Genomic DNA, 913,979 nt, shown 5'->3' with positions numbered 1-913,979 from the left:
CAGCAGCGGCAGCAGCGCCGCGCCGTTGGCGGTCAGCGCCTGCACGCTGACGGCGCGGCCCAGTGCGGTAATGCGCAGCGCGCTGTCAATCACCAGCAGGCTCTGCAGATTCTGTTTGCTGTTGATTTCCGCCGATTCCAGCAGCAGGGTGGCCGGACGGGCGCCGCACAGCTGGTGGAAAATGGTGGTGGGGTCGCCCCGGTAGCTGGCTTGCGCCTTCAGCAATGTCAGTTGTGGTTTGGTGTTCATCATCGGTGGTTCCAGTGAATTCTGTCCATAAAAAAGCCCGCATCAGGTGCGGGCTCAGGAAATCTGCATTGTCAGATGACAGCTATGCGCGATTACACCGCCCGCAAGAGGGAGGTACGCCACCAACCGTGAAGAGAAATGTATTTGTTCATTTGCAGACTCTCTTTGTTAACTCTCATCCGACACGGCCGTTGCCGTGAACTTGTGTACTAGTTAACTGGTTCGCGACGGCAAAGTCAACCCTCTTTTTGCACAATGTTTTAGCGGTCAGCGTGAATTCTGTTCATCATCCGCCTGGCGCCTGCGGCCAGGGCAGAATAGATTTCCGTCCGGCCGCCGATCGCGGGTATGATAGAAAACCAAGCCATTGCCGGATATCCGTTTTGACAGACAGTAACCCCCAATCCACCGCTTTTACTCTGTATGACCTCCACAGCCACACAACCGCCTCAGACGGCTACCTGACGCCGACGCAGCTGGTGCAGCGGGCAGTCGAGATGCGCGTGGGCGTGCTGGCGATCACCGATCACGATACCACCGCCGGGCTGGCCGAAGCCGCCGCCGCCATTGCGGAGCAGGCGTTGCCGCTGCGGTTGGTTAATGGGGTGGAAATCTCGACGCTGTGGGAAAATCATGAGATCCATATCGTTGGGTTGGGCATGGACGTCGCGCACCCGGCGCTGGTGGCGCTATTGGCGGAGCAAACCGAACGCCGCAATCGGCGGGCGCAGGAGATCGGTGTACGGTTGGCTAAAGCGCGCATTCCCGACGCCTATGCCGGCGCCCAGCGGCTGGCGGGCATCGGCGCGGTAACCCGCGGCCATTTCGCCCGTTACCTGGTGGAGATTGGCGTGGCGGACAACATGGCGCAGGTATTCAAGAAATACCTGGCCAAGGGCAAAACCGGCTACGTGCCGCCGCAGTGGTGTACAATAGAACAAGCCATTGATGCAATTCATCAATCGGGCGGTCAGGCGGTGATGGCGCATCCTGGCCGTTACGATCTGACCGCGAAGTGGTTGAAACGTTTGTTGGCGCATTTCGCCGAACACGGTGGCGACGCTATGGAGGTGGCGCAGTGCCAGCAGGCACCGCATGAGCGTTCGCAGCTGGCGAAATACGCCCAGGACTACCGCCTGTTGGCCTCGCAAGGCTCTGATTTTCATCAGCCTTGTTCGTGGATCGAACTGGGCCGCAAACTGTGGTTGCCGGGCGGCGTCGAGCCAGTGTGGCGCGATTGGCCGCAACCGGGCGAGGCGGTCTGATTTTACGCGCGTGGCAACGCGCGCGGGCATCATTTTAGGAGCAAGTCATGAGTCAGCTATTTTATATTCACCCGGACAACCCGCAGCCGCGTTTGATTAACCAGGCAGTCGAGGTACTGCGCAAGGGCGGGGTGATCGTTTATCCCACCGATTCCGGCTATGCACTGGGTTGTATGCTGGAAGAGAAGGCGGCGATGGAACGCATTTGCCGCATCCGTCAATTGGACGGCAACCACAACTTTACCCTGATGTGCCGCGATCTGTCCGAGTTGTCGACCTATGCGCACGTCGATAATACGGCGTTCCGCCTGATCAAAAACAATACGCCGGGCAACTACACCTTCATTCTGAAAGCGACCAAAGAAGTACCGCGCCGCCTGATGAATGAAAAGCGTAAAACCATTGGCCTGCGCGTGCCGTCGAACCCGATCGCGCTGGCGCTGCTGGAAGCGCTGAACGAGCCGATGATGTCCACCACCCTGATGCTGCCGGGCAATGACTTTGCTGAGTCCGATCCGGAAGAGATTAGCGATCACTTGGGCAAGGTGGTCGATCTGGTGATCCACGGTGGTTTCCTCGGCCAGCAGCCGACTACGGTTATCGATCTGACCGAATCCTCGCCGGAAGTGGTGCGTGAAGGGGCGGGCGACGCGGCGCCTTTCCGTTGATGTAAATTGTTGCCACCTTGCCCATTGTCTGAAAATCGGCTGAAACGCCGCTATTTCGCGTGAAAGCCGCTATCCTTGAATACTTCAGAATTGATAATGGGCAGGATGCGCAGCAATGATTAAACAGGTTTCTTTTTTAGCGGCCTTATTATTTTCCTCAATGGCAAATGCGGGTTTTTATTCAGGCAGCGCCTTGCTGTCGGAATCCGGCGGTTACGTAAAAAATAAAAGTGGTGAAGCCACCGTTGCCGAAGCGCTGAATGGCGGCATGTTCATGGGATATGTGGCCGGCGTATTCGATACCTATTCCATGCAGGGCAATCGCAATATCTGCCCGGAAGCCGGGATGAGCATCGGCATAGCCGCCGACGCGGTGATGCAGTATTTGAACGAACATCCTGAGCAACTGCATTATTCGGCACCGTCGGTGATCATGTTGGCGTTAAGCGCCGCCTATCCCTGCGTTCGTCATTAAGTTCCTATTCCAATAGGTGCGCATTTTTTCAGTAAGGTGCGCTCGGACTCTTTCCGCACGAACTTCAATAACCGGCCTACCGGCAATTCGGCTCGCCGCTGCAACGCATGGCGGGGATGAGCGCGCCGCCGCCGTGCCGGCATATTTACTCGTTGGATCGCTGCGACGATTATCTGCGGCGGCGGCAGGCATTTGCCGCCGAGCAGCCGTTTTTCTCCGTGGTGCGTTTAGGAGAGGCTCGCACTCACCTCGACATTCTGGAACGGCCCGACGCGGTGCTGTGGGCGGTGGAGGATATTTTGTCCATCGCCCTCAAATAACAGGATAGCGGTATTATACTGGCTGGCGAAATCGTTACGGCCCCCCTGAATTAAGAGGTCATATGTCATTGAAAAAGCACTTGGAGCAACTGTTCAATTATAAGCAATGGGCGGATGCGGAGACCTTCGCCGCCATTCGAAAAGTGGATGCCGATGCATGGCCTAAGCAGCGTCATTTGATGCTTCGCTTGATGAATCATATCTATGTCGTCGATCAGATTTTTATCGCCAATTTGCAAGGGCAACGCCATGGCTATACGGCGCTGAACACCCAAGAAACCCCAACGCTGGAAGCGCTGGAAGAGGCGATGTTGGCCAGCGATCGAGGCTACCTCGCGTATATCGCTTCGCTGAGCGAAGCGCAACTGGATGAGCGCATTCATTTTACCTTCGTCGACGGCGGCCCTGGGGATATGCTGCGACGGGAAATGTTGGCGCACGTTGAGCATCATGGCTGCTACCACCGTGGTGCGGTGGGATGGCTGATTACTGAAAGTGCTGTCAAAGCGCCACAGGATGTTTTGACCGTGTTTGTACGCGATGGGGGTGTAGCTTAATCGTCGAGCGCTGTACCAACATAACGCAGACAGGAGATGCGGTGGCCGAAACCCTCCGATAAAGTGGGTTTCAACACCTTAGAAAGCCTGTATAATGCGCGGTTCGATCCTGATAAACGTATTATTACCGTTGTGGTGCTTGGCCGCGGCGGTTATCCCCCCGACGCCTGTGAAGGCGACATTAGAGGTTGCTCAATGAGCGAAAAGTTACAGAAAGTTTTAGCGCGCGCCGGGCATGGCTCGCGTCGTGAAATCGAAACCATGATTGAAGCCGGGCGCGTCAGCGTCGACGGCAAGGTCGCCAAGTTGGGCGATCGCGTTGAAGTGACGCCGGCGATGAAAATTCGTCTGGACGGCCATGTTCTGTCGATCAAAGAATCCGAAGAGGTGGTTTGCCGGGTGTTGGCTTACTACAAACCGGAAGGCGAGCTGTGTACCCGCAGCGATCCTGAAGGCCGCCCGACGGTGTTCGATCGTCTGCCAAAGCTGCGCGGTTCACGCTGGGTGGCGGTAGGGCGCCTGGACGTCAACACCTCCGGTCTGCTGCTGTTTACCACCGATGGCGAGCTGGCCAACCGTCTGATGCACCCGAGCCGTGAAGTGGAGCGCGAGTACGCGGTGCGCGTGTTCGGTCAGGTCGACGATGCGAAAGTGAAGCTGCTGAGCAAAGGCGTGCAGTTGGAAGACGGCCCGGCCGCCTTCCGCACCATCAGCTTCCAGGGTGGTGAAGGCCTCAACCAGTGGTACAACGTGACCCTGACCGAAGGCCGCAACCGTGAAGTGCGTCGCCTGTGGGAAGCGGTGGGCGTGCAGGTGAGCCGCCTGATCCGTGTGCGCTACGGCGACATCGATCTGCCGAAAGGCTTGCCGCGCGGCGGTTGGGCTGAGCTGGATCTGCCGGCTATCAACTACCTGCGCGAGCTGGTGGAATTGAAACCGGAAACGGTCAGCAAAATGCCGGTGGAGCGTGAGCGCCGCCGCGTGAAGGCTAACCAGATCCGCCGCGCGGTCAAGCGCCACTCGCAGGTGGCCGGCAGTGGTCGCCGCAGTGCGCCCGGCAGCAAGCCGGGTAAACCGAGCAAGCCAAGCAAACGCAGCTAACCTCTCATTCTGGCCCCGTTCGGGGCCAGAACTTTTTGTTACCAATCGATCCCCTGCTGTGCTTTCAAGCCAGCATCGAACGCGTGTTTCACCGGCCGCATCTCGGTAACCGTATCCGCCAGTTCCAACAGATCGCGATGACAACCGCGGCCGGTCAGGATCACCGTTTGGTGCGCAGGGCGCTGCAGTAACGCTGCCTTGAGTTCTTCCAGTTCCAGATAGCCGTAGGTCAGCATGTAGGTCACTTCGTCCAACAGCACCAGATCCAGGCTGTTGTCGGCCAGCATGCGTTTACCGTGCTGCCACACCGCCTGGCAGGCGGCGGTATCGCCGGCTTTATTCTGCGTCTCCCAGGTGAAGCCGGTAGCCATCACCTGAAACTCAACGCCGTGTTGCTGCAGCAGATTCTTTTCGCCGTTGGGCCATTCGCCCTTGATGAATTGGATCACCCCGGCGCGCATGCCGTGGCCAACCGCCCGGGTGACGGTGCCGAAGGCGGCGGTGGTTTTACCTTTGCCGTTGCCGGTAAATACCAGCAGCAGGCCGCGCGTGTCCTGCGCCGCGGCGATGCGCGCATCGACCTGTTCTTTCAGGCGCTGCTGGCGCTGTTGATGACGATCTTCCGCCATGAAAACGCTCCTTATTCGGCCGCGCCGGGTTTACGGTTCGGCTGTGCGTCGAAGCTCATGCCGGTCTTGCGGCGGCTGTCTTCACCCATCAGATAAAGGTATAGCGGCATGATATCGGCTGGGGTTTTCAGCTTGTTCTTGTCCTCGTGGGGGAAGGCAGATGCGCGCATTTTGGTACGGGTGCCACCCGGATTGATGCAGTTCACCCGCAGATTGCGATTTTTGTACTCGTCGGCCAACACCTGCATCATGCCTTCGGTGGCGAACTTCGACACCGCATAGGCGCCCCAGTCTGCGCGGCCGGTGCGCCCGACGCTGGAGCTGGTGAACACCAGTGAACCGGCGTGGGATTTCAGCAGCAGCGGCAGCAGCGCCTGAGTCAGCATAAAGGTGGCGTTGACGTTAACCTGCATCACCTCTTGCCACATGGTCATCGACAGGTCGGCCATCGGCGCGATGTCGCCGAGCAGGCCGGCGTTGTGCAGCACGCCGTCAAGGCGGGGGATCTGGCCGGCCAGATCATCGGCTATCTGTCGGCATTGGTCCTGCGTGGCGTGCAGCAAATCCAGCGTCACCACCAGGGCCGGTGCGCCGCCCTGGGCCGCGATCTCTTGTTGTACCGCCAACAGTTTGCTCTCTGTGCGCCCCAGCAATACCAGCTGAGCGCCGAAGCGTGCGTAGGTCAGCGCCGCTTCGCGGCCGATGCCGTCGCCGGCGCCGGTGACCAAGATGATACGTTGTTCGAGCAGATCTTGTTTGGGTTGGTAATGCACGATAAATCCTCGCCTGGGTAGCTGTTCTCCCGCGAATATCGGGGAGCAAGGGTGAAACGCGCGGCCGGAGCGGGAGCGAAGGCTCGACCGTCTGCGGGCCGCGCAGCGAATCCGTCTCATCGTATTGATGAATAATGGGTGTTATATGCCTTAATCCGTGGGCATTTTCAATGCGTAGCAGGCTGAAATGGCATTCTTTTGTAACAAAAGCGCGGCAGCGGCAGCTTGGTTCGGCCGCAAATCGTCCCCATAGTGATGCTCCGGGCGCAATGAATTTTCATTTAGCCGCGACAGCAGCCGCTGCGGTTGGCTAAAATGGAGAGAAGCATACTAACAACCTGTAAATAAAGGCGGAATCTGTGGAGTTTATATCTGTTTATGGCCTGTTTCTGGCCAAGGTCGCCACGGTGGTGCTTGCCATCGCCGCGTTGGCCATACTGGCAGTCAGTTTGGGGCAACGCAAGAACCGCCAGAAAGGGGAGCTGCAGCTGACCGATCTCGGTGAGCAGTATCGTGAGATGCAGCGTGATATGCGTTTGGCGCGCATGGATACCGCCGAGCAGAAGGTGTGGCTGAAACAGTTCAAGAAGCAGACCAAGGCCGACGAAAAGCTGAAGAAGCAGCGCGCCAAGTCCGGGGCGGTAGAAGTGAGCAAGCCATGCCTGTACGTGCTGGACTTCAAAGGCAGCATGGACGCGCACGAGGTAACGTCGCTGCGCGAAGAGATCTCGGCGGTGCTGGCAGTAGCGTCGGCGCAGGATGAAGTTCTGCTGCGCCTGGAAAGCCCTGGCGGGGTGGTGCACGGCTACGGCCTGGCTGCCTCGCAGTTGGAGCGTCTGCGCAAAGGCGGTATTCGCCTGACGGTAGCGGTGGATAAAGTGGCGGCTAGCGGTGGTTACATGATGGCCTGCGTCGCGGATCGTATTGTGGCGGCGCCGTTCGCCATCATCGGCTCCATCGGCGTGGTGGCGCAGATCCCGAACTTCCACCGCCTGCTGAAAAAGAACGACATCGACGTGGAGCTGCACACCGCCGGGCAGTTCAAACGCACGCTGACGCTGTTCGGGGAAAACACCGAACAGGGGCGCGAGAAGTTCCGCGAAGATCTGAACGAAACGCATGAGCTGTTCAAGCGCTTCGTACATGAGCAGCGCCCGTCGCTGGACATCGACAGCGTCGCCACCGGCGAGCACTGGTTCGGTTCACAGGCGAAAGAGAAGGGCCTGGTCGACGCCATCGGCACCAGCGATGATTTGCTGATCGCCGAGCTGGATAACCATGACGTGATTGCCGTGCGCTATACACGCCGCAAGCGCCTGATGGATCGTTTCACCGGCAGCGCGGCGGAAAGCGTCGATCGGTTGTTGTTGCGCTGGTGGCAGCGTGGGGAAAAGCCGCTGCTGTAACGGCGGCGATAGCATGAATTAACGGGGGCCATTCGCCCCCGTTTTCTTTTCTCAATCGACCAGGTGGTATTTTTCCGAAAGCAGATGGGCCAAATGTTTAAACATATTAAATACGGCGGTGGTTTTGGCGGTGGGCAATCCGTCGGCATCTAAAAAGTATTCGCCGCGGAAAACTAAAACGCCGCTTTTTTGTTCAACATCGGTGGCGATCATGCCGTGCAGATAATCTTCATGTTGGCGGATGATGTTATTTGCTTCTACCAGCAGGGCCTCGCGGCCGATAGGTGTAGTATTCGTGCGCATTATTAGACTCCAAACAAAAAACTCTGCGCATATTCTAACGCCGGTTCGCTTTTATCCGCAAACCGACTAAGGTTTATTTGCCGTCTGGATGGCCATGGGCGGCCGCCGGTTGGCGAAATCGCTCTTTCCGTGCTAATTAGGTTGCGTGACGCTTTTTATCAGGTACAGTGTGGGATTTTGCGGCGTCAGGTGGAAGGTTTTGTTTACGCCATGAATAAAACTCACACAGCCATACTTCTGGGGCATGGGTGAATAGCAGGCAGGATCAACAACTTGCGTTCAGGTTGAGCAGTTGGGCAACCAAAAGAAAAAAATCTGTTGATCTCTTGCCAGACTGCCGCAATATAAAAAAAGAGACACGAATTGCCGCGGCACGGCGAGATAAAAGACTTCTTTTTAGAAGAAATAAATTAGGTAAAGGTAAATATGGGTAAAGCTCTCGTAATAGTTGAGTCCCCGGCAAAAGCCAAAACTATTAATAAATATTTAGGAAGTGACTACGTGGTGAAGTCCAGCGTCGGTCACATCCGTGATTTGCCGACCAGTGGCTCAGCCAGCAAAAAGAGCGCTGACTCAACCGAAGACAAAGCCAAGAAAAAAGTTAAAAAAGATGAGAAGGCGGCGCTGGTAAATCGCATGGGCGTCGATCCTTACCACGGCTGGAAAGCACATTATGAAATCCTGCCGGGTAAAGAAAAAGTAGTCGCCGAGTTAAAATCGTTGGCGGAAAACGCCGACCACATTTATCTCGCAACCGACCTTGACCGCGAAGGGGAGGCCATCGCCTGGCACCTGCGGGAAGTGATCGGTGGGGATGACAAACGCTTTAGCCGCGTGGTGTTTAACGAAATCACCAAAAACGCGATCCAACAGGCGTTCAAACAGCCGGGCGAGCTGAACATTGACCGCGTCAACGCGCAGCAGGCACGCCGGTTTATGGACCGTGTGGTGGGCTATATGGTCTCGCCGCTGCTGTGGAAGAAAATTGCCCGCGGCCTGTCCGCCGGGCGCGTGCAGTCTGTGGCGGTGCGCCTGGTGGTCGAGCGCGAGCGCGACATCAAGGCCTTCGTGCCGGAAGAGTACTGGGAGCTGCATGCCGATCTGCTGGCGAAGGGGGAAACCGCGCTGCAGATGGAAGTGACCCACGCGCACGACAAACCGTTCAAGCCGGTCAACCGCGAGCAAACTCACGCCGCGGTCAAGCTGCTGGAAAAAGCCCGCTATACGGTGCTGGATCGCGAAGACAAACCGACCAGCAGCAAGCCGGGCGCGCCTTTCATTACCTCTACGCTGCAACAGGCCGCCAGTACCCGCCTGAGCTTCGGCGTGAAGAAAACCATGATGATGGCGCAACGGCTGTATGAAGCCGGCCACATCACTTATATGCGTACCGATTCCACCAACCTGAGCCAGGATGCGCTCAACATGGTGCGTGGCTACATCGGCGACAATTTCGGCGATAAATACCTGCCGAAGGCGCCGAATCAGTACAGCAGCAAAGAGAATTCGCAGGAAGCGCACGAAGCGATCCGCCCTTCGGACGTGAACGTGCTCGCCGAGCAGTTGAAAGACATGGAAGCGGACGCGCAGAAGCTGTATCAGCTGATCTGGCGCCAGTTCGTCGCCTGCCAGATGACGCCGGCGCAATACGATTCGACCACGCTGACGGTGAAAGCCGGCGATTATCAGCTGCGCGCCAAGGGCCGCACGTTGCGCTTTGACGGCTGGACCAAGGTGATGCCGGCGCTGCGCAAGGGCGATGAAGATCGTACCCTGCCATACGTCGAAATTGGCAGCGAGCTGGATCTGCAGAAACTGATCCCAAGCCAGCACTTCACCAAGCCACCGGCGCGCTACAGCGAAGCCTCGCTGGTGAAAGAGCTGGAAAAACGCGGTATCGGCCGCCCGTCCACTTACGCCTCTATCATTTCGACTATCCAGGATCGCGGCTATGTGCGGGTGGAAAGTCGCCGTTTCTATGCCGAGAAAATGGGCGAGATCGTGACCGATCGCCTGGAAGAAAACTTCCGCGAGCTGATGAACTATGACTTCACCGCACGCATGGAAGATGGCCTCGATGAAGTCGCCAACAACCAGGCCGAGTGGAAAGCGGTGCTGGACGAGTTCTTCGTCGATTTCAGCGAACAGCTGGAAACGGCAGAAAAGGATCCGGAAGAAGGCGGCATGCGGCCTAACCAGATGGTGATGACCAGCATCGACTGCCCGACCTGTGGCCGCAAGATGGGCATCCGCACCGCCAGCACCGGCGTGTTCCTCGGTTGTTCCGGCTACGCGCTGCCGCCGAAGGAGCGTTGCAAAACCACCATCAATCTGGTGCCGGAAGCGGAAGTGCTCAACATCCTTGAAGGCGACGACGCGGAAACCAACGCGCTGCGCGCCCGCCGCCGCTGCAAGAAATGCGGTACGGCAATGGACAGCTACCTGATCGACAACCAGCGAAAGCTGCACGTTTGCGGTAACAACCCGGCGTGCGACGGCTATGAGATCGAAGAGGGCGAGTTCCGCCTGAAGGGCTACGACGGCCCGGTGGTGGAATGCGACAAGTGCGGCTCGGAAATGCACCTGAAAATGGGGCGCTTCGGCAAGTACATGGGCTGCACCAACGAGAACTGCAAAAACACCCGCAAGATCCTGCGCAACGGCGATGTTGCGCCGCCGAAGGAAGATCCGGTGCCGCTGCCGGAGTTGCCGTGCGAGAAGTCCGACGCCTATTTCGTGCTGCGTGACGGCGCGGCCGGCGTGTTCCTGGCGGCCAATACCTTCCCTAAATCGCGCGAGACCCGCGCGCCGCTGGTGGAAGAGCTGGCTCGCTTCAAGGATCGCCTGCCGGAGAAGCTGCGTTACCTGGCAGATGCGCCGGTAGCAGATGCCGAAGGCAATAAAACGCTGGTGCGTTTCAGCCGTAAAACCAAGCAGCAGTACGTCTCCTCTGAAAAAGACGGCAAGGCGACCGGTTGGTCTGCGTTCTACGTGGACGGCAAATGGGTTGAAGGCAAGAAGTAAGGCCGTTGCCTTACGTGTAAGATGAAAAACCAGCCCCGGCGGCTGGTTTTTTTATTGGTGAAAAGGGGCAAACGGATCTATCCTTTGCTGCTTTTACCCCTCCGTCACTGCCGTTTCACGTTGATACCAATGCAAAATAATCGTTATCATAGTGTGACACGGATCTATACTTGAAGCTGCAACGTGGTATAGTGGTTATATAAAAACTTTTTTTATTATTAAAGCTTATTAACAGCGGCGTTTTTTTCACCATCAGGGTAAAACACGGTGTTTATGGCTTGTGAGTTTCAGCATACCGGGGCAACACCGATATACCTGGCTGCGGGTAAGCCGCAGTGTTTAACCTAGGATGGTATAAGATATGAAATTGCAGCAGCTTCGTTACATTGTGGAAGTGGTTAACCACAACCTGAATGTCTCCTCAACGGCAGAAGGGCTCTATACCTCGCAACCCGGCATCAGTAAACAGGTGCGCATGCTCGAAGATGAGCTGGGCATTCAGATCTTCGCCCGCAGCGGCAAACACCTGACCCAGGTCACTCCGGCCGGCCAGGAAATCATTCGCATCGCGCGTGAAGTGCTGTCCAAGGTGGACGCCATCAAAGCCGTTGCCGGTGAGCATACTTATCCGGACAAAGGTTCGCTGTACGTTGCCACCACGCATACCCAGGCTCGCTACGCTTTGCCCAACGTGATCAAAGGCTTTATCGAGCGTTACCCGCGTGTTTCGCTGCACATGCATCAGGGCTCGCCGACGCAGATTGCCGAAGCGGTCTCCAAAGGTACCGCCGATTTCGCCATCGCCACCGAAGCGCTGCATTTGTACGACGATCTCATCATGCTGCCATGCTACCACTGGAACCGCGCGGTAGTCGTGAAGCCCGATCATCCTCTGGCGGGCAAAAGCAGTATCAGCATTGAAGAGCTGGCGGCTTACCCGATCGTCACTTACACCTTCGGCTTTACCGGGCGTTCGGAGTTGGATACCGCCTTCAACCGCGCCGGCCTGACGCCGCGCATCGTCTTTACCGCCACCGACGCAGACGTGATCAAAACTTACGTGCGTCTGGGATTAGGGGTAGGGGTGATCGCCAGCATGGCGGTGGATCCAGTTCAGGATCCGGATCTGGTGACGGTGGATGCGCGCGATATCTTCACCTACAGCACCACCAAGATCGGTTTCCGCCGCAGCACCTTCCTGCGTAGCTACATGTACGACTTCATTCAGCGCTTTGCGCCGCACCTGACGCGCGACGTGGTCGACAGCGCGGTGGCGCTGCGTTCCAACGAAGAGATCGAAGCCATGTTCAAGGACATCAAGCTGCCGATTAAGTAAGCGCTGCCGTCGACGTCATTAAACAACACCCGGATTAGGCTTCCGCCTCTCCGGGTTTTTTACGAGCACGCACCAACGCCTTATGTGCAAGCCGCGCTAATCCAATCCTGGTTGGGGGAACGCGCCGAGCCGCTCTTACGCCAAACCGCTCCCCCTCTGCCAGTTTCATTAACTTTCTGAATAACATCCGGTCTGCCTTGAGACGGTCTATGCCTCGCTTGTTAGGAATCCTCTGAAAATAAGGTGTTTTTGTTCTGACGATGAGTTTTTTTTCTCTCGGAAGTTAAAGTGATGCTAACCAATTGCACCGGAGCCGCTTATCTCATGACCAGCCGTATCTCTGTCCAATTGCCCGTTGAGGGTCTGCTTTTTTGGAAGCTGACGGGCCGTGAAGCCCTGTCCGAGCCGTTTGCGCTTACGCTGACCTTGCTGGGCCGGGATGCCCGTATTAATCGCAGCGAGCTGCTGGGGCAACCGGTCACGGTGAATCTGCCGACGGGGCTGCTGTCAGCGGATCGCCATATCAATGGCAAGGTGACGCGCGTTGCCGTCAGCGCCGTCGAATTAAGTGGCACGCGTTATGCCGTGTATACGCTGACGGTGGAATCAGATCTATGGCCGATGAAACGGGATCGCAATCTGCGCATCTTCCAGGGCCAGACGGTGCCGCAAACGGTGCGTGCTTTGCTCAGCGAATATCAGGTGAACGTAGAGGATAAACTCACTGGCCGCTATCGGGTGTGGGATTACTGTGTCCAGTATCAGGAGAGCAGCCTCGATTTCATCAGCCGCCTCATGGAGCTGGAGGGGATCGTTTACCACTTTCGCCATGAGGCGGGCCGTCACACGTTGGTGCTGACGGATGCGGCAGGGCAGTATCAGCCGTTTAGCGGTTACGAGACGATACCTTACCATCAGACTCCGTCTGGCGGCAGCACCCTCGAGCAGGGCATCGGGCAATGGGCTCCGGAAGACAGCGTGACGCCGGGCATTTACGGTCTGGACGACTATGACTTCCGCAAGCCGAACGCCTGGCTGTTCCAGGCACGCCAAAACCCGGCCTCGCCGATGCCGGGCAGCATCGATGTCTACGATTGGCCGGGGCGCTATGTCGAGCACAGCGATGGGGAGTTCTACGCACGTGTGCGTCAGGAACGCTGGCAGGTGGAACATCAACAGATACACGGCACCGCAACGGCGATCGGAGTGGCGCCGGGCTATACCTTTACCCTGATCAACGCCCCATTTTTCAGCGATAACGGCGAATACCTGACGACGGCCGCCGATTACACGTTCTCCGAGAACCGCTACGCCAGCGGCGAAGACGGGGAGACGATTCATCGCATCGATTTTACGGTTATCCCGGCCGCCACCGTTTTTCGTCCGATGACGGTGACGCCGTGGCCGCGCACCTATGGCCCGCAAACGGCCAAGGTGGTGGGGCCCGCCGGCGAGAATATCTGGACGGACAAATACGGCCGGATAAAAGTGAAGTTTCACTGGGATCGCCGCGCTAAAGGGGATGATACCAGTTCGTGCTGGGTAAGGGTTTCGAGCGCCTGGGCGGGACAAGGGTTCGGTTCGGTACAAATACCTCGCGTCGGCGATGAAGTGGTGGTGGATTTTATCAATGGCGATCCGGATCGGCCGATTGTCACCGGGCGCGTCTACAACGAGGCGAGCATGCCGCCGTGGGTGCTGCCGGCGGCGGCCACGCAAATGGGTTTCATGACTCGCAGTAAGGATGGCAGTCGGGACAACGCCAGCTATCTGTTTTTCGAAGATAAGGCGGGCAGCGAGGCCGTGGAGCTGCATTCCGAAAAGGACATGAAGGTGTCGGTGGAAAATGACCAGCAGGTCAATATCGACGGTAACCGGACGACAACCATCCTCAAGCAACAGCAAGACGAAGTGACGGGCAATGCCACCTTCCACTACAAGGGCCAGCGCACCACCACGGTGGATCAAAAAGAAACCGGCTACTTCAATGCCGGTGTCGCTACGGAGATCAAAGCGGGGCGGACATTCGACATTAAAGACGGCGGCGACAAGGTAACGATCACAGGCGACCGCACCAGCGATATCGATGGGAATGAAAGCCATCACGTCACCGGAAAACTGACCGAGACCCTGGATAAAGGGCGCGATGTTAAGATCGGTGCCGGCGGCCACAAAGAGGACATCACCGGGGGCGTCACCCGCGAGATCAAAGGCGGTGTCACTGAAACGATCAAAGACGGCGTTACCACTAACATCAATAGCGGTAACTGGACGCAAAACGTCAACGCGGGAACCATTACGATTTACAGTCCGCAGCAGATCAAGATTGTCAGTGACGAAAAGATCAGCCTCGAAGCGCCAGAGTCCGTGTTCAATCCCAAGGTGCATAGCCTGACCGTGACCGCCTTTAGCGAAAGCGTTACCGGCAACAGCGTCTCGGCATCGGCGATCACCAGCAGCATGGTTGGCGTGTCCAACAGCCTGACGGGACTGTCAAATTCTTATAAGCTTAAAGAGTTTTCAAAGACGGCGTTTAAAACGGAAACGAACGGCGTAGTGGTGAATGTCGAGGTGACCAATATCAGCAACAGAACGCTGAATGTAACGAATAACTCGTTGTTTATAATTACATAAAATGGAGCAGCACACTTATGTCTCTGGCTGATATGTCGAAGTACTTTCTGTATGCGGGGATCGCCACCCCTGTCGTGATGGGTATTTTCTTTTACTGTATTTTTAAAAATAACGGCGGTAACTCGACCGAGATGTCCGCGGTTAAAAATTATCTCAACAAGGACAGCTGGCAAGGCGAGATTATCGCCTCGCACCTCGAGTCTTGTCGGCAAACCAACACCCGGTACGGCAATGACTTTTTCTTTGACGTCGATTTTTATCTCCCCGGCGACACCCGGCTCCACACCGCCAAAGCCCTGGTTCAGCCTGGCCAGATGCATCTGCTGCGCAAAGGGATGGGCATCAAGGTGAAGAAGGGCCGTAAGAATCAGCTGGCGGTTGTGGAGATGGATCTCACCGCTGAGCCGTTGTAAGCCAGCCTTTCCCTACAAAAACGCCGCATCGTTGCGTAATGCCAGTCAGTTAAGCCTGACTGGCATTTTTTATCCCATCTTTGTGTGTTTCGTGCAGCCTCATTGCCGTAAAACTCTCCCATTTCTCTGATGCCGTAGCGAACGGCAATGGGAGGGGCCGAAGGCGCGGCCCCTCCACCCGCGCCTTCGCTTAACACCGTCTGTCCGCTGTGCGGATACCCTCGCCGCGTCTGCATTGTCGGGCGGGTCGGCTACGACAAACGTCCCTGTTAGTCTCGCCTCAACCGGCCTTCCCTGGCCGGTTGCCCCTGACAATGCCGTCTTGCTCGGCAGCCGGTGATGCGCGCCAAAGGTCAACACCCGAGCTGGTGGCTACCGGGCAACCCGTCCTTTATGAGGTAATGGCAGAGAAGAGAAGTCGGAGATGAGCACGGTGTTGGGTGCCCTTGAAGACGCCGAACGCAGGCATAGCGCATTAAGAGAAACCGCCATGGACGGCGGTTTCAGGTGAGACAGGCAGGGACGCCTGTCGCAACCGGCCTCAATGCGCTATGGCGGAGAGAGGACAAATCTGCCTGGAGCAGATTTGAACGCTGCTTGCAGCGGCCCCGAAGGGGCGAGGCCCAGGGATGGGCTGAGTAAAGTTGGCAAAGCCAACCGTCTGATAGGGCAAAGGCGCGGGTTGCCAGGGGCCGCGCCTTCGGCCCCTGGCTCGGTCGAGGTGCGTGAGCCACATGGGGCATCTCACTTTTATCGACCGAAAATTTCACGAACGCCTGCATAAAAACGCTAACTGACAAGCATTACGCATCGTTGCGGCGTTTTTGTTGGCGTATTGCCTAACCCCTTGGCTGCGCTCGGACTTCTTCCCGTTGATTGTTCCTGCCTATCGCTGTGTGCAAAACGTGTTGTTATCAAAACGTTAACTTATCTTTGTGGTATCTTTAAACAAGACCTCAGTGATTACCCTGTTTTAGTCACAATAAGAAATGGAGGAGCTATGTCGTCCGATCTTCGTGAAACAAGTATGGATAAGCTGGTTGCGCTGAATAGCGAATATTACTATTACAGTCTGCCACTGGCGGCGAAGCAACTGGGTGATATCGACCGGTTGCCGAAATCAATGAAAGTGCTGTTGGAAAACCTGCTGCGCCATGTGGATGGCGACACCGTGCAGGTTGACGACCTCAAGGCCATCGTTGCCTGGCTGCAAACCGGCCATGCTGACCGTGAGATCGCCTATCGCCCGGCGCGCGTGCTGATGCAGGATTTTACCGGCGTTCCGGCGGTGGTGGATCTGGCGGCGATGCGTGAAGCGGTGCGGCGGCTGGGCGGCAATGTCGATCAGGTGAACCCGCTGTCGCCGGTGGATCTGGTGATCGACCACTCGGTCACCGTCGATGAGTTTGGCGATGACAGTGCTTTTGAAGACAACGTGCGTATCGAAATGCAACGCAACCACGAACGCTACACCTTCCTGCGCTGGGGGCAGAAAGCCTTCAACCGCTTCCGCGTGGTGCCGCCGGGCACCGGCATCTGTCACCAGGTTAACCTCGAATATCTTGGCCAAACGGTCTGGCACAGCGACGAAAGCGGTCGCCGTGTGGCTTATCCCGATACGCTGGTGGGCACCGACTCCCACACCACCATGATTAACGGCCTGGGCATTCTCGGTTGGGGCGTCGGCGGTATCGAAGCGGAAGCGGCGATGCTGGGCCAGCCGGTGTCGATGTTGATCCCGGACGTGGTCGGCTTCAAGCTGACCGGCAAGCTCCGCGAGGGCATTACCGCCACCGACCTGGTGCTCACCGTGACCCAAATGCTGCGCAAGCACGGCGTTGTCGGCAAATTCGTCGAGTTTTACGGTGACGGGCTGGCCGATCTGCCGCTGGCGGATCGGGCAACCATCGCCAACATGTCGCCGGAGTTCGGCGCCACCTGTGGCTTCTTCCCGGTGGATGATGTCACGCTCGGCTATATGAAACTCAGCGGCCGCAGTGCCGAACAAATCGCCTTGGTGGAAGCCTACGCCAAGGCGCAGGGTATGTGGCGTAACCCGGGTGATGAACCGGTCTTCACCAGCTCGCTGGCGCTGGATATGTCGACGGTGGAAGCCAGCCTTGCCGGGCCGAAACGCCCGCAGGATCGCGTCGCGCTGCCGAATGTGCCGCAGGCGTTCAAGGCTGCCACCGAGTTGGATATCGGCGGCCACAAGGCCAAGAGCGACAGCAAAACCTTTACGCTGGACGGGCAGCAGCACGAACTGCGCGACGGCGCGGTGGTGATCGCGGCGATTACCTCCTGCACCAATACCTCCAACCCGAGCGTGATGATGGCGGCCGGCCTGTTGGCGAAAAACGCCGTCAAGAAAGGGTTGCGCAGCAAGCCCTGGGTAAAAACCTCGCTGGCGCCGGGTTCCAAAGTGGTGACCGACTACTTCGACAGCGCCAAACTCACCGCCTATCTGGAGGAGCTGGGGTTCAACCTGGTGGGGTATGGCTGTACCACCTGTATCGGTAACTCCGGCCCGCTGCCGGATCCGATCGAGCAGGCGATCAAAGAGGGCGATCTGACCGTAGGCGCAGTGCTGTCGGGCAACCGCAACTTCGAAGGGCGCATTCACCCGCTGGTGAAAACCAACTGGCTGGCCTCGCCGCCGCTGGTGGTGGCTTATGCGCTGGCGGGCAGCATGAAGATTGATCTGACCAAAGAGCCGCTGGGCGCGGGCAACGACGGTCAACCGGTCTACCTGAAGGACATCTGGCCGAGCAGCCAGGACATCGCTCAGGCGGTGGAAGAAGTGCGCACCGAGATGTTCCACAAGGAATACGGAGAAGTGTTCGACGGCGACGCCAACTGGCAGGCGATCCAGGTGACCGGTTCGGCGACCTATCAGTGGCAGGCTGATTCTACCTATATCCGCCATCCGCCGTTCTTCAGCACCATGAAGGTGAAGCCGGACCCGGTGCAGGACATCAAAGACGCGCGCATTCTGGCGATTCTGGCCGATTCGGTGACCACCGACCATATCTCGCCGGCAGGTAACATCAAGCGCGACAGCCCGGCGGGGCGTTACCTGAGCGAGCACGGCGTGGCGCCGCAGGATTTTAACTCCTACGGCTCGCGCCGCGGCAACCACGAAGTGATGATGCGTGGCACCTTCGCCAATATCCGCATCCGCAACGAAATGGTGCCGGGCGTGGAAGGGGGCTATACCCGCCATATTCCGTCGCAGCAGCAGCTGTCTATCTACGACGCCGCCATGCAGTATCAGCAAGAGAAGGTGCCGCTGGCGGTGATCGCCGGTAAAGAGTACGGCTCCGGCTCCAGCCGTGACTGGGCGGCGAAAGGGCCGCGCCTGCTGGGCGTGCGGGTGGTGATCGCCGAGTCCTTCGAACGTATTCACCGTTCCAACCTGATTGGCATGGGGATTTTGCCGCTGGAGTTCCCGCAAGGGGTGACGCGCAAAACGCTGGGGCTGACCGGGGATGAGCAGATCAGCGTCGGTGGTCTGCAGCAGCTGCAGCCGGGCCAGACGGTACCGGTGCATATTACCTATGCTGACGGGCGCAAGGAAGTGATCGACACCCGTTGCCGCATCGATACCGGCAATGAGCTAACCTACTACGAAAACGACGGCATCCTGCACTATGTGATCAGAAAAATGCTGTAATCAAGCAATAAAAAGGGCGCCGCAAGGCGCCCTGATTGTTTCCGCCGCGGCGGCGATCACTTCTGGTCGAGCAAATGGCCCATTTTGGCGGCCTTGGTCGCCAGGTAGCGTTCGTTCTTCGGGTTGCGGCCGACGATCAGCGGCACGCGCTCGCTGATGTTGATGCCGGCTTCGGTCAGGATCTCGACCTTTTTCGGGTTGTTGGTCAGCAAACGCACCGCGTCGACGCCCAGCAGCTTGAACATGTCGGCGCACAGGGTGAAGTCGCGCTCGTCGGCGGCGAAGCCGAGCTGATGGTTGGCTTCCACGGTGTCAGCGCCCTTATCCTGCAGGGCGTAGGCGCGGATTTTGTTCAACAGGCCGATATTGCGGCCCTCCTGGCGATGATAAAGCAGGATGCCGCGGCCTTCTTCGGCGATCTGCTCCAGCGCGGCTTCCAGTTGAAAACCGCAGTCGCAGCGCAGGCTGAACAAGGCATCGCCGGTCAGACACTCGGAATGCACGCGCGCGAGCACCGGCGCTTCGCCGGAAATATCACCGAATACCAGCGCCAGATGGTCATGCCCGGTCGCCAGTTCTTCGAATCCTACCATCAGGAAATCGCCCCAAGGTGTCGGCAGTTTAGCCTCTGCCACCCGTTTAAGCTGCATGTCATTCTCCACAAAAGCGTACGATTCAATCATTGTCGCGCATCCTAAATCCGGTTCGATAAATTGACCAAGACTAAAACGTGCTACGCCGATCTCTATTTCGTTAATTATCGGCTATTTTGCCACAACTTCTTGCCGGGCGGTGCTCAGCAAACCAGCAGATGGCGTTTTCTGGCCACCTATTATTGCGATAGGTTGCCTATCTGTTTATTTTTTCGCGTGTTATCAAGATTGCACTCTTGTTACACTGCAGCCTGATTCACGCAGAGGAAAACGGGAATGTATGAGATAGCAAAACGCACGGCGGGCGGCGCGTTGCTGCTGCTGTTGATGCCGCTGGTGGTCTGGGTATCCGGCTGGCATTGGCAACCGGGCGGCAATGACCAGCTGCTGAAAGTGCTGTACTGGGTGACTGAAACCGTGACCTCGCCGTGGGGCATTCTGACCAGCGCGATCCTCTGCGGCTGGTTTTTGTGGTGCCTGCGCTTTCGGCTGAAGCCGGCCATCGGGCTGGCGATGCTGCTTTTCGCCGCGCTGTTGATTGGGCAGGGCGTCAAGTCGTTGATCAAGGATCGGGTGCAAGAACCGCGTCCTTTCGTGGTGTGGCTGGAGCAAACCCACGGCGTGGACGGCAAGTATTTCTACTCGCTGGATCGCAAAGAGCGCAGCGCGCTGGTGCGCGAGCAGTTGCAAGACCAGACGCTGGTGCCGAGCTGGCTGCGCAAGCACTGGCAGTTTGAAACCGGCTTCGCTTTCCCGTCGGGGCACACGATGTTCGCCGCCACCTGGGCGCTATTGGGCGTAGGGTTGCTGTGGCCACGACGCCATTACAAAACCGTCGCGCTGCTGATGGTGTGGGCGGCCGGCGTGATGGGTAGCCGCCTGATGCTGGGCATGCACTGGCCGCGCGATCTGGCGATGGCTACGCTAATCAGCTGGTTGCTGGTGGTGGTTACCTGCTGGCTGGCGCAGCGCTGGTTCGGCCCGCTGACGCCGCCGCCGCAAGAGCAGCATGAAATCGCGGCGTGCAAGCCGGAATAAGCACGCTTCTTGCAGGCGCCAGTCAGGCGCCTGCCACCAACACCTTTACCCCTACTTTCTCAAAGGCCTGTATGGCGGTATGGCTGATACCGTCATCGGTAATCAAATAGTCGATATGCTGCCAGTCGCAGGGCAAAGCGAACATCGACACCTTATCGATTTTGCTTGAATCGGCAACCACATACACCGTATTGGCTGCGTTGATCATCGCCGTTTTCAGTTTGATGTCGGTTTCGCTTGGGAAACTGAGTCCATGGCGGGGTGAGATGCAGGCCGTCGCGAGGAACAGTTTCTGGGCCAACACGTTTTCGAAGAAGCTGGCGGCTTTGTCCCCTGAAGTGGAGAGCGTCGGAAATTTGAACGAGCCGCCGGTCAGCAAAATGTTCACGCCCGGTTCGCCGCCCAGCTGCAACGCGATATTGACGCCGGTGGTGATAACGGACAGTTTCTTGATGTGGCTCAGGTGATTGGCGATAGCTGTGGTAGTGGTGCCCGAGTCAAGAATGATGGTGTCGCCCGGCTCGATAAAACCGGCGGCGAGCTTGCCGATGCGATCCTTGGCGGTCAGGTTGACCTGGCGCTCCAGCAGCATGGCATGGGTATTTTGCTTGCCATCGACCAAGGTTGCGCCGCCGTGAAAACGCTGCACATAGCCTTGTTGCTGCAGAACCCGCAGGTCGGTACGAATGGTCGCCTCGGTCAGCTTGAAGGTATCGGTAAGCATTTTGACCGTCGCCGAGCCGTCTTCGCGGATCATGTCGAGGATCTTTTCGCGCCGTTGCTGCATTTCCGCCAGCTGTTCGCTTTTGCTTTTCAATCGAAAGACTCCTGCACCAGTCAGTTCCGCCGTGCCGCTTGCCACGGCAATTCCTTATTGATGCGCTGAATTCTAGCTCGCGGTTATTGATAAAGCTATTGAAAACCCCGGCCAACTCACATTGGCTTTTATTCGAAAATGTCATTCAAACCACATTAATCAGCATGACAAACCACGATGCAGTAACTAACTTTGTTTTATTTAATTGTTATTAAACAACTTTTATTGCCTGTGTTTTGTTTGTTGGATGCTTTTGCTTGAAATTTGATCTTGCCCGCATTAATTATCGTTTTTGCTGAATATGATTTCCATTCGAAAATAAAAGGCGAGTTAACGGATCGGTTTCGATGCGATAACGATAATCAAGGCGCTCAAGCAGAGGTGACGATGGACTTCCTGACGATTAAAAACACGGCGCGCCTGGCGCGCCGATATGTGCTGACCATGAACCATAAGGCAGGCAAGGGCCATACCGGCGCCGATCTGTCGGAAATCGACATCATCTGCACCTTGTATATGGCGGTGATGGATCGCAGCAATGCCAGGCCCGATCAGGATCGGTTCATTTTATCTAAAGGGCACGGCGCCGGCGGTTTTTACTGCAGCTGTGCGGCGATGGGCCTGCTCGATCCGGCGGTGCTCGATCAGTTTATGGGCGACGACACCTTGCTGGCCGGGCATCCGGTACGGCAGAAGCTGCCGGAGCTGGTCGAGATTAACTCCGGCGGTTTAGGGCATGGCCTGCCGATCGCCGTGGGGCTGGCGCTGGGCAACAAATTGGCCGGGCGCGCGCACCGCCGCGCTTTCGTGTTGCTGGGTGACGGTGAACTGGCGGAGGGATCCAACTGGGAGGCGGCGATGGCGGCCAGCAAATTCAAGCTGGATAACCTGATTGCCATCGTCGATCGCAACCGGCTGCAGCTGGCGGGCAAGACAGAGGCCATCATGCCGCTGGAACCGCTGGCGGAAAAGTGGCGCGCTTTCGGTTTCGAAACCCTGGAGTGCGACGGGCACGATCCTGCGGCGCTGGTGGCGGCGATCCAACGCCCGAGTCAGGACAAACCGCGGGTGATTTTGGCCAATACCGAAAAGGGTCACGGCGTGTCGTTTATGGCTAACGTTGCCGCCTGGCATCACGCGGTACCGGACGAACAACAGCTGGCGCAGGCGCTGGCGGAACTGGAGGGGTGAACATGCAGGATTTACGCGATGCCGTGGTGACGGCGTTGATTGAACAGCAACTGGCGGGTGCGGATCTGAGCGTGATGGTGGCGGACTCCACGTCCACGTCGAAAATTGCACCTTTTGAACAGGCTTATCCAGAGCGGGTGGTGAACGTCGGTATCGCCGAGCAGAACATGGTGGGCATGGCCGCCGGCATGGCGCTCAGCGGCAGAACGGTCTTTACTGCCAACGCGGCGCCTTTCCTGTTCGCGCGTTCCAACGAGCAGATGAAGAACGACGTTTGCTACACGGAAACCAACGTGAAAATGCTCGGCCTGAATGCCGGATTCGGCTATGGGCCGCTGGGGGCGACGCACCACTGCATGAACGATATCGCCATCGCCCGCACGCTGGGTAATCTCAGCATCTATGCGCCTGCGGACGCGCGGCAAGCGGCGGAGATTGTCCGCCATGTCATCGCGCAACCCGGCCCAGCCTATATCCGTATGGACAGCGACAAGCTGCCGGTGTTGAACGCGAACTATCACTTCCGTCCCGGAGAGCCGGAGGTGTTGCATCAGGGCTCTGACAGTCTGGTGTTTTGCCTGGGAACGGTGGCTCATGAGGCGATGAAGGTGCTGGAGTTGGGCGAAAACCCGACCATCGTTTCGCTGCCTTCGCTCTGGCCGCTCAATGAGGCGGCGGTAGTGGCGTTGATACGTTCGCACCGCCGGGTGCTGACCATGGAGGAGCACGCCCTCAGCGGCGGCCTGGGCACTATCATCGGTGAGCTGTTGCTGCGGCATCAGCTGTCGCGGCCGTTTACCGCACTGGGCATGCCGGCTTATGAATTTACCCACAGCAGCAGTCGGGCGGCGCTGCGGCGGCAATACGCCATCGACGCAGCAGGATTGCAGGCGCAATTAACTCAATAGGGGGAATGCGATGGAGCGGAACGAGTACGACGTTAATTTGCGCTACGGTGTCGATAGCCGGATGTCGCTGGCTGGGAAGGTTGTGGTGATCACCGGCGGTCTGGGCGGCATCGCGATGGCCGCCAATCGCCTGCTGCTGGAAAAGGGCGCGCGCCTGGTATTGATGTACCCGGCCTTTGAACAGGACAAGGCCGCGGCGGCGCTGCGAGAGTTGGGTGAAGAACAGGTATTCTGCCAGGTGTGCGACGTGACCGATTCCGACTCGGTGGCTGCCGCCTTCAACGCGGCTCAATATCGCTTTGGCCGGCTCGATATCCTGGTCAACTGCGCGGGCTACGTCAATTTGCAGCCGGCGACGGAGGTCACGCTCGAGGAGTGGCAGCGCCATCTGGCGGTCAATCTCACCGGGCCCTTCCTGTGTTCGCAGGAACTGGCGCGCCGTGCGATAACCGCCGGCCACGGCGGTAAAATCATCAACATCGCATCGCAGGCGGCCTCCATCGCCATTGACGATCACTGCGCATACACCTCCGCCAAGGCGGGGCTGCTGGGCATGACCAAGGTGATGGCCAAAGAATGGGCGCCGCACGGCATTACGGTCAACACGTTATCGCCCACCGTGGTGCTGACGCCTATGGGAGAGAAAGCCTGGCGCGGCGAGAAGGGCGAGGCGATGAAAAAGCTGATCCCGCTGGGGCGTTTTGCTTATACCGACGAAATTGCGGCGGCGATCCTGTTTTTTGCCAGCAACGGCAGCGACATGATCACCGGCGCGGACCTGATGATCGACGGCGGTTTTACCATTTGGTAAGCGGCAACCGCAGCGATCGCCAACACCAGACGATGTTCAACACAACGATAAGAGAACACCATCATGAGAAAAATAGCCACTTACCTTACCCTGCTCACCGGTTTTGCCTGTACCTCAGCCATGGCGGCGGAAAAGGGCACGATCGCCATTCTGGTCAACTCGCTGGATAACCCTTATTACTCCGCAGAGGCCAAAGGGGCTGAAACCAAAGCCAAGTCCCTCGGCTACCAGACGCTGGTGTTGTCGCACGGCGAAGACGTTAAGCGCCAAGGGGAGCTGATCAGCCTGGTAATCGGCCGCAAGGTTCAGGGCATCATTTTGGATAATGCCGATTCCCAAGCCAGCGTCGCCGCCGTGCAGCAGGCGAAAAACGCCGGCATTCCGGTGGTGTTGATCAACCGCGAGATCCCGGTTGACGGCGTGGCGCTGGCGCAGATCACCCATAACAACTTCCAGGCCGGCTCGGACGTCGCCAACCAGTTTGTGGAAAAAATGGGGGAAACCGGCAAATACGCTGAGCTGACCTGCAACCTGGCGGACAATAACTGCGTCACGCGCTCGCAGTCGTTCCATAACGTGATCGACCAATATCCAGAGATGGTCAGCGTGGCGCGGCAGGACGCCAAGGGCAACCTGCTGGAAGGGAAACGCATCATGGACAGCATCCTGCAGGCGCACCCGGACATCAAAGGCGTGATCTGCGGCAACGGCCCGGTCGCGTTGGGCGCCGTAGCGGCGCTCAAGGCCGCCGGCCGGCAGGATGTCACCGTAGTGGGGATCGACGGCAGCAATGATGAGCGCGACGCCATTCTTAACGGTAGCCTCTACGCCAGCGTGATGTTGCAGGCGCAGGCGATCGCCGCGCAGGGCGTTGAAATCCTCGATGGCTATTTCCAATCCGGCAGCTATACCGGCAAGGAGCGCGTGATGTTCCGCGGCATCCTGATCGGCAAAGACAATGCGCAACGGGTCAGTGACTTCAACTTCAAACCGTAATCCGCGCTGAGCGGCGTCTTTCATCACCCCGTCCCGGCGGCGGGGTGCGATCGGAGGTGTTGTTATGTCGATGCGCATTGCGCTGGCCGTCACCGTCGTCTTGACGTTGAGCGGTTGCCGTATCGTCTCGGAGAAAAAGCTGGCGGAGCTTCGCTCCCCGGTGAATCCGCATGTGGCACAGGCGGCGGAGATTTACCGCAGCCAAATCGCCCCGCAAGCGGTCAAAACGGCGCAACCGCTGGGCGAACTGATCGCCCGGATCGCCCAGGCCAAGGATTTTGACAGCGCCTGCGGTCTGCTGGGGTACCGCGCTCAACCGGAGTTTCCTTGTTATTTCAACGTTAAGGTCAGCGGTGAAGTCGCGGCGGTCAACACCCGTTCGCGCAGCGGAAAATTAACGCTCAAACTGGCCGATGCGCCGCTCGGTAGCGTGGAGGTGCAGATCGGGCCGGTTTATCGCGGTACGGCGTTGCGCGACAGCTATCGCGGCCTGAGCTACAGCGATTTCAATGACCAAGTATTGTTCGGCGATTTTGCCAGGGCGATCAATCAGGCTTCGATCGACGAACTGGCCGGATCCCAGCCCAAGGTGGGTGACCACATTACCGTGTATGGCGTATTCAGCAGCTGGCAGGCACCTGCCGAGCCGCTGTTGATCACGCCGGTACGCATTCAACCTTAAGGGGGCGTGATGAGCGAACCGGTCATTATTCAAACGCGCAACGTTTCGCGTCTCTATCCCGGCGTCACGGCATTGGATAGCGTGAGTTATCAAGTGTTTCGCAATCAGGTCAATGTCCTGATCGGCGAAAACGGCGCCGGCAAATCGACCATGATGAAGCTGTTGGCGGGGGTGGAAACCCCGTCCTCCGGCACCATCGAGCTGGAGGGGGAAGCGGTGACGTTAACCTCCACGCAGAAGGCGGAGCGGCTCGGGATCAGCATTATTTTCCAGGAGCTGAATCTGTTCCCCAATATGTCGGTGATGGACAACATTTTTATGGCCAACGAGTTCTTCCAGCGTGGCCGCATCAATGTGGACTATCAATATCAGCTGGCCAAGTCCTTGCTGCAGCGGCTGGAGTTGGACATCGATCCGCATACGCCGTTGGGCAGTCTCGGCATCGGTCATCAGCAGCTGGTGGAAATTGCTCGCGCGTTGGCGAAGGACACCCGGGTGCTGATCATGGATGAGCCGACATCGGCGCTGAGCCAGGCTGAAGTGCGCACGCTGTTTCGGGTGATCGCCGATCTGAAAAAACGCGGCGTCACCATCATCTACATTTCTCACCGTCTGGAAGAGCTGATGGAGATTGGCGATCGCATCACAGTGTTCCGCGACGGGCGTTTTGTTGCCGCGGAGCCGGTCTGCAACGTCAGCATCCCGTGGATCATCGAAAAGATGGTCGGGGAAAAGAGCAAGCACTTTGACTATTGCGCGGCAGAGAAAGGGGATGAAGTGCTGAAGGTCGAGCGGTTGACGCTGCCGCGTGAAAGCGGCGGCTATTGCCTTGACGACGTCAGTTTTTCACTGCGCAAAGGGGAAGTCATCGGCATTTATGGCCTGTTGGGCGCCGGCCGCACCGAACTGTTCAAAGTGATCAACGGCGTGATTCGCCAGACCGCCGGCCGCATTCTGCTCAACGGCAAAAGCGTGGAGCGGCTGGGGTTTCGTCAACGCATGGCGTTGGGCATGGCGCTGGTGCCGGAGGACAGGCAGGCGGAGGGGTTGGTGCAGATGATGTCTATCAAGGCCAACATGACCCTGGCCAGCCTGGGGCGCAATGCACTGCGGCCGTTGGCGGCGGCTGGGGAGTGCGCGCTGGTCGATGGCATGATTGAAAAACTGGCGATCAAGGTGAGTGACCGGGAGCTGCCAATCACCAGCCTGAGCGGCGGCAATCAGCAGAAAGTAGTGTTGGGCAAGGCGCTGCTGACCGGGCCGCAGGTGGTGTTTCTCGATGAGCCGACGCGCGGAATCGACGTCGGTGCTAAAACGGACGTTTATCACCTGATTGGCGCGATGGCACGCCAGGGGCTGGCGGTGATGTTCTCTTCGTCGGAGCTGGATGAGGTGGTCTCACTAGCCGACCGGGTGATGGTGATGGCGGACGGGAAGCTGACGGCCGATCTGCCGCGTGAACGGGCCGATCGCGAAACGCTGATCCGCGCCTCAACCCCTCATGCATAAGGATAAGGCAATGCAAACCAAGTATCGGTTGTATATGTATTTGCTGCAGGCGCGCACCTTCATCGCCCTGTTGCTGGTGGTGCTGTTCTTCAGCAGCATGGTGCCGAATTTTCTGACCGTCTCCAATCTGCTGATCATGACGCAGCACGTGGCGATTACCGGGCTGCTGGCGGTCGGCATGACGCTGGTGATCCTCACCGGCGGCATCGATTTGTCGGTCGGCGCGGTGGCGGGCTTGTGCGGGATGATCGCCGGTGCGCTGTTGACCGTCGGCATTCCGCTGTGGGATGGCAACCGGCTGTTTCTCAACGTCTTTGAAGTGATCGGCGCAGTGGCGCTGTTGGGTGTGTTGTTGGGTTTGATCAACGGCACGCTGATTACGCGGCTCGGCGTTGCGCCGTTCATCTGTACCCTGGGCGCAATGTACGTGGCGCGTGGGGCAGCGTTGCTGACGGCGGACGGCAAAACCTACCCCAATCTGGTGGGCATGGACGCGCTGGGCAACACCGGTTTCGCGGCCCTGGGATCCGGCACCTTTCTGGGGATTTACAACCCGATTTGGCTGATGTTGGCCATCGTGTTGTTGGGGATCTATCTCACCAAGAAAACGCCGCTGGGCCGTTATATCTATGCGATTGGCGGCAATGAGCCGGCCGCGCGGCTGTCGGGGGTGCCGATCGTAAAAGTGAAAATGTTCGTCTATGCCTTTTCCGGGCTGTGCGCGGCGCTGGTGGGGCTGGTCATCGCTTCACAATTGCAAACCGCGCACCCGATGACCGGCAATATGTTCGAGATGGACGCCATCGGCGCGACGGTGTTGGGCGGTACGGCGCTCAGCGGCGGCCGCGGCAGGGTGTTCGGTTCGATCATCGGCGCTTTTGTGATCGTATTTCTGGCGGACGGCTTGGTGATGATGGGGGTCAGCGAGTTCTGGCAAATGGTGATTAAAGGGCTGGTGATCGTCACCGCCGTGGTGATTGATCAGTTCCAGCAGCGTTTGCAGAGCAAGGTCATTCTGATGCAGCGCCAGGAAAAAAAAGCGGCGCAGCCGCTGGCTGAGGTGAGCCATGGTTAAAGCGGATTGTATTGTCGCGTTGGACGAGGGCACCAGCAACGCCAAGGCCGTGGTGGTGGATGTGCAGGGAGCAATCGTCGCCAGGGCCAGCAGGCCGCTGACGTTGCAGACGCCGCAGCCTGGTTGGGTGGAGCAGCGGGGCGAGGCCTTACTGACAGCCTCTCTGGCGGTGCTGCGGGAAGCTATTGCGTTGGCAGGCGCATCCCGCATTGCCGGTATCGCCATCAGCAACCAACGTGAAACCGCCATCGGCTGGCGGCGTTCCGACGGCCAGCCGATCGGGCCGGCCTTAACCTGGCAATGCGCGCGCTCCGCCGATTTCTGTGAACGATTGCGGCATGATCGGCAGGCCGAAGTGGTGCGCCGCGTCACCGGCCTGCCGCTTTCACCGCTGTTCTCGGCGTCGAAAATGCGTTGGTTGCTCGATCATTGCGAAGAGGGGCAACGGATGGCGGAGAACGGAGAGATCTGTCTTGGCACCATCGATGCCTGGCTGCTGTGGCAGTTGAGCGGAGGACTGGCATTCGGCTGCGATACCTCCAATGCCGCTCGTACTCAACTGCTGAATCTTGTTTCCGGCGATTGGGACGAGCGGATGCTGGCGCTGTTCAACATTCCTCGTCAGGCGCTGCCGACGATCTACCCTTCCAGCCATCTGTTCGGCACGACGTTGGGATTGGAAGGCATTGCCGACGGCATTCCGATTGGCGCCATGGTGGGCGATTCGCATGCGGCATTGTACGGCCATGCGCTTGGCCAGGCGGGGCAGGTTAAGGCCACCTATGGTACTGGATCATCGGTGATGGCACCGATCGCCGAAGTGAAATGTGGCACGAGCGCTCTGGCAACGACCGTCGCCTGGCGCGATGGTGGGCGTATGCAGTATGCGCTGGAGGGCAATATTCCCCACACCGGCGACGCCATTGCCTGGATGCTGGATATCACCGCCATGTCGCCGGGGGACGATACGCCGTTAAGTGAACTGCCTGTTCGCGTGCCGGACAGCGGCGGCGTTTATTTTGTACCGGCGCTGACCGGGGCCGGTGCGCCCTGGTGGGACGAACAGGCGCGCGGCGTGATCTGCGGGCTCAGCCGCGGCACGCGGCGGGAACATCTGGTGCGGGCCGCTTTTGAAGCGGTGGCTTATCAAATCGCCGATGTGATCGACGTATTGCGGCAACAGCCGGGCTTTGTACTGCAGGGGTTAATGGCCGATGGCGGCCCCAGCCGCAATGACTGGCTGATGCAGTTTCAGGCCGATCTGTTGGGTTGCCCGGTGTGGCGCAGCAACACGGCGGAACTCTCGGCGCTGGGGGTGGCGCTGATGGCGATGCGCAGCCTGTGGGGAACTCCCGAGCAGCAACTGGCGGCATTGTTGCCTCAACATGATGAATTTAAACCCGATATGCAGCGCCATCAGCAGCTGCAGGAAAACTACAGCGCCTGGCGGCAGGCGGTACAACGCACCTTGTGGCGGCCGCAAGCGGCTTCATTGATGACAGGAGAACAACCATGAATCGTGATTTCACGGGAAAAACGGTGGTGATCACCGGCGCATGCCGCGGCATTGGAGCGGGTATCGCTGAGCGTTTCGCCAGTTTGGGCGCCAACCTGGTGATTGCATCGAATGCGGAACGCATTCTGACCACGGCGGAAACGCTGCGCCAGCGTTATCGGGTGGCGGTTCTGCCGGTCATCCTCGACGTGACCGATGAGGCACAGGTGATTGATTTTTATCGTCAAGCATGGGAGCGGTTCGGCGCGATCGACGTTTCCATTCAAAATGCAGGGGTGATCACTATCGATCGTTTTGACCAGATGCCCAAAAGCGATTTTGATAAAGTGTTGGCGGTAAATACCACTGCTGTGTGGCTTTGCTGCCGGGAGGCGGCCAAATATATGGTCGGCCAACGCCGGGGGCGGCTGATCAACACTTCTTCTGGACAGGGACGTAACGGGTTCATTTACACACCGCATTACGCCGCCAGCAAAATGGGCGTGATCGGCATTACGCAAAGTTTAGCGCTTGAACTGGCGCCGCATGGCATCACTGTCAATGCATTCTGCCCCGGCATCATTGAAAGCGAGATGTGGGAATATAACGACCGCGTTTGGGGAGAAATTCTCAGTGGCCCGGAAAAAACTTACGGCAAAGGAGAGTTGATGGCCGAGTGGGTGGCGGGCATTCCGCTCAAGCGCGCCGGTCAACCCGAGGACGTAGCGGGTCTCGTGGCCTTCCTTGCCTCTGACGATGCCGGCTATATTACCGGCCAAACCATCAATGTGGACGGTGGATTAATCATGTCATAACGTGACTATGTCACAAAAAGGCGGCGTCAGATCGGCGCCGCATTAACCGCTTACATTTTCCCGCCATTGCAATCCGCCCGGTTGCCCCCATATCCTTATAAATTCGACGTTTTGAGAAGCTTTCTCATCAATTTGTTCGCTAAGGCCGTTTACTGCCGAATATGCCAGCAGATATGTGGTTTTATCGTGCCGCAGGGTTTCCCTGCCGCAACGGGAAATGCTAACTTAAGGGTTAGGGACGCCACGTTTTGGCATCGTTCATCCGATTCACTCGGCATCGCGGGAAAGAATGTGAAATATTTGCTGATTTTTTTGTTGGTTCTGGTGATCTTCGTGATTTCCGTCACCTTGGGTGCGCATAACGATCAGGTGGTCAATTTTAACTATCTGGTTGCGCAGGGCGATTATCGCGTATCGACCCTGTTGGCCACGCTGTTTGGCGCCGGTTTCGTTCTCGGCTGGATCATTTGCGGTTTGTTCTACCTGCGCACCCGTATTGCGCTGGGCCGCGCCGAGCGCAAGATCAAAAGGCTGGAGCTGCAGCTTGAGCAGCCCGCTGAACCGGCGGCACAGCCCGTTGTCAGCAAGGAATAATCCTCTATGTTAGAACTGCTGTTTCTGTTGCTGCCCGTGGCTGCCGCGTACGGTTGGTACATGGGGCGCAGAAGCGCTCAGCAGGATAAACAGCAAGAAGCCAACCGCCTGTCGCGTGAATATGTGGCAGGGGTGAACTTTCTGCTTTCCAACCAGCAGGACAAGGCGGTCGATCTGTTCCTCGACATGTTGAAAGAGGACAGTAACACCGTTGAAGCCCACCTGACGTTGGGTAACCTGTTCCGTTCGCGCGGCGAAGTCGACCGCGCCATCCGCATCCATCAGGCCTTGATGGAAAGCGCCTCCCTGACTTTTGAACAGCGTCTGCTGGCGGTACAGCAGCTGGGCCGCGACTATATGGCGGCCGGGCTGTACGATCGCGCGGAAGATATGTTCAGCCAGTTGACTGACGAAGCGGATTTTCGCGTATCGGCGCTGCAGCAGCTGCTGGTGATCCATCAGGCCACCAGCGATTGGCAAAAAGCGATCGACGTGGCGGAAAGGTTGGTCAAGCTGGGTAAAGAGAAACAACGCGTCGAGATCGCACACTTTTATTGCGAACTGGCGCTGCAGGCGATGGGCAGCGACGATCTCGATCGGGCGATGAGCCTGCTCAAGCGTGCGGACGCAGCCGATAAACAGTGCGCGCGCGTGTCCATCATGTTCGGGCGCATCTACATGGCGCAAAACGACTACGCCAAAGCGGCAGAGTCGCTGCAGCGCGTCCTGAGCCAGGATAAAGAGTTGGTCAGCGAAACGCTGCCGATGCTGCAGGAATGCTATGCGCATCTGCCGGAACAGCAGCACAATTGGGCTGAATTCCTTAAGCGCTGCGTGGAAGAGAATACCGGTGCCACCGCCGATCTGATGCTGGCCGAGATTATCGAGCAGCACGAAGGGCGCGATGTGGTACAGGTCTATATCAACCGCCAGCTGCAACGCCATCCGACCATGCGGGTGTTCTACCGGTTGATGGATTATCATTTGGCGGACGCCGAAGACGGCCGGGCGAAAGAGAGCCTGCTGCTGTTGCGCGACATGGTCGGCGAGCAAATTCGCACCAAGCCGCGTTACCGATGCCACAAATGCGGCTTCACCGCACACTCGCTCTATTGGCATTGTCCGTCGTGTCGCGCCTGGTCATCGGTCAAACCGATCCGCGGTCTGGACGGGCAATAACGCGGCGGCGTGACAAAATAAAACGGGGCGATCTGTCGCCCCGTTTTTTTATGTTCGTCTGTTCGTCGTTTACTTCTTCTTGCCGCCTTTAGCGCCGGTTTTCAACAGCTGGCGCAGTTTCTTCAGCTCTTTCTGGCTCAGCGGCTGTTCAATTTCTTCTTCAGTGCTTTGGTTGTCGATCTCGCCATGGTGCAGCTCATCCGCCTTTTTGGCCGGTTTCTCCGCCTTGGCGACGGGCGCGCTGAAGCTGCTTTCCAGGCGCTGGCACACTTCCACGCTCAACGAAAATTCGTTTTCAGCGGCGGCAGCGCGGATTTTTTCCTTGAGTTCCAGAGGAATTTTAATGGTAAGTGTCGATATCTCGCTCATTTTGAAAGCCTTTCTGCAGGAAGATGCGTTCAAGCTAAGCCACTGGCGATCGGGTGTCTAGTGTGTAATAAAAATTTAATATTTCTGCAACAAATGAGGGCGGGGCAAACGCGGGTTTTTTAGGCGAGAAACAGAGGCAGAGGCAGGGCCCGAGCGTGCGGGCCCTGTACCGGAAACATTATTTATAGATAATCGCGGTGCCGCTCAGCATGTTGTTACCGCCGGCGGAGATGATGCGGTAGCTGCTGGCACCCTGAGCGTCGGCTTTAGCGGCCAGCTTTTTCTCCAGGCTGCTGAGGGTGGTCGCGTGGCCTGCGGAAACGATGCCGGTGGCGGTCAGGTTATCGGCCTGCTGGCTGTTGACCGGTTCAGCGGCGAAAGTGGCGAAAGAGGTCAGTGCGATAGCGGCAGCGGCTGCAAAATATTTGATGGTTTTCATGGGTGACTCCAGTCTGTTTATTTAGGAAGGAAGCCATTCGCTTCCGATGGACTGAATAATAAAGCATCTGCATAGATTGAAAATCTTATAATGCTGAGTAAGTCATTCAAAATATCTGATTAACAATTTACGCATCTTTACGGCGTTTTACGCTGCGTGGTTTATCGCTGATGCGCCTTTGTTGACGCGCCATGACAAAGGTGAGCGGTAACATGACAAAGCGGCGGTGTGCGCTGCGGCTGGGATTTCTGGCCCCCGGCATGTAGAATGCGGCGGTCAGTTTCGCGGGTGAGTCCCTGATTATGTCTATTTTACAGAAGGTAGAAGAAATGAAGTCTGAAAATAACACTAATAACAATGACTTAAAATCATCTCCAATCGTTGTGGCGTTAGATTACGCCGATAAGAACGCTGCGTTGGCGTTCGCCGACCGTATCGATCCGCAAGACTGCCGGCTGAAAGTGGGCAAAGAAATGTTCACGCTGTTTGGGCCGCAGCTGGTGCGTGATTTGCACGGGCGCGGCTTCGACGTATTTCTCGACCTGAAATTCCACGATATTCCCAATACCACCGCGCATGCGGTTGCGGCGGCGGCCGAGCTGGGCGTTTGGATGGTCAACGTCCATGCCAGCGGCGGCGCGCGCATGATGACCGCTGCTAAAGAAGCGTTGGCGGCATTCGGGGCGGATGCGCCGCTGCTGATTGCCGTGACGGTGCTCACCAGCATGGAAGCGGAAGACCTGCGCGGCATTGGCATCGAGGCCAGCCCGGCGGAACACGCCGAGCGCCTGGCGCGCCTGACCCGCGACTGCGGGCTGGATGGCGTGGTGTGTTCGGCGCACGAAGCGCAGCGGCTGAAGGCGGCCTGCGGGCAGGCTTTCCAGCTGGTGACACCGGGGATCCGCCCTGAAGGCAGCGCGGCGGGCGACCAGCGCCGTATCATGACACCGGTGCAGGCACAGGCTGCCGGTGTGGACTATATGGTGATTGGGCGTCCGATCACCCAATCTGCCGATCCGGCAGCGACGCTGCGCGCGATCCGCGCCTCTTTGGCCTGAGGAACCGCGATGAATGACGATAACAGCCGCCTGGTGTATTCCACGGACACCGGCCGTATCAAGCAGGAAGAGGTTAAACCGCAACGCGCCAAGGGCGACGGCATCGTGCGCCTTCAACGCCAGACCAGCGGCCGCAAGGGGAAGGGCGTATGCCTGATTACCGGCGTCGATCTGGATGATGCCGCGCTCGACAAATTGGCGGCCGAGCTCAAAAAGAAATGCGGCTGCGGCGGTTCGGTGAAAGACGGGATCATCGAGATCCAAGGTGACAAACGCGATCTGCTCAAACAGCTGCTGGAAGCCAAAGGGATGAAGGTCAAACTGGCGGGCGGTTGAGGTGAATCGCCATGCCGCAGTGCAATGCTGCGGCATGGCTTGAGGTTGTTGCTGCGGGGGTTAGCCCGTTAATGGCAAAAGAACCATAGACTGAAAGTAAAACAGACCTGAAATCATCGTTATTCTGGTTAATACGTCAAAGCGCCGAGGCGCTTTTGCCGGCCTGTCGGCCGAGGGCTTTCGGTCAGGTTATTTACCAACCTGGTGACCGATAATGCCACCCACTGCAGCCCCACCCAGCGTGCCCAACGCACTGCCGTTGGTCAGCACTGCGCCGCCGACTGCACCGGCGCCGGCACCGATAGCGGTGTTGCGATCGCGTTTGGACATGTTGGAACAGGCGCTGAGTGAAAACGCCAGAGTCAGTGCCAGAGCGGCGGTGGCGAAACGTTTATTAATAATCATCATAATGACTTCTCCTTAGCATTGGCTATATGGAAGTGCCCTATAAGTATAGGCGTTAACCATAAATCAGGCCTGCCGTTGGTTCCCATACAGTATCGATATAAAGAATGGCATTTTTTGTTAACTGCCGAATAATTAGCAAGTTATGCTCCAAAAGTTGCCGAAACTGAGTATAGGTTTCTCGGGAAGGATAAACAGGTAAATAGTCTTAAAATCCCGCCGCGCCAGGGGAAAGGCGCGCGGTATGGCCCGCGCGTTCGCGTTAGTCGTTGACCAACTCCACCTGTACGCCCTGGCGTTTCAGCTGATGCTGATACTCGAGCGCCAAACGGGAGTCGGTGATGACTCGGCTGATCTGGCCCGGTTGCGCCAGCGGGTTGGGCTGGATTTGGCCAAATTTGCTGGAGTCCGTCAGCACGATATTCTCTACGCCCTTGGCCAGCACCGCGCTGACTACGTCGGCGCGCATCATGTCGCGGCCGGTAAAACCGGTTTCGGCCTGAAAGCCGTCAATGCCGATAAACGCCTTGTTGAAATGCACCTGCTGAATGCACAGCCGCGTAAGCGGGCCAACCACGGTCTCGCTTTTCTTCTGGTACATACCACCCAGCACAATCACGTCGCAGTCGGTTTCTTTCAGCAGATTGGCGATATAGTGGCTGACGGTGATCAGCGTAATGCGTTTGCGTTCGGCGATGTAGCGCGCCAACAGGGCGTTGGCGCTGCCGCTCTCGATAAAGATCGTTTCGCCGTCGTTGACCTGTGCGGCGGCGTACTGTGCCAGCCGCTGTTTGAGGGTGAAATTGGACATCATGCGGGCATCGACGTCGTCGCTCTCCAACGCCACGGCGGAACCGTGTACCCGCTTCAGATAACTGCGTTTTTCCAGCAGGTTAAGATCTTGCCGGATGGTGACTTCCGAGACGCCTGAGGCGCGTGCCAGCTCATTGACGCTGATCCGCCGGCGATCGTTAACCAACTGCAATATGGTCTGTTGTCGTAAATTCATATCGGCCTGATGATGCGGCCGCCAAGGCGCGGCCGCTAAGAGTCAAAGGTTTAAAGAGTATGTTCTGTACGCGCAATAATATCATCCTGCGCCTCAGGGGATAATGCGGTAAAGAAGGCGGAATAGCCAGCTACGCGAACCACTAAATCACGATATTGGTCAGGGTGTTGCTTCGCTGCCAGCAACGTTTCGCGCGACACAATGTTGTACTGCACATGCCAGCCGCGATAGCTCTCGAAGAAGGTGCGCAACATCAGCATCAGCTTTTCCCGATCGCGAGGGTTGTCCAGCGTCGCCGGGCTCAGTTTTTGGTTGAGCAGCACGCCGCCCAGGATTGCTTCGGTCGGCAACTTGGCGAGTGAATTGAACACCGCCGTCGGCCCCAGGTGGTCGGTGCCGGATGCCGGGCTGGCGCCTTCCGCCAGCGGCTGGTGCGCCTTACGGCCATCCGGAGTGGCCAGGGTAGCGGCGCCGAAGGGAACGTTGGCCGAGATAGACGAAGTGCCGGCATAGTAGCCGCCACCGATCGGCCCGCGGCCGAAGCGGGTATTGCGATACTGTTTCAGTTCCTCGATGTAGGTTTGGTAAGCGCGCACCAGCAGCCGATCGACGTCGTCCACGTCGTTGCCGTATTTGGGCGCGGTGTTGAGCAGCCGCTGGCGCAGCTGTTCCCCATCCAACCCGGCGAAGTCGTCGGCCAGCGCCGCCGCCAGCTGCTGCTGGCCGATTGTCCCTTGCTCGAACACCAGTTTGCGCACCGCCGCCAGGCTGTTGCCGAGGTTGGCGATGCCGACCTGCAGGCCGGAAACCCAGTCGTACTTGGCGCCGCCTTGCTTGATGCTTTTGCCGCGTTCGATGCAGTCATCTACCAGCGCGGAACAGAGGATATCGTGGGCATTCTCCTCCAGCACGCTGTCCACCACGCATTCGATCTCAATTGATTTACGCGTGTAGTAGCGGATTTGCCGATCCCAGGCCGCCATTACCTGCTCGAAATCGGCGAAGTTCCCTTTAGACAGCGCCTGCTCTTGCGGCAGGAAAATCTGCCCGGAGGTGGCGTCGCGGCCTTGTTCCAGCGCCGCCAATAGCACGCGGGCGAAGTTGATGAAGCTCATGCCGGTGCAGCGATAGCCCCATTTGCCGCCAACGGCGGTCTCGATGCAGCCGATGGCGGCGTAATCATAGGCATCCTGCGGTTCAACCCCCAGCTTGATAAACTCGGGAATGACGATTTCGTCGTTGTTGAACGCCGGCATACCGAAACCGCAGCGGATCACCTGCACGCAGGCGTCGAGGAAATCTGCGCTCATTCCGGCGTGGTAACGCACGTTGAGGTTGGGTTGGGTGGAGCGCAGGCGGCCGCAGGATTCGAGAATGGCGTAGGACAGCGGGTTGACCGCGTCGCACGGCCGGCCGTCGATCAGTTTTTGGCCGCCGATGGTGACGTTCTGGTACAGCGGGCTGCCGGCGGAGGCCTTGGAGTGCGAGCCGGAACGTATCTTGTTGACCTCCAACAGTTTTAGCCAGCAGCTGTGCAGCAGCTCGATGGCGTCTTCCCGCGCCAGGCTCTGCTCCAGCTCGACGTCGCGCCGATACCAGGGATAGAGATATTGATCGAGGCGGCCGAAGGAAACCGAATGGCCGTTGGATTCGATTTGCAGAGTTAGCTGGATGAAATAGCACAGCTGGAGTGCCTGCCAGAAGGTGCACGGCGGGCGATGGGCGATCAGGTCGCAGTTGTCTGCGATGGCCAGCAGCTCGGTGCGGCGCCAGTCGCGGGTTTCGCATTGCGCCATGTTGCGCGCCAGACGGGCGAAGCGCAGGATGTGTTCGCTCAGTGCCGCCAGCACGATGTCGATGGCGTTGAGAAACTGCGCTTTGTGCAGGTCTTCCCACTCGGTCAGGTGCAGGCGGCTGCGGCGCGCGTTCACCTTTTCACGCAGGCCGTCTAGGCCCAGCTCCAGCAGCAGCGGGAAGTTGACCGCCAGGTGGGCGTCGCCGGAGGTCATGTTGCCCTCGGCCTTGATGATGCCGGTGGCGAGCAGCGCCTTCTGTTCGTCGGTGAACATGCCGTAGCAGCGATCCTGCACCGTTTGGCCGCGCCACCAGGGGCAAAGATGATGCAAAATCGCCTTGTTCTCTTCGCTGACCGAGAAACCGGCGCCCGGGCGGTCGGCCAACTGGTCTATTTCGTTTTCTATCCAGCCGACGGTATATTCGGGGAAGATCGGTGCGGCGCGCAGCTCGCTGGCCTGGTTGCCGACGATCAGCTCGTCGTTGGCGATCCAGATGCTGCGCTTCGCCAGGTGGTTGGCTAGCGCCAGCGCACGGCGCACCGGCAGCGGCCGGTCCTGATGCTGCTGATAGGTTTCGGTATAGTGCTGTGCGCGTTCGGTGCACACCGGCGGTTTGACGATGTGGATCAGCGCGTTCTTATGCGCCTGAATGCGGGCGCTGAGGGTAGTCAAATCCAATGTGGTCATGGCGTTATCCTCGCAAAATGGCGGTCAGGCCTTTGGCGCCGGCGTACGCTTCGGCGAAGGCCAGCAGATCGGGCGCGTCCAGCGGCGTGCGGGCGGCGCGGTAGGGCTCGCCAAGCAGGTGATACTTGTTGATGCCCAGCGTGTGGTACGGCAGAAAATGGATCTCCGACACGCCGATCTCGTCGGCGGCGAAGTCGACAATCGCACGGACAGAATGGCGATCGGCGTTGAAATCGGGGATCAGCGGCACGCGCACGGTCATTGGCACGCCGTGTGCCGCCAGCCGGCGAAAATTGTTCATCACCCGACGGGCGGAGCCGCCGGTCCAGGTGTTGAAACGCGCTTCATCAGTGTGTTTGAGATCGGCCAACAGCAGATCCAGCCAGGGCAATGAAGGGGCGATGTAACGCCACGGAACGTGCAGACAGGATTCGACGGCGGTGTGGATGCCGGCTTCGCGGCCACGCCGCAGCAGCTCCGCCGCAACCTCCGGCTGCATAAAGGGTTCGCCGCCGGACAGCGTTAAACCGCCGCCGCTGCGCAGGTAGAAAGGCTTATCCCGCATCACCTCGGCCATGATATCGTCGGGCTTGACCGCGCTGCCGCACAGGCTGAGCGCGCCGGTCGGGCAGGCGGCGGCCAGCGCCGCATAGTCGTCTGCGCTGATGACGTCGCGCCGCAGCGTCAATGCTCCCTCGTTACGCCGCAGGCCTTGCGGGCAGTGCTCGGTGCACAGCGAACAGCCGCTCAGGCACAGGCGCTCGTCAAACAGCAGATCTGCGTGACGCGAGCGGCTTTCCGGGTTCTGACACCAGCGGCAGCTCAGCGGGCACCCTTTTAAAAAGACCACGCTGCGGATGCCGGGGCCATCATGGGTCGAGTAGCGCTGCAGATTGAAGAACATGAGTCACCCGTTTGGCGTTGCTGAATCTTTCGTCATTAAAGGTGTTTCGAATGAAAGTTGAATTGATTTTGGTCAAAGGTTGACAGGGTTTTTGCCCTATGATGATCAGAGTTTGAATCCGCCCACAGAACATGACACAGGAGTCCGTGATGGAGCTTTATCTCGATACCGCCGATGTGACTGCGGTAAAACGCCTGGCGCGCATTTTGCCGCTGCACGGCGTCACCACCAACCCGAGCATCGTGGCGAAGGAAGGTAAGCCGATCTGGGAAGTGTTGCCCGCACTGCGCGACGCCCTCGGCGGCACCGGCAAGCTGTTCGCGCAGGTGATGGCGGCCGATGCCGAGCGCATGGTGGCGGAGGCGGCGCTGCTCAGCCAGCGCGTACCGGGGCTGGTGGTCAAGATACCGGCGACCGCCGAAGGGTTGGCGGCGATCAAGAAGCTTAAAACCATGTCCATCCCGACGTTGGGCACGGCGGTATACGGCGCCGGTCAGGGGCTGCTGGCGGCCTTGGCCGGGGCGGAATATGTGGCGCCTTACGTCAATCGCCTGGACGCACAGGGCGGCGACGGTATCGAAATGGTGCACGAGCTGCAGCAGCTGTTGAGCCTGCACGCGCCATCGGCGCAGGTGCTGGCCGCCAGCTTCAAAACGCCGCGCCAGGCGCTGGAGTGCCTGCTGGCGGGCTGCCAGGCCATCACGTTGCCGGTGGATGTGGCGGAGCAATTCCTGAGCACCCCGGCGGTACAGGCCGCGGTCGAGAAGTTTGAGCAAGATTGGCAGGGCGCTTTCGGCAGCAATTTGCTGAGCTGATAACGGCCTGATGCGTTAATTTTTCTTCCGATTGACAATTAATTTTAAAGGATGGCGCATCGTAGCGTCATCCTCTCGCCTTTTCGCGATTCTTCTCGTCTTTGCCGCTTTCCATATGTCTTTTGCTTCGCTGTAGCATAAAGCAGTTGATTTTTGACCTCTATAGACCATAATCCGCCTGAGGGAATTTTATTTACATTCATTTACGTAATTTATGGTTTTGACTAAATAAATAACCATAAAGTAACGGTGAGGGGCCAGGGATGCGCTCAGATACTGCTCGTGCTTTACTTTATTTTATCCGCGGTGGACTGTCGGGATTATTGATCGGCGTTGTACCACTGTTTTCCGCCTCAGCGTCTACCAGCGATGGCGTGGCCTCCATTGATGCCCGCGAGCAGCAGCGCCAGCAGGAGCGCGAGCGCGCTCTGCAACAGCAAAATGCCCCACAGGCCGATGCGCGCCTCTCCCGTCCCGACGTTGTGCTGCCCGATTACCCCACACACGAACGTCCTTGTTTCATCATCAACCGGCTAACGTTGGTCGGTGATTCCGCCGATCGCTTTCAATGGGCGCTGGGCGCCGCTGCGGATGCCAAAGGGCGCTGTTTGGGCAGCCAGGGCATTGTGCTCATCATCAATAAGGTGCAAAACGTCATACTGGCCAAGGGCTATGTCACGACACGCGTGATGGCGCAAGAGCAGGATCTGACTACGGGCGTGTTGGCGCTGACGTTGCAACCGGGGCGCATTGGTGAGATCCGCTTTGAGGAGCCGGTCTCCTGGCGTGGGCGGCTGTGGAACGCTATTCCGGCTTCACGCGGTGATATTCTCAACCTGCGCGATGTCGAACAGGGGCTGGAAAACTTCAGGCGGGTACCCAGCGCCAATGCCGACATTAAAATTGTACCCGGCGCCGAGGACGCCACCAGCGATCTGCAGGTCAACTGGCACGAGGGGCGTCCGGTGCGGCTGAGTTTGGGGTTGGACGACAGCGGCTCCAAAAGCACCGGCCGTTATCTCGGTTCGGCCACTCTGGCAATCGATGCCCCGTTTGCGCAAAATGATCTGTTCTACGCCAACATCGGCAATGATGTGTTCCAGCACGGGCCGTTCGGCAACCGTTCACATACGCTGAACTACTTCTTCCCTGTGGGGTATTGGGCCTTCTCGGCCAATTACAACGACTACACCTACCATCAGAACATCCCCAACGTTAACGAGGTGCTGCGCTACAGCGGCAAGAGCGACAACATTCTGTTGACCGTCTCCCGATTGCTGTACCGCGACCAGTCGCACAAGACCACGTTCAATGTGCGCGGGTATCGCAAACACTCCACTAACCACGTGGGCGACGTTGAAGTGACCAAGCAAAAGCGGCGTACCGCCGGCTGGGAGGTTGGGATCAACCAGCGTAGCTACCTCGGTACCACCACCTTGGATGCGAATATCAGCTGGCGCCGCGGTACCGGCGCCTTGGGGGCGCTGCGCGCGCCGGAGGAAGCCAATCACGACGGCTCGGCGCGTACCGGCATACTACTCGGTGATGTGGGGATCAATCAGCCTTTCTCATTGTGGGAGCAGCCCTGGCGGGTTTATGCCAGCGTGCGGGGGCAGTGGAGCTCGAATGCGCTGACGCCGCAGGAGCGGATGGCCATTGGCGGGCGTTACACGGTGCGCGGTTTTGACGGCGAACAGATGCTGTCCGGCGAAAAGGGCCTGCTGTGGCGCAATGAAATCGCCTGGAATGCGTTTTCTCGCGGCCACGAGCTGTACCTGGCCGCCGACTATGGCCGGGTGGACGGGCCTAACGCGCGTGGCTTGCCGGGCCGGCAGTTGGCGGGCAGCGCGCTCGGCGTTCGCGGTGCGCTGTGGGGGCGGCTCAGCTATGACCTGTTTGCCGGCGTGCCGCTGTACAAACCTGCAGGGTTCCACACTTCAGGGGCCAGCGCCGGCTTCAGCGTAAACCTGGAAATCTGAACATCGCGATAACGACAACGTTGCCGATACCGATCTGAACGGACTGACTTTTCTCACGGATGTGACCCATGAACAAACATTGCTATCGCCTTATCTTCAGCCGCACCCACGGGGAGTTGCGGGTAGTGTCCGAACTGGCTCGCAGTTGCAGCAGCGAACCGGGGCAGCGCATCGGTTCAGGGATAACAGCTGGAAGTCGTTTGTGGGTCACCGTGCGTCGATCAGTGTGGCTGCTTGGGCTATTGATGTTCGCCGGCCCCGTCATGGCAGATGGCATTGTCGCGGACGGCGGCGCCAACCCTACCCAGCGGCCGGAGGTCATCAATACCCAGAACGGTTTGCCGCAGGTCAACATCACCGCCCCCAACCAGGCAGGGATCTCGCATAACCAGTATCAGCAGTTCGATGTCGACGCCAAAGGTGCCATCCTCAACAACTCGGCGGTGATGACCTCGACCCAGATGGCCGGGATGATCCAGGGCAACCCTAACCTCAATCCCAACGCCGCGCCGGCACGCGTCATCCTCAACGAAGTCAACAGCAATAATCCCAGCCAGCTGCGCGGTTTTATGGAGGTGGCCGGCGGCAAGGCTCAGGTGATTGTGGCCAACCCTGCCGGGATCGTCTGCAACGGCTGTGGCACCATCAACGCCGGTCGAATGACGCTGACTACCGGCAAACCGCAAATGAACGCCGACGGCAGCGTGGCGGGTTATCAGGTTGAGCGCGGGGTGGTGCGCATCGAGGGAGGCGGGCTCAACGGAGATGCGCGCCATGATACCGAATACGTTGATATTTTGGCGCGCGCGGTGGAGGTCAACGCCGGCGTCTGGGCTAAAGAAGGGCTGACGGTGGTGGCCGGCCGTAACCGGGTGAGTGCAGACGGCAAAACCGCAGTGCCGCTTTCGGATGACGGGAGTGCCAAACCTGAATTGGCCATCGATATGGGGCAGATGGGCGGCATGTACAGCGGCAGTATCCGCATGATTGGCACTGAAGCCGGCGTCGGTGTGCGTAATCAGAACGGGCAGGTGCAAGCAGGTAAAACGCTCACTGTTAGCAGCGAAGGCAAACTCAGTTGGCGGTCTGATGCACCGGATGCGGGCACGCAGGCCGGCGGCGACATGCAGCTGGCGGCAAAAAGCGACGTTGATATACACGGCAAAGTGTACGGTGGCGGCCAATTGGCCGTACAGAGTCGCGAGGGAATATTAACGCAATCCGGTACGCTGGCGGCGGCCGGGAATGTGCACTTGAACGCCGAGCGCGGCATTCAAACCAGTGGCCACCTGCTGGCGGGCAGTAATGCCGACAGCACGTTGGTCCATGATGCCAATCTGCAGCTTGATAGCCAGGGCGATATCCGCGCCAGTGGCAGTCTGCTCGCTAAAAAGAACGTCAATGCGACCGGGCACCGGGTGGATATCAGCGGCGCGCAGGTCGGAGCAGGCCGTACCGCGCTGACGGCACGGGAAGGTGGCGTGGCATTGCGCCAGTCCACCGTAGACAGCGGTGAGCTTGTCGTGCGTACGGAAGGGAATGTGGATGCGCAGCAGGCCAAGGTCAAGGCCGGGCGCTGGGCGGTCGATGCCGACAGTCTTTTCAACCAACAGGCCACTTGGTCACAGGCTGGTGACGGTGAGAATCGCTTCACGTTGGCGGGCGAGCTGGATAACAGTGATGGCACCATCGAGACGCAGAGCCTCCTGCTTTCGGCCGGCCAACTGGTCAATCAGCGTGGCCGCCTGGTGGCGTTGGGTGAAACGGCGCAGCACTGGCGAGTGGGTGGCCTGATCGACAATGCTGGCGGAACGGTGGGCAGCAACGGCGACCTGCGCCTGGATGCCGGCAGCCTCGATAATCAGAGCGGCACGGTAAAAACCCAGGCGGGCTTCACGCTCCATGCTGATGGCGCGGTGAATAATGCCGGGGGCAACCTGCTGGCCGGGAATGGCCTGACGCTTGAAGCGGGCAGCGAGCTGAATAACGCGTCCGGTACCCTGAGCGGTGCAGACGTGCGTCTGGCGGTACAACGGCTGGATAACGCGCAGGGGCAGGTCATTGGCCAGGGAAATCTCGACCTGACGGCCAGTCACCTGGATAACCAACGCGGCCTGATTGGCGCCGGCAAAGCGCTGGATATCCGTACCGGCGACTGGGATAACCGCGGCGGCATCGCGCAAGGCGAAACGGTCGTCACGGCAACGGCGGGTAACCTTAACAACGACGGTGGCAAGCTGCTGTCCGGCCAGACGTCAACCCTGAAGACCACGGGCAACGTTACCAACCGCAGCGGTGAAATCAGCGCCGAGGTGCTGACGGTGAATACTGACCGTCTAGACAACACGCAGGGCAAGGTGATTGGTCAGCAACGGCTTGACCTGCATGCCCGCCAGGGCCTGAACAACACTCAAGGGCTGCTGGGCGCCGGTGAGGCACTGGCGGTGAGCAGCCAGGGCGAATTGAACAATCGTGGTGGCACGGTACAGGGGAATGGGCAAACCCGCGTGGCGGCGCGGGACGTACGCAACGAAGCCGGCAAACTGCTGGGCGGGCAACGGCTCACTCTCACTGCGGCGGGGGCGCTTGGCAACCGCGAGGGGGAAATCAGCGGCGAGTCGTTCACGCTAACGGCGCAGCAGGTGGATAACGCTCAGGGCAAGATGGTCGCCAGGCAGGATGCGAACCTGACGGCGCAGCAAGGGCTGAACAACACCGCCGGCTGGCTTGAAGCCGGCAATACACTCTCCGTCAAGACCGATGGCGATTGGGACAATCAGGGCGGCACTGCACAAGGTGGCCGTCAGATCACCGCCACCGCGCAGACTCTCGACAATACCGGTGGCCGGCTGCAGTCTGGTGGAGATCTTGGTCTTGATGCCGCCGGCAGTATCCTCAATCGCACTGGTAAACTGACCGCGCAACAGGCTCTCGATATCCGGGTCGGCGCTGCCAGCCTGTTTGACAACGATGGCGGCTCACTGCAGAGCGGCGGCGATCTGTCTCTGCAGGGAGGCCAGTTGACCAACCGCGCTGCAGGGATGGTGCTGGGCGGCCAGGCGCTTTCTCTGACGCTGACGGGGAGCTGGGACAACCAAAACGGTACCTTGACCGGCAATGGCCGCACGCAGGTGCGCGCCGCCAGCCTGCTCAATGCCCAGGGCGCCATCAATGCCTTGGGCAGCCTGGACATGCAGTTCAGCGACCGGCTGGATAATGGGCAGGGGCGTATTTTCAGCGCGCTGTCTCAAACGCTCCGGGGGCAGGCCATCTCCAACGCGCAGGGGTGGATGGGCAGCCAGGGGAGCTGGCGGGCCATAAGCAGCGGTTTTGACAATACGCAGGGCAGCGTACAGAGCCAGCAGGATGCACAGCTGGCGGCTGACTGGCTCAATAATACCAAAGGTGTACTGCAATCGGCGCAAAACCTGGCGCTGCGCATCAAACAGGATATCGATAATCGCAGCGGCAAGGTCTCGGCGCAGGGGCAACTGACTGTACAAGGGGCCGCTGACGGCGAACACGCCGGCGCCATCAATAACGCCGGCGGTCAGTGGCTGGCCGGCGAGGGGCTGAGTATCGCCGCCCGCGCCCTCGATAATACACAGGGTGGGTTGCTGTACAGCCAGAAACAACAGCGCCTTACGCTGAGCGATGCGCTGAATAACCGCGATGGGAAAGTGCAGAGTGGCGAGGCGCTTCAACTTGACGCACAAGCGCTGAATAATGCCGACGGGACGATAGACGGCCAGCAACAGGTGGCGCTGCGCATTCTTGGCTTGCTGGAGAATACCGGTGGCGCCGTGCGCAGTAATGGTGACCAGCAGGTGGCGGCGTCCGGTATCAATAACGCGCGCGGCGTATTCAGCAGCCGTGGCGGTATCACGGTGACATCAAAGCAGCTGGACAACGACGGCGGTACGCTCATCAGCCAGGGCGCGGGCATCTACCGACTCGACCAGCTTAACAATCAGCACGGCAAGGTGCACAGCGGCGACGCGCTCACCCTTGAGGGGGCGCAGGTCAATAACCAGGGTGGGCAACTGGTGTCAACCCAGGGGCTGATACTCAAGGCCGGGATGCTCGATAACAGCGGACAGGGCACGCTGAGCAGCCAGGCAGCAATCAATCTGCTGGTAGGCCGCCTGAACAACCGCGATGGCGGGCTGATACTGGGCACCACGCGTACCGATATCGCCGCGCGCGACATCGACAACACGGCTGGACGGCTTCAGAGCGCCGGCCAGCTGACGCTCACGAAGGTGGCCTCGTTGGACAACCGCCAGGGGCGCATCCTTGCCAACGGCAATCTCGACATCAATGCCGACCAGTCACCGACCGATTCGCCGCTGGCGCTGCTCAACCAGGGCGGGCGCATGGAAAGTGCGGCTCACCTGACGGCGCATGCGCGCACCCTGGATAACCAGAACGGTACCCTGCTGGGCTTGCAGGCGGTGACGCTGTCCGCGCAGCAGGACTACACCCACCAGGCCGGCGACACCGTCAGCAGTAACGGTACGGTGGCGTTCTCCCTGAGCGGCGCCTTTACCAACCTGGCGGACTGGTTGCTGCCGGGCAATCTGGCGCTCACTGCGGCCAGCATCACCAATCCGGCCATCTTGGTGGGTAAAACGCTGCAACTGACGACAGGGGCACTGCAAAATACCGGGCGCCTTGAGGCTGACAGTATGACGCTGAACGTCGATACCCTGGACAATGCCGCTGCGCTGATGGGCGACGACATCGCCGTGTACGGGCGCATCATCGACAACCACGGCGCGCCTGCGGTGATGGCGGCGACCCGCAGTCTGACGGTGCAGGCCGGTGAGCGCCTGACCAACCGGGAGGGGGCATTGATCTACAGCGCCGACCGTCTGCAGTTGCACAGTGATGACCTGATTGAGAACCGGGCGAGCTTTATCGAAGCGGATGGTGATGCTACCGTGGAGGCCCGTCGCCTGAACAACCTGCGTGAAGGGCTGGTGATTGAGCGTGACGCCGAGAAAAGCGACTACAAATGGCACCGCTACAACTACTACTGGCGCTCCTACGGTTCAAAGGTCAATCCCGACAAAAGCACCATGGCGCCGACCACCCAACAGCTGACTTATCAGGATGACGCGGCGGCGCAAACCAACCGCTACGGCACCCTGCTGGCCATTGATGCGGCGGGCAAGCGCGCACAGGTGCGGGTCAAGGACAATAAGGGCCAACTGACCGACCTGTGGGTCAACTACCTGGCGCTCAAGCCGAATGCCGACGGCAGCTATGCGATGACGTTCTACGAAACGCGGGGGGGAAACCAGCTGGCGACTATCCCAACGCCTTACCAAAACGGCTTCCATTGGGAACACGACTGGACGCAGGTGATGACCTGGGATCCCGAAAAGCATGTCGACATCGACAGCGCGCCATTCATCACCGATTACAACAACTTCCGCGAGCGTACCGAAAGCGGCACGCTGACGCGCGACAGGCTGGTCTCCGAGGGCATCGGTGCGCGCATTCTGGCGGGCGGCAATATGGTGCTGCGCATCACGGGAGCGTTGCTCAATGACGCCAGCGTCATTACCGCCAACGGCAATCTGACGCAGGACGGCGGCGGCAGCGTGGACAACCGCGGTTACTCGGTTAACGAGCGGCGTCAGGCGGCTATCGTTGACCATTATGATAAGGACACGCATCACTGGTACCCCACGTTCAACCGGGACGAAACCACGGCGCTGGCGACCGTTGATGGCGTGATCACCGGCAATGGCACGGTCACCATCAACGGCGCCCGCATCACCAACACCACGGTCAATCAGGCGCAAATCAGTCAACTTGATGCGGCGTTGAAGGCAGTAGATGCCGAACGCGCCGAGCTTGAACGCAATCCGCTGGCCTTCACGGTAGAGGGTGCTGCCCGACCTGACGGCGATACAACGTTGGCACAGGGCGAACAGATGACGCAACCCGGCGCCACGCCGTCCTCGCCGCTGGGGCGCCCGCTGTTGCCGTCTGAGCTGGCGCTGACGCAGTTACAGCATCTGGGCAATGTGGCCACCACCATCCCCAATAACGGCTTGTTTAGTCAACATACGGCGACCGGTAGCCCGTTCCTAGTGGTGACCGATGAACGCTTTACCCGCCGCGACAACTTTATCAGCAGCGACTATATGCTGGGGCGCGTAGGGTATGACCCCGCGCAGGCTCATAAGCGCCTGGGCGATGGCTTTTACGAGCAGCGCCTGGTGCGCGAGCAGGTGCTGGCGCTGACCGGAAAACCGTCCGTCAAGGGCTGGGATGCGATGGAACAGTATCAGCAACTGATGAACAACGGCAGCAAAGTCGCCCAGGATTTCCATCTGGTGCCGGGCGTGGCCTTGACGCCGGAGCAAATTGCGGCGCTGCAACAGGATATCGTCTGGCTGGTGAGCGAGACGGTGCAAACGGAAGGCGGCCCGCAAACGGTATGGGTGCCAAAGGTGTACCTGGCACAGACTACATTGCGCCTGACCGGTGATGGCGCGGTGATTGGCGGTGGCGACCTGCAACTCTCGGCAAACAGCATCACCAATGCCGGCAACCTGTTTGCCGACAAAGCCCTGACGGTCGACGCCGGGCAGTTCCTGCACCAGGGGGGCGACATCAAAGCCGACAGCATTGACGTGCAGGCAGACAGTCTGGCCATGAGCACTAACCTGCAGGACGCACTGCGCCAGGCGACGATGAGCGCCGGCGATATTCGCCTGCGCGGCACAGATATCACGCTCACGGGAGCGAAGCTTGATGCGACAGATACGCTCAACCTAAGCGCGCGCAATGACCTTACCATCACCGCCGCGAAAAGCAGCCATACCGCCGATTTTGAGGTTATTTCCGGTTCAATGGGTAACCGCACCCGCGGTGGCACGGAAGAGGCAGGCTCCCGGATGGCGCACGTTAGCGGCGAATGGCAGCAGGCTCTGGGGAGTGAGCTTAACGCCGGCGGCAACCTCACGCTCAATGCCGGGCGAGACGTCACGTTCACGGGCAGCCAGGCCAGCGCCGCCGGCAGCACCCGCGTGCAGGCCGGCGGCGATATCAACATCGGGGCCGAAAGCACCACCAACACCACACACCTGAACGCCAACAGCCGTACGTCATCCGTCAGCAACGACCGCCAGGAAGAGCGGCTGACATTAAGCACGCTCGGCGGCGACCAGGGCGTCACCCTGGTGGCGGGCAACCGCCTGTTGGCCGAAGGTGTGCAGATTGACAGCAAAGAGGGGCGTATTGGCGTCAGCGCGCAGGACGTGACCATTAAAGACGCGCGTACCCGCACGCAAGACCAGGACAGCGAAAACAAACGCGAGGGCAAAACCAAAAGCCATCGCATCGAGCAAACCGAGCGCGAAATCAGCACCGGCAGCACCTTCAGCGCGCGCGACGGCGTGACAGTGGTCGGGCGTGAAGGTGACGTTACGGTCACCGGCAGTACCCTGCACAGCGAACAGGGCGCTGTTGCCCTGCAGGCGAAACAGGATGTGACCCTCAATACCGCCACCGAACGCGAGTCAACCTTCAGTGAAGAGCGGTCTCAGAAAAAGGGCTTCCTGAAAAAAAGCAGCAGCCACAGTATCGCCAATGACGCGGCCACGCGCGAGAAAGGCAGCCTGCTGAGCGGCAACAGCGTCAGCGTTAACGCCGGTAACGACCTGACGGTTACCGGCTCGGCCATTGCCGCCGACCAGGACGTGAACCTGCAGGCCGGCCGTAACGTTGACATCGGTGCGGCCACCGAGACCGACACGCATTACCGACTGGAAGAGAAGAAAAAGAGCGGCCTGCTGGGCAGCGGTGGCATTGGGTTTACGATTGGCAAACAGTCGAGTAAACACGAAATCGACGAGAAAGGCCGGACCCAGAACCAGAGCGTCAGCACCGTCGGCAGCAGCCAGGGCAGCGTCAACATCACGGCGGGCAACCAACTGCACATTGGCGGCGCCGACCTGGTGGCGGGCAAGGACCTGACGTTGACCGGCGACAGCGTAACTATCGACCCCGGCTACGATCAACGCACGCGCAAAGAAACCTACGAGCAGAAGCAGAGCGGTCTAAGCGTGGCGCTGTCGGGCACCGTAGGCGGCGCGCTCAATACCGCCGTCAGCTCGGCGCAGCAGGCGCGAAAAGAAGGCGATGGGCGCCTGAACGCGCTGCAAAATACCAAGGCGGCGCTGTCCGGCGTGCAGGCTGCACAGGCTGCTGAACTCGACAAACTCAACACAGATGCGGGGAAAGGCGCCACCAACACCGTCGGCATCAGCGCCTCCTGGGGCAGCCAGTCGTCGAAGAGCGAAACCCGCACCGACAGCCGCCAGTCGCAGGGCAGCACGCTCACCGCCGGGCAAAATCTGTCGATAACGGCGAACGGCAAGAACCACAATGCACAGAGTGGCGATATCGCCATCACCGGCAGCCAGCTGAAAGCGGGCAAAGACCTGTCGCTCGATGCGGCGCGGGACATTACCCTGCAGTCGGCGCAGAACAGCGAAAGCACCGTCGGCAAGAACAGCAGCAAAGGCGGCAACGTCGGTGTCGGCATCGGCGCCGGTTCGGGCGGGTACGGCATCAGCGTCTCGGCCGGCGTCAATGCCGGCAAGGGGCATGAGAATGGCAACGGTCTGACTCATGCCGAAACCACCCTGGATGCCGGCAGTCATCTCAACCTGACCAGCGGCCGCGACACCCGGCTTATCGGCGCGCAGGCGAGCGGGGAAAAGGTCACCGTCGACGTGGGCCGTGACCTTCGGCTTGAAAGCGAACAGGACAGCGACCGCTATGACGCCAAACAGCAAAACGCCAGCGCGGGCGGCAGCTTCACCTTCGGTTCGATGACCGGCTCAGCCAACGTAAGCGCCGGCAAGGACAAGCTGCACAGCAACTTCGACTCGGTGAAAGAGCAGACCGGGCTGTTTGCCGGCAAGGGCGGGTATGACGTCAAGGTCAAAGAACACACCCAGCTCGACGGCGCTGTGATTGCAAGCCAAGCTGACAAGGGGAAAAACCGCCTCGATACTGGCACGCTGGGCTGGACGGACATCCACAACCAGGCGGACTACAGCGCAACGCACAGCGGCGGGTCATTCAGCACCGGCGGGCCGGTGGGCAAGGATCTGCTGACCAACATGGCCGGCGGCATGCTGTCGGGTGCCAACAACAGCGGGCATGCCGAGGGCGCGACGAAGGCCGGCGTCAGTGAGGGTACGCTGATAGTTCGCGACAAAGACAAACAGCAACAGGATGTGGCGCAGCTAAACCGTGATACGGATAACGCCAACGCCGGCAGCATCAGCCCGATATTCAACAAGGAGAAGGAGCAGAACCGGCTCAAACAAGCTCAGCTTATCGGCGAGATCGGCGGCCAGGCGATGGATGTCATCCGCACGCAGGGGGATATCGCCGGGCTGAAAGAGGCCCTGAAGGCGCACCCTGAGCTCAAGGGCAACGAGACGGCGCTGAAGCAGACCGACGCCTACCGTAAGGCAATGAAGGAATACGGCACTGGCAGCGATTTGCAGAAGGCGGCGCAGGCGGTAACGGGTGCGTTGACGGCGCTGGCGGGCAATAACCTGGCGGGTGCGCTGGCGAGCGGTGCTTCGCCGTACCTGGCGACGGAAATCAAGAAACTGACCACCAATCCGCTGACCGGTAAGGTTGATGTTGCTGCCAACGCGATGGCGCACGCGGTGCTGGGGGCGGTGACTGCGGAGCTGAACAACCAGTCGGCCGCAGCAGGCGGACTGGGCGCGGGCGGCGGTGAACTGGCGGCGCGCTACATTGCCGGTCAGCTGTTCCCGGGCAAGACGGCGCAGCAGCTGAGCGAAAGCGAGAAACAACAGGTGAGCACGCTGAGCCAGTTGGCCGCAGGGCTTGCAGGCGGGCTGGCGACGGGGGATACTGCGGGAGCGGTGACCGGCGGGCAGGCCGGGAAGAATGCGGTTGAGAATAATCATCTCAACCAACCGCAACAGCAAAGCCGCAGTGAAGAGCTTGCCGCCTGTAATGGAAACAGCGGTTGCAGGGCGGATGTCAGGCAAAAATACGCCGCTGAATATGACCACGTGCAGGCTGAGATAGCGAACTGTGCTTCACCAGAGCATTGTATATCGCTTGCCAAAGAGCTTAAGGGCTGGCTGGGTGATTATAGTGCCCGGATGACTGAGCTTGAAACCAAAGCACGCAACGAAGGCATAGGTTCACTCACGACGGCAGAAACGCAGGAATGGGTCAATCTGCGTGGTGCGATGTCAAATATTGATGCTTCGCGTGATCTGTTGGTACATCGTGCCCAAATATTAGGAGGTTCTGAGGAGACTTCTAAAGAAATCGCTAGTATCTTGGGGCAGACGGGGATAGCGAGTGCGGCTGGCGTTGCTGCTGGGGTTGGGAAAGGGAATAGCGGAAATAAAGGAAGTGCTATACCCGCACCAGAACCAATTACAGCCACTAATGGATTGGTATACAAGTCGAATCCTAAACATACATTAGGGCAGCAAGGTAATAGACCTAACGCAGGTATTGAACCTAAAGACTCGGTAAAGCTTTTTGAGCAGTCAATCCCGAGCACGAAGCAATATCCGAATAAAGAGGTTAGATTCGCCGTGGATAGTAGGGGAGTTATACATCGTTTTGAAGGGACCAATGGACAGTATCATTGGAATGGTAGCACTGGTGATAAAAATGCACTGACAAGTGATCAGATACCGAGCGCTGTGCAGAAACAACTAGGAGTAAGAGTAAAATGATTTATGGTGATCCGTTTTATTTTTCACTCCAATTTGATGTGGTCGAGGCCTGGAATGCACCTGGGGATGTTTGGCGAAATGGACTTTTCTCATTATATGTTAATGGTGATAAGATATTCGATGTGGTAGATGTCTTTGAATTAATGACGACGTTCAGTTTTTATTCAAAATCCCCAGTTGATGACTTGGTTGTCAATGATGTAAACATAGATGCGACTGATCTTTATAAAAATGCCAGAGACTACTTCATTGGTGATGGCGAATCGCTGATTAACGGTCTGTTTGACATGACATGTACGGCGATGGGTGATAATGATTGTTATCTTTACTTTATCAAAACAAGTTCTGGCGATAGATTGGTATGGAGTGCTGATCGCGGTGTTAAAATAAATGAAGTAATGCTCCCGTCGGGAACAATACTTGATGTGATTAATAAAATGCGTTTAAGCCATTTATAAAACAGTTACCCCAGCCTTGGCTAGGGTAGTCGCTTTTATGTGTAACGGCCGGTGGCATGCTGTCGGGCGCCAACGCGATGGCACACGCTGTGCTGGGCGCAGTGACGGCGCAGCTGAACAACCAGTCGGCAGCAGCTGGCGGGCTGGGTGCAGGTGGTGGCGAACTGGCGGCGCGCTACATTGCCGGTCAGCTGTTCCCGGGCAAGACGGCGCAGCAGCTGAGCGAAAGCGAGAAACAACAAGTGAGCACGCTGAGCCAGTTGGCCGCAGGGCTTGCAGGCGGGCTGGCGACGGGGGATACTGCGGGAGCGGTGACCGGCGGGCAGACTGGGAAGAATGCGGTTGAGAATAATGCGCTGAGTGCCAATGACTTCGGTAAGGGTATGGCGGATTACGGTCAATCTGTTGGTTCTTATGCGCAATATGCTAAGGATAAGAACCTGCCACCGGAACAGGTACAAGCTGATCTGGCCCGGATGGTGAAAGGTGATTTGCCGGAAGGGGCTGATGTAGTCAAAGCCATTCTGAGCAATAACCCCGGTTCAGATACTGTGATGGCCGTGTTGTCTGCGGAAGATGCGAAAGATTATGCTCTGGCGTTGCTGACGTCGATCCCGGCAGAAAAAGCATTATCTCTTGTCGGTAAAGCAGCCAATGTAATTGATAACAAAATCCTGATCAGCGCGGCGGAGAAAATATCGACGCCGAAGCCGGGTAAACAATCAGCAATACCAAGGGATCTGAATGAACAAATAGTATGGAAACAGGTACAGGAAAATCCTGCAAAAGGTGAAATACTGCCTGGAATGAATAATGATCCACGTTTTCCAGCAAGCGCGGTATTCCAAAAAATGCAAGTCGTTCAGAAAAATGCTAAAGGTGAATCAATCACTATCCATTATCAGTACAACTCGACTACGGGTAAAGCCTACGATATGAAAATTGATACACCTAAAAGGGTTAGTTCTAATCCGGCAGATGTGATCGAAAATATTAAAGGGCAAGTGAAATGAAATTAAAAGAGAAAGATGGAACCATAGTAGATGTGTTTGCCATATATTGGCTTGAAGATGAAACCTTATTTTTAGGGTTGCCTAAAAATTACGGTGGTTTACTTGCTTATAAAGCAAAAAATGTCCAGGTTATTGATTCAACTTTGCATGGTACGTTCGAGTATTTTACCACGCATATAAATGGAATATACCATTGGGCTTTAATAAAAGAAGCATTGTTAGATGATATAATAGAGCGAGATGAAGCGGCTTATAACCGCTTCCTTGAAATCCTGAAAGCTGAAGGTCGGGTAGATCCTGACTTCTATTAACGGTGGATAAATCCCGGCCAACTGGCCGGGCTCTTTGCTTTTACGCCGTGAAAACCTCATCCTCTCGTCGCCGCAACCGGAGCACACCGGGCGCAGAGGTCAGTTCCAGTTGTTCAGCACTGGCAATGCCGGACTCGGTGAGCCAGTCGCCGCCGATAATCACTTTGCCGTTATCTTGTACCTAATCGGTCTTCGCTAGCTTCGTGCAGTGTTTCCCTGGTGGCGTCGTCAGTGATGACAGTGCTCCAGAATGTCTGATGCTGAAGCGTCAGTTGCAATGAGGGCCAAGTGTAAACCTGAGTGTGCTGACCGAGTTGGTGGAGGCGGAAACGCCGCCGTCGCCGGCTGCCAGGCGACGATGGTGCGCCACTAATACGGTGGGCGTCAGCGCCTCCCTGCGTGCATTTCTGCTCCTCGTCAGAGTCAGTGAAATAAATTCCGACCCGTTACCCATACGGAGCATCACAGGTAATCATGTTTTACTGCGATCCTGTGAATTTACGAATCACTTGCCGGGCCGGAAGATTCAGATCTATTTCTACCTGGGTTATGTTTTGGATGAATGTATGGAAATAAACGTAATTGAGATTAAGCATACTTTCTCTGAAATACCTGTCTAGGCAGTCATCGATGTTGGTGGTAAAGTAACTCACCCACGCGATAACATGTCACGGTTAAATCCTCGGCAAGGTGATTGGTATTATTCTCGCCTGGATACGATAAAGATGGCGAATGTGTTTTGGAGTAATTATTTTATGGGTGAATAATTATTGCTCGCAGTGGGTGGATAAGTAGTTGGCAATAATTCCTCATCCGAAATTTTTTTGTCGCTGCAACTGGAAAAGATTAATTACTACGTAAATCCAATGCGGTTTTTTTCTCGGTATTGGCTTTTGTTTGTTAAAATTAATGGAGTATGTTATGCATAAGGATTTGGACGTTTCCATCTCAACAGGGCGATTTAGGAAAATAAGAGAATGGAACAGGAGGCGCAATTATTACTTCAAGAAAGTAAAGCTGAACATTAAGATTTATATTGCAAAGCTTATCTGGGATAAGTGCAGCAAAAGTGTGTTTGATATCAAGTCTGTCAAAACCGTATTGCTCCTGCGCAATGAGGGGACAGTCGGCGATGTGGTGGTTTCGACGCCACTGGTGAAATGTCTTTATGAGTCGGGTTATACAGTGGATTTATTGCTCACAAAGTCAAGTGGCGTGGTGATGAAACATAACCCCTATGTCAGGAATATCTACGAAGCAGATGATTGTAATAATGAAGTTTTTTTGAAAAGATTCACTCATGCCGTTGCGAAATCAACGGTTGAAAAGTTGAGGGGGAATAATTATGACCTTGTGGTCGATCTTTGCTTGTTTGATACCCCGGTACATAGGATGATGCTTTTTAGCGATATAAACGCAACGTTTGTTCTTGGCTTTAATAAATGGAGTCGCATTAACCACTACAGCAAATCTATTTCATTCGAAAATGGTAAGGAACATGTGACGAAAGCCATTGCTTTGGTTGCCCATGCCGTAGGGCTCAATCTTAACAATCACCGTGCCTATGACCTGCATATCCCAGATTATATAGCTTTTGAAGTAAAGGAGTATTTAAGTGGCTGGGATGATAAAATTAAGATTGTAATTAATGCTTTTACCGGGAGTCCAGAGAGAAACCTATCTAAAGAGCAACTTGCTCGACTTGTTGAGATGCTTAATAAAGCCTCATCCAATATAAGAGTGATTATTCTTGATCACCGAAGAGAACTGGATATATCTCTGCCAGGTAATGTTATTATAAATCCATTTAATTCACTGCATCATGTCATGGCTTTGATCCGAGAGGTTGACGTGATTATATCCCCAGATACGTCGATCGTGCATATTTCTGCTGCATGGAATAAAACGTTGATTTGTGTTTACAAAAACGTAACTGATAATAATGATTTGTGGGGTCCTGGGTATGAAAATGCGAAGCAGATTATTGTTAACAGCAGAAAAATAGCGGATGTGGATAATGTTCCGGAGCTTATATTGCATGAGATCGGTCGAAGAGACCTGTTCGGTGGACGAAAGATAAAATACCTTGGCAGTTCGTTGAACGGTGAAGCGGATGCCGCCGATAACGCAATATTGCCCGTTGGATAACGGCCCAGCCCCTTGAGCGCACTGCTCAGAGGCCGGCCGTTGCTCCTAACGGCGAGACTCAGCTACGGCCGGTCTCCTCACGCAGCGCGGCGCTCACCTCGTGCGCCGTCGGGTGTTCGGCACGCAGCGCCCGGCGGATCGCGAAGAAGGCGGCGATCAGCATGGTTACCGCCACCAGCATAAAGAACCCGCACAGCGCGGCGTTGATTTGGTTGCTGAACACGATAGTCTCCATGTCTTTCAACGACTTGGCCGGCGCAATGATCGTGCCTTGCTCAATGCCGGTGGAGAATTTCTTCGCCTGCGCCAGGAAGCCGATGCTCGGTTTCTCATGGAAGATCTTCTGCCAGCCGGCGGTCATGGAGGTCACGAACAGCCAAGCGGTCGGCAGGATGGTAACCCAGGCGTAACGCTGTTTTTTCATCTTGAACAGCACCACGGTACCGAGGATCAGCGCCATCGACGCCAGCATCTGGTTACCGATGCCGAACAGCGGCCACAGGGTATTGATGCCGCCGAGCGGATCGACCACGCCTTGATACACGAAGAAGCCCCAGCCGGCTACCGCCACCGTGGTACCCGCCAGATTGCCGAACCAGGAACGGTTGTTGGCCAGTTGCGGCACCGCCACGCCCACCAGATCCTGCACCATAAAGCGGCAGGCGCGGGTCCCGGCATCGACGGCGGTCAGGATGAACAGCGCTTCGAACAGAATGGCGAAGTGGTACCAGAAGGCCATCATCGCCCGGCTGTTGAATACCTCGCTGATGATGTGCGCCATGCCCACGGCGAAGGTCGGGGCGCCGCCGGCGCGCGACAGAATGGAGTTCTCACCCACCTCTTTGGCGATCAGCGCCAGCGTCTCCGGCGTGACGATAAAGCCCCAGCTGTTAATGACCTGCGAAGCATTTTCCACCGTAGTGCCGATCAGCGCCGCCGGCGAGTTCATGGCGAAGTAAACGCCCGGATCCAGCACCGAGGCGCAAATCAGCGCCATGATGGCGACGAAAGACTCCATCAGCATGGCGCCGTAACCGATAAAGCGAATGTGGCTTTCGCGTTCCACCAGCTTCGGCGTGGTGCCGCTGGAGACCAGCGCGTGGAAGCCGGAAATGGCGCCGCAGGCGATGGTGATGAACAGGAACGGGAACAGGGCACCGGCGAACACCGGGCCGCTGCCGTCGATAAAGCGCGAGACCGCCGGCATTTTCATCTCTGGCATGGCGAAGACGATGCCGATGGCCAGGCCGATGATGACGCCGATTTTCATAAAGGTGGAAAGATAGTCGCGCGGCGCCAGCAGCAGCCACACCGGCAGCACCGAAGCGACAAAGCCGTAGATCACCAGCACCCAGGTCAGGGTGGTGCCGTGCAGCGTGAAGAACGGCCCCCAGTAAGGATCTTGCGCCACGTTGCCGCCGTAAATGATCGCCAGCAGCATCAGCACAAAGCCAATCACCGAGATTTCAGCGATCTTGCCCGGCCGGATAAAGCGCATGTAGATGCCCATGAACAGGGCGATCGGGATGGTGGCTGCGATGGTGAACAGCCCCCACGGGCTGTCGGCCAAGGCTTTTACCACCACCAGCGCCAGCGCCGACAGGATGATGATCATCACCCCCAGCGCGCCAAGCATGGTGATCACCCCGGCGAACGCGCCCAGCTCTTGCTTGGCCATTTCCCCCAGCGAACGCCCGTCGCGGCGCGTGGAAATGAACAGCACCAGGAAATCCTGCACCGCGCCGGCCAGCATGACGCCGACCAGGATCCAGATGGTCCCCGGTAGGAAGCCCATCTGCGCGGCCAGGATCGGCCCCACCAGCGGCCCGGCGCCGGCGATGGCGGCAAAGTGGTGGCCGAACAGCACCCATTTGTTGGTGGGCACGTAGTCCAGGCCGTCGTTGTGGCGCTCTGCCGGGGTCAGACGGCGGTCGTCCAGTTCAAAGACCTTGTCGGCAATGAACCGGCTGTAGAAGCGGTAGGCGATGCTGTAGCAGGCGACGGCGGCGACCACCAGCCAGACGGCGTTGACGTGTTCGCCGCGGCTGAGCGCCAGCATGGCGAAGGCGAAAGCGCCAACCAACGCCACCAGCAGCCAGATAAGTCCGGACCTGATGTTTTTCATGAAATAACTCCTTGGCGTACAGAGGTAAAAATCGACGTTGTTATTAGGAATGACGTTTTAACAGTAGAAGTTTTGCCGCCGAACCGCGGCAGGTCGGATGAGAAATGTGAAGCAGGTGGGGTTTTAGTGTAAAAACAAAGTGATGAAACAGCGTCGGCGCAGGCTGCCGCCCACGCAATCCCCGGCAGTTATTCATTCTGCATTTTCAGCGTGCGTACAGCGAATTATCGTCGTTTTTTATCCGGGTACGGCGTCTTGCGGATTATTATTTTATCTGTCGAGGCGTGCCGAAATAAAATCATCCGTGCCGTGTTATACCTTTATTTCAACCCGCAGGCTTAATCATTCATAAAATAAATAATAAAGCTACGAAAGGAATTTAATTATGATAAATACAATCATCGAAGGATATTTACCGCAGCTCACGTCCATCCGGCACGATATTCATCAGCACCCTGAATTGGGTTTCGAAGAGTTTCGCACCAGCGATCTGGTGGCGGATTATCTGAGTTCGTGGGGCTATGAGGTGCACCGCGGATTGGCGGGTACCGGCGTGGTGGGCACGCTGCGGGTGGGCGACGGCGTTAAGCGCCTCGGGTTGCGCGCCGATATGGACGCCTTGCCGATCGAGGAGAACAACGGCAAGCCCTGGAGCAGCAGCGTGGCCAATCGCATGCACGCCTGCGGCCATGACGGCCACACCACCATGCTGCTCGGCGCCGCCCGCTATCTGGCGCAAACGCGCAACTTCAACGGCACGCTGCATCTGATTTTCCAGCCGGCGGAAGAGATGTTGAACGGCGGCGCGCGCATGGTTGAACAGGGGCTATTCGAGCGTTTCCCCTGCGACGCCATCTTCGCCATGCACAACATGCCGGGGATGCCGCTCGGCGAGTTCTTCTTCCAGCACGGCCCGTTTATGGCCTCGATGGATCAGTTCAACGTGCGGGTGCAGGGGCGCGGCGGCCACGGCGCCATTCCGCAACTGACGGTCGATCCGGTGCTGGTGGCTTCGCATATCACCGTCGCGCTGCAGAGCATCGTTTCGCGCAATATCGATCCGCTGGAGGCGGCGGTGATCACCGTCGGCAGCATCAAGGCCGGTGAGGCGGCCAACGTGATCCCGGACAGCGCGGAGATGAAGCTCAGCGTGCGCTCGCTGGATCGCCAGGCGCGCGCCACCTTGCTGGCGCGCATTCCGGCGCTGATAGAGGCACAGGCGGCAAGCTTCGGCGCTCACGCGGTGGTGGAACACGTTAACGGCACGCCGGTGCTGGTCAACGACGAAGCGATGACCCGTTTCGCCCACCGCGTGGCGCAGCAGCAGTTCGGCGCCGCGCGTGCGCACTACGGCGCCCGGCCGCTGATGGGCAGTGAAGATTTCGCCTTCATGCTCGATGCGCATCCGCAGGGCTGCTACCTGATCATCGGCAACGGCGATGGCGAGGGCAGCTGCATGGTGCATAACCCGGGATATGACTTTAACGACGGCTGCCTGGCGGCCGGCAGCCAGTATTGGGGAGCGTTGGCGGAAGCCTATTTAAAATAAACTCGAAAATAATAACAGGGAAGGTAATGATGAGTGAAAATACGGCTGAAACCCAGGCGGCAATAATATCGGCCCCGAAGGCCGGCGGCAAAAAGGTCATATTCGCCGCCTCCTTCGGCAATGCGCTGGAGTTTTTCGATTTCGGTATTTATAACTTCTTCGTTATTTACATCAGCGTATTGTTCTTTCCGCCGTCCAGCGATCCGCATCTGGCGTTGCTGTTGGCGTTTGCCACGTTCGGCGTCAGTTTCTTCATGCGGCCGCTGGGCGGCATTCTGATTGGCGCCTATGCCGATCGTCATGGCCGCAAGCCGGCGATGATCCTGACGATTTCCTTGATGAGCCTGGGCACGGCGATGATCGGCTTTGCGCCGACCTACGCCAGCGCCGGCTACTGGGGGACCGTCACGCTGGTGGTGGCGCGCCTGATCCAGGGCGTGGCGGCGGGCGGCGAGGTGGGGGCATCGATGTCGTTGCTGGTGGAGTCGGCGCCGCCCAACCGGCGCGGCTTCTATTCCAGCTGGTCGCTGGCGACGCAGGGCATCGCCACCGTGATTGGCGGCGTCACCGCACTGGCGCTCAGCGCGGCCTTGCCGGTGCTTTCCGGCGAGCCGAACGCCATGGCCGAGTGGGGATGGCGCATTCCTTTCTTTATCGGCGTGGCGCTGGCGCCGCTCGGTTGCTGGCTGCGCCTCGGGTTGGAGAGCGATCGGCCGTCGGTGTCGCGAGCCCACGAGCCGCCTGCGCAGTTGCGCAAGCACTCGCGGGCGGTGGTGCTCGGCGTGATGTTGACCATCGGCGCCACCGTCGCCACTTACATCTCGATGTATTATCTCGGCACCTACGCGGTGAAATACCTGGGGATGGCGCAGGCTTACGGCTATGCCGCGATGCTGTTGGCGGGGCTCGTCACCTTCGGCGGCAGTCTGCTGGTCGGGCACTGGTGCGATCGTTACGGCCGTCTGCCGCTGATCCGGGGCTCGCGCATCGCGATCTTGATCGTGGCCCTTCCGGCGTTTTGGTGGCTGAGCACGGCACCGCATCCGGCGGTGCTGCTGCTGATTGTCGCGGTGCTGGTCGGGTTGACCACGCTCGGTTCGGTGCCGACCATGCTGATGATTTCGGAGCTGTTCCCGCAGCGCATTCGCGCGCTGGGGTTTGCCTTGGTCTACAGCCTCGGGGTGGCGATCTTCGGCGGCTTCGCCCAGTACATCGCTTCGCAGTCGATCGCGCTGAGCGGTTCGCTGCTGGCGCCCGCCGTCTATCTGATGCTGGCGACGCTGGCTTCGCTGGCAGTGCTACCGTTGCTGCGTGAAACCGGCGGCGAGCCGCTGCGCTAGCCGAAAAAAAACGCCGGCGGTTTTCACCGTCGGCGCTTTGCGTTGCTGCCGTTTCAGGCGGGCGTTCAGGCCGCCGGACGGGCGATCACGCTGCGGGTTTCCATGCGCACTTCGGCGATGGTGACCTGCAAGGTGTCGCTCTGGCGGTAAACCACTTCACCCTTGATCTGCACGGTGCCGGTTTCCTGGCTGCACTGCATCTCGTCGCGCACCGCGTGAATAAACGGTGCCGGGATGAAGGCAACCGCGCCATTGTCCAGCAGGCGCACACGCAGGCCGCCGCGGGTCACGTCGATGATCTCGGCGTTGAAGCGGGTATCGGTACCGGCCTTGTCCTGCAGGAAGCGTGCGTACAGCCAGTCGCCAACGTCGCGCTCCGCCATGCGGTTCAGGCGGCGGCGTTCCGCCAGCTGCACCGTGACGTCATCCTGCGGTTTTTCTGCCGGCTGCTGGTTGATGATTGCCTTCAGCAGACGATGGTTGACCATATCGCCGTATTTACGGATCGGCGATGTCCAGGTGGCGTAAGCCTCCAGCCCCAGACCGAAGTGTGGCCCCGGCGTGGTGCTGATCTCGGCGAAGGTCTGGAAGCGGCGGATGCGGCTGTCGAGGAACTGGGTCGGCTGCGCATCCAGGTGGCGGCGCAGTTCGCAGAAACCGTCGAGGGTCAGCAGCTTCTCGGCTTCGGCTTCCACGCCGTTGGCCTGCAATACGGTGACCGCTTGCTCGACCAGCGCAGGATCGAAACCGGTGTGCACGTTGTACACGCCGAAGCCCAGGCGATCGCGCAGCACGATGGCGGCGCAGACGTTGGCGGCGATCATGCACTCTTCAACGATGCGGTTGGCGCTGCGGCGCTGCTCGGTAACAATCTCCAGCACGTCGCCTTTTTCACCCAGCACGAAGCGGTAGTCCGGGCGATCTTTGAACACCAGCGCATGCTGGTGGCGCCAGGCGTTGCGTGCGTCGCAAACGCGCTTCAGCAGGGTGATCTGCTGTGCAATGGCGTCGCTCGGCGGCTGCCAGCCGGCAATGCCTTCCAGCCAGTCGGAGACTTCGTCGTACACCAGTTTGGCTTTGGATTCGATCTCGGCGGCGAAGAACTGAATATCTTCACCCAGCGCACCGTCGGCAGCGATGGTCACGCGGCAAGCCAGCACCTGGCGGCGCTCGTTAGGGCGCAGCGAGCACAGGTTATCAGACAGATCGCGCGGCAGCATCGGGATGTTGAAGCCCGGCAGATAGTTGGTGAAGGCGCGCACGCGGGCGATGTCGTCCAGCTTGCTGCCTTGCTCAACGTAGGCGGTCGGATCGGCGATGGCGATGGTCAACTGCAGCGAACCGTCACCGTTGTCGGTCACATACAGCGCATCGTCCATGTCTTCGGTGCTGGCGCTGTCGATGGTGACGAATTCGAGCGCGGTCAGGTCTTCACGCACCAGCGCAGCGGCCGGCTCGCTGAGGGCCTGCATCTCCGGCGCCTCTTTCTCCAGGTTGTGACGCGCCAGCGTCACCCACCACGGGGCGAAATGGTCTTCACCTTCGGTGATAAACTGGGTCAGATCGGCGTTAAAGCCGCGATCGCCTTTCAGCGGGTGACGGCGCATTTCCGCCACCGCCCAGTCGCCGGCCTGGAAGTTGTGGGTCAATTCACGTACCGGGCGGCACGGAATTGCATCTTTCAGCAACGGATGATCGGGCACGATGGACAAGCGATCGTCGCGCTTTTGCACGCGGCCGACAAAGCGCGACAGGAACGGCTCGACCAGGGTTTCCGGCTCGGCGATTTCGCGCTCTTTCTCGGTGTGAAGGGTGGCGATAATGCGATCCCCGTGCATGACTTTCTTCATGTACGGCGGCGGAATGAAGTAACTTTTTTGACCGTCTACTTCAAGAAAGCCAAAGCCTTTCTCAGTCCCTTTCACGACGCCTTCAACGCGCGGGGTCTGAGAGTGAAGTTGCTGTTTAAGCTGCGCCAGCAGCGGGTTATCTTGAAACATATCGTCCAGTGAATGGGTTGTGAGTGGCAAGATTTGCGGCTGACAGTTTTACGCGAATCACCCGCTGCGAGCAAGCCTAACGTCACGGAACCCCGCGTTGCCACGCGATTTTGCGCAAGAATGGTCAATCGAAACGCTATCGATGAAAAACCCCGGCGCGAAGGCCGGGGTGAAGGGCGGGTGACAATCAGTCCTGCAGCGGCGTCGGCTGCAGGATTTCAATCCAGTAATCGTCCGGATCGCGAATGAACGCCACGTAGTTCATGCGGCCTTCATGCAGGCGCTTCTGGAAGGTAACGCCGAGGCGCTCAAACCGCTCGCAGGCGGCGCGCACGTCCGGCACCGTGACGCACAGGTGGCCAAAGCCGCGCGGCTCGCCGTTGCCGTTGTGGTAGTGGAAATCCGCCTGATTTTCGGTGCCGTGGTTATGGGTCAGCTCGAGAATGCCCGGCTGGCTCAGCGCCCAGCGCTTGCGCTCGTCGTCGTCCTGCGGGATCTGTTCACGCGGGCTGCGCGTCAGGTAGCAGATGGTAAAAGCGGCTTCTTCGAACGTTTCCAGATAGACCGGGGTAAAGCCCAGCACGCGGGTGTAGAAATCCAGCGCTTTGGTCAGATCCTTCACGCGGATCATGGTGTGGTTGAACACGTAACCGTCGGTTACCGCGTCCGGTTGGGCCGCCACGCCGGGCAGCGTCAGTAGGTCATTCAGTGGCATCAGAGATCCTCCTCAGGGTGTCGGCAGACTGTAGGTGAAATCGATGCTAATCTAAAGTGATTGTTTTTAACTAAAACGATAACTAAAAGTGAATGTTCGATGAAGCTGAGCCAACTGAAGTTTTTCTGCACCGTGGTGGAGCATAAAACCATCGCCGCCGCTGCACGCGAGTTGCACTGCGTACCTTCCAACGTCACGCTGCGGCTGCGCGAACTGGAAGAGTCGCTGGGCGGCGAGCTGTTTTTCCGCGACAAGAACCGGCTGTACGTCAATCCCAAAGGGCGGCTGTTCTATCAGCAGGCGCGCGACATTGTGGCGCAGGCGGAGCGCAGCAAGCAGCTGTTCGCCGGCGAGCATCAGCATGGGCTGCTGAACCTTGGGGCGCTGGATTTCTCGCTGGTCAGCCATTTACCGGCGCGCATTGCCCGGCTGCGCCGTTTACAGCCTCATCTGCACATCAACGTGCTGAGCCGTGACTCGCTGGTGCTGGAACGCATGCTGATTGACAGCGATCTTGACCTGGCGATCACCGACGGCCCAATTGAACACCCGCTGCTGGCCAGCCAAAAGGCCTTCGATGAACGGCTGGTATTGCTGATGCCGGCCGATACCGGGGAACCCGACGCCGCCACGCTGGCGCCGCTGGAGTTTTACACGTTCAGCCGCGAATGTTCGTTTCGCCTGAAGGTGGATCACTGGCTGGCTTCACGCGGGCTGAAACCGCGCATGACGCTGGAAATGGAGTCTTATGCCGCGATGGCGGCCTGCGTGCAGGCCGGTTGTGGCGTCGCCTGCGTCCCCGGCTCGCTGCTGCCGCTGATCTTGCCGGCGCCGGGGCTAAAGGTGGTGGAAATGGGCGAGGAGGGGGTGAGCGATCTGTATTTCGTCTGGCGACGGCATCAGCTGTCGGACGAGCTGCAGACCATCCTGGAGATATTGGCGCGCCCGGTGTGAACCGGGCGCGCGTTTTCAGGCGATGCGCAGCGAAGGCTGCTGTTCGCTGCGGCGAATCACCACCGGGATCGACTTCGAGGTCGGGGTACCGGTACCGTCGCCGAAGCTGGCCAGTGGCACCAGCGGGTTGGTTTCCGGGTAGTAGGCTGCCAGGTTGCCACGCGGGATGTCGTAACTCACCAGCTTGAACCCATCCACTTTACGCACCACGCCGTCGTTCCACAGGGTTTCTATCTCTACCCGTTCGCCATCCTGCAGGCCCAGCGCCGCCAGATCTTCCGGATGGATGAACAGCACCTCACGTTGGCCGTAAACGCCGCGGTAGCGGTCATCCAGACCATAGATAGTGGTGTTGTACTGATCGTGTGAGCGCAGCGTTTGCAGGGTGAACGGCGCTTTCTCGCTGCCCAGCTGCGGGAACAGGGTAGTCGGCAGCGCGGCGGCGCTGAACTCTGCCTTGCCGCTCGGCGTGGCGAAGCGCAGTTCGGCGGCGGCATTGCCCAGGTAGAAGCCACCGGGCTGGTCGCAGCGCCGGTTGAAATCCTCGAAACCGGGAATGGTGGCGGCAATGTGATCGCGGATCAACGAATAGTCGTCGGCCAATTCCAGCCAATCCAGCTGCTGGGTGCCCAGCACCGCGTCGGCGATGCCGCAGACGATCGCCGTCTCCGAACGTTGGGTCTCCGCCAGCGGCTTGCCGATACCTTCCGAGGCGTGCACCATGCTGAACGAATCCTCGACCGTAATGTACTGCGAGCCGCTGGCTTGCATGTCCAGTTCGGTGCGGCCGAGCGTTGGCAGGATCAGCGCATCTTTGCCGGTCACCAGGTGGCTGCGGTTAAGTTTGGTGCTGATGTGCACCGTCAAATCGCAGTTGCGCAGGGCGCGGGCGGTGCGCTCGGTGTCCGGCGCCGCGGCGGCCAGATTGCCCCCCAGCGCGATCAGCACTTTCACTTCGCCGCGCAGCATCGCTTCGATCGCTTCCACCGTGTTGTGGCCCACCGCGCGATTGGCGGTGAAGTTAAAGTGGCGTTCCAGGCTGTCGAGCAGCGCCTTGGGCGACTTCTCGTCGATCCCCATGGTGCGGTTGCCCTGGACGTTGCTGTGGCCGCGTACCGGGCACAAACCGGCGCCCGGTTTGCCCAGTTGCCCGAACAACAGCTGCAGGTTGGTGATTTCACGCACCGTCGCAATAGAGTGCTTATGCTGAGTCACGCCCATCGCCCAGGTGCAGATCACCCGCTCGGCGCCCTGGTAAGTGGCCGCCGCCTGGCGCAGCTGCGCTTCGCTCAGGCCTGACTGCGCGGTAATGGTCTGCCACTCGGTGGCGTCCACTTGCGCCAGGTAAGCCTCTACGCCAACGCTGTGCTGTTCGATAAACGCCAGGTCGAACAAGGCGGGTTCACCGGCGGCCAGGCGCTGACGGTGGGTTTCCAGCAGGGCTTTCACCATGCCGCGCACCGCCGCCATATCGCCGCCCAGATTCGGTTGGTAATAGGAAGAGCTGATCGGCGAGGATTTTGGCGTCAGCATTTGTACCGGATCCTGCGGATCGGCGAACCTTTCCAGCCCGCGCTCGCGCAGGGTGTTGAAGCTTACGATGCGCGCGCCGCGTCGGGCGGCGTTTTTCAGGCTGTGCAGCATGCGCGGGTGGTTGGTGCCGGGGTTTTGGCCAAACACGAAGATGGCGTCGGCCTTTTCGAAATCATCGATGCGGATGGTGCCTTTGCCGACGCCGATGCTCTGCTTCAGGCCAACGCCGCTCGCTTCGTGGCACATATTGGAACAGTCGGGGAAATTACTGGTGCCAAGCATGCGGCCAAACAGCTGATAAAGGTACGACGCTTCGTTGCTGGCCCGGCCCGAGGTATACAGCTCGATCTGGTTCGGATTGTCCATGCCGTTGATGTGCTTGGCGATCAGCGCCAGCGCGTCCGGCCAATGGATAGGTTCATAGTGGTCAGTTTCGGCGTTGTAGCGCATCGGATGGGTGAGGCGCCCCTGATACTCGAGGAAATAGTCGCTCTGCTGCTGCAGGGTGCTGACGCTGTGGGTGGCGAAGAACTCGGGCTCCACGGCACTGCGCGTCGCTTCCCAACTGACCGCTTTGGCGCCGTTTTCGCAGAAGCTGAAAGTGCTGTGGTTGTCGTCGCCCCAGGCGCAACCAGGGCAGTCGAAGCCGCGAGCCTTGTTGACGCGCATCAGGTTGCGCATGTTTTTTAGCGTTTGTTTACTGTCGAGGACAAAGCGGGTGGTGGCTTCAAGCGAACCCCAGCCGCCCGCCGGGCCGGTATAAGGCTTGATTGACGGTTTGAATTTCATGGTGACACTTCGCAGGTGGTTGTAGCTAAAAAGTAAACGCTTTTTTATGCGTCTTGCGTATTTATGTCACAAGTTTAGGGGCGCTGCGGGGTGGCGTCTAATCGAATGGGGCAATGGCGGCATAGAGCGCATCTATCGCTGGCGGGCGGCGCCGTAAACAAATGGTTGCATAAAGACACCCGCTGCAAAAGAGTAATGGTTTCGTCTGAAAGTGAATTAATGCAGTCTATCTCGCGGATTATATTGGCATTTTATTCAGCCTGCGGGCCTGAGGAACACAGCGTGAAGCGTTCAGTATCAGTGGTGATCGGCGGTATATTACTGCCCTTAGCGGCGCAGGCGGCGGAAACGACGCCCAATTTTCCCACCATGACCCCGCCGGCGATAGACGCCGCCTCTTACGTTTTGATGGATTACACCACCGGCCAGGTGCTGGCTGCGGGCAATGCCGACGAACGGCGCAATCCGGCCAGCCTGACCAAACTCATGACCGGGTTAGTGATCGACCACGCGCTAGACCAGCGCAAGATTGGCCTCGACGATGTCGTCACCGTGGGGAAAGACGCCTGGGCGCAGGGCAATCCGGTGTTCAAAGGGTCTTCCTTGATGTTCCTGAAGCCAGGTGACAGGGTCACGGTGCGCGATCTCAGCCGTGGCATCATCATCGATTCCGGTAACGACGCCTGCGTGGCAATGGCGGACTATGTGGCGGGCAGCCAGGCCAACTTTGTTAAGCTGATGAACGAGAAGAGTGCGCAGCTGGGCCTACAGAACACCCATTTCGAAACGGTACACGGGCTGGATGCGCCTGGGCAGTTCACCACCGCGGGCGATCTGGCGGTGATTGCGCGCGCCATCATCATGAGTGAGCCGGCGGAATACCATATGTACAGCGAGAAGTCGCTGACCTGGAACGGCATTACGCAGCAGAACCGCAATGGCCTGCTGTGGGATAAGACGCTGCACGTCGACGGCTTGAAAACCGGGCATACCGCCTCTGCCGGCTTCAACATTATTGCCTCCGCCACCGAAGGGGATCGCCGCTTGATCGCCGTGGTGATGGGTGGCAAAAGCTCCAAAGGGCGTGAGGAGCAGGCGCGTAAACTATTAACTTGGGGGCTGCGCGACTTTACTACTGTGCACCTGTTCAACGCCGGCCAGAGTCTGGGGGAAGAGCCGGTCTGGTACGGCGAGAATCACCGGTTACCTGTCGGCAGCGCGCAAGAACAGTCGCTCAGCCTGCCGAAAAACGAGGCGGACAAGCTGAAGGCCCAGTACGTGATCAATGCCGCGCGGCTGGAAGCACCGATCGGCAAAGGGCAGACCGTCGGCGAGATCCGCATCAGCGACAATGGCCAGGTGGTGAAAACCCTGCCGCTGGTGGCGCTGCAGGCGGTGCCGCAGGGCGGCATGTTCTCGCGCCTGGTGGATTACGTGAAGCTGAAGCTCTGACTCATCGGGCGGGCGCCGCCGCCCGGTGGTATACTGAGCGCGAATGCCGATCATTGAGCCGCGCTATGGATATTAAACAACTGATTTATTTGTGTAATTTAGAACGAGAACGCCACTTCGGCCGGGCGGCGGAGGCCAGCTTCGTTAGCCAGCCGACGCTGTCCATGCGATTGAAAAATCTGGAAAAAGAGCTGGGTGTTTCGCTGATTAACCGCGGCAACCATTTCGGTGGTTTTACTGCCGAAGGTGAGCGGGTGCTGGCGTGGGCGCGTGAGATCGTCTCGGTTTACCAGGGGCTGAAACTGGAGGTGGAGTCGCTCAAGCACGGCTTGCACGGCACGCTGCGTCTTGGCGTGGTGCCGCAGTGCAGTATCTCGGTATCGGAAATGCTCAAGGCGGTCAGCGAGCGTTACCCGCATCTCGATTATCGGCTGGCGGTGCTGAGCGCCGATCAACTGCTGGAGGCGCTGACGGCGCATACCGTCGACATCGGCATCGGCTTTTTCGAGCTGTCGACCTTGAAGGAGCTGCATTTCCAATCGCAACCGCTGGTGGAAACCGGCGTCGAGTTGGTATTTCATCCGCAACACTTCCCGAAGCTGGTGGGCGATACGCCGTTGCCGCTGGAGGCGGTGGCCGCTTTGCCGCTGTGCCTGGCCGAGCCGACGCGTTATTTCCGTCGCTATCTCGATCAGCACTTCCGCGACGCCGGGTTAACGCTGCACACGCGGCTGGAGACCGCTTCGATCTTCCAACTGCTGGAGGGGATTTTCGTCGGCCTGGGCTGTGGGTTGTTCCCGCGCGGCCAGCTGCAATCGCCGCTGATGCCGGCGTTGCAACGGCGTCCGGTGGCCATCGGCGCCATGCCGCGTCATGCGGCGGTGGTGGTCGATATGGCGGAGCGCGCCACGCCGCTGGCGCAAAAATTCTTCGACGCCGCCAGCGAGTGGCTGCGTCAGCAGAATGTCTGAAACGCGGCGTATCGCGGCCGGTAGTCAGGCCGCGTAGCGATCTTCAGTCGGCGGCGATGAAAGATTCGGCATCGCCCAGCGTTTGGCGCAGGCGGTTTTCCCAGCCGTAGAGCGCGGCGGTGAGGATCACTTCCAGCGCCTGCGCCTGGTTCAGGCCGCTGTTGAACAACGGTTGCACGCTCTGCGGGGTGAATTTCTCCGGTGCGCGCGTCAGTTCAGCGGCGGTGTGGATCACAGCGCGTTTGACCGTATCCTCGGTAGACGCCACCCCCTGAGGCAGCCCGCTGAACAGCGCCTGGGCCAGTCCGTCATCCTGTAGCTCTTGCGCAACGGTAGCCGCACAGTAACGGCTGCCGTTGATGCGCGAGACCGCCAGCGTCGCCAGCGCTTTCAAGCGGCTCGATAACCCATACCCTTCGGCATTGATGCCGTTGAACACGCCGTTGCGCTCGCGCAGTGCGGCGGCATCGTGCGCCAACAGCAGATAGTAAGATTCGGCGCGCGCCTGCGGATGGCTCTGATCCAGCACGTCAAGCTGTTCAGCGGCGGCAGTTTCCACGTCAATCGGCGGCAGGCGTGCAGTCCAGCTCAACTCTTCGGTGCTGAAAGCGATACCATCGGCGTCTTCGACATTAGGGAAACCGGGCACCACCACCGCCGGTCGGCCGGCCAACGCCGCCACACCCGCCACTACGCGCGCCTGATAGCTGACAAAACCGATGACCTGCGAGAAGGTGACAATATCCGCCGGGCTCAGCCCGACATCGCCAAGCTGTTGCAGCGCCTTGCGGCAAATCAGCGTGGGCTGGCTGGCGAGTTGGCGAGCGTATTGGGTGATCTGGGCGAGGCGGATATTGCTTTCCCGGGAGGCGTCCGGGCTGTGCAACGGGGCGAGGCGGGCGGCGTAGTGGCTACAAAGTGACTGCACGCCGGTCACCTGAGCGACGGTAAGCGCGGTGCTGAGGCGATCGTATGGTGACAATGTCACGTATCGTGATAACGACACCTGGTCGGGAAACAGGGCGTGGTAGCTGGCCAGTGAGGCGTTGAATACCCCAGCTCGGGCGCTGAGCGCGCTATTTAACGCTTCATCGGCGAAGGCGCCCAGCCCCAGCAAAAAACGATCGCGCAGGGTAGCCGCCTGCGGCTCCAACGGCGCATCGCCACGCACGCTGCTTTGGGTTTCGTGATACCACTGGGCGTTATGTTGTCGACGGAGTCGTTCCATGGGGTCAATCCTTAATCACGGTCAACAGCCGCCGGTACATACGGCAGCGGCGGCTGGACAAAGAGGCAACATGCCCGCAGGCGGGGCGAAAGGCGGATTTAGCGCAGCTCATCGCAGTACAGCGCGTGGCCGTAAACAGAGAAACCGGCGGCCAGCGTGAGCAGAAACTGCGTGAGGTGGCGATGGCGAAGGCTGTTCATCAGTGCGATATCCTGTCGTATGAGAGGCTCAACGTAGGGGATATCTTCACCGATCGCCCAGGCGAGATAAAATAATGTTACGGACTAATCAATAACTGAAAGGAATAAAATATAAGGATATATAACAATAATGTAATTTGTATGTGCGCTTTCTCGCTAAGCGGCAGGCGCGCACGGCAATAAAAAACCCGCCGCAGCGGGTTTGCATGTACAGCCGTGGCTCAGAAACGGCCGCCGTCGCGTCGCCAGGCATCGGCGGTCAGCGCCTCGCCGAAATGGCTGGCGATAAGCCGCTTGGTCAATTCGTGCAACGGCGCCGCCAATACCTCGGCGGTGCTGCCGCGTTCGACGATTTCCCCTTCGTGCATCACCAGCACCTGGTCGCTGATATGCTTCATCATGCCAAGGTGCTGGGTGACATAGATATAGGCAATGCCGTGTTTTTCCTGCAGTTCCAGCATCAGGTTGATGATTTGCGAACGCATCGACATGTCCAGCGAAGCCAGCGCCTCATCGGCGACGATCACTTTCGGCTGCAGGATCAGCGCACGCGCCAGCGCGACGCGCTGTTTCTGCCCGGAAGCCAGCATGTGCGGATAATAGTAGGCGTGATCCGGCAGCATGCCGACCTGGCGCAGCGTCTGGTTGATGCGTTGCTCGCGCTCGGCGGGTTCCAGATCGGTGTTCAGCCGCAGCGGCGCGTCCAGCAGTTGGCCGATGCGTTGGCGCGGGTTGAGCGAGGTGCTCGGATCCTGAAAAATCATGCGAATGCGCTGGCTACGGTAGCGATAATCGCCAAATTCCAGCGGGTGATCGTCGATCAGCAGTTCGCCGGCGGTCGGTTCCACCATGCCGGAGAGCATCTTCGCCAGCGTGGATTTGCCGGAGCCATTCTCGCCGATCACCGCCAGCGTCTGGCCTTCGCGCAGGGTAAAGCTAACCGATTTCACCGCCTCGACGTGCTGGCGACGGAACAGCCCGGTACGGTAGCGGTAGGTTTTACTCAGGTTGCGCACTTCCAACAGCGTTTCCATGTTATTGCTCCTCCATGTTGAGCGGGAAGTGGCAGGCGAAGAAGTGGTTCTTGACCGGGCGCAGGCGCGGCGTTTCGATGCATTTCTTCTGCGCGTAAGGGCAGCGCGGCCCCAGGCGGCAGCCGATAGGCAGGTGTTCCAGCGAAGGAATAGCGCCCGGCAGCGTGTTCAACCGGCTCTTGTGCGGCAGCGAGCGGCCGAAGTCAGGCATGGCGCGGATCAGCGCCTGGGTGTAAGGGTGGTGCGGCGCGGCCAGCAGCTCTTCGCACTGGGCGCTTTCTACCGTTTGCCCACAGTACAGCACGTTCACCCGGTCGGCCCACTTGCTCATCATCTGCAAATCGTGGCTGATCAGCAGAATGGTGGTGTTGTTGTTCTGATTGAGGCGTGCCAACAGGCGGAAAATCTGTGCCTGGGTAGTCGGCTCCATGGCGTTGGTCGGCTCATCGGCGATCAGCAGCCGCGGCTGGTTGGCCAGCGCGATGGCGATCATCACTTTCTGACACTCGCCTTCGGTCAACTCGTACGGGAAGCTGCCCATGATGTCGTCGTGATCCTTGATGCCGACGCGGTGCAGCAGTTCGATGGCGCGGCGTTTGCGCCAGTTGAAGCGCTGCCACCAGTGTCCCTTGTAAGTCCAGCCCGGGATGGCCTGCGCCAGCTGGCGGCCGATGCTCTCGGAAGGATCGAGACAAGACTGCGGTTCCTGGAAAATCATCGAGACGTTGTGGCCCACCAGCCTGCGCCGTTCGCGCGGGCTCAGCTGCAGCAGATCGATGTCGTCGAAGCGGAAGCGATCGGCGGTGACGCGCCAGTTGTCTTTGGTCACGCCGCAGATGGCTTTGGCGATCAGGCTCTTGCCGGAGCCCGATTCGCCCACCAGGCCGCGCACCTCGCCCTCGGTCAGCGTCATGCTGACGCGATCGACCGCCTTGACCGGCCCTTCGGCGGTCATAAATTCAATCGTCAGATTGCGGATATCGAGTAACGGCATTATTCCACCCCGGCATTGATTGCGCGGCGCATACCGTCGCCTAACAGGTTAACCAGCAGCACGCTGACGAGAATGGCCGCGCCGGGCAGCATCACCGTCCAGGGGGCGACGTACACCAGCTCAAGCGAATCGCCGAGCATCGCTCCCCATTCAGGCGAAGGCAACTGCGCGCCGAGATCGAGGAAGCCGAGCGCGGCGATATCCAAAATGGCCATCGACAGCGCGCGGGTGAACTCGGTCACCAGCACCGCCGCGATGTTCGGCATCACTGCGTACCACAGGATCTGCAGCGTGGAAGCCCCATCGAGCCGCGCCGCCACCACGTACTCTTTCTCCAGCTCGTCGTGCACCGCGCTGTAGATGGTGCGCACCATGCGCGGCAGCAAGGCGAGCCACACCGCCAGCATGGCGTGTTCAAGTTTGGGGCCGATAAACGCCACCACCACGATCGCCAGCAGCAGCGACGGGATGGACAGCAGGGTATCGAGAATGTGGTTGAGCACCGCCGAGCGCAGCCCGTGGGTGACGCCGGCGAACACGCCGAGGATCACCCCGCAGAACGCCGCGGCCAACGTCACCGCCAGCGCAGAGCCGAAGGTGGCGGCGGTGCCGGTCAACAGACGGCTGAGGATGTCGCGCCCGAGATCGTCGGTGCCGAGAAAGAACGACACATTGCCGTAGCGCGACCAGGACGGCGGCAGCAGCTGATAGCCGAGGAACTGCTGATCCAGCGCGTAGGGCGCCAGCAGGCTGCCGAACAGTGACAGCAGCAGCAGGGCGATCACCCCGTAAAAACCGATCATCGCCAGCGCGTCGCCGTAGAAAATCCGCCAGGTGTAGCGCAGCGGGCTCGGCATCTTTTTCTCGCGGTATACGTTATCGAAGGGCATACCATTCCTTATGTTTCAGCGGGTTGGTTGCCGCACCCAGAATGTCGGCCAGGACGTTAATGGTGATCACCAGCGTGCCGACCACCATGACGCCGGCGGAGATCGCCGCATAGTCCTGCTGGCGAATGGCGTTGATCAGCCACCGGCCGAGGCCCGGCCAGCTGAACACCACTTCAGTGATCATCGCCAGCGTGAGCATGGTGGAGAACTGCAGCCCCAGTTTGGGGATGATCGGCGGCAGCGCATTGTGCAACACGTGCCGGCGAATGATGGTGAAGCGCGACAGGCCGCGGGTGGCGGCGGCCTTGATGTAGTTTTGGCTCAGCACGTCGTCGGTGCTGATGCGCATCAGGCGCACCACTTCGGTGGTGGGCGCCACCGCCAGCGCGGCGATCGGCAGGATCATGTGGCGCAGGGCGCTGCCGATCATCTCGGCGCGGTACGGCGAGTCCGACAGCCAGGCGTCGATCAGCGCGAAACCGGTGATCGGCTTCACCTGATACAGCAGGTCGAAACGGCCGGAAACCGGCAGCCAGCCCAGATGCAGCGAGAAGAACAGCATCAGCAGCAGCGCCAGCCAGAACACCGGCATCGAGAAGCCCAGCAGCGCGAAGGTGCTGATGGCGGTGTCCTGCCACTTGCCGCGCAGCACGCCGGCGATGATGCCCAGCGGAATGCCGATAAACAACGCCAGAGCGAAGGCCAGCAGGCACAATTCCATGGTAGCCGGGAACACTTCGCGCAGCTGTTCGCTGATCGCCTGACCGTTGATGCTGGAGACGCCGAAGTCCCAGTGCAGCAGGCTGACGAAGTAGAACTGATAGGCGTCCAGCAGGGCGGCGCCGTTCAGCGGCGCGCGCGGCGTGAAATAACTCAGGCTGAAGCTGACCAGCGTCAGGAAGAACAGCGTGATCAGCAGCAGCAAAATGCGGCGCAGGGTAAAGATAATCACTTTTTCACCTCCGGCGCGGATTCACGGTACACCCCGGCGAACGAGGCGTTGCCGAACGGGCTCAGCACCAATCCCTTGATGTCGTAGCGGTAGGCCTGCAGCCGCAGGGAAGAGGCCAGCGGCAGCACCGGCAGTTGCTGCTCGAGGATTTTCTGCGCTTTGCGGTAATTGTCGATGCGCTGAGACAGCTGCTGCGACAGCAGCGCATTCTGCAGCACCTCATCGAAGCCCGGGTCACACCAGTGAGCATAGTTGGTTTGCGAACGGATTGCCGCGCAGCTCAGCAGCGGCCGGAAGAAGCTGTCCGGGTCGTTGCTGTCGGTGGCCCAGCCGGTCAGGGTCAGATCGTGGTTCATCTCCATCAGGCGCGCCTCCTGGAAGCGGCCCTCTACCGGCACGATGGTGACGTTGATGCCCACCTGGCCGAGATCGGCCTGAATCAGCTCGGCGGTTTTCAGCGGGCTCGGGTTGTAAGACTGCGAAGCGGTCGGCACCCACAGCTTCAGGTTCAGCTGGCCGACGCCGGCCTGCCGCAGCATTTCGCGCGATTTGGCCGGATCGTATTCGGTGACATGCGCGTCGTTGTCATAGGCCCAGGAGGCTCGCGGCAGGATCGAGGCGGCGGTTTCCGCCGTACCGTAATAGATCGACTGCATCAACCGCTGGTTATTGATCGCCAGCGAGATCGCCTGGCGCACGTTGAGGTTGTCGAGCGGCGGTTTGCGGGTGTTGAACGCCAGGTAGGCGATGTTCATCCCCGGGCGCAGCGTCAGGCGCAGGCGCGGATCGTCGCGCAGGATAGACAGCTGGCTGGCCGCCGGATAGGCCAACACGTCGCATTCGCCGGTCAGCAGCTTGGAAAGGCGGCCGGTGCCGCCGGCGCCCAGATCGATCACCACCTGCGGCATGCGCGGCAGGCCTTTCCAGTAGGCGGCGTTGCGCGCCAGGCGAATATATTGCCCCGAGCGGTATTCGTTGAGCAGGAACGGGCCGCTGCCGACCGGCTCACGGTCGATCAGCTCCTGGTGGCCTTCGCGCGTCAGCGTGTCGGCGTATTCGGCGGATAGCACCGGCGCGTAGTGGGTCGCCAGGTGCCACAGGAACGAGGCGTCCGGCGACTGCAGGCGAATCTCCACCGTGTAGTCGTCGAGCTTTCTCACACTCTGCACCGAATCGCCGAACTGCAGGCTGTCGAAATAGGGGTATTCGCCGCCGTTGACGTCGTGATACGGGTGTTTCTGGTCAAATACGCGCGCGAAGCTGAACACCACGTCGTCGGCGTTCATCTTGCGGGTAGGCGTGAACCAGGCGGTGGTCTGGAACGGCACGTCTTTGCGCAGATGGAAGCGGTAGGTGGCGCCGTTGTCCAGCACTTCCCAGCTTTGGGCCAGCTCGGGGATCAGCCGGTAGGTGTAGGGATCGACATCCAACAGGCGATCGTACAGCTGGGCGGCCAGGGTATCTACCGTCAGGCCGCTGCTGGCCATTTGCGGGTTAAAGGTATTCAGTATGCCGCTGACGCAATAAACAAAGCCGCTCTGGCGAATGTCCGGCAGCGGCGCCGCGCTGGGCGCGGGCGGTGTTGTCGCGGCCAGGGCGGAGCCCGTCAGGCACAACGACAATATCCAAAAGGGTAAACCACGCATAGAGGCTCATGGGTTAATCAGCAATAGCGTTAGTGTATCGCACTCTGACCGGCAGCCCAATCCATTGAGCAAAATCGCTGAGTTTTCTGCGACTTGATTAATCAGGCCGTCCAACGGCGTGAAAAAAATCTTATTTGATATGTTATAACATAACAAAATCATGATACCGTTCCCCGGCAAAGTCACAATAACGCAAGGGGATGTATGAACGAAGTTGCACTTCCACCACGCCGTTCGCTGCCGGACGCTCAGGCATGGCGCGGCGAAATGAGTGATGTCGGGCTCGATTGGGTCGGGATGCAAGGGATCGCACTGCCGCTGGAGCTGGCCGGCAAACCATTGATGGCCAAGGTCGACGCCGGTATTAACCTGCGCGCTGAAGCGGCGGGCGAGCGCGGTATTCACATGTCGCGGCTGTATCTGGCGCTGGACGAATTGACGCAGGGCGAGCTGACGCCGCAGCGCATCGGCCGCACGCTACAGGCCTTTCTGGATTCGCAGCCGGAATACAGCGATCGCGCCAAACTGGCGATCAGCGGCGAACTGCTGCTGTCGCGCCCGGCGTTGCTGTCACCGCAGCGCGGCTGGAAGGCTTACCCGCTGCGCATCGAGGCGACCCTGACGAACACGCTGACGCTGGCGCTGACCGTCGGCGTGCCTTACTCCTCTACCTGTCCGAGTTCGGCGGCGCTCAGCCGTCAGTTGGCGCAGCAACAGTTTCAGTTTGATTTTGAACAGGCGGCGGAGCGGGTCAGCCAACGGCAGGTGAGCGAGTGGCTGTTGGAGCAGGGAATGCCGGCCACCCCTCACAGCCAGCGCAGCTGGGCCTGGGTCACCGTGACGCCCGAGAATGAACGGGCGTTCGAACCGGTGAAATTGATCGACCGCATCGAACACGCGCTGGGCACGCCGGTACAAACGCTGGTGAAACGTAGCGACGAGCAGGCCTTCGCGTTGGCCAACGGTCAGAACCTGATGTTTTGCGAGGATGCTGCGCGGCGCCTGTATCGCATGCTGCGCAGCCAGTGTGATTACCGCGCCTTCTCACTGCGCGTCGAGCATCAGGAGAGTCTGCATGCCCACAATGCGGTCGCGGAGCTGAGCTGGCGAGGGGCGAATCATGCTGCGTAAAAACCCCAGCGGCCATCTGCCGCAGGTCTCACCGCTGGCCTACATCGACCCCACCGCCATTATTTGCGGCCGGGTGATCGTCGAAGATTTCGTCTACGTCGGCCCTTATGCGGTGATCCGCGCCGACGAGTTGAACGCCACCGGCGACATGGAGCCGATCGTCATCGGCTCGCACTCCAATATTCAGGACGGCGTGGTGATCCACTCCAAGAGTGGGGCGGCGGTCACCATTGGCCGTTATAGCTCGATCGCCCACCGCGCCATCGTTCACGGCCCGTGCCGCATCGACGATCGGGTATTTATCGGTTTCAACAGCGTACTGTTCAACTGCCACATCCAGTCCGGCTGCGTGGTGCGCTACAACGCGGTGGTGGACGGCGTGACGCTGCCGGAAGACCGCTATATCCCGTCGACCGAGCGCGTGGGGCCGGACAGCGACCTGTCGCGCTATCGCCAGGTCGATCGCGGCGCGCTGCAATTTTCCGAAGAAGTGGCCGCCACCAACGTCGAACTGGTGCGCGGCTATCAGGCATTACGCAATGAATTTTAATGAGGCTCCCATGAAACAACTTCCCGTGACCGTGCTTTCCGGCTTTCTCGGCGCCGGCAAGACCACGGTGCTGAACCACATCCTGAACAACCGGCAGGGCATGCGCGTGGCGGTGATCGTCAACGACATGAGCGAAGTGAATATCGACGCCGCACTGGTGGAAAATGAAGTGCATCTCGATCGCCAGGAAGAGAAGCTGGTGGAGATGAGCAACGGCTGCATTTGCTGCACGCTGCGCGAAGACCTGTTGGTCTCGGTGCGTGAGCTGGCGCAGGACGGGCGTTTCGATTACCTGTTGATCGAATCGAGCGGCATCTCCGAGCCGCTGCCGGTGGCGGAAACCTTTACCTTTGAGGATGAAGAAGGCGAAAGCCTGTCGCAGTTCGCCCGGCTGGATACCCTGGTGACGGTGGTCGACGGAGTGAATTTCATCCAGCAGTATCAGCAGGCGCAAAGCCTGCAGGAGGCTGGCCAAAGCCTGGGCGAGGACGATCTGCGCAGCGTGGCGGATCTGCTGATTGAGCAAATTGAATTCTGCGACGTGCTTCTGGTCAGCAAGACCGATCTGTTGACGCCAACTCAGCAGGGCGAAGTGATGGCGCTGTTGGCCAGCCTGAACCCCGACGCCCGCATTGTGCCGATCGCGCCAGGCAAACTGCCGCTTGAGGCGGTGCTGAATACCGGCAGCTTCAGCTTTGAAAAGGCGCAGCAGGCGCCCGGCTGGCTGAAAGAGCTGCGCGGCGAGCACGTGCCGGAAACGGAAAACTACGGCATCAGCAGCTTCGTCTATCAGGCGCGGCGGCCGTTTGCGCCGGACAAGTTTTACCGTGTGATCAACGGCGATTGGGGCGGCGGCAAGCTGCTGCGCTCGAAAGGCTTTTTCTGGCTGGCGACGCGGCCGCGGCAGGCCGGGCAGTGGAGCCAGGCAGGGGGCATCGCCCACTATGGTCTCGCGGGCACCTTTTGGCGCGCCATTCCGCAAGATAATTGGCCGCAGGATCCCGAAACGCGGGCGCACATTCAGGAAAAATGGGTGGAGCCATTCGGCGACATGCGCCAGGAGCTGGTGTTTATCGGCCAGCACCTGCAGCAGGCGACGATCGTGCGTCTGTTGAACGACTGCCTGCTAAGCGATGATGAAATGGCCGCCGGCGTGGACTATTGGCTGGACATGGCAGACCCGTTCCCTGAGTGGTAATTGCGCAATCTTCGTGTGGTAATGAGAAAAATTCTCAACAAAGTGCTTTACAGACGATACTGATAACTATTATCATCGCCTGGCAGTTCACGGAAGGCCACAGTTTGCGGCTCTGATGTGGAAGGCACGACATTGCTCACATTGCTTCCAGTGTTTTTTAAGCCAGCTCGGGTGCTGGCTTTTTTTTTACCTGTTATTCCTCGTCCACTTCGCCGTTTTGCAGCAGCGCATGCTTTTTCAGCATGCCGCGCAGCTGGTGGTAGGTGAGCCCCAGCAGCTGCGCCGCCTTGCGCTGATTGAAGCGCCCCTGCTGCAGCGCCGCTTCGATCAATGCCTTCTCCTGCTCCTGCTGCCAGTGTTTCAAATCCAGCGGCAGCGGCGGTAACGCGCCGGCGTCTTCAGGAACGGGCGCGACCGGCGTGGCCTCGCGTGGTGCAAACGGGTTAATGACGATGTCGTCCAGCGGGCTGTCGCTGTCGCCGTGGCGATAAACCGAGCGCTCCACCACGTTTTTCAGTTCGCGCACGTTGCCCGGCCAGCCATACTCGAGCAGCGTTCGCCTGGCATGCTCGGTAAAGCCGGGAAACAGCGGCAGCGCCAGCTCGCGGCACATTTGAATGGCGAAATGCTCGGCCAACAGCATGATATCGGGCCGCCGTTGGCGCAGCGGCGGCAGCTGCACCACGTCGAACGCCAGCCGATCCAGCAGATCGGCGCGGAACTTGCCCGCCGCCGCCAGCGCCGGCAGATCGTCGTTGGTGGCGCACACCAGGCGCACATCCACCCGCAGCGGCTGGCTGCCACCCACGCGCTCCAGCTGGCCGTATTCGATCACCCGCAGCAATTTTTCCTGCACCAGCATCGGCGCGGTCGCCAGCTCATCGAGAAACAGCGTGCCGCCGTCGGCGCGCTCGAAGCGCCCCAGATGGCGCTTTTGGGCGCCGGTAAAGGCGCCGGCCTCGTGGCCGAACAGTTCGGAATCCAGCAGGTTTTCATTCAACGCCGCGCAGTTAAGCGAGATAAACGGCCCTTGCCAGCGGTTGGAGAGGTAGTGCAGACGGTGGGCGATCAGCTCCTTGCCGGTGCCGCGCTCGCCGATCACCAGCACCGGTTTGTTCAGCTTGGCGACCTGGGAGACTTGCTCCAGGACGTCGACAAAGGCGTTCGCTTCGCCCAACAAATTCTCTGGCTGCTCATTCATGATGAAATTCGCCAATGTTTAGTGAAAATAATCACTCTACAGCAAGCACACAGAGAGTCAAAAAAATAATAGTCTTTTTTTTCAATGAAATAAAAGTTGGCACGGGTTTTGATTATATCTTCAGGCAAGCAGTACGACTTAACGCGGCGCTTCAGACGCCATCAGAACCAAGAGGAAGTGAATTATGGGTATTTTTTCTCGTTTTGCCGACATCGTGAACGCCAATATCAACACCTTGCTGGACAAGGCGGAAGATCCGCAGAAGCTGGTGCGGTTGATGATCCAAGAGATGGAAGACACGTTGGTTGAAGTTCGCTCTACGTCGGCGCGCGCGCTGGCGGAGAAAAAGCAGCTGCTGCGCCGCATCGAGCAGGGTGAAAACCAGATTAGCGACTGGCAGGAAAAAGCCGAACTGGCGCTGCGCAAAGATAAAGAAGATCTGGCCCGTGCGGCGCTGATCGAAAAACAAAAGGTGGCCGATCTGATCGCCACGCTGACGCAGGAAGTGGCTACAGTAGAAGAAACGCTGGCGCGCATGAAGAGCGAAATCGGCGAGCTGGAAAACAAGCTGACCGAGACCCGCGCGCGGCAGCAGGCGCTGGCGCTGCGCCATCAGGCCGCGTCTTCCTCGCGCGAAGTGCGCCGCCAGCTCGACAGCGGCAAGCTGGATGAGGCGATGGCGCGTTTCGAGCAGTTCGAGCGTCGCATCGACCATATGGAAGCCGAGGCGGAAAGCATCAGCCTCGGTAAAAAGAAGTCCTTGGACCAAGAGTTTGCCGAGCTGAAGGCCGACGACGCGATCAGTGAGCAACTGGCGGCGCTGAAAGCCAAGATGAACCGCTCAGAGTAAGGCGAGCCGCGGCCACACGCCGGAGGTGGCCGCCTACCCAGGATCCGATAAGAAGGAATAACAATGAGTGCTTTATTACTTGCCATTCCGCTGACAATTTTCGTGCTGTTTGTCGCGCCGATTTGGCTTTGGCTGCATTACAGCAATCGGCAGCAGACCGGCATCCAACTGAGTCAGCAAGAAATGCAGCGCCTGGCGCAGCTGGCGGAAGACGCCAAACGCATGCGTGAACGTATTCAGGCGCTGGAAGAGATCCTCGATGCGGAACACCCGAACTGGAGACAGTCTTGATGAGCACGACGCTGGGCAGTAAAAAGCTTTATCGCGTACCCGAAGAAGGCATGGTGAAAGGCGTCTGCGCCGGTTTGGCCCACTATTTCGACGTGCCGGTGCGCCTGATCCGCGTGATGGTGGTGCTGTCGCTGTTCTTCGGGCTGTTCTTCTTCACGCTGGTGGCCTATATCGCGCTGGTATTCGTGTTGGACGAAGCGCCGGCCAGCCGTTTCGAAGGCGAGCATCAGAAGACGCCGCGCCAGCTTCTCGATCAGCTGGAGTATGAGCTGGGCAGCGGCGAACAGCAGCTGCGTCAGGTCGAGCGTTACGTGACGTCCGATACTTTCGGCGTACAGAGCCGTTTCCGCAAGCTGTAACCCTTCTTGCGATACCCGGCCTGAGTTGGCCGGGCATCTTCGCCGCCGTTATCCCGTTGAATGTAACCTTAATCGTCTTGTGCCGGAGGGCATTGTCATGAATAAAATCGATGTCGCGAACACCGCCAGAACGGGTGGATTTAAACGAGGAGCGGCGGCAATGTTGAAGACATTGGCTAAAGTCATCATCATAGCGTTATTGAACTATGGCCCGGCGGGCGCAGCCGGCTGGCTGTTGAAGACCGTCGGCCGCAAACCGGTGCGCTTCGTGTTGGCGCTGGTGCTGGAACCGCTGTTCCGTAAAGGCCTGAACAAGGCATTCGGGCGTTACGTCAAGGAGAGCAATGAAACGACTGCAAAATGAGTTAACCTCGCTGGTCAACCGCGGAATGGATCGCCATCTGCGCCTGGCGGTGACCGGCCTGAGCCGCAGCGGCAAAACCGCCTTTATCACCGCCTTCGTCAACCAACTGCTGCATGTGCACAGCGGCGCGCGCATGCCGCTGTTTTCACCGGTGCGCGAAGAGCGCCTGCTGGGCGTCAAACGCATTCCGCAGCGCGATCTCGGTATCCAGCGTTTCACCTATGACGAAGGGCTGGCGCAGCTGTACGGCGCGCCGCCGGCCTGGCCGACGCCGACGCGTGGCGTCAGTGAAATTCGTCTGGCGCTGCGTTACCGCTCTAACGACTCGCTGCTGCGCCACTTTAAAGACACCTCCACGCTGTACCTGGAGATCGTCGATTATCCCGGCGAATGGCTGCTGGATTTGCCGATGCTCGAGCAGGACTACCTGGCCTGGTCACGCCAGATGACCGGGCTGCTGCAGGGCGAACGCGCCGAATGGGCCAAGCCCTGGCTTGAACTGTGCAAGGCCTGCGATCCGCTGGCCCCGGCCGACGAAAACCGCCTGGCGGCGATCGCCCAGGCTTACACCGATTATCTGCTGCGCTGCAAAAGCGAAGGGCTGCACTTCATTCAGCCGGGGCGTTTCGTGCTGCCGGGCGACATGGCCGGCGCACCGGCGCTGCAGTTTTTCCCGTGGCCCGACGTGGCCGCGATCGGCGAATCGAAACTGGCGCAGGCCGATAAACACACCAACATCGGCATGTTGCGCGCCCGCTTCAACTACTACTGCCAGTCGATCGTCAAAAACTTCTACAAAGAACATTTCGTCCGTTTCGATCGGCAAATCGTGCTGGTCGATTGCCTACAGCCGCTCAACAGTGGCCCACAGGCGTTCAACGACATGCGTCTGGCGTTGACCCAGCTGATGCAGAGCTTCCATTACGGCAAGCGCACGCTGTTTCGCCGTTTGTTCTCGCCGACCATCGACAAACTGATGTTCGCCGCCACCAAGGCGGATCATATCACCGCCGATCAGCACGCCAATCTGGTGTCGTTGCTGCAACAGCTGGTGCAGGAGGCGTGGCAGAACGCGGCGTTCGAAGGCATCAGCATGGATTGCGTCGGCCTGGCCTCGGTGCAGGCAACCGAGAGCGGCATCGTCGATCATCAGGGGCAACGCATTCCGGCGCTGAAGGGCAACCGCCTGAGCGACGGCGCGCCGCTGACGGTGTTCCCCGGCGAAGTGCCCGCCCGCCTGCCGGGGCCGGCGTTCTGGCAGAGCCAGGGGTTCCACTTCGATGAGTTTCGTCCGCGCGCCATGAGCGTGGACACCCCGTTGCCGCACATCCGTCTGGATGCGGTGATGGAATTTTTACTGGGAGACAAATTGCGATGAGCGAGCCGATCAAACCGCGTATCGATTTTGACGAGCCGCTGCAACCGCCGCAGGAGCCGGCGTTGCGCGCCGGCGTCGCTTTCGATGCCGAACAGGCGGAAAGCTTTTTCCCGGCGGCGCCGGAGCTGCAGCAGGAAGAGGAAGAAGGGCGCGCCGAAGGCATTATTAACGCCGCGCTGAAACCTAAACGCAGCCTGTGGCGCAAAATGGTCACCGCCGGCCTGGCGCTGTTCGGCGTCAGCGTGGTGGCGCAGGGCGTGCAGTGGGTGCATACCGCTTGGGTGCAGCAAGACTGGATCGCCATGGGCGGCGGCGTGGCCGGCGGCCTGATCGTATTCGCCGGCGTCGGTTCGGTGGTTACCGAGTGGCGGCGTTTGTATCGGCTGCGCCAGCGTGCGGAAGAGCGCGACGTGGCGCGCGAACTGTTGCACAGCCACGGGCTGGGACAAGGGCGCGAATTCTGCGAGAAGCTGGCGCGTCAGGCCGGGCTGGATCAGGGGCATCCGGCGCTGCAGCGCTGGCAGGCGTCGCTGCATGAAACGCAAAACGATCGTGAAGTCGTGGAACTGTACGCCAAACTGGTGCAGCCGGTGCTCGACAACCAGGCGCGGCGCGAAATCAGCCGCTCTGCCGCCGAATCGACGCTGATGATCGCCGTCAGCCCGTTGGCGTTGGTGGACATGGCGTTTATCGCCTGGCGCAACATCCGTTTGATCAACCGCATCGCGGCGCTGTACGGCATCGAGCTGGGCTACTTTAGCCGCATTCGTCTGTTCCGGCTGGTGCTGTTGAACATCGCTTTCGCCGGTGCTTCCGAACTGGTGCGCGAAGTGGGTATGGACTGGATGTCGCAGGATCTGGCGGCGCGGCTGTCGGCGCGCGCGGCGCAGGGCATCGGCGCCGGGTTGTTGACCGCGCGGTTGGGCATCAAGGCGATGGAACTGTGCCGCCCGCTGCCGTGGCTGGAAGGTGAAAAACCGAAGCTTGGCGATTTCCGCAGCCAGCTGATCGGCCAGTTGAAAGACACGCTGAAAAAGAGCGACGGCAAGGCCAAATAACCCCCACGACGGCGCTCTCAGGAGCGCCGTTTTCTCAACGGCGCCGACGCCGGACGTAATCGAGACTTGACGATAGTCGATCCCCCTGTGAGTGCATGATAAATCTCTGCAAAATTAATTATGATTGTGATAACTCTCTGTTTGTAGGCTAAAATGACGCCGATGCTGTTATTCGCTTGCGTTTAAAATCAGCAACTACGGCAATAAATCAGAGTTCTGTCAACTTTTGCTGACAGATCGCTTCTACCGCCCGGTGCGAGGGAGTATCATCATCGTCAACGATCCCCGCACCTGCAGAGATAAGGCCAACACTGATGCGTTTGGAAGTATTTTGCGAAGACCGCCTCGGTCTCACTCGAGAATTACTCGATCTTTTGGTATCGCGCAGCATTGACTTACGTGGCATCGAGATCGATCCCATCGGTCGCATTTACCTTAATTTCTCCCAGCTGGATTTCGATACTTTCCGCGCGCTGATGGCGGAGATCCGCCGCATTGCCGGCGTGACTGACGTGCGTACCGTCAGCTTTATGCCTTCCGAACGCGAACATCGCGCGCTGCGTGCGCTGCTGGAGTCGATGCCGGAACCGGTGTTCTCGATCGACATGAAGGGCAAGGTCGAACTGGCCAACCCGGCGGCGCAGGCGCTGTTCAGCCTGAACGAAGACAAGATCCGCAACCAGACCGCCGGGGCGCTGATCGGCGGCTATAACTTCAGCCGCTGGCTGGAGAGCGAGCATACGGCGCCGCACTCCGAGCGGGTGGTGATCCGCAGCCAGGACTTCCTGATGGACATCACACCTATCTATCTGGAAGACGAACAGCAGCAGCCGGCTGCGGTCGGTGCGGTAGTGATGCTGAAGTCCACCGCGCGCATGGGCCGCCAGCTACAAAATCTGTCGGTGAACGACGATACCGAATTCGACCACATCGTCGCGGTGAGCGCCAAGATGCGTCACGTGCTGGAGCAGGCGCGCAAGCTGGCGATGCTCGATGCGCCGCTGCTGATCGTCGGCGATACCGGTACCGGCAAAGATATTCTGGCCCGCGCCTGCCATTTGCGCAGCCCGCGCGGCAAACAGCCGTTCCTGGCGCTGAACTGCGCCGCGCTGCCGGATGACGTGGTGGAGAGCGAGCTGTTCGGCCATGCGCCGGGCGCTTATCCCAATGCGCTGGAAGGCAAGAAGGGCTTCTTCGAGCAGGCCAACGGCGGTTCGGTGCTGCTGGATGAGATCGGCGAAATGTCGCCGCGTATGCAGACCAAACTGCTGCGTTTCCTCAACGACGGCACGTTCCGCCGCGTTGGTGAAGAGCATGAGGTGCATGTTGACGTGCGCGTGATCTGCGCCACCCAGAAAAACCTCACCGAGCTGGTGCAGCGCGGCGAATTCCGCGAAGATCTCTATTATCGCCTCAACGTGCTGACCATCACCATCCCGCCGCTGCGCGAGCGTCCGCAGGACATCATGCCGCTGACCGAGCTGTTCGTGGCGCGTTTCGCCGATGAGCAGGGCGTGGCGCGGCCCAAGCTGGCGAGCGATCTGGGCGGCTTCCTCTGCAAATACGGTTGGCCGGGCAACGTGCGCCAGCTGAAAAACGCCATCTACCGCGCGCTGACGCAAACCGAAGGCTACGAGCTGCGGCCGCAGGATATCGTGTTGCCGGAGTTCGAGGTGGAGATGTCGCTGGGCGATGAGGTGCTGGACGGCTCGCTGGACGACATCAGCAAGCGTTTCGAGCGCTCGGTGCTGACGCGCTTGTATCGCACCTATCCCAGCACCCGCAAGCTGGCGAAGCGACTGGGCGTTTCCCATACCGCCATCGCCAACAAGCTGCGCGAGTATGGCCTGAGCAGCCGTAAAGGCGGCGCTGAGGGCGAAGAATAAGAAAGGCGCCTTGCGGCGCCTTTCACGTGTTTCCAAAGCCGGCGTTCGCCGGCTTTGTTATTTCAGCGCAGCCAGCGCTGCGTCGTAGTCTGGCTCGGTGGTGATTTCGTTCACCAGCTCGCTGTACAGCACGTTGTCCTGGCCATCCAGTACCACGACCGCACGCGCGGTCAGGCCCGCCAACGGGCCTTCGGCGATTTCAACGCCGTACGCCTGCTTGAACTCGGCGCCGCGCAGGGTGGACAGAGTAACCACGTTGCTCAGGCCTTCCGCGCCGCAGAAGCGAGACTGCGCGAACGGCAGATCGGCGGAGATGCACAGCACCACGGTGTTATCCAGGCCGCTGGCCAGCTGGTTGAATTTACGCACCGAAGTCGCGCAGACGCCGGTATCGATGCTTGGGAAGATGTTCAGGACTTTGCGTTTACCCGCGAAGCTGCTCAGCGCTACGTCTGACAGGTCTTTGGCAACCAGTGAGAAGGCCTTGGCCTGTTCGCCCTGCTGTGGCAGTTTGCCCGCTACGCTGACCGGATTGCCTTGAAAATGTACTGTCTGAGTCATTGCTAGATTCCTTTTACAGGTGTTTATACAAAGGGTATGAACCGGATGAAACGGCGCGCCGGCGGCGGCATTTAACATCAGGTTCACACCCTGGCGCCAGTTTATGACAACCGCGGCGGATTGGATATCAAAGTTTGCTAAATAGTTGTATATATTAGGCTGTTCTATAAAACATCACCGGCGCATCAGTCTGGCTGAATGCGCAGTTTTCGCTCAGGAGCCGTTATGAGAGACATGCGTTTTTACCCGGAAGCCTGGCCGCTGCATACCGCCTTCGTGATTGCGCGCGGCAGCCGCACCGAAGCCCGGGTGGTGGTGGTCGAAATCGAACAGCAGGGCGTGCGCGGCACCGGTGAATGTACGCCGTATCCGCGCTATGGCGAGAGCGAGGAATCGGTGATGGCGCAGCTGGCAGAGATGGCGCCGGCGATTGCACAAGGCATGACTCGCGAACAGCTGCTGGCGCAGATGCCGGCGGGCGCCGCGCGCAACGCGCTGGATTCGGCGCTGTGGGATCTGGAGTGCCGCCTGCACGGGCAGAGCCTGTGGCAGCGCAGCGGCGTGACGGCCCCGGCGCATATCCGTATGGCGCAGACCGTCAGCATCGGCACGCCGGAAGCGATGGCCTTCGCCGCGCGTGAACTGGAGCAGCAGGGCGCTACGCTGCTGAAAATCAAACTCGACGATCACTATATCAGCGAACGATTGGTCGCGATCCGCGCCGCGGTGCCGCAGGCGACGCTGATCGTCGACGCCAATGAATCCTGGCAGGCGGAAGGGCTGGCGGCGCGCTGCCAGCTGCTGGCCGATCTCGGCGTGGCGATGCTGGAGCAGCCGCTGCCGGCCGGTGACGACGCCGCGTTGGAGCACTTTATTCATCCGCTGCCGATCTGCGCCGATGAAAGCTGCCACACCCGCGCCGACCTGCCGCGGCTGGCGCAGCGCTATCAGATGGTCAACATCAAACTGGACAAAACCGGCGGCTTGACCGAGGCGTTGGCGCTGGCGCAGGCCGCGCACGAACAGGGGTTCGCCATCATGCTCGGCTGCATGCTGTGCACGTCGCGGGCGATATCCGCCGCCTTGCCGCTGGCGCCGGCGGCGCGCTTCGTCGATCTGGACGGCCCGACCTGGCTCGCGCGGGACGTCGAACCAGGCCTGGCGTTCGAGTGCGGGGCGATCGTCGATATCGCCCCGTAGGGATTAATTCGGGTAGGTCAGCAGCTCGGTCATCGCGTCGATGTAACGTTCGCTGGCGGCATCGGCGGAGATCGGCGGGAATTCGGCGGTGATGCACGGCAGCGACAGATCCGCACACCAGCTGCCGAACGAACCGGGCGTTTCATATCCGACGCTGGTCACCAGCGGCAGCTCGAACTTGTGCGACAGCCAAACGCCGAGCCGCGAGCTGGCGGGATCTTCGATGCAGGCCAGCGGCTCATGGAACGACACCACCCAGTGCGGCTTCAGGCGATGGATCAGGTGGCACAGCGCCTGAGTTTCCGGTTCGGAACCGGGGCGCCCGCCGGTGGAGAGTTTGACGTCACGCACTGGCGCCGCGCTGTTCCAACGGTAGACGGTGTCGCCGGAGCGCCAGTTGGCGGCCGGGAAGTTGCGGTTAAGATCGACACCGTTGGCATTGGCGCGCAGCCCCAGCTGGCAGCCGTCGGGGTTAACCGCTAACACCACGTGGTGGCGCAGCTGATCGGGTGCGAGGCTGCGCAGCGCGCAGGACAGAGTCACGATGGCGGCGCTCTCATCGCCGTGGGTGCCGGCGATGATCAGCCCCGTCTCCGGGCCGCCGATCGCCGCCGGAAAATAGAGCAGCGGTGCGCCCAGCAGCGAGCTGCCATAGTTCTCTCCTGCGACGGCCAACTGGCCACGTTCACTGCGCGGTCGATGTTCGGTCATGGTGTTGTCCCTGGGTTAAAGGTCGAGAGTCATTATCATTTTATTCAGTGTATTACGCTTTGAGACATCTTTCCCACCGCAATTGTGCGGCGTTTGCGCGATCTGTGAGGCCACGGCGGCGAAAACGCCAATTAAACCGCACCTGGCCTGACGCTGTTGTTATACTAACGGCAGTGCTAAGCCAATCACCCGCAAGAGGATTTAACATGCCAGTAGCCAGAATCATCGCCAGCTATAGCGAAAATGAAAATGACACCATCACGCTGCTGTGCGGCGTGGACGCCGAGAATCAGATCCGCCAGGGGGAATGGTTCGGCGTGGTGAAAAACGACGACGGGCGCGGGGACGAATCGAACTATCCGTTTACCCTGCATATCGATTATCAGAAAGATACCTTCTATCTCGACTACGGTTACGATGACGCCGATGCGCGTCAGCTGCAAAAAACCGATATCTCGGCGCGTCCGCTGGCCGAGAAAGGCTTTTTTACCGTGTTCGATGAAGAAGAGGGTGAAGAGTTCAGCTACCGCATCAACAGCATCCACCTGTACGACTGACGGTCGCTGCTGCAAACACCACCCGTGCCGCGCCCAGCGCCGCACGGGTTTTTTATCGCCTGAATCGCACTTTTTGCAACTTCTTGGCCGTGAGCGCTAGGCCGGACGGATCTTGTGCTATATGATAAAAAATTCAGATGGTTAACGGGGGTAAATCATAATGACGGGAAGAAAAATGCAACGAGGTTTTCGTTTGGCGCTTTGCGCGGCGGCGATCGGCGCCTGTATGAGCGGCGCCATGGCGGCGCAGGTACCCCCGGGCACTGTGCTGGCGGCCAAACAGGAAATCGTGCGCCACATAAAAGATGAACCGGCCTCGCTCGATCCGATCAAAGCGGTTGGCTTACCGGAGGCCCAGCTGGCGCGCGATCTGTTCGAGGGGTTGGTCAATCAGGATGCCAACGGTAAAGTGATCCCCGGCGTCGCCACGCGCTGGCAGACCAGCGACAACCAGACTTATATTTTCCATCTGCGTAAAGACGCGCGGTGGTCAAACGGTGACCCTGTCACGGCTAAGGATTTCGTCTACAGCTGGCAGCGGCTGGTAGAGCCTAAAAACCTGTCGCCGTTCGCCTGGTTCGCGCAGCTGGCGGGGATCCAGAACGCCGAGCAGATCATCAGCGGCAAATTGCCAGCCGATCGTTTAGGCGTGTCGGCGCCGGACGACTACACGCTCAAAGTGCAGCTGGACAAGCCGGTACCTTATTTCGTCAGCCTGACGGCCAACTTCAGTCTGTTCCCGGTGAATAAGGCGGTGGTGGAAAAATACGGCAACGACTGGACCAAAGTCGGCAATCTGGTGGGTAACGGCGCGTTCAAACTGCAGGAGCGGGTGGTGAACGAGAAGCTGGTACTGACGCCTAACGAACATTATTGGGATCATGCGCATACCGTGCTGACCAAAGTGACCTTCGTGCCGATCAACCAGGAATCCAACGCCACCAAGCGTTACCTGGCGGGTGACATCGACATCACTGAATCCTTCCCGAAAAACATGTATCAGAAGCTGCTGAAAGACATTCCGGGCCAGGTGTACACGCCGGATCAGCTTGGCACCTATTACTACGCGTTTAACACTCAGCGCGCGCCGACTAACGATGTGCGGGTACGCCAGGCCTTGTCTTACGCCATCGATCGCAAGATTATCGCGGAAAAAGTGCTGGGCACCGGCGAAAAACCGGCCTATCACTTCACGCCGGACGTGACCGCCGGGTTCAAACCGGAGGCGAGTTTGCTGCAACAGCAGCCGCAGGCGGAGCTGGATGCGCAGGCCAAGGCGTTGCTGCAGGCGGCCGGTTATGGGCCGAACAACCCGCTGAAGCTGACGTTGCTGTATAACACCTCGGAAAGCCACCAGAAGATTGCGATCGCCGTGGCCTCGATGTGGAAGAAAAAACTGGGGATTGACGTCAAGTTGCAGAACCAGGAGTGGAAAACTTATATCGACAGCCGCAACACCGGTAATTTCGACGTGATCCGCGCCTCCTGGGTGGGTGACTATAACGAAGCGTCGACCTTCCTGTCACTGCTGACCTCGACCCACAGCGGCAACATCGCCAAGTTCAAGAACGCGGGCTACGATAAGTTGCTGGCGCAGGCGGGGCGGGAGACTAACCCGGCGGCGGTGACCGCCGACTACAACAAGATGGAGCAGATCATTGCCGACCAGGCGCCGATCGCGCCGATCTATCAATACACCAACGGCCGCCTGATCAAGCCGTGGGTAAAAGGCTACCCGATCACCAATCCGGAAGATGTGGCCTACAGCCAGACGATGTATATCATCAAGCACTGAGACGATTTATTTATCGCCCCCGGTTAATGCGGGGGCTTTATTTTATCGACGATGCAACGAAGAAGATAATTAATTTTCCCACGCGATAAACCCCGTTTAATAATAAACAGGGTGCCATCATTACATTATTATTTCGCTATTTCAAAGAGAGGTTACGCTTATAGACAGTCCCGCATGGCATCCACCACCACGCGGCCGTTCATATCGGTCTGGGTGATGCGGTAGCTGGTGGGGTACGAGCGTCGGGTGCTGAAACGATCGTGGACGGAGACCTTGCCAATCTGCAAGCCCGCGGCGTTCTTCACCACAAACTCACTGATCTCTTCCTGGCCCTGGTTTTGCAAATGGATATTACTGATTTCTTCCAGCGTATCGCTGGCGTTTATTTTTAAATGGTCGCGTAACATAACTACCTCCTCGTAGTGAGAAAAGTATATGCCCCTAAAATTTGCGCTGAAACAGCTTTGTGTTGATTTATTATTATCATTTTGAATTAAAAATGATAGCAATATGTTAAGTCATAATAATAACGGCATTACCAGCGCTTTATCGGTAATATCGCCTGATTTATCGGCAATGGTTTATTTCATTGCCGTTATTATTAGTCTGCATTAATGGGGAAAAGCGCCTGCCTGGCCGCCGGAGCGGAAAAGACGCAGGCGACGTGGTGTCCGCAGTTGGGAACGACCGTTAACCGATGAGGCTTATCCGGCGCCAAGTAACGCCGGTCATAGTCGGCATAGGCCAGGGCACGTTGCAATCGATAGGGGCCCTGCAGCTGGGCGGAGCAGGATTTGTCGAGTATCCGATAGTAGGCGCCCGGCGCGGCGCCGGTATCACCGGCGGCGGCCAGGTAGGAGATATCCGCAGCGGCATAGCGTCGGCGGGCCGCATCGGCAGTGCGCTGCAAGTGAGCGGGCAGCGATTCCAGGCCGTATTTCCACCGGTTGGCCTGTGGGCACTGGCCGGCGTTCAGCGTTTGCCAACGGAAGCGGCAGGTTGTTTCACTGCCGCAGCTCCCCCCGTTTGTTGATTGGGGGCGCAGATTATCAAAATAGAGCCAGCTGCCGGGATCGGCCACCACATAGCGCAGACTCACTCCGCCTGGCGGATGGGCAAAGCCGACATAATGTTGCACGAACTGCGCGCCGGCAGAGAAACCGGCCACGGTTATCGACTGTAGCGACGGCCAGCGCCGTTTCATATCGGCCAGCAGGTTATCCATGGCGTTGAATGAGCCGGTCTTCCCGGCATTATCCAAACCGCCCTCGATCCAGGAGCCGCAGCGCCACAGGGCGTCGCCGTCTTGCGGCTGGGACAGACCGGCAGAATGGCAGTGGACGGCGATTCTTTTTGGCACCTGGAACAGCGGGGCGGCCAGTAAGGTATCGCCTACCGCTCCCGCCGCCTGTGCGGCGTCGATCGCCGCTTGCAGCGTTTTAACGGCGTCGCGTGGATGACCGTGCATCACCACCAGTGCGTTACGCGGCTGGGCGCTGTGTTTATGGGCGACATAGTAAGAAAAATTGCCGCCGGGCGTCGCGACCCGCAAAGGGCTTGACATGCGTTCCAGCGCCGGCTCCGCGCGCAGTGGTTGGCTGGCGAACAGCAGCAGCGCCACCATGGTACAGAACAGGCGCCGAAGCACAGCCAGATTCAATGCAAAATGTCTTGCGCCTGATTCAGTACTTCCCGCCATCGTCGTTCATCACCCGTTCGCATATGTGGCTTCGCCTGAAGTATAGAGCACACTTTTAGCCTGGCGTGAAAACTGGCGTTACAGCTTGGCCTTTGATCTCCAAGGCGTTAACGCTAGACTCAGCAACATAAGCAAGACTGAGGGGATAGATGAATGGATGTGATTGAGGGGAGCGAGCTGCAGATCGCCGATGCGGTTTACGCTTATCAGCTGGACGGCAAGGGGGGTGTCACGCCGATCGAGCAGGATGACAGGATCACCTGCGACGCGCCGTGCTGGCTGCATCTCGATTATGCGCATCCGGCCAGCGCCGAATGGCTGAGCACCACGCCGCTGCTGCCGGATTCGGTGCGCGAAGCGCTCTCCGGCGAAAGCTCACGGCCGCGCGTCAGCCGCCAGGGCGAGGGCACCATGATCACCCTGCGCAGCATCAACTTCAACGCCAACTCCAGGCCGGATCAGTTGGTCACCATCCGCGTGTATATCACCGACAAACTGATTATCTCCACCCGGCATCGCAAGGTGTATTCCATCGATCAGGTGGTGAACGATCTGCAAAGCGGCGCAGGGCCGACCAACAGCGGCAACTGGCTGGTGGAAATTTCCGACGCGTTGACCGATCACACCAGCGAATTTATCGAGGATCTGCACGACAAGATTATCGATCTGGAGGACGCCTTGCTGGAGCAGCAGGTGCCGGAGCGCGGCCAACTGGCGTTGATCCGCAAACAGCTGATCGTGCTGCGCCGTTACATGGCGCCGCAGCGCGACGTCTTCGCGCGGTTGGCCAGCGATCGCCTGCCGTGGATGAGCGACGACGATCGCCGCCGCATGCAGGACATCGCCGACCGCCTGGGGCGTGGATTGGACGATCTGGACGGCAGCATTGCACGCACCGCCATTTTGTCCGACGAAATCACCACGGTGATGGCCGACGCGATGAACCGCCGCACTTACACCATGTCACTATTGGCAATGGTATTTCTGCCTACCACCTTCCTGACTGGGCTGTTTGGCGTCAACCTTGGCGGCATTCCAGGCAACAGCGCGCCGTTTGGCTTCAGCACTTTCTGCCTGATGCTGCTGGCCCTGGTGGGAGGCGTTGCCTGGTGGCTGAAGCGCAGCCGCTGGCTGTAGGCAAAAATGACGAAAACCCGGTTAACATTGAGCAATATCAACATTTAGCCGGGGGAAATGGGGCATGATCTCTCTCGCAGGTGAATGCAACGTCAAGCGATGGGCGTTGCGCTCCATAATTGTCTTACTTTCTTATTTTTGAATTACTGCATAGCACATTTGATTCGTACAATGCCGGTTTAACCACCGGCATTTTTTTTATTCCGCTTTCCCTCTTCTTCAGGCCGCGCTTTCATCCCAGAAGCTGGCTTCAATCTTGTGCCCATCCAAATCCCGAACAAAGCAACCGTAGTAAGCCTCACCGTAGTGCGGCCGCGAACCGGGCGCGCCTTCATCGACGGCACCGGCCAGCAGTGCCTGACGATGAAATTCATCCACCTGTTGCTTGCTGGTGGCGAAAAAACCGACGTGCGTGCCGTTGCCGGGCGTGGCGGGCCGGCCGTCGATCGGCACCTGCAGCCAGAACTCCGGATAGTCGCGGCCGTAACCGATGGCGCCGGGATGCTCCAGTACGCGTCGGCAACCCAAAGCAGCCAGCGCGCGATCGTAAAAGGCGGCGGCTGCCTCGAAATCGTTAGAGCCTAGCGAGACGTGGGATAAGCAAGGGGTGATATTCATTGCGCGATCTCCATATAACTGTATAAATAAACAGTATAGGGTAAAAACGGCATTGCCCAGTAAATTTTGCGCAAACTGTGAACAGGATCGAGATCGCTGAGAGAAGGAAATGTCGCCGCTCGCAGGGTGGCAAGCGGCGAGGGAGGGTTATTTGATTTCCAGCACGTTCAAACGCTCCGGTGCAGGCGCCGCGTCGTCAGAATCTTCCGGTTGCCAACCGACCGGCTGCATCGGAATGTCTTCGCGATCGAAGGCCAAATCACCGCCGTCCACCACGGCGCTACCATGGTGAATGCCTTTGAAATCGAAAAGATTGATATCGCTCAGGTGTGAAGGCACCACGTTTTGCATGGCGCTGAACATGGTTTCCAACCGGCCGGGATAACGCTTGTCCCAGTCGCGCAGCATGTCGCCGATGACCTGGCGCTGCAGATTAGGCTGCGAACCGCACAGGTTACATGGAATGATCGGGAAGGCTTTGGCGATCGAGAAACGCTCGATGTCTTTCTCGCGGCAATAGGCCAGCGGGCGAATGACCACGTGCTTGCCGTCGTCGCTCATCAGCTTGGGCGGCATGCCTTTCATCTTGCCACCGTAGAACATGTTGAGGAACAGCGTCTGCAGGATGTCGTCACGGTGGTGGCCCAGCGCGATCTTGGTGGCGCCCAGTTCGGTGGCGGTGCGATACAAAATGCCGCGGCGCAGGCGCGAGCACAGTGAACAGGTGGTTTTGCCTTCCGGGATCTTGTCTTTAACGATGCTGTAGGTGTTCTCTTCGACGATCTTGTACTCCACCCCCAGACTTTCCAGGTAGGCGGGCAGAATATGCTCCGGGAAGCCGGGTTGTTTCTGATCGAGGTTCACCGCGACTAACGAGAAGTTAATCGGCGCGCTCTGTTGCAGGTTGCGCAGGATCTCCAGCATGGTGTAGCTGTCTTTACCGCCGGACAGGCAGACCATGATGCGGTCGCCTTCTTCAATCATATTGAAATCGGCGATCGCCTCGCCCACGTTGCGGCGCAGGCGTTTTTGCAATTTGTTCAGGTTGTACTGCTCTTTTTGGCTAACGGATTGCTTTTCTGACATTTAAATCGTGCTCATTCTCAAAGGGGGCACTAGGGGCATGGCGTTTTAGACCGCGAGTTTACCATTCAACCGGCCGATTTTGATCATTATTCATCATCATGCTTCCACGCGCCCGACGCGAGGCCTGTATGGTACGGATTGCGCGCAGGAATGCCAGCAGGTTTTAGCGACAGATTCGCCCAGACGGAGATTGCAGGATCGGAATAACGTTTGGGGAAGGGGCGTGCAGAGCTAAAAACGGCTGGCGGCTTACACCGCCAGCGTGCGTCCCAGCGGCGCGCGCTCGCACCAGCGGTCTTTATACGGCGCCGTTGGTTTGCCGAAGGAATAGCGCATTTCTTTACCTTCCCGCTCGCAGAGCTCATAGGCGGCCCGAACGTTTAACCAGGTGACGATGGTTCCTGGACAAAAACCATCCTGTTCGCGATCATACCCCCCGTTGACATAGTCAAAGCAAATCCATTTGGGGCTGTCCGCCCTGGTTATGAACTGGAATGCACAGGGCTGGCCGTTATAAAACAACACATAGCCGAATATCATGTCACGCAGCGACGTAATCATATCAACCATTTGTTGCTTGTTATCGGGTTTGACTCCCCAACGCTTCTCAAACAGCTCCAAATAAATGTCCGCCAGCTGGACCGGCGTTAATAGCGCCTGATCCACGATATCGCCTCCGGAATTTAGGAATTTTTTTAATTCGCGGTTTCTGCTGTTCTTGGTCGAGGATGAATAGCCGCCCTTGCCGCAGGTTTTCGCGAGGCATATCTCTCTTTGGCTGTTCAGCGAAAACGTTGAGTTAATAACGGAATGGCCATTGATGGAAGAAAGAATTTTAGACCGATAGGGAATAAGCGTTTTAATCCGACGATTGATCGGTAAAATCATTTCGTCTTTATTAAACATGAAGCTATCGATGCCGATTTTTTTAGAACCTCGGCCAACGATGGCGATTTCTTTATTACCATTGGTGCAGAAACCACCGAGGAGTGCGCCATTGGGGGCGTGCATGACGTAGTACTTGTGCCGCAGATTTAACTGACGTTGCATGAAGTTTAAAACGTCAGGATGAGTGACAAAACTGCCGCCATAAAGGTTGTAACATGCTCTATATTCTTCTGCTGTGCCTTTACGCCAACCCCCGGCGAAAGAAAGTAATTTCCGTATCATGATTATTTTTTTATCGTCAGTATTCAGCGGCAGGGAGTATACACGCCATCAACACAAAAATTAAGGGTCACAGCTCGCATTTTTATGCTTATTGCCGTTTTGGTTAAATATTAGCATTCAGAATGTCAATTCTTGAAAACGATAACCATCACTGTTGATTATTTGTTGATAAGTAAGTTTTGCCGTTAACGTTTCACGCGCGGTAAAAAAACAGGGCGCGAATCGCTCGCGCCCTGATGGTTATTCTGCGGCGGATTTTTCCGCCTTGCCGGCCAGCAGGCTGAGGAAGTCGTATTTCTCCTGCAGTTCTTTCTCGGCGGCCTGATACAGCGCGTTGGCCACCTCCGGCTGCTGCGAGTTCAGGCGACGGAAACGCTGTTCTTTCAGCAGCGTCTCCGTCAGGCTGCTGTTCGGCGGCCGGGAGTCCAGCGCCAATGCGGCCTTGCCTTCGGCGCTGCGGCGCGGATCGAAGCGGTACAGCGGCCAGAAGCCGGTGGCGGTCAGCTGTTTCATCTGATCATGACTGAGCGCCAGATCGTAGCCGTGCTCTTCGCACGGGCTGTAGGCGATGATCAGCGACGGCCCCGGATAGGCCTCGGCCTCCTGAATCGCTTTCACCGTTTGGTTAAGCTGCGCCCCCAGCGAGATCTGCGCGACGTAGACATGGCCATACATCATCATGCTGACACCCAAGTCCTTGCGCGCCTTGCGCTTGCCGTGTTCGCCGAATTTGGTCACCGCGCCGAGTGGCGTGGCCTTCGACTGCTGGCCGCCGGTGTTGGAATAGCATTGGGTGTCGAGTACCAGTACGTTGACGTTTTCCGTCAGGCTGAGCACATGATCCAAACCGCCGAAACCGATGTCGTAGGCCCAGCCGTCACCGCCGATCAGCCAAATGGATTTATCCACCAAATAGTCGGCGTCCGCTGCCAGCTGGCGTGCGTCTTCGCCTTCGAGACTCGCCAACAGCGTGCGCAATTCGGCGATTTGCTTGCGCCGCGGCTCCGGCGCCACGTCTTCCATCCGCAGGGCATTGACCAACTGATCCGGCAACTGCGGCGCCAGCGAATCCAGCAGGCGCAGCACCCGCGCACGATGTTGATCGACGGTCAGACGGAAGCCCAGGCCGAATTCGGCGTTGTCTTCGAACAGGGAGTTGGCCCACGCCGGCCCGCGCCCTTCGGCGTTGGTGGTGTATGGCGTGGTCGGCAGATTGCCGCCGTAGATCGATGAACAGCCGGTGGCGTTGGCGATCAGCAGACGGTCGCCATAGAGCTGGGTCAACAGCTTGATGTACGGCGTTTCGCCGCAGCCGGAGCAGGCGCCGGAGTACTCGAACAGCGGTGTGATCAGCTGCGAGGTGCGAATGTCGATACGCTCCAGCTGCGTCGGATCGATTTCCGGCAGCTGCAGGAAGAAATCGTAGTTGTCTTTTTCCGCTGCCAGATTATCGAGGCGCGAAACCATGTTGATGGCCTTGATCTCCGGGTTCTGGCGATCTTTCGCCGGGCAGACTTCGACGCACAGGTTACAGCCGGTGCAGTCCTCTGGCGCTACCTGCAGCACGTATTTCTGGCCACGCATATCGCGCGCTTTGACATCCAGAGACTGCAGAGTGGCGGGGGCGTGTTCCATCTCCGCCGGCTGAACCACCTTGGCGCGAATGGCGGAGTGCGGGCAGGCGGCGACGCAGTGGTTGCATTGGGTACACAGGTCGGGCTGCCAGACCGGGATCTCTTCGGCGATGTTGCGCTTCTCCCACTGGGTGGTGCCCACCGGCCAGGTGCCGTCCGGCGGGAAGGCGGAAACCGGCAGGGCATCGCCTAACCCGGCCAGCATCGCGGCGGTAACGGTTTTAACGAAGTCAGGCGCGGCGTCCGACACCACCGGCGGACGCATCGGGCTGCTGGCGTCGACCGGCTGCAGCGGGATCTCGGTCAGCGCGGCGCGGGTGGCGCCCAGCGCCTGCCAGTTGCGCTCGACGATCTCCTGGCCCTTGCTGCTGTAGCTGCGGGTGATGGCGTCCTGCAGCTGTTGCAGCGCTACGTCGCTCGGCAGGATCTGCGTCAGGTGGAAGAACGCCATCTGCATCACGGTGTTGATGCGCGCGCCGAGCCGACATTCGCGCGCCAGCTTGGCGGCGTTGATGATATAGAAACGCGCCTGGCGTTGATGCAACAGCGCCTGAACCTCCTGCGGCAGACGCGACCAGACCTCATCGGCACCGTACGGGGTATTGAGCAGGAAGGTGCCGCCGGGTTTCAGGCGTTCAACCATCTGGTACTTATCGATAAACTGCAGCTGGTGGCAGCCGACGAAGTCCGCTCGGCTGACCAGGTAGGCCGAGTTGATCGGCTGCTCGCTGACACGCAGGTGCGACACCGTCAGGCCACCGGCCTTTTTGGAGTCGTAGACGAAGTAGCCTTGGGCATACAGCGGCGTGGCGTTGCCGATGATCTTGATGTTGTTCTTGGTGGCCGAGACCGAGCCGTCGCTGCCCAAACCGTAGAACAGCGCTTCCAGCGAGGCGCGCTGCGGCAGGATTTCGTCGCTCAGGGGCAGCGAAAGCCCGGTGACATCATCGAAGATGCCGACGGTAAAGCGCGGGCGCGGCTGCGGCTGCGCCAGCTCGCGGAACACCGCCAGCGCACAGTCCGGGCCGAACTCTTTCGACGACAGGCCGTAACGGCCGCCGATCACCCGCGGCAGCGTGGCGCGCTCACCCCGGCTGTAGGCTTCCGCCAGCGCGGTCATTACGTCCAGATACAGCGGCTCGGCCAGCGCGCCCGGTTCTTTGGTGCGATCGAGCACCGCGACGCCGCGCACGCTGTCCGGCAGCGCGCCGAGCAGATGTTGGGCGGAGAATGGCCGGAACAGCCGCACCTTCAGCACGCCGACTTTCTCGCCGCGGGTCAGCAGGGTGTCTATCACCTCTTCGCAGGTTCCGGCGGCAGATCCCATCACCACCACCACGCGCTCGGCTTGAGGATGGCCGTAATAGTCGAACGGCCGATAGTGACGGCCGGTGAGGGCGGCGAAGGCCTCCATGGCGTCGATCACGTGTTGGCCGGTGGCGTCATACCACGGGTTGGTGGCTTCGCGTGACTGGAAATAGGTGTCCGGGTTAGCGGAAGTGCCGCGCACCACCGGATGATCCGGCGACAGCGCCCGGCTTCGGTGAGCGTCGATCGCCGCCTGTGGCAACATTTGCCGCAGCGTATCGTCGCTGAGCGGCACGATCTTGTTGATTTCGTGCGAGGTGCGGAACCCGTCGAAGAAATGGATGAACGGCACGCGTGCGTTGAGGGTGGCGGTCTGCGAGATCAGCGCGAAGTCCTGCGCTTCTTGCACGCTGCCGGCACACAGCATGGCGCAGCCGGTCTGGCGCACCGCCATCACGTCCGAATGGTCGCCGAAGATAGACAGCGCGTGCGTGGCCACGGTGCGCGCGGCGACGTGCAGCACAAACGGCGTCAGCTCGCCGGCCAGTTTGTATAGCGTCGGGATCATCAACAGCAGACCCTGCGATGAGGTGAACGAGGTTGACAGCGCGCCGGTTTGCAAGGCGCCGTGCACGGTGGCGATCGCGCCGCCTTCCGACTGCATTTCCACCACCCGCGGGATGTCGCCCCAGATGTTTTGCCGGCCATCGCCGGACCAGGCATCCGCCTGTTCCGCCATGGTGGAACTCGGCGTGATAGGGTAGATGGCAATCACTTCGTTGGTGCGATAGGCCACGGAAGCGACTGCATTATTACCATCTGTAGTTATCATCGACGTTACCTTTTCATTGCTCACAAAGCCGCGAAAGCGCACTTTCGCAGTAATGGAAAAAAGTCTAACAGAGGGTTTGAACGTGGCTTTATCGTGTTTGTGTGGCGAGTGATAAATCGTCAAAGGCGTATTTACTCGTCGATTGTGGGGCAGCGACAATAAATTGTTTTCACCGTTTAAAGACAATTTATTGCCGGCGCGTCATAATTGCGCATCGGTAAACTGACAGAAGAAAAGCATGAGCGCATTTATGTATTTGACGATGGCGATAGTCGCGGAAGTGATCGCCACCACCATGTTGAAAGCCTCCGAGGGCTTTACCCGCCTGTGGCCATCGCTGCTGGTGGTGCTGGGCTACGGCGTGGCATTTTGGGGGCTGTCCATGGTGGTCAAAAGCATGCCGCTGGGCATCGTATATGCGATCTGGTCGGGCATGGGCATCGTGCTGGTGTCGGTCGCCGCGGTATTCGTTTATCAGCAAAAATTGGATTGGCCGGCGATCGTCGGCATGGGATTAATTATTGCCGGCGTGCTGGTGATTAATTTACTGTCCAAAGCCTCGGTGCACTGAGTGTTATTTTAATGTGAAAAAAGTCCGGCGTGACAGCAAGTCGCGCCGGTTGAAGAATTCAGCCATCATTCACTGAAAATAGTGGAATGCTAATTACTTAGCGCCGTCAGCATAGACGCAAATATCATCCTCTCCGGTAGCAAAAAATGCGCCCTCTCACTGAAAGCACGCGAAGATAATTAATACCGATATCGCGGGAGAAAACGCCTCATCGGCCGCGGTGACGTTATCACTTTCTGCGGGCGGGCGGGGCCTGGCAGCGAGTGGCGCCGTCACGTTTGGCGCCGCGCGCCGGTACGGAAATATTCTGCAAACAAAATAAATGTCCCGCCGGCGCAAAAAAACGACAAATAATGGCTGGAATATATTTTCATTATTTATATATCGAGCTAGATTAAACAAGTTTGCATCAAAGATAGCGAAACGTGTCCGCCAAGTGACGCGCGTTATCAGCAATGGCGATTTTACACAGCGCAGTTCCGGGTTCAGGAGTGGGATAATGACGACATCAAAATGGCTGCTTGCCAGCGCCGTGCTGCTTTTAGCCGCCTGCAGCAGCAATAACGAAGAGCCAGTACAGCAGGGCAACAGTGCCAGAATCAATACGTTGCAGACCAGCGCCGGTTGCGCGGCGGTCGGCGGCGTCACCACCATCGCGCATAACCTGAACGGTGAAGCGCTGCGCATGTGCCAGATGCCGAACGGCAAGCAGTGCGAAGAACGCACGCTGGGCTTGGGCAGCTGCGCCGGGTAATCCCGCGGCGCCAGGCCTGGCGTGCAGAATCAATACACCCAATCGCGCAGGGTATAGACAAGTGTATGGCCGCTGCCCTTAAGCATCAGCTGCTGGGCGTTTAGCGTCACTTGGGCACCGTTTTCCAGCACGGTGCCAATTATTCGATCCCAGCGGTTGCGTTGCTCATCGGGGCACAGTTTGCGCGTGGTCGCCAGCGGTTTCACCGTCAGCACGCCGTCGCGTAATTGCCCCTGGCCGAAGAAGCGGTTGCACATCGCGCCGGAGACATGCAGGCTCTCGCCGAACTCCAGATTCAGCAGGCCGCCGCCTGCCGGTGATTTTGCCGCTTCGCCATCCACGCTCTGCAACACGAAGTTGTGATGCAACAGATCGCCTGGCGTGACGGCCGTGTGTGGTTTCATGCTGCACCCCGCTAAGGCCAGTGCCGCAAGGGCGGCCATCGTGGTCTTTCTCATCGCTTTCTCTCAAATAAACAGGGCGCCACAAGGGCGCCCTGACGTTACGCTCAGGCGTTCAACAGGTTCGGGCAAGCTTCGCCGCGATCCAACTGGCTGATGTTCTGCAACGTGGTTTGCGAAATGCTGGTCAGCGCCTCTTCGGTCAGGAAAGCCTGATGGCCGGTGAACAGCACGTTGTGGCAGGCCGAAAGGCGGCGGAACACGTCGTCCTGAATCACGTCGTTCGACTTGTCTTCGAAGAACAGATCGCGTTCGTTCTCGTAAACGTCCATCCCCAGCGCGCCGATTTTCTGCTGCTTCAGTGCGTCGATGGCGGCGGTGGAGTCGATCAGCGCGCCGCGGCTGGTGTTGATCACCATTACGCCGTTTTTCATCATCGCGAAGGCGTCGGCATTCAGCAGATGGTGGTTTTCCGGCGTCAACGGGCAGTGCAGGGTGATCACGTCGGACTGCGCGTACAGCGTTTTCAGATCGACATACTCTGCGCCCAGCGCCAGCGCCTGTTCGCTCGGGAACGGATCGTAGGCCAGTAGCTTCATGCCGAAGCCTTTAAGAATACGTATCGTCGCCACGCCGATTTTACCGGTGCCGATCACGCCGGCGGTGCGGTTGTGCATGTTAAAGCCGATCAGCCCTTCCAGCGAGAAGTTGGCGTCGCGGGTGCGTTGATAGGCGCGGTGAATACGGCGATTCAGGCACATCATCATGCCTACCGCGTGCTCTGCCACGGCCTCCGGCGAATAGGCCGGCACGCGCACCACTTTGATGCCCAGCGCTTTGGCGGCGTCCAGATCGACGTTATTGAAACCGGCGCAGCGCAGAGCGAGGATCTCGACGCCCAGCGCCGCCAGTTCTTCGAGCACTTCACGGCTGCCGTCGTCGTTGACGAAGATACACACCGCCTTGCAACCGGCGGCTGTTTTGGCGGTTTTCTTGCTGAGTAAAAAGTCGAAGAACTCCAGTTCATAACCAAACTGCTGATTCACCAGTTCGAGATATTTACGGTCGTACTGTTTAGTACTGTATATCGCCAATTTCATCGTGGTTTCTCCACCGTGATTTTGTGATCAATTTAACAGATTTTAGTAAATTCGACAATTGGTTAGCCCTTCTCGACGCGGGCGACATGGCCGCTGCCGGGCAGCTGTGGGGGACGTGATACGGTGGAGGGAAGGCGACGGTGCCCGCAGGCGGCAAAAAAATCCCCACGGGGGTGTGGGGAATGGCTTCTCTAGTACACAGTTAGCTAGCAGCTAAACTTTTATTAGAATGGTTGCAAGACTATTAATCATCAAGGGTAACGACAATAACAAAAGTCTGAAAACTGTCCTATTTATGTGATGTATATGTAACGAAAATCTACAACCCCGCATACGTTTGCGTCAAAAAGGTGCAAATCGCCTCTGTGACCGCGCTCAGCTTCACCCTATGTCAAATTCGTGCCATCATTATTGTCAATTCAGGCATAGACTTAACGAATGCCTAACTCAGGAACGAAGCAATCATTTAATGACCAGGCGATTGAAAGTAATCATAGGGACGGTGGCAGGTTGCGCAATTCTGGTGCTGGCGTTGTGGCAAACCTTGCCGCGCTGGCTGCCGGGGGTGCTATCGCATTGGTTGCCGGCGGGGAGCCGGCTGGAATTGCAGGGCAAATTGCACTGGCGCCAAGGCGGTCTGGCGTTGGCGGGGGCGCGTTTCACCGCGCAAGATTGCCTGCTGGCCAACGTCGGGCCGACGCGGTTGGCTTATCGCCAAGGCCGCTGGCAGCTGTCGAGCGATAAGGTCAGCGTCGACAGCGCCTGTTTATCAAAACTGCCGGGCGGCGGCGCCAACAGCGCCCCGCTGGCGCTTGACCAACTGCAGCAACAGCTGCCGCCGCTGGATCTCACCATTAATGATCTGACGCTCATTCCCTGGCAGCGCTATGCCGGCAAGCTGCAGCTTTCCTCCGGCTCTGGCGGGCAACGCCTGCATTATCATGGGCCGAATCTCAGCGCCGAGGCGCAGCTGGATGAAAAACAGCAGCTGACGTTGCAAAGCCTGACCGTCGTCCCGCCCAACAGCGCGCAGCCGCTGCACCTCGCCGGCAAGATAACCATTCCGCTGGATTTGGCCAGCCTGCCGACGCAAGGCGCGCTGCAGGGGGAAATGCAGACTGCTTATCTGAAAAAACCGGTGTTGCTGGACATGCGTTGGCAACAGCAGCAGGGCGTGTTGACGCTGAGTGAAAAAGACGACGATCGCCCGCTGGCGGTGTTGCCGTGGGAGGTCACGCCGCAGCGGGTCAGCATCAAGCAGGGCGAGTGGCGTTGGCCGTACAGCGGGCAGCCGTTGAACGGAGGCCTGAGCATCGCGCTGCACGATTGGAGCAAAGGATTGGATGAAACGGAAATCAGCGCGCGGCTGAACGTGATCACCGCCGGCCACAACGGTAAGGGCAATGCGGTGCTCACCCTCGGGCCGGGCAAAGTGGGTTTGACCGACAGCGATCTGCGTTTCCAGCTGACCGGCCAGGCCAATCTGGCCGATTTTTCCACCACTGCGTCGATCCCGGGCGTGATCGGCGGCAGCATTCTTAACCCGACGCTGGTGCTGCAGCCGGGGTCGTTGCTGCGCCTGTGGGGCAAAGTGACGCCGGAAATGAAGCTGGAAGAGGCGCGTTTACCGCTGGCGGGCGTGAAGGTGACCGCCGCCGGAATCACCGGCCGCCTGCAGGCAATTTTGAGCGCCAGCGACAGTTATTGGGGGCGCTTCAAGCTACACCTGGACGGCCAGGCGCAGGATTTCTGGCCGGACAAGGGTGACTGGCAGTGGCGCTACTGGGGCAACGGCCGCTTGCCGCCGCTGCAGGCCGCCTGGGACGTTGCCGGCAGCGGCCGCTGGCGGGACAGCGAGCTGGTGCTCGACAAACTCTCCACCGGCTTCGACAAATTGAAGTACGGTCTGGTGACGGTCGCCGCGCCGCGCCTGAGCCTCAACCAACCGCTGCGCTGGCGGCGCGATGAACAAAATCTGCAGTTCAACGGCGAGCTGCAGCTGGCGGCGGATAAGGTCAGTTTCAGCGATGGCGGCCATCTGCCGGCGCCGGTGCTGGTACTGCAGCTGAACGGCCGTTCGCCGGACAGTTTCCAGCTGCAGGGCAAACTGCAGGCGCAGCAGATCGGGCCGATCGCGCTGCGCGGCCGTTGGGACGGCGAACGCCTGCGCGGCGAAGGCTGGTGGCCGAAACAGTCGCTGAAGGTTTTCCAGCCGTTGCTCGCGCCGGATCTCAATCTCACGCTGCGCGACGGCGAATTTTACGCGCAGTCGGCGTTTTCCGCCGCGCGTGAGCAGGGCTTCGAAGCCGGCGGCCACTGGGTGGTGAAAAACGGCGGCATGTGGCTGAAGGACGGCGAGATGAGCGGCCTGGATTTCATCCTGTCGTACCGGTTCAAGCAGCATCAGTGGTTGCTGGGGGCCAAACAGCCGGTGTCGCTGCGCATCAAATCGTTCACCAACCTGTTCGAAATGCAGAACATCACCGCCGATCTGCAGGGTACCTATCCCTATAGCGAAAGGCAGCCGCTGACGTTGAGCAACGTCGGCGTGGACATGCTCAACGGGCATATCAGCCTGTCGGCGCTGCGATTGCCGCAGCATGACGCTGCGGTGCTGAAGCTGGACAAAGTCGATCTCAGCGCGCTGTTCACCGCTCTGAAACCGAAGCAGTTCGCCATGTCCGGCCGCGTCGACGGCGAGCTGCCGCTGTTCCTGAATCACCCGAAATGGCTGGTGCAAAACGGCTGGATCGCCAATGCCGGCACCCTGACGCTGCGGCTGGACAAAGACATGGCCGACGCCATCGGCAGCAACAACCTGGCGACCGGTGCGGCGATCGACTGGCTGCGCTACATGGAAATCAACCGTTCGCACGCCCGAGTCGATCTCGACAACCTGGGCGAGTTGACGCTGAGCGCGCGCATCGACGGCATCAACCCGCAGAAGAGCGCCAAGCGCGAGGTGATCCTGAATTATCGCCATCAGGAAAACGTGTTTCAGCTGTGGCGCAGTTTGCGCTTCGGCGACAATTTACAGGAGTGGCTGGAGCAGGCCCTCTCACAACCTGGGGAACAACAATGAAAATCATGAGTGTGTCGGCGCTGGCAGCGCTGCTGTGCGTTTCGCTGCTGAGCGGCTGCGTGCCGCGAATCGAGGTGGCGACGCCGAAGGATCCGATCACCATCAATATGAACGTCAAGATCGAGCATGAAATTCATATCAAGGTGGATAAGGACGTCGAAAACCTGCTGAAAACCCAAAGCGGTCTGTTCTAGGAGCCGACATGAAGAAACGTTATTTGTGGCTGGCCGGCGCCGCCTGGTTGTTTAGCAGCCTGGCGATGGCGCTGACGCTGGATGAGGCGAAGCAGCAAGGGCGGGTGGGTGAAACCCTGAGCGGCTACATTGCGCCGGTGAAGCAGGACGCGGAAACGCTGGCGCTGGTGAAACGCATCAACGCCGGCCGCGCCGAGAAGTATCAGGAAGTGGCGGACGGCAACCATATCGCGGTCGACGAAGTGGCGCGCATGGCCGGGCAGAAGCTGGTGACGCGGGCGCAGAGCGGCGAGTATGTGCGCGGCATCAACGGCCAGTGGCTGAAGAAATAAAAAAAGCGCGCCGTCTGGCGCGCCAAGAGATACGGATAGATGATTATTATGAGGGTAGTGCGGGTTTGACAGGACTGGCGTCGTGTCCGGCAGGGGCTTAGGCAGCAACTACCTGAGACAGGGCCGCCTTGGCGTCTTCCTGCGCTTTGGTCGCCACTTCCGGGCCGTAGGCGATGCCTTCCGCGAAGATGAACTCCACGTCGGTGATGCCGATGAAGCCCAGGAACAGACGCAGGTAAGGTTCTACCAGGTCGGTTGGGGTGCCTTTATGGATGCCGCCGCGGCTGGTCAGGATCACGGCGCGTTTGTTTTTCACCAGGCCTTCCGGACCGTTTTCGGTGTAGCGGAAGGTCACGCCGGCGCGGGCAACCAGGTCGAAATAGTTTTTCAGCTGGGTCGGGATGTTGAAGTTGTACATCGGTGCGGCAATCACGATGACATCATTGGCCTGCAGCTCGGCGATCAGCTCGTCCGACAGGGCCAACGCTTCTTGTTGACGCGGGGTCAACGGGGCATCGGAAGGACGCAGCGCGCCGACCAGTTCACCGTCCAGTACCGGGATTGGCTGTGCGGCCAGATCGCGCACGGTGATGGTGTCGCCGCTGTGGGCGTTGCTCCATTGCTCTACGAAGAAATCGGCCAGTTGGTTAGACTGAGAGTAGGTCGCCAGGATGCTTGATTTCAGAACCAATACTTTGCTCATCGATAATTCCTTACGTTGTGACAGTGACATCAGGACTCAGCGTCCCTTGCATGAACTACATGCTATTCACATTCCCCCAACAGTGATAGCGCAATATTTCGAGATCTTCGTTCGATTTTATTGAATGACATGGCGACGCTTTACTCGCGGAAGTAGGGGGAGAAAGCCGTTTGTGATAGGCTGTGCGGCTAAAGCAAAAAAATCGCTAAAAAAACATTAAACCGTTGCTAAGCCTGGTCTTGGCGGCGAAGAAACAAGGAATACCGAACGTGAAATCTCCGCTCGAGGCACTGCCGGCCCAACTGGGTGAGCTGATGCTCCGCGATCAACAACGCCTGCGTCGTCGCCTGCAGGGTGCACGAAAAATCAAAAATCCCGATGCCCAGCTGGCGGTTGCCGCCGAAGTAGAAAGCGACATCGCGGCGGCGCGGCAAAGAGTGCAGGTGCGCGCTGCGTCTTGCCCGCGCATTACCTATCCGGAAAGCCTGCCGGTCAGCCAAAAAAAGCAGGACATTTTAAACGCCATCCGCGATCACCAGGTGGTGATCGTCGCCGGGGAGACCGGCTCGGGGAAAACTACCCAGCTGCCGAAGATCTGTCTGGAACTGGGGCGCGGAGTGAAAGGGCTGATCGGCCATACCCAGCCGCGCCGTCTGGCGGCGCGCACCGTCGCCAACCGCATCGCCGACGAGCTGGAAACCCCGCTCGGTGGCAGCGTCGGCTACAAGGTGCGCTTCAACGATCAGGTGGGAGAAAATACCCTGGTCAAACTGATGACCGACGGCATTTTGCTGGCGGAAATTCAGCAGGACCGCCTGCTGATGCAGTACGACACGCTGATCATCGATGAAGCGCACGAACGCAGCCTCAACATCGACTTTATTCTCGGTTACCTGCGCGAACTGTTGCCGAAGCGCCCGGATCTCAAGGTGATCATCACTTCGGCGACCATCGATCCGCAGCGCTTCTCGCGCCACTTCAACAATGCGCCGATCATCGAGGTCTCCGGCCGCACCTACCCGGTGGAGGTGCGTTATCGTCCGGTGGTCGACGACGGCGACGATACCGATCGCGATCAGCTGCAGGCGATTTTCGATGCAGTGGACGAGCTTGGGCGCGAAGGTCCGGGCGACATTTTGATCTTCATGAGCGGCGAGCGTGAGATCCGCGATACCGCCGATGCCCTGAACCGCCTCAATCTGCCACATACCGAGGTGCTGCCGCTGTATGCGCGCCTGTCGAACAGCGAGCAGAACCGGGTGTTCCAGTCACACCACGGCCGGCGCATCGTGCTGGCCACCAACGTGGCGGAAACCTCGCTGACGGTGCCGGGCATCAAGTACGTCATCGATCCGGGCACCGCACGCATCAGCCGCTACAGTTTCCGCACCAAGGTGCAGCGCCTGCCGATCGAACCGGTGTCGCAGGCCTCCGCCAACCAGCGTAAAGGGCGCTGTGGCCGCGTATCGGAAGGGGTGTGCATCCGTCTGTACTCCGAGCAGGACTTCCTGTCACGGCCGGCGTTTACCGATCCGGAAATTCTGCGCACCAACCTGGCGTCGGTCATTCTGCAGATGACCTCGCTGGGGCTGGGCGACATCGCCGCGTTTCCGTTCGTCGAGGCGCCGGACAAGCGCAACATTCAGGATGGCGTGCGTCTGCTGGAAGAGCTGGGGGCGATCACCACAGCCGACAACGGCCACTATCAACTGACGCCGCAGGGCCGCCAGCTGGCGCAGTTGCCTATCGACCCGCGTTTGGCGCGCATGGTGCTGGAAGCGCAGAAGAGCGGCAGCGTACGCGAGGTGATGATCATTACCGCCGCGCTGTCGATTCAGGATCCGCGTGAGCGCCCGATGGACAAGCAGCAAGCTTCGGATGAAAAACACCGCCGCTTTGCCGACAAGGACTCCGATTTCCTGGCGTTCGTCAACCTGTGGGATTATCTGCAGGAGCAGCAAAAAGCGAACTCTTCCAGCCAGTTCCGCCGGCTGTGCCGCAACGATTTCCTCAACTACCTGCGGGTGCGCGAGTGGCAGGATATCTATACCCAGCTGCGCCAGGTGGTGAAAGAGCTGGGGCTGCCGATCAACAGCACGCCTTCCGACTACCGCAGCGTGCACACCGCGCTGCTGACCGGATTGCTGTCGCATATCGGCCAGAAGGATGCGGACAAACAGGAATTTACCGGCGCGCGCAACGCCCGTTTCTCTATCTTCCCCGGTTCCGGCCTGTTCAAGAAGCCGCCGAAGTGGACTATGGTGGCCGAACTGGTGGAAACCAGCCGCCTGTGGGGGCGCATCGCCGCGCGCATCGAACCGGAATGGATCGAGCCGCTGGCTCAGCACCTGGTGAAACATAGCTACAGCGAGCCGCACTGGTCGAAGTCGCAGGGGGCGGTGATGGCCAGTGAAAAGGTCACGCTGTTCGGTTTGCCGATCGTCGCGGCGCGCCAGGTCAATTACGGCTCCATCGATCCGCTGCTGTGCCGCGAGCTGTTTATCCGCCATGCGTTGGTGGAGGGCGACTGGCAGACGCGCCATGCCTTCTTCCGCGACAACCAAAAGCTGCGCGCCGAGGTGGAAGAGCTGGAGCATAAATCGCGCCGTCGCGACATTTTGGTGGACGACGAAACGCTGTTCGGCTTCTACGATCGCCGTATTCCCAACGACGTGGTTTCCGGCCGTCATTTCGACAGCTGGTGGAAGAACGCGGCCAAACAGCAGCCAGACCTGCTGAACTTTGAAAAAGAGATGCTGATCAAGGACGGCGCCAACAAAATCAGCGCGCTCGACTACCCGAACTTCTGGCATCAGGGCAACCTTAAGCTGCGGCTGAGCTACCAGTTCGAACCAGGCACCGACGCCGACGGCGTGACGGTGCACATTCCGCTGCCGATCCTCAACCAGGTGGAGGAGCAGGGCTTTGAATGGCAGATCCCCGGCATCCGTCGCGAGCTGGTGATTGCGCTGATCAAGTCGTTGCCAAAGCCGGTGCGCCGCAATTTCGTGCCTGCGCCGAACTACGCCGAAGCGTTCCTTGGCCGCGTAACGGCGCTGGAATTGCCGCTGTTGGATGCGCTGGAGCGCGAGCTGCGGCGCATGACTGGCGTGACCGTGTCACGTGATGACTGGCAGTGGGATCAGGTGCCCGATCACCTGAAGATGACCTTCCGCGTGGTAGGCGAGAAAAACCAGATGCTGCGCGAAGGCAAAGATCTGGCCGCGTTGCGCCTGCAGTTGAAAGAAAAGGTGCAGGAGACGCTGTCTGCGGTGGCCGACGACGGGCTGGAGCAGAGCAATCTGCATGTCTGGAGCTTTGGCCAACTGCCGGCGTTTTACGAGCAGAAGCGCGGCGGCTATTCGATGAAGGCTTACCCGGCGCTGGTGGATGAAAAGGACAGCGTGGCGATCCGCCTGTTCGACAGTGAAAGCGAGCAGCAACAGGCGATGTGGCAAGGCACGCGCCGCCTGCTATTGCTGAATATTCCTTCGCCGATCAAATACCTGCATGAAAAGTTGCCGAACAAGGCCAAGCTGGGGCTTTATTTCAACCCGTACGGCAAGGTGCTGGAGCTGATCGACGACTGTATTTCATGCGGCATCGATAAGCTGATCGCCGAGCACGGCGGCCCGGTCTGGCAAGAGGAAGGTTTTGCCCGCCTGCAGGAGCAGATCCGCGCCGAGTTGAACGACACGGTCGTCGAGGTGGCCAAGCAGGTTGAGCAGATCCTGACGGCGGTCTTCAACATCAACAAACGGCTGAAAGGCCGGGTGGACATGTCGTTGGCGCTGGCGTTGTCGGACATCAAGACGCAGCTCGGCGGGCTGGTCTACCGCGGTTTCGTTACCGGCAACGGCTGGAAACGCCTGCCGGACACGCTGCGTTACCTGCAGGCGATCGAGCGTCGGTTGGAAAAACTGGCTATCGATCCGCACCGCGATCGCGCGCAGATGCTGCGGGTGGAGCAGGTGCAGCAGGCGTGGCAGCAGTGGTTGAACAAGCTGCCGCCGAAACGACAGCAGGAGGAAGAGGTGAAAGCGGTGCGCTGGATGATCGAAGAGCTGCGCGTCAGCCTGTTCGCTCAGCAACTGGGCACGCCTTACCCGATCTCCGACAAGCGCATTTTGCAAACTATCGAGCAGCTTTCGGGCTAAGCTCAGGTGCGCCGGCCGGCAACCGGCCGGCGCACCACAGGCTTAACAGACCGCACAGCAGCAGCGTAGCGGCCAAATTCTGCCCGCGCGCCGCGATCGTTAGCCCCAGGCCGATCAACAGATAGTACAGCAGCCCGAATAACGCACCGGCAGTGCCGAGTTGCTGCCGGTAGCGGGTCAGCGCCTGGCTCAGCACATTCGGGATAGCCAGCCCGAACGCCAGCATCACCAGCGCACAGGGAAGCAGCATCCACAGGCTGTGTTGCCACCAGAACAATGCCACGCCGCTGGCCAGCGCCAGCAAACCGCCTAACAGGATCTGACGTTTTGTGCTCACGCCGCGTGCCAGCAGATGGCGGTTCAACAGCGCTCCCGCCAGGCTGCCCAGCGCCAGCATCACGCCCGAGTAGCCAAACTGTTGGCTGTCCAATCCCAGCTTTTCGAACATGAACGGGGCCAGGCTGAAGTAGCTGAACACCATGATATTGAAGCTGGCGACCAGCAGTGCTGAACACCAGATGTGCCGATCGCGCAGGATCGTCGTCAGGGCAATGCCCGGTACGGTGGCCCTTGTGGTTTGCCGCTGTCGCGTTTCCGGCAATGTGCCGTAACTCCACAGCAGCAGCGCCAGCGCCCAGGCCGCTTGCGCGGTGAAAATCGCCGCGCTGCCGCCCCAGGTGACCAGCGCGCCGCCGGCAAACATCCCCAGCAGCGGGCTGATGGAGAGCGCGATACCGACCAGCGCGAACATGCGCCCCAGCGCCGGGCCTTGATAGACATCGCGCAGCATGGTTTGCGTGACGATCGAACCGACCGCGGCGCCGAAGGCGATCAGCGCACGAGCGGCCAGCAACAGCGTGAAACTGCCGCTCAGCAGCGCGATGCCGGCGCCGACCAGATAAAGCGCCAGGCCGGCCAGCATCGCCGGACGGCGGCCGAACCGATCGCAAAAGGCTCCCCAAAAGGCGACGCCGAGGGCGAAGGCGAAGAAATAGATGGATAACGTCTGTCCGGCCTGTGCGGCGCTGACGCTGAAATCGCTGCGGATGGCGGTGAGCGCCGGGCTGTACAGCGTTTCCAGGATCTGAGGCGTCATAATGGCGGTGACGAGCAGCGGTAAAGATAAGCGTTGCATCTGCACATTCTCCCTAAAAGTTAAGGTGGCCAGTATAGGGAGCGGCGTTTTGTTCGATTACAATCATCCGGACAAAAAACAACAGATATAGGACAATCTGATGGCGCTGATTCAACAGCATCACCCGTTCGATCCGGATCGGCTGCCGGCACCGGTGCTCGGCATCGCGGCCGAACTGGCGGAGCATGACTCCGGGCTGCATTGGCATCAGCGTTCGCAGCTACTGTATGCGCCACAGGGGTGCATGACGGTCACGTTGGCGCAGCAGTGGCTGATTCTGCCACCGACGCGCAGCGTCTGGATACCGGGCGGCATTGCGCACCGGGTGCAGCTGCGCGGCCGCGTCGCTTATCGTTCGTTGTATTTCGAGCCGACGCTGACGGCCGCGATGCCGCCACAGGCTGCGGTGTTGGCGGTGAACCCGCTGTTGGCGGCGATCGTCGAGCGCATCGCGCACTGGCCGCTGGACTATACGTTGGCGCAACCCCAGGCGCGTGATTTGTTGGCGGTGCTGATCAATGAGTTGGGCGAGGCGCAGCGGGAAAATACCCAGCTGCGGCTGCCGCAGGATAGGCGTCTTGCCGCCTGGCTGGCGACGCTGCCGGAGAGCGATGAATTGCCGGGGTTGGCGGCATTGGCGCAGTGCTTGAACCTGCACGCCAAAACGCTGACGCGACTGTTTCAGCGAGAAACCGGCCTGAGCTATCAGCAGTGGTGCCAGCAGTGGCGGCTGATGCGCGCGATCGAGCTGTTGGCGTCGTTGCCGTCGGTCAGCGCGGTGGCGCAGCGGTTGGGGTTTTCCAGCGACAGCGCGTTTATCGCCTTTTTTAGTCAGTTCACCGGCACCACACCGCGGCGCTATATGCAAGGGGCGGATAAAGCACAACGGCGCATAGTGCGCCGTTGAGAGAGGATTACTTGCCTGCCGCCAGGGCGTCCAGCGCTTCGCGGATGCCGGGCACCGCCAGGGCACGGTTATCGGCGCGATAGCGATCTTTCGCCGCCGGCGCCGAACTTTGGATGGCGATCAGCTGCCAGCCGTCGGCGGTTTTCAACAGTAGCGGTGAACCGCTGTCGCCGGGCAGGGTGTCACACTGGTGCGACAGTACGCCTTGCTGGGCCCAGCCGGTTACCTTGCAGTTTTGGTGGCTATAGAGGTCATCCAGATGGTCTTCCGGGTAACCCGCCTGAGTAATCAGCCGTTTGGCCTGTTTCAGAGCCTGGGTCAGCGCCTTGCTGTCGCCTTGCCACAGCGGCAACGGTGCGATCGGCAAGGGCTTTTTGTCTTTCAGACGGATCAGCGCAAAGTCATAAGCGGCAGCGGCGGGCGGCACGATCCAGCCATCACCGTCCGGCTTCAGCTTTTTGCCCAGCTTGCTGTCGACCAGAGTTTCGATATTGTCGGTTTGATACTGCCAGGACTTATCGCCCGCAACGAAGCGTAGAGCGACGGCTTTATCCAACTGCCCGGGTGGCGCCAGTACGCAGTGGCCGGCGGTCAACGCCAGGTGCGGGGAGATCAGCGTGGCGGTACACAGATTGCCGCTGGCGGTTTCGACCTGGCCAATGGCTTGCCACGGCTGGGCGGCGGTATCCGTGACCTTGATTCGTTCATCTTTGCCGAAAAACAGACGTGTTTGCTCGGCCTTGGATGGGCCGTCGGCACGTGCCGCCTGAGCAGCGATGAGCGGGAGTGAGCACAGCAACAGTAAAACGGATATGCGCATAGATCTCTTGCCTGACAAATACGGATCATCCATAAACACACTGAATGCTAACTATAGACTGATTTAGCAGCCATGTGGATGGGCAATAATTGATTTTTCAATAATTTCCCGCCGACGACGCGGCAGGCTACAGGTAAAAAAAGACGGCGATCAGTCCACAAAGGATCAGGGCGGTCAGAACGATCTCGAACAGGTAGCGGCGCAGCATCAATGAGAACCCCCTGATGAAAAAACACCCGGCGAACCGGGTGTCGTACACGTCAAGCCTGAAGCGGTGAGGGGACCCTCACGTCATTACGCTTTTTTGTGGCTGGCTTTCTTGTGGTGCTTTTTAGCCGCCTGGGCTTTTTGAGCTGGGGCTTTCTTACCGGCTTTTTTGTGATGCTTTTTGGCCGCCTGAGCTTTCTGAACCGGGGCCTTCTTGCCGTGGTGTTTCACCTGAGCTTTAGCCGGCGCAGCGGTGGCGGTGGTTGCGGTAGCCGCAGGTGCGGTGGTGGCAGCCTCGGCAGCGAAAGCCACGGAAGACAGACCCATTGCAGCGGCAACAACCAGAGCTAATACTTTTTTCATCGTAGAATCCTCAACATGACTTTTGGGTATCAACCCCACTGCGGGGCCGTTGAGATGATAGTAGGCAAACGGCACCCGGCTTTCCGTGAGTGATTGGTTTCGGCTTGTAACCTAATGTACAGGGCGGCGGCGGTAAGGGGGATGGCTGCTATAATGACCGCCAGGTGCGATAAAAGGGATTTAAAATGAACGAGATAACGATTCGTTGTGGCGTGACTGAACAGGGCGAAATACCGCTGGCCTATGAGGACTGGGGCGATGAGGCGCATCCGCCGCTGTTGCTCATTATGGGCATCGGCGCGCAGCTTCTGTTGTGGCCTGACGATTTCTGCCGCGCCCTGGTAGCGAAGGGATTTCGGGTGATCCGTTATGACAACCGCGACGTCGGCCTTTCCGGCAAAACGCAGGCGCAACGCACGCAGCCGTTGTGGCTGCTGATGCTGCGCGCCCAGCTCGGTTGGCAAACGCCGGTGCCTTATACCCTGGCGGACATGGCGGCGGACGCGACGCATCTGCTCGATCATCTGCGCATCCCACAGGCCCACGTACTGGGCGCCTCGATGGGCGGCATGATCGCGCAGGTATTGGCCGCCGACTATCCGCAGCGCGTCGCCTCGTTGTGCATCTTGTTCTCCAGCACCAATCAACCGCTGTTGCCGCCGCCGGCACCTTCGCTGTTGTGGCTGTTGGTGCGCAGGCCTGCGGCCGATTTGACGCTGCAGGAGCGCCGCGAGGGGATGAAAGCCTCCCTGCGCGCGCTCGGCACCCGGTGTTATCCGCCGGAAGAGGCGGAGCTGGATACGTTGGTGCATCGGCTGTTGAAGCGGGGCGTGGATCCGGAAGGTATGCAGCGGCAACTTTCCGCGTTGCTCGGCAGCGGAGATCTACGTCGTTACAGCCGGCGCATCGCCGCGCCGACGCTGGTCATTCACGGCGATCGCGATCGGCTGGTGCGCAAGGCGGGCGGGGTGGCGATCGCCAGTGCGGTCGCCAACGCCAGATTACATATTATGCCGGGCATGGGGCATGACCTGCCGGCCCCGTTGAGGCCGCAACTGGCGGCGATGATCGCCCGTCATGCACTGGGATGAGAGGCCGGAACGCCGGCGTTTTTTGCTATTTTAGTTACAACATACCCATGGTAGGAGGCTACCCGCCACTCTGTAGCCAAGGCGATGTCGGCACAGAACGTGCGTTATGAAGCATTGTCAGGTCATACAGGCGGGAAAAGGGCGCGGCAGGGCCGCGCCAGGGGTGATTACAGGTAGCGGTTTTCCAAATGCTGGCGGAAGTAGCGTGGGTTGAGCGCTTCACCAGTCGCGTTGGCGATCAGCGTCTCGGTCGGGAAACGGCTACCGTGGCGCCAGATGTTATGCTGCAACCAGTGGAACAGCGGCTGCAGATTGCCGGCGGCGATGTCCTCGCTCAGCGAAGGCAGGGCCTGACGCACGCTGTGGAACAGCTGCGCGGCGTACATCGCGCCGAGCGTGTATGTCGGGAAGTAGCCGAAAGCGCCGTCGGTCCAGTGAATATCCTGCATGCAGCCGTTGCGGTAGTTGCCGATGGTGTCAAGGCCGAGGTAAGCATGCATCTTCTCATTCCACAACGCCGGAATGTCTTCCACTTCGATATCGCCCTCGATCAGCGCTTTTTCAATTTCGTAACGCAAGATGACGTGGGCAGGATAGCTCACCTCGTCGGCGTCGACGCGGATCAGGCCCGGTTTAACGCGCTGGTTGAGGCGAATGAAGTTGGCTTCTTCCAGCGCCGGCTGTTCGCCAAACTGCGCGGTAACCAGCGGACGCAAGATTTTCAGGAATTCATTGCCGCGCGCCAGCTGCATTTCGAACAGCAGGCTCTGCGATTCATGGATAGCGGTGGAACGGGCCAGGGCGACCGGCTGGCCGAGCAGATCGCGCGGCAGATTCTGCTCGTAGCGGGCGTGGCCGGTCTCATGCACGATGCCGAGCAGCGCGGTCAGAAACTCTTTCTCGTTGTAACGGGTGGTGATGCGCACATCTTCCGGCACGCCGCCGCAGAACGGGTGGGCACTGACGTCGACGCGGCCGTTGTCGAAGTTGAAACCGAGCAGTTTCATCACGCTGAGGCTCAGCTGGCGCTGGGTGTCCACATTGAACGGGCCCTGCGGTGTCTGGCAAGGCTCATTGGCCTGTTTGGCCACCACGCGCTGCAACAGATCTGGCAACCAGCTCTTCAAATCGCCGAAGATGCGGTCGAGATCGCTGCTGCGCATGCCCGGTTCATACAGGTTGAGCAGGGCGTCGTAACGGCTGGTGCCGGCCGCCTGTGCGCGGATCTGCGCCTCTTCCCGGCTGAGTTTGACCACTTCGCGCAGGTTCTCGGCGAAGCCGTCCCAATCGTTGGCCGGGCGCTGGGCGCGCCAGGCGTGTTCGCAGCGCGCGCCGGCGAGCGATTTGGCTTCGACCAGCGAGGCCGGCAGCAGCACGGCGTCTTCGTATTGGCGGCGCATTTCGCGCAGGTTGGCACGGTCGAGTTCGTCCAGCGTCTCTTGCTGTGCGCGATCCAACAGCGCGCCGGTGCTCTCCGCCGTTAAAATCTGGTGCTGCAGCACGCTCAGCTCGGCCAGCGCTTCGGAGCGCGCCTTGCTACCGCCCGGCGGCATCATGGTTTGCATGTCCCAACCGGCGATAGCGGACAGGTGGCCGAAACGCGATAGCCGGCTGAACAGGGCGCGCAGGTGATCGTAAGCAGACGTGTTGGAATGTGCAGGTGTCATTATTATTCGGCTCCAATGAGAAGGTCCGGCGGCATTACGCCAGATCGGCTTTTAAACTGAATGTCGGCTTCACCGGCCAGCAGAAACGGAAGCTGGCGCCGCCGAGCGAACTGCCTTCGACGAACACCTGTCCCTGGTAGGCGACGGCGATGGAATGGACGATGGCCAGCCCCAACCCGCAGCCGCCGGTAGCGCGATCGCGGCTGGGGTCGAGACGGACGAAAGGTTCAAATACCCGTTCGCGCTCTTCCGGCGGGATACCCGGTCCGTCATCCTCGACCTGCAAACAGGCGAGGTCGCCGTCAAACCACAGGCCAACGCGCAGACGCTGTTCGGAATAGCGCAGCGCGTTGTTGACCAGGTTGTCGAGCACGCGCTCCATCAGGCGCAGATCGACGCCGCCGAAGTCGCCGACGTGCGGGATATCGAGCTGGATGTCGCGTTCCTGATGAATAAGACGGATATCATCGACCTTATCCTCGAGCCACTTTGGCAGATCGATGGGTTCAATGTTTAACGCAACCTGCGGACGGTCCAGACGGGCATAGGTCAGCAGCTCGTCAATCAGCGACTCCAACTGGCCGATATCGCGGTTCAGCGCCTGCTGCTCGCTTTCGGACAGGTTATCGCTCATTTCGAGCCGATAACGCAGGCGCACCAGGGGCGTGCGCAGCTCGTGGGCGATGCCGTCGATCAGCTGTTTCTTGCTCGCGATCAGCGTGTTGACGTTGTCGGCCATCTGGTTGAACGCCACGCCGAGCCTGCTCAGGCTGGAGGTGGGATCGAAGTGGGTGCGCTCATCCAGATGCCCGGCGCCGAGCCGTTGGGCGGCGTTTTCCAGCTTGAGCAGGTCTTGCCAGTGCGGCCGCATCCACAGGAACACCGGCAGCGCCAGCGACATGCCGATAAACACCAGCAGCACCAGATCCAACAGGCGCATCTGGTGCAGATAGAACAGATAAGGAATGGGGCCAACTACCAACACATAGTGGCTGCGCGGAATGCGCTGCATAAAGGTGTATTGATCGTCGAGGGCGATGATTTCCCCCAGCCGCAGCCGTTTTTTCAAATCCTCGCTCAGCTCCTGTTTGCCGAGCGGTTCGATATGCAGCTTGAACGACAGGTTGAGATCCAGTGTGGCGATGGTCTTGTTCCAGTCCTTCAGCGGGATTTCGCGCAGCTCGCTGCGCATCAGATACAGCGAACTTTTCATCAAGTCGTCCATCGACTGGCGCCCGGCGCGCTCGGCGGTCACCTTGTACACCAGGCCGACCAGCATCGCCATCACCAGAAAACAGACGAACAACAGCAGGAAGAACTGGACGAAAAGTTTTCTCATTGTTGCACCGATGCCCAGGCGTTAGGGGCGAACAGGTAGCCTTTATTGCGCACGGTCTTGATGCGGAACGGCTCCAGCGCGTTGTCGTACAGCTTGCGGCGCAGGCGGGAGATCGCCACGTCGATGCTGCGGTCCATGCCGTCGTAGCTGACGCCGCGCAGGTTTTGCAGCAGCGCCTCGCGATCCATGATCTGCCCGGCGTGGGTCGCCAGCTCCCACAGCAAATCGAAGTCCGAGGTGGACAGGGTGATCGTTTCTTCGCCCAACGTGACCTGACGGTTGACCGGATCGATGCATAATAGCCCGAAATGCAGCGCGTTGTGCTGGGTGAGCGGCTGAACCGACTCTTCTTTCGGCTGCTGGCTGTGCTGACGCAGGTGTAAACGCAGGCGCGCCAGTAATACCGCCGGCGGCGTGGTTTTCAGAATATAGTCGTTGGCGCCCATCTCCAGCGACAGAATATGGTTCATGTCGCTGTCGAGCGAGGTGAGCAGTACTATCGGGCCGGGGAAGGTCGGGCGCAGATCGCGGCATAGCGTCATGCCGTCTTTGCCGGGCAGCATGATGTCCAGCAGCACCAAATCGGGTTGCTCGCGCTCGATGCGCGCCTGCGCGCTGTCGCCGCGCGGCTCGATCAGCACCTCGATGTCGTGTTTGCCCAGATAGGCGGCGATCAGTTTGCCGACTTCAGGATCGTCTTCCACAAAAACAATTTTATGCATATGCCCGTGTTTTAATAAGAAAAGCGGATTTCAGCATAGCGCGGCCCGCGAGGATGCGCCATGCGGATCTTTGCGTCAGCGCAGCGGCCGCCCGCCGTCGACGCCGTGAGTACGCCCGGTCACGTAGCGGCTCTCCAGCAGGTAATTCACCAGGTTTACCACTTCGCTCTCACCCGGCGCCACCTTCATCAGCGATTTCGCCAACGCCTGCTGGCGATAGGCCTCATCGTCGCCCGCATTGAAGATGATCAGCGCCGGCGCGATGGCGTTGACCTTGACCTCCGGCGCCAGCTTGCGGGCGAACGATCGGGTCATATTGTCCAGCGCGGCCTTGCTGGCGGCATAGGCGATGTGTTTGTCGCTGCCTTTTTCCACCACGTAGTCGGTCAGATGAATAATGTCCGCGCCGGCCTGGCCCTGGCCGGTCAAGCAGGATTCGAGCAGTTGGTTGAGCAAATAGGGTGTGTAGACGTGAATTTGCAGCATCGCCGCCATCACCTGCTCCGGCGGCACTTCCGGCGACTCGGCCTGCCAGGCGCTGGCGTTGTGGATCACCGCACGCAGTTTGGGCGCCACCTGTCGAACCTGGTCGGCGAAACGGTAGATGCCTTCGTGCGTGGAAAAGTCGCCCTGAATACAGCAGGCGCCCAAGGCTTTCAACTCGGCCATCGCCGGATATTCGCTGCGATAGGCGATGATGACGGGAACGCCGCGCTGGAGAAACGCCTTGGCGAGCGCCAGCCCGATGCGCCGCGCGCCGCCGGTAATCAGCACCGGGGCAGAGTTGGGGTGTTCCATTGATTAAAGCTCCTGGACAGACTGGCAAACAATAGGGGAATTATGCCATTATACGGCGGAAAGTCGTTAAAGCTTCGCATGATTATCCATTTCTGGATGTAAGATCCCCAATGCATTTCAGGTTGCCGCCCGGCGGTGGCTTGAAAGACCACGGGTTAACACTGGCCATGAGAGGAATGAGGGGATGAACAGCAATCACCTTGCATCCATCGCGCGCAGTGAGAAAATCTGTTTCGACTACATGGATTTTCTGTCCGCATCGTGCAGGAAGCACTGGCGCTTTGTTGATGCTATTTATGGTGTGATGCCGATCTTCGGCATGGTGTTGAAATCGCGCGTGACCTCGTCACAAACGCGCAAAGAGCAGTTGAAAGAGCTGGCGCTGCAGGTGGTGTCGACGCAGGTCAGCGATGAAACCAATATCGTGCGCCTGATTGACCTGGCGCAGCAGCAGGGCCTGACGGTGTTTGATATTCAGCTGCCCTATGCGCTGGAAACTCAACAGCTGGCGGCCATTCAGAAAGAGTGCGCGGAAGGCATCGCGATCGCCCTGGTGGGTGAGCGTATGACCGTCACCATTCCCCCTAAAAGCTGACTGGTTGCATCGACCGGCCGCCCGTTCATGGTTAGGCAATTAACCTACCGCGATGGCCTAACCCTGAACGTGAAATTCCGCGCCGCATAGCGGCCTGCCTTTAAAGTCGGGTACCGGCATTGGGGCCGGAGCGCAGGGTATAAATACTGTCTATATGAATGAGCACCGCGTATTTCGGCGGCTTCATTCCATTTTTTTCTGCAAATGCCAACGCGTCGTCAAACGGCTTGCCCGCCAGGAACAGTTCCGGGGTGCCGACGAAACGGTAACCGTCCAGCGCCTCGCGGTCGATGACCACGACGGCCATTTTCGATCCCTCCCTGATATTTTGCAGCGTCTGGCCACCGGTATTTTCGTTGTAAATCAGCGTACGGTCATCATAGAGCCGCAGAGAGCGCTTGGGGCCGATATCGGGCACGCCGCTCGGGCTGCTGGTGGCCTGTACAGGCAGCTGTTTGGCCAGCATTTTCTTCATGTCATCATTCAATTCATTCATTGGCAGATTTCCCCTCAGGTCGTGGTGTCGTTGTTAATGCAGGGTGGCGGAATGGTTTGCCGCGGGTGCGCAGACGTTGGTTTCCGGCAGCCGGTGTTCGCGCAGCACCTGCAGCGTCTCTATTCGGAAACGCAGCAGGTGCCGTTCGGCGACCTGCTGCATCTGTTCGCACAGCGAGGTATCGTCCATCACCTGCTCGATGGCGAGCCGGGCCTGATGCACGTGCGGCTCAACGCCGCGCAGGGGCTTTTGCCGCAGGCGCAGATGGGTCATGTTGTTGAACGTGACGATCAGCGCGGCAAGGGCTGACTCGAAAAGATTCAGCGCTTCAAATCTGGCGGTATAGTCCGCATTCAGCCAGGGTTTCTCGGCGAGGATCGCCTGAGCGACTTCCAGCGCCTGTTGATAGTGCGTCATTGCCAGGCGATCGCGTTGCTGATTGAACGCCGTGTTGCCCTCGGCGATCAGCGCTTCCCAGGCGGCAAACAGGGGGAGTGCGTGCAGCAGTTTTTCAGCCATGAAATGCCTTCCATTTTCAGCCAGTCTTAACAAGACCTCCTGATGTTTCTCATCGGTGGCCTCACCTGTGTCCTGCCGGTGATGCTATAAATGATAATGATAATTAATTGCATTTAAGATCGCAAGAGGGGCAATAGGCCGATCAACAACGGAGAGAGGTAAAAAAAGAGGAAAGCGGGGAAACGAAATGCGGCTGCAGGGCAGCCGCATTGGCAGGCGATGTTAGTGCAGCATAAACCAGCCGGCAGGCAGCGTGGCCACCAGCAGCAAGAAGATGCTGCTCTTTTCCAGGCGATTCAACAGATTGATATCCCGGTGACCGCGGCGGGCATACATGAACACCAACAGCCCTGGTGCATACAGCAGCACCGACATCAGCAGGTGCATCAGCCCGGACGCGTACAGCAGCCACAGGCCATAGACGCAGGCGCCGGTCGCGGCGAAAATCAGGCGCTTGTCGCGGCGGCGGTAAGCCACCTTGAACAGAAACGCGCCGACCAGGAAGTAAGGCACCAAGATCATTTCTGAGGCGATGGTCAACAGCGAGTTGTAGTTGCTGCCGGTCAGCCAGATCAGCACCAGCGCCAGCTGCACTGCGATGTTGGTCAGCCACAGCGAAGAGGACGGGGCGTGATGGCGGTTCTGCTTGCCGAACACGCGCGGAAACGCGCCGTGCTGCGCGGCCAGCAGCGGCACTTCGGCCGCCATGATGGTCCAGCTCAGATAGGCGCCGCACACGGAAATGATCAAGCCGGCGGCGATGAGCACGTCTCCCCACGGGCCGATCAGTTCCACCATCAGCACCGCCATCGACGGGTTGCGCATTTCGGCCAGTTCGCTGCGCGGCACCACGCCCAGCGACAGCAGCGTGACCATCAGATACACCGCCAACGCCGACAGCACCGCCAGCATGGTGGCGCGGCCCACGTCTTTCTTGTTGCGGGCGCGGGCGGAAACCACCACGGCGCCTTCCACGCCGATAAACACCCACAGGGTGATCAGCATGGTGTCCTTGACCTGTTCCCACACCGGCTTGCCGAGGGCGATGCCTTTGAAATCCAGCGTGAACACGTCCATTTTAAAGGCGATCGCCGCCAGAACGGCGAACATCCCCAGCGGCAGCAGCTTGGCCAGGGTGGCCGCCAGATTGATGCTGGCCGCGGTTTGCACGCCGCGCAGCACCAGCGCGTGCACGATCCACAGCAGGGCAGATTCGGCGATCAGCGCCTGCCAGGTATTGCCGTCACCGAGAATGATGCTGCCGCCGCGATCGGTGAAGATACTCAGCGCCGCGAACACGATCACCAGATACGAGACGTTGGCGATCACAGCGCACAGCCAGTAACCCCAGGCGGAGCAGAAGCCCACCAGCTCGCCGAACCCTTCCTTGGCGTAGGTGAAGATGCCGCCGTCCAGATCCGGACGCAAACGCGTAAGCAGCAGCATGGCGAAGGCCAAAAACAGAATGCCGACGCCGGTGATCCCCCAGCCCAGCAGCAGCGCGGCGGGGCTGGCGACCTGCGCCATGTTTTGCGGCAGACTGAACACGCCGGCGCCCAGCATCGAGCTGAGCACCAAAGCGGTTAGCGCGGTAAGACCGAGTTTTTTTTCCAATGACGGATCCTGAACGCAGAATAAACAACTGGAAGGGAACTGCTTGGCGGCAACAATGTATTAACAACCACTGTGCGAATAGACAATAGCCCTAAAAATTGGCGCAAATTCTACGGAGGGATGATTAGAGATGCAATGATTGAATATGCGGAATTTACAAAAAACTATTCAACAGGCGATGAAAAAAGCGGCAATAAAAACGGGCAGCTCAAGGGCTGCCCGATGGTAAACCGAAAAGCGGGTTTTATTTGAACAGATCGGCGCTGACGGTCAGGTTGCCGCCGCTCTTGTTCTGCCACTGGCGGGTGACGTGGTAGTACTTGGCGCCTTTCTCGGCCGCGCGTTTCGCCACTTCGGTGGAGACATCGGTCATGCTGTTGAAGTGGCCGGTGAAGGTGACGGAATCGAACGGCACCATCTGCGCGGCGGTCACGTTGTTCACTTCCTGGATCTTGGTGCCGTTAGGCAGCGTGACGGTATAGCGCTGGCCGGTAGAGGACTGGGTTTCGAAGAAACGGCCCACGTCGCGGCTTGGCGAACCGGAAGACGCGACGCCAGGAATTTCGACTTTCGCGGCAGCGGCGCCACCGGCGGCCAGCGCGGCGCGGCCGGCGTCAGAATCGGCCGGAATGGCATCCGGGCTCTGCACGCGGCGTTTTGGCGCATCGGCCTTATAGATGTAGGCGGTGACGAACTGGTTGCCGCCGGAGTTGGCGTCAACCTGGCGCACGATGAAGAACGAAGCGGCGCCTTTTTTCTGCGCTTCTTTGGAGATGGCGTCGTTGATGTCCGGCTGGCTGCGGTAGAAACCGCTGACGCTCACGGTATCGTAAGGCTCCAGCAGATAGGCTTCATCTTTAGGCAGTTCGTTCACGCCGTTAAATACGCGGTATTTTGGTGTTTTGCTCACTTCTGGCGCATCTTTATGATAAAGGTCTGCGGTGACGCGCCAGTTGCCGCCGTTGTTGCTGTTGTTGCTGTCCTGGATATAGAAGGAATCGGCACCCAGTTTGTCTGCACGGCGGGATACGGCGTCGACGGCTTCATTGATGGCATTGAAGCGGCCGGTAATCGTGATGCGATCAAACGGCTTCAGCGCCGCTGCTTTCTCAGGAGTTAACTCTTGCGCCGCATGAGCAGACAGCGCGGTGAGTGATAACAAGGCTGACGCGATGATCGTGGTCTTCAGCTTCATAAAAAATCCTTTCGCCTAGCGCATTAACGTTTATAACGTACTGAACTGTTTAAGTGTAATTCAGCCGTCGATTATTACATGTAATTCTGAAAACTGTCTCAGCATTTTATGTTATCCCGTGCGACAAATCGCCGACGGTGACGCGGGCCGCACCGATGGCGTCGTCGCCATAAGTTTCCATAATAACGGCTTTGGTGTCATTAGTGTTAATTATTCACAAAATGATAACTTTTATGCTTTTTTACCACGCGTGGCGATAAATCGTTACGCCAAGCGTAAACCTCTTGTCACGGAGAATGCGCTGTTCTGTATGGTTTTTTTCACTGTAAATTGCGATTTGTCATATCACGCCGGGCGTTTTTATGTAAAAACAGAGCTGAATGCGTAAGCAATTATGGATCATCGACCTTATTTTCAGTAGGTTATAGTTGGCGTCTGAAATCAGTGCGGGCAAGTTAACGCTTTGCTCGCCGGTGGCGTCATGCTATGGGCAGGAAAATAATAAACATCATCCAAGACAGGTGAGAAGGGAACATTATGCGTATTGGTGTACCAAGAGAGCGGTTGGCCAATGAAGCCCGGGTCGCAGCCACACCGAAAACGGTGGAACAACTGCTGAAACTGGGTTTTACCGTCGCGATTGAGCGCGGGGCGGGCAAACTGGCCAGTTTTGAGGACGTCGCCTACGAAGCCGCCGGCGCGGCGCTGGTTGACGAAAGCGAAGTGTGGCAGTCGGATCTGATCCTGAAAGTCAACGCGCCGCAAGACGACGAGATCGCCTTGATGCGCGAAGGCAGCACGCTGGTCAGCTTTATCTGGCCGGCGCAAAACCCCGAATTGATGGCCAAGCTGGCGGCGCGCAACGTCACCGCGCTGGCGATGGACTCGGTGCCGCGCATCTCGCGCGCCCAGTCGATGGACGCGCTGAGCTCGATGGCCAACATCGCCGGCTACCGCGCGATCGTCGAAGCGGCGCATGAGTTCGGCCGCTTCTTCACCGGCCAGATCACCGCCGCCGGCAAAGTGCCGCCGGCCAAGGTGATGATCATCGGTGCCGGCGTGGCCGGCCTGGCGGCGATCGGCGCTGCGGGCAGCCTCGGCGCCATCGTGCGCGCCTTCGACACCCGCCCGGAAGTGAAAGAGCAGGTGCAGAGCATGGGCGCGGAATTCCTCGAGCTGGATTTTGAAGAGGAAGCGGGCAGCGGCGACGGTTACGCCAAAGTGATGTCCGAAGCCTTTATCAAGGCCGAGATGGCGCTGTTCGCCGCGCAGGCGGCGGAGGTCGATATCATCGTCACCACCGCGCTGATCCCGGGCAAACCGGCACCGAAGCTGATCACCAAAGAGATGGTGGCGTCGATGAAACCGGGCAGCGTGATCGTCGATCTGGCGGCGCAAACCGGCGGCAACTGCGAACTGACGGTAGCCGACACCATTACCGTGACCGACAACGGCGTGAAAATCATCGGCTATACCGACCTGCCGAGCCGCCTGCCGACCCAATCTTCGCAGCTGTACGGCACCAACCTGGTCAACCTGCTGAAGCTGCTGTCGAAAGAGAAAAACGGCGAGATCGACATCGATTTCGACGATACGGTGATCCGCGGCGTGACCGTGGTGCGCAGCGGTGAAATTACCTGGCCGGCGCCGCCGATCCAGGTCTCCGCCCAGCCGAAAGCGGCGCCCGCCGCTGCACCGGTGGCCAAACCCGAAGCCAAACCGACCTCGCCGTGGCTGAAGTACGGCCTGATGGCCCTGGCGATCCTGCTGTTCGGCTGGCTGGCGGATGCGGCGCCGAAAGAGTTCCTGTCGCACTTTACCGTGTTCGCGCTGGCCTGCGTGGTCGGTTACTACGTGGTCTGGAACGTCAGCCATGCGCTGCATACCCCATTGATGTCGGTCACCAACGCGATCTCAGGGATTATCGTGGTCGGTGCGCTGTTGCAGATCGGCCATGGTGGCTGGGTGAGTTTCCTCTCCTTTATCGCCGTGCTGATCGCCAGCATCAATATTTTCGGTGGGTTCACCGTCACTCAGCGCATGCTGAAGATGTTCCGCAAGAACTAAGGGGTAGCAAATGTCTGGAGGATTGGTTACAGCTGCATACATTGTTGCCGCTATTTTGTTTATTTTCAGCCTGGCGGGCCTGTCGCGTCATGAAACGTCGAAGCAGGGCAACCTGTTCGGCGTTGCCGGTATGGCGATCGCGCTGATCGCCACCATTCTGGGACCGGATTCCGGCAATGTCGGCTGGATCATCATCGCCATGATCATCGGCGGCTCGATTGGCGTCTATCTGGCCAAGAAGGTCGAGATGACCGAAATGCCGGAGCTGGTGGCGGTGCTGCACAGCTTCGTTGGCCTGGCGGCGGTGCTGGTCGGCTTCAACAGCTATCTGGATCACGGTGCGCCGATGGAGCCGGTGATGGCGAATATCCATCTGACCGAAGTGTTCCTCGGCATCTTTATCGGCGCGGTAACCTTCACCGGTTCAATCGTCGCCTTCGGCAAGCTGCGCGGCATCATCTCTTCCAAGCCGCTGATGCTGCCGAACCGCCACAAGCTGAATCTGGCGGCGCTGGTGATCTCGTTCCTGCTGCTGGTGGCGTTCGTGCGGACCGACAGCGTGGGCTGGCAGGTAGTGACGCTGCTGCTGATGACGGCGATTGCGTTGGCGTTCGGCTGGCATCTGGTGGCCTCGATCGGCGGCGCGGACATGCCGGTGGTGGTGTCTATGCTCAACTCCTACTCGGGGTGGGCGGCGGCCGCAGCGGGCTTCATGCTGAGCAACGATCTGCTGATCGTCACCGGCGCGCTGGTGGGCTCTTCGGGTGCGATCCTGTCTTACATCATGTGCAAGGCGATGAACCGCTCGTTTATCAGTGTGATAGCCGGTGGTTTCGGCAGCGACGGTTCGTCCACCGGCGATGCCGAGGAGATGGGCGAATACCGTGAAACCACGGCGGAAGAGGTGGCCGAGCAGCTGAAGAACTCCACCTCGGTGATCATCACCCCGGGTTACGGCATGGCGGTGGCGCAGGCGCAATATCCGGTGGCGGAAATCACCGAGAAACTGCGGGCGCGCGGCGTGAAGGTGCGCTTCGGCATTCACCCGGTCGCGGGGCGCTTGCCGGGCCACATGAACGTGCTGTTGGCGGAGGCGAAGGTGCCGTACGACGTGGTGCTGGAGATGGATGAAATCAACGAAGATTTCCCGGATACCGACACCGTGCTGGTGATTGGCGCCAACGACACGGTGAACCCGGCGGCGCTGGAAGATCCGCGCAGCCCGATCGCCGGCATGCCGGTATTGGAAGTGTGGAAAGCGCAGAACGTGATCGCGTTCAAACGCTCGATGAACACCGGCTATGCCGGCGTGCAGAACCCGCTGTTCTTCAAGGAGAACACCCAGATGCTGTTCGGCGACGCCAAAGACAGCGTGGAAGCGATTCTGCGGGCATTGCAGAAGTAATTGAGCAACCAAAAAAACGGGCCGCTTAGCGGCCCGTTTTTTATGCGCGAAGGTTAATCGTCGTCGTCGTGTTCATCGTCTTCATCCGCCTCGATCGGGCAGTTGAAGTTCTCCGGCTTAATCACCAGCAGATCGCATTTCAGATGATCGATCACATGTTCCGCCGTGTTGCCGATAAAGGCCGCTGAAATGCCGGTGCGGCCCAGCGTGCCCAGAACCACCACGCCGGCCTGCAGGTGTTCGGCCAGATCGGGGATCACCTCTTCCGGCAGGCCTTTTTCCACGTGGGTGAACTCTTCCTTAATGCAGAATTTCTGCCGCAGCGCCTTCATGGCGATCAGATGCTGGCCGCGGATGGCGTCGTTGTAGACGCTCGGATCGAAGTCGGGCAGCTCGATGGCGATGTTGATCGGGGTAACGGGATAGGCACCGACCAGGTGAACCTCGGTTTGGTTGACGTTCTGCGCCAGTTCGACAGTTTCTTGCACCAATTTGATATTGAGCGGGTCGTGATAGGGTTCTTCGCTGGCCAGGTTGACCGCCACCAGCGCTTTGCCGCCTTCCGGCCAGGGTTGGTCTTTTACCATCCACACCGGGCAAGGGCATTTGCGCAGCAGGTGCCAGTCGGTAGGGGTGAAGATCACCGACTCCAGCCGGTCGTGCTGGTGCGCCATTTTCAGCAGCAGGTCATGTTGGCCGGCAAGCACTTCCTGAATGATGGCTTCGAAGGGACGGTTATGCCAGACCACTTTGATTTCGATCGGCACGCCGTCGTTGAGATAGAAGCGGCACTGCTCGTTGATCCAGGCGGCGCGTTGGCTGATCACACCTTGCCGCATCGCCGTTCTTTCGTCCGGGGAGAGCAGGGTCGTCATTTCGTAAGAGAAGTCATAAATGGGCAGGAAGGCTTTGATGCGCCCGCCGTTCCGTTTTACCAGGTACACGGCGCGGCGCAATGCCGGCTGATCGTCCTGATTGGGGTCAATAGCCACCAGAAGATTCTGATACTTCGCCATAGGGCCTCCTTACAGCTGAAATCAACAGTCTGTTAATTTACAGAGTAACCCAACATTGAAAAACAGAACAACAACAGAAGCGGTGCCGGATCAACAATTTCGGTGAAACGTTGATCCGGCAGGGGGATCAGGCGTTGACGGTCACGTTGATGCGTGGCGTACCGGCCAGCACCGACAGGGCGTCGGCGTTTTCGATGGTGATGTATTTACCTTTCACGCTGAGGATTTCGCTCTTCTGGAAGCGGCCCAGCAGGCGGCTGATGGTTTCCACCGTCAGGCCGAGGTAGTTGCCGATGTCGCCGCGGGTCATGGTCAACCGGAACTCGCGCGGCGAGAAGCCACGCTCCGCGAAGCGGCGCGACAGGTTGTAAACGAACGCCGCCAGGCGTTCTTCGGCGTTTTTCTTCGACAGCAGCAGGATCATGTCCTGGTCGCCTTTGATCTCGCCGCTCATCAGCCGCATGATCTGCTGACGCAGGTTTGGCATTTTGCCGGACAGATCGTCGAGGGTTTCGAATGGGATCTCGCACACCATCGAGGTTTCCAGCGCCTGAGCAAAGCTTGGGTGCTTCAGACCGCCGATGGCGTCGAAGCCCACCAGGTCACCCGCCAGGTGGAAACCGGTGATCTGCTCGTCGCCTTGCTCGGTGATGGTGTAGCTTTTGATGGTCCCGGAACGGATCGCGTACAGCGATTTCAGCTCGTCGCCGGCCTTGAACAGGGTCTGGCCTTTCTGGATGGGCTTTTTCCTTTCGATAATGTTGTCGAGCTGGTCCAGCTCGTGGGCATTAAGGGTGAAAGGAATGCACAGCTGGCTGATGCTGCAGTCCTGGCAATGGATCGCACAACCACCAGACTGGATACGACGAATCACGCGTTTTTCCGGGATCATAGATTACGCTCATTCAATAATTGATATGAGTCAATTTTAACATCTTTTGCTGCAGCTGATAAGGGTGGCATTAGCATGAATAGGGTTATTGTGTGCGAATTTTGCGCACACATGCCGCCGATTATGCTGTATCACGCTGAAGTCACTCGCTTTATTTGGCACTTATACGCAACGTGCGGCCGCCATTCCGGCAGCCTGAGGCAGGACAACCGGCGCGGTGCACGTTGGCAGGTTTTAGCGGCATGAGTCAATTATCCTTTGGCACATTTACTACAGGCGAAAATAAGGCCATATGCTGCGGCGGCAGACAATCTGCCAGACCGCTACGATACCGTGGATGCCCGTTGCCACCGGACTATGTGCCGCGCTAGCGCGAGAGCAGATCCTGCGGCAGGTAGCCTTCGTGCTGCAGCAGCCACTGCTTGCGCTGCACGCCGCCGGCATAGCCGGTCAGCGCGCCTTGCGAACCGATCACCCGGTGGCAGGGCACCACGATGCTGATCGGATTTGAACCGTTGGCCATGCCGACCGCGCGTGAGGCGGTCGGGCGGCCGATACGTTGCGCCAGTTGGCCGTAGGTCAGGATCTCGCCGCACGGGATTTGGCGCAGCTGTTGCCACACGGTGCGTTGGAACTCGGTGCCGGCGGTCATCACCGGCAGCCGATCGATAATGCTCAGCTCACCGGCGAAATAGCGTTGCATCGCGTCGGTCAGCCCGCTGGGATCGCGCTGCTCGCGCAGGGTGAAGCGATCGGCGCGGTAGTGGGTATTCAGCAGCTTCATCAGGCGCGCTTCGTGATCGGTCCAGTCAATCGCCCGCAGGCGCCCCTGTTCATCGGCAATCAGCACCAGTTCCCCCACCGGCGTGGCGGTACGATCAATCAAAAAAGTCTGCATCTGGATCACTCCTCGGTTTGGTATGGCGATTATTACATGAAAGCGGGGGAAGTGATGGCGGATTTCGGACATGCTGATGGGCAACCGCAGGGTTGCCCAAATAGCCGGCTCAGGGTAAGTCGGTGAGTCATTGCGCGTTAAATTTATAAAATAAATTTATAAGTTATCAAGGCAGGTTGTGCCTTGCTTATTATTTAATCAGGCATTGGCGCTTTGGCGTTACTTATAGCTGATGGTCACGCGCTTTAAATGAGGATCGTTATTCACTATTTCGCTGGTGACGGCAGAAACTAATTCTTTTGGCATTTCTTTTAACGAAGAGGAAATATACCCGTTCTGATATTCCGTCACTTTACCGAAGCAGTTGGAGATAAGCTGTTCATCCTGATGTGTGATGGTGCAGGTCGGGGTGGTAATGGCGCCGGTGAAGCGCACGACGCCGGAGGCGACCTGGCTGCCGGAAAGCGGTTTTGCTTGCAGAGCGAAGGGCAGAATGACCAATGCGCTTAATACGGCTAAGTAATGGTTCATACGCTGTTCCTCTCAGAGTAAAAAATACTGCCAATTAAAAAACAAGCACGCCTGTTTTCATCAAATAAGCTATTTCGCCTGGTGAAATAAAAAACGAATGGGCAAGAATCCTACTGCCTGCATCCAATGAATTTGATAATAGGGAGGCAGGGTGAGTAAAACCATGATTTGGATCATAGTGAAGACCGGTTAATGGTTCCCGGCGCGAGCAGGGTAAAAGGCTGTGATCGTTCTCTCAGGAAAGCGGGAGTGGCGGGATGTTTTCGCCCCCGTGGAGCAGCCAGACAGACCGGGGGCGAGAGGGGGTTACAGCATGCCGCTGCTGCCGCAGATGCGGATCTTTTCCGCCACCACTTCTTTCATCGCCAGCTTGCCGGGGACGATGTATTTGCGCGGGTCGTTGGCATCCGGATGCTGTGAAAAGTAGCTTTTCACCGCGTCGGCGAAGGCGATTTTCAGTTCGGTGGCGACGTTGACCTTGCAGACGCCGAGCGAGATCGCGCGCTTGACCATCGCCTCCGGAATGCCGGAGGCGCCGTGCAGCACCAGGGGCACGTCCACCTGTTCGCGGATCAGCGCCAGGCGTTCGAAGTCCAGCTTTGGCTCGCCGTGATAAAGGCCGTGGGCGGAACCGATCGCCACCGCCAGCGAATCGATGCCGGTGGCGGTGACGAACTCGCGTGCCGCCGCCGGGTCGGTATAGAAGCTGTCCGCCGTATCGACGATCAGATCGTCTTCCTGCCCACCCAGGCGGCCCAGTTCCGCTTCCACGCTGGCGCCATAGCGGTGGCACAAGGCGACCGCAGCGGCCACTTTGGCGATGTTCTGCTCGAACGGCAGATGGGAACCGTCGATCATCACCGAACGGATGCCGCTTTTCACCTTGTGCTCGATGTCGTCCAGCTCTTCGTGATGATCCAGATGCAGCGCCAGCGGCAAATCGTAGCGGTGCGCGGCCGATTGGCAAATGCCGATCAGGTAGTCGGTGCCGGCGTAGCTGAAGGTGCCGGGCGTGCCGGCCATGATCACCGGCGAGCGCAGCTCGGCGGCGGTTTCCGCCACCACCTGCACGGTTTCCAGATTGTGGACGTTAAACGCCGGAACGGCGTAACCCTGGCGCTGCGCCTTGAGCAGCATTTCTCGGTTGGCTATCAGATACATGGGATCTCCTTACAGCACAGGGAAACGGTAAATCGTCACGCCTTTCACCACCCGGTTAACCTCGCCGGTCGGGCAAGGGTTGTCCGGGGTCAGCCCCAGCGCCAGCGAACTCTCGAAGGCCAGCATTTGGCTGAACAGCAGATACGGGAACAGCAGCCAGATATCGTCCGTGGCCTGGTGCATAGGCAGCAAGGCATCGGACGGCGTCTGGGGAGCGCCGGTCAAACCGACCAATTGCATCGCCAGCCCGTCGCGCTGCAGCTCGTTCCACAGATCGCGGTCATACTGGCGGGCGTAATCATCGTGGGAGAACATAAGCACCACCAATGTTTGGCCGTCGACCATAAATTTAGGGCCGTGGCGCAGGCCGAGCGGCGAGTCGTAGCGCGTCACGATGCGCCCGGCGGTCAGCTCCAGCATCTTGAGCGAGGCCTCTTCCGCCAGGCCGGTAAAGCAGCTGCCGCCGAGGGTGATATAACGGCGGAAACCGCTGGCGGCCAGCGCTTTCACCTGCGGCTGCAGCGTTTCGCGCAGTGCGCGGCAGCGCTGCACCATGGCGTTCAGCGGCGCCTGGGCGGCCTCGAGCGAAAGCGGGCCGAGCAGCAGCGCGGCGCTCAGCATCATGCAGCTGAAGCTGGAGGTCATGGCGAAGCTCTGATCGTTGGAGCCTTGCGGCATCACCAGCGAACAGACGTTGTCGCGCCGATGCGCATACTGCGCCAGCTTGCTGTCCGGGTTGCAGACCAGCATCAGGTGGTAGCTTTCCGGCAGCAGTTGGTCGGCCAGCTCCACCGTCGCCACGCTCTCCGGGCTGTTGCCCGAGCGGGCGAAGGAGACCAGCAGCGTTGGCCGCTCAGGATCGAGGTACTGCCGCGGGTTGGCGACGATATCGGTGGTGCCGTAGGCCGCCACGTCGCGGCCGGTTTTTTCGCGCAGCCAGGGCGCCAGGGCACGGCCGGCGAACGCTGAACTGCCGGCGCCGCACAGTATGATTTGCAGGCGCGGGTTGGCCAACAGCGGCGCCAGGAACGGCTGCCACTGCGCCTGTTGATCCTGCAGTTGCCGGTGCAGCGCCGCCCATAGATCGGGCTGCTGCCAAATCTCTGCGGCGGTGTGCCAGGCGCTGCGCTGCTTCAGCCAATCCGCCTCGTAAGAGAAATACGCGTTCATAATGACAACTCCTTAAAAGCCTCGGTTAACGGTCGGCGATAATCACGTCGATCCCTAAATGGTGCAGCGCCTGCAGATAGTGTTCCGGGATGCGGCTGTCGGTGACCAGCCGGTGGATCTGGCCGATTTCGCGGATCATGCAAAAGCTGGTGCGGCCGAATTTGCTGGCGTCGGCAATGGCGATCACTTCGCGCGCCACTTCGCACATCACCCGGTTTAGCTGCGCTTCGCCCGGATCCGGCGTGGTGATGCCGCCCGCCAGATCGAAACCGTCGACGCCGAGAAACAGCTTGTCGAACCGGTACTGGCGCAGCTGCTGTTCGGCGGCGGGGCCGTACAGCGACCAGGCCTTGCGGCGCACGCTGCCGCCGACCACCATCAGATCGATCTGCTCGTTGTTGGCCAGCTCGAAGGCGATGTTCAGCGCGTTGGTCATCACCACCAGATCCTTTTTCCCCGCCAGCTGCGGCGCCATCTGGCTGGTGGTGGAGCCGGAGTCGAGGATGACGGCGTCGCCGTCTTCAATCAGCGCCGCCGCCGCGCAGGCGATGGCGTGTTTTACGTCGCGGTTGATGCGGCCCTTGTCCTGCAGCGGGCGATCGAAGGCGAACTGTTTGTTCAACATGGCGCCGCCGTAAGCGCGCACCGCGCAGCCGTGCTTTTCCAGCTGGCGCAGATCGCTGCGGATGGTGACGCTGGACACCGAAAACTGCTGGCTGAGCTGTTCCACGCGCACCGAGCCTTCGCGGCACAGCTGGTCGATAATTAATTCCCGGCGTTTTGCGGTATTGATCATTAACGCAGACTCCTGATTTACCTGTAGCCGTGCCCGACCGCGGCTTAATAAGCCGCAGCGATACCGACCGGAGCGCTTTCAGTTGTTCGTGGCGAATTACAGCAAACGAAACACTGAAATGCAATCGATTAATTTTAAAATATCTATATCTATCAATTGGTTGTAATTGATTTTGCTTTCGGTTTAGCCGCAACCGAAAGCGGCGTTAACGTAAAGTGAAAACGGCAAATTCGTTATTTTTCAGTCGACAATTCCCGGCGTTTATTCATTCAGTCCGTCGATGCCGAAAGCCGCAGCGATAATTCGACAACCGCCGGGCTTTCACTGTTTTTTTATGCCGCCGCCTGTAATAGCGCCGCGCCACGCACGCCGCTGCTGTCACCGTGCACCGGCGGGAATACCGCTGCCGGTTCCACGCCCGGCAGCAGCCAGCGCCGCATTGCCGTTGGCAACAGCCGATACAGCTCGCTGACGTTGGACAACCCGCCGCCCAGCACGAAGGCATCGACGTCCAGCAGCAGCTGCAAACCGGCCAGTGCGCTGGCCAGAATGTCGACGTAGACGGTCATCAGCCACTGTGCGAGCGTATCCCCCGCGCGGTAGCTGGCGACCAGCGCCGGCACGTCGGCGGCCGGATGGGCAAAGTGGCGGCTCAGCGCCAGCAGCCCGCTGCCGGAGACGTAGCGTTCAAAGCAGCCGGTCAGCCCGCAGTTACAACCGAACAGCGGCAGATTGTAACGCTGCGCCAGTTGGGCGGAGATCGGCATATGGCCCCATTCACCCGCCAGCCCGTTGCGCCCCTTATGCAGTTGCCGGTTCACCACCAGGCCGCCGCCGGCGCCGGTGCCGATGATGGCGCCGAAAACCAGCGGCAGATGGGCGGTTTGCGGCGTGCTGGCTTCCGACAGCGCGAAACAGCGGCAGTCGTTCTCGATGGCGATCGGCCGCGCCAGCGCCTGCGTCAAATCATCCGCCAGGCAATGCCCCGTCAGGCAGGGCACGTTGACCGCCAGTTGGCGGCGGCTGACGGGATCGGTGATCCCCGGCAGGCCGATGCCGATGCTGCCGTGCGTATGCAGCTCACGGTCTGCCTGCTCGACCAGCCCGGCGATGCAGGCCACGAACTCGCCATAATCGTCGGTTGGGGTGCGCACGCGCTGGAGCAGCACCCGATTGAGCCGGCGATCGTAAGCGGCCATTTCGATTTTGGTGCCGCCGATATCGAAGCCGTAACGCATCTCTCTCGTGATCATGGTCAGGCTCCGTTCAGGGCGATCACCGCCGCTTCGCGGCGTGCGCGTTCGGCGGCGAACACCATCAGGTGGCTCTCCAGCGCTTCCGCCGGGCCGGCCAGCACCTGGCTGGGATCGTTGGCGCGAATGGCCGCGATAAAGTGCTGCATCAGGTAGTAGTCGCCGCCGCCGTGGCCGGCCATGGCGTGCAGATCCTGGCCGGCGTCGGTGTCGTAATGTGTTTCGCCGTCGTCGAGGAACGAGGTGATGCGGATATGGCGGCCGTCGCCCTCCAGGCAGCCGCGGCTGCCGAAGATGCGGGTGTGGCGATCTTCGTGGCGGGTAAAGGCCGTCATGGTGAACGACGCGGTGCGGCCGCCGGCGAACTGCATGTTGACCACCTGATGATCGACCACGTTATTGTCGCAGCGGTAAACGCAGCGGCCGTAGGGCCCGTCGCGCAGCGCCGCCCGCAGCGTCGTTGGGTTGGGGTCTGGCGTCAACACGCGCAGAAAGCCGGGCGTGGCCTTGTGGTCGTCGCCCAGATAGATGCGTTTGGCGGAATAGGGGCAGGACGTCTCCACCGCGCAATCCAGGCAGTTGTCCGCCGCGCCGGCCGGTTGGTTTTCCCGGCGGAAGTGGCGCAGGTTGCCGAAGGAGCTGACCTGTTCGCAGGGCTGCTCCATCACGTAGCGGATCCAATCGATATCGTGGCAGGATTTCTGCAGCAGCATAAAAGCGGCCTGCCGATCGTTGCGCCAGTTGCCGCGCACGAAGGAGTGCGCCTGATGCCAGTAGCCGACCGGCTCCAGGTGTTGCAGGCTGACGATGTCGCCGATCGCGCCGTCGCGCAGCAGTTGCTTGAGCTTTTGGGTATAGCGGGTGTAGCGCAGCACATGGCCGACCGAGAAGATCAGCTTTTGGCGCACCACCTCGGCGACGATGGCGCGGCACTCGTCGGCATCCGGCGACAGCGGCTTTTCCAGCAGCATGGCGTAGCCCTGGCGGGCGAAGGCCAGCGCAGGTTCCAGATGCATTTGATCCTGAGTGCAGATCAGCACCGCGTCGGCCAGCTTGCCGGCGTCGGCGGCCTGGCGCCAGTCGGTGAAGACATTTTCCGGCGCGATGGCGTGCTGCGCCACGAACTGCTCGCGGTAGGCGTCGCGCGGTTCCGCCACCGCCACCACCTGCATCAAGTCGGGGTGTGCCAGCGCGTAGCGCGAGTAGATTTCACCGCGCGCGCCGGCGCCGACTACCAGCACCCGCACCGGGGGCTGGGCAACGTTGTTGGGTTGTGTTGACGACATTGCTGGGTACTCCGCTGTTGTTATTTGAGGTTTTGGCCGCTGAGCTCGTCGAACAGATGTGCGCGCGTCAGATCGAATGCCAGATGAATGCTTTCGCCGAGGCGCGGTTCCCAGTCCGGCAGCGACGCCATGCGCAGCACGAAGCGCAGGTCGGCCAGTTCGCAGTGCAGCAGTTCCTCGTTGCCCATGCGCTCGATGGTGACGATCTGCGCCGGGAAGCAGTTGGCGCTGCCGGGCGCGCATAGCCGCAGGGACTCCGGCCGGATACCGAGGCACACCCGCGCATGCGGATAGTTCGCCAACTGCCGTTGCAGCGCCGGCGGCAGCTCGAGCTGGTGCTGTAGGCCGATACGCAGCCGCACCGTTTGGCCATCGCGAACAATCGCCAGATCGTGCAGGTTCATCGACGGGCTGCCGATAAACTCGGCGACGAAACGGTTGGCGGGGTGGTGGTACAGGTTAATCGGTTTATCCACCTGCATGATGGCGCCGCGGTTCATCACGCAAATGCGGTCGCCCATGGTCATCGCTTCGACCTGATCGTGGGTGACGTACACCATGGTGGCGGCGGCACCTTCCCGTTTCAGCTGATTGTGCAGTTCAATCAACTGCACGCGCATCGACACCCGCAGCTTGGCGTCGAGGTTGGACAGCGGCTCATCGAACAGGAACACCTTGGGTTTGCGCACGATGGCGCGGCCGACCGCCACCCGTTGGCATTGGCCGCCGGAGAGCTGGCCCGGCTTGCGCTGCAGCAGATTGGTGATCTCCAGTTTTTCCGCCGCGTCGCGTACCCGACGGTCGATCTCGGCCTTGCTCTCTTTGCCGATCAGGCCGAACGCCATGTTCTTGTACACCGTCATGTGCGGGTACAGCGCATAGTTCTGGAACACCATGGCGATGCCGCGATCCTTCGGCATGCTGTCGTTGACGCAGCGATCGTGGATCAGGATTTGCCCCTCGCTGACGCTCTCCAGCCCGGCAATCATCCGCAGCAGGGTGGACTTGGCGCAGCCGGACGGGCCGACGAACACCATAAACTCCCCGTCTTCAATCTCCAGATCGACGCCGTGCAGCGCGTGGAAACCGTTGGGGTAGACTTTTTTAACGCTGTTTAACTGAATTCCGGCCATGTCGTTTACCTTGTCTGCGCGTTAGCCTTTCACCCCGGCGCTGGCGATGCCCTGGATGAAATAGCGTTGGAAAATAATGAACAGCATCAGCATCGGGATCACCGCCATCAGCGCCCCGGCCATCAGCAACGGGTATTCCACCCCGGCGCGGCTGGAGAGCGAGGCGAGGCCAACCGGCAGCGTCAGCTTCTCGGTGGTGGTATTGACGATCAGCGGCCACATCAGGTTGTTCCAGCTCCACAGGCCGTTGATGATGACGCAGGCGATAATGCCCGGTCGGATCAGCGGCAGCATGATGCGCCAGAAGATGGCGAAGTAGCTGTAGCCGTCGATCAAGGCCGCTTCTTCCATCTCCTTCGGCACCGCCAGAAAGAACTGGCGCAGCAGGAAGGTGGCGTAGACGCTGAAAATGCCCGGCAACACCAGGCCGGTGATGCTGTTGACCAGCCCCAGTTGCTGTACCACCAGGAATTGCGGGATCAGAAACGCCTGGCCGGGCACCATCAGGATCGACACGCACACCAGAAACACCGCGTCGCGGCCGCGGAAATGCAGGCGCGAGAAGCCATAGGCAGCCAGGGTGGCGATCGCCATCTGCAGGGTGACGGTGAAGAAGGTCGCCAGCAGCGAGTTGAGATAAAAACCGGCGAACGGGATTTCGTGCATCACCCGGCCGTAGGCCTGCAGGCTGGGATGCGCCGGCAGCAGCGTCAGCGGGATCTGGATGCTCTCAGCTTGGGTTTTCAGCGAGGTCACCAGCATCCAGATAAAGGGCACGACCGAGGCCAGCGCCGCCAGCCCCATAAACAGGTACACCAGCGTTTTCTTGCTTGCGTTCATGTGCAGCTCCTCAGCTGACTTTCAGGCGCTTGCCGATCGCCATTTGAATCAGGGTGATCACCAGCGTGACGGCAAACAGCACCACGGTGATGGCGGAGGCGTAGCCTTTCTCCTGCAGGTAAAATGCGTACTTGTAGAACAAGTTGGTGACGGTCATCACGTCGTTTTCCACCAGCGCGCGGTCGAACATCAGGAACACCACGTCGAAGATTTGCAGGATCTCGATAAAGCTCATCACCGACACGAAGAACAGCGTCGGCACCATCATCGGCAGCGTGATGCAGAAGAAGCGCCGCAGGGTGCCGATGCCGTCGATATCCGCCGCCTCATACAGCTGACGTGGAATGCTTTGCAGCCCGGCCAACAAGATGATGATCTTCAGCGCCAGCGACGACCAGATGATGATGATGGACACGCTGATGCGCACCACGTCCGGATCGGACAGCCAGGCGACCGGCGCGATGTGCAGCAGGCCCAACGCCTGGTTAATCAGGCCGAAGTCTTTGTTGAACAGCCATTGCCACACCATGGCGACCGCCGCAGGCATGGTGACCGCCGGCAGAAACAGCAGGGTGCGCAGCAGGCCTTTACCGCGGATGTTCTGGTTGAGGCCGATCGCCAGCAGCAGCGACAGGCTCAGGCTGATCGGCACGCACACCACCACGTAGAACAGGGTGTTGGCGGCGGCGGTGTAGAAGTCGTCGTCTTCGAACAGGTTGAGATAGTTATCGACGCTGATGCTGCTCCAGCGCATGAACTGGTTCAGATCGGTAAAGCTGTAAAAAATGTTCTGCAAAAAGGGGATCAGGTAAAACACCGTTACCCCCAACAGCAGCGGCAGGATCATCACCCAGCCCCAGAAGCGTTCGGCGCGTTCGAGCCGATTGAGCGCGGGGCGGGCGGTGCGCCGGGATTGTTTTAGGGTGACCGTAGCCGTTTCTGCCAGCGACATGTTGCCATTCCTCACCTATCACTTTCAGCGTGGGTCCACTGCGGCGCACACTCGGGGTAGCGCGCCGCTGCGGGGCGATTACTGCTCCATGACGCGCGCGATCTTCTTGACCGATTTGTCCATTTCCTGCTTAGCGTCCGCGCCCATAAAGATTTTCTTCAGGCTGGCGATCCACATGTTTTGCCATTTCGGCGTATTGGTGCCGGCGGTCGGGTAAGCCTGGGTCACTTCAAGGGTTTGGATGTAAGGCGAGACGTCGACTTTCTGAATCTGCTGCGCCCAGACCTTGGCCGCCGTCTTGTTGGCCGGGATCACCACCTTGGCCAGCTCCGCCTGCGAGGCTTCGCTGCTCATGAAGGCGATATATTTCCAGGCGGCCTGCTTGTGGGCGCTTTTGGCCGACATGGCGAAGGCCAGGCTGTGCGCTACGCCGGACTGCCGTTCGATCTTCGGCATCATTACCACGCCGATGTGATCGTTGATCAGCGGGTTGTTGGCGAACGGCGCCGCGAGCCAGGAACCGGCATAGACCATCGCGGCGCGGTTGGACTGGAAAATGTTCTCGGTTTTGACTTCGCTCATTTGCTGGGCGCTCGGCATCAGGCCATCTTTCATCATGCCCTGCAGCTGCTGGTAAACCCAGATGGATTTGTCGTTGGCGATGTCGGTGGGTTGGCCGTCTTTCGGCACGATGTGATTGCCGTTTTGGAACAGCAGGTTCATGTAGCTGTCCTGACCGTCGATGCTGAGATCCATCACCAGCGGGAAGGCGGCGCCTTTCAGCCCGCTTTTCAGGGCGGTGGCTTTGTTTTTCAGATCGTCCCAGCTCCAGTCGCTGGTGGGATAGCTGACGCCGGCCTGATCGAACAGTTTTTTGTTGTACCACACGGCGATGGAATCGACGTCGCGCGGAATGGCCATTTGCTGGCCGTCGTACTGGTAGGCTTTCACCGAGCTGGCGACCACGTCGTCCAGCTTAAGGCCGCTCTCCTTAATATAGGGCGCCAGCGGCTCCATAATGCCGTTTTTGGCGTACTGCACAAAATAAGGCATGTTGATCCAGAATATATCCGGCGCCACGCCGCCGGCGGCGGCGGAATCCAATTTAACGAAATATTGCGCAGAGGGCGTTAATTCTATTTCTACTTTTATATCAGAGTTGGCCTGTTCAAAGCGCTTGGCGATCTCCTGCTCGGCAGGTAATTGGTTTCTGTCCCAAACGGCATAGCGTAATGTTATTTTATCTGCGGCGTGAAGCAGGGTGGGTAATAATAATGCGCTGACAAGAATAGAATGCGTCAGCAGGCGTCCGGTATTTTTTATCGGTGACATTGCTTTCCCCTCGGTGAGCGACGAATAACGTTTTTCGCAACGTAAATTCTTTCTATCCCTTAACTTTCAATGTGTCAATACACCCCGGGATGCCCAAAAATGGGGCGCCAATGTTTCGTTGTTGTTAAAATCGAAAGCCTTTTATGGCCAAGTGAAAGGTGGGTTTGTTTACACTTCGCTAACCTTTTGGTGGGTTTTCCTCCTGCTGTCGCGGCAGTTAGCGGCCCTTGCAGGCATAGGAATAACTGATAACCCCTGCACCATAATGGGGATTAAAAATATTTTTATTGTGCAAGCGCCAGCTTCTTTCATTTTTGTGATGCAAATAAACAAAAAAAACGGTTTGCGGTAGCCAGAGAAGGGCGTGGGAGCGATTTTTATTACCGGCTATTGTCAGTGGTGATAAAAGGCGCTAGCCTGAATTTCACCGTGTTTATTCATTTAAAATAAAGAGGCCAGAATATCATGCGCCTGTCTCTGGTATTTACCCATTGCCTGGAGAAAGTATTTCATCGCCACAGTGTGCCGCCTATTTCTATAGAGGAAAGGCTGAGCGGGTTAAATAACGAGGTGCTTTCCTGGCAGGCAGTGTACTGTTTGCAAACGCCGGGCAACGAAACCCGCCATGAGTTGTGTTATCAACTCGACGGGCCGCTGGCGGAGTATATCAGCGTGCGCCAGGTGCAATCGGTGCCGAGCGGGTTTACCTGCTATCGCGAGACCGACGAGAATTATCTGACGACCGAGCCGGGGTTATTTCCCGACCCGCTGATGCCGCTGCCGCAACGGCGTTTTTTCGCCGCCTGCCGCTATTATGGCAGCCTGTGGCTGACCCTGACGCCGCCGGCCGACGCGCAACTGGCTGGCGACTTTCCGTTGACCCTGCGGCTGCTGGATGCCCAGAGCGGCGAGGCGCTGGCCGAGGCTACGCTGACGCTGCATCTGGTGCCGGCGGCGTTGCCGCCGCAAACGCTGTTGCACACCGAGTGGCTGCACACCGACTGCCTGGTAGATTACTACCGTCTGGCGGTGTTCAGCGCGGATTACTGGCGCGCAGTGCGCCACTTTGTGCGCTGTGCGGTGCGCGCCGGGGTCAATATGCTGCTGACGCCGCTGTTTACGCCGCCGCTGGATACCGCCGTCGGCGGCGAACGCACCACGGTGCAGTTGGTGAGGGTGACGCGTTCGGCGCGAGGGTATCGCTTCGATTTCAGCCACCTGGCGCAATGGGTGGCGCTGGCGCAGGAAGAGGGCATCGAGCACTTCGAAATCGCGCCGCTGTTTACCCAATGGGGGGCGGCGCATGCGCCTAAGATCGTGGTGGAGGAGCAGGGCGAGGCGCGACCGCTTTTCGGCTGGCACACCGATGCGCAGGGCGAACCGTATCAGCGTTTCCTGCAGGCGCTGCTGCCCGAATTGACCGCCTGGTTCCGCGAACGGGGGCTGGAACGGCAGGTGTGGTTCCACATTTCCGATGAGCCGACGCTGGACAACCTGGCGGCCTACCGGCGCGCCAGCGCCGTGCTGCGGCCGCTGCTGGACGGCTTCCGCACCTTCGACGCGCTGTCGGATTTCGCTTTCTATCAGCAAGGCCTGGTGGAAACCCCGGTCGCCGCGACCGATCATATCGAGCCTTTTATCGAACACCGGGTGCCCGGCCTGTGGGCCTATTATTGCTGCGTGCAGAAGATCGAGGTCGCCAACCGGTTCTTTGCCCAACCGTCGGCGCGCAACCGCATATTGGGCGTACAGCTGTATCTGTACCGCATCGCCGGCTTCCTGCATTGGGGATTCAACTTCTATAACAGCGCCCATTCGCGCGAACGCATCAATCCGTACGCGGTGACCGACAGCGGCCATGCGTTTCCCTCCGGCGATCCGTTCGTGGTTTATCCGGGCGAGGATCTGCAGCCGGTGGAGTCGCTGCGCCTGCGGGTACTGCACCAGGGGCTGCAGGATATGCGCGCGCTGCAGCTGCTGGAGAGTTTGAGCGATCGAGCGACGGTGGAGGCGCTGATCGAGCGCGAGCTGGGCATGCGCATCACATTCAAACGCTATCCACACCAGGCCGGGCCACTGCTGCGCCTGCGAGAAGCGGTGAACCGCAGTATCGAAGCGTTGCTGGCACCGATGTGAGGGTAAATGGGAGCGAAAAGGCGTCTTTCGCTCCCAGATCGCCATTACTTTGCTATACCTGATAGTCGATGGATTCATTTTATTGTCATGTAACTGACACGTCAGAGTCACGGCTCTGGCTTAAGTTTGCAGCGACTACGTCAGGAGATAACGCGATGTTCAGCCTGGATTCTCTGTTGCAAGATGCATTTCCACACCGCAATACCCCTGCCTGGCAGCGCAGCCTGCTAAGAACCCTTCTCTTCGAAAAAGAATTCAAACAGTTCGCCGCCGACTATCCCCACCTGAAAGGGCTCGATCTGATCGAGCAGGTGGTGGACTACTTCAACCTCAGCTGCGAGCTGGTGGACGGCGACCTGGAAAACATTCCGAGCCAGGGGCCGGTGGTGCTCGTGGCCAATCACCCGATCGGTTCGCTCGACGGCCTGGTGCTGCTGCGCGCCGTCGCGGCAGTGCGCCCGGACGTGAAAGTGGTGGCCAGCCAGCTGCTGACCTACATCGAACCGCTGCGCAACCTGTTCGTGCCGGTGGATAACGTCGCTTATAAAACCAGCCGCAAGCAGATTGAAGGTATGCAGCAGCAATTGGACAATCAGGGCGCGCTGATCCTGTTCCCGGCCGGCGAAGTGTCGCGCATGAGCCCGAAAGGTATCCGCGACGGCCACTGGCATACCGGCTTTCTGCGCCTGGCCGCCAAGGCGCGCGCGCCGATCGTGCCGATCCACATCAGCGCGCGCAACAGCAACCTGTTCTACTTTACCTCGCTGGTCTACCGGCCGCTGTCGACGCTGCTGCTGGTGCGCGAAATGTTCCAGCAGCGGGGCGGGCGCATCAAGATCCGCATCGGCGGCCGCGTGCCGTTCGCCAACTGGCACGACGGCCACACCAGCGCCAAGGATCTGGCGGAGCGTTTTCGCCGCCATGTGTATCGACTGGGCCAGGGCAAACCGGGGCTGTTCGCCAGCGAATCGCCGATCGCGCTGCCGGAAGAGCGTTTGGAGCTGAAAAAGGCGCTGGCGAACTGCGAAAAGTTGGGGGTGACGCCGGACGGTAAAACCATCTACCTCTATCGCCGCCACGACGAAGCACGAACGCCCATCCTGCGCGAGCTGGGTCGCCTGCGCGAGATCGCCTTCCGTGCGGTAGGGGAAGGCTCCGGCCGCCGCCGCGATCTGGACAGCTACGACGACGATTATTACCACTTGGTGCTGTGGGATGAGGAGGAGCTGGAGATCGTCGGTGCCTATCGCTTTATTCCCACCGCCGAACAAATTGAACGCAAAGGGCTGGAAAGCATCTACAGCAACAGCCTGTTCCACTACGACCGCGATATGGAACCGATCCTGGCGCAGGGCATCGAGCTGGGGCGCAGTTTCATTCAACCCGCCTATTGGGGCAAACGCGGGCTGGACTATTTGTGGCTGGGCATCGGTGCCTATCTGTCGAAATACCCGCAGTACCGCTATCTGTTCGGCCCGGTGTCGATCTCCGGCGGCATGCCGCTGGCGGCGCGCGATCTGCTGATCGCCTTCTATCGGCTCTACTTCTCGCCGGATCATGCCTTCGCGCAGTCGCGCCGGCCTTATCCGGCCTCGCTGCCGCAGGTGCTGGCGCAGTTTGCCGGGGATAACTACCAGGAAGATCTGGTGCGGCTGAAGAGCCTGCTCAGCAACATCGGCTGCTCGATCCCGACGCTGTACAAGCAGTACACCGAACTGTGCGAACCGGGCGGTGTGCAGTTTATCGACTTCGGCACCGATCCGGCGTTCAACAACTGCATCGACGGCCTGGTGTTGGTGGACACCACGCGGCTCAAGCCGTCGCGGTATCAGCGTTATATCGCGGTGCATCAGCCGCAGCCAGCCGAGACGGCATGATTACAGTCTGACTCATGCCTTTTTGATCTAAGCACGACCTTGGGGCCGGCGAAGGGATAGCGCTACGATAAACGTTTCGCTTTCCACCGCCGGAGCCTTGCATGCCTCACTCGTTTATCCCGCCGTTATTGTCCGCCGATGAACCCTCTGCCGCCGCCGTTGAAATCCCGCATGGCAAAGCGCCATTTTTGCTGCTGTGCGATCACGCCGGCAAGGCGATACCGCAATCCCTCGGCGATCTCGGTTTACCGCCGGGGGAGATCGAACGCCACATCGGTTGGGATATCGGCGCGCTGAGCGTGTCGCGCCATCTGAGCCGCCAGCTGGACGCGACGCTGATTCACCAGCGCTATTCGCGGCTGGTGATCGACTGCAACCGAGCACCCGGTATCGCCAGCTCGATCCCGCATTTGTCCGAGCTGACACCGATCCCCGGCAATATCGGTATCGACGCCGAACACGCGCTGGCGCGTGAGCGCGAGGTGTTTTTGCCGTATCACCACGCCATCGACGATCATCTGGGGCAGCGCCAGCTGCGTGAACTGCCGACGGCGGTGATCGCCATGCACAGTTTCACACCGGTGTTCAAAGGGGAATCGCGCCCCTGGCAGGTGGGGCTGCTGTTTAACCGCTACCCGGAGTTTGCGCATCTGCTGGCCGAGCTGCTGCGCGAAGAGGGGGATTTGCAGGTGGGCATCAACGAACCTTATGCGATGACGGACGCTACCGACTATACGCTGCCGGTTCATGCGGAACGCCGCGGTTTGCCTTATGTCGGCATCGAAATTCGCCAGGATTTGATCGCCGACGAACGCGGGCAGCAGGCGTGGGCAAAACGTTTCGCGCGCCTGTTGCCGCAGGCCTGGCAACGCTGGCAAATTTGACTTTAGGAATATTCCCAGAGATGATAACCGTAAGGAATACGTAAGACGTCAATTAGAAAAAAAGTCAGGAGAGACGTGTGGAGCACAGCGATAACGGACTGTTTATCAAACGGGAGCGTTTTGAAGTTCTGGCGATTCTGCGTGAAATTTGCAAACAACGCACGCCGCTGCGCGTAGAAAATCAGCAGCACCGGTTTCAAAGTCTGTTATTGAGCGTCGGGCCGGACAATATCGTGTTTAGCGGTGAGGAAGCCGCGAGCGCCATCGACGGCGCCTGCACCATCGTGATTGAAAGCAACGACGCCAAGATCGAGTTTTCCGTCGGCCAGGCGGAGCTGACCGAACATCAGGGCGTTCAGGCCTGCTCGACCCGTCTGCCGCAGGAGCTGGTCTACATTCAGCGCCGTCGCCAGTTCCGCATCACCACGCCGCACTGGCGCCAATTCTTCTGCACCGGCGAATACCCGGACGGTACGCCTTATGAGCTGCGGATCCACGACCTCTCTGCCGGCGGCGTCGGTTTGCGCTTCGATGGTCCGCTGCCGGAATTCTTCCAGCCGGGCTTGCAGTTCAAGAAAGCGCTGCTGGATCTGGGCAGCTACGGCAGCTTCAAGGTCAACATGGAGCTGGTGGTGGTCAACGACGATCAGGAAACCGACGACAATGACCAGGTGGTGCATTTCTCGCGCCTGTCATGCCGTTTTCTCAAGTTGGGGCTGGCGATGGAACGCAAAATTCAAAGTGCGGTGTTTGCCTTCGAGCTGGATTTCAACAAAAAGAAAAAACGCTGATATTTATCAGGGGCAGTGCGCTGCCCCCTGACGCTCTACGGATCTTACGGTTTTAATGCCCGCAGGCTGCCGATCTCTTCCCATCCCAAATGCGCCGCTTCGGCCAGTACGTCGCACACCTCACCGCCGGCTGCGGCCACGGCTACGTCGAGCGCGGCGCCGTGCAGCAGATGGCTGACCAGCAACGCGGTGAACAGATCGCCGGTGCCTTTGACCGCCGACTTGACCTTCGGATGGGTAAAGCACTGAGTTTCCTGCCGGGTGGCCAGCATCAATCCCACCTCGTCTTCGTGCTGCGCCACGCCCGGCGCGCTGGTGACCAGCACCCATTCGGTGGTGTCGTTCAACAGCGCCTGCGCGGCGTGTTGCGTCTGTTCCCGACTGCTCAGAGCGCGGCCGCACAGCTGCTCCAGTTCGAAACCGTTCGGCGTCAGGCCGTTGGCCAGCCGCAGGAACGGCGAACGATAGCAGTTGACGATGCGTTCATCCACGTAGACTCCCTCACCGTAATCGCCCATCACCGGATCGATATAGATTTTTATCTGCGGGTTGAGGGCGCGCACGCGCTGCAGCCAGTTGGCCAGAATATGGCACTGCATCACGTCGCCCAGGTAACCGACGATCACCGCCCGGGCACGCTTCATTACGCCACGGGCGATCAGATCGTCGAGAAAGCCGCCGAACCACTCGCCGGAGATGACGCCGCCATGCGGCTTGCCGTAATAGGGCGGGCAGCCGAACAGCACGCTGGGCACCTGCAGCGCTTCCAGCCCCTTTTTCAGCAGGGCACGGTAGGCGATACCGTTGCCGACGCTGCCGTAGACCACCTGAGATTGAATGCTGATCACGTCGATGGACGGTGACCGCAAGGGTGAAGTCTGTTGCATCAGTTACATCCTTGGTTCGTTATTATCCAGCCAGCGGGCGAACACCTGCCGCGCGCGTTGTTCCAGCTGTGCGCCGTGGCGCGCTGCCTGGTCGCGCAGGGTCTGGGGCGCGATGCCGGCCAGTTCCAGTTCGCAGGCATGACCAATCAGCCAGCGTTCGATATCGCGATGATCTGCCTCCAGATGGAACTGCAGGCCGAGCGCAAAACCCTGATAGTCAAAGGCCTGATGCGGACAAACCGCCGTGCCGGCCAGGCAGCGGGCGCCCTCCGGAATCATGAACATATCGCCGTGCCAGTGCAGCACCGGCGTGTTGGCCAGCGGTGCCAGCACCGAGTCGTCTTCCGCTGCCAGCGTGGTCAACGGGGTGAAGCCGATCTCTTTGACGCCGAGCGAGACCACGTCGGCGCCGAGCGCCTGGGCGATCACCTGCGCGCCGAGACAAACCCCAAGGGTCGGCCGCCGTTGCGCCAGGCGCTGTGTGACCAGCGCCAATTCATGGTCGAGAAAATCATAGCGCTGTTCACCGGAAAAATGCTGGGCGGCGCTGATCGGCCCGCCGAGCACCACCAACAGATCGGTCTCTTCATTATTGATAGCACGAATATCATCGCGGCCGGCGTCGTAATAGTCGATCTGATAGCCACGCAGCGAGAGCAGGGAACCGAGGATGCCCAGGTTTTCAAAATTGACGTGTCGAATAGCGACGGCTTTTTTCATCGTTTAACCTCGTGTGCGTGGGTGAACGGCGTCAGCGCCAGCGATTCGCCCAGCACGGTGATGCCTTGCGCGCCGCTTTGATAAACGATGTGGCGTTCGCTGACCTGGTTGAGCTGTACCTGATAGCCTTGCGCAGTCGGGAACAGCGCACACGCCTGCTCCAACTGCTCGGCAGCCCAGGGGGTGAACATCTGCAGGCGGGCAAAGGCTTTCCCTGCATACTGAATGTCGAGCACATAATGTTTATCCATGGAACCCCTTACTTTTGGCTGCAGAAGCTGCTAATCTTGTTTGAACTAGTACAAAAGGATTTATGTATGACTTCATTGTATGCAAAAGGCGGCGGCGCTGTCCAGATTGCCGAGCAGATAGCCGCTCGGATCAAAGATGGCGGGCTGAGGCCGGGCGAGCTGTTACCCCCGGTGCGCCAGTTGGCGGTGGATCTGGAGGTCAATCCGAATACCGTCGCCAGCGCATATGCCCGATTGCGCGATGCCGGTCTGGTGGCGACGCGGGGGCGGGCGGGAACGGTGGTACTGGAACCGCCGCTGGCGGCGGTGAGTGCGGCCTATATGCCGCGTCAGGTGCCGGCGGGGATGTGCGATCTGGCCAGCGGCAACCTGGATGCCGCCCTGTTGCCGGCGTTGGCGCTCGGCGCGGCGGAGGTGTTCCCGCAACAAAACGGTTATGACATCAGCGGCGATCTGCCGGTATTGACCGGCCTGGGGCGTGAGTGGCTTGGTCAACAGGGCGTTACCCTGGGGGAACCTGCGGTGTTTTCCGGCGCGCTGGACGCGATGGAAAAGGCGTTGCGTTGCCATATGCAGCCGGGCGCGGCGGTGTGGGTGGAAGATCCCTGCTGGCCGCCGCTATTGACGCTGTTGCGCCACCTGCGTTTGCGGCCGCTGCCGCTGGCGATGGATGAACAGGGATGCCGGTTGCCGGAAAACGGAGCTGCGGGCGCGGTGATCCTGACGCCGCGCGCCCACAATCCGACCGGCGCTTCGCTCTCTGCGCAACGCGCGCAGCAGTGGCGGCGTTTTCTCAGCGAAAATCCGCAGTGTTTAGCGATCGTCGACGATTTCTGGGGGCCGCTGTCGCAGCAGCCACTGCATCTGCCCTTTGACGGCGATCGCGGCCTGTACGTGCTGTCGCTGAGCAAGTTTCTCAGCCCGGACCTGCGTATCGCGCTGGCCTGCGGCAACCCGACGTTGCTGCAGGCGATGCGCGCCGATCAGTACATCAGCGAACGTTGGGTCAGCCATATCTTGCAGCAGATAGCCGCCAGATTGTGGGGAAAGGCCTTGCAGGAAGGGCAGCTGCAGCGGGCGCAACAGGCGTATCAAGCCAGACGGGATGAACTGGTGCGGCGGCTCAACGCACTGAATCACACGGCGTTGGCGGTGGGGGAAGGGCTGCATCTGTGGTTGCCGGTGCGGTCGGAAACCGCCGCCGCGCAGCTGATGGCGCAGCGGGGGTGGCTGGTGCAGGGCGGCGAACCTTTCCGCCTGAAGGGCGATCCTGCGATCCGCATCAGCCTGGCCAACGTCGTGCCGGCGCAGCTGGCGCCGCTGGCGCAGGATCTGGCCGACGCCATGCGTGCCAGCGCGGCGATCAACTAGGCCGGCGTCAGGCTCTCCTCCGCCAGCAGCTGCAGTGAGGTGAGTCGGGCGCTTGGTTCGCCGATCGGCGTGTCGATGATGAACTCGTCCACGCCGTATCGCTGCTGCAGCTGCGCCAGTTGCTGATGCACCTGCGGCGCGGTGCCGAGCAGAATATGGCTTTCTCGCGGTTCGATGCGATAGTCGGCGGCGCCGGCCTGCTGCACGAAACTCTCGGCCTGCGCCAGGCTGCCGACGGTCACGCTCTGCTCACCGGCAACGTGGACGCGGTATTGCTGAATATCCGCTGCCAGCGCTGCTGCCTGTTCCGTGCTCGGCGCCGCGATCGCCGCCACCGCCAGCAGCGCCTTGCGGCCGCCACTCAGTGCGGTGTAGTGCGCCAGCGCCTCGCGGATATCTTGCGGATTGCCGTTCAGATGTGCGGCGAACACGAAGGCCCAGCCGGATTCAGCCGCCAGCGTCGCGCTCTCTTTACTCGCGCCGAGCAGAAAGCGCTGGGCGGCATGCGGCGGCAGCGGTGTGGCGCTCAGGCCCGGCTCGGCGTCGTCGTTCAGATAGGTGGTAAGTTGCGACAGCTGTTGCGGGAAGGCCGGTTTATTTTGTCGATCATGGGCAGCCTGCAGCGCCTGGGTGGCGAGCGGTAGCCCGCCGGGCGCTTTGCCTACCCCGAGATCGACACGCCCCGGCGCCAACGCCGCCAGCAGGTTAAAGTTTTCGGCCACCTTGTAGGCGCTGTAGTGTTGCAGCATCACGCCACCGGAGCCGATGCGAATGCGCGACGTCTGGCCGAGCAGGTAGCCGATCAGCACTTCCGGCGATGGGCAGGCGAGCTGCGGCGTGTTGTGGTGCTCCGCCAGCCAGAAGCGCCGATAGCCCCAGCGTTCCGCCTGTTGCGCCAGATGCAGCGTGCGCGCCAGCGCCTGCGCGGCGTTTTCCCCGTCGGCGATCGGACTCTTTTCCAATATGCTCAAGGCATAAGCCATTTTCCCGCTCCTTTCCTCATCAGATATGCCTGACAAATACCATGCGGGCGGCGCGCGCCTTAATACTGATTGGCGATAGGATATTCCATTGATCCAAAACGGATTTGGATATGCGCAGAACGGTAAAGTGCCGTGATGTTATCCCTCGAGCCAAGCTTTCAGACGCATGGCGTCCCGGTAGTGACCGTAGCGCGGCTGCGCGCCAAGCAGGATCATCACCACCGGCTGCCCTTTGATGGTGGTGCGCATCACCAGGCAGTGACCGGCCTCGTCGGTAAAGCCGGTTTTCTGCAGTTGGATCTTCCAGGCGGGGTTGTTGATTAGACCGTTGGAGCTGCGGTAGACCAATTGGCCGCGACCGGGGCGCACGATCTGCTGCTTGTCGGTGCTGAAGCGGCGAATCGATTGATAGCGATAGGCGTGATTGACCATTTTCAGCAGATCGTTGGCGGTCGCCACATTGCGCGGCGTCAGCCCGGTCGGATCGTAGAAGCGGGTGCGTTTCATGCCGATGGCGCGCGCCTTCTGATTCATTTTCGCCACGAAGGCCTTGCGCCCGCCGGGATAGCTGCGGCTCAGCGCCGCGGCGGCGCGATTCTCCGAAGACATCAGGGCGATGTGCAGCATGTCGCGGCGGCTGAGCACCGAGCCGATGGTCAGGCGTGAATGGGTTTTTTTCAACAGATCGCGATCGGCGGCGGTGACTTTAAGCTTGCTGCCCATCGGGCGTTTGCTGTCCAGGGCGACCATGGCGGTCATCAGCTTGGTGAGTGAGGCGATCGGCAGTACGCGGTTCGGCTGCTTCTGATAGAGCGTTTTTCCGGTGCGTTGATTGACGACCAGCGCCGATTTGGCATTCAGCACCAGCGGCGGCGCAGCGGCATGCACGGGCGCCAAAACGAACAACAGGCTGAACAGGAAGGCGTCGCCGAAGCGCCGGGCAGGCAGACGGAGAAAAGCGTGAGATAAAAGCATAACGGCGGCAATAGTGACCCTAAGCGATTAAAAAATATCAAAAGAGTCTGCCCGGCAAATGTGAAGGAAATAGGGCGATAATTGCTCAAACTGTTACAACAATCCCTTTTGTCGCAGCGTGAAGCGGGTGGCCTCGTTCAAATCATAGTCCCCCAGACGCTCGCGCGGCACCCAGGCGTAGTCGTCAAACTCGTCGTTGATCGTCACGTCGCGGTTGGCGGCACGGCAGTCGAAAATCAGGTAAATCATATAGATTTGCTCGCGGCTGCCGTCGGCGTAGGTTTTGATGCGTACGTCGTCGCGGAAGGTCCAGGGTGTGATGCTGTCGAGGATCAGCGCGGCACCCAGCTCTTCGCGCACTTCGCGTCGCAGCGCCTGTTCTATTTGCTCACCCGGCTCGACGCCGCCGCCGGACAGCGCCCACTGGCCGGGGAATACGCCTTTGTGCGCGGCCATCTTGCACAACAGGAAGGCGTTATCGTTTTCAATCAGCGGGCAGACAATGATGCGTTGGCGCATGGAAGACTCCTGTCAAAAAACAAACCTGCAGGGTAGCAGGTTTGGCGGCGCAGAACAGACAGCCGGATCGCGTTCTGCGCGACAGCAAAATTTTTTTGTTTCCCCAATGCTTAACACCTTGATATGGGGGTAATCTGGCAGGGCCGCAAATTCACTTAAGAGGGAACTTTATGAATTATCAGGTGGTGCCGTTTTGGTTTTACTCCGGCAAGGCTCTGCTGGCGGTGCTGGCCGCAATCGGATTGGGGCTGTGTGGCGTCAATGCGGCGATTTTTTACTGCCTGCTGTTCGGGGTCGTCTGGCCGGTCGCCGTTTCGATGCGGCTGCATCAGCTGGTGGAAAAGGGCTTGGCGATGAATCCCCGGCTGGCTTCACAGTGGATGGTCTATGTGCAGGGTATTCCGGTACGGGAGACCCGTCAGGTGTTAACCAATCCCTGTTTTGCCTTGGAAAATCAGATGCGGACCTTTTTTCTGCGCGCTTTTGCCGGGAAAGCGGTGCTGCAGATGGCGCTGTTGCTGCTGTTGATCGCGCAGCTGGCGGCGGTGGTTAATCCGTGGATCGCCTCGGCCGGTGCATTGTTTGGCGCCTGGCTGGTTTACAGATCCGTCGACGGTACGTGCGCTTTGCGCGAAGTGGCCCGGCAAAGCTGGGTCAGCGAGCGGCTGATCACTGCACATGACACGGTCTGGTATCGGGCGGCGTTTAACGGCCGTAAAGGGACGATGGCGGCGCTGGATCGTCTGTTGGCATGGTGAAAACAGAGGCGCGGTGCGCCTCTGCGTCGGCGTCAGTAGATTTCCGGCACCACCATATTGTCCGGCACCGGGCTACGGTGATATTCCGGACTGCGTTTGCGCTGCGGCAGCGTGATGACGTTGCCTTCGGCTTCCTCATAAGGCACCTGTTGCAGCAAATGGGTGATGCAGTTCAGCCGGGCCTTTTTCTTGTCGACGCCCTGAACCACCCACCAGGGGGCCTCGGAAATGTTAGTGCGCGCTAACATGATCTCTTTGGCCTCGGTGTAGTCTTCCCAGCGGCGGCGGCTTTCCAAATCCATCGGGCTGAGCTTCCACTGTTTAAGCGGATCGTGAATGCGGCTGAGGAAACGCAGCTCCTGCTCCTCATCGGTGATCGAGAACCAATATTTGACGATTTGAATGCCGCTGCGCGTCAGCATTTTTTCGAATTCCGGCACGCTGCGGAAAAACTCTTCGTACTCGTCGTCGTTGCAAAATCCCATCACGCGCTCCACACCGGCGCGGTTATACCAGCTGCGGTCGAATAGCACCATTTCGCCGGCGGCGGGCAAATGCGCGATATAGCGCTGAAAATACCACTGGGTGCGTTCGCGATCGTTCGGCGCCGGCAGCGCCGCCACGCGGCAGGTACGCGGGTTGAGGCGCTGGGTGATGCGCTTGATCACGCCGCCCTTGCCGGCGGCGTCGCGGCCTTCGAAGATGATCACCAGCCGGTGGCCGGTACGCATCACCCAATCCTGCAGCTTCACCAGTTCGCCCTGCAGGCGCAGCAGCTCGCGGAAGTATTGCTTGCGCCAGGCCTTTTTCTGGTCGCTGTCCACTTCCGCCGCGTCGAAGCGCAGGTCGTCCAGCTCCATTTCCAGCTCTTCGTCGTAGCTGTCGTAAAACTCTTGCAGCAGGCGCTGGTTGAAACCGTCGTCGCGGTTGACTTCATGCATGGTCATCAGATGTTCTCCGTGTCAGCCCGGTATTAGAAATGGTTGAATATCCAGTACAGCACCGCCGACAGCAGCACCGAGGCCGGCAGCGTCAGCACCCAGGCCATCAGCAGATTGCGCAGGGTGGCCATCTGCAGGCCAGAGCGGTTGGCCGCCATGGTGCCGGCGATGCCGGACGACAGTACGTGGGTGGTCGAAACCGGCAAGCCGAAGGCATCGGCCGCGCCGATGGTGGTCATCGCTACCAGTTCGGCACTGGCGCCCTGGGCGTAGGTCAGGTGCGATTTACCGATCTTTTCGCCCACCGTCACCACGATGCGGCGCCAGCCGACCATGGTGCCGAGCCCCAGCGCAATCGCCACCACCACTTTCACCCAGAAGGGAATGAAGCGGGTGGCGCTGTCGAGTTCTCCCTTCAGTGCGTCGAGGTTGCGCTGCGCGTCGGGATTGATCTGCAGCTGATGCTCCGCCTTCAGGTGCTTGATGGTCTCGGACGCCAGATACATGTCGTTGCGGGTGTTGGACACCGCCTGCGCCGGGATCTTATCGACCGAGCCGTATTGCCGGATTTGATCGCCGATCGCGCCGGTCAGTTGCGCCAACGCGGGTACGACTTCCGGCGTCAGTTCGCTGGTGCGCACATAGCCGGTCAGCACCTCGCGCGGCGGCGTTTGGCCGCCGAGCGGGAACTGGCGCAGCAGCGCGTTTTTGGTGACCTCCGCCAGCGCGGCCACCCGGGGAATTTGCTCCGGCGGCATCGAGCGGTTCAGGGCGTAAGCGATCGGCATGGTGCCCACCAGGATCAGCATGATAAGACCCATGCCTTTCTGACCGTCGTTGGAGCCGTGGGCGAAGGAAACGCCGGTACAGGTGAGGATCAGCAGTCCGCGGATCCACAGCGGTGGCGGAGTATTGCCTTTGGGAGCACTGTACAGCTGGCGGTTCTTGACGAACAGTTTCAGCGCCAGCAGCAGCAGGCCGGCGAAAACGAAGCCGATCACCGGCGACAGCAGCAGAGCATAACCCACCTTGATCGCCTGGCCCCAGTCCACGCCGCTGGTGCCGGTGCGGCCGTGGATCAGCGCGTTGGCCACGCCGACGCCGATAATCGAGCCGATCAGCGTATGCGATGACGAGGCGGGCAGCCCGAGCCACCAGGTGCCAAGGTTCCAGATGATGGCGGAGAACAGCAGGGCGTACACCATGGCGAAGCCGTTGCCGGTGCCGGCCTGCAGGATCAGCTCGACCGGCAGCAGTGAAATGATGCCGAAGGCCACCACGCCGCTGGAAAGCAACACGCCGAGAAAGTTGAAGAAACCTGACCATACCACGGCGACCATCGGCGACAGTGAGTGGGTGTAAATCACCGTCGCCACCGCATTGGCGGTGTCGTGGAAACCGTTGACGAATTCAAAGCCCAGCGCGATCAGCAGCGCCAGCCCCAATAATAAAAATGGAATGTAGCTGGTGTAAACGGCACCGGCGTCGTTGACGTCGTTAAATAAATTCACTCCGGCGAAGGCGATCCCCAGAATTAATAAAAACACAAAAAAAAGAACAGTGAGTCGACTGTTCTTTTGATGCAGCTTGGGCAGGCTGGATGCGGCCGGTACGCCCGTTTGAACGGCGCTGTTATCGCTCATAATGACCTTCCTGAGAGGGTTGAATGCGGTAGCTGTCGCCTGAAAAGTATTCTGAATTAATGTGGCTTTTTTATGACGAAAATATTAATCATCGCGAACGGTGAAAATCATTAACGCCGATAAATAAAGATTGCTATAACAGCGGGAACGGTCTTGAGTTAACGGCAATAGGCGGGATAAGGCGTTATGGTGCAACGGTTAGCGGAAAAGATGCACAAACTGGATTTTGACGATGAAGTGACCGGGCTGATCTACGGCCATGTGTTTCGTTCCGGTGAGCCGCCGGCGCGCCTGAACTCGCAGCAGATTTGCCAGGCCTACCAGGCATTGCCGCCCGGCGACGGTTTTATCTGGCTACACCTTAATCTGAACCACGCGGCGGCGGAGAAGTGGCTGAAAAACCATTTCGCCATTTCCGATTTTTTCTTTCACGAAATTCGCCACGGCTCCCACACCACGCGCATCGAGCGCCAGGGCGACGATCTGTTCGCGGTGCTCAACGACGTGATCTTCCACCCCGAGGAAAGCAACCCGGAGACGGCGACGCTGTGGCTCTATTGCTGCCGAGGGCTGGTAGTCACCGTGCGGCACAAACCGGTGCGGCTCATTGAACGGCTGCTCGGCCGCCTGACGGCGCTGCAGCTGGCCTCATCCACCGAACTGCTGGCACATCTGCTGGAAGAGCAGGAGGACGTGCTGGAACAGGTGGTGCGGCAGGCCAACCAGTATGTCGATACCATTGAGGATCGCCTGCTGACCAGCCGCGTCAAACGCAACCGTGCCGAGCTGGGACGCATGCGCCGCATGTTATTACGCTTTCAGCGCCTGTTGGCGCCCGAGCCGGCCGCGCTGTTTCGCCTCTTGAACCGGCCGCCGACCTGGCTGAGCCGCGAAGTGGTGCAGGATCTTCGACAGTTTACCGAAGAGTTCACCGTGGTGTTGAACGATCTCGCCAGCCTGACCGAACGCATCCGGCTGCTGCAAGAGGAGTTGGGCGCCAAGTTGATGGAGCAGAATAACCGCACGCTCTACACGCTGACGGTGATCACCGTGCTGGCATTGCCGATCAATATCGTCGCCGGTTTCTTCGGCATGAACGTTGGGGGGATCCCGCTGGCCAGCAATCACCACGGTTTTATCCTGCTGGTGTTGCTGGTCGGCAGTTTTACGCTGGTCGCCGGTTATCTGGCGTTCAGGCGCAGGGATGAGACGTAATTACAGGCGGGCGCGGTACTCTTCTTCCAACCGGGCATGGGTGCTCCAGAAAGGCTGCGGCGCCCGATCGTGCAGGCGATCCAGCAGAATATCCAGATGGGTGTGCCAGCCGCCGGCGACGCTGAGCATCTCGTCGCGGTTGGCCAAGCGACGGTGGGTCACCGTCAGCAGTACGGCATCTCCCTGTTCCGTCAGCTCGAAGGTCACCTCGGAAGGGCGGCCCTGATCCTGCTCGGCCCAGGTAAAGCTCAACAGGCGCGGCGGGAACAGGCAGGTGATGTGGCCGCGGTTGCTGACGCAGCCGCCATGCTGTTTGTACTTGGCCGGCGGCTGTTCGTGCTCGCCCGCCAGATCGGAGTTGCGAAACTCCAGCTCCAGCGGCGCACCGTTTTCCAACTTCATGGCGCCGGCCGCCAGCCAGGTGGCGCGCTTGTCGGATTCGGTCAGGTAAGCCCATACCCGCTCGATGGGGCCGGGCAGCAGCCGCTGGATGCGCAGCGTGCCGGGTTCGATAATCATGCCGTAATCATTCATGGTTCACTCCTTGGGAGGAAGCTGTTCAGGCTGCAGCAGCGCTTGTTCGAGCGCAGCCAGCCGTTCAGTCCAGAAATGTTCATAGGTTTGCAGCCATTGCATGGCCTGCGCCATAGGCTCGGGTTCGAGCCGGCAGATATGGTTTCTTCCTTGCACGGTGCGTTGCACCAGGCCCGCATGTTCCAGTGCTTTCACGTGCTTGGAGGCGCCGGCAAACGACATCTGCAACGGCGCGGCCAGTTCGCCGATGCTGCGTTCACCGCCGGCCAGCGCGCGCAACATCGAGCGGCGGGTCGGATCGGCCAGCGCATGAAAAATGGCGTCCAGCTGTGAGGAAGATAATTCAACCATATGGTTGAATATAGAACAGGCGGGCTAATATTCAACCGTTTTGTTGAATATTTTTGCTCCACGGCACACACGCCCGCCAGGGCGGGCTTTGCGGGTTAAAACTCGACGTCCTCCAGGCTGAAGAACGCCGTTTGATCGTTGTAGGAGAAGATTTCGCCGTAACGGCCCCAGTTGATGACCGTATCCAGCGTCTCTTTGGCGGCGCTGTCCGACAGCGAATCCTCCAGTTCTTGCTCGAAACGCACGCGTGGCGCGCGATGTCCCGGCCGTTCGTCCAACACGTTTTTAATCAGCGCAGCCAGCGGCACATAGCGCAGCAGATGCTCCGCGAACAGCACTTTGCGTGCCTGAACGTCGCCGTCGGCGAAGGCGCGCGCCGGTGGCGTCAGGAAGATGTCGCCCTCGCGTACGTCGGCGAAGCCCAGCGACTGCAGCACTTCGGCGATGGGGAACAGCTCATCGACCTCCAGATGCAGCGAGAGGGCGATCTCCGGCATGTCGGCGCGGCCGAAATAGGGCGCGGCGGCCAGGGTTTCGATCAGGCCGGCGATCAGGTTGGTGGAAACGTGCGGCAGCCGGGTGCCGAGCTTCAGCCCCTTTTTGACGTTGCCATCGGTCGGGCGGGCGGTCATCTTGGCGTACACGTCGTCCACCAGGCGGCGGAACTGCGGATCCAGCCGGTTGCGCGGGTGGCTGAACGGCACCTTGATTTCGGCGATTACCCGGCCGGGGTTGGAGGAGAGCAGCAGGATGCGATCGCACATGAAGACCGCTTCCTCGATGTTGTGCGTGACGATCAGCACCGATTTGATCGGCATTCGTCCCTCGGTCCACAGATCCAGCAAATCGGTACGCAGCGTTTCGGCGGTCAATACATCCAGCGCCGAGAACGGCTCATCCATCAGCAGCAGCGTCGGATCCACCACCAAAGCGCGTGCGAAGCCTACGCGCTGGCGCATGCCGCCGGATAGCTCGCGCGGGTAGGCGTTTTCAAAACCGTCCAGGCCGATAAGATCGATGGCCGCCAGCGCCCGCTCGCGCCGTTCGGCAGGGGCGACGCCCAGCGCCTCGAGCCCGGCCTCAACGTTTTGCAGCACCGTCAGCCAGGGGAACAGTGCGAAGGTTTGAAACACCATGGCGACGCCTTTGGCGGGGCCGCTCAAGGGCTGTCCCAGGTAGTTCACCGCCCCGGCGGTGGGGGTAACCAGGCCGGCGATGATGCGCAGCAGCGTCGATTTTCCCGAGCCGGAGCGGCCCAGTAACCCGACGATCTCGCCCGCGCGCAGCGACAGATTGACCCCGTCGAGGATCAACAGCTCGCCGTGTGCCTTGTCATAGCCATGGCTGACCGCGTTGACCGCTAAAATTTCCTCGCCGGGCGAGTGCGTCGCCTGCGTTAGGTGAAGGTCTGACATCTGAACGGCTCCTTAATCGATGCGGAAGCGGGATTCGGCGTAGGCGTAAAGCGGTCGCCACAACAGACGGTTGAACAGCGTAACGAACAGTGACATCACGGCAATGCCCAAAATGATCTTGGGGAAATCGCCGGCGGCGGTGGTTTCGGCGATATAGGCACCCAGCCCGTGCGCCTTCACCTGGGTGCTTCCCCATTGCACGAACTCCGCCACGATGCTGGCGTTCCAGGCGCCGCCCGATGCGGTGATGGCGCCGGTGATGTAATAGGGGAAGATGCCCGGCAGCATCACCTGGCGCCACCATTGCCAACCGCGAATGTGAAAATTGTCGGCGGCCTCGCGATAGTCGTTGGGCAACGCGGTGGCGCCCGCCACCACGTTGAACAAGATGTACCACTGGGTGCCCAACACGATCAGCGGCGACAGCCAGATATCGGGGTTCAGCCGGAAGTGGACGATGGTGATGACGAACACCGGGAACAGCAGGTTGGCCGGAAACGCGGCCAGAAATTGGGCGATCGGCTGGATCTTCCCGGCCAGCGCCGGGCGCAAGCCGATCAGCACGCCGAGCGGCACCCAGATCAGCGACGACAGGGCGATAAGCGCCGCCACGCGCAGCAGCGTGATCAGCCCCAGCAGCATCACATGGCCCACGTCATTGAGCGTCACGCCGGTCTGTACATAGAGAATGACGCGCCAGGCGATCGCCAGCGTCAGCAGGATGACGATGGCGCTCCAACCCCGATCGATCATGCGCGAACGCCGCTGCCGTTGGGCGCTATTGCCGCGGCGTAACGGCCGGGTGGGCAGGCTCAGTTTCAGGCGCGCGGTTTTGGCCAGCAGCGCGCCCAGCGGCGTCAGCAGCAGGTGGATCAGGCGTGTGCGGCGCATCAGGTTCAACAGCCAGGAAGTAGGGGCGCTCGCCGAGCGGGTGGTTTCCATGCGGAATTTGTCCGCCCATGCCACCAATGGCCGGAACAGCAGCTGATCGTAGGCCAGGATCACCGCCGTCATGGCGAGCAGCACCCAGCCGATCGCCTGCAGATCCTTGCTGAGGATCGCCTGCGCGAGATACGCGCCGATGCCCGGCAGCGTAAAGGTGTTGTTGCCGACGGTGATCGCTTCCGATGCCACGATAAAGAACCAGCCGCCGGACATCGACATCATCATGTTCCAGATCAGTCCCGGCATGGCGAACGGCGCATCCAGCTTCCAGAAACGCTGCCACGGGCTAAGGTGAAATCCGCGCGCCACTTCTTGCAGATCGCGCGGCACGGTGCGCAGCGACTGGTAGAAGCTGAAGGTCATATTCCACGCCTGGCTGGTGAAGATGGCGAACATCGCCGCCAGCTCGACCCCCAGCACCCGGCCGGGGAACAGCGCGATGAAAAAGGTGACGGTGAAGGAAATGTAGCCGAGTACCGGCACCGACTGCAGGATGTCGAGGATCGGCACCAGCACCTTTTCGGCGCGTCGGCTCTTGGCTGCCAGAGTACCGTAGACCAGCGAAAACGCCAGCGCGGCCACCATCGCCACCAGCATGCGCAGCGTGGTGCGCAGGGCGTATTCCGGCAGGTTGACGGGATCGAGCGATATCGCCTGCGTTTTCAGCGTGACGATCGGTTGCAGGGTTTGGTGCAGGCCAATGGCCATCATGGCGATCAGGCCGATGATCAGCGGAAAGGCGATGACGTCCCAGCCATTGGGCAGCAGGCGCCGGGCGGAAACATGGGTGTTGAGCCGGACGTTCATTTCACTTCTCCCACGGCGGGCGCAAACAAGAAAGTGACAATCGCATAAGGACTATAGACCATCCGGCGCGGGCGATTCTAAACCGTTGCTCACCGGCGGCGGTTTCTGTGCCGCAAACGGGCGATACTGTAACCTGTGAAGATGACGGTTAAGTTATGCTTATCCTGCCGAGCGAGTGGCGCGGCGGCAATAAAGTGACAATAATTCCAATTCGCAGTGCAACGCTAAGGAGCAAGCAGATGTCTGTCGGCAATGATACGGAAACCTCGAACAAGACCGGCCTGGCGCCGTTGGCGCTGGGTGCTTTGGGCGTGGTGTTCGGCGATATCGGCACCAGCCCGTTGTACACCCTGAAAACCGTGCTGTTTCTCTCCGGCGATGCGCCGTCGGCACCGGTGATCCTTGGCCTGCTGTCGCTGATTTTCTGGACGCTGGTAATTGTCACCTCGCTCAAATACGCCATGTTCGCCATGCGCATCGGCAACCGCGGCGAGGGCGGCATCATGGCGCTGATGTCGCTGCTGGTCAGCAGGCGGAAATCCCGGCCGCTGGTGCTGTTCGCCGGCCTGTTCGGTGCGGCGTTGATCTACGGCGACGGCGCCATCACGCCGGCTATCTCGGTGCTCTCCGCCCTCGAGGGGCTGAACATCGTGCTGCCGGCGTCGCAACCTTATATTCTGCCGGCGGCGGTGGTGATTTTGCTCAGTCTGTTCGCCATTCAGCCGTTGGGTACCGCACGCATCGGCCGCGTGTTCGGGCCGATCATGGCGCTGTGGTTTCTGTCGATCGCTGCGCTGGGCATGTGGGGCATTATCCAGCATCCGGCGGTGCTACTGGCGCTGAACCCGCTGTACGGCATTCATTTCCTGTTCTCCAACGGGTTGACCAGCTTCCTGGTGCTGGGCGGCGTGTTTCTGTGCGTCACCGGCGCCGAAGCGCTGTACGCCGACATGGGGCACTTCGGCAAACGGCCGATTTGGCTGGCCTGGTTCGGCATCGTTTTTCCCAGCCTGTTGCTTAACTACGCCGGCCAGGCCGCGCTGATCCTGAGCGGCGCCGACGTCACGCAAAACATCTTCTTCCGCCTGTGCCCGCCGGCGCTGCTGATCCCGTTGGTGATCCTGGCCACGCTGGCGACGATCATCGCCAGCCAGGCGATCATCAGCGGCGCGTTTTCCATGACCCGACAGGCAATCCAGCTGGGGTGGCTGCCGCGGCTGCGGGTTAAACAAACCACCGAGGAAAGCTACGGGCAGATCTATATCGGCGCCATCAACTGGCTGCTGATGGTGGTGACGCTGTTTCTGACGGTGTTCTTCAAATCCTCGGACAATTTGGCCGCCGCCTACGGCATCGCCGTCTCGCTGACCATGATCATGACCACCGGCTTGCTGTTCGTGGCGATGCGCGAGGTGTGGCGCTGGGGGCTGGCCGCCAGCCTGTTGGTGGCGGGGTGTTTCTTCGTGGTCGATCTGAGCTTCCTGACGGCCAACCTGACCAAGGTGTTGCAGGGCGGTTACATCCCGCTGCTGCTGGCCGCCGCGGTCTATACCGTGATGCTGATCTGGCATCGCGGGGTGCTGGCGGCCGCGCGTACCCTCGGTGAAACGACGGTGCCGATAGCGGATTTCCTGGCGAAAATCCAGCGTGAATCCGTGCCGCGCGTGCCGGGCACCGCGGTATTTCTCACCCGCAGCCTGCAAGGCACACCGCCGGTAATGAAATGGCACGTCAAACGCAACGGTTCGTTGCATGCAAACGTGCTGGCGCTGACCATTGCCATCGTCAATGAACCGCGGGTATCTAATGCCGAACGCCTGGTGATGCGCGAACTGGCGCCGGGGTTTTGGTGCGGCGTGGCCAGCTACGGCTTTATGGAGCGGCCGAACATCCCGCATCTGCTGCTGCACGTCGAGGCGCAAAAATGCGGCCTGAACTTCGACGAGGCCACTTATTATCTCGGCCATGAAACCGTGGTGCGCCGCGAGGCGAACGACCGGTTGCCGTCCTGGCAGCGCAACCTGTTCGCGCTGATGGTGCGCAACGGTATGCACGTCACGGATTATTATTACCTGCCCAGCGATCAGGTGGTGGAGATCAGCCGCCGGGTGCCGGTATAGGCCTGGCGGGCATAAGCTACAACCCGGGATTCTTTCCACGCCGGCCGCAGTCGGCGTAGAGTGCCGCTACGTTCGATAACTACAGGGAATACCGATGCTGTTCGATTTAAACCTGCAGGCGGCCGAACTGCCTGAGGCCTGGCGTTCTACCGTGCTGGGCCGCGTCGGTGCGGCCAATATCAAAGTGCTGCGCATGGATGAGCGCAGCATTGCGGATGAAGTGCATGATTACAGCGAAGGGCTGCTGGTGATCCGCGGGCAGCTGCGGCTGCAGGTGGCGGGGGAAACGATTGTGGTGCAGGCCGGCCAGCTGTATCAGGCCACGGCCGGCGTGCCGCACCGCGTGTTGCCGGGCAGCGAAGGCACGCTGGTGATTTTCGATCTGCCGGAAGATTAAGCGTCGCCCAGGGCGGTGAGCGCCACCTTTACCGCCGCCAATAGTCGCGTTTCAGTGACGCCGTCACGCGCCTGAATCGACAGGCCGTGCAGGAAGACGGCGAAAAAGTCCCCCAGGCTGTCGGCGTCGGTGCCGGCCGGCAGTTCGCCGGCTTGCACCGCCTGCCGCAGCCGTTCGACGATCTGCTGGGTGCGCTGCAACCGATGCTCAGCCAGCCAGGTTTTGAGCCCGTCGTTCTCCGCACTGACGCTGGCGGCTACGACACCGGCAGCATTGGTGCGGTGTTGCACGCGATGATGGCGCAGCTGGGCCATGAACGTTACCAACTGGTTGGCCACGACATTGGCATGTGGATCGGTTACGCCATGGCGAGCGATTTCCCGCAGGCGGTGGAACGTCTGGTGCTGACAGAGGAGGTGATCCCCGGGCTGGCGCCGCCGATTTTCGTCGCGCCGGAGGAGAACATCTTCCTGTGGCATTTCATGTTCAACCAGCTGGCGGATTTGCCGGAGCCCCTGATCCAGGGGCGTGAGCGGGAATATCTTGGCTATATCTTCAATCGCTGGTCCTATCGGCGCGATCGGGTGGCTGCGCGAGGCGGGCGTGCCGGTGCGCTGCGAACGGTTGCCGGGCATGGTGCATGCCTGCATTCACATGCTGGGGCTGACCCCGGCGGCGCGGCGGCAGTTCGAACTGGCTCGCGAGTAAAAAAAAAGCCCCGTACTGCGTAATGCTGGTCACTTAAGCCTGACTGGCATTTTTTTATTCAGTCTCTGTACGTGGCGTGCAGGATGAATTGCCGTAAATGCCCAGAATTTCTCTGTTACTACAATGAACGGCAATTGGAGGGGCCGAAGGCGCGGCCCCTCCACCCGCGCCCTTGCTTAACACCGTCTGTCCGCTTTGCGGATACCCTCGCCGCGTCTGCATTGTCGGGCGGGTCGGATGCGACAAACGTCCCTGTTAGTCTCGCCTCAACCGGCCTTCCCTGGCCGGTTGCCCCTGACAATGCCGTCTTGCTCGGCAGCCGGTGATGCGCGCCAAAGGTCAACACCCGAGCTGGTGGCTACCGGGCAACCCGTCCTTTATGAGGTTATGGCAGAGAAGAGAAGTTGGAGATGAGCACAGTGTAAGGCGCCCTTGAAGACGCCGAACGCAAGCATAGCGCATTAGGAGAAACCGCCATGGACGGCGGTTTCAGGTGAGACAGGCAGGGACGCCTGTCGCAACCGGCCTCAATGCGCTATGGCGGAGAGAGGACAAATCTGCCTGGAGCAGATTTGAACGCTGCTTGCAGCGGCCCCGAAGGGGCGAGGCCCAGGGATGGGCTGAGTAAAGTTGGCAAAGCCAACCGTCTGATAGGGCAAAGGCGCGGGTTGCCAGGGGCCGCGCCTTCGGCCCCTGGCTCGGTCGAGGTGCAGGAGCCACATGGGACATCTCGCTTTTATCGACCGAAAACTGCACAAATACGTTCAGAAAAACGCTAACTGACCAGCATTACCCGCACTGCGGGGCTTTTGGCTATTCATCCGACGCGCGATTAACGGCCGGCGACGGTGACGAAGCGGGTTTCCAGGTAGGACTCGATCGCTTCGCTGCCGCCTTCGGTGCCGTGACCGGAGTCTTTCACGCCGCCAAACGGCGTTTCCGGCAGGCCGAAACCGATGTGGTTGATGCTCAGCATGCCGCTCTCCACGTCGCGCCCCAGCGCATTGACGGTGGCGATGTTGCGGCTGTAAGCGTAGGCAGCCAGCCCGTACGGCAGGCGGTTGGCTTCGGCGATCGCCTCGTCATAGGTGGCGAACGGGCGTAGCAGGGCGACCGGACCAAACGGCTCTTCCGACATGGCACGCGCGCTCAGCGGCACGTCACGCAGCACCGTCGGCTCGAAGAAGTTGCCTTTGCCCGCCACGCGCTTGCCGCCGGTGCAGGCTTTCGCCCCGTGGGCGATGGCGTCCTGCACCAGCGCCTCGATATTGTCGACGCTGCGGCCCAGCACCATCGGCCCCATGGTCACGCCATCTTCCAGCCCGTTGCCGAGCTTGAGCTCACGCACGGCGGCGGTGAATTTCTCCACGAAGGCCTCATAAACGCCTTGCTGGATCAGGAAGCGGGTCGGGGCGATACAGACCTGGCCGGCGTTGCGGAACTTGGACTGCGCCAGCTCTTTGGCCGCCGCGTCGAGATCGGCGTCGTCGAAGATCAGCACCGGCGCGTGGCCGCCCAGCTCCATGGTGGCCTTTTTCATATGCTGGCCGGCCAACGCCGCCAGATGCTTGCCCACGCGGGTGGAGCCGGTGAAGGAGATCTTGCGAATGGTCGGATGCGGGATCAGGTATTCCGAGATTTCCGCCGGGGTGCCGTACACCAGCGCGATCACCCCGGCCGGGATCCCAGCGTCGGCGAAGGCTTTGATCAGCTCAGCCGGCGAGGCCGGCGTTTCTTCCGGGCCTTTGACGATGATGGAACACCCCGCCGCCAGCGCGGCGGACAGCTTGCGCACGATCTGGTTGATCGGGAAGTTCCACGGCGTGAAGGCGGCCACCGGGCCGACCGGCAGCTTGAGGGTTTGCTGCTGCACGTCGCGGGCGCGGGACGGGATGATCTGCCCGTAGGTACGGGTGGCTTCGCCGGCGAACCAGTCGATGACGTCGGCGGCGTTGAGAATTTCGATTTTGGCCTGCGCCACCGGTTTGCCCTGTTCCTGCGTCATGACGGCGGCGATGGCGTTGGCGCGTTCGCGCAGCAGCGCCGCCGCTTTGCGCATCAGGTTGGCGCGCTGATGCGCGGCAGTGTCGCGCCAGACGTTAAATCCGCGCTCGGTGGCGGCCAGCGCCAGATCGAGATCCTCTGTGGCGGCGTGCGCCACTTGACCGATTATCTCGTCGGTGGCGGGGTTGGTGACCGGCAGGGTTTTCCCGGCCAGCGCGTTGCGCCATTGTCCATCGATATACAGTTGAGTATCCGGATACATTGTTGCCTCTTGTTTGCGGAGTGTCAGGGGCCGATGAGCTTCGCGATGCGGCGCGCCTGAAAGGGACAGGGACCTTTACCCTACGCCGAATGGCGGCGATCGTCCAGGCGAGGGGCACGAAAGCGCCAGGGCGGCTACTCAACCGGCGATGTTTTGGCTATGCTGAGCAGATTGTCAGCACGGACGAGGAGGTCGGGTGCAAGGGGTACCACAACAGTTTCCGTTCGAGAAGGATTGCGCGCAGTTCCGGCATTTGTCGCATCTGCCGGGCGTCGAACTCTATCAGGCGCATATCGAGCGCTATGCCTTCGAGCCGCATACCCACGACGCCTTCGCTATCGGCACCGTAGACACCGGGGCGGAGCGTTTCCGTTATCGCGGCGCGCAGCATCTGGCGGCGCCGGGCGCGCTGGTGCTGATGAACCCCGACGAGCTGCATACCGGCGAAGCCGAAACGCCGGGCGGCTGGTGTTACCGCATGCTCTATCTGGCGCCTGAGGCGCTGGAGCAGCTGTCCGGCGATCGGAGCCAGTGGTTCACCGATGCGGTGCGCCACGATCCGCGAGCGGCGCAGCGCCTGTCCGCCATTCTCGCCACGCTGTGGCAAACCGACGATCCGCTTACGCTCGACGGGTTGCTGTTGGAGGCGGTCGAGCTGTTGCAGCCGCATATCCGCACCGGGCAGCGGGAAAAAGCCGAGGCGGCGCACCGTTTCGAGGTGGTAAAAAGCTACCTGCACGACAACTTCGCCGAGGCGGTGACCCTCAATCAGCTGGCCGAGTTGGTGTCGCTCAGCCCATACCATTTCCTGCGCAAGTTCAAGGCCGAATGCCATGTTTCGCCGCAGCAGATGCTGATGGCGATCCGGCTGTCGCAGGCCAAACGCATGTTGGAGCGCGGCATGCCCGCCGCACAGGTGGCGGCGGCGGCGGGGCTGACCGATCAGGCGCACCTGACGCGCGCCTTCGCCAACCGCTACGGTGTCACGCCAGTGCGTTTCCAGAAACAGGTGAAATTGGGCTAAAACAGCAACCTGCTACAATAATTCCTCCCCGCGTTTTCGCTACTCTGCCGCTGTCTTGTCGGGCGGGTTGGCCGCACCGGCCGTTTGTCGGAGTCGTTATGTTTATTGGCGTTGTGTTTGCCCTGGCCGCCGGGCTGATGTGGGGATTGATCTTCGTCGGCCCGCTGCTGGTGCCGGATTATCCCGCCGCGCTGCAGTCCACCGGGCGCTATCTGGCCTTCGGGCTGATCACCTTGCCGCTGGCCTGGCTCGATCGCCGCCGCCTGCGCAAGCTGCGGCGCCAGGATTGGCTGGAGGCGCTCAAGCTGACGGCCATCGGCAACCTGCTGTACTACCTGTGCCTGGCCAGTGCCATTCAACGCACCGGCGCACCGGTATCGACCATGATCATCGGCACCTTGCCGGTGGTGATCGCTATCTGCGCCAATCTGTTTTACGGCCGGCACGACGGGCGGCTGGCCTGGGGCAAGCTGGCGCCGGCGCTGCTGCTGATCGTCTGCGGGTTGGCGTGCGTGAACGTCGCCGAGCTGCGTGGCAACGCGCTGCAGGTCGACGGCTGGTGCTATCTCAGCGGCCTGGGGTTGGCATTGTTGGCGGTGGCGTGCTGGACCTGGTTCCCGCTGCGCAACTCGCGCTGGCTGCGTGAGAACCCGACGCAGCGGCCGGCTACCTGGGCCACGGCGCAAGGGCTGGTGACGCTGCCGCTGGCGCTGCTGGGCTATCTGGCGGTCTGTGGCCAATTGGCGTTGAGCGAACCGGCGTTCGCCTTGCCGTTCGGCCCGCGCCCCGAGGTATTTATCCCGCTGATGCTGATCATCGGCGTGTTCTGCTCCTGGCTGGGGGCGCTGTGCTGGAATGAAGCCAGCCAGCGGCTGCCGACGGTGTTGGTGGGGCCGCTCATCGTGTTCGAAATTCTGGCGGGGTTGGCCTATACCTTTCTGCTGCGTCAGGCCTGGCCGCCGCTGCTGACGCTGGCCGGCATCGTCTGCCTGATCGCCGGCGTGGTGTATGCCATGCGCATCAAGCCACAGCCGGTGGTGGTAGCGCTGGAGGACAAGCAGGGGTGACGCCCGCCGCGAAGGCGGGCGCGAGGGTTAACGCTTGCTGTGGTGAATGATCTCTTCGGCCACGTTGCGCGGCGCTTCGGCGTAGTGGCTGAATTCCATGGTGTAGGTGGCGCGGCCCTGCGACATCGACCGCAGGGTGGTCGAATAACCGAACATCTCGGACAGCGGCACCTTGGCGCGGATCTCCTTGCCGCCGCCGCCCGGGATCTCTTCCATGCCCTGCACCAGACCGCGGCGTGAGGAGAGGTCGCCCATCACGTTGCCGGCGTAATCTTCCGGCGTTTCCACCTCCACCGACATGATCGGCTCAAGGATCACCGGATCCGCCAGGCGGCAGGCCTCCTTGAAGCCGAAAATCGCCGCCATGCGGAACGCCTGTTCCGACGAGTCGACGTCATGGTAAGAACCGAAGGTCAGGTGCACCTTGACGTCCACCACCTGATAACCGGCCAGCACGCCGTTGTTCAGCGCCTCGAGCACGCCTTTTTTCACCGCCGGGATAAATTCGCCCGGAATGACGCCGCCCTTGATCTCATCGAAGAATTCGAAGCCTTTGCCGGGTTCGTTGGGTTCGACGGTCAGCACCACGTGGCCGTATTGCCCTTTACCGCCGGACTGGCGCACGAACTTGCCTTCCACGTCGGCCACCCGCTTGCGGATGGTTTCGCGGTACGACACCTGCGGTTTGCCGGTGGTGGTCTCCACCCCGAATTCGCGGCGCATGCGATCGACGATGATCTCCAGGTGCAGCTCGCCCATGCCGTAGATAATGGTCTGGCCGGATTCTTCATCGGTGCGCACGCGGAACGACGGATCTTCCGAAGAAAGGCGCTGAAGCGCGATGCCCATTTTCTCCTGGTCGCCCTTGGTTTTCGGTTCGATCGCCTGGGCGATCACCGGTTCTGGGAAGGTCATGCGCTCCAGCGTGATGATGGCGCCGGGGTCGCACAGCGTATCGCCGGTAGTGACGTCCTTCAGACCGACGCAGGCGGCGATGTCGCCGGCGTGCAGCTCGTCGATGTCCTTACGATCGTTGGCGTGCATCTGAACAATGCGGCCGATGCGCTCCTTTTTGCCCTTGATCGGGTTGTAAACGCTGCTGCCTTTGGCCAGCACCCCGGAGTAGACGCGCACGAAGGTCAGCTGGCCGACGAAGGGGTCGGTCATCAGCTTGAACGCCAGCGCCGAGAATTTTTCGTTGTCGTCGGCTTTGCGGGTGATGATTTCATCGTGTTCGCCGTGGCCCTCCATCGGTGGCACGTCGAGCGGCGAGGGCATCAGTTCGATCACCGCATCCAGCATGCGCTGCACCCCTTTGTTGCGGAACGCCGATCCGCACAGCATCGGCTGGATTTCGCCGGCGACGGTGCGCACCCGCAGCCCGTGGACGATCTCCTCTTCGCTCAGCGGCACCTGGTTGAGATATTTCTCCATCAGCTCTTCCGAGGCTTCGGCGGCGGCTTCTATCATGTTTTCGCGCCACTCCTGCGCCGAATCGCGCAGCTCGGCCGGGATCTCTTCGAAGCTGAAGTTCATGCCCTGCGAGGCTTCGTCCCACAGGATGGCCTTCATCCGCACCAGATCCACCACGCCGCTGAAGTGGTCTTCGGCACCGATCGGAATAACGATGGGCACCGGATTGGCTTTCAGACGCTCGATCATCATTTTACGCACGCGGAAAAAGTCCGCGCCGATGCGGTCCATCTTGTTGACGAACGCCAGCCGCGGCACCTTATATTTGTTGGCCTGGCGCCAGACGGTTTCCGACTGCGGCTGCACGCCGCCCACCGAGTCATAGACCATCACGGCGCCGTCCAGCACGCGCATCGAGCGTTCCACTTCAATGGTGAAATCGACGTGCCCGGGGGTGTCGATGATATTGATGCGGTGCTGCGGATAATTATGCTGCATGCCGTTCCAAAAGCAGGTGGTGGCCGCCGAGGTGATGGTGATGCCGCGCTCCTGTTCCTGCGCCATCCAGTCCATGGTCGCCGCGCCGTCATGTACTTCACCCAGCTTGTGGCTGACCCCGGTGTAAAACAGAATCCGCTCGGTGGTGGTGGTCTTGCCGGCATCGATATGCGCGGAGATGCCGATATTGCGGTAACGTTCGATAGGGGTGGTGCGAGCCATAATCAACCTTTCTTAGCCGCGTGAAGGAGAGCGGCTTAAACAGCATGGATAATGGTGATAATCCTCATAGGGTTATCTGCCGGATCGCAGAGCCTCGCTCTGGTCACAAACTAATCGTAGTTGAAGGCGTTGGTTTTTTTAAGCGATGGCTGTGATAGATGAAAGTTTGCGCACAGGTGGAGAAAGGACGAAAAAAAGGCCCGTAACGGGCCTGTTGTCGAGCGGCGCATTCGCCGCTTATTTACGTCCCAGCAAGAAGCCGAAAACGATGCCCACCGCCGCCGCAACGGCCACGCCGGCCAGCGGGTTGGCTTCCACCTGGGTTCTTACGCTGTCTGCGGCGTCTCGGGCGGCATAGCTGGCCTGGGAGGCGTATTTGCGCGCCGCACCGCGCACCTGATGCTCCGGCGAATCGACGGCTTTGCCGAACGCTTCTTCTACCGCGCCTGCGGCTTCATTGGCTTTGTCTTCCGCTTTTCCAAACATGCTGCTCTCCTGATCCTTGTGGGTTAACGAACCCTAAGCCTAGCAGGTGGGTGACGTTTTTTGCAGCATTCTGTGCGTTATAAGAGCAATCCGAGCAGAGAAAAGTCTTGCCGATGGGCGGTGACGGCTTCACCCGCGTGGCTTTTTGTGTTCTATTGGCTAGCTGTTTAACCGGGTATCGTTAACCTTTGACCGATTCGTTGAGTTGAAAGGACTCCCCATGTCAGTACTGCGTATTCTGGCGCTGTTCGCCGCGACCGCCGCCGCGTTGCCCGCCCTGGCCAAACCTGCGGCTCACGGCGCGGCGGTCGAGAACGGCATCCGATGGCAATCTTGTCTCAACAGCGGTTTTCAGCGCTGGTTCGATGAGGCGCCGCCGCCGGGGCTGCGTTGCGGTTACCTCGAGGTGCCGTTAGCCTACGCCACGCCGCCTGCCCATGCTGCGCAGGCGGGCGAGCAGACCGTGCGTTTGGCGCTGACCCTGTTGCCCGCTACCGGGCCGAAAAAGGGCAGCGTGGTGATGATCAGCGGCGGGCCGGGCTTGCCGGGCATCAACCCTTATTTGGGTAATGACGCTCACGTTGCCAGATTGCGAAAATCCTACGATATCATCGGTTACGATCCGCGCGGCGTCGGCCAATCGACGCCGAAAATCTCCTGCCAGGTGGCCGAAGGCGACGAAATCCCGACGCCGGACGACAACGACGTGGCCGGTGCGGAGAACCAGACGCGCACCCTGATTTCCGCCTGCATTAAACAGACCGGCGCGGACGTGCTGCAACATATCGGCACCGACGAAGCGGTCAACGATCTGAACGCGATCCGCCACGCGCTGGGCGAACCGGGGCTGACGGCGGTGGCGTACTCTTACGGCACTAAGGTGGCGGCACTGTATGCCGAGCGTTTTCCGAAGAAAACGCGTGCGCTGGTGCTTGACGGGGTGGTGGATCTGGCGGAGGACGATTTCACCCAGCGGCTGAACCAGGAGCGGGGCTTCCAGCAAAGCTTCCTGCGTTTCGCCGCCTACTGCGGTAAAACCGACAGCTGCCAGCTGGGCGGCGGCGCCAATCAGGCGCTACAGCGCTATCACGCCTTGCTGCGCAAGCTGCATGAGCAGCCGTTCGTCACCGCGGCGGGTTATGAAATCTCCGCCGACGACGTGCTGACGGTCACGCGTTCGCTGCTGCTGTGGCCGGAGCGTTGGCACGAGCTGGCGACCGTGCTGCGCCAGCTCGATGCCGGGATCGCCGGACAGCAGGTTTCCGATCTGATCGACGAAAGCTATTCGCCGGATGCCGATGACGCCCTGAACGTCATCACCTGCGCCGACGTCGCCAACCCGACGGCCGATCCGCAACTGTTGCGCCGGCAGCGGCAGGAGATCAATACCGCCGCTATGTATGCCCACTATCTGCCGCTGCACGAATACCCGCTGGAAATGTGCGATCTGTGGCCGTACCGCGGCAAAGATCGGCCGCATACGCCGGTGGCGTCTGCCGCGTTGCCGCCGCTGCTGTTCGTCGCGCAGCGCTACGATCCGACCACGCCGTACCGCAACGCGCAGGTGATGGCCGCCGCCTTTAAAAGCCCGTTGATCACTCGCGAACGCGACGGGCATACGCTGGCGCTGAACGGCATCGACAGCTGCGTTGACGAAAGCGTGGTGGATTATCTGCTGGCGCCGAAAAAGCCGCGCCACGACAAGACTTGCCGTTGAGAAGGCCGGGCGGAAGCCCGGCCTTAAGTGAGTCAGCCGGCGAAAATATGCGCCTGACCCATCACGTTGAGATTGACCTGAGAACCGGGCTGCAGGCCTTCGCGGCTGACGGTTTTGATCTCGATTTGCGCGCCGCCGGCGGCCATTTGCAGGTTGAGCGTAGATACGAAGCCGGCGAAATCGATGCCGGTGATCACTGCCTGGCCGCGCTGCGCCGGATCTGACAAACCGATTTGAATCTGCTCAGGGCGCAGCATGATGCGCGCCGGGCCGCTGCGTTGCCGATCGTCGACGGCGATGCGCCCCAATGCGCAGTCGGCCCAGCCGTGCGCCAGTTCGGCGGTCAACACCAGCGTTTCGCCAAGGAAGCTGGCGGTCGGCTCATCGACCGGCCGCAGATAGAGATCTTGCGGCGCACCCACCTGCGCCAGCCGGCCGTTGCGCATCACTGCCACCTGATCGGCGAACGACAGCGCTTCGCTCTGATCGTGGGTGACCAGGATCGACGCCACTTTGGCCTCCGTCAGTAGTTCGGCGACCGCTTTGCGGGTGGCAGCGCGCAGGCCGGTATCCAGCGCCGAGAACGGTTCGTCCAGCAGCATCAACCGGGGTTGCTGCGACAGGGCGCGCGCCAACGCCACCCGCTGTTGCTGCCCGCCGGACAGCTCATGCGGCCACAGCGCGGCCAGACGGCGATCCAGCGCCACCATCTCCATCAGCGCCTCGATGCGCCGCTGTTTCTCACGCTTGCTGCCTTTAAGGCCAAAACCGATGTTGCCGGCGACGGTGAAGTGCGGGAACAGCGCGCCATCCTGCGGGACGAAGCCGATGCCGCGCAGATGTGCCGGCACCCAGCCGCCACCGTTGCCCATGGCTTGCCCCTGCAGCAGGATCTGGCCGCCGTCCGGAATTTCAAAGCCGGCGATGATGCGCAGCAGGGTGGTTTTGCCGGAGCCGGAAGGGCCGACGATCGCCGTACGGCTGCCGGCGGCAACCTGCAGATCGATGTGTTCCAGCACCCTGATGGCGTTGTAAGATTTTTCGATACCGTGCAGTTCGAGCGTGCTCATAGTCCCGCCGTGCGTTTAGATTGAGAATAAAGAAGCCAGGTGAGCGGCAATGACAGCGCTACCATAATCAGCGCATAAGGCGCGGCGGCGACGTAGTCTATCTCGCTGGTCAGCGCCCAAAATCCGGTGGCCAGCGTGCGGGTGCCGTTCGGCGCCAGCAACAGCGTGGCGGTCAGTTCATTGGCGATCGCCAGGAACACCAGCGCCGCGCCTGCCGCGGCACCCGGTGCCGCCAGCCGCAGCGTGGTGCTCCACAGCGCCTGCGCCGGCGATTTGCCGAGGCTGCGCGCCACGTTTTCCAATTCCACCGGCGCCTGCGCGATGCCGGCGCGCAGATTGATCAGCGCTCGCGGCATAAACATCAGCAGATACGCCAGCAGCAGGGTGATTTCGGTTTGGTAAATCGGCCGGAAGCTGTGAATGGTGATGGTCACCAGGGCCAGCGCCACCACGATGCCGGGTAGCGAGCTGGTGACGTAGTTGCAGCCCTCCAGCACTCGGTACAGACGGGCCGGATAGCGCACCGACAGCCAGGCCATCGGAATGGCGCACAGCGTGATCAGCAAAGCGCCGACGGCGGACAGCGACAGCGTTTGCCACAGCGCGGGCCACAGTTCGGCGTTGCGCCACACCTCGAATCCGCCCAGCCACAGCCAGCGGGCCAGGGTAATGAAAGGCACGCCCAGCGCCAGCGCGGTCAGCGAAATCGGCAGCAGCAGCGCCAGCGCGGCGAGCGGCAGCGAAAGGCGACGCGGCGTTTGGCTGCGTGCGCTGCCGGAACCGACACGGGCATAGCGCGCGCGGCCGCGGCTGAGAGCCTCAAGCAACAGTAACCCGAGGCAGCACAGCACCAATACGCCGGCCAGCATGTTGGCCGCCGGGCCGTTAAAGGTCGACTGGAACTGATCGAAGATCGCGGTGGTGAAGGTATCGAAACGGATCATGGCATACAAGCCATACTCCGCCAGCAGGTGCAATGCGATCAGCAGGGATCCGCCCCAGACCGCCAGCTTCAGCTGCGGCAGCACTACGCGGAAAAAGACCGCCAGCGGGCGGGAACCGAGCGAGGTGGCGACGTCTTCGATACCGGGATCCAGCCGGCGCAGCACGGCGGCGGCCGGTAAGTAAATGAACGGGAAATAGGCGAGCACCGAGATGAAAACCCCGGCGCCCAGGCCGCGCATCGACGGCACCAGGCTGATCCAGGCATAGCTTTGCACAAAGGCCGGCACCGCCAGCGGGGCGGTGGCCAACACCGCCCAGAAACGGCGGCCCGGCAGCGTGGTGCGCTCGGTCAACCAGGCCAGGGCCACGCCCAGCACGGCGCAGATCGGCAGCGTCAGCACCACCAACAGCAGGGTGTTCAACAGCAGTTCCGCCACGCGCGGGCGGAAAACCAGAGCTTTGACCGTTTGCCAGCCGGTTTCAAACGCCACGCCGATAACGAATCCCAGCGGCAACAGCGCCAGCAGCGACAGCAATACGGCGCTAGCCACCACGATCGCCCCCGGCCGCTGGTGACGGGGGACAACAGAATAACGCCGCGCGGTCTGCGCGGCGTGGGTACTCAGGTTTGACATAACGATCAAAAACTCTCGGTTTGCCGGCGGGTTTTACAGCAGGCCGGCTTCGGTCATCAGTTCGACAACTTTTTTACTGTTCAGCTGCGCGGCGTCTACTTTCGGTGCGTCCAGATCTTTCAGCGGCACCAGTTTCGGGTTGGAGGCCGCGCCGACGCCGACGGCGTATTCGAAGGCGTTGTTGGTGCGCAGGATATCCTGGCCCTGTTTGCCGGTGATCCACTTGATGAACGCCTGCGCCTGCTGCTGATGCTTGCTGGAAGCCAGCACGCCGCCGCCGGAGATGCTGACGAACGCGCCCGGATCCTGATGTTTGAAGTAGTACAGCTTGATGTTATTGCTGTTTTCGCCGGTTTTAGCGCCATCCACGAACGGGTAGTAGTGATAGATCACGCCGCTGTCGACCTGGCCGGCATTGACCGCTTTCATCACCGTGCTGTTGCCCTTATAGGCGGTGAAGTTGGTTTTCATCGCTTTCAGCCACTCCAGCGTCGCTTTCTCGCCTTTCAGCTCCAGCAGCGCGCTGACGATCGCCTGGAAATCGGCGCCCGACGGCGAGGCGGCCCAGCGGCCTTTCCATTCCGGTTTGGCCAGATCCAGCAGCGACTTCGGCAACTGCGCTTCGGTCAATTTGGCCGGGTTGTAGACGAACACGGTGGAGCGGGCAGCGATGCCGGTCCAGCGGCCGTGGCTTGGGCGATACTGCGGTTCCACCTGGGCCAGCGTCGCGGCGTCCAGCGGGGCGAACAGCTTGGCGTTATCCACCAACACCATCGCCGGGGAGTTTTCCGTCAGGAAGACGTCGGCAGGCGAAGCGCTGCCTTCCTGCACCAGCTGATTGCCCAGCTCGCTGTCGCCGCCGTTGCGCAGCGTGACCTTGATGCCGGTGTCTTTGGTAAAACCGTCGACCCAGGACTTCACCAGATTTTCATGCTGGGCGTTGTAAATAACGATGCCCTGATCGGCGGAGGCCGCCTGAGCGCCGAAGGCCAGCATCATCGAGGAGGCGAGCAGGGCGACAGGGCCGAGAGATGAAATACGCAGCTTCATGCAGTTATCCTTTTTAGCGTTCGAATGAGGAAAACGAATATCGCCTGGCAAGCGCAAGCAGCCCGATTTTAGCCAAGAACATCAATAATGATAGTGAAAACGATTCGTATTAAATTATTTTTGACGATCGCTCACAAAATGAATCGCCCTAAGGATAAGTTAAGTTTCGGCTGGGATAATCTGTATTGATTGCCTGAATGGAATTGGGGCGTGTTATCTCACAGTGAGCGGCCAACCTGCCATCGCAGGCGGCCGCCCGTCAGGCTTGCTTCTTGTCAGGCCGGCACGAACTCACCGTTGCCGAAGCCGAAGAATTGCCCGTTGATGCTGGCAGCGTACTGCGGCGGATGAACCAAAGAGGTCAGCACCCGGCCATTCTCCAGCAGCGTCAGAACGATCGAACCGGGGTTAATGGCCAATTGCAGGGTTAACGGAACGCCGATCAGATTTTCGGCATCGGGCACGGTGCCTTGTAAATAGATCGTCGGGATATTGATGTTACCGCCTGAGCCGGTGCCGGTGGCCTGGCCGATAAAACGCACCGATGTACCGCTTAATGGGGCATTGGGACCAATATTGGCGAGCTGTGCGGAAATTTGCACGGTCTCCGCATGTGGCGCGCAGCCACATCCGCATCCACAGCCTTGGAAGCTGAAGTAGCCGCAGATATTTTGTTGGCACCCGCATCCACACAAGGATTGTGGATGCACTTGCTGGTTGAACGCCGGTTTCAATTGCGGATGTTGGTTGAGCAGCGCCTGACGGCTCTGTACTTCCGCGTTATAAGCGTCACGTGATTGTTTATTCAATGCGTTAGCCTGTTCAGGCGTAATATCTTGCAATGAAGGCATAGGTAAACTCCTGTGATTTTTGCTGAGTCAGTCTGAAATGCATATCACGCTGAATCCGGTTAGCAACCAGACAGGTAATTGCATCCGAATGGAAATAGTCATTTATCATCGACAGAGAAACGCTATGGCAAACAGGCCATTAACGTCATATTTTTACGCCAATGAATCTTATTTCCGTTTTGCTCTTTTGATAATCATTGTTTATTCAATCATTCGCCAGTTATTGTTTTTACCGGCGATGGCTTCATGCGGGATCAGAAGCCATTTAAAGGTAGTTAGGCGTCATGGAAATAGCAAGATGGTTTTTTAACGTTATTTTTAAATTGAAATGCTATTGATTTCTTTAGTCTATTATTTTGCTGTTAATCTTCTTTTTGTTTTTTGCAATTGTTTGATTTGCATAATTTAAATTATTTTCCTTTCTGTAAGTGGTTGAGGTGCTTGTATTTTTATGTGGCGGCTTTCATTACTTTGTTTGTTTTTATTGGATATTTTCAGTGTATTCATCAGTATGACAATTAAGATTGGTTTTGTATTTGACTAATATCGGTTCTTTGGCAAACCTGTAATGGAGGTTTGTCCGTTGCAATGTTGACGTTTTGTTATCGGCTGGAGATATTTTTCTCCCGTCATTTCATTCTTTCCGTCTGGATTTCGCTAAGGCGTTAATAACATGTGCTCGCGGCCATACCTGCCGACGCGAATTAAGACTCATGCTCAGTAAAAATATCGAGAGAGGTGCCTATGTCTAATGGACCATTTTATACCAATCCGATCGTAGTCATCGATGTGGTCAATGACTGCGTACATGTGGAGATGGCGATCGATGGAGGGCTATACGAAAACGTATTCCCACTGTCGGTAGCGGCCAATGAAGCTTATCCGAAACTGCTGGTGAGTCTGGCGATCCAGGCGCAGGCGAGCGGCAAACCGTTAATGGTGTGGGGGGAACCCGGCCCGAAACCGGCTAAAGGCCTGCCGCTGTTCGGTATCACGACCGTGAACATCAAGTAGAAGCCGGCAGCACGCGTTTGCGCTGGGCGTCGACTGAGCGGTGAGGAATATTCCTTTGATAATGAAAGAAATTCAACACCGCTTTTGGTTATGACTCATAGCGATTAATGATTTAATTTATTTCACTGCCTCATTGCATATTAAACGCGATAAAACACTAACCATGGATGTCGACGTGAAATATTCATTTAATGGCAAGAAACTGACTGGTTTAATCCTCCTGGCTTTTAACGCTGCGATCGCTCAGGCGGCCGACGTACCGGCGGGCGCTAAATTGGCGCCGGTACAGGAATTGGTGCGCGCCAACGGGTATGAGCCGGCGACGCTGGATCCGAACCTGGCCGAGAGCAACGTGGAATTCTACATCTTCAACGATCTGTTCGAAGGCCTGCTGCGCGTCGGGAAAGACGGTGAAGCGATCCCGGCGTTGGCGCAGAAATGGGAGCATCAGGGCAACGTCTGGACCTTCCATCTGCGGCCGCAGGCCAAATGGTCGAACGGCGATCCGGTGACCGCCGACGATTTCGTCTACAGCTGGCGGCGCCTCACCGATCCGAAAACCGCGTCGCCTTACGGCAGCTATCTGGCTTCGGCCTATGTGTTGAATGCCGCGGCGATCAATGCCGGCAGCAAACCGCCGAGCGAGCTGGGCGTCAAGGCGCTGGACGTGCATACCCTGCAGGTGACGCTGTCGGAGCCCAATTCCTACCTGCTCAAGCAGCTGGTGCATTTTCCGGTCTTGCCGGTTAACCGCAAGGTGGTGGAGCAGTACGGCAAGAACTGGACTCAACCGGCGCATTTTGTCGGTAACGGCGCATTCCGCCTCAGCCAGTGGGTGGTGAACGAAAAGGTGGTGGTGGAACGTAACCCGCAGTATTGGGACAACGCCAACACCGTGCTCAACAAGGTGACGTTCTTGCCAATACAGGGCTTCCCGGAAGTGGCGCGTTTTCGCGCCGGCGAGGTTGAGTTGGGGTATACCACGCCGCCGGAGCTGTATCAGCAGCTGAGAAAAACGCTCGGCGAGCAACAGCTGGTGACCTATCCGCTGCTCTCCACCAGTTATTTTGCCTTCAACAACCGCCAGGCACCGTTTAACGACCTGCGGGTGCGCCAGGCGCTGAATTTGGCGCTGGACAAAGAGATTATCGCCGGCAAGGTACTGGGATATGGCCAACAACCGGCCTGGACCTTTACCCCACCGGGGGCGGGCGGCTATAGCCTGCAGCCCGGCGCTGCGGCCGGCTGGACGCCGGAACAACGGCACGCTCAGGCGAAGCAACTGCTGGCGCAGGCCGGTTTCAACGCCGAGAATCCGCTGCGCTTTACCGTGTTGTACAGCAACGACGCCACCATCAAGAAGATCGTCATCGCCGCCGCCGCCATGTGGAAAAAGAACCTCGGGGTAGAGGCCACCTTGCAAAGCCAGGAGCGTAAAGTGACGCTGGATAATATCAATCGCGGGCAGTACAGCGTGGCCTTTACCCGCTGGCTGGCGGATTACAACGATCCCTCCACTTTCCTGAACGTGTTCCGCTCCGACAGCAGCGAGAACAGCCCCAAATACCATAACCCGGACTACGACCGCATTCTGCATCAGGCAACGGCGGCGCAGACGCCGCAGCAAGTGCAGCAATACTTCCAGCAGGCCGAGACGGTGCTGGCCGCCGATACGCCGGTGGCTCCGGTGTACTACGAGGCCAACGCCACGCTCATTAAACCCTACGTGAAGGGGATCGACTTTACCCCTCAGGGCGCCTTGTACGATAAGAACGTCTACCTTCTCGAACACTGAGAAATAAAAAAGGCGGCTGATTTATATCAGTCGCTTTTATAGATTCGCGTTTAATAACATTATCCTAAATACTCCATAAACGACGGACAATCTTTTCTTCCTGCTGAAGAAAACACCGCCTATACTGCGCCGGTAGTTTATATGCAGTATCTCGTTTGGCGAGGCTCCTATACAAACACAGGTTACTGATCTGACGACATCGAGAGATGCCCAAGGTTAAGACAGGCTTTATCGGATTAAGGTTCAGCCCAAAGTAACTTCCGAGTAACAGCTCGGATACGTTGTATAGTGCTAAAACCTGGACGCGGAGATAGGCAGTCTGCACTCCCTCTGTGGTTACGCCCCTATGCGATTCGCTGTTGAAGTTCAAAACAGAAATAGGGACTGACAAAATGATTAAGTCACATCAACACTATTCTTCTCCGGCGCTGAGCGCGACCGAAACTCTCGACGAAACATCGGTCGCCGGTTATATGAACGCCGATTTTATTACTGTTCCCGCAACGATGACGGTCAATCATGCCCGGGAATATTTACTTTCACAGCTTAAAACGGACGAAATTCCCACCCGGGTATTTATTACCGCGGACGATTATCATCTGCGCGGCACGCTGTCGGTAAAAAAACTGCTGCAGTGCGATGAGCAGGATAAAGCGGTCGGCGTGATGATGGATCACAGCTATTTTCAGGTTTCGCCCGACGACGATCGCAACGATGTAGCGCACCTGCTCGGCAAGGGCGGCCTGGACGTGGTGCCGGTCGTGGCGAACAACACGCTGGTCGGCGTGTTGGGGGAGCGAGAGATCGCCCGCCTGGTCGAGGATGAAAACACCGAAGACGCGCAGCGCCAGGGCGCGAGCCTGCCGCTGGACAAGCCTTATCTGGAGACCAGCCCGTGGGCGCTGTGGCGTAAACGTTCGGTGTGGCTGCTGATGCTGTTCGTCGCCGAAGCTTACACCGGCAACGTGCTGAAGGCGTTTGAAGATCAGCTCGAAGCGGCGATTGCGTTGGCGTTCTTCATCCCGCTGCTGATCGGCACCGGCGGCAACAGTGGCACCCAGATCACCTCGACGCTGGTGCGCGCCATGGCGCTGGGTGAGGTCAGCCTGCGCAATCTGGGCGCGGTGATCCGCAAAGAAGTGACGACCTCGCTGCTGATCGCCGTCACCATCGGCCTGGCGGCCTGGGTACGCGCCTGGATCATGGGCGTCGGCATGGAGGTGACGTTGGTGGTCAGCCTGTCGCTGGTAGCGATCACCGTGTGGAGCGCGATTGTCTCGTCGATCATTCCGATGCTGTTGAAACGGCTCGGCATCGATCCGGCGGTGGTGTCTGCGCCGTTTATCGCCACCTTTATCGACGGCACCGGCCTGATTATTTATTTCAAAATTGCCCAGCAGGTATTGGGTATTTAACCGCCTCCGCCCGATCTTGCGGGCGGAGATGTAAATCATTAATGAGGAGGGCGTTAAAAAACATGAATGCCGACCAACCCCGATATTTAACGCAAGGGGCTTTTATCGATAACATTTAACCTGAGGACAAAATAATGGGAAACATGACTATTTTTATGGGATTCCTGGCAATGATCAGCTCACTGGGCCTGTTGGCGGCCTATATGAGCACCAAATGGGATGATTGATGAACGCAAAAGATCCGCCTAGACGCATCCTCCCCGTAACCGCTCATTTTTATGGGGAGGATTTTTAGCGGCACGCCGAACGCGCGGCCTGATACGGGAGTTGATAATAATGACGATTCTTATTCTGGGATTGCTCTACGCCATTTTAATGATCTCGGTGGGCGTTAATGAGATTTATTTTTATTCCACCGGAAAATCCAATTTTCTTACTAGCCTCATGCTGACATTTTCTGGCAGTATGCTGCTGATCGCCTTTGTCTGGCAATTATCCTCTAAAGTAAAAAAATAAATCACCGTCCGAATGTGAGCAGCATAATGCAGAATGAAAAACAGGCCGTGGCCAGAAACTCGATGATCGCCAGCGGGTTACTGGCTACGGGCAAGTTCGTCGCCGGCATTTTTACCGGCAGTATTGGCCTGATATCCGAAGGCATTCACTCTTTTACCGATTTTATCGCCACCAGCATCACCTGGCTGGCGGTGCGCATCAGCGATAAGCCCGCCGATGACGATCACCACTTCGGCCACGGCAAGGTAGAAAACCTGGCGGCGCTGTTCGAGGTGCTGCTGTTGCTGGGCGCCGCGGGCTGGATCGTTTACGAAGCGGGCAGCAGCCTGCTCGGGCAGCCGCATGAGATCGTCGCCGCACCGGCGGTGATCGCGGTGCTGCTGATTTCCATCTGCGTCGATTTCTTCCGCGTGCGTGCGCTCAACCGCGTCGCTAAAGCGACCGACAGCGCAGCGTTGGAAGCGGATGCGTTGCATTTCTTCTCCGATATGCTTTCGTCCGGCGTGGTGCTGCTGGGCATGGTGTTTGTGCTGCTGGGCTTTGGCCGTGCGGACGCTATTGCCGCGCTGATCGTCGCCGGCTTTATCTTTGTCGCTGCGATCAAACTGGGTAAACGCTCCTTCGACTCGCTGATGGATGCTGCGCCCGCCGGGGCGACCGAGACGATCCGCGGCACGCTGGCAAGTTTTCCGGCGGTGCTGGCTTGTGACAGCGTACGCATTCGCAACGCCGGTGCGGTGCTGTTCGTCGAAATCACGGTGGCGGTGTGCCGCACCTTGCCGCTGGAACGCATCGACGCGCTGAAGCGAGAAATCGTCGAGCGGCTGCGGGAGCAGTATGCCAGCGCGGAATTCACCGTCATCGCGGTACCGCAGACCCGCAGCGATGAAGACATGGCGACGCGCATTCGGGCGATCGCCGCCAACCACGGCGCGCAGGTGCAGAATGTGACCTTGCAGCAGCTGCCGACGCGCATGGCGATCGGCATGGATTTGGCGGTGCCGGCCAACGCCAGCGTGGCGCAGGCGCATGACATCGCTACGGAGATAGAGGGGATCCTGCGCCAGGCGATCGGTGAAGACACCGAGATAGAAACGCACCTGGAGCCGCATACGCCGCATTGGCTGACCAGCGAGGATGTCGATGCGACGGAACTGGCCGACATTCGGCGGATCCTGCAATCGGCTCTGGAGCAGGAGGATAGCGTGCAAGACGTACACAACGTCCGTGCGCGCAAGACCGACGGTGGCATCATCGTCAACTTCCACTGTCGGGTGTCGCCGGCGGTAACCATCGCCACCGCACACGACGCGGTCGATCGGGTCGAGCGCCGGCTACGCGCGCTTTATCCGGCGATCACGCGCGCGATAGGGCACGTCGAGCCGATCAAGCCCGGCATTTGAATCAGCTCGGCCAACTGCGGATAGAGCGCCGCGTTGGCCAGCAGCAGCGGGTTGCCGCGCCGCAACCCGTCGTTGTGCATAAAGTCATTCGCTACGCCGCCGGCTTCGCGCGTCAACACCCACCCAGGCAGGCTGTCCCAGGCGTTCATGTGTGGTTCGTAATAGCCCAACAGTCGTCCGGCGGCCACCTGAGCGGTCATCAACGCGCCGGAGCCGCTGCGCACAAACATCCCTCCCGCCTGCAGCAGGCGACAGAGAAAGCCGCTGAATTCCGCCGCCGAAGCGCGCGGTGAAATTCCGACGCCCATCACGCCATCCGCGACGCTGCGCCCGGCATGCACGCCTATCGGTTCCCCGTTGAGGAAGGCGCCGCCGCCGCGGCAGGCGCGGAACATCTCGCGGTGGTTGGGATCGTAGACCACGCCGATCGTCGGCTCGCCGTCGATCACCACGCCTATCGCGATACACCAGGTATGCAATCCGTTCAGGAAGCAAGCGGTGCCGTCAATCGGATCGACGACCCAAACGCAGGTGGCGTTCTCGCCGCTGCTGCCGCTCTCTTCACCGAGAAACCCGTCCTGGGGAAAGCGGCGACTGATCATACGGCGGATCAGCGCTTCGACGCGGCGGTCGGCCTCGCTGACGACGTCCTGCAGCCCCTGTTTGAAGTCGACAGCCAGGCTTTGCCGCCGTTGATAAAAGCTGAAGGCGAGATCGGCGGCGACACGGGCGATCTCACGCGCAAAGCGGTAGCGCGCCTCGATGTCTCGTGGGGAAAGTGAAGTCATGGTAGACTCGATAGCAAAGAACGAATCGGTTTACCCTGCCATAAAAGGATGAAAGTAATGTGTCGCTCAGCGCGGCGAGTAATAAAAACGTAGCAGTATCGTGGCGTCGAAGGCCGAACGCGGTTCGGTCGTGGCCCTGACCGGTATTGCCGAGCGCCAAAACGCCAGCCCGCGCGGATTATCCTGGCTGACCGACAGCAACCAGCCGCCGGGATGCTGCGCGAACAAGGCGCGCGCGGCCCGTTGTCCCATCCCGGTGCGGCGCCATTCGGGCTTGATGTAGAACTCCGCCATTTCGACGGTAGCGTTGTCCAGTCTCCTGACCAATGCGAAACCGGCCGTTTGCCGATCGCTCAAAATCAAATAAGGGTAGCGGCCGGCCTCACGCCAGTAGAGCGGCAGATAGGGGTAAGCTTCATCGGCGCCCAGTTCGCGAAGGTAATCGGACAGCATGGCCGCCAGCTGTGGCCGCTGCGCGAGTGAGGCTTGTTCCAGGGAAAATGCCATGTCGCACTCCGTCAAAAAACAGGCCGCCGCATGGCGGCCTGTCAAGGTTAGCCCAGATTCAACCGGGCGGTGATGTCGGCAATCTCGCGGCGCCAGCGCGCCTGAAGCGCCGGCTTCTGGTGCTTCGGCTTGCGCGCCAGATCGTCCTCCAGTTTGCTTTCGAGGGCCAACAGGGCGGTCAACAGCGCTTCTTCGCCTTCCCGTCGTTCGTCCGGCGTCGGGCCGTCTGCGTCGGCCTTGTCCGCCGTCGGTAGCGCCGGCGCTTCGCCCCCCAGGCGCTGATACACCGGCGCCAGATCGTGCCACTCCTCCAGTTTTTGCTGGTCGATCAGCCAAAAGCGGTTGCAGCTCTGTTCGAGCAGCATCCGATCGTGGGTGACCAACATGACGGCGCCGGCGAACTGGCGCAGCGTTTCCGCCAGCTCTTCTTTGCCCGCCATGTCCAGGTGGTTGGTGGGCTCGTCCAACAGCAGCAGCGAATGGTTGGCCAGCGTCAGGCCGACGAACAGCAACCTCGAACGCTCGCCGCCGCTCAGCGAACGGATCTGCTGATGGTGGCGCAGGTAAGGGAAACCGGCGCCGATCAGCGCCATTTTTCGCTGTTCCTCGGTCAGCGGCGCAAACTGCGCCAGCGCTTCGTTCAACGTGTCTTCATCGCGCAGCTGTTGCAGGCTTTGATCGTAATAGCCGATGCGCACGCGCGGATGGAAGATTGCCGCGCGTTCCGTGGGCTGCTGATACGCTTGCCACAGCAAGCGCAGCAGCGACGATTTACCGCAGCCGTTGCGCCCGACGATGGCGATGCGATCGCCGCTCTTCACGCGCAGATGTTCCAGGCTGAACAGCACCGGCGCATCCGGCGCCGGGCGCACGGCCCATTGCGGTAGCGCCAGCAGGCGATCGGCGTCCAGCGCCTCTCCCTGTAATCGCAGCCGCCACGGGCTGCCGGCAGTCAGAGTGGTCTGTTCCTCCTTCAACCGATCGACGCGCTTTTCCATTTGCTTGGCTTTGCGCGCCAGATCTTCGTTGTCATAGACCTTGCCCCAGGTCGCCAGGCGTTTGGCGCTTTTCTCCACCCGGTCTATCTCTTTTTGCTCGGCCTGACGACGGTGCTCGTCTGCGGCGTCCTGTTCCGCCAGCGCGTGGCGTGCGGCGGAACAGGGCAAGCGGAAGAACTGCAGCGTTTTGTCGCGCAGGATCCAGGTGCAGTTGGTCACCTGATCGAGCAGATAGCGATCGTGCGACACCAGCACGAAGCTGCCGCTCCAGCTGCGCAGGAATTGCTCCAGCCACAGCAGCGTGGGCAGATCCAGGTGGTTGCTGGGCTCGTCAAGCAGCAGCAGATCGGGCTGACGGATCAGCGCGCGCGCCAGCAGCAGACGGGTGTGCTGGCCGCCGCTGAGAGCGCCGGCGGTCAACGCCCAGCTCGCCGGTTCAAACCCCAGCTCGGCAAGCAGCGCTTCACAGCGCCAGCGTTCGCTGAGATGTTGTCCAGTCGGCAGCCGTGCCAGCACCGCATCCAGCAGGGTGTTTGCGTGCAGCTCGGGCGGCAGGTGTTGTTCGATGCGCGCCATCAGGCATTGGTGTGACAATGTCACCGTTCCGGCGTGCGTGGGCAGATCGCCGCTGAGCAGTTGCAGCAGGGTACTTTTGCCGCAGCCGTTGTCGCCGATCAAACCGATGCGATCGCCTTTTTTCAGGCTGAAGGAAATCTCGCTCAGCAGGGTGCCGAACGCGTTGTCGTAACCGACAGATTGTGCAGACAGTAGTGTGCTCATTGCTTACTCAAGAGTTACAGGCATAACAATGCCTATCGTCAAACATCGCTGACGACAACCCGGTAAGCCGGAGGGAAGATCTCGGATTTTAGTAAGCTTCGCTCAAGCTGGGTTATCGCAGCACGATACCGGTAATGCTTGAGCGGCGGCGATTACCAAAGAAGTGTGAGTGAAAAAACAGTTCACACGTCAGCATAGTAATCCTCCTTTATTGGTTGCAGGTTAATCGGTGGCAGGAGTATAGAGCGCTTTTTATCGCGCCGCCAGTGTAAAAGTGCTTGAATAATCAGCAAGCTAAGTACGGCGGGTGCGTGTGGCACACAATGGGAATAATTACTGTATTTCGGCCGACATTAAGCAGCTATTATAATTAGCGTTTATGGTTAAGCGACGGTTCTGCCGCCGCCTGTTCGTCTGTCTATCAGATAATGATGCTGAGCACTGAATTTATGTTAAAGCCTCGCCCGTTCCTGCTGTTGTTGTTATTGCTGTTTGGTTTGCAGCTGACGCCGCTCGGCGCCGTCGCCGCCACCGAGGATGATCCCGCCGCCGAAAGCGCGCCCGATCCCGCTACGCAGCTGAAAGCCGCGCAAAAGCAGTTGGACAGCATGAAGCAGCTGGTTTCCAAAGCGACCACCGACACCCAGCTCAGCAAACTGCGGTTGGCGACCGACGATCTGGTTGCCGGCATGGATAAACTGTCTACCGATCTGCAGCCGCTGCAGGAGAAACTGCAGGCGCAGTTGGACGTCCTGGGGCCGGCCCCGGCTGCCGGCGCGCTGCCGGAAACTCCCGCAGTGGCCCAGCAGCGCAACGCGCTGAACAATAGCAAAAAACAGCTGGATGATGCGGTAAAACGCGCGCAGGCCATCAAGACCAGCGCCTTCGATCTGGGGCAACAGATCGGCGATCTGCGCCGGGTAGCGTTTAAAACCCAGCTGGCGTTGAATACCGGCAGCATTTTGGGCGTCAAATTCTGGGCGCCGGTGGTGCAGCCGTCCGCGGATGACGTGCAGCGGCTGGATCAGTTCAACGCCGAGATGAAAGCGGCCTGGGACGCCAGTTGGCAGGAGGAGTGGCGGTACGGCACGCTGGCGTTGCTGGCGCTGGCGGTGATTGTCTGGTCCTGGGGGCGCTATTTCTCCGAGCGTTTCCTCGCCTGGGTCAGCATCCGTTTCCTGCCGGACGGGCGCCTGCGCCGCAGCTTCATGGCGATCGTCACCGTGGCGGTGACGGTGGTCACCACCTCAATCGCGCTGAACCTGCTGTATTACGTCTTTGTGCGCGTGCAGCCGCTGCCGGTGACGCTGGAGGATTTCGCCGAAGGTTTCAACCGTCTGGGGATTTTCTGCGCGCTGATCGCCGGGCTGGGGCGTGCGGCGCTGTCGTTGAATCGCCCGTCGTGGCGTTTGGCTTCCATGGATAACGACGTGGCCGCCGGGCTGCGTTACTTCTCGCCGCTGCTGGCCGGCCTGGCGCTGGCGTTCGGCACCGTGGAGCTGATCAACAACGTCGTCAGCGCCTCATTGGCCACCACCATCTTTGGCAACGGCCTGGTCGCGGGGCTGATCGGCATGGTGCTGCTGGCAGCGCCGCTGCGCGGCCAGCGCATTCGTCGCCGTTTGGAACAGCAGGGCGCGCACCTGGAAAAACGCACGCTGGTCGGCGGACTGGTGCACCTCGTCACCCTGGTCTGCTCGGTGGTGATCCTGCTTTCCTTGCTCATCGGCTACATCGCCTTCGCTCGCTTCCTGACCTACCAGTTGATCTGGGTGGTGCTGGTGCTGATGGCGTTCTACTTTATGGTGCTGTTCGCCACCGACTTGTGCGCCGCGCTGTTTTCGCCGCAGACCGTCAGCGGCAAGATGCTGAAGAAAACGCTTAGCTTCAAGGATCGCCATCTGGAGCAGATGTCGATCATCACCACCGCGCTGGCCAAATGTTCACTGTTGCTGTTGATGATCGTCGCGCTGTTCAACGGCTCGTTCGGCAGCACCACGCCGGGCTCGCTGATGGAGAAAATCGTCTCCATCCTGACCGGCGAAGGGCTGCAGCGTTTCAATATCGTGCCCGGCAACCTGCTCAACGCCGTGATCTGCCTGGCGATCGGCATCTACATTCTGCGTGCGGTGCGGCGCTGGCTGGGATCGGAACTGCTGCCAAAAACCATCTCGGACGTCGGCATCCGCGCCTCTCTGGTGACATTGTTCAGCAATATCGGCTATGTGTTGGTGATTCTGATCACCCTGGCGGCGCTGGGCATCCAGTGGAGCAACCTGGCGTGGATCGTCAGCGCCCTGTCGGTCGGTATCGGTTTCGGTTTGCAGGAGATCGTGAAGAACTTTATTTCCGGCCTGATCCTGCTGACCGAGCGTCCGGTGAAGGTCGGAGACATGATCGGCATTGGCGGCGTGGAAGGCGACGTGCGGCGCATCAACGTGCGCGCCACCGAAATCCAGCTCAGCGACCGTTCCACCATGATCGTACCGAACTCGCAGCTGATCTCGCAGAACGTGCGCAACGCCACTATGGGTAATGCGCAAGGGGTGGTGACCATCGCGCTGACGTTCCCGACCTCAATCGATCCGGAGCAGGTGCGCAATATCTTGCTCAGCGCCTACAACGAGTACGAAACCATTCTGGAAACGCCGGCGCCTTACGTGCGCTTCAGCCAGCTGGGGCCGGACGGCATTATCCTGAGCGTGACCGGCTACGTGCCGAGTCCGCGCATGGTCGGCGCCACCAAGAGTGAACTGCTGTTCAATATCCTCAAGCTGCTGCGCGCGCAGGAAGTGAGCCTGTCCAGCCCGCAGGAAGTGGTGTTTATGAAGCAGCAGGCGACGCGATATCAGGCCAACGAAGAGGAACACTCCTCCTAGTCCAGCCCTGAGGCGGCGGGCCGTTAAGTGACGGCCCGCCGAATGCGGCTAGTACATCGACGGTTCCACCGATTGCGAGCAGTCGCTGTTGGCGCTGGATTTGGTGCAGGTATAAGGCTCATTCGGCGATGCCGAAGGCACATTCGACGGGCCGCCGCCTCCGCCGATACACCCGCTCAGCATCAGCATCAAAAACACGAGAATTATTTTCTTCATCTCACCGTCCTCCATTGCGATTCCTCCCTTAAGTATATGTCGGGAAAGCGAACGGCACCGCTCGCCGGTGCGATCTATACTCCTTTGATGCCTTGTTGGCGCACAACGTCGGCGAATGAGGAGGAAAAGATGCGAACCGACGACGAGTTGACCCACTTTGCTGCGCAGGGGGCGCCGCCGTTGCCGCCCGCGTCCAGTCAGGGATTTGTCGAACATGACGGCGCGCGCATCTGGTATGCCACCCATGGCGCAGCGCCGACGGTGATCCTGCTGCACGGCGGCCTGGGCCACAGCGGCAACTGGGGGTATCAGCTGCCGGCGCTGCTGGCTGCCGGGTATGGCGTGCTGGTCATCGACAGCCGCGGGCACGGGCGCAGCACCCGCGACGCCCGGCCTTACCGTTACGACCGAATGGCTGATGATCTGGTGGCGGTGATGGACGCACTGCGGATCCCGCACGCCGCGCTGGCGGGCTGGAGCGACGGCGCCTGCGTCGCGCTTATCGCCGCCCATCGGGCGCCACAGCGGGTGGACGGCGTCTTTTTCTTCGGCTGCAATATGGATCCCAGCGGTGTGAAACCGCCGGCCGCCAACCCGGTCGTCGAGCGCTGCTTCGCGCGCCACGTGCAGGACTATGCCGCGCTGTCGCCGACGCCGCAGGAGTTCGATGAATTCGTCGCCGCCGTGAGCCTGATGATGAGCAGCCAGCCGAACTACAGCGCGCAGGAATTGGCGGCCATTCGTGTGCCGGTGACTGTCGTTCACAGCGAACACGATGAGTTTATCCGCGCCGAGCATGCCGCTTACCTAAGTGCCAGCATTCCCGGTGCCTGTCTGGTGACGCTGCCGGGCGTCAGCCATTTCGCGCCCCTGCAGCGGCCGGCGCTGTTCAACCGCGCGCTGCTGGATTTTCTCGCCAATGTGATGCCGCCGCCTGCGCGCTGACGCTCGCTGCTCTATGCTGGAGGCGGGGCATTTTGACATCATCGAAGAGGACATCATGAGTGAAAGCATCATGGTCAGGCCGCTGGAAGCGCGGGACTACGCCGCCTGGCTGGCACTATGGCGAGGGTATAACGCATTTTACGGCCGTGAGGGGGCAACGGCGTTGCCCGACGAGGTGACGCAGACCACCTGGCGGCGTTTTTTTGACGCCTACGAACCGATGTTTGCCCTGGTCGCTGAGCGTCAGGGGCAGGTGGTCGGGTTGACGCACTATCTCCTGCACCGCAGTACCTCTCAGCTGCAGCCTAACTGTTATCTGCAGGATCTGTTCACCGCGGAGACGGTACGCGGTAAAGGGGTGGCAAGGGCGCTGATCGCGGCGGTCTATGAACGCGCACAGCAGCTGGGGTTGCCGCGTGTTTACTGGAACACCCACGAAAGCAACCAGACCGCCATGCGGCTGTACGACAAGGTGGCGGAGCGCCCCGGTTTCGTGATGTACCGCAAGGCGCTTTGACGCCGGGCGAAAAGAAAACGGGCGCCAAACGGCGCCCGGAGATGGGGGGTTAGAAATCGACCGTCGCCTGCAGGCTGAGGCTGCGCGGTTCGCCTTCAATCACGCGCAGATTACCGGCGCTGGAGGCATAGTATTCGCGGTTAAACAGGTTTTTCACATTCAGTTTCAGCTGAGTATGTTTGCCAAGCAGCTTGCTGTCCCAGGCGACAAAGGCATCCGCCACGGTGTAGGCCGGCATGGTGAAGCTGTTCTCCGGATCGCCGGCGCGGCGGCCGACATAGCGTGCGCCGCCGCCGACCCGCACCTCGCCGGGCACCACCGGCAGCGTCATGCGGTGGCTGAGATACAGGCCGCCCATATTGGTCGGGGCGTTGACCAGCCGGTTGCCGACGTTGGCCGGATTGAGGTTGTCTTCGACGATTTCGGTTTTATCGTAGCTGTAGTTGGCGGTGAGATCCCAGTTGGGTGCCACTTCGCCGTTCAACTCCAGTTCCGCGCCGGTGGAACGCGCTTTGGGAATGCTGCGGGTTACGCCGTTGATAAAGATCGACATATTGCTTTCATCGATACGATAGAGCGCCAGTGTCGCGTCGAAAGCCGGGGTGATCTGCCATTTGCCGCCCACCTCATAGGTGGTGCCGGTTTCCGGCGTGGCGACGTTGCCGTTATCGTCGATGGCGGTGGATGGCGTGAAGGAACGGCTGTAGTTACCGTACAGCGACAGGTTTGGCGTCAGCTTATACACCAGCCCCGCCTGGGGCAAAAACTGATCGTCTTTGTCATTGAGCGTATTTTTCGGCTTCTGGAACCCGTTGCTGTTGTTCTGGTAATACGACTGATAGCGTGCGCCCAGCACCGCAATCCACCGGTCGGTGAGATGAATGCTGTCCTTGGCGTACAGGGAGCGGCTGAACAGCGTGGTGCGCAGGTTGCTTAACGCGTCGTTGTAGGTGGTGCTGTTGGTGACAGGCGCTTCGCCATACGCCGGATCGTACATGTTGAACGTCTTCGATACCTTGCCGCGATAGGAATAGGCCTTATAAGTCTGGTTCTTCTCGTAGTCCACGCCCAGCAGCAGATCGTGCTGCATGCCGAACACCAGCGGCGAACCGGTCAGATCCCACGAGTAATAGTCGGTCTGGTGATTGAAGCCGCGGTTGGCGTCGGCGCGGCGCGAAACGATCCCGGTCGTGGTGTCGACCGCGGTGGCGCGCACTTCGTTGCTGTCGTAACGGCGTTGCAGCCAGGCGTAGTTGAGGCGGGTGGTCCAAATCGAATCCAGCGCATATTCGTAATGGGCGTTCAGGCGTTTGTTTTTGCCCCAGGCGCGGTTGGCGTAGTCATCCAGCCGGCGGTTGTAGGGCACATCGACCGGTTTGCCGTCGATAAATGCGGTGCCGCGATCGTAAGGAATATCGTACTTATATTCACTGTAGGCGATGTTAAAGGAGGCCTTGTCACCGAACCAGCTGAGTGACGGGGCAAGCAGCGTGTGTTCGTCGCTGCCGAAGTTGCGCCAGTAATCCTCATGCTGGCGTTCGGCGATCAGGCGAAAGGCGAAGCCGCCACCCAGTGGGCCGGTCACATCGACGCTGCCGCTGCCGCCGCCAAAGCTGTTGGTGGCGCCGCTGATGCGGGTGTTCCAGTCATACTGCGGTTTTTTGCTGATCAGATTGATGACGCCACCGGGGCTGAGGATACCGTAGAGCAGCGATGCGGAGCCTTTGAGCACCTCGACGCGCTCGGTCGTAGCATCCATGCTCAGCCCCTGGTTGCTGCGTACGCCGTCGATGAACACCGAACCGTCGGAGTTCACCCCAAAGCCGCGTTTGACGAAGCCGTCCTCGGTACCGCCGAGCGTGTTGCCTTGGGTGACGCCGCTGACGAATTTCATCGCGTCGTTGACGCTTTTGACCTGAAAGTCGTCAATCACCTGCGAGGTGACGACGCTGACCGATTGCGGCAGTTCACCGATCGGCGTGGCGGTTTTGCTGCCGGTTGAGGCGGTATCAGCGCTATAGCTGCCGGCAGACAGGGCGGTGGCGGTCACCGTAATGGCATCTTCTGTTTTTGCTTCGGGGGCTGCGGCGATCGCCAGGGCGGGAAACAGGCCGGCAAACAGGGGCAGAGTGCGAAGCACGTGATTTTTATTTCTTTTAGTGGGGTGGTGAAGAACTGACTGGTGCATATAATCCCATGGAAAAACAATAAATAGTAACGATTATCATTATAATTATCATTTATTGGTTTTGAATAGAGGAAAAAGAGGACATCCCCTCATTGCACGATTTAATTTTGTCTTTCAGGAAAAATACGGCGTTTTTACCGGTAAAAAGCCGCTGAGTTGACCATAATGATCAAGACGGCCGGAATGCCTTGGCAGTTTCTGCGCCAGAGAGGTGAATTCCGTCAATATATTGATACACAAATATTTTTTCCTTGATGAATAAACAGGTGTCCGGGCAGGCAAAACTGGCAATAATAGGCGGGTCGGCCGTTTATTTTCGCCTCACCGCCGACGGTTGTGATGCGAACAGACTGTCACTTTAGGCTAGCGGAAGTCTCTGGACCCAAGATGCAAACCACCTCGTTATCCGATACCCGGAAAATCTGGCCCGCGCTCATCATTTTTTTGCTGGTGTTCGTCCTGTGTCTGCTGGGCATCGTGAGTCGTCCCGGCAGCTTTCTTGCGCTATTCTGGCCGGTTAACGCCGTGCTGCTGGCCGTTTTGGTGCGTCGCCCAAAATGGGCGACGCGTGCCGGATGGGGCATGGCGGTGCTGGGGTATCTGGCGGCGGATCTGTTGACCGGCAGTTCGCTGCAAAAGACGCTGCTGCTGAACGCCGCCAATCTGAGTGGCGTGGTGGTAGGGTATCTGTGGTTCATGCGGCTGTCGCCTCAGGCGCGCATGTTGCAGCGCGGCACATCCAGCATGTACCTGTTCGGTATCTGTCTGACCGCCGCCGCCGTTACCGGTGCGGTGGGCGCTGCAACCTCGCAGTGGCTGTTCGGCAGGCCTTATTTGACCTCGCTGGCGCTGTGGTTCTCGTCAGAATTCACCAATTACGTCACGTTGATGCCGTTCATTCTGGCGTTTCCCGCCGACTGGCGACATCCCCTGCGCGCGGCCTGCTCCATGCTGATGCAGCGCAGCCAATGGCCGCAGGCAGGACAAAAACTCACGGTGTTGGCTCTGCTGGCGCTGGCGGCGCTATGCAGCGTGCTGATCGGCGGCCCCGGGGCGGTGATCTTTCCGATGCCGGTGCTGCTGTGGCTGGCGATGTCCTTTTCGCTGTTCTGCACCATGATTGCGGTGCTGGTTTATGTGCTGTGGTGCCACATGGCGATCGATTTCGGGCTGTTGAGCTCGACGCTCGACATGAAGGTGTTGCAGAACGCGGTATCGATGCGTTTGGGCATCGCGCTGCTGGCGCTGGGGCCCATCGCCGTAGCCAGCATGAACTATGCGCGCAACGCGCTGCTGCGCACGCTGGAGCACGTGGCGAATCACGATGCGTTGACGCACGTGTTGACGCGTAATGCGTTTATGCAGCGCGGCGAGCGGGTGATCGACCAGAAAGGCGAGCTGGTGTGCGTCATGATGCTCGACATCGACTATTTCAAATCGATTAATGACCGTTTCGGCCACGCCGGCGGCGACCAGGCGCTGATGGCCTTTACCCGCGCGATTGCCGCCGATCTGAACGCCAATGACCTGTTCGGCCGCATGGGTGGCGAAGAGTTCGCCATCGTCTCGACGCTCGGCCAGCCGCAGCATGGGGCGCAGCTGGCCGAACGGCTGCGGCAACGCATTGAGACGGAGTCGATCACCATGCCGGCCGGCCATCCGCTGCAGATCACCGTCAGCATCGGCATGGTGACCTGCCCGAGCGGTTCCGGCCACAGCCTGGCTGACCTGCTCAAACTGGCGGATCTGGCGGTATACAAAGCGAAAAACGCCGGCCGTAACCGGGTCGCCACGCCGTAATCTTACCCACCGAACGATCCTGAGCGCTGAACTTCCGATCCGGGCCGCGCGCCCGCCGTCTAAACTGGTAGAGGGCACGGGCAACGTCGTCCGCGCTGAACCGACTGTCCTTAATCAGACAAGAGGATGCCAGGATGAAATACGTAGACGGGTTTGTGGTGGCGGTGCCGGCCGCCAACAAGGAGGCTTATCACCGGCTGGCGGCTGCTGCTGCGCCGCTGTTCAAAGAGTTTGGCGCCACGCGCATCGTGGAGTGTTGGGGCGATGACGTGCCCGACGGCAATCTCACCGACTTTCGCGGTGCGGTGAAGGCGCAGGAGGGTGAAGTGGTGGTGTTCAGCTGGATAGAGTACCCCTCCAAGGCGGTGCGCGACGCCGCTAACGAAAAAATGATGAACGATCCGCGCATGAAGGCGCTGGGCGAGATGCCGTTTGACGGCAAACGCATGATCTTTGGCGGATTTGCGCCGATCCTGGATGCATGAAGGAGGCGCAGATGGCCAGAATTACGCAACATCTGTGGTTTGAAAAAGACATGGAAGCGGCGCTGAATTGCTACGTCGCGCTGATCCCCGGTTCGTCCGTGAACTGGTTTTCCGAACTGCCGGCGGATACGCCGAGCGGCCCAGCCGGCAGCGTGAAGCTGGCTTCCTTCACCCTGGGCGACCAGCGCTATGCGGCGATCGAAGCCGGGCCGTTGGATCCATTCAATCACAGCTTTTCCGTGATGGTGGAATGCGACGATCAGGCGGAGGTTGACCGGCTGTGGGATGCGTTGAGCGAGGGCGGCGAAGCGGAGCAGTGCGGCTGGCTGCGCGATCGCTGGGGGCTGTGCTGGCAGATCGTGCCGCGGCGCCTGACCGAGTTGATGAACGATCCCGACGCCGCGCGCGTGCGGCGGGTAACGGAAGCGATGCTGCTGATGGGCAAAATCGACATTGCCGGCCTGGAAGCGGCGGCGCGGGGCTAGCGGAAAAAGAACGAGGGAGAGAAAGGATGCATCGAGAGCGGCACAGTATTGAACGCATCGGTTGGTTGCGGGCGGCGGTGCTCGGCGCCAACGACGGCATCGTCTCAACGGCCAGCCTGCTGCTGGGCGTGGCGGCGGCCAGCGCCTCGCATTCCGCGCTGATGATCGCCGGCGTCGCCGGGTGGGTGGCGGGCGCGATGTCGATGGCTACCGGCGAGTACGTGTCGGTGTCGTCGCAGGCGGACACCGAAAAGGCCGCGTTGGCGGAAGAACAGGCGGAGCTGCTCGAAGACTATCCGGGGGAGTTCCGCGAACTGACATCTATCTATGTGCATCGCGGGCTGGACCCGGCGTTGGCCCGGCAGGTGGCGGAAAAGCTGATGGCGCATGATGCGCTGGAGGCCCACGCGCGTGATGAACTGGGCATTTCCGCCGCCACGCGCGCCCGTCCGCTGCAGGCCGCGTTGGCATCGGCCCTCAGCTTCTCCCTTGGCGCGCTGTTGCCGTTGCTGGTGGCGCTGTGGGTGCCGGTCGCCTGGACGCGGCCGGCGCTGGTGGCGTCGGCGCTGATTTCCCTCGGCATTCTCGGCGGCATCGCCGCGAAAACCGGCGGTGCGCCGATCTTGCCGGGCGTGGCGCGTATTCTGATCTGGAGCGCCCTGGCGATGGCGGTTTCGTCCGGCGTCGGCATGCTGTTTGGCGTCGCGGCCGGGTAGCGTCGCGCTTGCTTCAATCTATTGCACCCCAAGTTCAGTATTTATCATTTGTCAGCCGCCGGCGTTCGCGGCATGGTGACGGCAACGCCAAATCAGTCAGGGACATTTATGCAAAAATCAGAGATTCAACCGTGGGTTGCGCAGCATCCCTTGTTGCAACGAATGGTCGCCCTCGAGCCCATCACCTGGTTCAATCCGCGTGCGACGACGCTGGTCGCCGGATTGCCCCATGTCGGCCTGACCGCCGCCGATGTCGCCGAGGCGGAGCAGCGCCTGGCACGCTTTGCACCTTATCTTGCCGCAGCCTTTCCCGAAACTCGGCCCACTGGGGGGATCATCGAATCCGAGCTGGTGGCGATCCCCGCCATGCAGCAGGCGTTGGATCGGCGCTACGGGCTGCGGCTTGGCGGGAAGCTGCTGCTGAAAAAGGACAGCCATTTGCCGATCTCCGGCTCAATCAAGGCGCGCGGCGGCATCTACGAGGTGCTGACGCACGCGGAGAAGCTGGCGTTGGAGGCGGGGCTGCTGCAGACCGGCGACGACTACGCCCGGCTGTTTTCCGACGAGTTTCGTCAGTTCTTCAGCCAGTACCGCATCGCCGTTGGATCGACCGGTAATCTGGGGTTATCCATCGGCATCATCAGCGCCCGGCTGGGGTTTGACGTCAGCGTGCACATGTCGGCGGATGCGCGGGCATGGAAGAAGCAAAAGCTGCGCGACAACGGCGTAACGGTGGTGGAATACGCTGAAGATTACGGCGTGGCGGTCGAGCAGGGGCGTAAACAGGCGGCGAACGATCCGCGCTGTTTCTTTATCGATGATGAAAACTCGCAGACCCTGTTCCTCGGCTACGCGGTGGCCGGCGGCCGTCTGAAGCGGCAGTTCGCCGAACAGGGCATCGTGGTGGACGCGCAGCACCCGTTGTTCGTGTATCTGCCGTGCGGCGTCGGCGGCGGGCCGGGCGGCGTGGCGTTTGGCCTGAAGCTGGCGTTCGGCGATCACGTTCACTGTATTTTCGCCGAGCCGACCCATTCGCCCTGCATGCTGCTCGGCGTCTACAGCGGGCTGCATGACGGCATTGCGGTGCAAGATCTTGGTATCGACAACCGCACCGCGGCGGATGGATTGGCGGTGGGGCGCGCTTCCGGTTTTGTCGGCCGGGCGATGGAGCGCCTGCTGAGCGCGTTTTATACCCTGCGCGACGAAGAGATGTTTGCGCTGCTCGGGTTGTTGGACCAGTACGAGCATATCCAGCTGGAGCCGTCCGCGTTGGCGGGCATGGCCGGGCCGTGGCGAGTGGTTGCCGAGGCGCGGCAGTTGAGTCAACAAGGCGTGAGCGCCGAGAACCTGGCACAGGCGACGCATCTGGTATGGGCGACCGGTGGCGGCATGGTGCCGCCGGCGGAAATGGCGAAGTATCTCGCCGCCGGGCAGGCGGCGGAATAAGACGCAGTAAGCAGTAAAAAGGGGCGAAAATCGCCCCTGACTGTCTGCTGCGCAGTTACAGCTGTTCGCCGTTGCTGGCGATCACCCGGCGGTACCAGTCGAAGCTCTTCTTGCGCGAACGTTCGAGTGTGCCGGTGCCGTCGTCATGCTTGTCGACGTAGATGAAGCCGTAGCGTTTGCTGTACTCGCCGGTGGTAAACGACACGCAGTCGATGCAGCCCCACGGCGTATAGCCGATCAGATCAACGCCATCTTCAATCACCGCTTTCTTCATCTCTTCGATATGGGCGCGCAGATAGTCGATGCGGTAGTCATCGTTGATCTGACCGTCCGCTTCCACCTTGTCGAAGGCACCGAAGCCGTTTTCCACGATAAACAGCGGTTTCTGATAGCGTTCATACAGCACGTTCAGCGAATAGCGCAGCCCCACCGGATCGATCTGCCATCCCCAGTCGGAGGCTTTGACGTGCGGATTCGGTACGTTGCCCGGGAAGCCGAACATGCCGTCGCTGCCGTCCACCGCGTTGGCCTGCAGCGCGTTGCTCATGTAATAGCTGAAGCCGATGTAGTCGGTGCAGCCCTCGCGCAGGATCTGCGCGTCCTGCGGCTGCATCTCGATCTTCAGCCCCTTGCGTTCCCAATCGCGCAGCAGGTAGCTTGGGTAGTAGCCGCGCATTTGCACGTCGGTATACAGATAGCGTTGGTGCATCGCCTCGACGGCGTACATCACGTCGTCCGGCTTGCAGGAATACGGGTAGAACGGCACGCAGGCCAGCATGCAGCCAATCTTGAATTCCGGATTGATCTGATGACCGAGTTTGACCACCTGCGCGCTGGCGATGAATTGGTGGTGCAGCACCTGATACAGTGCCTGTTCCGGGTGGTCTTCTTTGGTGTAGTCCACGCCGGAACAGCAGTAGCCGAACAGCGGGTAGCGGTAGTTGCTCTGGTTGTTGATCTCGTTGAAGGTCATCCAGTACTTCACTTTTTCGCGGTAGCGACGCATCACCACCTCGCTGAAGCGCACGAAGAACTCCACTACACGGCGATTTTTCCAGCCGCCGTAGGTCTTCACCAGATGGTAAGGCATTTCGAAGTGGGAGAGGGTGATCACCGGCTGGATGCCGTATTTCAGCAATTCGTCGAACAGATCGTCGTAAAACTGCAGTCCTGCTTCGTTCGGTGTCGCCTCGTCGCCGTTGGGGAAGATGCGTGTCCAGGCGATCGAGGTGCGGAAGCATTTGAAGCCCATCTCGGCGAACAACGCCACGTCCTGCTTATAGCGTCCGTAGAAATCCACCGCTTCGTGGTTGGGGTAGCGATAGCCATCGAGCACGCCGTCGGTCATCACGCGATCCACGCCGTGCGAGCCGCCGGACAGCACATCGGCGATGCTTGGCCCTTTGCCGCCCCGATCCCAACCGCCTTCAACCTGGTGCGCGGCGACCGCGCCCCCCCACAGAAAATCCTTCGGCAACTGTTTCATCGTTAATGTCTCATCGGTTTATTTAATGAAGGGTAATAACGCTGCGTCGAGAATAGAGTAGCAAGACCGAAAGAAATGTCACGATATAACAAATCACCGTGAAAAGTGATTTGTCACAATAAAAAAACAGCCTGTTTTATTTCGCTGAATTAATATGCCCGAGCCGTTTGCCGATGGTTTCAATAATGTAAAGCACGGGGATCTGCGTGGTGATATTGTGATGCCCGCCGATCAAATGCTGCGGAACGTGGTAGGAGAGATTGAAGTCCGCCAGCCGCGCCAATGAAGAGGTTTCGTTGTTGGTGATGCTGATAATCTTGCAGTGGTGCAGGCTGAACTGGCTGGCCAGACGCAGGATCTCTTCGGTTTCGCCGGTGACCGACAGCATGATCGCCACCGCGTTTTTATACATGTCGCTGTTGACGGGATAATAAGGATCGTCGATGTGGGTGCTGAATTTCCCAACGTTGGAAAAGAAACGCGCACCATATTTCCCTAATGCGCCTGAGGTGCTGATGCCGACGAAAATAATCCGCTCGGCGGCGGCGATATGTTGCACCGCCTGATCGATCAGCTGATTAAACTCTTCGTTGCTGACGCTTTTAAAAAAGCTGAGTATTTCACCGATGCCGGAATCGACCGGCGGCGTATCGCTCTGTTCGAGATACAGCTTGAAACGGATGCGAAATTCCGAATAGCCGTCGCAGCCCATTTTCTTGCAAAACCGCAGCACGGTGGTGGTGGACACGCCGGCGGCCTCGGCCAACTCGCGGATGGTCATATACATCACTTGATTCTTGTGTTTGCTGACGTAGTTATAAACCATCAGCTCCAGGGCGTTGAGCTCGGCGATTGCTTTATGGGTAAACATGAGTCGATCCGGCGGCTGAAAACGGGAAGCTTATCTGCGGGTTAACATAGCAAAATTCACCGCCGCTGGCACTGCCGGGCAAAAAGAAAAGCCGCACCAGTCAGGCGCGGCCCAGGGTTCACGACGAACAAAGTAAAACAAAACGTTCCGGAAGACATGCCATGAAAACGCGTTTCATCACACCGGGTTAGCATAGGTCAGCGGATCCCGGCGGCAAAATGCCGGTTTTTGCTTTCTAAAGTTAAAGAACGGCAAAGTTATGGCGTTGCATCTCTGGACATGGCGGCAGACAACAGCACCAGGCTCACGGCGTCGGCGCGCACGCCATCATGTGGGAACTGAAAAGCCGCAGGAGAAGGGCGCAAACGCGCGGTTCGAAGCCGGCCTCCGTCTGCTGCTCAATGGCGGCGAGGCCGCATTGACGAACGACAATAATCACGGGACGCAATCATAAAACTGGGCTTATCTATAGGAAATATATAGAAAATACCCACTTTTCGTTAAAGCCATGACGGCCACATTCCCTTAACATTACCAAGTCTTTTGATGATAATTATTAGCACGCTGTGAAATTATTCATCACAGTGATGTTACGGATTAAATCCGTTTGTTTAAGGGATAGTTTCACCATGGAAATCAATGTTAATGGCCGGGTGGTTCCACTCGGCGATATCGCGCCCGAAACGCCGCTGCTGTACGTTTTACGCAACGATCTGCAATTGAACGGCCCCAAATACGGCTGCGGCCTGGGAGAGTGCGGCGCCTGCACGGTGCTGATCGACGGTGTCGCCGCACGCTCCTGCTCAATGCCGCTGTCCGCCGTAGGAAACAAATCCGTCACCACGCTGGAAGGTTTGGGCACCTCGGAAACGCCGCATCCGGTGCAGCAGGGGTTTATCGATGCGCAGGCGGCGCAGTGCGGTTACTGCACCAACGGCATGATAATGACACTGGTCGCGCTGTTCGAACGTGAGCCGGAGGCGGACGAACAAACCATCAAGAAAGAGCTGGCCTACAACCTGTGCCGCTGCGGTACTCACATTGAGATCCTGCAGGCCGCCGCGCGCGCGCGCGTTCTGCTGGCCGAACGGAGGCAAGCATGAGCCGCCTCGAACTGACCCGCCGGCAACTGTTGCAGGCCGGCGGCGTGGTGATGGTCAGCAGCCTGTTGCCTGTGCCGTTTAGCGTTTTCGCTGCCGATTCGGTGACATCGCTCGCCGATCTGCCGTTGGATCGGGTGGACAGCTTTATCAGCCTCACCGCCGATGGGCGGGTGACGGCGTTCAACGGCCACGTCGATCTGGGCACCGGCATTCGCACCGCACTGGCGCAGATTGTCGCCGAAGAAATCGCCGTGCCGTTTGATCATGTCACGATGATCCTCGGCGATACGCAATGCACGCCGGATCAAGGGCCGACCATCGCCAGTGCCACCATTCAGGTGACGTCGGTGCCGCTGCGGCAGGCGGCGGCGCAGGTGCGCCACATGCTCACGGCGCTGGCGGCCAAAGCCTTCGAACTGCCGGCCGAACAGCTGACGGCGATGGCGGGGCACGTGTACGTGACGCAGAACCCGGGGCGCTCGTTAAGCTATGCGCAGCTGGCAAGCGGGCAGAATCTGCACGTGGCGCTGGATAAAAACGTACCGCTGAATAGCGAACGGCAGAGCCGCTATGTGGGCCGCTCTGTGGCCCGCGTCGATATTCCGGCCAAGGTCAGCGGTGAGCTGACCTATGTGCACGATCTGCGCTTGCCAGGCATGTTGCATGGCCGTGTGGTGCGCCCGCCATACGTAGGCGCCGACAGCAGCGCGCCGTTGGGCGGGGGCCTGCTGTCGGTGGATGAAAGTTCGATTGCGCACCTGCCAGGCATCGTGAAACTGGTGGTGATCAACGATTTCATCGGCATCGTGGCCGAACGCGAGGAGCAGGCGATCGCCGCCATGCGTCGGCTGAAAACGACCTGGAAACCCTGGACCGGATTGCCGGATCTGTCGCTGGAAGCACTGCCTGCCGCACTGGAGGCCAACCCAAAAACCGACCGCGTGCTGCGCGACGACGCGGGAACGGACGCTGCGTTGGCGGCGCTGCATAGCGAAGTGCAGGCAGACTATGTCTGGCCTTACCATCAGCATGCCTCGATCGGGCCTTCCTGCGCGGTGGCGGATGTCAAAAACGGCCGGGCGCAGGTGTGGTCCGGCACGCAGAACCCGCACGATCTGCGTAAGGATATCGCCAGGTTGCTCGAGCTGCCGCCTGAACAGGTGCACATTACTCGCATGGAGGCCTCCGGCTGCTATGGCCGCAACTGCGCCGACGACGTCTCGGCGGACGCGGCGCTGCTGGCTCAGGCCACCGGCCGACCGGTACGCGTGCAGCTGATGCGGGAACAGGAATCCGGCTGGGAGCCGAAGGGCACCGGCCAACTGATTCGGGTGCGCGGCGGCCTCGACGCGCAAAACCGGGTGGCGGCCTACGAGTTGAAAACCAGCTATCCCTCCAACAATGCCGTGACCTTGCCGCTGGTGTTGGCCGGTAAAGTGGCCAACCGGGCCGACGTGCAGCAGATGGGCGATCGCACCGCCATTCCGCAATACGAGTATCCGCACATGCGGGTGATCTGCCAGGACGCCGCGCCGATCGTGCGGGCTTCGTGGATGCGCGGCGTTTCGGCTCTGCCCAACGTGTTCGCCCATGAGTCTTGGATCGATGAGCTGGCCTGGCGCGCCGGCGAGGACCCGATTGCGTTTCGCCTGCGCTATCTGAACGATCCGCGTGCGGTGGCCCTGATTGAAGCCCTGAAACGGCAGGCTAACTGGCAAGACGGCCCGGCGCACCGGTCACGCGCCGCCGGCGCCGAAGTGGTGAGCGGCCGCGGTTTCGCCTATGCGCGCTATTTTCACAGCAAGTTCCCCGGCTTCGGTGCCGCCTGGGCGGCCTGGGTGTGCGATCTCAGCGTCAACCGCCGCTCCGGGCAGATCACGCTCGATAAAATTTTCGTGGCGCATGACTGCGGCCGCATGATCAACCCGGCCGGGGTACGCCATCAGGTGCACGGCAACATTATCCAGTCCGCCAGCCGGGTGCTGAAAGAGTTTGTGACCTTCAACGAGACGGGGGTGACCTCATTGGACTGGGGCGGCTATCCGATCCTGCGCTTCGACGAACTGCCGCAGATCGATATCCAGCTGATCGATCGCCCGGAGGAAGCGCCGATGGGCGCCGGAGAATCCGCCTCGGTGCCGAGTGCCGCGGCGATCGGCAACGCGCTGTTTGACGCGCTCGGCGTACGCCTGCGCGAAGTGCCGTTCACGCCGGCGCGGGTGCTCGCCGCGCTGCGCACTCAGACCGGCCATTAACCCCCCGTAACGAACAAGGACAGCCATAATGAGTAAGATGAAAAAAATCGTCGGGTGGGGCGGCGTCACGGTGCTCGCCGTTGTGGTGGCCGGCGTTGTCGCCAGTTGGCAACCGGAAATCGCGCCGCTCGCCGCCGATGCGACGCACAGCTTCAGCCAGGCGCAGATCGCCCGCGGCAAAACGCTGGCCGATCTCGGCGATTGCGCGGTGTGCCACACCCGTTCGGGCGGCGAACGCAACGCCGGCGGGTTGGCGATGGAGATCCCCTTCGGCACCATTTACACCACCAACATTACGCCGGACGTGGAAACGGGCATCGGCAGCTGGAGCTATGCGGCGTTTGAACGCGCCATGCGCCACGGCGTCGATCGCCAGGGCCGCTATCTCTATCCGGCGTTTCCCTATACCGCCTTTACCCGCACCCGCGACGACGATCTGCAGGCGCTGTACGCCTACCTGATGTCACAGCCGCCGGTCAACTACCGGCCGCCGGCCACCGATCTGCACTTTCCGTTCAATATCCGCCAGGGCATCTTCGCTTGGAACCTGCTGTTCCTGACGCCGGGCGCGATGCAGGAAAACCCGGCCCAAAGCGCCGCCTGGAACCGGGGCGCCTATCTGGCCGAAGGGCTTGGGCATTGCAGCGCCTGCCACTCGCCGCGCAACGTGCTGTTCGGCGAGAAAACCGGTGGCGACCACCTGGCAGGTGGCGTAGCGGAGGGCTGGACGGCGCCCGCGTTGACCGGTCGTTCACCCGCTCCGCTCGATTGGACGCAGCAGGATCTGGTCGATTTCATGCGTACCGGTTACTCGGCCAACCACGGCGTGGCCGCCGGCCCGATGGCGCCGGTGATCGAAGAAGGGGTGTCCCGTTTGCCGCAGGCCGATCTGCAGGCGCTCGCCGTTTATCTGCGCAGCTATCATCCTGAAACGGCGGCGGGCGCAACGGCGGCCACGTTGAACGCTCAGGCGGAACGGCAGGTGGAGCCTTTGAGCTCGCAAGGCGCGCGGCTGTTTTCCGGTGCCTGCATGGCTTGCCATGCGCAGGAAAAAGGTGCGCAGATGGCGGGGGTGAGGCCTTCATTGGCGCTGAACACCAACCTGTTTGCCGAGGCGCCGGACAACGCCATTCGCGTGGTGTTGGATGGCATACAGCGGCCGGCGAATGCCGAACTGGGGTATATGCCGGGCTTCCGCCATAACCTGGATGACACGCAGATCGCCATACTGCTCAACTACCTGCGGCAGCACTATGCCGGTCAGGCGCCGTGGCCCGATCTGGCGGCTCAGGTCGGCCGCTTGCGCGCCGAAACCGCACAGAAATAGCCGCCGGGGGCTGGACAGCCGCGCCGCGTTGGTGACAATAGGGCCTTTCACATGGACAGAGGCAGTAAAATGAATACGTTAGACGCAATCCGCCAGCGCCGTGCCACCAAGCAGTTCGATACGCAGTACGTGATGACGCTCGAAGAGAAAAAAGCGTTGCTGACTATCGCGCTGCAGGGCGCTCCCAGCGCTTTTAACCTGCAGCACTGGCGCCCGCTGCTGATCGAAGACCGCGCGCAGCGCGAGAAAATTCGCGAGGCGGCGTGGGGACAGGCGCAGGTGACCGACGCATCGATGCTGGTCGTGCTGTGTGGCGATCTGTCGAGCTGGGAGTCACAGGTAAAAAACGTTTGGGCCGAGGCGGCGGAGCCGGTACAGCAGTTCATGATCCCGGCCGTCGATCAGTATTACCGCGGTAAGCCACAGGTGCAGCGCGACGAAGTGATGCGCAGCAGCGGCATCTTCGCCCAGACGTTGATGCTGGCGGCCAAGGCGCAGGGTTACGACTCTTGCCCGATGGACGGGTTTGATTTCGACGCCGTGGGCGAGATCATCAACAAACCTGCGCACTATCAGATCGCGCTGATGGTCGCCATTGGCAAGGCGGCAGGGCAACCCTATCCGCGCATCGGCAAACTGCCGTTCGACGACGTGGTGAAAACCGACCGTTTCTGATCTGAACGGTGAATGACAAAAGGGAAGGCTCGTGCCTTCCCTTGTTTTTTGCGACGCACAGTTCGTTCCAGTAGCTGAAACGGATGCGCCGTTGCAGGCGGTGATGCCACATAGTCAACTCCTTCTACCCTACACGGTTTAAATAAATATCACCGCGCCGAGCGCAAGACGAATGCCTTATTGTGCATAGCTTGCCCGCCTGTCGGGATTAGCCGATTTTATCGGCCCGTCGGATGACCGGCGGGATCCGCCAGCCGAAGTTCATGCCCGCCGCGGCGCCCAGGATCGCCAGCGTGCCCAGCAGCTGCAGCAGGCTGAGGCGGTGGCCGAACACCGCCCAGTCCACCACGATCGCCACCGCCGGGTAGATGAACGACAGGGCGCCGACCAGGGCCGTGGGGATCTTCTGAATGGCACCGTACAGCAGCGTGGACATCAAGCCGGTATGCACCAGGCCGAGGGTCGCCAGCAGCAGCCAGTCGACGGGGGCAGCAGGCAGCGTGGCCAGGCCGGCGAATGGCGCCAGCGCCAATGCGCCTACGGTCAGCTGAATCAACACGATCAACTGCGGCGGCAGCGTGGCCAGCTGTTTGACGATCGCCGCCGCAATGGCGTACATCAGGGCCGCGCCCAGCGCCAGCGCCACGCCGAACAGGTAGTCATCGCCGCCGGCGCTATTTTGCCGGCCGGTGACGATCAACACCATCCCGCCGAATGCCAACAGAAGCCAGCCCAGCCGATTAGCCGTCAGTTTTTCGCCGAACAGCAGCGCCCCCAGTGCCACCAACATGAACGGCTGAACGTGGTAGGTGACGGTGGCGACAGCGATCGAGGCATGTTTATAGGCGGCAAACAGCAGCGTCCAGTTGAGCACCAAAGCGATCCCCCCCAGAATGGCGAAGACCAGTTGGCGCCGGTTGATCGCGCCTTGTTTCAACTGACCGAGTGCGGCGCAGGTCGCCAGCATGGCCAGCGCGCCGAACGCGCAGCGCCAAAACACCACCGTCGCAGGCGGTTGCCCCAAAACGAGCACCGGCCACCCCACGGTGCCGGAGATGGTCATGGCGAGGATCATTTGCACTGCGCCGCGCGTTTTCGTTTTCATGTCGTTTTCCTCGTTGCCTGACCGTACTTGTAGTGAAGCGGCTTAATCATTAAAATGAACAATCGGACATTATGATGAACATGAACGCATTTGTTCGTCAAGTCGAACAAATGGATGGCATAGCGAACAATGAGTGACAATCGGATGCAGAACATCACGCCCATCGGCCTGCTGTCGGCGGCAATCCGCCGCGAACGGGAGCGGCTGAGCCTGTCGGTGACCGAGCTGGCGAAACGCGCGGGCATCGCCAAATCCACGCTGTCGCAGCTGGAAGCCGGCAGCGGCAATCCCAGCCTGGAAACGCTGTGGGCGCTGGCGATGGCGCTGGACGTGCCGGTCAGTCGGCTGATTTCACAGCCGAGCAGGCAGGTGCAAGTGATCCGGGCCCATGAGGGAACGCCGGCGCTGTCGGAGCAGGGCAACTACGCCGCCACGCTGCTGGCCACCTGCCCGCCGGGGGCGCAGCGCGACATTTACCGGCTGCGGGTGCAGCCCGGCGAAGCCAAAGTTTCCCGGCCGCATCCCCCCGGTACCGTCGAGCATGTGATCATCAGCAGCGGGCGGGCACGCCTCGGGCCGGCGGACCAACCGCAGGAGCTGAGCGCCGGCGATTACATCAGCTACTCCGCCGATCGAGAGCACGTTTTCGAGGCGCTGGAGCCGGAGACCACCGCCGTGATGCTGATCGAACAGGGCTAGCCCCGGCGTTGAAGGTCCGTTTATTGAAAATGATTCTCAATTATATTAGTGTGCCCGCCTGTTTTGACGCCGGGACGGGCGCATAGCCCGGCGTCGCCGTTTATTGCCCTTCAAGGACCGAAGATGAAAATCGCTATTCCTTCCATGCTGTTATTCGCCGGTTTGACGGCAACGCACCCGGCCACCGTGTTGGCCGTTACACCGCCCGCCACGGCGGATCAGGGCCAGAACGACACGGCCAACAACGATTTCAGCTTCGTGCGCTATCGCGCGGATTACCGCGTCAACGCCAATGCCACCAACGTGAAGACGGAAAGCTACGAAGTGCTGCTGAAGACCAAGGCGGCGGTCGAGAAATTCAGTCAGATTCGCCTGAGTTACAGCGAAAAAATGGAAACGCTGGAGGTGGTCGCCGCCTATACGCTGACCGCCGACGGCCAGCGCCACGACGTGGCGCCCGATCGCATCTACACCCAAGAGAGTTACTCCAGCGCCACGGCGCCGCTGTATGCCGATCGCAAAGTGCGCGTCATCGTGTTCTCCAACCTGGCGCCGGGATCGCGCGTGGTGTATGAACTGCGCCGCACGCAAAACACGCCGTACTTCCCCGACTATTTCGGCCTGTGGGAGACATTCAGCGTTTTCGATCAGTTCGACGATGCCGAAGTGACCCTGCAGGCGCCGGCCAAGCTGCCGATGCATATTTTCACGCGCGGCGTGGCGGGCGGGGACAAGCCGCAGATCCGCGAGGGGCAGGCGCACTGGCGTTGGCATTATTCGCGCAGCGCACCGATGAAGGCGCAAAACTGGGCGGCGGACAGCTGGACTTTCAGCCCGACCATCATGGCCAGCACCTACCGCGAGTGGCCGCAGTTGGCCAAGGCCTACCAGCTGAAGGCCGGCGCGGCGGCGAAGGTGACGCCGGGCATTCAGGCGCTGGCGGACAACATCACCGCCGGCATCAGCGATCGGCGCGAGCAGGCGGAGGCTCTCTATCGCTGGGTGGCGCAAAACATTCGCTACGTGGCGGTGTATCTGGGCAACGGCGGGCTGGAGCCGAATTCGGCGCAGAGCATTCTCGACAACCACTACGGCGACTGTAAGGACCACGTGGTGATCCTGGAGGCGCTGCTCGCCGCCAAAGGCATTGCAAGCTCGCCGGTGCTGATCGGCATGGACGAAGGCCCGATACTGCCTAAAGTGCCGTTGCTCAGCCGCTTTAATCACGCCATCACCTACGTGCCGGAGTTTAAACTGTACCTGGATTCCACCAATCCGTGGGCGCGATTCGGGCAACTGCCGGAGGGCGACCTGGGGGCGCCGGTGCTGCTGACGCGCGACGCCAAGCTGGCGCGCACGCCGGGCAGCGACGAGCAGCCGGTCAAAAGCGCGCTGAGCGTCGATTTCGTGTTCGACAAAGCGGGCAATCTGCACGGGCAAACCGAGCGGCGGCTGAGTGAAGTGGAAGAGATTGACCTCCGGGGCTACTTCTCGCAGATCAACCGCCAGAACCGGGCGCAGGCCGAAGCATCGATCATGTCCGCCTCCGGCATCGACGGCAGCGGCGAGGTGGCGATGAACAGCGATCCGCTGGATCTCAAAAAACAGTTCGGTTATCGCTTCCGTTTCAAGGCCGACGACTACGTCGACTTCGGCGTGGTAGGCGGCATGACGCTGCCTAATCCGCCTGGCGGCAAATCGTTCCGCACGCTGTATACCACCACGGCGGCACCGGGCAACGAAACGCCGTTCTACTGCAGCGCGCAGCGCTACGACGAAACCTACCGTCTGCAGCTGCCGGCCAACGTGCCGATCATCGCCATTCCGCAAGACAGGCAGTTCCGCAATGCGGCGGGCGATTATCACGTGGCGTGGCGGCGCGACGGGCAGCAGGTGATCGTCAATCATCAGCTGCAGGTGAACGCCATTCGCGGCAAGGAGGCGCTGTGCCAGGCGCAGGATTACCCGGCGTTCCGCGAGCTGTTCCAGCAGGTGCGACGCGGTTTCCGCGGCCAGGTGGTGTACGGCGAATTAGCCAACGGCAAGTAAGCCGATGCCCCGCCACGTTCGGTGGCGGGGCGCAGTCCTCAATTGAACTCGCCCGCGACCTCGGACCACAGGCTGACGCGGCAGCCGCGCGAGGCGAAATAGTCCATCTCGCGCTTGATGCCGCCGCTCTCTTGCCAACCCGGTAAATCGAGCACGATCAGCTCATCCATCGCCGCCATGAACAGGGCGTCGATAGGCGCCCATAGCTTGCCGATGGCGGTTTTATCGAGCTCTTGCAAACACTGGTTGATCGGATGCGACATGCTAACCTGGCTAAAAACGGCACTGCCGGCGCGCACGATAGCGGCGGCAACGTCGTTGCACGCGATAAAGCGTTGCTGCACGATGTTGGCGTCGGCGTGGCTGTAGGGGCAGGCCAAAAATATCTTTCTCATTACCGTTTTCTCTCTCAATAAATAGTCCGTGGTGAAAAAAGGGCGCAGCTTCCCCGTGAGGCGGCGCCCCATTTGTTTTTTATGCTTCAGGGATAAATTCAGCGAGCGGCGGCGGCGATGGCCGTCGACTGCCTTTGCGTCTGTTCTTTTTCCAGTAATTCGGCTTCCGGCACCGAGATCTTGATGGCGATCAGGACAGCAATCATGCCGCCGAGGAATTTACCCATCATGATCGGCAACACCAACGAAGGTTGGAAGTTGGCGGTAAACGCCAGGTGATCGCCCAACGTCGCCTGCGCACAAATACCGAAGGCGACGCACAGCACCTTATCGCGCGCCCGCATGCCTTTGAACAGGTGATAAACCGCGATGATATTGGCCAGCACCATAATAAAACCCAGTGCACCGGTATCCGACAGGCCGAGTTTTCTGCCGATGAAATGCATCGGCCTACGGCAATAGCGCTGGAACAAATAACAAATGGGGAATGTGCCCGCCAGCATAATGCCGATGTAACCGGCAATCTCGATAGCGCGGAATAATTCGTCTTTGTCGGCGAATAACGGATCGAATACCCAGCCGCCGAAGACCTTTTTAAACACGCCGGTAAAATGCTCGATGATGCACAGCGCCAACACCAGTTTGATAAAGGCGTCCGCCGCCTTGCCGAAGATCAGGAACCCTTTCACCATGGCCGCCGGCCGCAGCTTCAGGCCCAGCGCCAGCAGGAAACACAGGGCAAACAGCGGCGACAGCAGCCGCAGCGCCTGCAGGAAGTCCAGCTGCAGATAGTGCGCAGCGGCCGAAGTGGTGGAAATGATCTCCCTGACCGGCAGGTTGTTGAAGGTGATGGTCACCAGGGCGATCAGCACGGCGAACGGAATGCTGATCAGGCCCGCCATCGCGCCCAGCGCCAAATATTTATGGTCGTCGCGGTTCAGCATGATAAGCCCGACCGGGATCAGGTACACGATGCTGGCGCCGGAGGTGTACCCCACCAGCATGGCGACGATCCACATATCGCGGTTGGCGGCGATGGCGTCGGCCAACTGATAGCCGCCCATGTCCACAGCGATCACCGCCAGCGCCGCGATCGAGGCATCGGAACCCAGCGCCGAGAAGAAGGGGCCGATGCTGTACATGATCAGGTAAGAGATGATCGGGATCGCCGCCATGATGCCCGCCTGGGCGAGAAACACCGGGCCGATGGCATGAATGCCGTTGACGAACTCGCGCCCCAGTTCACCTTCCGGTTTGACGATCGACGCCAGCGCACCGATCAGGGTGCCGGCCATGATGATATAGATGATGAAATTACCGAACTCAGCCATGGTGTTCCTCCTGCGATGAACGTAAGCCGCGCGAGCGCGCGATGATTTCCTGATAGCGGGCGAACCAAACAGCCATATCGATCTTGGCGGGTTCCGTCACTTCATAGCGGTTGAGCACCTTGAGCGGCTGTTCCACGCCCAGCCCTTTACGCGCCAACAGCGCCACGCCCTGGGCGGTGATCTCCTTATTGGCAGGCGTAACGATGCGCTTTTGGATCAGATTGGCGAGGAACTGCGTGAAATAGCGGTTGGCGGACAGACCGCCGTCCACCGAAATGCTGTCGCCGATCGGTTTCAACTTATCCATGGCGTTGATCACCTCGGCGGAACGCATGGCGATGCCTTCGAGGATCGATTGCAGCAGATCCTTGCGTTCGGTTTCCAGCGACAGGCCGGCCCACACCCCTGCGGCGGAGCGATCCCAATACGGGCAGGCCAGCCCAGAGAGCGCAGGCACAAAGGCCAGGCCGCGCGCGATGGCCGGCTGAGCCGAGAAATCGCCGAACTCATCGAAGTCGTTGAACAGGCCTATCTTTCTCGCCCAGTTAATGGCGGAGGCCGCGTTATAAACGCCGCCGTCCAGGCCATACACCGGCGCGCTGCCGGCCAGCTTCCAGCACAGCGTGGGCAACAGGCCGGACTCGCCGGCGTCGATCGGGCGCGGCCCGGTGATCGCCTGTAAAAAGGCGCCAGTACCGAAGGTGATCTTCATCTGCCCCGGTTGATGGCAGCCGTGGCCGTATGTACCGGCAAACTGGTCGACGATGCAGGCCGTCAGCGGAACCGGTTTGCCGTTGAGTGCGACGTCACCGAAGTGGCCGATGTTATCTCTGACCTCGGGCAGGCTGTCGATCGGCACGCCGAACAAACGGCATAGCTCTTCGTCCCACTGCAGGGTGTGAATGTTGAACAACGAGGTGCGCGAAGCCGAGTTATAGTCGGTGAGATGCCGGCCGCACAGGTGGAACAGGAAGAAAGCGTCCATGGTGCCGAGGCGCAGGCGCCCGCGTTGCGCCAGCTGCCTGGCCCCCGGCGCGTTGTTCATCAGCCAGCCCATCTTGCTGGCGGAGAAGTAGGTATCGAGCGGCAGGCCGGTTTTCGCCATCACCAGCGGCTCGACCCCTTCGCGTTTTAGACGTTGGATCTCCGGCTCGGTACGCTGATCTTGCCAAATGATGGCATTGTACAGCGGCAGGCCGCTGTCGGCGTCCCAGGCCAGCAGGCTTTCGCCCTGGTGCCCTAAGCCGATGGCGTCCACCATGTCACATTGGCTGAGACAGCGTCGGATATTCGCCAAAATCTCCAGAGCGTCGTGTTCCACCCAGCCCGGATTAGGGGTGATTTGCTTGTGTGGCATGCTGGCCGGCGAATGGTGCCTGCCATCCTCGCCGAACACCACGACCCGGGTTCCGGTGGTTCCCTGATCAATCGCGGCATAACGTTGATTCATCATTGCTTCACTCTCTTATAGGTTTTGTTTTTTATTGTGCCTGGTGTTGGTTGTGTGACCGTTTTAATAATCTATCTTCAATTTCACACATTAAAGCAACATAAATCACAAGATAAAATAACCTCGCGTGATCGACCTCATACTTTTTGCTTATCACCACGTCTTGCGGCTTTTTTTTTGGGAGTTGTGTTGTTTTTGCCATTTCAAATGCGATTATTGTGTGGTTTTATTGTGGGTATCACATAGAAACGGGACATCAGCATGATGGAAGAACAAACGGGTTGGGACATTGTCGTGATTGGCGGCGGTGTGGTCGGGTGCGCGGTATTCCGCAAATTCTGCCTGATGGGCGCCCGTACGCTGTTGTTGGAAAAGGGGGGCGATATCCTGTCCGGCGCCAGCAAAGCCAACAGTGCGCTGCTGCATACCGGCTTCGATGCGCCGTGCGGCAGTCTGGAGTTGCGCTGCATGCAGGCCGGCTACCGGGAATTTATCGCTATCCGCGAACGACTGAATTTGCCGCTGCTGCCCACCGGCGCGCTGGTCGTAGCCTGGGACGAGCAGCAGTTGGCGGCGCTGCCCGCGATCGTGCAGCAGGCGCATGACAACGGCGTGCTGGACGTGGCGCAGATCGACGCCGCCGAATTGTACCGCCGCGAGCCGCAGCTGGCGCCAGGCGCATTGGCGGCGGTAGAGGTGCCGGGAGAGAGCGTGATCGATCCCTGGAGCACGCCGCTGGCTTACCTGACGCAGGGCGTCAAACACGGCGGCGAGTATCGCTTCAACACCGAGGTGACCGGTGCCGAGCGCTTGCCGACAGGCTGGCGGCTAACCAGCAACCGGGGCGAGTTTCACGGCAAAATCGTCATCAACTGCGCGGGCAATCAGGGGGACCGGGTGGAAAATTTCTGCCATCAGCCCGAGTTTGAAATCCGGCCACGTAAAGGGCAGTTCCTGGTATTTGACAAGGCCGCCGCCGGGCAGGTCAACGCCATCATCTTGCCGGTACCGACGGCGATCACCAAAGGGGTACTGCTGTCGAAAACCATCTTCGGCAACCTGTTGCTGGGGCCGACCGCCGAAGAACAGCAGGATCGCGAGACGGCGACGGTCGACGAAACCAAAATGCGCGAGCTGATCGAACAGGGCACCCGGCTGCTGCCCGCGTTGGCAAATTACAGCGTGACTGCCAGCTATGCCGGATTGCGCCCGGCGACCGAGCAGAAACACTACCGCATTCAGCACTATCCCGAGCGGCAATGGATCTGCGTGGCGGGCATTCGCTCCACCGGCCTGACGGCGGCGCTCGGCATCGCGCAATACGTGGAACAGCTTTACCGCGACCATTTTACGCCGTGCTTCACACCGACAACGCCGCAAACCGTGCATTGGCCGCAGATGCCGATGCTCGCCGACTACGCGCTGCGCGATTATGCGCGCCCGGACAACGGCGGCATCGTGTGCCATTGCGAGCTGGTGACCCAGCGGGAAATCGAGGCGGCGTTCGATTCCGCCGTGCCGCCGGAATGCATCGGCGGGTTACGGCGCCGCACGCGCGTGATGATGGGGCGCTGCAACGGGTTTTATTGCAGCAGTCGGGTGGCGGAAATGGTGGGCGATCGTTTTGGCCAGACGCTGGCCGTAGGGAGCATTGATGAAAACTGAGTATCAGGTGGCGATTGTCGGCGCCGGGCCGGCCGGGATCGCGGCGGCGACCGCACTGCGACAGGCGGGGATCGAGGATGTGGTGATCCTGGAGCGGGAGCAGCAAGCGGGTGGTGTACCCAGGCACTGTCGGCACCCCACCTTCGGGCTGCAAACGTTTTACCGGCCGATGCTCGGTTCCACCTATGTCGATAAGATACTGGCTCGCGCCGGGCAGGTGGAGATCCGCACCGGCGTAACGGTGCTCGCCATCAAGCCTGAGGGGGAGCTGACCATCACGGACCGCCGTGGCGTCAGTACCTTGAAAGCGCAGCGGGTGATCCTGGCGACCGGCGTGCGCGAGACGCCGCGCCATCCGCGCTTGGTGAGCGGCCTGCGGCCACAGGGGGTGCTGACCGCCGGCGCGCTGCAACAGTTCGTCTATCTGCGCGGGCTGCAGCCGGGCAAAGCGCCGGTGGTGGTCGGCACCGAGCTGGTCAGTTTCTCCGCGCTGTGGACGCTGCGCAACGCCGGCGTGCGTGCCGTCGCCATGATTGAAAGCGGCGGCAGGCCCATTGCCTGGCGTCTGAGCGCGCTCTATGCGCGCCTGATGGGAGTACCGATCCACTATTATTCGCGGGTGACCGACATTGCCGGCCGCGATCGGGTCGAATCCATTGAGGTGGAAAACCGCCGCGGGGAGAAGCAGCGCATCGCCTGCGACAGCCTGATCTTCACCGGCCGCTTCACCGGGGAGTATACGTTGGTCCGCCAGAGCCACCTGGCACAGAGGCCGGACAGCGGCTGCCCGCTGACCGATCAGTTCGGCCGCTGTTCCGACGCCGCCTATTTCGCCGTCGGCAACATGCTGCATCCGGCGGACATGGGCGACCAGTGCTATCAGGAAGGGCTGCGCGTTGGCGAAGCCGTTGCCCGCTCCCTGCAGCGCACGCTGCCGCCGCCGCGGCAAATTCTCCCGGTGTGGCATGACGAGCGGATTCGCTTGACCGCACCTGCCAATGTGGCGCTGATCGGCAAACCCACCACGGTCACGATCAATATGCGGGTGGAGCAAGCGGTGTCCGGTTCGGTGGTGGTGCGTCTGGGCGAGGAGGTGCTGTATCGCAAAACGCATCGCTGCCTGCCGGAACGGCGGATCCTGCTGCGCAACATCGCTTTGCCGGCCGACGGTGAACGTGACGCGCTGCACATCAGCATCGAATCCGCCGGGTGAACGACGGCAACGGCTTGCGTCTAACGCCCTGAAACCCGTAGTATTCCGTCAGTTGACGCCGCGAGTCTCGGCGGAAGCAGTCACTCTTACTTAAGGCAGCGAGTGTAATGTGAATGGATATCTCTAATTCCGTGGATAGGCGCAATGAAATACTGGCGCTGATCCAGGCCAACGGCCGGGTTTACGTGAATGAGCTGGCGGATAAATTCCAGGTTTCGCAGGAAACCATTCGGCGCGATCTGAACAAGCTGGAAGATTATCGGCTGATCAAGAAGATCCACGGCGGTGCGGTCAGCAGCCAGTTCAAATTCGAGCATGAATTCAACGAGCGGGCCAAAATCGCCGAGGCCGAGAAACGCGCCATCGCGGAGAAAGCGGTAACGCTGATCCAGCCGGGCGATACGGTGTTCGTGGATTTCGGCTCCACCACGCTGGAGTTCGCCCGGCAGTTGGCGACAGTCGATCAGCTGACGGTCATTACCAATTCGCCGCTGATCGCTAACGTTTGTCTGGAAAATGCCTCTATCGACGTGGTGTTGATCGGCGGGCAGTTCATCGGATCCAAAATGGAGTGCCTGGGGGCGATCGCGTTGAATAACATCGAGGCGTTTTTCGCCGATTACGCCATCATCGGCGCCGGTGCGGTCAATGTGCAAACCGGGGTGATGGATCAAAACGTCAATGAGGCGGCCATCGCGCGCAAAATGATTGCGCAGAGCCGCAAATGCATCGTGCTGGCGGACGAAAACAAGCTGCGCGGGCATGCGATGACGCTGGTGGCCAAATGGCCCGAGATCGATTATCTGGTGACCTCCGACAGCGGCAACGCGCTGGAAGGGCTGGTTTTCCCGGCCAACGTCAATGTGTTGGTCGCGCAGGTATAAAGGGTTTTGAGAAACCTTTCTCCGGGCAGAACGATCCGGAGAAAGGCTCCCAAACCGCTTCCGCTAGGCGATGTTGACCTCGCGCACCTCTTTGGATCTCAGCGTTACGCGGATCGGCACCGATTTGTACGAAGGCGTGCCGCTTTCCTCATCGATGTAATGCAGCGGCACCAGCACGTTGGCCTCCGGATAATAGGCGCCGACCGAACCGGCTGAAATGTTGTAGGCGATCACCGTGATGCCCTCCAGGCGTTGAGTGCAGCCGGGCAACGCCGTTTCCAGGTCGACCACGTCGCCATGCTCCAGCCCCAAACGTTGCAGATCGCTGTCATTCATGAACAAGACGTCGCGCCGGCCGAAAACCCCACGGTAGCGGTCATCCAGGGCATAGATGGTGGTGTTGTACTGATCGTGGCTGCGCAGCGTAATCAGCCGCAGCGTGTCTTTGTCTGCGACCGTCTCGTCTTCATGCAGCCCGCTGAACACGGAAAACATCGCTTTGCCCGTCGCCGTCGGCCACTGGCGCTCGGTCGGCGGCAACGGCATGCGGAAACCGCCCGGCTGGCGAATGCGCGCATTGTAATCGTCGAAGCCTGGAATGGTTTTTTCGATCAGATCGCGGATCACGTCATAATCTTCGATCAGCTCATCCCAGGGCACCTTGCTGGCGGGCATCACCGCCTTGGCCATGCCGGCCACGATGGCGGGTTCCGAACGCAGCAGTTCCGACGCCGGTTTTAGTTTGCCGGACGAGGCATGCACCATCGACATCGAATCCTCCACCGTCACCGATTGCCGCCCGCCGGCCTGCAAATCCAGCTCGGTGCGCCCCAGGCAGGGCAGAATGAGGGTTTCTTTCGCCACCAACAGGTGGCTGCGGTTGAGTTTGGTGCCGATATGCACGCTTAACTCCAGCGCCTTCATCGCCGGGAAGCTCTGCTCGGGGTCCGGCAGCGCCACGGCGAAGTTGCCGCCCAGGCAGATCAACGCTTTTGAGGCACCGTCGATCATCGCCTGCATGCACTTCACGGCATCATGGCCGTGGGCTTTGGGCGGCGTGAAGCCAAACACCGTTTCCAGCTTCGTCAAAAAATCGGCCGAGGGTTTTTCGGTGATACCGACGGTACGGTTGCCTTGCACGTTGGAGTGGCCGCGCAGCGGGCAGATGCCGGCGCCCGGTTTGCCGATGTTGCCGCGCATCAGCAGCAGATCGGCGATCAGGCGCACGTTGGCGGTGCCTTTATTGTGCTGCGTAATGCCCATGCCGTAGGTCACGATAGTGGCGTTGGATTTTGCGTAGGCGGCGGCGACCTGTTCCAGATCCCGGCGCGCCAGGCCGCTCTCTGCTTCGATAGCCTCCCAACGGGTAGCCACCAGATCGGCGGCGAAAGCCGAAAACCCTTCCGTGTGCTCGGCAATAAAGGCGTGATCCACGGCATTGCCTTGTGTTTCATCCAATTGCAGCAGCGCCTTGGCGATGCCTTTCAGCGCCGCGGCGTCGCCGCCGGCTTTGACCTGATAGTAGGTTGAAGCGATAGGGGTCGAACTGTAGGTCGCCATTTCAATGACGTTTTGCGGATCGGTGAAACGCTCGAGCGCCCGCTCGCGCAGCGGGTTGAACACGATGATCGGCACCTTTTTGCGCGCCAGCTCATGCAGCGTGCCCATCATGCGTGGGTGATTGGTGCCCGGATTGTGACCGATGGAGATAATCAGCTCCGCGCTGTCAAAATCGTCCAGCGAGACGGTGCCTTTGCCGATGCCAATGGACTGCGGCAGACCAACGCTGGTCGGCTCATGACACATATTGGAACAGTCTGGGAAGTTATTGCTGCCGAACTCCCGCGCGAACAGCTGGAACAGATAGGCCGCCTCATTGGACGCCCGGCCGGAGGTATAAAACTCTACCTGCTCCGGCGGCAGCGTCTGCAAGACGGCGGCAATGCGTTGAAACGCCTCGTCCCAGGCCAGCGGGCGCAGGGTATCCGTCCCGGCATCATAGAACAGCGGGGTTGTCAGACGGCCATAGTCTTCCAGCTGGTAATCGGTTTTCTGCAGCAACGACGTCACGGTGTTTTGCGCCAGAAATTCGGGCGTCACACGCTTGCTGGTCGCTTCCCAGGTCACGGCTTTAGCGCCGTTTTCGCAGAACTGGAAGGTGGAGCGATGCTCTTTATCCGGCCATGCGCATCCCGGGCAATCAAATCCGTCGGGTTGATTGGTGCGCATCAGCGTCACCGGTGCCTCTAAGGAATCCATCTGCGTGCGCACGGCGATGGCCGTCGCTTTCAGTGCGCCCCAACCGCCGGCGGGCCCATCGTAGGGATGAACCCCGGGTACTGATCGTCTTTTCGCCATTGTTGTTTGCCTCCGACACCGCTTACGATAAATGCAGGTGATTGATTTACTATGAATATTATCTTTATCGTCCAAGACGGAACGCAGGCGCCGCGGTCGCTAAACGCAGGCCTGTCGATTCAGTATAGATGAGTGAAAAAGGGGGCAGCGGCAGTCTGTGCAGGGAGAGTGGCAGCCCGTCTAATCAGAGGCGGGCCGCCGGGCTTGTTACTTTTTCACCACCAGGCCCACACCGCGGCCGCGCGGATCGGACGCGGTTTCCGGCGTGCGACCATCAATGCGGATAGCCTGAATATCCCCCATGTACCAGCCCTGATCTTCAAGGGTATAGCCCATGGCTTTCAGCTCGTCCGCCGGTTTGCCGGTCAGCGGTGCAAAGCTGTCATAGTAGAGGGTGTCCTTTGGTAACAGCTGGTGGTGCACGCGCTGGGCGGCCACCGCCTGCGCCAGCGGCAGATGGTAATCGTAGAGGTTGTTGATTACCTGGAAGATCGAAGTGAAGATGCGCGATCCACCCGGCGTGCCGATCACCAGACTGACCTCGCCGTCGCGGGTGACAATGGTCGGGCTCATCGAGGAGAGCATGCGCTTGCCGGGTTCAATGGCGTTGGCGTCACTGCCGACTACACCGAAGGCATTGGCGACGCCGGGTTTGGCGCTGAAGTCGTCCATTTCGTCGTTGAGCAGGAAGCCGGCGCCTTTGACCACCACGCCGCTGCCGAAGTCCCAGTTGAGCGTATAGGTGTTGCTGACCGCGTTGCCGGTGGCATCGACGATCGAGAAGTGGGTGGTTTGGTGGGTTTCCAGCCCCGGCCGCACCTGCTCGGTCGGCGAGATTGCCGTCGGGTTGATCTCGGCGGCGCGTTTTTGCAGGTAGTCGGGGGCGATCAGCTGCGCTTCCGGCACTTTAGTGAAATCCGGGTCGCCGAGGTAATCGGCGCGATCGGCGAATACGCGTTTTTCGATTTCCGCCAGCAGGTGAATATAGCGCGCCGAATTTAGCGGCACGCCCTTGAAGTCGGCGGTGCGATCCTCTTTTATCCCCAGCAGCTGCGCCAGCGCAATGCCGCCTGAGCTGGGCAGCGGGGCGGTATACAGGGTATTGCCGCGCCAGCTGATGCGCATTGGTTCACGCCATTTCACCCGATAGTCGGCCAAATCCGCCGCGCCGATCAGCCCGTTGTCGCGCTGCATTTGCGCCACCAGCAGGCGGGCGGTTTCGCCGTGGTAAAAATCGTCGGCGCCCGATTTGGCGATGCGCTCGAGGGTAGCGGCCAGTTCCGGCTGTTTGAACACCGTACCGGGCTTCATGCCGCCGAAATAGTCGCCGAAGTTGGTTTTACCGGCGAACAGCTTGTTGGCGTCTTCACGGTACTGATACTGCTGATCCGCCACGGTGAAGCCTTGTCGGGCGTAGCCGATCGCCGGCGTCAGCAGTTCGGACCACGGTAGCTTGCCGAAACGCTTGTGGGCTTCCCACAGCCCCAGGACGGTGCCCGGCACGCCGGCGGCGCGGCTGCCCACCAGGCTGAGATTTTCGATCACTTCTCCTTTCTCGTTCAGGTACATGGTTTTGCTTGCGGCCTTGGGAGCCACTTCACGGTAGTCGAGGAAATAGGGCTTGCCGTCGACATACAGCGTCATAAAGCCGCCGCCGCCGATATTGCCGGCTTCAGGGTAGGTGACCGCCAGGGTAAAGGCGGTGGCGACCGCGGCGTCAACCGCGTTGCCGCCGGCCTGCAGTATTTGCGCAGCGACCTTGGCGCCATACTGGTCCGGGGCGGCGACCGCACCGGCGGTCAGATCGGCGGCAAAGGCGGCGGGAACGGTGCAGGCCAGGGCTACGCTCAGAGCTATCGTTTTCAATAAACCGGCAGACATAGAAGATCCTTTTAGCGATTTTCGATTATCAGGTGAATTCAACTAATTATTTCGAAACAGCAGGTTAGCGCATTTTCTTCGGGCTGTTGCGGCGCTTTATTGAAGGTAGCAGCGGTCAGGCGGGGCCGCCTGACCAGAGTAGCGAATCGTGACGTGGCGCGTTATACGTCGGCGGGTAGCGCCGACTGCAGCCATTGGCAGAAGTGCCTGGCGAGCGGGTTATGTTCGCTGTCGCGGTGCAGCAGCCATGCCCAGTTGGCGCCGCGCACGCGCTGCTCGGTTAACGGTTGCAGCAGCCCGGCGTCGCGCGCGTGCTGCGCCAGCAGTTGGCTGACCAACGCAATGCCGAGGCCATTGCAGGCGGCGTCCAGCAGCAGACCGGGATCGGAGAAGTTCAGCCCGCTATCGCGCTGGCCGACGTGCGCGCCGCCCGCCACCGTCCAGTGGCTCCAGTCCATCTCCCGCTCGCCGTGCAGGGTCACGCGCTGCTCCGCCGCCAGCGCCAGCAGGCTGGGGTGGCAGGCGGGATAAAGCCGGTCGCTGCAGAGCACGTTAAAGGTGCAGTCCGCCTGCGCGCTGAGATCGTCGCGGATCGCCAGATCGATACTGTCCGTCGCCATATTCGGCGGTTCAAAGCTGGTGAACAGCCACAGGTCGACCTGCGGATGCTGCCGATTGAAGTCGCCCAGCCGCGGCATCAGCCAGTGGCGGGCGAAAGCCGGAGTGGTGTTGACGATCAACTGATTGGGTTTGCGGTACTGATCCAAACGGCGAATGCCGACTGCCAGCTGTTGCAGCATCACCTGTGCGGTGCTGAACAGATCGTAGCCGGCGTCGGTCAGCGCCACGCTGCGGCCGGTGCGGAAGAACAGCGGCTGCTCCAGAAACGCTTCGAGGCTGCGGATCTGCTGGCTGATGGCCGACTGGGTAAGGTGCAGCTCTTCGGCAGCCTGATGAAAACTGCCCAGGCGCGCTGCCGCTTCGAAGCCGCGTAGCGCGCTCAAAGGGGGCCAGTGTTTTAACATTATCGATAAGCCTGTCTAATCAGATATCCACTAAATATATCGTTTGTCGCGGTGGCAGGGGAAGACTAGCATAAGATTCAACCGCATAACCATGAATTATTCGGTTAAATTTTTGAATTATAAATGATTAAAGGGGTCTCCAATGTCAACTCGCCGCGTGTTTATTAAACAGCTTTCCGCCGTCGCCGGAGTCGGTCTGACGGCCTCGCTGGGTGTTTCGTTACAAGGTCACTCAGAAGCTGCGCTTAATCCGGCCTGGCGGATGCCCGACGAAGGGGAACCGCAGCAGCGGGCATTTCTCGCCTTCGGCGCGCAGCGGGCCATCTGGGGCGAATTCACGGCGGATGTGCAGGCGGCGCAGGGCCGTATCGCCCGCGCCATCGCCGAGTTTCAGCCGGTGACGGTATTTTGCCGCGAGCATGAACGGCAATTGGCCGAGGCCACCTGCGGCAGTCACAACGTCAGCTATGTTGTCACCGAGCTGGATGACATATGGGTGCGCGATTTCGGCGCCAATTTCGTCGTCGACGGCGCCGGCGAACTCGGGGCGGTGGATTTCAACTTCAACGGCTGGGGCAATAAGCAGCGGCATGCCAAGGATGCGCGCCTGGCGGCGTTTGCCGCCAACCGCTACGGTGCCGCCCAACTGCGCCGCAGCGCACTGATAGGCGAAGGCGGCGGTATCGAAGTGGACGGGCACGGCACCGGCATCATGACCGAAAGCAGCTGGGTGAATGCGAACCGTAATCCGGGCTGGAGCCGGGACCGGGTGGAGCAGGAGCTGAAAGCGATGCTCGGCCTGCGCAAAATTATCTGGCTGCCGGGCATTAAAGGCCGGGACATCACCGACGCCCACGTCGATTTTTACGCCCGCTTCGTGCGGCCGGGTGTGGTGGTGGCCAATCTGGACACCGCTCCGGCCTCTTATGACCATGCGGTTACCCAGCAACATCTGGCGATCCTCAAGGCGGCGACCGACGCCGACGGCCGCCGGCTGCAGGTGCATACGCTTTCACCGCCGCTGGCGCCGCGTGACAGCCGATTCAGCCGCAACAATCCGGATTTTGCGGCGGGCTACATCAACTATTTCGTCATCAACGGCGCGGTGATCGCCCCGGAGTTTGGCGACCCGCAGGCGGACCGGGCGGCGCTTGAACTGCTGACGGCGCTCTATCCGCAGCGCAAGGTGGTGCAGCTGGAGATCGACGCCATCGCGGCCGGCGGCGGCGGCATTCACTGCGCAACCAACCAGCTGCCGGTGCATGGCAGGTCACGCTGAATAGGGCGCTTCGCGCCCGGTGGCTAACGCGCCGGGCCGATGCCGTAACGCAGCAGGGCGACGGCGTGGCGGGCGATATCTTCGGCGTTCAGCTGGCCTTTATCCCGTTCGCGCCGCCATTTCGGCGCGGTGGCCAGCGGCAGCAGCGTGATGCCGAACAGCGTGAAGAACAGCAGGGAAGGCTCGAGATCGGGGTTGAGTTTACCCTGCGCCTGCCAGCGCGCGATGGATTGTAGCGCGATTTGGCGGCGCTCATCGCCGAACCGTTCATCCATGCGCTGTTTCAGCACGCCGCTTTCACTCATGACCTCCCGCAGCCACAGCGGAGCGAACCAGGGGTGTTCCAACGCGATGTCGATAAAACGTTGCGCCAGCAGGGTGAAGGCGGTGACGGGATCGTCCGCGTTGGCGTCGAACACCTCGCCGGCCATTTTGCGCACCGGCAGAAAGCGCTCCTCGATCAGTACGTCCAGCAGCTGATCGCGGTTATGAAAGTAGTAGTGCAGCATGGCCGGGGTGACGTTTGCCTCGCGCGCAATGGCGTTCAACGAGGTGTCTACGATCCCCTGGCGGGCAAACAGGTTCAGTGCGGTATCAAGCAAATGCTCACGTTTGTCCGCCCCTTTGGCGCCGCCGCTCGGCCGGCCGGGGCGGCGAGGCTTGGCGGGAGTTTGAACGTTTCGTGCTGTCATCGCGGTGAGATCCATTGACCGGAGAAAAGGATGATTCATATATTAATTATGCGATTAATTAATTACAAGTGAACTGACTCCGATGGAGATTGAAAACCCGACAACCCGGCCCGATCGCGGCGGGGCACCAGCCAAGGCGCCTTCGCTCACGTTGCTGTTTTCCGCGTTGCTGCTGGTAATGCTGCTGGCGGCGCTGGATCAAACCATTGTCTCCACCGCGCTGCCGACCATCGTCGGCGAGTTTGGTGGGCTTGAGAAACTGTCGTGGGTGGTGACGGCCTATCTGCTGTCTTCCACTATCGTGGTGCCGCTGTACGGCAAATTCGGCGATCTCTTCGGCCGCAAGATTGTGCTGCAAATCGCTATTGTGCTGTTTTTGCTTGGGTCGGTACTGTGTGGGCTGGCGCAAAACATGACGCAGCTGATTCTGATGCGCGCGCTGCAAGGGTTGGGCGGCGGCGGGCTGTTGGTGGTCACCCTGGCGGTGGTCGGCGACGTGATCCCGCCGGCCGAACGCGGCCGTTATCAGGGGCTGTTCGGCGGGGTATTCGGCTTGGCCACGGTGGTGGGTCCGCTGATCGGCGGCCTGCTGGTGCAGCATTTTTCCTGGCGCTGGATTTTCTACATCAATCTGCCGCTGGGCCTGTTCGCCCTGCTGGTGATTGGCGCGGTGTTTCAGTCGCAGGTCAATCGAGTGCGGCATGAAATCGACTTCCTCGGCGCCGGCTATCTGGCGATGGCGCTCACCTGCATCATCCTGTTCACCAGCCAGGGCGGCACGGTCATGGCCTGGTCGGACGGCCAGCTGTGGTGCATTCTGGCCTTTGGCCTGGTGTCGCTGGGCGGCTTTATCTATGAGGAACGGCTGGCCGGTGAACCGATCATTCCCCTTGGGCTGTTTCGCAACCGCACCTTTGTGCTGTGCGGCCTGATCGGCTTTATCGTCGGCATGTCGCTGTTCGGCTCCGTGACTTTCCTGCCGCTGTATCTGCAGGTGGTGAAAGGCTCGACGCCATCGCAGGCCGGGATGCAGCTGCTGCCGTTGATGGGCGGCATTATGGTCAGCTCGATCATCAGCGGCCGGATCATCAGCAAACGCGGTAAATACCGGCTGTTTCCGATTGTCGGCACCCTGTGCGCATTAGGGGCGATGACGTTGCTCGGCACCCTGACCAATAACACGCCGGTGCAGCAACTGTACCTGTACATTTGCCTGCTGGGGTTGGGCCTGGGCATGGTGATGCAAGTGATGATCCTGGCGGCGCAGAACAGCGTGGAGGCCCGGCATATGGGGGTCGCGACCTCGAGCGCCACGCTGTTCCGCTCTATCGGCGGTTCGATAGGCGTAGCGGTGTTCGGGGCGATTTTCACGCAGGTGCTGCACACCCGTTTGGAGGAGCTGTTGCCGGAAGGCGCGCAGCTGCCGCGCGCGCTCGGTGCAGAAGCGGTGCACCATTTGCCGGCGGCGCTGCAGCAGGATTACCTGCAGGCCTTCGGCGGGGCGATCCATTCGGTGTATCAAATTGCCGCTGGGGTGATGGCGTTGGCTTTTGCGCTGACCTGGCTCTTGAAAGACGTGCCGCTGCGGCACAAATAATCCGACGCCAGCCGCTCCGGCCGGCTCTTCCCGACGAACTTTTACCGAATCCTTACGCAACCCTTTCAGAAGCGCATTCCGGCATTCGATATATTGAGAATAGTCATTCTCAACAGGATCGTATTGCAATGCAGAGGAAAACGTTTTTGGTGCTTGGGCTGTCGCTGTTGCTGGCTGCCTGCGATGGGCAAAACGCCGGTGCGCCAGCCGGCGCCGGCGCAGAACAGGAGGTGGGGGTCGTCACGCTACGCGGCCGGCCGGTCACGCTGAGCAGCGAGTTGACCGGCCGGGTCAACGCCACCATGACTTCCGACGTGCGGCCGCAGGTCGACGGGATTATCAAGCAGCGGCTGTTTACCGAAGGGGCCGAGGTCAAGGCCGGGCAGGTATTGTATCAAATCGACCCTGCCAGCTATCAGGCCAGCTACGATCAGGCCGCCGCCCAGCTGAAAAACGCCCAGGCCACGGTGCAATCCACCCGGCTCAAATCGCAGCGCTATGCGGCGCTGGTGAAAGAGAACGGTGTTTCTCAGCAGGATGCGGACGATGCCAAAGCCGCCTATCTGGCGGCCGTGGCGTCGGTGGCCCAGTATCAGGCGGCGCTGGAGACGGCGCGCATCAACCTCGCTTATACCCAGGTGCGGGCGCCGATCGCTGGGCGTATCGGCATCTCATCGGTGACGCCGGGCGCGTTGGTCACCGCCAGCCAAACCGATGCGTTGGCCACCATCCGCGCGCTCGACCCGATCTATGTCGATCTGACCCAGTCCAGCGCCCAGTTGCTTAAACTGCGGCGCCAGCAGGCGGCGTTACAGCGCGGCGCGGTCACGCCGGTCGCCATCAAGCTGGATGACGGCACGCCTTATGCCCATGCCGGCAAGCTCGAGCTGACCGAAGTCGCGGTGGACGAAGCCACCGGTTCGGTCACGCTGCGCGCGGTGTTCCCCAACCCCGAACATGAGCTGCTGCCCGGCATGTATGTCCACGCCACGGTGGATAACGGCGTCGATCCCAAAGCGATTCTGGCGCCGCAGCAGGGCATAACCCGCAACGCCAAAGGGGAAGCCACCGCGTTGGTGGTGGACGAACAGAACAAAGTGGCGCAGCGCACCGTCAGCGCCGAACGGGTGGTGGGCAGCAATTGGCTGATCGGCAACGGGCTGAACGAAGGCGATCGCCTGATCGTCGAAGGCACCAGCAAGATCACGATCGGCGCTGCGGTGAAGCCGGTTGAGGTTTCGGTCGACAAAACCCAACGCGGGGAGCAGTGATATGGCGCAGTTCTTTATCCGGCGGCCGGTATTCGCCTGGGTGATCGCCATCATCATCATGCTGTGCGGCCTGATGTCGATCAATTCGTTGCCCGTTTCGCAGTACCCGGACGTCTCACCGCCGCAGATCTCCATCTCCGCCACCTACCCGGGCGCGGATGCGGAAACGCTGGAAAACAGCGTCACGCAGGTGATTGAGCAGCAGCTCACCGGCCTGGACGGCCTGCTGTATTTCTCTTCGACCAGCAGCTCCAGCGGCTCGGTCAGCATCAACGTTACCTTTGATCAGGGCACCGATCCGGATATCGCTCAGGTGCAGGTGCAAAACAAGGTGCAGCAGGCGGAAAGCCGTTTGCCGAGCGCGGTTACCGCGCAGGGCGTGACGGTCAAGAAATCTCAGAGCAGCTTCCTGCTGATCGTCGGGCTGTATGACGAAAGCGACAAGGCGACGATGGCCGATATCTCCGACTATCTGGTCAGCAACCTGCAAGATCCGCTGTCGCGCATCGAGGGTGTGGGGGACGTGCAGGTGTTCGGCTCGGAATACGCGATGCGTATCTGGCTGGATCCGACCAAGCTGGCGAGCTACGCGCTGATGCCTTCCGATGTGCAGACGGCGATCGAAGCGCAAAACACCCAGGTGTCCGCCGGCAAGATCGGCGATCTGCCGGCCGCCGCCGATCAGCAATTAACCGCCACGGTAAAGGCGCAGTCGCGACTGCAAACGCCGGAACAGTTCCGCAATATCATCCTGAAAAGCGACAGCAGCGGCGCGCTGGTGCGGCTGGGCGACGTGGCGCGGGTTGAGCTGGGCAACGAAGACTACTCCGCCAGCGCGCACCTCAACGGCCACCCGGCGGCGGGGATCGCGGTCAAGCTGGCGGCGGGCGCCAACGCCCTCAACACCGCCAAATTAGTGAAAGCCAAGGTGGCGGAATACCAAAGCGCCATGCCGCAGGGCTACAAGGTGGCTTACCCGAAAGACAGCACCGACTTTATCAACATCTCGATCGAGGAGGTGGTGAAAACGCTGTTCGAAGCGGTGGCGTTAGTGGTGGTGGTGATGTTCGTGTTCCTGCAAAACCTGCGCACCACGCTGATCCCGACCATCACCGTGCCGGTGGTATTGCTGGGCACCTTCGGCGTGCTGGCAGCGTTCGGCTATTCAATCAATACCCTGACACTGTTCGGCATGGTGTTGGCGATCGGGCTGTTAGTGGACGACGCCATCGTGGTGGTGGAAAACGTCGAACGCGTGATGCGGGAGGATAAGCTGCCGCCGCGCGAGGCGACGGAGAAATCGATGCGCGAAATCACCGGCGCATTGGTCGGCATCGCGCTGGTACTGTCGGCGGTGTTTCTGCCGATGGCGTTCTTCGGCGGCTCCACCGGGGTGATCTATCGCCAGTTTTCGATCACCGTCGTCTCCTCGATGGTGCTGTCAGTGGTGCTGGCGTTGACGCTGGCGCCGGCATTGTGTGCCACGCTGCTGAAACCCGCGCACGACGCCCAGACCGACACGGGCTTGCTGGGCAAATTCAACCGCGGCTATGACCGTCTGCAGGAGAAGTACGCCGACAAGGTTGGCGGCGTGATCCATCGGCCGACGCGCTATCTGCTGTTGTACGGCCTGCTGTTGATCGCCGCCGCCGTGATGTACCTGCGTTTGCCGACCGGTTTTCTGCCCAACGAGGATCAGGGCACGGTGATGGTGCAGTACACCTTGCCGGCAGGGGCCACCAACGCGCGCACTTCGGCGGTGAGCGAGGCGGTGACCGCCTATTTCCTCGACCAGGAAAAGGCCAATGTCAGCACCATTTTCACCATCAACGGTTTCGGCTTCAGCGGCAGCGGACAAAACGCTGGCATGGCGTTCGTCAGCCTCAAAGACTGGAGCCAACGCAACGGCAGTGAGAACACCGCCGACGCCATCGCCCGACGCGCCATGGCGCACTTCGCCTCGCTGCGCGACGCCCAGGTCTTCTCGATGAGCCCACCGGCGATCGACGGTTTCGGCCAATCCGACGGTTTCACTTTCGAGCTGCAGGCCAAAGGAGCGACTACGCGCGCCGAGCTGCAGGCGATGCGCGATCATATCGTCGCCGCCGCCGGCAACAACCCGGCGCTGTTGGCGGTGCGCGCCAACACCTTGCCGGACACCCCGCAGCTGCAGGTGGAAATCGACAACGGCAAGCTGCAGGCGCTCGGCCTGAGCGCCGCCGACGTCAACAGCACCCTCAGCAGCGCGTTCGGCAGCACCTATATCAACGACTTTATCGATCGCAACCGGGTGAAAAAAGTCTATATGCAGGGCGATGTGCAGTACCGCGCCAAGCCGGAAGATCTCGACCGCTGGTTTGTGCGCGGCACCAACGCGTCGGGTGCCAGCAGCATGACGCCGTTCTCCGCCTTTGCGTCTTCGCACTGGATCTACGGGCCGGAAAATCTGTCGCGCTATAACGGGCTGTCGTCGTTCGAGATCACCGGGCAGGGCGCCGCCGGCGTCAGTTCCGGTACGGCGATGAGCGAGATGGAGAAACTGGCGGCAGCATTCTCCGCCGGCAGCAGCTATTCCTGGAGCGGGCTGTCCTATCAGGAACGGCTGACCAGCGGCCAGGCGCCTTCGCTGTACGCCATTTCGCTCATCGTGGTGTTCCTGTGCCTGGCGGCGCTGTATGAGAGCTGGTCGATTCCGTTCGCGGTGATGTTGGTGGTGCCGATGGGCGTGGTGGGATCGCTGCTGGCGATCACCCTGCGCGGGCTGGAAAACGACATCTACTTCCAGGTGGCGCTGCTCACCATCATCGGCCTGTCGGCGAAGAACGCCATTTTGATCGTCGAGTTCGCCGAGGAGATGCATCAGCGGGGTGAAACGCTGATTGGCGCGGCGGTCCACGCGGCGCGCATGCGCCTGCGGCCGATCCTGATGACTTCGCTGGCGTTTACCGCCGGGGTGCTGCCGCTGGCGGTATCCAGCGGCGCCGGCGCCAACAGCCGCATCGCCATCGGTACCGGCATTATCGGCGGCACCATCACCGCCACCGCATTGGCCATCTTTTTCGTCCCGCTGTTTTATGTGTTGGTGCGCCGTATGTTTACCCGTCGGCCCGCCAACCCGCCGTCACAGGCAGGAGAATAACGTGTTGCAACGAGTCATGATGTTAACTTTACCGCTGCTGCTGACCGGCTGTCTGTCGCTGGATCCGCACTACCAGCGCCCGGCGGCGCCGGTGCCCGCCAACCTGCCGCAGGGCGAGGCCGGCGGCAACCAGGCGCTGAGCTACCCGGACGTCGCCTGGCGCGACTATGTGCAGGACGCCCGGCTGCGCCAGGTGGTGGCGCTGGGGCTGAACAGCAGCCGCGATCTGCGCGAGGCGATCGCCAATATCGCGTCGGCGCGCGCCCTGTACGGCGAGCAGCGATCGGCGCTGTTCCCGACAATCAATGCCACCGCCGACGGCAGCCGCGGGCGGGCGCTGACCGGCAGCGGCAACGCCACCGCGCTGAGCCAAAGTTACGAAGCCGCGGCCGGCGTCAGCGCATTCGAGTTGGATCTGTTCGGCAAGAACGCCAGCCTGTCGCGCGCGGCGTTCGAAACCTATCTGGCGAACTCGGAGGCGGCGAAAAGCACCCGTCTGACGCTGATCGCCGATATCGTCACCGACTGGGTGGCGGTGGCGGCCGAGCGCAGCAATCTGGCGGTGGCGCAGCAGACGATGGCGAGCGCCAAACGGTCGCTGGACGTCACGCGTAACAATCAACGGCACGGGATTGCGTCGCTGGTTGACGTGGCATCGGCGGAAACCGTTTACCAGCAGGCGCGTTCGGATACCGCCAGCTACGCCACCAGCGCTGCGCAGGCGAAAAACGCGCTGGATTTGGCGGTGGGGCAAAGCGTGCCGGAAAACCTGCTGCCGAGCGGTATCGAGGCGCTGGGTGGGATCATGCGCGATCTGCCGGCCGGCGTCTCTTCGCAAGTGTTGCTGAAGCGGCCGGACGTGCTGCAGGCCGAGCATAACCTGAAATCCGCCAACGCCAATATCGGCTCGGCGCGTGCGGCGTTCTTCCCGTCGATCAGCCTGACCGCCAGCGGCGGCGTGGGCAGCGGTGAACTCTCCTCGTTGTTCAGCCACGGAGCCGGCGTCTGGTCGTTCGCACCGAGCATCAGCCTGCCGATCTTCAGCGGTGGCTATAACACGGCTCAGCTCAACTACACCCAGGCGCAGAAAGACTTATATGTCGCCACCTATGAGAAAGCGGTGCAGACGGCATTTCAGGAAACCGCCGACGCGCTGGCGCGCAAAGCCACGCTGCAGGAACAGCTGGCGGCGCAAACCGGCTATGTGGCGGCGGCGCAGCAATATTATCGCCTGGCCGAGCTGCGTTACCACCAGGGCGTGGACAGCTACCTGACGCTGCTGGACGCGCAGCGCACGCTGTACGCGGCGCAACAGGCACTGATCGCCGCGCAGCAGACCGCGTACGACAACCAGGCCACCCTGTATAAAGTGTTGGGCGGCGGCGTTACCGCCGAGCGGCAGGGGGACGGCGTCATCGCTGACAAGACGACGCTCAGCCGCTAACCGCCGACCGCGCGCGCCGATCGTTTGGCTGCGCGCGGTTTTTTTTATGGAAAGTGTAAAGAAACAGAAAACCCGGCCGGCGGCCAGAACTCGCTGCGGTGAGCAGAGTCAGACAGAGAACCGCATTCATCTTTTATTCATACCGGCTCGAGGTCGTCATGGCAGAAGACATTCAGCAACAGGTCATCGCGCTTATCGCCGCCTTCAATGCATCAGGGCGGCTGAAGAAGGGCGTGGCCATCACCCCGGAAACCGAGATCAACACCGCGCTCAACCTGTCGTTCAGCGATTCCAATACGCTGATGCGTCGCTACTTCGATACCTTCGGCGTCGACAGCGGCAACTATAACCACGAGCTGTATTTCCAGCCGCCGAGCAACACCGGGCGCTGGTTTTCCCCCTCCGCGTGCAAAGAGCATCCCCGGCCGCTGTGCGTATCGATGTTGGTGCGCTCCGCGCGCGCCAAGCGCTGGCTGTACGATATCCACTTCCTGATCGAGCAGCTCCGCTAACGCCGCGTTACTGCTCCAACACCTCGGCGAACTTCGCCAGCCACTGCGGATGCGCCGGCCAGGCCGGGGCGGTGACCAGATTGCCGTCGACGTGCGCCTGATCGATGCCGATCTCTGCATAATGGCCGCCGCCCAGCCGCACTTCCGGCGCGCAGGCCGGGTAGGCGCTGCAGGTGCGGCCTTTCAACACTCCGGCCGCCGCCAGCAGCTGCGGGCCGTGGCAAACGGCAGCGATCGGTTTTTTCGCGGCGTCAAACGCCTGTACCAGCGCGATCACGTCGGGGTTCAGACGCAGGTATTCCGGCGCGCGGCCGCCAGGGATCAACAGCGCATCGTAGTGCTCTTCTTTGGCGGCGGCGAAGTCGGCGTTCAGGGTGAAGCGGTGGCCGGGTTTCTCGCTGTAGGTCTGCGCACCGTCAAAATCGTGGATCGCGGTCTGGATGTAGTCGCCGACGGCTTTGCCGGGGCACACGGCGTCCACCCAATGGCCGATCATCTGCAATGCCTGAAACGGCACCATGGTTTCGTAATCTTCGGCGTAGTCGCCGACCAGCATCAGGATCTTTTTCTTGCTCATGATCACAACTCCTGCGGGATGGGGATTGCCTAAGGTATAGCCCAGCGCCCCTGGGAATGCGAACCGCAACGTGCTGTGGAATACACGATAAACAAGCGTAAAAATTGAGTTGACTTTCCTGGTAAGAATAAAGCCCATAATTATCTTAGCGTTCTAATCAGTAATGAATTTGATTTTCGTTTGTTTCCTATGATAGAAAAACGGCTCATCACTAAAATGGAAAGGAAACCGGTTAACACGCTTCATACGAATGCATCAGAATTCTGTGATTATTACCATTGCGTAATAATAGAAAGCACTTGTTTAGTTTTTTTATTATTTTGAAGGAACAAAAGAATGCCTATTTTAAATCGCTGTGCCACAGCCTGCGCTTTGGCGCTGAGCCTGCTGGGGAGCTCGGTTGCAGCACACGCAGGGGAACAAGAGGAACTCACCAAAAAGCTGGATGAGTCGGTAATGAACTATGCTTACTCTAAGAGTAGCAGCGATATGGACACCATTAATGAACTGATAAAAAATGGCGCTCACCCCACTATTCAAACGGTATGGTATGCCGCCTATTACAAACAGCCGGCGCTGCTCGATCGTTTTCTTGATATGTCGGTGAATGTGAATCAACCCATCAGTGACAATGGAGAAACCGTATTGTTGTCAGCGTTGGGAAATACCGAAAAGTCTGAATTATCCGATGATGACCTTCACATTTTACAGAGTTTGCTAAAAGCGGGTGCCAATACCAATGTCATTGCACAAGGGGGGACTAATACGCCACTTATTGCCGCCGCCAAAAGCCAAGGAGCCGCGCCCGCGCTGGTGAAACTGTTGCTGCAATTTGGTGCGGATGCCAAGCAGGTTACCCCGCAAGGATTCTCACCGATAATGGGAGAAGGGGCGGCTAATCTGGAGGTCATCAAACTGCTGGTAGCCGCCGGTACAGATCCTTATGGCGTCAGCAAGGTAGGATCAACGCCTTTACACTTTGTTTGCACGCGGGATTATTCTCAGGAGGGTCAGCCGGACCCGCAAGCGGCACAGCGTATCGCCTTGCTGCATAAACCCGGAACCTCTATCGATGCTCAACCACCCCAGCAACAGCCCTGGCCTGTTGGCACACCGCTGCTGGAGAGCCTGACCAGCAATAATCCTGACTGCGTCAAGGCCTTGTTGGCTGCGGGTGCCGATAAAGATGCGCTGGCTTTCCCGGCAGAATATGTGGCAGCAGATCCAAGCGTAAAAGGTAAAACGGTTCGTCAGAATATACTCGGGTCGGCAGAAAAATATCCCGACCTGTATTCGCCAGAAATCGTGGCCTTGTTTCAAAAATAGGTGAAAACGAAAAAGGGGGCTTTCGCCCCCTGATAAAATGGCCCGCTCGCGGGCCAAATAAGCCGGCATCAGCCAGGGTAGATGCCGCGCTCTTTACGTGCGGTCAGGATGCGCTCACAGGCCACGATGTAAGCGGCGGTGCGCAGGCTGCACTCTTTCTCAGCGGCCTTGTTCCAGACGTGGACCATCGCGTCGGTCATGATCTTGTCCATACGCTCGTTGATCTCGGACTCGCTCCAGAAGTAGCTCGCCATGTCCTGCACCCACTCGAAGTAACTGACCGTTACACCGCCGGCGTTACAGATAACGTCCGGGACCACGGTGATGTTACGAGAACGCAGAATGTCGTCCGCATCCGGGAAGGTAGGGCCGTTAGCGCCTTCCAGCACCAGCTTGGCGCTGAGGATTTCGGCGCGCTGACGGGTGATTTGGCCTTCCAGCGCCGCTGGGATCAGGATGTCCATGTCAACCGACCAGAACGCTTCGCTTTCGATCTCGCTGGCGCCAGGGAAGCCGGCGATCTGCTTGTGCTTGGCCTGGTATTCAGTCAGCGCGGTCAGGTCAATGCCGTTGGCGTTGAACAGGGTGGCGGAGTGGTCCTGGATGGTGACGACGCGCGCGCCGACGCCAACGAACAGGCGAGCCGCTTCGCTGCCCACGTTACCGAAGCCTTGTACCGCCACTTTGGCGCCTTCGATCTGCACGCCCAGACGCTTGGCCACTTCGCTGCCGGTGACGAACACGCCACGGCCGGTCGCTTTCTCACGGCCCAGGGAGCCGCCGAGGTGGATTGGTTTGCCGGTGACCACGCCGGTGATGGTAGTGCCGTGGTTCATGGAGTAGGTGTCCATCATCCAGGCCATCACTTTGGCGTTAGTGCCGACGTCCGGCGCAGGGATGTCTTTCTGTGGCCCGATGATGAAGCCGATTTCGCTGGTGTAGCGGCGGGTCAGTCGCTCCAGTTCACCTTCAGACAGTTTGAACGGGTCGACGCGGATGCCGCCCTTGGCGCCGCCGTACGGCAGGTTGACTGCGGCACACTTGATGGTCATCCAGGCGGACAGGGCCATCACTTCGTTCAGATCGACGTCAGGGTGGAAGCGGATACCGCCTTTGCCCGGCCCACGCGACAGGTTGTGCTGTACGCGGAAACCTTCGAAGTGACGGATGGTGCCATCGTCCATCTGCAGCGGGATATCAACAATCAAAGCGCGCTTAGGGTGACGCAGCGTATCAACCCAGCGTGACAGCTCGCCGAGGTAAGGGGCGACGCGATCGATTTGTTGCAGATATGTAGCCCAAGCGGTGGTGCTGCTGTCTGAAGCGTAGGATAGCTTTTCCATAACCAACCTTTATATATTAGAGGTATTTATTTCGTTTAACCGTGGATTAGCAAGCGCATAACACTTTGCGACGCTAAATTTACCACTAATTATGCCGGTTGTTAGCCCCCCTCTCATCGGGCCAGCGGACGGTTTTTCGCCGCCCGCCGGCCGATAAATGAATAGTTAATTACTTTTCGTCGGCGGCGAGTGGGTACATGCATAATTTATGCATATAAATCGCATAAAAACCCTTTTTATCTATTTTTCAGAAGCTTGAATGTGATCAAAAAGTTTCATTTTATTTAACTGCCATGTTGACAATGGCATTTCCCCTCGCCAGAGTTAAATTAATGTTAAAACGGCTCCGGCGTCGTTTTTTTGTTGCACAAGGGAAAGCATAACCATTTGATATTGTAGCATTTACCCACCACGCTCAGGCTTAGTACGCCAACCGTGGGCGATACGACGGCTCACGAGAGCATTTTCTCGGTACCCATTATTATTACCTCCCTGTCACAACGGGGCGGGCGGCTTTTGGTCTCAATTTTTTTGCCGGTTAGAGCGCCCACGGGCGTTTCACTCCTGCTGCAGCCGCACAACGGTTGCTTAATCGCCTTAATGACGGACAGGTAACACCATGACAAAAAATCACTGCGATCGGCTGAACCCAGGTTCAGCCGGGGGGCCAAACTGTGCCCAAACCCTGCAACGCGGGCTGAACGCGCGCCATATTCAACTGATTTCGATCGGCGGCGCCATCGGCACCGGGCTGTTTATGGGCTCCGGCAAGACCATCGCGCTGTCGGGCACCTCCATCGTACTGACTTACGCCATCGTCGGCTTTTTCATGTTCATGGTCATGAGGGCGATGGGGGAACTGCTGCTCACGCGGCTCGATTACCGCTCGTTCGCCGATTTCGTCTCCGAATACCTGGGGCCGCGCGCCAGCTTTTTTCTTGGCTGGTCCTATTGGCTGAGCTGGGTCGTTACCTGCATTGCCGACGTGGTGGTGTGCGGCGGCTACGTGCAGTATTGGCTGCCCAACGTCTCGCCCTGGCTGCCGGCGCTGCTGACGTTGGGCTTTCTATGCCTGTTCAACATGCTGTCGGTCAAGATGTTCGGCGAAGCCGAGTTCTGGTTTGCGATGATCAAAGTGGTGGCGATTGTCGCGCTGATCGCCACCGGCGCCTGGATGGTGTTCAGCGGCTGGACTTCGCCGGACGGCGTGACCGCTTCACTGCATAACGTCATCGATCCCGCCATTTTCATGCCGCACGGCATCTTCGGCTTCTTCGCCGGTTTCCAGATCGCCATTTTCTCCTGTACCGGCATCGAACTGTTGGGCACGATGTCGGCAGAGACCAAAAACCCCGAGAAGGTGCTGCCGAAGGCGATCAACGTGATCCCGGCGCGCATCATCGTCTTCTACGTGTGTTCGATGCTGACCATTATCGCCGTCACCTCGTGGAGCCACATCTCGCCGGACAGCAGCCCGTTCGTAATGCTGTTCGATCGGGCGGGGCTGCCGGCCGCCGCCGCGGTGATCAACTTCGTGGTGCTGACCTCGGCGATGTCTTCGGCCAACAGCGGCGTCTATTCCAGCACCCGCATGCTGTACAGTCTGTCGATGGAAAAGCACGCCCACGGCCAGTTCCGCATTCTTTCTCGCACCACGGCCATTCCTATCCGCAGCCTGCTGTTTTCCTGCTTCTGCATGGTGGCCGGCACCTTGCTGCTGGTGCTGGTGCCGAACGTGATGACGCTGTTCACCATCGTCTCAACCGTGGCGGCGATCCTGGTGGTTTACAGCTGGGGCATGATTTTGGTCGCCTACCTGGTGTATCGCCAGAAGCGGCCGGATTTGCACGCCGATTCCAACTTCAAAATGCCGGGCGGGATCGCGATGGCCTGGCTGACGTTGGCATTCTTCGCCTTTACGTTGGTGCTGATGGTGTTCGATCGCGATACGCTGATCGCGCTGTGCAGCATGCCGCTGTGGTTTACCACGCTCGGCCTGATCTGGCGCTATCGGGTCCGCGACAGCGTGACGCGCGAGAGCTACGTGTTTTATCAGCGTGGCACCGAGGCGGAATAACCGGCGCATCCTGCGCCGCTTGCCGCCGCTCCACTCGGCAAGCGGCGGCAACTGCGGTATGCTAAGCGGCTGAACAGCAAACCAAACCGGGCTATACGGAGACACCCCAGCGTGCCGAACTCTTCTTCTCAACTCGAACTTTTGCGCTCGGTCGCCGACGGCATCGCGGCGCTGTTTTTCCCGAATGCAGAAGTGGTGATCCACGATCTGGCCACCAACAAGATTGCCTATCTGGCGAACAACCTGTCGAAGCGCAAACCGGGCGACGACGCCGGGCTGGAGGACTTCGAGCTCGATGGCGGCGCCGGTGTGACCGGCCCCTATGAGAAGCTGAACTGGGACGGCAAAAAGATGCGCTCGGTGAGCATCGCCGCCCGCGACGAGCAGGGCAAGCCCAGCTATTTACTGTGCATCAACCTGAGCACCGCGATGTTCGAGGACGCCCGCAACGCGCTGGACATGTTTCTGTCGGTCACCCGGCTACAGCCACAGCCGCAAGAGCTGTTCAAAGATGACTGGCAGGAGAAGATCAACACCTTCCTGCACGATTGGCTGCGGCGCGAAAACGCCGCGCTCGGAGCGCTAAGCCGTGAACAGAAACGGCGGCTGGTCAGCGACCTCTATCATCAGGGGGCATTCAAGGCCAAAAGCGCGGCGGATTACATCGCCAACGTACTGTCGATGGGGCGCGCCACGGTGTACAAACATCTGCGGGAGCTGAAGCAGGAGTAAACGCGGCGAGAAAAGCGGGGCGTTGGCCGCCCATAACCCCCTCACGGCACCGGCTGTTCCGGCCGGTGCTGCTCCCCCCAGTCACACATCATGTCGATTACCGGGATCAGCGAACGCCCGCGCTCGGACAGGCTGTACTCCACCTTGGGTGGGATCTGCGGATACTCCTTTCTCACCACCAGGCGATCTTTTTCCAGCTCTTTGAGCGTCGAACTCAGCGTTTTGTACGAAATGGTGCCGATACAGCGCTGCAGCTCGTTGAACCGTAATACCGGCTTATACAGCGCCAGCCAGTAGAGAATAATCATTTTATATTTGCCGTTGAGAACCGACAGCGTATAGCCATAGCCGGTGTCTTCGAGGCTGATGCCCGTTGGGCTGCAGTGGGATTCGGCGGTCATTTGGTACTTTCTCCAGGGTAAGTATGTGTCGCGAGTGTGCGTATTTTACATTGTTTCAGCATAACCTATGATGCGCCGGTAGACACCTGACTGGAGAAATCGATATGAAAACCTTGGTGGTGGTGACCCATCCCGACATGGCGAACTCAGTGGTCAATAAACGCTGGCTGGAGGAACTGCGGCGCTATCCTGAGCGGTATACCGTGCACGAATTGCATCAGGCCTATCCGGACTGGCAGATCGACGTCGCTCAAGAGCAGCGGCTGATTGAAGCCCATGACAACATCGTGCTGCAGTTCCCGATTTTTTGGTTCAGCAGCCCGCCGCTGCTGAAAAAATGGCTGGACGACGTGCTCACCTACGGCTGGGCCTACGGTTCCCGCAGCGGCTACAAGATGCAAAACAAGAAGCTGGCGCTGGCGGTCACGGCGGGGGTGCGCGCAGAGGATTATGCGCACGACGGGCGCTATCGTTACTCGCTGGAGGAAATCTTCCGGCCGTTTGAAATAACCGCCGGTTACGTGCGGGCCGACTATGCCTCGTTCTTCGCCTTTTACGGCAAGGAGGCCGCTTCGGACGGGGCGGTGGAGCCGCTGCAATCCCACGAATTGGATCGCAGCGCGCAAGGCTACCAGGCATTCCTCGCCGCCCTGAATTAACGATATGCCCCGGATGCGCAAGGGGGTGCGTATCCGGCTACTCGATGTGAACGCCGAAACCGTCTTGCCCCGGCGCGAGATGCGCTTTCAGCGTCAGCTGCGGGATCAGATAGTCACCGGCGTTCTGCCGCCGGAAGCGGATCGGCTCGGCGTCCCACAGATTATCCAGCCGCTGCCCGAGCTGCTCGCACAGGGCGGCAAAGCGTGCCTCATCGGTTTTACCGGCGCGGTAGGTGACAAACGGCGGCAGCACCTCGAAGCCTGGGTAGTGCAGCATGCCGTGCTGGATCGGGAAGAGGATATCGTCGATCGGCCCGTTGATGCCGCGCGGGACGTAATGAGATTCCCAGCCGCCGGCGGTGACGATCAGCATCGCCCGTTTGCCCGCCAGCGTACCCTCGCCGTAGCGGTCGCCCCAATGGGTATCGGAATGTTCACCCACGCCGTAACCAAAGCCGCAGGCATACACACGCTCCACCCAGCCTTTGAGGATCGCCGGCATCGAGAACCACCACAGCGGAAACTGCAGCAGCACCGCATCTGCCCAGCGCAGCTTTTGCTGCTCCCGTTCGATATCGGCGCTCTGCATGCCGTTGGCGAACGCGCGCTTCGAATCCTGCGAGGGATCGAAACGGGCTGTTGCCGGGCCTTCCACGCTGTCGTCGGCGTCGAGCGTTGCTTTCCACTGCATGGCGTACAGGTCGGACACCTGTACCTGATGACCGGCCTGCGTCAGGCGCTCAACGGCGAAATTTTTCAGTGAGCCGGTCAGCGACAGCGGCTCCGGGTGGGCGTAAACAATCAGCACATTCATAACAGATCTCCTTGGTGTGAGAGCTGCAGGTTAGGGCGTTAGTCGGTATATTAGAAATGAATTACCGCTATCCCAGGTATAACTATGAATAATTTAAGGCGGCTGGATCTCAACCTGCTGGTGACGCTCGACGTGCTGCTGGCAGAGCACAACGTCACGCGCGCGGCACAGCGGCTCAATTTCTCACAGCCGGCGGTCAGCGTGCATCTCGCCAAACTGCGGACGATCTTTGACGATCCGCTGCTGTTGCCCGGCCCGCGCGGCATGCACCCGACCGCCAGAGCGGAACAGCTGCGTGAACCGCTGCGCCAGGCGCTGGCGGCGCTCGAGTTGGCGGTGACGCCGGCCACGCCGTTCGATCCCGCCGTGGCGACCGATACCTGGCGCGTGGCCGCCTTCGACTACGGCGAATCCACCATCGTGCTGCCGGCGCTGAACGGTTTGCGCGCGGCGGCGCCCGGCACCCGACTGGCGGTGCTTGAAATCGCACCGGCGCGCCTCGCCAAACTGGCGGAGCAAGGAGAGATTGACCTGGCGTTTCATACCCGGGAAGGTGCGCCACCCGGCCTGCGGCAGCGCACGCTGTTTAGCGAACGCTATGTACTGGTGGGCAGAATCGGCCATCCCAAACTGCATGCCAGGCTGACGCCGGCGCAATTTTGCCAATTGGAGCAGGTGATGGTCTCGCCGGACGGTGGCGGGTTCTATGGCATGACCGACAGGGCGTTGGCAGACGTGGGGCTGACGCGGCGCGTGGTGCTTTCCGTGCCGCATTTTCTGTTCGTTATCTCGGTGCTGACGCAGTCCGATTTGGTGGCGATGCTGCCGGAGCGGCTGGTGCGCAACCAGCCTTTATTGCAACAGCTCGAGCCGCCGCTGGCGGTGCCGGGCTTTGAAATGACCATGCTGTGGCACGAACGATCGCACCGGGATCCCGCTCACCGGTGGCTGCGCGAACATATCGTGCGTTCAGTGTGAGCGAGCGTGTCGGATAAAACAGAATGGGAGAATTACATGAACAGGAAGCGATCGGCCAGCGGAACTCCACGTTCGAGGCGCGGTGGCAACGCATCGTCGCGATCGTCAGGCTGAGCAGCCTGCGGTGCGGTGTCTTCGGCTTTTTCAATCATCAGCTCGCCGAGCAGGGCCAGAAAACGAGTGAGCTTTTGCATATCCCCTCCGGGGCAATGATTAACCTGAAGATGATAGTAATCGCCGCCTAATCGAATGGGAAAAACTTAAAACTCATATCCTAAGAACCGGATCGTATATCGCCTGACCGGGCGACGGTTGCCCATCGCCCGGTGAACGGTTTAGAAGGTGACGTTAACCTTGGCCCACAGGGTGCGGCCCGGTTCATTCACCGCGCTGTTGGCCGAGTACCCGAAGGCGCTGTTGCCCGCCAGGTTGAGGTGCTCGCTGTAGGTCTTGTTCAGGATGTTATCCAGACCGGCGCTCAGCTTGACGTTTTTATTCACCTTGTAGGCGGCGTTGGCGGAGAGCACGCCGAAGCCGGCGCTTTCGGCAAAGTCTTTACCCACCACGTTGCCTTCGTTGATAGCCACGCGGCTTTGGCTGCTGACCAAACGCCACAGGCCGGTGCCGCTCCAGTCGCCGTACTCATAGGTCAGCCCCAGACGCGCTTCCAGCGGCGGGATCTGCGGCAACGGCCGGCCGTCGCTGGTGTTTTTTCCCCAGGAGTAGGCCAGGCTGGCATCGGTTTTCCAGTGTTCGCTCAGCTGGTAACCCATGCCCATTTCGCCGCCCATGATGTTGGCGTTGACGTTATCGGCCTGGCTGAGACGCGCGTTGTGCGGATCGTATTTGAACAGGATGAAATCATCGACGCGGCCCACGTAAGCGGAGATCCAGCCGTTTAAGCGTTTGCCGTTGTACTGTGCGCCGATGTCGAGCTGCGTGGTTTTTTCGCTCTTGACGCTGGAGAACGGATCCTTGCTGCCGTTCGGGCCAAGCTTCGGCGAGAACAGCTCCCAATAATCCGGGAAGCGCTCGGTATAACCGACGCCGGCATACAGCATCAGCGGCAGGTCGGCCAGCGTATGCTCAAGACGCATAAAGCCGCTTGGCAGAGTGTCTGAACGCTCCCCGTCGCTGCCGCTGCGGAAATTCTCCACCAGAGTGCGGTCAAGACGTGCGCCAGCGATCAGTTTATCCTGATCGCTGGTGGACCAGGTCAGTTCACTGAAGGCGCCATAGCTGTTGAACTGAGCGTCTTTTTCCCAGCTGCCGCGGCTCATGCTGCGGTGGGTGTTGGTTTGGGTGTCCAGGCCGCTTTCAAGCTTCACGTCCTGCCACTGCCAAGTGCCCATCACGCGGCCGCCGACGGTGCGGCGATCGAGTTGCATCGTCATGCCGGAAGACATCATGTGCCCGCCGTGACCGCCCATGCTCATACCGCCATGGCCACCGTGTCCACTCATGCCGCCGCTGCCCGGTGAGCGCAGGGTGACGTTGTCCATCACGTGGTTGGCGTAGTTGTAGTAGACCTGTGCTTCCAGCTTATCCAGCACATCGCCGATATTGGATTTTTCCACCCGCATGCCCAGGCTTTCGCGCTTGAACTGCGAACCGTCCATGCTGCGGCCGGCATAGCGCGCTTCGCCGTTGCCGCGGCCCATGGTCACTTCCAGCAGCGTGTCGTTGTCCGGCGTCCAGCCGAGCGCCAGATCGCCGTTCCACTTGTCCCAGCGCGATGGCACGCGCGTATTGGTTCCGTCCTGATAGTCGTTGGATCGGGATTTGTTGGCCATCACCCGCAGGTAGCCTTGTTCAGCGCCGAGGCTGGCGTCGATGTTCTCGTCCCAGCGGCCGTTGGAGCCGGTCAGCACGCTGGCGTTGCCCTTGATGCCAGGCTTGTCGAAGCGCGGGCGTTCACGCTCGAAACGCACCGTGCCCGCCGACGATCCCGGCCCCCACAGCACCGTCTGCGGTCCCTTGGTGATGGTCAACAGATCGAAGCTTTCCGGCGAGATGTAAGAGGTCGGCGCGTCCATCCGCGATGGGCAGGCGCCCAGCATTTCCGAACCGTCGGTGAGGATCTTCAACCGCGAACCGAACATGCCGCGGAATACCGGATCGCCGTTGGTGCCGCCGTTGCGGATCTGCGAAAAGCCGGGGATGGTTTTCAGGTAGTCCGAACCGTCGCTGGCCGGTACCGGCTGGCGCGGGGTTTTGGGTGAGGTGACGATAGTCAGCGGGGAATAGAGCGGTGCGGTGACGGTGATCACGTCGCCATCATTAACCTGTGCGTCGATAGGGTGCTGATGCGCCTGAGCCGCGTGGCCGGCCAGCAGGAACAGCGGCATGGCGGTGGTAATGGCGCGGGTGACGGCGTTCTTTTTATAAGTGGGTTTAAACATCATCTTTCCTTAAGCTAACTTTTTTCCGTTCTTGGCCGAGGGATTATTCAGGCGTGGGGCGGCCTGGCGAAAATCACCATCGGAAAATACGGGGGTTAATTCCATCAACGTGGAAATAACCGGATTAATAATGTCGTCTCGATGATTAACCGTTGGGCGAATTAATTCCGCCGGGTTGAAGCGATCAACGGCAATACAGAGAACGGCAATGGCTTATTGTTAAATCAGAGGAAAGAAATGGGGGGCGCGCGCGGCTGTAATTCGGTGTGAACGACGTGGGCAAACAGAGGAACGAGATAGTGAATCGGCGGCGGGCGGGAAGCCAGCGAGTGGGACCAGAACAGCGGGGCATGGCTCACGTCCAGCAGCGGTGCGTGCAGCAACAGCACGCAGTAGCCGCAGGCGCTGTCGTCCATCATCATCGCCATGTTGTGGTGGCCGCCACCGTGCTGCATCAGCGGCTGTGAGGCTTTTTCTGGCGCAGGCGGCGGCGAGTGCATCCCATGATGCATCGGCATTTCCATGCCGCAATCCGCCATGATGGTCGTTCCAGCACTTCCGGCGCGTACATGCTCCAGGGATCGCGAGACCACCGGCGCAATGAACAACATCAGAATGGCAAACATCCCTAACCAGGCAGCGGCCCGATTTCGCGATGTAGAACACTGAATTAACGACACAATCAACCTGAAAAAAGGGTTAACACAGGGTAGGGAATTGTACTGGGTTATGTCGAAATGTTAAAACCTTTTATTTCTGGTCAACGGTCTGTTGATGAATATATTATCGGATAAGCGCTTTAATTCTGACCAATGGCTATTTTTTTGCGCCAATAACGCGACGGGGACAATATTAATGACGGAAAAACTGGCGAGCACCATTATCCTGCTTTATGACGAACATGCCGCCGCCTGGGAACGCCTCAGACCCACCACGCTGTTTGAACGACCGTGGCTCGATCGTTTTTTGCAGCTCGCCCCGGCCAATGCGCAGCTGCTCGATCTCGGCTGCGGCAATGGCGCACCGATCGCCGCCTATTTTATCGAAAAGGGATATCGGGTAACCGGCATCGACGGTTCGCAGGCGATGATCGCGCGTTGCCGGCAGCGTTTCCCGCAGCAGGAATGGCGACAAATGGATATGCGCCAGCTGGATTTGCCGGTGAAGTTCGACGGACTGCTGGCCTGGGACAGTTTCTTTCATCTGGCGCGCGACGATCAGCGCCGCATGTTTCCGCTGTTCAGACGGCATGCCAGGCCGCATGCCGCATTGATGTTCACCAGCGGCCCTGCAGACAGCGTGGCGATCGGCAACTTCGAAGGCCGGCCGCTGTTTCACGCCAGCCTGGCACCGGAGGAGTACACACGCTTGTTGCAGGAGAACGGCTTCCGCGTGGTCGACCATGTAGTGGAAGATCCCGCCTGCGGGGGAAGAACGGTCTGGTTAGCGCAGGGTGTTGAGTGACAATGTCACGGGCAAGTCCATCAGAACCTGCCCGTTAACGTTATTTAGCGCTGACGCGCCAAACTGTGTTGCCCACGTCATCTGCAATCAGCAGGGCGCCAGTCTTGTCGACCGCCAATCCTACCGGTGCGCCATAGAGTTCCTTCTCGTCGTCGGAGACAAAGCCGGTGACCACCGCTTTGAGTTTGCCGACCGGCTTGCCTTGCTCGAACGCCACGTAGCTGACCCGGTAGCCGTTCAGCGGCGAGCGATCCCAGCTGCCGTGCTCACTGACAAAGGCGCCGCCGCGATACTCGGCCGGCAACGCGTTTGCCGTATAGAACAGCAACCCCAGGGGCGCAACGTGCGAACTGAGGGCGTAGTCCGGCTTGATGGCTTTCGCCACCCGATCCGGCCGCGGCGGCTGCACCCGCCGATCGACGTGCTGGCCGAAATAGCTGTAAGGCCAGCCATAAAAGCCGCCATCCTGCACCGAGGTCAGGTAATCCGGCACCAGATCGGCGCCGATCTCGTCGCGCTCGTTGACGATGGCCCACAGCTTGCCGCTGTGCGGCTCCCACTGCAGCCCGGTCGGATTGCGCAAGCCGCTGGCGAAGACACGGCTGGCACCAGAGGCGGTATCCACTTCCAGCACGGCGGCACGCCGGTACTCGACGGCCAGGCCGTTTTCGGTGATGTTGCTGTTGGAACCGACGCCGACATACAGCTTTTTACCGTCCGGGCTGGCCAGCAGGGCCTTGGTCCAGTGGTGGTTGATGGTGTCCGGCAGGTCGGCCAGCTCTTTACCCGGATCGCTGATGCGCGTTTCGCCCGGCTGATAGGCGTACTGCATGATGCTGCCGGTGTTGGCCACGTACAGGATGTTGCCAATCAGCTGGACGCCGAATGGGGAATCGAGCCCCTCGAGGAAAACATGCTTTTCCCAGCTGCCGTCGGCGGTTGGGCGCAGCAGGGTGATGCGGTTACCGCCTTTGCCCCCTTTACCTGACTGGCCTTTCACCAGCCCGGCGATCAGCTGCTTGGGCGTGCTCACCGCCTCAGTGCCCGGCCCGTTGGCTTCCACCACCAAGACATCGCCGTTGGGCAGAGTAAGCAGCTGGCGCGGATGCAACAAACCGTCCGCCACCTTGTCGATCTTCAAACCCTCCGCCACTTTCGGCATCTGGTTTTGCTGCCAGCCGACGCCCTTTGGCACCTGCATCGGCGGCATCAGGAAGTCTTGCGCCGCCGGCAACGTCGGATCCGGCCCCATTTGTTGTTCTGGCGAAATGACGGCGCTGTTATCGCAGCCGGCCAGCGCCAGCACGGCAGCAAGCGCAATCGTGATGGATGATAGCTTCATGAAAACCTCCTTATTTTGCGCGGGCGGCCACGGCCAGCAGAATGTTGGCGAGGCTCAGCAGCGCGACCACGATCGCAGACAGCACCAGGCCTTGCGGCACCACGGCATACGCATCCCGGCTATGCACGAAAGCGTTGATAATGGCGAGAACGATGGCGATCAGATTCAGCCAGAAATGGAGTTTGACCGGTGAACCCTGCAGCCGGCCGCTGCCGAACCACACCTGAACCAGGTTAATCAGCCGGGGAATAATGGCAAAAACCAGGCCAATGGCGATCAGCCAGCTGGCGCCATTGAGCCACTGAATGTTCGCCGTGCAAGCATAGATGATGTCGAAAATCAGCGCCGCAGTGAAAAATCCGTAGGGTATCGGATTAAGCCATTCATAGACGGCCACCGCGACCGCTGAGGGCCTTGCTGTCGTTTGCGTGGTCATGCAGGTATCTCCATGAAAAATGATAGGTAAAAAGGGCGTTGTCCCCTTAAAGCTTTGTTCAGATTCACCGATTTGAACAATTTTGATTCTCATTTTTAGCATGCGATGTTAAAACCGAAACCTTCACTGCGGCATTATCAATGGCTTAGCAACATCAGGAGGAAGGGCATGAGTATCGAGCGCGTTCAGCAATTTCTGGCCGAGCACGCACCAGAAACGACGGTGACGGTGCTGACAAAGAATAGCGCTACGGTGGCGCTGGCGGCGGAAGCCTTTGGCGTGGAGAGCGGGCAGATCGCCAAGACGCTGTCGTTTCGCGTGAACGACGGCGTGGTGCTGTTGGTAATGGCGGGAACCGCCAGAATCGACAACAAGAAGTACAAACAATTCTTCGGCGTAAAGGCGCGCATGCTGCCGGCAGAGGAGGTGGAGGCGCTGACCGGCTATCCGCCCGGCGGCGTTTGTCCCTTTGCCGCACCAGCAGCGGTGAGAATTTACTGCGATCGCAGCCTGTGCAGCTACGGTGAAGTGCTTCCGGCAGGTGGCAGCGATAACTCAGGCGTGAGAATTGCACCACAGCTGCTGGCCAGTATCACCGGAGCAGAGTGGATTGACGTGACAGGGTAACGTTACGTGACGATGTCATGATTATGTTATGTTAAATACAATGTATTTAAACATTGATTAATATGCTTTTTTAACTGAAAAAGTCACTAGTGCATCGGGGTATGGCAAACCGCTTCGATATTGTGGCCATCCGGGGCGATAACAAATGCCGCATAGTAGTGGGCATGGTAATTGGGCCGCAAACCGGGCGCGCCATTGTCTTTGCCGCCGGCGTTTAGCGCGGCGTGGTAGAACGCATCGACCTGTTCACGGCTGCTTGCGGCAAATGCCAGGTGCAGGTGTGCCGGCTTTTTATCGGTTTGAAATAGGCACAATGATACGTTACCTCGTTCGGGGCAAAGTTCGACGCCATAGCCGGGCGCGCCTTCGGCAACGATCTTTACGCCCAGCGGCGCCAGCGCATTGAGGAAAAACGCTTTGCTAAGGGCAAAGTCGCTGACGCCAAATTTCACATGGTCAAACATGGAGAGGCTCCTGGAGCGTGGAAGAATGCTCCCATTCAGTATAGCCAACGCCGTGGTGGGCACCGAAAGCGATGCAAATGCACGCCAATGCGCATTTAGCATACAAATAGTCCCGTTTAAGTGACGCGTTTGGGAGAAATCTGCAGTATCGTAGCAGCCACGTTTTATCAGATTTCACGTAGCGCGATCAAAAAGGCAGGGGATTTCCGGTCAAAAGCGGAGGTATGCGCCATTGAAAATCATGTCCGGTCATCATTACTGGAGAGCAAAATGGCAGTACGCATCATCACGGTCAAAGCTTATTGATAGCTTGCTGGAGTGAAAGTCTGACAGCGTTGGATGGTTTGAATGACAGAATGCATGACATGAGATATACGTCGCATGGCGAAACGACATTGCCGGCAGTCGTTACTACAGCAAGGGAAACGGCAAGCGCACGCATTCATTTACGGCAGGAAGCGAACAGGCGATCAGACATTGGGTGTTCAGAGATTATCTGCGTAAGCATCATGGTGTTGCTCAGCAATACGCGGCAACCCAATGCAATGCCAAGCAGCAGAAGACAACCGGCAAAACCCGGCGGCTTATGGCCGGCTAAAAAACGAATTTCTTCAGCGGCATCAGCAGCTGGCGCTGGCATGGCTGGCCGCAGGAGGAAACCCATGAATCAGGCCTGGACGGCAGAATCCACATATTGCCACCTTGGTGCGCATAATGTATATTATGTTAAATTTAATTATTGGATACGCACCGGGACTAGCCCTGCACATTATCTCTCACCTCACCTTCAATGTTATCCCTCTGACATCCCGTTTTCCCGCCAGGCTTACTGTCACTCGGTTGCTTTTAAATACAATCACTCATCAGTCGGCGTACCTTGATGAAACCGTATCTGCCAACCTTCTTTTTCTGTCAGGAGCCAAATCGACGAACGCTCCGTGCAACGAACGGCGTGGCCCTGCGCGTCACGCTGAAAACTTTTATACGTTAGCAACACGGTGCCTGCACTGATTTGCACCAGCTTAAAACCTTGCGCGAAAATCTGCGGATAACCCGTTTCAATCGCCAGTGCCGCAATGGTTTGGCGTTTGTCATAACGCAGACCTGAGCGACCGATCTCTTCAAAGTCTTCATGCAGCAATGCCGCGACACGCTTCGGATCGCAGCGCGTCGTTGGTTGGTGCAGTTCAACCTCAAGCGCCTGGATTTGGCGAAGCCACTCTGCAAAATGGGTCAAAATGCCCTCCTTTTTGATCGCGCTACGTGAAATCTGGAGACAAGAAACTCACACAGGTTCAGATTTAAGCTGATGTGATTCCTATCGTAACGGTTGATAATCCAACCTGATATTGCTTATTTTGACCTATTACTATAAATTAAACGCAATATCAACTTTTTTGGCGAATGGAATCATGCCCGATCGGTCATTACTCTTTTTTTATAGTTTAGCCTTTTTTGCGGTAATTTATTTCATCGTAAAATTCAGGAAGGACATCACAAAAAAAGATGGGTTGATAAATATAGTCTCCTCTCTAGTTATCGCTATTACGATAATATTCTTGCTCAATTCTAACCTTTCTGTTGCTGGCATCCTGATTGCCATATTCTCTTTTCTTGCAGCAGGCTTTATTTCGTTATGCGTTGCCATTGCCCTCAAGGAGGTGTACTCAACGAAAAAACATACATTAACAGCCATAAAGCGGATAAAAACGGAAAACTCAATTGATTTCAAAGAAATGCCAGCATTCAAAAGCGGCGTTTTTTGCTATAAAAAATCATGGTATGCCATCTATTCACCCTATCTGAATTCACTTGAGATAGGCGTTAATGCGTTTGATAGCCAACCTGAAGTTGGCAAAAAATTCACTGTAAGAACGTTGTCTAAACGTGCCATTACACTCGTTCCGGAGGCAATTCCCGGTGAAATCAATGATGACACCGAACTATTCGGGCAACTGGTAATGTTTTGTGAAATATCTGAAAAAAACCAGATTATGGCTTCAAATTATATGGAAGCCATAAAAAATGGCTCTGCTACTCCCTGGCTTATTTCTGTGCCAGATGAAACGCCATAATTTTAGCATGGCGGAAATATTATCCGTCATGAACTCAATCAGCGATCAGAATTCCGTCTTGCTTTATATGCGATCGCCGAACTCGCAATTCCCCATGCCGCCAGGCGCCGTCTGCCGTGGCGCGATTGTCGATCAGACGATTCAAGGCCTCCTCGACTAAACGGTCGATGCGTTGGCTGTAGCTGGTCAGCGCCCAATTGGCTGAGCCGGCTTCGTCGATATCGTCGAAACCGACCACGGCCATCGCAGACGACGGCGCCGTTTGCCTGAGCGCTTCGAGCGCCCCCAGCGCCAACACGTCGTTCTCACAGAACAGCGCCTCAACCCGCTCGCTTTCCGGCGTTGCCTGCAGGTATTCGCTCATCAGCTGGAAACCGCGTTGGCGATCGTAGTGGCCGGCGGTGAGCACCCGATCCAACTGAAATCCGGCGGCCATCAATTTGTCGCGGTAGCCTTCCATACGTAGCAAATGGCTGCTTTGCGTGTCTGGCCCCTTCATGTAGCCAAAGCGCCGATGCCCTTGTTCTATCAGCAACCCAGCGATCTCTTCGCCGGCGCGGTAGCCGTCGATATTGACCACATCAATGTGTTCGCTTTCCGTATTGCGACACACCTGCACCAGCGGGATCTGATGCAGATCTTGCGCGATCGCCGCCCATTCTTGGGTTAACACCGTCGCCAGGAACAAAATGCCATCGACCTGCAGCTGATCGGCCATCGCCATCACCGCCCGGTAGTTTTCCCCTGCGGTTATGTTCAGCAGCAGCGCCATATAGCCGCGGGTTTGCAGCTGTTTGGTGACCATATCAAGCATCATCATCGAATGCGGGTTCTTCATTTCGTCGATGGCCACGCCGATGATGTGCGTGCGTTTTTGCGACAGGCTGCGCGCCAGCAGGTTTGGCCGATAGCCCAGCTCGGCTGCCGCCGCCAGTACGCTTTCACGCGCGCTGTCCGAGATCGACGCGCCGGGCGTAAAGGCGCGCGATACCGTCCATTTAGAGACGCCGGCCTTTTCGGCGACATCGCTGGCAGTGGCTTTGTGGTGTTTTATCATGGTTGCGTCGATCCCTGCTTTGGTGAAATCAAACTATACCCTGCTCGCTCAGATCCCCTAAGCGCCCGCCGGCATGTCTGCTGCAATTATGTCCCGTTTTTGCACCCGATTGCAATTTGTTGTGCAACCGGGTGCAAAAGATGAAGAGTTTGTGATCGTCCACGCTGTTTTCACCTTTCCCCTGTTGACCAAATTTTATCCATGGCCGACATTCACGGTGGCATTCAGAGACTCATCGCCGTTTTGTCTCCTGCTTTGCACCCGGTTGCAATGACGCTGTTTTTACACAACATCTCTCTTCTCAACAGGATACCGTAATGAAAAAAACCAGACTGCTGTTGATGTTAGCCTGCTCGCTGTTTGTCATGACCGCCCAGGCCAAGAGCTACCAGGTCGGCGTGGCGCTGGCCAACTTCGATCTCAACTTCGTCTCCATTCTGCGCAGCCAAATGGCACGTGAACTGGCGGCTCAGCAGCTGCAGGGCCAGTTCGTTGATGCCAAAGGCGATGTCGCCCTGCAGGTGCAACAGGTAGACGATCTGATTAATCAGGGCGTGGACGCCATTATCCTCAATCCGGTTGATACGCAAGGCGTCCAGCCGATGATAGCGGCTGCCCAACGTGCCGCGATCCCCCTCATCTTCGTCAACCGCAAACCCGAAGTGCCGCTGACCGGCGCGACGGCCTACGTCGGCTCCGATTCGGCGCTCAGCGGCCGCCTGCAGATGGAGGCCCTGGCGAAAAAAATGAATTACCGCGGCAACGTGGCGATCCTGATGGGCGCCCTCTCCAACGAAGAAACCCGCGAACGCACCCGCGCGGTGGAAGCGGTGATCGCCAAACACAAAGATCTGAAAGTGGTAGAGAAACAGACCGCCAAATGGCAGCGCAATGAAGCGGTCGACGTGGTTTCCGGCTGGTTGCTGAACGGCACGCCGATCGATGCGATCGCCGCCAACAACGATGAGATGGCCATCGGCGCGATCATGGCGCTGAAGCAGGCCAAAAAGAGTGGCGTGCTGGTTGCCGGCATCGACGGCACGCCAGACGGCCTGCAATTTATCAAAAACGGCGACCTGGCGGTGACCATTTTCCAGGATGCCAAAGCCCAGGCGATCGGCGCGGTGCAAGTGACCCGAGCTATGTTGGATCACGCCAAAACGGAGCCTTACAACTGGGTGCCTTATGCCACCGTGACGCGAGAAAACTACCCGCAATTTGCACAGATGAACCAGAAATAAACCGTTGCCACTCTCTTTTTCAACCCATTTTGCACCCGAGTGCAAAAGCATAATATCAGGAGTCAGCATGTTAAATGGTGAAAGAAGCATCCCTCGCCCGCTGCGTTGGGCGATGATCGGCGGCGGCCGCCTCAGCCAGGTGGGCTACAAGCACCGTTCCGGCGCACTGCGCGACAACACCGCCTATCGGCTGGTTGCCGGCGCTTTTGATATCGACGCGGCGCGCGGACGTGAGTTTGGCGTCAATCTCGGCGTGCCCGCCGAACGCTGCTATGACAACTATCAACAGCTGCTGGCGCAAGAAGCCAACCGCGAAGATGGCGTTGAGGTGGTGACCATCGCCACCCCCAACGGCACCCATTATGAAATCACGCGCGCAGCGCTGAATGCCGGCCTGCATGTCATCTGTGAAAAGCCGCTGTTCTTCACCACGGCGGAGGCGAGAGAAATCAAGGCGCTGGCAGCGGAGAAAGGCCTGATCGTCGGCGTAACCTACGGCTTCTCCGGCCATCCTCTGCTGATGCAGATGCGGGCCATGATCGCGAACGGCGACATCGGCGAAATACGCATGGTCGAATTGCAATACACCCACGGTTTCAATGCCAACGAAAGCGCGGACACGTTCGAGGCGCAAAAGTGGCGCGTCGATCCGAAAATCGCCGGCCCCTCTTTTGTGCTGGGCGACATCTCCACTCACACTTTCTACATCTCGCAGCTGGTGATGCCCGATATGAAGATTGCCTCCCTGCTGTGCGATCGCCAGAGCTTTATTCCTTCCCGCGCACCGCTGGAAGACAACGCCATGGTGCTGATGCACTACGAAAACGGCGCCGTCGGCCGCATGTGGGCTTCTGCCATCAACGCCGGCGCGATGGACAGCCAAAGCATCCGCGTGGTGGGCTCTCGCGCCAGTCTGCAATGGAGCGATTCCACGCCCGGCGAATTGCGCTATGAGATCCAGGGGCGGCCCAACCAAACGCTGCACCACGGCATGCCCTATCTGGACGACAGCGCCCTGGCCGAAGAGCGGCTCGGCGCGCTGCATACCGAAGGGCTGGCCGAATCCTGGGCCAATATTTACCTCAAGTTCGCCATCGCCATCAGCGCCAGCCAGCGCGGCGATCGGCAAACGCTGGCCGCGCTGATCTATCCGGATATCGACGCCGGATTGGAAGGCGTGCGCTGGATTGAAAACTGCGTTCGTTCCGCCGACAACGGCGCCACCTGGGTTAATTACCAATAAGGAAAGCCCCATGAAACTTTCATTCTGTACCGACAGCCTGGGTCATTTACCCTTCGAGCAGATGCTGGATCGGCTGCTGGAGCTGGGGGTGAGCGGCGTGGAAATGACCACCGGCGGCTGGTCTCCGGCGCCCCATCTGGATACCGACGATCTGCTGGCTAACCCCGCCAAACGCCGGCAGCTGCAGCAGGCGCTGGCCAGCCGCGGCATGGAGATCGCCGCGCTCAACGTCTCCGGCAATCCGCTCGATCCCGGCGAACTGGGGCAACGCCATCAGCGCCAAACCGACAATACGCTGGAGCTGGCCGGGCTGCTGGGGGTGAAAAAGATCGTTATGATGAGCGGCCTGCCCCCGGCCAGCCCGCATGACGCCATTCCCAACTGGATCACCTATACCGTCAGCTGGCCGCCGACGGTGAAAAACTGTCTGGACTATCAATGGAATGAAGTGGCAATCCCCTATTGGCAGGCGCTGGTCGCTCGGGCCAAAGCGTGCGGCGTCGAGCGCTTTGCGCTGGAAAACTTCAGCGCCATGCTGGTGTGGAACCCGGAAACGCTGTTCCGGCTGCGCGAGGCCGTTGGCCCGATGGTGGGCCTGAACCTCGATCCCAGCCACCTGATCTGGATGGGTGCGGATCCCATCGCGGTGGCCCGCGCACTCGGCCCCGCCATTCACCATGTGCACGGCAAAGACGTGCGCCTTGAGCGCGGCGTCGTTGAGGTTAACGGACTGCTGGAGACCAAACCGATCGACGACGTGGCCCGCCGCGCCTGGAACTATGTCGCCGTCGGCTGCGGCCGGGATCTGCAGTGGTGGAAGGCGTTCTTCTCGGTGGTGCGCATGATGGGCTACAACGACTGGGTGTCGCTGGAAATGGAAGACCTGACCATGTCGGTCGATGCCGGCATCGTTTCCTCCGTTCAGGCGCTGCAGCAGAGCATCAGCCAGTAAAGCCAGGCGCGGCGGTCACGGCCGCTGCGCCCCCTTTCACTCCGGTTCACTCGCCCCGGCCGGCATTTGCCGCCGATACTGCGACGGCGACTGCGCCATCACCCGTTTGAAGGCGGTGCTGAACGCGCTTTCCGAGCCGTATCCCAACGAGTAGGCGATCGACGCGACGTTTTCTTTACCGGCCCGCAGGCGATCTGCCGCCTGCAGCATACGCCAACGCGAGAGGTATTCCATGGCGGTGCTGCCAACCAGCCCTTTGAAACGTTGAGCGAATACGGTGCGGGAAATGCCGGCGATGCGGGCCAGCTCTTCCAGCGTCCAGTTGCGCGCCGGCTCGGCGTGCATGGCGGCGATCGCCAGGCTGATCTGGCGGTCGGTCAGCGCCAGAAACCAACCTTTCGGCAGCCCATGGGCCGTTTCGAGGAACTGGCGAAACACCTGCACCAGCATCAAGTGCGCCAGGTGGGTCGACATCAGCGCACCGCCGAGCTGCGGGTGACGCAACTCGTTCGTCCACTGTTCGAGCGTCCAGCGCAAAACGCCCGCCTGGCTCGAGGCTTTGGGGATGTTGATGATCGGCGGCAGCGCATCAAACAGCAGCGCCGCATGCTGGCCGGAAAAACCGAAACGCCCGCTGATCAAAAAGACCTCGCCACCGCCGTTATGCACGGCGATGCCGTCGCGCGTCGCCTCGGCCATGATCTGCTCCCCTCCCTGCGGCGGCAACGCCGGATCGGACGCGACCCTGAAGCGCCGCCGACTGTTCAGCAAAAAGCAGTCCCCTTCGCGGAAATGGATCGGCTGCGCCAGATCGTCGGTCATGCCCCAGCAGGCGCCGCGCATCACCGCCGTGAATTTGATGCCTTCATGAGGGGGAAACTCGAACGACCAGTCCCCGGCGGCGTCGAAACCGGCGTAAAACTGGTTTTGGGGTTGCAGCAGCGACAACACGTCTGACAGCGGGTCCATGATGAAATCCGTACTCTTGATAAACAAACAAGTACTTTAGCGCATGGATCGTCCGTCTCTCAAGGCTTATTCTTGACAACAAGTTTTATCGCGTCATGCGGGCAAAGGCGACCTGAACCGCGCCGCTGCCCGAATCATCCATTGCTGTGCTGAAGGAATTCTGACTTTGAGCCGTTGTTCCAAATTGCGCCCGACAGCGGGCGGCTATGCTTCATCGCCACAATGGCGCGATCGGCGCTTTAACAATCAGCGGCCACCGGCGCCGGGTGACCTGCCCGAGTCCACCCTGCGCGTGTGGTGGGACGTATTTTTCAACAAGCCCAAAGGCACGGTGCCGGCGACGCCGGTGCCGATTCAGCGCCTGTCGCGCGCCGAGCTTGAGGCGGCACCCGATCGTAGCCTGTACCGCCTGGGGCATTCCACGGTGTTGCTCAAGCTGCGCGGCCAATGGTGGCTGACCGATCCGGTGTTCTCCGAGCGGGCATCGCCGCTGCCGTTCGCCGGGCCAAAACGCTTTCACGCGCCGCCGATCGCGATCGAGGAGCTGCCACCGATCCGCGCCGTGATCCTCTCACACGATCATTACGACCATCTGGACCAGGCCGCCATTCGGGCGCTGGACGGCAAGGTGGGCCAGTTCGTCGCACCGCTCGGCGTGGGCGATCGCCTGGCGGCCTGGGGCGTGGCGCCGGACAAAATCCGCCAGATCCGCCAGTTCGACTGGTGGCAAGGCACGGAAATCGACGGCCTGCGGCTGACGGCTACCCCGGCCCAGCACTTTTCGGGCCGGAGCCTGACCGACGGCAACCGCACGCTGTGGTGTTCCTGGGTGATTGAAGACGATGAGCTGCGGGTGTTCTTCAGCGGCGACAGCGGCTATTTCACCGGTTTTGCCGAGATTGGCCGCCGTTTTGGCCCCTTTGACCTGACGCTGATGGAAACCGGCGCCTACGACAAACGCTGGCCCTATGTGCATATGCACCCTCAGCAAACCGTGCAGGCGCACCGGGATTTGCTCGGCCGCTGGCTGCTGCCGATCCATAACGGCACCTTCGATCTGGCGATGCACGCCTGGCAAGACCCGTTCGACCAGGTACTGCGCCATGCCGCTACCTCTAGCGTGCAGGTCGCGACGCCGATGATCGGCGAACGTGTCGATATCGTTCGGCCGCACCCCGGCAGCCGTTGGTGGCGCTAAGCGCCGTTTTATTTATTCGCAGGAAACCTGAAATGAACAATGACCATAAAGTGTGGCTGATCACCGGCGCCTCGTCGGGCCTGGGCAAAGCCCTGGCGGAAGCGGCCATCGCCAACGGCGATCGGGTGGTGGTGACCGCCCGCCGTCTCGACCGCCTGCAGGCGCTGGCTAAGGGCCAGGAGGATCGCGTGCTGCCTTTGGCGGTGGACGTCACGGATGCCGCCGCGCGCGATAAGGCGGTCGCCGATACCCTGGCGCGGTTCGGCCGCATCGACGTGCTGGCCAACCTGGCCGGGCGCGGTGTAGCCGGCGCCTGCGAAGAGTTCAGCCTCGAACAGCTGCGCGAGCAGATGGAGCTGAATTTCTTTGCGGCGGCGGAGATGACCCGCGCCGTGCTGCCGCAGATGCGGCGCCAGGGCAGCGGCAACGTGATCACCGTAAGCAGCATCGCCGGTCTGGTGGCGATGAACGCCGCCGGCCCCTATTGCGCGGCGAAGTTTGCCCTCGAAGGCTGGACGGAGTCGCTGGCCATCGAGGCCAGGCCGCTGGGGATCCACGTGACCCTGATCGAGCCCGGCGCCTTCCGCACCGAATTCGCCGGCGACGTGAACATGCGGCCGACGCAGCGCATCGAGGCCTACCGCCCGTCGATTGCACCGTTTGAAACCTACCTGGCGCAGTCCGCCGGCCGACAGATGGGCGATCCCGCCAAAGCGGCGCAGCGCATGCTGGAGTTGGTCACTCTCACGGCTCCGCCGGTGCGCCTGATGCTGGGGCGCGACGCTTACGCCATGTGGGACACCACCCTCGCCAAACGCCAGCAGGAGCTTAACGCCTGGCGCGAACGGGGCGAAGACACCGCCTTTGATGGCGCAGAACTCACTGAAATTCAACTGTAACTCTCCACGATAACGAGGAATCTCGATATGAACAAAACCTGGTTTATTACAGGCGCATCTTCCGGCTTCGGCCAGGCTTTGGCTGAAGCCGTGCTGGCCAAGGGCGACAACGTGGTGCTCACCGCCCGCCGCCTGGCGCCGCTGCAGGCGATCGCCGCCGGCCACGGCGAACGCGCGCTGGCTCTGCAGCTGGACGTGACCGATCCTGCGGCGCGCGCCGCCGCCCTGAAGAAGACCGTAGAAACCTTCGGCCGCCTCGACGTACTGGCCAACATCGCCGGCGCCGGTTCTTACGGGGCGCTGGAAGAGTTCACTTCCGAACAGATCCGCGCCCAGATGGAGCTGAACTTCTTCGCGGCCGCCGAGCTGTCGCGTGAAGTGCTGCCGCAGATGCGTGCTCAACGGTCCGGCCATATTCTCAATCTGACCAGCATCGCCGGCCTGGTGGCCTTCCCCGGCAGCGGCCTGTACAACGCCACCAAATTCGCGTTGGAAGGGTTTACCGAAGCGCTGCACCACGAGGTCAAGCCGCTGGGGATCCACGTCACGCTGATCGAGCCGGGCGCCTTCCGTACCGGTTTCGCCAGCAGCGCCGCCATGAAGGCCGAACGCGAAATCGCGGCCTATGCGCCACTGGATGCCGGCATGGTGGAGTATTACCGCACGCAGAACGGCAAACAGATGGGCGATCCGGTTAAGGGCGCTCGCGTGATCGTCGATATGGTGGCCAGCGCCACCCCGCCGGTGCGTTTGATGCTCGGTAAGGACGCGTATCAGCTGTGGGACAGCGCGGTAGCCTCCCGCAGCCGCGATCTGGCGCCTTGGCGTGAACGCGGTGAAGATACGGCCTTCCCCGGCGCTGCGATGAATCCCGTTCAGGCGCTGTAATACCCACCTTTCAAACGGGCTGCCTATGTAGCCCGTTTGTTTTATGTGACGTCGTCACGTATGTCTTACCTTTTGTTTCTCAGTCGAGCGTTCAAAACTAATTGCCAAAGCAACTGTTGCTATTTAACCTATATACACTGTTTGCCGAGGTATCCCATGTCATCGAAAGAAAAATCCCTCTATGCCCTCACCAACGCCCTGCAACCGGTTCGCCGGGTGTGGAAACAGGCTGCGACGCTGGCGATCGCCAAATCCGGCATCTCCATGTCGTTGGCTACCGTCGTGGTTCTGGTGCATCGCAATCCGCAGGGCATCAATCAGCGCGACCTGGCGGAAGAAGTCGGCGTCAATCCCGGTGCGCTGGTGCGTCTGTTGGATCAGGCCGCCGCGTTAGGCTTCCTCGAGCGGCAGGAGTCGGCCGGCGATCGTCGGTTTAAAACCCTGCGCATTCTGCCCGCCGGCGCCGAATTGGCCAAAAAGGTCGAAACCGCGGCCGATAAGCTGCGAGTCGAGCTGATGCACGACGTGCCGTTGGAAGATATTGAAACCGCCACGCGCATTCTGCGCCTGTTTGAAGAGCGCGCAGGCCACTATCTGCAACAGGCCGGCAATGAGCCATGAAAATCGGTAAACCGCAGCTGCAGTATGCCGCGAAACTGTTTATTTCCGCCATGCTGGCCTTCGCGCTGGCGGAAAGCATCGGCCTGCAAAATCCCTATTGGGCGATGGTGACCTGCTGCGTGCTGAGCAATCCGGTCAGCGGCGCCGTACGCGCCCGCGCCACCTACCGTTTTTGCGGCACGCTGTTCGCCGGCGTGCTGACGCTGGGCCTTTCGGCCTGGCTTAGCAACACGCCGGTGCTGTTGATCGTCGCCGCTGGGCTGTCATCGTCACTGATGCTGGGCCTCTCCTATCTCGATCGCACGCCACGCGCTTACTTTTTCCAGCTGGGCGCCATCACCATGATGCTGGTCGCCATCGCCTACATCAATCACCCGGACACGATGTTCACTATGGTCGTCACGCGGGTGACGGAGATCTGCCTAGGTATTTTGGCGGTGACGCTGGTAGACAGCGTGCTGTTCCCATCGTCGCTGGCGCCGGTGTTGCGCACGCGGCTGAAAGGCTGGCTGGCTGACCTGGCGCGTTGGCAGGAGGACAGCCTCGACGGCAAGGGCAGCGACGCCCAGGCCGACGCGGACCGTATCCGTTTGCTGGGCGACATCGCCTCGTTCAATCAGATGATGACCACCCTTGGCTATGACAGTTCGGTCGATAAGCCCACCCGTCAGGCGGCGATTTCGATACAGCAACGCGTACTGCAAATCGTGCCGCTGCTCTCGGCCATCGGCAGCAGCATCGCCGCACTGCCGGTCGGCCTGCGCCCCCGCCTGCAGCCGTGGCTGAATGAGGTCCGGCGGCAGGCCGTTGAACCCGCACCGCACGCTGCGCCCTCGGTAAGCTTGTTGCCGCCTGCGGCGTCGCTGTCGCCGTGGGAAACGCTGATCGTCGACGAGCTGGCTGAACAGGTTGAGCAGTGGTTAACGCTGTGGGCCGAGGTACAGCAGTTGAACGCATTCCTGGACGGCGAGCCGCTGCCCGCGGCGCTGCAGGCGCAGATGATGCGCAGCCGCGTCTTCTCGCCGCCGCCGGATATCGGCATGGCGGTGCGCATGTTCGCCGGAATTTTGACGACCTACGCCCTGCTGTGCGGCCTCTGGTATTTCACCGGCTGGGAACAGGGCGCCAATATGGTGCTGATGGGGATCGTGGCCATCGCCTTCTTCGGCGCCGGCGACAATCCCGGCGCCACCATCGCCACTTTTGGCCGCTTCGCCGCTATCGCTATGGCCCTCGGCGCCCTGCTCAGCTATGTGCTGCTGCCGCTGGCCGGGGATTACGGCAGTTTCCTGATCGTGATGGGGCTGTTTTTGCTGCCGCTCGGCGTGTGGGCGGCGAGCAACCCGTTGGCGACGTTGGCGATCGCCCTGTCGCTCAGCAACGTCAACTTTCAGGGGCACTATGCGCCTAACAATATGGGGCTGTATCTGGAAAGCACTACCGGCACGCTGATCGGCGTCTATTTCGCATTCCTGTGTGCCGCGCTGTTCCGCCGCTGGGGCACCGATCAGGTGGTGGCGCGGCTGATGCGGCAGGATGCGCAAGAGATGCTGCGCCTCAATCGCCACGTCACGGAACGCGACTTACAGCGCTATCAGGCCCGCGCGTTGGATCGCATCACCGCGCTGGGTAGCCGCCTGGCCGCCGTTGGGCAAGCCGATCGCAGCCCACAGCTGTTGATGCGCTTAAAAACCGCTATCGACCTGATTCGTCTGCAGCAGGCCGGCGCTCTCAGCCCTGGCGCTTCGCCGAACGCCGGTCTGCCGGCGGCGTTCCGCCAACTTTCTCTGCACGCCGAGGCCCCCTCCGCGCTGCTGGGCCAGATCGACGTCGGTCTGCAACAGGCCTGGCGGCAGAACGATCGGCGCGCGCTGCGGCCGCTTACCCGGCTGCGGCTGCTGCACTTCCCCACGGCTTTGCACTGGAATCCCTGACATGATCGGTGAAATCAACATTGACGGCGTGTTCATCTCGCCCTTGCTGCTGTGCCTGGTGTGCGCGTTCTTCTCGCGCATGGCGCTTTCCTGGACGCTCAACGCGGTAGGCGTCTATCGCTGGGTCGCGCAGCGCCCGCTGTTCGACACCGCCCTGTTTCTTATTCTGGCCGGGCTGTTTTTCCACGGCCTGAAATGGCTTACCACCCCCTGAGGACCCCATGTTTCGTGAACGTACCCTTGTTCTGCTGCGCCCCGCGCTGACCCTGATTGCCGTTTTGATCGCGGCAGGCGTGCTGTGGCAGCTTTATCTCTATTACACCTATGCCCCGCAAACGCGCGACGGCAAGATCCGCGCCGACGTGGTGCCGCTGGCCACGGATGTTTCCGGCAAGGTGGACGCCGTGCACATTCACGACAACCAGGTGGTGCATAAAGGGCAGCTGCTGCTCAGCCTGGACAAAGTACGGCTGCGCAATGCGCTGGATCAGGCCGAGGCCGCCGTTGAACGCGCCAACGTCCAGTTGGCGTCATCCCAGCGCGAAAACCGGCGCTATCAGGCGCTGCAGTCGGCTATTTCACAGCAGGAACGCGACAATCGCCGCGATGCCCAATCGCTGGCAAAGGCCAATCTGGATCAGGCCCTGGCGGATCGGGCGCTGGCGCGCATCAACCTGCAGCGCGCCGATCTCTATGCGCCGGTGGATGGCGTGATCACCAACTTCTCCCTGCGCCCCGGCGCTTACGCAACCGCCGGTCAGCCGATCATGGCGTTGGTGGATTCCAACAGTTTCTACATCGCCGGATACTTCGAAGAGACCAAGCTGGGCCGCATCCAGAACGGTGACAAGGTGGTGATCCGCATCATGGGGGAACGGCAGCCGCTGTATGGCCACGTCGACGGGCTTTCCGCCGGCATCAACGACAGCGAGCGCACCACCGCCGCCGGCAATCTGCTCGCCAACGTCAACCCGACATTCAGCTGGATCCGTCTGGCGCAGCGCATCCCGGTGCGCATCGCGATCGACACCATTCCGCACGGCGTCGAGCTGATCGCCGGGCGCACGGTGACGGTCAGTCTCAAGGATAACGGGGAATAATCTGCCGTTAACCGTATCAATGCGCTTTATGGCGTGATGGCCAATTTAATCACGCCATCGCGTTTCTCCGCGAACAACGAGTAAGCCTCTGCGATATTCTCCAGCCGGAAGCGATGTGTCACGAACGGCGTGAGATCCAACCCGCCATGCTGGATCACGTTCATCATTCTGCGCATCCGTTCCTTACCACCCGGGCACAATGCCGTGCGAATGGTATGATCGCCCAGCCCATAGGCAAGCGCACTCACCGGCAGATGGAGATCTTCGCTATAAACACCCAGGCTGGATAAGGTACCGCCGGGTTTTAACACCCGCAGCGCCTGATTAAAGGTGGTTTGCGTTCCCAAACACTCAATGCTGGCGTCCACACCCCGCCCGCCGGTAAGCCTGAAGATCTCATCAACCACATCGTATTCCTTGTAATTCAGCAGGACGTTTGCCCCCATCTCGCCCGCCATTTTCAGCTTTTCGGGGGAACTGCTGACGGCAATGATCAGGCTGGCACCTTGCAAACGTGCCCCGGCGGTGGCACATAATCCGATCGGCCCCTGGGCGAAAATGGCTACCGTATCGCCAATTTTAATGTTGGCATTTTCCGCACCTTTAAATCCGGTAGACATCACATCCGGACACATCAGCACCTGCTCATCGGTCAGCGCATCAGGGATTAACGCCAGATTTGCTTCGGCATCGGGTACCAACACATACTCAGCCTGCGTGCCATCGATAACATTGCCAAAACGCCACCCCGCCGTAGCTTTATATCCGTGGCAACGGCATTCCGGCAAATAGGCACCGTCCTGAGCGGGAAAACCATCCTGGCAGGCATAGGACGTAAACGAGGGGCAAATGGCGCCGGCCAGCGCTCGCTGCCCTTCTTTAAAGCCTTTAACATTGCTCCCGAGCTTTTCGATAATCCCGACCGGTTCATGGCCCACGGTCAACCCGTGAGGCACGGCATATTCGCCCTTGAGAATATGAATATCGGTGCCACAAATTGTCGTCGTGGTTATTTTAAGCAAGGCATCATTTGGACCAGGAGAAGGAATCGGCTTATCAATCAACTCTATACGGCCTTTTTCGATAAAGGCCGCAGCTTTCATCAGGTTCATGGGGGGCTCTTTGAAGTGAATTCGACAAAAAAAGAATAAGTCACGTTAGTCTTTTCTGCCGAAATAAATAAAAATCAGATCTCTATCCCCCTCGAGTTCAATTATTTCATTTGAATTTATTTCTTATTAAAATAGGCGCCCCCGATGTTTAAAACAGAGTGGTAAAAAAGAGTGTGAGACACTGATTATTTTTAGGCGCATCTCTGTTTACCGAAAATACCGCCTGCCGACAAGAGTCTAACCCGGGGAATAGTCTATCGCGACGGTGTGTTTTCCCCTTCTGGCGTCAAACCGGCGATCAGCGCCTGCAGCAAAGCGCTGACCTTCGGCTGCGCCCGGCGGCTTTTCAGCCAGACGACGTTGATCGGCAGGCCGTCGGTCGCCAGATGCGGCAACACCTCGGTCAACGTCCCCGCCTCTAGCTGGCGTTTAACCAGCCAGGTCGGCAACTGAGCGATCCCGTGCCCCGCCAGCACTGCCGTCAGTTGCCCCTCCGCATCGCCAATGGCCACCCGCGGCGTCAGCGCTCTTCTCTCTACCGGCTGGGCCCCGCTTCCCGAGAAATGCCAAGGCGTCTGCACACCGTCGTTCTCCTGATACAGCACGCAGTGATGATGCGCTAATTCAGCGGCGGTGGTGGGTTCGCCCTGTCGCTTCAGGTATCCGGGCGCGGCGCAGAAGATATGCCGCTGCGTGCCAAGGTAGTGATGCCCCAGCGTATTTGGCCAGACATCCGAGCCGCCGATACGCACCAGTATATCGATGCCTTCGCCGGCCGGATCGGTGAAGCGGTCCGAAAACGTGATATGAGGCACCAGCAACGGGTGCTCCTCAATAAATCGCAGGATCACCGGCAGCGCATGCAAACGGCCAAAAGAAGCGGGAAGATCGATGCGCACCCTGCCGCGCGGCTCGCCGTTTTCCGCCTGCATCGCCAGTTCGGCTTCTTCCAGCTCGGCCAGTACGCCGGTACAGGTACGATAAAATTGGGTTCCGGCGTCGGTCAGCGCCAGCCGCCGCGTGGTGCGCTGGAACAGCTTCGTCTGTAATCGGCTCTCCAGCCGGGCGATCCCTTTGCTGACGGCGGAAGCTGTCAGGTTCAGGCGCTCCGCCGCCAGCGTAAAGCTGCCCATATCGGCCACGCATACAAACAGGCCGATCCCTTTGAGACGTTCGGAAGAAAACATGCCCTCACCTTATTAATGAATTTTTTTCCTGAAACTTGGTAATTTATAGCGTAAATCATGATTTTTATTCCGATAGACTTTCCCTCGAAACGTTAAAAACCGCAAGAGGTAAGTTATGAAGAACAAGAGGCCCCAGATCCTGATCACCGGCGCCACCGGCCAGATAGGCAGCGCGACCCTGCGTCTTTTGCAATCCCAGGCAGAGATCGAGCCGGTTGCCGCAGTGCGCTCTCCCGCCAAGGCGGCGCCCTTCGAAAAACTCGGTATCCGCACCGTCCAGCTCGATTTTGATCGGGAAGAGACGCTGGCTCCGGCGCTGGCCGGCATCGAGCGCGTATTTCTGGCTACCGGCTACACGGTGGACATGCTGCGGCAAAGCAAGGTGTTCCTCGATCACGCGCGCCAGGCCGGCGTGCGGCATGTCGTGCACCTCGGTGCCTGCGGCCGTGATGACACCAGCGTCGCGCACTGGGCCTGGCATCAACTCATCGAGCGTTATATCGAGTGGTCGGGGTTTTCATTCACCCACCTGCGGCCCGAGTGCTTTATGCAGAATCTGCTCAACTACGACGGCGTACCGGCGGTGAAAAATGGCGTGATCCGGCAATATACCGGCGATGCGCCGTTCAGTTGGGTGGATGGCGACGATGTGGCGCAGGCAGCGGCACTGGCGCTGCTGCACCCTGAACGGCACGGCGGCCAAACCTACCGTATGGGCTATGACGTTAAATCCTACGGCGAGATCGCCGCCATGATGACGGAAGAACTGGGGCAGCCGTTCCGCTATGAAGCGCAAGATCCGCAGGTTTTTCTGGATGAGATGCGCGCGACGGGCGCCGAAATGGCCTATATGAGCTGCGTCTACGACAATTTTCGCCGCATAGCGGCACGCGATATTCCAGGCGTCGATGAGGTTTTCGATAATTTTCCGCAGATTGCGGGGAGAGAACCGATGCGGCTAAGGGCATTTATCCGCAAGCACCGCGACAAGCTGGCCTACTAAGCCACGCAAGGTTCGCCAACCAAAAACGGCGAACCTTTCGTTTAGCTACCGCCGTGCCATTACAACATCCATTCGATCGGCAGCCAGCCGGCCACGGTGAGAATAATGCGTTTTACCCAGCCGGCACCAGGCTCTTGCTGATGCACCTCGGTGTGGCCGTCTTCGAAGGCTTCGTTCCACACCATTTTGCCCTCGGGCGTCAGCGCCGGGCGGTAGGCGGCGTACTCGAGCGGGCCATCAAACAGTTGGCGGGTGTCTGCCGCCAATGTCGGGCTGTCGATCAAAAAACCCATTTCGCAGTTCAGGTGCGCCGATCGCGGATCGAAATTGAACGAACCGATAAACACCCGTTTGTCGTCGATGGCGAAGGTTTTCGCGTGCAGCGCCGCGCCGGACAGCCCCAGCGGTTTGAGTTCCTGCCGCCCCGTCGGTTGGCCGGCCCGCAGTTTCAGTTCAAACAGCTCCACGCCGGCCTGCAGCAGCTCACGCCGGTATTTGGCGTAGCCTGCATGCACCACCAGCACGTCGGTGGTGTTCATCGCGTTGGTCAGCACGCGTATGGACTTCCCCTGTTTGGCAAGCGATTCAAAAAACTTCGCCCCTTCTCGGCCCGGCACGAAATAGGCGGAAACCAGATCCAGTTGTCGGCCGACGCCACCGATGATCTTGCCGAGCTGCGTCACCATCAAACGATCGCGCGAAGCCTTACCCAGCCCTTTCGCCGGATCGTCGGCCACCAGCGCTACCTGGGTGAATTCAGGCTGGACGGCGCCATCGCGAAAGCGCACCGCGCTGGTTTCCAACTGCACCGCCAGTTTGCGCGCCCGGTCGCTGCTTTCGGTCGCGGTGGCCTGCGTCAGGAACGCAGAAAGGTTGCCTTTGCCCCTGATAATCTGCTCAACGCCAAACACCGACGCGCTGTTCCAGTAGCGATCGAAGGTCTCGGCGGTCTCCGCCACTACGTTGCCAACGCTCAGTACGTCGAGATCGAGGAAATAGTTTTCGTCCCCGACCTGGAAATACTCGTCGCCGATGTTGCGGCCGCCGATGATCGCCACGGCGCCGTCGACGATGTAAGACTTGTTATGCATCCGGCGGTTCATACGCATAAAGTCAAAGGCATAACCGGCCAGCTTTGGCGTGCGCACCGTCGACGGATTGAACAGGCGGATCTCGACGTTTTCCTGGGCATTCAACGCCGCCAGGGTCTCGTCCATGGCGACGCCGTTATCGTCCAGCAACAGCCGCACGCGCACGCCGCGCTGGGCGGCGTCATACAGGGTTTTCAGCAAGATCTGCCCGGAGGTGTCGTTATGCCAGATGTAGTACTGGGCGTCGATCGACCTTTCGGCCATCCGCGCCAGCGCCAGGCGGCTGGCGAACGCATCGTGCCCGCTGACCAGCGGCACCACACCGCTCAGGCCCGGGTGCGCTGCCATCAGTTCGGCGGCACGCGCCGGCAGCTGGGCAGCAGGATCAGCCGGCAACGCCGCCTGCGGCGGACGCTGGGAAATATCCGGCAAACGAAAGATGACTCTTGCCGCAATAATGGCGATCGTCACAGCGAGAATCAGATACACGACAATTTTTATCACGGGAAGCGGCCTCGGAGGTTGACTGCTTTGCTTTATACGTCATTAGGTTGCTTCAATCTATAGGAGAAGCGCGCTATGCAATTAGGCTATAGCGTAAAACGCGAAGGCGAAACGCCAAACAGCTTTTTGAACGCCACCGAATAGGCGCTGTGGCTCTCATAACCGCTTTCGAAGGCGGCGTGGATGATCGAGTTGCCGGCCAGCAGCAGCGGAATGGACGACAGCAGCCGCAGGCGCTGTTTCCACTGGCCGAAGGTGATACCGGTTTGTTGGCTGAAATGGCGTTGAAAGGTCTTTGCGCTGATCGACAGTGAATCGGCCCAGGCTTCAATACCGCGTTCATCGGCCGGCGTGATGACCAACTGCCGGCAAATCTCGGCCATTCTCGCCTCTGCCGGCCAAGGCAGATGCAGCGCCAGCTGCGGCTGCAGGCTCAGCTCCTCTAAGAACAGCGCTCTGAGCAGCGCATTGCGTTTGGTCTCCGCCCCTTCCGGCGCCAGCGTCGTCAGCTGGGCGATCAGCTCGCGCAGCAGCGGTGACACCTGCAATACGCCGTCGCGCAGCGGCAAACGCGCGGCGGTGATTTCATCGACCAATATTCCGTAAACGCAGATGTTACTCTGCATGACGATCTGATGTTCTACCCCCGGCCGCAGCCAGACCGCGGTGGTGGGCGGTACGATCCAGCGCCCACTACTTGCCTCGACCGCCATCACGCCCTGTTGCGAATAGAGCAAATGACAGCGTTTATGTGAGTGGTAAGGAATGACAAAGCCCGCCGGATAGTGTTTCACCAGACCTGTCACCTCGAACGAGGAATTCTCGTGGCTGCTGAGATTGATGCGTTTCGTTTCAGCGTTGTCGACTTCGAATCCCATGGTCGTTTGTCCCTTTTGATAACGCGAATGTCTTTTATTTGATAGAGAGGCCGGATGATCCTCCATATAGTGACGTTCTCGCAAGCCACACCAGGGGCCTTATGCGAAGAAACTCACTATTTACACCAAAATTTCATCGTTCTGCGTAAAACGGAGACGATGACGTTGCGCATGCGCTGCGCAATGGCGGCTCGTTGCGGGGGCGACGTAGCCGAAAGTGATGGAAAGGGAAAGCGCGGTGGCAAAAATCAGGAGGTATACGCATCAATCAGCAGGTAGCTCAGCCTGGGGGGGCGGCTCAATGCTGAATGGATATGGAGAGCGCCTAGGCTCTCCTCTATCCATTAGTGTTATCACATCAACGGGCCAACTCAGCGCCGTCCAGTTCGGAAATCGCCAAACAAATCACTTCAGTAATGGCCTGTACCGTATAGGCGGTATTGGCAGGAATGATTAACATCTCATGGGGTTGTAACGTCTGATCGTCAACCTTCAGTTCACCGCTCAGCACCATCAATTTCACCCACCCCGGATGAAAACGCGCCGGTTGCCGGCTCCCCGCATCCAACTTCAGCAACGCCGTATGGCCAGGCGTCTCCCGTTTTAAAATATGAAAACGCACCCCATCGTAAGGCATGTTTTCGTAATGCAGTGACGCCAGTGTTCTCTTATGCATGGTAAGTGTCCTCGTGACCTGTGAGTAGCTGCTCCGCCTTCGGTCGCCATAAAAACGATTGGCGGCTGTCCCTACCGAAAGCACAGGCTCGCAGCCTCTTGGCGAACGGATTAACTGTCGTACTTACAGCGGCCCGACCGACCGCCGTTTCATGCCTAACCTGCCTCAGGCATGCTAATAAATATATAAGAGCCTCGCCAACGGCGCAAAAAACCGCTACAAGATTGAGCGTATTACGGTACTAGTTAGCCGCCTGAACGGCGAGACGAACAGCGCCAGCCGTCAGGCAGGCAACCCCAGCGCCGCAGGCCAACACGGCATAAGACATGATCGCGCGCCAACCGCCCCTCTCTATGATGCAGCGAGAAAAAGGCCTGCCGTAACCCCGAGACCGCCACCGTTGCACACTCACAGCTCGCAGATGGCGTAGGTGCCCTTTCCGGCCGATTTCGCCTGATACATCGCGCCGTCCGCGCGGGTCAACAGCAGCTCCTCCGTCACGTCACTGTGCGAGGAGATCGCCGCGCCCAGGCTGGCGGACAGCTTCACGGTCTGCTGACCGATCTGCGAAATATCGGCCAGACGCGCCAACACGTTTTCGCAAAATTCGCTGACCTCGCGCCGAGGATCCGCCAGTGGCCACAGGATCACCGTGAACTCGTCACCGGCCAGGCGCGAGACGCTATGACGTTCACCGGCGCAGGCGCTAAGCAGTTTGGCGAATGTCTTCAAGATCAGATCGCCAAAGTCATGGCCATAGCTGTCGTTTAGGGTCTTGAAACCGTCGAGATCGATGAACAACAGCGCCATCTGCCGCTGTTCGCAGCAGACCTGCAGCGTGCCGGACAACCGACGCAGAAAGGCGCGGCGGTTGGTCAATCCGGTCAGCATGTCGTGCGTGGCCTCGTACTCCAGCCGCTGTTGCAAGCGTTTCAGTTCGGTAATATCCATGGACAGAATATAAAACCCCTGCGCTTCGCACGGCACCAGCGTGGTGTGGATCATCAGCAGCCCCTGTTGGGTCTGGAGCTCATTTTCAAAACTCACCATTTCCCCCGCCAAGGCTCTGTCTATCATCGGTTTCGCTGTCTGATAAACGTTCTCTCCCATGAAGTCGCGTACCGTCATCCCTTTGAGGCGGCTCTCTTCCAGACCGAACCAGGTTTTATAGGCGCTGTTGGCGAACAGGTAACGTTCATTACCGTCGATTTGGCTGATCAACGCCGGCATATTGTCCGTAATGGCGCGCAGGCGTTCTTTTTCCGTGCTGAGCTGGTATTCGGCGAGCACCCGGGTCTCAATCTCTTCGTTGAGTTTCTTGACCACCACGTTCAGTTCACGGGTGCGGATTTCGACGCGTTCCTCCAGTTCATGCTGCAACGCGAACAGATCGGCCTCGGCCGCCTTACGCTCGCTGATATCGACGATGACCGAGATGAAATGGTCCGGCTTGCCGTTCGGCAAGCGATTGAGCGCCACCGTCAGCTGCACCCAAACGATCGAACCGTCGGCGCGAAAATAGCGTTTTTCCATCGAATAGGTGCTGATTTCATTTTTCAGCAGCTGCTGCAACTTTTCCAGATCGGTGTTGAGATCGAGCGGATAGGTAATGTCCTGGAAGGTGCGATCCATCAGCTCACGCTCGGAATACTGCAGCATTTCGCAGATGCGCGGATTCACCCGCAGCCAATATCCTTGCAGCGAGACCAGCGCCATCCCTACCGCCGCCTGCGCGAAGGTCTGTTCGAACAGCGCCTCCGTGCGCTGCAGGTCGGATTTCAGGTTTTCGGTATAGACGCGGCGTTCAATGCTCTGCAGGTACTCTTCCACCACGGCGGCGAAGTCATGCAGATCGGCCAGTTGTTCCGGAGAGAACGGCTGCGGATGGCTGTCGATAATGCACAGAGTGCCGAGCGGCAAGCCGTCGAGCGACAACAGCGGCTGCCCAACGTAAAAACCGACCCTCGGCCCGCCGATCACCAGCGGATTATCGAAAAAACGCGGGTCTTTAGCGGTATCGGGCACCACCAACGCTTCGCGTTGCAAGATGGCATGGCCGCAAAACGAGATATTGCGCGGCGTTTCTCGGGCATCCAGACCGTAGCGCGATAAAAACCATTGGCGATCCCGATCGATCAGCGACACCAGCGCAATGTTCACGTCGAAGTATTTCGCCGCCAGCCGCGTGATACGATCCAGTTTTTCCACCGAGTTCGAATCCAGCACGTTCAGCGAATTCAATACCGACAGGCGTTCGGCTTCGTTTTCGGGGAAGCAGGGTTCGAGCATGTTGTCTCCCATTGTGTCACCTACGGGCCCGGCATAGCCGGCGTGAGTCCGTTCAGCCTATCCGTCGATTAGCGGCAAATAATATCCTTGTCCATCATAGACTCACTCACAGTATCAATCCGATTATGTATTCTCGCCAACTTTGCCGGACGTTGCGTTTACCACCGCGCTGCGCTACAGTCGTTCACAAGGTGATGGTGTTCCACCTTTCCCAACCGCCGCGTTCACTCGAACCGGATGATGACGCCTGATATACAACTTCGCTTTATTTTTTAGGCAGGTATGTCAGGAGTCGCTATGAATGAAATCTCACGTCTTACCCCTTTTCCACGCCAGCCCGATGCCGTCGCGCGGGAAATGCCCCTGTACGTTTTCGGCCATAAAAATCCCGACAGCGACAGCATCTGCAGCGCGCTGGTGGTCGCGGACTGGCTCAATCACCTCGGCAAACCGGCCGTGGCTTTCCGCCTAGGCGACCTCACGCCGGAAACTCGCTACATACTGGCTGCCGCCGGCGTACAGGCGCCTGCGCTGCTGACAGACGATCTCCGTGACCGCAAAGTCTGGCTGGTCGACTTTACCGATATCGAACAAGGCCCGGCCTCATTGCCCGACAGCGACGTGGTCGGCGTTATCGACCATCACCGCCTGGGCACGTTAGTCACCCGCAACCCGCCCGATGTCTGGGTGCGCGCCGTCGGCTGTTGCGCCACCCTGATCCTGCAAATCCTGACGACAGAAAAGCCAATGCCACTTAACGCCGCGCAGGCCACGCTGCTGCTGGGCGCCATCCTGAGCGACACCGTCGCGCTCAGTGCGCCGACCACCACGGAACAGGATCGGCTGGCGGTCACCCGGTTACGCGCAATCTCTCACGTCGACTATGACGCCTTCACCGCCGGGCTGCTCGCCGCCAAAACCGATCTCTCGGGGCAATCCGCCCCGCAGTTGCTGCAGCGCGATGCCAAGAATTACCGCATCCATACCGTCTCGCTGCTGCTGTCGCAGATAGAGGTGCGGGCCATGAGCGACATCGATCCGCTGTTGCCCGCACTGCAACAGGCGCTCGAGCAGGCGAAGCAGGAGGCCGGGCTGGAGATGACCGCGCTGCTGGTTACCGATATCACCCACCATCGCTCCACCCTGTATTTCTCGTCGAACCGGGTGCTCGCCATTCAGCAGGTGTCGCTGCCCGGTATGACGAGCCGAAAAAAAGAGGTTTTACCGTGGTTAACCCTACAGATTGCTCACGCAGGGAGATAAGTCATGCCGATCTACCAACACGCTTTACTGCTGGTACAGGATGAACGCGACGGCCGGCTGCTGTTGCGCCATGCCGAACGCCTCAATCAGCAGATGAGTACGCGCATTACCGTGGCGCACATCAGCGCCGACTATGCCGAGCTGGACTACCTCAGCGATGCGCAAACCAAAGATCGCCAGTCCAGCGAGGTGATCGCCGCCAAAGCCATGCTCAGCCGCCTGGTGGAAGACTGCTCAATCCCCCTGGAGGTGCGCGCAATCGTCAGCATCCATCGCTTCAAAGACGTCGAAGCCCTGATTGCCCGTGAAGGCGTCGATCTTTTGTTGCTCGGCCATCAGAACCGTCCGTTTGGCGTCTATGCCTCCTTCGGCTTCGAATTCATCAACCATTTATCCATCGACGTGCTGATCAAACACGTTCCCACTCCCTAGAACGAGGTGACACCCCATGAACTATGAGATTGAAAGCGTAACCGCCAGAGAGATCCTGGATTCGCGCGGCAACCCGACCGTCGAAGTCGAAATGAGCGCGGCGGGCGTCGTGGCCCGGGCTTCGGTGCCTTCGGGAGCCAGCACCGGGTCGCACGAGGCGGTGGAGCACCGCGACGGCGATCCGCACCGTTTCGGCGGCAAAGGCGTACTGGAGGCGGTGCACAGCGTCAAAACGGCGATCAACGAGGCGCTGCGCGGGGTGGATGTGCGCCAACAAGAGGAGATAGACCGCCGGCTGATCGCGCTGGACGGCAGCGAGAACAAGAGCCGATTGGGGGCCAACGCCCTGCTCGGCGTTTCTCTGGCCGCCGCCCGCCTCGCGGCGCAATTGTCGCAGCTGCCGCTGTATCGTTATCTGGGCGGCATCGGCGCCAACCTGCTGCCGGTGCCCTGCATGAATATCATCAACGGCGGTGTGCACGCCCGGTGGCAAGGGGCGGACTTTCAGGAGTTTATGATAGCTCCCCTGGGCGCGCCATCGCTACGCGAGGCCGTGCGCTGGGGCAGTGAAGTTTATCAGGCGCTGCGCCAAATCCTGTTGGAGCAAGGCCTGTCGGTCGGCGTCGGTGACGAAGGCGGTTTCGCACCGGCGGTCGCCTCAAACCGCCAGCCGCTCGAGCTGATCGTGCAGGCGATAGAGAAAGCCGGCTACCGGCCGGGAGAAGATATCGCGATCTGCATGGATCCGGCCTCGAGCGAATTCTATGCCGACGGCAAGTACCGCCTGCGTAGCGAGAACCTCGAGTTGGACGCAGCCCAGATGACGGCCTATTACCAACGGCTGGTGCAGGATTTCCCCATCGTGCTGATTGAAGACGGCTTGGCCGAGGACGACTGGGCCGGCTGGCGTATTCTGAGCGACGCCCTGGGCGACCAGGTGGAGCTGGTCGGCGACGATCTGTTCGTCACCAACGTGAAATACATCCAGCGCGGAATTGATGAACGGTTGGCCAATGCGGCACTGATCAAGCTGAACCAGATCGGCACGCTGAGCGAAACCTTCGCCGCCGTACAGCTCTGCCAGGCGAACGGCTGGGGCACCTTTATCTCGCACCGCAGCGGTGAAACCGTCGACAGCTTTATCGCTGACATGACGGTCGCGATGCGAGCCGGCCATCTGAAAACCGGCGCGCCGAGCCGCGGCGAGCGCATCGAAAAATACAATCAGCTGATGCGCATCGAAGACCAGTTGGGCGCCGCGGCGGTGTATGCCGGGCGTTCCGCCTTTAAACGCCGCTAAGCTTTGCCGGCCGGGCCGGCGATGCGTCGGCCTGTTTTTCGCCCTTGGCTTGGCACAGCCCGGCGACACCGGACTCCAATAACGTCAGCCGGGTCTTCAGCAGGGTTTCTCGTTGTTCATTCAGCGTGGACATCATCAGCTCGATCTCCGCCAGCCGTTCATCGACGCCACGTATCAACCCATCCTGATAAGCACTGCCCTGCAGCGCCAGCACGCGTTGGATCGCCTGCAGCGAAAACCCCAGATTTTGACCGATTTGGATCAGGTGCAATCGCTCCAGCGCGCTATCGCTGTAGACCCGATAACCGTTGACGCCGCGCACCGGTTTCGGCAGCAGCCCCAGCTGCTCGTAGTAGCGTATCGCCGAGGCGGCCATCCCGGCGCGCTGCGCCAATTCTCCGATCTTCATGCCCTATTGACCTTAAAGTTAACTTTAAACCTAGTATAGCGCCATTCCCCTTACGACAGGAGCGCAAAACCGATGTTTACCCCACTGACTCTGCCCAACGGCAGCCACCTGACCAACCGTCTGGCTAAGGCGGCGATGGAAGAAAATCTGGCTGCCCCGGGCCAACTGCCCGGCCCGGCGCTGTGGCGCTTATACCGCCATTGGGCCGAAGGCGGCGCCGGCTTGATCATCACCGGCAACGTGATGATCGACGGCCGCGCCATGACCGGACCCGGCGGCGTGGTGCTGGAACAAGACACGCCGCTCGCCCCGTTCGAAACCTGGGCCAAGGCCGCGCGCCAGGGCGGCGCGCAGGTGTGGATGCAGCTCAATCACCCTGGCCGGCAGGTGATGGCGAATATGGGCGGCAACGCGTGGGCGCCCTCCGCCATCCCGCTGGCGATGGGCAAGCACAGCAAGCTGTTCGCCCAGCCGCAGGCGATGGATGAAGCGCAGATCGCCGAGGTTATCGCGCGCTTCGCCGCCAGCGCGCACGCCGCTGAGCAGGCCGGTTTTACCGGTGTGGAAATCCACGCGGCGCATGGCTACCTGATTTCCCAGTTTCTCTCGCCGCTGACCAACCAACGCAACGATCGTTGGGGTGGCGAATTGGCTAACCGCGCCCGCCTGCTGCTGGAGGTGGTGCGTGCGGTGCGCGAACGCGTCTCGCCGGAATTTTGTGTAGCGGTCAAATTGAACTCCGCCGATTTTCAGCGCGGCGGTTTTTCATCGGACGACGCCCGCCAGGTGGTGCTGATGTTGAACGATCTGCCGGTTGATATGATTGAACTGTCCGGCGGCAGCTACGAAAGCCCGGCGATGCAAGGCGAAACGGCGGATGGCCGCACCCTGGCGCGAGAAGCCTATTTTCTGTCCTTCGCCCGCGATCTTGCCGCCGTGGCCCGCATGCCGGTGATGACCACCGGCGGCATCGCCCGTCCTTCGGTGGCGCAGCAAGTGCTGGACAGCGGTGTCGCGGTCGCCGGCATCGCCACCGCCATGGCGGAAGTGCCCGATCTGCCGCGCCGCTGGCAAACTGGGGCAGCCCCCCATGCGCTGCCTGCTCCAGTCACCTGGCGCAACAAAACAATGGCGTCGCTCGCCCGCATGGCATTGGTCAAGCGCCGGATGCGCGCACTGAGTGACGATCGGCCGCGCAGCGTGCGCTACTCTCCGCTGTTCACGCTGCTCGTCGATCAGTGGCGCACTCGCCGCATCCTGCAGCGTTACCACGCCTGGTTACAACAACGTTAATGACAACAGCGCCGGCGTACTGGCCGGCGTTGCGTAAAAATCCCGCTTTTTTGATCGCGCTACGTGAAATCTGTGATAAATCACTGCCCTGGATGCTGCGCTTTTAACGGTTGGCCATTTATATTCATCACAAATTTTGTGTATATAAACGCTATAGGACTTAATGTGGTGAATAGATAAAAATAAGCCGCTATTTCCTATTTATGTTATTAACTGAAAATTCACCTTATTAATAAACGCATTAAAGGCGCCGTCGCGTTGGCGGCAGAAAGGATTTTTGTGCCATGTTAACGATATGTTGTTTTTTGCCGCCAAAATCAACGGTCAATAAATCAACAACATATTGATGAACCTAAGAAAAAACTAAACAATTCAAAACAAAATCGGCTATTGAGTCCCGGGCAAAAAAGCCATATATTGGTCGCGCTTTTCACAAGGCAGTTACTTTTCTTATTCATTAATTCAATCGGAGCGTGTTGAGACCTTCGATTGTAGGAGAGATATGATGACGGATAAAGTCCGTATTGATACTTTAGTTGCAAACTCATTAAACGGAAACAATGAAACCTATTTGGCGCGTCAAGCCGAATTTGAGTCGAATGTTAGGAGTTATCCGCGCAAATTGCCGTTGGCAATTGCGAAAGCCCAGGGCGTTTGGATCACTGATGTTGAGAATAATCAATATCTTGATTGCCTGGCCGGGGCAGGAACGTTGGCTCTTGGACATAATCACCCCGACGTCCTGCAAAGCATCCAAAATGTCATTACCAGCGGCTTGCCGTTACATACTCTCGATCTCACGACCCCGTTGAAAGATCGTTTCTCCGATTACTTGCTCTCTCTGTTGCCTGGCGAAGGCAAAGAGTATTGCCTGCAGTTCTGCGGCCCGTCCGGTGCCGATGCGGTGGAAGCCGCGCTGAAGCTGGCGAAAAAACACACCGGCCGTTCCGGCGTGATCAGCTTCTCCGGCGGTTATCACGGCATGACCCACGGCGCGCTGTCGGTTACCGGCAACCTGTCACCGAAGGCGGCGATCAACGGCATGATGCCGGAAGTGCAGTTCATGCCTTATCCGCATGAATACCGCTGCCCGCTGGGCATCGGCGGCGAAGCCGGCGTCAAGGCGCTGACCTACTACTTCGACAACCTGATCAACGACGTGGAAAGCGGCGTGCGTAAACCGGCGGCGGTGATCCTGGAAGCCGTTCAGGGCGAAGGCGGCGTTAACCCGGCCCCGGCCGAGTGGCTGCAGCGCATCCGCAAAGTGACGCAGGAGCACGGCATTCTGCTGATCATCGACGAAGTTCAGGCCGGTTTCGCCCGTACGGGCAAACTGTTCGCCTTCGAACACGCAGGCATCGAGCCGGACATCATCGTGATGTCGAAAGCGGTCGGCGGTGGCTTGCCACTCGCGGTACTGGGCATCAAGAAACAGTTTGACGCCTGGGAACCGGGTCACCACACCGGTACCTTCCGCGGCAACCAGCTGGCGATGGCCACCGGCCTGACCACCCTGCAATACCTGAAAGAGCACAAGGTCGCCGACAAAGTGGCCGCTCAGGGCGAATGGCTGAAAGGCAAACTGGCCGAGCTGCAGAAACGTTATCCGGTAATCGGTCACGTTCGCGGTCTGGGCCTGATGATCGGCATCGAGATCGTCAAGCCGAACGAAGCGCAGGATCACATGGGCTGCTACCCGGCCGATGGCGAACTCTCTGCACTGCTGCAGAAGAAATGCTTTGAATCCGGTCTGATCCTGGAGCGCGGCGGGCGCAACGGCTGCGTGCTGCGCCTGCTGCCTTCACTGCTGATCACCAACGATGAGCTGGGTATTTTCCTGGATAAATTTGAGCAGGCGCTGTTGGCCGCCGGCGTCAAGCCAGTCTGATTGGAGCGAATGACCGCGATGTCCAAGTTAAACCCGATTCTGGCTTCCTCGGCGCACAGCGCCGAGGCTTACCGCCAGGCGATCGCGCAGAGCAGTGAAGCCGTCGTGCAGTGGCTGCAACAGCCTGAGATGTATCAGGGCAAAAGCGTTGCCGAACTGCGCGAGCGCATCAAGCTCGACTTCACTCCGCAAGGCCTGGGCAACCAGGCGGCGATCGATCGTGCCATCGAGTACTTTTTGAAAGACAGCCTGTCGGTGCACCACCCGCAGTGCGTGGCGCACCTGCACTGCCCGAGCCTGGTGATTAGCCAGGCCGCCGAAGTGCTGATCAACGCCACCAACCAGAGCATGGACTCCTGGGATCAGAGCCCATCGGCCACGCTGATCGAAATGAAGCTGATCGAGTGGCTGCGCGCCCAGGTCGGTTACCAGCCCGGCGACGCCGGGGTGTTCACCAGCGGCGGCACCCAGAGCAACCTGATGGGGCTGATGCTGGCGCGCGATGCGTTCTTCGCGCGTCAGGGCCACTCCGTGCAGCAGGACGGCCTGGTGGGCGATCTGCGCAAGCTGAAGGTGTTCTGTTCTGAAAACGCCCACTTCTCGGTGCAGAAGAACATGGCGCTGATGGGCCTCGGCTATCAGTCCGTCACCTTGGTGAAAACCGATCGCTTCGCCCGTATGGACGTGAACGATTTGGCGGAAAAACTGGCGCAGGCCAAGGCTAACGGCGAGCAGGTGATGGCGATTGTCGCCACCGCCGGCACCACCGACGCCGGTGCCATTGACCCGCTGCGCGACATCGCGCGGTTGGCGGCGGAGCAGCAGATTTGGGTGCACGTGGATGCGGCCTGGGGCGGCGCGCTGCTGCTCTCCGAGCAGTACCGCGACTACCTGGACGGCCTGGAACTGGTGGACTCCGTTACCCTGGACTTCCACAAGCAGTTCTTCCAGACCATCAGCTGCGGTGCCTTCTTGCTGAAAGACGAGCGCCACTATGAACTGATGCGTTATCAGGCGGCCTACCTGAACTCCGAGTTTGACGAAGCGCAAGGCGTGCCGAACCTGGTGTCCAAATCGCTGCAGACCACCCGCCGCTTCGATGCCTTGAAGCTGTGGATGGGGCTGGAAGCGCTGGGGCAGAAGCAATACGCCGAGATCATCGATCATGGCGTGACGCTGGCGCAACAGGTGGCGCGTTACATCACCGATCAGGAATCGCTGGAACTGGTGATGCAGCCGCAGTTGGCCAGCGTGCTGTTCCGCTACCGTCCGGCACAGCTGGCGGCGAAAGGCGATGCGGCCGTCGCGCTGTTCAACCAGCGCATCGGTGACGCCCTGCTGGAGTCGGGCCGCGCTAACGTCGGCGTGACAGAATTCGATGGCGTAACCTGCCTGAAGATGACGCTGCTGAACCCGATCGTGACGCTGGAAGACATCAAGCTGTTGCTGGCGCTGGTCGAGAAAACCGCGCAGCAGCTGCCGGCGTAACGTCGCGCAGCCTGTCCGCTCAAGCCGATAACCTCCGTTATCGGCTTTTTTTATTCCCCTAAATACGCGACAGATACTCTTCCAACACCAGCGGATAGCCAGCGCCTGAGGGATGCTCGATCGCCACGCCGGCGAAGGTGCTGGCTTCCGTCACCCACTTGCGCTGCGGCGGCAGCCCCCAAGGCAGCAGTTGCTGGCGTTGATCTGCCTCAAGCAGGTTGGTCTCCAGCTCAATATCGATCATTTGATACGGCGTGTTGTGCAACTCAATACGATGTCCATCGGGATCGCGCAGATAGACGAACAGTACGTGCCCCATGCCGTGCCGCCCCGGCCCGCGTTCCACCGCGTCGCCGAACCCCAGGTTGCCGGCAGTATCACAGGCGCGCAGGATCTCCTGCGAATCGGGAATGGTATAGCCGAAATGGTGCAGGCGCGGCCCCGGCCCATGTAGATACACCAAATCCTGCGTATTTCCCTTACGTTGTAAGAAGGCGGCACCCAGCCCCTGTTCATTAAAATAGATGTCCGAAGCGCGAAACCCCAACTGGGTCATGTAGAATTCAGCCGCCCGCTGCACATAGGGCGTATGCAGCTGGAAATGGTCCAGCCGCTGAGCGCTGCCGCCGCGGTACAAATGCACCTGATGATGCAGGCGTGGCACCACCGGCATACTGGCGCACAGTTCGATCGGCGTGCCAACCGGATCGGTGAAATGCAGGGTGCGGCCCTGAAAAGGCACCTCCGCCCAGTTATTTTCAAGACCTTGCAGATCCAAAAAAAGCTTGGCCGCCACCAGGTCTCGCTCCTGAAACACCCGAAGGCCGATGCGCTCGCAGTGCGGCTCCGCTTTGCTGTAGGTGATCACCAGGCTGTGATGGCAGGCTTCTTCTAACCCTCGCAGGTACAGGCGACAGTCGTCTTTGTGCGTCAATACCATGCCCGCCACCTGGGTATAAAACCGCTCGCTGGCGGCCAGATCTTGCGAAGTCAGCACCAGATGGCTAGCGCGCGTGATGGCGAATGGCGGATCGTACTGGGTAACCGGTATTCGACTCATTACCGTTCCTTAGGGGGCGCCAGGCCCCGCTTCAGTGGAGCTCAATAGCACATAATGACGGATTTCATCTCGGTGTAGGACTCAATGAACGCGCTGCCGAATTCACGACCGATGCCGGAGGCTTTCCAGCCACCGAACGGCACGGCCGGATCCATGATGGTGTGCGAGTTGATCCACACCATGCCCGCCTCAAGGCGCCGCATCAGGCGCAGTGCTTTGCTGAAATCATTGGTCCAGAGACTGGCAGACAGGCCGTAGGTGCTGTCGTTCATCCACTGCAGCAGTTGTTCCTCATCATCGAACGGCATGAAGCTCAGCACGCCGGCAAAGGCTTCTTCTCGCATCAGCGGGTCATCATGCCCGTTAGCGCGGATCACCGTCGGCGTGACGTAAAACCCGTCTCCCGCCAGCGCCCGCCCGCCGCTGAGCACCTGGCCGCCCTGCCGCGCCCGTTCGAACAGCGCCTGCATGCGGGCAAAGTGTGGTTGGTTGCCCAGCGGCCCGTATTGCGTCGCTTCATCCAGCGGCGAACCGATGCGCAGCGTTTCTACACGCGCAATCACCCGCTCGACGATCTCGTCGAAGCGCGATGCATGGATATAAAAGCGCTCGGCAGATGAGCAAACCTGCCCCTGATGCACCAGCCCGGCAAGCATAATACCGTCTACCGCCCGATCGGCATCGACGTCGGCTAGAAACGCCGCCGGATTTTTGCCGCCCAGTTCCAGCGTCACGCGGGTCAGATCGGCTTTGAGCGCCGCTTGGCCGATAGCGATGCCGGCAGGCACGGAACCGGTGAAACTGACTTTGTTGACGCGCGGATGTTCTATCAGCCATTGCCCGACCTGGCGCCCGCCGTTAACCACGTTGAACACCCCGGCGGGCACGCCGGCCTGATGGGCCAGCTCGGCCAGACGCAGCAGCGTCAACGGCGCAAACTCGCTTGGTTTGACCACAATGCAGCAGCCGGTGCAAAGCGCGGCGGCGACTTTCCAGATGGCGATCATCACCGGAAAGTTCCAGGGAACGATCGCCGCCACCACCCCGACCGGCTCCCGATAGGTCATGGCGGTGTACTGCTCGCCGGCGAACGAAGGGATGGACGGCGTCAGCGTCTCGCCGTGCAGCTTGGTCGCCCAGCCCGCGTAATAGCGGATGAAAACGCAGGTATGGTCAACCTCAAAACGACGCGCGTCGCCGATCAGTTTGCCATTGGTCAAGGCCTCCAGTTGAGCAAACTCCTCGCGATGCGCCTCAAGCAGATCGGCAAGACGCAGCAAGATTTGCTGGCGTTGCGCAGGCAAACAGCGGCCCCAGTCCCCCTGCAATGCGCGTCCGGCACTCTCCAGCGCTCGATCCACGTCGTCGGCAGAGGCCGACGCCACATCGGCTATCGTCCTGCCGTTGGCCGGATTAACCACCGGTAAGCGTTCGGCATTAGCCGTCGGTTGATACTGTCCATCGATAAACTGCCCATGATCCTGCGCCAGAAAGGCGGAAACCTGCGGCAGAATGTGAATATCGGCCATCGTACTCCTCCTGCTTCGTCGGGTGGGTATTCGCGGACGCCGTCAGGCGCCGGTGTCGGGAATAACGGGGTTGCTGAGCGTACCGAGTCCGGCGATCGCTACCTCGACCCGATCGTCGGCCTGTAGCCAGACAGGCGGCTGACGGAAAGCGCCGACGCCGCCGGGCGTGCCGGTTACCAACACGTCGCCCGGCGCCAGCGTGGTAAAAGTCGAACAGTAAGCGATCAACGCCGGAATGGAGAATATCAATTCCGCTAGCGAGGCCTGCTGCATAACCTGGCCGTTGACCCGGGTTTCCAGCTGCAGCGATGTCGGATCAGGAATGCGATCCGCACTCAGCAACCACGGGCCAAAGGCGCCGGTGCCGCTGAAATTTTTACCGGCGGTAAACTGTGAGCTGTGGCGCTGCCAGTCGCGCACGCTGCCATCGTTATAACAGGCATAACCGGCGACATGCCGCAGAGCATCGCGTTCGGCAATGCGACGCCCGCCCCGGCCGATCACCACCGCCAGCTCGCCTTCATAATCAAGCTGCGCCGATTCTGTCGGGATCAGCAGCGGCTGGCCGTGGCCCACCTGCGAGGTGGGCAACCGCAGAAACAACGTCGGATGGTCGGGCGCTTCACGGCCCGTTTCCAGCAGATGCGGCCGATAGTTGAGGCCGACGCACAGGATCTTTTCCGGATTGACGATCGGCGGCAACCAACTGACCTCTGCGGCCTTCAGCGTGGCCGACGCGTCGCGCAACGGGGCAAACGCCGCCATGCCGCCGGCGGCCAACGCGCTGCGGACATCGGGGTAAGGCAGCAGCGCGCTGCCGTCGACAATCTCATCTTCTCCGCGCAGCAGGCCGTAACCGGCGCGGCCATAGGCCATAAAACTGACGATTCGCATGGGATCTCCTATCGTGTGGAGCCGCCATTGAAAGCGGGATTGTCCGCCTGTTCGATAATCCGCTGCGCGGTGTGCTGATAGTGCTGGGCCAGCAACGCAGCAGCACGATCCGCATCCCGCGCCAGCGCGGCGTCCATAATCGCCTGGTGCTCACCGTCCACATCCCGTTCAGGCACCGCGCCGGCCAGTTCATAACCGAAACGCAGCCGGCGATAACGTTCAGACTGATCGAACAACAGATCGGAAAATCGCAGCATCCACGGCGAACCGCAGGCCATCAACAGGCTGCGGTGAAACGCATAGTGAAGCTGGCTCCAGGCGTGCGTTTGCCCCTCATTTTCCAGACGCGGGCTGCGTTTGAGGCGATGAAACGCCGCAATGATCCCCGCTTCCCATTCGGCGTCGCCGTTGGCGATAGATAGCCGCAGCGCATGGGTCTCGATCATTTGCCGGTTGGCAGTGATGTCCTGCAGCTCCTGCAGCGACACTTCGCTGGCCCGAAAACCGCGTTGTTCATGCGCGGTGACCAATCCCTCGGTCACCAGCCGCGATAACGCTTCACGCACCAGGCCGGGGCTGATGTCCAGTTCGGCGGAGATATTGCCGATCACCAGTTTGCTGCCGGGTTGATATTGCCCATCGATAATGCGGCGACGGATCAGCGCCACCGCAGCGCCGCTCAGGCTTTTGAACTCCCCCTGCTGATGCAGCGGATTTTCCGTGGGTTTCATGTTCATTGCGTTCTCTTTTCGTTGCTTCGCTATAGCAGGGCGGGATAGGCACCGCCATCCAGATGCATATTTTGTCCGGTCATGTACCCGCTCATCTCGCTGCACAGGTAGACGCAGGCGGCACCGAACTCCTCCGGCAGCCCCATACGCCCGGCGGGAATGGAGTCGATCTGGCTCTGCCGCGCCTGTTGAAAGGTGATGCCGCGCTGCGCCATGGCGACATGCGCCATCTGCTGTTGACGCGGCGTATCGAAACGCTCGGGCAGCAGGTTATTGATCGTGACGTTATCGGCGACGAACTCGCGCGACAGCCCCTTGCAGGCTGCGGTGAGACCGGCGCGTGAGGCGGCGGACAATGTCATGTGGCCACGCGGCGTGCTGACCATCGCCGAGGTAATATTGATGATGCGGCCGAATCTACGTGCCCGCATTCCCGGTGCCAGCGCGCGGATCAACATTAGCGCGGCGAGCAGATTGCCCTGCAGCGCCGTCAACCACGCCTGCTCGTCGAAATCGAAGAAGTTGCCCGGCTCCGGGCCGGCATTGTTATTGACCAGAATATCGGCATCCGGGCAGGCGGCCAGCAGGGCCGCGCGCCCTTCTTGTGTGGTGATGTCGGCGACCACCGCCTGCACCTGGCCACCGATGTCCGCCAGCAGACGCTGCCGCGCCGCCTCTAGCCGTGTGGCGTCGCGGCCGTTGATCCAGACGCTGGCCCCTTCCTTCAACAACGCGGCGGCGCAAGCATACCCCAACCCGCTGCTGGAAGCGCAGACCAGGGCACGTTTATCCGCCAGCTTCATATCCATAACCGCTCTCTCCTATCGCCAGATAAGCCCATCGCTGAGCGTGGTGATGTTGCTTAAATGTCATGCTAACGATAAAAAATATAGACATCAATAAAAAATATTCTTTAATATAAAAAATATATTTTTTCGCGTTTCTGGCATTTCCACTATCACCCATTCAGGGAGAGCGCATGCAAGAGAACGAACGGTATGACTATATTGTGGTGGGCGGCGGTTCCGCTGGTTGCGTGGTGGCGGGCTTGCTGGCGGAGAATACCACCGCACGCATTTTGCTGCTGGAGGCCGGACGAGAAGACAAAAACCTGTTCATTCGAATGCCGGCCGGCTTTCCGGAGATCGTCGGCAAGCTGATTTGGCCCTACCAAAGCGACGACGAACCTCATATGGGCCATCGGGCGATGGGCATACCGCAAGGGCGCGTGTTGGGCGGCGGCAGCTCGGTGAACGGGCAGCTGTATGTACGCGGCCATGCGCAGGACTACGATGACTGGGAGCAACTCGACGGCTGTACCGGTTGGGGCTACCGCGACGTGCTGCCCTATTTTATCAAGGCGGAGTGCAACCAGAGTCTGCATGATGCCTACCACGGCGACCGTGGCCATCTCAAGGTCAGCGACTCCGGCTACCGCCACCCGCTGAGTTACGCCATCGTCAAGGCCGGGCAAGAGCTGGGTTATCCCTACACCCTGGATTTCAACGGCAAGCAGCAACAGGGCATCGGCTTCTATCAAACCACCACTTTTCAGGGACAGCGCTGCAGCACTGCTGCGGCCTACCTGACACCGATGCGCCACCGGCCCCATCTGCACGTAATGACCGGCGTTCTTGTGGAGCGCCTGCTGCTCGAACGCGATCGCGCCGTGGGCGTTGCATACGTCGATAGCCACGGCAAACGTCGGCAGGCGATGGCCGAGCGTGAGATCGTGCTGTGCGCCGGCGCTATCGGCACGCCGAAACTGCTGATGCTGTCCGGTATCGGCCCAGCGGATCATCTGCGCGAGGTTGGCGTCAAACCCACTCTCGACACCCCGCTGGTCGGCCAACGCCTGCAGGATCACCTGCATTTCTCCGTCGTCGCCGCCCTGAAACATCCCATCAGCCTGCTCGGCCAAGACAAGGGCGTCAAAGCGATGGCGAACGGTCTGGAATGGCTGCTGTTCAAACGCGGCATTTGCGCCTCCAACCTGCTGGAGTGCGGCGGATTTTTCTCTACCGGCGATGATGATCGGCCTGACGTGCAACTGATGGGGTTGGCGGCGGCAGACAACGTGGACGACAAAGGCAGACAGGCGCAGAAACTGCACGCGGTCTCACTGAAACTTGCCCACCTGCGGCCGCAGGCCCGCGGCGAAGTGCGCTTGCGGGACAGCAACCCGCGCTCTCTGCCGGATATTCGTCTGAATTATCTGGCCGAGGAAGCGGACGTCGCCGCGCAAATCAGGGCGGTGCGTCTGGGATTGCGGCTGTTTCAGGCGCCGGCTCTGGCTGACGTGATCGAACGCGTCCTGTTGCCGACGCCGGATCAGCACAGCGATGAACAGTTGGCGGAGTTCGTGCGCCAACACGGGAAAACCGAGTACCACCCCGTCGGCACGTGCCGCATGGGTGCCGAACCGGCGGATTCGGTGGTGGATTTACAACTGCGCTTGCACGGCATAAGCGGCGTCCGCATCGCGGATGCCTCGGTGTTTCCCCGCATTCCGGCAGGCAACACCAACGCGCCAACCATCATGGTGGCGGAACGCGCGGTCGATATGATGCTGGCAAGCCTCGAGGAGCAAGACAATGCATAAAAAACTGACGCTGACGTTTGACAACGGCCCCCACCCGGTAGGTACGCCGCTGGTGCTCCAAACGCTGGCGGAACGTCGAATTCTGGCCAACTTCTTTCCCATTGGCGAGAAAATCGCCGCAGAAGGCGGCGAAGCGCTGGTCGCCGCCGTCAAACAGGCTGGACACCGCGTCGGCATTCACACCCTGACTCACTCGCTGCCTTTGGGGTTGGGCGCCCCGGGCTTCGCTCGCCATGAGATCACTGAGGGGCAAGCCCGACTCGGCACCTACGCCGAATCGCCCCCGCTGTTTCGCCCCTATGCCGGCAAAGGCATTCTTGGCCCGCACGTGCTGAACCAGGAAGCGGTCGAGGTCTTGCAGCAGCAGGGTTTTACCCTGGTGCTGTGGAATTCAGTACCGCGCGACTGGGAATTGCCGACCCACGGGTGGGTGACGCGTGCGCTGGAGGATATCGCCGCCCAGCCCTGGACGGTGATGGTGTTGCACGACGCGCGCCCAGAGGCGATGGAACATCTCGGCGATTTCCTCGATCAACTGGTGCTGCGGGATGTGGAGATCACCCAGCAACTGCCCGACTGGGTGATGCCGATCCAGGCCGGCGTGGCTCGCCATCCCTTCGCCGCCCTGGTGGCGCCGGCAAACGCGTGACAGTGCGATAAGGAGACAGATGATGCAACCCAATAACGTGATTGGCGAATTTCATTATCAACAATACCCGGTTCGGCTGCCGCCGCTGGAGGGCGGCCGCGAAACGCGCCGCCATCAGGTGGTTATCGTCGGCGGCGGGCCGGTCGGTTTGGCCACCGCGCTGGCGCTGGCGCGACAGGGCGTCGCTTCGCTGGTTCTGGAGAACGACACTCAGGTGTGCACCGGCAGCCGTGCGGCCTGCATCTCGCGTCGCAGCCTGGAAATCCTCGATAAGTTGGGCGTCGTCGCCGCCTTTGTCGACAAAGGGCTGGCCTGGACCCGCGGCCGCAGCTTTTATCACGGCGAACAGGTGATGCAATTCGACATGCTGCAGGATGACAACCAGCAGTTTCCGGCGATGATCAATTTGCAGCAGTACTACATCGAGCAGTTCCTGCTAGATGAAGTGATGCGCTGTGGCGATCTGATCGAAATCCGCTGGGGATCAGAGGTGCAGCGCATCGTGCCGTCAGACGAGGGCGTCAAGGTGTCGCTGCAGGCGGCGGGCGTCAATTATCAGCTCGAAGCCGATTGGCTGCTCGCCTGCGACGGTGGTCGCAGCCGCATGCGAGAACAGCTGGATTTGCATCTGCAGGGCCGGGTACACAAAGGGCGTTTCGCCATTATCGATATCGAGCTGGAAAGCGAAACCCCGGCAGAACGCCGAGTCTGGTTCGAAACACCGCTCCGTCCAGGCCCGATGTGGATGCACCGTCAGCCCGATAACATTTGGCGCATCGATTACCTGCTGGAGGATCATGTCAGTGACGAAGAGGGTCTGAAACCGGAAAACGTCCTGCCGGTGGTGGAAGGCTTTCTGAAGATGGTCGGCGAAACGGGACAATGGCGACCGATCTGGATCAGCATGTACAACGCCAAGGCACTGTCGCTGGAGCGTTACCGACACGGCCGAGTGTTGTTTGTCGGTGATGCGGCGCACGTGGTGCCGATCTTCGGCGTGCGCGGTCTCAACGGCGGCCTGGACGACGCCTACAACCTGGGGTGGAAACTGGCCTATGTTCTGCAAGGGCGCGCGCCGGATCGCCTGCTGGACAGCTACTCCCACGAACGCCACGGTGCCTGGCGCGATAACGCCGATCAAGCGAGCCGCAGCGCGGAATTCATGTGCCCCGCTACGCCCGGCGGCACCACGCTACGCAACGCGGTGCTGTCGCTGGCGGCCCGTCATCCGCAATTTTCGTCGCTGATCAACCCACGTCAGACCCACAGCATCCGTTATACGGATTCCCCGCTGAATACCCTGACGACAGACGACGATCTGCCCGGCCCGGCGGTAGGCTCGGTGTTAGACGAGTATCCCCTGCTGCAGGATGGCCACCCCCAGGCCCTGACAGGGCTGCTTGACGCGCGCAGCTTCACCCTGCTGCACTTCCCGGCGCAGACAGAGCCCGATACAACGGCATCGCCGGCACGAGAGCTGCAAACGCGTTACCCGCTGCGCATCGTCACCGTCGGTTTGCCGGGGCGGCCGCGGCACGGCGATGCCGGCGTCATTGAAGATCCGCACGGGCGGCTACACGTTGCTTACGGCACCGCACAAGACGCGCTGTATCTGGTTAGGCCTGATGGCCACGTGTGTTGGCGCTGGGGACAGCCGCAACCGGCCACGGCCCAACAAATCGAGCAGGCCCTGCAGCGCGCCTGCGCTCACCTTAGTGGCGACAAGGAGACAACCGATGAAAACTAAGCTGAACGACCGTCAACGCGATGAGATCTATCGCTATTTCGAGCAGGCCGCCGGCCGCTTCAGCGGTGAAGACCTGGCGCTGTTTTTGGCGCGACTGAACCTGTTGCTGCTGGAGGCGCTGGCGGATGAACAAACGGCCCGGGCGTTGATTACCGAGGCTGCTGAGCTACAGCCAGAAAGCGCTCAACCCCCGGCCGAAAAAGCGGCGCGCTGATAATACTCCGCCAGGAAATCCACGAAGCTGCGTATGTTAACCGGCAGGTAGCGCCGGTTAACGTACAACACGTACAGCGAACGGCTGGTCCACACGTATTCCGCCATCACCCTGACCAGCGCACCGGCGGCCAGCGCTTCCCTGACCACGAACTCCGGCTCCAGGATTATGCCCCGGCCTTCAAGCGCGCTGGCGAGCAGCGCATCGCCGCTGTTGGCGCGCAGCGTGCCGAATACCGGCACTTCAATCGCCCGGCCCTGCGCATCCAGATATTCCCATTGTTCCGTACGCGGCAACAATGAATACATCAGACAGTTGTGGTCGCGCAACGCTTGCGGTGAGGTGGGAACGCCGTGCTTTGCCAAGTATTCGGGCGAGGCGCAGAGAACCCGCGGGATGTCGCATAGCCGGCGCGCCACCAGCGTGGAATCGGACAAATTGGCCACGCGGATCGCCACGTCGATGCCCTGCTCAATCAGGTTGACCAACTGATCGCTGAGGCAAAACTCGACCGCTACACGCGGATAGCGGCGTTGATAACCCGCCACGATAGTCGCCAGCTCGGCGCGACAGTATGGGTGCGGCGCGCTGATGCGCAACGTGCCACCAGGTTGCCCTTGATTGCCCATATACTCGTCCAGCGCCTGACATTCGGCGGTAATGCGCTGGCTGAAGGCGTAACATTCACGCCCAGCCTCGGTCAGCGTCATCGATCGCGTCGTACGCTGCAACAAACGCACGCCGAAATGCTGTTCCAGCTCGGCGATGTATTTGCTGACCCGCGGGCGTGAGAGATCGAGCGTTTCCGCTGCGGCAGTGAAACTACCTTCGGCCACGACGGCGTTAAACACGCGCAATGCGTTGATCATATCCATGTTTTCTTTCCGTTCCCCTAGTGCGTTATTAGCACACTATAGGCCATCTATTGGTGCCTATGCGTTACCAGTATGGTGTCGTTTATCTACTCGTCGCGGTAACGTCGTCCCGCTAGTTTAGTTACTCACCCGCTAAGCGGTGTCTACTAAGGGATCCGAGATGAGTAGCCAAAGCAAAACCTTCGCCCAATGGCGGCAGCAAGCCGCCGGGCTGCAAATTGAAGGCCGCGCCTATATCGCCGGCCGGTATCAGGATTCAGCCGATGGCGCGACTTTCATCGACGCCAGCCCGATCGATGGGCGTCCGCTGGCCAACATCGCCGACTGTGATGAAGCCACGGTCAACCGCGCCGTGACGGCCGCCGAACAGGCGTTCAAAAACGGCGACTGGGTGCGACGCTCACCGGCACAACGCAAGGCGGCACTGCTGCGGCTGGCCGACCTGGTGGCGGAACATCAGGAAGAGCTGGCGCTGCTGGAAAGCCTGGATACCGGCAAAACCATCCATGAATCGCTGGATATGGACATGCAGGATGTGCAGATCGCCATCCGCTACTACGCCGAGGCAATCGACAAGATCGCCGGCGAGATCGCCCCGACCGGCGATGCCTTTCATGGCATGATCACGCTGGCGCCACTCGGCGTGGTGGCGGTGATGACGCCGTGGAACAATCCGCTGATGATCGCCTGTTGGAAAATAGCCCCGGCGCTGGCGATGGGTAACTCGGTGGTGTTCAAACCGTCGGAGAAAGCGCCGCTGACCGGCATTCGCCTGGCCGAGCTGACCCGCCTCGCCGGTATCCCCGACGGCGTTTTCAACGTGGTGACCGGTGGCGCTCAGGTGGGCAAAACGCTGGCGTTGCACCCTCGAGTGCGCGCAATGGCGTTCACCGGCTCCACGCAGGTCGCCAAACAGCTGCTGATCTACGCCGGGCAGTCCAACATGAAGCGCACCTTCCTGGAAGGCGGTGGTAAAAATGCGCACATCATTTTTGCCGATACGCCGGATTTGGCGCGCGCGGCGCGCTTCGCCGCGCTGGGATTCTGCGCCAACCAAGGGGCGGTGTGCGCCTCCGGCACTCGACTGCTGGTGCAATCTTCCATCAAGGAGTCGTTTTTGACGCTGCTGGTGGAAGAGTTGCAGAAATGGCAGCCGGGGCACCCGCTGGATCCGGCCACTACGATGGGACCGTTGATCGATGCTCAGCATCAGGCCAACGTGCTGCGCTATATCGAATCGGCACGCGCTGAAGGTGCCAGCATCGTCAGCGGCGGCCAGGCCGACAATGCCCTGCTGCCGGGCGGATACGTGCTGCCGCCCACGCTGATCGACCACGCCACCCCGGAGATGACCGCCTCAAAAAACGAGATCTTCGGGCCGGTCGCCTCGCTGATGACCTTTGACAATGAGGAACAGGCCATTCGGTTGGCCAACGACAGCGAATACGGTCTGACCGTCGGCTTTTGGACGCCGGACATCGCCAAAATCCACCGCGTCGCGCGGCAGCTGGAGGCCGGCACCGTGTGGGTCAACCATTTCCTGACGCGGGACATTCTTTCGCCCTTCGGCGGTTTCAAACAATCCGGTATTGGCCGCGATCTGTCGCTGCACGCCCTGCCGCAATACGGCGAAATGAAGGCTACCTGGATCGCACTGCAAGATATCGACGCCCATTGAACGGTCGAGAGGAGACACTATGAAACAAGATAAAAGCACCGCTAATGCCGGACGCCGAAAGTTCATTGCCGCTAGCCTGGCGATGGGCGCGGCGGCAGCGCTGCCGTTTTCCGGCTATACGCGCGCCACCGCCCGTGCCAACGATCCCAAATACGATTTTATTGTGATCGGCGCCGGCTCTGCCGGTTCGGTAGTGACTCGCCGGCTGGTGGACGCCGGGCTGCGCGTGCTGCTGCTCGAGGCGGGGCCGCGCGACGATATGCCGGCGATCCATAACCCGCCGGAAGCGATGGCACTGTGGCACTCTGCCGTTGACTGGGGATTCTCAACCCAGCCGCAAACCTTCGCCGGCAAACAGGATATCTATTGGCCACGCGGAAAAACGCTGGGCGGTTCCAGCGCCATCAACGGCATGATGTACGTGCGCGGTCTGCCGGAAGATTATGACAACTGGGCCGCGCTGGGTGCCGCGGGCTGGGCCTGGCGGGATGTGCTGCCTTATTTCCGTAAGGCGGAAAACTGCAATATCGTCGGGCTTTCCGCGCAGCACGCCACCGGAGGCCTGTTGCAGGTTTCACGGCCGGCGATGACGCCGCTGGCCCACGCGTTTGTCGAGGCGGGCCAGCAGACGGGCTTGCGCTGGGTTGAGGATTACAACGACGGCAACGATCCCAGCGGCGTCAGCTTCCCGCAATACACCATGACGCCGAACGGCAAACGGGCCAGCGCCTGGGTGTGCTACGGCGACGCCATTCGCCAGGCGCCGAACCTGTCGGTCATGACGGAGGCGCGGGTGTTGAAGCTGTTGAACCAAGGCGAACGCATTACCGGGGTACACTTCCTGCATCGCGGCATCGACTATCGTATCGAAGCCAAACATGAGGTGCTGCTGTGTGCCGGGTCGCTTATGACCCCTTCCATTCTGTTACACTCCGGCATCGGCCCGGCGCAGCAGCTGGAAAAACTGGGTATGACTGCGCTGGTCAACCTGCCAGGCGTCGGTGAGAACCTGCACGATCACCTGGTTTGCCCGATGGTGTGGTCTTCCCCGCAGCCGGTCGAGATCGGTTTGGCCTCCGGTATTGAAGCGCAGATCTTCCATAAATCGGCGCCGCAGTTGAACGGGCCGGATACGCAGTCGCTGCTATTCACCCTACCGTTCCTGCCCGGCGTCAGCCAGGGGTATACTGTCACGCCGGGTCTGGTGCGGCCAAAAAGCCGCGGTCGGCTATGGCTCGGTTCGAACGATCCCCTCCAACCTCCGTTGATGGATCCGCAGGTGTATGCCGAGAACGAGGATCTGGAAATCATGACCGACAAGGCGCTGTTGATGCGCGACGTAATGCACCAGAGTGCTATGGCGCCGTGGCGCGGTCGAGAACAAGGCATGGATGGCGTGAACAGCCGGGCACAAATGCGCGACTATATTCGCCGCGCTACCGGCTCTTATCACCATCAGGTGGGCACTGCACGCATGGGCGTCGATGATATGGCGGTGGTCGACCCACAGTTGCAGGTACGGGGTTTATCGGGGCTGCGAGTGATCGACGCCTCGGTGATGCCGGTCATTCCTAGCGGCAACACCAATGCGCCCAGCATCATGATCGGTGAAAAAGCCGCCGATATGATCCTCTCCGGCCATTAAGGCCTTTGCCGCCCGCTAGCGGGCGGCGCTCTTCACATTATCAGCCAGATAAATCATAGCGTGCGCAAAAGATAACCATGCATAATGGTAAGTGACGGACACAGCATAGGTGACGTCGCCTGCATCAAACGCCTTGCCCCATTTCTCGGCAGCACAGGATACGCACGTATGACCGACCCTGATTTCAACCTGTTGATCGCGCTTGACGCGCTGCTGACGGCGGGCAGCGTCGCCGGCGCCGCACGGCGTCTCGGTTTAAGCGCCTCGGCGATGAGCCGTACCCTAAGCCGGTTGCGCGCGGCCACCGGCGACCCTCTGCTGGTACGCGCCGGCCGTCATATGGTGCTGACGCCCTATGCCGAAACGCTGCGCGAGCGGGCGCGGCACGCAGCGTTCGAGGCGCGCGCGGTGTTGCGCCCGGCGCAGGGCGCATTGGATCCCGCCGCGCTGGAACGTACCTTCACGCTGCGTGCCAACGAAGGCTTCGTCGAAGCCTTCGGCCCGGCGCTGATCGCCGCCGTTGCCGAACAGGCACCGCGGGTGCGTCTGCGCTTTGCGCCCAAGCCGGAGAAAAGCGACCGGCCCCTGCGTGAAGGGCTCGTCGATCTGGAGATTGGCGTACTGGGTGACATGGGCCCGGAAATTCGCCTGCAGGCGCTGTTCCGCGATCGCTTCGTCGGCGTGATGAGAACCGCGCATCCGTTGGCGCTGCAGCGGGAGATCGGCGCCGCCGACTACGCCGCCTGCGGCCACGTGGTCGCCTCACGCAGCGGACGCATCCTCGGGCCGGTAGACGCCGCGCTGGCGGAGCTGGGGCTGGCACGCCATATCGCCGCCGTGGTGCCGAGCTTTCCGGCCGCGCTGGCGGTGGCGCAAGCTTCGAATCTGCTGGCGTTGCTACCCGCTTCCTTCCTGCATGCGCAACCGGCGGGCGGCCCGCTGCGCGTCTTCGAGCTGCCGGTGAAAACGCCGCCCATCACCGTGTCGCAAATGTGGCATCCGCGCCTGGACGCCGAGGCGGATCACCGTTGGTTACGACAGCTGTTGTTGACGGTCTGCCGTCAGCGCGAGCCGGTATCGCCTCGCACTGAGTGACATTGTCACTACGTTTGACGTTGTGGATATCGGGTGGGTCTAACCGCCATCAAAGCCCCTATAGCCTGAGGGTTGTTCCCCCTCGCGCGATCGGAGAACATAGCGTTCACGATGCCTGACTCAGTGAAGCGCCCATGACACTTCCTCCTCTCTGGCCGGTGTTCGACGGCCATAACGACCTGCTGCTCAACCTGTGGCTGCAGCACGACGACGATCCGGTCACCGCCTTTTATTCCCGCGTCACGCCCGGTCACCTCGATTTTTCCCGCATGCGGCGCGGCGGATTTTTCGGCGGACTGTTCGCGGTATTTATTCCCCCGGTCAATTATATCGCCCAGATGCGCAACCAAACGCAGAACGAGGCGCAGGCGGCCTTCGATCCGCTGGCGATCGCCGAACGGCAAATCGCCATCCTGCAGCAGCTGGAGCAAGCCTCTCAGGGGCAGCTGCGCATCTGTCGCACCGCTACCGAGATAGAACAGTGCCGTCTCAACCGGCAGATCGCTGCGGTGTTGCATATTGAAGGCGCCGGCATGATCGACGCGGAACTGACGCAGCTGGAGGCCTTCTACCGGCTGGGCGTGCGTAGCATCGGGCCATTTTGGAATCTGCCGAACGCCTTCGGCGCCGGCGTCAGCGGGCCGTTCCCCGGCTCACCCGATACCGGCCCCGGCCTGACGCCGGCTGGCGAGGCGCTGATCCGCGCCTGCAACCACCGCCGCATCATGGTAGACGTCTCGCACATGAACGAGAAAACCTTCTGGCAAACCGCCGCGCTGAGCCAAGCGCCGCTGGTCGCCACCCATTCCAATGCCCACGTTCTCTGCCCGCAGCCACGCAACCTGACCGACGCCCAGCTGGACGCCATCGCCCAGAGCGGCGGGATGGTCGGCGTCAATTTTGGTACCGCCTTCCTGCGTGCGGACGGAAAACGTGACAGTGCAACAACAGGCTTAACAGAAATTGTTAAACACGTTGAGTATTTGATCGCTAAACTTGGTGAAGATCGCGTGGGATTTGGCTCTGATTTTGACGGGGTCAACGTACCACAACCGTTGGCGGATGTTGGCGGCCTGCCGCTGCTGACGCAAGCGCTGGCGCAGGCCGGGTTCGATAACCGGCTGCTGGAGAAGCTGACCTGGCGCAACTGGCTGAACGTGCTCTCCGCCACCTGGGGTGAATAACCCGGTTACGCTTTAAAGGTTGCGATCTCCGTCACATTTCGTCAACATTGGGCCGGCCGAATGCGAACGTTTCTCATTAGGCTCGAACTATTACGATGCATGCTAAGGAGCACCGCTATGACTACCTGGACTAAACCTGAGTTTGTTGACCTGCGTCTGGGTCTGGAAGTGACGCTGTACATTTCCAACCGTTAATCGCCCGTCCGCCCGCCTTTCGCGCGGGCATTTCTTTCCCTCTCTTTCTGGTTTAGACATGCAGATAAAAGTTCTCGGCTCAGCAGCAGGCGGCGGCTTTCCCCAGTGGAATTGCAACTGCGATAACTGCCGGGGCGTTCGCGACCACAGCATCAACGCCACTCGCCGCACGCAGTCTTCCATCGCCGTCAGCGACGACGGCAAAAACTGGGTGCTGTGCAACGTTTCCCCGGACATTTGCCATCAGCTGCTGGCCTCGCCCGAATTGAACAATCCCGACGTGCTGCGCGGCACCGGAATCGGCGCGATCGTGCTGACTGACAGCCAAATCGATCACAGCGCGGGTTTGCTCAACTTGCGCGAGGGCTGCCCGCATCACGTTTGGTGCACGCCTGAAGTGCATGACGATCTCAGCACCGGTTTCCCGGTGTTTCCCATGCTCTCCCACTGGAACGGCGGGTTGATTCACCATCCGGTGACGCCCGGTGAACCGTTCCGCACGGCGGTATGCCCGAACGTGCGCTTTACCGCCATTCCGCTACTCAGCAACGCGCCGCCCTATTCGCCCTACCGCGATCGCCCGCTGCCGGGCCACAACGTAGCGCTGTTTATCGAAGATACCGCACGCGGAGTCGGGCTGCTGTACGCACCGGGCCTGGGTGAACCGGACGAGGCGCTGATGCCGTGGCTGTGCCGCGCAGACTGCCTGCTGATCGACGGCACCCTGTGGCGCGACAACGAGCTGGCCAACGCCGGCGTGGGCCGCAATACCGGCAAAGACATGGGGCATCTGGCGCTGGCGGAAGAACACGGGCTGGCAGCCCTGCTCGCCACCTTGCCCGCCAAGCGCAAAATTCTGATCCACATTAACAATACCAACCCAATCCTCAATGAAGACTCGGTAGAGCGGCAAAGCCTGACCTCCGCCGGCATCGAGGTGAGCTGGGACGGCATGAACATCGAACTGTAGGGAATCGCCATGACGCAACCACTGCCCCTGACTCCGCCGGCATTTGAAGCGGCGCTGCGCGCCAAAGGCGCTTATTACCATATCCACCACCCGTACCACATCGCGATGCACAATGGCGAAGCGACCCGGGAGCAGATCCAGGGCTGGGTGGCCAACCGGTTCTATTACCAGACCAGCATTCCTATCAAAGACGCGGCGATCATGGCCAACTGCCCGCAATCGGAAACCCGCCGTAAATGGGTGCAACGCATCCTGGATCACGATGGCTACGGCGGCAGTGAAGGCGGCATCGAAGCCTGGCTGCGCCTGGGAGAAGCCGTTGGGCTACAGCGCGACGCTCTGCTCTCTGAAGAATTGGTGCTGCCGGGCGTGCGCTTCGCGGTGGACGCCTACGTCAATTTCGCGCGCCGTGCCTGCTGGCAGGAAGCGGCCTGCAGCTCGCTGACCGAACTGTTCGCGCCGCAAATCCACCAATCGCGCCTCGACAGCTGGCCGCAGCACTATCCGTGGATCGACGCCGCCGGCTACGACTATTTCCGCAGCCGCCTCGGCCAGGCCAACCGCGACGTGGAACACGGTCTGGCGCTGGCGCTGGACTATTGCGACACCGTTGAAAAGCAGCAGCGCATGCTGGAGATCCTGCAGTTCAAACTGGATATTCTGTGGAGCATGCTGGACGCCATGAGCATGGCCTATACCCTGAACCGCCCGCCTTATCACAGCGTGACCGCCGCGCGGGTATGGCACAACCAGAGGCTGGTGTAATGACGCTGAACCCTGAACACACCCCCGTCTTCCGCCGCGGCTACCGCCTGCAATGGGAACAAGTGCAGAACAGCCACGTGATCCTCTACCCGGAAGGCATGGCCAAGCTGAACGACAGCGCCGCCGCCATCTTGCAGTTGGTCGACGGCCACACCACGCTGAACGGCATCATCGCCCAGCTGAACGCCCGTTTCCCCGGCGCCGACGGGTTGGCGGATGACGTGCTGGAATTTTTCCAGCGCGCCTACGAACAAAAATGGGTGACCTTCCGTGACTGAAGCACGCGCGCCGGCGGTGAACCCGCCACTCTGGCTGCTGGCGGAGCTGACCTACCGCTGCCCGCTGCAGTGCCCCTATTGCTCTAATCCGCTCGATTTTGCCGCGCAGGAAAAAGAGTTGACCACCGCGCAGTGGATCGAGGTGTTTCGCCAGGCGCGGGCGATGGGCAGCGTACAGCTCGGTTTTTCCGGCGGCGAGCCGCTGGTGCGTAAAGACCTGCCCGAGCTGATCGCCGCCGCACGCGATCTCGGCTTTTACACCAACCTGATCACCTCCGGCATCGGCCTGACCGAGAAGAAGCTGCAGACCTTCGCCGACGCCGGGCTGGACCATATCCAGATCAGTTTTCAGGCCAGCGACGAAACGCTGAACGCCGCGCTGGCGGGCTCCGCCAAGGCGTTTCAGCAGAAGCTGGCCATGGCCAAGGCGGTCAAGGCGCTCGGCTATCCGATGGTGCTCAACTTCGTGCTGCATCGTCATAACATCGGCCAGATCGACCGCATTATCGAACTGGCGATCCAGCTGGATGCCGACGACGTCGAGCTGGCGACCTGCCAGTTCTACGGCTGGGCGCACCTGAACCGAGAAGGCCTGTTGCCGACTCGCGAGCAGATCGCCGAAGCGGAGGCGGTGGTGAAACGCTATCGCGAACGCATGGCCGCCGACGGCAAGCTGGCCAACCTGCTGTTCGTCACGCCGGACTACTATGAGGAACGGCCCAAAGGCTGCATGGGCGGCTGGGGGGCGATCTTCATGAGCGTGACGCCGGAAGGCATGGCGTTACCCTGTCACAGCGCTCGCCAGTTGCCGATCGCTTTCCCGTCGGTGCTGGAGCACGATCTGCAGCATATCTGGTACCACTCGTTCGGCTTTAACCGCTATCGCGGCTACGACTGGATGCCGGAGCCCTGCCGTTCCTGTTCGGAAAAAGAGCAAGACTACGGCGGCTGCCGTTGCCAGGCCTTCATGCTGACCGGCAACGCGGACAACGCCGACCCGGTGTGTGGCAAATCACCGCACCACGGCACCATTCTGGCGGCGCGGGAAACGGCGAATCGCTCGCAGGTCGGTATCGATCAGCTGCGTTTTCGCAATCAGACCAACTCCCGTTTGATCTTCAAGGGCTGACGATGACGCTCACCGCTGCCTCGTGGCAATTCGACAACGGTTTGGGCGTCAAGGCGATAAGCGACCCTACCGCTACCGGCGCCGCCGCGCTGGTGCGCATAGAAGCCGGCAGCTTTCAAGCGCCCGTCGCCTGGCCTGGTCTGGCGCATCTGCTGGAGCATATGCTGTTTCGCGGCAGCGCGAATTTCAGCGCACAAGATGGCCTGATGGGCTGGGTTCCATCGGCCGGTGGCCGGCTGAATGCCACCACCCAGGCCACGCAAACCGCATTTTTCTTCGAGGTGGGCGCCGAGCATTTGGCACCGGGGCTGGCGCGTCTGAGCGATATGCTCGCCGCGCCTCTGCTGGCAACTGAGGCGATCGTGCAAGAAATCGAGGTCATCGATGCCGAATACCGCCTGCTGCGCGCCGATGGTGAAACCTGCTGCGATGCCGCGCAGCGGCAGATGTTCGGCGGCCTGGAAGCATTGCACCGTTTTCATATCGGCAGCCGCGCCGCCTTCGGCAACGACATTTCCGCCTTGCAGCAAGCGCTGCGGCAGTTTCACCAGCGCTATTTTCGCGCGCCCAACATGACGCTGTGGCTGCAAGGCCCGCAGTCGCTGGCGCAGCTGCATGCGCTGGCGCAGCGCTACGGCAGCAGTTTGCCTCCGGGCAGCGCCACACAGCATGAAGCTTCACCGTCGCTGACCGCGGCGGAAGATCACACCCTGTCTCTTCCCGGCACACCGCAGCTGAGACTGGTATTTGCCCTACCGCGTTCCCATTCCCGCGGTTGGCTGCGGCGGCTGGAGCGCCTGCTGCTGGACGAAGCCTCCGGCGGGCTGCTGGCCCGCCTGCGCGCTCAGGCGTGGTGCGACGCCGTTCGGCTGGATTATTCACGCTGCAGCGAGAACAGCGCACTGCTGAGTTTTATCTTTACCCTCAATCACGGTTCAGCCGCTGAAGCCGCCCAGATCGAAAGCGCGCTGCTGGCGTGGCTGCGAGCGCTGCAGGCGCTGGCGCCGGCTCAGCTTGCGCATTATGGGCAGCTGGCAAATCGCGATTTCCACCGTTTGGCGCCGCTCGATCAGCTGCGTGCCAGAGCGCTTGGGCTGCCACCGGCGGAGGAAGACGACGATTGGTCACGGCATATTGCGGCGCTGATTAACGCGCCGCGTCGTCGCCTGGCCGTGCGGCCCGAAGGCGACAGTGAAACCCGTGAAATTCAGGGGCTGCCGCTGGCGCTTGGCGCCTTCGCCGGCGCCGAGCTGAATTCTACAGCGGAACCTTTCCGCTTTTTCTCCTCCTCGGCGGCGCTGCCGATCCCGTCATTGTCTTCCGGCCAGGCGCCGCTGCGGCACCTGCTACCCGGAGAGCCGCAGCCGGTGCTGCTGCTGCGGCCGGCGCCGTCCAGCGCCTTCAGCGACGAACAAGCCTACGGCTGGCAGGCGGCGCTGCGCACCGGGGCGGCAGAGCTGGCGCATCGGGAGGGGCATTTAAGCTTCGAACGCCATCAGGGCGTGTGGCTGCTGCAGCTGGCGGGCAGCAACGCGATGATCTGTCACGGACTGAGCGTAGTGAACCGGGCGCTGGCGGCACTCACGCCGGCCATCCTCAACGAGGCGGCGAGAAATCTGCGCCATACGCAGCTGAAAGAGCAAAACGATATCGCCATTCGCCGCCTGCTAGCCCAATTGCCGACGGCGCTCAGCGCACCGATAGCCACGGCGACTCGGTGGCACGCCACCTTAATCGGCGGCGATAGCGAATTAAAACAGCAGCTGTCGCACCTGCTGTGCGACTTCCCCTATTCCGTGGCCGCAGAGCCCCAGATGCCGACACATCAGCTCCATCGTCCCTTCACGCTGACGGAAAGCGGTGCCGAGCACGCCCTGCTGCAGTTTTATCCGCTGCCAAGCGAGGAAGCCGAAGGACGTTGGGCGCTGCGCGTGCTGGCCCAGCTTTACGCACCGCGTTACTTCCAGCGGCTGCGCGTGGAACGCAACGTTGGCTACGTGGTGCAATGCGCCTTGCACCGCTGCGCCGATGCCGAAGGCCTGATGTTCGCGCTACAATCCCCCACGTTCGCCGTTGAACAGCTGCAACAGTTAACTGCCGAATTCTTATTGCAGATGCGCCATGTACTGGCGCATGTGGGCGCTGGCGAGCTGGAGCAAACGCAACAAGCGTTGCGGCAAAACTTGCAGCGCCTCAGCGCCGCGCCGCTGCAGCGCGCGCGGGAAATCGCGTTGGAGAATCGCCCCGCAGTGGCGCGGGTGGCTACCATGCCGGCGGTGCAGCTGCGAAGCTGGCAGCAACGGATCTTCCGGATCGAGGGCGCTTAAACCTGTACCGCCCAGTTAGCCCGCCGTGTACAGCACAATGGGTAGGCGATGCCGGTCAGCACCATGCTGATCACCCAGGAAATGTCTGCGCCCGGGATCAGATTGGCGTAAGGGCCGGAGAAAAACGCGTTCTCAACGAAAGGCACCTGCACCGCAATACCGCCGAAATAAACGCCGAGCGCGCGGGTGTTGAGCAGGCCATAGCGCCCACCGTCGGCGCTGAAAATAGCCGAGATGTCATAGCGCTGACGGTTAAGCAGGTAAAAATCGATCAGGTTGATCATGCACCACGGGATCAGCACCGAGATCAGAGCAAAGATCAGATTCAGGAACAGATGAACGAAGTTGGCCGAGGCAACCAGCGCCACCCATACCGTTCCCAGCAAAATCATTGCCGAGAACAGCGTACGTATACGCGCATTCGGCATCCACTGCGGTAAGAAGGTTTGTACAGCGGTAATCAGCGACAGCACCGCACCGTACAGATTCATTGAGTTATGGCAGATGATGTTGATCAGAAACAGCACCATCAGTACCGGCCCCAACCCTCCCGTCGCCTGGCGCACCGCCTCCATGGCATCGTCGCTGCCGGCGACCAGATTGACCGCCACCATGCCGAACACGAAGGCTAAAATGGTGCCGCTGCAGGCACCGAAGTAGGTATACAGGAAGGGTTTGGCAATGCCGACTTCCGCTGGCAGGTAGCGCGAATAGTCTGACGTGTAGGGCGAGAAGCTGATTTGCCAGACGGCGCCGATGCAGAACGTGGCGAACCAACCGGCAATGCTGAACGACCCACGTTGCCAAAAATCCGCCGGCATCGGTTGAGAAAACATCAATATCAATCCGAGAATCAGCGCGCTGCCCATCACCCAGGCGCCAACTTTGTTGATCTTGTGGATGAAACGGTAGCCCACCACCCCGATCAGCGTCGCCAGCACTGCGCCAATCACCGTGGCCACACCTATGTTCAACGACGGAATGACGTTATGGATGACCTTGCCCGAAAGCGTGATGTTAGAAATAAAGAACCCCAGATAGATCACCGTGGCAAATACGATCACCAATAGCGAACCGTAACGGCCGAACTGCGCCCGGCTCTGCACCATTTGCGGTATCCCGACCTGCGGCCCCTGAGCCGAGGTCAGCGCCAGAAAAATACCGCCGAACAGATGGCCGGCGATAATCGCGCTCAGCGCCGAGAGAATATCGAGATGAAACGTCTGCGTGGAGATGGCCCCGGTCACTACCGCCAGCGGCGCAATGTTGGTGCAAAACCACAGGGTGAACAGGCTGCGGGCGTGGCCATGACGCTCCCCGGCGGGAACAAAATCGATCGACTTGTCTTCAATAAACGCGGTCTGCTCTGGCTGAGAATTCATATATCCCCCGGTTAACGTGGATTATTATTTTTTTACAGCGTGTAGGGTGCGAATACGTCGAAAAAAGCGTGCGCTTGCCCCGGCGACATTGCCGTCGCCGGTATCAACGCGATGAATACAGGGTTGCCGGCGCGATCTGGGATCGCGCCTGTTTGCGCTGACTCAGCGCATGACGAAGGGATCGTCTATCGGATCGTCACTGGTGCGCAGCCATACCGTCTTGCTGGTGGTGTATTCCAGCGCAGCGTCCATCCCGCCTTCGCGACCAAACCCCGACTTGCCGTAGCCGCCAAACGGCGCCAGCGGCGATACCGCCCGATAGGTGTTGAGCCACACCACGCCCACCCTCAGACGACGCGTTACCCGATGCGCGCGCGTCAGGTTCTGCGTGAAAATGCCGGCCGCCAGGCCATAGGCTGAGTCATTGGCAAGCTGAATCGCCTCCGCTTCGTTCCTGAAGGTCAACACCGACAGCACCGGGCCGAACAGCTCTTGCTTAACGCACTCGGCATCGGGGTGTCCGCTGCAATCGACGATCGTCGGCGGGTAGTAAAAGCCCGGTGAATCGATCGTCGTATGCCCAATCACCAGTTTCGCCCCCTGCTCCAGCGAACGGCTGACGATGGCGGCGATTCGTTCTTGCTGCTGCCTGGTGCACAGCGGCCCGAACTGGGTATCCGGACGATCCGGCGGCCCGATGCGGATGTTGCGCACCTTCTCCGTCAGCCGGGCCAGGAACGCGTCTTTGATGCTTTCCGCCACCAGCAGGCGCGAGCCGGCTACGCAGCTCTGGCCCGACGCGGCGAAAATGGCCGCCACCTGCGCATTCGCCGCGCTGGTCAGATCCGCGTCGTCGAAGACGATAAACGGCGATTTCCCCCCCAGCTCCAGCGAGGTGCTGGCGAGATTTTCCGCACTGCCGCGGACGATGTGCTTCGCGGTTTCCGCGCCGCCGGTAAAGGCGATATGGTCTACCTGCGGATGCGCCGTCAGCACCGCGCCGCATTCGGCGGCAAAGCCGGTGATCACATTGCACACGCCACGCGGAAAACCGGCCTCGTCTATCAGTTTGGCGAACGCCAGCAGCGGCGCCGGCGCGGTTTCTGCCGCCTTGACCACCAGCGTGCAGCCGGCGGCGATCGCCGGGCCGATTTTCACCGCCGCGAGAAACAGCTGGCTGTTCCAGGGAACGATCGCCGCCACTACCCCGATCGGTTCGCGTCGTACCCAGGTTTCCATGTCGGGTTTGTCGATCGCGAGCACGCTGCCTTCCATCTTGTCGGCCAAGCCGGCGTAGTACCGGTAGTACTCCGCCACGTAAGCGATCTGCGCTTGGGTTTCCCGGATGATCTTGCCGGTATCCAGCGTCTCCAGCCGCGCCAGCTCGGGAGCGTGCTGTTCCAGCAAGTCGGCCAGCCGCAACAACAGCTTGCCGCGCGCGCCGGCGGTCATGTCGCGCCACTCGGCCCCCTGGAACGCCCGGTGCGCCGCCGCAACGGCGCGATCCACATCCTGAGCGCGGGCTTCCGCTATCTGCGCCCAGGGTTCACCGGTCGCCGGGTTGAGCGAGGCGAAGGTCGCCGAACCGGCGTCAAATCGGCCGTCGATGTAGAGTTTGAACGATTCCATCAGCGCCTCCGTTAGTGAAATTCCGGCATCACGCAGCGAATGAACCGCTCCAGAGAGGCCTTTTTACGCGCAAAGCTCATGCCGCTGTCGATCCACAACGCAAATTCGTCATAACCCAGCGCCTCATATTTTTTCAGCCGCGTAATGACCTCATTGGCGGTGCCGATAGCCAGGTTGGCGCGCATCATGTCGGCGGAGTAATAGGTATTGGCTGCGATCTCTTCATCGCTCAGCGGCTGAATCAGCCCTTGCCGCACCGGCCGCTGGTTCTTGAACCAGGCGCCGAAGTAGTGGTAGAAACGGTTGAGCTCTTCCGCCGCCTGGCGAGCGTCCGCCTCGTCCTCCGCCACGTAGCCATGCTGCAACAGCATGATCTTCAGCGGCTGATCGGCGGCGAAGCGGGCGCGCGCCTCGTTGAAACAGGTCACCAGCCGCACGATCTCCTCTTCACCCTGATGCAACGGCGTAACCTGAACGTTGCAGCCGTTTTGCACCGCAAATTCGTGGCTGTTGGGATCGCGCGCTGCCACCCAAATCGGCGGATGCGGCTGCTGTTTCGGCAGCGGTGAGGAGGTGGTCGCCGGGAATGACCAGTACTCCCCCTGATGGGCATAGTCGCCCTGCCAGAGTTTTTTCACCGCCGGGATCAGCTCACGCATGCGCTGCCCGGCATCCCAGGCGGTCAAACCGGGCATCAGCCGTTCGTATTCATAGGAATAAGCGCCGCGCGCGATGCCCAGCTCCAGCCTGCCGCCGGTGATGATGTCGGTCATCGCCGCCTCACCCGCCAGACGGATCGGGTGATTGAACGGCGCAATGATGGTGCCGGTGCCGAGCCGCACCCGAGAGGTGCGCCGGGCAATATCCGCCAGATTGATGAACGGATTCGGCGCGATGGTAAAATTCATGCCGTGGTGCTCACCGGTCCAGATGGCGTGCATGCCGCCGCGATCGGCGATTTCGCAGAGTTCGATCATCTCCTGGTAGAGCTTTTCCTGCGACTCTTCGGGTAACGTTCGTTCCATATGCACGAATAAAGACAGTTTCATCACACTCTCCCGTTCAGCCTCAACCGGCGAATTGCTTGATGGCACCGCTGTGCTCATCGCCATAATAGATACCGTAATTGCCCACGGCGTTTTCTTTGACGAATCGGCCCAGCATCGACTGCAGCGCCGGATCCTTGATCGGCAGCCGCGCCAGCGTCGGCATGTCGAACCATTCCGCCGCACTCAGCTGCGGCGTCAGGCTACCGGCGTCGGTCGGCAGCGCACACAGAAAAACGATGTGTTGCTGGTGTTTCTGCCGATCGTCATAGACGGAATAGACGAAGCCCGGATGGGCGTTGATGCCCAACTGCTGCAGCAAATCCCCCAACGTTTCGCTGACGCTGCGTTTTTCCACCGTGCTGGACGGCAGCTGATAGCCGCCGTCGTTTTGCCGTACCATCACGGCATGCCCTTCAAATTCGATCAGCGCGCTCACCACCACCTGTGGCCCGCCAATCAGCGACTGGGCGTTTTGATAAGGCGTGAAATAAGCGCCGCGGTAATATCCCAAACCGGCGGTAGCATTGGACTCGAACCCTTCGACCTTGCCGATCAGAATGGCATGGTCACCGGCGTCCACCACCTGATGCAGCGAGCAGTCGAACCACGCCGAACTGTTATCGATCAGCGGCACCCGTGACGCGCTCCAGCGCCAATCGATCAGCGCAAAGCGGTCTTCGTTCTTTTGCGCAAAAATGGTTGAAGCCTCTTTTTGCTGTTCCGCCAGAATATTGATGGCGAAGTGGCTGCACTGGGTAAAATTCTCCAGGTTCGCCGAACGTTTATCGATGCTCACCAACAGCAGCGCCGGATCCAGGGACACCGACGAAAACGAATTGGCGGTGAAGCCAATCGGCTGCCCTTGCTTGTCTATCGAGGTCACAATGGTGACACCGGTCATAAAAGCGCCGAAAGCGTCGCGCAACTGCCTGCGTTTATCCGCGTCCATTTGCCGCTCCTAAAGTCAAAGGTTGCTCTGCGGTCAGAAAGTCGAGCATCAGCGCGTTGACGCGTTGCGCATCGGTCAGACTGACCATGTGTTTGGCGTTCTCAATGATCACGGCGCGCCCGTTCGGTGCGGCCTGCGCCATTTGCCGCGCCATCTCCGGGCTGGAGTTAGCGTCGTGCTCGCCGGTCAGCACCAACACCGGGCAACGGATAAGGTGCCAACGCTGGGCATACACCCGATCGCCGGTGGCAAACGCCTGATAAGCACGGGCATAACCCGCTATGTCCACCTGTTGCAACCAGCCACCCACCTGCCGGCGCAGACGCTGTTCGGCGGGATCGGCGCCAAACCACCGGCTCAGCGGCGAGTCAAGCTGCGTCTGGCCGCAGGCCAACGCGCTGGCGCGTTGCGCGACCGCGGCGCTGGCCTGCGCTGAACGCTGAAACACGCCACTCATCACCACAGCGCGATTGACCCGCTCCGGATAATCGATCGCCAAACCGGCGGTGATCAACGCCCCCATCGAATGCCCAGCCACCGCAACGCTCGGCACATCCAGGGTGTTTAAGAAGGCCGCCATCCAGCGCACGTAATCCTCCAGCGTCGCGGCGTGGGCGAAGCCTTCGCTTTTGCCGTGGCCCGGCATATCGACGGCGATGACCCGAAAGTGCGCGCTAAGCGCATCGAGCTGGGGATACCAGGCCTCCGCATTCATGCCTACGCCGTGGATCAACACCAACGGCTCGCCACGCCCGGCCTCCAGATACCCCACCCGCAGAGCGGGCTCAGACAGCTGCCGGATTGTTCTGATCATGGCCCAGCTCTTTCAGATCCAAATAACGGTTGCCGATACGATGATGCGGCCGCCCCCCCAGCGCCGCACCCAGTGCGATGACGATCTCGTCGTCGAAGGGCGCGTCGTTGATGTTGAACTGGAATGTCAGGTAGTGCTCGCGGCTGCCTTCATCGTTTTTCCCCATCATCGGGATCAGGATCGGCGCGTTGGCCGGCCCACGGGTATTGTTGAACGCCAGATAGCTTTTGCCGTTGACCGCCGAGCGATAGTGGTTGCCGAAATGCAGCGTGTGAATCAGCGCCGAGGCGTGTTCCAGCTCGCCGCCCAACCCCACCACCGCACTTTTGCCGAAGGCTTCCACCCGCTCGCCGGAGCCGGCCTCCTTGAGGATCAAACCGGTCAGCAGCTCACCCAGCACCGGCGCCATTTCTCGAATCTTGGGCGCCAGATCCTCAACAAAGCCTTGCCCGGCCCAGGGATTTTTAATCACCGCCGCCGCGGCGATCATCACCAGTGGTTTGCCCGCCGACTTGCCACCGTCGGCATAGAGGGTTTCTGTCGAAACCAGGGTCTTGCGAATGTCTTGATGCATAAGGGACCTCGAAAAGTAAATCAAATGTTAATCAGATGTCGCGAGTCGAGGGTATAACATCGGGAAGATTGGCATGTCAAAATTTGGTATACCATAATACGGTATTCTTGATTTTAGGTGTGGCGACAGAGAGAAATTAAAAATAATGATTATTAATCAATATATTAATAAAAAACTGGGTACTCTACTCGGTCGAGAAACGGCGGCCACGACGGTTCCCGTTCAGCGGCGTGCGCTGACGTCGAACCCGTTGAGCCTGCGGGTATCGGCAACGAAAAGCGGTTTTTTTAGGCTATCTTTCGATTTTGTGAGCTGCTGCAACATTCACCGTTTTGGCGATGCGGCGCAAAATCGGCCGCCGTTGCTTTGCGGGTTGGAAAGATGTTAATAGTACCGGGCAAACGGGAATACGCGTCGTTATCCGGATTAATGATGATCCACAAAAAATAGAGACAATTATGGTTCAGGCGTCATTGAAGATTGAGAATGCACCGGTCACCTTGCGCGAATTGGCATTGGCGAAAATTAGGCAGGCGATTATCTCAGGGTATTTTCAGGCCGGCGATCGTTTGGTGGAACGCAGCCTGTGCGAGGAGCTGGGCGTCAGCCGCAGCGTGGTGCGCGAGGTCATCCGTTATCTCGAAGCGGAGGGGCTCATTGAAACGCTCGGCAAGAAAGGACCGATTGTCGCTATTCTGACCTGGGAAATTGCCGAGCAGGTTTATAATATTCGCCTGCTGCTTGAACAGGATGCCGCTCACGACTGCGCCTTAAAAGCCGGGCCGGAAGATAAAAAGAAACTGCATGAAAAATTAATTGCGATTAATCAGGCTTCGGCCGGGCTGGACGATATTCAGCGTGTTGAAGCGTCGCAGGCCTTTTATGAAACCATTTTCCAGGTGGCCCATCACGCCATCGCCTGGGAAATCGTGCAGCGTTTGAACAGCCGCATCAGCCGCCTGCGCGCCCTGACCCTGAAAACCCCGGAGCGTCAGCTGGCCGGTTTCGAACGCATGACGCGGATCTACCACGCCATCGAACGAAACAATCCGACGCAGGCCAGGCAAGAAGTCATCGCTCACCTGACTGAGGCCGCCGCGCTGGCCAAACGCATTCTGCAACAGGAGTCTTGAGATGCCCGCTTACTGGATTGCCCATGTCACCGTGAAAGATCCAAAGCAATATCAGCATTATATGGATTTGGCGCCCCAGGCGTTTCGCCAGTACAACGCCCGTTTTCTCGCCCGCGGCGAACAGGCACAAACGCTGGAAGGCCCGGCGTTTGTGAAGCATGTGCTGATCGAATTCGACGACTACGCCACCGCGTTAGCCTGCTATCATTCGCCGGCCTATCAGTTGGCGAAACAACAGCGGCGCCACGTGGCGGAAGCCATGATTACGATCGTCGACGGCCTGCCGCTCACCCAGTAAAAAGCCCCCATCGTTACGATGGAGGCCGAGTAAGGTCAAACGGGGTAAACGCGATCAGAAGCGCCAGGTCAGGCCGGCGTTGACGCTGTTGTCCTGATGGTTGGACGACAGCTGCCCGCCGTAACCGAGGGACAAGACGGCGTTTCTGTTGACCGAAACGTCGACGCCCGCCTTCAGCACCGCGCCATCGCGGGAAACCGGCACGCTGTTCACGTCGAACGCCGCATCGGTGCGTTTGAACATCAGCTGCATTTTGCGCTCCAACTTGCCGTACTGGTGCTGCCAACCCAGCTCGCCGCGCAGCGCGATCGCCACGCTATCGGCCTGCCATTGTGTATCTGCGCGCAGCCCCAGCGTCGAAGCGGTGGCGGATTGACTTTGTTTGTCGCTACGCAGCGCCGCCGCCCCACCATCCTCATTGATCCCCTCGTTACGATAGTGGGTATACGCCAGGTTGGCGAATGGCTCAAGATTGACCATGTCGTTCGTCCAGTCGTAACCGCTTTCGATAAACAGCTGGCCGGTGCGCGCGTTATAACCTGCCTTCTCGCGATCCGACTGCGCGCCGTAGTTCACCGAGCGCGAGGTGTCGATGCGATGCCAGGTATAAGTGCCCCCCGCCCGCAGCGCTAATGCGCCGAAGCGTTTGTTGCCGTACAGCCCCAGATGGTAGTTGTCGCTGTGAGCGTCTGACTGATAACCGCCATCCAGCGAGGTGCGGGTATACCCGGTCATCACCCCAAGCCGGCCGTCGTTAAACAGTTCACTGTCGAGCCCTAACAAAACGCCGTAGGTGGATGTCTGATAACCGGCGGCGTTGTCGTTGCCGGAAGCATGCCCCCAAGTGCCCAGCAGTTTCGCCCAGGTGCCGTTGTCATCCGCTTTGATATCGGAAGCGATGCGGCGGCCTTCCGCCTGGCGCAAGCGCTCGATGGCGGTATCGCGCAGATGGCGACTTTCGTTGATCTGAGCAGAAGCCATATCCGCGTGGATCTGGCCAGACAGTTGACGAGTCGCCTGTTGCAGTTCTCCGGCCGACGTGAACCCGAGGAAGCTTTCATACACCGGATGGCCGGCCACGAAGCTCGCCTCTTCGGTCACGGCTTGTGCATTGCCTTCATCACTTTGCCGTGCGTTTAACGCTTCAGCAGCAGGCGCCGCCACGCTGCGTTTGGCCGTTTCCGTGACCGGTTCCGTCGCGTTGAGCGTTTCCACCGCGCGGGCCACCGCTTTCTCGTTCTCGGTACTCGCCAGGCTGTCAAAACGCGCGGCGGTACGCGTGATCCCCAGGCCGACATCATTGCCCTGATAATCCAGCGCCACGTTCACGAACGGATATGCCGGATTCGCGTTTTCAAACCGGCCGTTGACGCCGTCTGTCGTCGTCAGGATGATATATTTGTTGCCCAACAGACTTTGCGCTTCATTCTGCGACAGCAGGTTCTTGCTGTGCTCCAGGCTGACGTTCACGCTGCCACCGTTCAGGAAGGCTCGCCGCGCTTCGATTTTATCGCTGCGGCCATTATCCGCGATCTCAACGTTATACTGCGATCCACGATCAAAAATGGCGTCGTGCAACACGTGCAGCGTGCCGATGCCGTTACCCGGCGCAACGCTGCCGCCCCGAACGGCCCGGAAAGCGCTCACAGTGCCGTCACCGGCCAACGTGCCGCTATTTTCGATATAGACGTTGGACGCCACAGATCCATTGATTGCCAGCGTGCCCTGTTTCACCCAGGTATCGCCGCCGTAGGTATTGTTGCCCAACAGAGCCAGTGTGCCGGCGCCCGTTTTGGTCAAACCGCCGTGGCCACCGATGTCATTGCTCCACGCATCGTAGTCGCATTCGCTCGACGTGCAACGCCGCTCAACCGAGGTGCCCGCTTCAACGATATTCCCCAGCCCGGGGATATTCGCCACGAACTGTTTTTCACTGTAAGAGCCCGGCACATAATATTCCTGCGGGATATCCTCTTTGGTAATAAACATTTTCGGGCCGTTGATCGCATCACGTAAATTGACTCGTCCCCAACCGAATAAATTATCAATGCCGGCCACGCCCAAATCTGTGGCGGTAGTTTTAATGACCGTGGATATTTGATCGGCGCTCATATAAGGGAAGCGTTGCATCAATACGGCGGCAACACCGGTGACATGCGGCGCCGCCATTGAGGTGCCGGATTTATATCCGTAGCCGGGATTGAGCGACAACTCGCCCTTATTATAGGCTTCGCGATTGACGGCACCGCCGGTATTGGACTCCAACCGGCCGACGGTACTGTAAATATCGGAACCCGGCGCAGATACGCAGTAGCTGGCCGTCTGTCCGCAGCTGGTCGATGAGACGCTTAAATGATTTTCGTCACTCAGGTTGGTCACGATCAGGTAATTATTCAATACGTCCGGGAAGGCGTAAGGCAGCGACTTTTGCGCTTCGGGAATATTGTAGTTGTTGTAATTGCCCGCCGAGAAGACGATCAGCTTACCGTGCCGGGCCGCCCGCAGCAGCGTCGACATGGCGCTGTGCGCGCCGGTAGGCACCGGTTGTTCACTGCCCCATTCCACGCTGGCCTTGCTGCGCATCATCTCAGCGATCACGTCGCCTTTAACGAATGCCACGTAGTCCGGTCTGCCGTTCGGTAGCCAAATGATATCGCCTTTGGCGTCTCGCCGAATGTCCGGTGCAATCCCCCAACTGTTGTTGATAACGCGAGCCGCGCTCTGGATCAACGCTTCGCGGCCATTGCTGTTACCGTAGTCATTCAATTTCGTGCCGATAATATCTGCGTCAAAAGCCACACCGTGCATACCGGTGCCATCTCTTTTAGCCGCGGCAATACCGGCCACGTGCGTGCCGTGATCGCCGAAAGACATATTGTCCTGTTTATCATATGAGAAATTATAACTGCCGTTATCCAGTCGCGTCAGTTTCCCGGCGAATTCAGAATGGGAAAGAATGGCATTGTCGATAATGCCGATGGTCACACCTTTTCCGGTATACCCTCTGGCATAAGCGAATTCTGCGGAAATAGCCTCAAGCCCCCATTGGCGGTTAAACTCTGCGGTTTTCCAACTGCCGGGGGAACCCAATTGACCAGGATCCTGATAAGCGGCAAGAGAAGAATGAATGGATAGGCCATAACAGCCCAGAAAAACGCAATACGCTAACTTCAATTTCTTATTAAGTTTCATTTTACGCTCCATGTTTATTTATACCCAGAAGAAAACTTACGTTTTAACCGCCCTGCGACCTCCCTCGATCCTGAAACGACAGATAGCCCATGCAGACCCGATGCGGGCCGCATGAGAAGACATGCTGAGTGACGAAAATGTGTGCGAGCAGACGCCGCGCTTGGCACCTATGGTGCAGAGATGCAAACAGGAGGCGAATGTACGCTTATCGGCGCCGTTACGCCGGGGCAGCTTGGCCATCCGGCCGGAGCACAAGAATCAGAGAGTGGGTGCATCTCGCTCAATCATCCAATTTTGTTAATGATTTTCATTCGCGAGGCTATCTCATACGTAAGCAAAGTGTCAACATATGAAACAAAACATTTCTTGATTTGCATCATGTATTTTCAGGCGAGCCCCCGGAGAAAGCGACCTGACGACCACCTCAGAGTGCATAAAATGGCGTTTATCACCGTCATGAGTGAGGTTTTTGTCAGTGTTAGCGCATAGAGCAGGCCGAATACCGTTCGGCAGAACATCATGGCGACTGAACATTTCGCCAAATAGAAACATCAAGATTGATTACTTTTTGCGGCAGTATAACCTCGTGGTCGGATCACTTATTTCTCTCCGCAATATAAGGGAAGCTTATAAATAACAGGAATATTCCTAATGCGTTCACGCTGGATGTATTCCATGCTAGCGGGCCGATTTTTAGCCGCGCCCGCTGGCTATTCCCATTTTCATTGGCAAGACTATATTGAACGAGGCTCTGCTATAGAGAGAGAATATGGGTAATTTTCCGAGGAAATACCGCATGACCCTGTTGCCCAAGCAGACCAATAACAAAAATCCGATTGATCTCTATAGCGAAATCGTAGACGACTTGCCCGGTCTGATTTGCTTCGGCAACCGCCTTGGCGGTTACTTCAATAAGCAGTGGCGCGACTATACCGGTGCAACCGCCGATGAACACGGTGCCGCCGATTGGCTCGATGCCCTGCATCCCGACGATCGCGAACGGTTGGCCACACAATGGCGCCAGGCGATTGTCGCCCTCTCCTCGTTCGCCGGCGAGGCCCGCCTGCGCGATCGCAGCGGCGCCTACCGTTGGTTCATGCTGGCGTTTAACGCTCGTCAGGATGGCATGGCGCTGGAGCCCAGCTGGTATCTCACGGCGACCGATATCCATCCGCAAATGCTGCAGCGCCAGCAGAACGTTCAGGCGCTCTCTATCCAACAAGACATGCTGGACGCCAGCGTCGACTGCATCAAAGTGATCAACCATGACGGCACGCTGCACCACATGAACCGCTCCGGCAGCCTGGCACTCGGCCTTGATCCGGCGCAAAAAGAGTTTGGCATGCCCTGGCTGGGCCTGCTGTCGCCCGAAATCCGACGCCGCGGCCGCGAGGCGCTGCGCAACGTCAGAGCCGGAAAAAATGCGCGCTTCACGGGATTGAGCATAACGCCGCAGGGTAAAAAACAGCACTGGGACAACATTCTCACGCCGGTCAGCGATGAGCATGGCGCCGTGACCGAGATCTTGTGCGTCTCGCGCGACGTGACTTCGCAACGCGTGATGGAACAACGCCTGTTGCTTGCCAGCGAATATGACGAATTGACCGGCCTGCCCAATCGTCGCCTATTCAAGAAAAAGCTGAAGCAAGAGATGAAACGCGCCCTGCACGGCAACAGGTCGCTCGGGCTGATGCTGTTGGATCTCGACCACTTCAAGCTGGTGAACGACACGCTGGGCCATGCGGCGGGCGATCATTTGTTGCGAATTCTGGGTAAAAGACTCAGCGCCTGCATGAACACGCATTCGTTCGTCTCTCGCCTCGGCGGTGACGAATTCGCCGTGGTGATTAGCGACGTCGAAAACGAACAGGATATTTTCCGCATCGCCAACAAGTTTCTACTGCAGCTGGAGACGCCTATCACCCACGGCGGCAAGACTCTGCATTGCGGCATGAGCATCGGCGGCGCCATCTACCCCAAAGACGCCCGCGACGCTTCGGAACTGATGAAGTGCGCCGATACCGCGCTGTATGAGCTGAAAGACGGCGGCCGCGGCGGGGTCTACATGTTCGATAGCAAGATGATGGACAAGGCGCGCGCCCGCGCCAGCCAGCTCAACTACGCGCGCCAGATCGTGCGCGACAACTGCATCCGTCCCAGCTACCAACCCAAAGTCAGCCTGACCGACGGCAGCATCGTCGGCTTTGAGGCGCTGCTGCGCTGGCACTGCCCGATCAACGGCGTGCAGCTGCCGGCGACGGTGAGCGAGGCGTTTAACGACTATGAGCTGGCGACCAAGATCAGCGAAGCCATGCAGCTTAAGGTCTTCGCCGACATCGCCCGCTGGCGCGCGGCCGGCGTGGCGGTGCGGCCCATTTCGCTGAACGTGTCGCCGATCGAGTTTTTGCGCGACAACTACGCCGAGACTTTCCTGCAGCGCCTGTTGAAGTTTCACATTCCTCACCAGTTGATCGAACTGGAAGTGACCGAACACGCCTTCAACAAGCACGGCTCAAAGTACGTGCTGCGCGCGTTGCAAATGCTCAAGGAGATGGGCATCCGCATCGCGCTGGACGATTTCGGCACCGGCCACTCTTCGTTCAGCCATATCATGGATTACCCGCTGGATTGTATTAAGCTGGACTGCGACTTTATCCAACGTATGAATACCGAACCGGCGATCCTGGCGATCGTGGAAAGCATCGGCATTCTCGGTCAAAAGCTGTCGATCGATATCATCGCCGAGGGAGTGGAAACCGAACAGCAGCGGCAGACGCTGTGCGAGGCCGGTTTCCACATCGGCCAGGGTTTTCTGTTCAGCCGGGCGGTGGAGTCCCAACGGGTACCCGAACTGCTGCAGGCGATGGCTCAGCCTGTCGACGGCCGTTAAGCGTCCTGCCGTTTGTCGAAAGGCGCCAGCTGCATGCCCAGCAGCGTCACCACGCAAATGACGGCCCCGGCGTAAAACGTGGAGGCAGAACCGACCAGCTCCCACAGTATGCCGGCCCCCAGGCTCGCCAACAGCAGCGCCACGCCACTGATCAGGTTGAACATGCCGAACGCGGTGCCACGCAGGTGCGCCGGCGCGGTATGCGCCACCATCGCCGCCAATAGCCCCTGCGTCATACCCATATGTACCCCCCATAGCGCTACGCCAAACAGCACTCCGCCCCAATGGTCGCTCAGCGCCAAGACTACATCGGCGGCAATAAGCACCAGCAAACCGGCTTTTAACAATCCCTCATGGCTCATGCGGTCGGACAGTTTGCCGAACGGATAGGCCGAACAGGCGTAGACCAGATTCATGGCGACCATCACCAGCGGGATCAACGCCAGCGGCGTGCCGCCCTGCTGCGCCTTCAGCACCAGAAACGCCTCGCTGAAGCGTGCCAGAGTGAAAACGGCGCCGATGCCCACCACCCACCAATAGCCGCGCCCCAGCAGCCGCAGATTGGCGCGGGTAATCGGGTTGGTGCGCTTGTGGATTATCGCGGCGGTTGGCTCTTTCAGGCCGAAGAACAGCAGCGCAATCGCCAACGCCGCCGGGATCGCCGCCACCCAGAAGATGGCGCGAAAATCGTTGTGCCACAGCAGCATCAGGCCAACGGCCAGCAGCGGCCCGAGAAAAGCGCCGATGGTATCCAGCGACTGGCGCAGCCCAAAGGCCGCGCCGCGAATTTCCGGCGGCGTCACATCGGCCACCAGGGCGTCGCGTGGCGCGCCGCGGATGCCTTTGCCTACGCGATCCAGCATGCGCGCGCTCATCACCATGCCGGACGACGACGCGATGGCGAAAAACGGTTTGCTGATAGCGCCCAGACCATAGCCTAACAGCGCCAGCCCTTTGCGCTTGCCGAGGTAATCGCTGAGCACGCCGGAGAACACCTTGACGATCAACGCCGTCGCCTCCGCCAGCCCTTCGATCAGCCCGATGACGATCACGCTGGCGCCAAGCGTCGTCGCCATAAACAGCGGCAGCAGGCTGTGGATCATTTCCGAGGAGACGTCCATCAGCAGGCTCACCCCACCCAGTACCCACACGCCGCGCGGTATGCGGCCCAACGTAGCGAAACGCGACGGCATAATTCATCCTCAATCGATTCAGCGCCAGCGGCGGCGCTTCATGACATTTCCAAGATTGGTTAGTTGATTTTGTTCGTTCACAGACCTGCGGCCTTCAGAGATAGTGCAACGACTCTGTGACACTCTTCATAATGAAGGTAATTAACATAATGATAAATAGCAAAAAGATGAAAATCATCGCGGCGTTGCTGAGCTTTTCCGCTGCCGCGACCGCCGCGCCAGGGGTCGATCTCGTCGCCAACGAAACGCCGATCCACACGGTGAAAAATGCCGAAGCGATCGCCAAAATCCCTGCTGGTTTCCGGTTCGTTGAGCCTGGTACGCTGACAGTGGCCATTTCGCTGTTGGGCAGCGGCCCGCCGTTCGGCCTGTACGCCCGCGACAACAAAACGGTCATCGGCAGCGAGGCGGATATCGCACGCCTGGTGGCCGACGGTTTGGGGTTGAAACTCAAGCTGGTGCCTACCTCGTGGGAAGACTGGCCGCTGGGGGTGGCCTCCGGCAAATATGACGCCGCGGTTTACAACATCACCGTAACCAACGAACGCAAGACCAAATTCGATTTCGCCACCTATCGCCAGGACACGCTGGGGTTCTACGTCAAATCCGACAGCAAGATCGCCCAGATCAACACCGCGCCGGATATCGCCGGTAAAAAGATCATCGTCGATTCCGGCACCAATCAGGAGGCGGTGCTGCTGGCCTGGGACAAGGAGAACCGCGCCAAGGGATTGGCGCCGCTGCAGCCGGTGTACGTCACCGACAAGGCCGCCTCCACGCTGGCCATTCAGTCAGGCCGTGCCGACGCCACCTTCGGGCCCAACGTATCCGGCGCTTACCAGTCGCGGTTGACCGGCAAAACCCGGCTGGTCGGCATCGTGCCCGGCGGCTGGCCGAAGACCGCCAACATTGCCGTCACGCTGAAAAAAGGCAACGGGTTGGTGGACGCAGTGCAGGCTTCGATCAACGGCGCCATCGCCAATGGCAGCTATTTGCAGGTGTTGGATCGCTGGGCGGAAAGCGACGAGAAGATCGCCCATTCGGAGATTAACCCGCCAGGGCTGGGGGATTAAAGCGTGAAGCGGCCCCGTATCGAGGGACCGGCTATTGATGATCGATCCCGATGTTTCATTCCGCCGCCGCTTTCTGCCTTCCCAACTTGCGGTACAGCGTGCTGCGCGAAACGCCGAGCGCCTTCGCCGCCCGGCTCAGGTTGCCGCCCGCCCCGTCGATCGCCGCCTGCAGATCCTCCGCTCCGGTATCGGCATTCTCCTGGCGTGGCACCAGCACCGCGATGGACTGCGGCAGATCGTCCAGGGTGAGCACCGCATGATCGTCCGCCAGCGCCAACAGCACCTTGAGCGTACTCAGCAGTTGGCGCACGTTGCCGGGCCACGGGTAACGCGCCAGCATCGCCAGCGCCTCCGGCAGCAGCCGAATGCCGCGCCGCTCGCCGCCCAGCTCCCGCCACAGCTGCAAAATGAAGGCCTCCAGCTGCGCCCGCTCTCTGAGCGGCGGAATGCGCAGGCTGTATTCCTGTATGCGGTACAGCAAATCTTCGCGAAACGCCCCCGCCTCTACCTGCCGTTGCAGATCGTGGTGCGTAGCGCAGACCAGCGCGAAATCGACCGAATAAACGCTGCGGCTGCCGAGCGGCGTGACCGTTTTTTCCTGTAACACCCGCAGCAGCCGCGTCTGCAGGCCCGCCGGCATGTCGCCGATTTCATCGAGGAACAGCACACCGCCGTCCGCCTCACGGATCTTGCCGATATACCCTTTCGGGTTGGCACCGGTAAACGCTCCCGGCGCATAGCCGAACAGCTCGGACTCGATCAGCGGCTCTGGCAGCGCCGCGCAGTTGATCGCCACAAAGTTGCCGTTGCGCCAGCGGCTCTCCTGAAACAGGCGTCGGCTGAAGTGCTCCTTGCCGCAGCCGGTTTCGCCGGTCACGCACAGGGAGAGGCCGGCATTGAGAATGCGTAGCGCTTTCTGATGCTGCTCATCATGCCCATCCGCCGGCGGTGCCGAACGCAGGGCGCTGACGCGGCGCTGCGGCGCCTCGAGCAGCGAATAATAATGCCGCTGATTGCCGGCCAACGTCTGGCACGGCGCGCCTGAGGGGTGTCGCAGCAGATCGGGGAACAGCTGGGCGAACTCAACCGAGCCGAATGCGGCCGGTGAGAGCTGAAACTCCAGCATCGCCAGCCGATTGGCGGCGACCAGCACTTCGTCGTGAAACACCAGCAGCAGCTCCTGCGCGCTGCCCAGACTGCCGGGGTCGGCGTGCAGGCGCAGCGTCCAGTGACGATCGGCGATCGCGCTTCTGACCCAGCGATGTTCGATATGCCGCACCGCCTGCATGATCAGGCGCTGTGCATCGTGATACGGCCGCTGCGCGGGTGCGGAGAGATCCAATATCCCGGCAATACGGCCATCCGGCCGGTAGATCGGCGCGGCGGTGCAGTTCAATCCGGCATTTTGGTTGAGGAAATGCTGATCGCCGCGCACTTCGCAGAAAGCGCCCAGCGCCAGTGCGGTGCCGATGGCGTTGGTGCCCCGCTCCGCTTCTCCCCACTGGTTGCCCGGCGCCAGCGCAAAGCGTGATGCCTTATGCAGAAAGTCGGTATTGCCGCGGGTTTCCAGCACCAGCCCGTCGGCGTCGGCAATGACCACAATGGCGGGCTGACGCGTAATTTGCGCACCCAACTGCTCGATCAGCGGCTGTACCCGTTGCGGCACCCAGTCGTTGCGGCTGCGCAGCTCGTCGAGCAATCCGTCTTTGATAAACGGAATATGCTGATCGGCGCGCGTCAGGCCGTAGCCCCGGCTGCGCTGCCAGGATTCCGCCAGCGGGCGGGTCAGTAAACTGGCGCCCTCAGTGGGCAAGCGGTCGTCAGGCAACATGCGTTTCTCCCCCCCGTTCACGAGTGTTGCAAATATGTATCACAAATGTGTATCAGTCGTTGCGACACGGGACACAAAAAATCATCGGCAGCGGCGGCGCCGCCCGATTAGTCAAGTGACAAGAATTCCTAATCTCATAATAAATAATCACTTTTAATAAGCTTGTTCGCCATTCTTCACTCTGGCACGGGGCGTGCTTCTCTGTGCTGCGGCGGCATGCCGCACTCACAGGCGCAGCGCAATAGCGCCGGTTATCATCTGCAGAGAGGTGCTTCACATGAAATATGTCCACCCCGGTTTGCCTGGCTCGCTGGTTTCGTTCCGCAAACGCTATGGCAACTACATTGGCGGCAAATTCGTCGAACCGGTATCCGGCAACTACTTCACCAACACCTCGCCGGTGACCGGCCAGCCGATCGCCGAATTCCCGCGTTCCGACGCCAAGGACATCGAACTGGCGCTCGATGCGGCGCATGCGGCGGCGGACGCCTGGGGCAAAACCAGCGTGCAGGAACGTTCCAACGTGCTGCTGGCCATCGCCGATCGCATCGAAGCGCGGCTGGAGATGCTGGCGTTGACCGAAACCTGGGACAACGGCAAACCGATCCGTGAAACCCTGAACGCCGATCTACCGCTGGCGGTCGACCATTTCCGCTACTTCGCCGGTTGCCTGCGCGCGCAGGAAGGCACCGCGGCGGAGATCGACCAGAACACAGTGGCCTACCATATCTATGAGCCGCTGGGCGTGGTCGGCCAGATCATTCCGTGGAACTTCCCGTTGCTGATGGCTGCCTGGAAACTGGCGCCGGCGTTGGCAGCCGGTAACTGCGTGGTGCTGAAACCGGCGGAACAGACCCCGCTCGGCATCAGCGTGCTGATGGAAGAGATCGGCGACTTGCTGCCGCCGGGGGTGCTCAACGTGGTGCAAGGCTTTGGCGCAGAGGCCGGCGAAGCGCTGGCGCGCAGTAAACGCATCGAGAAGATCGCGTTCACCGGCTCCACACCGGTCGGCCGCCATATCCTCGCCTGCGCGGCGGAAAACATCATCCCCAGCACCGTCGAGCTGGGCGGCAAATCGCCCAATATCTACTTCGCCGACATCATGCAGGCGGAACCGGAGTTCATCGACAAGGCGGTTGAGGGACTGGTGCTCGGCTTCTTCAACCAGGGTGAGGTCTGCACCTGTCCTTCACGTGCGCTGATCGAAGAGTCTATCTATCCGCAGTTTATGGAGAAAGTGCTCGCGCGCATTGCCACCATCCGCCAAGGCGACCCCTTCGACACCGACACCATGCTCGGCGCGCAGGCGTCACAGGAGCAATACGATAAGATCCTGTCCTACATCGACATCGCCAAGAATGAAGGCGGCAACATTCTCGCCGGCGGCAAACGCACGCAGCACGGGGATGAATTGCAAAACGGTTTCTATCTGCAGCCGACGTTGATTACCGGCAACAACAGCATGCGCTTCTTCCGCGAGGAGATCTTCGGGCCGGTGATCGGCGTCGCCACCTTTAAAGACGAGGCCGAAGCGCTCGCGCTAGCCAACGACACCGAGTTCGGACTGGGCGCAGGATTGTGGACCCGCGACATCAACCGCGCTTACCGCATGGGCCGCGCGATCAAGGCGGGCCGCGTGTGGACCAACTGCTACCACCTGTATCCGGCGCACGCCGCGTTCGGCGGCTACAAGAACTCCGGTATCGGGCGCGAAACCCACAAGGCGGCGCTGTCGCACTATCAACAGGTGAAAAACCTGCTGGTCAGCTACGACGCCAAACCGTTGGGCCTGTTCTGAGTCGGGCGTAACAACAAGAAGGCCACCCGCAGGTGGCCTTCTTATTTGGCATGGTTGATGGCGTGATTTATTTCGCCATACCGAGATCGATCACCATGCGACCGCGAATGGTGCCCGCCTTCATTTCGTCGAAGATGGCGTTGATATCGCCCAGCGGCCGTTTTGTCACTTTAGGCGTCACTTTTCCTTCGGCGGCGAACTGGAACGCCTCTTTCAGATCTTCACGCGTGCCCACCAGCGAGCCCACCACCTGTATACCGTCGAGCACCAGGCGCGGAATGCTCAGATCCATACTCTCCGGCGGCAGCCCCACGGCCACCACTTTACCGCCGGCGCGCACCGCATTCACCGCCGAGTTGAAGGCCGCTTTCGCCACCGCCGTCACCACCGCCGCGTGAGCGCCGCCGGTTTGCTGCTGAATGATCTCTTCCGCATTTTGCGTTTTGGAGTTGATGGTCAGATCGGCACCGATCTGTTTGGCGAACTCCAGCTGGCCGTCGTTGACATCGATGGCGATCACTTTGGCGTTAAACACGTTCTTGGCATACTGCAACGCCAGGTTGCCCAGACCGCCCAGGCCATAGATGGCGATCCACTGCCCCGGTTTGATATCGGAAATCTTCACCGCCTTGTAGGTGGTGACGCCGGCGCAGGTGATACTGCTCGCGGCGAAAGAATCGAGCCCGTCCGGCACTTTTACCGCGTAGTCCGCCACCACGATGCACTCTTCCGCCATGCCACCGTCGACGCTGTAACCGGCGTTTTTCACTGAGCGGCACAGGGTTTCGTTGCCGCTGACGCAGTATTCGCAATGGCCGCAACCCTGGTAAAACCAGGCGACGCTGGCGCGGTCACCCACTTTTAACGAGGTGACGCCCTCACCGACGGCGGAGACCACGCCGATGCCCTCATGCCCCAACGTAATGCCCGGCACCTCGCCGAAATCACCGTTTTTCACGTGCAAATCGGTGTGGCATACCCCGCAACACTCCATTTTCAACGCCGCCTCGCCGTGCTTCAGCGGGCGCAGCACTTTATCCTGAATGTCTACAGTATGGTTTTTCGTCACTACGGCAGCTTTCATGGTGTTTTCCTTAGCAGAAATGGGAAGTACAGTTGTTAATGTAGTGACTGTATTCGGTGAGGGCAAGCGCCGCATGTTTTGTGTAAAAACAAATAATTAAATATGAATCAGCATGATTATTTCATAAAAAACAATTAACAGACGGCGCGATCTCATTCGGATTGACAGCCGCCCAGCGGCGGGCAACGATCGCGTATCTATGGCTTGATTCACCCCTTAAATCGATTCACGGGTATTTTGAGATAGTGTTGCCCATCGTCTTCACAGTCCGGCAGAACGCCGCCGCGAATATTGACCTGCAGCGCCATCAACATAAGTTCCGGATGCGGCAGCTTGGCATCCCGCTGCTTTCTTTGCGCAACGAATCGGGATTTATCCATGTTGACTACCCAGGGGTTGTTCTCGCGCTGCTCTCTCACGGTGCTTTCCCAACGGGCCTCTCGCCCCGCCGGACGGTAATCATGGCCGGTGAACAGGCGGGTATCCGCCGGCAGGCTCAGGATCCGCTGCAATGACTCCCACAAGGCTTCCGCATTGCCGCCAGGAAAATCGGCCCTTGCAGTGCCGCTGTCCGGCATGAAGAACGTATCGTGAATAAACGCCGCATCCGCAATATAGTAAGTGACGGAAGCCAGGGTGTGTCCTGGAGACAGCAAGACTTCAGCGCGCAGGTTGCCGATAAAAAAGACGTCCCCGTCCGCAAACAGCACATCCCAGACGGTATTGGCTGCAGGCAGATCTTTTAAATTATAGATCTCTTCCCACAGCCCCTGAACGGCGGTAATTTTCTCGCCGATGCCGGTGAAGGCACCGGTTTTCTCCGCCAGCCAGGCAGTGGCTGAAAAATGATCGGCGTGCGGATGCGTATCCAGCACCCAGGCCACTCCCCACCCTCGTTGGTGGACAAAATTCAGAATCTCGTTGGCCTGTTGATGCGAGACCGTGCCCGATCGGCGGTCAAAATCCAGCACCGGATCGATAATCGCACAGCGGCGCGCCTCGGGATCGGCGACAACATACTGCAGGCTGCCACTTTCCGGCTCATAAAACGCGTGAACTTCCGCCGTGGCCTGCACGGACCGATGCTTGCCATACCAGCTGAGCGCCTTATCGGCGTCCGCGCCGTATTCGTCGCATTGGCGGCGAAACTGCGCTTCATCTATCTGGCCTTCGCGCAGCGCATACAGCAGGGAAAGGCAGGCAGATCGAGCCCCGCTTCTGCAGTGCGCCAAGGTTTTCTTGCCTTGCCGCAGCAGAAACTGGAAGGTGTAAACGGTCTCCCAGGTGAGCGTATCGAACGTATAAGGGAGATAGACGTAGCGCATCCTCTCTTGTTCAGCCAACGCTTTCTCTTGCCGATGGTCAAGATACGCCCCCGGCTCCTCGTCCGGCCGATTGTTGACGATAAGGCGGTAGCCCTGTTGCGACAGCGCCTTGAAATCACTCGCTTCAGGCGCGCCCGAAAAGGAGAGCTGAGGGTGGTAAGTGCGAATGCGCATGTTTTTTTCCTTCCGTTTCATAGGCTTTTAAATAACATATACAGGGCCAGCGCCAAGAGCATGGCGGCATAGAGCACATTGATAATGTCTTCGCGTTTCTTCAGGCGCTCGGCGAGCGCCACCCCCACCACGCCCCCCAGAACGCCGCCGAGGATGAGCCAGCACGTAATGGCGATCGATACCTTTCCGGACATGGCATAGCTGGCGCTGGTCGATAGCCCCATGGCAGACACCACCACCAGTGAGGTTGCCACCGCTTCAACCATCGAGAAGCGGAAAAACCAAACCAGCGCCGGCACAACCAAAAATCCGCCGCCAATGCCCAGAAAGCCCGCCAACCCGCCCAGGGCCAGGACGCTGGGCCAAACGATGGCGGGATGAACAACAGAATGGGAGGACGATAAGGGGTTACCGGCAGGGTGATTTCTTTTCAGCGTCAACCCGGCGACAACCAGCATCAACAGGGAGAAAGGCAGGGTTAAATAGTGTCCGTCCGTGATTTTTCCCATCTGAGAACCCGCCAGAGCGCCCATGACGGCGACCAGCGAAACGACAAGCCCGGTCTGCCACCTGACGTTGCCTTTGGAGGCGTGTGCGGCCAGGTTGATCAGCGCGTTAATGGCCACCGACATGGCGCTGGTTCCTATAATCAAATGCGTATCCGGCACTTTTACCATATACAGCAATAATGGCACGCAGACGATTGAGCCTCCGCCGCCGGTCAGGGCCAAGAGGAATCCCACAATTCCCCCTGTGACCACTAACAGCATCACGATATAAAAACTGAAATGGAAAAAATCCAATGCGCTAATCCCTTAATGATGCTCATGCCATTTATTAACGATCAGTTAACCGACAATGTCAAATAACTTATTTCGATTTGTTATTACATATAGCAAAATGGAATATGAGATTTTTTATATAACCACAAGTTCTATGAATTTCCTTTTAATCTGGGCAGCGACCCCCTACTTTCTTATGAAAGGAGGCCTGCATGAAACCAGAAAAAATAAATCCCAAAAAAAGCGTCGTTGTAATTGGCGGCGGTTCATCCGGAATAGGTATCGCGGCAAGCATAAGGAAGCGAGTTAAAAACATCGAAATAACGATAGTTGAGCCTAGTGACTGTCATTATTATCAACCGGCATGGACCCTGGTGGGCGGAGGGCTCTTTGATATCAATAAAACACGGCGTTCCATGCGCGCAGTCTTGCCCACAGGAACCGTATGGGTACAGGATAGCGTTGTCAGGGTTGAACCCCGTCAAAAATACATCGAGACCCGCCAAGGGCAGATAATAAACTATGACTTTCTTATTGTTGCGTGCGGCCTCGTTTTACGCTGGGACAAAATAGAGGGCCTTGAAGAAACCCTTGGATTAAACGGCGTCACCTCTAATTATCGTTTTGACCTTGCCGAGTATACCTGGAAACTGGTCCGCGAAATGAAAGGCGGCCAGGCTATTTTCTCTCAACCGACATTACCCATCAAGTGCGCCGGGGCACCGCAAAAAGCCTTGTATCTGTCATGCGACCACTGGCGCCGCCAAGGCATCCTGAATAATATTAACGTCAATTTCTGCCTTGCGGGCGCGGCAGTTTTCGGCATTCCGCAATTTGTCCCTCCGCTAACCGAGTATTTGGAAAAATACCGTGCGCAGGTCAATTTCAATCATAATTTAATCCGTGTTAACGGCAAGAATCGGCAAGCAACATTTGCCATGGAGACAAATGAAGAAGGAAAACGCGAATTAACCCTGCCCTTCGATATGCTCCACGTAGTGCCTCCCCAGTCGGCCCCCGCGTTTATTTCGCAAAGCGGACTCGCTGATGGCTCCGGCTGGTGCGATGTGGATAAATTAACGCTGCAGCATAAACATTGGCCGGATATTTTTGCAGTAGGCGACTGTTGCTCAACGCCAAATGCCAAAACCTTGGCAGCAGCCCGAAAGCAAGTGGTGGTGGCGGCGGAAAACATCGCGGCGCTGATTCATGGTACCCCTCTCGCCGCCCACTATGATGGTTACGGTTCCTGTCCATTGACGGTTGAGAAAGGCAAGGTTGTGCTGGCGGAGTTTGGCTATGACGGTAAATTGCTGCCCACGTTTCCACTGCTCGACGCAACCCAGCCCAGCCACATGGCCTGGTGGCTGAAAGCCTGGTTTTTACCCCGGTTTTATTGGGCGGGCATGCTGCGTGGGGTTGAATGGTTTGCCGGAAGCAAGCGTCCGTGACGTACACTCCCTCTTGTCGTACTCGCCTCAGCAGGCGCTTGACTATTGGGCGAGACACAGCCACCATCGCTTGCAGGTCCATCAGGCTGATTGCGAGCCGTTACCACTACCGGTCGATCATCGATGAAAAATGCCCCCGCCGTTACGATCCACTACTGTTCACAATGCAACTGGCTGCTGCGCGCCGGCTGGATGGCGCAAGAGCTGCTCAATACCTTTGGCGACGATCTCGCCTCCGTCACGCTGATGCCGGGCACCGGCGGAGTCTATCAAATCAGCGTCGATGGCGTGATGATTTGGGATCGCAAAATTGACGGCGGCTTCCCCGATGCGGCGCAGCTGAAGCAGCGGCTGCGCGATCACAGCTTCCCCGAGCGTTCTCTCGGCCACAGCGACGGTAAAAAAGCCAGGCACTGAAAATCTGCCGGTAAGCGCGGCTTCAGCTTTACGCCTGGCTGGCCGCCATCAACACCCGCGAGATTGGCAACAGGGCAACCAACGTGCGCCAATTTCTCCAACCCACTGGCAAGCGGTTGATTTCGCCCGGGTCTCCTGCGTTATACTGAGCGCTCTTTTAGCCACGTATTTAATAAAATTTTATGATTGAACGCTTGCTCGAAAACGCGATGTACGCCTCCCGCTGGCTGCTCGCACCGGTTTATTTCGGCCTTTCACTGGCCCTGGTCGCCCTGTCGATCAAGTTTTTCCAGGAGATCCTGCACGTCCTGCCCAACATTTTTTCTGTTGCTGAAGCCGACCTGATCCTGACTCTGCTGTCGCTGGTCGATATGGCGCTGGTGGGCGGGCTGTTGGTGATGGTGATGTTCTCCGGCTATGAAAACTTCGTCTCGCAGCTGGATATCACCGAAGGGAAAGAAAAGCTGAGCTGGCTGGGCAAAATGGACGCCACCTCGCTGAAAAACAAAGTCGCCGCCTCTATCGTCGCTATTTCCTCCATTCACCTGCTGCGGGTGTTTATGGACGCCAAGAACGTGCCGGACAATAAGCTGATGTGGTATGTGATCATCCACCTCACCTTCGTGCTGTCCGCTTTTGTGATGGGCTATCTGGACAAGGTCACCCGTTCCAAGCACTAAAGCCCGCTGCACACCCGATCGCCGCGATCGGGTGCTTCCCTCGTTCTTCACCGGTTTCTCCGCCGTCATGTCTTTCATCTGGCACATCTGATGATAATTTTATTATAATGCTATTATACTCACTATGGACTGAACGCCGGCCACCGCACCGGTTTCGCCGCAGACAGGATCACGCGCCCCCATGCCATTGAATGGTAACCCACTGCAATTCAACGATATTCAGGCGATTTTGCCCCATCGCTATCCCTGCCTGTTGGTCGATCGCGTCCTCCCCACCGGCACCTGCATTGCCGAAGGGCGGCTGAGCGCCATCAAGAACATCACCGCCAATGAGCCGACGTTCTGGAGCGGCCACGCGCACTTCGCCGGTTTTCCCGGCGTGCTGTTGGTGGAGGCCCTGGCGCAAAGTACCGGTCTGCTGGCCCATTACTATCTCGGGGCGTTGAACGAAGGTGAGCATTACTATTTCGCCGCCATCCAGCGAGCGCGGTTTTATCGCGCCGCCCGCCCCGGCGACCAGGTGTTGATGGAGGTCGCTTTTGTGCGCCGTCGCGGTGCTATCGCCCGTTTTACCGGCCGTGCCAGCATCGATGGCCGGCGCATTTGCACTGCCGATTTCATGTGCGCCCGTAAATAGGCCGCTTGCCAAAGGAGCCCTGCGAATATCATGTCTCTGGTTGACAGCTTGCTCAGAACCCTCGATTTCTCTCCACGTGGCCAGGTGATCGCCCGCGAAACCGACGCCTGGGGTGAAATCATCGTTTCCGATCACAAGGACTACCGCACGCTACGGTTTGACGGCATCTGCGAACAAAGCAAAATGAGCCTCAGCAACCCCGCGCAGCCGATCCACAACTACATCAAAGCAATGCTGATGGCGGTGGCCTGGCAGCCACCGACGTCGGCGTTGATTTTGGGATTAGGCGGCGGCAGCCTGCTGCGTGCGCTGCACGCCCTCGATCCGGCGATGCGTCTGGACGTGGTCGAACTGCGCGCCGCGGTGATCGCCGTCGCGCGCCGCTATTTTACACTGCCGGCCACCGACACCATCAGCCTGCGCACCGCCGACGCCATGGACTTCGTGCGCCCGCCCGCCGAAACGCGCTACGACCTGATCTTTTCCGATCTCTATTCGGCGTTTGCCATGGATCCGCAGCAAGGCACCCAGACTTTCCTGGAAAACTGCGCCGCGCGCCTTAACGACGGGGGCTGGCTGGTGCTGAATTACCACGACCTGCCAGACGAAAACAGCTTGCTGTACCACAGCCTGCATCGGATATTCGGCACCGTGCTGTTTTGCATCGCCCCCAGCGGCAACGTGATCATTTACGCCACGCCGGCGCAGGTGGCGCTGCCGCTGAGCGCGCTGCGCAGCCTGGCCGCCGGCAGCGGCGAGCTGTTCAACTGTGAACTCGGCTATCTGTCACGCAAAATCGAACGCCTGCATTTTCGCTGAGGGTGGGCGGCGGCACGCTCTGGCTGGCCGCTTCGTCCACGTGGTATTATCATTCGGTTATCATTCTCTGGAGGATCCTGATGGAAAAGAAAACGGCGCGGCTAACGGTGCTGATTGACCCGGACAAGAAAAAAGCCCTGGAAGAACTGTGCCTGCAGCAGGACGTCACGCCTTCCCAGGTAGTGCGCCAGCTGATCCGCGATTACCTGCACAAGCATCAGGTGGACTATCCCAGCCAACCGACCCACGCCAATCCGCGCGTCGAAAGCAACTGAGCGGCGGCCTGCCCCATAACCCCGTGAAGCGCGCGTTGCCTTGCGCGCGTCCCTAATCCGAATCCTCCGTTGCGCCCTGTCTATTCTGCAGCATCGCTGCTACTGTTCTAAGCGTTCATACTCTCTCTTCGGAAAGGAAGCGCCATGTTCAGCCATATTACCGTCGGCGTCAGCGATCTGGATGCCGCCGCCGCATTCTACGACGCCATTCTTTTGCCGCTGGGATTACAGCGGCGGGAAGTAACGCCGGACGGCGGTCCCGCCGCCCGCTGCTGGGTGATGCCGGGCCAAACGCTGCCGCGTTTCTATGCCTACCAACCCTTCGACAGACAGCCTGCCAGCGCTGGCAACGGCAGCATGCTGGCCTTTCTCGCCGCCGATGAGCTGGAGGTCAAGCGCGCCTACGCCGCCGGTCTGCTGGCGGGCGGCAGCAGCGAAGGTGAACCCGGCGAACGCGCACATTACGGCAAAGGCTATTTCGGCGCTTATCTGCGCGATCCCGACGGTAACAAGGTGCATGTGGTTTACCGGGGAGATCTCGTCTGATGAAGTGTTCGGTTTACATCGCCACCAGCGTGGACGGCTTCATCGCCGGGGCGGACGGCGACATCGACTGGCTGCTGCGGCCCGAGTACGCGGTTTCGTTGCTCAACGGGCTAAGCTATGAGGCGTTTATCGCCGATATCGACGCACTGGTGATGGGGCGCCATACCTATGAGAAAGTCCGTGCCTTTCCCGAGTGGCCCTATGGCGAACTGCCGGTGGTGGTGCTGTCGACGCAGCCGCCCGCACAACAAGATACCGGGCTCGTTCGCTGGATGCATGGCGAACCGACGGCCATCTTGGCGCAGCTGGCCGACCAAGGCTGCCGTCACCTGTATATCGACGGCGGCCAGACCGTCCAGCGCTTCCTGCAGGCCGGGTTGATCGACGAGCTGACTATCACGCGCGTGCCGCTGCTGCTGGGCGGTGGCATTCCCTTGTTCGGCGCCGATGGCCCGGAACAACGGCTGCGCCTGCTCGCCGTCACCCAATCGGACAACGGTTTCGTGCAAGAACGCTACGCGGTTCAGCGCGCGTCGTAACGCAGCATCAGTCGGCGGCCGCCGAAGGCGATGAGCAATGCCGCCAGCGCCAACAGCGCCGCCACGCCGTAAGTCACCTGCATTCCGTAAGCCGCAGCGGCGGCCGCGCCCGTCACCCGCTGCGAAGCCAGATAAAACAACGCCCCCATCGCCGAAGCGCCGGTAATCGCCCCGAGATTACGCGCCAGGTTCACCATGCCGGAGATAAGCCCGCGTCGCTCGGGAAACAGATCCTTCATCAGCGCCGTATTGTTGGCCACCTGAAACAGTGCGTAGCCGGCGGTCAGCAGCGCGATGGGTGCCACGTAGCCGAGCACGCCCCAGCGGCTAAGCAGCGACAGCAACGTCGCCCCGGCGGCCACCGCCGCCAGCCCAAACTGGGCGATGCACTGCGATCCAAAACGATCCACCAGATAACCGGCCGGAATGCCGGTCAGGATCGCCACCGCCGGCCCCGCCGACATCACCAGCCCGACCTGCGCAGCGCTTAACCCCAGCGCGCGTGACAGATAGAACGGCCCGACGACCAGCGTGGCGGTCATGACCGTCATCACCAGCGCGCTGGCCGCCAGCCCCGCCGTCAGGGCCGGATGACGAAACATCGTCGGCGCCAGCAGCGGCGATGCGGCACGGCGCTCCACGCCGATGAACAGCGACCCCGCCAACAGGGCCCCCAGCATCAACGCCAGATTGAGCGCGCCGAAGTTGCCGCGCCCAAGGGTCATCGCCAGCGAATAGCAGAGCAATGCGCCGCCCAGCAGCAGCGTACCGGCGCGATCGAACGGTTCCTGGCGCGCTGCCGTATGCCCCCCCTCCGGCAAGTATCGCCAGGCGAGCCACAGCGCCAACAGGCCCAGCGGCAGATTGATGAGAAACATCGCCCGCCAGCCGAAACCGGCGATCAGCGCGCCGCCCAACGACGGCCCCAACGCGGTGCCCACTGCCGACATGGTGCCGAGCAGCCCCATCGCGCGGCCGATTTTTTCCGTGCCCAGCGCCTCGCCGGCCAGCGCCATGGCGATCGACATCATAACCGCGCCCCCCAGCCCCTGCGCCATGCGCGCCGCCAGCAGCAGCCAAAGCTGCGGGGCCAGCGCACAAGCCAACGAAGCGGCGGTAAACAGTGCGATACCCGCCAGCAGCAGGCGGCGGCGATTGAGGCTGTCGCCCAAGCGGCCGATGCCGATGATGCAGGTGGTGACGGCCAGCAAATAACAGAGCAATACCCACTGTACCGCCTGGAACGAGGCATGGAACGCGGCGGCGAGCGCCGGCAGCCCGACGTTGGCGATGCTGATGCCGAGCGATGACAGCAGCATGCTCAGAGACAGTGCGGCCAGTATGCCGCGGACGCCCTGCGGCGTAGGATGGGATAACATGATAAACACTCCTGACATAGACTGAGGGTTAGCCTATGTCAGGGGTTGAGATGGCGGAAGACGCACGACATGCACTGTATCAATGCGTCTGACGCCTTATCTAACGCAAACTATTACCAGGCGGCGATTTCCGCCTCGGTAAGTGGCAGAGTTTGGGTGACGCCGGTTTCCGCCGCCAGGGTGGCCGCCTCCAGCACCGCCATCACCGCCAGCGCCTGCGCGGCGGTAACCGGGTTGGCGCCGACGCCGCGCAGCGCATCGCGCACCTGGACGTAATATTGACGCTGGTCGCCATCCGGCGTCGGCAGCCTGCGCACCGGCTCCGTGCCGATAAACAGGCTCATCGCGTCGTCGTCTTTGCCCCATTCCGCCGAGCCCGGCGTCACGCCGGCAAGCAGTTGGCTCTCCTGCCCGTCGGCGCGCGCTTTGACCACGCTGCCTTTCTCACCGTGTACGGTAAAGCGCGCTACGCCCCCCGCCACCAACATGCTGCCATGCAGGATCACGCGATGCGTCGGGTAGTTCAGCACCACGTGGGCCCAGTCGTTAATCTGCGCGTTGGGGCGCAGCGTGGCGATGTTGGCCTGCACGCTATGCGGCAAACCGAACAGCTGCAGCGCCTGATCGACCATGTGCGGCCCCAGATCGAACCACAGCCCGCTGCCCGGCAGGTTCTGTTCGCGCCAACGCACTCGCACTTCAGGGCGGTAACGATCGATGTGTGACTCAAAGTGCGTCACCTTGCCGATCACTCCCTGTTCGATCACCTGCTTAACGCCCAGGTAGTCGCTGTCCCAGCGGCGGTTTTGGAACACCGACAGCAGGCGATCGTGTTTTTCCGCCGCCGCAATCAGCGTACGCGCCTGCGCCAAATCCAGCGTAAAGGGCTTATCCACCACCACGTGCTTGCCCGCCTCCAACGCGGCCAGCGCCAACGGCGCATGGGTATCGTTCGGCGACGCGATCACCACCAAATCCACCTCCGGCCGGCGGATGGCCTCCAGCGGGTCGGCGATCACCCGCGCGTGCGGCAGATCGGCATGCACCTTGGCGGCATCACGCGAAGCCACTACGCTCAGTTCCAATCCCGGTACCGCGTTAATCAGCGGCGCGTGAAACGTCTTGCCGACAAAGCCGTAGCCAATCAGCGCCACCTGCATCGGTCGTGCGGTATCGTTCATCAGTGTTCTCCTCTAGCGGTCGTCGGCGACGACACAAAGTTCAATCAATGATTGTTCGTCCAGGTTGTCCCACGGGCGATCGGTAAACAGCCGTTGGATCTGCGCCAGATCCGCAACGTGATGCGGTTCGCAGCGATCCAACTTCATATGGTCGGCCACCAGCCAGCGCTCGCCGCTGTTGGCCAGCATGGCGCGTTTGACCTCCGCATCGGCCTCCTCGCCGGCGCTCAGCCCCAGCTGCGCATGCACCGCGCAGGCACCCAGCAAGGCGATGTCCGCGCGGTAGCGCGCCAGCAACGCCAGGGTGGCGCTGCCGGCGAACAGCCGCTGACGCACATCCCATTGGCCGCCCAGCAAGATCAGGTTGATCTCTGGCCTGTCGCTCAGGCACTGCGCGATATCCAGCGAAGCGGTGATCACCGTGGCCGGCCCACGCAGCGCCTGCGCCACCGCCAGCAGCGTACTGCCCGCATCCAACATCAGGGTGCTGCCGGGCGGGATCTGCGCGGCTACCGCGCGGCCGAGCCGCTGTTTGACCTGCGGCAACAGCGCCGCACGCGCCTGGCGCGGCATGTCGGCGGGTTCGAGCGCGATCGCACCGCCGTGATGTTTCTGCGCCAACCCTTGCCGCTCGAGATCGGCCAGATCGCGGCGCACGGTATCGACCGAAACGCCGATGGCGGAGGCCAGTTCCGCCACCGCCGCCTGCCCGCGTTCGCTGAGCAAATCCAGTAAATGGCGCTGTCGTGCCGCTTTGTGCATGGGCTTATTCCGCAATAAAAGCATAAAACAGCAATATACAGCAAATAACAGCAATGAAGAAGCCGCAATTGTGCGCACCTGAGATCAAACATCTTTTCGCCTGCACGACGATGATGAGGACATAACGCATAACAATCAGGAGAAATGATGAGCATCGATCTGACGTTTGAAGACCTGAGCGCGCGCGCCGTGCAATACAACGCCCGCGCTTCGGTGGAAGATTTTGACGCCTGCATGGCGGAATACGCCGCGCTGGCCCAGCGCGCCAAGGTACAGACGCCCGGAATTTACGACCTGCGCTACGGCATGAGCGCCGCAGAGCGCCTCGATCTGTTCCCGGCCTGCACGCAGCCCGCTCCGCTGCTGATCTTTATTCATGGCGGCTACTGGCATTCGCAGCGCAAAGAGGAAGCCTGTTCGATGGCCGCAGCGTTTGCCCACCGCGGCGTAGCGGTCGCCACGCTGGAATACACGCTGGCACCGGAAGCGACATTGGCGGAGATCGTGCACGAGGTACGCAGCGCCGTCGCCTGGCTTTATCATCATGGGGCGCCTTTCGGCATCGATCCGGCACGCATTTTCGTCAGCGGCAGTTCGGCCGGCGGCCACCTGTGCGGCATGCTGATCGCGGACGGCTGGCAACAACGCTATCGTCTGCCGTCCGACGCGATCAAAGGCGCGCTGGCGCTGAGTGGCCTCTACGATCTGCGCCCGCTGTGCGATATCTACATCAACGACTGGCTGCACCTGACGCCCGAACAGGCGCAAACCCTCAGCCCGCTGTTCTTGCTGCCGGCGAAGGAACATGCGCCGCAGATATTACTCGACGTCGGCCAGCAGGAAACCCAAGGTTTCAAAAACCAGACGCAGGCCTATTATGACGCCTGCCTGGCGCGCGGCCTCGACGTCCGACTGCTGGCCGATCGCCACTGCAATCACTTTACGTTGGTCAACGAGCTGGCCGATGCGGAAAGCGCGATGTTTCGGCAGGTGATGGCGATGATTGACGCCACAGCGCAATCTTAGAGAGGAGAGGAGAGGAGATAAAAGAGCCGGGGGCTGAGCGCCCCCTGCGTGCCGATCAGCCGTTTTTGCGGCCGATAGCGGAAAAGACGTTGAACACTTCACCCAGGCCGTAAATCGCGCCGAGCAAGACGGCCACCATTACCGGCACCAGGACCACCACCGTGGCCAAGCTTTCAATCATTTCTAACATCGTTCTCTCCTGGTTTATAAGCACAGCGAATCTACGCCGGAAGAAAAGGTTTCCGGCCAATCGGTTGAGTATCGTGGGGAAGCAGTCTAAAACGTGAGCTACATCACACTTGATGCGAGCTAATGTAACTTACACAATTACATTAAAGCAATGCAAAAAATGCTCTGTACGATGAAGGGATTGGCGTGGTTTTTATTGCGTATCCGCTTGATATTGCGGCGAACAAGGGACAAAAGGATAGCCGGCGCGCCGTTCGACCTGCCCGGCCATTTCAGCGATGCTGGTTTGCGCCAGGCTGGCTTCCAACGCGTGACCGACGCGCGCAAACTCTTGCTCCAGCACCGGGGTAATGGCGTGGCCAATATAGCACGCATCGTTAGGCCGGGCACGGTGCAGCATGAAGTACGGTTGATCCTCTACCGCGCGATACACGTCCAGCAGCGAGATCGCTTCCGCCGGCCGCGCCAGCAGCGCCCCGCCGCCTTGCCCCATCTGTGAATAGGTCAGCCCCGCCTCCGCAAGCGCGCCGAGGATACGGCGCACCACCGTCGGGTTGGTGTTGACGCTGCGCGCGATATCTTCGGAACGCACCGTCTGCCCACGACACAGCGTGATATTGGTCAGAATGTGGATGGCAACGGCAAATCGCGTAGAGGTAGACACCTTGGCACCTGCTCAGAGTTTCGTTTATGTCGGATTAAAACATAAGGAAAGCGTATCAATTTCCGGTAATACACATAATGAGTAGGGGCAATAAAAATGTCAACCTGCCCCCGCCGGATGGCGGCGGCAATTCACGCTTCGGCACGGATCTCCGCCACTTTATCGGGATAAAACGCCAGATGATCCTTGATCGCCACTACGGCGTTGTAGGGCATTTCATAGCTCCAGGCCGTATTGGCCCCCTGTTCGCCGTTTAACGCAAGGGAGAAATAACTGCAGTCGCCCTTATAAGGGCAGTAGCTGACGTGCTCGTTTTTTTGCAACAGCGCCATATTCACGTCTTCGCGCGGGAAGTAAAACACCGGCGGATAGTTGGCTTCCTGCAAGATAAGCGCGTTGCGGCTGTCGGCCAGGGTTTGCCCGGCAGCGCGCACGACAACCCGCGCCGGATGACGGTTCAAGGTGATTGGATGATCCGGACCGGGGATTTTCACCGGTTTGCCGGACGCGGAAACGAGATCGGACATGGCGGCCTCCAGAGTGTGCGCCCCGTCCCCCGCGAGGCGTCTTCCCAGTATAGACCAGCGGTTTTGCCGGCGGCCGCGCATTCGGCGAGCAATCGCTTTTCGCCGCCGCAAAATTAAGAATTTTTACCTGTTCGATTTTCTTACGGAGGAATACATTCATCCCAACTTCTACCGACGGATTAATCGGATTATTTTTAATCCATTAATCAGTCAATTTACCAGGAACTCATTATGAATATTAAACGTGCCGCAGGTGTATTGGTGGTGGTGACGGCGACGCTTTCCGTTACCGCATGTGGGCATATGTCCAATCGCGATCGCAACACGGCGATCGGCGCGGGCGTCGGCGCAGTCGGCGGCGCTGTGCTGACCGACGGCAGCACGCTGGGTACCCTCGGCGGTGCAGCGTTGGGCGGCATTATCGGGCACCAGACCAGCCGTTAATCATCCCATCAAAATAATTTCTGCAGGCCGGCGTTTTTTTAATCCATAAGCGCCGGCCTGTTCTTTTATTTAACCCGCTGAATTTTCTCAGAGGACGAGAAATAATAAATAGCGTTACGCGCAGCTTTATTATTAATTACCCCGCCCGGAGTGGTTGATTACGCAGGCAGCCTGAAGCGCGCCACCGCTTTTTCCAGTCGTTCCGACTCGTCCTGCAACAGTTGCGAAGTTTCGGTCACCGCGCTCACCAGCGTACCGGTTTGCCGCGCCACCTGATTCAGCGCCGCAATGCGTGCCGTCACGTCCCGAATGCTCTCCCCCTGATTGAGCGACGCCAGGGAGATTTCCCCCATCAGCACACTGCATTTGTTCACCAGATCGATAATCTGGCGCAGGTTGCTCGTCAGCAGCTCCACCGCCTGCGAACCTTGATCGATTTGCTGCAGCGAACGGTTGATCAACTGCTGGATATCGCGCGTCGAATGGCTGCTCTTTTGCGCCAACAGGCCAACCTCTTTGGCCACGATGGCAAAGCCGCGGCCGTGAACACCGGCGTGCGCGGCCTCGATCGCCGCATTCAGAGCCAGAATATTGGTCTGGAACGCTACGCTGTCGATCAGCGCGACGATGCCCCGCATCTCGGCCGATTGGTTGACGATCCCTTGCATCGAAACATTGACGGTTTGCATCGTCTGCTCACCGACGCCGGCGCACTGCCGGGCCTGTTCGGTTCGTTGGCTGGCCTGCTGCGCGTATTGACCGTTCTCTTCCACCCGCGCCGCCAGCTGCTGCACGTGCTCGGTCGCCAACTGCAATTCGCCGTCCTGCTTTGCCGACTGCACCGTTAACTGTCGATTGCCGTCCGTCAGTCGCACGACGCCGTTCAAGATCCCGCTCGCTGCATCGCGCACTTCGCTCACCAGCTGCTGCAGGCCGCCCTGCATATGGCCAATGCTGGTTTGCAGCTGACGCATCTCGCGGTTGAACGCCCGCTCAGGCGGCAGCGGCCGAGAAAGATCGCCGGCGGCCAGCACGTTGAGGTGCGCGATCGCCCGCTGCAACGGTACGATCACCCAACGAGAGACACCGAACCATACCCCCACGGCGATCAGCGCCAGCGCGGCCAGCGCGCCGAGCGCAAAGATTTTGGCCTGCTCCAGCGCCGCCAATTGCCGCACGTTGACGTCATCACCGCGCCGTGCGTTCAGCGCCTGGTAAGAGAGATACTTCTCGTTGAAATCCGCCTGAAATGCCTGGATCGGCACGGCAAAAAACGCATCGATACTGCTGCCCTGCAACCCTTGCGCCTGCTCTTTCAGACCGTCATAAAACAGGCGGTAGCTGTCCTTCAGGGCGCCCGCCGCCTCGGGCGCACCCGCGCTCAAACGCTCGAACTGGGCGAACGCCTGCCGTGAAGCCTGCAACGCCGCCAACGACTCATCCAGCTGGCTGTGCCAACTGCCGTCAGAACCGGTGGCTTTATCCTGCAGATAATAGATGCCCGCACGGTTCAGCGTGTCGCTGGCCGTCAGCAGCGACAGCCTGGCGCGATCCATCGTCGCCTGCTGGCGATGCAACGCATCGCCCATCACCAGATTAACCTTGGCGTCGCGCAAAATATTGGAAATAAATACCGTGGAAAACAATTGAAGCAGAGAAAATAGCGCGATAACGCAAATTACGCCACTTAATAAGCCCATGCTCTTGCCGAAGCCAAACGCGCGCGGCAGCGCTGCCGCAGGTTTTACCCTGCGGCCGAGTGTCAGTTTTATGTTCATGATTTTTATTCAGTAATATCAGGATGCTGCGAGTCTAGCGGGCATTGATGACACTAATATTTCAGCCTGCTTTGCCTAGCCCCCACAGACCGAAAAGGCCAAAAATTTGGTATTGTTCGTCAACTCTTATTTTTATTTCTTGACTTGTTTAATACTGGATTTATAGTTTTTCCATTAAACGAAAAACAAAGTTTCATATATTAATCGATGCAGAATTTAATATATGAAACGCTCAACAAAATCGTCTCAAATATAAAACCGATGAGCGAAATCGTCCTATTCACAGGTGAAACTCGCTCGCCTTAATAAACAGTCCATTCTTTTCAGGGGCCAGGCATGCGCAAGATTATGCTTTGTTTTTTTCTTGCTTCACCAGTAAGTTACGCAACCACCTCCGCATTACCCAACGACGCTGTCGCCACCCCGGCGCCGGTAAAAAAAGTCGCCCGGCATTTCCGCATATTCATTGGCAAAGCGAAGATAATAAAAAGAATATTGATATCGGTGGCGCACTGCGCGCCAATTATCGCTATGAAGATTGGCACAGCAGCAATTATCGGAATCCTCCACATTTACGCTTTGACGCCTTTCGCATCGATGCCGCCGGCCAGGTAAACGACGTGTTTTTCGATAGCGGATTCTGGTTTCAGGATCGGCGCAAATACGCCATCGACCGCGCCTATATCGGCTACCACCTGTCTGAGCGCTCCGCCGTGCAGCTCGGCGCGCCGTTCAAACCGTTCGGCCTGATGCCCTACCCGCAGTTCGGCTGGTCGTACGGCATTCCGTTTTATCTCGGTTTCGGCGTCAACACCGGGCTGGGGGCCAAATACCAATACCAGCATGACGATTGGGCCTTCGATGCCGCCTACTACCCGCGCATGATGCCGACCGGCGTGCGTTACGCCCCCGACGTCGCCAGTTACGACGATCTGAAAAACACCAACTATGCGTCACAGCACCTGCAGCGCAACGAAAAGCGCGATCAGGTAAACCTGCGGCTGACGCGCGCTTTCCATCAGGGCGGCTGGGACAATGAGCTCGGCGGTTCGCTGGCGGCCTCGCGGCTCTACAACCAGGCGAGCGGCGATAACGGCAGCTTCTGGGCGGCAGGCCTGCATACGCTGGTGAATTACGATCCCTGGCATCTGTCCGGCCAGGTGATCCGCTACGGTTACGACGCCAAAGGCCCGGCCGGGGCCAACAATTCAGTGATCCTGATGGGGGGCAACGGGCTCACGCCGGCCTATCTTATCCCGTCGCAGGCCACCACCGCCGCCATCAACCTGGCGCGCGACGTCGACGTGCCCTGGGGGCCGGTGAAAAAGCTGCGGTTCTACAACGATTACAGCGTGCTCTGGAAGGATAGGCACGGCGGATCTGACTCTAAAATGAACACGCTGGGGGTACAGGTCTTCGCCATGCCGGTGATGCTGTGGGTGGATCTGACCTGGGCGCAGAACGCCAACCCGTGGGGCGGCGTGGAAAACGCCACCGGCTGGACCGGCACCCAGTCCTCCGGCAGCAATAAATGGTATTTTCGCACCAACGTGAACATCGGTTACTACTTCTGAGGCGGCGGGATCTACACTGAAGTATCGCCGCCAACCGGAGAACCCACGATGCTGAGCGCACAAACGCTGCATGTCGCCATCAACCGCCCCTGTGACGAGGTGTATGCCTTTCTCAGCCAGCCGGAAAACTTCCCCTTGTGGGCCAAAGGGTTAGCCAACAGCTTGCGGCGGGAAGGTGAAGACTGGGTGGCGGAGACCCCACAAGGGCCGATCCACATTCGCTTCAGCGCGCCGAATGCCTTCGGCGTGCTGGATCATTGGGTGACGCTGCCGGACGGCGGCGTAGTCTATGTGCCGCTGCGCGCGCTCGCCAACCGGCACGGCACCGAGGTGATCTTCACCCTGTTTCGCCAGCCGGGCATGGACGACGCGCTGTTCGCCCGCGACGCCGGGCTGGTGAACGCCGATCTGCAGGCGCTGAAGCGCCTGCTGGAATCCCCCTCGATTACCCCTTGACCGACGACACCACGTTAAGCGGCTGGGCATCCGGCAGAATATTCATGTGCTCCAGCACCTGGGCCATGATCTTGCCGAACACCGGCCCGGCTACCGAACCGCCGAAGTGCTTGCCGGCTTTCGGGTTGTTGACCATCACCACCAGCGCCACCTGCGGATCGCTGGCCGGCGCCACGCCGGCGGTGTAGTTAATGTAGCCGCCGTCGTATTTGCCGCTCGGGCCCATTTTCTCGGCGGTACCGGTTTTGATCGCCAGCCGGTAGCCCGGCACTGCGGCGCTCACTCCGCTGCCGCCCGGCAAGGCATCGCTCTCCATCATATGCACCACGGATCGTACCGTATCCGCGGGCAGAATACGTTGCCCCATCACCGGCGGCGTCACCTTGGTGATCGACAGCGGCCGATAAATGCCGAAGGAACCGATAGCGGCGTACTCGCGCGCCATCTGCAGCGGCGTCACGCGCAACCCATAGCCGAAGGAGAAGGTAGCGCGTTCGATATCGGCCCAGCGTTCACGATGCTGCGGCAGATAGCCGCTGCTCTCGTTGCCGATGCCAAGCTCGGTTGGCCGCCCCAGGCCAAAGCTGCGATAGACCGCCGGCAGCACCGTGGCCGGCAGCGCCAGCGCAATGTGCGATACCGCGATGTCGCTCGATTTTTGCAACACGCCGGTGATGGTCAACTTCGACCAGTGGCCGACGTCTTTGATCAGGTGACCGTTCACCCGATACGGCGTGGTGTCCAGCACCGTATCCGGCCGGATCAGCTTATGCTCCAACCCCACCATCACCACCACCGGTTTCACCGTCGAGCCCGGTTCGAAGCTGTCGCTGCTGCACACGTTGCGAATGTCTTTCGCCGGGGTACTGCCATAGTTGTTCGGGTTGAACGACGGGTAGCTGGCCATGCCGAGGATCTCGCCGGTGTCGATCTTGACCAGCACCGCACAGCCGGAGTCGGCCTGGTTAGCCACCACGCCATCGCGGATCTGCGCATAGAGCACGTACTGGATAAATTTGTCGATGCTGAGCGTCACGTTCGGCGGCGGCACCGGATCCACGCTTTTTAGCACACCGATCACCGCGCCACTGCCGTCCTTCTGATAGACACGCAGGCCGTTTTTGCCCTGCAACAGCGGGTTGAAGCCCAGCTCGATGCCCTCCAGCCCCTGATTATCCTGGCCGACGATGCCGATCAGCCCGGCGGCGTCCTGGCCCATCGGATAAAAACGGCTGAAATCCTGCTCGGTGCTGACGCCGGTCAGGTGCAGTTTGCTGATGTAGGCGGCGTTGTCGTCCTCCACCTTGCGCGCCAGATAGACGAAACGCTTGCGCGCGTTGCTCTGGATCAAATGCTGCACGTCCGCCAGCGGGATCTTCAGCACGTTGGCCATGCTCTGCCAACGCTCGTTGCCGGTGTCGGTCTGAGTATCGAGAATGTGTTTCGGATCCAGCACGATGTCTTTGGACGACACGCTGACCGCCAGCGCCTCATCGTTGCGATCGGTGATCATGGCGCGGTTGGTCGGCACCACCTGGGTGCGGATAGAGCGCTGGTCGGCCTGATCCGCCAGCTGTTGATGTTCCAGCAGCTGCAGGTAGCCGACCCTGAACGCCAACAGAAAAAAACAGACCAGCATGCCGGCGCAAATCCAGCCGAAACGAACTGTGGAATAGGTTTTACCGCTTTTTTTGGTCGATGGCGCCACTGTTGTGTTAACCCTGCGTTTTTATTCGGTTTATGGTGTTATTTCAGTCTACCTTGCCGGATATGGTCAGGAGATTGCAGTTTGTAAGAAAGTAAAAACAAACCGCATCACCGTTGCACATCCGCACTGTCGTTTAACTGCGGTTTACTTTGCGCCGTATCGCCGGGCTGCGGGGCGTTGGCTGGGTCAAAAATGTGGTCGAGGATCGCGCGAGCGGTCGGCCCCGCCACCACGCCGTCGCCGCCGCCATTTTCCAGGATCAGCGCCATCGCCACCCGTGGGGTTTTATAAGGCGCGAACAGCGTATAGAAGATGTGATCGCGCAGCCGCACCGGGATCATTTTGGCGTTATAAGTTTGGTTTTGCTTCAGGCTGAACACCTGCGAGGTGCCGGATTTGGCGGCGATCTGATACGGTGCGGTATGGAACAGCTTGTAACCGGTGCCGTTCGGCAAATTGGCCATGCCGTACATGCCGTTGCGCACTATGCCCCAGTAAGGCGAATGGGGATCGCCGATCTGCGCCGCTTGCGCCGGCGGCTGGTAGCGCGTCACCCGGTTGCCCTGCTGCAGTGAATACAGCAGATGCGGCGTTTTCACCTGGCCGTTGTTGATCAGCGTGGTCAGCGCTTTTACCATCTGGATCGGCGTCGCCACCCAATACCCCTGGCCGATGCCCACCGAAACCGTATCCCCCTGATACCAGCCCTTTTTATGCACCTTCAGCTTCCAGTCGCGGCTCGGCAGCACGCCGCGGTACTCTTCGTTCAGATCGATGCCGGTGGACTGGCCGTAGCCGAACTGACTCAGCCAGTGGTGGATACGATCGATGCCCATTTCATACGCCACCTGATAAAAGAAGGTGTCGGCGGATTCCTCGATCGCTTTGGTGACATTGAGCATGCCATGGCCGGTTTTCAGCCAGTCGCGGTAGCGGCGTTCGGTGCCGGGCAGCGTCCAGGTCGGCGCGCCAAAAAAGGTGGTAGTGGGCGTGATCACCCCGGCGAACAGCGCCGAAACGGCCATGTAGGGCTTCACCGTCGACGCCGGCGGATACAAGCCCTGAGTGACGCGATTGATCAGCGGCAAATCCGGGTTGGTCAGCAGCGCCTTATAGGCCTGATAGCCGATGCCTTTCACGAAAGGATTGGGATCGTAGCTGGGGCTGGAGACCATCGCGAGGATGCCCCCGTCGCGCGGATCTTCGACCACCACGGCGGCGCGCTGCCCCTTCAGCACCGATTCAATGTACTGCTGCAGCGGCAGATCCAGCGTCAGGTAGATGTTCTTGCCGGCCTTCGGCGGCTGCTCCTTCAGCAGGCGGATCACCCGCCCGTGGTTATCGACTTCCACCTCCTGATAGCCGGTGGTGCCGTGCAGTTCGGACTCGTAATAGGCCTCGATGCCCTGTTTGCCGATGTTGCGGTCGGCGGCATAGTTCTCGCTCAGCCCAGCCTTGTCCAAGCGTTTGAGATCGCTGTCGTTGATCTTCGACACATAGCCCAACACGTGCGCCAGCTGGGCGCCGTAAGGATATTCACGCTGTTGATAGGTATCGATTGTCACCCCGTCGAAACGATATTGATTGACGGCAAAACGCGCCACCTCGGTGTCGCTCAGTCCTGCTTTGAGCGTCACCGGTTTGTAGCGGCTGTTGTGGTGCATGTCGTCGCGAAACGCGCTGATGTCTTCCGGCGTCAGGTCGACGATCGGCGTCAGTGCCTGTAACAGTGCCGCCATGTCACTGATTTTGCTGGGCGTGACCTCGATACGATACAGTGTCACGTTTCGCACCAGCGGAATGCCGTTGCGATCGAAGATCAGCCCGCGGCTGGGGGCGATCGGCAGCATCTTGATGTCGTTCTGGTTGGAGCGCGTCTGGTAAAAGCCGTGTTGGCGGATTTGCAGCCGGTAGAGATTGACGATCAGCGCGCCGAAACAGACCACCACCAGCGCCAGCGCTACGCCTGCCCGGCGGATAAACAGCCTCTCTTCCGCAGAGTGGTCGCGAATTTTTTCTTTTAACAGGGCCATGCGGTGCCGATACCTTTTGCGTCACATTTCCCCGCAAAATCAGGGAACTGAAAAGCCGGCAAGCATAGCGTTATCGGGCGCACCGCCCCATGAAAAGGTTGCTAATGAAATGGCATAACTGTTTCAGCATATTGGAATGTTACCGTCGGCGTTTTTTTCACCGCGCTCCCCATTGAGCCGCCGTTCGCCCCAATGCTACAATGTGATCTAAATCACACTATTCCCGTTATTCCCCCGCATTTCCCTGTCGGCGCCCTGCCGAATGCGGCTTTTTGTTACATAGGATCGAGTTCGATGAGTACCATTGCCACCGGTTTAGTCATGATGCGCTGGGAGTTACTGAGCGCCGTGATGATGTTCTTCGCCAGCCAGTTAAACGTCGTTTGCCGTAAAACCAGCCGCAACGGCATGGCGTTCATGTTCAGCAGCCTGGGCCTGTTTACCGCCTGCTGGTTCGTGATGGGCCTGATGGGCATTCACCTCACCCTGGAAGCCTTCACCCAATTCTGGTCATCGGCCTGGGATCGCTACGTGGACGTAGTTAGCACCATGCCGACCGATTGGCCGATGCCGTAATCTCGCCGCAGGGGCGGCGCACCGGTCGCCCCGCCGATTATTCCGTTTCCGTTGACGGCGCCGCCGCCAGCCGCGCCATCAAGGCCCCCGCCTCAATCAACAGCGCCTGCTCCCGCTCCGTTAAACAGCTCTCCATCGCCGCCAGCAGCCACGCCTCGCGCCGGCTGCGGCTTTGCTGCAGCAGGCCAAGCCCGGAGGGGGTCAGGCGCACCCGCACCCGGCGTTTGTCTTCGGCGTCCGGCGTGCGCACCAGCAAACCATCGGCCTCCAGCTCACGCAACGCGGCCGCCAGGTTAGAGGAGCGCATGCGCTCCGACTCCGCCAGCAGCGACGGCGTCGCCTCGCCGCCGTGGCGATCGATAGCCCCCAACAGCATCAGCTGGGCCCAGGATTTTTCGTCGCTGCGCGATTCGCGCCGCAAACGGCGCACCAGCGACATTAACTGCGTGCGCAGCAGCGTCACGTCTTCAGGATGATCTTTTTTCATTGGCATTAATCGATAGCGTTCAGTTTATCCCTGCTTTCACACCGCCGGATCGCGCGGTCTCCGCGCCGCTCTGGCTTAACCCAGTTACCTATGATAATATAGCTATTAATATATAGCAAAAAGACACTGCGTCGGCAGGGTTACGTTTGCTCACGCATTTGCCCCTCGCCAATTAATTTGCAGTGTTATTATTATTTTGCTTAATAAATCCCTCCTTATTCAACGTGGTACGGTAAGCCGATGGAAGCGTGGAAAGTTAATCTGATCTCGGTCTGGCTCGGGTGTTTCTTCACCGGGCTGGCGATGAGCCAAATCCTCCCTTTTCTGCCGCTGTACGTCGAACAGCTCGGCATCAGCGATCACCAATCCCTCAGCCTGTGGTCCGGTCTGGTGTTCAGTGGCACCTTTTTGGTCTCGGCGGTGGTGTCGCCGCTGTGGGGCAGCCTGGCCGACCGCAAAGGCCGCAAGCTGATGCTGCTGCGCGCCTCACTGGGCATGGCGATCGTCATCGCGCTGCAGGGGCTGGCCACCAACGTCTGGCAGCTGTTCGCGCTGCGCGCCCTGATGGGGCTGACGTCCGGCTATATTCCCAACGCCATGGCGCTGGTCGCCTCGCAGGCGCCGCGCGATAAAAGCGGTTGGGCGCTGGGTACGCTCTCTACCGGGCAGATCTCCGGCGTGATCGCCGGGCCGCTCTTGGGCGGGCTGATGGCCGATCATCTGGGGCTGCGAGTGGTGTTTTTCGTCACCGCCGGGCTGATGTTCGTCAGCTTCCTGGTGACGCTGTTCCTGATTAAAGAGCGGCGCATCACGGTGAAAAAAGCGGATCAGCTGAGCGGCAAGGCGGTATTCCGTTCGCTGCCCTATCCGACGCTGATCGTCACCCTGTTCGTTTGTACCCTGATGATCCAGCTGGCCAACTCGTCCATCAGCCCGATCCTGACGCTGTTCATCCGCGAGCTGTCGGGCGACGTCAGCAATATCGCCTTTGTCAGCGGCATGATCGCCGCCGTGCCCGGCATTGCGGCGCTGATCTCGGCACCGCGCCTCGGGCGGCTCGGCGATCGCATCGGCACCGCACGCATCCTGATCGCCGCGCTGCTGTTCACCACCGGCCTGTTCGCCGTGATGGCCTGGGTCAATACGCCATTGCAGCTGGGCATTCTGCGCTTCCTGCTCGGCTTTGCCGACGGCGCGCTGATGCCGGCGGTGCAGGCGCTGCTGCTGAAGTATTCCTCTGATCAGGTGACCGGGCGCATCTTCGGCTACAACCAATCCTTTATGTACCTGGGCAACGTCGTCGGCCCACTGCTGGGCTCGGGCATTTCGGCGATGATGGGGTTCCGTTGGGTATTCGCCGTGACGGCGGTGTTGGTGCTTTGCAATGCGCTGCAGCTGCGCCATCAGTTCAAAAAAGTGGAGAGTCAACGCGCGGGATAACGGGAAATGCGGGGAAACGCCTCAAGCAGTGGTGGGACAATGACGCCCATCAACCGTGCCACCACTGCCAAAGGCGGCCGTAGCCTACTCGACGCGGCGGTCATTTAATATTTATGTAAGTAAATAAAGTGTTGCGGGCGTGTTGAGGGCCGCCGCAGCGGCCCTTGCGGATCAGAACATGGTATTGTCGTTGGCCGATTTTTCCGGCACATCCTGATTGACGTCCCAATGCTCGGTGATTTTCCCCTGATCGTTCACCCGATAAATATCCACGCTGGCGGTGCCGCGATCCTGCGGGTTATTTTGGTATTTGACGTGAACATAGACCAGATCGCCGTTGACCGCGCTGCGGTATATTTTGGCACTGTACTGCGGATTGTCCTTAAAGGTCTGGCTGAAGAAATCCAGGAACGGCTTGATGCCGTCGCCGACGAACGGGTTATGCTGCTTGTAGTTTTCCACAATCAGCCTCTGCGCCACGCCGATGTCGTGGCGGTTGAAAAAGCCCGCGTACAGATCTTCCACCACCTTCAGCTTCTGCTGGGCATGATGATAACCGCCTTTGCCGGCCGATTTGTAAGACGCCGCCTGATCCGTTGACAGCGCCGGGTAACTCGCCAGCAAGCCGCCGACGATCGCACAGGTGATCAATGCCTTTTTCATAACTGCTCCTTATTTTCCTGAGTGACCTACGATTTTCAGCTGCCCTTTCAGATGGGTGAAGCTGCCGTCCTTGGCGGCGATGTTGGTGTACACCTCGCCGCGCTCAAAGTCCTCGATATGCGTCACGTTGTCGCCGGACTGAGGTTCGTGCCAATAGACCATATAGACCTTCGGCCGAATCTCCACTGCGGTGTATTGCACGGTGTCGGTGATGCCCTGCGACGCCTCGCCGATGCCGGTGAAGGTCATGGTCTTGTCATCGGTAAAATCCAGCTTGAAGGCGAAATCGCCGAAGGTCACCTGCACCACTTTACCGACCGCAATGAACTGCCCGTGTTTTTCCGTCATCGTTGCCACCTTACTGTTAGTCAGGGAGGGTTGCGCCGCCGTAGCGGCGGGCAATGCCAGGGGGAAAGTCAGGGCTATCGCCAGCGCGATGCCCGTTCGCTTCACTGTTTTCATCGTTCCTTCTCCTTTCCGTGGTTGAAAACGATAATCATTATTATTTCTTAACGATTGGCAGAAATATAAGAATAATCTCTATTCCTATCAGGCACCTGGCGGCAAAAAAAGACGGGGAAAAATCGCCGTAAAATGGCATGGTAATAGCGCGTTCTGGCCATTGGTTTTTACGCAATGAACGGAATTTCTGCTTCCAGGAAAGGAAACCACTCGGGGATTTGATGGGTCTATAGCGCAGACCGCTTTAAGCTAATGCGTATTTGTTCTTAAGCCGCCCACCGCCGGCAGGCGGCGGCGAACGGCGTGGCGTTTACCGCAGCCAGGGCGTATAGGTGACGCCGACCAGCAACCCTTCCGGGCTGAGCAAACGGGTAACGCTCTGCCCCCACGGCTCTTCGCGGTTGGCGACCAACAGCCGATAACCGCGATCGACCAGCCCCTGGGTGGCGGCCGCCATGTCGGCCACGTCGAACTCGATCCACGCCTGCGGCACCGCGAGATCCGCCGGCCAGCGATCGTCGCCAAAGCAGGACTGCGCCGCCTGCGCCAGCGGCCACAGGGCGAAATGCTTCACGCCGTCGAGCGCGCCTTGCTCCGACAGCAGATAGGTTTCGTTGCCTGGCATCGGTTTGAGCGGCAGCCCCAGCGCCTCGACATAAAACGCCTTGCTCTCGTCGCTCTCACGCGTGACGGGCCCGAATCCGGCGACAAACAACACGCCCAGCCCGGCAAATTGTTGACCCATGCCGCTCTCCCTTCCGGTTAGCGCCCCTGCCGCACCTGCAGCGGAGCAAATCCATAGGCCGCCTTGAAGCGGTTGCTGAAATGGCTGGCGGAGCTGAAGCCGCACGCCAGCGCGATCTCGGTGATCGGCTGTTGGCTGTGTCGCAGCAGCCGTTCCGCGCGTTGCAGCCGGGCGCGCATCACAAACTGGTGCGGCGCCAGCCCGGTGGCGTGCTTGAACATGCGGGCGAAATGGTATTCGCTCAACCCGGCCTGCGCCGCCAGATCCGCCAACAGCAAAGGCCGATCGAGGTGGTTTTCGATATAGTCCCGCACCCGCCTGGCCACCGCAGGCGCCAGGCCGCCGCGCGCCTGCGGCAGTTTCCACTGCAGCTGACTGTAACGCTGGATCAGATGCGACATCAGCAGGTTAGACGCGCTGCTGAGCGCCAGCAGATTGGCGCTGTCCCGCCAGTCGCAGTTGAGCAAAAACTGGCGATACAGCAGCGTGATCTGCGGATCTTCGCCGAAGCTGCGCGGCTCTACGTTGATCGCCGCCGGGCTGCGACCCCAGGTCTGCTCCGCCAGCTGCCGCAGATGCCCGTCGGTGCAATACAGGTGCACGAACGACAGATCGCTGCGCACGTCCCAGGTGGAGGCATATTGGCGCGGCATGATGCAGAACCGATCCGGCCCGCCGCCGTTACGCCAGCCGCCCGGCACCTGCTGATAGCACTCATAGCCGTCGGCGACGTACAGGCTCAGGGTATGGTGGTCGGCGCTTTCCTGCGTGACGCGATCGTTGCAGTTGGACCAGGCGGCCAGCTCCACGCCGGTGCCCAGTAGCACGCTGCCGTGCAGCCGCGCCTTATGTTCACGCAGTGTTTCAAACGCCTGATAGTTGGACATCGCCGGCCCCGTTGTTCGACATGCCGACAGTGTAAAGAGTGGCGCCGCCGCATACCAGCCGCCGCCCTGCGCTTTTGGCAAAAAAAGCGCAAGAATATGCAACTGGGCGCAAAGCGCTGCAAGCGCCAAAGCGCGCCAAAGCGGATACTGCGCCATCGGTTTTTTCGGAGTAACAAATAGAATGAATGCGCTGTTGTACCTCGCCGTGGTGCTGATTTGGGGCACCACCTGGATTGCGATCACTCTGCAACAGGAAGGGCCGGTGGCCATTCCCGTATCGATCGCTTACCGCTTCGCCATTTCCGCCGCGGTGATGTTCGCCGTGCTGCTGCTAACGCGCCGCCTGCGCCGCCTCGCTCCGCGCGATCATATGTTCTGCGTGCTGCAGGGCTGCTGCGTGTTCGGCTTCAACTTCTTCTGCTTCTACCACGCGGCCGCCTACATCAGCAGCGGGCTGGAATCGGTGATCTTCTCGATGGCGGTACTGTTCAACGCCCTCAACAGCCTGCTGTTTTTCCGCCAGCGCCCCAGCCCCAACCTGCTGCCGGCGGCGCTGCTGGGGTTGACCGGCATCGTGGCACTGTTTTGGCAAGATCTGGCCGCCACCCGCATGGCGCCGGAGCTGCTCAAAGGCATCGGCCTGAGCGCGCTCGGCACCTACGGCTTCTCTCTGGGCAACATGATCAGCACGCGCCATCAGCGCCGCGGGCTGGATATCTTTTCCACCAACACCTACGCCATGACCTACGGCGCGCTGTTGATGGCGCTGATCGCCTTGGCGCAGGGCGCCTCGTTCCAGATGGAATACAGCAGCCGCTATATCGGCTCCCTGCTGTACCTGGCAATTTTCGGATCGGTGATCGCCTTCGCCGCTTATTTCAGCCTGCTCGGCCGCATCGGCGCCGGCGCGGCGGCTTACAGCACCCTGTTGTTCCCGCTGGTGGGGCTGACCATCTCAACGATCTACGAAGGCTATCAGTGGCACTTCAACGCCGTGCTGGGCCTGTGCCTGATCCTGCTGGGCAACCTGGTGATGTTCGCCAAGCCAACGCTGAAATGGCGACGGGCGGGTATCTCAAAACAAAACTCAACCCTTTGAAGCCATTGGCGAATATCGTTATCATCAGGTTTTGTTGATAATGGATGATGGCCAATGCTCAGAAGTGATGATGTGACACCCCGCGCCTACAAACAGGTGGACGTGTTTACCCGCACGCCGCTGCAGGGCAACCCCGTGGCGGTGGTGCTGGAGGCCGAGGGGCTGAGCACCGCGCAAATGCTGGCATTGGCCCGTTGGACCAATCTTTCGGAAACCACCTTTGTGCTTAAACCGACGCACCCGGCGGCGGATTATAAAGTGCGCATTTTCACCACCGAAAAAGAGCTGCCCTTCGCCGGCCACCCGACGCTGGGCACCGCCCACGCCCTGCTGGAAGCCGGATTGGCACCCAAACGGCCTGGGACGGTGATGCAGGAATGCGGCGTCGGCCTGGTGGCGGTCAATATCCAGCCGGAAGGCACATTGGCGTTCGCCGCGCCCGACGTTGAGTTCCGCCCAATGGCGGCTGAGGAAACAGAACGGCTGATGGCCGCTTTACGGCCCGCTGTGATTGCAACAGGCACCCCGCCGGTGATTGCCGAGATGGGCATCCGCTGGCTGATGGTGCGCCTGCCTGATGCACAATCCTGCCTGGCGGTAACGCCGGATCAGGCCACGATTAAACAGCTGCAAACGGCGTGTGATGTGGATGGCGTGGTGATCTATGGCGCCTGCTCCGCAACCGAACCGGCCGATTACGAAATGCGCGCGTTTATGGTGGAATGCGGCGCCTTGATTGAAGATCCGGTGACCGGCAGCGCCAACGCCTGCCTGGCGCGCTTATTGAAGGCTAACCGCTTTCCCGACGGCGGCCAGACCGCACAGGGCTACCAGGTGCGCCAGGGCACCCAACTGAATCGAGATGGCCGCGTGAGCGTGCGCTTTATTGACGGCGAACCCTGGATCGGCGGGCACTGTCGCACCCTGATTAATGGCACATTGGGTATTTAGTTTTGGGGGTAAGAAGATAGTGAGCATCTTTTGGGAACGTCAATTAGCAACGCTCAAAGCCTATGTTTAGCTGTTCTTCATTACATAGGTCAACAAACTGCTGAGAGACAATTATTCTTTCACAATAGATGCTATCCCTAGCAATAAAGAACTCCCTGTCACACTTGTAAGCAGGCACATCAATGAGCTTGCTTCCATCCTCAAGTTCTCTGAACGTCGAGGCTTCCTCATCAATAATTGAAAAATAATTATTCACTTTACACAGAAACATCGTTTCAGTTACGTTTTCTACCGCGCACTCATAGAATGACATTTCAGAAGAAACCTTACGTTCAAATACAGCCTTAGCTCTTTTGGAAAAAATTTGAATTCCGAGACTGGCAGGAAAATAGTCATGCAAATTAAAAGTGTCACTACTCAAAACGCTTGGCATTTTCCCTTTTGGCAGTGAGTAGGATAGGAAATTACCATCACCTTCATTCCAAATAAAAAAGCTGGACAATCTTGATTTCGGATCGGGAAAACAAATCAAGTTATCGCCAAATGTAAAGCTACTGAAAGTATAGAAGTTCATGTCACTCTCATTCAACCTAATTTAACGATGTTGCATTTTATTTTCTTTCTTGCTAAGCGCTCTTTGATTAGGGAAAAAATAGCATCCCAATCACCACCTCCCAATCCTGCACCAATCATAGGCAATTGTATACTAAGCCTTTCTTTTAATGCATAATCAGAAACCAAACTTAGGCATTCTTTAAGTGCTTCATATGAAACATACTGAGCATTATCATCTTTACTTTTCTTTAGCCCATCCTGAGCCAACATATTTGCAACATATATCCGCTCATTTTCGTTCACACAGATGAATTGTACATTCCCGAGAAAAAAATCCTTTTTTTCAGAGAACCACTTTAAATATTCTTCCTTTACTGCTGGATATCGTTTTGAAAGAGGAACAACAAAGCCTTTTCCCCACTTACCCTTATTATTCACAATATGAATGATCATTTTAGATTTTGACAAAGGAATAGATGCATCACCATAACTAAAACTGACATAGTCATTCAAAACATCAGTGGTGATTGCTTTATCCCATTCACTTTCAAATTCAAGACTAGTTATCAACTTTGACTCAGAAAGATCAAGCTCACTTTTCTTACCATCATAAAGTAAAAAACCTATATCTTCGTGCCAATCTTCCAAAGATGAGGATGAATAATACAAATCATTTATTATAGTTATTTGTCTTGTTGCAACATCGCCATTAAACTCAGTATAGATCCTCCCTTCGCCAGAAATGAGCTCACATGCACCTTTATAGTAGCTTTTATCAATTTCCACAACTTTTTCCACTTTTAACTATACGTTTAGATATATCAAGGTTCCCCGTGCTTGCAACCCTGAATGTATTTGGTCTAGGTTCAGACACATCCAAACCAGTGACATCAATTTCTACATAATGTGTAATACTATTAATTTTCCTTGAGTCACCATATAAATTGTGAGCTACCTGCCCAAGTGATAACTTGCCTGTCCCTGCTGCTTCTTTGAGTGTTCGGCCACCAATTTTTTCTGGTTTTATATCTGTTAGGTATTGCCCGTCACCAAAACGAGCGTGAATTGGCCCAGATGATGCCCTAAGTTCACCGCTATCTAAAATCCCTTTTAATCCTTCTTCAGTGGTGTAGTGTATCAATGTTTGCACTGTCAACCCAAACGGATCCACCCACATCAGCGGGTTCGGCGCATACTGATAAAGGTTCAACCCGCCACGCAACCCTATCGGATCCTGCGTGGTGAAACGCCCCACCTCGGGTTCGTAGTAGCGGAACAGGTTGTAGTGCAGGCCGCTTTCGTCGTCCTGATATTGCCCGGCGTAGCGCAGCGGCTGCTGATATTGCGCGCCCTGCCGCTTCGCCGCGCCGGCCACCGTCTGGCCCTGCAGCTTGCCGAAGGTGTCGTATTGCCCGGACCAGCACAGGTTGCCCGCCGCGTCGGTCACTTCCAGCGGCGCGCTGTTCAGATCGGTGTGATACCAGTAAATATCTGCCGAGCAGCTGTCGCCCGCCTGCTCCAGCGCCGCCAGCGGGCTCCACGGGCTGGCCGGATCGTAGCTCCAGCTGCGGCGGCTGCCGTCGTCGCGCTGCTCCTGCAGCAACCGGTAACCCTGCCACAGGAAACGGGTCGTCTGTTCGGTTTTGCCCTTGTAGCGCACCGCCTTGCGGTTGCGGCGGCCCAGCGCATCGTAATGGTACTGCGCCTCGAATTCGCCCTGTGGGCCGCGGCCATGCGCCTGCACCAGCCGATTGTCGGCGTCGTAGCGGTAGTGCTGTTCGTACAGGCCGTTGCGCCGGCTGATCAGGTTGCCCCAGGCGTCGTAACGGTAAAACAGTTTTTGCCAGTGCGTCAGCCGGTTGTCGGCGATCGGCGCCAGCGGCAGGTGCGCGTCGATGTCGCTCTGCGGGCTGCGTTCGCCCAGCAGGTTATCCGCCAGATCGTACACCAGCCGCGCGCCCGGTTTGCCCTGATTGGGCTCGCGGTGTTGCAGCAGGCGGCCTTCGGCGTCGTAACCGTAGTGCACTTCGCCGCGCAGCGCGTCGCTCACCCCGGCCAGCTCGCCGCGGCCGGTATAGCGATAAGCGCGCCACAGCACGCCGTCTTCCGGCCGGGTCAGTTTATCGTGGCCGAAGGCGCTGCTCTGCCAGCTGCGGCGGCCCATGGCGTCGTAACGCCGCTGCTGCTGCAGTGCGCCCTGGCTGCGGCCGGTTTCCCGGTGCAGGCGATCGCGGGTGAATTCGCTTACCACCTGCTGGTTGAATTTAATGGCGCTGGCGTGGCCGGAGCCGTAATACAGCCACTGCAGGCGATCGCCCTGCGGCAGCGTCAGCGCCTGCAGGTTGGCCAGCGCATCCCACTGGTATTGCAGCTCACCGTTCACGCCCTGTTCGCCGAGCAGCCGCCCGGCGGCGTCATAGCGCATCTGCACGCTGTCCGGCTCGATGCCCAGCACCGCGCCGCTCGCCGTCGGCAGGCGGTTCAGCTCGCGCAGCCGCCCCATGGCGTCGAAGCGGTAATGCCATTCCGCGCTGGCGTTGCCGCGCCAGACCAGCTGCCCGGCCTCGTCGAAGCGGAAGCGCTGTTCGCGCTGCGTCAGCTCACCCGCGCTGCCGGGCAGGCCGACCTCGCGGTGCTCCTCCAGCAGCCCGGCTGCGCCGTAGCGATAATAGTGGCGAGTGTCGTCCGGGCGCTCTTCGGCCAGCACGCGGCCCACCGCATCGTAGCTGAAGCGGTATTCGCCGCCGTTGCCGTTCTCCAGCCGCGTCAGCCAGCCCTGCGGGCTGTAGTGATAGCGCCGGGTGCGGTTGATGCGGTCGGTGATGCTGACCGGCAGCCCCAGGGCGTTGTACTGCCAGTGGGTCAGGCTGCCCAGTGCGTCCTGATGTTCGGCCAGCTGGCCGTGCGCATTCCAGTTAAAGCGCTCTTCGCCGCCGTCCGGGTGGATCAGGGTATGCAGGCGCCCGCCGTTATCCCATAGGTAGCGCGTCTGGTGGCCTTCGGCATCGGTCTGCGCCGTCAGTTGCCCCAGCGCATCGTAGGTATAAGCCGTGACGCTGCCGGAACAGTCGGTGTAACGCGTCAGCTGGCCGCGGGCGTCCCACTCCAGCTTCACTTCCCCGCCCAGCGCGTCGATCACGCCGGCCGGCAGGCTCTCTTCGTCATCCGGATAGCGGTACAGCGTGGCGTTGCCCAGCGCATCGACATAGCGCGTCGGGCGCCCCAGCGTGTCCCAGTGCTGCGCTTCACTGCTGCCGTCCGGGTACGCGACGGCGAACAGCCGGCCGCTGTTGCGAGAATATTGATAGCGCGTCACGCGGCCGAGCGGATCGGTCTCCGACAGCAGGCGGCCGTAGGGATCCCATTCGCTCTGGCGCTGCGCGCCGCCGGGCAGCAGCACGCTGCACAGCTCGCCGCGTTGGTAGATAAAACCGTAGCGACGCTGGTCGAAATCGGTGTACTGCGCCACGTTGTCGTCGTCATCCAGCCGCCACTCCGCCCGCCTGCCGTCGCCGCGCACCGCGCTGCGGCACCCGCCGGCGAAGTCATAGCCGAACTCAAGGGATTCCCCGGCGCTGTTGCGGTAGGCCGTCACGCGCGGCACGCCGTCGATCTCTTGCCATTGGTATTCGTTCAGCAGCCCGGCGGCGTCCTGGTGGCTGATCATCAGGCCGTCGCGCCAGCCGAAGCGGCGTGTTACCTCACCGGCGCGGTTGCTCACCGTCGTCAGTTGGCCCTGCTCATCGTAGCCGTAGCGCGCCAGCGTCCGTTCGCCTTCGGCGGTTTGCAGCGCCACTTCGCGCAGGCGGCCCTGCGCATAGCGGCACATCAGGCGCTGCCCGGCGCTGTCCACCAGTTCGCTCAGCAACCCTTCGTCGTCGTAAAACAGCGAGGTGGCGTTGCCGATGGCGTCGGTGATCATGCTGAGCCGGCTCGGCTGGTCGCCCGCCAGCGGCGGGTAGTGGAAAATCTGTTCGCCGACGTCAAACAGCTGCCAGCTGCCGTCGTCGTTGTGCATCAGCCAGCATTTTTCGGCTTCGCAGTAGGTTTTGTGGCCGCGCGGCACCCTGGGGAAAGCGACGAAGTCGCCGGAAGGCGCGCGCCACACCAGGCCGTCCTGATACGGCTGCAGGCTGCTCTCCCAGAACAGGTTCCAGCCGCGGCCCAGTACGCCGTCGCCGGGGTTGCCGCTGCGCCAATAGCGCTGCCAGGCAACCGGCAGGCGCGATGGCAGCACGAAATCGAGATCGTCTTCGCCGTCGAGGAATTTCTGGCCGCTGACGATATCCACCGGCCGGGCGATAATGCCGACGGCGGCGGTCGCGGTCATCAGGGTGCCGGCGCGGCAGGCGATGCGCGCCAGTTTATTGATGCCGGGCAGCTTGCCCAGCAGTTTGCCCAGCGCCCCCAGCTTGCCGGCGGCGCCGCCCGCGCCGCCCACCAGACCGGCGAACAGCAGCGTCAGGTCAGAGACCTTGTACAACCAATCCGGCACTTCGGGCTTGATCGGCAAGGTGGTGACGGTGCCGCCCCCGATAAACACGTTGGGCGAGCCTTCCATCACCTGGGCGTCACAGTTGGTTTTGTCCCCCACGCGCGAGGCGGGCTGGCCGTTGATGCTGACCTTGTCGGAGCCCTGCGCCATCTGCATGCTCGGGCCGTCGTCGCTGCAGGCCACCTGGCTGTTGGTGGCGAGCGCGGCGGGTTTGCCGTTGATGAAGACGTTGGGGGAGCCGGTGACGATATTGCCTTTGGGGGTCAGGCTACCGGCACCGGCGTCGGCAATGCCGTCGCGTGCCGCGGTGGCCGCCTCCCCGGTGAGATACCCCACCGCTACGCTGGCGCCGATGAGCAGTACGCCGACGCCGACACAAGAAGCCGCCAGGCCGGCGACGAACAGCGCACCCGCCGCCAATGCGCCTGCGGCGGCGATCAGGCCGCCGACAATGGTGCCGGCAATCATGCCGGCCAGGGCATGGGAATGCCCGATGGTATCGCCGACGCGAGCCGCTTCGGTCATCGTAAGGTCCTTTTACGTGAAGAGTTCATCGTTATGCCACCCGGTAGCTGCTCAACACCTGCAACAGCAGCGCGTCGTCTTGCGGCGTCAGCTTGCGCGCCATCGCCAGGGTGAACACCAGCACCCGGCCCTCCGCCAGCGCGAACACCGCCTGGTTTTGCCAGATGCGTTTGCCGTCGCGCAGGTAGCTGGCGCGCACCCACTCGCCGGCGGTCAATCCATCGCCCAGCGTCGCAGGCTCGCGGCTTTTGAACGCCCAGCCTTTCAGCCCCTGCGCCAGCGCGTCGAGCTGGCGAGTGACGTAGCTTTCCAGGTTTTCCGCCGGTTGCAGCGCATCGCGGGAAATATTGATTGAGGGGGAAACATCATCGCCGGCCAACAGCACGTTGACGGTGCGATCGGCATAGCCTTCCGGCAAAGCGACGCTGCCTTCGCTGAAAGCGCAGCGGGATAAAGCGGACATGCGAGGATCCTTTTGCATAAATAATGCTTAAGCATCGCATAACTTAGCCTTGAAATAAAACCATCAGGCACCGCCAATGTTGCGCGGCGTGACCGCGTTCACTGTGTACAAGGCCGTGGCCGGAACCTTGCCCGGGATCGGGCCCTAACATTACAGAATTATCTGAAACCGCCGGCGCGCCGACGCCCTGATTATGGCTATACTCGGCTATCGCCCGTTTTTCAGGAGATCAGGATGCTGAGATTCACCCGTAGCGCGCTGCTGTGCGCCACGCTGGCCGCGTTCCCCGCCGCCGCCGAAACGCCGAAGTTCGGCCCGGAGCTGCAGGGTTTTCACTACCCTTATCCGTTGCAGCAGTTCAGTTTCACCTCGCAGGGGCAGCCGTTAAAAATGGGCTATATGGACGTGCCGCCGGAAGGCGCCGCCAACGGCCGCACCGCGCTGCTGCTGCACGGTAAGAACTTCTGCGCCGCCACCTGGCAGGACACCATCAAGGCGCTAAGCAAGGCCGGCTACCGCGTGATCGCACCGGATCAAATCGGCTTTTGCTCTTCCACCAAACCGGCACATTACCAGTACAGCTTCCAGCAGTTGGCGCAAAACACCCACGGCCTGCTGCATAACCTGAAAATCAGCCGGGCCATCGTCATCGGCCATTCCACCGGCGGTATGCTGGCCACGCGCTACAGCCTGATGTATCCGCAGGCAGTGGAGCAATTGGTCATGGTCAACCCGATCGGCCTCGAAGACTGGAAGGCGAAAGGCGTGCCGTGGCGCAGCGTCGATCAATGGTTCGAGCGCGAGCTGAACACCACCGCCGACGGCATCCGCAACTATGAGCAGCGCACCTACTACGGCGGCCGCTGGAAGCCGGAGTACGATCGCTGGGTGGATATGCTGGCCGGGCTGAACAACGGGCCGGGCCATCGCCTGGTGGCGTGGAACTCGGCGCTGATCTACGACATGATCTTCACCCAGCCGGTTTACTACGAGTTCAAGGATCTGCAAACCCCCACCACGCTGATGATCGGCACCGCCGACACCACCGCCATCGGCAGCGATATCGCCCCGCCGGCGGTCAAGGCCAGGATCGGCCAATACGCGGAGCTGGGCAAACAGGCGGCGAAGCTGATCCCGCACGCCACGCTGATCGAGTTCGCCGGGCTGGGCCATGCGCCACAAATGGAGGAACCGGAGCGTTTCCATCAGGCGCTGCTCAAAGCGCTGCAGCCCTGAGCGGCCGGTTGGCGCAGCCGCCGCGCGGCGGCTAAACTTTCAGCTGGCACTCAATTGCAGGAGACAGCCATGCGACAGATTATTGCCAGCGCCTTCGTCAGCCTCGACGGCGTGATGCAGGCGCCTGGCCTGCCGGACGAAGATCGCGCCGGCGGCTTTCGCTTCGGGGGCTGGACAGCCCCCTACTGGGATGACGCCATTGCGGACACGATGGGCGATCTTTTCTCCGCACCGTTCGACCTACTGCTGGGGCGGCGCACCTACGACATTTTCGCCGGTTACTGGCCGCATATCACTACCGACACCGCTTCCGATCTGTTCGACGAATTTGCCGCCGGCATCGCCCGCTCGTTCAATCAGGCGGTCAAGTACGTCGCCACCCACCACGGCGAGACGCTGAGCTGGCAAAACAGCCAGTGGCTGGGGCAGGACATCATCGCCCGGCTGCGCGAGCTGAAGCGCACCCAGGGGCCGGTGCTGCTGGTGCAGGGCAGCAGCACGCTGATGCAACAGCTGCTGGCCAACGATCTGGTGGACGAACTGCGCCTGCTCACCTACCCGGTGCTGCTCGGCGGCGGCAAGCGGCTGTTCGATGAAAACGCGGCACCGGCGGCCTTCACGCTGGCCCAATCGGTGGTCTCGCCCGGCGGCGTGATCGTAGCCCACTACCGCCGCGCCGGCGCGGTGACGACCGGCTCCTTCGTGGCGGAAAGCGCGGCGGCGGCCCAGGCGTAAAAAAGGGCCGTTCGGCCCTTTTCTCTTTCCCCTTCATCGCCCTCAGGCAAACAGAATATCGCTCTGCTCCACCTGCCCGACCACATGGATCTTGAAGTCGGCGGCATAGCTGTTGCTCTGGGTGTTCATCAGCAGATCGGTGGTGCCGTTGAAGGCGTCGAAATTGAGCTGGATCTCGCCCTTCTGGCCGCTGAAGGCGCTGCCGCTGTCGATAAAGCGCAGCTCGCTCAGGCTGTTGTTGAAGCGCAGGCCGGAGAGATCGATTTTGTCGATGCCGTGCTCGAAGTCTTCAATCACGTCGAACGCCGCCACCGTGGACTCTTTGGCATTGAGATAGACGAAATAGTCGGTGAAGTTGTTGGCGTCTTTGCCGCCCCACAGATGATCCGCCCCCAGGCCGCCGTACAGGATGTCCGAACCGGCGTTGCCCGCCAGCAGGTTGTCCTGATCGTTGCCGATGATCACATCGCGCCCGCTGCCGCCGATGGCGTTCTCGATGATCGCCCCGCGCGCGATGGCGACGTTCTGCGTGCCGCCGCCGACGCTGGAGAACGCGCCGTCGTTCAGGTTGATCATCTGCTGCTGGCTGTAGCCGGAGAAGTCCAGCGTGTCGTTGCCGCCGGCGTCCCACACCGTGAAATTGACCGGTTTGCCGTTGTCCGCCGTGGCGGTCAGGAAATCGCGCCCGGTGTTGGAGTTGAAGCCGTACACCGTGTCGCCGGTGCGGGTGCTCATATTGGCGCCGTACAATTTTTGGATCGCAGCGATGTCATCCACCATCGGGCCATAGCCATACACCCCTTTGGTGTCGGCGCCGGTATAACCGGCGTTGAAATAGCTCATGATCGAGTATTGCAACGAATCCTGATAGTAAGCGGCATCGTTCTGGTAGCTCGGGTTGCCCAACGAGGCGTCATAAGATCCCGGGTGCGCCAGCCCCAGGGCATGCCCCAGCTCGTGGGTGAAGGTCTGGCTGCTGAAGTCGCCGCTAACCGGCGCCTGATGGGTGGCAAAGTTTTTGTTGAACCACACCGTGCCGGCAAAGGCGTTATCGCTGCCCGCTTTGGAGCTCGGCGGGTAATAGGCGTAAGCGTTAATGGCATTCGGGCCGCTGCCGGCGGCGGCGCTGCCGTCAGCGCGCTGGGTGAAGTATGCGAAGGTGATGTCCGCGCGATGATGGATATCGGTGGATGCCGTTTCGGTAAAGGTCACGTTCGCCACGTCGGCCCAGGCCTGCATCGATTTCAGCGCCTGTGCCTGCGCCGCCTGAGTCAGCGGTTGCAACCCCTTGTCACCGTCACCGGTCTGGCCGATGCGGTTCAACGCGCTCTGCGTCAGGAAGGAATAGGTCAGCGCCACCGGCTGGTGATACACCTGATCGCCGTTGTGCGTCAGGCCTGGCCGCGTCAGCTGATCGGCGGCGCGATCGAAGCTGAAATTATCGCGGATTTTACCCAAATTATTAATGGCTGCTCCGCCGCGCTGGTTGCTGTACAGGTTGGCGTTGTCCAGCGTAAACAGCGCGCCGTACCCTAACCCATCATAGAGGCTGCCGGGCTGGTGATAGTAAAACTGGTAGTTATGATCGTTGGGGGATGTGGCGGACAGGCTGGTGAACTCATCGTCATCTTGCAAAATATCGTTGTGGCGACTGCTCATTGCATTCTCCTTTTACACAGTTGGAATCCACTCGCTTTGTAAGACTATTCATCAGTCGTTCTAATCTAAGCCAAGGCTTAGGATTGACCAGTATAGTGACTCACCCCGGCGGCGCGAGCCCGCCCGCCCGCGCTCCATCGCGCCTCCGTTGAGACAGAGAGAATCATAACAATTTGTATTTGCAATGTATTAATGAGAAAGATAAGTATATTGGCGGGGTAATGGCTCGCCTTTTTGAGCGTTTTATCGCCGGTTAGATCAGAATAATCGAGGATTAAAAAACCTAATCTTTGCCTCATCATCCCGCTGGGAACATGCTAAGGTGTGAACGGACAGCCGAAAGGAGTGACCCGATGCCAGCCCTTTTCCTTATGCGCGCCTTGCGCCGCGCCAGCCTGACAGGAGTCGTTATGAGCGTATTGTGCAGCAGTGCCCTGGGCAGTTCACTGCCGTTGCTGGAACCCGCCGCGCTGAAGGGCGACTGGCAGCTCGCCGCCATCGGCGACGGTAAAACCGTCTGCGAGGTGCAGCTGAGCGACGAAGCGGTGGCCAACACCAACGCCTTCCGCTTCAGCGCCTCCGCCGAGTGCCTGCAGCCGCTGGCGCTGCAAACGTTGCCGGTCGCCTGGCGGCCGACGCCGGACGGCATGACGCTGACCGACGCCGAAGGCGGCATGGTGGCGTTTCTGGCCCTGACCGCGCCAAAGCGCTATGAGCTGATCGATCGCGGCGGCCCTTCGCGCTTTGTGCTGATCCCGCGCTAACCCTTCAGGCGAACAGCAACCCGAGCAGCGCGCCGCCCGCCAGCACCCACAGAGGATGGAGGCGCTTGCTCATGCTCAATCCCGTCGCCAGCGCCACGATCGCCGCCAGCCGCCAGCTGGGTGCGGAAGCCTCGGCGATCAAGATGCCGCTGGCCGCCACCAGCCCTACGGTCAGCGGCACCAGCCCGGCCTGCACGATGCGGCGCCACGGGCGATCCTTAAAGCGTCGCCAGGCGCCCATCACCAGCAGCGTGACGATGGAAGACGGCCCGAACTTGGCGATAGAAGAAACCAGCAGCCCCGCCCAGCCGGCCACGTGCCAACCGACCAGCGGCACGATCATCATGTTCGGTCCCGGCGCGGCCTGCGCCATGGCGAACAGCGCGCTGAACTCCTGGGCGCTCATCCATTGATGCACCTCTACCACCTGCCGCTGCATCTCCGGCAGAATGGTCATGCCGCCACCAAACGCCAGCAGAGAGAGCTCGGTGAAGATCAGCGCCAGCGCAATCAACACCCCGCTCATGACGGCCACCGCCACATCAGCAGAATGCTCAGCGGCGCCAGCACCAACATGGTCGGCAACAGCGGCAGGCGCAGCCAGGCGATAGCGATCAGCGCCAGCCCGACTATCGCCAGTGCCGGCCATTTACTGCGCAGCGGCAGCAGCATTTTGATCCCGGTCGAGAGCAGCAGCCCGGCAGCGGCGGCGGCCAGCCCGGCGAACACATGCTGTACATGCGGATCGTTTTGGAAGCGGGCGTAAACCACGCCTAATCCCACCACGATCGCCGTCGGCGCGCTGATGAGGCCCAGCAAGGCGCACAGCGCGCCGCGCAGCCCGCGAAATTCCATGCCCACCGCCACTGACAGGTTGATCACGTTGCCGCCGGGCAGAAACTGGCACAGCCCGAGCAGCTCGGTGAACTGTTCGCCGCTCAGCCAGCGCCGGCGCTCCACCAACATGCTGCGCGCCAGCGGCAGCACGCCGCCGAAGCCAATCAGCCCCAGCCACAAAAAGCCCATAAACAGCTCCGCGTTGCCCGGCGCTGCCGCCGGGTGTGGTTTTAACGTATTGATATCTGACATGACATTGCCGTTCCATATCGCTTGTTTTGATGTCTGGTATCATGCGCGCCGCCGTGCCATGATGTCTAATGCATTCCGGAACAACTAAAGATACCTTTGAGGTATGGCTATGATCGAACTGCGTCGCCTGCGGGCATTCGTCACCGTGGTGGAAGAAGGCAATATCACCCGCGCTGCCGAGCGGCTGTTTATCCAGCAGCCGCCGCTGACCCGCCTGCTGCAGGGGCTGGAAGATGAACTGGGCGTAACCTTGTTGCAGCGCCTGCCGCGCGGCGTGCGCGTCACCGAAGCGGGTGGCGTGCTGTTCGAAGAAGCACGCGCCCTGCTGGCGCGCGCCGAAAGCCTGCGCGAAGCGGTGCAGCGCGCCGCGCGCGGCGAGCAGGGGCACATCGCCATCGGCTTCACCAGTTCCGCCGCGCTGCATCCGTTCGTGCCCAACCTGCTGCGCCGCTACCGCGACATCCTGCCGGGCATCACCACCCAGCTGGAAGAAGCCGGCAGCGGCGAACTGATGGAGGCGTTGCTGGAACAGCGCCTCGACGCCGCCTTCGTGCGCTCACCAGCCAGCGGCATTCCCGGCCTGAGCGTAGAGCCGGTGCTCAGCGAGCCGATGATCGTTGCCCTGCCGCTGGGCCACCGGCTGGCGCAAGAAACGCAGCAGCCGCTGCCGTTGGCCGAACTGGCGCACGAGGCGTTTATTCTCTATCGCCGCCCGGCCGGCCAGGGGCTGTACGACGCCATCCTGGCCGCCTGCCACCGTGCCGGCTTCAGCCCGCGCATCGTGCAGGAAGCGCCGCGCCTGCCGGCAACCCTCAGCCTGGTCGGCGCCGGGCTGGGGCTGTCAATCGTGCCCGGCTCGATGCGGCGGCTGGGCGGCGATGGCATCGTCTACCGCCCCCTCCCCGAAGAAGCGCAGCTCAGCGCCCCGCTCTACCTGGCGCTGCGCCACAGTCCGGCTTCGCCAATCGTCGAACGCTTTCGCCAACTGGTGCAGGAGACCGTGGGCCAGACATAAATAGCCCGAACGGCCAATAAAAAATGACGTTCGTTTATTATCTATTTAATCCTATCGGCGATTAAAATTAATTCCAAACAATGACTATTCAACTTCCCAGGGATTAATTAAACCCGCTCTCACTTAGTAACAAACGCAAACAAATAAACGCCTACCCAATATTTTCCAGCCGCTAGGATTTAACTGTCATTGCCTAGTCCCGCCGATGACAAAAATACCTTTCAAGGGCAATTATGCCTTCCCTGCGCCGGCCTCTTTAGACGCAAGATTTTATATTGGAGAAAACGTTATGCTATCGCGTCGTGACATATTGAAAGTCTCCGCTGTCAGCGCGGCGGCCGCCGGCATGATCGGCGGCATCGCAAAAAATGCCGCTGCCGACGACCATCGCAATATCGTGCCCCCCAGCAGCTATCAGCCGCCTGCCAATGCGCAGCATCTCTATAAGTACAAATTCACCGACAGCAAGAAACGCAGCCTGCCCAGCGGCTGGGCACGCGAGGCCACCGTTGAGCAGTTTCCGATCTCCGAAGGCGTGGCAGGCGTCGACATGACGCTGGAGCCGGGCGGCGTGCGCGAGCTGCACTGGCACGCCATCGCCGCCGAATGGGCGTTTATGCTGGAAGGCCATGCGCGCATCACCATCCTCGATCCCGAAGGAAAATGCGAAGTGGCGGACTTCGGGCCCGGCGACGTGTGGTATTTCCCGAAAGGCTATGGCCATTCCATTCAGGCCCTGGCGGACGGCGCGCATTTTATTCTGGCGTTCGATAACGGGCATTTCTCCGAATTCGGCACTTTCAGCATCACCGATTGGGTGGCGCATATGCCGAAAGAGGTATTGGAAAAAAGCGTCGACATGCCGGCGGCGGTATTTTCCAAGGCCAAACAGGGTGAGGCCTATATTGTTGGCGGCGCCGTTCCGCCCGCCTTACCATTACCGAAAAACGACGGCGGATTAAATAACGCCCCGCTGACTCACCGTTATGAATTAATGAAGCAGAAGCCGTTCTTTGAAAATGACGCCGGCAGCGTTCATTTGGTGTCGTCGAAAGAATTCCCCATCTCCACCACCATGACCGGTATCATCGAGATCGTTAAACCCGGCGCAATCCGGGAATTGCACTGGCACCCGAACGCCAACGAATGGCAATACTATATTGCCGGCCAAGGCCGTATGACGGTGTTCAGCTCACACGGCCACGCGCAAACGGAAGAGTACGCCCCTTCGGACGTCGGGTACGTGCCGCAGGGCTTCGGCCATTACATCGAGAACATCGGCGATGAGGATTTGAAGGTGCTGATCGTAATGGACAACGGCATTTATCAGGATATTTCGTTGTCCGACTGGCTGGCGAAAACCCCGGCCTACCTGCTGGCGGACAACTTCAACAATCAGATGGAAGACTGGCAGGATCGGCCGAAAGACAAGCGGGTCATGTCACGGCGCAGCCGCTGACGCCACGGCGAGGGAGAAACACCCTCGCCTCCGGCCTGCGCTTACAGCGTGGCGTTAAAGAACGGCACCAGCTTCTCCAGCGCCTGGGCTACCGGCTCCGGTTTGTCGTAGAGATCGTAATGCGACCAGCCTTCTACCACCACCAGCTCTTTGTGCTGCGATTTGGCGCGGCGCACGATCTCATAGCCGTCGCGCAACGCGCCGAACAGGCCGGGTTTGCTGCCGACGATCACCAACAGCGGCTGGGTCAGCAGCACTTCCGCCAGGTGGAACGCGTCCCAACCCACGGCCACCGCGTTATGGGAATACAGCGTCTTGTTTGCGCCGTTCGGCTTCTCGCCGCGCGCCGTCCGGTAGTATTCCGTCGCCTCGCGCAGATCGATATCGGCACCGTCTTGTTGCGCCGCCTCAACGCTCGGGTACAGGCCTACGTCCACGCGCAACGCCGCGCCGCGCGCCTCTGCGGTACGCTGCCGGGCAATATCCTCCAGGAAAGCCACGGGATCGCCATTGGCCAACACGCCCTCGCGCATCACCCGGCCATAGTTGGCGCCGGTGATGGTCGCCACCGCTTTGATGCGCCGCTCCGTCATCGTAGCGTTGATGGCGTAACCGCCGCCGCCGCAGATGCCGAGCACGCCGATACGCTGGTCGTCAACGTAGTCCAGCGTCACCAGATAATCGGTCACGACGCGAAAATCTTCCACGCGCTGAGCGGGATCTTCGATAAAGCGCGGTTCGCCGCCGCTCTCGCCCTGGAAGCTGGCGTCGAACGCGATGACCACAAAACCGGCTTTCGCCAGCGCCGCGCCATAGACATTGCCCGAGGTCTGCTCTTTGCAGCTGCCGATCGGGTGGGCGCTGATGATCGCCGGGTACTTTTTCCGCTCGTCGAAATCCGGCGGGAAATGAAGATCCGCCGCGATGTCCCAATACTGACGCTTGATTTTGACCGTTTTCATCATGAGTTCCTCACAGGGTTGCTGGCTCGGGAAACGCGCTCGGCATCGCTTCCGCTGGGATAGGGTTCACTTTAGACGCCGTATTGTTATTTGAGAAGCACAGGGAATGAACTACAGTGTTAAGCTGTAATTTACAATGCGGAGCGCATCGATGGATCCTTCCCTGCTTCCCTCACTGGCATGGTTCGCGCATATCGCGCAGCACCGCAGCTTTACCAAAGCGGCGGCCCAAATGGGCGTTTCCCGCGCCGCCCTGTCGCAAAATCTAAAGGCGCTGGAAAAACAGCTGAACCTCAAGCTGCTCAACCGCACCACCCGCGATATGTCGCTCACGGAGGAAGGGCAACGTCTGCTCGAGGCTCTGGCGCCCGCCCTCAACGCGATCGAACACGCCGTCGGCACGTTGGAAGAGAGCCGCCACGAGCCGGCGGGGCTGCTGCGGATAAACGCCTCGCGCACGGCCGCCAAGCACTTTATTGAACCGCATATCGGCGAATTCCTGGCGCGCTACCCCAGGTTGAAGCTTGAGCTGGTGATGGACGACGGCATGGCCAGCATCATTTCCGAAGGCTACGACGCCGGCGTGCGGCTGGGTGAAAGCCTCGCCGAGCATATGGTGGCGATCCCCATCACCCCGCAGGTGGAACTGGTGGCGGTGGCCACGCCGCAATACCTCAGCCGTTACGGCACGCCCGCCACGCCGGCGGATCTGGTCAACCACAACTGCATCGCTTTTCGCCACGCAACCAGCGGCGCCATTTATCAATGGGAGTTTTCCACCCTTGAGCGGCACGCGCGCCATACCTTTTCCGTCGAGCCGCAAGGCAGCATGATCACCAACGACGACGACGGCATGATCCGCGCCGCGTTGCAGCATGTCGGCATTATTCAGCACTTTGATTTCGCCGTGAAGGCGCAGGTGGAACGCGGTGAACTGGTGCGGATCCTGCAGCCCTGGTCGCAGCCGTTTCCCGGCTTCTACCTGTATATCCCCTCCCGTGAGCACATGTCTTCCAAGATCAGGGCGCTGCTGGACTTTCTGGTCGAGAAGCGCGCAGGCTAAGCCGGCCCGCGCGCCTTTTCGTTTTACTGCTTGCGCTGCTCCGCCACCTGTTTGGCGGTGACTTTGCCCTGCTTATCGCCGAAGTGGCCGACCACGAAGTTGGCGACCGCCGCCACTTCCTCATCGGAATAGGCGCTGCCGAACGCCGGCATCATTTCATGCCGATCGCCGATGCTGATGCTCGTCCCCTTCAGGATGGCCTGCACCACGCTGCGCCCCTGCGGATCGTTCACCGCCGTGCTGCCCACCAGCGATGCATACTCGCTCTGGCGGCCCGGCCCGTTCCACTGGTGGCAGCCGCTGCAGTCGTTGGCGAACAGCCGCCGCCCGAGCGAACTGTCTTGCCCACCCGGCAGGATCGGCGTGGAGACCCCCGCGCCCTTCGGCTGCAGGTTCACCGCCGCCGCGCCGTCGCCGGCGATCGGTTCGATATCGCGCAGGTATTTCACCAGCGCCAGATTGTCTTCCGGCGTCAGGAACTGCAGGCTGTTTTCCACCGCTTCCGCCATCGGGCCGGCGGCGCTACTGCGCCCCGGCGCATGGCCGGTGGCCAGATATTGCGACAGCTGCTGGTCGCTCCAGCCGCCGATGCCGGTCTGCTTATCCGGCGTGATGTTGGCAGCGAACCAACCCTGCACCACTTCACCGCTCAGATGCTTGCTCTGGTTGAGGCCGAACCCCAGATTGCGCGGCGTGTGGCACTCGCCGCAGTGGCCCAGCGCCGTCGCCAGATAGGCGCCGCGGTTCCACTGCTCGTCCTTGTTGAGATCCGGCGCAAAGCGTTGCTCATGGAAGAACGCCAGGTTCCAGAATTTCATGCCCCAACGCTGGTTGAACGGGAACGACAGATCGTTTTGCGGGCTGGCCTGCTTCACCGGCGGCAGGCTGAACAGATAATCCTTGATCGCCAGCACGTCGTCGCGGCTCAGTTCGGTGTACGAGGTGTAGGGCATCGCCGGATACAGGTTGCCCTGCGGGCCGATACCCTCACGCACCGCGCGCACGAACTGATCGTCGCTCCAGTTACCGATGCCGGTCTCCTTGTCGGCGGTGATGTTGGTGCCGTAAATGGTGCCGAACGGCAGCTTGAAGGCGAAGCCGCCGGCATACGGCGTGCCGCCCGGCGCAGTGTGGCACGCCACGCAGTCGGCGGCGCGCGCCAGGTACTCGCCGCGCGCCAGTTTATCGGTGATGCCGGCCGGCGCCCCGGCGATCGGCGCCGCAGGCTCTGCGCCGGTGGGCCGCAGCAGCGTGTACAGCGCGTATCCGCCCGCCAACACCACCACGGCGATAATCAGCCATAACAGCCCTTTCAAGGCGTTGCTCATCGCATCTCTCCCTAACCCAACGCCTTGGCGGCCTGGTGGATGGCGGCGCGAATGCGCACATAGGTGGCGCAGCGGCAAACGTTGCCGCCCATCGCCGCGTCGATGTCCGCATCGCTCGGGTTCTTGCTTTGCGCCAGCAGCGCGCTGGCGCTCATGATTTGGCCGGACTGGCAGTAGCCGCACTGCACCACGTCCAGATCAAGCCAGGCTTCCTGTACCGCCTTGCCTTCCGGCGTGGCGCCCACGGCTTCGATGGTGGTGATTTTTTTGCCGACGGCGGCGGAGACCGGCGTCATGCACGAGCGCACCGGCACACCGTCCAGATGCACGGTACAGGCGCCGCACATGGCGATGCCGCAGCCGAACTTGGTGCCGGTCAGGCCGGCTTCGTCACGCAAAAACCACAGCAGCGGCATGTGCGGATCGCCCTCGAAGGTCAGCGGCTGCTCGTTTACGGTTAATTGAATCATCAGGTTCTCTCCTGGTCAGACGCCGGGTTCGCGGTAGGATTATGCAGCGGCAGGCTCAGCGAGGTGCGCGGCCGCCCGAGCAGCGCCAGCGCGTTGCCGACCGCCGGGGCGATGGTCGGCACCCCCAGCTCGCCCACGCCGGTCGGTTTCTCGCTCGAGGGCACGATGATCACCTCGATCTCCGGCATCTCATCGATGCGCAGCGGGCGGAAGTTATTGAAGTTGGACTGTTCGACCACGCCGTCTTTCAGCGTGATATTGCCGTACAGCGCCATGCTCAGGCCGTAGCCGATGCCGCCCTCGATCTGCGCGCGGATCACGTCGGGGTTCACCGCCACGCCGCAGTCCACCGCGCACCACACCTTGTGCACTTTCGGGATGCCGCCTTCGCCGATCGACACCTCGGCCACCTGCGCCACATAGGTATCGAACGCCTTGGCGACGCCCACGCCGCGCGCGCGTCCGTCCACCACTTTCGCGCCCTGCCAGTCAGCGGCTTTCGCTACCGCGCGCAGCACGCCCGCCGCGCGCGGCGCATCGCCCATCAGCGCCAGCCGCCCTTCGACCGGATCCTGCCCGGTTTCCTGCAACAGCTGATCGATAAAGCTCTCCACCGCGTGGCCGGTGTGGGTGCTGGCCACCGACCGCAACGAGGTGGTCGGCACCTTGCCCGGCACGATGTGCGCATCGCAGCGGAAGGCTTCGAAGGTATATGACACCTCGCTGGCGCCCTCGACCATCATCTGATCGAGGCCGTTGACCACCAGCGCATCCATCGCGCTGTGGCGCGTCCAGGAGTGGCCGACCACGGTATCGGTCCAGCCCACCACCTTGCCGCCGCGGATGGCCCCGCGCAGGCGGTGCAGGATCATCGGACGATACCAGCCGTTGCGGATGTCGTCCTCGCGCGTCCATACCACCTTCACGCCGTGGCCGGGGCCGATGCCCTTGGCCGCCGCCGCCATGTCGGCCGCCAGATCCGGCCCCAGCGTCGGGTTGCCTAAATCGATGCGCCGACCGAAGCTGCCGCCCGCCAGAATGGTTTCAATCTGCACCCTGTCCGGCGGCAACTCGAACAGATCGCACAGTTGCTTGTGATCGAGCGTTTGGATTTGGCAGCCGTAACGCGCCTTGACGCTCTCGCCGTCCCAGAACAGATAGCCGTCCAGCGGCTCCATCGGGGCATGGGCAACGTACGGGAAGGTGTATTCGGCCTCGATCACCTTGTCGGCCTTGTCGAACACCTCGTCCGGCTTACCGAGGGTTTTCGCCACCACGCCGGTTTTCTGCGCCACCTGGCGAAATTCAGCGTAGATTTCCTCGGTGTTACGCCGTTCGGCCTGCGCGTCGTCCCACGTCACCTTCAGCCGCTCCCGCCCCTGGATCGCCGCCCAGGTGTTTTTAGCGTAAACCGCCACGCCGGTGGCGATTTGCTTCACCGCCACCACCCCCGGTATCGCCAGCGCCCGTTCGGCATCGAAGGTCGCCACCTTGCCGCCGAAGCGCGGCGGTTTCTTGATGGTGACGGTCAACATGTCCGGCTCGTGGATATCCTGCGAGAACTGCGCGCTGCCGTTGGTTTTCGCCAGCGAATCGACGCGGTGCAGGCCGCGCGTTTTGCCGATCAGGGTGAAATTGGCCGGATCCTTCAGCGTCAGGCTGGCGGGATCGGGCGGCGGCAGCGTGGCGGCCAGCGCGGCGAATTCGCCGAAACCCGCCTCGCGCCCGCTGGCAGCATGGCGGATCTTGCCCGCCTGCACGGTAATTTCCTGCGCCGAGGTTTTCCAACTCTGCGCGGCGGCCTGCACCAGCAGCGCACGCGCCATGGCGCCCATGCGCCGCATCTGCTCATAGGCATTGGCCACCGAGCTGGAACCGCCGGTGCCCTGGAATCCGAAGGTCAGGTTTTTGTAGATATTGGTGTCCACCGGCGCGGCGACGACCCGTACCTGCGCCCAGTCGGCATCGAGCTCTTCAGCGACCAACGTCGCCATGCCGGTATAGACCCCCTGGCCCACTTCGGTGTGTTTGCTGATCACGGTGACGACGCCGTCAGCGCCGATCTGGACGAAGGCGTTGGCGTCAAACGCCGCCGCGCCGGAGGCGGCCGGGGCGTTCGAGCGCGCCAGCGCGCCGGTGGACGGCAGATAAGCGCCGATCACCAACGCTCCGGCGCCGACGATAAACCGCCGCCGCGAAAGCGGAACTTGGGATATGCTCATTGCTCATGACTCCAAAAAAACCGAAGGCGTCACTGCGTTCGGCGAAACCGTTTTTGTTATGGGAATGGGTTGTCGCGCCCGTCAGGTGACATAGCGCAACAGAGCAATAATTAGCGTAGCCTATTATCCAGCAGGCCTAATCTTGATAAGGGATTTTTCGTTGAGGGATCGTGCGGTGCGGGCCATCGGCGCCAGGCTGCCGCGTCTTTAAACGCATTTGTGCTATAGCTATAAATGACACACATCCAATCTCTATGAGTCTTACCGCTATGTCGGAGCACAAGAAATTTCGTCTGTATCGGCCGCTGCAAGGGTTAAGCCATACCTTTGGCGATCAATGGTTTGCCCTGAAAGCCGAAGCGTTCGCCCGCTTCTTCGGCACGCCGACTTTTTTGGTGGGACAAACGGTGGTGGTCGGCGTGTGGATCTATCTCAACCTGGCCGGCTTCACCAAATTTGACCCTTACCCCTTCATTCTGCTGAATCTGGCGTTCAGCCTGCAGGCCGCCTACGCTGCGCCGTTGATCCTGCTGGCGCAAACGCGCCAGGCCGAGCGCGACCAGGCGCATGCCTTGGCCGATGCCCGGCACCGGGAAGATCTGGATGAGGCGATGGCACAGCGGCAAACCCTGGCCGAACGGCAGTCCGAACAGCTGCTCGAGCTGCTGAAGCAAAACACGGAATTAACCGCCCTGACGAAGCAGATGGCCGAGCGCATTGAAAACCTCACCCTACAGCTCGCCAACCGCGAGCGCCTGTAGCTGCGTTATCCCTCAGTTCTGCGTCGTTGCCAGATAGGAGAAGACGCTGAGCAGGTTGATTTGCGCCGCCATGTTGTCGCTGTCGAAGGCCACGGTCAGCGCGTCCTGGCGCTCCACGCCGGGCACCAGGCTGAACAGATCCGCCAGCACCGGTTTGGCCGCCATCAGCGTCAGCCGATAAGGCGGCATGAAGCGGCGTTCCACCGGCAGCTTCCCGCCCTGACGCACCTGTTGCATCGCCCGTTCACGGATCTCGACGCGCGCCCGCTGCGGGCTGAGCGATTCGGCGGCGGTTTGCGAGATCGCGCGCTTCACGCAAACATAGCCAGACTGCGGATAACGTTCAGCAATCCAGCGTTGCAGCTCGTCGTCACCGCTCACCAGCCACAGCGGCACGTTCAATTCGGCCGCCGCCGCTGCATACAGATCGCTTTCGCCCACCGCTTCGCCGTTCAGGCTGACGCGGTAAAAGGCCCGACCGTTGATGGTGTGCGCCAGCACGCCATGTTCGCCGGCGGCGCTGTGGTAGCCGATAAACATCAGGCCGTCGTAGCGTTGGTGTTGCAGCCCTTCCACCATCGACAGCCCGCGCGGCTTGCCCTGCACCAGGCGCGCGCGCCCATCGATGCGATCGGCGCGCAGGTTCTGCATCATGGCGTGGCTATCGGCCACCGTCACCTCGGTGGCCCCGCCGGCGAAAGCGCCGTCGATGGCGGCATTGACCTCCTGTTCCATCAGTTCGCGCGCCGCCGCATAGTCGGCGTGGGCCGGGTTGCACTGCTCCGGCCGCATCACGCCGGCAATACCTTCGATATCCGCAGAGATAAAGACCTTCACATCACACTCCCGTTATTTAATTTGCCGCCGCCAGGCGATCGAGCAGCGGGCCCAGCGCTGCGCGCGTGTGCTGCTGGAAACCGCTGACGCCTTCGGCGCTCAGCAACGCATCCAACACCGCGTATTCGGTGGCGTCCGCCGCCGCCGCAAACAGCGGCTCCAGCCGTTCGTCCGGCAGCGCAGCCCCCAGCAACCGGGTGGAAAACGCCAGTGCGATGTCGCCGGAACCGTGCCCCCAATGGCTGCCTACCCGCCCCAGGCCCGCGCCCGCTCTGCGGGCGATGCGGTTCAGTTGGCGGCTGTCCAGCGCCCGATCGCAGGCGATGATAATAATCACCGAGCCGGCGTCCACCTGCGGCGGCGGATCCGCCAACAGCTTGCCCAGCGCCGGGCCAACGCGCACGCCGCTCAGCGTCAGCGAGTCGAGGGTGCCGAAGTTGGCCAGCACCAGCACGCCGAGCATGGTGCCTAACCCCGGACAATAGCGCGAGGCGGTGCCAATGCCGCCCTTCAGGCCGAAGCTGCTCATGCCGCGCCCGGCGCCGACGCTGCCGCGCGCAAAGCGGGTGGAATGGTTATCCAGCGCGCTGAAGACGTGCTCCTCACGCACCGCCATCGCCTGAATATCGTTGAGGTAGCCGTCGTTGCACTCCAGTACCAGCGGGTTGATGGTGGCGCTACCGCGGCCGATCTGCGGGTAGCGCAGACAGCTGCGCCGCACCATGGCGTTGAACAGCGTGCCGACGGCGAAGGTGTTGCTCAGCAGAATAGGCGTCTGCAACTCGCCCAGCTCATTCAATTGCACCAATCCCAGCGGCTTGGCGAAGCCGTTGAGCACCGCGCTGCCGCACGGCAGCGGCTGGTTGAACAGATCGCCCGGCGGCACGATGGCGGTAACGCCGGTCTGGCATTCGCCGTCGGCCAAAGTGTGATGCCCGACGCTGACGCCCGGCACGTCGCACAGGCTGTCGGTCGGCCCGGCCGGATAGCGTGCACCCGGCAGGCGGCGATGGCGCCGCCAATAGCTCAGCAGATTGTCGAGGCTTTGTTGTTCAAACGCCTGGCTGTCTGTCATGGTTCCCTCATCCGCCGTTAGCCCATCAGAAAACCAGAATATCGCGCAATACGCCGCGCCGTAAATTGAAAGCCGAAGACGCAGGTAAAATTTACCGCCTAATGTATCCCCCGCCACACAATCTCAGCCCCCAACACCAATAGCCCGCTAAAAAAGCAGCGGCGAAAAATCAGCGGGCTGCTGTGACGACGCACGATCCCGCCCAGCCACATGCCGCCCAGCGCCGGCAACAGCGCCAGCAATGAACCGCCGAGCAGCGCGCCGGGCAGCGCCTGATGCCAGGCTAATCCGGCGGCCAGCGCCAGCGTCGAGACGGTGAACGATAGCCCCAGCGCCTGCACCAGATCGTCACGCGCCAGGCCCAATGCGTTCAGATAGGGCACCGCCGGGATGACGAATACGCCGGTGGCGCCGGTCAGCGCACCGGTCACCAGACCGCACAGCGGCCCCAGCCAAGGCTCCGCCGTGGCGCGAACGCGCCAATCAAAACGGGTGAATCCCAACAGTGCATAGCCGATCAGGCAAACGCCCAGCGCCAGCGGCGCCAGGCGGCCGTCGGTAGCGGTGAGCGCGCCGGCGCTCAGCAACGTGCCCAACGTGACGCACAGCATCATCGGCCAGAGCCGGCGGCACAGCGCCCCCAGCTGCGGCCCGCACAGCAACTGCCACAGATTGGTGATCAACGAGGGCAACAGCAGCAGCGCAGCGGCCTGCCCCGGCGGCATCATCAGGCTGAGCAGCCCCATCGACACCGTCGGCAAACCCAGGCCGATCGCCCCTTTGACCGTGCCGGCCAGCGTAAAAATGCCCGTCAGGGCGATAATCTCGAGTAACGTCAGCGGCATATGTCTATCCTTATGGCAATCAACGGCCCGATTGTGGCCGGCGGCGCGGCGCGGCACAATGCGGCAATGGCAGAGCCTGCCTGCGGCAAAGACAGAGGGAGAACGCATGCATTTTGACTTTATCGATCTGCGGCTGTTGGTGGCGGTGATCGAGACCGGCAGCATCACCGCCGGCGGCGAGCGCGTCGGGCTGTCGCTGGCCGCTGCCAGCGCACGCATGCGCGGCCTGGAGCAACAGGCCGGCATAGCGCTACTGACGCGTAATCCGCGCGGTGTCCAGGCGACAGCTGCCGGTGAGCGCCTGTTGCAACATGCGCGTGTGCTGTTGCAACAGCGCGACCGGCTGCGGGGCGAGATGGCCGAGTTCGCGCCGGGCCAGCGCAGCCAGCTGCGCATCGTCGCCAATACCGTCGCCGCCGACGCTTTTCTGCCGGAGCTGCTGGCGGATTTTCTGGTGCTGCACCCGCACACCGACATCGCGCTGGAGGAGCTGCCCAGCCCGGTCATCGCGCAGGCGATCGCCGAACAGGCGGCGGATATCGGCATCGTGGCGGATCACGCCGATCTGCGCGGGCTGGCAAGCTATCCCTTCCGGCAGGATCGTCTGGTGCTGGCGCTGCCGCCGGGGCATGCGCTCAGCGGCCGCCGCACGGTCAGCTTCGCAGACACCCTGTCTTTTGAGTTTATCGGCCTGCCGGAAGAGAGCGCGCTGCAACAGCATTTGGAACAGCTGGCGATGCGCAGCGGCGGCCCGATGCGGCTACGGGCGCGCGCCGCTAATTTCGACGCCATCTGCCGCATGGTGCGGCGCGGCGCCGGGCTGGCGGTGGTGCCGGAAGAGAGCGCCCAACGCCATCCACAGATCCGACACGGCGCCCTGCCGCTGACGGACGACTGGGCGACCCGGCATCTGTCGCTGGTGGTGCGCGAATGGACGCAGCTGCCGCTGCCGGCACAGCGGTTGGTCACGTTTCTGCGCCATGCCTGAAGCGGCTCAGTGCGTGCCCGGCTCTGCGCGCAGCCGCGCCACCTGCGCCTCCACGTCACGCCAGGCCGGTTTGTCACCGGCATAGCGTTGGCGCAGATAATTCACCAGCGCCGTCACCTGCCGATCGGAAAAGCTGTCCTTAAAGCCCGGCATAAAGCCCAATTCGGCGGTGGCCGGTTTGGGGATCCCTTGCAGGATCACCTTGATCAGATTATCGGGGCGATCGCTGAAGATATTGGTGTTATTGGCCAGATCCGGGCTGACGCCGAACAGCTGCGGCCCTCCGGCGGCGGCGCTGTGGCAGGCCTGGCAAGCGCCCTGAAACAACCGCTCGCCCGCCAGCTGACCCGCCGCCGGCAAGGCGCGGGCCGCCAACTGCGCCTGCGGTTCCACATTCAGCGTCGCCTTGGTGCTCAGCGAGATCAGATAGTTGGCCATCGCCCGCAGATCGCTCTGCGGCAACGTCGCCAGTTCGCTGACCACCGGCCCCATCGGCCCGGCCGCCACGCCGTGCTCGGCGGAATGCCCGCTGCGGAAATACTGAAACAGCTGTTCCTCGGTCCAGGGCTTGTCCGCATTGGCCAATTGATTCAGCGCCGGCGCTTCCCACCCGTCCACCATCCCCCCCGCCAGGAAAGCCGCGCCGCCCTTTTCTGCCCCCAGCAGATTGCGCGGCGAATGGCAGGCGGCGCAGTGGCCAAGGCCATTGACCAGATAGGCGCCGCGATTCCACTGCGCGCTTTGTTGCGGATCGGGTTGAAATTCCCCCTGGCGCAGGAACAGCGCGTTCCAACCGGCCATCAACGGCCGCAGGTTAAACGGGAAGCGCATCTGATTAGCCGGATTGCTCTGGCGCACCGCCGGTTGTGACATCAGATAAGCGTACAGCGCTTGCATGTCGCCGTCGGTCATTTTACTGAATGCGGTGTAAGGAAATGCCGGATACAAATGGCGGCCGTCGCGGGCGATGCCCTGCCGCATCGCCCGATCGAACGCGGTAAATGACCAATTGCCGATGCCGGTTGCCACGTCCGGGGTAATGTTGGTGCTGTAGAGCGTGCCGAACGGCGTCGCCATCGCCAGCCCGCCGGCGTTGGTCGCCCCTTCAGACGCGGTATGGCAAACCGCGCAGTCTCCGGCGGCGGCCAACTGGCGGCCGCGCTCCAGCGTGGCGGCCGACCAGGTGCCGGCGCCGGGCGTCGCCACCGGCGCGATCTCCGCCCGCCATGGCAGGGCGCTGCCGGCGATACCCAGCACCGCGCCGAACAGCCCCGCCGCACCGCCGCACCACCATTTGCCGCGCTTCTTTTTCTTGGGCGGTGCGGCCTGTCGCTCGGCGTCCGGCCCGTTCAGCGCCTCTCGCAGCTTGTCTGAGGTAATCGGCAGTTCGCGAAAACGAATGCCGGTGGCGTCGAACACCGCGTTGGCGATGGCCGCCGCGCTGGGCACCGAAGCTGACTCCCCGGCGCCCAGCGGCGGATCGTAAGGGCGCGGCATCATCACCACGTCCACCTCCGGCACCTCCGGGAAGGTCAGGATCGGGTAAGCCCCCCATTCTTTGGCGGAGACCGTCGATTCCTCAAAGGTCACGCGCTCTTTCAACACCCGGCTGGTCGATTGCAACACGTTGCCGTGAATTTGGTGGCGCACGCCGTCCGGGTTGACCATCATGCCCGCGTCGTGGCCGACCACGATGCGCGTCACTGCCACTTCACCGCTGGCTTTGTCGATCGCCACGTCGGCCACCCAGGCGGCCCAGGCCGCGCCAAAGCCGGGAAACTTGCTGTGGATGTAACGGGCGTAGGCAAAGCCGCGCCCGCGCAGCACGCCGTCTTCCGCCGGGGTCTGCATCGGTTCGGTATGCGGCGTCCAGCCGGCGCGCTCTGCGGTGCTGCGCATCAGCTCACTGGCGCGTTCGTCATGGATATAGCGCAGCCGATATTCCAGCGGATCGACGCCGGCGGCGTGGGCCAGCTCATCGATATAAGATTCATGAGCGAAGGTGTTCGGCAACGCGGAAACGCCGCGCATCCAGGAGGCACGCACGATCGGCGCCATGTCCTCGATGCTGACGCGCAGCGCCGGATACTCATAAGGCGGCACCGAGGTACGGTCGCCCATTTCATAGGCCACCGGCAGCGGCTCGACCCGGCCGGTCAGCAGCAGCGCCAGCGTCGGCGCGCCGTTGGATGGATAATAGGTGCGAAAGTCGTAGGCGACCGGGTGCCCGGCGGCGTCCAGCCCGCCGTCCACCTCCATCAGCTGCGCCGTGCCCTTCGGTTCCCACACATGTTCTTGCTCGCGGGTCAGCTGCACCCGCACCGGCCTGCCCACCGCGCGCGACAGCAGCGCCGCGTCAGCGCAGACGTCATCGGCGCAATTGCGGCCATAGCAACCGGCCGCCTCCATGCGAACGATCTCGATCTGCGCTTCCGGGTATTCCAGCAGCCAGGCCAGATCGGCGCGCAGCAGATGCGGGTTCTGGCTGCCTGACCAGACCTGCAGGCGCTCCGGCCGGTAATCCGCCAGCGCGCAGGAAGGGCCGATCGAGGCATGCAGTTGATACGGCCACAGATAGCTGCGGGTGAAACGCCTGTCGGCCGCCGCCAGCGCCGCGTCCACATCGCCGGTATCGTGCACCACTCGGGTCGAATGCGGGTTGTCGCGCAGCGCCTGCGCCACGTCGGCCATCTGCGGCAGATTGCGGCGCCAGTCTTTCCAACTGACCTGCAGCGCCTGCGCCGCCTTGACCGCCTGCTCTTCGCGCTCGGCGACAATGCCGATGAAATCGCCGATCACCACCAGTTTGACGATGCCGGGAATATGCGCGATCGAGGTTTCGTCCACCGCCAGCAGGCTGGTGCCGACAAATTCGCCGCTGTCGTAACCGGCATAGGGGGGCCGCACCACCCGGCCGTGCAGCATATTCGGCAGGCGCATGTCGTGTACGTAGGTGGTTTCGCCGGTCGCTTTGGCCGGAATATCGACGCGCGCGGCGCTGGTGCCCACCAGGCGATATTCCGCGTGCGGTTTCAGCGGCGCGTCGCCGGAAATCGACAGCTCGACATGACCGCCGGCCACCAGCTCGGCGTAGCTCAGCGCCTGCCCCTGCGGGCTGCGGATCACGCCCTCCTCCAGCGTCAGCTGTTCCACCGGCGCATCAAAGCGCTGCGCTGCCTGGCACAACAGCCAACGGCGCGCTTCGGCGGCGGCGTTGCGCAGCGGCACGGCGGAGATCTGCAGCGTGGCGCTGGCGATGGTGGCGCCCTGATTCGGCGCGCGTTCGGTATCGCCCAACACCATTCGCACCTGATCCATGCGCAGGTACAGCTCTTCGGCGACGATCTGGCCGAGCGCGGTGCGCACGCCGGTGCCGAGATCGACATGACCGTTAAAGGCATAGATTTCGCCGCTGCCGCACAGGGCGATAAACAGCCCTTGCTCCCTGGGCTTCAGCACCGGCGTTTGCCCTTTGGGCACCGGCCCCGACGGCGGTTGCACGCTGTCGACGATCAGCAGCACGCCGTCGCGCTGCAGCAATTCGGCCTGGCTCGGCGATGAGGGACGGGAATCAGTCATGAGCGTGGGCGTCCTCATCGCGGCAGAGAATAATGGCGCGCTGAACCGCACGCAGGATTTCGAGATGGGTGCCGCAGCGGCACAGGTTGCCGGAGAGCGCCTGACGGATCTCCGCCTCGCTCGGGGCGGGATTGCGATCCAACAGGGCTTTGGTGGTCATGATCATGCCATTAAGACAGTAGCCGCATTGCGCCGCCTGCTCTTCGATAAAGGCACGCTGCACCGGATGCAGTCGCTGGCGATCGCCAAGGCCTTCCAGGGTCACGATCGCCCGGCCGGACACGCCGAGCGCCGGGATCACGCAGGAACGCGCCGCCACGCCGTCGATCAACACGGTACAGGCGCCGCATTCGCCCAGGCCGCAGCCGTATTTCGGGCCATTGAGCGCCAGATCGTTGCGCAGTACCAGCAAGAGCGGCGTATCCGCCATCACCCGCGCATGAAGATGTTCGCCGTTCACCGACAGCATCAGCGGATGCTCCGTCAGCGTGTTTTTCGCGCCCTCCCTGGGCGATTGCACTTCAGATATCGCCATTGTTCGCGTCTCCGCCCGCTCTTGATGGTCTTATGGGCTGGCCTCTCGCCACCGACCACCAGGCAACCGACGTTGCGCGGGCGAATCAGCCGGTTGGCGGATCTTCCAGCATTTTATTCAGCAGGAATATCAGCGCTATCCGTTCGGCCGGGTTGAGCGTTCCGAACGTCAGCTCTGTAATTTTCGCCGCCTGCGGCACCGTTTCCGTCAGCAGCACGGCGCCGGCGTCGGTCAGGCCGACCACCACCTTGCGCCGATCCACCGGATCCGGCGTCACCGTGATCAGATCGCGCGCCTTCAGCCGCTCGACGATGCCGCGTATGGTGGCCTGATCCACCGCCGTCACCTGCACCAGCTCGGTCAGCGAGCTCGGCCCCATATCGCGCACCGCGCACAGGGTGATGAACTGCACCGCCGTCAGCTGCGAATCGCCGACGTTTTGCTGGAAAATCGCCAGGTGGCGCTGATAAACCTTGCGCAGCAGGTGCCCGACTTGCTCGGTAAAATGATAATTTTCGGGTTGGCCGCTCACGGCTGACGGGTATTCGGGGGGCGTCATTGCGTTACTCTCACCATCTATGGAATCCACGAGAATAGTACAAACCCCCGCCGTTGGCAGCAACGATTAAGCCCGGCGCACGCGCGAGGCCTCCGGCGCCACCACTTCCCCGTCCGCCACCACCGTTTGCCCATCGAGGCGGATGTCGCAGCGGCGCAGGGCGATGTCCATATGGCAAGGCGTTTTGCGTGTGCCGCCCACTTCGGTGTTCGGCCCGGTGGAGAACAGGAAGTTGCCGTAGAACGCGCGCGCGTCCATGCACATACCGTCGTTCTTGTCATGCAGGCCCATCGCCGTCCACTGGGCGCGCGGCTGCAGGCCCCAGCCGATGTGCGAGATGCCGTACACCTCCGGATCGTCGAAATACTTCATGTATTCGCGCAGGTATTCCGCCTCGAAACCGCCGTGAATACGGGTGACGAACCCTTGTTCAATCTCCAGCGTGATGCGTTCGCGCGCGTAATTTTTAAACGGCAGCAAGATGTCGCCGACCTCCAGCACCAGCACCCCTTCCGCCTGTTCCTCATTCGGCCAGGTGAACAGGAAACCGCTCGGCCAGTGATCCCAGCGCCCCGGTTCATCGGCATAGCCGTACTCGGTCACCGTCGGGTATTGCCCGAGCGGCGCGCGGAAATCGCTACCGGCGGCGGAGGTCACCTGCATCAGCTTCGCCTGCTCCAGCACGGCGGCGGCGGCCAGCACCCGCGCCTTGTCCTCCGCATTAGGCAACATGCGCGCCAACACCTCCGGCGGCTCCACCGCCAACAGGATGCGGGTGCCGGTTTTCAGGATCTGCTCCTGTTCCGGCGAATGCAGCAGCATCATGGTATCGACGATCAGGTCAGCCGCCTCCAGCGCACGCTGCGCCGCCAGGTTGCCGGTCAGCGCGGTATCGCCGCAATAGGCGGTCATATCGTTGCCCATCGCCCGCGGATGGTTGAACGCCGGCAGTTCGACGGCATACACCCTGGCGCCCAACCGCAGCGCCGCGTCAGTCGCGGCGCGCACCGTACGCGCATCGGAATAATGGCTTTTCAAAATCGCCACGCTCTGCGAAGCATCGACTTTTGACAGCGTAAGCACCTGCTCGAACAGCTGTACCAACTGGGTTTCATTGACCGCCATGGCCTGTCTCCTGTCTCGTCAAAGATGTCCGACGCCCACAAGGCGGCGGTGATTTTTCAAACAATTTAAAGTGAACACACTCGTTTTTATCTAAGTCAAAAAAGAAAAGAAAAGCAAGTCGCGAATATTCATCATAAGAAAGTCCTATTTCATCCTTTGCAAATCCTGTGATTAACATGAGTTTAACAGTAATGCGCTGTCAATTAGCGTGAGCGAGATCTGATTTAACACTTTTGCAACTTTGCGTTATCTAGTGCATACACTATAAATCGATCGTCCAGTCATGTGCTGGACCTACGCTGAAAAAAGCCAACAGACAGGGGGAACATGATGAGCAAACAACCACGCATCGCCGTCGTCGGCGCCGGGCTGGGGGGCGCTGCCGCCGCCGGGCTGCTGCAAAAAGCCGGCTTTACCGTCGATCTGTATGAACAGAGTCCGGCGTTCTCACGCCTTGGCGCCGGCATTCACATGGGGCCGAACGTACTGAAGATTTTCCGCCGTCTCGGTATTGAGCAGCGGTTGGAGCAGATGGCGTCTCATCCCGATTTCTGGTTCAGCCGCGATGCAGAGAGCGGCGACTATCTCTCGCGCATCGAACTGGGCGCCTTCGCCCGCCGGGAGTACGGCGCTGCCTATGTGACGGTACACCGCGGCGATCTTCAGGCATTGCAGCTTTCCGCGCTGCAGCCCGGCACCCTGCACTTCGGCAAATGTCTGAGCAAGATTGAAGATCGCGGTGACGAGGTGGTGTTGAACTTCGTCGACGGCACTTCTGCCCACGCTGATATCGTGATCGGCGCCGACGGCATCAACTCGCGCATCCGCGAGCATCTGCTGGGCGCCGAAGCGCCGACCTACAGTGGCTGGGTGGCCCACCGCGCGCTGATCCGCGGCGATAAGCTGGCGAAATACAATCTGACGTTCGAGGACTGTGTGAAGTGGTGGTCGGCGGACCGCCATCTGATGGTCTACTACACCACCCAACGGCGCGACGAGTATTACTACGTGAGCGGCGTGCCGCACCCGGCCTGGGATTTCCAGGGCAGTTTCATCGACAGCAGCCGCGAAGAGATGTTCGAAACGTTTGCCGGCTACCACCCGATCGTGCAAGCGCTGATCGAATCCAGCGAGCAGGTCACCAAATGGCCATTGCTGAACCGCAAACCGCTGCCGCTGTGGAGCGAAGGCCGTCTGGTGCTGCTCGGCGACGCCTGCCACCCGATGAAACCGCACATGGCCCAGGGCGCGGCGATGGCGATCGAAGACGCCGCCATGCTAACCCGCTGCCTGCAGGAAACCGGCCTCGGCGACTACCGCACCGCCTTCCAGCTGTATGAGGCCAACCGTAAAGAGCGCGCATCCAGGGTTCAGGCGGTGTCCAATGCCAACACCTTCCTGCGTACCCAGGAAGATCCGGCCTGGGTCTACGGCTATGACCTGTACGCGCAAGCGCTGAAATCGGAGAACGCCGCATGAGCACCTTCCTCTACGGCGCTCACGTTCACGCCAACGACATTCGCCAACACTACCTGCGCTACGGCGGCCACGGCCCGGCGCTGATCCTGATCCCCGGCATCACCAGCCCGGCGATCACCTGGGGCTTCGTCGCCGAACGGCTGGGGGAAAAATACGACGTCTATGTGCTCGATGTCCGCGGCCGCGGTTTGTCGTCCAGCGGCCCGGAACTGGCTTATGACGCAGAGACCTGCGCACAGGACGTCAACGCCTTCGCCGCTGCGTTGGCCCTGGACAGTTACGCCCTGCTCGGCCATTCGATGGGCGCCCGCTTCGCCCTGCGCGCCGCCGTTTTGCAGCCCGCCGGCGTGCGGCGGCTGGTGCTGGTCGACCCGCCGGTTTCCGGCCCCGGCCGCCGTGCCTATCCCGGCCAATGGCCGTGGTACGCCGACTCCATCCGGCAGTCGCTGCCGGGCATGAACGCCGAGCAGATGCGCGCCTTCTGCCCGACCTGGAGCGAAGAGCAGCGCCGGCTGCGCGCCGAATGGCTGCATACCTGCTACGAACCGGCGATCCAACGCGCCTACGACGATTTTCATCAGGTGGACAGCCACCGCGACTATCCGCGGCTGACCATGCCGACGCTGCTGATGGCCGCGGGCAAAGGCGGCGTCATTCAGCCCGAAGACCGGGCGGAGATCCGCGCGCTGCAGCCGGAGATCGCCATCGTCGAGGTCGAGAACGCCGGACACATGATCCCGTGGGACGATTTCGACGGATTCTTCCGCGCCCTGGGCGATTTTCTGGATTAACTGAGGAACACCGACATGAGCAACCACTACCGCATCGGCCAGATCGTACCCAGCTCCAACACCACGATGGAAACCGAGATCCCGGCGATGCTGGGCGCGCGCCAGCTGATACGCCCGGAGCGCTTCACCTTTCACTCCAGCCGCATGCGCATGAAACACGTCAATAAAGAAGAACTGGCGGCGATGGACGCCGAGTCCGATCGCTGCGCGCTGGAGCTCTCCGACGCGCGGGTCGACGTGCTCGGCTACGCCTGCCTGGTGGCCATCATGGCGATGGGACTGGGTTACCACCGCGAATCGCAGGCCCGGCTGGCGCAGGTGACGAAAGACAATCAGGCCGCCGCGCCGGTTATCAGCAGCGCCGGCGCGCTGGTCAACGGCCTGAAGGTGATCGGCGCCAAACGCATCGCGCTGGTGGCGCCCTACATGAAACCGCTGACCCAGCTGGTGGTGGACTACATCCAGCACGAAGGCATTGAGGTCAAGGTATGGCGCGCGCTGGAAATCCCGGACAACCTCGAAGTCGGCCGGCACGATCCGGCCAGGCTGCCGGGGATCGTCGCCGAGATGGATTTACGCGAGGTCGATGCTATCGTGCTGTCCGCCTGCGTGCAGATGCCTTCGCTGCCGGCCGTTCCGACGGTGGAGGCCCAAACCGGCAAACCGGTGATCACCGCCGCCATCGCCACCACTTACGCGATGCTGACCGCGCTGGAGCTGGAGCCGATCGTCCCCGGCGCCGGCGCCCTGCTGTCCGGCGCCTATTGAGGAGGCAGAATGAACGACACCCTCAGCGACAACTATCGCGGTGTCTGGGGCCAACGCCTCGGCTTCGGCCGGCGTCCGGCGCTGCTGGCGATCGACTTTATGCAGGCCTACACCACCGAAGGCGCGCCGCTGTTCGCGCCGGGCGTGGTGAGCGCGGTCGAGGAAAGCCGCGAGCTGCTGGCCTGTGCGCGCCGCACGGGAATTCCGGTGATCCACACCCACATCCGCTATCATGCAGGCCATTTTGCCGACGGCGGCCTGTGGGTCAAAAAAGCACCGGTGATGAAGGACATGGTGGCGGGCAACCCGCTGGCGGCGTTCTGCCCGCCGGTGGCACCGCTGGCCGATGAGGTGGTGCTGAGCAAGCAATACGCCAGCGCCTTCTTCGGCACCGCGCTGGCGCCGCTGCTGGTGGCGCAAGGGATCGACACGCTGCTGATGATCGGCTGCTCCACCAGCGGCTGCATCCGCGCCAGCGCGGTGGACGCGGTGCAACACGGCTTTCGCGCCATGGTGGTGCGCGAGTGCGTCGGCGATCGTCACCCCGGCCCGCACGAAGCCAACCTGTTCGACATCGACAGCAAATACGGCGACGTGGTGCACAAACGGGAGGCACTCGACTACCTGAACCGGTTATGAATCAACGATTCACCTGCAACGACAATAACGAAGGCGCAAACAGCGCCTCACGCGACCGCCCGAAACAGGGCGGCGCCCATGCAACGCAAACACAACAGGCGCCTCCTGCGGAGGCCAACACGCACCACCTGGAGACAACATCATGGCCATTGTCGACACCCCGCTGGCGGGGAAAGCGGACGCAGAATCGCTGCTGCTGTACCGCAAAATCACCTGGAAACTGATCCCGTTTCTTTGCCTGTGTTACCTGGCGGCCTACCTCGATCGCATCAACGTCGGGCTGGCCAAGCTGCAGATGGCCGATGCGCTGCAGCTGAGCGAAGCGGCTTTCGGCCTGGGTGCCGGGCTGTTCTTCGTCGGCTATATTCTGTTCGAGGTGCCGAGCAACCTGATCCTGCAGCGCGTCGGCGCCAAGATGTGGATCGCACGCATCATGATCACCTGGGGGCTGCTGTCCACCATCACGATGTTCGTTACTACGCCGACCCAGTTCTACGTCATCCGCTTTCTGCTCGGCGTGGCAGAAGCCGGTTTCCTGCCCGGCGTGCTCTTTTACCTGACGCTGTGGTTCCCGACCTATCGCCGCGGCCGCATCATCGCGCTGTTCATGATCGGTCTGCCGTTGTCCAGCGTGATCGGCGGGCCGCTCTCCGGCTGGATCATGGGCCATTTCGACATGCGCCACGGGCTGCACGGCTGGCAGTGGCTGTTTTTGCTGGAGGGCATTCCCAGCGTGCTGTTAGGCGTGCTGACCTTCTGGCTGTTGCCTAACACCTACCAGCAGGCCAAGTGGCTGACGCCCGAGGAGAAACAGCGCATCGCCGACGATTTGGCGCGTGACGACGCCGAGGCCGATCACAGCAAGCACAGCTTCCGCGACGGCTTCTTCAACCTGAAAGTGTGGATGCTCGGCGGCATCGACTTCGCCATTCTGCTCAGCGCCTACGCCATGGGCTTTTGGATGCCGACCTTCATCAAAACCGCCGGCGTCACCGACATCACCACCATCGGCTACCTGACGGCGATCCCCAGCGTCGCCGCCCTGCTCGGCATGTTGCTGATTGGCAGCAGTTCCGACCGACTGCGCGAACGGCGCTGGCATATCATCGTGCCGTTTATCGTCGGCGCGCTGGCGATGGCCGGCAGCACCTTCTTCACCCACAATGCGCTGGCCACGGTGCTGCTGTTCTCCATCGCCCAGGCGGCAATCATCGGCGCGGTGCCGGTATTCTTCAGCCTGCCGGCTACCTTCCTGCGCGGCACGGCGGCGGCGACCGGCTTCGCGCTGGCCTGTTCGCTGGCCAACATCGCCGGGCTGGTGAGCAATTCGCTGATGGGGCTGGCGCTGGATCTGACCGGCAAGAGCGGTGGCGCGCTCTGGGCCTTCGCCGGCTGCCTGCTGCTCAGCTCGCTGCTGGTGGTGGCCCTGCCGGCCAAGGTGGTGAACCGCTGAATGTCGGCCAAGCCAAAAAAGACGAAGGGCGCATAACGCGCCCTTTTGTTTACTTACCGGGAATGGCCGAACTTACTCGTCTTTCAGCCCGCGGTTGATCAGCATCGGTTCGATGCTCGGCTCTTTGCCGCGCCAGTCGATGTACAGCTTCTCCAGATCCTGGCTGTTGCCGCGCGACAGGATCATGTCGCGGAAGCGCTGGCCGTTTTCGGCGGTCAGGCCACCGTGTTCGGTGAACCACTGGAAGGCGTCGTCCGCCAGCATTTCCGTCCACAGATAGGCGTAGTAGCCCGCGGCGTAGCCGTTACCCCAGATGTGCTGGAAGTAGCTGGAACGGTAGCGCGGCGGCACGTAGCTGAGATCGACCTTGTCTTTTTGCAGCGATTCGGCCTCGAACTTGTCCACGTCCTGCTGCGGCTGGTCGGCCGTCAGCATGTGCCAGTGCATGTCCAGCAGCGCGGCGGACAGCAGTTCGGTCATGCTGTAGCCCTTGTTGAACTTGTCGGCCTTCTTGATCTTGTCGACCAGTTCCTGCGGCATGGCCTCGCCGGTCTGGTAGTGTTTGGCGAAGTGGCTGAACACTTTCGGATCGCTGACCCAGTGCTCGTTGAACTGCGACGGGAACTCGACGAAGTCGCGCGCGGTGTTGGTGCCCGACAGGCTCGGGTATTCCTGATCGGCGAACATGCCGTGCAGCGCATGGCCGAACTCGTGGAACATGGTGATTACGTCATCATACGACAGCAGCGCCGGCTGCCCCGGCGCCGGTTTGGTGAAGTTGGCGACGTTGTAGATCACCGGCTTGGTGCCGTTGAGCTTCGACTGATCGACGAAGTTGCTCATCCAGGCGCCGCCGCCCTTGTTGTCGCGCTTGAAGTAGTCGGTGTAGAACAGCGCCAGCGATTTGCCGTCCTTGTCGAACACTTCATACACCTTGACGTCCGGCTGGTAGACCGGGATGTCCTTGCGCTCTTTGAAGCTGATGCCGTACAGCAGGTTAGCGGCGTAGAACACGCCGTTGTTCAGCACGTTGTTCAGCTCGAAGTAAGGCTTGATCTGCGACTCGTCCAGATCGTACTTGGCCTTGCGCACCTGTTCGGCGTAGAACTGCCAGTCCCAGGCTTGCACCTTGAAATCGCCTTTCTGCTGGTCGATCACCGCCTGAATGTCTTTGGCTTCTCGCTCGGCGCGCGCGGTGGCCGCCGGCACGATGTTGCGCATAAAGCTCAGTGCGGCATCCGGCGTCTTGGCCATCTGGTTTTGCAGTTTCCAGGCGGCGTAGTTCGGGTAGCCCAGCAGCTTGGCCTGCTCGGCGCGCACTTTGGCCAGGCGGGAAATGGTCTGGCGTGTATCGTTGCCATCGCCCTTCTCCGCACGCGTCCAGGAGGCGTCGAACAGCGCTTGGCGGGTATCGCGATCTTTCAGGCTCTGCAGCAGCGGCTGTTGCGTGGTGTTTTGCAGCACCAGCAGCCACTGTTTCTCCAGCTTGCGTTCGGCGGCCGCCTGGGCCGCCGCAGCCAGTTCGCCTTCCGACAGGCCGTCCAGCTTCGCCGGGTCGGTTATCGCCAGCGCGCCGTTTTTGCTCGCCGCCAGCAGTTTGTTGGTGAACTGGGTGCTTAGCGTCGCCGCTTCCTGGTTCAGCGCCTTCAACTTGGCCTTGTCGGCGTCCGACAGGTTGGCGCCGGCCAGCTCGAAGTTCTTGTAGGTCACTTCCACCAGACGGCGCGATTCCGGATCCAGTTTCAGCGCATCGCGATCCTGATAGATGGCCTTGATACGCGCGAACAGCTTGCCGTTGAGCATGATGTCGTCGTTCAATGCCGCCAGCTTCGGCGAGGTTTCTTCATCCAGTTTCTGCAGCGCGTCGCTGGTGTTGGCCGAGGTCATGGCGCCGAACACGTTCATCACTCGCGTCAGCAGCGAGCCGGCCTGCTCCAGCGCCACGAAGGTATTCTTGAAGTTGGGCTTGGCCGGGTTGTTGGCGATCTTCTCCACCTCCTCCCGCTTTTGCTTGATGCCCGCTTCGATCGCCGGCGCGTAGTCGCTCTCCTTGATCAGGTTGAACGGCGGTGCCTGGAACGGCAGACGGCTTTGATAGAAGAACGGATTCTGAGTCTTTTGCTTGTCGTGCTGATTGGCTTCACCGGTCACGGTAGCCTCCTTCGCCTGGCCGCTGGGCAGCGCGCTATGGTCGGCGTGAGGTTGGGTTTCTGCTGCCTGTGCCTGCGCGCCCAGCGCCATGCCGATCGCCAGCACCAATGTGGATAAACGCATCAAATCGAAACTCCTCCATGTTCACGGAATAAGGTCTCGGGGAATCGCTCCCTCTGAGTCACCTCCTAGCTTAGGTGCAGTTGGCAGTTTGAGCAAAAACAAGTGATTAGAAGTTAGCCGCCTCGCCAACCTGCTGTATCAGGAACGTCAGCAACGCGCGTGTTTTGGCCGGCAGATAGCGACGGCCGGGGTAAACGGCATACAGCTGCAACGGCGCCGGCAGCAATGCCAGCGGCACCTCAACCAAACGGCCGTCGGCCAGAAACGGCCGGCAGCCGAGCTCGGAAAGCATGGCGAACCCCACGCCGGCCAAGGCTGCCTTCAGCGCCATCTCCCCGCTGTTGACGCGATAGCGCGTATTGACCGGGACGGTAACGAAGGTTCCGTCCGGGCGGATGAACTGCCACGGCATCCCCTTCAGCGCATCCACCGTGCTGATGCAGGGCAATTGCGTGAATTGTTCAATCGCCGACGACGTCGGCCACTGCGCCAGCAACGCCGGAGCGGCCACCACGATGCAGGGGAAAGACGCCAGCGGCTGCGCGACATAGTCGCTGTCGTCCAGCATGCCCCGGCTGATCATCACCGCCAGATCGACATCATCGAGCAGCGACGTCATACCCGCCAGGTTGGTCACGCAGCTGATTTCGATCTGCGGATGCTGCACGGCGAACGCCGCCAGCGGCTCACCCAACAGGTATGGCCCCACTTCATTGGGCACGCACAGGCGCAGCGGCCCGCGCAGCTGTTGCTGTCGCTCGCTGAGGGTTTGCGCGGTGTGTTCCAGCGACGCCAGCAGCGGCTGGGTGCGTTCATGCAACAGCTGGCCGTTCGGCGTCAACCGCATCGAACGAGTACTACGTTCGAGCAATCGCTGCTCGAGCTGGCGCTCCAGCTGAGAGATGTAGCGGCTGACGTTGGAGGTCGGCATCGCCAGCGCCCGCGCCGCCCCGACGAAGCTCCCCTGTTCCACCACCGCCACGAAAATGCGTAGCAGGTTTAAATCCAATTTGGCGCGCATGATTATCCCACATTTGATAACAAACCATGCCATTTCTACCATCTAATCCCGACCAACGCCAAACGCTACACTGCCGGCCTGATTCTGCAACCCATGGATGCTTATGACACCCGCGAGAAAGCTGACGGCAATAGCGCTGGTCATCGCCTTTATTCAGTTCACCAATGCCCTGGAATACATGGTATTCAACCCGATATTCATCTACATGGCCGCCGATTTTTCCGTGCCCGTCAGCTTCGCCGGCTATGTCAGCGCGGCCTATACGCTGGCGGCGGTGATTTCCGGCATCGGCGCATTTTTCTGGATCGGCAGCGTTGAGAAGCGGCGCTTTCTGCTGCTCAATGTCACGCTGCTGGGCGTGACCACCTTATTGATCGCTGCAACCCAGCAGTTTTACTGGCTGCTGGCACTGCGGCTGTTGGCCGGGCTGTTGGGCGGCACCACGATGGGCGTCGGGATCGGCCTGCTGCTCAACGCCGCACCGGCCACGCTGCACGGCAGAATGTTGGCGACGGTGATCGCATCCTTTTCGTTAGTGAGCATTGTCGGCATGCCGGGCATGCTGTACCTGTGCGAAGTGGCGAGCTGGCGCGCCGCGCTGGTGACTATCGGCGGGCTGTGTCTGCTGGCGGCCGTCTTGGTCGCGCTGTTCGTTCCCAGGGATACGCCGCAGCCACGGGCTACCGCGCCCGTCGCGCTCGATCGCCGGTTGCTGCTGTTCGCCGCCGCCGCCGGCCTGACGCAGTTCAGCCCGATGCTGCTGATCCCGGTGCTGGCGCCGGTGCTCACCCAGCGGCTACAGGTGGCAGACGCGCATTTGCCCTGGCTGTTTCTCATCGGCGGCGTGGCCGGCTATCTGGCGACCGTACTGGCGGGCCGCTGGCTGCAACACTTTGGCGCCGTGACGCTGACGGTGGGTGCCACGCTGTTGCTCCTGGGCAGCCTGTGGCTGGCGGCGCGCGGCGGCGATCGCGGCGAGCTGTTCATGGTCGCGTTTCTCGCGGCGGCCTATGCGCGGCTGGTGGCGATCTCTTCCCTGAGCATGCGCTGGCCGGACGCTCGGCAGCGCGCCGCCTTTGGCGTACTGCAAACCGCCCTGATACACCTGAGCGCCACGGCGGCCTTTTTGCTCTCCTCCGCGTTGCTGAGCAGCGGCCTCACCCCGTTTAGTCTGCAACGCCTGTTATGGCTGTGCGCGCTGAGCGCGGTCGCCGTCGCGCCGCTCAGCGTTTGGCTGCAGGCGCGGCTGCGTCAGCGCGGCGCCTGATAAACCACCTTGCCGTCCACATAGGTGCGATAAATGTTGCGATCGTCCCCCAGCGTCATCAGCACGAACCCTTGTTCCGCCGACGTGGCGCTGTTGGCGTAGCGCAACTGCTGCAGCGGCGTGACCGCCGGATCGAGCACCACGAAATCTGCCTCTTTGCCGACGTTGAAGTTGCCGATTTTGTCGTCCAGCGACAGCGCGCGGGCGCCGCCCAGTGTGGCGTGATAGAACGCTTCTACGGCGGAGAGCCGGTAATGCTGCAGCTGGCCAACTTTGTACGCTTCGCCCAACGTGCGCAGCATATTGAAGGTGGTGCCGGCCCCCACGTCGGTGCCGATGCCGAGCTTCACCCGCTTGCGCCAGGCCTGCTGCAGGTCGAACAGCCCGCTGCCGAGGAACAGGTTGGAGGTGGGGCAAAACGCGATCGCAGAGCGGGTCTCACACAGGCAGTCCCACTCCTGCTCCTCCAGGTGCAGGCAGTGGGCGAACACGCTTTTGCCGCCGGTCATGCCGTAGCGATGGTAAACGTCCAGATAGCTTTGGCTCTGCGGGAACAGCGATTTTACCCAGGCCACTTCCTGCGGATTCTCGCTCAGGTGCGTCTGCAGCCAAACGTCGGGGAATTCTTCGCGCAGCCGCTGCACCTGCGCCAGCAACGCCGGCGTACTGGTGGGCGCAAAGCGCGGCGTAATGGCGTAACCGAGGCGGCCTTTGCCGTGCCAGCGTTCGATCAGCGCACGCGTCTGGCGATAACTTTGCTCCGGCGTTTCCAGCAGCGCCTGCGGCGCATGGCGATCCATCATCACCTTACCGGCGATCAGGCGCATGTTCAGCGCTTGCGCCTGGGTGAACAGCGCATCGACCGACTGCGGATGCACGCTGCCGAACACCAGCGCGGTGGTGGTGCCGTTGCTCAGCAACTCCCGCAGAAAGAAGGCCGACATCTCGTCGGCGTGCTGTTCGCAGCCGTAACGGCTTTCGGTCGGGAAGGTGTAATTGTTTAACCACCCCAGCAGCTGGTCGCCATAGGCGCCAATCATTTCGGTTTGCGGGTAGTGGATGTGGGTATCGATAAAGCCCGGCACGATCGGTTTGTCGCGATACTCCGTGACCGCGAAACCCGGCGGCAACAGCGCCTCACCCTGCTGCCAGCTGCCGAACCAGACGATGACGCCGTCGTTCAGCAGCAACAAACCGTCGGGAATGTGCCGCAGGTATTCGTCGAGCTGTTGCGGTTCCTCCACGCAGGCGGTGATGTCAAAAAAATTGCCACGAATGGCCGTGGTGAATTGCAGTGCCATTATTTTCTTCCTTGTGACGACCGGCCAAGCTCACCTGCGTAATAACCTGCGCTGATGGAACAATGCCTTCTGTAGCCAAAATTAAAGACCGAATTAAGCATAGCAAGCTGTATGCCAACAGGCGGCGATAAAATACATTTTTTAAATAAAGACAAGCAATTAGAGATTGACCTAAAAGCATGGGCCGTCGAAAAAGAATAAAAACAACGCTCAGTCTTTAACGGCGGATAAATAGCAACCGATTGCTTGCCGGAATAACATCTCGCCGCTGCACCTTGACTGGGCAAGCGGATATTTTCGCGACCGTGACGTTTATTTCAACGCGATGTAAAGCGGTCTGGCCCATTCTCTAGGCTACCCGACAAACTTGAAACGATAACCATTCTCAATTATCATCCGCACATCTTTTTGACCAGCAATGCGAAAACCATGTCCGCCACCGCCTCCGCCCCGCACGCCGCGCTGTCGCGCCTTTACGCCACCCACCATGCCTGGTTGCAGGGATGGCTGCGCAGGCGGCTGGGCTGCGCTTTCGACGCGGACGATGTGGCGCAGGACACCTTCATGCGCCTGCTGAAAAACGACGCCGCGGCGACCCTGCGCGAGCCGAAAGATTTTCTGGTCACCGTCGCCAAGCGGGTGATGGTCGATCTGTTTCGCCGCAGAACGCTGGAGCGCGCTTATCTGGAGATGCTGACGCTGATCCCGGAAGGCTGTGCGCCGTCACCGGAGCAGCGCCAGAGCCTGCTGGAAAGCCTGCAGCAGATCGACGCCATGCTCGACGGCCTGGGGCCGAAGGTGAAACAGGCCTTTCTGCTGTCGCAGCTCGAAGGCCTGGGCTATGCAGACATTGCCTTACGCCTCGGCGTGTCGGTCAGTTCGGTTAAAAAATACATGGCCAAGGCTACCGAGCATTGCCTGCTGTTCAGCCTGGAAAACGACGTTTTCTCATGAGCAACGCCATCACCCCCGAGCAGCGTCAGGCGCTGAAGATGGCCGCACACTGGTATGCCCTGCTGTGCGATGAACACGTCACCGACCGCCAGCGCCAACAGTGGCAAGTCTGGCACCAGCAGCATGACGATCACCGTTGGGCCTGGCAGCGCGTCGAGGCGCTGCAAAACCAGCTGCAGGGCGTGCCGGGCAAATTCAGCTACCGCGCGCTCGATCGCGCCGGCCGCCAGGCGGCGATCGAGCGCCGCACCCTGCTGAAAAGTCTGCTGCTGTTGCTGGGCGTGGGCGGCGGCGGTTTCCTTTACCAGTCGCCGTTCGGCCGGGAGCTGCGCGCCGACTACCGCACCGCCACCGGCGAGATCAAACCCATTGTGTTAAGCGACGGCACCCAACTGGTGCTGAACACCGCCAGCGCGGTAGACGTGCATTACGACGATCGCCAACGGCTGATCCGCTTGCACGCCGGGGAGATCAGCCTGGTTACCGGCCGCGACCCTCGGCCGCTGTGGGTGCAAAGCCCGCAGGGAGCGATGCGCGCGCTCGGCACCCGCTTTTTGGTACGTGAGAGCGGCGGCGAGACGCGCCTGACGGTGCTGGAGCATGCGGTCGAAGCGCAGCTGGCGCAGGACGCGCGGCAAACGCGCCGAGTGGAGGCCGGAGAACAGATCGGCTTCAGCGCCACGGCCTTCAGCGAAAAGCAACCGGCTGCGGCGGAGGACGGCTGGCTGCGCGGCGTGCTGAGCGTCAGCCAGTGGCGGCTGGACCGGGTGATCGCCGAACTGGCGCGCTACCGGCGCGGCCACCTGAGCTGCGATCCGGCCGTCGCCGGCCTGCGCGTCAGCGGCAGTTTCCCGCTCAACGATACCGATCGCGCCCTCGCCCTGCTCAGCCAGACCCTGCCGGTGCGCCTGCAGAGCTTTACCCGCTATTGGCTGAAAATCGTCCCCGCCTGAATCTTTTTAAATGAAAATGATAAAAAATCGCATTCTTGATTATCCCTTTTGCTTTGCTCATCCGACTCCCAGGAAAACACTGCAGCAATAAATAAAAAATGATTCAGGAGAAGGTATGAACAACGCTTGGGGAAAGGGAGCGCCGGCTTCGCTTTGGGGAAAACGGGCCACGCCGCTGGCCGTGGCCATTGGTCTGGCCTTCGCCGCACCGCTGACGGCGACCGCCGCCAGCGCCGCTGCAACCTATCACATTCCGGCCGGTGAACTGGACGGCGCGCTGAACGCGTTCGCCGCGCGCGCCGGCATCGCGCTCTCGGTGGACGGCACGCTGACCGCCGGTAAACGTTCGCCTGGCCTGAGCGGCAGCTACGGCGTCGATGACGGCCTGAACGCCCTGCTGGCCGGCAGCGGCCTGCAGGCTAAAGCGCTCGGCAACAACGGCTATACGCTGAACAAACTGCCGCAGCCGCAGAAGGAAGAAGACATCACCGTGGTCGGTGACTGGCTGGCGGAAGGCCGCCAGGTAGACGTGTTCGAACATCCCGGCGCGCGCGACGTGGTGCGCCGCGAAGCATTCGCCAAAACCGGCACCACTACCGTGCGCGAAGCGTTGAACCGCGTGCCGGGCGTGGTGGCGCCGGAAAACAACGGCACCGGCAGCCACGATATGGCGCTGAACTTCGGCATTCGCGGCCTCAACCCGCGCCTCGCCAGCCGCTCTACCGTACTGATGGACGGCATCCCGGTGCCCTTCGCCCCTTACGGCCAACCGCAGTTGTCGCTGGCGCCGGTCTCGCTCGGCAATATGGACGCGATCGACGTGGTGCGCGGCGGCGGCGCGGTGCGCTACGGGCCGCAGAGCGTCGGCGGCGTGGTTAACTTCGTCACCCGCGCCATCCCGAAAACCTTCGGCATGGAGGCCGGCATGCAGGGGCAGCTCAGCCCAACCTCGCGCCAGGATCACCCGAAAGGCACCGGTAACCTGATGATCGGCGGTACCGCCGACAACGGCCTCGGCGCGGCGCTGCTCTACTCCGGCACCCGCGGCAGCGACTGGCGCGAACACAGCGCGACCAAGATCGACGACGTGATGCTGAAAAGCCGTTACGCACCGAACGAGGTGCACAGCTTCAACAGCCTGCTGCAATACTACGAAGGCGAAGCGGAGATGCCGGGCGGCCTGAGCCGGGCGGACTACAACGCCAACCGGTTCCAGTCGACGCGTCCGTACGACAAGTTCTGGGGCCGCCGCCAGCTGGCGAACTTCGGCTATCAGTATCAGCCGGATCAGCAGCACAAGTTCGACGTGCAGAGCTTCTACACGTACACCCTGCGCAGCGGCTATCTGGATCAGGGCAAAAACCTGACGCTGTCGCCGCGCGAATACTGGGTGCGCGGCGTGGAACCGCGCTACAGCCAGAGCTTCCGCTGGGGCGATTCAGCCCATGAGGTGGGCGTCGGCTACCGCTACGTCAGCGAATCCACCCACGAGTTGCGCTACACCAGCAAGGCCAGCACCGGCCGGTTGCCCTCCACCGCCAGCCCGTACGATCGCGACACCCAGTCCGGCACCGAGGCGCACGCCTTTTATATCGACGATCGCATCGATATCGGCGATTGGACCATCACACCGGGCATGCGCTACGAATACATCAAGTCGTATCAGAACAATTACATCAAGAACAACCGCCTCGACGTCAGCTATAACGCGCCGCTGCCGGCGTTGAACGTGATGTATCACCTGAACGAATACTGGAACCTGTACGCCAACACCGAAGGCTCCTTCGGCACCGTGCAATACAGCCAGATGGGTAAAGCGGTCGACAGCGGCAAGATTGAACCCGAGAAGGCGCGCACCTGGGAGCTGGGCACCCGCTACGCCGGCGATGCGCTGACCGGCGAAATCGGGCTGTTCCTGATCAACTTCAACAACCAGTACGATTCCAATCAGGTGGCCGACAGCGTGACCGCGCGCGGCAAAACCCGCCACGCCGGGCTGGAAGGCAGCCTGCGTTACGATCTGTCGCAGCTGACGCCAAAACTGGACGACCTGACCGCCTACGCCAGCTACGCCTACGTCAACGCAACCATCCGCGAAGACGGTGGCTACAAGGGCAATCAGGTGCCGTTCTCACCGAAGCATAAAGGCACACTGGGGCTGGACTACACGCCGGGCAACTGGGCGTTTAACCTTAACGGCGAGTTCCAATCCAGCCAGTTCGCCGACAACGCCAACACCGTGGCGGAAAGCGCCGACGGCAGCACCGGCCGCATTCCCGGCTATATGCTGTGGGGCGTGCGCGCCGCCTATGATTTCGGCCCGGAAATGGCCAGCCTGAATCTGGGCGTCGGCGTGAAAAACCTGCTCAACCACGAGTATTTCACCCGCGCCTATGACGACAACAACAAAGGTCTGTACGTCGGCCAGCCGCGCACCATTTATCTGCAAGGCTCGGTGAAGTTCTGATCCCCGGCGGCGGGCGCGCTTCATCGCGCTCGCCGCCTCACTCACAACGTGACATCGTCACTAAACCTGAGCTTCTCACCTTGCCCAAGCGGCGAAAAATAAGTCGCTTCTGCCGCCAATGCGCGTAATATCGACGATCCGCCCCGATTTATGGGCGCGAATCTTTTGCCGTTCTGGCCTGAAAAGCGAGGGAAAATAAGATGAATCATAATGACCTTTCTCAGTGCCGCGTTGACACCGACCGTTTGTTGATTGCCCCCTTTACCGCAGCAGACGCCGATGATGTTTACCAGGCGATCACCCCCACTCTGACGCGCTTCATGACCTTTGAGCCGGAAGCGTCGCCGGAAGATTTCGCCAACGTCTGGCAAGGCTGGCTGCCGCTGATGCGCGAAGGCGAAGAAGTGATCTTCGTCGCCCGTCGGCGCGAAGACCGGCAGTTCGTCGGCGTCGGCGGCGCGCATAACCTGCGCAGCCGCACCCCGGAGTTGGGCATCTGGGTGAAAGAGGGCCTGCACGGCCAGGGCTACGGCCGCGAAATCGTGCAGAGTATCGCGCGCTGGGCCACCGAACGCTTTCAGCCGCCGCACCTCGTCTACCCGGTGGCCGAACAGAATACCGCCAGCCGCCGTCTGGCCGAATCGCTGGGTGGCGTGCTGGCCGGCCGCTGTGAACGCATCAAGTATGACGCCGTGGTCTACCACCTGCCGCCTCAGCATTGATCCGCACCGGGCCGCCGGCCCGGCTTGGCTTTTTTTCTCTGCGCCACGATAACCGCTGCCACTGCCTGCAGGTTTGTGCTAATGATAGAGGCATGTAGGGTAAAAACAGTTGAGGAACAGCAACATGATTATTTTTGTTACCGGCGCCACCTCCGGTTTCGGCGAGGCCATTGCGCGCCGTTTTATTCGTGAAGGCCATCAGGTGATCGCTGCCGGGCGCCGCCTTGAGCGTCTCGAAGAGCTGCGGGACGAATTAGGCCAAGCGCTGCACATCGTGCGGCTCGACGTGCGCAACCGCGCCGCCATTCAGCAGGCGATTGAGGCACTGCCGGCCGAGCTGCGCCAGATCGACGTGCTGGTGAACAACGCCGGGCTGGCGCTGGGGCTGGAGCCGGCGCACAAGGCCAACGCCGATGACTGGGAAACCATGATCGACACCAACGCCAAAGGGTTGGTGAACATGACCCGCGCGCTGCTGCCGGCCATGGTCGAGCGCAACGTCGGCCATGTGATCAACATCGGCTCCACCGCCGCCAACTGGCCTTACGCCGGCGGCAACGTGTACGGCGCCACCAAAGCGTTCGTCAAGCAATTCAGCCTGGGCCTGCGCGCCGATCTGCACGGCACGCGCATCCGCGTGACCGATATCGAGCCGGGCCTGGTGGGCGGCACCGAATTCTCCAACGTGCGCTTCAAGGGCGATGACGGCAAGGTCAACAAAACCTATGAAGGCGCCGATGCGCTGACGCCGGAAGACATCGCCGAGTCCGTGTTTTGGGTCGCGACGCTGCCGGCGCGCGTCAACATCAACACGCTGGAAATGATGCCGGTCAGCCAGTCCTTCGCCGGGCTGAACATCCACCGCGGCGCCTGATCCCTGATGGCGGGAGGCGACTCCCGCCCTGTTTCCTCAGGCCGCGCGCCAACCGGAAACGATGATCAGCATGCCTGCCAGCGCCACCCCGGCCCCTACCCAGTCCAGCGCCGACAGCTTCACGCCGTCCACCACCCGCAGCCACAGCAGCGCCGTCGCCACATACACGCCGCCGTAGGCCGCGTAGACCCGCCCGCTGGCCGCCGGATGCAGCGTCAACAGCCAGACAAACAACATCAGGCTCAATGCCGCCGGCAGCAATAGCCAGGCGCTGCCCTGTTTCTTGAGCCAAAGATAAGGCAGGAAACAGCCGATAATTTCAGCCAGAGCGGTGGCGAAAAACAACAGCGTGGTTTTTAACATCGGTAGCAGTTTTCTCTCGGTAAATTAAACGAATTGGCGCTTGGCTGGTGAATTCCAGGAGCGCAGTGGTATATTTGTCAACACGCCTGCGGGCGAGGTAACGCCAGTGTCGCCATCATCAGGCGCACTCACTCATAAGGATGAAACGATGAAAACATTTTCGACCCAACGACTGCTGCGCGGGATGCTGCCGGTCGCCATGCTGGCCGTAATGGGCGCCTGGCAGGCGCCGGCGCTGGCCGCCACCTGCACTCAGGGCAGCACCTGTGTCACCGTCGATGGCAAAGGCAGCGGCGCGATGAGCACCGAAGAAGCGCGCCAGAGCAAAGAGCAGTGGAATGATACCAAAACCCTGCGCCATAAGGTTAACACTCGCATAGAGAAAGAGTTCGACAAGGCCGATCGCGCGGCGGATGACGAAGATCGCTGCAACGACAGCAACAACGTCAACGCGTACTGGGAGCCGGACACCCGTAAATGCCTGGATCGCCAGACCGGGCGTCGGATTATTCCTTAATCCGCCTGCGGCGGGCGGGCAAGCGTGAAACCCGGCCGCCGTTACTGCTATCCTGTTACAGGAAGTCCATTGTCTAAAAGGATGACGTGATGAAGAAAACGCTGATATTAACCGCTGTGTTGCTGGCCGGCGCCCCCCTGGCGGCCCTGGCCTCCTGCGAAAGCGTGAAAGCGGACATTTCGCAAAAAATCGTCAATAACGGCGTTCCGGAGTCCGGCTTCAAACTGGAGATCGTGCCTAACGATCAGGCCGACCAAGCGGGCGGCCAAGTGGTCGGCCACTGCGAAAACGACACACAGAAGATCGTCTATACCCGCCTGAACAACGGCGACGATCGCGGTGACGCAGCGCAGACCGGCACCAGCCAGGACACCTCCAACACGCAGTAAGCCGCTTCGGCTACCCAGGGCGCTCAACAGCCGCGCCCTTTTCTTTTCCCTTACGCCTGCTCCGCCTCTTCCTCTTCGCCCTGTGGCCGACAGCGCGCCGGGATCAGCATCGCCGCCGCCAGCGCCAGCAGCGATACCAACGCTGACGCCAAAAACACCCAATGCAGCGAAGCCGCCACCTGCTGGGTCAGCTGCGCCAGCGCTTCGCTCCCCATGCTCTGCCGCGCCGCCGGCTCCATCAGCCGCTGCACCGGATCGTCAATCTCCGGCAAACGCCACTGCAGGTTGAGGTTCAGCGTGGCGCCCAGAATGGCGGTGCCGATAGCCGACCCCACCATGCGGGTAAACACCGTACAGGCAGTGGCGATGCCGCGAATGCTGTAATGCGCCGCGTTCTGCACCGACACTAAAAACGTGGTGTTGCACAGCCCCATGCCGGCGCCGACCATAAACGCCGCCACCCGGCCCCACAGCAGGCCGCCGTTCGGCTGCAGCATCAGCAGGATCAGGCCACCCGCTACCAACAGCAGCGCCCCCAGCAGCGCCGTAGCGCGATACGAGGTCATCAGCATCAAACGGCCACTCAGCGTGCTGGCCAGCGGCCAACCGATCGACATCAGCGCCAGCGTGGTGCCCGCCTCCAACGGCGAACCGCCCATCACGCCCTGAATGAAGGTCGGCAGGAAGGCGCTGATGCCCATCATCGCCGCGCCGATCACCAGCCCGCCGATGTTACCGGCGACGATCACCCGGCTTTGCCACAGCGCCAGCGGGAATAGCGGTTCGACCGCACGCCGCTCCTGGCGGACAAGCAACGCCAGCGACGCCGCCGCCAGCGCAAGCAACGGCGCCACCCACCATCCCAGGCTTTCCATCTGCAACAGCGCCAGCAGCAGCGCCGAAACGAACAGCGTCAGCCAGGCGGTGCCCGCCAGATCCAGCGCGTGCCGCCGCAGCTGCTGATGCGCCGGCAGATAGCGCCAGAGGAAGAACATCGCCAGCAGGCCGATCGGCAGGTTGACCCAGAACACCAGCGCCCACGGCAGATGCTGCACGATAAACGCGCCCAGCAGCGGGCCGATGATCGCCGACACGCCCCACACGCTCGACAGGTAGCCCATCACCTTCGGCCGCTCGGTGGCGCTGTAGATGTCGCCGATGATGGTGGAGGCGATCGGCATGATGGCGCCGGCGCCCAGCCCCTGCAATAAACGGAAGCCGATCAGCCAATACATGTCGGGGGCGAAGCCGCACAGCACCGATCCCAACAGGAACAGCGTGGCGCCGAAGAAGAACACCCGCTTGCGGCCGTAGAGATCCGCCAGCCGCCCGTAGATGGGAATGGTGATCGCCTGCGCCAGCAAATAGACCGCGAACACCCAGCCCAACAGCGAGAAACCGCCGAGATCGCCGATGATGGTCGGCATGGCAGTGGCGACGATGGTGGCTTCGATCGCCGACATGAACATCGCCAGCATGCAGGCGATCAGAATCAACGGGCGGTGGGCGATGGGTGCGGGTGAAACGTTATTTGTCATGGCGTTATGCAGGTTTCCTGGCGTTTTTATTTTCCCTGAGTATATCAGCAAGCGCCTGCGCCAAGTCTATCCGCCCTCACATCCTGCCTTTGCCGACGGCGAATCGCACCATTTGGACCAATTGTTACGGCGTAACGTTTTGCTGTGGATTTTTTTCACTTTCCACGCATCCCAGCGCTGACGCGGGCTGAGGCGCCGATCCGCGTAATCTCAATCAACTGATTTTGTTAATAAAACTTGGCATGGTCAACGACAGGGTGCTATACCTTCCCTAGCCGGGGTCATTGGGCTTCGTGCTTTCTCTAGTTTAAATATCAGTATCTTATGCTGATTAACTCACGTATTGAGCCACCGTTCAGCACGCTATGCCGAACACACCCTTCGCTCAATGTCGCTAACCTCATGCGAAACGCCCGTTTTGTACCGCCACGCCTGCCGGGCTGTGGGTAACAATCAGAGCGGAATGCGCCGTCTCGTCGGCCGCTCCGCGCAACGGAGGACGCAACATCATGCACAAGTCAGCGCCATACCGGCGCCTGCTCCTCGGGAGCCTGCTGTTCATCGCCGTCATTGCGCTGCTGGTTTACGGCATCGGTTGGGAGACCCTCAAGTCGCGCCGGGAAGATTTGATTTACCTCGGCCAGCAGCACATGTTCCTGGTGGTGTGTTCCATGCTGCTGTCGCTGCTGGTCGGCATTCCCAGCGGCATCCTGCTGAGCCGCCCCTTCGCCCGCCGCTGGGCGGAGCACGTGATGCAGATCTTTAACGTCGGCAACACCCTGCCGCCGCTGGCGGTGTTGGCGCTGGCGATGGTGATCATCGGCATCGGTGACCGGCCGGCGGTGGTGGCGCTGTTCCTCGCCTCACTGCTGCCTATCGTGCGCAATACCTATGCCGGCCTGCGTTCGGTGCCGCCGGCGCTGGTCGAGGCCGCCAACGGTATTGGCATGACAGCCGGGCAACGGCTGCGCCAGGTCGAACTGCCCAACGCACTGCCGGTGATCTTCGCCGGGGTGCGCATCGCGATGGCGATCAACGTCGGCACTGCGCCGCTGGCGTTTTTGATCGGCGCCAGCAGCTACGGCGAACTGATCTTCCCCGGCATCTACCTGAACGACTTCCCGACGCTGATCCTCGGCGCCGCCGCCACCGCGCTGATCGCCCTGCTGCTCGATCTGGCGCTGGCCGGACTCGGCCGCCGGCTCAGCCCACATACCGCATCCTGACGGGAGAAACGCGATGACTCGATGGTTACAACACCTCCGCCACGCGCTGCTGTTCTCCTTGCTGATGTTCGGCGCGGCCGCCTGGGCCGCCCCGCTGACGCTGGCGAGCAAGAACTTTACCGAACAGCGCATTCTGTCGGCGATCACCGTGCAATATCTGCGGGCCAAAGGTTTTCAGGTCGAACCCAAAACCAATCTGGCCACGGTGATCACCCGCAACGCGATGATCAACAAACAGATCGACATGACCTGGGAATACACCGGCACCTCGCTGATCATCTTTAACCACATCAATAAACGCATGTCGCCTCAGGAGACCTACGCCACAGTGAAAAAGCTCGACGCCAAGCTCGGCCTGGTGTGGCTGCAGCCGGCGGACATGAACAACACCTACGCTTTCGCCATGCAGCGCCGGCGCGCGGAAAAAGAGCAGATTCGCACGATGTCGCAGCTGGTAGCCAAAGTGGAACAAGTGCGTAAAACCGACCCGAAACATAATTGGCTGCTGGGGCTGGATCTGGAATTTGCCGGCCGCTCGGACGGCCTGAAACCGATGCAGGCGCTGTACGACATGCCGCTGGATCGCCCGCAAATCCGCCAGATGGATCCCGGCCTGGTTTACAACGCTATCCGCGACGGCTTCGTCGATGCCGGGTTGGTGTACACCACCGACGGCCGGGTGAAAGGCTTCGATTTGCAGGTGCTCGAAGACGACAAGGGCTATTTCCCGAGCTATGCGGTCACGCCGGTGGTGCGCGCCGACGTGTTGCAAAACACGCCGGGGCTGGAAGATGCGCTGAACACGCTGTCGAAACAGTTCAACAATCAGGTGATCACCGAGCTTAACGCCAAGGTGGATATCGACTACCAGACGCCGCAACAGGTCGCCGACGCGTTCCTCAAGCAACGCGGCCTGATTTAGGGAGGCATGTGATGAATACCCTACTTTACGCCTGGCAAAACTGGGCCTATATCGCCGGATTGACGCTGGAGCACCTGCTGCTGGTGGGCGTCGCCGTCGGCCTGGCGATCCTGATCGGCGTGCCGCTCGGCGTGCTGATCGTTCGCCACAAATGGCTGGCGACGCCGGTGCTGAGCCTGGCCACGCTGGTGCTGACCGTACCCTCCATCGCCCTGTTCGGGCTGATGATCCCGCTGTTTTCCTTAATCGGCCACGGCATCGGCTACGTCCCGGCGATCACCGCGGTGTTCCTCTACTCGCTGCTGCCGATCGTGCGCAACACCCACACCGCGCTCGACAACCTGCCCGGCGGGCTGCGTGAAGCCGGCCGCGGCATCGGCATGACGTTCTGGCAACGCCTGCGCTGGGTAGAGATCCCGGTGGCGCTGCCGGTGATTTTCGGTGGTATTCGCACCGCCGTGGTGATGAATATCGGCGTGATGGCGATAGCCGCGGTGATCGGCGCCGGCGGCCTCGGCCTGCTGCTGCTCAACGGCATCAGCAGCAGCGATATCCGCCAGTTGATTACCGGCGCCGTGATGATCAGCCTGCTGGCGATCGTCCTCGATTGGTTATTGCACCGCTTGCAAATTGCGCTAACGCCCAAGGGGATCCGCTCATGATTAAATTGGAAAATCTGACCAAACAGTTCATGCAGAAGAACGGCACGCCGTTCAACGCCGTCGACAACATCAATCTGGACGTGCCGGAAGGCGAAATCTGCGTGCTGCTCGGCCCTTCCGGCTGTGGCAAAACCACCACGCTGAAGATGATCAACCGCCTGATCGAACCCAGCGGCGGCACTATTCTGATCAACGGTGAAGACACCAGCGCACTGGATACCGTCAGCCTGCGCCGCAAAATCGGCTACGTCATCCAGCAGATCGGCCTGTTCCCCAACATGACCATCGAGGAGAACATCACCGTGGTGCCGCGCATGCTGGGCTGGGACAAAAAACGCTGCCACGATCGCGCCGAGGAGTTGATGAGCATGGTGGCGCTGGATCCCAAGCGCTTTTTGCACCGCTACCCGAAAGAGATGTCCGGCGGACAGCAGCAGCGCATCGGCGTAATCCGCGCGCTGGCGGCCGATCCGCCGGTGCTGCTGATGGATGAACCCTTCGGCGCAGTGGATCCGATCAACCGCGAAACCATCCAGAACGAGTTTCTCGACATGCAGCGCCAGCTGAAAAAGACCGTGATGCTGGTGAGCCACGACATCGATGAAGCGCTGAAACTCGGCGATCGCATCGCGGTGTTCCGCCAAGGCAAAATCGTACAGAACGCCAGCGCCGATGAGCTGCTGGCGCGGCCGGCGAACGAGTTCGTCGCCTCCTTTGTCGGCCAAGACCGCACGCTGAAGCGCCTGCTGCTGGTGCAGGCCGGCGACGTGGCCGATCAGCAGGAAACGGTGACGGTGCGGCGGGAGACGCCGCTAGTGGAAGCGTTCGGGCTGATGGACGATATCGACGCCCGCTCGGTGACGGTGGTGGACGCCGACGGCAAGCCGCTGGGATACGTCAAACGCCGGGAGGCGCGCGGCGCGCCGGGCGTTTGCGCCGACAGCCTGCACCGTTTCCGCGTCACCGCACGGGCGGAGGAGAACCTGCGCGTGGTGCTGTCGAAGCTGTACGAGCACAACACCTCCTGGATGCCGATCGTCGATGAAGACGGCCGCTACAGCGGCGAAATCTCGCAGGATTACATCGCCGACTACCTGAGCTCCGGCCGCACGCGCCGGGTGCTGACGCCGCAATAACTCACTCAGGGGCGCCTGGCGCCCCGCCCAGGCTGCAGTTTGCTAAAGATTCACTGGTCATCGGCCGGAGCGCCAAGCACAATGCGCTGATGACCCTTTGATTTTTCTCACGACGCCGCCCACGCATGAAAAGATTGGTCCACCTGCACCACTATCGCGCCCTGTTGCGCAGCCTGTTTATCGCCGTGTTCATCGGCGTCGCCGCCGCTCTGGCGGTGTGGCTGTTCCACCGTTCGATGATTGGCCTCGAGTGGCTGCTGCTCGGCAATGCCGACGGCAGCCTGGTGGCCGCCGCCGCCGCGCTGCCCGGCTGGCGGCGCGCCCTCACTCCCGCGCTGGGCGGCCTGGCGGCGGGCCTGCTGCTGTATATTCACCAGCGCTATCGCCACCAGCGCCCGGCGGCGCCCACCGACTATATGGAAGCGATTGAGACCGGCAACGGCAAGCTGGACACCGGCGCCAGTCTGGTGAAGTGCCTGGCGTCGCTGCTGGTGGTGTCGAGCGGCAGCGCCATCGGCCGCGAAGGCGCGATGATCCTGCTGGCGGCGCTGGTGGGCTCGCTGTTCGCTCAGCGCTTTACGCACGAGAAAGAGTGGAAACTGTGGGTGGCCTGCGCCGCCGCCGCCGGGATGGCCAGCGCCTATCATGCGCCGCTGGCGGGCAGCCTGTTTATCGCCGAGATCCTGTTCGGCACCCTGATGCTGGCCTCGCTCGGCCCGGTGGTAATCGCCGCGGTCAGCGCGCTGCTGATGACCAACCTGCTCAACGGCGGCCAGGCGCCGCTCTATCTGGTAACGCCGCTTTCCGCCCCCTTGCCGACGCAATACCTGCTGATGGCGCTGGTCGGCGTGGTGGCCGGCGCCGGCGGGCCGCTGTTTTTATGGCTGATGACCGCCACCGGCCACGCCTTCCGCTCGCTGCGGTTGAAGCCGCCGCTGCAGCTGGCGTTGGGCGGCCTGATCGTCGGGCTGCTTTCGCTGCTGTTTCCGCAGGTATGGGGCAATGGTTACAGCGTGGTGCAGGCGCTGCTGATCGCGCCGCCGGGGGTGCTGCTGCTGGGGGCTATCCTGGTGTGCAAGCTGTTGGCGATCCTCGCCAGCAGCGGGTCAGGCGCGCCGGGCGGGGTCTTCACCCCGACGCTGTTCGTCGGCGCCGCCCTCGGTTCGATCATCGGTCAGCTGTTTGGCCTGTGGCCGGGCATGGATGCGGCAGTGCCGCTGCTGCTGGCGCTGACCGGCATGGCTACCTTGCTTGCCGCCACCACCCATGCGCCGATCATGGCGGCGCTGATGGTGTTTGAAATGACCGGCGAATACGCCCTGCTGCCCGGCATTCTGCTCTCGTGCGTGATCGCCACCACCGTGTCGCGCGGCCTGCGGCCGGTGTCGGTGTATCATTCGGCGCCGCCGCCCAAACGCGAAGCTTAGAACTCGCCCTGCTGCAGGGTTTTTCTGAACTGCGGGCACTGCAGGTGCTCGGGTTCAGGGCAATCGACCATGTGGCGTAGCCCGTCGCGCACCTGCACCAGGCGCTGGATATGGCGATCCAGCTCATCCGCCCGCGCCGCCAGCAGCCCGCGATCGAGCGCTATCTTGCCCCGATCGTCAAACAAGGCGCTCATCTCGTCCAGCGTAAAACCGGCCAGGCGCGCCAGCGCGATCAGCCGCAGTTGGTCAAGCACGCCGGCAGCGTATTGGCGGCGCAACCCGTGGCGGCCCGTCGGCGCGATCAGCCCTTTCTTCTCGTAATGCCGCAGCGCGGAAGGCGCGACTCCGCTCAGGCGCGCCACCGCGCCGATATCCAGCTCTTTTACCATTGACTTGAAGCCGACTTTAAGTTGCACACTGTGCGCACCTTATCACGTCACTGAGTCAAGGACACCCCTATGACCCCCGATCTGTTAGTGCGCATACTGTTAACCGGCGTTGGCGCCACCCTCTGCATGGATCTGTGGGCGCTGCTGCTGAAGCGGCGCTTCAGTATCCCTTCCCTCGATTATGCGCTGGTGGGCCGCTGGTTTCTCGGCATGTTCGACGGCCGCTGGTTTCACGCCACCATCGTTACGGCGCCGCCGCGCCGAGGAGAGAGAAAAATCGGCTGGATATTGCACTACGCCATCGGCATCGCGTTTGCCTTTATCCCGATCGGTTTGGCGGGCACCGGGTGGTATGCTGCGCCGGAGCCGTTCATCGCGCTGTTGAGCGGCTGGCTGAGCCTGGCGGCGCCGTTTCTGGTGATGCAGCCCGCGCTGGGCTTTGGCGTGGCGGCGGCGAAAACCGCCTACCCACGAAGAGCGCGGCTCCTCAGCCTGCTCACCCACACGGTGTACGGGCTGGGCCTGCTGATCGCTGCCCGGTTGTTGGCGGTGCTGTGCGCCTAGCGGGCTTACAGCAGCGTGGAAATATCGAGGTAGTGCGCCAATTCGCGCTGCTCCGCACGCGGCAGGTAGGGAATTTCACCCAGCAGCGGCGCAGGTATGCGCTGCTGCAGCGCCGCGATGGTTTCGGCATAGTGCGCTAACCCTGGGTTGATGCGGTTAGCCACCCAGCCCAACAGCGGCAGGCCGTCGTTGATGATCGACTGTGCGGTCAACAGCGCGTGGCTGACGCAGCCCAGCTTGATGCCCACCACCAGCACCACCGGCAGCTGTTCCTGCACCACCCACTCGGCGTAAGGCCGCAGATCGTTCATCAGCACCCGCCAACCGCCGCTGCCTTCCACCACCACCGTATCGGCTTTGGCGGACAGATCCCGCAGACCGCTGCTCATCACACCATAGTTAATGTCCTCGGTCGCATGCGCATGAAACACCTCATCCAGGCAGGTGATGGGATTGATCTCCTCGTAGGACAGCGGCAGGGTTGAGGATGCCTGCAACACCAAAGCGTCTTTATTGCGGATGCCCTCGCTGGTTTCCTGGCAGCGTGCGGCGATCGGTTTGTAGCCTGCCACCGAACGGCCTTCGGCGGCCAGCGCCTGCATCAACCCGCGGGAAACCACGGTTTTACCGACGTCGGTATCCGTGCCTGTCACAAATAAACGCTTCAACATGAATAAAATGCCCCAGAATGCCCCGTTAACAATGTGTCGCCGCACCGGCGGCGAGGAAGTCTTTCGGAAAAATTCTAGGGGATGCTGCCACGTAGGGGCTTGAGGTAGCTCAATCTTTTGCGGGATTAATAAGAAGTTCTGATGTTAGCCCTGCAGCAGCTGCACCAGCAATGAACCGTTGTACAGCGCCTCTTTCACCAGCGCCGCACCGGGCATGGTGCCCTGATTGAAGAACTGCGTGGATTCGACCTTGACCTGCTCGCTGTAGGCCGGCAGCGCCTGCTGGCGAATGCAGGAGGCGATGGCCGGATGCAGGATCTCCGCCGCGCGGTTGAGCGGCGAGCCCACCAGGATCTTCTCCGGATTGAACAGGTTGACCATGATAGCCAGAATGCGCCCCACGCTGTGGCCGACGCCGAGGATGATGTCCCGCGCCAGCTGATCGCCTGCCAGCGCGGCGTCGCACAGCGACTCGACGGTCAGCGGCGCGCCGTGCAGGCTGGAACTCATCGAACCGCTCAGACGCTGCTGGGCGATCTCCAGCATGTTCTCGATGCTGGCCACGGTTTCGAGACAGCCGTGGTTGCCGCAGTAGCAGCGTTTGCCGTAGGGATCGACCTGGGTGTGGCCGATCTCCACCACGCTGTGGCTGCCGGCGTGCAACACATGGCCGCCGGTGATCACCCCGGCGCCGACGTTGTGGTCGATCACCACCTGAATGACGTTCTGGCTGCCGCGCGAGGCGCCGTACAGCGCTTCGGCCATAGTCCAGGCGCTGATATCGTGCTGCAGGTAAACCGGCAGGCCGGTGCGGGTTTCCAGCGCCGGGCCGAGCGGCATTTCCAGCACGTCGTAAAACGGCATGCGGTGCACCACGCCGGACTGCACGTCGATGATACCCGGCAGCGTGATGGCAATCGCCGTCAGCCGCTCCAGCTTGCTTTGGTGGCGGATAAAGAACTGATCGACTTCGGTCAGGATACGTTTCAGCAGCGGTTCGGGGTGTTCGGCCGCCAGCGGCAGCTGCTCCTCGACCACCAGTTTGCTGCTGAGATCGCGCAGCGCCAGCGTGATGCTGCCGCGGCTGATACGGGCGGACAGGTAGTGCCAGGCCTCGGTGTCCAGCACCAGCCCCACCGCCGGGCGGCCTCGGCTGCCGATTTCCTGGTACTCGGTTTCCTTGACCAGGTGAGCTTCCAGCAGTTCGCGCACGATCTTGGTGATGCTGGCGGGCGCCAGCTGCGCGCGTTTTGACAGTTCGATGCGCGAAATCGGACCCAGTTGATCGATTAGCCGATAAACCGCCCCCGCATTGGTCTGTTTGATTTGATCGATATGCCCAGGCTGCCCAACCGCAATCACAAACCTGCTCCTACTATTTTTCGCGCTTCTAAATAAAGACTAGGGGTTATGGTGGGGCTTTTGTCATACAGCGTCAACTATTTGATTCGTTATGTGATTTGCTGCACAAATTCCTCGCAATTTCAGCGTGAATTGATTTTTATTTGCCCAAGCTCAACGTCATTTCAGCATCAACGCCATCAGCGCCTGCGCGGCGGCGGTCAGCGGCCGCCGGCGGTGATGCACCAGCCACACTTCGGTCGTGGCGTCCGGCTCCGCCAGCGGCAAATAGCGCACGCCATCCACCCGCACCCGGGCGAAAGAAGCCGGCAAAATCGACACCCCCAACCCGGCGGAAACCAGCCCGATGATGGTCATCGCTTCCCCCACTTCCTGGGTGATATACGGGGTAATGCCGGCCTTGCCGAGCAGCAGCAAAATTTCGTCGTACAGCGCGGTGCCCACTTCGCGCGAGAAGAACACGAACGGCTCCTGCGCCAGATGTTGGAAACGCAGCGTGCCGCCGGGCGTTTCCGCCAGCGGATGCCCTTCCGGCACCACCGCCACCAGCGGTTCGCGCAGCAGCAGCTGATAGTGGAGCGCCTCCGGCAGCCGCGTGTTGCGCATCACCCCCAGATCCAGCTCACCGTTCAGCAACGGCTCGATCTGCTGTTTGGTGTTGATTTCGCGCATTTTGATATGCACCTGCGGAGAGTGCTGACGAAAGGCGCGCAGGCTGCGCGACACCACGCCGATAAAGGGCGCGGAAGAGGTAAAGCCGATGGTCATTTCCCCCAGCTCGCCGCGATCCAGACGCGCCGCCTTTTCCGCCGCACGCCCGACCTGATCGAGCACCTGATAGGCTTCTTTGAGGAACATCTCCCCGGCCTGGGTCAAACTGACGTTGCGGTTGTTGCGCGCCAGCAGCCGCGCGCCGACCATCTCTTCCAATGCCTGGATTTGTTGGCTGAGCGGCGGCTGGGAGATCCGCAGCCGTTCGGCGGCGCGGCCAAAATGCAGCTCCTCCGCCACGGCGATAAAGTAACGCAGGTGTCTCAATTCGATATTCATATTTAAAACATCTTAATTTTAATTATTAATATATTAGACAAAAAATTCGCCGCTCCCTATCATTTTGTTATCTGTAAAGTGTCTGTTTATCTCCCCGAAGTTCGGTAAGGAAACGCTGTGACAACCCCTGTGCGTTCTGCGGCCGTGATGCCGTCGACGCTGGCCGCCAACGATGACGCGGCCGCTGCGCCAAAAGTAAAACGCTCCACCCTCAACAATAAACTCCCCTATATCGAACGCGGCACGCCGCAGTTTATGCGTGTGACGCTGGCGCTGTTTTCCGCCGGGCTGGCGACCTTCGCGCTGCTCTACTGCGTGCAGCCGATCCTGCCGGTGTTGTCGCAAGATTTCGGCGTATCGCCGGCGGAAAGCAGCCTGTCGCTCTCAGTGTCCACCGGCCTGCTGGCGATCGGCCTGATGTTTACCGGGCCGCTGTCCGACGCCATCGGCCGCAAGTCGGTGATGGTGGTGGCGCTGCTGCTGGCGGCGGTTTGCACGCTGATCTGCGCCTTTATGACCAGCTGGCACGGCATCTTGCTGATGCGCGCGCTGATCGGCCTGTCGCTGAGCGGCGTGGCGGCGGTCGGCATGACCTACCTCAGCGAAGAGATCCACCCCAGCTTCGTCGCTTTTTCGATGGGGCTGTATATCAGCGGCAACTCGATCGGCGGCATGAGCGGCCGCCTGGTGACCGGGGTGTTGACCGACTTCTTCTCCTGGCGCGTGTCGCTCGGAGTCATCGGGCTGTTCGCCCTCGCCGCCGCCTGCATGTTCTGGCGCATCCTGCCCGCCTCGCGGCATTTTCGCGCCAGCTCGCTGCGCCCGCGCACCCTGCTGATCAACTTCAAGCTGCATTGGCACGATAAGGGCCTGCCGCTGCTGTTTGCGGAAGGTTTCCTGCTGATGGGCAGCTTCGTCACCCTGTTCAACTACATCGGCTATCGCCTGCTGGCGGATCCTTACCACCTGAGCCAGGCGATCGTCGGCCTGCTGTCGGTGGTGTACCTCACCGGCTCCTACAGCTCGCCCAAGGCCGGCGCGCTCACCTCGCGCTTCGGGCGCGGCCCGGTGCTGCTGGCCTCGATCGTGATTATGCTGATCGGGATTCTGATTACCGCGCTGCCGCAGGTGCCGGCTATCTTCATCGGCATGATGCTGTTCACCGCCGGTTTCTTCGCCGCCCACTCGGTGGCCAGCAGCTGGATTGGCCGCCGCGCGCGCCGCGCCAAAGGCCAGGCGTCGTCGCTGTATCTGTTCTGCTATTACGTTGGTTCCAGCGTGGCTGGCACCCTCGGCGGCGTGTTCTGGCACAGCTTCGGCTGGAATGGCGTGGCGGCGTTTATCAGCCTGATGCTGTTGCTGGCGCTGCTGGTGGTGCATTACCTGAAACGCCTGCCGGAAGCGGCTCGTCTCTGATCTGAAAAGGAAAAGCCGCGGTGGTTTGCCGCGGCTGGTCATGTCAGCGCCTATGATTATTGGCCCGTTTTCCAGCGAGTTCGCAGGTACTCCACCGCCTTGTCCGTTTGCGGCTCAGTCAGATAACGTTGCCGGAACAGTATGGTTCCTCCCATTCCCGGCAGGCTCTCGTTGAGATCCAGCTGCCTTTTCAGCTCGGGGACGCCGCCGTCGACGGTCCAGGCCGGCTCGCTGGCGGCAGGCGTACCCACTTTATACAGCGCCACCCCGGCATAGAGCCGGACCGGCGTGCCTTTCACCACCTCGGCCCACCAGTTGGCCAGCACATCGTAGCGAACAATGGCACGGTCAAAAGGCCAATACAGCTGCGGCGCGATGTAATCGAGCAGCCCCAGTTTTACCCACTGGCGCGTATCGGCATAGGCCGTATCGTACGATGGCGCGCCGGCCCGCGTCTCTGAGCCGTCAGGATCGTCCGCCTTGTTTCGCCAGACGCCCGCCGGGCTGACGCCAAACGCAACTGCGGGCTTCAATGCTCGAACGGTGGCTGAAACCTGTTTTATCAATTGCAGCGTGTTGTCCCTGCGCCAGGCGGCTTTGTCTGCAAATCCTTTTCCGTATGCGCGATACGTTCGTTCATCATCCAGCGGCGATTGGGACGTTTCGTAATAGAAATAATCGTCAAACTGAATGCCGTCGACCTCATAGTTTTTGACAATTTCAGTCACCACGCTGGTGATCCAGTTGCGCACGTCGGGCAGGCCGGGATCGAGCACGAAGCGCTCATTGGCCGTGCGTATCCAGTCGGGATGCAGCGCATAGACGCTGGCCGGCGGGGACTGCAGCGTATGATTGAGTGCGTCAATCGTTTGTGGGCGGGTATTCATGGAAACCCGGTAAGGATTCAGCCAGGCATGGACTTTGATGCCGCGCCGGTGCGCTTCTTTCAGCATAAAGGCCAGCGGATCATAACCGGGATCCTGGCCCACGGTGCCGGTCAATACCTCAGACCAAGGCAAGATGTTGGAGCGCCACAGGGCCGAGCCGTCCGGTTTAACTTGAAAATACACTGCGTTAATCCCGGTTTTCACCATCTCATCCAGCGCCTCCGTCAGCCCCTGTTTCTGCAGGCGAACCCGCTCTTGCGCGGTTTCCGCTTTCAGGGAGGCCGCCGGCGGCCAGTCCAGCCCAATAACCGTAGCCAGCCAGATGCCCCGCATCGGCGTTATCGGCGGGGTCGGCTGCGGGGGCTTCTCTGGTTCGGGCGGTTTGGCGCATCCGCTCACGCCCAGCATGGCGGCCATCAACAGCCATCCGCCTAATTTTGTTGCGCCTGTCGGCATTCTGGTTCTCCTTCCGTGAGTGACGGTTATCCCATGTCGTTTCGTGCCGGGCAAGAAACTGCCCGATTTTTCAGTGCTTTTTAGCTGCCGGCATCGCCCTATTCAGACGACGCCGGTGCCCTTATCCCATTACCAGCTCAGCCCCGTCCCGCGAGGGAACGCCACCTTGCCCGTATTGGTTTCCACATCGTAGTCATGCCAGGTGTTGACCGGTAATTTACCTTGCGGTTTGATTTTGCCCGTCAGCACCTGCGCCAAAGAGACCATCGAAGGGCCACGCCACACGCCGCTGTCATAACCGTAGTAGGAGTAGGTGGCGACGGCCGCCTCCACCTCTGCGGCATAGTTCACGATATCGTAAGGGGCGCGCAGTGAGAGGTGAACGCGTTTTTTCCCCTGCTCGGCGGCGTATTTCAACCAGCCCGGATAAGGGCTGCTGTCATTGCTCGCTCCGGTTGCAGAGGTTACGACCCCATCCTGTTCAGCCGGCGTAAAGCGGGTTGAGAGGGTTCCGAGCAAGAACACGTCGCAGCCGGCAATATGCTCCCTAACCAGGGCATCGCTCAGCTCCGTTTCCTTCGCGGCAACGACGTTTTGATACCCCTCCTGCGCCATCACGCGCGCAATGCCGCTGGCCTGCTCGCCCCACGGCGTCAGAATAAAGTAGCGCAGCGCCTTGTCCTTGAACGGCAACAGGCTGTGGCGATTGATAACCACGGTAATGGAACGATCGGCGATACGTTTTTCCAGCTTGTGCGCTGACGACGCAACGTCGTTGGAACACGGCTTCTCGCTATGCCCCAGCAGGCTATGGCGTAATTTGAGACGCAGAATTCGCTCGACCGAAGCATCGATATCGGCCTCGCTGAGATGCCCTGTTTTCACTCTGCCCGCAAGGTAACGGATCAGGTCCGGCAGCAGGCTCGCCTGGGCCGGCGAGGCGATGCTGACAGGCATCAAGGCAATATCCACCCCGGCGGCAAAGACGTTTTCAGCCGCTCCTTGCTGGCTGAAATGCTCGGCAATCGCGCCCATATCCAGGGCATCTGAAATCGTTACGCCGGAATACCCCAACTCATTGCGCAGGATCTGGGTCTGAATTTCATGCGACATGGTGGCGGGCACCGTGATTTTTTCACCGCTACGGGTGTCTATCTGGCGGTTATCCAATGCCGGGTACTGAATATGTGCGGTCATGACCATGTCCGGTGCGGCGCAGCGATCGATGGCCTGCTTGTACGGGGCGATATCGATGGCAAAGGCCTCTTCCCGCGTGCGATCGACGCGCGGCAGACCGGTATGCGAGTCAGTGGAGGTGCTGCCATGGCCGGGGAAGTGTTTATACGCGGTGATCAGCCCCTGCTGTTTCATGCCCGCCACCATTTTCTCTGCCAGACGAGAAACGTTGTTCTTATCATCGCTGAAGGCGCGAACGTTAATCACCGGGTTGAACGGGTTGGTGTTGACATCCACGACCGGGGCAAAGTTGGTATTGATATGCAACGCGCGCATATCCTGGGCCATCAGCTTGCCCTGTTCAACGGCGAGCTGTTTATCCGCCCCCCCTTCAATCGCCGCCGCCAGCGCCATATTACCGGGGAATGAGGCATAATCGCCGCGCGGCAGCCGGAACACGTTACCGCCTTCGTTATCCGTGCCTATAAACAAACGAATGCCCGCGCGGGTTTTCATCGCAGCATACCAGGCCGTCAAGGTTTTGATTTGCTGCTTGTCTTTAAGGTTATTGGCAAACAGGATCACCCCACCCACGTGGTTATCGGCGATCAGCTTGCCGATGGCTTCATCGGGAACGGTCATATCCTGATTGCTGCTACCGTTCTGATCCCAGTAGCGAAAATCCAGCATGATTTTTTGCCCGATCTTCTCTTCCAGCGTCATGTTTTTGACTTTCTGTTTAATATCCACAGTAAACCTCCGTTTAAAGCACCCGTTAATGACAGAAGAAAAGATAACCCTAAGGGCTCATAGCGTCCTGCCATTCTGTTTGTTCCAGTCATTGGACAACGGCAAATGACAAATGGATTAAACAAAAAACAAACGAACAGGAGAAAATCCATCAATGAATCAAAACACTACGCATGCCGGGTGTATTACGAGCCCTGCTGCCGGAGACCGTTATGGCGTGTTTTCCGCTGGTAAGCCGGGTGGCCAGCGAGGCTACCTCTGGCTCAGCTGCCGATGTTGCCCCCAATCCGCCACTCCTCTATAGTATGTTGTAACTAAAATAGGAGCCTGCGATGAGCAGATACGATGTGATTGGCCGGATGAACGCCTGCTTTACCGAGCTGGAACAGGCGCTCGGCGCGTTGCAGCAGCAGATCGCCCCGCTGCGGTTGCTGGCGGCGCGGGTGTTCAGCCTGCCTGAGGTTGAAAAAGGCCAGGAACATCAGGCCATCTCGCATATCGCGGTCGAACAGCATGTGGGACAAGCGGCTCGCGATATGGCGCTGGATCACTATCAGCGGCTGTTCATCCACCATAACCGCGAGAATGTCAGCAGCAAGGCCGCCGTGCGCCTGCCCGGCGTCATCTGTCTGGCCGTGGAGCAGCCGGAGTATCAGGCGCTGCAAGCGCAGCTGGCGCTCATCAATCGCTTGAAGGGCGAACTGGAACAGATTATCACCGTCGATTCCGGCCTGGCGCCGGAGCAGCGTTTCGAATTCGTGCACACCCATCTGCACGGGCTGATTACCCTCAGCGCCTATCGCACCCTCACCGCCCTGGCCAATCCCGATTCCGTGCGCTTCGGATGGGCCAACAAGCACATCATCAAAAACGTCAAGCGAGACGATATCCTGGCACAGCTGGAGAAAAGCCTGAAAGCCGGTCGTGCGGTGCCGCCGCACAGCCGTGAACAGTGGGCCGCCCTGGTGAGCCGCGAGATAGACGACGTCAGCCGCCTGCCGCAGCACGCGACGCTGAAAATCAAGCGGCCGGTCAAAGTGCAGCCAATCGCCCGGGTGTGGTATCAGCAGCAGCAAAAACAGGTGCAACACCCCTGCCCGCTGCCGCTGATCGCTCTGTGTCAGGTAGAGAGCGGCGCCGCAGTGCCGAAGATTGGCGAACTGCTCAACTACGACGTCGACGCGGTGAAACACCGTTACAAACCCGACGCCCGGCCGCTGCGGCTACTGGTGCCGCGCCTGCACTTGTATACCGACGACGCTACTCGCTAAGGGCATACACCCGCAGGCGATGGCCGTCCGGATCTCGCGCCACGAAGGTGTAACCGAACTCCATCTCGGTCGGCGTTTGTTCGATAGGCAACCCGAGTTCGCGCCACTGGTTATAGCGCGCCTCGACCTCTTGCGGATCCTGGCACAAAAAGCCCAATTCCCCGCCACCGCCGGTGAGTGTGGCCACAGGTTTTACCCCCTGTTTGGCCCACATCCCCAGCTTAAAGCCGTTGTTGAGCACGAACAGGGCGAAGCCGGGGGAAAGTTCTACCGGCGCCTGCCCCAGTAAGCGTTGATAAAAGGCGGCGCTGTTCAGCGGGTTATCGACATAAAGCAGGGTCATGCTGGGAAGGGTCATCGGTCTGTCCTCTGAATGATGGGAACCGGCCGGTTCCCGATAGGCACAGACTAAGGGGTGCGACTGACAGTTTATGGCAGCAGCGTGCCGCTATTGCTCCGCAATGCCCTCGCTGAGGCGCCACTCTTTCAGCAGCCGCCGCCGGCCGCGCGGATAGCGCTGTTCCAACGGCGTAGCGGCCTGAATGCGATCGAGGCGAAAATGGCGAAACGCCTGGCGCCGCTCGCACCAGGCGACCAGCATCTGGAACTGCTCGAAAAAACCCAGCGCAAAGGGCCACAGCAGGCGTTCGCTGCGCTGCCCCGCCAGATCGAGATAGTCGATATGCAGCTTGCGCTCGCGGCGGATGGTGTCACGGATCAGCACCCGCATTTCATCCGCCACCGGCGGCGCCTGGACCGGCGCGATCAACAGCGTGTTAGCCTCCAGCTCCTCCCGCAGCGCCGGCGGCAGAACGTCGGCGATCTTGGCGAGCGCCTGGCCCGCCGCGCTCGCCAGCTGGCTGTCGCCGCGGCGGCTGACCCAGCGCATGCCCAGCACCAGCGCCTCTGTCTCCGCCTGCGAAAACATCAGCGGCGGCAGCATAAAGCCGGGGCGCAGCACATAGCCGACGCCCGCCTCGCCGACGATCTCCGCCCCCTGCTGCTGCAGCGTGGCGATATCGCGATACAACGTGCGCATGCTGATGCCCAGCGTTTGCGCCAGCGCATGGCCCGCCACCGGATAACGATGGCTGCGCAGCAGCTGCATCAGATCGAGTAAACGTTGTGCGCGCGACATCTTAATTTCTCCATAAAAAAGGGCTTACCTCAGTAAGCCCCCGGTTGCTTCACAAATCAATCATTTCTGCATGCTGCCGACCATCGCTTCCGGCCGCACCCACTCGTCGAACTGCGCTTCGGTCAGGTAGCCGAGCTTCAGCGCCGCGGCTTTGAGCGTCAGCCCTTCCTTGTGCGCTTTCTTGGCGATTTCTGCCGCCTTGTCGTAGCCGATGTGGGTGTTGAGCGCCGTCACCAGCATCAGCGATTCGTTCAACAATTGGGTGATGCGATCGCGGTTCGGTTCGATACCCACCGCACAGTGCTCGTTGAAGCCCTGCATGCCGTCGGCCAGCAGGCGAATCGACTGCAGGTAGTTGTGGATCACCATCGGGCGGAACACGTTCAGCTCGAAGTTGCCGGAAGCGCCCCCGATGTTCACCGCCACATCATTGCCCAGCACCTGGGCGCACAGCATGGTCATTGCCTCGCATTGGGTCGGGTTGACCTTGCCCGGCATGATGGAGCTGCCCGGCTCGTTCTCCGGGATCGAAATCTCGCCGATGCCGCAGCGCGGGCCGGACGCCAACCAGCGCACGTCGTTGGCGATCTTCATCAGCGAGGCCGCCAGCCCTTTCAGCGCGCCATGTCCCTGCACCAACGCGTCGCAGGTCGCCAGCGCTTCGAACTTGTTCGGGGCGGTAACGAACGGCTGATGGGTCAATTCCGCCAGCGCTTTAGCGACGCGCACCGCGTACTCCGGATGGGTGTTCAGGCCGGTGCCGACCGCCGTGCCGCCCAGCGCCAGCTCGGCAATGTGCGGGATACTGTCCTCGATATGTTTCAGATTGTGCGCCAGCATCGCCGCCCAACCGGAGATCTCCTGCCCCAGGGTCAGCGGCGTGGCGTCCTGCAGGTGGGTGCGGCCGATTTTGACGATATCGCGGTAGGCTTCGGCCTTGTCGCTCAGCGTCTTGTGCAGCACTTTCAACTCGGGGATCAGGTGTTCGCGCAGTGCAATCACCGCCGCCACGTGCATCGCGGTGGGAAACACGTCATTGGAGCTCTGGCTCTTATTGACGTCGTCGTTCGGGTGCACCTTGCGCTCTTCACCGCGCACGCCGCCCAGCAGCTCGCTGGCGCGGTTGGCCAACACTTCGTTCATGTTCATGTTGGTCTGGGTGCCGGAACCGGTTTGCCAGATGGACAGCGGGAACTGGTCGGCATGGCTGTTCGCCAGCACTTCGTCGGCGGCGTTGATGATGGCGGCGCCCCGCTCGGCCGGCAGTAGCCCCAGATCCACGTTCACCTGCGCAGCGGCGCGCTTGGTCAACGCCAGCGCATGGATCAGCGCGGTCGGCATCTTTTCGGAGGAAATGCGGAAATGCGCCAGCGAACGCTGGGTTTGGGCGCCCCACAGCTTGTCGGCCGGTACTTCGATGGGGCCCATAGAGTCTTTTTCGATACGAACGCCTGCCATCATTGTCTCCTTAGCATAATTCCTAAAATTGTAGGGTTAGGCCGACGCGCTACCCCCCCGTCGGCCTGCACTCCCAGTATAGTGACATAATAACTATTCGCATTAAGAGAGTTATCTCACAGCACGTTTAATCTCTTTTACCCATTAATGTCGCGGTTATTTCCCGCCGCTGAGCCCGCACCGAAATAAACGGCCGGGAATGAATTTGGAAAATAAAAGCGTGGGTGAAATTAACGCGGATGACGCGAATTAAAATTATTGATGCGCTGAGCCTGTAAATGATTGAGCTCATCGATACGTTGTTGCTGCAGATGATTGATCTCGTCGTAGGCGTTTTGCCTTTCATTATGGCGATAGGCCCCGGTCACCACCGCGCCGGCACTGAGCGCCGGCGGCTGCGCCACTGGCGCGATCGCAACGGGAACCGCTACCGGTGCGGGTGCAACGACGATCGGCGCCGGTGCGATCACCACGGCGCGCGGCGCAGCATAAGGATAGCTGACAATCACCGTCGCCTGAGCTGCACCGGTGAAAAGCCCCAACAGCAACAACAGTTTTTTCATGGCAACAAACCTCTTGTTTCGTTAAATCGACTCGTTAGCCGTTACGGTAAAGGAGGCCAGTGCGCAGGTTTAAGCTCGGCGTGTGATCGCCCAGCGCAGCGCGAAAATAATAATAAGGGAATGGCTCAGGCGGTAAAAAATAAATTCAGCCGACATATTTTGACATGCTGAAAAATAAATAATGAGACAGGATGCCCGAACTATCGGCAATAGCTCCGCTTCCCCAAAGAATTATCGATTGGCGGTTTTTTAGAGGCCGTCTTGGGGCTGGCACGCCATTTGAGGCGCCGATCGTTATCACGTTATACTTTGGCCCGTTGCCGGGCGCGACGCTATCCGGCGCTATTTTGATCGCGCCCATGATTTTTCCCGCCGACGCGGGCGTATGATGGTTGTCGGCATAGATTAAGTTAATTTTATAAAATCAGTAAGTTATTGCTACGCAGTGCGGCAATGACGCAGAAGGACGTTTATCGACATGCAAAAAATGACCAACGCGGTACAGAATTACGCCTGGGGCAGCCACGATGCGCTGACCCGTCTTTACGGCATCGCCAACCCCGATAATCAGCCGATGGCCGAACTGTGGATGGGCGCCCATCCCAAGAGCCCTTCCCGCGTGCCGGGCGCCGACGGCGCGCTGCGTTCGCTGCGTGAGCTGATCGATGAGGACCAGCCAAAGCAGCTGGGCGCCGACGTTGCCAACCGCTTTGGCGAGTTGCCGTTCCTGTTTAAAGTGCTGTGCGCCGATCAACCGCTGTCGATCCAGGTTCACCCGAGCAAAGCGGCGGCCGAGGTCGGTTTCGCGAAAGAGAACGCCGCCGGCATCCCGCTGAGCGCCGCCGAACGCAATTACAAAGATCCCAATCACAAGCCCGAGCTGGTCTTCGCCCTGACGCCGTTCCTGGCGATGAACGGCTTTCGCGAATTGGCCGATATCGTTTCCCTGCTGCAGCCGATCGCCGGCGCGCACCACGATATCGCCACCTTCCTGCAGCAGCCGGACACCGCGCATCTGTCCACCCTGTTCGCCAGCCTGTTGACCATGAGCGGCGAGCAAAAGTCGCTGGCGCTTGGCGTATTGAAAGCCGCGCTCAACAACCAGCAGGGCGAACCCTGGGATACCGTGCGCTTTATCGCCGGCTTCTACCCGGACGACAGCGGCCTGTTCTCACCGCTGCTGCTGAACGTGGTGCAGCTCGCGCCGGGCGAGGCGATGTTCCTGTATGCCGAAACGCCGCACGCCTACCTGAAAGGCGTAGCGCTGGAGGTGATGGCCAACTCGGATAACGTGTTGCGCGCAGGGCTGACGCCAAAATTCATCGACGTGCCTGAGCTGCTGGCCAACCTGCAGTTCCGTCCTCAGCCGGCGTCCGGTCTACTGACTCAGCCGGAACAACGCGGCAACGAGCTGTTCTTCCCGATCCCGGTGGAGGACTTCGCCTTCTCGCTGCACGATTTGACCGCCGCACCGCAGGCGCTGGCGCAGCGAAGCGCCGCCATCGTGTTCTGCGTTGCCGGCGAAGCGACGCTGGAAAAATCAGGGCAGTGCCTGACGCTCAAGCCGGGCGAATCCTGCTTTATCGGGGCCTTCGAATCCCCGGTCAACGCCAGCGGCAGCGGCCGCATCGCCCGGGTTTATAACCAGTTGGCCTAACCGTTGATAAATTTCAGCAAATTGCTTGCTGAAAGCGAGAGCTACCCCCACAATTAAACGCCTGCGGGCGTTGTTTGTCGGCCCGAATTTGCCCCCTCCCTCGCAACGGAGGGTTATAAGAAAAAAGGATGAAACAGAGCTATGAAAAAATCGTTAGTCGCTGTCAGCGTCATTGTGGTTCTTGGCGCAGCATGGACCGGGGCATCCTGGTACACCGGGAAACTGATCGAGCAGCACATGGGCGAAGTCGTCGACAACGCCAACGGCCAGCTGAAAGCTTACCTGCCGAAAGCCGGCGTGAAGCTGAGCTATGAAAATTACCAACGCGGCCTGTTCAACAGCCAGGTGCGTCTGGTTCTGCGCTCCGACGGCAGCGACACCGCCAACGGCGCGGAACTGAAACCCGGCGATGAAGTGGCCTTTCTGGAAACCATCGACCACGGTCCATTCCCCTTCGCTCAGCTGAAGAAATTCAACCTGCTGCCAAGCATGGCGTCGGTGCATACCGAGCTGGAAAACACCCCGGCGGTGAAAGCGCTGTTTGAGGTAACCAAAGGCAAATCGCTGTTTACCGCTGATTCGCGCATCTCGTACAGCGGCGATACCGCGTCTGCCATCGACATTATCCCGCTGGAGTACCAGAAGGATAAATCCTCGCTGAAATTCAGCGGCGCCACCATCAACGCCGACGTGTCCAGCGATCTGAAGAACCTCGCGCTCGACGCCAACAGCGATAACATCGTGGTGAGCAGCCCGAACGCCTTCGAGCAAAACGAGCAGATCACCTTCCAGGGCTTCAACCTGAAAGGCAACAGCAACGAGAGCAAATTCGGCATTAAGCTCGGCGATCAGACGATGACGCTCAAGCAGTTCAAGCTGGCTATTGACGGCAAAGACGCCGTGGCGCTGGACGGTTTCAACCTGGTGAGCAAATTCGGCGAGCAAGGCAGCAGCAACATCGGTGGCCAGATCGACTACACCATGGACGCGCTCAAAGTGCAGGGCAACGACTTCGGCGCCGGCAAACTGACGCTGAAAATCGACAACGTCGACGGCAAGGCGCTGAAAGACTTCGCCGACAGCTATAACCGCCAGACCATGGCGCTGCTGCAGCAAGGTGAAAATCTGGATCCGGACGTCTACGAACAGCAAACCACCGAGATGCTGCAAAAGAACCTGCCGCTGCTGCTGAAAGGCAACCCGAGCATCAATATTGCTCCGCTGAGCTGGAAAAACAGCAAGGGTGAAAGTATCTTCACGCTGGATCTGGCGCTGACCGATCCAAGCCAGGCCGGTTCTCCGGCCGAATCGCCGGATCAGCTGGCCGCGCGCGTGGTGAAAAAACTGGATCTCAGCCTGACCATTCCGGAAGCGATGGCTACCGAAGTAACCGCGAAGACCGCACTGTTGCAGGGTTACAATGAGGAAGACGCGCAGAAACTGGCACAGCAGCAAGTGCAGGGTCTGGCGGCCATGGGCCAGATGTTCAAGCTGACGACCCAGAAAGACGGCGTGATTGCGAGCAAGTTCCACTACGCTGACAATCAGGTTGACCTGAACGGCAACAAAATGTCGCTGCAGGAATTCATCGGCCAGTTCGGCCTGCTGGGCGGCCCGGCGGAAGACGACGAGCCGGCGCAGGATGCACAACCCGCTCCGGCACCGGCGCAGTAAGCGTTTGAAAGCCTGATCAAGGGCCCCTGCGGGGCCCTTTTTATTTACGCCGCGTAAACCGCATCGCGGATCTGCTGCGGATAGCGGCCACACATGCCTTCAAACGCGGTGTTGGTCAGTATCACCACGCTCAGCTGCGCCTGTGGATCAAAGAACCAGCTGTGACCGTAAACCCCACCCCAGGCCAGCGTGCCGGCATGCTGCGGCGTCTGCGCCGCTTCTGCGTCCACCAGCAGCGCCCCGCCAAAGCCGAACCCCCAGCCAGGCCCTTGCGTTTGCGCCTGCGCGCCCACGTGCGGGCGGCGTAGCAATGCCACCGTGTCCGGCTGCAAAATGCCCTGCCCACCGCTGCGCAGCGCCTCTACCAGCCGCAGCACGTCGTCGGCATCGCCGACCATGCCCGCGCCACCGGCAGGATAGGCTTCGGCGTTGAGCGCGCGCGCCGGCGAGAACAGCACCTCGCCCCCCGCCATCTCTTCCGGCAGCGCCACCCGCAGGCCTTCATGCATACGCTGCGGCCCTTGCGGGGTGTTGTAATACGGCGTCGCCAGATTCTCGGCGTCCGTCGCATGGAACGCGGTATTGCCAAGTCCCAGCGGCTGCGCCACCCATTCGACAAACAGCTGCGGTAGCGGCATGCCCGTCACCCGTTCCAGCACGGCGCCAAGCACGTCGATCGCCAGCGAATAGTTGAAACGCTCCCCCGGCGGCGACAGCAACGGTGCCTGCGCCAATAGCCGCAGGTTTTGCTCCAGCGTCAGCGTCGACAGCTCCACGCCGTCCTGGATCCCCAGTTGGTGGTAAACGCCCGTCGGCGGCTGGTTCAGCCGATAGTCCAGCCCGGCGGTATGGCTCAGCAAATGCCGGATTTTAATTGCCGGCCGCTGACCGTCGGCCAGCGCCGGGGTAAACCACGGCAACCACTTGCTGACCGCGTCGTCCAGGCTCAGCTTGCCCTGTTCGATCAGGCGCAGCGCCGCCAGCGTGGTATAGGGTTTGGAAACCGACGACAGCCGAAACTGCGTTTCCCGCCGCATCGGCCGCCGCGCTTCGCGATCGGCATAGCCGGCCGCTCCGGCGTAGCAAATCTCACCCTGCCGCGCCACCAGTACCACGCTACCCACGATGCGCCCTTCGGCCATCGCCTGTTGATCGATTGCCGCGATCCGTTCTGTTAACGCCTGTTGTTCTGCCGACATGATTTTCATCTCGCTGATGGAAAGTAAAATCAGTCTAAAACGTTCGTCATAAATTAAAATAAGGCATAATTTAATGAATCATTAAGCATGGGTTATTGATAGATGAGTTCACTCTTGCAGCTGCTGCCCTATTTCGAAGCCGTCGCACGCCTGGGCAACTTTACCCGCGCGGCCAGCCAGCTCGGCGTCACACCACCGGCGGTGTCGCAAAATATTCAGGCGTTGGAGAATCAGCTGGGAGTGCGGTTATTTCACCGCACCAGCCGCTCGGTGCGCCTCAGCGACGAGGGCCGGCTGTTCTATCAGAAGGTGTCGCCGGCAATGAGCCAGATCGACGTGGCGGCGGATGACGTGCGCGCTCTGGGTGCCCAGCCGGCTGGCCTGTTGCGCATCACGCTGCCGCAGCTGGCCGCCTCGTTGCTGGTGATGCCGCACCTGGCGGAATTTCAGCAGCGCTATCCCGAAGTACAGCTGGAGCTGTTTACCGAAGACCGCTTTTCCGATCTGGTGCTGGGCAGTTTCGACGCCGGCATTCGCATGCACGCCATGCTGCAGAAGGACATGATCGCCGTGCCGATCGACAACGGTCAGCGCCGGGTGCTGGTCGCCTCGCCTGACTATCTGGCGCGCTGCGGCGTACCGGCCACGCCGGACGATCTGCCCGCTCATCACTGCCTGCGCTACCGTTTCCCCGGCAGCGGCAAACTGGAACCCTGGTATTTCAGCCTGGGCGACGATGAACGCGCGCTCGACGTCAGCGGCAGTTTGATTTTTAACGAAGATCGGCTGATCAAGGATGCGGCGTTGGCGGGACTGGGTATCGCACAGCGTTTTCAGGGCACGGTGTTGCAGGAGCTGGCGCAGGGGCAACTGGTGGAAGTGATGCCGGGTTACGCCAGCGAAGCGTCGGGGTTTTTCATCTACTTTCCCGCCGGCAGACATCTGCCGCTCAAGCTGCGCGCCTTTATCGATTTCATGCGCGAGCGGCGTGAACGGCAGCATCGCTGGTAGGAGCACCTCGCCGGCGCCCCTGGCCGTCAGCGCTTCTCCAGCGCCTGGATAATGTGGTAAGCCGCCTCGACGCGATCGTCATTCGGGAACCACTTATTGGCCAGCATCACCACGGCGATATTTTTCGCCGGGATAAACACCGCGTAGGTGGAGAAACCGCCGGTGGAGCCGGTTTTGTTATACCAGCCGGCGCGCAATTCCGGCTGCGGCGGCGTGATGGCGGTGGCCGGTGTGCCGTTCATGATCATCCCGGCGTTGTTGCCTTCAATCAAGCGCGACAGTTTCACCGGATACGGGTAGTTCTCCCACATCAGATCCTGCGTGAACGCGCCCGCCTTGTAATATCCGACATGCGTCGCGGCCAGCGCATCGCGCCACGGCTGCGCCACCTTCACCTGCTGCAGGTTGGCGTCCAGATAGCGAATCAGATCGCGAGCGTTGGACTTGATGCCATATGACTCGGCGTCCAGCGGGCCGGGATTGACCCGCACCGGCTTATCGTCCTTGCTGTAACCCTGCGCATAGTTGGCCATCTGCGCCGCCGGCACCTGCACATAGGTGTGGCTCATGCCCAACACCGGCAGCATCCCCTTTTCCATCGCCTGGATAAACGGCTGGTCGAGGCTCTTGGCGGCGATCATGCCCAGCATGCCGATGCCGAGGTTGGAATAGACGCGGTAACTGCCCACCGGGTGTTTCGGCTGCCAGGCCCGGTAGTAGGCCATCAGCTGGGCGTTGTTGGTCACGTCGTCCGGCACGAACAGCGGCAGGCCGGAGGTGTGGGTCGCCAGGTTCAGCAGGCTGACGCCGTCGAAGGCGCTGCCGCGCAGCTCGGGCAGGTAGTGGCTGGCCGGGTCTTTAAACGACAGTTTGCCCTGCTGCTGCGCATAGACCGCCAGCGTCGCGGTGAAGGTCTTGCTCAGCGAGCCCACTTCGAACAGCGTCTGCTCGGTGATCGGTTTACCGGTCTGCTTCGAGGCGACGCCATACGGATAAATCTGCTGTTTGCCGTCGACCGACACGGCGATCGCCATGCCCGGCACGCCGTATTTTTTCATCAGCGGCTGAATAACGGCGTCGATATCCTGCTGCTGCGCGGCGTGCGCGGTCGGCAGGATCAGTGCGGCGATCAGCGCGGCCGCCAGGCGATTCATTTTCGTCATGATAGAAGCTCTTAGGTTGCAGGGTATCGGCCGCGGCCAAAAGTTTTTATTGGCGTTGTACACGGCGCTTTCCCTGATTGATGATGTCATTCCTTTACGGTTGCCGCTACATTCTCAGCAACCGCGGCAAATATCGGATTTTGCCGCCGGGTTGACAAGCGATAATAATTTCAGCCAGCATAAAGAAAAACTTATGGCTATCGACAATGCGCAATCGACTTCCCCTCAACGCCCTTCGGGCGTTCGAATCCTCCGCTCGCCACCTGAATTTCACTCGCGCCGGCCTGGAGCTGAGAGTGACCCAGGCCGCCGTCAGTCAGCAGGTGCGCATGCTGGAAGAACAGCTGGGCATTCAGCTGTTCCGCCGCCTGCCGCGCGGGTTGGATCTGACCGAAGAGGGCCAGGCGCTGCTGCCGGTGTTGAGCGACGCCTTCGACCGCATCGAGGCGGTGCTGCAGCAGTTCGAAGGCGGGCATTTCCATGAGGTGCTGACGGTGGCGGTGGTCGGCACATTCGCCGTCGGCTGGCTGATGCCGCGGCTGGCGGCGTTCCGTACGGCGCACCCGTTTATCGATCTGCGAGTGCTCACCCACAACAACCTGGTCAATTTGTCGGCCGACGGCATGGATTTCGCCATCCGCTTCGGCGAAGGGCTCTGGCCCGCCACCTGCAACATCAAGCTGTTCGACGCGCCGCTGACGGTGCTATGCCCACCGGCAGTCGCCGCGCGCCTGCAAACACCGCAAGATCTGCAGCACGAGCAGCTGATGCGCACTTACCGCAAGGATGAATGGGAGCGCTGGTTCGCGGCGGCACAGGTGACGCCGTGGCGAATCAACGGCCCGGTGTTCGACTCGTCAAGGCTGATGGTGGAAGGTGCGATCCAATGCGACGGCGTGGCGCTGGCACCGGTCAGCATGTTCCGCCGTGAACTGGCCGCCGGCGTGCTGCAGCGGCCGTTTGCCGCCGAGGCCGCGCTCGGCGCCTATTGGTTGACCCATTTGAAATCGCGGGATCTGACGCCGGCGATGAAAACCTTCATAGGTTGGATCCGCCGGGAGGCGGAAGAGGAACAGCGGCAGGGCTAGGCGGAACCGCGCCGGATCAGCGTCGGCGGCAGAATGACGTTCTGCGCCGGCAGGTCGGCGTCACCGATGCGCTGCAGCAGGCGCGCGGCGGCGCTGCGCCCCACTTCCCGCGCCGAGCTGGAGACGAAGGTCAGCGGCGGCTCGGTCAGTTCGGCTTCCGGCACGTCACCGAAGCCGATCAGCGCCACCTGCCGCCCGTAGTAGGCGTCTACCCCGTCCGAACCGATGCTGCGGCCGCTGCGCGCCAGGCCAAAATAGGCGCCGAGCGCCACCGACGCCTTGTGGCAGACGATGGCGGTAATGTTCGGGTAGCGGCGCAGCAGTTGCTCCGCCGCTTCCGCCGCCTGGCGCTGCCGGCAATCGCACTCGACAATCCATTCGCTGCGAAACGGCAGGCCGTACTGTACCAGCGTGGCGCAAAAGCCGCCCAGCCGCTCGGCACGCGTCAATGAGTCGCTCTGGCCGCCAAGATAGGCGATTTGGCTGTGGCCGCGTTTGATCAAAAATTCGGTGGCCAGCTTGGCGGCCTGCATGTTGTCCGGCCGTACCACGTCCACGCCATCGAGACCGCTGGAGCGCGCCACGCAGACCAGCGGTACGCCCTGCTCGGCCGCCTTCTCCTTCAGGCCCGCCGCCGCGCGAATGCCGCCCGCCAGCACAATGCCGTCGACGCCCTGCGCCAGCAGCGTGTCAAACGCCCGCTGCAAGCCTTGGCCATCGTGCCCGCTCTGCGTTAAAAACAGCAGCTTATCGTTCGCCTCGAGCGCTTCGCTCAGCCCGGCGGTCATTTCGGCATAGAAGGGCTCGCAGATGTCGCGCAGAATAAGGCCGATCACCCCGGACTCGCCGCCGCGCAGCGTCGCCGCCTGGCGATTGCGCACATAGCCCAACTGCTCTATCGCCTGATTGACCTTCTCGACGGTGGTCGGCGAAATGCGCCCCTTGCCGCTCAACACCAGGGAAACCGTGGTGACCGACACGCCCGCCTGCTGCGCCACATCGGTGATGGTGATTTTTTTGATGCTCATAGTCTCTGCGAACCCGTTCCTGGGCAACCCGCGCCGTAATGATCAAGGGTATACCGAATCCGTTAGCTCAGTAAAACGTTTTACTGCCCGCCGCATTGTCGCCAAAAACCGGACGGTAGATTTGTGATTGGCGGCGCATTTTTGCTAGGTAAAACGTTTTATCTTCTTTTTACCTCATAAGAAGTCCCCTTTTTGCTCGTCTTTTCGCCGGGAGAAGTCGGTTATGTCAGCAGCCAACAAACCAAAAATCACCCTCTGGGAGTTCTTCCAGAGCCTGGGCAAAACGTTCATGTTGCCCGTCGCCTTACTCTCTTTCTGCGGCATCATGCTGGGGATCGGCAGCTCGCTGAGCAGCCGCGACGTGATCACCCTGATGCCGTTTATCGGCCACCCGATCTTCCAGCTGATCTTTACCTGGATGAGCAAGGTCGGATCCTTCGCCTTCAGCTTCCTGCCGGTAATGTTCGCCATCGCCATTCCACTGGGCATGGCGCGTGAGAACAAGGGTGTCGCTGCCTTCTCCGGCTTCGTCGGCTTCGCCGTGCTGAATCTGGGCACCAATTTCTACCTGACCGCCACCGGCGTGCTGCCCACCAGCGATCCGCTGGTGCTGAAAGCCAACAATATCCAGAACATTCTCGGCATTCAGTCGATCGATACCGGCATCCTCGGCGCGGTGATCGTCGGCATCATCGTCTATCGCCTGCATGAACGCTTCCACACCATCCGCCTGCCGGACGCGCTGGCGTTCTTCGGCGGCACGCGCTTCGTGCCGATCGTCACCACCGTGGTGCTGGGGTTATGCGGCCTGGTGATCCCGCTGATCTGGCCATGGTTCGCCGCCGGCATCACCGGGCTGGGCTGGGTGATCAACAGCGCCGGCGCCTTTGGCCCGATGCTGTTCGGCACCGGCGAACGCTTGCTGCTGCCGTTCGGCCTGCAGCACATTCTGGTGGCGCTGATCCGCTTTACCGAGGCGGGCGGCACGATGGAAGTGTGCGGCCACAGCGTCAGCGGCGCCCTGACCATCTTCCAGGCGCAGCTCTCCTGCCCAACCACCACCGGCTTCGCCGAGAGCGCTACCCGCTTCCTGTCGCAGGGTAAAATGCCGGCGTTCCTCGGCGGGCTGCCGGGCGCGGCGCTGGCGATGTACCATTGCGCCAAACCAGAGAACCGCCATAAAATCAAAGGGCTGTTGATTTCCGGCGTGGTGGCCTGCGTGGTCGGCGGCACCACAGAGCCGATCGAGTTCCTGTTCCTGTTCGTCGCGCCGTTCCTCTACCTGATCCACGCGCTGCTCACCGGGTTGGGCTTTACCGTGATGGCGCTGCTGGGCGTGACCATCGGCAATACCGACGGCAATATCATCGACTTCGTGGTGTTCGGCATTCTGCACGGCACCGCCACCAAGTGGTATCTGGTGCCGGTGGTGGCCGCCGTCTGGTTCGTCGGCTATTACGCCATTTTCCGCTTCGCCATCCAGCGCTTTAACATCAAAACGCCGGGCCGCGAGAGCGACGGCGCCGTCAGCCAGAGCGCGCCGGCCGGCACGGTGGGCAAATCCGGCTACAACGTGCCGGCGATTTTGGCGGCGCTCGGCGGCCCGGACAACATCATCTCGCTGGACAACTGCATCACCCGCCTGCGCCTGTCGGTCAACGACATGAGCCGGGTGGACGACGCGGCGCTGAAGGCCAACCGCGCCATCGGCGTGGTGCATCTCAACGATCATAATCTGCAGGTGGTGATCGGCCCGCAGGTGCAATCGGTGAAGGATGAATTAGACTCACTGATAGCCACGGCGCAACCTGCCGCGGCGCTGCAGGGAGCCACCCATGTTTGATTTCTCCACCCCGATCGACCGCCACGGCACCTGGTGCACCCAGTGGGACTATATCGCCGATCGTTTCGGCAGCGATGACCTGCTGCCGTTCACCATCTCCGATATGGATTTCGCCACCGCGCCGTGCATTCTCGAGGCGCTGCAACAGCGGCTGCAGCACGGCGTGCTGGGCTACAGCCGCTGGCAGCATGAGGATTTTCTCGGCGCGCTGCGCCACTGGTATCAGCAACGTTTCAACGCCGCCATCGACACCGCAACGGCGGTGTACGGCCCTTCCGTTATCTACATGGCGGCGCAGCTGATCCGCCAATGGTCCGTACCGGGCGACTACGTGGTGACCCATACTCCGGCCTACGACGCCTTCTACAAGGTGATCCTCGCTAACCAACGCCAGCTGTTGGCCTGCCCGCTGCACAAAGCCGGCGACGATTGGCGCTGCGACATGGCGCACCTTGAGGCCTTGCTGGCGCGGCCACAGACCAAGATCCTGCTGCTGTGCAGTCCACACAATCCCACCGGCAAAGTGTGGCACCGCGACGAGCTGCAGCAGATGGCCGAACTGTGCGAGCGCCATGACGTGCGCGTCATCAGCGATGAGATCCACATGGACATGGTCTGGGGGGAACACCGCCATACGCCATGGAGCCAGGTGGCAACCGGCGCCTGGGCCCTGCTGACCTCCGGCTCCAAGAGTTTCAATATTCCGGCGCTGACCGGCGCCTACGGCTTCATCAGCGACGACACCAGCCGCGAAGCCTATTTCCAACAGCTCAAGGCACGCGACGGCCTCTCCTCGCCGGCGGTGCTGGCGGTGGCCGCGCACGTGGCCGCCTATCGCCACGGCGAACCCTGGCTGGACGCCCTGCGCGACTACCTGCAGGATAATCTGACCTACGTCGCCGAGCGGCTGGAACAGGCATTTCCCGCGCTGGGTTGGCGCCCGCCGCAGGCCACCTACCTGGCCTGGATCGATCTGCGACCGTTGGCCGTAGACGATCGCGCGCTGCAGCAGGTGCTTATCGAGCGTGAAAAGGTGGCGATCATGCCGGGCTTTACCTACGGCGAGGAAGGCCGCGGGTTCCTGCGCCTCAACGTCGGCTGCCCGCGCAGCAAGCTGGAGGCCGGTATGGACAAGCTGATCGCAGGGTTGAGGTTGGTGCTGGACGAACAATAGCGCGAGGGTGGCGGGCCTCTGCCCGCCCCTGCGATAGTGGCCGGCGCTCCAGATTTATTGTGCTTACACCGTTCTTCCTCCAACGTCCGGTTCAAGGCGACAACTGCAGCAACATGATGGTCTTGGCATCAGCGTGTTGAAAGCCTGATTCACGACGATAATGCGATAGACTTCGCATTATTTGTGATTCAGATCACTTTTTTATGCAACAAGATGGCAAGTTTCATTCATTTGTTTTTATACTGTTCTGCACTTTACCTACGATAAATTAGCGAGTGCCCAGCATGATCGATCCCCGCCTACCGCTTACCGACATACACCGCCACCTCGACGGCAACATCCGCGCGCAGACCATTCTCGACCTCGGTCGCCAGTTCAATCTCACCCTGCCGGCCAACGATTTGGCGAGCCTGCGCCCGCACGTGCAGATCACCCACGCTGAACCGGATCTGGTCAGCTTCCTGCAGAAACTGGACTGGGGTGTGGCGGTGCTGGGCGATCTGGACGCCTGCCGCCGCGTGGCTTACGAAAACGTCGAAGACGCCGCCAACGCCGGCCTGCACTACGCCGAGCTGCGTTTTTCCCCTTACTACATGGCGATGAAGCACCAGCTGCCGGTCGCCGGCGTGGTGGAAGCGGTGATCGACGGGATCCGTTCGGGCTGCCGCGATCGCGACATCGACATTCGCCTGATCGGCATCATGAGCCGCACCTTTGGCGAGGCTGCCTGTCTGCAGGAATTGGAAGGGTTGCTGGCGCACCGCGACGGCATTACCGCGTTGGATTTGGCGGGCGATGAGCTGGGCTTCCCCGGTAGCCTGTTCCTCAACCACTTCAACCGCGCGCGCGACGCCGGCCTGCGTATCACCGTGCACGCGGGCGAAGCCGCCGGCCCGGAAAGCATTTGGCAGGCGATCCGCGAGCTGGGCGCCGAACGTATCGGCCACGGGGTGAAAGCAGTCGAAGATCCGGCGCTGATGGACTTCCTGGCAGAACACGGCATTGGCATCGAGTCCTGCCTGACCTCCAACATCCAGACCAGCACCGTGCCTTCGCTGGCCCAGCATCCGCTGGCCACCTTCCTGCGCCACGGCGTGCTGGCATCGATCAACACCGACGATCCGGCGGTTCAGGGCATCGAGATCGAGCACGAATACCGCGTCGCCGCACCGCAGGCCGGGCTGACGCCGGAGGAAATCCGCACCGCACAGGAAAACGGCCTGAAGCTGGCCTTCCTCAGCGAGCAGGAAAAACAGGCGCTGCGCGCCAAAGTTCAGGGCTAAATCCCCCCAAGGCGCCAAACGGCGCCTTCTTCTCACCTCCCGTCTTTTTCCCGCCTGCTCCGCTTTAATCGCTATTTTCACCCGATAACTCTAACGCAATAGAGGAATTCCATATGTCTGACAAACTACGCCGCATCGTGCTGACCGGCGGCCCGGGTTCGGGCAAAAGCACGCTCATCGACGTTCTTCATCGCCGCGGTTACTCGCATTCGCAGGAGGCGGGCCGGGCGATTATTCAGGATCAGGTGAGTATTGGCGGCAATGCGCTACCATGGGACGATCGCCAGGCCTTCGCCGAGCGGATGCTGGATTGGGAGCTGCGCTCATGGCGGGAAGCGACGGGCGCAACATGCTGGTTCTTCGATCGCGGCCTGCCGGATATCGCCGGTTACCTGACGCTGTGCGGGTTGCCGATCCCCGCCCCCTTAACGGCGGCGATCGGTGCCTTTCGCTATGCCGATACGGTGTTCATCGCCCCGCCGTGGCGAGCGATCTACGCGCAGGACAGCGAGAGAAAACAATCTTTCGCCGAAGCCGAGCAGACCTACCAAGCGATGATGGCCGTCTACCGCCGCTATGGCTATCAGCTGCAAGAACTGCCGCGCGCTTCACCGGACGAGCGCGCCGACTTTCTGCTCGACGCGCTGGGCTGCCGTTAGCGGCCTGCGGTCTATTTGGCCACCAGCGCTTCCGCCTCGGCTCGCTGTTTGGCGGTTTTACGCGCATAGCGCTGCGCCAATACCGCGCACACCATCAGCTGCACCTGGTGGAAAATCATCAGCGGCAGCACCATGGCGCCCACCGCCGCGGCCGGGAACAGCACGTTGGCCATCGGGATGCCATTCGCCAGGCTCTTTTTCGAGCCGCAGAAAACGATGGTAATCTCATCGGCGGTATTGAAGCCCAGCCAGCGCGCCGCATAGGTGTTGATCACCAACACCACCGTCAGCAGCACCAGCGACATCACCAGGATGGTCAGCAGCGACCAGCCGTCGATGCGGTGCCAAATCCCTTCCACCACCGCCGCGCTGAACGCGGTGTACACCACCAGCAGGATCGACGAACGGTCGGTCAGGTTGATCAGTTTGCGATGGCGGTCGACCCATTTGCCGATCAGCGGCCGCGCCAGATGGCCGACGACGAACGGCACCATCAGCTGCAGAATGATTGAACCGATGGCGTGCAGCACGTCGGTATTGCCGCCCTGGGTATGCATCAACGCCCCCACCAGCAGCGGCGACAGGAACACACCGAGAATGCTCGACGCCGAGGCGCTGCAGATCGCCGCCGCCACGTTGCCGCCCGCCGCCGAGGTAAAGGCGATAGCCGATTGCACCGTGGCCGGCAGCGCGCACAGGTAGAGGAAGCCGAGATAGACCGTCGGCGTCATGATGCCCGGCACCAGCAGGTTCATCGCCAGCCCAAGCAACGGGAACAGCGCAAAGGTACTGAGGAACACCAGCAGATGCAGCTTCCAGTGACTCATGCCGGCGATGATTGCCTCGCGCGACAGCTTGGCGCCGTGCATAAAGAACAATAGCGCGATGGCGGCAGTGGTCAGGTGTTCAAAGAAGGTTTTCCAGATGCCTTCGCAGGGGAACAACGAGGCGACGATCACCACCAAAATCAGGACCAGCAAAAATCTGTCAATGCGTAAACGCTGCAACCAGGACATGAAACGGATTTCCTTGCACGTAAAGTCGTAAAAAGGCCCGACGTTGCGCCGGGCATAGAGAAATGAACGGGATCAGACCACCGGCAGCGCCTGCTGCAGCCGGGCCGACTCCAGCCCCAGTTCGATCAATGCCATCACCGCGATGGCGTCGGCGGCCGGTACCGGGTTTTCGCCTGCGCCGGCGATCGCGTCGCGCACCGCGGCGTAATAAGCCGGGTAATTGCCGGGAATGTTGAGCAGCGGTTGCTCCGCCAGCAGATCGCCACGTGACAGCGTCACAACACCATCGCGCATGTCATAGCCCCAATCGGCCTGCGGCAGTCGCTCACCGGCCTTCAGCCGGTCCTCTTGCGGATCCAGACCGTATTTGACATAGCTGCCGCGGGTGCCGTGCACCACGTAACGCGGGCTCTCCGCCGCCGCCAGCATGCTGGCGTGCAACACCACGCGACGATTGCCATAGCTCAGCAGCGCGTGGAAATAATCCACCGCCTGCGCCCCCGGCCGCAGTTCTCCCAGATCGACGAACAGCCGGTCGGGCTTGCCGAATAACTGCAGCGCCTGATCGAGCAGATGCGGCCCCAAATCGTACCAGATTCCGCTACCGACCCCGCCTTGTTCACGCCAGCGCTGGCGCACCTGCGGCCGGTAGCGATCGAAATGCGACTCGAAATACACCACCTCGCCCAGCGCGCCCTCATTCAGCAGCGCTTTCAGGGTAAGAAAGTCGCTGTCCCAACGGCGGTTGTGGAATACCGACAGTAGCAAACCGCTCTGCTGCGCCTGCTGTTGCAGCGCCTGCGCTTGTGACAATGTCACGGTAAACGGTTTATCCACCACCACGTGCTTGCCGGCGGCCAGCGCCTGCTGAGCCAGCGGGAAGTGGGTGTCGTTGGGGGTAGGAATCACGATCAGATCGAGCGCCGGATCGGCGAACAGCGCCTGCGCATCACCCACCACCGCCATCGACGGCCAGTCGGCATGCACTTTGCCGGCATCGCTGCTGGAAATGGCAGCCAGCTCAAGCCCCGGCGTACCGGCGATCAGCGGCGCATGAAAGGTTTTGCCGGCGTAGCCGTAACCGACCAGCCCGACACGAATTTTTTCAGCCATGGAATTTCCTCTTGCAGGCTCACGACAGACCTTTCGATTTGACACCATGCGGCCGGATGGGACAAGAAGTAAATGAGATGTTAATTTGAAGCAGGCCTAATACGGCATCGAGTAGCCAAACGTGCTGCCACGCGCCGCGATGCCGAGCTATCCGGTTGATAGAGATGACGAAGCCGGCATTACCCGCTAAGCTATGCCGCCTGTGATCTCCGTTTCAATCAGGAAGCCTTTATGTCTCAAGCTGAATACTCTCGTATCGGCGGTTGGTTGCTGGCCCCGATGGCCTATCTGATCGTCACCCTGCTCAGCGCCAGCCTGATGCTGCTCCTGTACGCCATGGCGATCTTTATGCCCGAGTCGCGCGACTACCTGCTGACCAACGCCCAGGCATTTACCCTGCAATGGTACTTTTCGGTGCTGACCACGCTCTTGATGTGGTGCTTCACCCTGTGGCTACTGTGGCTGTTTTGCCAGCGCTCGCAACGCTTCCCCAAGCTATTCTTGCTGTGGCTGCTGATCACGGTGCTCCTGGCGGTGAAAGCCTTCGCCTTCGCGCCGGTGCCGGATGAAGTGGCGGTACGCAGCCTCGGCTGGCCGCTGTTGATGGCGGCGCTGCTGGTGCCTTACATCAAGCGCTCGCAGCGAGTCAAAGGCACCTTTACCGAACGTTAAAGGCGGATGCAGCACGTTTTATCGGGTGATTTGTGTAAATTTTCACCAAAAAAGGCAATACCCCTGCGATTCATATGTTGTCGTCCGGCCGCCGATTCCCGATAATAGGCGGCTTTTATTTTTTTAGGCATCGCAATGACCGAATACCTGCTCTTGTTTGTCGGCACCGTACTGGTGAACAACTTCGTTCTGGTGAAGTTTCTTGGCCTGTGCCCGTTCCTCGGCGTTTCCAAGAAGCTGGAAAGCGCCATCGGCATGGGAATGGCCACCACCTTCGTCATGACGCTGGCCTCCGTCAGCGCCTGGGTGATCAACACCTTTATCCTGGTTCCGCTGGATCTGGTGTATCTGCGCACGCTCTCCTTCATTCTGGTGATCGCCGTGGTCGTGCAGTTCACCGAGATGGTGGTGCGCAAAACCAGCCCGGCGCTCTACCGCCTGCTGGGCATCTTCCTGCCGCTAATCACCACCAACTGCGCGGTGCTTGGCGTTGCGTTGCTTAATGTTAACCTCGGCTACAACTTCCTGCAGTCCGCCGTTTACGGCTTCAGCGCCGCCGCCGGTTTCTCGCTGGTGATGGTGCTGTTCGCCGCCATTCGCGAGCGTCTGGCGGTCGCCGACGTGCCGGCGCCATTCCGCGGCTCCTCTATCGCATTGATCACCGCCGGGCTGATGTCGCTGGCCTTTATGGGCTTTACCGGGCTGGTGAAATTCTAATGACTGCGTTGTGGATAGCTATCGCGGCTTTGAGCGCGCTCGGGCTGCTGTTCGGATTGGTGCTGGGCTACGCCGCGCGCCGTTTTGAGGTGGAAGAGGATCCGGTCGCCGAGCAGGTCGACGCGATCCTGCCGCAGAGCCAATGTGGCCAGTGCGGCTACCCCGGTTGCCGCCCCTACGCCGAGGCGGTCGCCAACGGCGAGATGATCAACAAATGCGCGCCGGGCGGCGAACAGGTAATGCTGAAGCTGGCCGAGCTGCTCAACGTCGAACCGCAGCCGCTAGGCAGCGAAGCCGCCGCCGAGCCGGAGCGTAAGGTGGCCTATATCGACGAGGCCAACTGCATCGGCTGCACCAAGTGCATTCAGGCCTGCCCGGTAGACGCCATTGTCGGCGCCACCCGCGCCATGCATACCGTCATTACCGACCTCTGTACCGGCTGCGATCTGTGCGTCGCCCCTTGCCCTACCGACTGTATTGAAATGAGACCGGTCGCCACCACCACCGCCAACTGGAAGTGGGACATGAAGACGATCCCGGTGCAAGTGATCCACGTGGAGCAACATGCTTAATCTGTTCGCCGCCTTTAAAAAAGACCGGATCTGGGATTTCGACGGCGGGATCCATCCACCGGAAATGAAGACTCAGTCGAGCGGTGCGCCGCTGCGTGTCGCTCCCCTGCCCAAGACCTTTATCATCCCGCTGCAGCAGCATCTGGGGCCGGAAGGCGAACTGTGCGTCAACGCCGGCGATCGGGTGTTGAAAGGCCAGCCGCTGACCGTCGGCCGCGGCCGCACCGTGCCGGTGCACGCCCCGACCTCGGGTACCGTCAGCGCTATCACGCCGCATATCACCGCTCACCCGTCCGGGCTGTCGGAGCTGTGCGTGATTATCGAGGCGGACGGGGAAGACCGCTGGTGCGAACGCGATCCGGTGGCGGACTACCGCCAAGCGCCCGCCGCAGAGCTGATTCAACGTATTCATCAGGCCGGCATCGCCGGTCTGGGCGGCGCCGGTTTCCCGACCGCCAGCAAACTGCAGGGCGGCATGAGCGGTGTGGAAACGCTGATCCTCAACGCCGCCGAGTGCGAGCCTTACATCACCGCCGACGATCGCCTGATGCAGGAACATGCCGACCAGATCATCGAAGGCACACAGATCCTGCAACACATTCTGCAGCCCAAGATCACGCTGATCGGCATCGAAGACAACAAACCGGAAGCGATTGCGGCGCTGAAACAGGCGCTGCGCGGCCAGTCCAGCATTGCGCTGCGCGTCATCCCGACCAAATACCCGTCCGGCGGCGCCAAGCAGCTGACCAAGATCCTGACTGGCAAAGAAGTACCGCACGGCAAGCACTCCTCCGCCATCGGCGTGCTGATGCAGAACGTCGGCACCGCCTTCGCCATCAAGCGGGCGATCGTCGACGGCGAACCGCTGATTGAACGCGTGGTGACCCTGACCGGCGACGCTATCGAACGCCCGGGCAACCTGTGGGCGCGCATCGGTACGCCAGTGCAGCACCTGCTAGACTTCGCCGGTTTCCGCCCGCAGGCGCAGCAGATGGTGGTCATGGGCGGCCCGCTGATGGGCTTCACCCTGCCCGCGCTGAACGTGCCAATCGTTAAGATCAGCAACTGCATTCTGGCACCGACGGTCGATGAAATGACGCCGCAGGAGCCGGAGCAGTCCTGCATCCGCTGCGGCCTGTGCGTAGACGCTTGCCCTGCTGGGCTGCTGCCGCAGCAGCTGTACTGGTTCAGCCGCGGACAAGAGCACGACAAGGCGCGCAACCATAACCTGTTCGATTGCATCGAATGCGGCGCCTGCGCGTTTGTCTGCCCCAGCAACATCCCGCTGGTGCAGTACTACCGCCAGGAAAAGGCCGAGATCAAGGCGATCGATTTGGAGGCGGCGCGCACCGCCGAGGCCAAGGCGCGTTACGAAGCCAAACTGGCCCGTTTGGAGCGCGAGAAGCTGGCGCGCGAAGAGCGGCACAAAAAGGCCGCCGTCAAACTGACCGACGACGATCAGGGCGCGGTGCAGGCCGCATTGGCACGCGTGCGCAGCAAAAATGCCGAAGCGGCGGTCACGCCGGTCGACGGCCAGCAGCCGGATAACAGCGAGATGATCGCCGCCCGCGAAGCGCGTAAAGCGCAGGCGCGCGAACGCCGCGCCCAGTTGGCTGCCGAGGCGGAAACAGAGACACCATCGGCAAACTCCGGCGACGACGCGCGTAAAGCCGCCGTGGCCGCGGCGCTGGCCCGCGTGAAAGCACGCAAAGAAGCGCCGGCCGCAGACGACACCGCCCCTGCCGCAACAGAGGACGATCCGCGCAAGGCGGCGGTCGCTGCCGCCCTCGCGCGCGTCAAAGCCAAAAAAGCAGAGCAGCAGGCGGACACCCCTGCGCCGGCGGAAACGACGCCGGCAACCACTGAGGAAGACCCGCGCAAGGCAGCGGTCGCTGCCGCCCTGGCGCGTGTAAAGGCCAAGAAAGCGGCGCAGCAGGCAGACGCTCCTGCTCCAGAGGAAACGACGCCGGCAACCGCCGAGGAAGACCCGCGCAAGGCGGCGGTCGCGGCGGCTATCGCCCGCGCCAAAGCCAAGAAAGCGGCGCAGCAGGCAGACGCTCCTGCACCGGCGGAAACGGCGCCGGCAACCGCCGAGGAAGATCCACGCAAGGCGGCGGTCGCGGCGGCTATCGCCCGCGCCAAAGCCAAGAAAGAGGCGCAGCAGACGGACGCCCCTGAATCAGCAGAAACGGCGCCGGCAACCGCCGAGGAAGACCCGCGCAAGGCGGCGGTCGCGGCGGCTATCGCCCGCGCCAAAGCCAAAAAAGCCGCCAGGGAATCGCTGGCGGCCACAACGGAAGAAAAATGATCGGAGCGGCGCCGGGCCTACGCCTGGCGCCGTTTAATCGATAGAGATCAGGTAGGTGTAATCCACCTCAATCTGACGCAGTTTAGATTCCGGATTCCACTCTTTGGTTTGAATGATCTCCATTTCCATACTGCCGCGCACCTCATCCTTCAGCCCCGGCATCACATGCGACATCAGGTAACCGAAAAACTGCAGACACTCTTTCGCCGTACCTTTATGGTTGATGGAGATAAACTCGCGGCTTGGCAGATGGAAGGTGTCTATCTGATGGTTAGAAAGAATATCCTTCTTGTGTTCGGGATCGACCGCCATCACCAACGTGGACGACAGCTCGTCGCCTTCCCCGGCATGGGGGGAATAGATACTGTAAATCCGCCGGCAGTCGACGTGCAGCCCCTTGAAGAAGTCGTTGAAAATCTCGTCTTTCATCGCCATGCAGGAAGAGTACTCCAGCTCCTGTTCGGAGGCGAAATCCAGCCGGCGCGTGAAGCCGACCAGCTGCATCTCGGGCAACGTCAACCGCTTCACCTCCGGATAATATCCGGCGCCGTAGCTGGCTTCGAAGTTAAAGCGCGGCATCAGGTTTTTCACGTCCCAGTGCTCCATCGCGCGGTAGCGATTGGGGGTGATATTGAAGCGCTGCTTGAACATGCGGGTAAAGGTCTGCTGCGAGTCGAAGCCCAGCTCATCGGAAATGTCGATGATCGAGCGACGGGTGATGCGCAGCGCCACCGCGGCGCGCGTCAGGATGCGCGAACGGATATAGGTGGCGAGTTGAATGCCGGTAATACGCTTGAATTTACGCTGCAGATGCCACTTGGAATAGCCCGAAATACGCGCGACTTCATCCAGGTTTGGCCGTTTCTCCAGATGTATCTCCACCCACTCAATTAGCTCTTCAATAAAAAAAATGTCTTCATTTGTCATTATTATGGATTCACTAACTCAATAATGTCGCGATAGTAACCTACACAGATTATGTGAAAGTTGTTATTTTGTGCGAAAACTTGGAGAAAAATCATATCTCATTCATACGGTTACCCGGTTTTTTGCGGTCGATAGCGGCACAAGTTCCACTGACAATTCCTCACGTTAGCCCATTTTCCAGCCAAAAAAAATCAAATCGCATCACCCCGATCGCCGTGAATGCGAAAAGCTGAATATCCCTATTATTAAGGCGTATTACCCTCGCATCGAATCAGGTAGAATGCTCGGCTATCATTTTTGCCGCGCTTTACGGCGCATCGAAACTGCCGCAGGCGCGGCGCAGAAGGTATCGTTACTCTATGAAGTTCAGGCCGGTATCACCCACAGCCGCCAAAGGCTTACACATCGCCAGCTCGCCTTTCACCCACAACCAGCAAAGCACCAGCCGCATCATGCTGTGGGTCATGTTGGCGTGCATTCCCGGCATCGCGGCGCAGATTTGGTTTTTCGGCTACGGCGTATTGATTCAGATGGCGCTGGCGGCTATCGTCGCGCTGGCGGCGGAAGGCGCGATCCTCAAGCTGCGCAAGCTGCCGGTGCGCAGCCGGCTGGCGGATAACTCCGCCCTGCTGACCGCGCTGCTGCTCGGTATCAGCCTGCCGCCACTGGCACCCTGGTGGATGATCGTCATCGGTACTTTCTTCGCCATCGTCATCGCCAAGCAGCTGTACGGCGGCCTCGGGCAGAACCCGTTCAACCCGGCAATGGTCGGTTACGTGGTATTGCTGATCTCCTTCCCGGTACAGATGACCAGCTGGCTGCCGCCGGATGAGCTGCGCGCCACCGCGCTGTCGCTCCACGACACGCTGCTGGCCATTTTCAGCGGCCATACCTCACAAGGCGCGACGCTGCACGAACTGCAGATGGGCGTGGACGGCATCAGCCAGGCCACGCCGCTCGACGGTTTCAAAACCGGCCTGCGCAGCGGCCACAGTGTGGAACAGGTATTGCAGCAGCCGCTGTTCGGCGGCGTGCTGGCCGGCATCGGCTGGCAGTGGGTCAACCTCGGCTTCCTGGCCGGCGGCCTGTTTATGCTGGCGCGCCGTCTGATCCATTGGCAAATCCCTTTCAGCATGTTGGCCGCCATCGCCTTCTGTTCTGGCCTGGCCTGGTGGATCGATCCGGCGCATCAGGCTTCGCCGCTGATCCACCTGTTCTCCGGCGCCAGCATGCTGGGCGCATTCTTTATCGCCACCGACCCGGTCAGCGCCTCCACCACGCCGAAGGGCCGTTTGATCTACGGCGCGCTGATCGGCGTGCTGGTGTGGCTGATCCGCGTCTATGGCGGCTATCCTGACGGCGTGGCCTTCGCCGTGCTGTTGGCCAATATCACCGTCCCGTTAATCGACCACTACACGCAGCCGCGCGTGTACGGCCATCGCTAAGGAGCCGCCATGCTAAATTCCATGAGAAAGCACGGCACCACGCTGGCGGTGTTCGCGGCGGTCACTACCGGCCTGACCGCCGTCGTCTATACCCTGACGAAAAGCACCATCGCCCATCAGGCGGCGCTGCAGCAAAAAGCGCTGCTCGATCAGGTGGTGCCGCCGGAGAACTACGACAACGTCATGCAGAACGAATGTTTCCTGGTCAGCGATCCGGCGCTGGGCAACAGCGCCCCGCACCGCTTGTACCTGGCACGCAAAAACGGGCAACCGACCGCCGCCGCGCTGGAAACCACCGCACCGGACGGTTACTCCGGCGCCATCAAGCTGCTGGTCGGCGCCGATTTCAACGGCACGGTGCTCGGCACCCGCGTGATTGAGCACCACGAAACCCCGGGGCTGGGGGACAAAATCGAACTGCGCATTTCCGACTGGATTTCCTTCTTCAGCGGCAAGAAAATCGAAGGCCCGGACGATAAGCGCTGGGCGGTGAAGAAAGACGGCGGCATGTTCGATCAGTTCACCGGCGCCACCATCACCCCGCGAGCGGTGGTCAATGCGGTACGCCGCACGGCGTTGTATATGGAAACGCTGCCGCCTAAACTTGAAAGCTTACCTGCGTGTGGAGCCAGCGAATGAGTGAAGCCAAAGAATTGATCGTCCAGGGGTTGTGGAAGAACAACTCCGCCCTGGTGCAGCTGCTGGGCATGTGTCCGCTGCTGGCGGTGACCTCCACCGTCACCAATGCGCTCGGCCTGGGGCTGGCCACCACGCTGGTGCTGACGTTGACCAACGCCTCCATCTCGGCGGTGCGCCGCTGGGTGCCAAGCGAGGTGCGCATTCCGATCTACGTGATGATCATCGCCGCGGTGGTGAGCATCGTGCAAATGCTGATCAACGCCTATGCCTTCGGCCTGTATCAATCGCTCGGGATCTTTATTCCGCTGATCGTAACCAACTGCATCGTGGTGGGCCGCGCCGAAGCGGTGGCAGCACGGAAACCGGTCGGCCTCTCAGCGCTGGACGGCATGGCCATCGGCCTCGGCGCCACCGGCGTAATGGTAACGCTGGGCTCGATGCGCGAACTGTTGGGCAACGGCACGCTGTTCGACGGCGCCGATCAACTGCTGGGCGGCTGGGCCAAGTCGCTGCGCATCGAAGTGGTGCATTTCGACAGCCCGTTCCTGCTGGCGATGCTGCCGCCGGGCGCCTTTATCGGCCTGGGGCTGCTGCTGGCGGTCAAATACCTGATCGACGAAAAAATGAAGGCGCGCAAAGCCCGCGCCGTGGCGGTGGAGCCGCTGCTGGAACAAGGACGTGTTGAGAAGGCCTGATGAACAAGCAAAAGCGACTGGAAATTCTGACCCGGCTGCGCGACAACAACCCGCACCCGACCACCGAGCTGGTGTATACCACGCCGTTTGAGCTGCTGATTGCGGTGCTGCTGTCTGCGCAAGCCACCGACGTGAGCGTCAACAAGGCGACCGCCAAACTTTATCCGGTCGCCAACACCCCCGCCGCCATGCTGGCGCTGGGAGTTGATGGCATCAAGGAGTACATCAAGACCATTGGCTTGTTCAACAGCAAGGCCGAAAACGTGATCAAAACTTGCCGCATGCTGCTAGAGCTGCACGGTGGCGAAGTGCCGGAGGATCGCGCCGCGCTGGAGGCGCTGCCGGGCGTCGGTCGCAAGACCGCCAACGTGGTGCTCAACACCGCCTTCGGCTGGGCGACCATCGCTGTAGACACCCATATCTTCCGGGTATGCAACCGCACCCAGTTTGCGCCGGGCAAGAACGTCGATCAGGTGGAAGAGAAACTGTTAAAGGTAGTGCCCGCCGAATTCAAGGTCGATTGCCACCACTGGCTGATCCTGCACGGCCGCTATACCTGCATCGCGCGTAAACCGCGCTGTGGCTCGTGCATTATCGAAGATCTGTGTGAGTATAAAGAAAAGGTTTATCCGGAATCCTGAGTCTGTGGGGTGCGGCAAACCGTACCCCGTCGCTTCCTCTCTCCCCCGCCAGCGCCTCTTTTTTATCGGAAATGTGATATCGCGCAGCAGTAACCCCGGCGTTATCGCGGTTTTCAGTGAAAAACTCAGTGTCGTGTTATTTTCAAGCGAAAAATTAGTCGAAAATTGCGGTGAACTTCACGATTTTAGGATCACAAGGCGTTCACAAATGCCAGCACCGTTTTCCTAAATTTCTATAATTTTACAAAACGCGCCATATGCACAACATTCCAACGGATTAATAACCATACATATACTGATGCGCTAAGAAATAGCAATTCAGCAGAATATACCACTGTTTAAAATCCGTATAGCTTTTAATCAAAACAAAAAATCGGTAAACCATGAAAACCCGAAAGTTAATACTGCATAACATTTGCAACATCGCAGCATAATCCTGCGGGTGTTAAATGTAACCGAATATGACAAACAGCTTGCCACGTTGACAAAGATAGTGAACATTAACCGCCGTCCCCATCCTATAACAACGCAAAAGGATGCCGTTCCGCATCAACTTTTGTACTTTCCCGTCCTCCAAAGACGGGCTGCGAAAAAACAGAGGTACCAGTGTCAACAGCAAACAACCAACACCCGGAGAGCGTTAGCCTTAACGCGTTCAAACAACCGAAAGCGTTCTATCTGATCTTCTCGATCGAACTGTGGGAGCGTTTCGGCTATTACGGCCTGCAAGGCATCATGGCGGTTTATCTGGTCAAGATGCTCGGCATGAGCGAAGCCGACTCCATCACCCTGTTCTCTTCCTTCAGTGCCCTGGTATACGGCTTCGTCGCCATCGGCGGCTGGCTGGGCGACAAGGTGCTGGGCGCCAAACGCGTGATCGTGCTCGGCGCGCTGGTGCTGGCCGCCGGTTACGCCATGGTAGCCTACTCCGGCCACGACATCTTCTGGGTCTACATGGGTATGGCGACCATCGCCGTGGGCAGCGGCCTGTTCAAGGCCAACCCATCCTCCCTGCTGTCCACCTGCTATGAGAAAGACGATCCGCGTATCGACGGCGCCTTCACCATGTACTACATGTCGGTGAATATCGGTTCCTTCTTCTCCATGCTGGCGACTCCGTGGCTGGCGGCGAAATACGGCTGGAGCGTGGCGTTCTCCCTGAGCGTGGTCGGCATGCTGATCACCCTGGTCAACTTTATGATGTGCCACAAGTGGGTGAAGGAAAACGGTTCTAAACCTGACTTCAAGCCGCTGCATCTGCCGAAACTGCTGATGGTGCTGGTCGGCATCGTGGCGCTGGTTGCCGTGTCCAGCTGGCTGCTGCACAACCAGGTGATTGCGCGCTGGGCGCTGGCCCTCGTTTCCGCCGGCATCGTTCTGGTATTCGCCAAGGAAACCTTCGCCCTGCACGGCGCCGCACGCCGCAAGATGATCGTCGCCTTCCTGCTGATGCTGGAAGCGGTGGTGTTCTTCGTACTGTACAGCCAGATGCCAACCTCGCTGAACTTCTTTGCCATCCACAACGTGGAACACAGCATCTTCGGCGTCGCCTTCGAGCCGGAGCAGTACCAGGCGCTGAACCCGTTCTGGATCATGCTCGCCAGCCCGATTCTGGCCGCGCTGTATAACAAAATGGGCGATCGCCTGCCGATGCCGCACAAGTTCGCTTTCGGCATGATCCTGTGCTCCTGCGCCTTCCTGGTGCTGCCGTGGGGCGCCAGCTTCGCCAACGAACAGGGCATCGTCTCAGTCAACTGGCTGATCCTGAGCTACGCGCTGCAGAGCATCGGCGAGCTGATGATTTCCGGCCTGGGTCTGGCGATGGTGGCACAGCTGGTGCCGCAGCGTCTGATGGGCTTCATCATGGGCTCCTGGTTCCTGACCACCGCCGCCGCCGCGCTGATCGCCGGTAAGGTTGCCGGTCTGACCGCAGTCCCGAGCGACATCAACGACGCGCACGCTTCGCTGGCCATCTACAGCCATGTGTTTATGCAAATCGGCATCGTCACCGCCGTCATCGCTATTCTGATGATGCTGACCGCGCCGAAACTGTACCGCATGACGCTGGACACCACCGAAGATGCCAATCAGAAAGCGCTGGAAGCCACCGCGGCTCGCTGATCGCCGACAAGTTGAACGTAAATAAAAACGCCGGGGTTAACGCCCTAATGCCAGTCAGTTAAGCCTGACTGGCATTTTTTATCCCATCTTTGTGTGTTTCGTGCAGCCTCATTGCCGTAAAACTCTCTCATTTCTCTGATGCCGTAGCGAACGGCAATGGGAGGGGCCGAAGGCGCGGCCCCTCCACCCGCGCCTTTGCTTAACACCGTCTGTCCGCTATGCGGATACCCTCGCCGCGTCTGCGTTGTCGGGCGGGTCGGCTGCGACAAACGTCCCTGTTAGTCTCGCCTCAACCGGCCTTCCCTGGCCGGTTGCCCCTGACAACGCCGCCTTGCTCGGCAGCCGGTGATGCGCGCCCAGGGTCAACACCTGAGCTGGCAGCTACCGGGCAACCCGTCCTTTATGAGGTTATGGCAGAGAAGAGAAGTCGGAGATGAGCACGGTGTTGGGTGCCCTCGAAGACGCCGAACGCAGGCATAGCGCATTAGGCGAAACCGCCATGGACGGCGGTTTCAGGTGAGACAGGCAGGGACGCCTGTCGCAACCGGCCTCAATGCGTTATGGCGGAGGGAGGACAAATCTGCCTGGAGCAGATTTGAACGCTGCTTGCAGCGGCCCCGAAGGGGCGAGGCCCAGGGATGGGCTGAGTAAAGTTGGCAAAGCCAACCATCTGATAGGGCAAAGGCGCGGGTTGCCAGGGGCCGCGCCTTCGGTCCCTGGCTCGGTCGAGGTGCGTGAGCCACATGGGGCATCTCACTTTTATCGACCGAAAATGTCACGAACGCCTGCATAAAAACGCTAACTGACAAGCATTAGGGTTAACGCCCCGGCGTTTTTTATGCCTGCAAGAAAAAGGCTTACGCTGACCTGGGCGTGCCGCTCAGGTTCGCCCACATGAATTCGCTTACCAGCGCGCTGTGGAACGCCGCCTGTTTCTTGTCGGCGGCAGCGCTGTGCCCGCCTTCGGTATTTTCATAGAAATAAGCCTGCTGATACCCCATCGCCTGCATGCGCGCCGCCATTTTGCGCGCGTGGGCCGGGTTGACCCGATCGTCGCTGGTCGCGGTATAGAACAGTACCGGCGGATAGGCCGTCTGCGCCTGAATGTTGTGGTACGGCGAGAAGGCCTTGATGTAGGCCCACTCCTCCGGCTTGCTCGGGTCACCGTATTCGGCGATCCACGACGCGCCGGCCGAAAGCTGGGTATAGCGCTGCATGTCCAGCAGCGGCACTTCGCAGACGATGCAGCCGAACAACTGCGGATACAGCGTCAGCATATTGCCCACCAACAGACCGCCGTTGCTGCCGCCCCGCGCGCCCAGATGCGGCGCCGAGGTCACTTTGCGTGCAATGAGATCTTCGGCCACGGCGGCGAAATCCTCGTAGGCGCGATGGCGGTTCTGCTTGAGCGCCGCCTGGTGCCAGGCCGGGCCGTATTCGCCGCCGCCGCGAATGTTGGCCACCACGTACACCCCGCCGCGCTCCAGCCAGGCCGGCGCCTTGCCGCCGAGATAGCCCGGCAGCAGCGGCACCTCGAACCCGCCGTAGCCATACAGCAGCGTCGGCGTGCTGCCGTCCGGTTTGAGATCTTTGGCGGCAATCTGGAAATACGGCACGCGGGTGCCGTCCTTGGAACGCGCAAAATGCTGGCTCACCTGGTAGCCTGAGGCATCAAAATCCTGCGGCGCCTGTTTCAGCAGCGTCGCCTCACCGCCGTCGAGATTGCCCATGTACAGCGAGGTCGGCTGCAGGAACCCGCTGACGGTCAAGAAATAGGCGTTGCTCTCTTCGTCGATGCCGCCGGCGGAAATGGTGCTGATGGCGCCGGGGTTGCCCAGCGGGCGACGTTGCCAGCGGCCGCCCTGCGGCGTCAGTACTTCCAGCCGGTTGACCACGTTATCCATGATGCTGAGGATCAGATGATCGCGGGTGCCGCTGTAGCCGCTCAGCGCCTGCTCCACCGTCGGGGTAAACAACAGCTGCAGCTCGCGCTTGCCCGCCAAATAGTCATCGAAGTTGGCCGCCAGCAGCGCGCCGGACGGATAACGCTTGCCGCCCACGTCCCAGTCACTGCTCAGTTTGATCAGCAGCCATTCTCGATGCGTATCCAGCTCGGCGTCGGCCGGGATGTCGACTTTTTTCTGCCGGCCGTCCTGCATCAGCAGGAAATAGTCTCGGCGATAGAAGTCCAGGCTGCGGCCGACAAAATCGCGCTCAAAGCCTGGCGTACGATCGTGATAGGCGAAGACCGCCATGTCCTCGGGCTGCGCCTCGTACAGCGTTTCGGCGGCGCTCAACGGCGTGCCGCGCCGCCAGCGTTTGGCGATGCGCGCGTAGCCGGACTGGGTCATTGAGCCGGGGCCGAAATCGGTGGCGATGAACAGCGTGTCCCGATCGACCCAGGAGACCCGGCTTTTCGCCACCGGCACGTTAAAACCGTCTTTGACGAAGCGTTTGGCCACCAAATCGAATTCGCGGATCTCAGTGGCGTCACCGCCGTCCGGCGACAGCTGCATCAGGCAATAGCGGTATTCCGGCGCCAGCGGCTGCGAACCTTGATAGACCCAATCCTTGCCCTCTGCCTTGCCCAACGCATCGATATCCAGCACCGTCTCCCAGGCCGGTTTGGGCTTGCGGTACTCGTCCAGCGTGGTGCGCCGCAGCAGGCCGCGCGGGTTGGCCGGATCCTGCCAGAAGTTGTAATAGTACTCGCCGCGTTTGCTCACCCACGGGATCTGGGTGTCTTTATTGAGGATATCCAACACCTCGCGCTCAATGCGCTGGAAGTCTTCGCCTTGGGCAAAGCGCGCCACGGTGCGCTGATTTTCCTGCTGCACCCATTGCAGCGCCTTTTTACCCTGCAGCTCCTCCAGCCACAGGAATTCATCGCCGGCGGCCGCGCCGCCCTCTGCCGCCATCGCCAGGCGGATACTGTTGGGTAATGAAGTCATCGCGAATACGGCTCCTGCGGTTTGTGCACTGAGTTTAATAAACTGACGTCGATTGGTGACCGGCAAAATCAAGCTCCTTTTGAGTCGGCTGCAATGCCACCCCGTCGCGGGCGACAGCCTGTGAAATAAGAGTCATTTTCAACAAGGTAGGCGTTTGACGGCGCGGAGTCAAAGCCCGCGGCCGCCGCGTTGAGTCAGGATTGAGGATAGTGGATCAGATCGTGGATACGCACCGTTTGTGAACTGGCGTTACGGTAAGCGTGCGGCCGATCGGCCTGAAAGCGCATCGCCTCGCCGGCGGCCAGGCTGTGCCATTCGCCGTCTATCGCCAACTCCAACCGGCCGCTGATCACGATGACATGTTCGATCACGCCCGGCTCATGGGGCGACGACTCGCTGAGCGCGCCCGGCGCGAGATCGATGACGAACATATCGAAACCCAGTTGACGATCGTACGGAAACAGCGGCACCACGCGCATGTCGGCGTTGTTCTGATCGTACACCGGCAGATCGCCGTAGCGATGCAGCGTCGCCTGCTGCTGCGCGGGGGAGGCTTCAAGAAAGGCGGAAAACGCCACGTTGAAACCGGTGGCAATCTTCCACAGCGTCGCCACCGTCGGGCTGGATTCGCCGCGTTCGATCTGTCCGAGCATCGCCTTGCTGACGCCGGTGTATTCCGCCGCCTGCGTCAGGCTCCAGCCGCGCTGTGCGCGCAGCGTGCGAAGGGTGTGCGCCAAATGGCCGGCAAGTTCCTGCATTCTGTTCTCCTTTGCGTATCGTGCCGATTATACCCTCTTGTGCGCTATAACGCACGGTGCTATGCTGATTTCTCAATGTGCGTTATAACGCACAATCACCGATTGGAGCTTCTCATGCGCCCAGCCCTCTCCCTGCGCCATCTGACCCTGCCCGCCGTCATGGCCGGCTTTGTCGCCGTTCTGGTGGGTTACACCAGCTCTGCCGCGATCATTTTTCAGGCCGCCGCCGCCGCGGGCGCCACGCCGGCGCAGATCGGCGGCTGGCTGAGCGCGCTGGGGATCGCGATGGGCGTCACCTCGCTGGGACTGTCGCTTTACTATCGCACCCCGATCCTCACCGCCTGGTCGACGCCCGGCGCGGCGCTGCTGGTCACCAGCCTGCCCGGCACCCCGATCAACGAGGCGATCGGCGTGTTTATCTTCGCTTCCGGTCTGATCTTGCTGTGCGGTATCACCGGGTTGTTCGCCCGCCTGATGGACTACATTCCGCAGGCGATTTCCGCCGCGATGCTGGCGGGGATCCTGCTGCGTTTCGGCCTGGACGCCTTCGCTTCGCTGCAGCTCAATTTCCCTCTGAGCGCCGGCATGGGGCTGGCCTATCTGCTCAGCCGCCGTTATCAACCGCGCTACGCCATCGTGCTGACGCTGGCGACCGGGCTGGCGATCGCCGCGCTGCAGGGCAATATCCAGCTGACGCAGCATGCGCCGGCGTTCGCCATGCCGGAATTTATCGCGCCGCACTTCAGCTGGCCGAAGCTGCTGGGCATCGGCGTGCCCTTCTTCGTGGTGACCATGGCTTCGCAGAACGCCCCCGGCATCGCGACGCTGCAGGCGGCAGGCTACCGCGTGCCTACGTCACCGCTGATCGCCTGGACGGCGCTCACCGCGCTGCTGCTGGCGCCGTTCGGCGGCTTCTCGGTGTGCATCGCCGCGATCACCGCCGCCATCTGCATGGGGCCGGACGTGCATCCCGATCCGCAGCGGCGCTATATGGGCGCGGTGGCCGCCGGCGGCTTCTACCTGCTGGCCGGGCTGTTCGGCGGCGCCATCGGCCTGCTGTTCAGCGCGTTGCCGGTCGCCCTGATCCACACCATTGCCGGGCTGGCGCTGCTCGGCACCATCGGCGGCAGCCTGCAGCGCGCGCTGCATGATGAGAAACAGCGCGATGCGGCGCTGATCGCCTTCCTCATCACCGCCTCCGGCGTCACCTTGCTGGGCATCGGTTCAGCCTTCTGGGGCATTGTCGGCGGCGCCATCGCCCACCTGCTGCTGTCGCTACCGCGGCGAGAAGCAGCATAAAATGCCAAACGCACGCCGCGCATTGACAAGCTCGGCGGCGACGCCTTCACTTGGTGGGCACACTGCGTTTCCCGCACGAGGCCCGCATGAAAGAAAAGGAACAATGGTCCCAGGTCGATCGCTATATCGTTGACAACCTGGTAGAACAAGATGATGCCCTGTTGCAGGCGCTGGCGACCAACGCCGCCGCCGGGCTGCCGGCGCATGATGTGGCACCGAATCAGGGCAAACTGCTGCAGCTGTTCGCCCGCATGGTGAACGCCAAACGCATTTTGGAAATCGGCACGTTGGGCGGCTACAGCACCATCTGGCTGGCACGCGCGCTACCGGCAGACGGTAAATTAATCACGCTGGAAGCGGATGAAAGCCACGCCGCCGTCGCCCGCCAGAATATCACCCGCGCCGGTCTCGACGGCCTGGTTGAGCTGCGCGTCGGCCCCGCCATGACTCACCTGCCGACGCTGCACACCCTGGCCCCCTTTGATCTCATCTTCATCGACGCCGACAAACCGAGCAACCCGGATTACCTACGTTGGGCGCTTAAGCTCGCGCGCCCAGGCACGGTGATTATCGGTGACAACGTGGTGCGCGATGGCGCGGTCACCGACGCCGCCAGTACGGACGCCCGTGTACAAGGCGTACGCGAGTTCTTCACGATGATGGCCCAGGAACCCCGCTTGACCGCTACCGCACTGCAAACCGTAGGCAGCAAGGGCTGGGACGGATTTTCTCTGGCTATCGTCAACTTTTAAGTGACAATGTCACAAAGGAAGCCTATGACTGAGAAAGCTGCGCTGTTAGCTCAGCGCTTGATACGCAATGTCGAACGGGTGGATAAGCAACACGATCGGCGGCCGCCGTTGTATGACAGCGTTGGCGCGCGTCTCGGCACCGGCACCGCCGCCGACAAGCTGGGCGCCTCCTTCGATTGCGTGGCGCCGGGCATGCGTTCCTGCCCCTACCATTTTCACTACGCTCAGGAGGAAATGTTCATCATTCTGGAAGGCAGCGGTACGCTGCGGGTGGCCGGAGAAATGCTGCCTATCGTCAGCGGGGATGTCATCTTCATTCCGCCGGGCCCGGAATACCCGCACCAGATAATCAACACCTCCGATGCGCCGCTGAAGTACCTATCCGTCAGCACGCGCGAGCAGCCGGAACTGGTGATGTACCCGGATTCCGGCAAATACCAGGCGATGGCGCGCAGCGCTGGCGGCGAGCAGGTACGCTACCTGCAGCGCCCTTCAACCTCGCTCGATTACTGGCAGGATGAACCCTGAATCGCCGTCCGGCAGCGGGAGATCCAATGCGCGCGCCGCCAACTCGGCCACGCGGAAATCGATATCCGCCGCCTGCCCGTCTTCCATAAACCAGGCGGCGGAGAGCCCCGACCAGGCCAGGATCCATTGCAGCAAGCGCCGGCGCTCCAGCCCGGCCAAGCGACAGACCTGTTCCACACGACGCTGGAAAATGGCCGGATCGGTGGCGATGCCGTAGTTGGGATTGCAGAAGATGTTGGCGTAATCGAAGCCCCGTTCGCCGTACAAACGCTTGGGATCGATCGCCAACCAGCCGCGTTCGCCGAAGTCGAGCACGTTGTCATGATGGATATCGCCGTGCAGCACGCTCTCTTCTCGCGAGCTGCTCAGCAGCTCCGCCGCCGTCGTGGCGCTGAGACGCAGCATGCCGCCGTGCGCTTGTGCCGCCGGCCACAGCGAGCTGAACCACTCCTGCAGCGGGATCAGCTCTGGCAACGGCGCCGCGCGCGGCGCATGTAAGGCGGCGACCGCCCTGCACAGGATCTGCGTGGCCTGCTCATCGTCACCGTCACGCACCAGCTGCGCCAACGAACCTTCACCCTGCGCGCGCTCCAGCAGAATGCCGTCGTCGTGCCACGCCAGCACCCGCGCAGCGCCTTCCCCGCGCCACCAGCACATCAGCTGGCCGCCGAAGCGCTCCTCCTGCTCGCGGGCGATCTTCAGCATGGCGGCCTCGCCCCGGTACCGCACCGGCATCAGCAGACTGCTGTGAGTTTCGAAGGCTTTGCCGTCCTGTTCCAATTGCCAGCGTTGCAGGTAGGGAGTAAAAAGCGGGTTCATCGTCTCATGCGTCCTTGTGGCCGAGCTGCGCCGCACTGTCACATTCGGGTGAGAAACGGCGTGTAAAATAAAGAAGAATGATACTCTCAAATATCATCGGTGAGCGGCGCCTGGCGCCGTTTCCCCAGTATCCTAACCAAGTTTTTCGATTTTATTAACCGGTCTTGCGCGGGGTTTGATCATGACATCATTAAAACGCACGAATTATCCGCAGTTGCCTACGCCGGGCGGCCCCTATGTACATGCGGTGCGCCACGGCGATCGCCTGTACGTGTCGGGATTGACGGCCTTCGCCACCGACGCTCAGGGACTGAGCGCGCCGGAGCAAACGCAGGAGATCCTGGAACAGCTGGTGACCATCGCCGCCAGCGAAGGCGTGAATCTCAAGGCATTGATTAAAATCAGCGTGTTCCTGACCGACATCGCCGATCTGGCGGGCGTGCGCCCGGTGCTGTTTGACTATTTCGATGGCGCGCTGCCGGCCTGTTCATTGATGGCGGTCAGCGCGTTGTTCTCACCGCAGGTGTGCGTGGAGATAGAGGCGGTGATGGCGTTGCAATAATGCGCGACTAGAGCACAATGCTGATTCAGTTAAGCGTTTTTCTGCAGGCGTTCGTGACATTTTCGGTCGATAAAAGTGAGATGCCCCATGTGGCTCATGCACCTCGACCGAGCCAGGGGCCGAAGGCGCGGCCCCTGGCAACCCGCGCCTTTGCCCTGTCAGACGGTTGGCTTTGCCAACTCCCCTCTCTCCGCCATACCGCATTGAGGCCGGTTGCGACAGGCGTCTCTGCCTGTCTCACCTGAAACCGCCGTCCATGGCGGTTTCTCCTAATGCGCTATGCCTGCGTTCGGCGTCTTCAAGGGCGCCTTACACTTGTGCTCATCTCCAACTTCTCTTCTCTGCCATAACCTCATAAAGGACGGGTTGCCCGGTAGCCACCAGCTCGGGTGTTGACCTTTGGCGCGCATCACCGGCTGCCGAGCAAGACGGCATTGTCAGGGGCAACCGGCCAGGGAAGGCCGGTTGAGGCGAGACTAACAGGGACGTTTGTCGTAGCCGACCCGCCCGACAATGCAGACGCGGCGAGGGTATCCGCACAGCGGACAGACGGTGTTAAGCGAAGGCGCGGGTGGAGGGGCCGCGCCTTCGGCCCCTCCAATTGCCGTTCATGTTGGCCACAAAGAAATGCGGAACATTGACGGCAATTCCCCTGCACAGAACGCCCAGAGGCTGGATAAGAAAAATGCCACTCAGGCTTAAGTGAGCAGTATTGCGGCTAGAGCGCGCCCTCATCCGGCACGCAGGGGCCGATCTTGAACCAGGCTTTGGCGATCCGCCCCTGCTCCACTTCGTAGATAGCGATGACATCCATTTTGCCGCGCCCCTGCGGGAAGTTGCGCGTCACTACCTCCTGATCGACCACCATATTCCCCACCGCCATGCGTTTTATCCGTTCGCCGTACAGGCTAGGCTCCTGGAAGCGCGCCAGATGCCGTTCGCGAATCGCCGCCTTGCCGCTGGCCAGCAGCGTGTCGGGATGCTCGTAATACTGCGCGTCGTCCGCCCAACAGGCCATGAAGGCGTCGATGTCGCGGGCGTTATAGGCGTCAAGCTGTTGTTGAACCACATCCTGCGGGCGTGCCGTTTTATCGTTCATCACATCCTCCTGCCGAAATTAACCGCCGCATGTATCGAACCCATCATGTTAACCGCCCAGTGCTGCAGCTTGATGACACGGCGAATTTTGAATAAAAACCCAAAAATATCGAATAAATAACCTATCACGACCAATGGACAATTCAAGCACCCGCGCACAAATATTCTGCGCCGCGCCAGGGGCAGTGAAAACCGCATGGCGCCGCGCGTTAATCTTTGCGACGGTGAGGGAAATTCTGCTAATTTAGCGTGAACAGCCTGATGATAACGAACCGCTATGCAGCAAAAACCGGTGTTGGACGAAGCCAGACAGTTGAAGCGACTCAACGCCGCCACGCGGCGTCAATCCCACATGTATAAATGGATCGCGCTGATTGCGGCGCTGGATGCGCTGTTGGTGTTTTGGTACGACCGGGATATGCGCAACGTCACCTTCTCGGGAGCGGTTGCGCTGGTGTGCGGCTATCTGTGGATCCGCGATCGCAACAAGGCCCGGGGTTACCGGCGCGAGTTCGACCGCAAATTCGGCAAGCGCAGCGGCGATTAAGGCTGCATCGCTTCCAGCACTTTAGCGCTGTCGACAATCTGCACGAACTTCACGATTTTGCCGGCGCGCAGCGTATAAATATGCGCAAAAGAGGCGCTGAAGGATTTGCCGGTGGCCCGGTAGGTACCGTGATAAAAACCTTGCGCGATCACATTGTCGCCGGCGTCGTAAAAGTGGTCGACATCGGCGCGGTAACCTTGCCATTCGCTGCCCAGGCGCTGATGCACGTTCTTGATGATGTTCTCCGGGCCGATATAGGTACCGGCGTAGGGGAAACCGGCGGCTTCGGTCCACTCGGCATCGGGGGCCAGCGCCGCCAGCAGATTACGGCCGTTTTCTTCGGAACTGCCTTCATAGGTTGCGCGCACTATCTCAAGAGGGGTTGGCATGTCTCTTCTCCAATGGCTGATGAGGATATTCCGGCCATCTCCGCGGACACAGGCTCTCACCAAGCGGAGACGGCGGAATGCGGCTATTCTAGGTTGCTTGTTTCGCTGCAAAAACCGCAGTTATGACAATAGTGGGTTGCACTTTAGTAAACAATAGCCGTTTTGCTGTCATTCTCCCGGCATCCGATGCGGCTATGCTGATTGACCGATTCCCCTAACAGGAGCTGAACGTGTCTTTACCTTCGCTGACGCAAGAGCTGTTACAACCTTTTTCCCCCTACCAGGCGCTGGCGCAAACGTTACTGCCGCTTACCCTCGAGTCGGACGACGGTTCGCATGACGTCGCGCACCTGCACCGGGTCTGGAAGAACTGCCGCCGAATCAGCAAGCTGGAAGGCGGCGACCGGCGCATTCTCTGCGCAGCAGTGCTGCTGCACGACGCCGTCGCGGTGGAAAAAAACTCGCCGCAGCGCCATCTGGCCTCGCGCATGGCGGCGGAGCAAGCCACGTTGACGCTGGCCCGGCTGGAATGGGCGCCGGCGGATATCGCGGCGGTGGCTCACGCCATTGAAGCGCACAGTTTTTCCGCCGGCATCCCGCCGCAAACGCTGGAGGCGAAGATCCTGCAGGATGCCGATCGCCTCGACGCCATAGGTCTTATCGGCGTGGCGCGCTGCTTCTATATCGGCGGCCGCATGCGCAGCGCGCTGTATGACGCGGCCGATCCGCGGGCCGAACATCGTCAATATGACGACAAGCGTTTCAGCCTGGATCACTTCGAAACCAAGCTGTTCAAACTGCAGGACGGTTTCCAGACCGCCGCCGGGCGGCACATGGCCGAACTGCGTACCGCACGCATGCGGCGCTTTGTCGACGATCTGCTGGAAGAGGTGTAATGCCGGCTGACCGGGCATTTTCGTTATGCCCATAACATTTTCGGTCATATAACGTCGTTAAACTGAAAGCCAACTTCACCGAACGGGCGGCACAGATGAAAAAGTTGACGTTGAAAGAAATGACGGAAAGCGAACAGCGGGAAGTGAAAACCGAACTGGACAAGGCGCGCAAAAGCCATGGCAGGCCGCTGACCAACGCCGAACAGCACAAGGTCAAGGATGAAGTGGTGGCGCGCATCATGGCCGCCAGAGAGAAGCTCGCCAAGGCGGAGCGCGCAGAACGCAAGGCCAACCGCTATCGGCCGAGCGGCGACACCTTCAGCTGGTCCGCCACCATCGGCTCCCGCCCGCCGCGCTGAGCCGGCCAAATCCTCCCCGCCATCGCGGGGATTTTTATTTATTAGCCAAACTCATTCCCACCGACGAATCATGAATAACAATGTTATCAATCTGTTGTAAATTGACAGCCTGATGAAGAATATTCATTATCACCCCACTTCCCCTTTTCACGAGACTGCCATGGCCTATCCACGCAACGCTGACATTCTGATGACACCTGCGTTGCCTGTTGGCGGCTTGGCGGCGATTAAATCGAAGAAACAGACGCTCATTTGACCGGGGCGAGCTGTCCCGTCAGATGAGCTGACTGGATGGCACGCAACGCCCCGCCTTCAATTTTCTCATCTGGCTTCTCTGTCGGTCACACAGAAGGAATATTTTATGGCCTCATTTTCCGGTATTTGGGTAGCGATGGTTACCCCTTTCAATCACGATGCCGTCGATCTGCCGGCAGTGAAACGCCTGGCGCGGCACCTGCTCGATGCCGGTGTCTCAGGTCTGGTGGTCTGCGGCTCCACCGGTGAAGCCGCCGCGCTGAGCAAAGAAGAACAGCTGGCGGTGCTCGACGCCGTGCTGGAGGTGGCGCCCGCCCATCAGGTCGTGATGGGCCTGTCCGGCAATAACATGGTCGCCACGCTGCAAATGCAGCAGGCCATTCAGCTGCGCGACATTGCCGGCGTGCTGATCCCGGCACCTTACTACATCCGCCCTTCGCAATGCGGCCTGATCGACTATTTCACCCAGTTGGCCGACGCCTCAACCGTGCCGGTGATTCTGTACAACATTCCGCAGCGCACCGGCATTGCCATGGAGCTGGCCACGTTGCGCCAGCTCGCACGCCATCCGCGCATCACCGCCATCAAGGACTGCGGCGGTAACCCTGACGCCACCATGGCGCTGATCGCCGACGGCGAAATCGATGTGATGACCGGGGAAGACAATCTGATCCTCACCACGCTCTGCCTCGGCGGTACCGGCGCCATCTCCGCCGCCGCGCATGTTCACCCGGAGCGCTTCGTTCAGCTGACGCAGCAGGTCGCCGCCGGTGATTTGGCCGCGGCACGCAGCAACTTCTATGAGCTGCTGCCGATGATCCACCAGATGTTCAGCTTCCCGAATCCGGCGCCGGTCAAGACGGTGCTGGCCCAGCAGGGGCTGATCGCCAACGAGTTGCGTTCGCCGATGCAGGTGGCGCCGCAGGCGCTGCAACAGCAGATCGCCGCAACGCTGGCCCAGCTGCAGCCTGCCGAGGCGCTCATCGGTTAAATTTGTTAGCTAAGCCGCTGTAATTTTGGCGCTATGGGACTACGATGAGAGGTTAAGCATGCCCGTCATTCGTCATCAACAAGGAGCTTCCGATGAAACTGTTCTATAAAGCCGGCGCCTGTTCGCTGTCCCCGCATATAGTGCTGCGTGAGGCAGGGCTGGATTTTACGGCGGAGAAGGTCGACCTGGCGCAGAAGAAAACCGAGAGCGGCACCGATTACCTCGCCATCAACCCCAAGGGACAGGTACCGGCGCTGCTGCTGGATGACGGTAGCCTGCTGACCGAAGGCGTGGCGATCGTGCAATACCTGGCGGATCGCGTGCCGGATCGCAACCTGATCCCGGCGGCGGGCACCCTGTCGCGCTACCACGCGATCGAATGGCTGAACTACATCGCCACCGAGCTGCACAAAGGATTCAGCCCGTTGTTCAACCCGAAAACGCCCGAGGAATACAAAACCATCGCGCGCGCCAAGTTGGAACAGCAGTTCAGCTATCTGGATTCGGTGCTGGCGAAGCAGCACTTCCTGTTGGGAAGCCGCTTCAGCATAGCCGACGCCTACCTGTTTACCGTGTTGCGTTGGGCATTCGCCCTGCAGTTCGACGTGCGCAAGCACGCCCATTTGGCGGCCTGGTTCGATCGCGTTGCGGCGCGCCCGGCGGTGGATGCGGCGCTGAACGCCGAAGGATTGAAGTAAAGATTCGGGGCTCCGGCGGCTATCGCCGGAGCCCGATGACACTTACAGTTTGACCGCTTTAAACTCGCTACGCGGCTGCACAATCCGATCCTGCGCCGCCACCACCTGCAGTTCGTACTCGCCCATCTCCTGCGTAGTCAGCATCACCTCATACACGGCGGCGGTCACGTGCTCCAGTGCTTTATCCAGCGCCTCACCCTTCAGCAAGTCCACCAGCAACAGACCACTGGTCAAATCACCGACGCCGACCGGCTGCCGCGCGCCGAAGTCCACCAGCGGACGGCTGATGTGCCAGGCCTCGTCCGCCGTCACCAGCAGCATTTCGAAGCAGTCGGCGTGATAGCCCGCACGTGCCAGATGCTTGACCAGCACCAGCCGCGGCCCTTTGTCGATCAGCGCACGGGCGGCCTGCACCGCATCGTCCACGTTGGCGACGGCCATCTGACTCAGCATCTCCAGTTCCAGCAGGTTCGGCGCCATCATGTCGCTGCACGGCAGCGCCTGGCGGCAGTGAAACTCGGCCACGCCCGGCGCCACGATGCAGCCCTTTTCCGGATGTCCCATCACCGGGTCGCAGAAATACCAGGCATTCGGGTTCGCCTGCTTAACCTGGCGCACAATCTCCAGAATATGGTCGCCCTGCTCCGGCGAACCGATATAACCACTCAACACCGCATCACAGCGCTTCAGTTGATCGATATTGGCGATGCCCTGCGCGATCTCGGTCAGATGATTGGCCGGCATGACGCAACCGGTCCACTGGCCGTATTGCGTATGATTGGAGAACTGCACCGTGTTCAACGGCCAGACATTGACGCCCATGCGGCGCATCGGAAACTCCGCCGCACTGTTGCCGGCGTGACCAAACACCACGTGCGACTGGATAGAAAGAATGTTTTTCATCGACAGAACTCGTTCGAAATACGGCAGCCGGGCAGCTGCGCAAAAATAAAGGGGCCGCCAGGGCCCCTTACCGTCATTATTCGTTACTGCCAATCCACCAGGCAGTAATGTTTCTTGCCGCGGCGCAGCAGCGTGTAGCGGCCGAACAGACGGTCTGAATCGCTGAAGCGGTATTCGGCATCGGACTGCTTCTCACCGTTGATGGTCACCGCGTTGGAACCGATCATGGTGCGCGCCTGGCCGCGTGACGGTACCAGTTCGGCATTCACCAACGCCTGCTGCAGATCGGCGTCGCGGTCCAGTTTGATGGTCGGCATGCCGTCCTGCGCCAGTTGGGCGAAGTCAGCTTCGGTCATGTCATGCAGCGCGCCGGAGAACAGGCTCTGGGTGATGCGCTTGGCGGCCGCCAAGCCTTCCGCACCGTGTACCATGCCGGTCACTTCTTCCGCCAGCACGTACTGGGCGCGTGGCGCCTTGCCGCTGTTCTTGTCTTCTTCTTCCAGCGCGTTGATCTCTTCCAGGCTCATGAAGGTGAAGAACTTCAGGAAGCGGTAGACGTCGGCATCGGCGGTGTTGATCCAGAACTGGTAGAACTTGTACGGGCTGGTTTTTTCCGGCGCCAGCCAGACCGCGCCGCCTTCGGTTTTACCGAACTTGGTGCCGTCTGCTTTGGTGATCAACGGCACGGTCAGGCCGAACACCTGCTTCTGGTGCTGGCGACGCGTCAGATCGATACCCGAGGTGATGTTGCCCCACTGATCGGAACCGCCGATCTGCAGCTCCACCTGGTGGCGGTTGTACAGCTCGGAGAAATCGAAGCCCTGCAGCAGATTATAGGAAAACTCGGTGAAGGAGATGCCGGAGTCGTCGCGATTCAGGCGCTGCTTAACCGCTTCCTTATTGATCATCTGGTTGACGGAGAAGTGCTTGCCGATGTCACGCAGGAAGGTCAGCACGTTCATGCCGCCGAACCAGTCGTAGTTATTGGCCGCGATGGCGCTGTTGCTGCCGCAGTCGAAATCGAGGAACGGAGAAACCTGCTTGCGGATCTTCTCCACCCACTCGTTCACCGTATCGGTGGTGTTCAGCTTGCGCTCCGCCGCTTTGAAGCTTGGATCGCCGATGAGGCCGGTGGCGCCGCCCACCAGTGCGACCGGCTTGTGGCCGGCCAGCTGGAAGCGCTTCAGGCACAACAGAGGAACCAGATGGCCCAAATGCAAGCTGTCAGCGGTCGGATCGAAACCGCAATACAGTGCAATTGGCCCTTGCGCCAGTCGCTCCGCTAACGCTTCCTCATCCGTAACCTGGGCAACGAGGCCCCGCTCTTGCAGTTGTTTAATCAAGTTGCTGCTTGCCATCAATGACTCCATGTATAAACGAATGCACCTTTGCCGGTACACGGCCTTTCGCCCAGTGGCGAAATAAAAAATTCAGGGTAGCGCATAGAATAAAGCGCCGGCGGCGTCAGCACCAGCGCTTAGAGGGGATTTTCCGTCTTCAGGGTGCCAGTCGGTCAATTTTCCAGTCATTCCCGTCCCGCTGATACAGGAAACGGTCATGCAGGCGATGGGCGCCGCCCTGCCAGAACTCGACGGAGTCGAATTTCACGCGGAATCCGCCCCAGAAACTCGGCAACGGCACTTCGCCTTGCTGGAACTTCTGCTTCAACTCGAGGAATTTGCTTTCCAGCACGCCGCGCGCGGAAATACGCGACGATTGCTGCGACACCCAGGCGCCGATCTGGCTATCCTTCGGCCGGCTGTTGAAATACTTCAGCACTTCGAAAGTCGACAGGCGCTCCACCTGGCCGAGGAAAATCACCTGGCGATCGAGCATGTGCCACGGGAACAGCAGGCTGATATGCGGATTGTGCGCCAGTTGCTGCGCCTTGCGGCTGCCGAGGTTGGTGTAGAACACCAGCCCCTGCTCGTCGAAATGCTTGAGCAGCACAATGCGTTGATAGGGCTGGCCGTGTTCGTCGACGGTCGCGACGCACATGGCGGTAGGATCGGCCAGGCGCGCATCGCAGGCCTGTTTCAACCAACGCTCGAACAGTTCGAGCGGGTTGGCGGTCAGATCGTTGCGGCGCAGGCCGCCTCGGGTGTATTCACGGCGCAGGTCCGCAACATCAAACTCATTCTTTTCAATCATCTGGGTTATCGACCAACTGAAAAAATCCGTCGTTACATTCTGCGCCTGCGGCGTCAGGAACTCAATCGCTCCGACGCCGCCGCCGACCGTCATTCCGTCAACACGCAGTCGCTCATCACTACCTTGCCGTTGCGCTCAAGATAGGCGTTACGGTCTTTCGACCAAAAAGTGTATTTGCCGTCGCTGTATTTGGCGCCGGTCAGCGCCAGCACCTGCTTAAGATGCAGCTGCTCGCCATCCATCAGCAGGCTGACTTCGCTCGCCTTGCCGTCGAGCGCCACCGTCAGCGGCGTGGTGCCGCACTGGTAGTGCATCGTCTGGCTGCTTTGCGGCAGGATGTAGCTGCAGCCGGACAGCGCCAGCGCGCCGGCGACGAAAATGACTTTTTTCATGCTGTTGCTCCTTAGAAAAATCCTTCACAGGCTATCCTAACAGAGCTAACGGCCCCCCAATGGCAAAACCGGATAAATCCCACCCAGCACCGTTTCACGGCTGGCGCCGGTCACCGAAGGCAGGTTGCCTGCCTGGCCGGACAGCGTACGAAACGCCAGCCAGGCAAAGGCCAGCGCCTCCATGTCGTCACCGCTGACGCCGAAATCGTCGGTCAGCCCGACTTCCGTGCCCGGCAGCAGCGCCGACAGACGCGCCATCAGCAGCGTGTTGCGCGCTCCGCCACCGCATACCAGCAAACGCTCGCACCCGCCGGCCAGCAACACCTGTTCGCTGATGCTGACGGCGGTCAGCTCCGTGAGCGTGGCCTGCACGTCGACCGGCGCCATCGCCGGCAATCCGGCCAACTGCCGCTCCAGCCAGGCGATATTGAAATACTCGCGGCCGGTGCTTTTCGGCGCCGGCAGCGCGAAGTAAGGATCCGCCAGCATCTGCTGCAACAGCGGCAAACAGACTCTTCCCTGCATCGCCCAGCCGCCGTCCTGATCATAAGGTTGTGCACGGTGGCGCCACACCCAGGCGTCCATCAGCATGTTGCCTGGCCCGGTGTCGAAACCGCGCACCGGCGTGCCAGGCAGCAGCAGAGAAAGGTTGGCGATGCCGCCAACGTTCAGCACCATGCGCCGTTCGACAGGATGCCCCAGCAGCGCCTGATGAAACGCCGGCACCAGCGGCGCGCCCTGCCCGCCATAGACCATGTCCCGCCGGCGGAAGTCGCCGACGGTGGTGATATTGGTCAGCGCGGCGATGCGGTTGTTATCACCGAGCTGCATCGAGAAACGCGCGTCACCTTCCGGTTCGTGCCACACTGTCTGGCCGTGGCAACCGATGGCGGTGATATGCTCCGCGTCGATGCCGGTTTGTTTCAGCAGGCCGAGCACGGCCTCGCCGAACAGCGAGCCCAGCTGCGCATCCAGCCGGCCAACGGCGGCCAACGTGGTCTGTTGCCCCTGGCACATGCCCAAAATCTCTTTTTTCAGCGCCATCGGCATCGGATGGCTATAGCTGGCCTGCTGCGCCACCATGCGATCGTCGATCGCGGCCAATACCACATCAATTCCGTCCAGACTGGTGCCGGACATGACGCCTATATAGCGGCCTGACTTCATAGCAACATCCTCTAACCCGCGCGGTAAGCAAATTTCACCCTGACAAATAAACCAGAATTGCCAGATTAACGCCATGAATTATGATGCTTTTTTTACAAGCCGTGAGCCAGATATCCTACCCTGGCGCCGCTGTGGCACATGTGATGTGTTAAACCGTGCCATAACAGGCAACGGAATGTCGCTAAGGCTGTTATAAAGGTAAACTGCGGTTTATTATTGGTTGAACAGAGAAAAGTTAAGCTGCGTGCAGTGATGGAGCATGGTGATATGCCAACTTTCAGCCATACTTTGTCTATCATTTTCACTGAATCTTGCCTGGAGAACACTGCCAGGTTATGGACTACTACCATCAGGAGTTTTATATGATCAAGCGTCTTCTCGTCGTTGCCGTCGCCGCCGTTACGCTGGCTGGCTGTGCCAATGAATCCATGTCCGGCGACGTCTACTCGTCCTCGCAGGCCAAGCAGGTGCAGACCGTCACCTACGGGACGCTGGTTTCCGTACGTCCGGTTAAAATTCAGGGCGGCGAAGGTTCCAACACCATGGGGATGATCGGCGGCGCGGTGATTGGCGGACTGTTGGGTAACACCGTTGGCGGCGGCACCGGCCGTACGCTGGCAACCGCAGCGGGCGCTATCGCCGGCGGCGCGGCAGGCAACAGCATCGGTGAAGTGGCCGGTCGTACCTCAGGCTACGAGCTGGAAATCAAAACCGACCAGAAAGAGAACATCGTGGTGGTGCAGAAAGCAGGCGACACCAAGTTCAGCCCGGGTCAGCGCGTACGTATGGCGCGCATGGGCGATACCATCACCGTATCTCCGCTGTAAGTCAGTCGGCGTAAACGGCAAACCGGAGGCAATCGCCTCCGGTTTTATTTCTGATGCTGTGAAACTGTAATCGTAGAAAAATAAGAATATTATTATTTGTTCTGCAGTTCGGTGATATTTTGTTCTAACTTGCCAATCAGCCCTACCAACAGATGCACTTCGTCGGCGGTAATGCCGCTTAAAATCTCACTACGTGTAGACGTGATCACGCTATCCACTTCCCTGATGATCGGATCGGCCGCCTCGGTCAGCTTGATGCGCTTCGCGCGGCGATCGTTGGCACAGGTGTGACGCGTGATCAGCCCCTTCTCCTCCAGTTGGTCCAGCGTACGAACCAGTGACGGTTGCTCGATACCGATCGCTTTGGCCAGCTGGATTTGCGACTGCTCCGGCGGCAAGCGATTGATATTGTGCAAAGTAACCCAGTGCGTTTGGGTCAGCTCCAACGGCTTGAGCCGATGATCGATGAGCGCGCGCCAAACACGAACTAATCGTGCTAAATCTGAACCTAATGTTGACTCCACTTCCCCCTCCTTATAATTAGCATGCTAACATTACCTCCCAGAGTTTAGACTATTTTGGGTAACTCACATTAAAAACACAAATGTATATAATGTATATTGTGGAAATAGCCACTATTTTTAGACGCTATTGTTTAATCGTTATGCAAATATTCAACATATTCACCCTTAGGGATTGTTAATGTGAATACATCATGGTTACACACCTCATCCCCCTTACCCGATTTGGTCCTGGGGGCATCGCTTTATTTTCCACCTATATTTAAAGCTTTTTTGCTAGGACTGGTCTTATGGCTGTTGATTCATCAGCTGCTGAGAGACTGGATGTATTCCGGTGAAATCTGGCATCCCATGTTGATGGATCTGTCCATTTTCGTTATGACCGTCAGCGGTTCCTTATGGATTTTAGCGAGTTGGTAACCCATGCAGCATAAAACATTAAAATACTTTTCTTCGGTGATCGTTTGCGCCATTGCCGTCTGCGCCGGTTGGTGGCTCTGGAATTATTATATGCAATCCCCGTGGACCCGTGATGGAAAAGTGCGCGCCGAACTGGTCAATATCACCCCTGAAGTCTCTGGAAGATTAGAGAAAATAAGCGCGAATGACAATCAGTTCGTACCTGCGGGAAGTCTGATTTTTACCCTCGACCCGGTGCCCTACCAGATCGCGTTGGACAATGCCGAGGCCGCGGTGGCAAAAGCGCAATCCGATCTGGCCAAGGCGGAGCACGAGGCCGCACGCCGCCGTGGCTTGCCGCGTAACGTTATTTCTGCTGAAGATTTGGACGCCGCCAATTTAGCTGCTCAGGCAATGAAGGCCGCCTATAAAGCCGCCTTGGCCAACCTGGAACAGGCTAAATGGAATTTGAGCAAAACCAAAATTTACGCACCAACCGACGGCTATATCACCAACCTGCAGGCGCGGGTCGGGAACTACGCCAACGCCGGCACACCGCTGGTGGCGCTGGTGGATGTGCATTCTTTTTATGTGCTCGGTTATTTCGAAGAAACCAAGCTGAAGCATATAAAAGAGGGCAATAAAGCGGACATCGTTTTATATAACGGCAACACGCCGCTGCAGGGGGAAGTCGAGAGCATCGGCCGCGCCATTTACGATCAGAGCGTCGACAGCAGCAACGATCTATTAATGGACGTTAAGCCTAATGTTCCCTGGGTGCGTTTGGCTCAGCGCGTGCCGGTGCGGATAAAATTGCTCAACGTGCCCGCCGATATAACGCTGGTCGCCGGCACCACCTGCACCATTTCGATTCATCAGCGGAACTAAAGTGTGAACCTGCCTTTTCTGGAGTGGAGCCGAACCCCCTGGGGTAAGGCGACCGGTGGCCAATGGCGCTATGCGCTGCGTAACTCGCTGGCGATGTGTCTGGCGCTGTGGGTGGCGTTCGTGCTCGAGCTCGACGAACCCTATTGGGCGCTCACCTCCGCGGCGGTGGTGAGCTTCCCCACCATCGGCGGCGTGATCAGCAAAAGCATTGGCCGTATCTTCGGCAGCCTGATCGGCGCCGCTGCGTCGGTCGCGATCGCCGGCCACTGCCTGAACGACCCTTGGCTGTTTACGCTGTTCATCGCCGCCTGGATCGGGCTGTGCACCTACATCTCCAACCATTACCAAAACAACGTCTCTTACGCGTTCGCGCTGGCGGGTTATACCGCCGCCATCATCGCCTTCGGCACGGTCAACGTCACCGACACCCAACAGATCTTCGATATCGCGCAGGCGCGGGTTTGTGAAGTGATCACCGGCATTCTGTGCGGCGGGTTGATGATGATGATCCTGCCCAGCACCTCCGACGGCGAAGCCCTGCTGACCTCGCTGCGGCGCATGCAGCTACGCCTGCTGGAGCACGCCGCCATGCTGTGGCAGCCGGAGATCACCGCGCAGATGCGCACCTCGCACGAAGGGGTTATCGGCCAGATCCTGACCATGAACCTGCTGCGCATTCAGGCGTTCTGGAGCCACTATCGGCTACGGCGGCAAAACAATCTGCTCAACTATCTGCTGCACCAGCAGTTGCGCATCACCAGCGTCATCTCCAGCCTGCGCCGCATGCTGCTGAACTGGCCGGATCGCCCCGCCAATCTGATGCCGGTACTGACGCAGTTGCTGGACGAACTGCGCGATCCCACCACCGACAAATACCGCTTGGCGCGGCTGCTCCAGCAGATCGCCCCACACGATCCTGCGGATTACCGCCATCGCGCCTTCTGGCTGCGCCTGCGCCATTTCTGCTGGCTTTACCTGCGCTGCAACCGCTGGCTGCGGCGGCTGGAGAGCGCCACGGCGGTCAGCGATCTCCAGCCGCCGCGCGTCACCCCATTGGCGCGTCATACCGATAGCTACGAAGCCGCTTACAACGGGCTACGCACCTTCTTATGCATCGTGATCGGCTGCGCCTACTGGATTAACACCCAGTGGGACGCCGGCAGCGCAGCGCTGACGCTCACCGCCATCAGCTGCGTGCTCTACTCCTCTACGCCTTCGCCGATCAACAGCGTCAGCACCCTGCTCAAGGCGGTGCTGCTGCTCTCGGTCGCCTGCTTCGTGGTGAAATTCGGTTTGATGATCCAGATTGACGACTTCTGGGTGTTCTGCGCCTTCCTGTTTCCGATCCTGGTGACCATGCAGATGCTCAAGCTGCAAAACCCGCCGTATGCCGCGCTCTGGGGGCAGCTGATCGTCTTTATGGGTTCGTTTTTGACCGTCAGCAACCCGCCGAGCTATGACTACCAGTCCTTCATCAATGACAACATCGCTAAAGTCGTCGGCGTACTGTTGGCCGGGCTGGCGTTTCAGATCCTGCGCCCCAGCTCGGACAAGCGCAAAAGCCGCCGCATTATCCGCGCGCTGCGGCGCGATTTTATCGATCAGTTGAGCAAACGGCCGCAGCAGAGCGAAAGCCAGTTCGAATCGCTGATCTACCATCGCATCAGCCAACTCAATCAAAGTCAGGATCAGGAAGCGCGCACCTGGCTGCTGCGCTGGGGCGTGGTGCTGCTCAACTGCAGCCATATCGTCTGGCAGCTGCGCGACTGGCAGACCCGTTCCGATCCGCTGTCGGCAGTGCGCGATGTCTGCATCCACTGTCTGCGCGGCATCATGACGGAAAAAGGCGTACAGCACAGTTCACTGGACGCCACGCTGCAAGAGCTGCTGCGCATGAGCAACGCGCTGGCGCACCACCCGGAACAGCCCGCGCGCGATTTGGCCGGCCTGATTTGGCGTCTCTACTGCTCGCTGCAGCAGTTGCAACAGGCGATTGGCCAGCCCATCGCCACACCGGCCGGCGGATGATCACTTGATCACGCCGCAGGCGAAACGTTCACCGCCGCCGCCGAGCGGCAGTGGATGATCCGAGTGATTATCACCGCCGGCGTGCACCATCAGCGCCTTACCCTCAATTTCGCTGATTTTTTTCAGCCGCGGCGCCAGCACCGGGTCGTTCGCCATGCCGTCGGCGGTCACATAGATGGCCGGTAAGTCGCCCAAATGCCCGTCGGCATACGGCCCGAGGTGTTTCCCGGTCTTTTGCGGGTCGAAGTGCCCACCAGCCGCCAGCGCCGCCACCGCTTTGCCGTCCTTCATGCCCGGCTCGCAGCTGCCTTTCTCATGCACGTGAAAGCCGTGTATCCCGGCCGGCAACGCTTTGAGGCTCGGCGTAAACAGCAAACCGTACGGCGTTTCGCTGATAACCACTTTGCCGATGTCCTGGCCGATCCCCTGCCCGGTCACCAGGTGCATCTCGACGTCAGCGGTCGCCGCCTGAGCTGCACCACACGCCATCATACCAAGCGCTGCATACCAATATCGTTTCATCAATCAATCTCCTTAATGACTATGCTGAACTTTCAGTATAGAAGCCCCAGCAGCGGCGCTGTTGGTCAATGCACAATCTCGTCAATTTGATTCGCATTATTAATACTTGGCGCTAATAATTATTTTACCGATGTTGGTCCTCTGACCAGCTGTCGTTCGGCTAACGTTGTTTCCCTGTTTCCACCGCCGACGCATGAGAGTTCACTTCCCGGCCAGGCGGCATACTTCATAAGGAACTGATATGGGCATCTTTAGCTATAAGGATCTGGACGAAAACGCGTCGAAAGCGCTGTTTTCCGACGCCTTGGCCATCTCTACCTACGCTTACCACAATATCGATAACGGCTTCGACGAAGGCTACCACCAAAGCGGTTTCGGGCTGGGCCTGCCGCTGACGCTGATTACCGCACTTATCGGCAGCACCCAATCGCAAGGCGGTCTGCCCGGCATTCCCTGGAACCCCGACTCCGAACAGGCTGCGCAGGATGCGGTGAACAATGCCGGCTGGTCGGTCATCAGTGCCGCGCAGCTGGGTTACGCCGGCAAAACCGACGCGCACGGCACCTACTACGGCGAGGCCGTCGGTTACACCACCGCTCAGGCCGAGGTGCTGGGCAAATATGACAGCGAAGGCAATCTCACCGCCATTGGCATCTCATTTCGCGGTACCAGCGGCCCGCGCGAGTCGTTGATTGGCGATACCATCGGCGATGCGATTAACGATCTGTTGGCGGGCATCGGGCCGAAAGGCTACGCCGACGGTTACACGCTGAACGCCTTCGGCAATCTGCTGGGCAACGTGGCGAAGTTCGCGCAGGCGCACGGGCTGAGCGGCGAAGACGTGGTGGTCAGCGGCCACAGCCTCGGCGGGCTGGCGGTCAACAGCATGGCCGCGCAGAGCGACGCCAACTGGGGCGGCTTCTACGCGCAGTCCAACTATGTCGCCTTCGCCTCGCCGACCCAGTACGAAACCGGCGGCAAAGTAATCAACATCGGTTATGAGAACGATCCGGTGTTCCGCGTGCTCGACGGTACCACGCTGACCGGGGCGTCGCTGGGTGTGCATGATGCGCCCCATGCCTCCGCCACCAACAATATCGTCAACTTCAACGACCACTATGCATCAGACGCCTGGAACCTGCTGCCATTTTCCATTCTCAACGTGCCGACCTGGCTGTCGCACCTGCCGTTCTTCTATCAGGACGGTCTGATGCGGGTGCTCAACTCCGAGTTTTATTCGCTGACCGACAAGGACTCGACCGTCATCGTCTCCAACCTGTCGAACGTGACGCGCGGCAATACATGGGTGGAAGACCTTAACCGCCAAGCGGAGACGCACAGCGGACCGACGTTTATCATCGGCAGCGACGGCAATGATTTGATCAAGGGCGGCAAAGGCAACGATTATCTCGAGGGCCGCGACGGCGACGATATCTTCCGCGACGCCGGCGGCTATAATCTGATCGCCGGCGGCAAAGGCCACAATATCTTCGATACCCAGCAGGCGTTGAAAAACACCGAGGTCGCCTACGACGGCAATACGCTCTACCTGCGCGATGCCCAGGGCGGCATTACGCTGGCGGATGACATCAGCACCCTGCGCAGCAAAGAAACCTCCTGGTTGATTTTCAACAAAGAGGTGGATCATCAGGTGACCGCGACCGGATTGAAATCGGATTCGGGCCTCAAAGCCTATGCCACTGCCACCACTGGCGGCGACGGCGATGACGTCCTGCAGGCTCGCAGCCACGATGCCTGGCTGTTCGGCAACGCCGGCAACGACACGCTGATCGGCCATGCCGGCGGCAACCTGACCTTCGTCGGCGGCAGCGGCGATGACATCCTGAAGGGCGTCGGCAACGGCAATACCTTCCTGTTCAGCGGCGATTTTGGCCGCGACCAGCTGTATGGTTTCAACGCCACCGATAAGCTGGTGTTTATCGGTACCGAAGGCGCCAGCGGGAATATCCGCGACTACGCCACGCAGCAAAACGACGATCTGGTGCTGGCCTTCGGCCACAGCCAGGTCACGCTGATCGGCGTCTCGCTCGATCACTTCAACACCGATCAGGTGGTGTTGGCCTAAAAATCGGCGTAAAAAAAGCCGGGCGCTTTCGCCGCCCGGCTTTCCTCCGGCTTCCCTGTCTTAAGGCACGTCATACCCCAGCGCCGCCTTGCGAATGCGGAACCACTGCTGGCGGTTCAGCACCAGTTTCTGCGCCTTCAGCGCCGAGCGCACCCGCTCAATCTTGCCGGAGCCGATAATCGGCAGCGGCGACGACGGCAGGCGCATCACCCAGGCGTACACCACCTGTTCGATGGTCTCGGCGCCGATCTCCTGCGCCACCCGCTGCAGCTCGTCGCGCAGCGGCTGGAACTCGGCGTCGTTGAACAAACGCCCGCCCCCCAGGCAGGACCAGGCCATCGGCTTGATGCGCAGTTGCTGGCACTGGTCGAGCGTGCCGTCGAGAATGGCCGGTTGGTGAATCGGCGAGATCTCCACCTGATTGGTCGCCAGCGTGAACGGCAGGCGCGACTGCAGCAGTTGGAACTGTGCGGGCGTAAAGTTGGATACGCCGAAATGGCGCACCTTGCCGCTTTTGTGCAGCGCGACGAAGGCTTCGGCCACGTCGTCAGCATCCATCAGCGGATCCGGCCGGTGGATCAGCAACAGATCGAGATAGTCGGTATGCAGATGGCGCAGCGATTGTTCCGCGCTCTGTACGATGTGGTCGCGATCGGTGATGTAATGGCCGATCGGGTTGCCGGGCTTGGCGGTGGTGGCGATGCCACACTTGGTCACCAGCTCCAGCGACTGGCGCAGCGCCGGCTTAAGACGCAGCGCGTCGCCGAACGCCTGTTCGCAGGCATAGCCGCCATAGATATCCGCGTGATCGGCGGTGGTGACGCCCAGTTCGACATGCTGTTCGATAAACGTCAGCAGCTGTTGCGGCGACATGCCCCACTCCATCAACCGCCAGTAGCCGCAAATCATGCGGGAAAATTCAGGCCCCTGCGGCGCGAGACGAATACGTTCTACCATTGCGAAAACCTCATGACATTAGTTGTCAGCCAGCATACACAAGCCGGTAAGGCACAGGGAAGCGGTAAGCCACACGAACGTGCGGCAGATCAGGAATGGTTAAAACAGCGACGGCTGTTCCGGCAGCGGCTCGTCGGGCGCTTTATTGGCGCGTTGCAGGCGCAGGAAGCGTTGACGGCACAGGCGCAGCACCTCGCGCTTTTGCGCGTCGCTCATGCTCATCCAGCCGAAGCGCTCCTCGCGGCTGCGCAGGCAGCCACGGCAGAATCCGCGATCGTCGGCCTGGCAAATGCCACGACACGGGCTGGGGATGTCGAAAAATTCAAGCTGCTGCGCCACGGGGCCTCCTGCGTTCTCTTGCTAATTGAAGACGCCATCGCCGCCGCTGGCAAGTCCCTTTTCGCCGTTGCGGCGAAAATAGTCGCGCAGATAGCGCAGCGCCTGGCGACTTTTCTCCGGCACGTTGCGTTCGAGCGTCAGCGCGTGCAGCCGCAGCGGCGCCGGCCGCCACTCCGGCAACAGCAGTAACAGCTCGCCGCGCTGAAGCTCGTCGCCAATTTCATACAGCGGCTGAATCGAAATACCCAGCCCGGCGCGGGTAAAGGCGCGCATCACGTTCATGCTCTCGCTGACGATCTGCCCTTCCGCCAGCCGCAGCTTAACCTGCTGGCCGGACTGGTGCAGCAAGTCCAGATGGGCCCCGCTGTAGCCGCTGGAGATCCAACGGTGCTGCACCAAATCCTGCGGTTTTTCCGGCACCCCATGCTGGTTGAGATAACGCGGCGCGGCGCACAGCACCATCGGCCACGCCGTCAGCGGGTGCGCGATCATATTGGCGTCCGCCAACTGCCGATTGGCACGCAGCGCAATGTCGACCCGCTGCTCTATCATATCGACGATGCGATCGTCCGCCAGCACCCGCAGCGTCAGCTTGGGATGCGCCTGCAACAGCGGCGCCAGCGCCTCCGCCAGCGATCGGCCGCCGATGCCGACCGGGGTGGCGATGCGCAGCTCGCCCACCAGCGTATCTCGCAGCTCCGCCAACCGCTGTTCGGCCTGCTGCGCCTGTTGCAGCATCGCCTCGCAGCCGGGGTAAAACGCCGCCCCGGCCTCGGTCAGCGCCAAACGGCGGGTAGAACGGTGCAGCAGCGGCACCCCGAGCGCCTTCTCCAGCGAGCGCATATGCTGGCTGACCGCCGACGGCGTCATGCCCAGTCGCCGCGCCGCGCCCGCCAACGATCCCTCCGCCACCACGGTGGCGAACACCGCCATTCGATTGAGTTTATCCACGATTATGAAGTTTTACTTAATCAAGAAAGCATGAATATGGCACTAATCACGGCTATTGTTAAGGACTAAAGTAGCATCCACGCAGCAGGCACAACGGCCTGCTTCATGATACTGAAACCATCCCCGAAGGAGCATGCAGATGAAAGTAGCCATTATTGGAGCAACCGGTTTTGTTGGCCGCCGCGTGGTGGATGAAGCGCTGGCTCGCGGCATTCAGGTGACGGCGATCGCCCGCCAGAAAAAAGATTTGCCGGAGCACGCCAATCTGACCGTCGCACTGGGCGACGTTGCCGATACCGCCTGGCTGGCGGGGCAATTGCGCGGGCAGGATGCGGTGATCAGCGCCTACAACCCCGGCTGGGGCGAAGATAACCTGTATGAAAAAACCACCCGCGGCGCCCAACAGATCCTCACCGCAGTCGAACAGGCCGGCGTCAAGCGTCTGCTGGTGGTCGGCGGCGCCGGCAGCCTGGAAGTGGCACCGGGCGTTGAACTGGTGGATACGCCGCAGTTCCCGGAAAATATCCGCCCCGGCGCGCAGGCAGTGCGCGATCTGCGCAACAAGCTGCGCAATGAATCAGCGCTCGACTGGACCTATCTCTCGCCGGCCGCCCTGCTGGAACCAGGCAAACGGACCGGCCAGTTCCGCCTCGGCACCACCCAGCTGCTGATGAACGGCGAAGCGCCGGCCAACATTTCGGTAGAAGACCTGGCGGTCGCCATCGTCGATGAGATTGAAAAACCACAGTTTATTCGCGCGCAGTTCACCGCCGCCTACTAAACTTCCTCATTGCCAGGCCGCCCGGCCTGGCGTTTTTCCTGCTTTAGCCGCCGCCAGTATTCTGAATTTCTAAGGTTTTCTTAAGTTTCATCCGGTAGATTTCAAGGCATTATCTACTCTCAGGATCCAGATTTGGCAATGTGGTTACGTCAACGCTTACAGTGCAACAGCCTCGGTTTTATCCTCGCCACCGCCCTGTTCTTCACTCTGTTTCAAAACGCGTTATTCCTGCATCGCGCCTGGTCGTATATCACCTTCGATAGCGTCCACAGCGTGATTTTCGCCGCCAGCATGCCGGTGGTGATTTTCTGTGCGTTGAATATCATCTTCAGCGTGTTGACCGTGCCCTACCTGCGTAAGCCGCTGATCGTCTTTTTCTTGCTCGGCAGCGCCGCAGCCAACTATTTCATGTACAGCTATGGCGTGGTGATCGACGGCAACATGATGCAGAACGCCTTCGAAACCAATCCCCAGGAAGCGACGGCGCTGCTGACACCGCGCATGGGATTGTGGCTGGCGCTGCTCGGCATTCTGCCGGCGGTGGCGGTCTGCTTCACCCATATTCGCCAGACCCGCCCCTGGTGGTACATGGTCGGGCTGCGCGCCGCCAACGTCATGCTGTCGTTGGTGGTGATCCTGATCGTCGCCGCGCTGTTCTACAAAGACTACGCTTCGCTGATTCGCAACAATAAAAGCGTGGTGAAGATGTTGACGCCTTCCAACTTCGTCGCCGGCACGATCAAATTTACCGAACAACGTTATTTCACCCGCAATCTGCCGCTGGTAAAAATCGGTGAAGACGCGCGCAAAGGGCCGCTGATCGCCGGGCAGGCCAAGAAAACGCTGGTGATCCTGGTGGTGGGCGAAACCGCCCGCGCCGAAAACTTCTCCCTTGGAGGCTACGAGCGCGAAACCAACCCGCGCCTGAAGCAGGACGACGTGGTCTACTTCAAGAACGCCAGCTCTTGCGGCACCGAGACGGCGATCTCCGTGCCCTGCATGTTCTCCAACATGCCGCGCAGAGAGTACGACGCGACTCAGGCGGCGCACCAGGAAGGTGTGCTGGACGTGTTGGCGCATGCCGGCGTCAACGTGCTGTGGCGCGATAACGACGGTGGCTGCAAGGGCGCCTGCGACCGGGTGCCGCACATCGACATGACCAAGCTGAAACTGCCGCAGGACTGCGACGGCGAAGTCTGCATGGATAACGTGCTGCTGTACAAGTTGAACGACTACATCAATAGTCTGAAAGATGACGGCGTGATCGTGTTGCACCAGATGGGCAGCCACGGCCCGGCTTACTACCGCCGCAGCACGCCGGAGTTCCAGACGTTTTCGCCGACCTGCAACAGCAATCAGATTCAGGATTGCAGCCACGAACAGCTGGTGAACACCTACGACAACTCGATCTTGTATACCGATGCGATGCTCGATGCCACCATCAAGCTGCTGCACCAGTATGACGATCGGTTCAATACCGCGCTGGTCTATTTGTCCGATCACGGCGAATCGCTGGGGGAAAACGGCATGTACCTGCACGGCACGCCTTATGTCTTCGCGCCGAGCCAGCAAACGCATGTGCCATTCCTGATGTGGATGTCGGCCGACTATCAGCGCAACTTCGGCATCGATCGCCAGTGCCTGAACACGCTGGCGGAAAAGGACGACGTGTCGCAGGACAACCTGTTCCACACCCTGCTGGGTATGCTGAACGTACAGAGCCGCGAATATCAATCCCAGCTGGATATCCTGCAACGTTGCCGCAACGCGGCTTAAACGCTTAACTTCCTCGTGCCGCTGGGGCACAATAGTTTGCAGACAACCGGCGTTTTGTGCGCCGGTTTTTTTATTCCCATTGACCTAGACCAATCGGTCTATTATGCTCGACACCATGATGACCAAATCAACGCATTGCAACGTGGACACACGTGAACATCTGCTCGCCACCGGCGAAACTCTCAGCCTCCGTCTGGGCTTCACCGGCATGGGGCTGAGCGAACTGCTGGCCACTGCGGGCGTGCCGAAAGGCTCGTTCTACCACTATTTCCGCTCGAAGGAAGCCTTCGGCGAAGCGATGTTGCAGCGTTATTTCGCGCATTATGATGCAGAAATGCAGGCGCTGTTTGCCGATAAGCACGGCGATGCCCGCCATCAGCTGCTCGGCTATTACGCCCAGGCCATCAGCTACCACTGCCGCAGCGAATGCCACAACGCCTGCCTGGCGGTGAAGCTTTCCGCCGAGGTGAGCGATCTGTCGGAACCGATGCGCCATGCGCTGGAAACGGGTACCGCCCGCGTGATCGGTCACCTGCAAGAGGCCATCGAGCGCGGTATCGCAGAAGGCTCGTTGTCGGTAGCCATGAGCCCGGCGGCGACCGCAGAGACGCTGTATTCACTGTGGCTCGGCGCCTCGCTGCGCGCCAAGATCCGCCACTCGCTGGCACCGTTGACCAGCGCGCTGGAAAGCATTGAGTTGCTGCTTCGGCCACCGCAAGCGTAACGATAACACTTTATTTTTATTGAAAATGCTGTTCGTGGTTCTTTTATCGCCCATTACTAGACGACCGGTCTATTAAATACAGGATGCACTATGAAGACTGAAAAATTGCTCTCTCCGCTGAAGGTTGGCGCCATCACCCTGCCCAACCGCGTGTTTATGGCTCCGCTGACGCGTCTGCGCAGCATCGAACCGGGCGATATTCCTACGCCGTTGATGGCGGAATATTACGCACAGCGCGCCAGCGCCGGCCTGATCGTGACCGAAGCGACGCAGGTTTCCTTCCAGGCGAAAGGCTACGCCGGGGCGCCGGGGCTGCATACGCCGGAGCAGATCGCCGCATGGAAAAACATCACACAGGCAGTGCATGACAAAAACGGCCATATCGCCGTGCAACTGTGGCACGTAGGCCGCATCTCCCACAACAGCCTGCAACCGGGTGGGCAAGCACCGGTCGCCCCTTCGGCGATTAACGCCGAAACCCGCACCACCGTGCGTGATGAAACCGGCGCCTGGGTGCGCGTGCCAACCTCCACGCCGCGCGCGCTGGAAACCAGCGAGATCCCGGGCATCGTCAACGATTTCCGCCAGGCGACCGCCAACGCGCGGGAAGCCGGCTTCGACTTCATCGAACTGCATGCGGCCCACGGCTATCTGCTGCACCAGTTCATGTCACCGGCCTCTAACCAACGTACCGATCAATACGGCGGCAGCATCGAGAATCGCACCCGTCTGACGCTGGAAGTGGTTGATGCGGCGGTCGCCGAATGGGGCTCCGAGCACATCGGCATCCGCATCTCGCCGCTGGGGCCGTTCAACGGGTTGGACAACGGTGAAGATCAGGAAGAAGCGGCGCTGTATCTGGTGGAAGAGCTGAACAAGCGCAACATCGCCTACCTGCACATCTCCGAACCGGACTGGGCCGGCGGCAAACCGTATTCCGACGCCTTCCGCGACTCGGTGCGCGCCCACTTTAAAGGGGTGATCGTCGGCGCCGGTGCTTACACCGCCGAAAAAGCCGAAGCGTTGATCGAAAAAGGCTTCATCGACGCGGTGGCCTTCGGCCGCAGTTACATCGCCAACCCGGATCTGGTAGAGCGTTTCCGTCAGCATGCACCGCTGAATGAGCCTAAGCCGGAGAGCTTCTATGGCGGCGGCGCCGAAGGGTATACCGACTATCCGTTTCTGGCGAAATAACCCGTCCTGACCCATACGGCCACGCAACTTTGCCTGGCCGTTTTTTATGCGCCGCACACAAAAAAGCCCGCGCGGGGCGGGCCGGTGTTCCCTGGTGTTGTTCTCTACTGCCGTTCAATTTTTACACGCTTGCCGCCTAAATAGATAATTGATTGTGCAGATCAATTACTCTGTATTGATCGGCGAGCTCGATCAATACTTAGACACCTCCGACGGAAAGCCAGTAAGTGACATTGTCACCCGCTCGTCACGTTGAATTCCCTTGCGGGACAAGGCTATACTCGCTTGTGCTTCAATCCACCCGCCGTCTGCCACGGCACAGTCAATTCAGAGGAATTATGCGCTTACTCCATACCATGATCCGCGTCGGTGACCTGCAACGCTCCATCGACTTCTATACCAAGGTATTAGGCATGCGCCTGCTGCGCACCAGCGAAAACCCAGAGTACAAATACTCGTTGGCTTTCGTCGGTTATACGGAAGAGAGCGAAGGCGCAGTTATCGAACTGACCTATAACTGGGGCACCGACAGCTACGACATGGGCACCGCCTTCGGGCACCTGGCGCTGGGCGTGGACGACGTCGCCGCCACCTGCGACAGCATCCGCCGCGCAGGCGGCAAGGTCACCCGCGAAGCCGGCCCGGTGAAAGGCGGCACCACGGTAATCGCCTTCGTCGAAGATCCGGACGGCTACAAAATCGAGCTGATCGAAAACAAACACGCCGGTCAGGGCCTCGGCCACTAAGCCTCCCCTTCAGGGCGCGCACTGCGCCCTGCTGACTCTCCGCGCGATAGCGCCTGCAACCGGGCGCAAAATTTGCCATAATGCGCGCTGCATTCGATGAAGATAAGAAACTGATGGCCGAGAAAAGTGATCTTAACGCCCTGAGTGGTCGTTTTCGTGGGTTTTATCCCGTAGTAATAGATGTTGAAACCGCCGGCTTCAACGCCAATACCGATGCGTTGCTGGAGATCGCCGCCGTGACGCTGAAAATGGATGAAGACGGCTGGCTGCAGCAGGACGAGACCCTGCACTTCCACGTGGAGCCTTTCGAGGGCGCCAACCTGCAGCCGGAAGCGCTGGCGTTTAACGGCATCGATCCGCACAATCCGCTGCGCGGCGCGGTCAGCGAATATGACGCACTGCACGCCATTTTCAAAGCGGTGCGCAAAGGGCTTAAGGATCGCGGTTGCAACCGGGCCATTATCGTGGCGCACAACGCCAATTTCGATCACAGCTTCCTGATGGCCGCAGCCGAGCGTGCCGGCCTGAAGCGCAACCCGTTCCATCCGTTCGCCACCTTCGACACCGCCGCGCTGAGCGGCCTGGTGCTGGGCCAAACGGTGCTGGCGAAAGCCTGCATCGCCGCCGGCATGCCGTTCGACAGCAGCCAAGCGCACTCCGCACTGTACGACACCGAACAAACCGCCCTGCTGTTTTGCGAGCTGGTTAACCGCTGGAAACGTCTCGGCGGCTGGCCGCTGCCCGCCGGCGATCTCGCCGAATAAGCTCAACAAAAAAGGCGGCCCAGTTTGCACTGGCGCCGCCCGTAACGCGATAACCGCAAGTCTGTCGATTAAGACTGCTGGTCTTCCTGCGCTTTATACTTTTCTGCCGTTTCTTTGATCAGCTGCTGCAGTTCTCCGCGCTGATACATCTCGATGATGATATCGCAACCGCCGACCAGCTCACCGTCTACCCACAGCTGCGGGAACGTCGGCCAGTTGGCGTATTTTGGCAGCTCGGCGCGGATGTCCGGGTTTTGCAGAATATCCACGTAGGCGAAACGTTCGCCGCAGGCGGACAGCGCTTGCACAGCCTGTGCGGAGAAGCCGCAGCTCGGCAGCTTAGGCGAACCTTTCATGTACAGCAGAATCGGGTTTTCAGCGATTTGGTGCTGAATTTTTTCAAGTGTCGTCGTCATTTATTGCTTCCTCAAGCCACATTTCATGGCTACAACATGCATCACGCGGGCTATTGTAGCGGCTGGAACAGTCGCAAGAAAACGCCATCTTTTGCAAGGATATTCGCCCGCTGCCGATCGCGTTTCACCGGCCACGTCATTCCGGTCAAAACATACGCTGAGAATAACATTTTTAATCCGACCATTTCACTAATATATTGCGCCGAGATGACGGCGCGGATTAATTATATCCATCGCCGCCGATTGGCGCTTTTTCATACATCAACGGGCTGATTTTGAAGCAAAAAAAATGTCATTAACGTTTTCTCACAATATGGATTATTATTTATGAGTTCTTCGCTGTTTTATATGGCGAAATTCGGGAATACTGTGACTCTTTCGATATCCGTTTCGGGGCCAAGGTTGGTGACGTCGACATGCGTTTAATTCTTACGCTCTTTGCGCTGCTGTTTACGCAGCTCTTCTTCAATTTGGCGCACGCTGCGCCACAGGCGCGTGTTGCCGCCGAGCAGCGTAAAAGCCATGCTAATGAAGCGCGGCCTGATGACCGCAGAAAAAAGAAGGCGGACAAAGCCGCTAAAAAAGCCAAAGTGACGGCCCCCGAGAAAAAAACCAAGACCGCCAAGGCCAAAACCGAGAAAAGCGCGAAAAAGATCGCCAGCGCCAAACCCAAGGCCAAAGTGCAGAAAACCGCCAAGATTAAAGTCACCCCGCCGAAAAAGGGCTATAAAAAAGGCTACGGCCGCCACCGCGAAGCCGGCATGGCCACCGCCAAGCTGGCGCGTGAAGATAAGCCGTTGAAACTGAGCCCGGCGCACAAAAAACGTTACCAGCACGCCAAGCAGACCGCAATGGCCAAGCTGATGGGCCAGATGGGCAAACCTTACCGCTGGGGCGGCAGCTCGCCGCGTACCGGCTTCGATTGCAGCGGCCTTATCTATTACGCCTATAAAGACGTAGTGAAAATCAAGATGCCGCGCACCGCCAACGAGATGTATCACCTGCGCGACGCAGCGCCGATCAAGAAAAGCGAACTGGAAAGCGGCGATCTGGTGTTCTTCCGCATCAATAACCGCGGCGTGGCGGACCATGTCGGCGTCTACCTCGGCAACGGCAAATTCATCCAGTCGCCGCGCACTGGCGAAGAGATCCGCATCAGCCAGCTCGACAACGACTATTGGCAAAACCACTATATCGGCGCACGCCGCGTAGTGACGCCGAAAACCATTCGTTAATACCCTGTTCTGCGCGGTTGCGGCCCCGGTCGCAACCGCCTGCTCAAGCTATCGCCCATCGCACTTCCCCACGCGCATTTCTCGCTTTTCCTCCTGTTTTTTATGATGAAAATTGTTAAGATTGAATGACCACAATAAAAAACGGCCCATATGGCTCTCGCCCCGGCGGGAAGCGAGTGGCGCCGTAAAGGAGGAAGCAATGTCGTTTGAATTACCTGCATTACCGTATGAGAAAAACGCGCTCGAGCCGCACATCTCCGCCGAGACCCTGGAATACCACTACGGCAAGCACCACAACACCTACGTGGTTAACCTGAACAACCTGGTGAAAGGCAGCGAGTTCGAGGGCAAATCGCTCGAAGAGATCATCAAAACCTCTAACGGCGGCGTCTTCAACAACGCAGCACAGGTGTGGAACCACACTTTCTACTGGCACTGCCTGTCGCCACAGGGCGGCGGTGAACCGCAGGGCGAACTGGCGGCGGCGATCGTCAAATCCTTCGGCTCATTCGCTGCGTTCAAAGAGCAGTTCACCGATGCCGCAGTGAAAAACTTCGGCGCCGGCTGGACCTGGCTGGTGAAAAAACCGGACGGCACGCTGGCGATCGTCAACACCTCCAATGCGGCCACCCCGCTGACCGGTGAAGACAAACCTCTGCTGACCGTTGACGTATGGGAACACGCGTATTACATCGATTACCGCAATGCGCGTCCAAAATACCTGGAAAACTTCTGGGCGTTGGTCAACTGGGCTTTCGCGGCGGAAAACCTGGCGTAAGCGCAGGCCTTGCCTAAGTGACGAGGCGCAGCGTGGCTGCGCCTTTTTTAAAACTGGCGGGAAATCAGTTCAACGCAGCGACAAAGCTGAAAGCGATGATCATCGCCAACGCACAAACGGTGGTGAACAGCGACATCTTCAGATCGGTATCCATGACAACTCCTTTAAAATGGGCTTTCCTAAGGATAAAAGGCGCACAATTAGTACGTCAAATCATTTTCCCACAGTTCGCCGATAAAATCTTGTTATCATTTCCCGGTTTATAATCTCGATTACCTCTTCCACTTTTGTTCAATATGCGACAAAATTCGCAGTTCACAACTGCGTACCGGCATCCATGCCCCTCCTGATTAAGCGCTGAAGACTTCAACACACTAAAAACTCAGTTTTCGCTTCTCTGGAGAAGGATCTACGCAGGCAAACGATTAACATCACACTTACATGCTGTAAACATGTGAGTTCAGGAGTCATTCCTTACATGGCAACGATTAAAGATGTGGCCAAACGCGCGGGCGTTTCCACCACCACCGTTTCGCACGTCATCAATAAGACTCGTTTCGTCGCCGAAGAGACCAAAGCGGCCGTGTGGGCCGCCATCAAAGAGCTGCATTACTCGCCGAGCGCCGTGGCGCGCAGCCTGAAAGTCAATCACACCAAGTCGATCGGCCTGTTGGCCACCTCGAGCGAAGCGCCCTACTTCGCCGAAGTGATCGAAGCGGTGGAAAACAGCTGCTACAGCAAAGGCTACACCCTGATCCTGTGCAACTCGCACAACAATCTGGACAAGCAGCGCGCCTACCTGGCGATGCTGGCGCAAAAGCGCGTCGACGGCCTGCTGGTTATGTGCTCCGAATACCCGGATCAGCTGCTGGGCATGTTGGAAGACTACCGCAACATCCCGATGGTGGTGATGGACTGGGGCGCCGCGCGTGGCGACTTCACCGACACCATCATCGATAACGCCTTCGAAGGCGGCTATCTGGCCGGCCGTTACCTGATCGAGCGTGGCCACCGCGATATCGGCGCCATTCCGGGCCAGCTGTCGCGCAACACCGGCGGCGGCCGTCATCAGGGCTTTATGAAGGCGCTGCAGGAAGCACATATCGAGATTCGCGAAGAGTGGATCGTTCAGGGCGACTTCGAACCGGAGTCCGGCTATAAGGCGATGCACCAAATCCTGTCGCAAAAACAACGACCGACCGCGGTATTCTGCGGCGGCGACATCATGGCGATGGGCGCCATCTGCGCCGCCGACGAGCTGGGGCTGCGAGTGCCGCAGGATATTTCCGTGATCGGTTACGACAACGTGCGCAACGCCCGCTACTTTACCCCGGCACTGACCACCATTCATCAGCCTAAAGAGCGCCTGGGCGAAATGGCCTTCACCATGCTGCTGGATCGCATCATCAGCAAACGCGAAGAGTCACAGGTGATCGAAGTGCATCCTAAGCTGGTCGAACGCCGCTCTGTCGCCGACGGCCCGTTCATCGACTACCGCCGCTAATCCCCCGCGCCGGAAGCCTGCGCGGCTTCCGGTTCCGCCTCGCTCAACCACTCCTGATTCAGCGTCTCGCCATCGCCCAGATACGCCAGCAGCCAGCTCATCGCCGGTGACGGTTTATCCTGTTGCCAGGTCAGACAGCAAGGGCTGGCGGGAAACGGTTGCTGCAGCTGCAACGCCTTCAGCTCACCGCGCTGCACCCGCGGCAGTGCCCGATGCGCCGGCATCATGCCGACGCACAACCCGGCGCACAAACAGTCGAGTGCCGAAGTCCAATCTGGCACCACCAGTCGCCGCTGGTTATCCAGCGTCCAGGTGACGCGCTTGGGCAGGTTGCGCGAGGTGTCCTCCAGGCAAAGCGAAGGATACGGCCGCAGTTGATCGTCATTCAGCGGCCCCGCCAACTGCGCCAGCGGGTGCTGCGGGCTGACCACGCACAACCAGTTCATATAACCCATGTCGCGAAAGGCGAAGCCGCCACCGACCGGCACCGCGCGCGTGGCGCCGATCGCCATGTCCGCCCTGCCGTCCACCAGCGCATCCCACACGCCGTTGAACACCTCGGGTTGCAGCATCAGTTCAACGTCGGGGAAATGACGGTAGAAATCCAACACCAGCTGGCGGCTGCGTTGCGGTTTGACGATGATGTCCACCGCGATATTCAGCTGGCCGCGCCAACCGTTGGCCACCTGCTGACAATGACGGCGGGTGTCGAGCATTTTTTTGATAACAGCTCGCGCATCCTTGATAAACAGTGCACCGGCCGGTGTCAATTCCACATCGCGGTGACGCCGCTCAAACAGCGGCACCGCCAGCCATTGCTCCAGCTGCCGTACGGTATAGCTGACCGCCGACGGGACCCGGTGCAATTCCTGCGCCGCCGCGCTGAAACTGCCGGTGCGCGCCACCGCGTCGACGACTTCAAGAGAATATTCAGACCACATCGTTTTGCCTTCAATTTTTTTAACAGCACTTTGCAAATATTACCGTTTCACAAGCAGAGATCCAGCCGGATACACTGACCGGCGCTAAAAACCTGCGACACTAAAATATTAACGAGAAATACCATGCGAAATTCCTTTGGCTTTATGTTCTACCTCGCCGGCCTGAGCATGCTGGGTTATCTGGCGACCGATATGTACCTGCCCGCCTTCGGCGCCATGCGGGAGGAACTGCAAATTTCCGCCGGCGCGGTGAGCGCCAGCCTGAGTATCTTCCTGGCCGGCTTCGCCTTTGCGCAGCTGCTGTGGGGACCGCTCTCCGACCGTCTGGGCCGCAAACCGGTATTATTGATCGGCCTGGCGCTGTTCGCTCTCGGCTGCCTGGGTATGCTGTGGGTAGAAAACGCCGTGCAGCTCTGGATCCTGCGCTTTATTCAGGCCGTCGGTGTCTGTGCCGCCGCCGCCATCTGGCAAGCGCTGGTGGTCGACCGCTACCGTGAAGGCCAGGCCAACCGCGTATTCGCCACCATTATGCCGCTGGTCGCGCTATCGCCGGCACTGGCACCACTGCTTGGCGCCTGGTTGCTGAACCACGCCAGCTGGCGCGCAATCTTCGCCGCGCTGTTGGTCATCACCGCGCTGCTGCTGCTGCCGACGCTGATGCTCAAAGAACGCGACAAAACGCAACCCACCGCCGACGCGCCACAAAACGGCGTCAGCTTTTGGCAACTGTTGAAATCCCCGGTGTTCAGCGGCAATGTCGCCATGTACGCCGCCTGCTCGGCCGGCTTCTTCGCCTGGCTCACCGGCTCGCCGTTCATTCTCGGCGACATGGGCTACAGCCCGAGCGACATCGGCCTGAGCTATGTGCCGCAAACGCTGGCCTTCCTTCTGGGTGGCTACGGCTGCCGCGCCGCACTCAAACGCATCAATGGCAAAACCCTACTGCCGTGGCTGCTGGTAGCTTATGGTGTCAGCATGGTGGCGCTGTATCTGGTGGCGACCCTGACCGATCCGACGCTCTCCACGCTGCTGATCCCGTTCTGCGTGATGGCGCTGGTCAACGGCGCCGGTTACCCGATCATGGTAGCGAATGCGCTGATGCCGTTCCCGGAAAGCAGCGGCAAGGCCGCCGCGCTGCAAAATACGCTGCAGCTCGGACTGTGCTTTGTGGCGAGCATGCTGGTGTCGGCGTTTATTGCCCAGCCGCTGTTGGCGACGGTAACGGTGATGGTGTCTACGGTGATCCTGGCCGCGCTGGGGTATTTCCTGCAGCGGGGCAAAGCGGCCGATACGCAGCAAAAGGCGCAGCGGGAACATGCTAACTCAGCGTCATAATTGCCAAGTTTAATAATCACTTAAAGAATATGCGTGCCGATTGCGATTTACAGTTGAGTCAAGGCCTCGGCACGCCTATACTCAAAAACAACCTTGTAAAGTAACACCTTATAATCTCTATATCTCAATCAGCTATTGTGTACGCGCCTTGCGTCACACTTTTTTTAAGGACGCGTTTATCCCGCGCCGTTAGCGCCGGGTAGCTTCTTAAAATTTCCTCTGTTCATAGTCGGATATCAGACGCCGCGGGCCTATTTTCCGCCGGTAAACGTATGCACCCGCAGAAATTGTCTAAGCTGTTTCCTAACGGGTCATCAGTCAGAAGAAGGTGATGGAGAAGCTATGAGTTCATCGTGTATAGAAGATCTGAGCATCCAGGACAACCAATGGTACCGTATCGCGCATGAAATGCTCGGCTTGGCCGGCATTGAAATCAACGGTTCGCGCCCCTTCGATATTCAGGTTAAAAACCCCGATTTCTTTAAACGTGTCTTGCAGCAAGGGTCGCTGGGCCTTGGCGAAAGCTATATGGACGGCTGGTGGGAGTGCGAACGGCTGGATATGTTCTTCCAGCGCGTGGTCAGTGCCGGGCTGGAGAAGAAACTCCCCCACCACCTGAAAGATACTCTGCGTATCGCCGCCGCACGCCTGACCAACCTGCAATCGAAAAAGCGTGCCTGGATCGTCGGCAAAGAACATTACGATCTCGGCAACGATCTGTTTACCCTGATGCTCGATCCCTACATGCAATACTCCTGCGGCTACTGGAAAGACGCTACCACGCTGGAAGAAGCGCAGGAAGCCAAGCTGCGGATGATCTGTGAAAAACTGCAGCTGCAGCCAGGCATGCGTTTGCTGGACATCGGTTGTGGCTGGGGCGGTCTCTCCGCCTATGCGGCGAAAAATTACGGCGTGTCGGTGGTTGGCGTGACCATTTCCGCCGAGCAGCAGAAGCTGGCTCAGGCACGCTGCGCCGGGCTGGATGTGCAGATCCTGCTGCAGGATTATCGCGATCTGCATCAGCAGTTCGACCGCATCGTGTCCGTCGGCATGTTCGAGCACGTCGGGCCGAAAAACTACCGCACCTATTTTGACGTGGTGGAGCGCAATCTGGCGCCGCACGGCCTGTTCCTGTTGCACACCATCGGCTCCAACAAAACCGACATGAACGTCGATCCCTGGATCAACAAGTACATTTTCCCGAACGGCTGCCTGCCGTCGGTGACCCACATCGCTCAGGCCAGTGAAGGCCATTTCGTGATGGAGGACTGGCACAACATCGGTGCCGACTACGATCGCACGCTGATGGCCTGGTTCGAGCGCTTCAAACAGGCGTGGCCGCAGCTTGCCCCACGCTATTCCGAACGCTTCGAGCGAATGTTCAGCTATTACCTGAACGCATGCGCCGGCGCGTTCCGGGCACGCGATCTGCAGCTGTGGCAGGTGGTGTTCAGCCCGAAAGGCGTTGAAGGCGGCATTCGCGTCGCCCGCTGAATGTTCCCCCGATAAAAAAGCCCCGGCAACAACCTCGCCGGGGCTTTTTTTTGCTCTTTCGGCCCCTGCGGGTTAACCGCAGTAAACGCGAATGATTTTATCGTCGCGATCGCCGAGGAAGTTCAGACGGCGCAGGTTGAAATCCATGGTAACGGCAGAGTTGTACGGAATGGCGCGCACCTTAGATTCGATCCGCACGCCTTCCAGCGAAGTCATCGGCTTGCCGACGAAGTTTTGATACTGCGAAGCGCCGCAGGTATCGTCCGCATCGGCCATTTGCGCGCCGGCGCCCTGCTCAGGTGAACTGCTGCAGGCGCTCAGCGCCAGCAACGCGGTTAACAATAACGTTTTCCCATAAAACTTCACGCGTTTCTCCTCTCTGCTTATGATTCGATTCCGGCGGCAAGGCCAGAATCGCTGTCAGTCTTTGTGTGCCTGCGCCATCGCCGCAGCCAGCGTCGCTTCGCGGTTGGCCAGCACGCGCTCGACGGTGTCCACCACCGCCTGCGTTTGCGGATCGATTTCGATGTTCACCTTGTCACCCAGGCGTTTCTTACCCAGCGTGGTGCGCTCCAGTGTTTCCGGGATCAGGTGCACGCAGAAACGGTTATTCACCACTTCGCCGATGGTCAGGCTAATGCCGTCGATACCGATGAAACCTTTGTGCAGCACATATTTCATCAATTCTGCATTCGGCATGCGCAGCCATACCTGGCGGTTATTTTCCGACGTATAAATCTTGGCCACTTCCGCCGTACAGATAATATGGCCGGACATCAAATGACCGCCAATTTCGTCATTGAATTTCGCTGCGCGCTCGATATTGACGATGTCGCCCAGCGCCAAATCGCCGAGGTTGGTCAGGCGCAGCGTTTCCTTGATCAAATCGAAGCTGACGCGGTTGCCTTCCACCGCGGTCACGGTCAAGCAACAGCCGTTATGGGCCACCGACGCGCCCAGCTCCAACCCCGGCAACAGCTCGGCAGGCATCTCGATCACGTGGGTGCGGAAATTGGGTTTCTCATCAATGGCGACCAGCGGCGCGGTGCCTTGTACGATACCGGTGAACATATGTGCCTCTTCTTACTAAATAGGTTAAAACGCTTCCGGCAGTTTGCCCCAGTTGGCGCTGAAAACCAAATCCGCGACGGCAAAAAACGCGTGCCTGCGCATTTAATAACTATTTATCTGCGGCGTTTGCTTAACGACGCCGAGCAGGTACAATATTTTTGACAAAATTCCGCTATTTTAATTGTTGTCCTCTCGCGGCAGCCCTCCCTCCCACATATATAAATAGAAAGGTGTATGCGTGCAGAAGTACTTAATTGAAGCGCGTAGTTTATTGGCTCTCGCTATCCCGGTCATCATCGCGCAAATATCACAAACCGCCATGGGCGTGGTGGATACCATCATGGCCGGCGCCTACAGCGCCACCGACATGGCGGCGGTTGCGGTCGGCACGTCAATCTGGCTGCCGGCCATCCTGTTCGGCCACGGCCTGCTGTTGGCGCTGACTCCGGTTATCGCCCAGCTCAACGGCGCCGGGCGGCGCGATCGCATCGCTCACCAGGTTCGCCAGGGTTTTTGGCTGGCTTCAGGCGTGTCCGCGCTGCTGATCGTGGTGCTGTATAACTGCAAGTTCGTCATCGACATGATGCACAACATCGATCCGCAACTGGCGGATAAAGCCGTCGGTTATCTGCACGCCATCATGTGGGGGGCGCCGGGTTACCTGTTCTTCCAGGTGATGCGCAACCAGTGCGAAGGGTTGTCCAAAACCAAGCCCGGCATGGTGATCGGCTTCCTCGGCCTGCTGGTGAATATCCCCATCAACTACATCTTTATCTACGGCAAGTTCGGTATGCCGGAGCTGGGCGGCGTCGGCTGCGGCGTCGCCACCGGTAGCGTCTACTGGTTTATGTTCCTGATGATGCGCTGGTACGTGAAGCGCGCACCGTCGCAGCGCGACATCAAACGCCAGACGGGCGATCTCGGCGGCCCGGACTGGGCGGCGCTGAAGCGCCTGATCGGCATCGGCATGCCGGTGGCGCTGGCGTTGTTCTTCGAAGTCACGCTGTTTGCCGTGGTGGCGTTGCTGGTTTCGCCGCTGGGGATCGTCGCGGTCGCCGGCCACCAGATCGCGCTTAACTTCAGCGCGCTGATGTTCGTACTGCCGCTGTCGCTGGGCGTCGGCGCCACTATCCGCGTCGGTTACCGGCTGGGGGAAGGCTCGGTAGAAGGCGCGCGCGTCGCCGCCTACTCCGCCATCGGCGTCGGCATCACCATGGCCGTCTGCACCGCGCTGTTTACCGCCACCTTCCGCGAACCGATCGCCCTGCTGTACAACGACAGCCCGGCGGTGGTGGCGATGGCCTCGCAGCTGATGCTGCTGGCGGCGCTGTACCAAATCTCGGATTCTGTCCAGGTGATCGGCAGCGGCGTGCTGCGTGGTTATAAAGACACCCGCGCGATCTTCTTCATCACCTTCATCGCTTATTGGGTGTTGGGCCTGCCGAGCGGCTATCTGCTGGCGTTAACCGACGCAGTGGTGCCGGCGATGGGGCCAAGCGGTTTCTGGATCGGCTTTATCATCGGCCTGACCTTCGCCGCCATCATGATGGCGCTGCGCATGCGCTGGCTGCAGAAACAGCCGACCGCCGTCATCCTGCAGCGATCCACGCGCTGAGCACGCGCCCGGCCGGTTTCATCCCCGGCCGGGCTGCGGTTTGCGGAAAAAAACGCCGGACTGCGCACAACCTCAGCAATCGCGTGAAATACCGAATAAAATTGCGCTTTTCCCCTTGCCAGCACGCGGGTAGCTCGTTAATATTCGTCCCCGCTGTCAGCCATGACAGACAGGAAAAGATGCGTCCGTAGCTCAGTTGGTTAGAGCACCACCTTGACATGGTGGGGGTCGGTGGTTCGAGTCCACTCGGACGCACCAAATTCCTGAAGCAGTTCAGTGCGTCCGTAGCTCAGTTGGTTAGAGCACCACCTTGACATGGTGGGGGTCGGTGGTTCGAGTCCACTCGGACGCACCAAATTTCAGAAGCAGTGCAGTGCGTCCGTAGCTCAGTTGGTTAGAGCACCACCTTGACATGGTGGGGGTCGGTGGTTCGAGTCCACTCGGACGCACCATATTGCTGATTCATCTCTCCCCCTATCGCGTTATACTTCCCGTTGTTTCGTCTCTGCCCGACCGCCTGACTTTTATGTCGATCGCGCCGTGCTACCGCCATCAGCCACCAGGAACGCCACATGACCACCTTTACCGCCAAAACCGCCTTTTTACCGCTCGACAATGGCCTTGCCCGCCGTGAAGGCGTGATGAGCGACGGTTCACCGGCGGCGGAAGTGCGTTTCGAGGCCGGCGCCTTCGGCCAGCTGCAAAAGCCCGCGCACGCGCTGCAAACCCGGGTGATATCCGGTGAATTCGAGTTTACCCTCGGCGGCGACACGCGGGTGGTTCAGGCAGGCGAGAGCCTGATCTTACCGGCCAACGTCGCCAGCGGCTGCTTCTGCCTAAGCGCCGGCGTGCTGTTGGAAATTCCCCAAACGCGTTAAATCTGCATTTACAGCAAGGTTATTTGCGCAACAAGCGGCCCGCAACGCGTTGCATTTGCGCCACATTTGCCCCCGTTTTGACATATCCGCCGCGCAGCAGCGGTTTTTTATTTTGTTTCCCGCCGCTTAGCCTTTATAATGCGCAACGTCTATCAGTTGAATGGTTTCAGCCCTTGATCTGCGAAAACGCAATAACAACACGATGTAATCTTACCCCGTTGCGCAGCATCCCCGCGCCCCCACGCGGGCTGAATTTTTCCGCCCCACTTCAACTGTCGTCACCTATCCTTAACTATGTTTTTCACCACCAGACGCGGCTCAAATTCCCTATCGGCGTAAACAACGCCGGTCAAATTCGTTTTTTTATCCATCACAACTTGTAGAAAACTCCGCCATGAAAAAGACCAAAATTGTTTGTACCATCGGTCCAAAAACCGAATCGGAAGAAATGCTGACCAACCTGCTCAATGCGGGCATGAACGTGATGCGTCTCAACTTCTCTCACGGCGACTATGAAGAGCACGGCAACCGCATCAAGAACATGCGCGCCGTGATGGCGAAAACCGGTATCAACGCCGGCATCCTGCTGGATACCAAAGGCCCGGAAATTCGCACCATGAAACTGGAAGGCGGTAAAGACGCCTCGCTGGTCGCCGGCCAAACCTTCACCTTCACCACCGACCAGAGCGTGATCGGTAACAGCGATCGCGTGGCAGTCACCTACGCCGGCTTCGCCGCCGACCTGAAGATCGGCAACACCGTGCTGGTTGACGACGGCCTGATCGGCATGGAAGTCACCAACGTGACCGAGAACGAAGTCATTTGTAAGGTGCTGAACAACGGCGACCTGGGCGAAAACAAGGGCGTTAACCTGCCGGGCGTCTCCATCCAGCTGCCTGCGCTGGCCGAGAAAGACAAACGCGACCTGATCTTCGGCTGTGAGCAAGGCGTCGACTTCGTGGCGGCGTCCTTCATCCGCAAGCGCTCTGACGTGCTGGAGATCCGCGAACACCTGAAAGCTCACGGCGGCGAGCAGATCCAGATCATCTCCAAGATCGAAAACCAGGAAGGCCTGAACAACTTCGACGAAATCCTCGAGGCGTCCGACGGCATCATGGTTGCCCGTGGCGATCTGGGCGTGGAGATCCCGGTCGAAGAAGTGATTTTCGCCCAAAAGATGATGATCGAGAAATGCAACCGCGCGCGTAAAGTGGTGATCACCGCCACCCAGATGCTCGATTCCATGATCAAAAACCCGCGCCCTACCCGCGCGGAAGCCGGCGACGTTGCCAACGCCATCCTGGACGGCACCGATGCCGTCATGCTGTCCGGCGAGAGCGCCAAGGGCAAATACCCGCTGGAAGCAGTCAACATCATGGCGACCATCTGCGAACGTACCGATCGCGTGATGCCTAGCCGTATCGACACCCTGAACGATCGCCGCAAGCTGCGCATCACCGAAGCGGTGTGCCGCGGCGCGGTTGAAACCGCCGAAAAACTGGATGCGCCGCTGATCGTCGTCGCCACCAGCGGCGGCAAGTCGGCAAAATCCGTGCGTAAATACTTCCCGAACGCGGTTATCCTGGCGCTGACTACCAACCAGACCACCGCGCATCAGCTGGTGCTGAGCAAGGGCGTTATCCCGCAGATGGTCAAGGAAATCGCCTCCACCGACGACTTCTACCGCATCGGTAAAGAGGCCGCGCTGGCCAGCGGCCTGGCACAGAAAGGCGACGTCGTGGTGATGGTTTCCGGCGCGCTGGTGCCGAGCGGCACCACCAACACCGCCTCGGTACACGTGCTGTAATATAAAACGTGACATAATTGCCTTGATCAAAACGCCGCTTTGCGGCGTTTTTTTTATCGGCAGTAAACTATTTTTCTCAAAACGCAACCGTGATCCGCTCATTATTTAGCTAATAACAAATCGGAGTAGTCCCATGGAAGCCGGCTGTTTTCCCTCGTTTTTTTAACTAATTTGTAAAAGCAGATGCAAGTTTGAGCGAACGATCAAAATAAAGCACCTCAACACTAAAAAATTATTCTCTTTCGAAAAAAGTTTGTGTAATACTTGTAACGCTACATGGAGATTAACTCAATCTAGAGGGTGTTATAATGAATCGTACTAAACTGGTACTGGGCGCGGTAATCCTGGGTTCCACTCTGCTGGCTGGCTGCTCTAGCAACGCTAAAATCGATCAACTGTCTTCTGACGTTCAGACTCTGAACGCTAAAGTTGATCAGCTGAGCAACGACGTGAACGCAATGCGTTCTGACGTTCAAGCGGCTAAAGACGACGCAGCACGCGCTAACCAGCGTCTGGACAACCAAGCTCACGCTTACAAAAAGTAAGATAGCTTTGGTTATTGAAAACGGCGCACATTGTGCGCCGTTTTTTTTGCCTGCTTGTCGGGTCTGGGGTTCCCCTTCGGCAGACAAAAAAAAGAGGCTCAGCATGCTGAACCCCTCTTCGACTGCTCAATCCTGCAAACTTAGTTCACAGAACTGATTGGCGCTGCCTTGAATGGGCTCTTATTCGCCGCAGGAGCCGCTACAGGCGTTAAACTCACCTCAGACGGACTCTCCCCAACGTTGACCAGCACCGGCATGCCAGAACGGCGTACAACCGCGCTATCGAACACGGCACGATCGGTTTGCCCATCCGCAGCAAAGGCTTTTTCCGCTTTAGACAACGCAATCGGCATGGTCTGCGGATCGTCGCTTTCTACCCGCGACAGCGGCTGATGCACTTCCACATAGCGCTTGCCGTCCGGTTCGACCGAAATCTTCACCGGATCGTTGATCACCTGCACCCGCGTGCCGCGCGGCACCTGATTGAACAGCGCCTCGATGTCCGTCGGACGCAGACGAATACAGCCGGAGCTAACGCGCATGCCGATACCGAAGTTGGCGTTAGTGCCGTGGATCAGGTATTCACCGCGCCCCATCGCCAGACGCAGGGCGAACAGCCCCATCGGGTTCTCAGGGCCGGCCGGCACCACCGCCGGCAACGTCACGCCCTGGGACTGATAGCGTTTGCGGATATTGGCGGTTGGCGTCCAGGTCGGGTTAGGGATCTTCTGGCTGACGGAGGTTACCTCCAGCGGCGTATGCATCCCGGTCTGGCCGATACCGATCGGATAGACGATTACTTTGTTCTCGCCTTTCGGATAGTAGTAAAGGCGCAGCTCGGCCAGGTTGACGATGATCCCTTCACGCTTGGTGTCAGGCAGCAGCATTTGGGTCGGAATGGTCAGCACCGTACCCGGCTTGGGCAGGAACGGGTCGGTGCCGGGGTTAGCTTCCAGCATGCCCAGTAGGCCAATCTTGTAGTCGGCGGCGATCGCCTCCAGCGGACGGCCGTCGTTTGGCACGGTATAAGTGGTGTTTTCACCGATCAGACGGCTGTCCGGCGGCGGCAGCGGGTACTCGGTCGCACTGGCGGCCTGCGTGCCGGCCAATACGGTGGCGAAGACCATGCCCATTAAACTCAACGCACGTTTCATTATCATCCCTATATTTTTTATGACGGTTCGTCCCCAAGGCTAACGAGCGCCTGGCGGCGGGTAAATCAGACAATACCTGATTAATACTAGCAACGCTGGCATCAAAGGCAATAAGTTCTCTAAAAATCAACACGTTATAACGTAATCGCCGTCGCTGATTGTCAACGAAACGTCAACGGATAAGCTGCTGAAATATCACTGAATTGGGGATGTTGCCTGAAGCGAAAACGGGGATTGTAAAGACTCATTGACAAAGTGAATGTATCAATGAGCCTTCAAAGACGAGGGGCGTTAAGGCTCAGATCAGCTGTGCGGCTTTACTGCGAATGGCGCGGATCATCGCCTCCAATCCCTGTGAACGCGAAGGCGTCAGATGTTGGCTGAGCGCCAGCTCGGCGAAAAACGGCCGCACGTCGAGATCGACGATCTGCTGCGGCGTCAATTGACGATACAGAATAAACACCACCGCCAGCAGCCCTTTGACGATCGCCGCGTCGCTGTCGCCGTGAAACTCGAGCTGCCCCTGCTCATCAAGGCGCATTACGATCCACACCTGACTCTGACAGCCGGAGATCAGGTTGCCGGCCTGTCGTTCGGCCTCGTCCAGCGGCGGCAATTTGGCGCCGAGTTCAATCACGTACAGGTATTTCTCCTCCCAGTTCAAACAGCGGGAGAAATTACGCACCAATTTATCTTTGTCCGGCAAATTCGCCATGGGGATCCTTTTGTACCGCCGGGGCGCACCCCGGCTTAGCCTAATAGCTGATGAATGCGTTGCAGCCCGGCCACCAGCCGGTCCACCTCTTCACGGGTATTATATAACGCCAGCGAAGCGCGGCACATGCTCGGCACCTGATAAAACGCCATCAGCGGCATCGCGCAGTGATGGCCGGTGCGAATGGCGATGCCGTACTGATCGAGGAAGCTGCCGACGTCATAGGCATGGTGTTCCCCCAGGTTGAAGGCGATCACCCCGGCACGATGAGCCGGGCCATAGACTTTCAGCGTCGGCACTTGGCTGAGCGCCTCAAGCGCGTAGCGCATCAGCGATTGTTCATAATCGTGGATCGCATTCAGCCCCAAGGCTTCGACATAATCGAATGCCGCTCCCAGCCCCATGATGCCGGCGGTGTTCGGCGAGCCGGCCTCGAAGCGCCACGGCGGATCGGCGAAAGTGGTACCCGCCGTCAGGCTGACCTGACGGATCATCGAGCCGCCCCCTTCCCACGGCGGCATCTGCTGCAGTAGCGCCTGACGGCCGTACAGCATGCCTATGCCGGAAGGACCGTACAGCTTGTGGCCGGAAAACACGTAAAAATCGCAGTCCAGCGCCTGGACATCAATGCGTTGGTGCATCACCGCCTGCGCGCCGTCCACCAGCACCGTCAAATCCGGCGCCAGGGCTCTGGCGCGGGCGATGATGTCGCGCACCGGGTTGACGGTGCCCAGCACGTTAGACACTTCGGTCAGCGCCAGCAGTTTACAGGACGCATCAAGCAGCTCCGGTAGCCGCGTCAGATCCAGCGTACCGTCCGGCTGTAGCGGCCACACCCGCAGCTGCAGCCCGCGCTCCTGCGCCAGCATCTGCCACGGCACGATGTTGGCGTGGTGCTCCATCTCGGTGATGAGAATCGCATCGCCCGGCTGCAGCAGGTGGCGACCAAAGCTGTTGGCCACCAGATTGATGCCTTCGGTGGTGCCCTTGACGAACACCATCTCTTCCGCCGAGGCGGCGTTGATAAAGCGCGCCGCCTGCTCCCGCACCGCTTCCATCTGCTGAGTCGCCTCGGCGCTCAGAGTGTGAATGCCGCGATGCACCGCCGCATAACCGTGGCGGTAGAATTCCAGCTCGCGGTCGATCACCGCCTGCGGTTTCTGCGCGCTGGCGGCGCTGTCGAGATAGGCCAGCGGTTGGCCGTTCACCTCACGCGCCAGCAGTGGAAAATCGCTGCGCACGCGTTCAATCGGATAACTCATGCAGCCTCCCCCGGCAGGCGCTGGGCGATGCGCGCCAGCACCCGTTCCCGGATGGTGTCGTTGGCGATGCCTTCGGTCAGCTCGGCGGCGAAGGCAAAGATGATCATCTGCTGCGCCGCGTGTTTGTCGATGCCGCGCGACTGCAGATAGAACAGCTGCTCTTCATCGATACGCCCCACGGTGGCGCCGTGGCTGCATTTGACGTCGTCGGCGTAGATCTCCAGCTGTGGCTTGGTATCCACCTCCGCCACCTTACCCAACAGCAGGTTATGGTTGGTCATCTGGCCATCGGTTTTGATCGCGTGCTTGGCCACTTTGATCATGCCGTTGAACACCGCCTTGCCGCGATCGCTGACCACGGTTTTATGCAGCTGGCGGCTTTCGCAATAGCCCTTGTTATGCTCCAGATAGGTGCGGGTATCGCAGATCTCTTTGCCCACCGGCAGCACCAGGCTGTTGATCACCAGGTTTGCGCCTTCGCCGTTCAGCTGTGCGCTGGTGTTGTGCCGCGTCAGGCCGGCGCCCAGCAGGAAGCTGTCGCTTTTCACCCGCGCGTCGCGGCCGATAACCAGATCGTTATGGGCAAAGTGGTAGCTCGGCTGGCTCTCAAACGCCAGCTTGCAGTGCAACAACCCGGCGTTGTCCGCCACGTTGGCGGTCAGGCGCGCGCCGGTGAAGTGCGCGGCCTCGCCCAGGCTGACATAGTGTTCAATCACTTCCGCCTCGGCGCTGCGGCCGATCTCCAGATGATGACGATGATGCACGGTGTTCACTTCCCCGCTGGCGCCGCGTCCGCTGCTGACGTGCAGCAGGTACAGCGGGCGGGCCGGGGCTTTGCCGGCCGGCAAGCGAATCAGGCTGGTTTCCTGCGCCAGGCTTTCGGTCAGGTGCAGGAAAATCTCCGGCTGGATCGGCTCCGGCAGCGCCTGCGGCGTGCCGTAGGCGGTCAACTCGAACTGGTAGTCGCCCAGATCGCCATCGCTGAGCGCGGCGCTGTAGCGGCCGTCGATAAACACCAGCCGACAGGCGTCGATGTCAAGCGCCAGCGCCGCAAGCTGCTCTGCGCTCACCGGCGCGGGCTGCGGATCGAGGAACTGCTGCTCCAGCAGGCTCTCCAGCGGCGTGTATTTCCAGTTTTCATGCTTGCGCGTCGGCCAACCGAGGCGCAGCGCCTGCTGCCAGTGCGCCAAGGCGTGCGGCGAACGCTCGCCGCCGCGGCCTTCGAACAAGCGATACAGCTGCTGCAGCGCGTTTGAGTTATTGTTGGTCGGTAAGCCAGCCATAGCCCTGCTCCTCCAACTGTTTCACCAGCGAGAAATCGCCGGATTTGACGATACGCCCCTGGGACAGCACGTGTACGTAATCCGGTTTGATGTAGTCCAGAATGCGCTGGTAGTGGGTCACGATGATAAAGGCGCGCTTGCCGTCCCGCAGCGAATTGACGCCGTTGGCGACGATCTTCAGCGCGTCGATGTCCAGGCCCGAATCGGTTTCATCGAGAATGCACAGATCCGGCTCCAGCGCCGCCATCTGCAGAATGTCGTTGCGCTTTTTTTCGCCGCCGGAGAAACCGACGTTGACCGATCGGGTCAGCAGATCGGCCGGCATATCCAGCAGCGCGATTTTCTCTTCGATGAAGTCGGCGAAGTCAAAGCGATCCAGCGGCTCCTGTTCGCGGTATTTGCGCACCGCGTTGACCGACGTCTGCAGGAAGAAGTGGTTGCTGACGCCGGGGATCTCCACCGGGTACTGGAAGGCCAGGAACACGCCTTCGCCGGCGCGATCTTCCGGATCCAGTTCCAGCAGATCCTTGCCCTTGAAGGTGACTTCCCCTTCTGTCACTTCGTATTCTTCGCGCCCGGCCAGCGTGGCGGACAGCGTGCTCTTGCCCGATCCGTTCGGCCCCATGATGGCGTGCACTTCGCCCGGTTTGATCTCCAGATCCAATCCCTTGAGGATCTCGTTGCCTTCCACACTGACTTTCAAATTCTTGATGCTTAACATGCTGTGTCCTCAGATAGCGCCGGCGGCGCTAAAAATGCGGCGATTAACCCACGCTGTGTTCCAGGCTGATGGCCAGAAGTTTCTGCGCCTCGACGGCGAACTCCAGCGGCAGCTCGGAGAAAACGTCCTTGCAGAAACCGTTGACGATCATCGAAATGGCGTCATCCTCGCTGATGCCGCGCTGCAGGCAGTAGAACAGCTGGTCGTCGCCGATCTTCGAGGTGGTGGCTTCGTGCTCCAACTGAGCGCTGTTGTTGCGCGCTTCAACGTAAGGGAACGTGTGGGCGCCGCTGTCCGGCCCGATCAGCATCGAGTCGCACTGAGTAAAGTTACGGGCGTTTTCCGCCCCCGGCAGGATTTTCACCAGGCCGCGATAGGTGTTCTCGCTGTGGCCGGCGGAGATGCCTTTGGCGATGATGGTCGACTTGGTGTTTTTGCCGATGTGGATCATCTTGGTGCCGGTGTCCGCCTGCTGATGGCCGCTGGTCAGCGCCACCGAGAAGAATTCGCCGATCGAATTGTCGCCCTGCAGGATCACGCTCGGGTATTTCCAGGTGATGGCCGAGCCGGTTTCCGACTGGGTCCAGGACATTTTCGAGCCGGCGCCTTCGCACAGCGCGCGCTTGGTGACAAAGTTGAGGATGCCGCCCTTGCTCTCGCCGCCGGAGAACCAGTTCTGCACCGTCGAGTATTTCACTTCGGCGTCTTTGTGCAGGATCACTTCCACCACCGCCGCGTGCAGCTGGTAACTGTCGCGCACCGGGGCGGAGCAGCCTTCGATGTAGCTGACATAGCTACCTTCGTCGGCGATCAGGATGGTGCGCTCGAACTGGCCGGTTTTGGCGGCATTGATACGGAAATAGGTCGACAGCTCCATCGGGCAGCGCACGCCTTTCGGCACATAGACGAAAGTGCCGTCGGAGGCTACCGCGGCGTTCAGCGCGGCAAAGAAGTTATCGTTGGAGGGCACGACGCGCCCCAGGTACTGACGCACCAGTTCCGGGTATTCCTGGATCGCTTCGCCGAACGAGCAGAAGATCACCCCGCTCTCCGCCAGTTTTTCACGGTAAGTGGTGGCGACCGAAACCGAGTCGAAGATAGCGTCCACCGCCACCTCGCTGCCCTCGCGCACCGGCACCCCGAGCTGATTGAACGCCAGCTCCACTTCGCTGGTCAGGTAATCTTTGTCCGTCGCCGCGCCCGGTTGCTGCTCGGCGCCGGGTTGCGAACCGCAGGCATCATCGCAGCTGCCACAGGACGGCGCCGAATAGTAACTGTAATCCTGGTAGTTCAGGCGATCGTAATTGGCCTTCAGCCAGTGCGGCTCTTCCATCTGCAGCCAGGCGCGGTAAGCCTCGAGACGGAATTCCAGCATCCACTCGGGTTCGTTGCGCTTGGCCGAGATGGCGCGCACCACCTCTTCGTTGATGCCTTTGGCCAACTCATCGGTTGCCAACTGGGTGAAGAAACCTTCTTTGTAGCGACCTTCGCTGACCCAAGCCTGCACTTCATTAGGCATTTCTACATTGCTTCGTGTCATGTTGATTGCATCGCTCAAACGCCAAAGCTCTCGCCGCACCCGCAGGCATGCTGAGCTTTAGGGTTGTTGAATTTGAATATCTGATTCAGCCCTTCGCGGACATAATCTACCGTGGTGCCATCGATGAACGGCATGGCCTTCAGCGGCACATAGAGTTTGGCGCCGTCGCGCTCAAACAGCAGATCGTCATCGGCGGGTTCGCGGGTCAGATCCAGTACATAGGCAAAACCGGCGCAGCCGGATTGTTTCACCCCTAGCTGCAGCCCTTTCACCTGCGGATCCTGCTGCATCAGTTTCGTTATTTGTCGTACGGCGCTGTCGCTGAGCGAAATGCCTTGCCAGACATTTTCATCCAGAGAAAAAGTGCCGACATTTTCCGTTTGCATAGGGTCTACCTCACACTCGTGTTTGGCCACAGCCAATCTGGGTTACTTATATGTTAGTGATAACGATTATCACTTCAACCGTTTGTTTTGCGGGGGTATCCGCCGCGAGCGCGGTTTTTCGCTGCGGCGCGCGGCAAGCCAACGGGACACACGTGGCGGCTTGTGGCGTCAGGTGGCAGAGTGTGCATGCTATCCCTATGAATTTGTTCTGTATCCTGCCTCACCCTACCGCTCTCCCCGGTGGCCCGTCAGCGTTACAGCGCTGCGGTGCGTTGCCGATCTAAACATTCATAGAAAATACCTATTTCTGCATTCTGTCTGTCGTAAATGTGCGTTTATCGGCATTTCGCGGCGCTGCGCAAGCACGCGGCCCTCAGGTTAAAGTTTAGTCGCTGAGGACTAAGTTGGGTCGGCTACGGTCTTTTCCCTCTGGACAATGAAAAAACGCCACGCCGGGGATTGATCGGCAACGCGGCAATTTATATGATAATGATTATCATTCAATTGCAATTTGAGCGCGAAGCCAATGACTCTTTCGATCAACGCATGGTTGCTGGGCAAGATTGATGAATACAAATTCAGCGTGCGCGACGCCACGGTGGACTTTTATATGGCCGAAGCGGCGCTGCGGCGCCCGGAATGCAATATCGACCACCTGAAACGATACAACAGCGTCAGCCTCACCATGGCTAATCTGTGTCTGGAGAACGGCGACGACGACAGCTACCTGCACGCGCTCAGCAAGCTGCATAATCGCCTGATCGTCGAGATCAACAACCCGCAGCGCTGCCAGCTGTTTCGGGTGCAAAGCTACCACTTCGCCCGCCACACGCTGACGCTGATCTGCCAAAAATATGCTATGGAAGGCACCTGGGAAAAGGCGAACGCGTTTCAGAAGGACTTCGTCAAACGCGTACCGTTTCAACTGTAAGGCGAAAGGCTCCGCAGGCCGATCGCCTGCGGAAACCGGCGGGAATCAGTCGATGACCGCCGTGGTCAGACGCGAGGTGCAGCACAGCCGATCGCGCCCGTCGAAGATCTCGATTTGCCACACCTGATGGCGACGGCCGACGTGCAGTGCGCGACACACCCCGCGCACCTGGCCATCGAACACCGCGCGCAAGTGGTTGGCGTTGATCTCCAGCCCCACCACTTTCTGCTCGCCTTCGCTGCACAGGTAGCCGGCCATCGATCCCATCGACTCTGCCAACACCACCGATGCTCCGCCGTGCAACAGCCCGAACGGTTGCCGGGTGCGGCCATCGACCGGCATGGTGGCCTCGAGGAAATCTTCGCCCAGCTGGGTAAACTCGATGCCCACATGGCTGACCATGCAGCCGTCGCCGGCGCGGTTCAGCTGCTCCAGCGATGTTTCACGTTTCCACAATTTCACTCAATCATCTCCAGAAGTGCCTGTAATGGGTGGCGCACGCCATTGCCCTCAATGCGTTTCACCTGGCTGCGGCAGGAATAGCCGGTTGCCAGGCAACGCTGCCGCGGCAGGCGCTGCAGCGTCGGATGCCATGATAGCTCATAAATGCCGAGTGAGTTTTGCAGGTTCTTGGCTTCATGACCGTAAGTGCCCGCCATGCCGCAGCAGCCGACGCTGACGTTCTCCAGTTTGGCGCCGAAACGGGCGAAGATCGCCGCCCACTGTTGGCCGCTGGCCGGCAGCGCGGTAGTTTCGGTGCAGTGGCCAAACAGATACCACGGCTCGCCGGTCGCCGGCTGTTCGGCGCGATCCGCGATCCGCTGCTGTAGCCATTCATGCACCAGCTGCACCTGGAAATCGCCGCGCTCGGCGCCGAGGATCTCGCGGTATTCGTCGCGGTAGCACAGCACCAGCGCCGGATCGACCCCCACCAGCGGCATGCCGAGCTGCGCCACGCGGTTGAGGAAATCGGCGGTTTTGCGCGCGGTGCGGGCAAAACGCGTCAGGAAGCCTTTCACATGTTGCGCCTTGCCGTTCGGCGAGAACGGCAGCAGCGCCGGTTTATAGCCGAGTTTCTCCACCAGCCGGACAAAGTCCGCCACCACTTTGGCGTCGTAATAGCTGGTGAACGGATCCTGGACGATCAGCACATGTTCAGCGCGCTGCTCGGCGCTCAGCCCTTCCAACTGCTCCAGCGTCAGTGTGGTCGCGCGGTGGCCGGACAGCTGCTGACGCAGCGTCGGGCTGGACAACAGCGGTAGATCGACCATACCGATGGCGTTGCGGCTCATCTCCCGCAGCCACGGCTGGCGGAAGAAGAAGTTGAACACCTTCGGCGCGCGGGCCATCAACGGGGTATAGCTCTCCACGCCGGCGACCATGTAGTCGCTCATCGGGCGCAGATAGCGGGTGTGGTAGAGCTGCAGGAAGCGCGAACGGAATCCCGGCACGTCAATCTTGATCGGGCATTGGGTGGAGCAGGCCTTGCAGGCCAGGCAGCCGGACATCGCCTCTTTTACTTCGTGCGAGAAATCGTACTCGCCCTTGCCGGCGTGCCAGCTGTTGCGGGTTTTTTCGATCAAACCGCGCAGGCTGACCCGCTGCTGCGGCAGCTGTTTCTCCAACGCCAGCGGATCGACACCCTGCTCGGCCAACAGACGCAGCCATTCGCGCACCAGCGTCGCCCGCCCTTTTGGTGAATGAATGCGGTTGCCGCTGATCTTCATCGACGGGCACATCGGGCTGCGCACGTCGAAGTTGAAGCACAGGCCGTTGCCGTTACACTCCAGCGCGCCGCGGAACGAGGTGCGCACCTCGACCGGGATCTGGCGATCGAAGGTGCCGCGTTTGACCGCATCCACCTGCATCATCGGCGCATCCACCGCCAGCGGCGAACAGATCTTGCCCGGATTCAGGCGGTTATCCGGATCGAATGCCGCCTTGATGCGGCGCAGCTCTTCATACAGCGTTTCCCCGAAGAATTCAGGGCTGTATTCCGCGCGGAACCCCTTGCCGTGCTCGCCCCACAGCAGACCGCCGTATTTGGCGGTCAGCGCCACCACCTGATCGGAGATTTGCTTCATCAGCACTTCCTGCTGCGGGTCGCACATGTCGAGCGCCGGGCGCACGTGCAGCACCCCGGCATCGACGTGGCCGAACATACCGTAGCTCAGGTTGTGGTCGTCGAGCAGTTGGCGGAATTCGACGATATAATCCGCCAGATGTTGCGGCGGCACGCAGGTGTCCTCGGCGAACGGAATCGGCTTGGCGCGCCCTTTGGCGTTGCCCAGCAGCCCGACCGCCTTCTTGCGCATATTGTAAATGCGCTCGATGCCCGCCAGATCGCCGCAGATTTGGTAACCGATCACGCCGCCCTGCCGCTGCGCGATCAGTTCGTCCAGCCGTTGACACAGGGTTTCCATCTGGCCGTCGATCAACGCCCGATCGTCGCCGGCGAACTCGACGATGTTCAGCCCGAGCATCTCTTTATCCGGCACGTCGGCGATCAGTTCGTTCACCGAGTGCCACACGATGTCTTCACGCGCCAGATTCAGCACCTTGGAATCGATGGTTTCCACCGACAGCGCCTTGGCTTCGACCATAAAGGGCGCATTGCGCAGCGCCGAATCGAAGGAGTCGTATTTTACGTTAACCAAACGGCGCACTTTCGGCAGCGGCGTGATGTCCAGCCGCGCCTCGGTAATAAACGCCAGCGTGCCTTCGGCACCGGTCAGGATGCGCGTCAGATCGAAGGTTTGCAGATCGTCGCTCAGCACATGGCGCAGATCGTAACCGGTGAGGAAACGGTTGAGCTTGGGGAATTTCTCCAGGATCAGCGCACGCTGCTCGCGGCAGCGGTTCAGCACCGTGCGGTAGATGCACCCTTCGGCGGTCTCTTCCAGAGCAATCGTTTCCGCCAGCGCCGTCGGCATGGCACGGGTATCGATCATCTCGCCGCCCAGCAGCACCGCCCGCAGGCCTAATACGTGGTCCGAGGTTTTGCCGTACACCAGCGAGCCTTGGCCGGAGGCGTCGGTGTTGATCATGCCGCCCAACGTGGCGCGGTTACTGGTGGACAGTTCCGGCGAGAAGAAATAGCCGAACGGCCGCAGGTATTGATTGAGCTGATCCTTGATCACCCCGGCTTCGACTTTTACCCAGCCTTGTTCGACGTTGATCTCCAGAATGCGGTTCATATGGCGCGACATATCGACCACGATACCGGTATTGAGCGACTGGCCGTTGGTGCCGGTGCCGCCGCCGCGCGGGCTGAAGGTCAGCGTATTGAATCGCTCTTCCCCGGCCAGGCGTGCGATCAGCGCCACGTCGGCGGTGGAACGGGGAAACACCACCGCATCGGGCAACAGCTGATAGATGCTGTTGTCGGTGGCCATCGTCAGCCGGTCGGCGTAGCTGGTGGCGGTGTCGCCGTTGAATCCGTTTTGCTTCAGTGCTTCCAAAAAGTCGAGCACCCGTTGAACGAGGCCGGGCGCCTGAGAAATCTGTGGGATCATTCGCTTTTTTGACCCTGTCCGTCTATTTTTTATGCGCTGATGTACGCTGAATCGGGCCTTTAATTCAGACCCACCCTATTTTTTAGTGACACTAAAAACTAACATACTCGTTTAGTGAAGGCATTCACATTATTACCGCCCTGCGAGCGCCGCCACAGGCGGCCGCCCGGCGGTGAGAAACCGACCGACAGGCACCCCGATTCCCCGGTGCCAGGGATTTAATTGACCAGGATGAGAAGCCACTGATGCCACTCCCGCAATCGCGTTACGACTTACCGCGAATTATTTTCGGCGTGCTGTTTATCGCCATCATGATCGTCGCCTGTTTTTGGGTGATCCAACCGTTTATTCTCGGCTTCGCCTGGGCGGGCATGGTGGTGATCGCCACCTGGCCGCTGCTGCTCAAACTGCAAAAGCTGCTGTGGGGCCGCCGCTCGCTGGCGGTGTTGGTCATGACCCTGATGCTGATCCTGCTGTTCATTCTGCCTATCTCCCTACTGATCAGCAGCGTGGTGGATAACAGCGCGCCGCTGATCGCTTGGGCCAGCTCACCGGGCAAGCTGCACATTCCCGACCTCGCCTGGTTACAGTCAGTGCCGATGATCGGCGACAGACTCTACACCAGCTACCACACGCTGGTTAACGCCGGTGGCGCCGCGCTGCTGGCGAAGGTACAGCCGTACTTCGGCCAGACCGCCACCTGGTTCGTGGCGCAGGCGGCACATATCGGCCGTCTGCTGCTGCACTGCGCGCTGATGCTGCTGTTCAGCGCATTGCTGTATGCGCGCGGCGAGCAGGTAGCGCTGGGTATTCGTCACTTTGCGGTGCGTCTCGGTTCCGCGCGCGGCGATGCGGCGGTGCTGTTGGGCGGCCAGGCGATCCGCGCCGTCGCGCTGGGCGTGGTGGTGACGGCGCTGGTGCAGTCGGTGCTGGGCGGCATCGGTCTGGCGGTGAGCGGCATTCCGGCCGCCACCCTGCTGACAATGTTGATCTTCATCTGCTGCGTGGCGCAATTGGGGCCGCTGTTGGTGCTGGTGCCGGCCATCATCTGGCTATACTGGCATGGCGACACCACCTGGGGCACCGTGCTGCTGGTCTGGAGCTGCGTGGTGGCCACGTTGGATAACGTGCTGCGTCCGGTGCTGATCCGTATGGGTGCCGATCTGCCGCTGCTGTTGATCCTGTCCGGCGTTATCGGCGGTTTGCTGGCCTTCGGCATGATTGGCCTGTTCATCGGCCCGGTGGTGTTGGCGGTGTCTTATCGCCTGCTGACCGCCTGGATGGATGAAGCGCCGGAGCCGACCACCGCGCCGGAGCAAGTCATCGAAGATCTGGAGAAACGCTAATCCCCTTTCCGCCCGCATCGTCGGGCGGAATATTTCGCCCTGTCATTATCCCTACCTCATTCGAGTAATATCTTCGTCAAATATAATGCCGCTATATATTGATTGAGACTCGGCGAATGAAAGATGCAATGTAAACCCCTGTTTGTTGCAAGCGATAAAAAGAGATAACGCCCGCAAATAAAATGTGATGCCGCTATCGATTAGGATGATTCTTAATGACTAGTCGCGTTCAAAAATCTAGTATTATGGCCATCTATTGCTTCAAATCACTGATTTTAAAGCAACCTTTCTGAACAATGTAATGCCATACATGTGAATTGCTGTGTGTAGTCTTTGCCCATCTCCTACGGTGGGCTTTTTTTTATTCTTTTTTCGCCAAATTGATTATTTTACGCGCCGTTATTTACATTCAGAAATAAAAAGGCCGCAGCGTAAACTGCGGCCTGACGTTAATGCCTTAGCGATGCCGAGACATTATTTCTTTTTCGACAAATTGATCCAGGTCTGCACCACGGTGTCCGGATTGAGCGACAGGCTGTCAATGCCCTGCTCCATCAGCCACTCGGCGAAGTCTTCGTGGTCGGATGGGCCCTGGCCGCAGATGCCGACGTATTTGCCGTGGCGCTTGGCCGCCTGAATCGCCATCGACAGCAGCGCTTTCACCGCCTCGTTGCGTTCATCAAACAGCTCCGACACCACGCCGGAATCGCGATCCAACCCCAGAGCCAGCTGGGTCATATCGTTGGAACCGATAGAGAAGCCGTCGAAGTGCTCGAGGAACTGATCCGCCAACAGCGCATTGGACGGGATCTCGCACATCATGATCACTTTCAGCCCATTTTCGCCACGCTTCAGCCCCTGACGCGCCAACTCGGCCACCACCGCTTCCGCCTGCGCCACGGTGCGCACGAACGGCACCATGATTTCGACGTTGGTCAGCCCCATTTCGTTACGCACGCGTTTCACCGCCTCGCACTCCAGCGCGAAGCAATCGCGGAAGCTGTCAGCTACGTAACGGCCGGCGCCACGGAAGCCCAGCATCGGGTTCTCTTCGTGCGGTTCATACTTGTCGCCGCCCACCAGGTTGGCGTACTCGTTGGATTTGAAGTCGGACAGGCGCACGATCACGCGCTTCGGCCAGAAGGCGGCGCCCAGGGTCGCGATGCCTTCGGTCAGGCGGCCGACGTAGAACTCGACCGGGTGGTCATAACCCTGCATCAGCGCGCGAATTTCGTTTTGCAGCGCCAGCGTCTGCTGATCGAACTCCAGCAGCGCGCGCGGATGCACGCCGATCATGCGGTTAATGATAAATTCCAGCCGCGCCAGGCCCACGCCCTCATTCGGCAAACGCGCGAAGTCGAAGGCGCGATCCGGGTTGCCGACGTTCATCATGATCTTCAGCGGCAGATCCGGCAGCTCGGTCACTTCGGAGCTCTGCACGCTGAAGTCCAGCATATCGCTGTAAACGAAGCCGGTGTCGCCTTCCGCGCAGGAGACGGTGACTTTCTGGCCGTCTTTCAGCACGTCGGTAGCATGGCCGCAGCCCACCACCGCAGGAATACCCAGTTCTCGGGCGATGATCGCCGCATGACAGGTGCGCCCGCCGCGGTTGGTGACGATTGCGGCGGCTTTCTTCATGATCGGTTCCCAGTCCGGGTCGGTCATGTCGGTGACCAGCACGTCGCCCGGCTGGATGCGATCCATTTCGCTGATGTCGTGGATCACTTTCACCGGGCCGGCGCCGATGCGATGGCCGATGGCGCGGCCTTCCACCAGCACCGGGCTGGAGCCGTTCAGTTGGTAGCGCTCCATGGTCTGCTCGTTGGAGCGTACGGTTTCAGGGCGAGCCTGCACGATCAGCAGCTTGCCGGTATGGCCGTCTTTCGCCCACTCGATATCCATCGGGCGGCCGTAATGTTTTTCGATCAGGATCGCCTGCTGCGCCAGCGCCTGCACTTCGTCATCCGTCAGCGAGAAACGGCTGCGCTGCGCTTCCGGCACGTCTTCGATGCGCACTTGCTTGCCGTGATCCTGCGACGGCGCGTACACCATGCGGATCTTTTTTGAGCCCAGGTTGCGGCGCACGATCGCCGGCTTGCCGTTTTGCAGCGTCGGTTTGTGCACGTAGAACTCATCCGGGTTCACCGCGCCCTGCACCACCATTTCGCCCAGGCCGAAGGCGGAGGTAATGAAGACCACCTGATCAAAGCCGGACTCGGTGTCGATGGTGAACATCACGCCCGAGGAGGCCAGATCGGAGCGCACCATGCGCTGTACGCCCGCCGACAGCGCCACGCCACGGTGGTCATAGCCTTGGTGCACGCGATAAGAGATGGCGCGGTCGTTGAACAGCGACGCGAACACGTGCTTGATCGCCACCATCACGGCGTCGATGCCCTGCACGTTGAGGAAGGTTTCCTGCTGGCCGGCAAAGGACGCGTCCGGCATGTCTTCCGCCGTGGCGGAGGAGCGCACCGCAAAGGAGGCTTCCGGTTCGCCGTCGGCGAGCTGTTGGTAAGCCTGATGAATTTCACGTTCGAACTCGGCGTGGAACGGCGTGTCGATCACCCATTGGCGGATCTGGGCGCCGGCCTTGGCCAATTGAGCAACGTCGTCAACGTCGGTCTGATCCAGTAGCTGATAGATGCGCTGGTTAACACCGCTTTGTTCGAGGAAATCGTTAAACGCCTGTGCGGTGGTGGCAAAACCGTTTGGCACGGCCACGCCCAAATCGGAAAGATTGGTGATCATTTCACCGAGGGAGGCGTTTTTGCCGCCGACACGGTCAACGTCGTGCATGCCAAGCTGGTTGTACCAAAGCACATTACGCAAGTCTGGGCCATTGTTGGACATCGAGACAATCCTTATTGCTATCAGTAGGGTAAAGACGGATTTAATTCGCTTGCTTTACGGCGCCGCTAAACACGGAGCGGAATCAGACTAGCACACTGATCTGGGGAAAATGGAAAGGTGAATCGATCAACCCACTGAAGAAAGTGGTTTTTAAGAGAATGTCCTAACCGGCTGATTTGCCTGGGAACCGTTCCCAATCGCACGAAAAGCTTAGTTCTCAACAAATTACGTTCTTTTTAAACTTCTGTTTTAATGACCACGCAAACGCTACCGTTTTTGGTGAAAATAGCGGCAAATTTTCGTTTCGGATCGAAAAACGTCGCTGCGCCATGATTTTTGCCGCCGCCAAAGTGCGCTTTTCTTCGCGCGCCGCCGCAAGGCGGTTTACCGCCTCGCCGTCACAATTTTTTCCCTCGCCCCTTTACCGGTGAATCGTCTGCGGCTCATGATATTGGCAGTGATGACAGCAGGAACACCGTTTTCAGGTAAGGAGCCTCGGGTGGAAAGAAGCGTTTTTTATATTTCGGATGGTACGGCGATCACCGCCGAAGTGCTGGGGCACGCGGTGCTGTCACAGTTCCCGGTCACGGCGACCACCTATACCTTGCCGTTTGTCGAAACCGAGGCCCGCGCACGCGCAGTTCGCCAACAAATCGATGATATCTATAATGAAACCGGTGTACGCCCGCTGGTGTTTTACTCCATCATCTCACCGGAAGTGCGCGATGTGATCGTCCAGAGCCAGGGCTTCTGCCAGGATATCGTGCAGGCACTGGTCGGCCCGCTGCAGGGTGAGTTGGACGTGGAACCCACGCCAGTGCCGAACCGCACCCACGGCCTGACCGCCAGCAACCTCGGCAAGTACGATGCGCGCATCGCCGCCATCGACTATACCCTGGCGCATGATGACGGCATTTCGCTGCGCAACCTCGATCAAGCGCAGGTGATCCTGCTCGGCGTATCGCGCTGCGGCAAAACCCCCACCAGCCTCTATCTGGCGATGCAATTCGGCATCCGCGCCGCCAACTATCCGTTTATCGCCGATGATATGGACAATTTGCACCTGCCGGCTTCGCTGAAACCGTTTCAGCATAAATTATTCGGCCTGACCATCGATCCGGAGCGCCTGGCGGCAATCCGCGAAGAACGGCGCGAAAACAGCCGCTACGCCTCATTGCGCCAGTGCCGTATGGAGATCGCCGAGGTCGAGGCGCTGTTCCGCAAAAACCAGATCCGCTACCTCAATACCACCAACTATTCGGTCGAAGAGATCTCCACCAAAATCCTCGATATCCTCGGCATGAGCCGCCGCATGTTCTGATCTTTTCCTCGCGGGGCCGTCGCGCCCCGCCGCCTGCCGTTTATTTCAGCAGGAGCTGATTTTTTTGTGCTTTTTTTCGCGGTTTTGATCAACAGAACGCAATCTCTACGGTTGAATTCAGCGCTTTTTGCGTTATTGTGATCGCCATCACTTCCCGGCACTCCTGCCGCAGAGAAGAACAGTTTCCAGGGAACAATATGCACAAAACAGATGAACTGCGGACCGCGCGCATCGACAGCCTCGTCACGCCGCAAGCGTTGGCGGACAAGCTGCCGATCTCGGCGGCCGTCGCCGATAACGTGACGGCGTCACGAAAACGCATTGAAAAAATCCTCACCGGTGAAGACCGCCGCCTGTTGGTGGTGATCGGCCCGTGCTCCATCCACGATCTCGACGCCGCCGTCGATTACGCCGGCCGACTGAATGCCCTGCGCGAACGCTACCAGGACCGTCTGGAGATCGTGATGCGCACCTACTTCGAAAAACCGCGCACCGTCGTCGGCTGGAAAGGCCTGATCTCCGATCCGGCACTGGACGGCACCTTCCAGGTCAACCGCGGCATCGAAATGGCCCGCCGCCTGCTGCTGGAAGTGAACCAGCTCGGCCTGCCGACCGCCACCGAATTCCTGGACATGGTGGTCGGCCAATACATCGCCGATCTGATCAGCTGGGGTGCCATCGGCGCACGCACCACCGAAAGCCAGATCCACCGTGAAATGGCCTCGGCGCTCTCGTGCCCAGTCGGCTTCAAAAACGGCACCGACGGCAACACTCGCATCGCCATCGACGCCATTCGCGCGGCGCGCGCCGGGCATATGTTCCTGTCACCGGACAAACATGGCCAGATGACCATCTACCAGACCAGCGGCAACCCGTATGGCCACATCATCATGCGCGGCGGTAAAACGCCCAACTATCATGCCAGCGACATCGCCACGGCCTGCGACAGCCTGCGCGAATTCGATCTGCCGGAGCACCTGGTGATCGACTTCAGCCATGGCAACTGCCAAAAAATGCACCGCCGCCAATTGGAAGTGGCCGACAACGTCTGCCAACAGATCCGCGCCGGCTCTGCCGCCATCACCGGCGTGATGGCGGAAAGCTTCCTGGTGGAAGGCACGCAGAAAATCGTCGCCGGCCAGCCGCTGACCTATGGCCAGTCGATCACCGATCCTTGCCTGAGCTGGTCCGACAGCGAGCAGCTGCTGGCGATGCTGGCGGATGCGATCGATAGCCGTTTCTGACACACTAGAGGCCGGGGCCACGCTCCGGCTTTATCCCTTCTGCCCCGCTCATCTATACTGATTGCAACGCTTTAGCACCCGCCGAAACGCACCTGGAGCCCCGGCATGATTCACTCTCTGTTATCCATTCCCTGCGTCACGCTGCAGGGCGAGCAAAAAACGCTGGGCGATTTCCCGGCGCGCGCTTACCTGGTGGTCAACACCGCCAGCAAGTGCGGCTTCACCCCGCAATACCGCGGGCTGGAGAATCTGTGGCAATACTATCGCGAACGCGGCCTGGTGGTGCTCGGCTTTCCCTGCAACCAGTTTGGTTCTCAGGAACCGGGCAGCCCGCTGGAGATCGCCAATTTCTGCAGCCTCAACTACGGCGTCAGTTTCCCGCTGTTCAGCAAGATAGACGTTAACGGCCCCGGCGCGCACCCGCTGTTCAATGAGCTGAAACGCCTGGCGCCCGGCATTTTGGGCAGCCGCCGCATCAAGTGGAATTTCACCAAGTTCCTGCTCACCGCCGACGGCCAGCGCATCACGCGCTTTGCGCCGATCACCAAGCCCGAGCGTCTGTTTGACCGCATCGAAACCCTGCTGAAATAACGCCTCTTTTTTACGGGCCGAGTGCGCTCGGCCCGCCGCCAGATGCCCGTTCGACAAAAAGGTTCCATCGGTAAGAAAATTTTCCTTGATGTAACCCTTCCTTCACATGATAATGATTCTCAATTTGATATTAATTACCATTTAATGGTTTGTTTTAAAAGCACAATGATGATGGATATTGCCAACACGCCTCCCCCGGCCGCCGCGGCCCCGACCGAGCACAGCGCAAACGCGCCGCCCAGCTACGACAGCGCACAGCTGCTCGGCGCCGACGGCATCGCGTTCATTACCCATCAGGGTCAGTGCTATCAGCTGCGGCAGACCAAAGCCGGGAAATTGATCCTGACCAAATAACCACAGAATCCTCAAACGCCAGCCACCCCGATCTTTTGATCCAGGCAGCCAGCAAATCTATTGATATGTTTTATTACATACGGAGAGTTGCACCATGCCTCTGACATTTTCCACCCGGCTGCGTTTTTCCGCTTTGAGTCTGGCGATTGCCTGCGCTCTGCCTACGGTGGCCTTGGCACAAAACACCAGTACAACATCCTCTTCCGACGCGGCGCCGGCTAAAAAAGCCAAAGCCGCCGACGAGACCATGACCGTGGTCGCCACCGGCAACCAGCGCAGCAGCTTTGAGGCGCCGATGATGGTCACGGTCATCGAAGGCAACTCGCCGGAAAGCCAGACCGCCACCTCGGCCGCCGATATGCTGCGCCGCGTGCCGGGCATCACCGTCAACGGCACCGGGCGCAGCAACGGTCAGGACGTAACGATGCGCGGCTACGGCAAAAACGGCGTGCTGACGCTGGTCGACGGCATCCGTCAGGGTACCGATACCGGCCACATCGGCGGCACCTTCCTCGATCCGGCGCTGGTGAAGCGCATTGAAATCGTGCGCGGCCCCTCTGCGTTGCTGTACGGCAGCGGCGCACTGGGCGGCGTCATCGCCTACGAGACCGTCGATGCCGCCGATCTGCTGCTGCCGGGCCACGATACCGGGTTCCGCGTCTACGGCACCGCAGGCACCGGCGATCACAGCCTGGGCATGGGCGCCAGCGCTTACGGCAAGACCGATAACCTCGACGGCCTGCTGTCGTTCGGCACCCGCGACGTCGGCAATCTGCGTCAGGGCAATGGCTTCGATGCGCCTAACGATGAAACCATCAGCAACGTGCTGGCCAAAGGCACCTGGAAGATCGACGACAATCAGTCATTGAGCGGCGATCTGCGCTATTACAACAACAGCGCCCAGGAGCCGAAAAACCCGCAGACGCCGGGCAGCTCGAGCGGCAACCCGATGACCAACCGCTCCACCATCCAGCGCGATGCCGCTCTGAGCTACAAGCTCAAGCCGGTCGGCCAGGATTGGCTGAACGCCACCGCCAAGCTATATACCTCGGAAGTCAAAATCAATGCGCACAATGCCGGCGCGACCGACGAATTCCGCAAGCAGACCACCAACGGCGGCAAGCTGGAAAACCGCACGCGCCTGTTCGCCGACAGCTTTGCGTCACACCTGCTAACCTACGGCTCCGAGGTCTATGAACAGAAACAGCAGCCGGGCGGCGCCACCACCAGCTTCCCGCAGGCCAAGATCAACTTCGCTTCAGGCTGGCTGCAGGATGAAATCACGCTGCGCGACATTCCGGTCACCGTGCTGGCCGGTACGCGCTACGACGATTACAAAGGCAGCAGCCAGGGCCATGAAGATGTCAAAGCAGACAAATGGTCGTCCCGCGGCGCCCTGAGCTACTCGCCGACCGACTGGTTGATGCTGTTCGGTTCCTATTCCCAGGCCTTCCGTGCCCCGACCATGGGCGAGATGTACAACGATTCGCGCCACTTCCCCGGCAACTATTGGGTGCCTAATCCGAATCTGCGACCGGAAACTACCAGCACCACCGAAGCCGGTTTCGGCCTGCGCTTCGACGATCTGCTGCTGGCGGATGACAGCCTGCAATTCAAGGCCAGTTACTTCGATACCGACGCCAAAGACTACATCTTCATGTATGTCACTCGTACGCAGACCGCCTCAGCGAATATCTCTCGCGCCAAAATTTGGGGTTGGGACACCTCGCTGAACTACCAGACCAAGTGGTTTAACTGGGATCTGGCTTACAACCGCACACGCGGCAAGGACAAGTCTCGCAATGGCGAATTGAACGCGAAAAGCGGCGATTGGCTGGCCGACATCAGCCCGGATACCGTCACCAGCTCGCTGGACGTGCCGCTGGGCGAAACCGGTCTGTCCGCCGGCTGGGTCGCCACCTTCGCCGAACGCGCCACCCGCGTACAAACGGGGACGCCGGAGCAAGGCGGCTACGGCGTCAACGATTTCTATCTGAGCTACAAGGGCCGCGATCGGCTGCAGGGCATGACCACCACCGTGGTGCTGGGCAACGCCTTCGACAAAGAATATTACTCGCCGCAGGGCGTCCCGCAGGATGGCCGCAACGCCAAACTGCTGGTCAGCTACCAGTGGTAATCATTTGACTATCTGGCGGACATTCGGTGTGTCCGCCGTTCGCATTACAGCGCAGGAGAATCCCGCATGAGCAATACCCTATACGAACGCTACCAACAGGCCAAAATCGACCACCCCGGCAAATACGCCCGCGATCTGGCGGCGATCCTCGGCGTCAGCGAAGCGGAGCTGACGCACGCCCGCGTCGGCCACGATGCCCGTCGCCTGCAGGCCGACGCTCGCACCCTGCTGACCGAGCTCGAGCAGGTAGGCGTCACCAAATCCATCACCCGCAACAGCTATGCGGTGCATGAGCAGATGGGCCGCTACCGCAACCAACACCTCAACGGCCACGCCGGGCTGATCCTCAACCCGCGCGAGCTGGATTTGCGCCTGTTCCTCAACCACTGGACCAGCGTCTTCGCCATGAGCGAAACCAACAAGCGCGGCGTGCGCCACAGCATCCAGTTCTTCGACCCGCAGGGCGATGCACTGCACAAGGTCTACACCACTGAAGAAACCGATCTGCCGGCCTGGATGGCGCTGGTGGAACGCCACCTGAGCGAAGAAAACCCGGCGCTGGCGCTGCAGCCCGCCGAGGCGAGCACCGCCGATAAAACTACGCCGGATCATGCCAAAATCGACGCTGAATGGCGCGCGATGACCGACGTTCACCAGTTCTTCCAGCTGCTAAGCCGCAACAAATTGACGCGCCAGCAGGCGTTCCGCGCCGTCGGCGACGATCTGGCCTATCAGGTGGACAACAGCGCGCTGTCGCAACTGCTGGAAGCGGCGCAGCGGCAGCAAAACGAGATCATGATCTTCGTCGGCAACCGCGGCTGCGTGCAGATCTTCACCGGCCAGATCGAACGTTTGATGCCGCAGGAAGGCTGGATCAACGTGTTCAACCGCCGCTTCACGCTGCACCTGATCGAAGGTGCCATTGCCGAAAGCTGGATCACCCGCAAACCGACCAAGGACGGCATCGTCACCAGCCTGGAGCTGTTCGCCGCCGACGGCACGCAGATTGCACAGCTGTATGGCCAGCGTACCGAAGGTCAGCCGGAACAAACCCAGTGGCGCGAGCAGGTCGCCGCGCTCGCCGCCAAGGACATCGCCGCATGAAATCTTCCTTGATCCGCCGCCTGGCGTTGATGGTGACGCTGGCGCTGCCGCTCACCGCTGCGGCGGCGCAGCGCATTGTCTCGATCGGCGGCGACGTGACGGAAATCGCCTTCGCGCTCGGCGCCGGCGACGAGGTAATCGCCCGCGACAGCACCAGTTTGCATCCGGAAGCGGTGAAAAAACTGCCGGACGTCGGTTACATGCGCCAGCTGAATGCCGAAGGCATTCTGGCGCTAAAGCCGACGCTGGTGCTGACGACCGAGCTGGCGCAGCCGGCGCTGGTACTCAAACAGCTGGCGGACAGCGGCGTCAAAGTGGTCAGCGTGCCGGGTGACACCACCCTGCAGGCGGTGCCGCAGAAAATCGCCGCGATTGCCGCCGCGCTGCAACGCGTTGAGCAAGGCAAGCAGCTGAGCGAGCGCTATCAACAACAGCTGGCGGCGGTCGACACCTCCCCGCTGCCGGTCAAAGTGCTGTTTGTGATGAGCCACGGCGGCATTACGCCGATGGCCGCCGGGCAACACACTGCCGCCGACGCGGTGATCGCCGCCGCCGGTCTGAAAAACGCCATGCAGGGCTTTGAGCGCTACCGTCCGCTGTCGCAGGAAGGCGTCATCGCCAGCGCGCCGGATCTGTTGCTGGTCACTACCGACGGCGTGCGCACCCTCGGTGGCGAACGGCAGCTGTGGACGCTGCCGGGCCTGGCGTTGACGCCGGCGGGCAAACAGCGCCGCGTGCTGATCGTCGATGACATGGCGCTGCTCGGCTTCGGTCTGGAAACGCCGGCGGCGCTGGCCAAACTGCGCCACGCGGCGGAGCAAAAATAATGCGCTGTCGCACCTCGCCTCAGTTGGCCATCATCGGTCTGCTGGTGTTGCTGACGCTGTTGGCGCTGGTCGCCGCCAACCTGGGCGCGCTGACGCTCTCGTTTCGCACCCTGTGGCGCGAACCCTTCAGCGATGCCGCCTGGCACATCTGGTTAAACATCCGTCTGCCGCGCGTGCTGCTGGCAGTGGTGATCGGCTGCGCGCTGGCGGTGTCCGGCGCCGTGATGCAAGGGCTGTTCCGCAACCCGCTGGCGGATCCTAGCCTGCTGGGCATCAGCAGCGGCGGCGCGCTGTTTGTCGCCCTGTTCATCGTGATGCCGCTAGCGTTGCCGGTGACGATCGCGCTGTACGGCCATATGCTGGCAGCGTTCCTCGGCAGCCTGCTGGTATCGCTGTTGATCTACGGCATCAGCCGCAGCGGGCACGGCAATCTGTCGCGACTGCTGCTGGCGGGCATCGCCATCAACGCCCTGTGCATGGCGGCCATCGGCGTGCTCTCCTACGTCAGCAGCGATCAACAACTGCGCCAGTTCTCGCTGTGGATGATGGGTAGCCTCAGCCAGTCGCAGTGGCCGACGCTGGCGGTTTCCGCCTCGCTGATCCTGCCTGCGGCGCTGTTGACGCTGCTGCAGGCGCGTCGGTTGAATCTGTTGCAACTGGGGGACGAAGAAGCGCATTACCTCGGGGTGAACGTCCAGCGCGCCAAGCTGCAGCTGCTGTTGCTGAGCGCCTTGCTGATCGGCGCGGCGGTAGCGATGAGCGGCGTGATCGGCTTCGTCGGTTTGGTGGTGCCGCATCTGGTGCGCATGCGCCTCGGCGGCGATCACCGCTGGCTGCTGCCCTGCTCCGCGCTGGGCGGCGCCTGCCTGCTGCTGGTCAGCGATACGTTGGCACGCACGCTGGTGGCGCCGGCCGAAATGCCGGTGGGGTTGATGACCAGCCTGATCGGCGGTCCTTACTTTTTGTGGCTGGTGATGCGCCAGCGGGAGCGAACCGGTGGATAACGCCGCCTGCCTGACAGCCCGAGAGCTGCGTTACAGCCTCGGTGCGCGCCGCCTCATCAACGACGTTTCGCTCAGCCTCGCCGGTGGTGAAATGATAGCAATTATCGGCCCTAACGGCGCCGGCAAATCGACGCTGCTGCGCTTGCTGACCGGTTATTTGACGCCGGACTGCGGCGAATGTCGCCTGCTCGGCCGCCCGCTGGAACACTGGGCGCCGCAACAGTTGGCCAAAGTCAGAGCCGTAATGCGCCAGTACAGCGATCTGGCGTTTCCGTTCAGCGTGGAAGAAGTGGTCAGCATGGGGCGGGCGCCGCACGGCAAACGCGACGAACATCAGGCGATCCAACAGGTGATGGCGCAGACCGATTGCCTGGCGCTGGCCCAGCGTGACTACCGCCGGCTGTCCGGCGGCGAGCAACAGCGGGTGCAATTGGCGCGGGTGTTGGCGCAGCTGTGGCAACCGCAACCGTCCCCCGCCTGGCTGTTTCTCGATGAGCCGACCTCGGCGCTGGATCTGTACCACCAGCAGCACACCCTGCGCCTGCTGCGCTCGCTGACGCGCCAACAACCGCTGGGCGTTTGCTGTGTGCTGCACGATCTCAATCTGGCTGCGCTGTACGCCGATAGGATTTTGCTGTTGCATCAGGGGCGCCTGGTAGCGAGCGGCACGCCACAGGAGGTGTTGCAAACGGAAATCCTCACCCGCTGGTATCAGGCCGATCTCGGCGTGGTGCATCATCCCGAAGTGTCGCTGCCGCAGGTCTATCTGCGACAATGAAACGTTCAAGGGCGCCATGAGATGTAATGCTTGTCAGTTAGCGTTTTTATGCAGGCGTTCGTGACATTTTCGGTCGATAAAAGTGAGATGCCCCATGTGGCTCACGCACCTCGACCGAGCCAGGGGCCGAAGGCGCGGCCCCCCCCATTGCCGTTCGCTACGGCATCAGAGAAATGAGAGAGTTTTACGGCAATGAGGCCGCACGAAACACACAAAGATGGGATAAAAAATGCCAGTCAGGCTTAACTGACTGGCATTACGCCATGAGGCGCCCTTTTTTCATCTCAGCTGGAGCAGGAAATCTCCAGATGTTTGCCCCAGTCCGGCGGCAGCGCGGCGAGATCGTCATATTCCGGCGCATCGTCGAACGGCCGCAGCAGGGCCTGATGCAAGCGCTGCAAACGGCCCACATCGTCTTGCTCCGCGTCCTCAATCGCCTGCTGCGCCAAATAGTTGCGCAGAATCAGGCGCGGGTTCACCGCCTTCATCGCCCGTTGCCGCTCCTCATCGCTCACCTGTTCTTGCTGCAGACGCCCGCGATACTGCTGATACCAGGCGTCGAACGCCGCGCGGTCGATAAACTCGTCGCGCAGCGGCGACTGCGCCTGTTGCTGCTCAGTGTCGCTCAACAGGCGGAACGTGCGGGTATAGTCCCGCCCTTCCTGCGCCATCAGGCTCAATAGACCGGTGAGCACGTCGTTGTCCTGCGCCGTCGGCGTGAAGAAGCCGAGTTTGGCGCGCATCTGTTCGCCGTAGGCGCGCATCAGCGCCGGTTCATACGCCGCCAGCGCCTGCTGCAGCTGTTCAGTGGTCATCAGCCCCGACAACGTCTGCGCCAGGCGATGCAGGTTCCACAGCGCCACCGCCGGCTGATTGTCGAAGGCGTAACGCCCCTGGTGGTCGGAGTGATTGCAGATATAGCCGGGCTGGTAGTCATCGAGGAAGCCGTAAGGGCCATAATCGATAGTGATGCCAAGAATCGACATGTTGTCGGTGTTCATCACACCGTGAGCGAAACCGACGGTTTGCCAATGGGCGATCAGGCGCGCCGTCCGTTCCACCACGTCGGTAAACCACAGCTGGTAACGCTCAGCCAGATCCTGCAGCTGTGGCCAGTGACGGGCAATGACGAAATCCGCCAGCTGCCGCACCTGCTCCGGCTGTTTGCGGTAGTAAAAGTGTTCGAAGTGGCCGAAACGCACGTGGCTTTCCGCCACCCGCATCAGCATGGCGCCGCGTTCCGGCTGCTCGCGGAACACCGGCTGGCGGCTGGTCACGATGGTCAGCGCTCGGGTGGTGGGGATCCCCAAATGATGCAGCGCCTCAGAGGCCAGAAACTCGCGGATAACCGAACGCAGCACCGCGCGGCCGTCCCCCATACGCGAATATGGCGTCAGCCCGGCGCCCTTCAGGTGCCAGTCGCGGCGGCTGCCGTCCGCCAGGACCTGTTCGCCAAGTAAAATGCCGCGGCCATCACCCAGTTGCCCGGCCCACACGCCGAACTGGTGACCACTGTACACCTGCGCCAACGGCTGCATGCCCGGCAGCAGCGTTTCTCCCGCCCAAATGGGGGTTTTATCCTGGGTAAACCAGCTTTCATCCAGCCCCAACTCGCGCGCCAGCGGCTCGCTGTGGTACAGCAGGCGTGTATCCTTGAGCGGCGTCGGGTTCAGGGCGGTGTAGAAACCGGGTAACTGTTGGTAGTAAGCATTATCGAACTGCGGCATAGGCCCTCCGTTTCAGCGTAGTGTAGAGCCTGAACGGGCGGATTAACACCGAAGGAATGCAGGGAGAACGCATCCGCCTGTCGCCAGGACGGATGCGGGGAGTTTGGCGTTTGCGCCTAACGGAGGAAACGCGATTTAACGCAGGCTGACAAACGGTGTCATCAGCTCAAAAACGATGGCGAATAACGGCGACGGAATCACGACAAACATCATCCCGCACATTATTTACCTCATTGTGTGTAGTTTTTTATATCACTTCTTAATTATTGAACTCGCTGGGCTTCGCCAGCAAAGCTTGCAGATTATCCACACCAATGCTGGGCCATAAAAAACCTTGCAGGCCTAAAACACCGGCGTATCTGAGTTTATTAAAGTACTCTTTTTTCTCTATTCCTCCGACGATCACGCCTTTACACAACAGGTTGATATTCTTTAACAACGAGTCGATGACCACGTCATACCCCTGATGGGTAAACAGCTGCCAGTAAAAACGCTTGTCTATCTTTACGTAGTCAAACAAACCATCATACAGCGCGGCTAAGGTGGCTTTACCGGAACCGAAATCATCGAGCCATAGCGTAAACATTTCGCTTAATCGCTGCACGCTCGGGTTGTTCTTCCCGGCCGAAAGATTCGGAAAACTCTCACTCATTTCGAATGCAATAAAAGGATATTGCCTGATCCATTGGCACAACGCCGGATCGGAAAGAATAAGCTCAACGATGGTTTCTTCGATATTGATGGTCAACTGCACGCTGTTACCGGTAAACCAGGCCGCATGCCGCTCTGCAAGTTTCAATTGCTCATTAAATAACTCAATCCTTTGTTCAGGTGCCAATAAATTAATCCCAATTTCGGCCGGCATGGCTAAATCACCGTCGGGACTGTTGAAACGGCTCAACATTTCCACCGCCAACAGCCTGCCCTCCATTGAGTAAACAGGTTGAAAAACATAGCTACTAATAAAGTCAGCTTCGAGTTGGATGTTCATTTTAATGCCACAGGATGAATGGCTAGCGTATCATCGTATATCAATATATTTTATCGATCAATCCTTCTGGGATTAATCGGAAATATCAATGTAAATACCCATGAAATATCATTTAATTGATAGATTAAAGCTATACGACAATCGCGAAAGGCGCAAAAGAAAAGCAGCCGAACTTATGCCATTTTCCTCACCCAACGCGTGATGTGAAAAGATATTTGGCTTAAGTAGAATGGATGAAGGGCTAAATTTGACTTATCTCCTTTGTTTTATTTAAGAAAAATCTTAAATAAAGTAAAATAATCTTTCTGCCGTAACATCAATTTTTCCTGTCGTTAACGATGACTGATTAAATCTAATAACACATCAATTCCTCTCGTTATTCGTGGCATTGAAAACGTAAAAAAATGCCCACCTTGATTTTCATAAAATTTGCGCTACCGCACCTGCGAAACGTCAATTTCAGCGATAAAAAAAGGGATGAGCACGCTCATCCCTTCACCACCACGATCTCGGGTTAACGGATCGTTTCGCTCAGCCATTGCCGCAGCTCTGTCAATTCGGCCGCCTGTTGCGGATACTCCGCCATCAGTCGGTCACAGCAGGCGGCAACAGGCTCGCTGCGATACGCGCAGCCCACCAGCGCTTCCGCCAGCCGCTGCAGCGGGGCGGGATTCAAACTGTCGGTGAACACCTGTGCGCGGACGATCATCCCCTTCTCTACATCGAAGAACAAATCCACGCCGCCCCAGACGAAGCGTTCGTTAAGCAGATGGCTGAACGCCGGCGCCTTGCCGAAATTCCACTCCCAGCTGCTCTGTTTGGCGAACTGCGCGGCAAAATCGGGCAAATCGGGGAACACGTCCGGCGAAATGATCTCCGGCTCGGCTGTCTCGCCATAGTGGGCGAAGAAGGCCTGCACGATGGCTCCGCACACCTGCTCATGGCTGATGCCCGGCAAAAACTCCGCCAAATTGGCGACGCGCGAACGCACCGAGGTGATGCCTTTGGCCTGCAGTTTTTTGGGATCCGGATTTAGGTAGTCCGCCAACCGCTCCAGATCGGCGTTCAGCAGCAGCGTGCCGTGGTGGAAACCGCGATCCTGCGTTTCTCGATAGGCCGAGCCGGATATTTTGCGCGGACCGTCGGCAGTCTCCATCACCAGATCGTTGCGTCCCGACGCGCCGGCCGTGACACCCAATTGCCGCAGCGCTTGCAGAATGATGTCGGTCGAGACGCTTTTGTCGTAACCCGGTTTGCCGGCCATAAAGGTAAAACAGGTATTGCCCAGATCGTGAAATACCGCCCCGCCGCCGCTGCTGCGCCGCGCCAGCCGAATGCCGTCCTGCTCCATGCGCCGGGTGTTGCACTCTTTCCAGGGGTTTTGCGACTGACCGATCACGACTGTTTCGGCATTACGCCACAGGAAGAGGATTTTTTGCGTGGTCATCTCGCGGAAGATGCATTCTTCCACTGCCAGGTTGAACCAGGGATCGTAGGAGTCGGAGATCAGTAAACGCAGACTGTTCATGGCAGGCACCGTTCAAAACACATGATGCCGCCATGATACACCAAATCAATGGGTTAAGGCTAAATGCGTCGCGCCTGCCAGTACACCCGCTTCCAGTAGACGTTATCGAGCGAGGAGCGGATCACTCCGCGACTGGTCGAAGCATGGATAAATTGATCGTTGGTATCGTAGATACCGACGTGCAGGCCGTTCTCACCGCCGCCGGTTTTGAAAAACACCAGATCGCCCGGCATCAGCTCATCACGCGAGACCTTGGTGCCCAGCGAGGTTTGTTCTTCGGTCGAACGCGGCAGTTGCATATCGAAACGATCGCGGAACGTGCGATAAACAAAGCCGGAACAATCTACCCCGCCGCGATCCAGACCGCCGTAACGGTATGGCGTGCCATACCACTGGCGCAATTGCTCGTTGAGCTGGGCCACCACCACGATAGAGTCCGCCAGGCGGCCGCTGGGCGGCGGCGCATGGCTGCTGCAACCGGCGAGGATCAAACTGGCTAATAAAAACCACACACGCATCCGCATAATATCCCTTCATTGAACACGCTGCCGCATTATGCCAATCGGTACACCACCACACCGCCTGCGAGGCAAAGCCGGCACCACGTAAGGAGAGCGCTATTTGGCGTTAATTTATCTCCCGCACGGGGAAAAAGGCAAGCGCCATGAGGGAGATAATAGCAGGATCGCCGGTTTTGACCCTATTCCGGCGATTTTGTCTCGGATTTGCTGTTAATTAGCCAGACGCCGAACAGAATAAACAGCGTACCCAACGTTTTCAGCAGCGTAGCGGATTCGTTAAACCACGGCAGGATCACCGCCGCCAGATAGACCAATGCGTAGCTGACGCTCAGCAGAGGATAAGCGCGGTTTAACGGCAGGTGACGCAGCGCAAAGAACCAACACAGCATCGACAGCGCATAACCGAAGATCCCGCCGCCCACCGCCAACAGCGGCAGCCAGTAGTCGCCGATCAACGCCAAAGAGACGTCGGCGAACGACATCAGCGGGATTTGCGCCATGCCCCACTTCATCAGCAACTGCGCCAGCGTCACCAGCAACACGCTGGCAGCGCCCCAGGCATAGCCCTTCATGAATGCACGCTCATCAGCAGGATCCCCAACATAATCGACGCTACGCCGCACCAGTGGCGCGCGGTCGTCGGCTCATGAAACAGCCAGCGCGCCGCCAGCGTCACCATCACGAAGTTCAAGCTGAGCATCGGGTAAGCCAGGCTGAGTGGCAGGCGTTGCAGCACATTGAGCCACACCGCCATGCCCAGCCCCAGCAACAGCACCGCCAGCGCCAGCCAACGCAGCGTCTGCTTCAGCCGCGACTCCTCCGCCCGCTCCCAACAGTGCGCCGCCTGCTTCTGGCACAGCTGCCCACCACAGGTGAGCAGGCTGACCACAACCACCAACAAAAAACCCATCATGGTTGCTGTTTATACCACATCAGCACCAGGCGATTCATACGATCCACCTTGTCTGCGGCAGGCAGCTCCTGCGGCAACGCTTCGCCACGGGACAGTTGCAGCACCAGGGACACATTCCCCTGTTTGCGCGCCTGCGCCAGCCACTGCGGGAAGTCGGCGTCGCTGATCAGATGGCCCTTGGCGTCCGGATACTCCAGACCGTAGGCCACCTCGCCTTTCTGGCTGTACATCAGCACATCGCTACGCTTCAGTTCCCAGGCCAGACCGGCCGCTACCCCGACGCTGTCGGTCAGCACGTAGCGGCTGTCGCCCAGCTCGCCCATCGTGGCGCGCGCGAAGTTCTGCGGCAGCTTGGAATCGGTCACCTGTTGCGGGATGGCGTAGCCAATCACCAGGCACAGCAGCACCGGGCAAGCCGCCGCCCAGCGCCATTGACGGCCATTATCACGAACGGAAACCAGCGCGAACAGCAGCCAGCCGCCGAAGGCGATCAGGCCGAGAACCACCTTAGGCCACTCCTGCGCGGTAAACAGATGGGCTTTCGGCAGCAGGCCGGAGCTCAACACCACCAGCGCCACGATGCCGATCAGGCCGAACAGACCGTTCAGCCAAGCGTTGGCCTTGAACAGCCTGGCGCGCAGCGTGGCGGCGTAGTCTTCCGCATAGGCGGTCATCAGCAGCGCCAGCGGCGCCATGCACGGCAGAATATAGGTCGGCAGTTTGCCTTTGGCGATGCTGAAGAAGATCAGCGGCATCATCGCCCAGCTCAGCAGGAAGAACAGCTCCGGACGCTGTACGCGTTCGCGCCAACCCTTGAGCAGCGCGCCGGGCAGCAGCGCCAGCCAAGGCAGCACCGCACCCAGCAGGATCGGCAGGTAATACCAGAACGGCGCCTTGTGCTGGGCGTTATCTTCGGCGAAACGCTGAATATGTTCGACCCAGAAGAAGTAATTCCAGAAATCGGGTTCGCGTTGCGCGATCGCCAGCGCCCATGGCAGGCTGAGCAACGTAGCGGTCACGATCGCCACCGGGCCGTAGCACAGCAGATCCTTGATACGGCGTTGCTGGATGACGATCGGGATCACCGCGATCACCGGCACCGCCAACGCCAGGAAGCCCTTGGTCATAAAGCCCATGCCGCAGGCCAAGCCCAGCAGCGCATAAGCGCCCAGCTTGCCTTTAACAGAAGTGGCTTTCAGCGTCAGGTAATAGCTGACCATCGCTGCCGCCAGCCACAGCGAGATCATCGGATCGAGCACGCTATAGGTACCGATGCTGAACACCAGCACCATCGACAGGAACATCAGCATCGCCAGGCTGGCGCGGCGCGCATTGCGCCACATCAGCATCGCCAGCGCGAACACCAGCAATGCGGTCATGCCGGTGCTGAACACCGAGCCGAAACGCACCGCAAAGTTGTTTTCGCCGAACAGCCACTGGCTGATGTTATTGAACCAGTAACCCGCCACCGGCTTTTCAAAGTAGCGCAGTCCCAGCAGGTGCGGCACAACCCAATCGCCGCGCTGCAGCATTTCACGGCTGATCTCGGCATAACGCGTCTCATCTGGCTGCCACAGCAGGCGGCCGTTAAGCGGGATCAGGTAAACCAGAGCAAAAAAAACGGCCAGCAGAATGGCCCAGGATCCTTTTAGCGCCTTCATGTAACGTCCTTCACATCGGTTTGACAGCCCAGCCAACCTTCGCGGCCGGGGAAAGGAGCGCGCTTGATGCGGCCCAACGGCAGTGACGCCAAATCTTGTGGTAACAGCGCGCTCAGCGGACAGAATTCGATGCCCTGCTGCTGTGCGCGTTGCAATAACTGTTCGAACATCGCCGCCTGCGACATGCCTTCCACTTCGGTGTGAATGGTGTACACCGGCACGCCGCGATCGTTCTCGATGGCGCGCAAAATGTAGTCGTTGAAGTCGGCCATGCTGACTTCGCTGCCGATCACTTCGTCGAAAGTCGGCAACGTCACCGGAATTTGCACCGTACCGTGACGCCCGTCGCTCAGCACCGGACGGAACGGATGGGTACCGCGGCAATCGCTGTTGTAATGGAAGCCGAAACGCTGCTTGACCTCCAGCACGCGCGTATCGGCTCGCCAGCCCGCCACGGCGGAGCATTTCACCGGCTGGCCGGTGCAGGCGCTCAGGGCGTCGACGCCCAGCTGCACCTGCTCGGTCAACTGCGCCTCACTCCACTTGCCGACCTTGGCCTGCCACCCCTGGTGATCCCAGGCGTGCAGCCCCACCTCATGGCCGGCTTCGGCGGTACGCTTCATCAACGGCCCCAACGCGCGTGAAATGTTGCGCCCCGGCCAGGCGGTGCCAGCCAGCAGAATGTCCAGGCCGTACAGCGAGGCGGCGTTCGAACGCAGCATTTTCCACAGAAATTTCGGACGCAAAAGGCGCCAAAGATGGCGCCCCATGTTGTCCGGTCCCACGCTGAAGAAGAAGCTGGCCTGAATATCGTACTTGTCGAACAGGTCCAGCAACTGCGGCACCCCTTCACGGGTGCCGCTGAAGGTATCTACATCAACCCGCAGACCGACTTTCTTCATGCACCGTTCCCTTCCTGAACGGTAGTGCGCAGGAAGTAGTCCAGCGTATCGGCGACGGTTTGCTTCATCTCGATGGTCGGCTGCCAGCCCAGCAGGCGGTGAGCGTTCTTGATGCTCGGCGTGCGGTGTTCGACGTCCTGGTAACCTTTACCGTAGTAGCTGCTGCTCTCAACGTCCTTGAAGCCGGCAAACGGCGGGAAGCGGTCGCGCAGCGGGTGGTTGTTGAAGCTTTCCAGCAGCATTTCCGCCAGCTCGCGAATGCTCGCCTCGTTGGTCGGGTTGCCGATGTTGACGATCTGGCCGTCGCACAGGCCGTCGCGGTTCTCAATGATGCGGAACAGCGCTTCGATGCCGTCGTTGATGTCGGTGAAGCAACGTTTCTGCGCCCCGCCGTCCATCAGTTTGATCGGTGAACCTTCCACCAGGTTGAGGATCAACTGGGTGATGGCGCGGGAAGAGCCGATGCGCGCAGCGTCCAGGTTATCCAGGCGCGGCCCCATCCAGTTGAACGGACGGAACAGCGTGAACTTCAGGCCTTCTTTAGCGCCGTAAGCCCAGATTACCCGATCCAGCAGCTGTTTGGAGACCGAGTAGATCCAACGCTGTTTGTTGATCGGCCCGACGATCAGACGCGAATGGTCTTCGTCGAACTCTTTATCGTCGCACATGCCGTACACTTCTGAGGTGGACGGGAAGATGATGCGCTTGTTGTATTTCACGCAGTCGCGAACGATCTTCAGGTTCTCTTCGAAGTCCAGTTCGAACACGCGCAGCGGGTTACGGGTGTATTCGATCGGCGTCGCGATCGCCACCAGCGGCAGCACCACGTCGCATTTCTTGATGTGATACTCGATCCACTCGGAGTGGATGCTGATATCACCTTCCACGAAGTGGAAACGCGGGTTGTCGAGGAAGCGGCTGATGGCGTCAGAACCGATATCCAGACCGTAGATGTCGTAGCGATCGTCACGCAGCAGGCGCTCGGTCAGGTGGTTACCGATGAAGCCGTTGACCCCGAGGATCAGCACGCGGGTGCGACGCTTCATTACGGCGTTCGGCTTGGCGGCCAGACGCACGTCGGTGACGATGCCCATTTCCTGCGCCAGGCGGCTGCCCTGCACGTACAGACCGCTGTCGTTTTGGCCGGCGACGATCTCCAGCGCGCCTTCGCCACAGGCGATGACCAGCGGCGAGGTGCTCAGCACGGTGCCCGGTTGTTTGTCGTGTTGGGTATCCAGCACGCGAGAGCGCCAGACGATCAGTTTGCGCTGGCCGAGGTAGCTAAAGGCACCCGGGTACGGTTCCGTGACGGCGCGTACCAGGTTGTTGATCTCTCTGGCAGACTTGTGCCACAGGATCTCGCCGTCCGCTGCAGTGCGGCGCCCGAAGTAGCTGGCCTGAGACTCATCCTGCTTGGTGAAGGTGGCCGTGCCGTTTTTCAGCTTCGGCAGCTGCTCTTTCAATACGGCCTGCGCGGCTTCCAGCACTTTTTTGTGCAGCGTCAGCGCAGTGTCGTTGTCGGCGATGGTCACTTTCTGCTGACCAACGATGTCACCGGCGTCCGGGCGTTTCACCATCTTGTGCAGCGTGGCGCCGGTTTCAGTTTCGCCGTTCACCAGCGCCCAGTTCACCGGGGCGCGGCCACGGTAGTGCGGCAGCAGCGAACCGTGCAGGTTGAAACCGCCCTGCGGTGCCAGCGAGAGGATCTCGTCGCTCAGCATGTGGCGGTAGTAGAACGAGAAAATCACGTCCGGCTGCAGGTCGCGAATACGGTCAACCCACAGCGGGTGGTTCACGTCTTCCGGCGCGTAGACCGGCAGATCCAATTCGGCGCCCAAACGGGCCACGGAGGAGAAGAAGTTGTTCTCACCAGGGTCGTCGGTGTGCGTAAATACGGCCTGCACATCATAACCCGCCTCAGTCAGCGCTTTCAGACCTGCGCAGCCAATATCATGGTAAGCAAATACAATAGCTTTCATCATTCTTCTTCCTGAGTATTGTGGTCCTGCTGTACGCCGACCACTTTCTGAACAAAATAGCGAGGACGTGCGCGCACGTCGGTATAGATGCGGCCGATGTATTCACCCAGTAGCCCCATGCCAACAAACTGGGCGCCGATAAAGGTGAACAGCACGGCGAAGAGGGTGAACACGCCGCCGGCGGCCCATTCAGGGCCGAGCAGCAGACGCAGCGCAATCAGCACCAGCGCCAACACAAACCCGGACAGCGCCACGATGCTGCCGACCACGCTGAGCAAACGCAGCGGCGTGGTGGTCAGACAGGTGATCAGATCGTACATCAGGTTGATCAGCTTCATCAGGCTGTACTTGGAATCGCCAAACTCGCGCTCGGCGTGGCGCACGTCGATCTCGGTCGTGCGGCGGGCAAAGGTGTTTGCCAGAATCGGGATAAAGGTGCTGCGCTCGTGGCAGTGCAGCATCGCCTCAACGATATGACGACGGTAAGCGCGCAGCATGCAGCCGTAGTCCCCCATCGACTTGCCGGTAGCGCGCTGAATCATCATATTGATCACGCGCGAAGCGCTTTTGCGGAACCAGGAGTCTTGACGGTTGGCGCGCACGGTGCCCACCACGTCATAGCCCTCTTCCGCCACGCTGACCAGACGAGGGATCTCCTCCGGCGGGTTCTGCAGATCGGCGTCCAGCGTAATCACCAGATCGCCGGTCACCTGGTTGAAACCGGCCATAATGGCCGAGTGCTGGCCATAGTTGCGGTTCAGCAAAACGGCGATGACGTGGCTGTCCGGCTTTTCCGCCGCTGCGGTTAGCATGTCGGCGGAGTTGTCGCTGCTGCCATCGTCGACGAGGATAATTTCATAAGGTTGAGATAACTGCTTACAAGCGGCGGTAGTACGCTCCAGCAACGCCGGCAGGCTTTCCTGCTCGTTGTATACCGGGATGACTATCGACACTTTTTTAATCGGTTCAACGCGAGACACGTAAAGACTCCACAACAGAAGACAAGGCATTGACCACGCGATCCACGTCGGCGTCGGTCATATCAGGGAATAGCGGTAAGGTGCACAGCCGCGCCGAGTTCCATTCGGTATTCGGCAAGGAAAGCTGCGGATAACGCTCACGGTAGAATTTCTGGGTGTGCGCGGCGCGGAAATGCAGCCCGGTGCCGACGCCAACCTCTTTCAGGCGCTCCATCAACCGATCGCGATCGATGCCGCAACGCTCTGGATCGACACGCACCATAAACAGGTGCCAGGCGTGGTCATGCGGATAATCCGGCACGCCCAACGGTTGGAACGGCGAGCCTTCGAGCGCGCTCAGGTAGCGCTGTGCCAGCGCCTTACGGCGCGCGTTCAGCTCAGCGAAGCGCGACAGCTGCACCACGGCGATCGCCGCGTGAATGTCGGACAGGTTGTATTTGTAACCCGGTTCCACCACTTCGGCCTGCGGTTTGCGACCAAGCTGCTGGCGATCGAAGGCATCGACGGCCAGACCGTGGAACTTCAGGCAACGCAGGCGATCTGCCAGCGCATCGTCGTCGGTAGCGATCAGGCCGCCTTCGGCGCAGGTCACGTTTTTAATGGCGTGGAACGAGAAAATCGCCGTCCCGCGTGCGCCGACCCATTCGCCGTTATAGCGTGTGCCAACCGCATGGGCGGCGTCTTCGATCAACGGCAAACCGTGGCGTTCGGCCACGGCGCGCAGCGCGTCCATCTGCAGAGGAGCGCCGGCGTAGTGCACCGGTACAATCGCTTTGGTTTTCGGGGTGATAGCAGCTTCGACATCGGCGGCGCTGACCATCAACGTATCACGGTCAACGTCGATCATGACCGGCGTGGCGCCCAACAGCTCGATCATGTTGAGTGTGGAAACCCAGGTTTGCGAAGGGGTGATGACTTCGTCGCCGGGGCCGATGCCCAGCGCCATCAAAGTGATGTGCATGCCCGCCGTGGCGGAACTGACGGCGATCGCATGCTTACAGCCGAAGGTGGAACAGAAGTCGCTTTCCAACTGCTGGTTTTGCGGCCCGGTGGTGATCCAACCGGAACGCAACACTTTCTCTACCGCGGCGATTTCTTCATCGCCGATGGCCGGACGAGAGAAAGGCAAAAATTGATCCATAGTTAACCCCAAACGTATCGAACTGCTTTTGATGACACTGTAAATCCCTTTCGTTTAACGGATATTAAACGCCAGAGAAGAATCGTTTCCGTGGATTAACTGCCAATGTAAGGCCGCAAGCTTAACTAAACCTTAAGACGAGACTTGTCATCAGTGGGTCAACTGATTGGTGGGTGTCGCCATCATCGATTTAAAATCATTATTAAAATCAATTTCTTATATTTATTAATAATTATTTACGTATTTTATTTTTGCCGAATCAAGCGTAGCACGTCATCGACGTTTTTCAAGGAAATCGATAAGAAAATGAGAGGCAGCCCAATATTAGCCGATAATTACCCAGCTATTTATATCCACTGCGTTTAGTTTTCGTTTACGTTATGCCACGCCGTCGCCGCGATTTAAGCCGTGCGGGTCATGATCCAACGCTGGTCCCCCACCCATTGCAGGTGGAAATCCACCTCATAGATCTGCGACAGCAGCGCAGGCGCCATCACCTCACGCGTGGCACCCTGCGCCACCAACCGCCCGGCGTGCAGCAACCAAACTCGATCTGCCTGCTGCAGGGTATGATTCAGATCGTGCGCGCACACCAGCGCGCTGCGCCCACTTTGGCAAAACTCACGCAGCAAGCGATCCAGCGCCACTTTCTGCGCCACGTCCAGACTGTTGGTCGGCTCATCCAGCAACAGCAATCGGCTGTGCGGGTTGACGCTGGGCCACACCTGCAGCAACACCGCCGCCAGCCGCACACGCTGCCATTCGCCACCGGAAAGTTGCGTCAGCATCCGTGACAGTTTATCCACCAGCTTCAGGCGCTGGCACAGATAGAGGATGGCGTGTTCCACAGCGGTTTGCGCCGTTGCCGCAGGACGATGCAACGCCAAATACTGAAACACCGGCATCAGCGACACCGGCGGCTGTTGCTGGCTGAGATAACCGCGTCGGCGCGCCAGCTCGTCCCCGGGATAATCAGACAGCGCGCGCCCGTCCAGGTTGACTTCACCCAGCCCCGGCAGCATGCCCGCCACCCGCGCCAACAGAGTGCTCTTTCCCGCGCCGTTTGGGCCGATCAGATGGACCTGCAACCCGCCGTCAACCTGTGTCGAAAAAGGCGCCAGGCGCCCCGTCACCCCAACATCAACGAGTTGCAGCATCCGTCTTATCCTGCCAGCGCTTGTTTTACCGCCGCCACCAGCGCAGGATCTTCCGGCGTGGTGTCAGGTGAGAAGCGTTGGATCACCGTGCCGTCGCGCGCGATGAGAAATTTCTCGAAGTTCCACAGAATATCGCCGGTGTGCTTCGGCGCACGCCCTTTGCTGGTCATCCGCGCCAGGAACTCGCTGCCCTGCGGTGCGACAGCATCCGGCTGTGCGGCAATCAGCGCCTGGTACAGCGGATGACGATGCTCGCCGTTCACCTCAATCTTGGCGAACATCGGGAATTGCACGCCGAAGGTGCCGCGGCAAAACGCCAGGATCTCTTCGTTGCTGCCCGGCTCCTGGCCCAGGAATTCATTGGATGGGAACCCCAGCACTTCCAGCCCTCGATCGCGATAGGTTTCGTAAAGCGCTTCCAGCCCTTCATATTGCTTGGTCAGGCCGCACTCCGAGGCCACGTTGACCACCAGCAGCACCTTACCCTGGTAGGCGCCCAGCGTGGTCGCCTGATTTTCGATAGTTTGTAACGGCAGGTTATAGATTGGCTTGCTCATCGGTTGTCATCCTTTGGTTTTTTAATGGCAGGTGAATGAAGAAAACTACCTTACGCCTTTTGCTCGGGTCAGTAACCAGATAAATAGCGGAGCCCCCAGCGTGGCGGTCACCACGCCGATCGGCAACTCGGCCGCCAGCAGCGCAACGCGGGCTATCACATCAGCCACCAGCAACACCCCGGCCCCCGCCAGCGCGCAGGCCGGCAGCAGATAGCGCTGGTCGGTCAGACCGGTGAGCCGCAAAATATGCGGGATCACCAACCCGACAAAGCCGATCACTCCGGCGAGCGCCACGCTGACACCGACCAGCCAGCCGATCGCCAGCACCAACAGGTTACGCCACAGATGCAGCGACAGCCCAAGTTGCCGCGCCTGCACCTCGCCCAACGCCATCAGGTTGAGCGCTCTGCCCTGGCCACACAACCACAGCAGCACCGGCAGCAGCGCCAGCACCAGCCACTTTTGCCGCCAGTCGACGCCGCCGAAGCCGCCCATCATCCAGTACATCAGCTGCCGCAGATCGAGGCTGGTGCTGAAATAGACCGCCCAGGTCATCAGCGCGCTGCACACGATGCCCAGCGCCACGCCAACCAGCAACAGCCGCGCATTGGTCAGGCGCCGGCGACGAGCGAAGCCCAACAGCAAGAAAGTCATCGCCAAGGCACCGGCTATCGCGGCGGCGCTCATCAGCGCCACCGGCAACAAACCGTGCCCCAACAGCACCGTCAACACCAGCGCGACGCCGGCGCCGTTAGCCACCCCCAGCAGACCCGGCTCCGCCAGCGGGTTCTCAAACAGCGCCTGCATCACCGCGCCCGCCACCGCCAGGGCGGCGCCGACCAACATCACCGCCAGCGCGCGTGGTAAACGCAGTTGCCAAACAAACAGCTGCGCCCGATCGCTGAACCACTCTGACGGCCATATCCATTGGTCACCGGCGCAGAGGCTGAACAGCAACGCCAGCGCTACACCCAGCGCCAGCAGAGTGACCTGGCGTTTATCGCGGTAGCGCTGATGTTGCAACAGTAAGGTGAAAGTACGGCTGGTTGGCATGGCGCGGCGGTTCCCTGCCGGCCGCTGTCGTGGCCGGATAATTGACGTCTGAGTCGAATATTAGGGGGTTAACGCCGCAAGGGGAAGCCTTGTGTAGGCGATGGCGCAGGAAAGCAGCGGCTGGCCCTGCCCGTCATCACCATGATGATGGCAAAACCAGCCGCCGATAAACTCAGGGATTAACGATGTGGGCCGGCGTTGCCCGGTGGATAAGGCTGGCCGCGGCCGTCATCGCGGCGATCATGGTCACCCCGATCGTCATGACGACGGTCGCGATTATCGCGATCGCCGTGGAACGGATTGCCGCTGCGTTCCGACTCGCGATGTTCATAGCCACGCGGCGGCGAAGGTTGCCAGCGGCCGCCGTCCCAGTACATGCCGCGCGCATTGCGCTCACCCAGGCCGCGGCCCTGGTGCGCATGCCACCACTGCGGTGGACGCCAGTCGTAACCATCCCAGTAGTAGCCGCGACGGTCCTGATCCCCCAGATGCAGAGAAACGCCCGGCACGTTGATATCGACGGACACATCGGCCTGCGCCACCAGCGGCAGCAACAGCGGGAAACACACCAGCAACAGGATCTTTTTCATTTTGTCTTCTCACTCTATTTTTCTTGCTGCTGTGGTTATATCAGCGCGCTTATTTAACGACTATCTCATCGATGCCTATTTTCAGATCGTTTTCGACGGCCTTACGCAATCCCTACACTGTTTGCCACCACCTTTAATTATCATAACCACTGACAAGGCTTAACGAATAACTGACGCCTCTCAAGCAGCGCGGCAATTATAATTAAGCGGATTTCCACCGGAGGATAATAAGATGATTAAACGTATAGGTATGTTGCTGGCCGTTGTGGCCCTGGCTTCAAGCCTCAGCGCCTGCTGCTGGGGCCCGCACTGGGGCGGCGGCCACCGCGGCGACGGCCCTGGTCATTATTACGGCCGTTATTGAAATAAAAAATAAGGTTACTCATCAAGCAAAATAAGATATAAGAATGTTCCGCAATTTGGGTTAAATGATTTTTTGCCGAAGTGCTTTAATGAATAGTTTTAATCTTCACATTGCAGATTAAGAATAAACTGAATTTTTCCCAGAAAAGAAAAAGGCCGCGCAAGCGGCCTTTTTTGATGTCACGTCACTCACCCTTTCGGGCTGGCGTTTTCTACCCGGCTTTTCAACTTCTGCCCCGGACGGAAAGTCACCACGCGGCGCGCCGTAATCGGAATGTCTTCGCCGGTCTTCGGGTTACGCCCCGGACGTTGGTTCTTGTCACGCAGATCAAAGTTGCCAAAACCCGACAGTTTTACCTGTTCGCCATTCTCAAGGGCCCGACGGACCTCTTCAAAGAACAGTTCCACCAGGTCTTTGGCGTCCCGTTTGCTAAGCCCAAGCTTCTCAAACAGGTGTTCTGACATTTCAGCTTTAGTAAGCGCCATAGGTTCAATCCCTCAAGGATGCTTGGAATCGCTGTTTTAGAGCCTCTACGCATTTTGCAACGGTAGCGGCTATCTCCTCTTCTTCCAGTGTACGAGCGGTATCCTGCAATACCAGACTGATAGCCAGGCTCTTGTCACCTTCTGCCACGCCCTTGCCACGGTACACGTCAAACAAGTTTACGCCAACTACCTGATTTGCGCCAACTTTCTTACACTCGGCCAAAATATCTTCTGCGGGGACGTTTTCAGCCACCACAACGGCGATATCACGGCGGTTTGCCGGGAAGCGCGAAATCTCCCGCGCCTGAGGCACGGCGCGGCTCGCAAGCTTGTTCCACTCCAGTTCAAACACTACTGTGCGGCCGTTAAGATCCAGTTTACGTTCAAGTTCCGGGTGAACCACACCGATGAAACCTACGCGTTCGCCGTGTAAATAAATCGCCGCACTTTGCCCTGGATGCAGGGCCGGATTGGCTTCCGCCCGGAACTGAATTTCGGATAATTTACCGGTCAGCTCGAGGACAGACTCCAGATCCCCTTTTAAATCATAGAAGTCGACGGGCTTGCGCGCCAGATCCCAATGCTCATCGTGCGTATGGCCGGCGATCACGCCTGCCAGCATGACGTCCTGACGGATACCCAGATCTGCCGCACTATCAGGCACAAAGCGCAGGCCACTTTCGAACAGGCGCAGACGCGTCTGCTGGCGGTTCTGGTTATACACCACCGCAGACAGCAAGCCGGTCCACAACGACAGACGCATCGCCGACATTTCGACCGAAATCGGGCTCGGCAGGATCAGCGCTTCTTCATTCGGATGCAGCAACGCCTGCACTTTCGGATCGACGAAGCTGTAGGTGATCGCTTCCTGGTAGCCGTGATCGACCAGCATGGTCTTCACGCGCTTCAGTGTCAGATCGGCTTCACGATGCTGGGTCATCACCAGATCGGCACGAACCGGCACATCCGGGATGTTGTTGTAGCCGTAAACGCGCGCCACTTCTTCCACCAGATCCTCTTCGATCTCCATATCGAAACGCCAGCTCGGCGCGACCGCTTGCCAGCTGTCGCCCTGCTCGGTCACCTGGCAGCCCAGGCGGCGCAGAATATCGCTGACCTGCTCGCTCGGCACCACGTGGCCGATCAGGCGATCCAGCTTCTCGCGGCGCAGCGTGATGGTGGCGCGCTTCGGCAGTTCGTTTTCATGGGTCACGTCGATAACCGGGCCGGCCTGGCCGCCGCAGATGTCGAGCAGCAGGCGCGTGGCGCGCTCCATCGCTTTGTACTGCAGCGCCGGATCGACGCCGCGCTCATAGCGGTGAGAAGCATCGGTGTGCAAGCCGTGACGGCGCGCGCGGCCGGTGATCGACAGCGGGCTGAAGAAGGCGCACTCCAGCAGCACGTCCTGAGTTTCCCCGTTGACACCGGAATGCTCGCCGCCGAAGATGCCGCCCATCGCCAATGCTTTCTGATGATCGGCGATCACTAAGGTGTCGGCGTTCAGTTTGGCTTCGTTGCCGTCCAGCAGCGTCAAGGTTTCCCCTTCTTCCGCCATGCGCACCACGATGCCGCCGTCGATACGGCTCAGATCGAAGGCGTGCATCGGCTGGCCAAGCTCCAGCAGAACATAGTTGGTGACGTCTACCACGGCATCGATAGAACGGATACCGCAGCGACGCAGTTTTTCACGCATCCACAGCGGGGTTGGCGCCTTGACGTCGATGCCTTTCACTACGCGGCCCAAATAGCGTGGGCACGCCTGTGGCGCGTCAACGCGGATCGGCAGCGTGGCGTCGATGGTGGCGGCAACCGGGCTCATGTCCGGCTCGGTCAGCGCAACCTGGTTCAATACGCCCACGTCGCGTGCGACGCCGATGATGCCCAGGCAGTCGGCGCGGTTCGGCGTGACGCTGATCTCGATGGTGTTGTCGTTCAGTTTCAGATAGTCACGAATGTCGGTACCGATCGGCGCATCCAGCGGCAGTTCAATGATGCCATCATGATCGTCGGAAATGCCCAGTTCGGAGAACGAGCACAGCATGCCTTCCGAAGGCTCGCCGCGCAGCTTGGCGGCCTTGATTTTGAAATCGCCCGGCAGCACCGCACCCACGGTGGCGACCGCCACTTTCAGGCCGGTTCGGCAGTTCGGCGCGCCGCAGACGATGTCGAGCAAACGATCGCCGCCTACGTTAACCTTGGTGACGCGCAGTTTGTCGGCGTTCGGGTGCTGGCCGCACTCGACCACTTCGCCCACGACAACGCCGTTAAAAGCGCCGGCAACCGGATCCACGCCGTCCACTTCCAGGCCGGCCATGGTGATTTGATCGGATAATGCTTCGCTGCTGATGGCCGGGTTTACCCACTCGCGCAACCAGAGTTCACTGAATTTCATGTGATATTCCCGCCTTACTTAAACTGTTTGAGGAAACGCAGATCGTTTTCGAAGAATGCGCGCAGGTCGGTGACGCCGTAACGCAGCATCGTCAGGCGCTCCATGCCCATGCCGAAGGCGAAGCCGGAGTAAACTTCCGGATCGATGCCTACGTTGCGCAGTACGTTCGGATGCACCATGCCGCAGCCCAGCACTTCCAGCCATTTGCCGTTCTTGCCCATGACGTCCACTTCAGCGGACGGCTCGGTGAACGGGAAGTAGGACGGACGGAAACGAACCTGCAGGTCTTCTTCAAAGAAGTTGTTCAGGAAATCGTGCAGCGTGCCCTTCAGGTTGGTGAAGCTGATATCTTTATCGACGATCAGCCCTTCCATCTGGTGGAACATCGGGGTATGCGTCTGATCGTAATCGTTACGATAAACGCGGCCCGGCGCAATGATGCGGATCGGCGGTTGCTGGTTCTTCATGGTGCGGATCTGCACACCGGAAGTTTGGGTGCGCAGCAGGCGCGTGGCGTCGAACCAGAAGGTATCGTGGTCGGCGCGCGCCGGGTGGTGCCCTGGAATGTTCAGCGCGTCGAAGTTATGGTAATCGTCTTCAATCTCCGGGCCGGTGGCAACGGAGAAGCCCAGCTCGCCGAAGAAGGTTTCGATACGGTCGATGGTGCGGGTCACCGGATGCAGACCGCCGTTCTCCATGCGACGGCCCGGCAGGGATACGTCGATGGTTTCAGCCGCCAGGCGCGCGTTCAGCGCGGCGCTTTCCAGCGCGTTCTTACGCGCGTTCAGGGCGTCTTGCACCTCTTGTTTGGCCTGGTTGATCACCGCGCCGGCCGCCGGACGATCTTCCGCCGGTACGTCGCGCAGAGACTGCATCTGCAAGGTGAAATGACCTTTCTTGCCAAAATATTCGACGCGCACCAAATCTAACGCGGCAACATCCTGGGCATCTTCTACGGCTGCCTTGGCATTGGCAACCAGCTCTGCGAGATGTGGCATTGCTTTCCTCTTCCTCTGGCCGGGATGGCCCTAAGTAATTGTTATCTATTATTCGAACACGCCTTTGGCCGATCTTCAAAGACTTTTCAATACGTTGCCGGCAATATGGCTCTCCAGCGAGGCGCAGGGCTCGCTAAACGCCTGTTGCCTTCACCGCAACGCTTTACAAGGCGAGACGATGGCCAAAACCAAAAAAGCCTCCACGAGGGAGGCTTAGGCGCTACTTTTCGTTTCTTTTCTTACGCGCAAGCCTCCTGAAATCAGGCGCTAAAGTAAAAAAAGAAACGAAAAATAGCTGCGTGCATGATTGCGGTACCTTGTCGATGATTGCCCACCAGTGATATAGCGGCGGCCAATAAAAGTCAATATTTGTCGCTGAAAACAAAGATTAAAAGAGGGAGCAAGCTCCCTCTTTTACTGACTTACGCCAGAGCTGCTTTCGCTTTCTCAACCAGTGCGCCGAAGGCCACTTTGTCGAAGACTGCGATGTCAGCCAGGATCTTACGGTCAATTTCGATCGACGCTTTTTTCAAGCCGTTGATGAACTTGCTGTAAGACAGACCGTTCTGACGAGCAGCTGCGTTGATACGTGCAATCCACAGCTGACGGAACTGACGCTTACGTTGACGACGGTCACGGTAAGCATACTGACCTGCTTTGATTACTGCCTGGAAGGCAACACGATATACGCGCGAACGGGCACCGTAGTAACCTTTCGCCTGCTTCATGATTTTCTTGTGACGTGCGCGTGCAATTACACCACGTTTTACGCGAGCCATATGCTCTCTCCTAAAGTCTTATTCTAAATTCAAAAAAAATGGCTTATGCGTACGGCAGGCACGCGGTAACCAGGACCAGATCGTTTTTAGACACCATGCCTTTCGGACGCAGGTGACGTTTACGCTTGGTTGCTTTTTTGGTCAGAATATGACGCAGGTTGGCATGTTTACGCTTAAAACCACCGCTGCCGGTTTTTTTGAAGCGCTTGGCTGCACCACGTACAGTTTTAATCTTTGGCATTTTAATTAAATCCACTTCGCATTGTTAAACAACGAATCAGTTGGGCGAATAAAACCCACACAGCGCAAGCGCCGCGCGGGTTCCATTACTTGTAAGCCTTACTGTTTCTTCTTAGGAGCGAGCACCATAATCATCTGGCGGCCTTCGATCTTCGTAGGGAAGGATTCGACCACTGCCAGATCCATATCTTCACACAGGTCTTTACGGACGCGGTTAAGCACTTCCATACCGATCTGCTGGTGCGCCATCTCACGCCCACGGAAACGCAGGGTGATTTTGGCTTTATCGCCATCTTCCAGAAAGCGAATCAGGTTGCGTAGTTTGACCTGATAGTCGCCATCATCGGTGCCAGGACGGAATTTGATTTCCTTGACCTGAATAACTTTTTGCTTCTTCTTCTGTTCTTTCGTCGACTTGCTCTTCTCGTAGAGGAATTTGCCGTAATCCATGATTCGGCAAACTGGCGGTTCGGCATTTGGGCTGATTTCTACTAAATCAACGCCCGCTTCCTCAGCTTTTTCAAGAGCTTCATTCAGACTGACAATACCAATCTGCTCGCCATCGACGCCGGTTAGGCGAACTTCTTGCGCGCGAATTTCTCTGTTAATGCGATTAGGACGCGCCGGTTGAACTCGTTTTCCGCCTTTAATACTTTATTCCTCCAGTTGATGAAGACTACGGCTGCGAATCTCTTTCAGCAGCTTGTCTACGACTTCGTTTACGTCCAGGCTTCCCAAGTCTTTGCCACGGCGGGTACGAACGGCAACTTTGCCTGCTTCGACCTCTTTGTCGCCGCACACCAACATGTAAGGGACTCGACGTAAAGTATGTTCGCGAATTTTAAAGCCAATCTTCTCATTTCTCAAGTCCGCTTTCACGCGAATACCTGCATCCTGCAGTTTTTTGGTCAATTGCTGGACGTAATCAGACTGGCTGTCGGTGATATTCATCACCACCACCTGCACCGGAGCGATCCAGGTCGGGTAGAACCCGGCGTATTCTTCGGTAAGGATACCGATGAAGCGTTCCATGGAGCCCAAAATGGCGCGGTGAATCATTACCGGCACGACGCGATCGTTGTTTTCGCCAACATACGAGGCGCCTAAACGGCCCGGCAAGAAGAAATCGAGCTGCACGGTACCACATTGCCATGCACGATCCAAACAATCATGCAGGGTAAATTCAATTTTCGGTCCGTAGAAGGCACCCTCACCCGGCTGATATTCAAACGGAATGCCGTTCTCGGTCAGCGCAGCGGCCAGGTCTTCTTCCGCTCGGGTCCACATGTCGTCGGTGCCGATGCGTTTTTCCGGACGAGTGGACAGCTTAACGGCGATCTTGTCGAAGCCGAAAGTGCCGTACACGTCATAGACCATGCGGATACATTCGTTCACTTCGGCACGCACCTGCTCTTCAGTACAGAAGATGTGGGCGTCATCCTGAGTGAAGCCACGCACGCGCATCAGGCCGTGCAGGGAACCCGATGGCTCGTTGCGGTGACAGCTGCCGAACTCACCCATGCGCAGCGGCAAATCGCGGTACGACTTCAGGCCCTGATTGAAGATCTGCACGTGACCCGGGCAGTTCATCGGCTTGATGCAGTATTCGCGGTTTTCCGACGCGGTGGTGAACATGGCGTCTTTGTAGTTTTCCCAGTGGCCGGTTTTTTCCCACAGCACGCGATCCATCATGAACGGACCCTTCACTTCCTGGTACTGGTACTCTTTGAGCTTCATGCGCACGAAGGCTTCCAGCTCGCGGAAGATAGTCCAACCGTCGTTGTGCCAGAACACCATGCCCGGCGCTTCTTCCTGCATATGATACAGGTCGAGCTGTTTGCCGATTTTGCGGTGATCGCGCTTGGCCGCTTCTTCCAGGCGCTGCAGGTAGGCGTTCAGCTGCTTCTTGTCTGCCCAGGCGGTACCGTAGATACGCTGCAGCATTTTGTTCTTGCTGTCGCCGCGCCAGTAAGCGCCGGAAGTTTTCTGCAGTTTGAAATGATGGCAGAAACGCATGTTCGGCACGTGCGGACCGCGGCACATGTCGACGTATTCTTCGTGGTGATACAGGCCAGGACGATCGTCATGGCTGATGTTCTCATCCAGGATCGCCACTTTGTAGATTTCGCCGCGCTCAGCGAAGGTGTCGCGGGCTTCTTGCCAGCTGACTTTCTTCTTGATGACGTCGTAATCCTTATCGGCCAACTCGTGCATCCGCTTTTCCAGCAGATCCAGGTCTTCCTGCGTCAGAGTGCGGTCGATATCCACGTCATAATAGAAACCGTTGTCGATCACCGGACCGATCGCCATTTTGGTATCCGGCCACAGCTGCTTGATCGCATGACCCAGCAGGTGCGCGCAGGAGTGGCGCATGATTTCCAGACCGTCTTCATCTTTGATGGTGATGATGGCCAGCTGCGCATCTGATTCGATCAGATCGCCGGCATCAACCAGCTCGCCGTTGACGCGGCCGGCGATACAGGCTTTCGCCAAGCCAGGGCCGATATCGCGCGCGACATCCATCGGGGAAACGGGGTGGTCGAAATGACGCTGACTACCGTCAGGAAGAGTAATAACAGGCATTAATAATTCCTTATCTACAGTGGTGACCCACACGACAGATCACATGCAGTACGAAAATTGGGTTTTGGGTTTGGTCAGCCAGGTTTCAGATCTCGCCCACAATTGCCAGATTGAAACCTCACTGGGTATACAGAATGGAACGCATACCTTCTCAGCCGCATTCGGCTAAGCGAATAGTATCACTAAAATTGTTCCGGATAAATAAAGCGCCGCCCTCACGCTTTCACGTCATCCGGCGCAAAGACGGTTTTCATGTAGTTCAGGGTGGCCAGCAGGCACAGGCCGTAGCCCAGCAGTTCGCAGCCCTCTTCCACCATGTTTTTCACCACCCGGTTGTACCCCTCCAGCATCAGCGTTTGCCACAGCGCGCTCATGCCGAACAGGCGTGAAAACACCAGAATGCACAGCAGACCGGCGCACATCATGCCGTAGCCGGGATGCGTTACGAAATCGGCAAGGCCGCGCACCGTCGCCGCGATGTGCCTGGTGGCATGCCACAGGCAGGCCAAGGCGACCGCCAGCGCGAACCACACCCAGGCGCCGTGCCACAACGCATCGAAGGCGAAATCCATCTCGCGGATCAACATGCAGAGAAAGAAGCCGCCGACCAGCATCCAGGCGGAGCGGCGTTCAGCCTGTCGCCGGGCTGCGGCGAAAAAACCGCCGGCGATGGCGAGCAGCAACAGCTCCTGCGCCGCTTCGGTTAATGACGTTTCATGCACGAAGTTGTGCAGCCAGTGTACGTCGATAAACACCAGGCCGACCAAGGCCGCCAAGAAAGCGCCGGAAAGCGCGAATGCGCCGATTTTCCCCAGTAAAAGTTTCAGCTCGTCTTGCATAATCAGTCTCATTATCGTTTTAAAGCGCGCCTATGGTAGGCAGCTGAGCCTGCGGGGTGTAGCAATTGATGCGAAACGTCGGCCTTTATCGGTCAACTGCGGTGAAAAAGGCCATAAAACACAAAAATTACGCATCTCTTTCGAGCGCAGCGCATTTTGTCGTATCCGCTCGGCGATATATCCGCTCCGCGTGGCGATCTTCGCCGCCAGCCGCTATTCTGAAACCAGTCAGTTCCCCACCGAGACTTATGCAAAATATGAACCGGTTACTCGCAGTCCTCGTCGTGGTATGCGCGGTATTAGCGACGCTATATGGGCTGGTGCATTTTGGCGCGCGTTCGGTGCCGCGAGTGATTGCGGTCAACGAAGCGCAGCTGGGCTGTGAGGATGAACCTGAGCTCGCCGGCGAGTGCAATGGCGAAGATGAAGCGCCGGCCGACGGTTAATTAACCTTCCGAGCTATCCCCATTGTCGCCAGGCACGCAGCAGGCTAGGCTGTTCAACTCATGGGCCGCCGCCTGGCGGCTTGAACGTTGCACAGGGAGTCTATCTTATGACGGGTATTTTGCAGTTATTCCAGGCCATCGGACTGGGTTTGGTGCTGCTGTTGCCGCTGGCCAACCCGCTGACCACGGTGGCGTTGTTGCTCGGGTTGTCCGGCAATATGACGCGCGAAGAGCGCAATCAGCAGTCGCTGATGGCCTCGGTTTATGTGTTCTGCATCATGACGGTGGCGTTTTACGCCGGGCAGGTGGTGATGAACACCTTCGGCATTTCGATCCCCGGCCTGCGCATCGCCGGCGGCCTGATCGTCGCCTTCATCGGTTTTCGCATGTTGTTCCCCCAGCAGAGCCCTGAAGAGGCACCGGAGGTGGAGAGCAAGTCGCACGAGCTGCGCCATAAGACGTCGGCCAACATCGCCTTCGTACCTTTGGCCATGCCGAGCACCGCCGGGCCGGGTACCATCGCGATGATCATCAGCTCGGCGTCGAGCGTCAAAGCGAACACGTTGGGTTTTGAACCCTGGGTGCTGGCCGTGGCGCCGGTCGCCATCTTCCTGACGGTCGCCGTGATCCTATGGGGCTGTCTGCTCAGTTCCGGCGCCATCATGCGCTTGGTGGGGAAAAGCGGCATCGAGGCGATCTCGCGCCTGATGGGCTTCCTGCTGGTGTGCATGGGAGTACAGTTCATCATCAACGGCGTGCTGGAGATTATCTCCACCTATACGCCGGCCGCCTGACCATCCCAAACGGGCGCGCTCGCCGCGCCCGTTGCCGTTATTTCCCCGCCGGCGCCTGCGCGCCCAAAATGCCCTTGCCTTCCGGCACTTCGGTAAAGCGGCTGAGGATCTCGCTGTAGGTCTTGGCCGGATCCAGATCCGGGAACTGCGCCGGATAGATAAACTTCGCCAGATACTCCAGACCGACGATGTTGTACGGGTGGTTGTAGAAGTTATGGTAGATGCCGTAGAACCGCCCTTCCTTCACCGCAGACACCTGAGCGAACCCCGGGCGCTGTTTCATGCGGTTGAAAGCTTCATCCACCTGCCGTTGCGTCACGCCATAGCCGAACGGCACCGCGGCGTTGGTCTTGCTGGCCCACTGCGAGCCGGAAACGATGTAGGCATCCGGCTTCATGCTGATCACTTTTTCCAGCGACACATCGCCGGTCGCGCCCGGCAGCAGCGCAGAGCCGATATTGCGCGCGCCGACCGCTTCCACCAGCGCACCCCAGCCGACGTGGGAGTGGGTATAGCAACAGGATTCCAGCCCGTTCAAACCGGCCTTGGCTTCAAAGAACACCAGCGGTTTGGGTTCCACCGCCTGCGTCTTGGCCAGAATGGCCTGATAGTGCTGCTGATAATAGTCGGTATATTGCTTGGCCTCGCTTTCGCGGTTGAGGGTTTCCCCCAGCAGCGTCACGCTTTTCGGCGTGTTTTCCACCGGCTTAAGCATGGTGTCGATAAACAGCACCGGCACGTTCAACGCCTTGAGCTTATCCAGCACGCCGGTTTGGCTCAGCGAAGGTTTGGAGCGCAACTGGGCGATCATCAGATCGGGGCGCTTGGCGATCACGCTCTCCAGATTGACTTCACCCTTGTCGCTGAACCCCATGTCGATGATGTTTTTCGCCGCCGGCCATTTGCTTTGCAAGATGTCCCAGGTCGCCGCGTCGCTTTTCTTCAGCAGGTTGTTCCAGGCCACCAGCCGACCGAACGGGTTGGCGCGATCCAGCAGCGCCAGCGTGAGAATGTCGCGTCCATCCTGCACCACGATGCGTTTCGGCTCTTGCTGGAGGGTGAGCGTCTGGCCGGAGGTGTCGGTCAGGGTCAGCGGATAGGTGGTGGCCATCGCCGGGGCGGAAAGCGCAGCAGCGCAAACCAGCGCCGACAGAGTGATTCGACGGTGCACGAAAAGCTCCTTGGTAAACAATTCAACCAAGGAATAGTAATGAGAATGGCTAGCATTATCAAAGGTCGCGCCGCGTTATCCGGCGATTAATTGCAAAGGGATGTGTAACGCGAGCTTAAGAGGCGCGCCGGAGACGGCGCGCCCTGAGGATCACACCAGACCGTAGATCAACGCCGACAGCGCGATCAGGCCCATCACCAGCACGAATACGTTGCTCGCCGCGCGGTATTTACGCATTGCCGGCACCGCGCGCACCGCGTACATCGGCAGGATGAACAGGATGGCGGCAATCAGCGGGCCGCTGATGGTTTCGATGATGTGCAGCGCGCTGGGGTTCCACACCGTCGCTGCCCAGGTAAGCAGAAACAGCGACACCGCCGAGATGCGATGCGTCATACGCGAGCTGAGCGGCTTGCCGACCGCGCGCGTGACGCCGTCGATCAGGCTGGTCGCCCCTTCCGTCACCCCCAGCGAAGTGCCGAGATAGGATTTGGCCATTGCCAGCATCGCCATCACCGGGCCGAGGTAAGCGATGAGCGGGTTGGAAAACTTGTTGGCCAGCGTGGTCAGCACCGTGATGTTCTGATCTTTCGCCTGCTGCATGTCTTCATGGGACAGGCTCAGCACGCAGCTGAACACGAAGAACAGCACGGTGACGCAGATCAGCACATAGCTGTAGCGCATGATGCGCGCGCAGCGGCGTTCCGCCTTATCGCCATAAAGGCTCTTCTGGGTCGAGGCGAAGGAAGAGATGATCGGCGCATGGCTGAAGGAGAACACCATTACCGGCACCGCCAGCCACAGCGAATGCCACAGCCCCGGCGTGTCGAAGCGGGTAGCGGCCAGGCCATGCACGAAGTTGGCGGTATTCCAGCTCGGCATCAGGTACAGCGAAATGCCCATCAGGAACACCAGCAGCGGGAACACCAGCATGCCCATCGCCGCCACGATGCTGTCTTTGCCGCGCAGCAGCACCAGATTGAGCACCACCACCACTGCCAGACTCAGCCAGATACGCGGCAGCGGCGCCACGTGGAACTGATGGATCAGGAAGCTGTCCAGCGCGTTGGTGATCGAAATGCTGTACACCAGCACGATCGGGAAGAACGCCAGCAGATAGAGCATCATGATGATTTTGCCGGCCAGCACGCCGAAGTGTTCCACCACCACATCGTGAATATTGCCGTCGCGGCTGGAGCCGGACAGCACGAAGCGGCTGAGCGCGCGGTGCGGTAAATAGGTCAGCGGGAAAGCGAACAGCGCCATCAACAACAGCACCAAAGGGCCGTTCAAACCGGCGTTGATCGGCAAGAACAGCGTGCCGGCACCTACCGCGGTGGCATAGAGACCGAACATCCAGACGGTGTCGGTTTTGTTCCATTTGGCGGGCTGAGCGGCCGTCAGCGTGCCTGAATCGGGAGAAATCGTACTCATGAGACAGTCTACCTTAATCTACGACGCCAACGATTGCGCCTAACGGGATATCCTTCTCCGCGAACTTTTTAATAGTAATCAGTGAATTAAAGCGATATTTCATACTTACGCCTGATGAAAGGACGGCAAAGGATAATGAAAAATACCCTGCGGGTCTATGTTTTATCGGCCGAACGAACGATTTGCGAACAGGAAGTGCTGAAAAAACCGGCGTACGCATTAAAAACTAAGGGCCCCTTGCGGAGCCCTTAAACGGTTTACTTCTTCGCGTCCGGGTGGTCCGGCACCTCGGCGCTGCCCATCTCTTTCTCGTCGCGGATCATCGAGCGGTCTTTACGCACGCTGGCCACGTCGGAGGCACTCACCGGTTTGGCGCTGTTGCCCCAGCTGGTGCGGATGAAGTTCACCACGTCCGCCACCTGCTGATCGTTCAGACGCCAGCCAAACGGCGGCATGGTGATGTTGGACACCGCCCCCTGCACCGCCGGCGTGGTGTTGCCGGTCAGCACGATGTGGATCAGCGAGGTCGCGTCCTCGGTCTGCACCACCGGGTTGCCCTTCAGCGACGGGAAGGCGCGCTTGTAGCCCACGCCGTCGGTGCGGTGACAGGCCGCGCAGTTATCGACATACAGCGCCGCGCCAGGCTTGCTGTCGTCGCCACGCCACAGATCCTTGGCCACGCTGTCTTCGACCGGTGCCGCCTGCTGCTTGCCGTCTTTCGGCGGCAGCGATTTCAGGTAGCGAGCGATGGCGGTCAGATCGTCGTCGCTCAGGTATTGCAGACTGTGCTCAACCACGTCGCTCATGCCGCCAAACACGATCGCCTTGTCGTTACGGCCGGTTTTCAGGAACTCGGTCAGCTCGGCTTCGCTCCAGCTTCCCAGACCATCCTTGCGGTCGCTGCGCAGGCTCGAGGCAACCCAGCCGTCGATCGGCGCATTGCTGCCGGACAGGTAATCGTCGCCCTCGTTATTGCTCAGCGCTTTTTCCTGCATGGTGATGCTGCGCGGGGTATGGCAAGCGCCACAGTGGCCCAGGCCTTCCACCAGGTAACGGCCGCGTTCAATCACCGGATCGGCCTTGGCGTCAGCCACGAAGTCCGCCGGCGACGGCGCAAACATGCCGCGCCAGATGCTCAGCGGCCAGCGCATCGACAGCGGCCACGGGATGTCGGAATCCTTGTTGGCCTGCTCCACCGGCTGCACGCCGTGCATGAAATAGGCATACATGGCGCGCATGTCGTCTTCTTTCACCAGCGCGAACGACGGATACGGCATCGCCGGGTATAGGGTGCTGCCGTTTTTGGCTACGCCCTTACGCACCGCATTGTCGAAATCCTCGAAGCTGTAATCGCCGATGCCGGTTTTCTTGTCCGGCGTGATGTTGGTGGAATAGATGGTGCCGATCGGCGTCTCCATCGCCAGACCGCCGGCGAAGGTTTTGCCGCTCTTGCCGTCAGTGTGGCAGGCCACACAGTCGCCGGCGCGTGCCAGGTATTCACCGCGCTTGATCAGCTCGCTGCTGACGGTGGCGTCCTGAGCCCAAACGGAAAAACTCACTGCACTGAGAACCAGTGCCGGTACAAATGCTTTCATCGTTCGCCGTCCTTATGCCTGCACCAATGGGCCTGGGTTTTTCAGATACTGCTCGCGAATGGCGCGGGCAGACCAGTAAGCCAGCGCCGCCACGGTGCCGGTCGGGTTGTAGCCCAGCCCCTGCGGGAAGGCCGATGCGCCGATCGAGAACACGTTGTGCACGTCCCAGCTCTGCAGATAGCGGTTGACCGCGCTGGTCTTCGGATCTTCCCCCATTACCGCGCCGCCGTTCATGTGGGTGGTCTGGTAGCTGGTGGTATCGAAGTGGCTGTTGGCGTTCTTCGGGCTGCCGGCGATCAATTTCGGGTTCATCGCCTTGGCGATCGGCGCCATCTTGTCGTACATGAACTGCGCCATCTTGATGTCGTTTTCCTGCCAGTCGAACGTCATGCGCAGCAGCGGCTGACCAAATACGTTCTTGTAGTTGGGATCGAGATCCAGATAGTTGCTGCGATACGACTGGTGCGCACCGTGGGCGTCCATCGAGACGTGGTGGGTGTAGGCATCCGCCACCGCCGCTTTCCACTTGCTGCCCCAGGCCGGAGTGCCCGGAGGCGTCGGCAGGCCGGAAATCGGCTTGGTGCCCGCCTGGTTGACCCAGAACGGCGAACCGCCGACAAAGCCCTCTTTGGCGTGGTCGAAGTTATCGGCGTTAAAGTCGTCCACGCCCACGCCGTTGCCGCCGGCACCGATGAACGGGTTGGTGAACACGTCTTTATCGAAGAACGCCTTGATGGTGGTCATGTTCTGGTAGGCGAAGTTGCGCCCAACCACGCCTTCGCCGGTCACCGGATCGTAAGGCTTGCCGATGCCGGACAGCAGCATCAGGTGCACGTTGTGGAACTGGAACGCGCCCAGGATCACCAGATCGGCCGGTTGTTCAATCTCGCGACCCTGCGCATCGACGTAGTTCACGCCGGTTGCGCGGGACTTGTCGTCGGTCAGGTTAACCTTCAGCACGTTGGCGTTGGTGCGCAGCTCGAAGCGTTTCTCCATACGCAGCGCCGGCAGAATGTTGACGTTCGGCGAGGCTTTGGAGTACATGTAGCAAGCGTAGCCGCTGCAGAAACCGCAGAAGTTGCACGGGCCCATCTGCGCGCCGTACGGGTTGGTGTAAGAATCCGAAGTGTTGGCGGACGGCAGGTTGTAAGGGTGGTAACCCACCTCCAGCGCCGCTTTCTCGAACAGCTGGGCGGAGTAGGTATTTTTCTGTGCCGGCAGCGGGAAGTCGTCGGAACGGTCCGGCGCAAAGCGGTTGCCGCCCTTCTGCGCCACTTTCTGTCCTTTGATGGTCCAGGCGGTGCCGGAGGTGCCGAACACTTTCTCCGCTTTATCGAAGAAGGGTTCCAGCTCGTCGTAGGTCACGCCGAAGTCCTGGATGGTCATGTCCTTCGGAATGAAGTTTTTGCCGTAGCGCTCTTCATAGTGGCTGCGCATGCGCAGTTCGATCGGATCGACGCGAAAATGCACGCCTGACCAGTGCAGGCCGGCGCCGCCGACGCCAGTGCCCGGCAGGAACGCCGCCAGCTGGCGGTAAGGTACCGCGGTCTGGCTGCTGTTGTGGCGAATAGTGACGGTACTTTTCGACAGATCCTGGAACAGTTTGCGGCGGATGTTATAGGTCAGCTCGTCGATCACCTGCGGATAAGAACCGTCCGGATAAGTGTCGCGCATCGGGCCACGTTCCAGCGCCACCACGTTGAGGCCGGCCTCGGTCAGCTCTTTGGCCATGATCGCGCCCACCCAGCCGAAGCCGACGATCACCGCGTCTACTTTTTTCATTACCGTTGCCATGCTTAGCCCCTCTCCCCTCGAATCGATACCGGCGGGAAGGGATAACGCTCCCCTCGCTCAACCCAGTCCATAAAATCGGCGCGCGCGCCCGGAAAATTAATCAGCTTCCAGCCAACCATGTCTTTGTTACCGCCATGGATCGGATCGCTGAAGAAACCTTCACGGGTGTTTTGCAGCAGATAGGAGAAGAACAGTTTCGACGGCAGTTGCTGGAACTCCGCATCGCCGGACTCAAATTTTTGCAGCATGGCGTCTTGCTGCGCGCCATCCAGCTCGGCGAACGGCTTGCCGGCGGTTTTCTTGCTGTAGGCGTCGGCGTCACTGATGCCGAGGTTATAGATTTGCTTAGGCACCAGCGGCAGCTGATAGCCCATCTCCTTCGGCACATCGGGGTTGAACGGCCCTTGCATGTACCAGATGGAACCGGTGGCATACGGAGTATTCATCTGACGATCGATAAACTCCGGTACGCCGGCCTCCAGTGCGCCGGGGCCGCGTTCATCGGCCGGGATCAGGCGCGCGACGGCGGCCTTGATGAAGGCCCACTCTTCCGGGGTGAAAAAGGTCGGCTGGTAATCGTTCTGCGTTGAAGTGTTCGAGGCTGCGACCGCCGGTGCCGGTGCCGTCAGCGCGCCAACGCCGCTGCCACCAATTACCGCCGCAGGAATTAAGGTCATCGATTTCAACAAGAAATCGCGCCGCGAATTGTTGGTTTTATGATTCGACATGTCACATTCCATCCAAAGATAGTCACAACTATTTAACCGCAACCTTGCGGTCGATACGGGTTTTTAAAATAATTTGTTACTTAATTGTCTATTTAGTGAAGGTCAAAACCCGAGCAAATGCAAAAATGTTACCGGTAACTTATTGAATGAACGTAAAGATTTATCTGCTAACGTAAATTTAACTTTTTGTGCGGTTTTTCCAATAAGTGGTGAGGAAATAACGAAAAGTGAGAGGTAGGTCGCGCTCTGCAGCGGCATCTGAAACAAAATCGGCCGCGTTTTGCGGCCGATTCGACAGGATAGAGGGTTACTGCGACATCGCCTGATAGGCGGTGGTCACCTTCCACAAATAGCGCGGTGCCTGCGGCGCCGGGTGCTTTTTCTGGATGTGCTGATAAAACTCATCCGGGCTCATCTGATTGATGCGATTAACCGCCACGCGCTTGTCCGAGGAGAAGGTGCGCAACATGGCGCCCGCCCCGTTCACGTAAGAAACGATGGTGGCATAACGCAAAGTCTGTGGGTTGTTGATCCCGGCTAGCTGCTGGCTTTGAAGAATATTGATATAGGCCGTTCCCAGATCAATATTGACCGCCGGATCCTTCAGCTCACGCGAGCTGGGTTGCCCGCTTCGTCCTTTCATGCGATAGGCGTCGCGGCCGGCGGTAGAAGCCTTAAGCTGCATCAATCCCACTGCGTTCGAGGTGCTGACCACGTTCGGGTTAAACCCGGACTCCACCTGAATAATCGCTTTAATCAGCGTTTCGTCGACGCCATAGTTGCTGGCGGCCTGACGAATGTAATCGTTATAAACAACCGGCGTGCCTGTGCGGTTTACCGGTGCCTGCGGAGGGGGTTTTAACCAACCGCCGCGCGTTGTGCCACTGCCTGAAATATTGCTTGCCGTTTGCGGGTCTTTGGCGCACCCCGACAAAAGTAAAATTGCCGTAAGGCAACCTATTTTTGTTTTCACAGAATCCCTCACTCCTTTCAATGAGTTGCGTAGCATATACAACTTGTAAGGACACCTGCAGTAATTTTTTGGACTAATCTCAAGCTATCCATATACCAAGAGGTGATTTATGAGTCAATCTGCAACAAGCTGCTTTGTGGTGACTTTTCGCTATCAGGAAGAGGGATTGACCGACCTGGCGAAGCTGACCGGGCAATTGACGCGGGAGGGTTTTGTCACGTCGGTGACAGACGAGAATGGCGTTCACCACGAACTCGGCAGCAACAGTTTTGCGTTTATAACCGTGCTGGATCAAGAGGATGTGCAGCGCCTGGCACAGGGGTTCGGACAGTTGGCATTGGGAAAACAGCCGGAGGTGACGATATGCAGCTGTAAGGACTACCTTCAGCGGTTACATACTGATACATAAAATGCTATAACTCCCCGGACGGTATTATTTTTTCAGTTGGAGAAATACCCCGCCGGCGGTGGGCAAGTGACGCTTGACTTCGCTTCAATTGATATTGATAATCATTTTCATTTGAATCAGGAGACGTCATCATGCCATTGATAAGTTGCGCTTTTCGCCGTAGTTGCCTTCCCCGCGCTGCCGCACTGTTACGCCCTTTCACGCTAGCCTGCCTGCTGCTAGGCTCCGCAATGGCCAGCCCACACGCCCTGGCGGAAAAGAAGCTGCGCGTGGTGACCACCTTTACCATCATTCAAGACATTGCCCAGAACGTGGCGGGTGACGCCGCCGTGGTGGAATCCATCACCAAACCGGGCGCCGAGATCCACGACTATCAACCTACCCCGCGCGACATCGTCAAGGCGCAGCACGCCGACCTGATCCTGTGGAACGGCATGAACCTGGAGCGCTGGTTCCAGCGTTTCTTCGAGAATATCAAGCAGGTGCCGGCGGCGGTCGTAACCGAGGGCATCACCCCGCTACCGATCCGCGAAGGACCGTATAACGGCAACCCTAATCCACATGCGTGGATGTCGCCGAGCAACGCGCTGGTGTACATCGAGAACATCCGCAAAGCGCTGGTGGAGCACGATCCGGCCCATGCGGAAACCTACAACCGCAATGCCAAGGCTTACGCAGAGAAGATCGGCGCGCTGGATGCCCCGCTGCGCGAACGCCTGGCGCGTATTCCTGCCGCACAGCGTTGGCTGGTAACCAGCGAAGGCGCCTTTAGCTATCTGGCGCAGGACTATCAGCTGAAAGAAGTTTATCTGTGGCCGATCAACGCCGATGAGCAAGGTTCGCCGCAGCAGGTACGCCGGGTGATCGATGCGGTGCGGGCCCACCATATTCCGGTGGTATTCAGCGAGAGCACCATTTCCGACAAGCCTGCCAAACAGGTGGCGAAAGAAACCGGTGCCAAATACGGCGGCGTGCTGTACGTGGATTCGCTGTCCACCCGCGATGGCCCGGTGCCGACCTATATCGACCTGCTTAACACCACCGTGCAAACTATCGCCAAAGGATTCGATCAATGACCCATGAGCCGTTTGTCCGCCCTGAATTGAACGTGGACGACGTAACCGTGACCTACAACAACGGGCACACCGCCATTCATAACGCCAGCTTCACCCTGAGCGGCGGTTCTATCTGCGCGCTGGTCGGCGTCAATGGCAGCGGCAAGTCAACGTTGTTCAAAAGCATCATGGGCCTGGTCAGGCCCACCGCCGGCCAGGTGTCGCTCAGCGACAAACCGGTGGCGGACGCGCTGAAAAAGAACCTGATCGCCTACGTGCCGCAGACCGAAGACGTCGACTGGAACTTCCCGGTGCTGGTGGAGGACGTGGTGATGATGGGGCGCTACGGCAAGATGAACTTTCTGCGCATTCCGTCGCGCGAGGATCGGTTGCGGGTCGACAAGGCGCTGGAGCGCGTCGGCTTGAGCGAGCTGCGCGGCCGCCAGATCGGCGAGCTGTCCGGCGGCCAGAAGAAACGCGTGTTCCTGGCGCGCGCGCTGGCGCAACAGGGCACCGTGCTGTTGCTGGACGAACCGTTCACCGGCGTGGATGTGAAAACCGAGAACGCCATTATCGAGCTGCTGCGCGCGCTGCGCGATGAGGGGCACCTGATCCTGGTCTCCACCCATAACCTCGGCAGCGTGCCGGAGTTCTGCGATCGGGTGATCCTCATCAACCGCACGGTGCTGGCCGCCGGCCCGACCGAGACCACCTTCACCCAGAGCAACCTGGAGCAGGCGTTCGGCGGCGTGCTGCGCCATATCAACCTCTCCGGCCCAGATCTGCACGACGACAACGATCCGCGCACCGTTACGGTGTTGACCGACGATGAGCGCCCGGCGGTCTTCTACGGCCACACCAAGAGCGATCCGCCGGCCAACAGCCAGGCCAGGGAGAAACAATCCTGATGCTGGACCTTCTGCTGCAACCTTTCAGTTATAACTACATGGTGAAAGCCATCTGGGTCAGCGCCATCGTCGGCGCCGCCTGTGCGTTCCTCTCCGCCTACCTGATGCTGAAGGGATGGTCGCTGATGGGCGATGCGCTGTCGCACTCGGTGGTACCCGGCGTGGCCGGCGCCTACGCGCTTGGTCTGCCCTACGCCGCCGGCGCCTTCTTCACCGGCATGCTGGCGGCGCTGGCAATGACGCTGGTGCGCCACATCACCCGGCTGCGCGAAGACGCCATCATCGGCTTTATTTTCTCCACCTTCTTCGCCGTCGGCCTGCTGATCGTGTCGCTCAACCCCACCGCGGTCAACGTGCAATCGATCATCTTCGGCAATATCCTCGGCATCGCCGACGAAGACGTGCTGCAGGTGGAAATCATCATCGGCGTTTCGCTGCTGATCCTGTGCCTGGTGTGGAAAGACCTGCTGGCGGTGTTCTTCGACGAAAGCCACGCGGTGTCGATCGGCCTGTCGCCACTGCGGCTGAAGATCCTGTTTTTCACCCTGCTCAGCGCCTGCACCGTCGCCGCGCTGCAGACCGTCGGCGCCATTCTGGTGATCGCCATGGTGATCACGCCGGGCGCTACCGCCTACCTGCTGACCGATCGCTTCAGCCGGCTGGTGATCATCGCCATCATCATCGGCGCACTGACCAGCGGCGTTGGCGCGTACCTGAGTTTCTTCCTCGACGGCGCCACCGGGGGCGTTATCGTCACCCTGCAAACGCTGGTGTTCCTGGCGGCGTTCATCTTCGCACCGAAACACGGCCTGCTGGCGTCCCGGCGCCGCGTGGCGCATTCGCAAACCGGAGGCCGCTGATGGACACCCTGTATCAACTGCTCAGCGAACCCTTCGCCTACCCGTTCATGCAGCGGGCGATCGTCGCCGCTATCGTCACCGGCGTAGTGTGCGCCGTGCTCTCCTGCTATCTGGTGCTCAAAGGCTGGTCGCTGATGGGCGACGCCATCTCGCACGCGGTGCTGCCCGGCATCGTGGTGGCGTTCGTGGTCGGCATCCCGCTGGCGATCGGCGCGTTCCTCTCCGGCATCTTTTGCGCGGTAGCCACCGGCTACCTGAAAGAGAACAGCCGGGTGAAAGAAGACACGGTGATGGGCATCGTCTTTTCCGGCATGTTCGCCTTCGGGCTGGTGCTGTTCTCGCGCATCGATACCGACCAGCACCTGAGCCACATTCTGTTCGGCAACATGCTGGGCATTACCGACGGCGAGCTGAAGCAAACCCTGCTGATCGCCGGCATCACTCTGGCGGTAGTGTTGCTCAAGCGTAAAGATTTCATGCTGTACTGCTTCGATCCACATCATGCACGAGTAATTGGCCTGCCGGTCAAGCTGCTGCACTACGGGCTGCTGTGTCTGCTGGCGATGACCATCGTCGCCTCGCTGCAGGCCGTGGGGGTGATCCTGGTGATCGCCATGCTGATCGCCCCCGGCATCATCGCCTTTATGCTGTGTCGCCGCTTCGACCGCATGCTGATGGTGGCGACGGTGGTGTCGGTGTTCTCCTGCGTGCTCGGCACCCTGATCAGCTTCCACATCGACGGCGCCACCGGGCCCTGCATCGTCATCGTGCAGGCCGTGCTGTTCGTTATCGCCTTGTTGTACAGCAAGCTACGTCCGTTACGGCGTAACCAAGCCGCCCCCGCCGGCGGTTAACTCCCCGATGCGGCGATGCCCTCTGTTCGCCGCATCACCTCCCCCTGCTCATTGCCTCGTTGTCATCAAGTTGCAACCGGTATTGCGCTTAAATTAATCAATAGGGTATATACTTTGAGCTGGCGAGGTGCTGAAAAAATCGCCGCCTTTGACGCCGGCTGTGCGCCGCGTCGTGTTTTCACCACGGGAAAGACGCTAACCTAATGAATTATCAGGCAGCACAGAGGGGGAAATACCATGTGGCAAGCCGTTAGCCGTCTGTTAAGTGAACATCTTGGCAGCGCAGAGATACGCGAAAGGATTGAACTGCCCGGGGGCGACATTCACCCGGCGTGGCGCGTGAGTTACGGTGACAACGAGGTGTTCGTGAAATGCGACGCCCGTGAACAACTGCCGATATTCACCGCCGAGGCCGATCAGCTGGCGTTGCTGGCGCGCAGCAAAAGCGTGCGGGTGCCGGAAGTGTACGGCGTCGGCAGCGATCGCGACTACAGCTTCCTGCTGCTGGAGTATCAGCAGCTGAAACCCCTCGACGCCCACGGCGCCTACTGCCTGGGCCAGCAGTTGGCGCATTTGCACCAGTGGAGTGAGCAACCACAGTTCGGTCTCGACTTCGACAGCGATCTGACCACCACCCCGCAACCCAACGCCTGGCAGCGCCGTTGGTCGGAATTCTTCGCCGAGCAGCGCATCGGCTGGCAGCTGCAACTGGCGGCGGAGAAAGGCATGACCTTCGGCGATATCGACGACATCGTCGATCGGGTGTATCTGCGCTTGCAGCACCACCAGCCGCAGCCTTCGCTACTGCACGGCAACCTGTGGCCGGGCAACTGCGCGATGACCGCCCACGGGCCGATTCTGTTCGATCCGGCCAGCTACTGGGGCGACCGAGAGTGCGATTTAGCGATGCTGCCGCTGTATCCGGAGCTGCCGCCGCAGATCTACGACGGCTATCAGAGCGTATGGCCGCTGGGAGCCGGGTTTATCGAGCGCCAGCCGCTGTATCAGCTGTACTACCTGCTCAACCGCAGCAACCTGTTCGGCGGCCAGCATCTGGTGGCTGCGCAACGCGCGGTGGAAGCGCTGTTGCAGCCCGAGGCGTCGTAACCTTTCGGGGCGCCGCTCGGCGCCCCGCTCATGGCTCAGGCCGCACCGGCCAACTGCCCCAGCAGGCGGATCACGAACCAGGCGATCACCGCAATCACGATCGGCAGGATGTACAGCGGGAAGTACTGCAGGAAGATGGTGTGGTGTGGTAGCGTAATGCGCTCCTCCAGCTGCTGGCGCGTATGTCCTTCGCTGCCCTTGGCCTGCTCCAGGATCATTTGATCTTCCAACCCTTCGCGGATGAACTTGACCTGGCGCGACATACGCGCGCCGGAAGCCTGCAGCGCCAGCCCAACGAAGATCAGTATATAGATGATGATGAACATCAGATTGGCGCCGCTGAACAGGCTTTTATCCACGTCAGGCACCGGCGAGTTGTACCAGAAAAGGTTCAGGAACGGCGTATTGAAGCGCACCATATCCACCATCACGTGGACAAAATCCAGCATCACCGCGTTGATGCCCTTGGTTTTTTCACTGTGCTGATAGATAAAGCCCAGCACGGAAATCAGCGTCGACAGCAACGCCGGGATAAAAACCACCCATCCGAGAATGCGTTTCAAAATGGCGATACGCCCGGCCTGTTGATACGTCATGTGTTCCCCTTGTTAGCGACGTAACCGAATCGGCTAAGTCTACCTGCAGTTGGCGAAAATCGCCCACCGTTTTCTTCATTCCCGCTGTGCTACAAGCTTAGCCGAATTCGCCGAAATCAACAGTTTACCCGCGATTCACGCCCCCTTGTTGGTGGGGCCCCGTTTTGAAGCGCCCCGCCGGCAATGCTACAGTAGCGGGACATTCACCCGCGCCGGCAGGAGTTAACCGTTAATGGCTTATTCGCAACGCATTGAAACCGCAATTTTTGATATGGACGGCTTGTTGATCGATTCAGAACCGCTGTGGCTGCAGGCCGAGCTGGATATCTTCGGCGCGCTGGGTCTGGATCTGTCCGATCGCCACAAACTGCCGGACACCCTGGGATTGCGCATCGATCTGGTGGTGAAGATGTGGTACCAGGCGATGCCCTGGCAAGGGGTTTCGCTCGATGAGGTGTCGGCGCGGATTATCGAACGCGCCATCGAGCTGGTGCACGAGACGCGTCCGCTGTTGCCGGGCGTGCGGCAGGCGCTGGAGCTGTGCCGTAGCCAGGGGCTGAACATCGGTCTCGCCTCCGCCTCGCCGCTGCATATGCAACAGCAGGTGCTGAAAATGTTCGATCTTGAGGGTTACTTTGATCAGCTGGTTTCTGCCGAATACCTGCCGTACAGCAAACCGCACCCGGAGGTCTACCTGATCGCCGCCGAACGCCTGGGCAGCGATCCGCTGCGCTGTATCACGCTGGAAGACTCCTTTAACGGCATGATCGCCACCAAGGCCGCGCGGATGCGTTCCATCGTGATCCCAGCCGCCGAATACCGCCACGATCCGCGCTGGGCGCTGGCTGATCACAAGCTGGAGACCCTGGAACAGCTCACCCCCGCCCACGTTGCCTGACCTGCGGCGCCGGCCACCGGCGCCCTGGCTTTTCCGCTCTGCGTCATAAAAGGGATCTGTGCCGCAAAACAAACGAAACAGCGTTTCATTATTATTGAATCGGCATGCTGTTGTTACTATGCTGGGCGGCAGGGAAAGCGGCGGTTCGCAGAGCGTTGTCACTGCCACGCAGCGCTCTTCGCGGCCGCCGCTTCCTCCCGCCGCCGCACACTGAAAACCGCCTTCGTGTCTCTCCGTTACACACCGACCATCGCCCGCTTTTCGTTCCCTCACGTCAGAATCGATGATTTGTTAGGCGTTTCATTAACAAGCCGTTGTAAAACAGGGAAAAATAAACAATTGGTTACAGGGTAACTGCTTCCACTACTGGGAATTTTCCCATATACTGGATAAATTAACAGTTTACCAGCCGGAATCGCAACAGCATGACTGCGGAAGGACATCTCATTTTCTCTGTCGCTTGCGCGATCTTCGCCAAGAAGGCGGAAGTCACGCCAGAGCTGGCTACCGGCGACTGGTGGCACATCATACCCGCCGCGCTGCTGACCTCGCTGCTGCCGGACATCGATCACCCCAAGTCGGTACTGGGCCAGCGTCTGCGCTGGATTGCCCTGCCCATCGCCCGCGCCTTCGGCCACCGCGGCTTCACCCACAGCCTGCTGGCGATAGCCGGCGGCATGGCGCTGTTCCAGTTGGACGTGCCGCGCAGCTGGCCAATCCCGGCAGACGCGCTGCACGCCATGATCATCGGCTACTTCAGCCACCTGCTGGCCGATATGCTCACCCCCGCCGGCGTTCCGCTGCTGTGGCCGTGCCGCTGGCGTTTTCGCCTGCCGCTGCTCAACTCGCAAAAAGGCAACCAGCTCGAGCGCGTGCTGTGTCTGTGCCTGGTGGCGTTTGCCATCTGTTGGCAAGGTGATTTCACCCTGCCGGTGCAATCCTATGTTGAGCAAATCAGAAATATCAGACTCTGATCACAAAAACAGACTCAACCCATCACCCTTGCGTATATAAAACGAACAAAAACACACAAAAAGCTATATCAAATTCCATTTGGATATAAGTAGGCCACTCGGCAAACTGTTACGATATTTACATCGCGACATACGTGATGCGTAGTCGTTTTTATAAGAAAGATTATTGGAGACATTGGGGATGAATCTTCCGCTCGTGATTAACGTGCTGGTGTTTGTCGCGCTCCTGTTGCTGTTGGCGCAAACCCGCCACAAGCAATGGAGCCTGGCGAAAAAAGTGCTGGTCGGCCTGGTGGTCGGCGTGGTGTTCGGCCTGGGCCTGCAGCTGGTGTACGGCTCCGACAACCCGGTGCTGAAAGAATCCATCAGCTGGTTCAACATCGTCGGCAACGGCTATGTGCAGCTGTTGCAAATGATCGTCATGCCGCTGGTGTTCGCCTCGATCCTGAGCGCGGTGGCCAAGCTGCACAACGCCTCTTCCCTGGGCAAAATCAGCGTCCTGACTATCGGCACGCTGCTGTTCACCACGCTGATCTCGGCGCTCGTGGGCGTGCTGGTCACCAACCTGTTCGGCCTGACCGCCGAAGGTCTGGTGCAAGGCGCGCAGGAAAGCGCTCGCCTGACGGCGATCCAAACCAACTACGTGGGCAAACTGGCCGATCTGACCGTGCCGCAGATGGTGCTGTCGTTCATTCCGAAAAACCCGTTCGCCGATCTGACTGGCGCCAGCCCGACGTCGATCATCAGCGTGGTGATCTTCGCCACCTTCCTCGGCGTGGCGTCGCTGCAGCTGCTGAAAGACGACAAGCCGAAAGGCGAGCGCGTGCTGGTCGCTATCGACACCCTGCAGGCCTGGGTGATGAAACTGGTGCGTTTGGTCATGAAGCTGACGCCGTACGGCGTGCTGGCGCTGATGACCAAAGTGGTCGCCGGTTCCAACATTCACGACATCGTCAAGCTCGGTAGCTTCGTGGTGGCCTCGTACATCGGCCTGGCCATCATGTTCGTGGTACACGCTGTCCTGCTGGCCTTCACCGGCGTTAACCCGATGAAGTTCTTCCGCAAGGTGTGGCCGGTGATCACCTTCGCCTTCACCAGCCGCTCCAGCGCCGCCAGCATTCCATTGAACGTGGAAGCGCAGACCCGCCGCCTGGGCGTGCCGGAATCCATCGCCAGCTTCTCGGCGTCGTTCGGCGCCACCATCGGCCAGAACGGTTGCGCAGGCCTCTACCCGGCAATGCTGGCGGTAATGGTTGCGCCAACCGTTGGCATCAACCCGCTGGATCCGGTGTGGATCGCCACCCTGGTCGGCATCGTCACCATCAGCTCCGCCGGCGTGGCGGGCGTGGGTGGCGGCGCCACCTTCGCCGCGCTGATCGTACTGCCGGCGATGGGTCTGCCGGTGACGCTGGTCGCGCTGCTGATCTCGGTCGAACCGCTGATCGACATGGGCCGTACCGCGCTGAACGTCAACGGCTCCATGGCGGCGGGCACCATTACCAGCCAGCTGATGAAGCAAACCGACAAAGCCGTGATGGACAGCGAAGACGAAGTCGAATTGGCTCACCGTTAACGCCGTCTCAAAACGAAAAAAACCGGGGATCATCCCCGGTTTTTTTATGCCCCGCGCTCGGTCGTTACGGCCGCTCGCCGTTGGCCAGCCGCCGGTTGATGTCGGCGATCACGCCCGGCAATTGCGCCAGCGTGTCTATCACATAATGTGCGCCCGCCGCATACAGCTTATCGGCGGCCGCCGTACGGCGCTGCTCTATCTCACCTTCCGGCATTTGGCGGTACTCCTGCCAGGTCGCACCGAACTCGTTGCCGGACAGTGCCAATCCGACACTCCACATCCCGGCGTTCAACCCTTCAGTAATGCCCGGCACCGCGTCATCCACTTTCACGCAGTGCGCCACCGCATCGATGCCCAGCGCGATGACGTTCTGCAACGCCATCCACGGCCCTGGCCGGCCACCGGCCGCGAGATCGTCAGTGGCGACCCAGTAATCCGGCGCGTAGCCGCGCTGCGCAGCGGCGGGCACCAGCACTTCCATCACCGCACGCGGATAACCGGAGCAGGAGCCGATTTTAATGCCCTGTTCGCGCAGCTCGGCAATCACCTGCGGCACGCCCTCGATGGGATCGGCGAAGTCGATCACTTTGGCGATTTGCAGCGGCATAAACGCCTGATACAGCGCGTCGATGTCCTGATGGCTCATCGAGCGGCCCAGCTTCTGCCGCCAGCGGGCATCAACCGCCGGCAGTTTGCCCAGCGCTTCGATGTGCTGCCATTTGCCCAGCCCCATCGGAATGCGCGCCTCCGCCAGGCTGATGTCGATATCGAAGGTTTGTTTGAACGCCTCGACGAAAATTTGCGTCGGCGCAAAGGAGCCGAAATCCACCGTGGTGCCGGCCCAGTCGAGGATCACTGCGTTGATCTGTTTCATGGTCAATCCTTATTGATTCCAGTACATCGCCTGCCCGACTGCCGCCAGCAAACGTTCGATATCTTGCGGGTAAATTTCCCCGATGTTGCCGATGCGAAAGCAGTCGCTCTGCGACACTTTGCCGGGATAGATCACAAACCCTTGCTGCTTCAGGCGCTGATAAAATTCGGCAAAGCGGTATGTGTCGGCCTTTGGCGAATAGAACGCGGTGATGATCGGCGAATGCAACGCATCATCGAGCAGAGTCTCAAAGCCCAGTTCACGCATGCCCGCCACCAGCCGCCGCTGATTGGTCTGATAGCGCCGGTGGCGCGCAGCAATGCCGCCCTCGTGTTCCAGCTCTTTCAGCGCCTGCGCGAAGGCCAGCACGGTGTGGGTCGGCGACGTAAAGCGCCATTTGCCGGCCTGGTCTTCCATACAGCGCCACTGGGCATACAGATCCAGCGACAGCGAGCGTGAACGCCCGGCGCATTTCTCCAGCTCGCTGCGGCGGGCGATGACGAAAGCGAAGCCCGGCACGCCCTGAATGCATTTGTTAGCGGAGCTGATCAAAAAATCAACGCCCAGCGCGTCCACATCCAGCGGGATGCCACCGAAGCTGCTCATCGCGTCGACGATAAAGGTCTTGCCATTGCGCGCCGCCAGGCCGGCGACCTTCTGCAGCGGGTTGAGCATGCCGGTGGTGGTTTCGCAATGCACCATGGCGATATGGCTGATGCGCGCATCACTTTTCAGCACCGCCTCCATCGCCGCCACGTCCGGCTCATTCACCTCACCGCAGTCGAAAGCGTGGTGATCGATATCCATCAGCCGTGCCATTTCGATCATCCGCGCCCCATAGGCACCGTTGTTGACGATCAACAGCTTGTCCTGCGGGCCGATGACCGTGCCCAGCACGCCTTCCACCGCAAAGCTGCCGCTGCCCTGCAGTAACACCGAGGTGTAGCCGGCGGACGGCGTCGCCAGCGCCACCAACTGTTGGCGGATGCGCTGCACCACGCCGAGGTTGTAATCTTCATCCCAGGTGCAGCTGTCGAACAGCATCGCCTCTTTTACCGTCTTCGACGTGGTCAACGGGCCGGGGGTCAACAGCAGGTACTTACGATCGGACATGTTATTCACCTATTTGGTCTATACCAGATTGCAATCATTGTGGCGGCAAATTCCTTCCCTGGTCAAACGACAAAGCGCGGTGAAACAAAAAATTCATCTGGCTATGTATAATAAGCGCGTGCCGGAATGTCGGGCCGATGCCATAGCGAGATGAAATGAAAGAACATCAGGGCGATATGCCCCACTATCTGCAGATAAAGGATCAGCTTCAGGCGCGTATCACCCGCGGCGCGCTGCAGGCGGGCGACAAGCTGCCTTCGGAGCGCGAGCTGTGTGCCATTTTCTCCACCACTCGCGTCACCATTCGCGAGAGCCTGGCGCAGCTGGAGGCCACCGGCGCCATCTACCGCGCCGATCGCCGCGGCTGGTTCGTCACGCCGGAACGGCTGTGGTTGGATCCGACGCAGAACACCAACTTCCACCGCCTCTGCCAGGAGCAGGGGCGAACGCCGCGCACTGCGCTGTTGTCCGGCGAGAAAACCACGGTGCCGCTCGACGTCATGCAATCGCTGGCGCTCGAACCGTTCGATCAGGTGTATCTGCTGCGCCGCGTGCGCTACGCCGACGGCCGCGCGATCTGCTACTGCGAAAACCACTGCCTACCGCAGCGGGTGCCGGAACTGCTCAGCCACGATCTCAACGGCAGCCTGACCGAGGTCTATCAACAGCATTACGCATTGATTTACAGCAACATGCACCTGTCGTTCTACCCGACGGCTCTGCCTTACCGCGCCGCCAACGCGCTCGGCGCCATGGTCGGCCTGCCCGCTTTATTGCTGCGCCGCTTGAATTACGATCAGCACGGCCGCATTCTCGATTTTGATATCGAATACTGGCGCCACGACAGCCTGCGCATCGAAGTCGATACGCTTTAACCCCCGGCAAGACAGGGGCTGCGCCCGCCGCCCCACCTTTCTCTCCCACGCTCAATCCCCCGTTGCCGGCAAATATATTTTGCCGCTTTCATTTGTTTGTCATATTCACCCATTAGCTTGGCCGCATATCTGGTGTATACCAGTTTCGCATTAACCCGCAACAGTGAGGCTGAAGCTATGAAACTTTCTCGTCTGGTCGTGATGACCGCCATCGCACTCGGCTCCGCGCCGGCCTGGGCCGCCGATGCGGTGGTGACCGTCTACTCCGCCGATGGTTTGCACGACGGCGATCACAGCTGGTATCAAACCCAGTTCGACGCCTTCACTCAGGCAACCGGCATCAAGGTGCAATACGTCGAAGGCGGCTCCGGCGCCATCGTAGAGCGGCTGTCGAAAGAACGCAGCAACCCGCAGGCCGACGTGCTGGTCACGCTGCCGCCATTCATCCAGCGCGCCGCCGCGGAAAAACTGCTGCAGGACTTCACTCCGCAGGATGCCGCGCAGATAGCCGACGCCCAGCCGCAGTTCGTGCCGCTGGTGAACAACTACCTGAGCTTCATCTATAACGCCAAACTGTTGCCGCAAGCGCCCGCCAGCTATCAACAGCTGCTGGATGTGCAGTTCCGCAACAAGCTGCAGTACTCCACGCCAGGCCAGGCGGGTGACGGCACCGCGGTGATGCTGCAGGCATTTCACAGCTTCGGTAGCAAAGACGCCGGTTTCGACTACCTCGGCAAGCTGCAAAGCAATAACGTCGGCCCTTCCGCTTCTACCGGCAAGCTGACTGCGCTGGTCAATAAAGGCGAGCTGTTGGTGGCTAACGGCGATCTGCAGATGAACCTGGCGCAGATGCGCAGCAACCCGAACGTGAAGGTGTTCTGGCCGGCCGGGCCGGACGGCAAGCGCAGCACGCTGGTACTGCCTTACTATGTCGGCCTGGTGCAAGGTGCACCGCAAGGCGCCAACGGTAAAAAGCTGATCGACTTCCTGCTGAGCAAAGAAGCGCAGAGCAGCGTCAGCGCCATCTCCTACGGTATGCCGGTGCGTAAAGACGTGACCCCGACCGACGATAACTTCAAGCAGTCGCAGGCAGCGCTGAAAGGCGTGGACATCTGGGCGCCGGACTGGAATGAAGTGGTGAGCAGTCTGTCTGCCGACATCTCCCGTTGGCACAAGGTGACCGAATGACTCTGACGATGCCTGCTATTCTCTCTTCCCGCGCCGAGGCGCGGGATAACAGCCAAGACATCGCCGGGCCATCGGGTATTCAGCTCGACCGCGTCAGCGTGTCGTATCGCGGCACCGAAGTGCTGAAACCCCTGACGCTGACTATCGCCCCCGGCGAAGTGCTGGCGCTGATTGGCCCCTCCGGTTCGGGTAAAACCACCGTGCTGCGGGCGATCGCCGGATTCGTGCAGCCCTCCGCAGGTCGCATTACCATCGGTGACGCCGATGTCACCGACGTGCCGCCCTATGAGCGTGGTCTGGGCATGGTGGTGCAGAACTACGCGCTGTTTCCGCATATGCGCGTCGAGGACAATGTGGCGTTCGGCCTGCGCGCCCAGGGCAAGCCGCGCGGCCTGACCGCCGAGCGCGTCGAAGAGGCGTTGGCCATCGTCGGCATGTCCGCCTACGCCAAGCGCTATCCCAGCCAGCTCTCCGGCGGCCAACAACAGCGGGTGGCGATCGCTCGCGCCATCGCGGTGCGCCCCAAAGTACTGCTGTTGGATGAGCCGCTGTCGGCGCTGGACGCGCAAATTCGCCACAGCATGGTGGAAGAGATCGCCCGCCTGCACCGTGAGTTGCCTGACTTGACCATCCTGTACGTCACCCACGATCAGGGCGAAGCACTGACGCTGGCGGACAAGATCGGCATCATGCGCGACGGCCACCTGATCGCCCACGGCGAGACCCGCGCGCTGTATCATCATCCAACGAACCGCTTCGCCGCCGAGTTCCTCGGCCGCGCCAACCTGCTGCCGGCCACCGCGCTGGAGACGACCACCGGGCAAGGCATGACCACCGTCAGCTGCGCCGGCAAAGTGATCGGCTGCTTCACCTACGGCGCACAACGCGGCTTCGACAAATTGCTGTGCATTCGGCCGCAGCATATTGCGCTCGATGCCGATGCCCAACGCAGCAACTGCATCATCGGTACGCTGTGCGATATTCACTGGCAGGGGGAGTTGACGCACCTGCAGTTCGACGCGGAAGGCCATCCGCTGCGCGTGGTCACCACCCATCGCAGCCAGATGCCGCAGCTCGGCGAGCGCGTGCCGCTCTATTTCGCCCCCGACGACGCGGTACTGATCGAGGACTGACATGACCGACTCTACGCTTATTCGCCCGGCCCAGCGGCTGCGGCTGCCGCGCCGACTGTGGATCCTGTTGCCGCTGCTGGTGCTGGCGACGCTGTTTTTCTACCCGCTGGCGCTGATCGTCAAACAGGCATTTACCGACGAGCAGGGGCTGTTCAGCACCGCCGCACTGCAACAGGTGTTCGAATCCCGACGCTTTATCGGCGCCCTGCTCAACACGCTGCAGATTGCGCTGCTGGCAACGCTGGGCTGCCTGGTGCTCGGTACCCTGCTGTCGCTGCTGCTGGTGTTCACGCCGTTCCCCGGCAGCAGGCTGATCGCCCGGGTGATCGATACCTTTATCGCCATGCCGACCTTCCTGATCACCTTGGCCTTCACCTTTATCTACGGCTCTGCCGGCTTGCTGAACGGCACGCTGATGGCAACCTTCGGTTTTACCCTGCCGCCGGTGGACTTTCTTTACTCCATCTGGGGCGTGATCCTGGCGGAAATCACCGTGTTTACGCCACTGGTGATGCGCCCGCTGATGGCGGCGCTGTCGCAGATCGATCGCAGCCAGCTCGAGGCCGCCAGCATTCTCGGCGCCCGGCCGGGGCGTGTGGTGCGCCAGGTGATTTTGCCGGCCGCGCTGCCGGCCTTGCTGGCCGGCGGCAGTCTATGCCTGCTGTTGACCACCAATGAATTCGGCATCGTGTTGTTTATCGGCGCCAAGGGCGTCACCACACTGCCGATGATGGTCTACTCCAAAGCAATACTGGAGTCGGATTACGCCATCGCCTGCACGATCGCCGTCGTGAATATCTCGCTGTCGCTCGGGCTATTCTCCCTTTACCGCTACGCCGCGGCGCGCGCCGGGCTGAGGAACTGACGATGTTGATTTGGTCCCGCACCGGCCGCACCCTGACCTGTACGTTGGCGGTCACGTTGTTCGCCCTGTTCTTCTGCCTGCCGTTGGCAGTGATCCTGATGTCCAGCCTGAGCGAACAGTGGAACGGCGTGTTGCCGAGCGGCTTCACCCTCAGTCATTTTCGCCAGGCCTTCGGTGGCGCCTCCTGGGACGCGCTGTTCTCCAGCCTGGTTATCGGTTTCAGCGCCAGCCTGTTCGCGCTGCTGTGCGGCACCTGGGCAGCGTTGGCGCTGCGCCACCATCAGGGGCGCGGCCAGCGCCTGCTGAGCACGCTGTTCTTCATACCCAGCGCGGTGCCTTCGGTGTCGATCGGTTTAGGCATGCTGGTGGCGTTCAGCCAGGGGCCACTGCAGATGAACGGCACCTTCCTGATCGTGCCCGTCGCCCATTTCGTGCTGATTTCCGCGTTCACCTTCGGCAACGTGATGGCCGGGCTTACCCGGCTGTCGAGCGACTACGAGAACGTCGCGGCCAGCCTGGGCGCTTCGCCGCTGTTCCGCCTGCGCCACGTTACGCTGCCAATGATCGCCCCCTATATGATCTCCGCCTTCGCCCTCAGCCTGTCGCTGTCGATGGGTGAGCTGGGCGCGACCATGATGATCTACCCACCGAGCTGGGCGACGCTGCCGGTCACCATCTTCAGCCTGACCGATCGGGGCAGCATCGCCAACGGCGCGACGCTGACCATGATCCTGGTGGCGGCCACGCTGCTGCTGATGTTAGTGCTGGAGCGGATTGCGCAGCGGCTGACGCCGGGCGCAAAATAGCAACAAGGCGCTGCCATGGCCGCACCTTGTTCATCGAAGCGAAGGGTTAGAACGGGTAGTCGTGATAGCCCTGCTGTTCACTGATGCGCCGGGCGGCGACGTGCAGCAGCGCCACATACTCCTCCCGCGCCGCGTCGGAAAAACGCAGCGTCGGGAAAGAGAGGCTCAGCCCGGCGATCGCCACCCCGAACCGATCGAAGACCGGCACCGCGATGCAGCGGATCCCCGCCTCCTGCTCCTCGGCATCTTCGCCGTATCCCTGCTCGCGCACCCGCTCCAGCACCGGCAACAGTTCGGCGGCGCTGGTCAGGGTATGCTCGGTGCTGCGGGTAAATTCAATCTGCGACAGGATCTGCGCCACCTCATCCCGATCGCGCCAGGCCAGCAGCACTTTACCGATGGCGGTGCTGTGCAGCGGGTTGCGGCGGCCGATGCGCGAATACATGCGCAGGTTGTACATTGCGTCAATCTTGTGGATATAGACGATGCCGTCCTCGTCCAGGGCACCGAGGTGGATGGTTTCGCGGGTGCGGTTCGACAGCTCTCGCATCTGTACGTCGGCGCTGCGGATCAGATCGACATTCTGCAGCGATTTTGCGCCCAGCTCGAACAGCTTGAGCGTCAGCGCATACTTTTCCGTCTCGCCTTCCTGCGAGACGTAGCCCAGCGATTTCATGGTTTGCAGAAAACGGTAGACGGTGCTTTTGGACATCATCACCCGCTGGGACAGTTCGGTAATGCCAATTTCGCGCTCATCGCCGAGCGCCTGCAAAATGCCGAACACTTTCATCACGGATGAGACGGCATCCGGTTGCTTGTCTGAATCTGCGTTAGCCATGGTGAATACCCTACTTAACGGATTTGTTTCAGGAAATTTAAACAAGGGTTTCAGTATAATCGGAACAGATCGCGGCGCGCAACGCAGCTGAACGCTAAGCGATTGAAGCCAAATAGATAACCGCCGGCTGCTCATCGCCGTTTACAATTAAGCGGACAAGGGGAATGCAATCACGGGCGAATATGATTAGCATGATAATACTCCCCTGAATAAATACCGCTGAGACCAACATGCGTCCTTGTTCCGACGGCCTCCCCGTCCCGCAACGCTATGGGGCGATCCTCGCCATCGCCCTCGGCATTACTGTATCCGTGCTCGACGGCGCGATAGCCAACGTGGCGCTGCCCACCATCGCGCGCGATCTCAACGCCAGCCCGGCCAGCTCCATTTGGGTGGTTAACGCCTATCAGCTGGCCATCACCGTGTCTCTGCTGTCGCTGGCGTCACTCGGCGATCTGGTCGGCTATCGCCGTATCTATCAGGCGGGGTTGCTGGTGTTCAGCATCACCTCGCTGTTCTGCGCCCTGTCCGACTCACTGCTCACGTTGACTATCGCCCGCGTGCTGCAAGGCTTTGGCGCCGCCGCCATCATGAGCGTCAACACTGCGCTGATCCGCATCATCTATCCACAACGTTTTCTCGGCCGCGGCATGGGCATCAACTCGCTGATCGTCGCCTGCTCCTCGGCGGCCGGGCCAACGGTGGCGGCGGCGATCCTGTCGGTCGCGTCCTGGCAGTGGCTGTTCGCCATCAACCTGCCGATCGGCATCGTCGCACTGCTGCTGGGCATGAAGTTCCTGCCGGCCAACGGCCAAAAAAGCGATAATCGCCGTTTCGATCCCACCAGCGCCGTGCTGAACGCGCTGACCTTCGGCCTGCTGATCACCGCCATCAGCGGCTTCGCCCAGGGCCAAAGCCTGACGCTGATCTTCGGCGAGATCGCTGCACTGCTGGCGATTGGTGCGGTGTTCGTGCGCCGCCAGCTGCGCCAGGAATTTCCGCTGCTGCCGGTCGATCTGCTGCGCATCCCGATCTTTGCCCTGTCGATGGGCACCTCAATCTGCTCGTTTGCCGCGCAAATGCTGGCGATGGTGTCGCTGCCGTTCTTCCTGCAAAGCGCATTGGGCCGCAACGAAGTGGCGACCGGGCTGCTGCTGACGCCGTGGCCGCTGGCGATTGTGGTGATGGCGCCGATCGCCGGCCGGCTGGTGGAGCGCGTACATGCCGGCCTGCTGGGCTGCATCGGGCTGGCGGTGTTCGCGCTCGGGCTGTTCTCGCTGGCGCTGCTGCCCGCGACCCCATCGGATTTGGACATCATCTGGCGCATGATGCTGTGCGGCGCCGGCTTCGGCCTGTTCCAGTCGCCCAACAATCACACCATCATTTCCGCCGCCCCGCGCAACCGCAGCGGTGGCGCCAGCGGCATGCTGGGCACCGCTCGCCTGCTGGGACAAACCTCGGGGGCCGCACTGGTGGCGTTGATGTTCAACCTGTTCCCCACCTCCGGTACCCACGCTTCGCTGATCCTGGCCGGCGTGTTCGCCTCCCTGGCGGCGGCGGTCAGCAGCCTGCGCATCACCCAATCGACGGCGCCGGCGGCGCAGCCAAGCCGCGAGGTGAAATAGCGGCCATAAAACCAGCCGAAACCTCATCGATTCTAAAGCCGGCGGTTCCAGCAATGCGGCCGGCCTGAATCACGCCCCGTCGGGTGCGATGCACTTGACGTCAGTCGCCGCTCCTCAAAGGGCTGCGGCCTTGTTGCAAACACGCTAAATAGGCATCGTCATCCGGATACCAGCCAACAATGTGTTGGCCGTCGTTATCCTCCCCCTCAAAGGCCTTCAGCAGGTCTGAAGCGAACATGCGCGTGATCGGTTCAGCGGACTGCGCGCTGTCGATTCGACAGTCGCAGCGCGTCTCTCCGTCAACCTGAACGAAGTTCTGCAATGAGGCGAGACATCGCGCGTCGAGATCGCCATGTACATGGATAAATTCCCCCGTTTCTACCAGGGTGAGCACGGCCAGATTTCCCCCCACCACAAACGCGCCGTCGTTTCCTGAGCTGCAATAGGCATGGCGTATGCGGGCATCGTCACGCACGAGCAGCTCGCTAAAACAAATCAGCGTATCCGACTGCAGCCGCCCCAGCACAATGATGCCGCCATCCTCCTGCTGGGGTGACACCGCCATGCACCCCTCTACGATCAAATTTCCCTCTACGATCAGATAATCGTAATCGTGCCTGTCGTCCTCGTCTGGGAAAAATGATGGGAGGTGCAGGTCGCCTGAATGCCAGCGAATAGCTGGCGGTTCAGAATCGTAACGATTCCGGTTTAACAACTCCGCAGACGCATCGGCGATGCTGCCCGCCAATATGGTAAGGCGCGCCAGCGCCTCATCACAGCCGAGCAAGGGAATAGCGTTGATTTTCATAGAGCCTCAGGGACAGACGTTATGGTGCCAAAGCATATAGCATGAGCTTCCCAAACCAAGCAAGCGAAGGGGCAAACCCAATGCAGCATGGTAGCCTGCAGCGGCTAGCGTACCGCGAGAGGCGGACAGGCCGTATTCAAATCGCGAAATCTGACGATTGAATCAGCAACCTCCTCCTGAAAAAGCGATTTCGTTATGCCGTAAAAAAACCCCGGCGAGCCGGGGTTTTTCATTTCATTCAACCGATTATTTCAGGTACTGGCCGGAACGCAGCGCTTCGATGCGCTTGTCGAGCGGCGGGTGCGACATGAACAGCTCGCTGAACGACTTGGATTTGCCGTTGATGCAGAACGCCATCATGCTGCCCGCTTCCTGCGGTTCGTAGCTGGTTTTCAGGCGCTGCAAGGCGGCGATCATCTTCTCGCGGCCCACCAGCTTGGCGGAACCGGCGTCGGCGTAGAATTCGCGGTGACGCGAGAACCACATAGTGATGATGCTTGCCAGGATGCCGAACACCAATTCCAGCACCATCGACACCGCAAAGTAAATCATCGGGTTGCCATTGCCTTCCCCTTCACCATCGCGGTTGCCCAGGAAACCGGCGGCGACCTGTGCGATCAGGCGCGAAATGAAGATGACGAAGGTGTTCACGATGCCCTGAATCAGAGTCATGGTCACCATATCGCCGTTGGCGACGTGGCTGATTTCGTGCGCGATGACCGCTTCCGCTTCGTCGCGGCTCATGCTCTGCAACAGGCCGGTGCTGACGGCGACCAGCGAGGCGTCGCGGCGTGCGCCGGTGGCGAAGGCGTTGATGTCCGGCGCATGGTAGATAGCGACCTGCGGCATGGCGATACCCGCCTGCTGCGACTGACGGCGTACCGTTTCCAGCAGCCAGTTTTCGGTTTCGTTACGCGGTTGTTCAATCACTTCCCCGCCGACGGAGCGCAGCGCCATCCACTTGGACATCAGCAACGACACGAAAGCGCCGCCGAAGCCGAACAGACCGGCCATGATCATCAGGCCCTGAACGCTACTGGATTGGATTCCTGTCAGGCTGAGCACCAGCCCGAAAACCAACATCACCGCCAGGTTGGTGAGCAGGAACAGAGCTATACGCATCATAAAATGTTTACTTCCTCATAAATGTTAACAAAACGCTGTCTAAGATACCCTAGATCGTATGGGCATTCGTCACAGTTTCAAGAGTCGCACGTCATTAACCTACTAAAAATACGAAACTTTACAAAAACGACGCGCAACCGGGATTTGGCAAATTGTAAACGATTGTTGCGCAAGGCGGAGGGTTTTTTACGATAAATCTATCAGACGGGGCATAAGCGCCGCGCCCATTCGCCCCGCAGGGAACCGAGGCTTCACGCCGCCATAAAAAAACGCACCCGAGGGTGCGTTTTTCATCCTGCCTAACGCGGCCTTATTTGGCCGGCGTTGGCTGCTGAGCGGGCTGATCCTTTTCCAGATGAGCCAGGTCCAGCGCGATATGCACGGTTTCATCCAGGTACGGATCCGGTTCCTGGTAATCCTTCGGCAGATCGTCGAGCGATTTCAGCGGCTTCTTGCCCGCACGTTCCAGGCGCTCGTTGATGCGTTTCAGACGGGTCGCATCGTCATCGTGGTTCTCTTTCTCGCGCACCGCCAGATTGAGGGACACGATGTTGCGTTTATCCTTCAGCGCCTTGTAATGCGCGATATCCTGAGCGATGTACTGGAACTCCGGATTCTGCGCGATGCGCTGCTGATGATCTTTCAGCAGCTCCGGCTCGAACGGCGCCATATCGCCGGTCTTGCTGTAGGTCGCCGCATTGATGCTGTCCCACGGCATGGCGTTATCTTCAAACGCTTCGCCGGTTTCCGCCGGATCGACACCGGTTGGCATCAGAATGTCCGGGGTCACCCCTTTACGCTGGGTGCTGCCGCCGTTGACGCGGTAAAACTTCTGAATGGTGTACTGCACCGATCCCAGCGCCGGCCACTCAGGGCGCAGCATCTGATCGTAGATGCGATTCAGCGAACGGTACTGCTGCACGGTGCCTTTACCGAAGGTCGGCTCGCCGACGATCAGCGCGCGGCCGTAATCCTGCATCGCCGCCGCGAAGATCTCGGAGGCGGAGGCACTGAAGCGATCGACCAGCACCACCAGCGGGCCTTTGTAGTAGGTCACGCCGTCGGTGTCGGCGTCTTCACGCACTTTGCCGTTGTTGTCGCGCACCTGCACCACCGGGCCGCTCGGAATGAACAGGCCGGACAGCGACACCGCTTCGGTTAGCGCACCGCCACCGTTGGTGCGCAGATCGATGATCACGCTCTTGACGTTCTGCTTGGCCATCTTCTGCAGCTGCACTTTCACGTCATCGGTCAGACCGACGTAGAAGCCAGGGATGTCGAATACCGCCACCTTCTCTTTGCCAACGGTCTTGATGGTCATTTTCACCGCGCGGTCTTCCAGGCGAATGCGCTCGCGGGTCAAGGTGACCACGCGGGTTTTGGTGCCTTTGCCCGCCGGCAGGATCTCCAGGCGCACCTTGCTGCCTTTCGGCCCTTTGATCAGCGACACCACGTCATCCAGACGCCAGCCGATCACGTCCACCATCGGTTTGCCGGCCTGGCCGACGCCGACGATGCGATCGCCCACGGTGATCGCCTTGCTCTTCGCCGCCGGGCCGCCCGGCACCATCGAGTTGATCAGGGTGTAGTCGTCATCCATCTGCAACACCGCGCCGATGCCTTCCAGCGACAGGCTCATCTCGGTGTTGAACTGCTCGGTGTTGCGCGGAGACAGATAATTGGTGTGCGGGTCAATTTCATGCGCGAAGGCATTCATCGCCAGTTGGAAGACGTCTTCGCTGTTGCTTTGCGTCAGGCGCTTGATGGCGAACTGATAGCGCTTGGTCAGCGTGTCGCGGATTTCTTTGTCGGTCTTGCCGGTCAGCTTGAGGTTCAGCTCGTCATAGGTGACTTTCGCATCCCACAGGCTATCCAGCTCAGCCTTGTCTTTCGGCCACGGCGCTTTGCTGCGGTCGAGATCGATAGTGCCGTTGCCGGTGAAGTTCATCGGCTTTTCCAGCAGCGACAACGCATAGGTGTATCGCTCGAAACGGCGTTTCTGCGCCAGATTGAACAGCGCGTAGAAGGTGTCCAGCTTGCCGGTTTTCAGCTCTTCGCCAACCTGATTGCGTTTGCCTGCGAACTGCGCCACGTCGGAGGCCAGCAACACGTTATGGTTGTAGTCCAGCATGTTCAGGTAGCGATCGAAGATCTTGCCTGAAAACTCCGCATCGAGGGCAAACTGGCGGTAATGAGAGCGAGTGAAGCGCGAGGTTACGCGCTCACTCACCGTAGCGTGCTGGGGTTCCTGTTGCAGTTGGGGCAGTTGACTAATGCGGATGTTGGCTGTTTCCGCACCGTAACTGACACCCGCCCACAGCAGCCCTGCAATCGCTGTTAATCTGACGAATTTGTTCATGCCTTGGTTGGCCTCCGTATCAGAACTGCAAGTGTTCTGCGCGCACAATCATCGCCAGACCGGAAGAGAGCTGCACACGTACGCCATCTTTAGCGATTTCGAGTACGGTAGCATCCATCGCGCTCTTGCCTGCTCTGACTTTGATTTCCTGGCCAATTTGCAGTTTAGAGATATCCGTGACTGGCGCATAACGCGGCTGGTTTTCCTCTTTTGCTGCACGAGGTTGACGAGCTGGCTGTGGGCGAGTTTGTGGGCGCGGCTTGCGGTTTTCCGGCGCGGCTCCGCCTTCGCGACGTGCAGCAGGCTTTTTACCGGCTGGGCGCGGACGGCGTGGCGCGGCATCGGCGGACTCACCGGCGGCTTCACGTTTTTTGGCGTTTTGTTCGGCACGCTGTGCCTGAACGCGCGCTTTGGCTTCTTCAAGCTGCTGGCGAGCATGATCGACATGCTGCTGTTCCAGTTCACCGCACGGATTGCCGTCCAGATCGACGCGCTGCGCGCCAACTTTGACGCCGTACAGGTAACGCCAGCTTGAGGTGTACAGGCGCAGGGCAGAACGCAATTGCGTTTTGCTGAGATTCTCTTCCCCCTGCACGCGCTCTACCAAATCCTGAAAAATACCGATTTTCAGCGGACGAGCTTCGCCTTCGGCGCTAAAGCAGAGCGGAAAACGCTCGGCAAGAAAAGCAATGACTTCTTTACTAGAGTTCAACTTAGGTTGATTTTCCATGAAATTTCCTGATTACAACGGTATTGCCAACAAGCCACAGGCATGAACAGGCGTCATTATAATGACGCCATCGGTAATTGCCACGTTAACCGTCGATCAACTTGCCGCTACAGTCACATATTTCGCACTGTCGCACTGTTCCAGTTGTTCACAAAGCCCCGCCACCACTGCTTTCAGGCCCGCTTCATCCTGTTCGTCGAAGCGTTGATAAACCGTGCTGTCGATGTCCAAAACGCCGATCACCCGGCCGCCAACCGACAGCGGCAGCACAATTTCCGCATTGCTGGCCGCATCGCAGGCGATATGGCCCGGGAACGCATGCACGTCGCCGACGCGCTGCACGCGATTTTCCGCCACCGCCGTACCGCACACGCCCTTACCCACCGGGATGCGCACGCAGGCGATCTTACCCTGGAACGGCCCCAGCACCAGCTGGTCGCCATCCATCAGATAGAAACCGGCCCAGTTCACGTCATCCAGACGCTCGTTGATCAACGCGCTGGCGTTGGACAGCGCCGCGATAAAGTTGGTCTCCCCGCCGAGCAACGCGCTCAGGTCACGTTTTAATTCCGCGTAGAATTGTTCTTTTGTCATGTGATAACCATTGAAACAGTGAAGATGGCCAGAAGCCCAAAGCTTAGGCCCTATAAAATAAGCATTAAATGCGTATAGCCACAAGGTTAATCATCTGTTGCTTCACAAAACCCTGTCACTCGGGGTATGTTTGCCGCTCAGAATCCCGGTTTACCTCGTTTTACCGTCCGGCGCCGATCGCCGGTGACGCGGCCGGTTTATTTTTCAGCTACGCTGACAGTTCCGGCGGGCTCAAGGGCAGCGACTTGTCAAAAATGAAAATACACGCGATCACCGCCCCCCTATCCAAAGCGCGCCACCAACGCTGCTGCGAGTGCGACCTGCTGTTCGTGCTGCCGCCGCTCAGCGGCAATCAGGCCGCCTATTGCCCGCGCTGCAACGCCAAGGTGGTGCACGGCCGCGACTGGTCGATGACGCGGCTGACCGCCATGGCGATTACCATGCTGCTACTGATGCCGTTCGCCTTCACCGAACCCCTGATCAGCATTCGTTTGCTCGGCACGCGCATCGATGCCAGTTTGCTGGAAGGCATCTGGCAGATGAGCCGCCAGGGCGATCCGCTCACCGCCAGCATGGTGGCATTTTGCACCATCGGCGCCCCGCTGACGCTGGTGCTATCGCTGCTCTACCTGCGCTTCGGCCATGCGCTCGGCATGAACCTGCGCCCGGTGCTGCTGATGCTGGAGCGACTGAAAGAGTGGGTGATGCTGGACATCTATCTGATCGGCATGGCGGTGGCGGCGATCAAAGTGCAGGATTACGCCGACATTCAGGCGGGCAGCGCGCTGATCGCCTATCTGTCGCTCACTCTGCTCAGCATCCTGACGCTGATCCACACCAACCTGGAGCAGCTGTGGGAGCGTTACTATCCGCAGGAGCAGCCGGAAGGCCCACCGGCAGCGCTGCATATTTGCCTGTCCTGTCACTATACCGGCTACCCTGACGCGCGCGGCCGCTGCCCGCGCTGCCACGTGCCGATGTGCCACCGCCAGCCTTACAGCCTGCAAAAAACCTGGGCGGCGCTGATCGCGGCGATGATCCTGCTGATACCGGCCAACCTGCTGCCGATTTCCATCATTTACGCCAACGGCGCGCGGCTGGAAGACACTATTTTCTCCGGCGTGGTCTCATTGGCCACCTCCGGCAACGTGCCGATCGCCGCCATCGTGTTTATCGCCAGTGTGCTGGTGCCCTTTACCAAGGTGATCGTGCTGATCACGCTATTGTTGAGTATCCACTTCAAAACCTCGCACAGCCTGAAGACGCGTATTCGTCTGCTGCGCCTGGTCACCTGGATCGGCCGCTGGTCGATGCTGGATCTGTTCGTTATCGCCTTGATGATGTCGCTGGTAAACCGCGACCAGCTGTTATCTTTTACTATGGGACCGGCCGCGTTTTACTTTGGCTCGGCGGTCATTTTGACTATTCTTGCCGTTGAATGGCTCGATAGCCGATTGATTTGGGATGCACATGCAACAGGAAACGCCGACTACACCGACTGAAGCGCGGGTCAAGAACAAGCGCCGCATTTCACCGTTCTGGTTACTGCCGTTCATCGCCCTGCTGATCGCCGGGTGGCTGGTCTACAACAATTTCCAGGAACGCGGCACCACGGTCACCATCGATTTCCAATCGGCGGCGGGCATCGTCGCCGGCCGCACGCCGGTGCGCTACCAGGGAGTTGACGTCGGCACGGTGCAAAAGATCAGCCTGAGCAAGGATCTGCGCAGCATCGTGGTGGAAGCCAGCATCAAAAGCGATCTGGAGGACTCGCTGCGCGAAGGCACCCAATTCTGGCTGGTGACCCCCAAGGCCTCGCTGGCCGGGGTCTCCGGGCTCGATGCGCTGGTCGGCGGCAACTATATCGGCATGATGCCCGGCAGCGGCAAGGCGCAAACCCACTTCGCCGCGCTCGATACCCAGCCGAAATACCGCCTGAACACCGGCGAGCTGATGATCCACCTGCACGCCGACGATCTGGGCTCGCTCAACAGCGGCTCGCTGGTCTACTACCGTAAAATCCCGGTCGGCAAGGTATACGACTACACCATCAGCGAAGGCAACAAGGGCGTGACCATCGACGTGCTGATCGACCGCCGCTTCGCCCATCTGGTGAAAAACAGCAGCCGCTTCTGGAACGTCTCCGGCTTCAAGGGCGATTTCAGCCTGTCCGGCGCCACGGTACAGATGGAGAGCCTGGCGGCGCTGGTCAACGGCGCCATCGCCTTCGATTCGCCGGCCGACGGCCAGCAGGCCAAAGGGGATCAGAACTATACCCTGTATCCGGATCTGGCCCACAGCCAGCGCGGCGTCAATATCCTGCTGGATCTGCCTAGCGGCAACAACCTGAGTGAAAACCGCACGCCGCTGATGTACCAGGGGCTGCAGGTAGGCACCCTGACCAAGCTGACGTTGCAGCAGGACAGTAAAGTGGTCGGTGAACTGACCATCGATCCTTCGGTGGTCGATCTGATGCGCAGCGGCACCCGCATCGTGATGCGCAGCCCGCGCATCAGCCTCAACGACGCCAAGCTCAGCCAACTGCTGACCGGCACCACGCTGGAACTGGTGCCGGGTGAAGGCGAACCGCAGCAGCGCTTCAACGTGCTGGACAGCAGCGAAACGCTGTTGCAACAGCCTGGCGTGCTGACCGTCACGCTGAATGCGCCGCAAAGCTACGGTATCGACGTCGGGCAGCCACTGGTGGTGCACGGCGTGAAAGTCGGCCAGATCCTGAGCCGCACCCTGACCGCCGGCGGCGTGGTATTCACCGCCGCCATCGACGCCCAATACCGCGGCCTGCTGCACAAAGACAGCAAATTCGTGGTCAACAGCCGCCTCGACGTCAAGCTGGGCATCGACGGCATGGAAGTGCTCGGCGCCAGCGCTCAGGAGTGGGTAGACGGCGGCGTGCGCATTATTCCCGGCAGCAAGGGGGAACCGGGCGGCCAATACCCGCTGTACGCCAACAGCGAAAAAGCCGAGGAAGGCATCGTCGGCAACGCCCCTGCCACCACCCTGACCCTCAGCGCCACCAGCCTGCCGGATGTGCAGGCCGGCTCGGTGGTGCTGTATCGCAAATTCCAGGTGGGCGAAATCGTCAACGTTCGGCCGAAAGCCAACGAGTTTGAGGTAGACGTCTACATCAGCCCGGAATACCGCAAGCTGCTGACCCGCGAAAGCATCTTCTGGGCCGAAGGCGGCGCCAAGGTGCAGCTCAACGGCAGCGGGCTGACGGTGCAGGCTTCGCCGCTTAACCGCGCGCTGAAAGGCGCCATCAGCTTCGACAACCTGCAGGGCGTGACGCTCAACAAGGGCGCCAACCGCGTGCTGTACGCCAGCGAAACCGCCGCACGCGCGGTGGGCAGCCAAATCACGTTGAGAACCTACGATGCCAGCAAGCTGTCTGCGGGCATGCCGCTGCGCTACCTCGGTATCGACGTCGGCCAGGTGGAGTCACTGCAGCTGGCGCCGGAGCGCAACGAAGTGTTGGCCAAAGCGGTGCTGTATCCGGAATACGTGCAGACCTTCGCACGCTTGGGCAGCCGCTTCTCGATCGTTTCGCCGGAGATCTCCGCCGCCGGCGTCAGCAACCTCGATACCCTGCTCCAGCCTTATATCAACGTGGAGCCGGGGCGCGGCCGCGAGCTGCGCACCTTCGAGCTGCAACAAGCCAGCATCACCGACTCACGCTATCTCGACGGCCTGAGCGTGGTGCTCGATGCCGCCGAAACCGGCTCGCTGCAAATCGGTACGCCGGTGCTGTTCCGCGGCGTGGAGGTCGGCACCATCACCGGCTTCTACCTTGGCGCCATGTCCGACCGCGTGCACGTCGCGCTGCGCATCAGCAAGAAGTACCAGCATCTGGTGCGCAACAACAGCGTGTTCTGGCTGGCTTCAGGGTACAACCTGCAGTTCGGCCTGACCGGTGGCGTGATCAAGAGCGGCACCTTCCAGCAGTTCATCCGCGGCGGTATCGCCTTCGCCACGCCGCCGACCATACCGCTGGCGCCGAAAGCCACGCCGAACAAACACTTCCTGCTGAATCCGGAAGAGCCGAAGGACTGGAAAACCTGGGGCACCGCCATTCCTCGCGATTAAATTTCGCGTTTCCTCAGGGCCCGGCATTGCCGGGCCCTGTTTTTTTCCGCTTTGTGATAAACTCTCGTCCTTGTCTTTATTGCATTCTGAGAGTTCGCCCCGTGGCCAAATCCACCGCCGTTTTTCTGCCCCCCGCTTTCCTTGACGCCACCCGCGCCATCATGCCCGCCGAGCTGGCGATGGAAGATTTTATCGCCGCTTGCCAGCGTCCGCTGCGCCGCAGCTTGCGTGTCAACACGTTGAAAATCAGCGTCGCTGACTTCCTGGCGCTGGTGCAGGATTACGACTGGCGACTGGAGCCCATCCCCTGGTGCGCGGAAGGGTTCTGGATCGAGCGCGACGATGAAGAACTGCGCCTGGGCAGCGCCGCCGAACACCTGAGCGGCCTGTTCTACATTCAGGAGGCCAGTTCGATGCTACCGGTCAGCGCACTGTTCGCGGGCGGCACAACGCCGAATCGGGTGCTGGACGTGGCGGCGGCGCCAGGCTCCAAAACCACCCAGATCGCCGCGTTGATGAGCAATCAGGGCGGCATCGTCGCCAACGAATATTCCGCCAGCCGGGTAAAAGTGCTGCACGCCAATATCAGCCGCTGCGGCGTGAAGGACGTCGCGCTGACCCACTTCGACGGCCGGGTGTTCGGCGCCGCACTGCCGGAGAGCTTCGACGCCATTCTGCTCGATGCCCCCTGCTCCGGCGAAGGCGTGGTACGCAAGGATCCGGACGCCATGAGCAACTGGTCGCCACAGAGCGTGGCCGAGATCGCCGCCACCCAACGCGAACTGATCGACAGCGCGTTTCATGCGCTGGCACCGGGCGGCGTGATGGTTTACTCCACCTGCACACTCAATGCGCAGGAAAACCAGCAGGTGGTGCGTTGGCTGCTGAACACCTACGGTGACGCGGTCAGCGTCGAGCCGCTGGGTGAGCTGTTCCCCGGCGCCGACAAAGCGCTGACCGCCGAAGGCTTCCTGCACGTCTTCCCGCAGATTTACGACAGCGAAGGCTTTTTCGTCGCCCGCCTGCGCAAACAGCGCGCCGTGGCGCCGTTGGCGAAGCCGACCTACAAGGTGGGTAAATTCCCGTTCAGCCCGCTGTCCGGCAAAGAGGCGGCGCTGGTCGCCCAAGCCGCCGCCGCATCCGGCCTAACCTGGGGCGATGACAGCCGGCTGTGGGAGCGCGACAAGGAGATCTGGCTGTTCCCGGCCGAGCTGGAACCGCTGTTCGGCAAGGTGCGCTTCTCACGTATCGGCCTCAAACTGGCGGAACGTTTCCCGAAAGGTTTCCGCTGGCAGCACGAGGCGGCGATCGCGCTGGCCGGCACCGGCGGCAAACCACATTTCGAGCTGGACGCCGCGCTGGCGCAGGAGTGGTATCACGGCCGCGATCTCTATCCAGAACAGCCGCCGGCAGGCGATGAGTGCATCGTCACCTACCAAGGGCAACCGCTGGGCATCGCCAAGCGCATCGGCAGCCGCATCAAGAACAACCTGCCCCGCGAGCTGGTGCGCGACGGCGCGTTGGATTTTCACCAGTAATCGATTCGGTGCCGGGGAACCGCACTCCCCGGCGCCAAAATAACGCTAATAATATTCCTATCACCATTCGTTATTATTCTAATCATTTCTAAGTTGCACTATTACGCCTCCCCGCCGGTATTTCCCCGCCAATAGAGAAAAAAGTTTTTAGCCTTTAATCAAGACAATTTCGCGTTCTTATCCTATTAATTTAAATGTAAGTAAATTAATGCGTTCAACTCAGCTCTGGGTGGCGTTTTTGCGGGCTTTCTCTGACACGGCAAGGAATCATGATGAAAAAAACTCTGCTGGTTTTTATCTCGTTAGCACCTCTGCTGTGCATCAGTGGCACAGCCAGCGCAGCGGGCACTATTCAGGGCACGGTAGGTGTGACGATCACCATCGGCGCCGGCTGCGTGGTCACCGGCGGCAACAGTGCCGGCACTACCAATGACTTTGGTTCCATCAGCTTCGGCACCTACTCGTCGCTGGCTAACGTCATCACCGCCAGCGCCACCGGCAGCGGCGGCAGCGGCACCTTGGGGCTGAATTGCACCACTGGCACCAACTACACCGTGGCGCTGGACAATGGCCTCAACGCTACCGGTAGCCAGCGGCGGATGGCCAGCGGTGTGCCCGCTTACATCAACTATAATCTCTACCAAGACAGTGCCCACGCCGTGCCATGGAACAGCACCACCGGCGTGCTGACCGGCACCGGCACCGGCTCGGCGGTGCCATTGATCGTCTACGGTCTGGTGCCCGCCGCGGGCACTACCCCGGCGGCAGGCGTGTACAGCGATACCGTCACCATGACCGTGACCTGGTGATGCTCACCGACAACGGGGGCGCCACCACGGCGCTCCTTATTCATTAATGCAATAATATTTCCATCAACCCTATGATTATTCAATAACATGATCACCCCTGATGTTTTTCGCCGCCTCCAACCTGCGATCTCGCTTAAAAATAAATAAAGTTTTTAATCTTTCGCCAAGACATTCCCCCATTATTATTCTATTAATTAATCTGTGAATAGATTAATGCATTTGACTCATTTTTCGGGCTTTTTGGCAGGCTTCTCTACTACGGCAAGGAACCATGATGAAAAAGACTCTGGCGGCATTAACCTCGGCAGCGGCCCTGCTGTGCACCTCTGGCGCCGCCTTCGCGGCAGGCACCATTCAGGGCACGCTGGGCGTGACTCTGACCATCGGCGCCGGCTGCGTCGTTACCGGCGGCAACAGCTCGGGCACCACCAACAACTTCGGCTCCATCAGCTTCGGCACCTACTCCTCGCTGGCTAACGTCATCACCGCCAGCGCCACCGGCAGCGGCGGCACTGGCACGCTGGGTCTGAACTGCACCACCGGCACCAACTACACCGTGGCGCTGGACAACGGCCTCAATGCCTCCGGCAGCCAGCGGCGCATGGCCAGCAGCGTACCCGCCTACATCAGCTATAACCTCTACCAGGACAGCGCCCACGCAGTGCCGTGGAACAGCACCACCGGCGTGCTGACCGGCACCGGCACCGGCTCGGCGGTACCGCTGATCGTCTACGGTCTGGTACCCGCGGCGGGCACCACCCCGGCCGCCGGCGCGTACAGCGATACCGTCACCATGACCGTCACCTGGTAGCATGACGCGCCTGACCGTCACCTGCATGCTGCTGTCGTTGGCGGGCGTTTGCCGCGCTGACGTCAGCACTGCGACGGTGGGCGTCAGCGCCACCTTGGTCAAGTCCTGCGTCGCCGGCACCACCAGCGGCGGCAACACCACGTTCGGCACCTTCAACTTCGGCACGGTTTATTTCCTCAATACGGCGATAAAGGTAACCGGCCAGGCAAATGCCGGCGCACTGCAGATCAACTGCAACAACGGCACCAGTTACACGGTGCTGCTCAGCGGCGGACAGAGTGGCAATACCGCTGCGCGCTATCTGCAAAGCGCGGCGGGCGCACGCGTGAACTACAACCTGTATACCAGCGCCAGCTACGCCACCGTCTGGGATAACGTCACCGGCGTAACGCAAACCGCCACCGGTCAAAGCGTCTGGCTGCCGGTGTACGGCCTGATCCCGGCGCAGGCGACACCGGCGACGGGCGCCTATACGGATACGGTACAGGTGACGATAAATTGGTGATTAAAGGAACGCTGCGTACCCTGCTGCTGGCGGCGCTGATCGGCGCCCCGACGGCCCGTGCCGATACCGTCAGCCAGGGCTTCACGGTCAACGCTTCGATCATCAAAGGCTGTGTGCTCGGCAGCGGCGTCACCAACGTTACCTCGTTCGGCAGCATGAGCTTCGGCCAGGTGGCGTCCTTGAGCAGTCCGATAAAAATCGTCTCGAGCGCCGGCGCCGGCTCCATTTTGATCCGCTGCAATCCTGGGCTCAGCGTCACCCTGGGGTTGAACGTCGGCAATAACGTCACCGGCTCCATCGCCGGCGGGCGAAAACTGTTGAACTCGGTGACCTCGGAAACGCTGGTGTACCAGCTCTACCAGGATGCCAACTACGCCGTTGTGTGGGGCGACGGCGGCAACGGCGGTGCCGTCCAAACCGTCTCCTCTACCGGCGGCACGCAAGAAATAAAAATCTACGCCAGTTTAATGGCGAGCAACACCTTGCCCACCAGCGGCACCTACAACGATACGGTCTTAGTGACGGTGAGTTATTGAGCTTTTAAAAAGGATTACATTATGCGTAGTACTCTGCTTCGCCTGCCCCTGCTGGCAGGATTGCTGTTAGCCGGTCAATCGCAGGCCTTCGCCGCCGCCTCCATTCTGATTTGGCCTATCGATCCGGCGATTGAAGACAACCAGCAGGCGACGGCCCTGTGGCTGGAAAACCGCGACAGCAAACCGGTCTATATGCAGATCCGCGTGCTCGGCTGGCAACAAACCGGCGGTAAGGACGACTACCGCAACCAGAGCGAAGTGGTCGCCAGCCCGCCGGTCGCCACCATTCTTCCCGGCAAACGCCAGCTGATTCGCCTGATTAAGCAGACCCCGGTCGCCGCCGGGCAAGAACGGGCTTACCGAATACTGGTTGACGAAGTGCCAATCAAGGATAAAGACGGCGCGGCGCCAGACAAGGGCGCGCAGATGGGGTTGAAATTCCAGATGCGTTATTCGGTGCCGCTGTTCGTCAGCGGCAAAGGCGTCTGGACCAAGCAAGACTTCGAACACCCGCGCGACTATGCCACCGCCAACCAGCCGAAGCTCAGCTACCGGCTGCTGCAACAAAACAGCCAGCGCTGGCTCGACGTGCGCAACGACGGCATCGTGCATGCTCGCCTGTCGCAGGTCAGCATCCAGGGTAAGCCGCTCAACAACGGGCTGCTGGGTTATGTACTGCCGGGTTCGCAAATGCGCTTCGCTCTGCCGCCTTCGGGCAGTTTCGCTGCCGGCAAGCTGCAGGCGATGGTCAACGACAACAAGCAACCCGTAACCATCCCGTCTTACTAAACCTGAGACGCAGGTGAAGCGGAACTTCTCGCCGGCCACCCGCGGCATGCAGCTCAAGCCGCTGGCCCTGGCCATACTCTGCATGGCAGTTGAGCTGTGGCCCACGCACGCCGCCGCCGACGATCTGCCGCCGCCGCCCCGCGCCATCAGCATGCCGGACACCACGCTGTATCTGGAGCCAGTGGTGAACGGCCGCCAGACAGGTAAAGTGGTGCCGGTCATCTACCGCAGCGGCCACTACTATTTGACGCCGCAGCAACTGAGCGATGCCGGTCTGCCGGTGGCCGACAAGCAGGCGAAAGAGATCGCCGTCGATCAACTTGACCAGGTCGACGTCACCTACAGTGGCGAAACGCAGCAGCTGTTGATCTCGGTGCCCAACGACTGGCTGCCCAAGCAAACCTTTGGCGACGCCAATCCGGAACAACGTCTGCCGGCGCAAAGCAGCCTGGGCTTCTTGCTGAATTACGACGCCTACGTCAGCCAGAGCGGCGGCCGCGGCAATCCGGGTTATTTCTCCGCCTGGAGCGAACAACGGCTGTTCGACGGCTTCGGCGTTATCGCCAATACCGGCATTTTCCGCAGCAGCTTCAACGGCGAGACCGCCGCGCAGCAAAACAATCGCTATATCCGCTACGACAGCAGCTGGCGCTACAGCGACGACGACACCATGCTCAGCTATACCGCCGGCGATCTCACGACCGGCTCGCTGCCCTGGACCAGTTCGGTGCGCATCGGTGGCCTGCAGGTGGCGCGCAACTTCGCCACGCGGCCGGATCTGATTACCTATCCGCTGCCGCAGTTCTCCGGCCAGGCCGCCGTGCCGAGCAGCGTCGATCTTTACATCAACAGCTATAAGAATACTTCCGTCAGCGTGAACCCCGGCCCGTTCACCCTGAATACCGTGCCTTACATCAACGGCGCCGGCCAGGCGACGGTGGTCACCACCGACGCGCTCGGCCGCCAGATCAGCACCACGGTGCCGTTCTATGTCGCCAGCTCGCTGTTGCAGGCCGGGCTGAGCGATTTCAGCCTGTCGGCAGGAGCGCTGCGCCAAAACTACGGCTACCGTTCTGCAGACTACGGCCAATGGGTGGCCAGCGGCAGTGGGCGTTACGGCGTCACTGATTGGTTGACGCTCGAAGGGCGGGCGGAAGGCGCTGCCGAGCTGGCGGTCACCGGCGCCGGCGCGGGCGTGCGCCTGGGGCAGTTAGGGGTACTCAACGCCTCCTACAGTTACAGCCAGGCGGGCAGCGATGCCTTCAATGCCCCGCCGGTCACGCCCCTTTATTACGATCCGATCACCGGCCAACCGGTACAGCAACCGGATGCCGGGCCGGTTTATCAGTACACCGGCCGCCACGGCGATCAGACCAGCCTGAGCTATACCTACAGCAACCAATATTTCAGCCTCAATGCCCAACGGGTACTGCGCAGCGCGGACTTCGGCGACCTCTCCACCTACAAGAGCAGCTACCGCCTGAGCCGCCGCACCGATCAACTGACCGGCAGCATTGGCCTGAACCGCTTCGGCAGCCTGGGTGCCGGCTATTTCGACGTGCGCGACGCCATCGGCCAACGCACCCGCCTGGTCAACCTGTCGTACAGCCTGACGCTGTGGCGCAATATCAGCCTGTATGCCTCGGCGAACCGCGAGATCAGCGGCGACGGCTACAGCTCGCAGTTGCAGATCAGCATTCCGTTCGATGCCTGGGGCACCGCCAACGTCAGTACCGCCCGCGACGCCGGCAACCGCTGGAGCGAACGCGTCGCCTACAGCCGCGCCGCGCCGACCGACGGCGGTTTCGGCTGGAACCTGGCCTACGCCGGCGGTCAAGGCAGCGACAGCGATTACCGCCAGGCGGATCTGACCTGGCGCACCTCGCTGTTGGAAACCCGCGCCGGGCTGTACGGCAACCGTAACGATTACACCCGCTGGGGCGAAGTCAGCGGTTCGCTGGTGGCGATGAACGGCGGCGTATACGCCACCAACACCATCAACGACGCCTTTGCCCTGGTTTCGACCAACGGCTACGCCGGCATTCCGGTCAGCTACGAGAACCAGCGCATCGGCGTCACCAACGACAAAGGCTACCTGTTGGTGCCCACCGTCACTTCGTATTACCACGCCAAATTCCAGATTGATCCGCTCAATCTGCCGGCGGACGTCAATTTGCCGTCGGTAGAAAAAACCGTCGCCATTCGCGATCACAGCGGCTACCTGGTCGAATTCCCCGTCCAGCGCCTTTCCGCCGCCGACGTGGAGCTGGTCGATACGCAAGGCAAACCGCTGGCCAACGGCAGCCAGGTGGCGGTGATCGGCAGCAATCAACAAAGCTATGTCGGGTGGGATGGCATGACCTATATCGACCCGGTGCAGCAGCACAACCGGCTGAGCGTGATCCCGGCCGACGGCGGCGCGCCGTGCCAGGTCAGCTTCAGCCTGGCCAATCCGCAGGGGCTACAGCGCGTCGGTCCCCTCGTCTGCCAATAACACACGGAGAAGAAGAACGATGTATCGGCAAGTGAAAATTCTTTTGGCGGCGTTGCTGCTGATGTGCGGGCAACGCGCGCTGGCAGACTGCGCCACCACCAACGGCACGGTGACCCTGCCCAGTAGCAACTCCTTCGCCGTCTACAATGGCCAGATCAGCGCCCAGGGGACCGCCGGGCTCAACTGTACCGGGCTGGGGCTCAATCTGTTGACGCAAAACACCGTCACGGTCAAGATCGCCTCCACCACCAACAATATGGCCCTGCTGAACGGCAACGGCTCCGGCGATAAAATTTCCTATCTCATCTACCCGGATGCCAACTACCAGTACCCCTACAGCGTCGGCCAGACCATCGACTACAGCTCGCTGAACCTGCTGTCGCTGATCCTGATCTCTTCCAACGTCAACTTTCCGGTGTACATCAAAACCGTGGCGGGGGCGAACGTTAGCGCCGGCACCTACACCGACACCATCAACCTGGTGTGGAACTACCATATCTGCGGCCTGGGCCTGATAGGGCTGTGCATCTGGTGGGACGGCACCAACCAACCCAGCACCGTGACCGTCACCGCGGTCATCACCAAAAGCTGCCTGATCAATACCGCCAACAACGTCAACTTCGGCAGCATGGCGCTGGTGGGGCAATTCAACCCGATCAACCAGAGCATCACCCTGACCTGCACCAAATCCCAGTCATACAGCTCCTACTTTACCAACGGCAACAACCCCATCACCGGTTGGCGGCAAATGCTCAGCGGCACCAGCAACTTCCTGCAGTATCAGATCTACCTGCCCAACACCAGCACCGTGTGGGGCAGCACCAACGCGCAAAGCGGCACCGGCACCGGCCTGGCGCAAAGCATTCCCTTTACCGCCGCCATCAACCCGGCGCAGACCGAAGTGCCGGTCGGTACCTATCAGGATAACGTCAGCTATGTCGTGACCTATTAGCCTGGCCGCTAGCCGCTCAGGAAGAATGTTGCCAGAATGTATTTTTTATGTGGCATTTTTTGCTCATTTGACTATGCTCATACCGATGGCCTTACTGGTCTAACCTCCTACCACATCATTGAGCAAGGAGTTCCCATGAGCAAAACCGTCGTAAAAATTGGCAGCTTCGAGGTCGATGACGCGCATCTTCACGCTGGCGCCGACCGCGCCGGCACCCTGAGCATTCCCTGCAAGTCCGATCCGGATCTGTGTATGCAGCTCGACGGCTGGGATGAACACACCAGCATTCCGGCGATCCTTGATGGCAAACAGTCGTTGCTGTACAAGCAGCACTACGATCGACAGGCGGACGCCTGGGTGATGCGGCTGGCATGAAAATACGCCAGGCCTGCTGACGACGCGCTGCTTTCATCGGAAACAGCGCGTTTTTTTATGCGATGGCGATGCCGCGGCCGGCAAAGAAAGGGGCGAAGCGGCTGAGTGGCAGTTGTACCCGCTCGCGCGTCGCCGGGCTGTCGCCCGAAGGGTTGTGGAAGGTCACGCTTTGCGCATCGGCGGCGGTGATCAACACCAGATGCCCACCCCGCTGCGGCGGCACGCTCTCGGGCCGGCGAATGGAAGGGTGCACCGAGGCGATAAAGTAGCGGCATACGCTGAACAGCGCCGACACATCGGCAGCCTCCAGCCCCACCTTCACCTCCGCTTGCAGCGCAAACTGCTCGCGCACATACTCGACGAACGGCGCGTAAATCAGCCCTTTGATCCGCTCCCCCTCGCGCACATAGGCACCGTAAGGCAGGCTGCGCCGCGCCAACTCCAGCAGCGGCGGCGCTTCGCCGTCACGGTGGCCCAGCACCATTTTCAGACAGGCCATGCCGCACACATGGTTGGCCCACTCGACGTACTCCGCCCGATCGCGGGCGCCGCTGCGCGCCCAATTCTCGTCCTGCGCCAGCGTAGCGCGGCCGGCGATCAGATCGGCAGCCAGCTCTGGGCTCGCCCACTGGCATTCGTAGGGAACGGCGCGCATCCGTTTAGAACTTATCGACGACTTTGAAATTCATCAGCACCAGCGTCATATCCGGCGAGAACAAATCGTACTCTTCGAAGAAGCGCTGCAGCTCTTTGCGCCAATGCGCCAGCGAACGATCGCCCTCGCCTTCGGCAAAGGCGTGCGCTTCATCGACCTGATCGTAAGTTTTCATTTCCACTGCGGTCAGTTCAACCGCGCAGACCGGTTCACCTTTGCCGTCCACCACCAGGAACAGATCGCCGGCCTGCGGGATCCCTTCGCCGTCCAGGTTGGAACAGGTGGCCGTTTTGGTGCCATTGAGGATCAATTGCACCACTTCATCGGCCTGCTGCTCGGTGTCGCCGAACGCCCAGCGCTCAAGGTGTTCGTATTTCTGAGGAATTGCCGTCGCCATGTTTATACCTTTTGGAAAAATGCATCAATGCAGACAGGATAGTACAACGTATTACCGGCCGTCTGCATCCGTCGCAGGCGCGACTGCGCGTTCCGCCACCGCCGCCTTTACGAGTTTTTACCGTTCTTCGCTGTGCCTGCCGCGCAACCGGGCGCATACTGTGAACATTATTCACCCAATGGCAACCGCCAGGCGGCAATATGCGACAAGACGACATCGATGCTGACGATACCTTCAGCGATTTACTCAACGGCGTCGCCCTGGTGACGCTTTTCCTCATCACCCTCGCCGGCGGGTGGTACCTCAGTTAAGGGGGCAACGTGGCAACAAAGCGCATGGGCAACAAACTCAGTAAAATGGTCGTAGTGCTCCTGCTGATCTGCCTGGCGTTGCTGCTGTTGCGTTGGGCGGCGATAGCGTTCGGCTAACCCGCAAAGCGACGCCGGCCAAGCGCCGGCGTCCTGTTCACCGTCGCTGCGGCACCGCGGTCGGCTCAAGCAACTCCCGCAAATAGGCCAGACGCGCCTCCCCCTGCGGTAACCAGCGGCGGCACAGCCAATGCTGCGTTTCACCCGTGCGGCTCAGGCGGTAGTACTCCGCCAAGGTTTCGACCCAGTTCATGATGTGTTCTCCTGCTTTTCGACACCGCAAGTATTGAGCGTAAAAACCAGAAGAAATACTGATGGCTTGTTTTTTATGCTTCCTGTTTTAGACGGCCGGTAGCGAAGCCGCAGCTCAACTGCTACATTGGGCAAAAATCAACCAACCGAGGTAGGCCATGACGTTCTCGGAACAGGAGATTAAACCCGTATGGGATGAGGTCGCACGCCTGATCGGCGACGGCGTGATGCAGCTGCGCCATCGCGGCGAAGCGCTGTCGGTGGAAACGCTGGAAAAACATCTGGCGCGACAGCTGGCGGACAGCAACGATATCGAGCGGCGCATTCTGCTCGGCGCCGCCATCAACATGCTGAAAGGCGGAAAATGAATCGCCAACCGAAAAGGTTGGCGATTCGACAGAAGCCCGAGGTATGCAAGCCCGGCCCTCTGCGCGCTACTATGTCACGCTAATATGACGGAATTAATAGGAATTGTCGGGTTTTTATCCAAAACGCCCTATTTTTGTTGCTTGCATCAGGCCTATATGGGATTAGCAAAAAACGCATAAAAAAACCGGGGCAATCCAACCCCGGCTATCCATAAGAAACTCTGGACTCAGACTAACCAACCGAGCAGCAGCGTCGCGCCAATGACCGTGGAAGCACCGCCGATGCGCGTGGCGATTTGGGCGAACGGCATCAGCCCCATACGGTTCGACGCCGACAGGATCGCCACGTCACCGGTGCCGCCCAAACCACTGTGACAACAGGTGACGATCGCCGCTTCCACCGGGAACATCTTCAGGTAAGGCGCAATCAGGAAACTAACCAGCCCCATCGACAGCACCACCGAGCCACAGACCACCACATAACCGACCGAGAACACCGCCACCACGCTTTCCAGCGGCACATACAGCATGCCCAGACCGATCATCAGCGGCCACACCAACGCCGTGGAGACGAACTTATAGAAACTGTGCGCGCCGGTTTCCATCGAGGCCGGGATCACCCGACAGTACTTGCACAACACCGCGAACAGGATCATCAGCACCGGGCCGGGAATATGCACGATGTGTTCGAACAGACCACCGACGATGAAGAAGGCGCAGATCACCAGCAGCCCGCCCCCCATCAGTTGAAAATCGACGTTGCCGCTTTGCTCCTTGATGGCGAACATCGCGTTCTCCTGTGCCGAACGGATCAGCATGCCGTCGCCGCTCAGCGCCTTGCGCTGCATGCCGATGCGCGCAAGCACCCCGGCGGTCACGATGGCGAAGATGTTGCCCAGCACCGCCGCCGGCGCCAGCTGTGCGACGTAGACGTCAGGCGTCGATCCCAGGATCGCCGAATAGGCCAACGACAGCGGTAAAATCCCCTCGCCGATGCCGCCGCCGATGATTGGCACGATGATAAAGAAGAAGGTGTGATAGAAGGTAAAACCGAACAGCTTGCCCACCAGCAGCCCGGTGATCACCGCCGTGATCGTGCCCACTACCAACGGCACGAACATGCGAATCATCCCCTGGATCAGAATCACCCGGTTCATGCCGAGAATGCTGCCGACTACCAGACTGGCGATGACGAAATACAGCAGGTTGGCGTCTTTCATCAACAGATGAACGGTGCCCATGACGTTAGGCTGCAAGACATTGAAATAGACCAGCACCGACGGCACCATCAAACACAGAATGGCCGGCCCGCCGATATCGCGCAGCACGGGAATGCTTTTTCCCAACTGCGCCAGCGCAAAACCCAGCGTCATTATCACCGCCAGGCCGCCGATCATATTCTTCGGCAGGAAGTTGGCGTAGGCGGAAATCGCCACGATCGCGCAAATCGTGATAAACAACGCGATCGGTACCGCGCCGATATCTATTTGACGAATTTGATTAATTAACCCTGAGGATTCGGACGATGCCGCATTTTTATCACAGGTCAGTTCTGCATTTATCTGTTTCATTATTCACCCTGCTGACAAGCGTACAGTACGGTTAGATTCACCTGGCGCAACGCTCCTGCCATAGCCAAGCAAAAACAAATGATTACGAAAAATCCTATTGTGGATTTCGCTTTTTCTAATAAGAAATAAAACAGTAGACAGCCATGACGATATGATAAAAAATAAAAATGCAAAACTAAATTACGCTGGCAGAATTCAATATTGTGAGCCCCCACCAAGGTTGAATTTAATTAATTATCGTCAGCGTTTTGTAATTAAAGTAATCGAGTTTAAATTCGCTGCTATGCTATAGGAGGGCAATAAATCCCCCTGTTTTATTAATAAAGAACCGGAAACGCATTAGCTGAATCCGGTCAGCTTGATCCGAACCTTAATCCTGCGCGCGGCACCGCACGGGAAAGAGGCATAATATGACTCATAAGGAAGTAGAATATGTCTTCACGCGCTGTTACCCCACAAACCCTCGCTCGCTACGGCATCCATCAGGCCGCCGACGTCGTCTATAACCCCAGCTATGAATTGCTGTTCGCCGAAGAGACCCGCGCCGACCTGCCGCCGCTGGAACGCGGCACCCTCACCCAACTGGGTGCGGTCAACGTCGCGACCGGTGAATTCACCGGCCGCTCGCCGAAGGACAAATACATCGTGCGCGACGACACCACGCGCGATACCGTCTGGTGGTCGGACAACGGCACCGGCAAGAACGACAACCAGCCGCTCTCGCCCGAAGTCTGGCAGCATCTGAAAACCTTGGTGGGCAACCAGCTCTCCGGCAAGCGTCTGTTCGTGGTGGACGCATTCTGCGGCGCCAACGCCGACACGCGCCTGAAAGTGCGTTTCATCACCGAGGTGGCCTGGCAGGCGCACTTCGTGAAAAACATGTTTATTCGTCCGAGCGACGCAGAGCTGGCGGACTTCGAGCCGGACTTCGTGGTGATGAACGGCGCCAAATGCACCAACCCGGACTGGCAGCAGCAAGGGCTGCATTCGGAGAACTTCGTCGCCTTTAACCTGACGGAACGCATGCAGCTGATCGGCGGCACCTGGTACGGCGGCGAGATGAAGAAAGGCCTGTTCTCAATCATGAACTATCTGCTGCCGCTGAAGGGCATCGCCTCGATGCACTGCTCGGCCAACGTCGGCGAGCAAGGCGATGTGGCGGTGTTCTTCGGCCTTTCCGGCACCGGCAAGACCACCCTCTCCACCGATCCGAAGCGCCAGCTGATCGGCGATGACGAGCACGGCTGGGACGACGACGGCGTGTTCAACTTCGAAGGCGGCTGCTACGCCAAGACCATCAAGCTGTCGCCGCAGGCGGAGCCGGAAATCTATCAGGCGATCCGCCGCGATGCGCTGCTGGAAAACGTTACCGTGCTCGCCGACGGCAGCATCGACTTCGATGACGCCAGCAAAACCGAGAACACCCGCGTCTCCTACCCGATTTATCACATCGAGAACATCGTCAAGCCGGTGTCCAAAGCCGGACACGCGCGCAAGATCATCTTCCTGACCGCCGACGCCTTCGGCGTGCTGCCGCCGGTATCGCGCCTGACGCCGGAGCAGACCCAGTACCATTTCCTGTCCGGCTTCACCGCCAAGCTGGCCGGCACCGAACGCGGCATCACCGCGCCGACGCCGACCTTCTCCGCCTGCTTCGGCGCCGCGTTCCTGACGCTGCATCCGACGCAGTACGCCGAAGTGCTGGTGAAACGCATGGAGGCCGCCGGCGCCCAGGCTTACCTGGTCAACACCGGCTGGAACGGCAGCGGCAAACGCATCTCGATCAAAGATACGCGCGGCATCATCGACGCCATTCTGAATGGCGACATTGAACAGGCCGAGACCTTCACGCTGCCAATCTTCGGGCTGAACGTGCCGACCGCGCTGCCGGGCGTCGATCCGTCGATTCTCGATCCGCGCAAAACCTACGCCGACGAATCGCTGTGGCAGGAAAAGGCGCAGGATCTGGCGCAGCGCTTTATCGATAACTTCGCCAAATATACCGTCACCCCGGCGGGCGAAAAACTGGTGAATGCCGGGCCTAAACTGTAAACCGCGCCCCTCCGTTCAAGGGCCGATTCGTCGGCCCTTTTTTGTTTTCCTGTTTCCCCAGCAAACCCGGCATCAACAACGCAGCGTCGTTTCCAGCACGTCCGGCCGCGAGCCGGCGCCGCTGCTCTGGTGAATCGCGCCTCACAGTTCCCGCTGAAATCAATTGATTGTTTTGTCGTATAAATTTAGAACTGACGAACAATAATTCAAATGAATGGGAACGGGGATGAATCAACAGACTCTCGACGCGCGTCGCTCGCGTCAGGCGTTGCTGGCCGGCTCGGTCGGCAACTTTATCGAATGGTACGAGTTCGGGGTATACGGGTTCCTGGCCACCGTTATCGCCGCCAATTTTTTCACGCTGCAGGGTGAAAATGAAATCACCAGCCTGATCCTCACCTACGCCGCCTTCGCGCTGGCGTTTTTCTGCCGGCCGATCGGCGCGGTGATATTCGGCCGCATCGGCGACCGCATCGGCCGTCGCCCGACGCTGATTGCGGTCCTGCTGTTGATGACACTGGCCACCGCGCTGATCGGCGTCATGCCGACCTATGCTTCAATCGGCGTCGCCGCCCCGCTGCTGCTGACGCTGCTGCGCATGTTTCAAGGGCTGTTCGCCGGCGGTGAATTCGGCGGCGCCGTGTCGCTGATGACCGAGTTCGCCCCCAAGGGCAAGCGTGGGCTGTTCGGCGCCTGGCAATCGCTGACCGTCGCGCTCGGCCTGCTCGCCGGGGCTGGGCTGGTGGCGCTGCTGGCCGCGCTGCTCAGCGCGCAGCAGCTGCATGACTGGGGCTGGCGCATTCCCTTCCTGTTGGCGCTGCCGATGGGCGCCGTGGCGCTGTGGCTGCGGCTCAAGCTAGAGGAAACGCCCACGTTCACCCAGGCGCAGCAACATGCGGAACACGCCGCCGCGCCGCCTGAGGCGAAGCTGGGCGGCGTGGTGAAAACCATTCTGATCGGCATCGGCCGCATGATGGGCTGGTCGGCCGCCGGCTATACCTTCCTGGTGGTGATGCCTTCCTATTTGCAAACTTCATTGCACGCCACCTTCCAGCAGGCGCTGGTAGCGACGGTGCTGGCCAACGTCGGCTTCGCCCTGACCATTCTGCCGGCGGGCATGATCAGCGACAAACTCGGGCGTAAAACGGTGATGCTGACGGCGGTGGCGGCGGTGATCCTGTTCACCTTCCCGCTGCTGCACCTGTTGCAGGATGCGCAAAGTTCACTGTGGGCCAAAGGGCTGGCGGTGATGATCGCCGGTGCCGTGGTTGGCCTGCTGGCCGGTCCCGGCCCGGCGATGCTGGCGGAGATGTTCCCGACCCGGGTGCGTTATACCGGTTTGGGGTTGGCTTACTCGCTGTCCAATGCGGTGTTCTCCGGCTCGGCCGGATTGATTATCACCGGCCTCATCAAACAGACCGGCAATATCGACATTCCCGCCTATTACGTAGTTGCCACCTCGGTGGTCAGCCTGTTTGCGCTGATGACGCTGCGCCGCGACGATCATCTACGATCGCTGAACGAACGTTAATCCTCCGGGGGCGCATCGCCCCCTTGCCAACTCGTGACCTCGATCACAAGGCATAAATGTTAACGTTAACTTTTGTGATTAACATCGCACGCGTGATATCTGCTGGCTTCACCCCCTTTCAAGTTAACGTTAACAATAGAGTTAACTTCACTCACCGGGGCCCTACCCATGAACCGCGAAACTAAAAAATATTACGTGCTGCTCAGCGGCCTGCTGTTCTTCTTTTTCTTCACCTGGTCTTCCAGCTTTTCGCTGATCTCGCTGTGGCTAAATCAGAAGATCGGCCTGAAAGGCGCCGAAACCGGCCTGATCTTCTCCGCTATCTCGTTGGTGGCGCTGTGCGCACAGCCGCTGTACGGGTTTATTCAGGACAAACTTGGGCTGCGCAAGCACCTGCTGCAGTTTCTCGGCGTGATGCTGCTGCTGACAGGCCCATTCTTTATCTACGTTTACGCCCCGCTGCTGGCGAGCAGCCTGCCGCTCGGCGCGCTGGTCGGAGGGGTATTTATCGGCGCCACCTTCTTCGCCGGCATCGGCGCGCTGGAATCTTATACCGAGCGAGTCAGCCGCATCAGCGGTTTCGAATTCGGCCGCGCCCGCATGTGGGGATCGCTCGGCTGGGCCAGCGCCACCTTTTTGGCCGGTTTTATCTTCAATATCGATCCCAACATCAATTTCTGGCTGGCCTCCGCCGCCGCCGTGGTATTCCTGTTGTTGCTCAGCCAGGTGCGCGAGCTGAAGCCGAACGCCATGGCCGGCCTGGCGTTCGGCAAACCGGAAAATCTGCGGCTACAGGATGCACTGGCGCTGCTGCGTATGCCGGGCTTCTGGGCGCTGGTAGTGTTTGTACTCGGTATCAGCGTGTACAACGTTTTCGATCAGCAATTTTCGGTCTACTTCGCCTCGCAGTTCGCTTCTCGCGAACAGGGCAACGAGATGTACGGCTTCCTCAACTCGCTGCAGGTCTTCCTCGAAGCCGGCGGCATGTTCCTGGCGCCGCTGCTGGTGAACCGCATCGGCGCCAAACAGGGGTTGCTGCTGGCCGGTGGCGTGATGGCGCTGCGCATGTTCGGTTCAGGCTTGGTCAGCGGCGCATTGATGATCTCCGCCATGAAACTGCTGCACACCGTAGAGTTGCCGATCCTGCTGATCGCTATCTTCAAATACATCGCCAGCCGCTTCGACAGTCGCCTCTCCTCAACGCTTTACCTGGTGGGCTTTCAGTTCATCACCCAGGTGATGGCCAGCTTCCTGTCGCCGCTGGCAGGCTACGGGTATGACCGCATCGGCTTTGCCGACACCTATCTGCTGATGGGGTGCGCGGTCGCCGTCACGACGCTTGTTTCCTGTTTCCTGCTGCGCGGCGAACGTTCCGCCAACGCAGTCCCCTTTCAATCCGCCATTAAATCAAGTGAGTCTGTCCAATGAACACTGCCTTAGCTCAAGCCGACCATGCGGTCGAAGCCCTGCGCGCAGAGCGCCGAGACGATTACTACCCGCAGTTTCATCTCTCGCCGCCCGCCGGCTGGATCAACGATCCCAACGGCCTGATCTGTATTGACGGCGTCTATCATGCCTTCTTCCAGCATCACCCCTATAGCGAGCACTGGGGCCCCATGCACTGGGGGCACGCGACCAGCCGCGATCTGATCCGCTGGCAGCACCAGCCCATCGCCCTGGCACCCGATGCGCCCTATGACAAAGACGGTTGCTTTTCCGGCTGCGCTGTGGACGACAACGGCGTGCTGACGCTGATTTACACCGGCCACGTGTGGCTGGGCGAGCCCGGCGACGACAGCCAGGTGCGGGAAGTGCAATGTCTCGCCACCAGCGAAGACGGCATACGCTTCGTCAAGCACGGGCCGGTGCTGGCCCCGCCGAGCGGCATTCAGCATTTTCGCGATCCGAAAGTCTGGCGCGAGAACGGCGAATGGTGGCTGGTGGTCGGTGCCAAAGAAAACGGCCTGGGCCAGGTGCGCCTGTACCGTTCTGCAGATCTGCGCGCCTGGCGCTTCGACCGGGTGCTGGCCGGCGCGCAGGCGGCGCATCAAGGGTATATGTGGGAATGCCCGGATTTCTTCCCGCTGGGGGAACAACACCTGTTGCTGTTTTCACCGCAGGGGCTGGCGGCACAGGGCTATCGCTACCGCAATCGCTTCCAGAGCGGCTATCTGCTCGGCCACTGGCGGCCGGACAGCGACTTTAGGGTGACCCAACCCTTCTGCGAACTGGATGCCGGCCACGATTTCTATGCGCCGCAGACCTTCACCGCCGCCGACGGCCGTCGGCTGCTGTTTGCCTGGATGGATATGTGGGAATCCCCAATGCCCAGCAAGGCACACCGTTGGGCGGGCGCCCTCACCCTACCGCGTGAGCTGACGCTGGCCGCCGACGGCAGTGTCCGCATGAACCCGGCTCGTGAACTCACGGCGCTGCGCCGAGAATCGCACACGTTTTTGGCACAGACGCTGACCAATCAGCATCTGCCGCTAGCGGACGACGTGCAGGAACTCACCCTGACGTTGAGACCGGCCGACAACGACGCCGAGCGTTACGGGCTGGCCATCGGGAGTGCGGCACGGCTGTTCGTCGACAATCAGGCGCACCGGCTGGTGCTGGAACGTTTTCATGAAAACCGAGCCCTGTGCACCTGCCGCAGCGTGCCGCTGCCAGAAGATGACAGCCTGTCGCTACGGATCTTCATTGACCGCTCATCGCTGGAGATCTTCGTCAATCAGGGGCAGGCCTGCCTAACCAGCCGAATTTATCCGACGGCGGGCGATCGCCACCTCAGCCTGTTTGCCGAAGGCGGCCAGGCACAGTTCGAGCCCATCACAGGATGGCGGTTGGCAAGCATCTGGGGATAATGGGAATGAGCACCGGGCGCGCAGCGACGCACCCGGTGTGGCTACAGCGAACCACGCTCCAACAGCGGGCAAGGCACTTTCACCGTCTCACGCTGCTCACGCTGCTCAATCACATGCAGCGCCGCAAGGCGGCCCAGCTCGTAATGCGGCAGCTGTACCGTCGTCAGTGCCGGCAGGAACAGCTCGCCGGTGCCGACCATATTGTCGTAACCCAGCACCGCCACCTGTTGCGGTATCCGCCATCCTTGCGCCAGCAATACCTGATACACCAGAAAGGCTATCCGATCGTTCCCGCACACCACGACGTCGCAATCGCCCCGCCCCGCAGAGAAATGCCGCTCCAGCAACGCGACGCAATCGCGATAGCTTTGGTCGCCGCCGCTCAGATCGAGGTGATACTGCCGTAGCTGTTCAACATCGCGCCCCGCTTCGCGCCAGGCGCGTTCCAGACCGCGACGGCGCAGGCCCGCCGCCAGCGTATCCACCGGTAAATGAATGCACAGTGGCGCGCGATAGCCTTTGGCGATCAGCGCGCGCGTGGCGTCATACTGCCCTTGCTCGTCATCAGGAATGTAGCTGGCGATCGAATGCGCCGGGCTGACGCAGTTGGCCAGCACCAGCTTTTTGTCCAGCAGTTTGGCCGGCAATGTCACCTCGCGCAGCCCCATCGTGGTGAAGATCACCCCATCCGGACGATGCGCCAGCAGCAGATCGACGGTCTGTTCGGCGTTGTCGTCGGCAAACAGGTTGACGACGAAGCTGTTCCAGCCTCGCTCGCGCGCGGTTTTCTCAATTGACAGGATCATTTCCACCGAGAACGGCGTCGTCGCGGTGTCCAGCGCCAGCACGCCGAGCGTCTGCACGCGATTTCCGTCACCGCGGATGCGCCGCGCCGACAGATCCGGCACGTAGTCCAACTGGTCGATAGCCTGTTTGACGCGGCGGTAGGTTTCCGGCCGCAGCTTGCCGGGTTCATTGATGGCGCGGGACACCGTCATCAACGAGACTCCGGCAAGTTTTGCGACGTCTTTCAGCGAAGCCATGCGCCCTTCTTTATGATGATTAATGGGAAAAAGTGAATAATCCCATAACCGGGCGCAGGACTCTACTCTGCATTAGCAGGCTGTGATATTCGCCCACAAGATAGCACCGTCCTCTGTCAGCGGCGCCACTTCTCCGCCCGCTGCCGTCCACCACACCCCTTCGCGAGCCCGCAGTTCGCCACCCCCCGGCAGCGACCAGACCCCGCTCAGCACATACAGCACGCCCGCCCGCTTGGATGGCAAAGTGACGGGCGCCGTGCTGCGCCGCACCTCGGCCACCTGCCGGCCGCGGCGCGTCATGATGTTGAAATCCTGGCTGGCGCCACCCAGCAGCGTCGCCTCCAGCGCCACGTCGCCGGAAAACGCGAACGGTTCCCCGACGCGAGCCAACTGATGGTCGATATGCCCGGCGCTGAACAGCCGCACACCGTCGCCCTCCAGCAAGGTGATCGAGCGATCGATGCCCGTAAAGGCGGAAAACGGCCCGTCCTGCGCGATGGTAGCGATGCTGGCGCGCCAGTCAAAATCCTGCGCACCCGGCGGCCAGCTGACGATTTCACGGGTTTCACCACCGCCGTTGCGCCACGGACTGACCGGCAGCGCGGCGAAGTTAAAACGGGTCAGGCTCATTACGCCTCCTGCTGAAAGGTTTTCAGCACCTGCAGGAACTCGGCGCTGCTCTGCTGCTGCAGCGCGTGCCGACCCTGCTCGATCACCTGCCGGCCGCCGACGAACACGTCGCGAATTTGCTCTTTTCCGCCGGCAAACAGCCAACGGTTGAGGATCGAAGCATCCGGCGCCGCCGCCAGATACGGATCGTCGCCGTCCAGCACCAACCAGTCAGCGCGATAGCCGCTCTGCAAGCGGCCAATCGGCGCGCCGCACGCCTGTGCGCCGCCCTGCAGCGCCTGCTGATACAGCACATCGCCCACCGCCGACTGTTCCGGCGTTGTCAGTCGGTTGCGGCGCTGATCGCGCAGCCGCTGACCATATTCAAACCAGCGCAGCTCTTCCACCACGTTGAGCGAAACGTGGCTGTCGGAACCGATGCCCCAGCGCCCCTGCTGCTGCAGGTAAGCGTCGCCGGGGAAAATACCGTCACCGAGGTTGGCTTCGGTCGTCAGGCACAAGCCGGCCACCGCGCGGCTGCGCGCCAGCGCTTCCAGCTCATCGCGATCCAGGTGGGTGGCATGCACCAGACACCAACGCTGATCCACCGGCAGATGGTCATACAGCCAGGCCACCGGGCGCTGCCCGCTCCACGCCAGGCAGTCGTTCACCTCTTTTTGCTGCTCGGCGATATGAATATGCACCGGCAAGGTGCGATCCGACGCGGCCAAAATCTGCTGCATCTGGCCCAGCTCCACCGCACGCAGCGAGTGGAAACACAGCCCCTGATTCTGCAACGGACGATCCGCCAACTGACGGGCAATCACCTGCTGCTGGTGCAGGTAGCTTTCGGTATCCTGGATAAAACGTTTCTGTCCCGGCTGTGCCGGCTGTGCGCCGAAACCGGCGTAGCTGTACAGCACCGGCAGCATCGTCATGCCGATACCGGCCTGATGCGCGGCCTCGCTGAGGCGGCCGGTCATTTCACCGCGATCGGCGTAAGGCTTACCGTCGGCGTCGTGATGCAGGTAGTGGAATTCGGCCACCTGGGTGTATCCGCCCTTGAGCATTTCGATATACAGTTGACGGGCGACTACTTCCACCTGCTCCGGCGTCAGGCGCTGCACCAGGCGGTACATCAGATCGCGCCAGGTCCAGAAGCTGTCCTGCGGGTTACCCGCCACTTCCGCCAACCCGGCCATCGCGCGCTGGAAAGCATGGGAGTGCAGGTTCGGCATGCCCGGCACCGCGTCGCCGTGCAGCCGGGTGCAGCCTTGCGGTTCAGCGTTGGCAGTAACTTGTGTCAGATAACCTTGCGCATCGACGTCCAGCCGGACGTTATGCGCCCAGCCTTCAGGGAGCAAAGCGCGTGGGGCAAAATAAGCAGGCATGGCAGTATTCCACTGTTGATGTAACGACGAATGCGGCGCGGCGATGGCGCGCATTCAGGAATTTTTGACGGTCGCCGGCAAGTTTCTGGCGCGACGGCCACTAGTTGTATATACATATACATACGCCGACATCAACAGTAAACTGGTGTTATTATTTTTTTATTTGACGAGGTTAACGTCGTGGCTGAACAACAGACCGTGTTACAACTGGCGGCCGCAATGAGCGATGCCCCCGCCCCGATCTACCAACGGGTCAAACAGGCGATCGTGAATCAAATCCGTGCGGGGCATTGGCAACCGCACCAGCGCGTGCCCTCTGAAAGTGAACTGGTGGCGGAACTGGGCGTCAGCCGCATGACCATCAATCGCGCGCTGCGCGAGCTGACCAGCGAAGGTTTTTTGATTCGCATGCAGGGCGTCGGCACCTTCGTCGCCGAAGCCAAGGCGCATACCGCGCTGCTCGAAGTGCACAATATCGCCGATGAAATCGCCGCGCGCGGTCATCGCCACAGCAGCAAGATCCTCGAACTGAAGGCCCGTGCGGCCAGCGAGGAAGAAGCGACGGCACTGGGCATTCAGCCCGGCCAACGGCTGTTCTACTCGCAGATCGTGCATTACGAAAACGATGTGCCGGTTCAGGTGGAAGACCGCTGCGTCAACCCGCTGGTGGCGCCGGATTACCTGAAGCAGGATTTCGATCGCGTCACGCCTTACACTTATCTGACGCAGGCCGCACCGCTGACCGCCGGCGAACACATCGTCGAAGCGGTGATCCCCACCCGGCGCGAGCGCGAGCTGCTGCAGCTGGAGGATCACGAACCCGGTCTGCTGATCCATCGCCGCACCTGGTCCGGCAAAACCGTGGTGACTTCGGCCCGGCTGCTGTACCCCGGCAGCCGTTATCAACTGTTCGGCCGCTTCACCAGCGAAGTCTGATCCCCGTCGGGCGCCCCCTGCGCCCGCATCTCCGCTGTCGATCACATCCTTATAACAAAATCTCTCCCGCCTCTTGTGACATCCCGGTGAATGCGTTAGGTTGTTTTTAATTGTATATACAACCATGTGGGAGCTGCGGCTCCGGCGGAGGAAAGCAATGACGTCTGAGATTCACTGTGACAGCCTGTGGCACGGCGCCGATATCGTCACCATGCGCGACGGCAAATACCACACTCTGACCGACGGCGCGATCGCCGTGCGCGACGGCAAGATCGTCTGGATTGGCGAACATGCGGCGCTGCCGCCCGGCCTGATCGCGGATGAAACGGTGAAATTCGACGGCGGCATCATCACACCCGGCTTTGTTGATTGCCACACACACCTAGTGTTCGGCGGCAACCGCAGCGGCGAGTTCGAACAGCGGCTGAACGGCGTGAGCTACGCCGACATCGCCGCGCAGGGCGGCGGCATCATCTCCACCGTGAAAGCCACCCGCGAGGCCGACGAAGCGCTGCTGCTGGAGCAGGCACTGTTCCGCCTGCGGCCGCTGCTGGCGGAAGGCGTCACCTGCGTGGAGATCAAATCCGGCTATGGCCTCAGCCCGGAGAGCGAACTGAAAATGCTGCGGGTGGCGCGCAAGTTGGGCGAGCTGCTGCCGGTCGAGGTGAAAACCACCTGTCTGGCCGCCCATGCGCTGCCGCCGGAATACGCCAACCGCGCCGACGATTATATCAATCTGGTCTGCGATACCATCATTCCGCAGGCGGCGGCCGCCGGCCTGGCGGATGCGGTTGATGCCTTCTGCGAACATCTGGCGTTCTCACCGGCGCAGGTGGAACGGGTCTTCGCCGCCGCCGAAGCCGCCGGTCTGCCGGTCAAACTGCACGCCGAGCAGCTCTCTGCCCTCGGAGGCAGCACGTTGGCGGCGCGCCATCACGCGCTCTCCGCCGACCATCTCGAATACGCCACCGAACAAGATGCCCGCGCCATGGGCGATGCCGGCACCGTGGCGGTGCTGCTGCCCGGCGCCTATTACCTGCTGCGCGAAACCCAGTGCCCACCGGTAGAGCTGTTCCGCAAGCACCACGTGGCGATGGCGATCGCCAGCGATGCCAACCCCGGCACTTCGCCGGCGCTGTCGCTGCGCCTGATGATCAACATGGCCTGCACGCTATTCCGCCTGACGCCGGAAGAAGCGCTGGCGGGCGTCACCACCCACGCCGCCAAAGCGCTGGGGCTGCAACACAGCCACGGCACGCTGGAAACCGGCAAGGTGGCGGACTTCGTTCACTGGCCGCTGTCGCGGCCGGCGGAACTGGCTTATTGGTTGGGCGGCCAGCTGCCCTGTACGGTGATTTTCCGAGGAGAAGTACGTCAATGACCATTCGCGATCCTTTTAGCTTCCAGAGCGGCAACCTGCCGCTGCTGATCAGCATCCCGCACGCCGGCACGCAACTGACACCGGCGGTCGAGGCCGGGCTGACCGACGACGCCCGCCCGCTGCCCGATACCGACTGGCACATTCCGCAGCTGTACGACTTCGCCAAGGCGATGGGCGCCAGCGTACTGGTCGGCAACTATTCGCGCTTCGTCATCGATCTGAACCGCCCGGCGGACGACAAGCCGCTGTACACCACCGCCACCACCGGCCTGTATCCCGACGTGCTGTTCGACGGCCGCCCAAGCTTCCTGCCGGGCAAAACGCCAACGGACGCAGAACGTGCCGGCTATCTGCAGCAGATTTGGCAACCTTATCATCAGCAGCTGCAAGACGAACTGGCGCGCATCAAAGCGCAGCACGGCTATGCGCTGCTGTTCGACGCGCACTCCATCGCCTCGGTGATCCCGCGGCTGTTCGACGGCAAGCTGCCGGATCTCAATCTCGGCACCAACGGCGGCGAGAGCTGCGCCCAGGCGTTGAGCGATCGGCTGGTTGCCTGCTGCGAGCAGCAACAGCAGTACACCCACGTGCTGAACGGCCGCTTCAAGGGCGGTTACATCACTCGCGCCTACGGCCAGCCGCAGCAGCAACAGCATGCGATCCAACTCGAACTGGCGCAGGTGAACTACATGTCCGAACAGTATCCTTTCGCGTTCGAACCGCAGCGCGCCGCCTCGCTGCAGCGCCTGCTCAAGCAGATGATAGAAGGCCTGTTGGACAGCGCCGCCAGACTGAACTGATCTCCTCTGCAGGCGCCGCCGGGCGCCTGTTTCTCCCCCAGCCTTTAACCGCAACGTCAGCCGCAATCTGCGCGCTATATCAAAGTTTCGCGTGATTCCCCACTGACTGGTCTAAACAGCGCACAAAACAGCGGCCGACGAAAAACGCACTGCGCCACAATCAGCCGAAAAGCCCGCGCTCATCGTCAGCGCCGGGCGGCGTGTGGCCGAGCTGGCCCGTTTCGAACCATCACTCTGGAGGCCCTATGTCTGTAACACCGTTAAACTGGCGCGCTGCCGGCGCCCTCGCCGAACAATTGCTGGCCGGCTGGCAACGGCGTGGCGAACCCGGCGGCGCCATCGCCCTGTTTGACGCCGAACAACTCCGCGCCACCGCCTGTGCCGGCCTGGCCGATCTGGCGCAGAACACCCCCTTCACCGCCGACAGCGTAGTGCGCTACGCCTCAGTGACCAAACATATCTTCGCCGCGCTGGCGCTGAACGCTACCGAACGCGCCATTCGGCTCGATCAACGCCTGGGCGAACTGCTGCCCGCCCTGCAGCCCGCGCTGGCGGACGTCACCGTCGGCCAGGCGCTGGACATGACCGGCGGCTTGCCCGACGTGCGCGAAACGCTCGGTTTGCTCGGCATCTCGCTGCATGCCGTCAGCGAGGCGCAACCAGTCATGCAGTTTGTCGAAGGGCTGGAGAAGCTGAACTACGAAGCCGGCAGCGAGATCGCCTACAGCAATACCGGCTATCGGCTGCTGGAGGCGGCGCTACGCAGCAAAGGCTATGATTTCGACCAACTGGTGCAACAACACATCGCTCAGCCGCTGCAGGTGCAAATGCGGGCGCCGGAAAGCTGGTTCGACGTGGTGCCGGGATTGGTGCCGGGTTACTGGCGTGCGCCGCAGGGCTGGCAACACGCCAGCGCCGGCCTGCACCTTTCCGCCTCCGGCAGCCTGACCGGCAGCCTCAACGCCCTTACCCGCTGGCTGCAGACGCTGCTGGCCGACCGGGGCCCCGGCCAGGGCGTGCTGGTGCAACTCGGCGCACCACGTCGCCTTAATCAGGGCCAGCTCAGTGCCTATGGACTGGGACTGGCGCAGACTCCGCTGGGCCGCCGCCGCTTGCTCGGTCACGGCGGTTCCCACGCCGGTTATAAAACCTATTTCTTGCTGGCGCCCGACCGCCGGGCCGGCGTCGCGCTGGTCGCCAACCGCGAAGACTGCGACAGTTTCGGTATGGTCCTGCAGGTGATGGCGGCGCTGCTGGGCGAACCGCTGCCGCAGCGCAGCGCGGCGATCCCCGACGGCCTTTACGCCGCACTGGCCGAACCGCACTGGCTGGAGGTCAAAGACGGTAACCTGGCCTATCTGGGCAGCGGCGAACCGCTGTATCAGGGCGAGGATGGATACGCGGTGTCGCTGTCCGCCCATATGCCGATAAAATTGAAGTGGACCGGCGAAGCGGTCGAGGGTGAGGTTGGGCATGTAGCGCGCCGTTTTTTGCCGGTCACGGCCAACGGCGACTGCCTGAAGCATGTGCAGGGGCTGTGGTATCACCCGCACTATCGTACCGCTTTTGAAATTCGCGGCGATCGGGTACATATCGGCGTCGGCCCGGCGGCGCAGACCGGTACACTCAGCCCGCTGGGCCAGGGCCGCATGCTGGTGGAGTGCCAGGACGGCCCGTGGTTGAAACGTTTTTGTCTCTATTTCCGTGGCTACAACGTGGATCTCATCGCCAACCGCAGCCGGATGCTGACCTTCCGCCGCAGCACCATCGGCCGCGACTGACGCTCAGCGTGCGCTGCCGGCTTTGACCGCCAGCAGCGCATCCGCCAATCGCCGTTTGTCGGCAGCGCTGAGATTTACCTGCTCAACGGACGCCATAAACGCCGCCCGATCCGCTTCGCCAAGCGGGCCGGCGCGCAGCCGCTCCGCCAACTTTTGCAATATCTGGCTGCTCAACCGCGCAATCTGCGGGCGCACCTGCGCCAACGGGCGCGGCTGCCACCCGTGTTCCGGGCTCGCCAGCCAGTCGGCGCGATAGCGATACTGAATCGCCTTGGCGGCGTCCATCTGCGCGGCGATGAAAGGCCGCACCGACGCAGGCTCAAGCCCCAAACGCCCCGCTTCCGCCTGCGCGCTGGCCAATACCTTCGCCTCCTGCGCCAGGTCTTCGATCGGCAAATGTTGCTGCGCCTTGTAACCGGCAACATCTTTCATCAACGACAACCGTTGGTTCACCAGTTCGCCGATAGCGGCAGCGCCGTCCGCCAACGCCGGAAAACTGGTCAAACAACAGGCGATCAATAACGCCCTGAACATGGCACCTCCCTTATGATGCAGTGAAAAGTCAGGGCTAAAGTTCACCACGTCAGCCCCGCGCTGGCAAATAAAAAGGCCCCGCCGCAGCGAGGCCCGATAACGCTCGACAGATGTTAGTCGAACACGCCATTGATAACGGAAGCCACAATCGCGGTGCTGAGTGCGACCAGCACCAGATCGTCGCCGGCGATACGCCACTCATACCCCGGGTACTGCGGCAGCTCACGCAGCATAGAGCGCGGCACCACTTTCTTAGCGATGCCCGGCGGCAGCGGTTTACCGCGCGCCAGATTCTTGGCGATGCCCGGCGGCAACGAGCGGTAGCCGGTCAGGCCATAGTTGTGCGCCAGCGAACGGGCGCGATCGCGCGAGAGGTTGACGGTGATCAGATTGTCGTCGTTGCGATAAACGCCGTTATCATAATGGTCTTTATTGCCTTTGTTACCGTGATTGCCGTTATTGCCATGGTTACCGTTATTGCCGCTGTTGCCATGGCCATTACCGTTGCCGTTACCATTGCCGCCTTTATCGGCCAGAGCCGGAGCGGATGACAACCCCAGCGACGCGATCAGCGCCAACACCGTGAGGGTCGTACGACGTTTGTTCATGTTGTGTATTCCTGCGTGGGTGACTCTATTGACTATAGCGGGGCTTTCCCGGACGAAGTATAAGGAAAACTCCGAGATGATGGCGCGCGAGACGGCAGACGCGCCAAAATCTTGTTTTAACGCAAAACGCCTCGAAAATGCCGATACTTACCTCAGATTTTTCTTGAAGAAAAATAAGCCTTCCGCTAGCGTGGGACGGTAACAAAAAAGAGTTAGCATGCTCTTTTTCGTCGCACCTCAAATCTTATTCTTATCATCCATAATGATAATAGCGAACACTTCCCGCCTTCCGTGCGGGATTCTTTTTCCCAGCGGCGTCGCCCCTATTTGGTGCTTTATGTTGAGATTTAGTTGCCGATAATTTACATTCGCTGTCTGAGAAACCTCAACCTCCCGCGGTGGCCAGGCTGGCAACGGGTGGGCGTTCAGGAGCAAAAGACGTGCAAATGACCCTCATGGAATACATCACTCGGCACTTTAACGGCGATCTTCATCGTTACGCGAAGGCGGAAGGCGTCAGCCGTGAACAAATCATTAGTTGGATAAATAATGAATGTCACGTGATCAAAGGCAGGCTGTTTATGCCGGTGAAGCATCTCCCGGTTGAACAAGCCCAGTGATGACGAAAAAAAACCCCGCCAGGCGGGGTTTTCTGTTTCTGATAACACGGAAAATCAGAAGTTATAGCCGACCACGAGGTAGTAACCCCAACCGGTAGACTTGATCGGGCCCTGCGGGGTGCCGATGTCCGCGCCATCCTGCCACTGGCCGCCGTTATGGAAATAACGCGCTACGAAAGAATAGTGCCAGTGATCGTAGTTCAGCGCCAAAATATGGCTGGAGGCGATCGAGTTGCCGGTGCGCACCTGTTTGCCGGTGCCGTCAACCCAATGGCTGTCCTTGCCCAGATCCGAACCGAAGTCGAAGTTGGTGAAGCCGATGTAGCTCAGGTTGCCGCCCCACACCTGGGTCAGCGGCACGAAGTATTTCACCTTGAAGCGGTAGCCGTCCCAGCTGTTCTCGTTGGCAGCCTGGTAGTTTTCCCACTGGTATTTGGCGTAGATGTTCATCGACAGGCTCATCGGCAGGCCGGTGTCGATATCGGTGCCCAGACCCATGTACCAGGTGTTCTGGCGGCCATCAGCATTATGGCCCAGATCATAGATGTAGTTGTTGGCGAAGTACCACTCTTTGAACGGACCGAAGCTCAGATCGGTGCCGGTCAGCTTGTCGATGGAGAAGCGCGGTTCGATCTCCATAAACAGCGGGGAACCTTTGTTCCAGATGCCGCGATCCGGGGTGTTGCCCACGCCGAAGAACTTCGGCACGTCAACGTAACCATAGAAATCGAACCAGTCTTTCTTGGCGAAGGCTTCGTATTCGAGATATACGTCGTTATTCAGCTGCGGTCCGAAGCGAGTGTGGTAGCTGCCCACCACGTTGACACTCTGGTGCCACCAGTCGGAGACATATTGACTGTCTTTGCTATCAGCCATTGATGATGCACTGTAAGACGCTGCGAGCAGTACACCTGCTGCGAGAGCTATTTTTTTCATTTTATTACCACATGCTTAAAGGGCCATTTCCTGCCCGTTTAGAAAAGATGACAATGAGTCTGCCGACACCTGGCGTTGTCTTCACTCAGAAACTCGGATGACGCGCGCATTATAGAAACCACTGACTGTAAGAATCTGTGATCCAGTTACGCATTTCGCGAATAGGTAATCGATTGCGTTCACATTTGTCAAATTATGTTTCATTCAAATACACATTCGCTGTGATTTTTGTCATGCACATCGATTTTTAGCGCAGTTTTTGAGCCAAATGTCATCACGGCGTCACCAGCCCGTCATCGCGACGCGGAAAATAAAAAGCCGACGCATGAACGTCGGCCTTCATCAAAATCAGGAGAAAATACGCAAAGCGAAATCAGTTCACCGCCGGCACCGCCTTGGCGATGTTTTCCTGACGGAACGCCACCTCTTCGCCGTTTTTGACCTCCCAACTGGCGACCGGAATGTCGGTTTTGGGCGCCGCCGCGACGACCGAACCGTATATCAGCTTCTCGTCACGGCGCAAGATATACACATCGAGCTGATATTCATGCCGCAGATTCGCCGTGGTCAAGCGCACGGTATCACCGCGTTCATAGTGATGCGCGTCGATTTCGGGTTGTTGAATAAATTGAATGTCGCTTCTCATCGTCGTCGTTCCTTCAGGCAACATGGCTAGTTAAATTCTAGTTCAACATTGCGCCGACGGCGGATAATTTCCGTTAATTTCCACGGGTTGCCCGCCAACAGATCAACGAACCGAGTGTCACCATCGCCACACCCTGCCAGAAATTGGCGGTCAGCGAGGTGTGCAGCACCAGCGCGGCGAACACCGCCGACAGCACCGGAGTAAAATAAGAGACGGTGGCCAGCAGCGTCATGTTGCCGTGCAGAATGCCGACGTTCCAGGCGGCATACCCCGCCCCCATCGCCACCCCGGCGCACAACAGCGTCACGGTCACGCCGGCGCTGAACTGCATACCGCTTTCCGCACTGAAAGCGTACTTCAGCCACAGCGCCAACGCGGTTAACACGATGAACAGCACCACCCCATTGCTACCTTGGGCGATTTTCTTGGTCAGGTTGCAGTACAGCGCCCAGATCACCGCGCCGCTGAACGCCAGCGCGTAGCTGAGCGGATTGCTGCGCACGTTGGCCAGCATCTGCGCCGGCGACCAACCGCCCTCGCCGCTCATGATCCAGCCGATGCCGAACAACGACAGCAGCAGCCCCGGCAGCAACCACCATTTGGCCTTTTGCCCGTTGAGCGCCAGTGCCATCAGCACGGTGAAACAAGGCCACAGGTAGTTGATCATGCCCACTTCTATCGCCTGCAGGCGGGTATTGGCGTAGCCGAGCGACAGCGACAGGCAAATCTCATAGCTGACGAACAGCAGGCTGCCGACGATGAGATAAGGCCGAGGAAAACTGCGCCACTTCGGCACGCCGATCGCCACCAACAAAAACACCGCGCTGACGCTGTAAATCATCGCCGCGCCGCCAATCGGCCCCAGCCCTTCGCTAACGCTGCGGATCAGGCCGACGACGCTGCTCCACAGCAAAATGGCCAATAGACCGAACAACGTGGCGCGGGTACGCGAGGGCAAAGCGGGCATAAGGCGGGTCCAATGGATTATTTTTTATCGGTTTTTTCACTCTACTGCCGCACACGCCAAAAAGAAAGGCGGGAAACTCCCGCCTGTGAATTTATTGCTGCGGCTGCCGCTCCAGCTGCGGCGGTGGCTGGCGAAAACGCCGGGTCAGCCAGGCCAAGTAGCCGAAGCCCAGCGTCGCCCAGATAAGGCCCATGGTCAGCGAGCTCTTCTCCAGGTTCAACCACAGCACCCCCACCGTCAGCGCCCCCACCAGCGGCAGGAACAGGAAATTAAAGCGATCCTTCCAACTTTTGTTGCGCCCTTCGCGAATAAAGAAGTGGCTGATGACTGACAGGTTGACGAAGGTAAAGGCCACCAGCGCGCCAAAGTTGATCAGCGCCGTGGCGGTGACCAGGTCGAACGACAGCGCCGACAGCGCCACCAGCCCGACCATCAGCACGTTCAGCGCCGGCGTGCGCCATTTGGGATGGATGTAACCGAAGAATTTTTCCGGGAACACGTTATCGCGCCCCATCACGTACAACAGGCGCGACACGCTGGCGTGCGACGCCAGGCCGGAGGCCAACGTGTTGATGAAGGTCACGCACAGGAAAATCGACTGGAACAGCTTGCCGCCGACGTACAACGCGATCTCCGGCAGTGCCGCGTCAGGTTGGTGGAAGCGTTGAATGGACGGGAAAAACAGCTGGATGAAGAACGACACGCTGATAAAGATCACCCCGCCGTACAACGCGGTCAGGAAGATGGCGCGCGGGATCACCTTGGCGGCGTCGGGCGTCTCTTCGCACAGCGTGGTGACCGCGTCAAAGCCGAGGAACGAGAAGCACAGGATAGTCGCGCCGGTAATGATCGGCAACAGGTGCGCATTCTCGCTGAGGAACGGCCGCAGGCTCCACACCGTGCCCATCCCCTCGCCGTTGTGCAGGCCGCGCACCACCAGGTAGATGAACACCAGAATGATCGCCACCTGCGCCAGTACGAACAGGGTATTGAAGTTGGCCACCAGATTGACGCTTTTCAGGTTGATGGCGGTAATCAGGATAACGAAGCCCACCACCCACACCCAGGGCGGCACTTCCGGGAACAGCGCGGTCAGGTAAATCTTCGCCAGCAGCGTGTTGATCATCGGCAGGAACAGATAATCGAGCAGCGATGACCACCCCACAAGAAAACCGACGTGCGGGTTGATCGCCTTCTGCGCATAGGTATAGGCGGAGCCGGCGGTAGGAAACTGGCGCACCAGTTTGCCATAGCTGATGGCGGTGAACAGCACGCCGGCCAGCGCCAATAGATAAGAAGTCGGCACGTGACCGTCGGTGAGGCCCGAGACGATGCCAAAGGTATCAAACACCGTCATCGGCGTCAGATAGGCCAGGCCCATCATCACTACCTGCCACAGTTTGAGGGATTTGCGCAGCTGCGGTTTGCCCGCAGGACCGCCGTCGATGGTTTTAATCGTCATGGCATTTCCCCTCTTGGTCCTCTGCTGTCAACCGTGCAACGTCATTCAGAGAGGCCGCGGGGAAACTGCTGCTCAGGCGGCGGGAAAAACGGTTTGGGATCACTGTCGGGCGGCCGGCGACCGGCCCGTAGGCACTGCGGCACAGGCAAACGTCTGCGCATGGGAATGACTGAGTCATGATTATTTCCTCGTCGGCGTCCTGTACGCCGTGATAGAAGAAATTCTGTACCGCAGCGCGCAGCCTCACCGGCCACAGGAGAGCCGATGAAATGCGCCGGACGCGCGCGGTAGTCGCAGGGTGAGCGGGATCAGGCGTTTTTCAGCATCCACTCGATTTCGGTTTCGGTGATCAGGCGCTCAAACTGCACCAGCTCATCGGTTTTGCAAGCCAGGTAGACATGGCTGAAGCGTTCGCCCAGCAATGCATTGAGCACCGGCTGATGTTCGAACTCGTACAGCGCGTCGCTCTGGCGGATAGGGAACGGCAGCCCGTCCTGCTCCAGCCCGTTGCCCGTCACCGGCTCAGGCAGCGGCAGCGCGGTTTCCAGCCCGTAAACGATACCGGCCAGAATGGTCGCCATCACCAGATAAGGGTTGGCATCGGCGCCCGCCACGCGGTACTCCACGCGGTGGTTGTCGCGATCGCCGCAGGGGATGCGCAGCGCCACGGTGCGGTTGTTATGCCCCCAGGAAGCCTGGGTCGGCACATACATGCCGGGCTGGAAACGACGGTAAGCGTTGACGTTCGGCGCCAGCAGCGCCATCGAAGACGGCATCAGGGCTATCATGCCCGCCAGCGCCTGTTTCAACAGCGCCGAGTCTTCGCCGTCGTCGTCGGCGAACACGTTGTTGCCCTGCGCGTTCAGCATGCTGATGTGCACGTGCATGCCGCTGCCGGCGTGCTCCTCATACGGCTTGGCCATAAAGGTGGCCTGCATGTTGTGGTTCTCGGCCACCATGCGCACCAGCCGCTTCAGCGCCAGCGCGTGATCGCAGGCCTGCAACACGTCATCGGTATGGTGCAGGTTGACCTCGAACTGCCCCGGCGACGCCTCCGCCACCGCGCCGTCCGCCGGAATGCCCTGCAAACGCGCCAGTTCGTCGATCTCGCTCAGCACGTCGGCGAAATGGTTCAGGTTATCGACGGAATACACCTGGCTTTGAGTGTTGCGCTCTTGCGTGCCCGGCGCACACGGCGGCTGCAGATAGCCCTCCGCGTCGCGTTGACGATCGATGAGATAGAACTCCAACTCTACCGCTACCACGGGGGAAAGCCCGCGCTGACGCAAACGCTGCCACACTCGGTTCAGCACATTGCGCGGTTCAACGTCAAAGGGAGTGCCATCTTCATCCAGCATGGTGAGCAGCACCTGCGCGATATATTGCGGATCCGCCGCCGATGGCGTCAGCGTGCCCGGCACCGGCACGCACACGTGATCCGGCTCGCCCAACTCCTGCCCCAACCCGGCCTCTTCCACCACGTTGCCGAGAATATCCATCGCAAATACCGACGCCGGGAAGTAGCAGCCCTTCTCCAGCTTGCTCAGGCCGCCGACCGGGATACGCTTACCGCGGAAGCTGCCGTTCAGATCGGTCAACAGTACGTCGACATGTTGGGTTAATGGATAACGTTCCAGGTACTTCTTCACTTCACGCTGGAACGCGCTACTTCGTCTCTCTTCACTGTGTTGAACAAAGTTTTCCACTTCTACGATGTTGGTCTGCATGGTTCACCCGCCGTTTGTGTTTTGCTGTCGTCGATGTTTATTGACCGTATTGTTCAATATAATGCCCACAAATGAAACGTAGATGAAACAAATTTGTTTTGCAAGTGTTACTTTTGGTTTGAATATTGCCCAATCGACTGCTAGATTTATAGAATATTGAACGAAATCGGCGGTGGAGAAGCTTATCGTTCATAATTTCGAACGTACCAAGGGGATAGCATGGACAATATATTTAACATACCAGTCATCGGCGTCGTCATGTGCAGGTATAGGTTAAACGGGCACCTCACACAGACCTTGCAAGAAAAGTACCTGAATGCCGTTATCACCGCCGGCGGCTTGCCGATCGCCCTGCCGCACGCGCTGGCAGAGCCGGAAATGCTGGCGGAGCTGCTGCCGCGACTCGACGGCATTTTGCTACCGGGCAGCCCCAGTAATGTGCAGCCGCACCTTTATGGTGAAAACGGCGATGAGCCTGACGCCGATCCTGGCCGAGACGCGTTGAGCCTGGCGCTGATCCGCCAGGCGTTCGACAGGCGCATTCCCCTTTTCGCCATTTGCCGCGGCATGCAGGAGATGGTAGTCGCCACCCAAGGCACCCTGCATCGCCGCCTGTACGAACTGCCCGAGCTGCAGGAACACCGTGAAGATCACGACCTGCCGCTGGAACAGCAATACGCCCCCGCCCACGAAGTCATCGTTCAGGAGGGGGGGCTGCTTTCGCAACTGATACCGGATTGCAACAGATTCTGGGTGAACTCGCTGCACGGCCAGGGCGCAAAAACCCTGGGCGCAAGCGTTCGCATCGAGGCGCACGCCGCCGACGGGCTGGTGGAGGCGATCAGCGTGCGCGATCAGCCTTTCGCGCTCGGCGTGCAGTGGCACCCGGAGTGGAACAGCGAAGAGTATGCCCTGTCGCGCCTGTTGTTTGATGGTTTCATCACCGCTTGTCGGAACTATCAAAAGGAAAAACGCCCATGAGCGACGTCAGCTTGGCACCGGGAAAACGTCTGTCGCAAATCCGTCAACAATTAGGGTTGTCGCAGCGCCGGGTCGCCGAACTGTCTGGGTTAACCCACAGCGCCATCAGCACTATCGAGCAGGACAAGGTCAGCCCGGCCATCAGCACACTGCAAAAACTGCTGACGGTGTACGGTCTTTCGCTGTCGGCATTTTTCGCCGAGCCGGAAAAGCCGACGGAGCCGCAAATCGTGATAGGCAGTGACGATCTGATCGAAATCGGCAGCCAGGGCGTTTCGATGAAGCTGATCCACAACGGCGACCCGAACCGCACGTTGGCGATGATGATAGAGACCTACGAGCCGGGCACCACCACCGGCGAGCGCATCAAACATCAGGGGGAAGAGATCGGTACGCTGCTGGAGGGTGAAGTGGTGCTGCAGGTCAACGGCCAAAGCTATCACCTGCTGGCCGGGCAGAGCTATGCCATCAATACCGGCATCCCCCACAGTTTCAGCAACACGTCGGCGCGCATTTGCCGGATTATCAGCGCCCATACGCCGACGACATTCTGATCAACGGAGCCAGGCATGAACTTTCACCATTTGCAGTATTGGCAACAACGGGCGCAGGCCCTGAAGATCGAGCACCAACTGTTTATCGACGGCCGCTACCAGCCGGCCGCTGCGGGGAAAAGTTTCGCCGTGGAAGATCCCGCCGGCCGCCGTGAGCTGGCGCAGGTCGCACGCGGCGAAGCCGCCGACATCGATCGGGCGGTCAGCGCGGCGCGCGGCGCCTTTGAGCGCGGCGACTGGGCGCAAGCTGCCCCGGCGCAGCGCAAAGCCACGCTGCTGCGCTTCGCCGAGCTGATGGATCAACATCACGAAGAACTGGCGCTGCTGGAAACGCTGGACACCGGCAAACCGATTCGCCACAGCCTGCGCGACGACGTGCCGGGCGCCATCCGCTGCATCCGCTGGTACGCCGAAGCGATCGATAAGGTCTACGGCGAAATCGCCCCCACCGGCCGCGATGCGCTGGCGCTGATCGAGCGCGAGCCGATCGGCGTGGTCGGCGCCATCGTACCCTGGAACTTCCCGCTGCTGCTGGCCTGCTGGAAGCTCGGTCCGGCGCTGGCCGCCGGCAACAGCGTGGTACTCAAACCCTCCGAAAAATCGCCGCTGAGTGCCATCCTGCTCGGCAAACTGGCGCAGCAGGCCGGGCTGCCGGACGGCGTGCTGAACGTGGTGCCCGGCTATGGCCACGACGCCGGCAAGGCGCTGGCGCTGCACCGCGACGTCGACGCCCTCACCTTTACCGGCTCCACGTTGGTGGCGAAGCAGCTGATGATCTACGCCGGTGAGTCGAACATGAAACGCGTCTGGCTGGAGGCCGGCGGCAAGAGCGCCAACATCGTCTTCGCCGACTGCCCGGATCTGGATCAGGCCGCCCGCAGCGCCGCCGCCGGCATCTTCTATAATCAGGGGCAAGTGTGCATCGCCGGCACTCGCCTGCTGGTCGAGGCGAGCATTGAGCAAGCGTTCCTGCTGGCGCTGCGCAAACACGCGGCGGCCTTCGCTCCCGGCGACCCGCTCGATCCCGACACGGTGATGGGCACGCTGATCGACAGCGGCCACTGCGAGAAAGTGGCCGGCTATATCGATCGTGGGCTGAGCCAAGGCGCCGAGCTGTTCCTCGACGGGCGCGACCATCCGCAGGGTGACCACGCCGGCTACCTGGGGCCGACTATCCTCACCCAGGTGAACAACGCCATGAGCGTGGCGCGCGATGAAATCTTCGGCCCAGTGCTGGCGGTAACCACCTTCGACGACGAGCAACAGGCGCTCCAGCTGGCCAACGACAGCGACTACGGCCTCGGCGCCGCGGTCTGGACCCGCGATCTGGCCCGAGCGCACCGCATGGCGCGCCAACTGAAAGCCGGCACGGTGTTCGTCAACAATTACAACGACGGCGACATGACCGTACCGTTCGGCGGCTATAAGCAGAGCGGCAACGGCCGCGACAAGTCGCTGCATGCGCTGGACAAATTCACCGAATTGAAAACTACCTGGATCTCGCTGGAATAAGGGCTTATCTCATGACTGAACACGTAAAAAGCTACTATGCGGCCACGGCCAACGCACATCAGCCCTATCCGCAACTGAATGAATCGATCGAGTGCGACGTCTGCGTGATCGGCGGCGGCTATACCGGCCTCTCCTCCGCGCTGTTTCTGGTGGAAGCCGGCTATAACGTGGTCGTGCTGGAAGCGGCGCGTATCGGCTTCGGCGCCAGCGGCCGCAACGGCGGCCAGTTGGTCAACTCTTACAGCCGCGACATCGATGTGATTGAAGAACGCTACGGCGCGGAAAGCGCCCGCCTGCTCGGCAGCATGATGTTCGAAGGCGCGGAGATTATCCGCAGCCGCATCAGCCGCTACGCCATCGACTGCGATTACCGCCCCGGCGGCATCTTCGCCGCACTGAACAACAAGCAGTTCCATGCGCTGATCGAGCAAAAGCGCAACTGGGAGCGTTACGGCAATACCCGGCTCGAGCTGCTGGATGCGGATCGGGTACGTCAGGAGGTCGCCAGCGATCGCTACGTCGGCGCGCTACTCGATCACAGCGGCGGCCACATCCATCCGCTCAACCTGGCGCTGGGCGAGGCCGAGGCAATTCGTCTGCAGGGTGGACGCATCTTCGAGCAATCGGCGGTGACGAACATCCGCCACGGCGAACCGGCACTCATCAGCACCGCCAACGGCCAGGTGAAAGCGCGTTTCGTCATCGTCGCCGGCAACGCCTATCTGGGCGATAAGCTGGAACCGCGGCTGGCCAAGCGCAGTATGCCATGCGGCACTCAGGTGGTGACCACCGAGCCGCTGGCGCCGGAGATCGCGCAGGCGCTGATCCCGCAGAACTACTGCGTGGAAGACTGTAACTACCTGCTGGATTACTACCGCATCACCGCCGATCATCGCCTGCTGTACGGCGGCGGCGTGGTGTACGGCGCGCGCGATCCGGACGACATCGATAACCTGATTCGGCCAAAATTGCTGAAGACCTTCCCGCAGCTGAAAGGCGTGCGTATCGACTATCGCTGGACCGGTAACTTCCTGCTGACGCTGTCGCGCATGCCGCAGTTCGGCCGGCTGGAGAATAACGTGTACTACATGCAGGGCTACAGCGGCCACGGCGTGACCTGCACCCATCTGGCGGGCAAGCTGATCGCCGAACTGATGCGCGGCGACGCCGAACGCTTCGACGCCTTCGCCAAGCTGCCGCACCTGCCGTTCTTCGGCGGGCGCAATCTGCAGATCCCGTTCACCGCCATCGGCGCGGCCTACTACACGCTGCGCGACCGCATCGGCGTCTAAAACAGCAGGCCCGGTCATCCTGACCGGGCCTGTGCGTTAACGCTTAAACGATCTTCGGTTGGCCGTCCGAGGCGGTCGCCCCGCCATCGACCGGGATGTTGGCGCCATTGATAAAGCTGGCGTCGTCGCTGGCCAGGAACGCCATCACCGCAGCCACTTCTTCCGGCTCCGCCGCGCGCCCCAGCGCGATGCGCTCATTGAACTTGTCGCGGATCTCCTGTGGCCAACCGTTGGTCATGTTGGTTTTCACCAGGCTCGGGCAGACCGAGTTGATGCGCACGCCGTCACCGCCGTGATCCAGCGCCATGGCGCGCGTCAGATTGACCACCGCGCCTTTCGCCGCGCAGTAATAGGCCGCGCCCCAGTCGCCGCCCAGGCCGGACACCGATGCAGTATTGACGATGCAACCCTTGGTCTTCAGCAGGTGCGGCAAGGCGAATTTGGAACAGAACACCACGCCGTCGATGTCGACCCCGGCGATGCGACGCCAGTCATCGATGCTGGTTTCCAGCACGCTGCCCGCCACGTGCACGCCGGCGTTGTTCAGCAAGACGTCGATGCGGCCCAGTTTTTCCGCCACCTCGTTCATCATTTTTTCAACCGCGACGTGATCGGACACGTCGATGTGTACCGCCATCGCTCGCCCCTTCGGCAGCGAAGCGGCAACCTTATCTACCGCTTCTTTAGCCCAGTCAGCCAGCACCACGATGGCGCCCTCGGCGGAGAAACGCCGCGCAGCCGCTTCCCCCATGCCATTACCCGCACCGGTGATAACCACGACTTTATTGTCAAAACGCATGAGACCTCCTCCATGTGAACGTATTTATATAAGTCATACAAATCTCATTACTCCGAGGATAAGACGCCCCTCACCTGAGAGCCAGTCAAAACGTGCGGTTTATTAACCAAAAGGAGGTATGTCAGTGATTTCAATGCGCTGGATTAACCTTTATCGGATTTTGGCCAACATATTGATGGAAAAAATAAAATTACGGCGAGTCACTATTTGCCTGGCGGATTGTCAGTAGGCGGGACTATTGCAGGTGTGCGGTTATGGCCGCCCAGAGATAAGGGATGTGAATGAAAAAGGCAGCCGTACGCAGGCGGCCGCGACTATTTTTTCTCGATGGGGATCACCAACAGATCGACGTTCAGGTCGTTGATCGCCTGGCGCGCCGAAGAAACCAGCCGGCTCCAGACATCGTGGTGATGACCGAAAATCACCAGATCGAACCCTTTCTCCTTCGCCACCCGGTTCAGTTCCTCCGTCAACGCGCCGCGGCTGACGATCACCTCTTCGACCGGATAGGATGACTGTCCTTTGATCGCATTGAGCATATTCTTCACCCGCTCCGAAAAGGTGCGATCGGTGTAGTTGTAATCTCCCACGCCCAAATCGACGTAATAACCGGCGCGATGAATGTCGATATAGATCAGGGAAAGTTTGGCCTTGAGCGCGGCGGCCAGACTGGCGCCCTTGCCCAGCAGGAACTCGGCGTCTTCGCTGAGATCCGTGGCGACAACGATATGCCGGTAAGTCATGATGGCGACCCTCCTCGTCAGATCCGTAAACAGGATGGCGCTCCTTGCCGCATGTTTCTCACGCACTTTAAGTTTAGCCCAGCGTCGAGCCGCTTGCCTGCGTCAAAATCGTTCCATTTATGGAACGATGCATCCCGAGTTTAGGCTCTACCGGATTTTTCTCCTCTCCCTACACTGTAGGCAAGTGCTGAGTTTCAGCCTTATCAATCAAAGAAGATACCCACTGACCTCACGACGAGAAAAGGAAAACACCATGAGCACTCCAGCCAACTTCAACGGCCAGCGTCCTGTTATTGATGCCAATGACGCGGTCATGCTCCTGATCGACCACCAGAGCGGCCTGTTCCAGACCGTCGCCGACATGCCGATGACCGAACTGCGCGCCCGCGCCGCTGCCCTGGCCAGCATCGCCACCCTCAGCAAACTGCCGGTGATCACCACCGCCTCGGTGCCACAGGGCCCGAACGGCCCGCTGATCCCGGAAATTCACCAGAATGCGCCGCACGCGCAATACGTCGCCCGTAAAGGGGAAATCAACGCCTGGGACAACCCGGACTTCGTAGCGGCGGTCAAAGCGACCGGCCGCAAAACCCTGATCATCGCCGGCACCATCACCAGCGTCTGCATGGCCTTCCCGTCCATCAGTGCGGTGGCCGAAGGCTATAAAGTGTTCGCGGTGATCGACGCCTCCGGCACTTACTCTAAAATGGCGCAGGAAATCACCCTGGCGCGCGTGGTACAGGCCGGCGTGGTGCCGATCGACACCGCCGGCGTGGCCTCCGAGCTGCAGGGCAGCTGGAACCGTGCCGACGCCCAGCAGTGGGCCGAGGTCTACACTAAAATCTTCCCGGCCTACCAGCTGCTGATCGAAAGCTACCTCAAGGCGCAGGACGTGGTGAAAAACAACGAACTGCTGGACTCGCAGCGCTGAGATCGCGGCCACAAAAAACCCCGGCCAAGGCCGGGGTTATTAATCGTGTGCCGGTGACTTTCCCGGCTGTCATGTTATGGCGTAAGCGTCCATCCCACACTCCAACATTACGCAGCTTAAGCACAACTTTTTCACAACAGAAAAACAGACTGAAAAGCGACATTATTATTTATGCGGCAATCTATTTTTCTGTTGCCAATAATCATTAATTATTGGAACGTCATCGAAAGATCGAACCTCAGTCCGACAACGAATAATTTTTCCGCCGACCTTCCCGCTGAGCTAATGACGTATTGATAAATACTCCGGGCGAACCCGGAGTTTATTCAGGTTGAGGATATCGTTTCTTAACTGCTCCGGTTTAAACCTTCATCGCTGTCGTAAGAAATCTAACCTCGGCCGGAAATTATAACGCGACCACGTTGCCGGCAGAAGGACCCTTCATGCCATTTTCGATAGTGAACTCAACCTGTTGGCCTTCATCCAGCGTTTTGAAATCGTTACTCTGGATAGCAGAGAAATGTACGAATACATCTTTGCTGCCGTCTGCCGGGGTGATAAAGCCAAAGCCTTTACCTGCATCAAACCATTTTACCGAACCAGTCATTTTATTGGACATAGCGCTATTTCCTTTATATTTTGCGACGCCATACGGCGATAGAGGTCTGTTTTTATTGGAAACTTATGGGGCACTAGAGAAGAAAATTCGCGGAAGAAGAGGTATCTGAGGGATATCGCTAATACTGAGAACTGCTTTACTAAAACTGCTTTCATAAGGTCTGTACTACAAACCGATGACGCTATTTACACACAGCCAGATTATTTAAGCAAGGTATATTTTTAATTATATTCATTTGGTTTATAAATTTATTGACGTAAAAGGCCGCTGGCACCCGCCGCTACGGCCTGGTAAAAAAGTTTTCGCCCCGCTGGATCATACCGGCGATTCATTATAGAACTAGGTTCCCCCTTCTTACAGGCTTACAGGTAGTTAACCGATGATCGATATGCCAGCCGTGCTCGCCGTCTTCACCGTGTATATTGTCGGTGTGGTGATCCCCGGCCCCAACTTTGTCGCCGTTGCACACAAAGCCGTTTCTGCGCGCCGCGGCGAGGCTTTCGCTCTGGTGGCGGGTATTGTCTTAGTCAACCTGTTCTGGGCGAGCAGTGCCCTGCTCGGCGTCGGCATGATTTTCGCCCTGTTCCCTTGGCTGGCGCTGGCGGTAAAAGTGGCCGGCGCAGGTTATTTGATTTGGTTCGGTTATCGGCTGATCGCCCATGCCGCGCCCGGCTCAGGCGTTATCGGCGCGGCGAGTGGGGTGAACTCCAGCTTCAGATCGGCATTCTTGCAGGGGGTCGCCACCAACATCGCCAACCCCAAATCCGTCGCTTTTTACGCCGCTGTGTTTTCATCTGCGGCGCCTTCCCATGTCTCCATGCCCACCTTCGCCGCCATGCTGCTGGAGGTCGCGGTAGTCGCCAGCCTGTGGTATGGCTTGGTGGCGCTGGTGCTGTCTCACGCGCCGATCGCCAACGCCTACCGACGCAGTAAGGCCTGGATCGATCGCGCCTGCGGCGTGCTGATCATCAGTCTGGGCATCAGGCAGCTCCTCAGCCGATAATCGCGATCCCCAGCCGCTCCAGCAGTTGAGCGGCCTGGTGACTGTCCATTTTAACGCCCTGCAGATCGGTGGTGCGCAAATCCAACTCGCCCAGTTCCGCGTTGCTCAGATCGCACTGAGTGACATCGGCGGCACGCCAGTCGAAACCGGAGAATTCGCCGCCGGAAAGATCCGAGCCGCTGAAGCTGGCACCGAGTACCTGCGCGCCGTGCCAACGGTTTTCCCACAGCTCGCATTTCTCCAACACCACTTTGGCAAAATTGGCGTAGCTCAGGTTGCTCTTGGTGATATAGGCGCTGCAAAACCAGGTGCGGCTGGTGATCATATTCATAAAGCTGGCGCCGCGAAAATCTGCTCCCTGCGCGCGACATTCACGGATCTCCAACCCCAATGCATCAACGTTGCGGAAATCGGCCATCGACAAATCGCAGCTTCTAAAACTCGCGTCTTTCAGGATCGCGCGGCTGAAGTTACCGCCCTGGCGGCTGTCGCGATCGTAAAATTGACAGCCGATGAATTCGGTGCCGGTCAGATCGGCGCCCGAAAAATCACATAGCATAAAGCTGCCGTTTTCAATTTTTTCGCCGGTAAAGCGGTTACGCGCGATCTTCTCACCCTTCAGCGCCAGGCTCATTGCAACACCCCTGTTTATTTATACAGTCAGCGTGGCATTTAATCCTATTCCGGCGCGGTTGACAACCACCGTCGCTCAACGAACGTCCACTGCGGGCGATGCGAACCCCACCTTGACGATGCTGAAGCGCTTGGTACTTTCCGCCTGAGCGACGTCGACAAAAAAATACGCGGAAGGGAAACATGGGCGTGCACCTGATGAGGAGTCGGATCGCCAGGGGAGCGTCGCGCCACCCGCGGCGCCAACCGGGAAAAAGCAATACGCCGCTAAAAAAATCGCAGTAATCGGCACAAAAAAAAACCGCCCGGAGCGGGCGGTTGAGGTGACGGCGAACCGTTACTTCAGGGCTTCCTGAATGGCGTCGGCCATCGGGCCGATGTGCTTCTCCGCCGCCTTCAGTTGAAAATCCACGCCGTTGCCGTCGTTGGTATCCGACAGCGTGGCCTTGATCAACTCCAGCGCCGCCTGCACCGCCACCAGCCGTTTGTGCTGTTCATCCGTGACCGGTTTGGCGCCCATATTCGCCGGATAATAATGTTCTAACATCGCGCTCTCCTTTTGATGACGTTAACCTTTAACCTACCAGAAAACCGCGCATTTACTAAGGAAAGCGAGCCCCGCGCAGCCGGATGGCGATAAATTGCACTATACTGGGCAAACATTCCCCTGCCACAGGACTATTGCCATGTCATTCCAGGGAAGCTGCCACTGCGGCGCCGTCACCTTCTCCGTGGACGCCGAATTGCCCACCGAAGCCCTCAGCTGCAACTGCTCTATCTGCCGTCGCAAAGGGCTGCTGCTGTCCTTCTTTCCCATCAGCGCCTTCACGCTGAACAGCGGCGAAGAGCATCTCAGCACCTACACCTTCAATCAGCACAAGATCCGCCATCAGTTCTGTCGGATCTGCGGTGCCCAGCCCTTCGCCTACGGCACCGCGCCGGACGGCGCCGCGATGTGCGCCGTCAACTTGCGCTGCGTACCTGACGCTGCGCTCGATGCATTGCAGATCCACAGTTACGACGGCGCCAGCGTCTAAGGAATCGCGCGCTCAGTCGAAGGCGACCCAGCCGGCGTCGGCTTCGGCGGATTGCACGCAGCGCGCCACCCACTTCACGCCCAGCGCGCCGGCCTGCACGTCCGGGTACCAGAAGTCGGCCAGGAAGGCCGCGTCGCGCCGATCGGTGGCGTCCATCGCCAGCGCGAAGCGGCGGTAGAGATTCGACCAGGCTTCAAACAACCCCTCCGCATGGCCACCGCCGATGCGATCGTCCGCCAGCGCCAGCGCGTCGAGATACGGCATGCCGCGCTCCAGGATCCGCACCGGCTCGCCCTGCACTTCAAAGCGCAGCTGATTGGGTTGTTCATCCCACCACTCCAGGCTGGCCTTTTCACCAACGATACGTACTTTTTGGCCGTGCATCGACCCGCAGTTGACCGCCGAACACCACACGGAACCGACGGCCCCGTTGTGATACTCCATCAGCACATAGGCGTTGTCCTCCAACGGCGCGCGCGACGGCACAAAGCTTTGTCGGCTGCAGATCAGCCGCCGAATCTTCAGCTGCGGCGCCATGGTTTCCGCCAGGAACAGCGTGTGGGTCGCCAGATCGCCCAGCACATAGCTGGGGCCGACAAAGCGCGGATCGACGCGCCAGCGAGTGCTGGGATTATCCTGCTCCACCGGCGCGGCATGAAAGCCGTGAGCGAACTGCATATTCACCAGCCGAATCTCCCCCAGCCGCCCGTCGGCAATCATCTGCCGGGCCTGCAAAATCATCTGGTGCCCGGCATAGCCGTAGGTCACGCCGATGACTTTGCGCTGCCGCTCGCACAACGCCGCCAGCGCCTGCGCCTCTTCGACGCTGAAACACAGCGGTTTTTCGCACACCACGTGCAATCCCGTTTCCAGCGCCGCCCGGCAAATGGCGTAATGGGTGTTGTTCGGCGTGGCGATCGAGACCGCTTCGATGCCGTCGGCCCGCGCGGCTTCGGCGCGGAACATCTCGGCGTAATCCGCATAACAGCGCTCCGCCGCCACGCCCAGACTCCGGCCAAAATCACGCCCGCGTTCGGCGTCAATGTCGAACGCGCCGGCCAACAGAGTAAACGCGCCGTCGCGCAAGGCCGCCGAACGGTGGATATAACCTATCTGGCTGGTGCCGCCGCCGCCGACCATGCCCCAGCGCAACGATCTCGCCAAAGGTTTGCTGCCGTTGATCATCTTGTTTCTCCCGATTAAAAGCCGAGGCTGCGCAAGTAGCGCAAGCTGGCGGTGACGTCCTGCAGGCTGCCCTGCACATTGCGCGGATCGCGCTCCTGCTCGATAGTGATCCAGCCCCGGTACCCGCACTCGGCCAACAGCGCACGCAGCTGCGGATAATCGATCGTCCCGCTGCCCAACGGACACATGACGCCCTCGGCGCAGGCGGTGAAAAAATCGACGCCGCGCGCCAACACCTCGCGAAACACCTGTGGATCGACGTCTTTGAAGTGCAGATAATCGAGACGATCAAAGTGCTTGCTCAGCCAGGCAGCCGGGTCCAGTCCGGCGTAATACAGATGGCCGGTATCCAGGCACAATCCGGCGGTGTGATGCGGGATGTCCGCCGCCAACCGGTCGATTTCGTCGGCGAACTCGATGCAGCCGCCGGCGTGCGGATGCACCACCGGCCGCACGCCGTATTCCCGCCAGGCCAGTTCGCTGATGCGCGTAATGTGCCCAATCATCCTTTGCCACTCCGCCTGCGACAAACGCGGCGCTAAATCTGAATGCCCGGCGAACCTGGCGCGTTGCGGATTGCCGAAATCGATAATCACCAAGAACGGCGGCGCGGCGCGATCGCCCTCGGTCGGCTCCGCCCTGGGCGCCCGCGAGAGGTTGCGGCATATCCGATGAGTCAGGGCCAGCAGGCGCTCAATGTTCGCCTCGCTGACCAGATCGTCAAAAATCGTGCCGGCCACCAGCGACAGGCGATGCCGCTCCAGCGCTGCGCACAACGCCTCGCTCTGCGTCGGCAGATAACCCCACGGCCCCAGCTCGATGCTGCGGTAGCCGGCCGCTGACGCTTCTTGCAGAACCGTGGCGTAGGGTGGCAAATGGGGGTTGTTCGGGTCATCCACGCCCCAACTGCAGGGCGCATTGGCGATAGGCAAACTCATGGCGACGGCTCCTTTTTTGTGAGGAATGCCGGCAGTATCAAACAAAAGTTCCAAAACCATCAATAATGAAAATTTTATTTTTTGATAGAGATCGCGCTATTTTTGATAAATTATTTGATAGTTTTTAATCAAACTCAGGCGGCGTCTGTCTGCGCCCTGAACCCGGCAAACACCCCTCAGCGGCTGTCAGAGGTTTTCTTTGGTGATCACATCGAAGCGATTAATGATGTGGCGTAATCCCGGTTGTTCATCAGCGGCGAGTAACGTCTCGACGATCGTGGCGGCCAACTCGGGAATGCGGTGACACAGCAGCAGATCCATCGTGCCGTCGAGCAGCGCCATTTCGCCGCCCTGCACCGGGCCGTGGCACACCAGCGTGATGTCGCGCTGCCGGCCGCTCTCTCGCAACGCCTGAATAATGCCCTCCACCCCGCCGCTCGGCGCGTAAAGCGCCACCAGCTCAGGGTGGTTCGCCAGCAGTTCATGCGTGACCCGGCGCGCCGTTTCCGCGTCCTCGAGGCTGCGCACCGGTTCCAGCACACGCTGGCCGCTCATCTGCTCACGCAGGTAGGAGCGAAAACCCATCTCGCAGGCTTCCTGGCAAGTAAAACGGTTGTCGCCGATGATCACGCCGACGTCTCCCTGCCGCCGGCACAGACGATCCACCGCCCAACCGGCAGTGCGGCCCGCCTTTTGATTATCCAGACCGATGTAGCCGGCGCGGCTGGGCACCGATAAATCCGACAGCAGCGCGAAAACGTTGATGCCCGCCTGGGCGGCTTCTTCTACGGCATAGTGGATCAGGGGGTGATCCAGCGCCAATACGCCGATCGCTTCCACCTGGCGGCTCAATTGGCTAATGGCGGCGGCGGTGTCGCCGATGGCATTGAGAGAGTGGAAGATGAACTGCGGCGGCTGCCCCGGCTCATGATACGGCGCCGCTTGCGCCATCAGTTCATCAGCCAGTTGCGCATAGAAAGAGTGTTCGCGCCGCAGCAGGATGAACCCCATTCTCAGGCGACGTTCCGGCCTGCCCAGCACCGCCGACAGGCAGTGGGACTTCTCCAACGCGAACCCCAACTTTTTCGCCGCCTCAATCACCCGGCGCTGGGTGGCGGGCCGCACCGGCGCGCGTTGGTTGATTACCCGATCGACGGTGGCGATGCCGACCCGCGCCTCTCTGGCGATAGCTGCCATGGTGGTTTTCTTGCCGCTCATGTTCATCTCCATCAACGATTTGATGGAAAAATATCATAGCCGTTACCGCCCCTGATGTGATGCCGTTCGCGATTAACGGTAGACGGAGAACTTCTTGGTCAGCGGCTTAAGTTGTTCAGTGTCGCCGTAGAGCGCCACCGCCACGAAATCCAGCTGTTCGTAGGGGGTATTGGCGGTGTCGGCGATCTGCTGTTCGGCGGAATGCGACAGCATGGTGGTGGTGAAGAAATTGGACAACACGCCCTCTTCCTTGCACTTCAGGATCAGGTTGCTGAGCTGGCTGCTGTTCTTGGCCTGCAGTATCACGATCGGATAGTGGCTCATATTGGCACTGACACCGTCGAGGCTGCTCGGGTAGTGGTGAAACTCGCGCTGCTCGATCAGATCGGTGATGCCCGCCGTCAGATGGCAGGAAGCATTAAACAACGTGGCAGGTTCGTGATTGCGGTTGAGGATGATATAAAATTTTTTCTCGTTGTCGCTGTACATGCTCTTCTCCTTGAATAGGCAGCCAGTTTTACCCAACCTGCGCACGGTTTCAAGGCGTGATACGGGGCCGCGTCCGGCCCCGTGATAACGCTGCCGACTCAGACGGCGCCTTCACCCGGGCCGAGCGGCTGCGCCACCTGATGCAGCACAGTGATGTTCTGCAGGATAGTGCCACCGTCGATCGGTTTCATCTGGCCGTCGCGATCTTTATAGTGCGTCGGCTTGGCGCCGTGGAAGAACAGCCCGGCGTTAACCTGCACGCCCAGATAGCCTGCGCTGGCCGGCAGGCGCTGCACGTCTGTCCAGGGATTGGAAACCGGCACGTACTGGAACCCCTCGCCCGTCTTGGCGTACAGCGGGCGCAGCAGCGTGACAAAGGCCATCAGCGGCGACAGCGCCTCTTTAAAGATCTGCACCGGCCGATCGACCGTCATCAGGAAGCCATGCGGCTGTTCCTCTACCGTGTCGAAGGTCAGGCTGCTGCTGATATCGTCACCCCGGCCGCCGTAGCTCCACTCCATCACCGGCGCTCCGTTTTCATTCATCATCTCTGACATACACTGCTCCTTATAAATAAAATTGATCGGGCACGCTCGTTGCGTGCCGGAACAGTAAACCGCTGAACGGGCACCCGCGTCCACGCAGGGCGGCACGCTGGCGAACCAAACAACGAGGCGCGCCAGATAAAGCTCGAAATGAATAATTTCTTCGCGTGACAGCGCAGCATTTGAACGACTTCTGCCGTTGCAAGAGCACATAGTGATGGCGTTACCGCCACTGGAGAGTGTTATGACTGCGATTAAACCGGCCGCCATTGACCGTGTTCACCCCACCGCCACGCCCTGGCTAGCCGTCATCAATGTGCTGTTCGCCGGCATCGCCGCGGCGCTGCACGTGGGCAAGGCCACCATTGCCTTGCCGGCGCTGCAGGCCGAATTCGGCGGTTCGCTCGAGACGCTAAGCTGGGTTATCTCGGCGTTTCCTTTCGTCGGAGTGTTCGGCGGCATCGCCGCAGGGCTGCTGGTGCGCCGCTGGGGCGATCGGCGTCTGCTGGCGCTCGGGCTGCTGATCATCAGCGCCGCCAGCTTTACCGGCGCCACGCTGCACGACTTCGGCGGCTTGATCGTCACCCGCTTTATCGAAGGCCTCGGATTCGTGATCGTGGTGGTCGCCTCGCCGGCCGTGCTGAACCGCATCGTCGCCCCGGCGCAGCGCAGCCTGGTGTTCGGCATCTGGAGCACCTTCATGCCGGCGGGCATCGCCATTTCGCTGTTTATCGGCCCTCACCTGGCGGGCTGGCAACAGAACTGGCAGGCCGGTGCGGCACTGACGCTGCTGGCCGCCCTGCTGCTGCCGCTGACCACGTCCCGACTCGCCACTGATGCACACACCCCATCTTTGCGGCTGCGGCAAGCGCTGGGCGCGATGCTGTGTGCACGCCGGCCGCTGTTGCTGGCGCTGATGTTCACCACTTACAACCTGCAGTTTTTCTCGGTGATGACCTTCTTGCCAATCTTCCTGATGCAACGCATCGGCCTGTCGCTGGCGGCCGCCGGCGGCATCAGCGCGGCGGCGGTGGCGGCGAATATCATCGGCAACCTCGCCGCCGGGCTCTTACTGTCGCGCGGGCTGCGGGCCGGGGTCCTGCTCGCGGCCACCAGCCTGGTCATCGGCATCTTCGGCATCGGCATTTTCCTGCCGATGACGCCCAACGGTCTGCTGATCCCGCTGTGTTTCCTGTTCTGCGCCATCGCCGGCATGCTGCCCGCCACCATTCTGGCCGCCACACCGGCGGCGACGCCGGAACCGACGCTGCTGCCACTGAGCCTGGGGCTGGTAATGCAGGGAAACTATCTCGGCCAGGTGATCGGCCCGGTCGCGCTGAGCGCCATCGTGGCCGCGGCTGGTTGGGCGGCCCCAGCCTGGCTGGTGCTGGCGGCGGCGGTATCAGGAACGCTGTTAGCGCTGGCTTTTCTCAGCCGGCGGCATAATGCGGGGTGATAAGCAGAAAGGTCGTTCTATTTGTTATAAGCGGTACTGAATTTTCCCTGGTGCAGGTGTCTGCCTACCGCGAAGGATAAGGCCAGTGATGATCAAGGCCCGATAATGACAAGGCGCCGGTGGCCGCGAAATACACCAGCAGGCCGGCAAAGGCGATCAGTAGCGTTTTCTCGATGATGCCGAGTCGTTTGTGTTCAGTCATTTGCATACTCCTTCGTGATATCGGGCGAATGGCCGCCCTCATCAACACTAGGAAAGCCTGGCGCAGGCGACAAGCGCGGCTCACAAAATGAAACACAATCGATAAATTCTGTTAATTATTTAGCCCTCTTTCTTTTCTCGCGCCGCCACCTGTTCACCCTACGGCGCCCGCCTTTCCCTTAATAACCCTATGGAATACGCCGTTAAAAATCCCCTACCGGTTAAGCAAAGGTAATGATAGTGTTGTTTTCATTCAGTTCATCTATGCTGAAAATTCATCTTTTGAGGGACGACTATGATGTCTAAAGGCATTTCCAAAGGATTCTTTATTCTGATCCTGTTTATCGTTACCGCCGCCTTTCTCGACGTGCTGGGGCCGTATTACTCCTCGGTGCTGTGGGCGGTTATTCTGGCGGTGATTTTCCATCCGGTGAAAAAGAAGTTGAAGCAGTACGTCGGCGAACGCAACGGCGTGGTGTCGCTGCTGACGGTGGCGCTGATCTGCCTGATCGTGTTCACGCCGTTGGCGATCATCGCCTCATCGCTGGCGATGGAATTCAACATGATTTACACCAAGCTGCAGACCAATAACAGCCAATTGCCGACCATGCTGGCGGACTTTATGCGTCACCTGCCCGGCTGGGCGCAGCGCTTCCTGGCAGAGCATAACCTCAACAGCGCCGCCGAGATCCAAAAGCAGCTTTCCGAGGTGGCGCTCAAGGGCGGGCAATACCTGGCTGGCAGCGTGTTCCTGATCGGCAAAGGCACCTTCAACTTCGTGGTCGGCTTCGGCGTGATGCTCTACCTGCTGTTCTTCCTGCTGAAAGACGGCCCGTACCTGGTGAACCTGGCGCTCGAAGCGCTGCCGCTCTCCCAGCACGTGAAACACCATCTGTTCGTTAAGTTCGCCGCCGTTTCCCGCGCCACCGTCAAGGGCACGGTGGTGGTCGCCGTGGTGCAAGGCGCGCTCGGCGGGCTGGCGTTTTACTTTACCGGCATCGACGGCAGCTTGCTGTGGGGCGCGCTGATGGCGTTCCTGTCGATCATCCCGGCCGTGGGCTCCGCCATCATCTGGGTGCCGGCGGTGATCTACTTCTTCGCCACCGGCATGCTGTGGAAAGGCATCTTCCTGGTGGTGTTCTTCGTGGTGGTGATCGGCCTGGTAGACAACATTCTGCGCCCGCTGCTGGTAGGCAAAGACACCAAAATGCCGGACTACCTGATCCTGATCTCCACCCTGGGCGGCATGGAGATTTACGGCATCAACGGCTTCGTCATCGGCCCCTTGATCGCCGCGCTGTTCATCGCCTGCTGGAACATCCTGTCCGGCCGCGACAGCGAGGAGAACATCGAAGAGATCGACGAAGAGTTTATCGAGGAAGGCAAGAACCATCCCGACGCGGTGGAGTAAACCTCCCGCAGCGAATCACGCAGGGGCCCGTTTGGGCCCCTTTTTTTGTCTGTGGTATCCTTGCCAGGCTCACAAGGAAGAACGGGTTTCGTTATGCTTATTTTCTACGCCATGCTGGCCATCGCCTTCACTCTGCTGTGCCTGTTAGCCTTTATCTCTTGCGCCTATCAGCTGTCGAAGCACGGCGACATCAAGTTTTTGGCCTCACTTTCGGTGCTGCTCTTCGCGCTGCTGGCCTTCTATGCCGCTTATGACTACGTCAGCACCTGGCTGAAACAACAGGCGGTGGATGTCAGGCTGTATTAACGCGCCGGAATAAAAAAGACCTGCTCCGGATCGCCGTCATCGAGATTGTCAATCTGGCCGCTGGTGACAAACCCGGCGTTCAGCAGCAGCCGCTGCATCGGCAGGTTGGAGCGATTGGTGGAAGTGAACAGCTTCGGGTGCCGACAGTGGGATTTCAACGCCGCAATCAGAGCCTGCCCGACTCCCTGGCGACGATAGCGCTCGCCGACCATCAGCATCTCGATAAAGCCGCAGCCGAATTAGGAATATCAATAGTAAACTCGACACTCACTTATATTTTATTGGTGAGATCGACATAGAATGTTCTGATATACAAAAAGACATATTCACCACATTAACGAGATCGTATAGTTGTTCTTCCATCTCAAGAAAATCCAATCGAGGCTGAGAGTGTAACTCAACCCCAATTAATAAAAATATTTTTTTTATCTTTTCCTGATGAGGCTTATAATAATATCCGCCAGCAGCTATCCCTGTAGAAAGATCATTTGACTCATTAATAATGCTATTGGTCTTATTAATAAAATCAACATATTCTACTGAAACACTAAAGAAACCATCTCGCGAATTAGGGTAAATTAAATTATACCATTTGAAATGATCAAATGAAGACTTACTTAACCTATCCCTTTTTTCCACCTCAACTGATATGAATGAATTGAACAATGACAAATGAGATATATGGTTTGATAGTTCTGATGTTTTCTTAGCGCCTAAATAACTCTTCAAAGCAACAAGGAAACCACTTAATGCAATCCCTCCTGCCATAATAGTTCCTAATGAAGTTATAAAAGAAAATGCGAAGCTAAACTCTTTGAAGAAAAACTCCAAGCATTTATTACTAAAACACATTTCTCGTAAAAAAACGCCACCTGCTAACCCGGTAGTAATAAATATAATTAAAAACACTACTAGGATAGATATTGTGGTTTTCAATAAAAAGGACACTATCCATTTATTACTTTTAAAATCAATTTTCTTTAAAGTAATAAGAATAAAATCCGTAAGTTTATCAATCATATTCCGGCCTTAACCCTCTTAACCGTAATCTCAAATTCTTCGCCGTATTAGGAAACGACCTTTTTACTAAATTAAGTTTTTCCATTGCTGCATAATACATCTTATGATAGTAAAAATAATTTTTCCCATCGTCATATTTAGAACGGATTTTTTCTATTAAATCTTTTGTCTTTTTTATATCTGTGAAAGAGGGTAGAGGGTATACTTTATTTAGTCTTGCAACCAAACTCTCATGTTGCTTATGCCCAACTCTCGATAACTTATTTACTCTCCCCATGCATTTATTAAAGTCCTTTCTGTAACTCCCTGTTTTTCTATAAGAAGTATCATTGGCAATGATTTCAATATTCTTAACAGCTGCTCTTATTTTTCTAACCTCATCAGACGGCAGTCTCACCTGGTTGAAACTCACCCTTAACCCATGAACTGTTAATGGCTCTGAGCCAGAATAATATACTTTTGTTTTTGATAGATTTACAGGTAAATCTTTTTCGTGAAGCATATTTATCACGATGGATTTTGCAAAATCAAAATCATACCTCGAGTTAACCGACGATATTGTTATATCATCCACAAATCGAGTGTATTTTAATTTCTTCAAGGCTAATCGCTGAACAATCCGTCCTTCAATATTAAAAAGGGCCAATGTCGCTAAATAACTAGACGTCAATGCACCTTGAACTAAATGGCTCCGATCATACGTACATATATCTGTGAGTGCCTCAGAAACTTCACTGTTAAACTTCAGGAAACCATTGAAAATATCGTAAACGATGTCTTTGCTGATATTATCAAAAAAATCTTTCACATCAACTTTTAGAATAGATTTTGCTCCACAATGCACTGAAGCACATGCCACAAAATCTCTCCGCCTAATACCCCCATCGCTATTCATATCATTAGGAATAGATCCGTATATGTGATCGGGCCATTTAATTATGTGAGGATTGGAAAAAATTCTGTTATTTATTCTTCGCTGAAAAACCCTGACTAAATTATTTGGATTATATGTTTTCCTAATCCCCCCTCCGGGCTTCGGTTTTTCGTTTAGTACATAGCGGTCACACCCAGACATCATTTTTAAATTTAAAAAATCGTCCAAGGTTAGATCTAATGCCAAGCACAAGTTTTCAACGGAAGAAATTGAACTCTTAGATATTTTGAGATAATTATTTTTTTTCATGTAAGAAAATTAACGGAAAAGGCAACTCATTACTATAGAGTCCTTGATGAGGTCTAGTTGCTTACACTGACGCAACACACTGACAACTCTCTTCAACCTCATGCCTTTTCCGTCATTCCCCCCTATTCCGGGTCGGAAGAGGCCACCGTGTGCAGGGGCTCTCCCAATTAGCCTTCTGAACAATAAAAGGCGCTCAATTATACTAATAATAACTAAGCATGCTCAGTATTTACACGTCAGTTGCAGCAAACAAGCGATTCGCTTGCGTAGGTTGGATAATAACTCGAAACCGAGCAAAGTTCAAGAGGGAACTTAGTACACCGTTAGAATACCGCATATGCAGCAACCTTACTCTGCTAATAGTGTTAGCTGATAGATATAAGATATTTTTAGGGTAAGGGGAAATGAAAATATCCCTACGATATTATGAATAACATCTAGATACTTTAGAAGAATAATTGCCAAAAAACTTAAATACCCGGTATAGCATCAGAGATGCATGAACGCAAAGTCAACATTATCAGTAAAAAATTTAAACAAACAAAAGTCTCCCCCAATCGAGCTCTCTCCCAAGATTATGTGTAGTTAATTTTTTCTTTCTTCAGAAGCTCTAATACATCTTCTCTTAAGAGCAGATCTCAGTTTAGATCAGATACTACTGATGTTGGTATGCTCAACAACTCACTACCGCCTCGTGCCGACTGTCTTTCAGTTCTTAGGTCAGTCATTTCCTAACCTATGCGACATAGCACCAGATGATTAATAGCAAGGTAGCATTCATTTGATTTACATATCTATCTAATTAAGTGTTTCGCAATAATTCACGATGCAATCAATTATAATAACACATTGTATTAAAATAATAAGTTTCATCGCTTAATGTTTCAGCCAGAGCACATATTCTCTTCCCCCCTAGCCACAACAACGGTTTTCGCATACTTTCCCTTTTGACGGCCAATCTCTTCAGTTCTGCCACCTGGATCTCCCCTTTCCCTGCGTCAAGCAGCTATAATCCAAAAAGTGGAGTTTTTGGAAAACGATAAGGAGGGAGTATGTACAAAACTATTTTGGTTCCCGTGGATATTACCGAGCCGGAATTAACACAGCAGGTCATCCCGCATGTCAACGCGCTCGCCAGGCTCGAAGACTCCCACGTCCATTTCCTGGCGGTGATCCCGTCGCGTGCCACCTACGCCGCTTTCGGCTTTGCCGCCACGGCGGCAATAGAAACCAAAGACGAAACCATTGCGCTAGCGACCGAGGGGCTGGCAAAAGCGGCAAAACAATTCAGCGTGCCTGAAGATAGAGTGACCACGCACGTTGCCGTCGGCGATCCTAAAGATCAGATCCTGGAACTTGCTGATGCGCTTAACGCGGAGATTATTGTGATGGGTTCCAACCGCCCTTCTGCGATCACTTACCTCCTCGGCTCCAATGCCACCGCCGTCGTCCGCCACGCCAATTGCCCGGTGCTGGTCGTGCGTGAATCGGCTAACACCGCTCGCTGAGCCTGCCCGATACCTCACTCATATTTGAACAATAAAAAACGGGAGCCCTAAGGCTCCCGCTCTCATTCAAGCGCTGAAAACACTTACATGTGTTTAACGATAGCGTCGCCAAACTCTGAACATTTCAGTAGCTTAGCGCCTTCCATCAGGCGCTCGAAGTCGTAGGTCACGGTCTTGGCAGCGATAGCGCCTTCCATGCCTTTAACGATCAGATCAGCCGCTTCGAACCAACCCATGTGGCGCAGCATCATCTCTGCGGACAGGATGATGGAGCCTGGGTTCACTTTATCCTGGCCGGCGTACTTCGGCGCGGTGCCGTGAGTCGCTTCGAACAGCGCGCAGTCGGAGCCGATGTTGGCGCCCGGTGCGATACCGATGCCGCCGACCTGGGCCGCCAGGGCGTCAGAGATGTAGTCGCCGTTCAGGTTCATACAGGCGATCACGTCGTATTCCGCCGGGCGTAGCAGGATCTGCTGCAGGAAGGCGTCGGCGATCACGTCTTTAACCACGATCTCTTTGCCGGTGTTCGGGTTCTTGATCTTCAGCCATGGGCCGCCGTCGATCAGCTCGCCGCCGAACTCTTCGCGCGCCAGCTCATAGCCCCAATCCTTGAAGGCACCTTCGGTGAACTTCATGATGTTGCCTTTGTGAACCAGGGTCACGGAGTCGCGGTCGTTGGTGATGGCGTATTCGATCGCCGCACGCACCAGACGCTTGGTCCCTTCTTCGGAGCATGGCTTCACGCCGATACCGCACTGCTCTGGGAAGCGGATTTTCTTCACGCCCATTTCGTCGCGCAGGAATTTGATCACTTTGTCCGCTTCGGCGGAGCCGGCTTTCCACTCGATGCCGGCGTAGATGTCTTCGGCGTTTTCGCGGAAGATCACCATGTCGGTCAGCTCAGGCTGTTTCACCGGGCTTGGGGTGCCCTGGTAGTAACGCACCGGGCGCAGGCACACGTACAGGTCCAACTGCTGGCGCAGGGCCACGTTCAGAGAACGGATGCCGCCGCCGACCGGGGTGGTCAGGGGGCCTTTGATGGCGACGCGGTAGTCGCGGATCAGGTCCAGAGTTTCGTCCGGCAGCCACACGTCTTTACCGTAAACGTGGGTAGATTTTTCGCCGGTGTAGATTTCCATCCAGGAGATTTTACGTTCGCCGTGGTAAGCCTTTTTAACGGCCGCATCAACCACGTGGATCATGGCAGGAGTCACGTCAACGCCGATGCCGTCGCCTTCGATGAACGGGATGATCGGGTTATGAGGAACAACCAGTTTACCCTGGGCGTCAACCGTGATTTTTTTACCTTCTGCCGGAACAACTACTTTGCTTTCCATCAACCTCTCCTTCAAGCGCAATTTTGTTAATGCTTTGTAAGATGCGTGTAGATACTACTTGAATATTCGGTCCGCGCCAATCCGAAACGGATTCGGTTATAATGCGCTTATCATCCGTAATCTCAACTGTTATGAAAAAATTCTCTGTTAGAAATCACAACGTTAAACGATTCAGCAAGCCGAATGCCGCCAAACCCGCCGCGCCGAAAGGGCCGCGCAGAATTGTGTTATTCAACAAGCCCTTCGACGTGTTGCCGCAGTTCACCGACGAAGCCGGCCGCGCCACGCTGAAAGAATACATCCCCTTCCCCGACGTTTATGCCGCCGGGCGCCTGGATCGCGACAGCGAAGGGTTGCTGGTGTTGACTAACGACGGCCAGCTGCAGGCGCAGCTCACTCAGCCGGGCAAACGCACCGGCAAAATCTATTATGTGCAGGTCGAAGGCGCACCGCAGGAGAGCGATCTGGCGCCACTGCGCTGCGGCGTCACGCTGAAAGACGGCCCTACGCTGCCCGCCGGGGTGGAGTTAGTGACCGAGCCGCAGTGGCTGTGGCCGCGCAACCCGCCGATCCGCGAACGTAAATCCATCCCCACCAGCTGGCTGAAAATCACCCTGTATGAGGGGCGAAACCGCCAGGTGCGTCGCATGACAGCGCATATCGGGTTCCCTACCCTGCGCCTGATTCGCTACAGTATGGGGAATCTTTCACTGGGTTCACTGCAACCCGGTGAATGGAAAACCATCGATTCTCTGTAGCTCAACGGAGGTGAGGCGCCATGAGGAACATACTGACCGCGCTGCTGTTCACTGCCCTCGCGGCCCCGCTCGCCGCCCAGGCCGCCAGCTTCGACTGTGCCAAGGCGGCAAGCCGCGATGAGCGCGCCATCTGCGCCAACCGCACGCTGAACGATCTGGACGTGCAAATGGCCACCAAATACCAATTCCTGCGCGGCCTGTTCGCCATGGGCGCACGCGGCGCGATGCAGGACAGCCAGCAGGCCTGGCTGGCAAAACGCCAGCGGTGCGGCGGCGATACCGCCTGCCTGCTGCAAAGCTACCGCACCCGCATCGCCGAGCTGGACGATATCTACCGGCGCATCGACAAACCGCTGTAAGGAGAACGCATGTTCAAACCGCACGTCACCGTGGCCTGCGTGGTGCACGCCGCCGGCAAATTTTTAATTGTCGAAGAAACCATCAACGGCAAAGCGCTGTGGAACCAGCCGGCCGGCCATCTGGAGGCCGACGAGACGCTGGTGCAGGCTGCCGAGCGCGAGCTGTGGGAAGAGACCGGCATCCGCGCCACGCCGCAGGCGTTCCTGCGCCTGCACCAGTGGATCGCGCCGGATCGCACGCCGTTCCTGCGTTTTTGCTTCGTCATCGAGCTGGAACAGCCACTGCCAACCGAGCCGCACGACAGCGACATCGATCGCTGCCTGTGGCTGAGCGCCGACGAGATTTTGCAGGCGCCCAACCTGCGTTCCGCACTGGTGGCGGAGAGCATTCGCAGCTACCAGCAGCCGGAGCGTTACCCGCTGTCGCTGGTCGGCAGCTTCGCCTGGCCGTTTTAAGGGCGCCGGGCAGCACAAGATGAACAGTGCGCCGGCGCGGCCAACGTGGTAAAATCCTGCGCTTGTTTTTATCAGCACGGTTCGTGTTCAAGTTCGTGAGATCCCCATGTCAGACAACAGCCAGAAAAAAGTAATCGTCGGTATGTCCGGCGGCGTCGACTCTTCCGTTACCGCCTATCTGTTACAGCAACAGGGCTATCAGGTCGCTGGGCTGTTCATGAAGAACTGGGAAGAAGATGACGACGAAGAGTACTGCTCCGCCGCGACCGATCTGGCCGATGCGCAAGCAGTCTGCGACAAGCTGGGCATCGAACTGCACACGGTGAACTTTGCGGCGGAATACTGGGACAACGTGTTTGAGCTGTTCCTGGAAGAGTACAAGGCCGGCCGCACGCCGAACCCGGACATCCTGTGCAATAAAGAAATCAAATTCAAAGCCTTCCTGGAGTTCGCCGCCGAAGATCTGGGGGCCGATTTTATCGCCACCGGCCACTACGTGCGCCGCCAGGACGTGGACGGCAAAAGCCGCCTGCTGCGCGGCGTCGACGGCAACAAAGATCAGAGCTACTTCCTCTACACCCTGAGCCACGAGCAGGTGGCGCAGAGCCTGTTCCCGGTCGGGGAGCTGGAGAAGCCGGAAGTGCGCCGCATCGCCGAGCAGCTGGAGCTGGTCACCGCCAAGAAAAAAGACTCCACCGGCATCTGCTTTATCGGCGAGCGCAAGTTCCGCGACTTCCTCGGCCGCTACCTGCCGGCACAGCCGGGCCCGATCGTCAGCGTTGACGGCCAGACCGTCGGCGAACACCAGGGCCTGATGTATCACACCCTGGGCCAGCGCAAAGGGCTGGGCATCGGCGGCCTGAAAGACAGCAGCGAAGATCCGTGGTACGTGGTGGATAAAGACGTGGCGAACAATGTGCTGGTGGTTGCGCAGGGGCACGATCATCCGCGCCTGATGTCCGCTGGCCTCATCGCGCAGCAGCTGCACTGGGTGGATCGCCTGTCGCTGACCGGCCCGTTCCGCTGCACGGTGAAGACCCGCTATCGCCAGCAGGACATCCCCTGCACCGTGACCCCGCTCGACGACGAACGCATCGAAGTGCGCTTCGACGAGCCGGTCTCCGCCGTTACCCCCGGCCAGTCGGCGGTGTTCTACCAGGGCGAAATTTGCCTCGGCGGCGGCATCATCGAACAACGCCTGGCGTAATTGCTCGGCAAAGAAAAACGCTGCGTTATCGCAGCGTTTTTGTTACTCAGAATTCCACCTGCGCGCCCAGCTCGATCACCCGGTTCGGCGGAATTTCGAACAGATCCGGCGCCCGCAGCGCGTTGCGCTGCAACAGCTGGAACACCTTGCCACGAATGCGCAGATACCAAGGGCGCTTGCCCAGCACCAGCGTATCGCGCGACATGAAGAACGAGGTCTCGTTCATGGTGAAGCTCATCCCTTCCAGGCCGCAGCGGTAAAGGATGTCCGTCACGTTGGGCGTCTCGCGCCAGCCGTAGCTCGCCACCACCCGCCAAAAGCTCGCCGACAACTGTTCGATCGCCACCCGCTGCACGTTGTGCACGTACGGCATGTCGGTGGTGACGATGGTCAGCAGTACCACGCGCTCATGCAGCACCTTGTTGTGCTTCAGGTTATGCAACAGCACCAGCGGCACCGCGTGCGGCGTGCGCTCCATAAACACGGCGGTGCCCGGCACCCGCTTCGGCGGAGCTTTCTCCAGCGACTCGATCAGCGCGGTCAATCCTTCCTGATTGTCACGCAACCGGCGGATCAGACGCGAACGCTCGGTCTTCCAGGTCAGCATGATCAGCAGAATGGTCATCCCCAACGCCACCGGCAACCAGCCGCCGGTCGCCAGTTTGATCAGGTTGGCGCCGAACAGCGGCACGTCGATGCACAGCATGACAACCAGCATCAGCCCGCCCAGATAACGCGGCCAGCCCCAGTTTTTCACCGCCACGATGCTCAGCAAAATCGACGACAGCAGCATGGTGCCGGTCACCACGATGCCGTAAGCCGAGGCCAGATTGCTGGAGTGTTTGAAACTGATAATCACGATCAGCACCGCCGCGAACAGCAGCCAGTTCACCACCGGAATGTAGATCTGCCCGGACTCCTGATCGGAGGTATAAATGATGCGCATCGGTGGCAGATAGCCCAGCCGCACCGCCTGGCGCGTCAGCGAGAACACGCCGGAGATCACCGCCTGAGAGGCGATGACCGTCGCCAGCGTGGCGATCACCAGTAGCGGGATCAGCGCCCAGGTCGGCGCCAACAGGAAAAACGGGTTGTTGATCGCCGCCGGATTTGCCAGCAGCAGCGCCCCCTGGCCGAAGTAGTTCAGCACCAGCGACGGCGCCACCAGGGTAAACCACGCCAGGCGGATCGGCTTTTTACCGAAGTGGCCCATATCGGCGTACAGCGCTTCGGCGCCGGTCACCGACAGCACCACCATGCCCAGCGCGAAGAACGATACCGTCTTGTACTCGAGGAAGAAATTCACCGCCCAGTAAGGGTTCAGCGCCCGCAGCACGCCGGGGTGATGGAGAATACCGCCGATGCCCAGCAGCGCCAGCGTCAGGAACCAAATAACCATCGCCGGCGCGAACAGCTTGCCGACGCTGCCGGTGCCGTGCTTTTGGATCGCGAACAGCGCGGTCAGCACCAGCAGCGAGAGCGGCACGATAAAGCTGTCCAGCTCGGGGGCGATAATCTGCAGCCCCTCGATGGCCGAGAGCACCGAAATGGCCGGGGTGATCACCCCATCACCATAAAAGAAGCTGCCGCCCACCAGCCCAATCAGCACCGCCGCCGGCACCCAACGTGCATCCAGCTTGCGTATCGCCAGCGACATCAGCGTCAGGATCCCCCCCTCACCGTCGTTGTCGGCGCGCATTACGAAGCAGACGTATTTAATCGATACCACCAGCGTCAGCAGCCAGAAGATCAGCGACAGAAAGCCGTAGATCGAGGCTGGCGTCATGGTAATGCCCTCCTCTGCCGTCAGGCATTCGCGCAGGGTGTACAGCGGGCTGGTGCCGATATCGCCGTACACCACGCCGATGGCCGCCAGCGTCACCGCCGGCAGCGGCTGCTTGTTTTTTACGTGCATATAAAGGTCTTTATTTGAGGGCTCACGTTGGCAGTATAGATGCAGCCGCCACACTTTATTTGCCGCCGCAACAATAAGTTCGCGCCGCCTCACCGGCGATTTTCGCCGCCTATTTGCACAGTTCTGCGCCGCACGGCGCATCCGCCTCGTTACGGGCGTATTAGACGCTGGGTTTACCCTCGATTTTGTGGCATGATCCGCGGCATTCGTTGTCATCGTTGTTACAGCCACGCCCGATCGTTACCGTTCGCGGCCGCCGCCGTTACCCCTGCGATACACACAACCTTATGCAATAAGCCATGTACCGTTTACAGCGTTTACAGGAGTAATCGTGGCGAAGAATTATTATGACATCACGCTGGCCATAGCGGGTATCAGCCAGGCGGCGCGTTTGGTTCAGCAGTTGGCCCATGAAGGGCAATGCAACCGCGACGCCTTTCAAACCTCGCTGAAAAGCCTGCTGCAGATGGACCCGCCCTCCACGCTGGCGGTGTTCGGCGGTGAAGAACGCAATTTGATGGTCGGCCTCGAAACCCTGATGGGCGTGCTTAACGCCAACAACAAAGGGCCGGGAGCGGAACTGACCCGCTACACCATCAGCCTGATGGTGCTGGAGCGCAAGCTCAACGCCAACAAACAGGCGATGAACACGCTCGGCGAACGCCTCGGCCAGCTTGAGCGCCAGCTCGCGCATTTCGACCTGGAGTCGGACACCATCATCAGCGCGCTGGCCGGCATTTACGTCGACGTGGTCAGCCCGCTCGGGCCGCGTATCCAGGTGACTGGCTCGCCGGCAATCTTGCAGAACCCGCAGGTGCAGGCCAAGGTTCGCGCCACGCTGCTGGCCGGCATTCGCGCCGCCGTGTTGTGGCAACAGGTCGGCGGCAGCCGCCTGCAGTTAATGTTTTCCCGTAATCGTCTGTTCAAGCAGGCGCAAAATATCGTTGCTCATTGTTAATCGATCCCAGGAGTTGCTACCGATGGAATTATCCTCACTGACCGCCGTTTCCCCCGTTGATGGACGCTACGGTGATAAAGTCAGCGCACTGCGTCCCATTTTCAGCGAATACGGTCTGCTGAAATTCCGCGTACAGGTTGAAGTACGTTGGCTGCAAAAACTGGCAGCCTGCGCAGAAATCAAGGAAGTTCCCGCTTTTGACGCCGACGCAAACGCTTTCCTCGACAAAATCGTCGCGGAATTCAACGAAGAAGACGCTCAGCGCATCAAAACCATTGAGCGCACCACCAACCACGACGTGAAAGCGGTCGAGTATTTCCTGAAGGAAAAAGTGGCGGCGGTGCCTGCGCTGCACGCGGTGTCCGAGTTCATCCACTTCGCCTGCACCTCCGAAGACATCAACAACCTGTCACACGCGCTGATGCTGCAAAGCGCCCGTCAGGACGTAGTGCTGCCTTACTGGCGCAAGATCATCGACGCGCTGAAAGGGCTGGCGCTGGAATATCGCGATATCCCGCTGCTGTCGCGCACCCACGGCCAGCCGGCGACCCCGTCGACCGTCGGTAAAGAGTTCGCCAACGTGGCTTACCGCATGGAGCGCCAGTACCGCCAGCTGGAGCGCGTGGAGATCATGGGTAAAATCAACGGCGCGGTCGGCAACTACAACGCCCACATCGTCGCTTACCCGGAAGTGGACTGGCACCAGTTCAGCGAGGCGTTCGTGACCTCGCTCGGCATCACCTGGAACCCGTACACCACCCAGATCGAGCCGCATGACTACATCGCCGAACTGTTCGACTGCGTAGCGCGTTTCAACACCATTCTGATCGACTTCGACCGCGACATCTGGGGCTACATCGCCCTGAACCACTTCAAGCAGAAGACCATCGCCGGCGAAATCGGCTCTTCCACCATGCCGCACAAGGTCAACCCGATCGACTTCGAAAACTCCGAAGGCAACCTGGGCCTGGCCAATGCCGTGCTGGGCCACCTGGCGGGTAAACTGCCGGTTTCCCGCTGGCAGCGCGACCTGACCGACTCCACCGTGCTGCGTAACCTGGGCGTGGGCCTGGGCTACGCGCTGATCGCCTATCAGGCCACCCTGAAAGGCATCAGCAAGCTGGAAGTGAATCAGGCGCACCTGCTGGACGAACTGGATCACAACTGGGAAGTGCTGGCCGAGCCGATCCAGACCGTGATGCGCCGCTACGGTATCGAGAAGCCATACGAGAAGCTGAAAGAGCTGACTCGCGGCAAACGCGTGGACGCCGCCGGCATGCAGGCGTTCATCGATGGCCTGGCGCTGCCGGAAGAAGAGAAAACCCGTCTGAAGGCGATGACCCCGGCCAACTACATCGGCCGCGCCACCACCATGGTCGACGAGCTGAAGTAAGCGCGCTAGCCCGATAAAAAGGCGGCCCCAGGGCCGCCTTTTTGCTTATTATTCACCACGCAATACCTGCAGCCTGGCTATCTGTCGCCCCTGCGCATCGAAGTTATCCGCGCTCAGCCAGCGCGCCAGCGCCTGCCGCACCGCAGGCCAATGGTCGGCGGTGATGGCGAACCAGTCGGTATCCCGGCTGCGCCCCTTGACGATCACCGCGAAGCGGAAGTTACCCTCGTAGCGAAAACCAAAGCGCAGCGCAGCCTGGCGGGATGGCGCGTTATGGCTGTCGCACTTCCACTCGCAGCGGCGGTAGCCCAGCGTGTCGAAGGCGTAGCGCAACAGCAGCGCGATAGCTTCGGTGGCGCTGGAGCGCTGTTTCATCAACGGCGACCAGCTGACGTGGCCGATCTCCAGCACGCCGTTGGCCTCGTCGATGCGCATCAGCGCCACCGTGCCCACCGGCGCGTCGCTGGCGGCGTCGAACACCGTCAGATTGACCAGCGCCGGGTTGGCCTGCAGCGTCTCCAGATGTTGCAGCATCGCCGCCGGCGTATCAGGCCGTTCGATGGACAGATAGGTCCAGTCGCGGCCGTCTGGCGCCAGTTGAAACGCCTCAAACAGCGCAGCGTAATCCCGCTGCGGCTCGAGCGGCGCCAGCGAGCAGAAACGCCCGCCGAGCGTCGCGCCGCCGGGGCGGCGAGCCGGCTGCCAATCCGGCATCGGTTCCCCGACCGGCTGACCATAACGATTCATTGCCATAAACGCCCTCCTGCGATTAACGGGAATAAACGATAAACGAGCTTCTTCTGCCGATTTTGTCGTACAGCGAGCGCGCCGGCGCGTTGTACTCCTGGGTCATCCAGTAGACCCGATCGCTACCGCGAGTCTCTGCCAATCGGTACGCCTGTTCGAACAACTTTTCCGACACTTTGTGGCCGCGCGCCTGCGGCGAGACATAGAGATCTTCGATATAACAATAGCCGACCGCGCTCCAGGTGGACGGGTGGAACACCAGGTTCATCAACCCCAACAGCCGGCCCTCGGCATCCTCCGCCACCAGCCCGTACACCTGTTCATCCTGCCCCAGGCGTTCGAAGGTGCAATCGGTCACCTGCGGCGCCACGTCGGCGCGGTAAAAATCGAGATAGCCCTGCCACAGCGCCAACCATTGCGCTTTGTCGTCGCCATTGATTCTGCGGATAGTCACTTCAGGGTTTGATGGGTTCATAGCGCCTCACGGAGTAAGATATTATTTCCATTAGGGAAATAATCGGATAGCGGCAGAATACACCGCGTGGCGGCGGTGCAATACGGACCAATTCAAAACGCAGAGCAGACCAATTTTAACCGTCGCTTGCCACCGGCAGCGCACTGAACACCTGCGCCAGCGTAGCGATAAAACGCACGATCTCATCCGGCGCATAGGCCGAGAAGCCGAACACCAACGCCCCGCGCTGCGGCGTGCCGGTGTAGAAGTCCGCCAGGCCGTACAGCCGAATCCCCCGTTCGGCGGCGGCCGCCACCAGCCGCCGTTCCGTCGCCGCATCCGCCAACGGGCAAACCAGCTGCAGCCCGCCCTGCGGCAGCGCCGGACGCGTCCAGGCCGCCAGGTGACGATGCACCGCGTCGTACAGCACGTCCAGCCGCGCCTTGTACAGCGTGCGCATATTGCGCAGATGCTCGGCATAGCCGCCCTCATGCAGGAAGTGGAACAGCGTCATCTGCGCCAGCGCCGACGTGTAGCCATCCTGAAACTGCCTGGCGGCGACCAATGGCCGCACCAACTGCGACGGCGCGATCATAAAACCGATGCGCAGCCCCGGAAACAGCGTCTTGCTGAAGGTGCCGATGTACAGCGTACGCCCGTCGCCGTCCAGCCCCTGCAGCGCCGCCTTGGTTTGCCGATCGTAGTTGAACTCGGCGTCGTAATCGTCTTCGATGATCCAGGCCCGCCTGCGCTGCGCCCACTGCAACAGCGCCAGCCGCCGATCGAGGCTCAGCGAATACCCCAGCGGATAGTGATGGGACGGCGTGATGTAAACGCCCCGTCCGCCGCCCGAGGCCTGCATCAGTTGCCCGACGTCCAGCCCCTGCTCGTCGATGCCGATCGGCCGCGCCTGCAGACCCGCCGACTGCACCAGCTTCTTCGCCCCCTGGTAACCCGGTTCTTCGACGAATACCGCATCGCCGGGATCGAACAGCACCTGGGTACACAGCGCCAGCGCCTGCTGAGAGCTGGTCACTACGATCACCTGCTCCGCCGTCGCCTTGACGCCCCGCTCCCGCTGCAAGTAGTGCGCGATTTCCGCACGCAGCTCCGGCAACCCTTGCGGATCGGCATACCCCAACAGCCGCTCGCCGTGCTGCCGCAGCGCCTGTTTCTCCCGCTGCAGCCACTGGTCGATGGGAAACGCCCGCAGATCCGCCAGCGAAGGCGTTAACGAAGCCTGACGGCTGGTGTGCGGCGTATGGCTGACCGCCAACAGCGCCCGGCCACGATCGCTCAGCTCGCGCTCCGCCAGCCGCGCTTCTTGCCCCGTCGCCGTCGCCAGCAGTTCACGGCCGAGCAGCGTGTCGCAGCGATAGCGCACAAAGCTGCCGCGCCCCACCGTTCGGCTGATGAACCCTTCCGCCTCCAGCCGCGCGTAGGTCTGTTCCACCGTGTCGCGCGCCACCGCCAGCCGGGCCGCCAACGCACGGCTTGGCGGCAGCTTCGTCCGCCAGGGCAGTTCTCCGGCGGCAATCAGTTGCAACAGGGCCTGATGCAGCGCCGAACGCCGGGTCAGGCCTTGCCGGCGCTGCTGCGCGAAGGCGGACAGGATCGCCGCGTCGTCCGCGTGTCTTGGGGTGTCGCTCATGGGGAATTGTTTCTCCTGGCTCTGGGGCCGACGCACTACTCTACCTCATTTCACCCCGGCGGCGGCGGCAGTTGCGCTGCCCGGCGAAATCCCCTTAAATAAGCCATCGCATTGCGGCTACAGGACTTCCGTCGGCTATGAGCAAGGAGACCAACCAGCGTCTGCTGGACAAACTGCAGCAGGATCTGGCCAGCGCGGGCGCGATGCCACTGTATTTGCGCTTCAACGCCTCGGTGCGCCAGGCCATCGAACAGGGGTTGCTGAATTCGGGGGATTTTTTGCCCAGCGAGCGCCTGTTCACTGAACGGCTCGGCATCTCGCGCATCACGGTGCGCAAAGCGCTGGCCTGCCTCGAGCAAGACGGCATCATCGGCCGTTCGCGCGGTTACGGCACCTTTATCCAATCGCAACGGCCCGAGCCGAAGCTGTTCTATTCATTGGCAGACGTCAAAGGATTCTCGCGCGAGGTGATACAGCAAGGGCGCCGGCCGGACACGCAGTGGATTAGCCGTGAACGGATGCCCGCCGGCGCTGAGCTGGCTGAAAAGCTCCAACTGGCGGCCGGTACGCCGATCTACAAACTCAAACGCATCCACTTGATCGATCAGCGGCCAATGTCGGTGGCGGTGTCCTACGTGGTGGCGACGGCGATTGCCAACGTCGACGAGATCGGCATTTCGCTGTACGACTACTTCCGGCGTAATAAGGTGGAGATGGGATCGCTGCGCAGCCAGGTCAGCGCGGCGATGGCCGACGACGATATCCGTCAGGCGCTGCGGCTCTCGGAGCCGATGCCGCTGCTGATCGTGCGCCAGACGCTGTTCGACCACCATAAAAAGCCGATCGAATACAGCGAAAGCTTCTGCCGCAGCGACATGTACGAATTTACCAGCGAAAGCTGACCCGTTGCGTCACGCGGCGGCTCACGCCTCGCCCTGACGGCGGCGGCGAAAACGCGCGAACGCCTGAACATAAGCCTCGATATCCAGCGAATTTACCCGTTTTAACTCCGCCAGCAGACCGGGTTCGATCGCTTCTGCGCCGTGCAGCGCGCCGCAAATCGCGGTGGCCATCGCGCCGATGGTGTCGGTGTCGCCGCCCAGGTTGGCGCACAGCACCGCGCAACGGGTCGGGTCGGTTTGCGCCAGCTGCACCATCGCCAGCGCCGCCGGCACCGACTCGATGGTGCTCACCCCGGCGCCGATCAGCTGGTACACCCGTTCGGAGGCCTGCTCGGTGTCGGTGGCTTCATCCACCACCTGAAACGCCAGCTCGATGCGCGCCGCCAGCGAAGGGCTGAACGTCGTTTCCTGCCGACGCTGGGCATATTCCGCCACCCCCGGCAACGCCAGGCGAATCGAGGCCCAGTCCGCCCCCTCCACCGCCCGCGCGACAGCCCAGGCAATTGCCACTGCACCGGCGACGGCGATGTCGGATTTGTGCGTCGGGCTGGAGGCCAGCCACACCTGCCGGCAGAAATCCTCCAGCGGCGCGGACGGCAGCACGCAGCCCAAAGGTGAAATGCGCATCGCCGCACCGTTGGTGATACCGTTGTTTTCCAACTCGGCGATCGGCGTCCCCGCTTTCTGTTCGCTCAACGCCAGTTTGGAACTGGGGCCGAGAATGTTCTTGTTGAAAGCGTCAAAACTGTCTACCCAGCGGATCACGTTGCGGGCGATCAACTCCGGCACCACCTCGCCTTCCGCTTCCAGCAGCGCATCGGCCAGCGCCAACGCCATCGCGGTGTCGTCGGTATATTGCCCGGCCGTGAAGTAGCAGGCGGCGGTGTTCTCCTTCGGCCCATCGAGAAAGCCGTCTATCCAGCCGAAGTGGCGCTTAACCCGCTCGCGCGGCCACAGCTCGGAAGGCATGCCGAGCGCGTCGCCCAGCATCTGCCCGTAAAGTGCGCCCGCGATGCGTTCTGCCTGGGTTAACTGCTTCATCCGTCGCTCCTGAAAAGTGTGCCGATACATCAATAATACCTTATTAGTACCTTTAAAGCTTTTCAAGCGATCCGATCCGCCCTCCCGCCTGCCGGCAATGCCCGACGTGTTTAAGTTGCGTTTAATGTTGCCCCGCCGCTGTTTATCCGACGTTTATCAGAGCTTGCCGATAATGTCGGCGAACAAATTGATAACGCTTATTTTAATACATTGCTACGGCTCCCTTGCGGGCCGAGCGGGTTATACCTACCATAACCTCAGCATTTTTTGCCAAAATGGTTCAGGTGGCCGCGTTATCCCCTGACACGCCGCAGAGCGTGTTCCCTTTTATCGCGTGGGTGACAGGACATTCACCCGCATAGTCACAGGAGTTCGCCATGCGAGTACTGGTTGTTGAAGATAATGGTTTGCTGCGCCACCACCTTTCCGTTCAGATGCGCGAGATGGGCCATCAGGTCGACGCGGCCGAAGACGCCAAGGAAGCCGATTACTTCCTGCAGGAACACGCGCCGGATATCGCCATCGTCGATCTTGGCCTGCCGGGTGAAGACGGCCTGAGCCTGATCCGCCGCTGGCGCGCGCACCAGACCAAACTGCCGATCCTGGTGCTGACCGCCCGTGAAAGCTGGCAGGACAAAGTGGCGGTGCTGGAAGCCGGCGCCGACGACTATGTCACCAAGCCGTTCCACCTGGAAGAAGTGATCGCCCGCATGCAGGCGCTGATGCGCCGCAACAGCGGCCTGGCCTCCCAGGTGATCGTGCTGCCGCCGTTCCAGATCGATCTGTCGCGCCGCGAGTTGAGCGTTAACGATCGGCAGATCAAGCTGACCGCTTTTGAATACACCATCATCGAGACCCTAATCCGCAACGCAGGCAAAGTGGTGAGCAAGGATTCGTTGATGCTGCAGCTCTACCCAGACGCCGAACTGCGCGAAAGCCACACCATCGACGTGCTGATGGGCCGCTTGCGTAAGAAAGTGCAGGCGGAATACCCGCATGAAGTGATCACCACGGTACGTGGCCAGGGCTATCGTTTTGACGCGAAGTGAACATGATGTTCAACAAGAATAAAAAACCGTTTTCGCTGCGCGCCCGCTTCCTGATGGCGACCGCCGGGGTGATCCTGGCGCTGTCGCTCTCTTACGGTTTGGTGGCGGTCGTCGGTTACATCGTCAGCTTCGACAAGACCGCCTTCCGCCTGCTGCGCGGCGAGAGCAACCTGTTCTTCAGCCTGGCGCAGTGGAAAGACAACAAGCTCACCATTGCCATTCCCCCCGATATCGATCTCAACTTCCCGACGCTGGTATTTATCTACGACGATAAAGGCAACCTGCTGTGGAGCCAGCGCAAAGTGCCGGAGCTGGAGAAGCTGATCAACAAGGAGTGGCTGGAGGAGTCCGGCTTCTACGAAATCGACACCGACACCCGCGTCAGTAGCGAAGTGCTGGGGGACAACCCCAAGGCGCAGAACCAGCTGAAAAATTACGACGATACCGATCAGAACGCGTTGACCCACTCGGTGGCGGTCAACACCTATGCCGCCACGCCTCGGCTGCCTGCTCTGACCATCGTGGTGGTCGACAGCATTCCGCAGGAATTGCAGCGATCCGACGTGGTGTGGGAGTGGTTCAGCTACGTGCTGTTGGCCAACCTGCTGCTGGTGGTACCGCTGCTGTGGCTGGCGGCCTACTGGAGCCTGCGGCCGATCAAGGCGCTGGTCAATCAGGTGGGCGAGCTGGAGAACGGCGAACGCGATCAGCTCGACGAGAACCCGCCCAGCGAGCTGCGCGGGCTGGTGCGCAATCTGAACATTCTGGTGCGTAATGAACGCCAGCGCTACACCAAGTATCGCACCACCCTGTCGGATCTGACCCATAGCCTGAAAACGCCGCTGGCGGTGCTGCAAAGTACCTTGCGTTCGCTGCGCAGCGGCAAGCAGACCACGATCGAAGAAGCCGAGCCAATCATGCTGGATCAGATCGGGCGCATCTCACAGCAGATCGGTTACTACCTGCACCGGGCCAGCATCAACTCCGGCCAGACGGTGCTGACGCGCGAGATCCACTCGGTGCCGGCGCTGCTCGACAGCCTGGTGGTGGCGCTGAACAAGGTTTATCAGCGCAAAGGGGTAGTGATCACGCTGGACATCTCGCCAGAGGTGACCTTTATGGGCGAGAAGAACGACTTTATGGAAGTGATGGGCAACGTGTTGGAAAACGCCTGCAAATACTGTTTGGAGTTCGTTGAGATCACCTCGCTGCACTCCGAGAAAAACCTCACCATCGTCATCGACGACGACGGCCCGGGGATCCCGGAAAGCAAGCGCCAGCTGATCTTTCAGCGCGGCCAGCGGGTGGACACCCTGCGCCCCGGCCAGGGTCTGGGTCTGTCGGTGGCGGCGGAGATCATCGAGCAGTACGACGGCGAAATCGTCATCAGCGACAGCCCGCTCGGCGGCGCGCGCATGCAGGTCACCTTCGCCCGCCAGCACGACACCCACCACAACGAGTAAATTATGCCTCTGTGGCCCCGATCCACGGGGCCAAACTTCCGTTATAATCGCACTCAGGCTCACTCCTCTATCCTGGAATAGAACATGGATTATCAATTAGACCTGGACTGGAACGATTTTTTGCAACGTTATTGGCAAAAGCGTCCGGTGATTCTGAAGCGCGGCTTCAAAAACTTTATCGATCCGATCTCCCCGGATGAGCTGGCCGGGCTGGCGATGGAAAACGAAGTGGACAGCCGCCTGGTCAGCCATCAGGACGGCCGTTGGCAGGTCGCGCACGGCCCCTTCGAAAGCTTCGACCACCTGAGCGAAAACAACTGGTCGCTGCTGGTGCAGGCGGTGGACCACTGGCATGAGCCTTCCGCAGCGCTGATGCGCCCGTTCCGCCAGCTACCGGACTGGCGGATGGATGACCTGATGATCTCCTTCTCGGTCCCGGGCGGCGGCGTCGGCCCGCATCTCGATCAGTACGACGTGTTCATCATTCAGGGCACCGGCCGCCGCCGCTGGCGCGTCGGGGAAAAAACGCCGCTGAAACAACACTGCCCGCATCCGGATCTGCTGCAGGTAGAGCCGTTCGACGCCATCATCGACGAAGAGATGGAGCCGGGCGACATTCTCTACATTCCGCCGGGCTTCCCGCACGAAGGCTACGCGCTGGAAAACGCGCTCAACTACTCGGTGGGCTTCCGCGCGCCGAACGGCCGCGAGCTGGTGAGTGGCTTCGCCGACTACGTGCTGGCGCGCGAACTGGGCAGCAAGCGCTACGGCGACCCGGACGTTAAACTGCGCGAACACCCGGCGGAGATCCTGCCGCAGGAAGTGGACGCCTTGCGGCAGATGATGCTGGATCTGGTGCAACAGCCGGAACACTTCCAGCACTGGTTCGGCGAGTTCATCTCCCAGTCGCGCCACGAGCTGGATCTGGCACCGCCGGAGCCGCCTTATCAGGCCGGGGAAATCTACGAGCTGCTGCAACAGGGTGAAGCACTGCAACGCCTGGGCGGGTTGCGCGTGCTGCGCGTCGGCGATCGCTGCTTCGTCAACGGCGAGCTGATCGACACCGACCAGCTGCAGGCCGCAGACGCCCTATGCCAAAACTTCAGCGTCGACGCCGCCCTGCTCGGCGAGGCGGTGGACGATCCGTCGTTCCTGGCGCTGCTGACCGCGCTGGTCAACAGCGGGTATTGGTACTTTAACGACTGATTGCCGTCACACGAACAAGCCACCCTGTCGGGTGGCTTTTTTTATGCCTGGCGCGCCTGCGCGCGGTAATCCGCCAGTTCCCCCGCCGCCATGCCCGCCAGCTCCGCCGCCGCGCCAATCTGCTGCCAGGTAGTGGCATCGATCGGGATGCCCCGCTCCCGCCGCGCCGCGCGGTTGGCCTCTTCCCACTCTCCCGGGACGGCGATCGGCTGTTCGCCGCTCGGCGGCGACGCTTTCACCCAGCCGATAAAGGCTTCGGCCTCGGCCTGCATTTGCGGGGCGTCGAAGGCTTGAGGATCGAGGATCAGGGTCGTCATGCAGTTGAAGATTGCATCGCTGTCGGCTTTCAGCGTGGCGTCGTGGGTGGTGCGGCCGCCGGAGAGCGCGCCGCCGAGGATCTCGCACATCGCCGCCAGCGCATAGCCTTTGTGCAAGCCGAACGGCAGCAGCGAACCGAACGGCGCTTCATGCATCACCTTCGGTTCGATGGTCGGCTGCCCGTGTTCGTCGATCAGATAGCCCGGCGCCACCGACAGCCCTTTGTTATAGGCCACCCGGGTCTTGCCGAAGGCGATGCCGCTGGTGGCAAAATCCAACAGCAGCGGCGTGCGGCCCGGCCGCGGGAAAATGGCGCAGAACGGGTTGGTGCCGAAGCGGCGATCGCTGCCGCCGAACGGCGCCACCATCGGATCGCCCACTACGTTGACGAAGTGAATCGAAATAAAACCGGCGCGGGCACACTGCTCCGCCCAATGGCCGATGCGGCCGATATGGTGTCCGTTGTGCAGCGCCACCGCAGCCAGGCCCAGCTTGCCGGCGCGCTCAATGCCCAGCGCCATCGCTTCGCTGGCCACCACCTGACCGAAGCCGCGCGCACCGTCGAGCGTCAGCACCGCGCCGGCGTCGCGCACCACTTCGGCATGTTGATTGAGCTGTAATTGCCCCTGCGCCAACGACGCCATGTAGCTGGGGATCATGCCGACGCCGTGCGAGTCGTGCCCGGCCAGATTGGCCTGCACCAGATGATCGGCCACCAACTCGGCTTCACGCGCCGTGCTGCCGGCCTGGCGCCAAATCGCCTGAACGAACTGCGCCAAATGCGAGCTGGCGATACGGTATTCGGTGCTCATCATGCGGTCCTTATGCGTGGGGAATAGGCTTCCACACTATGAGCAACGCCTTGTTACGGCAAGCGATTATGCCGATCGCAAGCGTCTTGTTTACCGCGCTCGCTCGGCGGCCAGCGCCGCGATGCGCATGATCACCGCCACCGCTTGCTCCATGCCTTCCAGCGTCACGAATTCGTGCTTTCCGTGGTAGTTGTAGCCACCGGTGAACAGGTTCGGACACGGCAGGCCACGGAACGACAGCTGCGCGCCGTCGGTACCGCCGCGGATCGGCTTCATCACCGGTTCGATGTCGCAGTCGCGCATCGCCTGCTGCGCCAGCGCGATCACGTGCGGGTGCTCCGCCACCTGTTCGCGCATGTTGTAATAGCTGTCTTCGATGCTCACTTCGATATAGCAATCGCGCGGCAAGCCTTTGCCGACCTCGCGGGCAATGTCCACCATCTTGCGTTTGCGCGCTTCAAACCCCTCGCGCTCGAAGTCGCGCAGGATATAGTGCATTTCGGCACGCTCCACGCCGCCCTTGATGCTGCTGAGGTGATAAAAGCCCTGGTAGCCTTCGGTGGTCTCCGGCGTTTCGTCCGCCGGCAGCGCCTGATGAATGCGGGTGGCCAGCGACAGCGCGTTGACCATTACGCCCTTGGCGCTGCCGGGGTGCACGCTGTTGCCGAGGATTTTGATCGTCACCGAGGCGGCGTTGAAGTTCTCGCACTCCAGCTCGCCGACGCCGCCGCCGTCCACGGTGTAGGCCCATTCGGCATTAAAGGCCGCCACGTCGAACAGCTGCGCCCCCTTGCCCACCTCCTCGTCCGGGGTGAAGGCCACGCGGATGTCGCCATGTGGGATTTTGCGCGCACGCAGGCGCACCATGGCGGTGAGGATTTCAGCGATGCCGGCCTTGTCGTCGGCGCCCAGCAGCGTTTTGCCGTCGGTGGTGATCAGGGTCTGCCCCAGCATCTGGTGCAGGATCGGGAACATCACCGGCGACAGCACTTCATCGCCGATGCCGAGCGCGATGTCGCCGCCGCGATAGTTCTCGACGATCTGCGGATTGACGTGTTTGCCGCTGAAATCCGGCGAGGTATCCAGATGGGCGATAAAACCGACCGCCGGTACCGGCCAGGCGACGTTGCCCGGCCAGGTACCCATCACGCAGCCGTGTTCGCTGAGCGACACCCGCTCGAAGCCGAGCGCGATCATTTCCTGCTGCAACGCACGCGCCAGCTTCAACTGCCCGTCGGTGCTCGGCACATGCTTTACGTTCGCTTTGGACTGGGTGTCGAAAGAGACGTAGTTGAAAAAGCGGTCAAGTAATTTGTCCATGGTAGCGGCCCCTCAGAATATCGCGTTTCATTATGCGGAACCGATCAGGATCAAATATTGCGTCAGGTCATTTTTAACCAGAATTCACCAATATCATTAATCTTTGTGATGATTTCTGAGGGGAATAACACTGTCATCATAGGGTCATTTGTCGCTATCATGATGAAAAACGCGGCATCTGGGCCGGATCGGCTTTCAATTCCGGCATTCAGCGTCTATCATGCGCGCTCGAAAAATTTCCATTGGCGCAACTGGTTTGAGCTTCATTTGAACAGCGGGCATCCCGCAAGCTCCGGCAGTCTTTTCCAGTTGCGGTTCTATCTGCATTAGCCCACGGGATAGAGTAATACGATAAATGACTGAGACATCCTCTCTGACTCCCCTTGTTGAACTGCATGCCCTGAGCAAAGCGTTCGATGGCAAAACCATCATTGCCGATCTCGACCTGACGATTAACCATGGCGAATTCCTCACCATTCTCGGCCCCTCCGGCTGTGGCAAAACCACGGTACTGCGCCTGATCGCCGGTCTGGAAGACGCCGATTTGGGCCGCATCGTGCTCGACGGCCAGGACATCACCGCCATTCCGGCCGAACATCGCCACGTCAACACCGTGTTTCAGAGCTATGCCCTGTTTCCGCACATGTCGGTGTTCGACAACGTCGCCTTTGGCCTGCGCATGCAAAAGGTGCCGGCGGCGGAACTGACGCCGCGCGTCGAAGAGGCGCTGCGCATGGTGCAGCTGGATGCGTTCGCCAAGCGGCGGCCGGGCCAGCTCTCCGGCGGCCAACAGCAGCGCGTGGCCATCGCCCGCGCAGTGGTCAACAAGCCGAAGGTGCTGCTGCTGGATGAATCGCTGTCGGCGCTGGACTACAAGTTGCGCAAACAGATGCAGAACGAGCTGAAGGCGCTGCAGCGCAAGCTGGGCATCACCTTCGTGTTCGTCACCCACGATCAGGAAGAAGCGCTGACCATGTCGGATCGCATCGTGGTGATGCGCGAAGGCCGCATCGAGCAGGACGGCACGCCGCGTGAGATCTACGAAGAGCCGAAGAATCTGTTCGTCGCCAGCTTTATCGGCGAGATCAACATCTTCGATGCAGTGGTCTTGCAGCGCCTCGATCCGCAGCGGGTGCGCGCCAACGTCGAGGGCCGCGAGTGCGACATCTATGCCGAGCTGCCGGTGGAACCGGGCCAAAAGCTGAAGGTGCTGCTGCGCCCGGAGGATCTGCGGGTAGAAGAAGTGAACGACAGCGCGCAGCACGACGGGCTGATCGGCTACGTGCGCGAGCGTAACTACAAAGGCATGACGTTGGAGTCGGTGGTTGAGCTGGAGAGCGGCAAGACGGTAATGGTCAGCGAGTTCTTCAATGAAGACGATCCGGACGTCGACCACTCGCTCAATCAGAAGATGGCGGTGACCTGGGTTGAAAGCTGGGAGGTGGTGCTGGCCGATGAAGAAATCGCGTAAAGTCTTCCAGAATGTGGTGATCGCCGGCGTCGTCGCCTGGCTGCTGCTGTTCGTGTTCATGCCGAACCTGATGATCATCGGCACCAGCTTCCTGACCCGTGACGACGCCAACCTGGTGCAGATGGTGTTCACGCTGGACAACTACCGGCGCTTGTTCGACCCGTTGTACGCCCAAGTGTTGCTGCACTCACTGAACATGGCGCTGATCGCCACCCTGTGCTGCCTGGCGATCGGCTACCCGTTCGCCTTTATCCTGGCTCGCCTGCCGCAGAAGATGCGGCCGCTGCTGCTGTTTCTGCTGATCGTGCCCTTCTGGACCAACTCGCTGATCCGCATCTACGGCCTGAAGCTGTTTCTTAGCACCCGTGGCTATCTCAACGACGCGCTGCTGTGGATCGGCGTCATCGATAAGCCGCTGCGCATCATGTACACCTCAGAAGCGGTGATCCTCGGCCTGGTGTATATCCTGCTGCCGTTTATGGTGATGCCACTCTATTCCAGCATCGAAAAGCTCGATAAGTCCTGCCTGGAGGCGGCGCGCGATCTTGGTGCCAGCAAGCTACAGACCTTTATCCGCATCATCGTGCCGCTGACCATGCCGGGCATTATCGCCGGCTGCCTGCTGGTGGTGCTGCCGGCGATGGGGCTGTTCTTCGTCGCCGATCTGATGGGCGGCGCCAAAAATCTGCTGATCGGCAACGTGATTAAAAGCCAGTTCCTCAATATCCGCGACTGGCCATTCGGCGCGGCCACCAGCATCTGCCTGACGCTGGTGATGGGGCTGTTGCTGCTGATCTATTACCGGGTCGCCCGCCTGCTGAACAAGAAGGAGGATCTGGCATGATCGGACGCCTGCTGCGCGGCGGCTTTATGACGCTGGTATACGCTTACCTGTATATCCCGATCGTCATCCTGATCGTCAACTCTTTCAACGCCTCGCGCTTCGGCATCAGCTGGCAAGGGTTCACCACCAAGTGGTACAGCACGTTGCTCAACAACGACAGCCTGCTGCAGGCCGCGGGCCACTCGCTGACCATGGCGGTACTCTCTGCCACCTTCGCCACGCTGATCGGTTCGCTGACCGCGGTAGCGCTGTACCGCTATCGCTTCCGCGGTAAACCGTTCGTGGGCGGCATGCTATTCGTGGTGATGATGTCGCCGGATATCGTGATGGCTATCTCGCTGCTGGTGCTGTTCATGCTGCTGGGCATTTCGCTCGGCTTCTGGTCGCTGCTGTTCTCGCACATCACCTTCTGTCTGCCGTTCGTAGTGGTGACCGTCTACGCGCGACTGAAAGGCTTCGACGTGAAAATGCTGGAGGCCGCGCGCGATCTCGGCGCAAGCGAGTTCACTATTCTGCGCAAGATCATTCTGCCGCTGGCGATGCCGGCGGTGGCGGCCGGTTGGCTGCTGAGCTTCACCCTGTCGATGGACGACGTGGTCGTCTCCTCCTTCGTCACCGGGCCGAGCTACGAAATCTTGCCGCTTAAGATCTACTCGATGGTAAAAGTCGGTGTCTCACCGGAGGTCAACGCGCTGGCCACCATTTTGCTGCTGTTGTCGCTGGTGCTGGTAATCGCCAGCCAGTGGGCAATGCGCGATCGTTCGCCCAAGGCCGAATAACCCTTCCCGCCGGGCGCTGCGGCGCCCGGTTGTGATCCCCTTCACAACCGGCACCGGTTGTCATCCGCTGACCATCGGTGCCTATTTCCGCGCCGCCGATTGCAGCGGCGAAAACTTCCCCCTATAACTGAACCCAGGCAAGGTGCCTTATTTTTTTCTCGCTTCCAGGGAGTTTATTCAGCAACGTCGTCATCCATTAAAATATAACAAAGGAACTGCCATGAAAGGTATTATCGATAATATCTTAAGCAAGCTGCAGCTTTTCTCCAAAGCCATGATGGGGCCGATATTTTTCCTGCCGGTGATCGGTCTGATTCTGGCGCTCAGTTCTATTCTTACCAACGCGACATTAATCAATGAACATTCCACCGTCTTTTCTATCGGTAAAATGATCGGCGATACATTCTGGCCGTTATTCGGCAACCTCGGGCTGATTTTCTGCATCGGCATTACCTACGGCCTGGCCAAAGACAAGAAAAGCGAAGCGGCGCTGGTGGCGGTGATGTGCTTTATCATGTTCCTCGGCGCCAATTCGTCCTACCTGCAACTCAGCGGCCACGTCGCGGCCAAGATCAACGGTGAATATTACGGCACCGGGCAAACGGAACTGCTGGGTTTCACCGTAGTGGATATGGGTATCTTCCTCGGTTTGATCCTCGGCGTCACTATCGCCTGGGTGCACAACCGCCTGTGCAACGTCGAACTCAACGGCGTGTTCTCGGTCTATGGCGGTGCCAAGCTGGTGCTGATCGCCATGACGCCGATCATCATGCTGTACGCCGTCGCCTTCAGCTACCTGTGGCCGGCCATCTCGCAGGGATTGATCGCGCTAACCGGCTTTATGAAAAGCTCAGGCTCGCTCGGAGTCTTCGTCTACGGCTTCTTCGAGAAATTCCTGATCCCCACCGGGCTGCACCACTTTATCTGGTCGCCGTTCCAGCTCACCAGCATCGGCGGCTCGATCGTGCAAGACGGGCAGACCATCTCCGGCTCACAGGCGATTTTCCTGGCCTATATGCGCGACCCGAACATCTCGCCGCTCATGAACGAAGCGCTGCGTTTTTCGCAGCAGGGTATGGTGACCATCTTCGGCCTGTCGGGGGCGGCATTGGCTTTCTATCACACCGCCAAGCCGGAAAAGAAGATGCTGGCCAAGGCGATTCTCATCCCGGCCATCACCACCTCAATTCTGGTCGGTATCACCGAGCCGATAGAGTTCACTTTCCTGTTTATTTCTCCGCTGCTGTGGGTGATCCACGCCGTGCTGACCGCGCTGTCGCAGGTGGCCTGCAACCTGTTCCAGGTGCGCCCCTGGGGCGCCAGCGGGTTGGTTGAGTTCCTGGCCTACAACCTGCCGCTGCCGGTCTCACTCACCCGTTGGCCGCTATATGTGGTCATTGGTCTGGTTCAGTTCGCAGTGTATTACCTGGTGTTTAAAACGCTGGTGCTGAAACTCAATCTGAAAACGCCGGGCCGTGAAGATGACCAAGACGTCAAACTCTATTCCAAACAGGATTACCAGAACCGCAAGAATACCCCGGACGAACTAAGTGGCATCATTATTCGCGCGCTGGGTGGCAAGGAAAACATTATTTCCGTCGACAACTGTTTTACCCGGCTGCGGGTGGAATTAAAGGATATGGCGCGAGTGGATGAAGCCGCGTTGAAAAGCACCGGTGCCAAAGGCGTGGTGAAGAATCGCCGTGAAGTGCAGGTGATTTACGGCGTCACGGTCGGCAAGGTCAAAAATCAGGTAGAGAAATATTTAGCGGCACTCTAACGCATTATTAATGGGAGATATCGAATGAAATTAACCGTTCTTGGCGGCGGCGGCGTGCGTTCCCCGTTCCTCGCCAAATCCATCGCCTATAACGCCCACCGCATCGGCATTACCGAAGTGGTATTTATGGATACCGATGAGCGCCATCTGGCGATCTACGGCGCCCTCGCGCAGGGCGTGTTCCAGCGCATTCGCGGCGACATTGCCTTCAGCCTCAGCAGCGCTCCGCGCCAGGCGCTGACCGGCGCCGACTACATCATCACCACCCTGCGCATCGGCGGCGAGGAAGGCCGCATTCATGACGAGCGCATCGCGCTCAATCACCAGCTGCTCGGGCAAGAAACCACCGGCGCCGGCGGCTTCGCCATGGCGATGCGCTCGATTCCGGCGATCCTCGACTATTGCCGCCTGATCGAACAGGTTTCCTCACCGAACGCGGTCTTGTTCAACTTCACCAACCCTTCCGGCATGGTGACCGAGGCGATCATCAAATCCGGCTTCCAACGCCGGGTCTATGGCATCTGCGACGCCCCCAGCGAGTTTATCCGCGAACTGGCCGAGCTGCTGGGCTGCCGCGAAGACGAACTGAGCGTCGACTGCTTCGGCCTCAACCACCTTTCCTGGTTCCGCAATGCGCGCGTCAACGGTGAACCGGTCACAGACCGGTTGCTGGCGGATCCACGCCTGTATCGCGAGACCTGCATGAAGTACTTCTCGCCGGAGCTGGTGGCGCTGTCGGACAACCTGATGCTCAACGAGTATCTCTATTATTACTACTACCGTGAGCAGGCGATCGCCGCCATCGTCGCGGGCGGCGAGACCCGCGGCGAACAAATCGCGGCGATCAACCGCCAAATGCTGTCAGAATTGGGCAAGCTGGACATCCCCCACCAGTTGGAACACGCCTTCTCTGTCTACTTCAGCCATTACCTGCAGCGCGAAAACTCCTACATGCAGCGAGAGTCCAACCAGGACAAGGTGAAAACGCGCGCGATGCTGACGCTGCAGCAATTTATCGAACAGCCTGACAGCGGCGGTTATGCCGGGGTGGCGATCGATATTCTGGAGGCAGTCAACAGCGGCCGACAAAAACGCGTGGTGGTATCGATGCAAAACCACGACACGCTCGATTTTTTGCACCCGGAAGACGTGATCGAAATCAGCTGCGAATTGAACAGCGCCGGCATTCAGCCGGTCAAAATGCGCGATATTCCCGACACCCAAAAAAACCTGATTTCGCAGGTGAAAGAGTACGAGCGCCTGGCAGTGGCGGCGATTTTGACCGGCAATCGCCAACTGGCCATCAAAGCGTTGATGGTGCACCCGCTGGTCAACTCCTATTCGCTGGCTAAAACGCTGGTGGAGGAGTATCTGCAGGCCCACCGCCAGTATGCCGAGCACTGGCACTAAAACGGCGCGACGCGGCCATCAGCGGCTGCGTCGCTCAAACCAGGCGGTGATCACATTCTCGAATCCCAACAGGCAGTGGCCGAAAAACGGATTGGGATAGTAGATATCGTGATCGTATTTTTGCCGATCTTCAAACAGAAAGGTCATGTCGGCCTGCTGCGCCAGCGGACTATTCCCGTCGCCGCAAAATGCCGCCAACAGGATGCGATTGCGCTTCACCGCCTCCCCCCAGCTCAGCGCCGAACCGCTGTTGCCCGACTTTGAAATCACGATCACCATATCGAAGCGAAAGCGTGTCTCCCGATCAAGAATATCGAAATCCGGCCACAGCGACAGGTAACTGTCGACGCCCAACGTCATAAACTTGTTGTACATGTACTGCGCGACCAGCTGCGAGAAACCGCTGCCGTGGATCAGGATTTTTCCGCTATCGAGCAGATCGAGAAACTGCGCCTGCTGGGCCGGCGGCGCCGCCGACGTGGCGCATTCCGCCTGGTAGGCCGGTGCCATCGCCAGGTTGAATTTGATGAAATAGACCAGTTCGAGATAGCCGCGAAAGCCCAGCTTTTTAGCCAGCCGCACCAGCGTTGAAGGGGAACTGTAGCAGCGTGCGGACACCGCGCGGATGCCGTCGTCGATGCAGGCGTCCGGATTGTCGAGAATGCAGTGCAAAATCGTCAGATCCGTCTTGCTGAGCTCTGCCTGGCTGAAGATCTGTTTGAAGTTCATTGCCGCCCTCGTTATTCGCCAAAATTATTGTTTCGCACGCGCTTCACCGCCTGTCCAGTGCGAGACGATTAAATTGTGATGCGCTTTAGGTCGCCAAACCCCTTGATTTGCCAGCGGGATAACCGCCTTTACCCACCCCGCCCCGGCCCCTATAATGGCCCCTTTCTGGGGTATGGCGCGGCCGCCAAACGGTTTGCCCATACGGGTTCGGCTCACTACTGCTGAAGGATACGCTGCATGAAAAAGTGGTCACATCTGCTCGCAGCCGGGATGATGGCGCTGAGTTTCTGCTCTGCAAACGCCTCTGACGGCAAAACGCTGTATTTCTATAACTGGACTGAATACGTCCCGCCGGGGCTGCTGGAGCAGTTCACCAAGGAAACCGGCATCAAGGTGATCTATTCCACCTATGAATCCAACGAAAGCATGTACGCCAAGCTGAAGACCTATAAAGACGGCGCGTACGATCTGGTGGTGCCTTCCACGTACTTCGTCGCCAAGATGAGCAAGGAAGGCATGCTGCAAAAGATCGACAAGAGCAAGCTCAGCCACTTCAAGGATCTCGATCCTGCCCTGCTGAACAAGCCGTTCGATCCTAACAACGACTATTCCATCCCTTACATCTGGGGCGCCACCGCCATCGGCGTCAACAGCGACGCGCAGGATCCCTCTACCGTTACTGCCTGGGCCGATCTGTGGCAGCCGCAGTACAAGGGACGCCTGCTGCTGACCGACGACGCGCGTGAAGTGTTTCAGATGGCGCTGCTCAAACTGGGTTATTCCGGCAACACCACCGACCCGAAAGAGATTGAAGCTGCCTATCACGAACTGCAGAAATTGATGCCGAACGTGCTGGCCTTCAACTCCGACAACCCGGGTAACCCGTTTATGGAAGGGGAAGTCAACGTCGGCATGGTGTGGAACGGTTCGGCCTTCGTGGCGCGCCAGGCCGGCACGCCGCTGGAGATCGTCTGGCCGAAAGAAGGTGGGATCTTCTGGATGGACAGCCTGGCCATTCCGGCCAACGCGCGCAACGTCGAGGGGGCGCTGAAGCTGATCGACTTCCTGCTGCGGCCGGAAATCGCGGTGCAGGTGGCGGAAACCATCGGTTACCCGACGCCGAACCTGGCGGCGAAGAAGCTGCTGTCGCCGGAGATCGCCAACGACAAGTCACTCTACCCGGATAAGGCGGTGATTGAGCACGGTGAGTGGCAAAACGACGTTGGCGACGCCAGCACGCTGTACGAAAGCTACTTCCAAAAGCTGAAAGCCGGGCGCTAACACGCCCCGCCATCCCATCAGGGCGCGCAGTGCGCCCTGATGCCTTTCTCAGGGCCTGTCGGCCCGCGCCACCTTGCCCACCAGGAATTTGTGCACAAAACGCGGCACCACTTCGCTGGCTAGGCCGTAGTGTTTCTCGTCGAACTGGCTCTCCACCTGGCTCGGCTCCAGATTCAGCTCCATGGCGTAGGCGCCGCCCAGCCGCGCCTCATGCACGAAGCCGGCTGCCGGATAGACATGGCCGGAAGTGCCAATGGCGACGAAGAAATCGGCCTTGCTCAGCGCCTGGTAAATGTCGTCCATACCCAACGGCATCTCTCCGAACCACACCACGTGCGGCCGCAGCGGCGCCGGGAACTGGCAACAGTGACAACGCTCGTCGACGCTGAGATCGCCGGGCCACTCGAACACCTGGCCCGACTGGGTGCAACGCACCTTCAGCAATTCGCCATGCATGTGCAGCACCCGCTTGCTGCCGGCGCGCTCATGCAGGTTATCGATGTTTTGCGTAACCAGCAGGAAGTTGTCCCCCAACCACTCTTCCAGGTCCGCCAGCGCACGGTGCGCGGCGTTTGGGGCGATCTCCTCCGTCTGCAGCTGGCGGCGGCGTTCGTTGTAAAACGCCTGCACCAGCGCCGGATCGCGCTGAAAACCTTCCGGCGTGGCGACGTCCTCCACCCGGTGCTCTTCCCACAGCCCATCCGCGGCCCGGAAGGTGCGAATGCCCGACTCGGCGGAAATGCCGGCCCCGGTCAACACCACCACAAACGGCTTTTTCAGCTCAGCCGCCGCCATGGTGTCACGGTGAAAAATGCGTGAACGAAAGCGCTGATGCAGCACATGCTTACTCTTGCGAAACTGACACAGCCGATGGCGAGTGTGCATTAACTCTCTCCTTACTTTTCCCTGTTTACCAAATTGAGGAACGCTGCGCCGCGCACGCCGCCCGCGTCGCCATAGCGCGCCTTCTCGATGCGCGGCAGCCGGGCCACCCGCAGCAGGTGCGCCGGCAGCCGCTGCGGCAGAGCCTGGTAAATGGCATCAAAATTCGACAGCCCACCGCCGATCACCACCAGGTGCGGATCCAGCACCGTCAGCAGGTTGCCCAGGCAGATCGCCAGCACGTCCATAAAGCGGTCAACGTGGGCCACCGCCTGCGGCTCACCCGCCTGATAATGCGCAATGATTTCAGTAGCGGGCAAGTGCCGGCCATAGAAATGGGCGTACATCCATTCGAAACCGCGGCCCGATATGTAATTTTCAATGCAACCCTGGTGGCCACACCCGCAGGCAACGCGAGGTACATCACGTCCCAGCACCTCTAGCGCGTCAACCGGCAGGCGCAAATGACCGAACTCGCCGGCGATATAGTTGCGCCCAGGCACCGTCTTGCCGTCAACGATCAGGCCGCCACCTACGCCGGTACCAAGAATGATGCCCAGCACCGTCGGGTAGCGGCGAAACTCGTCGTCCCAGGCCTCCGACAGCGCAAAGCAGTTAGCGTCGTTATCGACCCGTACCTCGCGCCCGATCAGCGCCGCCAGATCGCGCGGCAGCGGCCTCCCCATCGCCGCCGGCACATTGGCGGTAAACAGCGTGCCGTCGTCGTCGTTGGGCAGGCCCGGAATGCCGATGCCGACGCTGCCGCGCCGGCCGCAAAATGCATCCGCTTCAAGGGTCAGATCGCACAGCGTGGCCAGCAGCTGCCGGTAGTCTTCACGCGGCGTCGGCACCCGCTTTTGCCAGATGCGCTGCAGGTTGTCGTCGAATACCCCCAGCTCAATCTTGGTGCCGCCCATATCGAAACCGTAGTACATAACCCATCCCCAGGCTAAAAAAACGGGGCGGCATCGCTGCCTCCCCGTGGGTTTTATTGTCCGCTCAGCACCCGAGCCGGATCGATGCGGCTGGCGCGCCTGGCCGGATACCAACTGGCCAACAGGCTCAGCACGATGGCGGTCGCCAGCACGATCAGCACGTCCAGCCAATGCAGCTCGGAAGGCAGGAAATCGATGAAGTAGATATCACCCGACAGGAAGGAATGACCGACCAGTTTCTCGATGCCCCGGATGATGTTGGTCAGCTGCAGCGAAGCGATCACCCCGATCACCACGCCGCTCAGGCTGCCCAGCAGCCCGGCCAGCAGCCCGTACCAGATGAAGATGGCGCGGATAAAGCCGTCTTTGGCCCCCAGGGTGCGCAACACCGCGATGTCGGCGCTTTTGTCTTTCACCGCCATCACCAGCGTGGAGACGATGTTGAAGCAGGCCACGCCGATCACCAGCACCATCGCCAGGTACATAATGGCGCGGATCATCTGGATATCGCGATACATGTAGCCGTATTTGCCGATCCAGCTCTTGATGTAAATGTAGGCGTTGGTCACTTCGCCGGCGTCGCGCACCAGTTTGTTGGCGGCGAACACATCGTTCATCTTGAGGGCGATGCCCGTGACACTGTCACCCATGTCGAGATACTGCTGCGCGTCGGCCAGCGGCACCAGCGCCAGACTGTGATCGAGCTGGCCGCTGAGCTGCAAAATGCCGGTCACGTGCAGACGAATGCGCTTCGGTTGCAGCAGCTTCATTTCCGGGTCGCTGTTGGGGATCATCACCGTCACATAGGCGCCCTGCTTGACGCCCAGCGCGTCAGCCACGCCCTTACCGAGGATCACCTGCTGCTCGCCGGGCTTGAAGTTGGCCCAGGCGTCGCCCTGCACATACTGCGGCAGCGCGCTCAGCCGGCTCTCCTGCTGCGGATCAACGCCTTTGACTTCCACCGCGCGCAACTGCGCGCCGTTCTCCATCAGGCCGGTAAAGTTGATGTACGGCGCAGCGGCCACAATGCCCGGCACCTTTTCCACCCGCTGCAGAATCGACGGCCAGCCGCTGAACGGCTGATTGACCGGCTCGAGTTCGCCGTGCGGCACCACCGCCAGAATGCGGTTCTTCAGCTCACGCTCAAAGCCGTTCATCGCGCTCAGGCCGACGATCAGCACCGCTACCCCCAGCGCGATGCCGATGGTGGAGATAACCGAGATCAGCGATACCATGCCGCCGCGTTTACGGCCGCGGCTGAAACGCAAGGCCGTCAGGAAGGACAGTGAGGCTCCCGCCATTACTCGGCCCCCATCAGGGTCAGCTGCGCCTGCAGGTGGCCGTCGGCCATTTCCAGCTGGCGGCTCAGGCGCTTGGCCAGCTGCAGATCGTGCGTCACCACCAGGAAAGCAGTGCCCTGACGCACGTTCAGCTCGCCCAGCAGATCGAAGATGCTGTCTGCGGTGCGTTTGTCCAGGTTACCGGTCGGTTCGTCCGCCAGCACCAGCGCCGGGTTGTTGACCAGCGCACGCGCGATAGCCACGCGCTGACGCTCGCCGCCGGAAAGCTCAGACGGGCGGTGCTTGCTGCGTTTTTCCAGCCCGACCGCCGCCAGCATCTCCCGCGCCTTCTCCTGCGCCTGCGCCGGCTTGGCGCCGCCGATCAGCAGCGGCATGGCGGCGTTTTCCAGCGCGGTGAAGTCCGGCAGCAGATGGTGGAACTGATAGATGAAGCCCAGTTGGCGATTGCGCAGCTCGGCCTTGGCCGCCGAAGACATGGCGTTCAGCGATGCGCCCTTGAAGATCACCTCGCCGGAGGTCGGCGAGTCCAACCCACCCAGCAGGTGCAACAGGGTACTCTTGCCGGAACCCGAGCTGCCGACGATCGCCATCATCTCGCCCTGCTGCATGGCAAAGCTGACATTGCGCAGCACGTCGGTGTGCAGATTGCCTTCCTGATAGGTCTTGCACAGGTTGTCACACTGCAGCAAAAGATGGTTACTCATAACGTAAAGCCTCAGCGGGTTGTACGGCGGCAGCGCGCCATGAAGGATAAAGCGTGGACAACAGGGAAACCGCCATCGCCACCACGGCGATGATCGTCACCTGTAGCGGATCGACCGCCACCGGCAGCGAAGCGCCGTCGATCAGGGCGCCGAGGATCGGCATCAGGTTATTCAGGTTGGTGGCCAGCAGCACGCCGAGCAGCGTGCCGAGCAACGAACCGATGATGCCGGCGCTGGCGCCTTGCACCATGAACACCGACATGATCTGGCGGCGGGTCAGCCCCTGGGTCTGCAGAATGGCGACCTCGCCCTGCTTCTCCATCACCAGCAGGCCGAGCGAAGTAATGATGTTAAACGCCGCCACCGCCACGATCAGGCTGAGCAGCAGCCCCATCATGTTTTTCTCCATGCGCACCGCCTGGAACAGCTCGCCCTTGCGATCGCGCCAGTCTTTCCAAACCGTGCCCGCCGGCAGCGCCTGCTGGCTGAGCGTATCGACCGTCAGCGGCTGTTGCAGGAACAGGCGCCAGCCGGTGATGTTGCCGGCCGGGTAACGCATCAGTCGCGAAGCGTCCTGTTGATTGACCAGCAGCTGATAGCCGTCCACTTCGCTGTTGGCGTGGAAGGTGCCGATGAGGGTGAACAGGCGCTGGCTGGGAATGCGGCCCATCGGCGTGAACTGGCTGGCGCTCGGCACCATCACGCGCAGCGAATCGCCGCGCTTGACGCCAAGTTGCCCCGCCAGCTGCTCGCCGATGATGATGTTGTATTGGCCTGGCTGCAGCTGCTGCTGCTTGACGTTGACCAGGTACGGGGTCAACGGATCGGCCTCGTCGGGATTGACGCCGAGCATCACCCCCACCGCCACGCTGCGGGCGCTTTGCAGCACCACGTCACCGGTGGTCAGCGGCGCGACGCGCGTAACCCCTTGCAGCTTCTGCACCTCGGAGGCCGGCAGCTGCTGCGGGTTGACCGATCCTTGTGGACTGGTGACCAACGCCTGCGGCATCAGACCGAGAATGTTGTTTTCCAGATCCTTTTCGAAACCGTTCATCACCGACAGCACGGTGACCAACGCCATCACCCCCAGCGTAATGCCGATGGTGGAAAGCCAGGAAACAAACCGCCCGAAGCGGTCTGAGGCTCGCCCGCGCATGTAGCGCAGGCCAATGAATAACGCGACAGGTTGATACATGAAATCCGTTTGATAGCCGTGGCTTAAGCAAAGTGATCATGGATAATAAAGGCTCTCCCTCGTTTAGGGAACACCCGACGGCCTTTTATTGCGTGGCGGAAAGGGGGCGACGGCGGCGGCGCGGCGCGATATGTATACGCCACCGCAAAAAATCACCGCCGTCAACCGGCTAAATAACCGGCAAAAAACCGATGAGCCGCGCTTTTTGCTGTGTCAGTTTGCCGGCCGCTGGGCTACTATAAACAGCATAAAGGCGCTGGGTTATCCGTGCCGGGACGCCCTCTAACACATTGATTAAAGATACCTGAATGAGCACTTCCGATAGCCGTAACCGTTCTTCATCCCCTCGTTATTCTCTGCCCGATCGCGCGGGCGATCTGCGCCAGTTGGGGCAACTGACCGGCGCGGCCTGCGCCGTGGAGTGCGCCGAGATCGTCGAACGCCACCCAGGCCCGGTGATGCTGATCGCGCCGGACATGCAAAACGCCCTGCGGCTGCGCGATGAGATCCAGCAGTTCACCGACCAGATGGTGACCACGCTGTCCGACTGGGAAACCCTGCCTTACGACAGCTTCTCGCCGCATCAGGAAATCATCTCCGCCCGTCTGTCGAGCCTGTATCATCTGCCGACCATGGCGCGCGGCGTGATCATTCTGCCGGTCAACACGCTGATGCAGCGCGTCTGCCCTCATGAGTTCCTGCACGGCCATGCGTTGGTCATGAAGAAAGGCCAGCGCCTGTCGCGCGACAAACTGCGCGCGCAGCTGGAGCAGGCCGGCTACCGCAGCGTCGATCAGGTGATGGAGCACGGAGAATTCGCCACCCGCGGCGCGTTGCTCGATCTTTATCCGATGGGCAGCGAAGAGCCTTACCGCATCGACTTCTTCGATGACGAAATCGACAGTCTGCGCATCTTCGACGTCGATACCCAGCGCACGCTGAGCGAAGTCGAGGCCATCAATCTGCTGCCTGCTCACGAGTTCCCTACCGACAAAAACGCCATTGAGCTGTTCCGCAGCCAGTGGCGCGAGCAGTTTGAAGTGCGCCGCGACGCCGAACACATCTATCAGCAAGTCAGCAAAAGCGCCTGGCCGGCCGGCATCGAATACTGGCAGCCGTTGTTCTTCAGCCAGCCGCTGCCGTCGCTGTTCAGCTACCTGCCGGCCAATACGCTGATCGTCAATACCGGCGATCTGGAAAGCGCCGCCGAGCGCTTCTGGCAAGACGTCAATCAGCGTTACGACAGCCGCCGCGTCGATCCGATGCGCCCGCTGTTGGCGCCGGATACGCTGTGGCTGCGCGTCGACGCGCTGTTCGGCGAGCTGAAGGCCTGGCCGCGCATCGCGCTGAAAACCGATGAACTGCCGGCCAAGGCCGGCAATACCAACCTGGACTACCATGCCCTGCCCGATTTGGCGGTGCAGGCGCAGCATAAATCTCCGCTGGATAACCTGCGTCGCTTTATCGAAGGTTTCGACGGCAGCGTGATTTTCTCGGTCGAGAGCGAGGGGCGGCGTGAAACGTTGCAGGATTTGCTCGGCCGCATCAAGCTGGCGCCGGCGCTGATCCAACGACTCGATCAGGCGGAAGCAACGGGCCGTTACATGATGGTCGGCGCCGCCGAACACGGCTTCCTCGACGGCCTGCGCCAGCGGGCGCTGATCTGCGAAAGCGATCTGCTCGGCGAACGCGTCAGCCGCCGCCGGCAGGATAACCGGCGCACCATCAACACCGATACCCTGATCCGTAACCTGGCGGAACTGCATCCCGGCCAGCCGGTGGTGCACCTGGAGCACGGGGTTGGCCGCTACGTCGGCTTGACCACGCTGGAAGCCGGCGGCATCAAGGCCGAATATCTGATCCTCTCCTACGCCGGTGAAGACAAGCTGTACGTGCCGGTTTCTTCGCTGCATCTGATCAGCCGTTACGCCGGCGGCGCGGACGAAAACGCCCCGCTGCATAAACTGGGCGGCGACGCCTGGACGCGCGCGCGGCAGAAAGCGGCCGAGCGGGTGCGCGACGTGGCGGCGGAGCTGCTGGATATCTACGCCCAACGCGCCGCCAAGGCCGGTTTCGCCTTCAAACACAACCGCGAACAGTACCAGCTGTTCTGCCAGAGCTTCCCGTTCGAAACCACGCCGGATCAGGAACAGGCGATCAACGCGGTGCTGAGCGACATGTGCCAGCCGCTGGCGATGGACCGCCTGGTGTGCGGCGACGTCGGCTTCGGCAAAACCGAAGTGGCGATGCGCGCCGCCTTCCTGGCGGTGGAAAACGGTAAACAGGTGGCAGTGCTGGTGCCGACTACCCTGCTGGCGCAGCAGCACTTCGACAACTTCCGCGATCGCTTCGCCACCTGGCCGATCCGCATCGAGATGATGTCGCGCTTCCGCAGCGCCAAAGAGCAGCAGCAGGTGCTGGACGACGCGGCCGAAGGCAAGGTGGACATCATCATCGGCACCCACAAGCTGTTGCAGAGCGATCTGCGCTGGAAAGACCTGGGGCTGCTGATCGTTGATGAAGAACACCGCTTCGGCGTGCGTCATAAAGAACGCATCAAGGCGATGCGCGCCGACGTCGATATCCTGACGCTGACCGCCACGCCGATCCCGCGGACCCTGAACATGGCGATGAGCGGCATGCGCGATCTGTCGATCATCGCCACGCCGCCGGCGCGCCGGCTGGCAGTGAAAACCTTTGTGCGCGAATACGACAGCCTGGTGGTGCGCGAGGCGATCCTGCGCGAAGTGCTGCGCGGCGGCCAGGTTTACTACCTCTACAACGACGTGGAAAACATCGAGAAAGCGGCGCAGCGCCTGGCGGAACTGGTGCCGGAAGCGCGCATCGCCATCGGCCACGGCCAGATGCGCGAACGCGATCTGGAACGGGTGATGAACGATTTCCACCACCAGCGCTTCAACGTGCTGGTGTGCACCACCATCATCGAGACCGGCATCGATATCCCCAGCGCCAACACCATCATTATCGAGCGGGCCGATCGCTTCGGCCTGGCGCAGCTGCACCAGCTGCGCGGCCGCGTCGGGCGTTCGCACCACCAGGCTTACGCCTATCTGCTGACGCCGAACCCGAAAGCCATGGGCACCGACGCCCATAAACGGCTCGAAGCCATCGCATCGCTGGAAGATCTCGGCGCCGGTTTCGCGCTGGCGACCCACGATCTGGAGATCCGCGGCGCCGGCGAACTGCTGGGCGAAGACCAGAGCGGCCAGATGACTACCGTCGGTTTCTCACTCTACATGGAGCTGTTGGAAAGCGCCGTCGATGCGTTGAAAAACGGCCGCGAGCCGTCGCTGGAAGATCTCACCAGCAACCAGACCGAGGTCGAGCTGCGCATGCCGACGCTGTTGCCGGAAGATTTCATTCCCGACGTCAATACCCGTCTTTCGCTGTACAAGCGCATCGCCAGCGCGAAAAGCGACGGCGAGCTGGATGAGCTGAAGGTCGAGCTGATCGACCGCTTCGGCCAACTGCCGGACGCGGCGCGCAACCTGTTGCAGTGTGCGGCGCTGCGTCTGCATGCGCAGAAACTGGGCATCAAACGCATCGAGAGCAACGAGCGCGGCGGTTTCATCGAGTTTGGCGACAACAACCGCGTCGATCCCGGTTATCTGATCGGCCTGTTGCAGGGTAATCCGCAGGTTTACCGCCTGGATGGCCCGAGCAAGCTGAAGTTCACGCTCGATCTGGCCGATCGCCAGAAGCGCCTGACGTTCACCGAAGAACTGCTGAGCGCCTTCCGCGAACACACGCTGGCGGCCTGAGCCAACGCCTCCCGCCGGCGCGGCGGGAGGCGGCTTATTCGCGCGGGAAACCGGCGCCCAGCGGCGCCAGCTGCATCACGCGGCTGGTCACCACCCGGTTTTTACCGCTGCGCTTCGCCTCATACAAGGCTTCGTCGGTCATGGCGATCGCCTTGTCCAGCGTCATGCCGGGCAGATACAGCGACACGCCGATCGACAGCGTGATGTGCGCTTCATCGTGGGCATTCAGCAAGAACGTCGAGCTCTCCACCGCGCTGCGAATGCGCTCCGCCACCCCGCCGATGACCAGCGGATCGTAGCTGGCAGTGATCACCATAAACTCCTCGCCGCCGTAACGCCCGACGAAGTCCTCATTGCGCACGCTGTTTTGCAGCAACCGGCCGACGCTGGCCAGCAGCACGTCGCCGGCCGGGTGACCATAGGTGTCGTTGATCTTTTTGAAATCATCCAGATCGAGGATCATCAACCCACACGGGCGGCGTTCGGCGCGCTGCATCATCAGATGGTAATCGACGCTGGCGCGGTTGTTGATATGGGTCAGGCTGTCGGTGGTGGCGCGTGCGCGCATCGCGAAATAGGCATAGATGTGGCGCTCTTTGAAATTCAGCGCATGGTAGCAAATCGCCAGGCAGAGCGCAGAAACCGCCTGGTACAGCAACACGTCCAGCCACAGCCCGCTCATGTCCACCAGCAGCCACACCACCGCGATGCGATACAGCGCGATGGCGCCGATCGTCAGGTAAAACACCCAGTGGGATTTCTTTAACCACACGCGTGACAGCAGTAGCGGTACCAGAATTGAGGCGATAAACAGGTTATCGACGGTGAAACCGCCGGTCAGCGCCATGGCGAACAAAAAACTCACCAGTCCGCTAATACCGCCGCCAAAAAAGGTCACCAGGATCATCGGGATCATCGAAAAGCTGTAGTGCACCTTGTCGGTCAACTCCAGCCGATCCTGGCTGAGATAGAGCACCGCCACCCCGGCCAGCAGGCCGAATACGATGCGTTTCCACAACGCAGAACGGTAGGAGAACGGCGCGTTTTTACTGAGAACGAAATAGCTTACCGACAGCGTGGCGTAGGTGATGCAGGCGTCGCTGTAAATGGCGGGAATGGACGCAATGTAGGTCATAAATAGTCAGCGCGCTCCTCGGGATCGCCAGGGGTTTTAATGTGCAGACGTTGAATAACGCATCCCTGTCGTCTCCGCTCGGCGGCGACTATTTTACACAGTCTATTAATAGAGTAGCAGTTCTATCTTATCGCCAAGCCGTCTATCTCGCGACGCACGCTTCAGGCTACTCTGTGCTTTGTATTATCGGGGGAGAACCGCATGAATATCGACGATGAACTGCAGGCGCTCAGCGAACAGGAAGCGACGCTGGCCTTTACCCATTTTGACGCCGCCACCGCCTGGGAACTGGGCGCAGCGCTGAAAACCGCCGCCGAGCGGCGCGGTTTGAGCATCGCCATCGAGATCCAGCTGGCCGGGCAGACGCTGTTTTATTACGCCATGCCAGGCGCAACGCCGGACATCGCCGACTGGGTGCGGCGCAAGCGCAATCTGGTAAACCATTTTCACAAAAGCTCTTACGCCATCAGCCTGCGCCTGCAGCAGCGGCAAACGTCGCTGGAGGAGCGCTACGGGCTGAGCGTGCGCGACTATTCGGTGCACGGCGGCGCCTTCCCACTCAGCCTGACCGGCCTCGGCTGCATCGGCAGCATCAGCATTTCCGGCGCACCGCAGAAGGAGGATCACCAGCTGCTGGTGAGCACTTTAGCCCATTTTCTCGGCTTATCCATCCCTGCGCCGCATTAGGCGTTAAAATATTGATTATTCCTTTCCTTTTCAGCCGCAGAATCTGCGGCTGACTTATCTATTGTCGGTATTTATCCCCGCACAAAATAGCGACTCTCTGATTTCCTGTGCCAAATTGACCCAGGTCTGGTAATCCGCTGAACAAAAGGCGTATGGTATCTGTCACGTGACAAGACGGACCTCATCGGGCCCGCCATTCCTTTCACTTTTGAAGATTTGGTATGCACCGTAGATGAAAACGCATGAAATAAACAAAATTCGCCCCTTCAGCGCGCTGATAGACGCCTGCTGGCGGGAACCTTATAGCCTGGCGCGGTTGCTGAAAGACGCTATCGCCGGGGTGACGGTCGGCATTATTGCCATCCCGCTGGCGATGGCGCTGGCGATCGCCAGCGGCGTGCCGCCGCAGTACGGCCTGTATACCGCCGCCATCGCCGGTATCGTCATCGCCGTCAGCGGCGGTTCGCGCTACAGCGTCTCGGGCCCCACCGCCGCCTTCGTGGTGATCCTCTATCCGGTTTCGCAACAGTTCGGCCTGGCCGGTCTGCTGGTCGCCACGTTGATCTCGGGGGTATTTCTGTTGCTGATGGGGCTGGCACGCTTTGGCCGGCTGATCGAGTACATTCCGCTGCCGGTGACGCTCGGCTTTACTTCCGGTATCGCCATCACCATCGCTACCATGCAGATCAAAGACTTCTTCGGCCTGCAGCTGGCGCACACGCCGGAAAATTATGTCGGCAAGCTGTACGCTCTGTTGCAGGCGCTGCCGACATTGGATCTCGGCGATACCCTGATCGGTGTGGTGACGCTCCTGATCCTGATCTTCTGGCCCAAGCTCGGCCTGAGGGTGCCTGGCCACCTGCCGGCGCTGCTGGCGGGCACCGCGCTAATGGGGCTGCTGGCGCTGTTTGATCACCCGGTGGCGACCATCGGCTCGCGCTTCAGCTACCTGCTGGCCGACGGCAGCAGCGGCCAGGGCATCCCGCCGATCCTGCCGCAGCTGCTGCTGCCCTGGGATCTGCCTGGCGGCGGCGGGCAGCCGTTCACCCTGAGCTGGCAAACCGTTTCCGCCCTGCTGCCGGCGGCGTTTTCGATGGCGATGCTCGGTGCGATCGAATCGCTGCTGTGCGCGGTGGTGCTCGACGGCATGACCGGCAAGAAGCACAACTCGAACAGCGAACTGATCGGCCAGGGCGCGGGCAACATCATCGCGCCGTTCTTCGGCGGCATCACCGCCACCGCCGCGATTGCCCGTTCGGCGGCCAACGTGCGCGCCGGTGCCACCTCGCCGGTGTCCGCTATCATCCACGCGCTGCTGGTGCTGTTGGCGCTGCTGGTATTGGCGCCGTGGCTCTCTTATCTGCCGCTGGCGGCGATGGCGGCGCTGCTGCTGATGGTCGCCTGGAACATGAGCGAGGCGCACAAGGTGGTTTACCTGCTGCGCCGGGCGCCGAAGGACGACATCCTGGTGCTGCTGCTGTGCATGTCGCTGACAGTGCTGTTCGACATGGTGATCGCCATTACCGTGGGCATCGTGCTGGCGTCGCTGCTGTTTATGCGCCGCATCGCCCGCATGACGCGGCTGAGCGAGCTGAGCGCCGGCGACGACCGCCTGGTGCTGCGGGTGAACGGCCCGCTGTTCTTCGCCGCCGCCGAGCGCATCTTTACCGAACTGCTGGCGCGCAGCGAGGGCTATCGGACGATCGTGCTGCAATGGGATGCGGTGCCGGTGCTCGACGCCGGCGGCCTGAGCGCCCTGCGTCGCTTTATCGATGTGCTGCCGGCGGATAAAAAGCTGGTGATCACCGACGTGCCGTTCCAGCCGCTGAAAACCCTGGCGCGCGCGCGGGTGCAGCCGATCGAGGGCCGCCTGCAGTTCTACCCGACCCTGCCGGAAGCGCTGGCGGCCACCGGCGCCTAAACGTAAAAAAGCCCGACGAGTCGGGCTTTTTTTATGGCGATGAGCGCTTAGTTGCTGGTATCCAGCTCCGGGAAGCTCTTCACCAGGTCATCGATGGCTTTCATCTGCGCCAGGAACGGCTCCAGTTTGTCCAACGGCAGCGCGGACGGACCGTCACACTTGGCGTTGTTCGGATCCGGGTGCGCTTCGAGGAACAGACCGGCCAGACCAACCGCCATGCCGGCGCGCGCCAGCTCGGCCACCTGAGCACGACGGCCGCCGGACGCGGCGCCGAACGGATCGCGGGTCTGCAGCGCGTGGGTCACGTCGAAGATCACCGGATGGCCGCCGGTCACGTTTTTCATCACGTTGATGCCCAGCATGTCGACCACCAGGTTGTCATAGCCAAAGTTGCTGCCACGATCGCACAGGATCACCTGGTCATTGCCGCCCTCTTTGAACTTGTCGACGATGTTGCCCATCTGCCCCGGGCTGACGAACTGCGGCTTCTTGACGTTGATCACCGCACCGGTTTTCGCCATTGCTTCCACCAGATCGGTCTGACGCGCCAGGAAGGCCGGCAGCTGGATCACATCAACCACTTCGGAAACCGGCTGCGCCTGCGCCGCTTCATGCACGTCGGTGATGATTTTCACGCCGAAGGTTTTTTTGATTTCTTCGAAGATCTTCATCCCTTCTTCCAGGCCCGGACCACGGTACGAGTGGATGGAAGAACGGTTGGCCTTGTCGAAAGAGGCTTTGAATACGTAAGGGATGCCCAGTTTTTGCGTCACGGTGACGTAGTGTTCGCAGATGCTCATCGCCAGATCGCGCGATTCCAGCACGTTCATACCGCCAAACAGCACAAACGGCAGATCGTTTGCTACGTCGATATCGCCAATGCTAACCACTTTCTGTTTCATGCTTTCGCCTTTGTTAAGGTTGTAACCGTCGCCTTGCAAACTGCACGGAGTCATTGAATTAATGCAGCGTCACCTGTTTCGGCTCAATCGAATGGATCTGAACTTTGATCACTTCGCTGACCGGGTCTTCAGGACACTGCTCGACAAAATAGTTGAGATCGGAAATCGCGATATGGTTGCACTCCAGCTGGGCGTAAATCAGCCCGCGGTCGCGGATTTCGTAGGGATCTTCCGGATCGAAGCACAGCACCGTTTCGCTGGTGCGCAGCGCCATTTCCAGCTGTTTTTCTTCCATCAGGGCGGCCTTCAGCGTATCGAGCATCTTGCGCACCACCATGATGTTCTCCGACTCGTCGAGGTCGTCGTCTTCCAGCTCGGCGCCCAACCCCAGGTTACCCTTGATCCACACTTCCAGCTGATGCTCGCTCAGGGTTTCGCCGTTCAGCGGGTTGATCAGCCACAGCTCTTCGTCCAGCCAGTCGGCGCGCAGGATCAGCTGAGTAGGGAAAATCACCGGCAACAGCGGCAAATCCAGCGCGTTGGCGATGTGCAGGAAGATGGTGCCGAGCGAAACCGGCGTGCCTTGCCGCCCTTCCAGCACCTTATCCAGCCAGATGGCGTCCGACAGGCGGTACACACCGCTGGCGCCGCCGAATCCCCAGGTCTTGTAAAACAGTTCGATGAGCGCATCCAATTGCTGCTCCTGAGTGATATCGGTCGGCACTACCGCGCGCGCTTCGTCCACCAGCTGTTGCAGCTTGCGCTCCACGTCGGCGGCCGGGAAATCGCGCCGCACCGACTGCGACACCAGGATCACCCCTTCGCTCAGCGGGGAGGTGTTAAATTCAAAATCAGCAATGCTACTCATAGGTATCCCATCAGAAACGGTATTTTCGTCGTGGCAAGTTTAATTATCAGGTACAGGCAGCCCAACGCCAGCGCGAACGCCACGGTTCGCAGCCGTTGACTTTTGGTCTTCTTGCCCAATGCGACGTAGCCAAGCAGGATATAGATAATAACGCCAAACAGCTTCTCGGTCAGCCATGAGTCCATACCCAGCAGCGGATAAAACCCGAACGTCACCACCAGCGCGATGCCGCTGACGAACAGCAGCGTGTCGTTCAGGTGCGGCGCTACCTTGACCCAGCGGCGATCCATGATCGGCGAGCGGCGCCACTGCCAAAAGAAACGCAGCACAAACAAGGTAATACTGATGGCGACCGTCAGCAAATGGAAATGTTTCAACGCGGTGTATGCAGTCATGATGCTCCCTTAAATGGCCCGGGCGTCGTTATTATGAGGGGCGCTTATCCCGGCCATTGGCCGAGCGTCACGCGATCGTTGTCGCCGTAATCACGGTGGGTGGCGACAGCGGAAAATCCGGCGGCCTGCAGCAGCGCGCGCACGCTCTCGCCCTGCTGCCAGCCATGTTCCAACAGCAGCCAGCCCTGGGGCTGCAAATGGTGCGGCGCCTGACGCACGATGGCGGCCAGATCCGCCAGACCCTGATCGGCGGCGACCAGCGCGCTGTCGGGCTCGAAGCGCACGTCGCCCTGCGACAAATGCGGATCGGCGGCGTCGATATAGGGTGGATTACTGGCGATCAGCGCGAAGCGCTGCCCTGCCACGGGCGTAAACCAACTGCCCTGTAAAAATCGGACATTGTCGATCTTCAGCTTGTGCGCATTGTGCTGCGCCAGCGCGACCGCCTCTGGCTGCACATCGACGCCAATTGCCGAGCAATCCGGGCGCTCGCTGGCTAGCGCAAGCGCGATGGCGCCAGTGCCGGTGCCGAGATCGAGGAAGTGGCAAGGCTGCGGCGGCAGACGCGCCAGCGCCAGTTCCACCAGGCATTCGGTATCCGGGCGCGGGATTAGCGTTGCGGGCGAAACCGACAGCGGCAGCGACCAAAACTCGCGCTCGCCCACCAGATAAGCCACCGGCTCACCGCGTTCACGGCGCGCCAACAGCGTCTCCAGCTGCTGTTGCTGCTGCGGCGTCAACACGGTTTCACCGAACGCCATCAGGAAGGTTCTGGCCTTGCCGGTCACGAAACCCAACAGGATTTCCGCGTCACGCCGGGCGCTGTCGCTGTGGGTCAAACGCGCGGCGGCAGCTTTCAGCCAGTGTTGATAGTCCATCACTCTTGCTCGGCGGACAGCGCAGCCAGCTGGTCGGCCTGATACTCTTGCACGATCGGTTGGATCAGCATGTCCAGTTTACCTTCCATCACTTCGTCCAGGCGGTAGAGCGTCAGGTTGATGCGGTGGTCGGTCACCCGCCCCTGCGGGAAGTTGTAGGTGCGATTGCGGTCGGAACGATCGCCGCTGCCCAGCAGGTTGCGGCGAGTGGACGCCTCGGCCTGCTGGCGCTTGGCCATCTCGGCGGCGCGAATGCGCGCGCCCAGCACCGACATCGCCTTGGCTTTGTTTTTGTGCTGTGAACGTTCGTCCTGGCACTCCACCACGATGCCGGTCGGCAAGTGGGTGATGCGGATCGCCGAGTCGGTGGTGTTAACGTGCTGACCGCCGGCGCCGGAGGAGCGGAAGGTATCGATTTTCAGATCGCCCGGGTTGATGTCCGGCAGCTCGGCTTCCGGCACTTCCGGCATCACCGCCACGGTGCAGGCGGAGGTGTGAATGCGCCCCTGGGATTCGGTTTCCGGCACGCGCTGCACGCGGTGGCCACCGGATTCAAACTTCAGCTGGCCGTACACGCCGTCACCAGAGACTTTGGCGATCACTTCCTTGAAGCCGCCGTGCTCGCCTTCGTTGGCGCTCATCACTTCGACACGCCAGCGGCGGCTTTCCGCATAGCGGCTGTACATGCGGAACAGATCGCCGGCGAAGATCGCCGCCTCATCGCCACCGGTGCCGGCGCGCACTTCGAGGAAGCAGCTGCGCTCATCGTCCGGATCTTTCGGCAGCAACAAGACCTGCAGTTGCTGCTCCAGCTCTTCGCTGGTCGCCCGCGCCTGTTTCAGCTCTTCCTGCGCCATCTCGCGCATTTCCGGATCGTCCAGCATCATTTCTGCCGTCTCCAGATCCTCCTGCACCTGACGCCATTCCAGGAAGCAGCGGCTGACGTCGGTCAGCTGCGCGTATTCTCGCGACAGCGCGCGGAACCGGTCTTGGTCGGCGATAACGCCGGCATCGCCGAGCAGCGCCTGCACTTCTTCATGGCGCTCTTGTAACGCTTCCAGTTTGGCAACAATAGAAGGCTTCATGCGTGGTAATAAACCCTGTTAATAGAGAAAACTAATGCTGATCCAGCCCGAGGCTGTCGCGTAATAATTGCAACCGCTCCACATCGCCGTCGCCGGCGGCCTGCTGGAGGGATTTGGTGGGGGCATGAATAAGACGGTTGGTCAGTTTATGGGCCAGCTCGTGAATAACCTGCTCCACGTTGGCGCCCTGCGCGATGGCGGCCAGCGCTTTGGCCTCCATCTCTGCGCGAATTTGATCGGCCTGCGAACGGTAGTCGCGGATGGTTTCGACCGCGCCCTGCGAGCGCAGCCAAGCCATGAAGTTGGTGCTTTCCTGCTGCACGATCGACTCCGCCTGCACCGCCGCCGCTTTGCGCTGCGCCAGGTTGCTTTGAATGATGGCGTGCAGATCGTCCACGCTGTACAGATAAGCGTTGGCCAGTTTGCCGACTTCCGGTTCGATATCGCGCGGTACGGCGATATCCACCAGCAGCATCGGCTGGTTGCGGCGCGCCTTCAGCGCGCGCTCCACCATCCCCTTGCCGATGATGGGCAGCGGGCTGGCGGTAGAACTGATGATGATGTCGGCGTCCGCCAGGCGTTCGTCGATCTCCGGCAGGGTGATGACCTCCGCGCCGACCTCGTCCGCCAGCAGCTGCGCGCGCTCGCGGGTGCGGTTGGCGATGATCATGTGTCGCACTTTGTGTTCGCGCAGGTGGCGCGCCACCAGCTCGATGGTTTCGCCGGCGCCCACCAGCAATACGTTGAGATCGGCCAACGATTCAAAAATCTGTCGCGCCAGGGTACAGGCGGCGAACGCCACGGAGACCGCGCTGGCGCCGATTTCGGTTTCGGTACGCACGCGCTTGGCGACGGAGAAGGATTTTTGGAACAGACGCTCCAGCTCGCCGGACAGCGACTGGCCGCGTTGCGACTCGGCGAAGGCCTTTTTGACCTGCCCAAGGATCTGCGGTTCACCCAACACCAGCGAGTCCAAGCCGCTGGCCACCCGCATCAGATGGCTGACCGCGTCGTTGCCTTGATGCCAGTACAGGCTTTTCTTCACCTCTTCCGGCCGCAGGTTGTGGTAGGCGCACAGCCAGGCAACCAGTTGCTCGTGCATGTGTTCCTGCTGTTCTACGCTGAGATACAACTCGGTGCGGTTGCAGGTGGACAACACGACGCCGCCCTGCACCAACGGTTGTTGGAGCAAGCTGGTCAGCGCCTCATCGATGGACTCTGGCGAGAAGGTCACCCTTTCACGCAGAGAAACCGGAGCGGTTTTGTGATTTATACCTAACGCCAGCAGGGTCATTGCTTCGAGTAATACTTCTGTTGGTACGGGTTCTCGTTGAACGGCATTCTACTTGATGCGCAGGATCAATAAAAGTAACAACCGCATCTTCCGTTCAATCGTTGCCATAGATGGCATCAATCGATGAATAATTAATAAATACAGTGAGATGATTTATAATTTGGCGGCATAACATACTGAATTTTAGCGCAGGATGCGATATCCCGCACAGGATTCGGTAAAACCTGCAGGTTATCCGCTTATAATCCGTGCGTTATCAACCCAGCGTGCCGCAGCGGTAGCACGGTTCCAGGATAAAAGAGACCTGCTGGCAAAAAGCCTGTTTAGCCTGAAAGGAAAAGAATACCGCACCGGCAAAGCACAAAAGCGGAATGATTATCCGTGCTGCAATCTTCACTCGATGATTTCCCGCAACAAAACCCCCGGCAGCATACCGAGACAAACATCAACCAAACGCTAACGGCGGTCACCCGCAGTAACGAAAATTGTTGCGCACGGACGGCGGTACGAAACGATTGTGTTAATCTTAATGACGCCCCCGATGCGCGTACCGGGTTGGCATTGCGCCGCTAAAAGCGGCAAGATTCAACGCGATGCAGCAAAAAATTGACGCGCCGCCGCCGCCCCGTTAGCGTGAGCACTGAATCTGGGTTTCGTCGCGCATGCCCGCAAGGACAAAAGGACAAGAGAAAGTTATGCCAATACGCAAAGTTAGTTTGCTTCGTCTGATCCCGCTGGCCAGTCTGGTACTGGCCGCCTGTACCACCACCAAGCCGACCGGCCCGGCCACCAGCCCGACTTCACCGCAGTGGCGCGCCCATGAGCAGGCGGTGCAGCAGCTCAGCACCTATCAGACCCGCGGCTCCTTCGCTTACTTGTCTGATCAGAAAAAAGTCTACGCCCGCTTCTTCTGGCAGCAGTTCTCGCCGGAACGTTATCGCCTGCTGTTAACCAACCCGCTGGGCAGCACGGAAATGGATCTCAACGTGCAGAAAAACGTGGTGCAGTTGACCGACAACCAGGGCAAACGCTACGTCAGCGACAACCCGGAAGAGATGATCCGCAAGCTGACCGGCATGGCAATCCCGCTGAACAACCTGCGTCAGTGGATGGTCGGCCTGCCGGGCGAAGCCAACGATTTTGCGCTGGATGACCAATATCGCCTGAGCAAACTGACCTACCAGCAAGACGGGCAGACCTGGAAAGTGGATTATCAGGGCTACAGCAACGAGGTGCAGCCGACGCTGCCGAACCGCCTGGAGCTGCAGCAGGGCGACCAGCGCATCAAGCTGAAAATGGATAACTGGACGCTCAAATGATCCGCCAGTGGCCCTCACCCGCGAAACTCAATCTGTTTTTGTACATCACCGGCCGTCGTGAAGACGGCTATCACCTGCTGCAGACGCTGTTCCAGTTTTTGGACTACGGCGACACCCTGACCATTGACCCGCGCCAGGACGATCGCATTAATCTGCTGACGCCGGTCGATGGCGTACCGGACGAACAGAACCTGATCGTGCGCGCCGCCCGCTTGCTGCAGCGCTATTGCGATGAACGCGGCCTGCAAACAGCACCGCGCGGCGCCGACATCAGCATCGACAAGCGCCTGCCGATGGGCGGCGGCTTGGGCGGCGGCTCCTCCAACGCCGCCACCGTGCTGGTGGCGTTGAACGAACTGTGGCGCTGCCACCTCAGCGACGATCAACTGGCAGCGCTGGGGCTCAGCCTCGGCGCCGACGTGCCGGTGTTCGTGCGCGGCCACGCCGCCTTCGCCGAAGGCATCGGCGAGCGTCTACAGCCGGCCGAGCCGCAGGAAAAGTGGTATCTGGTGGCGCATCCCGGCGTCGGCATCCCGACACCGCTGATCTTCGGCGACCCCGAATTGAAAAGAGACACCCCGGTTCGCTCCTTAAGTGAGCTGTTGCAGGCGCCGTACGCAAATGATTGCGAACCGATCGCAAGAAAACGTTTTCGCGAGGTTGAACAGCTTCTTTCATGGCTGTTAGAATACGCCCCGTCACGCCTGACTGGCACAGGTGCTTGTGTGTTTGCTGAATTCGACACAGAAATCGCTGCCCGTCAGGTGTTAAATCAAGCCCCGGAGTGGTTGCGTGGTTTTGTAGCGCGCGGCGTTAACGTCTCCCCACTACATCGCATTCGTTCCGGGCGGTTTGAGTCGTAGCTCAACGTTTCGCTGCGCAGGGTCATGCACACCTGGCCCTGTTATCCCTGCGCTGCCTGCGGTCTCAATTTTAGTTTTACATACCCGTATGTATATTGCGCCGGCGTCGCCGACTGCCCCTTGGCGATGTCGTATGACAATATCTTCTCTGGACGCAAGCCTGAGGTTCTTCTCGTGCCTGATATGAAGCTTTTTGCTGGTAACGCCACCCCGGAACTAGCACAACGTATTGCCAACCGTTTGTACACCAGCCTTGGTGACGCCGCTGTAGGTCGTTTTAGCGACGGCGAAGTGAGCGTGCAAATCAACGAAAATGTACGCGGCGGTGATATTTTCATCATCCAGTCCACCTGTGCCCCGACCAACGACAACCTGATGGAACTGGTTGTGATGGTCGACGCCCTGCGTCGCGCCTCCGCAGGTCGTATTACCGCCGTTATCCCTTACTTCGGCTATGCCCGCCAGGATCGCCGCGTGCGTTCCGCGCGTGTGCCAATCACCGCCAAGGTGGTTGCCGATTTCCTCTCCAGCGTAGGGGTTGACCGCGTTCTGACGGTGGATCTGCATGCTGAGCAGATTCAAGGCTTCTTCGACGTACCGGTAGACAACGTGTTCGGCAGCCCGATCCTGCTTGAAGACATGCTGCAGCAGAACCTGGAAAACCCGATCGTGGTTTCTCCGGACATCGGCGGCGTAGTGCGTGCCCGTGCTATCGCTAAACTGCTGAATGACACCGACATGGCCATCATTGACAAACGCCGTCCACGTGCGAACGTTTCTCAAGTGATGCACATCATCGGTGACGTGGCAGGCCGTGACTGCGTGCTGGTCGACGACATGATCGACACCGGCGGTACCTTGTGTAAAGCGGCTGAAGCGTTGAAAGAACGCGGTGCCAAGCGCGTATTCGCCTACGCGACGCACCCGATCTTCTCCGGCAACGCCGTGGACAACATCAAGAACTCGGTGATTGATGAAGTGATCGTCTGCGACACCATTCCGCTGTCGCCGGAAATCAAGGCACTGAAAAACGTTCGTACTCTGACCCTGTCCGGCATGCTGGCTGAAGCCATCCGCCGCATCAGCAACGAAGAGTCGATCTCTGCGATGTTCGAGCATTGATTCGTCGTCTTTCCGGTGCGGCGCCCACCGTGCCGGAAAGATAACGAGCCCGAAAGCAGAAAAAGAAAAACCCGTTGGTGCGCAAGCAACAACGGGTTTTCTACTCGTAGTCCAACATGACCTCAAACCTTAATGCACGGCAGATTTTCCCTTGCCCTGCCCTTGCTTCCCTTCTGATTTTTTAATCAATGCGACGAACGATGTTGGTCGTTGCGGCACCGTTTATCAAAGTGTTTTACCCACCAGTAGCGATCAGCCACCTGCTCGCGGCCGCCGATACGTGCGCCCACCAGCCACAACAGCGCGCCAACGAAGATACTCATGATGGCGCCGTGGGCGAAAAACTGCGGTAAATTAAACTGTGATACTTCAGCAATAATGGAGTATCCGACGCCACCGATCATCACGACCAGGCCCAGCCCCATAAAAAAGTTGCCCACTCTGTCCGCGCTTCTACGTTTCATATGCCACCTCCATGATTGCCATGTGCCAACCGGGATAACGCTGCAACTTGTTAACCCACTTTGATAAGTTAAGTATAGCCCTTGCCGCGGCAAGGGGATTGCGGAGGCGATCACAAATGGTAAAGAATTATTGACACTTCTTAACACGCCGCTGAAAATTAGCGGACAAATTGAATTATTCATCTAATGAATCATTCGTCTTTCTTTCCGAGGGCGACAGCAGAGATCGGATTTTGTCATTCGCCGCCCCGACAGGTAGACTAAGACCCTTTCCATTACCCTGATCATAGCGAATCTCCCAGTGAGCAGTATTAAATTGATAGTCGGCTTGGCCAACCCGGGTGCGGAATACGCCCAGACACGCCACAACGCCGGCGCCTGGTACGTCGACCTGCTGGCCCAGCGCCACAATCAACAGTTGAAAGAAGAGAGCAAATTCTTCGGCTACACCGCCCGTTTGAACCTGGTAGGTAACGATGTGCGCCTGCTGGTGCCGACCACCTTCATGAACCTGAGCGGTAAAGCGGTGCTGGCGATGGCCAACTTCTACCGCATCGAACCGAACGAGATCCTGGTAGCGCACGACGAGCTGGATCTGCCGCCAGGCGTGGCCAAAATCAAGCTCGGCGGCGGCAACGGCGGCCATAATGGCCTGAAAGACATCCAGAACAAGTTCGGCAACAATCCGAACTTCTACCGTCTGCGCATCGGCATCGGCCATCCGGGTGACAAGAACAAGGTGGTAGGCTTCGTGCTCGGCAAACCACCGGCCAGCGAGCAGAAGATGATTGACGAAGCGATCGACGAGTCGCTGCGCTGCACCGAGATGCTGATGAAGGACGGGCTGGAAAAAACCGTTCAGCGCCTGCACAGCTTCAAGGCACAGGCCTGAATCTTGCCGCAGCGGGCGCCCTGCCCGCTGCCTGCTTTTAGCCGCGCGGGTTGAAGGTTTCTTCGCCCACGCTGCGATCATCGGCGGTGAACCCCTCTTCCGCCACGTAATACTGCGGATCGTCCAGCTCATGGCTGCAGAACGGCCCGGCGCGCTTAAGCAAACGCACGCAGTCGCCGCTCAGGTGGCGCAGCCGAATGCTTTTTCCCGCCGCCAGGTAACGTGCCGTCAGCTTATCTATAGCCTCTACGCCGCTGGAATCCATCACCCGGGTGCCGGCAAAGTCCAGCACCACGTTCTGCGGATCGCTCTGCGGGTCGAACAGCTCGGCGAAAGCGGCGGCTGAGCCGAAGAACAGCGGGCCATCGAGCTGATACACCGCCACCTCGCCCGTCACCTGGCGCTGGCGCACGCGGATACGCGCCTGCTGCCAGGCGAACACCAGCGCCGAGATAATGACCCCACTGATCACCGCCACCGCCAGATCGGTAAAGATAGTGATCAGCGTGACCACGACCATCACCAGTGCGTCCGCCTTCGGCATGCGGCGCAAACGGCGCAGCGAGCTCCACTCGAAGGTGTTGTAACACACCACCAGCATCACCCCAGCCAACGCCGCCACCGGCAGCAGGCCGATATAGCGCGACAGGCTGACCACGAACAGAATCAGCAGGATGGCGCCCACCGTGCCGGAGATGCGCCCGCGTCCGCCCGAGGTGAAGTTGATGATCGACTGGCCGATCATCGCGCAGCCGGCGAAACAGCCGAACAGGCCGCATACCGCGTTACCGGCGCCCTGCGCGATGCTTTCGCGATTACCGTTACCCTTCTTGCCGCCCATTTCATCCAGCACCGTCATGGTCAGCAGCGATTCAATCAAGCCGACCAAGGCGATCACCACCGCATAGGGCAACACCACCCGCACCATCTCCAGGGTAAACGGCGCCGTCGGCAGGCTAAAATGCGGCAGCGCGCCGGAAATATCCGCCAAATCGCCTACCCGCAGCGTGTGCAGATTGAGGCCGATCGCCAACGCCGAGACCACCAGCAGCGCCGCCAGCGAAGACGGAATGGCTTTGGTCAGGCGCGGGAACAGCACCACCACCGCAATCGCCAGCGCTACCAAGCCGTACATCAGCGGTCCCTGCCCGGCGATCATCTTCAGCTGCGCCAGCATGATGACGATCGCCAGACCGTTGACGAAGCCATGGATCGCCGGCAGCGGCACCAGACGAATGAATTTGCCCAGCCGGAAGACGCCGATCAGGAGTTGGATCCCCCCGGCAAACAGCGTGGCCCACAACACGTAGCCCATGCCGTACTGCGCCGCCAGACTCATCAGCACCACCACGATGGAACCTGCGGCGCCGGAAACCATGCCCGGCTTACCGCCGAACAGCGCCGTGACCAGGCCGATAATAAACGCGGTATGCAAACCGACGATCGGCGAAAGACCGGCGACCAGCGAAAAGCCGACCGCCTCGGGGATCATCGAAACCGCCACCACAAAGCCCGCCAGGACTTCATTTTTAACGTCCGCGATCCTGAAGTTACTCAGGTTAAACATGCATTATTCACTTATGACAGATAACATCATTTCCCCGCGTAGCGGGCAGGAGGGGCCGCAAGGCGCGGCAGACTGCAGGCGGGCACAACTCAGGGTGGCGTAGGCAAGAAATACATCCGGCGCGTTTCCTGTCGGTTAATCGGAACGGCCAGTATGGGTCAATGTGATCCAAATCTCAAATAAAAACCGGCCGCGGGCGCTGGGCTCGCCCCGGCCAAACAAGTCTGATCGAGATAAACGCCCATTACGTGTATAATGGCGGCATTATTTTGCCCTTTATGCAGTCGATTAAACCTAACCGGCTGATAGTTAAGATATTTAAGGTGATTACAACATGGGATTCAAATGCGGTATCGTCGGCCTGCCTAACGTAGGCAAATCCACCCTGTTCAACGCGTTGACCAAAGCGGGCATCGAAGCAGCCAACTTCCCGTTCTGCACCATTGAACCGAACACCGGTGTGGTGCCAATGCCCGATCCGCGTCTGGATAAGCTGGCCGAGATCGTCAAGCCGCAGCGCATTCTGCCGACCACCATGGAATTCGTCGACATCGCCGGCCTGGTGAAAGGCGCTTCCAAGGGTGAAGGCCTGGGCAACCAGTTCCTGACCAACATCCGCGAAACCGAAGCCATCGGCCACGTGGTGCGCTGCTTCGAGAACGACAACATCATTCACGTCAACAACAAGGTCGATCCGGCCGAAGATATCGACGTCATCAACACCGAGCTGGCGCTGTCTGATCTGGACACCTGCGAGCGCGCTATCCACCGCGTGCAGAAGAAAGCCAAAGGCGGCGACAAAGACGCCAAAGCCGAGCTGGCAGCGCTGGAGAAATGCCTGCCGCACCTGGAAAACGCCGGCATGCTGCGCGCGCTGGATCTGACCGCAGAAGACAAAGCGGCGATCAAATACCTGAGCTTCCTGACGCTGAAGCCGACCATGTACATCGCCAACGTCAACGAAGACGGCTTCGAGAACAACCCGTACCTGGACACCGTGCGTAAAATCGCCGACGCCGAAGGCTCCGTAGTGGTTGCGGTGTGCGCCGCCGTGGAGTCCGACATCGCCGAGCTGGAAGACGAAGAGCGCGACGAGTTCATGGCTGAACTGGGCCTGGAAGAGCCGGGGCTGAACCGCGTGATCCGCGCCGGTTACGAGCTGCTGAACCTGCAGACCTACTTCACCGCCGGCGTGAAAGAAGTGCGCGCCTGGACCATCCCGGTCGGTGCCACCGCCCCGCAGGCGGCCGGCAAGATCCACACCGACTTCGAGAAAGGCTTTATCCGCGCGCAAACCATCTCTTATGACGACTTCATCACCTACAAGGGTGAACAAGGCGCCAAAGAAGCCGGCAAAATGCGTTCCGAAGGTAAAGACTACATCGTCAAAGACGGCGACGTGATGAACTTCTTGTTCAACGTCTAACCTTACCCCGCAGCGTATCTCTCGGCTGCTGGAAACGGAAAAATCCACGCTTCGGCGTGGATTTTTCGTTCTTATCCCCTCAGACTCCCCCGATTATGAACCTGTCCGAGCTGGCCGGGCCGCCGCTGCGCGCGCTCGACCGCGTCCGGCCGGCGGCCAAGCCCGCTAACGGCGCTCTACAGCAGCGCAATCATCTTCAGCAGCTCCACGCGATTGCGGATGCCGAACTTCTTGCCGGCGTTATTGAGGTGCGAATATACGGTTTTCGGGTGCAGGTTAAGCCGTCGCGCGGTCAGGCGGATATCTTCGGTGCGGGCGGTTTCACACAACACCGCCGCCTCGCCGGGCGTGATCGCCGCTGCCCGATGCCGGTTCACCACATGGCGTTCGCTCGTCTCCTGGCGGCAGGCCAACGTAGCACAGGTCTCTCGCACCACCTGTAACGTTTCCCGCTTGTGCAAAATCGCATCCGGCTGCGCCGCGGCAATAAACGCCAGGATCAGCGGCGAAGTCTTATCGACGAAAAACAGTAACCGAACACCTTTATATTCGCTGCGCGAATAATTAACGAAAGTTAAATACCCTTCGAATCGGTAAATCTCATGGGGGAAATCCATTATAATTAAATCAGGCGCAGGGCTTATATCTTTAATAATACTAATCTTGGGCGAAGATAAGGTTATCACCTCCCCTCCCAATAAAGTTTTCATGCCCAGTCGGCACAGTGGCGAACTGTCGATATAAATCACTCTCACTTTAATTCCCCTTATCAGCATGAAAGCATGCTTCCATACCTCAGGCGGATTGTCGCTGCTCTTTTTTGGGGTAATTCGCCTGCACAGCACACCGATATAAAACATCTTGATAACATGTCTTTCAAATTATCGCGCTGCGGCAAGCTCGTTGATTCATCCGCAAAAAAGGCATAAATGTTTCAAATTATTTCAACAAAGAAATACAGCAACCCAACAAAACCGCAACGCAATGATATAGATCTATTTTCTATTTTGCGCGATACAAGGGAAAATGAAAACAAATGTAACAAACATCGCCATCACCTTATTTGTCCATTGAAAACACCTATAGGGAAAATTCTTAGTTTGCTAGGATGAAAATCCATGTTTGCCGAGCCGTTTAAAAAAACAATTGCGCAACATGATTATTCAATAACCGCACGTCAGTAATTTATTACTGTCAGGAAAGCTTTTCTCTAAAGTAAATTAAAGGGTATTTCACATGAACATTAAATTAGTCGCATTATCCATGCTGGCTCTCTCCGGCGCCTGTGCGGCAGCCTCGTCCAATACGGTGCAATTTAAAGGCGAAGTCAGCACACAAACCTGCTCGGTGAATATTAACGGCAACCAATCCAACCCGGTCGTTCTGCTGCCCACCGTCGCCGCCAGCAAACTCGCCACCAAAGGCGCCACCGCCGGTGACACCACCTTTACCGTTAACGTGACGGGGTGTGCGGCAGCGACCAGCGATACGGCGATCAAAACCGTTCTGGCGGGCAACAACCCCACCGCCAACGGCAATCTGGGCAACGCGGGCGATGCGGCCAAGGTGTCCATTCAACTGCTGGACAGCGACGCCACCACACCGCTGTCATTCGCCAGTGGTTCGACCGTCACCACGTCGGCAATGACGCTGGCGAAAGACGCTACCTCGACCTCGCAGAACCTGGTGGCCCGCTACTACGCGGAAGACACCGGCGTGGCGGCCGGTTCGGTGATCGCCACCGCCCAGTTCGCCATCAGCTACAAATAAACCGGCGTCAGGCGCCATATCTGTTAATGCCAGCGCCGTCCGTCAACGGACGGCGCTGAATGACTCGCTCCCTTTATCGGTTCACGTTTATGCCGCAGAAAAACCGTTCCACCCGCCGATGGGCCGCCCTGTCGCTTTGCCTGATGAGCTTTGCCGCTACCCACGCGTCGGCCAGCGTGACGCTGCTCGGCAACCGCGTGATCTACCCCGCCGATGCGCGGGAAAAAACGCTGCAGTTCACCAACGACGACAGCACCCCGGCGCTGATGCAGATCTGGCTCGACGTCAATAACCCGAAGTCCACGCCGGAAAACGCCGATGCGCCCTTTATCGCCTCCCCACAAATCTTCCGCATGGCTCCGCACAGTGGGCAGATGGTCAGATTATCGTTCGTCGGCCAGCCGTTGCCGCGCGATCGCGAGTCGCTGTTCTACCTCAACTTTCTGCAGGTGCCCGCGGTGCGCCAGACTGACGACGACAAGAACAAACTGCTGCTGGTGGTCACCAATCGGCTAAAGGTGTTCTATCGCCCCGCCGGGCTGGCCGGCGACGCCAACCACATCATCGATACACTTAGCCTGCGCCAGGTCGGCAACGCGCTGCGCGTCAGCAATCCGACTGCCTACTATGCCAACGTCAGCCAGGCCGCGATCCTGAGCGGCGCAAAGCGCAGCGCCATCCCACAGGCGGATCTTATCCCGCCTTTTTCGCAGGCCAGTTGGCCGGTGAACGGGGAGGTGCGGCAGGTCGCCCTGCGCGTCATCAATGATTATGGGGTCGAGATTACGCGGACCCTGAACGTCGCGCGCTGAAGCCAGACAGGGAGGTTTTCATGTTCGATGTCCGCAAGGCGACGCCGCTTCCCACGCGCTGGTGTTGCGCGCTGCTGGCGCTGCCGCTGGGCTGCGCCGCCGCCGACGGCTACACTTTCGATCCCGCGCTGCTGCGCGGCAGCGTGCTGAACAACAGCGCCCTGAGCCAGTTCAACCAGCAGGACGCCGTCGCCCCCGGCAGCTATCAGATCGATTTATATCTCAACGGCCAGTTTCTCGAACGCGATCAAATTCGCTTCGTGCGCCAAGGCAAGCAGGTGCTGCCCTGCTTCGATCGGCCGCAGCTGACGCGATTCGGGCTGAAAAATCCGCCGTTGGCGACCGAAGCGAACTGTCTGCTGCCCGGCCGGGATCTCAAGGACATCGCGGTGAACGCCGATATCTCGCAGCTGCGGCTGGATCTCAGCATTCCACAGGCGCTGTTGAACGACCGGCCGCGCGGCAGCGTCAATCCCGCCAGCCTGGACAGCGGTGAATCGATGGCCTTTGTCAATTACAACCTCAACCAGTACCACGTCAGCTACCGACAGGGGCAAACCCGCGATCTCGACTCGACCTACGCCAACTTGAACGGCGGATTTAACCTTGGGCTATGGCGCTACCGCCAGCAGTCCAGCTATCGCTACGATCGGGAGTTCGGCGGCCATCTGGACACCAGCCGCCGCTACGTGCAACGCGCGATCTTGCCCTGGCGCAGCGAAATGCTGTTGGGCGAAGGCTTTACCGACGGGCACTTCTTCTCCGGCCTGGGCTTTCGCGGCATTCAGCTCAGTTCGGACGACCGCATGCTGCCGGACTCGCAGCGCGGCTATGCGCCGGTGGTGCGCGGCGTGGCGAAAAGCAACGCGCGCGTGACGGTGCTGCAGGGCAAAAGCACGCTGTATGAAACCACCGTCGCGCCGGGGCCGTTCGCCATCAACGATCTGTACGCCACCAACTACGCCGGCGATCTCACCGTGGTGGTGACGGAAGCCGACGGCAGCGTCAGCACCTTCACCGTGCCGTTCGCCGCAGTGCCGGAATCCATCCGCCCCGGCCAGTCGCGCTACTCCGCGATCGTCGGCCGTTCCCGCTACGTCGGCGACAACGATCTGTTCAGCGAAGTGACCTGGCAGCACGGCCTGACCAACGCTCTGACCTTCAACCTCGGCAACCAGCTGGCGGACGGTTATCAGGCGATGATGCTGGGCGGCGTGTACAGCAGCTGGCTGGGCGCCTTCGGCATGGACACCACCTATTCCCACGCCAGCCTGCCGAACGGCGGCGCCTCCGGCTGGATGCTGCACCTCTCTTACAGCCGAACCTTCAGCCCGACGGACACCACCTTATCCATCGCCGGCTACCGCTACTCTACCGAAGGCTTTCGCGATCTCAGCGACGTGCTCGGCGTACGGCGCGCCGCCACCACCGGCCAAAACTGGCAGTCCGACTCCTACCGCCAGCGTTCGCGCTTCGAGGTCGCCATCAATCAGGGGATGGGGGCGTTCGGCAGCCTGACGATGTCCGGCTCGACTCAGGACTACCGCGATCAGCGCGGCCGCGATAATCAGCTCCAGCTGGGCTGGGGAAAAACCTTCGGCAACGGCGTGGCGCTTAACCTCTCCGTCACCCGCACCCGCAGCCTGGGCTACAGCAACGGCGACTACCGCGGCTATGGGCCGCTGGATAACGTCTACAGCGCGCCGCTGGCACAGAACGCGCAGACCGTCACCGCCCTGTCGCTGAGCTTCCCGCTCGGGCGTTCATCATCCGCCCCCAGCGTCTCGCTGTTGGCCAACCACAACCAGGGCCAGGGCGGCAACTATCAGGCTGCGCTGTCGGGCAGCGTCGGCGACGAACAGCCGGTCAGCTACGGCCTGAACTTCACCACCGACGACGATCGCCAACAAAGCATCTGGGGAGGCAACCTGCAAACCCGCCTGCCTTACGCCAACGTCACCGGTTCGTTCTCCACCGCGCGCCAGTACCGACAAGGTTCACTGTCGCTGCAGGGCGCCGTGGTGGCGCACCGCGGCGGCGTGACATTAGGGCCGTATGTCGGCGACACCTTCGCCCTGATCGAAGCGCCCGGCGCCAGCGGCGCACGGGTGATGGACGGTCAGGGCGCGCGCGTCGATCGCTTCGGCTACGCGCTGGCGCCGTCCCTGGTGCCCTATCACTACAACACCGTCGCGCTGAACCCCGAGGGCATGAACGACCAAGCGGAACTGGAGGACGGCCAGCGGCGCGTGGCGCCTTATGCCGGCGCCACGGTGCGCCTGCACTTCAACACCGTGCGCGGCCAGGCATTGCTGATCACCGCGCAGCGGCCCGATAACGCGCCGATCCCGATGGGCGCCAACGTCCTCGACGCCGCGGGCAACAGCGTGGGCATGGTCGGCCAGGCCAATCAGGTGTATCTGCGCAGCGATAAGCGCACCGGGGAACTGACGCTGAACTGGGGCGATGCACCCGGCCAACAGTGCACGCTGCATTACCGTCTGCCCGCCGGGGCAGACGGTCCGATTCAACGGCTCAGCGCCCCGTGCCGCTAGCCCGTTAAACTTATTTTCAGGAGAGACGATGAAACGCATTTTTTACCCGATCGCCGCCCTGTCGCTGTTCGCCGCGCCAACCGCGCTGGCGCAATGCACCCGGGTGGCTCCCGCGATAGATTCCGGTTGCGATCCCTGCGGGGTGGGCACGGCGCTGGGCCGGGTCAATCTGACCAGCACTTATCTGCAGCCCGTCGGCACGCCGCTCGGCACCAGCGTGTTCGACCTCACCGCCGGCACGCGCTATCCGGATCCCAACAAGGTGTTGTATGAGTGCGACGCCGGCGATGCCGGGCAGATCTATGAAGTCTTCGCCACCAACGGCGACGATCGCGTCGGCGGCTATTACGATCTGGGCGCCCAGGACGGCAACCCCAACTACTACGCCACCTACTTTCCTTACGTCGGCATCCGCCTGACCCACCTGGATTCCGGCAAGGTTTTTACCCGCTATTGGCAGTCGGCACCGATTACCCGCTACGCCACCGTCGGCAGCAAAATTCAGATCCGCGTAAAAGACTTCAGTGCCATCCGCGCCGATCTGATCCGCATCAGCTCGCTGCCGGGCGCGGGCGCCAGCAACTACTGCGGTTACAGCGCCGGCAACCCGCTGGTAGGCATGGCCTCGACCACCGGCAATTCGAACTATACCTGCACGCAGCCGAACGGCTATGTCACCTTTCAGGGGCCCGGCATCGCCTCGGATCCTATAGGCAGCGACTCCGCCACCAACTACGCCACCTGGGGCACCGGGCGCTGGAACGCGATGGGCATGGGTACCGCACCGATCTCCTCGTTGACCTATACCGCCACCTGCGTGGCGCGCAACGTCACGCCGCTGGTGATCCTGCCGACCATCTCCGTCAGCCAGTTGAGCGCTGGGCAAACTTCACAGGCGCAATTCACCATCAATATCGAATGCGACAACGCCGCCGTGTCCGGCGTCAGCAGCAACAATACCGCCCTCGGCCTGCAGGTGCCGTATGAAAGCTATGTTGCGGCGCAGCAGCTCGGGCTGGTCAGCGCCAACGGCGGCGTGAGCTACCTGCTCTCCAGCGGTTACGGCACCGACAGCAGCGTCGCTACCGGCGTAGGCATCGCGCTCGCCAACGCCGGCAACGGCGCGCCGATGAACTTCGTCGGCTGGGCGCGCTGCAGCGCCGGGCAGTGTCCGCAGGGCAACGACGCCGGCTGGTATCCGGTGCTCAACGGCGCCAGCGGCGGCGGCAGCACCGCAGCAGGGTTCACCCACTACACCACCCAGCTCACCGCCACCCTCGCCCGGCTGCCCGGGCAAACCGTCACCGCCGGCAAAGTGGACGCCAGAGCCTACGTCTGGGTTAAGGTGCAATGATGAAAAAGAAATACCTGACGATGGGGTGCGCTCTGCTGCTGGCGCTGGTGGCCACAGGCGTGCAGGCGGGTATCATCGCCTCCGCCACCCGGGTGATTTTCCACGAAGGCGATACGGAAAAGACCCTGATGCTGCTCAACACCAACGGCTATCCGATCGTGGCGCAAACCTGGGTCGATAACGGCGACGTCAACGCCGCCCCCGAACTGTCGCGCGCGCCATTCGTCACCCTGCCCAGCGTGTTCACCCTGCCGCCTTCGGCGCTGAAAGGGCTGCGGATCCTGTTCGCCGGTGCGAATTTGCCCACCGACAGGGAATCGGTGTTCTGGCTTAATCTGTATGAGATCCCCCCCAGCCAGCCGACCATGCCGCCGCTGGCGTCGCGTGTGACACTGGCGATGAACACGCAGATGAAAATCTTCTATCGCCCCAGGGCGCTGAAGGGAAAAGCCGAGAACGCCGCCGCGGCCGTCTCGTTCACGCTGCAAAAATCGCCGGGCGGCTATCTGCTGCGCTGTCATAACCCCTCGGCGTTCTATCTCTCCTTCGCCCGCATCACCGTGAAAATCGACGGGCGCCATTATCCGGTGCGGCAAGAAAGCGACATGATGACCGCGCCGTTCAGCACGCGGGATTATCACCTTGACGCCGCTGCGGCGCCGATGCCCCCCACTCAGATCGCCGTTCGGGCCATGCTCATCAATGACCAGGGCCAGCAGATCGTCAAGTCATACACAGCCACTCCATAACGATAAAAAGCAGCACATTTTTTTAAGTACAGGAAATAGGGAAAAATGAGTCTAAGCAGATTCCAGCTACAGTTCCATCTGGAGAAACAGGCCAACAATATCAGGCAGTCACCGGCATTTCGCACCGCCATCGTCAAGCACGGGGAATTGTTGAAAGAGACCTACAAGAAGCACCCGCTGTTTTACAAAATCATCTTCAGGAACAGCCGGTTCATTATTTGTTCCACCATCCTGTCCATTTACTACCACCAGCCCGCCGCCGGCCTGAAAGACATCAAAGCCTTTTTCAAAGGGAAGAACTTGATCAGCGAGAATTCTCTGGACTCCTTTCTGTTCTTTTTACGGGTCGGCCGCCGACTGGAGGTCAAACCCTGTGAACATGACAAGCGTCAGCTGCGCTATAAGCCCACGCCGCACGCACTGGCCGAAACCCAGGCGCTGATCGCCTCGATGGCGCGGCCCTACCAAGCGCTGGCGCCACAGATACCCGTCGCGGCTCTGCTGACGGCGCCCGACTTTCTGCCCACCTTCTTCGCTGCCTACGGCCAACTGATGCTCAAGGAGATCTACCTGATCGATCTGGTGCCGCAATCCGGGCTGTTTATCAGCAAGGACGCCGGCCACATGGTACTGCTGATGCTGCATATCGAAAGCATCCGGCAGGACTCCCCCTTTCTGCTGCTCTCCTCGGCTAAAATCGCCAAGTCGTGCTCCGTCTCACGCGCGCACGTAAATCGCATCCTGCAGGCGGCGGAAAAATCGGGCCTGCTGACCACCACCAATAACGTGGTGATCGAACTCAACAGCTCGTTCTTTATCATGGCAGAGCGCTATTTCAGCCTCTATTTCGCGATGGTCGAATTCGGGCTTGAACGGGTTTGGCACACGTCGCAAGCCGCCGAACCTACCTGAGCCGTTTTACCGCTCCCGCAGCACCTTATCGATCAACCCCCAGGCCGCCGCTTCGTCGGCGGTCATGAAACGATCGCGATCCAACACCCGCTCCACCTCCTCATAACCCCGGCCGCAGTGTTTGGCGTAAAGCCTGATCACCGTGTCTTTGGTGCGCTTCATCTCTTCGGCGTGGATCAGTATGTCGGAGGCCTGCCCCTGAAAGCCGCCCAGCGGCTGGTGCACATGCAGGCTGGCGTTGGGCAGCGCCATGCGGTGCCCCGGTTCGCCGGCCATCAGCAAGAACGAACCCATCGAACGCGCGGTGCCCATGCACAGGGTATGCACCGGCGCACGCAGGTACTGCATGGTGTCGTAAATCGCCAGCCCGCTGGTGATCACCCCGCCCGGCGAGTTGATGTACAGGTGGATCGGTTTTTCCGGGTTTTCCGCCTCCAGAAACAGCAGTTGAGCGCACAGCATCTCGGCCACGTCGTCGTTGACTTCGCCGTTGAGGAATACGATCCGGTCGCGCAGCAAACGCGAATAAATGTCAAAGGAACGTTCTCCCCGGCTGGTCTGTTCCACCACCATAGGGACGAGCATCATCTTCTCACGCATCGGTGAACTCCTGGGTTAGCAACAAAGAGAAGTGCGTTTAACGCGTCAGGCGGCGCGCATCACCGTCGCCGGGCCGTCGTTGGCGGCGTCAAGCTGGTGGATAATCCGCAGCAGGCTGCCGCCGCTGGCGTCCGGCAGGATCTGCAGGGTCACGACGCTTTCGAGAAACGGCGGTTGATCGTCGCGCAGGCGATAGCTCACGGCCTTGCCCGGCGTAGCGTCCAGCGGTTCGACCTGCGCCAGATCCCCCGTCGGCAGCCACTGCTCGCGCAGCTCGGGAATGCTGAGCGCCCGCCACACTTTTTCCGGCGGCGCCTCGAGCGCATACTCCAATACCAGCCGGTCGCGCGGCTGCTGCTCAGCCCGTTTGTTCATTGATCCATGTCCTTCAGCAAGATTTGCAGCGCGTCGATGCGCGCCGGCCAGTAGGCGCGGTACTTCGCCAGCCACTGGGCGATCTGCGCCAGCCCTTCCGGGGCAACCTGATAATTGACGCAGCGCCCCTGCTTCGCCTCGCTCACCAGTCCGGCATTGCGCAGCACCGCCAAGTGTTGCGACATCGCCGACTGGCTGATGGGCAGCCCTTCGCGCAACGCGCTGGCGTTCATGCTGCCGGCAGCGAGCTTGTCGAAGATGGTGCGGCGGGTCGGATCGGCCAACGCCTTGAAGATGTCATTTTCATTCATGTAAAAACATTAGTACTCACTTATCTATTACGCAAGTTTTTGGCGTTGGGCATACGGTAAAAAGCGCAGGCCGGCTCGCCATTCCCTTCGCGAAGCCAATAAGTGAGCAACGCCTCGATGTTGCTAAAATGTTGCCAATTTGTATATACAGGTATTGACACCCCAGCACAGCTGTATCATTTTCAAGCGACCACTGCCACGTTGCCCTCTTTTCGTGAAAAACTGTCAAGGAGCGATAATGACTGAAAAAACACAGACCTCCACATTACCGGTTAGCGTACAGCTGTTAGGCACCGGTGGCCCACGTCCGGATCCGCAGCGGGCGGGGCCGGCGGCCATCGTCAAGATAGGTGATGAAACACTGCTGTTTGATGTCGGCCGCGGCGTCACCGTGCAAATGGTCCGGGCCGGGGTTGCGCTGGAGTCATTGAAAGACGTATTTATCACTCACCATCATTTCGATCATATCGGCGATCTGTATGACGTAGTGCTCAGCACCTGGATACACGGTCGCCGCCACGCCATCACCTTCTACGGCCCGCCGGATACCAGGCGCATCATGAATGCCTTGCTGACCCAGGTATATGATAAAGATATCGAATGGCGCTCCGATGGCGAACCCACTCACGGCGGTTGGTCAGAGATCAAGGTCCACGACGTCGCGACCGGGTTGGTGGCCGAAACGGAAAACTGGCAGGTCTATGCCGAATCGGTCATACACGGACATGGCTTGGATGTCTCGCGCGCCTTTCTCAAGCGTTGGATCTGTTATGGCTATCGTGTAGAGACACAGGGTAAAACGATCGCAATCAGCGGCGATACGGTGGACTGTGCGGGCCTGCGCCGATTGGCCCAGGATGCAGACGTACTGGTGCAATGCTGTTACCTGGCCAACGAAGAAATCACCAACGAACACTTCCGCAAACTGGCCCGCCATACTCTGGCGTGCGGCGATACCGTCGGCAAGATAGCCGCCGCCTGTAATGTCGGCACCTTGGTGCTCACGCATCACCGTCCGCGCGATGATAACGGCATGATTGAACAACTGCGGCAGGAGGTGAGCCAGGATTTTAAGGGCCGGATCATTATTGCCAACGATCTCGACGAGGTGACACTTTAAAACTGGCGCTCCCTGGCTATGCCGTGGGAGCGCCTCAGGCACTTACCCCCCTTTGCCGCCAAGCGGCTGCGGCGGCGCAAACGCAGTGGCCTCGGTCCCCTCCTGCGCTTCCAGCGCGAGGCGCGCCAGCGGCATGTCTTCGTGATAGCGCGCCTCGGCGTTCAGGCTCTTCGAGTAACGGTTGTACTTCCACCAGGCGTATCCCAGGAACACCACCAACCCACCGACGTTATAGAACACGATGGTCATGATGCTGGCGCCGGTCGGGAACGTCGAGGCAAAGAAGCCGACGGTGAAGATGGCGATCAGCACGCTGACGATGGCGATGCCCTGCAGGCGCGAGCCCATTTTGAAATCGCGCGCCACCCGGTCGTACTTCAGCCGCAGATTCAGGTAAGCCAACATGATGAACAGCGGCGGCAGCATCGAGGCAGCGGCGGTCATGTTGATCAGCGTGTTCATCAAATCCTGCACGCTGCTGGAACCCAACGTCGGGATCAGCATCAGCGGGATGACGATAAAGAACTGGATCCAGGCCGCGCGCGTCGGCACGCCATGCCGGTTCAGACGAATGGTTTTCTCGCCGAAAATGCCCTTCGGGATCTCGGTGAAGAAAATCTTCACCGGCGCCGCCGTCCACATCAGCAGAGAGCCGAACATGGCGGTGAAGGAAACAATGCCGACAAAGCGGTTCATCAGCACCGTCGGCAGGCCGAAGTGCGCCGACAGGCCTTCGAATACCTGAACCGTGCCGCCGGTAAAGTGCAGATCGGTGCGGTGCACGAATACGTTGATCAACAGCGAAGACACCGAATACAGCACGCCGATGAACAGCCCGGAAACGATGATCACCTTCACGAAGGCGCGGCTGCCGCCTTTTACATCGTTCACGTACACCGCCACGGACTCCGCCCCGCCCGCCGCCTGGAAGATCCAGGCGGTAATGCCGAGGAACGCCCAGTTGAAGTTCGGCGTCATCGCCTGCACGTTGATCGGATCGGCCGGCTCAATGCCGCCCAACACCGCCGCGCCCGCCAGAACGATGTAGGAAAACGTCAGCAGCAGCATCAGCGATGAAGTGACGGAGGTCATCGGCCCCAGCAGTTTTGCGCCGCTGTTGGAGATGTAGGTCGAGAAGGCGAACAGGAAGATGCTGATGATCGCCGTGGTCAGCGGGGTAAATACGTAGTCATAGCCCAGGAACGCATAAGAAGCGTAGGCAATGACGCGCGGCAGCAGCGCGGTGAAAAAGAACAGGTTTACGAACCAATAGGTGTAGGCGGTGATAAACGCCCAGCGCCCGCCGAGTGCACTTTTCACCCAGGCATAAACGCCGGCCTCGGAGTTGCGGTTGAGCGAAACGAACTCGGCGATGATCAGGCAAAAGGGAATGAAGTAAATGATCGTCGCCACCAGAAACACCGGTGACGAGGCGATCCCCAGCTGAATATTGTTGTTAATCACGTTGTTGAAACTGAACACTGCCGCAAACGTCATCGACAGCAGGCCAAACTTGCCGATGGTGTTTCTGTTCGACGCAGCCATAGAGATTCTCCGAATGGTGTAGGGGACTTCGGTTTGTTGTTATCGATCGGCGGGCGCGCTATTTATTGGCGAAATAGCTGTCTTCCACCGTCACTTTTAAAATGACTTTTTTTACCTTGCCGCTTTCTATGGAGCGGTGAGCCTGGTGGTTTTCGAAGATCACCACGTTGCCTTTGCCGACCCGGCGCCTCTCGCCTTCGCCGCTGAAAAACTCGCGGTCGGTTTCGTCCTGATAAGGCACCACCGTCGTCAGCGCCCGTTTGTCGGCGACCTCGACGGTCTCTTCCCCATCGAGGTAATAGTGCACGTCGAAGTAACGGCGGTTGCCCTCCAGCCAGCCGTGCTGGCGGCCGGCGCCGACGCTCAGCCGATACGTCAGCGAGTCGCCGATCGAATGGCACACGTTCGGGCTGATGCGATCGACATTGGCGATCGCTTCCATGCAGCGCAGCCACTTCTTGCCGCTGTGATAAATACGCTGGAACTCCGCCAGGGATTCGAGAATGATCATGCGTTTTCCTCCGCAGACTGCGGGTGATAATGAGCGGGCGCGAAGTCATAACCGGCGAGCGTGGCGCCCTGCGTTTGCCGCCCGTCGAACGGCACCAGCGTGAAGCCGTAGCTGAACGGCGCCAGATAGACCCGATGGGTATCCAGCACTTCGGAGCCCCAGGAATTGGAGCCGAGGCCGAGGATCTGGTCGTCCAGGTTCAGCGTCAGGCAGTCGCTCGGTTCCAGCTCGTTGATGTGCTGGGCCTGATGCAACATCTCGGCGCTGTAAGGCCACAGGCTGAAATTGATCGGCCGCCGCGGTTGGATGAAGATCCCCTTGCCTACCGCATCCTGCAGGCTCAGCCAGCGCACGTCCTGCCGATTACCGTTGTCCTGCGGGAACGGATAGTGTTCGAACATCGCGTCGGCACGCTGTCGGTAGTGGCCGATGAGGTTGGCCCGGCAGCTGTCGCGGTAGTTCTCGCCCGGCCCGCGGCCGTAGTATTCCACCTGCTCGAAACGGCGGCTGATGCCGAAATCGAGACCGATTTTCGGGATAATCTGCCGGAAATCGCCGTAAGGCTCACCGGACAGATCCAGGCTGACGTAACCCTGCGGGGAGATACGCCAGCGGTAGGTGCAGCGCATGCCGAAGTCGAACACCGGCGGCGCAATCAGGCTGTGCACCTCAATCAGCAGATCCTCACCCTGCCATTGCCGGCTGAGGCGACGAAAATGCTGCTGCATGATGGGGAAGTGATGCGGCAGCCAAATCCCCTCATATTCTTGTTTATGGTTATCGATCACCGGTTTAAAGAAGGTGATGCGCGGTGCGCGCCCCACCACTTCTTCATCGTCTACCCGCCACGACAGCAATTCGCCGCTCAGCAGCGAGAACACCAGCTGGAACCGGCCGCCGCTGACGATCAGCTGATGATTTTCCTCGCGGCATTGCAGCGCCGGCGCATCGGCCGGCGGTGGAGCCAGCGGCCGCGTCGCCGCCTGGCGCAGATGCTGATAATGCCCCAGCCGCTGGCCGCTCTCGCTGTAGCGGGTAGCGCTGTCCTTATGCACCGCTACGTCGATCAGCGTTTCCCCCTGTCCCAGCGCCAACACCGGCAGGTGTATGTCTTCGCTCTCGCCCGGCTGCAGATGCGGCAGCTTGAATTCGTAACTTGCCACCTGGCGGCCGTCGGTCTTGACGCTGACCTTCAGCGTGATGTCCGCCAGCGAACTAAACCAATAGCGGTTTTTCACCCGCAGCACGTCGCCTGCGCCCTCTTCCGCCGTCACCTCCACCGGGCACAGCACCTGCTGGTATTCACGCAGGCCGGGGCCGGGACGCTGATCCGGGTAGATCAGGCCGTCCATGCAGAAGTTGTAGTTGTTCGGGTAGTCGCCGTAATCGCCACCGTACTGGTAGCGCTCGCGTCCCTGCTCGTCGTGGCTCAGCAGGCCGTGATCGCACCACTCCCAGATGTAGTGCCCCTGCAAACTGGCGTGGCGGTTGAACACCGACTGGTATTCGAACAGCCCGCCGGGGCCATTGCCCATGGCGTGCGCGTATTCGCACAGGATGCGCGGTTTGGGGTGCGGGTATTCGCCGAAGGCGTTCATCATCGCCACGCGGGAATACATGGTGCTGATCACGTCGGTCACTTCGGCGTCGCGATCTTCTTCATAGTGAATCAGGCGGGTCGGATCGAGCGCCTTGCAGCGCCGGGCCATGGCGCGAATGTTGCAGCCGTAGCCGGACTCGTTGCCCAGCGACCAGATGATGATCGACGGGTGGTTTTTCTGCGCCGCCACGTGGCGCTCGATGCGCTCGACGTAGGCCTGCTCCCAGCGCGGATCGTCGGTGATGCGGCTCAGATCGCCGACGTTGGCAAAGCCGTGGCTCTCCAGGTCGGTCTCCGCCATCACGAACAGACCATAGAGATCGCACATCTCGTAAAAGCGCGGATCGTTGGGGTAATGGGCGGTGCGCACCGAGTTGATGTTGTGCTGCTTCATCAGCACGATGTCGCGCTCCACCCGCGCCATATCGACGGCGCGCCCTTTGCGGTGATCGTGATCGTGGCGGTTGACGCCGTGCAGCTTGAGGTAGCGGCCGTTGACGTACATCAGCCCGTCACGTACCGCGATCTCGCGGAAGCCTACCCGCTGCGGTACCACGCCCAGCAGGTTGCCGGCGCCGTCATACAGGCTGAGCAGCAGCTGATACAGATAGGGATTTTCCGCATTCCACTGCTGCGGGCGGCTGACCGGCAGTTCGAAACGGCAGCTCAGCGCCTGCTCGATGCGCAGATCGTCGCGCCACTGCTCCGCCACGCAGCGATCGCCGTCGAACAGCTGCGCTTGCAGGCGGCAGCCCTCGGCGGCCTGCACACCGAGATGGCGCAGTTCGGCATCGATCGCCAACTGCGCGTCACAGTAGCGTTCATCGAAGGTGGTGACCAGCGTCAGATCGTGAATGTGGGTAGCGCTCTGGCCGATCAGGTAGACGTCGCGGAAGATGCCGGCCATCCACCACATGTCCTGATCTTCGATGTAGGTGGAATCGGCCCACTGCATCACCCGCACCGACAGCAGGTTCTCGCCCTGCCGCACATGGGGGCTGATATCGAACTCGGCGCACAGCCGGCTGCCCTTACTGAAGCCGACATAGTTGCCGTTGACGTACACTTCGAAGTAGGTTTCCACGCCGTCGAATTTGATCAGCACCTGCTGATCCTGCCAGCCGGCGTCGAGCATAAAGTGGCGCTGATAGGCGCCGGTGGGGTTATTGGTCGGCACGTAAGGCACGTCGATTGGGAACGGGAACCCCTCGTCGGTGTACTGCAGGTGGCCGTGCCCCTCCAGCTGCCACATGCCCGGCACCGCCATATCGCCCCAGTCGTTCATCGGCTCCCGGTAAAACGCCGCCGGCACCTGCGCTGGGTGCTCGAAGAAGCGAAAGCGCCAGCGGCCGCTCAGCAGTTGGAAGCGCCGGCTGGCGTTGCGATCGAAGCTCAGCGCCTGCCCGGCGTCCGCGTAGCTGAAGAAGCTCGCGCGCGGCGCCAACCGGTGCTCCGACTGTTTTTCAATGTTTTCCCAATTATTCACGTCACGTCTCCCGACACCTGTGCAATGCGGAAACGATAGTAAATATTTAGTAAAAACTACAGCTGATATTTACCAAATGACGGCAGGATCACAATAAATCTCAAATACCTTTTTTTATCATGACGTTAATTTTGAGCGCCAACTCCCCCCGCCGAGGCAGGGGCCGGTCAGACAACGGTGGTGTCGCGCAGCTGTAGCGAGCTGGGAACGAAGATCGACAGCGGGACGGCGCGCTCATCGCGCAGCCGCTCCACCAACAGGTTGACGGCCTGAGCGCCCATGGTTTCCGAAGGGATGCGCACCGTGGACAAAGCGGGGAAAATAAAGCGGGCGGTGGGAATATCGTTGACGCTGATCAGCGCGATCTGCCCCGGCACCTGAATACCGTGTTCGTGCAGCGCGCGCAGCACCCCGATTGCGATCGAGTCGGTCGCCACCAGCAGCGCAGGCGGATAGCCATTCTTGCTCTGCAACATCGCTTTGGCGCATTGGTAACCCGACTGGCTGCTGAAATCGCCGTGGTAAATATCCTGCGTTCGCACCACGTTTTGCTGCCGGCCATACTCGACGAACGCTTGCTCGCGCTGGTCGATGCCGGCCGGATCGTCGCGCCCGCCGATAAAGCCGATGCGCTGATAGCCGCGGCCGATAAAGTAGTCGATCACCTTGCGGCTGATCTTGTACAGGTCGACATTGACGCAGTCGAAACGCTCGTCGTCCACCACGCCGTCGATGAACACCACCGGCGTTTCCTGTTGCCTGAGCTGCTCATACAGCGCAGACTGTGGCCGGCCGATCACCAGCAGGCCATCGGCCGTCGGCAGCGCCTTGTCGCCGTTGAAGTCGTAACCGGCGCTCAGCGCCACGCCCAGCTTTTCGCACTGCGTTTCGATGCCGTAACGCATCGCCAGGTAATAGGGATCGTTGATTTCCACGCCCTGTGTATAGGTGAACAGCGCGGCGAAATGCAGGCGTTGCCCGCTTTGTCGTTTGGAAGGCGCGACCTTGTATTCGAGGCGCTCCGCCGCTTCCAGGATCTTCTGGCGGGTTTGCGCCTTAACGCTCAGGGTAGGGTCGTCATTCAACACGCGCGAAACGGTGGCGACGGACACATTAGCGGCTTCAGCAATTTCCTTCAGTGTGGCCATAGAGTCCCAATGCACAGACGAAAAACGGTAGCTTAATCGGATAGCGATGCGGCGTACAGCGCCGCCAGCCTCCTCTCCTTACCAGACCGGGCCAAAGCACGCTCATGCAAGACGTTGCCGGGCGCCTGCAGCGAAAGATACCCATTTCTCCCGCTGTGATCAAGTTGACAATTTACTGATTTAAGCGTATTTTTTACTAAATATTTTACTAATATACCTGCCGTTTACCGTCCTGTTCGGGCGGGCTTTTTCTCTTCTCCCAGGGATCCGGGAGCGACCTCGCGTGAGCCGCTGCTCGGCTGACGTTCCGAACCATCAAACGCCAGGCATATGCCCATGAAATCAATAAGCCATCACGCTCTGTTGCCCTTGTTGCTGCTCGTTAGCGCGCCGGCCTGGGCGGCGCAAGAACCGGTTACGCCGGCGGAGCGCAATCAACTCCCTCCACCGCCGCTTCCCGATAGCACCGCGACCGCCCTGCGTTTTTACGGCGAGCTCGGCATCGGCGGTAGCGTCTATTTGAACGGCGAACATCAGCATAAATACAGCGACGGCACCTATATCGAAGGTGGCCTGGAGATCAAGCGGGGCCACTGGTTCGGCCTGATTTACGGCGAAGGCTGGACCGTGCAGGCGGACAGCCAGGGCCACGCCTGGACGCCGGACCACAGCTGGGGCGGCTTCGAGGGTGGGTTGAACCGCCTTTACGGCGGTTACCGCACCGACGACGGCACCGAGATGATGCTCAGCGTGCGCAACGATTCGTCGCTCGACGATTTGCAATGGTGGGGCGACTTCACGCCGGAGTACGGCTACGTGCTCCCCAACACCCGCGATCTCAGCTACGCCGCCAAGCTGCAAAACCTGACCGGGCGCTTTCGCTACAGCGTGACGGCGGCCCCGGAAAGCCGCATCGACGAGAGCAAGGCGCTGCTGCACTTCGGCAAATACGACCGCTATTCCGACAAGTACACCTACCGGGCGATGGTCAACGGCTACACCCAGTACGACCTGCAGGATAATCTGACGCTGCTGACCGGCGTGGAAGTGACTGACGGTCTGGGGCAGCTGTTTCTGCTGGGGCTGCGCGGCAAGCACCTGGCCGGCCGCGTCTGGCACCACACCGGCAAAGGCAACAGCGGCGGCCATCCCGGCAGCGAGTCAGGCCTGATGCTCAGCGCGATGACGGAAACCGCCAAAGGCCTGTACCTTTCCACTGCCTACAGCTACGCCCGCCACCGGTTTGATAGCGCGGCGGATACCGCCACTTCATATGCCCAGTTCGGCGTCTGGTACGAGTACGCCGGCGGTAAGCTGGCCACCGCGCTGGACAGTAAATTCTTCATGCGCAACGACAGCACCGGCGCCAGCAACTCGGTGTTTCTGATGCAATATTTCTATTGGTAACCGTTGAGGCTCCTACGATGAACATGACTTCCCTGACCCCGCTGGCCGCTGCCCTCACCCTCGCGCTAACGCTGACGGGCTGCGCGCCGAAAGCGCCCGACGCCGACGCTCCGTTGGCCGAGCGCTATAAAAACGTCATCGACCGCCGCGGCGCGCCGCACTTCATGCTCGATTACGATTTCGACGATCACCAACGCTTCAATCCGTTCTTCGATCTCGGCGCCTGGCACGGCCACCTGTTGCCGAGCGGGCCGGAAGGCATGGGCGGTTTCCCCGGCCCGGCGCTGCTGACCGAAGAGTACATCAACTTTATGGCCAACAATTTCGATCGGCTCAGCGTCTATCGAGACGGTAAACCGGTGCATTTCACCATGACGGCCTACAGCCTGCCCGGCGCCCTGGTGCAGCGGCTCAGCGCACCGGGCGTGACCGTCAACCTGACGCTGCGCTTCGCCGCCGCACGCACCTCGTTGTTGGAAACCCAAATCCTGACCGACACGCCGCTGGAGCTGGTGTGGGACGGTGAATTGCTGGAGCGTTACGCGGCCAAAGAGCAAAAACCGCAGCCGCCGGCGACCCTCGAGCAGGCGTTTCCGGACTACACGCGCCGCATTGTGCCGACGGCTGACGGCCTGCGCGTCACCTTCGGCAAGGTGCGCGCGCCGTCGCAGCTGATGACATCCGGCCAGTCCGAGTATCAGATCCACAAGTCGCTGCCGCAGCGCACCACGGTCGACGGCCACCGCTTCCGCGCCGCGGCACGCATCGCCGGCTCCACCACCCTGTATACCACCTACTCGCACCTGCTCACCGCTGAAGAGGCGCAGCGCGAACAACGCGCTATCGCCGATATCCTCGCTCACCCGCAGCGCTATATGGCCGCCTCGGCCCAGCGTTGGGAACGCTATCTCGCCACTGGGCTCAGCAACCCGCACGCTACGCCGGAACAAACCCGCGTGGCGGTCAAAGCGATGGAAACGCTGAACGGCAACTGGCGCGGCGCAGCCGGGGCGATGAAGTTCGACTCGGTCACCCCGTCGGTGACCGGGCGCTGGTTCTCCGGCAACCAGACCTGGCCGTGGGACACCTGGAAACAGGCCTACGCCATGGCGCACTTCAACCCGGACGTGGCCAAGGACAACATTCGCGCGGTGTTCGCCTTCCAGATCAGGCCGGGCGACACCCTGCGCCCGTGGGACGCCGGTTTTCTGCCCGATCTTATCGCCTACAACCCCAGCCCGGAGCGCGGCGGCGACGGCGGCAACTGGAATGAGCGCAACACCAAGCCGAGCCTGGCGGCCTGGGCGGTGATGGAAGTGTATCGCGTCACCGGCGATAAGGGCTGGCTGGCGGAGATGTACCCGAAGCTGGTGGCCTACCATGACTGGTGGCTGCACAACCGCGATCACAACGGCAACGGCGTGCCGGAGTACGGCGCCACCCGCGACAAAGCGCACAATACCCCCGACGGACGCATGTTGTTCACCGTCAAGCGCGGACAACGCGAACAAACGCTGGCCGGCCTCGACAATTACGATCGCATCGTGCGCGAGGGGCATTATGACAGCATCGAGATCCCGGCGCAGACCGCCGCCTCCTGGGAGTCGGGCCGCGACGATGCGGCGGTATTCGGCTTTATCGATCCGGATCAATTGGCGCGCTACGTGGCTCAGGGCGGCAAACGCGAAGACTGGCAGGTGAAATTCGCCGAAAACCGCGCGCCGGACGGCACGCTGCTCGGCTATTCGCTGCTGCAGGAGTCGGTGGATCAGGCCAGCTATATGTATAGCGACAACCGCTATCTGGCAGAGATGGCTGATGTTCTGGGCCGCGGCGCCGAGGCCGCCGCCTTTCGCGCCAAAGCCGACCGACTGGCGGCCTACATCAACACCTGCATGTTCGACAAGCAGAGCGGTTTCTTCTATGACATCCGCATCGAAAGCCGGCCATTGGCCAACGGCTGCGCCGGCAAACCGATCGTCGAACGCGGCAAAGGGCCGGAAGGCTGGTCGCCGCTGTTCAATGGCGCCGCCAGCCAAGCACACGCCGATGCGGTGGTCAGGGTGATGAAGGATCCGCGCGAGTTCAATACCTACGTGCCGCTCGGCACCGCGGCGCTCAGCAACCCGGCGTTCGGCGCGGACATCTACTGGCGCGGCCGCGTGTGGGTCGATCAGCTGTATTTCGGCCTCAAGGGTATGGAACGCTACGGCTATCGCGACGACGCGGTGGCGATGGCGCAGGCCTTCTTCCGCCACGCCGACGGCCTGATCGCCGACGGGCCGATCCGCGAGAACTACAACCCGCTCACCGGCAAGCAGCAAGGCGCGCCGAACTTCTCCTGGAGCGCGGCGCACCTGTACATGCTGTATAACGACTTCTTCACGCAATAAGCCGCAGCGGCCACCGTCCTCGTTGCACGGCGGTGGCCCGCGTTTATGAACGGATCGGGATCACCAGCACGTCGATATTCAGCTGATTGATGGCATTGCGGGTAGAAGAAAACAGGTTGCTCCACAGATCGTGGTGATGGCCGAACACCAGCAGGTCGATGTTCTTATCCACGACTGCCGTACGCAGTTCGTCAACGAAGCCGCCGCGCCCGATAATCACTTCCGCGATCGGGTAATTGACGTTTTGCGTGGTAGGCTCCAGCTCTTTGCGGATCTTCTCTTCGAACGGCACGCCGTCATCGCTGCGCTCCGAAAAGCCAATCGCCGCGTGGTAGGTGTCGTAGTGAACGTCCACATAGATCAGCGAGAGTTTGGCCTGCAGCGCCTCCGCCAGCAGCGCCCCCTTTTCGACCAGCCGTTTGCCGTCATCGCTCAGATCGGTGGCGATGACAATATGGTGGTAACACATAGCGCCTCCTGTCATGGACTCGGTAGAGCCGAGGCTCCGATATCACGCCGGGGTCATATCGTTATGGTTAATTTTAGCTCAGAAATGGCGCGTATGACGGATGGCGAAACGATGGGAAAGCCCCGCTGCCGGGGCTAAAGGCAAAAATTACTTCTCGCGATGCACCTCAAACCAGACGTTGCACAGCGACAGGATCAGCGTGTTGGCGTCTTTCACCAGCACGTTATCGCCGGGCACTCCATCGCTGCCCTGATCGGTAATGCCTTTGATGGCGATATCCGCGTGCTGAATGGCCACACGCTCGACCGCCGGCGTGCTGATGCCCAGCATCGGGAAATCGATGTAAGAGCTACTGCCGGAATTGTCCTCGACAAACTCCTGCGCTTCTACGGTGCTGACGGTGGCTCCTTCGCTTTTCAGCGCCGTGCCGTTCCAGCTGAATGCATCCGCTTTATAGCTGATTTTACCGCCGATCAGGCTCTGCGCCTGCTGTTGATCCCAGCAGCCGGTGGTCTGGGTCGGTACGATCTTGCTGACGCGCCAGTTGCCCAGCAGCTGTTTGGGGATCGGCCCGGTATCGCTCTCCGCCGCCCGAACCTGAGTCGCCGAGACGCAGGCCAACACCACCAGCGGCAGCAGCGCCTTGCTCCAAGTGTTCAATCGCATTGTCTTTTCCTTCGTTTCAGTACCCAGTCTGCCCTCGCGGGCCAATGGCTATCATAATAAGCCCGCCGATTCGCCGTCAAAACAATCCGCACCGCGCCAGGCGGCGGGCGCTCATAGCTAATCGCTATGAGTCATAGTGAATCAGTATTTTGTTTTAGCCCAGCGATTACCTACAGTCACTGCCACTATTCTGCCCGCCAAAATTAGCAGGCAATGTTGACAAGGACCCTGGGAAAATGACATTTACGCTGAAAAACCTCACCCTGACGCTGGCCGCCGCCGGCACGCTGCTGCTGACCGCCTGCGGCCCGACGGCACAGGACGATCACCACATCAAGGTCGGCATCAGCGCCGGTATCGATCAGTCGCTGTGGGCGGTGGTGCAGAAGGTCGCCAAGCAGAAATACGCTCTGGACGTGGAGGTGGTGACCTTCAACGACTACGTGCTGCCGAACGAGGCACTGAACAACGGCGACCTGGACGTTAACGCCTTCCAGCACAAGCCGTATCTGGACAAACAGATGCAGGAACGCGGCTACAAGCTGGCGGCGGTGGGCAACACCTTCGTCTACCCGATCGCCGGCTATTCGAAGAAGATAACCGCACTCAGCCAGTTGCCGGACGGCGCGCAAGTGGCGGTGCCGAACGATCCGACCAACCTGGGCCGCTCCCTGCTGCTGCTGCAAAAACAGGGGCTGATTACCCTGAAGGACGGCGTCGGCCTGCTGCCGACCGCGCTGGACATCGTCGGCAACCCGAAAAAACTGAAGATCGTCGAGATTGAGGCGCCGCAGCTGCCGCGCGCGCTGGACGACAAAAAGGTGACGCTGGCGATCATCAACACCAACTATTCCAGCCAGATCGGCCTGTCGCCGGCCAAGGACGGGCTGTTTGTCGAAGACAAAAACTCCCCGTACGTCAACATCTTCGCCAGCCGCATCGACAACAAAGACAGCGAGAAAGTCAAGGATCTGGTCAAGGCCTATCAGACTGACGAAGTAGCGGCCAGCGCCGCCGACATCTACAAGGGCGACGCCGTCAAAGGCTGGTAACCCTCCCCCGCATGCCCGTGGCGCCAGACCACGGGCGATGGCAACCTCAGCCGCGCTGGATGGACACGCCGCCGTCCACCAGCATCGCGGTGCCGGTGACGAATGACGAAGCGTCGGACGCCAGATACAGCGCCGCCTGCGCGATCTCTTCCGGCATCGCCAGCCGCTTCAGCGCGTGCAGATCGGCCACCTGCACCAGCGCCTCCGGGGTAGTGCTCATCTGCCGGCCCATCGCCGTATCGGTGCCGCCCGGCAGCAGCGCGTTCACCCGAATGCCGCGCCCGCCGAATTCCACCGCCAGCGCCTGCGTCAGGCCGATCAGCCCCGACTTGCCGGCCGCATAGGCCGCCGTGCCGGGAAACGCCGCGGTGTGGCCGACGAAGGTGGAGGTGAAAATCACCGAGCCCGCGCCGCGCGCCAGCATGGCGGGGATTTGATATTTGGCGCCGTAATAGGCGCTGGACAGGTTGGTTTCCAGCACCTCGCGCCATTCTGACGCGGTGAGCGCCAGCGACGGCCCCAGCGGCCCCAGCGTGCCGGCGTTGTTGAAGGCGATATCCAGCCCGCCGAATTCATCGACCGCCGTCGCCGTCAGCCGTTCGGCGAAGGCTTCATCGCGCACGTCGCCTGCAACCGCGAGCGCCCGACCGCCCTCGCGCCGAATGTCCTCCACCAGCTCCGCCAACAGCCGCTCGCGCCGGGCGCCCAACACCAGTGCTGCGCCCTGCCGGGCGAACAGCAGCGCCGCCGCCCGCCCGATCCCCGAACTGGCGCCGCCAATCACCGCCACCTTACCGTTCAATGCGTTCATCTCTTATCCTCACACCGTAAAAGAGCCACAGTGTGACGCAACATCCGGCGCAGCGCTGGCCGCAAGCGGACATGTAACTGACGCCAATAAAAAAGGCGCTGCAAGCAGCGCCCCGGCAACGCAAATCTGACGGTTAACTCACTGCCTGGCCGCATACTTCTGCATCGTGGCCGGCGTCACCAGCTCGAACGGGATCCAGTAATACGGCTCCAGCTTTTCACCGTTGATCATGCGCTGCGCCACATCGACCGAGGCTTTGCCCTGGCCGACCGCGTCCTGGAACACCGTGACCTGCATCTTGCCGGAGGCCAGCGCCTTGAGGCCGTCCGGCGTGGCGTCGATACCGCCGATCAGCACTTTCTTGTCCGCCTTGCCCGCCTGCTGCAGCGCCATGATTGCGCCAATCGCCATTTCGTCGTTGTTGGCGGCGACGATGTCGATCGCTTCGCCGTTGGTCAGCCAGTTCATCATCAGATCCATGCCTTCACTGCGTGAATAGTTGGCGCTCTGCTTCTGCACCACCTTCATTTTCGGGTACTTGGCCACCACCTGCTCCACGTCTTTGGTACGCTGCAGCGCGCCGGCGTCTGTCAGGTTGCCGATCATCACCGCCACGTTACCCTGATAGCCGGCCAGCCGCGCCAGCTCTTCCATCTGCAGCGTGCCGGATTCCCGCTCGTCGGAGCCGACGAACACCACGCCCTGCGGCAGTTTGGCGTCGCCCGGCGTGCGGTTCACATACACCAGCGGCACGCCGGCGGCCTGGACCATTTTGGTCATCACCGGCGTGCTGGCCGAGTTGACCGGATCGACGATAATCGCGTCCACGCCGGCACTGATAAAGCTCTGCACCTGATCGGTCTGGCGGCCGACGTCGCCGCGCGCGTCCTCGAACTGCACGGTGATGCCACGCGCCTTGGCCTCCTTGTCGATCGCCTGGCGGATGATGGTGAGGAAGTTCTGGTCAAAATAGGCCATCGACACGCCGATGGTTTGTGCCCATGCCGGGGTAGACGCGCACAGCGCCACCGCCAGCCACAGCCCTTTCAAGTAGTTCATAGTGTGTCCCCCGGTAAAAAAACGCCGCCGGCCAACCCTGGCGCCGGCGGCAACTCACGGCAATCAGTGTTTTTTGCGGTTGCGCCGCATGTCGATCGACACGGCGGCAACGATAATCACGCCCTTGATGATGTCCTGAATGTAAGAATCGACGCCGATAAAGGTGAAGCCGCTTTTGATCAGGCCGAGGATCACCGCGCCGATCAGCGTGCCGGTAATGCGCCCGACGCCGCCCATCAGGCTGCTGCCGCCGATCACCGCCGCGGCGATGGCGTCCAGCTCGTAGGACATCCCCATGCTCGACTGGCCGCTGCTGACGCGCGCCGCCAGCACCACGCCCGCCAACCCCGCCAGGCCGCCGGCGATGGTGTACACCGTCACCAGGTACTTATTGACGTTGATGCCGGAAACCCGCGCCGAAGTCATGTTGCCGCCGATGGCGTAGATGTATTTGCCGTAGCGGGTGTGCTTGAGTGCGATATGGAAGATCACCGCGATTACCAGGAAGATGATCACCGGCATCGCGCCCTGGCCGATTGACGTGAAGCCGTCCGACAGGAAGCTGACCGGGTTGCCTTTGGTGTAGTACTGCGCCAGGCCGCGCGCCGACACCATCATCCCCAGCGTGGCGATGAACGGCGGAATGCCGGTGCGTGTGATCAGGAAGCCGTTGATAAAGCCGCAGACGATGCCCACCCCGATCCCCGCACCAATCGGGATCGCCGCCGGCAGATCGAGCAGCCCCGGGTACATCGGCGAGATGCTGTCCGAGGTCTGCGCCAGGCTGGCCGCCACCACCGCGGTCAGCGCAATCAGCGAGCCGGAGGAGAGATCGATGCCGGTGGTGATGATCACCTGGGTGACGCCCACCGCGATGATGCCGATGATCGCCACCTGCAGCACGATCAGCAGCAGGCGATTCGGGTTCAGCAGGAACGACTGATCGCGCATGTACCAACCGAGGATTTCGAAGATCAGCGCGATGCCGATCATCACGATGAAGATGCCGGTATCCTTCGGCATTTTGCCGCTCAGCCCGGAGAACAACGTTCCCTTGCCCGCTGAATCGGCGGAGAGCGGCTTCTCAATCTTTACGTTACTCATGGTGTTCACCCTTCGTTATTCTGAGGCCAGCGCCAGGATCTTCTCCTGGTCCGCGTCGTCTTTGTCCAAAATGCCGGTGATGCGGCCGCCGTGCATCACCATCACCCGGTCGCTCATGCCGAGGATCTCCGGCAGCTCGGAGGAGACCAGAATGATGGCGACGCCGCGGTTGGCCAGCTCGCTGATCAGGCGGTAGATTTCCGCTTTCGCCCCTACATCGATGCCGCGCGTCGGTTCGTCGAGGATCAGAATTTTCGGCTGCGCCAGCAGCCAGCGCGCGATCAATACCTTCTGCTGGTTGCCGCCGCTGAGGTTATTGATGATCTGATCCATGGTCGGCGTTTTGATATTGAGCTTTTTGATCTGCGCCATGCAGTCTTTGGCCATCTGCACGTGGCTGACGAAACCGTTCTTGCCGATGTATTCCGACAGGTTGACGATGCTCATGTTCTCGACCACCGACAGCACCAGAAACAGGCCGGATTTCTTGCGGTCTTCGGTAAGGAACGCCAGCCCGCTCTCGATCGCCTTCGCCGGGGAATCCACTTTCACCGCCTGGCCTTCGATAAAGATCTCGCCGCCGTCCGCCGGGTGCATGCCGAACAGGCTTTCCATCACTTCGCTGCGCCCGGCGCCCACCAGCCCGGCGACGCCGAGGATCTCGCCGCGCTTGACGCTGAACGATACGTCATGGAACCAGCCGCTGCGGCGCAGCCCTGCCACCCGCAAGACTTCCTCGCCGATATTGTTGTTGAATTTGGGGAACATCTGCGTCAGTTCGCGCCCCACCATCATGGTGATCAGCGACTGTTTGGTCAGGTTCTCGGTTTTGTCGCAGGCGATGAAGGTGCCGTCGCGGAAAATGCTCACTTCGTCGGTGATGGCGAAGATCTCGTCCATCTTGTGGCTGATATAGATGATGCCTTTGCCCTGCTCGCGCAGCTCGCGAATGATGGCGAACAGGTGTACCACTTCGCCTTCGGTCAGCGCCGAGGTCGGTTCATCCATGATCAGCACGTCGGCGTTGTAGGATACCGCCTTGGCGATCTCCACCATCTGTTGGTTGGCGATGCTCAGCTCACCCACCAGCGTCTCCGGCTGCAGTTTGATGTTCAGCCGCGCCAGCAGTTCGCGGGTCTGTTCATTCAGCTGTTCGTGGTTGACGAACCCCAGCCGCGCCGGCTCGCGCCCCAGCCAGATGTTTTCCGCCACCGTCATGTAGGGCACCAGGTTCAGCTCCTGGTGGATCATGGAAATGCCCGAATGCAGCGCCTGCAGCGTATCGCTGAAGGTGACCGGCCGGCCTTTGATTTTGATCGAGCCTTCGTCCGGGTGGTAGATGCCGATCAGGCATTTCATCAGCGTCGATTTACCCGCGCCGTTTTCCCCCATCAGCGCGTGCACGCTGCCGGGTTTGATTTTAATCGAGACCTTATCCAGCGCTTTGACGCCGGGGAACTGCTTGCTGATGCCTTCGGCCTCAAGAACATAAGGGTACATACCGCTTACCTCCGCACTGACCCACGTTTTCCGCCGCGTTCGCCCCACACCGGCGCCCGCGGCGGGCTTCACGGCTTATTTCTTGTTTTTATCGGCGAATTGCTGGTAATTGGCCTGGGTGATCAGCTGGTAAGGGATCAGCACGTTGCTCTCCACTTTCTCGCCTTTCACCAGTTGAACGGCGGTCTGCACCGCGCCTTCGCCCTGGCCTTTGGCGTCCTGGAACACGCTCAACGCCAGATCGCCCTTCTTGATGAACTCCAGCGCGTCCGGCGTGCCGTCAACGCCAGCCACCAGCACGCCGGATTTCTTGGCCTGCTTCAGCGCCAAAATAGCGCCGATGGCCATTTCGTCGTTGTTGGAGGCGATGGCGTCTATCTGCTGGCCGGACAAAATCCAGTCGGTGGTAACGTCCACCGCCTCTTTGCGGAAGAACTTGGCGGTTTGCTTGTCGACTATTTTGATGCCGGGATAGTTGGCCGCCACCTCTTCCACGCCGCGGGTGCGGTCGCGCGTGGCTTCACTCGACAGCTCGCCCATCAGGATCATGACGTTGCCCTTGCCGTTCATCAGCTTGGCCAGCGCTTCCATCTGCAGCTTGCCGGCCAGCTTGGAGTCGGAGCCGACGTAGGCCATGCCGGCCGGCAGCGCCACTTCCGGCTTGCGGTTGACGAACACCAGCGGGATCTTGGCCTTCTCGGCCAGCTTGATCATCGGCTTGACGCCCTGGGTATCCACCGGATTCAGGATGATGGCGTCGACGCCCTGGCTGACGAAGTTTTCGATTTGTTGAATTTGCTGCGCGATGTCGCCCTTGGCGTCTTCGAACTGGCCGCTGACGTTGCCGTCGGCCTTCATTTTGTTTTGCATCGACTGGCGCAGAATGGTGAGGAAGTTGTCATCGAAGTAAGCCATGGAAACGCCGATCTTGATGTCTTTCGCCAACACGCTGGCCGGCAGCATGCACATCAGTACCGAGGCGGCGATCAGTTTCTTCAGCTTCATGTTCGTTACCCTTTAATCGTTAGAATGAAGAGGTCTGTTGGTTGACAGCTAATGAAAAATATTTTTTACATTCAAACAACAATACGGTCGGTGTTATCCCTTTGATACGGCGAATTTACCGCGTTATCGCCGTATAAAGGCCGTTGGAAAAATGGTGATCAATATCTCAAAACAGATTAAAAACAACCAATTGAAATAAACCCCTGGCACAGAAAACGGCACCTTCAGCGCGTTTTTAAATGTTTATTTCATAATTTAGATTATTGAAACTTTTTAACCCAAACAAGCGAAACATGCATTTTGGAATGGCTTATTAACAAAAACATGACACGGATCTAACAAATGAAATGAAAGCCGCCGGCGAGCGTTCCTCTTTCGTGCGCCGGCAAAAACTGCGAGCGGCCACGCAGTTTGCGGTTTCCGCGTTTCCCGACCATCCTTACTCGGCAATAATGGACATATCCCTATCTCAGGAGGACCTGACATGCAGCTCAGCAGTAAGGTGCGGATGAACCGCCTGTTCAACAACGGCAAATGCCTGGATGTGGCGATCGATCACGGCATCGCCAACGAACCGGATTTCTTGATCGGCCTGGAAGATATCGAACGGGTGATGGGCAACCTGATCGCCGCGCGCCCCGACGCCATTCAGGTCAACTACGGCCAGGCGGATCTGCTGCAGCGCGCGCCGCAGCGCGAAAAACCGGCGCTGGTGATGCGCACCGACGTCGGCAACGCCTATAACGCCGCGCGCCACCGCGAAATGTGGGCGGTGCTGCACAACCCCGAGGCGCCGATCCTGGCGGCGCTGCAAATGGACGCCGCCGCGGTGGTGGTCAATCTGTATATGATCCCGGATGAGCCCGGCATTTTCCGCCAGTGCGTGGAGAACATCGGCCGCCTGCGCCACGCCTGCGATCAATACGCCATGCCGCTGATGATCGAACCGCTGGTGATGGCCCCGGCCGGCCAGGGCGCCGCCTACGGATCGCTCGGCGACGTGGAGAAGATCGTGCCGCTGGTGCGGCTGGCGCGCGAGCTGGGCGCCGACATCATCAAGGCCGACCCGACCGAACGGGTGGAAGATTTCCACCGCGTGGTGGAAGCGGCGCGCTGCCCGACGCTGGTGCGCGGCGGCGGCAAGGGGGAGCTGGGGCCGGTGCTGGAGAAATCCGCCGCGCTGATGGCCCAGGGTGCCTCCGGCATGGTTTACGGCCGCAACGTCTATCAACACAGCAATCCGTCGCAGGTGGTGCGCGCGTTGATGGCAATCATCCATCAGGGCGCCAGCGGTCAACAGGCGCTGGAGATCTACCACCAGCAGTGACCCGCTTTTGTAACTAAAATAAGCCCCCGCTCCCCGGCAGCATGCTATAACCTGCTGCCGGTAACTGCAGCTTGCCTCATTCCTCGCTAGAATACGCCGTGATATCGCCATTCGGAGAACCGCCATGCCAAAACAACGGGTGCCGCTCAAGCTGAGCACCTCCATCACGCTGATGGTCTCCGCCATCATCGCTTCGGTGCTGCTGGTGGTGTTCGCGCTGTTTTTCGTGCAGATGAGCCGCGAGGGGCAAGATCAGCTGCAGCAGAAAGCCATCGCCGTCGCCAATACGCTGGCACTCTCCAGCACGGTGGTTGACGGCCTGCAGCGGCGCGATCAAAGCGGCGCCATTCAGCGCTTCGCCGAGCAAGTGCGCCATCAAAACGAGCTGCTGTTCGTGGTAGTGGTGGATATGCAGGGTATCCGCTATTCGCACCCCAAACCCTGGCTGATCGGCAAGCATTTTATCGGCGACGATCTGGCGCCTGCGCTGCAAGGCAACGTCAACAGCGCCATCAACCGTGGCACGCTGGCCCCGGCGCTGCGGGTGTTCGTGCCGGTGTATGACGCCCAGAGACAGCAAATCGGCGTGGTGGCGCTCGGCATCGCGCTGGATACCGTGCAGCGGGTGGTGGCGGAGAGCCGCTGGATCATCTATTGGACCATCGCCTTCGCCGCGCTGGTCGGCAGCCTGGGCACCTTCTTCCTGGTCTCCGCGCTCAAGCGCATCATGCTGGGTTTCGAGCCTTACGAAATCTCCAACCTGTTCGAACAGCGCAACGCCATGCTGCAATCGATTAAAGAAGGCGTGATCGCGGTCGATAATGAATCCCGCATCACCATCGTCAACGACGAGGCCAAGCGCCTGCTGCGCCAAAGCGGCCCGGTAGAAAACCTGCTGCTGGAAGCCGCCAGCAAACATTGGCCGGCGCAGCTGCATCTGGCGGAGGTGCTGGCCAGCGGCAAGCCGCTGCGCGATCGGCAGATCAGCTTCAACGGCAGCGAACTGCTGACCAATACCGTGCCGGTGCTCGTCAACGGCCAGGTGACCGGCGCCATCGCCACCTTCCGCGACAAGACCGAGGTCAGCCGCCTGCTGCAGCGCCTGAGCGGCATGGCGCACTACGCCGATGCGCTGCGGGTGCAGTCGCACGAATTTATGAACAAGCTGCACGTGATACTCGGCATGCTGCACATGAAGGCCTACCAGCAGTTGGAAAACTACATCATCAATACCGCCAGCAACTACCAGGAAGAGATCGGCGCGCTGCTGCGCAAGATTCACTCGCCGGAAGTGGCGGGCTTCTTCATCGGCAAGATCAGCCGCGCCCACGAAGCCGGCATCGAGCTGACCATCGAGGAAAGCAGCCTGCTGCCGGAAACCGACGACGCGGAAACCACCCACGTGCTGATCAGCGTGCTCGGCAACCTGATCGAAAACGCCATCGACGCCATCGACGGCGTTGAGGGCCACGAGATCGGCCTGAGCTTCCATCATCACGACGATCAATTACACTGTATCGTCAGCGACGACGGCCCGGGCATCGATCCGGCGCTCGGCGCGCACATCTTCGAACACGGATTTTCTACCAAGGGTACGGGACGCGGCATCGGCCTGGCGCTGATCCGCTGCCATCTGGAGAAGCTGGGCGGCAGTATCGATTTCGAATCCGAACCGGGCGAGCTGACCCAATTTTTCGTGCACCTTCCCTATCAGGCCAAGAGCAGAACCCATGATTAACGTACTGATTGTCGACGACGACCCGATGGTGGCGGAGCTGAACAAATACTATCTGAGCCAGGTCAGCGGTTTTCACTGCCAGGCGACGGTCGCCACCCTGAACCAGGCGCGCGCCCTGCTGGCCGATGCCAGCGTCAGCATCGATCTGGTGCTGCTGGATATCTACATGCAGCAGGAGAACGGGCTGGATCTGCTGCCCGGCCTGCGCGAACTGGGTGAGAAGACCGATGTGATCATCATCTCCTCCGCCAGCGATGTGAACACGGTGCAAAAGGCGCTGCACTACGGCGTGGTGGATTACCTGATCAAACCGTTCCAGTTCAGCCGCTTCAAGGAGGCGCTGAGCCACTACCGGCAACAGTCGCAGATTCTGGCGCAGCGCGAGTTTTCGCAGGCTGACGTCGACAGCCTGCTGCGCCGCCAGCCCGGCGGCCAGGAGAGCAAGAAGCTGCCAAAGGGGCTGACCAGCATCACCCTGAGCACGGTATGCGAGTGGATCGAACAGCAGCACGACAGCGAATTCTCCACCGACAACCTGGCCAACGCCATCGGCATTTCGCGGGTGTCCTGCCGCAAGTACCTCATCTATCTGGCGGAGAGCGGCATTCTCGGCACCCGTATTTTGTACGGCGCCACCGGCCGCCCGGTCTATCTGTATCAGCTGAAACCGGACGCAATCGCCATGCTGAAAGAGCATTGCCGCCCGGCCTAAACGACGCCGGGCGCTGATGGCGCCCGGACGGTTAATGTTAGAAGTTGTGCCTGTAACACTTCGCCTCGCGGTGAGGATCTTTCGAGTGTATCCGTAGGCAGCGCTGCTTTTTCTGCTGTTGTTCCAGATGATGCTGCTGCCGCTTGGCGCTCTCTGCCGCCTCGCGCTGCTGTTCGCGCGCAATTGCCTGCTCGTTGGCCAGCGTCAGATTATCGACATTCCACACCTTGTGGCGCAGTGCGGCGCGCTTTTTCTGGTACTCCTCAGTGACCTTGCTGTCCTTCGGCGCCGCCGCATGGTATTCAAAATCCACCCGCGCCTGCGCGAAGCAGGAGCAACACAAGGCCGCGCCGGCCAACACTATCCTTTTCATCAATGATTCCTTTTACATCGTTTTACTCTGCACGCACGCCGGCTCAACAACCGTTCGGCGATGCCGGCGGCTTTTCCTCTGAACGGGGCGCGCGCTGCCCGCCGGTGACGGGCGCTTTGCCGGGCTCGATACCGCACTCCGCCAGCCGCGCCAGCTCTTGCGCATCGCGCTCTGCCGGCGGCGCTTCCTCGCTCATTTCCTGCCGCAGATCCTGCGCCAGCGCTTTCAGCCGCTTTTGAAACAGCACCGGCGACACGCCTTCACATTGCCTGTCGTAGCGCGCCGCGCCGGCGCTTTGGCTTAGCGGCAGCAACAACAAGAGAAAGATCGCGGCCATGTCCTTCGCCATGGGCAACTCCTTTGATTACACCGAAATAAACCGGCAGTTCCCTATAAGGAAAACGAATTATCTGCTAACGCAATGAATGATCGGGCCACGGCAGAATAACGCAGGAAAGGTAAACCCTCCGACAATACCGGCAGAATGCGCGCATTAATTTGGCTGAATATATTTAGCGGCTTAACGGTCGAATATTTTCGACCCATCGAAGGTGCCACCAATGCCGACATTTCCTTCGTGCAATACCGAGGAGGCGGACTCACCCGCCATGATGCGCTGCCGCTGCTCTCGCGTGGCAGGCTGCGGCTGCGACCAGTCTGGGGACGTCGACGTCGGCTGAATCGCGCTGCAAGCGCTCAACAACAATAACGATGCCGGGGCCCAATAACGCCATGTCATAGTTCTCTCCTTAAAAGGAAATAAAATACCCGCAGCCGGCGGCAGGGGTAAATAAAAAAATGACTTTCTTTAGTTTAATAATCGCCGTTATTTCAGCGCCCACCGCCGATGTTAATAACCTGATTAGCCTATTAACCTGAAATATACATTTCGCTTAGCGCCCTGATAATTCGCAGGCAATAAAAAAGGCCGGGCTAACCCGACCTTGTTTGACCGCTCGACGCGCTTAGACCAGCTCGATCACATCGAAGTTGGCTTCGCCGCTCAGATCGGCGTCGTAGTCAACGCCCTGCAGACCAAAGCCGAACAGGCGCAGGAATTCCGCCTTGTAGCCCTGGTAATCGGTCAGTTCGTTGATATTGTTGTCGTTCAGCTGCTGCCAGATTTTACGGCAGGTTTCCTGCACTTCGTCGCGCAGTTCCCAGTCATCCAGGCGCAGACGGTGTTTCTCGTCGGTGTCCGGCGCCGCACCGCTGTACAGCTTGGTGGCGAACAGACGCTGGATCTGCTCGATGCAGCCTTCGTGAATGCCCTGCTCCTTCATGATTTTGAACACGATGGAGATATACAGCGGCATTACCGGAATGGCGGAGGAAGCCTGAGTCACCACCGACTTGAGCACCGCAACGTAAGCCGCGCCGCCTTTGGCCTGCAGCTTCTGGTTGATGGCGTGCGCCGCGCGATCCAGATCTTCTTTCGCCTTGCCCAGCGTACCGTGCCAGTAGATTGGCCAGGTCAGATCGGTACCGATGTAGGAGTAAGCGACAGACTGTGCGTTATCCGCCAGCACGCCCGCTTCGTCCAGCGCGTCCATCCACAGCTGCCAGTCCTGGCCGCCCATCACCTTCACGGTGTCGGCGATTTCTTGCTCGTTGGCCGGCTCGACCACGGCTTCAACCAGCACGTCTTTGTTGGTGTCCAGCGCGACGGATTTGTACGGCTCGCCGATCGGCTTCAGTGCGGAACGCACCACTTCGCCGGTTTCCGGCATTTTACGCACCGGCGAAGCCAGCGAGTAAACCACCAGGTCAACCTGACCCAGGTCTTTTTTGATCAGATCGATCACGGTTTGACGGCACTCGTTGGAGAATGCGTCGCCGTTGATGCTTTTCGCGTACAGGCCTTCTTCTTTAGCTGCCTTGTCGAAACCGGCGGAGTTGTACCAACCGGCGGAACCGGTTTTGCCTTCGCTGCCAGGCTTCTCGAAAAATACGCCGATGGTGGCCGCACCGCTGCCGAAAGCGGCATTGATGCGCGAGGCCAGACCGTAACCGGTGGATGCACCAATGACCAGCACCTTTTTAGGCCCGTTTTTCAGTTCGCCGCGCGACTTAACGTAGGCGATTTGCTCACGGACGTTGGCTTCACAGCCTGCCGGGTGAGCGGTGGTGCAGATAAAACCACGAATTTTAGGTTTGATAATCATAGTAATTTTTTCTTGGTAGCTAAAAACCGAAGGACAATATACCTGATTTTCTCGATATACTTAAGAAAGTGCGAAAACAAGCGCAGTGAACAGACCAGTCGGGGCCGCGCCCCCGCGCCAGTGAAGGAGCCGTACCGGGTGAATGCCATTCCCAAAATACATGCCGATGAGGCCGAGATTTCCCTCCCCCATGTCCGAGCCATGCTCGCCGAACAATTCCCGGCCTGGGCGGCGTTACCCATCGAACTCGTCACCACCGGCGGTACCGACAACGTGATGCTGCGGCTCGGCGACGAGTTATGCATTCGCCTGCCGCGTACCGCCTCGGCGGCCGAAGCGCTGGCGCGCGAGAACCGCTACCCCGCGTTGCTGGCACCTCATCTGCCGGTGCCGATTTCCGCGCCCTTGGCCCTAGGTAAGCCGAACGGCCACTATCCTTTCGCCTGGAGCATCGGCCGCTGGATCGCCGGCCGCACGCCCACCTGCGGCGAGTGCAGCCCGCTGCTGGCGACGCAATTGGGTGAGTTCGTGCGCGCACTCCACGCCATCCCAACCGCAGGCCACGCGATCAGCGCTTATCGCGGCGGCCCGGTCAGCGCCAGAGACGCCCTCACTCGCGAATCCATCGCCCAGTGCGCCCCTCACCTCGACGCTGCCGCCCTACTGCAAGCATGGGACAGCGTGAGTCAGGTGAGTGAAAACACCGACGGCGCGTGCTGGCTGCATACGGACATTCAACCCGGCAATCTGCTGATCGACAACGGTGAGCTGGCTGCGGTGATCGACTGGGGTGGCATCGCCATCGGCGATCCTGCAGTCGATATGATAGTTGCCTGGAACCTGATGGGAGCGGAGGCCCGCGAACATTTCCGCCAGGCGGTGAAGGTGGACGATGAGACCTGGCGGCGCGGCCGCGCCTGGGCGCTGTCGATTGGCGTTATCGCTTACGCCTACTATGTCGATAAGGAGCCGTCACTCACGCGCACGTCACGCTACCAGTTGGAGCAAGTCGCGGCGGAAATGGGATTAACGCTATAAAACAGCAGGCCAGGCGCACTTCGCCCGGCCTGATAATCATTACGCCTTGTTCTTTTCCAGCTGCTCAATCAGTGTATAACGCAGCGATGAGGCATCGGCCGGCACGTTCTCCACCGGAGTGACGCGCACTTTCAGCCGATACTGATAACCCGGTTCGAAGGTGAAACCCTCGATGCCGGTATAGAACAACTCCCACGGCTGCTGCGCGGAGCGGCGCACCTGCATGCACTTCATCGGGCCGACGCCCACGCAGTCCACCAGCGCGCTGTTCACCAGTAACACTTCCGTTTGGCCGCCTTTCTCGTTTGCGGGCTGATTCATCGAGGTTCCCTCCTGGCTGCAGCCGGCCAGCGCGGCCAACGCAACAAATAACAGCGCTTTAATTTTCAATGTACTGAACCAATAGTCATGTAGGTCAGGCGATCCTAACAAATTGACCGGATGAATTGAACATGGCTTCGTATCGCAGGAGCGACATTATTTGTGCGCGTTTATTCCCCAAACTCATGCGTTACAGGACAGAGGTCATGACGGTACGCTGTCATTTTTATCATCGGCATCAATGAGAAAACCGGTGGTGCGAATTAAAAACCTGCGCCAGATCCAAAAGTTCGATTTTCGCTCTGACGACCACATTGGCCAAGCATTGAAACATCTCCCCACGTCCGTTATGTTACAACCATAAAAATTTCGAGGGATTGAAGTGAACAACACAGAGATAGTGGAACGGATAGTAAAAGTCATTGTCTCCCCAGAAACAGTTGTGGGGCTGCTTGACGGCGCAATGTCTGTGCCTGTCGATTTTGGCTATCTAGCTTTGGGCATTTTTGACACAAGCAATCGTCGCAAGATGGAAGACGAACGCATTCGCATGATGCGGTCAATGAAGTCCGGTTTATTGAACTATCATCAAGTTATCAGAACGACTAAAATCATCATCGATGCATTCACTGCGCACATCCCACAAGAGACGCAAGACAAAATATTTAGGGCCGTAGGCTCCGCATCCGCCGGCAGAATGCTTACCACCTCCCTGATTTCATCGAGAATAGTGAATAGCATCATATCAGCAGGCGGTGCGGCCATGATTACTCGAGGTGCAGGCGTTGCTACAAGCTTCACGCTGATGGCTGGCGGAATGATAGAACGAAGCATATACAAATCAATCGGTCTCGAACGTATGCATAGTGCCGTTTACTACAAGCTTAGAAGTGCCGGAAATTTGGACTTTATATACTTTTTAGTTCAACCCTATGTTGATCCATTCATAGAAGCTTTGGCTGTACGTAAAAACCAAGGTGATGCAGAGTTTAATAGATTGCTGCAAAACATTGAGGAAAAAATGAAATGAGAAAAGACAGCATCCATATCCGCATACTCTCTTTTTTCTTTGAATTTTTCTATCAGTTAATCGGGGGGATTGGGTTTCTATTATGTATCTATTTTTTCTTTAGCTTCGACACGATAACTCAGCGCGTCGTTGCCATTTTATCGACAATAGCAATATTTTGTATCATTTGTTGGCTCGGCGACAGCCTCATCAAAAAGCTACGAGGTTATTGATGTTATCAGGCCGACGAGTGCCGGCCACGATTCATCAATATGCCTTCCATGTAGAGAACACCAGCGGCTCGCCGAATGCATAGCGCCGATGTTCAATCGTTGAGTTGTACGGCATATACACCTGGCAGCACGTACCAACATCATCTCTGATCGAAACACTTTAGCGCGCAGCCACAACCTTTGGGGAGTTTAAGACTAACGTGGCGTTGCTAGTCGCGTTCTGGAAGTATTCATCATGTTAGATTATTGCGTTTAAATCCATGCCTGCTGGTAGGGTCTTATCAGCAACAGGCACCGCATCTGTCGCCCAGTTACTGCTGAATGCGTACAGAACGCCGTCAATTATGACTGGGCAGTTGGCTTTCCCTCACGCAGCTTTTCCATGTGAGCAGCCCACACGTCCGCCGGGCAGTTCGCCGGTGTCACGATGCAAACTTTGCCGTAGCTCAAACCGGCCAGATCGACATTCACTTCGGTTTTATTCGTGCTCATGTCGATGCCGGTCAGCTGCGCGGCGTTCTTCACGTTCGGCGCGACCTGGCCGAATTTTTTATTTTGCAGCGCCAGCTGCGCAGATTTATACGACAGCTCCGCCAGGTGGCCGGCGTTGAACGAAACCAACAGCGCAGCAGCCTTGCGCAATTCCTGCACGCGGGCTTTTACATCCGGCCGGCTCATCAGGATTGAGGCTTGCGATTCGGCATTCGTAGGCGCGTAGCCTGCGCAAATCGCGGCCTCTTTCTGTGGCATGCCCTGCGCAATGTTCTGCGCAAATTGTTCATACTGCGGTTTTAAAAGGCTTGGGCTTTCTTTGCCCTTCCCCTCGTCATCGCCACCAGCAGCTGTAACGCCGGGCGTAACTGGCACGGGATTTTCTGGAATTTGCGCATCTTGCGCACTGCGCATTTTTTTTTGCGCTTTATTTTCTTTCCCTTGCGCAGGAATTTTTATATGCCGGCGTGCGGTGGCGTAGTTGTAGCCGTTAGCCTCACACCATTCTTTCGGGGAGATCTTGGTTTTGGCGTATTCGGCGAGGAACAGCTTTTGAATGGCTCCCCAATCCTGTTTTGCCATAACGTTCTCCGTGAATAAAAAAAGCCATGGGCAACCATGATCTGAGTGATCGGTGGGTGTCGCCTGTGGCTTTGCTTGCGCATGACGCAGCACCTGAATAGGGTGTCGCCTGTGGCTTTGCTTGCGCATGACGCAGCACCTGAATAGATGCTCTGTGATGGGCAAAAAAACCGCCCGGAGGCGGTTTAATTAGCTTTCTTGATACCGTCTAATATTTCAGATTTTATTTTAAATTTTATTCTCTTACCCGTTGCCAATGTAACGTAAACCTTTATTTTATTTACATCCACCTGATTTTCTTCAATGAATCTTTTTAAATCACTTTCCCACTCAGATTTATCATTAAATGGTAAAAAAAATGCAGCCTTCTCCCCATGTTCGACTTTCTTTGGCAGGAGAGATGACATTGAGTGATTGAAATGAATAAATTTGTGAGTTTGCTTCCCGAACTCCCAATGAATTGAACTTATCATTATTGGCAGCATCCCCAAGTTAGTTACATAGTAGAATTCACCGAGTAAATTGATACCATCATAGATGTATCTTCCCACATGCATCGAAGCCTCTACATGAGCAACGGGTTTACGACTGGCGATGTAAAGCGAGGTGACAATTGCAAAAAACGTTGCTATTCCAGAAATCCACGTTCCTATAGTCATCCAAAACGTCCAGTCGGCTGTTTCTTTCGCCACCGTTAACGCATCTCTAGCCACGAAAAGCGATTCTAAAGCGATAATGTCGGTATCCATACAATCCTCTCTATGTGATGAAGAGTATTGTAACGCAAAGATTCAGCACCTTATAGATCCTCTATAACAGGAAAAAACCGCCCGAAGGCGGTTACAGATTAATCTAGGTCTTTATCCCACGTACTTTTCAACCAAGTGAACATATTTTTTTCATCACTATTCGGGCCAAACCCTGCCCACGTATCCCCCTCTTTGTCAATCTGAAGGACTAGTAGACGAATTCCAGGGAAAAACTTGCGAATATCTGTACGAATATCACCTGCAGTTTTCTTTCCTTCACTGTCGGTTAAAAGCCAAAAATTGTTTAGCCAGTGCCACCATCCCATACCATTTTTTTTTATATATTTTCTAAACTCTTCATTCTGCTCGGCAGTGGACGAGTCGAGAGCAACAATGTATTTCCTTCTCATTTATCCTCCGCTGCATCAATACTGTTCCCGATTTTAGCGGTAGAATCGTCATCTTGTTCTATATATTTTGTTTCATCCCTCTCACCAGTAGCGCTATCTCCAATAACTCTTCTTTCGATAGCGAGTTTTTGGAGGACTAACTTCTCACTTCTGAGTAAATCAGGGTCATTTTTTAGGCAAAAAATAAACACATACCCAAAAAACAAACAACCTAACAATGCAACTATCAGCACTGACGCTAACACCCAAATCGGTGCTTGATATATAACAAGCAAAACAACAACAGTGAACAGAACTCCTATCAGCCAAATCAATGTATGTACGACTGTAGACTTCTCCCCACTTTGATTAGCTTGTCCCATGAGGGAGCTAAATAACTTAGGTGAAAGCATGGAGCCATCCTTGCTGATGATTTTGCCCTAGCTTTTATCACAGCGACAGGTTCTTAACAACCTGGTTCTTTAGGTCGCATCATCATTAAATCAAATTTCGCTACGCCAACGGGTTAAAGTGGTAATCTTGCTAGCGCAGATTGATAAAGCTATCTGGAGCGACAATGCGTGGCTGCCAATGTCGCCCCATGTTTCACCCTGCAGTTTTGGTTGCTCACAGGGGGTGAACACCGATTCAGGGGGCAATAGCACCAGTGGCACCGGCGGCTGTGGTATCTGTTCCGCGCAGGAGGCCAAGAACAGCGGGAGGAGCAGCGCGCCGGCTACACTCGTCATTCTGGATTGCTTCACGATATTTCCTCTGGTAGTTTTCGCCCTGCTGGCGCAGCTGCTGCTCTCTCCGTTGCTGTTCGGCCATCATTACGCGATTACGGGCGTCATCGGCGCGCAGGGTGGTGATCAGTCCTGCCTGTTGCGCCAGCGCCTTCTGCTGTTCTGCGGCCTGTTGGCGTGCCAACTGCAACCGGTGCGATAACAGCGAGCTGTAACCGCCAAGGCAGATAGCCACCAGCAAAAGAAGCGCCAGGCTGCCGCCGGCGATCTTGCTTATCCAGCCGTTCATGATTGGCCCCAGGTGCAGACTGTGTTTTCGACTTCACGCCGGGTGATTAGCCCTTTCCACTCTTTGCCGCCGGCATACTTCCAGCGCTTCAGTTCACCGCACGCGCCGGCTGGGTCGCCGGCATTCAATTTTTTAAGCATCGTGGAGCCGATAAACGCATACGGACCGACGTTGTACGAGAACGAGTAAATAGCGGCGCGCTGGGTTTCCGTGGTTTTCACCTTGATCGCGGGATCGACAATCCGTGCGACTTTCTGCAAGTCAGATTTCAACAGCGCATCGCATTCTGCGTCGCTGTATCGCTTGCCGAGGATAATATCGGCGCCGGTATGTCCATCGCAGACCGTCAGAACGCCGACGACGTCGCGATAGGCCACATACCGCCACCCCTCTAACCCATCGTGGCCGCAGAGCATTGCAGTGGCGATCGCAATCGCCCCGCCGCCACCGGTTATGGCAGCGACGATTTTATTTCTCAGGCTGGAATTCATCAGATTTCTCTCGGAGCTTTTTAGCCCAATTCTGCGACGATTGTCGCGGTGGCTGATGGGTTGGCGCTGTTGGTCTTGCTCAAAATGTCGCACAGGATCTGCGTTCGTTTCATCTGCTCTCGCCAATTGAGGCGGTAGGTCAATATGCCCAGGGCGATACTGACGGCCAGGCCAATGATGAAACCCCAGTCCTGCAGCGTTAACCCGGCGAAAAAGGCAGATATGCCCGCAAGCCAATAGGTAGCGTTCGAGTAGCTGTCGTTCATTTTCATGATTCCCACCTCCGCGGGCCGCGGCGGGCAGTGCAGAAATGAAAAAGCCCGGCGGTTGCCGGGCTATGAATGGTTATACAGATTTTTTATTTATTTAGGCCTTTGCCATCTAAATACTTATGGCACCCAAATATGAAATCACTTGTTGCTTTATTGAACTCGTCGCGATGTTCTTGGCTTACCTTTTCGTGAATTAGGTAGGCTCTAAGCTTGTCTTGCATATTTGCAATTAACTGAACTATCTCAGCGCCTTCACTATCTGGTTCAATTAAAAGAAGAAGGTTATTTTTACTCTTCTCAGCAGATCTTTCAGCTGCGCTGACTTCAGTTGGAGTTTGAACCCGCTTACCTGACAATGCTAATTCCTTAAACCCGGAAATGTGCCATTGTTCGAAGGCTGATGCGAGCAACACAATATCAGTTAACAGCTCCGCTGCAGCAGCTCTAAAGATACGAGTAAACTCAACACTTTCCTGTAATTTATTTTGATGATTGGCAAGCTTAAAGTTCTGGTTCATTGCGAGATACGCGATGACAGCAGGTATCAAGCCAGCAATAGCAGCACTCAATACTGTCTCCCAGGAAAAAGGGGTATCAACGACAATTTTAGGAATGCTCTTTAATGCCATAGAAAGAATTACATCTGAATTTTCTAAAGGATAGGGAACCCCTTGCCACACCATGATGCTCTCCAAGGTAAATGGATGCATCTTAGCAAAAAACCCGCACGACGGCGGGTTTCTTTTGAATTTGTCGCTGCGGATATAACTTCGCGAAGCTTATGCCAATTTAATCAATTTCCGCGCAAAGTCAACGATAAAATCGCTCGCTATTCATCTCAAATGCATCACTCATCGGACGGTAAAGCATGAACTCCGCCGTTTTCACCCACACCGCGACGCGCGTCTCGCAGGTGCGCATGCACCAATCAGGGCGGTAATCATGCAGATCTGCCGCCATCTCCTGCGACGCTGAGCGATGACGATATCGCCCGGGCGTGTCGTGTGACCGACGACGCAATCGCCCAATTACTGAAGCTGAAACTGAGGAAAGGCCATGTCCAACAAATTGATCCAGGGGAGTTGCAATAGTCATCTTCCAAACACAATCAACAGCACTAGCCACGCCGTATTTTTGACCCTAGAGGAATGGTGCAATAGCACTTATCCTGGGAAAAAACCGTCATTGCAAACTCTTCAGCGCTGGGCTCGAAACGGCAATTTTTACCCGGCGGCTGAAAAACACGGTAAGCAATACAGGCTTGTACCTGGTGCCATATACATAGACCCAAGCGATCCTCGCTTAGGCAAAAAAATAAAAGAAGCTCGCAGCATCGAGCCAGCAAGAACAGCGTTTATGGAGAAAGTGATTAATGACTCGGCAAAGGGGGGGATATGACATGCGACTGCCTAAAAACCTGACATTCCGCCGAAACCGGAACGCGTTCTACTGGCGCAATCCAGTCACCAAAAAGAGATCTCTCTCGGCCAGATTTCGCGACGCGAGGCTATCGCCCAAGCGATTGAAGCCAACCACTATATCGAGCAAAATTACTCTCCCGTTCTGCTCCTGGAGAAAATCAAGGGCAGCCACGAATACACGCTAAACGCCTGGCTCGATCGGTACGATGTCCTGTTCAAGCGGCGAGAACTGGCCGAGAACACATACAAAGTGCGCGCCGGCCAAATTGTCATTATCCGGGAACGCCTGGGCGACATGGTGCTGACAAAAATCACGACACGCCACATCGCCGAATTTATCGAGTTTTGGATCGCCCAGAACAAAAAGACAATGGCCGCAACCATGCGATCGGTGCTGTCAGATATTTTCCGCGAGGCGATCGTGGAAGGCCACATCGAAAACAACCCTGTGACCCCGACCCGCGCGGCGAAAGCTGTCGTGAAGCGCGAACGTCTGGAGCTGAAGCAATACGGGCCGATTCGAGAGGCCGCGGAGACAATGCCGCCGTGGTTCTGCCTGGCGATGGATCTTGCGCTGGTCTCCGGCCAACGCCGCGAGGATCTGACACAAATGCGCTTTAGCCATATCATTGACGGCCGCCTGCAGGTTGAACAAGGCAAAACGGGGGCTTTGCTCTCCCTCCCCCTTGATCTTGAACTGAAATGTATGGGCCTCCGGCTTGGCACCATTATCGACCGATGCCGATTGGTCAGCACGACAGACTTCATGATCAGCGCCGGCATCAGGAAAAATAGCCCAGATGGTTCGATCCATCCCGACGGGCTAACGAAAAAATTTGTCGCCGCGCGGAAAGCATCAGGTTTGGAATTTCAGGAAAGCCCGCCGACGTTCCACGAGATCCGAAGCCTGTCCGGCCGCCTGTACGAAAAGCAGAACGACAAGGCATTTGCTCAAAAGCTGCTGGGGCATACAACGGAAATGATGACGCTGAAATATCTCAAAACGAGGGGGAAGGAATACGTGATGCTGTAAAAGACCGAATATCAAAATTCGGACATATTTCGGACATTTTCGGACAAACGAAAATAAACCCTTTAAAATCAACAACTCAAAAAAAGACCGAATACGATTCCTATATTCGGTCTAGGGAAATGGCTCTTGGGAGAGAGCCGTGCGCTAAAAGTTGGCATTTAATGCAGGGCTTGTTCAGCCGTGCACTTTAAGAGTAGCCTACCGCGCCAGTTTTGCCAGCCGCCCGGCGGCCGCGTGATAGTTTCGTGACGAAATAACTATGCGGCAAATGCGCATCAATCCGCGTACGTTGGGCAAGGCGTTGGCAAACAAGCGGTTAGTCAGCGCACAGCTTCTCGGCGCGTTCGATAAACGGCGCCAGGCTCATTTTTTTCCCCGGTTCGGCAGGGTCGTCCAGCAGGAGCACCTCCAGCGGTTGCGCGCGCTGATGGCCCTTCTTCACCTGCTGCTCCGCTGCGTCGTTGAGCGGGTATTGCATCAGGGTGCTGTTATTCAGCACGAACAACGCGCCGCCGCTGCGGCACTGCAGCGTCACTTCTTCCTTGGTGAACGCCCACTGTTTGCCGTATTCCAGTTTGGTGATGTTCACCAGTTTGTCTGCCGCCAGCGCGCCGGTCGCGGTTGCCAGCAGCGTAATGCCGAGTAATACCGATTTCATGTGTTAGCCTTAAGGTTGCTATTCGCGTCGATTTTCCCGCAGCTTGCCTGGTTGCGGCAAGCCGAAATGTCAAACCGGCGCATAGGTTGCAAATAAACTGACCAGCAGCAGCACCGCCATCCCCAGCCCGACTTCGAGCCAGCAGGCCAGCACCACGCCGCGCTGCGCCAGCGCCGGCACGCGGCTCATTGCCGGCACGACGGCGTAGCGATTGGCCAGCGCCACCATCACCATCAGCGCTACCAGCGCGGTTTTAATTAGCAGCAGGCGCTGATAAGGCGAGCCGAGGTTGAGCGGCCAACCGCCGAGAATGATCAGGCTGTTGACGATGCCGGTGACGATCACCGCCGCCACCGCCAGGTGCCCCCAGCGCGAGAAACGGATCAGCGTGGTGATAGCGTCGCTGCGCCACTGCGGCGGTTGCAGGTAGCGCAGGCAAACCAGCAGCGGCGCCAGGCTGCCGAACCAGTAGCCAGCGGCCAGCAGGTGTACCGCATGGTTGGCGCGGTGCAGCGCGCCCAGAGTGCCTTCGTGCATCGCCGCGTGGCCGATGAACGCCAGGCTGACCAGCAACAGCGCCGAACACAGCGCCAACGCCTGCGCGCGCGGCCTTTCCGGCAGCAGCAGGCTCAGGATCGCCAGCAGCGACAGGCCCAGATGCCAGCGCCACACCTCGCCGAAGGTGGTGCCCAGCACCGCCCACCAGACCTCCAGCCGCCAGGCGTCTTCCCAACCGTCGCCCATTTGCCCGGCCTGAATGGCCAGCAGCGCCACGGCGGAAAGCCCGGCAATCCAGGTGCCGGCAAGCAACAGCGGGCGCACATCGCGGCAGAGGATCGGGGAGAGGCGCTGCGGTGACAGTAAGGCGGTGAACAGACTGATGCCGAACATCAGCATCACCGCCGCAAAGTGCACCAAGCGACACAGAACGAACAGGGTCGCCAGACTCACGATCAGTTTACGGTGAAGCTGTACTGGCCTTTGGTTTTATGCCCGTCGACCGAAACCACATGCCAGCTGACGTTGTATTTGCCCGCGCTCAGCTCGCCTTCGATCGGCACGTTGACCTGGGTGTTATTGTTCGGATCGAGCTGCAGCTTGCCGGTTTTCACCACGGCGTTGTCGGGGCCGGTGATTTTCACGCCGCTGAAGTTCGGCTCGATGCCTTCGGAGAAGCTGAGAGTCAGCGCTTTCGGCGCCGGGCTGACGCTGGCGTCGGCCTTCGGCGTTTCCACTTTCAGATGGGCGTGCGCCAGCGCTTGCTGCGAAGACAGGCCGACGAACAGGACGAAAACGGTGGAAAGCAGGCGACAGGAGGAACGAATTTTACCGATCACAGTGGTATCCCTTAACAGTATAAAGAGGGTCATAAGGGTTAAGGCCACAGCCAAGGCGATGTATCAGCGGCCCCAACCCACCGCAAATGATTGCGCCACGGGTAAACAGAAAAACGGGTTGTATCGGCTAACCCGCTGTTTTGACTCTACCATCCCTGTAGCGTATCGCGGTAAATCATAACGACCACGCTGCGGCAAGTCGAGCGCATCACTGGCATTTTGCGATCCGGCAGCACGTATCGCCGCATAACCGCGATAAACGCAGGGTAAAAAAAACCGCGCGTCAGGCTCGGCCGCGCGCGGTTTTTCGATGCTCTGGTGCGGATTAAGCCTGGCCGTTGCCGCCCTGGCCCATCGCGCCCATTCTCTTCAGATCTTTGTCGATGAAGAACAAACCTTTGCCGCTGGTGCCCACCAGCGCCAGCTTATCCAGCACAGATTTGAACAGTTTCTCTTCTTCGTGCTGCTCCGCCACGTACCACTGCAGGAAGTTGAAGGTGGAGTAATCGTGTGCGGTCATGGCGGCGTGCGCCAGTTCGTTGATCTGGCGGGTGATCAGCTGTTCGTGTTCGTAGGTCTGCTGGAACACGTCCGCCAGCGATTCGAACGTCACCGGCGGCGCGGCGATGGTGCCCAGCAGCGGCAGAGAGCCGGTGTCGCTCAGGTAGTCGAACAGGCGTTGCATATGCTGCATCTCTTCCTGAGAGTGCTCTTTAAGAAATGCGGCGGCGCCTTCAAAGCCTTTATCGCTGCACCATGCGCTCATCTGCAGGTACAGGTTGGCGGAGTAGAACTCCAGATTCAGTTGCTCATTCAGCTTTTGAGTCATTTCTTGCGTCAGCATAATGATTCCTTTTATTTTGCAGGTCATGAATTTAATTTCCGCGCATTATGCCCTGCTGTTGCAAGAATAAAAACACCTTATTTACACCCAAATCACATTAATTATAAAACCCATATATATCAATAAATTAAAATATCATCACCGCATTGTAAATTAACATGATAATTATTTTCATCTTTTATTTTAATCAAAAAGCGAATCATTCTTATTTAAAAGAATAAATAGATTGCATTACTCCCGGATAAATATCGCCCGCGGCAGCGGCGCAACGGGCTTGCCAAGCGCCGCCGGGTGGATTACCTTCTGCGCAGGTTCAAAGCGGCAAAGTAAGTAAGGAGCATAGCGTGGGTTACAATCTGGCCGAGCTGTCCAAAGAAGAGATGGACCGGGTGAACGTGGATCTCGCCGCCTCAGGCGTGGCGTACAAAGAGCGCTACAACATGCCGGTGATCCCGGAAGTGGTAGAGCGTGAGCAGCCGGAAGCGCTGCGCGATTATTTTCGCGAGCGCGTGGCGCACTACCGCGCGGAATCCCACAGGTTTTCGCGCCTGCCGTACGAGCCGAAGGTCAAATAACAAAAAACCCGCCGTTACGGCGGGTTTTTTACGTCACTTGCCGGCGAACCGGTCGGTGGCGATCATCAGCTGGTGCAAGATGCCCGGTTCGTCATAGGAATGCCCCGCCCCTTCCACGATATGCAATTCCGCTTCCGGCCAGGCCTTGGCCAGATCCCAGGCGTTCTGCACCTGGCAGGCCATGTCATAGCGGCCATGGACGATCACCGCCGGAATATGGCGGATCAGCGGCACGTTGCGCAGCAGCTGGTCATCGCTCTCCAGGAAGCCCAGATGGGTGAAATAGTGGTTTTCAATGCGGGCGAACGCCAGTGCGAAATCATCCTCGCCGAACGAAGCGGATTCGCGGCTCGGCAACAGCGTGACCGTCTCCCCTTCCCATACGCTCCACAACTTGGCCGCTTCGAGCTGCACCTGCGGATCGGCTGAAGTCAGCCGCTGCCGGTAGGCGGCGATCACGTCTTTACGCTCTTCCTCCGACAGAATGGACAGCACGCGCTCCCATTTATCCGGGAAGAAGCGTGAAGCGCCGTCCTGGTAATACCAATGCAGCTCCTGTTTACGCAGGGTGAAGATGCCGCGCAGCACCATTTCACTAACGCGTTCCGGGTGAGTCTGCGCATAGGCGAGCGCCAGCGTTGATCCCCAGGAACCGCCGAACACCAGCCATTGATCGACGCCGGCCATTTCGCGCAGCCGCTCGATATCGGCCACCAAATGCCAGGTGGTGTTGTTGTCCAGGCTGGCGTGCGGACGGGAGCGGCCACAGCCGCGCTGATCGAACAGCAGCACCTTGTAGCGCTCGGGATCGAACAGCTGACGATGATGTGGGGAGATGCCGCCGCCCGGCCCGCCGTGAATGAATACCGCCGGTTTACCGTTCGGGTTGCCGCTCAGCTCCCAGTAGATCCGGTGGCCATCCCCAGTGTCCAGCCAACCGCTGTCGTATGCCGCTAACGGCGGGTACAAACCTCGTAATTGTTCCATGGCGCTTTCCGTCTCTCTGTGAGTCATGCTTTCATCAAAGCGGAAGCCGCCCGGCAGGTCAACGGTAAAACCCGAAAACTCGAACGCGCGCCGAGAACTCGGCGCGCGTTTGCTCAAAATCACAACGACCTGTCTGCAAAATACCCACAGGCCCAATCAGTTGAGGGGCTCATTCGCCCCCCGGCGGGACTCAATTAGCCACCTTTGCGCATATGCGGCTCGCGCATCTCCTGTGCGGTTTTCGCCTCGATGCTCAGTTCCGCCGTCGGGCGCAGCAGCAGGCGCGCCAGCCCGATAGGTTCGCCGGTTTCCCGGCAGTAGCCGTATTCGCCGTTTTGCAACCGCGCCAGCGCCGCATCGATTTTCGGCAGCAGGCGGCTTTCGCGATCCAACTGGCGGAACAGCAGACGCAGATCCTCTTCGCGCGCCGCCTTATCGGCCTCGTCGCCCGTCGCTTCGCCGCCGTCGATCTCTTGTTTCAGCTCATCGATGTGCAGCAGCAGCTTTTGCCGCTCGTCCTGCAACAGTTGGCGGAAAAACGCCCGTTGAACAGAGTTCATATAATCAGAATCCGGCATGGCCAGCAATTGCTGCGCATCCGGTAACGTCATGACTGTCATTGCGCTCTCCCAACACTTAAAAGTGTAATATTATAACATAATATTTATTATTAGCACCCGGTCATCCAAAAACAAAATTTCACGCACAAACAGCCAGTTAAACAAAACCCGCACTTTGCCACTTGCATCCTCTTGGCTTTAGGCGGTTAATGGCCGAGCAAGCCACCCAATCATAGGTAACGAGAGGCCATCATGAGTAAGGGAATGGATAGCAAAAAGAATGCGAAGAAAAAGCCGTTGAAAACCCCAGCCGAGAAACGTGCGGAGAAACGCGCGAAAAAAGCGCATCCGTCTGGTGAGTAAGCGTCCTTCTATTCGTCATTAAACCCGCCTAGGCGGGTTTTTTATTGCCTCACAGGAGAGATGGCCGATGTTCTGCCCCACCCTTGCCGCCGCCCAATACCCCACTGCTGCGGCCGATATCGCCTGTAACCTTGAACGTCACCTTGAATTTGTTGCGCAGGCAGCAGACCAGCAGGTGCAGTTGCTGGTTTTTCCCGAGCTGTCGCTGAGCGGCTACGAGCTGGCCTGCGCCCCCGAGCTGGCGCTGACTCAGGACGATCCTCGCCTGCTGCCGCTCAGCGCAGCGGCGCATGCGCGGCAGATGACGATCATCGTCGGCGCGCCTTTGCGCAGTGGCCCAGCATTGCATATCGTCGCATTGATCTTTCACCCCAACGGCGCATTGACTACCTATACCAAACAGCATCTGCACGGCGCGGAACAACAATACTTCTCGCCCGGTAATGGCGGCTCGTTGCTGGAATTCCATCACCACAACGTCGCGCTGGCTATCTGTGCCGATACTTCGCAGCCCGACCACGCAAGCGCCGCCGCACGGGCGGGTGCGCACATTTATGCCGCCGGCGTACTGGTATCTGAAGCCGGTTATGCGAAAGACAGCGCCGCACTGGCAGACTATGCCCGGCGTTACGGTATGCTCACGCTGATGGCCAACCATGCGGCACCGACCGGTGGCTGGATCCCGGCTGGCCGCAGCGCCATCTGGAATCATACGGGAGAGCTCCTGGTTGCCGCGCCGGATGACGCTCCAGGGCTGATCATCGCCGACAAGACTTCCGACGGTTGGCACGGCCGCCTGTGCCGGTTAAGCTGAGGGCTGACGGCAACGCGGAGGAAAACATGACGTTACGCGTAATAGATACCGAGACCTGCGGGCTGGACGGCGGCGTGGTGGAAGTGGCCTCCCTCGATCTGCTCGACGGTCAGTTAACCAACCCGATGAGCGATCTGGTCAGCCCGGATCGCCCCATCAGCCTCGACGCGATGGCGATTCATCACATCACCGAACAGATGGTGGAAGGCAAACCGCGCATCGCGGTGGCGATCGGCCGCTATCAGGGCAGCCCCTACTACGTGGCGCACAACGCCGCTTTCGATCGCGGCGTGCTGCCGGAGATGAACGGCGCCTGGATCTGTACCCTCAAGCTGGCGCGCACGCTGTATCCGGACATCAAGTACGGCAACCAATATCTGCGCTACGCGCTGAACCTGGACGTGCAGCTACCGGCAGACGCCACGCTGTACCCGCACCGCGCGCTGTATGACTGCTACGTCACCGCTGCGTTGCTGCAACGCATCATCAAGGATTCGGGCTGGACGCCGGAGCAAATGGTGCAGATCACCGAACAGCCGGTGCTGCTGAAGAAGTTCAAGTTCGGCAAGTATCGCGGGCAGGAGATCGATCGCATCGCCCAGGAAGATCCCGGCTATCTGCGCTGGATGCTGAAATCCATCGACGATCTGAGCCCGGACATGAAACACACGCTGAAATACTATCTGATTGGCTAACACAACGGGCGGCACAGGCCGCCCGCCGTTCGCCGTTACTCTGCCAGCGCCAGAATGAAAGCGTACTCCAGCGCAATATCCTCATAGGCCTTGAAGCGCCCGGACTTGCCGCCGTGGCCGGCATCCATGTCCGTATACAGCAGCAGCTGACGATCGTCGGTTTTCAGCTCGCGCAGTTTGGCCACCCATTTGGCCGGCTCCCAATATTGCACCTGCGAATCGTGCAGGCCGGTGGTCACCAGCAGATGCGGGTATGCCTGCGCCTTCACCTGATCGTACGGGCTGTACTGCTTGATGTAGTCGTAATAGGCCTGTTCGTTCGGGTTGCCCCACTCGTCGTATTCGCCGGTGGTCAGCGGGATGGACTCATCCAGCATGGTGGTCACCACGTCGACGAACGGCACCTGTGCCACCACGCCGTGGAACAACTGCGGCGCCTGGTTGATCACCGCGCCCATCAGCAAACCGCCGGCGCTGCCGCCCATGGCGAACACCCGCTTGCCGTCGCCGTATCCCTGGGCGATCAACGTTTCGGTCACATCGATAAAGTCGTTGAAGGTGTTCTGCTTGTTGAACAGTTTGCCGTCTTCATACCACAGCTGCCCCAGCTCGCCGCCGCCGCGAATGTGCGCCAGCGCGAACACGAAACCGCGATCCAGCAGGCTCAGGCGGCTGGCGCTGAACGCCGGATCCATGCTGCTGCCGTAAGAACCGTAGCCGTACACCATCAGCGGGTTGGCGCCGCGCTGGAAGCAGTCCTGGCGATACACCAGCGAAACCGGCACCTCGACGCCATCGCGCGCCTTCACCCACACCCGCTCGCTGCGGTAGTTTTCCGGCGTGAAGTTCTTCACTTCCTGCTGTTTGAGCATCGTCCGCTCGCCGCTGTCCATGTTCAGCTCATACAGCGTGGTCGGGGTGGTCATCGACGAATAGCCGTAGCGCAGCAGCGCGGTTTCCGGATCCGGGTTGTACGCCAGCCAGGTGGTGTAAGTCGGATCGTCGAAGGCGATGCGCTTCTCTTCGCCAGTCTGCCAGTGGATCTGGCGCAGCAGCGTCAGGCCGGCATTGCGTTCTTCCACCACCAGCCAGTCGCGGAACAGGCTGAAGCCCTCCAGCATCACGTCGGCGCGCGGGGCGATCAGCGTCTGCCACTGCGCTTCGTCCGCCTGTTCGCTTTGGTACAGGCCGAAGTTCTTGCCGTCCTTGTTGGAGCGGATGTAGAAATGCTGGTGATAGTGATCGATGGCGTACTCATGATCCTTGCGGCGCGGCACGAACAGCTGCGGCTTGGCGTCCGCACGATCGGCGTCCAGCAGCAAGATCTCCGAGGTGGTGGTGCTGCTCAGGTGGATCAGGATAAAGCGCTCGGAGGTGGTCTTCTCCAGCCCGACGTAGAAGGTATCGTCCAGCTCTTCGTAAATCAGCTCGTCCTGCTGCGGATCGCTGCCCACCACGTGGCGATAGACCTGATACGGCAACAGCGTCTTGGCGTGCTTGCGCACGTAGTACACCGTCGAGGAGTCGTTGGCCCACTCGAAGCTGCCGGAGGTGTTCTCCAGCACTTCGTCCGCCCAGCTGCCGTCGGCCAGGTTCTTGAAGCGAATGTCATACTGGCGGCGCGACAGGAAATCCTCCGCCACCCCCAGCCGCTGGTTGTCGGGGCTGACGTCCAGCCCGCCCAATGTGTAAAACTCGTGGTTCTCGGCGCGCTGGTTGCCGTCGATAAGCACCTCCCAGTGCTCGCTCTCGGCCTGCGGCTGGCGCACGGAAATCGCGTATTCGTTGCCCGGCTCATAGCGCGTCTGATAGCGATAGCCGTGGCGCACGTAAGGCACCGAATGTTCCTGCTGCGGAATGCGTGCCACCATCTCTTCGTACAGGGTTTCGCGCAGCGCCTGCTGCGGCTTCAGCATCGCATCGGTGTAGGCGTTCTCCGCCTGCAGGTAGTCCAGCACCTGGCGGTCTGCGCGCTCGTCGTCGCGCAGCCAGTAGTAGTCATCCACGCGCGTGTCGCCGTGAATGGTGATGGGATAAGGGCGTTTTTCCGCTTTCGGTGGGGTCATCATTGCTAAATCATCCGCTTACATAGATTGCGGCAAGAGTGACACGATTCCCCCCAACTTGCCAAGCGGCGCTACGCCAGCTCGCGCTTTTTCTCGTTGACGTCGCTCTCGATGCCCTCCCTGACGTCCGCCGGGATCTTCAGCGCCTGCGCCAGCGCATCGAGGTAGCCGCGCTCCATAAAATGATCGACGTCGATCACCAGACAGCTCAGGTAGTAAACCTCCAGCGCCTCGTCTTCGTTTTGCACGCTGCGGGCGATCAGTTCCGGGCTGAGCGGCTGATCGAGCGCTTCCTGCACCCAGCCCTGCGCCTCCTCGCCCAGCTGCAGCTGCGCCAGGCTGTGATCGATGGCGCGTTGCTCGTCGGCATCGATATGACCGTCGCTCTTGGCGGCGAACACCAGCGCCTGCACCAGGCGTTTGGCGCGCAGATCCACCGGCGTGGTTTGCAAACCGAACTGCGGTTCGTCCTGATGGGTCTCCTTCACCCGCTGCTTGTACGTGTTCCACAGCAGCGCGCCCACCGCCGCGCTGCCGCCGACGATCAGCGCATTCTTACCGAACTTGCCCACCAGCTTGCGCGAAGACTTGTTGGCCAACAGAACGCCGACCAGGCCGCCCAGCGCCGTGGGCGCCAGCAGCTTGCCGATGCCTTCCGCGCCGGCCTTCTGCCCGATCAACGTTTGAATCTGCTGCATCCAGTGACTTTTCATCATCTCCCCCTTGCGTGAAAAAGCGCGGCGCGCAGGCGCGACCGAACCGACGGTAAGCCGCCAGATTAGGGGATCTTTTGTCAATTTACGTCTGGGGGATGCAAACCTGTGTTTAGCGGATCGGCGGGCCGGGCGGCCCGCCTGGGTAAGCTGCGGCGTTACGCGTCTTCGTCGCCCGCTTCGTCATCCTGCTCATACTCCGCCAGCTCGTCGCGCATCGCCTGGATGGCGTCGCGGGTCATCAGCGCCAGCGTGCGGTAGAAACCGGTGGTGGCATGCGCTTCCACTTTACCGAGGAAGCGGCCGCACCACGGCAACAGGAACTCGTCGAACAGGGCAATCTGCGCCTGCGCTTCATCTTCCTGCGACTGATCTTCCAGCCAGGACGCCGCCAGCAGCAGTTGGCCGAAATGGTCGGCCGGCGCCTCCGCCAACGGCATGCCGCGCTGCTGCAGGAAGGTGCGCACTTCCGCTTCGCTGGCGCCTTCGACGTAGTCGGAGCGGAACGGCGACACGCTGCACTCGCTGCCGACGAACATCGCATTGAAATCGGTCGCCAGCTGGTTGACGTCACAGCCCTGCTGCAGGCGCTTCAGCAAATCATCTTGCTCCAGCGGCCAGTGCTGCTGCAGCTTGCCTTCTTTGATCAGCGTGAACAGCGGCACCAACAGCGGATCCTGCGGCTGGCGGTAGAACAGCGTACCCAGCACGCGGCAGACAATGGAAAACTCATTCATGATAATGCCTTATACAATACGGAAAATTTTGCCGGGACGATGTCACAAATCGGCCAATTCCGCAATCGCCGGCTTACCGCGCCGCTCGAGAAAATCCAGCAACCGGCGCGGGCTAACGTTGAGAATGCGCTCCTGTGGGAAGCCCACCTCTTCGATGATGCGCTCGCAGTGCTCAAAGTTACCCAGCGAAAAGGCGACGTGCGAATCCGAGCCCAGCGCCAGCCAGCCGCCGGCATCGCGCACCGCAGCGGCGATCGCCCGGCAGTTGGCCTCGCTGCCCTTGCGGGAGTGGGTGAACGACGAGTTATTCAGCTCCAGCGCCACCTCATATTTGGCCGCCGCCGCCGCGACGGCGGGAATGTCGATCGGGTAACGCGGGTTGCCGGGGTGGCTGATGATATGCACGTCCCCCTGCGCCATTGCGGCGATCATCGCTTCAGTATTGGACGCTTTATCCTGCGGCGCAAACACCGGCTCATGGAAACCGGCGATGATCACGTCGGTGGCGGTCAACATCGGGCCGGTGCAGTCGATGTCGCCCTGCAGGTTTTTGATGTTGGCTTCGATGCCGCGCAAGATGCCCACACCGTCCACCAGGCGGGGCCAGACGTGCATGTTCATAAAGTGCCAGTAATGCGGCGCATCGGCCATGTCCGGGCCGTGATCGGTGATGGCAAACAGCTTGATGCCCTTCTGCTGAGCTTCGGCGATGTAATCGTGCAGCGTGCTGTAGGCGTGGGTGCTGGCAACGGTGTGCATGTGCAAATCAACGGGGTACATTGTTTCTCCTTCCAGAGGGCCTGCCCGCAACGGTACGGGCAGGCGCGATGACGATAGCAGCTTATCAGTTACCGAACGACGGCTGAAGGATCAGTAACCCCGTTGTCTGTCGACCACGCCGGCCGGGGCATGTCCCGCCTCCAGCGCGCGAATGTTGGCGGCGATCTGATCCATCGCCTGCTGCGGCAACGTGATGGCAGCAATATGCGGGGTAATGGTGACATGCGGATGACGCCAGAACGGGTGATCCTGCGGCAGCGGCTCGTGGGCGAACACGTCCAGCGTGGCGGCAGCCAGCTGCCCCTGCTCCAGCGCCGCCAACAGATCGGCTTCAATCAGGTGCGCGCCGCGCGCGATGTTGATGAGATAGGCGCCCGGCTGCAGCTGAGCGAACAGCTCGCGGTTGAGAATGCCGACAGTTTCCGGCGTATTGGGCAGCAGGTTGATCACCAATTTGACGCCGTCGAGGAAGGCCGCGCGCTGCGCCTCTCCGGCGAAGCTCTGCACGCCGTCGATCTGTTTGGCGCTGCGGCTCCAGCAGCGCACGCTAAAGCCAAACTCGGTCAGCTTGCGCGCCACGCTCTGCCCCAGCACGCCGGCGCCGAGGATACCGATGGTGAAATCATCCAGCGAGTGCGGATCGAGCGGCTGCCATTCCTGCCGCTGCTGCAGCGCCTGATACTCGTCGAAACGGCGGAAATAGCGAAGCACATAGCTCAACGCATATTCCTGCATCTGCTGCGCCATGCCGGTATCCTCCAGCCGCAGCAGCGGCACGCCGGCGGGCAGCGTGCCAGGGTGTTTGCGCTCCTGATCGAGAATGGCGTCAACGCCGGCGCCAAGGGCGAACACCGCTTTCAGATCGCGGCGGTTAGCCAGCATCTCGTGCGGTGGGCGCCACACCAGCGCATAATCGGCCGGCCGATCGTCGCCGCGCTGCCACTCGCGGATCTCGGCCTGCGGCAGGCGTTGCTTGATGCCGGCCAGCCATTCCTGGGCGTTAAACAAGGGGTGGTAATAAATGATGTTCATACTGCGGGCTCCCGTTTGTTTTTATTGGTTTTCCTCCAGCCTTCCGCGATTCGCCGCCGGATGCAAGCGTTAAAGCCCAAAATAAAAACAGCCCCGACCAGTGGGGCTGTTGTGCACGCTCGCCAATCAGGCGGCAGACGGGCCGTCGCGCCGGATAAGGCGCCGCAGCAGCGGAATTAAAATCAGCATCGCCACGCCGACGCCCGTCGCCCCCCAGCCCAACGCGCTGAAGATTTCGCTGTAGCCGGGGTTAGTTTGCAGCGGCGTGCTGCCGCTGTTTTCCGGCATCAGGCCGGAGACGTAGCCCGCCAGCACCGAGGCGACGCCGGTCACCATCATCCAGCAGCCCATCATCACGCCCTGATAGCGCGGCGGCGCCAGCTTGCCAATCATCGCGTAACCGATCGGCGAGATCATCAATTCACCGACGCTTTGCAGCACATAGCTGATAACGATCCATTTGAATGCCACCAGCCCGTCGCCGCCCGCCATGCTGATGCCCAGCGGCAGCACCAGCATGCCCAAGCCGATGCAGAACAGCGATCCGGAGAACTGCAGCGGAATGTCGATGTTGCAACCGCGGGCGCGCAGGCGGTTGAACCACCAGGCCAGCAGCGGGCCACCCACTACGATTACCAGCGTGTTGATGTTCTGGATCCACTGCGGCGCCACCTGAATGCCGTAAACGTTCAGGTTGATGTTGTGCTCGGAGAACAGCATCAACCCCATCGGTGCCAGCTGGTACAGCGCCCAAAACACCAGCGAGCCCAGCGCCAGGATCAGATAGGCCGCCATTCTGCGGCGCTCTTCACGCGGGTGGTGGCGCAGCGTCACCACACACAGCGTCAGGAAGATCAGCGCGCCGAGCACGATCACGAAGTGGCCGCTGAACTCGGCGTGGGTCAGCATCACCCGGATGATCGGCACCAGCGCCACCAGCACCGCCAGCCCGACCAGCATGCGCCAACGGTATTGGCTGCGGCTGGCGTCGTGCAGCGGGGTATTGAGATCCGCCAGAATGCGCCAGCGGCAGACGGCGACGATGATCGCCGCCGCGTTGCCCAGCGTGGCGAACAGGAACAGTGCGCGGTAGTTTTCCGTCAGTTGGAAATAACCGGCGACGGTAAAGCCGACGAAGAACCCGAGGTTCATACCGGCGTAGTTCCACAGGAACGCCGACTCGCGCCGATCGTCATCCGGCTTGAAACGCTGGGTGAGCATCATATTGATGCAGGTGACGTTAAGGCCGCTGCCGGTCAAGAACATCGCCAGCCCCCAGTACAACCCCCACACGCCCGCCACGGCAATCAACGCGCAGCCGATCACCTGCAGCACCATGCCGAGCACGAACAGGTTGCGGTTGCTGAGGAAACGGCCTCCGAGGTAACCGCCGAACATGTGCAGGCCATAGTTGAAGGCCCCGAACACGCCCATCATGGCGTTGGCGCTGCTTTCGTTGAAGCCCAGCCGCTTGGTGGCGTAGAGCACCAGCGTGGAATAGAGTACGGCGAAGCCCAGCGTGGCGAAGATCTGGATGAAGAACAGCGCCCCCGCACCGGGGGGAATGGCATGGCGCGCTTGCGGCGCCGGCATGGCATCTGAAGGAGTCAAAACGAACCTCTACTGCATTATTATGTAATGAGTCTGTCCCTGTCTGCGATATCGCCGGCCTGTCACCCGGCAATCTGCGCGGCGACGTGATGTTCCTTGCCAAAAACGCCGTGCCGACATGATTCCATTTAGCGACACATCTGACTAATAATCCAGTATTAATGCATATAATAGCAAACAACCCCATCTCAATGGCGATATATTGAGCTATCCGTACAGAAAAAGGTCAAACAATCGTCTTTTATGGATACCAACCGCTGCCTGCCCTGTCCGCCGGCGGCCGCGAGTGGGAATATCGTTCGGTAAATCAGCAAATTGCTGCAAGTTTGGCTAAACGGTCATGAGAATGAAATAAGAGGGTTGACGCTGAGATCAGATTCTCCTACATTAGCGCCCGTCGACAGCGCAACGCGTTTTCGACAACAAAACGGTGAGGTGTCTGAGTGGCTGAAGGAGCACGCCTGGAAAGTGTGTATACGCGAAAGTGTATCGAGGGTTCGAACCCCTCTCTCACCGCCAAATTTAAAAAGAAAGCCTGGATTCGCGTCCAGGCTTTTTTTTGCATGGTGCACCGCCGAGAGGGGCGAGAAGCCTCGACAGGGTTCGACAAAACGCCAGCGTTTTGGACCGCCAACGGCGGCCCGCAGGGTGAGCGCAGCGAATCAAGCCCTCTCTCACCGCCAAATTTAAAAAGAAAGCCTGGATTCGCGTCCAGGCTTTTTTTTGCATGGTGCACCGCCGAGAGGGGCGAGAAGCCTCGACAGGGTTCGACAAAACGCCAGCGTTTTGGACCGCCAACGGCGGCCCGCAGGGTGAGCGCAGCGAATCAAGCCCTCTCTCACCGCCAAATTTAAAGAGAAAGCCTGGATTCGCGTCCAGGCTTTTTTTTTGCATGGTGCACCGCCGAGAGGGGCGAGCATCTTTGCCCCTCTGCGACCGTGATTCCCATTTCCGCCGGTTATCCACGAACCCTACCCCTGATTTTCTCGCCCTTTCATGACTTCTGCCCTATTGTTCGCCGCAGTTTTCAGCAAAGTGCACACGGCTTGAGCGGACGAACAAAAACACAGAAATTATTCTTGACCGGATCGGCCCCACTCCCTATAGTAGCGCCCCGTTGCAGCGATGATTTCGCAACAAAAAATATGGTGAGGTGTCCGAGTGGCTGAAGGAGCACGCCTGGAAAGTGTGTATACGCGAAAGTGTATCGAGGGTTCGAATCCCTCCCTCACCGCCATATTCTAACGAGAAAGCCTGAGCGAAAGTTCAGGCTTTTTTGTATGCATAGCGCACCGACCGGGAGGGTGAGAACCCTCGACAGGGTTCGACAAAACGCCCGCGTTTTGGACCGCCAACGGCGGCCCGTAGGGTGAGCGCAGCGAATCAATCCCTCTTTACTCACACAAAAAAAGCCCGAACAATATTCAGGCTTTTTTATCCCCACTCCCCAACCGCTCAGTGGTGCGTGCGCCCCATGGACGCCGGCTGCGCCAACGCGCGGCGCCAGTCGCCCGGCGTTTGGCCAAATTGACGTTTGAAGCTGCGGTTGAACGACTGCTGTGAGTCGAAGCCGAGCGAAATCGCCACGCTGACGATAGGCTCGCCGCTGTTGGCCAGGCGCTCCGCCGACACTTTCAGTTTTTGCATGCGGATATACTCCCCCAGCGCGTAGCCGGTCTGGCGTTTGAACATGCGCTGCAGATGCCATTTGGAATAGCCCGCGCGGTCCGCCACGGTGTTGATATCCAGTTTTTCTTCCAGATTGTTGTCGATCCACGCCTTCAAATCGGTAATAAAGCCCGTAGTGTTCATGCTGATGCTCCCATCATTCGGCAGGGTCACCCTCTGCCCGATGCACATACGTTGCAACAGTTTCGCTTTAAATGCAATTTTTATTATTGCATTTACCAGAAAGCCGCCACTATACTCCACCCAATTAATGTAACCGATATTGATACATTAATGTGACACCAATGTGTTTCAAAACCTAACGCTGCGCCGCTGCACGGTGCAGCCGCCCCCTCACCGTATGCCGGCGCGGGGGCGAATCCCGGAGAACAGGGCCGGGTATGGGGCCTGACCGCGCTTACTTATCGGAATAAAAATAATGGCAAATCAACCAAACTCATCGTTCAACGCCGGCGGCCGCACGCGCGCCGTCGCTCTGGGCCAGCGGCTCTCCGGGGTGGCGCTGCTGGCCACCCTGCTCGCCGGGTGCGACAACAGCGTCGCGCATAACGCCCCGCCACCGCCGCCGGTGGTCAGCGCCGCCAGCGTAGTGGTCAAGCCCATCAGCCAATGGGATGCGTTCAACGGCCGGGTCGAAGCAGTGCAAAGCGTGCAGCTGCGCCCGCGGGTCTCCGGCTACATCGAACGAGTCAACTACACCGAAGGCGACGAGGTGAAGAAAGGCCAGGTACTGTTCACCATCGACGATCGTACCTACCGCGCCGCGCGCGAGCAGGCGCAGGCCGAGCTGGTGCGAGCACGCAACCAGGCCGCCCTGGCACGCAGCGAATCCTCGCGCACCGAGAAACTGATCGGCACTCAGGCCATCTCACAGGAAGTCTGGGAGCAACGCCGGTCATCCGCCGCTCAGGCACAAAGCAACGTGCTGGCGGCGCAGGCCCAGCTCGATATGGCGCAGCTGAATCTCGACTTTACCCGCGTTACGGCGCCGATTGACGGGCGCGCCAGCCGCGCGATGATCACCGCCGGCAACCTGGTCACCGCCGGCGACAGCGCCAGCGTATTGACGACGCTGGTATCGCTCGACAAGGTCTACGTCTATTTCGACGTGGATGAAGCCACCTTCCTGCGCTATCAACAGCAGGGCCGGCAGGACGCGCGCCTGCCGGTGAAGGTCGGCCTGGTGGGCGAAGACGGCACTCCGCATCAAGGGCTGGTGGACTTCACCGATAACCAGCTTAACGCCGGTACCGGCACCATTCGCATGCGCGCCCTGCTCGACAACCGCGATCGCCGCTTCACGCCGGGGCTGTTCGCCCGGGTGCAGATGCCCGGCAGCGCCGAGTTCAACGCCATGTTGATCGACGACAAAGCGGTGATGACCGACCAGAACCGCAAATTCGTTTACATCGTCGACAAAGACGGCAAGGCGCAGCGCCGCGACATCGACGTGGGCCGCATGGCCGAAGGATTGCGCATCGTGCAGAAAGGGTTGGCAAACGGCGATCGGGTGATCGTCGACGGCATGCAGAAAGTGTTTATGCCGGGCATGCCGGTCGACGCGAAAGCCGTCGCCATGAACCCCATCGCTTCCGCACTCAACTAAGCTCCCAGCAGAGACTTCTGACCCATGGACTTTTCCCGTTTTTTCATCGACCGGCCGATCTTTGCCGCAGTGCTGTCGATCCTGATTTTTGTCGCCGGAGCGATCGCCATCCCGCTGCTGCCGATCAGCGAGTACCCGGACGTGGTGCCGCCCAGCGTGCAGGTGCGCGCAGAATATCCGGGCGCCAACCCGAAAGAGATCGCTGAAACGGTGGCCACGCCGCTGGAAGAAGCGATCAACGGCGTCGAAAACATGATGTACATGAAATCGGTCGCCGGTTCCGACGGCGTGCTGGTGACCACCGTCACCTTCCGCCCCGGCACCGATCCCGATCAGGCGCAGGTACAGGTGCAAAACCGCGTGGCGCAGGCCGAAGCGCGCCTGCCGGAAGACGTGCGCCGCCAGGGCATCACCACCCAGAAGCAGTCCCCGGCGCTGACGTTGGTGGTACATCTGGTATCGCCTTCCGGCAAGTACGATTCGCTGTACCTGCGTAACTACGCCACCCTGAAGGTCAAGGATGAGCTGGCTCGCCTGCCGGGCGTCGGCCAGGTGCAGATCTTCGGCGCCGGTGAGTATGCGATGCGCATCTGGCTCGATCCGAACAAGGTCGCCGCGCGTGGCCTGACCGCCTCCGACGTAGTAAGCGCCATGCAGGAGCAGAACGTGCAGGTCTCCGCCGGCCAGCTCGGCGCGGAGCCGATGCCGACGCGCAGCGACTATCTGCTGTCGATCAACGCCCAGGGCCGCCTGCAAACCGAAGAAGAGTTCGGCAACATCATCCTCAAGAGCGGCGACAACGGCGAGATCGTGCGGCTGCGCGACGTGGCGCGCATCGAAATGGGCTCCGGCAGCTACGCGCTGCGCGCCCAGCTCAATAACAAGGATGCGGTCGGCATCGGTATCTTCCAGTCGCCGGGCGCCAACGCCATCGAGCTGTCGGACGCAGTGCGCGGCAAGATGGCCGAGCTGGCGACCCGCTTTCCGGACGGCATGAGCTGGAAATCGCCTTACGATCCGACGGTGTTCGTGCGCGATTCGATCAGCGCGGTGGTCGATACCCTGCTGGAAGCGGTGATCCTGGTGGTGCTGGTGGTCATTCTGTTCCTGCAGACCTGGCGCGCCTCGATCATTCCGCTGCTGGCGGTACCGATCTCCGTGGTGGGCACCTTCGCGGCGCTGTATCTGCTGGGCTTCTCGCTCAATACCCTCAGCCTGTTCGGGCTGGTGCTGGCGATCGGCATCGTGGTGGATGACGCCATCGTGGTGGTGGAAAACGTAGAGCGTAATATCGAAGAGGGGCTATCGCCGCTGGCGGCGGCGCACCAGGCGATGCGCGAAGTCTCCGGCCCGATCATCGCCATCGCCGTGGTGCTGTGTGCGGTGTTCGTGCCGATGGCGTTCCTTTCGGGCGTTACCGGCCAGTTCTACAAGCAGTTCGCCGTCACCATCGCCATTTCGACGGTGATCTCCGCCATCAACTCGCTGACCCTCTCACCGGCGCTGGCGGCGCGCTTGCTCAAACCGCACGGTGCGCCGAAAGATTTGCCTTCGCGCCTGATCGACCGGCTGTTCGGCTGGCTGTTCCGGCCGTTCAACCGCTTCTTCGCCAGCGGTTCGCAACGCTACCAGCGCGGTGTCTCCCGCGTGCTGGGGCGGCGCGGCGCGGTGTTCGTCGTCTATCTGCTGCTGCTGGCCGCCGCCGGCGTGATGTTCAAGACCGTGCCTGGCGGCTTTATCCCGACGCAGGACAAGCTGTACCTGATCGGCGGCGTGAAAATGCCGGAAGGCGCCTCGCTGGAACGCACCGATGCGGTGATCCGCAAGATGAGCGCCATCGGTCTGAGCGTGGACGGCGTCACCGATGCGGTGGCCTTCCCCGGCTTGAACGCGCTGCAGTTCACCAATACGCCGAATACCGGCACGGTATTCTTCGCGCTGGAGTCGTTGAGCACCCGTACCCGCACTGCGGCGCAGATCAACGCCGAGATCAACGCGCGCATTTCACAGATTCAGGAAGGCTTCGCCTTCTCAATCATGCCGCCGCCGATCCTCGGCATCGGCCAGGGCTCCGGCTATTCGCTGTATGTGCAGGATCGCGGCGGGCTGGGTTACGGCGCGCTGCAAACGGCGATCAATACGATGTCCGGCGCCATTATGCAAACGCCGGGGATGGGGTTCCCGATCTCCTCGTATCAGGCCAACGTGCCGCAGCTGGACGCCAAAATCGATCGCGACAAGGCCAAGGCGCAAGGCGTGCCGCTCAATGCGCTGTTCAGCACGCTGCAGACCTATCTCGGTTCGTCTTACATCAACGACTTCAACCGCTACGGCCGCACCTGGAAGGTGATGGCGCAGGCCGACGGCCAGTTCCGCGACAGCGTGGAAGACATCGCCAACCTGCGCACCCGCAACGACAAAGGTGAAATGGTGCCGATCGGCAGCATGGTCAGCATCGGCACCACCTACGGCCCGGATCCGGTGATCCGCTATAACGGTTTCCCGGCGGCGGACCTGATCGGCGACGCCGATCCGCGCGTGCTCTCCTCTACCCAGGCGATGGGCGCGCTGACGCAGATGGCCGGCAAGCTGCTGCCGAACGGCATGAACATCCAGTGGACCGATTTGAGTTACCAGCAATCGACCCAGGGCAACGCCGCGCTGGTGGTGTTCCCGGTGGCGGTGCTGCTGGCGTTCCTCGCGCTGGCGGCGCTGTACGAAAGCTGGACGCTGCCGCTGGCGGTGATCCTGATCGTACCGATGACCATGCTGTCGGCGCTGTTCGGCGTGTGGCTGACCGGCGGCGACAACAACGTGTTCGTGCAGGTCGGGTTGGTCGTCCTGATGGGGCTGGCCTGTAAGAACGCCATTCTGATCGTCGAGTTCGCCCGCGAGCTGGAAATGCAGGGCAAAGGCATCGTCGAAGCGGCGCTGGAAGCTTGCCGCCTGCGACTGCGGCCGATCGTGATGACCTCCATCGCCTTCATCGCCGGCACCATCCCGCTGATCCTCGGCCACGGCGCCGGCGCCGAGGTGCGCGGCGTCACCGGTATCACGGTGTTCTCCGGCATGTTGGGGGTGACCCTGTTCGGGCTGTTCCTGACGCCGGTGTTCTACGTCACCCTGCGGCGTCTGGTGGCGCGTAGATCACAGCCACAGACGGCGTAATCATCGTCTTTACATGCAAAAAGGTCGGGCAATGCCCGACCTTTTTTATGCGTTCCATCCGGCATTATTTACCGGCGGCTTCTGCCTCTTGCGCGGCGGCGTATTCCGCGCAGGCGCGCTTGTCGCCCCGCTCCAGCTCGGCCAACGAATCGGCCACGGTATGGCGCGCCAGCACCGCGAGCGAAGCCTGCTCGGCTTCGTTCACCACCGATTTGAAATACCAGCAGGCGTTGGCGCTCACCAGGCACCGGGCCGGCACTTCAGGGCGGGAAGCCCAGATGCGCTTGTCGTCGATCACCGCCAGATAGATGTCCCGCAGGGTGATCTCTTCCGCCGGGCGGCCGAGGTGGATAGAGCCGTTTCGGCCCAGGGTGGAAACGATGATGCCGTCTTTGGTCAGCGGAACCATCAATTTGCGGATAAAGCTGGGATTGTCTTCCAGAGTGGCGGCGAGCGTAGCGCTCGTCGAACGCATGCCCTGCTTCTCAGCTACGGCGACGCTAAGGACCATTTGCAACGCTGTCGGAAAGCGAAAATCTAACATGTCGTTATCTCTGCGAGACGAAATACTCGGGTTTGACCGGTGCGGCGATTGGCGCCGATAACACCGCTTAATCGCACAATAATATAACAAACGCGGGGGCTTTTTTGAAGTTTTGCCCAGTGATATCGCACGCAGGCATTAGAACGATCGCAAATTTTGGGCAGGCAGAAAACAGAAACCCGCGTCAATGTTAACGCCGCTCGCTTAACCGGGTTAAACGATCAGAACTAACACTGCCCGCGGGCTTAATTCGAATGTGGCGATCAGGCTCTGTTCAGCACCAGTTGGCCGTTTTTATCCAACGGGATTTGCGTGCCCGGATCGTGATCCATGCGGATCTTGCCCTGCTGGTTGCCGATCTTGTAGGTCACGTCATAGCCCAGCATTTTCTGGGATTTGTCGTAGACCGTTCTGCAACGCTGCTGAACGCTGGTGGTGACGTCGTTGTTCTGCATCGCCCCTTGCACCTGGTTACCGGCATAGCCGCCGCCCAGCGCGCCGACCACGGTCGCCACGTCGCGCCCGCGACCGCCGCCGAACTGGTGGCCGATCACGCCGCCCGCCACTGCGCCCAGCACAGAACCGGCGATGCGGTTTTCATCCTGCACCGGTGCACGGTGCGTAACGGTGACGTTGCGGCATTCCTGACGCGGCGTTTTGATGGTTTCTTTAATCGGCGTTGCGGCGAGCACCTGCGCGTACTGCGGACCGGCAGAAAAGACGTCCAGGCTGGCTACCGCGGCAATCCCCAGAGCGGCAGCGATACCAATCCCAACACCGGCTAACATTGACTTGTTCACAGGAAACCTCCTGAAAGTGTTACCACGCATTTTGTCCGGGGTCTGTGACCGGCTGCACCGCGCTTATTATTTTGCGCATGGGCGGCTTGCGGTATCCCGGTTTACGGCGTGCGCGACGCGCCGTCTGTAAACGAGGTAAAGTCTGCACAATGATCTGAGGCCTCGCAATAAGACAAGGGGACCAAAAATGCGGGAAAACGGCCGTTTTCCCGCTGTTTAGGAGGAATCTTAAGAATTTTACCCATGGCGGCGACAGCTTATGCTGAAGAATCAAACAACCGCCGCCGATCGCCTCACACTGCCATAAAAAAACCCGCGCGGGCGAACCGGCGCGGGTTGGTCGACAAAGGCAGGATCAGTGCATTTTCAGACGCGGGCGAATCACCCGGTTGATGCCGCCCACCAGCATCATCAGGCCGGTTTTGATGTAGCCGTGCAGCGCCACCTGGTGCATGCGGTACAGCGAGATGTAAACGAAGCGCGCGATGCGCCCTTCCACCATCATCGAGCCGCGCATCAGGTTGCCCATCAGGCTGCCGACGGTGCTGAAGCGCGACAGAGACACCAGCGAGCCGTGGTCTTTATACACGTAAGGCTTCAGCGTCTGGCCGTTCATCAGCGCCAGAATATTGGTAGCGCAGCGCGAGGCCATCTGGTGCGCCGACTGGGCGCGCGGTGGGACGAAACCGCCGCCCTCTTTCGGGCAAGAGGCGCAGTCGCCGATGGCGAAGATGTTCGGATCGCGCGTAGTCTGCAGCGTCGGCTCCACCACCAGTTGGTTGATGCGGTTGGTTTCCAGGCCGCCAATATCTTTCATGAAGTCCGGCGCCTTGATGCCGGCCGCCCACACCATCAGATCGGCGTCGATGAACTCGCCGCCCTTGGTGTTCAGGCCTTTGGCATCGGCGCTGGTCACCATGGTGTTGGTCAGCACGCGCACGCCCAGTTTGATCAGCTCCTGGTGCGCCGCAGCGGAAATGCGCGGCGGCAGCGCCGGCAGAATGCGCTCGCCGGCTTCCACCAGCGTCACGTTCAATGCACTGTTATCCAGGCCTTCGAAACCGTAGCTGTGCAGCTGCTTCACCGCGTTGTGCAGTTCGGCGGACAGCTCAACGCCGGTGGCGCCGCCGCCGACGATAGCGATGTTGACCCGCTCTTTTTGCCCCGGCTGCGCCGAGAACTTCAGGAACAGGTTGAGCATTTCGTTGTGGAAACGACGCGCCTGATGCGGGTTATCCAGGAAGATGCAGTGCTCTTTCACGCCCGGGGTACCGAAATCGTTCGAGGTGCTGCCCAGCGCCATCACCAGGATGTCGTACGGCAATTCGCGCGCCGGCACCAGCTCGCCGCCCTGTTCGTCGCAGATCTGAGCCAGCTGCAGCGTTTGGGTTTCGCGATTGATATTGGTCAACGACCCCAGTTGGAAGCTGAAATGGTGATTGCGCGCGTGCGCCAGGTAGCTGAGCGCATCCACGCCGTCATCGAGGGAACCGGTCGCCACTTCGTGCAGCAACGGTTTCCACAAATGGCTGTGGTTGCGATCTACCAGCGTGATCTCCGCTTTGTTCTTGCGGCCAAGCTTATGGCCCAGGCTGGTCGCCAGCTCCAAGCCACCGGCGCCGCCGCCAACAATAACGATTTTCTTCTTTGGCGTTGTCAAAATAACCCCCTAAATGTGAACCATTTGTTATCCCAGGGTAAATAAATAATATCCTTAGAATACATAGGGTTCGCTTAAAATAAATCGGCTCTCTGAGGCCAGAATAACATGCAAGGTTATTTGGTCATACCAAAATTGACGTACATCAAATTTTTTCGGTTAAAGGCTGGACGAGGGGATTTTTTGGGGATTGTGATTCAAATAGTTAGCGCTGAGTCACAGTTTTAAATTTTGCCGATTGCCGCGAAAAACTTCACCCTGGCGTACAAAAAAGCCGCACTTCCCGTCGGTAGCAAACGGTGGGCGCGGCTCGCGGCAGCGTTATGAAACTGTTAACCCAGCGCTTTGAACGCCTTGATCCGCTGCAGATGGGGTGAGATGTTTTTGAACTTGTGCGTCTGCTGTTCATCCCACACGATCTCGTAGTAGTGATGCAGCAATTCGGCGCTGCGCCGGTTATCCAGCACCTCGTCGTGCCGCGACAGCACCACCAGACAGCGGTCGCGGTTCTTCTCGCGGAAATCCTCCACGCACTTGGTGGCGATATCGCGATACTCTTCCGGCCGGTCTATCTTGCCGTGCATGTGCTCTTCCGGGTACAGATTGGGGTTGAACATCGCCTGGCGAATGCCGCACAGGAAGCCGATGCGCTCCGCCCAGAAGCCGCCGAGGCCGACCCCGCAGATCAACGGATGCGCATCGCCGCCCTGCTGCACCGCCTTGTCCACCTCTTTCAACAGATGCTGCATGTCGTGACGCGGATGCAGCGTGCTGTAGCTGATAAAGCGCACGTCCGGATCGATAAACTGCAGCTGTAACACCTTTTCATGATTGCCGGGACTGGTGGAATCGAAGCCGTGCAAATAGATAATCATGTGGATCCTCGCAACAAGCCAAGGGCCGCAGGCGCGGCCCTCATCATTTCCGCTCTGCGCCGCAATGCGGCGCCTGGATTCACCCTTGCGAACGCTGCTTGTGCTCCTCCCAGCGTTCGCTCAGCGCGCTGAGCGCCTTGTGCGCCTGCTGCCAGCGCTCAGAGTCGCGCAGTTCCTGACGGGTGAACTGACCGCGATGATATAACCGCTTCACCTTCTCTGCTTTGACCGGGGACAGGTTATCCAACACGCTGACCGCACCGGCGCGGTTATTGCACACCAGGATCATGTCGCAACCGGCGTCCAGCGCGGCCTGACCACGCTCGGCGTAGCTGCCCATGATGGCGGCGCCTTCCATCGACAGATCGTCGGAGAAAATCACGCCGTCGAAGCCCAACTCCTGACGCAGGATCTGCTGCAGCCAGTAAGGCGAGCCACTGGCCGGACGCGGATCCGCTTCAGTATAGATGACGTGGGCCGGCATGACGGCGTCCAGCAGCTGGCGGTTGATCAACTCGCGGAAAATCGCCATGTCATGCTCACGGATCTGCGCCAATGGCCGCGGATCGCGCGGGGTTTCCTTGTGCGAGTCGGCGCTGACGGCACCGTGCCCCGGGAAGTGTTTGCCGGTGGTTTTCATGCCGGCGCTGTGCATGCCGAGGATAAAGCGTTCCGCCATCGCCAGCGCCTGCTGCGGATCGCTGTGGAACGAACGCTCGCCGATCGCCGCGCTGCCGTGGCCGATGTCCAGCACCGGCGCGAAGCTGATGTCGATATCCTGCGCGATCATCTCCGCCGCCATCAGCCAGCCGGCCTCCTGCGCCAGACGGCCGCCTTCCTGCGCATCGTGCAGCGCGGCGAACGACTGCGCCGCCGGCAAGCGGGTGAAGCCTTCGCGGAAGCGCTGTACGCGCCCGCCCTCCTGGTCCACCGCCACCACCAGCCGATCGTGCGAGGCGGCGCGGATCTGGCGCACCAGCTCACGCAGCTGATCCGCATCGTGGAAGTTGCGGGTAAACAAGATCAACCCGCCAACCAGCGGGTGTTTCAAGATTTCGCGTTCTTCTGCATCCAGCTCGTAGCCGGCGACATCTAGCATTACTGGGCCCACGGGCACCTCACTTCATTATTGTTCGTTCAGAATTCGGATGATGATAAACAAAATCGCCGGCGCACCGCCGCGCCCCAGCGCAAAAATTCGGCGTCGCCGCTCTGCTGCCAGCGCACTTCGAACCACAGCAGCATCAGATAATCCACCCACGGCAGCCAGCGGCGCACCTGCGCCTGCAGCCGGGCGACGTCGTGATAGCCCTGGCGCGCGTAGTGCTGCAAAAAGCGCTGCTGCTGCCCAGCCGGCCAACCGTTACCGCGAAACAGCGCGGCGATATCCAGCGCCACGTCGCCGTCGGCGGCATATTCCCAGTCGATAAGCCGCAGCCCTTCGCCGGTGGCGAGCAGATTGCCCGGATGGATGTCCATGTGCAGCGGCGCCAGGCGCAGCGGCCGTGGCAAGGCGCTGCGTAAAAAATGACGCTGCAGGCGCAGCCAGTCAGGGGTTAAACGCCGCGTATCCAGCTGCTGCCAATAGCGGAGGAACTGTCGCCGCAGATCCAGTCGGTAACCGCTGAGCGGCCGCTGATGCAGTTCCGCCGCCATCCCCGCCAGCTCGCCGCGCTGATTCAGCGCCGCAAACTCGGCATTTGTGACGACGTCACCTTCGAGCCATTCGAGGATAAGCCACTGATTATTTAGTGCGAAAACCCGTGGCCCCAGCCCCGGAGCACAGCGCCGCAAAACCTGCGCTTCCCGCCGTCGGCTCACGCCCAACGCGCGCTTTTCCGCACTGTGCTGCCGCGCCAACAGCGTGACGCCCGAACCGTCGATGCGCCAGCTCTCGCCGGTCAGCCCCTGCACCGGGCTGAAATGACAACCGGCGGTATTCACCGCCGGCAGTCTGGTTTCCATCAATCGTCGCAGCGCGGCCTCAGCGTTTAACGGCGCCATTGCCCGACCAGACGATCTCGCCGGTTTGCACCAGCATCAGCTGCATATCCAGCGTCGGTGACTTCACATCGCCGCTGACGTCGCTGTACAGCACGTACTGCGCGCCGACGATGCGCGCCAGGCCAATCGCCTTGCTGCGCGAACCGAAGCTGTCATCCGCCGACAGGCCCAGCGTTTGTCTGGCACTGGTCAGCTTCGCTTCCGGCACCACGCTGAAGGTGGAGTTCGACGCCAACGCCTTGTACAGCGCCGCGGTGGCCTTGCCCATCTGCAGCGAACCGTTGGTGTTGTTCTTGACGCTGTCCAGCAGCAGCACGCTGCCGGCCGTGACGCCATCGGCCTTCAGCATCTGCCCCACCAGCGGCTGAACGCTGCCCAGCCAGTCGAGCTGCTGAATTTTCGGCGGCTGCGGTACCGGCTCGGTGGTTGGCGGCTGCGGCTGCTCGACCGGCGGCGTCGGCTGTTCCGGCTCGACGGTAACCGGCGGCAGCGGCTGATCCGGCTCAGGCGGACGCGACAGACAGCCACTCAGGGTTAATGCGGCCAGCGCCACTAAGACGTACTTTTTCATGCTTTTTCTCCAAACCTGGCAAGCGCTTACAGGTACAGATACAGACGCGCGCTTTTGGCGTCCAGGTTGCCGTTAATCGAGTAGATTTTGGCGTCCGAGTCGGGCGCCACGACGATCTCGCGCGGTTTCTCGAAGGGGCGGATATCCAGCCCCTGCGCGTCATACCAATAGAAACGATAATGCACGGTGACCGGCGTCGGTTGGCTGTTATTGAGCACCGAAGTCGCCATCACCCGCCCGGAGGCGTTCGAAATCGAAGGCGTATCGGCCAGAATACCGGCGGTCAGCACCGAAGGATCCATCACCACCGTTTGGCCCTGGTTGACCGCAATGCCTGACGGCGAACTGCACCCCATCAGCAACGCGGCGGGCAGCGCCAACGCCATCAGACTACGCAGAGTTTTTTTACCGCGCATGATTTCCTCGCTTAACGTGACAGCAGCGGCCCCAGCGAGCGGCCACCGACCAGGTGCATATGAATATGATAGACCTCCTGACCGGCGTGGCGGTTGCAGTTGACGATCAGGCGGTAGCCGTCCTCAGCAATGCCTTCCTGTTCGGCGATCTTCGCCGCGGCGGTGATCATGCGGCCCAGCGCCGCTTCGTGCTCCACAGTCACGTCGTTGACGGTTGGGATCAGCACGTTGGGAACGATCAGCACATGGGTGGGCGCCTGGGGAGAGATGTCACGGAAAGCGGTGACCAGTTCATCCTGATAAACCACATCAGCAGGGATTTCGCGGCGGATAATTTTACTGAAAATCGTTTCTTCGGCCATCTGGCGTTCCTTGTTTTACACAATTAGCTGTACGCAGTATGAGTGACAAATTCTACTGCTTTCAACCTGATTGCGCACTTTCCGCGTCGAGTGCTGCAGATTCGCGCAGGCCGGTACCCCGATTGTGCATCTTTTCGCTTTGGTTATTCACTATTGTTGCTTTACTTGCCGCACGCCGCCGCCAATAGTAACTCCATGATTAAAAAAGAATAGAGGGCACTATGCCATTGAGAATTTCGGCGCTGTGTGCGCTGTTGCTGAGCGCTGCCGTTCAGGCCACCCCGGCGGGCGGTATCGATCTGCAGGCTAACCGCGAGCCGATACGCGCAGAACAGAATCCGGCCGCTATCGCACTGATTCCGGCTAACTTTCACTTTGCGGTGCCCGGCAAGCTGACGGTGGCGGTGGCATTCGAGAACTCCCCGCCGCTGGCGCTGTTCGCCGAAGACAATAAAACGCTGATCGGCAGCGATCCGGACATCGCCCGCCTGGTGGCCGACAGCCTCGGGCTGGAGCTGAATCTGGTGCCAACCTCCTGGGAAGATTGGCCGTTGGGCATCAGCGCCGGCAAATACGATGCGGCGATCTTCAACATCGCCGTCACCAAACAGCGCAAGACCAAATTCGACTTCGCGACCTATCGGGTGGACACGCTGGGCTTTTACGTCAAATCCACCAGCAACATCACCTCGATCAACCGACCGCAGGATATCGCCGGGCTGCGGATCATCGTCGGATCCGGCACCAATCAGGAAAACATACTGCTGGGATGGGATAAGCAAAACCGCACCGCCGGGCTGCCGCCGGTGCAGCCGATCTACGTGACCGACGACGCCGCCGCCAACCTGAGCATTCAGTCCGGGCGCGCCGACGCGTTCTTTGGCCCCCATTCTACCGGCGCCTACAAGGCAGCGCTGACCGGCAAGACCAAAATGGTCGGCATCGGCCCCAGCGTGGCCTACGTCGCGGTTACCAGCAGGAAAGGCAATGGGCTGGTGAACGCCATCAACGCCGCCATCAACGGCGCGATCGTCAGCGGCGAATACGCGCAGGTGCTGCAGCGCTGGGGCGAAGGCGACGAAAAGGTCGAGCGCTCCGCCATCAATCCGCCGGGCATCGGCGACTAGCCGCCGATCAGCTGCGGCGCGTGCCGGCGCATCCACTCGGCCAGCGAATCCAGCGTCGGCCGTAGCGACTTGCCGAGCGCGGTGACCTGATACTCCACCCGCGGCGGCACTTCGGGAAACGCCTGCCGCGTCACCAGGCCGCGCTGTTCGAAAAGCCGCAGCTGGCGTGTCAGCTCTTTCTGCGCAATGGGCGCCACCGCCCGCTGCAGCTCGCTGAATCGCACCGGGCCGTCTATCACGATCAGGCGATACAGGATCGGTATCGCCCACTTGCCCGACACCAGATTGACGAAGTCCACCATCGGACAGGGTTCGCCCGCTATCGGCAACGCCGCCAAATTATTTTCCGCCGCTAATGGCGCTTGTGCCGTCATTTCATCCCACCTCGTCCTTTAGTATCCAAAAGGTGCCTACTATGCAAAAGGAACTATAGCGCAAATAATGCCGCAACAGACGCTAAAGAGGAATCGGTTATGTCACGACTGCAAGGCAAATACGCATTGATTACCGGCGGCACCAGCGGTATCGGGCTGGAAACCGCCCGCCAGTTCATCGCCGAGGGCGCGACGGTGGCGATCACCGGGCGCAGCCAAAGCGCCCTGGACGCAGCGGGCCAGGCATTGGCGGGCAAGGCGCTGTTGCTGCTGAGCGACGCGGGCAATATCCCGCAGCAGCGCGAGCTGGCGCAGCGGCTGGGGCAACGGTGGCCACGGCTGGACGTGCTGTACATCAACGCCGGCGACGTTACGCATCGCCCGCTGCAGGAGTGGGATGAGCAGAGCTATCAGCGGCTGATGGACATCAACCTGAAGGGGCCATTCTTTCTGATCCAGGCGCTGTTGCCGCTGCTGGCCAACCCTTCTTCGGTGATCCTGTGCGGTTCGGTCAGCGCCCATATCGGCCTGCCGCAAAGCAGCGCCTATGCCGCCAGCAAAGCCGGCTTGCTGTCGCTGGCCAGAACGCTCTCCGGTGAGCTGCACGCGCGCGGCATTCGCCTTAACGGCCTCAGCCCCGGCCCGACCGAAACTCCGGCATTGGGTAAGCTGGGGTTGGCGGAAGCGGATGAGCGGGCATTGCGCGACGATATCCGCGCGCTGGTGCCGATCGGCCGCATGGGCAGCGCGTTGGAACTGGCCAAAGCGGCGGTGTTTCTGGCGGCGGACGAGTCGGCCTTTATGGTCGGCGCGGAGCTGCAGATGGACGGCGGCGTGGGGAATCTATAATTTAGCGACGCGGCCGCGCCCTGCGCGGCCCAGAAGATCACCCCAGTCCAGGGATCTCGACGCCGAAGGTCTGCAACAGCAGCACCACGTTGAGCAGCACGATCACCACCGTGCCGACCACCGCCGTCAGGCTGGTCCAGCGGCCGTTGGCGAACTCGCCCATAATGTCGCGGCGGCGGGTGAACATCACCAGCGCGATCATCGGCGCCGGCAGCGCCAGGCTCAGCACCACCTGGCTGTAGACCAGCGCATCGGTGGCATTGACGCCCATCGCCACCACGATAAACGCCGGCACCATGGTCACCAGGCGGCGTACCCACACCGGGATGCGGAAACCGACGAAGCCCTGCATGATCATTTGCCCGGCCATGGTGCCCACCACCGAGCTGGAAATGCCGGAGGCGATCAACGACGCGAGGAAGATGCCGGCGGCCGCCGCGCCGAACAGCGGCGTCAGCGTATGGTAGGCGGTGCCAATTTCGGCCACGTCGCTGTTCCCGGCGTGGAAGGCGCTAGAGGCCATAATCACCATCGCGATATTCACCAGCCCGGCAAGCGCCAACGCAATCACCACCTCAATATTGGAGAAGCGCAGCAGCTTGCGCCGCTCGCCGTTATCGCTGGCCGGGCTGCGGTGCTGAGTCAGCCCCGAATGCAGGAAAATGGCGTGCGGCATCACGGTGGCGCCGATAATGCCGACGGCGATGGTCAGCGCCTGTGCATCCGGCAACTGCGGCGTCACCATGCCGATCCCGGCCGCCTGCCAATCCACCGGTACGATGAACATCTCCACCAGGTAACACAGCGCGATGATGCCCACCAGGCCGCCGATCATCAGTTCAACCGGGCGGAAACCTTTCTTTTCCACCATCAACAGCGCATAGGTGATCACCGCCGTCACCCCCATCCCCGCCAACAGCGGCATATGGAACAGCAGCGCCAAGGCGATCGCTCCGCCGAGAAACTCCGCCAGATCGGTGGCCATTGCCGCCACTTCGCTGAGCAGCCACATACCGATCACTACCGGCCGTGAAAACTGATCGCGGCACATCTCCGCCAGATTACGGTTGGTGACGATGCCCAGCTTGGCCGACAGCGCCTGGAATAGCATGGCGATCAGGTTGGCCATCACCACCACCCACAGCAGGCTGTAGCCGTATTTCGCACCGGCCTGAATGTTGGTGGCGAAGTTACCGGGATCCATATAAGCAATAGAGGCAATCACCGCCGGGCCGGCGAACAGCAACGGCGTAAAGGCGCCACGCTTGCGTCCGGCAAGGGCGGCGCCAATCGCAATGTTGGTCCGTTCGGTTAATGATGGAGTGGTTGCCGCATCACGCATGAAGTACCCTCAATCTTTTACTGGTTATTTTTCCACCTATCATGCTGACAATGTAGCATCGGCTACACTTTATGCAACAGGCGAAATTCATTGGCTTTGTGTAGAGATATTTCTAGCTATCACAATGCGTGGCATCGAATTGATAATGTGTGCTATTTGGACTAACTTAGGGCAACCCTCCCCGCATTGCCGGGAGATGCCATTTTTATGCTTACAGGACGCCCCACGCTATGGTTACCCGCGCGCCAGATAACGCCGACCGCCACGCCCAGACCGACATGCCGGACGAGGCCGAGCACGCCCTGCGTTTTAGCCGCGCCCGCGAAGCGCAGTCCAATGCGCTGATCGAAGATTACGTCGAGCTGATCGCCGATTTGCTGCAAAGCACCCGCGAAGCCAGAACCACCGATATCGCACGCCGCTTCGGCGTGTCTCACCCGACGGCGATCAAAAATATCGCGCGATTGAAAAGCGCCGGGCTGGTGGAGTCGCGCCCTTATCGCGGGGTGTTTTTAACGGAAGAAGGCGAGCAGTTGGCGCAGAAGGTGCGCCGCCGTCACCGTATCGTGGTCGATCTGCTGATGTGCCTCGGGGTGCCGAGCGAAACCGCCGAGCTGGACAGCGAAGGAATTGAACACCATATCTCGGACGAAACGCTGGCGGTGTTCGAACATTACCTACAGCAACACACCAAGTCCTAAATCCCGGAGCGCCGATGAGCTATGCCATGCAGCAAATCCACGATCTGCGCCTGGTGGTTTTCGCCGAAGCCGGGCCGCTGTTGAAAGACGAAAATGACGTCAGCCTGTTTATCGCACCCGCCTTTGAACACGATGCCGGGATGATTGCCCTCCCCGTCAACCGCCTCCCCGCCGCCTTCTTCCAGCTAAGAAGCGGCGTGGCCGGTGCCGTATTGCAAAAATTCATCAACTACCGCCTGCGCGTGGCGCTGCTGGGCGATATCACTCCCTGGCTGGCGCAAAGCAACGCGCTGCAAGACTTCGTGCGTGAAGCCAATCGCGGCGAACAGGTCTGGTTCCTCCCTTCCCTCGCCGAACTCGAACAGCGCCTTGGCGCCTGACGGCAGGCAATAAAAAAGGGAGGCTTTCGCCTCCCTTGGTAACTCCCCTGCCTGAATCAGTGATTACGGATGTATTCGTCCATATCGGTTTTCAGGTTGTCGGACTTGGTGCCGAAGATGGCCTGCACGCCGGAGCCAGCGACGACGACGCCGGCTGCGCCCAGTTTCTTCAGACCCGCCTGGTCAACTTTGGACACGTCGGCCACGCTGACGCGCAGACGGGTGATGCAAGCATCCAGGTTAGTGATGTTTTCTTTACCGCCGAAGGCCTGAACCAGCGCTGCGGACATTTCGGAACCGCCCTGCGCAGTCTGCTCGGCAGCGGTGTCTTCACGGCCCGGGGTTTTCAGATCCAGCTTGGCGATCAGCACGCGGAAGATGGTGTAGTACACCAGACCGTAGACAATGCCGACGATTGGGAACAGCCAGATTTTGCTGCTGTTGCCGCTCAGAACGATAAAGTCGATCAGGCCGTGCGAGAAGCTGGTACCGTCACGCATGCCCAACAGGATGCAGATTGGGAACGCCAGGCCGGCCAGGATAGCGTGGATCACGTACAGGATCGGCGCGACGAACATGAAGGAGAACTCGATCGGCTCGGTGATACCGGTCAGGAACGAGGTCAACGCGGCAGAGATCATGATGCCGCCGACTTTCGCGCGGTTTTCCGGTTTGGCCGAATGCCAGATGGCAATGGCCGCCGCAGGCAGACCGTACATTTTGAACAGGAAGCCGCCGGACAGTTTGCCCGCGGTTGGGTCACCCGCCATGTAGCGAGGGATATCACCGTGGAATACCTGGCCCGCCGCGTTGGTGAATTCACCGATTTGCATTTGGAACGGTACGTTCCAGATGTGGTGCAGACCGAACGGCACCAGAGCACGCTCAACCACGCCGTAGATGCCGAAGGCCACGACCGGGTTCTGATAAGCCGCCCACTGCGAGAAGGTCTGGATAGCCGTACCGATCGGCGGCCAGATGAAGGACAGCACTACGCCCAGAACGATCGCCGCCAGACCGGAAATGATCGGCACGAAACGCTTACCGGCAAAGAAGCCCAGATATTCCGGCAGTTGAATGCGGAAGAAGCGGTTGAACATATAGGCCGCGATGGCGCCGGAGATAATCCCCCCGAGCACACCGGTATCCGCCAGGTGTTTGGCCGCAATCTCTTCAGCCGGCAGGTGCAGCACCAGCGGCGCAACCACCGCCATGGTTTTCACCATGATGCCGTAGGCCACCACCGCCGCCAGCGCGGAAACGCCGTCGTTGTTGGTGAAGCCCAAGGCAACGCCGATGGCGAAAATCAGCGGCATGTTGGCGAAGACCGAACCGCCCGCTTCCGCCATCACGTGGGAGACTACCGCAGGTAGCCAGCTAAAGTTGGCGGAGCCGACGCCCAGCAGGATACCTGCGATAGGCAACACGGACACCGGCAGCATGAGCGATTTACCTACTTTTTGCAGGTTTGCAAATGCGTTCTTGAACATAGTTGAGTGTGCTCCTGAGTAATAATGCTTTGCTACTTCTTGTCGCGGTAATTCGCGCTGCAAGGGGGGGAGAAAAACCCCTGCAATTCAGGGTGTCTGAGCACCCCTTGAATTTATTACGCAGAGTAAAATAAATAGCCTGCGCAATGTTTGATGACAATCACGTTTCGATGATCGAGCCGCGGTCACTTTGCATAATCCGGCTGTTTTTTGGCAAAACAGGCCAAAAAACACGCATCAATCACCCTGAAACGGGAGGGAACCTTACCCGTTTCAGTGATTAATTACGAGCTTAAAAAAAATTACGCAGACAATGACCTACAGCTATAGCCTAGGTCAAAGATCACAGATCGAGGTGAAATAAGCGTGAAAAGTTGGCGGTGGTCGCTTCGGCCAGTTGTTCCAGGCTGACGCCCTTCAATACCGCCATGTATTCAGCCACATCGCGCACATAGGCGGGTTGGTTTTCTTTGCCGCGATGCGGCACCGGCGCCAGATAGGGCGAATCGGTTTCCACCAGAATGCGATCCAGCGGTACGTAGCGGGCCACTTCGCGCAGCTGCTCGGCGTTGCGGAAGGTCACGATGCCGGAGAAGGAGATGTAGAACCCCAGATCCAGCAGGGCTTCGGCCGTAGCCAGATCTTCGGTGAAGCAGTGCAGCACGCCGCTGCAGTCTTGTGCGTTTTCTTCACGCAGGATCGCCAGCGTATCCGCACGCGCATCGCGGGTGTGGACAATCACCGGCTTGTTCAGATCCCGGCCAATGCGGATATGTTCGCGGAAAGAGTCCTGTTGCAGTTCGAGGTTGTCTTTCTGGTAGAAATAATCGAGCCCGGTCTCCCCCAGCGCCACCACCTGCTCCGCCGCCGCCAGGCGGCGCAGCTCGGCGTAATCATAACCTTCTTCCAAATTGAGCGGATGCACCCCACAGGAGAAGGCCACGTCGTTGCGCTTGCCGATCAGTTCGGTCATGGAACGGTAGCCCGGCAGCGTGGTGGCGACCGCCAGCACATAGCCGACGTCACGCGCTTTGGCTTTAGCCAGTGCATCGTCCACATTCTGGTGCAGCGTTTGGTAATCCAGGCCGTCAAGGTGGCAATGAGAATCGACTAACAACATAATTTTTAACTCTTTTACTTTACAGCGATTGAGGTTGGGAATAGCCGGCGGCGCCAAGCATCTGTTCCCAGCGAAGTAACTGTTCGGTCAGCAGCAGCTCGCGGTTGACGCCCACCACGCTGAGCAGCTGATGGCGACAGTTCAGCCACTGCTGCACGATCTGCTGCAGCGAAACGCTGCTCAGCAGGCTGGCCAACTGATGCACCAGCGGCTGCTGATCCTGGTTCAATACATACTGATGCGCGCCCTGCTGCCACTTCATCGCGTCCACCAGTAGCGCGCACAGCCAGTGCAGGCGCTCGGCGACGTCTTCATGGTTCAGCACCGGCAGCAGCGACAGCATATCGCGCTGCGGCAACGCGACGCTCAACGCGGCGCACAGGGCGCTGCGCTGTTGCCACTGCTGCGGCTGCAACAGCTGTTCGGCGGCCAGCGGCGCGCCATCGTGCAGGCGCAGCGCTGTGAGGCGATCCGTCTGAGAGCCGGCCGCCTGTCGGCCCAGCCACTGCAGGCTGAGTTGTTCATCCGGGCTGGCCAAATGCCAGTACAGGCAGCGGCTGCGCAGCGTCGCCATCAGTCGCGACGGCTCACGGCAACCCAGCAGAAAATAGGTTTTCTCCGGCGGCTCCTCCAGCGTTTTAAGCAGCGCGTTGGCCGCCGCCTCGGTCAGCAGTTCCGCCTGCGGCAGCCAAATCACTTTAGCGCCCCCCTGCTGCGCGTGGGCGTATAGCGTTTCAATCACCTGACGGATCGGCTCAATGCCCAGGCTGCTCTTGCCCTTTTCCGGCGCCAGCACGTGATAATCCGGGTGGTTGCCCGCCAGCATCAGCCGACAGCTGTGGCACTCACCGCAGCTTTTTTCGCCGTTGCGCTGCTGGCAGATCAACCAGCGGCTCAGGCCGTAGGCCAGCGCATCGTCACCGTTGCCCGCCGCCGCGTGCAGCAGCAGCGCATGATGGCCGCGGCCGTCGGCGTACTGCCCAACCAGCTGGCGATAAGGGCCGTTTAGCCACGGGTACCAGTTCATTATGCGCCTTCCTGCTGCCGCAGCCAGTGGCCAACGCAGTCGCGGATCGCCGCGGTCACCTGCTCCAGCGGCTGGGCGGCGTCGACGGTGACGATGGTTTTATCCTGCGCCGCCAGCTCGAGATAGCGAGTGCGAGTGCGCTCGAAGAACGGCAGCGCCTCCTGTTCGATGCGATCCAACTGACCGCGCGCCTGTGCGCGCTGCAGGCCGACCAGCGGCGGCAGATCGAGATACACCGTCAAATCCGGGCGAAAATCCCCCAGCACGGTGTCGCGCAGCGAGCTCATCAGCTGTGGGTCCACGCCACGGCCGCCCCCCTGGTAAGCCTGTGAAGAGAGATCGTGGCGATCGCCCACCACCCAGGCGCCGCGCGCCAGGGCCGGTTTGATCACGGTTTCCACAAGCTGCACGCGCGCGGCGTACAGCATCAATACTTCAGCCTTGATGGTCGGCAATTCGCCGTCGATGCCACGCTTGAACAGATCGCGCAGCTTTTCCGCCAGCGGCGTACCGCCCGGTTCGCGAGTAAAGACGATGTCGCTGACGCCGTGTTCGCGCAGCACATTGACCACCGTGTCGCGCGCGGTGGTTTTGCCCGCGCCTTCCAGCCCTTCGATAACAACGAATTTACTTTTCATTCTTTTCCTTTAACGCCTGACGGTACACGCGCACCGCCTGGTTATGGCTCGCCAGATTGGTGGTGAAGGTATGCCCACCCTTGCCGTCGGCGACAAAATAGAGATAAGGCGTTTTGGCCGGATTGGCGGCCGCCTGCAACGAGGCCTCACCCGGCATAGCGATCGGCGTTGGCGGCAGGCCGGCGATCACATAGGTGTTGTACGGCGTCGGCGTCTCCAGATCCTTGCGCGTGATGTTGCCATTATAGCTTTCGCCCATGCCGTAAATCACCGTTGGATCGGTCTGCAGGCGCATGCCGATACGCAAGCGGTTGACGAACACCGACGCTACCTTACTGCGCTCTTCCGGCACAGCGGTCTCTTTCTCAACGATCGAGGCCATGGTCAGCAGCTCTTCCGGCGTTTTGTACGGCAGGCTGGTGTCGCGGCCGGCCCAGGCCACCTGCAGCGCTTTGTTCATGCGCACGTGTGCGCGTTTGAGCAGCGCAATGTCGCTCATGCCGGCAGTATACTGATAGGTATCCGGGTACAAATGCCCTTCCGGGGTTTCTCCCGCAGGCATGCCGAGCGCAGCGGCGATCTCCGCTTCGCTCTTGCCCGCCAGGGTGTGTTTCAGGTATTTGGACTGCTGCAGCACCTGCTGCCAGTCACGCAGGCGTGAACCCTCGATAAAGCGCGCGGTGAACTGTGCCTCTTTGCCGCTGGCCAACAGTTTCAGCATCTGACGCACCGTCATGCCCGGCGTGAACCGGTAGGTACCGGCTTTAAACTCCGCCAATTCCGGCTCCAATTTCAGCAGCCACTGGAACCAGCGGCCATTGCGCACCAGTTTATCGCGCACCAATAGCCCTTCCAGCGCCACCCGGCCGGTGCCGGCCGGCAGTTTGAAGATGGTTTCTTGCTGGATAGCCAGCGGCGTATCGGCAAAGCGTTCGATCTTCTGGTAGCCCCAAAACAGCAGCGCCAATGCCAGAACAACAATAACAGACAGGACCTTCAGCTTTCTTTTCTTCATCAATCAGCCATGGTTAACAGTGTGGACGCAAAAAATCATACAGCTGGCGCGAAGCATAACGCCATGATTGTGCAACGTTTACCGGCAGCAGCGGCATCAACGCGTTGCTCACCAGGACTTCGTCGGCATCGGCCAACGTTGCCAACGGTTCACTGACGCAGTGAAGACGGTATTCCGACTCCGCCAGCAGCGCGATCACCCGCCGCCGCATCAGGCCCGCGACACCCGCCTGACTCAGGTCTGGGGTAAACACCGCTTTTCCCTTACGCCAGAACAAATTAGCCGCACAGCATTCCACCAGCATACCGGCAGTGTCAAGCACCAGCGCCTCGTCGGCGGCCGTCTGGTCAAGATGCGCGCGGATCAGCACCTGCTCCAGACGGTTCAAGTGTTTCAACCCCGCCAGCAGCGGATTGCGCGCCAGCGCTACCGGGCTGAGCGCAAGCGTGATGCCCTGCTCGCGCCATTGCAAATAGTGCGCGGGGTAGCTGCTGCGGGCTACGATGCGCGTCGGATTTTCACATCCCGTCGGGCTGTAGCCCCGCCCGCCGCTGCCGCGCGTCAGTATCGCTTTGACCACGCCGAGCGGAATTGATTCGGCCGCCTGCGCCATCTCCCGCTCGAAAGCCAGCCAATCGGTGGCGGGCAGCATCAGCCGCTGCGCCGCTTGCTGCAGCCGTTCCAGATGCCAGGGCAACAGCTCGATTTTACCGTCGATAACCCGGGCGGTAGTAAAGCAGCCATCGCCGAACTGCAGACCGCGATCGCTCGGCGCCAGCGCATCGTGGCGTTGTCCGTTAATCCAATACATGCTTCCTCCTGTTGCCGGGTTATTTCATTACGCTCGCAGGATAGCAGGCGGCGAGACGATACGCAGCCCCGCCGGCGGCCAAACGGCAGGCGTAAAAAAGCCCGGTTAAAAAACCGGGCTTTTCATCAGCGAGCAACAGCGCGAGTTACACTCGGCGGAAAATCAGCGAGCCGTTGGTGCCGCCGAAGCCGAAGGAGTTACACAGGGTGTACTCCATATCGCTGACCTGGCGCGCTTCGTGAGGCACGAAGTCCAGATCGCAACCTTCATCCGGGTTATCCAGGTTGATGGTTGGTGGTACCGCCTGATCGCGCAGCGCCAGCACGGTGAAGATAGACTCGATCGCGCCCGCCGCACCCAACAGGTGGCCAGTCATCGACTTGGTCGAGCTCACCAGCACGCGCTGAGCATCGGCGCCGAAGACGGATTTCACCGCCTGCGCTTCCGCCTGGTCGCCCGCCGGCGTAGAGGTGCCGTGTGCATTGATGTAACCGATTTGTGACGGGGTCACACCGGCATCAAGCAAGGCATTTTCCATCGCCAGCGCAGCGCCTGCGCCATTTTCCGGTGGCGACGTCATGTGATAAGCATCGCTGCTCATCCCAAAGCCAACCACTTCGGCGTAGATTTTCGCGCCGCGTTTTTTTGCGTGCTCGTACTCTTCCAGCACCATCATGCCGGCGCCGTCGCCCAGCACGAAGCCGTCGCGGTCTTTATCCCACGGACGGCTCGCCGCCTGCGGGTTTTCATTACGGGTGGACAGGGCGCGCGCTGCGCCAAAGCCGCCGACGCCCAATGGGGTGCTGGCTTTCTCTGCCCCACCGGCCAGCATCACGTCAGCATCATTGTAAGCAATGATACGCGCCGCATGGCCGATGTTGTGCACACCTGAAGTACAGGCGGTGGCGATGGAAATGCTTGGGCCACGCATGCCGTACATGATTGTCAGATGGCCTGCAATCATATTCACGATGGTGGATGGCACGAAGAACGGACTGATTTTCCGTGGGCCACCGTTAACCAGTGAACTGTGGTTTTCTTCGATCAAACCCAGGCCGCCAATGCCGGAACCGATCGCGGCTCCAATGCGGGTGGCGTTAGCCTCGGTGATGTCCAGCCCTGCATCCTGCATGGCTTGCATGCCGGCAGCGATACCGTACTGGATAAAGGCGTCCATCTTGCGCGCATCTTTGCGAGAGATGAAATCCTCAGAATTAAAATTCTTTACCAGGCCAGCAAACTTGGTCGCATAGGCAGTGGTATCGAAATGGTCGATCAGGCTGATGCCACTCTGACCGGCAAGAAGAGCGTTCCACGTGGACTCTACCGTATTGCCGACAGGAGACAACATGCCCAGTCCGGTCACAACTACTCGACGCTTAGACACGTTTGTCCTCCAGGGAGGGAAAAATATGACACTAGGGATAGAAAAAACTTAGGCGGTCGAACGACCGCCTAGATATGTTCTCTTACTGCTGGCTAGCGTTGATGAAATCAATAGCTGCCTGAACAGTAGTGATCTTCTCAGCTTCTTCGTCTGGAATCTCGGTGTCGAATTCTTCTTCCAGTGCCATTACCAGCTCAACGGTGTCAAGAGAATCAGCGCCCAGATCTTCAACGAAAGAAGCGTTGTTCAAAACTTCTTCCTGTTTAACACCCAGTTGCTCAACAATGATTTTCTTAACGCGTTCTTCGATAGTGCTCATACTCTTAAATTTCCTATCAAAACTCGCTTTCGCGATGGTTTTCGTAGTGTATAAAATGCTGAAAAAGATGCAACTAAATCCCGGCTGGTCAAACCACGATTTTACGCTATTTTGCGGTTTTTGCCTCAAATAACGCAAATGGTTTTCACATTTTTTAAATCATGTACATGCCGCCATTGACATGTAACGTTTCACCGGTGATATAGCCGGCCTCATCAGAGGCCAAAAATGCAACAGCGCTGGCGATTTCTTTAGCATCGCCCAGCCGGTTGGCTGGAACTGATGACAAAATGCCTGCGCGTTGATCATCTGTCAACGCCCGTGTCATGTCCGTCTCAATAAAGCCAGGTGCCACGACGTTGACCGTAATGCCACGCGAAGCAACTTCACGTGCCAAAGATTTACTAAAACCAATCAAGCCGGCTTTAGCCGCCGCGTAGTTCGCCTGCCCTGCGTTACCCATGGTGCCAACAACGGAACCGATGGTGATGATACGGCCAAAACGCTTTTTCATCATAGCGCGCATTACCGCTTTTGACAGGCGGAATACGGAAGTCAGGTTGGTGTCGAGGATATCCTCCCACTCGTCATCCTTCATACGCATCAGCAGGTTATCACGCGTAATGCCGGCATTATTCACTAAAATGTCGATTTCGCCAAATTCGGCGCGAATCGATGCCAGCACGCTGTCGATAGATTGCGCATCAACAACGTTCAACATAAACCCTTTGCCGTTTGCGCCCAGGTAGCTGCTGATCGCTTCAGCGCCGCTCTCGCTGGTCGCGGTGCCGATCACTTTAGCGCCGCGTGCCACAAACGTTTCTGCAATAGCTCGGCCAATACCGCGGCTCGCGCCGGTGACCAGAACGATTTTACCTTCGAAGCTCATCATTTTCCTCTTTATTGTTCAAGCGCCGCCGACAGGCTGGCGGTGTCGTTCACCGCCGCAGCCGTCAGGGTGTCAACAATACGTTTAGTCAGACCGGTCAGCACTTTGCCCGGCCCCACTTCCAACAGCGACGTCACTCCCTGTGCTGCGATAAATTCTACGCTCTCGGTCCAACGCACCGGGCTGTACAGCTGACGCACCAGCGCGCTGCGGATCGCTTCCGGATCGTTTTCGGTACGGACGTCGACGTTGTTCACCACCGGCACCTGCGGCGCGTTGAAGGTAATATCCTGCAGCGCCACGGCCAGTTTGTCGGCGGCCGGCTTCATTAGCGCGCAGTGCGAAGGCACGCTCACCGGCAGCGGCAGCGCACGTTTGGCGCCGGCCGCTTTACAGGCGGCGCCTGCGCGTTCAACCGCTTCTTTGTTGCCGGCGATGACCACCTGGCCCGGCGAGTTGAAGTTGACCGGAGAAACCACCTGCCCCTGCGCGGACTCTTCACACGCCTTGGCAATCGCGTCGTTGTCCAGACCGATGATGGCGTACATCGCGCCGGTGCCTTCCGGCACCGCTTCCTGCATCAGTTTGCCGCGCAGCTCGACCAGACGGATCGCCGCCTTGAAGTCCAGCACGCCGGCGCAGACCAGCGCCGAGTATTCACCCAGGCTGTGACCCGCCATCAGCGCAGGCGCTTTACCGCCCTGCTGCTGCCAAACGCGGAAAATCGCTACCGAGGCGGCCAACAGCGCCGGTTGGGTCTGCCAGGTTTTGTTCAGTTCTTCCGCCGGGCCTTGCTGCACCAGCTGCCATAGGTCGTAACCCAGGGCGGAAGACGCTTCGCCGAAGGTTTCTTCAACGATCGGGAATTGTGCGGCCAACTCGGCCAGCATGCCAACGGTCTGCGACCCCTGGCCCGGGAAAACAAAAGCAAATTGCGTCATTTTTTCTTCCTGTCCAAATCAGAAACGAACCAGCGCCGAGCCCCAGGTAAAGCCGCCGCCGAAGGCCTCCAGCAGCACCAGTTGGCCACGCTGAATTCGCCCGTCGCGCACTGCTTCGTCCAGTGCGGAAGGCACCGAGGCGGCAGAGGTGTTGCCGTGACGATCGAGCGTCACCACCACTTTATCCATCCCCATGCCCAGTTTTTTCGCCGTTGCGCTGATGATGCGCAGGTTGGCCTGGTGCGGTACCAGCCAATCCAGTTCGCTGCGGTCCATGTTGTTGGCCTGCAGCGTCTCGTCGACGATGCGCGCCAGCTCGGTAACCGCAACTTTAAAGACTTCGTTGCCCGCCATAGTGACATAGGCCGGCTTGTCTTGATTCTGACGATCCTTGTACGGCAGCGTCAGCAGGCTGCCGTAGCTGCCGTCGGCATGCAGATGGGTAGACAGGATGCCCGGCTCTTCAGAAGCCCCCAGCACCACCGCCCCTGCGCCATCGCCAAACAGAATAATGGTGCCGCGATCTTCAGGATCCAACGTGCGCGACAAGACGTCCGCGCCGATAACCAGCGCATGTTTGACCGCGCCGTTTTTCACGTACTGATCGGCCACGCTAAGCGCATAAGTGAAGCCGGCGCAGGCCGCAGCCAGATCGAAGGCCGCGCAGTCTTTGATGCCCAGCATTTGCTGCACCAGGCACGCCGCGCTCGGGAATGCGTGCGTAGTCGTGGTGGTCGCCACAACGATAAGACCAATGTCTTCTTTAGCCACACCTGCCATTTCCAGCGCTTTCTCAGCGGCCTGGAAGCTCATCGTCGCAACGGTTTCATCCGCAGCGGCGATGCGACGTTCGCGGATACCGGTTCGCGTGACGATCCACTCGTCCGAGGTATCCACCATTTTTTCCAAATCAGCATTGGTGCGCACTTGTACGGGCAAATAACTCCCCGTACCGAGAATCTTTGTATACATGTACGATCAGTCACTCTTAGGTAATACAGCCTCAAGGCGCGCAGCAATCCTTTCCGGGACTTGCCGCTGCACCGCCTGCACAGCCTGTTCGATTGCGACTGCAAACGCGTGAGGGTTCGCAGCGCCGTGGCTCTTGACTACGGTGCTGCGCAATCCTAACAGACATGCGCCATTATACTGGTCGGGGTTCAGGTGGCCGAACCGCTTAACCACCCGTTTTTGCAACCAACGGCCCAACAATTTCAGCCACCACGCTCGCTTGTTTCCGTCGCCGGACGATTTCAGCAGCGATAAGAACACCCTGACCACCCCTTCCATGGTTTTCAGGGTGACGTTGCCCACGAAGCCGTCGCAGACCAACACGTCGGTCTTGCCGGTGAGCAGTTCGTTTCCTTCCAGGTAACCAATATAGTTGATTGCCGGAGTATTTTTTAGCACAGCGGCCGCTTCGCGGATATTATCCAGGCCTTTGGTCTCTTCTTCGCCAATATTCAGCAGCGCCACCCGCGGTTGCGCAATGCCGATCACCTCTTCCGCCATCACCGCGCCCATCACGGCAAACTGCACCAACATGGTGCTGTCACACTCGACGTTGGCGCCCAGATCCAGCACCACGGTTTTGCTGCGTTGCTGATTCGGGATCGCCGTCATCAGCGCCGGACGTTCGATGCCCTCCAGCGGCTTGATCAACAGCTTCGCCAATCCCATCAGCGCGCCGGTATTGCCGGCGCTGACGCAGCCCTGCGCTTTACCGCTGCTGAGCTGTTCGAGCGCAATGCGCATCGACGTTCCGCGGCTGGCGCGTATCGCTTGTGAAGGTTTGGCGTCGCCGGCGATCACGGACTCGGCGGGCACGACTTGCAGACGCTCCAGAAGAACCGGATCGGCGTGGGCAAGCAAAGGGGAGATGACGTCGGGATTGCCGACCAGCAGGAGATGAAGCTGTAAATTAGAGGCCAGTGCCTGCAACGAAGCAGGCACTGTGACGCAGGGACCGAAGTCCCCGCCCATTGCATCTAACGCCAGGGTTAGACGAGTCAAGGTATCGCTACTTAGCCGATAACCTTGCGACCGCGGTAGAAACCGTCGGCAGTGATGTGGTGACGACGGTGAGTTTCACCGGATACTTTGTCTACAGACAGAGTAGTCGTGGTCAGAGCATCGTGAGAACGACGCATGCCACGCTTGGAACGGGTTGGTTTATTCTGTTGTACGGCCATGGACCTTACTCCTCAATTACTTACGCTTTAAACTGGCTAATACGGCAAACGGATTCGGTTTCTCCGCCTCGGGAGGCAGTTGGCCAAATACCATGTCCGCTTCGGACACTTCACAGTGTTCAGATTCATGTACCGGAACGACAGGCAGTGAAAGAATAATTTCGTCTTCAATCATTGCCAACAGATCGACTTCGCCAAACTCGTCAACTTCGATCGGTTCGTACGCTTCCGGTAATGCCTCAGCCTGCTCATCATTGACGACCGGGCTAAAACAATATGTTGTGTGAACCTGATGTTCGAACGGGACTCCGCAGCGTTGGCACATCAACGTTACCGTGACGTCCGCATGCCCTGTTATCACCGCGAGGCGTTGATTGTCGATATTAAACGACAACGACACCTCGACATCACTGTCCACACTGACCACGGAGTCGGCAACACGAGTAACCTGCTCAGGCGCATAGACACCAGCATAGTCCAGGCGTTTCTGAGCGGTACGTACCGCATCAATGGTCAAGGGTAATTTTACCTTTTGCATAGGGCGCGCATATTAACTTTGTAACGACATAGAGTCAAAGAAAAAGGCCGTAAAACGGCTCCTTTCACCAATATTCGCTTCCACAGCGGCCGACAGTTTAAAATGCCGTACCCATTTACGCTACGGTTTGCGAAAAAAATTATGCAGAGATTGCTTTTAGCCTCCACCTCCCCCTATCGAAAAATGCTGCTGGAGAAACTGCAGCTGCCCTTCGATTGCGCCGCACCCGAGGTGGATGAAACCCCACTGCCGGGTGAAACCGCCGAGGCATTGGTGCTGCGTCTGGCGGCGGCGAAGGCTCAGGCGCTGGCCCTCGCCTATCCCGAACATCTGATCATCGGATCCGATCAAGTCTGCGTGATCGATGGCCGCATCACCGGTAAGCCGCATACCGAGGAAAATGCCCGGGCGCAACTGCGCCAGGCCAGCGGCCAGGCCGTGACTTTCTATACCGGCCTGGCGCTGTACAACGGCCGCAGCAAGCAGCTGCAGGCCCTGTGCGAGCCGTTCCACGTGCATTTTCGCGCGCTGAGCGAAGCGGAGATCGCCGCCTATGTGCGTTTGGAGCGACCGCTGAACTGCGCAGGCAGTTTCAAGAGCGAGGGTTTGGGGATCGCGCTGTTCGACAGGCTGGAAGGCCGGGACCCGAATGCCCTGATCGGCCTGCCGTTGATCGCGCTGTTGGAGATGTTGCGGGCTGAAGGCATCAACCCGCTGGTTTGACACGGATTACTTGGCCGCCTGCCGGCGCAGCACCTGCAAGCAGTGGCGCAGCTCCTCGTCCATCGGCGCTTCGATGCGCATCGTTTCGCCGGTGGACGGATGCTCGAAACGCAGGGCCGCAGCGTGCAGGAACAGCCGCTTCAGGCCGGTACCCGCCAGTTGGCGATCGAACTCGCGATCGCCATAGCGATCGTCAAAGGCGATCGGGTGCCCGGCATGCAGAGTGTGCACGCGGATCTGGTGAGTACGCCCGGTGATCGGGCTGGCCTTCACCAGGGTGGCGAATTCGTAACGCTCTTCCACCTTGAAGCGGGTTTCCGAAGGCTTGCCTTCGCTGCTGACGCGCACGATGCGTTCGCCGCTTTGCAGAATGTTTTTCAGCAGCGGCGCCTGTACGGCCTTGCAGTGGGACTGCCACTGGCCGCGCACCAGCGCCAGATAATCCTTCTGCATGCCCTTCAGCCGCAATTGCTCATGCAGCGAGCGCAGCGCGGAACGTTTCTTGGCCACCAGCAGCACGCCGGAAGTATCGCGATCCAGACGATGCACCAGCTCCAGGAAGCGGGCTTCCGGGCGCAGCGCGCGCAGCCCTTCGATCACGCCGAAGCTCAGGCCGCTGCCGCCGTGCACCGCGGTGCCGGAAGGCTTGTTGAGGATCAGCAGGTGATCGTCTTCATACAGAATACAGTCAGCCAGTGCGGCTACCTTATCCAGCTTGGCCGACACCGGCGTCTCTTCGCGCTCGGCCACGCGCACCGGCGGCACGCGCACCACGTCGCCGGCCGCCAATTTGTATTCGACCTTGATGCGCCCTTTATTGACCCGCACCTCGCCTTTGCGCACGATGCGATAAATCATGCTCTTTGGCACGCCTTTCAGGCGAGCGAGCAGAAAGTTGTCGATTCTCTGACCGGCTTCGTCGTCGGAAATCGTGATGAATTGTACTGCTGGATTGTTCGTTTTCATGGTGCGGGATTCTAAATAGAGCGCGTGAATAGCGCCACATCTTTTTCTGTGCTTAACTGTCTCTCTGACAGCGGGCGAAACCCCAGCGGACAATAAGGCAGCAAGCCGATTTGAACGTTTGCGATTTCTTCCGCAGTTAAGGAAAAGTCACCTTGCTATAACGGCATCAGCAGTGGAATAATGCAGTCACTTTCCGCGTTGATTCTCGTCAAACAGGGAAAACGGTGGAATTATAAAATTTGTCTGATCGCGCAAAAACGCAGCAATGGCGTAAGACGTAATGCGAAATCAAACAATTAGCGGGCTGCGGGTTGCAGCTTGGCCGGCAAATGGAATCAGATCTGTCGACGTAAATCAGAGGCTATTCCCCTAGTAAAAGTGCTGCCTTTCACAAAGAAATGCAGGCTTACCGAGATAATGCGCCCCTATGCAGGCGACAACCGTGAGGTTGACGGCTTTGCGAGAAGACACGGGGCTTTCGGTTTAACTCCGGCCATGAGGTTATTTTGCCCGCAGCTTTGTCGATAATGTAAAAAATAACGAGTAAGTTAAGATGAAAAGAATGTTGATTAACGCAACTCAGCAGGAAGAGTTGCGTGTTGCCCTCGTAGATGGACAGCGGCTGTATGATTTGGATATCGAAAGTCCGGGTCATGAGCAGAAAAAAGCGAATATTTACAAAGGCAAAATCACCCGCATTGAACCAAGTCTTGAAGCAGCGTTCGTGGACTACGGCGCAGAACGACATGGTTTCCTCCCCCTTAAAGAAATCGCCCGCGAATACTTCCCTAGCAATTACTCTTCCCATGGCCGCCCGAACATCAAAGATGTGCTGCGCGAAGGCCAGGAAGTCATCGTTCAGGTAGACAAAGAAGAACGTGGCAACAAAGGCGCCGCCTTGACCACCTTCATCAGCCTGGCGGGCAGCTATCTGGTGTTGATGCCGAACAACCCGCGTGCCGGCGGTATTTCTCGCCGCATCGAGGGTGACGATCGCACCGAGCTGAAAGAAGCGCTCTCCTCGCTGCAACTGCCGGACGGCATGGGCCTGATCGTTCGCACTGCGGGCGTAGGCAAATCCGCCGACGCGCTGCAGTGGGATCTCTCCTTCCGCCTCAAGCACTGGGAAGCGATCAAAAAAGCCGCTGAAGGCCGCCCTGCGCCGTTCCTGATCCACCAGGAAAGCAACGTTATCGTGCGCGCCTTCCGCGATTACCTGCGCCCGGACATCGGCGAAATCCTGATCGACAACCCGAAAATTCTTGATCTGGCCAAAGAGCACATCGCTGCGCTGGGCCGCCCGGATTTCAGCAGCAAAATCAAACTGTACAGCGGTGAAATCCCTCTGTTCAGCCACTACCAGATCGAATCGCAGATCGAATCCGCCTTCCAGCGCGAAGTGCGCCTGCCGTCCGGCGGCTCGATCGTCATCGACAGCACCGAAGCGCTGACCGCCATCGACATCAACTCCGCCCGCGCAACCCGCGGCGGCGACATCGAAGAGACAGCGTTCAACACCAACCTGGAAGCGGCAGACGAGATTGCTCGCCAGCTGCGCCTGCGTGACCTCGGTGGCCTGATCGTCATCGATTTCATCGACATGACGCCGGTTCGCCATCAGCGCGAAGTGGAAAACCGCCTGCGCGACGCCGTGCGCCAAGACCGCGCGCGTATCCAGATCGGCCGCATTTCCCGTTTCGGCCTGCTGGAAATGTCGCGTCAGCGTCTCAGCCCGTCGCTGGGCGAGTCCAGCCACCACGTGTGCCCACGCTGTAACGGCACCGGCACCATCCGCGACAACGAATCGCTGGCATTGTCCATCCTGCGCCTGATTGAAGAAGAAGCGCTGAAGGAAAACACCAAAGAAGTTCACGCTATCGTACCGGTTCAGGTCGCTTCGTACCTGCTGAACGAAAAGCGTGAATCCGTCAGCGCGATCGAAAAACGTCAGGGTGGCGTGAAAGCCGTCATCGTGCCTAACGATGAAATGCAAACCCCGCACTACTCGGTGCTGCGTGTGCGCAAGGGCGAGGAAACCTCGACCCTCAGCTACCTGCTGCCGAAGCTGCACGAAGAAGACATGGAGCGTCCGCTGGAAGATGCGCCGATGGAACGCAAGCGTCCGGAGCAACCGGCCCTGGCCTCCTTCTCCCTGTCAGCCGATGCACCGCCGCCGGCTGAAGAGCCCGTCGCCGTGGCCAAACCTGCCGCTGCCGCCGCCAAGGCTAAAGCTGTAGCGCCCGCCGCTGCCAAGCCGGGCTTCCTGGGTCGCCTGTTCGGTGGTCTGAAGAGCCTGTTTGCCGGCGAAGAACAACCTGCCGTCGAAGAAGCCAAACCGGCCGAGACGCCGAAGGCGGAAGGCAACGGTGAAAACCGTCGTCAGGATCGTCGTGGTCAGCGCCGCCAAGGCACCGGCCGCAGAGAGCGCGGTGAGCGCGGCGACCGCCCGGAACGCGGCGAGCGTAAAGAACGCGGTGAAGGCCGTGACAATCGTGAGCGCGACAACCGTGAGCCGCGTGAGAACCGCGAAGGCCGTGAATCGCGTGAATCCCGCGATGAACAGCGCCGTAATCGCCGCAACCAGCAGCAAAACGCGCCGGTAGCGGAGGAAACCGCCGCGGAAGAAAGCGCCAAGGCGCCGCGCGAAGATCAGCAACAGCGTCGTGAGCAACGTGCTGAACGCCAGCGTCGTCGTCAGGAAGAGAAGCGTCAGGCTCAGCAGGAAGTGAAAGCGCTGGAAAGCGTTGAAACGGTCGAGAGCACGGACGAAGAGCAGGAAGAACGCCAGCAGCAGAACATGCAGCGCCGCCAACGCCGCACGTTGACGCAGAAAGTGCGCATCCTGTCCGCGGAAGAAGAGTTGCAGCGTGCAGCGGAAGAGCTGCTGGCGCCGAAAGCGCCGGTGACCAAAGCCGAAAACGCGCAGCCGGCTGCCGACGACAGCGTCAAACTGCTGCCGGAAACCGTTGCTGCACAGCCGGAAGACGATGCCCAGGGCGAAAATCGCGGCAACGGCGAAGGCATGCCGCGTCGTTCCCGTCGTTCACCGCGTCACCTGCGCGTCAGCGGCCAACGTCGCCGTCGTTACCGTGATGAGCGTTACCCGCTGCAATCCCCAATGCCGCTGGCGGGCGCGTTCGCTTCGCCGGAAATGGCGTCGGGCAAAGTCTGGGTCAGCTACCCGGTTGTTCAGGTTGAAGAAGCCGAAGTGCAGACCGAAGTCGTAGAACAGGCAGCGGCACCGGTTGTCGCCGCAGCGGTTGAACAGCACAGCGTTGCCGTAGAAGAAACTCAGGCTGCGGCCAGCGTCAACGCGCCGGCACCAGAAGCCGCCGTTGAAACTGCGGCCGTCACCGTAACGGAAGAAGCAGCAGCCGTAGCGCCTGTCGTTGCCGCCCCGGCCGAGGAAATCCCTACACCGGTGGAAGCTGCATCGGCACCTGCCGCAGTTGAAGAACCGAAAGTGGAAGAGACAGCCCCGGCAGTGGAAGCCGAGCCGGTAGCTGAAACCGTCGAAGCAGAGCCTGTGGTTGAAGCTAAACCGGTGGAAGACGCCCCTGAGGTCGATGCTACGCCGGTAGAAGCCGTGCCTACTGCAGCCGCCGTAGAAGCCGCTCCGGTCGAAAAAGCCTCTGCGCCAATCGCCGCGGAACCTGCGCCTGTGGTTGCTCAGCAACCGGCACCGGTGAAAGCCATGCAGGACGTGCTGTACAAGCACATCGCCACTGCGCCGATGACCAAAGCGCCTGCGCCGGCCTACGTGCCGGAAGAACGCAAGCACAGCGACTGGCAGCGCCCTTCCTTCAACTTTGAAGGCAAAGGTTCCGCCGGAGGCCACTCGGCGGTAAGCCAGGCGACCGCGCCGGCTACCAAGCCGCAGCCGGTTAACGAATGAGTTAATCTGCAGCCCTAAAAAAACCCGCCATCGGCGGGTTTTTTCTTACCTGCAAAAAAGCTCAGGCGATCTTCTTCAGCCTTTTGATGTCCAGAGCATCCAACTTGCCGTCAAGCCGGCTGACGAACTGCTGAAAATGCGCCGTCTCATTATGCTTATCCAACGCTTCACTGCTGGCCCAACGCTCAAAGAACACGAAGACGCCCGGTTGTTCCAGATCGCGATGCAAATCGTATTGCAGGTTGCCCAACTCTTGGCGGCTCGGCTCGATAATGTCGTGCACCGCGTCGCTGACAGCGGCTTCAAATCCCGCTTTCGCTTGCAGGGTGGCGATAACGCGTACTTCCATTGCTTTCTCCCTTTCCACTTGATGAAGGTCGACGGTATTGGCGTCGGCATCGTTGAAATCTCTGTCACTATGCGCCCGCCGCCCTATTGATTTCAACTTGTCGCCAACAAACAGATGCATCTCAGGCACTTTCCGCTTATCCTTACACCCCGGCGTGAATAAACCCATTATTCGCTTTCATTAGACGTATTTGACCGCCGGAGCCTAGCTAGATGACCGCACAACCTCAAGTTCTGAAAATCCGCCGCCCAGACGACTGGCATATCCACCTGCGTGACGATGAAATGCTGAAAACGGTGGTGCCCTATACCAGCCAGGTATTTGGCCGGGCGATCGTGATGCCGAACCTGGTTCCGCCCGTAACGACCGTGGCCGCCGCGCGCGCCTACCGCGATCGTATTCTGGCAGCGGTTCCGCAGGGTCACAACTTCACTCCGCTGATGACCTGCTACCTGACCAACTCTCTGGCTGCCAGTGAACTGGTCAACGGCTTCGAGCAAGGGGTGTTTACCGCCGCCAAACTGTACCCGGCCAACGCTACGACCAACTCCAGCCACGGCGTCAGCGACGTAACCGGCATTTACCCGCTGTTCGAACAGATGCAAAAAATCGGCATGCCGCTGCTGATCCACGGTGAAGTGACCGATCCTGCCGTCGATATTTTCGACCGCGAGGCGCGCTTTATCGAACAGGTGATGGAACCTATCCGCCGCCAGTTCCCGGAGTTGAAGATCGTCTTCGAGCACATCACCACCAAAGAAGCGGCACAATACGTGCAGGCAGGCAATCGTTTCCTCGGCGCCACCATCACCCCGCAGCACCTGATGTTCAACCGCAACCACATGCTGGTCGGCGGCATTCGCCCACATCTGTTCTGCCTGCCGATCCTCAAGCGCAATGTCCATCAGGAAGCGCTGCGTCAGGCGGTCGCCAGCGGCTCGGATCGTTTCTTCCTCGGCACTGACTCCGCACCGCACCTCAAGCACCGCAAAGAGTCCAGCTGTGGCTGCGCCGGCTGCTTCAACGCGCCGAATGCCATCCCGGCTTACGCTGCCGTGTTCGAACAGCTCGGTGCGCTGGAGCACCTTGAGGCCTTTTGCTCGCTCAACGGCCCACGCTTCTATGGCCTGCAGCTCAACGAAGACTTCATCGAGCTGCAACGTGTGCCGACCACCCAACCGGAAGAGATCGCCCTGGGCAATGAATCCGTGATCCCCTTCCTGGCCGGTGAAACCCTGAATTGGTCGCTGAAAAACTGATATTTTTTCTTCACCCTCTTGCCCCCGCGCTCTACTGACTGTATAAATAACCAGTAAATCGCTTCGGGGGCAATTATGCGTGTTGAAGTCACTATAGATAAAACCCGGCCGCTGCCGGCGGGCGCCATTGAGGCGCTGACCGGCGAACTGGGCAAACGGGTCAATCGCCAGTTTCCAGACGCCGTCGTGCACGTACGTTATGCCGGCGCCAACGGGCTCTCCGTGCTGGGGGGCGCAAAAACCGACCGGGATCTGATCGAGGAAATCCTTCAGGAAACCTGGGAAAGCGCGGACGAATGGTTCAGCGCAGAATAACACTGCAATGCTGTTTTTGCCGGGGGTCGCTCTCCGGCTTTTTTGTTTCTGGCGCCCTGTCCGTTCATCGCTTACCCTTACTCTGGAACAAAATCTGCCTCAGCGCTGTATTTAACGCAAAGGAGTAAGCATGGCCCCGGACAAGGTGAAATCCGAAGACGCAATGACGTTTGGCGAATTGCTGGCGCTGATTGCCGATCAGAAAAGGCGCTTGAACGTACTGGAAGTGGCTTTCTCTTATCTGGCTTTCAGCCTGGATGACAAAGCTAACCAACGGCTGATCCACAGCCTGAAGCTTGAGTCGCACAGCCAAAACCGCGACGCCGAAACGCAGAAACATTTCGCCCATTTGGCCGAGGAGCTGGAAAAATGCCTGCACGGTTCACCACCGCCGGCCGGCGTGGAATAACGCGCTGCGCTTTATTCATCCACAAATCCGCATACAGATTTGTAGAATAATTGTTCAAATAAATATTTATTTTGCAAATTTCGGTGCCAACCCCCTCCACCGATGAAAGCGGATGCGTATACTGTAATTGCTCTCATGATGATGAGCCGCATTGATCCTCGTTAGTCACTCACGGTAGTTACTACTCAATAAGGGGTCTTTATGGACAGAAATGATGAAGTAATTCAGACGCACCCGCTTGTCGGTTGGGATATCAGCACTGTCGACGTTTACGACGCCATGATGATACGCCTTCATTACCTGTCTTCACTAGACCAAACGCCCGAAGAAGCCCAAGTTGACAGAACGCTTTGGCTGACCACAGATGTCGCCCGTCAATTAATCAATATCTTAGAGGCCGGCATCGCCAAGATTGAAGCTACGGATTACCAGGATCTTGATCGCAGAAAACATTGATTCATCGTCCCCTAACCCCTAAGGCGCCGCGCCCCATCCTCGGCGCCTTTTTCTTTGCCTTTCGCCGTTCAATCAGTGCATTGCGCTCGCCAACCTTTTATCATGGGGCGATAAGAAATCGCTATCAGAGAGGGTGGTCACGTGGAATATGATTTGATTGTGGTGGGCAGCGGTTCAGTCGGCGCGGCGGCAGGTTATTACGCTACTCGGGCAGGTTTGAAAGTGCTGATGATCGACAGCGCCATTCCCCCGCACCGCAACGGCAGCCATCACGGCGATACCCGCATTATCCGCCACGCTTACGGCGAAGGCGAAAAGTACGTGCCGCTGGTGCTGCGCGCGCAGGCGTTGTGGAATGCGCTGATTCAGCAATCCGGCGAGGAATTGTTTCAGTCGTGCGGCGTGCTCAATCTGGGGCCACAGCAGTCCGAATTCATTCGCAATGCGCAACAGAGCGCGCAAAAATTCCGCCTGAATGCGCAAACCCTCAGCGCCGAACAGATCGCCCAACGCTGGCCGGAATTCCGTGCACCTGAAGGTTACGTCGGCGTATTCGAGCCGGACGCAGGCTTCCTGCGCTCCGAGTTGGCGGTAGCCTGCCTGATCAAGCTGGCGAAAGAGGCCGGCTGCAGCCAGTTGTTCAACTGCCCGGTCAGCGCGGTGAAGCCTATCGATGGCGGCGTTGAAGTCGTTACCGACGAAGGACGTTTCACGGCGCGAAAAGCCGTGGTCACCGCCGGCACCTGGGTGAAAGCGCTGTTGCCGCAGCTGCCGATTACGCCATTGCGCAAGGTATTCTCCTGGCATCAGGCGGACGGCCGCTACAGCGTGAACAATCGCTTCCCGGCCTTTACCGTCGAAGCGCAGGATGGCACGCACTATTACGGTTTCCCGGCGGATAACGACGGCCTGAAAGTAGGAAAACACGACGGTGGCCAGCCGATGGATGCCCCCGAGCAGCGAAAACCTTTCGGCAGCAATGCCAGCGACGGCACGGAAGTCTTCACCTTCCTGCGGCAGTTTTTACCGGGTGTAGGCGTATGTTTACACGGGGAAGCCTGCAGCTATGATATGAGCCCCGACGAAGACTTTATTATCGATACCCTGCCGGAGTGCGAGCGCCTGATGGTCATCAGCGGATTGAGCGGCCACGGCTTCAAGTTCGCCAGTGCGTTGGGCGAGATTGCGGCGCTGTTCGCACAGGACAAGGCGCCGCCGGTCGACGTTTCCAGCTTTGGTTTGAAGCGATTTAGCTAAGCGAAGGATTTCGCTGCTTCGGTTCTTCTAGTGACTTGGGTAGCGAAATCTGACGGTTACAATTTATTAACCTGCTAACTCTTTTAAATACCAAATAAAAAATATGATAACGGAAATTTCTTGTATTCAGCAGTTGAATTTCCGAATTGAACACTTGCAGTGTAAGTCCTATTTTACAGAAGATATGCTCCATCGGCTTTCAACAAGGACGTCACCATGAAACTACTTGTCGTGGACGAATGCTGCTTCACCCGGGTCGGTATAGCCAGCTACTTTGCTGATAGTGGGATTACGACGATCAAGTGCTGCCACAGCATTGAGTACGCTACGCCGCTGTTGGCCAGCTTTCAGCCGAGCCACATTCTGGTGAACCTCAGCAACCAGTGCCGCTATAACGAAGCGGACGCACAACTGCTGGCGTTTATGGAAGCCAGTCAATCTGCCTTGCTGTTTATCTATCTCGATACGCCTTACCCTTACAGCGAAACGCCAATGCGCATCGCCGATAACGCGTTTCTGTTCAATAAAAGCATTCTGCCGCTCACCTTACGCATGCTGCGCGAAAATCCGATGGCGCTGGCCGATGACGGCGAAGAGCGTTCCCTGTTCAGCCCGCAGGAACTGACGGTGATGAAATATTGGATGGCGGAGATGCCCAACTACCGCATCGCGAAAAAGCTGCAGATCAGCTCGCATACGGTGTACGTGCACAAGCGCCATATCACGGAGAAGATCAACGCACGCAACCGGCTGGAGTTCTACTCGCTGTATAACGTGCTGCGCTATTTCTACCCGCCGAGCACGCCAACAAATTCGACGCCGCTGGCGCTGCTGGCGGTATAACATCAAGCCTGCGATAACGCAGGCTTTTTTATCGCCACTCTTCCAGCGCTCACGCGCGGCGTGCTGTAAAAGACGCCGAGAAAAGGACTATAATCAAGGGTCCTTCTCTTCAGGCGGCTGAAATGTTAAACCGAATACTGGCGGCTATCGTCAACAACGTGCGTGAGCACCTGGTGCTGTATCTTTGTCTGTGGCTGGTGCTGCTGGCGCTGGATGTCTATTTTTTCTTCGTGATGTAACCCATGCCGTCGTCATTTCCCCGATTGAGCTTCAGCCGCTTCGGCGATCCCGCCCAGGTGCTGGCGCTGCAGCAGATGAGCAGGCCGCCGCTGCGCCCCGGCCGGTTGCTGCTGCAGATGCGGTATGCCCCGATCAACCCTTCCGACCTGATCCCGATTCACGGCCAATACGCGCACCGCATCGCCCTGCCGCAGGTGCCGGGCTATGAGGGCGTGGGCGTCATCGTCGATCCGCAAAGCGGACGCTCGACCGGCCGACGCGCGCTGGCGGTAGCAGGTGACGGCAGCTGGCAAACCTTCGTCACGTTGCCTGAAGAACGGGTGGTCTGGGTGCCGGACGACATCGACGACGCCGGCGCGGCGCAAATCTATATCAACCCGCTCACCTGCTGGGTGCTGCTGACGCAATGGCTGCCGCTCAACGCCGGCGACGTGCTGCTGCTCAACGGCGGCGGCTCCGCCGTTAGCCTACTGTTGGCGCAGCTGACGGCGCTGCGCGGCATTCGTCTGGCGGTCGTGGTGCGCAATGCCGCTCATCGCCCGGCGTTACTGGCCGCCGGCGCCTGGCGCGTTATCGAAGCGCCGCAGCTGGTGGAAATGACTAATTTTGGCGCCCGCGCCGCTATCGACTGCATCGGCGGCGAAGAGGGATTGCAGCTGGCGCGGGCGGTTCGCGCCGGCGGCGATTTTGTGGCGCTGGGCCTGCTGGGTGGCCGCCAGGTGGATTGGCGGCGCGTGGTGGACGAATTGAAGCTGCGCGCTTCACTGTTCCACCTGCGCAAATGGAATGCGCAGGCGGCGCCGGCACAGTGGCAAACAGCGTTTTATCAGCTATTCCAGCTGCTGCGGCGCGGCCAGCTGGTGCTGCGCCCGCCCGCCGCGATTTACCCTTTGCAACAGTACGCAGCTGCTCTGCAACACGCTGCGCAGCCCGGTGTGAACGGCAAGATCTTCCTCACTCCGGCGACGCCGGAGGCTGGCGCGGCGGGCGGCCGTCGCCCAGGATAACCGCCAGCCGATAGCCGCCCTCGGTGGTTTCCAGCGCGATGCGCGCCACGATCGTCAGCGGCACCGACAGCAACATGCCCACCGGGCCCAGCAGCCAGCCCCAAAAGATCAGCGACAGGAACACCACCAGCGTCGACAACCCCAGCCCACGCCCCATCACCCGCGGTTCGAGGATATTGCCGATCACCATGTTGACAGCGATAAAGCCGCCGGCCACCACCAGCGCATCGCCCAGGCCGTTGAACAGCAACGCCTGAATCAGCGGCGGAATAGCGGCCAACACCGAGCCGATATTGGGAATGTAGTTGAGCAAAAACGCCAGCAGCCCCCAGATAAAGGCGAAGCGCACGCCGACCGCCGCCAGGAAAATCCAAACGATCACCCCGGTGGCCAGGCTGATGATGGTTTTAATCACCAGATAGCGCGTCACGCCCTCCAGCGCCCGCCGCATCGCGGCGAGGCCTTCATTCGGCTTATCCAGCGCCTGTTGCAGCTTGTAAGGCAACAGCTGCACTTCGAACAGCATAAACACCACGGTCATCAGCAGCAGGAAGACGTTGGTCATGGCACCAGACAGGTGCCCCAGCATACGGGTAACCAGATTCATCGCCGCACTGGGATCGACATACTGCAGCATCGCTTCGCTGGAGAGGCTGATATTGAAACGATCGGCGTAATGCTGCAGCTCGCGCAGCTTCTCGATCATCATGCCGCGGTACTGCGGCAACGAACGAGCGAACTCATTGAGCGAAGCGCCCAGCATGCCGATAAGCAGCATCACGACCACGATCACCGCCGTCACCAGCAGCGTCACCCCGACGATGCGCGGTATTCGCTTGCGCTCCAGCATCGCCACCAGCGGATTCAGCACCATAGCGAGGAAGACTGCGAGTAAAAACGGCACCACGATGTCGGCGGCGGCTTTCACCCCGGCCAGAATGATCACCAACATCGCCAGCAGAACGGCCAAACGCAGGCTGCTGTCTGTTACACGGGTTCGGCCCATCACGTTTCCTTGTTATTTCACTGGGTTAACCGGCCCCCACAGAGCCGCCTCTTGGCGCTAATGGTAGCAAAATCCGCCGGCACGCCGCAGAGGATTTAGCGTAATCGTTCGAAAAGATTAATCTTTCCTCCCTGCTCTTCGCCGCGAGAAATAGGCATAACCTTTGCCAACAAATAATCCCACTGAGCAATCCATGGGCGATTTACGTAAAATGACAAAAGCTGACATTAATAGATAATAATCCTAATTTTCAACAACTAGCATAATCGTCACGTGAAAGAAATAATATCATCTTCAACGATTTATCTGACTAACTCCGAACATCTCAAACAAATTCACTGACTAATATTTCTAAGAAGTAACATAGTTAAATTTATTATTGATTTTATGTTTCCTAAAGTTTAATTATTGCAGCCAGCCAATCGGTAATCGAAGGAAACAGGATGCTCTGGAAAAATACCGCCGATCGTTTCGGCCATGTGTCAGTGTTGATTCACTGGCTGGTGGCGCTGACGGTGTACGGCATGTTCGCACTCGGCCTGTGGATGGTCACGCTGGGCTATTACGACGTCTGGTACCACCAGGCGCCGGAGATACACAAAAGCATCGGCGCACTGCTGTTCATCGTCATGGTGATCCGTGTGATCTGGCGCTTTGTCTCGCCGCCGCCCAAGCCTCTGGCCAGCTATGGCCGCCTCACTCGCGTCAGCGCCATTCTCGCGCATCTGGCTCTGTATGCCGTGCTGTTCGGCATTCTGATCAGCGGCTATTTGATCTCGACCGCCGACGGCCAACCGATCAGCGTGTTCGGCTGGTTCGACGTGCCCGCCACCGTGACCGGCATGGCCGAGCAAGCCGATACCGCCGGCGCCATTCACCTTTACCTGGCCTGGGCCGTGGTAGTGCTCTCGGTACTGCACGGGCTGGCCGCGCTTAAACATCACTTTATCGATCGTGATGTCACTTTGAAACGGATGCTGGGTAGCAGCGCCGATTAACCTTTGGATTTATGGAGATTGCTATGTTGAAAAAGACCGTATTGGGCCTGACCGCAGGCGCCCTGTTGCTGAGCGCCGGTTCCGCACTGGCGGCGGACTACAAGATCGACAAACAGGGCCAGCACGCCTTTATCGAATTCCGCATCCAGCACCTGGGCTACAGCTGGCTGTACGGCAGCTTTAAAGACTTCGACGGCGGCTTCACCTTCGACGAAAAAGATCCGTCCAAGGACAAGGTGAGCGTGACCATCAATACCGCCAGCGTCGACACCAACCACGCCGAACGCGACAAGCACCTGCGCAGCGCCGAGTTCCTCAACGTAGAGAAGAACAAGCAGGCCAAGTTTGAATCCACCGAAGTGAAGAAAAGCGGCGACGGTTATGCAGTGGTCGGTAACCTGACGCTGAACGGCGTGACCAAGCCGGTTACGCTGGACGCCAAACTGATTGGCCAGGGCAACGATCCGTGGGGCGGCTACCGCGCCGGCTTTGAAGCCAATGGCAAGATCAAGCTGAAAGATTTCGGCATCACCACCGATCTGGGCCCGGCGTCGCAAGACGTTGAGCTGATCATCTCCGTAGAAGGCGTACGCGAGAAATAAAAAAAAGCCCGGCTTGGCGGCCGGGCTTCTGATTTCCTCAGGCTCAGCGGGCTGGGCCTTCTTCTTCCGGTGCCGGAATGTGCATCGTGGTCTGCAACAAGCCTTTCGACTTATTGAAGATCTTGACGCCGTTTTCACGGCCGGCACGGCGCGCGCGCTGCTCTTCGCGCGGCAGCTTCAGCTCTTCGCGGCAAATCTCGCTGCAGCACCCTTCAAACTTGGCGGCGCAGCTCGGGCACTGAATGAACAGCAGATGGCAGCCGTCGTTCTTACAGTTGGTGTGGGTGTCGCACGGCGCACCACATTGGTGGCAGTTGGCGATCACATCGTCGGAGATGCGCTCGCCCATGCGCTCATCGAACACGAAGTTTTTGCCGATAAACTTCAGCGGCAACCCCTGCTCTTTCGCTTTGCGGGTGTACTCGATGATCCCGCCTTCCACGTGGTAGATGTTTTTAAAGCCGTTGTGCAGCATATAGGCGCTGGCTTTTTCACAGCGAATGCCACCGGTGCAGTACATGACGATGTTTTTGTCTTTACTGTCCTGCAGCATCTCCACCGCCATCGGCAGCTGATCGCGGAAGGTATCCGACGGCACCTCGATGGCGTTTTCGAAGTGACCGACCTCATACTCATAGTGGTTGCGCATATCGACGAACACCGTATTCGGATCGTCGATCATCTGATTGACGCGATCGGCCTGCAGATACTCGCCGACGTTGCTCGGATCAAAGCTCTCGTCATCGATGCCGTCGGCCACGATGCGCTCGCGCACCTTGAGGCGCAGCACCCAGAAGGATTTGCCATCATCTTCCAGCGCGATGTTCAGGCGAACCTGATCAAGCGCCGGGTGCGAGGCGAACAGCGCGGCTTTGAACGCGTCGAAGTGATGCTGCGGCACGCTGATCTGCGCGTTGATGCCCTCTTTCGCCACGTAGATGCGGCCGAACACCTTCAGTTTTTCGAACTGAACGTACAGGCTGTCGCGAAACGCTTTGGGATCGTCGATGGAGAAGTATTTGTAAAAAGAAACTGTGGTGCGAGGCTCGGTTTCCGCCAGCATGCGCGCCTTCAGTTCCTCGTTAGAAATTCGGTTATGTAACACTGGCATGGTGTACTTTCCTGTCTTTCGGGAGGTGACTGATTATCGCGCGCCGCCTGCCGGCCCGCGCGCGGCGCACATGATACCCGAAAAACCGCCGCCGCGCAGCCCCGCCATAATGCCTACACGGTGACTCCTGAATAATGCCCCGGCCATGATATCGCCGTTGTTCTTTAGCGGAAATATTGTGGAAAAATCCGGCACCTGATGCATATTTAACGCCGAAAAGGGGATTTTAATGCGTTGTGTTTTCCCGGAGCGCCAGAAAAATGCCACAATAGTCGCAAACAAACGGCAGAAACGAACCTTGCGGCCGAACTCACCCGGCCGCCAGACCATGCTATGACTCTGTCATTACACTTAAACAACCGTATTCAAACAGAGAACCCATGACTCAAGTTCCTACTTTCAATCGCTCCTTATTGCACCCACGCTATTGGCTGACCTGGGTTGGCATCGGCTTGCTGTATCTGCTGGTGTTGCTGCCTTACCCCGTCATCTACTGGCTCGGCACCTCGATCGGGCGGTTTGCCATGCGCTTTCTCAAGCGTCGCGTCGCTATCGCCCAACGCAACCTTGAGCTCTGTTTTCCCGACATGCCGCAGGCCGAACGCGATGCGCTGGTGGTAAAGAATTTCGAATCGGTCGGCATGGGGCTGTTTGAGACCGGCATGGCGTGGTTCTGGCCTAACTGGCGCATCGAACGCTGGTTCAAGGTCAGCGGCCTGGAGCACATCCAAAAAGCGCGCGACAACCATCAGGGCGTGCTGCTGATTGGCCTGCACTTTTTAACGCTGGAGCTGGGCGCGCGCATCTTCGGCATTCACAACCCCGGCATCGGCGTTTACCGCCCGCACGACAACAAGCTGATGGACTGGCTGCAAACCTGGGGGCGCATGCGTTCCAATAAGTCGATGCTGGATCGCAAAGATGTCAAAGGCATGATCCGCGCCCTGAAACAGGGCGATATCATCTGGTATGCGCCGGATCATGACTACGGCCCGCGCAGCAGCGTCTTCGTGCCGCTGTTCGCGGTGGATAAAGCCGCCACCACCACCGGCAGCTACGTGCTGGTACGGATGGGAAAACCGGCGATCATTCCGTTCACCCCGCGCCGCCTGCCGGACGGCAAAGGTTATGAGCTGATCATGCAACCGGCGGTGGAGGACTTCCCGCTGGATAACGAACTCGAGGCTGCCGCCTTCATGAATAAAGTGGTGGAAAAAGAAATCCTGATGGCACCTGACCAATACATGTGGCTGCATCGCCGCTTCAAGACCCGTCCGGAAGGCGAGCCTTCGCTCTACTGATAAAGCAAACCCGCCGCCGGCGGGTTTTTTATTGCGCGTCTCTTGAGAATCGATGACGAGGGTGGGATGGTAAAGCCTTTGCCGCCCATCCCGGAGTCGTTATGTACATTGTCAGCCTGACCTACCACCGCCCGATCGCCGAAGTCGACAGCCACCTTGACGGGCACATCGCCTGGTTGAAGAAATATTTTCAGGACGGCACCTTCGTCGCTTCCGGTCGCAAGAATCCCCGCACCGGCGGCGTGATCCTGGCCAAGGGTATTGACCGCGCGCGGCTGGATGCCATCCTGGCCGAAGATCCCTTCAACGCCGTGGCCCACTACGAGGTCACCGACTTTAGCGCCACCACCACCGCCGCCGGTTTCGAGGCGCTGGCCGGACTATAAAACGCTGTAAATTCCGCGCGCTAAGCGCGGAATAAGGTTTAAACGTCTTTTTTAAAACTTTATTTCATTTTTTGCCCAATCCTTGTCCCCTCGTTTGCCGTCGCCGCGCTGGCGGCGCATACTTATCAGGCTAACTTTCACGTTTTGCCCCTTCATCTTGCCGCCGGCAAAACGCGTCACCTTTCGGCAGTGGACATTTATGGCTTCGGCAGCAGAACCCGTTAACTGGAAACGCAACCTTTTCGTCGCCTGGGTAGGATGTTTTCTCACCGGCGCCGCCTTCAGCCTGGTAATGCCGTTTTTGCCGCTGTACGTAGAGACGCTGGGTGTAACCGGCCATCAGGCGCTCAATATGTGGTCCGGTCTGCTGTTCAGCATTACCTTTCTGTTTTCCGCTATCGCCGCGCCGTTCTGGGGCGCCCTGGCCGACCGACGCGGCCGTAAACTGATGTTGCTGCGCTCAGCGCTGGGCATGGCGATCGTCATGGTGCTGATGGGCATGGCGCAAACGGTCTGGCAGTTTCTCGCTCTGCGAGCGGTGCTGGGCCTGCTCGGCGGGTTCATACCCAACGCCAACGCGCTGATCGCCACCCAGGTGCCACGCAACCGCAGCGGCTGGGCGCTCGGCACCCTGTCTACCGGTGGCGTAGGCGGTGCGCTGATTGGCCCGCTAATCGGCGGCCTGCTGGCCGATCTGTACGGCCTGCGCCCGGTGTTTTACATCACCGCTGCGGTGCTGTTCGTTTGCTTCGTGCTGACGCTGCTGTATGTCAAAGAGCAATTCACCCCGGTGCAAAAACGCGACATGTTGCACGCACGGCAAGTGTTCGCCTCGCTGAAAAACCCGAAACTGGTGCTCAGCCTGTTCGTCACCACCATGATCATTCAGATCGCCACCGGCTCGATTGCACCAATCCTGACGCTGTATGTGCGCGATCTGGCCGGCGCCACCCATAACCTGGCGTTTATCAGCGGGCTGATCGCCTCTGTACCCGGCATCGCGGCATTGATGAGCGCCCCCCGGCTGGGCAAGCTGGGCGATCGCATCGGCCCGGAGCGTATTCTGGTATGTATGCTGATTTTTTCGGTGCTGCTGCTGATCCCGATGGCGTTCGTGCAAACGCCGTGGCAGCTCGGCGTACTGCGTTTCCTGCTGGGGGCGGCCGACGGCGCGCTGCTGCCGGCGGTACAGACGCTGCTGATTTACAACTGCACCAATCAGGTGGCCGGCCGAATTTTCAGCTACAACCAATCGTTCCGCGACGTCGGCAACGTCACCGGCCCGTTGCTTGGCGCCGCGGTCTCCGCCGGCTACGGTTTTCGCGCAGTCTTCTGCGTCACCGCTTTAGTGGTGCTGTTCAATGCCGGTTATTCTTGGTGGTGCCTGCGGCGGCGGCCGGGCTACATGCGGGAAGATACGCTGCAGGAAGAACAATAGCTGCATTTATCACCAGTTTCCGCGATTGGCCGGATCAACGGCGCGTTTCCCCTACTTTTAATAATGCTTCCTTCGGGCCTGTGAATTTTCGCCTCGCTCGGAACATTCTTACTTCAACACTTTGTTTATCAACAATTAATTAACTTTTAGCGCATAAAACCCGCTGTCAATCATATTCCTGCAACAACCAACAGAAAAACCAGAAAAGGAGATGCTTGTCGACTTTTCGTCTAAAAAATGGGATACAGGTACTAGACAAAACCAACGACCAGTTATCAAATGGTTAAATAATATCACGCCAGATGTGAACCATCGGCCAAGTGAAGAAAAGGTCAGCACGCTTTCCACGGTTTATCAGCGTTGCAGCCGCGGTTTTGTCGGGTAATCCGCATTGGGCGGATCGCCTTCATTAAATACACATACAACCACAGTACGGGCTGCAGCCATGCAGCGCCTTTTTATTGGGAAATCGTTATGCAATCCTCTGTCAATAAGTCAGAAAGCCGGACCTTCTTCGGCCATCCCTATCCGCTGGGTTCTCTGTTCTTCACCGAAATGTGGGAACGCTTTTCGTTCTACGGCATCCGTCCGCTGCTGATCCTGTTTATGGCCGCCACCGTGTACGACGGCGGCCTGGGTCTGGCGCGTGAGAACGCGTCGGCTATCGTCGGCATTTTCGCCGGCAGCATGTACCTGGCGGCGCTGCCGGGTGGCTGGCTGGCGGACAACTGGCTCGGCCAGCGCAAGGCCGTTTGGTACGGTTCGATCCTGATCGCCCTCGGCCACCTGTCGATCGCCCTGTCCGCGGTGATGGGTACCAACCTGTTCTTCATCGGCCTGATGTTCATCGTGCTCGGTTCCGGCCTGTTCAAGACCTGTATCTCGGTGATGGTCGGCACGCTGTACAAGAAAGGCGATGCGCGCCGTGACGGCGGTTTCTCGCTGTTCTATATGGGCATCAACATCGGTTCCTTTATCGCTCCGCTGATCTCCGGCTGGCTGATCAAGTCACACGGTTGGCACTGGGGCTTCGGCATCGGCGGTATCGGGATGCTGGTAGCGCTGGTGATCTTCCGGGTATTTGCCGTACCGGCGATGAAACGCTATGACCGCGAAGTGGGCCTGGACTCTACCTGGAACAGCCCGGTCACAAAGAAAAAAGGCGTCGGCGCCTGGTTACTGGCATTGGCGGCCATCCTGGTGGCAGTCATCGTACTGATCGCCCAAGGCACCATCGTGATCAACCCGGTTGAGGTAGCCAGCGTGCTGGTATACGTGATCGCCGCGTCGGTCACCCTGTATTTCATCTACCTGTTCGCCTTTGCCGGTCTGAGCCGCAAAGAGCGCGCACGTCTGCTGGTGTGCTTCATCCTGCTGATCTCCGCCGCGTTCTTCTGGTCGGCGTTTGAACAGAAACCGACCTCGTTCAACCTGTTCGCCAACGATTACACCAATCGCATGGTCGGCGGCTTCGAGATCCCGGCGGTGTGGTTCCAGTCGATCAACGCCCTGTTCATCATCCTGCTGGCGCCGGTCTTCAGTTGGGCTTGGCCTGCGCTGGCACGTAATAACGTGCGCCCGAGCAGCATCACCAAGTTTGTGATCGGTATCCTGTGCGCCGCCGGCGGTTTCGGCCTGATGATGCTGGCCGCGCAAAATGTGCTGAGCAACGGCGGCGCCGGCGTATCGCCGATGTGGCTGGTGGGCAGTATCCTGATGCTGACGCTGGGTGAACTGTGTCTGAGCCCGATCGGCTTGGCCACCATGACGCTGCTGGCGCCTGAGAGAATGCGCGGTCAGATGATGGGGCTGTGGTTCTGCGCCAGCGCGTTGGGCAACCTGGCAGCCGGCCTGATCGGCGGCCACGTCAAGGCCGACCAACTGGACATGCTGCCGGATCTGTTCGCTCGCTGCTCAGTAGCATTGCTGATCTGCGCCGCCGTGCTGATCGTGCTGATCGTGCCGATTCGCCGCATGCTGGAAAATACCCAGTCCAAGAGCACACAAAAACCGGCGACCAACGCCTGACGGATAATCCGTTTTTATCTCGCAAACCGGCGCTCGATGCGCCGGTTTTTTTATGCCTGCCAAACCTGATGTTGCAATACCACCCGATAGCCATCAGGATCTTCAAAAGTTTGCCCCGCCCGATCCCAATAGGGATTATAGGCGGCGACCGATAAGAATCCCGCCGCCCGCATCCGCTCACACCCGGCCCGCCATTCGTTCTCTTGCGGCAGATAAAACACCAGCAGATGATCCTGCGTCGGCGCCTGTCCGACCCGTACCCCGCGATGCTGCGTGAACTCCAGATGGTAGGCATGCCGCGGATGCCCGATCATAATGCCGTCAAAGCCCTGATGATCGACAAACTCGCCCAGCCTTTCAAACCCCAACCCACGGCAATACAGCGTAGCAATCTCTTGCAGCCGATCGGTCGGGCGCGCGATGCGCAATACCGCTTTAGCTATCGACATGAACGCTTCCTCCTCATGATAATCTCATACAGCGCCATGCCCGCCAGCATCGCCAGCAGGAACGGCCATACACGCTGTATCTCCGCCCCCGCCAATACCCAGGCTGGGCCAGGACAAATGCCCGCGATGCCCCAGCCGATGCCGAACAGCGCGCTGCCCGCCAGCAAACGGCGATCCACACGCTCAGCAGCCGGGATCTGCAGCGGTTCCCCCAACAGGCTCCGCTCGCGTCGCCGCGCCCATATAAAGGCTGGTGCCGCCACCGCAATCGCCCCAACCATCACCAACGCCAGCGAAGGGTCCCACCGGCCGGCAATATCGAGAAACGCCAGCACCTTAGCAGGATTAGCCATGCCGGCGACGATCAGTCCCAGACCGAAAATCACGCCGCTCAACAGTGCCAACAGGGATTTAAGCATCTTCAACCTCCCAGCAGGTGGCGCATCAGCCACACGGTCGTGAAACCCAGCAGCATAAATACCGCCGTGGCGGCCAACGATCGTGGCGCCAACCGCGCGACGCCGCACACGCCGTGCCCACTGGTGCAGCCGCTGCACAATCGGGTACCCACCCCCACCAACAGCCCCGCAACCGCCAGCCAGCCGCTGCCGGCCGCGATCTCACCAGAAGGCAAAGCCGCCGCCGCAGCATACAACCAGGGGGAAATCAGCAACCCGCCAAGAAATGCGGCGCGCCAGCCCCGCTCCCGGCCGCCCGCGCTCAATAAGCCGCCGGTAATGCCGCTGATGCCGGCGATCCGACCGTTGAACAGCAACAGCAGCGCTACCGCACCGCCGATGATGGCCCCGCCTGCCAACGCGGAATAAGGCGTGAAGTGTTGCCAGTCAATGGTCATCGCGGTTCTCCGGCTGTGGGCAATACAGTTGATACAGGGTTGTGAGCAGCACCAACGCTTTGGCATCGGCCACCGCATAGTAAACCTGTTTACCGGACCGTCGAGTGACGACCAGCCCCTCCTCTCGCAGTACGGCAAGCTGTTGGGATAGCGTCGGTTGACGGATATCCAGCGCCTGCGCCAGTTCGCTCACCGCCATCTCACCCTGGCTGAGCCGACACAGCAGCAACAGCCGATCTTCGTTGCCCAAGGTGCGCAGCATTGCACCAGCCTGCGCCGCCGCCTTACGCATCGCCTCTATATCCATTACTCCTCCAATCAGTTTATAAAATTATATAATATCATTTTATAAACTATATGCTTGCATCGTGCCACAGGCTGGTGTGGAACAACGCCTCATGGCATGCTGTCCTCCCCTTTTTGCCGCGCGGAGGTTGCTGACGATGCTGTTGTTTCACGACGTTCTGCCGGTCGATCAACCCGTTCGGCCGTTGGCCAAAGATTATCGCCACGGCGACAGCGAGCCGGATCACTATCACAACTGCGCGCAGCTGATTCACAGCCTGAGCGGCGTGGTGCAGGTTACTACCCGCCTCGGCAGCTGGGTTGTGCCGCCCGGCCGCGGCGTCTGGGTACCGGCGAAAATGGTGCACAGCCTGCGTATCACCGGCCAGGTGGCGGCCAGGACGCTATTCGTCGATCCGCTGGCGCGCGCCGATCTGCCGGCCCAATGCCAGGTGGTGCAGGTTTCGCCGCTGCTGCGCGAACTGATTATCTGTGCGATGGAGATTGCGCCCGGCTACCCAAGCGGCGGGCGCGATGAGCGCGTGATGGAACTGATTCTGGATGAATTGAGGATGCTGCCGATCCTGCCGCTGCACCTGCCGGAACCTCGCGAAGCCTCGCTGCTCGCCCTGTGCCGCCATATTCAGGCTACGCTGGCGCAGCCCTGGACGCTGGAACAGGCAGCCGATCGCCTTAGCGTCAGCGGACGCACCCTGTCGCGGCGCTTCCAGCGAGAAACCGGGCTGCATTTTAGCGATTGGGTGCGGCGCGCCCGTTTGCTGGCGGCGTTGAACGCGCTGGCGACCGGCCGCTCGGTGTTGGAAGTGGCGCTGGATCTTGGCTATGACAGCCCCAGCGCATTCAGCGCCATGTTCCGCCGGTTATTGGGGGTCGCGCCCAGCGACTATTTCAGCCGAACCGCGCCGACGCCAGATATCGCCCGGCGACGTTGAACAGCGCCTGCAGCGAAGCGCTGGCGGAGTCAACGTCGATACCAACGCCGTAGGTCGCCTCGCCTTGCGGCAGCGTACAGCGGATATAGGCCACCGCCCGGCTGTCGCTCTGATGCCCCAGCGTGTGCTCGTGGTAATCCTCGATCGCCAACGGTAAACCGAAGCGCTGGCGCAGCGCATCCACCGCGCTGGAAAGCAGACCGTTGCCGGCGCCCTGCAGGCGCAGCGGCTCTCCCTCAAAGGCGACTCGCGCGTTGAAGCTGTAGGCCTCCGCGCCGTGACTTTCCGTCTGGTAGCTCAGCAGTTGCAGACGCGGCTGCTCAACCAACCCGTAAGTGTCGCGGAATAAGCGCCACAGCTGTGCGCCGCTCATTTCCTTCCCGCTACCGTCGGTCGCACGCTGCACCACCTGGCTGAAATCAATCTGCAGACCACGCGGCAACGCCAGCCCATGATTTTGTTCCAGTAACCAGGCAGCCCCGCTTTTACCGGACTGGCTGTTGACCCGGATCACCGCCTCATAGCTGCAGCCGACATCGGCGGGATCGAGCGGCAAATAAGGTACCTGCCACCAACCGTCCTGCCGCTGCAGTTGAGCGGCGAAGCCTTTTTTGATCGCATCCTGATGCGAACCGGAGAAGGCGGTAAACACCAACTCGCCGGCGTAAGGATGGCGAGGATGCACCGGCAGCTGATTGCACAACTCCACCACCTCCACCACCTGCTTCAGGCGGCTGAAATCCAGGCCAGGCGCTACGCCCTGGGTATAGAGATTCAACGCCAGCGTGACCAGATCGACGTTGCCGGTACGCTCTCCGTTACCGAACAGGCAGCCTTCGACCCGATCGGCGCCAGCCAACAGCGCCAGTTCCGCACAGGCCACGCCGGTGCCGCGATCGTTATGCGGATGCACGCTGATAACCACATCGGCGCGACGGCTGAAATGGCGACAGAACCACTCAATCTGATCGGCATACACGTTGGGCGTGCTCACCTCCACCGTCGCCGGCAGGTTAATGATCATCGGCCGCTGCGGCCCCGGTTGCCAAATCTCCGCCACCGCTTCGCAGATCTCCAGCGCGAACTCTAATTCGGTAAAGCAGAAGGTTTCCGGTGAATACTCGAAGCACCAGGCGGTATCGGGTTGCGCCTCGCAATGCCGGCGAATGCGCCGCGCGCCGTTTACCGCCAGCGCCACGGTTGCGGCCTTATCCTGGCGGAACACGATGTCGCGAAACATCGGCGCTGTGGCATTGTACAGGTGCACGATAGCCCGCGGCGCTCCCTGCAGCGCCTCGAAGGTGCGATCGATCAGATCGTCGCGCGAATGCGTCAGCACCTGAATACTGACGTCGTGCGGGATCAGTTGCTCGTCAATCAGCGTGCGCACAAAATCGAAGTCCGTTTGCGACGCCGAAGGGAAAGCCACTTCGATCTCTTTGAAACCGCACTGCAACAGCAGCTGATAGAATTCGCGTTTACGCGCGTTATCCATCGGCTCCGCCAGCGCCTGGTTGCCGTCGCGCAGATCGCTGGAGCACCAGCGCGGCGCCTGCCGCAGGATACGCGAAGGCCACTGGCGGTCCGGTAACGTCACCGGCGGGAACGGTCGGTATTTGCTTGAAGGGTCGATTAACATGGGCTTCTCCTGGCACCTGAGTGAACGATAGCGTCATTATTTCCCGCCATCGCCTCCTCTTCTCCCGCTTTGCGGACAACCGTCGTCGCAAAGCGGACAACAAAAAAATTTGCATCCTGCGCCAGTGAGACAACAATTAGTTTTGACGTTTATCCCACCGCACCGGCAGTGCGCCGGGCGCTCTACTCTCATTGTCAACGGAGGCGAACATGAGCCTGTATGCAACCCTGGAAGAAGCCATCGAGGCCGCACGTGAAGAGTTTATCGACACTGCCGAAGGCAGCGGCGATGACGAACCGCCGGTGCCGCAGCAGTTCAATCTGCAAAAGTACGTGATGCAGGATGGCGACACGATGTGGCAGGCCGAATTCTTCGAAGAAGAAGGCGAAGCGGTGGAATGCCTGCCGCTGCGTAGCGGTGCGGCGGCGCAGGCGATATTCGACGGTGACTACGACGAGGTGGAGATCACCGCCGAGTGGATAGACGAAAATACCCTGTACGAATGGGAAGAAGGCGACTTCCAGCTCGAGCCGCCGCTGGATACCGAAGAAGGCCAGGCCGCAGCTGATGAATGGGATGAACGTTAACCCGCACCACGTTTTTATCGCCAAGGAGGCAGCATGATTATCCGCCGGGCCCGCCCTACCGACTACCCCGCCATTTTGCAACTGCAGGGGAAAAACGTGCCGGAAGCGCTCGACGAGCGCCAAAAACGACAGGGATTTATCGTATCGCGCATGAATGAGGCGCAGCTGACGGCGATCAACCGCGGCATCGGCATACTAGTAGCCAAACAGGAGGGCCAACTGGCCGGGTTCGTTTGCCTGATGCCCGCCGACGTGCAACCGCGGCCGCCGGTGGTGGATGCGATGCTGGCGACGCTCGCCACGCAGTCATTCGCCGGGCGGGCGCTGACTGAGCAGCGGGTGTTTCTCTACGGCCCGGTTTGCCTCGACGCAGCCTGGCGCGGCAAAGGCGTGCTGAAACGCCTCTACGCCGCCGTAAAAGCGCACACCAGTCATGACTACGACGTGGGCGCGCTGTTTATCGACGACGACAATCCGCATTCGTTGGCCGCCCACGTGCAAGGGTTGGGCATGACGGCGCTGGCGCCTTTCCATTGTGGGCAGAAAGGCTATCAGCTGGTGGTGTTCGCCACCCGCTGAGCAGGTTTATTCATAGGGGCCGTGCTGCGCATCGAACGGCAGCATAAAGGTGTCCACCACCATCGACAGCGGCACATCTATCACCGTGACGTAACGCCAGGGCGTATCGCGCAAATCCCACTGCACGCCGGGATAGTACTGGTGGCCATGCCCCGCGCCGGGCACGGTGCGGCTGATGATGCTGCCGCAACCGGTTAAGACCATCACGCCGGCCGCCACGCAGGCCAGCCGAAGGTAGGAAGAGAGCTTCACGACATTGACTCTGAGCAAGGGGTTGTTTCGCGAGTGAACAACGCATCGGCCGCAGTCTACCACAGTTCCCTTTTTCCGCCGGCCCGGCGCGCGTAAGCAACAGGTAAAAAAAACGGGGAACGCGCCATGCGCATTCCCCGTCTGAGCGTTACCGTTCAGCGATTAACGTCGGCCCGTTGGGTGTGCCAGCGGGTTGTGCGGCAACTGCTGATAGTGCTCACGCCAGGCGGCGCCTTCCGGCAACAGCCAGACGCGCTGGTGCAGACGAGCCAGCGTGACCGGATCGCTCAGCAGCTCCAGACGTTTGCCCTTCACCAGTTTCTCCGGCCCCAGCTGCAGCGCTTCGTTCACTCGCTCCTCGCGGTTGCGATCGAGGGTAGCGCGCAGATGGTGACGCGCCGTCGCCAACGCCGTCGCCAGCGCGTTAAAGGACGGGTTGACCACCGCGTGCATAAAGCCGTTGGTCAACGCGCGGTTGCGGTTGAGATGCAGGTACTCTTCCGTCGCCAGCAACTCGCGCGGCGGGTTGTACTCTTCCGGGATCAGGAACAGCTTGGCGCGTTTGCTCTTCATGCCCAGCGTCGCGCGGCTCGACAGCACCGACACGAACGGCGACAGGATCAGCGAGAACACGATCGGCGACAGCCACCACAGGAAGCGCAGATCCAGCCACGCCATGCCGCCGGCCCACACCAGGCCCAGTAACATCTGCGAGCCATGGCGGCGGAACGCTTCGCCCCAAGGCGTATCGTCATCGTCACGCTGCGGTGAATTCCACACCACTTCCCAACCGAGGAAAGCACTCACTACGAACACGGTATGGAACAGCATGCGCACCGGCGCCAGCAGCACCGAGAACAGCATTTCCATCAGCATCGAAATGAACAGACGAAACGCGCCGCCGTACTCTTTCGCCCCCTTGGCCCAGATCAGCACGATGCTGAGCAGCTTCGGCAGGAACAGCAATACCAGCGTGGTGGAGAACAGCGCTATCGCCAGCTCGGGCCGCCACTGCGGCCAGACCGGGAACAGCTGCCGCGGCTGCAGGAAGTATTGTGGCTCCATCAGGGTGTGCACCACCTGCAACGCGGTGGAGAGCGCCAGGAACATGAACCACAGCGGCGCCGACAGGTAGGACATCACGCCGGTGAGGAACACCGCGCGGTGCACCGGGTGCATGCCTTTCACCAGGAACAGGCGGAAGTTCATCAGGTTGCCGTGACACCAGCGACGGTCGCGTTTCAGCTCGTCCAGTAGGTTTGGCGGCAGCTCTTCGTAACTGCCCGGCAGATCGTAAGCGATCCACACGCCCCAGCCGGCGCGGCGCATCAGCGCCGCTTCAACGAAGTCGTGCGACAAGATTGAACCAGCGAAGGAGCCCTCGCCCGGCAGCGGCGCCAGCGCACAGTGCTCGATAAACGGCTTCACGCGGATGATGGCGTTATGGCCCCAGTAATGTGACTCGCCCAGCTGCCAGAAATGCAGGCCGGCGGTGAACAATGGTCCGTAAACGCGGGTAGCGAACTGCTGCACGCGCGCATACAGGGTATCCATACCGGACGCCTTCGGCGCGGACTGGATGATGCCGGCGTTCGGGTTGGCTTCCATCAGGCGCACCAGCCCGGTGAGGCATTCGCCGCTCATCACGCTGTCGGCGTCCAGGATCACCATGTAGCTGTATTCACCGCCCCAACGGCGGCAGAAGTCGTCGATGTTGCCGCTCTTGCGTTTTACGCGGCGGCGGCGGCGGCGATAGAAGATGCGGCCGTGGCCGTCGACATCGCGGCACAGCTCCATCCACGCCTTTTGCTCCGCCACGCAGATGTCCGGATCGTAGCTGTCGCTCAGCACGTAGATATCGAAGTGTTCCAGTTGACCGGTCGCAGCGACGGACTCATAGGTCGCACGCAGGCCGGCGAACACGCGTTCGACGTCTTCGTTACAGATAGGCATGATCAGCGCGGTGCGGTGCGCCGGGTTGATCGGCTCATCGCCCTTGATGGTGGAGGAAATGCTGTATTTGTCTTTGCCGATCAGCAGCTGCAGGAAGCCCATCAGCGCGGTCCAGAAACCGGCCGAGACCCAGCAGAACAGCACGGCGAACAGGATCAGGATACCGGTTTGCAGCACATACGGCAGCAGCTGCAGCACCGACTGCATCAGATCCTGATCCAGCATGGCGATAGGATCGATCAGCGCCCAGCCCTGATAAGGCAAGATGGTTTTCATGTACCAGGTGGCGATGCCGGTCTGCACCAGCATCAGCACCAGCAGCACATAGCGGCGCATGGAGCCGACAACGCGCCAGCGGTTCTCGGCCTCGGCCTCCTCTTTGGTGGCGTGCCGATTGTGCGGCGAACGTCCCAGCAGAGAGTCCCAGAAGCGTGCCACCGGGTTGGTGCGCCAGGCTTCCGGGAACATGGTGGTTCGTTTGATCGGCGGCGTCGCCTTCAGAATGGCGCGCCCTTCGGCGTCGGTGTCAAAGTCGTCATCGCTGACCGCATCCGGCCAGGCGCTTTCGATACGCGGTTTGACCGAGGCCAGCGCCACGTCATCCGCCGACAGGCTATTGACGTTGGCGTCGGCGGCGCCCATCTGCCGATGGAGCGCCTCCAGTGCCTGAGCGTCATCCGCCGTTTGAGGGTTGAGCGCCTCCGACCACTCAGCGGTCAGAGGCAGCGCCGCAAGATAATCCTGGGCGGGTTGAGTAGGCTTATTCATTGGCAGGTAGCTGATAGCTCCAGGTTTCCGACAGAGTCTTATCGCCATTGACCAGCGCCGCGCGCATTTCTACCGGCTTCTTGTCGTCTTTCACTTTCAGACGCACCGTCAGGCGCCAGCCTTTGGTCACTGGGTTATAGCGGACGTTGTTTTCTACCATTTCACCGTTGTCGCCGATGCTGATCTGAGAAGCGACCGGGGTGTTGGCGTCCAGGCCTTTCAGCACCGGGCCGACGAAGTCGACCAGGAAGGCCACGCTGCCGTCAGGCTCGCGAATCAGGTTGGACTGCTTCACATCACCGGTCGAACGCATGGTCCGCGCCACATAGGCGATGTCTTGCGAATGCAGTTTGTCTTCATCGCGGGTGAAGTTCAGACGGTAGCTCAGCGTCAGCGGCTTTTTGGCTTCCGGCAGCGTATCCGGCGTCCAGAACGCCACGATATTGTCGTTGGTTTCATCCGCCGTCGGGATCTCCACCAGCTCGACCTTGCCTTTACCCCAGTCGCCCTTCGGTTCAATCCAGGCGCTCGGGCGCAGATCGTAACGATCGTCCAGATCTTCGTAATCCTTGAAGTTACGACCACGCTGCAGCAGACCGAAGCCTTTCGGATTCTCGACGGTATAGGTGCTGACGGACAGGTGTTTAGGATTGTTCAGCGGGCGCCAGATCCACTCACCGTTGCCGGCATGGATAGACAGACCGTTGGAATCGTGCAACGCCGGGCGATAGTTCAACGTCGGCGACGGCTGGTTCGGCCCAAACAGGTACATGCTGGTCAGCGGCGCCAGGCCCAGCTTGCCCACTTTGTCGCGCAGGAACACTTTAGACTCGACGTCCACCGTGGTGTCGCGGCCCGGTATCACCGTGAAACGGTAAGCGCCGGTAGCACGTGGGGAATCCAGCAGCGCGTAGATCACCAGGTGTTTGTCGCCCTGCTTCGGACGCTCAACCCAGAATTCGCGGAAACGCGGGAACTCTTCGCCGGACGGCAAAGCGGTATCGATAGCCAGGCCGCGAGCGGAAAGCCCGTAAACCTGCCCTTTACCCACCACGCGGAAATAACTCGCGCCCAGCAGGCTCATGATCTCATCGTTTTTGTCGGCGCTGTTGATCGGGTAGATCACCTTGAAGCCGGCAAAGCCGAGGTTTTTCACCGATTCAGGATCGTGTTTGACCGAACCGAAGTTGAAATAATCCGGGCTGTACTTGATCTGTTTTACGCTGGTAGAAGTGACTTCGTTGATTTTCACCGGCGTGTCGAAGTACATCCCCTGATGATAAAACTCAAGCTTGAAAGGGGTTTTCAGCTTGCTCCAATAGGCTTTATCGTGATTGAACTGAATCTGCTGATAGTCTGCGAACTTCATCTCGCGGAACTGAGAAGGAAGGTTGCTCTTCGGGGCTTCGAAACCTTTCCCGGCCAGATCCTGCGCCTGCTTGGCCACATCATCAATAGAAAAGGCCCATGCCGGCGAACTGAACAGCGTGAACAATACGGTAGCACCTAACCAACGAACGCTCGCGGCGCGTGGTTGTCCGGATAATATATTAACTAGCACATCCCCCCCTATTCGTGTGCTCAAATCATTTAAATCCATATTAATGGATTACTCAGCTTTCCGACAACATGATAAATGGATGGTTCATGTTTACGGCTCATTGTTTAAGCAGCTGATGGAACACCAGCGTAGCAAGCCGCGCAACAAGACGCTATGGAAAAATGCGGGGGGCTATAGTAGGGTTTCGGATAACAATTTAACGTTTGACGACTTATTAAGCGTGTTAATGAGCACCCGATTAAATCACCAGCGGTAATCTATGACTAAAGGCAGCAAACAGCGCGAGTTTTTCCTCGATTCGATCCGAGCCTATTTGATGTTGCTCGGGATTCCGTTTCACCTCTCTCTGATTTATTCCAGCCATGCCTGGGCGGTGAACAGCGCCTCCCCCTCCTTCTCGCTCACGGTGTTGAACGACTTCATCCACGCTTTCCGCATGCAGGTGTTCTTCGTGATATCCGGCTACTTCTCCTACATGCTTTACGAGCGCTACGAGCGCCACCAGTGGCTGAAGGTCAGGCTGGAGCGGGTGGCGATCCCGCTGCTGAGCTCCATCCCGCTAATAACGGTGCCGCAGTTTTTCATGCTGAAATACTTCACCGATAAATTAAACGGCTGGGATGAATTTTCTCTCTATCAGAAAATAAATGTAACAGTTTGGGAATTGGTTTCTCATCTGTGGTTCTTATTGACGCTGTCATTGTTAACCTGCGCCTGCTTTTATCTGTTCCGAAAAATCAAGCGCCAAAACCGTGAACATATTCCGGCATTAATAAATAGGCTGCGTGGATTAGGAAACATCTCACTGTGTTTCTTTATTTATGCGGTATGCTATTCGGCCGCGCACCGTATTATTTTAATTTTCGCGCCGCAGCTATTATCCAACGGTCTGTTCAATTTCGTGGTGATGGAGACGATGTTCTACCTGCCGTTCTTCATCCTCGGCGCCTATGCGTTTAAGTACGTGTGGCTTAAGGAGATTTTTCTGCGGCGCTCACCGCTGGCGCTGCTCGGCTCGCTGTTGCTGTTTATCGCATATATGTTGAATCAAAAGCTGTTGGCGCACAGCAGCTATATGTTCGAGTTGGAAGTGGTGATCAAAACCCTAATGGGGATCCTGATGACCAATGTGGTGTTCTCCTTCGGGCATAACCTGCTGAATTATCACTCTCCACGCATCACCTATCTGGTCAACGCCTCGCTGTTTATATATCTGGTGCACCACCCGTTGACCCTGATATATGGCGCTTTCGTGACGCCTTATATCGGCAACAACCTGTTGGGATTCTTGCTGGGCCTGCTGTTTGTGTTCTCGCTGGCCTTCGCTTTATATGAACTGCACAAGCGGATTCCTGTACTGCGCTTCTTGTTCTCCGGCAAGCCGCAATAACCTTCTGCCCCTGTAAGCCCGACCGTTTGCAGGGGTTTTCTGTCATCTTGCCGTCGTGCAAAAAGCCTATACTGGTCGTTTGCATGCAAAGCACACATTGCTCAGCCTGGTGCCGTCCGTTAGGGCAAAGTGATACGGCTGCATACATAACCCAGTCGTTATAACTGCAATGCATAAATAGAAATCCGGATCCCTGCCTTACGGTAGTGATTGGGCTCAACACCCCCGAAGGGCTGCGCGATCGTTTAATTCATTCGATGGCGTTAGCTGCATCTCCCTTCCGTCACGACAGAGAGGATTTTGAATGACTGATAAGAACATCCCGGCTCAGGAAGCCGAAGCGGAAAATGCCACCCTGCTGAAGATCCTCGGCAGGCTGCTGTCCGCGCTGGACGCCTCAATCAGCGGCAAAGAACGCAGCGTTTTGGTCACTGAACTCTCCAACTTCAATCTCGACGGCATTTCCGAAACGGAAAGCAAGTTGGCCAGCGAGCTGATCAAACGGGCGTTGGAATCGCTCGACCACTAACCCTACCGCGCCTGCAAACCATTAAGCCTGCCTGCGCGGGCTTAATGGTTTTTCTCTCAGCCATGACCGGACATTGTTGCCAAAGCAGAAATACAGCAGCCTGATAATGTTGGATAAAAGGCAGGATTCTCCCCCTTCTCCTCACTTTCTTCGGTTTATCGCCTCAAAGGGCAATAATTGATCGGTTGTTTTCGCAATCAGCCTTGGCGTTTTACCCACTAAACACGCTATCATCGAGATACGCGCAGTGCCCCCTATCCCCCAGCCTCAGGAGAACGATATTTTGGATGCCAGCACCATTAACAGTTTGTTCGTCATCGGTGCCGTGCTGGTGGGGGCAAGCATTCTGCTCAGCTCGTTTTCTTCCCGACTCGGTATTCCGATCCTGGTGATCTTCCTGGCGATCGGCATGCTGGCCGGCGTCGACGGCCCCGGCGGCATCGTCTTCAGCAATTATCCGGTCGCTTACCTGGTCAGTAACCTCGCGTTAGCGGTGATCCTGCTCGACGGCGGCATGCGCACTCGAGTCAGTTCTTTCCGCGTCGCCCTGTGGCCGGCGCTGTCTCTCGCCACCATCGGCGTGGTGATCACCGCCGGCCTGACCGGCATGGCTGCGGCCTGGCTGTTCAATCTCGATCTGCTGCAGGGACTGTTGATCGGCGCCATTATCGGCTCCACCGACGCCGCCGCAGTCTTCTCGCTGCTGGGGGGCAAAGGTTTGAACGAGCGCGTCAGCGCCACGCTGGAGATCGAATCTGGCAGCAACGATCCGATGGCGGTGTTTCTCACCATCACGCTGATTGCAATGATCGCCGCCGGGGAAACCGCGCTGAGCTGGACCTTCCCGCTGCATCTGATGCAGCAGTTCGGCATGGGCATCGTCTTCGGTCTGGGCGGCGGTTGGTTGCTGCTGACGCTGATCAACCACATCAAACTGGCAGACGGCCTCTATCCCCTGCTGGCGGTGAGCGGCGGCATTCTTATTTTCGCACTGACCACCGCGCTGGACGGCAGCGGCATTCTGGCGGTGTACCTGTGCGGTTTGCTGTTGGGCAACCGGCCGATCCGCAACCGTCACGGCATCGTACAAACCTTCGATGGTCTGGCCTGGCTCAGCCAGATCGGCATGTTTCTGGTACTCGGTCTGCTGCTCAACCCGCACGAGCTGTTGCCGATCGCCATCCCTGCCCTGCTGCTGTCGCTGTGGATGATCCTGTTCGCGCGCCCACTGTCGGTATTTATCGGTCTGCTGCCGTTTCGCAGCTTTACCCTGCGCGAGCGCGGCTTTATTTCCTGGGTTGGTCTGCGCGGCGCGGTGCCGGTGATCCTGGCGGTGTTCCCGATGATGGCCGGGCTGCCAAACGCCCAGCTGTTCTTCAATGTGGCCTTCTTCGTAGTGCTGGTCTCCCTGCTGTTACAAGGCACCACGCTGTCGTTCGCCGCCAAAAAAGCCAAGGTGATCGTGCCACCGGCGCTGACGCCTATCTCCCGCGTTGGGCTGGACGTGCACCCGGAAAACCAGTGGGAACAGTTCGTTTATCAGCTTTCGGCGGAAAACTGGTGCGTCGGCGCAGCACTGCGTGAACTGAAAATGCCGCCCAATACCCGCATTGCCGCCCTGTTCCGCGGCAAGGAGTTGCTGCACCCAAGCGGCAGTACCCGGCTGCGGGAGAACGATATTCTGTGCGTTATCGGCCATGAGCACGATCTGCCGATCCTCGGCAAGCTGTTCAGTCAGGCGCCGGCCGTAACGCTCGACGAGCGCTTCTTCGGTGACTTTATCCTGCAGTCCGATGCCCGTTTAAGCGACATCTCGCAGGTTTATGGCCTCAATCTGCAAGACGACGTGGACGAGCAGCAGACGCTTGGCCAGTTCGTCATTCAGCTGATCGGCGGTGAACCGGTGATCGGCGACCAGGTGGAATGGGACGGCCTGACCTGGACTATCGCCGAAATGGACGGCAACCAAGTCAGCAAGATAGGCGTTCGGATCGTGACCGACTAACACCGCCGCACCGGCTGCGTTATCAGATGAGGGAACTTCTGGCCTTAAGAACGTTCTTAATCACTATCATGATGCATGAAATACGGCGTCGCTGGATTATATCCATTTGATATAAAACAATTTAACAGCGACGTCGACAGGGATTAGGGATGTGAACGGCAAGACTCGATTTCTTTCGGTAATGATGATCATGGTGCTGGGCGTAGTGGCGCTCGATCTCAGCATCGCCGGCTTGGTCCATAGACTTTTAATTGGATAATTTCAACGTGACGCAGCGGGAACAAGAAAAAGACATTCTGGGGAAAATACTGGTGACGGTGTCCGCGCTTTGCCTGATTCTGGTGGCGGCGTTCCTGATCTGGGGATTCGTGCTCGATTGATAACCGCACGACGCTCAGAGATAAAAAAAACCGCCGCGGCGGTTTTTTTTATGGGTCAGGCGATCAGATCTTGCAACCTTCGCAGTCCGCTTCGTCTTCGAGGAACTCAGGGACCTCTTTTACCTTCTGCGCCGCTTTTTCTTCGGCTTTCGCCAGTTCGGCATCGATATCAAAATCGAAAATATCATCACTCATCGCTTGGTCCTCATTCTGCTTCACGTTCAAACGCTGAGTATAATCGACAAGCCGTCGGCCGGAAACCTTTCAGTTTGCCGCCGCCAGCTGCGGTGGCTCATCCTGCGGCTTTTTTCCGTAGGCCATGTCGTACACGTCATAGAAGTCGATTTCGCCCTTGTTGCCGATGATCACCCGCATCTTCTGTTTCAGCGCGGCGCCGATAGACGGTTCATCCAGCAGTCGCTGCACCGCATAAGGCGACAGCGCACGGGTAAAGTACCATTCGCCATTGTAGCAGACCCGCAGATCCAACACCCCGATGTCCTCGAAGCGGTACACCGGCCGGATCTCTATCAGCAGCATGGCGAACATGAACAACACGAAAGCCGTGAACCCCAGGAAGGCATACATTCCCATGTAAGGCACTTGATACATCACGGCGATCACCGCGAAATAACCGGCGAACATGGCAAGGCACAAATAGCGGTGAGTGCGGGCGAATTCGCTGTTGAAGCGCGGCTTGCCGTCCCGCCCTTCGCGCCGATTGATCTGTTCAATCTCTTTAACCAAGATGCTTTTAATCGCGTCCATCGTTACAACCTTATGCTGGAAACAGCATTGCCATCAAATCTCACCGCTAAAAGTAACACAAGTACAGTTTCGCCGGGTAGATCAGTTAGCCAACTTAATGGCGGTAACTGTTATAGTTCGGCTTCAGCGCGGCTGGGCGGCCTTGCCTTGCGCAAACATGAACATGCGCTGGGCCACATCGTCGGCCTGTTTGATTTTCTGCTTTTGCGGTTCGTTGCTGCGTTGAATGGCGCGGGCGTAGGCGATTTCATGAGCCTGATCGATCATCGCGATGATCCGGTCGCGTTCGGTTTTCTCCATATTGCCCAACATGGTGGTGATAATCGCCTGATAAGCGTTGGACGCGGCGGTCAGCGCTTTCTCTCGCGCCTCGAGCGCGGCGACGCGTTGCAAGAGTTCTTGCAGTTGCTCGGAGTGAGACATATCGACCTCCTGTTGCCGGGCAGCAAGCCTGCCTGATTACAGTTTAGCAAAGGATCGAAAGAGAAAGAGGAAGGAAAGCCAGCGGTTACGGTAAAGCACACCCGAAAATCCCAACGAGGAGCCGATAGTGCAAATCAACCCGGGTGCGCTTTACGGTAAGCGCGGTGAGATGAAGGGAAGAAAGCTGGCGCGCTATGCAGGACTCGAACCCGCGTCTATCAATTTTCAAGCCAAAACAAGCCATTATAAAACCAATCACTCTGCCAACTGAGTTAATAGCGCGTTCCTTCGCTTCGGGGCGCCATTATCCATAACAACATTATGGACTCAAGCTTTTTTAGCATAATGCGCTGAATTTACAGATAAGTCTTAGATTATCGATAGCATTATGGCATTATGGCAGCTCAATAATCCGGTAATCACCGGCAATGAGCGGCTTGCACAAAATCTTGTAGCCATCGCTGTCAAAGTGGCTGGCCGTGCTCTGCAGCCGCTGTGCCTGCGCCAGGCTGCTGACCGAGCCCAGATAAAACCAATTGTGAATCACATGGTACTGACGCAGCATCTCGCCCTGTTCTTCCAACGCCACTCGCCCGGCGAACGGCCAACAGGCGATGCGCAGCTGTTCAAGCGCCGCGCCGAGCCGCCGCGCATGTTCCTGCGCCGACTCCATGCCGCAGCAGGCGCCGGCACACTTGCGCAGGCTATAGCGGAAACAAGCTCGCCCGGCGGGCAGCTTGTCGATCCCCAGCTTGCCGTAGCATAAGCGGTGTTCGTCGGCGATGGCGCGCAGCTTTTCCAGGGCGGCGTGGCGATTGGCAAACAATCCGTAAAGATGGGGCGTGGCGGCGAAATCGATCTCTTTAGCGTGGGCAATCGTCACCGTGTCCGCCTGCAGACGCAGCGCACACAGCTGTTTCGAACGCCGCAGGCGTTTGTTGAACAGCGGCTGTTGTTGCTTGATCAACTGCGCCTCCAGCAGCAGTGCTCCCAACTCGCCCGCAGTCTCGATGAAGCTGATGCGCCGGGTTTGACGCAGCATTTTCGCCTCGTCCTGGGCACGAAAATGCGCCATCACCCGGCTGCGTACGTTGACGCTTTTACCGATGTAAAGCGGCAGGCTTTCGCTCTGGCCGTGGAACACATATACCCCCGGCCCTTTGGGCAACGGCGCCAGGCAGGCGCGCAGGTGCTCCGGGTATTGGTAAATGTCGAGTTCTGGCTCGAGGCGGTTTGGCATCATGGCGGCGGTGTTATCCTGCTGATGAATGAATACTGTTTTTTTAGCCAGTATAACGCGCCACGCAGCCGGTTGCACACCCGATGGATAATAACTCACCGTGATCTTTAGCGGAAAAGCCTTTCCCATCCCTTTTGCGCCTCACGTTTAGCGCCCGTTCAAACTGTCGCGGCCAGATGGCATCGGCATTCCCGCCAGCGTCTTGAACCTGCGCCCGGATCTCAGCGTCAAAGGGCTGCGGTTGCGCGCTGCGCTGGCGCGGAAATCGGAGCGGCTGAACGAGGTGCGTTACCGGCAGGGCGCCGTCACCATTACCGACTGGCTAAATGCTCAGGAACAGCGCCGTCAGGCGGAACGGGCGGTGGATGAAAACCGCTGCGCGCAGTACCAGAACCTGGCGAAAATCTATCTGGAATTCGGCCGCTCCTCGGCGCCCTAATCCAAACTGCCTGGCTATTTGGTCAGTCGCTTTTTTGGCGGCAAACACATCAACTTTTCCTGTTTTATCTCCCGTACTCTCTATACTTCAAACATTGTCAATCAGACGAAAAACCGTCAGATCGAACGATTATTAGACTATTCTCGCACCAAATCGGTGCAAAAACTTAAGTTAAACTACTGGATTTGATCGTCGCGAGATATAACGTTAAGCTATAGATGCAAAATAATTAGTCACCTAAATGACATAACCTTGGCATAAACGACGTTATATTGTGATCCACATCCCAACTTATATGTGGATAATGAATCGTCTTGAACCGCGATTCGATTAGCCGATTTGATAACTCGAAAATGACAGTGAACGGAGATTACGCTTTCACGAACAACGAATAATTCATTAAGGGATGATTATATGAAGTTAAGAAAAAAACGACATAAGCCGATGCACATTAACGACATCACCATCATCGATGACAGCAAACTCAAGAAGGCGATCACCGCAGCGGCCCTGGGCAACGCGATGGAGTGGTTCGACTTCGGCGTATACGGCTTTGTCGCCTATGCGCTTGGCCAGGTCTTCTTCCCCGGCGCCTCTCCCGGCGTACAAATGATCGCCGCTCTGGCGACCTTCTCCGTGCCTTTCCTGGTGCGTCCGCTCGGCGGCCTGTTCTTCGGCGCCATGGGCGATAAGTTTGGCCGCCAAAAAGTTCTCTCGGTCACCATTATCATTATGGCGGTCAGCACGTTCTGTATCGGCCTGATCCCATCTTATGCATCGATCGGCATCTGGGCGCCGATCCTGCTGTTGCTGGCCAAACTGGCGCAGGGCTTCTCCGTCGGTGGTGAATATTCCGGTGCGGCGATCTTCGTCGCCGAATACTCGCCGGACCGCAAGCGCGGCTTTATGGGCAGCTGGCTGGACTTCGGCTCCATCGCCGGCTTCGTGATGGGGGCCGGCGTGGTAGTGCTGATTTCCAGCATCGTCGGTGAAGCCAACTTCCTCGACTGGGGCTGGCGTATTCCGTTCTTCATCGCCGCGCCGCTGGGCCTGATCGGCCTCTATCTGCGCCATGCGCTGGAAGAAACCCCGGCATTCCAGCAGCACGTGGACAAGATGGAGAAAGAGGACCGCAACGCCATCGAAAATCCGCCGAAAACCTCGTTCAAAGAGATCGCGGCCAAACACTGGAAAAGTCTGCTGGTGTGCGTCGGTATCGTGATTTCCACCAACGTGACCTATTACATGCTGCTGACCTACATGCCGAGCTACCTGTCGCATAACCTGCACTACTCGGAAGATCACGGCGTCCTGATCATCATCGCCATCATGATCGGCATGCTGTTCGTGCAGCCGGTAATCGGCCTGACCAGTGACCGCATCGGCCGTAAGCCGTTTATCATCGGCGGCAGCATCGGCCTGTTGGCGCTGGCGGTCCCATGTTTCATTCTGATCAACAGTAACGTGATTGGCCTTATCTTCGTCGGTCTGCTGGTGCTGGCGGTGCTGCTCAACTCCTTCACCGGGGTGATGGCATCGATTCTGCCGGCGATGTTCCCGACGCACATTCGCTATAGTGCGCTGGCGATTTCGTTCAACATTTCGGTGCTGATCGCCGGTGCGACACCAACCGCTGCCGCTTGGCTGGTAGAGGCAACAGGCAACCTGTACATGCCGGCCTACTACCTGATGGTCGTGGCGGTGATCGGTCTAATCACCGGTTTGTATATGAAAGAAACCGCCAATAAACCGCTGCGCGGCGCGACGCCGGCAGCTTCGGACCGCACCGAGGCGAAAGAACTGCTGCAGGAGACCTATGACAACATCGAACAGAAAGTCGAGGACATCAATGCGCAGATCGCCGAGCTGGAAAAGAAAAAGCAAATCCTGATCGACCAGCACCCCAAACTGGACTGATCGACGCTGGAAGACAAAAGCCACCCGCTTGGGTGGCTTTTTGCTTTGAATTCAACCGAAATAATATGCAGCGCATTTTATGACAATCAGGATTGGTGGTACGCTTCGCCACACACTCTTTAATGATGAAGAACACGATCATGAGCAAAATGGACCTTCCCGTCATCATCGGCATCCTTGTTATGCTCTCCCTGTGGCTCGGCGCACTCTTCAACATCGGCGATATCACCTTCAGCATTTCACGTCTGTTCCATTGGATTGAAAGCCAACGCGGCTAACCCCACGCAACATCGGCTATGATTGAAAGACCTTACCGCCATTTTCCGCGATTATCGCTCGCGATAAAGGGGACTGCATCATGACCGACTATGCGTTCTACAATCAGATCCTAACCCGGCTGGCCGCCAATCATCCCGGCACGCTGGATGAAAAAACCTACGAACTGTGGAAACAAGACGCCACCAGCCCGCACGCCTTCGCCGATCCCTTCGCCTATCTCAAAACCAAAGGGCTGATACAGGCCTATGTGATGAGCGACATCGACGAGAACAACTATGATATCGACCCGCATCAAACGCGGATCACCGCCGCCGGTCTCGAGTTCATACGCAGTGGCGGGTTCAAATAAGAGCGACACGCGCTAACAAAAAACCGCCAAACGGCGGTTTTTCACTCTAAAAGCATGCGGGCCGGCTTAAGCGGGGAAAGGCCGATAAAAAATACGCAGCACTTCGTTGTCGCCCTGACGTAAAAACCCCCCTTCCGGCTGCCAGTGCAGATCGCGCGCCAGATTGAGATTTTCCCAGCCGACCGCGCCCCCGACGCCGATGCAAAGATTTTTGTTGCCTGCGGCAAATCCCGCACCGGTGCCGATCATGGCATGCAGCAAACGGGGTGCCGCCGCGTCACGCAAGGAGAATATGCCGATAAAACACCCCTGCGGCGCGCGCAACATATCCGCCATCGAGCGGATCTCGGTATCGTCAGGGCTGACGAAATGTTTGTATTGCTTATCAAACACCGTCTGCCACAGCTGCTTGTATTTCGCCTTGCTAAGCGCACCTGAACGGTGGGCACAAAGCACCACCGCATCCCAACACATCTCCCCGCTCAGCGAAAGATACTCTTCCGTATCGGTTTGCGGCTTATCGGCGTAATGCCGCGCAAATTCAGCCGCATTCAAATGCGGCGGCACGGCCTGTTTGGCGATGTCACTCTTGTAGCGTTTGAAATTCAACCAATGCATGGGGAGGATCCTCTTCACCCGGTAGATTAAAAAATCGGCAGCCGTGGATGAGACGCGCCATCAAATCCAGGGCATCGTCGGCTGCGGCGATTTCGTCATCATTCAGCCCCTGTTCCACAGACCGCTCAATCGCGTTCATCACCGCCGGAGCGCTGGTTTCGTCCCCCTGCGCCACCACGTCCAATACGGCTTTGCCAATCGCCAGACAAAGCTCATGATCAAACTCAACCTCTTTATACGGCTGCATAATCACCCCGATAAATTTTTACCCAAGAATACTAGACCACAATGACGCATCGCGCCTGCCGTCGTATCACAGCCCTGTAGGCAACCGAAGAGAAATACATCAGGCCCCGGGCTGATAGCCCGAAGCCCGATAAAAGGCAGGTTATTGCGGTGCTTGCTCGGTGGGACGAATGATAAAACAAGTAGCGGTTGCCGAAGCCAGCAACTTCCCTTCGGCCGTTTTGAGCGTGCCTTCCGCAAAGGCAACGTTCTTCGACGCATAGACCAAACGCCCCTCGGCGATCAGACCAGTTTCCTTCGGGACTGGGCGTAACATTTTCACCTGCAGATCGACGGTGCCATAACCCATCCCTGCGGCCAGCGTAGTGTGCACCGCGCAACCGGTCAGCGAGTCCAAGACCGTGGCGGCGAAACCGCCATGAACGCCCCCCAGCGGATTCAAGTGGCGCCCGTCGGCCCGCGCCAAGATGCGGATATACCCCTCTTCAACCGCAACCGGTTTCATGGGTACGGTTTCAGCGATCGAAGCCGGTGGGATTTTCCCGGCCATCGCAGCCTGTAACAGCGCCAGTCCGGTCATTTTTGTCGGATCTATAGGGTTCTCCTCGGGTCAGTAAACCTCTCACAGAGTAGAGGTCAGACCTGTTGACTTGCTTTTTTGTGCGGATGCTCCCCCTCATTAACTCACTGAGTGTGACCACCATCACCCTTTAGAGTTAATAACCACAAATTATTAGTGCCTTTAGATTTAAAACAACTTTCTGCTGCCAACACGGCCGGAAACTGAGCGCAGTTAAATTCAACATTATTAAGGCGTATTTATCATGGATTTCTTTCTGCAATTAGCGGTGATATTGGCATGCCTGCTGTACGGGGCACGTAAGGGCGGCATTGCGCTCGGGTTGCTGGGTGGGATCGGGTTGATGATCCTGGTGTTCGGTTTTCATCTGCAGCCCGGCAAACCACCGGTGGACGTGATGCTGGTGATTATCGCGGTAGTAGCGGCCTCCGCCACCCTGCAGGCCTCAGGCGGGTTGGACGTCATGCTGCAGATCGCCGAACGGATGCTGCGACGTAACCCGCGTTACGTTTCGATTATCGCGCCGTTCGTGACTTGCATTCTCACTATCCTGTGTGGCACCGGGCACGTGGTGTATACCATCTTGCCGATCATATATGACGTGGCAATCAAAAATAACATCCGCCCGGAGCGGCCGATGGCGGCCAGTTCGATCGGCGCACAGATGGGCATTATCGCCAGCCCGGTTTCGGTAGCGGTGGTCTCACTGGTAGCGATGCTCAGCAGCTATACCTTCAATGGCCGCCATCTGGAATTCCTCGACCTGCTGTCTATCACCATCCCTTCGACCCTGTGCGGCATTCTGGCGATCGGCATCTTCAGCTGGTTCCGCGGTAAAGACCTGGACAAAGACCCGGAGTTCCAGAAATTCATCTCGGTGCCGGAAAACCATCGCTACGTCTATGGCGATGCCGCCACCTTGCTGGACCGGGTGCTGCCGCTCAGCAACTGGATTGCCATGTGGATTTTCCTCGCCACCATCGCTCTGGTGGCGGTGCTGGGGGCGTTTTCCGATCTGCGGCCCAGCTTCGGCGGTAAGCCGCTTTCCATGGTCCTGGTGATCCAGATGTGCATGCTGATGGCCGGAGCGCTGATCGTCATCATTACCCGCACCAACCCGGCGTCTATCTCTAAAAATGAAGTGTTCCGCTCCGGTATGATCGCCATCGTGGCGGTGTATGGCGTCGCCTGGATGGCGGAAACCATGTTCGGCGCACATCTGGCGCAAATAGAAGCCACGCTGGGCGTGCTGGTGAAAGAGTATCCCTGGGCCTATGCGCTGATCCTGCTGCTGGTGTCGAAATTCGTCAACACGCAGGCCGCCGCGCTGGCGGCGCTGGTGCCGGTGGCGCTGGCGATCGGCGTCAACCCGGCCTATATCGTCGCGTCGGCGCCGGCCTGTTACGGCTATTACATTCTGCCGACCTACCCCAGCGACTTGGCGGCGATCCAGTTCGACCGCTCCGGCACCACCCGCATCGGCCGCTTCGTGATCAACCACAGCTTTATTCTGCCCGGCCTGATCGGCGTCAGCGTCTCCTGCGTCTTCGGCTGGATCCTCGCCGCCGCGTTCGGTTTCTTATGAGTTGCACTTCGGAGCCCTGCGGGGCTCCCTGCAGGCAGACTGGCAACGCAAAGTATGGGGATGACAAGAGAGGAAAAAATGCAGGTGCAATACGAATTTCAGGCACAAAAAAACCGCCTCTCGGCGGTTACGACATTACTACTTATTGCTTTGATTATTCGGTATTTTTGTTCCCTGGTACCCGGGGCGGGACTTGAACCCGCACAGCCATAAGCCGAGGGATTTTAAATCCCTTGTGTCTACCGATTTCACCACCCGGGCTCGGGAAAGTTGGAGGCGCGTTCCGGAGTCGAACCGGACTGGACGGATTTGCAATCCGCTACATAACCGCTTTGTTAACGCGCCTTTGTTCTGTTTGCCTTCTCAGGCCAAAGCCGGTGAGTCACCCACTTCGTTTTGTTCTTTGGGACGGCGATATCAAATCGCTTATCCTAATCATCTGATTCTTAAGTAATTTATTTCGTTACCGCCGAATCGATGGACTGCATTATGGACTAAACCCCCCACCTTGGCAACCCCCCGAAATAGCAAAAAGTTCTCTAACGCTTTCAACTGCTTATTTTGTGGTCGCACTGTTCACAACACCGACGGAAAGGCAAGAGGAATGTTGATTTTATATGCATTGACTCAGGAATTCACGGGCGAATCGGCTCTTTTTTCTCGACAGGGCTCGCTTGCCCAGCTTTTCACTCGCTTATGGCAATGGGGGACCGGGTAAAACATCATTATGATGGGTATCATGCGATCTCCGGCGCCACCATAAAAACCCGGTAATAATTCCAGGCAAAACCGCGACCGCGCCAAAAACGCGCTGTTCAGCATTCAGCAAACCTGGTGCAACGGCGGACAGCACTGCGCATAACAACAGGAACCAGCGCAATCGGCTAATGCCAAGGTGGGCGATACCGACAATCCCCCCCACCAGACAAGCAGGTAGAAAACCGAGCGCATATGAAAAAACCCCAATGAACACCAACATTCCCAGCACATCGCCGACGTTAAAGGACCTGGGATCCACATCCCCATTGATGCCAAGCGTCATCATCAGCAGCATCAGCATGCCCCCTAACGGCGGGGCGACCAGGCCGAAGAACAACGTGCATCCTGCCACTCTTCTTACCAGATGCCGTATAGCGCCAGACTTCATACTCCCTCCCGTCCCTTTTTCCTTTGATACAGGCAGTGGATATAACCTATAGACTGCCGTGCGAAGGTGAGCCTCTCTCCGACGAGCTCTCCTAATCCATGGGTTCACGTGGACTTTTTCGGGGCCTTTTTCTTAGCCGCAGGCAGCTGAGCATAAGTCAGCGCGATTAATTGGGAAAGCCAGGCGCTATCGCTCCACTTCTCTTCCGGAATAACAAAGCAAGGCTTTGCGCCCGGGTATGGCGCCACTTCCACACATTCGTTCAGAAAAGCTTTGCCGCCCGGCGTCGGTTTAATAAACAATTGATCATCACAGACCAGCGCCACCATTTTATCAGCGCAATAAATACCATACTCACCAAACATCCTCTTCGCCGAAAGCTCACCCGGCGCGGAAATATTGCCGATGATAAACTCTACCGTACTCAGTTTTGAAACCATCGGGCCACCTTCTTCGTATATGCGGTCTATCCATATCAAGCTTGACTCACTTTACTCTTATCCAGAGAGTAAACGTTATAAGAACATTGGATATCCCGACTATTTGCGAAGAGAGGAAAAGTACATCATGTAAGAAGAGTGCGCGGTTCTGTTGCTGCGGTATATCGAATCGACGACCGGAAACACAGTCACTGATTAAAGCTTGATGGTGGGGTATAGAAAACGGGAGAAAATAGAAAACGAAAAAGGGGCCTAAGCCCCTTTCGCTTACCTGCCGAATCACGGGATTCAACCGGCTAATATTTGGAGCGGGAAACGAGGCTCGAACTCGCGACCTCAACCTTGGCAAGGTTGCGCTCTACCAACTGAGCTATTCCCGCATTACCAGAACTGACTGATTTCTTTGCTAACTTTCTGCAATTCATCGTTGCTGTCTGATGCGATGCATTCTACTTACCTGGCGTGATGAGTCAATAAAATTGTTGGTCCGCCACGTTCGTTTGCCGCTTTTTGCAGCGCATCGATCAAGGTTCCAGCAAATCGTTGCGCGCCGCGTTCAAATATTGGAACATCGACCAGAAAGTCAGCACCGCCGCGATATACAGCAAACCGATCGCCACATACTCTACGGAGCGATCCGGGCGCCACAGCAAGCCCACCAGCGACATCATCTGCGCCATGGTTTTCACTTTGCCGATCCAGGACACCGCCACGCTGCTGCGTTTGCCAATTTCCGCCATCCACTCGCGCAGCGACGAAATGATGATTTCACGGGCGATCATGGTGGCCGCCGGCAGCGTGATCCACCAACTGTGGTAGTGCTCCGCCACCAGCACCAGCGCCACCGCCACCATCACTTTGTCCGCGACCGGATCCAGGAACGCCCCGAAGCGCGTCGTTTGTTTCCAGCGGCGTGCCAGGAAGCCGTCAAACCAGTCGGTGACGGCGGCAAACACAAAGATAACGGCGCAAACCATCGGAGCCCAGCTGAACGGCAGATAAAACGCCAGCACAAAGAATGGGATCAGAACTACGCGAAACAGGGTAAGCCAAGTCGGTATATTCAATTGCATAATGCTACGGTAACTATCTGGCTAGAGTGGAAATTAAGAGTATGTTGCTACATTGCCCTCAGTGTTTCAATGCATTGTAGATCTTTTCTGCCAATGCTTGTGAAATACCCGGCACTTTTGCAATTTCCTCCACGCTGGCGTTCAACAAAGGTTGCAGTCCGCCCATATACTTCAACAGCACCTGACGCCGTTTCGGCCCCACGCCCTCAATCAGTTCCAGTGCGCTGGTATTTCTGACTTTCGCTCTTCGCTGCCGGTGACCGGTAATCGCGTGATTGTGCGAATCATCACGAATGTGTTGGATCACATGCAGCGCCGGCGAGTCCGGCGGCAGCGAAATCCCCTCGCCTTCCGGCACGAAGAACAATGTTTCTAACCCGGCCTTGCGATCGGCACCTTTGGCGATGCCGATCAGCAGCGGCTTACTCTTATCCCAGGTGACGTTGAGCGATTTGAACACGTCGATCGCCATGCCGAGCTGCCCTTTGCCGCCGTCGATAAAGATGACATCCGGGATCTTTTTCTCCTCCAGCGCCTTGCCGTAACGGCGCTTCAGCACTTGCGTCATCGCCGCGTAGTCATCACCGGGGGTGATGCCGCTGATATTGTAGCGCCGATACTCCGCGCGCACCGGGCCATTGCCGTCGAACACCACACACGAAGCCACGGTCTGCTCACCCATGGTGTGGCTGATATCGAAGCACTCCATGCGGTTGATTTCCGTCAGGTTCAGCACTTTGGCCAGCTCCGCCAGCCGCTGATGGATCGTCGACTGTTGCGAAAGCTTGGTGGTCAACGCCGTTGCCGCGTTGGTACGCGCCAGCTTCAGATAACGGGCGCGATCACCGCGCGGTTTGCTTTGAATGTGAATCTTGCGCCCCGCCAGCTCGGAGAGCGACTCCGCAAGCAGGTCTTTTTCCGGCAGGCTGAAATCCAACAGGATCTCACCGGGCAATGTACGCGCCTGGCTGCCTTGCAAATAGAACTGGCCGACAAAAGTCTGCACCACTTCGCTCATATCCGTGCCGCCCGGCACTTTAGGGAAATAACTGCGGCTGCCCAGCACCTTGCCCTGACGGATGAACAGCACGTGCAGGCACGCCATACCGGCGTCGAACGCCACGCCGATCACGTCCAGATCGTCGCTGTCGCCCGACACGAACTGCCGCTCGGTGACGCGGCGCACGGCCTGAATTTGATCGCGAATGCGCGCTGCCTCTTCGAAATTAAGCAGTTTGCTGGCGTCTTCCATGCGCGCAATCAGCTGGTGCAACACCTGCTGATCTTTGCCCGAAAGGAACAGCCGCACGTAGTCCACCTGCTGTCGGTACTCTTCTTCACTCACCAGGCCGGCGACGCAAGGGCCGAGACAGCGACCGATCTGATACTGCAGGCACGGACGCGAACGGTTGCGATACACGCTGTTTTCGCACTGGCGGATCGGGAACAGCTTCTGCAACAGCGCCAGCGTTTCGCGCACGGCATAAGAGTTGGGAAAAGGCCCGAAATATTCGCCCTTGGCGTGTTTGGCGCCGCGGTGCACCGACAAACGAGGATGGGTATCCGCGCTGAGAAAAATCAGCGGATAAGATTTATCGTCTCGCAAAAGAACATTATATCGCGGTTGGTACAATTTAATGTAGTTATGTTCCAACAACAGCGCTTCCGTTTCGGTGTGGGTAACCGTTACATCTATTTGCGCGATATTTTTAACCAGCGTCTCGGTTTTACGGCTGCTGACCTGCTGCCGAAAATAGCTGGCGAGACGCTTTTTCAGGTCTTTGGCTTTACCGACGTAGATCACCGTGCCCGTGGCGTCGTACATACGGTAGACGCCGGGCTGGCTGGTGACGGTACTCAGGAAGGCTTTGGCATCAAAACGGTCATTCACTGCTTAACAACGTCTCCGCATTGAACAATCCATGTCGGATGGCCAGGTGGGTCAGTTCAACGTCGCCGCTGATATTCAGTTTGCTGAACATGCGGTAACGGTAACTGTTCACCGTTTTCGGGCTAAGACTCAACTGCTCCGAGATCTCATTCACTTTTTTGCCTTTAGTGATCATCAACATGATCTGCAGCTCGCGTTCAGACAGGCAGCTGAACGGAGTTTCGGCCTGCGGCTCCAGCTGACTCAGGGCCATCTGCTGGGCGATATCAGACGCGATATAACGCTGCCCCGCATGCACGGAACGCAAGGCATTAATCACTTCCTGCGGCGCGGCGCCCTTGCTCAGATAGCCGGCGGCACCCGCCTGCATCACCTTCGCGGGCAAAGGATTTTCAGTATGGATAGTCAACATGATGACTTTGACGTCGGGTGCATAACGCACAATCTTGCGCGTGGCTTCCAGCCCGCCAATGCCCGGCATATTCATGTCCATCAGCACGATATCGACAGCGTTGCCACGGCACCATTTTACGGCGTCTTCACCGCATTGGGCCTCACCGACAACTTTTATACCTTTGATATCTTCAAGAATGCGTCGTATCCCTGCGCGCACCAGTTCGTGGTCATCAACAAGAAGAACGCTAATCAAGGAAAAATCTCCAAAAAAGGGAGTAACGCAATCAGCCTCTGTTTTCGCCAGAGATATTACTTGTTTTTCAGACAAGAATGAATACAGATTAATACATACTTCCGAATAACTTTGCGGAGCAGAGCTGATTTTTCAATTTTAGCCGTCTATGCCGCCAATAAATCGTCACGTTGGAAAAGATCGGGTGACGAAAATAATTTCGTTGCTCTGCACCTGAGACAGGATAGCGCGATAATCATGCAACGAGGGGGAAATCTGTGTAAGCAATCACGACATGAATAATATTAACACGGCTGCTGGCCGTTTGTAATCATTTGATATTTAAAGACGTAGCAAACGCTACTGCCATCGTCAGTCGAACCCCTGCGAGCAAAACTATTATTCTCGCTGAACACAGGCAAAATCAGTGCCAGCCGCCCCAAATAATTATAATAATCCCAATTGTTCAACAATAACGTGCCGGACAAATACTTGTTAACCGTCTCGAAATAACTTGCTGTAATTGATGATTCAGGTGGCCAAAGAAAGGATGTCGCCCAACGTTGAAGCCTGAGCAAGCCCGGTGCAGATGACGGACGCATGCTATGCTATACTCCGCGCCCAGTTAAATTCGCCACCGAGCGTGGAGCACGCTTTTTAGCCTGCGCGCAGTGTGCAAAAGCAGCTTGTATCGGGCTACGGCCTCAAAAATCAGGAGAGAAAATGAGCAACGTTGATTTCACTACGTCTGCAAACCCGGAGATCTTGGCGACTGAGGTTGCCTGCCTCAAAGCCACACTGACGCTGATCCTGAAGTCGATCGGCCAGGCCGACGCCGGGAAAGTTATCATCAACATGGAACGTTTTATCGCCCAGATTGAAGATCCCACTCAGGCAGAAATCTTCAAGAACAGCATTCAGCAAATCAAGCACGCTTACCGCCAGTAAGCGTTGCGCCTCAGACCCGCGTAATGCGGGTCTGTTTTTCCCGGCGTTACGCCACACCCCATTGATCTTGCACGGGCTTTCGGGCAGTGTGTTGGCTTTCCCCACACCCGAGACCGTTATGGGCATCCTTGTCAAAGCGCTGATCGGCGCATTAGTCGTGGTTCTGATCGGCCTGCTGGCCAAAACGCGCAACTATTATATCGCCGGTTTAGTCCCGCTCTTCCCCACTTTCGCCCTGATTGCGCATTACATTGTCGGTAATGAACGTTCAATTGCGGCGCTGAAAACGACGCTGATTTTCGGCATGTGGGCGGTGCTGCCCTACCTGGTGTATTTGATTTCACTGTATTTCTTGATTAACAGCCTGCGGTTGTCGCTAGCTCTGGGTGCGGCGGTGCTGTGCTGGGTTGCAGCGGCGTGGCTATTAATTACGCTGTGGGGATGGTGGCAAGGGCGCTAATGCCCTTGCCTGGGCGGTTACGGTCGCCCCGCCTGCAAAACGAAACCACGCTGCCGGTCACCGGCAATACGCAGATAACGGCTTTCACCGGCGCGCAGCGTCATAGGTACGCTGCCGCCGGTATCACGCCAAATGCACAGGTGATTCTCGATCATATCTTGCCCGATGCTGATCGAGATATTGCCTGGCGGCACGCGAAACTCTGCTTTTTCTTTCGCTTCCAGCGAAGCGGCGAACTCCCCATTCACATAGACCCCAGTACGGCAGCTGCCTGCCAGCATTCCGCTGTCGCGTACTACCACCACCGTGGCGTAAGGCGTATCCGGGATATTCTGATAGAGCATCAGACGGCTTGGGGGCGGTGACTCAGCCTGTTGCGGCGGTACAACTTGGGTCGCACATCCCGTCAACAGCGCAGAGGCAAAAAATAACGCGGCGTAGTGCTTCATCCTTGTCTCCTGAAAAATAATGCATATCGTAACAAGAGAATAGCTGCAACCAATAGTGTTCATGCCGCAGAGCCGAAAAAATCGGATAACTTCCCACTCCCGCCCAGTGATCTACAGAAATAAGAAGATTCCGCATTAAAGCCATTGAAATAAAGGCGATTCTTACAAATTTAAAACTTTACCATACCGCGTTTGATATCTGCCGCAAACGCACCGCTGACGTAACTGAAACCATCCGGCGTGACGTAAACCCGAGTATGACCGCTCTCTGATAACACCGCTACCATATATCCCAGGCTGATCATTTCATGTGACGGAACGTTCATCGGGGTTAGAAATCCACGCCCGCGACACCACTGGTAAAAACGAGTTCGCCCATATCCCAACACGGAGCCAACATCGGAGAGGTGCTTAAACGTATCATAATCCTCTGATGGTGAAGGTAAACCGTCATGACTCTCAGGCGTTTTCTTTATCCCAGACAAAATAAACTCCTTTTTTTGACTCTGTCGCGAACGGTTATCCTTCATCTGAGCTGAATTTAAAAAATCCCAATTTAAAATGCAAATGAATTCCCTGTAACTAAAAAGCCTTTCATGGAGTAAATCCGAAAATAAAACCACAATAAAAAAACAGAAATAAAAAAATAGGGTATTAATACTGAGCATTAAATCCTTGGTATGGGTAAATATCCTAAATAAAAATAATATTTCATCCGGATAAGAAAATACTTAGCTTGCATATGATTTTTCCTCGCGTAGCGGTCCTAGAATGAGCGGATCATTGCAGCAAAAAGAGAAGGGATGGAACAAGAGGTACGTCAGCCTGCCCTCGTTGTGAGATAGCCGCTCCCGACAAGCCCTATCATTTCGGCAACATCATCCTTCAACGCGGCGCTTCCTCAATCACACCTAAACAATAACTATTATCATTTCCAATTGTTTCGTCAGTTTATTACACTTTCCTACCTCGCCAGTTAGGAACATTCCTAGGCGGCGAGCCTCAGGATAGAGAAAGAGTTAGGGACACCATGAAGAATTACCGTTATTTGATTTTTTTGCCGCTTTTGATGATGACCGCCTGCACCCAATGGGAAAGGCCCGGCGCGGTCGAGAGCACCCGGGATGCCGAATATGCCGAATGCCGTAGCCGCGGCTACGATCGTTTTCCGCCGGACGTGGTGCGGGACGTAGAGTTCAGCTACGAAAACAAATACATCCCTTGCGAGAAAAATAAGAAGGATTGCCCATCGGGATACCGCTATGACAAAGAGCCGTCGATTAAGACGGTGCAGACCGACCGCAATCAGTCAGCCCGAAACGCCACCATCGAAGCCTGTATGTACGGCAAAGGTTGGCGAGAGAAAACCTACTATTGGCCGCAATGGTGATGTGGCAACATTTGCCTGAGGTGAAATGCCACTAACCACTCAGTTGCCGTCATCATCGCAGCTCAGGCCCAGCGCAACCAGCGTTTCCGCTCTGACCGGCGTTAAAGGCACACGCGGTGGCGATAAAGGCCAGCCCAAAAGCTGCCTCGCCGCCGTCGCACAGATTTTGCCCTGGCAAGCCCCCATGCCACAGCGGCTGCTCAGCTTGGCTGTGTTCCAATCCGGCTGATGGCGCACCTGTTCCAGCGTGACATCTTCGCAGCGGCACAGTAGCGTCTGCGGGTTGGCTAGAGAACTCAGGCGCTCATCGAGTGCAAAGGTGCTTGCCACCGCCCTGGCGAAACGCCTCCACTGCCGCCGCTGCGCCGCCAGGGAGTCGGCTTTTGACTTCTGCCCGATGGCGGCATAACCGGCGATAGCGCCTTCGGTGAGCGCCAATTCACTGCCGCCGATGCCGGTACACTCCCCGGCAGCATAAATGTGCGCCTGGCTGGTTTGCTGCCAATAATCCACCGCCACGGCGTCTTGCTCGATCCTACACCCCAACAGCATCGCCAACTCAATGTTCGCCACCAGACCAAAACCACAGGCCAACCTGTCACAAGCGATCGTTCTCTCCTTCCCGCCGCTATTGACGCGCACCGAGGTTAAACGTTCTTGCCCCAACGCCGCCAGTACTCGACTGCCGGCACAATAACGACGCGGCATCAGAGAAAACGCCTGGCGCAGCTTGGCCGGCCAGCGCCATAGGCCGCCGGCGAACGCCGCCAATCGCCAAAGCGGTGCCTGTTCCGCCACCAACACCACCTCGCCTCCGGCCTGTTTCACGCTGTTTGCCACCGCCAGCAACAGCGGACCACTGCCGGCTATCACCACTCGCTCACCGTGGATCGTCAGCCCCTGCTTGATTTGCGCCTGTAGGCCACCGGCGCCGGTCACCCCCGGCAGCGTCCAGCCGGGAAACGGCAGCAGCAGTTCACGCGCGCCATTGCATAAAATCAGTTTTTGATAGCGAATCACGCCGCAGCCTTCAGCGTCTTCATACGCCAATCGGCCAGCGCCGCACTGCGCCACCAGCTTGCAGCCAGACTGTAGCGCAATATTTTCCCTCGTCGCTATCGCCTGCCGATAGCGGTTCGCCGTTTCAGACAAAGCCACCTGCGGCCCATCGCGCCAGATTTGCCCGCCGGGATGCGGATTATCATCAATCATTCGCACCTGACCACCACTTTCCGCCGCGGCCAGCGCCGCTGCCATTCCGGCCGGCCCGGCACCGACGATCAGCACCTCACAGTCGAAGTTACTCATCATCGCTCCTCTCAATACGCATGCCAGCTTGGCACAACGTCTGGCATGCCAGGCGACGCAGCCCGTTAATGGTCACCCGACACTCCTGACACACGCCCATACCGCAAAACGGCGCGCGCGGCTGGTGTGAAATCGACAATCGGCAACGATCCTCACCGCACAGGCTGAGCGCCGCGGCAACGCTGATGCCTACCGGCACTCGGCAGGGTTCACCATCAATGCTCAACGTGAGCATACTTTGCCTTTCATTCATACCGGCAGCTCCTCGGCGGCAAACGCCCGCGCCGCCAAATACGGGGTATCGTCAATCTCCGGCGTTTGCCGGCCGATCTGCGCAGTAATCAGGGCGGCGCTGCCGAGAGCAGTCGTGACGCCCAATCCCTCGTGCCCCAACGCCAGCCACAGCCATGAATGCTGCGGATGCGCGCCCAACAGCGGCAGCCCGTCGGCGGAGGCGGCGCGCAGCCCGGTCCAGCAGCGAATGATGTTCATCTGCGCCAGCGCGGGCAAGAAATACTGAGCGCGCGTGAGCATCGCCGCCAGTAGCGGCATATCCAACGCCGAATCGACGGCGTCGAACTGACGGGAAGAACCGATCAACCATTGCCCGGTGGGCCGAGCCTGCACATTGAATGCCACCGACGTGCCGTTGCTGGCATGCGCACTGGCGCCATACCCCAACTCTACCAACTGATGCCGCACCCGCGGCGGGTAACGATCGGTGATCGCCAAATGCCCCTTCTTGGCGTGCAGCAAAGTCTGCGGCAATAGACCATTGGCCCTAAGGCCGCAGGCCAAGACCACCGCCGGCGCCACCAGGCGCCTGCCGTCCGTCAGCCGCACCGCCTCCTCTTCCAGCGCTGACGCTTCACCATGCACCACCTCGATCGCCGCTCCGCCGTCGGCCAACAGCCAACGAGCCGCGAGCGGCGCATACAGAATGCCGTCGCCCGGCACCCGCAGCCCACCGGTCAGGCCGTGCCTCAGCATCGGTTCCATGGCGGCGATCTGCTCCGCCGTCAGCAGCTCTGCAGCCACGCCCTGATCCGCCAGTCGCGCCCGCTTTTGCTCGGCGATGGTCATTTCATCCGTTTTATCCGCCAGCCACAGCGTTCCGCAGCCGCGCCAGGCACACGCTTGCGGCATGCGCTCCGTCACTTCTCGCCATAACCGCAGCGAATAAGCGTTCAACGCCAGCTCGGCCGGATTATCGTCCATGCACACCAGATGGCCCATGCCGGCGGCGGTGGCACCGGCGCGGCCATCGTCCACCACCGAGACGCGATACCCTTCCCTCGCCAGCCGCCAGGCACAGGCGGCGCCGATGATGCCGGCGCCCACCACGATGACATCGGCTCCTCGCTCGGTACTCATCAGCGTATTCCCCATACAAAGGGATCGCGTTCGTCGAGCAGCAGCTGGCTATCGGCGCACACATAGGCCTGCCCGCGAATAAAGGGGGTAATGCGATCGCCATTCCGGCGATAGTAGGCCTGAAATTCGCTGCCGATCACGCTGGCCTGCCGCCACTGCGTGTCCGGCAGCAGTTTGCCGTCCGCCGCCAGACACGCCAGTTTGGCGCTGGTGCCGGTGCCGCACGGGGAACGGTCATAGGCTTTGCCGGGGCACAGCACGAAACTGCGGCTGTCGGCCTGAGGATCGTCACCGAACAGTTCGATATGGTCTATCACCCCGCCGTCTTCACCGCGGATATCCGCCTGCTCCAACGCCTGTCGCACCGCCCAGGTGAACGCGGTCAACGCTTCCAAATTTTGTTTAACAATCGGCACCGGCGACTCGCCGATCAGGAAGAACCAGTTTCCTCCCCAGGCGATGTCTCCCGTCACCGGCTCGTAACCCGCAACCTCAAGCCGCATCTGGCGGCGGTAACGATATGCCGCCACGTTTTCCACCGTGACGCTGCCGTCCTCATGCAGCGTGGCGTTTACCGTGCCGACCGGGGTCTCTATCAGGTGGCACCCGGCGTGGATGCGCCCCAAGTGCGCCAGTGAAGCGATCAACCCGATAGTGCCATGACCGCACATGCCCAGATAGCCGCTGTTGTTAAAGAAAATCACCCCGGCGGTGGCCTGTGGCGAACAGGGGCGGCACAGCAATGCCCCCACCAATACGTCATTACCACGCGGTTCGAGCATCACAGCACAGCGCCAATCATCATAATGTTGCGCGAAACGCGCCCGCCGTTCCGCCATGCTGCCCTCGCCGAGATCGGGAAAACCTTCGACTATAAGCCGAGTCGGCTCTCCGCCGGTGTGAGAATCGATCGCCCGCAAAGCGGTGATATGTGCAGAAAGTGCCATCGGCGTCTCCTGGGTTAATGAGATGTAACCAATGGCATTAGCCTGAACGAATGCGCGCATGACGGCTTGATGCGTTTCGGCGTGGTGAATGAAGAAATCAGCACAGTGGCAAAAGTCAGGTCTGACGCGCCGCGGGAATGCGTCAAACAGAAGTCATAGCAATAACTTATTTATCATGATGTTACTTTTAATCCAAATCACCACGTAGCGAGAAACGCCGCAGTTTTCAAGCAACCGCCACGCATCGCCCGGCAAAAGTATGCGGCAATCCGCATATTTGGCAGTCGACCGGAAATAGCGCTTGATTCGTTACAAAAAAGTTAATATTGATGCGAATGCGCCAACCTGGCCGCCTGTTTTTTCGGCTAACGACGAAAAGGGACTGCTATGCGATCCACTTCAGACCACCAGCCTCAGGTTTCTCTCTCGCCGCCTTCGCTAGCGGGGTTGTCGGAGCAGGAAGACGTTTTTGCCATTGAGCATCTGTCGCGCCTGTGCGACGGGCTGGCGCAACAGCGCCCGAACAACCTGCGCGACCTGCTGAATACGCTGGCGCTGATTGCGCCGTTGCTGAACGCGATTCCCAACGTGGTGTTCTTTATCAAAGACGCCCAGGCTCGCTACCTGTTGGCCAACCTGACGCTAGCCAGGCGTTGCGGTTTCAAAACCGTCACGCCGCTGCTGGGCAAGACCTCAGCCGACGTTTTTCCCGCTCAGCTTGGATCAGGCTATACCGAACAAGATCTGCGGGTATTGCGCCACGGCGTGCTGATTCAGGATCAGCTCGAAATGCACCTGTACAACGGCCGCGAAACCGGCTGGTGCCTGACGCAAAAGCTGGCGCTGTATGACGCGCAGGGAAAAATCATCGGTATGGCGGGTATTTCGCACGATCTGCAGGAAGCCAGGGCTAATCACCCGGCCTACCAACGGCTGGCGGCGATCGACATACACATCCGCCGCCACTACGCCCGGCCGATCGCGCTTGAGGAGCTGACGGCACTGACCGGGTTGTCGGTGGCGCAAATCGAACGTTACTGCAAACGTATCTTCCACCTCACCCCGCGGCAGATGATCCACAAAGTGCGGTTGGAAAAAGCCACGGAACTGCTGGCCGGTGATCTGCCGATCACCGACATTGCGCTACTGTGCGGCTATACCGATCACAGCGCCTTCAGCCGTCAATTCAAAGCGATGACCGGCTCTACGCCGCGCGATTTCCGCCTGACGCTTTCCGCTTAATGCGCTGATTTATCTGGTTAACCCCCTCTTTTCTCGGCGGCCACCGCGCCTGTTTTTTCACACCCGCTTGACGGCACCATTGTGCCAATTTCGTCGCGGCAATCGGCGAAAAGCGTCAAGCCTCCCTGCGCAATACCGGTCAATCTGTCGGTGAGCCTTACCAAAGATTCACTTTTCATTAACACTTTCGGACGACAGGACAAACACGATGAGCCATAAAGCCATAAGCTGGAGCGGCGTATTCCCGGCGGTGACGACCCAGTTCCGCAACGATTTCTCTCTGGACCTCGATGCCACTCATACGGTGATTAAAAACCTGGTGCGCGACGGCGTCTCCGGCCTGGTGGTGTGCGGCACCGTCGGTGAAAACACCTCGATGACGGTGCAAGAGAAGCTGGCGGTGATCGAAGTGGCAAGAGACGCCGCCGACGGTAAAGTACCGGTGATCGCCGGCATCGCCGAGTTCACCACCGCCTTCGCGCAGAACATGGCGCGTGAAGCGCAAAAGGCCGGCGTCGACGGCATTATGGTGATGCCGGCGCTGGTCTACTCCGCCAAGCCGCACGAAACCGCCGCGCACTTCCGCAGCGTCGCCGGCGCGACCGATCTGCCGATCATGGTCTACAACAATCCTCCCATTTACAAAAATGACGTCACGCCCGATATCCTGACCTCGCTGGTCGACTGCGAAAATATCGTGTGCTTCAAAGACTCTTCGGGCGACACCCGCCGCTTTATCGATCTGCGCAACGAAGTCGGCGATCGCTTCGTGCTGTTTGCCGGGTTGGACGATGTGGTGCTGGAAAGCCTCGCCGTTGGTGCGCAAGGCTGGATCTCCGGCATGTCCAATGCCTTCCCGCGCGAAGGGGAAACCCTGTTCCGGCTGGCGAAGGAAAAACGCTATGAGGAAGCGTTGGCGCTGTACAGCTGGTTTATGCCGCTGCTGCACCTCGATGCCCGCCCCGATCTGGTGCAGTGCATCAAACTCTGCGAACAGCGGGTCGGCCGCGGCAGCGCCGTCACTCGTCCGCCGCGCCTGGCGCTGCAGGGCGAGACGCTTACCGAGATCAACGCCGTGATCGATAAAGCGCTGGCTACTCGCCCTACGCTGCCGAACGTCGGCCTGTAACGCTTTCACCGCCCGGCCATGCCGGGCGTCATGCCTTCTCTACCGGGGGAACCGATGCCCAACGATCGCTACGCCGCCATCAGCGGCCAACAATTTATCGGCGGCCAACGCCGCGCCGAAGGGGAAGCGACGCTGCTCAGCCTGCGCGCCGACGACGGACAGCCGACCGGCTACCGCTTCCATCAGGCCACGGCGGCAGAAACCGCCGCCGCCGCAGAAGCCGCCGCCGTGGCCTTTGCACCTTATTCGCAGCTCAGCGCGGCACAACGCGCGAACTTTCTCGACGCCATCGCCGAGGAGTTAGACGCGTTGGATGAGGCTTTCTTCGCCTTCGCCATGCAGGAAACGGCCTTGCCGCCGGCGCGGTTGAGCGGTGAGCGCGCCAGAACCAGCGGCCAGATGCGGCTGTTCGCTACGCTGCTGCGGCGCGGTGACGTCGAGGGCGTGCGCATCGACTGCGCGCTGCCGCAGCGCTCCCCCCTGCCGCGCCCCGATCTGCGTCAATACCGCGTGGCGCTCGGCCCGGTGGCGGTATTCGGCGCCAGCAACTTCCCGCTGGCGTTCTCCACCGCGGGCGGCGATACCGCCGCCGCGCTCGCCGCCGGCTGCCCGGTCGTGTTCAAGGCGCACAGCGGCCATATGATCACCGCCGAGCTTACCGCTCAGGCGATCGAACGCGCACGGGAACGCACGGGGATGCCCGCCGGCGTTTTCAACATGATCTTCGGCAACCGCGTGGGGGCTGACCTGGTACAACATCCGGCGATTCAGGCAGTGGGATTCACCGGCTCGCTGCAAGGCGGCCGGGCGCTATTCGACCTGGCGATGCAACGCCTTCAACCTATCCCGGTCTTCGCCGAAATGTCGAGCATCAACCCGGTAGTGATCCTGCCACAGGCGCTGGCGCGACGCGGGCAGCACATCGCGCAGGAACTGGTTTCTTCCTTTACGCTCGGCTGCGGTCAGTTCTGCACCAAGCCCGGCGTGATCGTCGCGCTGCGCGGCGCCGCCTTCGATCGGCTGGCCGAAACGATGAGCGCCTTGGTCAACGCCGCCGAGCCGCAACCGATGCTGAATACCGGCACGCTGGAGCACTACCGCCACGGGCTGGCGGCCCTCGATGCGCACCCCGGTATACGCCGTCTGGCGGGCCGCAGCGAAACGCCCCCTCATCGGGCGACGGCACGGCTGTATCAAGCGGAGGAGGCACTGCTGCTGCAGGCCGATCCGCTGCTGCAACAGGAGGTCTTCGGCCCGGCCAGCATCCTGGTGGCGGTGGATAACGAAGCACAGCTGCACGCGGCGCTGGCGGCATTGCAAGGTCAGTTGACCGCCACGCTGCTGGCGGATGACGGCGATCTCGATATGGCCACCGGGCTGACGACGCTGTTGGCACGCAAGGCCGGTCGGGTGCTGTTCAACGGGTATCCGACCGGGGTAGAAGTGTGCGACGCCATGGTGCACGGCGGCCCCTATCCGGCGACCAGTGACGCACGCGGCACCTCGGTAGGCACGTTGGCCATCGAACGTTTCCTGCGGCCGGTCTGCCTGCAAAATACCCCTGCGGCGCTGTTGCCGCCGCCGCTGCAGGACGCCAACCCGCTCAACCTGCTGCGGCTGGTGAACGGCGTTTTCACCCGAGATCCCCTGGTTTCGCCTGCCCCAAATTAGCCCGGCCGCATCTGCCTGCCACTCAATAACAAAAGGGTAATACCATGACAACCCAAGGCAAATTCAAGAAGCAGCTTACGCTCACCGATCTGACGTTCATCGGTCTGGGCGCCATCTTCGGTTCCGGTTGGCTGTTCGCCGCCAGCCATGTCTCCTCCATCGCCGGCCCGGCTGGCATCTATTCCTGGCTGATCGGCGGCCTGGCGGTGCTGCTGCTCGGCATTGTCTACTGCGAGCTGGGCGCCGCCCTGCCGCGCGCCGGTGGCATCATTCGCTATCCGGTGTTCTCGCACGGCGAACTCATGGGTTATCTGCTGGGGTTTATCACGCTGATCGCCTTCTCCAGCCTGATCGCCATCGAAGTCGTCGCCGCCCGGCAATACGCCGCCGCCTGGTTCCCGTTCCTCAGCCAGCCGGGTTCCGGCGACCCGACGCCGATCGGCTGGCTGGTGCAGCTGGCGCTGCTGTGTTTTTTCTTCGCGCTCAACTACTACAGCGTCAAAACCTTCGCTAAATCCAATAATCTGATCAGCGTACTGAAGTTTCTGGTACCGCTGCTGGTGATCGTGGTGTTATTCAGCTTTTTCAAACCGGAAAACCTGCACAGCCAGGGCTTTGCTCCCTTCGGCTCCGCCGGGGTTGAGGCCGCCATTTCCGCCGGTGGCATCATCTTCGCCTACCTCGGCCTGACACCGATCATTTCGGTCGCCAGCGAGGTGCAAAGGCCGCAGCGTACCATTCCCATCGCGCTGATCCTGTCGGTGGTGCTGTCCACCATCATCTATGTGCTGCTGCAGATAGCGTTTCTCGGCAGTATCCCCAGCGAGATGTTGAGCGGCGGCTGGGCCGGCATCAGCCAACAGTTCTCTCTGCCGTTCCGCGACATCGCCATCACGCTGGGCATGGGATGGTTGGCATTTCTGGTGGTCAGCGACGCGATCGTTTCGCCGAGCGGCACCGGCAACATCTATATGAACGCCACGCCTCGCGTAATCTACGGCTGGGCGCGCGCCGGCACCTTCTTCAAACTGTTCACCCGGGTGGATGGCGAGTCCGGTATTCCCCGCCCAGCGCTGTGGCTGACCTTCGCCCTTTCGGTATTCTGGACGCTGCCGTTCCCGTCGTGGGAAAAACTGATCGGCGTGGTGTCCGCCGCGCTGGTACTGAGTTACGCCATCGCCCCGGTCACTGCCGCCGGGCTGCGGCGCAATGCGCCCAATATGCCGCGCCCGTTCCGGGTGCGCGCTTTCTTCGTGCTCGGCCCGCTGTCGTTTATCATTTCGGCATTGATCGTTTTCTGGTCCGGCTGGGATACCGTCTCCTGGCTGCTCGGTTTGCAGATCCTGATGTTCTTCATCTACATCCTGTTCAAAAATCAGGTGCCGACCCACGCCGTTAGCCTTCGGCAGCAAGTTTGGTCCTCGCTGTGGCTGATCGTCTTCTATGCGCTGGTGATCGCACTCTCTTACCTCAGCAGCTTCGGCGGCATCGGCGCTATTGCCCACCCGTGGGACACCCTCACCATGGCGGTGATTGCGCTGGCGGTTTACTACTGGGGCGCCTATACCTGTTTACCCCAGGCCAATTTTATCGGCGATGAAGAAGAATGACCCCAGGGAGGACATCGAAATGACATCCATGCACGCTTTGTCACTGGAACAGGCTTATCAACTGGCGTTGCGTACGCTGCGCGGCAACGGTTTCAATCAGGCGCATGCCGAGGCGGTGGCGCAAAATGTCACCCAGGGCGAACGCGACGGCTGCGCTTCGCACGGGCTGTACCGGCTGTTGGGCTGCGTGCAATCGCTGCGGGCAGGTAAAGTCTCTGCCGATGCAAAGCCCAGGCTGATCGACTCGGCACCAGCCATCTTGCGCGCCGACGCCGGCGGCGCGTTTTCCCTGCTGGCCTACCGCACCGCTCTGCCGGCTTTTGTCGATAAGGTGCGCGCCAATGGCATCGCCGCGCTGGCGATCAACCGCTGCGTACATTTCTCCGCGCTATGGGCCGACATCGAGCCGTTGACCGAACAGGGGTTGGTGGCCTTAGCCTGCACGCCGAGCCACGCCTGGGTGACGCCGGCCGGCGGTTCACGCCCGCTGTTCGGCACCAATCCCCTCGCCTTTGGCTGGCCGCGCCCGAATCGGCCACCGTTTTTGTTCGACATGGCCACCAGCGCTGCGGCGCGCGGCGAAATCGAATTACATCGCCGCGCAGGCACCCCGCTACCTGAAGGCTGGGGCATTGATAAGGCAGGCAATCCGTCCACCGATGCCGCCAGCGTATTGGAGGGAGCTATGCTGACCTTTGGTGGACACAAGGGCTCGGCGCTGGCGGCGATGGTTGAATTATTGGCTGGGCCGCTGATCGGCGATATGACCAGCAAAGAGTCGCTGGCCTACGACGACGGCACCGGTTCGTCGCCTTACGGCGGTGAGCTGATCATCGCGTTGGATCCCGAGCGTTTTCTCGGTGCGGATCAGGAGAAATATTTCGCCAACGCAGAGGCAATGTTTGACGATATGCAGGCGCAAGGCGCACGCATCCCAGGCGAGCGCCGATATCGACAGCGGCGCCAGAGTGAGCAAGACGGCGTAGAGATCCCCAGGATGTTATACGACGAAATAGTGGCGCTGTGCGATTAGCGCCGGATTGATGCCCCCGCGCCGGCAACACGGCGCGGGGAGAGACTTATCCTGCCGGAGCCAGATCGCTGTGCAAGCGCTTGCGCCACACCGGTTTGATATCCCAGCGGGCGAAGTGTTTCGCCTCTTTACCCGGCTGCACCTGATGCCACATGTCCTCTTGCCACCGGATCGGTTCCTTTCCTCGCAACGTTGGGCGGGTCTGTTTAATCGTCCGTTGCAAGACGCTCGCTTCTTCTGCAGTAATGTTCGGCGCCTGTCTGGCGGCGTCCAGCGCACGGTTTCCCAACGGCTCCATCACCCGATACAGCACGTTGACCTGCTGCTGCGTCGCTCGCTGATTAGTGCTCATGCCATTACCCGACCAACCGTCGAAATTTTCACCGGGATCGTCCCCCTGCGCGCGATACTCGTTGCCTGGCCCTTCGACGATATTCCATCCTTGCCAGGTCACCAGGGTATGTAATCCATCACGATCCTGCAGGTTTTTATTCTTGATCTGTTTAAGCACCTCAGCGCGGTTTGGCACACCGATCAGATCCATAAACTCGTCCAGCGCGTTCCAATGCTGCCCCGCCACCAGACCATTCCAGACATTACGTAAACAGTTCCAGGGAATGGTGTGATGCCAGGTCAGCGTGATATGCGGTTTGGTTGATGCATGTTGCCAGCGGTTCGGTTCACTGCCCCTATCGCCTCTTATGATCCCATCGACTTCTAATGGCATAGCTGCCCCTCTTCTGGCTGAGATGAAGAATATGCGCAAGGCCGGTGGCCCGGTTGGCATAAAACGTCAGCTAAAATCGTAGCAGCTCAGACTGAGATGGCAATAAAACGCCAGGCGCGCTCTGCAAACCGCAGAACGCGCCCGAGAACGGTGGGCTTGAGAAGGATTATCTGACTACCATCACCGAAATATTGGCATGGCGCACAATGGCGGCGGCATTAGACCCCAGCAGATAGGTTTTCACGCTCGGGCGGCGCGAACCGATGATGATCAGATCGGCGTCGATCTCTTCCGCCAATTCCAGCGCTTGATCGCGCGCGGAGCCAAAGCTGACGGTGTAATTGAGGCGATCCAACGGCAGATCGATTTCTGACATGATTTGCTTCAGTTTCTCCACCGCCTTCACTTCCGCCTGATTCTCAAACTCCTTGAGACCGAACGAATAGGCAGTAACAAAAGCCGAAGCATCCGGCAGCGCATGGAAGAAATGCACCTTAGCGCCGGACATCTTCGCCAAATACTCCACATGCTTCAGCGCATGCTCGGTCAACAAATCTTCTTCAATATCGATCGGCACTAAAATAGTCTTGTACATATCACGTCCTTTCTATGTAAACCGGGTGCCTACAGAGTACTGCCGCGCACGGGGGCGGTGAACCGCTTTATCACGCTTTTGTGATCGGAGGTAAATACTGATAAGGACAATGCTTAATTTAACAAAATATAAACATCGCACCGCTAACTGATAGGCGATTAATTATTTATTCCTCACAATTAAATCAGCTGTAAATAAACCGCTTTGGCGGTGGCGGCGGTCTTATTGGCGACAGAAAGTTTTTTAATCGAGTTGCCTATATGGAAATTGACCGTGCGTTCGCTTATCCCCATCAACAGCGCAATCTCTTCCGCCGTTTTCCCTTCGCTGCACCAGCGCAAGATGTCTTTTTCGCGCAGCGTCAGCACATCTTTTATCGCGTCGTCGTTCACCGATATCAAAGCTTCCCGCAGCGTTTTATGAGCGGTTTGCGCTAGCCAAAGGAAAAAGGTTTCATTTGCCGCCCGCGCTTGCGGCGTTTGCTCCGGTAACGCCCTGCCGGCAAACGTCAGGATCCCCAGCCGGCCATAGCAATCCTTGACCGATTGCGACCAACCTGCACACAGGCCGAACTGCGCCATACGCCGCCAAAGCGCTGGCCGTTCGTGATAAAAGCTTTCGTCCCACGGGAACTGCAGCGTGGAATGGTGAGCGCGCTCAATAACCGGATCCTGCAAATACGTCCGCTGCCGCCGATAATCCTCGAGATAGTTCGCTGAAAAATTCCCTTCGATCAGCATTTTGGGTCGGCTTGCCGGATAACAGGAAAACACGATGTAGGAGAAATAATCAAACCCCAATGCCTCAGCGCAGGGCCCCAGCTGCGTCAGAAAACGTTCGCGATCGGCCAAGCTGCCCATCACCTCCGCCATGAGCCGTTGAGTGCGGATATTCATAACGCAGGTTCTCCAGATAGCGATGCCGATTTATTAATAGGTCAGGCTCACTATAGAATATCGCGGCCCGACGCCAGTAGCCGTTTCATATAATAAAAAATGCCAACGCTATAACGAAAAAGCTATTCTCCAGCTTATTTCTCCTTTTCGGCATCGTGCAGATAACAGAGTTGCCGGATAGCGTAAACCTGTCATTTCTGTCATGGACAGCGCCACCTGTCCGCCATTACTTTTTCTGTGGGCCTGAGTTTGATGAATAACCGACGCCATACCGAAAATAATGGGGGCGTGCCACGATAAAAACGAACCTGTCAGGAATACAGAATGAGATTAACGGGCTATAACAGTCAGCTTTTCCCGCTTTACCTGATGGCAATCGGTACCTTCGCCATCGGCACTGACACTTTTATCGTCGCCGGCGTGCTCAGCGACATTTCCGACACCTTTGCCGTCAGCATCGCGCAAACGGGGCAGTTGATATCGGTATTCGCGCTGGCATACATGCTATTCGCACCACTGACCGCCTGGCTGCTTGGCAACGTCAACCGCAAGCGTATCCTGCAGTTGGCGCTGGTGCTGTTCATCGCCGGCAACCTGGCCTGCGCCTGTGCCACCAACTACCTGCAGGTCTCGGTCGGCAGAGTGCTGGCGGCCTTAGGGGCGGCCTGTTATACGCCGCAGGCCGCCGCCGCCGCGGTGGGGCTGGTGGAGGAAAAACGCCGCGGTCTGGCCATTTCCATCGTCTATGGGGGTATGACATTGGCTATTGCGCTCGGCATTCCGTTTGGCACTTTTCTCGCCAAACTGATCGGCTGGCGCGAAGTCTTCCTGTTCATCGCCCTGCTGGGGGCGATTGCATTGCTGGGCCTTTCGCTGGCGCTACACACCCTTGCGCCGCCAGATAAACATTCGCTCAAAAAGCGGCTCGCCCCGCTGCGGCAAAAGGCGGTACTGACCACGCTGCTAATTACATTTTTTGCCGTTTGTTCAGAACATATCGTTTATAGCTACGTCAGCGTATTGCTGATAAATACCCGTTTTGGCCCGGAGGCGATCCTCCCCCTTGCACTGCTGATATTCGGCGTCGGCGCCGCGATCGGGAATGTTGCCTCCGGTGTACTGACCGACGCCCTCGGCAGCAAGTTCGTGCTGCTGCTTTCTGTGACGATCCAGACGCTGTCCCTATTCCTGCTGACCTTCTATATTGCCTCCCCCTGGTGGGTGCTGGCCCTCTTTCTGGCCTGGGGCATCACCGGCTGGATGTATCTGGTGCCGATCCAGCACCGCTTATTGTCGCTGCCAAACCACGTTGGCGCGTTGGCCGCGTCACTCAACAGTTCGGTGCTGTACGCCGGTATCGCAGCGGGCGGCATGCTGGGCGGCCTGACGCTCTATGCGTTGCCGGCCCATTATCTGCCGCTGTTTTCTCTGCCACTCGGCGCCACCGCCCTGTTGCTGACGCTGATCTTTTTTCAAAAGGAAACTCACAACGAATGAGCTATGGGCGGCTTTCCCCGCTTTTTCCGCAGCTCATTTTACGCAGCCTTCCTTTCAGCGCTTGGGCTACACTGCCGATAGCCCTAATGCGCTGATAAGGAAAAACAATGCGCTATTTACCTCTGTTGACTCCCAGGCTGATCCTGCGCCCCTTCACGCCCGACGATCTGCCCCATTTTACCGCTTACCGCAGCCATCCTGACGTGGCGCGCTATCAGAGCTGGAGCGACTACAGCGCGGCCGATGCGCAGGCCTTTTTCGAACGGCAGCGGCGGCTCGAGTTCAACCGTGACGGCAGCTGGTTTCAACTGGCGGTCGAGCGCCGCGAGGACGGCGCGTTGCTCGGCGATGTCGCGGTACATTTCTTCGATGCAGGGCGCCAGGCTGAGCTGGGCGTGACTTTCGCACCCGGTCACCAACGTCAAGGGCTGGCGCATGAGGCACTGAGCGCCGTCATCGCTCTGTTGTTCGGGCCGCTGGCGAAACACCGCATTACCGCGGTGGTGGACGCGCGTAATCTTCCCGCCATCGCGCTGTTCGGCAAGCTGAATTTTCGGCGCGAGGCCTATTGGCGGCAAAACGTGTTTTTCAAAGGCGCATGGGGCGACGAATTCGGTTTCGCCCTGCTGCAAGGTGAATGGCGGGAGAATGCAAAACATGACGCTGCTGAATAAATACCTTGAGCAATACCAGTTCTCGGAGCGGCATGCGATCGCCATCGCCGCACCGCCGGCCCGGATCCTGGCGGCCGTGGCCGCTTACGATCCCAAGCACGATCGCTTCTTCCGCAGCATGATAGCACTGCGCGAATTGCCCGCGCGGCTGATGCCACGCCAAACGCCCAGCCCGCCGCCGTTTGGCCTGCATAACTTTTGCCTGCTTGAGCAGGATGGAACATCTCTGGTCTATGGCCTGATCGGCCGCTTTTGGCAGGCCGAATACGGTCTGGAGGACGTCGCCGACGGGCCGGGATTTCTGGCCTTCGCTCAGCCCGGCGTCGCCAAACTGGCGCTGGGTTACGTCGTAAACCCTTTGCCGGACGGCCGCTACCGCCTGGTAACGGAAACGCGCATCTTCTGCCCCGACGACGCCAGCCGACGGCGGTTCACCCCCTACTGGTATACTATTCGCCTGGTCAGCGGGTTGATACGCCGCCGTATGTTGCGCGAAATCAAAAATGCCAGCGAGGTCACAGCGCATAATCATTCATAGAATGAATGCATTTAGGAGCATTCCCAGAGCATGCCTCAAGCAATAAGGTTATTTATTAACCATTACAAGATGCATTGAGAAGCCATTAGCCCCGCCCCCTGCGGGGCTTTTTTCATCTAGTCGCCGTTTAACCCGGGAAACACCTGCATAAACAGGAAGGTACAAGGCTTGCGCTGATGCTGATTGATCTGTGGCACCAGCCGGGTGAAATGCTCAGTCTGGCAATGCACATCCAGGGCGGCGCGATCCGGCCAGCTTTCGATAAAAATAAAATGCCCGGGGTCCTGCTGGTCGATACACAGCTCATAACTGATGCACAGCGGCTCCTGCCGGGTTTTCTCCACCAGCTCGCGATACCATGGCATAACGGTTTCAATATGTTCCGGGTGGATAAAATCTTCAGCGATGACCTTCAGCATGTTCACTCCTGCATTCTGTTTTACCGTGCTTCACCTTATCTCTCCCCCTCACGAGATGAAAGCGTCACTCTCCGGGCCTATCACCGGGTTACCAATTCGGTGATAGCGCACACAGATCTCGACCAAAGCGCTTGAACGCGCCATAGCCCTGTGTGAACTTTTGATTAACAAAAAAACAACACACCATTCACCACGGTGATATTTGCACCAACCTGCCGAGCCGATACGCGGCGTTTTTTTCACACCCAAAGGCCTGACCATTAGTCCTTTAGACCTTTAAGGCTCGCGCAGTAAATTCGCTGTTGCCGTCGTGTTGCGGGCAACAGCGCCAGGACGGTCCTGCGACCGACGCTTGTCATTCTCAAAAGAGAGGTTAACGCCAGTGAATCACACTACCTATACCGCTCCTGCGCTCAACGCTGCTATTCGCAAAACCTGGCGCAGACTGGTGCCATTGATGTTCGCCATGTACTTTGTCGCCTTTATCGACAGGGTTAACGTCGGTTTTGCCAAGGACGCGATGGCTATCGATATCGCGCTGTCCCAATCCGCCTTTGCGCTCGGCGCCGGGATATTTTTTGCCGCCTATGCGCTGTTCGGCATCCCGGCCAACCTGCTGATGAACCGCTGGGGCGCTAAACGCTGGCTCAGCGCCACCACTGCGCTGTGGGGGGCGCTGTCGGCCTGCACCGGGCTGGTGACCAATGAACAGCAGTTTATCGTCCTGCGATTTCTGCTGGGGATCGCCGAGGCCGGGTTTTACCCCGGCATCCTGCTGCTCGCGTCGATCTATTTTCCCAATAAGGTGCGCGCCTCGGTCATTGGCATTTTCGTGCTCGGCGTGCCGGCGGCCCTGACGCTCGGCTCCCCGCTGTCGGGGGCACTGCTGGAGATGCACGGCGTGCTGGGTAAGCCCGGCTGGTTCTGGATGTTCGTGCTGGAAGGGTTGCCGGCCATCGTCCTCGGCGTCTTCGCCTTTTTCTATCTCGACGATAGCCCGCAACAGGCTCGCTTTCTGACCGAGGAAGAACGTACGGCGCTGGTCGCACAGTTGGCCGATGAACGTCGACAAACCGAGACCAGCAGCATCAAAGCGGCGATGAGAAGCGGCAAAGTTTGGCATCTGGCGTTGATCTACGGCACCCTGCAAATTGGCGTGTACGGCCTGATGTTTTTCCTACCGTCGCAGGTCGCCTCGCTGATGGGCACCCATCTCGGCTTCAAGGCCTCGTTGGTGGCCGCCATTCCTTGGGCATTCTCTGCGCTGGGCGTCTATTTCCTGCCGCGCTATGCCGACAGAAACACCGCCAGAAGATTGCCGATCGCCGTCGGCTGCATGGTCGCGGCGGCGCTGGGGTTGGTGGTCTCTTCCTATGCCGGCCCTTTGCTCGCTATCGCCGCACTGAGCTGTTGTGCAGTCAGTTTCCTGGCGGTACAGCCGATTTTCTGGACGTTTCCCGCTCAGGTGCTCACCGGCCCGGCGCTGGCGGCCGGCATCGGCTTTTGCACCACGCTCGGCGCCGCGTTCAGCTTCTTAGCCCCGCTTATCCGCACCGAGGCAGAAGAGCGTTTTCACAGCCCACATGCCGGGCCGCTGGTGCTGGCCGCCTTTTCGCTGCTGTGCGGCGCGCTGTTGTGGGCGCTCAGAAACCGGCGCGCCGACGTGAGTAAACAAGACGCAAAGATTACCGGATAGCGATGCATTATTTAGTCATTATTGAACCTGCGGATGTGACACTGGCACTCAGCCCCCTCGCCCGCAGGTGTTAAATGGATGAATTGACGCATATTATCGCCAAATACAGTCCGGAGCCGGAAATGTTGCTGCTGCTGATTTTCCTGTTTGCGCTGGGTAAATCCGTGATCTTCGTTTCCTCCGTCCTGCCGCCTGCCTCGGTCACGCTGCTGATGGGCATCGTTGCGGGCAAGCACGCGCTGCCTGTCGGCACCGTTTGGGCGGCTATCACCCTCGGAGCCGCGCTGGGATCGATCTTGTCGTTCCACTGCGGCGCGCTGCTATGCCGCCGCGACCTTGGCAGCCGGCTACCGGCACGTTTTCATGCACCGCTGCACAAAGCCCAGCGCGCCCTGCAAAAAAGAGGGCTGCCGTTGCTGTTCGCCTCGCGTTTTCTGGCGGTAATGCGCTATACCGTACCGCTGATGGCCGGGATGCTGAAGCTGCCGCTGGGGCGCGTCTATGCCACCGCCGCACTCTCGGCCGCCGCCTGGGCGCTGATCTTGATGTCGGCGGCGCATTTGTTCCCCATTTCTTGACCTGAAAGATTCTTGGGCAAATGACCGCCCCATGCGCCGACGTTGCGCCAGCGCACAGCCTCTCTTGCCGTATAAAGTACCGTGCAACACTGCAGTTTGCGCCAGCTCACCTTTCTGAACATCAGTCGAAAAATGCGATTTTTTTTGCAGAATGCGCGCTTAAAACGGCGCAATGAGGGAACAATCGGAGAAAAGCCTGAGCTGTAACACGCTGATTTGGTTGGTGGGTCGTACAGGGTTCGAACCTGTGACCAATTGATTAAGAGTCAACTGCTCTACCGACTGAGCTAACGACCCAACGCAGTAAATTGTCCTCCTCACCTCAGCCGCTGTCAAACGCTTACACTCATTACTTTTTCTCATGCGAGTTTTGCAACCCTTTGTTTAATCAACGAGATAAGCCACATAAGGTCTGTTAATCCCACGTTTTGAAGAGTAACCTTCCGCTCCCTGAACGTCCGATTTGCCTCTTCCGTGTAAAGATTGATCGACTTTTATCCCACGTATAAATGTTGTAAACATGTTGCACAAAGGTGGCGTTATTGCACTACCTTACTAAAGCCGGGCCAACCGGATAAATGTATAAAAAAGAGCCACTTCAGAGCTCGCGATTTCACTAATGACAGGTAAAACAGGACATCATCAGATGGTAGATCACTCTAAAATAGCGACTGACGCGACGCCCGCTTCAGAAGATCATCTACGGCGAAACCTCACTAACCGACATATTCAACTGATCGCTATCGGCGGCGCCATCGGCACCGGCCTGTTTATGGGTTCCGGGAAAACTATCAGCCTGGCCGGCCCTTCGATCATTTTCGTGTACATGATCATCGGCTTTATGCTGTTCTTCGTGATGCGCGCCATGGGCGAACTGCTGCTGTCCAACCTGGAATACAAATCGTTCAGCGATTTCGCTGCGGACCTGCTCGGCCCGTGGGCCGGGTTCTTCACCGGCTGGACCTATTGGTTCTGCTGGGTGGTCACCGGCATCGCCGACGTCGTGGCGATCACCTCCTACGCCCAGTTCTGGTTCCCCGAGCTGTCGCAATGGATCGCTTCGCTGCTGTGCGTACTGTTGCTGCTCGGCCTTAACCTGGCGACGGTGAAGATGTTCGGCGAAATGGAGTTCTGGTTTGCGATGATCAAAATCATCGCCATCGTCGGGCTGATCGTCGCCGGGCTGGTGATGATCGCCATGCAGTTCCAATCTCCGACCGGCACCGTGGCCTCATTCACCCATCTGTGGAATGACGGCGGCATGTTCCCGAAAGGTATCAGCGGCTTCTTCGCCGGCTTCCAGATTGCGGTATTCGCCTTCGTCGGCATTGAGCTGGTGGGCGCCACTGCCGCAGAAACCAAGGATCCGGAGAAATCGCTGCCGCGCGCCATCAACTCGATTCCGATCCGCATCATCATGTTCTACGTGTTCTCCCTGATCGTCATCATGTCGGTGACGCCGTGGAACTCCGTGGTGCCGGACAAGAGCCCGTTCGTTGAACTGTTCGTGCTGGTCGGCCTGCCGGCCGCGGCCAGCGTGATCAACTTCGTAGTGCTGACCTCCGCCGCCTCTTCCGCCAACAGCGGCGTGTTTTCCACCAGCCGCATGCTGTTCGGACTGGCGCAGGAAGGCGACGCGCCAAAATCGTTCGCCAACCTGTCCAAACGCGCGGTGCCGGCCAACGGCCTCACTTTCTCCTGCATCTGCCTGCTGGGCGGCGTGGTGCTGATTTACCTGATCCCGAACGTGATGACGGTCTTCACCCTGGTGACCACCGTATCGGCGATTCTGTTCATGTTCGTCTGGAGCATCATCCTGTGCTCGTACCTGGTCTACCGTAAACAGCGCCCGGCGCTGCACCAGAAATCGATCTACAAGATGCCGGCCGGCAAGCTGATGTGCTGGGTATGCATGGCTTTCTTCGTGTTCGTGCTGGTGCTGCTGTCACTGCGCGAAGACACTCGTCAGGCGCTGATCGTCACCCCGCTGTGGTTCATCGTGCTCGGCCTGTCTTACGTCTTCCTGCGCAAGAAGAAAACCGCATGATGCAAAAAGGGGCGGATCCCTCCGCCCCTTTCTTCTTTCGACACCCCTGCGCTAGTCCGCTTCCGTCGCCACCGCCGCTTTATCCTTGCGCCGCACGCGCAGCTCGCTGACCACCACGCCAATCACGATCAACGCGCCCCCCAATAACGCCACGCCCGGCAAACGCTCCCCGGCCAACCGCCCGACGATGCCCGCCCAGACCGGTTCGCCGGCGTAAATCACCGTGGCCCGCGTCGGCGAAACGCTGCGCTGCGCCCAGTTCATGGTCAGCTGAATCAAGGCACTGGCCAGCCCCAGCCCAATGGCGCTGTACAGCAGGTAATCCGAATACGGCGGCGGCGACTCGCCAGTCGGTGCCATCATCAAAAATGAGGTCAGCGAGGCGGTCGCCAGTTGCACGATGGTCACTCGGCGGATATTGACCTTGCCGGCGAAAGCGCCGATCAGAATGATCTCTGCCGCCATGCCCAGGGTACCGGCCAGCGTCAGAATTTCACCGAGGCTCAGCGTCATGTCGGTGCTGCTCGGTGCCGCCAGCAGCATCAGGCCGGTAAAGGCCAACAGAATGCCGATCCACGACATGATGCCGGGGAACCGCCCCAGCACCAGCCATTGCAACAGTGGCACGATCGGCACGTACATGGCGGTGATAAACGCCGATTGGCTGCTGGTGATGGTCTGCAGGCCGACGGTTTGCATGCTGTAACCGAACATGATCGCCAGCCCGATCAGCACGCCCGCCTTCAGTTCATACAGGGTCAGGCCACGCAGGACGCGCAGCGAAAACAGCGTCAGCGCCAGCGTGGCGGTGGCGAAACGCAGGCCGACGAAAAAGAACGGCCCGCTGACCTGCATTGCGTGATGCACCGCCAAAAAGGTGCCGCCCCAGATCATGGTGATAAAAATCAGCACCGCTTCCGGCAACCGGATTTGCGGAACCACGGCGGAAATAAAGGATTTTTTTGCTGCTGACACCGGCTTGCCCTTCCTGCTGAGTGCAATATAATGCACAGATCCTGCCAGTATGAGATAAAGTCCGGCGATGAGCAATACGGCGCATAACGCAAAAACCGATCCCCCCAAGGTGCTGCAGTACCTGAGCAGCAATCTGCGCGGCTACCGCCAACAGACGGGCCTGAGCCAGATGGCGCTGGCCGAGCTTTCCGGCGTCAGCCGCCGCATGCTGGCGGGCATCGAGGCCGGCGATCGCAACGTCAGCCTGGCAGTGCTCGACAAGATCGCCGCCGCCCTGGCGATTTCCTTTACCGATCTAATCCAGGCGCCGGAAGCGCGCGGCAGCCAACTGGTGGGGGAATTGGCCTGGCAAGGCGTGCAACCGGGCAGCCAAGCGCTGTTCGCCGCCAGCGTACCGGCGCGGCAGCGGGCTGAGCTGTGGGAATGGACGCTGATGCCGGGCGAGCGCTATGACTCTGCGCCGGACCCCGAAGGCTGGAGCGAAATGATCTACGTGATTGCAGGCACTCTGACGCTGGAGCTGGAACAAGATACACTGACGCTCACCGCCGGCACCGCGCAAACCTTCAACAGCGATCAGCGCTACGCTTACGCCAATCACGGCGATCTCCCCCTGCGCTTTATCCGCAACGTCGCCTTCTGACTGCCCGCCGGCCCGCACCGGCGGCGGATGTCGTGTCGCTGTCGTGCCGCTGTCGTGGCGCCGCCTCCCCGCTCGCCCTACACTGAATGACAGTGACAACGAACTCAGGAGTGCACCATGCAAAAGTACCGCATCAGGCCATTACGCTTGGAAAAAGGCTGGTCGCAAGAGCAGCTGGCGACGATCGCCGGCCTCAGCACCCGCACCGTCCAGCGGATTGAAAACGGTGAACAGGCCAGCCTGGAAACCTTGACCGCGATCGCTGCCGCGCTGGGCGTGCAGGTCAGCGATCTCAATGCGCAGCCGCAACAGGCAATGGAGGAAGAGACGCCTGAGGAACAGCGCATTCGTCGCCAGGTCGCGGCAGAAGGCAAACTGCTGAGCATGGCGGTGCGTTTCGCCGTAATTGGCGTGATGCTGTTCGCCATTAACTGGTTTACCCATCCGCAATATCTCTGGTCGCTGTGGGCGATCGGCGGCATGAGCCTCGCCTTGATCATGCGGGCGGTGCGCACCCTGCTGCTGCGCAATGTCTTCAGCCGCTGGCAGGAACAACGGCTGGCGCATAAGTTGCGCCGCTTGCCCTGAATCCGCCATTCGGCAGAACCAAATTCGTCATTCGCTTCTATGCTTATCAAGGGTTTTTGTTAATCATCTGAGCGGGAGTACGGAACATGACGAAAGTGTTGGTGCTTTATTACTCAATGTACGGCCATATCGAACACTTGGCGCAGGCGGTGGCCGAAGGCGCGAATCGGGTTAACGGCGTGGACGTGACGATTAAACGCGTGCCGGAAACCATGACGCCGGAGGCCTTTGCCAAAGCCGGGGGCAAACAACATCAGCAGGCGCCGGTCGCCAGCCCGCAGGAACTGGCGGACTATGACGGCATTATTTTCGGCACGCCGACCCGCTTCGGCAATATGGCCGGGCAGATGCGCACCTTCCTCGATCAGACCGGTGGCCTGTGGGCCTCCGGCGCGCTATACGGCAAGGTAGGCAGCGTCTTCTCCTCCACCGGCACCGGCGGCGGCCAGGAACACACCATCAGTTCCACCTGGACCACGCTGGCGCACCACGGGTTCATCATCGTGCCCATCGGCTATGCCACGCCAGAACTGTTTGACGTTTCTCAGGTGCGCGGCGGGACGCCGTACGGCGCGACCACCATAGCCGGCGCCGACGGTTCTCGGCAACCGAGTAACGAAGAGTTGACCATTGCCCGCTATCAGGGCGAGCACGTGGCAAAAATCACCGCCAAGCTGAAAAGTTAAGCACCCTTCTACGCCTGTGATTCAAAGGGCCGCGCATTCGCACGGCCCCATCTTGTTGCCAACTCGCGGCAAGGTTAGAATGCCCCTCCCCCGGCCATTCAGCGTCTGAAGGTCCGGCTCGAATTCGTTCTGCCCGTCGCTCGTCAGCTTTAAGCGCGAGGACGGGCGTTCTGTTTTTTGCGCACAGCGAAGGGAATAAGTCAGTGTCTAAAGATTTTGATGAACTAATAAGAGACATGGATCTTATTATTGAAAATGTAGACAGCTTCAAGGCTCTGGCTCCGCGCGCGCCCGAGCCGGCTCCGGCCCCGCCGCCGCCGGTTCATCACTACGACTCGTTCTGCGAGAACATCGCGCTGAAAGTGGTATTGAAGGTGCTGCTGTCTTCGGTAGACAAAATAGTCAAAGTGCAGATCGCCAACAAGGTTGAGCAAGAGATCGCCCAGATCGAACAGCAGGTGGTGCGCGCCGGCGGCGGCCCGGTTTCACCGGACGATCTGGCGCAGATGACGCACTATGTGCGCCGCACGGTCAACGATCTGCTGGAATAACCTCCTTTGAAACGGCGTCTGTTGGACGCCGTTTTCCTTTCTGCCGCCTTCCGATCAACAATAGCTGTATCAAGGCTGACACATTCACAACACGAATGTGTTGCATTGTTGTATTCGTTTCACTGCGATAAGTTTAATTCACTGTAAATATATACAGTATTTTTTAACTTATTGAGGATATGAATATGCGCTTTAACAACAAGATGCTGGCCCTGGCCGCCCTGCTATTCGCCGCACAGGCGTCGGCCGACACGCTCGAATCCATCGACAACTGTGCGGTCGGCTGCCCGACCGGCGGCAGCAGCAACGTGTCGATCGTGCGTCATGCTTATACGTTGAATAACAACAGCACCACCAAGTTCGCCAACTGGGTGGCCTATCACATCACCAAAGACACGCCAGCCAGCGGCAAGACGCGCAACTGGAAAACTGATCCGGCACTCAACCCGGCGGATACCCTGGCACCCGCCGATTACACCGGCGCCAATGCGGCGTTGAAGGTCGATCGCGGTCATCAGGCGCCGCTGGCCTCGCTGGCGGGCGTTTCCGACTGGGAATCGCTTAACTATCTGTCCAACATCACGCCGCAAAAGTCCGATCTGAATCAGGGCGCCTGGGCACGGCTGGAAGATCAGGAGCGCAAGCTTATCGATCGCGCCGATATCTCCTCGGTCTATACCGTGACCGGGCCACTGTATGAGCGCGATATGGGCAAACTGCCGGGCACCCAGAAAGCGCACACCATCCCCAGCGCCTACTGGAAGGTGATTTTTATCAACAACAGCCCGGCGGTGAACCACTATGCCGCTTTCCTGTTCGATCAGAACACGCCAAAAGGCGCCGACTTCTGCCAATTCCGCGTGACGGTGGACGAGATCGAGAAACGCACCGGCCTGATCATCTGGGCCGGTCTGCCGGACGACGTGCAGGCCTCGCTGAAAAGCAAGCCCGGCGTCCTGCCGGAGTTGATGGGCTGCAAAAACTGACGAAAAACCCGCCGAGGCGGGTTTATTTTTCACTCGGGCGCCGGGGGGTTACTCCGTCAGCGCCTTTTGCGCCGCAGCCAACTCACGCTGGCGGGATGACGCCACCGCGTGATCGCGCGCCAGCAGCGTATACACCGTCGGCAGCACAAACAGGGTGAACAGCGTGCCCACCAGCATGCCGGACACGATCACCAATCCCAGGCCGAAGCGGCTGGCAGCCCCGGCGCCGCTGGCAAACAGCAGCGGAATCAAGCCGAACACCATCGCCCCGGTGGTCATCAGCACCGGCCGCAGGCGAATTTTCGCCGCCTGCAAAATCGCGGCGCGCCGCGTCAGTCCCTGATGCATCTGCAGTTCGTTGGCGAACTCCACCATCAGAATACCGTGCTTGCTGATCAGCCCAATCAGGGTCACCAGCCCGACCTGGGTGTAGATGTTCATCGTGGCGTAACCCAACGCCAACGGCAATAAGGCGCCGCAGATCGACAGCGGCACGGTGATGAGGATAATCAGCGGATCCTTCAGGCTCTCGTACTGCGCCGCCAGCACCAGATAGATGATCACCAGCGCCGCCAGGAACGCAAATGCCAGCGCATTGCCTTCCTGGGTATATTGGCGCGAATCCCCCTGCCAGTCGTGGCTAAACTCGGCCGGCAGCGCATTGGCCTGCCGTTCAAGGAAGGCCACCGCTTCGCCCATCGAAACGCCGGGCGCGGGAATGGCCTGCAGGGTGGCGGCGTTCTGCTGATTAAACTGGGTCAGCTTGTTCGGTTCGACTTTAACGGCCACCGACACCACGGTGGAGAGCGGCACCAGCGTATTGTCCTGCGAGCGGACGTACTGCCGCGCCAGCGCCTGCGGCGTCAGCCTCTGTTCACGCAGGCTCTGCGGGATCACGTCATAGGCACGTCCATCCATACCGAAGCGGTTGAGGTAGTTTTCCCCCACCAGCACCGCCAGCGATTCGCCGATGTCGCTCATGCGGATCCCCAGACTGTTGGCCTTGGCACGATCGATATGCACCTCCGCCAGCGGGTTGTTGTAGTCCAGATCGCTGTCCACTACCATAAACAGACCGCTGTTTCTGGCGTTCTGCTTCACCTCTTCGAGGGTACGATACAGCTGCGGGTAGTCCTGCGGCGTGCGCAGCACCATCTGCACCGGCAGCCCGCCGGTGGAGCCCGGCAAGGCGGGCAGCTGGAAGGCGAAAATGCTGGTACCTTCGACGTCGTTCACCGCCCCTTGCAGATCGGCCTGCACCGCCGACGCCGAGCGCTCGCGCGCCTGCCACAGCGTCAGGTTGATGCCGCCGATGCCAGACGCCGTGCCGTCGCTGCCGTTGATGATCCAGCGGCTTTCGGTTTCCGGCATGCGGTTGTAGACTTCATCCAGCTTATAGGCGAAGCGCTCGACATAGTTCAGGTTAGCGTGCTGCGGCGCCTTGATGGCGGTCAGTACGATGGCCTGATCCTCGGTCGGAGCCAGCTCGCGCTGCGGCATCAGGTACAGCAGCGGCAGGCTGATCATCACCAGCAGCGCCAGCGTGCCGGTCAACCAACGGTGGTGCAGCGAGAAATCCAGCGCGCGCGCATAGCGCCGCGTAAGGCCGCCGAAGAACCACTCGGCGCCACGCGCCACGCGCCCTTCGCTCTGTTTGGCCGGCAGTAGAAGAGAGCTCATTACCGGCGACAGCGTCAGCGCCACCACGCCGGACACCACCACCGCGCCGGCCAACGTCAGCGCAAACTCGCGAAACAGCGCGCCGGTCAGCCCCCCCATCAGGCCGATCGGCGCATAGACCGCCGCCAGCGTCAGGGTCATGGCGATCACCGGCCCCGCCACTTCACGTGCGCCGATCATCGCCGCCGCCAGCGGCGTTTTCCCCTCTTCGATATGGCGATGCACGTTCTCCACCACCACGATGGCATCGTCCACCACCAGACCGATCGCCAGGACCATCGCCAGCAGCGTCAGCAAATTGACGCTGAAGCCGAAGGCCAGCATCAGCCCGGCGGCGCCAAGGATCGACAGCGGAATGGTCACCACCGGGATCAACACGGTGCGCAACGATCCCAGACACAGGTAGATCACCGCCACCACGATCGCCAACGCCTCGAGTAGGGTATGCACCACTTCATCGATCGAGGCTTGAATAAAGCGCGCGGTTTCAAACGCCAACGCCATCTTCACGCCCGGCGGCTGCATCTTGTCAATTGCCGGCATCAGGTGACGAATGCCGTCGACGATCACCAGCGGGTTGCCGGTCGGCGTGGGGAAAACACCGAGGAACACCGCCGGTTCGCCATCCATCAGCGCGCTGGTTTCCGTGGCCGCGGCGCCCAGCTCCACGGTGCCGACGTCTTTCAAGCGCACCAGGCCGTTGCCGTCGTTGCGCACCACCAGATTGCGGAACTCCTCCACGCTGGTGAGATCGGTATTCACCCGCACGTTGGCAACCACATACTGCCCTTTCACCTTGCCCGGCGCCGCCTGGTAGTTGTTGCGCCGCACCGCGTCGGCCACGTCGGCGGCGGTCAGGCCGCGGCCGGCCAGCCGATCGCTGTCCAGCCACAGGCGCATCGCCATTTTTTGCCCGCCGAACACTTCCACCTTGGCGACACCGTCAATGGTGGTGAACATCGGCTCCACCACCCGCGTCAGGTATTCGCTCAGCGCCGGCGTGGACAGCGTTTTACTGGAGAAGCCGACATAGGCCACAGCGGTCGCTTCACCGGCAGAGCGCTCAATCACCGGATCGTAAGCCTGCTCCGGCAGCTTGTAACGCACCTGGTTAACCTTGGCCATCACTTCGGTCAACGCCTGGGTGGAATCGCGGTTCAGCGCCATGCGCACCGTCACCACGCTGCGCCCCTGCACTGACGAGGAAGAAAGGTAGTCAACGCCCTCGACAGACGACACCGCCTGGGCGATCGGCTGCGTGACAAAGCCCTGCATCAGCTCGGACGACGCGCCGGGATAGTCGGTGCTGATGGTGATGGTTGAGTTTTCCAACAGCGGGTATTGGCGGACCGGCAGTTGGCTGAGCGCCAGCGCGCCGAACAGCAGGATCAGAGTGCTGACCACCAGCGCCAGCACCGGCCGACGCACGAACAGATCGGTAAATTTCATCGGTCTCTCCTCAGGAACCGGCCTGGGCGGCGTTCAACGTATCCTGCACCACCGGCTCAGCCGCCATGCCGTCGCTCAGCTTGAGCTGGCCCGAGGTCACCACCCGATCGCCTTCCTGCAGGCCGTTGACGATCTCGACACGCCCGTCATTGCGCTCACCCACGGTGACCGAGACGCGCTTAACCGTCATGCCCTTTTCACCCTGCTGCGCCAGGAACACGGTATCGCCGTATGCCGTATAGGTCAGCGCCGTTTCCGGCACCGTCAACACCGCCACGCGCTGCTGCTGCGTGACGCGAATGCCGGCGTACATGCCGGCCTTAAGCAGCCCCTGGCGGTTGGTCAACGTCGCCTGCACCTGCACGGTGCGGGATTTGCCGATCATCGGATCGATGGCGGTAATCGCGGCGGGGAAAGCGCGATCGGGATACGCGCCGACCAACACCGCCACCGCTTGCCCCGTCGCCAGCCCGGCGCTGCTTTGTTCGTCCAGCGAGAAGTTGACCCGCAGCGTATCGGCATCCACCAGGTTCGCTACCGCCTCGGCAGCGTTGAGGTATTGCCCTTCATGCACGCGGCGAATGCCGATGATGCCGGCGAACGGCGCGCGGATCGCCTTTTGCGCGATTTTGGCCTGCGTTTCCTGCACCGCACCGAGAGCCATATCCCGTTCAGCCAGCGCATCGTCCAGCTGCTGCCGCGCAGTGGCGTTGAGGTTCATCAACTTGCGCATGCGCGCCAACAGCAGATCGGCATTGCGCAATTGCGCCTGCAGACGCACCAGCTCAGCCTGCTCGACCGCATCGTTGAGCTGCACCAGCAGTTGCCCTTGCCGCACCGTTTGGCCGGATTCGAACAGAATGCGCGTGATGCGGCCGCTGGTCTCCGCCGCCACAGCCACCTGGCTGGCCGCCTCCAGCTCGCCCACGCCGGTGTAACTGCGCGCCGCCTGTACACGCAGGGCGGGCGCCAGCGCCACTTTCACCGGCGGATAGGCCGGCGTGCCTTCGTTTTGCCGCGCGGTGGATCGCATCGCAACGGCGGCGACAGCGAGCGCCGCCAGCAGCGCGGCAATAATGAGGTTTCGTTTCATCATGTAACGGTTTCTTCCTGATTTTACAGCCAAAGCCATCCTTCCCCCGACGCAGCGCAGGCAGGTGACGAGAGATGCCGGTTGCCAAGCCCGGCTGGCTGCACTATAAAACCTCAGGTTAACTTGAGGTCAAGCTGAGGAGCGTGGAATGGCAAGAAATGAACCGATTGACACCTATCGGCTATTGACCGTGGGGGAAGTGGCGAAGCGTAGCGGCGTGGCGGTATCCGCGCTGCACTTTTACGAAAGCAAGGGGCTGATTCAGGCAACGCGCAACGCCGGCAACCAGCGTCGCTACACGCCGGTGGTGTTGCGCTACATCGCGGTGATCAAAATCGCGCAAAGCGCGGGCATTCCGCTGGAGGAGATCCGCGCCACGCTGGGCAGTTTTCCCACCGGCAGCAAACTGACCTCCGAACAATGGGGGGTTTTGTCCTCCGCCTGGCGTAACACGCTGGATGAGCGCATTCAGCGGCTGACGGTGCTGCGCGACCATCTCGACAGCTGCATCGGCTGCGGCTGCCTGTCGCTCACCGACTGCCCGCTGCGCAACCCAAACGATATTTTGGGCCAACAGGGCGCCGGCGCGCATATTTTCGAACGCACGACGGAATAACCGATGAGCGAAGCAGGTTGCACACCGGTTATTCCGAGTCCGAGCCTCTCAGGGATAGATGATGTTCAACGTGGCCGAGGTGTTAATTTCTCCCTGCGTGACGCCATCGCGCTGATAAGGGTAATAATAAGCCCCCATGCCGATGATGAAGTGACTGTTCAGGCTGCCGCCTGCGGCGACGTGAAACAGTGAGGTGGCGCTGCCGCGATCGACGTTTGAAGGCGACAGTACCACCGGCGAACTCGGCATGTCGCGCTTGACCAGGCGCAGCCCCACCCCTTGCGCTCCGCCCGCATTGGCATTGGTCAACACGCTGGCGTCGGAGGCCAGCAGGTTATTGCTGGACAGGAACATCTCAACAGCGCGATCGGCGATGCCTTCCTGTTGCATGTTCTGGCAGCTGATGTTCAGCGAGAACGGCGTGTAGCCGGGTTGATTGTTATTAAGCACCTGCGCCACGCCCATTTTGGGCAATCTGACCGTCAGGCCGGCGTTGTCGAAACGGCAGGTGGTGGTTTTAGGCGCGTATTTGATGTTCATCGGTTGGCCGTACATATCGCGATCGTCATAAGGCCAATTGCCGGTAAGCAACCAGGTGAGCAGTTTTCCCACTTGAGCCAGCACCCAAAGCGGTAATTCCAGGATACTGATACCGGTCACATCGCTCACCAGTAAAACATCATCGAGCATCAAAGTATCGCCCGGTACTATCCGCCCATCCTTCGGCTTTTGCACCAGCGAATAACGAATGGTCATGGGTGAGTTTAACTCTGAAGCAGCATGTTCCCCTCGCCCCCTCAACGTTCTGTCGCCTATCTTGTTGGTGATTTCTGCGCGGACCCACTGTTGGCCATCGTTAAAACCGAAAATCGCGGCCTGCGAGTCTTTCGTCGGAAGTTTGATGGTGTAGGAAAAGTTGCTTTTGGACTTGCTGCAGTTAAAGGTGCCGGTGTACTGGGTATTGTATTGCGCCTCCCATACCGGCGTATTGGCGTTCAGCTTATCGGAGAGATCGACGAAAATCGGCGACGCAAACTCCACCCCCTTGCCATAGCAGGAAGCATAGCTATAGCCGCTGAACAGCCCAGACAGCAGCAGCAAAAAAATCAGCCTGATCATAGGTTCGGTTATCCTGTATTAGCGGCAAACGCCGGGCGACGCGTCAAGCGCCAGGGTCGGTTTGGCGATACGGCAACTGCCGTCGCGCAGTTGCACCGTTAACGCCGTCGGCGGCTGTTCGGCGCGCAGATACAACACGCTGGCCTGGCCGACAAAGCCTATCGACCGGCCGTTTTCATCCAGCACTTCGGCGCCGAACGGCAGCGGTGCGCCATCGGCGCGCTGCGCCCGCAGCTGGAATGGCCGACGCTGGTCGGTCTCGAATTTCAGGTAGCTGACCGCGCCGTAGTAAGGCACATGGTTGGCAACGTTGCCGCTGATTTCCGCCCCGCTGCTGTGGCCGGTATCCGATAGCGTGACCGAATTTTGCCGGTACGGCGTGGCATAAGGCACCAGCGCCAAACCCTGCGCGTTGGTCACGATGCTTTCGTCGCCGTTGACCATAAGCCCTGCGGCCTGCGGCGCCTCGACCACCGTCATGGTGTTGCCGATTTCGTTCGACGCCAGCACATGCCAAGGGATCGCTACCAGGCTGCCGCGCGCGCTGAGGCCGCTCTGGCGATAGTCGTTGCCTTCGCTGTAGGAGGCGCCAAGCGTCGAAACGCGGGTACGATAGGCCGTATTGACGCTGGCCATGTTGTCGCCGCCGCTGCGATTACTGCCGCTCAGCGAATAGCTCAGGCGGTTGGATTCCAGGGCATTGCCGCTCAGGCTGACCGTACTTTGCTGATAGTGAGAGTCCGTCGCCGACAGGCCGGTGCTGAGGTAGGCGTTGTTATCGAACACCGACAGCGGCAGGCTGAACGACAGGTAATAACGCGTCTCTTCCTCACGCTGGCTGTTACGCACCCGGCTGGCGGAAACGGAGTAGCTGACGCGCCCCAAATTGTTGGAATACCCCAGCTGGTATTCGCGGCTTTTCGCATTGGCCGTCCAGTAATCGCGCTGGGAGCCGGAGAAGAACAGCGTGCCCCACCCTTCGTTAAGACGCTGGTTCAGGTTAAGCGTGAAGGTATTTTTCGGCCGAGCGGAACGCAGCGCATCCCAGGTGTTCATATCCAGCTCGGACAATCCCTCCTCGTCGCGCCAGCGATCAAACTGCCGTTCCAGCTGGCGGTAGCCATCATTGGAGTAAATGGCGTCGGTAAAACTGTAGTAACCGCGAGTGGAGTAGCGATAAGCCGCCAGCGTGAAGTTGGTCGCGGTGACATCAAGAAATTTACTGTAGGCGATACGGAAACTCTGCCCGCTTTCACGGCGGTTTTTCAGGCGGGTATCGGCATGCGTCAGGTCGATGGACACCGCCCCTATCGGCAGGTTCCAGCCGCTGCCGAGCAGCCAGGCCTGATAATCGTCGCTCAAAATGCTGCCGGCATAACCGGTTACCAGGTTGTTGAAACCGTACTGCAGGGTGCCTTGCACAAAGCCGGGATCATAATCGGTATTGCTTTCGTTAACCTTGCCGGCCAGTACGCTGTATTGGCTGACGCCCTGTTTCAACATGTTGGGTACGGCGGAAAACGGTACGCTGAACGACTGCTCACGCCCGTCAGCCTCTTTGACCGTCACCCACAGATCGCCCGCCGAACCGGTCGGCTGAATGCTGTCGAGGGTAAAGGCGCCCGGCGGCACGTTTTCCTGATAGATCACATTGCCGTTCTGTACCACTTTCACCAGGGCATTGGTTTGCGCCACGCCACGCACGATCGGTGAAAAGCCTTGCTGCGAGTTGGGGCGCATGCTGATGTCCGACGCCAGCGCCACCCCGCGCATGCGCACCGAGTCGAACAGATCCCCCGGCGAATAAAAATCGCCGGCGGTCAGGTTGGATTTGATGTCGGCGAAGCCGCGCTGCAAATAGCGCGTGTTGTTCTGCCAGTGGCTCCCCCGCCCGCTGCCGTGGCGAAAGCTGCTGCTGTCGCGAAATTGCCAACCGGCCAGATTGATCCCGGATTCCAGCCCGGTATAGAAATCGTCATTGTTGCTGTGATTGCCGTCGCCGCGCGATTCGGCATGGTAATAGGTCGCGTTGTAGGCCAGCGTCAACGCGGAGATGCCGCGATTCCAGAAGGCCGGATCCACGTATCCCGCCTCCGACCGGTTGACCCGGGCCTGCGGCACCGTCAGGCGCAGACTCAGTGCGCCGACGTCCATATCGAACCGACCGCCCTGTACCAGCGTGGCGATCGACAGCGTCGTCTGGGGCGCCTGAGGTGTCGGCAATTGACTCAGATCGATGCCCAACCGCTGCGCATCCTGGTAGTCAATTTGAATATCGTCGCGCTGCGTGCCAAACAGCAGCGGATAGCGCCCTTTCCAGTCATGATTGACATACACATCGATCTCCTGCCGGCCGGCAGGCATGTCATTATTGAGATAAAAACGCGAGAGATCGGAATCGCGTGATTCGCCGGCTAACAGCGAAGTATCGAACGTCACCGCCCAGGCCGTATCCGGCAACAAGAATGAAGAGGCGGTCAGCAGCGAGAGGACTTTTTTATTCAGCTTCATTGTTGTTCTTTCAGGTTAGTGTGCGGTGATGGCTTTAGACTTGTAAGCCCCCAGGTCGTCGATATACATCAGGTCATAACGGACGTTTTTACTGACCGATCGTTTGCTGGCGGCAAACTGGGTGGAAAACGGCGCGACCATTAACGAATCAACCAGCAGATGCTTATCCGCACCTTGGCCGATATTTGCTACCGTAATGAAATAAGGGCTGTTGTTGATGACGTTGAACCCTTTGCCATTGGCTTGCAGCGTCAATTTCTCCAATGCATTTTCTACGCCGCGGGTTAAGGCCTGCGGGCGGTAGAACAGTTTGATGCGCGACTTGATCGCCAGCTGCAGCGTATTGGTGCCCTGCAGGTTTTCCGGCGTCGGTGGGATATCCAGCACGTTGAGATAGAACACCGATTCGCGATCCGCCGCCAACGCGGCGCCGACTTTCTGAATTCGCAGCTGCTGCCCGCTGTTGCCGTTCACTTTCACCACCGGCGGCGACAGCAAAAACGGCACGTTGGCGGTTTCCGGGGTGGAATTGATATCGCCGTCGTCGATCCAGGCCTGAACCAGTGAAGGATCGGCGCCGTTATTCAGCAGTTGGACAATCACATCCTTGTTGTTTGCCGGGTAGATCACCCGCGTACCGTTAACCACCACATTGGCCTGCGCGCCAACGGAACCGAGCAACAGCGCTGCTATCATCATGTATTTTTTCATCGTTCCCCCGGGTGGCCAGGCCCATCAAGGGCCTGGCTTTCAGCGCGATTACAGGTAAGAAATGGTGTAAGTCACGTTGGAGCTCAGAGCGCCCACTTTTGCTGCTTCGGCGTTGGTTTTGTAGTAATACGCGTCCAGCGTCAGGGTTTCTGAATCCGGTGCCGTTTTGTCACCCATGATGTCGGTGACGTAAGGCACGTTCAGCTGGATCGGGGTGGAGGAACCGGTTTCCGCCAGAGAGAAGCCCACGTTCTTCGCGACGGAAGCGTCGTTTTCGTTGACCGAGTTGTTCAGCAAATATTTGCCGTCGGTAGAGATGTTATCCGCAGAGGAGAAGTAGATTTTCAACGGGGTGCCTGCGGTACCGGCCGCCGGCGAACAGCCGGAGAAGGTCAGCGAGAAGGACTTCTTGTTCTTGGTGATTGGCCCAACGGCGTTACCCGCGTCGGTCACCGAGATCGGGCTCAGTGCTACGGTGAAATCCGCGCTTTTGCCGCCGTTAATCGTACAGGTGGTGTCGGTAATGGCACCGGTAAAGTTAATGATGCCACCGGCGGAATTGTCTTCAGCAAAAGCCGTAGGCGCAGCGACCGCAGCCGCCATGATTGCAACAGAAAACATCTTCTTCATCATGAGATAAAACTCCATAACAGTTTGGTTTGAGAGAATAAATAATAATCAGCCGCTGTCGGCGGGATGAAACAATCCCTCCCCGTAACACAGAGGCAAAAGGATGAGCACATTCCTGTTTTTATAAAATCAAGCAATAGCGTTATTCATCACCCGACAATAAAAACGATGAAAATAACGAATTTCTAGAGAACCTCCGAGAAACCGGATGAAACCTCCAATAAGTTGTGCACCCGATTCTTCAATCCCATTTTGCGTAGTGCACTGCATTTCTGCGTGCTGACCGTCTTTACGCTTTTATCAAGAATCTTGGAAACCTGGGTCACCGTATAACCGAAGGAAAGCAAATGAAGCGTTTCCACTTCACTTTCCGTCAGACAGCTTTTTGTATTGCGGGCTATCCTACCCTCAACGCTTTCATTCCTCTCAGGGCGCTGCGCGACATTATCCACCAGCAAAGACAACTCTTTACTCATACCAGGGACACTGCCTTTTCTGTCGAGCACGACGACATCACGTGAGATAGAACGAAATAACAGACGGCGCTTATCTTCCGTCGTCAAAAAAATCTTTACGCCATGAATAGCAGACAATAGCGCCACAGCCATGCTGAAGCGCAACATGCTTTTTACCGCATCATCAACGATCAGAATATCGTGGCAATTTCGCCCCATCGCCAAAGGTAGATCGTCGTAGTAGGCAATAACGTGATCTTTATGAAAAATCCTTGGCATCAATATTCTTTTTATCGCCTCTCTAAAAAAGATGTTTTCAGATACGATACCGATACTGGTCATACTTCCTCCATCCATGTATGGCCAAAGACAACGGCGAAACCTTGAACTAAACACCTGTCCTTTTCTTGGAGAAATCGCATTGCCGTTCGGGAGCAAACCATAAGCCCTTGGCACATAAACAGGTGCCCTAGAACACTAAGATAAGTCTGCATCAAACCATTAACAACAGGAACATTATTTTTATTAACGCAAATTTTAATTATTATAATCTGTATAAACTAAAAATTTCAGCATTTAACTCTAAATTAATAGCAAAAAATGGCAATGAACCGTGTATTATGTTCGCCGAATAAATAAAAAAACACCCTGAATTATTTATGTTTCATGCCCGAAACCTTGACCTGCCCGAAGTTTCACTAAATACTAGCCGCGAACTGGAAGCCCATGTCATTATAAAAACCTGAATACATGAAATATATTATCGACCTCTGCGTGATCTATGATGCAAACGCGTGTCGTCTCCAACTCATTGATAATGATGAGTCATCGATACGGATATCCAACCCGGCTTCGCGCCTGTTAATTGAAATGCTGACTTATCCAAATATCCCATTAAAACGTGAGATATTGATAAAAAAGGTATGGGAAGAGTATGGTTTTTCAGGCTCATCGATCAGTCTCAATGTAGCCGTCAGTGAAATAAGGAAAGCATTCAAACTGCTGGGAAGAGAAACCTCTCCCATAAAGACCCTGGCGAAAGTCGGTTTTTGTTTCACCGCTATGATTGAAACTTATTCACCACCGCTGGTAACTGTTAATGAAACGGCGCCCGCTTATGCTTCATCGTCGCTTTCCCCCCTCCCTCCGGTTGCCGAATCACATAACGTGCCGCCGCAGAAAAAGGTAAAGACCAGCGCTGTTGCTGCTGTTTGCGGCATATTTATTCCGCTGGTGTTCATCGCGGCGTTCTATCCTATAGAACCGCCTGATCAACCTCGGGAAAAGTTAATTTCGTTAGGAAAAAAAGGCCACTGCGCCATGTATTCTCTGGATGCAGATAAGCATATTGATGACGAACTGGAAAAAAGTATGGTTAATCAGGCGTTAGAGAGCAGCGGCGTCGATTGCCAAAACAGTAAAGCGGATATTTATTTCTCTTCCGTAAAGCACTCACTGACCTATAACACCTTTCTCGGTGTGTGTTATCTCGGCCCACAAGGTCAATATACCCAGTGTGTTACCTATAAAATTATCAACGGAAAATAAATGGCCGCATTGCGCAACCCCAAAATACTGATTGTCGGATTTTTGACAGCGACTCTCCTCATAGTCCTGTTTCGCGTTTTAACACCCGCCGCACCTGTGCATATGAATTGCCAGGCCGATACGTTCACTAAAAAACGATTGGCTTCAGGCGATGACCTGGAATTAAAAATAACGGGCAGTTTATTCATCTATGACGAGCATCACGCCATGATCGTTCAACGCGGAGACATTGCAGTGGGAGGCAAAATCTACAGCCTGGATAGAAAAATAAACTTTGATATAAAGAGGTTAGATTACGGGTTTTACATGACCACCCACCGAGAAATCAGCAAAACCTCCGACGACAATGCGCCGGATGAGCTGACCAAGGAAATCCCCATGATCTCTCTCGGCATTAAGAACGGCGTTTTTTCGATGCGTAAAGTCCGACAGGATGCGTACATCGTTCATGGCGTGCTTTTCCCGGTAACGCTATGCCGTTGACCTGAGAACAGATGCAATAGAGAGACAGCGAGGACACGCAAGGGGGCGGACAAACACGCCCCAGATACCGGTTGGGGAGGCGAGAGGACTATTTTACCGACATATCCGTACGGACGATGCCATGGTTTTTCATCACCTCTTCCATGGTGAGGTTCTCATCGTACGGCGTATCATCCACCACGACGTCTTGCGGGCGGACATAAGGTTTGGTCGCGCGTTTGAACATCCACCACCATACGAACACCAGGAAAGCGCCGGACTTCAAAAAGATCATGGTCCATAAGGCGACTTGATACCAGTTCATCTCTGTCTCCATAAGAGCATTAAGCGAAATTGATAAGGTGGCGCTGATTATCACACCGGTAGCGCCTGACAGCAGCAGGCATCCGAGCGGCCGACCTTGATGAGCGCATAATCTCACCGATGCATGGCCCTTATCAATAGCCGATCGCGTTTCCTGCAGAGGCGCCCCGGTTTCTCCGCACGCAAAAGCAAAAAACCCCGTGCTCATAGAGCACGGGGTCAGAATGTATGGCGGAGGAGCAGAGATTCGAACTCTGGAACGGTTTCCCGTCGACGGTTTTCAAGACCGTTGCCTTCAGCCACTCGGCCACCCCTCCGCAACGACGCGAACTATAAACAGACCTTATTCGCTTGTAAAGCCCGTACGCGTTCAACCGCGCGAAAAATCGACGAAGGCAAAGCAAACGGCGATCAAACGAACACCTTCCCTCACTGTTGCCATAATGATAACTAAGGGTAAAGATTGGTAAACAAACTTTAATCAAGCGCTTGCGCTGCCTATCATCGGGATTATTTTGTGATGGCTTGATAAGAGAGAGCATTATGGACCGCATTGTCGTCTCATCTTCTTCGCGCGACTCGCTGCTCAGCACGCATAAAGTCCTGCGTAACACCTATTTTCTGTTATCCCTGACCCTGGCTTTCTCAGCCCTGACCGCGACCGCCAGCACAATGCTGGGCCTGCCTGCGCCAGGCTTGCTGCTGATGCTGGTCGGTTTCTACGGCCTGATGTTCCTGACCCATAAACTGGCCAACAGCCCGGCGGGCATTCTGGCGGCTTTCGCGCTGACCGGTTTCATGGGGTACGCCCTCGGCCCGATCCTCAGCTCATTCCTGAACGCCGGCGCAGGCGATCTGATCATGCTGGCGCTGGGCGGTACCGCCGCGGTGTTTTTCTGCTGCTCAGCGTATGTGCTGACCACCCGTAAAGACATGTCGTTCCTGTCCGGCATGATGATGGCCGGTTTTGTGGTGCTGTTGGTAGCGGTGATCGCCAACCTGTTCCTGCAGATCCCTGCCCTGCACCTGGCTATCAGCGCACTGTTCATCCTGTTCTCAGCCGGCGCGATCCTGTGGGAAACCAGTAACATCATTCACGGCGGCGAAACCAACTACATTCGCGCCACCGTTAGCCTGTACGTGTCACTCTACAACATGTTCATCAGCCTGTTGAGCATTCTGGGCTTCGCCCGCAGTAACTGATCGCCGGTCACACATACCTTCCTGGCCCCGCTTCCGCGGGGCTTTGTTTTTTGCGGCCGAGAAAATTTGCTAAACTGGCGGCCGTTCCGAATCATCCGTTATCGAGGCAGTATGTTGGAGTTTGAAGGTCAGGTTATCGACACTGACGCGCAGGGGTATCTGAAAAACAGCGCCGACTGGCGCGAGGGGCTCGCGCCGCTGCTGGCCGCGCAGGAAGAGATCGTGCTCACCGAAGCACACTGGGAAGTAGTGCGCTTCGTACGCGAATTCTATCAAGAATTTAATACCTCACCGGCTATTCGCATGCTGGTCAAAGCCATGGCGCAGAAATACGGCGAAGAAAAAGGCAACAGCCGCTATCTGTATCGCCTGTTCCCGAAAGGGCCGGCCAAACAAGCCACCAAAATCGCCGGATTGCCAAAACCGGTAAAATGCATCTGACCGCTTTGCCCGCAGCACTGCTGCAGGCAGGCGTTCAATAACGAATGCCAAACCCGGCGTAATCGGTTACGCCCTGCGGCTCCACCAGCACGCGTTCGATGCGCGCGCTGCGCGGGCCGCCCTGCTTCAACCATGCCACCAGCTCGTCCACCTGCGTCTGTGTGCCGCAGGCCACCACCTGCACGCTACCGTCATCGAGGTTTCGCGCATAGCCGGTTACTCCCAGCGCCTCAGCCTGCCGCTGGGTGGAATAGCGGAACCCTACCCCCTGCACCACGCCATACACATACGCAGCCACGCAAACTTGTGTCATAATCGCCCCCTTATTCTATTTTCGTTATGGCATTGCCGTGCCTTTGCACCGCCGTGTCACTCTTTCTATCCTAGCTGGCAGCATTATTAATTATGACCGTACGCCTGTTTCTCGCCAAAGGACGTGAAAAGTCCTTACTCCGTCGCCACCCTTGGGTGTTCTCCGGCGCCGTTCAACGCGTTGAGGGCAAAGCCCTCTCCGGTGAAACCATTGATATTCTCGACAGCCAGGGCAAATGGCTGGCTCGCGGCGCCTATTCGCCCGAGTCGCAGATCCGCGCACGCGTCTGGACTTTCCAGCAAGATGAAGAGATTAACATCGATTTCTTCATACGCCGCCTGCAGCAGGCGCAAAGCTGGCGCGATTGGGTCGCGCAGCGCGACGGTCTGGACGGATATCGCCTGATCGCCGGCGAGTCCGACGGCCTGCCGGGCATCACTATCGATCGCTTCCAGAATTTCCTGGTGCTGCAGCTGCTGTCCGCCGGTGCCGAATACCAGCGCCCGGCCCTGCTTTCCGCCCTGCAGCATTGCTACCCGGAATGTTCGATCTACGATCGTTCCGACGTTGCGGTGCGCAAAAAAGAAGGCCTGCCTCTGGCGCAGGGCCCGGTGCTGGGCGATTTGCCGCCGGAACTGCTACCGATCACCGAACACAGCATGAAGCTGCTGGTGGATATTCAGCAGGGGCACAAAACCGGTTTCTACCTCGACCAACGCGACAGTCGCCTCGCTGCGCGTAATTACTCCGCCGGCCGTCGGGTGCTGAACTGCTTCTCCTACACCGGCGCCTTCGCCGTTTCCGCTCTGATGGGCGGCTGCGCGCAGGTGATCAGCGTCGATACCTCGCAGGCGGCGCTGGACATCGCCCGGCAGAACGTCGAGCTCAACAAGCTGGATCTCAACAAGGCAGAGTTCGTCCGCGATGATGTGTTCCAGCTGCTGCGCAACTACCGCACCCAAGGTGAGAAATTCGATCTGATCATCATGGATCCGCCGAAGTTCGTCGAGAACAAAAACCAGCTGGCCAGCGCCTGTCGCGGCTACAAAGACATCAACATGCTGGCGCTGCAGCTGCTGAATCCGGGTGGCATTCTACTCAGCTTCTCTTGCTCCGGGCTGATGCCAACCGATCTGTTCCAGAAAATTTTGGCCGACGCCGCTGTAGATGCCGGACGTGATGTACAATTTATAGAACAGTTCCGTCAGGCGGCCGATCACCCGGTGATCGCCACGTATCCTGAAGGGCTGTACCTGAAAGGATTCGCTTGTCGGGTGATGTAACTTGAAATGCGCTGCTTTGCCCCCATATATGAGCAAGGCATTGTTTCTCAGGAGGTCATCATGATTGCCAGCAAATTCGGTATCGGACAACAGGTTAGGCATAAACTGCTGGGGTATTTGGGTGTCGTTATCGATATCGACCCGGAATACTCTTTGGAACAACCCAAAGCTGACGAAATAGCGGCGAACGATGAACTGCGTTCCGCCCCTTGGTACCACGTGGTGATGGAAGACGAGGAAGGCCAACCGGTACATACCTATCTGGCGGAAGCGCAGCTGGATAGCGAGGCCCAGGAAGCACACCCCGAGCAACCATCGCTGGATGAACTGGCGGAATCCATCCGTCACCAGCTACAGGCGCCACGCTTGCGCAATTGACCGCGCCAAGACCTGAGAAACCCGAGAGGGCCTGGCATCGCGCCAGGCCCTTTTTATTCAGCGCTCCAGCCCCAAACGCGGAATTTCGATTTTCGGACAGCGATCCATCACCACGCTCAGCCCGGCCTGTTGCGCCAGCTCCGCTGCCTGATCGTTAATCACCCCGATCTGCAGCCACAGCGCCTTGGCACCGATTGCTATCGCCTCTTGCGCCACGCCGTAAGCCGCCTCTGAATTGCGAAACACGTCAACCATATCCACCGGCTGCGGGATAGCGGCCAGCGCAGCGTAAACCGGCTGCCCCAGCAGCGTCTGCCCCGCCAGTTTTGGGCTGACCGGGATCACCTGATACCCTTGCGCCAACAAATACGTCATCACCCCATAGCTGGGCCGCGACGGGTTATCGCTGGCACCGACCAGCGCGATCGTTTTCACCCGCTGCAACAGCAGGGCAATCTCTTGATCTTGCATCTTCAACTCCCGTTTATCACTGCGTCACTCTCCATTTCGAGTGTAACCGATCGGCATCCGCTCGGCTAAACGCAACATGAGGGAAACTTCAGCGCAATCTTATGGTCAGAGGCTGTCGCGGTTTAGCTGCTCATGGTCGTGTCTAATCGCGATAAAATATGTGAAAATGTAAACAAAATACCCAATTGATAAATTTTGACACAACCTGTGCCGTGTTCAACACTTAGGGCTACGTCACTTTATAAGGAGATAATGATGAAATTTGGTCTGGTGGTTGCGGCGTTGCTCAGCATCAGCATGCCTGCCGCGGCTACGACCCTGAAACTCTCCCCGGACATCGACCTGTTGGTGGTTGACGGCAAGAAAATGACAGGTTCGTTGTTAAAAGGCGCCGACAGTCTTGAACTGGATGGCGGACAGCACCAACTGCTGTTTAAAGTGACCAAAACCGTCCGCTCCGGCCAGCATACGCAGGCCTATGCATCCCTGCCGCTGGTCGCCACTTTCAATACGCAAAAGGTCAGCCAGGTGGCGATCGAACTGCCGCGCATCGAGAACGATCGCGATGCGCAACGCTTTGACAAAACGTTGAACTACCTGGTGGTCGATAAAGACGGTAACGCCCTGCCGTTTCGACATGACGTGCTGCATCCCGACAGCGTCACCTTCAATGCCGATTTGGAAAAGGTGATGACAGATTATAACCGCCAGAATCGCCCGGCCTCCGTCTCCTCCTTCGTTCAGATGAACGCCGGTAATCCCTCACCCCCCCCGCTGGCCGGCACGCCGCTGAACGCCCCGACGGTGACGTTGAAAGGAGAAAATGTGTCGGAACAAATGCTGCAATATTGGTTCCAGCAAGCCGACAAAGAAACGCAGAAACGTTTTCTGCGGTGGGCCAATAAACAACCGGTTCGCTGATCCTACCCGGCGTCTTTCCTCACAAGGCGCCTTTTCTTCGCATTTTCAGGTGCAAACGCTAGGCAGTGAAAAACAGTTTCAGTAATCTGTCGCACATCCCCGATTAGCGAAGGACATCGAGATGGAGTTGACCACCCGCACTATCGCCGCGCGCAAACACATTGCGCTGGTGGCGCACGATCACCGCAAACAAGCCCTGTTGGAGTGGGTAGAGAGCCACAAGGCCATTCTGGCGCACCATCAACTGTACGCCACCGGCACCACCGGCAATCTGATCCAGCGCGCCAGCGGCATTCCGGTCACCAGCATGCTGAGTGGCCCAATGGGCGGCGACCAACAGGTCGGCGCATTGATTGCAGAAGGCAAGATAGACATGCTGATCTTCTTTTGGGATCCGCTGAACGCGGTACCGCACGATCCGGACGTGAAGGCGCTGCTGCGGCTGGCGACCGTATGGAATATCCCGGTGGCCACCAACCGCTCGACCGCTGACTTTCTGATTGACTCTCCGCTGTTCAAAAGCGAGGTGGAGATCGCCATCCCCGACTATCAGCGCTATCTGCAAGATCGCCTGAAATAGCCCTCGCGGCCTGGCTGCCGCCAGGCCTGATGCCTACGGCTTTTTCTGCACCGGTACGCCAAGATCCTGCAGGTGTTCGACGAACACCGAAGGACGTTCACGATCCTGCAACAGCCATACCTGATGTTTGGCACGAGTCAACGCGACATACAGCAGACGTCGCTCTTCGGCATCCGGGAAATCCTCCGGCTGTGGCAACAGCACCTCTTCCAACACCGACTCGCGCGCTACGGCGGGGAAACCGTCACGCCCTTCATGCAAACCGGCGATGATGACGTATTCCGCCTGCTGCCCCTTGCTGGCGTGGATGGTCATGAACTCCAGATCCAGCTTGGGCCAGCGGGTGGCCGCCTTCGCCAGCGCTTCCGGTTTCAGATGATGGTAACGCGCCAACACCAAGATGCGCTCATCCGGTTTGGCATAGCCGCTCAGCTTGTCCAGTAAGGGCTCCAGTTGCTCATGCGGCAAGATTGCCACCGACTTTTTATTGCCCTTGCTCAGGCTGTTGAGCGGTTTTTTCAGCTGGTGCGGGTTCTGCTGCACGAACCGGTTGGCGACCTCACCGATACGTTCATTGAAGCGATAAGTGGTATCCAGCGCGCACTGCGCCCCTTCGCCAAAATGGGTGGCAAAAGCCGTGGTTAACGTCAACTCTGCACCACTGAAACGATAAATCGCCTGCCAGTCATCTCCCACGGCAAACAGGCAGGTCTGCTTGTTTTGCCGGCGCAGCGCCGCCAGCAACAGCGCACGCTGCGGCGAGATATCCTGAAACTCATCGACCAGAATATGTTTCCACGGGCTGACGAAGCGCCCCTTGTCGAGAATGTTGACCGCCTGATGGATCAGGCCGGAGAAATCCACCGCCCCTTCCTCTTTCAAGGCGCTTTTCCAAGCTTTCAGCAGCGGAGCCATCAGCCGGATGCGTTTCGAAAATAGATCGCGGATTTCTTCATCCGCCTGCTCAATCATTTCCGCCTGGCTACCGCCGTGCATACGCATCAGCCCCAGCCAGCGCTCCAGACGGCCCGCCAGCCGATCCGCCAGGCGTTTATCCTGCCAAAAGTCGCCTTCCGGCACTTCCCATTCCAGCTCTGCGCTCAACCACTGACGCCATCCCTTGGCCTGAGCTTTCTTCTCCGCGCACTGTTGCCGCCAATGAGTAATCAGTAACTCTTTGCGTGCTTTGGCATCGGTTTCCAACCGGCTGATGGCCGGAGCCTTGCGGCTGCCTTGTTGAATGATCTGCAGCGCCAACGCATGGAATGTCTTGGCCTGAATACCGACATCGCCCAAGCGCTCTTTGATGCGGTCATTCATTTCACTGGCAGCCTGACGGCCGAACGCCAACAGCAAGATTTGCCCCGGCTGCGCCTCCTGACGGCGCAGCAGCCAGCCGGCGCGCGCCACCAGCACCGACGTTTTGCCGCTGCCGGCCCCCGCCAATACCAGGATGGAATCCTCACCATTGACGACTGCACGGCTCTGGGAGTCATTGAGCGGTGAACTCTCGACGGTTTGGAAGAAATCATGGTGTTGCTCCAGCATGCGTTCGGTCCACTGCCGGTTGCGCTGTTCGACGCTGCGTTGCCCTTGCTGCAGCCATTGCAGACACAGGTGGTAATCGTCCCGGCAATTATCGAACTCATCCAGACGCGCCACCGGCATCGGCAACGCGGAGAAAGCTTCGCGGATTTGCTGCTGCAGCTTGCCCAGCTCAGACTTTTTGAACCATTTATCTTGCTGCTCGATGCGCTGGATCTGCGCCACCTGCTGTTGCAACACGCCGGCGCTGACCTCGCTCATTTCGGCACTCCAGTGTTGCCACGCCTGCTGCAGATAGTGATGAAAGCGCTGCGTTTCCTGCCACTCGGTGCCGTGCAACCGCACCACTTTTTCGTCCGGCAACTCAAACTCCAACTCGCCCCAGACGATGCCTCGCTTGCACCTGACCTGAATCAATTGATTAAAGGGGATCAGGTATTCATGTTTTTCCCCGCTCACCTCAACGCCGGCGTGCAGCAACCGCACGCGGTTATAAGGGTGCTGAGCCAGGTGTTTCCCCAGCGATGTCGCTTTAAGTTCCATATCGTCGCGCCATGACTATGTTGAGATTAAATAACGGATATCTGCCAGTTTACCTGCGATAAGCAGTGGCACTCTAGCGCTAAAAAAAGGGTAGAATAGATTTTGCGTTTTTATCGTGAATACGCCCGCATCGCGGTTTGGTCATCATTAGAGCAGAATGACGTCTATGCGTACTGTACTGAATATTCTTAATTTTGTGTTGGGCGGTTTCTTCACCACGCTGGGCTGGCTGATCGCCACGGTGTTCAGCGTGCTGCTGGTCATCACCCTGCCCCTCACCCGCTCCTGCTGGGAAATCACCAAGCTGTCGCTGGTGCCGTTCGGCAACGAAGCGATACACGTCGATGAACTGTATCCGGAAAAAAGCAATGCGCTGCTCTCCGCCGGCGGTTCGCTGCTCAACATTATCTGGTTGGTGTTGTTCGGTTGGTGGCTGTGCCTGTCACACATCGCCGCCGGTATTGTGCAGTGCGTTTCGATCATCGGCATCCCGGTCGGCATCGCCAATTTCAAAATTGCCGCCATCGCGCTGTGGCCGGTGGGGCGCCGCGTCGTCTCGGTAGAAATGGCTCAGCAAGCCCGTATTGAGAATGCTCGCCGCCAATATCATCAGCGTTAATTTTTTCTCCGTTTGAGGAGTTTTTCGTGCTCTCTTTTGCACCCGCAGTTCGTCGTTACGCCTACAACAGCAACCTGCTGTATCACCTGCGCATTCTTATTGCGCTGACCGGCACCACCGCCGTTCCCTGGTGGCTGGGCATTCCCAAGCTGACCATACCGCTGACGCTGGGGGTGGTGGCGGCGGCCTTGACTGATTTGGATGACCGCCTGGCCGGCAGGTTACGCAACCTGCTGATCACGCTGGTATGCTTCTTTGTCGCCTCCGCCTCGATCGAACTGCTGTTCCCCTACCCCTGGTTGTTCGCCCTTGGCTTAACCACCTCGACCTGCGGTTTTATCCTGCTCGGTGCCTTGGGGCAACGTTATGCCACCATCGCCTTTGGCGCGCTGCTGATCGCGGTTTACACCATGCTCGGCACATCAATGTACGATGCCTGGTATCAGCAACCGCTGCTGCTGGTGATCGGCGCACTGTGGTACAACCTGCTAACGCTGGCAGGCCACCTGTTGTTCCCCATCCGGCCGCTGCAAGAGAACCTGGCGCGCTGCTACGATCAACTGGCCAACTATCTGGATGCCAAAGCCAACCTGTTCGATCCGGACGCCGAGCACGACGCCGATCTGCCCTGGATGGATGTCGCGATGGCCAACAGCGCTCTGGTTGCGTTGCTGAACCAGACCAAAGCCTCGTTGTTGACGCGCCTGAAAGGCGATCGCGGCCAGCGCGGCACCCGCCGCACTTTGCACTACTATTTCGTCGCGCAAGATATCCATGAACGCGCCAGCTCCTCCCACGTTCAGTACCATGCTCTCAGCCGCCAATTCCGGCATAGCGACATATTGTTCCGCTTCCAGCGTTTGCTGAGCATGCAAGCACGCGCCTGTCGCCAATTGGCGCAATCTATCCTGCTCAGGCAAAAGTACCAGCACAACCCAAGGTTTGAACCGGCTTTCAGCCGCATTCAGGAGGCGTTGGCGCGCATCGCCGAAACCCAGGGTAATACCGAGCAGACCAAGGCGCTGGCGCATCTATTGAAAAACTTGCATGCGATCGATGCGCAGTTGGCCAATATCGAGTCAGAGCAGACGCTGGCCAGCGGGCAAGCTGAAGAAAACAGCCTGGCCGACGACCGCTTAACCGGCTGGAGCGATATCCGGCTGCGCATCAGCCGCCATCTGACGCCGCAGTCGGCCCTGTTCCGCCACGCGATCCGCATGTCGGCGGTGCTGTGCGTGGGTTACGCCTTAATTCAATTCACCGGCATGCAACACGGTTACTGGATCCTGCTGACCAGCCTGTTCGTCTGCCAACCGAACTATAACGCCACCCGCCGGCGCTTGGCACTGCGCATCATCGGCACCCTGGCCGGTATCCTTATCGGCCTGCCGATCCTTTATTTCGTGCCTTCACTGGAAGGACAACTGGTGTTAATCGTCATCACCGGCGTTCTGTTCTTCGCTTTCCGCACCGTACAATATGCACACGCGACGATGTTCATCACGCTGCTGGTACTTTTGTGCTTTAACCTGTTGGGTGAAGGATTCGAAGTCGCAGCCCCACGCGTTTACGATACCTTGCTAGGCTGCGCCATCGCTTGGGCGGCGGTCAGCTTTATCTGGCCGGATTGGAAGTTCCGCCAACTGCCGGCGGTGGTGGATAAAACACTGAATGCCAACTGCCGTTATCTGGACGCCATTCTGGTGCAATACCACCAGGGTAAGGATAACGGCCTTGCCTACCGCATTGCGCGACGAGATGCCCACAACAGCGATGCCGAACTGGCTTCGGTCATCTCCAACATGTCCGCCGACCCCAAGGCCGACAAGGCGCTACAGGAAGCCGCTTTCCGTCTGCTCTGCCTGAATCACACTCTCCTGAGTTATATCTCGGCATTGGGCGCGCACCGCGAGCGGCTGAACACTCCTGCCACGCTCGATCTGCTCAATGATGCCGTATGTTATGTAGACGGCGCCTTGCACCAGGAGGAACGGAACAGCCAGCGAATTACGCAGGCGCTGGAACAGCTGGCGGAGCGCATTCGCAAAGCCGTTCCGGAACCAGAAAGTAAAGAACAGCTGGTTTTGCAGCAGGTGGGACTGGTGCTCGAATTGCTGCCGGAACTCACCGCGCTGCACACTCAAATCAATAAGGCCGCCTAATTATTCAGGGCCCACTCGGTGGGCCCTGAATCACCGGTGCATGCCCATGGCGACGCATCGCCATCATATGATCAAACCAACGCACCAGTTCGTTATACAAGTCGCTCGGCAATGCTGCCTGATGATAACCGGCTATCGCCCCACCCAGCGACAGCAGAACTCGCAATCCCAAATTGGTCTGTTGTTGCAGCAGGCAAAGATAGCTGCGTTTCGCACCGTGTAGCCGCAAATCATAGGCGTTGCGGATACCCGCTCGCCACAGCAAGCGTTCCATGTTGACATCTATATTCGGTAGCGCCTTCAATCTTCCATGATCGCCGGCCTTGAGCCGCTGCTCCTGGCGCGCTTCCCTGACAGCTTGCCATGCCAGCCCCACCAGCTCATTACGATCCCGCCACAGAGACTCATCAACCCAGTAATAACGCAAAGTGATGGGCACACCACGCTTGGAATAAACCATATTGACCATGCCCCGGGCGCGAAAGGCCGGCTCCATGCTCGCCGTAGCCCGCAAATACAGCTCGCCTTCCGCTATCACTGCAAACATCACCCCCTCAGCCAACAACCCATAGCCGCCAAACTGCGACCGCGTGGTGATGGTACCCAACGCGGCGAAGCAATTTTTAGCCTGCGCGATTCTTCTCGTCGACATCCTTTTCATAGCGTTCCTCCTTTTTAGGTTCCGTTCGTATTATTTCTCTCATCAATGAAAAAAGTAACGTGAACAACTAATTAGGAAAATACGCACTATCCGCCTGCATGCCAATCACAAAAAACATCAGTACAAAAAATGATCGCAATTATGCGAGCCGCTACGAAAATTTGGGTTGATCTTATCCTAAACCAGAGGTACTGTATAAACATACAGTAACACGACGGGCGGGAACTTTATGCGTACTCAATCACTCTACCAACCTCATTTCAGCCATGGCTCTTTTACAGCGAATAACGTTGCGAAGAACACGGATGTCGGCAAAGAGAAAGAGAATGGCTTAATCAGTGAACTTGTTTACAACGAGCGCCAGCCCGCAGTGGCTCAACTGCTGCTGCCCCTGCTGCTGCAACTGGGCAAACAATCTCGCTGGCTGCTGTGGCTCACACCTCAGCAAAAGTTAAGCAAACAATGGTTGCAGCAGTCCGGCCTGCCGGTAGATAAAATGGTGCAGTTGAGCCAAATCAGCCCGGTGAATACGGTTGAAGCGATGGAAAAAGCGCTGCAAACGGGGAACTACAGCGTGGTTCTCGGCTGGTTGCCCGAGCTAACGGAGGAGGATCGTCTAAAATTAAGACGTGCGGCAGAATTGGGTAATGCCTATGGGTTTATCATGCGTCCTCAACGTGACATTGACCCGACTCACGGACACTGTTCCACCCTAAAAATTCACTCTTCTTTGTATCATTAAGTAAATTTAGGATTTTTCCCATCATTTTTGCACCCCGTAGAGGGAACCTTTACGGGATAAGGCGCGAAGCTAGTCCGGCTGCGGTTTGCCAAGCAAAAACGCCCAATGAATCGCCGTTTTTTTAGGCTGAGAATGTTAGCAAATATGTACGATTCCGCGTTTTTTTTTAGAGCCTTATCACATCACACTTGTAACTTTCGCGCCACGTTGTAGACTTTACATCGCCAAGGTTGCTCTATAACGTCAGAAAAACTGGCGAGTAACAAACGAGGGCTTAAACCTTGGCGAAGGAATTTAACCAAGGGCTTAAAACAGCTTTAAAGCTCATTGCCTATTTGGATGATAACGAGGCGCAAAATGAAAAAGACAGCTATCGCATTAGCAGTGGCACTGGCAGGTTTCGCTACCGTAGCGCAAGCCGCTCCAAAAGATAACACCTGGTACACCGGTGCTAAACTGGGTTGGTCCCAGTACCACGACACTGGTTTCTACGGCAACGGTTACCAGAACGGTATCGGCAACGGCCCAACCCACAAAGATCAGCTGGGTGCCGGCGCGTTCCTGGGCTACCAGGCAAACCAATACCTGGGCTTCGAACTGGGCTATGACTGGCTCGGCCGTATGCCTTACAAAGGCAGCGTGAACAACGGTGCTTTCAAAGCGCAGGGCGTTCAACTGGCCGCTAAACTGAGCTACCCAATTGCTGACGATCTGGACATCTACACTCGTCTGGGTGGTATGGTATGGCGCGCAGACTCCAAAGCTAACTACGGCAACGGCACTCGCCTGAGCGACCACGACACCGGCGTTTCTCCGCTGGCTGCTGTTGGTGTTGAATACGCACTGACCAAAAACTGGGCTACCCGCCTGGACTACCAGTTCGTAAGCAACATCGGTGACGCAGGTACCGTTGGCGCACGTCCAGACAACACCATGCTAAGCCTGGGCGTTTCTTACCGCTTCGGTCAGGATGACGTAGTTGCTCCAGTTGCTCCAGCCCCAGCTCCAGCTCCAGTTGTTGAAACCAAGCGTTTCACTCTGAAGTCTGACGTGCTGTTCAACTTCAACAAAGCAACTCTGAAGCCACAAGGTCAGCAGGCTCTGGATCAGCTGTACACCCAGCTGAGCTCCATGGATCCTAAAGACGGTTCCGTAGTTGTTCTGGGTTACACCGACGCCGTTGGTTCTGCTCAGTACAACCAGAAACTGTCTGAAAAACGCGCACAAAGCGTTGTTGACTACCTGGTCTCCAAAGGCATCCCGTCAGACAAAATCTCTGCACGTGGCATGGGCAAAGCTGATCCAGTTACAGGCAACACCTGTGGCTACAAAGCTGGCCGCGCTACCAAAGCTCAGATCGACTGCCTGGCACCAGATCGTCGCGTAGAGATCGAAGTTAAAGGTATCAAAGACGTTGTAACTCAGCCTCAGGGCTAAGTTTACCCGTCTAATAAAAAACCCCGCATTGCGGGGTTTTTTTTCGTCCTGCTGTTATCAGAACATTCAAGGCTTGGCGCAGCGAAGACACTCTGCCTCGCCTACTTGGGATCCTTGCCGAGAATCGCCTTCAAGTCTTCTTTCAACGATGACATCTGATTCGCATACTTCTCTTTGCGCTCAGCATCTTCGATAAGTTGTACAACGGTTTCCGACAGCGTGACGCCACGACGGCGCGCCAGGGCAGCCAAACGTTGCCAAACCAAAAACTCCAGATCGATAGATTTTTTACGCGTATGCTGGTGTTCTGCGTTAAAATGACGTTTGCGGCGGGCGCGGATCGTTTGCTTCATCCGGTTATCCAACTCCGGATTCATATGAGCAGCAATCCATGCAAGAACCTTTACCGGCTCATTTTCCAACTTCAGCAGCTCGTTAACCGCCTCCTGAGCAGCGCTGTTTTCAATGTAGCGGGTAATAAGTTCCCCTTCCCGGTGCTTCTTCACCAGGTACTTCCATTTCCAACCGCTCTCCAGATTTTCCAGTTGCTGATATTTCATCTTGAGCTCTTCAGTGACCGCGTAACTTCAAATAAGCATAACAGCTTTGCGCCGAATTTCCCCGGCAATTAAGCCGTCTTTTAGACTGTTTTTTGCACAGTCGTCGCGCGATGTCAAACTCCCTGATGCCAACGGGCACTCCGCATGTATCAAGCTGCCGTTATTCTTGTATAATCGCCCTTTCCCTTTTTAACGATTGCATCTAACACTTTGACCAATAACCGACTTGAATGGCAATCTTTATTGCCGGACGTAACGCCTTATCAGGCGATATTTGATACCGCCGCTCAGTTGGCACCCGTGCCCTTTTCCGCCATTCAGCCTCGGCTGGAAAATGCCCTGACGCTATTTTGCCACCCTCAATCGCCACCGCGATTCATGCTTTTGAAAGCGCAAGAAACGCGAGAGTACCTGGAACTGATCGCTCACGCCGTCAAACCGCTGCTGACGCAAAACACGGCGTTCCGTGGTAGCCACTATGTCATTCAGGGTGGCAAGGTCAGCGTAGAGCCTGCCAGCCGTGGCGATGAACCTTTCGCCGCCGGCGGTGCTTGCCTGTTCCAGGAGTGGATTGAGCCGGAGCAGCTGTTTGGTTGCGTGCGGATCCACAATGGCGACATTACCCTGCAGCCGGGCCTGGTGCACCAGGCCAACGGCGGCGTTCTGATCCTGTCGGCCCGGGCGCTGTTGGCTCAGCCATTGCTATGGCTGCGGCTGAAGCAGATGATCGGCCAGCGTCAGTTCCATTGGGTTTCGCCAGACGAAACCCGCCCGCTGCCGGTAGCCATTCCACCGATGCCGCTGGACCTGCGGCTGATAGTGGTCGGCGACCGTCACGGCCTGGCCGACTTCCACGACATCGAGCCTGAACTGAGTGAACAAGCGGTCTACGGCGAATACGAAGACGATCTGCAGCTGACTGAAGTCGATGATATGGCGCAGTGGTGCGGCTACGTCAATGGCGTGATTGCCGACCAGCAGTTGCCGACGTTGGCGGCCGATGCCTGGGCACCGTTGATCGTCCAGGCTGTGCGTCACACTGGCGATCAGGGCGTTCTGCCACTCTCACCGGTTTGGCTTGGCCAGCAGCTGTCCGAAGCCGCACTGTATGCCGAAGAGGAGCGCATTACGGCCAAAGCGTTTGAAGCGGCGTTGAATGCCCGTGAATGGCGTGAAAGCTATCTGGCCGAGCGCATGCAGGATGAGATTGAGCTGGGCCAAATCCTGATTGAGACCGAGGGCGAAGTGGTCGGGCAGATCAACGGTCTGTCAGTCCTGGATTATCCCGGCCATCCACGCAGCTTCGGTGAACCGTCGCGCATCAGTTGCGTCGTGCATCTCGGCGACGGCGAGTTTACCGACGTCGAGCGCAAAGCCGAACTGGGCGGCAACCTGCATGCTAAAGGCATGATGATCATGCAGGCGTTCCTGATCGCCGAGCTGGATCTGGATCAGCAGCTGCCCTTCTCCGCCTCCATCGTCTTTGAACAATCTTACGGTGAAGTGGACGGTGACAGCGCTTCGCTGGCTGAGCTATGCGCTTTGGTCAGCGCCCTGTCTCAGCAACCGATCACACAACAGATTGCCGTCACCGGTTCTGTCGACCAATTCGGCAACGTACAACCGATAGGCGGCGTTAACGAAAAAGTCGAAGGTTTCTTCGAAGTTTGTTTGCGCCGTGGCCTGACGGGCAAACAGGGTGTCGTATTGCCCGTGACCAACGTGCGCCACCTGTGCCTGCGTCAAGATGTCGTCGACGCGGTACGCGAGGGGCAATTCCATCTGTGGGCGGTGGAGAGCGCGGCGGAAGCCTTGCCTTTGCTTACAGGTTGCCTCTACTCTGATGAACAACAGCCGAATTTGTTGGCGGCCATACAGGAACGGATTGCGCAGGTGAGCCTGCAGGAACGCCGTCGTCCATGGCCGCTGCGTTGGCTCAACTGGTTCAACCACGGCTGATCGGACTTGTTCAGCGTACACGTGTTAGCTAACCTGCGTCCTTCATTAAAATAAGGCTTACTGAGAACATGGTAGATAAACGCGATTCCTATACAAAAGAAGACCTCGAAGCATCCGGCCGTGGCGAGCTGTTCGGCGCCGGTGGCCCACCGTTGCCGGCAGGTAACATGTTGATGATGGACCGCGTGGTCAAAATGAGCGAAGACGGCGGGACTCACAACAAAGGTTATGTGGAAGCGGAGCTGGATATTAATCCGGACCTATGGTTCTTCGGTTGCCACTTTATCGGCGATCCAGTCATGCCGGGCTGCCTGGGCCTGGATGCGATGTGGCAGTTGGTCGGTTTCTATCTCGGTTGGTTGGGTGGCGAAGGTAAAGGCCGCGCGCTGGGCGTCGGTGAAGTCAAGTTTACCGGCCAGGTGCTGCCAACCGCGAAGAAGGTGACGTACCGTATTAACTTCAAGCGCGTCATCACCCGCAAGCTGATCATGGGCGTCGCCGATGGTGAAGTGCTGGTTGACGGTGAAGTGATCTATACCGCCACCGATCTGAAAGTGGGCCTGTTCAAAGATACCACCGCGTTCTAATCACGCTGACGAGAAGGCGGCCACTGCCTACTCTTCTAACGCTGTTCGCATGCCATCACATTCGATGTGATGGCATTTCTTTCTCTTATCCTTTCCCCTGCTTTCGGCTTTCAAAGACCACTCGCATCTCTTTTTTACCGCCATCGGCGCAGCTGAAACGCGATCCACCTGCACGAATAGAGCATTACGGAAAATGTCCTTTTCTAATCGGGCTATCAACTTCATTGGGTAGAACTCTGTTGTCTTTTAGCTGATGCGCAGTTGGGCGAGCGGTTTTTTTGCATCCGGTTATTCTCTTGCCTCTCAAGATCCCCTAACATGACTAGCAACGTAACTACAATTATTGTACTTAGTGAGGAAAGTATGCAAAAAACCCGCTTTAGCGATGCGCCTTGCCCCGTAGCGCGTGCATTGGATCGCGTGGGGGAATGGTGGAGCATCCTGATCCTTCGCGATGCCTTTCAGGGGTTGTCCCGGTTCGACGAATTCCAACAAAGTCTGGGGATGTCACCTACGCTACTGGCACGTCGCCTGAAGGATCTGGTGGCCCACGGCATTCTATATAAGGAACGTTATCAAACGCGGCCGGTGCGTTATCACTACCTGCTTACTGAACGCGGCAACGATTTTCTCCCGGTGTTGGCGGCGCTCTCCCAATGGGGCAACCGTCATCTGACCGATGGGGACGTCAGCGCCTTGTTGGTCGACGGACGCAACGATCGGCCGATCCAAGTCCAGTTGGTCAATCGTGATACCCAACAGCCGGTGCCGCCGCAGTTCATTACGCTAGCGCCAGGGCCGGCGGCAAGCGACGGCATACATCAACGTGCCGAATTGATGCGGCAGCGGCGCCTCGCCGATTTACCCGAATTTACCAAGGAGCCATCATGAGCAATCGTCGTATCGTCATTACCGGCATGGGCGCCGTTTCACCGCTAGGGTGCGGTGTTGAAGCCATCTGGCAACGTTTATTAAAAGGAGAATCCGGCATTCGCGCCTTGCCTGGCGAGATCGTTGCAGATTTACCGGTCAAGGTCGGAGGACAGGTCCCGGAGCTGGCGCAAGATGCTGAAGCGGGCTTCAACCCCGACGCCTCCGTCGCCCCCAAGGACCAAAAGAAAATGGATCGCTTTATCCTGTTTGCCATGGCGGCAGCGGACGAAGCCATTCGTCAGGCCGGCTGGATAGCCGATACGGAGGAAAAACAAGAGCGCACCGCCACCGTCATTGCCTCGGGCATTGGCGGTTTCCCGGCGATTGCCCAGGCAGTACGCACAACCGACAGCCGCGGCGCCAAGCGGCTGTCGCCATTCACCATCCCCTCATTCCTGGTCAATCTGGCGGCCGGCCACGTTTCAATCAAACACCACTTCAAGGGGCCTATTGGCGCGCCGGTCACCGCCTGTGCCGCCGGCGTGCAAGCCATTGGCGACGCAGTGCGTATGATCCGCAATGATGAAGCCGATATCGCCGTGTGCGGCGGTACCGAAGCCGCTATAGATACCGTCAGCCTGGGCGGGTTCGCCGCCGCGCGCGCCATGTCCACCGCTCCGGCCGAATTGGCGCAACAGGCCTCTCGGCCCTTCGACAGCGCCCGGGACGGATTTGTCATGGGGGAAGGCGCCGGCATGCTGGTCATTGAAACGCTGGAACACGCGCTGGCGCGCGGCGCCACCCCGCTCGCGGAAATCGTCGGCTATGGCACCAGCGCCGACGCCTACCATATGACATCCGGCGCTGAAGACGGCAACGGCGCCTATCGAGCGATGAAAATCGCGTTGAAGCAGGCGAATGTCGTTCCCGAGGAGGTACAGCATTTAAATGCGCACGCGACGTCGACACCCGTAGGGGATTTGGGCGAAATCAACGCCATCAAACACCTGTTTGGCACGGCCGGGACTGTCGCCGTGACCTCGACAAAATCAGCGACCGGGCACCTGCTGGGCGCCGCCGGCGGGCTGGAAACCATCTTTACCGCCTTGGCTCTGCGCGATCAGATAGCCCCTGCCACGCTAAATCTGGATAACCCCGACCCGGCGGCGGCAGGTTTGCATCTGGTCGCGAAACAGGCGAAATCGATGAACATGACCTACGCCTTATCAAACGGCTTCGGCTTTGGCGGCGTGAATGCGAGTATTTTGTTGAAACGCTGGCGGGATGAATAAGCGCCTGAAACAAAAACCTCCGCCAAGGGGCGGAGGTTATTCCTTTTATTTGACAGGGAGCCGCTTAAGCGGTCACAGCCCTGTCTTCCATGGCTTCTCGCCAACCTCCCAGCCATTGAGACCGGGCGTCCACTGATGATTGGTAGGGACAATGTTCCCTGGAACGCCCTAAAATACCTGCCTGATACCCTCTCGAATGCGCCCTTTCCAGACGATCGCGTTTCTGTCTCTTCATGCCTCGTTTCCCTCATTTTGGTCTGGTGGAAAGAAAACAATGGCTGCTTTTTGCGCAGCCACGAGTAATCAATAGCGCTAAAAGAAGAGAAGATCAATGCGCAAAATTCACGCCAATGTCATATTTGTGAGCTACGCCCGAGGAAAACGCTAAGTGGCTGATCTGCAGAGGAAGGAGTTAACCAATTGAAATGAAATAAAAATCCCTGCCAGCGAGAAAAAATGACTTTTCACGCTGACAGGGATTAGACGATTTTAGACCAAATTATGACTAAATGCCGCCCATCTGTGCTGCGATAGCCTGAGCTTCCTGCTGCCAGCCCTGTGCCAGCGTGCGTACCAGGGCATCATAGCCATCCTCACCCTGTTTCAATTCCAGGCTGAAAGGCCGTTTGATCAAACGCCCCTGGCGGTTCAGTACCCACTCGCCGCGAACGATCGCCTTGCCGTCAAAGCGGCCGTGGAAGCCGCTGATGGTCACGTTCAACACATCCTGATCGCTGCTCATCGGCTGCGAAGAGACCACCCAGCCCGGCAGCGCGCTGCTCAGGTTGGTGACCAGCGTTTGCTGCAGCTGCTGGTCGAGCGGGCTGGCCCACAGGTTATTCTGCGCAATCACATACTGCACGTCGTTGGTCTGATACACCACGCCACTCTGCGCCAAATAATCCGCCACGCTCACGTGCTCCAGCCACAGCTGGCGCGTGGAGGCGCCGCTGCTGGTGGCCGCGGCCGGCGCACCCAGCGCCGGCAACTGATAGTAGGTCTTCTGTGGCGAACTGCTGCAGGCGCTGAGCAACAACGCCAGGGCTACCGGGATCCATTTCATCATTTCGTGGCCTTCTTCGGCTGAGGGTCAGTGCTGCCGGCGGCTTCAAACACCAGCGCGTTGCTCTTCTCATTCAGGGTGCGCAGCACCGGTTGCAGCTCACGCAACACCTGGTCGAGACGCTGCATATCGCCCACCATCTTATTGTAAGCCGGTGAACCAGGCTGGAACCCTTTCATGCTGCGGTTCAGCTCCAGCAGCGTTTTCTGCATGTCCTGCGGCAGCGCCTGCATCTCTTTGCTGGCGATGATGTCGTTCAGCGACTTCATGGTCTGCTGCGTCGACTTCATGGTTTTCTGGCTTTCCGCCAGCGTCTTGGTCGCTTCGTTGATCATCGGATTGATCGGCATCGCGTTGATCTTGTCCAGCGTCTGCATCAGTTTCTGCTGGATCTGCGCCAGACCGCCGCTGGTGGTCGGCATCAGCGGATAACCGAACAGCTCGCGCGGCCCTTTCCACGGTTTCTCCTGCGGATAGAAGTCGAGATCGATATACAGCGAACCGGTCAGCAGGTTGGCGGATTTCATCGAGGCGCGCATGCCGCGGGATTCCGCATCTTTCAGGTGCCCTTCAATATCGAAGTTGCCACCCAGCTGTTTCTGGAAGCGATCCGGTTCAATGCGGATCAGCACCGGAATGCGATAATCGTTATCCAGACGTTGCGCCATGCCGTCTTTATAGAACGGCACCTGTGCCACCGTGCCCAGGCGGATGCCGCGGAACTCGACCGGCGCGCCCGGCTGCAGGCCGCGTACCGAATCGGAGAAGAACAGCAGGTAGTCCTTATGCACGGTATACAGCGAATCCTGCGTGCTGCGCTGGTTGTCGAACAGCTGGTACTCCGCCTTCTCTTTCGCCTGTTCGCCGCGATCCCAGCCGTCCGGCACGTCGAAGCTGACGCCGCCGCTGAATAGCGTGGTCAACGAGCCCATCTCCACCCGCATGCCCTGCGCCGACATGTCAAACGCCACGCCGCTGTCTTTCCAGAAGCGCACGTTGGTGGTGACCAACTGATCGTAAGGCGCGGTGATGAACAGCTGATAGCGCATGGCGCGCTCTTTCGGATCGAAGTAGCTGGTCTCCACCGACCCGACGCGGTAGCCGCGGAACAGCACCGGATCGCCGGCGTTGAGCTGGCCCGATTTTTCGCTGTCCAGCACGATGCGCAACCCTTTGGCGTCCGGAGAGGCCAGCGGCGGCGCATCGAGCAGCTGATAGTTGTCTTTGCCGTCTTTGCCCTTGTTGCCCGGCTGCAGTTCGATATAGGCGCCGGACAGCAGCGTGCCCAGCCCGGAGACGCCTTCACGGCCGATCTGCGGCTTCACCACCCAGAAGGCAGAGTCCTGACGCAGCAATTTTTCCATGCCGGAATTGAGGCGCGCCTGTACCATCACCTTGCTTAAATCATCGCTCAGCGTGACGGTTTCCACCACGCCGACATCCACACTGCGGCTTTTGATTTTGGTTTTACCCGCTTCCAGCCCTTCCGCCGTCGTGGTCACCAGCGTCACCACCGGCCCCTGATGGCTGAAGTGATAAAACAGGATCCAGGCGCCGATCAGCGCGGTCACGATGGGAATGATCCACACCGGCGACCAGCGTTTGATCTTCTCAACGTCTGCGACGCTATGATTATTTTCCGTCACCTTGCGGCTCCTTGTTGATTGTTTCACTTGCGCGATCCCAGGTCAGCCGGGGATCAAATGTCATGGCGGCGAACATGGTGAGGATCACCACCAGCGCGAACAGCACGGCGCCCGTCGCGGGATAAATGCTCATCAACTGCCCCATTCGCACCAGCGCCGACAATACGGCGATCACAAACACGTCGATCATCGACCAACGGCCAACGAATTCGACCACTTCATAAATCAGATGCATGCGCTCACTGTCGGCACGCGGTTTCTTCCTGCCGTTGGCATCCCAGCACAACCAACCGATCGCCAGCATTTTCAGCGACGGCACCATGATGCTGGCGATGAAAATCACCATCGCCACCGGGTAAGAACCGTCCCCCCACAGCAGGATCACCCCTGCCATGATGGTGGAGTTCATCTTGTTGCCCAGCGCCTCGGTCACCATGATGGGCATCAGGTTGGCCGGAATATACAGCATGACAGAGGTCACCAGCAGCGCCAGCGTCCACTGCAGGCTGTGACGGCGGCGCACATAGCCCTTGGTGTGGCAGCGCGGGCAGCTCACCTGATTGGCCGGCAGGATTGCCGTACAGCAGGCGCAGGAACGCACGCCCTGACGCATGCCGGTGCGCCCCACCGTCAGCGGGCGATCGATACGCGGTGCCGGTTCGATATCCTGCCACAGCCAGCGCCGATCCACGCACTGGAAGGCACGCACCTGCAGCAGGCAGAACAGGCAATAAGGCACGAAGCTGCTGCCGATGCCAATATCACCGTAGGCCATCAGCTTGACGAAGCTGACCAGCACCCCGGCGAGGAAAATTTCCACCATGCACCAGGTCTTGAACTGAAACAGCACCCTGGCCATCCACTCTTTTAGCCCCAGCGGCAAACGCACTTTGGCGCACAGCAGGATGATCGCCACCATGCAAAACGCCGGGATCAGCTGCACGAACACCATAAACAGCGTGGCCATGCTGGCGTAGTCTTCCGCCACCATGACTTCCGGGATTTGAATCAGCCGGATCTCGTTGCCGAGGCCGGCGACGCGCATGTTGATAAACGGGAAAATGTTGGCCAGCACCAGCATGAACAAGGCGCTGAGAGCGTAACCTATCGGCCGCTTGCGCGGCTCGTCCCAGCGGGCGCTGAGCGTGGTTTTGCAGCGCGGGCACACCGCTTTGCTGCCATAAGCCAGTGGCGGTAGCGCCACCAGCATGTCGCACTGCGGGCACAGCATCAGATTATCCTGGTGCTCCGCCGCAGGTGCGGAATGACTATGCTGCTGATGATTGTTGTGGGAACACACCATATTCCTCCTCAATAACGTCGCTCACCGGCACGTCGATACCGCCCGCAGCAGCGCGCGGGCAGTATCGCAACGGTCAGCCGTTTTTCATCGCTTCCAGCTCTTCCCAACGGGCGAAGGCCTGCTCGAGCGCCTGCTCGGCGTTTGCCAATGCCGTCAGCACTTCTTGCGTTTCGCTGTGCGGCCGCGTGAAGAAGTCGGCATCGCTCATCTGCGCCTGTAGCGCTTCGATTTCCGCCTCCAGCTGTTCGAGCCGCTGCGGCAACTGTTCCAGTTCGCGCAGCAGGTTGTAACTCAGCTTGGCCGCCGTTTTCTTCGGCTGCTCGGCCTTTTTCTCCACCGCCGGTTTGCTCGCGCTCGGCGCCGCCTGACGAATCGGTTTCGCCGTGGCGCGCTGATGATGCGCATCGTAGTAACCGCCGACGAAGGCGTTGATCACGCCGTTGCCTTCAAAGATCCAGCACTCGGTCACCGAGTTGTCGACGAACTGGCGATCGTGGCTGACCAGCAGCACGGTGCCCTGATAACCGTCGATCAGCTCTTCCAGCAGCTCCAGCGTTTCGACGTCGAGATCGTTGGTTGGTTCATCGAGGATCAGCAGATTGCTCGGTTTCAAAAACAGCTTAGCCAACAGCAGACGGTTACGCTCACCGCCCGAGAGTGCCTTCACCGGCGTCATGGCGCGTTTCGGGTGGAACAGGAAGTCCTGCAGGTAGCCCAGCACATGACGAGGACGGCCGTTGACCATCACTTCCTGCTTGCCTTCCGCCAGGTTATCCATCACCGTGCGTTCCGGATCGAGATCGGCGCGGTGCTGGTCGAAATAAGCCACTTCCAGCTTGGTACCGCAATGCACGCGGCCGCTGTCGGCTTTGAGCTGACCGAGCATCAGTTTCAGCAGCGTGGTTTTGCCGCAGCCGTTCGGGCCCACCAGCGCAATCTTGTCGCCGCGCTGTACCTGGGCGGAGAAACCGCGCACCAACACTTTTTCACCAACCTGATAATTGACGTCTTCCAGCTCGAACACGATTTTGCCGGAACGGGTCGCCTCTTCCACCTGCATTTTGGCTGTGCCCATCACTTCGCGGCGCTGTGAACGCTCGACGCGCAGCGCCTTCAGCGCGCGCACGCGGCCCTCGTTTCGGGTTCGGCGCGCCTTGATGCCCTGACGGATCCAGACCTCTTCCTGCGCCAGCTTGCGATCGAACTCAGCGTTTTGCAGCTCTTCTACCCGCAGCGCTTCTTCTTTGCTCTGCAGATACAGATCGTAGTTGCCCGGCCAGGAAACCAGTTTGCCGCGATCCAGATCGACGATGCGCGTCGCCATATTGCGGATAAACGAACGGTCGTGCGAGATGAATACGATACTGCCGTCAAACTCTTTCAGGAAGCCTTCCAGCCAGTCGATGGTTTCGATATCCAGGTGGTTGGTCGGTTCGTCGAGCAGCAGCACGCGCGGCGAGCTCACCAGCGCGCGGCCCAGCGCCGCTTTACGCAGCCAGCCGCCGGACAGCGAGGAAAGCTCGGCGTCGCCGTTCAGCCCCAGCTGCAGCAGCACTTCGCTGATGCGGCTGTCGAGCTGCCACAGCCCCTGGTGATCGAGGATCTCCATGATTTGCGCCATGCGCGCCAAGTTTTTCTCGCTCGGATCGCTCTCCACCAAGTGGGAAATCGCATGATACGCCTTCAGGTGTTCCGCCTGCTCCGCGACGCCTTCGGCCACGAAGTCGAACACGCTACCGCCGATATTGCGCGGCGGATCCTGTTGCAGGCGCGCCACGATCAGATCCTGTTCGTAGATCACCCGGCCGTCGTCCAGCGGGATCTCTTTGCCGAGGATCTTCAGCAGCGTGGACTTACCGGCGCCGTTGCGCCCAACCAGACACACGCGTTCGTTGTCTTCGATATGAATTTCGGTGTTGTCTAAAAGCGGCGCATCGCTGAAAGAGAGCCAAGCGCCGGACATGCTGATTAACGACATAGTAATTATTTTCCTTCGCCGGCGTGAGTCACCAGCCAGCAGTTGTGGATCTGACGGTTACGGGCAAAGTCCTGCGACAGCGTCTTGGCGGTGATCTCTTTCGCCTCCAGGCCCAACGCGCTCAGCCCTGCCATATCCATTTGGAAACCGCGCTTGTTGTTCGAGAACATGATGGTCCCGTTGCGGCGCAGCAACCGTTTCAAATCTTTCATCAGCGCCAGATGATCGCGCTGCACGTCAAAAGTGTTCTCCATCCGCTTGGAGTTGGAGAACGTCGGCGGATCGATGAAGATCACGTCGAACTGTTCGTTGGCGTTGCTCAACCACGACAGGCAGTCGGCCTGGATCAGCCGATGCTGACGGCCGGTCAGGCCGTTGGCGCGCAGGTTCTTCTCCGCCCATTCCAGATAGGTACGCGACATATCCACCGTGGTGGTACTGCGCGCACCGCCCAACCCGGCGTGCACGCTGGCGGTGCCGGTGTAAGCAAACAGATTGAGGAAGTCCTTGCCGCTGCTCATCTCGCCCAGCATACGGCGCGCGATACGGTGATCGAGGAACAAGCCGGTATCGAGATAGTCGGTCAGGTTGACCCACAGCTTGGCGTTATACTCTTCTACCAGCAGGAATTCGCCTTTCTGCGCCAGCTTCTCGTACTGGTTCTTGCCCTTCTGCCGCTCGCGGGTTTTCAGGATCAGCTGATTCGACGGCAATTCCAGCACCGCCAGGGTCGCGTTGATCACATCGAACAGGCGCTGACGCGCTTTTTGCGCATCGACGGTTTTCGGCGGCGCATACTCCTGCACCACTACCTTGCTGCCGTAGCGGTCCACCGCGACGTTGTATTCTGGCAGATCGGCATCGTACAGGCGGTAGCATTCAATGCCCTGCTGTTTCGCCCACTTGTCGAGTTTCTTCAAGTTCTTGCGCAGACGGTTGGCGAAATCTTCCGCCACCTGCACGCCGCCGGTAGTGGCGCCGGCCGGGTTCGCCGCCAGCTGATAGTTTTTCTGCACGCACTCCAGCGGGCCGTTTTTCGCCTTGAACTGGCGCTCGGCGCGCAGCTGCAGGCAGCTCAACAGCTCCGGCGAGGCGCTGAACAGCGAAAGCTGCCAGCCGCCGAAGGCGCTTTTCATCACGCGGCCCAGCATGTTGTGCAGCGCGATCAGCGCCGGTTCGCTTTCCAGACGCTCACCGTACGGCGGGTTGCTGATCACGGTGCCGTGCGGGCCTTCCGGCAGCGGATTGGTCAGGCGCGCCACGTCGCCAACGTTAAAGGTGATCAACTCGGCGACGCCGGCGCGGCGGGCGTTGCCGCGCGCCATTTCAATCACTCGACGATCGATATCGGAGCCGAAGAAGCGAGAGGTGGTTTCCTGCAGGCCGCGGCGCGCGCGCACCTGCGCTTCGGTGGTGACTTCACGCCACAGTTCGGCGTTGTGGCCGTTCCAGGCGCTGAAGCCCCAGTGTTGGCGGTGCAGGCCCGGCGCGCGATCGGCGGCGATCATTGCCGCTTCGATCAGCAAGGTGCCGGAGCCGCACATCGGATCGAGCATCGGCGTGCCCGGCTGCCAGCCGGAACGCAGCACGATGGCGGCCGCCAGGTTTTCCTTCAGCGGCGCCTGGCCGGTGAGATCGCGGTAACCGCGCTGATGCAGGCCTTCGCCGCTCAGATCGAGGGCCACGCTGGCCATATCGCGTTGCAGGAAGACGTTAACGCGAATATCCGGCTGCTGCTTGGCGACCGTCGGGCGTTGGTCGAGTTTGCGGGTAAAGCTGTCGACGATGGCGTCTTTCACCTTCAGCGCGCCATACTGGCTGTTGCGGATCTCTTCGTTCACGCCGCTGAAATGCACGGCAAAGGTTTTATCCACGCCAAAAATGCTCGGCCAATCGATCGCCTGCACCCCGAGGTACAGATCCAGATCGCTGTGCACACGGAATTCGTTCAACGGCAACAGAATGCGCGAAGCCAGGCGGCTCCACAGCAGGCTTTGGTACAGAAGACGATCGTCACCCTGAAAATGTACCCCACCCTGCACCACTTTGCAGTCGTGAGCGCCAAGCGCTTCCAGCTCGCTTTTTAACAGTTCTTCCAATCCACGCGCCGTGCTGGCAAACAGAGAGTTCATATCGTGCTTATCACCAAAAAGAAAATTGTTGCGCATTATAGCTAATCCGCACCGCTTGTCATAAAGTTGCTCCCTTCTATTTAAGAATCGCACGGAGATAAGGGTGATCACGCTTTCCAGACTCTACGTCCATCCGGTTAAATCACTGCGTGGCTTGCAGCTTTCTTACGCCCAGGTCGGCAGCAGCGGTCTGGCCTTCGACCGCAACTTTATGATCACCGAGCCGGATGGCACCTTTATCACCGCGCGCCAATACCCGCAGATGGTGCTATTCACACCGGCGTTACTGCCTGACGGGCTATTCCTGACGGCGCCGGACGGCGAAAGCGCCGCCATTCGCTTCAGCGACTTCGCCGCCGCACCGCAGCCGACCGAAGTTTGGGGCAACCATTTCACCGCATTGATCGCACCGGATGAGATCAACCGTTGGCTGAGCGGCTATTTCCAGCGAGACGTGCAGCTGCGCTGGCTGGGGCCGGAGTTGACCCGCCGAGTGAAGAAACACCCCGAAATCCCGCTGACGTTTGCCGACGGCTATCCTTATCTGCTGATTAACCAGGCTTCGTTCAACGATCTGCAGCAGCGCTGTCCCGGCAGCATCAAGCTGGAACAGTTCCGCCCCAATCTGGTAGTGAGCGGCGCAACCGCCTGGGCCGAGGACGGCTGGCAGGTAATCCGCGTCGGCGACGTGATGTTCGATTTGGTGAAGCCCTGCAGCCGCTGCGTGCTCACCACCGTCAGCACCGAGCGTGGCCGCAAGCACCCGAGCGGCGAACCGCTAAGCACGCTGCAGAAATTTCGCTCCGCCGACAACGGCGACATCGATTTCGGCCAGAATATGATCGCACGCAACAGCGGCATCATCCGCGTGGGCGATACGGTGGAAGTGCTGTCGACCAAGCCGCCGCGCCCTTATGGCGCCGGTAAAGTGGTGGAGAGCGTACAAGCGCCGCAGGACAGCGAGCACAGCGTCACCATCGAATATGAGGGGAAAGTGTTTACCGGCAACAACCAGCAGATCTTGCTCGAGCAGTTGGAACAGCAAGGCATCCGCGTACCTTACTCCTGCCGTGCCGGGATTTGCGGCAGCTGCCGCATTACATTGTTGAGCGGTGAAGTCGCGCCCCTGAAGAAAAGCGCACTGGGCGACAACGGCACCATCCTGTGCTGCAGCTGCATCCCGAAAAGTGATTTGACCCTGGCGTAATCCGCCTTATACCGCCCTGTCGTAAGCCGGGGCGGCGCTTTCATCCTGCGCGCAGGGTTTCAGCCGATCGTGCATTACCTTGATGGCGTCACCCAATACCATAGTACGGCCAGCGACCGTCAGCTGATTTTGCGCCAGCAGGCACAGACTGGCATTATCCCCGGCTTCCACCACCAGCAAGCGCGCTTCCGCACCGCTTTCCATCACTTTCACCGCCGCCAACTCACCGTTTTTCGGCTGCAATGGGTAGTGCTGCTGCGAGAAATGCCAGCTCTTCGGCATCAGCGGTTTCAGGAAGCGATAGGCAACCAGCGCATTCAACACCAGCTCGGCGCGCTGCTCATGGCTGAGCTTGACCTGTTTGCACTGTTCTTCATAGGTGAAATAAAGGGCGGCGTCGTCCACGCAAAAAGCGCATTCATCGAAGGCGTCCGGCGTTAACATTTTGGCCGGGAAACGTGAACGAAAGATCATACCATTAGCTAAATCCAGCATTAGCCGATCGTGTTCGGCATCAAAATACCAACGCCAATTATCGTCAGGTTTTATCTTCATTTCGTATCCTTCTCGCTGCCTATGCCAACGCCGCACTCACCCTAAAAGGCGATTTTATCATCGATAAAGTTGCTTAAACATCGGATAATTCCGCGAACGATATTTATGCTAACGAACAAAATATAGACGAGCCGGGGGCAGAAATAAACCCCCGGAATAAAATGAGAGGAAAAATATTAGATATGGGTAACGATATCTTTAATCAAACGCGGGCCGTGATAGATAAATCCAGAATAAATTTGCAGCAGGCTCGCGCCGGCCTCCATTTTTTCTCGCGCCGCCGTCAGCGAATCGATGCCGCCCACGCCGATAATCGGCAGGCGCCCTTGCAGTTCAGTGGAGAGACGACGGATCACTTCGGTGCTGCGTGATTGCAGCGGACGCCCGCTCAACCCGCCCGCTTGCTCGCAGTAATTCAACCCCTGGATCAATTTTCGATCCAACGTGGTATTGGTGGCAATCACCCCATCGATATTATGCCGCACCAGGCTATCGGCAATTTGGATCAATTCTTCTTCAGAAAGATCCGGCGCGATCTTTACCGCCACCGGCACATATTTGTGATGGCGCGCATGTAATTCCTGCTGCTTATTTTTAATCGCGGCCAAAAGATCGTCCAGCGCTTCGCCATACTGTAAGGATCGTAACCCCGGCGTATTCGGTGAAGAGATGTTAATCGCGATATAACCGGCATACGGATAAACTTTATCCATGCAGATCAAATAATCGTCTTTGCCCTGTTCGACCGGCGTGTCTTTATTCTTGCCGATATTGATCCCAAGAATGCCACCGAAATGAGATTTCTTAACGTTTTCAATTAGATTGTCCACGCCATGGTTATTGAACCCCATGCGGTTGATCAGGCCTTCCGCCTCAACCACGCGGAACAAGCGCGGCTTGTCGTTGCCTGGCTGCGGGCGCGGCGTCACGGTGCCGACTTCCACATGGCCGAAGCCCATCGCGCCGAACGCATCGATGCACTCGCCGTTTTTATCCAGACCGGCGGCCAATCCCAGCGGGTTTTTAAACGACAGCCCCATGCAGCTGACCGGTTTGGTCGGCACGGACTGACGAACAAGAAACGCTAATGGGGTGCCGGTAATACGGCTGAGCTGACGAAAGGTCACTTCGTGCGCGCGCTCGGGATCGAGCTGGAACAACGCTTTCCTGATGAGGGGGTAGTACATGGACTCTCCTGATTTCCCGGTTGCAAACCGGGGGCGTATTATCCGGTATCCCCCGCCCAATTGGAATTGATTAAAGGCAAAAAAAGCCGTTTTTACGCAATCGTTTTCTCTCTTCGCCGCCAAATCGGCGCCAATCCGCTTTTGCGCATATCCAAATCAAAAAATGAGATTTAAAAAACGCGCCCGGTTGCTGGTAGGTTTAAAACACTTCCTACTGATTTTTTAATTAAACCTAACTTTTAGTTATAAGGAGTGGCAATGCGCGTTATATCACTGGCCGGCAGCCCACGCATCCCATCTCGTTCCGCAGCGCTACTCGCACTGAGTCAGAGCTGGCTGCGGCAACAAGGAGTGGAAGTGACGGCTTATACCCTGCACGACTTCGACGCTGAAGATCTGCTGTACGCCAACTTCAACAGCCCGGCGATTAAAGCGTTTGCCGACCAACTTGCGCAGGCGGACGGCCTGCTGATTTCCACGCCGGTTTATAAAGCGTCGTTCTCGGGCGCGCTGAAGACCTTGCTGGATCTGCTACCGGAACGCGCTCTGGATCATAAGGTGGTGCTGCCGCTGGCAACCGGCGGTTCGATCGGTCACATGTTGGCCGTGGACTATGCGCTAAAACCGGTGCTGGCGGCGCTGAAAGCACAGGAGGTGCTGCACGGCGTGTTCGCCGACGACAGCCAGATCCAACTGACCGGCGAAGGCGCTACGCTCACCGATGCCGTCGCCACCCGGCTGGAAGAGGCGCTGGATAGTTTCTATCTGGCGCTTGGCCGCCGCAAACCGCCCGCGCTGCGCGTCACCACACCGCTGACGGCCCATCAAACTGCCTGAAACGCCTGGAAAAGGAGAGCCTGAATGAAAACACGCATCGCTTTACGGCGCTGGCTGAGCGCCGCTACCCTCACCGGCCTGCTATCGCTGGTCTGGGCCAACGCCGCCGCTGCGCAGGATCCGGCGCAGTTCCGTATCGGCTACCAAAAAGGGTCGGTCAGCCTGGTGCTGGCGAAGAGCCACCGGCTGCTGGAGGAACGTTTCCCCGCCACCCGCATCAGCTGGATCGAGTTTCCCGCCGGCCCGCAAATGCTGGAGGCCTTGAACGTCGGCAGCATCGATCTGGGCAGCACCGGCGATATTCCGCCGATCTTCGCGCAGGCCGCCGGCGCTGACCTGCTGTATGTCGGCGTTGAACCGCCCAAACCGAAGGCAGAGGTAATCCTGGTGCCGGAAAACAGTCCGATCAAAACCATCGCCGATCTGAAAGGCCATAAGGTCGCCTTCCAGAAAGGATCCAGCTCACACAATCTGCTGCTGCGATCGCTGCAAAAGGCCGGCCTGAAATTTACGGATATCCAGCCCGCCTATCTGACCCCCGCCGATGCGCGCGCCGCCTTCCAGCAGGGCAACGTCGACGCCTGGGCCATCTGGGATCCTTATTATTCCGCCGCGCTGCTGCAGGGCGGCGTACGGGTGCTCGGCGACGGCACCGATCTGAACCAGACCGGTTCCTTCTATCTGGCGGCGCGCCCCTATGTTGAAGCCAACGGCGCCTTTATTAGCCAGGTCTTGACGGTGCTGACCCAGGCCGATGCGCTCACTCGCAGCGACCGGGCGCAAAGCGTGACCCTGCTGGCCAACGCCATGGGGCTGCCTGAACCGGTGATCGCCAGCTATCTGGATCACCGCCCGCCAACCGCCATCACGCCGCTCGATGCGCATACGATCGCCGCGCAGCAGCAAACCGCCGACCTGTTTTACGCCAACCGGCTGGTGCCGGTGAAGGTCGACATCTCGCAACGCATCTGGCGCCCAAGCGCGCAATAAACAATGGGAGAACATTGACGATGAGCCTGAACGTTTTCTGGTTTTTACCCACCCACGGCGACGGCCACTATCTTGGTAGCGCACAAGGAGCGCGCAGCGTCGATCACGGTTATTTGCAGCAGATCGCCCAGGCGGCGGACCGGCTGGGATTCGGCGGGGTGTTGATCCCTACCGGCCGTTCGTGCGAAGACTCTTGGCTGGTGGCCGCCTCGCTAATCCCGGTCACCCAGCGGCTGAAATTCTTGGTCGCGCTGCGGCCGGGCATCATCTCCCCTACGCTGGCGGCGCGCCAGGCGGCGACGCTGGATCGCCTGTCCAACGGGCGCGCGCTGTTCAATCTGGTCACCGGCGGCGATCCGGAAGAACTGGCGGCCGAGGGGCTGCACCTTAGCCATGAAGAACGCTACGAAGCCTCAACCGAGTTCACCCACATCTGGCGCCGGGTGCTGGAAGGCGAAACCGTCGATTTCGACGGCAAGCATATTCAGGTAAAAGGCGCCAAACTGCTGTTCCCGCCGGTGCAGCAGCCGCGCCCACCGCTCTATTTCGGCGGATCCTCCGCCGCCGCGCAGGATCTGGCCGCCGAACAGGTAGAAATGTATCTCACCTGGGGAGAGCCGCCGGCGCAGGTTAAAGAGAAGATCGACGAGGTGCGCGCCAAAGCGGCGGCGAAAGGCCGCCAGGTACGCTTCGGTATCCGCCTGCATGTCATCGTGCGGGAAACCACCGAAGAGGCCTGGCACGCCGCCGACCGGCTGATCGCGCACCTCGATGAGGAAACCATCGCCAACGCACAGCAGGCTTTTGCGCGCTTCGACTCCGTCGGCCAACGGCGCATGGCGGCGCTGCACGGCGGCAAAAAGGATAACCTGGAGATCAGCCCGAACCTGTGGGCCGGCATCGGCCTGGTGCGCGGCGGCGCCGGCACCGCGCTGGTGGGCGACGGCCCGACGGTCGCGGCGCGCATGCAGGAATATGCCGATTTGGGCATCGACACCTTTATTCTTTCCGGCTACCCGCATCTGGAAGAGGCCTACCGCGTCGGCGAACTGCTGTTTCCGCACCTCGACCTGGCGCGGGAGGAAACGCCCGCGCGGCTTCAGCCGGTGCGGCCGCAGGGCGAAGTGGTGGCCAACATTTATGTTCCGCAAAAAGTGTCGCAGAGCTGAGGAGCGCCCCGATGGCAAAGAACGCGCAACGCATCCTGTATCGACTGGCTCCCTGGGCGCTGCCGCTGGCGCTGGTGATCCTCTGGCAGATCGCCGTCGAAACCGGCTGGCTGTCCAATCGCATTTTACCGGCGCCGAGCGCGGTGCTGGCCGCCTTCTGGAGCCTGAGCCAAAGCGGCGAACTGTGGCAACATCTGAGCATCAGCAGCCAGCGCGCGTTGATCGGCTTTGGCATCGGCGGCAGCATCGGACTGATCCTCGGTTTTATTACCGGGCTGTCACGCTGGGGCGAACGCCTGCTGGACAGCTCGGTGCAAATGATCCGCAACGTGCCGCATCTGGCGCTGATCCCGCTGGTGATCCTGTGGTTCGGCATCGATGAATCCGCCAAGATCTTTCTGGTGGCGCTCGGCACGCTGTTCCCGATTTATCTCAATACCTATCACGGCATCAAAAATATCGATCGTGGCCTGTTGGAGATGGCCCGCAGCTACGGCCTGAGCGGTTTCCGCCTGTTTACACAAGTGGTGCTGCCGGGCGCGCTGCCGTCGATAATGGTCGGCGTGCGTTTCGCTCTCGGCTTCATGTGGCTGACGCTGATCGTCGCCGAAACCATTTCGGCCAATTCGGGCATCGGCTACCTGGCGATGAACGCGCGCGAATTCCTGCAAACCGACGTGGTGGTGGTGGCGATCGTGCTGTACGCCCTGCTCGGCAAGCTGGCGGACGTGGGCGCGCAGTTGCTGGAGCGCGCCTGGTTGCGCTGGCATCCGGCCTATCAACTGAAACAGGGAGAAGCGCTATGACCCTTCCCGCTCGCCTTGCGCAAGGCACGCCGGTGACGCTGGAGTCCATCAGCAAAGGTTACGGCAACCGCACGGTGCTGGACAATATCCAGCTGCGTATTTCCGCCGGGCAATTCGTGGCGGTGGTCGGCCGCAGCGGCTGCGGCAAGAGCACTCTGCTGCGCCTGTTGGCCGGCCTGGAGCAGGCCAGCAGCGGCGCGCTGCTCAGCGGCAACGCGCCGCTTGCCGCCGCTAAAGAAGATACCCGACTGATGTTCCAGGATGCACGCCTGTTGCCGTGGAAAACGGTGATCGACAACGTGGGCCTGGGGCTACGCGGCCAGTGGCGCGAGGCGGCACTGCAGGCGCTGGACGCGGTCGGTTTGGCGGATCGCGCCCGCGACTGGCCGGCAGCGCTGTCCGGCGGGCAAAAGCAACGGGTCGCCCTGGCGCGCGCGCTGATCCATCGCCCTCGCCTGCTGCTTCTGGACGAACCGCTCGGGGCACTGGATGCCCTGACGCGTATCGAGATGCAGGGGCTGATAGAAACGCTGTGGCAACAGCACGGTTTTACCGTACTGCTGGTCACGCATGACGTCAGCGAAGCCATCGCGCTGGCGGATCGGGTGATCCTGATTGAAGAGGGGCGCATCGGGCTGGATCTCACCCTCGATCTGCCGCGGCCGCGCCGCAAAGGCTCGGCCCGGCTGGCAGAGCTGGAGGCCGAAGTGCTGGAACGGGTGTTATCGCCGCCGGTTGCCGCAGCTAGCCCGCGCCAGGCGGCGAATTGAACGGATAAAAAAAGGGACGGCAAAAGCCGTCCCTTGATCTATTCAACGTGAAAAAATCAGGCGTCGAGCGCCTTGCTGATCTTCTCGTACAGATCGCCGGACAGGTTTTCCAACCCTTTCAGCTGTTCCAGCGCCTTGCGCATCAACGCCTGGCGGCCCGCGTCGTAACGCTTCAGGCGAATCAGCGGTTCAATCAGGCGCGCGGCGATCTGCGGGTTGCGCTGGTTGAGATCGCTGAGGATCTCCGCCAGGAACTGATAGCCGCTGCCGTCCGCGGCATGGAACGCCGCCGGGTTGCCGGAAGCGAAGCCGCCGATCAGCGAACGGGTACGGTTCGGGTTGCTCAGGCTGAACGAACGGTGCTGCAACAGCGCACGCACCTTGCTCAGCACGTCCGCCGCCGGGCTGCTGCCCTGCAGCACGAACCATTTGTCCATCACCAGGCCATCCTGATGCCAGCGCTCGTCGAACGCTGCCAGCAGCGCATCGCGGCACGGCAGCTGGGCCGCGACCGCGGCAGACAGCGCCGCCAGCGAGTCGGTCATATTGTCCGCCTGGCGATACTGTTCACTCACCAGCTGGTCCGCCAGCGCCACATCTTCGCCGAACGCCAGATAACCCAGGCACACATTGCGCAAGGCGCGCTTGGCGATCTCGGCGTGCTCCACGCGGTAGCCGTCGGTCTTGTTGGCGTGATACACCGCCAGCCACTCATCGGCCAACTCCCGCGCCAGGCAGCGAACGATCGCTTCGTGCACCGCGGCTATCGCTTCCGGATCGATGGTGGCGAACAGCTCGGCGATTTCATTCTCCGACGGCAGCGTCAGGATCTGCGCCGCCAGCGCCGGATCCAGCTTCTCGTCCAGCAGCACCGCGCGGAACGCATCGGCCACGTGCAGCGGCAGCGACAGCGGCTGTTTCTGCTGGTGCCGCGCCACGTTCAGCTTGATATAGGTCGCCAGCAGACTCTGTGCCGCATCCCAACGCGTAAATTCATTGCGCGCGTGCTGCATCAGGAAGGTCAGCTGCTGGTCGCTGTACGGATAGTCCAGCTTCACCGGCGCGGAGAATTCGCGCAGCAGCGACGGCACCGGCTTGTGCGCCACGCCGTCAAATACGAAGGTCTGCTCCGCTTCGGTGACATTCAGCACGTTGTTGACCGGCAGACCGCCCTTTTGCAGCGCGATGACGTTGCCTTCACTGTCGTACAGTTCGATATCCAGCGGAATATGCAGCGGCAACTTCTCGGGTTGATCGGCGGTCGGCGCGGTTTTCTGGCTGACATGCAGGCGATACTGCTGGGTTTGTGCGTCGTATTCGTCGCGCACCGTCAACAGCGGCGTGCCAGACTGGCTATACCAACGGCGGAAGCGCGACAGATCGACATTGGACGCATCCTCCATCGCCTGCACAAAATCGTCGCAGGTGGCGGCGCTGCCGTCGTGGCGTTCGAAATAGAGCTGCATCCCTTTCTGGAAGTTCGCTTCCCCAAGCAAGGTGTGCATCATGCGGATCACTTCGGAACCCTTTTCATACACCGTGAGGGTGTAGAAGTTGTTCATCTCGATCACTTTATCCGGGCGGATGGCGTGCGCCATCGGGCTGGCATCTTCGGCGAACTGCGCGCCGCGCATCACGCGCACGTTATCGATGCGGTTGACCGAACGCGATCCCAGATCGGAACTGAACTCCTGATCGCGGAATACCGTCAGCCCCTCTTTCAAGCTGAGCTGGAACCAGTCGCGGCAGGTTACGCGGTTACCGGTCCAGTTGTGGAAATATTCGTGGCCGATCACCGCTTCGATGTTCAGGTAGTCCTTGTCGGTGGCGGTTTCCGCCTTCGCCAGCACATATTTGGAGTTAAAGATATTTAACCCTTTGTTCTCCATCGCGCCCATATTGAAGAAATCGACCGCCACAATCATATAAATGTCGAGATCGTATTCCAGGCCGAAGCGGGTCTCGTCCCACTTCATCGAGTTCTTTAGCGATGTCATCGCCCAGTCGGCGCGATCCAGGTTACCGCGATCGACGAACAGTTCCAGCGCGACCTTACGGCCGGAGCGGGTGGTGAAGCTGTCGCGCAGCACGTCGAAGTCCCCCGCCACCAGCGCAAACAGGTAGCAAGGTTTCGGGAACGGATCCTGCCATTGCACCCAGTGGCGGCCATCGGCCAGTTCGCCCTGGCCGATTCGGTTACCGTTCGACAGCAGGAACGGATAGCGCGCCTTGTCAGCCACGATGCGGGTGGTAAAGCGCGCCAGCACGTCCGGGCGGTCCTGATAATAGGTAATGTGGTGGAAGCCTTCGGCTTCGCATTGCGTGCACAGCGCATCGCCGGACAGATACAGCCCTTCCAGCGCGGTGTTTTTCGCCGGGTGAATGTCGTTGACGATGGTAAGAGTGAATTGTGCCGGCAACTCTTCGATGACCAGCTGGTTATCCTGCTGACGATAGGCGCTCCACGGTTGCCCGTCGACCTGAATGCTCACCAGCGTCAGATCTTCGCCATCCAGCACCAGCGGTGTACCGGCCGCGCCCTGACGTTTGATTTTACTGACGGCGGTCACACGCGTGGTTTCCGCGTCCAAACTGAAGTCCAAATCGATATCGGTCGTGGTGTAATCAGGCGCGCGATAATCGTGGCGATATTTTGCCTGTGGCTGTTGTGTCATAAAAACCCTTAAACGTCTCAGTGAGTTATAGGTGCAGGCCGCTCTTCTCCTCCGCGCCGCAACCGTTGAATTTCCCTGCGGCGCGCGGCGGACCTGATTGTGAATAAACTGTATCACAGCTGGCCAAAAAGCCCAGAGCCGCCGGGCGACCACGAGAGAGAAATCAGAGACAAATCATAAATCGCACGCCAGACGACAGCGCGGGTGACCAATGGCTAAATAGAAATCAGCATTTAATGCTAAAAAACCGCCATCCCGGCGCACCGGCATAGTTGAGGCGGCACAGGCGGCATAGTGGTATAATTGCCGAATCAGGCCCAGGGATGACTCGCACTATGAAAATCAAATACGCAATCTATTTTTTTACCCTGTGCCTGATGACCTCCTTCTCGCTGTTCATCGTCGAGGAGCTGCTCGAAGCCCATACCGACTACCGCGATAACCAGCTCAACCTGTACAAGATTGACCGCGCCAAAGAGATCTCCGAGGCTTTTCAGGCTTCACTGCAGGCTCACCGCCTCAAACGTTTAAGCCTGATCGACCCGCAAATCACCCGCGCGCAATATTTGACCGCCGATCGGGCAGCGCGCGAGAAAATCACCCAGATCCGGGAACATCTGAATGATGCGGTCGCCAGGCAGCTTGGGGTGCGGCAAAAAATTGCCGCGCTGTCGATGATCGGCCTGATGGAACAGCTGTTGGATAACGACAACCTGCAGCTTTCGCAGTTCAACAACGCCAACGCCAATCTGTTCAACATCAACAGCGCCTATTACATCTCGCAAACCAGCAAGAGCTATTACCGCTACACCTACGATACCCGGATGGTAGATACCGATTCCTTTATGTTTCTCGAGGCCATCCGTCTCAACAACCGGCTGAATATGTCACTGACGGAATTAAGCGACCAGATTATTGACGTCAACGTCAGCCCGCTCGCTCGCAAAGACGCCTATCTGAAGTCCATCCAGCTAACTGGCGTACTGAACGCGCTGAGCACCCGACTGATCTTCATGAAGATCAACTACGACGACGTGCAAACTACCGATATCGTCAATCAGTTGCTCACCCTGGTGTCCGCCGAGCGCCTCAAACAAATTACCGATGGGCTGTACACCGCCATCAATACCCAAAAGCCGTATCCCGCAGCGCTTATCTCGCGCTATGTCGATGAGCTGAGCGGGCTTTCGCAAACGCTGTATCAACGCAGCTTCGAGCTGGAAACCGTCGCCTCGCGTCACAAGATTTACGACAGCCAGACCACCATTTACGGCATGATCGCGCTAGCCGGCCTGGTGGTGTTGCTGTTCATTTTACCGGCGCTGGTGTTCTGCACCAATATCAACCGCTGGCTGACCAAAACCCACAACAATATCGTGCGGCTGTCGCGCGGCGAGATGAACATCGATCGCAACGACGCCTTCTACAGCCGGGAACTTATCGCCATCAGCGATGCCATTCAGCAGCTCCGGCAATATCAGTTGGACAAGATCTCGCTGGAGAGTGAGAAGCAGCTGCTGATTAAAGAGCTCGAGGCTTCCTCCTTCCTCGATCCGCTCACCAATATTTATAATCGCCGTAAATTCTTCCTCGAATGCCAACTGCTGGGCGACGGCAGCTATCCGCAGGCCTTTTGCCTGATCGATATCGACAATTTCAAACAGCTCAACGACAGCTACGGTCACGACGTGGGTGACCAGGCGCTGGTAGCCTTCGGCCACCTGTTGCAACGCGCATTCCGGGCCAGCGACATTTTCTGTCGCTACGGCGGCGAAGAGTTCGCGGTGCTGCTGGGCAACTGTTCGTTGGACAACGCGCGGGACATCATGGAGCAATTGCGCAGCCGCACTCACCGCCTGACGCTAAATCTGGCCGACGGACGGCAAGTGCGTTTCACCACCAGCTGCGGCATTGCGCCGGTCAAGGCGTTCACCGCGCTGCAAGCGGCGATCAAACAGGCAGATGAAGCGCTCTATTTTTGCAAAAAGAACGGCAAGGATCGGGTCAGCGTACACACTCAGGTCGGGTTTATCTGATTCGCTGTTTAAAATAATTAACATTATAATTTTTATGACTAATTAGGCTAAGTCATTCACCTTACAGGCATATCTGGCTTTTTTTCCTTCCCGCAGCCGCCAGGCCGCCATAAAGGCACGTTTAATCCTCGACCCGCTTTGGTGATTTATGGTGTGATGCAGCTTCAATAACAGGATAATCCGGGTATACTCCACCCCCAATTTTATGATTATCCGGATTTGGACACGCGCCTGACGAGGATGCTGTAACGCGCTATGACTCAATACGCTTCCCCGATTTTGACATCACTGCTTGATACCGATGCTTATAAGCTTCATATGCAGCAAGCAGTGTTCCATCGCTATCCCGCGATCAGCGTGGCGGCGGAATTCCGCTGCCGCGGCGACGAACTGCTGGGCGAATATGCCGACGAGATCCGCGCACAGGTGGCGCTGATGAGCCGGCTGGCACTGACCGACGCCGAATTCGCTTATCTCTCGGGCCTGCCCTTCTTCCGTCAGGATTATCTGAACTGGCTGCGGACGTTCCGTTACGATCCGCAGCAGGTGATCGTCGAGAACCGCGACGGCAAGCTGCATATCCGCATCGCCGGACCGTGGCGCGACGTGATCATGTGGGAGGTCCCGCTGCTGGCGGTGATCAGCGAAGTGGTGCATCGCCGCCGCTCTGCGCAGGTGACGCCGGAACAGGCGGTGACACATCTGCAGACCAAGCTGGCACAGTTCAAGACGCTGGCGGGCGATCTGGATCTTTCGCGCTTCAAGCTGATGGACTTCGGCACCCGCCGCCGTTTTTCTCAGGGCGTGCAGCAGGCCATCGTCAGCACTTTGCAAGCCGAGTTCCCGTACCTGTCGGGCACCAGCAATTACGATCTGGCGCACCAGCTCGGCCTGGCACCGGTAGGTACCCAAGCGCATGAGTGGTTCCAGGCACACCAGCAAATAAGCCCGGTACTGGCCAACAGCCAGCGCGCCGCATTGCAAGCCTGGTTGGATGAATACCCGGATCAACTCGGCATCGCGCTCACTGACTGTATCACCATGGATGCCTTCCTGCGCGACTTTGGCCCGCAATTCGCCGAGCGTTATCAGGGGTTGCGCCACGATTCCGGCGATCCCGTCGAGTGGGGTGAGAAAGCCATTGCCCACTATCAGACGTTGGGCATAGATCCAATGAGCAAAACGCTGGTGTTCTCGGACAACCTGGATCTGGAAAAAGCGCTGGCGCTTTATCGCCACTTTTACCAACGCATCAACCTCAGCTTCGGCATCGGCACGCGCCTGACCTGCGATATTCCAGGCGTCAAGCCGCTGAATATCGTGATCAAACTGGTCGAGTGCAAAGGCAAACCGGTAGCCAAGCTCTCCGACAGCCCCGGCAAAACCATCTGCCAGGATCAGGCATTTGTCAGGGCCTTGCGCAAAGCCTTCGACCTGCCGCTGGTGAAGAAAGCCAGCTGATCCTTCTTTATATATAAAGAAAGCCGGCCCGGTTCACGCGCCGGCTTTTTTGTTTTTATCCCGAACGCCCTCTTTTCAGCCAGCCGCGATAAATGTTGCGCCAATCCGATGATTTCTGCTTGTGCTCTGCACCGCGGCAAGTAACATAGCCATTACCCCCATATTCTTGGGTTGTAAGCTATTTCTAAACCAAATTATTAAAGAGAGAAATCTATGAGCGTAGTGCCTGTAGTCGACGTACTGCAAGGTCGTGCTGCGGTTGACAGTGAAGTCACCGTACGCGGCTGGGTACGTACCCGGAGAGATTCAAAAGCTGGTATCTCCTTCCTGGCCGTCTATGACGGTTCCTGCTTTGATCCGTTACAGGCCGTCGTTAATAATTCTCTGCCGAATTATCAGGATGAAGTGCTGCACCTGACGACCGGTTGCTCGGTTGAAGTTACCGGCAAGGTCGTCGCTTCACCGGGCGAAGGCCAGAGCTTCGAACTGCAGGCCACCGCGATCAAAGTGGTCGGCTGGGTCGACGATCCGGACACTTACCCGATGGCGGCCAAACGCCACAGCATCGAATACCTGCGTGAAGTGGCCCACCTGCGCCCGCGCACCAATCTGATCGGCGCCGTGGCGCGCGTGCGTCATACTCTGGCGCAAGCGATCCACCGCTTCTTCCATGAAAATGGCTATTTCTGGGTGTCCACCCCGCTGATCACCGCCTCCGATACCGAAGGCGCCGGCGAGATGTTCCGCGTATCCACGCTGGATCTGGAAAACCTGCCGCGCACCGACAAGGGCACCGTCGACTTCAGCGAAGACTTCTTCGGTAAGGAAGCCTTCCTCACCGTTTCCGGCCAGCTGAACGGCGAAACCTACGCCTGCGCGCTGTCCAAGGTTTACACCTTCGGCCCAACCTTCCGCGCTGAAAACTCCAACACCAGCCGCCACTTGGCCGAGTTCTGGATGATCGAACCGGAAGTGGCCTTCGCTACGCTGGACGACGTTGCCGGCCTGGCTGAAAGCATGCTGAAGTATGTGTTCCAGGCGGTGCTGGATGAACGCGCCGATGACCTGAAATTCTTCGCCGAGCGCGTAGATAAAGATGCTATCGCACGTCTGGAGCGTTTCGTCTCTTCCGATTTCGCTCAGGTGGACTACACCGACGCCATCGAGATCCTGCTGGCCTCGGGCCAAACCTTCGAAAACCCGGTTTCCTGGGGTATCGATCTCTCTTCCGAACATGAACGTTACCTGGCTGAGAAACACTTCCAGGCGCCGGTGGTGGTGAAAAACTACCCGAAAGACATCAAAGCGTTCTATATGCGCATGAACGAAGACGGCAAAACCGTCGCGGCCATGGACGTGCTGGCGCCGGGCATCGGCGAAATCATCGGCGGCTCGCAGCGTGAAGAACGCCTCGACGTGCTCGATCAACGTCTGGAAGAGATGGGCCTGAATAAAGAAGACTATTGGTGGTATCGCGACCTGCGCCGCTACGGCACCGTGCCGCATTCCGGTTTCGGCCTGGGCTTTGAACGTTTAATCGCCTATGTCACCGGCGTGCAAAACGTGCGCGATGTGATTCCATTCCCTCGCACGCCACGTAACGCAAGCTTCTAATTTATACGATCAACCGTTTTTTAAACGATTTCGTTACAAAACAAAGGCCAGCATCGCTGGCCTTTCGCATTTTTTAATATTGACGCACATCACAAAGTTCCCGAAAAATTACATTTAGTTACACATACTTTCCTTTTGCAACCTGATTGGGACATTGGTATCATTTTCGTCCTAGATTAACCCGCCTGTGAATGGAACACTGCGTTCAGACACAGGACGACACCAATCTATCAACAATAGTTCCCAAAGAATTATTGGCGGCAGTGGCAAAGGTGTCCGAATAACACCAATGAGGGTAATAATGATGAAGCGCAACATTCTTGCAGTGGTAATCCCGGCTCTGTTGGCTGCTGGTGCAGCAAACGCAGCTGAAATCTACAACAAAGACGGCAACAAGCTGGATCTGTACGGCAAAGTTGACGGTCTGCACTACTTCTCCAAAGACAAAGGTAATGATGGCGATCAGACCTATGTTCGTTTTGGCTTCAAAGGTGAAACCCAGATTACTGACCAACTGACCGGTTACGGCCAGTGGGAATACAACGTTCAGTCCAACCACTCCGAGTCTCAGGGCACCGAAGGCACCAAAACCCGTCTGGGCTTCGCCGGTCTGAAATTTGCTGACTACGGTTCCTTCGACTACGGCCGTAACTACGGCGTACTGTACGACGTGGAAGGCTGGACCGACATGCTGCCAGAGTTCGGTGGCGATACTTACACCAATTCCGACAACTTCATGACCGGCCGTACCAACGGCGTTGCGACCTATCGTAACAACAACTTCTTCGGTCTGGTTGACGGTCTGAACTTCGCTCTGCAATACCAGGGCAAAAATCAGAACGACGGTCGTGACATTAAGAAACAGAACGGCGACGGCTGGGGTATCTCCTCTACTTATGACATCGGCGAAGGCATCAGCTTCGGTGCAGCATACGCATCTTCTAACCGTACCGATGCCCAGAAAAACAAATCCAACGAGCGTGGCGACAAGGCTGATGCATGGACCGTGGGCGCGAAATACGACGCCAACAACGTTTACCTGGCGGCCATGTACGCAGAAACCCGCAACATGACTCCTTACGGCGGCAACAACTCGCTGAAAGATGGCACCACCTCTTGTGCTGACACTCAGAACAACAGCTGCGGCGGTTTCGCCAGCAAAACTCAGAACTTCGAAGTGACCGCTCAGTACCAGTTCGACTTCGGTCTGCGCCCAGAAGTGTCTTACCTGCAGTCTAAAGGTAAGAACATGAACGTCCCAGGCGCGGGTTCTGACCAAGATCTGGTTAAATATGTTTCTGTTGGTACCACTTACTACTTCAACAAAAACATGTCCACCTACGTTGATTACAAAATCAACCTGCTGGATGACAACGCGTTCACCAAAGCAGCCGGCATCGCTACTGACGATATCGTAGCCGTTGGTCTGGTATACCAGTTCTAAGTTGTCTCGCTTAACGGCGGTTCACCGTCGGCTAAGTTAAAAAACAGGGCTTCGGCCCTGTTTTTATTTGTGTCAGCCGGTAACTTTTTATCCTGCCAATTTCCCCTTCCCCATCATTTTTTCTGTCTAACACACCCCCTTCACAAGATCGCGGTGTTTTTGTCGCAAACGGTTGGCAAAGCCGATAACTGGCGCTACCCTGATGCTTCTGTCTGCTTAACACCGAGATTTGGAAGCACCTGACATGTTTGAAAAAATCACTGCCGCACCCGCCGACCCGATCCTGGGCCTGACCGATATTTTCCGCGCCGACGCCCGCCCGAACAAAATCAATTTAGGGATTGGCGTTTATAAAGACGAAACCGGTAAAACCCCGGTGCTGACCAGCGTAAAAAAAGCTGAGCAGTATCTGCTGGAAAATGAGACCACCAAAAACTATCTCGGTATTGAGGGCATCCCAGCGTTCGCCAGCTGCACGCAAGAGCTGTTGTTCGGCAAAGAGAGTCCGATCGTCGCCGATCGTCGCGCGCGCACCGCACAGACGCCAGGCGGCACCGGCGGCCTGCGCGTGGCGGCAGACTTTATCGCTAACCAGACCAGCGCCAAACGCATCTGGATCAGCAACCCAAGCTGGCCGAACCACAAGAACGTCTTTAGCGCCGTAGGCCTGGAAGTGCTGGAATACGCCTACTACGACGCCGCCAACCACGCGTTGGATTTCGACGGCCTGCTGAACAGCCTGAAACAGGCGCAGGCCGGCGATGTGGTGCTGTTCCACGGCTGCTGCCATAACCCGACCGGTATCGATCCAACGCCGGAGCAGTGGGCGCAGCTGGCCGAACTTTCCGTCGCCAACGGCTGGCTGCCGCTGTTCGACTTCGCTTATCAGGGCTTCGCCAATGGACTGGAAGAGGATGCGCAGGGCCTGCGTATTTTCGCCGCCAAACATAAAGAGCTGATCGTCGCCAGTTCCTACTCGAAAAACTTCGGTCTGTACAATGAGCGCGTCGGCGCTTGCACCATTGTGGCTGCCGATGCCGAAACCGCCGATCGCGCCTTCAGCCAGGTGAAAGCGGCGATTCGCGCCAACTATTCCAACCCGCCGTCACACGGTGCCGCCGTGGTCGCTACCATTCTGGGCAACGACGCGCTGCGCGCGATGTGGGAGCAGGAACTGACCGACATGCGCCAGCGTATTCACCGCATGCGTCAACTGTTTGTGAACACCCTGCAGGAGAAAGGCGCGCAGCAGGACTTCAGCTTCATCATCCAGCAGAACGGCATGTTCTCGTTCAGCGGCCTGACCAAAGAACAGGTGCTGCGTCTGCGCGAAGAGTTCGGCGTCTACGCCGTGAACTCGGGCCGTGTGAACGTGGCCGGCATGACGCCGGACAACATGGCGCCGCTGTGTGAAGCCATCGTCGCCGTGCTCTAAAAGCATCGACGCAGGTCATAAAAAGGGGCGCTAATGCGCCCCTTCAAACTGTTGGCAAAGGAGGAAAAAACGTGGTTTTTCCTCCTTTGTTGTTATCAGCCGAAAATCAATAAATTGATTTTCCTTATTTTTTATAAGTTGCCTTCTGTAGGCTTGGCAACACCATCAGTTTTGTTAATTACCTCAAGGAGCGCTAATGCGCCCCTTGATTATTTCTGCCAGGAAATAATCGTTACCACACCGCCGGCTCTTCGCGCAGGAATGGATTGGTCTGCCGCTCGTGGCCGAAGGTCGACATCGGGCCGTGGCCTGGAATAAAACGCATATCGTCACCTAACGGCAGCAACTTGGTGCGAATAGATGCAATCAGCGCCTGATGGTCACCGCGCGGGAAGTCGCTGCGCCCCACGCCGCCGTTAAACAGCACGTCGCCCACCAGCGCCAAACGCGCCTGCTCATTGATAAAGACGATGTGGCCCGGCGTATGCCCTGGACAGTGCAGCACCTTGAGCGTCATCTCGCCCACCTGCATCTCATCGCCTTCCGACAGCCAGCGGGTCGGCGTCAGCGGCGCGCACTCTTCCAACCCAAACATCCGGCTCTGCGCCGGCAAGCCGTCCAGCCAAAACGCGTCTTCTTTATCCGGGCCATAGATTGGCACCTGATAATGGTCAGCCAGCTCTGCTGCCGCACCGACGTGATCCAAATGGCCGTGAGTCAGCAAGATCTGGGTGATCGTCACCCCCAGCCGCGCGACTTCCGCTTTGATTTTTTCCGCTTCACCGCCGGGATCGACCAACGCCGCCTGCTGCGTGTTTTCACACCAGATCAGGCTGCAGTTCTGGCTAAAGGCGGTAACGGGAATAAGATGGTATTTCATAAGGCTCCAACGACAATAACGCCGCATCTGCAAGGAGCGGCGTTATTCACTGATGGCACAGCGATTACCAGGTCCGAACCGGGCCGGTATCGATATGTACGAAGTTGCTACGTGGGTAATATCCTACACCACCGGCGCGCATTTTTAACGCCGCTTTACGGATATTACTCAATTGGATACCTTCGATATGGAAATCCATCGCCTGGCCTTTGGTGTGGTAGCTGTGCTTGGCCACACCGCGGCTATGCGCACGCAGTTCGTTGTTGGTGTCTACGGAACGGTATCCGGAGATCAGCTGCACCGGCTTGCTGGTGCCCAGCAGCCCCTGCAGACGATAGAGATGATCAAACAAGCGGGGATCGATCGATTTAACCTTGTTGGCGCGATAATCGCGGAACAAATGATTGAGTCTTACCAACTCTTCTTTATTGTAACCTTTGCCGTCAAAGAATTCGGCTTTAATAGATTCACCGGTATTCAGGTTGTTCAGCACTAAAATACGCGGTCGAGCGGTGGAAAGACTGGCAAATGCCTGCCCTGGAAGCAGCGCTATGCCCATAGCAGCGCCACCTAGCGCCAGCCATTTACGGCGGTGATGATCAATTTTGTCCATGACTCTGTTAAACCCGGCAAGAATGTCAAAATAAATGCACAAAGCAGCGCACTGTCCGAACCATAACCGCCTGCGTATGCTGAGTCAACCCGCGATACGCCTAGGTTTACAGGCCCCCGGCTACGGGAGCCTGCGGTATAGCCAAACATTCTGACCGTTATTTATTTATAATTACTGCATTTACTGCATTAATTTTTTGGCCTGAGCACAAAATTTGTGCGCCCGATCGCACCGTATTATCATAATTGTAAATATCTGTACGGAATTGCGGTTGGCCGTCATCCGAAACCCAGGCAGTCAGATAATACAGTTTTACGGGAATACGCTGGCGAATATTCACATAAGTGGTATTCCCTTCTTTCAGGGTGGAAGACACTCGGCTATTGTTCCAGCCGGCGTCCTGCAGCAGCATATTCGCCAAATCGGAAGCTTTGTTCACCCGAACGCAGCCGGAGCTGAGTGCGCGAATGTCTTTCTGGAACAGGCTGTGGTTTGGGGTATCGTGCAGATAGATCGCATCCGAACTCGGCATATTGAACTTGAAGCGCCCCAGCGAGTTGGTGGCACCCGGCGCCTGACGCACGCGATACGGG

860 protein-coding genes, 11 tRNA genes, 1 other RNA gene, 6 pseudogenes, 2 riboswitches and 2 other annotated features (2 of these 882 cut by a window edge) are annotated in these 913,979 nt (G+C 59.5%); of the genes and pseudogenes, 439 read left to right on the top strand and 439 right to left on the bottom strand.

All coding sequences use genetic code 11. The annotated features are described in order from the left end of the window. On the bottom strand, positions 1-252 hold the 5' portion of the coding sequence (locus EGY12_RS19870; protein WP_123895114.1) for an anthranilate synthase component 1. Its footprint begins 1,311 nt before the window's first position; the window shows 252 of its 1,563 coding nt (coding positions 1-252); it begins with the start codon at positions 250-252; its stop codon lies off the left edge, out of view. 24 nt (positions 253-276) lie between these two features. After that, positions 277-380 (bottom strand) — a sequence feature (Trp leader region). 252 nt (positions 381-632) lie between these two features. On the opposite strand from EGY12_RS19870, the gene EGY12_RS19865 reads away from it, so the two are divergent. The 6 genes from EGY12_RS19865 to rluB all read left to right on the top strand — a co-directional run bounded on the left by EGY12_RS19865 (position 633) and on the right by rluB (position 4,635). Then, positions 633-1,514, top strand: a complete 882-nt coding sequence (locus tag EGY12_RS19865; RefSeq protein WP_123895113.1) for a PHP domain-containing protein — start codon at positions 633-635, stop codon at positions 1,512-1,514. 47 nt (positions 1,515-1,561) lie between these two features. Then, the gene (locus EGY12_RS19860; protein WP_033643268.1) at positions 1,562-2,182 is read left to right on the top strand and encodes an L-threonylcarbamoyladenylate synthase; all 621 of its coding nucleotides are present in this window, start codon (positions 1,562-1,564) and stop codon (positions 2,180-2,182) included. A gap of 115 nt (positions 2,183-2,297) precedes the next feature. Continuing rightward, positions 2,298-2,657, top strand: coding sequence for a Rap1a/Tai family immunity protein (locus EGY12_RS19855; RefSeq protein ID WP_049271313.1), 360 nt, complete (start codon positions 2,298-2,300; stop codon positions 2,655-2,657). A gap of 107 nt (positions 2,658-2,764) precedes the next feature. Beyond that, positions 2,765-2,977: a hypothetical protein gene (locus EGY12_RS19850; RefSeq protein ID WP_253722873.1), complete on the top strand. Its 213-nt coding sequence runs from the start codon at positions 2,765-2,767 to the stop codon at positions 2,975-2,977. A 62-nt stretch (positions 2,978-3,039) separates the two neighbouring features. Beyond that, a complete protein-coding gene (locus tag EGY12_RS19845; protein ID WP_123895112.1) occupies positions 3,040-3,534 on the top strand; it encodes a DinB family protein in 495 nt (164 codons plus the stop codon). Positions 3,535-3,729: 195 nt separating this feature from the next. After that, positions 3,730-4,635: a 23S rRNA pseudouridine(2605) synthase RluB gene (gene rluB, locus EGY12_RS19840; protein WP_123895111.1), complete on the top strand. Its 906-nt coding sequence runs from the start codon at positions 3,730-3,732 to the stop codon at positions 4,633-4,635. A 38-nt stretch (positions 4,636-4,673) separates the two neighbouring features. Here the strand turns inward: rluB and cobO are convergent, their stop codons facing one another. Next, positions 4,674-5,264, bottom strand: coding sequence for a cob(I)yrinic acid a,c-diamide adenosyltransferase (cobO, locus tag EGY12_RS19835; RefSeq protein ID WP_123895110.1), 591 nt, complete (start codon positions 5,262-5,264; stop codon positions 4,674-4,676). A gap of 11 nt (positions 5,265-5,275) precedes the next feature. After that, positions 5,276-6,037, bottom strand: coding sequence for a YciK family oxidoreductase (locus tag EGY12_RS19830; RefSeq protein ID WP_123895109.1), 762 nt, complete (start codon positions 6,035-6,037; stop codon positions 5,276-5,278). A 359-nt stretch (positions 6,038-6,396) separates the two neighbouring features. On the opposite strand from EGY12_RS19830, the gene sohB reads away from it, so the two are divergent. After that, complete coding sequence (gene sohB / locus EGY12_RS19825) at positions 6,397-7,443, top strand: protease SohB (RefSeq protein ID WP_123895108.1); 1,047 nt, start codon at positions 6,397-6,399, stop codon at positions 7,441-7,443. A 51-nt stretch (positions 7,444-7,494) separates the two neighbouring features. Here sohB and EGY12_RS19820 read toward each other — a convergent pair whose 3' ends face one another. Then, positions 7,495-7,746 (bottom strand): YciN family protein, encoded by a 252-nt coding sequence (locus EGY12_RS19820; protein ID WP_123895107.1) that lies wholly within the window; start codon positions 7,744-7,746, stop codon positions 7,495-7,497. 426 nt (positions 7,747-8,172) lie between these two features. Here EGY12_RS19820 and topA point away from each other — a divergent pair, with 426 nt between their 5' ends. The 5 genes from topA (at position 8,173) to acnA (ending at position 18,826) form a co-directional block, all read left to right on the top strand. Further along, a complete protein-coding gene (topA, locus tag EGY12_RS19815; RefSeq protein WP_038881773.1) occupies positions 8,173-10,770 on the top strand; it encodes a type I DNA topoisomerase in 2,598 nt (865 codons plus the stop codon). Between the two features lie 361 nt (positions 10,771-11,131). Further along, complete coding sequence (gene cysB / locus EGY12_RS19810; RefSeq protein WP_004930690.1) at positions 11,132-12,106, top strand: HTH-type transcriptional regulator CysB; 975 nt, start codon at positions 11,132-11,134, stop codon at positions 12,104-12,106. Positions 12,107-12,430: 324 nt separating this feature from the next. Further along, positions 12,431-14,740: a type VI secretion system Vgr family protein gene (locus EGY12_RS19805; RefSeq protein WP_123895106.1), complete on the top strand. Its 2,310-nt coding sequence runs from the start codon at positions 12,431-12,433 to the stop codon at positions 14,738-14,740. Between the two features lie 17 nt (positions 14,741-14,757). After that, entirely contained in the window at positions 14,758-15,153 is a 396-nt protein-coding gene (locus EGY12_RS19800) for a hypothetical protein (RefSeq protein WP_053089239.1), read from the top strand. Between the two features lie 1,000 nt (positions 15,154-16,153). Beyond that, positions 16,154-18,826: an aconitate hydratase AcnA gene (gene acnA, locus EGY12_RS19795; RefSeq protein WP_123895105.1), complete on the top strand. Its 2,673-nt coding sequence runs from the start codon at positions 16,154-16,156 to the stop codon at positions 18,824-18,826. Between the two features lie 56 nt (positions 18,827-18,882). Here the strand turns inward: acnA and ribA are convergent, their stop codons facing one another. Next, positions 18,883-19,476, bottom strand: coding sequence for a GTP cyclohydrolase II (gene ribA / locus EGY12_RS19790; RefSeq protein ID WP_004930678.1), 594 nt, complete (start codon positions 19,474-19,476; stop codon positions 18,883-18,885). A gap of 279 nt (positions 19,477-19,755) precedes the next feature. Here ribA and pgpB point away from each other — a divergent pair, with 279 nt between their 5' ends. Then, complete coding sequence (gene pgpB, locus EGY12_RS19785; RefSeq protein ID WP_123895104.1) at positions 19,756-20,517, top strand: phosphatidylglycerophosphatase B; 762 nt, start codon at positions 19,756-19,758, stop codon at positions 20,515-20,517. 22 nt (positions 20,518-20,539) lie between these two features. Here pgpB and EGY12_RS19780 read toward each other — a convergent pair whose 3' ends face one another. Then, positions 20,540-21,334 (bottom strand): DeoR/GlpR family DNA-binding transcription regulator, encoded by a 795-nt coding sequence (locus EGY12_RS19780; RefSeq protein WP_123895103.1) that lies wholly within the window; start codon positions 21,332-21,334, stop codon positions 20,540-20,542. 387 nt (positions 21,335-21,721) lie between these two features. Here EGY12_RS19780 and EGY12_RS19775 point away from each other — a divergent pair, with 387 nt between their 5' ends. The 11 genes from EGY12_RS19775 (at position 21,722) to lapB (ending at position 32,589) form a co-directional block, all read left to right on the top strand. Next, entirely contained in the window at positions 21,722-22,525 is an 804-nt protein-coding gene (locus EGY12_RS19775; RefSeq protein ID WP_123895102.1) for a transketolase, read from the top strand. Positions 22,526-22,527: 2 nt separating this feature from the next. Continuing rightward, complete coding sequence (locus tag EGY12_RS19770; RefSeq protein ID WP_123895101.1) at positions 22,528-23,433, top strand: transketolase family protein; 906 nt, start codon at positions 22,528-22,530, stop codon at positions 23,431-23,433. A 10-nt stretch (positions 23,434-23,443) separates the two neighbouring features. Next, positions 23,444-24,244 (top strand): GolD/DthD family dehydrogenase, encoded by an 801-nt coding sequence (locus EGY12_RS19765; RefSeq protein ID WP_123895100.1) that lies wholly within the window; start codon positions 23,444-23,446, stop codon positions 24,242-24,244. 63 nt (positions 24,245-24,307) lie between these two features. Beyond that, entirely contained in the window at positions 24,308-25,240 is a 933-nt protein-coding gene (locus EGY12_RS19760) for a D-ribose ABC transporter substrate-binding protein (protein WP_049195436.1), read from the top strand. A gap of 64 nt (positions 25,241-25,304) precedes the next feature. Further along, positions 25,305-25,922, top strand: a complete 618-nt coding sequence (locus EGY12_RS19755; protein ID WP_123895099.1) for a DUF2291 family protein — start codon at positions 25,305-25,307, stop codon at positions 25,920-25,922. A 9-nt stretch (positions 25,923-25,931) separates the two neighbouring features. After that, positions 25,932-27,431 carry a sugar ABC transporter ATP-binding protein gene (locus tag EGY12_RS19750; RefSeq protein ID WP_123895098.1) on the top strand — a complete coding sequence of 500 codons (1,500 nt, stop codon included), beginning with the start codon at positions 25,932-25,934 and terminating at the stop codon, positions 27,429-27,431. Positions 27,432-27,441: 10 nt separating this feature from the next. Further along, the gene (locus EGY12_RS19745; RefSeq protein ID WP_123895097.1) at positions 27,442-28,506 is read left to right on the top strand and encodes an ABC transporter permease; all 1,065 of its coding nucleotides are present in this window, start codon (positions 27,442-27,444) and stop codon (positions 28,504-28,506) included. Beyond that, complete coding sequence (locus tag EGY12_RS19740) at positions 28,499-30,022, top strand: FGGY family carbohydrate kinase (RefSeq protein ID WP_123895096.1); 1,524 nt, start codon at positions 28,499-28,501, stop codon at positions 30,020-30,022. Before EGY12_RS19745 ends, EGY12_RS19740 begins: the two co-directional genes overlap by 8 nt. After that, positions 30,019-30,816 carry an SDR family oxidoreductase gene (locus EGY12_RS19735; RefSeq protein ID WP_123895095.1) on the top strand — a complete coding sequence of 266 codons (798 nt, stop codon included), beginning with the start codon at positions 30,019-30,021 and terminating at the stop codon, positions 30,814-30,816. Before EGY12_RS19740 ends, EGY12_RS19735 begins: the two co-directional genes overlap by 4 nt. 291 nt (positions 30,817-31,107) lie before the next feature. Further along, complete coding sequence (locus tag EGY12_RS19730; protein WP_004930650.1) at positions 31,108-31,410, top strand: LapA family protein; 303 nt, start codon at positions 31,108-31,110, stop codon at positions 31,408-31,410. A 6-nt stretch (positions 31,411-31,416) separates the two neighbouring features. Next, the gene (gene lapB / locus EGY12_RS19725) at positions 31,417-32,589 is read left to right on the top strand and encodes a lipopolysaccharide assembly protein LapB (RefSeq protein WP_038874443.1); all 1,173 of its coding nucleotides are present in this window, start codon (positions 31,417-31,419) and stop codon (positions 32,587-32,589) included. 69 nt (positions 32,590-32,658) lie between these two features. On the opposite strand, the gene EGY12_RS19720 is transcribed toward lapB, so the two are convergent. After that, positions 32,659-32,958 (bottom strand): Arc family DNA-binding protein, encoded by a 300-nt coding sequence (locus EGY12_RS19720; protein WP_123895094.1) that lies wholly within the window; start codon positions 32,956-32,958, stop codon positions 32,659-32,661. 178 nt (positions 32,959-33,136) lie between these two features. Beyond that, complete coding sequence (locus EGY12_RS19715; protein WP_049200066.1) at positions 33,137-33,397, bottom strand: YdgH/BhsA/McbA-like domain containing protein; 261 nt, start codon at positions 33,395-33,397, stop codon at positions 33,137-33,139. Positions 33,398-33,726: 329 nt separating this feature from the next. Between EGY12_RS19715 and pyrF the strand changes: the two genes are divergently transcribed. After that, positions 33,727-34,455 carry an orotidine-5'-phosphate decarboxylase gene (pyrF, locus tag EGY12_RS19710; RefSeq protein ID WP_172962940.1) on the top strand — a complete coding sequence of 243 codons (729 nt, stop codon included), beginning with the start codon at positions 33,727-33,729 and terminating at the stop codon, positions 34,453-34,455. Positions 34,456-34,464: 9 nt separating this feature from the next. Then, on the top strand, positions 34,465-34,791 hold the full coding sequence (yciH, locus tag EGY12_RS19705) for a stress response translation initiation inhibitor YciH (protein WP_049200065.1): 327 nt from the start codon (positions 34,465-34,467) through the stop codon (positions 34,789-34,791). 189 nt (positions 34,792-34,980) lie between these two features. Here yciH and osmB (EGY12_RS19700) read toward each other — a convergent pair whose 3' ends face one another. The 4 genes from osmB (EGY12_RS19700) to EGY12_RS19685 all read right to left on the bottom strand — a co-directional run bounded on the left by osmB (EGY12_RS19700) (position 34,981) and on the right by EGY12_RS19685 (position 39,592). Next, positions 34,981-35,199, bottom strand: coding sequence for an osmotically-inducible lipoprotein OsmB (gene osmB / locus EGY12_RS19700; protein WP_004930634.1), 219 nt, complete (start codon positions 35,197-35,199; stop codon positions 34,981-34,983). Between the two features lie 259 nt (positions 35,200-35,458). Continuing rightward, on the bottom strand, positions 35,459-36,205 hold the full coding sequence (locus EGY12_RS19695; protein ID WP_049271273.1) for a DNA-binding transcriptional regulator YciT: 747 nt from the start codon (positions 36,203-36,205) through the stop codon (positions 35,459-35,461). 50 nt (positions 36,206-36,255) lie between these two features. Next, positions 36,256-38,688 carry a formate C-acetyltransferase/glycerol dehydratase family glycyl radical enzyme gene (locus tag EGY12_RS19690; RefSeq protein ID WP_123895092.1) on the bottom strand — a complete coding sequence of 811 codons (2,433 nt, stop codon included), beginning with the start codon at positions 38,686-38,688 and terminating at the stop codon, positions 36,256-36,258. Between the two features lie 4 nt (positions 38,689-38,692). After that, positions 38,693-39,592 carry a glycyl-radical enzyme activating protein gene (locus EGY12_RS19685; protein WP_123895091.1) on the bottom strand — a complete coding sequence of 300 codons (900 nt, stop codon included), beginning with the start codon at positions 39,590-39,592 and terminating at the stop codon, positions 38,693-38,695. Between the two features lie 149 nt (positions 39,593-39,741). On the opposite strand from EGY12_RS19685, the gene fsa reads away from it, so the two are divergent. The 7 genes from fsa (at position 39,742) to EGY12_RS19645 (ending at position 57,085) form a co-directional block, all read left to right on the top strand. Next, complete coding sequence (gene fsa / locus EGY12_RS19680; protein ID WP_123895090.1) at positions 39,742-40,407, top strand: fructose-6-phosphate aldolase; 666 nt, start codon at positions 39,742-39,744, stop codon at positions 40,405-40,407. A 263-nt stretch (positions 40,408-40,670) separates the two neighbouring features. Then, on the top strand, positions 40,671-42,386 hold the full coding sequence (locus tag EGY12_RS19675; RefSeq protein WP_123895089.1) for a ShlB/FhaC/HecB family hemolysin secretion/activation protein: 1,716 nt from the start codon (positions 40,671-40,673) through the stop codon (positions 42,384-42,386). A 68-nt stretch (positions 42,387-42,454) separates the two neighbouring features. Then, on the top strand, positions 42,455-53,155 hold the full coding sequence (locus EGY12_RS19670) for a hemagglutinin repeat-containing protein (protein WP_123895088.1): 10,701 nt from the start codon (positions 42,455-42,457) through the stop codon (positions 53,153-53,155). After that, positions 53,152-53,613 (top strand): immunity 42 family protein, encoded by a 462-nt coding sequence (locus tag EGY12_RS19665; protein WP_123895087.1) that lies wholly within the window; start codon positions 53,152-53,154, stop codon positions 53,611-53,613. The genes EGY12_RS19670 and EGY12_RS19665 overlap by 4 nt, the downstream gene beginning before the upstream one ends. Before the next feature lie 56 nt (positions 53,614-53,669). Further along, complete coding sequence (locus tag EGY12_RS19660; RefSeq protein ID WP_123895086.1) at positions 53,670-54,626, top strand: VENN motif pre-toxin domain-containing protein; 957 nt, start codon at positions 53,670-53,672, stop codon at positions 54,624-54,626. Further along, positions 54,623-54,937, top strand: a complete 315-nt coding sequence (locus tag EGY12_RS19655) for a hypothetical protein (protein ID WP_123895085.1) — start codon at positions 54,623-54,625, stop codon at positions 54,935-54,937. The genes EGY12_RS19660 and EGY12_RS19655 overlap by 4 nt, the downstream gene beginning before the upstream one ends. 921 nt (positions 54,938-55,858) lie before the next feature. Continuing rightward, on the top strand, positions 55,859-57,085 hold the full coding sequence (locus tag EGY12_RS19645) for a glycosyltransferase family 9 protein (protein WP_123895084.1): 1,227 nt from the start codon (positions 55,859-55,861) through the stop codon (positions 57,083-57,085). 58 nt (positions 57,086-57,143) lie between these two features. Here the strand turns inward: EGY12_RS19645 and EGY12_RS19640 are convergent, their stop codons facing one another. Continuing rightward, complete coding sequence (locus EGY12_RS19640; protein WP_048234130.1) at positions 57,144-59,210, bottom strand: carbon starvation CstA family protein; 2,067 nt, start codon at positions 59,208-59,210, stop codon at positions 57,144-57,146. A 385-nt stretch (positions 59,211-59,595) separates the two neighbouring features. On the opposite strand from EGY12_RS19640, the gene EGY12_RS19635 reads away from it, so the two are divergent. Further along, positions 59,596-60,759, top strand: coding sequence for a M20 aminoacylase family protein (locus tag EGY12_RS19635; protein WP_123895083.1), 1,164 nt, complete (start codon positions 59,596-59,598; stop codon positions 60,757-60,759). Positions 60,760-60,788: 29 nt separating this feature from the next. Beyond that, positions 60,789-62,099: an MFS transporter gene (locus EGY12_RS19630; protein ID WP_123895082.1), complete on the top strand. Its 1,311-nt coding sequence runs from the start codon at positions 60,789-60,791 to the stop codon at positions 62,097-62,099. A 65-nt stretch (positions 62,100-62,164) separates the two neighbouring features. On the opposite strand, the gene EGY12_RS19625 is transcribed toward EGY12_RS19630, so the two are convergent. Together EGY12_RS19625 and gloA (EGY12_RS19620) are read right to left on the bottom strand one after the other, a co-directional pair. Beyond that, positions 62,165-64,099: an exoribonuclease II gene (locus EGY12_RS19625; RefSeq protein ID WP_123895081.1), complete on the bottom strand. Its 1,935-nt coding sequence runs from the start codon at positions 64,097-64,099 to the stop codon at positions 62,165-62,167. Positions 64,100-64,286: 187 nt separating this feature from the next. Then, positions 64,287-64,814, bottom strand: coding sequence for a lactoylglutathione lyase (gene gloA, locus EGY12_RS19620; RefSeq protein ID WP_004930603.1), 528 nt, complete (start codon positions 64,812-64,814; stop codon positions 64,287-64,289). A 99-nt stretch (positions 64,815-64,913) separates the two neighbouring features. Here gloA (EGY12_RS19620) and EGY12_RS19615 point away from each other — a divergent pair, with 99 nt between their 5' ends. Further along, positions 64,914-65,768, top strand: coding sequence for a LysR family transcriptional regulator (locus tag EGY12_RS19615; RefSeq protein WP_123895080.1), 855 nt, complete (start codon positions 64,914-64,916; stop codon positions 65,766-65,768). Between the two features lie 15 nt (positions 65,769-65,783). On the opposite strand, the gene EGY12_RS19610 is transcribed toward EGY12_RS19615, so the two are convergent. After that, complete coding sequence (locus EGY12_RS19610; protein WP_123895079.1) at positions 65,784-68,090, bottom strand: FdhF/YdeP family oxidoreductase; 2,307 nt, start codon at positions 68,088-68,090, stop codon at positions 65,784-65,786. 282 nt (positions 68,091-68,372) lie between these two features. On the opposite strand from EGY12_RS19610, the gene dacD reads away from it, so the two are divergent. Together dacD and EGY12_RS19600 are read left to right on the top strand one after the other, a co-directional pair. Continuing rightward, positions 68,373-69,542 carry a serine-type D-Ala-D-Ala carboxypeptidase DacD gene (gene dacD, locus EGY12_RS19605; RefSeq protein WP_123895078.1) on the top strand — a complete coding sequence of 390 codons (1,170 nt, stop codon included), beginning with the start codon at positions 68,373-68,375 and terminating at the stop codon, positions 69,540-69,542. 65 nt (positions 69,543-69,607) lie between these two features. Then, positions 69,608-70,513, top strand: a complete 906-nt coding sequence (locus EGY12_RS19600; RefSeq protein WP_025303008.1) for a LysR family transcriptional regulator — start codon at positions 69,608-69,610, stop codon at positions 70,511-70,513. 43 nt (positions 70,514-70,556) lie between these two features. Here the strand turns inward: EGY12_RS19600 and EGY12_RS19595 are convergent, their stop codons facing one another. From EGY12_RS19595 to sapA, 6 genes are all read right to left on the bottom strand, one after another. Continuing rightward, positions 70,557-71,741: a peroxidase-related enzyme gene (locus tag EGY12_RS19595; protein WP_123895077.1), complete on the bottom strand. Its 1,185-nt coding sequence runs from the start codon at positions 71,739-71,741 to the stop codon at positions 70,557-70,559. Positions 71,742-72,162: 421 nt separating this feature from the next. Further along, on the bottom strand, positions 72,163-72,975 hold the full coding sequence (gene sapF / locus EGY12_RS19585) for a putrescine export ABC transporter ATP-binding protein SapF (protein WP_123895076.1): 813 nt from the start codon (positions 72,973-72,975) through the stop codon (positions 72,163-72,165). 1 nt (position 72,976) lies between these two features. Beyond that, positions 72,977-73,969, bottom strand: coding sequence for a putrescine export ABC transporter ATP-binding protein SapD (gene sapD, locus EGY12_RS19580; RefSeq protein WP_004930587.1), 993 nt, complete (start codon positions 73,967-73,969; stop codon positions 72,977-72,979). Next, the gene (gene sapC / locus EGY12_RS19575; RefSeq protein ID WP_004930580.1) at positions 73,969-74,859 is read right to left on the bottom strand and encodes a putrescine export ABC transporter permease SapC; all 891 of its coding nucleotides are present in this window, start codon (positions 74,857-74,859) and stop codon (positions 73,969-73,971) included. The genes sapD and sapC overlap by 1 nt, the downstream gene beginning before the upstream one ends. Then, positions 74,846-75,811 (bottom strand): putrescine export ABC transporter permease SapB, encoded by a 966-nt coding sequence (gene sapB / locus EGY12_RS19570; RefSeq protein ID WP_038880380.1) that lies wholly within the window; start codon positions 75,809-75,811, stop codon positions 74,846-74,848. The genes sapC and sapB overlap by 14 nt, the downstream gene beginning before the upstream one ends. After that, complete coding sequence (gene sapA, locus EGY12_RS19565; RefSeq protein ID WP_049202406.1) at positions 75,808-77,457, bottom strand: ABC transporter substrate-binding protein SapA; 1,650 nt, start codon at positions 77,455-77,457, stop codon at positions 75,808-75,810. The genes sapB and sapA overlap by 4 nt, the downstream gene beginning before the upstream one ends. Positions 77,458-77,661: 204 nt before the next feature. On the opposite strand from sapA, the gene folE2 reads away from it, so the two are divergent. The 3 genes from folE2 to zigA are packed head-to-tail and all read left to right on the top strand — an operon-like array spanning position 77,662 to position 80,336. Next, complete coding sequence (folE2, locus tag EGY12_RS19560) at positions 77,662-78,588, top strand: GTP cyclohydrolase FolE2 (RefSeq protein ID WP_123895075.1); 927 nt, start codon at positions 77,662-77,664, stop codon at positions 78,586-78,588. Further along, entirely contained in the window at positions 78,578-79,138 is a 561-nt protein-coding gene (locus EGY12_RS19555) for a carbonate dehydratase (RefSeq protein ID WP_123895074.1), read from the top strand. Before folE2 ends, EGY12_RS19555 begins: the two co-directional genes overlap by 11 nt. 10 nt (positions 79,139-79,148) lie before the next feature. After that, positions 79,149-80,336, top strand: coding sequence for a zinc metallochaperone GTPase ZigA (gene zigA / locus EGY12_RS19550; RefSeq protein WP_123895073.1), 1,188 nt, complete (start codon positions 79,149-79,151; stop codon positions 80,334-80,336). Positions 80,337-80,529: 193 nt separating this feature from the next. On the opposite strand, the gene pspF is transcribed toward zigA, so the two are convergent. After that, positions 80,530-81,537 (bottom strand): phage shock protein operon transcriptional activator, encoded by a 1,008-nt coding sequence (gene pspF, locus EGY12_RS19545; protein ID WP_123895072.1) that lies wholly within the window; start codon positions 81,535-81,537, stop codon positions 80,530-80,532. Positions 81,538-81,721: 184 nt separating this feature from the next. Between pspF and pspA the strand changes: the two genes are divergently transcribed. The 7 genes from pspA to tyrR all read left to right on the top strand — a co-directional run bounded on the left by pspA (position 81,722) and on the right by tyrR (position 87,723). After that, on the top strand, positions 81,722-82,387 hold the full coding sequence (gene pspA, locus EGY12_RS19540) for a phage shock protein PspA (RefSeq protein ID WP_123895071.1): 666 nt from the start codon (positions 81,722-81,724) through the stop codon (positions 82,385-82,387). A 63-nt stretch (positions 82,388-82,450) separates the two neighbouring features. Continuing rightward, a complete protein-coding gene (pspB, locus tag EGY12_RS19535) occupies positions 82,451-82,678 on the top strand; it encodes an envelope stress response membrane protein PspB (RefSeq protein WP_004930553.1) in 228 nt (75 codons plus the stop codon). Continuing rightward, entirely contained in the window at positions 82,678-83,037 is a 360-nt protein-coding gene (gene pspC, locus EGY12_RS19530; protein WP_004930552.1) for an envelope stress response membrane protein PspC, read from the top strand. The genes pspB and pspC overlap by 1 nt, the downstream gene beginning before the upstream one ends. Before the next feature lie 97 nt (positions 83,038-83,134). Next, complete coding sequence (pspD, locus tag EGY12_RS19525) at positions 83,135-83,401, top strand: phage shock protein PspD (RefSeq protein WP_031299672.1); 267 nt, start codon at positions 83,135-83,137, stop codon at positions 83,399-83,401. Beyond that, a complete protein-coding gene (locus EGY12_RS19520) occupies positions 83,382-84,779 on the top strand; it encodes a YcjX family protein (protein ID WP_123895070.1) in 1,398 nt (465 codons plus the stop codon). Before pspD ends, EGY12_RS19520 begins: the two co-directional genes overlap by 20 nt. Next, positions 84,776-85,837, top strand: coding sequence for a YcjF family protein (locus tag EGY12_RS19515; RefSeq protein ID WP_004930545.1), 1,062 nt, complete (start codon positions 84,776-84,778; stop codon positions 85,835-85,837). The genes EGY12_RS19520 and EGY12_RS19515 overlap by 4 nt, the downstream gene beginning before the upstream one ends. Positions 85,838-86,151: 314 nt before the next feature. After that, the gene (gene tyrR, locus EGY12_RS19510) at positions 86,152-87,723 is read left to right on the top strand and encodes a transcriptional regulator TyrR (RefSeq protein WP_123895069.1); all 1,572 of its coding nucleotides are present in this window, start codon (positions 86,152-86,154) and stop codon (positions 87,721-87,723) included. A 57-nt stretch (positions 87,724-87,780) separates the two neighbouring features. Here tyrR and tpx read toward each other — a convergent pair whose 3' ends face one another. Next, on the bottom strand, positions 87,781-88,284 hold the full coding sequence (gene tpx / locus EGY12_RS19505; protein WP_004930536.1) for a thiol peroxidase: 504 nt from the start codon (positions 88,282-88,284) through the stop codon (positions 87,781-87,783). A gap of 225 nt (positions 88,285-88,509) precedes the next feature. On the opposite strand from tpx, the gene ycjG reads away from it, so the two are divergent. Then, positions 88,510-89,484 carry an L-Ala-D/L-Glu epimerase gene (gene ycjG / locus EGY12_RS19500; RefSeq protein ID WP_123895068.1) on the top strand — a complete coding sequence of 325 codons (975 nt, stop codon included), beginning with the start codon at positions 88,510-88,512 and terminating at the stop codon, positions 89,482-89,484. A 3-nt stretch (positions 89,485-89,487) separates the two neighbouring features. Here ycjG and mpaA read toward each other — a convergent pair whose 3' ends face one another. Next, the gene (gene mpaA, locus EGY12_RS19495; RefSeq protein ID WP_123895067.1) at positions 89,488-90,195 is read right to left on the bottom strand and encodes a murein tripeptide amidase MpaA; all 708 of its coding nucleotides are present in this window, start codon (positions 90,193-90,195) and stop codon (positions 89,488-89,490) included. 206 nt (positions 90,196-90,401) lie between these two features. On the opposite strand from mpaA, the gene EGY12_RS19490 reads away from it, so the two are divergent. Both EGY12_RS19490 and EGY12_RS19485 read left to right on the top strand, forming a co-directional pair. Then, entirely contained in the window at positions 90,402-90,752 is a 351-nt protein-coding gene (locus EGY12_RS19490) for a hypothetical protein (protein ID WP_049198271.1), read from the top strand. 160 nt (positions 90,753-90,912) lie between these two features. After that, on the top strand, positions 90,913-92,547 hold the full coding sequence (locus EGY12_RS19485; protein ID WP_172962939.1) for an ABC transporter substrate-binding protein: 1,635 nt from the start codon (positions 90,913-90,915) through the stop codon (positions 92,545-92,547). Positions 92,548-92,705: 158 nt separating this feature from the next. Here the strand turns inward: EGY12_RS19485 and EGY12_RS19480 are convergent, their stop codons facing one another. Further along, entirely contained in the window at positions 92,706-92,954 is a 249-nt protein-coding gene (locus tag EGY12_RS19480) for a hypothetical protein (RefSeq protein WP_123895065.1), read from the bottom strand. Between the two features lie 194 nt (positions 92,955-93,148). Further along, a complete protein-coding gene (locus EGY12_RS19475) occupies positions 93,149-94,246 on the bottom strand; it encodes a hypothetical protein (RefSeq protein WP_123895064.1) in 1,098 nt (365 codons plus the stop codon). Between the two features lie 153 nt (positions 94,247-94,399). Between EGY12_RS19475 and zntB the strand changes: the two genes are divergently transcribed. After that, positions 94,400-95,383: a zinc transporter ZntB gene (gene zntB / locus EGY12_RS19470; RefSeq protein WP_123895063.1), complete on the top strand. Its 984-nt coding sequence runs from the start codon at positions 94,400-94,402 to the stop codon at positions 95,381-95,383. Between the two features lie 219 nt (positions 95,384-95,602). Here the strand turns inward: zntB and EGY12_RS19465 are convergent, their stop codons facing one another. The 4 genes from EGY12_RS19465 to nifJ all read right to left on the bottom strand — a co-directional run bounded on the left by EGY12_RS19465 (position 95,603) and on the right by nifJ (position 102,031). Continuing rightward, a complete protein-coding gene (locus EGY12_RS19465; protein WP_123895062.1) occupies positions 95,603-96,001 on the bottom strand; it encodes a VOC family protein in 399 nt (132 codons plus the stop codon). 147 nt (positions 96,002-96,148) lie between these two features. Continuing rightward, on the bottom strand, positions 96,149-97,087 hold the full coding sequence (gene ttcA / locus EGY12_RS19460; protein WP_110157925.1) for a tRNA 2-thiocytidine(32) synthetase TtcA: 939 nt from the start codon (positions 97,085-97,087) through the stop codon (positions 96,149-96,151). Between the two features lie 249 nt (positions 97,088-97,336). After that, positions 97,337-98,257, bottom strand: a complete 921-nt coding sequence (locus tag EGY12_RS19455; protein WP_123895061.1) for a GNAT family N-acetyltransferase — start codon at positions 98,255-98,257, stop codon at positions 97,337-97,339. A 240-nt stretch (positions 98,258-98,497) separates the two neighbouring features. Continuing rightward, positions 98,498-102,031 (bottom strand): pyruvate:ferredoxin (flavodoxin) oxidoreductase, encoded by a 3,534-nt coding sequence (gene nifJ, locus EGY12_RS19450; protein WP_123895060.1) that lies wholly within the window; start codon positions 102,029-102,031, stop codon positions 98,498-98,500. Between the two features lie 238 nt (positions 102,032-102,269). Here nifJ and ssmE point away from each other — a divergent pair, with 238 nt between their 5' ends. Continuing rightward, a complete protein-coding gene (gene ssmE / locus EGY12_RS19445; RefSeq protein WP_004930487.1) occupies positions 102,270-102,602 on the top strand; it encodes a multidrug efflux SMR transporter SsmE in 333 nt (110 codons plus the stop codon). Between the two features lie 499 nt (positions 102,603-103,101). Further along, complete coding sequence (locus EGY12_RS19440; protein WP_015377999.1) at positions 103,102-103,356, top strand: DUF333 domain-containing protein; 255 nt, start codon at positions 103,102-103,104, stop codon at positions 103,354-103,356. A gap of 29 nt (positions 103,357-103,385) precedes the next feature. Here EGY12_RS19440 and hslJ read toward each other — a convergent pair whose 3' ends face one another. Further along, positions 103,386-103,814, bottom strand: a complete 429-nt coding sequence (hslJ, locus tag EGY12_RS19435; RefSeq protein WP_123895059.1) for a heat shock protein HslJ — start codon at positions 103,812-103,814, stop codon at positions 103,386-103,388. 50 nt (positions 103,815-103,864) lie between these two features. Then, positions 103,865-104,857, bottom strand: coding sequence for a 2-hydroxyacid dehydrogenase (locus EGY12_RS19430; protein ID WP_123895058.1), 993 nt, complete (start codon positions 104,855-104,857; stop codon positions 103,865-103,867). Between the two features lie 469 nt (positions 104,858-105,326). Between EGY12_RS19430 and EGY12_RS19425 the strand changes: the two genes are divergently transcribed. From EGY12_RS19425 to EGY12_RS23570, 4 genes are read left to right on the top strand one after another with little or no spacing between them, the layout of a single operon-like run. After that, the gene (locus EGY12_RS19425; RefSeq protein WP_123895057.1) at positions 105,327-107,939 is read left to right on the top strand and encodes a YdbH family protein; all 2,613 of its coding nucleotides are present in this window, start codon (positions 105,327-105,329) and stop codon (positions 107,937-107,939) included. Next, a complete protein-coding gene (locus tag EGY12_RS19420; RefSeq protein WP_123895056.1) occupies positions 107,936-108,133 on the top strand; it encodes a YnbE family lipoprotein in 198 nt (65 codons plus the stop codon). The genes EGY12_RS19425 and EGY12_RS19420 overlap by 4 nt, the downstream gene beginning before the upstream one ends. An 8-nt stretch (positions 108,134-108,141) precedes the next feature. Continuing rightward, a complete protein-coding gene (locus EGY12_RS19415) occupies positions 108,142-108,465 on the top strand; it encodes a YdbL family protein (RefSeq protein ID WP_123895055.1) in 324 nt (107 codons plus the stop codon). Then, complete coding sequence (locus tag EGY12_RS23570; protein ID WP_123895054.1) at positions 108,450-108,566, top strand: hypothetical protein; 117 nt, start codon at positions 108,450-108,452, stop codon at positions 108,564-108,566. The genes EGY12_RS19415 and EGY12_RS23570 overlap by 16 nt, the downstream gene beginning before the upstream one ends. Here EGY12_RS23570 and azoR read toward each other — a convergent pair. Further along, on the bottom strand, positions 108,563-109,168 hold the full coding sequence (gene azoR, locus EGY12_RS19405; protein ID WP_123895053.1) for an FMN-dependent NADH-azoreductase: 606 nt from the start codon (positions 109,166-109,168) through the stop codon (positions 108,563-108,565). The two genes, EGY12_RS23570 and azoR, sit on opposite strands and share 4 nt — an antisense overlap. A 269-nt stretch (positions 109,169-109,437) precedes the next feature. Between azoR and hrpA the strand changes: the two genes are divergently transcribed. Next, positions 109,438-113,325, top strand: a complete 3,888-nt coding sequence (hrpA, locus tag EGY12_RS19400) for an ATP-dependent RNA helicase HrpA (protein WP_123895052.1) — start codon at positions 109,438-109,440, stop codon at positions 113,323-113,325. Here the strand turns inward: hrpA and EGY12_RS19395 are convergent. Continuing rightward, on the bottom strand, positions 113,303-114,460 hold the full coding sequence (locus EGY12_RS19395; RefSeq protein ID WP_123895051.1) for an MFS transporter: 1,158 nt from the start codon (positions 114,458-114,460) through the stop codon (positions 113,303-113,305). The genes hrpA and EGY12_RS19395 overlap by 23 nt on opposite strands. 100 nt (positions 114,461-114,560) lie before the next feature. Here EGY12_RS19395 and EGY12_RS19390 point away from each other — a divergent pair, with 100 nt between their 5' ends. Continuing rightward, positions 114,561-115,367 carry a helix-turn-helix domain-containing protein gene (locus tag EGY12_RS19390; protein WP_123895050.1) on the top strand — a complete coding sequence of 269 codons (807 nt, stop codon included), beginning with the start codon at positions 114,561-114,563 and terminating at the stop codon, positions 115,365-115,367. Between the two features lie 7 nt (positions 115,368-115,374). Here the strand turns inward: EGY12_RS19390 and EGY12_RS19385 are convergent, their stop codons facing one another. Then, positions 115,375-116,187 (bottom strand): serine protease, encoded by an 813-nt coding sequence (locus EGY12_RS19385; protein WP_123895049.1) that lies wholly within the window; start codon positions 116,185-116,187, stop codon positions 115,375-115,377. A gap of 294 nt (positions 116,188-116,481) precedes the next feature. Next, a complete protein-coding gene (gene asr, locus EGY12_RS19380; RefSeq protein WP_025302975.1) occupies positions 116,482-116,757 on the bottom strand; it encodes an acid resistance repetitive basic protein Asr in 276 nt (91 codons plus the stop codon). A 185-nt stretch (positions 116,758-116,942) separates the two neighbouring features. On the opposite strand from asr, the gene EGY12_RS19375 reads away from it, so the two are divergent. Further along, positions 116,943-117,848, top strand: a complete 906-nt coding sequence (locus EGY12_RS19375) for an alpha/beta fold hydrolase (RefSeq protein WP_123895048.1) — start codon at positions 116,943-116,945, stop codon at positions 117,846-117,848. Between the two features lie 167 nt (positions 117,849-118,015). Here EGY12_RS19375 and EGY12_RS19370 read toward each other — a convergent pair whose 3' ends face one another. The 4 genes from EGY12_RS19370 to folM form a co-directional block, all read right to left on the bottom strand. Beyond that, complete coding sequence (locus EGY12_RS19370) at positions 118,016-119,515, bottom strand: carboxypeptidase M32 (protein ID WP_123895047.1); 1,500 nt, start codon at positions 119,513-119,515, stop codon at positions 118,016-118,018. Between the two features lie 34 nt (positions 119,516-119,549). Then, entirely contained in the window at positions 119,550-120,854 is a 1,305-nt protein-coding gene (rstB, locus tag EGY12_RS19365) for a two-component system sensor histidine kinase RstB (protein WP_019452643.1), read from the bottom strand. Continuing rightward, entirely contained in the window at positions 120,851-121,576 is a 726-nt protein-coding gene (rstA, locus tag EGY12_RS19360; protein WP_004938307.1) for a two-component system response regulator RstA, read from the bottom strand. The genes rstB and rstA overlap by 4 nt, the downstream gene beginning before the upstream one ends. A 75-nt stretch (positions 121,577-121,651) precedes the next feature. Continuing rightward, on the bottom strand, positions 121,652-122,374 hold the full coding sequence (gene folM / locus EGY12_RS19355) for a dihydromonapterin reductase (RefSeq protein ID WP_049270821.1): 723 nt from the start codon (positions 122,372-122,374) through the stop codon (positions 121,652-121,654). Between the two features lie 184 nt (positions 122,375-122,558). Here folM and EGY12_RS19350 point away from each other — a divergent pair, with 184 nt between their 5' ends. Next, entirely contained in the window at positions 122,559-122,969 is a 411-nt protein-coding gene (locus EGY12_RS19350) for a hypothetical protein (RefSeq protein ID WP_123895046.1), read from the top strand. 100 nt (positions 122,970-123,069) lie between these two features. Here EGY12_RS19350 and EGY12_RS19345 read toward each other — a convergent pair whose 3' ends face one another. The 3 genes from EGY12_RS19345 to EGY12_RS19335 form a co-directional block, all read right to left on the bottom strand. Continuing rightward, positions 123,070-123,465, bottom strand: a complete 396-nt coding sequence (locus EGY12_RS19345; RefSeq protein ID WP_038880295.1) for a pyridoxamine 5'-phosphate oxidase family protein — start codon at positions 123,463-123,465, stop codon at positions 123,070-123,072. A gap of 33 nt (positions 123,466-123,498) precedes the next feature. Then, positions 123,499-123,984, bottom strand: coding sequence for a hypothetical protein (locus EGY12_RS19340; protein WP_123895045.1), 486 nt, complete (start codon positions 123,982-123,984; stop codon positions 123,499-123,501). Between the two features lie 222 nt (positions 123,985-124,206). Further along, entirely contained in the window at positions 124,207-125,598 is a 1,392-nt protein-coding gene (locus EGY12_RS19335) for an amino acid permease (RefSeq protein WP_123895044.1), read from the bottom strand. Positions 125,599-125,718: 120 nt separating this feature from the next. Between EGY12_RS19335 and EGY12_RS23540 the strand changes: the two genes are divergently transcribed. Continuing rightward, positions 125,719-125,850, top strand: coding sequence for a hypothetical protein (locus EGY12_RS23540; RefSeq protein WP_256370787.1), 132 nt, complete (start codon positions 125,719-125,721; stop codon positions 125,848-125,850). Here the strand turns inward: EGY12_RS23540 and ydgH are convergent. Continuing rightward, a complete protein-coding gene (gene ydgH / locus EGY12_RS19330; protein ID WP_123895043.1) occupies positions 125,843-126,793 on the bottom strand; it encodes a DUF1471 family protein YdgH in 951 nt (316 codons plus the stop codon). The genes EGY12_RS23540 and ydgH overlap by 8 nt on opposite strands. 118 nt (positions 126,794-126,911) lie before the next feature. Between ydgH and EGY12_RS19325 the strand changes: the two genes are divergently transcribed. From EGY12_RS19325 to pntB, 3 genes are all read left to right on the top strand, one after another. Beyond that, the gene (locus EGY12_RS19325) at positions 126,912-127,181 is read left to right on the top strand and encodes a hypothetical protein (RefSeq protein ID WP_123895042.1); all 270 of its coding nucleotides are present in this window, start codon (positions 126,912-126,914) and stop codon (positions 127,179-127,181) included. A 149-nt stretch (positions 127,182-127,330) separates the two neighbouring features. Continuing rightward, positions 127,331-128,860: a Re/Si-specific NAD(P)(+) transhydrogenase subunit alpha gene (gene pntA / locus EGY12_RS19320; protein WP_047730636.1), complete on the top strand. Its 1,530-nt coding sequence runs from the start codon at positions 127,331-127,333 to the stop codon at positions 128,858-128,860. Positions 128,861-128,870: 10 nt separating this feature from the next. Continuing rightward, positions 128,871-130,265 (top strand): Re/Si-specific NAD(P)(+) transhydrogenase subunit beta, encoded by a 1,395-nt coding sequence (pntB, locus tag EGY12_RS19315; protein ID WP_049198296.1) that lies wholly within the window; start codon positions 128,871-128,873, stop codon positions 130,263-130,265. A 53-nt stretch (positions 130,266-130,318) separates the two neighbouring features. Here the strand turns inward: pntB and uspE are convergent, their stop codons facing one another. From uspE to EGY12_RS19250, 13 genes are all read right to left on the bottom strand, one after another. Further along, a complete protein-coding gene (uspE, locus tag EGY12_RS19310; RefSeq protein WP_123895041.1) occupies positions 130,319-131,281 on the bottom strand; it encodes a universal stress protein UspE in 963 nt (320 codons plus the stop codon). A 127-nt stretch (positions 131,282-131,408) separates the two neighbouring features. Beyond that, a complete protein-coding gene (locus EGY12_RS19305) occupies positions 131,409-132,173 on the bottom strand; it encodes an FNR family transcription factor (protein WP_004938278.1) in 765 nt (254 codons plus the stop codon). 367 nt (positions 132,174-132,540) lie between these two features. Then, positions 132,541-133,071, bottom strand: a complete 531-nt coding sequence (gene ogt / locus EGY12_RS19300; RefSeq protein ID WP_049198299.1) for a methylated-DNA--[protein]-cysteine S-methyltransferase — start codon at positions 133,069-133,071, stop codon at positions 132,541-132,543. Between the two features lie 219 nt (positions 133,072-133,290). Next, positions 133,291-133,602 carry a hypothetical protein gene (locus tag EGY12_RS19295; RefSeq protein ID WP_123895040.1) on the bottom strand — a complete coding sequence of 104 codons (312 nt, stop codon included), beginning with the start codon at positions 133,600-133,602 and terminating at the stop codon, positions 133,291-133,293. Between the two features lie 306 nt (positions 133,603-133,908). Continuing rightward, on the bottom strand, positions 133,909-134,763 hold the full coding sequence (locus EGY12_RS19290) for a tagatose bisphosphate family class II aldolase (protein WP_123895039.1): 855 nt from the start codon (positions 134,761-134,763) through the stop codon (positions 133,909-133,911). A 9-nt stretch (positions 134,764-134,772) separates the two neighbouring features. After that, positions 134,773-135,933, bottom strand: a complete 1,161-nt coding sequence (locus EGY12_RS19285) for an SIS domain-containing protein (RefSeq protein ID WP_123895038.1) — start codon at positions 135,931-135,933, stop codon at positions 134,773-134,775. Positions 135,934-135,958: 25 nt separating this feature from the next. After that, complete coding sequence (agaR, locus tag EGY12_RS19280; RefSeq protein WP_038880262.1) at positions 135,959-136,729, bottom strand: transcriptional repressor AgaR; 771 nt, start codon at positions 136,727-136,729, stop codon at positions 135,959-135,961. 332 nt (positions 136,730-137,061) lie between these two features. Next, positions 137,062-137,967, bottom strand: a complete 906-nt coding sequence (locus tag EGY12_RS19275; RefSeq protein ID WP_123895635.1) for an ROK family protein — start codon at positions 137,965-137,967, stop codon at positions 137,062-137,064. A gap of 17 nt (positions 137,968-137,984) precedes the next feature. Further along, positions 137,985-139,268 (bottom strand): Gfo/Idh/MocA family protein, encoded by a 1,284-nt coding sequence (locus tag EGY12_RS19270; protein ID WP_123895037.1) that lies wholly within the window; start codon positions 139,266-139,268, stop codon positions 137,985-137,987. Positions 139,269-139,288: 20 nt separating this feature from the next. Continuing rightward, positions 139,289-140,401: an ABC transporter ATP-binding protein gene (locus tag EGY12_RS19265; protein ID WP_123895036.1), complete on the bottom strand. Its 1,113-nt coding sequence runs from the start codon at positions 140,399-140,401 to the stop codon at positions 139,289-139,291. 21 nt (positions 140,402-140,422) lie between these two features. After that, positions 140,423-141,241, bottom strand: coding sequence for a carbohydrate ABC transporter permease (locus EGY12_RS19260; protein WP_123895035.1), 819 nt, complete (start codon positions 141,239-141,241; stop codon positions 140,423-140,425). Between the two features lie 10 nt (positions 141,242-141,251). Further along, positions 141,252-142,193 carry a carbohydrate ABC transporter permease gene (locus EGY12_RS19255; protein WP_123895034.1) on the bottom strand — a complete coding sequence of 314 codons (942 nt, stop codon included), beginning with the start codon at positions 142,191-142,193 and terminating at the stop codon, positions 141,252-141,254. Between the two features lie 78 nt (positions 142,194-142,271). Further along, positions 142,272-143,525: a sugar ABC transporter substrate-binding protein gene (locus EGY12_RS19250; RefSeq protein WP_123895033.1), complete on the bottom strand. Its 1,254-nt coding sequence runs from the start codon at positions 143,523-143,525 to the stop codon at positions 142,272-142,274. Positions 143,526-143,990: 465 nt separating this feature from the next. Here EGY12_RS19250 and EGY12_RS19245 point away from each other — a divergent pair, with 465 nt between their 5' ends. The 4 genes from EGY12_RS19245 (at position 143,991) to EGY12_RS19230 (ending at position 149,213) form a co-directional block, all read left to right on the top strand. Then, positions 143,991-145,661, top strand: coding sequence for a DUF4091 domain-containing protein (locus tag EGY12_RS19245; RefSeq protein ID WP_123895032.1), 1,671 nt, complete (start codon positions 143,991-143,993; stop codon positions 145,659-145,661). Positions 145,662-145,816: 155 nt separating this feature from the next. After that, a complete protein-coding gene (olsF, locus tag EGY12_RS19240) occupies positions 145,817-147,538 on the top strand; it encodes an ornithine lipid synthase OlsF (protein ID WP_123895031.1) in 1,722 nt (573 codons plus the stop codon). Between the two features lie 101 nt (positions 147,539-147,639). Then, on the top strand, positions 147,640-148,422 hold the full coding sequence (locus EGY12_RS19235) for an N-formylglutamate amidohydrolase (protein ID WP_123895030.1): 783 nt from the start codon (positions 147,640-147,642) through the stop codon (positions 148,420-148,422). A 77-nt stretch (positions 148,423-148,499) separates the two neighbouring features. Then, on the top strand, positions 148,500-149,213 hold the full coding sequence (locus EGY12_RS19230; RefSeq protein WP_049199733.1) for a flagellar brake protein: 714 nt from the start codon (positions 148,500-148,502) through the stop codon (positions 149,211-149,213). Positions 149,214-149,257: 44 nt separating this feature from the next. Here the strand turns inward: EGY12_RS19230 and pdxY (EGY12_RS19225) are convergent, their stop codons facing one another. Genes pdxY (EGY12_RS19225) through EGY12_RS19215 form a run of 3 tightly spaced genes read right to left on the bottom strand, consistent with a single transcriptional unit; the run spans position 149,258 to position 151,071 of the window. Further along, the gene (gene pdxY, locus EGY12_RS19225) at positions 149,258-150,100 is read right to left on the bottom strand and encodes a pyridoxal kinase (RefSeq protein WP_123895029.1); all 843 of its coding nucleotides are present in this window, start codon (positions 150,098-150,100) and stop codon (positions 149,258-149,260) included. A 3-nt stretch (positions 150,101-150,103) separates the two neighbouring features. After that, complete coding sequence (locus EGY12_RS19220) at positions 150,104-150,820, bottom strand: glutamine amidotransferase (protein ID WP_123895028.1); 717 nt, start codon at positions 150,818-150,820, stop codon at positions 150,104-150,106. Next, the gene (locus EGY12_RS19215) at positions 150,817-151,071 is read right to left on the bottom strand and encodes a hypothetical protein (protein ID WP_123895027.1); all 255 of its coding nucleotides are present in this window, start codon (positions 151,069-151,071) and stop codon (positions 150,817-150,819) included. The genes EGY12_RS19220 and EGY12_RS19215 overlap by 4 nt, the downstream gene beginning before the upstream one ends. A 66-nt stretch (positions 151,072-151,137) precedes the next feature. Between EGY12_RS19215 and EGY12_RS19210 the strand changes: the two genes are divergently transcribed. After that, on the top strand, positions 151,138-152,442 hold the full coding sequence (locus EGY12_RS19210) for an aminotransferase class I/II-fold pyridoxal phosphate-dependent enzyme (RefSeq protein ID WP_123895026.1): 1,305 nt from the start codon (positions 151,138-151,140) through the stop codon (positions 152,440-152,442). On the opposite strand, the gene EGY12_RS19205 is transcribed toward EGY12_RS19210, so the two are convergent. The 3 genes from EGY12_RS19205 to nudI all read right to left on the bottom strand — a co-directional run bounded on the left by EGY12_RS19205 (position 152,439) and on the right by nudI (position 154,919). Further along, positions 152,439-153,425: an LLM class flavin-dependent oxidoreductase gene (locus EGY12_RS19205; protein ID WP_123895025.1), complete on the bottom strand. Its 987-nt coding sequence runs from the start codon at positions 153,423-153,425 to the stop codon at positions 152,439-152,441. The two genes, EGY12_RS19210 and EGY12_RS19205, sit on opposite strands and share 4 nt — an antisense overlap. Positions 153,426-153,563: 138 nt before the next feature. After that, complete coding sequence (gene pbpG, locus EGY12_RS19200; protein WP_123895024.1) at positions 153,564-154,400, bottom strand: D-alanyl-D-alanine endopeptidase; 837 nt, start codon at positions 154,398-154,400, stop codon at positions 153,564-153,566. A gap of 93 nt (positions 154,401-154,493) precedes the next feature. Continuing rightward, entirely contained in the window at positions 154,494-154,919 is a 426-nt protein-coding gene (nudI, locus tag EGY12_RS19195; protein WP_123895023.1) for a nucleoside triphosphatase NudI, read from the bottom strand. A gap of 170 nt (positions 154,920-155,089) precedes the next feature. Between nudI and EGY12_RS19190 the strand changes: the two genes are divergently transcribed. Continuing rightward, positions 155,090-155,677: a hypothetical protein gene (locus tag EGY12_RS19190; protein ID WP_123895022.1), complete on the top strand. Its 588-nt coding sequence runs from the start codon at positions 155,090-155,092 to the stop codon at positions 155,675-155,677. Positions 155,678-155,709: 32 nt separating this feature from the next. Here the strand turns inward: EGY12_RS19190 and ppk2 are convergent, their stop codons facing one another. Then, entirely contained in the window at positions 155,710-156,624 is a 915-nt protein-coding gene (gene ppk2, locus EGY12_RS19185) for a polyphosphate kinase 2 (RefSeq protein ID WP_123895021.1), read from the bottom strand. A gap of 26 nt (positions 156,625-156,650) precedes the next feature. Beyond that, a complete protein-coding gene (locus EGY12_RS19180; protein WP_123895020.1) occupies positions 156,651-158,261 on the bottom strand; it encodes an inorganic phosphate transporter in 1,611 nt (536 codons plus the stop codon). Positions 158,262-158,447: 186 nt separating this feature from the next. Here EGY12_RS19180 and EGY12_RS19175 point away from each other — a divergent pair, with 186 nt between their 5' ends. After that, a complete protein-coding gene (locus tag EGY12_RS19175) occupies positions 158,448-159,476 on the top strand; it encodes a transporter (protein ID WP_123895019.1) in 1,029 nt (342 codons plus the stop codon). Here the strand turns inward: EGY12_RS19175 and EGY12_RS19170 are convergent, their stop codons facing one another. From EGY12_RS19170 to EGY12_RS19155, 4 genes are all read right to left on the bottom strand, one after another. Further along, a complete protein-coding gene (locus tag EGY12_RS19170; RefSeq protein WP_123895018.1) occupies positions 159,477-160,010 on the bottom strand; it encodes an SRPBCC family protein in 534 nt (177 codons plus the stop codon). Positions 160,011-160,013: 3 nt separating this feature from the next. Beyond that, positions 160,014-160,361, bottom strand: a complete 348-nt coding sequence (locus EGY12_RS19165; protein ID WP_123895017.1) for a helix-turn-helix transcriptional regulator — start codon at positions 160,359-160,361, stop codon at positions 160,014-160,016. 95 nt (positions 160,362-160,456) lie between these two features. After that, positions 160,457-161,776: an AAA-associated domain-containing protein gene (locus EGY12_RS19160; protein WP_123895016.1), complete on the bottom strand. Its 1,320-nt coding sequence runs from the start codon at positions 161,774-161,776 to the stop codon at positions 160,457-160,459. 12 nt (positions 161,777-161,788) lie between these two features. Next, positions 161,789-163,528 (bottom strand): ABC transporter permease subunit, encoded by a 1,740-nt coding sequence (locus EGY12_RS19155; RefSeq protein ID WP_123895015.1) that lies wholly within the window; start codon positions 163,526-163,528, stop codon positions 161,789-161,791. A 239-nt stretch (positions 163,529-163,767) separates the two neighbouring features. Between EGY12_RS19155 and EGY12_RS19150 the strand changes: the two genes are divergently transcribed. Then, complete coding sequence (locus EGY12_RS19150) at positions 163,768-165,648, top strand: potassium transporter Kup (protein WP_123895014.1); 1,881 nt, start codon at positions 163,768-163,770, stop codon at positions 165,646-165,648. Between the two features lie 94 nt (positions 165,649-165,742). After that, positions 165,743-166,045, top strand: coding sequence for a cupin domain-containing protein (locus EGY12_RS19145; protein WP_123895013.1), 303 nt, complete (start codon positions 165,743-165,745; stop codon positions 166,043-166,045). Here EGY12_RS19145 and EGY12_RS19140 read toward each other — a convergent pair. Further along, a pseudogene (locus EGY12_RS19140) lies at positions 166,042-166,302 on the bottom strand (TetR/AcrR family transcriptional regulator); the annotation flags it as partial. The gene EGY12_RS19145 and the pseudogene EGY12_RS19140 overlap by 4 nt on opposite strands. Between EGY12_RS19140 and EGY12_RS19135 the strand changes: the two are divergent. Both EGY12_RS19135 and EGY12_RS23490 read left to right on the top strand, forming a co-directional pair. Further along, positions 166,297-166,638 (top strand): annotated as a pseudogene (locus EGY12_RS19135) (alpha/beta fold hydrolase); the annotation flags it as partial. The pseudogenes EGY12_RS19140 and EGY12_RS19135 overlap by 6 nt on opposite strands. Then, positions 166,634-166,753 (top strand): annotated as a pseudogene (locus tag EGY12_RS23490) (alpha/beta hydrolase); the annotation flags it as partial. The pseudogenes EGY12_RS19135 and EGY12_RS23490, both read left to right, overlap by 5 nt. A gap of 832 nt (positions 166,754-167,585) precedes the next feature. Here the strand turns inward: EGY12_RS23490 and EGY12_RS19125 are convergent. Further along, the gene (locus EGY12_RS19125) at positions 167,586-169,019 is read right to left on the bottom strand and encodes an NAD-dependent succinate-semialdehyde dehydrogenase (RefSeq protein WP_123895012.1); all 1,434 of its coding nucleotides are present in this window, start codon (positions 169,017-169,019) and stop codon (positions 167,586-167,588) included. A 196-nt stretch (positions 169,020-169,215) separates the two neighbouring features. Here EGY12_RS19125 and EGY12_RS19120 point away from each other — a divergent pair, with 196 nt between their 5' ends. Continuing rightward, on the top strand, positions 169,216-170,043 hold the full coding sequence (locus EGY12_RS19120; RefSeq protein ID WP_123895011.1) for an AraC family transcriptional regulator: 828 nt from the start codon (positions 169,216-169,218) through the stop codon (positions 170,041-170,043). A gap of 98 nt (positions 170,044-170,141) precedes the next feature. After that, positions 170,142-171,110 carry a DMT family transporter gene (locus EGY12_RS19115; RefSeq protein WP_123895010.1) on the top strand — a complete coding sequence of 323 codons (969 nt, stop codon included), beginning with the start codon at positions 170,142-170,144 and terminating at the stop codon, positions 171,108-171,110. Between the two features lie 27 nt (positions 171,111-171,137). On the opposite strand, the gene fusA is transcribed toward EGY12_RS19115, so the two are convergent. Next, positions 171,138-173,243, bottom strand: coding sequence for an elongation factor G (gene fusA, locus EGY12_RS19110; RefSeq protein WP_015377944.1), 2,106 nt, complete (start codon positions 173,241-173,243; stop codon positions 171,138-171,140). A 237-nt stretch (positions 173,244-173,480) separates the two neighbouring features. Beyond that, on the bottom strand, positions 173,481-173,729 hold the full coding sequence (locus EGY12_RS19105) for a DUF883 family protein (RefSeq protein ID WP_004938127.1): 249 nt from the start codon (positions 173,727-173,729) through the stop codon (positions 173,481-173,483). Between the two features lie 220 nt (positions 173,730-173,949). Here EGY12_RS19105 and EGY12_RS19100 point away from each other — a divergent pair, with 220 nt between their 5' ends. Beyond that, positions 173,950-175,446 carry an alpha/beta hydrolase gene (locus tag EGY12_RS19100; RefSeq protein ID WP_123895009.1) on the top strand — a complete coding sequence of 499 codons (1,497 nt, stop codon included), beginning with the start codon at positions 173,950-173,952 and terminating at the stop codon, positions 175,444-175,446. A gap of 32 nt (positions 175,447-175,478) precedes the next feature. Here the strand turns inward: EGY12_RS19100 and EGY12_RS19095 are convergent, their stop codons facing one another. The 4 genes from EGY12_RS19095 to EGY12_RS19080 all read right to left on the bottom strand — a co-directional run bounded on the left by EGY12_RS19095 (position 175,479) and on the right by EGY12_RS19080 (position 179,997). Next, entirely contained in the window at positions 175,479-176,516 is a 1,038-nt protein-coding gene (locus EGY12_RS19095; RefSeq protein WP_123895008.1) for an ABC transporter ATP-binding protein, read from the bottom strand. Further along, the gene (locus tag EGY12_RS19090) at positions 176,513-178,096 is read right to left on the bottom strand and encodes an iron ABC transporter permease (protein WP_123895007.1); all 1,584 of its coding nucleotides are present in this window, start codon (positions 178,094-178,096) and stop codon (positions 176,513-176,515) included. The genes EGY12_RS19095 and EGY12_RS19090 overlap by 4 nt, the downstream gene beginning before the upstream one ends. Before the next feature lie 33 nt (positions 178,097-178,129). Next, positions 178,130-179,146 (bottom strand): iron ABC transporter substrate-binding protein, encoded by a 1,017-nt coding sequence (locus tag EGY12_RS19085; RefSeq protein WP_123895006.1) that lies wholly within the window; start codon positions 179,144-179,146, stop codon positions 178,130-178,132. A 275-nt stretch (positions 179,147-179,421) separates the two neighbouring features. Then, positions 179,422-179,997: a hypothetical protein gene (locus EGY12_RS19080; protein WP_123895005.1), complete on the bottom strand. Its 576-nt coding sequence runs from the start codon at positions 179,995-179,997 to the stop codon at positions 179,422-179,424. Between the two features lie 744 nt (positions 179,998-180,741). Between EGY12_RS19080 and EGY12_RS19075 the strand changes: the two genes are divergently transcribed. From EGY12_RS19075 to EGY12_RS19055, 6 genes are all read left to right on the top strand, one after another. After that, positions 180,742-181,011: a hypothetical protein gene (locus EGY12_RS19075; protein WP_049199097.1), complete on the top strand. Its 270-nt coding sequence runs from the start codon at positions 180,742-180,744 to the stop codon at positions 181,009-181,011. A 163-nt stretch (positions 181,012-181,174) separates the two neighbouring features. Next, the gene (locus EGY12_RS19070) at positions 181,175-182,806 is read left to right on the top strand and encodes an ABC transporter substrate-binding protein (RefSeq protein ID WP_371415372.1); all 1,632 of its coding nucleotides are present in this window, start codon (positions 181,175-181,177) and stop codon (positions 182,804-182,806) included. A gap of 143 nt (positions 182,807-182,949) precedes the next feature. Continuing rightward, positions 182,950-183,123: riboswitch (M-box (ykoK) riboswitch) on the top strand. 75 nt (positions 183,124-183,198) lie between these two features. Then, positions 183,199-184,221 (top strand): magnesium transporter, encoded by a 1,023-nt coding sequence (locus EGY12_RS19065; protein WP_049199101.1) that lies wholly within the window; start codon positions 183,199-183,201, stop codon positions 184,219-184,221. A 134-nt stretch (positions 184,222-184,355) separates the two neighbouring features. After that, a complete protein-coding gene (gene mgtS, locus EGY12_RS23320) occupies positions 184,356-184,448 on the top strand; it encodes a protein MgtS (protein ID WP_004938109.1) in 93 nt (30 codons plus the stop codon). Positions 184,449-184,557: 109 nt separating this feature from the next. Then, positions 184,558-184,737, top strand: a complete 180-nt coding sequence (locus EGY12_RS19060; RefSeq protein ID WP_004938106.1) for a hypothetical protein — start codon at positions 184,558-184,560, stop codon at positions 184,735-184,737. Positions 184,738-184,763: 26 nt separating this feature from the next. Next, entirely contained in the window at positions 184,764-186,140 is a 1,377-nt protein-coding gene (locus tag EGY12_RS19055) for a cation diffusion facilitator family transporter (protein ID WP_123895003.1), read from the top strand. Here the strand turns inward: EGY12_RS19055 and EGY12_RS19050 are convergent. From EGY12_RS19050 to EGY12_RS19040, 3 genes are all read right to left on the bottom strand, one after another. After that, on the bottom strand, positions 186,083-186,928 hold the full coding sequence (locus tag EGY12_RS19050; protein WP_123895002.1) for an inositol monophosphatase family protein: 846 nt from the start codon (positions 186,926-186,928) through the stop codon (positions 186,083-186,085). The genes EGY12_RS19055 and EGY12_RS19050 overlap by 58 nt on opposite strands. Before the next feature lie 66 nt (positions 186,929-186,994). Then, positions 186,995-187,435 carry a GNAT family N-acetyltransferase gene (locus EGY12_RS19045; protein WP_123895001.1) on the bottom strand — a complete coding sequence of 147 codons (441 nt, stop codon included), beginning with the start codon at positions 187,433-187,435 and terminating at the stop codon, positions 186,995-186,997. A 47-nt stretch (positions 187,436-187,482) separates the two neighbouring features. Then, positions 187,483-189,213 carry an ABC-F family ATP-binding cassette domain-containing protein gene (locus tag EGY12_RS19040; protein ID WP_123895000.1) on the bottom strand — a complete coding sequence of 577 codons (1,731 nt, stop codon included), beginning with the start codon at positions 189,211-189,213 and terminating at the stop codon, positions 187,483-187,485. Between the two features lie 449 nt (positions 189,214-189,662). Here EGY12_RS19040 and EGY12_RS19035 point away from each other — a divergent pair, with 449 nt between their 5' ends. Then, positions 189,663-192,092, top strand: coding sequence for a DUF3772 domain-containing protein (locus EGY12_RS19035; protein ID WP_172962937.1), 2,430 nt, complete (start codon positions 189,663-189,665; stop codon positions 192,090-192,092). 48 nt (positions 192,093-192,140) lie between these two features. Here the strand turns inward: EGY12_RS19035 and EGY12_RS19030 are convergent, their stop codons facing one another. Continuing rightward, entirely contained in the window at positions 192,141-192,308 is a 168-nt protein-coding gene (locus tag EGY12_RS19030; RefSeq protein ID WP_253722867.1) for a hypothetical protein, read from the bottom strand. A 129-nt stretch (positions 192,309-192,437) separates the two neighbouring features. On the opposite strand from EGY12_RS19030, the gene EGY12_RS19025 reads away from it, so the two are divergent. Then, a complete protein-coding gene (locus EGY12_RS19025) occupies positions 192,438-193,253 on the top strand; it encodes an alpha/beta fold hydrolase (RefSeq protein WP_123894997.1) in 816 nt (271 codons plus the stop codon). Positions 193,254-193,308: 55 nt separating this feature from the next. After that, positions 193,309-193,770 carry a GNAT family N-acetyltransferase gene (locus tag EGY12_RS19020; protein ID WP_123894996.1) on the top strand — a complete coding sequence of 154 codons (462 nt, stop codon included), beginning with the start codon at positions 193,309-193,311 and terminating at the stop codon, positions 193,768-193,770. A gap of 49 nt (positions 193,771-193,819) precedes the next feature. Here EGY12_RS19020 and EGY12_RS19015 read toward each other — a convergent pair whose 3' ends face one another. Then, the gene (locus EGY12_RS19015) at positions 193,820-195,880 is read right to left on the bottom strand and encodes a TonB-dependent siderophore receptor (protein ID WP_123895634.1); all 2,061 of its coding nucleotides are present in this window, start codon (positions 195,878-195,880) and stop codon (positions 193,820-193,822) included. Between the two features lie 465 nt (positions 195,881-196,345). Here EGY12_RS19015 and EGY12_RS19010 point away from each other — a divergent pair, with 465 nt between their 5' ends. The 5 genes from EGY12_RS19010 to EGY12_RS18990 all read left to right on the top strand — a co-directional run bounded on the left by EGY12_RS19010 (position 196,346) and on the right by EGY12_RS18990 (position 200,890). Continuing rightward, positions 196,346-197,758 carry a GGDEF domain-containing protein gene (locus EGY12_RS19010; protein WP_123894995.1) on the top strand — a complete coding sequence of 471 codons (1,413 nt, stop codon included), beginning with the start codon at positions 196,346-196,348 and terminating at the stop codon, positions 197,756-197,758. 134 nt (positions 197,759-197,892) lie between these two features. After that, a complete protein-coding gene (locus EGY12_RS19005; RefSeq protein WP_123894994.1) occupies positions 197,893-198,243 on the top strand; it encodes a DUF1428 domain-containing protein in 351 nt (116 codons plus the stop codon). Between the two features lie 11 nt (positions 198,244-198,254). After that, the gene (locus EGY12_RS19000) at positions 198,255-198,728 is read left to right on the top strand and encodes a VOC family protein (protein WP_123894993.1); all 474 of its coding nucleotides are present in this window, start codon (positions 198,255-198,257) and stop codon (positions 198,726-198,728) included. A 26-nt stretch (positions 198,729-198,754) separates the two neighbouring features. Then, positions 198,755-199,444 (top strand): VIT family protein, encoded by a 690-nt coding sequence (locus EGY12_RS18995; protein WP_038871544.1) that lies wholly within the window; start codon positions 198,755-198,757, stop codon positions 199,442-199,444. A 108-nt stretch (positions 199,445-199,552) separates the two neighbouring features. Next, on the top strand, positions 199,553-200,890 hold the full coding sequence (locus EGY12_RS18990) for a D-serine ammonia-lyase (protein WP_123894992.1): 1,338 nt from the start codon (positions 199,553-199,555) through the stop codon (positions 200,888-200,890). A 55-nt stretch (positions 200,891-200,945) separates the two neighbouring features. Here EGY12_RS18990 and EGY12_RS18985 read toward each other — a convergent pair whose 3' ends face one another. Together EGY12_RS18985 and EGY12_RS18980 are read right to left on the bottom strand one after the other, a co-directional pair. Beyond that, positions 200,946-202,376 carry a 6-phospho-beta-glucosidase gene (locus EGY12_RS18985; protein ID WP_123894991.1) on the bottom strand — a complete coding sequence of 477 codons (1,431 nt, stop codon included), beginning with the start codon at positions 202,374-202,376 and terminating at the stop codon, positions 200,946-200,948. 136 nt (positions 202,377-202,512) lie between these two features. Continuing rightward, on the bottom strand, positions 202,513-203,247 hold the full coding sequence (locus tag EGY12_RS18980; RefSeq protein WP_123894990.1) for a MurR/RpiR family transcriptional regulator: 735 nt from the start codon (positions 203,245-203,247) through the stop codon (positions 202,513-202,515). Positions 203,248-203,876: 629 nt separating this feature from the next. Between EGY12_RS18980 and EGY12_RS18970 the strand changes: the two genes are divergently transcribed. The 4 genes from EGY12_RS18970 (at position 203,877) to EGY12_RS18955 (ending at position 208,607) form a co-directional block, all read left to right on the top strand. Continuing rightward, positions 203,877-204,350, top strand: a complete 474-nt coding sequence (locus tag EGY12_RS18970) for a (2Fe-2S)-binding protein (protein WP_123894989.1) — start codon at positions 203,877-203,879, stop codon at positions 204,348-204,350. After that, on the top strand, positions 204,347-206,605 hold the full coding sequence (locus EGY12_RS18965) for a molybdopterin cofactor-binding domain-containing protein (RefSeq protein WP_123894988.1): 2,259 nt from the start codon (positions 204,347-204,349) through the stop codon (positions 206,603-206,605). The genes EGY12_RS18970 and EGY12_RS18965 overlap by 4 nt, the downstream gene beginning before the upstream one ends. Positions 206,606-206,633: 28 nt before the next feature. After that, the gene (locus EGY12_RS18960; RefSeq protein ID WP_123894987.1) at positions 206,634-207,932 is read left to right on the top strand and encodes a cytochrome c; all 1,299 of its coding nucleotides are present in this window, start codon (positions 206,634-206,636) and stop codon (positions 207,930-207,932) included. Between the two features lie 69 nt (positions 207,933-208,001). Then, on the top strand, positions 208,002-208,607 hold the full coding sequence (locus EGY12_RS18955; RefSeq protein WP_123894986.1) for a nitroreductase family protein: 606 nt from the start codon (positions 208,002-208,004) through the stop codon (positions 208,605-208,607). 208 nt (positions 208,608-208,815) lie between these two features. Here EGY12_RS18955 and EGY12_RS18950 read toward each other — a convergent pair whose 3' ends face one another. Further along, entirely contained in the window at positions 208,816-209,712 is an 897-nt protein-coding gene (locus EGY12_RS18950; protein ID WP_123894985.1) for a DMT family transporter, read from the bottom strand. 129 nt (positions 209,713-209,841) lie between these two features. Between EGY12_RS18950 and EGY12_RS18945 the strand changes: the two genes are divergently transcribed. Together EGY12_RS18945 and EGY12_RS18940 are read left to right on the top strand one after the other, a co-directional pair. Beyond that, complete coding sequence (locus tag EGY12_RS18945) at positions 209,842-210,411, top strand: XRE family transcriptional regulator (protein WP_172962936.1); 570 nt, start codon at positions 209,842-209,844, stop codon at positions 210,409-210,411. A 123-nt stretch (positions 210,412-210,534) separates the two neighbouring features. Continuing rightward, positions 210,535-212,460: a DUF3857 domain-containing protein gene (locus EGY12_RS18940; RefSeq protein WP_123894983.1), complete on the top strand. Its 1,926-nt coding sequence runs from the start codon at positions 210,535-210,537 to the stop codon at positions 212,458-212,460. 38 nt (positions 212,461-212,498) lie between these two features. On the opposite strand, the gene EGY12_RS18935 is transcribed toward EGY12_RS18940, so the two are convergent. The 3 genes from EGY12_RS18935 to EGY12_RS18925 all read right to left on the bottom strand — a co-directional run bounded on the left by EGY12_RS18935 (position 212,499) and on the right by EGY12_RS18925 (position 215,639). Further along, positions 212,499-212,855 (bottom strand): DUF1937 family protein, encoded by a 357-nt coding sequence (locus EGY12_RS18935; RefSeq protein ID WP_123894982.1) that lies wholly within the window; start codon positions 212,853-212,855, stop codon positions 212,499-212,501. A 98-nt stretch (positions 212,856-212,953) separates the two neighbouring features. Beyond that, positions 212,954-214,186 (bottom strand): ethanolamine utilization protein EutH, encoded by a 1,233-nt coding sequence (gene eutH / locus EGY12_RS18930; protein WP_123894981.1) that lies wholly within the window; start codon positions 214,184-214,186, stop codon positions 212,954-212,956. Continuing rightward, positions 214,179-215,639: a glycerol kinase gene (locus tag EGY12_RS18925; RefSeq protein WP_123894980.1), complete on the bottom strand. Its 1,461-nt coding sequence runs from the start codon at positions 215,637-215,639 to the stop codon at positions 214,179-214,181. The genes eutH and EGY12_RS18925 overlap by 8 nt, the downstream gene beginning before the upstream one ends. A 258-nt stretch (positions 215,640-215,897) precedes the next feature. Here EGY12_RS18925 and EGY12_RS18920 point away from each other — a divergent pair, with 258 nt between their 5' ends. The 3 genes from EGY12_RS18920 to EGY12_RS18910 all read left to right on the top strand — a co-directional run bounded on the left by EGY12_RS18920 (position 215,898) and on the right by EGY12_RS18910 (position 219,398). After that, on the top strand, positions 215,898-217,301 hold the full coding sequence (locus EGY12_RS18920; RefSeq protein WP_123894979.1) for an NAD(P)/FAD-dependent oxidoreductase: 1,404 nt from the start codon (positions 215,898-215,900) through the stop codon (positions 217,299-217,301). After that, positions 217,291-218,514 (top strand): FAD-dependent oxidoreductase, encoded by a 1,224-nt coding sequence (locus tag EGY12_RS18915; RefSeq protein ID WP_123894978.1) that lies wholly within the window; start codon positions 217,291-217,293, stop codon positions 218,512-218,514. Before EGY12_RS18920 ends, EGY12_RS18915 begins: the two co-directional genes overlap by 11 nt. A 113-nt stretch (positions 218,515-218,627) precedes the next feature. Beyond that, on the top strand, positions 218,628-219,398 hold the full coding sequence (locus EGY12_RS18910; RefSeq protein WP_123894977.1) for a DeoR/GlpR family DNA-binding transcription regulator: 771 nt from the start codon (positions 218,628-218,630) through the stop codon (positions 219,396-219,398). A gap of 63 nt (positions 219,399-219,461) precedes the next feature. Here EGY12_RS18910 and EGY12_RS18905 read toward each other — a convergent pair whose 3' ends face one another. The 3 genes from EGY12_RS18905 to EGY12_RS18895 form a co-directional block, all read right to left on the bottom strand. Beyond that, on the bottom strand, positions 219,462-221,756 hold the full coding sequence (locus EGY12_RS18905; protein WP_123894976.1) for an FdhF/YdeP family oxidoreductase: 2,295 nt from the start codon (positions 221,754-221,756) through the stop codon (positions 219,462-219,464). Positions 221,757-221,963: 207 nt separating this feature from the next. Then, positions 221,964-223,637 (bottom strand): gamma-glutamyltransferase, encoded by a 1,674-nt coding sequence (gene ggt / locus EGY12_RS18900; RefSeq protein WP_123894975.1) that lies wholly within the window; start codon positions 223,635-223,637, stop codon positions 221,964-221,966. Positions 223,638-223,798: 161 nt separating this feature from the next. Then, complete coding sequence (locus EGY12_RS18895; RefSeq protein WP_123894974.1) at positions 223,799-224,662, bottom strand: LysR substrate-binding domain-containing protein; 864 nt, start codon at positions 224,660-224,662, stop codon at positions 223,799-223,801. Positions 224,663-224,804: 142 nt separating this feature from the next. On the opposite strand from EGY12_RS18895, the gene EGY12_RS18890 reads away from it, so the two are divergent. Next, complete coding sequence (locus EGY12_RS18890; RefSeq protein ID WP_123894973.1) at positions 224,805-225,941, top strand: agmatine/peptidylarginine deiminase; 1,137 nt, start codon at positions 224,805-224,807, stop codon at positions 225,939-225,941. 23 nt (positions 225,942-225,964) lie between these two features. On the opposite strand, the gene EGY12_RS18885 is transcribed toward EGY12_RS18890, so the two are convergent. Next, on the bottom strand, positions 225,965-226,633 hold the full coding sequence (locus EGY12_RS18885) for a TetR/AcrR family transcriptional regulator (protein ID WP_204275783.1): 669 nt from the start codon (positions 226,631-226,633) through the stop codon (positions 225,965-225,967). An 82-nt stretch (positions 226,634-226,715) separates the two neighbouring features. Between EGY12_RS18885 and EGY12_RS18880 the strand changes: the two genes are divergently transcribed. The 5 genes from EGY12_RS18880 (at position 226,716) to EGY12_RS18860 (ending at position 234,596) form a co-directional block, all read left to right on the top strand. Next, a complete protein-coding gene (locus tag EGY12_RS18880) occupies positions 226,716-228,230 on the top strand; it encodes an MDR family MFS transporter (RefSeq protein WP_123894971.1) in 1,515 nt (504 codons plus the stop codon). A 128-nt stretch (positions 228,231-228,358) separates the two neighbouring features. Next, positions 228,359-229,501: an efflux RND transporter periplasmic adaptor subunit gene (locus tag EGY12_RS18875; protein ID WP_123894970.1), complete on the top strand. Its 1,143-nt coding sequence runs from the start codon at positions 228,359-228,361 to the stop codon at positions 229,499-229,501. A gap of 1 nt (position 229,502) precedes the next feature. Beyond that, entirely contained in the window at positions 229,503-232,640 is a 3,138-nt protein-coding gene (locus EGY12_RS18870) for an efflux RND transporter permease subunit (RefSeq protein ID WP_123894969.1), read from the top strand. 1 nt (position 232,641) lies between these two features. Then, positions 232,642-234,084: an efflux transporter outer membrane subunit gene (locus EGY12_RS18865; protein WP_123894968.1), complete on the top strand. Its 1,443-nt coding sequence runs from the start codon at positions 232,642-232,644 to the stop codon at positions 234,082-234,084. A 158-nt stretch (positions 234,085-234,242) separates the two neighbouring features. Then, entirely contained in the window at positions 234,243-234,596 is a 354-nt protein-coding gene (locus tag EGY12_RS18860; protein ID WP_060442746.1) for a DUF1493 family protein, read from the top strand. 7 nt (positions 234,597-234,603) lie between these two features. Here EGY12_RS18860 and EGY12_RS18855 read toward each other — a convergent pair whose 3' ends face one another. After that, entirely contained in the window at positions 234,604-235,173 is a 570-nt protein-coding gene (locus EGY12_RS18855) for a DJ-1/PfpI family protein (RefSeq protein ID WP_004937978.1), read from the bottom strand. 336 nt (positions 235,174-235,509) lie between these two features. On the opposite strand from EGY12_RS18855, the gene EGY12_RS18850 reads away from it, so the two are divergent. Beyond that, positions 235,510-236,499: an ankyrin repeat domain-containing protein gene (locus tag EGY12_RS18850; RefSeq protein WP_123894967.1), complete on the top strand. Its 990-nt coding sequence runs from the start codon at positions 235,510-235,512 to the stop codon at positions 236,497-236,499. Positions 236,500-236,567: 68 nt separating this feature from the next. Here EGY12_RS18850 and EGY12_RS18845 read toward each other — a convergent pair whose 3' ends face one another. Then, the gene (locus EGY12_RS18845; RefSeq protein WP_038871583.1) at positions 236,568-237,842 is read right to left on the bottom strand and encodes a Glu/Leu/Phe/Val dehydrogenase; all 1,275 of its coding nucleotides are present in this window, start codon (positions 237,840-237,842) and stop codon (positions 236,568-236,570) included. Between the two features lie 619 nt (positions 237,843-238,461). On the opposite strand from EGY12_RS18845, the gene EGY12_RS18840 reads away from it, so the two are divergent. Continuing rightward, complete coding sequence (locus EGY12_RS18840; RefSeq protein ID WP_123894966.1) at positions 238,462-239,919, top strand: amino acid permease; 1,458 nt, start codon at positions 238,462-238,464, stop codon at positions 239,917-239,919. A gap of 111 nt (positions 239,920-240,030) precedes the next feature. Next, positions 240,031-240,651, top strand: coding sequence for a transcriptional regulator (locus EGY12_RS18835; protein ID WP_016927684.1), 621 nt, complete (start codon positions 240,031-240,033; stop codon positions 240,649-240,651). Between the two features lie 41 nt (positions 240,652-240,692). Here the strand turns inward: EGY12_RS18835 and EGY12_RS18830 are convergent, their stop codons facing one another. Then, positions 240,693-241,052: a helix-turn-helix domain-containing protein gene (locus EGY12_RS18830; RefSeq protein WP_123894965.1), complete on the bottom strand. Its 360-nt coding sequence runs from the start codon at positions 241,050-241,052 to the stop codon at positions 240,693-240,695. Between the two features lie 104 nt (positions 241,053-241,156). Here EGY12_RS18830 and EGY12_RS18825 point away from each other — a divergent pair, with 104 nt between their 5' ends. Beyond that, complete coding sequence (locus EGY12_RS18825) at positions 241,157-241,711, top strand: NAD(P)H-dependent oxidoreductase (RefSeq protein WP_123894964.1); 555 nt, start codon at positions 241,157-241,159, stop codon at positions 241,709-241,711. Positions 241,712-241,748: 37 nt separating this feature from the next. Here EGY12_RS18825 and EGY12_RS18820 read toward each other — a convergent pair whose 3' ends face one another. Beyond that, a complete protein-coding gene (locus EGY12_RS18820; protein ID WP_123894963.1) occupies positions 241,749-242,525 on the bottom strand; it encodes an NAD(P)H-dependent oxidoreductase in 777 nt (258 codons plus the stop codon). Positions 242,526-242,609: 84 nt separating this feature from the next. On the opposite strand from EGY12_RS18820, the gene EGY12_RS18815 reads away from it, so the two are divergent. Next, on the top strand, positions 242,610-243,503 hold the full coding sequence (locus EGY12_RS18815) for a LysR family transcriptional regulator (protein WP_123894962.1): 894 nt from the start codon (positions 242,610-242,612) through the stop codon (positions 243,501-243,503). Positions 243,504-243,535: 32 nt separating this feature from the next. Here the strand turns inward: EGY12_RS18815 and EGY12_RS23400 are convergent, their stop codons facing one another. The 3 genes from EGY12_RS23400 to EGY12_RS18805 form a co-directional block, all read right to left on the bottom strand. Beyond that, the gene (locus EGY12_RS23400; RefSeq protein WP_171403660.1) at positions 243,536-243,697 is read right to left on the bottom strand and encodes a hypothetical protein; all 162 of its coding nucleotides are present in this window, start codon (positions 243,695-243,697) and stop codon (positions 243,536-243,538) included. Positions 243,698-243,838: 141 nt separating this feature from the next. Further along, positions 243,839-245,908: a TonB-dependent copper receptor gene (locus tag EGY12_RS18810; protein WP_371415370.1), complete on the bottom strand. Its 2,070-nt coding sequence runs from the start codon at positions 245,906-245,908 to the stop codon at positions 243,839-243,841. 221 nt (positions 245,909-246,129) lie between these two features. After that, positions 246,130-246,516, bottom strand: coding sequence for a DUF2946 domain-containing protein (locus EGY12_RS18805; protein WP_253722976.1), 387 nt, complete (start codon positions 246,514-246,516; stop codon positions 246,130-246,132). A gap of 244 nt (positions 246,517-246,760) precedes the next feature. Between EGY12_RS18805 and EGY12_RS18800 the strand changes: the two genes are divergently transcribed. Beyond that, positions 246,761-247,369, top strand: coding sequence for a class I SAM-dependent methyltransferase (locus tag EGY12_RS18800; protein ID WP_123894959.1), 609 nt, complete (start codon positions 246,761-246,763; stop codon positions 247,367-247,369). A gap of 40 nt (positions 247,370-247,409) precedes the next feature. On the opposite strand, the gene EGY12_RS18795 is transcribed toward EGY12_RS18800, so the two are convergent. Together EGY12_RS18795 and EGY12_RS18790 are read right to left on the bottom strand one after the other, a co-directional pair. Continuing rightward, positions 247,410-248,711 (bottom strand): sorbosone dehydrogenase family protein, encoded by a 1,302-nt coding sequence (locus tag EGY12_RS18795; RefSeq protein WP_123894958.1) that lies wholly within the window; start codon positions 248,709-248,711, stop codon positions 247,410-247,412. A 10-nt stretch (positions 248,712-248,721) separates the two neighbouring features. Beyond that, on the bottom strand, positions 248,722-249,147 hold the full coding sequence (locus tag EGY12_RS18790; protein WP_123894957.1) for a DUF2231 domain-containing protein: 426 nt from the start codon (positions 249,145-249,147) through the stop codon (positions 248,722-248,724). Positions 249,148-249,315: 168 nt separating this feature from the next. Between EGY12_RS18790 and EGY12_RS18785 the strand changes: the two genes are divergently transcribed. Then, positions 249,316-249,774 (top strand): YbaK/EbsC family protein, encoded by a 459-nt coding sequence (locus EGY12_RS18785; protein WP_123894956.1) that lies wholly within the window; start codon positions 249,316-249,318, stop codon positions 249,772-249,774. Positions 249,775-249,860: 86 nt separating this feature from the next. On the opposite strand, the gene EGY12_RS18780 is transcribed toward EGY12_RS18785, so the two are convergent. Then, positions 249,861-250,238, bottom strand: a complete 378-nt coding sequence (locus tag EGY12_RS18780; protein WP_123894955.1) for a VOC family protein — start codon at positions 250,236-250,238, stop codon at positions 249,861-249,863. Positions 250,239-250,608: 370 nt separating this feature from the next. On the opposite strand from EGY12_RS18780, the gene EGY12_RS23565 reads away from it, so the two are divergent. Beyond that, the gene (locus EGY12_RS23565; protein WP_123895633.1) at positions 250,609-250,836 is read left to right on the top strand and encodes a GrpB family protein; all 228 of its coding nucleotides are present in this window, start codon (positions 250,609-250,611) and stop codon (positions 250,834-250,836) included. A gap of 258 nt (positions 250,837-251,094) precedes the next feature. On the opposite strand, the gene EGY12_RS18770 is transcribed toward EGY12_RS23565, so the two are convergent. Beyond that, positions 251,095-251,475, bottom strand: coding sequence for a DUF4440 domain-containing protein (locus EGY12_RS18770; protein WP_123894954.1), 381 nt, complete (start codon positions 251,473-251,475; stop codon positions 251,095-251,097). Between the two features lie 175 nt (positions 251,476-251,650). On the opposite strand from EGY12_RS18770, the gene EGY12_RS18765 reads away from it, so the two are divergent. After that, the gene (locus EGY12_RS18765) at positions 251,651-252,313 is read left to right on the top strand and encodes a hypothetical protein (protein WP_123894953.1); all 663 of its coding nucleotides are present in this window, start codon (positions 251,651-251,653) and stop codon (positions 252,311-252,313) included. Positions 252,314-252,347: 34 nt separating this feature from the next. On the opposite strand, the gene EGY12_RS18760 is transcribed toward EGY12_RS18765, so the two are convergent. After that, positions 252,348-253,370, bottom strand: coding sequence for a LacI family DNA-binding transcriptional regulator (locus EGY12_RS18760; RefSeq protein WP_123894952.1), 1,023 nt, complete (start codon positions 253,368-253,370; stop codon positions 252,348-252,350). Positions 253,371-253,687: 317 nt separating this feature from the next. Here EGY12_RS18760 and EGY12_RS18755 point away from each other — a divergent pair, with 317 nt between their 5' ends. The 3 genes from EGY12_RS18755 (at position 253,688) to EGY12_RS18745 (ending at position 256,806) form a co-directional block, all read left to right on the top strand. Then, entirely contained in the window at positions 253,688-254,611 is a 924-nt protein-coding gene (locus EGY12_RS18755; RefSeq protein ID WP_048233962.1) for a substrate-binding domain-containing protein, read from the top strand. A gap of 67 nt (positions 254,612-254,678) precedes the next feature. Next, positions 254,679-255,854 carry a Gfo/Idh/MocA family protein gene (locus EGY12_RS18750; RefSeq protein WP_038871617.1) on the top strand — a complete coding sequence of 392 codons (1,176 nt, stop codon included), beginning with the start codon at positions 254,679-254,681 and terminating at the stop codon, positions 255,852-255,854. Positions 255,855-255,864: 10 nt separating this feature from the next. Then, positions 255,865-256,806 (top strand): sugar phosphate isomerase/epimerase, encoded by a 942-nt coding sequence (locus EGY12_RS18745; RefSeq protein ID WP_060439936.1) that lies wholly within the window; start codon positions 255,865-255,867, stop codon positions 256,804-256,806. Between the two features lie 36 nt (positions 256,807-256,842). Here EGY12_RS18745 and EGY12_RS18740 read toward each other — a convergent pair whose 3' ends face one another. Further along, on the bottom strand, positions 256,843-257,775 hold the full coding sequence (locus EGY12_RS18740) for an AraC family transcriptional regulator (protein ID WP_039566114.1): 933 nt from the start codon (positions 257,773-257,775) through the stop codon (positions 256,843-256,845). A gap of 166 nt (positions 257,776-257,941) precedes the next feature. On the opposite strand from EGY12_RS18740, the gene EGY12_RS18735 reads away from it, so the two are divergent. From EGY12_RS18735 to EGY12_RS18705, 7 genes are all read left to right on the top strand, one after another. Next, the gene (locus tag EGY12_RS18735) at positions 257,942-258,973 is read left to right on the top strand and encodes an MBL fold metallo-hydrolase (RefSeq protein ID WP_216641503.1); all 1,032 of its coding nucleotides are present in this window, start codon (positions 257,942-257,944) and stop codon (positions 258,971-258,973) included. Positions 258,974-259,005: 32 nt separating this feature from the next. Then, a complete protein-coding gene (locus EGY12_RS18730) occupies positions 259,006-259,872 on the top strand; it encodes an oxidoreductase (protein WP_089185979.1) in 867 nt (288 codons plus the stop codon). A gap of 27 nt (positions 259,873-259,899) precedes the next feature. Next, positions 259,900-260,760 (top strand): oxidoreductase, encoded by an 861-nt coding sequence (locus EGY12_RS18725; RefSeq protein ID WP_043147473.1) that lies wholly within the window; start codon positions 259,900-259,902, stop codon positions 260,758-260,760. A gap of 156 nt (positions 260,761-260,916) precedes the next feature. Continuing rightward, entirely contained in the window at positions 260,917-261,381 is a 465-nt protein-coding gene (locus EGY12_RS18720; RefSeq protein WP_015377885.1) for a MarR family winged helix-turn-helix transcriptional regulator, read from the top strand. Then, entirely contained in the window at positions 261,378-263,315 is a 1,938-nt protein-coding gene (locus tag EGY12_RS18715) for an FUSC family protein (protein ID WP_123894951.1), read from the top strand. Before EGY12_RS18720 ends, EGY12_RS18715 begins: the two co-directional genes overlap by 4 nt. A gap of 1 nt (position 263,316) precedes the next feature. Then, a complete protein-coding gene (locus tag EGY12_RS18710) occupies positions 263,317-263,529 on the top strand; it encodes a DUF1656 domain-containing protein (RefSeq protein ID WP_038871631.1) in 213 nt (70 codons plus the stop codon). Between the two features lie 7 nt (positions 263,530-263,536). Continuing rightward, on the top strand, positions 263,537-264,415 hold the full coding sequence (locus tag EGY12_RS18705) for an HlyD family secretion protein (protein WP_123894950.1): 879 nt from the start codon (positions 263,537-263,539) through the stop codon (positions 264,413-264,415). A 26-nt stretch (positions 264,416-264,441) separates the two neighbouring features. Here EGY12_RS18705 and EGY12_RS18700 read toward each other — a convergent pair whose 3' ends face one another. Then, entirely contained in the window at positions 264,442-265,527 is a 1,086-nt protein-coding gene (locus tag EGY12_RS18700; protein WP_123894949.1) for an NAD(P)-dependent alcohol dehydrogenase, read from the bottom strand. Between the two features lie 254 nt (positions 265,528-265,781). Then, complete coding sequence (locus EGY12_RS18695; protein ID WP_123894948.1) at positions 265,782-266,714, bottom strand: LysR family transcriptional regulator; 933 nt, start codon at positions 266,712-266,714, stop codon at positions 265,782-265,784. A 115-nt stretch (positions 266,715-266,829) separates the two neighbouring features. On the opposite strand from EGY12_RS18695, the gene EGY12_RS18690 reads away from it, so the two are divergent. Beyond that, complete coding sequence (locus tag EGY12_RS18690; RefSeq protein WP_123894947.1) at positions 266,830-267,717, top strand: SDR family oxidoreductase; 888 nt, start codon at positions 266,830-266,832, stop codon at positions 267,715-267,717. 59 nt (positions 267,718-267,776) lie between these two features. On the opposite strand, the gene EGY12_RS18685 is transcribed toward EGY12_RS18690, so the two are convergent. The 4 genes from EGY12_RS18685 to EGY12_RS18670 form a co-directional block, all read right to left on the bottom strand. After that, entirely contained in the window at positions 267,777-269,240 is a 1,464-nt protein-coding gene (locus tag EGY12_RS18685; protein ID WP_253722861.1) for a phospholipase D family protein, read from the bottom strand. A gap of 158 nt (positions 269,241-269,398) precedes the next feature. Continuing rightward, complete coding sequence (locus tag EGY12_RS18680) at positions 269,399-270,190, bottom strand: helix-turn-helix domain-containing protein (protein ID WP_049199626.1); 792 nt, start codon at positions 270,188-270,190, stop codon at positions 269,399-269,401. A gap of 358 nt (positions 270,191-270,548) precedes the next feature. After that, entirely contained in the window at positions 270,549-270,866 is a 318-nt protein-coding gene (locus tag EGY12_RS18675) for a cupin domain-containing protein (RefSeq protein WP_038871643.1), read from the bottom strand. Between the two features lie 408 nt (positions 270,867-271,274). Then, positions 271,275-273,155 carry a PAS domain S-box protein gene (locus EGY12_RS18670; RefSeq protein WP_123894945.1) on the bottom strand — a complete coding sequence of 627 codons (1,881 nt, stop codon included), beginning with the start codon at positions 273,153-273,155 and terminating at the stop codon, positions 271,275-271,277. Between the two features lie 181 nt (positions 273,156-273,336). Next, a riboswitch (Fluoride riboswitch) is annotated at positions 273,337-273,412 on the top strand. 40 nt (positions 273,413-273,452) lie between these two features. Between EGY12_RS18670 and EGY12_RS18665 the strand changes: the two genes are divergently transcribed. Genes EGY12_RS18665 through eno form a run of 3 tightly spaced genes read left to right on the top strand, consistent with a single transcriptional unit; the run spans position 273,453 to position 276,150 of the window. After that, on the top strand, positions 273,453-274,418 hold the full coding sequence (locus EGY12_RS18665; protein WP_123894944.1) for a DHHA2 domain-containing protein: 966 nt from the start codon (positions 273,453-273,455) through the stop codon (positions 274,416-274,418). 3 nt (positions 274,419-274,421) lie between these two features. Next, on the top strand, positions 274,422-274,850 hold the full coding sequence (locus EGY12_RS18660) for a universal stress protein (RefSeq protein WP_123894943.1): 429 nt from the start codon (positions 274,422-274,424) through the stop codon (positions 274,848-274,850). Positions 274,851-274,866: 16 nt separating this feature from the next. Further along, positions 274,867-276,150, top strand: coding sequence for a phosphopyruvate hydratase (gene eno / locus EGY12_RS18655; protein WP_123894942.1), 1,284 nt, complete (start codon positions 274,867-274,869; stop codon positions 276,148-276,150). Here the strand turns inward: eno and EGY12_RS18650 are convergent. After that, entirely contained in the window at positions 276,137-276,559 is a 423-nt protein-coding gene (locus EGY12_RS18650) for a MerR family transcriptional regulator (protein WP_123894941.1), read from the bottom strand. The genes eno and EGY12_RS18650 overlap by 14 nt on opposite strands. A gap of 72 nt (positions 276,560-276,631) precedes the next feature. On the opposite strand from EGY12_RS18650, the gene EGY12_RS18645 reads away from it, so the two are divergent. The 3 genes from EGY12_RS18645 to EGY12_RS18635 all read left to right on the top strand — a co-directional run bounded on the left by EGY12_RS18645 (position 276,632) and on the right by EGY12_RS18635 (position 281,228). Continuing rightward, positions 276,632-277,852, top strand: a complete 1,221-nt coding sequence (locus EGY12_RS18645; protein WP_123894940.1) for an NADH:flavin oxidoreductase/NADH oxidase family protein — start codon at positions 276,632-276,634, stop codon at positions 277,850-277,852. Positions 277,853-278,357: 505 nt separating this feature from the next. Further along, positions 278,358-279,740 carry a diaminobutyrate--2-oxoglutarate transaminase gene (locus EGY12_RS18640; protein WP_074188621.1) on the top strand — a complete coding sequence of 461 codons (1,383 nt, stop codon included), beginning with the start codon at positions 278,358-278,360 and terminating at the stop codon, positions 279,738-279,740. Between the two features lie 18 nt (positions 279,741-279,758). Further along, positions 279,759-281,228 (top strand): aspartate aminotransferase family protein, encoded by a 1,470-nt coding sequence (locus tag EGY12_RS18635; protein ID WP_123894939.1) that lies wholly within the window; start codon positions 279,759-279,761, stop codon positions 281,226-281,228. Between the two features lie 58 nt (positions 281,229-281,286). On the opposite strand, the gene EGY12_RS18630 is transcribed toward EGY12_RS18635, so the two are convergent. The 5 genes from EGY12_RS18630 to EGY12_RS18610 are packed head-to-tail and all read right to left on the bottom strand — an operon-like array spanning position 281,287 to position 286,251. Next, the gene (locus EGY12_RS18630; protein WP_123894938.1) at positions 281,287-282,288 is read right to left on the bottom strand and encodes a VOC family protein; all 1,002 of its coding nucleotides are present in this window, start codon (positions 282,286-282,288) and stop codon (positions 281,287-281,289) included. Positions 282,289-282,329: 41 nt separating this feature from the next. Continuing rightward, the gene (locus tag EGY12_RS18625; RefSeq protein ID WP_123894937.1) at positions 282,330-283,817 is read right to left on the bottom strand and encodes an aldehyde dehydrogenase family protein; all 1,488 of its coding nucleotides are present in this window, start codon (positions 283,815-283,817) and stop codon (positions 282,330-282,332) included. A 42-nt stretch (positions 283,818-283,859) separates the two neighbouring features. Beyond that, the gene (locus tag EGY12_RS18620; RefSeq protein WP_123894936.1) at positions 283,860-284,711 is read right to left on the bottom strand and encodes a fumarylacetoacetate hydrolase family protein; all 852 of its coding nucleotides are present in this window, start codon (positions 284,709-284,711) and stop codon (positions 283,860-283,862) included. A gap of 8 nt (positions 284,712-284,719) precedes the next feature. After that, complete coding sequence (locus EGY12_RS18615) at positions 284,720-285,448, bottom strand: GntR family transcriptional regulator (protein ID WP_123894935.1); 729 nt, start codon at positions 285,446-285,448, stop codon at positions 284,720-284,722. 23 nt (positions 285,449-285,471) lie between these two features. Further along, the gene (locus EGY12_RS18610) at positions 285,472-286,251 is read right to left on the bottom strand and encodes an SDR family oxidoreductase (RefSeq protein ID WP_123894934.1); all 780 of its coding nucleotides are present in this window, start codon (positions 286,249-286,251) and stop codon (positions 285,472-285,474) included. Positions 286,252-286,421: 170 nt separating this feature from the next. On the opposite strand from EGY12_RS18610, the gene EGY12_RS18605 reads away from it, so the two are divergent. The 4 genes from EGY12_RS18605 to EGY12_RS18590 are packed head-to-tail and all read left to right on the top strand — an operon-like array spanning position 286,422 to position 290,654. Next, on the top strand, positions 286,422-288,044 hold the full coding sequence (locus EGY12_RS18605; protein ID WP_123894933.1) for a GMC family oxidoreductase: 1,623 nt from the start codon (positions 286,422-286,424) through the stop codon (positions 288,042-288,044). Beyond that, positions 288,037-288,693, top strand: a complete 657-nt coding sequence (locus tag EGY12_RS18600) for a polysaccharide deacetylase family protein (RefSeq protein ID WP_123894932.1) — start codon at positions 288,037-288,039, stop codon at positions 288,691-288,693. Before EGY12_RS18605 ends, EGY12_RS18600 begins: the two co-directional genes overlap by 8 nt. 19 nt (positions 288,694-288,712) lie before the next feature. Then, positions 288,713-290,440, top strand: a complete 1,728-nt coding sequence (locus tag EGY12_RS18595) for an FAD-dependent monooxygenase (protein ID WP_216641502.1) — start codon at positions 288,713-288,715, stop codon at positions 290,438-290,440. Then, the gene (locus EGY12_RS18590; protein WP_123894931.1) at positions 290,430-290,654 is read left to right on the top strand and encodes a hypothetical protein; all 225 of its coding nucleotides are present in this window, start codon (positions 290,430-290,432) and stop codon (positions 290,652-290,654) included. The genes EGY12_RS18595 and EGY12_RS18590 overlap by 11 nt, the downstream gene beginning before the upstream one ends. On the opposite strand, the gene EGY12_RS18585 is transcribed toward EGY12_RS18590, so the two are convergent. Continuing rightward, positions 290,624-291,529, bottom strand: coding sequence for a LysR family transcriptional regulator (locus tag EGY12_RS18585; protein WP_123894930.1), 906 nt, complete (start codon positions 291,527-291,529; stop codon positions 290,624-290,626). The genes EGY12_RS18590 and EGY12_RS18585 overlap by 31 nt on opposite strands. Before the next feature lie 160 nt (positions 291,530-291,689). On the opposite strand from EGY12_RS18585, the gene EGY12_RS18580 reads away from it, so the two are divergent. From EGY12_RS18580 to pqqF, 10 genes are all read left to right on the top strand, one after another. Further along, positions 291,690-293,207, top strand: coding sequence for an aldehyde dehydrogenase family protein (locus tag EGY12_RS18580; protein WP_123894929.1), 1,518 nt, complete (start codon positions 291,690-291,692; stop codon positions 293,205-293,207). A gap of 19 nt (positions 293,208-293,226) precedes the next feature. After that, a complete protein-coding gene (locus EGY12_RS18575) occupies positions 293,227-294,852 on the top strand; it encodes a GMC family oxidoreductase (protein WP_123894928.1) in 1,626 nt (541 codons plus the stop codon). A 168-nt stretch (positions 294,853-295,020) separates the two neighbouring features. Continuing rightward, positions 295,021-295,947 (top strand): LysR family transcriptional regulator, encoded by a 927-nt coding sequence (locus EGY12_RS18570; protein ID WP_123894927.1) that lies wholly within the window; start codon positions 295,021-295,023, stop codon positions 295,945-295,947. Between the two features lie 134 nt (positions 295,948-296,081). Further along, positions 296,082-297,131 carry a dipeptidase gene (locus EGY12_RS18565; protein ID WP_123894926.1) on the top strand — a complete coding sequence of 350 codons (1,050 nt, stop codon included), beginning with the start codon at positions 296,082-296,084 and terminating at the stop codon, positions 297,129-297,131. Between the two features lie 117 nt (positions 297,132-297,248). Then, positions 297,249-297,326: a pyrroloquinoline quinone precursor peptide PqqA gene (gene pqqA, locus EGY12_RS18560; RefSeq protein ID WP_004937827.1), complete on the top strand. Its 78-nt coding sequence runs from the start codon at positions 297,249-297,251 to the stop codon at positions 297,324-297,326. Positions 297,327-297,384: 58 nt separating this feature from the next. Continuing rightward, positions 297,385-298,296, top strand: coding sequence for a pyrroloquinoline quinone biosynthesis protein PqqB (gene pqqB / locus EGY12_RS18555; RefSeq protein ID WP_123894925.1), 912 nt, complete (start codon positions 297,385-297,387; stop codon positions 298,294-298,296). 9 nt (positions 298,297-298,305) lie between these two features. Beyond that, the gene (gene pqqC, locus EGY12_RS18550; RefSeq protein WP_123894924.1) at positions 298,306-299,061 is read left to right on the top strand and encodes a pyrroloquinoline-quinone synthase PqqC; all 756 of its coding nucleotides are present in this window, start codon (positions 298,306-298,308) and stop codon (positions 299,059-299,061) included. Continuing rightward, positions 299,061-299,339 carry a pyrroloquinoline quinone biosynthesis peptide chaperone PqqD gene (pqqD, locus tag EGY12_RS18545; protein WP_049199562.1) on the top strand — a complete coding sequence of 93 codons (279 nt, stop codon included), beginning with the start codon at positions 299,061-299,063 and terminating at the stop codon, positions 299,337-299,339. The genes pqqC and pqqD overlap by 1 nt, the downstream gene beginning before the upstream one ends. Then, positions 299,332-300,468, top strand: coding sequence for a pyrroloquinoline quinone biosynthesis protein PqqE (gene pqqE, locus EGY12_RS18540; protein WP_123894923.1), 1,137 nt, complete (start codon positions 299,332-299,334; stop codon positions 300,466-300,468). Before pqqD ends, pqqE begins: the two co-directional genes overlap by 8 nt. A 2-nt stretch (positions 300,469-300,470) precedes the next feature. Further along, the gene (gene pqqF / locus EGY12_RS18535) at positions 300,471-302,795 is read left to right on the top strand and encodes a pyrroloquinoline quinone biosynthesis protein PqqF (RefSeq protein ID WP_123894922.1); all 2,325 of its coding nucleotides are present in this window, start codon (positions 300,471-300,473) and stop codon (positions 302,793-302,795) included. Here pqqF and EGY12_RS18530 read toward each other — a convergent pair. The 6 genes from EGY12_RS18530 to EGY12_RS18505 form a co-directional block, all read right to left on the bottom strand. Next, a complete protein-coding gene (locus tag EGY12_RS18530; protein WP_123894921.1) occupies positions 302,792-304,177 on the bottom strand; it encodes a cytosine permease in 1,386 nt (461 codons plus the stop codon). The genes pqqF and EGY12_RS18530 overlap by 4 nt on opposite strands. A 162-nt stretch (positions 304,178-304,339) precedes the next feature. Next, on the bottom strand, positions 304,340-305,806 hold the full coding sequence (locus tag EGY12_RS18525; RefSeq protein ID WP_123894920.1) for an aldehyde dehydrogenase: 1,467 nt from the start codon (positions 305,804-305,806) through the stop codon (positions 304,340-304,342). Positions 305,807-305,817: 11 nt separating this feature from the next. Beyond that, positions 305,818-306,855, bottom strand: coding sequence for an LLM class flavin-dependent oxidoreductase (locus EGY12_RS18520; RefSeq protein WP_123894919.1), 1,038 nt, complete (start codon positions 306,853-306,855; stop codon positions 305,818-305,820). A 19-nt stretch (positions 306,856-306,874) separates the two neighbouring features. Then, the gene (locus tag EGY12_RS18515; RefSeq protein WP_123894918.1) at positions 306,875-307,804 is read right to left on the bottom strand and encodes a flavin reductase family protein; all 930 of its coding nucleotides are present in this window, start codon (positions 307,802-307,804) and stop codon (positions 306,875-306,877) included. Continuing rightward, positions 307,791-308,618: an alpha/beta fold hydrolase gene (locus tag EGY12_RS18510; RefSeq protein ID WP_123894917.1), complete on the bottom strand. Its 828-nt coding sequence runs from the start codon at positions 308,616-308,618 to the stop codon at positions 307,791-307,793. Before EGY12_RS18510 ends, EGY12_RS18515 begins: the two co-directional genes overlap by 14 nt. Next, positions 308,590-309,192, bottom strand: a complete 603-nt coding sequence (locus EGY12_RS18505; protein ID WP_033648297.1) for an amino acid synthesis family protein — start codon at positions 309,190-309,192, stop codon at positions 308,590-308,592. The genes EGY12_RS18510 and EGY12_RS18505 overlap by 29 nt, the downstream gene beginning before the upstream one ends. Before the next feature lie 338 nt (positions 309,193-309,530). Here EGY12_RS18505 and EGY12_RS18500 point away from each other — a divergent pair, with 338 nt between their 5' ends. Together EGY12_RS18500 and EGY12_RS18495 are read left to right on the top strand one after the other, a co-directional pair. Further along, complete coding sequence (locus EGY12_RS18500) at positions 309,531-310,325, top strand: GntR family transcriptional regulator (protein ID WP_253722859.1); 795 nt, start codon at positions 309,531-309,533, stop codon at positions 310,323-310,325. 1 nt (position 310,326) lies between these two features. Beyond that, positions 310,327-310,623, top strand: coding sequence for a DUF1330 domain-containing protein (locus EGY12_RS18495; protein WP_123894916.1), 297 nt, complete (start codon positions 310,327-310,329; stop codon positions 310,621-310,623). Positions 310,624-310,677: 54 nt separating this feature from the next. Here the strand turns inward: EGY12_RS18495 and EGY12_RS18490 are convergent, their stop codons facing one another. Beyond that, positions 310,678-313,713 (bottom strand): autotransporter outer membrane beta-barrel domain-containing protein, encoded by a 3,036-nt coding sequence (locus tag EGY12_RS18490; protein WP_123894915.1) that lies wholly within the window; start codon positions 313,711-313,713, stop codon positions 310,678-310,680. Positions 313,714-314,611: 898 nt separating this feature from the next. On the opposite strand from EGY12_RS18490, the gene EGY12_RS18485 reads away from it, so the two are divergent. Beyond that, on the top strand, positions 314,612-316,705 hold the full coding sequence (locus EGY12_RS18485) for a bifunctional diguanylate cyclase/phosphodiesterase (RefSeq protein ID WP_123894914.1): 2,094 nt from the start codon (positions 314,612-314,614) through the stop codon (positions 316,703-316,705). On the opposite strand, the gene EGY12_RS18480 is transcribed toward EGY12_RS18485, so the two are convergent. Further along, positions 316,702-317,898, bottom strand: coding sequence for an MFS transporter (locus EGY12_RS18480; protein WP_123894913.1), 1,197 nt, complete (start codon positions 317,896-317,898; stop codon positions 316,702-316,704). The genes EGY12_RS18485 and EGY12_RS18480 overlap by 4 nt on opposite strands. Before the next feature lie 149 nt (positions 317,899-318,047). Here EGY12_RS18480 and EGY12_RS18475 point away from each other — a divergent pair, with 149 nt between their 5' ends. Next, positions 318,048-318,971, top strand: coding sequence for an ABC transporter substrate-binding protein (locus EGY12_RS18475; RefSeq protein WP_123894912.1), 924 nt, complete (start codon positions 318,048-318,050; stop codon positions 318,969-318,971). 55 nt (positions 318,972-319,026) lie between these two features. On the opposite strand, the gene EGY12_RS18470 is transcribed toward EGY12_RS18475, so the two are convergent. Further along, entirely contained in the window at positions 319,027-320,802 is a 1,776-nt protein-coding gene (locus tag EGY12_RS18470) for a sigma-54-dependent Fis family transcriptional regulator (protein WP_123894911.1), read from the bottom strand. Between the two features lie 277 nt (positions 320,803-321,079). Here EGY12_RS18470 and EGY12_RS18465 point away from each other — a divergent pair, with 277 nt between their 5' ends. After that, the gene (locus EGY12_RS18465) at positions 321,080-322,600 is read left to right on the top strand and encodes an aldehyde dehydrogenase family protein (protein ID WP_123894910.1); all 1,521 of its coding nucleotides are present in this window, start codon (positions 321,080-321,082) and stop codon (positions 322,598-322,600) included. Between the two features lie 67 nt (positions 322,601-322,667). Here EGY12_RS18465 and adhP read toward each other — a convergent pair whose 3' ends face one another. The 3 genes from adhP to EGY12_RS18450 form a co-directional block, all read right to left on the bottom strand. Further along, positions 322,668-323,684 carry an alcohol dehydrogenase AdhP gene (adhP, locus tag EGY12_RS18460; RefSeq protein WP_004928541.1) on the bottom strand — a complete coding sequence of 339 codons (1,017 nt, stop codon included), beginning with the start codon at positions 323,682-323,684 and terminating at the stop codon, positions 322,668-322,670. A 209-nt stretch (positions 323,685-323,893) separates the two neighbouring features. Further along, positions 323,894-325,183 (bottom strand): bifunctional sulfur transferase/dioxygenase Blh, encoded by a 1,290-nt coding sequence (blh, locus tag EGY12_RS18455; protein WP_123894909.1) that lies wholly within the window; start codon positions 325,181-325,183, stop codon positions 323,894-323,896. Positions 325,184-325,200: 17 nt separating this feature from the next. Further along, on the bottom strand, positions 325,201-325,986 hold the full coding sequence (locus EGY12_RS18450) for a sulfite exporter TauE/SafE family protein (protein ID WP_123894908.1): 786 nt from the start codon (positions 325,984-325,986) through the stop codon (positions 325,201-325,203). 191 nt (positions 325,987-326,177) lie between these two features. Between EGY12_RS18450 and EGY12_RS18445 the strand changes: the two genes are divergently transcribed. The 8 genes from EGY12_RS18445 (at position 326,178) to EGY12_RS18410 (ending at position 331,329) form a co-directional block, all read left to right on the top strand. Further along, positions 326,178-327,416 carry an FAD/NAD(P)-binding oxidoreductase gene (locus EGY12_RS18445; protein ID WP_123894907.1) on the top strand — a complete coding sequence of 413 codons (1,239 nt, stop codon included), beginning with the start codon at positions 326,178-326,180 and terminating at the stop codon, positions 327,414-327,416. Between the two features lie 123 nt (positions 327,417-327,539). Further along, the gene (locus EGY12_RS18440; RefSeq protein ID WP_025159743.1) at positions 327,540-327,833 is read left to right on the top strand and encodes a SelT/SelW/SelH family protein; all 294 of its coding nucleotides are present in this window, start codon (positions 327,540-327,542) and stop codon (positions 327,831-327,833) included. A 185-nt stretch (positions 327,834-328,018) separates the two neighbouring features. After that, positions 328,019-328,513 carry a TIGR00645 family protein gene (locus EGY12_RS18435; protein ID WP_025302805.1) on the top strand — a complete coding sequence of 165 codons (495 nt, stop codon included), beginning with the start codon at positions 328,019-328,021 and terminating at the stop codon, positions 328,511-328,513. A 181-nt stretch (positions 328,514-328,694) separates the two neighbouring features. Beyond that, positions 328,695-329,150 carry a 3-hydroxyacyl-ACP dehydratase FabZ gene (fabZ, locus tag EGY12_RS18430; protein ID WP_049199529.1) on the top strand — a complete coding sequence of 152 codons (456 nt, stop codon included), beginning with the start codon at positions 328,695-328,697 and terminating at the stop codon, positions 329,148-329,150. A gap of 30 nt (positions 329,151-329,180) precedes the next feature. Beyond that, positions 329,181-329,969: a spermidine synthase gene (locus EGY12_RS18425; RefSeq protein WP_123894906.1), complete on the top strand. Its 789-nt coding sequence runs from the start codon at positions 329,181-329,183 to the stop codon at positions 329,967-329,969. 80 nt (positions 329,970-330,049) lie between these two features. Continuing rightward, positions 330,050-330,244 carry a ribbon-helix-helix protein, CopG family gene (locus EGY12_RS18420; RefSeq protein ID WP_004928567.1) on the top strand — a complete coding sequence of 65 codons (195 nt, stop codon included), beginning with the start codon at positions 330,050-330,052 and terminating at the stop codon, positions 330,242-330,244. A 144-nt stretch (positions 330,245-330,388) separates the two neighbouring features. Beyond that, positions 330,389-330,790, top strand: coding sequence for a VOC family protein (locus EGY12_RS18415; RefSeq protein WP_123894905.1), 402 nt, complete (start codon positions 330,389-330,391; stop codon positions 330,788-330,790). Further along, entirely contained in the window at positions 330,790-331,329 is a 540-nt protein-coding gene (locus tag EGY12_RS18410; protein WP_172962935.1) for a dihydrofolate reductase family protein, read from the top strand. The genes EGY12_RS18415 and EGY12_RS18410 overlap by 1 nt, the downstream gene beginning before the upstream one ends. Here EGY12_RS18410 and EGY12_RS18405 read toward each other — a convergent pair. The 3 genes from EGY12_RS18405 to EGY12_RS18395 form a co-directional block, all read right to left on the bottom strand. Beyond that, positions 331,314-332,708, bottom strand: a complete 1,395-nt coding sequence (locus EGY12_RS18405; RefSeq protein WP_123894903.1) for an MFS transporter — start codon at positions 332,706-332,708, stop codon at positions 331,314-331,316. The two genes, EGY12_RS18410 and EGY12_RS18405, sit on opposite strands and share 16 nt — an antisense overlap. A 113-nt stretch (positions 332,709-332,821) precedes the next feature. Next, the gene (locus EGY12_RS18400) at positions 332,822-333,889 is read right to left on the bottom strand and encodes an oxidoreductase (RefSeq protein ID WP_123894902.1); all 1,068 of its coding nucleotides are present in this window, start codon (positions 333,887-333,889) and stop codon (positions 332,822-332,824) included. 12 nt (positions 333,890-333,901) lie between these two features. Then, positions 333,902-334,651 (bottom strand): DeoR/GlpR family DNA-binding transcription regulator, encoded by a 750-nt coding sequence (locus tag EGY12_RS18395; protein ID WP_123894901.1) that lies wholly within the window; start codon positions 334,649-334,651, stop codon positions 333,902-333,904. A gap of 147 nt (positions 334,652-334,798) precedes the next feature. Between EGY12_RS18395 and EGY12_RS18390 the strand changes: the two genes are divergently transcribed. Next, positions 334,799-335,677: an alpha/beta hydrolase gene (locus EGY12_RS18390; RefSeq protein WP_123894900.1), complete on the top strand. Its 879-nt coding sequence runs from the start codon at positions 334,799-334,801 to the stop codon at positions 335,675-335,677. Between the two features lie 55 nt (positions 335,678-335,732). Here EGY12_RS18390 and EGY12_RS18385 read toward each other — a convergent pair whose 3' ends face one another. The 3 genes from EGY12_RS18385 to EGY12_RS18375 form a co-directional block, all read right to left on the bottom strand. Continuing rightward, positions 335,733-335,867 (bottom strand): AcrZ family multidrug efflux pump-associated protein, encoded by a 135-nt coding sequence (locus EGY12_RS18385; RefSeq protein WP_033643027.1) that lies wholly within the window; start codon positions 335,865-335,867, stop codon positions 335,733-335,735. 192 nt (positions 335,868-336,059) lie between these two features. Next, positions 336,060-336,530, bottom strand: a complete 471-nt coding sequence (locus EGY12_RS18380) for an Rrf2 family transcriptional regulator (protein WP_123894899.1) — start codon at positions 336,528-336,530, stop codon at positions 336,060-336,062. A gap of 131 nt (positions 336,531-336,661) precedes the next feature. Then, positions 336,662-337,057, bottom strand: coding sequence for a DUF427 domain-containing protein (locus tag EGY12_RS18375; RefSeq protein WP_123894898.1), 396 nt, complete (start codon positions 337,055-337,057; stop codon positions 336,662-336,664). A 231-nt stretch (positions 337,058-337,288) separates the two neighbouring features. On the opposite strand from EGY12_RS18375, the gene osmB (EGY12_RS18370) reads away from it, so the two are divergent. Beyond that, complete coding sequence (gene osmB / locus EGY12_RS18370) at positions 337,289-337,501, top strand: osmotically-inducible lipoprotein OsmB (protein ID WP_123894897.1); 213 nt, start codon at positions 337,289-337,291, stop codon at positions 337,499-337,501. Between the two features lie 158 nt (positions 337,502-337,659). Here osmB (EGY12_RS18370) and EGY12_RS18365 read toward each other — a convergent pair whose 3' ends face one another. Then, positions 337,660-339,201 (bottom strand): methyl-accepting chemotaxis protein, encoded by a 1,542-nt coding sequence (locus EGY12_RS18365; protein WP_172962965.1) that lies wholly within the window; start codon positions 339,199-339,201, stop codon positions 337,660-337,662. A 414-nt stretch (positions 339,202-339,615) separates the two neighbouring features. Here EGY12_RS18365 and EGY12_RS18360 point away from each other — a divergent pair. After that, a pseudogene (locus EGY12_RS18360) lies at positions 339,616-340,853 on the top strand (hypothetical protein). Between the two features lie 48 nt (positions 340,854-340,901). Then, positions 340,902-341,309, top strand: coding sequence for an SRPBCC family protein (locus tag EGY12_RS18355; RefSeq protein WP_123894895.1), 408 nt, complete (start codon positions 340,902-340,904; stop codon positions 341,307-341,309). Here EGY12_RS18355 and EGY12_RS18350 read toward each other — a convergent pair. Together EGY12_RS18350 and mrdA are read right to left on the bottom strand one after the other, a co-directional pair. After that, positions 341,299-343,017, bottom strand: a complete 1,719-nt coding sequence (locus EGY12_RS18350; protein WP_049199504.1) for a penicillin-binding transpeptidase domain-containing protein — start codon at positions 343,015-343,017, stop codon at positions 341,299-341,301. The genes EGY12_RS18355 and EGY12_RS18350 overlap by 11 nt on opposite strands. A 107-nt stretch (positions 343,018-343,124) precedes the next feature. Next, complete coding sequence (gene mrdA, locus EGY12_RS18345) at positions 343,125-345,050, bottom strand: penicillin-binding protein 2 (RefSeq protein WP_123894894.1); 1,926 nt, start codon at positions 345,048-345,050, stop codon at positions 343,125-343,127. A 294-nt stretch (positions 345,051-345,344) separates the two neighbouring features. On the opposite strand from mrdA, the gene EGY12_RS18340 reads away from it, so the two are divergent. Next, on the top strand, positions 345,345-345,626 hold the full coding sequence (locus EGY12_RS18340; protein WP_123894893.1) for a YjcB family protein: 282 nt from the start codon (positions 345,345-345,347) through the stop codon (positions 345,624-345,626). A gap of 37 nt (positions 345,627-345,663) precedes the next feature. On the opposite strand, the gene EGY12_RS18335 is transcribed toward EGY12_RS18340, so the two are convergent. Beyond that, entirely contained in the window at positions 345,664-346,113 is a 450-nt protein-coding gene (locus EGY12_RS18335; RefSeq protein WP_123894892.1) for a MarR family winged helix-turn-helix transcriptional regulator, read from the bottom strand. 240 nt (positions 346,114-346,353) lie between these two features. Here EGY12_RS18335 and EGY12_RS18330 point away from each other — a divergent pair, with 240 nt between their 5' ends. After that, on the top strand, positions 346,354-347,553 hold the full coding sequence (locus EGY12_RS18330) for a multidrug efflux MFS transporter (protein ID WP_123894891.1): 1,200 nt from the start codon (positions 346,354-346,356) through the stop codon (positions 347,551-347,553). A 171-nt stretch (positions 347,554-347,724) separates the two neighbouring features. Here the strand turns inward: EGY12_RS18330 and EGY12_RS18325 are convergent, their stop codons facing one another. From EGY12_RS18325 to EGY12_RS18310, 4 genes are all read right to left on the bottom strand, one after another. After that, positions 347,725-348,216, bottom strand: coding sequence for an ester cyclase (locus tag EGY12_RS18325; protein WP_047727596.1), 492 nt, complete (start codon positions 348,214-348,216; stop codon positions 347,725-347,727). 9 nt (positions 348,217-348,225) lie between these two features. After that, the gene (locus EGY12_RS18320; RefSeq protein WP_253722852.1) at positions 348,226-348,678 is read right to left on the bottom strand and encodes a MoaF N-terminal domain-containing protein; all 453 of its coding nucleotides are present in this window, start codon (positions 348,676-348,678) and stop codon (positions 348,226-348,228) included. A gap of 310 nt (positions 348,679-348,988) precedes the next feature. Next, the gene (locus EGY12_RS18315; RefSeq protein WP_123894890.1) at positions 348,989-349,423 is read right to left on the bottom strand and encodes a glyoxalase; all 435 of its coding nucleotides are present in this window, start codon (positions 349,421-349,423) and stop codon (positions 348,989-348,991) included. Between the two features lie 17 nt (positions 349,424-349,440). Further along, positions 349,441-350,310, bottom strand: a complete 870-nt coding sequence (locus EGY12_RS18310) for a helix-turn-helix domain-containing protein (protein ID WP_123894889.1) — start codon at positions 350,308-350,310, stop codon at positions 349,441-349,443. A 181-nt stretch (positions 350,311-350,491) separates the two neighbouring features. On the opposite strand from EGY12_RS18310, the gene EGY12_RS18305 reads away from it, so the two are divergent. Next, positions 350,492-351,409 carry a DMT family transporter gene (locus EGY12_RS18305; RefSeq protein WP_123894888.1) on the top strand — a complete coding sequence of 306 codons (918 nt, stop codon included), beginning with the start codon at positions 350,492-350,494 and terminating at the stop codon, positions 351,407-351,409. A 54-nt stretch (positions 351,410-351,463) separates the two neighbouring features. Next, on the top strand, positions 351,464-352,360 hold the full coding sequence (locus tag EGY12_RS18300) for a PhzF family phenazine biosynthesis protein (protein WP_123894887.1): 897 nt from the start codon (positions 351,464-351,466) through the stop codon (positions 352,358-352,360). A 43-nt stretch (positions 352,361-352,403) separates the two neighbouring features. Here EGY12_RS18300 and EGY12_RS18295 read toward each other — a convergent pair whose 3' ends face one another. The 4 genes from EGY12_RS18295 to EGY12_RS18280 are packed head-to-tail and all read right to left on the bottom strand — an operon-like array spanning position 352,404 to position 358,398. Further along, a complete protein-coding gene (locus tag EGY12_RS18295; protein WP_100395828.1) occupies positions 352,404-352,934 on the bottom strand; it encodes an imm11 family protein in 531 nt (176 codons plus the stop codon). A gap of 11 nt (positions 352,935-352,945) precedes the next feature. After that, entirely contained in the window at positions 352,946-353,701 is a 756-nt protein-coding gene (locus EGY12_RS18290) for a macro domain-containing protein (protein ID WP_253722849.1), read from the bottom strand. Then, positions 353,691-357,935, bottom strand: a complete 4,245-nt coding sequence (locus EGY12_RS18285; protein WP_172962934.1) for an RHS repeat-associated core domain-containing protein — start codon at positions 357,933-357,935, stop codon at positions 353,691-353,693. The genes EGY12_RS18290 and EGY12_RS18285 overlap by 11 nt, the downstream gene beginning before the upstream one ends. A gap of 31 nt (positions 357,936-357,966) precedes the next feature. Further along, complete coding sequence (locus EGY12_RS18280; protein WP_123894886.1) at positions 357,967-358,398, bottom strand: DcrB-related protein; 432 nt, start codon at positions 358,396-358,398, stop codon at positions 357,967-357,969. Between the two features lie 234 nt (positions 358,399-358,632). Between EGY12_RS18280 and EGY12_RS18275 the strand changes: the two genes are divergently transcribed. Beyond that, on the top strand, positions 358,633-359,634 hold the full coding sequence (locus EGY12_RS18275; RefSeq protein ID WP_123894885.1) for an alpha/beta fold hydrolase: 1,002 nt from the start codon (positions 358,633-358,635) through the stop codon (positions 359,632-359,634). A 69-nt stretch (positions 359,635-359,703) separates the two neighbouring features. Then, positions 359,704-360,369, top strand: a complete 666-nt coding sequence (locus tag EGY12_RS18270; RefSeq protein ID WP_123894884.1) for a dihydrofolate reductase family protein — start codon at positions 359,704-359,706, stop codon at positions 360,367-360,369. Positions 360,370-360,411: 42 nt separating this feature from the next. Here the strand turns inward: EGY12_RS18270 and EGY12_RS18265 are convergent, their stop codons facing one another. Continuing rightward, positions 360,412-362,028, bottom strand: coding sequence for a serralysin family metalloprotease (locus EGY12_RS18265; RefSeq protein WP_123894883.1), 1,617 nt, complete (start codon positions 362,026-362,028; stop codon positions 360,412-360,414). Between the two features lie 410 nt (positions 362,029-362,438). Here EGY12_RS18265 and EGY12_RS18260 point away from each other — a divergent pair, with 410 nt between their 5' ends. Then, positions 362,439-362,792, top strand: coding sequence for an AprI/Inh family metalloprotease inhibitor (locus EGY12_RS18260; protein WP_123894882.1), 354 nt, complete (start codon positions 362,439-362,441; stop codon positions 362,790-362,792). 4 nt (positions 362,793-362,796) lie between these two features. Here the strand turns inward: EGY12_RS18260 and EGY12_RS18255 are convergent, their stop codons facing one another. Together EGY12_RS18255 and EGY12_RS18250 are read right to left on the bottom strand one after the other, a co-directional pair. Beyond that, entirely contained in the window at positions 362,797-363,318 is a 522-nt protein-coding gene (locus EGY12_RS18255; RefSeq protein WP_025302761.1) for a chromate transporter, read from the bottom strand. Then, the gene (locus tag EGY12_RS18250) at positions 363,315-363,881 is read right to left on the bottom strand and encodes a chromate transporter (protein WP_123894881.1); all 567 of its coding nucleotides are present in this window, start codon (positions 363,879-363,881) and stop codon (positions 363,315-363,317) included. The genes EGY12_RS18255 and EGY12_RS18250 overlap by 4 nt, the downstream gene beginning before the upstream one ends. A 103-nt stretch (positions 363,882-363,984) precedes the next feature. On the opposite strand from EGY12_RS18250, the gene EGY12_RS18245 reads away from it, so the two are divergent. Next, complete coding sequence (locus EGY12_RS18245) at positions 363,985-364,896, top strand: LysR family transcriptional regulator (protein WP_123894880.1); 912 nt, start codon at positions 363,985-363,987, stop codon at positions 364,894-364,896. A gap of 289 nt (positions 364,897-365,185) precedes the next feature. After that, entirely contained in the window at positions 365,186-366,355 is a 1,170-nt protein-coding gene (locus EGY12_RS18240; RefSeq protein ID WP_123894879.1) for a cupin domain-containing protein, read from the top strand. Between the two features lie 41 nt (positions 366,356-366,396). Here EGY12_RS18240 and EGY12_RS18235 read toward each other — a convergent pair whose 3' ends face one another. After that, the gene (locus EGY12_RS18235; protein WP_123894878.1) at positions 366,397-367,317 is read right to left on the bottom strand and encodes an alpha/beta hydrolase; all 921 of its coding nucleotides are present in this window, start codon (positions 367,315-367,317) and stop codon (positions 366,397-366,399) included. Positions 367,318-367,468: 151 nt separating this feature from the next. On the opposite strand from EGY12_RS18235, the gene EGY12_RS18230 reads away from it, so the two are divergent. Next, the gene (locus EGY12_RS18230) at positions 367,469-368,380 is read left to right on the top strand and encodes a LysR family transcriptional regulator (RefSeq protein ID WP_123894877.1); all 912 of its coding nucleotides are present in this window, start codon (positions 367,469-367,471) and stop codon (positions 368,378-368,380) included. A 23-nt stretch (positions 368,381-368,403) separates the two neighbouring features. Here EGY12_RS18230 and EGY12_RS18225 read toward each other — a convergent pair whose 3' ends face one another. Genes EGY12_RS18225 through EGY12_RS18215 form a run of 3 tightly spaced genes read right to left on the bottom strand, consistent with a single transcriptional unit; the run spans position 368,404 to position 372,400 of the window. Continuing rightward, entirely contained in the window at positions 368,404-369,708 is a 1,305-nt protein-coding gene (locus EGY12_RS18225) for a cytochrome c (RefSeq protein ID WP_123894876.1), read from the bottom strand. An 11-nt stretch (positions 369,709-369,719) separates the two neighbouring features. Beyond that, on the bottom strand, positions 369,720-370,178 hold the full coding sequence (locus EGY12_RS18220; RefSeq protein ID WP_025302752.1) for a (2Fe-2S)-binding protein: 459 nt from the start codon (positions 370,176-370,178) through the stop codon (positions 369,720-369,722). Next, positions 370,178-372,400 (bottom strand): molybdopterin cofactor-binding domain-containing protein, encoded by a 2,223-nt coding sequence (locus tag EGY12_RS18215; RefSeq protein WP_123894875.1) that lies wholly within the window; start codon positions 372,398-372,400, stop codon positions 370,178-370,180. The genes EGY12_RS18220 and EGY12_RS18215 overlap by 1 nt, the downstream gene beginning before the upstream one ends. Positions 372,401-372,669: 269 nt before the next feature. Between EGY12_RS18215 and EGY12_RS18210 the strand changes: the two genes are divergently transcribed. Beyond that, positions 372,670-373,161, top strand: a complete 492-nt coding sequence (locus EGY12_RS18210; protein ID WP_171555241.1) for a DUF1003 domain-containing protein — start codon at positions 372,670-372,672, stop codon at positions 373,159-373,161. Between the two features lie 12 nt (positions 373,162-373,173). On the opposite strand, the gene EGY12_RS18205 is transcribed toward EGY12_RS18210, so the two are convergent. The 3 genes from EGY12_RS18205 to EGY12_RS18195 all read right to left on the bottom strand — a co-directional run bounded on the left by EGY12_RS18205 (position 373,174) and on the right by EGY12_RS18195 (position 375,918). Beyond that, positions 373,174-373,998, bottom strand: a complete 825-nt coding sequence (locus EGY12_RS18205; protein ID WP_123894874.1) for a M55 family metallopeptidase — start codon at positions 373,996-373,998, stop codon at positions 373,174-373,176. 16 nt (positions 373,999-374,014) lie between these two features. Next, a complete protein-coding gene (locus tag EGY12_RS18200; RefSeq protein WP_123894873.1) occupies positions 374,015-375,073 on the bottom strand; it encodes a P1 family peptidase in 1,059 nt (352 codons plus the stop codon). 98 nt (positions 375,074-375,171) lie between these two features. Further along, positions 375,172-375,918, bottom strand: coding sequence for a sulfite exporter TauE/SafE family protein (locus tag EGY12_RS18195; protein ID WP_123894872.1), 747 nt, complete (start codon positions 375,916-375,918; stop codon positions 375,172-375,174). A gap of 106 nt (positions 375,919-376,024) precedes the next feature. Between EGY12_RS18195 and EGY12_RS18190 the strand changes: the two genes are divergently transcribed. Continuing rightward, a complete protein-coding gene (locus EGY12_RS18190; RefSeq protein WP_123894871.1) occupies positions 376,025-376,906 on the top strand; it encodes a LysR substrate-binding domain-containing protein in 882 nt (293 codons plus the stop codon). 6 nt (positions 376,907-376,912) lie between these two features. Here the strand turns inward: EGY12_RS18190 and EGY12_RS18185 are convergent, their stop codons facing one another. From EGY12_RS18185 to EGY12_RS18170, 4 genes are all read right to left on the bottom strand, one after another. Continuing rightward, complete coding sequence (locus EGY12_RS18185) at positions 376,913-380,485, bottom strand: molybdopterin cofactor-binding domain-containing protein (RefSeq protein ID WP_123894870.1); 3,573 nt, start codon at positions 380,483-380,485, stop codon at positions 376,913-376,915. Then, entirely contained in the window at positions 380,478-381,020 is a 543-nt protein-coding gene (locus EGY12_RS18180; RefSeq protein ID WP_123894869.1) for a (2Fe-2S)-binding protein, read from the bottom strand. Before EGY12_RS18180 ends, EGY12_RS18185 begins: the two co-directional genes overlap by 8 nt. An 85-nt stretch (positions 381,021-381,105) precedes the next feature. Beyond that, positions 381,106-381,579 (bottom strand): MarR family winged helix-turn-helix transcriptional regulator, encoded by a 474-nt coding sequence (locus EGY12_RS18175; protein WP_033634451.1) that lies wholly within the window; start codon positions 381,577-381,579, stop codon positions 381,106-381,108. A 66-nt stretch (positions 381,580-381,645) separates the two neighbouring features. Continuing rightward, complete coding sequence (locus tag EGY12_RS18170; protein WP_123894868.1) at positions 381,646-382,704, bottom strand: 2,5-dihydroxypyridine 5,6-dioxygenase; 1,059 nt, start codon at positions 382,702-382,704, stop codon at positions 381,646-381,648. A 327-nt stretch (positions 382,705-383,031) separates the two neighbouring features. Here EGY12_RS18170 and EGY12_RS18165 point away from each other — a divergent pair, with 327 nt between their 5' ends. From EGY12_RS18165 to EGY12_RS18145, 5 genes are all read left to right on the top strand, one after another. Continuing rightward, positions 383,032-384,183 (top strand): FAD-dependent monooxygenase, encoded by a 1,152-nt coding sequence (locus EGY12_RS18165; RefSeq protein ID WP_123894867.1) that lies wholly within the window; start codon positions 383,032-383,034, stop codon positions 384,181-384,183. Next, on the top strand, positions 384,180-384,974 hold the full coding sequence (locus EGY12_RS18160; protein WP_123894866.1) for an alpha/beta fold hydrolase: 795 nt from the start codon (positions 384,180-384,182) through the stop codon (positions 384,972-384,974). Before EGY12_RS18165 ends, EGY12_RS18160 begins: the two co-directional genes overlap by 4 nt. 66 nt (positions 384,975-385,040) lie before the next feature. After that, positions 385,041-385,742: an Asp/Glu racemase gene (locus tag EGY12_RS18155; RefSeq protein WP_169541415.1), complete on the top strand. Its 702-nt coding sequence runs from the start codon at positions 385,041-385,043 to the stop codon at positions 385,740-385,742. A gap of 9 nt (positions 385,743-385,751) precedes the next feature. After that, positions 385,752-386,381 (top strand): N-carbamoylsarcosine amidohydrolase, encoded by a 630-nt coding sequence (locus tag EGY12_RS18150; RefSeq protein WP_055312376.1) that lies wholly within the window; start codon positions 385,752-385,754, stop codon positions 386,379-386,381. Positions 386,382-386,523: 142 nt separating this feature from the next. Beyond that, positions 386,524-387,834 (top strand): MFS transporter, encoded by a 1,311-nt coding sequence (locus EGY12_RS18145; protein WP_123894865.1) that lies wholly within the window; start codon positions 386,524-386,526, stop codon positions 387,832-387,834. Between the two features lie 72 nt (positions 387,835-387,906). On the opposite strand, the gene dcp is transcribed toward EGY12_RS18145, so the two are convergent. Next, positions 387,907-390,108, bottom strand: coding sequence for a peptidyl-dipeptidase Dcp (gene dcp / locus EGY12_RS18140; protein ID WP_123894864.1), 2,202 nt, complete (start codon positions 390,106-390,108; stop codon positions 387,907-387,909). 106 nt (positions 390,109-390,214) lie between these two features. Then, entirely contained in the window at positions 390,215-391,129 is a 915-nt protein-coding gene (locus EGY12_RS18135) for a LysR family transcriptional regulator (protein WP_123894863.1), read from the bottom strand. A 103-nt stretch (positions 391,130-391,232) separates the two neighbouring features. Between EGY12_RS18135 and EGY12_RS18130 the strand changes: the two genes are divergently transcribed. Further along, complete coding sequence (locus EGY12_RS18130) at positions 391,233-392,396, top strand: MFS transporter (protein WP_123894862.1); 1,164 nt, start codon at positions 391,233-391,235, stop codon at positions 392,394-392,396. Here the strand turns inward: EGY12_RS18130 and guaD are convergent. After that, the gene (guaD, locus tag EGY12_RS18125) at positions 392,381-393,697 is read right to left on the bottom strand and encodes a guanine deaminase (RefSeq protein WP_123894861.1); all 1,317 of its coding nucleotides are present in this window, start codon (positions 393,695-393,697) and stop codon (positions 392,381-392,383) included. The two genes, EGY12_RS18130 and guaD, sit on opposite strands and share 16 nt — an antisense overlap. Positions 393,698-394,126: 429 nt before the next feature. Here guaD and fecI point away from each other — a divergent pair, with 429 nt between their 5' ends. The 5 genes from fecI to ydfG all read left to right on the top strand — a co-directional run bounded on the left by fecI (position 394,127) and on the right by ydfG (position 399,667). Further along, positions 394,127-394,651, top strand: a complete 525-nt coding sequence (gene fecI, locus EGY12_RS18120; protein WP_123894860.1) for a ferric citrate uptake sigma factor FecI — start codon at positions 394,127-394,129, stop codon at positions 394,649-394,651. Further along, positions 394,648-395,604, top strand: coding sequence for a ferric citrate uptake sigma factor regulator FecR (fecR, locus tag EGY12_RS18115; RefSeq protein WP_123894859.1), 957 nt, complete (start codon positions 394,648-394,650; stop codon positions 395,602-395,604). Before fecI ends, fecR begins: the two co-directional genes overlap by 4 nt. Before the next feature lie 115 nt (positions 395,605-395,719). Continuing rightward, positions 395,720-398,071: a TonB-dependent Fe(3+) dicitrate receptor FecA gene (gene fecA, locus EGY12_RS18110; RefSeq protein ID WP_123894858.1), complete on the top strand. Its 2,352-nt coding sequence runs from the start codon at positions 395,720-395,722 to the stop codon at positions 398,069-398,071. Positions 398,072-398,271: 200 nt separating this feature from the next. After that, the gene (locus EGY12_RS18105) at positions 398,272-398,793 is read left to right on the top strand and encodes a GNAT family N-acetyltransferase (RefSeq protein WP_123894857.1); all 522 of its coding nucleotides are present in this window, start codon (positions 398,272-398,274) and stop codon (positions 398,791-398,793) included. A 124-nt stretch (positions 398,794-398,917) separates the two neighbouring features. After that, positions 398,918-399,667 carry a bifunctional NADP-dependent 3-hydroxy acid dehydrogenase/3-hydroxypropionate dehydrogenase YdfG gene (ydfG, locus tag EGY12_RS18100; RefSeq protein WP_033648231.1) on the top strand — a complete coding sequence of 250 codons (750 nt, stop codon included), beginning with the start codon at positions 398,918-398,920 and terminating at the stop codon, positions 399,665-399,667. 36 nt (positions 399,668-399,703) lie between these two features. Here the strand turns inward: ydfG and EGY12_RS18095 are convergent, their stop codons facing one another. Next, entirely contained in the window at positions 399,704-400,030 is a 327-nt protein-coding gene (locus EGY12_RS18095; protein WP_004938563.1) for a YnfA family protein, read from the bottom strand. A gap of 148 nt (positions 400,031-400,178) precedes the next feature. Between EGY12_RS18095 and EGY12_RS18090 the strand changes: the two genes are divergently transcribed. Together EGY12_RS18090 and EGY12_RS18085 are read left to right on the top strand one after the other, a co-directional pair. After that, complete coding sequence (locus EGY12_RS18090; RefSeq protein WP_123894856.1) at positions 400,179-400,547, top strand: DUF1283 family protein; 369 nt, start codon at positions 400,179-400,181, stop codon at positions 400,545-400,547. Positions 400,548-400,636: 89 nt separating this feature from the next. Next, positions 400,637-400,936: a DUF1161 domain-containing protein gene (locus tag EGY12_RS18085; protein WP_019455911.1), complete on the top strand. Its 300-nt coding sequence runs from the start codon at positions 400,637-400,639 to the stop codon at positions 400,934-400,936. Between the two features lie 50 nt (positions 400,937-400,986). Here EGY12_RS18085 and EGY12_RS18080 read toward each other — a convergent pair whose 3' ends face one another. Next, positions 400,987-402,474 (bottom strand): MDR family MFS transporter, encoded by a 1,488-nt coding sequence (locus EGY12_RS18080; protein WP_123894855.1) that lies wholly within the window; start codon positions 402,472-402,474, stop codon positions 400,987-400,989. A gap of 509 nt (positions 402,475-402,983) precedes the next feature. Between EGY12_RS18080 and EGY12_RS18075 the strand changes: the two genes are divergently transcribed. The 5 genes from EGY12_RS18075 (at position 402,984) to clcB (ending at position 407,847) form a co-directional block, all read left to right on the top strand. Continuing rightward, on the top strand, positions 402,984-403,700 hold the full coding sequence (locus tag EGY12_RS18075) for an ABC transporter permease (RefSeq protein WP_004938551.1): 717 nt from the start codon (positions 402,984-402,986) through the stop codon (positions 403,698-403,700). Positions 403,701-403,764: 64 nt separating this feature from the next. Then, positions 403,765-404,622, top strand: coding sequence for a glycine betaine ABC transporter substrate-binding protein (locus EGY12_RS18070; RefSeq protein WP_371415432.1), 858 nt, complete (start codon positions 403,765-403,767; stop codon positions 404,620-404,622). Between the two features lie 11 nt (positions 404,623-404,633). Next, entirely contained in the window at positions 404,634-405,284 is a 651-nt protein-coding gene (gene osmW, locus EGY12_RS18065; RefSeq protein ID WP_015377782.1) for an osmoprotectant ABC transporter permease OsmW, read from the top strand. Further along, entirely contained in the window at positions 405,281-406,420 is a 1,140-nt protein-coding gene (gene osmV, locus EGY12_RS18060; protein ID WP_123894853.1) for an osmoprotectant ABC transporter ATP-binding protein OsmV, read from the top strand. Before osmW ends, osmV begins: the two co-directional genes overlap by 4 nt. A 125-nt stretch (positions 406,421-406,545) precedes the next feature. Continuing rightward, entirely contained in the window at positions 406,546-407,847 is a 1,302-nt protein-coding gene (gene clcB, locus EGY12_RS18055) for a voltage-gated ClC-type chloride channel ClcB (protein WP_123894852.1), read from the top strand. On the opposite strand, the gene EGY12_RS18050 is transcribed toward clcB, so the two are convergent. Beyond that, entirely contained in the window at positions 407,844-408,236 is a 393-nt protein-coding gene (locus EGY12_RS18050; RefSeq protein ID WP_123895628.1) for a helix-turn-helix domain-containing protein, read from the bottom strand. The two genes, clcB and EGY12_RS18050, sit on opposite strands and share 4 nt — an antisense overlap. A gap of 69 nt (positions 408,237-408,305) precedes the next feature. On the opposite strand from EGY12_RS18050, the gene EGY12_RS18045 reads away from it, so the two are divergent. Further along, positions 408,306-408,800 carry a DUF2938 family protein gene (locus EGY12_RS18045; protein WP_123894851.1) on the top strand — a complete coding sequence of 165 codons (495 nt, stop codon included), beginning with the start codon at positions 408,306-408,308 and terminating at the stop codon, positions 408,798-408,800. A gap of 5 nt (positions 408,801-408,805) precedes the next feature. On the opposite strand, the gene bioD is transcribed toward EGY12_RS18045, so the two are convergent. From bioD to EGY12_RS18030, 3 genes are all read right to left on the bottom strand, one after another. After that, positions 408,806-409,471, bottom strand: a complete 666-nt coding sequence (bioD, locus tag EGY12_RS18040) for a dethiobiotin synthase (protein ID WP_049199186.1) — start codon at positions 409,469-409,471, stop codon at positions 408,806-408,808. A gap of 144 nt (positions 409,472-409,615) precedes the next feature. Continuing rightward, positions 409,616-410,833, bottom strand: a complete 1,218-nt coding sequence (locus EGY12_RS18035) for an ROK family transcriptional regulator (protein WP_096242212.1) — start codon at positions 410,831-410,833, stop codon at positions 409,616-409,618. Between the two features lie 159 nt (positions 410,834-410,992). Next, complete coding sequence (locus tag EGY12_RS18030; protein WP_123894850.1) at positions 410,993-411,883, bottom strand: LysR family transcriptional regulator; 891 nt, start codon at positions 411,881-411,883, stop codon at positions 410,993-410,995. Between the two features lie 147 nt (positions 411,884-412,030). Between EGY12_RS18030 and EGY12_RS18025 the strand changes: the two genes are divergently transcribed. Further along, the gene (locus EGY12_RS18025) at positions 412,031-413,299 is read left to right on the top strand and encodes an MFS transporter (RefSeq protein ID WP_031300458.1); all 1,269 of its coding nucleotides are present in this window, start codon (positions 412,031-412,033) and stop codon (positions 413,297-413,299) included. Between the two features lie 56 nt (positions 413,300-413,355). Here EGY12_RS18025 and EGY12_RS18020 read toward each other — a convergent pair whose 3' ends face one another. Continuing rightward, the gene (locus EGY12_RS18020) at positions 413,356-414,642 is read right to left on the bottom strand and encodes a glycoside hydrolase family 10 protein (RefSeq protein WP_371415366.1); all 1,287 of its coding nucleotides are present in this window, start codon (positions 414,640-414,642) and stop codon (positions 413,356-413,358) included. A 129-nt stretch (positions 414,643-414,771) separates the two neighbouring features. Beyond that, complete coding sequence (locus EGY12_RS18015; protein ID WP_123894849.1) at positions 414,772-416,568, bottom strand: glycoside hydrolase family 3 protein; 1,797 nt, start codon at positions 416,566-416,568, stop codon at positions 414,772-414,774. 332 nt (positions 416,569-416,900) lie between these two features. Between EGY12_RS18015 and tus the strand changes: the two genes are divergently transcribed. Continuing rightward, positions 416,901-417,839 carry a DNA replication terminus site-binding protein gene (gene tus / locus EGY12_RS18010; protein ID WP_123894848.1) on the top strand — a complete coding sequence of 313 codons (939 nt, stop codon included), beginning with the start codon at positions 416,901-416,903 and terminating at the stop codon, positions 417,837-417,839. Here the strand turns inward: tus and EGY12_RS18005 are convergent. The 5 genes from EGY12_RS18005 to EGY12_RS17985 form a co-directional block, all read right to left on the bottom strand. Next, positions 417,829-418,197 carry a VOC family protein gene (locus tag EGY12_RS18005; RefSeq protein WP_049272170.1) on the bottom strand — a complete coding sequence of 123 codons (369 nt, stop codon included), beginning with the start codon at positions 418,195-418,197 and terminating at the stop codon, positions 417,829-417,831. The genes tus and EGY12_RS18005 overlap by 11 nt on opposite strands. 90 nt (positions 418,198-418,287) lie before the next feature. Next, complete coding sequence (locus EGY12_RS18000; protein ID WP_123894847.1) at positions 418,288-418,977, bottom strand: YafY family protein; 690 nt, start codon at positions 418,975-418,977, stop codon at positions 418,288-418,290. A 60-nt stretch (positions 418,978-419,037) separates the two neighbouring features. Then, positions 419,038-420,435, bottom strand: a complete 1,398-nt coding sequence (gene fumC / locus EGY12_RS17995; protein ID WP_123894846.1) for a class II fumarate hydratase — start codon at positions 420,433-420,435, stop codon at positions 419,038-419,040. Positions 420,436-420,665: 230 nt separating this feature from the next. Then, positions 420,666-420,998: a hypothetical protein gene (locus EGY12_RS17990; RefSeq protein ID WP_123894845.1), complete on the bottom strand. Its 333-nt coding sequence runs from the start codon at positions 420,996-420,998 to the stop codon at positions 420,666-420,668. Between the two features lie 145 nt (positions 420,999-421,143). Then, positions 421,144-421,359 carry a hypothetical protein gene (locus EGY12_RS17985; RefSeq protein ID WP_123894844.1) on the bottom strand — a complete coding sequence of 72 codons (216 nt, stop codon included), beginning with the start codon at positions 421,357-421,359 and terminating at the stop codon, positions 421,144-421,146. Positions 421,360-421,476: 117 nt separating this feature from the next. On the opposite strand from EGY12_RS17985, the gene manA reads away from it, so the two are divergent. Together manA and EGY12_RS17975 are read left to right on the top strand one after the other, a co-directional pair. Then, positions 421,477-422,655 carry a mannose-6-phosphate isomerase gene (manA, locus tag EGY12_RS17980; protein ID WP_123894843.1) on the top strand — a complete coding sequence of 393 codons (1,179 nt, stop codon included), beginning with the start codon at positions 421,477-421,479 and terminating at the stop codon, positions 422,653-422,655. Positions 422,656-422,796: 141 nt separating this feature from the next. After that, positions 422,797-424,329, top strand: coding sequence for a YdgA family protein (locus EGY12_RS17975; RefSeq protein WP_123894842.1), 1,533 nt, complete (start codon positions 422,797-422,799; stop codon positions 424,327-424,329). A gap of 44 nt (positions 424,330-424,373) precedes the next feature. On the opposite strand, the gene EGY12_RS17970 is transcribed toward EGY12_RS17975, so the two are convergent. Next, positions 424,374-425,528, bottom strand: coding sequence for a serine hydrolase (locus EGY12_RS17970; RefSeq protein WP_123894841.1), 1,155 nt, complete (start codon positions 425,526-425,528; stop codon positions 424,374-424,376). 102 nt (positions 425,529-425,630) lie between these two features. Between EGY12_RS17970 and EGY12_RS17965 the strand changes: the two genes are divergently transcribed. Further along, entirely contained in the window at positions 425,631-426,539 is a 909-nt protein-coding gene (locus tag EGY12_RS17965) for a LysR family transcriptional regulator (protein ID WP_123894840.1), read from the top strand. A 26-nt stretch (positions 426,540-426,565) separates the two neighbouring features. Here EGY12_RS17965 and blaSRT read toward each other — a convergent pair whose 3' ends face one another. Continuing rightward, positions 426,566-427,702 carry an SRT/SST family class C beta-lactamase gene (gene blaSRT, locus EGY12_RS17960; protein WP_123894839.1) on the bottom strand — a complete coding sequence of 379 codons (1,137 nt, stop codon included), beginning with the start codon at positions 427,700-427,702 and terminating at the stop codon, positions 426,566-426,568. Positions 427,703-427,908: 206 nt separating this feature from the next. On the opposite strand from blaSRT, the gene EGY12_RS17955 reads away from it, so the two are divergent. Further along, the gene (locus tag EGY12_RS17955; protein ID WP_123894838.1) at positions 427,909-428,790 is read left to right on the top strand and encodes a LysR family transcriptional regulator; all 882 of its coding nucleotides are present in this window, start codon (positions 427,909-427,911) and stop codon (positions 428,788-428,790) included. Here EGY12_RS17955 and EGY12_RS17950 read toward each other — a convergent pair. Further along, positions 428,787-429,818 carry a Mal regulon transcriptional regulator MalI gene (locus tag EGY12_RS17950; protein ID WP_123894837.1) on the bottom strand — a complete coding sequence of 344 codons (1,032 nt, stop codon included), beginning with the start codon at positions 429,816-429,818 and terminating at the stop codon, positions 428,787-428,789. The two genes, EGY12_RS17955 and EGY12_RS17950, sit on opposite strands and share 4 nt — an antisense overlap. A gap of 223 nt (positions 429,819-430,041) precedes the next feature. Between EGY12_RS17950 and malX the strand changes: the two genes are divergently transcribed. The 4 genes from malX to EGY12_RS17930 all read left to right on the top strand — a co-directional run bounded on the left by malX (position 430,042) and on the right by EGY12_RS17930 (position 434,777). Further along, positions 430,042-431,661, top strand: coding sequence for a maltose/glucose-specific PTS transporter subunit IIBC (gene malX, locus EGY12_RS17945; RefSeq protein WP_123894836.1), 1,620 nt, complete (start codon positions 430,042-430,044; stop codon positions 431,659-431,661). Continuing rightward, positions 431,654-432,835 (top strand): MalY/PatB family protein, encoded by a 1,182-nt coding sequence (locus EGY12_RS17940; RefSeq protein WP_123894835.1) that lies wholly within the window; start codon positions 431,654-431,656, stop codon positions 432,833-432,835. The genes malX and EGY12_RS17940 overlap by 8 nt, the downstream gene beginning before the upstream one ends. Positions 432,836-433,119: 284 nt before the next feature. Beyond that, positions 433,120-434,118 carry an adenosine deaminase gene (gene add, locus EGY12_RS17935; RefSeq protein WP_123894834.1) on the top strand — a complete coding sequence of 333 codons (999 nt, stop codon included), beginning with the start codon at positions 433,120-433,122 and terminating at the stop codon, positions 434,116-434,118. 113 nt (positions 434,119-434,231) lie between these two features. Next, a complete protein-coding gene (locus EGY12_RS17930) occupies positions 434,232-434,777 on the top strand; it encodes an AAA family ATPase (RefSeq protein WP_123894833.1) in 546 nt (181 codons plus the stop codon). Positions 434,778-434,788: 11 nt separating this feature from the next. Here EGY12_RS17930 and EGY12_RS17925 read toward each other — a convergent pair whose 3' ends face one another. Together EGY12_RS17925 and EGY12_RS17920 are read right to left on the bottom strand one after the other, a co-directional pair. Further along, complete coding sequence (locus EGY12_RS17925) at positions 434,789-435,793, bottom strand: bile acid:sodium symporter family protein (protein ID WP_123894832.1); 1,005 nt, start codon at positions 435,791-435,793, stop codon at positions 434,789-434,791. A 72-nt stretch (positions 435,794-435,865) separates the two neighbouring features. Further along, positions 435,866-436,906 (bottom strand): oxidoreductase, encoded by a 1,041-nt coding sequence (locus EGY12_RS17920; RefSeq protein ID WP_123894831.1) that lies wholly within the window; start codon positions 436,904-436,906, stop codon positions 435,866-435,868. 231 nt (positions 436,907-437,137) lie between these two features. Here EGY12_RS17920 and EGY12_RS17915 point away from each other — a divergent pair, with 231 nt between their 5' ends. The 4 genes from EGY12_RS17915 to rsxC all read left to right on the top strand — a co-directional run bounded on the left by EGY12_RS17915 (position 437,138) and on the right by rsxC (position 441,175). Beyond that, complete coding sequence (locus EGY12_RS17915; protein WP_019455945.1) at positions 437,138-437,578, top strand: DUF2569 domain-containing protein; 441 nt, start codon at positions 437,138-437,140, stop codon at positions 437,576-437,578. Positions 437,579-437,713: 135 nt separating this feature from the next. Beyond that, positions 437,714-438,295, top strand: coding sequence for an electron transport complex subunit RsxA (gene rsxA / locus EGY12_RS17910; RefSeq protein WP_004938443.1), 582 nt, complete (start codon positions 437,714-437,716; stop codon positions 438,293-438,295). Next, a complete protein-coding gene (rsxB, locus tag EGY12_RS17905) occupies positions 438,295-438,867 on the top strand; it encodes an electron transport complex subunit RsxB (protein ID WP_004938428.1) in 573 nt (190 codons plus the stop codon). The genes rsxA and rsxB overlap by 1 nt, the downstream gene beginning before the upstream one ends. Beyond that, positions 438,860-441,175, top strand: a complete 2,316-nt coding sequence (gene rsxC, locus EGY12_RS17900; protein ID WP_123894830.1) for an electron transport complex subunit RsxC — start codon at positions 438,860-438,862, stop codon at positions 441,173-441,175. The genes rsxB and rsxC overlap by 8 nt, the downstream gene beginning before the upstream one ends. 33 nt (positions 441,176-441,208) lie before the next feature. Here the strand turns inward: rsxC and EGY12_RS17895 are convergent, their stop codons facing one another. Next, on the bottom strand, positions 441,209-442,102 hold the full coding sequence (locus tag EGY12_RS17895) for a helix-turn-helix domain-containing protein (RefSeq protein ID WP_049201927.1): 894 nt from the start codon (positions 442,100-442,102) through the stop codon (positions 441,209-441,211). A gap of 359 nt (positions 442,103-442,461) precedes the next feature. On the opposite strand from EGY12_RS17895, the gene rsxD reads away from it, so the two are divergent. The 5 genes from rsxD to dtpA all read left to right on the top strand — a co-directional run bounded on the left by rsxD (position 442,462) and on the right by dtpA (position 447,643). Continuing rightward, on the top strand, positions 442,462-443,547 hold the full coding sequence (gene rsxD, locus EGY12_RS17890) for an electron transport complex subunit RsxD (protein WP_123894829.1): 1,086 nt from the start codon (positions 442,462-442,464) through the stop codon (positions 443,545-443,547). Positions 443,548-443,556: 9 nt separating this feature from the next. After that, positions 443,557-444,186 (top strand): electron transport complex subunit RsxG, encoded by a 630-nt coding sequence (gene rsxG / locus EGY12_RS17885; protein WP_048233605.1) that lies wholly within the window; start codon positions 443,557-443,559, stop codon positions 444,184-444,186. After that, positions 444,183-444,881 (top strand): electron transport complex subunit E, encoded by a 699-nt coding sequence (locus tag EGY12_RS17880; RefSeq protein WP_123894828.1) that lies wholly within the window; start codon positions 444,183-444,185, stop codon positions 444,879-444,881. The genes rsxG and EGY12_RS17880 overlap by 4 nt, the downstream gene beginning before the upstream one ends. Beyond that, on the top strand, positions 444,881-445,522 hold the full coding sequence (nth, locus tag EGY12_RS17875; RefSeq protein WP_123894827.1) for an endonuclease III: 642 nt from the start codon (positions 444,881-444,883) through the stop codon (positions 445,520-445,522). The genes EGY12_RS17880 and nth overlap by 1 nt, the downstream gene beginning before the upstream one ends. A gap of 606 nt (positions 445,523-446,128) precedes the next feature. Then, positions 446,129-447,643, top strand: coding sequence for a dipeptide/tripeptide permease DtpA (dtpA, locus tag EGY12_RS17870; protein ID WP_123894826.1), 1,515 nt, complete (start codon positions 446,129-446,131; stop codon positions 447,641-447,643). 857 nt (positions 447,644-448,500) lie between these two features. Here the strand turns inward: dtpA and EGY12_RS17865 are convergent. Together EGY12_RS17865 and EGY12_RS17860 are read right to left on the bottom strand one after the other, a co-directional pair. Further along, the gene (locus EGY12_RS17865) at positions 448,501-450,594 is read right to left on the bottom strand and encodes a prolyl oligopeptidase family protein (protein WP_123894825.1); all 2,094 of its coding nucleotides are present in this window, start codon (positions 450,592-450,594) and stop codon (positions 448,501-448,503) included. A 194-nt stretch (positions 450,595-450,788) separates the two neighbouring features. After that, complete coding sequence (locus EGY12_RS17860) at positions 450,789-451,352, bottom strand: helix-turn-helix domain-containing protein (RefSeq protein ID WP_123894824.1); 564 nt, start codon at positions 451,350-451,352, stop codon at positions 450,789-450,791. Between the two features lie 114 nt (positions 451,353-451,466). Between EGY12_RS17860 and EGY12_RS17855 the strand changes: the two genes are divergently transcribed. From EGY12_RS17855 to EGY12_RS17845, 3 genes are all read left to right on the top strand, one after another. After that, entirely contained in the window at positions 451,467-452,651 is a 1,185-nt protein-coding gene (locus tag EGY12_RS17855) for a benzoate/H(+) symporter BenE family transporter (RefSeq protein ID WP_123894823.1), read from the top strand. A gap of 86 nt (positions 452,652-452,737) precedes the next feature. Beyond that, positions 452,738-453,403, top strand: a complete 666-nt coding sequence (locus EGY12_RS17850; protein WP_123894822.1) for an O-methyltransferase — start codon at positions 452,738-452,740, stop codon at positions 453,401-453,403. Positions 453,404-453,427: 24 nt separating this feature from the next. Beyond that, positions 453,428-453,931 carry a cupin domain-containing protein gene (locus tag EGY12_RS17845; protein ID WP_123894821.1) on the top strand — a complete coding sequence of 168 codons (504 nt, stop codon included), beginning with the start codon at positions 453,428-453,430 and terminating at the stop codon, positions 453,929-453,931. On the opposite strand, the gene EGY12_RS17840 is transcribed toward EGY12_RS17845, so the two are convergent. Then, positions 453,896-454,750, bottom strand: coding sequence for an aminoglycoside phosphotransferase family protein (locus EGY12_RS17840; protein WP_123894820.1), 855 nt, complete (start codon positions 454,748-454,750; stop codon positions 453,896-453,898). The genes EGY12_RS17845 and EGY12_RS17840 overlap by 36 nt on opposite strands. 181 nt (positions 454,751-454,931) lie before the next feature. Between EGY12_RS17840 and EGY12_RS17835 the strand changes: the two genes are divergently transcribed. Then, a complete protein-coding gene (locus EGY12_RS17835; RefSeq protein ID WP_123894819.1) occupies positions 454,932-455,312 on the top strand; it encodes a RidA family protein in 381 nt (126 codons plus the stop codon). A gap of 718 nt (positions 455,313-456,030) precedes the next feature. Here the strand turns inward: EGY12_RS17835 and EGY12_RS17830 are convergent. Beyond that, positions 456,031-456,411 (bottom strand): nuclear transport factor 2 family protein, encoded by a 381-nt coding sequence (locus EGY12_RS17830; protein WP_123894818.1) that lies wholly within the window; start codon positions 456,409-456,411, stop codon positions 456,031-456,033. 276 nt (positions 456,412-456,687) lie between these two features. Between EGY12_RS17830 and EGY12_RS17825 the strand changes: the two genes are divergently transcribed. Then, the gene (locus EGY12_RS17825) at positions 456,688-456,957 is read left to right on the top strand and encodes a hypothetical protein (protein WP_004938382.1); all 270 of its coding nucleotides are present in this window, start codon (positions 456,688-456,690) and stop codon (positions 456,955-456,957) included. Here EGY12_RS17825 and EGY12_RS17820 read toward each other — a convergent pair. Continuing rightward, positions 456,954-457,346, bottom strand: coding sequence for a nuclear transport factor 2 family protein (locus tag EGY12_RS17820; protein WP_004938379.1), 393 nt, complete (start codon positions 457,344-457,346; stop codon positions 456,954-456,956). The genes EGY12_RS17825 and EGY12_RS17820 overlap by 4 nt on opposite strands. Before the next feature lie 230 nt (positions 457,347-457,576). Between EGY12_RS17820 and EGY12_RS17815 the strand changes: the two genes are divergently transcribed. The 4 genes from EGY12_RS17815 (at position 457,577) to gstA (ending at position 460,545) form a co-directional block, all read left to right on the top strand. Continuing rightward, a complete protein-coding gene (locus EGY12_RS17815; protein ID WP_123894817.1) occupies positions 457,577-458,242 on the top strand; it encodes an HD domain-containing protein in 666 nt (221 codons plus the stop codon). A gap of 95 nt (positions 458,243-458,337) precedes the next feature. Continuing rightward, positions 458,338-458,601 carry a DUF3811 domain-containing protein gene (locus tag EGY12_RS17810; protein ID WP_123894816.1) on the top strand — a complete coding sequence of 88 codons (264 nt, stop codon included), beginning with the start codon at positions 458,338-458,340 and terminating at the stop codon, positions 458,599-458,601. 361 nt (positions 458,602-458,962) lie between these two features. Continuing rightward, on the top strand, positions 458,963-459,847 hold the full coding sequence (gene dapA / locus EGY12_RS17805) for a 4-hydroxy-tetrahydrodipicolinate synthase (protein WP_123894815.1): 885 nt from the start codon (positions 458,963-458,965) through the stop codon (positions 459,845-459,847). Positions 459,848-459,939: 92 nt separating this feature from the next. Beyond that, entirely contained in the window at positions 459,940-460,545 is a 606-nt protein-coding gene (gstA, locus tag EGY12_RS17800; RefSeq protein ID WP_123894814.1) for a glutathione transferase GstA, read from the top strand. 42 nt (positions 460,546-460,587) lie between these two features. On the opposite strand, the gene pdxY (EGY12_RS17795) is transcribed toward gstA, so the two are convergent. From pdxY (EGY12_RS17795) to anmK, 5 genes are all read right to left on the bottom strand, one after another. Continuing rightward, positions 460,588-461,448: a pyridoxal kinase PdxY gene (gene pdxY / locus EGY12_RS17795; protein ID WP_123894813.1), complete on the bottom strand. Its 861-nt coding sequence runs from the start codon at positions 461,446-461,448 to the stop codon at positions 460,588-460,590. Between the two features lie 83 nt (positions 461,449-461,531). Beyond that, on the bottom strand, positions 461,532-462,806 hold the full coding sequence (tyrS, locus tag EGY12_RS17790; RefSeq protein WP_123894812.1) for a tyrosine--tRNA ligase: 1,275 nt from the start codon (positions 462,804-462,806) through the stop codon (positions 461,532-461,534). A 139-nt stretch (positions 462,807-462,945) separates the two neighbouring features. Continuing rightward, positions 462,946-463,599, bottom strand: coding sequence for a pyridoxamine 5'-phosphate oxidase (gene pdxH, locus EGY12_RS17785; protein ID WP_123894811.1), 654 nt, complete (start codon positions 463,597-463,599; stop codon positions 462,946-462,948). Between the two features lie 89 nt (positions 463,600-463,688). Then, positions 463,689-463,991, bottom strand: a complete 303-nt coding sequence (locus EGY12_RS17780) for an MliC family protein (RefSeq protein WP_004931294.1) — start codon at positions 463,989-463,991, stop codon at positions 463,689-463,691. 45 nt (positions 463,992-464,036) lie between these two features. Beyond that, a complete protein-coding gene (anmK, locus tag EGY12_RS17775) occupies positions 464,037-465,158 on the bottom strand; it encodes an anhydro-N-acetylmuramic acid kinase (protein WP_123894810.1) in 1,122 nt (373 codons plus the stop codon). 362 nt (positions 465,159-465,520) lie between these two features. Here anmK and EGY12_RS17770 point away from each other — a divergent pair, with 362 nt between their 5' ends. Further along, entirely contained in the window at positions 465,521-465,985 is a 465-nt protein-coding gene (locus tag EGY12_RS17770) for a glycine zipper 2TM domain-containing protein (RefSeq protein ID WP_073532829.1), read from the top strand. Between the two features lie 92 nt (positions 465,986-466,077). On the opposite strand, the gene slyA is transcribed toward EGY12_RS17770, so the two are convergent. After that, positions 466,078-466,509, bottom strand: a complete 432-nt coding sequence (gene slyA / locus EGY12_RS17765) for a transcriptional regulator SlyA (protein ID WP_004931301.1) — start codon at positions 466,507-466,509, stop codon at positions 466,078-466,080. A 180-nt stretch (positions 466,510-466,689) separates the two neighbouring features. On the opposite strand from slyA, the gene EGY12_RS17760 reads away from it, so the two are divergent. Genes EGY12_RS17760 through EGY12_RS17750 form a run of 3 tightly spaced genes read left to right on the top strand, consistent with a single transcriptional unit; the run spans position 466,690 to position 469,821 of the window. Beyond that, a complete protein-coding gene (locus tag EGY12_RS17760) occupies positions 466,690-466,926 on the top strand; it encodes a DUF1656 domain-containing protein (protein ID WP_123894809.1) in 237 nt (78 codons plus the stop codon). Between the two features lie 3 nt (positions 466,927-466,929). Then, a complete protein-coding gene (locus EGY12_RS17755; protein WP_123894808.1) occupies positions 466,930-467,793 on the top strand; it encodes an HlyD family secretion protein in 864 nt (287 codons plus the stop codon). A 3-nt stretch (positions 467,794-467,796) separates the two neighbouring features. Further along, positions 467,797-469,821 (top strand): FUSC family protein, encoded by a 2,025-nt coding sequence (locus tag EGY12_RS17750; RefSeq protein ID WP_123894807.1) that lies wholly within the window; start codon positions 467,797-467,799, stop codon positions 469,819-469,821. Here EGY12_RS17750 and sodC read toward each other — a convergent pair whose 3' ends face one another. Further along, positions 469,822-470,343 carry a superoxide dismutase family protein gene (gene sodC, locus EGY12_RS17745; RefSeq protein WP_123894806.1) on the bottom strand — a complete coding sequence of 174 codons (522 nt, stop codon included), beginning with the start codon at positions 470,341-470,343 and terminating at the stop codon, positions 469,822-469,824. Positions 470,344-470,584: 241 nt separating this feature from the next. On the opposite strand from sodC, the gene EGY12_RS17740 reads away from it, so the two are divergent. Next, the gene (locus EGY12_RS17740; protein ID WP_123894805.1) at positions 470,585-472,429 is read left to right on the top strand and encodes a polyurethanase; all 1,845 of its coding nucleotides are present in this window, start codon (positions 470,585-470,587) and stop codon (positions 472,427-472,429) included. Positions 472,430-472,489: 60 nt separating this feature from the next. On the opposite strand, the gene EGY12_RS17735 is transcribed toward EGY12_RS17740, so the two are convergent. From EGY12_RS17735 to EGY12_RS17725, 3 genes are all read right to left on the bottom strand, one after another. Next, entirely contained in the window at positions 472,490-473,386 is an 897-nt protein-coding gene (locus tag EGY12_RS17735) for an aldo/keto reductase family oxidoreductase (RefSeq protein ID WP_049202264.1), read from the bottom strand. A gap of 99 nt (positions 473,387-473,485) precedes the next feature. Further along, positions 473,486-473,725: a DUF1289 domain-containing protein gene (locus EGY12_RS17730; protein WP_019455980.1), complete on the bottom strand. Its 240-nt coding sequence runs from the start codon at positions 473,723-473,725 to the stop codon at positions 473,486-473,488. 21 nt (positions 473,726-473,746) lie between these two features. Then, entirely contained in the window at positions 473,747-474,676 is a 930-nt protein-coding gene (locus EGY12_RS17725; RefSeq protein ID WP_216641501.1) for a LysR substrate-binding domain-containing protein, read from the bottom strand. Between the two features lie 139 nt (positions 474,677-474,815). Between EGY12_RS17725 and EGY12_RS17720 the strand changes: the two genes are divergently transcribed. From EGY12_RS17720 to rnt, 6 genes are all read left to right on the top strand, one after another. Then, on the top strand, positions 474,816-475,457 hold the full coding sequence (locus tag EGY12_RS17720) for an NAD(P)-dependent oxidoreductase (protein ID WP_123894804.1): 642 nt from the start codon (positions 474,816-474,818) through the stop codon (positions 475,455-475,457). A 138-nt stretch (positions 475,458-475,595) separates the two neighbouring features. Next, positions 475,596-477,233 (top strand): phosphoethanolamine transferase EptA, encoded by a 1,638-nt coding sequence (gene eptA, locus EGY12_RS17715; RefSeq protein WP_123894803.1) that lies wholly within the window; start codon positions 475,596-475,598, stop codon positions 477,231-477,233. 103 nt (positions 477,234-477,336) lie between these two features. Further along, positions 477,337-477,957: a TetR/AcrR family transcriptional regulator gene (locus EGY12_RS17710; RefSeq protein ID WP_371415362.1), complete on the top strand. Its 621-nt coding sequence runs from the start codon at positions 477,337-477,339 to the stop codon at positions 477,955-477,957. A gap of 90 nt (positions 477,958-478,047) precedes the next feature. Beyond that, entirely contained in the window at positions 478,048-479,151 is a 1,104-nt protein-coding gene (locus EGY12_RS17705) for an alkene reductase (RefSeq protein WP_038874797.1), read from the top strand. 338 nt (positions 479,152-479,489) lie between these two features. Further along, positions 479,490-479,897 (top strand): lactoylglutathione lyase, encoded by a 408-nt coding sequence (gloA, locus tag EGY12_RS17700; protein WP_123894802.1) that lies wholly within the window; start codon positions 479,490-479,492, stop codon positions 479,895-479,897. 80 nt (positions 479,898-479,977) lie between these two features. After that, the gene (rnt, locus tag EGY12_RS17695; RefSeq protein WP_038874795.1) at positions 479,978-480,661 is read left to right on the top strand and encodes a ribonuclease T; all 684 of its coding nucleotides are present in this window, start codon (positions 479,978-479,980) and stop codon (positions 480,659-480,661) included. 68 nt (positions 480,662-480,729) lie between these two features. Here rnt and EGY12_RS17690 read toward each other — a convergent pair whose 3' ends face one another. Beyond that, on the bottom strand, positions 480,730-481,077 hold the full coding sequence (locus EGY12_RS17690; protein ID WP_004931329.1) for a Grx4 family monothiol glutaredoxin: 348 nt from the start codon (positions 481,075-481,077) through the stop codon (positions 480,730-480,732). Positions 481,078-481,493: 416 nt separating this feature from the next. Here EGY12_RS17690 and EGY12_RS17685 point away from each other — a divergent pair, with 416 nt between their 5' ends. Then, positions 481,494-482,312 carry a C40 family peptidase gene (locus EGY12_RS17685; protein ID WP_123894801.1) on the top strand — a complete coding sequence of 273 codons (819 nt, stop codon included), beginning with the start codon at positions 481,494-481,496 and terminating at the stop codon, positions 482,310-482,312. 199 nt (positions 482,313-482,511) lie between these two features. Beyond that, a complete protein-coding gene (sodB, locus tag EGY12_RS17680) occupies positions 482,512-483,090 on the top strand; it encodes a superoxide dismutase [Fe] (RefSeq protein WP_123894800.1) in 579 nt (192 codons plus the stop codon). Positions 483,091-483,154: 64 nt separating this feature from the next. Here sodB and EGY12_RS17675 read toward each other — a convergent pair whose 3' ends face one another. After that, positions 483,155-483,244 carry a YnhF family membrane protein gene (locus EGY12_RS17675; RefSeq protein ID WP_094143265.1) on the bottom strand — a complete coding sequence of 30 codons (90 nt, stop codon included), beginning with the start codon at positions 483,242-483,244 and terminating at the stop codon, positions 483,155-483,157. Positions 483,245-483,568: 324 nt separating this feature from the next. Between EGY12_RS17675 and purR the strand changes: the two genes are divergently transcribed. Beyond that, the gene (purR, locus tag EGY12_RS17670; protein WP_049200355.1) at positions 483,569-484,594 is read left to right on the top strand and encodes an HTH-type transcriptional repressor PurR; all 1,026 of its coding nucleotides are present in this window, start codon (positions 483,569-483,571) and stop codon (positions 484,592-484,594) included. Here the strand turns inward: purR and punR are convergent. After that, positions 484,591-485,535: a DNA-binding transcriptional activator PunR gene (gene punR, locus EGY12_RS17665; protein WP_048233572.1), complete on the bottom strand. Its 945-nt coding sequence runs from the start codon at positions 485,533-485,535 to the stop codon at positions 484,591-484,593. The genes purR and punR overlap by 4 nt on opposite strands. Before the next feature lie 123 nt (positions 485,536-485,658). On the opposite strand from punR, the gene punC reads away from it, so the two are divergent. Then, entirely contained in the window at positions 485,659-486,870 is a 1,212-nt protein-coding gene (gene punC / locus EGY12_RS17660) for a purine nucleoside transporter PunC (RefSeq protein ID WP_123894799.1), read from the top strand. A 342-nt stretch (positions 486,871-487,212) separates the two neighbouring features. Next, on the top strand, positions 487,213-488,364 hold the full coding sequence (gene cfa, locus EGY12_RS17655; RefSeq protein ID WP_123894798.1) for a cyclopropane fatty acyl phospholipid synthase: 1,152 nt from the start codon (positions 487,213-487,215) through the stop codon (positions 488,362-488,364). Positions 488,365-488,436: 72 nt separating this feature from the next. Here the strand turns inward: cfa and EGY12_RS17650 are convergent, their stop codons facing one another. Both EGY12_RS17650 and EGY12_RS17645 read right to left on the bottom strand, forming a co-directional pair. Further along, entirely contained in the window at positions 488,437-488,730 is a 294-nt protein-coding gene (locus tag EGY12_RS17650) for an I78 family peptidase inhibitor (RefSeq protein WP_123894797.1), read from the bottom strand. A 54-nt stretch (positions 488,731-488,784) separates the two neighbouring features. Then, positions 488,785-489,435, bottom strand: a complete 651-nt coding sequence (locus EGY12_RS17645) for a riboflavin synthase subunit alpha (protein ID WP_123894796.1) — start codon at positions 489,433-489,435, stop codon at positions 488,785-488,787. A gap of 238 nt (positions 489,436-489,673) precedes the next feature. On the opposite strand from EGY12_RS17645, the gene EGY12_RS17640 reads away from it, so the two are divergent. The 7 genes from EGY12_RS17640 to EGY12_RS17610 all read left to right on the top strand — a co-directional run bounded on the left by EGY12_RS17640 (position 489,674) and on the right by EGY12_RS17610 (position 494,280). After that, entirely contained in the window at positions 489,674-491,050 is a 1,377-nt protein-coding gene (locus tag EGY12_RS17640; protein WP_123894795.1) for an MATE family efflux transporter, read from the top strand. Positions 491,051-491,231: 181 nt separating this feature from the next. Then, positions 491,232-491,308 (top strand) — tRNA-Val (locus tag EGY12_RS17635). Positions 491,309-491,328: 20 nt separating this feature from the next. Continuing rightward, positions 491,329-491,405 (top strand) — tRNA-Val (locus EGY12_RS17630). Between the two features lie 20 nt (positions 491,406-491,425). Next, a tRNA-Val gene (locus EGY12_RS17625) sits at positions 491,426-491,502 on the top strand. 120 nt (positions 491,503-491,622) lie between these two features. After that, positions 491,623-491,928: a cupin gene (locus tag EGY12_RS17620; RefSeq protein WP_123894794.1), complete on the top strand. Its 306-nt coding sequence runs from the start codon at positions 491,623-491,625 to the stop codon at positions 491,926-491,928. Between the two features lie 394 nt (positions 491,929-492,322). Then, positions 492,323-493,735 carry a pyruvate kinase PykF gene (pykF, locus tag EGY12_RS17615; protein WP_038870996.1) on the top strand — a complete coding sequence of 471 codons (1,413 nt, stop codon included), beginning with the start codon at positions 492,323-492,325 and terminating at the stop codon, positions 493,733-493,735. A gap of 308 nt (positions 493,736-494,043) precedes the next feature. Then, positions 494,044-494,280 (top strand): major outer membrane lipoprotein, encoded by a 237-nt coding sequence (locus EGY12_RS17610; protein ID WP_004931354.1) that lies wholly within the window; start codon positions 494,044-494,046, stop codon positions 494,278-494,280. Positions 494,281-494,420: 140 nt separating this feature from the next. Here EGY12_RS17610 and EGY12_RS17605 read toward each other — a convergent pair whose 3' ends face one another. The 7 genes from EGY12_RS17605 to sufA form a co-directional block, all read right to left on the bottom strand. Beyond that, positions 494,421-495,434, bottom strand: coding sequence for a L,D-transpeptidase family protein (locus tag EGY12_RS17605; RefSeq protein WP_049200270.1), 1,014 nt, complete (start codon positions 495,432-495,434; stop codon positions 494,421-494,423). 298 nt (positions 495,435-495,732) lie between these two features. After that, on the bottom strand, positions 495,733-496,149 hold the full coding sequence (gene sufE / locus EGY12_RS17600; RefSeq protein WP_123894793.1) for a cysteine desulfuration protein SufE: 417 nt from the start codon (positions 496,147-496,149) through the stop codon (positions 495,733-495,735). Positions 496,150-496,184: 35 nt separating this feature from the next. Continuing rightward, positions 496,185-497,411, bottom strand: a complete 1,227-nt coding sequence (gene sufS / locus EGY12_RS17595) for a cysteine desulfurase SufS (RefSeq protein WP_123894792.1) — start codon at positions 497,409-497,411, stop codon at positions 496,185-496,187. Next, positions 497,408-498,694, bottom strand: coding sequence for a Fe-S cluster assembly protein SufD (gene sufD, locus EGY12_RS17590; protein ID WP_123894791.1), 1,287 nt, complete (start codon positions 498,692-498,694; stop codon positions 497,408-497,410). The genes sufS and sufD overlap by 4 nt, the downstream gene beginning before the upstream one ends. Beyond that, the gene (sufC, locus tag EGY12_RS17585) at positions 498,669-499,415 is read right to left on the bottom strand and encodes a Fe-S cluster assembly ATPase SufC (RefSeq protein WP_004931365.1); all 747 of its coding nucleotides are present in this window, start codon (positions 499,413-499,415) and stop codon (positions 498,669-498,671) included. Before sufC ends, sufD begins: the two co-directional genes overlap by 26 nt. A gap of 43 nt (positions 499,416-499,458) precedes the next feature. Continuing rightward, entirely contained in the window at positions 499,459-500,955 is a 1,497-nt protein-coding gene (sufB, locus tag EGY12_RS17580) for a Fe-S cluster assembly protein SufB (RefSeq protein ID WP_123894790.1), read from the bottom strand. Positions 500,956-500,969: 14 nt separating this feature from the next. Further along, positions 500,970-501,341, bottom strand: coding sequence for a Fe-S cluster assembly scaffold SufA (gene sufA, locus EGY12_RS17575; protein WP_004931368.1), 372 nt, complete (start codon positions 501,339-501,341; stop codon positions 500,970-500,972). A gap of 526 nt (positions 501,342-501,867) precedes the next feature. Between sufA and EGY12_RS17570 the strand changes: the two genes are divergently transcribed. After that, the gene (locus EGY12_RS17570; RefSeq protein ID WP_047727659.1) at positions 501,868-502,272 is read left to right on the top strand and encodes a hypothetical protein; all 405 of its coding nucleotides are present in this window, start codon (positions 501,868-501,870) and stop codon (positions 502,270-502,272) included. Between the two features lie 45 nt (positions 502,273-502,317). Here the strand turns inward: EGY12_RS17570 and menI are convergent, their stop codons facing one another. After that, complete coding sequence (menI, locus tag EGY12_RS17565; RefSeq protein WP_123894789.1) at positions 502,318-502,734, bottom strand: 1,4-dihydroxy-2-naphthoyl-CoA hydrolase; 417 nt, start codon at positions 502,732-502,734, stop codon at positions 502,318-502,320. Then, positions 502,731-505,787, bottom strand: coding sequence for an FAD-binding and (Fe-S)-binding domain-containing protein (locus tag EGY12_RS17560; RefSeq protein ID WP_123894788.1), 3,057 nt, complete (start codon positions 505,785-505,787; stop codon positions 502,731-502,733). The genes menI and EGY12_RS17560 overlap by 4 nt, the downstream gene beginning before the upstream one ends. 245 nt (positions 505,788-506,032) lie before the next feature. On the opposite strand from EGY12_RS17560, the gene ydiK reads away from it, so the two are divergent. Both ydiK and rprA read left to right on the top strand, forming a co-directional pair. Then, entirely contained in the window at positions 506,033-507,133 is a 1,101-nt protein-coding gene (gene ydiK, locus EGY12_RS17555; RefSeq protein ID WP_123894787.1) for an AI-2E family transporter YdiK, read from the top strand. Between the two features lie 253 nt (positions 507,134-507,386). Continuing rightward, positions 507,387-507,498: antisense sRNA RprA (gene rprA / locus EGY12_RS17550), an RNA gene on the top strand. A gap of 109 nt (positions 507,499-507,607) precedes the next feature. On the opposite strand, the gene ppsA is transcribed toward rprA, so the two are convergent. Then, on the bottom strand, positions 507,608-509,986 hold the full coding sequence (ppsA, locus tag EGY12_RS17545; RefSeq protein WP_123894786.1) for a phosphoenolpyruvate synthase: 2,379 nt from the start codon (positions 509,984-509,986) through the stop codon (positions 507,608-507,610). Positions 509,987-510,446: 460 nt separating this feature from the next. Between ppsA and EGY12_RS17535 the strand changes: the two genes are divergently transcribed. The 9 genes from EGY12_RS17535 (at position 510,447) to EGY12_RS17495 (ending at position 519,346) form a co-directional block, all read left to right on the top strand. Further along, a complete protein-coding gene (locus EGY12_RS17535; RefSeq protein WP_162215433.1) occupies positions 510,447-511,307 on the top strand; it encodes a pyruvate, water dikinase regulatory protein in 861 nt (286 codons plus the stop codon). Positions 511,308-511,504: 197 nt separating this feature from the next. Further along, on the top strand, positions 511,505-512,551 hold the full coding sequence (locus EGY12_RS17530; RefSeq protein ID WP_123894785.1) for a 3-deoxy-7-phosphoheptulonate synthase: 1,047 nt from the start codon (positions 511,505-511,507) through the stop codon (positions 512,549-512,551). 105 nt (positions 512,552-512,656) lie between these two features. Continuing rightward, a complete protein-coding gene (locus EGY12_RS17525) occupies positions 512,657-513,142 on the top strand; it encodes a glutathione peroxidase (protein WP_025302639.1) in 486 nt (161 codons plus the stop codon). A gap of 171 nt (positions 513,143-513,313) precedes the next feature. Beyond that, the gene (gene hemP, locus EGY12_RS17520; protein WP_123895624.1) at positions 513,314-513,496 is read left to right on the top strand and encodes a hemin uptake protein HemP; all 183 of its coding nucleotides are present in this window, start codon (positions 513,314-513,316) and stop codon (positions 513,494-513,496) included. Between the two features lie 94 nt (positions 513,497-513,590). Further along, positions 513,591-515,633 carry a TonB-dependent hemoglobin/transferrin/lactoferrin family receptor gene (locus EGY12_RS17515; protein ID WP_123894784.1) on the top strand — a complete coding sequence of 681 codons (2,043 nt, stop codon included), beginning with the start codon at positions 513,591-513,593 and terminating at the stop codon, positions 515,631-515,633. A 66-nt stretch (positions 515,634-515,699) separates the two neighbouring features. Next, positions 515,700-516,737 carry a hemin-degrading factor gene (locus EGY12_RS17510; protein ID WP_123894783.1) on the top strand — a complete coding sequence of 346 codons (1,038 nt, stop codon included), beginning with the start codon at positions 515,700-515,702 and terminating at the stop codon, positions 516,735-516,737. Then, positions 516,734-517,564, top strand: coding sequence for a hemin ABC transporter substrate-binding protein (locus EGY12_RS17505; protein ID WP_123894782.1), 831 nt, complete (start codon positions 516,734-516,736; stop codon positions 517,562-517,564). The genes EGY12_RS17510 and EGY12_RS17505 overlap by 4 nt, the downstream gene beginning before the upstream one ends. Beyond that, positions 517,564-518,568: an iron ABC transporter permease gene (locus EGY12_RS17500; protein WP_048233553.1), complete on the top strand. Its 1,005-nt coding sequence runs from the start codon at positions 517,564-517,566 to the stop codon at positions 518,566-518,568. Before EGY12_RS17505 ends, EGY12_RS17500 begins: the two co-directional genes overlap by 1 nt. Beyond that, positions 518,561-519,346, top strand: coding sequence for a heme ABC transporter ATP-binding protein (locus EGY12_RS17495; RefSeq protein ID WP_123894781.1), 786 nt, complete (start codon positions 518,561-518,563; stop codon positions 519,344-519,346). Before EGY12_RS17500 ends, EGY12_RS17495 begins: the two co-directional genes overlap by 8 nt. Positions 519,347-519,630: 284 nt before the next feature. Here the strand turns inward: EGY12_RS17495 and EGY12_RS17490 are convergent, their stop codons facing one another. The 15 genes from EGY12_RS17490 to EGY12_RS17420 form a co-directional block, all read right to left on the bottom strand. Then, positions 519,631-521,073: a YdiU family protein gene (locus EGY12_RS17490; protein ID WP_123894780.1), complete on the bottom strand. Its 1,443-nt coding sequence runs from the start codon at positions 521,071-521,073 to the stop codon at positions 519,631-519,633. A 259-nt stretch (positions 521,074-521,332) separates the two neighbouring features. Then, positions 521,333-522,064 (bottom strand): EAL domain-containing protein, encoded by a 732-nt coding sequence (locus tag EGY12_RS17485; RefSeq protein ID WP_123894779.1) that lies wholly within the window; start codon positions 522,062-522,064, stop codon positions 521,333-521,335. Positions 522,065-522,578: 514 nt separating this feature from the next. Continuing rightward, a complete protein-coding gene (locus tag EGY12_RS17480) occupies positions 522,579-523,592 on the bottom strand; it encodes a lipoate--protein ligase A (RefSeq protein WP_123894778.1) in 1,014 nt (337 codons plus the stop codon). A gap of 59 nt (positions 523,593-523,651) precedes the next feature. Next, the gene (locus EGY12_RS17475) at positions 523,652-524,116 is read right to left on the bottom strand and encodes an NlpC/P60 family protein (protein ID WP_016927954.1); all 465 of its coding nucleotides are present in this window, start codon (positions 524,114-524,116) and stop codon (positions 523,652-523,654) included. 176 nt (positions 524,117-524,292) lie between these two features. Continuing rightward, positions 524,293-524,685 carry a 4-amino-4-deoxy-L-arabinose-phosphoundecaprenol flippase subunit ArnF gene (arnF, locus tag EGY12_RS17470; RefSeq protein WP_123894777.1) on the bottom strand — a complete coding sequence of 131 codons (393 nt, stop codon included), beginning with the start codon at positions 524,683-524,685 and terminating at the stop codon, positions 524,293-524,295. Then, on the bottom strand, positions 524,682-525,026 hold the full coding sequence (arnE, locus tag EGY12_RS17465; protein ID WP_123894776.1) for a 4-amino-4-deoxy-L-arabinose-phosphoundecaprenol flippase subunit ArnE: 345 nt from the start codon (positions 525,024-525,026) through the stop codon (positions 524,682-524,684). The genes arnF and arnE overlap by 4 nt, the downstream gene beginning before the upstream one ends. Next, positions 525,023-526,687: a lipid IV(A) 4-amino-4-deoxy-L-arabinosyltransferase gene (gene arnT / locus EGY12_RS17460; protein WP_123894775.1), complete on the bottom strand. Its 1,665-nt coding sequence runs from the start codon at positions 526,685-526,687 to the stop codon at positions 525,023-525,025. Before arnT ends, arnE begins: the two co-directional genes overlap by 4 nt. Then, positions 526,684-527,589 (bottom strand): 4-deoxy-4-formamido-L-arabinose-phosphoundecaprenol deformylase, encoded by a 906-nt coding sequence (gene arnD, locus EGY12_RS17455; protein WP_123894774.1) that lies wholly within the window; start codon positions 527,587-527,589, stop codon positions 526,684-526,686. The genes arnT and arnD overlap by 4 nt, the downstream gene beginning before the upstream one ends. Beyond that, positions 527,586-529,568 (bottom strand): bifunctional UDP-4-amino-4-deoxy-L-arabinose formyltransferase/UDP-glucuronic acid oxidase ArnA, encoded by a 1,983-nt coding sequence (gene arnA, locus EGY12_RS17450; RefSeq protein WP_123895623.1) that lies wholly within the window; start codon positions 529,566-529,568, stop codon positions 527,586-527,588. Before arnA ends, arnD begins: the two co-directional genes overlap by 4 nt. Further along, the gene (gene arnC, locus EGY12_RS17445) at positions 529,568-530,548 is read right to left on the bottom strand and encodes an undecaprenyl-phosphate 4-deoxy-4-formamido-L-arabinose transferase (RefSeq protein ID WP_033642884.1); all 981 of its coding nucleotides are present in this window, start codon (positions 530,546-530,548) and stop codon (positions 529,568-529,570) included. Before arnC ends, arnA begins: the two co-directional genes overlap by 1 nt. Next, positions 530,535-531,689: a UDP-4-amino-4-deoxy-L-arabinose aminotransferase gene (arnB, locus tag EGY12_RS17440; RefSeq protein ID WP_089185898.1), complete on the bottom strand. Its 1,155-nt coding sequence runs from the start codon at positions 531,687-531,689 to the stop codon at positions 530,535-530,537. The genes arnC and arnB overlap by 14 nt, the downstream gene beginning before the upstream one ends. Positions 531,690-532,090: 401 nt before the next feature. After that, a complete protein-coding gene (gene btuD / locus EGY12_RS17435; protein WP_123894773.1) occupies positions 532,091-532,846 on the bottom strand; it encodes a vitamin B12 ABC transporter ATP-binding protein BtuD in 756 nt (251 codons plus the stop codon). Positions 532,847-532,851: 5 nt separating this feature from the next. Then, the gene (locus tag EGY12_RS17430) at positions 532,852-533,403 is read right to left on the bottom strand and encodes a glutathione peroxidase (RefSeq protein WP_123894772.1); all 552 of its coding nucleotides are present in this window, start codon (positions 533,401-533,403) and stop codon (positions 532,852-532,854) included. Positions 533,404-533,448: 45 nt separating this feature from the next. Next, a complete protein-coding gene (gene btuC / locus EGY12_RS17425) occupies positions 533,449-534,456 on the bottom strand; it encodes a vitamin B12 ABC transporter permease BtuC (protein ID WP_123894771.1) in 1,008 nt (335 codons plus the stop codon). A gap of 179 nt (positions 534,457-534,635) precedes the next feature. Beyond that, the gene (locus EGY12_RS17420; protein ID WP_123894770.1) at positions 534,636-535,046 is read right to left on the bottom strand and encodes a DUF2502 domain-containing protein; all 411 of its coding nucleotides are present in this window, start codon (positions 535,044-535,046) and stop codon (positions 534,636-534,638) included. 232 nt (positions 535,047-535,278) lie between these two features. Here EGY12_RS17420 and EGY12_RS23535 point away from each other — a divergent pair, with 232 nt between their 5' ends. After that, complete coding sequence (locus EGY12_RS23535; protein ID WP_047727673.1) at positions 535,279-535,410, top strand: hypothetical protein; 132 nt, start codon at positions 535,279-535,281, stop codon at positions 535,408-535,410. Positions 535,411-535,598: 188 nt separating this feature from the next. Here the strand turns inward: EGY12_RS23535 and ihfA are convergent, their stop codons facing one another. From ihfA to EGY12_RS17375, 9 genes are all read right to left on the bottom strand, one after another. Beyond that, the gene (ihfA, locus tag EGY12_RS17415) at positions 535,599-535,895 is read right to left on the bottom strand and encodes an integration host factor subunit alpha (RefSeq protein WP_004931414.1); all 297 of its coding nucleotides are present in this window, start codon (positions 535,893-535,895) and stop codon (positions 535,599-535,601) included. 4 nt (positions 535,896-535,899) lie between these two features. Next, positions 535,900-538,287 carry a phenylalanine--tRNA ligase subunit beta gene (pheT, locus tag EGY12_RS17410; protein WP_123894769.1) on the bottom strand — a complete coding sequence of 796 codons (2,388 nt, stop codon included), beginning with the start codon at positions 538,285-538,287 and terminating at the stop codon, positions 535,900-535,902. Between the two features lie 14 nt (positions 538,288-538,301). Further along, positions 538,302-539,285, bottom strand: a complete 984-nt coding sequence (gene pheS / locus EGY12_RS17405) for a phenylalanine--tRNA ligase subunit alpha (RefSeq protein ID WP_004931416.1) — start codon at positions 539,283-539,285, stop codon at positions 538,302-538,304. Positions 539,286-539,472: 187 nt separating this feature from the next. Beyond that, positions 539,473-539,594, bottom strand: a sequence feature (Phe leader region). After that, on the bottom strand, positions 539,546-539,590 hold the full coding sequence (gene pheM, locus EGY12_RS23430; protein ID WP_121626058.1) for a pheST operon leader peptide PheM: 45 nt from the start codon (positions 539,588-539,590) through the stop codon (positions 539,546-539,548). (Overlaps the previous feature by 45 nt.) 113 nt (positions 539,595-539,707) lie before the next feature. Continuing rightward, positions 539,708-540,064: a 50S ribosomal protein L20 gene (gene rplT / locus EGY12_RS17395; protein ID WP_004931417.1), complete on the bottom strand. Its 357-nt coding sequence runs from the start codon at positions 540,062-540,064 to the stop codon at positions 539,708-539,710. A gap of 43 nt (positions 540,065-540,107) precedes the next feature. After that, complete coding sequence (rpmI, locus tag EGY12_RS17390; RefSeq protein WP_004931418.1) at positions 540,108-540,305, bottom strand: 50S ribosomal protein L35; 198 nt, start codon at positions 540,303-540,305, stop codon at positions 540,108-540,110. A gap of 98 nt (positions 540,306-540,403) precedes the next feature. Next, positions 540,404-540,955 (bottom strand): translation initiation factor IF-3, encoded by a 552-nt coding sequence (gene infC / locus EGY12_RS17385; RefSeq protein WP_048233542.1) that lies wholly within the window; start codon positions 540,953-540,955, stop codon positions 540,404-540,406. A 3-nt stretch (positions 540,956-540,958) separates the two neighbouring features. Further along, the gene (gene thrS, locus EGY12_RS17380) at positions 540,959-542,887 is read right to left on the bottom strand and encodes a threonine--tRNA ligase (RefSeq protein WP_025159696.1); all 1,929 of its coding nucleotides are present in this window, start codon (positions 542,885-542,887) and stop codon (positions 540,959-540,961) included. Between the two features lie 215 nt (positions 542,888-543,102). Continuing rightward, positions 543,103-543,726 (bottom strand): hypothetical protein, encoded by a 624-nt coding sequence (locus EGY12_RS17375; protein WP_123894768.1) that lies wholly within the window; start codon positions 543,724-543,726, stop codon positions 543,103-543,105. Between the two features lie 248 nt (positions 543,727-543,974). On the opposite strand from EGY12_RS17375, the gene EGY12_RS17370 reads away from it, so the two are divergent. Together EGY12_RS17370 and EGY12_RS17365 are read left to right on the top strand one after the other, a co-directional pair. After that, a complete protein-coding gene (locus EGY12_RS17370; RefSeq protein ID WP_123894767.1) occupies positions 543,975-544,172 on the top strand; it encodes a hypothetical protein in 198 nt (65 codons plus the stop codon). A gap of 107 nt (positions 544,173-544,279) precedes the next feature. Next, positions 544,280-544,966, top strand: a complete 687-nt coding sequence (locus tag EGY12_RS17365) for a MarC family NAAT transporter (RefSeq protein ID WP_038877591.1) — start codon at positions 544,280-544,282, stop codon at positions 544,964-544,966. Positions 544,967-545,003: 37 nt separating this feature from the next. Here EGY12_RS17365 and EGY12_RS17360 read toward each other — a convergent pair whose 3' ends face one another. From EGY12_RS17360 to EGY12_RS17335, 6 genes are all read right to left on the bottom strand, one after another. After that, complete coding sequence (locus EGY12_RS17360) at positions 545,004-546,137, bottom strand: ABC transporter substrate-binding protein (RefSeq protein ID WP_123894766.1); 1,134 nt, start codon at positions 546,135-546,137, stop codon at positions 545,004-545,006. 150 nt (positions 546,138-546,287) lie between these two features. After that, on the bottom strand, positions 546,288-547,571 hold the full coding sequence (locus EGY12_RS17355) for an HAAAP family serine/threonine permease (RefSeq protein WP_123894765.1): 1,284 nt from the start codon (positions 547,569-547,571) through the stop codon (positions 546,288-546,290). 257 nt (positions 547,572-547,828) lie between these two features. After that, positions 547,829-549,166, bottom strand: a complete 1,338-nt coding sequence (locus EGY12_RS17350) for a cytochrome c (protein ID WP_123894764.1) — start codon at positions 549,164-549,166, stop codon at positions 547,829-547,831. 12 nt (positions 549,167-549,178) lie between these two features. Next, complete coding sequence (locus EGY12_RS17345) at positions 549,179-550,960, bottom strand: GMC family oxidoreductase (RefSeq protein ID WP_123894763.1); 1,782 nt, start codon at positions 550,958-550,960, stop codon at positions 549,179-549,181. A 2-nt stretch (positions 550,961-550,962) separates the two neighbouring features. After that, positions 550,963-551,688, bottom strand: a complete 726-nt coding sequence (locus EGY12_RS17340; protein ID WP_123894762.1) for a gluconate 2-dehydrogenase subunit 3 family protein — start codon at positions 551,686-551,688, stop codon at positions 550,963-550,965. A 307-nt stretch (positions 551,689-551,995) separates the two neighbouring features. After that, complete coding sequence (locus EGY12_RS17335; RefSeq protein ID WP_025159924.1) at positions 551,996-552,661, bottom strand: transglycosylase SLT domain-containing protein; 666 nt, start codon at positions 552,659-552,661, stop codon at positions 551,996-551,998. Positions 552,662-552,770: 109 nt separating this feature from the next. On the opposite strand from EGY12_RS17335, the gene ghoS reads away from it, so the two are divergent. The 6 genes from ghoS (at position 552,771) to EGY12_RS17305 (ending at position 557,854) form a co-directional block, all read left to right on the top strand. Beyond that, positions 552,771-553,070 carry a type V toxin-antitoxin system endoribonuclease antitoxin GhoS gene (gene ghoS, locus EGY12_RS17330; RefSeq protein WP_060419232.1) on the top strand — a complete coding sequence of 100 codons (300 nt, stop codon included), beginning with the start codon at positions 552,771-552,773 and terminating at the stop codon, positions 553,068-553,070. Between the two features lie 131 nt (positions 553,071-553,201). Continuing rightward, a complete protein-coding gene (locus tag EGY12_RS17325) occupies positions 553,202-554,146 on the top strand; it encodes a metal ABC transporter substrate-binding protein (RefSeq protein ID WP_123894761.1) in 945 nt (314 codons plus the stop codon). Next, entirely contained in the window at positions 554,143-555,033 is an 891-nt protein-coding gene (locus tag EGY12_RS17320) for a manganese/iron ABC transporter ATP-binding protein (RefSeq protein ID WP_004931446.1), read from the top strand. The genes EGY12_RS17325 and EGY12_RS17320 overlap by 4 nt, the downstream gene beginning before the upstream one ends. Further along, positions 555,033-555,893 (top strand): iron/manganese ABC transporter permease subunit YfeC, encoded by an 861-nt coding sequence (gene yfeC / locus EGY12_RS17315; RefSeq protein WP_123894760.1) that lies wholly within the window; start codon positions 555,033-555,035, stop codon positions 555,891-555,893. The genes EGY12_RS17320 and yfeC overlap by 1 nt, the downstream gene beginning before the upstream one ends. Next, positions 555,893-556,747, top strand: coding sequence for a metal ABC transporter permease (locus tag EGY12_RS17310; RefSeq protein ID WP_123894759.1), 855 nt, complete (start codon positions 555,893-555,895; stop codon positions 556,745-556,747). Before yfeC ends, EGY12_RS17310 begins: the two co-directional genes overlap by 1 nt. A gap of 237 nt (positions 556,748-556,984) precedes the next feature. After that, the gene (locus tag EGY12_RS17305; protein ID WP_004931452.1) at positions 556,985-557,854 is read left to right on the top strand and encodes a fructosamine kinase family protein; all 870 of its coding nucleotides are present in this window, start codon (positions 556,985-556,987) and stop codon (positions 557,852-557,854) included. A gap of 35 nt (positions 557,855-557,889) precedes the next feature. On the opposite strand, the gene EGY12_RS17300 is transcribed toward EGY12_RS17305, so the two are convergent. Further along, positions 557,890-558,450 carry a YniB family protein gene (locus EGY12_RS17300; RefSeq protein ID WP_004931453.1) on the bottom strand — a complete coding sequence of 187 codons (561 nt, stop codon included), beginning with the start codon at positions 558,448-558,450 and terminating at the stop codon, positions 557,890-557,892. 232 nt (positions 558,451-558,682) lie between these two features. Here EGY12_RS17300 and hxpB point away from each other — a divergent pair, with 232 nt between their 5' ends. The 3 genes from hxpB to EGY12_RS17285 all read left to right on the top strand — a co-directional run bounded on the left by hxpB (position 558,683) and on the right by EGY12_RS17285 (position 561,895). Continuing rightward, on the top strand, positions 558,683-559,348 hold the full coding sequence (gene hxpB, locus EGY12_RS17295; protein WP_123894758.1) for a hexitol phosphatase HxpB: 666 nt from the start codon (positions 558,683-558,685) through the stop codon (positions 559,346-559,348). A 425-nt stretch (positions 559,349-559,773) separates the two neighbouring features. Beyond that, positions 559,774-560,322 carry a metal-dependent hydrolase gene (locus EGY12_RS17290; RefSeq protein ID WP_004931456.1) on the top strand — a complete coding sequence of 183 codons (549 nt, stop codon included), beginning with the start codon at positions 559,774-559,776 and terminating at the stop codon, positions 560,320-560,322. A 181-nt stretch (positions 560,323-560,503) separates the two neighbouring features. Next, positions 560,504-561,895: an L-cystine transporter gene (locus tag EGY12_RS17285; RefSeq protein WP_038877619.1), complete on the top strand. Its 1,392-nt coding sequence runs from the start codon at positions 560,504-560,506 to the stop codon at positions 561,893-561,895. A 64-nt stretch (positions 561,896-561,959) separates the two neighbouring features. On the opposite strand, the gene phnX is transcribed toward EGY12_RS17285, so the two are convergent. Then, positions 561,960-562,769, bottom strand: coding sequence for a phosphonoacetaldehyde hydrolase (gene phnX, locus EGY12_RS17280; RefSeq protein ID WP_123894757.1), 810 nt, complete (start codon positions 562,767-562,769; stop codon positions 561,960-561,962). Positions 562,770-562,778: 9 nt separating this feature from the next. After that, the gene (phnW, locus tag EGY12_RS17275) at positions 562,779-563,882 is read right to left on the bottom strand and encodes a 2-aminoethylphosphonate--pyruvate transaminase (RefSeq protein WP_123894756.1); all 1,104 of its coding nucleotides are present in this window, start codon (positions 563,880-563,882) and stop codon (positions 562,779-562,781) included. Positions 563,883-564,037: 155 nt separating this feature from the next. Between phnW and phnR the strand changes: the two genes are divergently transcribed. The 5 genes from phnR to EGY12_RS17250 all read left to right on the top strand — a co-directional run bounded on the left by phnR (position 564,038) and on the right by EGY12_RS17250 (position 568,749). Then, a complete protein-coding gene (gene phnR, locus EGY12_RS17270) occupies positions 564,038-564,757 on the top strand; it encodes a phosphonate utilization transcriptional regulator PhnR (protein WP_123894755.1) in 720 nt (239 codons plus the stop codon). Positions 564,758-564,934: 177 nt separating this feature from the next. Further along, complete coding sequence (locus EGY12_RS17265) at positions 564,935-565,945, top strand: 2-aminoethylphosphonate ABC transporter substrate-binding protein (protein ID WP_123894754.1); 1,011 nt, start codon at positions 564,935-564,937, stop codon at positions 565,943-565,945. Between the two features lie 8 nt (positions 565,946-565,953). Next, positions 565,954-567,078, top strand: a complete 1,125-nt coding sequence (gene phnT, locus EGY12_RS17260) for a 2-aminoethylphosphonate ABC transport system ATP-binding subunit PhnT (RefSeq protein WP_253722974.1) — start codon at positions 565,954-565,956, stop codon at positions 567,076-567,078. A 1-nt stretch (position 567,079) separates the two neighbouring features. After that, positions 567,080-567,943: a 2-aminoethylphosphonate ABC transporter permease subunit gene (gene phnU / locus EGY12_RS17255; RefSeq protein WP_123894752.1), complete on the top strand. Its 864-nt coding sequence runs from the start codon at positions 567,080-567,082 to the stop codon at positions 567,941-567,943. Between the two features lie 2 nt (positions 567,944-567,945). After that, positions 567,946-568,749: an ABC transporter permease gene (locus EGY12_RS17250; protein WP_123894751.1), complete on the top strand. Its 804-nt coding sequence runs from the start codon at positions 567,946-567,948 to the stop codon at positions 568,747-568,749. Between the two features lie 46 nt (positions 568,750-568,795). Here EGY12_RS17250 and kdgR read toward each other — a convergent pair whose 3' ends face one another. Then, positions 568,796-569,587 carry a DNA-binding transcriptional regulator KdgR gene (gene kdgR / locus EGY12_RS17245; RefSeq protein WP_123894750.1) on the bottom strand — a complete coding sequence of 264 codons (792 nt, stop codon included), beginning with the start codon at positions 569,585-569,587 and terminating at the stop codon, positions 568,796-568,798. A gap of 230 nt (positions 569,588-569,817) precedes the next feature. On the opposite strand from kdgR, the gene EGY12_RS17240 reads away from it, so the two are divergent. Next, positions 569,818-571,212, top strand: coding sequence for an MFS transporter (locus EGY12_RS17240; protein ID WP_123894749.1), 1,395 nt, complete (start codon positions 569,818-569,820; stop codon positions 571,210-571,212). A 100-nt stretch (positions 571,213-571,312) separates the two neighbouring features. Here EGY12_RS17240 and EGY12_RS17235 read toward each other — a convergent pair whose 3' ends face one another. The 5 genes from EGY12_RS17235 to EGY12_RS17215 all read right to left on the bottom strand — a co-directional run bounded on the left by EGY12_RS17235 (position 571,313) and on the right by EGY12_RS17215 (position 576,828). Then, the gene (locus tag EGY12_RS17235; RefSeq protein ID WP_123894748.1) at positions 571,313-572,020 is read right to left on the bottom strand and encodes a hypothetical protein; all 708 of its coding nucleotides are present in this window, start codon (positions 572,018-572,020) and stop codon (positions 571,313-571,315) included. 246 nt (positions 572,021-572,266) lie between these two features. Next, a complete protein-coding gene (gene htpX, locus EGY12_RS17230) occupies positions 572,267-573,145 on the bottom strand; it encodes a protease HtpX (protein ID WP_033638291.1) in 879 nt (292 codons plus the stop codon). 310 nt (positions 573,146-573,455) lie between these two features. Beyond that, on the bottom strand, positions 573,456-575,504 hold the full coding sequence (gene prc / locus EGY12_RS17225; protein WP_123894747.1) for a carboxy terminal-processing peptidase: 2,049 nt from the start codon (positions 575,502-575,504) through the stop codon (positions 573,456-573,458). Between the two features lie 19 nt (positions 575,505-575,523). Beyond that, a complete protein-coding gene (gene proQ / locus EGY12_RS17220) occupies positions 575,524-576,234 on the bottom strand; it encodes an RNA chaperone ProQ (RefSeq protein WP_033638287.1) in 711 nt (236 codons plus the stop codon). A gap of 96 nt (positions 576,235-576,330) precedes the next feature. Then, a complete protein-coding gene (locus EGY12_RS17215; protein ID WP_123894746.1) occupies positions 576,331-576,828 on the bottom strand; it encodes a GAF domain-containing protein in 498 nt (165 codons plus the stop codon). Between the two features lie 254 nt (positions 576,829-577,082). Between EGY12_RS17215 and yebS the strand changes: the two genes are divergently transcribed. The 11 genes from yebS to EGY12_RS17160 all read left to right on the top strand — a co-directional run bounded on the left by yebS (position 577,083) and on the right by EGY12_RS17160 (position 589,738). After that, complete coding sequence (yebS, locus tag EGY12_RS17210) at positions 577,083-578,330, top strand: membrane integrity lipid transport subunit YebS (RefSeq protein WP_123894745.1); 1,248 nt, start codon at positions 577,083-577,085, stop codon at positions 578,328-578,330. Further along, positions 578,299-580,929, top strand: coding sequence for a PqiB family protein (locus EGY12_RS17205; protein WP_123894744.1), 2,631 nt, complete (start codon positions 578,299-578,301; stop codon positions 580,927-580,929). Before yebS ends, EGY12_RS17205 begins: the two co-directional genes overlap by 32 nt. Positions 580,930-581,030: 101 nt before the next feature. Beyond that, on the top strand, positions 581,031-582,467 hold the full coding sequence (gene rsmF / locus EGY12_RS17200; RefSeq protein ID WP_123894743.1) for a 16S rRNA (cytosine(1407)-C(5))-methyltransferase RsmF: 1,437 nt from the start codon (positions 581,031-581,033) through the stop codon (positions 582,465-582,467). A gap of 272 nt (positions 582,468-582,739) precedes the next feature. Then, a complete protein-coding gene (locus EGY12_RS17195; RefSeq protein WP_123895621.1) occupies positions 582,740-583,276 on the top strand; it encodes a spore coat protein U domain-containing protein in 537 nt (178 codons plus the stop codon). A gap of 274 nt (positions 583,277-583,550) precedes the next feature. Then, positions 583,551-584,087, top strand: coding sequence for a spore coat protein U domain-containing protein (locus EGY12_RS17190; RefSeq protein WP_046686938.1), 537 nt, complete (start codon positions 583,551-583,553; stop codon positions 584,085-584,087). A 1-nt stretch (position 584,088) separates the two neighbouring features. Further along, positions 584,089-584,592 carry a spore coat U domain-containing protein gene (locus tag EGY12_RS17185; protein ID WP_123894742.1) on the top strand — a complete coding sequence of 168 codons (504 nt, stop codon included), beginning with the start codon at positions 584,089-584,091 and terminating at the stop codon, positions 584,590-584,592. Further along, positions 584,586-585,128: a spore coat U domain-containing protein gene (locus EGY12_RS17180; protein ID WP_123894741.1), complete on the top strand. Its 543-nt coding sequence runs from the start codon at positions 584,586-584,588 to the stop codon at positions 585,126-585,128. The genes EGY12_RS17185 and EGY12_RS17180 overlap by 7 nt, the downstream gene beginning before the upstream one ends. A 21-nt stretch (positions 585,129-585,149) precedes the next feature. Next, the gene (locus tag EGY12_RS17175) at positions 585,150-585,917 is read left to right on the top strand and encodes a molecular chaperone (RefSeq protein WP_123894740.1); all 768 of its coding nucleotides are present in this window, start codon (positions 585,150-585,152) and stop codon (positions 585,915-585,917) included. A 46-nt stretch (positions 585,918-585,963) separates the two neighbouring features. Beyond that, positions 585,964-588,411: a fimbria/pilus outer membrane usher protein gene (locus EGY12_RS17170; RefSeq protein ID WP_371415431.1), complete on the top strand. Its 2,448-nt coding sequence runs from the start codon at positions 585,964-585,966 to the stop codon at positions 588,409-588,411. A 19-nt stretch (positions 588,412-588,430) separates the two neighbouring features. Further along, entirely contained in the window at positions 588,431-589,363 is a 933-nt protein-coding gene (locus EGY12_RS17165) for a spore coat protein U domain-containing protein (protein ID WP_123894739.1), read from the top strand. Positions 589,364-589,498: 135 nt separating this feature from the next. Further along, the gene (locus EGY12_RS17160) at positions 589,499-589,738 is read left to right on the top strand and encodes a DUF1480 family protein (protein WP_004931517.1); all 240 of its coding nucleotides are present in this window, start codon (positions 589,499-589,501) and stop codon (positions 589,736-589,738) included. Positions 589,739-589,793: 55 nt separating this feature from the next. On the opposite strand, the gene EGY12_RS17155 is transcribed toward EGY12_RS17160, so the two are convergent. Further along, positions 589,794-590,393, bottom strand: coding sequence for a hypothetical protein (locus EGY12_RS17155; RefSeq protein ID WP_123894738.1), 600 nt, complete (start codon positions 590,391-590,393; stop codon positions 589,794-589,796). A gap of 4 nt (positions 590,394-590,397) precedes the next feature. Beyond that, the gene (locus EGY12_RS17150) at positions 590,398-590,790 is read right to left on the bottom strand and encodes an ASCH domain-containing protein (protein WP_004931522.1); all 393 of its coding nucleotides are present in this window, start codon (positions 590,788-590,790) and stop codon (positions 590,398-590,400) included. 335 nt (positions 590,791-591,125) lie between these two features. Between EGY12_RS17150 and yniD the strand changes: the two genes are divergently transcribed. Then, positions 591,126-591,218, top strand: coding sequence for a small membrane protein YniD (gene yniD, locus EGY12_RS23475; protein ID WP_016928013.1), 93 nt, complete (start codon positions 591,126-591,128; stop codon positions 591,216-591,218). A 37-nt stretch (positions 591,219-591,255) separates the two neighbouring features. On the opposite strand, the gene EGY12_RS23390 is transcribed toward yniD, so the two are convergent. After that, the gene (locus EGY12_RS23390; protein WP_172962933.1) at positions 591,256-591,411 is read right to left on the bottom strand and encodes a hypothetical protein; all 156 of its coding nucleotides are present in this window, start codon (positions 591,409-591,411) and stop codon (positions 591,256-591,258) included. A gap of 157 nt (positions 591,412-591,568) precedes the next feature. Here EGY12_RS23390 and EGY12_RS17145 point away from each other — a divergent pair, with 157 nt between their 5' ends. Beyond that, positions 591,569-591,778, top strand: a complete 210-nt coding sequence (locus EGY12_RS17145; protein ID WP_004931526.1) for a hypothetical protein — start codon at positions 591,569-591,571, stop codon at positions 591,776-591,778. 227 nt (positions 591,779-592,005) lie between these two features. Here EGY12_RS17145 and EGY12_RS17140 read toward each other — a convergent pair whose 3' ends face one another. Beyond that, entirely contained in the window at positions 592,006-593,349 is a 1,344-nt protein-coding gene (locus EGY12_RS17140; protein WP_123894737.1) for a 2-hydroxycarboxylate transporter family protein, read from the bottom strand. 432 nt (positions 593,350-593,781) lie between these two features. On the opposite strand from EGY12_RS17140, the gene pckA reads away from it, so the two are divergent. From pckA to EGY12_RS17120, 4 genes are all read left to right on the top strand, one after another. After that, a complete protein-coding gene (gene pckA, locus EGY12_RS17135) occupies positions 593,782-595,401 on the top strand; it encodes a phosphoenolpyruvate carboxykinase (ATP) (RefSeq protein WP_123894736.1) in 1,620 nt (539 codons plus the stop codon). A 226-nt stretch (positions 595,402-595,627) separates the two neighbouring features. Next, positions 595,628-596,932, top strand: coding sequence for an MFS transporter (locus EGY12_RS17130; protein ID WP_123894735.1), 1,305 nt, complete (start codon positions 595,628-595,630; stop codon positions 596,930-596,932). 168 nt (positions 596,933-597,100) lie between these two features. After that, a complete protein-coding gene (locus tag EGY12_RS17125) occupies positions 597,101-598,360 on the top strand; it encodes an MFS transporter (RefSeq protein ID WP_123894734.1) in 1,260 nt (419 codons plus the stop codon). After that, positions 598,357-599,799 carry a glycoside hydrolase family 32 protein gene (locus EGY12_RS17120; protein ID WP_123894733.1) on the top strand — a complete coding sequence of 481 codons (1,443 nt, stop codon included), beginning with the start codon at positions 598,357-598,359 and terminating at the stop codon, positions 599,797-599,799. The genes EGY12_RS17125 and EGY12_RS17120 overlap by 4 nt, the downstream gene beginning before the upstream one ends. Positions 599,800-599,840: 41 nt before the next feature. Here EGY12_RS17120 and EGY12_RS17115 read toward each other — a convergent pair whose 3' ends face one another. The 3 genes from EGY12_RS17115 to EGY12_RS17105 form a co-directional block, all read right to left on the bottom strand. Next, positions 599,841-600,842, bottom strand: a complete 1,002-nt coding sequence (locus EGY12_RS17115; RefSeq protein ID WP_123894732.1) for a LacI family DNA-binding transcriptional regulator — start codon at positions 600,840-600,842, stop codon at positions 599,841-599,843. Between the two features lie 72 nt (positions 600,843-600,914). Then, complete coding sequence (locus tag EGY12_RS17110; protein ID WP_123894731.1) at positions 600,915-601,472, bottom strand: HutD family protein; 558 nt, start codon at positions 601,470-601,472, stop codon at positions 600,915-600,917. Next, entirely contained in the window at positions 601,472-602,842 is a 1,371-nt protein-coding gene (locus EGY12_RS17105) for a formimidoylglutamate deiminase (RefSeq protein ID WP_123894730.1), read from the bottom strand. The genes EGY12_RS17110 and EGY12_RS17105 overlap by 1 nt, the downstream gene beginning before the upstream one ends. Before the next feature lie 180 nt (positions 602,843-603,022). Here EGY12_RS17105 and hutC point away from each other — a divergent pair, with 180 nt between their 5' ends. From hutC to EGY12_RS17085, 4 genes are all read left to right on the top strand, one after another. Next, a complete protein-coding gene (hutC, locus tag EGY12_RS17100; RefSeq protein WP_033646346.1) occupies positions 603,023-603,778 on the top strand; it encodes a histidine utilization repressor in 756 nt (251 codons plus the stop codon). A 157-nt stretch (positions 603,779-603,935) separates the two neighbouring features. Next, entirely contained in the window at positions 603,936-605,159 is a 1,224-nt protein-coding gene (gene hutI, locus EGY12_RS17095; RefSeq protein WP_049200373.1) for an imidazolonepropionase, read from the top strand. Beyond that, positions 605,156-605,959, top strand: coding sequence for an N-formylglutamate deformylase (hutG, locus tag EGY12_RS17090; protein WP_123894729.1), 804 nt, complete (start codon positions 605,156-605,158; stop codon positions 605,957-605,959). The genes hutI and hutG overlap by 4 nt, the downstream gene beginning before the upstream one ends. Before the next feature lie 245 nt (positions 605,960-606,204). Continuing rightward, entirely contained in the window at positions 606,205-607,740 is a 1,536-nt protein-coding gene (locus EGY12_RS17085) for a serine hydrolase (RefSeq protein ID WP_123894728.1), read from the top strand. A 3-nt stretch (positions 607,741-607,743) separates the two neighbouring features. Here the strand turns inward: EGY12_RS17085 and EGY12_RS17080 are convergent, their stop codons facing one another. Next, positions 607,744-608,274: a chorismate mutase gene (locus EGY12_RS17080; protein WP_123894727.1), complete on the bottom strand. Its 531-nt coding sequence runs from the start codon at positions 608,272-608,274 to the stop codon at positions 607,744-607,746. Between the two features lie 113 nt (positions 608,275-608,387). Then, on the bottom strand, positions 608,388-608,882 hold the full coding sequence (locus EGY12_RS17075) for an anti-virulence regulator CigR family protein (RefSeq protein WP_049200367.1): 495 nt from the start codon (positions 608,880-608,882) through the stop codon (positions 608,388-608,390). Positions 608,883-609,322: 440 nt separating this feature from the next. Between EGY12_RS17075 and EGY12_RS17070 the strand changes: the two genes are divergently transcribed. After that, a complete protein-coding gene (locus EGY12_RS17070; RefSeq protein WP_123894726.1) occupies positions 609,323-609,502 on the top strand; it encodes a hypothetical protein in 180 nt (59 codons plus the stop codon). A 54-nt stretch (positions 609,503-609,556) separates the two neighbouring features. Here the strand turns inward: EGY12_RS17070 and EGY12_RS17065 are convergent, their stop codons facing one another. The 5 genes from EGY12_RS17065 to EGY12_RS17040 all read right to left on the bottom strand — a co-directional run bounded on the left by EGY12_RS17065 (position 609,557) and on the right by EGY12_RS17040 (position 615,240). Then, a complete protein-coding gene (locus EGY12_RS17065) occupies positions 609,557-610,438 on the bottom strand; it encodes a nucleoside-specific channel-forming protein Tsx (RefSeq protein ID WP_025160262.1) in 882 nt (293 codons plus the stop codon). A gap of 373 nt (positions 610,439-610,811) precedes the next feature. Next, on the bottom strand, positions 610,812-611,084 hold the full coding sequence (locus tag EGY12_RS17060) for a hypothetical protein (protein WP_123894725.1): 273 nt from the start codon (positions 611,082-611,084) through the stop codon (positions 610,812-610,814). A 73-nt stretch (positions 611,085-611,157) separates the two neighbouring features. After that, on the bottom strand, positions 611,158-612,051 hold the full coding sequence (gene yddG, locus EGY12_RS17055; protein ID WP_123894724.1) for an aromatic amino acid DMT transporter YddG: 894 nt from the start codon (positions 612,049-612,051) through the stop codon (positions 611,158-611,160). A gap of 91 nt (positions 612,052-612,142) precedes the next feature. Next, a complete protein-coding gene (locus tag EGY12_RS17050) occupies positions 612,143-613,513 on the bottom strand; it encodes an APC family permease (RefSeq protein WP_123894723.1) in 1,371 nt (456 codons plus the stop codon). Between the two features lie 308 nt (positions 613,514-613,821). Further along, positions 613,822-615,240 (bottom strand): glutamine synthetase family protein, encoded by a 1,419-nt coding sequence (locus EGY12_RS17040; RefSeq protein WP_123894721.1) that lies wholly within the window; start codon positions 615,238-615,240, stop codon positions 613,822-613,824. 219 nt (positions 615,241-615,459) lie between these two features. Here EGY12_RS17040 and puuD point away from each other — a divergent pair, with 219 nt between their 5' ends. The 4 genes from puuD to EGY12_RS17020 are packed head-to-tail and all read left to right on the top strand — an operon-like array spanning position 615,460 to position 619,579. Next, on the top strand, positions 615,460-616,221 hold the full coding sequence (puuD, locus tag EGY12_RS17035) for a gamma-glutamyl-gamma-aminobutyrate hydrolase (protein WP_123894720.1): 762 nt from the start codon (positions 615,460-615,462) through the stop codon (positions 616,219-616,221). Then, on the top strand, positions 616,218-616,775 hold the full coding sequence (gene puuR / locus EGY12_RS17030) for an HTH-type transcriptional regulator PuuR (RefSeq protein ID WP_049288046.1): 558 nt from the start codon (positions 616,218-616,220) through the stop codon (positions 616,773-616,775). The genes puuD and puuR overlap by 4 nt, the downstream gene beginning before the upstream one ends. A 15-nt stretch (positions 616,776-616,790) precedes the next feature. Further along, positions 616,791-618,287 (top strand): aldehyde dehydrogenase PuuC, encoded by a 1,497-nt coding sequence (gene puuC / locus EGY12_RS17025; protein WP_123894719.1) that lies wholly within the window; start codon positions 616,791-616,793, stop codon positions 618,285-618,287. Positions 618,288-618,298: 11 nt separating this feature from the next. Continuing rightward, positions 618,299-619,579 (top strand): FAD-binding oxidoreductase, encoded by a 1,281-nt coding sequence (locus EGY12_RS17020; RefSeq protein ID WP_123894718.1) that lies wholly within the window; start codon positions 618,299-618,301, stop codon positions 619,577-619,579. A 43-nt stretch (positions 619,580-619,622) separates the two neighbouring features. Here the strand turns inward: EGY12_RS17020 and EGY12_RS17015 are convergent, their stop codons facing one another. Together EGY12_RS17015 and EGY12_RS17010 are read right to left on the bottom strand one after the other, a co-directional pair. After that, positions 619,623-620,378 (bottom strand): SDR family NAD(P)-dependent oxidoreductase, encoded by a 756-nt coding sequence (locus EGY12_RS17015; RefSeq protein WP_016928044.1) that lies wholly within the window; start codon positions 620,376-620,378, stop codon positions 619,623-619,625. A gap of 314 nt (positions 620,379-620,692) precedes the next feature. Beyond that, positions 620,693-621,121, bottom strand: a complete 429-nt coding sequence (locus tag EGY12_RS17010) for a universal stress protein (protein ID WP_049269532.1) — start codon at positions 621,119-621,121, stop codon at positions 620,693-620,695. A 253-nt stretch (positions 621,122-621,374) separates the two neighbouring features. On the opposite strand from EGY12_RS17010, the gene EGY12_RS17005 reads away from it, so the two are divergent. Further along, positions 621,375-622,052, top strand: a complete 678-nt coding sequence (locus tag EGY12_RS17005) for an isochorismatase family protein (protein ID WP_016928046.1) — start codon at positions 621,375-621,377, stop codon at positions 622,050-622,052. Positions 622,053-622,458: 406 nt separating this feature from the next. On the opposite strand, the gene cspA is transcribed toward EGY12_RS17005, so the two are convergent. Next, a complete protein-coding gene (gene cspA / locus EGY12_RS17000; RefSeq protein ID WP_123894717.1) occupies positions 622,459-622,671 on the bottom strand; it encodes an RNA chaperone/antiterminator CspA in 213 nt (70 codons plus the stop codon). A gap of 379 nt (positions 622,672-623,050) precedes the next feature. Here cspA and EGY12_RS16995 point away from each other — a divergent pair, with 379 nt between their 5' ends. Further along, on the top strand, positions 623,051-623,674 hold the full coding sequence (locus EGY12_RS16995) for a LysE family translocator (RefSeq protein ID WP_123894716.1): 624 nt from the start codon (positions 623,051-623,053) through the stop codon (positions 623,672-623,674). On the opposite strand, the gene EGY12_RS16990 is transcribed toward EGY12_RS16995, so the two are convergent. Beyond that, positions 623,664-624,308, bottom strand: a complete 645-nt coding sequence (locus tag EGY12_RS16990; RefSeq protein WP_123894715.1) for a Qnr family pentapeptide repeat protein — start codon at positions 624,306-624,308, stop codon at positions 623,664-623,666. The two genes, EGY12_RS16995 and EGY12_RS16990, sit on opposite strands and share 11 nt — an antisense overlap. A gap of 336 nt (positions 624,309-624,644) precedes the next feature. Then, positions 624,645-624,854, bottom strand: a complete 210-nt coding sequence (locus EGY12_RS16980) for a hypothetical protein (protein ID WP_025160266.1) — start codon at positions 624,852-624,854, stop codon at positions 624,645-624,647. Positions 624,855-624,993: 139 nt separating this feature from the next. Here EGY12_RS16980 and EGY12_RS16975 point away from each other — a divergent pair, with 139 nt between their 5' ends. Continuing rightward, positions 624,994-625,344, top strand: coding sequence for a GFA family protein (locus EGY12_RS16975; protein WP_123894713.1), 351 nt, complete (start codon positions 624,994-624,996; stop codon positions 625,342-625,344). Between the two features lie 12 nt (positions 625,345-625,356). Here the strand turns inward: EGY12_RS16975 and EGY12_RS16970 are convergent, their stop codons facing one another. From EGY12_RS16970 to EGY12_RS16950, 5 genes are all read right to left on the bottom strand, one after another. Further along, positions 625,357-626,529 (bottom strand): Gfo/Idh/MocA family protein, encoded by a 1,173-nt coding sequence (locus EGY12_RS16970; RefSeq protein ID WP_123894712.1) that lies wholly within the window; start codon positions 626,527-626,529, stop codon positions 625,357-625,359. 14 nt (positions 626,530-626,543) lie between these two features. Next, positions 626,544-627,467 (bottom strand): TIM barrel protein, encoded by a 924-nt coding sequence (locus EGY12_RS16965; protein ID WP_123894711.1) that lies wholly within the window; start codon positions 627,465-627,467, stop codon positions 626,544-626,546. 186 nt (positions 627,468-627,653) lie between these two features. Beyond that, positions 627,654-628,685: a LacI family DNA-binding transcriptional regulator gene (locus tag EGY12_RS16960; RefSeq protein ID WP_123894710.1), complete on the bottom strand. Its 1,032-nt coding sequence runs from the start codon at positions 628,683-628,685 to the stop codon at positions 627,654-627,656. 72 nt (positions 628,686-628,757) lie between these two features. Beyond that, entirely contained in the window at positions 628,758-629,174 is a 417-nt protein-coding gene (locus EGY12_RS16955) for a DUF2000 domain-containing protein (protein WP_004941246.1), read from the bottom strand. A 98-nt stretch (positions 629,175-629,272) separates the two neighbouring features. After that, a complete protein-coding gene (locus EGY12_RS16950) occupies positions 629,273-629,731 on the bottom strand; it encodes a hypothetical protein (RefSeq protein WP_123894709.1) in 459 nt (152 codons plus the stop codon). Between the two features lie 232 nt (positions 629,732-629,963). Between EGY12_RS16950 and EGY12_RS16945 the strand changes: the two genes are divergently transcribed. Then, the gene (locus tag EGY12_RS16945) at positions 629,964-631,175 is read left to right on the top strand and encodes a CynX/NimT family MFS transporter (protein WP_123894708.1); all 1,212 of its coding nucleotides are present in this window, start codon (positions 629,964-629,966) and stop codon (positions 631,173-631,175) included. A gap of 64 nt (positions 631,176-631,239) precedes the next feature. Here EGY12_RS16945 and EGY12_RS23385 read toward each other — a convergent pair whose 3' ends face one another. Further along, the gene (locus EGY12_RS23385; protein ID WP_172962932.1) at positions 631,240-631,377 is read right to left on the bottom strand and encodes a hypothetical protein; all 138 of its coding nucleotides are present in this window, start codon (positions 631,375-631,377) and stop codon (positions 631,240-631,242) included. Positions 631,378-631,671: 294 nt separating this feature from the next. Between EGY12_RS23385 and EGY12_RS16940 the strand changes: the two genes are divergently transcribed. Beyond that, entirely contained in the window at positions 631,672-632,787 is a 1,116-nt protein-coding gene (locus tag EGY12_RS16940) for an AI-2E family transporter (RefSeq protein ID WP_123894707.1), read from the top strand. A 93-nt stretch (positions 632,788-632,880) separates the two neighbouring features. Next, entirely contained in the window at positions 632,881-633,093 is a 213-nt protein-coding gene (locus EGY12_RS16935) for a hypothetical protein (protein WP_123894706.1), read from the top strand. Here the strand turns inward: EGY12_RS16935 and EGY12_RS16930 are convergent. Genes EGY12_RS16930 through EGY12_RS16920 form a run of 3 tightly spaced genes read right to left on the bottom strand, consistent with a single transcriptional unit; the run spans position 633,090 to position 635,296 of the window. Beyond that, positions 633,090-633,311: an N-acetyltransferase gene (locus EGY12_RS16930; protein ID WP_253722842.1), complete on the bottom strand. Its 222-nt coding sequence runs from the start codon at positions 633,309-633,311 to the stop codon at positions 633,090-633,092. The genes EGY12_RS16935 and EGY12_RS16930 overlap by 4 nt on opposite strands. Before the next feature lie 49 nt (positions 633,312-633,360). Further along, entirely contained in the window at positions 633,361-634,113 is a 753-nt protein-coding gene (locus EGY12_RS16925; protein WP_123894705.1) for a retron Ec48 family effector membrane protein, read from the bottom strand. Further along, positions 634,106-635,296 (bottom strand): reverse transcriptase family protein, encoded by a 1,191-nt coding sequence (locus tag EGY12_RS16920; protein ID WP_123894704.1) that lies wholly within the window; start codon positions 635,294-635,296, stop codon positions 634,106-634,108. Before EGY12_RS16920 ends, EGY12_RS16925 begins: the two co-directional genes overlap by 8 nt. Positions 635,297-636,348: 1,052 nt before the next feature. Between EGY12_RS16920 and uspF the strand changes: the two genes are divergently transcribed. Then, complete coding sequence (gene uspF, locus EGY12_RS16915) at positions 636,349-636,804, top strand: universal stress protein UspF (protein WP_123894703.1); 456 nt, start codon at positions 636,349-636,351, stop codon at positions 636,802-636,804. A gap of 83 nt (positions 636,805-636,887) precedes the next feature. Here uspF and icd read toward each other — a convergent pair whose 3' ends face one another. Continuing rightward, the gene (gene icd / locus EGY12_RS16910) at positions 636,888-638,141 is read right to left on the bottom strand and encodes an NADP-dependent isocitrate dehydrogenase (RefSeq protein WP_015377612.1); all 1,254 of its coding nucleotides are present in this window, start codon (positions 638,139-638,141) and stop codon (positions 636,888-636,890) included. Positions 638,142-638,272: 131 nt separating this feature from the next. Between icd and rluE the strand changes: the two genes are divergently transcribed. From rluE to mnmA, 4 genes are all read left to right on the top strand, one after another. Beyond that, positions 638,273-638,899 (top strand): 23S rRNA pseudouridine(2457) synthase RluE, encoded by a 627-nt coding sequence (gene rluE, locus EGY12_RS16905; RefSeq protein ID WP_123894702.1) that lies wholly within the window; start codon positions 638,273-638,275, stop codon positions 638,897-638,899. A gap of 20 nt (positions 638,900-638,919) precedes the next feature. Further along, positions 638,920-639,258 carry a lysozyme inhibitor LprI family protein gene (locus EGY12_RS16900; RefSeq protein ID WP_123894701.1) on the top strand — a complete coding sequence of 113 codons (339 nt, stop codon included), beginning with the start codon at positions 638,920-638,922 and terminating at the stop codon, positions 639,256-639,258. Positions 639,259-639,267: 9 nt separating this feature from the next. Then, entirely contained in the window at positions 639,268-639,714 is a 447-nt protein-coding gene (locus EGY12_RS16895) for an NUDIX hydrolase (RefSeq protein WP_060387611.1), read from the top strand. Positions 639,715-639,820: 106 nt separating this feature from the next. Continuing rightward, positions 639,821-640,921 carry a tRNA 2-thiouridine(34) synthase MnmA gene (mnmA, locus tag EGY12_RS16890; RefSeq protein WP_123894700.1) on the top strand — a complete coding sequence of 367 codons (1,101 nt, stop codon included), beginning with the start codon at positions 639,821-639,823 and terminating at the stop codon, positions 640,919-640,921. Positions 640,922-640,967: 46 nt separating this feature from the next. On the opposite strand, the gene kup is transcribed toward mnmA, so the two are convergent. Next, complete coding sequence (gene kup / locus EGY12_RS16885; protein WP_123894699.1) at positions 640,968-642,836, bottom strand: low affinity potassium transporter Kup; 1,869 nt, start codon at positions 642,834-642,836, stop codon at positions 640,968-640,970. 331 nt (positions 642,837-643,167) lie between these two features. On the opposite strand from kup, the gene hflD reads away from it, so the two are divergent. After that, on the top strand, positions 643,168-643,794 hold the full coding sequence (gene hflD, locus EGY12_RS16880) for a high frequency lysogenization protein HflD (RefSeq protein WP_123894698.1): 627 nt from the start codon (positions 643,168-643,170) through the stop codon (positions 643,792-643,794). A 22-nt stretch (positions 643,795-643,816) separates the two neighbouring features. After that, positions 643,817-645,187 (top strand): adenylosuccinate lyase, encoded by a 1,371-nt coding sequence (gene purB / locus EGY12_RS16875; RefSeq protein ID WP_033638215.1) that lies wholly within the window; start codon positions 643,817-643,819, stop codon positions 645,185-645,187. 48 nt (positions 645,188-645,235) lie between these two features. Here purB and EGY12_RS16870 read toward each other — a convergent pair whose 3' ends face one another. The 3 genes from EGY12_RS16870 to EGY12_RS16860 form a co-directional block, all read right to left on the bottom strand. After that, positions 645,236-645,940 carry a GNAT family N-acetyltransferase gene (locus tag EGY12_RS16870; RefSeq protein ID WP_123894697.1) on the bottom strand — a complete coding sequence of 235 codons (705 nt, stop codon included), beginning with the start codon at positions 645,938-645,940 and terminating at the stop codon, positions 645,236-645,238. Positions 645,941-645,956: 16 nt separating this feature from the next. Next, a complete protein-coding gene (locus tag EGY12_RS16865) occupies positions 645,957-646,409 on the bottom strand; it encodes a GNAT family N-acetyltransferase (protein WP_123894696.1) in 453 nt (150 codons plus the stop codon). 115 nt (positions 646,410-646,524) lie between these two features. Then, entirely contained in the window at positions 646,525-648,039 is a 1,515-nt protein-coding gene (locus EGY12_RS16860) for a PLP-dependent aminotransferase family protein (protein WP_123894695.1), read from the bottom strand. Between the two features lie 137 nt (positions 648,040-648,176). On the opposite strand from EGY12_RS16860, the gene EGY12_RS16855 reads away from it, so the two are divergent. Beyond that, positions 648,177-648,941, top strand: coding sequence for a GntR family transcriptional regulator (locus EGY12_RS16855; RefSeq protein ID WP_123894694.1), 765 nt, complete (start codon positions 648,177-648,179; stop codon positions 648,939-648,941). Positions 648,942-648,962: 21 nt separating this feature from the next. On the opposite strand, the gene EGY12_RS16850 is transcribed toward EGY12_RS16855, so the two are convergent. Next, positions 648,963-649,982, bottom strand: coding sequence for an ADP-ribosylglycohydrolase family protein (locus EGY12_RS16850; protein ID WP_123894693.1), 1,020 nt, complete (start codon positions 649,980-649,982; stop codon positions 648,963-648,965). 377 nt (positions 649,983-650,359) lie between these two features. Between EGY12_RS16850 and phoP the strand changes: the two genes are divergently transcribed. The 3 genes from phoP (at position 650,360) to EGY12_RS16835 (ending at position 653,700) form a co-directional block, all read left to right on the top strand. Next, on the top strand, positions 650,360-651,031 hold the full coding sequence (gene phoP / locus EGY12_RS16845) for a two-component system response regulator PhoP (protein ID WP_025302513.1): 672 nt from the start codon (positions 650,360-650,362) through the stop codon (positions 651,029-651,031). Between the two features lie 5 nt (positions 651,032-651,036). Then, positions 651,037-652,494 (top strand): two-component system sensor histidine kinase PhoQ, encoded by a 1,458-nt coding sequence (gene phoQ / locus EGY12_RS16840; protein ID WP_049202754.1) that lies wholly within the window; start codon positions 651,037-651,039, stop codon positions 652,492-652,494. A gap of 84 nt (positions 652,495-652,578) precedes the next feature. Continuing rightward, the gene (locus EGY12_RS16835; RefSeq protein WP_123894692.1) at positions 652,579-653,700 is read left to right on the top strand and encodes a cupin domain-containing protein; all 1,122 of its coding nucleotides are present in this window, start codon (positions 652,579-652,581) and stop codon (positions 653,698-653,700) included. A 41-nt stretch (positions 653,701-653,741) separates the two neighbouring features. Here EGY12_RS16835 and EGY12_RS16830 read toward each other — a convergent pair whose 3' ends face one another. Together EGY12_RS16830 and pepT are read right to left on the bottom strand one after the other, a co-directional pair. Then, a complete protein-coding gene (locus EGY12_RS16830) occupies positions 653,742-654,830 on the bottom strand; it encodes a malate/lactate/ureidoglycolate dehydrogenase (RefSeq protein WP_123895619.1) in 1,089 nt (362 codons plus the stop codon). 90 nt (positions 654,831-654,920) lie between these two features. After that, a complete protein-coding gene (gene pepT / locus EGY12_RS16825) occupies positions 654,921-656,150 on the bottom strand; it encodes a peptidase T (protein WP_123894691.1) in 1,230 nt (409 codons plus the stop codon). Positions 656,151-656,207: 57 nt separating this feature from the next. Between pepT and EGY12_RS16820 the strand changes: the two genes are divergently transcribed. The 6 genes from EGY12_RS16820 (at position 656,208) to EGY12_RS16795 (ending at position 662,434) form a co-directional block, all read left to right on the top strand. Continuing rightward, positions 656,208-656,480 carry a hypothetical protein gene (locus EGY12_RS16820; RefSeq protein ID WP_123894690.1) on the top strand — a complete coding sequence of 91 codons (273 nt, stop codon included), beginning with the start codon at positions 656,208-656,210 and terminating at the stop codon, positions 656,478-656,480. 25 nt (positions 656,481-656,505) lie between these two features. Next, complete coding sequence (gene potA / locus EGY12_RS16815; protein ID WP_123894689.1) at positions 656,506-657,621, top strand: spermidine/putrescine ABC transporter ATP-binding protein PotA; 1,116 nt, start codon at positions 656,506-656,508, stop codon at positions 657,619-657,621. Then, on the top strand, positions 657,605-658,465 hold the full coding sequence (gene potB / locus EGY12_RS16810; protein ID WP_123894688.1) for a spermidine/putrescine ABC transporter permease PotB: 861 nt from the start codon (positions 657,605-657,607) through the stop codon (positions 658,463-658,465). Before potA ends, potB begins: the two co-directional genes overlap by 17 nt. After that, positions 658,462-659,244, top strand: coding sequence for a spermidine/putrescine ABC transporter permease PotC (gene potC / locus EGY12_RS16805; protein WP_123894687.1), 783 nt, complete (start codon positions 658,462-658,464; stop codon positions 659,242-659,244). Before potB ends, potC begins: the two co-directional genes overlap by 4 nt. Positions 659,245-659,464: 220 nt before the next feature. After that, positions 659,465-661,024: a PTS transporter subunit EIIC gene (locus EGY12_RS16800; protein ID WP_123894686.1), complete on the top strand. Its 1,560-nt coding sequence runs from the start codon at positions 659,465-659,467 to the stop codon at positions 661,022-661,024. Positions 661,025-661,048: 24 nt separating this feature from the next. Continuing rightward, positions 661,049-662,434 carry a glycoside hydrolase gene (locus EGY12_RS16795; RefSeq protein ID WP_123894685.1) on the top strand — a complete coding sequence of 462 codons (1,386 nt, stop codon included), beginning with the start codon at positions 661,049-661,051 and terminating at the stop codon, positions 662,432-662,434. A gap of 18 nt (positions 662,435-662,452) precedes the next feature. On the opposite strand, the gene EGY12_RS16790 is transcribed toward EGY12_RS16795, so the two are convergent. After that, positions 662,453-663,163, bottom strand: a complete 711-nt coding sequence (locus tag EGY12_RS16790) for a MurR/RpiR family transcriptional regulator (RefSeq protein ID WP_123894684.1) — start codon at positions 663,161-663,163, stop codon at positions 662,453-662,455. Between the two features lie 237 nt (positions 663,164-663,400). Here EGY12_RS16790 and potD point away from each other — a divergent pair, with 237 nt between their 5' ends. Continuing rightward, positions 663,401-664,444 (top strand): spermidine/putrescine ABC transporter substrate-binding protein PotD, encoded by a 1,044-nt coding sequence (gene potD / locus EGY12_RS16785; protein ID WP_123894683.1) that lies wholly within the window; start codon positions 663,401-663,403, stop codon positions 664,442-664,444. 48 nt (positions 664,445-664,492) lie between these two features. Here the strand turns inward: potD and cobB are convergent, their stop codons facing one another. From cobB to lolC, 5 genes are read right to left on the bottom strand one after another with little or no spacing between them, the layout of a single operon-like run. Continuing rightward, a complete protein-coding gene (gene cobB, locus EGY12_RS16780) occupies positions 664,493-665,329 on the bottom strand; it encodes a Sir2 family NAD+-dependent deacetylase (RefSeq protein WP_123894682.1) in 837 nt (278 codons plus the stop codon). An 11-nt stretch (positions 665,330-665,340) separates the two neighbouring features. Beyond that, the gene (gene nagK / locus EGY12_RS16775; protein WP_033653858.1) at positions 665,341-666,261 is read right to left on the bottom strand and encodes an N-acetylglucosamine kinase; all 921 of its coding nucleotides are present in this window, start codon (positions 666,259-666,261) and stop codon (positions 665,341-665,343) included. A 53-nt stretch (positions 666,262-666,314) separates the two neighbouring features. Then, entirely contained in the window at positions 666,315-667,562 is a 1,248-nt protein-coding gene (gene lolE, locus EGY12_RS16770) for a lipoprotein-releasing ABC transporter permease subunit LolE (RefSeq protein WP_033642765.1), read from the bottom strand. Then, positions 667,562-668,266, bottom strand: a complete 705-nt coding sequence (lolD, locus tag EGY12_RS16765; RefSeq protein WP_033638178.1) for a lipoprotein-releasing ABC transporter ATP-binding protein LolD — start codon at positions 668,264-668,266, stop codon at positions 667,562-667,564. Before lolD ends, lolE begins: the two co-directional genes overlap by 1 nt. Further along, the gene (lolC, locus tag EGY12_RS16760; RefSeq protein ID WP_004941116.1) at positions 668,259-669,461 is read right to left on the bottom strand and encodes a lipoprotein-releasing ABC transporter permease subunit LolC; all 1,203 of its coding nucleotides are present in this window, start codon (positions 669,459-669,461) and stop codon (positions 668,259-668,261) included. Before lolC ends, lolD begins: the two co-directional genes overlap by 8 nt. Before the next feature lie 308 nt (positions 669,462-669,769). Here lolC and mfd point away from each other — a divergent pair, with 308 nt between their 5' ends. Next, positions 669,770-673,243: a transcription-repair coupling factor gene (gene mfd, locus EGY12_RS16750; RefSeq protein ID WP_123894681.1), complete on the top strand. Its 3,474-nt coding sequence runs from the start codon at positions 669,770-669,772 to the stop codon at positions 673,241-673,243. 34 nt (positions 673,244-673,277) lie between these two features. Here the strand turns inward: mfd and EGY12_RS16745 are convergent, their stop codons facing one another. After that, a complete protein-coding gene (locus EGY12_RS16745; protein WP_123894680.1) occupies positions 673,278-674,378 on the bottom strand; it encodes a GGDEF domain-containing protein in 1,101 nt (366 codons plus the stop codon). Between the two features lie 201 nt (positions 674,379-674,579). Between EGY12_RS16745 and EGY12_RS16740 the strand changes: the two genes are divergently transcribed. Next, positions 674,580-675,065 carry a heme-degrading domain-containing protein gene (locus EGY12_RS16740; protein ID WP_123894679.1) on the top strand — a complete coding sequence of 162 codons (486 nt, stop codon included), beginning with the start codon at positions 674,580-674,582 and terminating at the stop codon, positions 675,063-675,065. 232 nt (positions 675,066-675,297) lie between these two features. Continuing rightward, complete coding sequence (dauA, locus tag EGY12_RS16735; protein ID WP_123894678.1) at positions 675,298-676,986, top strand: C4-dicarboxylic acid transporter DauA; 1,689 nt, start codon at positions 675,298-675,300, stop codon at positions 676,984-676,986. A gap of 47 nt (positions 676,987-677,033) precedes the next feature. Here the strand turns inward: dauA and kdsA are convergent, their stop codons facing one another. The 6 genes from kdsA to hemA are packed head-to-tail and all read right to left on the bottom strand — an operon-like array spanning position 677,034 to position 682,408. Further along, on the bottom strand, positions 677,034-677,888 hold the full coding sequence (kdsA, locus tag EGY12_RS16730) for a 3-deoxy-8-phosphooctulonate synthase (RefSeq protein WP_123894677.1): 855 nt from the start codon (positions 677,886-677,888) through the stop codon (positions 677,034-677,036). 58 nt (positions 677,889-677,946) lie between these two features. Further along, positions 677,947-678,756, bottom strand: coding sequence for an invasion regulator SirB1 (gene sirB1, locus EGY12_RS16725; protein WP_004941083.1), 810 nt, complete (start codon positions 678,754-678,756; stop codon positions 677,947-677,949). Beyond that, entirely contained in the window at positions 678,753-679,151 is a 399-nt protein-coding gene (locus EGY12_RS16720) for a SirB2 family protein (protein WP_049274255.1), read from the bottom strand. Before EGY12_RS16720 ends, sirB1 begins: the two co-directional genes overlap by 4 nt. A gap of 44 nt (positions 679,152-679,195) precedes the next feature. After that, positions 679,196-680,029 carry a peptide chain release factor N(5)-glutamine methyltransferase gene (prmC, locus tag EGY12_RS16715; RefSeq protein ID WP_123894676.1) on the bottom strand — a complete coding sequence of 278 codons (834 nt, stop codon included), beginning with the start codon at positions 680,027-680,029 and terminating at the stop codon, positions 679,196-679,198. Then, positions 680,029-681,114 (bottom strand): peptide chain release factor 1, encoded by a 1,086-nt coding sequence (prfA, locus tag EGY12_RS16710; protein WP_019454779.1) that lies wholly within the window; start codon positions 681,112-681,114, stop codon positions 680,029-680,031. The genes prmC and prfA overlap by 1 nt, the downstream gene beginning before the upstream one ends. A gap of 31 nt (positions 681,115-681,145) precedes the next feature. After that, complete coding sequence (hemA, locus tag EGY12_RS16705; protein ID WP_019454778.1) at positions 681,146-682,408, bottom strand: glutamyl-tRNA reductase; 1,263 nt, start codon at positions 682,406-682,408, stop codon at positions 681,146-681,148. Between the two features lie 695 nt (positions 682,409-683,103). On the opposite strand from hemA, the gene lolB reads away from it, so the two are divergent. From lolB to prs, 3 genes are all read left to right on the top strand, one after another. Beyond that, positions 683,104-683,727 (top strand): lipoprotein insertase outer membrane protein LolB, encoded by a 624-nt coding sequence (gene lolB / locus EGY12_RS16695; protein ID WP_123894674.1) that lies wholly within the window; start codon positions 683,104-683,106, stop codon positions 683,725-683,727. After that, a complete protein-coding gene (gene ispE / locus EGY12_RS16690; protein WP_123894673.1) occupies positions 683,724-684,590 on the top strand; it encodes a 4-(cytidine 5'-diphospho)-2-C-methyl-D-erythritol kinase in 867 nt (288 codons plus the stop codon). The genes lolB and ispE overlap by 4 nt, the downstream gene beginning before the upstream one ends. Before the next feature lie 174 nt (positions 684,591-684,764). Further along, positions 684,765-685,712, top strand: coding sequence for a ribose-phosphate diphosphokinase (prs, locus tag EGY12_RS16685; RefSeq protein WP_004941061.1), 948 nt, complete (start codon positions 684,765-684,767; stop codon positions 685,710-685,712). Between the two features lie 185 nt (positions 685,713-685,897). Here the strand turns inward: prs and ychH are convergent, their stop codons facing one another. Then, positions 685,898-686,176, bottom strand: coding sequence for a stress-induced protein YchH (ychH, locus tag EGY12_RS16680; protein WP_004941056.1), 279 nt, complete (start codon positions 686,174-686,176; stop codon positions 685,898-685,900). Positions 686,177-686,477: 301 nt separating this feature from the next. On the opposite strand from ychH, the gene pth reads away from it, so the two are divergent. Next, a complete protein-coding gene (pth, locus tag EGY12_RS16675) occupies positions 686,478-687,068 on the top strand; it encodes an aminoacyl-tRNA hydrolase (RefSeq protein WP_123894672.1) in 591 nt (196 codons plus the stop codon). A 37-nt stretch (positions 687,069-687,105) separates the two neighbouring features. Here pth and EGY12_RS16670 read toward each other — a convergent pair whose 3' ends face one another. Beyond that, on the bottom strand, positions 687,106-688,635 hold the full coding sequence (locus EGY12_RS16670) for a SulP family inorganic anion transporter (protein WP_123894671.1): 1,530 nt from the start codon (positions 688,633-688,635) through the stop codon (positions 687,106-687,108). A gap of 334 nt (positions 688,636-688,969) precedes the next feature. Between EGY12_RS16670 and ychF the strand changes: the two genes are divergently transcribed. Then, the gene (ychF, locus tag EGY12_RS16665) at positions 688,970-690,061 is read left to right on the top strand and encodes a redox-regulated ATPase YchF (RefSeq protein ID WP_033633304.1); all 1,092 of its coding nucleotides are present in this window, start codon (positions 688,970-688,972) and stop codon (positions 690,059-690,061) included. A gap of 176 nt (positions 690,062-690,237) precedes the next feature. Here the strand turns inward: ychF and EGY12_RS16660 are convergent, their stop codons facing one another. Continuing rightward, positions 690,238-690,921 (bottom strand): LuxR C-terminal-related transcriptional regulator, encoded by a 684-nt coding sequence (locus EGY12_RS16660; protein ID WP_253722839.1) that lies wholly within the window; start codon positions 690,919-690,921, stop codon positions 690,238-690,240. A gap of 376 nt (positions 690,922-691,297) precedes the next feature. Between EGY12_RS16660 and EGY12_RS16655 the strand changes: the two genes are divergently transcribed. Genes EGY12_RS16655 through EGY12_RS16630 form a run of 6 tightly spaced genes read left to right on the top strand, consistent with a single transcriptional unit; the run spans position 691,298 to position 698,213 of the window. Further along, the gene (locus EGY12_RS16655; protein ID WP_123894670.1) at positions 691,298-691,831 is read left to right on the top strand and encodes a fimbrial protein; all 534 of its coding nucleotides are present in this window, start codon (positions 691,298-691,300) and stop codon (positions 691,829-691,831) included. Positions 691,832-691,890: 59 nt separating this feature from the next. Further along, positions 691,891-692,643, top strand: coding sequence for a molecular chaperone (locus tag EGY12_RS16650; protein WP_253722837.1), 753 nt, complete (start codon positions 691,891-691,893; stop codon positions 692,641-692,643). A 20-nt stretch (positions 692,644-692,663) separates the two neighbouring features. Beyond that, positions 692,664-695,198 (top strand): fimbria/pilus outer membrane usher protein, encoded by a 2,535-nt coding sequence (locus tag EGY12_RS16645; RefSeq protein WP_123894669.1) that lies wholly within the window; start codon positions 692,664-692,666, stop codon positions 695,196-695,198. A 28-nt stretch (positions 695,199-695,226) separates the two neighbouring features. Next, the gene (locus tag EGY12_RS16640; RefSeq protein WP_123894668.1) at positions 695,227-696,552 is read left to right on the top strand and encodes a fimbrial protein; all 1,326 of its coding nucleotides are present in this window, start codon (positions 695,227-695,229) and stop codon (positions 696,550-696,552) included. Then, positions 696,549-697,301 (top strand): molecular chaperone, encoded by a 753-nt coding sequence (locus tag EGY12_RS16635; protein ID WP_253722834.1) that lies wholly within the window; start codon positions 696,549-696,551, stop codon positions 697,299-697,301. Before EGY12_RS16640 ends, EGY12_RS16635 begins: the two co-directional genes overlap by 4 nt. A gap of 45 nt (positions 697,302-697,346) precedes the next feature. Continuing rightward, complete coding sequence (locus tag EGY12_RS16630) at positions 697,347-698,213, top strand: hypothetical protein (protein WP_123894667.1); 867 nt, start codon at positions 697,347-697,349, stop codon at positions 698,211-698,213. 6 nt (positions 698,214-698,219) lie between these two features. Here EGY12_RS16630 and EGY12_RS16625 read toward each other — a convergent pair whose 3' ends face one another. Genes EGY12_RS16625 through EGY12_RS16615 form a run of 3 tightly spaced genes read right to left on the bottom strand, consistent with a single transcriptional unit; the run spans position 698,220 to position 699,499 of the window. Then, positions 698,220-698,813: an ATP-dependent Clp protease proteolytic subunit gene (locus tag EGY12_RS16625; RefSeq protein WP_123894666.1), complete on the bottom strand. Its 594-nt coding sequence runs from the start codon at positions 698,811-698,813 to the stop codon at positions 698,220-698,222. A 45-nt stretch (positions 698,814-698,858) separates the two neighbouring features. Further along, complete coding sequence (locus EGY12_RS16620; RefSeq protein WP_123894665.1) at positions 698,859-699,188, bottom strand: SRPBCC domain-containing protein; 330 nt, start codon at positions 699,186-699,188, stop codon at positions 698,859-698,861. Further along, positions 699,185-699,499, bottom strand: coding sequence for a helix-turn-helix transcriptional regulator (locus tag EGY12_RS16615; protein WP_123894664.1), 315 nt, complete (start codon positions 699,497-699,499; stop codon positions 699,185-699,187). The genes EGY12_RS16620 and EGY12_RS16615 overlap by 4 nt, the downstream gene beginning before the upstream one ends. A gap of 238 nt (positions 699,500-699,737) precedes the next feature. Here EGY12_RS16615 and EGY12_RS16610 point away from each other — a divergent pair, with 238 nt between their 5' ends. After that, positions 699,738-700,619, top strand: a complete 882-nt coding sequence (locus EGY12_RS16610; RefSeq protein ID WP_123894663.1) for an MBL fold metallo-hydrolase — start codon at positions 699,738-699,740, stop codon at positions 700,617-700,619. Positions 700,620-700,661: 42 nt separating this feature from the next. Here the strand turns inward: EGY12_RS16610 and EGY12_RS16605 are convergent, their stop codons facing one another. The 4 genes from EGY12_RS16605 to ebgR all read right to left on the bottom strand — a co-directional run bounded on the left by EGY12_RS16605 (position 700,662) and on the right by ebgR (position 706,909). Beyond that, positions 700,662-702,164, bottom strand: coding sequence for an amino acid permease (locus EGY12_RS16605; RefSeq protein WP_123894662.1), 1,503 nt, complete (start codon positions 702,162-702,164; stop codon positions 700,662-700,664). Positions 702,165-702,222: 58 nt separating this feature from the next. After that, positions 702,223-702,675, bottom strand: a complete 453-nt coding sequence (locus tag EGY12_RS16600; RefSeq protein ID WP_123894661.1) for a beta-galactosidase subunit beta — start codon at positions 702,673-702,675, stop codon at positions 702,223-702,225. Beyond that, entirely contained in the window at positions 702,672-705,761 is a 3,090-nt protein-coding gene (gene ebgA / locus EGY12_RS16595; RefSeq protein WP_123894660.1) for a beta-galactosidase subunit alpha, read from the bottom strand. The genes EGY12_RS16600 and ebgA overlap by 4 nt, the downstream gene beginning before the upstream one ends. 167 nt (positions 705,762-705,928) lie before the next feature. Then, on the bottom strand, positions 705,929-706,909 hold the full coding sequence (gene ebgR / locus EGY12_RS16590; protein ID WP_123894659.1) for a transcriptional regulator EbgR: 981 nt from the start codon (positions 706,907-706,909) through the stop codon (positions 705,929-705,931). Between the two features lie 336 nt (positions 706,910-707,245). On the opposite strand from ebgR, the gene ygjJ reads away from it, so the two are divergent. Both ygjJ and ygjK read left to right on the top strand, forming a co-directional pair. Further along, positions 707,246-708,316 (top strand): protein YgjJ, encoded by a 1,071-nt coding sequence (ygjJ, locus tag EGY12_RS16585; RefSeq protein ID WP_123894658.1) that lies wholly within the window; start codon positions 707,246-707,248, stop codon positions 708,314-708,316. Between the two features lie 17 nt (positions 708,317-708,333). Beyond that, a complete protein-coding gene (ygjK, locus tag EGY12_RS16580; RefSeq protein ID WP_123894657.1) occupies positions 708,334-710,709 on the top strand; it encodes an alpha-glucosidase in 2,376 nt (791 codons plus the stop codon). A 43-nt stretch (positions 710,710-710,752) separates the two neighbouring features. Here the strand turns inward: ygjK and EGY12_RS16575 are convergent, their stop codons facing one another. Both EGY12_RS16575 and EGY12_RS16570 read right to left on the bottom strand, forming a co-directional pair. Further along, complete coding sequence (locus EGY12_RS16575; protein WP_123894656.1) at positions 710,753-711,178, bottom strand: universal stress protein; 426 nt, start codon at positions 711,176-711,178, stop codon at positions 710,753-710,755. A 147-nt stretch (positions 711,179-711,325) separates the two neighbouring features. Then, positions 711,326-711,844, bottom strand: coding sequence for a hypothetical protein (locus tag EGY12_RS16570; RefSeq protein WP_123894655.1), 519 nt, complete (start codon positions 711,842-711,844; stop codon positions 711,326-711,328). Positions 711,845-712,080: 236 nt separating this feature from the next. Here EGY12_RS16570 and metQ point away from each other — a divergent pair, with 236 nt between their 5' ends. Beyond that, entirely contained in the window at positions 712,081-712,896 is an 816-nt protein-coding gene (gene metQ, locus EGY12_RS16565; protein ID WP_123894654.1) for a methionine ABC transporter substrate-binding lipoprotein MetQ, read from the top strand. 46 nt (positions 712,897-712,942) lie between these two features. On the opposite strand, the gene EGY12_RS16560 is transcribed toward metQ, so the two are convergent. The 5 genes from EGY12_RS16560 to EGY12_RS16540 form a co-directional block, all read right to left on the bottom strand. Then, positions 712,943-713,707, bottom strand: coding sequence for an SDR family oxidoreductase (locus tag EGY12_RS16560; protein WP_123894653.1), 765 nt, complete (start codon positions 713,705-713,707; stop codon positions 712,943-712,945). 138 nt (positions 713,708-713,845) lie between these two features. Beyond that, positions 713,846-714,766 (bottom strand): sugar ABC transporter substrate-binding protein, encoded by a 921-nt coding sequence (locus EGY12_RS16555; RefSeq protein ID WP_123894652.1) that lies wholly within the window; start codon positions 714,764-714,766, stop codon positions 713,846-713,848. A 63-nt stretch (positions 714,767-714,829) separates the two neighbouring features. Continuing rightward, a complete protein-coding gene (locus EGY12_RS16550) occupies positions 714,830-715,870 on the bottom strand; it encodes an ABC transporter permease (protein WP_123894651.1) in 1,041 nt (346 codons plus the stop codon). Positions 715,871-715,885: 15 nt separating this feature from the next. Beyond that, positions 715,886-717,370: a sugar ABC transporter ATP-binding protein gene (locus tag EGY12_RS16545; protein ID WP_069100082.1), complete on the bottom strand. Its 1,485-nt coding sequence runs from the start codon at positions 717,368-717,370 to the stop codon at positions 715,886-715,888. 75 nt (positions 717,371-717,445) lie between these two features. Then, complete coding sequence (locus EGY12_RS16540) at positions 717,446-718,375, bottom strand: sugar ABC transporter substrate-binding protein (protein WP_033642730.1); 930 nt, start codon at positions 718,373-718,375, stop codon at positions 717,446-717,448. A 484-nt stretch (positions 718,376-718,859) separates the two neighbouring features. On the opposite strand from EGY12_RS16540, the gene EGY12_RS16535 reads away from it, so the two are divergent. The 3 genes from EGY12_RS16535 (at position 718,860) to dcuR (ending at position 722,152) form a co-directional block, all read left to right on the top strand. Beyond that, positions 718,860-719,702, top strand: coding sequence for a class I fructose-bisphosphate aldolase (locus EGY12_RS16535; RefSeq protein ID WP_047727766.1), 843 nt, complete (start codon positions 718,860-718,862; stop codon positions 719,700-719,702). A gap of 124 nt (positions 719,703-719,826) precedes the next feature. Then, positions 719,827-721,440 (top strand): sensor histidine kinase, encoded by a 1,614-nt coding sequence (locus tag EGY12_RS16530; RefSeq protein WP_123894650.1) that lies wholly within the window; start codon positions 719,827-719,829, stop codon positions 721,438-721,440. After that, the gene (gene dcuR / locus EGY12_RS16525; RefSeq protein ID WP_123894649.1) at positions 721,433-722,152 is read left to right on the top strand and encodes a two-component system response regulator DcuR; all 720 of its coding nucleotides are present in this window, start codon (positions 721,433-721,435) and stop codon (positions 722,150-722,152) included. Before EGY12_RS16530 ends, dcuR begins: the two co-directional genes overlap by 8 nt. Before the next feature lie 37 nt (positions 722,153-722,189). Here dcuR and EGY12_RS16520 read toward each other — a convergent pair whose 3' ends face one another. The 4 genes from EGY12_RS16520 to fabV all read right to left on the bottom strand — a co-directional run bounded on the left by EGY12_RS16520 (position 722,190) and on the right by fabV (position 724,690). Further along, on the bottom strand, positions 722,190-722,525 hold the full coding sequence (locus EGY12_RS16520; protein ID WP_123894648.1) for a hypothetical protein: 336 nt from the start codon (positions 722,523-722,525) through the stop codon (positions 722,190-722,192). Positions 722,526-722,568: 43 nt separating this feature from the next. After that, on the bottom strand, positions 722,569-722,874 hold the full coding sequence (locus EGY12_RS16515) for a hypothetical protein (RefSeq protein ID WP_123894647.1): 306 nt from the start codon (positions 722,872-722,874) through the stop codon (positions 722,569-722,571). A 171-nt stretch (positions 722,875-723,045) separates the two neighbouring features. Beyond that, positions 723,046-723,264: a hypothetical protein gene (locus tag EGY12_RS16510; protein WP_064291234.1), complete on the bottom strand. Its 219-nt coding sequence runs from the start codon at positions 723,262-723,264 to the stop codon at positions 723,046-723,048. 226 nt (positions 723,265-723,490) lie between these two features. After that, a complete protein-coding gene (gene fabV / locus EGY12_RS16505) occupies positions 723,491-724,690 on the bottom strand; it encodes an enoyl-ACP reductase FabV (RefSeq protein WP_118892133.1) in 1,200 nt (399 codons plus the stop codon). 201 nt (positions 724,691-724,891) lie between these two features. Here fabV and EGY12_RS16500 point away from each other — a divergent pair, with 201 nt between their 5' ends. Beyond that, on the top strand, positions 724,892-725,728 hold the full coding sequence (locus tag EGY12_RS16500; protein ID WP_253722832.1) for an aminoglycoside phosphotransferase family protein: 837 nt from the start codon (positions 724,892-724,894) through the stop codon (positions 725,726-725,728). Positions 725,729-725,767: 39 nt separating this feature from the next. On the opposite strand, the gene EGY12_RS16495 is transcribed toward EGY12_RS16500, so the two are convergent. Then, positions 725,768-726,118, bottom strand: a complete 351-nt coding sequence (locus tag EGY12_RS16495) for a DUF4377 domain-containing protein (protein WP_004940949.1) — start codon at positions 726,116-726,118, stop codon at positions 725,768-725,770. A 313-nt stretch (positions 726,119-726,431) separates the two neighbouring features. On the opposite strand from EGY12_RS16495, the gene EGY12_RS16490 reads away from it, so the two are divergent. Beyond that, complete coding sequence (locus tag EGY12_RS16490) at positions 726,432-727,079, top strand: hypothetical protein (protein ID WP_123894645.1); 648 nt, start codon at positions 726,432-726,434, stop codon at positions 727,077-727,079. A gap of 554 nt (positions 727,080-727,633) precedes the next feature. On the opposite strand, the gene EGY12_RS16485 is transcribed toward EGY12_RS16490, so the two are convergent. The 9 genes from EGY12_RS16485 to EGY12_RS16445 all read right to left on the bottom strand — a co-directional run bounded on the left by EGY12_RS16485 (position 727,634) and on the right by EGY12_RS16445 (position 732,261). Further along, entirely contained in the window at positions 727,634-728,365 is a 732-nt protein-coding gene (locus tag EGY12_RS16485; protein ID WP_123895615.1) for a terminase small subunit, read from the bottom strand. A 185-nt stretch (positions 728,366-728,550) separates the two neighbouring features. Further along, entirely contained in the window at positions 728,551-729,114 is a 564-nt protein-coding gene (locus EGY12_RS16480; RefSeq protein WP_123894644.1) for a hypothetical protein, read from the bottom strand. A 98-nt stretch (positions 729,115-729,212) separates the two neighbouring features. Then, the gene (locus EGY12_RS16475) at positions 729,213-729,524 is read right to left on the bottom strand and encodes a hypothetical protein (protein ID WP_123894643.1); all 312 of its coding nucleotides are present in this window, start codon (positions 729,522-729,524) and stop codon (positions 729,213-729,215) included. Continuing rightward, positions 729,521-729,916 carry a hypothetical protein gene (locus EGY12_RS16470; RefSeq protein WP_123894642.1) on the bottom strand — a complete coding sequence of 132 codons (396 nt, stop codon included), beginning with the start codon at positions 729,914-729,916 and terminating at the stop codon, positions 729,521-729,523. The genes EGY12_RS16475 and EGY12_RS16470 overlap by 4 nt, the downstream gene beginning before the upstream one ends. Before the next feature lie 235 nt (positions 729,917-730,151). Then, a complete protein-coding gene (locus EGY12_RS16465; protein ID WP_123894641.1) occupies positions 730,152-730,538 on the bottom strand; it encodes a DUF2570 domain-containing protein in 387 nt (128 codons plus the stop codon). Then, positions 730,535-731,029 (bottom strand): lysozyme, encoded by a 495-nt coding sequence (locus EGY12_RS16460; protein ID WP_123894640.1) that lies wholly within the window; start codon positions 731,027-731,029, stop codon positions 730,535-730,537. The genes EGY12_RS16465 and EGY12_RS16460 overlap by 4 nt, the downstream gene beginning before the upstream one ends. A gap of 20 nt (positions 731,030-731,049) precedes the next feature. Continuing rightward, the gene (locus EGY12_RS16455; RefSeq protein WP_123894639.1) at positions 731,050-731,301 is read right to left on the bottom strand and encodes a hypothetical protein; all 252 of its coding nucleotides are present in this window, start codon (positions 731,299-731,301) and stop codon (positions 731,050-731,052) included. Between the two features lie 86 nt (positions 731,302-731,387). Beyond that, the gene (locus EGY12_RS16450; RefSeq protein ID WP_123894638.1) at positions 731,388-732,011 is read right to left on the bottom strand and encodes a hypothetical protein; all 624 of its coding nucleotides are present in this window, start codon (positions 732,009-732,011) and stop codon (positions 731,388-731,390) included. 100 nt (positions 732,012-732,111) lie between these two features. Further along, positions 732,112-732,261: a DUF1133 family protein gene (locus EGY12_RS16445; RefSeq protein WP_253722827.1), complete on the bottom strand. Its 150-nt coding sequence runs from the start codon at positions 732,259-732,261 to the stop codon at positions 732,112-732,114. A 96-nt stretch (positions 732,262-732,357) separates the two neighbouring features. Between EGY12_RS16445 and EGY12_RS16440 the strand changes: the two genes are divergently transcribed. Together EGY12_RS16440 and EGY12_RS16430 are read left to right on the top strand one after the other, a co-directional pair. Further along, a complete protein-coding gene (locus EGY12_RS16440; protein ID WP_123894637.1) occupies positions 732,358-732,699 on the top strand; it encodes an excisionase in 342 nt (113 codons plus the stop codon). Beyond that, positions 732,674-733,755, top strand: a pseudogene (locus EGY12_RS16430) (tyrosine-type recombinase/integrase). The gene EGY12_RS16440 and the pseudogene EGY12_RS16430 overlap by 26 nt, the downstream one beginning before the upstream one ends. 316 nt (positions 733,756-734,071) lie before the next feature. Here the strand turns inward: EGY12_RS16430 and EGY12_RS16425 are convergent. The 4 genes from EGY12_RS16425 to ftnA all read right to left on the bottom strand — a co-directional run bounded on the left by EGY12_RS16425 (position 734,072) and on the right by ftnA (position 736,594). Then, positions 734,072-734,413 (bottom strand): YebY family protein, encoded by a 342-nt coding sequence (locus EGY12_RS16425; protein WP_025302452.1) that lies wholly within the window; start codon positions 734,411-734,413, stop codon positions 734,072-734,074. 69 nt (positions 734,414-734,482) lie between these two features. Then, positions 734,483-735,364: a copper homeostasis membrane protein CopD gene (gene copD, locus EGY12_RS16420; RefSeq protein WP_123894634.1), complete on the bottom strand. Its 882-nt coding sequence runs from the start codon at positions 735,362-735,364 to the stop codon at positions 734,483-734,485. A 2-nt stretch (positions 735,365-735,366) separates the two neighbouring features. Continuing rightward, a complete protein-coding gene (gene yobA, locus EGY12_RS16415) occupies positions 735,367-735,783 on the bottom strand; it encodes a CopC domain-containing protein YobA (RefSeq protein ID WP_046686875.1) in 417 nt (138 codons plus the stop codon). A gap of 292 nt (positions 735,784-736,075) precedes the next feature. Continuing rightward, the gene (ftnA, locus tag EGY12_RS16410; RefSeq protein ID WP_123894633.1) at positions 736,076-736,594 is read right to left on the bottom strand and encodes a non-heme ferritin; all 519 of its coding nucleotides are present in this window, start codon (positions 736,592-736,594) and stop codon (positions 736,076-736,078) included. 344 nt (positions 736,595-736,938) lie between these two features. Between ftnA and EGY12_RS16405 the strand changes: the two genes are divergently transcribed. Continuing rightward, a complete protein-coding gene (locus EGY12_RS16405) occupies positions 736,939-737,169 on the top strand; it encodes a DNA polymerase III subunit theta (RefSeq protein ID WP_033638067.1) in 231 nt (76 codons plus the stop codon). Between the two features lie 33 nt (positions 737,170-737,202). On the opposite strand, the gene pip is transcribed toward EGY12_RS16405, so the two are convergent. Then, a complete protein-coding gene (gene pip, locus EGY12_RS16400) occupies positions 737,203-738,156 on the bottom strand; it encodes a prolyl aminopeptidase (RefSeq protein ID WP_123894632.1) in 954 nt (317 codons plus the stop codon). A 194-nt stretch (positions 738,157-738,350) separates the two neighbouring features. Beyond that, entirely contained in the window at positions 738,351-738,776 is a 426-nt protein-coding gene (gene dksA / locus EGY12_RS16395) for an RNA polymerase-binding protein DksA (protein ID WP_123894631.1), read from the bottom strand. 370 nt (positions 738,777-739,146) lie between these two features. On the opposite strand from dksA, the gene EGY12_RS16390 reads away from it, so the two are divergent. Continuing rightward, the gene (locus EGY12_RS16390; protein WP_123894630.1) at positions 739,147-739,893 is read left to right on the top strand and encodes a carbon-nitrogen hydrolase family protein; all 747 of its coding nucleotides are present in this window, start codon (positions 739,147-739,149) and stop codon (positions 739,891-739,893) included. A 26-nt stretch (positions 739,894-739,919) separates the two neighbouring features. Beyond that, positions 739,920-740,588: an exodeoxyribonuclease X gene (exoX, locus tag EGY12_RS16385; RefSeq protein ID WP_004928833.1), complete on the top strand. Its 669-nt coding sequence runs from the start codon at positions 739,920-739,922 to the stop codon at positions 740,586-740,588. 35 nt (positions 740,589-740,623) lie between these two features. Here exoX and EGY12_RS16380 read toward each other — a convergent pair whose 3' ends face one another. The 6 genes from EGY12_RS16380 to EGY12_RS16355 form a co-directional block, all read right to left on the bottom strand. After that, the gene (locus EGY12_RS16380) at positions 740,624-742,657 is read right to left on the bottom strand and encodes a S9 family peptidase (RefSeq protein WP_123894629.1); all 2,034 of its coding nucleotides are present in this window, start codon (positions 742,655-742,657) and stop codon (positions 740,624-740,626) included. 68 nt (positions 742,658-742,725) lie between these two features. Then, positions 742,726-743,367, bottom strand: coding sequence for a tellurite resistance TerB family protein (locus EGY12_RS16375; protein ID WP_123895614.1), 642 nt, complete (start codon positions 743,365-743,367; stop codon positions 742,726-742,728). Positions 743,368-743,525: 158 nt separating this feature from the next. Continuing rightward, positions 743,526-744,104 carry a molecular chaperone gene (locus tag EGY12_RS16370; protein ID WP_123894628.1) on the bottom strand — a complete coding sequence of 193 codons (579 nt, stop codon included), beginning with the start codon at positions 744,102-744,104 and terminating at the stop codon, positions 743,526-743,528. A gap of 42 nt (positions 744,105-744,146) precedes the next feature. Further along, a complete protein-coding gene (locus EGY12_RS16365; RefSeq protein WP_123894627.1) occupies positions 744,147-744,884 on the bottom strand; it encodes a phosphatase in 738 nt (245 codons plus the stop codon). 90 nt (positions 744,885-744,974) lie between these two features. Continuing rightward, the gene (ghrA, locus tag EGY12_RS16360; protein WP_123894626.1) at positions 744,975-745,916 is read right to left on the bottom strand and encodes a glyoxylate/hydroxypyruvate reductase GhrA; all 942 of its coding nucleotides are present in this window, start codon (positions 745,914-745,916) and stop codon (positions 744,975-744,977) included. Between the two features lie 126 nt (positions 745,917-746,042). Continuing rightward, positions 746,043-747,509 carry a peptide MFS transporter gene (locus tag EGY12_RS16355; protein ID WP_123895613.1) on the bottom strand — a complete coding sequence of 489 codons (1,467 nt, stop codon included), beginning with the start codon at positions 747,507-747,509 and terminating at the stop codon, positions 746,043-746,045. Positions 747,510-747,956: 447 nt separating this feature from the next. On the opposite strand from EGY12_RS16355, the gene EGY12_RS16350 reads away from it, so the two are divergent. Both EGY12_RS16350 and EGY12_RS16345 read left to right on the top strand, forming a co-directional pair. Beyond that, positions 747,957-748,046 (top strand) — tRNA-Ser (locus tag EGY12_RS16350). 628 nt (positions 748,047-748,674) lie between these two features. Further along, positions 748,675-748,764, top strand: a tRNA-Ser gene (locus EGY12_RS16345). Between the two features lie 218 nt (positions 748,765-748,982). Here the strand turns inward: EGY12_RS16345 and EGY12_RS16340 are convergent. After that, positions 748,983-749,339, bottom strand: coding sequence for a helix-turn-helix domain-containing protein (locus EGY12_RS16340; protein ID WP_004928813.1), 357 nt, complete (start codon positions 749,337-749,339; stop codon positions 748,983-748,985). Positions 749,340-749,634: 295 nt separating this feature from the next. Here EGY12_RS16340 and sdeA point away from each other — a divergent pair, with 295 nt between their 5' ends. Next, entirely contained in the window at positions 749,635-750,822 is a 1,188-nt protein-coding gene (gene sdeA, locus EGY12_RS16335) for a multidrug efflux RND transporter periplasmic adaptor subunit SdeA (protein ID WP_123894625.1), read from the top strand. Between the two features lie 24 nt (positions 750,823-750,846). Next, positions 750,847-753,990, top strand: coding sequence for a multidrug efflux RND transporter permease subunit SdeB (sdeB, locus tag EGY12_RS16330; protein WP_123894624.1), 3,144 nt, complete (start codon positions 750,847-750,849; stop codon positions 753,988-753,990). A gap of 64 nt (positions 753,991-754,054) precedes the next feature. Here sdeB and EGY12_RS16325 read toward each other — a convergent pair whose 3' ends face one another. The 9 genes from EGY12_RS16325 to hinT all read right to left on the bottom strand — a co-directional run bounded on the left by EGY12_RS16325 (position 754,055) and on the right by hinT (position 761,222). Then, entirely contained in the window at positions 754,055-754,534 is a 480-nt protein-coding gene (locus tag EGY12_RS16325) for an Rrf2 family transcriptional regulator (RefSeq protein ID WP_123894623.1), read from the bottom strand. A gap of 263 nt (positions 754,535-754,797) precedes the next feature. Beyond that, on the bottom strand, positions 754,798-755,334 hold the full coding sequence (locus EGY12_RS16320; RefSeq protein ID WP_172962931.1) for a glycine zipper 2TM domain-containing protein: 537 nt from the start codon (positions 755,332-755,334) through the stop codon (positions 754,798-754,800). A gap of 355 nt (positions 755,335-755,689) precedes the next feature. Next, a complete protein-coding gene (locus EGY12_RS16315) occupies positions 755,690-756,994 on the bottom strand; it encodes an NAD(P)/FAD-dependent oxidoreductase (protein WP_004928794.1) in 1,305 nt (434 codons plus the stop codon). A 332-nt stretch (positions 756,995-757,326) separates the two neighbouring features. Beyond that, positions 757,327-757,869, bottom strand: coding sequence for an alpha/beta hydrolase YcfP (gene ycfP, locus EGY12_RS16310; RefSeq protein WP_033638056.1), 543 nt, complete (start codon positions 757,867-757,869; stop codon positions 757,327-757,329). 79 nt (positions 757,870-757,948) lie between these two features. Then, positions 757,949-758,968, bottom strand: coding sequence for a beta-N-acetylhexosaminidase (gene nagZ / locus EGY12_RS16305; RefSeq protein ID WP_123894622.1), 1,020 nt, complete (start codon positions 758,966-758,968; stop codon positions 757,949-757,951). A 38-nt stretch (positions 758,969-759,006) separates the two neighbouring features. Further along, positions 759,007-759,873: a thiamine kinase gene (gene thiK / locus EGY12_RS16300; RefSeq protein ID WP_123894621.1), complete on the bottom strand. Its 867-nt coding sequence runs from the start codon at positions 759,871-759,873 to the stop codon at positions 759,007-759,009. Beyond that, positions 759,854-760,444: a penicillin-binding protein activator LpoB gene (gene lpoB, locus EGY12_RS16295; protein ID WP_123894620.1), complete on the bottom strand. Its 591-nt coding sequence runs from the start codon at positions 760,442-760,444 to the stop codon at positions 759,854-759,856. Before lpoB ends, thiK begins: the two co-directional genes overlap by 20 nt. A 26-nt stretch (positions 760,445-760,470) precedes the next feature. Then, a complete protein-coding gene (locus tag EGY12_RS16290) occupies positions 760,471-760,860 on the bottom strand; it encodes a YcfL family protein (RefSeq protein WP_049271374.1) in 390 nt (129 codons plus the stop codon). An 11-nt stretch (positions 760,861-760,871) separates the two neighbouring features. Beyond that, positions 760,872-761,222, bottom strand: a complete 351-nt coding sequence (gene hinT, locus EGY12_RS16285; protein ID WP_004928776.1) for a purine nucleoside phosphoramidase — start codon at positions 761,220-761,222, stop codon at positions 760,872-760,874. Positions 761,223-761,443: 221 nt separating this feature from the next. Between hinT and EGY12_RS16280 the strand changes: the two genes are divergently transcribed. Continuing rightward, a complete protein-coding gene (locus tag EGY12_RS16280; protein WP_123894619.1) occupies positions 761,444-762,349 on the top strand; it encodes a transporter substrate-binding domain-containing protein in 906 nt (301 codons plus the stop codon). Here EGY12_RS16280 and EGY12_RS16275 read toward each other — a convergent pair. Beyond that, positions 762,346-762,723, bottom strand: a complete 378-nt coding sequence (locus EGY12_RS16275; protein ID WP_123894618.1) for a helix-turn-helix domain-containing protein — start codon at positions 762,721-762,723, stop codon at positions 762,346-762,348. The genes EGY12_RS16280 and EGY12_RS16275 overlap by 4 nt on opposite strands. A gap of 99 nt (positions 762,724-762,822) precedes the next feature. On the opposite strand from EGY12_RS16275, the gene EGY12_RS16270 reads away from it, so the two are divergent. Further along, complete coding sequence (locus EGY12_RS16270; protein ID WP_123894617.1) at positions 762,823-763,572, top strand: SDR family oxidoreductase; 750 nt, start codon at positions 762,823-762,825, stop codon at positions 763,570-763,572. Between the two features lie 37 nt (positions 763,573-763,609). On the opposite strand, the gene EGY12_RS16265 is transcribed toward EGY12_RS16270, so the two are convergent. Then, entirely contained in the window at positions 763,610-764,914 is a 1,305-nt protein-coding gene (locus tag EGY12_RS16265) for an Nramp family divalent metal transporter (RefSeq protein ID WP_123894616.1), read from the bottom strand. Positions 764,915-765,144: 230 nt separating this feature from the next. Between EGY12_RS16265 and mntR the strand changes: the two genes are divergently transcribed. Beyond that, a complete protein-coding gene (gene mntR / locus EGY12_RS16260; protein WP_123894615.1) occupies positions 765,145-765,615 on the top strand; it encodes a manganese-binding transcriptional regulator MntR in 471 nt (156 codons plus the stop codon). A gap of 14 nt (positions 765,616-765,629) precedes the next feature. Further along, entirely contained in the window at positions 765,630-765,995 is a 366-nt protein-coding gene (locus EGY12_RS16255) for a DUF4180 domain-containing protein (RefSeq protein ID WP_123894614.1), read from the top strand. A 56-nt stretch (positions 765,996-766,051) separates the two neighbouring features. Here EGY12_RS16255 and ptsG read toward each other — a convergent pair whose 3' ends face one another. From ptsG to yceD, 14 genes are all read right to left on the bottom strand, one after another. Continuing rightward, on the bottom strand, positions 766,052-767,485 hold the full coding sequence (gene ptsG, locus EGY12_RS16250) for a PTS glucose transporter subunit IIBC (protein ID WP_016928184.1): 1,434 nt from the start codon (positions 767,483-767,485) through the stop codon (positions 766,052-766,054). A 343-nt stretch (positions 767,486-767,828) separates the two neighbouring features. Further along, entirely contained in the window at positions 767,829-768,605 is a 777-nt protein-coding gene (locus EGY12_RS16245; RefSeq protein WP_123894613.1) for a metal-dependent hydrolase, read from the bottom strand. A 19-nt stretch (positions 768,606-768,624) separates the two neighbouring features. Beyond that, entirely contained in the window at positions 768,625-769,632 is a 1,008-nt protein-coding gene (gene holB, locus EGY12_RS16240) for a DNA polymerase III subunit delta' (protein ID WP_123894612.1), read from the bottom strand. After that, a complete protein-coding gene (tmk, locus tag EGY12_RS16235) occupies positions 769,632-770,270 on the bottom strand; it encodes a dTMP kinase (protein ID WP_123894611.1) in 639 nt (212 codons plus the stop codon). The genes holB and tmk overlap by 1 nt, the downstream gene beginning before the upstream one ends. After that, on the bottom strand, positions 770,260-771,285 hold the full coding sequence (mltG, locus tag EGY12_RS16230; protein ID WP_123894610.1) for an endolytic transglycosylase MltG: 1,026 nt from the start codon (positions 771,283-771,285) through the stop codon (positions 770,260-770,262). The genes tmk and mltG overlap by 11 nt, the downstream gene beginning before the upstream one ends. 13 nt (positions 771,286-771,298) lie before the next feature. After that, positions 771,299-772,096 (bottom strand): aminodeoxychorismate lyase, encoded by a 798-nt coding sequence (pabC, locus tag EGY12_RS16225; protein ID WP_123894609.1) that lies wholly within the window; start codon positions 772,094-772,096, stop codon positions 771,299-771,301. Positions 772,097-772,241: 145 nt separating this feature from the next. Then, positions 772,242-773,483 (bottom strand): beta-ketoacyl-ACP synthase II, encoded by a 1,242-nt coding sequence (fabF, locus tag EGY12_RS16220; protein WP_123894608.1) that lies wholly within the window; start codon positions 773,481-773,483, stop codon positions 772,242-772,244. 82 nt (positions 773,484-773,565) lie between these two features. After that, positions 773,566-773,802, bottom strand: a complete 237-nt coding sequence (acpP, locus tag EGY12_RS16215) for an acyl carrier protein (protein WP_004719003.1) — start codon at positions 773,800-773,802, stop codon at positions 773,566-773,568. Positions 773,803-773,956: 154 nt separating this feature from the next. Then, the gene (gene fabG, locus EGY12_RS16210; RefSeq protein WP_016928193.1) at positions 773,957-774,691 is read right to left on the bottom strand and encodes a 3-oxoacyl-ACP reductase FabG; all 735 of its coding nucleotides are present in this window, start codon (positions 774,689-774,691) and stop codon (positions 773,957-773,959) included. Positions 774,692-774,702: 11 nt separating this feature from the next. Continuing rightward, entirely contained in the window at positions 774,703-775,632 is a 930-nt protein-coding gene (gene fabD / locus EGY12_RS16205) for an ACP S-malonyltransferase (RefSeq protein ID WP_015377451.1), read from the bottom strand. A gap of 18 nt (positions 775,633-775,650) precedes the next feature. Continuing rightward, positions 775,651-776,604 carry a beta-ketoacyl-ACP synthase III gene (locus tag EGY12_RS16200; RefSeq protein ID WP_123894607.1) on the bottom strand — a complete coding sequence of 318 codons (954 nt, stop codon included), beginning with the start codon at positions 776,602-776,604 and terminating at the stop codon, positions 775,651-775,653. Between the two features lie 6 nt (positions 776,605-776,610). After that, entirely contained in the window at positions 776,611-777,645 is a 1,035-nt protein-coding gene (gene plsX, locus EGY12_RS16195) for a phosphate acyltransferase PlsX (RefSeq protein WP_123894606.1), read from the bottom strand. Between the two features lie 11 nt (positions 777,646-777,656). Then, positions 777,657-777,824 carry a 50S ribosomal protein L32 gene (gene rpmF / locus EGY12_RS16190; RefSeq protein ID WP_004927778.1) on the bottom strand — a complete coding sequence of 56 codons (168 nt, stop codon included), beginning with the start codon at positions 777,822-777,824 and terminating at the stop codon, positions 777,657-777,659. A gap of 16 nt (positions 777,825-777,840) precedes the next feature. After that, a complete protein-coding gene (gene yceD, locus EGY12_RS16185) occupies positions 777,841-778,362 on the bottom strand; it encodes a 23S rRNA accumulation protein YceD (RefSeq protein ID WP_004927780.1) in 522 nt (173 codons plus the stop codon). A 141-nt stretch (positions 778,363-778,503) separates the two neighbouring features. Here yceD and EGY12_RS16180 point away from each other — a divergent pair, with 141 nt between their 5' ends. Beyond that, the gene (locus EGY12_RS16180) at positions 778,504-779,085 is read left to right on the top strand and encodes a nucleoside triphosphate pyrophosphatase (RefSeq protein ID WP_123894605.1); all 582 of its coding nucleotides are present in this window, start codon (positions 778,504-778,506) and stop codon (positions 779,083-779,085) included. A gap of 6 nt (positions 779,086-779,091) precedes the next feature. Here EGY12_RS16180 and rluC read toward each other — a convergent pair whose 3' ends face one another. Continuing rightward, entirely contained in the window at positions 779,092-780,051 is a 960-nt protein-coding gene (gene rluC / locus EGY12_RS16175; protein WP_038875510.1) for a 23S rRNA pseudouridine(955/2504/2580) synthase RluC, read from the bottom strand. A gap of 553 nt (positions 780,052-780,604) precedes the next feature. Between rluC and rne the strand changes: the two genes are divergently transcribed. Continuing rightward, positions 780,605-783,946, top strand: a complete 3,342-nt coding sequence (gene rne / locus EGY12_RS16165) for a ribonuclease E (RefSeq protein WP_123894604.1) — start codon at positions 780,605-780,607, stop codon at positions 783,944-783,946. 61 nt (positions 783,947-784,007) lie between these two features. Here rne and EGY12_RS16160 read toward each other — a convergent pair whose 3' ends face one another. After that, positions 784,008-784,295: a putative quinol monooxygenase gene (locus tag EGY12_RS16160; protein ID WP_123894603.1), complete on the bottom strand. Its 288-nt coding sequence runs from the start codon at positions 784,293-784,295 to the stop codon at positions 784,008-784,010. Positions 784,296-784,507: 212 nt separating this feature from the next. Here EGY12_RS16160 and pyrC point away from each other — a divergent pair, with 212 nt between their 5' ends. The 8 genes from pyrC to EGY12_RS16120 all read left to right on the top strand — a co-directional run bounded on the left by pyrC (position 784,508) and on the right by EGY12_RS16120 (position 790,081). Continuing rightward, a complete protein-coding gene (gene pyrC, locus EGY12_RS16155; RefSeq protein WP_123894602.1) occupies positions 784,508-785,554 on the top strand; it encodes a dihydroorotase in 1,047 nt (348 codons plus the stop codon). Between the two features lie 75 nt (positions 785,555-785,629). Continuing rightward, positions 785,630-785,869, top strand: a complete 240-nt coding sequence (gene dinI / locus EGY12_RS16150; RefSeq protein WP_015377444.1) for a DNA damage-inducible protein I — start codon at positions 785,630-785,632, stop codon at positions 785,867-785,869. A 130-nt stretch (positions 785,870-785,999) separates the two neighbouring features. Next, a complete protein-coding gene (locus EGY12_RS16145) occupies positions 786,000-786,278 on the top strand; it encodes a hypothetical protein (RefSeq protein ID WP_123894601.1) in 279 nt (92 codons plus the stop codon). Between the two features lie 201 nt (positions 786,279-786,479). Continuing rightward, entirely contained in the window at positions 786,480-786,734 is a 255-nt protein-coding gene (bssS, locus tag EGY12_RS16140) for a biofilm formation regulator BssS (RefSeq protein ID WP_004927812.1), read from the top strand. Positions 786,735-786,875: 141 nt separating this feature from the next. Then, entirely contained in the window at positions 786,876-787,991 is a 1,116-nt protein-coding gene (gene solA / locus EGY12_RS16135; RefSeq protein WP_123894600.1) for an N-methyl-L-tryptophan oxidase, read from the top strand. A 216-nt stretch (positions 787,992-788,207) separates the two neighbouring features. Next, positions 788,208-788,834: a LuxR C-terminal-related transcriptional regulator gene (locus EGY12_RS16130; RefSeq protein ID WP_123894599.1), complete on the top strand. Its 627-nt coding sequence runs from the start codon at positions 788,208-788,210 to the stop codon at positions 788,832-788,834. A 122-nt stretch (positions 788,835-788,956) separates the two neighbouring features. After that, the gene (locus EGY12_RS16125) at positions 788,957-789,073 is read left to right on the top strand and encodes a DUF2770 family protein (RefSeq protein ID WP_004927822.1); all 117 of its coding nucleotides are present in this window, start codon (positions 788,957-788,959) and stop codon (positions 789,071-789,073) included. Between the two features lie 3 nt (positions 789,074-789,076). After that, on the top strand, positions 789,077-790,081 hold the full coding sequence (locus tag EGY12_RS16120; RefSeq protein WP_123894598.1) for a zinc-dependent alcohol dehydrogenase family protein: 1,005 nt from the start codon (positions 789,077-789,079) through the stop codon (positions 790,079-790,081). Here the strand turns inward: EGY12_RS16120 and EGY12_RS16115 are convergent. Next, positions 790,029-791,087 carry an AI-2E family transporter gene (locus EGY12_RS16115; protein ID WP_123894597.1) on the bottom strand — a complete coding sequence of 353 codons (1,059 nt, stop codon included), beginning with the start codon at positions 791,085-791,087 and terminating at the stop codon, positions 790,029-790,031. The genes EGY12_RS16120 and EGY12_RS16115 overlap by 53 nt on opposite strands. Positions 791,088-791,530: 443 nt before the next feature. Between EGY12_RS16115 and EGY12_RS16110 the strand changes: the two genes are divergently transcribed. Further along, positions 791,531-792,085: a cytochrome b gene (locus EGY12_RS16110; protein WP_033646456.1), complete on the top strand. Its 555-nt coding sequence runs from the start codon at positions 791,531-791,533 to the stop codon at positions 792,083-792,085. A gap of 23 nt (positions 792,086-792,108) precedes the next feature. Further along, on the top strand, positions 792,109-792,687 hold the full coding sequence (locus EGY12_RS16105) for a YceI family protein (RefSeq protein ID WP_123894596.1): 579 nt from the start codon (positions 792,109-792,111) through the stop codon (positions 792,685-792,687). 43 nt (positions 792,688-792,730) lie between these two features. On the opposite strand, the gene EGY12_RS16100 is transcribed toward EGY12_RS16105, so the two are convergent. Further along, complete coding sequence (locus EGY12_RS16100) at positions 792,731-793,798, bottom strand: rhodanese-related sulfurtransferase (RefSeq protein ID WP_033640754.1); 1,068 nt, start codon at positions 793,796-793,798, stop codon at positions 792,731-792,733. Between the two features lie 33 nt (positions 793,799-793,831). Further along, the gene (locus EGY12_RS16095) at positions 793,832-794,128 is read right to left on the bottom strand and encodes a hypothetical protein (protein ID WP_123894595.1); all 297 of its coding nucleotides are present in this window, start codon (positions 794,126-794,128) and stop codon (positions 793,832-793,834) included. Between the two features lie 50 nt (positions 794,129-794,178). Between EGY12_RS16095 and EGY12_RS16090 the strand changes: the two genes are divergently transcribed. The 4 genes from EGY12_RS16090 (at position 794,179) to EGY12_RS16075 (ending at position 798,951) form a co-directional block, all read left to right on the top strand. Further along, the gene (locus EGY12_RS16090) at positions 794,179-795,099 is read left to right on the top strand and encodes a Kdo(2)-lipid IV(A) acyltransferase (protein ID WP_123894594.1); all 921 of its coding nucleotides are present in this window, start codon (positions 794,179-794,181) and stop codon (positions 795,097-795,099) included. A 101-nt stretch (positions 795,100-795,200) separates the two neighbouring features. Next, positions 795,201-795,485: a YciI family protein gene (locus EGY12_RS16085; RefSeq protein WP_123894593.1), complete on the top strand. Its 285-nt coding sequence runs from the start codon at positions 795,201-795,203 to the stop codon at positions 795,483-795,485. 199 nt (positions 795,486-795,684) lie between these two features. Continuing rightward, positions 795,685-796,923 carry a multidrug efflux MFS transporter MdtG gene (gene mdtG / locus EGY12_RS16080; RefSeq protein ID WP_123894592.1) on the top strand — a complete coding sequence of 413 codons (1,239 nt, stop codon included), beginning with the start codon at positions 795,685-795,687 and terminating at the stop codon, positions 796,921-796,923. A gap of 474 nt (positions 796,924-797,397) precedes the next feature. Beyond that, complete coding sequence (locus EGY12_RS16075) at positions 797,398-798,951, top strand: peptide MFS transporter (protein WP_123894591.1); 1,554 nt, start codon at positions 797,398-797,400, stop codon at positions 798,949-798,951. 50 nt (positions 798,952-799,001) lie between these two features. Here EGY12_RS16075 and EGY12_RS16070 read toward each other — a convergent pair whose 3' ends face one another. The 4 genes from EGY12_RS16070 to EGY12_RS16055 are packed head-to-tail and all read right to left on the bottom strand — an operon-like array spanning position 799,002 to position 800,563. Further along, positions 799,002-799,400 (bottom strand): VOC family protein, encoded by a 399-nt coding sequence (locus EGY12_RS16070; RefSeq protein ID WP_123894590.1) that lies wholly within the window; start codon positions 799,398-799,400, stop codon positions 799,002-799,004. After that, positions 799,391-799,819 (bottom strand): YeeE/YedE family protein, encoded by a 429-nt coding sequence (locus EGY12_RS16065; RefSeq protein WP_123894589.1) that lies wholly within the window; start codon positions 799,817-799,819, stop codon positions 799,391-799,393. Before EGY12_RS16065 ends, EGY12_RS16070 begins: the two co-directional genes overlap by 10 nt. A 2-nt stretch (positions 799,820-799,821) precedes the next feature. Then, positions 799,822-800,256: a YeeE/YedE family protein gene (locus EGY12_RS16060; RefSeq protein WP_123894588.1), complete on the bottom strand. Its 435-nt coding sequence runs from the start codon at positions 800,254-800,256 to the stop codon at positions 799,822-799,824. Further along, complete coding sequence (locus EGY12_RS16055) at positions 800,246-800,563, bottom strand: helix-turn-helix transcriptional regulator (protein WP_123894587.1); 318 nt, start codon at positions 800,561-800,563, stop codon at positions 800,246-800,248. Before EGY12_RS16055 ends, EGY12_RS16060 begins: the two co-directional genes overlap by 11 nt. Before the next feature lie 136 nt (positions 800,564-800,699). On the opposite strand from EGY12_RS16055, the gene EGY12_RS16050 reads away from it, so the two are divergent. Beyond that, positions 800,700-801,494 carry a helix-turn-helix transcriptional regulator gene (locus EGY12_RS16050; protein WP_123894586.1) on the top strand — a complete coding sequence of 265 codons (795 nt, stop codon included), beginning with the start codon at positions 800,700-800,702 and terminating at the stop codon, positions 801,492-801,494. Here the strand turns inward: EGY12_RS16050 and leuA are convergent. After that, positions 801,451-803,133 (bottom strand): 2-isopropylmalate synthase, encoded by a 1,683-nt coding sequence (gene leuA / locus EGY12_RS16045; protein ID WP_123894585.1) that lies wholly within the window; start codon positions 803,131-803,133, stop codon positions 801,451-801,453. The genes EGY12_RS16050 and leuA overlap by 44 nt on opposite strands. Before the next feature lie 209 nt (positions 803,134-803,342). Here leuA and EGY12_RS16040 point away from each other — a divergent pair, with 209 nt between their 5' ends. Both EGY12_RS16040 and EGY12_RS16035 read left to right on the top strand, forming a co-directional pair. After that, positions 803,343-803,720, top strand: a complete 378-nt coding sequence (locus EGY12_RS16040) for a MysB family protein (RefSeq protein WP_049199441.1) — start codon at positions 803,343-803,345, stop codon at positions 803,718-803,720. 33 nt (positions 803,721-803,753) lie between these two features. Further along, positions 803,754-804,299 (top strand): GNAT family N-acetyltransferase, encoded by a 546-nt coding sequence (locus EGY12_RS16035; protein ID WP_123894584.1) that lies wholly within the window; start codon positions 803,754-803,756, stop codon positions 804,297-804,299. A 6-nt stretch (positions 804,300-804,305) separates the two neighbouring features. On the opposite strand, the gene EGY12_RS16030 is transcribed toward EGY12_RS16035, so the two are convergent. The 3 genes from EGY12_RS16030 to mdoG form a co-directional block, all read right to left on the bottom strand. Continuing rightward, the gene (locus tag EGY12_RS16030; RefSeq protein ID WP_046688460.1) at positions 804,306-804,503 is read right to left on the bottom strand and encodes a YceK/YidQ family lipoprotein; all 198 of its coding nucleotides are present in this window, start codon (positions 804,501-804,503) and stop codon (positions 804,306-804,308) included. 210 nt (positions 804,504-804,713) lie between these two features. Continuing rightward, the gene (gene mdoH / locus EGY12_RS16025; protein WP_123894583.1) at positions 804,714-807,272 is read right to left on the bottom strand and encodes a glucans biosynthesis glucosyltransferase MdoH; all 2,559 of its coding nucleotides are present in this window, start codon (positions 807,270-807,272) and stop codon (positions 804,714-804,716) included. Further along, complete coding sequence (gene mdoG, locus EGY12_RS16020; protein WP_172962930.1) at positions 807,265-808,833, bottom strand: glucans biosynthesis protein MdoG; 1,569 nt, start codon at positions 808,831-808,833, stop codon at positions 807,265-807,267. Before mdoG ends, mdoH begins: the two co-directional genes overlap by 8 nt. A gap of 259 nt (positions 808,834-809,092) precedes the next feature. On the opposite strand from mdoG, the gene mdoC reads away from it, so the two are divergent. The 4 genes from mdoC (at position 809,093) to EGY12_RS23530 (ending at position 813,137) form a co-directional block, all read left to right on the top strand. Beyond that, a complete protein-coding gene (gene mdoC, locus EGY12_RS16015; protein WP_123894581.1) occupies positions 809,093-810,223 on the top strand; it encodes a glucans biosynthesis protein MdoC in 1,131 nt (376 codons plus the stop codon). Positions 810,224-810,527: 304 nt separating this feature from the next. Further along, positions 810,528-810,752, top strand: coding sequence for a hypothetical protein (locus EGY12_RS16010; RefSeq protein WP_123894580.1), 225 nt, complete (start codon positions 810,528-810,530; stop codon positions 810,750-810,752). Positions 810,753-811,035: 283 nt separating this feature from the next. Continuing rightward, the gene (locus tag EGY12_RS16005) at positions 811,036-812,757 is read left to right on the top strand and encodes a potassium/proton antiporter (RefSeq protein WP_123894579.1); all 1,722 of its coding nucleotides are present in this window, start codon (positions 811,036-811,038) and stop codon (positions 812,755-812,757) included. 251 nt (positions 812,758-813,008) lie between these two features. Further along, entirely contained in the window at positions 813,009-813,137 is a 129-nt protein-coding gene (locus EGY12_RS23530; protein WP_019455877.1) for a hypothetical protein, read from the top strand. A 63-nt stretch (positions 813,138-813,200) separates the two neighbouring features. On the opposite strand, the gene EGY12_RS23525 is transcribed toward EGY12_RS23530, so the two are convergent. The 5 genes from EGY12_RS23525 to cho all read right to left on the bottom strand — a co-directional run bounded on the left by EGY12_RS23525 (position 813,201) and on the right by cho (position 815,571). Next, entirely contained in the window at positions 813,201-813,332 is a 132-nt protein-coding gene (locus tag EGY12_RS23525; RefSeq protein WP_015377413.1) for a hypothetical protein, read from the bottom strand. 69 nt (positions 813,333-813,401) lie between these two features. Continuing rightward, complete coding sequence (locus EGY12_RS16000; RefSeq protein ID WP_123894578.1) at positions 813,402-813,905, bottom strand: YlaC family protein; 504 nt, start codon at positions 813,903-813,905, stop codon at positions 813,402-813,404. Positions 813,906-814,028: 123 nt separating this feature from the next. After that, positions 814,029-814,328, bottom strand: a complete 300-nt coding sequence (locus EGY12_RS15995) for a sigma-S stabilization anti-adapter protein IraP (RefSeq protein WP_033642650.1) — start codon at positions 814,326-814,328, stop codon at positions 814,029-814,031. A gap of 185 nt (positions 814,329-814,513) precedes the next feature. Then, a tRNA-OTHER gene (locus EGY12_RS15990) sits at positions 814,514-814,610 on the bottom strand. A gap of 112 nt (positions 814,611-814,722) precedes the next feature. Next, positions 814,723-815,571 carry an excinuclease Cho gene (gene cho / locus EGY12_RS15985; protein WP_123894577.1) on the bottom strand — a complete coding sequence of 283 codons (849 nt, stop codon included), beginning with the start codon at positions 815,569-815,571 and terminating at the stop codon, positions 814,723-814,725. A gap of 235 nt (positions 815,572-815,806) precedes the next feature. Between cho and EGY12_RS15980 the strand changes: the two are divergent. The 4 genes and pseudogenes from EGY12_RS15980 to EGY12_RS15970 all read left to right on the top strand — a co-directional run. After that, positions 815,807-816,007 (top strand): annotated as a pseudogene (locus tag EGY12_RS15980) (TolC family protein); the annotation flags it as partial. Positions 816,008-816,421: 414 nt separating this feature from the next. Continuing rightward, complete coding sequence (gene proP / locus EGY12_RS15975; RefSeq protein WP_049199460.1) at positions 816,422-817,924, top strand: glycine betaine/L-proline transporter ProP; 1,503 nt, start codon at positions 816,422-816,424, stop codon at positions 817,922-817,924. Between the two features lie 140 nt (positions 817,925-818,064). Then, on the top strand, positions 818,065-818,202 hold the full coding sequence (locus tag EGY12_RS23380) for a hypothetical protein (protein ID WP_164550953.1): 138 nt from the start codon (positions 818,065-818,067) through the stop codon (positions 818,200-818,202). Between the two features lie 80 nt (positions 818,203-818,282). Beyond that, positions 818,283-818,552 carry a hypothetical protein gene (locus tag EGY12_RS15970; protein ID WP_049199462.1) on the top strand — a complete coding sequence of 90 codons (270 nt, stop codon included), beginning with the start codon at positions 818,283-818,285 and terminating at the stop codon, positions 818,550-818,552. A gap of 66 nt (positions 818,553-818,618) precedes the next feature. Here the strand turns inward: EGY12_RS15970 and EGY12_RS15965 are convergent, their stop codons facing one another. From EGY12_RS15965 to EGY12_RS15955, 3 genes are all read right to left on the bottom strand, one after another. Further along, positions 818,619-819,170, bottom strand: a complete 552-nt coding sequence (locus tag EGY12_RS15965) for a hypothetical protein (protein WP_123894576.1) — start codon at positions 819,168-819,170, stop codon at positions 818,619-818,621. Then, positions 819,136-819,417 carry a hypothetical protein gene (locus EGY12_RS15960; protein WP_123894575.1) on the bottom strand — a complete coding sequence of 94 codons (282 nt, stop codon included), beginning with the start codon at positions 819,415-819,417 and terminating at the stop codon, positions 819,136-819,138. Before EGY12_RS15960 ends, EGY12_RS15965 begins: the two co-directional genes overlap by 35 nt. A 141-nt stretch (positions 819,418-819,558) precedes the next feature. After that, positions 819,559-819,996: a PaaI family thioesterase gene (locus tag EGY12_RS15955; RefSeq protein ID WP_253722825.1), complete on the bottom strand. Its 438-nt coding sequence runs from the start codon at positions 819,994-819,996 to the stop codon at positions 819,559-819,561. A gap of 244 nt (positions 819,997-820,240) precedes the next feature. Here EGY12_RS15955 and EGY12_RS15950 point away from each other — a divergent pair, with 244 nt between their 5' ends. Then, a complete protein-coding gene (locus tag EGY12_RS15950) occupies positions 820,241-821,581 on the top strand; it encodes an anaerobic C4-dicarboxylate transporter (RefSeq protein ID WP_123894573.1) in 1,341 nt (446 codons plus the stop codon). 175 nt (positions 821,582-821,756) lie between these two features. Here the strand turns inward: EGY12_RS15950 and EGY12_RS15945 are convergent. From EGY12_RS15945 to uvrY, 8 genes are all read right to left on the bottom strand, one after another. Continuing rightward, a tRNA-Leu gene (locus tag EGY12_RS15945) sits at positions 821,757-821,842 on the bottom strand. A 10-nt stretch (positions 821,843-821,852) separates the two neighbouring features. Beyond that, positions 821,853-821,926 (bottom strand) — tRNA-Cys (locus EGY12_RS15940). A gap of 349 nt (positions 821,927-822,275) precedes the next feature. Continuing rightward, the gene (locus tag EGY12_RS15935) at positions 822,276-822,728 is read right to left on the bottom strand and encodes a hypothetical protein (RefSeq protein ID WP_123894572.1); all 453 of its coding nucleotides are present in this window, start codon (positions 822,726-822,728) and stop codon (positions 822,276-822,278) included. Positions 822,729-822,832: 104 nt separating this feature from the next. After that, a complete protein-coding gene (locus tag EGY12_RS15930; protein ID WP_123894571.1) occupies positions 822,833-823,168 on the bottom strand; it encodes a TfoX/Sxy family protein in 336 nt (111 codons plus the stop codon). 304 nt (positions 823,169-823,472) lie between these two features. After that, positions 823,473-823,548: transfer RNA gene (locus EGY12_RS15925), tRNA-Gly, on the bottom strand. Positions 823,549-823,692: 144 nt separating this feature from the next. Continuing rightward, on the bottom strand, positions 823,693-824,241 hold the full coding sequence (pgsA, locus tag EGY12_RS15920; RefSeq protein WP_033642639.1) for a CDP-diacylglycerol--glycerol-3-phosphate 3-phosphatidyltransferase: 549 nt from the start codon (positions 824,239-824,241) through the stop codon (positions 823,693-823,695). A 58-nt stretch (positions 824,242-824,299) separates the two neighbouring features. Beyond that, positions 824,300-826,132 carry an excinuclease ABC subunit UvrC gene (gene uvrC / locus EGY12_RS15915; protein ID WP_123894570.1) on the bottom strand — a complete coding sequence of 611 codons (1,833 nt, stop codon included), beginning with the start codon at positions 826,130-826,132 and terminating at the stop codon, positions 824,300-824,302. Further along, positions 826,125-826,781: a UvrY/SirA/GacA family response regulator transcription factor gene (gene uvrY, locus EGY12_RS15910; RefSeq protein ID WP_004927947.1), complete on the bottom strand. Its 657-nt coding sequence runs from the start codon at positions 826,779-826,781 to the stop codon at positions 826,125-826,127. The genes uvrC and uvrY overlap by 8 nt, the downstream gene beginning before the upstream one ends. A gap of 702 nt (positions 826,782-827,483) precedes the next feature. On the opposite strand from uvrY, the gene EGY12_RS15905 reads away from it, so the two are divergent. Together EGY12_RS15905 and EGY12_RS15900 are read left to right on the top strand one after the other, a co-directional pair. Beyond that, positions 827,484-827,708 (top strand): DUF2594 family protein, encoded by a 225-nt coding sequence (locus EGY12_RS15905; protein ID WP_004927950.1) that lies wholly within the window; start codon positions 827,484-827,486, stop codon positions 827,706-827,708. A 118-nt stretch (positions 827,709-827,826) separates the two neighbouring features. Further along, positions 827,827-828,168 carry a GlpM family protein gene (locus EGY12_RS15900; protein ID WP_049201590.1) on the top strand — a complete coding sequence of 114 codons (342 nt, stop codon included), beginning with the start codon at positions 827,827-827,829 and terminating at the stop codon, positions 828,166-828,168. Positions 828,169-828,185: 17 nt separating this feature from the next. On the opposite strand, the gene EGY12_RS15895 is transcribed toward EGY12_RS15900, so the two are convergent. Together EGY12_RS15895 and EGY12_RS15890 are read right to left on the bottom strand one after the other, a co-directional pair. Beyond that, on the bottom strand, positions 828,186-828,617 hold the full coding sequence (locus EGY12_RS15895) for a hypothetical protein (protein ID WP_123894569.1): 432 nt from the start codon (positions 828,615-828,617) through the stop codon (positions 828,186-828,188). Positions 828,618-828,787: 170 nt separating this feature from the next. After that, on the bottom strand, positions 828,788-829,285 hold the full coding sequence (locus tag EGY12_RS15890) for a hypothetical protein (protein ID WP_123894568.1): 498 nt from the start codon (positions 829,283-829,285) through the stop codon (positions 828,788-828,790). A 362-nt stretch (positions 829,286-829,647) separates the two neighbouring features. Here EGY12_RS15890 and EGY12_RS15885 point away from each other — a divergent pair, with 362 nt between their 5' ends. Then, positions 829,648-830,007 carry a hypothetical protein gene (locus tag EGY12_RS15885; protein ID WP_123894567.1) on the top strand — a complete coding sequence of 120 codons (360 nt, stop codon included), beginning with the start codon at positions 829,648-829,650 and terminating at the stop codon, positions 830,005-830,007. A gap of 39 nt (positions 830,008-830,046) precedes the next feature. Here EGY12_RS15885 and EGY12_RS15880 read toward each other — a convergent pair whose 3' ends face one another. The 4 genes from EGY12_RS15880 to EGY12_RS15865 are packed head-to-tail and all read right to left on the bottom strand — an operon-like array spanning position 830,047 to position 833,636. Continuing rightward, positions 830,047-831,315 carry an FAD/NAD(P)-binding oxidoreductase gene (locus EGY12_RS15880; RefSeq protein ID WP_123894566.1) on the bottom strand — a complete coding sequence of 423 codons (1,269 nt, stop codon included), beginning with the start codon at positions 831,313-831,315 and terminating at the stop codon, positions 830,047-830,049. Next, positions 831,308-831,568 carry a (2Fe-2S)-binding protein gene (locus tag EGY12_RS15875; protein WP_123894565.1) on the bottom strand — a complete coding sequence of 87 codons (261 nt, stop codon included), beginning with the start codon at positions 831,566-831,568 and terminating at the stop codon, positions 831,308-831,310. The genes EGY12_RS15880 and EGY12_RS15875 overlap by 8 nt, the downstream gene beginning before the upstream one ends. Next, positions 831,565-832,689, bottom strand: coding sequence for an FAD-binding oxidoreductase (locus EGY12_RS15870; RefSeq protein WP_123894564.1), 1,125 nt, complete (start codon positions 832,687-832,689; stop codon positions 831,565-831,567). Before EGY12_RS15870 ends, EGY12_RS15875 begins: the two co-directional genes overlap by 4 nt. After that, a complete protein-coding gene (locus EGY12_RS15865; RefSeq protein WP_123894563.1) occupies positions 832,689-833,636 on the bottom strand; it encodes a 4-hydroxyproline epimerase in 948 nt (315 codons plus the stop codon). The genes EGY12_RS15870 and EGY12_RS15865 overlap by 1 nt, the downstream gene beginning before the upstream one ends. A 387-nt stretch (positions 833,637-834,023) precedes the next feature. Here EGY12_RS15865 and EGY12_RS15860 point away from each other — a divergent pair, with 387 nt between their 5' ends. The 5 genes from EGY12_RS15860 (at position 834,024) to EGY12_RS15840 (ending at position 840,321) form a co-directional block, all read left to right on the top strand. After that, the gene (locus tag EGY12_RS15860) at positions 834,024-834,878 is read left to right on the top strand and encodes an AraC family transcriptional regulator (protein WP_172962929.1); all 855 of its coding nucleotides are present in this window, start codon (positions 834,024-834,026) and stop codon (positions 834,876-834,878) included. Between the two features lie 208 nt (positions 834,879-835,086). Then, a complete protein-coding gene (locus EGY12_RS15855; RefSeq protein ID WP_123894562.1) occupies positions 835,087-836,007 on the top strand; it encodes a dihydrodipicolinate synthase family protein in 921 nt (306 codons plus the stop codon). A 54-nt stretch (positions 836,008-836,061) separates the two neighbouring features. Next, positions 836,062-837,678 (top strand): aldehyde dehydrogenase (NADP(+)), encoded by a 1,617-nt coding sequence (locus EGY12_RS15850; protein WP_123894561.1) that lies wholly within the window; start codon positions 836,062-836,064, stop codon positions 837,676-837,678. A gap of 44 nt (positions 837,679-837,722) precedes the next feature. Next, positions 837,723-839,288 (top strand): APC family permease, encoded by a 1,566-nt coding sequence (locus EGY12_RS15845; RefSeq protein WP_123894560.1) that lies wholly within the window; start codon positions 837,723-837,725, stop codon positions 839,286-839,288. A 19-nt stretch (positions 839,289-839,307) separates the two neighbouring features. Next, positions 839,308-840,321 carry an Ldh family oxidoreductase gene (locus tag EGY12_RS15840; protein WP_123894559.1) on the top strand — a complete coding sequence of 338 codons (1,014 nt, stop codon included), beginning with the start codon at positions 839,308-839,310 and terminating at the stop codon, positions 840,319-840,321. Positions 840,322-840,367: 46 nt separating this feature from the next. On the opposite strand, the gene EGY12_RS15835 is transcribed toward EGY12_RS15840, so the two are convergent. The 3 genes from EGY12_RS15835 to EGY12_RS15825 form a co-directional block, all read right to left on the bottom strand. After that, positions 840,368-841,048 (bottom strand): hypothetical protein, encoded by a 681-nt coding sequence (locus tag EGY12_RS15835; RefSeq protein WP_123894558.1) that lies wholly within the window; start codon positions 841,046-841,048, stop codon positions 840,368-840,370. A 166-nt stretch (positions 841,049-841,214) separates the two neighbouring features. After that, positions 841,215-841,643, bottom strand: coding sequence for a universal stress protein (locus tag EGY12_RS15830; protein WP_049272887.1), 429 nt, complete (start codon positions 841,641-841,643; stop codon positions 841,215-841,217). 179 nt (positions 841,644-841,822) lie between these two features. Beyond that, positions 841,823-842,539, bottom strand: coding sequence for an autoinducer binding domain-containing protein (locus EGY12_RS15825; RefSeq protein ID WP_123894557.1), 717 nt, complete (start codon positions 842,537-842,539; stop codon positions 841,823-841,825). 324 nt (positions 842,540-842,863) lie between these two features. Between EGY12_RS15825 and EGY12_RS15820 the strand changes: the two genes are divergently transcribed. The 3 genes from EGY12_RS15820 to EGY12_RS15810 all read left to right on the top strand — a co-directional run bounded on the left by EGY12_RS15820 (position 842,864) and on the right by EGY12_RS15810 (position 845,248). Continuing rightward, the gene (locus EGY12_RS15820; protein WP_123894556.1) at positions 842,864-844,036 is read left to right on the top strand and encodes an MFS transporter; all 1,173 of its coding nucleotides are present in this window, start codon (positions 842,864-842,866) and stop codon (positions 844,034-844,036) included. A gap of 107 nt (positions 844,037-844,143) precedes the next feature. Then, the gene (locus tag EGY12_RS15815; RefSeq protein ID WP_123894555.1) at positions 844,144-844,710 is read left to right on the top strand and encodes a GNAT family N-acetyltransferase; all 567 of its coding nucleotides are present in this window, start codon (positions 844,144-844,146) and stop codon (positions 844,708-844,710) included. Continuing rightward, positions 844,694-845,248: a hypothetical protein gene (locus EGY12_RS15810; RefSeq protein WP_123894554.1), complete on the top strand. Its 555-nt coding sequence runs from the start codon at positions 844,694-844,696 to the stop codon at positions 845,246-845,248. Before EGY12_RS15815 ends, EGY12_RS15810 begins: the two co-directional genes overlap by 17 nt. Before the next feature lie 116 nt (positions 845,249-845,364). Here the strand turns inward: EGY12_RS15810 and EGY12_RS15805 are convergent, their stop codons facing one another. Beyond that, positions 845,365-845,667 (bottom strand): putative quinol monooxygenase, encoded by a 303-nt coding sequence (locus EGY12_RS15805; protein ID WP_047730753.1) that lies wholly within the window; start codon positions 845,665-845,667, stop codon positions 845,365-845,367. A gap of 382 nt (positions 845,668-846,049) precedes the next feature. On the opposite strand from EGY12_RS15805, the gene EGY12_RS15800 reads away from it, so the two are divergent. Continuing rightward, a complete protein-coding gene (locus EGY12_RS15800; protein ID WP_123894553.1) occupies positions 846,050-847,363 on the top strand; it encodes an MFS transporter in 1,314 nt (437 codons plus the stop codon). A 74-nt stretch (positions 847,364-847,437) separates the two neighbouring features. Beyond that, complete coding sequence (locus tag EGY12_RS15795; protein WP_123894552.1) at positions 847,438-847,941, top strand: DedA family protein; 504 nt, start codon at positions 847,438-847,440, stop codon at positions 847,939-847,941. A gap of 221 nt (positions 847,942-848,162) precedes the next feature. Here the strand turns inward: EGY12_RS15795 and EGY12_RS15790 are convergent. Then, positions 848,163-848,238: transfer RNA gene (locus EGY12_RS15790), tRNA-Lys, on the bottom strand. 349 nt (positions 848,239-848,587) lie between these two features. On the opposite strand from EGY12_RS15790, the gene cycA reads away from it, so the two are divergent. Next, positions 848,588-849,988, top strand: coding sequence for a D-serine/D-alanine/glycine transporter (cycA, locus tag EGY12_RS15785; protein WP_123894551.1), 1,401 nt, complete (start codon positions 848,588-848,590; stop codon positions 849,986-849,988). A gap of 51 nt (positions 849,989-850,039) precedes the next feature. Here the strand turns inward: cycA and EGY12_RS15780 are convergent, their stop codons facing one another. Further along, positions 850,040-850,963, bottom strand: coding sequence for a DMT family transporter (locus EGY12_RS15780; protein WP_038875309.1), 924 nt, complete (start codon positions 850,961-850,963; stop codon positions 850,040-850,042). 67 nt (positions 850,964-851,030) lie between these two features. On the opposite strand from EGY12_RS15780, the gene EGY12_RS15775 reads away from it, so the two are divergent. The 5 genes from EGY12_RS15775 to EGY12_RS15755 all read left to right on the top strand — a co-directional run bounded on the left by EGY12_RS15775 (position 851,031) and on the right by EGY12_RS15755 (position 854,417). Next, the gene (locus tag EGY12_RS15775) at positions 851,031-851,606 is read left to right on the top strand and encodes a helix-turn-helix domain-containing protein (protein WP_123894550.1); all 576 of its coding nucleotides are present in this window, start codon (positions 851,031-851,033) and stop codon (positions 851,604-851,606) included. Positions 851,607-851,723: 117 nt separating this feature from the next. Further along, a complete protein-coding gene (locus tag EGY12_RS15770) occupies positions 851,724-852,194 on the top strand; it encodes a helix-turn-helix domain-containing protein (RefSeq protein WP_123894549.1) in 471 nt (156 codons plus the stop codon). Between the two features lie 86 nt (positions 852,195-852,280). Then, positions 852,281-852,880 carry an NAD(P)H:quinone oxidoreductase gene (gene wrbA / locus EGY12_RS15765; protein WP_049201633.1) on the top strand — a complete coding sequence of 200 codons (600 nt, stop codon included), beginning with the start codon at positions 852,281-852,283 and terminating at the stop codon, positions 852,878-852,880. A 236-nt stretch (positions 852,881-853,116) separates the two neighbouring features. Continuing rightward, the gene (locus tag EGY12_RS15760) at positions 853,117-853,431 is read left to right on the top strand and encodes a hypothetical protein (RefSeq protein ID WP_016928271.1); all 315 of its coding nucleotides are present in this window, start codon (positions 853,117-853,119) and stop codon (positions 853,429-853,431) included. A gap of 185 nt (positions 853,432-853,616) precedes the next feature. Continuing rightward, positions 853,617-854,417 (top strand): DNA/RNA non-specific endonuclease, encoded by an 801-nt coding sequence (locus EGY12_RS15755; RefSeq protein WP_015377376.1) that lies wholly within the window; start codon positions 853,617-853,619, stop codon positions 854,415-854,417. 48 nt (positions 854,418-854,465) lie between these two features. Here the strand turns inward: EGY12_RS15755 and EGY12_RS15750 are convergent, their stop codons facing one another. Both EGY12_RS15750 and EGY12_RS15745 read right to left on the bottom strand, forming a co-directional pair. Further along, positions 854,466-857,546, bottom strand: a complete 3,081-nt coding sequence (locus EGY12_RS15750; protein WP_123894548.1) for a MexW/MexI family multidrug efflux RND transporter permease subunit — start codon at positions 857,544-857,546, stop codon at positions 854,466-854,468. A gap of 10 nt (positions 857,547-857,556) precedes the next feature. Further along, positions 857,557-858,642 (bottom strand): efflux RND transporter periplasmic adaptor subunit, encoded by a 1,086-nt coding sequence (locus EGY12_RS15745; protein WP_123894547.1) that lies wholly within the window; start codon positions 858,640-858,642, stop codon positions 857,557-857,559. 145 nt (positions 858,643-858,787) lie between these two features. On the opposite strand from EGY12_RS15745, the gene soxR reads away from it, so the two are divergent. Further along, entirely contained in the window at positions 858,788-859,255 is a 468-nt protein-coding gene (gene soxR, locus EGY12_RS15740) for a redox-sensitive transcriptional activator SoxR (protein ID WP_123894546.1), read from the top strand. Between the two features lie 48 nt (positions 859,256-859,303). On the opposite strand, the gene EGY12_RS15735 is transcribed toward soxR, so the two are convergent. The 5 genes from EGY12_RS15735 to EGY12_RS15715 all read right to left on the bottom strand — a co-directional run bounded on the left by EGY12_RS15735 (position 859,304) and on the right by EGY12_RS15715 (position 865,023). Further along, positions 859,304-860,374 carry a fimbrial protein gene (locus EGY12_RS15735; protein ID WP_123894545.1) on the bottom strand — a complete coding sequence of 357 codons (1,071 nt, stop codon included), beginning with the start codon at positions 860,372-860,374 and terminating at the stop codon, positions 859,304-859,306. Between the two features lie 18 nt (positions 860,375-860,392). Then, complete coding sequence (locus tag EGY12_RS15730; protein WP_123894544.1) at positions 860,393-862,885, bottom strand: fimbria/pilus outer membrane usher protein; 2,493 nt, start codon at positions 862,883-862,885, stop codon at positions 860,393-860,395. Between the two features lie 15 nt (positions 862,886-862,900). After that, a complete protein-coding gene (locus EGY12_RS15725) occupies positions 862,901-863,596 on the bottom strand; it encodes a molecular chaperone (protein ID WP_049201643.1) in 696 nt (231 codons plus the stop codon). A 48-nt stretch (positions 863,597-863,644) separates the two neighbouring features. Then, positions 863,645-864,229 (bottom strand): fimbrial protein, encoded by a 585-nt coding sequence (locus tag EGY12_RS15720; RefSeq protein WP_080453743.1) that lies wholly within the window; start codon positions 864,227-864,229, stop codon positions 863,645-863,647. A gap of 182 nt (positions 864,230-864,411) precedes the next feature. Beyond that, positions 864,412-865,023, bottom strand: coding sequence for a LuxR family transcriptional regulator (locus EGY12_RS15715; protein WP_123894543.1), 612 nt, complete (start codon positions 865,021-865,023; stop codon positions 864,412-864,414). A gap of 408 nt (positions 865,024-865,431) precedes the next feature. On the opposite strand from EGY12_RS15715, the gene EGY12_RS15710 reads away from it, so the two are divergent. Then, entirely contained in the window at positions 865,432-866,229 is a 798-nt protein-coding gene (locus EGY12_RS15710) for a winged helix-turn-helix domain-containing protein (RefSeq protein WP_123894542.1), read from the top strand. Next, entirely contained in the window at positions 866,230-866,712 is a 483-nt protein-coding gene (locus EGY12_RS15705; protein ID WP_123894541.1) for a hypothetical protein, read from the top strand. 88 nt (positions 866,713-866,800) lie between these two features. On the opposite strand, the gene EGY12_RS15700 is transcribed toward EGY12_RS15705, so the two are convergent. Beyond that, positions 866,801-867,016: a hypothetical protein gene (locus EGY12_RS15700; protein WP_016928277.1), complete on the bottom strand. Its 216-nt coding sequence runs from the start codon at positions 867,014-867,016 to the stop codon at positions 866,801-866,803. A gap of 228 nt (positions 867,017-867,244) precedes the next feature. After that, positions 867,245-867,332 (bottom strand) — tRNA-Ser (locus EGY12_RS15695). 226 nt (positions 867,333-867,558) lie between these two features. Here EGY12_RS15695 and yccA point away from each other — a divergent pair. After that, a complete protein-coding gene (gene yccA, locus EGY12_RS15690) occupies positions 867,559-868,218 on the top strand; it encodes an FtsH protease modulator YccA (RefSeq protein ID WP_004928091.1) in 660 nt (219 codons plus the stop codon). A gap of 111 nt (positions 868,219-868,329) precedes the next feature. Further along, positions 868,330-868,659, top strand: a complete 330-nt coding sequence (gene tusE, locus EGY12_RS15685; RefSeq protein WP_123894540.1) for a sulfurtransferase TusE — start codon at positions 868,330-868,332, stop codon at positions 868,657-868,659. Between the two features lie 34 nt (positions 868,660-868,693). Here tusE and yccX read toward each other — a convergent pair whose 3' ends face one another. Further along, entirely contained in the window at positions 868,694-868,972 is a 279-nt protein-coding gene (gene yccX / locus EGY12_RS15680) for an acylphosphatase (protein ID WP_123894539.1), read from the bottom strand. A 92-nt stretch (positions 868,973-869,064) separates the two neighbouring features. Between yccX and rlmI the strand changes: the two genes are divergently transcribed. Both rlmI and hspQ read left to right on the top strand, forming a co-directional pair. Further along, positions 869,065-870,255 carry a 23S rRNA (cytosine(1962)-C(5))-methyltransferase RlmI gene (rlmI, locus tag EGY12_RS15675; protein WP_123894538.1) on the top strand — a complete coding sequence of 397 codons (1,191 nt, stop codon included), beginning with the start codon at positions 869,065-869,067 and terminating at the stop codon, positions 870,253-870,255. Between the two features lie 60 nt (positions 870,256-870,315). Further along, complete coding sequence (gene hspQ, locus EGY12_RS15670) at positions 870,316-870,633, top strand: heat shock protein HspQ (RefSeq protein WP_033637900.1); 318 nt, start codon at positions 870,316-870,318, stop codon at positions 870,631-870,633. Between the two features lie 57 nt (positions 870,634-870,690). On the opposite strand, the gene EGY12_RS15665 is transcribed toward hspQ, so the two are convergent. Then, a complete protein-coding gene (locus EGY12_RS15665) occupies positions 870,691-871,104 on the bottom strand; it encodes a CoA-binding protein (protein WP_123894537.1) in 414 nt (137 codons plus the stop codon). A 255-nt stretch (positions 871,105-871,359) separates the two neighbouring features. On the opposite strand from EGY12_RS15665, the gene EGY12_RS15660 reads away from it, so the two are divergent. Together EGY12_RS15660 and EGY12_RS15655 are read left to right on the top strand one after the other, a co-directional pair. After that, on the top strand, positions 871,360-872,025 hold the full coding sequence (locus EGY12_RS15660; protein WP_123895610.1) for a DUF2057 family protein: 666 nt from the start codon (positions 871,360-871,362) through the stop codon (positions 872,023-872,025). A 121-nt stretch (positions 872,026-872,146) separates the two neighbouring features. Continuing rightward, positions 872,147-872,605, top strand: a complete 459-nt coding sequence (locus EGY12_RS15655) for a methylglyoxal synthase (RefSeq protein ID WP_123894536.1) — start codon at positions 872,147-872,149, stop codon at positions 872,603-872,605. A gap of 33 nt (positions 872,606-872,638) precedes the next feature. On the opposite strand, the gene helD is transcribed toward EGY12_RS15655, so the two are convergent. After that, the gene (gene helD / locus EGY12_RS15650; RefSeq protein ID WP_123894535.1) at positions 872,639-874,693 is read right to left on the bottom strand and encodes a DNA helicase IV; all 2,055 of its coding nucleotides are present in this window, start codon (positions 874,691-874,693) and stop codon (positions 872,639-872,641) included. A 166-nt stretch (positions 874,694-874,859) separates the two neighbouring features. On the opposite strand from helD, the gene EGY12_RS15645 reads away from it, so the two are divergent. Together EGY12_RS15645 and yccS are read left to right on the top strand one after the other, a co-directional pair. Continuing rightward, on the top strand, positions 874,860-875,312 hold the full coding sequence (locus EGY12_RS15645) for a YccF domain-containing protein (protein ID WP_049200455.1): 453 nt from the start codon (positions 874,860-874,862) through the stop codon (positions 875,310-875,312). Positions 875,313-875,338: 26 nt separating this feature from the next. Beyond that, positions 875,339-877,474 (top strand): YccS family putative transporter, encoded by a 2,136-nt coding sequence (gene yccS / locus EGY12_RS15640; RefSeq protein WP_123894534.1) that lies wholly within the window; start codon positions 875,339-875,341, stop codon positions 877,472-877,474. 4 nt (positions 877,475-877,478) lie between these two features. Here yccS and EGY12_RS15635 read toward each other — a convergent pair whose 3' ends face one another. Beyond that, positions 877,479-878,135, bottom strand: coding sequence for a TfoX/Sxy family DNA transformation protein (locus EGY12_RS15635; protein WP_123894533.1), 657 nt, complete (start codon positions 878,133-878,135; stop codon positions 877,479-877,481). A 229-nt stretch (positions 878,136-878,364) separates the two neighbouring features. Between EGY12_RS15635 and sulA the strand changes: the two genes are divergently transcribed. Both sulA and ompA read left to right on the top strand, forming a co-directional pair. After that, the gene (gene sulA, locus EGY12_RS15630) at positions 878,365-878,877 is read left to right on the top strand and encodes an SOS-induced cell division inhibitor SulA (RefSeq protein ID WP_123894532.1); all 513 of its coding nucleotides are present in this window, start codon (positions 878,365-878,367) and stop codon (positions 878,875-878,877) included. Between the two features lie 357 nt (positions 878,878-879,234). Continuing rightward, complete coding sequence (gene ompA, locus EGY12_RS15625) at positions 879,235-880,314, top strand: porin OmpA (RefSeq protein ID WP_025159667.1); 1,080 nt, start codon at positions 879,235-879,237, stop codon at positions 880,312-880,314. 101 nt (positions 880,315-880,415) lie between these two features. On the opposite strand, the gene matP is transcribed toward ompA, so the two are convergent. Then, positions 880,416-880,874: a macrodomain Ter protein MatP gene (matP, locus tag EGY12_RS15620; protein ID WP_004928138.1), complete on the bottom strand. Its 459-nt coding sequence runs from the start codon at positions 880,872-880,874 to the stop codon at positions 880,416-880,418. Positions 880,875-881,084: 210 nt separating this feature from the next. Here matP and EGY12_RS15615 point away from each other — a divergent pair, with 210 nt between their 5' ends. The 4 genes from EGY12_RS15615 to fabF (EGY12_RS15600) all read left to right on the top strand — a co-directional run bounded on the left by EGY12_RS15615 (position 881,085) and on the right by fabF (EGY12_RS15600) (position 885,585). Continuing rightward, positions 881,085-882,833, top strand: coding sequence for a Lon protease family protein (locus EGY12_RS15615; RefSeq protein WP_123894531.1), 1,749 nt, complete (start codon positions 881,085-881,087; stop codon positions 882,831-882,833). 68 nt (positions 882,834-882,901) lie between these two features. Further along, a complete protein-coding gene (gene fabA / locus EGY12_RS15610) occupies positions 882,902-883,420 on the top strand; it encodes a bifunctional 3-hydroxydecanoyl-ACP dehydratase/trans-2-decenoyl-ACP isomerase (RefSeq protein WP_123894530.1) in 519 nt (172 codons plus the stop codon). A 363-nt stretch (positions 883,421-883,783) separates the two neighbouring features. Further along, on the top strand, positions 883,784-884,311 hold the full coding sequence (locus EGY12_RS15605; RefSeq protein WP_123894529.1) for a helix-turn-helix domain-containing protein: 528 nt from the start codon (positions 883,784-883,786) through the stop codon (positions 884,309-884,311). After that, complete coding sequence (gene fabF / locus EGY12_RS15600; protein ID WP_123894528.1) at positions 884,308-885,585, top strand: beta-ketoacyl-ACP synthase II; 1,278 nt, start codon at positions 884,308-884,310, stop codon at positions 885,583-885,585. Before EGY12_RS15605 ends, fabF (EGY12_RS15600) begins: the two co-directional genes overlap by 4 nt. A 64-nt stretch (positions 885,586-885,649) precedes the next feature. Here the strand turns inward: fabF (EGY12_RS15600) and rmf are convergent, their stop codons facing one another. The 6 genes from rmf to rlmKL form a co-directional block, all read right to left on the bottom strand. Next, a complete protein-coding gene (gene rmf, locus EGY12_RS15595) occupies positions 885,650-885,820 on the bottom strand; it encodes a ribosome modulation factor (protein ID WP_004928150.1) in 171 nt (56 codons plus the stop codon). Positions 885,821-886,090: 270 nt separating this feature from the next. Next, positions 886,091-886,651, bottom strand: a complete 561-nt coding sequence (pqiC, locus tag EGY12_RS15590; protein WP_123894527.1) for a membrane integrity-associated transporter subunit PqiC — start codon at positions 886,649-886,651, stop codon at positions 886,091-886,093. Further along, positions 886,648-888,294, bottom strand: a complete 1,647-nt coding sequence (gene pqiB, locus EGY12_RS15585) for an intermembrane transport protein PqiB (protein ID WP_123894526.1) — start codon at positions 888,292-888,294, stop codon at positions 886,648-886,650. The genes pqiC and pqiB overlap by 4 nt, the downstream gene beginning before the upstream one ends. Beyond that, positions 888,281-889,597, bottom strand: coding sequence for a membrane integrity-associated transporter subunit PqiA (gene pqiA / locus EGY12_RS15580; protein ID WP_123894525.1), 1,317 nt, complete (start codon positions 889,595-889,597; stop codon positions 888,281-888,283). Before pqiA ends, pqiB begins: the two co-directional genes overlap by 14 nt. Before the next feature lie 73 nt (positions 889,598-889,670). Beyond that, positions 889,671-891,575, bottom strand: a complete 1,905-nt coding sequence (locus EGY12_RS15575; protein ID WP_123894524.1) for an ABC transporter ATP-binding protein — start codon at positions 891,573-891,575, stop codon at positions 889,671-889,673. 5 nt (positions 891,576-891,580) lie between these two features. Then, entirely contained in the window at positions 891,581-893,707 is a 2,127-nt protein-coding gene (gene rlmKL / locus EGY12_RS15570) for a bifunctional 23S rRNA (guanine(2069)-N(7))-methyltransferase RlmK/23S rRNA (guanine(2445)-N(2))-methyltransferase RlmL (protein ID WP_123894523.1), read from the bottom strand. 103 nt (positions 893,708-893,810) lie between these two features. Between rlmKL and EGY12_RS15565 the strand changes: the two genes are divergently transcribed. After that, complete coding sequence (locus EGY12_RS15565) at positions 893,811-894,914, top strand: YcbX family protein (RefSeq protein WP_038874255.1); 1,104 nt, start codon at positions 893,811-893,813, stop codon at positions 894,912-894,914. A gap of 6 nt (positions 894,915-894,920) precedes the next feature. On the opposite strand, the gene EGY12_RS15560 is transcribed toward EGY12_RS15565, so the two are convergent. Both EGY12_RS15560 and pyrD read right to left on the bottom strand, forming a co-directional pair. Continuing rightward, a complete protein-coding gene (locus tag EGY12_RS15560) occupies positions 894,921-895,469 on the bottom strand; it encodes a cell division protein ZapC (protein ID WP_004928171.1) in 549 nt (182 codons plus the stop codon). Between the two features lie 176 nt (positions 895,470-895,645). Next, positions 895,646-896,656: a quinone-dependent dihydroorotate dehydrogenase gene (gene pyrD, locus EGY12_RS15555; RefSeq protein WP_123894522.1), complete on the bottom strand. Its 1,011-nt coding sequence runs from the start codon at positions 896,654-896,656 to the stop codon at positions 895,646-895,648. Between the two features lie 258 nt (positions 896,657-896,914). Between pyrD and ssuE the strand changes: the two genes are divergently transcribed. From ssuE to ssuB, 5 genes are read left to right on the top strand one after another with little or no spacing between them, the layout of a single operon-like run. Then, the gene (ssuE, locus tag EGY12_RS15550; RefSeq protein ID WP_123894521.1) at positions 896,915-897,493 is read left to right on the top strand and encodes an NADPH-dependent FMN reductase; all 579 of its coding nucleotides are present in this window, start codon (positions 896,915-896,917) and stop codon (positions 897,491-897,493) included. Between the two features lie 24 nt (positions 897,494-897,517). Continuing rightward, positions 897,518-898,483 (top strand): sulfonate ABC transporter substrate-binding protein, encoded by a 966-nt coding sequence (locus EGY12_RS15545; protein WP_123894520.1) that lies wholly within the window; start codon positions 897,518-897,520, stop codon positions 898,481-898,483. Positions 898,484-898,503: 20 nt separating this feature from the next. Then, positions 898,504-899,652: an FMNH2-dependent alkanesulfonate monooxygenase gene (gene ssuD, locus EGY12_RS15540; protein ID WP_123894519.1), complete on the top strand. Its 1,149-nt coding sequence runs from the start codon at positions 898,504-898,506 to the stop codon at positions 899,650-899,652. Positions 899,653-899,663: 11 nt separating this feature from the next. Then, on the top strand, positions 899,664-900,458 hold the full coding sequence (gene ssuC / locus EGY12_RS15535; RefSeq protein ID WP_123894518.1) for an aliphatic sulfonate ABC transporter permease SsuC: 795 nt from the start codon (positions 899,664-899,666) through the stop codon (positions 900,456-900,458). Next, complete coding sequence (gene ssuB, locus EGY12_RS15530) at positions 900,455-901,228, top strand: aliphatic sulfonates ABC transporter ATP-binding protein (RefSeq protein WP_123894517.1); 774 nt, start codon at positions 900,455-900,457, stop codon at positions 901,226-901,228. The genes ssuC and ssuB overlap by 4 nt, the downstream gene beginning before the upstream one ends. A gap of 56 nt (positions 901,229-901,284) precedes the next feature. Here ssuB and pepN read toward each other — a convergent pair whose 3' ends face one another. Next, a complete protein-coding gene (pepN, locus tag EGY12_RS15525) occupies positions 901,285-903,903 on the bottom strand; it encodes an aminopeptidase N (RefSeq protein ID WP_123894516.1) in 2,619 nt (872 codons plus the stop codon). Between the two features lie 335 nt (positions 903,904-904,238). Here pepN and EGY12_RS15520 point away from each other — a divergent pair, with 335 nt between their 5' ends. The 5 genes from EGY12_RS15520 (at position 904,239) to EGY12_RS15500 (ending at position 911,893) form a co-directional block, all read left to right on the top strand. Further along, a complete protein-coding gene (locus EGY12_RS15520; protein ID WP_123894515.1) occupies positions 904,239-905,939 on the top strand; it encodes a GGDEF domain-containing protein in 1,701 nt (566 codons plus the stop codon). A 255-nt stretch (positions 905,940-906,194) separates the two neighbouring features. Then, entirely contained in the window at positions 906,195-907,400 is a 1,206-nt protein-coding gene (gene pncB, locus EGY12_RS15515; protein ID WP_123894514.1) for a nicotinate phosphoribosyltransferase, read from the top strand. Positions 907,401-907,613: 213 nt separating this feature from the next. Then, a complete protein-coding gene (asnS, locus tag EGY12_RS15510) occupies positions 907,614-909,014 on the top strand; it encodes an asparagine--tRNA ligase (RefSeq protein WP_033642576.1) in 1,401 nt (466 codons plus the stop codon). Between the two features lie 301 nt (positions 909,015-909,315). Beyond that, positions 909,316-910,458, top strand: coding sequence for a porin OmpC (gene ompC, locus EGY12_RS15505; RefSeq protein WP_305792266.1), 1,143 nt, complete (start codon positions 909,316-909,318; stop codon positions 910,456-910,458). Between the two features lie 244 nt (positions 910,459-910,702). Next, the gene (locus tag EGY12_RS15500) at positions 910,703-911,893 is read left to right on the top strand and encodes an amino acid aminotransferase (protein WP_033642574.1); all 1,191 of its coding nucleotides are present in this window, start codon (positions 910,703-910,705) and stop codon (positions 911,891-911,893) included. A 232-nt stretch (positions 911,894-912,125) separates the two neighbouring features. Here the strand turns inward: EGY12_RS15500 and EGY12_RS15490 are convergent, their stop codons facing one another. The 3 genes from EGY12_RS15490 to ldtD all read right to left on the bottom strand — a co-directional run. Further along, the gene (locus tag EGY12_RS15490; protein ID WP_049200421.1) at positions 912,126-912,773 is read right to left on the bottom strand and encodes an MBL fold metallo-hydrolase; all 648 of its coding nucleotides are present in this window, start codon (positions 912,771-912,773) and stop codon (positions 912,126-912,128) included. Positions 912,774-912,837: 64 nt separating this feature from the next. Further along, the gene (locus EGY12_RS15485; protein WP_025302289.1) at positions 912,838-913,386 is read right to left on the bottom strand and encodes a YcbK family protein; all 549 of its coding nucleotides are present in this window, start codon (positions 913,384-913,386) and stop codon (positions 912,838-912,840) included. Between the two features lie 157 nt (positions 913,387-913,543). Next, a protein-coding gene (ldtD, locus tag EGY12_RS15480; RefSeq protein ID WP_123894512.1) for a L,D-transpeptidase crosses the window boundary here: on the bottom strand, positions 913,544-913,979 show its 3' end. 1,397 nt of this gene lie beyond the right edge of the window; 436 of the gene's 1,833 nt are visible here — the last part of the coding sequence; the start codon falls outside the window, past its right edge; it ends in the stop codon at positions 913,544-913,546.

Origin of the sequence: Serratia sp. FDAARGOS_506, from assembly GCF_003812745.1 — a bacterium.
GTDB lineage: Bacteria > Pseudomonadota > Gammaproteobacteria > Enterobacterales > Enterobacteriaceae > Serratia.
Note: the sequence above shows the minus strand (reverse complement) of the source record. Positions and strands in the feature narration are given on the sequence as shown.

Excerpts from the sequence above, each read along its gene's own strand:
- sapF (WP_123895076.1), bottom strand. The coding sequence starts at position 72,975 with ATGGAAACGCTGTTGGAAGTGCGCAACCTGAGTAAAACCTACCGCTAC.
- lolD (WP_033638178.1), bottom strand. The coding sequence starts at position 668,266 with ATGAGTAACCATCTTTTGCTGCAGTGTGACAACCTGTGCAAGACCTAT.
- ychH (WP_004941056.1), bottom strand. The coding sequence starts at position 686,176 with ATGAAACGTAGAAGCGCGGACAGAGTGGGCAACTTTTTTATGGGGCTG.
- matP (WP_004928138.1), bottom strand. The coding sequence starts at position 880,874 with ATGAAATATCAGCAACTGGAAAATCTGGAGAGCGGTTGGAAATGGAAG.
- EGY12_RS18310 (WP_123894889.1), bottom strand. The coding sequence starts at position 350,310 with ATGTCCAACTATCAGGCGTTTGAAACACTGCGTGAACATAAGGCGCGG.
- ggt (WP_123894975.1), bottom strand. The coding sequence starts at position 223,637 with ATGTCTGCCGGTTTATTGAAAACGATAGCTCTGAGCGTAGCCCTGGCC.
- potB (WP_123894688.1), top strand. The coding sequence starts at position 657,605 with ATGAAGAAATCGCGTAAAGTCTTCCAGAATGTGGTGATCGCCGGCGTC.
- EGY12_RS19295 (WP_123895040.1), bottom strand. The coding sequence starts at position 133,602 with ATGAACCATTACTTAGCCGTATTAAGCGCATTGGTCATTCTGCCCTTC.
- EGY12_RS17145 (WP_004931526.1), top strand. The coding sequence starts at position 591,569 with ATGACGTTCTCGGAACAGGAGATTAAACCCGTATGGGATGAGGTCGCA.
- rstB (WP_019452643.1), bottom strand. The coding sequence starts at position 120,854 with ATGAGAAAACTTTTCGTCCAGTTCTTCCTGCTGTTGTTCGTCTGTTTT.
- EGY12_RS17690 (WP_004931329.1), bottom strand. The coding sequence starts at position 481,077 with ATGACGACGACACTTGAAAAAATTCAGCACCAAATCGCTGAAAACCCG.
- EGY12_RS18610 (WP_123894934.1), bottom strand. The coding sequence starts at position 286,251 with ATGGATATGAAGCTGGCGGATAAACGTGCCCTGGTCTGCGCTTCCAGC.
- sodB (WP_123894800.1), top strand. The coding sequence starts at position 482,512 with ATGTCGTTTGAATTACCTGCATTACCGTATGAGAAAAACGCGCTCGAG.
- EGY12_RS23525 (WP_015377413.1), bottom strand. The coding sequence starts at position 813,332 with ATGAGTGATGATATTTTCGATTTTGATATCGATGCCGAACTGGCGAAA.
- EGY12_RS18605 (WP_123894933.1), top strand. The coding sequence starts at position 286,422 with ATGCAAGAGAACGAACGGTATGACTATATTGTGGTGGGCGGCGGTTCC.
- EGY12_RS18765 (WP_123894953.1), top strand. The coding sequence starts at position 251,651 with ATGCCCGATCGGTCATTACTCTTTTTTTATAGTTTAGCCTTTTTTGCG.
- icd (WP_015377612.1), bottom strand. The coding sequence starts at position 638,141 with ATGGAAAGCAAAGTAGTTGTTCCGGCAGAAGGTAAAAAAATCACGGTT.
- rluC (WP_038875510.1), bottom strand. The coding sequence starts at position 780,051 with ATGAAAACGAACAATCCAGCAGTACAATTCATCACGATTTCCGACGAC.
- EGY12_RS18130 (WP_123894862.1), top strand. The coding sequence starts at position 391,233 with ATGACACCCGCGAGAAAGCTGACGGCAATAGCGCTGGTCATCGCCTTT.
- EGY12_RS16130 (WP_123894599.1), top strand. The coding sequence starts at position 788,208 with ATGAAACTACTTGTCGTGGACGAATGCTGCTTCACCCGGGTCGGTATA.
- EGY12_RS16850 (WP_123894693.1), bottom strand. The coding sequence starts at position 649,982 with ATGAAGCAGTTAACCCAGGCAGAACGCATCGCGGGCGCACTTTACGGG.
- EGY12_RS18700 (WP_123894949.1), bottom strand. The coding sequence starts at position 265,527 with ATGAACCTGATGAAAGCTGCGGCCTTTATCGAAAAAGGCCGTATAGAG.
- EGY12_RS18195 (WP_123894872.1), bottom strand. The coding sequence starts at position 375,918 with ATGCCGCTGACGTTACTCGAGATTATCGCCCTGACGGGCATTTTTACG.
- EGY12_RS17235 (WP_123894748.1), bottom strand. The coding sequence starts at position 572,020 with ATGAAAATCAACGCTATTCCCTTGCTCGGCTGTGATGAGGCGCTGGCG.
- EGY12_RS17155 (WP_123894738.1), bottom strand. The coding sequence starts at position 590,393 with ATGCGCGCCGTTCCCTACGAATGCCAGTGGGCGAGCCCAGAGCTGGCT.
- EGY12_RS17020 (WP_123894718.1), top strand. The coding sequence starts at position 618,299 with ATGACTGAACACGTAAAAAGCTACTATGCGGCCACGGCCAACGCACAT.
- EGY12_RS17320 (WP_004931446.1), top strand. The coding sequence starts at position 554,143 with ATGACCCATGAGCCGTTTGTCCGCCCTGAATTGAACGTGGACGACGTA.
- pbpG (WP_123895024.1), bottom strand. The coding sequence starts at position 154,400 with ATGCTTTTATCTCACGCTTTTCTCCGTCTGCCTGCCCGGCGCTTCGGC.
- pdxY (WP_123894813.1), bottom strand. The coding sequence starts at position 461,448 with ATGAAAAACATTCTTTCTATCCAGTCGCACGTGGTGTTTGGTCACGCC.
- ydfG (WP_033648231.1), top strand. The coding sequence starts at position 398,918 with ATGATTATTTTTGTTACCGGCGCCACCTCCGGTTTCGGCGAGGCCATT.
- EGY12_RS18675 (WP_038871643.1), bottom strand. The coding sequence starts at position 270,866 with ATGCATAAGAGAACACTGGCGTCACTGCATTACGAAAACATGCCTTAC.
- EGY12_RS18690 (WP_123894947.1), top strand. The coding sequence starts at position 266,830 with ATGAAGAACAAGAGGCCCCAGATCCTGATCACCGGCGCCACCGGCCAG.
- fabA (WP_123894530.1), top strand. The coding sequence starts at position 882,902 with ATGGTAGATAAACGCGATTCCTATACAAAAGAAGACCTCGAAGCATCC.
- EGY12_RS17285 (WP_038877619.1), top strand. The coding sequence starts at position 560,504 with ATGAATCTTCCGCTCGTGATTAACGTGCTGGTGTTTGTCGCGCTCCTG.
- EGY12_RS19025 (WP_123894997.1), top strand. The coding sequence starts at position 192,438 with ATGCGAACCGACGACGAGTTGACCCACTTTGCTGCGCAGGGGGCGCCG.
- EGY12_RS17510 (WP_123894783.1), top strand. The coding sequence starts at position 515,700 with ATGAGCAATACCCTATACGAACGCTACCAACAGGCCAAAATCGACCAC.
- yccX (WP_123894539.1), bottom strand. The coding sequence starts at position 868,972 with ATGACACAAGTTTGCGTGGCTGCGTATGTGTATGGCGTGGTGCAGGGG.
- EGY12_RS19085 (WP_123895006.1), bottom strand. The coding sequence starts at position 179,146 with ATGAAGCTGCGTATTTCATCTCTCGGCCCTGTCGCCCTGCTCGCCTCC.
- EGY12_RS16355 (WP_123895613.1), bottom strand. The coding sequence starts at position 747,509 with ATGCCGGCGCCGCAAGCGCGCCATGCCATTCCCCCCGGTGCGGGGGCG.
- EGY12_RS16510 (WP_064291234.1), bottom strand. The coding sequence starts at position 723,264 with ATGACATGGCGTTATTGGGCCCCGGCATCGTTATTGTTGTTGAGCGCT.
- uspF (WP_123894703.1), top strand. The coding sequence starts at position 636,349 with ATGTACAAAACTATTTTGGTTCCCGTGGATATTACCGAGCCGGAATTA.
- EGY12_RS19050 (WP_123895002.1), bottom strand. The coding sequence starts at position 186,928 with ATGACTTCACTTTCCCCACGAGACATCGAGGCGCGCTACCGCTTTGCG.
- EGY12_RS17195 (WP_123895621.1), top strand. The coding sequence starts at position 582,740 with ATGAAAAAAACTCTGCTGGTTTTTATCTCGTTAGCACCTCTGCTGTGC.
- EGY12_RS18265 (WP_123894883.1), bottom strand. The coding sequence starts at position 362,028 with ATGAGCAGTCGCCACAACGATATTTTGCAAGATGACGATGAGTTCACC.
- EGY12_RS19760 (WP_049195436.1), top strand. The coding sequence starts at position 24,308 with ATGAGAAAAATAGCCACTTACCTTACCCTGCTCACCGGTTTTGCCTGT.
- EGY12_RS18260 (WP_123894882.1), top strand. The coding sequence starts at position 362,439 with ATGAGCGTATTGTGCAGCAGTGCCCTGGGCAGTTCACTGCCGTTGCTG.
- EGY12_RS16790 (WP_123894684.1), bottom strand. The coding sequence starts at position 663,163 with ATGAACTTCAAACAGATCTTCAGCCAGGCAGAGCTCAGCAAGACGGAT.
- EGY12_RS19675 (WP_123895089.1), top strand. The coding sequence starts at position 40,671 with ATGCGCTCAGATACTGCTCGTGCTTTACTTTATTTTATCCGCGGTGGA.
- EGY12_RS18080 (WP_123894855.1), bottom strand. The coding sequence starts at position 402,474 with ATGACAAATAACGTTTCACCCGCACCCATCGCCCACCGCCCGTTGATT.
- EGY12_RS16670 (WP_123894671.1), bottom strand. The coding sequence starts at position 688,635 with ATGTTTAACCTGAGTAACTTCAGGATCGCGGACGTTAAAAATGAAGTC.
- EGY12_RS15755 (WP_015377376.1), top strand. The coding sequence starts at position 853,617 with ATGCGCTTTAACAACAAGATGCTGGCCCTGGCCGCCCTGCTATTCGCC.
- EGY12_RS23400 (WP_171403660.1), bottom strand. The coding sequence starts at position 243,697 with ATGCAAAAGCTCACTCGTTTTCTGGCCCTGCTCGGCGAGCTGATGATT.
- anmK (WP_123894810.1), bottom strand. The coding sequence starts at position 465,158 with ATGAAGTCAGGCCGCTATATAGGCGTCATGTCCGGCACCAGTCTGGAC.
- EGY12_RS15545 (WP_123894520.1), top strand. The coding sequence starts at position 897,518 with ATGAAAACACGCATCGCTTTACGGCGCTGGCTGAGCGCCGCTACCCTC.
- EGY12_RS18870 (WP_123894969.1), top strand. The coding sequence starts at position 229,503 with ATGGCGCAGTTCTTTATCCGGCGGCCGGTATTCGCCTGGGTGATCGCC.
- EGY12_RS17895 (WP_049201927.1), bottom strand. The coding sequence starts at position 442,102 with ATGACAAATGAAGACATTTTTTTTATTGAAGAGCTAATTGAGTGGGTG.
- EGY12_RS16620 (WP_123894665.1), bottom strand. The coding sequence starts at position 699,188 with ATGAACAAACGGGCTGAGCAGCAGCCGCGCGACCGGCTGGTATTGGAG.
- ompA (WP_025159667.1), top strand. The coding sequence starts at position 879,235 with ATGAAAAAGACAGCTATCGCATTAGCAGTGGCACTGGCAGGTTTCGCT.
- ycfP (WP_033638056.1), bottom strand. The coding sequence starts at position 757,869 with ATGATTATCTATTTGCACGGCTTCGATTCCACCAGTCCCGGCAATCAT.
- EGY12_RS18715 (WP_123894951.1), top strand. The coding sequence starts at position 261,378 with ATGAAAATCGGTAAACCGCAGCTGCAGTATGCCGCGAAACTGTTTATT.
- EGY12_RS18020 (WP_371415366.1), bottom strand. The coding sequence starts at position 414,642 with ATGCCGACAGGCGCAACAAAATTAGGCGGATGGCTGTTGATGGCCGCC.
- EGY12_RS18500 (WP_253722859.1), top strand. The coding sequence starts at position 309,531 with ATGCGGCGCAAAATCGGCCGCCGTTGCTTTGCGGGTTGGAAAGATGTT.
- holB (WP_123894612.1), bottom strand. The coding sequence starts at position 769,632 with ATGAACTGGTACCCGTGGCTAAACGGCCCTTATCGCCAGCTGGTTGGG.
- pykF (WP_038870996.1), top strand. The coding sequence starts at position 492,323 with ATGAAAAAGACCAAAATTGTTTGTACCATCGGTCCAAAAACCGAATCG.
- eno (WP_123894942.1), top strand. The coding sequence starts at position 274,867 with ATGAACTATGAGATTGAAAGCGTAACCGCCAGAGAGATCCTGGATTCG.
- EGY12_RS15845 (WP_123894560.1), top strand. The coding sequence starts at position 837,723 with ATGACAACCCAAGGCAAATTCAAGAAGCAGCTTACGCTCACCGATCTG.
- EGY12_RS16090 (WP_123894594.1), top strand. The coding sequence starts at position 794,179 with ATGACTCAAGTTCCTACTTTCAATCGCTCCTTATTGCACCCACGCTAT.
- EGY12_RS15895 (WP_123894569.1), bottom strand. The coding sequence starts at position 828,617 with ATGAAGCACTACGCCGCGTTATTTTTTGCCTCTGCGCTGTTGACGGGA.
- EGY12_RS18695 (WP_123894948.1), bottom strand. The coding sequence starts at position 266,714 with ATGTTTTCTTCCGAACGTCTCAAAGGGATCGGCCTGTTTGTATGCGTG.
- EGY12_RS18595 (WP_216641502.1), top strand. The coding sequence starts at position 288,713 with ATGATGCAACCCAATAACGTGATTGGCGAATTTCATTATCAACAATAC.
- pgsA (WP_033642639.1), bottom strand. The coding sequence starts at position 824,241 with ATGCAATTGAATATACCGACTTGGCTTACCCTGTTTCGCGTAGTTCTG.
- phoQ (WP_049202754.1), top strand. The coding sequence starts at position 651,037 with ATGTTCAACAAGAATAAAAAACCGTTTTCGCTGCGCGCCCGCTTCCTG.
- EGY12_RS18520 (WP_123894919.1), bottom strand. The coding sequence starts at position 306,855 with ATGAAACTGTCTTTATTCGTGCATATGGAACGAACGTTACCCGAAGAG.
- punR (WP_048233572.1), bottom strand. The coding sequence starts at position 485,535 with ATGTGGTCTGAATATTCTCTTGAAGTCGTCGACGCGGTGGCGCGCACC.
- EGY12_RS16635 (WP_253722834.1), top strand. The coding sequence starts at position 696,549 with ATGATGAAAAAGAAATACCTGACGATGGGGTGCGCTCTGCTGCTGGCG.
- EGY12_RS18400 (WP_123894902.1), bottom strand. The coding sequence starts at position 333,889 with ATGAACGATACCGCACGACCGATGCAGGTGGCGCTGATTGGCTACGGC.
- tyrR (WP_123895069.1), top strand. The coding sequence starts at position 86,152 with ATGCGTTTGGAAGTATTTTGCGAAGACCGCCTCGGTCTCACTCGAGAA.
- dauA (WP_123894678.1), top strand. The coding sequence starts at position 675,298 with ATGAAAACGCATGAAATAAACAAAATTCGCCCCTTCAGCGCGCTGATA.
- fsa (WP_123895090.1), top strand. The coding sequence starts at position 39,742 with ATGGAGCTTTATCTCGATACCGCCGATGTGACTGCGGTAAAACGCCTG.
- EGY12_RS16145 (WP_123894601.1), top strand. The coding sequence starts at position 786,000 with ATGGCCCCGGACAAGGTGAAATCCGAAGACGCAATGACGTTTGGCGAA.
- EGY12_RS15635 (WP_123894533.1), bottom strand. The coding sequence starts at position 878,135 with ATGAAAAGGATGTCGACGAGAAGAATCGCGCAGGCTAAAAATTGCTTC.
- EGY12_RS16100 (WP_033640754.1), bottom strand. The coding sequence starts at position 793,798 with ATGCCAGTGTTACATAACCGAATTTCTAACGAGGAACTGAAGGCGCGC.
- puuD (WP_123894720.1), top strand. The coding sequence starts at position 615,460 with ATGGACAATATATTTAACATACCAGTCATCGGCGTCGTCATGTGCAGG.
- EGY12_RS18105 (WP_123894857.1), top strand. The coding sequence starts at position 398,272 with ATGAATCATAATGACCTTTCTCAGTGCCGCGTTGACACCGACCGTTTG.
- EGY12_RS18150 (WP_055312376.1), top strand. The coding sequence starts at position 385,752 with ATGAACGACACCCTCAGCGACAACTATCGCGGTGTCTGGGGCCAACGC.
- EGY12_RS16995 (WP_123894716.1), top strand. The coding sequence starts at position 623,051 with ATGATCGATATGCCAGCCGTGCTCGCCGTCTTCACCGTGTATATTGTC.
- EGY12_RS18475 (WP_123894912.1), top strand. The coding sequence starts at position 318,048 with ATGATAAATAGCAAAAAGATGAAAATCATCGCGGCGTTGCTGAGCTTT.
- EGY12_RS18645 (WP_123894940.1), top strand. The coding sequence starts at position 276,632 with ATGTTTACCCCACTGACTCTGCCCAACGGCAGCCACCTGACCAACCGT.
- EGY12_RS18815 (WP_123894962.1), top strand. The coding sequence starts at position 242,610 with ATGAATAATTTAAGGCGGCTGGATCTCAACCTGCTGGTGACGCTCGAC.
- pheT (WP_123894769.1), bottom strand. The coding sequence starts at position 538,287 with ATGAAATTCAGTGAACTCTGGTTGCGCGAGTGGGTAAACCCGGCCATC.
- EGY12_RS15840 (WP_123894559.1), top strand. The coding sequence starts at position 839,308 with ATGACATCCATGCACGCTTTGTCACTGGAACAGGCTTATCAACTGGCG.
- EGY12_RS19080 (WP_123895005.1), bottom strand. The coding sequence starts at position 179,997 with ATGCCTTCATTGCAAGATATTACGCCTGAACAGGCTAACGCATTGAAT.
- EGY12_RS17120 (WP_123894733.1), top strand. The coding sequence starts at position 598,357 with ATGAACACTGCCTTAGCTCAAGCCGACCATGCGGTCGAAGCCCTGCGC.
- EGY12_RS18945 (WP_172962936.1), top strand. The coding sequence starts at position 209,842 with ATGAGTGACAATCGGATGCAGAACATCACGCCCATCGGCCTGCTGTCG.
- EGY12_RS19210 (WP_123895026.1), top strand. The coding sequence starts at position 151,138 with ATGACTTCATTGTATGCAAAAGGCGGCGGCGCTGTCCAGATTGCCGAG.
- EGY12_RS18045 (WP_123894851.1), top strand. The coding sequence starts at position 408,306 with ATGACCCCCGATCTGTTAGTGCGCATACTGTTAACCGGCGTTGGCGCC.
- EGY12_RS17610 (WP_004931354.1), top strand. The coding sequence starts at position 494,044 with ATGAATCGTACTAAACTGGTACTGGGCGCGGTAATCCTGGGTTCCACT.
- pqqD (WP_049199562.1), top strand. The coding sequence starts at position 299,061 with ATGACGCTGAACCCTGAACACACCCCCGTCTTCCGCCGCGGCTACCGC.
- EGY12_RS18825 (WP_123894964.1), top strand. The coding sequence starts at position 241,157 with ATGAAAACCTTGGTGGTGGTGACCCATCCCGACATGGCGAACTCAGTG.
- sufC (WP_004931365.1), bottom strand. The coding sequence starts at position 499,415 with ATGTTAAGCATCAAGAATTTGAAAGTCAGTGTGGAAGGCAACGAGATC.
- thrS (WP_025159696.1), bottom strand. The coding sequence starts at position 542,887 with ATGCCTGTTATTACTCTTCCTGACGGTAGTCAGCGTCATTTCGACCAC.
- EGY12_RS18495 (WP_123894916.1), top strand. The coding sequence starts at position 310,327 with ATGCCCGCTTACTGGATTGCCCATGTCACCGTGAAAGATCCAAAGCAA.
- EGY12_RS19610 (WP_123895079.1), bottom strand. The coding sequence starts at position 68,090 with ATGAAATTCAAACCGTCAATCAAGCCTTATACCGGCCCGGCGGGCGGC.
- EGY12_RS17570 (WP_047727659.1), top strand. The coding sequence starts at position 501,868 with ATGACTCTTTCGATCAACGCATGGTTGCTGGGCAAGATTGATGAATAC.
- EGY12_RS16055 (WP_123894587.1), bottom strand. The coding sequence starts at position 800,563 with ATGGATATAGAGGCGATGCGTAAGGCGGCGGCGCAGGCTGGTGCAATG.
- osmV (WP_123894853.1), top strand. The coding sequence starts at position 405,281 with ATGATTAAATTGGAAAATCTGACCAAACAGTTCATGCAGAAGAACGGC.
- EGY12_RS18200 (WP_123894873.1), bottom strand. The coding sequence starts at position 375,073 with ATGACAGACAGCCAGGCGTTTGAACAACAAAGCCTCGACAATCTGCTG.
- EGY12_RS17755 (WP_123894808.1), top strand. The coding sequence starts at position 466,930 with ATGCAGCATAAAACATTAAAATACTTTTCTTCGGTGATCGTTTGCGCC.
- EGY12_RS15885 (WP_123894567.1), top strand. The coding sequence starts at position 829,648 with ATGAAGAATTACCGTTATTTGATTTTTTTGCCGCTTTTGATGATGACC.
- EGY12_RS16540 (WP_033642730.1), bottom strand. The coding sequence starts at position 718,375 with ATGAAGCTGAAGAAACTGATCGCCGCCTCGGTACTGATGTGCATGCTG.
- EGY12_RS17675 (WP_094143265.1), bottom strand. The coding sequence starts at position 483,244 with ATGGATACCGATCTGAAGATGTCGCTGTTCACCACCGTTTGTGCGTTG.
- EGY12_RS17485 (WP_123894779.1), bottom strand. The coding sequence starts at position 522,064 with ATGAACATCCAACTCGAAGCTGACTTTATTAGTAGCTATGTTTTTCAA.
- EGY12_RS17105 (WP_123894730.1), bottom strand. The coding sequence starts at position 602,842 with ATGCCTGCTTATTTTGCCCCACGCGCTTTGCTCCCTGAAGGCTGGGCG.
- hslJ (WP_123895059.1), bottom strand. The coding sequence starts at position 103,814 with ATGAGAAAGACCACGATGGCCGCCCTTGCGGCACTGGCCTTAGCGGGG.
- EGY12_RS18640 (WP_074188621.1), top strand. The coding sequence starts at position 278,358 with ATGACGGATAAAGTCCGTATTGATACTTTAGTTGCAAACTCATTAAAC.
- EGY12_RS16960 (WP_123894710.1), bottom strand. The coding sequence starts at position 628,685 with ATGAGCGGCAAGAAAACCACCATGGCAGCTATCGCCAGAGAGGCGCGG.
- EGY12_RS16465 (WP_123894641.1), bottom strand. The coding sequence starts at position 730,538 with ATGAACGGCTGGATAAGCAAGATCGCCGGCGGCAGCCTGGCGCTTCTT.
- EGY12_RS16445 (WP_253722827.1), bottom strand. The coding sequence starts at position 732,261 with ATGGCGGCAGATCTGCATGATTACCGCCCTGATTGGTGCATGCGCACC.
- EGY12_RS18660 (WP_123894943.1), top strand. The coding sequence starts at position 274,422 with ATGCCGATCTACCAACACGCTTTACTGCTGGTACAGGATGAACGCGAC.
- pspC (WP_004930552.1), top strand. The coding sequence starts at position 82,678 with ATGAGCACGACGCTGGGCAGTAAAAAGCTTTATCGCGTACCCGAAGAA.
- EGY12_RS18085 (WP_019455911.1), top strand. The coding sequence starts at position 400,637 with ATGAAGAAAACGCTGATATTAACCGCTGTGTTGCTGGCCGGCGCCCCC.
- EGY12_RS19375 (WP_123895048.1), top strand. The coding sequence starts at position 116,943 with ATGAACGAGATAACGATTCGTTGTGGCGTGACTGAACAGGGCGAAATA.
- EGY12_RS19305 (WP_004938278.1), bottom strand. The coding sequence starts at position 132,173 with ATGATCCCGGAAAAACGCGTGATTCGTCGTATCCAGTCTGGTGGTTGT.
- EGY12_RS18650 (WP_123894941.1), bottom strand. The coding sequence starts at position 276,559 with ATGAAGATCGGAGAATTGGCGCAGCGCGCCGGGATGGCCGCCTCGGCG.
- EGY12_RS15560 (WP_004928171.1), bottom strand. The coding sequence starts at position 895,469 with ATGAAGATAAAACCTGACGATAATTGGCGTTGGTATTTTGATGCCGAA.
- folE2 (WP_123895075.1), top strand. The coding sequence starts at position 77,662 with ATGAACGAAGTTGCACTTCCACCACGCCGTTCGCTGCCGGACGCTCAG.
- EGY12_RS15745 (WP_123894547.1), bottom strand. The coding sequence starts at position 858,642 with ATGATGAAACGAAACCTCATTATTGCCGCGCTGCTGGCGGCGCTCGCT.
- EGY12_RS17975 (WP_123894842.1), top strand. The coding sequence starts at position 422,797 with ATGAAAAAATCGTTAGTCGCTGTCAGCGTCATTGTGGTTCTTGGCGCA.
- EGY12_RS16120 (WP_123894598.1), top strand. The coding sequence starts at position 789,077 with ATGCCGTCGTCATTTCCCCGATTGAGCTTCAGCCGCTTCGGCGATCCC.
- fecR (WP_123894859.1), top strand. The coding sequence starts at position 394,648 with ATGAGCAACGCCATCACCCCCGAGCAGCGTCAGGCGCTGAAGATGGCC.
- EGY12_RS17530 (WP_123894785.1), top strand. The coding sequence starts at position 511,505 with ATGCACAAAACAGATGAACTGCGGACCGCGCGCATCGACAGCCTCGTC.
- mgtS (WP_004938109.1), top strand. The coding sequence starts at position 184,356 with ATGGGAAACATGACTATTTTTATGGGATTCCTGGCAATGATCAGCTCA.
- pqqA (WP_004937827.1), top strand. The coding sequence starts at position 297,249 with ATGACTACCTGGACTAAACCTGAGTTTGTTGACCTGCGTCTGGGTCTG.
- EGY12_RS19485 (WP_172962939.1), top strand. The coding sequence starts at position 90,913 with ATGACGGGAAGAAAAATGCAACGAGGTTTTCGTTTGGCGCTTTGCGCG.
- rsxD (WP_123894829.1), top strand. The coding sequence starts at position 442,462 with ATGAAGTTCAGGCCGGTATCACCCACAGCCGCCAAAGGCTTACACATC.
- EGY12_RS19855 (WP_049271313.1), top strand. The coding sequence starts at position 2,298 with ATGATTAAACAGGTTTCTTTTTTAGCGGCCTTATTATTTTCCTCAATG.
- EGY12_RS16280 (WP_123894619.1), top strand. The coding sequence starts at position 761,444 with ATGCCATTGAGAATTTCGGCGCTGTGTGCGCTGTTGCTGAGCGCTGCC.
- cspA (WP_123894717.1), bottom strand. The coding sequence starts at position 622,671 with ATGTCCAATAAAATGACTGGTTCGGTAAAATGGTTTGATGCAGGTAAA.
- leuA (WP_123894585.1), bottom strand. The coding sequence starts at position 803,133 with ATGTTAATCGACCCTTCAAGCAAATACCGACCGTTCCCGCCGGTGACG.
- phnR (WP_123894755.1), top strand. The coding sequence starts at position 564,038 with ATGAAAGAACATCAGGGCGATATGCCCCACTATCTGCAGATAAAGGAT.
- EGY12_RS16375 (WP_123895614.1), bottom strand. The coding sequence starts at position 743,367 with ATGAAAAGTCACTGGATGCAGCAGATTCAAACGTTGATCGGGCAGAAG.
- EGY12_RS19350 (WP_123895046.1), top strand. The coding sequence starts at position 122,559 with ATGAACAGCAATCACCTTGCATCCATCGCGCGCAGTGAGAAAATCTGT.
- cycA (WP_123894551.1), top strand. The coding sequence starts at position 848,588 with ATGGTAGATCACTCTAAAATAGCGACTGACGCGACGCCCGCTTCAGAA.
- EGY12_RS16970 (WP_123894712.1), bottom strand. The coding sequence starts at position 626,529 with ATGATCAACGGCAGCAAACCTTTGGCGAGATCGTTGCGCTGGGGCATG.
- EGY12_RS17345 (WP_123894763.1), bottom strand. The coding sequence starts at position 550,960 with ATGGCAACGGTAATGAAAAAAGTAGACGCGGTGATCGTCGGCTTCGGC.
- asnS (WP_033642576.1), top strand. The coding sequence starts at position 907,614 with ATGAGCGTAGTGCCTGTAGTCGACGTACTGCAAGGTCGTGCTGCGGTT.
- helD (WP_123894535.1), bottom strand. The coding sequence starts at position 874,693 with ATGGAACTTAAAGCGACATCGCTGGGGAAACACCTGGCTCAGCACCCT.
- EGY12_RS18840 (WP_123894966.1), top strand. The coding sequence starts at position 238,462 with ATGACAAAAAATCACTGCGATCGGCTGAACCCAGGTTCAGCCGGGGGG.
- ydgH (WP_123895043.1), bottom strand. The coding sequence starts at position 126,793 with ATGAAGCTGAAGACCACGATCATCGCGTCAGCCTTGTTATCACTCACC.
- EGY12_RS17005 (WP_016928046.1), top strand. The coding sequence starts at position 621,375 with ATGAGCACTCCAGCCAACTTCAACGGCCAGCGTCCTGTTATTGATGCC.
- EGY12_RS19490 (WP_049198271.1), top strand. The coding sequence starts at position 90,402 with ATGCCAGTAGCCAGAATCATCGCCAGCTATAGCGAAAATGAAAATGAC.
- EGY12_RS18795 (WP_123894958.1), bottom strand. The coding sequence starts at position 248,711 with ATGAAGCTATCATCCATCACGATTGCGCTTGCTGCCGTGCTGGCGCTG.
- ssuC (WP_123894518.1), top strand. The coding sequence starts at position 899,664 with ATGGCAAAGAACGCGCAACGCATCCTGTATCGACTGGCTCCCTGGGCG.
- EGY12_RS15880 (WP_123894566.1), bottom strand. The coding sequence starts at position 831,315 with ATGAGTAACTTCGACTGTGAGGTGCTGATCGTCGGTGCCGGGCCGGCC.
- pyrF (WP_172962940.1), top strand. The coding sequence starts at position 33,727 with ATGAAGTCTGAAAATAACACTAATAACAATGACTTAAAATCATCTCCA.
- pabC (WP_123894609.1), bottom strand. The coding sequence starts at position 772,096 with ATGTATTGGATTAACGGACAACGCCACGATGCGCTGGCGCCGAGCGAT.
- EGY12_RS16160 (WP_123894603.1), bottom strand. The coding sequence starts at position 784,295 with ATGGAAGTACGCGTTATCGCCACCCTGCAAGCGAAAGCGGGATTTGAA.
- EGY12_RS18000 (WP_123894847.1), bottom strand. The coding sequence starts at position 418,977 with ATGTCGCGCGCACAACGTTTACTCGATCTGATGCAGCTGCTGCGCAGC.
- EGY12_RS18410 (WP_172962935.1), top strand. The coding sequence starts at position 330,790 with ATGAAGTGTTCGGTTTACATCGCCACCAGCGTGGACGGCTTCATCGCC.
- EGY12_RS18590 (WP_123894931.1), top strand. The coding sequence starts at position 290,430 with ATGAAAACTAAGCTGAACGACCGTCAACGCGATGAGATCTATCGCTAT.
- EGY12_RS16475 (WP_123894643.1), bottom strand. The coding sequence starts at position 729,524 with ATGAGAAGGAAATACATTGTTGCTCTCGACTCGTCCACTGCCGAGCAG.
- EGY12_RS18070 (WP_371415432.1), top strand. The coding sequence starts at position 403,765 with ATGTTCGGCGCGGCCGCCTGGGCCGCCCCGCTGACGCTGGCGAGCAAG.
- mpaA (WP_123895067.1), bottom strand. The coding sequence starts at position 90,195 with ATGACCGAACATCGACCGCGCAGTGAACGTGGCCAGTTGGCCGTCGCA.
- EGY12_RS16255 (WP_123894614.1), top strand. The coding sequence starts at position 765,630 with ATGAGCTATGCCATGCAGCAAATCCACGATCTGCGCCTGGTGGTTTTC.
- EGY12_RS19515 (WP_004930545.1), top strand. The coding sequence starts at position 84,776 with ATGAGCGAGCCGATCAAACCGCGTATCGATTTTGACGAGCCGCTGCAA.
- EGY12_RS17915 (WP_019455945.1), top strand. The coding sequence starts at position 437,138 with ATGTCTCAAGCTGAATACTCTCGTATCGGCGGTTGGTTGCTGGCCCCG.
- EGY12_RS16030 (WP_046688460.1), bottom strand. The coding sequence starts at position 804,503 with ATGGTCTTAACCGGTTGCGGCAGCATCATCAGCCGCACCGTGCCCGGC.
- mntR (WP_123894615.1), top strand. The coding sequence starts at position 765,145 with ATGGTTACCCGCGCGCCAGATAACGCCGACCGCCACGCCCAGACCGAC.
- cobB (WP_123894682.1), bottom strand. The coding sequence starts at position 665,329 with ATGCACACTCGCCATCGGCTGTGTCAGTTTCGCAAGAGTAAGCATGTG.
- sufE (WP_123894793.1), bottom strand. The coding sequence starts at position 496,149 with ATGGCGAATTTGCCGGACAAAGATAAATTGGTGCGTAATTTCTCCCGC.
- EGY12_RS15815 (WP_123894555.1), top strand. The coding sequence starts at position 844,144 with ATGCGCTATTTACCTCTGTTGACTCCCAGGCTGATCCTGCGCCCCTTC.
- EGY12_RS19220 (WP_123895028.1), bottom strand. The coding sequence starts at position 150,820 with ATGAAAAAAGCCGTCGCTATTCGACACGTCAATTTTGAAAACCTGGGC.
- bioD (WP_049199186.1), bottom strand. The coding sequence starts at position 409,471 with ATGTTGAAGCGTTTATTTGTGACAGGCACGGATACCGACGTCGGTAAA.
- EGY12_RS18235 (WP_123894878.1), bottom strand. The coding sequence starts at position 367,317 with ATGAAAACGGTCAAAATCAAGCGTCAGTATTGGGACATCGCGGCGGAT.
- EGY12_RS17190 (WP_046686938.1), top strand. The coding sequence starts at position 583,551 with ATGAAAAAGACTCTGGCGGCATTAACCTCGGCAGCGGCCCTGCTGTGC.
- pyrC (WP_123894602.1), top strand. The coding sequence starts at position 784,508 with ATGACCGCACAACCTCAAGTTCTGAAAATCCGCCGCCCAGACGACTGG.
- EGY12_RS15965 (WP_123894576.1), bottom strand. The coding sequence starts at position 819,170 with ATGCATTGGTTGAATTTCAAACGCTACAAGAGTGACATCGCCAAACAG.
- pqiA (WP_123894525.1), bottom strand. The coding sequence starts at position 889,597 with ATGGTGTGTTCCCACAACAATCATCAGCAGCATAGTCATTCCGCACCT.
- EGY12_RS18180 (WP_123894869.1), bottom strand. The coding sequence starts at position 381,020 with ATGGCGATATCTGAAGTGCAATCGCCCAGGGAGGGCGCGAAAAACACG.
- fusA (WP_015377944.1), bottom strand. The coding sequence starts at position 173,243 with ATGGCTCGCACCACCCCTATCGAACGTTACCGCAATATCGGCATCTCC.
- EGY12_RS15575 (WP_123894524.1), bottom strand. The coding sequence starts at position 891,575 with ATGTCGTTAATCAGCATGTCCGGCGCTTGGCTCTCTTTCAGCGATGCG.
- EGY12_RS15850 (WP_123894561.1), top strand. The coding sequence starts at position 836,062 with ATGCCCAACGATCGCTACGCCGCCATCAGCGGCCAACAATTTATCGGC.
- EGY12_RS16965 (WP_123894711.1), bottom strand. The coding sequence starts at position 627,467 with ATGAGTTTGCCTATCGCCAATGCGCCCTGCAGTTGGGGCGTGGATGAC.
- EGY12_RS18575 (WP_123894928.1), top strand. The coding sequence starts at position 293,227 with ATGAAACAAGATAAAAGCACCGCTAATGCCGGACGCCGAAAGTTCATT.
- sufD (WP_123894791.1), bottom strand. The coding sequence starts at position 498,694 with ATGGCTGGCTTACCGACCAACAATAACTCAAACGCGCTGCAGCAGCTG.
- EGY12_RS18830 (WP_123894965.1), bottom strand. The coding sequence starts at position 241,052 with ATGACCGCCGAATCCCACTGCAGCCCAACGGGCATCAGCCTCGAAGAC.
- EGY12_RS18890 (WP_123894973.1), top strand. The coding sequence starts at position 224,805 with ATGTCAACTCGCCGCGTGTTTATTAAACAGCTTTCCGCCGTCGCCGGA.
- hemP (WP_123895624.1), top strand. The coding sequence starts at position 513,314 with ATGGATATTGCCAACACGCCTCCCCCGGCCGCCGCGGCCCCGACCGAG.
- EGY12_RS19765 (WP_123895100.1), top strand. The coding sequence starts at position 23,444 with ATGGAGCGGAACGAGTACGACGTTAATTTGCGCTACGGTGTCGATAGC.
- hxpB (WP_123894758.1), top strand. The coding sequence starts at position 558,683 with ATGGCTTATTCGCAACGCATTGAAACCGCAATTTTTGATATGGACGGC.
- EGY12_RS19005 (WP_123894994.1), top strand. The coding sequence starts at position 197,893 with ATGAAATACGTAGACGGGTTTGTGGTGGCGGTGCCGGCCGCCAACAAG.
- EGY12_RS19045 (WP_123895001.1), bottom strand. The coding sequence starts at position 187,435 with ATGGCATTTTCCCTGGAACAAGCCTCACTCGCGCAGCGGCCACAGCTG.
- EGY12_RS18155 (WP_169541415.1), top strand. The coding sequence starts at position 385,041 with ATGGAAACCGAGATCCCGGCGATGCTGGGCGCGCGCCAGCTGATACGC.
- EGY12_RS19165 (WP_123895017.1), bottom strand. The coding sequence starts at position 160,361 with ATGGTTGAATTATCTTCCTCACAGCTGGACGCCATTTTTCATGCGCTG.
- mdtG (WP_123894592.1), top strand. The coding sequence starts at position 795,685 with ATGGCTTCGGCAGCAGAACCCGTTAACTGGAAACGCAACCTTTTCGTC.
- guaD (WP_123894861.1), bottom strand. The coding sequence starts at position 393,697 with ATGGCACTGCAATTCACCACGGCCATTCGTGGCAATTTTTTTGACATC.
- EGY12_RS15935 (WP_123894572.1), bottom strand. The coding sequence starts at position 822,728 with ATGAAGTCTGGCGCTATACGGCATCTGGTAAGAAGAGTGGCAGGATGC.
- EGY12_RS18845 (WP_038871583.1), bottom strand. The coding sequence starts at position 237,842 with ATGGAAAAGCTATCCTACGCTTCAGACAGCAGCACCACCGCTTGGGCT.
- EGY12_RS18805 (WP_253722976.1), bottom strand. The coding sequence starts at position 246,516 with ATGTTGTTCATTGCGCCGGTGGTCTCGCGATCCCTGGAGCATGTACGC.
- EGY12_RS18485 (WP_123894914.1), top strand. The coding sequence starts at position 314,612 with ATGACCCTGTTGCCCAAGCAGACCAATAACAAAAATCCGATTGATCTC.
- EGY12_RS17810 (WP_123894816.1), top strand. The coding sequence starts at position 458,338 with ATGAAAAAGTTGACGTTGAAAGAAATGACGGAAAGCGAACAGCGGGAA.
- lolB (WP_123894674.1), top strand. The coding sequence starts at position 683,104 with ATGCCAATACGCAAAGTTAGTTTGCTTCGTCTGATCCCGCTGGCCAGT.
- EGY12_RS18810 (WP_371415370.1), bottom strand. The coding sequence starts at position 245,908 with ATGATGTTTAAACCCACTTATAAAAAGAACGCCGTCACCCGCGCCATT.
- EGY12_RS18910 (WP_123894977.1), top strand. The coding sequence starts at position 218,628 with ATGGATATCTCTAATTCCGTGGATAGGCGCAATGAAATACTGGCGCTG.
- EGY12_RS16955 (WP_004941246.1), bottom strand. The coding sequence starts at position 629,174 with ATGTACAGCGACAACGAGAAAAAATTTTATATCATCCTCAACCGCAAT.
- EGY12_RS16275 (WP_123894618.1), bottom strand. The coding sequence starts at position 762,723 with ATGACGGCACAAGCGCCATTAGCGGCGGAAAATAATTTGGCGGCGTTG.
- EGY12_RS19645 (WP_123895084.1), top strand. The coding sequence starts at position 55,859 with ATGCATAAGGATTTGGACGTTTCCATCTCAACAGGGCGATTTAGGAAA.
- EGY12_RS16835 (WP_123894692.1), top strand. The coding sequence starts at position 652,579 with ATGGATTATCAATTAGACCTGGACTGGAACGATTTTTTGCAACGTTAT.
- EGY12_RS17170 (WP_371415431.1), top strand. The coding sequence starts at position 585,964 with ATGCAGCTCAAGCCGCTGGCCCTGGCCATACTCTGCATGGCAGTTGAG.
- pepT (WP_123894691.1), bottom strand. The coding sequence starts at position 656,150 with ATGGACAAATTACTTGACCGCTTTTTCAACTACGTCTCTTTCGACACC.
- ttcA (WP_110157925.1), bottom strand. The coding sequence starts at position 97,087 with ATGTCAGAAAAGCAATCCGTTAGCCAAAAAGAGCAGTACAACCTGAAC.
- EGY12_RS18750 (WP_038871617.1), top strand. The coding sequence starts at position 254,679 with ATGTTAAATGGTGAAAGAAGCATCCCTCGCCCGCTGCGTTGGGCGATG.
- EGY12_RS19060 (WP_004938106.1), top strand. The coding sequence starts at position 184,558 with ATGACGATTCTTATTCTGGGATTGCTCTACGCCATTTTAATGATCTCG.
- EGY12_RS16600 (WP_123894661.1), bottom strand. The coding sequence starts at position 702,675 with ATGATCATTCTCGAATCCCTGGCGGAGTTCCAGCGTATTTATCACAGC.
- pdxY (WP_123895029.1), bottom strand. The coding sequence starts at position 150,100 with ATGCAACAGACTTCACCCTTGCGGTCACCGTCCATCGACGTGATCAGC.
- EGY12_RS17365 (WP_038877591.1), top strand. The coding sequence starts at position 544,280 with ATGACGGGTATTTTGCAGTTATTCCAGGCCATCGGACTGGGTTTGGTG.
- EGY12_RS19250 (WP_123895033.1), bottom strand. The coding sequence starts at position 143,525 with ATGTCACCGATAAAAAATACCGGACGCCTGCTGACGCATTCTATTCTT.
- EGY12_RS19150 (WP_123895014.1), top strand. The coding sequence starts at position 163,768 with ATGTCTGTCGGCAATGATACGGAAACCTCGAACAAGACCGGCCTGGCG.
- dcp (WP_123894864.1), bottom strand. The coding sequence starts at position 390,108 with ATGCGTTTATCCACATTGGTGCTGGCGATCGGCATGGCGCTGGGCGCG.
- prfA (WP_019454779.1), bottom strand. The coding sequence starts at position 681,114 with ATGAAGCCTTCTATTGTTGCCAAACTGGAAGCGTTACAAGAGCGCCAT.
- EGY12_RS18355 (WP_123894895.1), top strand. The coding sequence starts at position 340,902 with ATGCTGAGCGCACAAACGCTGCATGTCGCCATCAACCGCCCCTGTGAC.
- lolE (WP_033642765.1), bottom strand. The coding sequence starts at position 667,562 with ATGGCGGGAGCCTCACTGTCCTTCCTGACGGCCTTGCGTTTCAGCCGC.
- EGY12_RS15900 (WP_049201590.1), top strand. The coding sequence starts at position 827,827 with ATGGGCATCCTTGTCAAAGCGCTGATCGGCGCATTAGTCGTGGTTCTG.
- EGY12_RS19775 (WP_123895102.1), top strand. The coding sequence starts at position 21,722 with ATGGACTTCCTGACGATTAAAAACACGGCGCGCCTGGCGCGCCGATAT.
- rsxC (WP_123894830.1), top strand. The coding sequence starts at position 438,860 with ATGCTTAATCTGTTCGCCGCCTTTAAAAAAGACCGGATCTGGGATTTC.
- EGY12_RS16105 (WP_123894596.1), top strand. The coding sequence starts at position 792,109 with ATGTTGAAAAAGACCGTATTGGGCCTGACCGCAGGCGCCCTGTTGCTG.
- EGY12_RS19020 (WP_123894996.1), top strand. The coding sequence starts at position 193,309 with ATGAGTGAAAGCATCATGGTCAGGCCGCTGGAAGCGCGGGACTACGCC.
- EGY12_RS15760 (WP_016928271.1), top strand. The coding sequence starts at position 853,117 with ATGGATCTTATTATTGAAAATGTAGACAGCTTCAAGGCTCTGGCTCCG.
- EGY12_RS18420 (WP_004928567.1), top strand. The coding sequence starts at position 330,050 with ATGGAAAAGAAAACGGCGCGGCTAACGGTGCTGATTGACCCGGACAAG.
- rluE (WP_123894702.1), top strand. The coding sequence starts at position 638,273 with ATGAAAAAATTCTCTGTTAGAAATCACAACGTTAAACGATTCAGCAAG.
- EGY12_RS17150 (WP_004931522.1), bottom strand. The coding sequence starts at position 590,790 with ATGGCGACGGCAATTCCTCAGAAATACGAACACCTTGAGCGCTGGGCG.
- EGY12_RS15955 (WP_253722825.1), bottom strand. The coding sequence starts at position 819,996 with ATGACCGGACTGGCGCTGTTACAGGCTGCGATGGCCGGGAAAATCCCA.
- htpX (WP_033638291.1), bottom strand. The coding sequence starts at position 573,145 with ATGATGCGTATAGCTCTGTTCCTGCTCACCAACCTGGCGGTGATGTTG.
- EGY12_RS17060 (WP_123894725.1), bottom strand. The coding sequence starts at position 611,084 with ATGAGAAGCGACATTCAATTTATTCAACAACCCGAAATCGACGCGCAT.
- EGY12_RS19735 (WP_123895095.1), top strand. The coding sequence starts at position 30,019 with ATGAATCGTGATTTCACGGGAAAAACGGTGGTGATCACCGGCGCATGC.
- EGY12_RS23380 (WP_164550953.1), top strand. The coding sequence starts at position 818,065 with ATGAGCAAAATGGACCTTCCCGTCATCATCGGCATCCTTGTTATGCTC.
- EGY12_RS19000 (WP_123894993.1), top strand. The coding sequence starts at position 198,255 with ATGGCCAGAATTACGCAACATCTGTGGTTTGAAAAAGACATGGAAGCG.
- EGY12_RS18215 (WP_123894875.1), bottom strand. The coding sequence starts at position 372,400 with ATGAGCATATCCCAAGTTCCGCTTTCGCGGCGGCGGTTTATCGTCGGC.
- cobO (WP_123895110.1), bottom strand. The coding sequence starts at position 5,264 with ATGGCGGAAGATCGTCATCAACAGCGCCAGCAGCGCCTGAAAGAACAG.
- EGY12_RS19215 (WP_123895027.1), bottom strand. The coding sequence starts at position 151,071 with ATGGATAAACATTATGTGCTCGACATTCAGTATGCAGGGAAAGCCTTT.
- EGY12_RS18860 (WP_060442746.1), top strand. The coding sequence starts at position 234,243 with ATGGCAGAAGACATTCAGCAACAGGTCATCGCGCTTATCGCCGCCTTC.
- EGY12_RS16115 (WP_123894597.1), bottom strand. The coding sequence starts at position 791,087 with ATGGGCCGAACCCGTGTAACAGACAGCAGCCTGCGTTTGGCCGTTCTG.
- purR (WP_049200355.1), top strand. The coding sequence starts at position 483,569 with ATGGCAACGATTAAAGATGTGGCCAAACGCGCGGGCGTTTCCACCACC.
- EGY12_RS19265 (WP_123895036.1), bottom strand. The coding sequence starts at position 140,401 with ATGGCCGGAATTCAGTTAAACAGCGTTAAAAAAGTCTACCCCAACGGT.
- EGY12_RS16605 (WP_123894662.1), bottom strand. The coding sequence starts at position 702,164 with ATGGCTGCGTCGAACAGAAACACCATCGGCAAGTTTGGCCTGCTGTCG.
- EGY12_RS18635 (WP_123894939.1), top strand. The coding sequence starts at position 279,759 with ATGTCCAAGTTAAACCCGATTCTGGCTTCCTCGGCGCACAGCGCCGAG.
- EGY12_RS16940 (WP_123894707.1), top strand. The coding sequence starts at position 631,672 with ATGATGTCTAAAGGCATTTCCAAAGGATTCTTTATTCTGATCCTGTTT.
- phnW (WP_123894756.1), bottom strand. The coding sequence starts at position 563,882 with ATGTCCGATCGTAAGTACCTGCTGTTGACCCCCGGCCCGTTGACCACG.
- EGY12_RS19345 (WP_038880295.1), bottom strand. The coding sequence starts at position 123,465 with ATGAATGAATTGAATGATGACATGAAGAAAATGCTGGCCAAACAGCTG.
- EGY12_RS19600 (WP_025303008.1), top strand. The coding sequence starts at position 69,608 with ATGGATATTAAACAACTGATTTATTTGTGTAATTTAGAACGAGAACGC.
- yddG (WP_123894724.1), bottom strand. The coding sequence starts at position 612,051 with ATGCCCGCTTTGCCCTCGCGTACCCGCGCCACGTTGTTCGGTCTATTG.
- EGY12_RS15855 (WP_123894562.1), top strand. The coding sequence starts at position 835,087 with ATGAGCCATAAAGCCATAAGCTGGAGCGGCGTATTCCCGGCGGTGACG.
- EGY12_RS16390 (WP_123894630.1), top strand. The coding sequence starts at position 739,147 with ATGTTCTGCCCCACCCTTGCCGCCGCCCAATACCCCACTGCTGCGGCC.
- EGY12_RS17560 (WP_123894788.1), bottom strand. The coding sequence starts at position 505,787 with ATGATCCCACAGATTTCTCAGGCGCCCGGCCTCGTTCAACGGGTGCTC.
- EGY12_RS18255 (WP_025302761.1), bottom strand. The coding sequence starts at position 363,318 with ATGAGCGGGGTGTTGATTGCGCTGGCGCTGATCTTCACCGAGCTCTCT.
- EGY12_RS18920 (WP_123894979.1), top strand. The coding sequence starts at position 215,898 with ATGATGGAAGAACAAACGGGTTGGGACATTGTCGTGATTGGCGGCGGT.
- sapC (WP_004930580.1), bottom strand. The coding sequence starts at position 74,859 with ATGCCCTTCGATAACGTATACCGCGAGAAAAAGATGCCGAGCCCGCTG.
- pspB (WP_004930553.1), top strand. The coding sequence starts at position 82,451 with ATGAGTGCTTTATTACTTGCCATTCCGCTGACAATTTTCGTGCTGTTT.
- EGY12_RS17515 (WP_123894784.1), top strand. The coding sequence starts at position 513,591 with ATGCCTCTGACATTTTCCACCCGGCTGCGTTTTTCCGCTTTGAGTCTG.
- EGY12_RS17265 (WP_123894754.1), top strand. The coding sequence starts at position 564,935 with ATGAAACTTTCTCGTCTGGTCGTGATGACCGCCATCGCACTCGGCTCC.
- EGY12_RS19155 (WP_123895015.1), bottom strand. The coding sequence starts at position 163,528 with ATGAACGTCCGGCTCAACACCCATGTTTCCGCCCGGCGCCTGCTGCCC.
- EGY12_RS16455 (WP_123894639.1), bottom strand. The coding sequence starts at position 731,301 with ATGAAAATGAACGACAGCTACTCGAACGCTACCTATTGGCTTGCGGGC.
- EGY12_RS15865 (WP_123894563.1), bottom strand. The coding sequence starts at position 833,636 with ATGGCACTTTCTGCACATATCACCGCTTTGCGGGCGATCGATTCTCAC.
- EGY12_RS15730 (WP_123894544.1), bottom strand. The coding sequence starts at position 862,885 with ATGAAGCTGAATAAAAAAGTCCTCTCGCTGCTGACCGCCTCTTCATTC.
- EGY12_RS15860 (WP_172962929.1), top strand. The coding sequence starts at position 834,024 with ATGCGATCCACTTCAGACCACCAGCCTCAGGTTTCTCTCTCGCCGCCT.
- arnT (WP_123894775.1), bottom strand. The coding sequence starts at position 526,687 with ATGAAGGCGCTAAAAGGATCCTGGGCCATTCTGCTGGCCGTTTTTTTT.
- pspF (WP_123895072.1), bottom strand. The coding sequence starts at position 81,537 with ATGAATGAGCAGCCAGAGAATTTGTTGGGCGAAGCGAACGCCTTTGTC.
- purB (WP_033638215.1), top strand. The coding sequence starts at position 643,817 with ATGGAATTATCCTCACTGACCGCCGTTTCCCCCGTTGATGGACGCTAC.
- EGY12_RS16990 (WP_123894715.1), bottom strand. The coding sequence starts at position 624,308 with ATGAGCCTGGCGCTGAAGGGTGAGAAGATCGCGCGTAACCGCTTTACC.
- phnX (WP_123894757.1), bottom strand. The coding sequence starts at position 562,769 with ATGAAACAGATCAACGCAGTGATCCTCGACTGGGCCGGCACCACGGTG.
- EGY12_RS15500 (WP_033642574.1), top strand. The coding sequence starts at position 910,703 with ATGTTTGAAAAAATCACTGCCGCACCCGCCGACCCGATCCTGGGCCTG.
- EGY12_RS17645 (WP_123894796.1), bottom strand. The coding sequence starts at position 489,435 with ATGTTCACCGGTATCGTACAAGGCACCGCGCCGCTGGTCGCCATTGAT.
- asr (WP_025302975.1), bottom strand. The coding sequence starts at position 116,757 with ATGAAAAAAGTATTAGCTCTGGTTGTTGCCGCTGCAATGGGTCTGTCT.
- EGY12_RS17110 (WP_123894731.1), bottom strand. The coding sequence starts at position 601,472 with ATGAGCCTGACCCGTTTTAACTTCGCCGCGCTGCCGGTCAGTCCGTGG.
- EGY12_RS17925 (WP_123894832.1), bottom strand. The coding sequence starts at position 435,793 with ATGTCCTGGTTGCAGCGTTTACGCATTGACAGATTTTTGCTGGTCCTG.
- EGY12_RS19750 (WP_123895098.1), top strand. The coding sequence starts at position 25,932 with ATGAGCGAACCGGTCATTATTCAAACGCGCAACGTTTCGCGTCTCTAT.
- EGY12_RS16800 (WP_123894686.1), top strand. The coding sequence starts at position 659,465 with ATGAAAGGTATTATCGATAATATCTTAAGCAAGCTGCAGCTTTTCTCC.
- EGY12_RS17720 (WP_123894804.1), top strand. The coding sequence starts at position 474,816 with ATGAAAGTAGCCATTATTGGAGCAACCGGTTTTGTTGGCCGCCGCGTG.
- ssuD (WP_123894519.1), top strand. The coding sequence starts at position 898,504 with ATGAGCCTGAACGTTTTCTGGTTTTTACCCACCCACGGCGACGGCCAC.
- EGY12_RS17950 (WP_123894837.1), bottom strand. The coding sequence starts at position 429,818 with ATGAGCATCAAAAAAATCACCATCACCGATGTGGCGCAGCAGGCGGGC.
- EGY12_RS16530 (WP_123894650.1), top strand. The coding sequence starts at position 719,827 with ATGCCAAAACAACGGGTGCCGCTCAAGCTGAGCACCTCCATCACGCTG.
- arnA (WP_123895623.1), bottom strand. The coding sequence starts at position 529,568 with ATGAAAGCTATTGTATTTGCTTACCATGATATTGGCTGCGCAGGTCTG.
- ydiK (WP_123894787.1), top strand. The coding sequence starts at position 506,033 with ATGCCACTCCCGCAATCGCGTTACGACTTACCGCGAATTATTTTCGGC.
- EGY12_RS18820 (WP_123894963.1), bottom strand. The coding sequence starts at position 242,525 with ATGAATGTGCTGATTGTTTACGCCCACCCGGAGCCGCTGTCGCTGACC.
- EGY12_RS16950 (WP_123894709.1), bottom strand. The coding sequence starts at position 629,731 with ATGTCAGAGATGATGAATGAAAACGGAGCGCCGGTGATGGAGTGGAGC.
- fabZ (WP_049199529.1), top strand. The coding sequence starts at position 328,695 with ATGCCATTGAATGGTAACCCACTGCAATTCAACGATATTCAGGCGATT.
- EGY12_RS19820 (WP_123895107.1), bottom strand. The coding sequence starts at position 7,746 with ATGCGCACGAATACTACACCTATCGGCCGCGAGGCCCTGCTGGTAGAA.
- nth (WP_123894827.1), top strand. The coding sequence starts at position 444,881 with ATGAACAAGCAAAAGCGACTGGAAATTCTGACCCGGCTGCGCGACAAC.
- EGY12_RS17040 (WP_123894721.1), bottom strand. The coding sequence starts at position 615,240 with ATGCAGACCAACATCGTAGAAGTGGAAAACTTTGTTCAACACAGTGAA.
- EGY12_RS19030 (WP_253722867.1), bottom strand. The coding sequence starts at position 192,308 with ATGAAGAAAATAATTCTCGTGTTTTTGATGCTGATGCTGAGCGGGTGT.
- EGY12_RS16070 (WP_123894590.1), bottom strand. The coding sequence starts at position 799,400 with ATGTCGATAGCTAAAGCGGTATTGCGCATCGCGCGCCCGACCGATCGG.
- fumC (WP_123894846.1), bottom strand. The coding sequence starts at position 420,435 with ATGGCAGGCGTTCGTATCGAAAAAGACTCTATGGGCCCCATCGAAGTA.
- EGY12_RS16870 (WP_123894697.1), bottom strand. The coding sequence starts at position 645,940 with ATGGCAATGAATCGTTATGGTCAGCCGGTCGGGGAACCGATGCCGGAT.
- EGY12_RS19845 (WP_123895112.1), top strand. The coding sequence starts at position 3,040 with ATGTCATTGAAAAAGCACTTGGAGCAACTGTTCAATTATAAGCAATGG.
- EGY12_RS18940 (WP_123894983.1), top strand. The coding sequence starts at position 210,535 with ATGAAAATCGCTATTCCTTCCATGCTGTTATTCGCCGGTTTGACGGCA.
- pckA (WP_123894736.1), top strand. The coding sequence starts at position 593,782 with ATGTCTTCACGCGCTGTTACCCCACAAACCCTCGCTCGCTACGGCATC.
- EGY12_RS17340 (WP_123894762.1), bottom strand. The coding sequence starts at position 551,688 with ATGTCGAATCATAAAACCAACAATTCGCGGCGCGATTTCTTGTTGAAA.
- ssmE (WP_004930487.1), top strand. The coding sequence starts at position 102,270 with ATGAGCGCATTTATGTATTTGACGATGGCGATAGTCGCGGAAGTGATC.
- EGY12_RS19105 (WP_004938127.1), bottom strand. The coding sequence starts at position 173,729 with ATGTTTGGAAAAGCGGAAGACAAAGCCAATGAAGCCGCAGGCGCGGTA.
- yceD (WP_004927780.1), bottom strand. The coding sequence starts at position 778,362 with ATGCAAAAGGTAAAATTACCCTTGACCATTGATGCGGTACGTACCGCT.
- EGY12_RS18185 (WP_123894870.1), bottom strand. The coding sequence starts at position 380,485 with ATGACTGATTCCCGTCCCTCATCGCCGAGCCAGGCCGAATTGCTGCAG.
- EGY12_RS15805 (WP_047730753.1), bottom strand. The coding sequence starts at position 845,667 with ATGCTGAAGGTCATCGCTGAAGATTTTATCCACCCGGAACATATTGAA.
- EGY12_RS18385 (WP_033643027.1), bottom strand. The coding sequence starts at position 335,867 with ATGTTAGAAATGATTGAAAGCTTGGCCACGGTGGTGGTCCTGGTGCCG.
- EGY12_RS19455 (WP_123895061.1), bottom strand. The coding sequence starts at position 98,257 with ATGATACGGAAATTACTTTCTTTCGCCGGGGGTTGGCGTAAAGGCACA.
- EGY12_RS18780 (WP_123894955.1), bottom strand. The coding sequence starts at position 250,238 with ATGTTTGACCATGTGAAATTTGGCGTCAGCGACTTTGCCCTTAGCAAA.
- EGY12_RS18745 (WP_060439936.1), top strand. The coding sequence starts at position 255,865 with ATGAAACTTTCATTCTGTACCGACAGCCTGGGTCATTTACCCTTCGAG.
- EGY12_RS19075 (WP_049199097.1), top strand. The coding sequence starts at position 180,742 with ATGTCTAATGGACCATTTTATACCAATCCGATCGTAGTCATCGATGTG.
- yebS (WP_123894745.1), top strand. The coding sequence starts at position 577,083 with ATGAAAATACACGCGATCACCGCCCCCCTATCCAAAGCGCGCCACCAA.
- EGY12_RS18445 (WP_123894907.1), top strand. The coding sequence starts at position 326,178 with ATGAAACCAGAAAAAATAAATCCCAAAAAAAGCGTCGTTGTAATTGGC.
- EGY12_RS19420 (WP_123895056.1), top strand. The coding sequence starts at position 107,936 with ATGAAAATCATGAGTGTGTCGGCGCTGGCAGCGCTGCTGTGCGTTTCG.
- olsF (WP_123895031.1), top strand. The coding sequence starts at position 145,817 with ATGTTCAGCCTGGATTCTCTGTTGCAAGATGCATTTCCACACCGCAAT.
- EGY12_RS17325 (WP_123894761.1), top strand. The coding sequence starts at position 553,202 with ATGCCATTGATAAGTTGCGCTTTTCGCCGTAGTTGCCTTCCCCGCGCT.
- EGY12_RS15520 (WP_123894515.1), top strand. The coding sequence starts at position 904,239 with ATGAAAATCAAATACGCAATCTATTTTTTTACCCTGTGCCTGATGACC.
- EGY12_RS16085 (WP_123894593.1), top strand. The coding sequence starts at position 795,201 with ATGTACATTGTCAGCCTGACCTACCACCGCCCGATCGCCGAAGTCGAC.
- EGY12_RS19770 (WP_123895101.1), top strand. The coding sequence starts at position 22,528 with ATGCAGGATTTACGCGATGCCGTGGTGACGGCGTTGATTGAACAGCAA.
- ogt (WP_049198299.1), bottom strand. The coding sequence starts at position 133,071 with ATGCAGACTTTTTTGATTGATCGTACCGCCACGCCGGTGGGGGAACTG.
- EGY12_RS17535 (WP_162215433.1), top strand. The coding sequence starts at position 510,447 with ATGACAGCAGGAACACCGTTTTCAGGTAAGGAGCCTCGGGTGGAAAGA.
- EGY12_RS17475 (WP_016927954.1), bottom strand. The coding sequence starts at position 524,116 with ATGCGGATGCGTGTGTGGTTTTTATTAGCCAGTTTGATCCTCGCCGGT.
- EGY12_RS18330 (WP_123894891.1), top strand. The coding sequence starts at position 346,354 with ATGGAAGCGTGGAAAGTTAATCTGATCTCGGTCTGGCTCGGGTGTTTC.
- pncB (WP_123894514.1), top strand. The coding sequence starts at position 906,195 with ATGACTCAATACGCTTCCCCGATTTTGACATCACTGCTTGATACCGAT.
- EGY12_RS16095 (WP_123894595.1), bottom strand. The coding sequence starts at position 794,128 with ATGGTCTGGCGGCCGGGTGAGTTCGGCCGCAAGGTTCGTTTCTGCCGT.
- EGY12_RS19670 (WP_123895088.1), top strand. The coding sequence starts at position 42,455 with ATGAACAAACATTGCTATCGCCTTATCTTCAGCCGCACCCACGGGGAG.
- EGY12_RS19065 (WP_049199101.1), top strand. The coding sequence starts at position 183,199 with ATGATTAAGTCACATCAACACTATTCTTCTCCGGCGCTGAGCGCGACC.
- EGY12_RS18720 (WP_015377885.1), top strand. The coding sequence starts at position 260,917 with ATGTCATCGAAAGAAAAATCCCTCTATGCCCTCACCAACGCCCTGCAA.
- EGY12_RS16010 (WP_123894580.1), top strand. The coding sequence starts at position 810,528 with ATGACTGATAAGAACATCCCGGCTCAGGAAGCCGAAGCGGAAAATGCC.
- EGY12_RS17375 (WP_123894768.1), bottom strand. The coding sequence starts at position 543,726 with ATGCAAGACGAGCTGAAACTTTTACTGGGGAAAATCGGCGCATTCGCG.
- EGY12_RS17165 (WP_123894739.1), top strand. The coding sequence starts at position 588,431 with ATGTATCGGCAAGTGAAAATTCTTTTGGCGGCGTTGCTGCTGATGTGC.
- EGY12_RS18405 (WP_123894903.1), bottom strand. The coding sequence starts at position 332,708 with ATGTTATCCCATCCTACGCCGCAGGGCGTCCGCGGCATACTGGCCGCA.
- EGY12_RS16520 (WP_123894648.1), bottom strand. The coding sequence starts at position 722,525 with ATGAAAAGGATAGTGTTGGCCGGCGCGGCCTTGTGTTGCTCCTGCTTC.
- EGY12_RS15905 (WP_004927950.1), top strand. The coding sequence starts at position 827,484 with ATGAGCAACGTTGATTTCACTACGTCTGCAAACCCGGAGATCTTGGCG.
- EGY12_RS17185 (WP_123894742.1), top strand. The coding sequence starts at position 584,089 with ATGACGCGCCTGACCGTCACCTGCATGCTGCTGTCGTTGGCGGGCGTT.
- EGY12_RS17860 (WP_123894824.1), bottom strand. The coding sequence starts at position 451,352 with ATGCAGGAACTTGCCGGCCATTTGGCGCACACCCTTCGCACGCTGCGC.
- ssuB (WP_123894517.1), top strand. The coding sequence starts at position 900,455 with ATGACCCTTCCCGCTCGCCTTGCGCAAGGCACGCCGGTGACGCTGGAG.
- EGY12_RS17250 (WP_123894751.1), top strand. The coding sequence starts at position 567,946 with ATGTTGATTTGGTCCCGCACCGGCCGCACCCTGACCTGTACGTTGGCG.
- nagZ (WP_123894622.1), bottom strand. The coding sequence starts at position 758,968 with ATGCTAGATGTCGCCGGCTACGAGCTGGATGCAGAAGAACGCGAAATC.
- EGY12_RS19145 (WP_123895013.1), top strand. The coding sequence starts at position 165,743 with ATGCTGTTCGATTTAAACCTGCAGGCGGCCGAACTGCCTGAGGCCTGG.
- bssS (WP_004927812.1), top strand. The coding sequence starts at position 786,480 with ATGGACAGAAATGATGAAGTAATTCAGACGCACCCGCTTGTCGGTTGG.
- EGY12_RS17825 (WP_004938382.1), top strand. The coding sequence starts at position 456,688 with ATGCAGCAAAAACCGGTGTTGGACGAAGCCAGACAGTTGAAGCGACTC.
- EGY12_RS19660 (WP_123895086.1), top strand. The coding sequence starts at position 53,670 with ATGCTGTCGGGCGCCAACGCGATGGCACACGCTGTGCTGGGCGCAGTG.
- dcuR (WP_123894649.1), top strand. The coding sequence starts at position 721,433 with ATGATTAACGTACTGATTGTCGACGACGACCCGATGGTGGCGGAGCTG.
- EGY12_RS15700 (WP_016928277.1), bottom strand. The coding sequence starts at position 867,016 with ATGAACTGGTATCAAGTCGCCTTATGGACCATGATCTTTTTGAAGTCC.
- EGY12_RS18220 (WP_025302752.1), bottom strand. The coding sequence starts at position 370,178 with ATGATTCAATTAACCGTAAACGAGCAGCCGCTGACCTTCGAGGGCGAT.
- EGY12_RS16065 (WP_123894589.1), bottom strand. The coding sequence starts at position 799,819 with ATGCTTAAATCCCTGTTGGCACTGTTGAGCGGCGTGATTTTCGGTCTG.
- EGY12_RS18990 (WP_123894992.1), top strand. The coding sequence starts at position 199,553 with ATGCAAAAATCAGAGATTCAACCGTGGGTTGCGCAGCATCCCTTGTTG.
- EGY12_RS17820 (WP_004938379.1), bottom strand. The coding sequence starts at position 457,346 with ATGCCAACCCCTCTTGAGATAGTGCGCGCAACCTATGAAGGCAGTTCC.
- EGY12_RS18425 (WP_123894906.1), top strand. The coding sequence starts at position 329,181 with ATGTCTCTGGTTGACAGCTTGCTCAGAACCCTCGATTTCTCTCCACGT.
- EGY12_RS15835 (WP_123894558.1), bottom strand. The coding sequence starts at position 841,048 with ATGCCATTAGAAGTCGATGGGATCATAAGAGGCGATAGGGGCAGTGAA.
- EGY12_RS16480 (WP_123894644.1), bottom strand. The coding sequence starts at position 729,114 with ATGGATACCGACATTATCGCTTTAGAATCGCTTTTCGTGGCTAGAGAT.
- EGY12_RS17490 (WP_123894780.1), bottom strand. The coding sequence starts at position 521,073 with ATGCCGCAGTTCGATAATGCTTACTACCAACAGTTACCCGGTTTCTAC.
- acpP (WP_004719003.1), bottom strand. The coding sequence starts at position 773,802 with ATGAGCACTATCGAAGAACGCGTTAAGAAAATCATTGTTGAGCAACTG.
- EGY12_RS17525 (WP_025302639.1), top strand. The coding sequence starts at position 512,657 with ATGATTCACTCTCTGTTATCCATTCCCTGCGTCACGCTGCAGGGCGAG.
- EGY12_RS16060 (WP_123894588.1), bottom strand. The coding sequence starts at position 800,256 with ATGACCATTGACTGGCAACACTTCACGCCTTATTCCGCGTTGGCAGGC.
- eptA (WP_123894803.1), top strand. The coding sequence starts at position 475,596 with ATGTGGTTACGTCAACGCTTACAGTGCAACAGCCTCGGTTTTATCCTC.
- EGY12_RS16290 (WP_049271374.1), bottom strand. The coding sequence starts at position 760,860 with ATGCGCGGTAAAAAAACTCTGCGTAGTCTGATGGCGTTGGCGCTGCCC.
- EGY12_RS15720 (WP_080453743.1), bottom strand. The coding sequence starts at position 864,229 with ATGATGAAGAAGATGTTTTCTGTTGCAATCATGGCGGCTGCGGTCGCT.
- EGY12_RS17840 (WP_123894820.1), bottom strand. The coding sequence starts at position 454,750 with ATGAACCCGCTTTTTACTCCCTACCTGCAACGCTGGCAATTGGAACAG.
- EGY12_RS16625 (WP_123894666.1), bottom strand. The coding sequence starts at position 698,813 with ATGCGTGAGAAGATGATGCTCGTCCCTATGGTGGTGGAACAGACCAGC.
- ssuE (WP_123894521.1), top strand. The coding sequence starts at position 896,915 with ATGCGCGTTATATCACTGGCCGGCAGCCCACGCATCCCATCTCGTTCC.
- EGY12_RS23385 (WP_172962932.1), bottom strand. The coding sequence starts at position 631,377 with ATGACTGAACACAAACGACTCGGCATCATCGAGAAAACGCTACTGATC.
- EGY12_RS18175 (WP_033634451.1), bottom strand. The coding sequence starts at position 381,579 with ATGACGCCCCCCGAATACCCGTCAGCCGTGAGCGGCCAACCCGAAAAT.
- EGY12_RS15490 (WP_049200421.1), bottom strand. The coding sequence starts at position 912,773 with ATGAAATACCATCTTATTCCCGTTACCGCCTTTAGCCAGAACTGCAGC.
- EGY12_RS17865 (WP_123894825.1), bottom strand. The coding sequence starts at position 450,594 with ATGACTTCATTACCCAACAGTATCCGCCTGGCGATGGCGGCAGAGGGC.
- EGY12_RS16180 (WP_123894605.1), top strand. The coding sequence starts at position 778,504 with ATGCAGAGATTGCTTTTAGCCTCCACCTCCCCCTATCGAAAAATGCTG.
- ghoS (WP_060419232.1), top strand. The coding sequence starts at position 552,771 with ATGAGTCAATCTGCAACAAGCTGCTTTGTGGTGACTTTTCGCTATCAG.
- rluB (WP_123895111.1), top strand. The coding sequence starts at position 3,730 with ATGAGCGAAAAGTTACAGAAAGTTTTAGCGCGCGCCGGGCATGGCTCG.
- EGY12_RS17710 (WP_371415362.1), top strand. The coding sequence starts at position 477,337 with ATGCTCGACACCATGATGACCAAATCAACGCATTGCAACGTGGACACA.
- hutI (WP_049200373.1), top strand. The coding sequence starts at position 603,936 with ATGACGTCTGAGATTCACTGTGACAGCCTGTGGCACGGCGCCGATATC.
- EGY12_RS18005 (WP_049272170.1), bottom strand. The coding sequence starts at position 418,197 with ATGACCCTTCCCAGCATGACCCTGCTTTATGTCGATAACCCGCTGAAC.
- EGY12_RS17430 (WP_123894772.1), bottom strand. The coding sequence starts at position 533,403 with ATGAGCAAGCCAATCTATAACCTGCCGTTACAAACTATCGAAAATCAG.
- EGY12_RS18340 (WP_123894893.1), top strand. The coding sequence starts at position 345,345 with ATGAGTACCATTGCCACCGGTTTAGTCATGATGCGCTGGGAGTTACTG.
- EGY12_RS18960 (WP_123894987.1), top strand. The coding sequence starts at position 206,634 with ATGAGTAAGATGAAAAAAATCGTCGGGTGGGGCGGCGTCACGGTGCTC.
- EGY12_RS23540 (WP_256370787.1), top strand. The coding sequence starts at position 125,719 with ATGATTAGAGATGCAATGATTGAATATGCGGAATTTACAAAAAACTAT.
- EGY12_RS16630 (WP_123894667.1), top strand. The coding sequence starts at position 697,347 with ATGAGTCTAAGCAGATTCCAGCTACAGTTCCATCTGGAGAAACAGGCC.
- EGY12_RS18225 (WP_123894876.1), bottom strand. The coding sequence starts at position 369,708 with ATGAGCAACGCCTTGAAAGGGCTGTTATGGCTGATTATCGCCGTGGTG.
- pntA (WP_047730636.1), top strand. The coding sequence starts at position 127,331 with ATGCGTATTGGTGTACCAAGAGAGCGGTTGGCCAATGAAGCCCGGGTC.
- EGY12_RS17420 (WP_123894770.1), bottom strand. The coding sequence starts at position 535,046 with ATGAAAAAGATCCTGTTGCTGGTGTGTTTCCCGCTGTTGCTGCCGCTG.
- EGY12_RS19070 (WP_371415372.1), top strand. The coding sequence starts at position 181,175 with ATGGATGTCGACGTGAAATATTCATTTAATGGCAAGAAACTGACTGGT.
- hutG (WP_123894729.1), top strand. The coding sequence starts at position 605,156 with ATGACCATTCGCGATCCTTTTAGCTTCCAGAGCGGCAACCTGCCGCTG.
- lpoB (WP_123894620.1), bottom strand. The coding sequence starts at position 760,444 with ATGAAAAAGTACGTCTTAGTGGCGCTGGCCGCATTAACCCTGAGTGGC.
- osmB (WP_123894897.1), top strand. The coding sequence starts at position 337,289 with ATGAATATTAAACGTGCCGCAGGTGTATTGGTGGTGGTGACGGCGACG.
- pip (WP_123894632.1), bottom strand. The coding sequence starts at position 738,156 with ATGGAACAATTACGAGGTTTGTACCCGCCGTTAGCGGCATACGACAGC.
- folM (WP_049270821.1), bottom strand. The coding sequence starts at position 122,374 with ATGGAACACCCCAACTCTGCCCCGGTGCTGATTACCGGCGGCGCGCGG.
- EGY12_RS16555 (WP_123894652.1), bottom strand. The coding sequence starts at position 714,766 with ATGAACTACTTGAAAGGGCTGTGGCTGGCGGTGGCGCTGTGCGCGTCT.
- EGY12_RS16855 (WP_123894694.1), top strand. The coding sequence starts at position 648,177 with ATGAGCAAGGAGACCAACCAGCGTCTGCTGGACAAACTGCAGCAGGAT.
- EGY12_RS17050 (WP_123894723.1), bottom strand. The coding sequence starts at position 613,513 with ATGACGATTAAAACCATCGACGGCGGTCCTGCGGGCAAACCGCAGCTG.
- EGY12_RS17370 (WP_123894767.1), top strand. The coding sequence starts at position 543,975 with ATGCAAAATATGAACCGGTTACTCGCAGTCCTCGTCGTGGTATGCGCG.
- exoX (WP_004928833.1), top strand. The coding sequence starts at position 739,920 with ATGACGTTACGCGTAATAGATACCGAGACCTGCGGGCTGGACGGCGGC.
- manA (WP_123894843.1), top strand. The coding sequence starts at position 421,477 with ATGCAAAAAATGACCAACGCGGTACAGAATTACGCCTGGGGCAGCCAC.
- EGY12_RS15970 (WP_049199462.1), top strand. The coding sequence starts at position 818,283 with ATGACCGACTATGCGTTCTACAATCAGATCCTAACCCGGCTGGCCGCC.
- EGY12_RS19520 (WP_123895070.1), top strand. The coding sequence starts at position 83,382 with ATGAAACGACTGCAAAATGAGTTAACCTCGCTGGTCAACCGCGGAATG.
- dksA (WP_123894631.1), bottom strand. The coding sequence starts at position 738,776 with ATGACAGTCATGACGTTACCGGATGCGCAGCAATTGCTGGCCATGCCG.
- EGY12_RS18505 (WP_033648297.1), bottom strand. The coding sequence starts at position 309,192 with ATGCATCAAGACATTCGCAAGACCCTGGTTTCGACAGAAACCCTCTAT.
- EGY12_RS19385 (WP_123895049.1), bottom strand. The coding sequence starts at position 116,187 with ATGCGCATATCCGTTTTACTGTTGCTGTGCTCACTCCCGCTCATCGCT.
- ihfA (WP_004931414.1), bottom strand. The coding sequence starts at position 535,895 with ATGGCGCTTACTAAAGCTGAAATGTCAGAACACCTGTTTGAGAAGCTT.
- EGY12_RS18090 (WP_123894856.1), top strand. The coding sequence starts at position 400,179 with ATGAAAACATTTTCGACCCAACGACTGCTGCGCGGGATGCTGCCGGTC.
- EGY12_RS18025 (WP_031300458.1), top strand. The coding sequence starts at position 412,031 with ATGCCGTCGACGCTGGCCGCCAACGATGACGCGGCCGCTGCGCCAAAA.
- kdgR (WP_123894750.1), bottom strand. The coding sequence starts at position 569,587 with ATGGCTAACGCAGATTCAGACAAGCAACCGGATGCCGTCTCATCCGTG.
- EGY12_RS18620 (WP_123894936.1), bottom strand. The coding sequence starts at position 284,711 with ATGCGAATCGTCAGTTTTATGGCCTATGGCCGCGCCGGTTACGGCCTG.
- yfeC (WP_123894760.1), top strand. The coding sequence starts at position 555,033 with ATGCTGGACCTTCTGCTGCAACCTTTCAGTTATAACTACATGGTGAAA.
- EGY12_RS17480 (WP_123894778.1), bottom strand. The coding sequence starts at position 523,592 with ATGAACAGTCTGCGTTTACTGATCTCCGACTCCTACGATCCCTGGTTC.
- EGY12_RS18390 (WP_123894900.1), top strand. The coding sequence starts at position 334,799 with ATGAGCATCGATCTGACGTTTGAAGACCTGAGCGCGCGCGCCGTGCAA.
- dinI (WP_015377444.1), top strand. The coding sequence starts at position 785,630 with ATGCGTGTTGAAGTCACTATAGATAAAACCCGGCCGCTGCCGGCGGGC.
- hinT (WP_004928776.1), bottom strand. The coding sequence starts at position 761,222 with ATGGCCGAAGAAACGATTTTCAGTAAAATTATCCGCCGCGAAATCCCT.
- rsxA (WP_004938443.1), top strand. The coding sequence starts at position 437,714 with ATGACCGAATACCTGCTCTTGTTTGTCGGCACCGTACTGGTGAACAAC.
- EGY12_RS17140 (WP_123894737.1), bottom strand. The coding sequence starts at position 593,349 with ATGAAACAGATAAATGCAGAACTGACCTGTGATAAAAATGCGGCATCG.
- EGY12_RS16515 (WP_123894647.1), bottom strand. The coding sequence starts at position 722,874 with ATGGCGAAGGACATGGCCGCGATCTTTCTCTTGTTGTTGCTGCCGCTA.
- tusE (WP_123894540.1), top strand. The coding sequence starts at position 868,330 with ATGTTGGAGTTTGAAGGTCAGGTTATCGACACTGACGCGCAGGGGTAT.
- EGY12_RS17505 (WP_123894782.1), top strand. The coding sequence starts at position 516,734 with ATGAAATCTTCCTTGATCCGCCGCCTGGCGTTGATGGTGACGCTGGCG.
- clcB (WP_123894852.1), top strand. The coding sequence starts at position 406,546 with ATGAAAAGATTGGTCCACCTGCACCACTATCGCGCCCTGTTGCGCAGC.
- EGY12_RS18935 (WP_123894982.1), bottom strand. The coding sequence starts at position 212,855 with ATGAGAAAGATATTTTTGGCCTGCCCCTACAGCCACGCCGACGCCAAC.
- ptsG (WP_016928184.1), bottom strand. The coding sequence starts at position 767,485 with ATGTTCAAGAACGCATTTGCAAACCTGCAAAAAGTAGGTAAATCGCTC.
- potA (WP_123894689.1), top strand. The coding sequence starts at position 656,506 with ATGACTGAGACATCCTCTCTGACTCCCCTTGTTGAACTGCATGCCCTG.
- EGY12_RS18510 (WP_123894917.1), bottom strand. The coding sequence starts at position 308,618 with ATGATCAGAACAATCCGGCAGCTGTCTGAGCCCGCTCTGCGGGTGGGG.
- acnA (WP_123895105.1), top strand. The coding sequence starts at position 16,154 with ATGTCGTCCGATCTTCGTGAAACAAGTATGGATAAGCTGGTTGCGCTG.
- blaSRT (WP_123894839.1), bottom strand. The coding sequence starts at position 427,702 with ATGACGAAAATGAATCGCCTGGCGGCCGCGCTGATCGCCGCACTGATC.
- EGY12_RS18680 (WP_049199626.1), bottom strand. The coding sequence starts at position 270,190 with ATGGGATTCGAAGTCGACAACGCTGAAACGAAACGCATCAATCTCAGC.
- EGY12_RS18315 (WP_123894890.1), bottom strand. The coding sequence starts at position 349,423 with ATGGGTCAACAATTTGCCGGGCTGGGCGTGTTGTTTGTCGCCGGATTC.
- EGY12_RS17735 (WP_049202264.1), bottom strand. The coding sequence starts at position 473,386 with ATGGTAGAACGTATTCGTCTCGCGCCGCAGGGGCCTGAATTTTCCCGC.
- potD (WP_123894683.1), top strand. The coding sequence starts at position 663,401 with ATGAAAAAGTGGTCACATCTGCTCGCAGCCGGGATGATGGCGCTGAGT.
- EGY12_RS18515 (WP_123894918.1), bottom strand. The coding sequence starts at position 307,804 with ATGGACGCGGATAAACGCAGGCAGTTGCGCGACGCTTTCGGCGCTTTT.
- EGY12_RS17215 (WP_123894746.1), bottom strand. The coding sequence starts at position 576,828 with ATGACAAAAGAACAATTCTACGCGGAATTAAAACGTGACCTGAGCGCG.
- metQ (WP_123894654.1), top strand. The coding sequence starts at position 712,081 with ATGACATTTACGCTGAAAAACCTCACCCTGACGCTGGCCGCCGCCGGC.
- EGY12_RS16125 (WP_004927822.1), top strand. The coding sequence starts at position 788,957 with ATGTTAAACCGAATACTGGCGGCTATCGTCAACAACGTGCGTGAGCAC.
- arnE (WP_123894776.1), bottom strand. The coding sequence starts at position 525,026 with ATGATGGGTTTTTTGTTGGTGGTTGTGGTCAGCCTGCTCACCTGTGGT.
- rnt (WP_038874795.1), top strand. The coding sequence starts at position 479,978 with ATGCGCGCTGCATTCGATGAAGATAAGAAACTGATGGCCGAGAAAAGT.
- EGY12_RS16615 (WP_123894664.1), bottom strand. The coding sequence starts at position 699,499 with ATGAATGAAAATGACATCTTCAAGGCGTTGGCCGATCCGACCCGCCGC.
- EGY12_RS17990 (WP_123894845.1), bottom strand. The coding sequence starts at position 420,998 with ATGAAAAAACTGTTGTTGCTGTTGGGGCTTTTCACCGGTGCAGCTCAG.
- rstA (WP_004938307.1), bottom strand. The coding sequence starts at position 121,576 with ATGCATAAAATTGTTTTTGTGGAAGACGATCCTGAAGTCGGCAAACTG.
- EGY12_RS19245 (WP_123895032.1), top strand. The coding sequence starts at position 143,991 with ATGCGCCTGTCTCTGGTATTTACCCATTGCCTGGAGAAAGTATTTCAT.
- EGY12_RS17085 (WP_123894728.1), top strand. The coding sequence starts at position 606,205 with ATGTCTGTAACACCGTTAAACTGGCGCGCTGCCGGCGCCCTCGCCGAA.
- ispE (WP_123894673.1), top strand. The coding sequence starts at position 683,724 with ATGATCCGCCAGTGGCCCTCACCCGCGAAACTCAATCTGTTTTTGTAC.
- EGY12_RS18565 (WP_123894926.1), top strand. The coding sequence starts at position 296,082 with ATGACACTTCCTCCTCTCTGGCCGGTGTTCGACGGCCATAACGACCTG.
- EGY12_RS18440 (WP_025159743.1), top strand. The coding sequence starts at position 327,540 with ATGAAAAATGCCCCCGCCGTTACGATCCACTACTGTTCACAATGCAAC.
- EGY12_RS17305 (WP_004931452.1), top strand. The coding sequence starts at position 556,985 with ATGTGGCAAGCCGTTAGCCGTCTGTTAAGTGAACATCTTGGCAGCGCA.
- EGY12_RS16050 (WP_123894586.1), top strand. The coding sequence starts at position 800,700 with ATGCTGTTGTTTCACGACGTTCTGCCGGTCGATCAACCCGTTCGGCCG.
- EGY12_RS17880 (WP_123894828.1), top strand. The coding sequence starts at position 444,183 with ATGAGTGAAGCCAAAGAATTGATCGTCCAGGGGTTGTGGAAGAACAAC.
- EGY12_RS18855 (WP_004937978.1), bottom strand. The coding sequence starts at position 235,173 with ATGAGCAAGAAAAAGATCCTGATGCTGGTCGGCGACTACGCCGAAGAT.
- topA (WP_038881773.1), top strand. The coding sequence starts at position 8,173 with ATGGGTAAAGCTCTCGTAATAGTTGAGTCCCCGGCAAAAGCCAAAACT.
- EGY12_RS19275 (WP_123895635.1), bottom strand. The coding sequence starts at position 137,967 with ATGCGTTACGGCTTCGATATCGGCGGCACCAAAATCGAAATGGCCGCT.
- EGY12_RS18075 (WP_004938551.1), top strand. The coding sequence starts at position 402,984 with ATGCACAAGTCAGCGCCATACCGGCGCCTGCTCCTCGGGAGCCTGCTG.
- EGY12_RS19095 (WP_123895008.1), bottom strand. The coding sequence starts at position 176,516 with ATGAGCACGCTCGAACTGCACGGTATCGAAAAATCTTACAACGCCATC.
- EGY12_RS17065 (WP_025160262.1), bottom strand. The coding sequence starts at position 610,438 with ATGAAAAAAATAGCTCTCGCAGCAGGTGTACTGCTCGCAGCGTCTTAC.
- EGY12_RS16610 (WP_123894663.1), top strand. The coding sequence starts at position 699,738 with ATGACTGAAAAAACACAGACCTCCACATTACCGGTTAGCGTACAGCTG.
- fecA (WP_123894858.1), top strand. The coding sequence starts at position 395,720 with ATGAACAACGCTTGGGGAAAGGGAGCGCCGGCTTCGCTTTGGGGAAAA.
- EGY12_RS18580 (WP_123894929.1), top strand. The coding sequence starts at position 291,690 with ATGAGTAGCCAAAGCAAAACCTTCGCCCAATGGCGGCAGCAAGCCGCC.
- EGY12_RS15820 (WP_123894556.1), top strand. The coding sequence starts at position 842,864 with ATGAGATTAACGGGCTATAACAGTCAGCTTTTCCCGCTTTACCTGATG.
- EGY12_RS16365 (WP_123894627.1), bottom strand. The coding sequence starts at position 744,884 with ATGTACCCCGTTGATTTGCACATGCACACCGTTGCCAGCACCCACGCC.
- EGY12_RS15485 (WP_025302289.1), bottom strand. The coding sequence starts at position 913,386 with ATGGACAAAATTGATCATCACCGCCGTAAATGGCTGGCGCTAGGTGGC.
- ppk2 (WP_123895021.1), bottom strand. The coding sequence starts at position 156,624 with ATGACCATGCATGAAGTCAACCGCGACGACGGTTTCAACCAGCGCCTG.
- mdoH (WP_123894583.1), bottom strand. The coding sequence starts at position 807,272 with ATGAATAAGCCTACTCAACCCGCCCAGGATTATCTTGCGGCGCTGCCT.
- EGY12_RS17985 (WP_123894844.1), bottom strand. The coding sequence starts at position 421,359 with ATGGGCGCGATCAAAATAGCGCCGGATAGCGTCGCGCCCGGCAACGGG.
- EGY12_RS17835 (WP_123894819.1), top strand. The coding sequence starts at position 454,932 with ATGACATCATTAAAACGCACGAATTATCCGCAGTTGCCTACGCCGGGC.
- EGY12_RS19745 (WP_123895097.1), top strand. The coding sequence starts at position 27,442 with ATGCAAACCAAGTATCGGTTGTATATGTATTTGCTGCAGGCGCGCACC.
- EGY12_RS17705 (WP_038874797.1), top strand. The coding sequence starts at position 478,048 with ATGAAGACTGAAAAATTGCTCTCTCCGCTGAAGGTTGGCGCCATCACC.
- EGY12_RS15930 (WP_123894571.1), bottom strand. The coding sequence starts at position 823,168 with ATGGTTTCAAAACTGAGTACGGTAGAGTTTATCATCGGCAATATTTCC.
- EGY12_RS15705 (WP_123894541.1), top strand. The coding sequence starts at position 866,230 with ATGGCCGCATTGCGCAACCCCAAAATACTGATTGTCGGATTTTTGACA.
- EGY12_RS18230 (WP_123894877.1), top strand. The coding sequence starts at position 367,469 with ATGGATCCTTCCCTGCTTCCCTCACTGGCATGGTTCGCGCATATCGCG.
- ghrA (WP_123894626.1), bottom strand. The coding sequence starts at position 745,916 with ATGAACATCATTTATTACCACCCCTTGTTTAACGCCCAGGAATGGCTG.
- EGY12_RS16340 (WP_004928813.1), bottom strand. The coding sequence starts at position 749,339 with ATGAACACTACGGGCTTTATTACCGATTTGAAGGCGTGGATCGACAAC.
- EGY12_RS17855 (WP_123894823.1), top strand. The coding sequence starts at position 451,467 with ATGCGCCCAGCCCTCTCCCTGCGCCATCTGACCCTGCCCGCCGTCATG.
- EGY12_RS18585 (WP_123894930.1), bottom strand. The coding sequence starts at position 291,529 with ATGGATATGATCAACGCATTGCGCGTGTTTAACGCCGTCGTGGCCGAA.
- EGY12_RS16655 (WP_123894670.1), top strand. The coding sequence starts at position 691,298 with ATGAACATTAAATTAGTCGCATTATCCATGCTGGCTCTCTCCGGCGCC.
- EGY12_RS18415 (WP_123894905.1), top strand. The coding sequence starts at position 330,389 with ATGTTCAGCCATATTACCGTCGGCGTCAGCGATCTGGATGCCGCCGCC.
- ebgR (WP_123894659.1), bottom strand. The coding sequence starts at position 706,909 with ATGGCCACACTGAAGGAAATTGCTGAAGCCGCTAATGTGTCCGTCGCC.
- EGY12_RS18630 (WP_123894938.1), bottom strand. The coding sequence starts at position 282,288 with ATGAGTCGAATACCGGTTACCCAGTACGATCCGCCATTCGCCATCACG.
- EGY12_RS16535 (WP_047727766.1), top strand. The coding sequence starts at position 718,860 with ATGCAGCTCAGCAGTAAGGTGCGGATGAACCGCCTGTTCAACAACGGC.
- nifJ (WP_123895060.1), bottom strand. The coding sequence starts at position 102,031 with ATGATAACTACAGATGGTAATAATGCAGTCGCTTCCGTGGCCTATCGC.
- EGY12_RS18275 (WP_123894885.1), top strand. The coding sequence starts at position 358,633 with ATGCTGAGATTCACCCGTAGCGCGCTGCTGTGCGCCACGCTGGCCGCG.
- EGY12_RS17240 (WP_123894749.1), top strand. The coding sequence starts at position 569,818 with ATGCGTCCTTGTTCCGACGGCCTCCCCGTCCCGCAACGCTATGGGGCG.
- EGY12_RS18985 (WP_123894991.1), bottom strand. The coding sequence starts at position 202,376 with ATGAAACAGTTGCCGAAGGATTTTCTGTGGGGGGGCGCGGTCGCCGCG.
- EGY12_RS17080 (WP_123894727.1), bottom strand. The coding sequence starts at position 608,274 with ATGTTCAGGGCGTTATTGATCGCCTGTTGTTTGACCAGTTTTCCGGCG.
- EGY12_RS15725 (WP_049201643.1), bottom strand. The coding sequence starts at position 863,596 with ATGAAAAAATACATGATGATAGCAGCGCTGTTGCTCGGTTCCGTTGGC.
- EGY12_RS16440 (WP_123894637.1), top strand. The coding sequence starts at position 732,358 with ATGTCCAACAAATTGATCCAGGGGAGTTGCAATAGTCATCTTCCAAAC.
- EGY12_RS18170 (WP_123894868.1), bottom strand. The coding sequence starts at position 382,704 with ATGGCGGTCAATGAAACCCAGTTGGTACAGCTGTTCGAGCAGGTGCTT.
- EGY12_RS16000 (WP_123894578.1), bottom strand. The coding sequence starts at position 813,905 with ATGGACGCGATTAAAAGCATCTTGGTTAAAGAGATTGAACAGATCAAT.
- mdoC (WP_123894581.1), top strand. The coding sequence starts at position 809,093 with ATGACTAAAGGCAGCAAACAGCGCGAGTTTTTCCTCGATTCGATCCGA.
- EGY12_RS16425 (WP_025302452.1), bottom strand. The coding sequence starts at position 734,413 with ATGAAATCGGTATTACTCGGCATTACGCTGCTGGCAACCGCGACCGGC.
- EGY12_RS18755 (WP_048233962.1), top strand. The coding sequence starts at position 253,688 with ATGAAAAAAACCAGACTGCTGTTGATGTTAGCCTGCTCGCTGTTTGTC.
- EGY12_RS17970 (WP_123894841.1), bottom strand. The coding sequence starts at position 425,528 with ATGTCGGCAGAACAACAGGCGTTAACAGAACGGATCGCGGCAATCGAT.
- EGY12_RS18250 (WP_123894881.1), bottom strand. The coding sequence starts at position 363,881 with ATGTCAGATATCAATACGTTAAAACCACACCCGGCGGCAGCGCCGGGC.
- EGY12_RS15995 (WP_033642650.1), bottom strand. The coding sequence starts at position 814,328 with ATGTCTCACTCCGAGCAACTGCAAGAACTCTTGCAACGCGTCGCCGCG.
- EGY12_RS17770 (WP_073532829.1), top strand. The coding sequence starts at position 465,521 with ATGATCAAGCGTCTTCTCGTCGTTGCCGTCGCCGCCGTTACGCTGGCT.
- cysB (WP_004930690.1), top strand. The coding sequence starts at position 11,132 with ATGAAATTGCAGCAGCTTCGTTACATTGTGGAAGTGGTTAACCACAAC.
- sulA (WP_123894532.1), top strand. The coding sequence starts at position 878,365 with ATGCGTACTCAATCACTCTACCAACCTCATTTCAGCCATGGCTCTTTT.
- EGY12_RS18530 (WP_123894921.1), bottom strand. The coding sequence starts at position 304,177 with ATGAATTCTCAGCCAGAGCAGACCGCGTTTATTGAAGACAAGTCGATC.
- EGY12_RS19475 (WP_123895064.1), bottom strand. The coding sequence starts at position 94,246 with ATGGCGGGAAGTACTGAATCAGGCGCAAGACATTTTGCATTGAATCTG.
- EGY12_RS17075 (WP_049200367.1), bottom strand. The coding sequence starts at position 608,882 with ATGAACAAACGTCGTACGACCCTCACGGTGTTGGCGCTGATCGCGTCG.
- arnB (WP_089185898.1), bottom strand. The coding sequence starts at position 531,689 with ATGGATCAATTTTTGCCTTTCTCTCGTCCGGCCATCGGCGATGAAGAA.
- EGY12_RS18965 (WP_123894988.1), top strand. The coding sequence starts at position 204,347 with ATGAGCCGCCTCGAACTGACCCGCCGGCAACTGTTGCAGGCCGGCGGC.
- EGY12_RS16895 (WP_060387611.1), top strand. The coding sequence starts at position 639,268 with ATGTTCAAACCGCACGTCACCGTGGCCTGCGTGGTGCACGCCGCCGGC.
- EGY12_RS19255 (WP_123895034.1), bottom strand. The coding sequence starts at position 142,193 with ATGTCGCTGGCAGAAACGGCTACGGTCACCCTAAAACAATCCCGGCGC.
- EGY12_RS18570 (WP_123894927.1), top strand. The coding sequence starts at position 295,021 with ATGACCGACCCTGATTTCAACCTGTTGATCGCGCTTGACGCGCTGCTG.
- sirB1 (WP_004941083.1), bottom strand. The coding sequence starts at position 678,756 with ATGAGTAGCATTGCTGATTTTGAATTTAACACCTCCCCGCTGAGCGAA.
- EGY12_RS15715 (WP_123894543.1), bottom strand. The coding sequence starts at position 865,023 with ATGACCAGTATCGGTATCGTATCTGAAAACATCTTTTTTAGAGAGGCG.
- EGY12_RS16380 (WP_123894629.1), bottom strand. The coding sequence starts at position 742,657 with ATGATGACCCCACCGAAAGCGGAAAAACGCCCTTATCCCATCACCATT.
- EGY12_RS19430 (WP_123895058.1), bottom strand. The coding sequence starts at position 104,857 with ATGAAATTGGCGATATACAGTACTAAACAGTACGACCGTAAATATCTC.
- EGY12_RS16500 (WP_253722832.1), top strand. The coding sequence starts at position 724,892 with ATGCTCGCCGAACAATTCCCGGCCTGGGCGGCGTTACCCATCGAACTC.
- EGY12_RS19695 (WP_049271273.1), bottom strand. The coding sequence starts at position 36,205 with ATGAATTTACGACAACAGACCATATTGCAGTTGGTTAACGATCGCCGG.
- EGY12_RS16720 (WP_049274255.1), bottom strand. The coding sequence starts at position 679,151 with ATGACTGCATACACCGCGTTGAAACATTTCCATTTGCTGACGGTCGCC.
- EGY12_RS18905 (WP_123894976.1), bottom strand. The coding sequence starts at position 221,756 with ATGGCGAAAAGACGATCAGTACCCGGGGTTCATCCCTACGATGGGCCC.
- mrdA (WP_123894894.1), bottom strand. The coding sequence starts at position 345,050 with ATGGCCCTGTTAAAAGAAAAAATTCGCGACCACTCTGCGGAAGAGAGG.
- sodC (WP_123894806.1), bottom strand. The coding sequence starts at position 470,343 with ATGAAACGATATTGGTATGCAGCGCTTGGTATGATGGCGTGTGGTGCA.
- yniD (WP_016928013.1), top strand. The coding sequence starts at position 591,126 with ATGGGCAACAAACTCAGTAAAATGGTCGTAGTGCTCCTGCTGATCTGC.
- nudI (WP_123895023.1), bottom strand. The coding sequence starts at position 154,919 with ATGCGCCAACGCATCATTGTCTGCCCGCTGATTGAAAACGATAACGCC.
- EGY12_RS18955 (WP_123894986.1), top strand. The coding sequence starts at position 208,002 with ATGAATACGTTAGACGCAATCCGCCAGCGCCGTGCCACCAAGCAGTTC.
- arnF (WP_123894777.1), bottom strand. The coding sequence starts at position 524,685 with ATGAAGGGCTATGCCTGGGGCGCTGCCAGCGTGTTGCTGGTGACGCTG.
- proP (WP_049199460.1), top strand. The coding sequence starts at position 816,422 with ATGAAGTTAAGAAAAAAACGACATAAGCCGATGCACATTAACGACATC.
- tmk (WP_123894611.1), bottom strand. The coding sequence starts at position 770,270 with ATGAAAAGTAAATTCGTTGTTATCGAAGGGCTGGAAGGCGCGGGCAAA.
- gloA (WP_004930603.1), bottom strand. The coding sequence starts at position 64,814 with ATGCCACTGAATGACCTACTGACGCTGCCCGGCGTGGCGGCCCAACCG.
- EGY12_RS19190 (WP_123895022.1), top strand. The coding sequence starts at position 155,090 with ATGAATTATCAGGTGGTGCCGTTTTGGTTTTACTCCGGCAAGGCTCTG.
- EGY12_RS19270 (WP_123895037.1), bottom strand. The coding sequence starts at position 139,268 with ATGTCGTCAACACAACCCAACAACGTTGCCCAGCCCCCGGTGCGGGTG.
- EGY12_RS18210 (WP_171555241.1), top strand. The coding sequence starts at position 372,670 with ATGTCGGAGCACAAGAAATTTCGTCTGTATCGGCCGCTGCAAGGGTTA.
- yobA (WP_046686875.1), bottom strand. The coding sequence starts at position 735,783 with ATGACCCTCTTTATACTGTTAAGGGATACCACTGTGATCGGTAAAATT.
- EGY12_RS19125 (WP_123895012.1), bottom strand. The coding sequence starts at position 169,019 with ATGTATCCGGATACTCAACTGTATATCGATGGACAATGGCGCAACGCG.
- EGY12_RS15810 (WP_123894554.1), top strand. The coding sequence starts at position 844,694 with ATGACGCTGCTGAATAAATACCTTGAGCAATACCAGTTCTCGGAGCGG.
- EGY12_RS17920 (WP_123894831.1), bottom strand. The coding sequence starts at position 436,906 with ATGGCTGAAAAAATTCGTGTCGGGCTGGTCGGTTACGGCTACGCCGGC.
- EGY12_RS15645 (WP_049200455.1), top strand. The coding sequence starts at position 874,860 with ATGCGTACTGTACTGAATATTCTTAATTTTGTGTTGGGCGGTTTCTTC.
- EGY12_RS19260 (WP_123895035.1), bottom strand. The coding sequence starts at position 141,241 with ATGAACGCAAGCAAGAAAACGCTGGTGTACCTGTTTATGGGGCTGGCG.
- EGY12_RS19010 (WP_123894995.1), top strand. The coding sequence starts at position 196,346 with ATGCAAACCACCTCGTTATCCGATACCCGGAAAATCTGGCCCGCGCTC.
- rmf (WP_004928150.1), bottom strand. The coding sequence starts at position 885,820 with ATGAAGAGACAGAAACGCGATCGTCTGGAAAGGGCGCATTCGAGAGGG.
- EGY12_RS17850 (WP_123894822.1), top strand. The coding sequence starts at position 452,738 with ATGAAAGAAAAGGAACAATGGTCCCAGGTCGATCGCTATATCGTTGAC.
- arnD (WP_123894774.1), bottom strand. The coding sequence starts at position 527,589 with ATGAAGAAAGTCGGTCTGCGGGTTGATGTAGATACCTTCAGCGGCACC.
- EGY12_RS19040 (WP_123895000.1), bottom strand. The coding sequence starts at position 189,213 with ATGAGCACACTACTGTCTGCACAATCTGTCGGTTACGACAACGCGTTC.
- EGY12_RS16745 (WP_123894680.1), bottom strand. The coding sequence starts at position 674,378 with ATGACCTACATTGCGTCCATTCCCGCCATTTACAGCGACGCCTGCATC.
- kup (WP_123894699.1), bottom strand. The coding sequence starts at position 642,836 with ATGCACGTAAAAAACAAGCAGCCGCTGCCGGCGGTGACGCTGGCGGCC.
- EGY12_RS15655 (WP_123894536.1), top strand. The coding sequence starts at position 872,147 with ATGGAGTTGACCACCCGCACTATCGCCGCGCGCAAACACATTGCGCTG.
- EGY12_RS15735 (WP_123894545.1), bottom strand. The coding sequence starts at position 860,374 with ATGATCAGGCTGATTTTTTTGCTGCTGCTGTCTGGGCTGTTCAGCGGC.
- EGY12_RS19755 (WP_123895099.1), top strand. The coding sequence starts at position 25,305 with ATGTCGATGCGCATTGCGCTGGCCGTCACCGTCGTCTTGACGTTGAGC.
- EGY12_RS19805 (WP_123895106.1), top strand. The coding sequence starts at position 12,431 with ATGACCAGCCGTATCTCTGTCCAATTGCCCGTTGAGGGTCTGCTTTTT.
- EGY12_RS18335 (WP_123894892.1), bottom strand. The coding sequence starts at position 346,113 with ATGAAAAAAGATCATCCTGAAGACGTGACGCTGCTGCGCACGCAGTTA.
- EGY12_RS16865 (WP_123894696.1), bottom strand. The coding sequence starts at position 646,409 with ATGAACCCATCAAACCCTGAAGTGACTATCCGCAGAATCAATGGCGAC.
- kdsA (WP_123894677.1), bottom strand. The coding sequence starts at position 677,888 with ATGAAACAGAAAGTGGTTAGCATTGGCGATATCGACGTAGCAAACGAT.
- pqiC (WP_123894527.1), bottom strand. The coding sequence starts at position 886,651 with ATGATGAAATGGATCCCGGTAGCCCTGGCGTTGTTGCTCAGCGCCTGC.
- EGY12_RS23390 (WP_172962933.1), bottom strand. The coding sequence starts at position 591,411 with ATGAACTGGGTCGAAACCTTGGCGGAGTACTACCGCCTGAGCCGCACG.
- EGY12_RS17845 (WP_123894821.1), top strand. The coding sequence starts at position 453,428 with ATGACTGAGAAAGCTGCGCTGTTAGCTCAGCGCTTGATACGCAATGTC.
- pntB (WP_049198296.1), top strand. The coding sequence starts at position 128,871 with ATGTCTGGAGGATTGGTTACAGCTGCATACATTGTTGCCGCTATTTTG.
- punC (WP_123894799.1), top strand. The coding sequence starts at position 485,659 with ATGCGAAATTCCTTTGGCTTTATGTTCTACCTCGCCGGCCTGAGCATG.
- EGY12_RS18740 (WP_039566114.1), bottom strand. The coding sequence starts at position 257,775 with ATGGACCCGCTGTCAGACGTGTTGTCGCTGCTGCAACCCCAAAACCAG.
- EGY12_RS17965 (WP_123894840.1), top strand. The coding sequence starts at position 425,631 with ATGAGTTCACTCTTGCAGCTGCTGCCCTATTTCGAAGCCGTCGCACGC.
- EGY12_RS18375 (WP_123894898.1), bottom strand. The coding sequence starts at position 337,057 with ATGTCCGATCTCGTTTCCGCGTCCGGCAAACCGGTGAAAATCCCCGGT.
- EGY12_RS18800 (WP_123894959.1), top strand. The coding sequence starts at position 246,761 with ATGACGGAAAAACTGGCGAGCACCATTATCCTGCTTTATGACGAACAT.
- EGY12_RS18880 (WP_123894971.1), top strand. The coding sequence starts at position 226,716 with ATGGAGATTGAAAACCCGACAACCCGGCCCGATCGCGGCGGGGCACCA.
- EGY12_RS16935 (WP_123894706.1), top strand. The coding sequence starts at position 632,881 with ATGCTTATTTTCTACGCCATGCTGGCCATCGCCTTCACTCTGCTGTGC.
- uspE (WP_123895041.1), bottom strand. The coding sequence starts at position 131,281 with ATGGCGAAGTATCAGAATCTTCTGGTGGCTATTGACCCCAATCAGGAC.
- blh (WP_123894909.1), bottom strand. The coding sequence starts at position 325,183 with ATGCGCATTCGCACTTACCACCCTCAGCTCTCCTTTTCGGGCGCGCCT.
- EGY12_RS18470 (WP_123894911.1), bottom strand. The coding sequence starts at position 320,802 with ATGTTGCCTGACGACCGCTTGCCCACTGAGGGCGCCAGTTTACTGACC.
- EGY12_RS17500 (WP_048233553.1), top strand. The coding sequence starts at position 517,564 with ATGCGCTGTCGCACCTCGCCTCAGTTGGCCATCATCGGTCTGCTGGTG.
- fabG (WP_016928193.1), bottom strand. The coding sequence starts at position 774,691 with ATGAGCTTCGAAGGTAAAATCGTTCTGGTCACCGGCGCGAGCCGCGGT.
- EGY12_RS15890 (WP_123894568.1), bottom strand. The coding sequence starts at position 829,285 with ATGCTCAGTATTAATACCCTATTTTTTTATTTCTGTTTTTTTATTGTG.
- EGY12_RS19090 (WP_123895007.1), bottom strand. The coding sequence starts at position 178,096 with ATGTCAAACCTGAGTACCCACGCCGCGCAGACCGCGCGGCGTTATTCT.
- pyrD (WP_123894522.1), bottom strand. The coding sequence starts at position 896,656 with ATGTACTACCCCCTCATCAGGAAAGCGTTGTTCCAGCTCGATCCCGAG.
- EGY12_RS16075 (WP_123894591.1), top strand. The coding sequence starts at position 797,398 with ATGCAATCCTCTGTCAATAAGTCAGAAAGCCGGACCTTCTTCGGCCAT.
- EGY12_RS19800 (WP_053089239.1), top strand. The coding sequence starts at position 14,758 with ATGTCTCTGGCTGATATGTCGAAGTACTTTCTGTATGCGGGGATCGCC.
- EGY12_RS18190 (WP_123894871.1), top strand. The coding sequence starts at position 376,025 with ATGCATTTTGACTTTATCGATCTGCGGCTGTTGGTGGCGGTGATCGAG.
- EGY12_RS18710 (WP_038871631.1), top strand. The coding sequence starts at position 263,317 with ATGATCGGTGAAATCAACATTGACGGCGTGTTCATCTCGCCCTTGCTG.
- potC (WP_123894687.1), top strand. The coding sequence starts at position 658,462 with ATGATCGGACGCCTGCTGCGCGGCGGCTTTATGACGCTGGTATACGCT.
- EGY12_RS16550 (WP_123894651.1), bottom strand. The coding sequence starts at position 715,870 with ATGAGTAACGTAAAGATTGAGAAGCCGCTCTCCGCCGATTCAGCGGGC.
- EGY12_RS19285 (WP_123895038.1), bottom strand. The coding sequence starts at position 135,933 with ATGAACGCGTATTTCTCTTACGAGGCGGATTGGCTGAAGCAGCGCAGC.
- EGY12_RS18295 (WP_100395828.1), bottom strand. The coding sequence starts at position 352,934 with ATGAACTTCTATACTTTCAGTAGCTTTACATTTGGCGATAACTTGATT.
- fabF (WP_123894528.1), top strand. The coding sequence starts at position 884,308 with ATGAGCAATCGTCGTATCGTCATTACCGGCATGGGCGCCGTTTCACCG.
- pqqB (WP_123894925.1), top strand. The coding sequence starts at position 297,385 with ATGCAGATAAAAGTTCTCGGCTCAGCAGCAGGCGGCGGCTTTCCCCAG.
- EGY12_RS18325 (WP_047727596.1), bottom strand. The coding sequence starts at position 348,216 with ATGAAAAAGGCATTGATCACCTGTGCGATCGTCGGCGGCTTGCTGGCG.
- azoR (WP_123895053.1), bottom strand. The coding sequence starts at position 109,168 with ATGAGCAAAGTATTGGTTCTGAAATCAAGCATCCTGGCGACCTACTCT.
- EGY12_RS17685 (WP_123894801.1), top strand. The coding sequence starts at position 481,494 with ATGCGTTTAATTCTTACGCTCTTTGCGCTGCTGTTTACGCAGCTCTTC.
- EGY12_RS19655 (WP_123895085.1), top strand. The coding sequence starts at position 54,623 with ATGAAATTAAAAGAGAAAGATGGAACCATAGTAGATGTGTTTGCCATA.
- EGY12_RS18135 (WP_123894863.1), bottom strand. The coding sequence starts at position 391,129 with ATGCGCGCCAAATTGGATTTAAACCTGCTACGCATTTTCGTGGCGGTG.
- EGY12_RS19160 (WP_123895016.1), bottom strand. The coding sequence starts at position 161,776 with ATGTCAGACCTTCACCTAACGCAGGCGACGCACTCGCCCGGCGAGGAA.
- EGY12_RS19100 (WP_123895009.1), top strand. The coding sequence starts at position 173,950 with ATGTCAGTACTGCGTATTCTGGCGCTGTTCGCCGCGACCGCCGCCGCG.
- tpx (WP_004930536.1), bottom strand. The coding sequence starts at position 88,284 with ATGACTCAGACAGTACATTTTCAAGGCAATCCGGTCAGCGTAGCGGGC.
- sufS (WP_123894792.1), bottom strand. The coding sequence starts at position 497,411 with ATGAGTTATCCGATTGAACGCGTGCGCAGCGATTTTCCACTGCTGGCG.
- tus (WP_123894848.1), top strand. The coding sequence starts at position 416,901 with ATGAGCAGATACGATGTGATTGGCCGGATGAACGCCTGCTTTACCGAG.
- EGY12_RS17290 (WP_004931456.1), top strand. The coding sequence starts at position 559,774 with ATGACTGCGGAAGGACATCTCATTTTCTCTGTCGCTTGCGCGATCTTC.
- fabD (WP_015377451.1), bottom strand. The coding sequence starts at position 775,632 with ATGACGCAATTTGCTTTTGTTTTCCCGGGCCAGGGGTCGCAGACCGTT.
- EGY12_RS18790 (WP_123894957.1), bottom strand. The coding sequence starts at position 249,147 with ATGACCACGCAAACGACAGCAAGGCCCTCAGCGGTCGCGGTGGCCGTC.
- EGY12_RS18050 (WP_123895628.1), bottom strand. The coding sequence starts at position 408,236 with ATGGTAAAAGAGCTGGATATCGGCGCGGTGGCGCGCCTGAGCGGAGTC.
- EGY12_RS17780 (WP_004931294.1), bottom strand. The coding sequence starts at position 463,991 with ATGAAAAAAGTCATTTTCGTCGCCGGCGCGCTGGCGCTGTCCGGCTGC.
- puuC (WP_123894719.1), top strand. The coding sequence starts at position 616,791 with ATGAACTTTCACCATTTGCAGTATTGGCAACAACGGGCGCAGGCCCTG.
- EGY12_RS18525 (WP_123894920.1), bottom strand. The coding sequence starts at position 305,806 with ATGGAATCGTTCAAACTCTACATCGACGGCCGATTTGACGCCGGTTCG.
- gloA (WP_123894802.1), top strand. The coding sequence starts at position 479,490 with ATGCGCTTACTCCATACCATGATCCGCGTCGGTGACCTGCAACGCTCC.
- EGY12_RS18285 (WP_172962934.1), bottom strand. The coding sequence starts at position 357,935 with ATGACCGAAGCGGCTCGCGTCGGCGATACCATCGGGCATTCCCATGCC.
- dapA (WP_123894815.1), top strand. The coding sequence starts at position 458,963 with ATGGCCTCATTTTCCGGTATTTGGGTAGCGATGGTTACCCCTTTCAAT.
- EGY12_RS19465 (WP_123895062.1), bottom strand. The coding sequence starts at position 96,001 with ATGAATATCACCCCTTGCTTATCCCACGTCTCGCTAGGCTCTAACGAT.
- prc (WP_123894747.1), bottom strand. The coding sequence starts at position 575,504 with ATGAACAAATTCGTCAGATTAACAGCGATTGCAGGGCTGCTGTGGGCG.
- EGY12_RS19390 (WP_123895050.1), top strand. The coding sequence starts at position 114,561 with ATGGCGCTGATTCAACAGCATCACCCGTTCGATCCGGATCGGCTGCCG.
- EGY12_RS19395 (WP_123895051.1), bottom strand. The coding sequence starts at position 114,460 with ATGCAACGCTTATCTTTACCGCTGCTCGTCACCGCCATTATGACGCCT.
- EGY12_RS16245 (WP_123894613.1), bottom strand. The coding sequence starts at position 768,605 with ATGTTGTTAGTCGATTCTCATTGCCACCTTGACGGCCTGGATTACCAA.
- EGY12_RS16200 (WP_123894607.1), bottom strand. The coding sequence starts at position 776,604 with ATGTATACAAAGATTCTCGGTACGGGGAGTTATTTGCCCGTACAAGTG.
- EGY12_RS17125 (WP_123894734.1), top strand. The coding sequence starts at position 597,101 with ATGAACCGCGAAACTAAAAAATATTACGTGCTGCTCAGCGGCCTGCTG.
- EGY12_RS19665 (WP_123895087.1), top strand. The coding sequence starts at position 53,152 with ATGATTTATGGTGATCCGTTTTATTTTTCACTCCAATTTGATGTGGTC.
- phoP (WP_025302513.1), top strand. The coding sequence starts at position 650,360 with ATGCGAGTACTGGTTGTTGAAGATAATGGTTTGCTGCGCCACCACCTT.
- EGY12_RS16645 (WP_123894669.1), top strand. The coding sequence starts at position 692,664 with ATGTTCGATGTCCGCAAGGCGACGCCGCTTCCCACGCGCTGGTGTTGC.
- EGY12_RS18760 (WP_123894952.1), bottom strand. The coding sequence starts at position 253,370 with ATGATAAAACACCACAAAGCCACTGCCAGCGATGTCGCCGAAAAGGCC.
- EGY12_RS19235 (WP_123895030.1), top strand. The coding sequence starts at position 147,640 with ATGCCTCACTCGTTTATCCCGCCGTTATTGTCCGCCGATGAACCCTCT.
- EGY12_RS19555 (WP_123895074.1), top strand. The coding sequence starts at position 78,578 with ATGCTGCGTAAAAACCCCAGCGGCCATCTGCCGCAGGTCTCACCGCTG.
- EGY12_RS18280 (WP_123894886.1), bottom strand. The coding sequence starts at position 358,398 with ATGTCCGCTTTATCCCGCTGCGCTTTCAGCGAAGGCAGCGTCGCTTTG.
- EGY12_RS15870 (WP_123894564.1), bottom strand. The coding sequence starts at position 832,689 with ATGAGTACCGAGCGAGGAGCCGATGTCATCGTGGTGGGCGCCGGCATC.
- EGY12_RS19685 (WP_123895091.1), bottom strand. The coding sequence starts at position 39,592 with ATGTTCTTCAATCTGCAGCGCTACTCGACCCATGATGGCCCCGGCATC.
- EGY12_RS19425 (WP_123895057.1), top strand. The coding sequence starts at position 105,327 with ATGACCAGGCGATTGAAAGTAATCATAGGGACGGTGGCAGGTTGCGCA.
- EGY12_RS16660 (WP_253722839.1), bottom strand. The coding sequence starts at position 690,921 with ATGTTTTATATCGGTGTGCTGTGCAGGCGAATTACCCCAAAAAAGAGC.
- EGY12_RS18615 (WP_123894935.1), bottom strand. The coding sequence starts at position 285,448 with ATGAACATGAAACCCACGGAAAATCCGCTGCATCAGCAGGGGGAGTTC.
- fecI (WP_123894860.1), top strand. The coding sequence starts at position 394,127 with ATGTCCGCCACCGCCTCCGCCCCGCACGCCGCGCTGTCGCGCCTTTAC.
- EGY12_RS18950 (WP_123894985.1), bottom strand. The coding sequence starts at position 209,712 with ATGAAAACGAAAACGCGCGGCGCAGTGCAAATGATCCTCGCCATGACC.
- sufB (WP_123894790.1), bottom strand. The coding sequence starts at position 500,955 with ATGACACGAAGCAATGTAGAAATGCCTAATGAAGTGCAGGCTTGGGTC.
- EGY12_RS19180 (WP_123895020.1), bottom strand. The coding sequence starts at position 158,261 with ATGAGCGATAACAGCGCCGTTCAAACGGGCGTACCGGCCGCATCCAGC.
- EGY12_RS16325 (WP_123894623.1), bottom strand. The coding sequence starts at position 754,534 with ATGTTAGATTTTCGCTTTCCGACAGCGTTGCAAATGGTCCTTAGCGTC.
- EGY12_RS19440 (WP_015377999.1), top strand. The coding sequence starts at position 103,102 with ATGACGACATCAAAATGGCTGCTTGCCAGCGCCGTGCTGCTTTTAGCC.
- EGY12_RS18030 (WP_123894850.1), bottom strand. The coding sequence starts at position 411,883 with ATGAATATCGAATTGAGACACCTGCGTTACTTTATCGCCGTGGCGGAG.
- rlmKL (WP_123894523.1), bottom strand. The coding sequence starts at position 893,707 with ATGAACTCTCTGTTTGCCAGCACGGCGCGTGGATTGGAAGAACTGTTA.
- EGY12_RS19170 (WP_123895018.1), bottom strand. The coding sequence starts at position 160,010 with ATGAATGATTACGGCATGATTATCGAACCCGGCACGCTGCGCATCCAG.
- EGY12_RS16560 (WP_123894653.1), bottom strand. The coding sequence starts at position 713,707 with ATGAACGCATTGAACGGTAAGGTGGCGGTGATTGGCGGCGCCAGTTCG.
- EGY12_RS18600 (WP_123894932.1), top strand. The coding sequence starts at position 288,037 with ATGCATAAAAAACTGACGCTGACGTTTGACAACGGCCCCCACCCGGTA.
- EGY12_RS17620 (WP_123894794.1), top strand. The coding sequence starts at position 491,623 with ATGACCACCTTTACCGCCAAAACCGCCTTTTTACCGCTCGACAATGGC.
- cho (WP_123894577.1), bottom strand. The coding sequence starts at position 815,571 with ATGATGCCAAACCGCCTCGAGCCAGAACTCGACATTTACCAATACCCG.
- pspA (WP_123895071.1), top strand. The coding sequence starts at position 81,722 with ATGGGTATTTTTTCTCGTTTTGCCGACATCGTGAACGCCAATATCAAC.
- EGY12_RS17010 (WP_049269532.1), bottom strand. The coding sequence starts at position 621,121 with ATGACTTACCGGCATATCGTTGTCGCCACGGATCTCAGCGAAGACGCC.
- osmW (WP_015377782.1), top strand. The coding sequence starts at position 404,634 with ATGAATACCCTACTTTACGCCTGGCAAAACTGGGCCTATATCGCCGGA.
- EGY12_RS19175 (WP_123895019.1), top strand. The coding sequence starts at position 158,448 with ATGGTGCAACGGTTAGCGGAAAAGATGCACAAACTGGATTTTGACGAT.
- agaR (WP_038880262.1), bottom strand. The coding sequence starts at position 136,729 with ATGATCAATACCGCAAAACGCCGGGAATTAATTATCGACCAGCTGTGC.
- ftnA (WP_123894633.1), bottom strand. The coding sequence starts at position 736,594 with ATGCTGACGCAAGAAATGACTCAAAAGCTGAATGAGCAACTGAATCTG.
- rne (WP_123894604.1), top strand. The coding sequence starts at position 780,605 with ATGAAAAGAATGTTGATTAACGCAACTCAGCAGGAAGAGTTGCGTGTT.
- EGY12_RS15750 (WP_123894548.1), bottom strand. The coding sequence starts at position 857,546 with ATGAAATTTACCGATCTGTTCGTGCGTCGGCCGGTGCTGGCGCTGGTG.
- EGY12_RS16640 (WP_123894668.1), top strand. The coding sequence starts at position 695,227 with ATGAAACGCATTTTTTACCCGATCGCCGCCCTGTCGCTGTTCGCCGCG.
- EGY12_RS15830 (WP_049272887.1), bottom strand. The coding sequence starts at position 841,643 with ATGTACAAGACTATTTTAGTGCCGATCGATATTGAAGAAGATTTGTTG.
- EGY12_RS19720 (WP_123895094.1), bottom strand. The coding sequence starts at position 32,958 with ATGAGCGAGATATCGACACTTACCATTAAAATTCCTCTGGAACTCAAG.
- EGY12_RS16265 (WP_123894616.1), bottom strand. The coding sequence starts at position 764,914 with ATGCGTGATGCGGCAACCACTCCATCATTAACCGAACGGACCAACATT.
- EGY12_RS17830 (WP_123894818.1), bottom strand. The coding sequence starts at position 456,411 with ATGAACGATAAAACGGCACGCCCGCAGGATGTGGTTCAACAACAGCTT.
- EGY12_RS19850 (WP_253722873.1), top strand. The coding sequence starts at position 2,765 with ATGGCGGGGATGAGCGCGCCGCCGCCGTGCCGGCATATTTACTCGTTG.
- EGY12_RS19690 (WP_123895092.1), bottom strand. The coding sequence starts at position 38,688 with ATGACCACATTGGATTTGACTACCCTCAGCGCCCGCATTCAGGCGCAT.
- EGY12_RS16925 (WP_123894705.1), bottom strand. The coding sequence starts at position 634,113 with ATGATTGATAAACTTACGGATTTTATTCTTATTACTTTAAAGAAAATT.
- fabV (WP_118892133.1), bottom strand. The coding sequence starts at position 724,690 with ATGATTATCAAACCTAAAATTCGTGGTTTTATCTGCACCACCGCTCAC.
- EGY12_RS16450 (WP_123894638.1), bottom strand. The coding sequence starts at position 732,011 with ATGCATCCATTTACCTTGGAGAGCATCATGGTGTGGCAAGGGGTTCCC.
- EGY12_RS15660 (WP_123895610.1), top strand. The coding sequence starts at position 871,360 with ATGAAATTTGGTCTGGTGGTTGCGGCGTTGCTCAGCATCAGCATGCCT.
- pdxH (WP_123894811.1), bottom strand. The coding sequence starts at position 463,599 with ATGATTGAAAAGAATGAGTTTGATGTTGCGGACCTGCGCCGTGAATAC.
- EGY12_RS17015 (WP_016928044.1), bottom strand. The coding sequence starts at position 620,378 with ATGCGTTTTGACAATAAAGTCGTGGTTATCACCGGTGCGGGTAATGGC.
- wrbA (WP_049201633.1), top strand. The coding sequence starts at position 852,281 with ATGACGAAAGTGTTGGTGCTTTATTACTCAATGTACGGCCATATCGAA.
- EGY12_RS19715 (WP_049200066.1), bottom strand. The coding sequence starts at position 33,397 with ATGAAAACCATCAAATATTTTGCAGCCGCTGCCGCTATCGCACTGACC.
- hspQ (WP_033637900.1), top strand. The coding sequence starts at position 870,316 with ATGATTGCCAGCAAATTCGGTATCGGACAACAGGTTAGGCATAAACTG.
- pgpB (WP_123895104.1), top strand. The coding sequence starts at position 19,756 with ATGTATGAGATAGCAAAACGCACGGCGGGCGGCGCGTTGCTGCTGCTG.
- nagK (WP_033653858.1), bottom strand. The coding sequence starts at position 666,261 with ATGTACTACGGTTTCGATATGGGCGGCACCAAGATTGAGCTGGGGGTA.
- EGY12_RS16545 (WP_069100082.1), bottom strand. The coding sequence starts at position 717,370 with ATGTACCCTTATGTTCTTGAGGCCGAAGGCATCAGCAAGCAGTTCCCC.
- rpmF (WP_004927778.1), bottom strand. The coding sequence starts at position 777,824 with ATGGCCGTACAACAGAATAAACCAACCCGTTCCAAGCGTGGCATGCGT.
- eutH (WP_123894981.1), bottom strand. The coding sequence starts at position 214,186 with ATGGCTGAGTTCGGTAATTTCATCATCTATATCATCATGGCCGGCACC.
- EGY12_RS17740 (WP_123894805.1), top strand. The coding sequence starts at position 470,585 with ATGGGCATCTTTAGCTATAAGGATCTGGACGAAAACGCGTCGAAAGCG.
- EGY12_RS16860 (WP_123894695.1), bottom strand. The coding sequence starts at position 648,039 with ATGAGCGACACCCCAAGACACGCGGACGACGCGGCGATCCTGTCCGCC.
- EGY12_RS16370 (WP_123894628.1), bottom strand. The coding sequence starts at position 744,104 with ATGAATGAGTTTTCCATTGTCTGCCGCGTGCTGGGTACGCTGTTCTAC.
- EGY12_RS18925 (WP_123894980.1), bottom strand. The coding sequence starts at position 215,639 with ATGATGAATCAACGTTATGCCGCGATTGATCAGGGAACCACCGGAACC.
- sdeA (WP_123894625.1), top strand. The coding sequence starts at position 749,635 with ATGGCAAATCAACCAAACTCATCGTTCAACGCCGGCGGCCGCACGCGC.
- EGY12_RS18980 (WP_123894990.1), bottom strand. The coding sequence starts at position 203,247 with ATGTTTACCCATAAAGCAATCGCCGAGCTCAACGCCCTGGAGCTGATG.
- add (WP_123894834.1), top strand. The coding sequence starts at position 433,120 with ATGATCGATCCCCGCCTACCGCTTACCGACATACACCGCCACCTCGAC.
- EGY12_RS18320 (WP_253722852.1), bottom strand. The coding sequence starts at position 348,678 with ATGAAAACAGTGAAGCGAACGGGCATCGCGCTGGCGATAGCCCTGACT.
- EGY12_RS15770 (WP_123894549.1), top strand. The coding sequence starts at position 851,724 with ATGCAAAAGTACCGCATCAGGCCATTACGCTTGGAAAAAGGCTGGTCG.
- EGY12_RS19115 (WP_123895010.1), top strand. The coding sequence starts at position 170,142 with ATGTTTATTGGCGTTGTGTTTGCCCTGGCCGCCGGGCTGATGTGGGGA.
- EGY12_RS16740 (WP_123894679.1), top strand. The coding sequence starts at position 674,580 with ATGAATATCGACGATGAACTGCAGGCGCTCAGCGAACAGGAAGCGACG.
- EGY12_RS19035 (WP_172962937.1), top strand. The coding sequence starts at position 189,663 with ATGTTAAAGCCTCGCCCGTTCCTGCTGTTGTTGTTATTGCTGTTTGGT.
- EGY12_RS15825 (WP_123894557.1), bottom strand. The coding sequence starts at position 842,539 with ATGAATATCCGCACTCAACGGCTCATGGCGGAGGTGATGGGCAGCTTG.
- EGY12_RS18625 (WP_123894937.1), bottom strand. The coding sequence starts at position 283,817 with ATGGCCGATATTCACATTCTGCCGCAGGTTTCCGCCTTTCTGGCGCAG.
- mnmA (WP_123894700.1), top strand. The coding sequence starts at position 639,821 with ATGTCAGACAACAGCCAGAAAAAAGTAATCGTCGGTATGTCCGGCGGC.
- EGY12_RS19625 (WP_123895081.1), bottom strand. The coding sequence starts at position 64,099 with ATGTTTCAAGATAACCCGCTGCTGGCGCAGCTTAAACAGCAACTTCAC.
- EGY12_RS19480 (WP_123895065.1), bottom strand. The coding sequence starts at position 92,954 with ATGTTACGCGACCATTTAAAAATAAACGCCAGCGATACGCTGGAAGAA.
- EGY12_RS19640 (WP_048234130.1), bottom strand. The coding sequence starts at position 59,210 with ATGAAAAACATCAGGTCCGGACTTATCTGGCTGCTGGTGGCGTTGGTT.
- EGY12_RS15775 (WP_123894550.1), top strand. The coding sequence starts at position 851,031 with ATGAGCAATACGGCGCATAACGCAAAAACCGATCCCCCCAAGGTGCTG.
- EGY12_RS19630 (WP_123895082.1), top strand. The coding sequence starts at position 60,789 with ATGAGTGAAAATACGGCTGAAACCCAGGCGGCAATAATATCGGCCCCG.
- EGY12_RS19205 (WP_123895025.1), bottom strand. The coding sequence starts at position 153,425 with ATGGCTTATGCCTTGAGCATATTGGAAAAGAGTCCGATCGCCGACGGG.
- EGY12_RS16975 (WP_123894713.1), top strand. The coding sequence starts at position 624,994 with ATGTCATTCCAGGGAAGCTGCCACTGCGGCGCCGTCACCTTCTCCGTG.
- EGY12_RS19340 (WP_123895045.1), bottom strand. The coding sequence starts at position 123,984 with ATGGCTGAAAAACTGCTGCACGCACTCCCCCTGTTTGCCGCCTGGGAA.
- rplT (WP_004931417.1), bottom strand. The coding sequence starts at position 540,064 with ATGGCTCGCGTAAAACGTGGTGTAATTGCACGCGCACGTCACAAGAAA.
- EGY12_RS16900 (WP_123894701.1), top strand. The coding sequence starts at position 638,920 with ATGAGGAACATACTGACCGCGCTGCTGTTCACTGCCCTCGCGGCCCCG.
- EGY12_RS18300 (WP_123894887.1), top strand. The coding sequence starts at position 351,464 with ATGCTCAGAAGTGATGATGTGACACCCCGCGCCTACAAACAGGTGGAC.
- EGY12_RS15710 (WP_123894542.1), top strand. The coding sequence starts at position 865,432 with ATGAAATATATTATCGACCTCTGCGTGATCTATGATGCAAACGCGTGT.
- EGY12_RS16460 (WP_123894640.1), bottom strand. The coding sequence starts at position 731,029 with ATGAATTCCAGCCTGAGAAATAAAATCGTCGCTGCCATAACCGGTGGC.
- sapD (WP_004930587.1), bottom strand. The coding sequence starts at position 73,969 with ATGCCGTTACTCGATATCCGCAATCTGACGATTGAATTTATGACCGCC.
- EGY12_RS19595 (WP_123895077.1), bottom strand. The coding sequence starts at position 71,741 with ATGGAACGACTCCGTCGACAACATAACGCCCAGTGGTATCACGAAACC.
- EGY12_RS18725 (WP_043147473.1), top strand. The coding sequence starts at position 259,900 with ATGAACAAAACCTGGTTTATTACAGGCGCATCTTCCGGCTTCGGCCAG.
- mfd (WP_123894681.1), top strand. The coding sequence starts at position 669,770 with ATGAGCACTTCCGATAGCCGTAACCGTTCTTCATCCCCTCGTTATTCT.
- EGY12_RS18480 (WP_123894913.1), bottom strand. The coding sequence starts at position 317,898 with ATGCCGTCGCGTTTCGCTACGTTGGGCCGCATACCGCGCGGCGTGTGG.
- EGY12_RS19055 (WP_123895003.1), top strand. The coding sequence starts at position 184,764 with ATGCAGAATGAAAAACAGGCCGTGGCCAGAAACTCGATGATCGCCAGC.
- osmB (WP_004930634.1), bottom strand. The coding sequence starts at position 35,199 with ATGATGATTATTAATAAACGTTTCGCCACCGCCGCTCTGGCACTGACT.
- EGY12_RS18875 (WP_123894970.1), top strand. The coding sequence starts at position 228,359 with ATGCAGAGGAAAACGTTTTTGGTGCTTGGGCTGTCGCTGTTGCTGGCT.
- EGY12_RS16650 (WP_253722837.1), top strand. The coding sequence starts at position 691,891 with ATGACTCGCTCCCTTTATCGGTTCACGTTTATGCCGCAGAAAAACCGT.
- ygjJ (WP_123894658.1), top strand. The coding sequence starts at position 707,246 with ATGAAATCAATAAGCCATCACGCTCTGTTGCCCTTGTTGCTGCTCGTT.
- EGY12_RS19860 (WP_033643268.1), top strand. The coding sequence starts at position 1,562 with ATGAGTCAGCTATTTTATATTCACCCGGACAACCCGCAGCCGCGTTTG.
- rsxB (WP_004938428.1), top strand. The coding sequence starts at position 438,295 with ATGACTGCGTTGTGGATAGCTATCGCGGCTTTGAGCGCGCTCGGGCTG.
- EGY12_RS18730 (WP_089185979.1), top strand. The coding sequence starts at position 259,006 with ATGAACAATGACCATAAAGTGTGGCTGATCACCGGCGCCTCGTCGGGC.
- EGY12_RS15665 (WP_123894537.1), bottom strand. The coding sequence starts at position 871,104 with ATGCAAGATCAAGAGATTGCCCTGCTGTTGCAGCGGGTGAAAACGATC.
- EGY12_RS15960 (WP_123894575.1), bottom strand. The coding sequence starts at position 819,417 with ATGCAGCCGTATAAAGAGGTTGAGTTTGATCATGAGCTTTGTCTGGCG.
- EGY12_RS19290 (WP_123895039.1), bottom strand. The coding sequence starts at position 134,763 with ATGTATCTGATAGCCAACCGAGAAATGCTGCTCAAGGCGCAGCGCCAG.
- ycjG (WP_123895068.1), top strand. The coding sequence starts at position 88,510 with ATGAGAGACATGCGTTTTTACCCGGAAGCCTGGCCGCTGCATACCGCC.
- EGY12_RS18160 (WP_123894866.1), top strand. The coding sequence starts at position 384,180 with ATGAGCACCTTCCTCTACGGCGCTCACGTTCACGCCAACGACATTCGC.
- pqqF (WP_123894922.1), top strand. The coding sequence starts at position 300,471 with ATGACGCTCACCGCTGCCTCGTGGCAATTCGACAACGGTTTGGGCGTC.
- lapB (WP_038874443.1), top strand. The coding sequence starts at position 31,417 with ATGTTAGAACTGCTGTTTCTGTTGCTGCCCGTGGCTGCCGCGTACGGT.
- EGY12_RS18305 (WP_123894888.1), top strand. The coding sequence starts at position 350,492 with ATGAATGCGCTGTTGTACCTCGCCGTGGTGCTGATTTGGGGCACCACC.
- rlmI (WP_123894538.1), top strand. The coding sequence starts at position 869,065 with ATGACCGTACGCCTGTTTCTCGCCAAAGGACGTGAAAAGTCCTTACTC.
- EGY12_RS17205 (WP_123894744.1), top strand. The coding sequence starts at position 578,299 with ATGCAACAGGAAACGCCGACTACACCGACTGAAGCGCGGGTCAAGAAC.
- sapA (WP_049202406.1), bottom strand. The coding sequence starts at position 77,457 with ATGCGTGGTTTACCCTTTTGGATATTGTCGTTGTGCCTGACGGGCTCC.
- ribA (WP_004930678.1), bottom strand. The coding sequence starts at position 19,476 with ATGCAGCTTAAACGGGTGGCAGAGGCTAAACTGCCGACACCTTGGGGC.
- EGY12_RS18995 (WP_038871544.1), top strand. The coding sequence starts at position 198,755 with ATGCATCGAGAGCGGCACAGTATTGAACGCATCGGTTGGTTGCGGGCG.
- EGY12_RS17160 (WP_004931517.1), top strand. The coding sequence starts at position 589,499 with ATGAGCAAAACCGTCGTAAAAATTGGCAGCTTCGAGGTCGATGACGCG.
- EGY12_RS16795 (WP_123894685.1), top strand. The coding sequence starts at position 661,049 with ATGAAATTAACCGTTCTTGGCGGCGGCGGCGTGCGTTCCCCGTTCCTC.
- EGY12_RS17955 (WP_123894838.1), top strand. The coding sequence starts at position 427,909 with ATGCGCAATCGACTTCCCCTCAACGCCCTTCGGGCGTTCGAATCCTCC.
- yciH (WP_049200065.1), top strand. The coding sequence starts at position 34,465 with ATGAATGACGATAACAGCCGCCTGGTGTATTCCACGGACACCGGCCGT.
- rpmI (WP_004931418.1), bottom strand. The coding sequence starts at position 540,305 with ATGCCAAAGATTAAAACTGTACGTGGTGCAGCCAAGCGCTTCAAAAAA.
- ygjK (WP_123894657.1), top strand. The coding sequence starts at position 708,334 with ATGAACATGACTTCCCTGACCCCGCTGGCCGCTGCCCTCACCCTCGCG.
- puuR (WP_049288046.1), top strand. The coding sequence starts at position 616,218 with ATGAGCGACGTCAGCTTGGCACCGGGAAAACGTCTGTCGCAAATCCGT.
- EGY12_RS18365 (WP_172962965.1), bottom strand. The coding sequence starts at position 339,201 with ATGGGCTTATTAAGTGGCGTAATTTGCGTTATCGCGCTATTTTCTCTG.
- EGY12_RS16040 (WP_049199441.1), top strand. The coding sequence starts at position 803,343 with ATGAGCCTGTATGCAACCCTGGAAGAAGCCATCGAGGCCGCACGTGAA.
- EGY12_RS18970 (WP_123894989.1), top strand. The coding sequence starts at position 203,877 with ATGGAAATCAATGTTAATGGCCGGGTGGTTCCACTCGGCGATATCGCG.
- EGY12_RS16575 (WP_123894656.1), bottom strand. The coding sequence starts at position 711,178 with ATGTGTTACCACCATATTGTCATCGCCACCGATCTGAGCGATGACGGC.
- rsxG (WP_048233605.1), top strand. The coding sequence starts at position 443,557 with ATGCTAAATTCCATGAGAAAGCACGGCACCACGCTGGCGGTGTTCGCG.
- EGY12_RS15605 (WP_123894529.1), top strand. The coding sequence starts at position 883,784 with ATGCAAAAAACCCGCTTTAGCGATGCGCCTTGCCCCGTAGCGCGTGCA.
- EGY12_RS17350 (WP_123894764.1), bottom strand. The coding sequence starts at position 549,166 with ATGAAAGCATTTGTACCGGCACTGGTTCTCAGTGCAGTGAGTTTTTCC.
- btuD (WP_123894773.1), bottom strand. The coding sequence starts at position 532,846 with ATGCTGCAACTCGTTGATGTTGGGGTGACGGGGCGCCTGGCGCCTTTT.
- EGY12_RS17605 (WP_049200270.1), bottom strand. The coding sequence starts at position 495,434 with ATGAAACGTGCGTTGAGTTTAATGGGCATGGTCTTCGCCACCGTATTG.
- EGY12_RS16830 (WP_123895619.1), bottom strand. The coding sequence starts at position 654,830 with ATGAGCACCGAATACCGTATCGCCAGCTCGCATTTGGCGCAGTTCGTT.
- EGY12_RS17115 (WP_123894732.1), bottom strand. The coding sequence starts at position 600,842 with ATGGCTTCGCTGAAAGACGTCGCAAAACTTGCCGGAGTCTCGTTGATG.
- EGY12_RS15875 (WP_123894565.1), bottom strand. The coding sequence starts at position 831,568 with ATGAATGAAAGGCAAAGTATGCTCACGTTGAGCATTGATGGTGAACCC.
- EGY12_RS17300 (WP_004931453.1), bottom strand. The coding sequence starts at position 558,450 with ATGACGTATCAACAGGCCGGGCGTATCGCCATTTTGAAACGCATTCTC.
- lolC (WP_004941116.1), bottom strand. The coding sequence starts at position 669,461 with ATGTATCAACCTGTCGCGTTATTCATTGGCCTGCGCTACATGCGCGGG.
- EGY12_RS19370 (WP_123895047.1), bottom strand. The coding sequence starts at position 119,515 with ATGACACCTGCACATTCCAACACGTCTGCTTACGATCACCTGCGCGCC.
- yccA (WP_004928091.1), top strand. The coding sequence starts at position 867,559 with ATGGACCGCATTGTCGTCTCATCTTCTTCGCGCGACTCGCTGCTCAGC.
- hemA (WP_019454778.1), bottom strand. The coding sequence starts at position 682,408 with ATGACCCTGCTGGCGTTAGGTATAAATCACAAAACCGCTCCGGTTTCT.
- EGY12_RS18895 (WP_123894974.1), bottom strand. The coding sequence starts at position 224,662 with ATGTTAAAACACTGGCCCCCTTTGAGCGCGCTACGCGGCTTCGAAGCG.
- EGY12_RS18670 (WP_123894945.1), bottom strand. The coding sequence starts at position 273,155 with ATGCTCGAACCCTGCTTCCCCGAAAACGAAGCCGAACGCCTGTCGGTA.
- EGY12_RS17355 (WP_123894765.1), bottom strand. The coding sequence starts at position 547,571 with ATGAGTACGATTTCTCCCGATTCAGGCACGCTGACGGCCGCTCAGCCC.
- EGY12_RS18705 (WP_123894950.1), top strand. The coding sequence starts at position 263,537 with ATGTTTCGTGAACGTACCCTTGTTCTGCTGCGCCCCGCGCTGACCCTG.
- EGY12_RS19740 (WP_123895096.1), top strand. The coding sequence starts at position 28,499 with ATGGTTAAAGCGGATTGTATTGTCGCGTTGGACGAGGGCACCAGCAAC.
- tyrS (WP_123894812.1), bottom strand. The coding sequence starts at position 462,806 with ATGGCAAGCAGCAACTTGATTAAACAACTGCAAGAGCGGGGCCTCGTT.
- EGY12_RS17310 (WP_123894759.1), top strand. The coding sequence starts at position 555,893 with ATGGACACCCTGTATCAACTGCTCAGCGAACCCTTCGCCTACCCGTTC.
- EGY12_RS16270 (WP_123894617.1), top strand. The coding sequence starts at position 762,823 with ATGTCACGACTGCAAGGCAAATACGCATTGATTACCGGCGGCACCAGC.
- EGY12_RS18850 (WP_123894967.1), top strand. The coding sequence starts at position 235,510 with ATGCCTATTTTAAATCGCTGTGCCACAGCCTGCGCTTTGGCGCTGAGC.
- EGY12_RS16035 (WP_123894584.1), top strand. The coding sequence starts at position 803,754 with ATGATTATCCGCCGGGCCCGCCCTACCGACTACCCCGCCATTTTGCAA.
- EGY12_RS23535 (WP_047727673.1), top strand. The coding sequence starts at position 535,279 with ATGATTAAACGTATAGGTATGTTGCTGGCCGTTGTGGCCCTGGCTTCA.
- EGY12_RS17940 (WP_123894835.1), top strand. The coding sequence starts at position 431,654 with ATGTTTGATTTCTCCACCCCGATCGACCGCCACGGCACCTGGTGCACC.
- pqqC (WP_123894924.1), top strand. The coding sequence starts at position 298,306 with ATGACGCAACCACTGCCCCTGACTCCGCCGGCATTTGAAGCGGCGCTG.
- gstA (WP_123894814.1), top strand. The coding sequence starts at position 459,940 with ATGAAACTGTTCTATAAAGCCGGCGCCTGTTCGCTGTCCCCGCATATA.
- pepN (WP_123894516.1), bottom strand. The coding sequence starts at position 903,903 with ATGACACAACAGCCACAGGCAAAATATCGCCACGATTATCGCGCGCCT.
- EGY12_RS17130 (WP_123894735.1), top strand. The coding sequence starts at position 595,628 with ATGAATCAACAGACTCTCGACGCGCGTCGCTCGCGTCAGGCGTTGCTG.
- phnT (WP_253722974.1), top strand. The coding sequence starts at position 565,954 with ATGCCTGCTATTCTCTCTTCCCGCGCCGAGGCGCGGGATAACAGCCAA.
- thiK (WP_123894621.1), bottom strand. The coding sequence starts at position 759,873 with ATGGCGCCGTTAAACGCTGAGGCCGCGCTGCGACGATTGATGGAAACC.
- EGY12_RS18145 (WP_123894865.1), top strand. The coding sequence starts at position 386,524 with ATGGCCATTGTCGACACCCCGCTGGCGGGGAAAGCGGACGCAGAATCG.
- EGY12_RS18240 (WP_123894879.1), top strand. The coding sequence starts at position 365,186 with ATGCTATCGCGTCGTGACATATTGAAAGTCTCCGCTGTCAGCGCGGCG.
- EGY12_RS16570 (WP_123894655.1), bottom strand. The coding sequence starts at position 711,844 with ATGCGATTGAACACTTGGAGCAAGGCGCTGCTGCCGCTGGTGGTGTTG.
- cfa (WP_123894798.1), top strand. The coding sequence starts at position 487,213 with ATGAGTTCATCGTGTATAGAAGATCTGAGCATCCAGGACAACCAATGG.
- EGY12_RS18915 (WP_123894978.1), top strand. The coding sequence starts at position 217,291 with ATGAAAACTGAGTATCAGGTGGCGATTGTCGGCGCCGGGCCGGCCGGG.
- zntB (WP_123895063.1), top strand. The coding sequence starts at position 94,400 with ATGGATGTGATTGAGGGGAGCGAGCTGCAGATCGCCGATGCGGTTTAC.
- EGY12_RS18885 (WP_204275783.1), bottom strand. The coding sequence starts at position 226,633 with ATGACAGCACGAAACGTTCAAACTCCCGCCAAGCCTCGCCGCCCCGGC.
- mltG (WP_123894610.1), bottom strand. The coding sequence starts at position 771,285 with ATGAAGAAAAGAAAGCTGAAGGTCCTGTCTGTTATTGTTGTTCTGGCA.
- sufA (WP_004931368.1), bottom strand. The coding sequence starts at position 501,341 with ATGCAAACGGAAAATGTCGGCACTTTTTCTCTGGATGAAAATGTCTGG.
- EGY12_RS18245 (WP_123894880.1), top strand. The coding sequence starts at position 363,985 with ATGGCTATGATCGAACTGCGTCGCCTGCGGGCATTCGTCACCGTGGTG.
- EGY12_RS16930 (WP_253722842.1), bottom strand. The coding sequence starts at position 633,311 with ATGCTGATGGTCGGCGAGCGCTATCGTCGCCAGGGAGTCGGGCAGGCT.
- sdeB (WP_123894624.1), top strand. The coding sequence starts at position 750,847 with ATGGACTTTTCCCGTTTTTTCATCGACCGGCCGATCTTTGCCGCAGTG.
- EGY12_RS18270 (WP_123894884.1), top strand. The coding sequence starts at position 359,704 with ATGCGACAGATTATTGCCAGCGCCTTCGTCAGCCTCGACGGCGTGATG.
- EGY12_RS15950 (WP_123894573.1), top strand. The coding sequence starts at position 820,241 with ATGGATTTCTTTCTGCAATTAGCGGTGATATTGGCATGCCTGCTGTAC.
- EGY12_RS18465 (WP_123894910.1), top strand. The coding sequence starts at position 321,080 with ATGAAATATGTCCACCCCGGTTTGCCTGGCTCGCTGGTTTCGTTCCGC.
- EGY12_RS16920 (WP_123894704.1), bottom strand. The coding sequence starts at position 635,296 with ATGAAAAAAAATAATTATCTCAAAATATCTAAGAGTTCAATTTCTTCC.
- ompC (WP_305792266.1), top strand. The coding sequence starts at position 909,316 with ATGATGAAGCGCAACATTCTTGCAGTGGTAATCCCGGCTCTGTTGGCT.
- EGY12_RS16485 (WP_123895615.1), bottom strand. The coding sequence starts at position 728,365 with ATGGCAAAACAGGATTGGGGAGCCATTCAAAAGCTGTTCCTCGCCGAA.
- pheS (WP_004931416.1), bottom strand. The coding sequence starts at position 539,285 with ATGCCACATCTCGCAGAGCTGGTTGCCAATGCCAAGGCAGCCGTAGAA.
- EGY12_RS16945 (WP_123894708.1), top strand. The coding sequence starts at position 629,964 with ATGACTGCGATTAAACCGGCCGCCATTGACCGTGTTCACCCCACCGCC.
- EGY12_RS16110 (WP_033646456.1), top strand. The coding sequence starts at position 791,531 with ATGCTCTGGAAAAATACCGCCGATCGTTTCGGCCATGTGTCAGTGTTG.
- EGY12_RS17930 (WP_123894833.1), top strand. The coding sequence starts at position 434,232 with ATGTCTGACAAACTACGCCGCATCGTGCTGACCGGCGGCCCGGGTTCG.
- pspD (WP_031299672.1), top strand. The coding sequence starts at position 83,135 with ATGAATAAAATCGATGTCGCGAACACCGCCAGAACGGGTGGATTTAAA.
- malX (WP_123894836.1), top strand. The coding sequence starts at position 430,042 with ATGTCAGCAGCCAACAAACCAAAAATCACCCTCTGGGAGTTCTTCCAG.
- EGY12_RS18395 (WP_123894901.1), bottom strand. The coding sequence starts at position 334,651 with ATGCACAAAGCGGCACGACAGCGCCATTTACTGGATTTGCTCAGCGAA.
- EGY12_RS15795 (WP_123894552.1), top strand. The coding sequence starts at position 847,438 with ATGGATGAATTGACGCATATTATCGCCAAATACAGTCCGGAGCCGGAA.
- EGY12_RS18785 (WP_123894956.1), top strand. The coding sequence starts at position 249,316 with ATGAGTATCGAGCGCGTTCAGCAATTTCTGGCCGAGCACGCACCAGAA.
- proQ (WP_033638287.1), bottom strand. The coding sequence starts at position 576,234 with ATGGAAAATCAACCTAAGTTGAACTCTAGTAAAGAAGTCATTGCTTTT.
- btuC (WP_123894771.1), bottom strand. The coding sequence starts at position 534,456 with ATGCCAACCAGCCGTACTTTCACCTTACTGTTGCAACATCAGCGCTAC.
- adhP (WP_004928541.1), bottom strand. The coding sequence starts at position 323,684 with ATGAAAGCTGCCGTAGTGACGAAAAACCATACTGTAGACATTCAGGAT.
- EGY12_RS19615 (WP_123895080.1), top strand. The coding sequence starts at position 64,914 with ATGAAGCTGAGCCAACTGAAGTTTTTCTGCACCGTGGTGGAGCATAAA.
- ychF (WP_033633304.1), top strand. The coding sequence starts at position 688,970 with ATGGGATTCAAATGCGGTATCGTCGGCCTGCCTAACGTAGGCAAATCC.
- zigA (WP_123895073.1), top strand. The coding sequence starts at position 79,149 with ATGAAACAACTTCCCGTGACCGTGCTTTCCGGCTTTCTCGGCGCCGGC.
- EGY12_RS18665 (WP_123894944.1), top strand. The coding sequence starts at position 273,453 with ATGAATGAAATCTCACGTCTTACCCCTTTTCCACGCCAGCCCGATGCC.
- EGY12_RS17175 (WP_123894740.1), top strand. The coding sequence starts at position 585,150 with ATGCGTAGTACTCTGCTTCGCCTGCCCCTGCTGGCAGGATTGCTGTTA.
- EGY12_RS19635 (WP_123895083.1), top strand. The coding sequence starts at position 59,596 with ATGATAAATACAATCATCGAAGGATATTTACCGCAGCTCACGTCCATC.
- soxR (WP_123894546.1), top strand. The coding sequence starts at position 858,788 with ATGGCAAGAAATGAACCGATTGACACCTATCGGCTATTGACCGTGGGG.
- phnU (WP_123894752.1), top strand. The coding sequence starts at position 567,080 with ATGACCGACTCTACGCTTATTCGCCCGGCCCAGCGGCTGCGGCTGCCG.
- EGY12_RS19415 (WP_123895055.1), top strand. The coding sequence starts at position 108,142 with ATGAAGAAACGTTATTTGTGGCTGGCCGGCGCCGCCTGGTTGTTTAGC.
- EGY12_RS18095 (WP_004938563.1), bottom strand. The coding sequence starts at position 400,030 with ATGTTAAAAACCACGCTGTTGTTTTTCGCCACCGCTCTGGCTGAAATT.
- prmC (WP_123894676.1), bottom strand. The coding sequence starts at position 680,029 with ATGGACTATCAACACTGGCTGAAAGCTGCCGCCGCGCGTTTGACCCAC.
- EGY12_RS16980 (WP_025160266.1), bottom strand. The coding sequence starts at position 624,854 with ATGTTAGAACATTATTATCCGGCGAATATGGGCGCCAAACCGGTCACG.
- EGY12_RS16470 (WP_123894642.1), bottom strand. The coding sequence starts at position 729,916 with ATGCTTTCACCTAAGTTATTTAGCTCCCTCATGGGACAAGCTAATCAA.
- EGY12_RS18165 (WP_123894867.1), top strand. The coding sequence starts at position 383,032 with ATGATGAGCAAACAACCACGCATCGCCGTCGTCGGCGCCGGGCTGGGG.
- ppsA (WP_123894786.1), bottom strand. The coding sequence starts at position 509,986 with ATGTCCAACAATGGCCCAGACTTGCGTAATGTGCTTTGGTACAACCAG.